861 protein-coding genes, 5 pseudogenes and 2 riboswitches (2 of these 868 cut by a window edge) are annotated in these 906,576 nt (G+C 72.8%); of the genes and pseudogenes, 389 read left to right on the top strand and 477 right to left on the bottom strand.

Going from position 1 to position 906,576, the window contains the following annotated elements; genetic code table 11:
- The 3 genes in view from hpnE to ACQPZA_RS16615 are tightly spaced (each overlapping or abutting the next) and all read right to left on the bottom strand, a layout consistent with a single transcriptional unit that may run on beyond the window.
- Window positions 1–564 carry the 5' end (the start) of a hydroxysqualene dehydroxylase HpnE gene (gene hpnE, locus ACQPZA_RS16605; protein ID WP_433282040.1) on the bottom strand. 825 nt of this gene lie to the left of the window's left edge, so 564 of the gene's 1,389 nt are visible here — the first part of the coding sequence; it begins with the start codon at window positions 562–564; its stop codon lies beyond the left edge, outside the window.
- Window positions 561–1,472, bottom strand: a complete 912-nt coding sequence (hpnD, locus tag ACQPZA_RS16610; RefSeq protein ID WP_433282042.1) for a presqualene diphosphate synthase HpnD — start codon at window positions 1,470–1,472, stop codon at window positions 561–563. Before hpnD ends, hpnE begins: the two co-directional genes overlap by 4 nt.
- Window positions 1,469–2,407 (bottom strand): squalene/phytoene synthase family protein, encoded by a 939-nt coding sequence (locus ACQPZA_RS16615; RefSeq protein WP_433282045.1) that lies wholly within the window; start codon window positions 2,405–2,407, stop codon window positions 1,469–1,471. The genes hpnD and ACQPZA_RS16615 overlap by 4 nt, the downstream gene beginning before the upstream one ends.
- A 118-nt stretch (window positions 2,408–2,525) precedes the next feature.
- Between ACQPZA_RS16615 and ACQPZA_RS16620 the strand changes: the two genes are divergently transcribed.
- The 3 genes from ACQPZA_RS16620 to ACQPZA_RS16630 all read left to right on the top strand — a co-directional run bounded on the left by ACQPZA_RS16620 (window position 2,526) and on the right by ACQPZA_RS16630 (window position 9,124).
- Window positions 2,526–3,767 (top strand): PucR family transcriptional regulator, encoded by a 1,242-nt coding sequence (locus ACQPZA_RS16620; protein WP_433282047.1) that lies wholly within the window; start codon window positions 2,526–2,528, stop codon window positions 3,765–3,767.
- Window positions 3,768–4,201: 434 nt separating this feature from the next.
- Window positions 4,202–4,567, top strand: coding sequence for an STAS domain-containing protein (locus tag ACQPZA_RS16625; RefSeq protein WP_169397006.1), 366 nt, complete (start codon window positions 4,202–4,204; stop codon window positions 4,565–4,567).
- A 411-nt stretch (window positions 4,568–4,978) separates the two neighbouring features.
- On the top strand, window positions 4,979–9,124 hold the full coding sequence (locus tag ACQPZA_RS16630; protein WP_433282049.1) for a Pls/PosA family non-ribosomal peptide synthetase: 4,146 nt from the start codon (window positions 4,979–4,981) through the stop codon (window positions 9,122–9,124).
- A gap of 72 nt (window positions 9,125–9,196) precedes the next feature.
- Here the strand turns inward: ACQPZA_RS16630 and ACQPZA_RS16635 are convergent, their stop codons facing one another.
- Entirely contained in the window at window positions 9,197–9,523 is a 327-nt protein-coding gene (locus ACQPZA_RS16635) for a DUF3099 domain-containing protein (RefSeq protein WP_433282051.1), read from the bottom strand.
- Between the two features lie 212 nt (window positions 9,524–9,735).
- Here ACQPZA_RS16635 and ACQPZA_RS16640 point away from each other — a divergent pair, with 212 nt between their 5' ends.
- The 6 genes from ACQPZA_RS16640 to ACQPZA_RS16665 all read left to right on the top strand — a co-directional run bounded on the left by ACQPZA_RS16640 (window position 9,736) and on the right by ACQPZA_RS16665 (window position 14,196).
- Entirely contained in the window at window positions 9,736–10,008 is a 273-nt protein-coding gene (locus tag ACQPZA_RS16640) for a hypothetical protein (RefSeq protein WP_433282053.1), read from the top strand.
- A gap of 52 nt (window positions 10,009–10,060) precedes the next feature.
- A complete protein-coding gene (locus ACQPZA_RS16645) occupies window positions 10,061–10,705 on the top strand; it encodes an AmiS/UreI family transporter (protein ID WP_169397009.1) in 645 nt (214 codons plus the stop codon).
- A 27-nt stretch (window positions 10,706–10,732) separates the two neighbouring features.
- Complete coding sequence (gene fmdA, locus ACQPZA_RS16650; protein WP_169397010.1) at window positions 10,733–11,986, top strand: formamidase; 1,254 nt, start codon at window positions 10,733–10,735, stop codon at window positions 11,984–11,986.
- 83 nt (window positions 11,987–12,069) lie between these two features.
- Window positions 12,070–12,321: a hypothetical protein gene (locus tag ACQPZA_RS16655; protein ID WP_433282055.1), complete on the top strand. Its 252-nt coding sequence runs from the start codon at window positions 12,070–12,072 to the stop codon at window positions 12,319–12,321.
- Window positions 12,322–12,507: 186 nt separating this feature from the next.
- Entirely contained in the window at window positions 12,508–13,491 is a 984-nt protein-coding gene (locus tag ACQPZA_RS16660) for an antibiotic biosynthesis monooxygenase (protein ID WP_433282057.1), read from the top strand.
- Window positions 13,492–13,599: 108 nt separating this feature from the next.
- Window positions 13,600–14,196 carry an HdeD family acid-resistance protein gene (locus tag ACQPZA_RS16665; protein ID WP_433282059.1) on the top strand — a complete coding sequence of 199 codons (597 nt, stop codon included), beginning with the start codon at window positions 13,600–13,602 and terminating at the stop codon, window positions 14,194–14,196.
- 46 nt (window positions 14,197–14,242) lie between these two features.
- Here the strand turns inward: ACQPZA_RS16665 and ACQPZA_RS16670 are convergent, their stop codons facing one another.
- From ACQPZA_RS16670 to ACQPZA_RS16690, 5 genes are all read right to left on the bottom strand, one after another.
- Window positions 14,243–15,616 carry an ABC transporter substrate-binding protein gene (locus tag ACQPZA_RS16670; protein ID WP_433282061.1) on the bottom strand — a complete coding sequence of 458 codons (1,374 nt, stop codon included), beginning with the start codon at window positions 15,614–15,616 and terminating at the stop codon, window positions 14,243–14,245.
- Between the two features lie 51 nt (window positions 15,617–15,667).
- Entirely contained in the window at window positions 15,668–16,555 is an 888-nt protein-coding gene (locus ACQPZA_RS16675) for a carbohydrate ABC transporter permease (protein ID WP_433282063.1), read from the bottom strand.
- Window positions 16,552–17,400, bottom strand: a complete 849-nt coding sequence (locus ACQPZA_RS16680; RefSeq protein WP_433282065.1) for a carbohydrate ABC transporter permease — start codon at window positions 17,398–17,400, stop codon at window positions 16,552–16,554. The genes ACQPZA_RS16675 and ACQPZA_RS16680 overlap by 4 nt, the downstream gene beginning before the upstream one ends.
- Before the next feature lie 355 nt (window positions 17,401–17,755).
- Entirely contained in the window at window positions 17,756–19,186 is a 1,431-nt protein-coding gene (locus ACQPZA_RS16685) for a lipopolysaccharide biosynthesis protein (RefSeq protein WP_433282067.1), read from the bottom strand.
- A gap of 155 nt (window positions 19,187–19,341) precedes the next feature.
- Window positions 19,342–21,054 carry a choline dehydrogenase gene (locus tag ACQPZA_RS16690; protein ID WP_433282069.1) on the bottom strand — a complete coding sequence of 571 codons (1,713 nt, stop codon included), beginning with the start codon at window positions 21,052–21,054 and terminating at the stop codon, window positions 19,342–19,344.
- A gap of 303 nt (window positions 21,055–21,357) precedes the next feature.
- On the opposite strand from ACQPZA_RS16690, the gene ACQPZA_RS16695 reads away from it, so the two are divergent.
- Window positions 21,358–22,107: a glucose 1-dehydrogenase gene (locus ACQPZA_RS16695; protein ID WP_433282071.1), complete on the top strand. Its 750-nt coding sequence runs from the start codon at window positions 21,358–21,360 to the stop codon at window positions 22,105–22,107.
- 24 nt (window positions 22,108–22,131) lie between these two features.
- On the opposite strand, the gene ACQPZA_RS16700 is transcribed toward ACQPZA_RS16695, so the two are convergent.
- Window positions 22,132–23,646: a P-loop ATPase, Sll1717 family gene (locus tag ACQPZA_RS16700; protein WP_433282073.1), complete on the bottom strand. Its 1,515-nt coding sequence runs from the start codon at window positions 23,644–23,646 to the stop codon at window positions 22,132–22,134.
- 103 nt (window positions 23,647–23,749) lie between these two features.
- Window positions 23,750–24,352, bottom strand: a complete 603-nt coding sequence (locus ACQPZA_RS16705; protein ID WP_433282075.1) for a TetR/AcrR family transcriptional regulator — start codon at window positions 24,350–24,352, stop codon at window positions 23,750–23,752.
- A gap of 112 nt (window positions 24,353–24,464) precedes the next feature.
- Here ACQPZA_RS16705 and ACQPZA_RS16710 point away from each other — a divergent pair, with 112 nt between their 5' ends.
- Window positions 24,465–25,226: a class I SAM-dependent methyltransferase gene (locus ACQPZA_RS16710; RefSeq protein ID WP_433282838.1), complete on the top strand. Its 762-nt coding sequence runs from the start codon at window positions 24,465–24,467 to the stop codon at window positions 25,224–25,226.
- Window positions 25,227–25,238: 12 nt separating this feature from the next.
- Here ACQPZA_RS16710 and ACQPZA_RS16715 read toward each other — a convergent pair whose 3' ends face one another.
- The 5 genes from ACQPZA_RS16715 to ACQPZA_RS16735 all read right to left on the bottom strand — a co-directional run bounded on the left by ACQPZA_RS16715 (window position 25,239) and on the right by ACQPZA_RS16735 (window position 30,421).
- Window positions 25,239–26,006, bottom strand: coding sequence for a carbonic anhydrase (locus ACQPZA_RS16715; RefSeq protein WP_433282077.1), 768 nt, complete (start codon window positions 26,004–26,006; stop codon window positions 25,239–25,241).
- Between the two features lie 1,025 nt (window positions 26,007–27,031).
- On the bottom strand, window positions 27,032–27,700 hold the full coding sequence (locus tag ACQPZA_RS16720; RefSeq protein WP_433282079.1) for a DUF1707 SHOCT-like domain-containing protein: 669 nt from the start codon (window positions 27,698–27,700) through the stop codon (window positions 27,032–27,034).
- Between the two features lie 46 nt (window positions 27,701–27,746).
- Entirely contained in the window at window positions 27,747–28,070 is a 324-nt protein-coding gene (locus tag ACQPZA_RS16725) for a nuclear transport factor 2 family protein (RefSeq protein WP_433282081.1), read from the bottom strand.
- 68 nt (window positions 28,071–28,138) lie between these two features.
- Complete coding sequence (locus ACQPZA_RS16730; RefSeq protein ID WP_433282083.1) at window positions 28,139–29,185, bottom strand: LLM class flavin-dependent oxidoreductase; 1,047 nt, start codon at window positions 29,183–29,185, stop codon at window positions 28,139–28,141.
- A gap of 132 nt (window positions 29,186–29,317) precedes the next feature.
- Complete coding sequence (locus ACQPZA_RS16735; protein ID WP_169397915.1) at window positions 29,318–30,421, bottom strand: VIT1/CCC1 transporter family protein; 1,104 nt, start codon at window positions 30,419–30,421, stop codon at window positions 29,318–29,320.
- Window positions 30,422–30,808: 387 nt separating this feature from the next.
- On the opposite strand from ACQPZA_RS16735, the gene ACQPZA_RS16740 reads away from it, so the two are divergent.
- The 11 genes from ACQPZA_RS16740 to ACQPZA_RS16790 all read left to right on the top strand — a co-directional run bounded on the left by ACQPZA_RS16740 (window position 30,809) and on the right by ACQPZA_RS16790 (window position 41,369).
- Entirely contained in the window at window positions 30,809–31,852 is a 1,044-nt protein-coding gene (locus ACQPZA_RS16740) for an isopenicillin N synthase family dioxygenase (RefSeq protein WP_433282085.1), read from the top strand.
- The gene (locus tag ACQPZA_RS16745) at window positions 31,849–33,207 is read left to right on the top strand and encodes an O-acetylhomoserine aminocarboxypropyltransferase/cysteine synthase family protein (RefSeq protein WP_433282086.1); all 1,359 of its coding nucleotides are present in this window, start codon (window positions 31,849–31,851) and stop codon (window positions 33,205–33,207) included. Before ACQPZA_RS16740 ends, ACQPZA_RS16745 begins: the two co-directional genes overlap by 4 nt.
- Window positions 33,204–34,061 (top strand): alpha/beta fold hydrolase, encoded by an 858-nt coding sequence (locus tag ACQPZA_RS16750; protein WP_433282089.1) that lies wholly within the window; start codon window positions 33,204–33,206, stop codon window positions 34,059–34,061. Before ACQPZA_RS16745 ends, ACQPZA_RS16750 begins: the two co-directional genes overlap by 4 nt.
- A gap of 9 nt (window positions 34,062–34,070) precedes the next feature.
- Window positions 34,071–35,585, top strand: coding sequence for an ABC transporter substrate-binding protein (locus ACQPZA_RS16755; protein ID WP_433282090.1), 1,515 nt, complete (start codon window positions 34,071–34,073; stop codon window positions 35,583–35,585).
- 10 nt (window positions 35,586–35,595) lie between these two features.
- Complete coding sequence (locus tag ACQPZA_RS16760) at window positions 35,596–36,546, top strand: ABC transporter permease (protein WP_433282092.1); 951 nt, start codon at window positions 35,596–35,598, stop codon at window positions 36,544–36,546.
- Window positions 36,543–37,400: an ABC transporter permease gene (locus ACQPZA_RS16765; protein ID WP_433282094.1), complete on the top strand. Its 858-nt coding sequence runs from the start codon at window positions 36,543–36,545 to the stop codon at window positions 37,398–37,400. Before ACQPZA_RS16760 ends, ACQPZA_RS16765 begins: the two co-directional genes overlap by 4 nt.
- Window positions 37,397–38,212, top strand: coding sequence for an ATP-binding cassette domain-containing protein (locus ACQPZA_RS16770; RefSeq protein ID WP_433282096.1), 816 nt, complete (start codon window positions 37,397–37,399; stop codon window positions 38,210–38,212). Before ACQPZA_RS16765 ends, ACQPZA_RS16770 begins: the two co-directional genes overlap by 4 nt.
- Before the next feature lie 59 nt (window positions 38,213–38,271).
- Window positions 38,272–39,063, top strand: a complete 792-nt coding sequence (locus ACQPZA_RS16775) for an ABC transporter ATP-binding protein (protein WP_433282840.1) — start codon at window positions 38,272–38,274, stop codon at window positions 39,061–39,063.
- Window positions 39,060–40,199, top strand: coding sequence for a P1 family peptidase (locus ACQPZA_RS16780; RefSeq protein WP_433282098.1), 1,140 nt, complete (start codon window positions 39,060–39,062; stop codon window positions 40,197–40,199). The genes ACQPZA_RS16775 and ACQPZA_RS16780 overlap by 4 nt, the downstream gene beginning before the upstream one ends.
- 152 nt (window positions 40,200–40,351) lie before the next feature.
- Window positions 40,352–41,104, top strand: a complete 753-nt coding sequence (locus ACQPZA_RS16785) for a dienelactone hydrolase family protein (protein ID WP_433282100.1) — start codon at window positions 40,352–40,354, stop codon at window positions 41,102–41,104.
- A gap of 7 nt (window positions 41,105–41,111) precedes the next feature.
- Window positions 41,112–41,369: a DUF6295 family protein gene (locus ACQPZA_RS16790; RefSeq protein WP_433282102.1), complete on the top strand. Its 258-nt coding sequence runs from the start codon at window positions 41,112–41,114 to the stop codon at window positions 41,367–41,369.
- A gap of 29 nt (window positions 41,370–41,398) precedes the next feature.
- Here the strand turns inward: ACQPZA_RS16790 and ACQPZA_RS16795 are convergent, their stop codons facing one another.
- The 15 genes and pseudogenes from ACQPZA_RS16795 to ACQPZA_RS16865 form a co-directional block, all read right to left on the bottom strand.
- Window positions 41,399–41,716: a Rieske (2Fe-2S) protein gene (locus ACQPZA_RS16795; RefSeq protein WP_433282104.1), complete on the bottom strand. Its 318-nt coding sequence runs from the start codon at window positions 41,714–41,716 to the stop codon at window positions 41,399–41,401.
- Entirely contained in the window at window positions 41,713–44,262 is a 2,550-nt protein-coding gene (nirB, locus tag ACQPZA_RS16800; RefSeq protein WP_433282106.1) for a nitrite reductase large subunit NirB, read from the bottom strand. The genes ACQPZA_RS16795 and nirB overlap by 4 nt, the downstream gene beginning before the upstream one ends.
- Window position 44,263: 1 nt before the next feature.
- Window positions 44,264–44,611, bottom strand: coding sequence for a molybdopterin oxidoreductase (locus ACQPZA_RS16805; protein WP_433282108.1), 348 nt, complete (start codon window positions 44,609–44,611; stop codon window positions 44,264–44,266).
- 35 nt (window positions 44,612–44,646) lie between these two features.
- Window positions 44,647–46,785 (bottom strand): molybdopterin oxidoreductase family protein, encoded by a 2,139-nt coding sequence (locus ACQPZA_RS16810; protein ID WP_433282110.1) that lies wholly within the window; start codon window positions 46,783–46,785, stop codon window positions 44,647–44,649.
- Window positions 46,786–46,831: 46 nt separating this feature from the next.
- Window positions 46,832–47,581 carry a response regulator gene (locus tag ACQPZA_RS16815; RefSeq protein ID WP_433282112.1) on the bottom strand — a complete coding sequence of 250 codons (750 nt, stop codon included), beginning with the start codon at window positions 47,579–47,581 and terminating at the stop codon, window positions 46,832–46,834.
- Entirely contained in the window at window positions 47,560–48,855 is a 1,296-nt protein-coding gene (locus ACQPZA_RS16820; RefSeq protein ID WP_433282114.1) for a sensor histidine kinase, read from the bottom strand. Before ACQPZA_RS16820 ends, ACQPZA_RS16815 begins: the two co-directional genes overlap by 22 nt.
- 213 nt (window positions 48,856–49,068) lie before the next feature.
- Window positions 49,069–50,193: an MFS transporter gene (locus ACQPZA_RS16825; protein ID WP_433282116.1), complete on the bottom strand. Its 1,125-nt coding sequence runs from the start codon at window positions 50,191–50,193 to the stop codon at window positions 49,069–49,071.
- A gap of 333 nt (window positions 50,194–50,526) precedes the next feature.
- Window positions 50,527–51,887 (bottom strand): annotated as a pseudogene (locus ACQPZA_RS16830) (LLM class flavin-dependent oxidoreductase).
- A complete protein-coding gene (locus ACQPZA_RS16835) occupies window positions 51,884–52,636 on the bottom strand; it encodes an ABC transporter ATP-binding protein (protein WP_433282119.1) in 753 nt (250 codons plus the stop codon). Before ACQPZA_RS16835 ends, ACQPZA_RS16830 begins: the two are co-directional and overlap by 4 nt.
- On the bottom strand, window positions 52,612–53,475 hold the full coding sequence (locus ACQPZA_RS16840) for an ABC transporter permease (RefSeq protein WP_433282121.1): 864 nt from the start codon (window positions 53,473–53,475) through the stop codon (window positions 52,612–52,614). Before ACQPZA_RS16840 ends, ACQPZA_RS16835 begins: the two co-directional genes overlap by 25 nt.
- A 34-nt stretch (window positions 53,476–53,509) precedes the next feature.
- Window positions 53,510–54,592, bottom strand: a complete 1,083-nt coding sequence (locus ACQPZA_RS16845) for an ABC transporter substrate-binding protein (RefSeq protein ID WP_433282123.1) — start codon at window positions 54,590–54,592, stop codon at window positions 53,510–53,512.
- 35 nt (window positions 54,593–54,627) lie between these two features.
- Window positions 54,628–55,590, bottom strand: coding sequence for a TauD/TfdA dioxygenase family protein (locus ACQPZA_RS16850; protein WP_433282125.1), 963 nt, complete (start codon window positions 55,588–55,590; stop codon window positions 54,628–54,630).
- Between the two features lie 365 nt (window positions 55,591–55,955).
- Window positions 55,956–56,486, bottom strand: a complete 531-nt coding sequence (locus ACQPZA_RS16855; protein WP_433282127.1) for a hypothetical protein — start codon at window positions 56,484–56,486, stop codon at window positions 55,956–55,958.
- A 64-nt stretch (window positions 56,487–56,550) separates the two neighbouring features.
- On the bottom strand, window positions 56,551–57,816 hold the full coding sequence (locus tag ACQPZA_RS16860) for an ROK family protein (RefSeq protein ID WP_433282128.1): 1,266 nt from the start codon (window positions 57,814–57,816) through the stop codon (window positions 56,551–56,553).
- A gap of 79 nt (window positions 57,817–57,895) precedes the next feature.
- A complete protein-coding gene (locus ACQPZA_RS16865; protein WP_433282130.1) occupies window positions 57,896–57,997 on the bottom strand; it encodes a putative leader peptide in 102 nt (33 codons plus the stop codon).
- A 219-nt stretch (window positions 57,998–58,216) separates the two neighbouring features.
- Here ACQPZA_RS16865 and ACQPZA_RS16870 point away from each other — a divergent pair, with 219 nt between their 5' ends.
- The 4 genes from ACQPZA_RS16870 (at window position 58,217) to ACQPZA_RS16885 (ending at window position 62,200) form a co-directional block, all read left to right on the top strand.
- A complete protein-coding gene (locus ACQPZA_RS16870; RefSeq protein ID WP_433282842.1) occupies window positions 58,217–58,291 on the top strand; it encodes a putative leader peptide in 75 nt (24 codons plus the stop codon).
- Between the two features lie 71 nt (window positions 58,292–58,362).
- Window positions 58,363–59,526: an LLM class flavin-dependent oxidoreductase gene (locus tag ACQPZA_RS16875; RefSeq protein WP_433282132.1), complete on the top strand. Its 1,164-nt coding sequence runs from the start codon at window positions 58,363–58,365 to the stop codon at window positions 59,524–59,526.
- Window positions 59,523–60,875 (top strand): MFS transporter, encoded by a 1,353-nt coding sequence (locus ACQPZA_RS16880; RefSeq protein WP_433282134.1) that lies wholly within the window; start codon window positions 59,523–59,525, stop codon window positions 60,873–60,875. The genes ACQPZA_RS16875 and ACQPZA_RS16880 overlap by 4 nt, the downstream gene beginning before the upstream one ends.
- Window positions 60,876–60,913: 38 nt before the next feature.
- The gene (locus tag ACQPZA_RS16885; protein ID WP_433282136.1) at window positions 60,914–62,200 is read left to right on the top strand and encodes an amidohydrolase family protein; all 1,287 of its coding nucleotides are present in this window, start codon (window positions 60,914–60,916) and stop codon (window positions 62,198–62,200) included.
- A gap of 22 nt (window positions 62,201–62,222) precedes the next feature.
- On the opposite strand, the gene ACQPZA_RS16890 is transcribed toward ACQPZA_RS16885, so the two are convergent.
- Window positions 62,223–62,429 (bottom strand): hypothetical protein, encoded by a 207-nt coding sequence (locus tag ACQPZA_RS16890; protein WP_433282138.1) that lies wholly within the window; start codon window positions 62,427–62,429, stop codon window positions 62,223–62,225.
- Window positions 62,430–62,734: 305 nt separating this feature from the next.
- Between ACQPZA_RS16890 and ACQPZA_RS16895 the strand changes: the two genes are divergently transcribed.
- Window positions 62,735–62,923 (top strand): helix-turn-helix domain-containing protein, encoded by a 189-nt coding sequence (locus ACQPZA_RS16895; RefSeq protein ID WP_433282139.1) that lies wholly within the window; start codon window positions 62,735–62,737, stop codon window positions 62,921–62,923.
- A gap of 174 nt (window positions 62,924–63,097) precedes the next feature.
- On the opposite strand, the gene ACQPZA_RS16900 is transcribed toward ACQPZA_RS16895, so the two are convergent.
- Complete coding sequence (locus tag ACQPZA_RS16900; protein WP_433282140.1) at window positions 63,098–63,988, bottom strand: LysR family transcriptional regulator; 891 nt, start codon at window positions 63,986–63,988, stop codon at window positions 63,098–63,100.
- 158 nt (window positions 63,989–64,146) lie between these two features.
- Here ACQPZA_RS16900 and ACQPZA_RS16905 point away from each other — a divergent pair, with 158 nt between their 5' ends.
- A complete protein-coding gene (locus ACQPZA_RS16905) occupies window positions 64,147–65,199 on the top strand; it encodes a Glu/Leu/Phe/Val dehydrogenase dimerization domain-containing protein (RefSeq protein WP_433282142.1) in 1,053 nt (350 codons plus the stop codon).
- 213 nt (window positions 65,200–65,412) lie between these two features.
- Window positions 65,413–66,966, top strand: coding sequence for a GMC family oxidoreductase (locus ACQPZA_RS16910; RefSeq protein WP_433282144.1), 1,554 nt, complete (start codon window positions 65,413–65,415; stop codon window positions 66,964–66,966).
- Window positions 66,967–66,991: 25 nt separating this feature from the next.
- On the opposite strand, the gene ACQPZA_RS16915 is transcribed toward ACQPZA_RS16910, so the two are convergent.
- Both ACQPZA_RS16915 and ACQPZA_RS16920 read right to left on the bottom strand, forming a co-directional pair.
- The gene (locus ACQPZA_RS16915; RefSeq protein ID WP_433282145.1) at window positions 66,992–67,606 is read right to left on the bottom strand and encodes a pyridoxine/pyridoxamine 5'-phosphate oxidase; all 615 of its coding nucleotides are present in this window, start codon (window positions 67,604–67,606) and stop codon (window positions 66,992–66,994) included.
- Window positions 67,599–68,204, bottom strand: coding sequence for a helix-turn-helix domain-containing protein (locus tag ACQPZA_RS16920; protein WP_433282146.1), 606 nt, complete (start codon window positions 68,202–68,204; stop codon window positions 67,599–67,601). The genes ACQPZA_RS16915 and ACQPZA_RS16920 overlap by 8 nt, the downstream gene beginning before the upstream one ends.
- Before the next feature lie 123 nt (window positions 68,205–68,327).
- Between ACQPZA_RS16920 and ACQPZA_RS16925 the strand changes: the two genes are divergently transcribed.
- The 7 genes from ACQPZA_RS16925 (at window position 68,328) to ACQPZA_RS16955 (ending at window position 76,654) form a co-directional block, all read left to right on the top strand.
- Window positions 68,328–69,671, top strand: a complete 1,344-nt coding sequence (locus ACQPZA_RS16925) for an amidohydrolase family protein (RefSeq protein WP_433282148.1) — start codon at window positions 68,328–68,330, stop codon at window positions 69,669–69,671.
- A 5-nt stretch (window positions 69,672–69,676) separates the two neighbouring features.
- The gene (locus tag ACQPZA_RS16930; RefSeq protein ID WP_433282150.1) at window positions 69,677–70,438 is read left to right on the top strand and encodes an ABC transporter ATP-binding protein; all 762 of its coding nucleotides are present in this window, start codon (window positions 69,677–69,679) and stop codon (window positions 70,436–70,438) included.
- Complete coding sequence (locus ACQPZA_RS16935) at window positions 70,435–71,334, top strand: ABC transporter permease (protein WP_433282152.1); 900 nt, start codon at window positions 70,435–70,437, stop codon at window positions 71,332–71,334. The genes ACQPZA_RS16930 and ACQPZA_RS16935 overlap by 4 nt, the downstream gene beginning before the upstream one ends.
- A gap of 32 nt (window positions 71,335–71,366) precedes the next feature.
- Window positions 71,367–72,569 (top strand): ABC transporter substrate-binding protein, encoded by a 1,203-nt coding sequence (locus tag ACQPZA_RS16940; RefSeq protein ID WP_433282154.1) that lies wholly within the window; start codon window positions 71,367–71,369, stop codon window positions 72,567–72,569.
- Window positions 72,566–73,912 carry an FAD-binding oxidoreductase gene (locus ACQPZA_RS16945; protein WP_433282156.1) on the top strand — a complete coding sequence of 449 codons (1,347 nt, stop codon included), beginning with the start codon at window positions 72,566–72,568 and terminating at the stop codon, window positions 73,910–73,912. The genes ACQPZA_RS16940 and ACQPZA_RS16945 overlap by 4 nt, the downstream gene beginning before the upstream one ends.
- Window positions 73,909–74,694: a creatininase family protein gene (locus ACQPZA_RS16950; RefSeq protein ID WP_433282157.1), complete on the top strand. Its 786-nt coding sequence runs from the start codon at window positions 73,909–73,911 to the stop codon at window positions 74,692–74,694. The genes ACQPZA_RS16945 and ACQPZA_RS16950 overlap by 4 nt, the downstream gene beginning before the upstream one ends.
- Window positions 74,695–75,403: 709 nt before the next feature.
- Complete coding sequence (locus ACQPZA_RS16955; RefSeq protein ID WP_433282159.1) at window positions 75,404–76,654, top strand: acyl-CoA dehydrogenase family protein; 1,251 nt, start codon at window positions 75,404–75,406, stop codon at window positions 76,652–76,654.
- Here the strand turns inward: ACQPZA_RS16955 and ACQPZA_RS16960 are convergent.
- From ACQPZA_RS16960 to ACQPZA_RS16980, 5 genes are read right to left on the bottom strand one after another with little or no spacing between them, the layout of a single operon-like run.
- Window positions 76,640–77,236, bottom strand: a complete 597-nt coding sequence (locus ACQPZA_RS16960) for a GAF domain-containing protein (protein WP_433282162.1) — start codon at window positions 77,234–77,236, stop codon at window positions 76,640–76,642. The genes ACQPZA_RS16955 and ACQPZA_RS16960 overlap by 15 nt on opposite strands.
- Window positions 77,233–77,814 (bottom strand): GTP-binding protein, encoded by a 582-nt coding sequence (locus tag ACQPZA_RS16965; protein WP_433282163.1) that lies wholly within the window; start codon window positions 77,812–77,814, stop codon window positions 77,233–77,235. Before ACQPZA_RS16965 ends, ACQPZA_RS16960 begins: the two co-directional genes overlap by 4 nt.
- A 19-nt stretch (window positions 77,815–77,833) precedes the next feature.
- Entirely contained in the window at window positions 77,834–78,229 is a 396-nt protein-coding gene (locus ACQPZA_RS16970; RefSeq protein ID WP_433282165.1) for a DUF742 domain-containing protein, read from the bottom strand.
- Window positions 78,230–78,232: 3 nt separating this feature from the next.
- Window positions 78,233–78,646 (bottom strand): roadblock/LC7 domain-containing protein, encoded by a 414-nt coding sequence (locus ACQPZA_RS16975; protein WP_433282167.1) that lies wholly within the window; start codon window positions 78,644–78,646, stop codon window positions 78,233–78,235.
- A complete protein-coding gene (locus tag ACQPZA_RS16980; RefSeq protein WP_433282169.1) occupies window positions 78,643–80,412 on the bottom strand; it encodes a sensor histidine kinase in 1,770 nt (589 codons plus the stop codon). The genes ACQPZA_RS16975 and ACQPZA_RS16980 overlap by 4 nt, the downstream gene beginning before the upstream one ends.
- Window positions 80,413–80,427: 15 nt before the next feature.
- Between ACQPZA_RS16980 and ACQPZA_RS16985 the strand changes: the two genes are divergently transcribed.
- The gene (locus ACQPZA_RS16985) at window positions 80,428–81,858 is read left to right on the top strand and encodes an amidohydrolase family protein (protein WP_433282171.1); all 1,431 of its coding nucleotides are present in this window, start codon (window positions 80,428–80,430) and stop codon (window positions 81,856–81,858) included.
- A gap of 119 nt (window positions 81,859–81,977) precedes the next feature.
- On the opposite strand, the gene ACQPZA_RS16990 is transcribed toward ACQPZA_RS16985, so the two are convergent.
- The 3 genes from ACQPZA_RS16990 to ACQPZA_RS17000 form a co-directional block, all read right to left on the bottom strand.
- Window positions 81,978–82,769 (bottom strand): HAD-IIA family hydrolase, encoded by a 792-nt coding sequence (locus tag ACQPZA_RS16990; protein WP_433282173.1) that lies wholly within the window; start codon window positions 82,767–82,769, stop codon window positions 81,978–81,980.
- 35 nt (window positions 82,770–82,804) lie between these two features.
- Complete coding sequence (locus ACQPZA_RS16995; RefSeq protein WP_433282175.1) at window positions 82,805–84,130, bottom strand: MFS transporter; 1,326 nt, start codon at window positions 84,128–84,130, stop codon at window positions 82,805–82,807.
- 178 nt (window positions 84,131–84,308) lie between these two features.
- The gene (locus ACQPZA_RS17000) at window positions 84,309–84,893 is read right to left on the bottom strand and encodes a carboxymuconolactone decarboxylase family protein (protein ID WP_433282177.1); all 585 of its coding nucleotides are present in this window, start codon (window positions 84,891–84,893) and stop codon (window positions 84,309–84,311) included.
- Window positions 84,894–85,032: 139 nt separating this feature from the next.
- Here ACQPZA_RS17000 and ACQPZA_RS17005 point away from each other — a divergent pair, with 139 nt between their 5' ends.
- The 11 genes from ACQPZA_RS17005 to ACQPZA_RS17055 all read left to right on the top strand — a co-directional run bounded on the left by ACQPZA_RS17005 (window position 85,033) and on the right by ACQPZA_RS17055 (window position 93,887).
- Entirely contained in the window at window positions 85,033–85,551 is a 519-nt protein-coding gene (locus ACQPZA_RS17005; protein ID WP_433282179.1) for a 2,4'-dihydroxyacetophenone dioxygenase family protein, read from the top strand.
- A gap of 27 nt (window positions 85,552–85,578) precedes the next feature.
- Window positions 85,579–86,385, top strand: coding sequence for an SDR family NAD(P)-dependent oxidoreductase (locus ACQPZA_RS17010; RefSeq protein WP_169396145.1), 807 nt, complete (start codon window positions 85,579–85,581; stop codon window positions 86,383–86,385).
- Window positions 86,386–86,402: 17 nt separating this feature from the next.
- Entirely contained in the window at window positions 86,403–87,389 is a 987-nt protein-coding gene (locus ACQPZA_RS17015) for a thiamine pyrophosphate-dependent dehydrogenase E1 component subunit alpha (RefSeq protein WP_433282181.1), read from the top strand.
- Window positions 87,382–88,419 (top strand): alpha-ketoacid dehydrogenase subunit beta, encoded by a 1,038-nt coding sequence (locus tag ACQPZA_RS17020; RefSeq protein ID WP_433282183.1) that lies wholly within the window; start codon window positions 87,382–87,384, stop codon window positions 88,417–88,419. Before ACQPZA_RS17015 ends, ACQPZA_RS17020 begins: the two co-directional genes overlap by 8 nt.
- Before the next feature lie 64 nt (window positions 88,420–88,483).
- The gene (locus ACQPZA_RS17025) at window positions 88,484–89,386 is read left to right on the top strand and encodes a sugar phosphate isomerase/epimerase family protein (RefSeq protein ID WP_433282185.1); all 903 of its coding nucleotides are present in this window, start codon (window positions 88,484–88,486) and stop codon (window positions 89,384–89,386) included.
- A gap of 44 nt (window positions 89,387–89,430) precedes the next feature.
- Window positions 89,431–90,204 (top strand): SDR family oxidoreductase, encoded by a 774-nt coding sequence (locus tag ACQPZA_RS17030; protein WP_433282187.1) that lies wholly within the window; start codon window positions 89,431–89,433, stop codon window positions 90,202–90,204.
- A gap of 52 nt (window positions 90,205–90,256) precedes the next feature.
- Entirely contained in the window at window positions 90,257–90,592 is a 336-nt protein-coding gene (locus tag ACQPZA_RS17035) for a hypothetical protein (protein WP_433282188.1), read from the top strand.
- Between the two features lies 1 nt (window position 90,593).
- Entirely contained in the window at window positions 90,594–91,340 is a 747-nt protein-coding gene (locus tag ACQPZA_RS17040) for an alpha/beta fold hydrolase (protein ID WP_433282190.1), read from the top strand.
- Window positions 91,337–92,242: an amidohydrolase family protein gene (locus ACQPZA_RS17045; protein ID WP_433282192.1), complete on the top strand. Its 906-nt coding sequence runs from the start codon at window positions 91,337–91,339 to the stop codon at window positions 92,240–92,242. Before ACQPZA_RS17040 ends, ACQPZA_RS17045 begins: the two co-directional genes overlap by 4 nt.
- Window positions 92,239–93,027, top strand: coding sequence for an SDR family NAD(P)-dependent oxidoreductase (locus ACQPZA_RS17050; protein ID WP_169396137.1), 789 nt, complete (start codon window positions 92,239–92,241; stop codon window positions 93,025–93,027). Before ACQPZA_RS17045 ends, ACQPZA_RS17050 begins: the two co-directional genes overlap by 4 nt.
- Before the next feature lie 71 nt (window positions 93,028–93,098).
- Complete coding sequence (locus ACQPZA_RS17055; RefSeq protein ID WP_433282195.1) at window positions 93,099–93,887, top strand: IclR family transcriptional regulator; 789 nt, start codon at window positions 93,099–93,101, stop codon at window positions 93,885–93,887.
- A 26-nt stretch (window positions 93,888–93,913) separates the two neighbouring features.
- On the opposite strand, the gene ACQPZA_RS17060 is transcribed toward ACQPZA_RS17055, so the two are convergent.
- The 4 genes from ACQPZA_RS17060 to ACQPZA_RS17075 form a co-directional block, all read right to left on the bottom strand.
- Window positions 93,914–95,092, bottom strand: a complete 1,179-nt coding sequence (locus ACQPZA_RS17060; protein ID WP_433282197.1) for a L,D-transpeptidase — start codon at window positions 95,090–95,092, stop codon at window positions 93,914–93,916.
- Between the two features lie 266 nt (window positions 95,093–95,358).
- Window positions 95,359–95,565: a hypothetical protein gene (locus tag ACQPZA_RS17065; protein WP_169396135.1), complete on the bottom strand. Its 207-nt coding sequence runs from the start codon at window positions 95,563–95,565 to the stop codon at window positions 95,359–95,361.
- A gap of 8 nt (window positions 95,566–95,573) precedes the next feature.
- Window positions 95,574–96,068, bottom strand: a complete 495-nt coding sequence (locus ACQPZA_RS17070; RefSeq protein ID WP_433282199.1) for an aromatic-ring-hydroxylating dioxygenase subunit beta — start codon at window positions 96,066–96,068, stop codon at window positions 95,574–95,576.
- The gene (locus tag ACQPZA_RS17075) at window positions 96,065–97,330 is read right to left on the bottom strand and encodes a Rieske 2Fe-2S domain-containing protein (RefSeq protein ID WP_433282201.1); all 1,266 of its coding nucleotides are present in this window, start codon (window positions 97,328–97,330) and stop codon (window positions 96,065–96,067) included. The genes ACQPZA_RS17070 and ACQPZA_RS17075 overlap by 4 nt, the downstream gene beginning before the upstream one ends.
- A 130-nt stretch (window positions 97,331–97,460) precedes the next feature.
- On the opposite strand from ACQPZA_RS17075, the gene ACQPZA_RS17080 reads away from it, so the two are divergent.
- Window positions 97,461–98,279, top strand: a complete 819-nt coding sequence (locus tag ACQPZA_RS17080; RefSeq protein ID WP_433282202.1) for an IclR family transcriptional regulator domain-containing protein — start codon at window positions 97,461–97,463, stop codon at window positions 98,277–98,279.
- Window positions 98,280–98,308: 29 nt separating this feature from the next.
- Window positions 98,309–99,268: a D-2-hydroxyacid dehydrogenase family protein gene (locus tag ACQPZA_RS17085; RefSeq protein WP_433282204.1), complete on the top strand. Its 960-nt coding sequence runs from the start codon at window positions 98,309–98,311 to the stop codon at window positions 99,266–99,268.
- A gap of 6 nt (window positions 99,269–99,274) precedes the next feature.
- Here the strand turns inward: ACQPZA_RS17085 and ACQPZA_RS17090 are convergent, their stop codons facing one another.
- From ACQPZA_RS17090 to ACQPZA_RS17100, 3 genes are read right to left on the bottom strand one after another with little or no spacing between them, the layout of a single operon-like run.
- Window positions 99,275–100,012 (bottom strand): alpha/beta fold hydrolase, encoded by a 738-nt coding sequence (locus tag ACQPZA_RS17090; protein WP_433282206.1) that lies wholly within the window; start codon window positions 100,010–100,012, stop codon window positions 99,275–99,277.
- Between the two features lie 4 nt (window positions 100,013–100,016).
- A complete protein-coding gene (locus tag ACQPZA_RS17095) occupies window positions 100,017–101,138 on the bottom strand; it encodes a Gfo/Idh/MocA family protein (protein ID WP_433282208.1) in 1,122 nt (373 codons plus the stop codon).
- Window positions 101,123–101,782, bottom strand: a complete 660-nt coding sequence (locus ACQPZA_RS17100; RefSeq protein WP_169396128.1) for a ThuA domain-containing protein — start codon at window positions 101,780–101,782, stop codon at window positions 101,123–101,125. The genes ACQPZA_RS17095 and ACQPZA_RS17100 overlap by 16 nt, the downstream gene beginning before the upstream one ends.
- A 113-nt stretch (window positions 101,783–101,895) precedes the next feature.
- Here ACQPZA_RS17100 and ACQPZA_RS17105 point away from each other — a divergent pair, with 113 nt between their 5' ends.
- Window positions 101,896–102,924, top strand: a complete 1,029-nt coding sequence (locus ACQPZA_RS17105; protein WP_433282211.1) for a LacI family DNA-binding transcriptional regulator — start codon at window positions 101,896–101,898, stop codon at window positions 102,922–102,924.
- Between the two features lie 133 nt (window positions 102,925–103,057).
- Here ACQPZA_RS17105 and ACQPZA_RS17110 read toward each other — a convergent pair whose 3' ends face one another.
- A complete protein-coding gene (locus tag ACQPZA_RS17110) occupies window positions 103,058–103,498 on the bottom strand; it encodes an Hsp20/alpha crystallin family protein (RefSeq protein ID WP_169396126.1) in 441 nt (146 codons plus the stop codon).
- A gap of 241 nt (window positions 103,499–103,739) precedes the next feature.
- Here ACQPZA_RS17110 and ACQPZA_RS17115 point away from each other — a divergent pair, with 241 nt between their 5' ends.
- Window positions 103,740–104,360, top strand: a complete 621-nt coding sequence (locus tag ACQPZA_RS17115) for an L-threonylcarbamoyladenylate synthase (protein ID WP_169396125.1) — start codon at window positions 103,740–103,742, stop codon at window positions 104,358–104,360.
- 12 nt (window positions 104,361–104,372) lie between these two features.
- On the opposite strand, the gene ACQPZA_RS17120 is transcribed toward ACQPZA_RS17115, so the two are convergent.
- The gene (locus ACQPZA_RS17120) at window positions 104,373–104,711 is read right to left on the bottom strand and encodes a MoaD/ThiS family protein (protein WP_433282214.1); all 339 of its coding nucleotides are present in this window, start codon (window positions 104,709–104,711) and stop codon (window positions 104,373–104,375) included.
- Window positions 104,708–105,823: a WD40/YVTN/BNR-like repeat-containing protein gene (locus ACQPZA_RS17125; protein WP_433282216.1), complete on the bottom strand. Its 1,116-nt coding sequence runs from the start codon at window positions 105,821–105,823 to the stop codon at window positions 104,708–104,710. The genes ACQPZA_RS17120 and ACQPZA_RS17125 overlap by 4 nt, the downstream gene beginning before the upstream one ends.
- A gap of 379 nt (window positions 105,824–106,202) precedes the next feature.
- Between ACQPZA_RS17125 and ACQPZA_RS17130 the strand changes: the two genes are divergently transcribed.
- Both ACQPZA_RS17130 and ACQPZA_RS17135 read left to right on the top strand, forming a co-directional pair.
- Entirely contained in the window at window positions 106,203–108,002 is a 1,800-nt protein-coding gene (locus tag ACQPZA_RS17130; protein ID WP_433282218.1) for a hypothetical protein, read from the top strand.
- 75 nt (window positions 108,003–108,077) lie between these two features.
- Entirely contained in the window at window positions 108,078–109,286 is a 1,209-nt protein-coding gene (locus ACQPZA_RS17135) for a cysteine desulfurase-like protein (protein WP_433282220.1), read from the top strand.
- Between the two features lie 176 nt (window positions 109,287–109,462).
- Here the strand turns inward: ACQPZA_RS17135 and ACQPZA_RS17140 are convergent, their stop codons facing one another.
- Window positions 109,463–109,993, bottom strand: coding sequence for an Lrp/AsnC family transcriptional regulator (locus tag ACQPZA_RS17140; RefSeq protein ID WP_433282223.1), 531 nt, complete (start codon window positions 109,991–109,993; stop codon window positions 109,463–109,465).
- Between the two features lie 67 nt (window positions 109,994–110,060).
- Between ACQPZA_RS17140 and ald the strand changes: the two genes are divergently transcribed.
- From ald to ACQPZA_RS17160, 4 genes are read left to right on the top strand one after another with little or no spacing between them, the layout of a single operon-like run.
- Window positions 110,061–111,179, top strand: a complete 1,119-nt coding sequence (gene ald, locus ACQPZA_RS17145) for an alanine dehydrogenase (protein WP_433282225.1) — start codon at window positions 110,061–110,063, stop codon at window positions 111,177–111,179.
- Window positions 111,180–111,216: 37 nt separating this feature from the next.
- Window positions 111,217–112,266 carry a diacylglycerol/lipid kinase family protein gene (locus ACQPZA_RS17150; protein ID WP_433282227.1) on the top strand — a complete coding sequence of 350 codons (1,050 nt, stop codon included), beginning with the start codon at window positions 111,217–111,219 and terminating at the stop codon, window positions 112,264–112,266.
- A gap of 9 nt (window positions 112,267–112,275) precedes the next feature.
- Window positions 112,276–113,043: a precorrin-6A synthase (deacetylating) gene (gene cobF / locus ACQPZA_RS17155; protein ID WP_169396117.1), complete on the top strand. Its 768-nt coding sequence runs from the start codon at window positions 112,276–112,278 to the stop codon at window positions 113,041–113,043.
- Window positions 113,040–113,843, top strand: a complete 804-nt coding sequence (locus ACQPZA_RS17160) for a cobalt-precorrin-6A reductase (RefSeq protein ID WP_433282229.1) — start codon at window positions 113,040–113,042, stop codon at window positions 113,841–113,843. The genes cobF and ACQPZA_RS17160 overlap by 4 nt, the downstream gene beginning before the upstream one ends.
- Here the strand turns inward: ACQPZA_RS17160 and ACQPZA_RS17165 are convergent.
- Entirely contained in the window at window positions 113,785–114,822 is a 1,038-nt protein-coding gene (locus ACQPZA_RS17165; protein WP_433282230.1) for a DNA polymerase IV, read from the bottom strand. The genes ACQPZA_RS17160 and ACQPZA_RS17165 overlap by 59 nt on opposite strands.
- Window positions 114,823–114,960: 138 nt before the next feature.
- Between ACQPZA_RS17165 and ACQPZA_RS17170 the strand changes: the two genes are divergently transcribed.
- On the top strand, window positions 114,961–116,694 hold the full coding sequence (locus tag ACQPZA_RS17170) for a S8 family peptidase (protein ID WP_433282232.1): 1,734 nt from the start codon (window positions 114,961–114,963) through the stop codon (window positions 116,692–116,694).
- Window positions 116,695–116,778: 84 nt separating this feature from the next.
- On the top strand, window positions 116,779–117,462 hold the full coding sequence (locus ACQPZA_RS17175; RefSeq protein WP_433282234.1) for a hypothetical protein: 684 nt from the start codon (window positions 116,779–116,781) through the stop codon (window positions 117,460–117,462).
- Window positions 117,463–117,468: 6 nt separating this feature from the next.
- Here the strand turns inward: ACQPZA_RS17175 and ACQPZA_RS17180 are convergent, their stop codons facing one another.
- Together ACQPZA_RS17180 and ACQPZA_RS17185 are read right to left on the bottom strand one after the other, a co-directional pair.
- Entirely contained in the window at window positions 117,469–118,998 is a 1,530-nt protein-coding gene (locus ACQPZA_RS17180; protein ID WP_433282235.1) for a GDSL-type esterase/lipase family protein, read from the bottom strand.
- 103 nt (window positions 118,999–119,101) lie between these two features.
- A complete protein-coding gene (locus tag ACQPZA_RS17185; RefSeq protein WP_433282237.1) occupies window positions 119,102–121,216 on the bottom strand; it encodes a SpoIIE family protein phosphatase in 2,115 nt (704 codons plus the stop codon).
- Window positions 121,217–121,406: 190 nt separating this feature from the next.
- Here ACQPZA_RS17185 and ACQPZA_RS17190 point away from each other — a divergent pair, with 190 nt between their 5' ends.
- Complete coding sequence (locus tag ACQPZA_RS17190) at window positions 121,407–125,873, top strand: HAMP domain-containing protein (protein WP_433282238.1); 4,467 nt, start codon at window positions 121,407–121,409, stop codon at window positions 125,871–125,873.
- On the top strand, window positions 125,870–126,409 hold the full coding sequence (locus ACQPZA_RS17195; RefSeq protein ID WP_344016551.1) for a response regulator: 540 nt from the start codon (window positions 125,870–125,872) through the stop codon (window positions 126,407–126,409). Before ACQPZA_RS17190 ends, ACQPZA_RS17195 begins: the two co-directional genes overlap by 4 nt.
- 117 nt (window positions 126,410–126,526) lie before the next feature.
- On the opposite strand, the gene ACQPZA_RS17200 is transcribed toward ACQPZA_RS17195, so the two are convergent.
- Window positions 126,527–126,700 (bottom strand): CsbD family protein, encoded by a 174-nt coding sequence (locus ACQPZA_RS17200; protein WP_169400487.1) that lies wholly within the window; start codon window positions 126,698–126,700, stop codon window positions 126,527–126,529.
- Between the two features lie 149 nt (window positions 126,701–126,849).
- Between ACQPZA_RS17200 and ACQPZA_RS17205 the strand changes: the two genes are divergently transcribed.
- The gene (locus ACQPZA_RS17205; RefSeq protein WP_433282241.1) at window positions 126,850–127,656 is read left to right on the top strand and encodes an SDR family NAD(P)-dependent oxidoreductase; all 807 of its coding nucleotides are present in this window, start codon (window positions 126,850–126,852) and stop codon (window positions 127,654–127,656) included.
- A gap of 8 nt (window positions 127,657–127,664) precedes the next feature.
- Here ACQPZA_RS17205 and ACQPZA_RS17210 read toward each other — a convergent pair whose 3' ends face one another.
- The 7 genes from ACQPZA_RS17210 to ACQPZA_RS17240 form a co-directional block, all read right to left on the bottom strand.
- Window positions 127,665–128,051 (bottom strand): VOC family protein, encoded by a 387-nt coding sequence (locus ACQPZA_RS17210; RefSeq protein ID WP_433282244.1) that lies wholly within the window; start codon window positions 128,049–128,051, stop codon window positions 127,665–127,667.
- Window positions 128,052–128,125: 74 nt separating this feature from the next.
- Window positions 128,126–128,860 (bottom strand): class I SAM-dependent methyltransferase, encoded by a 735-nt coding sequence (locus tag ACQPZA_RS17215; protein WP_433282245.1) that lies wholly within the window; start codon window positions 128,858–128,860, stop codon window positions 128,126–128,128.
- Window positions 128,861–128,928: 68 nt separating this feature from the next.
- The gene (locus tag ACQPZA_RS17220) at window positions 128,929–129,990 is read right to left on the bottom strand and encodes an AbrB family transcriptional regulator (protein WP_433282247.1); all 1,062 of its coding nucleotides are present in this window, start codon (window positions 129,988–129,990) and stop codon (window positions 128,929–128,931) included.
- Window positions 129,991–130,095: 105 nt separating this feature from the next.
- Window positions 130,096–131,499 (bottom strand): NAD-dependent succinate-semialdehyde dehydrogenase, encoded by a 1,404-nt coding sequence (locus ACQPZA_RS17225; RefSeq protein WP_433282249.1) that lies wholly within the window; start codon window positions 131,497–131,499, stop codon window positions 130,096–130,098.
- Between the two features lie 144 nt (window positions 131,500–131,643).
- Window positions 131,644–132,438 (bottom strand): DUF3618 domain-containing protein, encoded by a 795-nt coding sequence (locus tag ACQPZA_RS17230; protein ID WP_433282251.1) that lies wholly within the window; start codon window positions 132,436–132,438, stop codon window positions 131,644–131,646.
- Complete coding sequence (locus ACQPZA_RS17235; protein WP_433282253.1) at window positions 132,435–132,944, bottom strand: phage holin family protein; 510 nt, start codon at window positions 132,942–132,944, stop codon at window positions 132,435–132,437. Before ACQPZA_RS17235 ends, ACQPZA_RS17230 begins: the two co-directional genes overlap by 4 nt.
- Window positions 132,941–133,906 (bottom strand): hypothetical protein, encoded by a 966-nt coding sequence (locus tag ACQPZA_RS17240; RefSeq protein WP_433282255.1) that lies wholly within the window; start codon window positions 133,904–133,906, stop codon window positions 132,941–132,943. The genes ACQPZA_RS17235 and ACQPZA_RS17240 overlap by 4 nt, the downstream gene beginning before the upstream one ends.
- Window positions 133,907–134,143: 237 nt before the next feature.
- Here ACQPZA_RS17240 and ACQPZA_RS17245 point away from each other — a divergent pair, with 237 nt between their 5' ends.
- Both ACQPZA_RS17245 and ACQPZA_RS17250 read left to right on the top strand, forming a co-directional pair.
- Window positions 134,144–135,871, top strand: coding sequence for an MFS transporter (locus ACQPZA_RS17245; protein ID WP_433282257.1), 1,728 nt, complete (start codon window positions 134,144–134,146; stop codon window positions 135,869–135,871).
- An 85-nt stretch (window positions 135,872–135,956) separates the two neighbouring features.
- The gene (locus tag ACQPZA_RS17250; protein WP_433282846.1) at window positions 135,957–136,424 is read left to right on the top strand and encodes an STAS domain-containing protein; all 468 of its coding nucleotides are present in this window, start codon (window positions 135,957–135,959) and stop codon (window positions 136,422–136,424) included.
- Window positions 136,425–136,442: 18 nt separating this feature from the next.
- Here ACQPZA_RS17250 and ACQPZA_RS17255 read toward each other — a convergent pair whose 3' ends face one another.
- Window positions 136,443–137,402 carry a YihY/virulence factor BrkB family protein gene (locus ACQPZA_RS17255; protein WP_433282260.1) on the bottom strand — a complete coding sequence of 320 codons (960 nt, stop codon included), beginning with the start codon at window positions 137,400–137,402 and terminating at the stop codon, window positions 136,443–136,445.
- A 460-nt stretch (window positions 137,403–137,862) separates the two neighbouring features.
- Between ACQPZA_RS17255 and ACQPZA_RS17260 the strand changes: the two genes are divergently transcribed.
- From ACQPZA_RS17260 to ACQPZA_RS17270, 3 genes are read left to right on the top strand one after another with little or no spacing between them, the layout of a single operon-like run.
- Window positions 137,863–138,900, top strand: a complete 1,038-nt coding sequence (locus ACQPZA_RS17260; protein ID WP_433282262.1) for a glycosyltransferase — start codon at window positions 137,863–137,865, stop codon at window positions 138,898–138,900.
- Between the two features lie 5 nt (window positions 138,901–138,905).
- A complete protein-coding gene (locus tag ACQPZA_RS17265) occupies window positions 138,906–140,201 on the top strand; it encodes a glycosyltransferase (protein WP_433282265.1) in 1,296 nt (431 codons plus the stop codon).
- Window positions 140,202–140,257: 56 nt separating this feature from the next.
- On the top strand, window positions 140,258–140,848 hold the full coding sequence (locus ACQPZA_RS17270; protein ID WP_433282848.1) for a D-sedoheptulose-7-phosphate isomerase: 591 nt from the start codon (window positions 140,258–140,260) through the stop codon (window positions 140,846–140,848).
- Here ACQPZA_RS17270 and surE read toward each other — a convergent pair.
- The 10 genes from surE to ACQPZA_RS17320 all read right to left on the bottom strand — a co-directional run bounded on the left by surE (window position 140,810) and on the right by ACQPZA_RS17320 (window position 150,255).
- Window positions 140,810–141,607: a 5'/3'-nucleotidase SurE gene (gene surE, locus ACQPZA_RS17275; RefSeq protein WP_433282267.1), complete on the bottom strand. Its 798-nt coding sequence runs from the start codon at window positions 141,605–141,607 to the stop codon at window positions 140,810–140,812. The genes ACQPZA_RS17270 and surE overlap by 39 nt on opposite strands.
- A gap of 8 nt (window positions 141,608–141,615) precedes the next feature.
- A complete protein-coding gene (locus tag ACQPZA_RS17280; RefSeq protein WP_433282269.1) occupies window positions 141,616–142,554 on the bottom strand; it encodes a 1-phosphofructokinase family hexose kinase in 939 nt (312 codons plus the stop codon).
- 56 nt (window positions 142,555–142,610) lie between these two features.
- Entirely contained in the window at window positions 142,611–142,772 is a 162-nt protein-coding gene (locus tag ACQPZA_RS17285) for a hypothetical protein (RefSeq protein ID WP_433282271.1), read from the bottom strand.
- A gap of 112 nt (window positions 142,773–142,884) precedes the next feature.
- Window positions 142,885–144,585 carry a formate--tetrahydrofolate ligase gene (locus ACQPZA_RS17290; RefSeq protein ID WP_433282273.1) on the bottom strand — a complete coding sequence of 567 codons (1,701 nt, stop codon included), beginning with the start codon at window positions 144,583–144,585 and terminating at the stop codon, window positions 142,885–142,887.
- Entirely contained in the window at window positions 144,585–145,790 is a 1,206-nt protein-coding gene (metK, locus tag ACQPZA_RS17295; protein ID WP_433282851.1) for a methionine adenosyltransferase, read from the bottom strand. Before metK (ACQPZA_RS17295) ends, ACQPZA_RS17290 begins: the two co-directional genes overlap by 1 nt.
- Window positions 145,791–145,795: 5 nt before the next feature.
- Window positions 145,796–146,899: a hypothetical protein gene (locus tag ACQPZA_RS17300; protein ID WP_433282276.1), complete on the bottom strand. Its 1,104-nt coding sequence runs from the start codon at window positions 146,897–146,899 to the stop codon at window positions 145,796–145,798.
- On the bottom strand, window positions 146,899–148,374 hold the full coding sequence (locus ACQPZA_RS17305) for an SAM-dependent methyltransferase (RefSeq protein WP_433282278.1): 1,476 nt from the start codon (window positions 148,372–148,374) through the stop codon (window positions 146,899–146,901). Before ACQPZA_RS17305 ends, ACQPZA_RS17300 begins: the two co-directional genes overlap by 1 nt.
- Window positions 148,364–149,341, bottom strand: coding sequence for a methylenetetrahydrofolate reductase (locus ACQPZA_RS17310; RefSeq protein ID WP_433282853.1), 978 nt, complete (start codon window positions 149,339–149,341; stop codon window positions 148,364–148,366). Before ACQPZA_RS17310 ends, ACQPZA_RS17305 begins: the two co-directional genes overlap by 11 nt.
- Window positions 149,341–149,880 (bottom strand): methylenetetrahydrofolate reductase C-terminal domain-containing protein, encoded by a 540-nt coding sequence (locus ACQPZA_RS17315; RefSeq protein WP_433282279.1) that lies wholly within the window; start codon window positions 149,878–149,880, stop codon window positions 149,341–149,343. The genes ACQPZA_RS17310 and ACQPZA_RS17315 overlap by 1 nt, the downstream gene beginning before the upstream one ends.
- Before the next feature lie 81 nt (window positions 149,881–149,961).
- Window positions 149,962–150,255, bottom strand: coding sequence for a hypothetical protein (locus tag ACQPZA_RS17320; protein WP_433282281.1), 294 nt, complete (start codon window positions 150,253–150,255; stop codon window positions 149,962–149,964).
- A gap of 136 nt (window positions 150,256–150,391) precedes the next feature.
- Here ACQPZA_RS17320 and ACQPZA_RS17325 point away from each other — a divergent pair, with 136 nt between their 5' ends.
- The 9 genes from ACQPZA_RS17325 to ACQPZA_RS17365 all read left to right on the top strand — a co-directional run bounded on the left by ACQPZA_RS17325 (window position 150,392) and on the right by ACQPZA_RS17365 (window position 161,055).
- Window positions 150,392–151,714: a PucR family transcriptional regulator gene (locus tag ACQPZA_RS17325; protein WP_433282283.1), complete on the top strand. Its 1,323-nt coding sequence runs from the start codon at window positions 150,392–150,394 to the stop codon at window positions 151,712–151,714.
- A complete protein-coding gene (locus ACQPZA_RS17330; protein ID WP_433282285.1) occupies window positions 151,711–153,570 on the top strand; it encodes a bifunctional homocysteine S-methyltransferase/methylenetetrahydrofolate reductase in 1,860 nt (619 codons plus the stop codon). The genes ACQPZA_RS17325 and ACQPZA_RS17330 overlap by 4 nt, the downstream gene beginning before the upstream one ends.
- 105 nt (window positions 153,571–153,675) lie before the next feature.
- On the top strand, window positions 153,676–154,215 hold the full coding sequence (locus ACQPZA_RS17335; protein ID WP_433282287.1) for a D-glycero-alpha-D-manno-heptose-1,7-bisphosphate 7-phosphatase: 540 nt from the start codon (window positions 153,676–153,678) through the stop codon (window positions 154,213–154,215).
- Window positions 154,212–155,330, top strand: coding sequence for a glycosyltransferase family 9 protein (locus ACQPZA_RS17340; protein ID WP_433282289.1), 1,119 nt, complete (start codon window positions 154,212–154,214; stop codon window positions 155,328–155,330). The genes ACQPZA_RS17335 and ACQPZA_RS17340 overlap by 4 nt, the downstream gene beginning before the upstream one ends.
- On the top strand, window positions 155,327–156,070 hold the full coding sequence (locus ACQPZA_RS17345; protein WP_433282291.1) for an SDR family oxidoreductase: 744 nt from the start codon (window positions 155,327–155,329) through the stop codon (window positions 156,068–156,070). The genes ACQPZA_RS17340 and ACQPZA_RS17345 overlap by 4 nt, the downstream gene beginning before the upstream one ends.
- Window positions 156,040–157,209: a glycosyltransferase family 9 protein gene (locus tag ACQPZA_RS17350; RefSeq protein ID WP_433282294.1), complete on the top strand. Its 1,170-nt coding sequence runs from the start codon at window positions 156,040–156,042 to the stop codon at window positions 157,207–157,209. Before ACQPZA_RS17345 ends, ACQPZA_RS17350 begins: the two co-directional genes overlap by 31 nt.
- The gene (gene rfaE2 / locus ACQPZA_RS17355; RefSeq protein WP_433282296.1) at window positions 157,185–158,714 is read left to right on the top strand and encodes a D-glycero-beta-D-manno-heptose 1-phosphate adenylyltransferase; all 1,530 of its coding nucleotides are present in this window, start codon (window positions 157,185–157,187) and stop codon (window positions 158,712–158,714) included. Before ACQPZA_RS17350 ends, rfaE2 begins: the two co-directional genes overlap by 25 nt.
- On the top strand, window positions 158,711–159,535 hold the full coding sequence (locus tag ACQPZA_RS17360) for a glycosyltransferase family 2 protein (protein WP_433282297.1): 825 nt from the start codon (window positions 158,711–158,713) through the stop codon (window positions 159,533–159,535). The genes rfaE2 and ACQPZA_RS17360 overlap by 4 nt, the downstream gene beginning before the upstream one ends.
- Window positions 159,535–161,055, top strand: a complete 1,521-nt coding sequence (locus tag ACQPZA_RS17365; RefSeq protein ID WP_433282299.1) for a PfkB family carbohydrate kinase — start codon at window positions 159,535–159,537, stop codon at window positions 161,053–161,055. The genes ACQPZA_RS17360 and ACQPZA_RS17365 overlap by 1 nt, the downstream gene beginning before the upstream one ends.
- A gap of 33 nt (window positions 161,056–161,088) precedes the next feature.
- Here ACQPZA_RS17365 and ACQPZA_RS17370 read toward each other — a convergent pair whose 3' ends face one another.
- Complete coding sequence (locus ACQPZA_RS17370; RefSeq protein WP_433282301.1) at window positions 161,089–162,054, bottom strand: glycosyltransferase family 9 protein; 966 nt, start codon at window positions 162,052–162,054, stop codon at window positions 161,089–161,091.
- Between the two features lie 42 nt (window positions 162,055–162,096).
- Here ACQPZA_RS17370 and ACQPZA_RS17375 point away from each other — a divergent pair, with 42 nt between their 5' ends.
- Genes ACQPZA_RS17375 through ACQPZA_RS17385 form a run of 3 tightly spaced genes read left to right on the top strand, consistent with a single transcriptional unit; the run spans window position 162,097 to window position 164,674 of the window.
- Window positions 162,097–163,251, top strand: coding sequence for a glycosyltransferase family 9 protein (locus ACQPZA_RS17375; protein ID WP_433282303.1), 1,155 nt, complete (start codon window positions 162,097–162,099; stop codon window positions 163,249–163,251).
- Window positions 163,203–164,036 (top strand): MBL fold metallo-hydrolase, encoded by an 834-nt coding sequence (locus ACQPZA_RS17380; protein WP_169399859.1) that lies wholly within the window; start codon window positions 163,203–163,205, stop codon window positions 164,034–164,036. Before ACQPZA_RS17375 ends, ACQPZA_RS17380 begins: the two co-directional genes overlap by 49 nt.
- Window positions 164,037–164,080: 44 nt before the next feature.
- On the top strand, window positions 164,081–164,674 hold the full coding sequence (locus ACQPZA_RS17385; RefSeq protein WP_433282305.1) for a UdgX family uracil-DNA binding protein: 594 nt from the start codon (window positions 164,081–164,083) through the stop codon (window positions 164,672–164,674).
- A 2-nt stretch (window positions 164,675–164,676) separates the two neighbouring features.
- Here ACQPZA_RS17385 and ACQPZA_RS17390 read toward each other — a convergent pair whose 3' ends face one another.
- From ACQPZA_RS17390 to ACQPZA_RS17420, 7 genes are all read right to left on the bottom strand, one after another.
- Window positions 164,677–165,333 carry a 2'-5' RNA ligase family protein gene (locus ACQPZA_RS17390; protein ID WP_433282307.1) on the bottom strand — a complete coding sequence of 219 codons (657 nt, stop codon included), beginning with the start codon at window positions 165,331–165,333 and terminating at the stop codon, window positions 164,677–164,679.
- Window positions 165,330–166,721: an extracellular solute-binding protein gene (locus tag ACQPZA_RS17395; protein WP_433282309.1), complete on the bottom strand. Its 1,392-nt coding sequence runs from the start codon at window positions 166,719–166,721 to the stop codon at window positions 165,330–165,332. Before ACQPZA_RS17395 ends, ACQPZA_RS17390 begins: the two co-directional genes overlap by 4 nt.
- 74 nt (window positions 166,722–166,795) lie before the next feature.
- Entirely contained in the window at window positions 166,796–167,686 is an 891-nt protein-coding gene (locus ACQPZA_RS17400) for a carbohydrate ABC transporter permease (protein WP_433282311.1), read from the bottom strand.
- On the bottom strand, window positions 167,683–168,576 hold the full coding sequence (locus tag ACQPZA_RS17405) for a carbohydrate ABC transporter permease (protein ID WP_433282313.1): 894 nt from the start codon (window positions 168,574–168,576) through the stop codon (window positions 167,683–167,685). Before ACQPZA_RS17405 ends, ACQPZA_RS17400 begins: the two co-directional genes overlap by 4 nt.
- 101 nt (window positions 168,577–168,677) lie before the next feature.
- Window positions 168,678–169,700: a LacI family DNA-binding transcriptional regulator gene (locus ACQPZA_RS17410; RefSeq protein WP_433282314.1), complete on the bottom strand. Its 1,023-nt coding sequence runs from the start codon at window positions 169,698–169,700 to the stop codon at window positions 168,678–168,680.
- Entirely contained in the window at window positions 169,693–170,316 is a 624-nt protein-coding gene (locus ACQPZA_RS17415; RefSeq protein WP_433282316.1) for an HAD-IA family hydrolase, read from the bottom strand. Before ACQPZA_RS17415 ends, ACQPZA_RS17410 begins: the two co-directional genes overlap by 8 nt.
- A 60-nt stretch (window positions 170,317–170,376) precedes the next feature.
- On the bottom strand, window positions 170,377–172,929 hold the full coding sequence (locus ACQPZA_RS17420) for an ATP-dependent Clp protease ATP-binding subunit (protein WP_433282318.1): 2,553 nt from the start codon (window positions 172,927–172,929) through the stop codon (window positions 170,377–170,379).
- 98 nt (window positions 172,930–173,027) lie between these two features.
- Here ACQPZA_RS17420 and ACQPZA_RS17425 point away from each other — a divergent pair, with 98 nt between their 5' ends.
- The 5 genes from ACQPZA_RS17425 (at window position 173,028) to ACQPZA_RS17445 (ending at window position 178,770) form a co-directional block, all read left to right on the top strand.
- The gene (locus tag ACQPZA_RS17425) at window positions 173,028–173,723 is read left to right on the top strand and encodes a methyltransferase domain-containing protein (RefSeq protein WP_433282320.1); all 696 of its coding nucleotides are present in this window, start codon (window positions 173,028–173,030) and stop codon (window positions 173,721–173,723) included.
- 219 nt (window positions 173,724–173,942) lie between these two features.
- Complete coding sequence (locus ACQPZA_RS17430) at window positions 173,943–175,325, top strand: MFS transporter (protein ID WP_433282322.1); 1,383 nt, start codon at window positions 173,943–173,945, stop codon at window positions 175,323–175,325.
- 91 nt (window positions 175,326–175,416) lie between these two features.
- On the top strand, window positions 175,417–176,625 hold the full coding sequence (locus ACQPZA_RS17435; protein WP_433282324.1) for an acyl-CoA dehydrogenase family protein: 1,209 nt from the start codon (window positions 175,417–175,419) through the stop codon (window positions 176,623–176,625).
- A gap of 95 nt (window positions 176,626–176,720) precedes the next feature.
- Window positions 176,721–177,479: a 3-oxoacyl-ACP reductase FabG gene (gene fabG / locus ACQPZA_RS17440; RefSeq protein WP_433282327.1), complete on the top strand. Its 759-nt coding sequence runs from the start codon at window positions 176,721–176,723 to the stop codon at window positions 177,477–177,479.
- A 28-nt stretch (window positions 177,480–177,507) separates the two neighbouring features.
- The gene (locus ACQPZA_RS17445; protein WP_433282328.1) at window positions 177,508–178,770 is read left to right on the top strand and encodes a DUF4032 domain-containing protein; all 1,263 of its coding nucleotides are present in this window, start codon (window positions 177,508–177,510) and stop codon (window positions 178,768–178,770) included.
- 18 nt (window positions 178,771–178,788) lie between these two features.
- On the opposite strand, the gene ACQPZA_RS17450 is transcribed toward ACQPZA_RS17445, so the two are convergent.
- The 7 genes from ACQPZA_RS17450 to ACQPZA_RS17480 form a co-directional block, all read right to left on the bottom strand.
- A complete protein-coding gene (locus tag ACQPZA_RS17450; protein WP_433282330.1) occupies window positions 178,789–180,132 on the bottom strand; it encodes a GH39 family glycosyl hydrolase in 1,344 nt (447 codons plus the stop codon).
- A 46-nt stretch (window positions 180,133–180,178) separates the two neighbouring features.
- The gene (cydC, locus tag ACQPZA_RS17455; RefSeq protein WP_433282332.1) at window positions 180,179–181,930 is read right to left on the bottom strand and encodes a thiol reductant ABC exporter subunit CydC; all 1,752 of its coding nucleotides are present in this window, start codon (window positions 181,928–181,930) and stop codon (window positions 180,179–180,181) included.
- The gene (gene cydD, locus ACQPZA_RS17460) at window positions 181,927–183,717 is read right to left on the bottom strand and encodes a thiol reductant ABC exporter subunit CydD (protein WP_433282334.1); all 1,791 of its coding nucleotides are present in this window, start codon (window positions 183,715–183,717) and stop codon (window positions 181,927–181,929) included. The genes cydC and cydD overlap by 4 nt, the downstream gene beginning before the upstream one ends.
- Complete coding sequence (gene cydB, locus ACQPZA_RS17465; protein ID WP_433282335.1) at window positions 183,714–184,718, bottom strand: cytochrome d ubiquinol oxidase subunit II; 1,005 nt, start codon at window positions 184,716–184,718, stop codon at window positions 183,714–183,716. Before cydB ends, cydD begins: the two co-directional genes overlap by 4 nt.
- An 18-nt stretch (window positions 184,719–184,736) precedes the next feature.
- A complete protein-coding gene (locus ACQPZA_RS17470) occupies window positions 184,737–186,170 on the bottom strand; it encodes a cytochrome ubiquinol oxidase subunit I (protein ID WP_433282337.1) in 1,434 nt (477 codons plus the stop codon).
- A 125-nt stretch (window positions 186,171–186,295) separates the two neighbouring features.
- Window positions 186,296–187,000, bottom strand: a complete 705-nt coding sequence (locus tag ACQPZA_RS17475; RefSeq protein ID WP_433282338.1) for an anti-sigma factor family protein — start codon at window positions 186,998–187,000, stop codon at window positions 186,296–186,298.
- Window positions 186,997–187,536, bottom strand: coding sequence for a sigma-70 family RNA polymerase sigma factor (locus tag ACQPZA_RS17480; protein WP_169398615.1), 540 nt, complete (start codon window positions 187,534–187,536; stop codon window positions 186,997–186,999). The genes ACQPZA_RS17475 and ACQPZA_RS17480 overlap by 4 nt, the downstream gene beginning before the upstream one ends.
- A gap of 205 nt (window positions 187,537–187,741) precedes the next feature.
- Between ACQPZA_RS17480 and ACQPZA_RS17485 the strand changes: the two genes are divergently transcribed.
- The 6 genes from ACQPZA_RS17485 (at window position 187,742) to meaB (ending at window position 195,092) form a co-directional block, all read left to right on the top strand.
- Window positions 187,742–188,467, top strand: a complete 726-nt coding sequence (locus tag ACQPZA_RS17485) for a hypothetical protein (protein ID WP_433282340.1) — start codon at window positions 187,742–187,744, stop codon at window positions 188,465–188,467.
- 245 nt (window positions 188,468–188,712) lie between these two features.
- Window positions 188,713–189,273, top strand: coding sequence for a DUF6529 family protein (locus tag ACQPZA_RS17490; protein WP_246267278.1), 561 nt, complete (start codon window positions 188,713–188,715; stop codon window positions 189,271–189,273).
- 4 nt (window positions 189,274–189,277) lie between these two features.
- Window positions 189,278–189,775 (top strand): Rieske (2Fe-2S) protein, encoded by a 498-nt coding sequence (locus ACQPZA_RS17495; protein WP_433282342.1) that lies wholly within the window; start codon window positions 189,278–189,280, stop codon window positions 189,773–189,775.
- Between the two features lie 204 nt (window positions 189,776–189,979).
- On the top strand, window positions 189,980–191,923 hold the full coding sequence (locus ACQPZA_RS17500) for a methylmalonyl-CoA mutase family protein (RefSeq protein WP_433282343.1): 1,944 nt from the start codon (window positions 189,980–189,982) through the stop codon (window positions 191,921–191,923).
- A complete protein-coding gene (scpA, locus tag ACQPZA_RS17505) occupies window positions 191,920–194,082 on the top strand; it encodes a methylmalonyl-CoA mutase (protein WP_433282345.1) in 2,163 nt (720 codons plus the stop codon). Before ACQPZA_RS17500 ends, scpA begins: the two co-directional genes overlap by 4 nt.
- Before the next feature lie 29 nt (window positions 194,083–194,111).
- Window positions 194,112–195,092, top strand: a complete 981-nt coding sequence (gene meaB, locus ACQPZA_RS17510; RefSeq protein WP_169398610.1) for a methylmalonyl Co-A mutase-associated GTPase MeaB — start codon at window positions 194,112–194,114, stop codon at window positions 195,090–195,092.
- A 6-nt stretch (window positions 195,093–195,098) separates the two neighbouring features.
- Here meaB and ACQPZA_RS17515 read toward each other — a convergent pair whose 3' ends face one another.
- Complete coding sequence (locus ACQPZA_RS17515) at window positions 195,099–195,779, bottom strand: TetR family transcriptional regulator (protein WP_433282347.1); 681 nt, start codon at window positions 195,777–195,779, stop codon at window positions 195,099–195,101.
- 93 nt (window positions 195,780–195,872) lie between these two features.
- Between ACQPZA_RS17515 and ACQPZA_RS17520 the strand changes: the two genes are divergently transcribed.
- The 3 genes from ACQPZA_RS17520 to ACQPZA_RS17530 all read left to right on the top strand — a co-directional run bounded on the left by ACQPZA_RS17520 (window position 195,873) and on the right by ACQPZA_RS17530 (window position 198,637).
- Window positions 195,873–196,886, top strand: a complete 1,014-nt coding sequence (locus tag ACQPZA_RS17520; protein ID WP_433282349.1) for an aldo/keto reductase — start codon at window positions 195,873–195,875, stop codon at window positions 196,884–196,886.
- Between the two features lie 70 nt (window positions 196,887–196,956).
- Complete coding sequence (locus ACQPZA_RS17525) at window positions 196,957–197,760, top strand: metal-dependent hydrolase (protein WP_433282351.1); 804 nt, start codon at window positions 196,957–196,959, stop codon at window positions 197,758–197,760.
- 49 nt (window positions 197,761–197,809) lie between these two features.
- Window positions 197,810–198,637 carry a DUF1932 domain-containing protein gene (locus ACQPZA_RS17530; protein WP_433282353.1) on the top strand — a complete coding sequence of 276 codons (828 nt, stop codon included), beginning with the start codon at window positions 197,810–197,812 and terminating at the stop codon, window positions 198,635–198,637.
- A gap of 78 nt (window positions 198,638–198,715) precedes the next feature.
- Here ACQPZA_RS17530 and ACQPZA_RS17535 read toward each other — a convergent pair whose 3' ends face one another.
- From ACQPZA_RS17535 to ACQPZA_RS17580, 10 genes are all read right to left on the bottom strand, one after another.
- Window positions 198,716–198,901: a hypothetical protein gene (locus tag ACQPZA_RS17535; protein WP_169398607.1), complete on the bottom strand. Its 186-nt coding sequence runs from the start codon at window positions 198,899–198,901 to the stop codon at window positions 198,716–198,718.
- An 83-nt stretch (window positions 198,902–198,984) separates the two neighbouring features.
- Window positions 198,985–200,187, bottom strand: coding sequence for a CehA/McbA family metallohydrolase (locus ACQPZA_RS17540; RefSeq protein WP_433282355.1), 1,203 nt, complete (start codon window positions 200,185–200,187; stop codon window positions 198,985–198,987).
- Window positions 200,188–200,189: 2 nt separating this feature from the next.
- Complete coding sequence (locus ACQPZA_RS17545; RefSeq protein WP_169394827.1) at window positions 200,190–201,326, bottom strand: ABC transporter ATP-binding protein; 1,137 nt, start codon at window positions 201,324–201,326, stop codon at window positions 200,190–200,192.
- The gene (locus ACQPZA_RS17550) at window positions 201,326–202,147 is read right to left on the bottom strand and encodes a carbohydrate ABC transporter permease (RefSeq protein WP_169394826.1); all 822 of its coding nucleotides are present in this window, start codon (window positions 202,145–202,147) and stop codon (window positions 201,326–201,328) included. The genes ACQPZA_RS17545 and ACQPZA_RS17550 overlap by 1 nt, the downstream gene beginning before the upstream one ends.
- Entirely contained in the window at window positions 202,144–203,067 is a 924-nt protein-coding gene (locus ACQPZA_RS17555; RefSeq protein ID WP_433282358.1) for a carbohydrate ABC transporter permease, read from the bottom strand. Before ACQPZA_RS17555 ends, ACQPZA_RS17550 begins: the two co-directional genes overlap by 4 nt.
- On the bottom strand, window positions 203,039–204,454 hold the full coding sequence (locus tag ACQPZA_RS17560; protein ID WP_433282360.1) for an extracellular solute-binding protein: 1,416 nt from the start codon (window positions 204,452–204,454) through the stop codon (window positions 203,039–203,041). Before ACQPZA_RS17560 ends, ACQPZA_RS17555 begins: the two co-directional genes overlap by 29 nt.
- A 107-nt stretch (window positions 204,455–204,561) precedes the next feature.
- Complete coding sequence (locus tag ACQPZA_RS17565; protein ID WP_433282363.1) at window positions 204,562–205,302, bottom strand: GntR family transcriptional regulator; 741 nt, start codon at window positions 205,300–205,302, stop codon at window positions 204,562–204,564.
- Window positions 205,302–208,160, bottom strand: coding sequence for a hypothetical protein (locus ACQPZA_RS17570; RefSeq protein WP_433282365.1), 2,859 nt, complete (start codon window positions 208,158–208,160; stop codon window positions 205,302–205,304). The genes ACQPZA_RS17565 and ACQPZA_RS17570 overlap by 1 nt, the downstream gene beginning before the upstream one ends.
- A gap of 121 nt (window positions 208,161–208,281) precedes the next feature.
- On the bottom strand, window positions 208,282–209,010 hold the full coding sequence (locus ACQPZA_RS17575) for a ferredoxin reductase (protein ID WP_169394821.1): 729 nt from the start codon (window positions 209,008–209,010) through the stop codon (window positions 208,282–208,284).
- A gap of 251 nt (window positions 209,011–209,261) precedes the next feature.
- Window positions 209,262–209,669 carry a hypothetical protein gene (locus ACQPZA_RS17580; protein WP_169394820.1) on the bottom strand — a complete coding sequence of 136 codons (408 nt, stop codon included), beginning with the start codon at window positions 209,667–209,669 and terminating at the stop codon, window positions 209,262–209,264.
- Window positions 209,670–210,259: 590 nt separating this feature from the next.
- Here ACQPZA_RS17580 and ACQPZA_RS17585 point away from each other — a divergent pair.
- The 5 genes from ACQPZA_RS17585 (at window position 210,260) to ACQPZA_RS17605 (ending at window position 213,308) form a co-directional block, all read left to right on the top strand.
- Window positions 210,260–210,577 carry a hypothetical protein gene (locus ACQPZA_RS17585; protein ID WP_433282367.1) on the top strand — a complete coding sequence of 106 codons (318 nt, stop codon included), beginning with the start codon at window positions 210,260–210,262 and terminating at the stop codon, window positions 210,575–210,577.
- 193 nt (window positions 210,578–210,770) lie between these two features.
- Window positions 210,771–211,181, top strand: a complete 411-nt coding sequence (locus tag ACQPZA_RS17590; RefSeq protein WP_433282369.1) for a hypothetical protein — start codon at window positions 210,771–210,773, stop codon at window positions 211,179–211,181.
- A gap of 514 nt (window positions 211,182–211,695) precedes the next feature.
- Complete coding sequence (locus ACQPZA_RS17595; protein ID WP_433282371.1) at window positions 211,696–212,076, top strand: hypothetical protein; 381 nt, start codon at window positions 211,696–211,698, stop codon at window positions 212,074–212,076.
- A 54-nt stretch (window positions 212,077–212,130) separates the two neighbouring features.
- Window positions 212,131–212,973 carry a peptidoglycan recognition protein family protein gene (locus ACQPZA_RS17600; RefSeq protein ID WP_433282373.1) on the top strand — a complete coding sequence of 281 codons (843 nt, stop codon included), beginning with the start codon at window positions 212,131–212,133 and terminating at the stop codon, window positions 212,971–212,973.
- Window positions 212,970–213,308, top strand: a complete 339-nt coding sequence (locus tag ACQPZA_RS17605) for a hypothetical protein (protein WP_433282375.1) — start codon at window positions 212,970–212,972, stop codon at window positions 213,306–213,308. The genes ACQPZA_RS17600 and ACQPZA_RS17605 overlap by 4 nt, the downstream gene beginning before the upstream one ends.
- Window positions 213,309–213,318: 10 nt before the next feature.
- On the opposite strand, the gene ACQPZA_RS17610 is transcribed toward ACQPZA_RS17605, so the two are convergent.
- From ACQPZA_RS17610 to ACQPZA_RS17625, 4 genes are all read right to left on the bottom strand, one after another.
- Window positions 213,319–213,573 (bottom strand): hypothetical protein, encoded by a 255-nt coding sequence (locus ACQPZA_RS17610; RefSeq protein WP_433282377.1) that lies wholly within the window; start codon window positions 213,571–213,573, stop codon window positions 213,319–213,321.
- Window positions 213,574–214,045: 472 nt separating this feature from the next.
- Window positions 214,046–214,534, bottom strand: a complete 489-nt coding sequence (locus tag ACQPZA_RS17615; RefSeq protein ID WP_433282379.1) for an Lsr2 dimerization domain-containing protein — start codon at window positions 214,532–214,534, stop codon at window positions 214,046–214,048.
- 453 nt (window positions 214,535–214,987) lie between these two features.
- Entirely contained in the window at window positions 214,988–215,596 is a 609-nt protein-coding gene (locus ACQPZA_RS17620; RefSeq protein ID WP_169394812.1) for a sulfite oxidase-like oxidoreductase, read from the bottom strand.
- Between the two features lie 28 nt (window positions 215,597–215,624).
- On the bottom strand, window positions 215,625–216,218 hold the full coding sequence (locus tag ACQPZA_RS17625; protein ID WP_433282381.1) for a PadR family transcriptional regulator: 594 nt from the start codon (window positions 216,216–216,218) through the stop codon (window positions 215,625–215,627).
- Window positions 216,219–216,424: 206 nt separating this feature from the next.
- Between ACQPZA_RS17625 and ACQPZA_RS17630 the strand changes: the two genes are divergently transcribed.
- The 4 genes from ACQPZA_RS17630 to ACQPZA_RS17645 are packed head-to-tail and all read left to right on the top strand — an operon-like array spanning window position 216,425 to window position 223,295.
- Window positions 216,425–217,930 carry a class I adenylate-forming enzyme family protein gene (locus ACQPZA_RS17630; protein WP_433282383.1) on the top strand — a complete coding sequence of 502 codons (1,506 nt, stop codon included), beginning with the start codon at window positions 216,425–216,427 and terminating at the stop codon, window positions 217,928–217,930.
- The gene (locus ACQPZA_RS17635) at window positions 217,923–220,385 is read left to right on the top strand and encodes a xanthine dehydrogenase family protein molybdopterin-binding subunit (protein WP_433282385.1); all 2,463 of its coding nucleotides are present in this window, start codon (window positions 217,923–217,925) and stop codon (window positions 220,383–220,385) included. The genes ACQPZA_RS17630 and ACQPZA_RS17635 overlap by 8 nt, the downstream gene beginning before the upstream one ends.
- A complete protein-coding gene (locus tag ACQPZA_RS17640) occupies window positions 220,376–221,155 on the top strand; it encodes an enoyl-CoA hydratase/isomerase family protein (protein WP_169394809.1) in 780 nt (259 codons plus the stop codon). The genes ACQPZA_RS17635 and ACQPZA_RS17640 overlap by 10 nt, the downstream gene beginning before the upstream one ends.
- Before the next feature lie 7 nt (window positions 221,156–221,162).
- On the top strand, window positions 221,163–223,295 hold the full coding sequence (locus tag ACQPZA_RS17645) for an FAD binding domain-containing protein (RefSeq protein WP_433282386.1): 2,133 nt from the start codon (window positions 221,163–221,165) through the stop codon (window positions 223,293–223,295).
- A 40-nt stretch (window positions 223,296–223,335) separates the two neighbouring features.
- On the opposite strand, the gene ACQPZA_RS17650 is transcribed toward ACQPZA_RS17645, so the two are convergent.
- The 7 genes from ACQPZA_RS17650 to ACQPZA_RS17680 all read right to left on the bottom strand — a co-directional run bounded on the left by ACQPZA_RS17650 (window position 223,336) and on the right by ACQPZA_RS17680 (window position 231,259).
- Window positions 223,336–224,859, bottom strand: coding sequence for a hypothetical protein (locus ACQPZA_RS17650; protein WP_433282388.1), 1,524 nt, complete (start codon window positions 224,857–224,859; stop codon window positions 223,336–223,338).
- Window positions 224,860–224,874: 15 nt separating this feature from the next.
- Entirely contained in the window at window positions 224,875–225,504 is a 630-nt protein-coding gene (locus ACQPZA_RS17655) for a DUF6875 domain-containing protein (RefSeq protein WP_211173875.1), read from the bottom strand.
- Window positions 225,505–225,734: 230 nt separating this feature from the next.
- Window positions 225,735–226,694, bottom strand: coding sequence for a TauD/TfdA family dioxygenase (locus ACQPZA_RS17660; RefSeq protein ID WP_433282390.1), 960 nt, complete (start codon window positions 226,692–226,694; stop codon window positions 225,735–225,737).
- Between the two features lie 99 nt (window positions 226,695–226,793).
- Window positions 226,794–227,954, bottom strand: a complete 1,161-nt coding sequence (locus ACQPZA_RS17665) for a hypothetical protein (protein WP_433282392.1) — start codon at window positions 227,952–227,954, stop codon at window positions 226,794–226,796.
- The gene (locus ACQPZA_RS17670) at window positions 227,951–228,844 is read right to left on the bottom strand and encodes a DUF1611 domain-containing protein (protein WP_169394804.1); all 894 of its coding nucleotides are present in this window, start codon (window positions 228,842–228,844) and stop codon (window positions 227,951–227,953) included. The genes ACQPZA_RS17665 and ACQPZA_RS17670 overlap by 4 nt, the downstream gene beginning before the upstream one ends.
- A gap of 973 nt (window positions 228,845–229,817) precedes the next feature.
- The gene (locus ACQPZA_RS17675) at window positions 229,818–230,774 is read right to left on the bottom strand and encodes a hypothetical protein (RefSeq protein WP_433282395.1); all 957 of its coding nucleotides are present in this window, start codon (window positions 230,772–230,774) and stop codon (window positions 229,818–229,820) included.
- Window positions 230,771–231,259 (bottom strand): NUDIX domain-containing protein, encoded by a 489-nt coding sequence (locus ACQPZA_RS17680; protein ID WP_433282397.1) that lies wholly within the window; start codon window positions 231,257–231,259, stop codon window positions 230,771–230,773. The genes ACQPZA_RS17675 and ACQPZA_RS17680 overlap by 4 nt, the downstream gene beginning before the upstream one ends.
- A gap of 398 nt (window positions 231,260–231,657) precedes the next feature.
- On the opposite strand from ACQPZA_RS17680, the gene ACQPZA_RS17685 reads away from it, so the two are divergent.
- Window positions 231,658–232,413 (top strand): DUF742 domain-containing protein, encoded by a 756-nt coding sequence (locus ACQPZA_RS17685; protein ID WP_169394802.1) that lies wholly within the window; start codon window positions 231,658–231,660, stop codon window positions 232,411–232,413.
- 51 nt (window positions 232,414–232,464) lie between these two features.
- Here ACQPZA_RS17685 and ACQPZA_RS17690 read toward each other — a convergent pair whose 3' ends face one another.
- Both ACQPZA_RS17690 and ACQPZA_RS17695 read right to left on the bottom strand, forming a co-directional pair.
- On the bottom strand, window positions 232,465–232,845 hold the full coding sequence (locus tag ACQPZA_RS17690) for a hypothetical protein (protein ID WP_169394801.1): 381 nt from the start codon (window positions 232,843–232,845) through the stop codon (window positions 232,465–232,467).
- Window positions 232,846–232,933: 88 nt separating this feature from the next.
- Window positions 232,934–235,459, bottom strand: coding sequence for a DEAD/DEAH box helicase (locus ACQPZA_RS17695; protein ID WP_433282400.1), 2,526 nt, complete (start codon window positions 235,457–235,459; stop codon window positions 232,934–232,936).
- A 113-nt stretch (window positions 235,460–235,572) separates the two neighbouring features.
- Between ACQPZA_RS17695 and ACQPZA_RS17700 the strand changes: the two genes are divergently transcribed.
- From ACQPZA_RS17700 to ACQPZA_RS17720, 5 genes are all read left to right on the top strand, one after another.
- Window positions 235,573–237,180: a histidine kinase gene (locus ACQPZA_RS17700; protein WP_433282402.1), complete on the top strand. Its 1,608-nt coding sequence runs from the start codon at window positions 235,573–235,575 to the stop codon at window positions 237,178–237,180.
- Window positions 237,181–237,238: 58 nt separating this feature from the next.
- Window positions 237,239–237,985 carry a beta-phosphoglucomutase family hydrolase gene (locus tag ACQPZA_RS17705; protein WP_433282404.1) on the top strand — a complete coding sequence of 249 codons (747 nt, stop codon included), beginning with the start codon at window positions 237,239–237,241 and terminating at the stop codon, window positions 237,983–237,985.
- 85 nt (window positions 237,986–238,070) lie between these two features.
- Window positions 238,071–240,431 carry a glycoside hydrolase family 65 protein gene (locus tag ACQPZA_RS17710; RefSeq protein ID WP_169394797.1) on the top strand — a complete coding sequence of 787 codons (2,361 nt, stop codon included), beginning with the start codon at window positions 238,071–238,073 and terminating at the stop codon, window positions 240,429–240,431.
- A gap of 142 nt (window positions 240,432–240,573) precedes the next feature.
- On the top strand, window positions 240,574–240,933 hold the full coding sequence (locus tag ACQPZA_RS17715) for a TraR/DksA C4-type zinc finger protein (RefSeq protein ID WP_169394796.1): 360 nt from the start codon (window positions 240,574–240,576) through the stop codon (window positions 240,931–240,933).
- 38 nt (window positions 240,934–240,971) lie between these two features.
- Window positions 240,972–242,030, top strand: a complete 1,059-nt coding sequence (locus ACQPZA_RS17720; protein WP_433282406.1) for a DNA topoisomerase IB — start codon at window positions 240,972–240,974, stop codon at window positions 242,028–242,030.
- A gap of 31 nt (window positions 242,031–242,061) precedes the next feature.
- Here the strand turns inward: ACQPZA_RS17720 and ACQPZA_RS17725 are convergent, their stop codons facing one another.
- Complete coding sequence (locus ACQPZA_RS17725; protein WP_433282408.1) at window positions 242,062–242,283, bottom strand: DUF2945 domain-containing protein; 222 nt, start codon at window positions 242,281–242,283, stop codon at window positions 242,062–242,064.
- A gap of 67 nt (window positions 242,284–242,350) precedes the next feature.
- Here ACQPZA_RS17725 and ACQPZA_RS17730 point away from each other — a divergent pair, with 67 nt between their 5' ends.
- Both ACQPZA_RS17730 and ACQPZA_RS17735 read left to right on the top strand, forming a co-directional pair.
- Window positions 242,351–242,932 carry a type 1 glutamine amidotransferase domain-containing protein gene (locus ACQPZA_RS17730; protein WP_433282409.1) on the top strand — a complete coding sequence of 194 codons (582 nt, stop codon included), beginning with the start codon at window positions 242,351–242,353 and terminating at the stop codon, window positions 242,930–242,932.
- Between the two features lie 39 nt (window positions 242,933–242,971).
- Window positions 242,972–243,532, top strand: coding sequence for a DUF6328 family protein (locus ACQPZA_RS17735; RefSeq protein WP_433282411.1), 561 nt, complete (start codon window positions 242,972–242,974; stop codon window positions 243,530–243,532).
- 13 nt (window positions 243,533–243,545) lie between these two features.
- On the opposite strand, the gene ACQPZA_RS17740 is transcribed toward ACQPZA_RS17735, so the two are convergent.
- Complete coding sequence (locus ACQPZA_RS17740; RefSeq protein WP_433282413.1) at window positions 243,546–244,319, bottom strand: RNA polymerase sigma factor SigF; 774 nt, start codon at window positions 244,317–244,319, stop codon at window positions 243,546–243,548.
- Window positions 244,320–244,595: 276 nt separating this feature from the next.
- Between ACQPZA_RS17740 and ACQPZA_RS17745 the strand changes: the two genes are divergently transcribed.
- Complete coding sequence (locus tag ACQPZA_RS17745) at window positions 244,596–246,836, top strand: HelD family protein (RefSeq protein WP_433282855.1); 2,241 nt, start codon at window positions 244,596–244,598, stop codon at window positions 246,834–246,836.
- Between the two features lie 6 nt (window positions 246,837–246,842).
- Here the strand turns inward: ACQPZA_RS17745 and ACQPZA_RS17750 are convergent, their stop codons facing one another.
- The 5 genes from ACQPZA_RS17750 to ACQPZA_RS17770 form a co-directional block, all read right to left on the bottom strand.
- Entirely contained in the window at window positions 246,843–247,610 is a 768-nt protein-coding gene (locus tag ACQPZA_RS17750) for a 3-oxoacyl-ACP reductase (protein WP_433282415.1), read from the bottom strand.
- A 135-nt stretch (window positions 247,611–247,745) separates the two neighbouring features.
- Window positions 247,746–248,486, bottom strand: coding sequence for a gamma-glutamyl-gamma-aminobutyrate hydrolase family protein (locus ACQPZA_RS17755; protein WP_433282417.1), 741 nt, complete (start codon window positions 248,484–248,486; stop codon window positions 247,746–247,748).
- Window positions 248,467–249,810 (bottom strand): glutamine synthetase family protein, encoded by a 1,344-nt coding sequence (locus ACQPZA_RS17760; RefSeq protein ID WP_433282856.1) that lies wholly within the window; start codon window positions 249,808–249,810, stop codon window positions 248,467–248,469. The genes ACQPZA_RS17755 and ACQPZA_RS17760 overlap by 20 nt, the downstream gene beginning before the upstream one ends.
- 28 nt (window positions 249,811–249,838) lie before the next feature.
- Complete coding sequence (locus ACQPZA_RS17765) at window positions 249,839–251,401, bottom strand: amino acid permease (RefSeq protein ID WP_433282419.1); 1,563 nt, start codon at window positions 251,399–251,401, stop codon at window positions 249,839–249,841.
- Between the two features lie 23 nt (window positions 251,402–251,424).
- The gene (locus tag ACQPZA_RS17770) at window positions 251,425–252,363 is read right to left on the bottom strand and encodes a phosphotransferase (RefSeq protein WP_433282421.1); all 939 of its coding nucleotides are present in this window, start codon (window positions 252,361–252,363) and stop codon (window positions 251,425–251,427) included.
- 52 nt (window positions 252,364–252,415) lie between these two features.
- Between ACQPZA_RS17770 and ACQPZA_RS17775 the strand changes: the two genes are divergently transcribed.
- The 3 genes from ACQPZA_RS17775 (at window position 252,416) to ACQPZA_RS17785 (ending at window position 256,218) form a co-directional block, all read left to right on the top strand.
- Window positions 252,416–254,869 (top strand): GcvT family protein, encoded by a 2,454-nt coding sequence (locus ACQPZA_RS17775; protein WP_433282423.1) that lies wholly within the window; start codon window positions 252,416–252,418, stop codon window positions 254,867–254,869.
- Window positions 254,870–254,944: 75 nt separating this feature from the next.
- On the top strand, window positions 254,945–255,790 hold the full coding sequence (locus ACQPZA_RS17780) for an aldo/keto reductase (protein ID WP_433282425.1): 846 nt from the start codon (window positions 254,945–254,947) through the stop codon (window positions 255,788–255,790).
- 89 nt (window positions 255,791–255,879) lie between these two features.
- A complete protein-coding gene (locus tag ACQPZA_RS17785; RefSeq protein ID WP_433282427.1) occupies window positions 255,880–256,218 on the top strand; it encodes an EthD domain-containing protein in 339 nt (112 codons plus the stop codon).
- Between the two features lie 22 nt (window positions 256,219–256,240).
- Here ACQPZA_RS17785 and recQ read toward each other — a convergent pair whose 3' ends face one another.
- Window positions 256,241–258,058: a DNA helicase RecQ gene (recQ, locus tag ACQPZA_RS17790; RefSeq protein ID WP_433282429.1), complete on the bottom strand. Its 1,818-nt coding sequence runs from the start codon at window positions 258,056–258,058 to the stop codon at window positions 256,241–256,243.
- Window positions 258,059–258,608: 550 nt separating this feature from the next.
- On the opposite strand from recQ, the gene ACQPZA_RS17795 reads away from it, so the two are divergent.
- Window positions 258,609–259,490 (top strand): alpha/beta fold hydrolase, encoded by an 882-nt coding sequence (locus ACQPZA_RS17795; RefSeq protein WP_433282431.1) that lies wholly within the window; start codon window positions 258,609–258,611, stop codon window positions 259,488–259,490.
- Here ACQPZA_RS17795 and ACQPZA_RS17800 read toward each other — a convergent pair.
- Window positions 259,487–260,275: a GntR family transcriptional regulator gene (locus ACQPZA_RS17800; protein WP_433282432.1), complete on the bottom strand. Its 789-nt coding sequence runs from the start codon at window positions 260,273–260,275 to the stop codon at window positions 259,487–259,489. The two genes, ACQPZA_RS17795 and ACQPZA_RS17800, sit on opposite strands and share 4 nt — an antisense overlap.
- Window positions 260,276–260,332: 57 nt before the next feature.
- Here ACQPZA_RS17800 and ACQPZA_RS17805 point away from each other — a divergent pair, with 57 nt between their 5' ends.
- A complete protein-coding gene (locus ACQPZA_RS17805) occupies window positions 260,333–261,535 on the top strand; it encodes an acyl-CoA dehydrogenase family protein (RefSeq protein ID WP_433282434.1) in 1,203 nt (400 codons plus the stop codon).
- A gap of 24 nt (window positions 261,536–261,559) precedes the next feature.
- On the opposite strand, the gene ACQPZA_RS17810 is transcribed toward ACQPZA_RS17805, so the two are convergent.
- From ACQPZA_RS17810 to ACQPZA_RS17820, 3 genes are read right to left on the bottom strand one after another with little or no spacing between them, the layout of a single operon-like run.
- Complete coding sequence (locus ACQPZA_RS17810) at window positions 261,560–262,366, bottom strand: YqjF family protein (RefSeq protein WP_433282437.1); 807 nt, start codon at window positions 262,364–262,366, stop codon at window positions 261,560–261,562.
- A 16-nt stretch (window positions 262,367–262,382) separates the two neighbouring features.
- Window positions 262,383–264,320, bottom strand: coding sequence for an ABC transporter ATP-binding protein (locus tag ACQPZA_RS17815; RefSeq protein WP_433282439.1), 1,938 nt, complete (start codon window positions 264,318–264,320; stop codon window positions 262,383–262,385).
- Entirely contained in the window at window positions 264,317–266,113 is a 1,797-nt protein-coding gene (locus tag ACQPZA_RS17820; protein ID WP_433282441.1) for an ABC transporter ATP-binding protein, read from the bottom strand. Before ACQPZA_RS17820 ends, ACQPZA_RS17815 begins: the two co-directional genes overlap by 4 nt.
- A 152-nt stretch (window positions 266,114–266,265) precedes the next feature.
- On the opposite strand from ACQPZA_RS17820, the gene fgd reads away from it, so the two are divergent.
- The gene (gene fgd / locus ACQPZA_RS17825) at window positions 266,266–267,273 is read left to right on the top strand and encodes a glucose-6-phosphate dehydrogenase (coenzyme-F420) (protein ID WP_169394776.1); all 1,008 of its coding nucleotides are present in this window, start codon (window positions 266,266–266,268) and stop codon (window positions 267,271–267,273) included.
- Window positions 267,274–267,329: 56 nt separating this feature from the next.
- On the opposite strand, the gene ACQPZA_RS17830 is transcribed toward fgd, so the two are convergent.
- From ACQPZA_RS17830 to ACQPZA_RS17840, 3 genes are read right to left on the bottom strand one after another with little or no spacing between them, the layout of a single operon-like run.
- Window positions 267,330–267,737 (bottom strand): ChaB family protein, encoded by a 408-nt coding sequence (locus ACQPZA_RS17830; protein WP_433282859.1) that lies wholly within the window; start codon window positions 267,735–267,737, stop codon window positions 267,330–267,332.
- Between the two features lie 5 nt (window positions 267,738–267,742).
- Window positions 267,743–268,057 carry a DUF4235 domain-containing protein gene (locus tag ACQPZA_RS17835; protein ID WP_169394774.1) on the bottom strand — a complete coding sequence of 105 codons (315 nt, stop codon included), beginning with the start codon at window positions 268,055–268,057 and terminating at the stop codon, window positions 267,743–267,745.
- Window positions 268,054–268,290, bottom strand: coding sequence for a hypothetical protein (locus ACQPZA_RS17840; protein ID WP_169394773.1), 237 nt, complete (start codon window positions 268,288–268,290; stop codon window positions 268,054–268,056). The genes ACQPZA_RS17835 and ACQPZA_RS17840 overlap by 4 nt, the downstream gene beginning before the upstream one ends.
- 74 nt (window positions 268,291–268,364) lie before the next feature.
- Here ACQPZA_RS17840 and ACQPZA_RS17845 point away from each other — a divergent pair, with 74 nt between their 5' ends.
- Window positions 268,365–268,844, top strand: coding sequence for an ATP-binding protein (locus ACQPZA_RS17845; protein ID WP_312858969.1), 480 nt, complete (start codon window positions 268,365–268,367; stop codon window positions 268,842–268,844).
- Window positions 268,845–268,856: 12 nt separating this feature from the next.
- Here ACQPZA_RS17845 and ACQPZA_RS17850 read toward each other — a convergent pair whose 3' ends face one another.
- The 5 genes from ACQPZA_RS17850 to ACQPZA_RS17870 form a co-directional block, all read right to left on the bottom strand.
- Window positions 268,857–269,705: an AfsR/SARP family transcriptional regulator gene (locus ACQPZA_RS17850; protein ID WP_433282444.1), complete on the bottom strand. Its 849-nt coding sequence runs from the start codon at window positions 269,703–269,705 to the stop codon at window positions 268,857–268,859.
- 236 nt (window positions 269,706–269,941) lie between these two features.
- Window positions 269,942–270,901: an ATP-binding protein gene (locus tag ACQPZA_RS17855; protein WP_169394770.1), complete on the bottom strand. Its 960-nt coding sequence runs from the start codon at window positions 270,899–270,901 to the stop codon at window positions 269,942–269,944.
- The gene (locus tag ACQPZA_RS17860; protein ID WP_433282446.1) at window positions 270,898–271,791 is read right to left on the bottom strand and encodes an MEDS domain-containing protein; all 894 of its coding nucleotides are present in this window, start codon (window positions 271,789–271,791) and stop codon (window positions 270,898–270,900) included. Before ACQPZA_RS17860 ends, ACQPZA_RS17855 begins: the two co-directional genes overlap by 4 nt.
- Window positions 271,792–271,959: 168 nt before the next feature.
- Complete coding sequence (locus ACQPZA_RS17865) at window positions 271,960–273,525, bottom strand: acetolactate synthase large subunit (RefSeq protein ID WP_433282447.1); 1,566 nt, start codon at window positions 273,523–273,525, stop codon at window positions 271,960–271,962.
- The gene (locus ACQPZA_RS17870; protein ID WP_433282450.1) at window positions 273,522–274,052 is read right to left on the bottom strand and encodes an OsmC family protein; all 531 of its coding nucleotides are present in this window, start codon (window positions 274,050–274,052) and stop codon (window positions 273,522–273,524) included. Before ACQPZA_RS17870 ends, ACQPZA_RS17865 begins: the two co-directional genes overlap by 4 nt.
- 74 nt (window positions 274,053–274,126) lie before the next feature.
- Here ACQPZA_RS17870 and ACQPZA_RS17875 point away from each other — a divergent pair, with 74 nt between their 5' ends.
- The 5 genes from ACQPZA_RS17875 to ACQPZA_RS17895 all read left to right on the top strand — a co-directional run bounded on the left by ACQPZA_RS17875 (window position 274,127) and on the right by ACQPZA_RS17895 (window position 277,003).
- The gene (locus tag ACQPZA_RS17875) at window positions 274,127–274,753 is read left to right on the top strand and encodes a CDP-alcohol phosphatidyltransferase family protein (protein ID WP_169394766.1); all 627 of its coding nucleotides are present in this window, start codon (window positions 274,127–274,129) and stop codon (window positions 274,751–274,753) included.
- A 9-nt stretch (window positions 274,754–274,762) separates the two neighbouring features.
- The gene (gene gcvH / locus ACQPZA_RS17880; protein ID WP_169394765.1) at window positions 274,763–275,149 is read left to right on the top strand and encodes a glycine cleavage system protein GcvH; all 387 of its coding nucleotides are present in this window, start codon (window positions 274,763–274,765) and stop codon (window positions 275,147–275,149) included.
- Window positions 275,150–275,258: 109 nt separating this feature from the next.
- The gene (gene garA, locus ACQPZA_RS17885; RefSeq protein WP_169394764.1) at window positions 275,259–275,711 is read left to right on the top strand and encodes a glycogen accumulation regulator GarA; all 453 of its coding nucleotides are present in this window, start codon (window positions 275,259–275,261) and stop codon (window positions 275,709–275,711) included.
- Between the two features lie 103 nt (window positions 275,712–275,814).
- Window positions 275,815–276,288: a bifunctional nuclease family protein gene (locus ACQPZA_RS17890; protein ID WP_169394763.1), complete on the top strand. Its 474-nt coding sequence runs from the start codon at window positions 275,815–275,817 to the stop codon at window positions 276,286–276,288.
- Between the two features lie 136 nt (window positions 276,289–276,424).
- Complete coding sequence (locus ACQPZA_RS17895; protein WP_169394762.1) at window positions 276,425–277,003, top strand: MerR family transcriptional regulator; 579 nt, start codon at window positions 276,425–276,427, stop codon at window positions 277,001–277,003.
- Between the two features lie 12 nt (window positions 277,004–277,015).
- Here ACQPZA_RS17895 and ACQPZA_RS17900 read toward each other — a convergent pair whose 3' ends face one another.
- Window positions 277,016–277,306: a YiaA/YiaB family inner membrane protein gene (locus ACQPZA_RS17900; protein ID WP_433282453.1), complete on the bottom strand. Its 291-nt coding sequence runs from the start codon at window positions 277,304–277,306 to the stop codon at window positions 277,016–277,018.
- 153 nt (window positions 277,307–277,459) lie between these two features.
- Window positions 277,460–277,570, top strand: a riboswitch (glycine riboswitch).
- Window positions 277,571–277,720: 150 nt separating this feature from the next.
- Here ACQPZA_RS17900 and gcvP point away from each other — a divergent pair.
- Window positions 277,721–280,588 (top strand): aminomethyl-transferring glycine dehydrogenase, encoded by a 2,868-nt coding sequence (gcvP, locus tag ACQPZA_RS17905; RefSeq protein ID WP_433282454.1) that lies wholly within the window; start codon window positions 277,721–277,723, stop codon window positions 280,586–280,588.
- A 156-nt stretch (window positions 280,589–280,744) separates the two neighbouring features.
- Here the strand turns inward: gcvP and ACQPZA_RS17910 are convergent, their stop codons facing one another.
- Both ACQPZA_RS17910 and ACQPZA_RS17915 read right to left on the bottom strand, forming a co-directional pair.
- The gene (locus ACQPZA_RS17910; protein ID WP_433282456.1) at window positions 280,745–281,056 is read right to left on the bottom strand and encodes a hypothetical protein; all 312 of its coding nucleotides are present in this window, start codon (window positions 281,054–281,056) and stop codon (window positions 280,745–280,747) included.
- A 1-nt stretch (window position 281,057) separates the two neighbouring features.
- Window positions 281,058–281,333 (bottom strand): hypothetical protein, encoded by a 276-nt coding sequence (locus ACQPZA_RS17915; RefSeq protein ID WP_433282458.1) that lies wholly within the window; start codon window positions 281,331–281,333, stop codon window positions 281,058–281,060.
- A gap of 161 nt (window positions 281,334–281,494) precedes the next feature.
- On the opposite strand from ACQPZA_RS17915, the gene ACQPZA_RS17920 reads away from it, so the two are divergent.
- A complete protein-coding gene (locus tag ACQPZA_RS17920) occupies window positions 281,495–281,731 on the top strand; it encodes a YceI family protein (protein WP_433282460.1) in 237 nt (78 codons plus the stop codon).
- On the opposite strand, the gene ACQPZA_RS17925 is transcribed toward ACQPZA_RS17920, so the two are convergent.
- The 6 genes from ACQPZA_RS17925 to ACQPZA_RS17950 form a co-directional block, all read right to left on the bottom strand.
- On the bottom strand, window positions 281,715–283,256 hold the full coding sequence (locus tag ACQPZA_RS17925; protein ID WP_433282462.1) for an FAD-dependent oxidoreductase: 1,542 nt from the start codon (window positions 283,254–283,256) through the stop codon (window positions 281,715–281,717). The two genes, ACQPZA_RS17920 and ACQPZA_RS17925, sit on opposite strands and share 17 nt — an antisense overlap.
- Window positions 283,253–283,729 (bottom strand): hypothetical protein, encoded by a 477-nt coding sequence (locus ACQPZA_RS17930; RefSeq protein WP_433282464.1) that lies wholly within the window; start codon window positions 283,727–283,729, stop codon window positions 283,253–283,255. The genes ACQPZA_RS17925 and ACQPZA_RS17930 overlap by 4 nt, the downstream gene beginning before the upstream one ends.
- A gap of 1,086 nt (window positions 283,730–284,815) precedes the next feature.
- Window positions 284,816–285,436, bottom strand: coding sequence for a Tn3 family transposase (locus tag ACQPZA_RS17935; protein ID WP_433282466.1), 621 nt, complete (start codon window positions 285,434–285,436; stop codon window positions 284,816–284,818).
- Window positions 285,437–285,760: 324 nt separating this feature from the next.
- Window positions 285,761–286,642: a 3-methyladenine DNA glycosylase gene (locus ACQPZA_RS17940; RefSeq protein WP_433282468.1), complete on the bottom strand. Its 882-nt coding sequence runs from the start codon at window positions 286,640–286,642 to the stop codon at window positions 285,761–285,763.
- Window positions 286,643–286,695: 53 nt separating this feature from the next.
- Entirely contained in the window at window positions 286,696–287,748 is a 1,053-nt protein-coding gene (locus tag ACQPZA_RS17945) for a hemolysin family protein (protein ID WP_433282470.1), read from the bottom strand.
- Window positions 287,741–289,096, bottom strand: a complete 1,356-nt coding sequence (locus tag ACQPZA_RS17950; RefSeq protein ID WP_169395779.1) for a hemolysin family protein — start codon at window positions 289,094–289,096, stop codon at window positions 287,741–287,743. The genes ACQPZA_RS17945 and ACQPZA_RS17950 overlap by 8 nt, the downstream gene beginning before the upstream one ends.
- 334 nt (window positions 289,097–289,430) lie before the next feature.
- Here ACQPZA_RS17950 and coaA point away from each other — a divergent pair, with 334 nt between their 5' ends.
- Window positions 289,431–290,393 (top strand): type I pantothenate kinase, encoded by a 963-nt coding sequence (gene coaA / locus ACQPZA_RS17955; RefSeq protein WP_169395778.1) that lies wholly within the window; start codon window positions 289,431–289,433, stop codon window positions 290,391–290,393.
- A gap of 40 nt (window positions 290,394–290,433) precedes the next feature.
- Complete coding sequence (locus tag ACQPZA_RS17960) at window positions 290,434–290,886, top strand: MarR family winged helix-turn-helix transcriptional regulator (protein WP_433282472.1); 453 nt, start codon at window positions 290,434–290,436, stop codon at window positions 290,884–290,886.
- A 2-nt stretch (window positions 290,887–290,888) separates the two neighbouring features.
- Here ACQPZA_RS17960 and ACQPZA_RS17965 read toward each other — a convergent pair whose 3' ends face one another.
- Complete coding sequence (locus tag ACQPZA_RS17965) at window positions 290,889–291,683, bottom strand: DUF427 domain-containing protein (protein WP_433282474.1); 795 nt, start codon at window positions 291,681–291,683, stop codon at window positions 290,889–290,891.
- 55 nt (window positions 291,684–291,738) lie between these two features.
- Window positions 291,739–293,604: an asparagine synthase (glutamine-hydrolyzing) gene (gene asnB, locus ACQPZA_RS17970; protein WP_433282476.1), complete on the bottom strand. Its 1,866-nt coding sequence runs from the start codon at window positions 293,602–293,604 to the stop codon at window positions 291,739–291,741.
- A gap of 89 nt (window positions 293,605–293,693) precedes the next feature.
- Between asnB and ACQPZA_RS17975 the strand changes: the two genes are divergently transcribed.
- The 3 genes from ACQPZA_RS17975 (at window position 293,694) to ACQPZA_RS17985 (ending at window position 297,382) form a co-directional block, all read left to right on the top strand.
- The gene (locus ACQPZA_RS17975) at window positions 293,694–294,179 is read left to right on the top strand and encodes a MarR family winged helix-turn-helix transcriptional regulator (protein ID WP_433282478.1); all 486 of its coding nucleotides are present in this window, start codon (window positions 293,694–293,696) and stop codon (window positions 294,177–294,179) included.
- 117 nt (window positions 294,180–294,296) lie between these two features.
- Window positions 294,297–296,207: a protein kinase domain-containing protein gene (locus tag ACQPZA_RS17980; protein WP_433282480.1), complete on the top strand. Its 1,911-nt coding sequence runs from the start codon at window positions 294,297–294,299 to the stop codon at window positions 296,205–296,207.
- Window positions 296,204–297,382 (top strand): heparan-alpha-glucosaminide N-acetyltransferase domain-containing protein, encoded by a 1,179-nt coding sequence (locus ACQPZA_RS17985; RefSeq protein ID WP_433282482.1) that lies wholly within the window; start codon window positions 296,204–296,206, stop codon window positions 297,380–297,382. Before ACQPZA_RS17980 ends, ACQPZA_RS17985 begins: the two co-directional genes overlap by 4 nt.
- 13 nt (window positions 297,383–297,395) lie before the next feature.
- Here the strand turns inward: ACQPZA_RS17985 and ACQPZA_RS17990 are convergent, their stop codons facing one another.
- The gene (locus ACQPZA_RS17990; protein ID WP_312859077.1) at window positions 297,396–298,148 is read right to left on the bottom strand and encodes a sulfite exporter TauE/SafE family protein; all 753 of its coding nucleotides are present in this window, start codon (window positions 298,146–298,148) and stop codon (window positions 297,396–297,398) included.
- A gap of 161 nt (window positions 298,149–298,309) precedes the next feature.
- Here ACQPZA_RS17990 and ACQPZA_RS17995 point away from each other — a divergent pair, with 161 nt between their 5' ends.
- A complete protein-coding gene (locus ACQPZA_RS17995) occupies window positions 298,310–299,293 on the top strand; it encodes a zinc-binding dehydrogenase (protein ID WP_433282484.1) in 984 nt (327 codons plus the stop codon).
- Between the two features lie 18 nt (window positions 299,294–299,311).
- Here the strand turns inward: ACQPZA_RS17995 and ACQPZA_RS18000 are convergent, their stop codons facing one another.
- From ACQPZA_RS18000 to ACQPZA_RS18025, 6 genes are all read right to left on the bottom strand, one after another.
- Window positions 299,312–301,579 carry an ATP-binding cassette domain-containing protein gene (locus ACQPZA_RS18000; protein ID WP_433282486.1) on the bottom strand — a complete coding sequence of 756 codons (2,268 nt, stop codon included), beginning with the start codon at window positions 301,577–301,579 and terminating at the stop codon, window positions 299,312–299,314.
- Between the two features lie 101 nt (window positions 301,580–301,680).
- Entirely contained in the window at window positions 301,681–302,145 is a 465-nt protein-coding gene (locus ACQPZA_RS18005; RefSeq protein WP_433282488.1) for a deazaflavin-dependent nitroreductase, read from the bottom strand.
- The gene (locus ACQPZA_RS18010) at window positions 302,142–302,636 is read right to left on the bottom strand and encodes an ABC transporter permease (RefSeq protein WP_433282490.1); all 495 of its coding nucleotides are present in this window, start codon (window positions 302,634–302,636) and stop codon (window positions 302,142–302,144) included. The genes ACQPZA_RS18005 and ACQPZA_RS18010 overlap by 4 nt, the downstream gene beginning before the upstream one ends.
- Window positions 302,588–302,983: a hypothetical protein gene (locus tag ACQPZA_RS18015; RefSeq protein ID WP_433282492.1), complete on the bottom strand. Its 396-nt coding sequence runs from the start codon at window positions 302,981–302,983 to the stop codon at window positions 302,588–302,590. The genes ACQPZA_RS18010 and ACQPZA_RS18015 overlap by 49 nt, the downstream gene beginning before the upstream one ends.
- The gene (locus ACQPZA_RS18020; RefSeq protein WP_433282494.1) at window positions 302,980–303,954 is read right to left on the bottom strand and encodes an ATP-binding cassette domain-containing protein; all 975 of its coding nucleotides are present in this window, start codon (window positions 303,952–303,954) and stop codon (window positions 302,980–302,982) included. The genes ACQPZA_RS18015 and ACQPZA_RS18020 overlap by 4 nt, the downstream gene beginning before the upstream one ends.
- 117 nt (window positions 303,955–304,071) lie before the next feature.
- Window positions 304,072–304,437, bottom strand: a complete 366-nt coding sequence (locus ACQPZA_RS18025; RefSeq protein ID WP_169395768.1) for a YybH family protein — start codon at window positions 304,435–304,437, stop codon at window positions 304,072–304,074.
- A 99-nt stretch (window positions 304,438–304,536) separates the two neighbouring features.
- On the opposite strand from ACQPZA_RS18025, the gene ACQPZA_RS18030 reads away from it, so the two are divergent.
- Window positions 304,537–305,427, top strand: a complete 891-nt coding sequence (locus tag ACQPZA_RS18030) for a LysR family transcriptional regulator (protein ID WP_433282496.1) — start codon at window positions 304,537–304,539, stop codon at window positions 305,425–305,427.
- Window positions 305,428–305,442: 15 nt separating this feature from the next.
- Here the strand turns inward: ACQPZA_RS18030 and ACQPZA_RS18035 are convergent, their stop codons facing one another.
- Window positions 305,443–306,042, bottom strand: a complete 600-nt coding sequence (locus ACQPZA_RS18035; RefSeq protein ID WP_169395766.1) for a PadR family transcriptional regulator — start codon at window positions 306,040–306,042, stop codon at window positions 305,443–305,445.
- Between the two features lie 166 nt (window positions 306,043–306,208).
- Here ACQPZA_RS18035 and ACQPZA_RS18040 point away from each other — a divergent pair, with 166 nt between their 5' ends.
- Window positions 306,209–306,829 (top strand): DUF4232 domain-containing protein, encoded by a 621-nt coding sequence (locus ACQPZA_RS18040; RefSeq protein ID WP_433282500.1) that lies wholly within the window; start codon window positions 306,209–306,211, stop codon window positions 306,827–306,829.
- A gap of 21 nt (window positions 306,830–306,850) precedes the next feature.
- Here ACQPZA_RS18040 and ACQPZA_RS18045 read toward each other — a convergent pair whose 3' ends face one another.
- Window positions 306,851–307,258: a DUF2000 domain-containing protein gene (locus tag ACQPZA_RS18045; RefSeq protein ID WP_312859075.1), complete on the bottom strand. Its 408-nt coding sequence runs from the start codon at window positions 307,256–307,258 to the stop codon at window positions 306,851–306,853.
- Window positions 307,259–307,307: 49 nt separating this feature from the next.
- Between ACQPZA_RS18045 and ACQPZA_RS18050 the strand changes: the two genes are divergently transcribed.
- Window positions 307,308–308,081, top strand: coding sequence for an AraC family transcriptional regulator (locus ACQPZA_RS18050; RefSeq protein WP_433282502.1), 774 nt, complete (start codon window positions 307,308–307,310; stop codon window positions 308,079–308,081).
- A 130-nt stretch (window positions 308,082–308,211) separates the two neighbouring features.
- Here the strand turns inward: ACQPZA_RS18050 and ACQPZA_RS18055 are convergent, their stop codons facing one another.
- Window positions 308,212–308,847, bottom strand: a complete 636-nt coding sequence (locus ACQPZA_RS18055) for a TetR/AcrR family transcriptional regulator (RefSeq protein WP_433282505.1) — start codon at window positions 308,845–308,847, stop codon at window positions 308,212–308,214.
- Window positions 308,848–309,070: 223 nt separating this feature from the next.
- Between ACQPZA_RS18055 and ACQPZA_RS18060 the strand changes: the two genes are divergently transcribed.
- Both ACQPZA_RS18060 and ACQPZA_RS18065 read left to right on the top strand, forming a co-directional pair.
- Window positions 309,071–310,141, top strand: coding sequence for an alpha/beta hydrolase family protein (locus tag ACQPZA_RS18060; RefSeq protein WP_433282508.1), 1,071 nt, complete (start codon window positions 309,071–309,073; stop codon window positions 310,139–310,141).
- Window positions 310,142–310,257: 116 nt separating this feature from the next.
- A pseudogene (locus ACQPZA_RS18065) lies at window positions 310,258–310,545 on the top strand (zinc-binding dehydrogenase); the annotation flags it as partial.
- Window positions 310,546–310,647: 102 nt separating this feature from the next.
- Here the strand turns inward: ACQPZA_RS18065 and ACQPZA_RS18070 are convergent.
- Both ACQPZA_RS18070 and ACQPZA_RS18075 read right to left on the bottom strand, forming a co-directional pair.
- A complete protein-coding gene (locus ACQPZA_RS18070) occupies window positions 310,648–310,938 on the bottom strand; it encodes a hypothetical protein (RefSeq protein ID WP_433283178.1) in 291 nt (96 codons plus the stop codon).
- Window positions 310,865–311,557, bottom strand: coding sequence for an LLM class flavin-dependent oxidoreductase (locus ACQPZA_RS18075; protein ID WP_433282510.1), 693 nt, complete (start codon window positions 311,555–311,557; stop codon window positions 310,865–310,867). The genes ACQPZA_RS18070 and ACQPZA_RS18075 overlap by 74 nt, the downstream gene beginning before the upstream one ends.
- A gap of 100 nt (window positions 311,558–311,657) precedes the next feature.
- Between ACQPZA_RS18075 and ACQPZA_RS18080 the strand changes: the two genes are divergently transcribed.
- Window positions 311,658–312,521 carry a LysR family transcriptional regulator gene (locus tag ACQPZA_RS18080; RefSeq protein WP_433282512.1) on the top strand — a complete coding sequence of 288 codons (864 nt, stop codon included), beginning with the start codon at window positions 311,658–311,660 and terminating at the stop codon, window positions 312,519–312,521.
- Between the two features lie 15 nt (window positions 312,522–312,536).
- Here the strand turns inward: ACQPZA_RS18080 and ACQPZA_RS18085 are convergent, their stop codons facing one another.
- Window positions 312,537–313,418, bottom strand: a complete 882-nt coding sequence (locus tag ACQPZA_RS18085) for an alpha/beta fold hydrolase (protein ID WP_433282514.1) — start codon at window positions 313,416–313,418, stop codon at window positions 312,537–312,539.
- A gap of 49 nt (window positions 313,419–313,467) precedes the next feature.
- Window positions 313,468–314,046: a TetR/AcrR family transcriptional regulator gene (locus ACQPZA_RS18090; protein ID WP_433282516.1), complete on the bottom strand. Its 579-nt coding sequence runs from the start codon at window positions 314,044–314,046 to the stop codon at window positions 313,468–313,470.
- A 113-nt stretch (window positions 314,047–314,159) separates the two neighbouring features.
- On the opposite strand from ACQPZA_RS18090, the gene mgrA reads away from it, so the two are divergent.
- Complete coding sequence (gene mgrA, locus ACQPZA_RS18095) at window positions 314,160–315,203, top strand: L-glyceraldehyde 3-phosphate reductase (RefSeq protein ID WP_169395760.1); 1,044 nt, start codon at window positions 314,160–314,162, stop codon at window positions 315,201–315,203.
- Here the strand turns inward: mgrA and ACQPZA_RS18100 are convergent.
- The 3 genes from ACQPZA_RS18100 to ACQPZA_RS18110 form a co-directional block, all read right to left on the bottom strand.
- Complete coding sequence (locus ACQPZA_RS18100; RefSeq protein WP_433282518.1) at window positions 315,172–316,236, bottom strand: sigma-70 family RNA polymerase sigma factor; 1,065 nt, start codon at window positions 316,234–316,236, stop codon at window positions 315,172–315,174. The two genes, mgrA and ACQPZA_RS18100, sit on opposite strands and share 32 nt — an antisense overlap.
- Before the next feature lie 101 nt (window positions 316,237–316,337).
- Window positions 316,338–317,555 (bottom strand): CynX/NimT family MFS transporter, encoded by a 1,218-nt coding sequence (locus ACQPZA_RS18105; RefSeq protein ID WP_433282520.1) that lies wholly within the window; start codon window positions 317,553–317,555, stop codon window positions 316,338–316,340.
- Entirely contained in the window at window positions 317,552–318,235 is a 684-nt protein-coding gene (locus ACQPZA_RS18110) for a FadR/GntR family transcriptional regulator (protein WP_433282523.1), read from the bottom strand. The genes ACQPZA_RS18105 and ACQPZA_RS18110 overlap by 4 nt, the downstream gene beginning before the upstream one ends.
- Window positions 318,236–318,491: 256 nt before the next feature.
- Here ACQPZA_RS18110 and ACQPZA_RS18115 point away from each other — a divergent pair, with 256 nt between their 5' ends.
- Entirely contained in the window at window positions 318,492–319,973 is a 1,482-nt protein-coding gene (locus ACQPZA_RS18115) for a ketol-acid reductoisomerase (protein WP_211174108.1), read from the top strand.
- A 45-nt stretch (window positions 319,974–320,018) separates the two neighbouring features.
- Here the strand turns inward: ACQPZA_RS18115 and ACQPZA_RS18120 are convergent, their stop codons facing one another.
- Window positions 320,019–320,891, bottom strand: a complete 873-nt coding sequence (locus tag ACQPZA_RS18120; protein WP_433282525.1) for a recombinase family protein — start codon at window positions 320,889–320,891, stop codon at window positions 320,019–320,021.
- Between the two features lie 27 nt (window positions 320,892–320,918).
- Entirely contained in the window at window positions 320,919–321,116 is a 198-nt protein-coding gene (locus tag ACQPZA_RS18125) for a hypothetical protein (protein ID WP_169395755.1), read from the bottom strand.
- A gap of 138 nt (window positions 321,117–321,254) precedes the next feature.
- On the opposite strand from ACQPZA_RS18125, the gene ACQPZA_RS18130 reads away from it, so the two are divergent.
- Window positions 321,255–321,467: a DUF3072 domain-containing protein gene (locus ACQPZA_RS18130; RefSeq protein WP_433282527.1), complete on the top strand. Its 213-nt coding sequence runs from the start codon at window positions 321,255–321,257 to the stop codon at window positions 321,465–321,467.
- A gap of 74 nt (window positions 321,468–321,541) precedes the next feature.
- On the opposite strand, the gene ACQPZA_RS18135 is transcribed toward ACQPZA_RS18130, so the two are convergent.
- A complete protein-coding gene (locus tag ACQPZA_RS18135) occupies window positions 321,542–322,648 on the bottom strand; it encodes an epoxide hydrolase family protein (RefSeq protein WP_433282529.1) in 1,107 nt (368 codons plus the stop codon).
- A 113-nt stretch (window positions 322,649–322,761) separates the two neighbouring features.
- On the opposite strand from ACQPZA_RS18135, the gene ACQPZA_RS18140 reads away from it, so the two are divergent.
- The gene (locus ACQPZA_RS18140; RefSeq protein ID WP_433282531.1) at window positions 322,762–323,238 is read left to right on the top strand and encodes a MarR family winged helix-turn-helix transcriptional regulator; all 477 of its coding nucleotides are present in this window, start codon (window positions 322,762–322,764) and stop codon (window positions 323,236–323,238) included.
- 129 nt (window positions 323,239–323,367) lie between these two features.
- Here the strand turns inward: ACQPZA_RS18140 and ACQPZA_RS18145 are convergent, their stop codons facing one another.
- The 6 genes from ACQPZA_RS18145 to ACQPZA_RS18170 form a co-directional block, all read right to left on the bottom strand.
- Complete coding sequence (locus ACQPZA_RS18145) at window positions 323,368–325,506, bottom strand: phosphocholine-specific phospholipase C (RefSeq protein ID WP_433282533.1); 2,139 nt, start codon at window positions 325,504–325,506, stop codon at window positions 323,368–323,370.
- Window positions 325,507–325,683: 177 nt separating this feature from the next.
- Complete coding sequence (locus ACQPZA_RS18150; RefSeq protein WP_433282535.1) at window positions 325,684–327,093, bottom strand: hypothetical protein; 1,410 nt, start codon at window positions 327,091–327,093, stop codon at window positions 325,684–325,686.
- An 89-nt stretch (window positions 327,094–327,182) separates the two neighbouring features.
- Entirely contained in the window at window positions 327,183–327,794 is a 612-nt protein-coding gene (locus tag ACQPZA_RS18155) for a hypothetical protein (protein WP_433282536.1), read from the bottom strand.
- A 218-nt stretch (window positions 327,795–328,012) separates the two neighbouring features.
- Window positions 328,013–328,912: a carbohydrate ABC transporter permease gene (locus tag ACQPZA_RS18160; protein ID WP_433282539.1), complete on the bottom strand. Its 900-nt coding sequence runs from the start codon at window positions 328,910–328,912 to the stop codon at window positions 328,013–328,015.
- Complete coding sequence (locus ACQPZA_RS18165; RefSeq protein WP_169395747.1) at window positions 328,912–329,910, bottom strand: carbohydrate ABC transporter permease; 999 nt, start codon at window positions 329,908–329,910, stop codon at window positions 328,912–328,914. The genes ACQPZA_RS18160 and ACQPZA_RS18165 overlap by 1 nt, the downstream gene beginning before the upstream one ends.
- Window positions 329,911–329,921: 11 nt before the next feature.
- A complete protein-coding gene (locus ACQPZA_RS18170) occupies window positions 329,922–331,286 on the bottom strand; it encodes an ABC transporter substrate-binding protein (RefSeq protein WP_433282542.1) in 1,365 nt (454 codons plus the stop codon).
- Window positions 331,287–331,548: 262 nt separating this feature from the next.
- Here ACQPZA_RS18170 and ACQPZA_RS18175 point away from each other — a divergent pair, with 262 nt between their 5' ends.
- Window positions 331,549–332,895 carry a Gfo/Idh/MocA family protein gene (locus tag ACQPZA_RS18175; protein ID WP_433282544.1) on the top strand — a complete coding sequence of 449 codons (1,347 nt, stop codon included), beginning with the start codon at window positions 331,549–331,551 and terminating at the stop codon, window positions 332,893–332,895.
- Window positions 332,896–332,908: 13 nt separating this feature from the next.
- On the opposite strand, the gene ACQPZA_RS18180 is transcribed toward ACQPZA_RS18175, so the two are convergent.
- The 3 genes from ACQPZA_RS18180 to ACQPZA_RS18190 all read right to left on the bottom strand — a co-directional run bounded on the left by ACQPZA_RS18180 (window position 332,909) and on the right by ACQPZA_RS18190 (window position 334,810).
- Complete coding sequence (locus ACQPZA_RS18180) at window positions 332,909–333,904, bottom strand: LacI family DNA-binding transcriptional regulator (protein WP_169395744.1); 996 nt, start codon at window positions 333,902–333,904, stop codon at window positions 332,909–332,911.
- A 135-nt stretch (window positions 333,905–334,039) separates the two neighbouring features.
- Window positions 334,040–334,525 carry a bacterioferritin gene (gene bfr, locus ACQPZA_RS18185; RefSeq protein ID WP_169395743.1) on the bottom strand — a complete coding sequence of 162 codons (486 nt, stop codon included), beginning with the start codon at window positions 334,523–334,525 and terminating at the stop codon, window positions 334,040–334,042.
- An 81-nt stretch (window positions 334,526–334,606) separates the two neighbouring features.
- Complete coding sequence (locus tag ACQPZA_RS18190; protein ID WP_344017076.1) at window positions 334,607–334,810, bottom strand: (2Fe-2S)-binding protein; 204 nt, start codon at window positions 334,808–334,810, stop codon at window positions 334,607–334,609.
- Between the two features lie 90 nt (window positions 334,811–334,900).
- Between ACQPZA_RS18190 and ligD (ACQPZA_RS18195) the strand changes: the two genes are divergently transcribed.
- From ligD (ACQPZA_RS18195) to ACQPZA_RS18210, 4 genes are all read left to right on the top strand, one after another.
- Window positions 334,901–336,832 carry a non-homologous end-joining DNA ligase gene (gene ligD / locus ACQPZA_RS18195; protein WP_433282547.1) on the top strand — a complete coding sequence of 644 codons (1,932 nt, stop codon included), beginning with the start codon at window positions 334,901–334,903 and terminating at the stop codon, window positions 336,830–336,832.
- A gap of 26 nt (window positions 336,833–336,858) precedes the next feature.
- Window positions 336,859–337,656: a glycerophosphodiester phosphodiesterase family protein gene (locus ACQPZA_RS18200; RefSeq protein WP_433282549.1), complete on the top strand. Its 798-nt coding sequence runs from the start codon at window positions 336,859–336,861 to the stop codon at window positions 337,654–337,656.
- Window positions 337,653–338,960, top strand: coding sequence for an MFS transporter (locus ACQPZA_RS18205; RefSeq protein WP_433282551.1), 1,308 nt, complete (start codon window positions 337,653–337,655; stop codon window positions 338,958–338,960). The genes ACQPZA_RS18200 and ACQPZA_RS18205 overlap by 4 nt, the downstream gene beginning before the upstream one ends.
- Before the next feature lie 298 nt (window positions 338,961–339,258).
- On the top strand, window positions 339,259–339,603 hold the full coding sequence (locus tag ACQPZA_RS18210; RefSeq protein WP_169395738.1) for an RNA polymerase-binding protein RbpA: 345 nt from the start codon (window positions 339,259–339,261) through the stop codon (window positions 339,601–339,603).
- 61 nt (window positions 339,604–339,664) lie between these two features.
- Here the strand turns inward: ACQPZA_RS18210 and ACQPZA_RS18215 are convergent, their stop codons facing one another.
- The 6 genes from ACQPZA_RS18215 to ACQPZA_RS18240 all read right to left on the bottom strand — a co-directional run bounded on the left by ACQPZA_RS18215 (window position 339,665) and on the right by ACQPZA_RS18240 (window position 345,338).
- Window positions 339,665–340,162, bottom strand: coding sequence for a phosphoribosyltransferase (locus tag ACQPZA_RS18215; RefSeq protein ID WP_433282553.1), 498 nt, complete (start codon window positions 340,160–340,162; stop codon window positions 339,665–339,667).
- Window positions 340,159–340,929 (bottom strand): polyprenol monophosphomannose synthase, encoded by a 771-nt coding sequence (locus ACQPZA_RS18220; RefSeq protein ID WP_169395736.1) that lies wholly within the window; start codon window positions 340,927–340,929, stop codon window positions 340,159–340,161. The genes ACQPZA_RS18215 and ACQPZA_RS18220 overlap by 4 nt, the downstream gene beginning before the upstream one ends.
- Window positions 340,922–342,547 (bottom strand): apolipoprotein N-acyltransferase, encoded by a 1,626-nt coding sequence (gene lnt / locus ACQPZA_RS18225; RefSeq protein ID WP_433282555.1) that lies wholly within the window; start codon window positions 342,545–342,547, stop codon window positions 340,922–340,924. Before lnt ends, ACQPZA_RS18220 begins: the two co-directional genes overlap by 8 nt.
- Window positions 342,548–342,624: 77 nt before the next feature.
- Window positions 342,625–343,425, bottom strand: coding sequence for a PIG-L family deacetylase (locus ACQPZA_RS18230; RefSeq protein WP_433282557.1), 801 nt, complete (start codon window positions 343,423–343,425; stop codon window positions 342,625–342,627).
- Window positions 343,426–343,562: 137 nt separating this feature from the next.
- Entirely contained in the window at window positions 343,563–345,128 is a 1,566-nt protein-coding gene (locus tag ACQPZA_RS18235) for an amidohydrolase (RefSeq protein WP_433282559.1), read from the bottom strand.
- 21 nt (window positions 345,129–345,149) lie between these two features.
- Entirely contained in the window at window positions 345,150–345,338 is a 189-nt protein-coding gene (locus ACQPZA_RS18240) for a PspC domain-containing protein (protein WP_169398336.1), read from the bottom strand.
- A 245-nt stretch (window positions 345,339–345,583) separates the two neighbouring features.
- On the opposite strand from ACQPZA_RS18240, the gene ACQPZA_RS18245 reads away from it, so the two are divergent.
- Window positions 345,584–346,648, top strand: a complete 1,065-nt coding sequence (locus ACQPZA_RS18245) for a GDSL-type esterase/lipase family protein (RefSeq protein ID WP_433282562.1) — start codon at window positions 345,584–345,586, stop codon at window positions 346,646–346,648.
- A 48-nt stretch (window positions 346,649–346,696) separates the two neighbouring features.
- Here ACQPZA_RS18245 and ACQPZA_RS18250 read toward each other — a convergent pair whose 3' ends face one another.
- Window positions 346,697–347,824, bottom strand: a complete 1,128-nt coding sequence (locus tag ACQPZA_RS18250; RefSeq protein WP_169398335.1) for a M24 family metallopeptidase — start codon at window positions 347,822–347,824, stop codon at window positions 346,697–346,699.
- Window positions 347,825–347,857: 33 nt separating this feature from the next.
- Here ACQPZA_RS18250 and ACQPZA_RS18255 point away from each other — a divergent pair, with 33 nt between their 5' ends.
- Entirely contained in the window at window positions 347,858–348,823 is a 966-nt protein-coding gene (locus tag ACQPZA_RS18255) for a 5'-3' exonuclease (RefSeq protein ID WP_433282565.1), read from the top strand.
- A gap of 16 nt (window positions 348,824–348,839) precedes the next feature.
- Here ACQPZA_RS18255 and ACQPZA_RS18260 read toward each other — a convergent pair whose 3' ends face one another.
- From ACQPZA_RS18260 to ACQPZA_RS18270, 3 genes are all read right to left on the bottom strand, one after another.
- Window positions 348,840–350,057, bottom strand: coding sequence for a GNAT family N-acetyltransferase (locus ACQPZA_RS18260; RefSeq protein ID WP_433282567.1), 1,218 nt, complete (start codon window positions 350,055–350,057; stop codon window positions 348,840–348,842).
- A gap of 57 nt (window positions 350,058–350,114) precedes the next feature.
- Window positions 350,115–351,089: a DUF4333 domain-containing protein gene (locus tag ACQPZA_RS18265; protein ID WP_433282569.1), complete on the bottom strand. Its 975-nt coding sequence runs from the start codon at window positions 351,087–351,089 to the stop codon at window positions 350,115–350,117.
- A gap of 73 nt (window positions 351,090–351,162) precedes the next feature.
- Window positions 351,163–353,937, bottom strand: a complete 2,775-nt coding sequence (locus ACQPZA_RS18270) for a DEAD/DEAH box helicase (protein WP_169398332.1) — start codon at window positions 353,935–353,937, stop codon at window positions 351,163–351,165.
- Window positions 353,938–354,004: 67 nt separating this feature from the next.
- Here ACQPZA_RS18270 and ACQPZA_RS18275 point away from each other — a divergent pair, with 67 nt between their 5' ends.
- Window positions 354,005–354,502 carry a pyridoxamine 5'-phosphate oxidase family protein gene (locus ACQPZA_RS18275; RefSeq protein ID WP_433282571.1) on the top strand — a complete coding sequence of 166 codons (498 nt, stop codon included), beginning with the start codon at window positions 354,005–354,007 and terminating at the stop codon, window positions 354,500–354,502.
- Window positions 354,503–354,518: 16 nt separating this feature from the next.
- Here ACQPZA_RS18275 and tatC read toward each other — a convergent pair whose 3' ends face one another.
- The 5 genes from tatC to ACQPZA_RS18300 form a co-directional block, all read right to left on the bottom strand.
- Entirely contained in the window at window positions 354,519–355,460 is a 942-nt protein-coding gene (tatC, locus tag ACQPZA_RS18280; protein WP_169398341.1) for a twin-arginine translocase subunit TatC, read from the bottom strand.
- Window positions 355,461–355,521: 61 nt separating this feature from the next.
- Window positions 355,522–355,857: a Sec-independent protein translocase subunit TatA gene (tatA, locus tag ACQPZA_RS18285; RefSeq protein ID WP_433282573.1), complete on the bottom strand. Its 336-nt coding sequence runs from the start codon at window positions 355,855–355,857 to the stop codon at window positions 355,522–355,524.
- A 97-nt stretch (window positions 355,858–355,954) separates the two neighbouring features.
- Window positions 355,955–356,143 (bottom strand): hypothetical protein, encoded by a 189-nt coding sequence (locus ACQPZA_RS18290; protein WP_169398330.1) that lies wholly within the window; start codon window positions 356,141–356,143, stop codon window positions 355,955–355,957.
- Window positions 356,136–357,125, bottom strand: a complete 990-nt coding sequence (locus tag ACQPZA_RS18295) for a helix-turn-helix transcriptional regulator (protein ID WP_433282575.1) — start codon at window positions 357,123–357,125, stop codon at window positions 356,136–356,138. The genes ACQPZA_RS18290 and ACQPZA_RS18295 overlap by 8 nt, the downstream gene beginning before the upstream one ends.
- Window positions 357,122–358,174, bottom strand: coding sequence for a helix-turn-helix transcriptional regulator (locus ACQPZA_RS18300; RefSeq protein WP_433282577.1), 1,053 nt, complete (start codon window positions 358,172–358,174; stop codon window positions 357,122–357,124). The genes ACQPZA_RS18295 and ACQPZA_RS18300 overlap by 4 nt, the downstream gene beginning before the upstream one ends.
- Before the next feature lie 147 nt (window positions 358,175–358,321).
- Here ACQPZA_RS18300 and ACQPZA_RS18305 point away from each other — a divergent pair, with 147 nt between their 5' ends.
- Window positions 358,322–358,576 (top strand): hypothetical protein, encoded by a 255-nt coding sequence (locus ACQPZA_RS18305; RefSeq protein ID WP_169398327.1) that lies wholly within the window; start codon window positions 358,322–358,324, stop codon window positions 358,574–358,576.
- Between the two features lie 24 nt (window positions 358,577–358,600).
- Here the strand turns inward: ACQPZA_RS18305 and pafA are convergent, their stop codons facing one another.
- The gene (gene pafA, locus ACQPZA_RS18310; protein WP_433282580.1) at window positions 358,601–359,962 is read right to left on the bottom strand and encodes a Pup--protein ligase; all 1,362 of its coding nucleotides are present in this window, start codon (window positions 359,960–359,962) and stop codon (window positions 358,601–358,603) included.
- A gap of 226 nt (window positions 359,963–360,188) precedes the next feature.
- Here pafA and ACQPZA_RS18315 point away from each other — a divergent pair, with 226 nt between their 5' ends.
- On the top strand, window positions 360,189–361,736 hold the full coding sequence (locus ACQPZA_RS18315; protein ID WP_433282582.1) for a phosphatase PAP2 family protein: 1,548 nt from the start codon (window positions 360,189–360,191) through the stop codon (window positions 361,734–361,736).
- A gap of 32 nt (window positions 361,737–361,768) precedes the next feature.
- Here the strand turns inward: ACQPZA_RS18315 and ACQPZA_RS18320 are convergent, their stop codons facing one another.
- The 7 genes from ACQPZA_RS18320 to dop all read right to left on the bottom strand — a co-directional run bounded on the left by ACQPZA_RS18320 (window position 361,769) and on the right by dop (window position 367,583).
- Complete coding sequence (locus tag ACQPZA_RS18320; RefSeq protein ID WP_433282584.1) at window positions 361,769–362,521, bottom strand: SDR family NAD(P)-dependent oxidoreductase; 753 nt, start codon at window positions 362,519–362,521, stop codon at window positions 361,769–361,771.
- A gap of 26 nt (window positions 362,522–362,547) precedes the next feature.
- Entirely contained in the window at window positions 362,548–363,417 is an 870-nt protein-coding gene (locus ACQPZA_RS18325; protein ID WP_433282586.1) for a helix-turn-helix transcriptional regulator, read from the bottom strand.
- Between the two features lie 33 nt (window positions 363,418–363,450).
- Complete coding sequence (locus ACQPZA_RS18330; RefSeq protein ID WP_433282588.1) at window positions 363,451–363,831, bottom strand: VOC family protein; 381 nt, start codon at window positions 363,829–363,831, stop codon at window positions 363,451–363,453.
- 79 nt (window positions 363,832–363,910) lie between these two features.
- Complete coding sequence (gene prcA / locus ACQPZA_RS18335; protein ID WP_433282589.1) at window positions 363,911–364,777, bottom strand: proteasome subunit alpha; 867 nt, start codon at window positions 364,775–364,777, stop codon at window positions 363,911–363,913.
- Between the two features lie 57 nt (window positions 364,778–364,834).
- The gene (gene prcB, locus ACQPZA_RS18340) at window positions 364,835–365,692 is read right to left on the bottom strand and encodes a proteasome subunit beta (RefSeq protein WP_169398321.1); all 858 of its coding nucleotides are present in this window, start codon (window positions 365,690–365,692) and stop codon (window positions 364,835–364,837) included.
- Between the two features lie 65 nt (window positions 365,693–365,757).
- Window positions 365,758–365,955 (bottom strand): ubiquitin-like protein Pup, encoded by a 198-nt coding sequence (locus ACQPZA_RS18345; protein WP_169398320.1) that lies wholly within the window; start codon window positions 365,953–365,955, stop codon window positions 365,758–365,760.
- A gap of 128 nt (window positions 365,956–366,083) precedes the next feature.
- Window positions 366,084–367,583 carry a depupylase/deamidase Dop gene (gene dop / locus ACQPZA_RS18350; RefSeq protein WP_169398339.1) on the bottom strand — a complete coding sequence of 500 codons (1,500 nt, stop codon included), beginning with the start codon at window positions 367,581–367,583 and terminating at the stop codon, window positions 366,084–366,086.
- Window positions 367,584–367,664: 81 nt separating this feature from the next.
- On the opposite strand from dop, the gene ACQPZA_RS18355 reads away from it, so the two are divergent.
- Complete coding sequence (locus tag ACQPZA_RS18355; protein ID WP_433282591.1) at window positions 367,665–368,207, top strand: NUDIX hydrolase; 543 nt, start codon at window positions 367,665–367,667, stop codon at window positions 368,205–368,207.
- Here ACQPZA_RS18355 and lpdA read toward each other — a convergent pair.
- Window positions 368,197–369,603: a dihydrolipoyl dehydrogenase gene (lpdA, locus tag ACQPZA_RS18360; protein ID WP_433282593.1), complete on the bottom strand. Its 1,407-nt coding sequence runs from the start codon at window positions 369,601–369,603 to the stop codon at window positions 368,197–368,199. The genes ACQPZA_RS18355 and lpdA overlap by 11 nt on opposite strands.
- 217 nt (window positions 369,604–369,820) lie before the next feature.
- Window positions 369,821–370,321: a MarR family winged helix-turn-helix transcriptional regulator gene (locus ACQPZA_RS18365; RefSeq protein ID WP_433282594.1), complete on the bottom strand. Its 501-nt coding sequence runs from the start codon at window positions 370,319–370,321 to the stop codon at window positions 369,821–369,823.
- A gap of 88 nt (window positions 370,322–370,409) precedes the next feature.
- Between ACQPZA_RS18365 and ACQPZA_RS18370 the strand changes: the two genes are divergently transcribed.
- Complete coding sequence (locus ACQPZA_RS18370) at window positions 370,410–370,970, top strand: YceI family protein (protein WP_433282597.1); 561 nt, start codon at window positions 370,410–370,412, stop codon at window positions 370,968–370,970.
- A 96-nt stretch (window positions 370,971–371,066) separates the two neighbouring features.
- On the top strand, window positions 371,067–371,819 hold the full coding sequence (locus tag ACQPZA_RS18375) for a DUF6597 domain-containing transcriptional factor (protein ID WP_433282599.1): 753 nt from the start codon (window positions 371,067–371,069) through the stop codon (window positions 371,817–371,819).
- Here ACQPZA_RS18375 and ACQPZA_RS18380 read toward each other — a convergent pair.
- The 4 genes from ACQPZA_RS18380 to ACQPZA_RS18395 all read right to left on the bottom strand — a co-directional run bounded on the left by ACQPZA_RS18380 (window position 371,759) and on the right by ACQPZA_RS18395 (window position 375,893).
- Entirely contained in the window at window positions 371,759–372,157 is a 399-nt protein-coding gene (locus ACQPZA_RS18380; protein ID WP_211175398.1) for a VOC family protein, read from the bottom strand. The genes ACQPZA_RS18375 and ACQPZA_RS18380 overlap by 61 nt on opposite strands.
- Before the next feature lie 384 nt (window positions 372,158–372,541).
- Window positions 372,542–372,934 (bottom strand): YchJ family protein, encoded by a 393-nt coding sequence (locus tag ACQPZA_RS18385; protein ID WP_433282602.1) that lies wholly within the window; start codon window positions 372,932–372,934, stop codon window positions 372,542–372,544.
- A gap of 105 nt (window positions 372,935–373,039) precedes the next feature.
- Window positions 373,040–374,854: a proteasome ATPase gene (gene arc, locus ACQPZA_RS18390; RefSeq protein WP_169400560.1), complete on the bottom strand. Its 1,815-nt coding sequence runs from the start codon at window positions 374,852–374,854 to the stop codon at window positions 373,040–373,042.
- Window positions 374,855–375,014: 160 nt separating this feature from the next.
- Window positions 375,015–375,893 carry a tRNA (adenine-N1)-methyltransferase gene (locus ACQPZA_RS18395; RefSeq protein WP_433282604.1) on the bottom strand — a complete coding sequence of 293 codons (879 nt, stop codon included), beginning with the start codon at window positions 375,891–375,893 and terminating at the stop codon, window positions 375,015–375,017.
- Window positions 375,894–376,158: 265 nt separating this feature from the next.
- Here ACQPZA_RS18395 and ACQPZA_RS18400 point away from each other — a divergent pair, with 265 nt between their 5' ends.
- Both ACQPZA_RS18400 and ACQPZA_RS18405 read left to right on the top strand, forming a co-directional pair.
- On the top strand, window positions 376,159–377,064 hold the full coding sequence (locus ACQPZA_RS18400) for a RecB family exonuclease (protein ID WP_433282861.1): 906 nt from the start codon (window positions 376,159–376,161) through the stop codon (window positions 377,062–377,064).
- Between the two features lie 45 nt (window positions 377,065–377,109).
- Complete coding sequence (locus tag ACQPZA_RS18405) at window positions 377,110–377,916, top strand: thioesterase family protein (protein WP_433282606.1); 807 nt, start codon at window positions 377,110–377,112, stop codon at window positions 377,914–377,916.
- Window positions 377,917–377,925: 9 nt separating this feature from the next.
- On the opposite strand, the gene hisG is transcribed toward ACQPZA_RS18405, so the two are convergent.
- The 4 genes from hisG to metH all read right to left on the bottom strand — a co-directional run bounded on the left by hisG (window position 377,926) and on the right by metH (window position 383,626).
- Window positions 377,926–378,837: an ATP phosphoribosyltransferase gene (gene hisG, locus ACQPZA_RS18410; RefSeq protein WP_169400282.1), complete on the bottom strand. Its 912-nt coding sequence runs from the start codon at window positions 378,835–378,837 to the stop codon at window positions 377,926–377,928.
- A 30-nt stretch (window positions 378,838–378,867) separates the two neighbouring features.
- Window positions 378,868–379,131 carry a phosphoribosyl-ATP diphosphatase gene (locus ACQPZA_RS18415; RefSeq protein ID WP_169400281.1) on the bottom strand — a complete coding sequence of 88 codons (264 nt, stop codon included), beginning with the start codon at window positions 379,129–379,131 and terminating at the stop codon, window positions 378,868–378,870.
- A gap of 213 nt (window positions 379,132–379,344) precedes the next feature.
- Window positions 379,345–380,052: an HAD family hydrolase gene (locus ACQPZA_RS18420; RefSeq protein WP_433282608.1), complete on the bottom strand. Its 708-nt coding sequence runs from the start codon at window positions 380,050–380,052 to the stop codon at window positions 379,345–379,347.
- A 40-nt stretch (window positions 380,053–380,092) separates the two neighbouring features.
- The gene (gene metH / locus ACQPZA_RS18425) at window positions 380,093–383,626 is read right to left on the bottom strand and encodes a methionine synthase (protein ID WP_433282863.1); all 3,534 of its coding nucleotides are present in this window, start codon (window positions 383,624–383,626) and stop codon (window positions 380,093–380,095) included.
- Between the two features lie 117 nt (window positions 383,627–383,743).
- Here metH and ACQPZA_RS18430 point away from each other — a divergent pair, with 117 nt between their 5' ends.
- Together ACQPZA_RS18430 and ACQPZA_RS18435 are read left to right on the top strand one after the other, a co-directional pair.
- A complete protein-coding gene (locus ACQPZA_RS18430) occupies window positions 383,744–384,628 on the top strand; it encodes a PAC2 family protein (RefSeq protein WP_169400279.1) in 885 nt (294 codons plus the stop codon).
- 38 nt (window positions 384,629–384,666) lie between these two features.
- Window positions 384,667–385,791 (top strand): MFS transporter, encoded by a 1,125-nt coding sequence (locus tag ACQPZA_RS18435; protein WP_433282864.1) that lies wholly within the window; start codon window positions 384,667–384,669, stop codon window positions 385,789–385,791.
- Window positions 385,792–385,865: 74 nt separating this feature from the next.
- On the opposite strand, the gene ACQPZA_RS18440 is transcribed toward ACQPZA_RS18435, so the two are convergent.
- The 3 genes from ACQPZA_RS18440 to ACQPZA_RS18450 all read right to left on the bottom strand — a co-directional run bounded on the left by ACQPZA_RS18440 (window position 385,866) and on the right by ACQPZA_RS18450 (window position 387,682).
- A complete protein-coding gene (locus tag ACQPZA_RS18440) occupies window positions 385,866–386,705 on the bottom strand; it encodes a hypothetical protein (RefSeq protein WP_433282611.1) in 840 nt (279 codons plus the stop codon).
- A 211-nt stretch (window positions 386,706–386,916) separates the two neighbouring features.
- Entirely contained in the window at window positions 386,917–387,315 is a 399-nt protein-coding gene (locus tag ACQPZA_RS18445; RefSeq protein WP_433282613.1) for a hypothetical protein, read from the bottom strand.
- Window position 387,316: 1 nt separating this feature from the next.
- Window positions 387,317–387,682: a DUF2237 family protein gene (locus ACQPZA_RS18450; RefSeq protein ID WP_169396893.1), complete on the bottom strand. Its 366-nt coding sequence runs from the start codon at window positions 387,680–387,682 to the stop codon at window positions 387,317–387,319.
- Window positions 387,683–387,717: 35 nt separating this feature from the next.
- On the opposite strand from ACQPZA_RS18450, the gene ACQPZA_RS18455 reads away from it, so the two are divergent.
- Entirely contained in the window at window positions 387,718–387,870 is a 153-nt protein-coding gene (locus ACQPZA_RS18455; protein WP_169396892.1) for a hypothetical protein, read from the top strand.
- Window positions 387,871–387,896: 26 nt separating this feature from the next.
- On the opposite strand, the gene mshC is transcribed toward ACQPZA_RS18455, so the two are convergent.
- The gene (mshC, locus tag ACQPZA_RS18460) at window positions 387,897–389,135 is read right to left on the bottom strand and encodes a cysteine--1-D-myo-inosityl 2-amino-2-deoxy-alpha-D-glucopyranoside ligase (RefSeq protein WP_433282615.1); all 1,239 of its coding nucleotides are present in this window, start codon (window positions 389,133–389,135) and stop codon (window positions 387,897–387,899) included.
- Between the two features lie 53 nt (window positions 389,136–389,188).
- A complete protein-coding gene (locus ACQPZA_RS18465) occupies window positions 389,189–389,356 on the bottom strand; it encodes a hypothetical protein (RefSeq protein ID WP_433282617.1) in 168 nt (55 codons plus the stop codon).
- An 85-nt stretch (window positions 389,357–389,441) separates the two neighbouring features.
- Here ACQPZA_RS18465 and ACQPZA_RS18470 point away from each other — a divergent pair, with 85 nt between their 5' ends.
- The 3 genes from ACQPZA_RS18470 to nagA are packed head-to-tail and all read left to right on the top strand — an operon-like array spanning window position 389,442 to window position 392,592.
- Window positions 389,442–390,359 carry an N-acetylglucosamine kinase gene (locus ACQPZA_RS18470; protein ID WP_433282619.1) on the top strand — a complete coding sequence of 306 codons (918 nt, stop codon included), beginning with the start codon at window positions 389,442–389,444 and terminating at the stop codon, window positions 390,357–390,359.
- On the top strand, window positions 390,356–391,423 hold the full coding sequence (locus ACQPZA_RS18475) for an SIS domain-containing protein (RefSeq protein WP_433282621.1): 1,068 nt from the start codon (window positions 390,356–390,358) through the stop codon (window positions 391,421–391,423). The genes ACQPZA_RS18470 and ACQPZA_RS18475 overlap by 4 nt, the downstream gene beginning before the upstream one ends.
- Window positions 391,420–392,592 (top strand): N-acetylglucosamine-6-phosphate deacetylase, encoded by a 1,173-nt coding sequence (gene nagA / locus ACQPZA_RS18480; protein ID WP_433282623.1) that lies wholly within the window; start codon window positions 391,420–391,422, stop codon window positions 392,590–392,592. The genes ACQPZA_RS18475 and nagA overlap by 4 nt, the downstream gene beginning before the upstream one ends.
- Window positions 392,593–392,695: 103 nt before the next feature.
- Here nagA and ACQPZA_RS18485 read toward each other — a convergent pair whose 3' ends face one another.
- Both ACQPZA_RS18485 and ACQPZA_RS18490 read right to left on the bottom strand, forming a co-directional pair.
- A complete protein-coding gene (locus tag ACQPZA_RS18485) occupies window positions 392,696–394,642 on the bottom strand; it encodes a vWA domain-containing protein (RefSeq protein WP_433282625.1) in 1,947 nt (648 codons plus the stop codon).
- On the bottom strand, window positions 394,635–396,023 hold the full coding sequence (locus tag ACQPZA_RS18490; protein WP_312859194.1) for an ATP-binding protein: 1,389 nt from the start codon (window positions 396,021–396,023) through the stop codon (window positions 394,635–394,637). The genes ACQPZA_RS18485 and ACQPZA_RS18490 overlap by 8 nt, the downstream gene beginning before the upstream one ends.
- 134 nt (window positions 396,024–396,157) lie before the next feature.
- Here ACQPZA_RS18490 and ACQPZA_RS18495 point away from each other — a divergent pair, with 134 nt between their 5' ends.
- Window positions 396,158–397,138, top strand: a complete 981-nt coding sequence (locus tag ACQPZA_RS18495; RefSeq protein ID WP_433282627.1) for a zinc-binding dehydrogenase — start codon at window positions 396,158–396,160, stop codon at window positions 397,136–397,138.
- A gap of 10 nt (window positions 397,139–397,148) precedes the next feature.
- Here ACQPZA_RS18495 and ACQPZA_RS18500 read toward each other — a convergent pair whose 3' ends face one another.
- Window positions 397,149–397,337, bottom strand: a complete 189-nt coding sequence (locus tag ACQPZA_RS18500) for a hypothetical protein (protein ID WP_433282629.1) — start codon at window positions 397,335–397,337, stop codon at window positions 397,149–397,151.
- Between the two features lie 290 nt (window positions 397,338–397,627).
- Window positions 397,628–398,347 carry a GAF and ANTAR domain-containing protein gene (locus tag ACQPZA_RS18505; protein WP_433282631.1) on the bottom strand — a complete coding sequence of 240 codons (720 nt, stop codon included), beginning with the start codon at window positions 398,345–398,347 and terminating at the stop codon, window positions 397,628–397,630.
- Between the two features lie 572 nt (window positions 398,348–398,919).
- Here ACQPZA_RS18505 and ACQPZA_RS18510 point away from each other — a divergent pair.
- The 4 genes from ACQPZA_RS18510 (at window position 398,920) to ACQPZA_RS18525 (ending at window position 403,134) form a co-directional block, all read left to right on the top strand.
- The gene (locus ACQPZA_RS18510; RefSeq protein WP_433272165.1) at window positions 398,920–399,672 is read left to right on the top strand and encodes a GAF and ANTAR domain-containing protein; all 753 of its coding nucleotides are present in this window, start codon (window positions 398,920–398,922) and stop codon (window positions 399,670–399,672) included.
- A 59-nt stretch (window positions 399,673–399,731) separates the two neighbouring features.
- Entirely contained in the window at window positions 399,732–401,051 is a 1,320-nt protein-coding gene (locus ACQPZA_RS18515) for an MFS transporter (protein WP_433272168.1), read from the top strand.
- An 87-nt stretch (window positions 401,052–401,138) separates the two neighbouring features.
- On the top strand, window positions 401,139–402,188 hold the full coding sequence (locus ACQPZA_RS18520) for a fatty acid desaturase family protein (protein WP_433272170.1): 1,050 nt from the start codon (window positions 401,139–401,141) through the stop codon (window positions 402,186–402,188).
- Window positions 402,189–402,234: 46 nt separating this feature from the next.
- The gene (locus tag ACQPZA_RS18525; RefSeq protein WP_433272172.1) at window positions 402,235–403,134 is read left to right on the top strand and encodes a hypothetical protein; all 900 of its coding nucleotides are present in this window, start codon (window positions 402,235–402,237) and stop codon (window positions 403,132–403,134) included.
- 10 nt (window positions 403,135–403,144) lie between these two features.
- On the opposite strand, the gene ACQPZA_RS18530 is transcribed toward ACQPZA_RS18525, so the two are convergent.
- Both ACQPZA_RS18530 and ACQPZA_RS18535 read right to left on the bottom strand, forming a co-directional pair.
- The gene (locus ACQPZA_RS18530; protein WP_433272174.1) at window positions 403,145–404,050 is read right to left on the bottom strand and encodes a M56 family metallopeptidase; all 906 of its coding nucleotides are present in this window, start codon (window positions 404,048–404,050) and stop codon (window positions 403,145–403,147) included.
- Between the two features lie 14 nt (window positions 404,051–404,064).
- Complete coding sequence (locus ACQPZA_RS18535) at window positions 404,065–404,406, bottom strand: BlaI/MecI/CopY family transcriptional regulator (protein ID WP_169396878.1); 342 nt, start codon at window positions 404,404–404,406, stop codon at window positions 404,065–404,067.
- Window positions 404,407–404,629: 223 nt separating this feature from the next.
- Here ACQPZA_RS18535 and ACQPZA_RS18540 point away from each other — a divergent pair, with 223 nt between their 5' ends.
- The 3 genes from ACQPZA_RS18540 to ACQPZA_RS18550 all read left to right on the top strand — a co-directional run bounded on the left by ACQPZA_RS18540 (window position 404,630) and on the right by ACQPZA_RS18550 (window position 406,805).
- A complete protein-coding gene (locus ACQPZA_RS18540; RefSeq protein WP_433272177.1) occupies window positions 404,630–406,117 on the top strand; it encodes an MFS transporter in 1,488 nt (495 codons plus the stop codon).
- Between the two features lie 71 nt (window positions 406,118–406,188).
- Window positions 406,189–406,428, top strand: a complete 240-nt coding sequence (locus ACQPZA_RS18545) for a YlcI/YnfO family protein (protein WP_169396876.1) — start codon at window positions 406,189–406,191, stop codon at window positions 406,426–406,428.
- The gene (locus ACQPZA_RS18550; protein ID WP_169396875.1) at window positions 406,425–406,805 is read left to right on the top strand and encodes a hypothetical protein; all 381 of its coding nucleotides are present in this window, start codon (window positions 406,425–406,427) and stop codon (window positions 406,803–406,805) included. Before ACQPZA_RS18545 ends, ACQPZA_RS18550 begins: the two co-directional genes overlap by 4 nt.
- 74 nt (window positions 406,806–406,879) lie before the next feature.
- On the opposite strand, the gene ACQPZA_RS18555 is transcribed toward ACQPZA_RS18550, so the two are convergent.
- A complete protein-coding gene (locus tag ACQPZA_RS18555) occupies window positions 406,880–407,716 on the bottom strand; it encodes an LLM class F420-dependent oxidoreductase (RefSeq protein WP_169396874.1) in 837 nt (278 codons plus the stop codon).
- 70 nt (window positions 407,717–407,786) lie between these two features.
- Here ACQPZA_RS18555 and ACQPZA_RS18560 point away from each other — a divergent pair, with 70 nt between their 5' ends.
- On the top strand, window positions 407,787–409,361 hold the full coding sequence (locus tag ACQPZA_RS18560) for an FAD-dependent oxidoreductase (protein ID WP_433272180.1): 1,575 nt from the start codon (window positions 407,787–407,789) through the stop codon (window positions 409,359–409,361).
- A complete protein-coding gene (locus ACQPZA_RS18565) occupies window positions 409,358–410,950 on the top strand; it encodes a bifunctional 3'-5' exonuclease/DNA polymerase (RefSeq protein WP_433272182.1) in 1,593 nt (530 codons plus the stop codon). The genes ACQPZA_RS18560 and ACQPZA_RS18565 overlap by 4 nt, the downstream gene beginning before the upstream one ends.
- Window positions 410,951–410,965: 15 nt before the next feature.
- Here the strand turns inward: ACQPZA_RS18565 and ACQPZA_RS18570 are convergent, their stop codons facing one another.
- Genes ACQPZA_RS18570 through ACQPZA_RS18580 form a run of 3 tightly spaced genes read right to left on the bottom strand, consistent with a single transcriptional unit; the run spans window position 410,966 to window position 412,420 of the window.
- Entirely contained in the window at window positions 410,966–411,628 is a 663-nt protein-coding gene (locus ACQPZA_RS18570) for a DUF899 family protein (protein WP_433272184.1), read from the bottom strand.
- Window positions 411,625–412,089 (bottom strand): SRPBCC family protein, encoded by a 465-nt coding sequence (locus tag ACQPZA_RS18575; RefSeq protein ID WP_169396870.1) that lies wholly within the window; start codon window positions 412,087–412,089, stop codon window positions 411,625–411,627. The genes ACQPZA_RS18570 and ACQPZA_RS18575 overlap by 4 nt, the downstream gene beginning before the upstream one ends.
- Complete coding sequence (locus ACQPZA_RS18580) at window positions 412,073–412,420, bottom strand: ArsR/SmtB family transcription factor (RefSeq protein ID WP_433272186.1); 348 nt, start codon at window positions 412,418–412,420, stop codon at window positions 412,073–412,075. Before ACQPZA_RS18580 ends, ACQPZA_RS18575 begins: the two co-directional genes overlap by 17 nt.
- A 129-nt stretch (window positions 412,421–412,549) precedes the next feature.
- On the opposite strand from ACQPZA_RS18580, the gene ACQPZA_RS18585 reads away from it, so the two are divergent.
- Together ACQPZA_RS18585 and ACQPZA_RS18590 are read left to right on the top strand one after the other, a co-directional pair.
- A complete protein-coding gene (locus ACQPZA_RS18585) occupies window positions 412,550–412,876 on the top strand; it encodes an ArsR/SmtB family transcription factor (protein ID WP_433272188.1) in 327 nt (108 codons plus the stop codon).
- Window positions 412,876–413,310 (top strand): SRPBCC family protein, encoded by a 435-nt coding sequence (locus ACQPZA_RS18590; RefSeq protein WP_433272190.1) that lies wholly within the window; start codon window positions 412,876–412,878, stop codon window positions 413,308–413,310. Before ACQPZA_RS18585 ends, ACQPZA_RS18590 begins: the two co-directional genes overlap by 1 nt.
- 19 nt (window positions 413,311–413,329) lie before the next feature.
- Here ACQPZA_RS18590 and ACQPZA_RS18595 read toward each other — a convergent pair whose 3' ends face one another.
- Complete coding sequence (locus tag ACQPZA_RS18595; RefSeq protein WP_433272193.1) at window positions 413,330–414,253, bottom strand: SGNH/GDSL hydrolase family protein; 924 nt, start codon at window positions 414,251–414,253, stop codon at window positions 413,330–413,332.
- Between the two features lie 94 nt (window positions 414,254–414,347).
- Complete coding sequence (locus ACQPZA_RS18600) at window positions 414,348–415,556, bottom strand: RNA polymerase sigma factor (protein ID WP_433282866.1); 1,209 nt, start codon at window positions 415,554–415,556, stop codon at window positions 414,348–414,350.
- A gap of 217 nt (window positions 415,557–415,773) precedes the next feature.
- On the opposite strand from ACQPZA_RS18600, the gene ACQPZA_RS18605 reads away from it, so the two are divergent.
- On the top strand, window positions 415,774–417,291 hold the full coding sequence (locus tag ACQPZA_RS18605) for a bifunctional 3-(3-hydroxy-phenyl)propionate/3-hydroxycinnamic acid hydroxylase (protein ID WP_433272195.1): 1,518 nt from the start codon (window positions 415,774–415,776) through the stop codon (window positions 417,289–417,291).
- Window positions 417,292–417,376: 85 nt separating this feature from the next.
- On the opposite strand, the gene ACQPZA_RS18610 is transcribed toward ACQPZA_RS18605, so the two are convergent.
- Entirely contained in the window at window positions 417,377–418,444 is a 1,068-nt protein-coding gene (locus ACQPZA_RS18610; RefSeq protein ID WP_433272197.1) for a type III polyketide synthase, read from the bottom strand.
- Window positions 418,441–419,166 carry a methyltransferase domain-containing protein gene (locus ACQPZA_RS18615; RefSeq protein ID WP_433272199.1) on the bottom strand — a complete coding sequence of 242 codons (726 nt, stop codon included), beginning with the start codon at window positions 419,164–419,166 and terminating at the stop codon, window positions 418,441–418,443. The genes ACQPZA_RS18610 and ACQPZA_RS18615 overlap by 4 nt, the downstream gene beginning before the upstream one ends.
- 27 nt (window positions 419,167–419,193) lie before the next feature.
- Here ACQPZA_RS18615 and ACQPZA_RS18620 point away from each other — a divergent pair, with 27 nt between their 5' ends.
- On the top strand, window positions 419,194–420,030 hold the full coding sequence (locus tag ACQPZA_RS18620; protein WP_433272201.1) for a UbiA family prenyltransferase: 837 nt from the start codon (window positions 419,194–419,196) through the stop codon (window positions 420,028–420,030).
- A 12-nt stretch (window positions 420,031–420,042) separates the two neighbouring features.
- Here ACQPZA_RS18620 and ACQPZA_RS18625 read toward each other — a convergent pair whose 3' ends face one another.
- Window positions 420,043–421,203 carry a geranylgeranyl reductase family protein gene (locus tag ACQPZA_RS18625; protein WP_433272204.1) on the bottom strand — a complete coding sequence of 387 codons (1,161 nt, stop codon included), beginning with the start codon at window positions 421,201–421,203 and terminating at the stop codon, window positions 420,043–420,045.
- Between the two features lie 51 nt (window positions 421,204–421,254).
- Between ACQPZA_RS18625 and ACQPZA_RS18630 the strand changes: the two genes are divergently transcribed.
- From ACQPZA_RS18630 to ACQPZA_RS18640, 3 genes are all read left to right on the top strand, one after another.
- Window positions 421,255–422,388, top strand: coding sequence for an NAD-dependent epimerase/dehydratase family protein (locus ACQPZA_RS18630; protein WP_433272206.1), 1,134 nt, complete (start codon window positions 421,255–421,257; stop codon window positions 422,386–422,388).
- A gap of 148 nt (window positions 422,389–422,536) precedes the next feature.
- Window positions 422,537–423,181: a helix-turn-helix transcriptional regulator gene (locus ACQPZA_RS18635; RefSeq protein ID WP_433272208.1), complete on the top strand. Its 645-nt coding sequence runs from the start codon at window positions 422,537–422,539 to the stop codon at window positions 423,179–423,181.
- Window positions 423,178–424,311, top strand: coding sequence for an aminotransferase class I/II-fold pyridoxal phosphate-dependent enzyme (locus ACQPZA_RS18640; protein WP_433272210.1), 1,134 nt, complete (start codon window positions 423,178–423,180; stop codon window positions 424,309–424,311). The genes ACQPZA_RS18635 and ACQPZA_RS18640 overlap by 4 nt, the downstream gene beginning before the upstream one ends.
- 37 nt (window positions 424,312–424,348) lie before the next feature.
- On the opposite strand, the gene ACQPZA_RS18645 is transcribed toward ACQPZA_RS18640, so the two are convergent.
- The gene (locus ACQPZA_RS18645) at window positions 424,349–425,062 is read right to left on the bottom strand and encodes an SDR family NAD(P)-dependent oxidoreductase (RefSeq protein ID WP_433272212.1); all 714 of its coding nucleotides are present in this window, start codon (window positions 425,060–425,062) and stop codon (window positions 424,349–424,351) included.
- A 105-nt stretch (window positions 425,063–425,167) separates the two neighbouring features.
- Here ACQPZA_RS18645 and ACQPZA_RS18650 point away from each other — a divergent pair, with 105 nt between their 5' ends.
- Both ACQPZA_RS18650 and ACQPZA_RS18655 read left to right on the top strand, forming a co-directional pair.
- On the top strand, window positions 425,168–425,773 hold the full coding sequence (locus ACQPZA_RS18650) for a TetR/AcrR family transcriptional regulator (RefSeq protein ID WP_169396856.1): 606 nt from the start codon (window positions 425,168–425,170) through the stop codon (window positions 425,771–425,773).
- Between the two features lie 72 nt (window positions 425,774–425,845).
- The gene (locus tag ACQPZA_RS18655) at window positions 425,846–426,301 is read left to right on the top strand and encodes a pyridoxamine 5'-phosphate oxidase family protein (RefSeq protein ID WP_433272215.1); all 456 of its coding nucleotides are present in this window, start codon (window positions 425,846–425,848) and stop codon (window positions 426,299–426,301) included.
- A 7-nt stretch (window positions 426,302–426,308) separates the two neighbouring features.
- On the opposite strand, the gene ACQPZA_RS18660 is transcribed toward ACQPZA_RS18655, so the two are convergent.
- Window positions 426,309–426,689, bottom strand: coding sequence for a hypothetical protein (locus tag ACQPZA_RS18660; RefSeq protein WP_433272217.1), 381 nt, complete (start codon window positions 426,687–426,689; stop codon window positions 426,309–426,311).
- A gap of 278 nt (window positions 426,690–426,967) precedes the next feature.
- Here ACQPZA_RS18660 and ACQPZA_RS18665 point away from each other — a divergent pair, with 278 nt between their 5' ends.
- On the top strand, window positions 426,968–427,240 hold the full coding sequence (locus ACQPZA_RS18665) for a helix-turn-helix domain-containing protein (RefSeq protein ID WP_433272219.1): 273 nt from the start codon (window positions 426,968–426,970) through the stop codon (window positions 427,238–427,240).
- Here the strand turns inward: ACQPZA_RS18665 and ACQPZA_RS18670 are convergent.
- From ACQPZA_RS18670 to ACQPZA_RS18685, 4 genes are read right to left on the bottom strand one after another with little or no spacing between them, the layout of a single operon-like run.
- Window positions 427,216–428,010, bottom strand: coding sequence for an SDR family NAD(P)-dependent oxidoreductase (locus tag ACQPZA_RS18670; RefSeq protein ID WP_433272222.1), 795 nt, complete (start codon window positions 428,008–428,010; stop codon window positions 427,216–427,218). The two genes, ACQPZA_RS18665 and ACQPZA_RS18670, sit on opposite strands and share 25 nt — an antisense overlap.
- 47 nt (window positions 428,011–428,057) lie before the next feature.
- Window positions 428,058–429,938, bottom strand: coding sequence for a protein kinase domain-containing protein (locus ACQPZA_RS18675; protein ID WP_433272224.1), 1,881 nt, complete (start codon window positions 429,936–429,938; stop codon window positions 428,058–428,060).
- A 29-nt stretch (window positions 429,939–429,967) separates the two neighbouring features.
- Window positions 429,968–431,005: an acyl-CoA dehydrogenase family protein gene (locus tag ACQPZA_RS18680; protein WP_433272226.1), complete on the bottom strand. Its 1,038-nt coding sequence runs from the start codon at window positions 431,003–431,005 to the stop codon at window positions 429,968–429,970.
- The gene (locus tag ACQPZA_RS18685; RefSeq protein ID WP_433272228.1) at window positions 431,002–432,183 is read right to left on the bottom strand and encodes an acyl-CoA dehydrogenase family protein; all 1,182 of its coding nucleotides are present in this window, start codon (window positions 432,181–432,183) and stop codon (window positions 431,002–431,004) included. Before ACQPZA_RS18685 ends, ACQPZA_RS18680 begins: the two co-directional genes overlap by 4 nt.
- 102 nt (window positions 432,184–432,285) lie before the next feature.
- Between ACQPZA_RS18685 and ACQPZA_RS18690 the strand changes: the two genes are divergently transcribed.
- A complete protein-coding gene (locus ACQPZA_RS18690; RefSeq protein ID WP_433272231.1) occupies window positions 432,286–433,779 on the top strand; it encodes an NAD-dependent succinate-semialdehyde dehydrogenase in 1,494 nt (497 codons plus the stop codon).
- A gap of 30 nt (window positions 433,780–433,809) precedes the next feature.
- Here the strand turns inward: ACQPZA_RS18690 and ACQPZA_RS18695 are convergent, their stop codons facing one another.
- The 5 genes from ACQPZA_RS18695 to ACQPZA_RS18715 all read right to left on the bottom strand — a co-directional run bounded on the left by ACQPZA_RS18695 (window position 433,810) and on the right by ACQPZA_RS18715 (window position 439,180).
- Window positions 433,810–434,160 carry a hypothetical protein gene (locus ACQPZA_RS18695; RefSeq protein WP_433272233.1) on the bottom strand — a complete coding sequence of 117 codons (351 nt, stop codon included), beginning with the start codon at window positions 434,158–434,160 and terminating at the stop codon, window positions 433,810–433,812.
- A 1-nt stretch (window position 434,161) separates the two neighbouring features.
- Window positions 434,162–436,108 (bottom strand): hypothetical protein, encoded by a 1,947-nt coding sequence (locus ACQPZA_RS18700; protein WP_433272235.1) that lies wholly within the window; start codon window positions 436,106–436,108, stop codon window positions 434,162–434,164.
- Window positions 436,105–437,577, bottom strand: coding sequence for a lipopolysaccharide biosynthesis protein (locus ACQPZA_RS18705; RefSeq protein WP_433272237.1), 1,473 nt, complete (start codon window positions 437,575–437,577; stop codon window positions 436,105–436,107). The genes ACQPZA_RS18700 and ACQPZA_RS18705 overlap by 4 nt, the downstream gene beginning before the upstream one ends.
- A 100-nt stretch (window positions 437,578–437,677) precedes the next feature.
- A complete protein-coding gene (locus ACQPZA_RS18710) occupies window positions 437,678–438,055 on the bottom strand; it encodes a hypothetical protein (protein WP_433272239.1) in 378 nt (125 codons plus the stop codon).
- Between the two features lie 111 nt (window positions 438,056–438,166).
- Window positions 438,167–439,180 (bottom strand): glycosyltransferase family 2 protein, encoded by a 1,014-nt coding sequence (locus tag ACQPZA_RS18715; RefSeq protein ID WP_433272241.1) that lies wholly within the window; start codon window positions 439,178–439,180, stop codon window positions 438,167–438,169.
- A 333-nt stretch (window positions 439,181–439,513) separates the two neighbouring features.
- On the opposite strand from ACQPZA_RS18715, the gene ACQPZA_RS18720 reads away from it, so the two are divergent.
- The 5 genes from ACQPZA_RS18720 (at window position 439,514) to ACQPZA_RS18740 (ending at window position 443,147) form a co-directional block, all read left to right on the top strand.
- Window positions 439,514–440,380, top strand: a complete 867-nt coding sequence (locus tag ACQPZA_RS18720) for a glycosyltransferase (RefSeq protein WP_312859412.1) — start codon at window positions 439,514–439,516, stop codon at window positions 440,378–440,380.
- Between the two features lie 118 nt (window positions 440,381–440,498).
- Complete coding sequence (locus ACQPZA_RS18725; protein ID WP_433272243.1) at window positions 440,499–441,245, top strand: energy-coupling factor ABC transporter permease; 747 nt, start codon at window positions 440,499–440,501, stop codon at window positions 441,243–441,245.
- Window positions 441,242–441,601, top strand: a complete 360-nt coding sequence (locus tag ACQPZA_RS18730; RefSeq protein WP_433272245.1) for a PDGLE domain-containing protein — start codon at window positions 441,242–441,244, stop codon at window positions 441,599–441,601. The genes ACQPZA_RS18725 and ACQPZA_RS18730 overlap by 4 nt, the downstream gene beginning before the upstream one ends.
- Window positions 441,601–442,368: a cobalt ECF transporter T component CbiQ gene (gene cbiQ / locus ACQPZA_RS18735; RefSeq protein WP_433272247.1), complete on the top strand. Its 768-nt coding sequence runs from the start codon at window positions 441,601–441,603 to the stop codon at window positions 442,366–442,368. Before ACQPZA_RS18730 ends, cbiQ begins: the two co-directional genes overlap by 1 nt.
- A complete protein-coding gene (locus ACQPZA_RS18740; protein WP_433272249.1) occupies window positions 442,353–443,147 on the top strand; it encodes an energy-coupling factor ABC transporter ATP-binding protein in 795 nt (264 codons plus the stop codon). The genes cbiQ and ACQPZA_RS18740 overlap by 16 nt, the downstream gene beginning before the upstream one ends.
- A 25-nt stretch (window positions 443,148–443,172) precedes the next feature.
- Here ACQPZA_RS18740 and ACQPZA_RS18745 read toward each other — a convergent pair whose 3' ends face one another.
- From ACQPZA_RS18745 to ACQPZA_RS18755, 3 genes are all read right to left on the bottom strand, one after another.
- Window positions 443,173–444,501 (bottom strand): SPFH domain-containing protein, encoded by a 1,329-nt coding sequence (locus ACQPZA_RS18745; protein WP_433272251.1) that lies wholly within the window; start codon window positions 444,499–444,501, stop codon window positions 443,173–443,175.
- Between the two features lie 112 nt (window positions 444,502–444,613).
- Window positions 444,614–445,048, bottom strand: a complete 435-nt coding sequence (locus ACQPZA_RS18750) for an NfeD family protein (RefSeq protein WP_169398797.1) — start codon at window positions 445,046–445,048, stop codon at window positions 444,614–444,616.
- A 33-nt stretch (window positions 445,049–445,081) separates the two neighbouring features.
- Window positions 445,082–445,867, bottom strand: a complete 786-nt coding sequence (locus tag ACQPZA_RS18755) for a DUF3097 domain-containing protein (RefSeq protein ID WP_433282867.1) — start codon at window positions 445,865–445,867, stop codon at window positions 445,082–445,084.
- A gap of 179 nt (window positions 445,868–446,046) precedes the next feature.
- Between ACQPZA_RS18755 and ACQPZA_RS18760 the strand changes: the two genes are divergently transcribed.
- Both ACQPZA_RS18760 and ACQPZA_RS18765 read left to right on the top strand, forming a co-directional pair.
- Window positions 446,047–446,844: a hypothetical protein gene (locus ACQPZA_RS18760; protein ID WP_433272254.1), complete on the top strand. Its 798-nt coding sequence runs from the start codon at window positions 446,047–446,049 to the stop codon at window positions 446,842–446,844.
- Between the two features lie 317 nt (window positions 446,845–447,161).
- A complete protein-coding gene (locus tag ACQPZA_RS18765; protein ID WP_433272256.1) occupies window positions 447,162–447,314 on the top strand; it encodes a hypothetical protein in 153 nt (50 codons plus the stop codon).
- 79 nt (window positions 447,315–447,393) lie between these two features.
- Here ACQPZA_RS18765 and ACQPZA_RS18770 read toward each other — a convergent pair whose 3' ends face one another.
- The 10 genes from ACQPZA_RS18770 to ACQPZA_RS18815 form a co-directional block, all read right to left on the bottom strand.
- Window positions 447,394–448,644 carry an MFS transporter gene (locus tag ACQPZA_RS18770; RefSeq protein ID WP_433272258.1) on the bottom strand — a complete coding sequence of 417 codons (1,251 nt, stop codon included), beginning with the start codon at window positions 448,642–448,644 and terminating at the stop codon, window positions 447,394–447,396.
- Window positions 448,645–448,824: 180 nt separating this feature from the next.
- Window positions 448,825–449,742 carry a TIGR03619 family F420-dependent LLM class oxidoreductase gene (locus ACQPZA_RS18775; RefSeq protein WP_433272260.1) on the bottom strand — a complete coding sequence of 306 codons (918 nt, stop codon included), beginning with the start codon at window positions 449,740–449,742 and terminating at the stop codon, window positions 448,825–448,827.
- Window positions 449,743–449,943: 201 nt separating this feature from the next.
- A complete protein-coding gene (locus ACQPZA_RS18780; protein WP_433272262.1) occupies window positions 449,944–450,780 on the bottom strand; it encodes an oxidoreductase in 837 nt (278 codons plus the stop codon).
- Between the two features lie 71 nt (window positions 450,781–450,851).
- The gene (locus ACQPZA_RS18785; protein ID WP_433272264.1) at window positions 450,852–451,901 is read right to left on the bottom strand and encodes a response regulator receiver protein; all 1,050 of its coding nucleotides are present in this window, start codon (window positions 451,899–451,901) and stop codon (window positions 450,852–450,854) included.
- A gap of 1,354 nt (window positions 451,902–453,255) precedes the next feature.
- Window positions 453,256–453,459: a hypothetical protein gene (locus tag ACQPZA_RS18790; protein ID WP_433272265.1), complete on the bottom strand. Its 204-nt coding sequence runs from the start codon at window positions 453,457–453,459 to the stop codon at window positions 453,256–453,258.
- 483 nt (window positions 453,460–453,942) lie between these two features.
- On the bottom strand, window positions 453,943–454,272 hold the full coding sequence (locus tag ACQPZA_RS18795) for a hypothetical protein (RefSeq protein ID WP_433272267.1): 330 nt from the start codon (window positions 454,270–454,272) through the stop codon (window positions 453,943–453,945).
- Window positions 454,273–454,415: 143 nt separating this feature from the next.
- Complete coding sequence (locus tag ACQPZA_RS18800) at window positions 454,416–455,600, bottom strand: hypothetical protein (RefSeq protein WP_433272269.1); 1,185 nt, start codon at window positions 455,598–455,600, stop codon at window positions 454,416–454,418.
- Window positions 455,528–456,556 (bottom strand): ImmA/IrrE family metallo-endopeptidase, encoded by a 1,029-nt coding sequence (locus ACQPZA_RS18805; RefSeq protein ID WP_433272271.1) that lies wholly within the window; start codon window positions 456,554–456,556, stop codon window positions 455,528–455,530. Before ACQPZA_RS18805 ends, ACQPZA_RS18800 begins: the two co-directional genes overlap by 73 nt.
- Window positions 456,553–457,488, bottom strand: a complete 936-nt coding sequence (locus ACQPZA_RS18810; RefSeq protein ID WP_433272273.1) for a hypothetical protein — start codon at window positions 457,486–457,488, stop codon at window positions 456,553–456,555. Before ACQPZA_RS18810 ends, ACQPZA_RS18805 begins: the two co-directional genes overlap by 4 nt.
- An 82-nt stretch (window positions 457,489–457,570) precedes the next feature.
- Window positions 457,571–458,407, bottom strand: a complete 837-nt coding sequence (locus ACQPZA_RS18815; RefSeq protein ID WP_433272275.1) for a hypothetical protein — start codon at window positions 458,405–458,407, stop codon at window positions 457,571–457,573.
- 1,541 nt (window positions 458,408–459,948) lie between these two features.
- On the opposite strand from ACQPZA_RS18815, the gene ACQPZA_RS18820 reads away from it, so the two are divergent.
- The 8 genes from ACQPZA_RS18820 (at window position 459,949) to ACQPZA_RS18855 (ending at window position 471,910) form a co-directional block, all read left to right on the top strand.
- Window positions 459,949–460,965 carry a TniQ family protein gene (locus tag ACQPZA_RS18820; protein ID WP_433272277.1) on the top strand — a complete coding sequence of 339 codons (1,017 nt, stop codon included), beginning with the start codon at window positions 459,949–459,951 and terminating at the stop codon, window positions 460,963–460,965.
- Window positions 460,966–461,015: 50 nt separating this feature from the next.
- Window positions 461,016–461,747: a TnsA-like heteromeric transposase endonuclease subunit gene (locus ACQPZA_RS18825; RefSeq protein WP_433272279.1), complete on the top strand. Its 732-nt coding sequence runs from the start codon at window positions 461,016–461,018 to the stop codon at window positions 461,745–461,747.
- The gene (locus tag ACQPZA_RS18830; RefSeq protein WP_433282870.1) at window positions 461,747–463,798 is read left to right on the top strand and encodes a Mu transposase C-terminal domain-containing protein; all 2,052 of its coding nucleotides are present in this window, start codon (window positions 461,747–461,749) and stop codon (window positions 463,796–463,798) included. The genes ACQPZA_RS18825 and ACQPZA_RS18830 overlap by 1 nt, the downstream gene beginning before the upstream one ends.
- Window positions 463,789–464,847, top strand: a complete 1,059-nt coding sequence (locus ACQPZA_RS18835) for a TniB family NTP-binding protein (RefSeq protein WP_433272281.1) — start codon at window positions 463,789–463,791, stop codon at window positions 464,845–464,847. The genes ACQPZA_RS18830 and ACQPZA_RS18835 overlap by 10 nt, the downstream gene beginning before the upstream one ends.
- Before the next feature lie 345 nt (window positions 464,848–465,192).
- Window positions 465,193–465,591, top strand: a complete 399-nt coding sequence (locus ACQPZA_RS18840; protein WP_433272283.1) for a hypothetical protein — start codon at window positions 465,193–465,195, stop codon at window positions 465,589–465,591.
- Window positions 465,592–465,677: 86 nt separating this feature from the next.
- Window positions 465,678–466,604, top strand: coding sequence for a hypothetical protein (locus tag ACQPZA_RS18845; RefSeq protein WP_433272285.1), 927 nt, complete (start codon window positions 465,678–465,680; stop codon window positions 466,602–466,604).
- Between the two features lie 1,557 nt (window positions 466,605–468,161).
- Window positions 468,162–470,150 (top strand): ATP-dependent nuclease, encoded by a 1,989-nt coding sequence (locus ACQPZA_RS18850; protein WP_433272288.1) that lies wholly within the window; start codon window positions 468,162–468,164, stop codon window positions 470,148–470,150.
- A complete protein-coding gene (locus ACQPZA_RS18855) occupies window positions 470,147–471,910 on the top strand; it encodes a UvrD-helicase domain-containing protein (RefSeq protein ID WP_433272290.1) in 1,764 nt (587 codons plus the stop codon). The genes ACQPZA_RS18850 and ACQPZA_RS18855 overlap by 4 nt, the downstream gene beginning before the upstream one ends.
- A gap of 279 nt (window positions 471,911–472,189) precedes the next feature.
- Here ACQPZA_RS18855 and ACQPZA_RS18860 read toward each other — a convergent pair whose 3' ends face one another.
- The 4 genes from ACQPZA_RS18860 to ACQPZA_RS18875 are packed head-to-tail and all read right to left on the bottom strand — an operon-like array spanning window position 472,190 to window position 475,918.
- Window positions 472,190–473,200: a 2Fe-2S iron-sulfur cluster-binding protein gene (locus tag ACQPZA_RS18860; protein ID WP_433272292.1), complete on the bottom strand. Its 1,011-nt coding sequence runs from the start codon at window positions 473,198–473,200 to the stop codon at window positions 472,190–472,192.
- Complete coding sequence (locus ACQPZA_RS18865) at window positions 473,197–474,183, bottom strand: PdxA family dehydrogenase (protein WP_433272294.1); 987 nt, start codon at window positions 474,181–474,183, stop codon at window positions 473,197–473,199. The genes ACQPZA_RS18860 and ACQPZA_RS18865 overlap by 4 nt, the downstream gene beginning before the upstream one ends.
- Window positions 474,180–474,656, bottom strand: coding sequence for an aromatic-ring-hydroxylating dioxygenase subunit beta (locus tag ACQPZA_RS18870; protein WP_433272296.1), 477 nt, complete (start codon window positions 474,654–474,656; stop codon window positions 474,180–474,182). The genes ACQPZA_RS18865 and ACQPZA_RS18870 overlap by 4 nt, the downstream gene beginning before the upstream one ends.
- On the bottom strand, window positions 474,653–475,918 hold the full coding sequence (locus ACQPZA_RS18875; RefSeq protein WP_433272298.1) for an aromatic ring-hydroxylating dioxygenase subunit alpha: 1,266 nt from the start codon (window positions 475,916–475,918) through the stop codon (window positions 474,653–474,655). The genes ACQPZA_RS18870 and ACQPZA_RS18875 overlap by 4 nt, the downstream gene beginning before the upstream one ends.
- Window positions 475,919–476,061: 143 nt before the next feature.
- Here ACQPZA_RS18875 and ACQPZA_RS18880 point away from each other — a divergent pair, with 143 nt between their 5' ends.
- Window positions 476,062–476,796: an IclR family transcriptional regulator domain-containing protein gene (locus ACQPZA_RS18880; RefSeq protein WP_433282872.1), complete on the top strand. Its 735-nt coding sequence runs from the start codon at window positions 476,062–476,064 to the stop codon at window positions 476,794–476,796.
- Window positions 476,797–476,859: 63 nt separating this feature from the next.
- On the opposite strand, the gene ACQPZA_RS18885 is transcribed toward ACQPZA_RS18880, so the two are convergent.
- The 4 genes from ACQPZA_RS18885 to ACQPZA_RS18900 all read right to left on the bottom strand — a co-directional run bounded on the left by ACQPZA_RS18885 (window position 476,860) and on the right by ACQPZA_RS18900 (window position 479,442).
- The gene (locus tag ACQPZA_RS18885) at window positions 476,860–478,068 is read right to left on the bottom strand and encodes an RNA polymerase sigma factor (protein ID WP_433272300.1); all 1,209 of its coding nucleotides are present in this window, start codon (window positions 478,066–478,068) and stop codon (window positions 476,860–476,862) included.
- Window positions 478,069–478,081: 13 nt separating this feature from the next.
- Window positions 478,082–478,423 carry a YciI family protein gene (locus ACQPZA_RS18890; protein WP_433272302.1) on the bottom strand — a complete coding sequence of 114 codons (342 nt, stop codon included), beginning with the start codon at window positions 478,421–478,423 and terminating at the stop codon, window positions 478,082–478,084.
- 67 nt (window positions 478,424–478,490) lie between these two features.
- Window positions 478,491–478,889 carry a VOC family protein gene (locus ACQPZA_RS18895; protein ID WP_433272304.1) on the bottom strand — a complete coding sequence of 133 codons (399 nt, stop codon included), beginning with the start codon at window positions 478,887–478,889 and terminating at the stop codon, window positions 478,491–478,493.
- A 94-nt stretch (window positions 478,890–478,983) separates the two neighbouring features.
- Window positions 478,984–479,442, bottom strand: a complete 459-nt coding sequence (locus ACQPZA_RS18900) for a rhodanese-like domain-containing protein (protein WP_433272307.1) — start codon at window positions 479,440–479,442, stop codon at window positions 478,984–478,986.
- Here ACQPZA_RS18900 and ACQPZA_RS18905 point away from each other — a divergent pair.
- Complete coding sequence (locus ACQPZA_RS18905) at window positions 479,372–479,566, top strand: helix-turn-helix domain-containing protein (protein ID WP_433272309.1); 195 nt, start codon at window positions 479,372–479,374, stop codon at window positions 479,564–479,566. The genes ACQPZA_RS18900 and ACQPZA_RS18905 overlap by 71 nt on opposite strands.
- 392 nt (window positions 479,567–479,958) lie before the next feature.
- Here ACQPZA_RS18905 and ACQPZA_RS18910 read toward each other — a convergent pair whose 3' ends face one another.
- Window positions 479,959–480,432 carry a MarR family winged helix-turn-helix transcriptional regulator gene (locus ACQPZA_RS18910; protein WP_433272311.1) on the bottom strand — a complete coding sequence of 158 codons (474 nt, stop codon included), beginning with the start codon at window positions 480,430–480,432 and terminating at the stop codon, window positions 479,959–479,961.
- Window positions 480,433–480,475: 43 nt separating this feature from the next.
- Here ACQPZA_RS18910 and ACQPZA_RS18915 point away from each other — a divergent pair, with 43 nt between their 5' ends.
- Window positions 480,476–481,399, top strand: a complete 924-nt coding sequence (locus ACQPZA_RS18915) for an alpha/beta hydrolase (protein WP_433272313.1) — start codon at window positions 480,476–480,478, stop codon at window positions 481,397–481,399.
- Window positions 481,400–481,460: 61 nt separating this feature from the next.
- Here ACQPZA_RS18915 and ACQPZA_RS18920 read toward each other — a convergent pair whose 3' ends face one another.
- The 4 genes from ACQPZA_RS18920 to ACQPZA_RS18935 form a co-directional block, all read right to left on the bottom strand.
- Window positions 481,461–482,465, bottom strand: a complete 1,005-nt coding sequence (locus ACQPZA_RS18920; protein ID WP_433272315.1) for a HEAT repeat domain-containing protein — start codon at window positions 482,463–482,465, stop codon at window positions 481,461–481,463.
- 23 nt (window positions 482,466–482,488) lie between these two features.
- The gene (locus tag ACQPZA_RS18925) at window positions 482,489–483,157 is read right to left on the bottom strand and encodes a HEAT repeat domain-containing protein (protein WP_433272317.1); all 669 of its coding nucleotides are present in this window, start codon (window positions 483,155–483,157) and stop codon (window positions 482,489–482,491) included.
- An 86-nt stretch (window positions 483,158–483,243) separates the two neighbouring features.
- Window positions 483,244–483,987, bottom strand: a complete 744-nt coding sequence (locus tag ACQPZA_RS18930) for an SDR family oxidoreductase (protein WP_433272319.1) — start codon at window positions 483,985–483,987, stop codon at window positions 483,244–483,246.
- Window positions 483,988–484,072: 85 nt separating this feature from the next.
- The gene (locus ACQPZA_RS18935; RefSeq protein ID WP_433272321.1) at window positions 484,073–484,996 is read right to left on the bottom strand and encodes an RNA polymerase sigma-70 factor; all 924 of its coding nucleotides are present in this window, start codon (window positions 484,994–484,996) and stop codon (window positions 484,073–484,075) included.
- Between the two features lie 287 nt (window positions 484,997–485,283).
- Between ACQPZA_RS18935 and ACQPZA_RS18940 the strand changes: the two genes are divergently transcribed.
- Window positions 485,284–486,384, top strand: coding sequence for a winged helix DNA-binding domain-containing protein (locus ACQPZA_RS18940; RefSeq protein ID WP_433272323.1), 1,101 nt, complete (start codon window positions 485,284–485,286; stop codon window positions 486,382–486,384).
- Between the two features lie 21 nt (window positions 486,385–486,405).
- On the opposite strand, the gene ACQPZA_RS18945 is transcribed toward ACQPZA_RS18940, so the two are convergent.
- Genes ACQPZA_RS18945 through ACQPZA_RS18955 form a run of 3 tightly spaced genes read right to left on the bottom strand, consistent with a single transcriptional unit; the run spans window position 486,406 to window position 489,166 of the window.
- Window positions 486,406–486,963 carry an alpha/beta fold hydrolase gene (locus ACQPZA_RS18945; protein ID WP_433272325.1) on the bottom strand — a complete coding sequence of 186 codons (558 nt, stop codon included), beginning with the start codon at window positions 486,961–486,963 and terminating at the stop codon, window positions 486,406–486,408.
- A 51-nt stretch (window positions 486,964–487,014) separates the two neighbouring features.
- Complete coding sequence (locus ACQPZA_RS18950; protein ID WP_433272327.1) at window positions 487,015–488,550, bottom strand: carboxylesterase/lipase family protein; 1,536 nt, start codon at window positions 488,548–488,550, stop codon at window positions 487,015–487,017.
- 40 nt (window positions 488,551–488,590) lie between these two features.
- Window positions 488,591–489,166, bottom strand: coding sequence for a zinc-binding dehydrogenase (locus tag ACQPZA_RS18955; RefSeq protein ID WP_433272329.1), 576 nt, complete (start codon window positions 489,164–489,166; stop codon window positions 488,591–488,593).
- Between ACQPZA_RS18955 and ACQPZA_RS18960 the strand changes: the two genes are divergently transcribed.
- Entirely contained in the window at window positions 489,145–489,606 is a 462-nt protein-coding gene (locus ACQPZA_RS18960) for a hypothetical protein (protein WP_433272331.1), read from the top strand. The two genes, ACQPZA_RS18955 and ACQPZA_RS18960, sit on opposite strands and share 22 nt — an antisense overlap.
- A complete protein-coding gene (locus ACQPZA_RS18965) occupies window positions 489,578–489,913 on the top strand; it encodes an EthD domain-containing protein (RefSeq protein WP_433282874.1) in 336 nt (111 codons plus the stop codon). The genes ACQPZA_RS18960 and ACQPZA_RS18965 overlap by 29 nt, the downstream gene beginning before the upstream one ends.
- Window positions 489,914–489,924: 11 nt before the next feature.
- Here the strand turns inward: ACQPZA_RS18965 and ACQPZA_RS18970 are convergent, their stop codons facing one another.
- Genes ACQPZA_RS18970 through ACQPZA_RS18980 form a run of 3 tightly spaced genes read right to left on the bottom strand, consistent with a single transcriptional unit; the run spans window position 489,925 to window position 492,843 of the window.
- Complete coding sequence (locus ACQPZA_RS18970; RefSeq protein WP_433272333.1) at window positions 489,925–491,196, bottom strand: cytochrome P450; 1,272 nt, start codon at window positions 491,194–491,196, stop codon at window positions 489,925–489,927.
- A 31-nt stretch (window positions 491,197–491,227) separates the two neighbouring features.
- On the bottom strand, window positions 491,228–492,634 hold the full coding sequence (locus ACQPZA_RS18975) for an NAD(P)/FAD-dependent oxidoreductase (RefSeq protein ID WP_433272335.1): 1,407 nt from the start codon (window positions 492,632–492,634) through the stop codon (window positions 491,228–491,230).
- Window positions 492,631–492,843 carry a ferredoxin gene (locus ACQPZA_RS18980; RefSeq protein WP_433272337.1) on the bottom strand — a complete coding sequence of 71 codons (213 nt, stop codon included), beginning with the start codon at window positions 492,841–492,843 and terminating at the stop codon, window positions 492,631–492,633. Before ACQPZA_RS18980 ends, ACQPZA_RS18975 begins: the two co-directional genes overlap by 4 nt.
- A 137-nt stretch (window positions 492,844–492,980) precedes the next feature.
- On the opposite strand from ACQPZA_RS18980, the gene ACQPZA_RS18985 reads away from it, so the two are divergent.
- From ACQPZA_RS18985 to ACQPZA_RS19000, 4 genes are all read left to right on the top strand, one after another.
- A complete protein-coding gene (locus ACQPZA_RS18985) occupies window positions 492,981–494,402 on the top strand; it encodes a M20/M25/M40 family metallo-hydrolase (RefSeq protein ID WP_433272339.1) in 1,422 nt (473 codons plus the stop codon).
- Window positions 494,403–494,628: 226 nt separating this feature from the next.
- Window positions 494,629–495,507, top strand: coding sequence for an enoyl-CoA hydratase/isomerase family protein (locus tag ACQPZA_RS18990; RefSeq protein ID WP_433272341.1), 879 nt, complete (start codon window positions 494,629–494,631; stop codon window positions 495,505–495,507).
- Window positions 495,508–495,546: 39 nt separating this feature from the next.
- On the top strand, window positions 495,547–497,187 hold the full coding sequence (locus ACQPZA_RS18995; RefSeq protein WP_433272343.1) for a class I adenylate-forming enzyme family protein: 1,641 nt from the start codon (window positions 495,547–495,549) through the stop codon (window positions 497,185–497,187).
- Between the two features lie 34 nt (window positions 497,188–497,221).
- The gene (locus tag ACQPZA_RS19000) at window positions 497,222–498,433 is read left to right on the top strand and encodes a tyrosine-type recombinase/integrase (RefSeq protein ID WP_433272345.1); all 1,212 of its coding nucleotides are present in this window, start codon (window positions 497,222–497,224) and stop codon (window positions 498,431–498,433) included.
- A gap of 20 nt (window positions 498,434–498,453) precedes the next feature.
- Here the strand turns inward: ACQPZA_RS19000 and ACQPZA_RS19005 are convergent, their stop codons facing one another.
- On the bottom strand, window positions 498,454–499,029 hold the full coding sequence (locus ACQPZA_RS19005; protein ID WP_433272347.1) for a TetR/AcrR family transcriptional regulator: 576 nt from the start codon (window positions 499,027–499,029) through the stop codon (window positions 498,454–498,456).
- Window positions 499,030–499,131: 102 nt separating this feature from the next.
- On the opposite strand from ACQPZA_RS19005, the gene ACQPZA_RS19010 reads away from it, so the two are divergent.
- The 3 genes from ACQPZA_RS19010 to ACQPZA_RS19020 all read left to right on the top strand — a co-directional run bounded on the left by ACQPZA_RS19010 (window position 499,132) and on the right by ACQPZA_RS19020 (window position 500,858).
- Window positions 499,132–499,722 carry a dihydrofolate reductase family protein gene (locus ACQPZA_RS19010; protein WP_433272349.1) on the top strand — a complete coding sequence of 197 codons (591 nt, stop codon included), beginning with the start codon at window positions 499,132–499,134 and terminating at the stop codon, window positions 499,720–499,722.
- Between the two features lie 141 nt (window positions 499,723–499,863).
- Complete coding sequence (locus ACQPZA_RS19015; protein ID WP_433272351.1) at window positions 499,864–500,220, top strand: ArsR/SmtB family transcription factor; 357 nt, start codon at window positions 499,864–499,866, stop codon at window positions 500,218–500,220.
- Window positions 500,217–500,858, top strand: coding sequence for an SRPBCC family protein (locus ACQPZA_RS19020; RefSeq protein ID WP_169400365.1), 642 nt, complete (start codon window positions 500,217–500,219; stop codon window positions 500,856–500,858). Before ACQPZA_RS19015 ends, ACQPZA_RS19020 begins: the two co-directional genes overlap by 4 nt.
- 10 nt (window positions 500,859–500,868) lie before the next feature.
- On the opposite strand, the gene ACQPZA_RS19025 is transcribed toward ACQPZA_RS19020, so the two are convergent.
- The 7 genes from ACQPZA_RS19025 to ACQPZA_RS19055 form a co-directional block, all read right to left on the bottom strand.
- Window positions 500,869–501,915 (bottom strand): ferrochelatase, encoded by a 1,047-nt coding sequence (locus ACQPZA_RS19025; protein WP_433272353.1) that lies wholly within the window; start codon window positions 501,913–501,915, stop codon window positions 500,869–500,871.
- Between the two features lie 7 nt (window positions 501,916–501,922).
- Window positions 501,923–502,711 carry an enoyl-ACP reductase FabI gene (gene fabI, locus ACQPZA_RS19030; protein ID WP_433272355.1) on the bottom strand — a complete coding sequence of 263 codons (789 nt, stop codon included), beginning with the start codon at window positions 502,709–502,711 and terminating at the stop codon, window positions 501,923–501,925.
- 31 nt (window positions 502,712–502,742) lie between these two features.
- Window positions 502,743–503,453: a 3-oxoacyl-ACP reductase FabG gene (fabG, locus tag ACQPZA_RS19035; RefSeq protein ID WP_169400368.1), complete on the bottom strand. Its 711-nt coding sequence runs from the start codon at window positions 503,451–503,453 to the stop codon at window positions 502,743–502,745.
- A 197-nt stretch (window positions 503,454–503,650) separates the two neighbouring features.
- Window positions 503,651–504,637 carry a VWA domain-containing protein gene (locus ACQPZA_RS19040; RefSeq protein WP_169400369.1) on the bottom strand — a complete coding sequence of 329 codons (987 nt, stop codon included), beginning with the start codon at window positions 504,635–504,637 and terminating at the stop codon, window positions 503,651–503,653.
- The gene (locus ACQPZA_RS19045; RefSeq protein WP_312859595.1) at window positions 504,638–505,519 is read right to left on the bottom strand and encodes a DUF58 domain-containing protein; all 882 of its coding nucleotides are present in this window, start codon (window positions 505,517–505,519) and stop codon (window positions 504,638–504,640) included. It abuts the gene before it with no gap.
- Window positions 505,520–505,641: 122 nt separating this feature from the next.
- A complete protein-coding gene (locus ACQPZA_RS19050; protein ID WP_169400371.1) occupies window positions 505,642–506,691 on the bottom strand; it encodes an AAA family ATPase in 1,050 nt (349 codons plus the stop codon).
- 174 nt (window positions 506,692–506,865) lie between these two features.
- Entirely contained in the window at window positions 506,866–508,221 is a 1,356-nt protein-coding gene (locus tag ACQPZA_RS19055) for an NlpC/P60 family protein (RefSeq protein WP_433272359.1), read from the bottom strand.
- Window positions 508,222–508,558: 337 nt separating this feature from the next.
- Here ACQPZA_RS19055 and ACQPZA_RS19060 point away from each other — a divergent pair, with 337 nt between their 5' ends.
- Window positions 508,559–511,387, top strand: a complete 2,829-nt coding sequence (locus ACQPZA_RS19060) for an aconitate hydratase (protein ID WP_433272361.1) — start codon at window positions 508,559–508,561, stop codon at window positions 511,385–511,387.
- 156 nt (window positions 511,388–511,543) lie between these two features.
- On the opposite strand, the gene ACQPZA_RS19065 is transcribed toward ACQPZA_RS19060, so the two are convergent.
- From ACQPZA_RS19065 to egtA, 6 genes are all read right to left on the bottom strand, one after another.
- A complete protein-coding gene (locus ACQPZA_RS19065) occupies window positions 511,544–512,128 on the bottom strand; it encodes a non-oxidative hydroxyarylic acid decarboxylases subunit B (protein WP_169400586.1) in 585 nt (194 codons plus the stop codon).
- A gap of 307 nt (window positions 512,129–512,435) precedes the next feature.
- Window positions 512,436–512,900: a cupin domain-containing protein gene (locus tag ACQPZA_RS19070; RefSeq protein ID WP_433272363.1), complete on the bottom strand. Its 465-nt coding sequence runs from the start codon at window positions 512,898–512,900 to the stop codon at window positions 512,436–512,438.
- 116 nt (window positions 512,901–513,016) lie between these two features.
- A complete protein-coding gene (gene egtD, locus ACQPZA_RS19075; RefSeq protein WP_433272365.1) occupies window positions 513,017–513,988 on the bottom strand; it encodes an L-histidine N(alpha)-methyltransferase in 972 nt (323 codons plus the stop codon).
- Window positions 513,985–514,743 carry an ergothioneine biosynthesis protein EgtC gene (egtC, locus tag ACQPZA_RS19080; RefSeq protein WP_433272367.1) on the bottom strand — a complete coding sequence of 253 codons (759 nt, stop codon included), beginning with the start codon at window positions 514,741–514,743 and terminating at the stop codon, window positions 513,985–513,987. Before egtC ends, egtD begins: the two co-directional genes overlap by 4 nt.
- A gap of 6 nt (window positions 514,744–514,749) precedes the next feature.
- Window positions 514,750–516,087, bottom strand: a complete 1,338-nt coding sequence (egtB, locus tag ACQPZA_RS19085; RefSeq protein WP_433272369.1) for an ergothioneine biosynthesis protein EgtB — start codon at window positions 516,085–516,087, stop codon at window positions 514,750–514,752.
- Window positions 516,084–517,454 carry an ergothioneine biosynthesis glutamate--cysteine ligase EgtA gene (gene egtA / locus ACQPZA_RS19090; protein ID WP_433272371.1) on the bottom strand — a complete coding sequence of 457 codons (1,371 nt, stop codon included), beginning with the start codon at window positions 517,452–517,454 and terminating at the stop codon, window positions 516,084–516,086. The genes egtB and egtA overlap by 4 nt, the downstream gene beginning before the upstream one ends.
- A gap of 120 nt (window positions 517,455–517,574) precedes the next feature.
- Here egtA and ACQPZA_RS19095 point away from each other — a divergent pair, with 120 nt between their 5' ends.
- A complete protein-coding gene (locus ACQPZA_RS19095) occupies window positions 517,575–518,144 on the top strand; it encodes a TetR/AcrR family transcriptional regulator (protein WP_433272373.1) in 570 nt (189 codons plus the stop codon).
- A 17-nt stretch (window positions 518,145–518,161) separates the two neighbouring features.
- Here ACQPZA_RS19095 and ACQPZA_RS19100 read toward each other — a convergent pair whose 3' ends face one another.
- From ACQPZA_RS19100 to ACQPZA_RS19120, 5 genes are all read right to left on the bottom strand, one after another.
- Window positions 518,162–518,404 carry a hypothetical protein gene (locus ACQPZA_RS19100; RefSeq protein ID WP_433272375.1) on the bottom strand — a complete coding sequence of 81 codons (243 nt, stop codon included), beginning with the start codon at window positions 518,402–518,404 and terminating at the stop codon, window positions 518,162–518,164.
- A 146-nt stretch (window positions 518,405–518,550) separates the two neighbouring features.
- Window positions 518,551–520,512, bottom strand: coding sequence for an ABC transporter ATP-binding protein (locus ACQPZA_RS19105; RefSeq protein ID WP_433282876.1), 1,962 nt, complete (start codon window positions 520,510–520,512; stop codon window positions 518,551–518,553).
- Between the two features lie 107 nt (window positions 520,513–520,619).
- Entirely contained in the window at window positions 520,620–521,423 is an 804-nt protein-coding gene (locus tag ACQPZA_RS19110; RefSeq protein ID WP_433272377.1) for an enoyl-CoA hydratase/isomerase family protein, read from the bottom strand.
- A 28-nt stretch (window positions 521,424–521,451) separates the two neighbouring features.
- Window positions 521,452–521,661 (bottom strand): helix-turn-helix domain-containing protein, encoded by a 210-nt coding sequence (locus ACQPZA_RS19115; protein WP_169400030.1) that lies wholly within the window; start codon window positions 521,659–521,661, stop codon window positions 521,452–521,454.
- A 323-nt stretch (window positions 521,662–521,984) separates the two neighbouring features.
- Window positions 521,985–523,616: an ABC-F family ATP-binding cassette domain-containing protein gene (locus ACQPZA_RS19120; RefSeq protein ID WP_169400029.1), complete on the bottom strand. Its 1,632-nt coding sequence runs from the start codon at window positions 523,614–523,616 to the stop codon at window positions 521,985–521,987.
- 130 nt (window positions 523,617–523,746) lie between these two features.
- Between ACQPZA_RS19120 and ACQPZA_RS19125 the strand changes: the two genes are divergently transcribed.
- Window positions 523,747–524,535 carry an SDR family oxidoreductase gene (locus ACQPZA_RS19125; protein ID WP_433272380.1) on the top strand — a complete coding sequence of 263 codons (789 nt, stop codon included), beginning with the start codon at window positions 523,747–523,749 and terminating at the stop codon, window positions 524,533–524,535.
- Between the two features lie 8 nt (window positions 524,536–524,543).
- Here the strand turns inward: ACQPZA_RS19125 and ACQPZA_RS19130 are convergent, their stop codons facing one another.
- Window positions 524,544–526,001: a deoxyguanosinetriphosphate triphosphohydrolase family protein gene (locus ACQPZA_RS19130; RefSeq protein WP_433282877.1), complete on the bottom strand. Its 1,458-nt coding sequence runs from the start codon at window positions 525,999–526,001 to the stop codon at window positions 524,544–524,546.
- A 122-nt stretch (window positions 526,002–526,123) separates the two neighbouring features.
- Between ACQPZA_RS19130 and ACQPZA_RS19135 the strand changes: the two genes are divergently transcribed.
- From ACQPZA_RS19135 to ACQPZA_RS19150, 4 genes are all read left to right on the top strand, one after another.
- Window positions 526,124–527,347, top strand: a complete 1,224-nt coding sequence (locus tag ACQPZA_RS19135) for a lycopene cyclase family protein (protein WP_433272382.1) — start codon at window positions 526,124–526,126, stop codon at window positions 527,345–527,347.
- A 77-nt stretch (window positions 527,348–527,424) separates the two neighbouring features.
- A complete protein-coding gene (locus ACQPZA_RS19140) occupies window positions 527,425–527,874 on the top strand; it encodes a universal stress protein (protein WP_433272383.1) in 450 nt (149 codons plus the stop codon).
- Window position 527,875: 1 nt separating this feature from the next.
- Window positions 527,876–528,919, top strand: coding sequence for an adenylate/guanylate cyclase domain-containing protein (locus ACQPZA_RS19145; protein ID WP_433272385.1), 1,044 nt, complete (start codon window positions 527,876–527,878; stop codon window positions 528,917–528,919).
- A 34-nt stretch (window positions 528,920–528,953) separates the two neighbouring features.
- The gene (locus ACQPZA_RS19150; RefSeq protein WP_433272387.1) at window positions 528,954–529,781 is read left to right on the top strand and encodes an arylamine N-acetyltransferase family protein; all 828 of its coding nucleotides are present in this window, start codon (window positions 528,954–528,956) and stop codon (window positions 529,779–529,781) included.
- A 134-nt stretch (window positions 529,782–529,915) separates the two neighbouring features.
- Here the strand turns inward: ACQPZA_RS19150 and ACQPZA_RS19155 are convergent, their stop codons facing one another.
- The 9 genes from ACQPZA_RS19155 to ACQPZA_RS19195 form a co-directional block, all read right to left on the bottom strand.
- Entirely contained in the window at window positions 529,916–530,539 is a 624-nt protein-coding gene (locus tag ACQPZA_RS19155) for a hypothetical protein (RefSeq protein WP_433272389.1), read from the bottom strand.
- A complete protein-coding gene (locus tag ACQPZA_RS19160; protein WP_433272391.1) occupies window positions 530,536–532,416 on the bottom strand; it encodes an ABC transporter ATP-binding protein in 1,881 nt (626 codons plus the stop codon). The genes ACQPZA_RS19155 and ACQPZA_RS19160 overlap by 4 nt, the downstream gene beginning before the upstream one ends.
- A gap of 653 nt (window positions 532,417–533,069) precedes the next feature.
- Window positions 533,070–533,501 carry a metal-sulfur cluster assembly factor gene (locus ACQPZA_RS19165; protein WP_169398935.1) on the bottom strand — a complete coding sequence of 144 codons (432 nt, stop codon included), beginning with the start codon at window positions 533,499–533,501 and terminating at the stop codon, window positions 533,070–533,072.
- Window positions 533,498–533,986 carry a Fe-S cluster assembly sulfur transfer protein SufU gene (gene sufU / locus ACQPZA_RS19170; RefSeq protein WP_169398934.1) on the bottom strand — a complete coding sequence of 163 codons (489 nt, stop codon included), beginning with the start codon at window positions 533,984–533,986 and terminating at the stop codon, window positions 533,498–533,500. Before sufU ends, ACQPZA_RS19165 begins: the two co-directional genes overlap by 4 nt.
- 2 nt (window positions 533,987–533,988) lie before the next feature.
- Window positions 533,989–535,269 carry a cysteine desulfurase gene (locus tag ACQPZA_RS19175; protein WP_433272394.1) on the bottom strand — a complete coding sequence of 427 codons (1,281 nt, stop codon included), beginning with the start codon at window positions 535,267–535,269 and terminating at the stop codon, window positions 533,989–533,991.
- On the bottom strand, window positions 535,269–536,054 hold the full coding sequence (sufC, locus tag ACQPZA_RS19180) for a Fe-S cluster assembly ATPase SufC (RefSeq protein WP_169398932.1): 786 nt from the start codon (window positions 536,052–536,054) through the stop codon (window positions 535,269–535,271). The genes ACQPZA_RS19175 and sufC overlap by 1 nt, the downstream gene beginning before the upstream one ends.
- Window positions 536,055–536,087: 33 nt before the next feature.
- Entirely contained in the window at window positions 536,088–537,287 is a 1,200-nt protein-coding gene (sufD, locus tag ACQPZA_RS19185; protein ID WP_169398931.1) for a Fe-S cluster assembly protein SufD, read from the bottom strand.
- On the bottom strand, window positions 537,284–538,711 hold the full coding sequence (gene sufB / locus ACQPZA_RS19190; protein ID WP_169398930.1) for a Fe-S cluster assembly protein SufB: 1,428 nt from the start codon (window positions 538,709–538,711) through the stop codon (window positions 537,284–537,286). The genes sufD and sufB overlap by 4 nt, the downstream gene beginning before the upstream one ends.
- Window positions 538,708–539,487, bottom strand: a complete 780-nt coding sequence (locus tag ACQPZA_RS19195) for a helix-turn-helix transcriptional regulator (protein ID WP_407692240.1) — start codon at window positions 539,485–539,487, stop codon at window positions 538,708–538,710. Before ACQPZA_RS19195 ends, sufB begins: the two co-directional genes overlap by 4 nt.
- A 75-nt stretch (window positions 539,488–539,562) precedes the next feature.
- Here ACQPZA_RS19195 and mptB point away from each other — a divergent pair, with 75 nt between their 5' ends.
- From mptB to ACQPZA_RS19210, 3 genes are read left to right on the top strand one after another with little or no spacing between them, the layout of a single operon-like run.
- Entirely contained in the window at window positions 539,563–541,149 is a 1,587-nt protein-coding gene (gene mptB, locus ACQPZA_RS19200) for a polyprenol phosphomannose-dependent alpha 1,6 mannosyltransferase MptB (protein ID WP_169398929.1), read from the top strand.
- Window positions 541,150–541,160: 11 nt separating this feature from the next.
- A complete protein-coding gene (locus ACQPZA_RS19205; RefSeq protein ID WP_169398928.1) occupies window positions 541,161–542,090 on the top strand; it encodes an ABC transporter ATP-binding protein in 930 nt (309 codons plus the stop codon).
- 56 nt (window positions 542,091–542,146) lie between these two features.
- The gene (locus tag ACQPZA_RS19210; protein ID WP_169398938.1) at window positions 542,147–542,863 is read left to right on the top strand and encodes an ABC transporter permease; all 717 of its coding nucleotides are present in this window, start codon (window positions 542,147–542,149) and stop codon (window positions 542,861–542,863) included.
- Between the two features lie 11 nt (window positions 542,864–542,874).
- Here the strand turns inward: ACQPZA_RS19210 and ACQPZA_RS19215 are convergent, their stop codons facing one another.
- From ACQPZA_RS19215 to ACQPZA_RS19225, 3 genes are all read right to left on the bottom strand, one after another.
- The gene (locus ACQPZA_RS19215) at window positions 542,875–544,023 is read right to left on the bottom strand and encodes a DUF2332 family protein (RefSeq protein ID WP_433272397.1); all 1,149 of its coding nucleotides are present in this window, start codon (window positions 544,021–544,023) and stop codon (window positions 542,875–542,877) included.
- Window positions 544,020–545,204, bottom strand: a complete 1,185-nt coding sequence (locus ACQPZA_RS19220) for a serine hydrolase domain-containing protein (RefSeq protein WP_433272399.1) — start codon at window positions 545,202–545,204, stop codon at window positions 544,020–544,022. The genes ACQPZA_RS19215 and ACQPZA_RS19220 overlap by 4 nt, the downstream gene beginning before the upstream one ends.
- Before the next feature lie 153 nt (window positions 545,205–545,357).
- Entirely contained in the window at window positions 545,358–545,864 is a 507-nt protein-coding gene (locus ACQPZA_RS19225; protein ID WP_433272401.1) for a DUF6069 family protein, read from the bottom strand.
- A 132-nt stretch (window positions 545,865–545,996) separates the two neighbouring features.
- Here ACQPZA_RS19225 and ACQPZA_RS19230 point away from each other — a divergent pair, with 132 nt between their 5' ends.
- Window positions 545,997–546,734 (top strand): hypothetical protein, encoded by a 738-nt coding sequence (locus ACQPZA_RS19230; protein ID WP_433272403.1) that lies wholly within the window; start codon window positions 545,997–545,999, stop codon window positions 546,732–546,734.
- On the opposite strand, the gene ACQPZA_RS19235 is transcribed toward ACQPZA_RS19230, so the two are convergent.
- Complete coding sequence (locus ACQPZA_RS19235; RefSeq protein ID WP_433272405.1) at window positions 546,709–548,148, bottom strand: glutamate decarboxylase; 1,440 nt, start codon at window positions 548,146–548,148, stop codon at window positions 546,709–546,711. The genes ACQPZA_RS19230 and ACQPZA_RS19235 overlap by 26 nt on opposite strands.
- A 147-nt stretch (window positions 548,149–548,295) precedes the next feature.
- Here ACQPZA_RS19235 and ACQPZA_RS19240 point away from each other — a divergent pair, with 147 nt between their 5' ends.
- A complete protein-coding gene (locus ACQPZA_RS19240) occupies window positions 548,296–549,558 on the top strand; it encodes a M23 family metallopeptidase (protein ID WP_433272407.1) in 1,263 nt (420 codons plus the stop codon).
- A 16-nt stretch (window positions 549,559–549,574) separates the two neighbouring features.
- Here the strand turns inward: ACQPZA_RS19240 and ctaD are convergent, their stop codons facing one another.
- A complete protein-coding gene (gene ctaD / locus ACQPZA_RS19245; RefSeq protein WP_433272409.1) occupies window positions 549,575–551,329 on the bottom strand; it encodes an aa3-type cytochrome oxidase subunit I in 1,755 nt (584 codons plus the stop codon).
- Window positions 551,330–551,732: 403 nt separating this feature from the next.
- On the opposite strand from ctaD, the gene gnd reads away from it, so the two are divergent.
- From gnd to ACQPZA_RS19275, 6 genes and pseudogenes are all read left to right on the top strand, one after another.
- Window positions 551,733–552,755, top strand: a complete 1,023-nt coding sequence (gene gnd / locus ACQPZA_RS19250) for a phosphogluconate dehydrogenase (NAD(+)-dependent, decarboxylating) (protein WP_433272411.1) — start codon at window positions 551,733–551,735, stop codon at window positions 552,753–552,755.
- Window positions 552,752–554,107 (top strand): glucose-6-phosphate dehydrogenase, encoded by a 1,356-nt coding sequence (gene zwf, locus ACQPZA_RS19255; protein WP_433272413.1) that lies wholly within the window; start codon window positions 552,752–552,754, stop codon window positions 554,105–554,107. The genes gnd and zwf (ACQPZA_RS19255) overlap by 4 nt, the downstream gene beginning before the upstream one ends.
- A gap of 45 nt (window positions 554,108–554,152) precedes the next feature.
- The gene (locus ACQPZA_RS19260; RefSeq protein WP_433272415.1) at window positions 554,153–556,450 is read left to right on the top strand and encodes an FUSC family protein; all 2,298 of its coding nucleotides are present in this window, start codon (window positions 554,153–554,155) and stop codon (window positions 556,448–556,450) included.
- Between the two features lie 101 nt (window positions 556,451–556,551).
- Entirely contained in the window at window positions 556,552–558,180 is a 1,629-nt protein-coding gene (locus ACQPZA_RS19265; RefSeq protein ID WP_433272416.1) for an FAD-dependent monooxygenase, read from the top strand.
- 91 nt (window positions 558,181–558,271) lie between these two features.
- Complete coding sequence (gene lysS, locus ACQPZA_RS19270) at window positions 558,272–561,703, top strand: lysine--tRNA ligase (protein WP_433272418.1); 3,432 nt, start codon at window positions 558,272–558,274, stop codon at window positions 561,701–561,703.
- 394 nt (window positions 561,704–562,097) lie between these two features.
- A pseudogene (locus tag ACQPZA_RS19275) lies at window positions 562,098–563,407 on the top strand (alkaline phosphatase family protein).
- Window positions 563,408–563,416: 9 nt separating this feature from the next.
- Here the strand turns inward: ACQPZA_RS19275 and ACQPZA_RS19280 are convergent.
- Both ACQPZA_RS19280 and ACQPZA_RS19285 read right to left on the bottom strand, forming a co-directional pair.
- Window positions 563,417–564,301: a DMT family transporter gene (locus tag ACQPZA_RS19280; protein WP_433272420.1), complete on the bottom strand. Its 885-nt coding sequence runs from the start codon at window positions 564,299–564,301 to the stop codon at window positions 563,417–563,419.
- 24 nt (window positions 564,302–564,325) lie between these two features.
- The gene (locus ACQPZA_RS19285; protein WP_169400227.1) at window positions 564,326–564,763 is read right to left on the bottom strand and encodes an Lrp/AsnC family transcriptional regulator; all 438 of its coding nucleotides are present in this window, start codon (window positions 564,761–564,763) and stop codon (window positions 564,326–564,328) included.
- A gap of 165 nt (window positions 564,764–564,928) precedes the next feature.
- Between ACQPZA_RS19285 and ACQPZA_RS19290 the strand changes: the two genes are divergently transcribed.
- Window positions 564,929–565,936 carry a COX15/CtaA family protein gene (locus tag ACQPZA_RS19290; protein WP_433272422.1) on the top strand — a complete coding sequence of 336 codons (1,008 nt, stop codon included), beginning with the start codon at window positions 564,929–564,931 and terminating at the stop codon, window positions 565,934–565,936.
- A 7-nt stretch (window positions 565,937–565,943) separates the two neighbouring features.
- Window positions 565,944–566,915 carry a quinone oxidoreductase family protein gene (locus ACQPZA_RS19295; RefSeq protein WP_433272424.1) on the top strand — a complete coding sequence of 324 codons (972 nt, stop codon included), beginning with the start codon at window positions 565,944–565,946 and terminating at the stop codon, window positions 566,913–566,915.
- Window positions 566,916–567,122: 207 nt separating this feature from the next.
- On the opposite strand, the gene ACQPZA_RS19300 is transcribed toward ACQPZA_RS19295, so the two are convergent.
- On the bottom strand, window positions 567,123–568,172 hold the full coding sequence (locus ACQPZA_RS19300; RefSeq protein WP_433272426.1) for an extracellular solute-binding protein: 1,050 nt from the start codon (window positions 568,170–568,172) through the stop codon (window positions 567,123–567,125).
- A 76-nt stretch (window positions 568,173–568,248) separates the two neighbouring features.
- On the opposite strand from ACQPZA_RS19300, the gene ACQPZA_RS19305 reads away from it, so the two are divergent.
- Window positions 568,249–570,300, top strand: coding sequence for a prolyl oligopeptidase family serine peptidase (locus ACQPZA_RS19305; protein WP_433272428.1), 2,052 nt, complete (start codon window positions 568,249–568,251; stop codon window positions 570,298–570,300).
- 210 nt (window positions 570,301–570,510) lie between these two features.
- Entirely contained in the window at window positions 570,511–571,731 is a 1,221-nt protein-coding gene (gene fdhA, locus ACQPZA_RS19310; RefSeq protein ID WP_433272430.1) for a formaldehyde dehydrogenase, glutathione-independent, read from the top strand.
- A 175-nt stretch (window positions 571,732–571,906) separates the two neighbouring features.
- Here the strand turns inward: fdhA and ACQPZA_RS19315 are convergent, their stop codons facing one another.
- Both ACQPZA_RS19315 and ACQPZA_RS19320 read right to left on the bottom strand, forming a co-directional pair.
- A complete protein-coding gene (locus ACQPZA_RS19315; protein ID WP_433272432.1) occupies window positions 571,907–573,337 on the bottom strand; it encodes an FAD-dependent oxidoreductase in 1,431 nt (476 codons plus the stop codon).
- 148 nt (window positions 573,338–573,485) lie between these two features.
- Window positions 573,486–574,409, bottom strand: coding sequence for a heme o synthase (locus ACQPZA_RS19320; RefSeq protein ID WP_433282879.1), 924 nt, complete (start codon window positions 574,407–574,409; stop codon window positions 573,486–573,488).
- Between the two features lie 258 nt (window positions 574,410–574,667).
- Here ACQPZA_RS19320 and tkt point away from each other — a divergent pair, with 258 nt between their 5' ends.
- The 7 genes from tkt (at window position 574,668) to ACQPZA_RS19355 (ending at window position 583,295) form a co-directional block, all read left to right on the top strand.
- Window positions 574,668–576,755 carry a transketolase gene (gene tkt / locus ACQPZA_RS19325; protein ID WP_433272434.1) on the top strand — a complete coding sequence of 696 codons (2,088 nt, stop codon included), beginning with the start codon at window positions 574,668–574,670 and terminating at the stop codon, window positions 576,753–576,755.
- 13 nt (window positions 576,756–576,768) lie between these two features.
- Window positions 576,769–577,878, top strand: coding sequence for a transaldolase (tal, locus tag ACQPZA_RS19330; protein ID WP_433272436.1), 1,110 nt, complete (start codon window positions 576,769–576,771; stop codon window positions 577,876–577,878).
- Window positions 577,879–577,882: 4 nt separating this feature from the next.
- The gene (locus ACQPZA_RS19335; protein WP_433272438.1) at window positions 577,883–579,403 is read left to right on the top strand and encodes a glucose-6-phosphate isomerase; all 1,521 of its coding nucleotides are present in this window, start codon (window positions 577,883–577,885) and stop codon (window positions 579,401–579,403) included.
- 112 nt (window positions 579,404–579,515) lie between these two features.
- Complete coding sequence (zwf, locus tag ACQPZA_RS19340; protein WP_169399603.1) at window positions 579,516–581,066, top strand: glucose-6-phosphate dehydrogenase; 1,551 nt, start codon at window positions 579,516–579,518, stop codon at window positions 581,064–581,066.
- Between the two features lie 31 nt (window positions 581,067–581,097).
- On the top strand, window positions 581,098–582,063 hold the full coding sequence (gene opcA / locus ACQPZA_RS19345) for a glucose-6-phosphate dehydrogenase assembly protein OpcA (protein WP_433272440.1): 966 nt from the start codon (window positions 581,098–581,100) through the stop codon (window positions 582,061–582,063).
- A complete protein-coding gene (gene pgl / locus ACQPZA_RS19350) occupies window positions 582,063–582,842 on the top strand; it encodes a 6-phosphogluconolactonase (protein WP_433272442.1) in 780 nt (259 codons plus the stop codon). Before opcA ends, pgl begins: the two co-directional genes overlap by 1 nt.
- Window positions 582,843–582,860: 18 nt before the next feature.
- Window positions 582,861–583,295 (top strand): hypothetical protein, encoded by a 435-nt coding sequence (locus ACQPZA_RS19355; protein WP_433272444.1) that lies wholly within the window; start codon window positions 582,861–582,863, stop codon window positions 583,293–583,295.
- Window positions 583,296–583,329: 34 nt separating this feature from the next.
- Here the strand turns inward: ACQPZA_RS19355 and ACQPZA_RS19360 are convergent, their stop codons facing one another.
- The gene (locus tag ACQPZA_RS19360; RefSeq protein WP_169399839.1) at window positions 583,330–583,827 is read right to left on the bottom strand and encodes an Lrp/AsnC family transcriptional regulator; all 498 of its coding nucleotides are present in this window, start codon (window positions 583,825–583,827) and stop codon (window positions 583,330–583,332) included.
- Between the two features lie 135 nt (window positions 583,828–583,962).
- On the opposite strand from ACQPZA_RS19360, the gene ACQPZA_RS19365 reads away from it, so the two are divergent.
- Window positions 583,963–584,376: a rhodanese-like domain-containing protein gene (locus tag ACQPZA_RS19365; protein WP_433272446.1), complete on the top strand. Its 414-nt coding sequence runs from the start codon at window positions 583,963–583,965 to the stop codon at window positions 584,374–584,376.
- 264 nt (window positions 584,377–584,640) lie between these two features.
- On the opposite strand, the gene ACQPZA_RS19370 is transcribed toward ACQPZA_RS19365, so the two are convergent.
- Complete coding sequence (locus tag ACQPZA_RS19370; protein ID WP_433272448.1) at window positions 584,641–585,909, bottom strand: TrpB-like pyridoxal phosphate-dependent enzyme; 1,269 nt, start codon at window positions 585,907–585,909, stop codon at window positions 584,641–584,643.
- Window positions 585,910–586,025: 116 nt separating this feature from the next.
- On the opposite strand from ACQPZA_RS19370, the gene ACQPZA_RS19375 reads away from it, so the two are divergent.
- Together ACQPZA_RS19375 and ACQPZA_RS19380 are read left to right on the top strand one after the other, a co-directional pair.
- Window positions 586,026–586,517 carry a glutathione peroxidase gene (locus ACQPZA_RS19375; RefSeq protein WP_433272450.1) on the top strand — a complete coding sequence of 164 codons (492 nt, stop codon included), beginning with the start codon at window positions 586,026–586,028 and terminating at the stop codon, window positions 586,515–586,517.
- Window positions 586,518–586,562: 45 nt separating this feature from the next.
- The gene (locus tag ACQPZA_RS19380; RefSeq protein ID WP_433272452.1) at window positions 586,563–587,171 is read left to right on the top strand and encodes a hypothetical protein; all 609 of its coding nucleotides are present in this window, start codon (window positions 586,563–586,565) and stop codon (window positions 587,169–587,171) included.
- 31 nt (window positions 587,172–587,202) lie between these two features.
- Here the strand turns inward: ACQPZA_RS19380 and ACQPZA_RS19385 are convergent, their stop codons facing one another.
- From ACQPZA_RS19385 to uvrC, 10 genes are all read right to left on the bottom strand, one after another.
- Window positions 587,203–587,544, bottom strand: coding sequence for an RNA polymerase-binding protein RbpA (locus tag ACQPZA_RS19385; protein WP_169399845.1), 342 nt, complete (start codon window positions 587,542–587,544; stop codon window positions 587,203–587,205).
- A gap of 12 nt (window positions 587,545–587,556) precedes the next feature.
- Entirely contained in the window at window positions 587,557–587,793 is a 237-nt protein-coding gene (gene secG / locus ACQPZA_RS19390) for a preprotein translocase subunit SecG (protein ID WP_169399846.1), read from the bottom strand.
- A 219-nt stretch (window positions 587,794–588,012) separates the two neighbouring features.
- Window positions 588,013–588,837 carry a triose-phosphate isomerase gene (tpiA, locus tag ACQPZA_RS19395; protein WP_433272455.1) on the bottom strand — a complete coding sequence of 275 codons (825 nt, stop codon included), beginning with the start codon at window positions 588,835–588,837 and terminating at the stop codon, window positions 588,013–588,015.
- Complete coding sequence (locus tag ACQPZA_RS19400; protein WP_433272457.1) at window positions 588,838–590,043, bottom strand: phosphoglycerate kinase; 1,206 nt, start codon at window positions 590,041–590,043, stop codon at window positions 588,838–588,840. It abuts the gene before it with no gap.
- Window positions 590,040–591,056, bottom strand: coding sequence for a type I glyceraldehyde-3-phosphate dehydrogenase (gene gap / locus ACQPZA_RS19405; RefSeq protein ID WP_433272459.1), 1,017 nt, complete (start codon window positions 591,054–591,056; stop codon window positions 590,040–590,042). The genes ACQPZA_RS19400 and gap overlap by 4 nt, the downstream gene beginning before the upstream one ends.
- A 68-nt stretch (window positions 591,057–591,124) precedes the next feature.
- Complete coding sequence (locus ACQPZA_RS19410; RefSeq protein ID WP_433282881.1) at window positions 591,125–592,114, bottom strand: alpha/beta fold hydrolase; 990 nt, start codon at window positions 592,112–592,114, stop codon at window positions 591,125–591,127.
- Window positions 592,115–592,198: 84 nt separating this feature from the next.
- Window positions 592,199–593,182, bottom strand: a complete 984-nt coding sequence (gene whiA, locus ACQPZA_RS19415) for a DNA-binding protein WhiA (RefSeq protein WP_169399850.1) — start codon at window positions 593,180–593,182, stop codon at window positions 592,199–592,201.
- 43 nt (window positions 593,183–593,225) lie between these two features.
- Entirely contained in the window at window positions 593,226–594,284 is a 1,059-nt protein-coding gene (locus ACQPZA_RS19420) for a gluconeogenesis factor YvcK family protein (RefSeq protein WP_433282883.1), read from the bottom strand.
- A 41-nt stretch (window positions 594,285–594,325) separates the two neighbouring features.
- Window positions 594,326–595,216: an RNase adapter RapZ gene (rapZ, locus tag ACQPZA_RS19425; RefSeq protein ID WP_169399852.1), complete on the bottom strand. Its 891-nt coding sequence runs from the start codon at window positions 595,214–595,216 to the stop codon at window positions 594,326–594,328.
- Entirely contained in the window at window positions 595,213–597,420 is a 2,208-nt protein-coding gene (gene uvrC / locus ACQPZA_RS19430) for an excinuclease ABC subunit UvrC (protein WP_433272462.1), read from the bottom strand. The genes rapZ and uvrC overlap by 4 nt, the downstream gene beginning before the upstream one ends.
- Window positions 597,421–597,570: 150 nt before the next feature.
- Here uvrC and ACQPZA_RS19435 point away from each other — a divergent pair, with 150 nt between their 5' ends.
- A complete protein-coding gene (locus ACQPZA_RS19435) occupies window positions 597,571–598,299 on the top strand; it encodes a DUF2786 domain-containing protein (RefSeq protein ID WP_433272464.1) in 729 nt (242 codons plus the stop codon).
- A 181-nt stretch (window positions 598,300–598,480) separates the two neighbouring features.
- Here the strand turns inward: ACQPZA_RS19435 and ACQPZA_RS19440 are convergent, their stop codons facing one another.
- The 7 genes from ACQPZA_RS19440 to rpe all read right to left on the bottom strand — a co-directional run bounded on the left by ACQPZA_RS19440 (window position 598,481) and on the right by rpe (window position 604,300).
- A complete protein-coding gene (locus ACQPZA_RS19440; RefSeq protein ID WP_433272467.1) occupies window positions 598,481–599,200 on the bottom strand; it encodes an HAD-IA family hydrolase in 720 nt (239 codons plus the stop codon).
- A 174-nt stretch (window positions 599,201–599,374) separates the two neighbouring features.
- A complete protein-coding gene (locus tag ACQPZA_RS19445; protein WP_169397531.1) occupies window positions 599,375–600,406 on the bottom strand; it encodes a dihydroorotate dehydrogenase in 1,032 nt (343 codons plus the stop codon).
- Window positions 600,407–600,469: 63 nt separating this feature from the next.
- Window positions 600,470–600,895 (bottom strand): PH domain-containing protein, encoded by a 426-nt coding sequence (locus ACQPZA_RS19450; RefSeq protein ID WP_169397563.1) that lies wholly within the window; start codon window positions 600,893–600,895, stop codon window positions 600,470–600,472.
- Window positions 600,896–600,975: 80 nt separating this feature from the next.
- Complete coding sequence (gene ribH / locus ACQPZA_RS19455; protein ID WP_433272469.1) at window positions 600,976–601,458, bottom strand: 6,7-dimethyl-8-ribityllumazine synthase; 483 nt, start codon at window positions 601,456–601,458, stop codon at window positions 600,976–600,978.
- A 16-nt stretch (window positions 601,459–601,474) separates the two neighbouring features.
- Entirely contained in the window at window positions 601,475–602,818 is a 1,344-nt protein-coding gene (locus ACQPZA_RS19460) for a bifunctional 3,4-dihydroxy-2-butanone-4-phosphate synthase/GTP cyclohydrolase II (RefSeq protein WP_433272471.1), read from the bottom strand.
- 38 nt (window positions 602,819–602,856) lie between these two features.
- A complete protein-coding gene (locus ACQPZA_RS19465; protein WP_433272473.1) occupies window positions 602,857–603,507 on the bottom strand; it encodes a riboflavin synthase in 651 nt (216 codons plus the stop codon).
- Window positions 603,508–603,613: 106 nt separating this feature from the next.
- The gene (gene rpe / locus ACQPZA_RS19470) at window positions 603,614–604,300 is read right to left on the bottom strand and encodes a ribulose-phosphate 3-epimerase (RefSeq protein WP_433272475.1); all 687 of its coding nucleotides are present in this window, start codon (window positions 604,298–604,300) and stop codon (window positions 603,614–603,616) included.
- 96 nt (window positions 604,301–604,396) lie between these two features.
- On the opposite strand from rpe, the gene ACQPZA_RS19475 reads away from it, so the two are divergent.
- Complete coding sequence (locus ACQPZA_RS19475; protein WP_433272477.1) at window positions 604,397–604,807, top strand: hypothetical protein; 411 nt, start codon at window positions 604,397–604,399, stop codon at window positions 604,805–604,807.
- 7 nt (window positions 604,808–604,814) lie between these two features.
- On the opposite strand, the gene ACQPZA_RS19480 is transcribed toward ACQPZA_RS19475, so the two are convergent.
- The 5 genes from ACQPZA_RS19480 to metK (ACQPZA_RS19500) form a co-directional block, all read right to left on the bottom strand.
- Window positions 604,815–606,272, bottom strand: a complete 1,458-nt coding sequence (locus tag ACQPZA_RS19480; RefSeq protein ID WP_433272479.1) for an RsmB/NOP family class I SAM-dependent RNA methyltransferase — start codon at window positions 606,270–606,272, stop codon at window positions 604,815–604,817.
- A gap of 70 nt (window positions 606,273–606,342) precedes the next feature.
- Window positions 606,343–607,278 (bottom strand): methionyl-tRNA formyltransferase, encoded by a 936-nt coding sequence (gene fmt / locus ACQPZA_RS19485; RefSeq protein ID WP_433272481.1) that lies wholly within the window; start codon window positions 607,276–607,278, stop codon window positions 606,343–606,345.
- A 6-nt stretch (window positions 607,279–607,284) separates the two neighbouring features.
- Window positions 607,285–607,833: a peptide deformylase gene (gene def / locus ACQPZA_RS19490; RefSeq protein WP_169397539.1), complete on the bottom strand. Its 549-nt coding sequence runs from the start codon at window positions 607,831–607,833 to the stop codon at window positions 607,285–607,287.
- A 133-nt stretch (window positions 607,834–607,966) separates the two neighbouring features.
- The gene (locus ACQPZA_RS19495; RefSeq protein WP_433272483.1) at window positions 607,967–610,261 is read right to left on the bottom strand and encodes a primosomal protein N'; all 2,295 of its coding nucleotides are present in this window, start codon (window positions 610,259–610,261) and stop codon (window positions 607,967–607,969) included.
- Window positions 610,262–610,353: 92 nt separating this feature from the next.
- The gene (gene metK / locus ACQPZA_RS19500; protein ID WP_169397541.1) at window positions 610,354–611,553 is read right to left on the bottom strand and encodes a methionine adenosyltransferase; all 1,200 of its coding nucleotides are present in this window, start codon (window positions 611,551–611,553) and stop codon (window positions 610,354–610,356) included.
- A 270-nt stretch (window positions 611,554–611,823) separates the two neighbouring features.
- Between metK (ACQPZA_RS19500) and ACQPZA_RS19505 the strand changes: the two genes are divergently transcribed.
- Window positions 611,824–612,216, top strand: a complete 393-nt coding sequence (locus tag ACQPZA_RS19505; RefSeq protein ID WP_433272485.1) for a hypothetical protein — start codon at window positions 611,824–611,826, stop codon at window positions 612,214–612,216.
- Window positions 612,217–612,233: 17 nt separating this feature from the next.
- Here ACQPZA_RS19505 and coaBC read toward each other — a convergent pair whose 3' ends face one another.
- From coaBC to pyrR, 10 genes are all read right to left on the bottom strand, one after another.
- A complete protein-coding gene (gene coaBC / locus ACQPZA_RS19510) occupies window positions 612,234–613,454 on the bottom strand; it encodes a bifunctional phosphopantothenoylcysteine decarboxylase/phosphopantothenate--cysteine ligase CoaBC (protein ID WP_433272487.1) in 1,221 nt (406 codons plus the stop codon).
- Window positions 613,455–613,499: 45 nt separating this feature from the next.
- On the bottom strand, window positions 613,500–613,775 hold the full coding sequence (gene rpoZ / locus ACQPZA_RS19515) for a DNA-directed RNA polymerase subunit omega (protein WP_169397564.1): 276 nt from the start codon (window positions 613,773–613,775) through the stop codon (window positions 613,500–613,502).
- Between the two features lie 79 nt (window positions 613,776–613,854).
- The gene (gmk, locus tag ACQPZA_RS19520) at window positions 613,855–614,445 is read right to left on the bottom strand and encodes a guanylate kinase (protein ID WP_433282886.1); all 591 of its coding nucleotides are present in this window, start codon (window positions 614,443–614,445) and stop codon (window positions 613,855–613,857) included.
- A 19-nt stretch (window positions 614,446–614,464) separates the two neighbouring features.
- Window positions 614,465–614,779 (bottom strand): integration host factor, actinobacterial type, encoded by a 315-nt coding sequence (mihF, locus tag ACQPZA_RS19525; protein ID WP_169397544.1) that lies wholly within the window; start codon window positions 614,777–614,779, stop codon window positions 614,465–614,467.
- Window positions 614,780–615,093: 314 nt separating this feature from the next.
- A complete protein-coding gene (gene pyrF, locus ACQPZA_RS19530; RefSeq protein ID WP_433272489.1) occupies window positions 615,094–615,921 on the bottom strand; it encodes an orotidine-5'-phosphate decarboxylase in 828 nt (275 codons plus the stop codon).
- Window positions 615,918–619,205 (bottom strand): carbamoyl-phosphate synthase large subunit, encoded by a 3,288-nt coding sequence (carB, locus tag ACQPZA_RS19535; RefSeq protein ID WP_433272491.1) that lies wholly within the window; start codon window positions 619,203–619,205, stop codon window positions 615,918–615,920. Before carB ends, pyrF begins: the two co-directional genes overlap by 4 nt.
- Window positions 619,205–620,350: a glutamine-hydrolyzing carbamoyl-phosphate synthase small subunit gene (gene carA / locus ACQPZA_RS19540; protein WP_433272492.1), complete on the bottom strand. Its 1,146-nt coding sequence runs from the start codon at window positions 620,348–620,350 to the stop codon at window positions 619,205–619,207. The genes carB and carA overlap by 1 nt, the downstream gene beginning before the upstream one ends.
- Window positions 620,347–621,639: a dihydroorotase gene (locus ACQPZA_RS19545; RefSeq protein WP_433272494.1), complete on the bottom strand. Its 1,293-nt coding sequence runs from the start codon at window positions 621,637–621,639 to the stop codon at window positions 620,347–620,349. The genes carA and ACQPZA_RS19545 overlap by 4 nt, the downstream gene beginning before the upstream one ends.
- 94 nt (window positions 621,640–621,733) lie before the next feature.
- The gene (locus tag ACQPZA_RS19550; protein WP_433272496.1) at window positions 621,734–622,678 is read right to left on the bottom strand and encodes an aspartate carbamoyltransferase catalytic subunit; all 945 of its coding nucleotides are present in this window, start codon (window positions 622,676–622,678) and stop codon (window positions 621,734–621,736) included.
- Window positions 622,675–623,259, bottom strand: coding sequence for a bifunctional pyr operon transcriptional regulator/uracil phosphoribosyltransferase PyrR (pyrR, locus tag ACQPZA_RS19555; RefSeq protein ID WP_169397550.1), 585 nt, complete (start codon window positions 623,257–623,259; stop codon window positions 622,675–622,677). The genes ACQPZA_RS19550 and pyrR overlap by 4 nt, the downstream gene beginning before the upstream one ends.
- A 484-nt stretch (window positions 623,260–623,743) precedes the next feature.
- On the opposite strand from pyrR, the gene bldD reads away from it, so the two are divergent.
- Window positions 623,744–624,226 (top strand): transcriptional regulator BldD, encoded by a 483-nt coding sequence (gene bldD / locus ACQPZA_RS19560; protein WP_169397551.1) that lies wholly within the window; start codon window positions 623,744–623,746, stop codon window positions 624,224–624,226.
- Between the two features lie 131 nt (window positions 624,227–624,357).
- On the opposite strand, the gene nusB is transcribed toward bldD, so the two are convergent.
- The 3 genes from nusB to ACQPZA_RS19575 form a co-directional block, all read right to left on the bottom strand.
- Window positions 624,358–624,780 (bottom strand): transcription antitermination factor NusB, encoded by a 423-nt coding sequence (gene nusB, locus ACQPZA_RS19565; protein WP_169397552.1) that lies wholly within the window; start codon window positions 624,778–624,780, stop codon window positions 624,358–624,360.
- On the bottom strand, window positions 624,780–625,343 hold the full coding sequence (gene efp, locus ACQPZA_RS19570; RefSeq protein ID WP_169397553.1) for an elongation factor P: 564 nt from the start codon (window positions 625,341–625,343) through the stop codon (window positions 624,780–624,782). The genes nusB and efp overlap by 1 nt, the downstream gene beginning before the upstream one ends.
- 137 nt (window positions 625,344–625,480) lie before the next feature.
- Entirely contained in the window at window positions 625,481–626,569 is a 1,089-nt protein-coding gene (locus ACQPZA_RS19575; protein ID WP_433272499.1) for a M24 family metallopeptidase, read from the bottom strand.
- Window positions 626,570–626,659: 90 nt separating this feature from the next.
- Here ACQPZA_RS19575 and ACQPZA_RS19580 point away from each other — a divergent pair, with 90 nt between their 5' ends.
- The 5 genes from ACQPZA_RS19580 (at window position 626,660) to ACQPZA_RS19600 (ending at window position 631,003) form a co-directional block, all read left to right on the top strand.
- On the top strand, window positions 626,660–627,349 hold the full coding sequence (locus ACQPZA_RS19580) for a FadR/GntR family transcriptional regulator (RefSeq protein WP_433272501.1): 690 nt from the start codon (window positions 626,660–626,662) through the stop codon (window positions 627,347–627,349).
- Window positions 627,350–627,372: 23 nt separating this feature from the next.
- A complete protein-coding gene (locus ACQPZA_RS19585) occupies window positions 627,373–628,113 on the top strand; it encodes a creatininase family protein (protein WP_433272503.1) in 741 nt (246 codons plus the stop codon).
- Between the two features lie 17 nt (window positions 628,114–628,130).
- Window positions 628,131–629,105, top strand: coding sequence for an alpha/beta hydrolase family esterase (locus tag ACQPZA_RS19590; protein WP_433272505.1), 975 nt, complete (start codon window positions 628,131–628,133; stop codon window positions 629,103–629,105).
- A gap of 141 nt (window positions 629,106–629,246) precedes the next feature.
- Complete coding sequence (locus ACQPZA_RS19595) at window positions 629,247–630,731, top strand: AbgT family transporter (protein ID WP_433282888.1); 1,485 nt, start codon at window positions 629,247–629,249, stop codon at window positions 630,729–630,731.
- 59 nt (window positions 630,732–630,790) lie between these two features.
- Window positions 630,791–631,003 (top strand): DUF6458 family protein, encoded by a 213-nt coding sequence (locus ACQPZA_RS19600; RefSeq protein WP_433272507.1) that lies wholly within the window; start codon window positions 630,791–630,793, stop codon window positions 631,001–631,003.
- 9 nt (window positions 631,004–631,012) lie between these two features.
- On the opposite strand, the gene aroQ is transcribed toward ACQPZA_RS19600, so the two are convergent.
- The 3 genes from aroQ to ACQPZA_RS19615 form a co-directional block, all read right to left on the bottom strand.
- A complete protein-coding gene (gene aroQ / locus ACQPZA_RS19605) occupies window positions 631,013–631,459 on the bottom strand; it encodes a type II 3-dehydroquinate dehydratase (RefSeq protein WP_433272509.1) in 447 nt (148 codons plus the stop codon).
- Window positions 631,456–632,538, bottom strand: a complete 1,083-nt coding sequence (gene aroB / locus ACQPZA_RS19610; protein ID WP_433272511.1) for a 3-dehydroquinate synthase — start codon at window positions 632,536–632,538, stop codon at window positions 631,456–631,458. The genes aroQ and aroB overlap by 4 nt, the downstream gene beginning before the upstream one ends.
- Window positions 632,539–632,604: 66 nt before the next feature.
- Complete coding sequence (locus ACQPZA_RS19615) at window positions 632,605–633,225, bottom strand: shikimate kinase (RefSeq protein WP_433272513.1); 621 nt, start codon at window positions 633,223–633,225, stop codon at window positions 632,605–632,607.
- Between the two features lie 161 nt (window positions 633,226–633,386).
- Here ACQPZA_RS19615 and ACQPZA_RS19620 point away from each other — a divergent pair, with 161 nt between their 5' ends.
- Entirely contained in the window at window positions 633,387–633,770 is a 384-nt protein-coding gene (locus ACQPZA_RS19620; protein ID WP_433272515.1) for a hypothetical protein, read from the top strand.
- A gap of 20 nt (window positions 633,771–633,790) precedes the next feature.
- On the opposite strand, the gene aroC is transcribed toward ACQPZA_RS19620, so the two are convergent.
- Together aroC and ACQPZA_RS19630 are read right to left on the bottom strand one after the other, a co-directional pair.
- Window positions 633,791–634,963: a chorismate synthase gene (gene aroC, locus ACQPZA_RS19625; RefSeq protein ID WP_169398549.1), complete on the bottom strand. Its 1,173-nt coding sequence runs from the start codon at window positions 634,961–634,963 to the stop codon at window positions 633,791–633,793.
- A gap of 13 nt (window positions 634,964–634,976) precedes the next feature.
- Window positions 634,977–635,765 (bottom strand): prepilin peptidase, encoded by a 789-nt coding sequence (locus ACQPZA_RS19630; RefSeq protein ID WP_433272517.1) that lies wholly within the window; start codon window positions 635,763–635,765, stop codon window positions 634,977–634,979.
- Window positions 635,766–635,922: 157 nt separating this feature from the next.
- On the opposite strand from ACQPZA_RS19630, the gene ACQPZA_RS19635 reads away from it, so the two are divergent.
- Both ACQPZA_RS19635 and ACQPZA_RS19640 read left to right on the top strand, forming a co-directional pair.
- A complete protein-coding gene (locus tag ACQPZA_RS19635) occupies window positions 635,923–636,369 on the top strand; it encodes a PPOX class F420-dependent oxidoreductase (protein ID WP_169398547.1) in 447 nt (148 codons plus the stop codon).
- A 26-nt stretch (window positions 636,370–636,395) separates the two neighbouring features.
- Entirely contained in the window at window positions 636,396–637,277 is an 882-nt protein-coding gene (locus tag ACQPZA_RS19640; RefSeq protein ID WP_433272520.1) for a spermidine synthase, read from the top strand.
- 26 nt (window positions 637,278–637,303) lie between these two features.
- Here ACQPZA_RS19640 and mltG read toward each other — a convergent pair whose 3' ends face one another.
- The 6 genes from mltG to shbA all read right to left on the bottom strand — a co-directional run bounded on the left by mltG (window position 637,304) and on the right by shbA (window position 643,225).
- The gene (gene mltG / locus ACQPZA_RS19645; RefSeq protein ID WP_433272522.1) at window positions 637,304–638,569 is read right to left on the bottom strand and encodes an endolytic transglycosylase MltG; all 1,266 of its coding nucleotides are present in this window, start codon (window positions 638,567–638,569) and stop codon (window positions 637,304–637,306) included.
- Between the two features lie 56 nt (window positions 638,570–638,625).
- Window positions 638,626–639,051 (bottom strand): Holliday junction resolvase RuvX, encoded by a 426-nt coding sequence (gene ruvX / locus ACQPZA_RS19650; RefSeq protein ID WP_433282889.1) that lies wholly within the window; start codon window positions 639,049–639,051, stop codon window positions 638,626–638,628.
- A 4-nt stretch (window positions 639,052–639,055) separates the two neighbouring features.
- Window positions 639,056–641,716: an alanine--tRNA ligase gene (gene alaS, locus ACQPZA_RS19655; RefSeq protein ID WP_169398544.1), complete on the bottom strand. Its 2,661-nt coding sequence runs from the start codon at window positions 641,714–641,716 to the stop codon at window positions 639,056–639,058.
- A gap of 98 nt (window positions 641,717–641,814) precedes the next feature.
- Window positions 641,815–642,126, bottom strand: a complete 312-nt coding sequence (locus tag ACQPZA_RS19660; protein ID WP_169398543.1) for a hypothetical protein — start codon at window positions 642,124–642,126, stop codon at window positions 641,815–641,817.
- Window positions 642,123–642,533: a DUF948 domain-containing protein gene (locus ACQPZA_RS19665; protein ID WP_169398542.1), complete on the bottom strand. Its 411-nt coding sequence runs from the start codon at window positions 642,531–642,533 to the stop codon at window positions 642,123–642,125. Before ACQPZA_RS19665 ends, ACQPZA_RS19660 begins: the two co-directional genes overlap by 4 nt.
- Window positions 642,534–642,631: 98 nt before the next feature.
- Window positions 642,632–643,225, bottom strand: a complete 594-nt coding sequence (gene shbA, locus ACQPZA_RS19670; protein ID WP_169398551.1) for an RNA polymerase sigma factor ShbA — start codon at window positions 643,223–643,225, stop codon at window positions 642,632–642,634.
- 501 nt (window positions 643,226–643,726) lie between these two features.
- On the opposite strand from shbA, the gene ACQPZA_RS19675 reads away from it, so the two are divergent.
- Window positions 643,727–644,419, top strand: a complete 693-nt coding sequence (locus ACQPZA_RS19675) for a TetR/AcrR family transcriptional regulator (protein ID WP_433272525.1) — start codon at window positions 643,727–643,729, stop codon at window positions 644,417–644,419.
- Between the two features lie 27 nt (window positions 644,420–644,446).
- Here ACQPZA_RS19675 and rocD read toward each other — a convergent pair whose 3' ends face one another.
- Window positions 644,447–645,682, bottom strand: coding sequence for an ornithine--oxo-acid transaminase (rocD, locus tag ACQPZA_RS19680; RefSeq protein WP_433272527.1), 1,236 nt, complete (start codon window positions 645,680–645,682; stop codon window positions 644,447–644,449).
- Window positions 645,679–646,533, bottom strand: coding sequence for a dimethylargininase (gene ddaH / locus ACQPZA_RS19685; protein ID WP_433272529.1), 855 nt, complete (start codon window positions 646,531–646,533; stop codon window positions 645,679–645,681). The genes rocD and ddaH overlap by 4 nt, the downstream gene beginning before the upstream one ends.
- Before the next feature lie 200 nt (window positions 646,534–646,733).
- On the opposite strand from ddaH, the gene ACQPZA_RS19690 reads away from it, so the two are divergent.
- On the top strand, window positions 646,734–647,954 hold the full coding sequence (locus ACQPZA_RS19690) for an arginine deiminase (RefSeq protein ID WP_169398539.1): 1,221 nt from the start codon (window positions 646,734–646,736) through the stop codon (window positions 647,952–647,954).
- 35 nt (window positions 647,955–647,989) lie between these two features.
- On the opposite strand, the gene ACQPZA_RS19695 is transcribed toward ACQPZA_RS19690, so the two are convergent.
- Entirely contained in the window at window positions 647,990–648,757 is a 768-nt protein-coding gene (locus ACQPZA_RS19695) for a helix-turn-helix domain-containing protein (protein ID WP_433272531.1), read from the bottom strand.
- An 86-nt stretch (window positions 648,758–648,843) separates the two neighbouring features.
- Here ACQPZA_RS19695 and ACQPZA_RS19700 point away from each other — a divergent pair, with 86 nt between their 5' ends.
- Both ACQPZA_RS19700 and ACQPZA_RS19705 read left to right on the top strand, forming a co-directional pair.
- Window positions 648,844–649,815 carry an LLM class flavin-dependent oxidoreductase gene (locus ACQPZA_RS19700; protein ID WP_433272533.1) on the top strand — a complete coding sequence of 324 codons (972 nt, stop codon included), beginning with the start codon at window positions 648,844–648,846 and terminating at the stop codon, window positions 649,813–649,815.
- Between the two features lie 28 nt (window positions 649,816–649,843).
- The gene (locus tag ACQPZA_RS19705) at window positions 649,844–651,016 is read left to right on the top strand and encodes an ROK family protein (protein WP_433272535.1); all 1,173 of its coding nucleotides are present in this window, start codon (window positions 649,844–649,846) and stop codon (window positions 651,014–651,016) included.
- 9 nt (window positions 651,017–651,025) lie between these two features.
- On the opposite strand, the gene ACQPZA_RS19710 is transcribed toward ACQPZA_RS19705, so the two are convergent.
- Together ACQPZA_RS19710 and ACQPZA_RS19715 are read right to left on the bottom strand one after the other, a co-directional pair.
- The gene (locus ACQPZA_RS19710; RefSeq protein ID WP_433272538.1) at window positions 651,026–653,188 is read right to left on the bottom strand and encodes an alpha-galactosidase; all 2,163 of its coding nucleotides are present in this window, start codon (window positions 653,186–653,188) and stop codon (window positions 651,026–651,028) included.
- A gap of 86 nt (window positions 653,189–653,274) precedes the next feature.
- Entirely contained in the window at window positions 653,275–653,694 is a 420-nt protein-coding gene (locus ACQPZA_RS19715; protein WP_169398535.1) for a MarR family winged helix-turn-helix transcriptional regulator, read from the bottom strand.
- A 53-nt stretch (window positions 653,695–653,747) separates the two neighbouring features.
- Here ACQPZA_RS19715 and ACQPZA_RS19720 point away from each other — a divergent pair, with 53 nt between their 5' ends.
- The gene (locus tag ACQPZA_RS19720; RefSeq protein ID WP_433272541.1) at window positions 653,748–654,356 is read left to right on the top strand and encodes a TIGR03086 family metal-binding protein; all 609 of its coding nucleotides are present in this window, start codon (window positions 653,748–653,750) and stop codon (window positions 654,354–654,356) included.
- 3 nt (window positions 654,357–654,359) lie between these two features.
- On the opposite strand, the gene ACQPZA_RS19725 is transcribed toward ACQPZA_RS19720, so the two are convergent.
- Entirely contained in the window at window positions 654,360–655,727 is a 1,368-nt protein-coding gene (locus ACQPZA_RS19725) for a replication-associated recombination protein A (protein WP_433272543.1), read from the bottom strand.
- Between the two features lie 94 nt (window positions 655,728–655,821).
- On the opposite strand from ACQPZA_RS19725, the gene ACQPZA_RS19730 reads away from it, so the two are divergent.
- Window positions 655,822–656,379: a Uma2 family endonuclease gene (locus tag ACQPZA_RS19730; RefSeq protein ID WP_433272545.1), complete on the top strand. Its 558-nt coding sequence runs from the start codon at window positions 655,822–655,824 to the stop codon at window positions 656,377–656,379.
- A 54-nt stretch (window positions 656,380–656,433) separates the two neighbouring features.
- Window positions 656,434–657,342 (top strand): TIGR03619 family F420-dependent LLM class oxidoreductase, encoded by a 909-nt coding sequence (locus ACQPZA_RS19735; protein WP_433272547.1) that lies wholly within the window; start codon window positions 656,434–656,436, stop codon window positions 657,340–657,342.
- A 20-nt stretch (window positions 657,343–657,362) separates the two neighbouring features.
- Here ACQPZA_RS19735 and ACQPZA_RS19740 read toward each other — a convergent pair whose 3' ends face one another.
- Window positions 657,363–657,965 carry an AAA family ATPase gene (locus ACQPZA_RS19740; RefSeq protein ID WP_433272549.1) on the bottom strand — a complete coding sequence of 201 codons (603 nt, stop codon included), beginning with the start codon at window positions 657,963–657,965 and terminating at the stop codon, window positions 657,363–657,365.
- A gap of 199 nt (window positions 657,966–658,164) precedes the next feature.
- Between ACQPZA_RS19740 and ACQPZA_RS19745 the strand changes: the two genes are divergently transcribed.
- From ACQPZA_RS19745 to ACQPZA_RS19760, 4 genes are all read left to right on the top strand, one after another.
- Entirely contained in the window at window positions 658,165–659,427 is a 1,263-nt protein-coding gene (locus ACQPZA_RS19745; RefSeq protein ID WP_433272551.1) for a PLP-dependent aminotransferase family protein, read from the top strand.
- A complete protein-coding gene (locus ACQPZA_RS19750; RefSeq protein WP_169398528.1) occupies window positions 659,361–659,852 on the top strand; it encodes an Lrp/AsnC family transcriptional regulator in 492 nt (163 codons plus the stop codon). The genes ACQPZA_RS19745 and ACQPZA_RS19750 overlap by 67 nt, the downstream gene beginning before the upstream one ends.
- The gene (locus ACQPZA_RS19755) at window positions 659,852–661,006 is read left to right on the top strand and encodes an aminotransferase class I/II-fold pyridoxal phosphate-dependent enzyme (RefSeq protein ID WP_169398527.1); all 1,155 of its coding nucleotides are present in this window, start codon (window positions 659,852–659,854) and stop codon (window positions 661,004–661,006) included. Before ACQPZA_RS19750 ends, ACQPZA_RS19755 begins: the two co-directional genes overlap by 1 nt.
- Window positions 661,007–661,094: 88 nt before the next feature.
- On the top strand, window positions 661,095–661,322 hold the full coding sequence (locus tag ACQPZA_RS19760; RefSeq protein ID WP_433272554.1) for a hypothetical protein: 228 nt from the start codon (window positions 661,095–661,097) through the stop codon (window positions 661,320–661,322).
- A 38-nt stretch (window positions 661,323–661,360) separates the two neighbouring features.
- Here the strand turns inward: ACQPZA_RS19760 and ACQPZA_RS19765 are convergent, their stop codons facing one another.
- From ACQPZA_RS19765 to ACQPZA_RS19790, 6 genes are all read right to left on the bottom strand, one after another.
- Window positions 661,361–662,161, bottom strand: a complete 801-nt coding sequence (locus tag ACQPZA_RS19765; RefSeq protein ID WP_433272556.1) for an SGNH/GDSL hydrolase family protein — start codon at window positions 662,159–662,161, stop codon at window positions 661,361–661,363.
- A gap of 106 nt (window positions 662,162–662,267) precedes the next feature.
- Window positions 662,268–663,461 (bottom strand): hypothetical protein, encoded by a 1,194-nt coding sequence (locus ACQPZA_RS19770; RefSeq protein ID WP_169399162.1) that lies wholly within the window; start codon window positions 663,459–663,461, stop codon window positions 662,268–662,270.
- An 11-nt stretch (window positions 663,462–663,472) separates the two neighbouring features.
- Window positions 663,473–664,414, bottom strand: a complete 942-nt coding sequence (locus ACQPZA_RS19775) for a DUF389 domain-containing protein (protein ID WP_433272558.1) — start codon at window positions 664,412–664,414, stop codon at window positions 663,473–663,475.
- Between the two features lie 40 nt (window positions 664,415–664,454).
- Window positions 664,455–666,263: an aspartate--tRNA ligase gene (aspS, locus tag ACQPZA_RS19780; protein ID WP_433272560.1), complete on the bottom strand. Its 1,809-nt coding sequence runs from the start codon at window positions 666,261–666,263 to the stop codon at window positions 664,455–664,457.
- A 68-nt stretch (window positions 666,264–666,331) separates the two neighbouring features.
- Window positions 666,332–667,375 (bottom strand): CHRD domain-containing protein, encoded by a 1,044-nt coding sequence (locus ACQPZA_RS19785; protein ID WP_433272562.1) that lies wholly within the window; start codon window positions 667,373–667,375, stop codon window positions 666,332–666,334.
- Between the two features lie 277 nt (window positions 667,376–667,652).
- Window positions 667,653–669,716, bottom strand: a complete 2,064-nt coding sequence (locus tag ACQPZA_RS19790) for an intein-containing Rv2578c family radical SAM protein (protein ID WP_433272564.1) — start codon at window positions 669,714–669,716, stop codon at window positions 667,653–667,655.
- Between the two features lie 69 nt (window positions 669,717–669,785).
- Here ACQPZA_RS19790 and ACQPZA_RS19795 point away from each other — a divergent pair, with 69 nt between their 5' ends.
- On the top strand, window positions 669,786–670,322 hold the full coding sequence (locus ACQPZA_RS19795) for a gluconokinase (protein WP_211174996.1): 537 nt from the start codon (window positions 669,786–669,788) through the stop codon (window positions 670,320–670,322).
- 74 nt (window positions 670,323–670,396) lie between these two features.
- Entirely contained in the window at window positions 670,397–671,884 is a 1,488-nt protein-coding gene (locus tag ACQPZA_RS19800) for a YibE/F family protein (protein ID WP_433272566.1), read from the top strand.
- 3 nt (window positions 671,885–671,887) lie between these two features.
- Here ACQPZA_RS19800 and ACQPZA_RS19805 read toward each other — a convergent pair whose 3' ends face one another.
- From ACQPZA_RS19805 to ACQPZA_RS19815, 3 genes are read right to left on the bottom strand one after another with little or no spacing between them, the layout of a single operon-like run.
- The gene (locus ACQPZA_RS19805; RefSeq protein WP_433272568.1) at window positions 671,888–672,445 is read right to left on the bottom strand and encodes a class I SAM-dependent methyltransferase; all 558 of its coding nucleotides are present in this window, start codon (window positions 672,443–672,445) and stop codon (window positions 671,888–671,890) included.
- A gap of 35 nt (window positions 672,446–672,480) precedes the next feature.
- Complete coding sequence (gene hisS / locus ACQPZA_RS19810) at window positions 672,481–673,755, bottom strand: histidine--tRNA ligase (RefSeq protein ID WP_433282892.1); 1,275 nt, start codon at window positions 673,753–673,755, stop codon at window positions 672,481–672,483.
- 32 nt (window positions 673,756–673,787) lie between these two features.
- Window positions 673,788–674,477, bottom strand: a complete 690-nt coding sequence (locus ACQPZA_RS19815) for an MBL fold metallo-hydrolase (RefSeq protein ID WP_433272570.1) — start codon at window positions 674,475–674,477, stop codon at window positions 673,788–673,790.
- Window positions 674,478–674,637: 160 nt separating this feature from the next.
- Between ACQPZA_RS19815 and ACQPZA_RS19820 the strand changes: the two genes are divergently transcribed.
- The 3 genes from ACQPZA_RS19820 (at window position 674,638) to ACQPZA_RS19830 (ending at window position 677,747) form a co-directional block, all read left to right on the top strand.
- Window positions 674,638–675,180 (top strand): hypothetical protein, encoded by a 543-nt coding sequence (locus tag ACQPZA_RS19820; RefSeq protein WP_169399163.1) that lies wholly within the window; start codon window positions 674,638–674,640, stop codon window positions 675,178–675,180.
- Between the two features lie 93 nt (window positions 675,181–675,273).
- Window positions 675,274–676,101, top strand: a complete 828-nt coding sequence (locus ACQPZA_RS19825) for a peptidylprolyl isomerase (protein ID WP_169399154.1) — start codon at window positions 675,274–675,276, stop codon at window positions 676,099–676,101.
- Between the two features lie 11 nt (window positions 676,102–676,112).
- Window positions 676,113–677,747, top strand: a complete 1,635-nt coding sequence (locus tag ACQPZA_RS19830; protein ID WP_433272573.1) for a carboxylesterase/lipase family protein — start codon at window positions 676,113–676,115, stop codon at window positions 677,745–677,747.
- Between the two features lie 9 nt (window positions 677,748–677,756).
- Here the strand turns inward: ACQPZA_RS19830 and ACQPZA_RS19835 are convergent, their stop codons facing one another.
- The 8 genes from ACQPZA_RS19835 to ruvC all read right to left on the bottom strand — a co-directional run bounded on the left by ACQPZA_RS19835 (window position 677,757) and on the right by ruvC (window position 686,716).
- A complete protein-coding gene (locus tag ACQPZA_RS19835) occupies window positions 677,757–680,099 on the bottom strand; it encodes a RelA/SpoT family protein (protein ID WP_169399152.1) in 2,343 nt (780 codons plus the stop codon).
- Between the two features lie 90 nt (window positions 680,100–680,189).
- On the bottom strand, window positions 680,190–680,765 hold the full coding sequence (locus tag ACQPZA_RS19840) for an adenine phosphoribosyltransferase (RefSeq protein WP_433272575.1): 576 nt from the start codon (window positions 680,763–680,765) through the stop codon (window positions 680,190–680,192).
- On the bottom strand, window positions 680,762–682,006 hold the full coding sequence (gene secF, locus ACQPZA_RS19845) for a protein translocase subunit SecF (RefSeq protein ID WP_433272577.1): 1,245 nt from the start codon (window positions 682,004–682,006) through the stop codon (window positions 680,762–680,764). Before secF ends, ACQPZA_RS19840 begins: the two co-directional genes overlap by 4 nt.
- Before the next feature lie 3 nt (window positions 682,007–682,009).
- Entirely contained in the window at window positions 682,010–683,842 is a 1,833-nt protein-coding gene (gene secD, locus ACQPZA_RS19850) for a protein translocase subunit SecD (protein WP_433272579.1), read from the bottom strand.
- A gap of 34 nt (window positions 683,843–683,876) precedes the next feature.
- On the bottom strand, window positions 683,877–684,305 hold the full coding sequence (gene yajC, locus ACQPZA_RS19855; protein WP_433272581.1) for a preprotein translocase subunit YajC: 429 nt from the start codon (window positions 684,303–684,305) through the stop codon (window positions 683,877–683,879).
- A gap of 51 nt (window positions 684,306–684,356) precedes the next feature.
- Window positions 684,357–685,418 (bottom strand): Holliday junction branch migration DNA helicase RuvB, encoded by a 1,062-nt coding sequence (gene ruvB, locus ACQPZA_RS19860; RefSeq protein ID WP_433272583.1) that lies wholly within the window; start codon window positions 685,416–685,418, stop codon window positions 684,357–684,359.
- A 63-nt stretch (window positions 685,419–685,481) separates the two neighbouring features.
- Window positions 685,482–686,087 (bottom strand): Holliday junction branch migration protein RuvA, encoded by a 606-nt coding sequence (ruvA, locus tag ACQPZA_RS19865; RefSeq protein ID WP_433272585.1) that lies wholly within the window; start codon window positions 686,085–686,087, stop codon window positions 685,482–685,484.
- On the bottom strand, window positions 686,084–686,716 hold the full coding sequence (gene ruvC, locus ACQPZA_RS19870) for a crossover junction endodeoxyribonuclease RuvC (protein ID WP_433272587.1): 633 nt from the start codon (window positions 686,714–686,716) through the stop codon (window positions 686,084–686,086). Before ruvC ends, ruvA begins: the two co-directional genes overlap by 4 nt.
- Before the next feature lie 166 nt (window positions 686,717–686,882).
- Here ruvC and ACQPZA_RS19875 point away from each other — a divergent pair, with 166 nt between their 5' ends.
- The gene (locus ACQPZA_RS19875) at window positions 686,883–687,374 is read left to right on the top strand and encodes a hypothetical protein (protein WP_433272589.1); all 492 of its coding nucleotides are present in this window, start codon (window positions 686,883–686,885) and stop codon (window positions 687,372–687,374) included.
- 19 nt (window positions 687,375–687,393) lie between these two features.
- Here the strand turns inward: ACQPZA_RS19875 and ACQPZA_RS19880 are convergent, their stop codons facing one another.
- Together ACQPZA_RS19880 and ACQPZA_RS19885 are read right to left on the bottom strand one after the other, a co-directional pair.
- Window positions 687,394–687,810, bottom strand: a complete 417-nt coding sequence (locus ACQPZA_RS19880) for a VOC family protein (RefSeq protein ID WP_433272591.1) — start codon at window positions 687,808–687,810, stop codon at window positions 687,394–687,396.
- 50 nt (window positions 687,811–687,860) lie between these two features.
- Window positions 687,861–688,289, bottom strand: coding sequence for a helix-turn-helix domain-containing protein (locus ACQPZA_RS19885; protein ID WP_433282894.1), 429 nt, complete (start codon window positions 688,287–688,289; stop codon window positions 687,861–687,863).
- A gap of 142 nt (window positions 688,290–688,431) precedes the next feature.
- On the opposite strand from ACQPZA_RS19885, the gene ACQPZA_RS19890 reads away from it, so the two are divergent.
- Window positions 688,432–689,010, top strand: coding sequence for a class I SAM-dependent methyltransferase (locus ACQPZA_RS19890; protein WP_433272593.1), 579 nt, complete (start codon window positions 688,432–688,434; stop codon window positions 689,008–689,010).
- Between the two features lie 115 nt (window positions 689,011–689,125).
- The gene (locus ACQPZA_RS19895) at window positions 689,126–689,725 is read left to right on the top strand and encodes an MOSC domain-containing protein (RefSeq protein WP_433272595.1); all 600 of its coding nucleotides are present in this window, start codon (window positions 689,126–689,128) and stop codon (window positions 689,723–689,725) included.
- On the opposite strand, the gene polA is transcribed toward ACQPZA_RS19895, so the two are convergent.
- Window positions 689,692–692,481 (bottom strand): DNA polymerase I, encoded by a 2,790-nt coding sequence (polA, locus tag ACQPZA_RS19900; RefSeq protein ID WP_433272597.1) that lies wholly within the window; start codon window positions 692,479–692,481, stop codon window positions 689,692–689,694. The genes ACQPZA_RS19895 and polA overlap by 34 nt on opposite strands.
- Before the next feature lie 174 nt (window positions 692,482–692,655).
- Between polA and ACQPZA_RS19905 the strand changes: the two genes are divergently transcribed.
- The 7 genes from ACQPZA_RS19905 to ACQPZA_RS19935 all read left to right on the top strand — a co-directional run bounded on the left by ACQPZA_RS19905 (window position 692,656) and on the right by ACQPZA_RS19935 (window position 698,989).
- Window positions 692,656–693,231, top strand: coding sequence for a TerD family protein (locus ACQPZA_RS19905; RefSeq protein WP_169399474.1), 576 nt, complete (start codon window positions 692,656–692,658; stop codon window positions 693,229–693,231).
- Window positions 693,232–693,239: 8 nt separating this feature from the next.
- On the top strand, window positions 693,240–693,920 hold the full coding sequence (locus ACQPZA_RS19910; RefSeq protein ID WP_433272600.1) for a TerD family protein: 681 nt from the start codon (window positions 693,240–693,242) through the stop codon (window positions 693,918–693,920).
- Window positions 693,921–693,984: 64 nt separating this feature from the next.
- On the top strand, window positions 693,985–695,145 hold the full coding sequence (locus ACQPZA_RS19915; protein ID WP_433272602.1) for an HpcH/HpaI aldolase/citrate lyase family protein: 1,161 nt from the start codon (window positions 693,985–693,987) through the stop codon (window positions 695,143–695,145).
- Window positions 695,142–696,512: a phosphoribosyltransferase family protein gene (locus ACQPZA_RS19920; RefSeq protein ID WP_433272604.1), complete on the top strand. Its 1,371-nt coding sequence runs from the start codon at window positions 695,142–695,144 to the stop codon at window positions 696,510–696,512. Before ACQPZA_RS19915 ends, ACQPZA_RS19920 begins: the two co-directional genes overlap by 4 nt.
- Complete coding sequence (locus tag ACQPZA_RS19925) at window positions 696,509–697,654, top strand: cysteine protease StiP family protein (protein ID WP_433272606.1); 1,146 nt, start codon at window positions 696,509–696,511, stop codon at window positions 697,652–697,654. Before ACQPZA_RS19920 ends, ACQPZA_RS19925 begins: the two co-directional genes overlap by 4 nt.
- Complete coding sequence (locus ACQPZA_RS19930; RefSeq protein WP_433272608.1) at window positions 697,651–698,502, top strand: HAD family hydrolase; 852 nt, start codon at window positions 697,651–697,653, stop codon at window positions 698,500–698,502. Before ACQPZA_RS19925 ends, ACQPZA_RS19930 begins: the two co-directional genes overlap by 4 nt.
- 31 nt (window positions 698,503–698,533) lie before the next feature.
- A complete protein-coding gene (locus ACQPZA_RS19935; RefSeq protein ID WP_433272610.1) occupies window positions 698,534–698,989 on the top strand; it encodes a tellurite resistance TerB family protein in 456 nt (151 codons plus the stop codon).
- A gap of 57 nt (window positions 698,990–699,046) precedes the next feature.
- Here the strand turns inward: ACQPZA_RS19935 and ACQPZA_RS19940 are convergent, their stop codons facing one another.
- The 4 genes from ACQPZA_RS19940 to ACQPZA_RS19955 all read right to left on the bottom strand — a co-directional run bounded on the left by ACQPZA_RS19940 (window position 699,047) and on the right by ACQPZA_RS19955 (window position 702,962).
- Window positions 699,047–699,640, bottom strand: a complete 594-nt coding sequence (locus ACQPZA_RS19940; protein ID WP_246267599.1) for a TerD family protein — start codon at window positions 699,638–699,640, stop codon at window positions 699,047–699,049.
- 192 nt (window positions 699,641–699,832) lie between these two features.
- Window positions 699,833–700,588 (bottom strand): YebC/PmpR family DNA-binding transcriptional regulator, encoded by a 756-nt coding sequence (locus ACQPZA_RS19945; RefSeq protein ID WP_433272613.1) that lies wholly within the window; start codon window positions 700,586–700,588, stop codon window positions 699,833–699,835.
- A gap of 151 nt (window positions 700,589–700,739) precedes the next feature.
- Window positions 700,740–701,378: a pyridoxal 5'-phosphate synthase glutaminase subunit PdxT gene (pdxT, locus tag ACQPZA_RS19950; RefSeq protein WP_433272615.1), complete on the bottom strand. Its 639-nt coding sequence runs from the start codon at window positions 701,376–701,378 to the stop codon at window positions 700,740–700,742.
- Window positions 701,379–701,567: 189 nt separating this feature from the next.
- The gene (locus ACQPZA_RS19955) at window positions 701,568–702,962 is read right to left on the bottom strand and encodes an NAD-dependent malic enzyme (RefSeq protein ID WP_433272617.1); all 1,395 of its coding nucleotides are present in this window, start codon (window positions 702,960–702,962) and stop codon (window positions 701,568–701,570) included.
- Window positions 702,963–703,128: 166 nt separating this feature from the next.
- Here ACQPZA_RS19955 and ACQPZA_RS19960 point away from each other — a divergent pair, with 166 nt between their 5' ends.
- Window positions 703,129–705,267, top strand: a complete 2,139-nt coding sequence (locus tag ACQPZA_RS19960; RefSeq protein WP_433272619.1) for an elongation factor G-like protein EF-G2 — start codon at window positions 703,129–703,131, stop codon at window positions 705,265–705,267.
- Here the strand turns inward: ACQPZA_RS19960 and ACQPZA_RS19965 are convergent.
- The 3 genes from ACQPZA_RS19965 to ACQPZA_RS19975 are packed head-to-tail and all read right to left on the bottom strand — an operon-like array spanning window position 705,246 to window position 707,274.
- Window positions 705,246–706,241 carry an alpha/beta fold hydrolase gene (locus ACQPZA_RS19965; RefSeq protein WP_433272621.1) on the bottom strand — a complete coding sequence of 332 codons (996 nt, stop codon included), beginning with the start codon at window positions 706,239–706,241 and terminating at the stop codon, window positions 705,246–705,248. The two genes, ACQPZA_RS19960 and ACQPZA_RS19965, sit on opposite strands and share 22 nt — an antisense overlap.
- 41 nt (window positions 706,242–706,282) lie before the next feature.
- On the bottom strand, window positions 706,283–706,591 hold the full coding sequence (locus ACQPZA_RS19970) for an AzlD domain-containing protein (protein WP_169399582.1): 309 nt from the start codon (window positions 706,589–706,591) through the stop codon (window positions 706,283–706,285).
- Entirely contained in the window at window positions 706,588–707,274 is a 687-nt protein-coding gene (locus ACQPZA_RS19975; protein ID WP_433272624.1) for an AzlC family ABC transporter permease, read from the bottom strand. Before ACQPZA_RS19975 ends, ACQPZA_RS19970 begins: the two co-directional genes overlap by 4 nt.
- Window positions 707,275–707,328: 54 nt before the next feature.
- Here ACQPZA_RS19975 and ACQPZA_RS19980 point away from each other — a divergent pair, with 54 nt between their 5' ends.
- Window positions 707,329–707,883: a helix-turn-helix domain-containing protein gene (locus tag ACQPZA_RS19980; RefSeq protein ID WP_433272626.1), complete on the top strand. Its 555-nt coding sequence runs from the start codon at window positions 707,329–707,331 to the stop codon at window positions 707,881–707,883.
- 42 nt (window positions 707,884–707,925) lie between these two features.
- Here the strand turns inward: ACQPZA_RS19980 and ACQPZA_RS19985 are convergent, their stop codons facing one another.
- From ACQPZA_RS19985 to ACQPZA_RS20015, 7 genes are all read right to left on the bottom strand, one after another.
- Window positions 707,926–709,878 carry a glycoside hydrolase family 16 protein gene (locus ACQPZA_RS19985; protein WP_433272629.1) on the bottom strand — a complete coding sequence of 651 codons (1,953 nt, stop codon included), beginning with the start codon at window positions 709,876–709,878 and terminating at the stop codon, window positions 707,926–707,928.
- Window positions 709,879–710,114: 236 nt separating this feature from the next.
- Window positions 710,115–711,029 (bottom strand): pyridoxal 5'-phosphate synthase lyase subunit PdxS, encoded by a 915-nt coding sequence (gene pdxS, locus ACQPZA_RS19990; RefSeq protein ID WP_433272631.1) that lies wholly within the window; start codon window positions 711,027–711,029, stop codon window positions 710,115–710,117.
- 4 nt (window positions 711,030–711,033) lie between these two features.
- A complete protein-coding gene (locus tag ACQPZA_RS19995) occupies window positions 711,034–711,618 on the bottom strand; it encodes an NUDIX hydrolase (protein ID WP_433272633.1) in 585 nt (194 codons plus the stop codon).
- On the bottom strand, window positions 711,615–712,748 hold the full coding sequence (locus tag ACQPZA_RS20000) for a glycosyltransferase family 4 protein (RefSeq protein WP_433282896.1): 1,134 nt from the start codon (window positions 712,746–712,748) through the stop codon (window positions 711,615–711,617). The genes ACQPZA_RS19995 and ACQPZA_RS20000 overlap by 4 nt, the downstream gene beginning before the upstream one ends.
- 41 nt (window positions 712,749–712,789) lie before the next feature.
- A complete protein-coding gene (locus ACQPZA_RS20005) occupies window positions 712,790–713,719 on the bottom strand; it encodes a phosphatidylinositol mannoside acyltransferase (RefSeq protein WP_433272635.1) in 930 nt (309 codons plus the stop codon).
- Window positions 713,720–713,841: 122 nt separating this feature from the next.
- The gene (gene pgsA, locus ACQPZA_RS20010) at window positions 713,842–714,480 is read right to left on the bottom strand and encodes a phosphatidylinositol phosphate synthase (RefSeq protein ID WP_169399577.1); all 639 of its coding nucleotides are present in this window, start codon (window positions 714,478–714,480) and stop codon (window positions 713,842–713,844) included.
- Window positions 714,481–714,555: 75 nt separating this feature from the next.
- Entirely contained in the window at window positions 714,556–715,158 is a 603-nt protein-coding gene (locus tag ACQPZA_RS20015) for an HIT family protein (protein ID WP_169399576.1), read from the bottom strand.
- 148 nt (window positions 715,159–715,306) lie between these two features.
- On the opposite strand from ACQPZA_RS20015, the gene ACQPZA_RS20020 reads away from it, so the two are divergent.
- Window positions 715,307–716,017 (top strand): VOC family protein, encoded by a 711-nt coding sequence (locus tag ACQPZA_RS20020; protein WP_433272639.1) that lies wholly within the window; start codon window positions 715,307–715,309, stop codon window positions 716,015–716,017.
- Between the two features lie 27 nt (window positions 716,018–716,044).
- Here the strand turns inward: ACQPZA_RS20020 and thrS are convergent, their stop codons facing one another.
- Together thrS and ACQPZA_RS20030 are read right to left on the bottom strand one after the other, a co-directional pair.
- Complete coding sequence (gene thrS / locus ACQPZA_RS20025) at window positions 716,045–718,081, bottom strand: threonine--tRNA ligase (RefSeq protein ID WP_433272641.1); 2,037 nt, start codon at window positions 718,079–718,081, stop codon at window positions 716,045–716,047.
- A 102-nt stretch (window positions 718,082–718,183) separates the two neighbouring features.
- Complete coding sequence (locus ACQPZA_RS20030) at window positions 718,184–719,011, bottom strand: hypothetical protein (RefSeq protein WP_433272643.1); 828 nt, start codon at window positions 719,009–719,011, stop codon at window positions 718,184–718,186.
- A gap of 125 nt (window positions 719,012–719,136) precedes the next feature.
- Here ACQPZA_RS20030 and ACQPZA_RS20035 point away from each other — a divergent pair, with 125 nt between their 5' ends.
- The 4 genes from ACQPZA_RS20035 (at window position 719,137) to ACQPZA_RS20050 (ending at window position 724,229) form a co-directional block, all read left to right on the top strand.
- Window positions 719,137–720,123, top strand: a complete 987-nt coding sequence (locus tag ACQPZA_RS20035) for an LLM class flavin-dependent oxidoreductase (protein WP_433272645.1) — start codon at window positions 719,137–719,139, stop codon at window positions 720,121–720,123.
- A 135-nt stretch (window positions 720,124–720,258) separates the two neighbouring features.
- A complete protein-coding gene (locus tag ACQPZA_RS20040; RefSeq protein ID WP_433272647.1) occupies window positions 720,259–722,745 on the top strand; it encodes a transglycosylase domain-containing protein in 2,487 nt (828 codons plus the stop codon).
- Window positions 722,746–722,772: 27 nt separating this feature from the next.
- Entirely contained in the window at window positions 722,773–723,009 is a 237-nt protein-coding gene (locus tag ACQPZA_RS20045) for a hypothetical protein (protein ID WP_169399945.1), read from the top strand.
- A gap of 65 nt (window positions 723,010–723,074) precedes the next feature.
- Window positions 723,075–724,229 (top strand): DUF3500 domain-containing protein, encoded by a 1,155-nt coding sequence (locus tag ACQPZA_RS20050; protein WP_433272649.1) that lies wholly within the window; start codon window positions 723,075–723,077, stop codon window positions 724,227–724,229.
- 88 nt (window positions 724,230–724,317) lie between these two features.
- On the opposite strand, the gene ACQPZA_RS20055 is transcribed toward ACQPZA_RS20050, so the two are convergent.
- A complete protein-coding gene (locus ACQPZA_RS20055; protein WP_433272651.1) occupies window positions 724,318–724,974 on the bottom strand; it encodes a nucleoside/nucleotide kinase family protein in 657 nt (218 codons plus the stop codon).
- Entirely contained in the window at window positions 724,971–727,412 is a 2,442-nt protein-coding gene (locus tag ACQPZA_RS20060) for a SpoIIE family protein phosphatase (RefSeq protein WP_433272654.1), read from the bottom strand. Before ACQPZA_RS20060 ends, ACQPZA_RS20055 begins: the two co-directional genes overlap by 4 nt.
- 108 nt (window positions 727,413–727,520) lie before the next feature.
- Between ACQPZA_RS20060 and ACQPZA_RS20065 the strand changes: the two genes are divergently transcribed.
- Genes ACQPZA_RS20065 through ACQPZA_RS20075 form a run of 3 tightly spaced genes read left to right on the top strand, consistent with a single transcriptional unit; the run spans window position 727,521 to window position 729,052 of the window.
- The gene (locus ACQPZA_RS20065) at window positions 727,521–727,919 is read left to right on the top strand and encodes a VOC family protein (RefSeq protein ID WP_433272656.1); all 399 of its coding nucleotides are present in this window, start codon (window positions 727,521–727,523) and stop codon (window positions 727,917–727,919) included.
- Entirely contained in the window at window positions 727,916–728,263 is a 348-nt protein-coding gene (locus tag ACQPZA_RS20070; protein ID WP_433272658.1) for an MmcQ/YjbR family DNA-binding protein, read from the top strand. Before ACQPZA_RS20065 ends, ACQPZA_RS20070 begins: the two co-directional genes overlap by 4 nt.
- 9 nt (window positions 728,264–728,272) lie before the next feature.
- Window positions 728,273–729,052 (top strand): alpha/beta fold hydrolase, encoded by a 780-nt coding sequence (locus tag ACQPZA_RS20075; protein WP_433272660.1) that lies wholly within the window; start codon window positions 728,273–728,275, stop codon window positions 729,050–729,052.
- A 10-nt stretch (window positions 729,053–729,062) separates the two neighbouring features.
- Here the strand turns inward: ACQPZA_RS20075 and ACQPZA_RS20080 are convergent, their stop codons facing one another.
- Window positions 729,063–729,947 (bottom strand): dihydrodipicolinate synthase family protein, encoded by an 885-nt coding sequence (locus tag ACQPZA_RS20080; protein WP_433272662.1) that lies wholly within the window; start codon window positions 729,945–729,947, stop codon window positions 729,063–729,065.
- Between the two features lie 70 nt (window positions 729,948–730,017).
- Between ACQPZA_RS20080 and ACQPZA_RS20085 the strand changes: the two are divergent.
- Window positions 730,018–730,179: pseudogene (locus ACQPZA_RS20085) on the top strand (helix-turn-helix domain-containing protein); the annotation flags it as partial.
- Window positions 730,180–730,259: 80 nt separating this feature from the next.
- Window positions 730,260–730,532 carry a LysR substrate-binding domain-containing protein gene (locus tag ACQPZA_RS20090; protein ID WP_433272664.1) on the top strand — a complete coding sequence of 91 codons (273 nt, stop codon included), beginning with the start codon at window positions 730,260–730,262 and terminating at the stop codon, window positions 730,530–730,532.
- Window positions 730,533–730,559: 27 nt separating this feature from the next.
- On the opposite strand, the gene ACQPZA_RS20095 is transcribed toward ACQPZA_RS20090, so the two are convergent.
- The gene (locus tag ACQPZA_RS20095; protein WP_433272666.1) at window positions 730,560–731,225 is read right to left on the bottom strand and encodes a hypothetical protein; all 666 of its coding nucleotides are present in this window, start codon (window positions 731,223–731,225) and stop codon (window positions 730,560–730,562) included.
- The gene (locus tag ACQPZA_RS20100; protein WP_433272669.1) at window positions 731,222–732,421 is read right to left on the bottom strand and encodes a cytochrome P450; all 1,200 of its coding nucleotides are present in this window, start codon (window positions 732,419–732,421) and stop codon (window positions 731,222–731,224) included. The genes ACQPZA_RS20095 and ACQPZA_RS20100 overlap by 4 nt, the downstream gene beginning before the upstream one ends.
- Window positions 732,422–732,513: 92 nt before the next feature.
- Between ACQPZA_RS20100 and ACQPZA_RS20105 the strand changes: the two genes are divergently transcribed.
- Both ACQPZA_RS20105 and ACQPZA_RS20110 read left to right on the top strand, forming a co-directional pair.
- Window positions 732,514–733,173: a TetR/AcrR family transcriptional regulator gene (locus ACQPZA_RS20105; RefSeq protein ID WP_433272671.1), complete on the top strand. Its 660-nt coding sequence runs from the start codon at window positions 732,514–732,516 to the stop codon at window positions 733,171–733,173.
- A complete protein-coding gene (locus tag ACQPZA_RS20110) occupies window positions 733,170–733,634 on the top strand; it encodes a RidA family protein (RefSeq protein ID WP_433272673.1) in 465 nt (154 codons plus the stop codon). The genes ACQPZA_RS20105 and ACQPZA_RS20110 overlap by 4 nt, the downstream gene beginning before the upstream one ends.
- A 15-nt stretch (window positions 733,635–733,649) precedes the next feature.
- Here ACQPZA_RS20110 and ACQPZA_RS20115 read toward each other — a convergent pair whose 3' ends face one another.
- Window positions 733,650–734,057 carry a RidA family protein gene (locus ACQPZA_RS20115; protein WP_433272675.1) on the bottom strand — a complete coding sequence of 136 codons (408 nt, stop codon included), beginning with the start codon at window positions 734,055–734,057 and terminating at the stop codon, window positions 733,650–733,652.
- A gap of 102 nt (window positions 734,058–734,159) precedes the next feature.
- On the bottom strand, window positions 734,160–734,582 hold the full coding sequence (locus ACQPZA_RS20120) for a TIGR03668 family PPOX class F420-dependent oxidoreductase (RefSeq protein ID WP_433272677.1): 423 nt from the start codon (window positions 734,580–734,582) through the stop codon (window positions 734,160–734,162).
- A gap of 169 nt (window positions 734,583–734,751) precedes the next feature.
- Between ACQPZA_RS20120 and ACQPZA_RS20125 the strand changes: the two genes are divergently transcribed.
- From ACQPZA_RS20125 to ACQPZA_RS20165, 9 genes are all read left to right on the top strand, one after another.
- A complete protein-coding gene (locus ACQPZA_RS20125; protein ID WP_433272679.1) occupies window positions 734,752–736,404 on the top strand; it encodes an ABC transporter substrate-binding protein in 1,653 nt (550 codons plus the stop codon).
- Between the two features lie 16 nt (window positions 736,405–736,420).
- Entirely contained in the window at window positions 736,421–737,377 is a 957-nt protein-coding gene (locus ACQPZA_RS20130) for an ABC transporter permease (protein ID WP_169397771.1), read from the top strand.
- Window positions 737,374–738,264 (top strand): ABC transporter permease, encoded by an 891-nt coding sequence (locus ACQPZA_RS20135; protein WP_169397772.1) that lies wholly within the window; start codon window positions 737,374–737,376, stop codon window positions 738,262–738,264. Before ACQPZA_RS20130 ends, ACQPZA_RS20135 begins: the two co-directional genes overlap by 4 nt.
- Window positions 738,261–739,271, top strand: coding sequence for an ABC transporter ATP-binding protein (locus ACQPZA_RS20140; protein ID WP_433272683.1), 1,011 nt, complete (start codon window positions 738,261–738,263; stop codon window positions 739,269–739,271). Before ACQPZA_RS20135 ends, ACQPZA_RS20140 begins: the two co-directional genes overlap by 4 nt.
- Before the next feature lie 79 nt (window positions 739,272–739,350).
- On the top strand, window positions 739,351–740,313 hold the full coding sequence (locus tag ACQPZA_RS20145; RefSeq protein ID WP_169397774.1) for an ABC transporter ATP-binding protein: 963 nt from the start codon (window positions 739,351–739,353) through the stop codon (window positions 740,311–740,313).
- A gap of 80 nt (window positions 740,314–740,393) precedes the next feature.
- Complete coding sequence (locus ACQPZA_RS20150) at window positions 740,394–740,702, top strand: GNAT family N-acetyltransferase (protein ID WP_169397775.1); 309 nt, start codon at window positions 740,394–740,396, stop codon at window positions 740,700–740,702.
- Window positions 740,703–741,237: 535 nt separating this feature from the next.
- Window positions 741,238–742,221: a pirin family protein gene (locus ACQPZA_RS20155; RefSeq protein ID WP_433272685.1), complete on the top strand. Its 984-nt coding sequence runs from the start codon at window positions 741,238–741,240 to the stop codon at window positions 742,219–742,221.
- Window positions 742,222–742,294: 73 nt separating this feature from the next.
- The gene (locus tag ACQPZA_RS20160) at window positions 742,295–745,435 is read left to right on the top strand and encodes an SNF2-related protein (RefSeq protein ID WP_433272687.1); all 3,141 of its coding nucleotides are present in this window, start codon (window positions 742,295–742,297) and stop codon (window positions 745,433–745,435) included.
- Complete coding sequence (locus tag ACQPZA_RS20165; protein ID WP_433272689.1) at window positions 745,428–746,276, top strand: SWIM zinc finger family protein; 849 nt, start codon at window positions 745,428–745,430, stop codon at window positions 746,274–746,276. Before ACQPZA_RS20160 ends, ACQPZA_RS20165 begins: the two co-directional genes overlap by 8 nt.
- Window positions 746,277–746,462: 186 nt before the next feature.
- Here the strand turns inward: ACQPZA_RS20165 and ACQPZA_RS20170 are convergent, their stop codons facing one another.
- Window positions 746,463–747,764, bottom strand: a complete 1,302-nt coding sequence (locus tag ACQPZA_RS20170) for an amidase (RefSeq protein WP_433272691.1) — start codon at window positions 747,762–747,764, stop codon at window positions 746,463–746,465.
- A 100-nt stretch (window positions 747,765–747,864) separates the two neighbouring features.
- On the opposite strand from ACQPZA_RS20170, the gene ACQPZA_RS20175 reads away from it, so the two are divergent.
- Both ACQPZA_RS20175 and ACQPZA_RS20180 read left to right on the top strand, forming a co-directional pair.
- Window positions 747,865–749,064, top strand: coding sequence for a trans-sulfuration enzyme family protein (locus ACQPZA_RS20175; RefSeq protein ID WP_433272693.1), 1,200 nt, complete (start codon window positions 747,865–747,867; stop codon window positions 749,062–749,064).
- Window positions 749,065–749,166: 102 nt separating this feature from the next.
- Complete coding sequence (locus tag ACQPZA_RS20180; protein WP_433272695.1) at window positions 749,167–750,087, top strand: TIGR03854 family LLM class F420-dependent oxidoreductase; 921 nt, start codon at window positions 749,167–749,169, stop codon at window positions 750,085–750,087.
- A gap of 17 nt (window positions 750,088–750,104) precedes the next feature.
- On the opposite strand, the gene ACQPZA_RS20185 is transcribed toward ACQPZA_RS20180, so the two are convergent.
- Together ACQPZA_RS20185 and ACQPZA_RS20190 are read right to left on the bottom strand one after the other, a co-directional pair.
- A complete protein-coding gene (locus ACQPZA_RS20185; protein WP_433272697.1) occupies window positions 750,105–750,437 on the bottom strand; it encodes a DUF3817 domain-containing protein in 333 nt (110 codons plus the stop codon).
- Between the two features lie 60 nt (window positions 750,438–750,497).
- Window positions 750,498–752,534: a transglycosylase domain-containing protein gene (locus ACQPZA_RS20190; protein WP_433282898.1), complete on the bottom strand. Its 2,037-nt coding sequence runs from the start codon at window positions 752,532–752,534 to the stop codon at window positions 750,498–750,500.
- Between the two features lie 266 nt (window positions 752,535–752,800).
- Here ACQPZA_RS20190 and tatA (ACQPZA_RS20195) point away from each other — a divergent pair, with 266 nt between their 5' ends.
- The 3 genes from tatA (ACQPZA_RS20195) to ACQPZA_RS20205 all read left to right on the top strand — a co-directional run bounded on the left by tatA (ACQPZA_RS20195) (window position 752,801) and on the right by ACQPZA_RS20205 (window position 754,026).
- Entirely contained in the window at window positions 752,801–752,998 is a 198-nt protein-coding gene (gene tatA / locus ACQPZA_RS20195) for a Sec-independent protein translocase subunit TatA (RefSeq protein WP_169397783.1), read from the top strand.
- Between the two features lie 123 nt (window positions 752,999–753,121).
- On the top strand, window positions 753,122–753,316 hold the full coding sequence (locus ACQPZA_RS20200; RefSeq protein WP_169397784.1) for a hypothetical protein: 195 nt from the start codon (window positions 753,122–753,124) through the stop codon (window positions 753,314–753,316).
- A gap of 56 nt (window positions 753,317–753,372) precedes the next feature.
- A complete protein-coding gene (locus ACQPZA_RS20205) occupies window positions 753,373–754,026 on the top strand; it encodes a DUF4383 domain-containing protein (protein ID WP_433272700.1) in 654 nt (217 codons plus the stop codon).
- 20 nt (window positions 754,027–754,046) lie between these two features.
- Here ACQPZA_RS20205 and ACQPZA_RS20210 read toward each other — a convergent pair whose 3' ends face one another.
- Complete coding sequence (locus ACQPZA_RS20210; RefSeq protein ID WP_433272702.1) at window positions 754,047–755,588, bottom strand: AMP-binding protein; 1,542 nt, start codon at window positions 755,586–755,588, stop codon at window positions 754,047–754,049.
- A gap of 134 nt (window positions 755,589–755,722) precedes the next feature.
- Here ACQPZA_RS20210 and ACQPZA_RS20215 point away from each other — a divergent pair, with 134 nt between their 5' ends.
- Complete coding sequence (locus tag ACQPZA_RS20215) at window positions 755,723–757,009, top strand: acyl-CoA dehydrogenase family protein (RefSeq protein WP_433272705.1); 1,287 nt, start codon at window positions 755,723–755,725, stop codon at window positions 757,007–757,009.
- Between the two features lie 142 nt (window positions 757,010–757,151).
- Here ACQPZA_RS20215 and ACQPZA_RS20220 read toward each other — a convergent pair whose 3' ends face one another.
- A complete protein-coding gene (locus ACQPZA_RS20220; RefSeq protein WP_433282900.1) occupies window positions 757,152–758,123 on the bottom strand; it encodes an aldo/keto reductase in 972 nt (323 codons plus the stop codon).
- A 67-nt stretch (window positions 758,124–758,190) separates the two neighbouring features.
- Here ACQPZA_RS20220 and ACQPZA_RS20225 point away from each other — a divergent pair, with 67 nt between their 5' ends.
- Window positions 758,191–758,982: a hypothetical protein gene (locus ACQPZA_RS20225; protein ID WP_433272707.1), complete on the top strand. Its 792-nt coding sequence runs from the start codon at window positions 758,191–758,193 to the stop codon at window positions 758,980–758,982.
- Between the two features lie 10 nt (window positions 758,983–758,992).
- Here the strand turns inward: ACQPZA_RS20225 and ACQPZA_RS20230 are convergent, their stop codons facing one another.
- Window positions 758,993–759,160, bottom strand: a complete 168-nt coding sequence (locus ACQPZA_RS20230; protein ID WP_169397789.1) for a hypothetical protein — start codon at window positions 759,158–759,160, stop codon at window positions 758,993–758,995.
- Window positions 759,161–759,179: 19 nt separating this feature from the next.
- Between ACQPZA_RS20230 and ACQPZA_RS20235 the strand changes: the two genes are divergently transcribed.
- The gene (locus ACQPZA_RS20235; RefSeq protein WP_433272709.1) at window positions 759,180–759,950 is read left to right on the top strand and encodes a hypothetical protein; all 771 of its coding nucleotides are present in this window, start codon (window positions 759,180–759,182) and stop codon (window positions 759,948–759,950) included.
- 615 nt (window positions 759,951–760,565) lie between these two features.
- Here the strand turns inward: ACQPZA_RS20235 and ACQPZA_RS20240 are convergent.
- Complete coding sequence (locus tag ACQPZA_RS20240) at window positions 760,566–761,315, bottom strand: enoyl-CoA hydratase-related protein (RefSeq protein ID WP_169397790.1); 750 nt, start codon at window positions 761,313–761,315, stop codon at window positions 760,566–760,568.
- 278 nt (window positions 761,316–761,593) lie between these two features.
- Here ACQPZA_RS20240 and ACQPZA_RS20245 point away from each other — a divergent pair, with 278 nt between their 5' ends.
- From ACQPZA_RS20245 to ACQPZA_RS20255, 3 genes are all read left to right on the top strand, one after another.
- A complete protein-coding gene (locus ACQPZA_RS20245) occupies window positions 761,594–761,932 on the top strand; it encodes a histone-like nucleoid-structuring protein Lsr2 (protein ID WP_169397791.1) in 339 nt (112 codons plus the stop codon).
- Between the two features lie 59 nt (window positions 761,933–761,991).
- Complete coding sequence (locus tag ACQPZA_RS20250; RefSeq protein WP_433272712.1) at window positions 761,992–763,023, top strand: DUF3047 domain-containing protein; 1,032 nt, start codon at window positions 761,992–761,994, stop codon at window positions 763,021–763,023.
- A gap of 93 nt (window positions 763,024–763,116) precedes the next feature.
- Window positions 763,117–763,494 (top strand): nuclear transport factor 2 family protein, encoded by a 378-nt coding sequence (locus ACQPZA_RS20255; RefSeq protein WP_433272715.1) that lies wholly within the window; start codon window positions 763,117–763,119, stop codon window positions 763,492–763,494.
- Between the two features lie 32 nt (window positions 763,495–763,526).
- Here ACQPZA_RS20255 and ACQPZA_RS20260 read toward each other — a convergent pair whose 3' ends face one another.
- The 4 genes from ACQPZA_RS20260 to ACQPZA_RS20275 all read right to left on the bottom strand — a co-directional run bounded on the left by ACQPZA_RS20260 (window position 763,527) and on the right by ACQPZA_RS20275 (window position 767,692).
- Window positions 763,527–764,288 carry a 3-hydroxyacyl-CoA dehydrogenase gene (locus ACQPZA_RS20260; protein ID WP_433272717.1) on the bottom strand — a complete coding sequence of 254 codons (762 nt, stop codon included), beginning with the start codon at window positions 764,286–764,288 and terminating at the stop codon, window positions 763,527–763,529.
- A 55-nt stretch (window positions 764,289–764,343) separates the two neighbouring features.
- Window positions 764,344–764,892 (bottom strand): GNAT family N-acetyltransferase, encoded by a 549-nt coding sequence (locus tag ACQPZA_RS20265; protein WP_433272719.1) that lies wholly within the window; start codon window positions 764,890–764,892, stop codon window positions 764,344–764,346.
- An 18-nt stretch (window positions 764,893–764,910) separates the two neighbouring features.
- Window positions 764,911–766,245, bottom strand: coding sequence for a hypothetical protein (locus ACQPZA_RS20270; RefSeq protein ID WP_433282902.1), 1,335 nt, complete (start codon window positions 766,243–766,245; stop codon window positions 764,911–764,913).
- Between the two features lie 226 nt (window positions 766,246–766,471).
- The gene (locus ACQPZA_RS20275) at window positions 766,472–767,692 is read right to left on the bottom strand and encodes an MFS transporter (protein WP_433272721.1); all 1,221 of its coding nucleotides are present in this window, start codon (window positions 767,690–767,692) and stop codon (window positions 766,472–766,474) included.
- A 152-nt stretch (window positions 767,693–767,844) separates the two neighbouring features.
- Here ACQPZA_RS20275 and ACQPZA_RS20280 point away from each other — a divergent pair, with 152 nt between their 5' ends.
- From ACQPZA_RS20280 to ACQPZA_RS20295, 4 genes are all read left to right on the top strand, one after another.
- Window positions 767,845–769,218, top strand: a complete 1,374-nt coding sequence (locus tag ACQPZA_RS20280; protein ID WP_433272723.1) for an alpha/beta hydrolase family protein — start codon at window positions 767,845–767,847, stop codon at window positions 769,216–769,218.
- On the top strand, window positions 769,218–770,714 hold the full coding sequence (locus ACQPZA_RS20285) for a pyridoxal phosphate-dependent decarboxylase family protein (protein WP_433272725.1): 1,497 nt from the start codon (window positions 769,218–769,220) through the stop codon (window positions 770,712–770,714). The genes ACQPZA_RS20280 and ACQPZA_RS20285 overlap by 1 nt, the downstream gene beginning before the upstream one ends.
- 99 nt (window positions 770,715–770,813) lie before the next feature.
- Window positions 770,814–770,929, top strand: a riboswitch (SAM riboswitch).
- A 36-nt stretch (window positions 770,930–770,965) separates the two neighbouring features.
- A complete protein-coding gene (locus tag ACQPZA_RS20290) occupies window positions 770,966–772,324 on the top strand; it encodes an aminotransferase class V-fold PLP-dependent enzyme (protein WP_433272727.1) in 1,359 nt (452 codons plus the stop codon).
- A gap of 93 nt (window positions 772,325–772,417) precedes the next feature.
- Window positions 772,418–773,374, top strand: a complete 957-nt coding sequence (locus ACQPZA_RS20295) for a methionyl-tRNA formyltransferase (protein ID WP_433272729.1) — start codon at window positions 772,418–772,420, stop codon at window positions 773,372–773,374.
- A 96-nt stretch (window positions 773,375–773,470) separates the two neighbouring features.
- Here ACQPZA_RS20295 and ACQPZA_RS20300 read toward each other — a convergent pair whose 3' ends face one another.
- Window positions 773,471–774,352 carry an SDR family oxidoreductase gene (locus ACQPZA_RS20300; protein WP_433272731.1) on the bottom strand — a complete coding sequence of 294 codons (882 nt, stop codon included), beginning with the start codon at window positions 774,350–774,352 and terminating at the stop codon, window positions 773,471–773,473.
- Between the two features lie 85 nt (window positions 774,353–774,437).
- On the opposite strand from ACQPZA_RS20300, the gene ACQPZA_RS20305 reads away from it, so the two are divergent.
- Both ACQPZA_RS20305 and ACQPZA_RS20310 read left to right on the top strand, forming a co-directional pair.
- Window positions 774,438–775,016 (top strand): TetR/AcrR family transcriptional regulator, encoded by a 579-nt coding sequence (locus ACQPZA_RS20305; protein WP_433272733.1) that lies wholly within the window; start codon window positions 774,438–774,440, stop codon window positions 775,014–775,016.
- A gap of 61 nt (window positions 775,017–775,077) precedes the next feature.
- The gene (locus ACQPZA_RS20310) at window positions 775,078–775,740 is read left to right on the top strand and encodes an HAD family hydrolase (RefSeq protein ID WP_433272735.1); all 663 of its coding nucleotides are present in this window, start codon (window positions 775,078–775,080) and stop codon (window positions 775,738–775,740) included.
- Window positions 775,741–775,748: 8 nt separating this feature from the next.
- On the opposite strand, the gene ACQPZA_RS20315 is transcribed toward ACQPZA_RS20310, so the two are convergent.
- The 3 genes from ACQPZA_RS20315 to ACQPZA_RS20325 all read right to left on the bottom strand — a co-directional run bounded on the left by ACQPZA_RS20315 (window position 775,749) and on the right by ACQPZA_RS20325 (window position 777,309).
- Window positions 775,749–776,033: a DUF6343 family protein gene (locus tag ACQPZA_RS20315; protein ID WP_169399493.1), complete on the bottom strand. Its 285-nt coding sequence runs from the start codon at window positions 776,031–776,033 to the stop codon at window positions 775,749–775,751.
- A 39-nt stretch (window positions 776,034–776,072) separates the two neighbouring features.
- Window positions 776,073–776,585, bottom strand: a complete 513-nt coding sequence (locus ACQPZA_RS20320; protein ID WP_433272738.1) for an ATP-binding protein — start codon at window positions 776,583–776,585, stop codon at window positions 776,073–776,075.
- Window positions 776,586–776,856: 271 nt separating this feature from the next.
- The gene (locus tag ACQPZA_RS20325) at window positions 776,857–777,309 is read right to left on the bottom strand and encodes a DUF4383 domain-containing protein (RefSeq protein ID WP_433272740.1); all 453 of its coding nucleotides are present in this window, start codon (window positions 777,307–777,309) and stop codon (window positions 776,857–776,859) included.
- Between the two features lie 243 nt (window positions 777,310–777,552).
- Between ACQPZA_RS20325 and ACQPZA_RS20330 the strand changes: the two genes are divergently transcribed.
- The 5 genes from ACQPZA_RS20330 (at window position 777,553) to ACQPZA_RS20350 (ending at window position 780,844) form a co-directional block, all read left to right on the top strand.
- Entirely contained in the window at window positions 777,553–777,930 is a 378-nt protein-coding gene (locus tag ACQPZA_RS20330) for a phage holin family protein (RefSeq protein ID WP_433272742.1), read from the top strand.
- Window positions 777,927–778,346, top strand: a complete 420-nt coding sequence (locus ACQPZA_RS20335; RefSeq protein WP_433272744.1) for a DUF3618 domain-containing protein — start codon at window positions 777,927–777,929, stop codon at window positions 778,344–778,346. Before ACQPZA_RS20330 ends, ACQPZA_RS20335 begins: the two co-directional genes overlap by 4 nt.
- Window positions 778,333–778,611, top strand: a complete 279-nt coding sequence (locus ACQPZA_RS20340; RefSeq protein WP_433272746.1) for a hypothetical protein — start codon at window positions 778,333–778,335, stop codon at window positions 778,609–778,611. The genes ACQPZA_RS20335 and ACQPZA_RS20340 overlap by 14 nt, the downstream gene beginning before the upstream one ends.
- 115 nt (window positions 778,612–778,726) lie before the next feature.
- Entirely contained in the window at window positions 778,727–779,650 is a 924-nt protein-coding gene (locus ACQPZA_RS20345) for an SRPBCC family protein (protein WP_433272748.1), read from the top strand.
- A gap of 21 nt (window positions 779,651–779,671) precedes the next feature.
- A complete protein-coding gene (locus tag ACQPZA_RS20350; protein ID WP_433272750.1) occupies window positions 779,672–780,844 on the top strand; it encodes a zinc-dependent alcohol dehydrogenase in 1,173 nt (390 codons plus the stop codon).
- Between the two features lie 39 nt (window positions 780,845–780,883).
- Here the strand turns inward: ACQPZA_RS20350 and ligD (ACQPZA_RS20355) are convergent, their stop codons facing one another.
- On the bottom strand, window positions 780,884–781,873 hold the full coding sequence (gene ligD, locus ACQPZA_RS20355; protein ID WP_246267608.1) for a non-homologous end-joining DNA ligase: 990 nt from the start codon (window positions 781,871–781,873) through the stop codon (window positions 780,884–780,886).
- A gap of 213 nt (window positions 781,874–782,086) precedes the next feature.
- Here ligD (ACQPZA_RS20355) and ACQPZA_RS20360 point away from each other — a divergent pair, with 213 nt between their 5' ends.
- Window positions 782,087–783,085, top strand: a complete 999-nt coding sequence (locus ACQPZA_RS20360; RefSeq protein ID WP_433272752.1) for a hypothetical protein — start codon at window positions 782,087–782,089, stop codon at window positions 783,083–783,085.
- A gap of 100 nt (window positions 783,086–783,185) precedes the next feature.
- On the opposite strand, the gene ACQPZA_RS20365 is transcribed toward ACQPZA_RS20360, so the two are convergent.
- Complete coding sequence (locus tag ACQPZA_RS20365; RefSeq protein ID WP_433272754.1) at window positions 783,186–783,344, bottom strand: hypothetical protein; 159 nt, start codon at window positions 783,342–783,344, stop codon at window positions 783,186–783,188.
- On the opposite strand from ACQPZA_RS20365, the gene ACQPZA_RS20370 reads away from it, so the two are divergent.
- The 8 genes from ACQPZA_RS20370 to ACQPZA_RS20405 all read left to right on the top strand — a co-directional run bounded on the left by ACQPZA_RS20370 (window position 783,316) and on the right by ACQPZA_RS20405 (window position 792,869).
- Entirely contained in the window at window positions 783,316–784,296 is a 981-nt protein-coding gene (locus ACQPZA_RS20370) for a ferritin-like domain-containing protein (RefSeq protein ID WP_433272756.1), read from the top strand. The two genes, ACQPZA_RS20365 and ACQPZA_RS20370, sit on opposite strands and share 29 nt — an antisense overlap.
- Before the next feature lie 42 nt (window positions 784,297–784,338).
- Window positions 784,339–784,989, top strand: coding sequence for a HemK2/MTQ2 family protein methyltransferase (locus ACQPZA_RS20375; RefSeq protein ID WP_344016935.1), 651 nt, complete (start codon window positions 784,339–784,341; stop codon window positions 784,987–784,989).
- Window positions 784,982–785,218, top strand: coding sequence for a CDGSH iron-sulfur domain-containing protein (locus ACQPZA_RS20380; protein ID WP_169398279.1), 237 nt, complete (start codon window positions 784,982–784,984; stop codon window positions 785,216–785,218). The genes ACQPZA_RS20375 and ACQPZA_RS20380 overlap by 8 nt, the downstream gene beginning before the upstream one ends.
- Window positions 785,208–786,227 (top strand): iron-containing redox enzyme family protein, encoded by a 1,020-nt coding sequence (locus tag ACQPZA_RS20385; RefSeq protein ID WP_433272758.1) that lies wholly within the window; start codon window positions 785,208–785,210, stop codon window positions 786,225–786,227. Before ACQPZA_RS20380 ends, ACQPZA_RS20385 begins: the two co-directional genes overlap by 11 nt.
- Window positions 786,224–787,201: an SDR family NAD(P)-dependent oxidoreductase gene (locus ACQPZA_RS20390; RefSeq protein ID WP_433272760.1), complete on the top strand. Its 978-nt coding sequence runs from the start codon at window positions 786,224–786,226 to the stop codon at window positions 787,199–787,201. The genes ACQPZA_RS20385 and ACQPZA_RS20390 overlap by 4 nt, the downstream gene beginning before the upstream one ends.
- Before the next feature lie 29 nt (window positions 787,202–787,230).
- Window positions 787,231–789,738, top strand: a complete 2,508-nt coding sequence (gene hrpB / locus ACQPZA_RS20395; RefSeq protein WP_433272762.1) for an ATP-dependent helicase HrpB — start codon at window positions 787,231–787,233, stop codon at window positions 789,736–789,738.
- A gap of 150 nt (window positions 789,739–789,888) precedes the next feature.
- The gene (locus tag ACQPZA_RS20400; protein ID WP_433272764.1) at window positions 789,889–791,394 is read left to right on the top strand and encodes a glutamine synthetase family protein; all 1,506 of its coding nucleotides are present in this window, start codon (window positions 789,889–789,891) and stop codon (window positions 791,392–791,394) included.
- Window positions 791,394–792,869: an APC family permease gene (locus ACQPZA_RS20405; RefSeq protein WP_433272766.1), complete on the top strand. Its 1,476-nt coding sequence runs from the start codon at window positions 791,394–791,396 to the stop codon at window positions 792,867–792,869. Before ACQPZA_RS20400 ends, ACQPZA_RS20405 begins: the two co-directional genes overlap by 1 nt.
- 113 nt (window positions 792,870–792,982) lie before the next feature.
- Here ACQPZA_RS20405 and ACQPZA_RS20410 read toward each other — a convergent pair whose 3' ends face one another.
- Entirely contained in the window at window positions 792,983–793,432 is a 450-nt protein-coding gene (locus tag ACQPZA_RS20410) for a universal stress protein (RefSeq protein ID WP_169398273.1), read from the bottom strand.
- A 257-nt stretch (window positions 793,433–793,689) separates the two neighbouring features.
- On the opposite strand from ACQPZA_RS20410, the gene ACQPZA_RS20415 reads away from it, so the two are divergent.
- The 4 genes from ACQPZA_RS20415 (at window position 793,690) to ACQPZA_RS20430 (ending at window position 797,201) form a co-directional block, all read left to right on the top strand.
- Window positions 793,690–794,208, top strand: coding sequence for a DUF6319 family protein (locus ACQPZA_RS20415; RefSeq protein ID WP_433272768.1), 519 nt, complete (start codon window positions 793,690–793,692; stop codon window positions 794,206–794,208).
- A gap of 20 nt (window positions 794,209–794,228) precedes the next feature.
- On the top strand, window positions 794,229–795,650 hold the full coding sequence (locus ACQPZA_RS20420; RefSeq protein WP_433272770.1) for an SDR family NAD(P)-dependent oxidoreductase: 1,422 nt from the start codon (window positions 794,229–794,231) through the stop codon (window positions 795,648–795,650).
- A gap of 146 nt (window positions 795,651–795,796) precedes the next feature.
- Window positions 795,797–796,930, top strand: a complete 1,134-nt coding sequence (locus ACQPZA_RS20425) for an anion permease (RefSeq protein ID WP_433272772.1) — start codon at window positions 795,797–795,799, stop codon at window positions 796,928–796,930.
- A 31-nt stretch (window positions 796,931–796,961) separates the two neighbouring features.
- The gene (locus ACQPZA_RS20430) at window positions 796,962–797,201 is read left to right on the top strand and encodes a hypothetical protein (RefSeq protein WP_169398269.1); all 240 of its coding nucleotides are present in this window, start codon (window positions 796,962–796,964) and stop codon (window positions 797,199–797,201) included.
- 37 nt (window positions 797,202–797,238) lie between these two features.
- Here the strand turns inward: ACQPZA_RS20430 and ACQPZA_RS20435 are convergent, their stop codons facing one another.
- Window positions 797,239–799,203: an ABC transporter ATP-binding protein gene (locus ACQPZA_RS20435; RefSeq protein ID WP_433272774.1), complete on the bottom strand. Its 1,965-nt coding sequence runs from the start codon at window positions 799,201–799,203 to the stop codon at window positions 797,239–797,241.
- 34 nt (window positions 799,204–799,237) lie between these two features.
- Between ACQPZA_RS20435 and ACQPZA_RS20440 the strand changes: the two genes are divergently transcribed.
- The gene (locus ACQPZA_RS20440) at window positions 799,238–800,113 is read left to right on the top strand and encodes a metallophosphoesterase (protein ID WP_433272776.1); all 876 of its coding nucleotides are present in this window, start codon (window positions 799,238–799,240) and stop codon (window positions 800,111–800,113) included.
- 21 nt (window positions 800,114–800,134) lie between these two features.
- Here ACQPZA_RS20440 and ACQPZA_RS20445 read toward each other — a convergent pair whose 3' ends face one another.
- From ACQPZA_RS20445 to ACQPZA_RS20460, 4 genes are all read right to left on the bottom strand, one after another.
- Entirely contained in the window at window positions 800,135–801,634 is a 1,500-nt protein-coding gene (locus ACQPZA_RS20445; protein WP_169398266.1) for a CehA/McbA family metallohydrolase, read from the bottom strand.
- A 162-nt stretch (window positions 801,635–801,796) separates the two neighbouring features.
- Complete coding sequence (locus tag ACQPZA_RS20450) at window positions 801,797–802,945, bottom strand: CaiB/BaiF CoA transferase family protein (RefSeq protein WP_433282904.1); 1,149 nt, start codon at window positions 802,943–802,945, stop codon at window positions 801,797–801,799.
- A gap of 171 nt (window positions 802,946–803,116) precedes the next feature.
- On the bottom strand, window positions 803,117–806,095 hold the full coding sequence (locus ACQPZA_RS20455) for an HAD-IB family hydrolase (protein ID WP_433272779.1): 2,979 nt from the start codon (window positions 806,093–806,095) through the stop codon (window positions 803,117–803,119).
- Window positions 806,092–808,395 carry a glycerol-3-phosphate 1-O-acyltransferase gene (locus ACQPZA_RS20460; RefSeq protein ID WP_433272781.1) on the bottom strand — a complete coding sequence of 768 codons (2,304 nt, stop codon included), beginning with the start codon at window positions 808,393–808,395 and terminating at the stop codon, window positions 806,092–806,094. The genes ACQPZA_RS20455 and ACQPZA_RS20460 overlap by 4 nt, the downstream gene beginning before the upstream one ends.
- Window positions 808,396–808,531: 136 nt before the next feature.
- On the opposite strand from ACQPZA_RS20460, the gene ACQPZA_RS20465 reads away from it, so the two are divergent.
- The 4 genes from ACQPZA_RS20465 (at window position 808,532) to ACQPZA_RS20480 (ending at window position 813,168) form a co-directional block, all read left to right on the top strand.
- On the top strand, window positions 808,532–809,680 hold the full coding sequence (locus tag ACQPZA_RS20465; RefSeq protein WP_433272783.1) for a glycosyltransferase: 1,149 nt from the start codon (window positions 808,532–808,534) through the stop codon (window positions 809,678–809,680).
- A 51-nt stretch (window positions 809,681–809,731) separates the two neighbouring features.
- Window positions 809,732–810,961 (top strand): GNAT family N-acetyltransferase, encoded by a 1,230-nt coding sequence (locus tag ACQPZA_RS20470; protein WP_433272785.1) that lies wholly within the window; start codon window positions 809,732–809,734, stop codon window positions 810,959–810,961.
- A 63-nt stretch (window positions 810,962–811,024) separates the two neighbouring features.
- Window positions 811,025–811,903, top strand: a complete 879-nt coding sequence (locus tag ACQPZA_RS20475) for a tryptophan 2,3-dioxygenase (RefSeq protein WP_433272787.1) — start codon at window positions 811,025–811,027, stop codon at window positions 811,901–811,903.
- Window positions 811,900–813,168 (top strand): kynureninase, encoded by a 1,269-nt coding sequence (locus tag ACQPZA_RS20480; protein WP_433272789.1) that lies wholly within the window; start codon window positions 811,900–811,902, stop codon window positions 813,166–813,168. Before ACQPZA_RS20475 ends, ACQPZA_RS20480 begins: the two co-directional genes overlap by 4 nt.
- Before the next feature lie 142 nt (window positions 813,169–813,310).
- On the opposite strand, the gene ACQPZA_RS20485 is transcribed toward ACQPZA_RS20480, so the two are convergent.
- From ACQPZA_RS20485 to ACQPZA_RS20510, 6 genes are read right to left on the bottom strand one after another with little or no spacing between them, the layout of a single operon-like run.
- Entirely contained in the window at window positions 813,311–814,786 is a 1,476-nt protein-coding gene (locus ACQPZA_RS20485; protein ID WP_433272791.1) for a UbiD family decarboxylase, read from the bottom strand.
- 13 nt (window positions 814,787–814,799) lie between these two features.
- Window positions 814,800–815,582, bottom strand: a complete 783-nt coding sequence (locus ACQPZA_RS20490; RefSeq protein WP_433272793.1) for an alpha/beta fold hydrolase — start codon at window positions 815,580–815,582, stop codon at window positions 814,800–814,802.
- Window positions 815,579–816,058 (bottom strand): (2Fe-2S)-binding protein, encoded by a 480-nt coding sequence (locus ACQPZA_RS20495; RefSeq protein ID WP_169400453.1) that lies wholly within the window; start codon window positions 816,056–816,058, stop codon window positions 815,579–815,581. Before ACQPZA_RS20495 ends, ACQPZA_RS20490 begins: the two co-directional genes overlap by 4 nt.
- Window positions 816,055–818,394, bottom strand: a complete 2,340-nt coding sequence (locus ACQPZA_RS20500; protein ID WP_433272795.1) for a xanthine dehydrogenase family protein molybdopterin-binding subunit — start codon at window positions 818,392–818,394, stop codon at window positions 816,055–816,057. The genes ACQPZA_RS20495 and ACQPZA_RS20500 overlap by 4 nt, the downstream gene beginning before the upstream one ends.
- Window positions 818,351–819,298: an FAD binding domain-containing protein gene (locus ACQPZA_RS20505; RefSeq protein ID WP_433272797.1), complete on the bottom strand. Its 948-nt coding sequence runs from the start codon at window positions 819,296–819,298 to the stop codon at window positions 818,351–818,353. Before ACQPZA_RS20505 ends, ACQPZA_RS20500 begins: the two co-directional genes overlap by 44 nt.
- Before the next feature lie 8 nt (window positions 819,299–819,306).
- Entirely contained in the window at window positions 819,307–819,972 is a 666-nt protein-coding gene (locus ACQPZA_RS20510; RefSeq protein ID WP_433272799.1) for an SRPBCC domain-containing protein, read from the bottom strand.
- A 145-nt stretch (window positions 819,973–820,117) separates the two neighbouring features.
- Here ACQPZA_RS20510 and ACQPZA_RS20515 point away from each other — a divergent pair, with 145 nt between their 5' ends.
- From ACQPZA_RS20515 to ACQPZA_RS20525, 3 genes are all read left to right on the top strand, one after another.
- On the top strand, window positions 820,118–820,888 hold the full coding sequence (locus ACQPZA_RS20515; RefSeq protein ID WP_433272801.1) for an IclR family transcriptional regulator: 771 nt from the start codon (window positions 820,118–820,120) through the stop codon (window positions 820,886–820,888).
- A gap of 234 nt (window positions 820,889–821,122) precedes the next feature.
- On the top strand, window positions 821,123–822,448 hold the full coding sequence (locus tag ACQPZA_RS20520; RefSeq protein WP_433272803.1) for an MFS transporter: 1,326 nt from the start codon (window positions 821,123–821,125) through the stop codon (window positions 822,446–822,448).
- Between the two features lie 50 nt (window positions 822,449–822,498).
- A complete protein-coding gene (locus ACQPZA_RS20525) occupies window positions 822,499–823,815 on the top strand; it encodes an MFS transporter (RefSeq protein WP_433272806.1) in 1,317 nt (438 codons plus the stop codon).
- A 96-nt stretch (window positions 823,816–823,911) separates the two neighbouring features.
- Here ACQPZA_RS20525 and ACQPZA_RS20530 read toward each other — a convergent pair whose 3' ends face one another.
- Window positions 823,912–824,736 (bottom strand): hypothetical protein, encoded by an 825-nt coding sequence (locus ACQPZA_RS20530; protein ID WP_433272809.1) that lies wholly within the window; start codon window positions 824,734–824,736, stop codon window positions 823,912–823,914.
- A gap of 74 nt (window positions 824,737–824,810) precedes the next feature.
- Between ACQPZA_RS20530 and ACQPZA_RS20535 the strand changes: the two genes are divergently transcribed.
- The 12 genes and pseudogenes from ACQPZA_RS20535 (at window position 824,811) to ACQPZA_RS20590 (ending at window position 834,290) form a co-directional block, all read left to right on the top strand.
- Complete coding sequence (locus ACQPZA_RS20535; protein ID WP_433272811.1) at window positions 824,811–825,341, top strand: MarR family winged helix-turn-helix transcriptional regulator; 531 nt, start codon at window positions 824,811–824,813, stop codon at window positions 825,339–825,341.
- 133 nt (window positions 825,342–825,474) lie between these two features.
- Complete coding sequence (locus ACQPZA_RS20540; protein ID WP_433272813.1) at window positions 825,475–826,818, top strand: hemolysin family protein; 1,344 nt, start codon at window positions 825,475–825,477, stop codon at window positions 826,816–826,818.
- Between the two features lie 55 nt (window positions 826,819–826,873).
- Window positions 826,874–827,839, top strand: coding sequence for a TIGR03885 family FMN-dependent LLM class oxidoreductase (locus tag ACQPZA_RS20545; protein ID WP_169400181.1), 966 nt, complete (start codon window positions 826,874–826,876; stop codon window positions 827,837–827,839).
- Window positions 827,836–829,425 (top strand): alpha-amylase family protein, encoded by a 1,590-nt coding sequence (locus ACQPZA_RS20550; protein WP_433272815.1) that lies wholly within the window; start codon window positions 827,836–827,838, stop codon window positions 829,423–829,425. The genes ACQPZA_RS20545 and ACQPZA_RS20550 overlap by 4 nt, the downstream gene beginning before the upstream one ends.
- Window positions 829,426–829,438: 13 nt before the next feature.
- Window positions 829,439–830,248, top strand: coding sequence for an SDR family NAD(P)-dependent oxidoreductase (locus ACQPZA_RS20555; RefSeq protein ID WP_433272817.1), 810 nt, complete (start codon window positions 829,439–829,441; stop codon window positions 830,246–830,248).
- The gene (locus ACQPZA_RS20560) at window positions 830,245–831,063 is read left to right on the top strand and encodes a 5-formyltetrahydrofolate cyclo-ligase (RefSeq protein ID WP_433272819.1); all 819 of its coding nucleotides are present in this window, start codon (window positions 830,245–830,247) and stop codon (window positions 831,061–831,063) included. The genes ACQPZA_RS20555 and ACQPZA_RS20560 overlap by 4 nt, the downstream gene beginning before the upstream one ends.
- 150 nt (window positions 831,064–831,213) lie before the next feature.
- On the top strand, window positions 831,214–832,158 hold the full coding sequence (locus ACQPZA_RS20565; protein ID WP_433272821.1) for a helix-turn-helix domain-containing protein: 945 nt from the start codon (window positions 831,214–831,216) through the stop codon (window positions 832,156–832,158).
- Window positions 832,159–832,478: 320 nt separating this feature from the next.
- Complete coding sequence (locus ACQPZA_RS20570; protein WP_433272823.1) at window positions 832,479–832,655, top strand: hypothetical protein; 177 nt, start codon at window positions 832,479–832,481, stop codon at window positions 832,653–832,655.
- 78 nt (window positions 832,656–832,733) lie between these two features.
- Window positions 832,734–832,997, top strand: coding sequence for a hypothetical protein (locus ACQPZA_RS20575; protein WP_433272825.1), 264 nt, complete (start codon window positions 832,734–832,736; stop codon window positions 832,995–832,997).
- On the top strand, window positions 832,994–833,629 hold the full coding sequence (locus ACQPZA_RS20580; RefSeq protein ID WP_433272827.1) for a hypothetical protein: 636 nt from the start codon (window positions 832,994–832,996) through the stop codon (window positions 833,627–833,629). The genes ACQPZA_RS20575 and ACQPZA_RS20580 overlap by 4 nt, the downstream gene beginning before the upstream one ends.
- A gap of 96 nt (window positions 833,630–833,725) precedes the next feature.
- A pseudogene (locus tag ACQPZA_RS20585) lies at window positions 833,726–833,926 on the top strand (ATP-dependent DNA ligase); the annotation flags it as partial.
- A gap of 25 nt (window positions 833,927–833,951) precedes the next feature.
- Window positions 833,952–834,290: a hypothetical protein gene (locus ACQPZA_RS20590; RefSeq protein WP_433272829.1), complete on the top strand. Its 339-nt coding sequence runs from the start codon at window positions 833,952–833,954 to the stop codon at window positions 834,288–834,290.
- Between the two features lie 273 nt (window positions 834,291–834,563).
- Here the strand turns inward: ACQPZA_RS20590 and ACQPZA_RS20595 are convergent, their stop codons facing one another.
- The 3 genes from ACQPZA_RS20595 to ACQPZA_RS20605 form a co-directional block, all read right to left on the bottom strand.
- Entirely contained in the window at window positions 834,564–834,743 is a 180-nt protein-coding gene (locus ACQPZA_RS20595) for a hypothetical protein (protein ID WP_433272831.1), read from the bottom strand.
- Window positions 834,743–835,078 (bottom strand): hypothetical protein, encoded by a 336-nt coding sequence (locus ACQPZA_RS20600; RefSeq protein ID WP_433272833.1) that lies wholly within the window; start codon window positions 835,076–835,078, stop codon window positions 834,743–834,745. The genes ACQPZA_RS20595 and ACQPZA_RS20600 overlap by 1 nt, the downstream gene beginning before the upstream one ends.
- A gap of 327 nt (window positions 835,079–835,405) precedes the next feature.
- Complete coding sequence (locus ACQPZA_RS20605) at window positions 835,406–836,602, bottom strand: FAD-dependent monooxygenase (protein ID WP_433272835.1); 1,197 nt, start codon at window positions 836,600–836,602, stop codon at window positions 835,406–835,408.
- A gap of 114 nt (window positions 836,603–836,716) precedes the next feature.
- Between ACQPZA_RS20605 and ACQPZA_RS20610 the strand changes: the two genes are divergently transcribed.
- On the top strand, window positions 836,717–837,193 hold the full coding sequence (locus tag ACQPZA_RS20610) for a MarR family winged helix-turn-helix transcriptional regulator (protein WP_433272838.1): 477 nt from the start codon (window positions 836,717–836,719) through the stop codon (window positions 837,191–837,193).
- Between the two features lie 98 nt (window positions 837,194–837,291).
- On the opposite strand, the gene ACQPZA_RS20615 is transcribed toward ACQPZA_RS20610, so the two are convergent.
- Window positions 837,292–837,588 (bottom strand): hypothetical protein, encoded by a 297-nt coding sequence (locus ACQPZA_RS20615; RefSeq protein WP_433272840.1) that lies wholly within the window; start codon window positions 837,586–837,588, stop codon window positions 837,292–837,294.
- A 114-nt stretch (window positions 837,589–837,702) separates the two neighbouring features.
- On the opposite strand from ACQPZA_RS20615, the gene ACQPZA_RS20620 reads away from it, so the two are divergent.
- The 3 genes from ACQPZA_RS20620 to ACQPZA_RS20630 all read left to right on the top strand — a co-directional run bounded on the left by ACQPZA_RS20620 (window position 837,703) and on the right by ACQPZA_RS20630 (window position 839,001).
- Window positions 837,703–837,894, top strand: a complete 192-nt coding sequence (locus ACQPZA_RS20620; RefSeq protein WP_433272843.1) for a MerR family DNA-binding transcriptional regulator — start codon at window positions 837,703–837,705, stop codon at window positions 837,892–837,894.
- A gap of 92 nt (window positions 837,895–837,986) precedes the next feature.
- Complete coding sequence (locus tag ACQPZA_RS20625) at window positions 837,987–838,310, top strand: hypothetical protein (protein WP_433272845.1); 324 nt, start codon at window positions 837,987–837,989, stop codon at window positions 838,308–838,310.
- Between the two features lie 82 nt (window positions 838,311–838,392).
- Window positions 838,393–839,001 carry a GNAT family N-acetyltransferase gene (locus tag ACQPZA_RS20630; RefSeq protein ID WP_433272847.1) on the top strand — a complete coding sequence of 203 codons (609 nt, stop codon included), beginning with the start codon at window positions 838,393–838,395 and terminating at the stop codon, window positions 838,999–839,001.
- A 40-nt stretch (window positions 839,002–839,041) separates the two neighbouring features.
- On the opposite strand, the gene ACQPZA_RS20635 is transcribed toward ACQPZA_RS20630, so the two are convergent.
- Both ACQPZA_RS20635 and ACQPZA_RS20640 read right to left on the bottom strand, forming a co-directional pair.
- Window positions 839,042–839,893, bottom strand: coding sequence for a class I SAM-dependent methyltransferase (locus ACQPZA_RS20635; RefSeq protein ID WP_433272849.1), 852 nt, complete (start codon window positions 839,891–839,893; stop codon window positions 839,042–839,044).
- A 45-nt stretch (window positions 839,894–839,938) separates the two neighbouring features.
- Window positions 839,939–840,682 carry a DUF3152 domain-containing protein gene (locus ACQPZA_RS20640; RefSeq protein WP_433272851.1) on the bottom strand — a complete coding sequence of 248 codons (744 nt, stop codon included), beginning with the start codon at window positions 840,680–840,682 and terminating at the stop codon, window positions 839,939–839,941.
- Window positions 840,683–840,874: 192 nt separating this feature from the next.
- Here ACQPZA_RS20640 and ACQPZA_RS20645 point away from each other — a divergent pair, with 192 nt between their 5' ends.
- Complete coding sequence (locus tag ACQPZA_RS20645) at window positions 840,875–842,500, top strand: substrate-binding domain-containing protein (protein WP_433272853.1); 1,626 nt, start codon at window positions 840,875–840,877, stop codon at window positions 842,498–842,500.
- Between the two features lie 26 nt (window positions 842,501–842,526).
- On the top strand, window positions 842,527–842,901 hold the full coding sequence (locus ACQPZA_RS20650) for a DUF2784 domain-containing protein (protein WP_433272855.1): 375 nt from the start codon (window positions 842,527–842,529) through the stop codon (window positions 842,899–842,901).
- Between the two features lie 13 nt (window positions 842,902–842,914).
- Here ACQPZA_RS20650 and ACQPZA_RS20655 read toward each other — a convergent pair whose 3' ends face one another.
- The gene (locus ACQPZA_RS20655) at window positions 842,915–843,121 is read right to left on the bottom strand and encodes a hypothetical protein (RefSeq protein ID WP_433272857.1); all 207 of its coding nucleotides are present in this window, start codon (window positions 843,119–843,121) and stop codon (window positions 842,915–842,917) included.
- A 69-nt stretch (window positions 843,122–843,190) separates the two neighbouring features.
- Between ACQPZA_RS20655 and ACQPZA_RS20660 the strand changes: the two genes are divergently transcribed.
- Window positions 843,191–844,189, top strand: a complete 999-nt coding sequence (locus tag ACQPZA_RS20660; RefSeq protein WP_433272859.1) for an aldose epimerase family protein — start codon at window positions 843,191–843,193, stop codon at window positions 844,187–844,189.
- A 12-nt stretch (window positions 844,190–844,201) separates the two neighbouring features.
- Here ACQPZA_RS20660 and ACQPZA_RS20665 read toward each other — a convergent pair whose 3' ends face one another.
- On the bottom strand, window positions 844,202–845,593 hold the full coding sequence (locus ACQPZA_RS20665; protein WP_433282906.1) for a PLP-dependent aminotransferase family protein: 1,392 nt from the start codon (window positions 845,591–845,593) through the stop codon (window positions 844,202–844,204).
- A 64-nt stretch (window positions 845,594–845,657) separates the two neighbouring features.
- Here ACQPZA_RS20665 and ACQPZA_RS20670 point away from each other — a divergent pair, with 64 nt between their 5' ends.
- The gene (locus ACQPZA_RS20670; protein ID WP_433272861.1) at window positions 845,658–846,617 is read left to right on the top strand and encodes a DMT family transporter; all 960 of its coding nucleotides are present in this window, start codon (window positions 845,658–845,660) and stop codon (window positions 846,615–846,617) included.
- Window positions 846,618–846,677: 60 nt separating this feature from the next.
- Entirely contained in the window at window positions 846,678–847,541 is an 864-nt protein-coding gene (locus tag ACQPZA_RS20675) for a glucose-1-phosphate cytidylyltransferase (RefSeq protein ID WP_433272863.1), read from the top strand.
- 61 nt (window positions 847,542–847,602) lie between these two features.
- On the opposite strand, the gene ACQPZA_RS20680 is transcribed toward ACQPZA_RS20675, so the two are convergent.
- Together ACQPZA_RS20680 and ACQPZA_RS20685 are read right to left on the bottom strand one after the other, a co-directional pair.
- Complete coding sequence (locus ACQPZA_RS20680) at window positions 847,603–849,285, bottom strand: glycoside hydrolase family 13 protein (protein WP_433272865.1); 1,683 nt, start codon at window positions 849,283–849,285, stop codon at window positions 847,603–847,605.
- 107 nt (window positions 849,286–849,392) lie between these two features.
- Window positions 849,393–850,190 carry an enoyl-CoA hydratase-related protein gene (locus ACQPZA_RS20685; protein WP_169398856.1) on the bottom strand — a complete coding sequence of 266 codons (798 nt, stop codon included), beginning with the start codon at window positions 850,188–850,190 and terminating at the stop codon, window positions 849,393–849,395.
- A gap of 45 nt (window positions 850,191–850,235) precedes the next feature.
- Here ACQPZA_RS20685 and ACQPZA_RS20690 point away from each other — a divergent pair, with 45 nt between their 5' ends.
- Together ACQPZA_RS20690 and ACQPZA_RS20695 are read left to right on the top strand one after the other, a co-directional pair.
- Entirely contained in the window at window positions 850,236–850,994 is a 759-nt protein-coding gene (locus ACQPZA_RS20690; protein ID WP_433272867.1) for an SDR family NAD(P)-dependent oxidoreductase, read from the top strand.
- A 28-nt stretch (window positions 850,995–851,022) separates the two neighbouring features.
- Window positions 851,023–851,424, top strand: coding sequence for a RidA family protein (locus ACQPZA_RS20695; protein WP_433272869.1), 402 nt, complete (start codon window positions 851,023–851,025; stop codon window positions 851,422–851,424).
- Between the two features lie 4 nt (window positions 851,425–851,428).
- On the opposite strand, the gene ACQPZA_RS20700 is transcribed toward ACQPZA_RS20695, so the two are convergent.
- Entirely contained in the window at window positions 851,429–851,884 is a 456-nt protein-coding gene (locus tag ACQPZA_RS20700; protein ID WP_433272871.1) for a MarR family winged helix-turn-helix transcriptional regulator, read from the bottom strand.
- A gap of 64 nt (window positions 851,885–851,948) precedes the next feature.
- Here ACQPZA_RS20700 and ACQPZA_RS20705 point away from each other — a divergent pair, with 64 nt between their 5' ends.
- Window positions 851,949–852,464 carry a hypothetical protein gene (locus tag ACQPZA_RS20705; RefSeq protein WP_433272873.1) on the top strand — a complete coding sequence of 172 codons (516 nt, stop codon included), beginning with the start codon at window positions 851,949–851,951 and terminating at the stop codon, window positions 852,462–852,464.
- A 4-nt stretch (window positions 852,465–852,468) separates the two neighbouring features.
- On the opposite strand, the gene ACQPZA_RS20710 is transcribed toward ACQPZA_RS20705, so the two are convergent.
- Complete coding sequence (locus ACQPZA_RS20710; RefSeq protein WP_433272875.1) at window positions 852,469–853,332, bottom strand: PaaX family transcriptional regulator; 864 nt, start codon at window positions 853,330–853,332, stop codon at window positions 852,469–852,471.
- A gap of 90 nt (window positions 853,333–853,422) precedes the next feature.
- On the opposite strand from ACQPZA_RS20710, the gene ACQPZA_RS20715 reads away from it, so the two are divergent.
- Window positions 853,423–855,018 (top strand): AMP-binding protein, encoded by a 1,596-nt coding sequence (locus tag ACQPZA_RS20715; RefSeq protein ID WP_433272877.1) that lies wholly within the window; start codon window positions 853,423–853,425, stop codon window positions 855,016–855,018.
- Between the two features lie 4 nt (window positions 855,019–855,022).
- Entirely contained in the window at window positions 855,023–857,371 is a 2,349-nt protein-coding gene (locus ACQPZA_RS20720) for a bifunctional salicylyl-CoA 5-hydroxylase/oxidoreductase (protein WP_433272879.1), read from the top strand.
- A gap of 13 nt (window positions 857,372–857,384) precedes the next feature.
- On the opposite strand, the gene ACQPZA_RS20725 is transcribed toward ACQPZA_RS20720, so the two are convergent.
- Window positions 857,385–857,765, bottom strand: a complete 381-nt coding sequence (locus ACQPZA_RS20725; RefSeq protein ID WP_433272881.1) for a hypothetical protein — start codon at window positions 857,763–857,765, stop codon at window positions 857,385–857,387.
- A gap of 88 nt (window positions 857,766–857,853) precedes the next feature.
- Here ACQPZA_RS20725 and ACQPZA_RS20730 point away from each other — a divergent pair, with 88 nt between their 5' ends.
- The 3 genes from ACQPZA_RS20730 to ACQPZA_RS20740 all read left to right on the top strand — a co-directional run bounded on the left by ACQPZA_RS20730 (window position 857,854) and on the right by ACQPZA_RS20740 (window position 860,200).
- Window positions 857,854–858,090, top strand: coding sequence for a DUF397 domain-containing protein (locus ACQPZA_RS20730; RefSeq protein ID WP_169398847.1), 237 nt, complete (start codon window positions 857,854–857,856; stop codon window positions 858,088–858,090).
- Window positions 858,091–858,248: 158 nt separating this feature from the next.
- Window positions 858,249–859,187: a helix-turn-helix domain-containing protein gene (locus ACQPZA_RS20735; protein ID WP_433282908.1), complete on the top strand. Its 939-nt coding sequence runs from the start codon at window positions 858,249–858,251 to the stop codon at window positions 859,185–859,187.
- 47 nt (window positions 859,188–859,234) lie between these two features.
- Window positions 859,235–860,200: an RluA family pseudouridine synthase gene (locus ACQPZA_RS20740; RefSeq protein WP_433272883.1), complete on the top strand. Its 966-nt coding sequence runs from the start codon at window positions 859,235–859,237 to the stop codon at window positions 860,198–860,200.
- Between the two features lie 145 nt (window positions 860,201–860,345).
- Here ACQPZA_RS20740 and ACQPZA_RS20745 read toward each other — a convergent pair whose 3' ends face one another.
- Window positions 860,346–863,132, bottom strand: coding sequence for an AAA family ATPase (locus tag ACQPZA_RS20745; protein WP_433272885.1), 2,787 nt, complete (start codon window positions 863,130–863,132; stop codon window positions 860,346–860,348).
- A 289-nt stretch (window positions 863,133–863,421) separates the two neighbouring features.
- On the opposite strand from ACQPZA_RS20745, the gene ACQPZA_RS20750 reads away from it, so the two are divergent.
- From ACQPZA_RS20750 to ACQPZA_RS20780, 7 genes are all read left to right on the top strand, one after another.
- Entirely contained in the window at window positions 863,422–864,444 is a 1,023-nt protein-coding gene (locus tag ACQPZA_RS20750) for a LacI family DNA-binding transcriptional regulator (RefSeq protein ID WP_169398844.1), read from the top strand.
- A gap of 302 nt (window positions 864,445–864,746) precedes the next feature.
- Window positions 864,747–866,048: an ABC transporter substrate-binding protein gene (locus ACQPZA_RS20755; protein WP_433272888.1), complete on the top strand. Its 1,302-nt coding sequence runs from the start codon at window positions 864,747–864,749 to the stop codon at window positions 866,046–866,048.
- 324 nt (window positions 866,049–866,372) lie between these two features.
- Complete coding sequence (locus tag ACQPZA_RS20760; RefSeq protein WP_433272890.1) at window positions 866,373–867,680, top strand: ABC transporter substrate-binding protein; 1,308 nt, start codon at window positions 866,373–866,375, stop codon at window positions 867,678–867,680.
- 4 nt (window positions 867,681–867,684) lie between these two features.
- A complete protein-coding gene (locus tag ACQPZA_RS20765; RefSeq protein ID WP_169398841.1) occupies window positions 867,685–868,674 on the top strand; it encodes a carbohydrate ABC transporter permease in 990 nt (329 codons plus the stop codon).
- A 5-nt stretch (window positions 868,675–868,679) separates the two neighbouring features.
- The gene (locus tag ACQPZA_RS20770; RefSeq protein ID WP_425563890.1) at window positions 868,680–869,561 is read left to right on the top strand and encodes a carbohydrate ABC transporter permease; all 882 of its coding nucleotides are present in this window, start codon (window positions 868,680–868,682) and stop codon (window positions 869,559–869,561) included.
- 76 nt (window positions 869,562–869,637) lie between these two features.
- Window positions 869,638–871,077 carry a GH1 family beta-glucosidase gene (locus tag ACQPZA_RS20775; RefSeq protein WP_433272893.1) on the top strand — a complete coding sequence of 480 codons (1,440 nt, stop codon included), beginning with the start codon at window positions 869,638–869,640 and terminating at the stop codon, window positions 871,075–871,077.
- A 99-nt stretch (window positions 871,078–871,176) separates the two neighbouring features.
- Window positions 871,177–873,435 (top strand): hypothetical protein, encoded by a 2,259-nt coding sequence (locus ACQPZA_RS20780; protein ID WP_433272895.1) that lies wholly within the window; start codon window positions 871,177–871,179, stop codon window positions 873,433–873,435.
- Between the two features lie 225 nt (window positions 873,436–873,660).
- Here the strand turns inward: ACQPZA_RS20780 and ACQPZA_RS20785 are convergent, their stop codons facing one another.
- The 10 genes from ACQPZA_RS20785 to ACQPZA_RS20830 form a co-directional block, all read right to left on the bottom strand.
- Window positions 873,661–874,068 (bottom strand): hypothetical protein, encoded by a 408-nt coding sequence (locus tag ACQPZA_RS20785; RefSeq protein WP_433272897.1) that lies wholly within the window; start codon window positions 874,066–874,068, stop codon window positions 873,661–873,663.
- 42 nt (window positions 874,069–874,110) lie between these two features.
- The gene (locus ACQPZA_RS20790) at window positions 874,111–875,811 is read right to left on the bottom strand and encodes a cation acetate symporter (RefSeq protein ID WP_433272899.1); all 1,701 of its coding nucleotides are present in this window, start codon (window positions 875,809–875,811) and stop codon (window positions 874,111–874,113) included.
- Window positions 875,808–876,179 (bottom strand): hypothetical protein, encoded by a 372-nt coding sequence (locus ACQPZA_RS20795; protein ID WP_169399954.1) that lies wholly within the window; start codon window positions 876,177–876,179, stop codon window positions 875,808–875,810. Before ACQPZA_RS20795 ends, ACQPZA_RS20790 begins: the two co-directional genes overlap by 4 nt.
- 13 nt (window positions 876,180–876,192) lie before the next feature.
- A complete protein-coding gene (locus ACQPZA_RS20800) occupies window positions 876,193–876,987 on the bottom strand; it encodes a LytR/AlgR family response regulator transcription factor (RefSeq protein ID WP_433272901.1) in 795 nt (264 codons plus the stop codon).
- Window positions 876,984–878,072 (bottom strand): sensor histidine kinase, encoded by a 1,089-nt coding sequence (locus tag ACQPZA_RS20805; protein ID WP_169399952.1) that lies wholly within the window; start codon window positions 878,070–878,072, stop codon window positions 876,984–876,986. The genes ACQPZA_RS20800 and ACQPZA_RS20805 overlap by 4 nt, the downstream gene beginning before the upstream one ends.
- A 64-nt stretch (window positions 878,073–878,136) precedes the next feature.
- Window positions 878,137–879,144 (bottom strand): sugar phosphate isomerase/epimerase family protein, encoded by a 1,008-nt coding sequence (locus ACQPZA_RS20810; RefSeq protein WP_169399951.1) that lies wholly within the window; start codon window positions 879,142–879,144, stop codon window positions 878,137–878,139.
- A gap of 27 nt (window positions 879,145–879,171) precedes the next feature.
- The gene (locus ACQPZA_RS20815; protein WP_169399950.1) at window positions 879,172–880,344 is read right to left on the bottom strand and encodes a Gfo/Idh/MocA family protein; all 1,173 of its coding nucleotides are present in this window, start codon (window positions 880,342–880,344) and stop codon (window positions 879,172–879,174) included.
- A 5-nt stretch (window positions 880,345–880,349) separates the two neighbouring features.
- Window positions 880,350–881,420, bottom strand: coding sequence for a substrate-binding domain-containing protein (locus ACQPZA_RS20820; protein ID WP_433272904.1), 1,071 nt, complete (start codon window positions 881,418–881,420; stop codon window positions 880,350–880,352).
- Window positions 881,421–881,457: 37 nt separating this feature from the next.
- Window positions 881,458–882,543, bottom strand: a complete 1,086-nt coding sequence (locus ACQPZA_RS20825; RefSeq protein WP_433272906.1) for an ABC transporter permease — start codon at window positions 882,541–882,543, stop codon at window positions 881,458–881,460.
- Window positions 882,536–884,080, bottom strand: coding sequence for a sugar ABC transporter ATP-binding protein (locus ACQPZA_RS20830; protein ID WP_433272908.1), 1,545 nt, complete (start codon window positions 884,078–884,080; stop codon window positions 882,536–882,538). The genes ACQPZA_RS20825 and ACQPZA_RS20830 overlap by 8 nt, the downstream gene beginning before the upstream one ends.
- Window positions 884,081–884,194: 114 nt before the next feature.
- Here ACQPZA_RS20830 and ACQPZA_RS20835 point away from each other — a divergent pair, with 114 nt between their 5' ends.
- Window positions 884,195–885,436 (top strand): ROK family protein, encoded by a 1,242-nt coding sequence (locus ACQPZA_RS20835; RefSeq protein ID WP_433282910.1) that lies wholly within the window; start codon window positions 884,195–884,197, stop codon window positions 885,434–885,436.
- A 150-nt stretch (window positions 885,437–885,586) separates the two neighbouring features.
- Here the strand turns inward: ACQPZA_RS20835 and ACQPZA_RS20840 are convergent, their stop codons facing one another.
- Window positions 885,587–889,555, bottom strand: coding sequence for an efflux RND transporter permease subunit (locus tag ACQPZA_RS20840; protein WP_433272910.1), 3,969 nt, complete (start codon window positions 889,553–889,555; stop codon window positions 885,587–885,589).
- Between the two features lie 103 nt (window positions 889,556–889,658).
- Here ACQPZA_RS20840 and ACQPZA_RS20845 point away from each other — a divergent pair, with 103 nt between their 5' ends.
- Complete coding sequence (locus ACQPZA_RS20845; RefSeq protein ID WP_433272912.1) at window positions 889,659–890,168, top strand: MarR family winged helix-turn-helix transcriptional regulator; 510 nt, start codon at window positions 889,659–889,661, stop codon at window positions 890,166–890,168.
- 15 nt (window positions 890,169–890,183) lie between these two features.
- Here the strand turns inward: ACQPZA_RS20845 and ACQPZA_RS20850 are convergent, their stop codons facing one another.
- From ACQPZA_RS20850 to ACQPZA_RS20890, 9 genes are all read right to left on the bottom strand, one after another.
- Entirely contained in the window at window positions 890,184–891,089 is a 906-nt protein-coding gene (locus ACQPZA_RS20850) for a 2-hydroxy-3-oxopropionate reductase (RefSeq protein ID WP_433272914.1), read from the bottom strand.
- On the bottom strand, window positions 891,086–891,862 hold the full coding sequence (locus tag ACQPZA_RS20855) for a hydroxypyruvate isomerase family protein (RefSeq protein WP_433272916.1): 777 nt from the start codon (window positions 891,860–891,862) through the stop codon (window positions 891,086–891,088). The genes ACQPZA_RS20850 and ACQPZA_RS20855 overlap by 4 nt, the downstream gene beginning before the upstream one ends.
- Before the next feature lie 66 nt (window positions 891,863–891,928).
- Window positions 891,929–892,972, bottom strand: coding sequence for an allantoicase (gene alc / locus ACQPZA_RS20860; protein WP_433272918.1), 1,044 nt, complete (start codon window positions 892,970–892,972; stop codon window positions 891,929–891,931).
- Window positions 892,969–894,282, bottom strand: coding sequence for an allantoinase AllB (allB, locus tag ACQPZA_RS20865; protein ID WP_433272920.1), 1,314 nt, complete (start codon window positions 894,280–894,282; stop codon window positions 892,969–892,971). Before allB ends, alc begins: the two co-directional genes overlap by 4 nt.
- The gene (locus ACQPZA_RS20870; RefSeq protein WP_433272922.1) at window positions 894,279–894,656 is read right to left on the bottom strand and encodes an allophanate hydrolase-related protein; all 378 of its coding nucleotides are present in this window, start codon (window positions 894,654–894,656) and stop codon (window positions 894,279–894,281) included. Before ACQPZA_RS20870 ends, allB begins: the two co-directional genes overlap by 4 nt.
- Before the next feature lie 69 nt (window positions 894,657–894,725).
- Window positions 894,726–897,047: a xanthine dehydrogenase subunit D gene (pucD, locus tag ACQPZA_RS20875; protein ID WP_433272924.1), complete on the bottom strand. Its 2,322-nt coding sequence runs from the start codon at window positions 897,045–897,047 to the stop codon at window positions 894,726–894,728.
- A 2-nt stretch (window positions 897,048–897,049) separates the two neighbouring features.
- Entirely contained in the window at window positions 897,050–898,399 is a 1,350-nt protein-coding gene (locus ACQPZA_RS20880; protein WP_433272926.1) for an 8-oxoguanine deaminase, read from the bottom strand.
- Window positions 898,396–898,869 (bottom strand): (2Fe-2S)-binding protein, encoded by a 474-nt coding sequence (locus tag ACQPZA_RS20885; protein WP_433272928.1) that lies wholly within the window; start codon window positions 898,867–898,869, stop codon window positions 898,396–898,398. Before ACQPZA_RS20885 ends, ACQPZA_RS20880 begins: the two co-directional genes overlap by 4 nt.
- 1 nt (window position 898,870) lies before the next feature.
- Window positions 898,871–899,743, bottom strand: a complete 873-nt coding sequence (locus tag ACQPZA_RS20890; RefSeq protein WP_169396173.1) for an FAD binding domain-containing protein — start codon at window positions 899,741–899,743, stop codon at window positions 898,871–898,873.
- A gap of 93 nt (window positions 899,744–899,836) precedes the next feature.
- Between ACQPZA_RS20890 and ACQPZA_RS20895 the strand changes: the two genes are divergently transcribed.
- The 3 genes from ACQPZA_RS20895 to ACQPZA_RS20905 all read left to right on the top strand — a co-directional run bounded on the left by ACQPZA_RS20895 (window position 899,837) and on the right by ACQPZA_RS20905 (window position 902,713).
- Window positions 899,837–901,390 (top strand): PucR family transcriptional regulator, encoded by a 1,554-nt coding sequence (locus tag ACQPZA_RS20895; RefSeq protein ID WP_433272930.1) that lies wholly within the window; start codon window positions 899,837–899,839, stop codon window positions 901,388–901,390.
- Between the two features lie 114 nt (window positions 901,391–901,504).
- Window positions 901,505–902,098 carry a TetR/AcrR family transcriptional regulator gene (locus ACQPZA_RS20900; protein ID WP_433272932.1) on the top strand — a complete coding sequence of 198 codons (594 nt, stop codon included), beginning with the start codon at window positions 901,505–901,507 and terminating at the stop codon, window positions 902,096–902,098.
- Window positions 902,099–902,173: 75 nt separating this feature from the next.
- On the top strand, window positions 902,174–902,713 hold the full coding sequence (locus tag ACQPZA_RS20905) for an N-acetyltransferase family protein (RefSeq protein WP_433272934.1): 540 nt from the start codon (window positions 902,174–902,176) through the stop codon (window positions 902,711–902,713).
- A 17-nt stretch (window positions 902,714–902,730) separates the two neighbouring features.
- Here ACQPZA_RS20905 and pucL read toward each other — a convergent pair whose 3' ends face one another.
- The 5 genes from pucL to ACQPZA_RS20930 all read right to left on the bottom strand — a co-directional run.
- On the bottom strand, window positions 902,731–903,603 hold the full coding sequence (gene pucL / locus ACQPZA_RS20910) for a factor-independent urate hydroxylase (RefSeq protein WP_433272936.1): 873 nt from the start codon (window positions 903,601–903,603) through the stop codon (window positions 902,731–902,733).
- Between the two features lie 3 nt (window positions 903,604–903,606).
- Window positions 903,607–903,930, bottom strand: coding sequence for a hydroxyisourate hydrolase (gene uraH / locus ACQPZA_RS20915; RefSeq protein ID WP_433272938.1), 324 nt, complete (start codon window positions 903,928–903,930; stop codon window positions 903,607–903,609).
- A gap of 70 nt (window positions 903,931–904,000) precedes the next feature.
- A complete protein-coding gene (gene uraD, locus ACQPZA_RS20920; protein ID WP_433272940.1) occupies window positions 904,001–904,489 on the bottom strand; it encodes a 2-oxo-4-hydroxy-4-carboxy-5-ureidoimidazoline decarboxylase in 489 nt (162 codons plus the stop codon).
- A gap of 95 nt (window positions 904,490–904,584) precedes the next feature.
- Window positions 904,585–906,225, bottom strand: coding sequence for a peptide chain release factor 3 (locus ACQPZA_RS20925; protein WP_169396180.1), 1,641 nt, complete (start codon window positions 906,223–906,225; stop codon window positions 904,585–904,587).
- 78 nt (window positions 906,226–906,303) lie between these two features.
- Window positions 906,304–906,576, bottom strand: the 3' end of a protein-coding gene (locus ACQPZA_RS20930) for a TIGR03560 family F420-dependent LLM class oxidoreductase (RefSeq protein WP_433272944.1). 729 nt of this gene lie beyond the right edge of the window; the window shows 273 of its 1,002 coding nt (coding positions 730–1,002); its start codon lies off the right edge, out of view; its stop codon occupies window positions 906,304–906,306.

The following is a 906,576-nucleotide window of genomic DNA, read 5'->3' on the forward strand; positions in this document are numbered from 1 at the left end:
GGGCGCGAGTGAGGCGGTGTCCGCCCCGGCGTTCAGCGTCGCCACCCCGACCAGGTCCCACAGCGCCTCGATGGCCCGGCGGCTCTGGCCGTGCTCGGCGAGCCACTGCCCGAAGCTGACGGCGTCGGTGGCGGGGTCGGCGGGATCGACCCTGCGCAGCGCCAGCGCCGCCCCGACCAGCCGCAGGCGGTCCACGACCGGGAGCGGGCGGTGACGCAGCAGCGCCCCCGCGAGATGCAGGGGCGCGGGGAGCCGGGACCGGCGCAGCCGGCCGGGCCGCCGCCCGGGGATGTGCACGGGGATGTCCAGCCGGTCCTGCAGCGTCACCAGGTCGGTGACACCGAGGCGGTGCAGCAGCTCGCGGTAGGCGGAGCAGCACCGCAGGAACACGTGTTGCCCGTTGTCGACGTCGAGCTCGCCGCGGCGGAACGAGGACGCGAGCCCGCCCAGCCGGGGCCGCGACTCCAGCAGCGTCACGGCGCAGCCCGCGTCGGCGCAGCGCAACGCGGCCGCGATCCCCGCCAGACCGCCGCCGACCACCCCGACCCGTACAGGAGCACTCATGAGGTGCCGGCTCCCACCGGAGCGCGTCCCGACAGCGCCCGCGCCGCCACCGCGGCCTTCTGCCAGCCCGAGAGAGACCGCCGCTGGTGGTAGACCGACGGCGGGTCGGCCGCGATGTCCTCCAGCAGCTTCCGGTAGATGCCCGACATCGCGGTCACGCAGGCGGAGCTGCGCCGGTCGAGCAGCGGCACCAGCTGCAGGCCCTCGGCGTACCATCCGCGGGCCCGCTCCGCGCTGAACGTGATCAGCTCGGCCAGGCCGCCGGTCTTGTCGACCAGCACGTCGTGCTCGTCGAGGACCAGCTCGACGCCGAAGCGCTCCAGCTCGGCGCGGGGCAGGTAGATGCGGCCGTGCTGCAGGTCCTCGCGGATGTCGCGCAGGATGTTGGTCTGCTGCAGCGCGATGCCCAGCACGTCGGCGTAGCGGGCGGCCTCGGGGTCCGGGCTGGAACCGAAGATGCCCAGGCACAGCCGCCCCACCGAGCCGGCCACGCAGCGGCAGTAGCCGACCATGTCGTCGAACGTCTCGTAGAAGCAGGCCGCGGTGTCCGACCGGGCGTCCATCGCGACGTCCGCCTCCACGCCGTCGACGAGCTCGTCGAACGCGCCCAGCGGGATCGGGTACCGCGTGGCGGCGTCGGTCACCGCCACCAGCACGGGGTCGGCCGGGTCCGGGGGCCTGCGCAGCGACTGCCGGACGTCGGCCAGCGCGCTCACCTTCTCCGCGGTGGGTAGGTCCCCGTCGCCGATGTCGTCGATCCGCCGGGCGAGGGCGTACACCGCGCAGAGCGCCGCGCGCTTCGCCGGCGGCAGCAGCCGGATGCCGTAGTAGAAGTTGCGGGCCTCCCGCCGGGTGATGGCGTCGCACGCCTGGTAGGCGTCGTCGAGGGGGGTCCGTGGCGGGGTCACAGAGCACTCCGGATCAGTTCGGGGACGAGGTGCCGGATGACGTCGCGCCGCCGGGCGGCCGGCGAGCCGGCCAGCACATCCCACTCGGCGCGACGCAACGCGTCGGCGGCAGCACGGCCGCCGGCCACGTAGCCGGCGACAGCGAGACGGGCCCAGCCGTGCAAGGTCCTCACGACGGCGGCACCCTCGTCGAGCAACGCCACCGCGCGAGCGGTCTCATGGGCGATCAGTCTGCGCAGCGCGGGTGACGCGCTGGCCGACCACAGATCGCCCTGGTCATGCCGAGCCTCGCCGACGGCAGCGCCGGCGACATCGCTCGTATTGGTGATTCCGAAGCGGTCGAGGTCCTCCAGCGGGAGGTAGATGCGCCCCCGGTCGCGGTCCTCCGCGACGTCCTGCCAGTGCTCCAGCAGCTGCAGCGCGGTGGAGACCTGGTCGGCGGCGCGCTCGACGGCTCCTCCCGGCGGGGCGTCGACCTCGAACACGGCGAGGACGAGGCGGCCGATCGGCTCGGCCGAGAGAGCGCAGTAGCCGAGCAGCTCCTCCCAGGTCCGGTACCGCGTGACCTGCTGGTCCTGGAGGTTGGCCGCGATCAGCCGGTCGAACGGTTCCTGCGGCAGGCCGCCGTCGCGCACGACGGGAACCAGCCTGCGCAGCACCGGCGCCCGGGGGCCGGTGCCGTCGGGCGACCAGACCGTGCCGAGGTCGTCGGCGAAGGCGCGCAGCTCGGCGGCCCGGTCGCCGTCGGCCTCGTCACCGAGGTCGTCGATCGTGCGGACCACGTCGTAGACCGCGTGCAGCCGGGTGCGCACCCGGGCGGGCAGTACACGGAGCGCAACGGGGAAGTTCTCGGCCTGCTCGGCCTGCCGGAGCCGCGCCTCGGCACCGGGGAGCGGCATGGCGGACGCACCCTGGGCCGGCCGCGATTCGCGCATGAGCCGATGTTGCCCGGGAACTGCCGCCGTCTCTGCGCATCTGTGGTTAATTATTTGGGTGCGATTTTGTCAATCTCGTACAACTCGGGCGCTGGATACGCCCGGACAGGCGTAGAAGATGTGTGTGGACGTTCCAGATCCCTCGTTGGCCGGTCTGGTGCCGGCGCTCGTCGAGCGGCTGCCCGAGCTGCTGGACGAGGTGCGCCTGGCACTGGAGGAGGACTGGCCCGACTATGCCCACTTCCTCGCGGCCAACCGGGCGGAGGTCGGCGTCGCGGCGGACGCGGCGCTGAACCGGCTGGTCACCCTGGTCACCAGCAGCAACACCGACGGTGGGGTCGAGAGCGAGCTGTTCGAGCAGATCGGCCGCATCCAGTGGCGCCAGGGCAACGACCTGACGACCCTCCTGTCGGCCTACCAGATGGGGGCGCGGGTGTTCTGGCGCCACGTGTCCACCGTGGCCGTGGAGCACGACGTCGAGCCGCGCACCGTTGCGGCGCTGGCCGAGGCGGTCTTCCTCTTCGTCGACAAGCTCTCCTCGTCCTCGGCCCGCGGTTACGTCCTCGAGCAGTCCGAGGCGGCGGTCACCCGCGAACGGCTGCGCGAGGAGCTCGTCGGGCTGCTGCTGTCCGACCGTGCCGACCGGGCCGCCGTCCAGGCGGCGGCGGAGCGGGCCGAGTGGCCCCTGCCCGACGAGCTGGCCGTGGTCCTCGTGGAGCCCGACAGCCCGGCCGCGCACCAGGCTCTCGCCCGCCTCGACCCGTCGAACATCGTCTTCAGCCGCCCGCCGCTGCTCGGGGCGATCGTGCCCAACCCGTCACACCGGAACCTGCGCCGGCTGGCGACGGTGCTGCGCGGCACCCGGGCGGTGGTGGGCGTGGCCGTCACCGCGGACCGGCTCCCGGCCAGCCTGCACATCGCCGAGACGGCGGCCCGCCTCCAGCGCTGCGGGGTGCTGGTCGACGACCCCGTGTTCACCGCCGACCACCTCGACGCGATCATCGTGCACCGCGACGCCGGCCTGCTCGACGCGCTGCGGGCGCGCGTGCTCGGCCCACTGGCCACCTCCTCGCCCGCGTCGCGCGAGCGCCTGTCCGAGACGCTGCTCGCCTGGCTGCGGCACATGGGCGACCGGCGGGCCATCGCCGCGGAGCTGCACGTGCACCCGCAGACGGTCCGCTACCGCCTCGCGAAGCTGCACGAGCTGTTCGGGGACGATCTCGACTCGCCCAGCACGCGGGCGCAGCTCGTCCTCGCACTGGCGTGGGGGCCGCCGCAGCCCTCCCGGCCGGCACCGAGAGCGATCGTGTCGGGTCCGGTCGGCGCGACCGTGACGGACTCCACCGGGCCGGGTCGCTGACCCGTCGGTTGCTCCGTCCGCCCGGCTGACACCCGCCGTCCGGGTGCCTTCCGGCAGAAGCTCCATCCCTTTTGTCGGCAATGTGGCGACCAACTTTCCCGCAGCATTTAGAAATGCTTACGAAAAGCGGATCACTGAACCGCGGGAACGTCGGCGCTATCACATGTAACCGGCGCGACACCTCGCATCTTCGACGGGCGCGCCGACGTTCCACAGTCGTACTCTTGAAACAACATGTATTGCAGGCGGGTACGGAACCGTCACCAATATCCGTTTTGGGGGGTGGGGGCAGTGGCAGGGCCGAGATTCGGGCCGGGCCGGTCGGGGGTGCGGCTGTGCGGCTGGACCCGCGTGCCGACGGGGCCGGTCGCGGGGGCGGCCGTCCCGCTGCGCCGTGGTGCTCCCGCTGGTCGAATCTGGGGAAAGGACTAGCAGTGATCGAAACTTCTTCGTCTGCCTACCTCGCGAGCGACCCGGGCATGCTGCCCAGCTGGTGGCGGATGGTCGACCGCCGCGACGGCGTGCATCTGCTGGTCGGTGGGGAGCTCGACATGTCGAGCGCCGATCTGCTCGACGAGGCGCTGCGGCTGCTGGAGATCTTCCCGCTCACCTCGCACGTCGACCTGTCCGCCGTCACCTACGCCGACAGTGACGGGATGGAGCCGCTGGCCGCCAGCGCTCGGCGCCGCGCCCGCAACGAGCTTCCCCCGCTACACCTCGCCGGGGCCAGCCGTCCGGTGAAGCGGCTGTTCGACGTGCTCTCCGGGGCCGAGCCGCGGGAGAGCGCCACCGCGGGATGACGATCGGCGCGCCGCCGCCGCGGGTGACGCCGCACGCGGCGGACGGATCGCGACCGCGCTGACGCGGCGCGGCGCGTGTTCGTGCCGGCCACGCCCGGCCGATGGGCCCGGGCGTGGCCGTCCTGCCCGCGCGGGCGCTGCCGCGCCCGCTGCCGCCCGGGGAATCTTGTGAATCCACTGTCGGCGCCGGCTCCGACATAATCGGGAATTCACCGAACCGGTCGGCCGTTGGATGCGTAGTAGTAAGTGGGCGTAACTTTCACCGGCGGCCCGACCAGTGTAGGTCGGCACACATATCGCCGGTCCCAGTTTTCTCAGCTCCTCCACATGTGGAGTCGCCGGGTGATACCCGTGGGGTATCAGCGCGCCCTTTTCCGTTCAGGTCGGTAGCCAGGAAGTCGAGGAGACATCGTGAGCACGCTGCTGCAGGAACCCGGTTCGATGCCCGGCCCGGGGCCGCGTCCGGGTCTTGTGCTGGTGGCTGCCGACTACGCGCAGGAATCCCGGACCCATCGAGGCGAGCGTCTCGACCAGGTCTTCGAGGAGCGGGTCGACGGGATGCGGGCCGCCGGGAACGCCGGCCACCTGGCCGTCGACGCCGGTGAGACCACCCTGACCTTCACCGAGCTCGATGAGCGGGCCAACCGTCTCGCCCGGTACCTGCTGGCGAACGGGGCGCGGCCGGGTGACCGGATCGGGTTGTTGTTCGACCAGGCGGTGCATTCCTATATCGGGATGCTGGCGGTGTTGAAGATCAATGCTGCGTACGTGCCGTTGGATGTGGCGTTCCCGCCCGATCGCATCGCCTACATCCTTTCCGATGCCGGTGTGCGGATGGTGCTGTCGTTGTCGCACGTTCGCGACCGGGTCGAGGGTCTCGAGGACTTCGCGCCCGGCCTGGTCTATGTCGACCGGGCGGCCGGTGCCGTTGCGGAGCAGAGTGCGGCCCGGCTCTCGGTGGGTGAGCGGGGTGAGCCGGTGGAGGATCTGGCCTACCTGATCTACACCTCGGGTACCACGGGGCGGCCCAAGGGGGTGGCGATCGAGCACGCGAGCATCTGCAACTTCGTGCGGGTGGCCGCGGAGGTCTACGGCATCACCGCGCAGGACCGCGTGTACCAGGGGATGACGATCGCGTTCGACTTCTCGGTGGAGGAGATCTGGGTGCCGTGGGTGGCGGGCGCGACGTTGGTGCCCAAGCCGGCGGGTTCGAGCCTGCTGGGGCTGGATCTGCACGAGTTCCTGACCGAGCGGCGGGTCACGGCGATGTGTGTGGTGCCGACGCTGCTGGCGACGCTGGAGGAGGACCTGCCGCTGCTGCGGTTCCTGCTGGTGTCGGGGGAGGCGTGCCCGCAGGACCTGATCGCGCGCTGGCACAAGCCGGGGCGGCGGTTCCTGAACGTCTACGGCCCGACCGAGGCGACCGTGACCGCGACCTGGACGACCCTGCACCCCGACCGGCCGGTCACGATCGGGCAGCCCCTGCCCACCTACACCACCGTCATCCTCGACCCCGACAACCCGCACCGCGCCCTGCCCCACGGCGAGACCGGCGAGATCGGCATCGCGGGCATCGGCCTGGCCACCGGCTACCTCAACCGCGACGACCTGACGGCGAAGGCGTTCATCCCCGACTTCCTCGACATCGCCGGCAACCCCTCCCACCGCATCTACCGCACCGGCGACCTGGGCCGGGTCAACGCCGAGCGCGAGATCGAGTACATGGGCCGGATCGACCTGCAGGTCAAGATCCGCGGCTACCGCATCGAGCTCACCGAGATCGAGTCGGTGCTGCTGCAGGTGCCCGGTGTGGCCGCGGCCGTGGTGGACACCGTCGAACCGACGCCGGGCGCCAAGGAGCTGGTCGGCTACTACAGCCTGCGCACGGACACCGCCACGCTCGACCCGGACGAGATCATCGCGCACCTCAAGGAGCGCCTGCCCGCCTACATGGTGCCGGCGTACCTGGAGCAGCTCGCGGCCATCCCGATGACGCCGCAGGACAAGGTGGACCGCCGCGCCCTGCCCGCGCCCACCACGCGGCGCTCCGCCTCCACGGGGACCGAGCACGTGGCCCCGGCCACCCGGGCCGAGGAGATCCTGGCCGCCGCGCTGGCGCGGACGCTGGGCGTCGAGCAGGTCTCGGTCGAGGACGACTTCTTCGACGACCTGGGCACCAACTCCCTGCTGATGGCCCAGTTCTCGGCGCGGGTGCGCAAGGAGTCCGCGATTCCCGGGCTGTCGATGCGCGAGATCTACGGCCACCCCACCGTCCGGAAGTTGGCCGCAACCCTCGGTGACGTGGCACCGGCGGCTGCCGCCCCGTCGACCGGGACAGTCGTGCGGACCAGCACCGCCGGCTACGTCATGACCGGTGCGCTGCAGCTGCTGGCGTTCCTGGTCTTCACCTACCTCGGCGGTCTCGTCGTGGACCGCGGGTTCTCGTGGTCGTCGTCGGGCGCCACCCAGCTGGACGTCTTCGGCCGGTCCGCCCTCTTCACCGGGGGCCTGCTCGTGGCGGCCTGCCTGCTGCCGATCCTGGCCAAGTGGACGCTGATGGGACGCTGGAAAGAGCGTGAGATCCGGCTGTGGAGCCTCGGCCACGTCCGCTTCTGGTTCGTCAAGACCCTGATCCAGATCGACCCGCTGGTGCTGTTCGCCGGGTCCCCGGTCTACAACCTGTACCTGCGGGCGCTGGGCGCGAAGATCGGCCGCGGCACCACCATCATGTCGCGCACCGTCCCCGTGGCCACGGACCTGATCAGCATCGGCCCGGACACGTTGGTCCGTCGCGGCGTCTCGTTCAGCGGCTACCACGCCACCAGCGGCGTCCTGCGCACCGGGAAGGTCACCCTCGGGCGTGACGTCTTCGTCGGCGAGTCGAGCGTGCTCGAGATCGGCACGACGATGGGCGACGCCGCACAGCTCGGGCACTCCTCGTCGCTGCACTCCGGGCAGGCCGTGCCCGCGGGGGAGCGGTGGCACGGCGTCCCGGCCGAGCCCACCACCACCAACTACCGGACCGTCGAGCCGCACCCGCGCGCAACCCTGCGCCGGTTCGGCTACGGCGCGGCTCAGCTGGTGGGCGCCCTGCTGCTGGTGCCGGCCGTGCTCGGCGCGGTGATCACCCTGCTCACCGCGGTTCCCGGGGTCGACACCCTCTTCCAGCCCACCACGGCGTCGCTCGCCGGCATCTCGTTCTACCTGTCGATGGCGGCGCTCTCGGCGATCGTGTTCTTCGGTGTGCTGGCGCTGCTCCTCGTCGTGATGGTCGTCGTCCCCCGGCTGCTCAGCCCGCTGGTCCGGCCGGACCGGACCTACCGGCTCTACGGCTTCCACCACATCGTCGCGTCGGTGATCACCCGGCTGAGCAACTCCCAGTTCTTCACGAGGATGTTCGGGGACAGCTCCGGTGCGGTCGGCTACGCCCGTGGCCTCGGCTACGACCTGTCCTTGGTGGAGCAGACCGGCTCGAACTTCGGCACCGAGCTCCAGCAGGACTCGCCGCTGATGACCACCATCGGGACCGGCACGATGATCGCCGACGGTCTGGCGATCAGGAACGTCGACTACTCGAGCAGCTCCTTCCGGATGTCGCGGATCGCGATCGGCGAGCGCAACTTCATGGGCAACAACATCGTCTACCCGGCCGACGCCAAGATCGGCACGAACGTCCTGCTCGGCACGAAGGTCATGGTGCCGATCGACGGCCCGGTGCGGGAGAACGTGGGCCTGCTCGGCTCGCCGCCCTTCGAGATCCCGCGCAGCGTCGCCCGCGACAGCGAGTTCGACCACCTGAAGGCTCCGGGCGTCCTGCGCCGTCGCCTCGCCGCCAAGAACCGGCACAACGTCGCCAGCATGGCCACGTACCTGCTGGTCCGGTGGCTGCAGTTCTTCGCACTGATCGTCATCACCACCGTCGCCGCGACCTTCTACTCCCGGTTCGGTGAGGTTGCCACCGCCGTCGGTCTCATCGCGGCCGTGGTCTTCAACATCCTCTTCGTGACGGTGGCGGAGCGCGCGGCGACGGGGTTCCGGTCGCTCGTCCCGCGGTTCGTGTCGATCTACGACCCGTACTTCTGGCGCCACGAGCGGCTCTGGAAGGTGCTGGCGGCGCCCCTTTTCCCCGGCACCCCGTTCCGCAACCTCCAGTGGCGCCTGCTGGGTGTGCGCGTCGGCCGCCGGGTCTTCGACGACGGTTGCGGCATCCCGGAGAAGACCCTGGTCAGCATCGGGGACGACGCCGTGCTCAACAACCTCAGCGTGATCCAGTGCCACTCGCTGGAGGACGGCACCTTCAAGTCCGACCGCACCACCCTCGGCGCCGGTGTGGTCCTCGGCGTGGCGTCCTTCGTCCACTACGGGGTCACGATGGGCGACGGCACGACGTTGGACGCCGACGCGTTCCTCATCAAGGGCGAGGAGACGGCGCCGTTCACCCGGTGGGGCGGCAACCCGGCCACCGAGCTCCGGCCCGAGGCTCCGGCCGTCGACGCCCCGGTGGTTCCCCTGGCTCCCGCAGGACCGGCCGGCGGACCGTCGGCCGTCGCCGCCTGACGCGCGTCCCGCACGACCACGACGGCGGCGCCGGTACCGGTGCCGCCGTCGTCGTGTGCCCGGCGCCGGGGGTCAGGGGGCGTCGTGCCGCGGGACCACGACGACGCTCGGGGTGGCGCCCGCCGTCGACGGCAGAGTGCGCTTCGTCCCACCGACACCCCGGCGTCGGCCACCGCGGCGGCCGGCGTCGTTGGCCAGCAGAACCGCGACCCACGGCAGGACGCCGGTGAGCACGACGGCCACGACCCCGGCAACCGGCGTCCAGAGGTACAGCGGGTACGACGCGGCGAAGCCGACGATGTGGACGACCATGAGAATCACGTAGGTGCGGCGGCGCCGGGCCTGCTCGTCGTGGAAGGACGGGGCGGCGTCGGTGATGACCGGCGGCGTGGTGGACATCGCGGCTGCCTCCTGGCAGTCCCGGAGGCGGGACTCTGCACAACGGAACTTCTCTCGTGGCCATCATCGTCCTCCCTTCCGCCGCCTGCACGCAGCATCTCGCGTCCCAACAGGGCAAATGCCACCTTCTCCACGGCCGTTCGGCGCTATCCCGAGCCGCGGGCGCCGTCCTAATCTGAGCTGGTTCGGGAGGCCCCGGACAGCTGCGAGACATGATGGCGACGTACCAGTACCGCTGCCCGGAGTGCGGCCCATGGGTCGCCGCACTACCGATGAGCTCGGCCGGAGCGGCGCGCACCACCGGCCGGTGGCCACGACGGCGCCGGCATCCGCTGTCATCCACCTTCACCGGCCAGGGCCTCGTCCGGCACCGGCTGCGCGAGGAGGCCGGCCGGGACGTCCCCGAGGTGGTCGTGGTGAATGCGCAGGCCACCCGTCGTCGCCCCGGCACCGCCCTCCGACCCACCGCGCTACCGCTGCCCTGACAGACGCCCGGCCGCCACGCCGCCGGGTCGTGGGCGCAGCAAGGAGGACGAGATGGCGATTGTCGGTCTGCTGTACGTCGGAGCGGTCCTGTTCATCAACGGGCTGCTCCTCATCGGGGCCGTCGACGGTAGAGCGGCTGCGCCGATCAACCTCTTCGTCGGTGGGCTGCAGGTCCTCACGCCGACGTACCTGATCTTCACCGCCGCGGGCGATCCGCAGGTGATCCTGGCGGCGTCGGGCCTGTACCTCTTCGGCTTCACCTACCTCTACGTCGGCATCGGGCTCCTGGCAGGGCTCGACACGACCGGCGTCGGCTGGTTCTCGCTGTTCGTGGCCGTCGCGGCGGTCGGGTACTCCTACGCGAACTTCCAGATACTCGGGGACCGGCCCTTCGGCGTCATCTGGCTGTACTGGGCGTTCCTGTGGGCACTGTTCTTCGTGGTGCTCGGCCTCAAACGGGAGTCCCTCACGCGCTACACGGGCTGGGTGACGATCATCCAGGGCTGGGTGACGGCCGCGATCCCGGCGTACCTGCTGCTCACGAACCTGTGGCGCTACCCGGACGCCGTTGCGCTCGGTCTCGCCATCGGCGGCGTCGTCGTGTTCGGCGCGCTGTTCGTGTGGGACCGCCGTCGCGCGCCTCGCGCGCCTGTCCCGACCAAGCCCGCCCCGTCCGTCCCCGCGGCGACGGGGTGACCCGTTCACACCGGAAGGAGATCCGCCATGCCCGATGTGGTGTTCACCGTCGACCAGTCCAAGTCCATGCACGACCAGGCGGTCCCGGGGCACAACCGCTGGCACCCGGATGTGCCTGCCGCGGTGACGGTCCGGCCGGGGCAGCAGATCCGCGTCGAGTGCAAGGAGTGGACCGACGCCCAGATCGGCAACAACGACTCGGCGAACGACGTACGCGACGTCGACCTGACCGCATGCCACATGCTGAGCGGCCCGATCGCCGTGGAGGGCGCGGAGCCCGGTGACCTGCTCATCGTGGACATCCTCGACCTGGGCCCGGTGCCGGCACCCCAGGAGTACGGGGACGCCCCCGGCCAGGGGTGGGGCTACACCGGGATCTTCGCCAAGGCGAACGGTGGCGGCTTCCTGACCGACTACTTCCCCGACGCGTACAAGGCGATCTGGGACTTCGCCGGGCAGGTGGCGACATCGCGGCACATTCCCGGGGTGCGCTACACCGGTATCACCCACCCGGGCCTGTTCGGCACCGCGCCGTCGGCCGAACTGCTCGACCGGTGGAACCGCCGGGAGCGCGCACTGATCGATCGCGAGCCGGACCGCGTTCCGCCGCTCGCGCTCCCGCCGCTCATGGAGAACTCGCTGGGCGGTACCGCGGACGGCGAGGTGGCCCAGGCCATCGCCCGGGACGGCGCGCGGACCGTGCCCGCCCGGGAGAACGGCGGCAACCACGACATCAAGAACTTCACCCGCGGCTCCCGGGTCTTCTACCCGGTGCACGTCCCCGGGGCGAAGCTCTCCGGCGGCGACCTGCACTTCAGCCAGGGCGACGGCGAGATCACGTTCTGCGGCGCGATCGAGATGGGCGGCTTCATCGACTTCCACGTCGACCTGCTCAAGGGCGGCATGGAGACCTACGGGGTCACGACGAACCCGGTGTTCATGCCCGGCAACGTGGAGCCGCGGTACTCGGAGTTCCTGACCTTCATCGGGCTGTCGGTCGACCGCGAGACCGACGAGAACTACTACCTCGACGCCACCGTCGCCTACCGGCGGGCGTGTCTCAACGCGGTCGAGTACCTGACGAAGTTCGGCTACTCGGGCGAGCAGGCCTACCTGCTGCTGGGCTCGGCGCCGATCGAGGGACGCATCAGCGGCGTCGTCGACATCCCGAACGCCTGCTGCTCGCTCTACCTGCCCACCGCCATCTTCGACTTCGACCTGAGGCCGTCGGCGAGCGGACCCGTGATGCAGGACCGCGGGCAGTGCGCGATGACGTCGTGAACGCCGCCGCCTGAAGAACGGGCGACCCGTGCGCCACACCGGCGCGCGGGTCACCCGGCGTGGGTGACCTGGAGGCCTCGCGAATGAACGACGACACCCCGGAGCAGCCCGAGGTCCACCCGAAGCACCTCGCGTACGACCGGTTCGGCAAGGAGGCGCTGCTCGCCGCCCACGACATCACCGAGGCGCTCGCCGAGGCAGGCGTGGACGACGACGGCGTCGTCGTGCTGCGCACCGACGGGCCCCGGCACAACCTCGCCGATCTGGAGCGGCTCATCGACGAGGCGCTCGCCGAGGACGCCGAGCACCCCGACGAGGAGCGCGAGGCCCCCTGATTCTCGCGGCCGCTCGGGAAAAGTGGCGCTCGCGCGCCGCGATCGGTGCTTTTCGCGGCTGGTAACGGCCTGCCCAGGTCTCCGAGTAGACGGGTACGCCCGTCGGCTCGACGAGGCGCTTTCCGTCACGTTCTCGTCGCTGGTCGGGGCGCCGGAGCGAATGACTGCCCCGAGGGGGTGATGTGAATGGCGACAGCCAGTGACAAGGCCCTCGAGGAACGGGCGACGGTGATCATCGGGCAACAGGTCCGGGACGGTTGTTCGGAAGCGTTCGAGATGTGGCAGAACGACCTGAACGCGGCAGCGGGCACGTATCCCGGGTTCGTCGGCGCCACGATCACGCCGCCCACCCCGGTGCAGCCGGACTGGGTCGTGGTCTACCGGTTCGACTCCCTGGACCATCTCCGGAGCTGGTTGAACAGCGCGACCCGCCAGAGCTTTCTCGACCGGGGCGCCGCGTATTTCGCCGGCCCGCCGACACAGCAGGTGCTCACCCGCGGTGAGGATTCCGGCGATGCGCTCGTCACGGTCGTGGTGACGCATCGCGTCAGGACGGAGGACACCGCCGCGTTCCTCCAGTGGCAGAGCCATGTCACCGCGGCGGAGGGCGAGTTCCCCGGCTTTCGGGGATCCGAGATCTTCCGGCCGATCGAGGGATTGCAGGACGAGTGGACCACGCTGTACCGGTTCGACTCCGCAGCGACGCTCGACCGGTGGCTGACGTCGGGCCGCAGACGGGAACTGCTCGACGAGGGCGACCGGTTCCACGACTTCCAGCTACGCACCATCGACAGTTCTTTCGGCACCTGGTTCGCGTTCGACGAGCGCGGACGGGAGGTGGCGCCGCCGTCGAACGTGAAGTCGGCGGTCGTCGTGTGGGTCGGCCTCTACCCGACGGCGATGGTGCTGACGCTCGGTCTGGCGGCGCTGGTGCCCGGCCTGGCCTTGTGGCAGTCCCTGCTGATCGGCAGCCTCCTGTCGAGCTTCGTGATGACGTACCTGACGATGCCGCGCTACGGGAACCCGTTGTTGCGCTGGTTGCTGCGGCCCGCCGGCAATGCTTCGCAACCGCGTACCGACCTGGCCGGGTTCGCCGTGGCGGTTGCGCTCAACGCCGTCTGGGCGGTGGTCTTCTTCCTGGTGACCGACCACTTCTGGATGCTCCCGTAACGGGCGCGGATTGCCGGCTGCCCCGTTCAGGGGCTCGACGGCAGCCGTTCGAACGGTACCGTGACACATTCATTAATGACCGACATGCGCTGCAGACAGGAGCGGATCATGACTACGTCGGAACCGGCGTCAGCAATTCGCGGAGTCTGGTGGCTGGTGCTGATCCGCGGGATAGTGGCGATCCTCTTCGGCCTGTTCGCGCTCTTCGCACCGGGTACCGCTCTGCTCGCCCTGGTGTTCGTCTTCGGGGCCTACGCGATCATCGACGGCATCACGGCGATCATTGCCGGGATCCGGCACCGCAAGGAAGAATCACATTGGGGTTGGCACGTCTTCCAGGGAGTCGTGTCGCTCATCGCCGGCATCGTGGCTTTCACGTGGCCCGGCGTCACGGTGCTGGCGATCCTTTTCGTGATCGCTTTCTGGAGCATCGTGAACGGCGTGGGCCAGCTCGTCGAGTCGTTCACGATGCGCAAGATGGGTGCGGCGACGTGGGGCTGGATGCTGGCGGGAGGCGTCGTCAGCGTGCTCTTCGGCATCGTGCTGCTCGCCTGGCCGGGTGCCGGGCTCGTCACGCTCCTGTGGGTGGTGGGGATCTTCTCCATCGTCTTCGGCGTGATCATGGTCGTGTGGGCGCTGCGCCTGCGGCGCGCGGTCGACGCCCGCGGCGGTATCGGTCAGGAACAGCGGGCGACCACGGAGTGAGCCGGGCCGCCGCCGGCGGACTGCCGGCGGCGGACCAGCGGTCGGGCTACAGGTTCGGCTTGACGTCCTGGTCGTAGATGCCGGTCAGGGTCTTCTTCAGCGCCGTGAGCTCCGCCTGGGGGTCGGCCTGCTGGGTCAGGATGTTCGCGCAGGTCTTGGCCATCTCCTGGTCGCCGCCGGGGAAGAACACGCGCGCCCGGTCCTGCACGCGGGTGACCTCGAGCTGGTCGATCGCGACCTTGCTCTGCGGGGTCTTCGTCACGAGGCCGGAGATGTCGGCGGACTTGCGCACCGGCAGGTATCCGGTGGCGTCGGCGAAGGCGACGGTGTTCTCCGGCGAGGTGAGGAACTTCAGGAACGTGGCCGCGGCCAGCTGGTTCTCCTTGGGGATGTCCTTCGGGATCCCGAGGCCGGCGCCGCCGGTCGGGCACACCGGGGAGGTGGCGACGGGACCACCGGGGAGGGGACCCGCGCCGACGTCGAACGTGGCGGCCTTGAGGATGCCGACCAGGTTGCCCGTGGAGGCCACGGTTGCGCTCACGGCCCCGGCGGACAGGTCGTTGCTGGAGTCCTTGCTCGACACCCCGGCCCATCCGTTCTTGTACACCGAGTCCTGCAGGAACTGCATCGCGGCGACGGACTCCGCGGAGTCACTGGTGACGTCCCAGTCCTTGCTCCACCCGCCGCCCCAGCCCCACAGGTTGTTCTGGAAGCTCCACCCCGCGTACCCCGCGAGGGCCGGCAGCTGGAACGCGTGCTGGACACCGGTGCCGGCGGCCTGCAGCCGGGGCGCCCACTCCGCGAACTCGGTCCACGTCGTCGGGGTCCGGTCGGGCAGCCCGGCCGCCGCCCAGTGCGCCTTGTTGTAGTAGAACAGCGGCGTCGAACGGGCCCACGGGATCGCCCACTGCCCGCCCGCGTACTGGTAGTCGGCCAGCAGCTGGTCGCGGTAGTCGGGGGTCTCGATGCCGACGGTCCTGATCAGCGAGTCGAGCGGGACGATGGACCCCAGCATGTAGTACCGGAACCACCAGACGTCGGACAGCACGATGAGGTCGGGGAGCGTCCCACCGGTCTGGGCGGTCTGGAACTTCTGCGCGATCTCCTCGTAGTCCTTGCCCGCCGTCACGAGGGTGACCTTGATGTCGGGCTGGGCGGCGTGGAACGCGTCGACGATCTGCTGCGACACCGCCTGGGACGAGCCCGGGTTGCTCGACCACCAGGTGATCTGGGCGGCGGGCTTCACCCCCGAGTAGTCGATCTCGGTCGTCGTCGCTGCCGGGGCGGCACCGGAGGTCGTCGCGGGGCCGCCGCACGCGGCCACGGCCGCGGTGAGCCCGACGGCCGAGGCGAGGCGCAGGAAACCGCGCCGGTCCATGGCCGGGGTCAGTGCAGCGCGGGGGGAGGTACCGGAGGGCATGGAAGGTCCTTCTGATGGGTGGGGAGAGAAAAACGGTGGTGCGGTGCTCGCTCAGTCCTTCACGGCGCCCTGGGTGAGCCCGGAGATGACGTAGCGCTGGAGCGCGGCGAACACGATGAGGACCGGCACGATGACGGCGACGGAACCGGCCATGAGCACCCCGTACGCGGCGATGCCGTTCTCGTTGTTGGTCAGCAGCGTGAGGCCGACCGGCAGGGTCATCATCGACGGGTTGCTGACGATGACCAGCGGCCACAGGTAGTCGTTCCACTCGAACACGATGCTGACCAGCGCGACCGTCACGATGCTGGGCGCGGAGATCGGCACGACGATGCGGGTGAGCCTGCGCCAGTGGCCGGCACCGTCGATCTCGGCCGCCTCCAGGATCGACATCGGCAGCGTCATGAAGTGCTGGCGGAGCAGGAACGTGCCGAACCCGGTGCCGAGGCCGGGCAGGATGATCCCCCAGTAGGTGTCGGCGCCGCCGAGGCCGGTGACCAGGATGTAGTTCGGCAGCAGCGACACCTGCGGCGGCACCATGAGCGTCACCAGGATCCCGGCGAAGATCAGCTTCTTGGCGGGGAACCGCACGAAGACCAGCGCGTAGGCCGTGGAGATCGCCAGCAGCACCTTGAGCCCGGCTCCGACCACGGTCACGAGCGCCGAGTTGAGGAACAGCCGCACGAAGGGGACGTCGCGGGCGGCCTGCACGTAGTTGGTGGGGGCGAGGCTGCCGGGCAGGAGCGAGGACAGGTCCCGGCTCAGCAGTTCGGTCGGCGTCTTGAAGGACGAGAGCACCATCCACACCAGCGGCAGCACGACGACCGCGACGGCCAGCACGATCGGGAGGTAGGACCCCACCGCCGCGGAGAGGAGGCTGCGCGGGGCCAGCGGGTGCGCGCGGGTGACGGGCTCGGGTCCCGTCGCCGTGAGGGTCATCGGTAGTGCACCCGTCGCTCGAGGACCAGCATCTGGATGGCGGTGAACAGCACCAGCAGGCCGAACAGGACCGTCGACACGGTGGCGGAGTAGCCGGCGCGGTTGTAGCCGCCGAAGGCCTGCAGGTAGGCGTCGTAGATCAGCGTGGTCGTGCCCTGGCCGAGCGGAGTCATGATCCGGATGATGTCGAAGGCCTGCAACGAGTTGAGAACGCTCGTGACCAGCAGGAAGAACGTGGTGGGGGAGAGGATCGGCAGGACGATCGACCGGAACGTCCGCAGCGGGGCCGCCCCGTCGATGGACGCTGCCTCGAGCAGGTCGCGCGGCACGGACTGGAGCCCGGCGAGGTAGATCACCGCCGCGTAGCCCATGTTCTTCCAGACGTAGACGACGATCACCATCACGAGGCTCAGCGACGGGTCGTTGAACCACTGCGGGCTCGGCAGCCCCACGGTGTTCAGCACCTGGGCGATCAGGCCGAGCGTGGGGTCGAACATGAACGACCAGATCAGCCCCACGCCGACCCCGGAGAGCACGAACGGTGAGAACACCGCGGCGCGGGCGAAGCCGACGCCCCGGACGCTGCGGTTCAGCGCCAGTGCGATCAGCAGGCCCAGCAGCATCGACCCGCCGACCGTGGCGACGGTGAAGATCGCGGTCACCCGCGCGATCTCGAGCGTGTCCGGTGAGGTGAAGAACCGTACGTAGTTGCCCAGGCCGACGGGCACGGCCGTGGCTGCGCCCAGGGTCCAGTTGAGGGTGGAGTAGTAGATGTTGCTCAGCAGCGGGCGGTAGCTGAAGGCGACGATCAAGAGGATGTTCGGGGCGGCGAGGGCGAGGAACACGAGGAAGTCGTGGCGCTCACGGGCTCCGAAACGGCGTCGCGGCGCCGGGGCCGGCCTGGGTACGGTCGGTGGCGGTGGCGCCACCCGCACGGACGTTACCGATGACATTCCCGCACTCCGCAGTCCCTGCCCGTCGATCGACCACCGCGGTGGTCCGCGGCTGGGCAGACCTTGGCAATACGAAATGAGCGGTTGGTGATCCGAAGTCGGCCGCTTCCCCAACACCCGGCCACCGGCAGGGGCTGATGTATCCCCGTTCCGATCAGCCGTCCCGACATATGACTCAATCGTGCGAAAACGGGCGCGCACGAGATGGTGGAGCCCCGACAAGGGCGGATCGGCGGATCCCGCGCCGTTATTCGTGGGGGGCGCGGGGGTGCCGTGGACCGGGCGTGGGGCCGGGCGTCGGCGGCACGGGGGCGGTCGGCGGGTCGTAGAGGGGCGACCTCGCCGGTGTCGCCGACGACCCGTTGACGTGGAGCCCGCGGGTCGCGATCGGGATGGGGAGGGTCTCGGCGTTGATCAGGTCGAGGTCGGGGAGCACGGGCGCGGGCGCGGCGCCCGACGCGGAGCGCGGAGGGCGCTGTGGGCGGAGCCGGCGCACCACCAGGATGACGGCGGCCACCGTCGACTGGCCGGCGAGCAGCGCGATGCCCACACCGGTGAGGCCCAGCCGGGGCATCAGGATCCAGGCGAGCGGGATGACGATGACGGCGATCATCGCCGGGACGCCGAACTGCACGATCCGGCGCTGGCGGACCCTGGCGGCGTTGACCGTGGCGATCGACACGACGTTCGGCACGGCGGACAGCGCACTCAGCGCGAGCAGCGCGGTGCCGGTGGCCGCGTAGTGCTCGCCGAAGATCGAGAGGATCAGCCCGGCCCCCGGGACGATCACGACCACGGCGGGCACCAGCAGGGTGAGCGCCTTCCTGACCATGCCGCGGTAGGCGTCGTCGAGCCCTTGCGGGTCGGCCGACACGTGCGCCACCAGTGACTGGCCCATCCCGTTGGCCACCAGGTACAGCGCGAAGGCGATCTGCCAGGCCACCCCGAACGTGGCGGCGGCGTCCGCGTCGAGCCGTGCCAGCACGAGCAGGGGGAGGCCGAAGTTGACCGACAGCGAGAAGAGGGTGCCCGCCCAGTCGGCGGACACGAACCCGACGACGGTGCGGGCCCGGATCGGCACGGCGTTCGCCGCGGTGGCGATGCCGTGGGCCGGGAGGGCCCGCAGCAGCCATACGGTGACCGCCAGCACGAGCACGGCGGTGGCCACCGCCCAGGAGACGGCGATCGCGGTGAACATCGCGAGCACCGCGCCCACCGCGAGCAGGGCGATCTTCAGCACCGCGAAGACGAGGTTCTCCAGGGGCACGAGCGTCGCCCGCTTGATCGCGGTGAGCACGTAGTCCTGCATGACGAACACCGACCACACGGGCGTGGCGAGCAGGAAGAACGCCAGCAGCGGGCCGGATCCGACGGCCTCGAGCAGGTCGGGCGCCCACCATCCCGCCCCGAGTGCGAACACCCCGCCGGTGACGAGGGCCGCCCCGACCCCCACGGCGTAACAGCTGAGCACCAGCGACCGCGCCGTCCGGCCCGCCACCGGCACGAAGCGCAGCATGGCGTTGCCCAGGTTGAGCTGTGCCGCGCTGCCGAGCAGCGTGAGCGTGGAGACCATCGTGGAGTTCACGCCGACGGTGTCGGGATCGAACAGCCGCGCGGCGGCGACCCAGTAGAGGAGACCGACCGCCGAGGACAGCGCCGAGCTGAGTACCAGTGCCAATCCGTCACGGTGCTGCGGGGACTTCCAGCTCGCCAAGGCATTTCTCATTTGGCGGCGCTCCTCATGGACCGGCACATTAGGGCAGCCGGTGCACCCTGCTCTGATCGCCCCGTGCCCCGCTCGACGCGGCCGTCGCCTGCTCTCCCCATGTCCGGTCAGGCCGGTGCGCGCCCCGTGCCGGCAGGCCGCCGGACCGCGTCCGGACCGGCCACGGTGAGCCGGCCGGGGGCGGTGCCCGGGTACTCCGGCGCGAGCGCCGTGTTGCCGAGGATCATGTCGGCCGCCTTCTCCGCGAGCATCATCACCGGGCCGTAGGTGTTGGCGTTGGTGAGCGACGGCATGACCGCGGCGTCGACGATGCGCAGCCCGTCGAGGCCGCGCACCCGCAGCGTCGAGGGGTCCACGACGGCGCCGTCGTCGGTGCCCATCCGGGCACTGCACGCGAGGTGCAGCCCGACCTTGGCGGTGCGGGTCACCCAGTCGAGCACCTCGTCGTCGGACCGGACCTCGGGACCCGGGATGCGCTCGCCCCCGTCGAGGTGCTGAAGCGCCGGCTGCGCGAGCAGCTCGCGCCCCATGCGGACGGCCTCCACCCAGCGCCTGCGGTCCTCCGGTTCGGTCAGGAAGTTCAGGAGGATCGCCGGATGCCGTGCGGGGTCCCGCGACGTGATCTTCACCGACCCTCTGGCCTGCGAGCGCATCACCCCCACGTGCAGCTGGTAGCCGTGCTCGTCGAGCGGAACCGACTGCTCGGTGCTGTTCATCGCCAGCGGCGCGAGCAGGTACATCAGGTCGGGGTGGCTCTCCTCCGGACCGCTCCGGGCGAAGCCGCCGGCCTGCATCGGGTTGCGGCTCCCCGGGCCGCGCCCGAACAGCAGCGCCTCCGCGACCACCCGCGGCCAGTGGACCTTGCGGCGGATGGGGGCCATGGACACCGGCTCCCGGCACAGGTGCTGCAGGTGGACGGCCAGGTGGTCCTGCAGCGACTCGCCCACCCCAGGCAGGTCGTGGACCACCCGGACACCGAGCGCCTCCAGCTCCCGGGCCGCGCCGATGCCGGAGAGCTGCAGCAGCTGGGGTGAGCCGATCGCTCCGGCGCACAGGATGACCTCGCGGGCGGGCACGACGGTGTCGCCGCCCGTGCCCTGCCGGTACCGCACGCCGACGACGCGGCCGCCCTCGACGTGGAGGCGGGTGACCATCGTCCGGGACCGCACCTCGAGGTTGGGCCGCTTCCGCGCCGGACCGAGGTACGAGCGCGCCGCCGACTCCCGCCGGCCGCGGCGCACGCCCTGGTCCAACGGGGCGAAGCCCTCCTGCTCGGTTCCGTTCAGGTCGGGCAGCAGCTTGTGGCCCGCCTGCTCGGCCGCCGAGAGGAAGGCCTCGAAGATCGGGCCCTCGGCCGGTCCGCGCTGGAGCGTGTGCGGGCCGCCGCGGCCGCGGACGGACTCGTCCACGTCGCTGAGGCAGTTCTCCAGCCTGCGGAAGTAGGGCAGGCAGTGCGCGTAGTCCCACTCGGGTGTGCCGGACTCGACGCCCCACCGGTCGAAGTCGGTGGGGTGGCCCCGCTGGTACATCATCCCGTTGATGGCGCTGGAGCCCCCGATGCCCTTGCCCCGCGGGTGGTGCAGGCGCCGGTTCTGCAGGCCGGGTTCCGGCTCGGACTCGTAGAGCCAGTCGTGGTGCTTGTCGCCGACCGGCATTCCCATGGCGATCGGCAGCTGGATCGGCAGATCCCACCAGTAGTCGGGGCGCCCGGCCTCCAGGAGCAGGACGCGGGTGTTGCCATCGGCGGTGAGGCGGTTCGCCAGCACGCATCCGGCCGTGCCGCCTCCCACGATCACGACATCGAATGGTTTCTGCACCATGGGGAGTTCGCCCTTCGACGGGGGACAGGAGTGACGTATTCGGGGAAGCTGAAGATCGGTTCGGTTGATGTGGCGGCGACCATAGCGGCCCTGCCGTTCGGCGCTTGATCGAGGACAGTTCTCGCGTCGTAATCTGGGGTGGGGAAGGCGCCCGGGCTGCACGGATCACCAGGTAATCGCGCGTGGAACCGCTCCCGTCACCGGCGTGCGCCGGTTGATCCTGACCGCAGGTCGGCGGGCGAATCGGGCCCGGGCCGCGGGTGATGGTGATGACGACGTGCAGGGGGCGAGCCGATGGGATCGATGACCGGTAGGGCAGGTCTGGTGACGGGTGCGGCGAGCGGGATCGGGCGCGCCACGGCGATCAGGGCGGCGCGGGAGGGTGCCCGGGTGGTCGTCTCGGATCTGGAGTCGGCGCGTGAGCCCGGTGAGGAGACGGTGCGGTTGATCCGTGACGCCGGTGGGGAGGCCTACTTCCAGGCCTGCGACGTGTCCCGGGCCGAGGATCAGGACGCGTTGGTGGCGTTCGTTCTGGAGCGGTTCGGTGCGCTGGACTTCGCGCACAACAACGCGGGGATCGGCGGTGGTGGTGAGTTGCTGGCCGATGTCGAGGACGAGGATTTCGACCGGGTCATCGCGGTGAACCTGCGTGGGGTGTTCCTGGGGATGAAGCGTCAGATCCGCCAGATGCTGCGCGGGGGAGGGGGTGCGATCGTCAACACGGCGTCCAACGCCGGGCTGCGGGGGGTGAAGCGTCTCGCGCCCTACACGGCGGCGAAGCACGGCTTGGTGGGTCTTACGAAGAACGCCGCGGTGGAGTACGCCGAGGATCGCATCCGGGTCAACGCCGTCGCGCCTGGGACGATCATGACCGGGTTCGCCCGCGGGGCGACGCCCGAGCGGCTCGCGCAGATCATGAAGCCGCAGGCGATGCAGCGGATCGGCGAGCCGGAGGAGGTCGCCGCCGCGGTGGTCTGGCTGCTGTCGGACGACGCGTCGTTCGTCACCGGTGTGACGCTGCCGGTGGACGCCGGTTCGGTGGCCGGCTGGTGACCCGCCCCCGGGGTTCTGCGCCGGTCAGCCGCCGTGGCGCCGGCACGGGATGTCGGCGTCCACCTCTCTCGTGCCCAGGCAGGCCCGGAACATCGGGTGGATCGCGAACCTGCGCACGTTGCGGACGTCGAGCTGCGGGGCCTGGTGGTGCCCCACGAAGGTGAGTGGGCCGTCGGTGCAGGCGGTGCCCGCCGCGACCTCCGCGGTGAGGAAGCCGATCTTCCAGAGCACGTCGATCAGCGTGTCCTCGTCGTAGTCGGCCAGCCACCGCCGGGCGCGGGCACCGACCGTCACCTCGCCCGTGATGATCTCGAGGCACAGGTACTCGAGACTGCGCCGCTCGAACGTGTGCACCTGGCCCCGGAACGCCTCGAACACGCTGAGCACGTCCGGGTACTGGAATCTCTGCTCGGCGGCGACGTCGTGCGTGCGGCCCCGCGAGTACTCGAACTCCGCGAGCGCGATCGTGTCCATGCGCAGGGGGAGCGGCGACCTGCGCTCGCCTGCCGTGTGGAGGCACTGCGTGCAGAACAGGATCATCTCGCGGGGCCGGTGGAGCGTGCGGTCGACGATGTAGCGGAACGCGTCGTCCCGTCTGGTGCCACGCCCGGCGGCGAACAGGGCGTTCCAGCACTTCTCGTCGGTGGCCTCGGCGAGCCTCGGCAGGGAGTACCTGATCCGCCGGGCGATCAGGCTGCGGAGGTCGGCCTCCGACCACGACACCGACTCGATCAGGTCGCGGTGCTTCTGGGCGTCCTCGTAGAGCGCCGGCGTGTTCTCGTAGAGCTCCTGGCGCAGCGAGATGTACATCCGCAGGTTCGCCGACAGCCCGTTGAGCGCGACGCAGGCCTGGAACAGCCCGGAGATGAACGCCTGCGCGTCCTCGGAGGAGTCCCAGCCCTTGTCCAGCTCGTCGATGACGACGACCACCTGCTGGTCCGTCAGCGCCTTCTGCAGGTGGGGTACGAGGTGGCGGATCTCCTCGAGCTTGTAGAGCCGCTCCAGCTCCTTGGTCTTGACCTGCGCTTCGTACGGGCCGATCTTGAAGCCCTCGAGCCGCTTGAGGTAGGAGATGAGCGCCCAGAGCTTCCCCATCCCCGGCTGGCGGTGGTGGTCCCGGACGTACTTCCGGATCGCTGCCTCGGACGCGTTCTTCGACCGCACCTGCTTCTTGCACAGCTCCTTCATCACCAGCACGAGCAGCGTGTACTTCCACGCGGCGGCGTAGGCGCCCTGCTTGGCCCATGAGCCCTGCTCCTCGGTCTGCATGGTGCGCTGGAGCATCTCGTAGGAGTAGTCCTCGGGGGCCAGCTCGATGACCCGTGCGCCGTTGGCCCGGCTGCGCCGGGCGACGATCTGGAAGATGGCGCTCTTGCCGGCGCCGCGGTTGCCGAGGATCACGGTCGTCTCGCCCCGCAGGACGCGCCGGAAGGCGTCGGACTCGAGGAAGTAGTGCTCGAGCCCTCGATCGATGTCGCGCTCGGCGGCGGGTGCGCCGAGGTCGATCGTGTTGTTGTCCTGCGCGGCGACCGTGCCCATGACGAACCTCCTGCTCGTGGACCCGCCACACAGGAGGAGCTGAGACCTGTTCGTGATGCAGCCGTTATCTGACGTCAGCCTTTCGAGTGAACTTCCCGGCTGGTTATCGCTGCGATTCCGGTACGACGCCGGCGAGGACCGTGGCCACGACCTTGCGGATGGCTACGGGCTCGGGCGGGGCGGCTTTCCGGTCGGCGAACAGCAGGTGCCCCGCCCCGATCAGCGTGGGGGCGAGTGTGTCGACGTCGGCGTCCGCCGCCACGCGGCCCAGGGTCCGCTCCGCCGTGAGGTAGGAGGCGATCATGGCCGCGGCCTCGGTCAGGGCCGGGACGCCGCCGGTGGGCCTGGCCCGGCGCAGCCGGGCACGCAGGTCGTCGCGGGAGATCACCAGTGCGACGATCGCCACGGCGACCGACTCGAACAGGGTGGTCAGCGCGGCGGTGACGTTGCCGGCGACCGTGCCGGTGCCCGCGGACCCACGCAGCGCGGCCGCCTGGTGCTCGATCCGGTCGATGCGGTCCAGCACGAGCTCGGCGAGGAAGCCGTCGAAGTCGGTGAAGTGCCGGTGCAGCACGCCCTTGGCGCAGCCCGCCTCCGTGGTGACCGCACGGCTGGTGAGAGCGTTCGGCCCGTCCCGGAGCAGGACGCGCTCGGCGGCGTCGAACAGCTGCTCGCGCGCGTCGCGGATGTGCACTCCCGTCGGCACCGTGCCCTCGTCCTCTCGTCGAACCCCACCCGTCGACGAGTGGGCATGTGCCCACTAAAGTGGGCACATGCCCACGCTACCGTCCGGGCGGGAGCCGCATCAGCACCGCGCGATGGCCGAGTCCTTCGGGTCCGACCCGGATCGCTACGACCGGACCAGGCCCCGCTACCCCGACGCCATGGTGGCGGCGATCGTCGCCGCCAGTCCGGGACCCGACGTCCTCGACGTCGGCTGCGGCACCGGCATCTCCAGCCGGCAGTTCCGGGCGGCCGGCTGCCGCGTGCTCGGGGTGGACGTCGACGCGCGGATGGCCGGCTTCGCGCGGCGCAGCGGTGTCGAGGTGGAGGTGGCCGCGTTCGAAGCCTGGGATCCGGCGGGCCGCGTGTTCGACGCCGTCGTCGCCGGCCAGACCTGGCACTGGGTGGACCCGGTCGCCGGCGCGGCCGCGGCGGCACGAGTGCTGCGGCCCGGCGGCCGGCTGGCGCCGTTCTGGAACGTGTTCCGGCCCCCGCCCGAGGTGGCGCGTGCCTTCTCCGCGGTGCACCGGAAGGTCATGCCCGGCTCTCCGCTCGATCCGTGGGCGGCGCCCGCCCTCGACGGGTACTCGACGCTCCTGACCAGGGCGGTCGCCGGGATCCGGCAGGTGGACGCGTTCGGCGAACCGGAGCAGTGGCGGTTCGACTGGGAGCGGCACTACACCCGCGACGAGTGGCTGGACCAGCTGCCCACCGGTGGCGTCGCCGCCCAGTTGTCGGCTACGGAGCTGGAGGAGCTGCTCGCGGGCACCGGCGCCGCCATCGACGCGATGGGAGGCGGCTTCACGATGGGGTACGCCACCGTGGTGCTCGCCGCGGCGCGTACCGGCCCCGCCTGACCGGGGCAGCTCTCAGCCCAGCAGCTCGATCTTGCCGGAGGCGAGGGTGAGCACGCCGCCGTGGATGGTGAGCTGACCGGCCCGCACCGCCTGTGCCAGCCCGGCGCTCTGGGTGGGCAGGGTGGCCACCACGATGCGCACGTTGGCCGCGATGACCTCGTGCAGGAACGCCGCGCCGGTAGCGCCGGTCCGGCGCGCCTCGGCCACGGCAGGCTGGATCGGGTCCGTCAGCGGCGCGAACTCCCCGGCGGGCATCTTGCCGTCCGCGACGTCGATCGCCGCCTTGACCGCACCGCAGTCGTCGTGGCCGAGCACGAGCACCACGTCGGTACCGAGCATGGCCTGGGCGTACAGCAGCGACGCCGTCTCCGCGGGGGTGGCGATGTTGCCGGCGACCCGGCAGACGAACAGGTCGCCGATGCCGGCGTCCATGGCGAGCTCGGGTGAGGTCCGGGAGTCCGAGCAACCGAGTACCGCGGCGAAGGGCTGCTGGCTCCCGGTCAGCTGCTGCCGCAGCTCCACGCTCTGGTTCGGGTGCAGCGGCGTACCCGCGACGAACCGGTCATTGCCTTCCTGGAGGCGGAGCAGCGCCTCGTCGGGGGTGGAGGGCCGGGGGAGTACCGGGCCCGGGCCCGAGGCCGGGGGTGGGGGCGACGGCGGGGGTGGGGGCGGGGGTGGCGGCGCCCCCGCGACGTCCGGCGCCTGGTTGCTGCAGGCGCCCAGAGCCAGCGGCAACGTGCCGGCCACGAGCAACGTGCCCAGCACGGCACGCCGTTGCATTCGTCGATCAGGAGCTGACTCCATGATCTCTCCCGTCATGCGGCCAGGCGGGACCCTCCCCGATGCGACCTGGCCACCATCCGGCCGGGGATGGGGCGTTTCGGTAGTCGCGGGCCGTGCTCCGATCGTCGAGCAGGCCCGGGTCGCCGTCAAACGGCTCGGGGTCAGCCCTTCGGCTGAACCTGACGGGGTCGCGCCAGAACAGCGATATGTGTCCATGGCGCTGCTGGGCGGGCTGCGGCAGCAGAAGCGGGCGACTCGCGGGCGACCACCCTCCCTGCCAGGACAGCCTTCCGCGTCATGGTCACATGACGCGGAAGCAAGCCGCCCGGGAACAGCGATACGTGACCATGACGCGGGATCGGGCCGGTGTCAGCGGCGGCGGCCCCGCGCAGGCGGAGCCGCAGCCTGCTGCGGGGGGTAGGGAGCTCACCCGGCCGGCCTGGCTCGACCGCCCCACCGGCGCGGTGATCCGCCGCTGCGAACGCCCCGCCCGGACGAGCTGGTGCATGTGGATGTGAAGAGCGACAGCGACCAGTCCCGCCACACCCGCCTGGTCCACGCCGAGATCCACCCCGACGAGAAAGCCCACCGCGGCCACACTCGCGGGGCTGGTGGGTCACGTCCAGGGACCTGCCGCCGGGCAGGCAAGATCGTTCCGAGACGCGGCTCTGCGCCCGGCGAAGGGGCGAAACCCGCATCTCGTGGCGATCAACGGAGCAAGATCACTGTGAGACCAGCCTGATCGCCCTGCGACGGGCCGAAACCCGCGTCTCACGCTGATCAAGAACGCGCCGCGGGCGACTCGCGGGCGGAATCCGGGCGACTCGCGCACCGGGAACGGGCGACTGGCGGGCCCCTGGGCCACGCACCGCGGACCGCGCCGCCATCCCCGGGAGGACCGGCGCGGCGCGGTGAACCAGCAAGATCTCTGCGAGATGAGGCTCATCGCCCTCCCCGGGGCCGAAACCCGGATCTCGTCGCGATCAAATCAGCCGGGTCGACAACCCGGCCAGGCATGACAGCTAGTCGTCGTCGTCGGAGTCGTCGTCGCGGTCCGAGTTGCGGTCCCGGTCGCCGAATTCGCCGCGGTCGAGCTCGCTCTGCCGCATGATGTTGACGCTGCCGAACCCGCCGTCGGCGTCCACCACCACCTCGCGGAGGCCCGGGCCGGGGCGGCAGGCCTCCTCGCACCTCGTGCTGCCGAAGATCACGGTGCCCGACGGGCGCACGCGCACGTCGTCGGGCACGACCACCCGGATGCTGCCGAACAGCATGCCGACCTCGACACGCTGCTGGTCGGCGCCGACCTGCACCACCCCGCTGCCGAAGACGGACACGCCGTCGTCGGCGGTGATCACCTGGGCGCCGAGGTAGAGGCCGGTGCCCACCAGCGCCGCGGTGACCACACCGCCGACGACCCGCCGGGCCAGGCCGGCGGGGGGCGCTTCCGCGGGGCCGGGCGCGGGGGGGTCGACCGGCAGCACCGTGGTCTCGGCCTGGTCGGACTGCGGCAGGTCGCTGGTGAGCGCGTCGAGCTCGCTGCGCGTGCGCGCCGCCCAGCAGGCGGCGGCACGTTCGTCGTACTCGAGGAGAGTGAGCATCCCGTCGGCCTGCGCCTGCTGGAGCCGGGCGTCCACCTCCCGCCGCTCGCGGTCTCCGATGCGGATCTCGGGCTGCGGCGGTTGGTCCACGGCGGACATCCTGGCGCTCCGGGCGCGTCGTGGCCAGCAGGATCGGTCAGGCGCGGATGGTCATCCGCGAGACGAGGCCGTCCCGGAGGTGGAACGAGAACTGGCTCGGGCCGGTGAAACCGTCGCCGCCGACCTGCGCGGTGACCGTCACGACCCCGTCCCGCTCGACCACACCGGTCGGGGTCAGCGACACCCGGACCCCGATGAACTCGGCGTCGCTCCACGACCGGATCTCCGAGGAACCGCGGAACTCCCGCCCCCAGTCGTCCACCACCCCGTCGGCGGTGAAGCTGCTCAGGAACCCGTCGACGTCCCCGCGGTTGGCGGCATCGAGCAGTTGCCGGACAGGGGCCGGTGGGGAGGTGGTCACGTCGAGCTCCGATCGGAGGGCGGTGCGGCCCGTCCCATGATGGCCGCCGGGACCGAGGACCGCTCGGCTCACCGGGCGTCGCGGACGTGCTCGCGCCCGGCCGTGGCCGCGCGCACGGCGGGTGCCACCACCTCCGTGAACGCCTGAAGGTTCGCGCTGGCCTCGGCCGGGGTGAGATCGCCGAAGGCGAGGGTCGCCTCGACGTAGTTGACCTCCGCGCGCTCGACCTGTTCCAGAACGCGGTCGCGGACGGTGTGCGGCGAGCCGACCAGCGCCGTGCCTCGGCGGAGGCCGGCCTCGGCGTCGGCCATGGCGTCGACCCGGTGGTCGTCGTGGTCGTGCCAGAGCTTGGTGAGCTGACGGGCGTAGACCGCGTGGGCCTTGTGGTAGCGGTCGAGCGCCTCCTCGTCGGTGGCGCCGATGTGGACGGTGGCGGCCACCCCGATCCGGGGCGGCCCGCCTGCCCGGGTGGGACGGCTCTCCCAGGCGTTCCAGAACGTCTCGGCGGTGGAGGTGAAGGAGCCGTCGTTCCACCGGCCGACGAAGTTGACGTCGTTGGTGCCCGCCCATGCCGCGGTACCGGCGTTGCTGGAGGCGTACCAGAGCGGCGGGTGGGGGAGCTGCACGGGACGGACCGACAGCTCGACGTCGTAGTCGCGCAGGCGCTCGCCCCGGTGGTTCATGCGCCCGGTCGCCAGCGCGGCGGTGACCACGCCGAGCGTCTCGGTGAACAGTGCACGGGAGTCCTCGTCGGACACGCCGAAGTAGCCCAGCTCGTAGGGGCTGACCCCGCGGCCGACACCCAGGTCGAGCCGTCCGGCGCAGAGCTGGTCGAGGACGGCGATCTCCTCGGCCAGCCGGAGCGGATCGTAGATCGGCAGCACGTTGACCAGCGCTCCGATGCGCATCGTGGACGTGCGCTGGCTCAGCGCGGCGAGGAACAGGTTGGGGGACGGGCACACCGACAGCGGCGTGCCGTGGTGCTCGGTCACGTGGTAGTGGTCGATCCCGGCCGCCTCGGCGGCCACGGCGAGGTCCAGCCGGTTCGTGAGCACGGCGCCCGGGGTGGCGTCACCGAGGTCGAACGAGTCGAAGATGCCGAACGCGAAGCTCACGGTGCTGCCTTCCGGTCGAGGACGTCGCGACGAGGTCGGGCCCGCCCGGATCCCGGCCGGCCCGATCTCGATCCGTCCGAGCTTCGCTCCGATCGCGCCGGTTCGCCAGCGTGATCCGGAGCGGACCGCGGGTCAGCCCACCGCAGCACCGACGAGCAGGCCGAGCCCGTACGTGGTGGCGGCCGCGCCCGCGCCGATCGCGAGCTGCCGCAGTGCCCGGCGCAGTGGCGGACCGCCGGACAGCACGCCCACGGTGGCGCCGGTGAGCAGCAGGGCGAGCCCGACGAGCAGCCCGGCGACGGCGAGTGCGGCCACCCCGCTGAGCCCGAACAGGAACGGCAGCACGGGAACGGCCGCTCCGGAGGCGAAGAAGCAGAAGCTCGACAGGGCGGCACCCACGCCGGTGCCCACCACGTCGTAGCCGTCCTCGCCCTGGACCTGGTCGGCGACCAGGGCCGCCGACGAGGGGTCGTCGCTGCGCAGCACCGCCGCGGCCCGGCGGTGGGCCTCCTCGGGCGGCACCCCGCGGGCCCGGTACACGAGCGCGAGCTCGTTGGCGTTGACGTCGAGCTCGCGCAGGATGGCGTGGGCGTCGCGGACGTCGGGCGAGGATGCGGCGAGGAGCTCACGCTGCGAGCGCACGGACACGTACTCCCCGGCGCCCATCGACAGCGCCCCCGCGAGCAGCCCGGCCACGCCGGTGAGCACCACGGTGGGCGGTGAGGCGCCTCCGCCGATCACCCCGAGCACGAGGGCGAGGTTGCTGACCAGACCGTCGTTGGCGCCGAAGACGGCGGCGCGGAAGGTGCCCGACACGCGGGCCCGGCCGCGGGCCGCCAGCCCGCGGACCACCTCTTCGTGGACCCGTTCGTCGGCGGCCATGGCTGCCGTGGCGTCGGCGTCGGACCGGTAGGGCGACCGGGTCTCGGCGCGTTGCGCGAGCGCCAGCACGAACACCGAGCCGAACCGGCGCGCCAGGAACGCCAGCAGCCGCATCCGGGCGGCCCCGCGCCGGACCCGTCCCGCGTCGTCGCCGAGCAGGCCGGCCCAGTGCGCGGCGTGCCGCTCCTCGGCCTCGGCCAGCCCGAGCAGGATCTGCCGTTCCTCCCCGCTCCGGCGGGTGGCGAGGTCGCGGTAGACCTTCGCCTCCTCACGCTCGTCGGCCAGCCGCCGTCGCCAGCGGCGCACCGACGACGGTGCGGGGTTCTCCGAACCACGAGACGATGGGGTGACCACGGCTCGATTCTTCCCGTCCCGCGCTTCCCGGGCCGCCCGGGCGAGCGGTGACGTCCCCCCTGTCAGCCCATCGGGACGGCGGGACGGGGGGAGTTCGTCCGGTGGGTCACCCGTCGTGGAGGTCGCTGCCGGGGCGCGTCCCGGCGCCGGAGAGCGGCGTCGGTCACAACGCCGGAATGGTCATGGTTGTTGACGCATCGTCATGGTTTCATCGCCCCATGACCTCGGCAGGCGGGACGCGCGGCGCGCTGCTCGAGCCCGTCTGGGCAGGCCGCCGCGGCGATCAGTTCGACCAGGCCTGTCGCTGACCCGCCGCCCGCCACGTCCGCCCCGGCCCCCGGCGGTGGTCGCCGTGTCGTCCGTCCCCACTCCTGACGAGGTCGTCCCATGACAGAGAACGTGACCGTGCCCCCCGTCGAGGGCGCCACCCTGCCGGTCGTCGACCTGTCGCGGTTCCGGGACCCGACGGCCGACCGGGAGGCGTTCCTGGCCGAGCTGCGCCGGGCGGCACACGAGGTCGGGTTCTTCTACGTCACGGGCCACGGCGTGCCGGAGGCGGTCACCGACGGGATCCTGGACGCCGCGAAGGAGTTCTTCGCGTTGCCCGTCGAGCAGCGGCTGGAGATCGAGAACATCCACTCCCCGCAGTTCCGCGGGTACACCCGCGTCGGCACCGAGCAGACCGCGGGCAACGCGGACTGGCGCGAGCAGATCGACATCGGTCCCGAGCGCGCCGCCGTGGACACCCGCCCCGGCGACCCGGACTGGGTACGCCTGATCGGCCCCAACCAGTGGCCGTCAGCGCTGCCCGACCTGCGGGAGCGCGTCCTGGCCTGGCAGGACGAGGCGCTGCGGGTGACCAGGGAGGTACTGCGGGCGCTCTCCGTCGCGCTCGGGCAGGACGAGGGGTACTTCGACGCCTGGTTCGACGACGAGTCCTCACTGCATGTGAAGATCGTGCACTACCCGGGCAGGCCCACACCCGCCGACGACCAGGGCGTCGGCGCGCACAAGGACTACGGCTACCTCACCCTGCTGCAGCAGGACGAGGTCGGAGGCCTGCAGGTGCTGGCCCCCGGCGGGGGCTGGATCGACGCGGCCCCGCTGCCGGGCGCGTTCGTGGTGAACATCGGCGAGATGCTGGAGATCGCCACCCAGGGCTACCTGACCGCCACCCGGCACCGCGTCCTCAGCCCGGCCGCCGGGGTGGACCGCTACTCCGTTCCCTTCTTCCTCGGCCCGCGTCTCGACGCCGTCGTCGCGCCACTGGACCTGCCTCCGCAGCTGGCCGCCGCGGCCACCGGGGTCAGTGCCGACCCGGACAACCCGCTGCTCGCCGCGTTCGGCGAGAACGCGCTGGTGGGCTGGCTGCGGTCGCACCCGCGGGTGGCGCAGAAGTGGTGGGCCGACGTGCTGGCCCGGCAGGCGTGACGGCCCCGGCGCCACGTTGGTCCTTCTCCACCCGGCAGGTGCACGCGGGGACCAGCAGCGACCCGGCCACCCGGGCGAGGGCCGTCCCGATCTACCAGACCACGTCCTACGTCTTCACCGACTCCGAGCACGCCGCCGACGCGTTCGCCCTCCGCGACCTGGCGTCGCACGCCTACACCCGCCTCTCCAACCCCACCACCGCCGTGGTGGAGGAGCGGATGGCGGCGCTGGAGGGCGGCACGGCCGCGGTGGCGCTGGGCAGCGGCCAGGCGGCCACGGCACTGGCCCTGCTCAACCTGGCCAGGGCCGGTGACCACATCGTGGCCGCGGCCGCGCTCTACGGCGGCAGCCACACCCTGCTCGCGCACACCTTCGCCGACCTCGGGATCGCCGTCAGCTTCGTCGAGGATCCCGACGACCTCGCCGCGTGGCGGGCGGCGGTCACCCCGCGCACCCGGGCCCTGTTCGGCGAGAGCATCGGCAACCCCCTGGGCAACGTCCTCGACGTCGCCGGGGTGGCCGAGGTGGCCCACGACGCCGGGGTGCCGCTCGTGGTGGACAACACCGTGCCCACGCCCTACCTGCTGCGGCCGTTCGAGCACGGTGCCGACGTCGTGGTGCACTCCACCACCAAGTTCCTGGCAGGCCACGGCACGGCGATCGGCGGGGTCGTGGTGGACGGCGGGCGGTTCGACTTCGGCGCCGACCCCGCTCGCTGGCCCGGCCTCACCGCCCCCGACCCGACCTACCAGGGACTGTCGTTCTGGGACGCCTTCTCCGGCGACGGCCTGGCTTTCTCGATGCGGCTGCGCACCCGGCTCCTGCGCGACCTCGGCCCGGCGGTCTCCCCGTTCAACAGCTTCCTGCTCCTGCAGGGCCTCGAGACGCTGGACCTGCGGCTCGCCCGGCACTGTGCCAACGCGACGGCCGTGGCGCAGTGGCTCGAACGCCACCCGCTGGTGCGCCGCGTGCACTACCCCGGGGTCGCGTCGAGCCGCTGGTCCGACCGGGCCCGGCACTACCTGCCCCAGGGCGCGGGTGCGGTCGTGGCGTTCGAGATCGAGGGCGGCCGGGACGCCGGCAGGCGGTTCGTGGACGGGTTGACGCTGTTCAGCCACCTCGCCAACATCGGCGACGTCCGCAGCCTCGCGATCCACCCCGCCTCCACCACTCACGCGCAGCTGGACCCCGACCAGCAACGGGCGTCGGGCGTGACGCCCGGCCTGATCCGGCTGTCGGTGGGCATCGAGGGCATCGACGACCTGCTCGCCGATCTCGAGTCAGCGCTGGCCGGATCGGGCGCCCCGGCACATGGTGGCTCGACACACAGATCGACACTGGGGGGATCGGCATGATCAGGGGTTGGTTCGCGGGGCGCCGGGGCAGGATCCACTTCCGGCGCTGGGAGCCGGGCGGCCGTCCGGTGGCCCTGCTGGTGCTGCTGCACGGCCTCGGTGAGCACAGCGGGCAGTACGGCCCGCTCGCGGAGGCGGCGGCGGAGATGGGCGTCGGCACGTGGGCGCTCGACCAGGCCGGCCACGGCTACAGCGACGGCGAGCGGGTCCTCGTCGAGAGCGTCGACGATCTCGTGGCCGACGCCGAGACCCTGCTCACCAAGGCCCGGTCGGCGTGGCCCCGGGTCCCGGTGGTGGTGGCCGGGCACTCGCTCGGCGCGACCGTGGCCACGCTGCTGGTCGGGGAGATCCGCACCGGCACCGTCAGCGGTCCGGCCGCCGATCCCGCCGCCGACACCGCGGGGCTCGTACTGGCCGGTTCCTCGCTGCTCGACGGCGCACAGGGGCTGAGCGCACTCCTCGCGTCCGGGGTCGACCCGATGGAGCTGCGCAAGGACCCGTCCGAGCTGGTACGCGACCCCGAGCAGGCCCGGCTGGTGCGCGAGGACCCCCTGGTGTGGGACGGCGGCCTGCGCCCGCAGACCCTCGCGGCGCTCACCGCGGCGGGGGCGCGCACCCGCGCCGCGGTCACCGACGGTGCGCTCGACCACCTCCCGGTGCTGCTGCTGCACGGCGCCGAGGACGACATCGCCCCGGCGGCGGGCGCGGTGGCCGTGGGTGAGCTGCTGCCCCGCGCGCGGGTCGTCGTGTACCCGGGTGACCGGCACAACGTCCTGCACGAGCTGGACCGCGGCGAGGTCCACGCCGAGCTGCTCCGGTTCGTCGCGGCGGTCACGTCCGTCCCCACCCCGTAAGGAGAGTCCGTGATCCGGGTCAGACGACTCGTCCCCCTGCTGCTCGCGGCCGCTGTGCTGGCGGCCGCCTGCAGCGGTGCGGAGTCGGTCGGGGCGGGCGCCCCGGCGGCCGACACCACGCTCGACGTGCGGCTGGTGCTGGAGCCGACCAGCCTCGACATCACCAGCGTGGCGGGCGCCGCGGTCTCCCAGCTCCTGCTCGACAACGTCTACGAGGGGCTGCTCACCCGCGACGCCGGCGGCGCGATCGTGCCGCTGCTCGCGCAGGACGTCAGCACGTCCCCCGACGGGCTCACCTACACGTTCCGGCTGCACGACGGTCTCGCCTTCGCCGACGGCTCCCCGCTCACGTCCGCCGACGTCGTGTGGTCCTACCGGAACGTGATCGCACCGGAGTCGAAGAACCCGAACAAGGCGGACTTCGCCGCGGTCACCGGCGTCGACGCCCCCGACCCGCACACCGTCGTGATCACGCTCTCGCGTCGCGACGCCAACTTCACCTACGCCCTCACCGACCGCGCCGCCGCGGTGCTGAAGCAGGGCACCGACCCCGCCACGCTCGCCGGCACCGCCAACGGCAGCGGGCCGTTCGTGATCCGCTCCTGGCAGCGCGGGTCGTCCATCACGCTGGCGCGCAACGAGCACTACTGGGGACAGCCCGCGAACCTCTCCGGCGTGGTGCTGCACTACATCCCCGACACCACCGCCGCCAACAACGCCCAGCTCACCGGCGAGACCGACGTGGAGACCGGGCCCGACCCCACGCTCCTGTCCCAGTTCCAGGGCCCCGACTTCACGGTCGCCGAGGGCGTCACCAGCGACAAGTTCGTGCTGGGCATCAACAACGGCCGCGGCCCGCTCGCCGACGTACGCGTGCGCCACGCGATCCGGCAGGCGATCGACAAGGACGGCCTGATCCGCGTGGCACTGGCAGGCAAGGGGCAGCGCATCGGCAGCGGCGTCGCGCCCACCGACCCGTGGTTCGACGCCGGGCTCACCTCCATCGACCCCTACGACCCCCCGGCGGCGAAGGCGCTGCTCGCCGAGGCCGGGTTCGGCTCTGGGCTCGACCTGACCCTCGTGGTGCCGAACATCTACTCCGCGAGGATCGGCGAGTACGTGGCGTCGCAGCTCGGGCAGGTGGGGATCCGGGTGCGCTACGAGCCGGTGGAGTTCGCGACCTGGCTCGACCGCGTCTACACGAAGGCGGACTACGACCTGTCGATCGTCGACCACGCCGAGGCGCGCGACATCGGGAACTACGCGAACCCGGACTACTACTGGCGCTACTCCGACGCGCAGGTCCAGCAGTGGGCCGACCAGGCGTCGACCGCCGCGAGCGATGCCGAGCGCGACGGGCTGTACCGGCAGGTCGCGCGGAAGATCTCCGAGGACGCGGTGAGCGACTGGCTCTACAGCCCGACCAGCCTCGTCGTGCTCCGCGCGGGCGTCACCGGGTTCCCCACGAGGGAGACGAACTCACGGCTCGACCTCGCGCAGGTCACGGCCTCGGCCGCGCAGTAGCGAGGCAGCCGTGGTCGTGTTCCTGGTGCGTCGCACCGCGCTGTTCGCGGCGTCGCTGTTCGCGGCGAGCGTGCTGATCTTCCTTCTGCTGCGGCTGCTGTCCGGGGACATGGCCCAGGTGATCGCCGGGGTGCAGGCGACGCCGGCGCAGGTCGCGTCGCTGCGCCACGAGCTGGGCACGGACCGGCCGCTGGCCGTGCAGTACGCCACCTGGATCGGGGGCGTGCTCACCGGCGACTTCGGCACCTCGGCCCTGAGCGGCGTGTCGGTGTCGGCGGAGCTGGGCGAGAAGCTGACGGTCACGGCGCCGCTGGTCGCCGTGGCCATGGTGCTGTCGGTGCTGGTGGCGGTCCCGCTCGGAGTCCTCGCCGCGATCGCGCACCGGCGGCGGCTCGGCGTCGTCATCTCGGTCGGCAGCCAGCTGGGCATCGCGCTGCCGACGCTGTGGGTGGGCCTGGTGCTGGCGATCGTGTTCGCGGTGTGGCTGCGCTGGCTCCCCGCGCAGGGGTTCCCCACCGCGGGCTGGGAGCAGCCCGTGCGGGCGGTGCGCAGCCTGGTGCTGCCTGCCGTCACGCTGGCGCTGGCCGAGGGCGCGGTGCTGCTGCGGTTCGTGCGGTCGGCCACCCTCGGCGTGCTGAACCAGGACTTCCTGCGCACCGCGCGGGCCACCGGCCTGACCCGGACGGGAGCGCTGCTGCGCCACGGCCTGCGCAACGCGGCGCTGCCGGTCGTGTCGATCCTGGGACTGCAGGTGGCCGCGTTGCTGGTGGGGGCGGTCGTCGTCGAGGCTGTGTTCGCGCTGCCGGGGGTGGGGCAGATGCTGCTCACCGACGTCGGCAACCGCGATCTGGTGAAGGTGCAGGGTGAGGTGCTGCTGCTCACCGGGGCGGTGCTCACGATCGGCTTCCTCGTCGACGTGGCCCACCGCCTGATCGACCCCCGGCTGCGGGTGAGCCGGTGACGCGCCGGGTGCTGCGCAGCCCCACCGGCCTCGCGGGCGCCGTCGTGGTGGCGCTGCTCGTGCTCGGCGCGCTGGTGTCGCTGGTGTGGACTCCGTTCGACCCGACGCTGGTCGACCCGGCCTCGACGTGGCTGCCACCGCTGTCGGGCGGGCACCTGCTCGGCACCGACGGCAGCGGCCGCGACCTGGCGAGCCAGCTGCTGGCGGGCGCCAGGGTCACGGCGTTCACCGCGGCCACCGCCACCGTGGTGGCCGCCGTCGTGGGGGTGGGCCTCGCCGTGCTCGCCGCCGTCCCCCGCCACGGTGGCGAGGTGGTCGCGCACCTGATCGACGTGCTGGTGGCGCTGCCGACGCTGCTGCTCGCGATGGTGCTGGCCGCGGTCTACGGCGGCTCGGTGTGGACGGCGGTCGTCGCCATCGGCATCGGCACCGGCGTGAACGTCGCCCGCGTCGCGCGGGCGGAGATGACCTCGGTGCTCGGCACCGACTACGTGCTGGCCGCCGAGGTGGCCGGGGCGGGCACCGGGCGCATCGTCCGTCGCCACGTACTGCCCAACGTCGCGCCCGTGCTCGTCGTGCAGCTCTCGCTCGTGCTCGCGCTGGCGGTGCTCGCCGAGGCGGCGCTGTCCTACCTCGGGTTCGGCACCCCGCCGCCCACCCCGTCCTGGGGACGGATGCTGCAGGACCTGCAGCAGTACGTCACCGTGCACCCGCTGGTGGTGGTCTGGCCGGGGTGCGCGATCGCCGTCGTCGTGCTCGGGTTCACCCTCCTCGGCGACGCACTGCGCGACGCCATCGACCCGAGGATGCGGTTGCCGGGGCAGGCGGCGCCCGCCGTGGAGGTGCTGCCGTGACGGCGCTGCTGGAGATCGAGGGCCTGACCGTCCGCTTCGGCGGCCGGGCCGTGGTGGACGACGTCTCGCTCCGCCTCGACGCGGGTGAGCGGCTCGGCCTGATCGGCGCCTCCGGGTCGGGGAAGTCGCTCACCGCGCTCGCCGTGATCGGTCTGCTGCCCGACGGTGCCACGGTCAGCGGCAGTGTCCGGCTGGCCGGGAGCGAGCTCGCCGGCGGCTCGGACCGCGAGCTGGCCCGGGTGCGGGGCAGCCGGATCGGGATGGTGTTCCAGGAGCCGGCGACGGCGCTGGACCCGCTGATGCGGGTCGGCGCGCAGATCGCCGGACCGGTGCGCCGGCTCACCGGCGCCTCCCGGTCCGCCGCGGCCCGCCGGGCCGTCGAGCTGGCCGCCACGGTGGGGCTGCCCGACCCGGAGGTGCTGGTCCGCGCCTACCCGCACCAGCTCTCCGGCGGCCAGCGCCAGCGGGTGGGCATCGCGATCGCGCTCGCGGGGGAGCCCGACCTGCTGATCGCCGACGAGCCCACCACCGCGCTCGACGTCACCGTCCAGGCCGAGGTGCTGGGGCTGCTCGACGACCTGGTGCGCCGCCGCGGCACCGCCCTGCTGTTCATCAGCCACGACCTCGCCGTGGTCGCGCAGATCGCCCGGCGGGTGGCGGTGCTGGCCGACGGTCGGGTCCGCGAGTACGGCCCGGTGGAGCAGGTGCTGCACCAGCCGCGGGACCTGGTGACGCAGGCGCTGGTCGCGGCGGCGCGGCGCACGAGCTGGCAGGCCCCAGCACCCGTCGGGACAGTGGGGCAGGGATCGTGAGCGGGGACGCCCGAGGGGAGACAGCGGTGGACGGCGAGGCGGCGGGGAGCGCGGACGTGCTGCTGCGCGCCGAGGCACTGCACCGGCACTACCCCCTGCCCCGGCAGCGGCTCCTGCACAGGCGCCCGATCCGCCACGCCCTGCGCGGGGTCGACCTGGAGCTGGCCGCCGGCGGCAGCGTCGGGATCGTCGGTGAGTCGGGGTCGGGCAAGTCCACGCTGGTCCGGCTGCTGCTGGCACTGGACCGGGCCGACGCGGGAGCGGTCAGCTACCGCGGTCGTGCGGTTGAGCCCGGACCGCCGCGGACGCTGCGGTGGTTCCGGCGGGAGGTGCAGGTCGTGCTGCAGGACCCGTTCGCCTCCCTCGACCCGCGGATGCGGGTGGCCGACATCGTCGCGGAACCCCTCGAGTGCCTCGACGTGCCGGGCGACCACGCGGCGCGGGTCGCCGAGCTGCTCGGTGCCGTCGGGCTGGAGCCGGGACCGGCCAAGGACCGGTACCCGCACGAGTTCTCCGGTGGCCAGCGGCAGCGGATCGCGATCGCCCGCGCACTCGCCCCCGGCCCGCGCGTGCTGGTCGGGGACGAGCCGCTCTCGGCACTCGACGTCGCGGTGCGCGGGCAGGTCATGGACCTGCTGCGGGGGCTGGCCGCCGACCTCGGACTGGCGCTGGTGCTCGTCTCGCACGACATCGGCGCGGTGCACCGGCTGTGCGAGCAGATCATGGTGCTGCACGAAGGTGGGGTCGTCGAGCGCGGCCGGACCGCCGACGTGCTGGCCGCGCCGTCCCACCCCTACACCCGGCGGCTGCTCGCCGCGGTCCCGCAGCTGCCCGACCGGGAGCAGGTATGACTCGGAGATCCTCGCCTGCCGGTACCGTCCCCGGCCCGCACAACGCGATCACCGACGTCCCCGGCGTCCGGATCGGGCACGACACGCGCGTGGGGGAGGGCTTCCTCACCGGCACCACCGTGGTGCTGCTCCCGCCGTCGGGCGCCCCGACCGCCGTCGAGGTGATCGGTGGCGGTCCGGCCACGCGGGACACCGCGGCGCTGGACCTGCGGGCCGGCGGGGCGTCGGCGCACGCCGTGGTGCTCACCGGCGGGAGCGCCTACGGCCTCGCGGCGGCGGCCGGGGTGCTGGAGTGGCTCGCCGCCGACGGCCGGGGTGCCCAGGTGGTGGCCGCCCAGCCGGGGCTCCTGCTCCCGCTGGTGCCGACGGCGGCGCTGTACGACCTGGGCCGGGGAGGAGAGTTCGGCGCCCGGCCCGACGCCGCGTTCGGTCGGCGTGCGGCGCAGGCGGCGGCGGACTCGCCCGCGTTCGCACCGGTGGCGCAGGGCTGCGTCGGGGCCGGCACCGGGGCGGTCACCGCGGAGCTGAAGGGCGGGGTCGGGACGGCGAGCGCCGTGCTGCCCGGCGGCACCGTGGTCGGCGCGCTCGCCGCGGTGAACGCCCACGGCTCCACGCTCGACCCGGTTACCGGGCTCCCGTACGCGCTCGGTCTCGGGGCCGCCGGCGAGTTCCCCCTCGCCACCCCGTCGGCCGCGGAGCACACCGCGGCGCAGCGCCGCCTCGCGGAACCGGGCCGGGCGCGGACCGGGCTCGCCCTGCCCGTCCCGGGGACCGGGCCCGACCCGGCGCTCGGCCCCAACACGGTGATCGGAGCCGTCGCCACCGACGCCCCGCTCGACGCCGCAGCCGTCCACCGGCTTGCGGCCGCCGGGCAGCGGGGGATGGCCCGTGCGATATCCCCGGTGCACAGCCGCACCGACGGCGACACCGTGTTCGCGGTGTCCGTGCCGGGCAGCGACGATGGCGGCGGTCCGGCCGACCCGCTGCCTGCCGTGCTGGCGGCAGCCGAGTGCGCCTTCGCCCGGGCGATCGTCCACGCCGTGCTGCAGGCCGAGTCGGTGGTCACCCCGTTCGGGCGGATCGCCGCCTACCGCGAGCTCTATCCCGGCGCGTGCGCGGCGCTGCCCCTGAAGTAGCCGCAATGGACACCCAGGACATTCCGCCACCCCTGGTCGCGGGGCCTGTCCCGGATGCCGGGGCCACCGCAGCCGGATGACTGCTTGCGGCGGTATGAAGGGGTCGGGATCCGGCGTCCGTCGGACCCCGACGATCAGAGGAGAAGACCTCCGTGCGCTATGACGCCGTGCTCGCCGAAACGGTGGGCATCCAGGGTGCCGACAACGATGAGATCGAGGCCTACGCCGCGCGTCCGATGGACGGCGGGAGCCGTGGGGGCGTGCTGGTGATCCACCACATGCCCGGCTACGACCGCGAGAGCAAGGAGATCGTGCGGCGGTTCGCCGTCTGGGGCTACAACGCCATCTGCGTGAACCTCTACAGCCGCGAGGCCCCCGGCGCGGAGCCGGACGACGCCGCTGCCGCCGCTCGGGCCAACGGCGGCGTGCCGGACGCCCGGTTCGTCGGTGACGCCGCGGGTGCGGTGCGGTGGCTGCGCGCCCTGCCCACGTCCAACGGCAAGGTCGGCACCATCGGGTACTGCTCCGGTGGGCGCCAGGCGTTCCTGACCGCGCTGGAGCTGGACATCCAGGGCGCGGTCGACTGCTACGGCGCGTTCGTCGTGGGCACGCCGCCCGAGGGCTTCCCGTGGCGGGTACAGCCGCTGGCCGACCGGGTCGCCGAGCTGCGCGCCCCGGTGCTGGGGCTGTTCGGCAACGAGGACTCCAACCCGTCGCCCGACCAGGTCGACGAGCTGGAGAAGCTGCTGCAGACCCACGGCAAGGAGTACGAGTTCCACCGCTACGACGACGCCGGGCACGCCTTCTTCGCGGTTGACCGGCCGGCCTACCGGGTCGCGGCCGCGATCGACGGATGGCAGCGCGTGGAGGCCTTCTTCGCCACCCACCTGTCCGGAAAGGCCTGACCCGGCCATGTGCACCTACAGCACCGAGAAGATCGACGTCGCGGCCAGCAGCGGGAAGGGTCCCGACGGCTGGTTCCCGCTGCGGACGGCGACCGTCTACTACGACCACCCCGTGCACGCCCCCGACGCGCACACGGTGAACATCGACTTCCTCAACCCCGACCGCGGCCCCGGTGCCCGGGTGGCGGTGGAGCTGAGCCTCGACTCGGCGCGTGCCCTGCTGGAGGCGCTGCAGGTCACGGTGGAGCGCGCGAAACACCACTGAGCTCGTCCCCGGACCGGGTGGGGCGCGAGTCAGAGGTCGACGACGACCTCGCCGCGCTCCTCCCGCACCGGGTAGACGGTCACCTCGAAGTCGCCGTTGCCGCACGAGCCGTCGGCCACGGAGAAGGTGTAGTTGTGCAGCGGGCACACGACCTTGGTGGCGTCCACCTGCCCGTCGGCGAGCGGGCCCCCGGCATGCGGGCAGAGCGCGTCCATCGCCCGGAGCCCGCCGTCGCGCAGCCGGAACACCGCGATCTGCCGGTCGCCCACCGCGAAGGCCCGGCCCTCGCCGACGGGGATGCCGTCCGGCGGGCCGAGCCGGTGGCCCGTCACCTCGGGTGCGCTCACCTCTCCGCTCCCGCCCGCTCGGCGGTGCCGGCGCCGCTCGCGAACGGTCCACTCGCTTCGGGACCGCTGCGGGCCGAGGCGCTGTGCCCGGCCCGCACCGGCACCTGGGGCAGCGGGATCAGCGGCAGCGAGTCGGCGAACTGGCCGCTCGTCACCGGTTGCCTGCCCTCCAGCCACGGGTCGCGGTAGGCCTCGACCGACGACTGCATCCGTTCGTCCAGCCCGGCGACCAGCCCGTCCCGGTCCTCGACCAGCAGGGCCTGCAGCTCGTCGAGCCCGACCCGGGGGACGAAGTCGTAGGTGCGCTCCAGCCAGCGGGCGTTCTCGCGGTAGTACTGCATGAACGTGCCGGTGAGCCGCACCGCCTCGGCGTGGCCGATGACGGTGGCCAGCAGGTCGCCCTTGCGGACCGACGCCCCCGCGGCACCACCGACGTAGACGTCCCACCGGTCCTCGCCCACCGCGACCAGCCCGACGTCCTTGACCAGTGCCTCCGAGCAGTTGCGCGGGCAGCCCGCCACCGCGAGCTTCATCTTGGCGGGGCTCTCCAGACCCTTGTAGCGCTCCTCGATGTCGATGCCGAGCTGTGTGGAGTCGCCCAGCCCGAACCGGCAGAAGTCGGTGCCCACGCAGGTCTTCACCGTGCGCATCGACTTGCCGTAGGCGTAGCCCGAGGGCATGTCCAGGTCCTCCCACACGGCGGGGAGGTCCTCCTTGCGCACGCCGAGGAGGTCGATCCGCTGCCCGCCGGTCACCTTGATCATCGGGATGGCGTACTTGTCGGCGACGTCGGCGATCCGGCGCAGCTGGGCGGAGTCGGTGACCCCGCCCGACATCCGCGGCACCACCGAGAACGTCCCGTCGCGCTGGATGTTGGCGTGCACCCGGTCGTTGATGAACCGGGCGTCGCGCTCGTCGACGTACTCCGCGCCCCACAGCGTCCGCAGCAGCGACGCCAGCGCCATCTTGCTGCCCGCGTCCTCGCCGTCGGGGGCGAGCTCGGCGAACACCGCCGACACCGAGCGCAGCCCGCGTTCCCGGACCGCCGCGATGAGCGCCGGTTTCTCCAGCGGGACGGCGGGCACGTACCAGTTCGCGCTCTCGTCGGCCTCGACGTCACCGTCGGCCGCCCACTCGACGATCTCCCGGACCAGGGACTTGCACGCCCCGCAGCCCTTCCCGGCCCGGGTCGCGGTCATCACGCCCTCGACGCTCGTGGTGCCGCCGCGGACGCAGCCCACGAGGTCGCCCTTGGAGACGCCGTTGCAGTTGCACACCTGCACCGCGTCGTCCATCTCCGCCGCGCCCTCCGTCCCGGACGGCCCGGCCAGATCGAACAGCAGCTCCACCCGTTCCTCCGGCAGCGGCAGCCCCCGGTCGAAGCTCTGGGTGAGGAACGCGACCTTGCCGACGTCACCGAGCAGCGTGGCGCCCACCAGCTTTCCGTCCCGGACCACCACGGACTTGTAGACCCCGCGCCCGGGCTCGGCGAAGCGGACGAACTCGTCGTCCTCGCGCTCGGGACCCTTGAGTCCCATCGCGGCGAGGTCCACGCCTGCGACCTTGAGCTTCGTCGCCAGCCGGGAGCCGTGGTAGGCCGCCTTGGGATCCACGCCGGTGATGTGGTCGGCCAGCACGGTGGCCTGCTCCCACAGCGGCGCCACGAGCCCGTACACCTCGCCGCGGTGCTGCGCGCACTCGCCGACGACGTAGATGTCGGGGTCGTCCACCGACCGCATCTGGTCGTCGGCGACGATCGCCCGCTCCACGGTCAGGCCCGACACGACCCCCAGCCCGACGTTGGGCCGGATGCCGGCGGTGACCACGACCATGTCGGTGTCGAGCGTGGTGTCGTCGGCGAACACCACGCCGGTGACGGTGCCGCTGCTGCGCATCGCGGTGGTCCGCTTCCCGGTGTGCACGGTGATGCCCAGCCGCTCGACGACCTTGCGCAGGATCGCGCCCGCCTCCTCGTCGAGCTGCTGGTTCATCAGCACCGGCCCGGACTGCACCACGTGCACCTCGTGTCCGTGGCGCAGCAGCCCGTAGGCCGCCTCCAGGCCGAGCAGGCCGCCGCCGATCACGACGGCGCGGCGGTGGTCGCGCGCGTAGTCGAGCATCGCGGTGGTGTCGTCGAGCGTCCGGAACCCGAAGACCCCCGGGGTCAGCGTCTTGTCGTCGACCCACATGCCGTCCATCGGCGGGAAGAAGGTCCGGCTGCCCGTCGCGATGATCAGCTTGTCGTACGAGACCGTCGTGCCGTCGTCGGCGAAGACCTTGCGGGCGAAGCGGTCGATGCGCACGATCCGCACTCCGGCATGCAGCGTGATGTCGTTCTCGGCGTACCAGTCCATCGGGTTGAGGTAGATCTCGTCGGAGTCCTCGCCGGCGAGTACGTGCGAGAGCATGATCCGGTTGTAGTTGCCGTAGGGCTCGTCGCCGAACATCGTGATGCGGAACCGCGTGGCGTCGCGGGCGAGGATCTCCTCCACGGCACGGGCGCCCGCCATGCCGTTGCCGATCACGACGAGATCGAGTTCCTCCACCTCACACCTCCACCAGTCCGAGGTCGACGACGACGGTGGTGCTCAGGCCCTCGGGTGCGGCCACGTGCAGCTCCAGCACCGAGCCGTCCTCGATGTCCTCGACCACGGCCAGCGCGACGTGGGTGGCCGACCGGGCGCCGATCGGGAAGTAGCGCATGGGGGCGCCGTCCCGGACGAGCACGACGGTGATCAGCTCCGCTGCGGAGTTGCCGCCACGGAAGTACAGCGGCTGCGTGGTGATGCCGGCCGGCACGGTGTAGGTGAGGCTGTCGTGCAGGAGTGCCGGCTTGTCCGCCCCCTGACCCTCGAACGGGAAGATTCCCTGCAGGAAGCGCGGCGTGCTGTGCATGCTGTGTCTCCTCGTGGTGGACGGTCGGGCCCGGATCAGCAGCGCTGCCCGGCGGTGTGGGCGGGCACCTGCTCGGCAGGGCCCGGTGACACGGCGTCGACCGGTTCGACGGCCACCGGGCAGGTCTTGAACTCCGGCATCCGGGAGATCGGGTCGAGCGCGTCGCTGGTCAGCGCGTTGACCGTGGCCGCGCCACCCCAGTGGAACGGGACGAACACGGTGTCGCGCCGGATCCCGGCGGTGTGGCGGGCGCGGACGACGGCGCTGCCGCGGCGGGTGCGGAGCCGGACGTGTTCCCCGTCGGCCACACCGAGGCTCCTGGCCAGCTCGGGGTGCAGCTCCGCGTAGGGGTCGGGCTCGGCGCGCAGCAGCGTGGGGCTGCGCCGGGTCTGCGTCCCCGACTGGTACTGCGAGCGCGACCGGCCGGTCGTGAGCAGGTACGGGTAGTCGGCGTCGGGGCGTTCGGCGGCCCGGCGCGCGGTGACCGCGACGAACCGCGCGCGACCGTCGGGCGTGGGGAAGGAGTCGAGGAACATCCGCGGCGTGCCCGGGTGGCCGGGGTGCGGGCACGGCCAGTGCAGCAGTTCGCCCGCGGCCAGCCGCTGCGCGGTGATCCCGGCGTAGTCGGCCGCGCCGCCCGCGCTGGCGCGGCCCAGCTCGGCGTAGACCTCCAGCGGGTCGGTGGGGAAGTGGGCGCCCTTGCCGAGCCGGTCGGCCAGCCCGCGCAGGATCTCCAGGTCGCTGCGCACCCCCGCCGGTGGGTCGACGGCCTTGCGGCGCAGCAGAACCCGGCCCTCGGGGTTGGTCATCGTGCCGTCCTCCTCCGCCCACTGGGTGGTGGGCAGCACGACGTCGGCCCGCTCGGCGGTCTCGGAGAGGAAGAAGTCGGTGACGACGAGCAGGTCGAGCGCGTCGAGCCGCTCGGCGACGTGGCGGGCGTTCGGGGCCGACACGACGGGGTTGGACGCGGCGACGAGCAGCACCCGGACCCCTCCGGCGGTGCCCAGATGGTCGAGCATCTCGTAGGCCGAGACCCCGGGTGCGGGCAGCTCGTCGGGGTCGACGCCCCACACCGCGGCCACGTGGGCCCGGTCGGCGGGGTCGGCGAGCTTGCGGTAGCCGGGCAGCTGGTCGGCCTTCTGCCCGTGCTCGCGCCCGCCCTGCCCGTTGCCCTGCCCGGTGACGGTGCCCCAGCCCGAACCCGGGCCCCGGCCGGGCAGCCCGAGTGCGAGTGCCAGGTTGATCCAGGCCTGGGTGCTGTCGGTGCCGTCGGCGTGCTGCTCGACGCCGCGGGCGGTGAGGATCATCGCGGTGCGGGCGGCGGCCAGCTCGTGCACCGTCCCGGTCAGCTCGGCGACGGGGATCCCGGTGGTGCGCTCGACGCGGTCGGGCCAGTCGGAGCGCACGGCCCGGCGCACGGCGTCGAAGCCGGTGGTGCGGGCGGCGACGTACTCCTCGTCGACCAGCCCGTCGCGGATGGCGATGTGCAGCATCCCGTTGGCCAGTGACAGGTCGGTGTTCGGCACGGGCTGCAGGTGCCGGTGGGCGAGCTCCGCCGTCGCCGTGCGGCGGGGGTCGACGACGACGTGCACGGCGCCGCGGTCGCGCCCTTCCTCGAAGAACCGCATGGCGGGCGGCATGGTGTCGGCGGGGTTGCTGCCCACCAGCAGCACCACGTCGGCGGCGGGGATGTCGGCGAACGGGAACGGCAGGCCGCGGTCGACCCCGAAGGCCCGGGTGCCCGCCGCCGCGGCCGAGGACATGCAGAACCGGCCGTTGTAGTCGATGCTCCGGCTGCCCAGCGCGACCCGGGCGAACTTGCCGAGCTGGTAGGCCTTCTCGTTGGTCAGGCCGCCACCGCCGAAGCAGCCGACGCTGTCGGGGCCGTGGCGCCGGCCGGCCTGCCGGATCGCGGTGGCGACCCGGTCGAGTGCGGCGTCCCAGCTCACCGGGCGCAGCGGGCCGGTACGGGAGTGGCGCATCAACGGCGTGGTCAGCCGCTCGGGGTGCCCGAGGAGCTCGGCCGCGTTGGCGCCCTTGACGCACAGGCCGCCCCGGTTGACGGGGTCGTCGCGGCCGGTCAGCTCGATCGTGCCGTCGTCGCGGCGCGCCATGTGGACCCCGCACTGCAGCGAGCAGTACGGGCAGTGCGTCGCGATGGGCGCTGCAGTCACCCGTACCAGCGTCGGCGACCGGTGTTGCCGCTCCGTTAGGCCGCAGTTACGTCGGGTCCCGGGTGTGCCCGGTCGCGGACCTCTCGCCGGCGTCCGGGGCGGCGTCGTGGGCCAGCAGGGCGATCTGCACCCGGTTGTTCAGGCCGAGTGCGGTGAGGATACGGGTGATGTGGGCCTTCACCGTCGCGACGCTCATGTGGAGGCTCGCGGCGATCTCCGCGTTGGTGAGCCCCTCGCCGATCCGCGCGGCGACCTCACGCTCCCGGGCCGTGAGCCGGTCGAGCCGCGCGGCGGCCCGGTGGCGCCGGGCGCCGTCGCCGGTGGTGACGTGGTCGACCAGCCGGCGCAGCACCGACGGCGAGAGCATCGGCTCGCCGTCCGCGACGCGCAGGATCGCGTCGAGGATCCGCGCCGGTGGCGTGTCCTTCAGGACGAACCCCGCCGCTCCGGCCCGCAGAGCCCGCAGGACGTGGTCGTCGGTGTCGAAGGTGGTCAGGATGATGACCTCGGGCGGGTCCGGGCGGGCGCGCAGCGCCGCGGTGGCGGCGAGACCGTCCACCACCGGCATCTGGATGTCCATGAGCACGACGTGCGGGGCGTGGGCGGCGACGGCGGCGGGGACGTGCGCCCCGTCGGTGGCCTGCCCGACGATCTCGACGAGCGGGGTGCCGCCCAGCATCGTGTGCAGCGCTGAGCGCACGAGGGGATCGTCGTCCACCACGAGCACCCGGACCGGTGCTCCCCGGTCCGTCGCGGGCTGCGCCATGCCGTGGGTCATGCCGGCCACGGCAGCCACGCCCACAGGCGGTACTCGCCATCGGCCGTCGGCCCGTGCTCGAGGCGCCCACCGGCCAGCGCGGCGCGCTCGGCCAGCCCGATCAGGCCCGTCCCGGATCCGGGCACCTCCCGGCCCGGTGCGGTGGCGGCGAGCCGGTTGTGGATCCCGACGGTGAGCCCGGCGCCCGGCCCACCGGCCAGCGCGACGGTGACGGGCGCGCCCGGCGCGTGCTTGCGCGCGTTGGTGAGGCCTTCCTGCACCACCCGGAAGGCGGTGCGGCCGACGACCCCCGGCACGGCGTCCGCAGCCGTGCGCTCGTCGCGGACCGTGACCGCGGTTCCGGCCCGGCGGGTCTCCTCCACCAGCAGGCCCAGGCCGTCAAGGGCGGGCTGGGGGTGCAGGGCGTCGCCGCCGGTGTCGTGGTCGGGGTCGCTGTCGTGGTCGGCCGCGCGCAGCACGGCGAGGATCTCCCGCAGGTCCACCAGCGACTGGTGGGCGCTGGCCCGGATCACCCCGGCCGCCTCGGCGACCGTCTCGGGTGCGGCGTCGGGGCGGAACTCCAGCGCACCGGCGTGCATGCTGAGCAGCGAGAGCCGGTGGGCCAGCACGTCGTGCATCTCCCGGGAGATGCGTTCACGCTCGCGCTGCCTCGCCTGCCTGATGCGCTCCTGCTGGTCGGCCTCCGCCCGGCGGGTCCGCTCGGCCAGCGACAGCACCAACTGCCGCCGGGCCCGCACGGTGACCCCCCACGTGGCGGCGAGCAGGCACACCAGAGCGTGGATGCCGCACGTGACCCAGTACGTGACGGGCGTGTCGGGATCGATCGGGTGCAGCCGGTGCTGCACCAGTCCGGCCGCCACGGCCAGCGCGGTCACCGCCGCGGTGACCGCGGCGCGCCGGTGCACGGCCACGGTGAACAGCGCGAGCGCCGCGGCCCCGACGACCGTGGGCACCAGCACCGCGCCCAGTACCAGCGTGACGGCCAGCGGCACGGGCCACCGGCGCCGCCACCACAGCGACACCCACGAGAGAGCCCCCGCAATGACGTTCACCAGCGGCGGGGCGTCCGGCAGACCCAGCGAGCCGGGGCCGGGCGTCGGCATGAACACCAGGAACGCGATGGCGGCGGCCATCACGACACAGGCGAGGTCGGCCGCCCGGTCGCGGGCGGTGTGCCGGACGCCGGTGCTCATGGGGGGTTCCGGCGGGAGCAGCCCGGACCGCAGCACCCCCGGCAGGATCCCGGGCAGGTCAGGACCCGGGACGGCGCTGCCGATGGGTGCGGGGTGCATCGCCCACGGAGCCTAGCGATCACCGGCCCGGATTACCCCGGTTGTCCGGGTTGCCCGATCAGTGCGAGACCCGGTTCTCGGCCCTGGGGAGGGCGACGAACCACCCGCGAGTCGCCCGTTCTCGGTGGGCGAGTCGCCCGGTTCGGGACGCGTGATCGTCGCCAGATCCGCATTTCGGCCCCTCGGGGGGCGAAGACGTGGGTCTCGCAACGCTCACGGCGCCGGGGGCCGGCGCGGCACCCACCGGGCCATCACTCCGGCGCCCACCGCGGCGAGCGCGCCCATCGCCAGGGTGGCCGCGGCGAGGGCGGCGGCCGCGCTCACCAGAGCGACCACGGCCGGACCGGCCAGCATCCCGAGGTCGTGACACAACCGCCAGGCCCCGAGGAACTCCGCGCGGCCCTCGGCGGGAGCCGCGTCGGCGCCGAGGGTCATGATCAAGCCGTTGCTCAGGCCGTTGCCGATGCCCATCACCACGGCGACCACGCCGAGCGTCACCGCCGTGCCCGCCAGCGGCAGCGCGACGTGCGCGGCGGCGAACACCAGGAGCGAGGAGACGGCCACCCCGCGGCGCCCGCGACGGTCCATGAAACGCCCGGCGGGGTAGGAGAGCGCGACGTCGACGGCGGCGCCGATCCCGAACAGCACGCTCGTCGTCACCGCGTCCAGTCCGATGTGGTCGGCCCACAGCGGCAGCACCGCGGTGCGGGACGCCCGCGCGGCTCCCATCAGCAGCGCCCCCGCGCCGAGGGTGCGCAGCACCCGCTGGTGTGACGTGACGACCGTCGTCAGCGAGACCGCCGGACGGCCCCGCCCGCCGGCGTCCGGGCCGTGCTCGAGCCGGGGCAGGGCCGCCATCAGGGCCCCGGACGCGACCACCGCCACCAGCTGCACGAGGAAGCCGCCGCGGGTGCCGACGACGTGCACCACCGCGGCACCGAGGAACGGGCCGAGCAGGAACCCGAGCCGGCTCAGGCCGGCCATCGCCGACAGCGCCCGCGCCCGCATCTCCGCAGGTACCGCGTCGACCACATAGGACTGCCGGGCCAGCCCCCACACCGCGCTCGCCACCCCGAACAGCCCGACGCCCACGCCGAGCACCGCCACCGACGGCGCCACGAGGCTCAGCGCGACCCCGACCAGGCCGACGGCGCTCCCGAGCAGCACGGCGTTGCGCTCACCGAGCCGGGCCACGATCCGGCCGGCGGGGAGGTCGCCGAGCACCTGGCCCAGCCCGAGCAGCGCGACGACCACCCCAGCGGCGGCCACCGAGCCGCCCAGCTCGCGGGCGGTCAGCGCCACCACCGGCGCGGCGGCGCCCTGCCCGATCCCGAACACCGCGGCCGGCAGGAAGGCGGGAACGACGAGCCGGCGCAGCGGCCGCTCCGCCCCGCGAGTCGCCCGGTTTCCGTGGGCGAGTCGCCCGGTCCGGGTCGCATGATCGCCGCGAGATCCACGTCCTGGCCCGGTGGGGGGCGACGACGGCGGCCTCGGCGTGATCATGTCGGTCGGGGCGCAGCGCCCGTCCCGCTCCGCGAGTCGCCCGGTTTCCGTGGGCGAGTCGCCCGGTCCGGGTTGCATGATCGTCGCGAGATCAGCGTTTCGGCCCGTCGGAGGGCGAAGACCCTGATCTCGCGACGATCACCACGAACACTGCGGTCGGGCAACGGGCTAGGCGCTCACCGCTGGGGCGCTCACCGCTGCGGTGTGGCGGCTCTGCGGCCGGGGCAGGCCGAAGTGGTCGCGCAAGGTGGCGCCCGTGTACCCGGTGCGGAACAGCCCGCGGCCCCGCAGGATGGGCACGACGGTCTCGGCGAAGATCTCCAAGCCGCCAGGGTAGTACGGCGGCATCACGTTGAAACCGTCAGCTGCACCGGACCGGAACCACTCCTCGATCGTGTCGGCGACCTGCTCCGGGGTGCCGGCGAACACGCGGTGCCCGCGCGCCCCGGCCAGCCGGTGCAGCAGCCCGCGCACCGTCGGCCGTTCCCGCTCGACGATGCCCGCCACCACCTGCAGGCGGCTGCGCCCGTTGTCGGTGACGTCCCCGGCCCCGGCGAACAGCGCCTGCGGCACCGGCGCGTCGAGGTCGAGGTGGTCCAGCGACGTGCCGGTGATCCGCTCCAGCTGCAGCAGCCCGTACGCCGGGACGGTGAGCTCGTTGAACTCCCGCTCCAGGGCGCGGGCCGCGGTCTCGGTGCCGGCGATGAAGGGGGAGATGCCCGGCAGGACCTTCACGTGCTCCGGACGGCGGCCGAAGCTCGCGGCCTGCGCCTTCACGTCGGCGTAGAACGCCTGGGCGTCGGACAGCCGCTGGTGGGCGGTGAAGATCGCCTCCGCGTACCGGCCGGCGAAGGCGCGCCCGTCGTTGGACGCCCCGGCCTGCACGAGCACCGGGGCCCCTGGGGCGGGCGCGGCTGGTTGAACGGGCCCCGAACACGCACGTACTCACCCACGTGCCCGATCTCGTGGATCTTGCCCGCGTCGGCGTAGATCCCGGCCGCCCGGTCGAGGACGACCGCGTCGTCCTCCCAGCTGTCCCACAGCGCGAGCACGGCGTCGACGAACTCCCGCGCCCGCGCATACCGCTGCGCGTGCGGCGGGTGGGCGTCGAGGCCGAAGTTCGCCGCCGCCGCGTCGTTGCCGGTGGTGACGATGTTCCAGCCGGCCCGGCCACCGGAGATGTGGTCGAGCGAGCCGAAGAGCCGGGCCAGGTTGTAGGGCTCGTAGTACGTGGTCGAGGCGGTGGCGATGAGCCCGATCCGCTCGGTGGCCGCCGCGATCGCCGTGAGCAGGGTGATCGGCTCCAGCCGGCCCACCGCGTTGTGCGCGACGTCGCCCTGCAGCGCGGGCCCGTCGGCGAAGAACACCGCGTCGAGCGCGGCGGCCTCGGCCGTGCGGGCGATCTCCTGGTAGTACGACGCGTCGTAGATCCGCTCGGCCGCGCTCGCCGGGTGCCGCCAGGCTGCCTCGTGGTGCCCAGCGGGGTAGATGAACGCGTTCAGGCTCAGCTGACGCCGGTGCTCACTCATCTGTCCACTCCCAGTGCCGCGAGCAGGAACTCCCGGTGCGCGATGAACTCGGGGTCGCGATGGGTCCGGGGCCGGTCGAGCGTGATCGCCCGGTCCACCGCCACCCGGCCGCCGTCGATCACCAGCACCCGGTCGGCCAGCGAGACGGCCTCGTCGACGTCGTGCGTGACCAGCAGCACCGCGGGCCGGTGCCGGTCGTAGAGCTCGCGCAGCAGGGCGTGCATCCGGATCCGGGTGAGGGCGTCCAGCGCCCCGAACGGCTCGTCGGCCAGCAGCAGGGCGGGCTCGCGGACGAGCGAACGGGCCAGCGCGACCCGTTGCTGCTCGCCACCCGACAGCTCGTTCGGCCAGGCCCGCTCCCGCCCGGCGAGGCCCACCTCGTCGAGGGCCGCGCTGCCGCGGCTGCGCGCGTCGGGGCCACCGAGGCCGAGCACGACGTTGTCGAGCACGCGCGCCCATGGCAGCAGCCGCGAGTCCTGGAACACCACCGCCCGCTCCGCGGGCACCCGCAGCTCGCCCGAACCCGCGACGCCGTCGTCGAGCTCCGCGAGTGCTCGCAGCAGCGTGGACTTGCCCGATCCGCTGCGCCCGAGCAGCGCCACGAACTCGCCCGCCGCGATGTCCAGGTCGACGTCGTCGAGCACCACCCGGCCGTCGAACCCGCGGGTCAGCCCGCGGGCGCGCACCGCGGCCGGTACCCCCGTCCCGGCGCCCGGCCGGCTCGTCAGCTGCCCAGCGTCCGTCGCCATGACAACGCCCTCCTCTCGACGGCGCGGACCAGCGTGTCGCCCACCAGCCCGAAGGCGGCGTAGACGACCAGCCCGACGACGATGATCTCGGTCTGCCCGTACGTGCGGGCCTGGGTCATCAGGTAGCCGATCCCGCTGGTCGCGTTCACCTGCTCGACGACGACGAGCGCGATCCACGAGATCGTCACCGCGAGCCGCAGACCCGTGAAGAAGCCCGGCAGGGCGCCGGGCAGCGCGACGCGGCGGACGAACTCCGCACGGGAGAGCCCGACGGTCTCGGCGAGCTCGACGTAGCGGTGGTCGACGCCCCGCAGCGCGGCATGCGTGTTGATGTAGACGGGCACGAAGACGCTGGCGGCGATCATGATGATCTTCATCTCCTCGCCGATCCCGAACCAGATGATCGCGAGCGGGATCAGGGCCAGGGTCGGGACGGCGCGCTTGATCTGCACCGGCCCGTCGATGAGCGCCTCCCCGACGCGGCTCAGCCCCGACGCCAGCGCGAGCGCCACCCCGAGCCCGACGCCGAGCACGAGCGAGATCCCGGCCCGCTGCACGGACGTGAGGAGGTTGCTCTGCAGCCTGCCGTCGGCGATCAGCTCGCCGAACGTCGAGACCACCGTCCACGGCGCGGAGAGCGTCTGCGGGTCGAGCAGCCCCGTCGCCGAGGTGACGATCCAGGCCAGGACGAGCAGCACCGGGCCGAGCGCGAGCCCGCCCGGGACGGCCCGCCCAGGGCCGAGCTTGCGCCCGTGCCGTATCCGGCGGGTCAGCCGAGGGTCCGCCCCCGCGCCCTCCCGGCCGCGTTCGCGGGGCCGGGACACCGACAGCTCGGTCATGACGCCGCCTCCGCGGGAACAAGCACGTCGGCGGTCATGACGTCCCTCCCGGCCCGTACGCGGCACCGACGGCCGGCACCGTGGTCGTCACGACCTGGTCGAAGCGCAGGTCGAAGCCGTCGCTCGCGCGCACCTTCTTCGGGAGCTCCCCGGCCCGGTCGATCACGTCGATCGTCGCCTGCTGGCGGGCGACCACCGCGGCGTCGAGCCGCGGGAACGTGATCTGCCCCAGCGAGTCGACGATCCGCTGCCCGTCGGCCGCCGTGATGCCCTGGTTCTCCACGTAGTACTGCTGCACCCACTCCGCCCGGTGTTCGTTGATCCACTGCTGCGAGCGGATGTAGTGGTCGACGTAGGCACGCAGGGCCGCCGCCTTCGCCGGGTCCTCCAGGGCCTCGCGGCGGGCGTAGAGGTAGTTCAGCCCGGAAGAGGTGTCGGCGGTCTCGGCCGGGTCGATGACGCCGCCACCGCGCGGCGCGGCCTCGGTGAGGAAGCGGGTCAGCCGCGGCTCGTTCAGCGGCGCGACGTCCACCTGCCCGGTGCGCACGGCGTCGTTGAAGTCGCCGAGCTGCAGCCGGACGAGCTCGACGTCGGAGGTCCGGAGCCCGGCCTTCTCCAGCGCCCGCAGCACGATCACCTGCTGGGCCGTGCCCTCCGCGTAGGCGATCTTCGCGCCACGCAGGTCGGCGAGCTTGCGGATGTTCTTGCCGGGCGTGACGGCGAGCTGCGTGCTCGCCGGGTCGGTCTGGCGGGCCAGGATGATCGGGACGTCCTCGCCGGCCGCGAGGGCCTGGATGGGCGGCGTGTCACCGACGCTGGCCACGTCGGCGGCCCCTGCCCGGAACGCCTCGAGGATCGCGGGGCCGCCGGTGAAGTTGGCGAACTGCGCGGTGAAGGGCAGCTTCTCGAGCTCCCCCGACGCCCGCAGCGCGACCTGCTGGGCCTCGGCCTGGTCGGCGATGACGAGGGTGGTGCCTGCGGGGACGTCGGTCGGCAGCGGGGCGTCGGCGGCCAGCCCGCCGCCGCCCGGCGTGGTGGTGCCGCAGGCGGCCACCACCAGCGCGGCCAGTGCGGCCGCGGTGGTGGCGAGCGTGCGTCGGGAACGGGAGGTGCTCACGGGGATTCTGTCTCCGGTCGGTGTCGTCGGGCCGGTCAGTCGACGACGACGGCGTGGTCGGCCGTGAACGGGCGGCCCGCGACGAGTTCGGACTCGCGCCCGTCGGGCCCGACGGGGCGGTCGCCGATCACCGTGACGCGGTGCAGGGTCCGGCGGACGTCGAGGTGGTCCAGGTCGGCGGGGGCGAGGTGGGCGGTGGCCCGGTTGTCCCAGAAGGCGACGTGGCCGGGCTCCCAGCGGAACCGCACGGTGTATTCGGGCCGGGTCAGCTCGGCGTAGAGCAGGTCGAGGATCGCCCGGCTCTCGCGGGGCTCGACGTCGACGATGTGGCTGGTGAAGCCCGGGTTGACGAACAGCGCCCGCTCGCCGGTGACGGGGTGGACGCGCACCACGGGGTGGATCGCGACCAGCAGGTTGTCGTTGACGCGGCGGGAGTAGGCGGAGCCGCCTGCCGGCTTGTCGCTGCCGCCGTAGCGGTGCTCGGCCCGCAGCGTGTCGACGAACGCGCGGACCGGCGCCGACAGCCCCTGGTAGGTGGCCACGAGGTTCGTCCAGGTGGTGTCGCCGCCGACCTCGGGCACCACCTCGGCGCGCAGGATGGACGCGGCGGGCGGGTTCACCGCGGCGGTGACGTCGGTGTGCCACCCGGCGACGTAGCTGTACTTGCGCCGGGTGCGCACGGTGTACTCGCCGCCGTAGCGCTTGGCGTAGCGCTCCGGGTCGACGGTGAAGATCTCCGGGTGGCCCTCCGGCGGGGCGTCGTCATGGGGGTGGGCGTAGGTGAGCTCGCCGAAGTGGCGGCCGAACCGGATCTGTGCGGCGTGGTCGAGCTCCTGGCCGCGGAAGAAGATCACCTTGTACCGGTGCAGGGCGTCGGTCAGACCGGCGACGGTCTGCTCGTCGAGCGGCGCGGAGAGGTCGACGCCGGAGATGTCGGCGCCGATGTGTCCGGCGACCGGCCGGACGGAGAGAGCGGTGCGTTCGGGGGCGACGGTCATGTCGGTCCTTCCGTAGGACAGCAGGGAGCACCCCACGGCCGCAACGCAAATGCGTGAGAACGGGTGGGGTGAATGTTCGGACGAATGGAGCGGAAGGATTTCCGCGCTGCGAGCGGGGTGGCCGCGACTCAGTGGCGACGGGCGCCGGCGGTCACCCGCACGTACAACACCCCGGGCGACATGCCCTGGTCAGGTGCGACGCGCTCATGTGAACCATCGTCGGCGGAGGGTGCCCGGAAGTCAATTTTGCGACTCCGGTAATTAAATCCGCGCAGGTAAAGCGACTGGCGCGGCGATGATCGCTGCGAGATCCGGGTCATGGCCCCGCAGAGGCGAAAACCCGGATCTCGCGACGATCGACGAGCTCAGCTCTCGGTGGCGGCCTGACGGCTCAGCCGGCGGGCGCGGTCCTGCGCGTACTGCTCCGCCGAGGCCCGCAGGTACACGCCCCGCGCGACCGGGCCCGGGAACCCGAGGTCGGGCCGGTCGCGCAGCTGGTAGAAGCGGGCCCGGTTGACGCCGAGCAGCTCCGCGAACTCGTCGACGCCGACGAGGTCGGGGATCGTCGGCTCGTCGGGGCGGTCGTCGATGTCGTCGGCGGTGAGGACCCGCAGCTCGGTGGGCCGGATCAGGGCGCCCTCCCAGCCTTCGGTCTCCCGGACGACGGCGTGGACGGTGCGCTCCAGCTCGAGGAGCGGGTAGGAGTACGCCCCGTCGGACCGCGGCCGCAGGACGGTCCAGCTGACGCGGATGTGGTCCGGGGACAGGGAGGTGCCGGCGAGCTGGGCGTCGGAACGTCGGGCGATCTCCCGGCCGAGCTGCTGGGCGGCCTGGGGCCCGGCGAGCGGCGGGTCGATGTCGGCGCTCATGGTCAGCGTCAGGGTCACGGGCGGCATCCCCGCATCATCCCGCGCGGGCGGACGGATCTGCCGGTGCGGTCCGGCGGCAGGTGCGCAGCCGTCAGATCCGTACCGGCGACGGTCGCAGGTCCAGGGGACGCGCGTAGGCCTCGTGCAGCACGATCGATCCCGCGGCGACGCCGAGCGCGCGCGTGCCGAACGAGCTCGCCACCACGGTCCGCCTCGGGTCGGCGGCCACGTGCGCGCGCTCGGCGACCTCGGCGTGCAGGTCGTCGAGCAGATCGGGTCTGCGCGCGATCCCGGCCTCGGCCACCACCAGGATCTCCGGGTTGATCACGTCGAGGAGCAGGGCGACGGCGCGGCCGACGAGCCGGGCGCGTTCGCGGAACAGCGCGACGGCCCACGGCTCGTCGGCCTCCAGCGCGGCGAGCACGTGGGGGAAGCGCGCCTCGGCCAGCACCCCGCTGGCGGCTGCGTGCTCGGCGAGCACCTGCTCGGCCACCGTCGCCTGGAAGCAGCCGGTGCGACCGCAGGCGCAGAGCCGGCCGGGGAACGTCGGTGCCGGACCGACCGGGAGATGGCTGACGTCCCCCGCCGCGGACCGGGGACCGTGGTGCACCGTCCCCCCGGTCGCGATCGCGGCGTCGACCACGTTGCCCACGAACAGGTGCACCAGGCTCGTGCGGGCGCGCGTGCGGTGGGACCCGATCAGCTGCTCGGCCCTGGCCAGTGCCCGGGAGTGGCTCTCGACGCGGACGGGCAGGCCGAGCCGGTCCTCCAGCACCGCCTGCGCGGGCACGTCGCGCCAGTTCAGCTGCGTGTGCCGCACGACAACCCCGCGTGCCGGGTCGATCCATCCGCCGGTGGCCACCCCGATGCCCAGCGGCCTGCGCCCGCCCGTGTGCTCGTGGAGGAACGCGGCCATCCGGTCGCCGACGGCGCCGAGCACCGCTCCCGCCGTGACGTCCCCGTGCGGGGTCCGCTGCTCGGCGAGCACGCGTCCGCGCAGGTCCATCAGCACCAGCGTGGTGTGGCGCACGGCGATGTGGATGCCGCCGACGAGGTGGGACCGGGTGTCGATGTCCACGGGGACGTGCGGACGCCCGACCGCGGGCCGGGGCCTGCGTACCGGCCGTTCCCGGAGCAGGCCGAGCTCGGCGAGCTCGGCCGACTGCCGACTGACGGCCGCGGCGGAGAGCCCGGTGAGCCGGGCGACCGTGCTGCGGGCGACCGGCCCGTGGTCGAGGATCGTGCGCAGCACGGTCGCCGCGGTCGCGGTGCGGCGGCCGTCGCCGGCGAGGTGGTCGCCCGGACCATGGTCACCGCCGTCGCTGTGCTCGACGGGGGCGTGGAGGGGTGCGTGCATCGCTGTCCCTGCGTGGCGGGGCCCCGGTCCGGCGCGGGCCCGTGGTGGAGTGCCGACGGCCGATGCGCACGGGAGTCGGTCAGCCGCGCGCCACGGGCAGCGCACACAGCGCGCTCGCCTGCCGACAGAGGTCGACGTGGCGGCGCGCCTTCAGCGTGGCGGCCTGGGACATTCCGGTCATCCTCGCAGAGCGGAAGTCGACAAGGCAGTGGGCGCGGTCACAGTTCTGTTGTCGGAAAGCGCGGCGACCTGACATTCCGCCGCCATTTGCCGGCTGCTCGTTCGACAGGTGAGAAATCCAGAAAATGTTCGAACAAATAACGGTGCCGGACGGTAATCCCCCCATCTGCCGCATCACAATGGGTTGCGTCGACCGGTCCGGTCTGTTGCTGTGGAAGCCGTGATCGGGGTCCTGCTCACGCAACGTCGGCATGTCGACCTGTGCCGCCTGGCGTCCTGCGTCTGTCGCGGCTGACGCACAGCCCGTTCCGTCCCCCGCCCGCCTGGGATCTCTGCTCCCGCGGGTCGTGCAGAAAAGGTCTTCTCGTGTCTCCTGGTCCTCTGACCGCGCACTGGTTCCTGCCCACCTACGGCGACGGCCGCCAGCTCGTCGGGGGCGGCCACGGCGTCGACGTCGGTTCCGCCGGTGGCGTCCGGCCGGCGTCGATCGGCTACCTGACCCAGGTGGCCCGCGCCGCCGAACAGGTCGGTTTCGCCGGAGCGCTCACGCCGACGGGCGCGTGGTGCGAGGACGCGTGGCTCACCACCGCGATGCTCGTGGCCGAGACGGAGCGGCTGAAGTTCCTCGTCGCGTTCCGTCCGGGCTCGGTGTCGCCCACGCTCGCGGCGCAGATGGCGGCGACCTACCAGCGGCACTCCGGTGGCCGGTTGCTGCTGAACATCGTGACGGGCGGGGAGCCCCTCGAGCAGCGGGCCTACGGCGACTTCCTGGACAAGGACGCCCGCTACCGCCGCACGGGGGAGTTCCTGCAGGTCGTGCGGGCGCTGTGGCGGGGCGAGAAGGTCGATCTCGACGGCGAGCACGTGCACGTGGAGGGTGCGTTCCTCAACCGGTTGCCCGACCCGGTGCCGCCGGTCTTCTTCGGGGGCTCCTCGCCCATCGCGGGCGAGATCGCCGCCGACCACGCCGACGTCTACCTCACCTGGGGTGAGCCGCCTGCGCAGGTCGCGGAGAAGATCGCCTGGATCCGCGGGCTCGCCGCGGCGCGCGGGCGCACGGTCCGCTTCGGCATCCGGCTGCACGTCATCACCCGCGACACCTCCGAGCAGGCCTGGGCGCATGCCGAGTCACTGATCGCGGCGATCGACCCGGCGACGATCGAGAAGGTGCAGGCCGGTCTCGCGCGCAGCGAGTCGGAGGGGCAGCGGCGGATGCGGTCGCTGCACGGCGGCTCCACGTCGAACCTGGAGGTGTCGCCCAACCTGTGGGCCGGTGTCGGCCTCGTGCGGGGCGGCGCCGGAACCGCGCTGGTGGGCAGCCACACCGAGGTCGCCGACCGGATCGCGGAGTACCACGCGCTGGGCATCGAGGAGTTCATCCTGTCCGGGCACCCGCACCTGGAGGAGGCCTGGTGGGTCGGGGAGGGCGTGCTGCCCCTGCTGGCCCGGCGGGGGATCTGGAACCCACCGGAGGGCCACGGTCTCGTCGTGGCTGAGCCGCGCGCCGTCCCGTTCGCCGCAGCCCAGTGAGCGGCCAGGGCACGGCCGCCGTACTGGCGGAACGGCCACCGGACGGCCCGGCGCCGAGGACCCGCACCGTCCTGCTGGCGAGCCTGGTCGGCACCACCGTCGAGTGGTACGACTTCTTCCTCTACGCCACGGCCGCGAGCCTGGTGTTCCCGAAGCTGTTCTTTCCCGTCGGCAACGAGCTCGTGGGCACCCTGCTGGCCTTCGGGACATTCGCCGTGGGGTTCGTGGCCCGTCCCGTCGGCGGTGTCCTGTTCGGACACATCGGCGACCGGCTCGGCCGCAAGCGCACGCTCGTCGCCACGATGGTGCTGATGGGAGCGGCCACCGCGCTCATCGGGCTGCTGCCCTCCTACGCGTCGATCGGTGTCGCGGCGCCGATCCTGCTCGTGGTGCTCCGCGTGCTGCAGGGTCTCGCCGTGGGCGGCGAATGGGGCGGCGCGGTGCTCCTCGCGGTGGAGAACGCGCCTGCTGGCAAGCGCGCCCAGTTCGGCAGCGTGCCGCAGATCGGCCTCGGCCTGGGGCTCGCCCTGGGCACGGGGGTGTTCGCGCTGCTCGGTGAGGTGCTCGACGAGCAGACGTTCCTGAGCGTGGGATGGCGCGCGGCGTTCGTGCTGAGTGTCGTGCTGGTGGCGGTGGGCCTGCTGGTCCGGCTCCGGATCCTGGAGACCCCGGAGTTCCGCAGGCTGCGCGAGAGCGGCGCGACGGCGCGCGTGCCCGTCGTCCAGGTCTTCCGCACCGCGGGGCACCGCCGCGGGATCGTCGCCGGGATGCTCGCCCGCTGGGCGGAGGGTGCGGCGTTCAACACCTGGGGCGTCTTCGCGATCACCTACGCGACGGCGACGGTCGGCATGAACAAGGTCGTGGTGCTGCTGGCCGTCACCGGCGGCGCCCTGCTCATGGCGGCGCTGACACCGGTGGCGGGCCTGCTGGCCGACCGGTACGGGCGACGGCGGATATTCGGCATCGGGGTCGTCGGGTTCGGGGTCACCGTCGTGCCCTCGTTCTTCGCGGTCCACAGCGGCATCCCCTGGCTCGTCGTCGCGGTACTGCTGCTCCAGCTCGGCGTCTGGTACGCGCTGATGACGGGTCCGGAGTCCACGCTCTTCGCGGAGCTGTTCGACACCGACGTCCGCTACACCGGCATGTCGCTGGTCTTCCAGGGGTCGGGCATCTGGGCGTCCGGGCTGACGCCGGTGTTCCTCACCGGCCTGCTCGCTCTCGGCGGCGGCGAACCCTGGTGGGCCGCGGGCTATCTGGCGGTCACCGCGGTGATCAGTCTCGCCGCCGTGGCGCTGATGCCGCGCTGGATCGCCTGGCGTCCACAATGGACGAACGGGACACGCTGGTAGCGATCGAACGGCGCCGCGCGGGTTGCTACAACTGATCGATGCTGACGGTGCGCGGGGCCGAGTTGGTGTGGACGGGCGAGACCGAGCGACCGGGCGGTGAGCTGGCGTGTGACCGGGACGGCCTCGTGTCCGCCGCCCCCGTCGACGGCGACGTGCTCGACGCCTCCGGCTGCGTCGTCACGCCGGGACTCGTCAACGCCCACCACCACCTGTTGCAGTCGGCGTTCCGGACGCTGCCCGGCACCCGGGGCGTCCCGATGCGGGAGTGGCTGCCGCGCATGGCGTCGGCGTACGCGGCGCTCGGCGTCGACGCCGAGCTCGCGCACCGCGCGGCGGCCGTGGGGGTGGCCGAGTCGCTGCTGTCCGGGGTGACCACGGTGGCCGACCACCACCTCACCTGGCCGGCGTCCACCGGTGACGGGGTGGCGATCGCGTCGGCGGTCGCCGCTGCGGCGGCTGAGCTGGGCGGGCGCCTGGTGTTCGTCCGCGGGAGCGCCCGCGACGACCCGGAGACCGCGGCCGCGTCGGCCGACGCGATCGCGCACGCACTGGGCGGGGACCCGACCGGGATGGTGCAGGTCGCGGTGGGCCCGGCCGGCGTGCACAGCGACGGCCCGGAGACGTTCGCGCTGCTCGGCGAGGTGGCGGCCAGGCACGGCCTGCGCCGGCGCACGCAGGCCAACGAGCAGGTGGACGTCGAGGTGGCCGCGCAGCGCTACGGTCGGCGGCCGCTGGACCTGCTGGACGAGTGGGGCTGGCTCGCCCCCGACGTCACGCTCGCCCACCTGTGCGGCGTGACACCCGCCGAGATCATGCGGGTCGCGACGACCGGGGCGAGCGCCACCCACGCGCCGGGCTGTGACCTGCCGATGGGATGGGGGGTGGCGCCGGCTGCGGCCCTCGCCGACGCCGGGATCCCGCTCGGACTGGGCACGAGCGGCGGGGGCAGCAACGACGCCGGTCACCTGCTCGCCGACGCCCGGCTCGCACTCCAGGTGGCCCCGCTGGTGGGACGGGCGGTGGCCGCGCGCGAGGTCCTCGGCTGGGCGACCGCGGGATCGGCCGCCGGGCTGGGCCGCCCCGAGCTGGGCCGGCTCGAGCCGGGGTCCGCCGCGGACCTCGTCTGCTGGGACGTCACGGGCGTCGCGGACGCCGGTGTGGCCGACCCGCTGGCCGGGCTGCTCTGGGCTGCGCCGGGCCGGAAGCCGCGCCACGTCGTCGTGGCGGGCCGGGTTGTGGTGCGGGACGGTCGGCTGGTGGCCCGGCCCGAGCGCGAGGTGGCCTCGGGGCTGCGCGCGCTGCTCGCCGCCCGGCCGTCGCGCTGACGGGCGTCGATCCCGTCCAGGCCTACGGGTAGGTGCTGCGGGGGACGTCTGTCGCCGGCGAAGGTCCCGCCTGCTGGATGGCCGATGTCATCGCCTCCCGCGCCTCTTCCTCCGTGTCGGCGAACCCGTGCAGTTCGGTAGTCGTGGACGCACGCCAGGCGTTCCACCACCACCGGCCACGCCGCTCGACGTAGATGACGCAGGTGTCCCACGGGCGATTCCAGGGCATCAGCCGGCCCCGTGCTGCCGGTGCTGAGCGACCAGCCGCTCAGCGGTCCTGACCGTGATCGGTGGCGCCGTCGTCGACCGTCCGCAGCCCGCGCACAGCGTCAGACAGAGTTGTCCTGCGGCCGTGGTCAACGTCGTGACCCTGAGGTCCGGCCGCTCCGCTCCGCACGACTCACATCTCACTCCTCGTGGGCATGGCATGCTCGGATTCTAGGCCAACAAGGACAACAGCGTCATCGGATAGATGTAGGCCAACAAAGTCACCCAGGCTGACCAGGACAGATGCTCGGACGTAGCGTCCGGGGCATGTCGACGGATCGGCTCCTGAGCACGGGCGAAGCCGCCCGTGAACTAGGGCTGAACAGTCGATCCATCTCGCGATGGGCCAAGGAAGGCTTGATCACGCCCGCGCTGGTGACGCCGGGCGGTCAGTACCGCTGGAACCTGGAAGACCTGCGGGCGGAGCTACGGACGCTCCGCGCTCGGGACGACTAGGGGAGCCGAGACGACCTCGTCGTGTAGTGGAAGGTGCGTCGGCGGGAAGGCTCGAGGTTCGCGGAGGGCGGCGCAGGGCCGGGCGAGATCGACCTGAGCGGGGTGGTGGGCGCGCCCGAACCCCCACCACGTCGACCTCGCTCGCTCGGACGGAGTTGTCGCAGGGCGGCGTGATCAGGTCGCGTCGTCCCGGGCCAACCGGCGGGCGGTGGAGAGCAGGGCCCGGGTGGGCGCGGAGATCTCCCGTTGGGCGGCTGTTGCCAGCGACCTGGCGAGCACCGGAGCCCCGGTCGACACGGGCATCACGCTCACCCCGGACGAGGAGTCCAGCACCGAGGGAGGCACCAGGGCGACGGCCAGGCCGAAGCGGACGAAGTCGAGCACCGTCTCGATGTCGGCGACCTCGAAGGCGACCCGGCGGTGGAGACCGGCGGCCCGGAAGGCGCGGTCGATGGAGATGCGTACCCCCCACGTCGGGGGCGTCTCGGCGAAGGGCTCGGCCGCGGTCATGCCGAGGTCGATCGAGCGCCGGCCGGCGAGGCGATGGTCGAGCGAGGTGACGAAGAGCATCGTCTGCCGTACCAGCGGAGTCAGTGACAGCCCGGGGGCGGCTTCGGCGTCGACGGCGATGAACGCCAGGTCCAGCTGCCCCTTGTGCAGCGCACGAATGTGGCTGGTGCTGTCGCCCCGGTGCAGCTCGATCTCGACCTGCGGGTGCTCCGCGCGGAACTCCGCGAGCAGCCGCGGCACGCTGAAGGCCCGGTCCCATTGGTTGATCCCCAGCCGCACCGTGCCGCGCAGCCCACCGTGCATCTGGTTGATCACGTCCCGCGCGGCGGCGGCTGCGGCCAGTGTGCGGCGTGCCTCGGGCAGCAGCAGCCGGCCGGCCGAGGTCAGATCGACGTGATGGGTGGTGCGGTCGAACAACCGCACGCCAAGCTCGCGCTCGAGGGTGCGCACGGCGGCCGAGGCGGCGGACTGCACCATGTGCAGGCGCTCCGCGGCGGCAGTGAAGCTCCCCTCCTCCGCGACGGCGGTGAACGCCGCGAGGTGCCGTAGCTCCATCACCCCTTGTTAGCACGATCCCTGATAGCCGGTAGCTGCGATGTGCGTTGGCCAAACGATGTCGGCGCGGCTCAGGATGGATCGACAGGGGGCCATCGAACAGGACTGGAAATGCGATGTCCTCGCCATCTGTCCAAGAATCGGGAGCTGAGGTCTGGATGCCTGAGAACGGTGCTCTGCAGCACGAGGACGTGGTGGTCCGGCGCGGTCGGAGATCCGGCACCGCCATCACCGTCGCCGTTCATTCGCGGGTGCTCGGTCCCGCCGTGGGCGGCTGCCGAATCTGGACCTACCCGAGCTGGCGGGACGGCGCGGCGGACGCGATGCGGCTCGCCGAGGCGATGACCTACAAGTGCGCGGCGGCCGGGCTGGAGTACGGGGGCGGGAAGACCGTTGTCGCACTGCCGATGGGCACGGTGCTCACGCCCCAGCTGCGCCGAGACGTGCTCCACGACGTGGCCGAGGTCGTCGCCACCTTCGGTGGCTCCTACCTCGTGGGACCCGACGTGGGTACGGGGCCGGAGGACATGATGACCATCCGGGAGGTGACTCCCCACTCGTTCTGCCTGCCGCAGGAGCACGGTGGCACGGGGAACTCGGGCACTCCCACCGCTCAGGGCGTCCAGGCTGCCCTGCGCGCGGGCGCCCGGCACGTCTTCGGCTCGGAGTCGCTGTCGGGCCGCAAGGTGGTGATCGCCGGGTTCGGCTCGGTGGGGTCACGGCTCGCCGCCGGCCTCTGCCAGGCGGGGGCCACCGTTGTCGTTTCCGACGTCGACGGCGAGAAGCAGGCGGCGGCCGAGAGCGCAGGATATTCGTGGGTGGAACCGGAGCGGGCGCTCATGACGTCGGCCGATGTGCTGGTGCCTGCCGCGGTGGGAGGAGTGCTCAACCCGAGGACGGTGGCGGGGCTCGACGTGCCGCTGGTCATCGGGCCCGCGAACAACCAGGTGACCGACGACTCGGTGGCGGGACTGCTCGCCGACGCCGGAACGGTGTGGGTGCCCGACTTCGTGACCAGCGCCGGCGGCGTGATCTATGTGCTGAACCGTGAGGTCGGCGGTCTCGACCACGACGCCGCCGCGACGCGGGTCGAGGCGATCGAGGACACCGTGGACCAGGTGCTCGACGCCGCCCGGACCGGTGGCACCACCCCGCTGCACGAGTCGATGGTGCTGGCGGAGCGAAGATTGCGCACCGCGGGCGCCGAGTAGCCACTGATCTCTGCCGTCGTGTGCGTGCCCGCCGGGGGGCGGGCACGCTCTCACGGCAGGGCCGTGGGTGGGCGAACGGCGGATCGGCGCCGACCCCGTCCTGCTCGCCCATCCTGGACAATCGGCGGATTATCGCTGGTCAGGGGCCATCGGAATCCGTGAGGTTGGCCTCATACCGCTGCAGGACGCGGGTGCACCGCGTGGAGTTGCGGCATGGGGGATGACGTGAGGACTGGGCCGGGACGCGGGTACGACTACGTGGTGGTCGGGGCCGGCACCGCCGGCTGCGTGGTCGCGGCGCGGCTGTCGGAGAACCCGGACGTGCGGGTGCTGCTGATCGAGGCGGGGAGCCGGGAACCACTGGACGCGGTGGCCGTGCCGTCCGGGTGGCCGAGGCTGCAGGGCACCGCGGTCGACTGGGCGGGCGCGAGCGTGGTGCAGAGGGCGACTGGCACGGTCATCCCGTGGCCGCGCGGCCGGGTGCTGGGTGGCTCGTCGGCGATCAACGGCATGTGCTTCATCCGTGGCCACCGGTCGAGCTACGACGCGTGGCCCGCCGCCGGGGCGCCGGGGTGGGGGTTCGACGACCTGCTTCCCTACCTGCGACGCAGCGAGCGCACCCAGGGGCGGGATCCGGCCGTCCGGGGGGTGGACGGGCCGCTGACGGTGGCACCGGCGCCGGAACCTCACCCGGTGGCGGCGGCGGGGCTGGCCGCGGCGGCCGAGGCCGGCCACCCGGTGGCGGCCGACATCAACAGCGGGCTGGAGGAGGGCTTCGGCTGGTGTGACCTCAACATCGCGGACGGCAGGCGGCAGAGCGCGGCCGACGCCTACCTCGTCCCGGTGCTGGCGCGGCCGAACCTCGACGTGGTGACCGACGCGCTGGCCCACCGGGTGTGCGTCACCGGCGGGCGGTGCACGGGTGTCGAGTACAGCGTGGGCACCACCGTGCACACCGCCGCGTGCAGCGGGGAGGTCGTGCTGGCCGGGGGCACCGTCGGCTCGGCGCAGCTGTTGCTGCTCTCGGGCATCGGCCCGCAGGCCCACCTGCGTGAGGTCGGGATCGACGTGGAGCTGGACCTGCCCGGCGTCGGGTCGAACGTGCACGACCATCCGCGCTCGACCGTGGTCTACAGCTCGCCGGTGCCGGTCCCGGCCGGGGTGAACAACCACGCCGAGCTGATCGGGCTCGGCCGCAGCCCCCTCGCGCACGGCGGCCCGGACCTGCAGTTCCAGGTGCTGGAGATTCCGTACTTCGCGCCCGCACTGCCGCCCTCGCTGCCCGTGCCCGGTCAGGCCTACAGCGTCGCGTTCGGCGCGATGACCCCCAGCAGCCGTGGGACGATCCGGCTGGCCGACGCCAGGCCCGGCACGGCACCGCTGCTGGACCCGAACTACTACGGCGACCCCCGCGACGTCGAGGTGATGGCGGCCGGCCTGCGCATCGCCCGGGCCATCGGGCGGGCCGATGCCCTGGCGCCGTGGCGGGCCGAAGAGGTGCTCCCGGGACCGGGGGTACGCGACGACGACGGCGAGGCCGTGCGCCGCTACCTGTTCGGGAGCCTGCGGACCTACTCCCACCAGGTGGGTTCGTGCCGGATGGGCACCGACGACATGGCGGTGGTCGACACCGATCTGCGGGTGCGGGGAATCGACGGGCTGCGGGTCGCCGACGCGTCGGTCATGCCGTCGATCGTGTCGGCCAACACCAACGCCACCGTCTACGGGATCGCCGAGCGGGCCGCCGATCTCCTGCGGCCCCGCTGAGCTGACCGCCGACCGAGGTGATCGCTCACGGCAGGACCGGGAAGCAGCGCCAGGTGTGGCCGTCCTCGGCGAGGAACCGGGTCTTGCCCGGAGGGGTGACGTCGGTTCCGGCCTGCCAGAAGTCCATCCGCTCGGGCACCAGGCGGATCGTCGTCCAGCTCGACGGCATCGGCGGGGTGCCCGGGTGACCGGCCGCGGCGTCGTCGAACGCGTGCTCGACGGCCCCCGGCTCCACCTCGTAGCCCGGGCCGGCGAGGCCGGGGGTGAGGGCCTCGTAGACCCAGGCGAGCAGCTGCAGTTGCCGGGGTCGGGTGGGGAACGCGGCCTGCGACGTCGCGGGGTCGAGCTGCGCCGCCGTGCCCTGCAGCACCACCTGGCGGCCGAGCGCAGGCCAGTGGAACACCGCGGAGACGCGCGGGTTCACCCCGAGGTCGCGGGTCTTCGTGGTGGGTACCGAGGAGTGGAAGCTCACGCCGCCGGGGTCGATCGCCGTCACGAGCACGGTGCGGGCGTGCGGCACGCTGCCGGCGTCGGCGGTGGCCAGGGTCATCGTGCTCGGCAGCGGGAGACCGGCGGACGCGGCGTCGGCGACCCAGCGGGCCAGCACGTCGAGCGGGTCGCCCGTCAGGTCCTCACGCATCCCGCCCTCCACTGTGGACGACGAGCACGACGCACGGCTGGGGGCCGACCTGCCGGAACCGGTGCTCGACGAGACCGGCGTAGGAGATCGTGTCGCGGGCCTCGAGCGTGGCCGTCCGGCTGCTCCCCGCCTCGCGCAGCTCCACCTCGATCCGCCCGCGCGCGACGTAGAGCAGCTCGCGGCGCTCGTGGCTGAAGTACTCCCCGAACTCGGTGGGTACGCCGACGAACTCGGTGATGTCGGCGCCCGCCGGGTCGTGCAGCAGCAGGCGCGCACCGCCCGTCTCGACGACGTCGACGAGCGCGGCCGCGGTGCCGCGCACCGGTTCGTCCGACGGGTCGTCCGCGGCCATGCCGAGCAGAGCCTGCTGCGTCGTGCCGAGCGCGGCGGCGATCCGGAAGAGCGACCGCATCGACGGCCGGGTGCGGCCGCGCTCCAGCTGGGACAGGAACGGCTGCGAGAGCCCCGAGGCCTCGGCCACCTGTACCAGCGTCATGCCGCGGTCGTGACGGACGCCGCGGATCGCCCGGCCGAGGCGCGCGTCGGCGTCGCGCTGGACGTTCGATGGTCGTTTCGCGCTGCTGCGCACTGTCGTCATGTTCACACGTCCGCGAATCGTCGGTCACACGGCGGCAACGCACGGTCCCTAGCGTCCCCGATGTTGGTCCCATGAATATCCCGCAGGTCAGAGCCGCACAAGATGGGGAGGTCCGCGGTACCCGTGAGGAGTACGCAACTGATCGGTGCCCCCGACACCGCCCCGCACCTGGCCGGGAACGTGCTGCGGGCCGTCCGCGGGGTGCGCCTTCCCGACGGCACCGTGGCCGACCTGGCGATCGTGGACGGGCGGATCGCGGCCGGGGAGGACCCGGCCGCCGGTGACCCCCGCCGGGCCGCCGGTGTCGACCTGGACGCCACGGGCTGGCGCGTCCTGCCCGCCGCCTGCGAGCCGCACGCCCACCTCGACAAGGCGCTCACCGCGCCCCGCATCGACGCCGGGGCGGGCAACGACCTCGTGGCGGCGATCGAGCAGTGGCGCGCCGTCCTGCCGGGCATCGACGCCGCCGACATCTCGGCGCGGGCTCTGGCCGCCGTCCACCGGTACGTGGCCCGCGGGATCACCAGCATCCGCACCCACGTCGACGTCCCTCGGGAGGGCGACCCGCTCCGCGGCGTCGACGCGCTCGTCGCGTTGCGGGAGCAGTTGCGTGGCCGGGTGACGCTGCAGGTCTGCCTGCTCGCCGGCAGCGAGGCACCGGACGCGGTGGTCGCCGAGGCCGTCGCCCGGGGGATCGACGTCGTCGGCGGCTGCCCGCACCTCGCCCCCGACCCGCACCACGAGATCACCCGCATGCTCGACGTCGCGGAGCGCCACGGGCTGCCGGTCGACCTGCACGCCGACGAGCAGACCGACGTCACCGGCCCCGACTCGGGCATGGACATCGTCGACATGGCCGAGCAGGTGCTGGCGCGGGGCCTCGCCCAGCGCGTCACCGCCAGCCACTGCGTCCGGCTGGGGTCGCTGCCCCCGGAGCGCCTCGACCCGGTGCTGGAGCTGGTGGCGCGCGCCGGGCTCGGCGTCGTCACGCTGCCGATCACGAACCTCTACCTGCAGGGCCGCGACGCCTCGCACCTGCCGCCGCGCGGGCTCACCGCGGTGCGCCGCATCCTCGACGCCGGCATCGCGCTCGCCGCGGGCGCCGACAACCTGCGCGACCCGTTCAACCCCGCAGGCCGGGCCGATCCGTTCGAGACGACGTCGCTGCTCATGACCGCGGGGCACCTGCGCCCGGGGGAGGCCCTCGCCGCGGTCACCACCGGTGCGCGCACGGTGCTCGGCCTGCCGCAGGCCGGTACGGCGCCCGGCGACGTCGCTGACCTGCTGCTCGTGCCCGACACCGACCTCGGCGACGTCCTGGCCGGAGCCGGTGACGCGCGGGTGGTCGTCTCGGCGGGCCGGGTCGTGGCCGATACCCGGATCAGCCGATCGCTGGACCTGCCGTCGCCCACAGCCGCCGAGAGCTGGGCACCCCCACCGTCCGCCGCGCCGAGCTACGTGAGGTGAGCACCATGGCCGCCACCGCGCCTCCCCGGGAGGTCACCACCCGAACCCTGGTCCTCGACCGGGTCATGAAGAAGTTCCCCACCGGCACCGTCGCCCTCACCGACGTCAGCCTGACCATCGCGCCCGGCGAGCTGGTCACGGTCGTCGGGCCGTCGGGCTGCGGGAAGTCCACACTGCTGCGGCTCGCGTCCGGGCTCGAGCAGGTCAGCGACGGGTCGATCGAGGTCTCCGCCGCCTCCACGAGCTACGTCTTCCAGGACGCCACGCTGCTGGAGTGGCGCAGCGCGGCCCGCAACGTCGAGCTCGTCGGCGAGCTGCGGGGCGTGCCCCGCGAGGAACGCCGGCAGCGGGCCCAGGAGGTGCTCGACCTCGTCGGCCTGCGCGGGTTCGAGCAGCAGCACCCGCGCCAGCTCTCCGGGGGCATGCGGATGCGCGTGTCCCTCGCGAGGGCGCTGGTCGCCGAACCAGAGCTCGCCCTCTTCGACGAGCCGTTCGGGGCGCTGGACGAGATCACGCGCCTGCAGATGCAGACCGAGCTGCAGAAGATCTTCCGCCTGAAGCGGTTCGCCGGGCTGTTCATCACACACTCGGTCTCGGAGGCGGTCTACCTGTCCACCCGCGTGCTGGTGATGAGCGGCCGACCCGGTCGGATCGTTGCGGAGATCGCGGTGCCGTGGGAGTACCCGCGGCCACCGGAGCTGCGCTACGCACCGGAGTTCGCCGAGATCACGGGGCGCGTGTCCGCCGCGTTGGGGGAGCACTCATGATCGGCCGCGCGGACCCGTCCGTCGTCACCGCCCACCGCGACCCGGCCCCGGCCACGTCCCTGCCGCTCCCCGACGGGGTGCGGGCCGCGCCCGCGCGGGGCCCGGGGCGGGTACGGCAGGTGCTGGCGAGGTCGCTGCCGATCCTCGCTGCCCTCGCCGGGATCCTGGTCGTCTGGTACGGGGTGTCGTACCTGGTGCTCCCGCCGAGCCAGCGGTTCCTGCTGCCACCGCCACACGAGGCGTTCGGTGGTGCACTGTCCAACCCGCAGCTGATGCAGCCCATGCTGGAGGCGCTGGGACGCAGCGTGTCGGTCGCGATGATCGGGCTGGTCGTGGCCGTGGTGCTCGGCATCGGCTACGCCGTGGTGATGTCGCAGTCCGGGTGGGCGGAGAAGATCCTCTACCCGTACGCGGTGATCCTGCAGACGATCCCGATCCTCGCGCTCGTGCCGCTCATCGGCATCTGGCTCGGCTACGCCTCCACGGCCCGCGTGGTGGTCTGCGTGATCATCGCGCTGTTCCCGATGATCTCCAACACGCTGTTCGGGCTGCAGTCCGCGAGCGCGGCCGCGCACGACCTGTTCACGCTCAACAAGGCCACCCGCTGGCAGCGCCTGGTGAAGCTGCAGTTCCCCGCCGCGGTGCCGTCGATCTTCACGGGGCTGCGCAACGCGGCGGGCCTGTCGGTCATCGGCGTGATCGTCGCCGACTTCTACTTCCAGCAGGGCGCTCCGGGCATCGGCGGGCTGCTGCGGATCTACACCCAGCGTCTGCAGATGGACGCGCTGTTCACCGCCATCGCGCTCACCGCGCTGTTCGGCGTCGTGGTCTTCATGATCTTCGCCGCGCTCGACCGTGCCGTCGTCGGCCGCTGGTACGGCCGCGCCACCCGCTGACCCCCGGATCCTCCCCGCCCCCTGGAGCCTCGATGACCCTGATGAGACGGACCCGCGGCCGCCGCAGCGCCGCACTCGCGACCACCGCACTGGCCGCCGCCGTCGCCCTCACCGCCTGCGGTGGTGGCTCCGGCCCGGCGTCGGACGCGGGGGCCGCACCTGCCGCTCCCGCGGCCCCCGCCGGCGGGCCGCTCGACCTGGCCGGGGTGTGCCCGGCCACCGTCGTGATGCAGCAGGACTGGCAGCCGGAGTCCGAGCACGGTGCGATGTACAGCCTCGTCGGGCCCGACCGCACCATCGATGCCGACGCGAAGACGGTGAAGGGCTCGCTGGTGGCGCACGGCGTCGACACCGGGGTGGACATCGAGGTACGGCCCGGGGGTCCGAGCGTCGGGTTCCAGCCGGTGCCCGCCCTCATGTACCTGGACGACTCGATCGTCCTCGGCGCGGTGAACTCCGACGAGGCGATCAGCTCGGCGGCCTCGCACCCCACGGTGGCGGTGACGTCCCAGATCACCGTCAGCCCGCAGATCCTGATGTGGGATCCGGCGACCTATCCCGGGAAGACCACGATCCGGGACGTCGCGGCGACGGGTGCCCCGGTCGTGACATCGGGCGATGTGATCCCTGCGCTGCTCGAGTCGCAGGGCATCATCGCCGCCTCGCAGTCCGACACGAGCTACGACGGCACCCCGGCGCGCTTCGTCTCCGACCCCAAGATCATGCAGCAGGGTTTCGCCACCGCCGAGCCCTACATCTACGAGAACGAGATCGCCCAGTGGCACAAGCCGGTGGCGTTCGAGAAGCTCGCGGACGTCGGGTACTCGATCTACCCCGAGCCGCTGGCCGTGCGGGCCGACAAGCTGGACGCGCTGCGGCCCTGCATGCAGAAGCTGGTGCCGATCATGCAGCAGGCCCAGATCGACTACCTGAAGAACCCCGGGCCCACCAACCAGCTGATCGTCGACCTGGTCAACGCCTACCAGACGGGCTGGACCTACTCCGCCGGTGTCGCCGACTTCTCCGCGAAGGCGCAGGTCGACCAGGGCTTCGTGACGAACGACCCGGCATCCGGGGTGTTCGGGCAGTTCGATCCCGCGCGGATGCAGAAGATCGTGGACACCTTCGGCCCGATCCTGCAGCGGGGCGGCACCATCACCGCGGTCCCCGACCCGAAGAGCCTCTACACCAACGAGTTCATCGACCCGAACATCACGATGGGCCGAGCGGGGTGACCACCGTGTCCGAACGCACCGCAGCAGCCGCCGCCGAGCTGGAGCGGCTCGGGGTGGGGTCGATCTCCACCGACCCGGCCCTGATCACGAAGGTCTCCTCGGACTGGTCGCGGATGTCGCCGGTGCTGCAGGAGAAGGTGCCCCCGGGGCGCTACCTGGCCGACGTCGTCGTGCGCCCCGCGCGGCCCGAGCACGTCCCGGCCGTGCTGAAGGTCGCCTTCGAGCACGACGTCCCGGTGACGCCGCGCGGGGCGGGCACGGGCAACTACGGCCAGGCCACACCGTTCGACGGCGGCATCCTGCTCGACCTGCGCGGGCTCGACTCCATCACGGTGGGCGACGGCGGCACCGTCACCGCGGGGGCGGGCGCGCGCATGACGGCCATCGACCGGGTGGCCCGCGCGGCCGGTCGCGACATCTGGATCTTCCCGTCCACCAAGAGCTCGACGATCGGTGGTTTCGTCGGGGGCGGCAGTGCCGGCACGGGCACGATCGAGAGGGGCACCACGAGCGACGGGTACGTCGTCGCGGCGACGGTCGCCCCGATGGACGGCAGCGGCACGATGGTCACGGTGCGCGGCGACGAGCTGACGCCCTTCATCCACACCTACGGGGTCACCGGGATCCTCGTCGACGTCGAGGTCCGCACCGATCCGGCCCGCGACTGGGCGGCGGTGTACGCGGCGTTCCGGTCCTACGCGGACCTCGTGGCCGTGCACCGCTGCCTGCTCGACCTGCCGCGGCTGCCCCGGCTCGCCTCGGCCGACGAGCCCGCCCTCGTGCCGACGCTGCCCGCCCCGGTGGCCCTGGACCCGACCCGGCACAGCCTGCGCGTGATCGCTGACGCGTCCACGGTGGACGAGCTGGCCGACCGGGTCCGGCGCGGCGGGGGAGAGGTGGTGGCAGTGCTCACCGACTACACCGAGACCGACCGGCTCTCGGGCATGTCCTACAACCATCCGGTCTGGTTCCTGCAGCGCGCTCACCCCGACCGGAGCTTCTTCCACATGGAGACCGGCGGCACCCCGCTCTGGGACGATCCCGCCGCCGTCCGCGCGGTCTACCCCGGGCCGGTGCACCTGCACCTGGAGCTGTTCGGCCACGGTCCCGGGGCGATGGTGGTGGCCGGCTACCGGGGTGAGGACGACGTGCTGGCGGGCATCCCACGGCTGGAGGCGCTGGGCGTCGGCGTGCACTCGCCCCACCAGTGGTACGTGGACCGCAACGTCCAGATCGCGATCGAGACCGCGCGCCGCACCGACCCCAAGGGCCTGCTCAACCCCGGCAAGCTCACGGCGGCGCCACCGGTCGATACGCGGGTGAACATCGGAGTGCGGTCATGAGCGAGACGAACGTTCCCCGCTTCATCGACCTCACCGCGCCCCAGGTCGCGGCGCTGCCCGCCGAGACGGTGGCGGTACTTCCGCTCGGGGCCGTGGAGCAGCACGGGCCGCACCTGCCGATCTCCACCGACTACGTCACGGCCACCGAGGCCGCCGAGGCGGCGGTCGCCGTGGTCGCGCGGGACGGCTCCGCGCCGGTGGTGCTGCTGCCCGGGCTGGCCTACACGAAGTCCGACGAGCACCACTGGTCGCCGGGCACCATCTGGCTGTCGTGGGACACGCTCATGCACACCCTGGTGGACGTCGGCCGGTCCCTGCAGACCTCGGGGATCACCCGGCTGCTGTTCGTCAACGGGCACGGCGGCAACTCCGCGCTCGGCCAGGTCGCGTGCCGGGAGATCCGCAGGCGCTTCGGGCTCCGTACCTTCTTCGCGCACCTGTCGGTACCCGTCGACCAGGGCGGCGGCGGGTCGACCTCGTCCGAGCTCGGGATGGGAGTGCACGGCGGCCACAACGAGACCTCGCTCATGCTGCACCTGCGCCCCGAGCTGGTGCACCTCGAACTGGCCGGGCGGCGGGTGCCGGAGCGGCTGGCCGAGTTCGACCTGATCGGGTTCGGCAAGCCGGTGTCGTTCGGCTGGACGAGCGACGACTTCGGACCGGACGGGTACATCGGCGACCCGACGGGCGCCACCGCGGAGCACGGCAAGCTGCTCTTCGAGCTGGCCGTCACGCGGCTCGCCGCGGTGATCGGTGAGGCCGCCCGCTTCACCACGCGCTGAACCGGCAGGCCACCCCGGCCGTCGGCACCACCGCCTGTCACGTCTCGGGCTTCTGCCACCCGAACGGCGCCCTCCGCGATCACACATGTGCTTACCCTCTGTGACATGATCATCGCTGATAGGGATAACGCCAGCACGACGATCGATATCGGTCACCCACAAGTGTCACGACGGATCAGCGGGCAGGGGCCGGCTGCGGGGGCCCGAGCCCTGCGTCGGCCGTGCCGTGCCCGAGGACTGCAGATCAGCGCGGTCGCGGGCGCCGTCGGCGCGCGGAGTGATCGGCAGCCGGCCCGCCGCGGTCTCCTGCCCGCTGTCCGACGGACGAATTCCGGCTGTCGATTATCGAGGGCCGGTTCGAATTCAATCGAGAGTGCGGTCCGGCGGGGCGGAACAGTACGGGGAAAACGCAGAGTAATGGTGAACCCGGGAGTCCCGGCTGTGTGTCGGCTGTGAGTCGGTCGGTTGCCGACGGCACCAGGTCCGGTCGCTGCGCAGCGCGCGGCGAGGCGGGTGCCGACCCGGATGAAACATGTCACGACATCCTGCGAATAGGGCGCCGAGTGGACGGCGGTCGGGTCCTCCACCTGCAGGATGGAGGGCCGGTAGCGGGTCGCTCATGATCGGACTCGTTGCGTCACCAGGCAGCAGATGGCAAGATCAAGGCGCCGCTGGAAATTCGGGTAGCACGTGCTGGGCCGGTCACAGAATGGGGAGCCGTCAGGTGACGTCCGAGCGCACACAGGTTAGTTCTGCGTTCACAACCAAACGCCACGACCAACTCCGAGAGAAAGTCCGGGCGTTCGCCGAATCGGTGGTCGAACCCCGAGTCGCCGGCATGGAGGCTTCTCGATCCGTGGAGGTCGAGCTCGCCAGGGAAATTGCACGGCAGGGCTGGATCGGGGTGACGATCGGACCCCGGTACGGAGGAATGGGTCTCGGCCACCTGGCGAAGACGATCATCATCGAGGAGCTGTCCCGGGTCTCCGGCGCGCTCGGAGCGATGGCCCAGGCCTCGATGCTGGGTGTCGCGAAGATCCTGCACTTCGGCACCGAAGAGCAGAAGCGCCGGTGGCTGCCGGGCGTCGCGGCCGGCCACTACCTGCCCACGATCGCCGTCACCGAGCAGTCCTCCGGCGGTCACGTGCTCGGCATGACGAGCTCGGCGCGCCGAGAGGGGGACGAGTACGTCCTCAACGGCCGCAAGGTGTTCGTGGGCAACAGCCACATCGGCCACCTCCACGGCGTCGTAGCCCGTACCGGGCCGGGATCCCGCGGGCTCAGTGCTTTCCTCGTGGAAGCCGACCGCCCCGGCTTCCACCTCAGTGACTACCGCCCCACCATGGGCCTCAACGGATTCAGCTTCGGGGAGCTGATCTTCGAGAACTGCCGGATCCCGGCCGCCAATCGGCTGGGAGCCGAGGGCGAGGGGCTCAGCGTGGCCTACTCGTCGAGCGTCCTGTACGGCCGGTTGAACCTCGCCGCGGTGTCGCTGGGCATCCACCAGGCTCTGCTCGAGGAGACGCTGCAGTTCGTCGCCAACCGCTGGCACGGTGAGGTCGCCCTGAGCAACGAGCCCACCGTCCGGCAGAAGCTCGGCGCGATGCAGGCGTCCCTCATGACGGCCCGGGTACTCGCGTACCACGCGTCGCATCTGCTCGACGAGGGAGTGCCCTGCGACGCCTACCTCATGAACGCGAAGCTGCAGAACGTCGAGCTGTCGCTGGACTCCGCACGCACCGCGATGGAGGTACACGCCGCGCACGGGCTGTCGGCCGACCGCCGGCTCGAGCGCCTGGTCCGTGACGCGTACCACATCTACGCCCCGGCCGGCACCTCGGACGTCCAGCGCTTGCGGCTCGCCGAGGTGGCCCTGCAGACGACATCACACCGGAGCGAGTGGTCGGAGCTCCTGGCCAGCGAGCTCAGAGCCAGTAGCGCGGCGCTACGAGCCGCCTAGCTCACGTCGGTTGATCAGGTCCATGACCTCGACGGCCATGGACTTGATCAGCTCCACACCCGGCGAGCCCCACGCGCTCGTCCGGGTGGACACGGCGCACACCGTGCCGAGAACCACTCCGGCACGGTCGAACACCGGCGCTCCGATGTAGGAGCGGATCCCCAGCTCGTCGACCACCGGGTTGCCGGCGAACCTCGGCCAGGCGCACACGTCGTCGAGCACCAGTGCGTGCTTGATGTCGACCACGTGGGGGCAGAAACCGTGGTCGAGGTCCATCGTCCTTCCGACACTGCCCTGGGCTGCCGCCTGTGCGGCCTCCAACGTGCCGGTCCCCGCGGACGGGGCTTCGTAGAGCCCGGCGAAGTACTGGTGCGTGTCGAGGACGAAGTTCACCATGGCGTACGGCGTGCCCGCGGCATGCGCGATCTTGGCGGCGATCTTGTTGAACTCGGCGTCCGGGGTGGTGCCGATGCCGAGCGCGCGCAGCCGCTGCACCCGCGCGACCGCGGCCGGGTCGTACGGAGCGCCGACGAACCGGCTGTCGATCGGGTCGGCCGAGCTGCCTGGGGGGTCGTAGGTCATGACGTACTCCTGGCCGTGGGGGTCGGGTGGGCGCGCACTGCGGCGTCGGTCCGGGCATGTGCAATCACTGCGTCGAGCAATGAGACGAGCACTCCCTTGGCGGAAGCGGAACTGCGGGCATCGCAATGCACGATCGGGACGATCGGCTGGAGGTTCAGCGCTGCCCGCACCTCGTCGGCGTCGTACTGGAACGCTCCGTCGAACTCGTTGATGGCGACCAGGAAGGGGATGCTGCGGGACTCGAAGAACTCGATGGCGGGAAAGCAGTCCGTGAGCCGTCGGGTGTCCACGAGCACGACGGCACCGAGGGTGCCCCGGCACAGTTCGTCCCACATGAACCAGAACCGGTCCTGGCCCGGTGTCCCGAACATGTAGAGCTTGATGTTGTTGTGCAGCGTGAGGCGGCCGAAGTCCATGGCCACGGTGGTCGTCGTCTTGTTCTCGATGCCCGTGAGCCGGTCGGTCCCGACGCTGAGGGTGGTCAGATGTTCTTCCGTGGTCAGCGGCGGGATCTCGCTGACGGCGCCCACGAAGGTGGTCTTCCCGACGCCGAACCCGCCGGCGACGAGGATTTTCATCTGGACGGGAAAACGGTGGTCAGAGGGCGCGGAGACCATCGCGAACCGCCTCCAGGGTCGTCAGGTCGGTGATGAAGGACGCAGGCGCCCTCATGATGAGAACGCCCATCTCGAGGAGATCGGCCAGCAGGATCTTCGTGACCGTGATCGGGAGTCCGATGCGTGCGGCGACCTCGGCGACCGAGATGGCCGTTCGGCAGAGGTCGAACACCGGGGCGTGGTCGATGCCGAGCCAGTCGGAGGACATGGCCGCCTCGTCCGACACCATGACCAAGGTCATGAGATCAATGGTCGTGCTCGGCTCAGTTCTGCCGTTGGTGACGGTGAACGGCCGCGCCCGCCATGGGTCGGCGTCCTTTCGTGTGCGGGGAAGTACGTCGGTTTCGAGGTCCGGGTCCCTGCCGCCTTCGACCATCTCTCAACGAATCCCACTACCGGAGGCGGGACGCTGGCGGGTGGGAGTCGCGATGCGCGTGGGCACTCGCTTGCACAGTTTCGTCATCTCGAAGCTGATGGCTCCGGTGTTCACCTCGCGGCCCGCCAGCACCGCCAGCACCGTGCCGCCTGCCGCGGCCGTGACGAACAGGTAGAGGCCGCTGAGCTCGGTGATGACCTGCCGGACCCCGCTGTCCTGATGTCCCCCGAACTTCGCCCCCACCTGGTGCGCGAGCGAGATCATCCCGGAGGACATGGCGGCCAGGATGTCGGCGTCGTCGGCGCTCGTTCCGCTCCAATGGGTCTTGATGCCGTCGACCGAGAGCAGCACCGCACACTTGGTGTAGGGAACGGTCCTGACGAGGTCGTCGAGAAGAAAGTTGAGATCATCCATCATTGACCCCCGTCGTTGTTGTCGATTTCGGCATCCTCGCGTCCACGCATGACGTCGGTCAGGAGATCGGGATTGTGGCCGGGGATGATCCTGGCGACCTGCGGGGGCTGGCGCAGTTCGGGCCGAAGGTAGGTCTCCGAACCCCGCTGGGGGAGCGGCGGACGGTTCGCCGGCGGGGGCGCCGCCTTTCCCGCGGACGGCACTGCGTCGGACGCCATCGGAACCGGGCGAAGACCGCCGTGGCCGTTGTCGGTCTCCGCTGGGGATCGTGGGAACGACGATGGTCCGGTGCCGTCCGGCGCCGCCGGGCCCGGCATGGCGCGACGGGTGTTCGTCAGCACGTCCGTCGACCCCCCGGCGGGGTTGCCGGGAGCGGGCCACGGCCAGTCCGGCGGCGCGGGTTGGGCGTGGGCGCGCACCGGTACCCGCGCGGCACCCCGGTTCATGCCTGGCTCGAGACGGGTCTGACCTTCCGTGTGCGGGGCTGTGTAGAGGTCCCCCGACTCGGTCAGCAGGTTGTGGGGGATGACCACGGCGGCATCGATCCCGCCGAAGATGTTGGACCGCAGCTGCACCCTGATGTTGTGCCGCGGTGCGAGCCTGTTGACCACTGCGAAACCGATGCGGCCCTCGTCCAGCAGCTGGTGCAGGTCGACGTCGGTGTAGCCGGCCAGCAGGCGGTTCACCCGCTCGATGTCCTCGGGGGCCATGCCGATCCCGCGGTCGTGCACCTCGATCGCGAGGCCCGCCGCGACGCGGGACGCGGTGAGCGCGATCTTCGGGGCGTGCGGCGGGGTGAACGCCGTCGCGTTGTCCAGGAGCTCCGCGAGGAGGTTGATCAGGCCGGCGACGACATGCCCGTGCATCTTGATCCCGCGAACCGGGAACGTGGTGATCCGCTGGTAGTCCTCGGTGGACGCGACAGCGAGGCGCAGCACCTGGTTGACCTCGGCAGGCTGGCTCGAGCGGGGCTGCGGAGCGTCGCCGCCCAGCACCGAGAGGTTCTCCACCTCCCGCCGGATGCGCGTGATGAGGTGGTCCAGCCGGAAGACCGTGGCCAGGAGCTCCGGGTCCTCGATCCGCCGTTCCAGCGCATCGAGGTCGACGAACGCCCTGGACACCTTGGCCTGCAGGCGTCCGGCGATCCTGCTGAACACCTCCGGGCTCTGCGACTGCTCCTGAGGCAGCTCCCGTGGCGGCGGGCCGGGAGGCGCCGGCGGCGCGATGCCGCCGGCTGTCGGGTCGGCAGGCCGCGGTTCCGGAGCGGGAACGTCCTGACGACGCTCGGCCTCGGGACGCCGCTCGACAACGGCCGGTGCCGTGAGCGTCCGGTGGACGGTCATCACGGCACCGGCCACCGTCACGAGGACGACGACCACGCTCGCGGCGACGACGATGCCGGCCATGGTGGCGGGCGCGACATCGCCGTTCGTGATGGCGAAAATGCCCGCGGCGCCACCTATGGTCAGTACGGCCGCCGATACCGTGCCGATCGCCAGCAAGGTGGAGCGTGCTTTTCTGAATCCGTCATCGGTGGCAGCCTGCGCACCTGCTTCGGGCGACGCGTGCTTATCGAGATCGTCGCGCCGGCGGGAGGTGCTGTCGGGACTGTGCGGGGCAGGCGACGACATCTGGTCCTTTCCTGACCGGAGCAGGTCAGCAGGGAAAATGGACGCGCACCGAGCACCGCGTCCGCTGCTCGACTCCGCAGGTGATGATCTTACTGCAGCAGTGTTTCGCAATGTCCGGGGAGGCGTCCGACCTTCCACCGGATGATGGGAGGCATGCCCGCTCTCACTCTCGTCAACGCCGTCCTCCTGCCGATGGCCGATGCCGCGCCGGGTGCCCCCGACTGGTTCGTCGGCTGGATGCGCGTCGACGAGTCCGGCCGGATCAGCGGGATCGGGCCGGGCAGCCCGCCCCCGGAGGCCGCCGACGGCCCCGCCGCCACGGTGGTGGACGCCGGCGGCGCGATCGTCGCCCCGGGGTTCGTCTCCGCGCACTCGCACCTGTTCACCTCTGGCCTGCGCGGGATCGCCCCGGGTTCCACGCTCTACCCCTGGCTGCAGGCGATGTCGGAGGTCTTCCGGCACGCGGACGCCGAGGCGATGTACTGGTCGACGGCGCACGGGGCGCTGGACTTCCTCGCGTGCGGCATCACGAGCGCCTACAACTTCACCCAGTCCCGGGTGAGCTGGGTCTTCGACCCGGCCACCGCGCGGAGCACCGTGGGCACCGTGCACCCGCCCGAGTACCTCACCCGCCAGTTCGACGGGGCGGCCGACACCGGGCTCCGCGTGATGACCGCGATCCGGCTCGACGACGAGGCCGCGCCCGAGACCCAGGTGCTCGGGACCTTCGCGGAAATGGTCGCGGCCTGCGCGGAGCGCACCCCCGCCGACCAGCACCTCGGGGCCTCGGTCTTCGGTGCCGTCCAGTGGGCGGCGTCGCCCCGCACCGCCGAGATCGAGGCCCAGGTGATGCGGGAGCACGGGATCGGCAACCAGGCGCACTTCCTCGAGACCGCACAGGACGTCGAGGTCCAGCGCGCGAAGTTCGCCTGGTACACCGACGCCGGGGTGCTCGGGCCCGCCCTCCTGCTCGGCCACTTCGTGCATCCCACCGACGAGATGGTGACGGCGGCGGCCGAGGCGGGTTGCGGGATGGTCTGGCAGGCGACCTCGAACGGCCGGCTGGGATCCGGCATCGCCGACGTCGTGCGGTTCGCCCGCGCCGGGATGCGGATCGGCATGGGGCTCGACGACCAGTCGTGCACGGACCAGTCCGACCCGTTCGGCAACATGCGCCTGGGCATGTACACGATGCGCGCGCTGCACACCGATGCTTCCGTGCTGATGCCGAGGGAGGTGCTGCGGATGCACACGCTGGGATCGGCCGAGGTGCTCGGCGTGGCCGACCGGGTCGGGAGCCTGGAGATCGGCAAGTTCGCCGACTTCGTGGTCGTCGACCACCGCGCGCCCGGCACGGGTCCGGTCTGGGACGTCTACGCCACGTACGTGATGGCGTGCGGGCTGCGCAACCTGAAGCAGGTCTACGTGGGCGGCCGGCTGGTGAGCGAGGACGGGCGGTGCACCGGCCCGCTCGCGGCGGACGTCGACGACGCGCTGCACGACCGGATCACCCGGGCCGCCCGCGAGGCGGGGATGCACCCCGCCCTGGACCCCGCCCGGCAGGTGCCGGACGCCCGGCCGTGACCGTCGATCCGGCCCGGGCCTGCCCCAGGTTGTAGCGGCGAGCGGGGGAGTGGTGGGGACGGGTGCGCGGCCACTCTGCCGTCGATGTCGGGGCCGCCCCTGCGTTCCCCAGCCGGCGGCTACCGGCCGAGGCCGAGCAGCGCGGGCACGTCGGCGATCGAGTCGAGGACGTGCTGCGGGCGGTGCCCGCCGACACCGTCCTCCGCGTCCGGGCGGAACTTCCCGGTGCGCACCAGCACGCCAGTGAGGCCGTGGTCCTGCGCGCCGAGCACGTCGGACTCCACGTCGTCGCCGATCATCACCGCCGCCGCCGCGGGGATGCCCAGGCTGTGCAGTGCCGCGGCGAAGAACTCCGCGGCGGGCTTGCCGAGCACCACCGCCTCGGTGCCTGCCGCCTGCTCCAGCCCCAGCAGGAAGGCGCCGCTGTCGAGCTGCAACCCGGCATCGGTGCGCCAGAAGAGGTTGTGGTGCATGGCGAGCAGCTCGGCGCCCCGCTGCAGGTGGCCGAACACGTCGTTGAGCGCCTCGTAGCCGAACTCGGGCCCGGCCCCACCCACCACGACGACGTCGGGCCGCGCGTCGGGGCCGTGTACCAGGCGCACGCCCTCGAGGTCCTCGGTGACGTCCCCGCTGTTCAGCAGCAGGCACGCGGCGTCGGGCCGGTGCTCCCGCAGGTGGGCCGCCGTGGCGGCGGGTGCGGTGAGCACGTCGTCCGGGCCGATCGGGAAGCCGGCCCCGGTGAGGGTGTCGGCGATCCGGCGCCTGGTTCGCGACGTGGTGTTGGTGACCAGCGCGAGCGGCAGCCCGGCCTCCCGGATGGCGGTGACGGCCTCGACGGCACCGTCCAGAGGTTCCCAGGAGACCGTCAGCACACCGTCGATGTCGATCAGCACGCCGCGCACGGAGTCCATGGCGGCACGTTACCCGCGGGGAGACGGGTCCGAGCTCACCAGCTGCCGCGGTGGTCGGGCATCGAGAGGATGAGTGGCACGGCGGCCAGCAGGATCACGGCGAACACGGCGAAGACGTAGGCCTGGGTGATCCCGGGCTGCGCGCTGACCGAGAGCAGCGCCGTCGTGATCGAGATCGAGACGATCGCGCCGGACTGGCGGAACATCCCGCGCAGCCCGGTGATCGCCGAGATCTCGCGGGGCGCGAGGTGCAGCGACGCGTTGTTGCTCGCAGGCGCCGCCATGCCCATCCCGAGGCCGGTGATGCCTGCGGCGAGCGAGAGCCACGCCTCCACGGAGAGGCCCTGCGGCGGCAGCGCCAGCATCACCAGCCCGACGGTCATCACGGCGAAGCCGGCGACCATCAGGATCCGGTGCCCGGTGCGGCGCAGCAGGAACACCGACAGGCCAGAGAGGCTGATCATCCCGACCGCCCGGATCGCGAGCAGGCCCCCCGCGGCGAGCGGAGCGATGTCGTAGCGGTTCTCCGCGTAGATCGGCACCAGCGTGCCGAAGCCGAGCGCCGCCGCGCCGAACATCACGTTGACCGTGTTCATCGTTCCGAAGGTGCGGCCGCGCAGGAGCCGCATCGGCACGACGGCCGCAGGGTCGCGGCGGGCGTGCCGCAGGAACCTCCAGCAGAGCACGGCTGCCACGGCGCCGGCCACCCCGGCCGCGGTGAGCTGCAGCCGCAGGTTGCCGGGGGTGCCGAGCGCGGTGATCGCGGTCATGGTGGAGAGGAGCAGCCCGCAGAGCAGAGCGATCCCCCGCAGGTCGATGGGGGCGGCCGTGGTGCGCGGTGTCCTGCGGATCAGGACGGCCACCAGCACCACCAGCAGCACGCCCAGCGGGAGGTTGATCAGGAAGATCGCCCGCCAGGACGTGTAGGTGACGAGCACGCCGCCGACCACGGGTCCGATGATCGCGCCGATCGGGAAGATGCTGGTGAACAGGCCGATCGCCCGGTCGCGGTCGCGCCCGAACTGGTCGGCGACGATGCCCGTTGCCGACGGCACGATCGCCCCGGCGGCCAGGCCCTGGAACACCCGCACGACGATGAGGGTGGCGATGTCGCCCGCCATCCCCGCGCACAGCGACGTCAGGGTGAACATCGTGATGGCGACCAGGAAGATCGTCTTGCGGCCGAACTGGTCGCTGAGCTTGCCGGCGATCGGCATGGACATGATCTGGCCGAGCGCGTAGACGGTGATCGTCCAGCTGCTCCACGCGAGGGAGCCGCCGAGGTCCTTCTGGATCGCGGGGAGCGCCGTGGCCACCGACGTCTGGTCGATCGACGCCATGAGCAGGGCGATCGCGATCACGGTGAACACGGTCCACCGGCGGGGGAGGGGCTCGTCGTCCCCTCGTCGATCCCGATCGATCGAAGCGGTGGCGGGGCGGGAGCGCAGCATGGAACGCAATATTAATTGCTTGATGCTAAGCAAGCAAAGAACCGGCAAGGTCGTGCCGGTGGCCACCCGGTGACCACCGGGAGCGCGCCTACCCCGGTCTCCTGGCCGTTTCAGGGCCGGGCGCCCGCTCGGCCAGCGGGAACGCCTCGAGGTAGCGCTCGTAGTCGGGCTCCACGTCGATCTGCAGCGTGGCGAGGATCCGGATGACCGCGTTGTAGAAGGAGATGACGATGACGAGGTCGACCAGGCGGGCCCGGCCGAGGTGGTCGAGCAGGACGGCCCAGGTCTCGTCGGTCATCCGGGTGTCCGCGGTGATCTCCCTCGCCGCGGCCAGCACGGCCGTCTCCAGCTCGCCGAGCCCGTGCTCCCGGCCGGCGGTGGCGGCGATGAGCGCGGTGACGTCGTCGTCGGACACCCCGAAGTCGTGCCCGATCTTGATGTGGTGGCTCCACTCGTAGGGGCTGGCGGTGAGGTAGCCGACCTGCAGGATCGCGAGCTCGCGCAGTCGCGGGTCGAGCTCGCAGCGGTGGCGGATCCACTCGCCGAACTCCGCGTGGGTGCGCAGCGCGTCGGGCGAGTTCGCGAGCGCGCGGAACAGGTTGATCGGGCGGGCCAGCAGGGGCCGGTCCTCCTCGGCGAGGTCGGACTCCGACAGGTAGGGCACGAGAGCCATGGGCGCGGAACTCCATCGTTCGTGAGCGGGGTACTCGGGTGCGCGGTGCGGTCGGGATGTTGACGCGATGCGCGTCCCATGATTACCGTCGTTCAGGTAATGCCGCAACGATTCATAATATGAAATCGAGGTGGGCGTGATGAGCGAGGACGCTCTCGTTCCCTTCCGCGGCTCGCAGCCGCCCGGCATGGTGTCCGACCTGGTCGTTCCCGGTGCGCTCGACCTCGACGGCGACGAGCGGCTGTGGGTGCCACAGGCGCCCGACGTCGCGTTCCGGCCGCTGTTGCTCGCGCCGAGCCAGGGCTACTTCGTGAACCTGCTGCGGGTGCGCCGCAGCGGCGTGCTCTCCCGACACCGCCACGCGGGACCGGTGCACGCGTTCACCCTCCGCGGGCGCTGGCACTACCTCGAGCACGACTGGGAGGCGACCGAGGGCAGCTACGCCTTCGAGCCGCCGGGGGAGACCCACACGCTCGTCGTGCCCGACGGCGTCGCGGAGATGGTCACGCTCTTCCACGTGACGGGCACCTACGTCTACGTCGACCCCGACGGCGCGGCCACCGGGTACGAGGACGTGTTCACCAAGATCGAGAACGCGCGGCGGCACTACGCGGCGGTCGGCCTCGGCGCCGAGCGGGTCGAGGAGTTCATGCGCTAGGCGAGAGTTCGACGAAGGGGTCGAGGCATGGGTCAGCGTGTTGCGGGCAAGGTGGCGATCGTGGTCGGCGCGGGGCAGACCCCCGGCCTGACCGCGGGCAACGGGCGCGCCACCGCGGTACTGCTCGCCAGGGAGGGGGCCAGGGTGCTCGCGGCCGACCGCGACCTGGCTGCCGCGGAGGAGACCGTCACGGAGATCGCGGCCGAGGGCGGCGAGGCGGTGGCCGTGCGGGCGGACGTCACCGACGAGGACGCCATCGCCGCGATGACCGCGGCCTGCCTCGAACGGTGGGGCCGGATCGACATCCTGCACAACAACGTCGGGGTGAGCATCGCCGGAGGGGACGCCCCGATCACCGAGATCGAGGCCGATGCGTTCGCCCGCATCACGGCGATCAACCTGCAGGGCATGGTTCTCACCTGCAAGCACGCGATCCCCGTGATGCGTGAGCAGGGCGGCGGCGTGATCACGAACATCTCCTCGATCGCCGCGGACATCAACTACCCGTACGTCGCCTACCGGACGTCCAAGGCGGGCGTCGTCACCCTGACCGAGCACATCGCGATCACCAACGCGGCCCACGGCATCCGCGCCAACGCGATCCTGCCCGGCCTGATGGACACGCCGATGGCGATCGAGAACCGGGTCGGGCGCGGCGGCGTCACCCGGGAACAGGTGATCGCCGAGCGCAACGCGCACGTGCCGCTGCGCAACACGATGGGCACGGCGTGGGACGTCGCCCGTGCCGCGCTGTTCCTGGCCTCGGACGAGGCCTCGTTCATCACCGGTGTCGCGCTGGCCGTCGACGGCGGCCAGCGCCTCGCCGTCGGCTGAGACGGACGGAGCGAACGATGAGCGACCAGACGCCCGCCACGGACGGGGTGACCGGCTCCCGGTCCCGGATCCTGGACGACCTGCACCAGGTCTGGCGGATGCGGGTGTTCGAGGAGAAGGTGCGGGACCTGCGGCTCGCCGGCGACGCCGTCGGCTCGATCCACCTCGGGATCGGCCAGGAGGCCGTCGCGGTGGGCACCGCGGAGCTCATCGGACCCGACGACGCCCTCTTCGCCACCTACCGCGGCCACTCGTGGGCGCTCGCGTGCGGGGTGCCGCCCGCCGCGCTGTTCGCCGAGGTGCTCGGCCGGGCGACCGGGACCAACGGCGGCCGCGGCGGCTCGGCGCACCTCAGCGCGCCCGCGCACCGCTTCTTCGGGGAGAACAGCATCGTGGGCGCCGGGGCGCCGATCGCGGTGGGAGCCGCGCTCGCCGGCCGCTTCGACGGCTCGGGCCGGGTGGCGATCACGGTGTTCGGCGACGGGGCGATGAACCAGGGCGCGGTGCACGAGGCGATGAACCTCGCGGCCGCGATGAACCTGCCGGTGGTGTTCGTCTGCGAGAACAACACGTGGTCCGAGCTCACCCCGATCGACGAGATGGTGCGCGACCCCCACCTGCACCGTCGGGCCGCCGCCTACGGCATCCCGGGCGAGCGGATCGACGGCAACGACCCCGCGATCGTGCGCGACCGGCTCGGTGCCGCCGTCCGGCGGGCCCGCGAGGGCGGGGGCCCGACCCTCGTCGAGGCGATGACCGCGCGGCTCGTCGGGCACTACATCGGCGACGCCGAGCAGTACCGCAGGCCCGGTGAGCTCGACGAGGCCCGCAGGCTCGAGCCCACCGTCCGGCTGACGGCGCAGGCGCGGGCCGCCGGCGCGCCGGACGCCGAGATCGAGCGCGCGGAGCACGTCGCCCGCGCGGAGACGGAGCAGGCGGCGGCCGAGGCGCTCGCCGCCCCGCTCGCCGACCCGGCGACCGCGAAGGACCACCTCTATGTCTGAGACGACATCGATCTCCGAGACGCCGTCCACGACCACCGCCTCGGCGACCACGACCTCCCAGCTCACCTACGGGCAGGCGGTCAACGCCGCACTGCGCCGCTGCCTCGCCGAGCTGCCGGACACGCTGCTCTACGGCGAGGACGTCGCCAAGCCGGGCGGCGTCTTCGGCGTCACCCGCGGGCTGCGGCGCGAGTTCGGGGAGCGGGTCTTCGACACCCCGATCAGCGAGTCGGCGATCCTGGGGTCGGCCGTCGGCGCGGCCATGCTCGGCCGCCGCCCGATCGTCGAGATCATGTGGGTCGACTTCTCGCTCGTGGCGTTCGACCAGATCGTCAACCAGCTGGCCAACGTGCACTACGTCAGCCGCGGACAGCTGCGGGCGCCCGTGGTGATCCGGACCCAGCAGGGCTCGGCGCCGGGGGCGTGCGCGCAGCACAGCCAGAGCCTGGAGGCGTTCTTCCTGCACGTGCCGGGCCTGCGGGTGTGCATGCCGTGGACCGCGCAGGACGCGTACGACCTGCTGGTGGCGGCCGTGTACAGCGATGACCCGACGATCGTGATCGAGAACCGCACGCTCTACAACGCCGCGAAGCAGGACGTCGTGCTCGGCGGTCCGGTGCAGCAGCCGGGCGGCCTGCGGGTGCGCCGCGAGGGGTCGGACGCCACGGTGGTCACCTGGGGGGCGTTCACCGCCCGGGCGCTCGAGGCCGCCGCGGCACTCGCGGAGCAGGGTGTGTCGCTGGAGGTGCTGGAGCTGCCGTGGCTCAACCCGTTCCCGACCGACGAGGTGATCGAGCGGGTCCGGCGCACCGGGCGGCTCGCGGTCCTGCACGAGGCGAACGTGACGGGCGGGTTCGGCGCCGAGGTGGTGGCCCGGGTAGCGGGGGCGGGCGTGCCGCTGCGCAGCCCGGCGCTGCGCCTGGGCCTGCCCGACACCCGGGTACCGGCCGCGCCGAGCCTCGTCGCGGAGCTCCTGCCGGGCAGCGACCGGATCGCGGCCTCGCTGCGGCAGTGGGTGCTGGGCCCCTGACGCATCCGCAACTCCCCGCATCGGACCGACCGCAGCGCAACGCCTGAAGAAGGGACCACCGGCCGTGCACATCGTTCTGGGCGTGGACACGCTCTCCTACCACTGCCGCCTCGCCACCGGGGAGATCTCGCTCGAGGACGTCATGCGCGAGGTCGCCGACCTGGGCGCGGCGTTCGTGCAGCTCAACGCCGTCCATGTCCGCGACCGGGAGGCGGGCGGCCTGAGGTCGCTGCGCAGCCTCGCCGGCGACCTGGGGCTCGGGATCACACTGTCCGGTGACGTCGTGGGGCGCGCGGGCAACGGCGACACCGTGGAGTCGGGTGTCGAGCGCATCCGGCGTTGGGCCGCGCTGGCCGAGGCGATCGGCAGTCCGTTCGCGCGCGTCTCCTCGGGCTTCTACCGCAACGAGCTGCTGGCCTTCCCCGAGCGCATCGCGGTGGAGCAGCGCTACCTCATCGACGCGCTGCGCCGCTCCGTCGCCGAGGTCCCCGGCGACGTGCAGATCCTGCTCGAGAACCACTCGGACTTCACGGCCGACGAGTACGTGCAGATCATCGACGAGGTCGGCAGCGACCGGGTCGCCGTCTTCCTCGACCTGATCAACCCGATCTCCTCGCTGCAGGACCCGCTGACCGTGATCAGCAGGCTCGCCCCGCTCGCGACCGCGGGTCACGCCAAGGACTTCCGCATCGAGTCCCGCTACGTCGAGGACCGGTTCCACCGCCGCGGGTTCGACGTGCAGTGGTGCTACCCGGGCGAGGGCGTGGCCGACCTGACCTCGCTGATGGGCGTGCTGGTGGCGCAGGGCGACCGCGCCGAGCCCTACCGGCTCTCGGTGGAGGGCCTCGACAACCACCCGGGGGTGGCGGACCAGCGGGAACGTCTCGGCGCGTCACTGCGGTTCCTGCAGGCGTTCCTCGACAATGCGCCCGCCACCGCCCAGCCGCTCGCCGGGCAGGTCACCTGACGGGCGCCCCTCACCGCATCCGACCGAAGGAGAAGACGTCACCCATGGATCTCGATCTCGCCGGCAGCAGGGCGCTGGTCACCGCCGCGAGCCAGGGGCTCGGCCGGGCCTGCGCCGCCGCCCTCGCCGCCGAGGGCGCGCGGGTCGTGATCTCCTCGCGCGACCAGGGCCGGCTCGAGGCCACGGCCGCCGAGATCGGGGCGGCCGGCAGCGTGGCCGCCGACCTCGGCTCGGCAGCCGACCTCGAGGAGCTCGTCCGGCGCACCGTCGAGCTGCTGGGTGGGCTCGACGTACTGGTCGTCAACTGCGGGCCACCACCCGCCCTGCGGTTCATCGAGGCCGACGACGGCGCGTGGGACGCGGCGCACGACGGGGTGCTCATGAGCGCCGTCCGGCTCACCCGCGCCGCGCTGCCGCACCTGCGGGAGTCGGGCCGGGGCCGGGTCGTCAACCTCACCGGGTACGGCACCAAGGAGCCCATCAGCCAGCTGGTGCTCTCCGAGGCCAACCGGGCGTCGGTCACGGTGCTCGCGAAGGTACTGGCCGACGACCTCGCCGCCGACGGCGTCACGGTCAACAACATCGCACCCGGGCCGATCCTCACCGACCGGCTGCGTGAGCTGCAGGGGAAGGCGGCGGCGAGCGCCGGCGTCGACCTCGACGAGCAGCTGCGCCGCTACGCCGAGGACATCCCGGTGCGGCGGCTGGGCAGACCCGAGGAGATCGGTGACCTCTGCGCATTCCTGTGCTCCCCGCGGGCCGGGTTCGTCACGGGACAGACGATCGTCGTCGACGGCGGCATCAACCGGTCGATCTGATGGCCACCCGGGTCGCGGTGATCGATGCGTCGCACTGGCAAGGAGCCACATCATGAGCGAACCGGGCACGAGCGACCGGGGCACCGGCCTGCTGCTCGTCATGATCGACATCGATCCTGCCCATGAGGAGGACTTCAACCGCTGGTATGAGGAGGAGCACCTGCCGGAGCGGCGCGGGTGTCCGGGCTTCCTGTCGGGGCGGCGGTTCGTCAGCGTCGAGGGGGAGCCGAAGTACCTCGCGCTCTACGAGCTGGAGGATCCGGAGGTGCTCGAGAGCGAGGCCTACCGGGCGATGCAGCCGCCCACGGAGTGGACGAAGAAGGTGAGCCCGCACTTCACCTCCTACGTGCGCAACGTCTACCGGACGATCCCGGGCGGGGCGTCCTGACGTGGCCGAGCACGCTGACGGCTCCGACCTGCTGTTCCTGCATCCGGTCGGGCTGGACCGCGACTGTGTCCGGTGGCTGGACCTGCCACCGGTGCGGGCCGTGACGTTCCCCGGGCACGGTGAGCGGGCCAGGGCGCGCCCCGGTCTCACCCTCGCCGACATGGCCGACGAGATCGTCGGGCACAGCACCGGCCCGCTCGACGTCGTGGGCGCGTCCCTGGGCGGGATGGTCGCGCTGCACCTGGCACTGGCGCACCCCGACCGCGTGCGCTCGCTGGTGCTGGCCTGCACCACCCCGCGCGGCGACGCGGCCGTGATGACCGCTCGCGCCGACGCCACCGAGGCCAGGGGGTCGGCGGGCATGCTCGACGACACCATGGCCCGCTGGTTCACGCCCGCGGCGCTGCGGAACCCGGACGCGCCGGCGCTCGCCTACGCGCGGGACCGGCTGCTCACCATGGACGCCGGCGCGCTGGCCGACACCTGGCGCGCGATCGGCACCCACGACGTCCTCGACCGGCTGGGGGAGATCCGCGTGCCGACCACCTGCATCGCGGGCCTCCACGACCTGTCGACGCCGATGGAGGTCATGACGGACCTCGCCGCGCGGCTGCCCGTCGCGCGGCTGGTCGAGATGGAGGCCCCGCACATGGCGTTCCTGGAACGGCCGCGGGAGTTCGCCGCCGCCGTGCGGGAACACCTGGTGTGGGCCGCGGAGCCGGCACGTCCGGAGGGAGCACGGCGATGATCATCGATCTGCACCGCCACCTGTGGTCGATCTTCGAGCGGTACGCCGCGGTCCGCGAGATCGCCGCCCGCGGGCTCGTCGGGGGCGTGCACCAGCACGCCGATGCGCCCGTCCAGGACGTCGGGTCGCGCGCGGCCGAGATCCGCGCCGAGATGGACAAGGCCGGCGTCGACCGGTCGTGCCTGCTGCTGGGCGACTACGGGCTGCGCCTCGGGGAGGGTGACCTCTCGATCGAGGCCGAGAACCGGCTCGCCACCGACCTGGCGCGCGAGGACCCCGAGCACTTCATCGCGTTCTTCGGGATCGACCCGCGCCGGCCCGGGGCGGTCGAGCTCTTCCGGGATGCGCTCGACGCGGGTGCGCGCGGGCTCAAGCTGCACCCGTGCTCCGGCTACTCCCCGAGCGACCCGGTGTGCCGCCCCCTCTACGCGCTGGCGGGCGAGCGCGGGGTGCCGGTGGCCGTGCACACCGGACCGATGGCGGCGCCGCTGGTCAGCACGTACGCCAGCCCGATCCACCTCGACGAGCCCGCCGCCGACTTCCCGGACACCACCTTCGTGATCCTGCATGCCGGGCAGCGGGCCTGGTTCCCGCTGGCGCTGGACATGGCCCGGTGGAAGCCGAACCTCTACCTCGAGCTCTCGCTGTGGCAGGGCCTGCTGCTCGAGGACGAGGCGCGGTTCGTCGGGCGCATCGGCGAGATCAAGAGCGGCGTGGGCCTGGGCCGGGTCGTCTTCGGCAGCGACTGCCCCGGGGTCTCCTCGGTGATGCCGCTGCACGCCTGGGTCGAGACGTTCCGCCGGCTGCCGGAGATCGCGCAGCGGCACGGCGTCGAGGTCACCCCGGACGAGGTCGACCAGATGCTGGGCACCACGGCGGCGTCGCTCATGGGGCTGTCGTGAACCCCGATGCGGGGCGGCTCGCGGGCAAGGTCGCGATCGTCACGGGCGGGGGCTCGCGGGCGGCCGGGATCGGCACGGGGCGCGCCGCCGCGGTCCTGTTCGCGCGCCACGGCGCCCGCGTGCTCGTGGTCGACCGCGACGAGGCCGCCGCCCGGGACACCGTCGAGATGATCACCCGCGAGGGTGGCGAGGCGGTCGCCCACACCGCCGACCTCACGGCCGAGGACGACTGCACCGCGATGGCCGCCGCCGCGGTCGGCCGCTGGGGCCGCATCGACATCCTCGACAACAACGTGGGGATCGAGGGCCCGGGCACGATCCTCGACGTCACCGCGGCGGACTGGGACGTGGTGATGAAGGTCAATGTCGGGACGATCGTGGCGGCGAGCCGCGCGGTGGTGCCGGTGATGGCGGCGGGCGGCGGCGGGTCCATCGTGAACCTGTCGTCGATCTCGGCGCTGCGGCCGCGCGGCCTCACGCCCTACACCGCGGCGAAGGGCGCGGTCATCGCACTGACGCGCGCGATGGCGATCGACCACGCCGCCGCCGGGATCCGGGTGAACTGCATCGCGCCCGGGCCGATCTACACCCCGATGGTCTACGCCGCCGGGATGGACGAGGACCTGCGCGACCGCAGGCGGGCCGCCTCCCCGCTGGGTGTCGAGGGCACCGGCTGGGACGTCGGCTACGCGGCGCTGTTCCTGGTGTCCGACGAGGCCCGGTACGTCACGGGAGTGACCCTGCCCGTGGACGGTGGCGTCTCGATCAGGAGCCCCGACCGGTGACCGGGGCCAAGCCGGGCGGCCAGGCGAAGATGGCCCGGCAACGACACAGGTGACGCGACGATGAGGACGACATGACCGACGAGGCCCGGACGGGCACCCGCATCCAGTCGGTGTCCCGCGCGGCGCACCTGCTCATGCTCATCGCGTCGCTGCCCGAGCACGAGCGCTCCGTCGCGCGGCTGGCCACGGAGCTCGGCACGTCGGTGCCCACGGTGTACCACCTGCTCAACACCCTCGTCGACGCCAAGCTCCTCACCCGCGACGAGCGCAAGCAGTTCCGCTTCGGGTTCGCGATGGAGGTGCTGTCCCACGCCTACGCGCAGCAGACCGTCCCTCCTCCCGAGCTGCTGGCACCCCTGCGCTGGATCACCGAGGTCACCGGCGAGAGCGCCTACCTCAGCGCGTGGCGGGGCGGGAACCCCGTGGTGCTCACGCACCTGGCCGGGACCCATGCCGTGCAGGTCACGAACCTGCGGCCGGGCTACCGCGGGGCCGCCAACGCCAGAGCGTCGGGCAAGGTGCTGCTCGCGTTCGCCGAGGCCGCCGACCGCGACCGCTACCTCGCGATGCACCCGCTGGAGAGCGTCACCGAGAAGACGATCACCGATCCGGCCGTCTTCGCCCGGGAGCTCGCACTGGTGGCGAGGAACGGCTACGCCACCGACGTCGAGGAGTTCTCACCCGGCGTCGCCTGCATCGCGGCGCCGATCTGGAGCAACGGGATCCTGCTGGGCTGCTACACGATCTCGGCGCCGGTCGAGCGCTACCGCCGGGAGAAGGCGCGCTATCTGGGGTGCCTGCGCGAGGCCGTCGGCATGCCGGCGGCGCCGGTGCAGGAGGGCCCGGCCGGTCCCGCCTGACACCGGGAAACGCCGCAACGGTCGAATCAGGGCCGCGCCGACATGGTCTTCCACTCGTCCCAGGGAATGGTCCAGTCATAGATGTCACCGTCCGCGGCGGAGAGCGGAACGGAGCTTCCGGTGACCTCGACCGGATCACCGTAGAGAACCGAGTCGTAGTAGGAGCGCGCATTCGCCGTGGAGAGGTTCACGCAGCCATGGGTGACGTTCTGCCTGCCGTGGGCGTAGCTCGACGCGGGGTTGGCGTGGATGAACTCGCCGTTGTTGGAGATCCGGACGGCCCAGTGCATGGGGACGTCCACGTAGTCGAACGCCGACATGAGAACGGTGGGGGACTTGCCCATCACGATGTGCGTGCCGCCGCGGGTGACCCGCCGCCGGTCGGACTCCAGCCCGAACGTGGCGGGCATGTTGGCCACTTGCTTGCCGTCGCGGATGACGACCATCCGGTGTGACCTGACGTCGGCGCGCACGATCTGGGAGCGGCCGATGGTGAACGTGCTGCTGAGGTCGGCTGCGCCGAACCCCGCCGCCCCGAGGTCACGCCCGTAGAGACCGACCTCGACGGTGACCCCCGTGCCGGAGGGCCAGTAGGTGGCCGGCCGCCAGTGCACGCGCGAGCCCCGGTCGCTGTCGGGCAGCCACGCCCACGCACCCTCGACCGGCACGGTCGTGCGCACCTTCAGACGACGTTCGATGCCCGCCCGGTCGGCCACGGCGATGGGCCGGTCGAAGCGGATGTCGATCGGGGCGGCGATCCCGACCACCGCGCCGTCGCCGATGCTCGTGGAGGCCCGGACCAGCTGGTCCGGGTCGACGGCGGTGAAGCTGCCCGTGACCGGGACGGTCCCGCCGTCGTTGGTGGCGCTGCCGGCGAAGCGGTAGGTGGTGGCGTAGGCGGGGGCCGCCGACGCCGTCCAGGTGCGGCCGTCCCGGGACAGCGTGCCGGGGATCGACGTGCCGTCGTCGGCGGTGAGGGTGACGTCCGTCAGCGTGCCGCCGCGGGCTTCGACGTGGATCGGTGCCGCGGGTACCACGCCGGTGGCCCCGTCGCCCGGGGCGAGCAGTACCTGTGGGGCGGCGGGGACGGGGGCGACCGGGCCGCGGAAGGTGACGGCCGACCCGGCCGCGACGATCAGCACGCCGATCGCCACGAGCACGGCCACCGCGCGCCGTCGTCCACGATCCGGTTCGGGCCTGACCACCGTTTCTCCCCGCAGCCGATTCGCCTGAATAATCAGAACAATTGCACGGGTCCGGGGCAATGAGCTCAGGATATCGTTTCGTTCGCGCGGCCGCCGACTGGCGAATGACACCCGGAAAGGTGAATAACGGTCCCACTCGGGCGGCCCAGGGTTCCTCGCGCAGCGTCGCCGTTTCCGGCCACCGTGCACACTTCGGGGCCACCGTGCACACGTCCTGACGTATGCGCGGTGGCCGTCAGGTGTGTGCGGTGGTTTGTATTCGTGGGTCAGACGGGGCGGACCCGCTCGGCGAAGTCGTCGTGGGTCATCCGTGTGAGGCTCTCCACCTCGAGGGCGTCGAGGTGGACCTGCCGGCCGGTCTCGAGGTCGCGCACGAGCAGCCGCGGCCCGTTGGCGGTCTCGTCGAGCAGGACCTCGACGGTGGCGAACTCGTTGCGCAGCACCAGCCGGGGCGGGGGAGACGGTGTGGTCACGGCGCGGCTCAGACCAGGAACGTGAGGTTGAAGATCGGCGCCTCGCAGTTGACCAGACGCGCCGTCCGCCGCCGGATCCGCCACCCGTCACCGTGCGGGACCAGCTGGTGCTCGTACTCACCGGCGAACGCGCGCTGGGTGCCCTTGCGGACCTCGAAGATCGCGAAGTTCGACCGCACGACCACGGCGTCCTCCACCGGCGGGCCGACCCGGACGTTCGTGACCAGCCGCCGGGTGGCCGACGGGGGGATCTGGGCGTGCGCGGGGCCGACGGTCAGCCGCCAGACGCGCTCGGCGATGCGCCCGCGGTCGTCGTAGATCAGCGACACGTGGCGCTGCGGGTCGGCCTCGTCGTACCGGGCGGGCACCCAGTAGACGGCGTCGTCGGTGAAGAGCTCCAGCCAGCGGTCGAGCTGGAGACCGTCGAGCAGTTCGGCCTCGTGGTAGAGGAAGTCCTCGGCCTCGCCGCGCGTGAGGACGCGGGTGTCCGTCGCGCCGGTCATGCCGCGCGCCCTGCCTGCAGCAGGCGCTTCCACTCCCGGAAGAGGCCCCGTTGCGGCGTCTCGTCGCTCGGCTTGCCGCGGTAGCCGCCGCTCGGCAGGCGCTCCTCGTCGTGCAGGCCGCGGGAGAGCAGCAGCCACGGATCGACCTCGGCGGCCACGCCCTCCTGCACGCAGACGAACGCCTCGGAGTCGTCGGGGGCGATGAACGAGCCGGTGGCGAACGCCTCCTCGAACTCGCGCAGCCGCTCGGCGTTGAGCTCGTCGGGAGCGTCCCCGATCAGCATCGGCGACATCGTGATCTGCGTGCGGGTGGGGCTGATCGGGGTGATCACGCGCAGGTTCTGCAGCGTGATGTGCAGGTTGGGGAAGATCAGGACGTTGAACTGGCCGAGAAAGTCGCGGAGAAGCTCGCTGCCGTGCTCGGACTCCAGCCGCGAGGTGTACTCCGGGTAGGCCTTGCGGAACGCCTCGACGTCGCCGTCGCTGGGCCAGCGGGCGAGCAGCACGTGGCCGCCGGGGTGGGCCTCGCTGTAGCCGATCGTCTCGTCGCGGGAGCCGAGGCGCGCGTGCGGGCGGTCCGGGCTCTGGTCGCGGATCTTGAACCAGGTCTCGTGCAGCGTGATCGCGTGGTAGCCGTCGACCCCGCCTTCCGCGGCGTGCTTCCAGTTGGCCGGGTAATCGTGCACGTTGCGCCCGGCGCCCAGGTTGAGCGTCTTCTCGAAGGCGGGGTGCAGGAAGACGCGGTCGAGGTACTGGCGGACGCCACCGAGGTGCTCGACGAGGTCGGGCACGTCGGGGTTCAGGCTCGCGAACACCAGCCCGCGGTAGGAGTCGACCCGCGCGACGGGGGTGAGGCTCAGCGCCGGCTTGTCGAGGTGCTCCGGGCTGTAGCGGCGGTTCATGGGCACGCCGAGCAGCTCGCCGCTGTTGCGGTAGGTCCAGCCGTGGAACGGGCAGCGGAAGAACGTCGCGTTCCCCGATCGCTCCCGGCAGACGAGCGACGCCCGGTGGCGGCACCGGTTGAGCAGCACGTGGATCTCGCCGTCCGCGTCGCGGGTGACGATCACGGGCTGGGTGCCGATCCTGGTGCTGCGGTAGTCGCCGGGCTGCGCGATCTCGGACTCGTGCGCCACGTACACCCAGGTCCGGCCGAAGATGCTGCGCATCTCCTCGGCGAAGAGCGCGGGGTCGGTGTAGACGCTGCCGTGCACGCGGTCGGGGCGGACCAGGTGGTCGAGCTCGGGGTACCGGGCGGTTTCCATGCGGCGCCTCACCTCTGGCCGGCTCCTCGCACCGCCGTACACTCGCGGCGTACGCTCTGCGTACGAGGAGTACGTCTAGCGAACACTGGCCAATGTCACCCGCGGCGGGACGCGTGTCAAGGGAGATCGAGTGCCCAAGGAGCCGGACCAGCGCGAGTTCATCCAGTCCCTCGAACGCGGCCTGGCCGTGATCCTGGCGTTCTCCGACCACCACCCGAGCCTCACGCTCAGCCGGTGCGCCGAGCTCACCGGCCTGAGCAAGCCGACCGTCCGCCGGGTCCTGCTCACGCTGCAGCACCTCGGCTACGTCCGCAGCGAGGGCAGGCTGTTCGCGCTGACTCCTCGCGTGCTCGCGCTCGGCTACGCCTACCTGAGCTCCCTGAACCTGCCGGTGATCGCGCAGCCGTCCATGGAGGAGCTGGTCGCCGCCACCCGCGAGCCCTGCACGCTGGCGACCCTCGACGACACCGACGTCGTCTACGTGACGCGCGTGTCGACCCATCGCAGGCCCGGCGCCACGCTCGCCACCGGCACCCGGCTGCCCGCCCACGCCACCGCGATGGGGCATGTGCTGCTCGCCGACCTGTCGCAGGCCGAGCTCGACCACTACCTCTCGCGCGCCGAGCTGCTGCCGCTGACCGCGCGGACCGTGCGCACCCCCGGCGAGCTCCTGGGCCGGCTCGGCACGGCGCGGGCCCGGGGGTGGGCGATGGTCGAGCAGGAGCTGGAGGAGGGCCTGCGGTCGGTGGCGGCACCGGTCCGCGGAGCCGACGGTCGGGTGATCGCCGCGCTCGGCATGTCCGCGTCGGTGGCCACGGCCGACGCGGAGACGATGCGCGAGCGGTTCGCGCCGCTGCTGGTGCGCGCGGCCGCGGCGATCAGCGAGCGGCTCGGTGCCGACTTCGGCCCCGCAGGCGCCCGGCCCGCGGTGGCGGCGAGGCCACGATGACTGATCTGATCAACGATCCGGGAGGACCCATGAAGCTCAGCTGTGCCGTGCTGGACGACTACCAGGACGTCGCGCTCCGGACGGCGGACTGGAGCTCCGTCGCCGACGCGGTCGACGTCGACGTGTTCCGCGAGCACATCGACGGCGAGGACGCGCTTGTCGACGCGATCGGCAAGCACGAGATCGTCGTGATCATGCGGGAGCGCACCCCGTTCCCGCGCTCGGTGCTGGCACGGCTGCCCCGGCTGCGGCTGCTGGTGACCACCGGGCCGGGCAACGCCTCGGTCGACATGGCGGCGGCGGCCGAGCAGGGCGTCGTCGTGTGCGGCACCGGCGGCACCCTGGAGCCGACCGCGGAGCTCACCTGGGCACTGATCCTCGGCCTGGCCCGCTCCCTGCCGGCCGAGACCGCTGCGCTGCGCTCGGGCGGCCCGTGGCAGCAGACCGTCGGCACGGACATCGTCGGCAGCACGCTGGGGGTCATCGGTCTGGGCCGGCTCGGCCGGCAGGTGGCGAAGATCGGGCAGGCCTTCGGTGCCGACGTGGTCGCCTGGAGCCAGAACCTCACCGCGGAGGCCGCTGCGGAGGCGGGGGTGCGGCGCGCCGACAGCTTGGAGGAGCTGCTCGAGGTCAGCGACTTCGTCACGATCCACCTGGTGCTCTCCGACCGGACGCGAGGGCTGCTCGGCGCGCCGGAGCTCGCCCGCATGCGCCCGACGGCCTACCTGGTCAACACCTCCCGCGGGCCGATCGTGGACGAGGACGCGCTGGTCGACGCGCTGCGCGCGGGCCGGATCGCCGGAGCCGGTCTCGACGTGTTCGCCGTGGAGCCGCTGCCCGCCGACCACCCGTTCCGCTCGCTGCCCACCGTGCTGGCCACGCCGCACCTCGGCTACGTCTCGCGCCGGACCTACGACATCTTCTTCCGCGAGGCCGTGGAGGACATCGCCGCGTTCCTGGCCGGCGCACCGGTGCGGAGGATCGCCTGATCGGACCTAGGAACGACGGACGGCGCGGCCGGGAGGCTCTGCCGCCCCGGCAGCACTGCCGAGGAACGTGCCCACCCCGGCGGCGAGCTCCGCGGGGTGGCTGAGCGGCACCATGTGGGCGCCGGCCGCGAGCGTGCCGGCCCGGCCGTGCGGCGCGGTGGCGGCCAGGGCGTCCACCCAGTCCTGCGGAGCGATCCGGTCGTGCGGGCCGCGCACGACGAGCACCGGACAGCCGACCTGCGCGAGCCCCCGGTCGATCCGGTCGCGGCGGGCGGCGTCCATACCGCGGCCCATCGCGCCCAGGCCGGTGCGGCGGTAGTCCCGCACCAGCCGGGGCACCTGTCCCGGCCGTTCCCAGGCGCCCGTGCGCAGCCAGCGCCCGGCCAGGGCGGGCCAGGACCGCGCCCTCGGGTCGGTGGTCGGGCCGACCAGCACGAGTGCCGCGACCCGGTGCGGGTCCCGGACGGTGGCCCGCACGACGATCTGGCAGCTCGCCGAGTGGCCCAGCAGCACCGCACGGGTCACGCCGAGCTCGTCGAGCCGGGTGAGCAGCAACCGCGCCAGGTCGTCGGAACCCAGTGCGGTCCCGCGCGGGGCGGGAAGCCCGTAGCCGGGCAGCTCGACGACCGCCGACGGCGCGGACAGCCGATCGAGCGTGCGCCCCGGGACGGCGCCCGACAGGCCGAGCCCGGGGACGGCGACGATCGGCGTGGTCAGTGACGGGTCGAGCGGGGCCGGGGGCACCCCCTCAGGATGGGGTACCCGTCAGCCGGGCGCTCTCCCCGTCGGCCACCGCGTCGAGCGGTACCGGAGCGGGTCGCTCGCAGCTGGTCGAGACCTGCAGGCCGGAGTGCTGGTGCGCGGCGGTCAGCAGTGTCTCCATGACGTCCAGCACATGCACGGCCACCTCGGCCGAGGCGCGGTGTGGCCGACCGGCGGCGTGGTTCACGGCGAGGTCGAGCACCCCGATCCCGCGCGCCGCGCCCACGTAACCCGCAGACGGTGCCAGGACCGTCCAGCTGTCGGCGCCGCGCGGGCGCAGGGCGACGTCCCCGTCGAACCGGTTGGGATCCGGCACCGACAGCGAGCCCTCCGTGCCGTGGATCTCGATCCGCGGCTGGGTGGAGGCCACCACCTCGAAGCTGGTGGTGAGGGTGGTGATGGCCCCGCCGGCGTGCACGAGCACCCCGGAGACGTGGGTGTCGACCTCGACGGCGAACTCGGTGCCCGCGCGGGCGCCGGAGCCGATCGTGCGGGTGGTGCGGGCGCGCCCCGCCGCCGCGACCACCCGCTCGACGGGCCCGAGCAGGTGGACCAGCGCCGTGAGGTAGTAGGGCCCCATGTCGAACAGCGGGCCACCCCCGGGCCGGTAGTAGAACTCCGGGTCGGGATGCCACGACTCGTGCCCTGGCGAGGTGAACGTGGCGTTGGCCGCCGTGGGGACGCCGATCAGCCCGTCGGCGACGGCCCTGCGCGCGGTCTGCACGCCGGTGCCGAGCACGGTGTCGGGTGCGCAGCCGACGCGCAGGCCGTCGGCGGCGGCCAGCACGGCGCGGGCCTGGGCGAGGTCGAGCGCGAACGGCTTCTCCCCGTAGACGTGCTTGCCCGCCCGTAGCGCCGTGGTGGCCACCTCGGCGTGCGCCGCCGGGATCGTCAGGTTCAGCACGAGGTCGACGTCGTCGGCGGTGAGCAGTTCGTCCACGCCGCAGGCGCGGGCCTCCGGCGCGTGCTGCACGGCGACGGCAGCCCTGGCCGGGTCGAGGTCGGCCAGGGCGGTGACCTGCACGCCGGGGAGGTGTCCGAGCGTGGACAGGTACGCCCCGCTGATCTTGCCGAGCCCGACGACGCCGATCCTCAGCGGCTCGCCCATGTCAGCCCCCGTTCGATGACCGTGCGGATCTCGGGCACGTCGAGGTCCTCCTGCTTGTGGCCGACGGTGCAGACGAAGATCCGCCCCGCGCCCCACGTCCGGGTCCACACCGCGGGGGAGACCACGGGCTCACTCCACGGGTCGCCGGGCAGCGCCGGCACAGTGGTGGTGGCCAGGACGTCGTTGCGGCTGTCCGACAGCACCCAGTACTGCTCGGTGTGCAGCGTGACGCTGGAGATTCCGGCGACGATCGGATGGTCGGCCCGCTCGGGCACCACGTCGAGGGTGTGGTCGACGAAGTCGCGCGGGTGGCAGGCGAACTGGCCGCCGACCATGTGCAGGTAGTCGCTGGAGCTGCGGAACGCATCGGCGATCCCGCCGTGCCACCCGGCGAGGCCCGTACCGCTCTCGACGGCGCCGCGCAGCCCGGCGAGCTGGTCCTTGGTGATCGTCCCCATGGTCCAGCACTGGAGGATCAGGTCGGTGCGGGCCAGCAGGTCGGCATCGAGGTAGACGTCGAGGCTGTCGGTGGTGACCGTCTCGTAGCCGGAGTCCTTCAGGAACGGGAGGAAGCTGTCGGTCGTCTCGACGGGGCAGTGGCCCTCCCAGCCACCCCGGACGACGAGGGCAGTCGACTTTCGCAACTTCGCGTTGGTATCCACTGATCACCAGTGTCACAAAGTGGCGTGCCGCAGGTCAACCGTTCATCAACTGTCGTCAAAGTTGCGCAACTCCGCGCAGTGGGGCACAGTGCGGCATGACGCGAACCACGCTCGCGCAGATCGCGGCGGTCGCAGGTGTCACCGTGCCCACGGTGTCCAAGGTGCTCAACGGCCGCAGCGACGTCTCTCCCGGGACCAGGGCGCGGGTGCTGGACCTGCTGGCGGCCGCGGGCTACGAGCGGCGCCGCGCCGTCCTTCCGGTCCCAGACGCCGCGGGCGCGGAGCCGGCCCCGCCGCCGGACCTGCTCGGGCTGGTCATGGACGGGGTCGAGGGGTCATGGGCCACCCGCGTGCTCGGCGGCGTCGACCGGGCGGCGGCGGAGGCGGGGTGCGACGTCGTCGTGATGTCGGCGCGCGGTCCGTCCGGGCGGGACTGGGTGGAGCGGCTGCTCGCGCGGGGCTCGACCGGGGCCGTGCTCGCGCTGGTCGACCCGACCCCCGCGCAGCGGGACCGGTCGGCGGTGGAAGGGATGACGCTCGTGGTCCTCGACCCCGGCGTCGAGCCCGCGCAACAGCTACCGACCGTCGGCACCACGAACTGGGCCGGCGGCCGGTCCGCGGTCGAGCACCTGCTGGCGCTCGGGCACGAGCGCATCGGGGCCATCGGCGGGCGGCCCGACCAGCTCAACAGCCGGGCCCGGCTCGACGGCTACCGCTCCGCGCTCACGGCGGCGGGTGTCCGGGCGCGGGCGTCGTGGGTGCGCCATGCGGACTGGACCAGGGCGGGCGGCCGGGCTCAGGCCGACGCGCTGCTGGCGCTGCGGGAGCCGCCGACGGCGATCTTCGCCTGCTCCGACCGGATGGCCAGTGGGGTGTACGAGGCGGCGGCGGCGAAGGGGCTGCGGATCCCGGAAGACCTGAGCGTGGTCGGGTTCGACGACCTGCCCGAGGCGCAGTGGCTGGCTCCCGGCCTGACCACCGTGCACCAGCCGGTGCGGGAGATGGCGGCGGAGGCCGTCCGCCTGCTTCTCCGGCTGCGGAGGAGGGAACCGGTCGACGCCGTGCGGGTGGAGCTCTCGACCTCCCTCGTGCTCCGGGCGAGCACCGGACCGGCGCAGCGCTGACGAGAACGCCACGGTGCCCCGCCGGAAGCGAGCCGGCGGGGCACCGTCCACGGGGTGTCTCTGTCCACTGGGGATCTCTCGCGGCGCTCGATCGACCACCTCCTCCGTACGGCGGGTCAGCTCGTTCAGGTGCTCAGGCGTCGATCTGCTTCGGCTGCTCGTCGGCGCCGGTGACCGCGATCTTGCGTGGCTTGGCCCGCTCGGCCACGGGGATGCGCAGGGTCAGCACGCCCGCCTCGTAGCTCGCGTGGATGTGCTCGGTGTCGAGCCCGTCCCCGAGGAAGAGCTGGCGGGAGAAGGCGCCCAGTGGGCGCTCGGCCACCTGCATCTGGACGTCGTCGCCGGGAACGCTCGGCCGGCGTTCGGCCCGGACCGTGAGGACATTGCGCTCGACGTCCAGGTCGATGGCGTCGGGGGACACGCCGGGCAGGTCGAAGGCGACCACGAACTCGTCGCCGACGCGGTAGGCGTCCATCGGCATGGCCGTGGGGCGGCTCCAGGTGCCGGTGACGTTGCCGAAGACCTGCTGGGTGAGGCGGTCGAGATCACGGAAGGGGTCGGTACGCATGAGCATCGCAGATCTGCTCCTCTCGTGACGGACATCGGGCGATGCACCGGAGCGACCTCCGAGGTGCTCGGCAGGCGCTCTGGATAACTGCAATCATAAGTAGAGATTTCCTGAGGTGCAAGCTGGCGATGTCGCTCGGTCGGGTGATCGCCGCGACAGCAGGTCGGCCGGCCCGTGGAGTGACACCCGGTCGGCCCCGGCCGCGTCGCGGCGCTGCGCGACTCCGTGGAACTCCTAAGCTCTGGCCATGGCGCGGTACTTCGATGTGCACCCGGTTGATCCCCAGCGACGCGCGATCGGCCAGGTCGTCGAGATCGTCCGCGCAGGCGGGCTGATCGCCTACCCCACCGACTCCTGCTTCGCGCTGGGCTGCCAGATCGGGGACCGGGAGGGGCTGGAGCGGATCAGGGAGATCCGCCACCTCGACGACAGGCACCACTTCACGCTCGTGTGCCGCGACTTCGCTCAGCTCGGACAGTTCGTGCAGGTCTCCAACACCGTGTTCCGCACGATCAAGGCGGCCACCCCGGGCAGCTACACCTTCATCCTGCCGGCCACCAAGGAGGTGCCGCGCAGGTTGCTGCACGCGAAGAAGAAGACCGTCGGGGTGCGGATCCCCCAGCACGTCGTGGCACAGGCGTTGCTCGCCGAGCTGGGGGAGCCGCTGCTGTCGTCCACCCTCCTGCTGCCCGACGAGCCCGAACCGCTCACCCAGGGCTGGGAGATCAAGGAGCGGCTCGACAACGCGCTCGACGCCGTGCTCGACTCGGGCGACTGCGGCACCGAGCCGACGACGGTGGTGGACTACTCCGGCCCCGAACCGGAGATCGTGCGCCGGGGCGCCGGCGACCCGTCCCGCTTCGAATGACCGGGGGCGGGCTCAGCCACCCGCCATCGCGCCGACGATCAGCAGCGGCTCGGCGCCTCTCGTCACCGGTTCCGGCAGCGGGTCGTCGGGCGAGGCGTGGGACAGGTCCTGCTCGCAGGCGAAGTACCGCACGAACGCTCGGCGGCGCAGCGTGCCGTGATCGCGGATCGTGCCGCGCAGGACGGGGTAGCTGCGCTCCAGCGCGTCCAGCACCGTGCGCTGGGTGGCGGGCCCGGTGACGTCGACGGTGATCTCGCCGCCGATCTGGGCCAGCTTGCGCAGATGGGCGGGCAGCTTGATCCGGACCGTGGCGGTCGCCCCGCTCGGCGGGCCGGTCGGCGAGTCGGTCATGGCAGCGTCTGCACCTCCACCGACAGCACGGCGGGCAGGTCGCGCACGATGGGCGCCCACGTGTCGCCTGCGTCCGGGGAGGCGTACACCTGGCCCCCGGTGGTGCCGAAGTACACGCCGCAGTCCTCGAGGGAGTCGACGGCCATCGCGTCCCGCAGCACGTTGACGTAGCAGTGCTCCTGCGGGAGCCCGGCGGTGAGCGGTTCCCACTCGTTGCCGCCGGTGCGGCTGCGGTACACGCGCAGCTTCCCCTCCGGCGGGAAGTGGTGGGAGTCGCTCGTGATCGGCACGACGTAGACCGTCTCCGGCTCGTGCGCGTGCACGGAGATCGGGAACCCGAAGTCGGTGGGCAGGTTGCCGCCGATGTCGTGCCAGTTCTCGCCTGCGTCGTCGGTGCGCATGACGTCCCAGTGCTTCTGCATGTACAGCACATCCGGCCGGGCCGGATGCATCGCGAGGTTGTGCACGCAGTGGCCCACCTCCGCGTCGGGGTCGGGGATGCCCTCGGACTGCAGGCCGCGGTTGGTGGCCTTCCACGTCTTGCCGCCGTCGTCGGTGCGGAACACCCCGGCCGCCGAGATGGCGATGTGCATCCGGGACGGGTCGCGGGGGTCCAGCACGATCGTGTGCAGACACATCCCGCCTGCCCCCGGCTGCCACAGCGGGCCCGAGCCGTGCTCGCGCAGCCCGGGCAGCTCCTGCCAGGTGCCCCCGCCGTCGGAGGAGCGGAACAGGGCGGCGTCCTCGACCCCCGCGTAGAGGGTGTCGGGGTCACCCGGGGTGGGCTCCAGATGCCAGACCCGCGCGAACTCCCACGGATGCGGCGTGCCGTCGTACCACTGGTGGGTGCCGGGCACGCCCTCGTAGCGGAACTCGTTGCCGACCGGCGTCCAGGTGGCGCCGCCGTCGTCGGACCGCTGCAGGAGCTGGCCGAACCAGCCGCCGGACGGCGCCGCGTAGACGCGGTCGGGGTCGGCGGGCGACCCCGCCACGTGGTAGACCTCCCAGCCCGCGAAATGCGGCCCGCTGACGTCCCAGCGCTCCCGCTTGCCGTCGGAGCTCAGCACGAACGCGCCCTTGCGCGTGCCCACCAGAACCCGTACTCCCGTCACCGGACTCCTCCACTCCGCGCCACCCTCGCGGCGCACGCACAGGAGACCCGCGGCACGTCTGAAACTCATCGCCCGAAGCCGTGATCCACCTGATCGCACGAAGCGCACCGCTCGTCCCCGCGCCGTCGTCCGTTCGGCCGCACTGGGCTACCGTGCAGGACGTTCCGGGAAGGGCGAAACGTCCCGGGCCGCCCGCCGCATGCAGCCGTGTCCTGAGCGCACTCTCCATGACCGTGCCGCCGTGTGGAGCAGCGAGATGTAACGTGCCACGCCAGTGAAAGCCACTCCGCGTCGCCTCGCCGTGACAGACCCACTCGCGGCTTCCTGGGAGGGAGCGGCGCATCGACCCGTTCGAGAGGACCGATTGGTGGGCGACAGGATGTTCGCTTCCGAGGGCGACTCGGTGAACGTCGGACGCCAGGGGTCTGCAGCATGGGCCGACAGGTGGGACGACTCTCCGCGCCGCCCGACGGGCGACGACGCCGCCGTCGGCGTGGCCCGCCGCTTGCAGGCCCGCCTCGACCGACACCTGTGGCTGCTGGAGCGCCTGCGGGTGGAGCAGCCCTACCCCGAGCCTCCCGGGTTCCCCGAGCTGCTCGAGTCCGGCCGCCGGATGCGCCGCGACACCGAGAGCATCCTCGTGCTGGCCGGCCAGGAGCCGGGGGCGCACGGCACCGTGTCCCGGCGGCTGTCCGACCTCCTGGCCGACGCCGCCGCGGCCGCCGAGGAGCCGGCCCGCGTCGAGGTCCGGCCCGCGCCGTCGGCCACCGTCGCGGCCGGGGCGGCGGCGGAGTTCCTGCACGTCCTGGCCGAGCTCGTCGACGACGCCACCGCCGTCTACCCGGGAGCGCGTCTCGACGTCGCGAGCCGGGTGGAGGCCAGGGGGATCGTCGTCGACGTGGCCGTCGAGGGCGGGACGCGCCGCGACGCATCGGGCTTCGACGACGCGAACGGCTCCGACGGTCGCCGGGTGGCCGTGGTCGCCGAGCAGATCGCCGACCGTTCGCGGTACGGCATCACCTTGAGCCGTCCACTGGCCGGCGCCCCGCAGGCCGGGTCCGGGCCGGTGGCCAGCGTGCACTGCCCGCCGTCCGCCGTCACGCTCGACGAGCCCCGTCCGGCGGCAGAGGATCCGCTGCTGCCCACCAGGAACGGCACCGGGTCGTTCCCGTTGGTGAACGACCCCTTGCGGCGGAACGACGACCCCCTGCGCCCGGAGGGCGATCCGCTTCTGCCCACGCGGAGCGGCAAGGGCCTGTTCCCGCTGCTGAACGACCCGCTGCGCGACGACGACCCGCTGCGCGACAGCAACCCGCTGCGCGATCGGGACCCGTTCTCGTCGGACAACAACGGCTCGGTACGCGGGGAGGATGACGTGTTCTCGACGGGGAACGGCTCGCTCCGCCGTGACGACGACCCGTTCTCGCTGGAGAGCAAGCCGCTGCGGCGCGACGACGACCCGTTCTCGCTCGGAACCGGGCTGCCGCGCCGGGAGAACGACCCCTTCGCGCCGGGCGGGACGGTGCGCGACGACGACCCGTTCTCGCTCGGGACCTCGCTGCCGCGCCGCGAGCACGACCCGTTCTCCTCGGGCAACGGCTTCCAGTACGACGCCTTCTACGGGGGCAGCGCTGTCGAGCCGCTCGGCAACGGTTCGGCCCCGTCGACCAACGGGTCGGGCACCAACGGTGCGGGGCAGGTGGAGAACTCACTGTTCGGCGACCCGCCGGCGCCCGCCTACTCACCGTCGGCGTCCTCCCAGGTCGACGAGCTGTTCGGCCCGCTGCTGGACCTGCCGCTGGAGCCGATCGACGACCGCTACGCCACCCCGATCTTCGAGGCCATCGCCTCGGCGTGGTTCCGCGACCCCGACGCCGACGGCGGGGCGGGCGGCGCGGCGGACGGTGCCGCTCCGATCGACTGGGAGTCGCCGAACGACACCGAGTGGCGCGAGGCCGCCGCCCGCGCCGCCCAGCCGGAGCCGGCGGCCACCACCACGTCGAGCGGACTGCCGCGGCGCCGCCCCGGCGGCCAGCTCGTGCCGCCGCCGCGCGCGCAGGAGCCCAATCCCGTGGGCGAGCGGGTGCCCGACCGGGTGCGCGACCGCCTCAGCACCTACCAGCGCGGGCTGAACCAGGGCCGCCACCGCGCACCCGGCGAGGAGCTGGACGCCTGGTGAAGCGGCGGCCCTGATCGGGGCGGCTGCCTCACAGGTCGGCTGCCGACGGGCACGTGACCATGACAGGGTGCCCGTATGCCCTACGACGTCCGCGCCGTCCGTGACCACTTCCCCGCGCTGAAGGCCGGGTTCTCCCACTTCGACGGACCCGGTGGATCCCAGGTGCCCGACGTGGTCGCCGACGCCGTGGCGAGCACGATGGTCTCCCCGCTGGCCAACCGGGGCCGGGTCACGGCCGCGGAGCGGACGGCCGACGACATCGTGACCGGGGCGCGCCGCGCGATGGCCGACCTGCTCGGTGCCGATCCGGCGGGGATCGTGTTCGGCCGCAGCATGACCCAGCTCACCTTCGACATGGCCCGCACCGTCGCCACCACCTGGCGGCCGGGTGACGAGGTCGTGGTCACCCGGCTCGACCACGACGCCAACATCCGGCCCTGGGTGCAGGCGGCGGAAGCGGTGGGTGCCGTCGTGCGCTGGGCCGCCTTCGACCCCGCCACGGGCGAGCTGACGGCCGACGACATCGCCGCCGTGCTCTCCCCGCGCACCCGCCTCGTGGCCGTGACCGCGGCGTCGAACCTGATCGGGACCTGCCCGCCGGTGCGGGCGATCACCGACCTCGTCCACGAGGCCGGCGCCCTCGCCTACGTGGACGGGGTGCACTTCACCGCGCACGCCGCCGTGCATCTCGAGGCGCTGGGCGCCGACTTCTACGCCTGCTCCCCGTACAAGTTCCTCGGTCCGCACTGCGGCGTGCTCGCCGCGGCGCCCGCGCTCCTCGCGGACCTGCACCCGCAGAAGCTGCTGCCCTCCTCCGACGCCGTCCCGGAGCGGTTCGAACTCGGCACCCTGCCCTACGAACTGCTCGCCGGCACCACCGCGGCCGTCGACTTCCTCGCCTCACTGGGGCCCTCGACGCTCGCGGCGGCGAGCCGGCGCGACCGGCTGGTGGCGGCCATGGGGGCGGTCGCCGGGCACGAGGACCGGCTGCGCGAGCGCATCGAGGCCGGCCTCGCCGGGCTGCCCGGCGTCACGGTGTACTCCCGGGCGGCCCACCGCACCCCGACGTTGCTGGTCGGCTTCGCCGACCGGGAGCCCGCCGCGGCGTACGAGTTCCTCGCCGAACGCGGGGTGAACGCGCCCGCCAGCTCGTTCTACGCGATCGAGGCGTCGCGGTGGCTCGGCCTGGGTGACGGTGGTGCGCTGCGGATCGGGCTCGCCCCGTATCTCGACGACGACGACGTCGACCGGCTCCTCGACGCGCTCCGGGCGTTCCTCGGCTAGGGGGTGTCCCGTGGATCTTGGTCGATGAGAGCCGTGATCCAGGTGGTTCCTGGCGGCGCCGCTGGATCGCCCTCATACCGGGCGTATTCGGGCGGTTCGGCGGTGTCGCCAGGGGCCGCCTGGGCGCGGTATCGCGATTGAAGATCCGCGGGACACCCCTTAGCGCGCAGCCGGGGTCACGACGGTTCGGGCAGGACGCCGCGCCGCCCGGCCGCCCGGGTGTGCTCGAAGATCAGGCTGGTCTCGGTGCCGGCGATGGCAGGGTTGCGGTTGAGGTGGTCGGCGACGAACCGGCGGAGCTCGTCGGTGCTCGCCGTGGCGACGTGCACGAGGAAGTCGTTGGCCCCGGCGACGAAGTAGACGTCGAGCACCTCGTGGCGCCCGCTGAGCACGGTCACCAGGTCACCCATGGCCGCGCGGGCGTGGGGCTGCAGGCGGATCGCGATCATCGCCTGGAGGTCGTGGCCCAGCGCGCGGGGGTCGATGTCGGCGTAGTACCCGCGGATCACCCCGGTCTCCCGCAGCGCGCGCACCCTGGCCAGGCAGGTGGACTGGGCCACGCCGACCCGCTCGGCCAGCTCCTTGTTGGAGACGCGGGCATCGCTGCCGAGGACGCGGAGGATCGCGAGATCGGTGCTGTCGAGGGGCCGAACATCCTGCGGCGGGGCGGGCCGCAGAGGGACTGCTCCCGCAGGAGGCATTGGCATGACGGCAGAATATCGAATCTTCTGCCGAACTCTTGCACGTTTTCAGTGTCATCTTCATTCTCGAAGGATGAGAATCGGTGTGCCCCGCGAGGTCAAGAACCACGAGTACCGCGTCGCGCTGACCCCGGCCGGGGCGCACGAGCTCACCCGCTCCGGGCACCACGTGCTCGTCGAACGCGGCGCCGGCCTCGGCAGCTCGATCACCGATGCCGACTTCGAGGCGGCCGGGGCCCGCATCGTCCCCACCGCTGACGAGGTGTGGGACGCCGCCGACCTGCTGCTGAAGGTGAAGGAGCCGATCGAACTGGAGTACCACCGGCTGCGGCGCGGCCAGGTGCTGTTCACCTACCTCCATCTCGCCGCGTCCCTGCCGTGCACCGAGGCGCTGCTCCGGTCCGGCACCACGGCGATCGCGTACGAGACCGTCCGGCTCCCCGACGGCACGCTGCCGTTGCTCGCGCCGATGAGCGAGGTGGCCGGCCGGCTCGCGCCGCAGGCCGGGGCGAGCGCGCTGATGCGTGCCGCGGGCGGGCGTGGCGTGCTGCTCGGCGGGGTCCCCGGGGTCCGTCCGGCCGATGTCGTGGTGATCGGAGCCGGCGTCTCCGGGCAGAACGCGGTGGCCATGGCCGTCGGGCTCGGTGCCGACGTGACCGTGCTCGACCTCGATGTCACCAAGCTCCGCCGGCTCGACGACCGCTACGCGGGCCGCGTGCGGACGATCGTCTCCAACGCGCACGAGCTCGAGAAGGCGTGTCTCGCGGCCGATCTCGTGATCGGCGCCGTGCTCGTGCCGGGTGCCCGGGCGCCGCGGCTGGTGAGCAACGACCTCGTGCGGCGGATGAAGCCGGGCTCCGTGGTCGTCGACATCGCCATCGACCAGGGCGGCTGCTTCGAGGACTCCCGGCCCACCACGCACGACGACCCGACCTACCGGGTGCACGACTCGGTGTTCTACTGCGTGGCGAACATGCCCGGCGCCGTGCCGCACACCTCGACGTACGCGCTGACCAACGCCACGCTGCCGTACGTGCTGCAGCTGGCGAACCTCGGCTGGGTCGACGCGCTCGACGCCGATCCCGCACTGGCCGCCGGCCTGTCCACCCACGACGGGGCGCTCACCAGCCTCGAGGTGGCCCACGACCTCGGCCTGCCCTACGCCGAGCCGCGGGGGCTCGTCCCGGCCTGAGGGCAACGACCGGCGGCCGGACGCTTATTGTTCGCTCGTGTCCGGCGACTGGTGGGTCCTCGTGCTGGCCGCGCTGCCGGTGCTGGGCCTGCTGGTGGCCGTGCTCGTCAGGGGGCGCCCCGCGGGCGCCGACCCCGCCTCCCTGACCGCGGAGCCGGAGGACCGGCCGCTGCCCGCCGTGGTGGCCAACCCGATCAGGATCGAGCCCGGCACGCGCAGGCGGATCGAGTCGGTCTGTGCCGGGCTGGGCTGGGCCGCGCCACTGTGGCTGGAGACCACCGTCGAGGATCCCGGCACCGGCCAGGCCCGCCTCGCGGTCGAGCGCGGGGCCGACGTCGTGCTCGCCTGCGGTGGCGACGGCACCGTGCGGGCGGTGGCGGAGGCCCTCGCCGGCACCGGGGTGGCGATGGGTCTGGTCCCGGCCGGCACGGGCAACCTGCTCGCCCGCACCCTCGGCACCCCGGACAACGTGGCCGTGGCCGCCCGCGTGGCCCTCACCGGTGACGACCGGAAGATCGACGTCGGGCGCGTCCGGGTCGACGGCGGCGACGAGGAGCACGTCTTCCTGGTGATGGCGGGCACCGGGTTCGACGCCGCGATCATGGAGAGCACCCCGGAGGCGTTGAAGGTGCGGGTCGGCCCGCTCGCCTACGTGATCTCCGGGCTGCGGGCGATGCGCGGCCGCCGCACCCGCGTCACCCTGACCCTCGACGACGGGCCACCGTTGCGTCGCCGCACCCGCACCGTCCTCGTGGGCAACAGCGGCACCCTGCTCGGCGGTCTGGTGCTGATGCCGAGGGCCACCGTCGACGACGGCGTGCTCGACGTCGTGAACATCGCCCCGAAGGGCCTCGCCGGCTGGATCGCGGTCGCCGGCCGCGTGATCAGCAGGCGGGGCGACGGCAGCTCGCGGGTGGAGCACTGGCAGGCGCGCTCGATCGTCATCGAGGCCGAGGACCCGCAGCCGTCCCAGCTCGACGGCGACCCGATCGGCGACGCGACCCGGCTGGAGATCCGGGTGGAGCCCGCTGCGCTCGTGATGCGCGTGGCCGACGTCCCGCCGCCGGACGCGCCGGATCCGGGTTAGCGTCCAGACGTGCGCACGGTCTACGTCATCGGTATCGGCGCGGGCGATCCCGAGCACCTCACGCTGCAGGCGGTGGCGGCGATGAACCGGGTCGACGTCTTCTTCACCATCGACAAGGGCGACGACAAGGACGACCTGGCGCGGCTGCGCTCCGAGCTCCTGGAGCGCCACGTCACGCGGCCGCACCGGGTGGTGGCGGCGGGCGACCCGCACCGCGACCGGGCCGCGGCGCCTGGCCGGTACGAGTCGGCCGTCGTCGACTGGCAGGACCGGCGCGAGTCGATCTACGAGCGGATGATCACCGACGAGCTCGACGCCGACGGCTGCGGTGCCTTCCTCGTGTGGGGTGACCCCGCGATCTACGACGGCACGCTGCGCATCCTCGACCGGATCGCCGGGCGGGGCGCCGTCGCGTTCGCGGTGGAGTCGATCCCCGGGATCAGCAGCGTGCAGGCGCTCGCGGCGCGCCATCGGGTGATCCTCAACCGGGTCGGCAGGCCGTTCGCGGTCACCACCGGGCGCAGGCTGGCCGACGAGGGACTGCCTGCCGGCATGGACGACGTCGTCGTCATGCTCGATGCGCGCAACGCCTTCGCCGCGCTTCCCGACACCGACCTCGACATCTACTGGGGCGCTTACGTCGGCACGGCGGACGAGGTGCTCGTGCACGGCGACCTGCAGGAGGTCAAGGCGGAGATCGTGCGGATCCGGGCCGAGTGGCGCGAGCGCAAGGGCTGGATCATGGACACCTACCTCCTGCGGCGGCGGGACCGGTGAAGGTGCTCGTGCTCGGCGGCACCGGGCAGGCCCGCCGGCTCGTCGCCGCCCTGCACGGGCGCCCCGGGTTCACGGTCACCTCCTCGTTGGCCGGGCGCGTGGCGGTGCCGGCGCTCCCGCCGGGTGACGTCCGGATCGGCGGGTTCGGCGGCGTCGACGGCCTGGTGGCGTGGCTGCGCAGCAACGGGACCGACGCCGTCGTCGACGCCACCCATCCCTTCGCCGCCGGGATGTCCGCCAACGCGGTGGCGGCCACCACCGCCACCGGTGTGCCGCTGCTCAGCTTGCGTCGCCCGGGCTGGACCGCGGGACCGGGGGACCGCTGGCACCGGGTCCCCGACGCCGCGGCTGCCGCCGCGCTGCTGCCCGCACTGGGGGAGCGGGTCTTCCTGACCACGGGACACGGCGATCTCGCCGCGTTCGCCGCGCTCGACCGGCTCTGGTTCCTGCTCCGCTGCGTCGACCCGCCGCTGGCGCCCCTGCCGGCCCGGTGCCACGTGGTGCTCGGCCGGGGGCCGTTCACCGCCGACTCCGAACGCGAGCTGCTGCGCGAGCACCGCATCGACGTGCTGGTCACCCGCGACAGCGGCGGCGAGATGACCGCGGCCAAGCTGGTCGCCGCGCGGGAGCTGGGTGTGCCCGTCGTGCTGCTCGACCGCCCGCCCGCCCCGGACGTGCCCGCGGTTGTCACCGTCGAGGAGGCCGTGACCTGGCTGGAGGCGGCAGCCCAGGAGGGCCGGGTCACTCCCGGGGGAACTCCGCCCGCACCCCGAGCAGCCGCACCGGACGCCGGGACGTGAACTTCTCGAGCACGTCGAGCGCGGCGGCCACGAGGACCTCGGCATCCTGCGTGGGCGCATCGAGGGTGGCGCTGCGGGTGTAGGTGGAGAAGGGCGCGAACCGCACCTTGACGGCCACGCGCGCGGCCGGGCGGCCCTCCTCGCCGATGTCGGTGGCCACGCGCCGGGCCAGCGTGGCGACCTCGGCGCGGACGTCGTCCCAGCCGGTGAGGTTCTCCTGGAAGGTCGTCTCGTGGCTGCGTGAGCGCGGCACCCACGGCGTTCCCTCCACCGTGGCTCGCCCGATCCCGCGCCCGAGCTGCACGTACCAGGGTCCGAGGGCGGGACCGAGATCGGCGGCGAGAGCGGCCGGGTCGGCGGCGGCGAGCTCCGCGACGGTGTGGATGCCGCGGTCGGCCAGCTTGCGGGCGGTCTTGGTGCCGATGCCCCACAGCGCGCTGGTCGGCCGGTGGGCCATGACCTCGTCCCAGTTCGACGCGGTCAGCCGGAACACCCCGTCGCCCGCGCCGGGCTTCGCGAACTCCGTGGCGAGCTTGGCGCGCAGCATGTTGTCGCCGATCCCGACGGAGCACGACAGGCGGGTCCGCGCCAGCACCGCCGCCCGGATCCCCCGGGCGAGCGCCTCGGGCTGGTCGGTCTGCGCGCCGACGAACGCCTCGTCCCAGCCCATCACCTCGACCACCACGTCGGGGAACCCGCGCAGCGTCGCCATGACCTCCTCGGACACCTCCTCGTAGTGGGGGTTGTCGGCGGGCAGGAACACGGCGTCCGGGCAGCGCTTCGCCGCCGTGCGCAGGGGGAGCCCGGAACGCACCCCGTGCGCGCGGGCCTCGTACGACGCCGTCGCGACCACCGCGCGCTGCGTCGGATCGCCCTTCCCCCCGACCACGACGGGCAGCCCGGCGAGCTCGGGACGGCGCAGGATCTCGACCGCGGCGATGAACTGGTCGAGATCGACGTGCAGCACCCACGAGGCCACGCGGCCAGTGTGCCGGGCCGAGCCCCGTCCGGCGTTCCCCCGACCGGCGTTCCCGCCGAGGATGGGACGGCGCGTCCGGATGGCCTAGGGTCGTCGGCACTCGTCCTGCTCCGGGGGCGGTGGCTCCGGGAGATCGGTGTGAAGAACCTGCGCGTGCTGGGCGTCGGCGTCCTCCTCGTCTGCGCCGCGGTGGCCACGTTCGCTCCGGTTGCCGCCGTCGCTCCGGTGGAGGCCGCGCCCGTGAGGGCCGGGGCCGCCGGGTCGGTCGAGTACACCGTCCTGCTCACGAGCACCGGCGACGCCGCCGTCCGCGCGGCGGGCGAGGCGGCGGTCCGGGCGGCGGGCGGGCAGGTGACGCGGGAGAACGCCGCCGTCGGAGCCCTGGTGGCCCAGGCGCCTGCCACGGGGTTCGTGGAGCGGGTCACGGCAGCCGACGCGGTGTTCGGGGCGGCTCGCGCCCGGCCGGTCGGTTCGACCGTCGCGGTGCCCGGCGTGGCGCCCGAGCTCGCCGGGGTTCCCGCGCCTGCCCAGGAAGGTCCTGCCCGGGAAGAGGGGCCGTCGGGGCTCGACCCGCTGGACACGAAGCTGTGGGGCCACACGATGATCGAGGCGGCCGCGGCCCGCTCGGTCGAGCCGGGGGACCGGCGGGTGCAGGTGGGCATCCTCGACAGCGGGATCGACGCCACCCACCCCGACATCGCCCCGAACTTCGACGCGGAGCTGTCGCGCAACTTCGTCACCGACGTCCCGCAGGACTCGACGGGCGCCGACCTGGACGGCCCGTGCGAGTTCGCAGGATGCGTCGACCCGGTCGGCCACGACGACTCGGGCCACGGAACCCATGTGGCGGGGATCGTGGCCGCCGCGGCCGACGGGGCGGGCCTGTCCGGGGTCGCGCCGGGGGTGCGCCTGGTGAACATCCGCGGTGGGCAGGACGCCGGCCTGCTGTTCCTGCAGCCCGTGGTCGACGCGCTGACCTACGGCGCCGACGTGGGCCTCGACGTGATCAACATGTCGTTCTACGTCGACCCGTGGCTCTACAACTGCCTCGACAACCCCGCCGACCCGCCCGAGGCCCGGATCGAGCAGCGCACCACGGTCGAGGCGGTCGGCCGGGCGCTCGAGTACGCGCACGCCAGGGGCGTCACGCTGGTGGGGTCGCTCGGCAACAACCACGAGGACCTCGGCACGCCGCGTGCCGACCGCTCCAGCCCCGACTACCCGGCCGCCGCCGCGTACCCGCGCACGATCGACAACGCCACCTGCCTCAGCCTGCCGGTGGAGGGCCCGCACGTGCTCGGGGTGTCGGCCGTCGGTCCGTCGGGGGTGAAGGCGGACTACTCGAACTACGGCCTGGAGCAGACCGCACTGGCCGCGCCGGGCGGCTGGCTCCAGGACGGGTTCGGCACCCCGGACTTCCAGCGCGTCGAGAACCTGGTGCTGTCCACGTACCCGCGCAGCGCGCTGGTCGCGAAGGGCGCGGTCGACGCGGCAGGCGCGGTCACCCCGGTGGGCACCGCGGGCGGGGTGCTCCGGTCGTGCGGGCCGGGGGGCTGCGGCTACTACGCCTACCTGCAGGGAACGTCGATGGCCTCGCCACAGGTCAGCGGGGTCGCCGCGCTCGTGGTGAGCGCGTTCGGCACCCCGGACCCCCGGCACCCGGGGACGCTGACGATGCCACCCGACGAGGTGGAGCGCGTGCTGCTGCGCTCGGCCACTCCCACGCCCTGCCCCGCGCCGGTCGTGTCCTACGTCCGGGAGGGCAGGTCCCCGGAGTTCGACGCTCCGTGCACCGGCGACGGGAACGCCAACGGGCACTACGGGCGCGGCATCGTCGACGCGCTGGCCGCGGTGAGCTCCGACGCGAGCTGATCCGGCTGATCAATGGGGAACCCCGGGATGATTCCGGGGTTCTCCCGGAGCCCTCCTCCGCCGCGCTCCTCGATGATCGCGACCATGGCGAGCAACTCCCGACGCTGGCGGCAGATGACCGTCTGGCTGCACGTGCTGACATCAGTGGGCTGGATGACGTTGGCACTGGTGCTCTTCGCGCTGCTCCTCCTCGCCGCGACGGCCCCGAACCCGGCGACGGCGGCCGGAGCGACGGCGATGGCGCGCTATCTCGATGTCGCGCTGCTCGCCCCGCTCGGAAACGCCTCGGCGGCGACGGGGATCATGTTGGGGCTCGGCACGCAATGGGGCCTGACCCACCACCGTTGGGTGCTCGCCAAGTTCGCGATAACGCTCGTGCAGCTCTACGCCGGCGTCTTTCTGCTCTCGCCCGCGCTCGACACGACGAGCGACGCACCGGATGAGGGTCCGCCGCCTGCGCTGGTCCTGGGCACCGTGGCGATGGCCTCGGCAATCGCGTTCCAGGCGTGGCTGTCGGTGGTCAAGCCGGGTGGGAAGACCCGCTGGTCCCGGGATCGACGCACCGGTCGTCCGGTGCGTCTCCCGACCGCGGCGCCCTGGGTCTTCGCGGCCGCTGTGCTGGCTCCCGCCGCCGACATCGCCGTGGGCACCGCGCTCGGCTTCCCCAGCCCGTTCCTGTCGTTGGTCGTGGTCGGGGTGGCGGTCGGGGTGCGGCGCCGGACGCTGCGGGAGGCACGGGCGCTCGCCGGCACCCCGGGCGTGGGGTGAGCCTGGTCAGCGAGTGGGCGCGGGCTCGATCAGCCGCACCACCGACGACGCCATCCGGAGCGACCCGATCCCCGTGGGGTGGAACGGGAAGGGGTCGGCCATGCCCTGCAGGTCCGGCCCCAGGCCGTCGGTCCCGTCCTCGCACAGCAGCCCGAGCTCGGGGCGGGCCACCGCGAAGCCGTACTTCTCCGCTCCGGCGCTGAGCACCGAGTTGAGCTGGTCGTTGCGGGTGGTCAGCAGCTCGATCTTGGCCGCGTCCAGGCCCGGGTAGCCCGCAGCGCGGGTGTCGGCGCAGTCGGCGTCCGGCGGGAACGCCCCGTAGGAGGTCAGCACGATGACCTGCGGGTGGCCGGGCAGGTCGTTGAGGTCGACGAGCAGGTCGCCGTACACGCGGTCGAACGCCGCCATCCGGTAGTCGAACTCGCCCTGGGTGAGCTGGTCCCCGCAGTCGGGCACGCCGTAGCAGTAGCGCAGGAAGTCGGTCCAGCCCACGTCGTTGGGCCCGATGGCGACCACGACGAAGCGCAGGTCGAGCACCTGCTTGAGCACGCCGATCTGGGCGGGGACGAGCCGGTCACCACGTTCCTGCGGCCCGCGCAGCCCCGTGGTGACGGTGGCGCTCGGGCAGGCGAGGTTCAGCACGTTCGCCGAGGCCAGGTGGCCGACCTCGGCGGCGAGCGAGTCGGTGCTGCGTTCGCAGGCGACGTCGTCGGGGGTACCGCCGGGCAGCGGCGGTCCGCCGACGCGGACGGCACGCGAGTCGCCGATCACCGCGCCCTCGTAGCCGCTGACCAGCGGCCCGACCGGGTCGGGGCTGAGGTGGTAGGCGCCCACCAGCTGGGCGAGGGAGGAGACCCCGCGCAGCCCCTGTGCCGCTCCGGCGTAGGCGAGCACCCCGGAGACACCCCAGGCCACCACGGAGGCGACCACCGCGATCGCGGTCATCCGGCGGGCGGCGCGCACGCAGTAAGCCACGATCTCGTGCAGCGGAGCGTGGCCGCCGGTCTCGCGGCCCTGCCGGCGCAGGACGACGAGTGTCCGCAGGCCCGCCGCGCCCGCGGCGGCCGCGAGCGTGAAGGCGACCAGCCCGAGCCCGCCGAGGACGTACCAGGTGGCGAACCCCGTGGTGACCGCCGAGACGGCGTCGTCGCGCGCCTTCGGCCCCTCAGCCGGGTCGAACACCGCGGCGGCTGCCTCGCTGCGCTGCACCGGGCCCATGGTCAGCTGCGGGCGCAGCGGCCCGTAGACGCGCAGCCGGTCCACGTCCAGCTCGGTGTTGCCGACCTGGACGAGCTGCGCGGGACCGGCGACGGACAGCTGCGGGGGCCGGGCGCCCACGGAGATGTGCTGCCCGAAGACGACGAGGTCCTGCGCCGGGGTGAGCGCCACCGTGATCGGGACACCGACACCGAGGCAGAACAGCACCAGCAACAGCGTCGGCCACGAACGGAGCTCCCGGAGCACGGTGCGCCTGCCGGGCTCGCTGTCCAGTGCTCCGCCTCCGTCCGGTCGTCGTCGCCGTCTGTTCGTCGTCACCGTCTGCGTTGCGACCACCAGGATGCGTGACGACGGCCCTCGACGGAACCCATGGGTGGCAAGAGTGGACATATCCGGCAGGGCGGGGGCCGGCCGCCGCCGGTCAGAGCGCAGCGCGGACGGCCAGCAGTGCCACGTCGTCGTCGAGCGGGTCGGCGGAGAAGACCTCCACGGCCTCCCGGACGGCCGCGACGACCTGCCGTGCGGGCCGGCCGGCCACGCCCTTCGCGACCTCGAGCAGGCGCTCGGCGCCGAACTGCTCGCGGCCGCGGCGGCGTTCGGTGACGCCGTCGGTGTAGACCAGCAGCGTGTCGCCGGGTCCGAGGCGGTGCGGCGTGCACGTCAGGCGGACGCTGGGAAGCAGCCCGACCGCCGTGCCGAACTGCCCGATGAGCTCGGCGGTGCCGTCGGCCCGCACCAGCACCGGCTGGACGTGCCCGGCGAGCACGAGTTCGACGTCGAGGCCGGTGTGCGCGCTGCGGCCCGACGGGTCGACCCCGGTCGGCCGTCGCCTGCTGACCATCGCTGCGGCGAGCGTGCAGAACTGCAGGGGGTCGCCCGCCTCGATCATCACCTCGTTGAGCATCTCGATGGCTCGCGGCAGCGGCCGGTCGTCCCGCACGAGCACCCGCAGGACGTCCCGGACGAGACCGGTGCGGGCCGCCGCGCGGGCACCCTTGCCGCAGACGTCGCCGATCGACACCAGCCAGTGCGAGGGGTCGACGGTGAGGACGTCGTAGAAGTCGCCGCCGACGTCGCTGCCCGTGCTCGCCGGGAGGTACTCGGCCGCGAAGTCGACGCCGGGCACCACCGGCAGCGCCCGGGGGAGCAGCGCCTGCTGCAGTGCCTGCGACACGGCGACGTGGGCGCCGGTGCTCTGGGCGTTGTGGATCGTCAGCGCCGCGCGGCGGGCGATGTCGCCCGCCATCACGATGTCCTCGGGGCTGTGCGGGCGCCCGTCGGGGCGGCCCACCAGCAGCGTGCCGATGGTGCGGCCCCGGGCGCGCAGGGGCAGCGCGATGCCGTCGGTGGGGACGGCGAAGCGCACCGGGGCGGAGCCGTCGCGGCCCAGCTCGGCGAACCGGGCCCGCAGCTCGGCGGGCAGGCCCGGGGTGGCGTCCGGGTCGAGGACCGACCGCAGCTCGGGGAGCTTGGTCTCGTCGGCATGGGTGAGCGCGGCCAGCCGGAGCCGGCCGGAGGGCTCCACGAGGTGCACGGCGCACCACCGGCCGAGGCGGGGCACGACGACCTGCGGGACCACCGCGACGGCCAGGTCGACGTCCAGGGACTGGCCGAGCAGCTCGCTGGTCTCGGCCAGGTAGGTCATCCAGGCCCGCCTGCGCTGGTCCACCCCCCGCAGCCAGTCGGACTCGACGGCCATCGCGATCCGCGCGGCGATCAGCTCGGTGAGGTCGCGCGTGCGGTCGGCGTCGACGCCCGCGGGGTGCACGGTCAGCCGGTGCACCACCCGCAGGACGCCGCGCAGCGGCGCCGTCATCGGCAGGCGGACCTCGACCGCGTGCCCCCCGCCGTGCCCGGCACCGTCGCGGGCGACCTCCCGCGCGCCGGTGCCGTCGCCCTCGTCGACCTTGACGTCGACGGAGTCGGCGTCGAGCAGTTCGCGGAGCCTGCGGACCAGCTCGGCCACCAGCTCCACCGGTTCCAGCCGGTCGCCCAGCGCGGCCGGTACGTGCAGCAGCCAGCGGGCCTGCTCGGCGGTGCTCCACACGCGTTCGGTGTCCGGGGGAGCGGCCGGAATGGCGGGGGCCACCGGAACGCTGCCCCGGCTGACGGAGAACCAGATGATGTGGCGGCCGTCGGACTCGTGGCGGGTGCCCCATGTCGTGGCGAGGCGCTGGACGAGGGCGAGCCCCCGGCCGTGGCTGGCCGCGCGGCCGTAGCGCTGCCGGGGTTGGGCCAGGTGCAGCTCGAGCGGTCCGGCCCCCCGGTCGGTGACGGCGACCGTGACCTCGTCCTCGGTGACGGTCAGTGCCACCTCGAACTCCGTGCCGGCGTGCAGCACGGCGTTCTCGCACAGCTCGCTGGCCAGCAGCACGACCGTGTCGACCAGGTCGCCACCGTCGCCGTTCTCGCTGGTGGGAACGTCGAGATCGCGCAGGGCTTCCTGGAGCATGCGCCGCGCTCGACCGGCTGATCGGGCGTCCGGCGGCAGCCTTGTCCGCCGCTCGAGCTGAACGGGCACGGCTGCAGTGTGCACTGTCGGCCTCGCGCGCGCTCGCGCCGCCGTCCCTAGCGCAGCGGATCGACGGAGCGATCGACGCGGAGGATCGACGCGGGGGGATCGACGCGGGAGGATCGACTAGGGTCTGGTCCTGCGGCGGCCGCGGCCGGTGCCGTGGGGCGCGCCGGTGCCCGTTCGCCGGTCCGAGCATGGGAGGACGGCGGTCATGACCACCACACGGCCCCAGAGCGCCGAGGTCCAGGAGACCGGGGAGTCCGCCGCGGCCGACGACAGCGGCCTGCTGGCGGAGCTGGCGGAGGCTCTGCACGAGGTGCGGCTCGGCCGCTTCCAGGTGCGGTTGCCGCGACGGCAGGGCCTCGCGGGTGAGGTCGTCGACGAGTTCAACGAGATGGCTGCGCTGCAGGAGCGGCGCAACCGGGACCTGCTGCGGATCAGCCGGGTGGTCGGCCGTGAGGGCCGGATGTCCGACCGGCTCAACGAGGAGTCCTACGACGGGTCGTGGGCCACCGGGGTGCAGGCGGTCAACGCGCTGATCGACGACCTCGCGGCGCCCACCGCCGAGATCGCGCGGGTGATCGAGGCCGTCGCGGAGGGCGATCTCTCCCAGCACATGGCGCTCGAGATCGAGGGCCGCCCGCTGCGCGGGGAGTTCCGGCGGATCGGCCGCACCGTCAACACGATGGTCGACCAGCTGTCGAGCTTCGCCGACGAGGTCACGCGGGTGGCGCGGGAGGTCGGCACCGACGGCCGCCTCGGCGGTCAGGCCGACGTGCGGGGTGTCGCCGGCACCTGGCGGGCGCTCACCGACTCGGTCAACACGATGGCCAGCAACCTCACCAACCAGGTGCGCTCGATATCGTCCGCGGCCACGGCGATCGCCCAGGGCGACCTGTCGCGCACGATCACGGTGAACGCCCGTGGCGAGGTCGCCGAGCTCGCCGACACGATCAACGCGCTCACCTCCACCCTGCGGCTGTTCGCCGACGAGGTCACGCGGGTGGCGCGGGAGGTGGGCACCGACGGCCGCCTCGGTGGCCAGGCCGCGGTGCCCAACGTCGCCGGCACCTGGAAGAACCTCACCGACGCGGTGAACCTGATGGCGGCCAACCTCACCGCGCAGGTGCGCGGTATCGCCCAGGTCGCCACCGCCGTCGCCACGGGTGACCTGTCGCAGAAGATCACCGTCGATGCCCGGGGGGAGATCCTCGAGCTGAAGTCGACGGTCAACACGATGGTCGACCAGCTGTCGAGCTTCGCCGACGAGGTCACCCGCGTGGCCCGTGAGGTCGGTACCGAGGGCAAGCTCGGTGGGCAGGCCGCGGTGCCCAACGTCTCGGGTACCTGGCGAGACCTGACGGAGAACGTGAACCAGCTGGCGGGGAACCTGACCGCGCAGGTGCGCAACATCGCGCAGGTGACCACGGCGGTGGCGCGGGGTGATCTGTCGCAGAAGATCACCGTCGATGCTCGGGGGGAGATCCTCGAGCTGAAGTCGACGGTGAACACGATGGTGGACCAGCTGTCGAGCTTTGCCGACGAGGTCACGCGCGTGGCGCGCGAGGTGGGCACGGAGGGCAAGCTCGGCGGGCAGGCCGAGGTCGAGGACGTGGCCGGCACCTGGCGCGACCTCACCGACAACGTGAACTACATGGCGTCGAACCTGACCGGCCAGGTGCGCAACATCGCGCAGGTCACCACGGCGGTGGCGCGGGGCGACCTGTCGCAGAAGATCACCGTCGATGCCCGGGGGGAGATCCTCGAGCTGAAGTCGACGGTCAACACGATGGTCGACCAGCTCTCGTCGTTCGCCGACGAGGTCACGCGCGTGGCGCGCGAGGTCGGTACCGAGGGCAAGCTGGGTGGCCAGGCGGAGGTCAAGGGGGTCGCCGGTACCTGGCGGGACCTCACGGAGAACGTCAACCAGCTGGCGGGCAACCTGACCGCGCAGGTGCGCAACATCGCGCAGGTCACCACCGCCGTGGCCCAGGGCGACCTGTCGCAGAAGATCACCGTCGATGCCCGGGGGGAGATCCTCGAGCTGAAGTCGACGGTGAACACGATGGTGGACCAGCTGTCGAGCTTCGCCGACGAGGTCACGCGCGTGGCGCGTGAGGTCGGCATCGAGGGCAAGCTCGGTGGCCAGGCCGAGGTCAAGGGCGTCGCGGGCACCTGGCGGGACCTGACGGAGAACGTGAACCAGCTGGCGGGGAACCTGACCGCGCAGGTGCGCAACATCGCGCAGGTGACCACGGCGGTGGCGCGGGGTGATCTGTCGCAGAAGATCACCGTCGATGCTCGGGGGGAGATCCTCGAGCTGAAGTCGACGGTGAACACGATGGTGGACCAGCTGTCGAGCTTTGCCGACGAGGTCACGCGCGTGGCGCGCGAGGTGGGCACGGAGGGCAAGCTCGGCGGCCAGGCACAGGTGCGCGGGGTGTCGGGCACGTGGCGCGACCTCACGGAGAACGTCAACCAGCTCGCCTCGACCCTCACCACGCAGCTGCGGGCGATCGCGGCAGTGTCCACCTCGGTGGCCAGCGGCGACCTGACCCAGCAGATCAAGGTGGCCGCGTTCGGGGAGGTCGCCGAGCTCAAGGACAACATCAACCAGATGATCGTGGCGCTGCGCGAGACCACGGAGGAGAACGCCGCCCAGAACTGGCTCGACTCCAACCTCGCCCGCATCGGCGGGCTGCTGCAGGGCCAGCGCGACCTCGGTGAGGTCTGCCGGATGATCATGAACGAGGTCGCGCCGCTGGTGAACGCACAGGTGGGGGCGTTCTTCCTCGCCGCCGATCCCGTGCGTCCCGCCGGCGGCGCCCGGTGGGTGATGAGTGGTGGGTACGCCACCGTCCCGGGTGACCCACCGATGTCCTTCGCCTCCGGGGAGGGCCTCGTCGGGCAGGCCGCCGCCACGCGGCAGGTGGTCCGCATCGAGGACGTCCCGCCCGACTACCTCCCGATCCGCTCCGGCGTGGGCACCGCGGCGCCCCGTGCCGTGGTCGTGCTCCCCGTCCAGTTCGAGGGGGAGTGCCTCGGCGTGATCGAGCTGGGATCCGTCACGCCCTTCTCGACGCTGCACCTGATGTTCCTCGAGCGTCTCGTCGCCACGATCGGCGTCGCGATCACCACCATCCGCGCCAACCGGCGCACCGAGGAGCTGCTGTCCCAGTCCCAGGGCCTGGCGATGGAGCTGCAGGACCAGTCGGCGGAGCTCCAGCGGGCCAACGCCGAGCTGGAGGAGAAGGCCGAGCAGCTCTCCGAGCAGAACCGCAACGTCGAGATCAAGAACATGGAGATCGACGCCGCCCGCCGTGGCGTCGAGGAGAAGGCCCAGCAGCTCGCGCTGGCCAGCCAGTACAAGTCGGAGTTCCTGGCGAACATGAGCCACGAGCTGCGTACCCCGCTCAACTCGCTGCTGCTGCTCTCGCGCCTGCTCGCCGACAACCCGAACAACAACCTCACCGACAAGCAGATCGAGTTCGCGAGCACGATCCACAGCGCGGGCTCCGACCTGCTGCGCCTGATCGACGACATCCTCGACCTGTCGAAGATCGAGGCCGGCCGGGTCGACGTCGACCCGGCACCGGTGGACCTCACCGAGGTACGCGGCTACGTCGAGCAGGCGTTCCGGCCGCAGGCCGAGGACAAGGGCCTGGAGCTGCGCGTCAGGACCGATCCCGACCTGCCCGCCGCGATCATCAGCGACGCCCAGCGGCTGCAGCAGATCCTGCGCAACCTGCTCGCCAACGCCGTCAAGTTCACCGACTCCGGCTACGTCGAGCTGTCCATCGTGGTGGCTCCGACCGGCACCCTGCACGGGGTGCCGGCCCTCGACTCGGCCCGGTCGGTGATCGCCTTCGCCGTCCGCGACACGGGCATCGGCATCCCCCGCGGGAAGCTCGACATGATCTTCGAGGCCTTCCAGCAGGCCGACGGCACCACGAGCCGCAAGTACGGGGGCACCGGGCTCGGGCTCTCGATCTCCAAGGAGCTGGCCCGCATGCTGGGCGGCAAGATCGAGGTGACCTCCGAGGTCGACGAGGGCTCCGTGTTCACCCTGCTGCTGCCCGACGAGCTCCCGCCCGTCACGGCGGCCGCGGCCCGGATGCTGCCCCGCCGGTTCCCGGACCTGCCCTCCCTCGACCGGCCCGCTCCGGCCCCCCTGGCCAACCCGATCCTGCGCACCACCCCGGGCGCCCCGGCGGGCGGCCGCTCCACCCCGGAGCTGGCCGGCGTCACCGTCCTGATCGTCGACGACGACGTGCGCAACGTGTTCGCGCTGACCAGCGCGCTGGAGCTGCACGGGCTGACGGTGCTGTACGCCGACAACGGCACCGACGGCATCCGGCTGCTCACCCAGCACCCCGAGGTGGACGTCGTCCTGATGGACGCGATGATGCCCGACATCGACGGCAACGAGACGACGCGGCGGATCCGTGCCCTGCCGCAGGGACGCGAGCTGCCCGTCGTGTTCCTCACCGCCAAGGCCATGCCCGGTGACCGCGAGTCCAGCCTGGCGGCCGGGGCCACCGAGTACGTCACCAAGCCGGTGGATCTCGACGCGCTGCTGTCCCTGATGGCGGAGTGGGTGCGGCCGCGAGCGGGCTCGGCGGCGACCGACGGGGGAGCCGTGGGCTCGCGGGGCAGAGCTGGGGGGTCGGTGGAATGAGCGTGAGGCAGGTGGCCAGGGTGCTGGCCGTGGACGACCGTCGCGACAACCTGCTGGCGTTGCAGGCGATCCTCGAAGGGCTGCCCATCGAGATCGTGTCGGTCACCAGCGGCGAGGACGCCCTGAAGCGGCTGCTGGTGGAGGACTACGCGGTGATCCTGCTCGACGCCCACATGCCCGGCATGGACGGCTTCGAGACCGCGGGCCACGTCAAGCAGCGCGAGCGCACGCGCCACATCCCGATCCTGTTCCTCACCGCCGTCGACTACGACCCGCACCTGGCGTTCCGCGGGTACCAGGCCGGTGCGGTCGACTACATCACCAAGCCGTTCGACCCGTGGGTGCTGCGGTCCAAGGTCACCGTGTTCGTCGACCTGTGGACGATGCACAGCCAGCTGGCCGAGCGCGCGGCGGAGTGCGGAACGCTACGGGCTGCCGTGGACGACGCGCTGGAGCTGCTCGACGGGAGCGAACCCAACGCGGCTGAGCGGGCTCGGGACCGGCTTGCGTCCGTGCGCTCGGCCCGGGTGCGGTAGGCCGGAGCGCGCCGGGCGACCGCGGCACTGCGTACGCCGGCGCCTGCACATGGCGCGGGCCCAGCCACTCGAGGGAGTGGCCGGGCCCTGCGGCAGTGAGCACTGCCTGCGGAGGGGTCAGCTCTTGAAGGCGTCCTTGACCTTCTCGCCGGCCTGCTTGAGGTTGCCCTTCGCCTGGTCGCCGTGGCCCTCGGCCTCGAGGCCCGGATCGTCGGTGGCCTTGCCGACCTTCTCCTTGGCCTTGCCCTTGAGCTCCTCGGCCTTGTTGTCGATCTTGTCGTCCGTACCCATGGTGACCCTCCGTTCGTCAGATGCGCGCAGCATCGATGCCTCCCAGGCCTACCCCGTGAGCGGTGATCCCACACACCTCGGCCTCCGACCGGGACTTTCCGGGCGCGATCCTCAGCTCGGCCTCAGAAACCGTTCGTACGTTCGGGGTCATGCCCACTGCACTCGTCACGGGGGGTAGCGCCGGACTGGGCGCGGCCTTCGCCTGTCGCCTGGCCGCGGACGGCTATGACCTGGTGCTGGTCGCCAGGGACCGCCACCGCCTCGAGCAGGTGGCCGCGGCGCATCGCCGCGACCACGGGGTGTCGGTGGAGGTGCTGGCCGCGGACCTCACCGAACCGGCGGGGCTGGTTGCCGTGCAACGCCGGCTCACCGACGGGACCCGGCCCGTGGACCTCCTCGTGAACAACGCCGGGGTGGAGAGCGACGGCGAGTTCGTGGACGTGGACGTGCACGACCTCCAGGAGGAGATCGACCTCAACGTCACCGCGGTGCTCCGGCTGACCCGCGCCGTGCTGCCGGCCATGATCAGGCGCGGCGACGGTGCCGTGGTGAACGTCGCCAGCTTCGCCGGCTACCTCGCGGCCCGCGGGTCGGCGTACGGCGCGACGAAGGCGTGGGTGCTCGCGTTCACCGACACCGTGGCCGCCACCCTGCCGGGGACCGGCGTGCAGGTGATCGCCCTGTGCCCCGGGCGCCTGCGCTCCGACGAGCCCGGCCACGTGAAGCAGGGCCGCTCCGCGCTGTGGCTGGACCCGCAGATGGCGGTGGACCGCTGCCTCGCCGACCTCGCCCGCGAACGGACCCTCTCCACGCCCGGCCTGGTCTACCGGGCCGTGGTCGCGACGCTGGAGCTGCCGAAGCGGACCCTGCGGTCGATGGCCCGGCTCGTGGGACGGGGCCGTGAGCAGCGCCGCGTGCCCCGCGGCACCGACACGACGATGCGCCTGGCCGGGTAGCGGCAGCCCTACTCGGTGACGCCGGCGAGGCAGAGACAGAACGGGTGGCCGGCGGGGTCGAGGTAGACCCGGAAGTACTTGCCCGGCTGGTGCTCGTGCTTGCGGGCACCGATCGCCAGCACCTGCGGCTCGGCCGCATCGAGGTCGGGCACGTCGAAGTCGAGGTGGATCTGCTGCGGCAGCTCGTCGCCCGGCCACTGCGGCGGCACGTGGCCGGGGGCCCGCTGGAAGGCGAGCGCGACGCCGCCCTGGGCGGCGAGCTGCACCCAGTCGTCGTCGGACCGCTCGATGGGAGCGCCGGACAGGGCGCTGTAGAACTCGGCCAGGGCCCGTGGGTCACGGCAGTCGAGGGCGATGGCGCTCAGCGTGGCGATTCCGGTGGTAACGGTCGTCATGCCCGGGACGGTAGCGGGCGCCCCCGACATTCCGGGCGGGGTGGAGCGGGAGGGCCGCAATCGGGGGAGGGGTGTCAGCGGGGGCGCAGGACGTAGGCCGTGTAGCCGTAGTCGGCGCCGTACGTGCGCCGGACGTCGATCTCCCACCCCGCCACCTCGTGCAGGACCGCCGGGTCGACCCCCTGGCTCCGCAGCGCCTCGACCCGCGCGGCGAGCGGGTCGTAGTAGGCCGCCCAGTCGGAGTCGGGCAGCAGGTACGTGGCCGCAACGGTCCAGCCGGCCTCCTGGGCGGCTCGGACGTTGGCGTCGGTGCGGCGCATGCCGGGGTAGTCCGCGTCCCAGAACGCGCGGGCCCCGGCGGCCGGTTCGGCGGTGGTCCACTCGCACTCGGTGAGCACCAGCACGCCGCCGGGCGCGAGTAGGCGCCGCCACGCGGCCAGCGCCTCGTCGAAGCCCATGTTGTAGGCCGATCCCTCGGCCCACAGGAGGTCGGCCGAGCCGTCCGGCAGCGGCAGGTCCTGCATCGGGGCGACGAGGGGACGCACCCGGTCGGCGAGGCCCGCTGCCGCCGCGTCGGCCCGCAGTCGCTCGAGGAACGGTTCGTGGAGGTCGACGGCCACGACCTCGGCGCCGATCTCCTCGGCCAGCAGCAGGCTCGCCGGTCCGGTGCCGCAGCCGATGTCGACCACGCGTGGCCGGTGCGCCACCGGAGCGGCCAGCCGCAGCAGCAGGCGGGCGGTGGCCGCCGACCCCGGCGCCTGCCGGGGCAGGCCGTCGTGCGCCTGCCAGAAGATCTCCGAGGTGCTCATGGCGCAGACCTGACCGCACGTACGGGGTGTTCGTCCAGCGATTTCGGACGGTCGTGCGGATGGTGGCGTCAGGGGGACTGCGCCTCGCCGCGCCGGCCCACCAGCCGGGCCAGCGCCGGGGCCACCAGCAGCATGGCGATCAGCCGCAGCACCTGCACGGCCACCACGAAGGTCGCGTCGGCGCCCGCGGACACCGCCGTGGCCAGCACCGCGTAGACCCCGCCCGGCGTGGTCGCGAGGTAGGCCTCCAGCGGGGTGGCTCCCGTGAGGTGCGCCAGGAGCAGCCCGAGGCCCGCGCAGGCGACGATCACGGCGACGATCAGGGCGGTGGCCAGCGGCAGCACCCCGACGACCATGCGCAGGCTCTCCCGGGTGAACCGCACGCCCGCCTGCCACCCGATCACGGCGTACGCGACCTCGACGACCAGCGTGGGCGGGGTCGCCCCGAACGACCACCCCGCCAGGTTCAGGGCGATCGCCACCGCCATCGGGCCCAGCAGCCCGCCGGCCGGAACCCGCGTGACGTGGGCCAGTGCGAGCCCGGCAGCGGCGCAGAGCACCAGGAACCCGACGTCGACGAACCACGGCGGCCCCCCGGTGTCCGTGCCCGCCGCCGTCGTGGCGGACGCCCCGAACACCAGCGCCGCCACGATCGGCATCGACGCGGTGACCAGGCCGACCCTCAGGTACTGCACGACGGCCACGACCCGGTCGTCACCGCCGAGATCGCGGCTGATCGCGACCAGTCCGGACGCGCCACCCGCGGTGAGCGCGAGCATCCCGGTCAGCGGCGTGACCCCGGGACGCAGCCCGAGGAGCAGGCCGGCACCCATGCTGAGGGCGAGCGTGCCCACGCTCACCAGCAGCACCGGCAGCCAGTCGGCGGCGAGCCCGGTGAGCGTGGAGGGCTGCGCGAGCACGCCGATGACCACCCCGATCACCGCCTGGGCCAGCGTGGTGGCCGAGCGCGAGACCCGGGCGGGTGCCCAGCCGGCCAACGCGAGCCCGGTGGCGACGATCAGCCCGGCGAACAGGGCGGGGGACGGCACCGCCGCCACCGCCATCCCGGCGGTCACCACCGCGGTGAGCGCAACCAGCAGTGCCCAGCGTGCCCACCCGCGCGATCTCATCGGGGACGATCCTCGGTCACCGGTGGCTTCGGGCGCATCCCGGGCGACGCCGACATGCACCCCCAGTGACGAGAAGAACAGCCCGGGAGGGGGGAGCGGTCCGGGCTACTCCACGCCGCCGCCGGACTGCTCGGCGCCTGCGATCCACACCGTCTTCGCGTTGACGAACGCGCGCGGGCCGAACTCGGCGAGCTCGCGGCCGTAGCCGGAGTCCTTCACCCCGCCGAACGGGATCTCCGGCGTCGACTCCGTGAACTTGTTGATGTAGATCATCCCGGTCTCGACCTCGGTGACGAACCGCTCCTGCTCGGCCGGGTCCCGGGTCCACGCGCTGTCCCCGAGGCCGAACGAGGAGTCGTTGGCGATGCGAATGGCGTCGTCGGCGTCACGCGCCCGCCAGAGCAGCGCGACCGGCCCGAAGAACTCCTCCCGATGCCCCGGGGACCCCTCCGGGATGTCGGCGAGCACCGTGGGCGGGTAGAAGCTGCCCGGCCGGTCGAGCGGCTTGCCCCCGGTGAGCAGCCGCGCCCCGGCGGCGACCGTGTTGTTGACCTGCTGGTGGAGAGTCTCGACGCCGTCGGGGGAGGCGAGGGGCCCGAGGTCGGTGTCATCGTTCATCGGGTCGCCGACGGTGAGTGCCTCCATCCGCTCCACCAGCCGGCGCTCGAACTCGTCGGCGACGTCGGTGTGCACGATGAAGCGCTTCGCGTTGATGCAGGACTGACCGTTGTTGAGGGTCCGGGAGACGACGGCGTTGCCGATCGCGTCGTCGAGGTCCGCCGAGGGCATCACGATGAACGCGTCGCTGCCGCCGAGCTCGAGCACGCTGGGCTTGATGGCGCGACCCGCCACCGCGCCGACCTGCCGGCCCGCGCCCTCGCTGCCGGTGAGCGTCACGGCCCGGACCCGGGGGTCCTCGATGATCGCCTCGATCGCCCCCGAGCCCACGAGGAGCGTCTGGAACACGCCGTCGGGCAGGCCGGCCCGCCGCAGGACGTCCTCGATCGCCAGCGCCACCTGGGGAACGTTCGAGGCGTGCTTGAGCAGCCCGACGTTGCCCGCCATGAGCGCGGGGGCGGCGAACCGGAACACCTGCCAGTACGGGAAGTTCCACGGCATGACCGCCAGTACCGGTCCCACCGGCTCGTAGCGGGTGAAGATCCTCGCTCCCTGCCCGCTCGGCACCTCGCGGGGGACGTCGGCCAGGATCTGCTCGGCGTGCTCGGCATACCAGCGGCACCCCTTGGCGCACTTCTGTACCTCCGCGACGGACGAGGCGAAGGTCTTGCCGACCTCCAGCGTCGCGATGCGGCCGAGCTCGTCGGACTCGGCGTCGAGGATGTCGGCGGCGCGCCCGAGCAGCCGCGCCCGCTCGGCGAAGGTGGTCCGCCGCCAGCTGCGGAACGCGTCCGCGGCCCGCTGCAGCTTCTCCTGCACCTGGTCGGCGGACAGCTCATCGAACTCGCGGACCGTCTCTCCGGTCGCCGGGTTGGTGGTTGCGATGGCCATGCCCTGATCTACCCGCGCCGCCCCACGGACAACCCCCGGACCCGGCGCGCGGACCCGACGCGCGGACCCGACGACCGGCCCCGTTCCCGGGTGGGAACGGGGCCCGTCGAGGGGTGGCGTCGTGGCGCTGCGCGGGCGTACCCGTCAGCTCGGTGACGCGTTCTGCCGCACGTTGCCGACCGAGTCCTGGGCCTGGCCCTGCACCCGTTCGGCCGCGGCGCGGCCTTCCTCGGCGACGGTCCGGCCGGCGTCGGTGGCGGTGGACCGCACCGACTCGACGGCCTCCTGCGCGGGCTGCGCGAGGTTGTCCTTCACCTCGGCCGCCACCTGCTTGGCCGCCTCCGCCACCGGCTGGCCCGCCCGGTCCTTCGCCTGGCTCGCCAGCTCCTGCTCGCGCCTGCTGGCCGGGAGCAGCGAGGAGATCAGCCACCCGGCGCCGAAGGCGATGAGCCCCGCGGCGAGCGGGTTGCCCTGGGTCTGCTGACGCAGGGCGTGTGGCGCATCCGCCACGGCGCCGGCCGCCGTCGACGCCGCGTCGGAGACGGTCGACGCCGCCGACGAGGCCGTGTCGGACACGCTCGACGCCGCCGTGGACGCGCTGCCGGAGACCGAGCCGGCCACCTGGCCCGCGGTGTCGCGCACGCCGCCGCCCTGCCCTCCCCAGCCGCTCCCGGTGCTCGACTGAAGGGGGTTGCTGCCCATCACCTTGTCCTTCCAGCGGCCCGCGGTGCCGCGGACCCGCTCCACGCGACGTTCGACGATGCGCCCCGGTGTCACCTTCTCGGTGAGAGCGTCGACGTTCGTGCTCAGGTTCGCCTGCGTGCGCTCGATCTCCCGGCGGATCTGGTCGGGGTCGTCGGTGTTGACGGCCGCGCCGGTGCCGGGGGCCGGCTGTCCGCTCAGCCCGTAGTTCTCGCGGGTTCCGTAGTTCTCGGTCACGGCGTGTCTCCTCGGTGGCCCTTGAGGGCGTCGGGAACGTTGCTGAGGGTGTCGACGGTGCGTTCCGGCTTGGGGTGCACCTCACGGAACTTGCTGCGGCCGGTCGTGTAGAGCACCGCGGCGATCACCGCCCACACCGCCGCGACGATGAGCCCGGCCCAGCCGGCGTCCATCACGTTCGACAGACCGGCCCAGGCGGCGATCGACAGGAACAGCAGGACGAAGTAGCCCGCCAGTGCGGCGCCGCTGAAGGCTCCGGCCGCCTTGCCGGTCTTCGTGGCCTCCTGCTTGAGCTCGGCCTGGGCGAGCGCCAGCTCCTGACGCATGAGCGTCGACAGGTCGCGGGTGACGTTGCCGACCAGCTCGCCGACGGGCACACCGGCCACGTCGGGTGCCGGCGAGCCGACCCCGGTGGTGCCCGATGCGTGGCGTCCGGCGTCGGGGTGCACTCCGGCCGGCGGCGGAAATGCGCCCGCGGTGCCGGTCGGCGGAGTCGGGGCGGTCATCGCGACTGCCCCTGCTGCGGGTCGCCCGGGTACCGGGGACCGTCGTGACCTGCGGTGGTGCCGCGCTCCACGTCCTCGACGTACTCACCGACCGTCGTCGCGCTCGAGCGCGGTGCGGGTGCGGGCGGCACCGTGGGGGGCACGCCCGGACCGGACGGAGCGGGGTAGCCGCCGCCGGCGGGCGGGCCGCCGGGAGCCGGGTAGCCACCCGGTCCGCCGGGAGGCGGGCCGCCGGGAGCCGGGTAGCCACCGGGCGCCGGGGGCGGCGGTGCGCCGCCGGGACCGCCGAGCGGCGGTCCGTAGCCTCCGCCCACGGGGGGCGGGGGATAGGACGGCGCAGGCGGCGCGGCCGGGTACCCAGGGGGCGGGCCGGCAGCGGGATACGGGGCATCGGGATGGGACGCGCCGGGATACGGCGCAGCCCCGTCCGTGGGGCCGGTGTTGCGGTTCGCGTCGACCGCACCGCGGGTCAGCCGTCCGGCCAGTACCCCGGCGATGGCCGCGCCGACCAGGAACGCTCCCGGGCGGCGCCGGGCCAGCCCGCGCACCTCGTCGAGCAGGTCGCCGGGCTCCCGGCGGCCGAGCCAGTCGGCAGCACCGCTGACCCGCTCGGCAGCCTGCCTCGCAAGCTCGGAGGCCGTGCCCTGCTGACCGCCGCTCTCGGCCATCTGGTGCAGCTCGTCGGCGAGGGCTCGCAGCCCGTCGGTCGCCTTCTGCTGTCCGTTGCGGGCCTGCTCGGCGGCCTGTCCGCGGACCTCACCGAAGAGGTCCCGCGCCTGACGGCGGGCCTCCTCGGCGACCTCTCCCGCCTGTTGCGCAGCGGTGCCGGCGACGTGTTTGCCTGCCTCGGTGCCCGTGCGGCCCACCTGGGCCGCCTCGTCCCGGGCGACCTGGGTCGTCGAGGTTTCGGTTCCCGAACCGGTGGCCCCTACCGGCGGGCGTCCGCTCGTCTGCTGAGTCATCGAGCAGCTCCTGTCGTATGTGGGACGTCGATACCGGCACGCCTACCCGGCGTGTCGCGGCGCAACCACCGATCGGCTGATTCGGACCGTTCGGACCATCGACGTCCGGCCCGCTGCGCGGGCTACGCCGAACCGGTGGTCCGCGCGTGCCGTTGGCCACGTTTCGGTGGCACGGGGGAGAGGCAATCCGCCGACATGACGGGGGCGGGCACGGTACGGACGGACGTTCCGGCCCGGATGGACCGCCTCCCGTGGTCACGCTGGCACTGGCTGGTCCTGCTCGGCCTCGGCACCGTCTGGATCCTCGACGGCATCGAGGTCACGATCGTCGGGGCGCTCGCCGAGCGGCTCACCGAACCCGACAGCGGGCTGGCGCTGTCGGAGACGCAGGTGGGTCTGGCGGCCTCGATGTACGTAGCGGGCGCGGTGATCGGTTCCCTGGTCTTCGGTCATCTCACCGACCGCCTCGGTCGCAAGAAGCTGTTCCTCGTGACGCTCGGGCTCTACCTCGCGGCCACGACCGCCACCGCGTTCTCCTTCGACGCCTGGTTCTTCCTGCTCATGCGCTTCCTGACGGGAGCGGGCATCGGCGGGGAGTACGCCGCGATCAACTCCGCGATCGACGAGCTCGTCCCGGCCCGCATCCGCGCCAGGGTGTCGCTCGCCGTCAACGGGTCGTACTGGGGAGGGGCGGCGGTCGGCGCGGCCCTCACGCTGCTGCTGCTCGATCCCGCACTGTTCCCCGCCGACATCGGCTGGCGGCTGGCGTTCGGCCTCGGCGCCGTCCTGGGCCTGGCGATCCTGGTGGTGCGCCGGCACGTGCCCGAGAGCCCCCGCTGGCTCTACACCCACGGCCGCAACGACGAGGCCGAGACGCTGGTGGGCGAGATCGAGCGCGCCATCGAGCGGGAGACGGGGACGCCGCTCGCACCGGTGCACGACACCCTGGAGGTCAGCCAGCGCCGCAGCACCGGGTTCGGCGAGATCGCCCGTACGGTGCTGCGCACCTATCCGCGGCGCACGCTGCTGGGGCTCGCCCTGTTCGTCGGCCAGGCGTTCCTCTACAACGCGGTCTACTTCACCTTCGCCCTCGTGCTGGCCACCTTCTTCGGGGTCCCGAGCGCGAGCAGCGGGCTCTACCTGATCCCGCTGGCGCTGGGCAGCCTCGTCGGGCCGCTGGTGCTCGGGCGGCTGTTCGACACGGTCGGACGGCGCACGATGATCAGCATCAGCTACCTCGGGTCCGGTGTGCTCCTCGTGGGCACCGGGTGGCTGTTCTCGACGGGCGCGCTGTCGGCGTGGACCCTCTCCGGTGCCTGGGCCGCCATCTTCTTCCTCGCCTCCTGCGGGGCCAGTGCCGCCTACCTCACGGTGTCGGAGATCTTCCCGATGGAGATCAGGGCGATGTGCATCGCGCTGTTCTACGCGGTGGGCACCGGCCTGGGCGGCATCGTCGGGCCCGTGCTGTTCAGCAGCCTGGTGGCGACGGGCCGGCCGGGGAGCGTGGCCGTCGGCTACTACATCGGCGCCGCCGTGATGATCATCGGCGGGATCGCCGAGCTCGCGCTGGGCGTCGAGGCCGCCGGGCGGTCGCTGGAGGACATCGCGGCGCCGCTGTCGGCGAGCCCGGCCCGCGCGTCCGGTGCCGGGGCGGACCACGACCACGACCGGGTGCCCCCGCCTCCCACGCGGCCCCGCACGTACAACGCGGACCCGGTCGACGACGACCCCGAGCGCGACCGGGAGCTGGGGGCGCTACTCGAGGCGTTGCGCACCGGGCCGCTGGAGCGCTCCGAGCTGCAGGCGAGAGCCGGAGCGCACGACTGGGCTCCCGGCCGGTTCGCCGCCGCCCTGCACCACGGGCTCGCCACGGGCGCCCTCCTCCCGGACGGCCCCGACGGCTCCCACGCCTCTGCCGATTCCGACGGTGCCCCCGGCCGGGTGCGGGCCCGCTACCACGACTGAGCGCGAGATCACGGCCCCTCCGACCGGGTGGCACGGTTGCGCAGGGGGTCGGGGGAGAGCATCGTGAACAGGAGCCGGGGGGTTGGTGGTGCCCCACATCTTCCGCCACCACCGGATGGTGGGTGACCGGATGACGCGTCGCTTCGAGGTCGCCTCTCTCGGCTCCGAGATTCCGCAGCCACGGTCACCCGTGTCGCCGCGGTCCGACCTGCTCCGGGTGTCGATCGCCGAGCCGCGGCCAGGAGTGCTCGTCATCGCCCCGGCGGGTGAGGTGGATCTCTCCACGGCCGGGCTGCTGCGCAAGGCGGCCTACGACGCCGTCGAGTCGGGCCCCGACCGCCTCGTGGTCGACCTGTCCGGCCTGTCGTTCTGCGGCTCCACCGGGCTCGTCGTCCTGATGGACACCCGCGGCCACGCGTACTCCCACGGTGTCTCGTTCCGCACCGCGTCCGCGGCGCGGCCGGTGCGCCGGGTGCTGGAGATCACCAACCTGCTCGACGTGCTCGGGTACCGCGACGATCTCGACGAGGCGCTCGCCGCACCCGACGACTGACCGCCGCGGGCGCCGTCGCTACGGGCCCTCGGCCACCTGGTCCGCCGCCTCGGCCCCCCGTTCGCCCAGCGGCACCGGTTCGCCCCTCGTGGTGTCGCGGCGGGTCTGCCGCTCGGCCTCCGCGTTGATCTCCGCGCCGAGCAGCACGATGTAGCTGGTCAGGTAGAGCCACAGCATCAGCACGACGACGCCGGCGAGCGCGCCGTAGGTCTTGTTGTAGCTGCCGAAGTTGTTGACGTAGAGGCTGAACAGCACGCTGCCGATGAGCCACAGCACGGCCGCCACGAGCGCGCCGACACTGACCCAGCGGAAGCGGGGCGCGTCGCGGTCGGGCGCCACGCGGTAGACCACCGCCAGCGCGCCGATCACCACCGCCGCCAGCAACGCCCAGCGGACCACCTGGGCCACGACCAGCCCGACGGCCCCGAGCGGCAGCGCGTCGAGCAGGGGCGGCACCACCGCCACGAGCGTGAGCGCCACGAGGACGAACACGATCGCCCCGAGGGTGAGCAGCAACGCGAGGCCGCGCATCTTGAGGAAGCCTCGCGTCTCCTCCTCGTCGTAGGCGAGGTTGACCGCCTGGATCAGGTTCCCGGTGCCGCTCGACGCCGACCACAGCGCGGCCAGCAGCGACACCACGAGGCTCACCCCGAGGGCGCCGCCGCTGGTGGAGACCACGGAGTTGAGCTGGTCGGCGATGAGCGGCCGGGTCTCCTGCGGGAGGGTGCCGGCGAGGCTCTCGACCTGGCCGGCGACCTCGCCGGGGTCGGCGATGAGCCCGTAGAGGGTGATCGCGGCGATCAGAGCGGGGAAGAACGCGAGGAACGCGAAGAACGCGACGCCGCCCGCCAGCATGGGAACGTGGTCCGCACTGCTCTCCTTGAAGGCGCGGCGAACGACCTGCCACCAGCCGCGCGGGGGGATCTGGACCGGCGTCTCCGCCTCCTGGCCGAGGGAGCTCCGGGTGGGACTGGACACGTAGATCCTCCTGCGGGGTGCCGTCGTCCGGCGGTGCTGCCGTTCGGTGGCGCCGCCGTTCCCGTGCGGATAGCCGCTGGCGGCGGTCCCAACCCTCCGGACCGCCGCCGATCCGCTGTCTCCGGTCGGGGCCGTCCCGCAGCAGCGTCGGGATCTGGTGGATCGCGGACTTGCCGGACCCCGTGTGGAGCACGGCCAGTACGTCGTGCCGGCCGGCCGCGTGCTCCACGGCGGCGGGCGTACCCCGGCCGGAACCGGCTCACTCGCCGTCGTACGGCCCGTTTTCCTGCGCTTATCCGGCCCGACGTGGGGTACTCCCCGCGGTGGAGACAACGAGGAGCACGTGTCCGGGACATCGGCGCCCGCGTCCACCGTGATGACGAGGAGTAGTAGTTGGTCGCGGAGAGTAGCAGTTGGGCTCGTGGTGTTTGATCGCCGCCCGACGGGCCACACCCGCGACGTGAACATCGTCCTGTGGCACGTGCACGGATCCTGGACGACTGCATTCGTTCAAGGGCCACACCGATACCTGTTGCCCACACTGCCCGAGCGCGGGCCCTGGGGCGGAGGGCGGCCGGAGGCGTGGGACTGGCCGGCAGGCGCCGTCGAGACGGCTCCGGACCGGCTCGCCGACGCCGAGGTGGACCTCGTCGTTCTCCAACGTCCCGAGGAGCTGGAGCTGGCGCAGCGGTGGCTGGGCCGCGTCCCCGGCCGCGACGTGCCGGCGGTGTACCTGGAGCACAACGCGCCCCGGGAGCACGCGGCGACGAGCCGGCACCCGATGGCCGATCGCAGCGACCTGACCATCGTCCACGTCACGCACTTCAACCGGCTGATGTGGGACTGCGGCACCACCCCCACCACGGTGGTCGAGCACGGGGTGGTCGACCCCGGTCATCGCTACACCGGGGATCTCCCGGCTGCCGCCGTGGTGGTGAACGAGCCGGTGCGCCGCAACCGGGTCACCGGCACCGATCTGCTCCCGCGCTTCGCGCGCGGTGCCCCGCTCGACGTCTTCGGGATGGGCACCGACGATCTGGCCGCGAGGCTCGGGCTGGACCCGTCGACACCGGTCCGCGGCCTGGGCGACCTGCCGCAGCACCGCATGCACGCGGAGCTGGCCCGCCGCCGGGCGTACCTGCACCCGCTGCGGTGGACCTCGCTGGGCCTGGCGCTCATCGAGGCCATGCACCTGGGCATGCCCGTGGTGGCCCTGGCCACCACGGAGGCCCACGAGGCCGTGCCGTCCGGCACGGGTTACTGCTCGACCGATCCCGACCGGCTCGCGATACAGCTGCGCGAGCTCATGGCCGAACCGGAGCTCGCCGCCCGGATGGGCGGTGCCGCCCGCCGGCACGCCCTGGAGCGCTACGGACTGGACCGGTTCCTCGCCTCCTGGGAGGACGTCCTGCTGCGCGCGACCGAGGGCCGCCGCCCGGCCCGGCGTCCGATGGCCGGCGCCACCACCGCCACCACCGCTACGACAGGAAGGAGCTGATGCCGATGCGTATCGCGATGGTGTCCGAACACGCCAGTCCCCTCGCCGCCGTGGGTGGGACCGACGCCGGTGGCCAGAACGTGCACGTGCTGGAACTGAGCTCGGCTCTGGCCGCAGCGGGGCACGACGTGACGGTCTGGACCCGTCGGGACGATCCCGCGCTCCCGGACGCGGTGCCGCTGCGTCCCGGAGTGGTGGTCCGGCACGTGCCGGCCGGGCCACCCCGGCCGCTGCCCAAGGACGAGCTGGTGCCGCACCTCCCGGCGTTCACCGACGTGCTGAAGAGGGCCTGGGCGAGCGCCCGTCCCGATGTCGTGCACGCGCACTTCTGGATGTCCGGCATGGTGGCGCTGGCCGCGGCAGCGGGCCGGATCCCCGTGGTGCAGACCTTCCACGCACTCGGCAGCGTCAAGCGCCGCCACCAGGGCCGCGACGACACGAGCCCGGAAGGGCGCGTGCGCGCCGAGGTCGCCGTCGCCCGGACGGTCGACCGGGTGCTGGCCACCTGCACCGACGAGGTCTTCGAGCTGGCCAGGCTCGGAACGCCGCGGCGGCGTATCACCGTGGTGCCCTGCGGGGTGGACACCCGGCTCTTCACCCCCGACGGTCCGGTGGCCGAGCGGTTCGAGCGCCCCCGTCTCGTCTCGCTCGGCAGGCTGGTGCGGCGCAAGGGCGTCGACGAGGTGATCGAGGCGATGCGCCGGCTTCCCCGCGCCGAGCTGATCATCGCGGGGGGCGCCACCGCCACGAACGGAGCCCAACCCGCCGGCCCGGACGCCGACCGGTTGCGGGCGCGTGCGGCCGCGGCAGGGGTGGCCGACCGCGTGCGGCTGATCGGGCCCGTGGCCCGCAAGGACGTGCCCGCCCTGCTGCGCTCGGCCGATGCCGTCGTCTGCGTGCCGTGGTACGAGCCGTTCGGCATGGTGGCGCTCGAGGCGATGGCCTGCGGACGCCCGGTGGTGGCCAGTGCCGTCGGCGGCATCCAGGACACCGTGGTCGACCAGGTCACGGGCCTGCTCGTCCCACCACGCAAGCCGGACGTCCTCGCCGCGGCGCTGCGCGACCTGCTCGGATCCCCGACGCGGGCAGCCGCGTTCGGCATCGCCGGGCGCGACCGGGTGTTGGCGCGTTACGACTGGGAGCGGGTGGCCGCGTCGACCGCAGTGGTCTACGACGAGGTGATCGCGACCCGGAACGGCCGAATCAGGGCCACGGACTCCGACGCCGCCGGGATGGACGCCGAGGTGGACGCCGCCGAGATGGACGAGTTCGACACCGAGACTGCCGGAGCGCTGCGGTGAGCGCCGTGACGACCCCGGTCACCCCCGAGGCTCCCGTCGCGGACGTGCTGACGAGCCTGGCCGACCACGTCGACCGGCTCGCGGACGCGTTGCCCGCCCTGCGCCGGGCGCGCCCCGTCCTCGCGCGCTGGGGTGACGTCCTGGCGGGCCGGCTGCTGGGTGGGGCCAGGCTGCTCGCCGCGGGCAACGGGGGAAGTGCCGCGGAGGCCCAGCACCTCACGGCGGAGCTCGTGGGCCGGTTCGACCGCGAGCGGCGCCCGCTGTCGGCGATCGCGCTGCACGCCGACACGTCCAGCCTGAGCGCGATCGGGAACGACTACGGCTACACCGAGGTGTACGCGCGGCAGGTGCGCGGCCACGCCCGTCCCGGGGACGTGGTGCTCCTGTTCTCCACGAGCGGCCGCAGCGAGAACCTGCTCGCCGCGGCCGGGGCGGCGCATGAGGCCGGTGCCCTGAGCTGGGCCCTCACCGGCCCGGGCCCGAACCCCTTGGCCCGCATGTGCACGGACGCCGTGTGCCTGCCGGGGGACGCGGCGACCGTGCAGGAGATGCACCTGGTAGCCCTGCACATGCTGTGCCGGGCGGTCGAGCGGGGGATCGAGGTGCGGTCAGCCCTGGCGCTGCCGGGCGGGGAGACCATCGACTGAGGCGAGCCAGTCCGGCACGAGCCGGCCCGTGTCCTCGGTGACCGACACCAGCTGGGTCAGCGTCGGGTGACCGGCCGCGAGCAGGGCGCTGTCGGTGCCCGGCTCCGGTTTCTCACCGACCTCCATCTCCCCGAGGTGCATGCTGTCGTCCCCGATGTCGTCCACCCGGGTCTGCACGGTGCCGAACGCGGCCAGCCGGGCGTGCCGCAGCTCGCGCTGCTCGCCCGGTGGGAGGTCGGGCACGTTCAGCGACAGCACGGTGGTGGGTGGGGCGGCGAGGAGCAGCTCCAGCACCCGGCCCAGCACGCCGTCCACCGCGTCCCAGTGCCGGTCGCCCGTGGGGTGCAGCGCCACGTCGAGGCTCACCGCGAGACCACGGGCGTCGTTCACGGCCGCGGTCAGGGCCGCTCCGACCGTGCCGGAGTGCAGCACCGCGCGTCCCACGTTGGCCCCGTGGTTCACCCCGGACAGCACCAGGTCCGGTGCCGGATCGAACCAGCCGTGCAGCGCGGCCACGACGATGTGCGCCGGTTGGGCCTCGACCGCCCATGCCGGCACGCCAGGCAGGTCGGGCAGCTCCCGACGGCTCATCACCGTGCGTCCCTCGCGGCGCACGGCGGTGATGGCCGCGCTCGCACCGCTGGCCTGTTCGGCGGGCGCTGCCACGACCACGTCCAGCCCGGCCGCCAGCGCGGCCCGCGCGAGCACGGTCAGCCCGACGGAGTCGATCCCGTCGTCGTTGGTCACCAGCGCCCTCATGGCCCTCCTCAGTTCTTCCACTCGACGAGCTCGACGCGTTCGGCGAGCGTCCGGATCGCATCCTCCCCGCCGGTGCCGAGCCCGCGCCGCACGACGTTCAGTGCACCGCACGCCGCGCCGGTGCGCAGCGCATCCCGCACCGGCTCGCCGCGGACGAGCGAGGCGACCACCCCGGCCGTCATCGAGTCGCCGGCGCCGCGGGTCTCGGCGGGCTTCAGCTCCGGGACACGGATCTCCAGCACGGCACCGTCCCCGTCCCCGTCGGGCAGGAGGGCGAGCGCGGGCTCCGCGGCGCGCGACACGATGACCAGGCCCGCGCCCTCGGAGCGCAGCTGGTGCATCGCGGCCACGAGCGCATCCGGGTCGTCGCTGTCGGCGCGGCCGTCCGCCAGCAGCTCCTCGTGGCTCACCTTCAGGACGAACGGGTTGCCCTCCAGCACGGCGTCGAGCCGCTCGCCCGCGAGATCGGCGGCGACACGGCAGCCGTTGCGGGAGAGGTCGGTGGCCAGGCGGGCGTAGAGGGTCGCGGGGATCACCTGGTCGGAGTTCGGGCCGCCGAGCAGTGCGGTGCCGTGGGTGATGCCCTCGCGCAGCATCATCTCGTACAACGCGTCCTGCTCGTGGCGGTCCAGCGGCGCGCCGGGTGCCTCGGCGATGGGCTCCCGGTCGCCGTCGCGGCGGTCGTGCACGTAGCCGCCGTTGCGGGAGTCGACGTGCACCACGCGCAGCTCCACGCCCTCGCTCGGGAGCAGGTGCCCGAGCACGTCACCCGTCTCGCCACCGAGAGTGGTGCACAGCACCACCGGCACGCCGAGGGTCGAGATCATCCGGGCCTGCCACACCGCCTGGCCGCCGGCGTGCACATGGATGTCGGGCACGCCGGCCCGGTCCTCGATGGTGACGGTGAGCAAGGGGGACGGGGCGAAAACAACGACGCTGGGTGGCATGTCCGGTTCGTACCCCGATCGAGGACGGGGTACGCCACGGACCGCGACGGCCGCGCTCACTCCGGTTCGGGTTCGGAGGGGGGCGGGTCCTCCTCGGGCCCGTCGTCGTCCCCCGCCTCCAGCGCGTCCGGGTCGAGGGTGTCCGGGCTGTCGCCCCCGTCGAGGGTGGGCCGCGCGGCCTCGGCGGGCTCGTGCTCCGGCTGCTGGTGAGAGGTCATCGAGCGGGGTACCCCGCAGCGCCGCGCGACCCACCACCCAGAGGTTCAGGAAAGCCACTTTCCTGCCCTGTGCGGGCGGCAAAGTGGCTTTCCTGAACCGCGCGGAGCCCGGTCAGGAGAGGTTGATGATCTCGCCTGCCGCGTCCAGGTCGATCTGGTGCGCCGCCGGGTGCGCACCCAGGCCGGGCATGGTGCGCATGTCGCCGCAGATCGGGTAGATGAACCCGGCGCCGACGGACGCGCGTACCTCGCGCACCGGCAGCCGCCATCCGGTCGGCGCCCCCGTCAGCGACGGGTCCGACGAGATCGACAGGTGCGTCTTCGCGATGCACACGGGCAGGTGGCCGAAGCCGTTGCGCTCGTAGGAGTCGATCTGGCGGGCGGCGGGTGGGGCGTAGTCCACGCCGTCGGCGCCGTAGATCTCCCGGGCCACGATCTCGATCTTCTCCCGCAGCGGGGCCGACTCCGGGTAGAGGAACCGGAACTCCGACGGCTCGTCCGCCGCCTGGGCCACGGCCCTGGCCAGGTCGGTGGCGCCGCGGCCGCCGTCGGCGAAGTGGGTGCACACCGCCGAGCGGGCGCCCATCGACGCCGCGATCTCGGCGATCGCGGCGTGCTCGCTGGGGTGGTCGCCGGGGAAGGCGTTGATCGCGACGACCGCGGGCACCCCGTGCACCCGGATGTTCTCGATCTGCTTGCGCAGGTTGGCGCCGCCGATGTGCACCTCGTCGGGGTTCTCGGCGAGCAGCGCCTCCGGCAGGGGCCGCCCGGCCACGATGCGGTGCTTGCCCGAGTGGGCCTTGAGCGCCCGCACCGTGGTGACGACGACCGCCGCGTCGGGGGTGAGGCCCGACGCCCGGCACTTGATGTTGAAGAACCGCTCGGCGCCCATGTCGGCGCCGAAGCCGGCCTCGGTGATGAGGTAGTCGCCCGAGTGGATGCCGATCAGGTCGGCGACGACCGACGAGTTGCCGTGCGCGATGTTGCCGAAGGGGCCCGCGTGCACCAGCACGGGCGTGTTCTCCAACGTCTGGAGCAGGTTGGGCGCCATCGCGTCCCTCATGATCACGGCCATCGACCCGGCGCCGCCGATGTCCTCGGCCGTCACCGGCTTCCCGTCGCGGGTGTAGGCAACGACGATGCGGCCGACCCGCTCGCGCATCTCCGGCACCGACCGGGCGAGGGCGAAGATCGCCATCACCTCGGACGCCGCGGTGATGTCGAACCCGGTCTGCCGCGGCAGGCCGTCGAGCCGCGAGCCCAGCCCGACGACCACGTTGCGCAGCGCCCGGTCGTTGACGTCGAGCACGCGGCGCCAGGTGATGTTGTGCTGGTCGATCTCGCTCTCGTTGCCCTGGAACAGGTGGTTGTCGAGCACCGCCGAGAGCATGTTGTGCGCGGCCGTGACGGCGTGGAAGTCGCCGGTGAGGTGCAGGTTCAGCTGCTCCATCGGCACGACCTGGGAGTAGCCCCCACCCGCGGCGCCGCCCTTGATGCCGAACGTCGGCCCCATCGACGGCTGCCGGATCGCGATGGTGGCGCGCTTGCCGATGTGGTGCATCGCCTGGCCGAGCCCGACGGTGGTGGTGGTCTTGCCCTCGCCCAGCGGCGTCGGGGTGACGGCGGAGACCACCACGTACTTGGCGCGCGGCCGGTCGGCGAGCTCCTCGATCGCGTCCAGCTCGATCTTCGCCACCTGGCGGCCGTAGGGCGTGACGAGGTGCGAGCCGATCCCCATCCCGGCGGCGATGTCACCGAGGGGGAGGAGCTTGGCGGCTTTCGCGATCTGCAGGTCGGAGGGGAATCCGCCCATCAGGCGAGCCCCGCCGCTGCGCGCAGCTCGGCGGCCTTGTCGGTGCGCTCCCACGTGAAGTCGGGGTCGTCCCGGCCGAAGTGCCCGTAGGCGGCGGTCTTGCCGAAGATCGGGCGGTCGAGCTGCAGCTGACGGCGGAACGCCGCCGGGCGCAGGTCGAAGTGCTCGTCGACGAGCTTGCGGATGATGGCGGGCGACACCTGCTCGGTGCCGAACGTCTCCACCAGAACCGAGAGCGGCCTGGCCACCCCGATCGCGTACGCCACCTGCACCTCCACCTTGTCGGCGAGCCCGGCGGCCACCAGGTTCTTCGCCACGTACCGAGCAGCGTAGGCGGCGGACCGGTCGACCTTGGAGGAGTCCTTCCCGGAGAACGCGCCGCCGCCGTGGCGGGCGAAGCCGCCGTAGGTGTCGACGATGATCTTCCGGCCGGTGAGGCCCGCGTCGCCGACGGGGCCGCCGATGACGAAGCGGCCGGTCGGGTTGACGTAGTAGTTGTCCCTGAGGTGCTCGGCGGAGTACAGCTCGGCCGGGATCTCGCGGGTGACGACGTGCTCCCAGAGGTCGGCGCGGATCTGTTCGGTGGAGACCTCCTCGGCGTGCTGCGTGGAGATCAGGACCTTCTCGACGGCGACGGGGACGCCGTCGCGGTAGCGCACCGTGACCTGTGTCTTCCCGTCCGGGCGCAGGTAGGGGAGCGTGCCGTCCTTGCGCACGGCCGCCAGCCTCCGGGAGAGCCGGTGCGCGAGCGCGATCGGCAGCGGCATGAGCTCGGGGGTCTCGCGCGTGGCGAAGCCGAACATCATGCCCTGGTCACCCGCGCCGGCGCTGTCGAGCTCGTCCTCGGAGAGCTTGCCGCGATGCTCGTGGGCCACATCGACACCCTGGGCGATGTCGGGGGACTGCTTGTCCAGCGCCACCATCACCGCGCAGTGCCTGCCGTCGAACCCGAAGGCGCCGTTGTCGTAGCCGATCTCACAGATCGTCTTGCGGACGACCTCGGCGAAGTCGATGGTGGCCGTCGTCGTGATCTCGCCCGCCAGTACGACGAGGCCGGTGGTGATCAGCGTCTCGCAGGCGACACGGGAGGCCGGGTCCGCGGCGAGCGCCGCGTCGAGGATCGCGTCCGAGATCTGGTCGGCCATCTTGTCGGGGTGGCCCTCGGTGACCGACTCGGACGTGAAGAGGTGCTCGTTCTCGGCCAGGGGGATCACGTGTTCTCCTTCGGGATACGGTCGCGGACGGCGGCGGCCGCGGTGGTCATGGCGTGCAGCTTCGCGCGGGCGGCGCCGGCGGGCACGTGGCGCAGCCCGCAGTCCGGCGTGACCACGATGCGGTCGGCCGGCACCACCTGCAGGGCTCGTTCGATGCGCTTCTCGATGACGTCGACGGGCTCGACGTCGGCCGTCTTCACGTCGAGGACACCCACGCCGAGCGTGCGCTCCCACCCGTGGCGCTCGATCAGCTGCAGGTCTTCGTCGCCCTTGCGGGCGAACTCGAGGAGCAGCTGGTCGACCGCGGCGTCCAGGACGGCGGGGAACAGGAAGTCGTAGTGGCCCTCCCACAGCGGGCGGGCGTAGCGGTTGCCGTAGCAGACGTGCAGTGCCCAGGTGACCGGAACATCCTCCGTGACGATGTTCACCGCCTCCACCGCGAGCCCCACGTCCTCAGGGTGCCCCGCCAGCAGCGGCTCGTCGATCTGGAGGAGCTGGGCACCCGCCCCGGCCAGCGCGCGGGCCTCGGCGTTGAGCACGCGGGCGAGCGCGCGCACGAGGTCGGCGCGGTCGGGGTAGGCACCGCAGCGCAGCCGCTGCGACAGGGAGAACGGCCCGGTCATCGAGAACCGCACCGGACGGTCGGTGTGGGCGAGGGTGAACTCCAGGTCCGGGACCAGCCCGAGCACGCCGGGACCGGGCTCCGGGAGCGGCCGGGGCAGCTCCAGGTCGAGGTAGTCGAAGTAGAAGGCCTTCACGGCGTCGCGGACCTCGACGCCGGGCACGCGGACGAGCAGGTAGTCGATGTCGTTGTCGCGACGCAGCTCGCCGTCGGACACGATGTCGATGCCGGCCACCTCCTGGTCCTTCAACGCGGCCTTCACCGCCATGTCGTGCATGTCCGCGAGCTGGCTGCGGCTGACGCTGCCGTGGTGGACGCCGGTCTTCGCGCGCTCCAGCCAGTCCGGCACGGACCATGATCCGATCACGGTGGTGGGGAGCAGCAGCCGGCCCGTCCCCGGGGTGCCGCCGCCGACCGCGGCCGGGCGCTCCGGGGTCGCCGCCGCTACTTCCGTGACCCCGGCCGTCACCACGCCCATCAGTCCCTCACGTCCGCCGTCATGGTGATGATGTTGCTGCCGTTGCGCCGGAACGGCGCGAACGAGACGTCGAAACCCTTGCGGGCACCGATGTGGGCCAGCAGCGGCCCGTTCACCCAGTTCACCACGGACCCGTCGTACTTGCCCGGACCGCGGAACCCGCTGCGGTACTGGTGCGGGTCGGTGACGACGATGTCGTGGCACTGCAGCCTGCCGTAGGGGTGCAGCAGCGGCAGCGTCTCGGCGAAGCTGGTGGCCGCGCCGTTCGAGACGTGCATCCGGACGTCGCCGCCGGTGGCGAGCAGGGGCCGGAGCAGCTCGCCGCTGATGCCGGGTGCGATCTCGTACGTGTCGAGGCCGTGCAGCGGGACGTAGCGCTCCTGGAGCTTCAGCGACTGCCAGCACTCCCGCCAGAACTGCACCGCGGCGGGTACGTCGGCGAAGTGCTGCGGGTAGGCCTCGGCGAGCAGGGGCGGCCCCAGGCGCAGCAGCTTCTGCACCAGTGCGCCGAGTGTCTCCGGCTCGATCCCGAGCCCGGCCGCGATCGCCGTGGCGTCGGTGTCGGGGAGGTAGGCCCGCGCCTCGACGAGGTGCTCGCGCTGCCCGATCGTGGCGATCTCGTCGGTGGGCAGGTTGTCGTAGACGTTGGAGATGTAGACGAAGAACACCTTGAAGCGCAGGAACGCGAGTGAGGTCAGCGGGCGCTGCGCGTCGAGGACGAACGAGCTGACGTGCTCGGCGTGGTCGCAGACGGTCGCCCTGGCCAGCTCCAGCACGTGTGGCGAGTAGTCGCACATGAGGTAGTGCAGGCGCCGGTAGTACTCCCGGCCGTGGGCGCGGTCCATCTCGACGAAGGTGTCGAGCCACGTACCGGCCTGGTTGCCGTTGCCCACCCCGAGCTCGACGACGTAGAGCTCCTCGGGCAGGGCCCGGCGGTCGGCGAGCGAGTCCCAGATCGCGAAGAGCTTGCCGATGGTCTCCCGGACCGGCTCGAGGTGGCGCGCGTCGCTCTGCCCGCCCGGCAGCGCCGACTCGTAGCCCTGCCCGGTCGCCTCCTCCCACAGCTGCAGGTGCTGCCAGTACAGGGAGTTGAACGCCCAGATCGCGCTGTCACGAGTGGGCCCCCACTCCTCGAGGGTGAGGTGCCGCGACCCCGTGCCACCGCTGTGGTGGGCCCGCAGCGCGGCGGCCACGCCGGAGGTGACGGCGTCCGCTCCGGTCCCCGAGATCCCGCGCAGGTCCAGGGCCAGCTCGGGAGGGCCGCCGCCGACGACCGGGCGCAGCTCGACGGGGGTGCGGAAGTTGTTGCGGTACTGGACCCAGTCGGCCACCACCCGGAGCCGGGACAGGTCGGTGACCGGCCCGGCGTCGTCGGTCTCGGTGGTGAGGGCGCCGAACACCGGGGCCAGTGCCGCGGTGAGATCCACCGCGTTCTTGCCGCGCAGCCGGGCCGCCGGCCGGATCTCAACCAGCACGAGCACTCCTCTCCAGGCCGGCCCGCTCGAGGATCTCGGGGATCCCGCGCTCGTAGCCGAAGGCCATGACGTGCACCCCGGCGACACCGGGGATCTCGCGCAGCGCCTGGATGGTCTCCACGCACAGCGTCACGCCCTCCGCCGCGACCCGGTCGGCCGGGACGCCGCGGAGCCTGCGACCGACCTCGTCGGGGACGTGGACGCCGGGCACCTCCGTGCGGATGAACTCGTAGGCGCGCAGCGACCGGATCGGCCCCACTCCGGCGAGGACGGCGCAGCGGGTGTCGAGGCCGCGGTCGGCGACCTCGGCCATGAAGCGGGCGAAGGCCGGGACGTCGAACACGAACTGGGTCTGGCAGAACTCGGCGCCCGCGGCGACCTTCTTGCCCAGCCGTGCGGCCCGGAAGCCCGCAGGCGGGGCGAACGGGTTCTCCACCGCACCGATGAGGAAACCCGGCCGGGGGTCGACCGGCCGCCCGGACAGCAGGAGCCCGTCGTCGCGCATCGTCCTGGCCGCCCACACCAGCTGGACGCTGTCGAGGTCGAACACCGGTTTCGCCTCCGGATGGTCGCCGAAGACGGGGTGGTCGCCGGTGAGCAGCAGCACGTTGGGGACGCCCAGCGTCGCGGCGGCGATGAGATCGGACTGCAGCGCGATCCGGTTGCGGTCGCGGCAGGTCAGCTGCATCACCGGCTCCACCCCGGCCTCGGCGGCCAGCAGGCTCCCGGCCAGGCTGGACAGCCGGACGTGCGCGCCCTGGTTGTCGGTGACGTTGGCGGCGTCCACCCAGCCCCGCAGCAGCGCGGCCGAGCGCGTGATCGCGGTGCGGTCGACCCCACGGGGCGGCCCGATCTCGGCGGTGACCGCGAACCGCCCCGACGCCAGCGCACCGCGCAGGCCCCGCGCCGCGGGCAGCCGCGGCGGCGACGTCGGTGCCGGATGCCGGGCCTCGCCCGCCCGGCCCATCACCGGCTCACCCGCGGCAGGCCGAGGTCCACCGGTGGCCGGTGCACGGCCGGGGGAGCGGCCAGCCCGTCGTCGCCGGTCCAGAGGTGCTCGTCGCGGCCGAGCCAGTAGCTGACCCAGGAGCTCGTTCCGGCCAGGCGGTGGTCGACCGGGCGCTGCAACCGGGCGAGGTCGGCAGCCCGTCCCGCGCTCTCGGCGCGCTCGTGGGCGATCAGCCAGACGCAGCGCTCACCCGGGTACACCTCGCACTCACCGAGGGGGGACACCCCGCCGCAGGGACCGTTGCGCAGCTGTTTGGGGCACGTCATCGGGCAGGCGTAGCCGGTGGCGGGGAGTGCGCACTGCCCGCACATGCGGCAGCCGAAGAGGCGCTCCTTGCTGCGGCGCTCGGAGGCGGTGAACACGCGCAGGGCGCGCGGTGACCGTTCCAGCCAGCCGGCCAGCCTGCGGTGGGCGCCACGCGGACGCAGCACGGGAGCGAGGCGGTAGGTGGCGCGGGCCGTGGGTCGCGGTGCGGTCGGGTGCGGCAGGTCGGACACCGGTGGCCTCCCCTTCGAGTCGCCAGCCCGTCGAGTCGCGGAGGGCGTGTGATTTGTGGCCGATCACAGCCGCCCGGATTCTCAGCACGCCGTATTCGACGCGCCTCCGGCCGCACGTTCGGTGGCCACCATGGCGCGGGCCACCACGGGCTTGAGGTGCCTCGGCAGCGCGGCGCTCCCGGCGCGCAGGTGTGCCACCGCCGCCCTCAGCGCGGTGATCTCCTCCCGCAGCTCGGCGATGAGTGCCTGGTCAGCGGCGGCACGCTCGGTGTCGGCGTGGCCCGAGATGCGCTGGAGCTCGCGCAGCAGCGGGCCGATCGGCGAGTGGTCGGCGCCCGTTCGCACGTCCGGTCCGGACCTCGAAGTCGTGTCCACGCCTGCTCCTCCGGCTCGCCGTCCTGATCGCTTCCGGGGACGTTATCCAGCCCGTGGTGCCGATCACATGTGCCGGAACACAAATCATGACCACTGATCCTTGGGGTGATCGGACAGAGCCGATTACGCTGCTCCCATGCCTGCGCCGGCTCGTCGGTCACCGGTGGTCACCGCCGTGCCGACCGCCGGCGACCGGCGGGAGAACGTGCTCCTGCGCGAGCTCGTGGCCGTCTACAGCCACCTGTCCGGCCTCGCCTCGCAGGACTCCGACGTCGACGGCGTGGTCCGGCTCGTCGCCCACCGCACCGGGTCGGCGGTCGCGGTGCTCGGGCCCGCGGTCGACGTGCTGGCCGCGGCTCCCGCCGACGCGGGGGAGCGGCTCGCCGACACCGCGGTGTCGGCCTCGCTCGGCCCCGTGCTGGACGCCGCGGCGCAGAACCGCAGGCCGGTGTCGCTACCCGGCCTCGGCGCCGCGCCCGGACCGATCGTGGTGGCGCCGATCCTCGTGGGCGACGAGGTCGCGGCGCACCTCGTGACGCTGCCGCCCGTGCACCCGCGTCCCGCCGACCAGGAGCTCGACGACGACCTGAACCTCCTGCTCACCGAGCACGCCGCCACGATCTGCGGGATCATCCTCGGCCGCGAGCGGGTGGTCGCCGCCGCCGCGGGCCGGGCGCGCACCGATCTGATCGAGGGGCTGCTGCTCGCCCGCGACCGCGACGACGGCGAGGCCGAGCGGTGGGCCGGGCACCTCGGCTTCGTCCGCGGCACCGACCATCACGTGCTGTCGGTGGGGCTGCTCGACGGTGGGCGGGGGTCCGCCGACGTCGCCCGCGTGCTCGCGCTGGCCCAGCAGGCGATCGGGCGGCGGCTGCCGGGCGCGATCGTGGCCGCACGTGACACGGAGGTCGTGGCCGTGGTCCCGGCACCGCCGGGGCGCGGCGGGGGCCTCGACGGAGTGCGCTCGCTGGCCGAGCGGTGCCGCGCGGCGGTGCTCGACCGCCATCCCGACGCCGGCGTCGTCGCCGGGGTGGGCGGCTGCTGCCGCACGGCGGCGGAGATCTCCCGGTCCTACTCCGAGGCGCGCAGCGCGGTGGACGCCGCGCGCCGGATGGGCCGGGCGCCCGCCGTGCTGGCCTTCGACGACCTCGGTGTGCACCGGCTCCTGCTGCAGGTGCCCGACCTCGGCGAGCTGCGCGCCTTCGCCACCTCCGTGCTCGGTGACCTGGTGCGTGACCGCGAGCACCGGACCGACCTGGTCGGCACGCTGATCGAGTGGTTCCGCTGCAACGGCAGCCCGCAGCGCACCGCGCGGGAGCTCCACGTGCACCCCAACACCGTCACCTACCGGATCCGGCGCGTCGAGGAGATCGCCGGGCTGCGGCTGGACCACTACCGTGATCGTCTGATGGCGCAGCTGGCCTGCGAGATCCTGCAGGTGTTGGGAGACGTGTCGTGAGCGAGCCTGCTGACCTCCGGGTGGGGTTCGTCGAGCGGCTGGCCCAGGGGGTGCTGGTCGCCGACGGCGCGATGGGCACGGTGCTGCACGCCGCGGGCAGCCCGCTGGAGCGGGCGCTCCCGGAGCTGAACCTGTCCGACCCGGCGCAGGTGCGGCGGATCCACGACAGCTACCTCGCCGCGGGTGTGGAGCTCATCCAGACCAACACGTTCGGGGCGGGCCCGCTGCGGCTCGAGGTGCACGGACTCGGCGACCGCACCGCCGAGATCAACGTGGCGGGGGTGCGGGTGGCCAGGGCGGCGGCCGCGGCGGCGGGCCGTCCCGTCGTCGTGGCCGGGTCCGTGGCACCCGCCGTCACGCTGCAGCAGCGGCGCCGCGTCGCCCCGGCCGACCGGGAGGCCGCGGTGCGCGAGCAGGTCGCCGCGCTCGTCGCCGCCGGGGTCGACGTCCTCGTGCTGGAGACCTTCGGCTACCTCGACGAGCTGGTGGAGGCCGCCGCCGTCGCCGTCTCAACGGGCGTGCCGGTGCTGGCCCAGGCCACCTTCGCCGCCGACGGCCGCACCCTCGGCGGCGACACCCCGCACGACGTGTGCGCCGCCATGGCCGGCCTGCCCGTCGCCGCGCTCGGCACGAACTGCACGCTCGGCCCGCAGGGCGTGCTCGCCGTGGTGCAGGAGCTGCGGGGCCACACGGACCTGCCCCTCTCGGCGCTGCCGAACGCCGGGCTGCCGCGCCGCACCAGCGGTCCGCGGTTCTCCTACGACGTGGACGCCCACTACTTCGCCCGCTACGCGCAGCTGCTCGTCGGCGCGGGCGTCTCGGTGGTCGGCGGCTGCTGCGGCACCACCCCGAGCCACCTCGACGCGGCGGTCCGGGCGGTCGCGCGCACCGTGACCGGTGCCCCGCCCCACCGCGCACCCGTCGCCGCGGCGCCCCCGGCGGAGGTCCCGGCCGACGCCGAGCGGACCGGCCCCCGGTTCCGGGTGCTGGCCGAGATCGAGGCGCCGCAGGCCGGGCACGTGGCCGAGGCGATGGCGCGGGCGGAGGCGGTGCAGGCACTGGGCGTGAACCGGGTGTGGGTGCCCGCCGGTGACGGCCCCCGCGCTCAGCTGAGCCCGGTCAACCTGGCCGTCCACCTGCAGAACCAGCTCGGCGTGGAGGCGGTCGCCAGCGTCACCACCTGGGACCGGACGATCATGGCCCTGCAGGCCGATCTGCTCGGCGCGCACGCGCTGGGCGTGCGGCGGGTGGTGTGTGAGACCGGTAGCCCCCCGCTGCTCGGCGACTACCCGAACGTCGACGGCGTGTGGGACGTCGACTCGATCGGCCTGGTCGAGCTGCTGGCGGGCCTCAACGACGGCCGCGACTGCAACGGGCTGCGCCTTGCGGGCAAGACGGCGTTCGAGATCGGGGTGCGGGTGGCGCCGGGCTCCCACGACCGGCAGGCCGAGGCGGCCCGGGCGTTGCGCAAGGTCGAGGCCGGGGCGCAGTTCCTCGTCACCCGGCCCGTCTACGACCTCGACTCGCTGCGGCGGCTGCGCGATGCGCTGGGCGAGGCCGCGCCGCTGCTCGTGTCCGTCCGGCCGCTGCGCAGCTTCGCCGAGGCGGAGTACCTCGCGCACGAGGTTCCCGACACCACCGTGCCCGCCGCGGCGCTGGACGCGCTCGAACGCGCGGAACACGACCGCGGCGACAGTGCCGGCGACAAGGGCGGCGACCGGGCCGCCCGGGCCGGGGTGGAGCTGGCGGCCGAGCTGGTGCGCGGCGCCCGGGCCGTCGCCGCGGGGGTGGTGCTGGCCCTGTCCCCCGACCCCGCCGCCGCCGCCCTGCTGCTGGCCGCCGCCCGCGGAGACTGACCCGGGCCGCCCCGGGGCCGGTGACGCCGCGTAGTAGTGCGCACGCGGAGTAGCAGTTTTCGCCGGAGGCGTTTATCGGGGCCGCGCTCGGACACCTCTCCCGCTGTGATCGTCCAACGTGCACCGGACGCCGTCCTCTTCGACCGGGACGGCACCCTGGTCGTCGACGTGCCGTACAACGGCGACCCGGCCCTGGTCAGGCCGGTTCCGGGGGCGCGGGAGGCGCTCGATCTGCTGCGTGCCGCCCGGATCCCCACCGGTGTCGTGACCAACCAGTCGGGGATCGCGCGCGGCCTCATCAGCGCGGAGCAGGCCGCCGCGGTCAACCGGCGCATCGACGAGCTCCTCGGGCCGTTCGCGGTGTGGCAGGTGTGCCCGCACGGCCCGGACGACGGGTGCGCCTGCCGCAAGCCCCGGCCGGGGATGGTGCTGGCCGCGGCCCGCCACCTGGGCCTGGCGCCCGGGCGCGTCGCCGTGGTCGGCGACATCGGGGCCGACGTCGAGGCCGCCGCAGCGGCGGGTGCCGCGGCCGTCCTCGTGCCCACCGCCGTGACCCGGCCCGAGGAGGTGGCCGCGGCGCCGGTCGTGCGGGCGGACCTCATGGGGGCGGTGCAGCACCTGCTCGAGCCCGTGGGGGCCCGGTGACCCGGCGGGTACTGGTCACGCGGCTCGACGGGGCGGGTGACGTCCTGCTGGCCGGCCCGGCCGTCCGAGCCGTGGCCGCCGCCCCCGACACGGAGGTGACCCTGCTGTGCGGCCCGGACGGTGTCGCGGCGGGGCGGCTGCTGCCCGGGGTGCGCCGCGTCATCGAGTGGGCTGCCCCGTGGTCGGTGAACCCCGCCCCACCGGTGCGGCGCTCCGAGGTGGACCGGCTGGTGGCGGAGCTGGCGGGACACCGGTTCGACGAGGCGGTGCTGCTCACCTCGTTCCACCAGTCGCCGCTGCCGACGGCGCTGGTGCTGCGGCTGGCCGGGGTCGGACGGATCACCGGCGCCTCCGTCGACTACCCCGGTTCGCTGCTCGACGTGCGCCTGCGCCCGGGGGACGGACCGGGCGACGACCTGCCGGAGGACCTGCCGGAGCCGGAGCGGGCACTCGCGATCGCCGCCGCGGCCGGGTTCGGGCTGCCTCCCGGCGACCACGGCAGGCTTGCGGTGACCGACCCGCCACCGGTCGGAGCGCTGCTGGGCCCGCTCGCCCACCGCCCCTACGTCGTGCTGCACCCCGGCGCCGCCGTGGCGGCCCGGCGGTGGCCGGTCGAGCACCATCGCCGCGCCGCGCGGATGCTCGAGCGGCTCGGGCTGCCCGTCGTGGTCACCGGTGGCACGGGGGAGCGTGAGCTCACCGCCACCGTCGCCGAGGGGCGTGCCCTCGACCTCGGCGGCCGCACCGACCTGGCCCAGCTCGCGGGCGTGCTCGCCGGGGCCGTCGCGCTGGTCGTCGGCAACACCGGCGCCGCGCACCTGGCCGCCGCCGTCGGCACCCCCGTGGTGTCGCTGTTCGCGCCGGTGGTGCCTGCGGTCAAGTGGCGGCCCTACCGGGTGCCGCAGGTGCTGCTCGGCGACCAGACCGCGCCCTGCCGCGACAGCCGTGCCCGCGACTGTCCCGTGCCCGGCCACCCGTGCCTGGGCGGCGTCGGGCCCGAGGAGGTCGTGTCCGCGGTGCGCCGGCTCTACCCCGTTCTCGCGACCGCCCGGGACGGGCGGGGCGCCGGCCGGCGGGGCATGACGGAACGACACGTGACGGAAGGACAGACATGACGGAGATCCTCGAAGCCCCCACCCGGACGGGTCGCGAGCCGCGGCCGGTCGGGACGGTGCTGGTCACCGGGGCCGCGTCCGGCCTCGGCCGGGCGCTCGCCCGCGCCGTGGCCGCGGCGGGTGGTCGCCCGCTGCTGGTCGACCGGGTCGCGGTGGACGCCGGCCCGGAGCTCGGCGACGCGCTCTCGGTCGTCACCGACCTCGCCGACGGGCGGGCGAGCGAGCAGGCGATCCGCGAGCTCGTCACCGCGGCCGGTGGGCTCGACGCCGTGGTGACCGCGGCGGGCACCGACAGCTGCGGTGCGCTCGGAGACGTCGCTGCCGACGACTGGGAGAAGGTGGTGACGGTCAACCTGCTCGGCACCGCCGCGGTGATCCGCGCCGCGTTGCCGGCACTCAAGGCCGACCGCGGCCGGATCGTCACCGTGGCGTCGACGCTCGGGCTGCGCGCGCTGCCGGACGCCTCGGCCTACTGCGCGTCCAAGTTCGGTGTGGTCGGGATGACCCGTGCCCTGGCCACCGAGCTGGCCGGCGAGGTGGGCGTGACGCTGCTGGTGCCCGGCGGCATGGACACGGCGTTCTTCGACGGGCGCCCTGAGCAGTACAAGCCGGGACCGGACGCGCAGCTCAACGATCCGGCCGAGGTCGCCGACGCCGTGCTGTACGCGCTGACCCGACCAGAGGGCTGCGAGGTGCGGGAGATGGTCGTGTGCGCCTCGACCGAGCCGTCGTGGCCCTGAGCGACCGGGGCACGGTTGCCGGGGCCCCGCTCGGCCACCCCGGCGCGGACCGTGGCGGCCCGGTGGATCTCGGCGCGGCCCGGCGCATCCTCGTGGTCCGCGCCGACAACATCGGCGACGTCGTCACCACCACTCCGGCGCTGCGCGCGATCCGCGCCGCTGCCCCGCACGCACGGCTGGACCTGCTCGCCTCGCCCGTCGGGGCCACGGTCGCGCCGATGATCGACGTGCTGGACGGGGTGCTGGCCGTGTCGCCGTCCTGGCAGCAGCTCTCAGGCACCGCCGGGACGGCGGCGGGCGAGCGGGAGCTGCTCGACCGGCTCACCACGGGGCGGTACGACGTGCTGTTCGTGTTCACCTCGTTCTCGCAGTCGCCGTGGCCCGTGGCGCACCTCGGGCTGCTCGCCGGCATCGGCACCCGGGTCGTCCACTCCCGGGAGTTCGGCGGGGCGGTGGCCACGCACTGGGTGACGCCGCCGCCGGACACGACCCACCAGGTGGACCGGGCGCTGCACCTGCTGGCGGCGGTCGGGGTCCCCGACCGCGGCCGCGCACCGTCCCTGCAGATCCCGGCCGACGCGGAGCAGGCGGCCGCCGGGCTGCACCCGCCCGGTTCGTTCGCGGTGCTCGCTCCCGGCGCGTCCTGCGCGGCGCGGCGATACGAGGCGGATCGTTTCGGGGAGGCGGCGGTGCAGGTGGCGCGGGACGGGCTGCCGGTGCTGGTGGCCGGCTCCGCGGGGGAGACGGGCCTGGTCGAGCGCGTGGTGGCGGCGGCCGGTCACCCCGGAGTGGCGGCCGTGCCGCCGGTGGCGCTCCCGGTGTTCACCGCGCTCCTGCGCCGCGCCGCCGTCGCGATCACGAACAACTCCGGCGGCATGCACCTCGCCGACGCCGTGGGCACCCCGGTCGCGGTGACCTACGCCGGCACCGAGCGCCCCGACGACCTGCGGCCCCGTTCGGTGCCCGCCGCCCTGCTCGGGCGCGCGGTCGCGTGCTCGCCGTGCCGCCAGCTGCAGTGTCCCTTCGACCACGAGTGTCTCGACATTCCTGCCGGCGATCTCGCCGCCGCCGCCGTGGCGCTGGCCTCCACCCCCGCATCCCCCGAGGAGGACCGATGGATCGTCGCGTCGACCCCCTGACCGTCCCGATCACCGTGGCCGGGCCGGTTCCGGCCGCGCTCGCGGGCCACATCGCCGAACGTGGCCCGCGGATCGTGGTGGTCGGTGACGCGCTGCTCGACGGGTGGCTCTCCGGCCCCGCCCGCCGGCTGGGCCGCGACGGGCCGGTGCCCGTCGTGGAGCTCGCCGAGACCCGCCACACCCCCGGCGGCGCCGGCAATGCGGCCGCCAACCTCGCCGCACTCGGTGCGTCGGTCGAGCTGGTCGCCGTGCTCGGGGACGACGCCGACGCCACGACGCTGCGCGGCCTGCTGCAGGTCGCGGGCGTGGGCACCGCGCACTGCGTCACGGAGCCGGGGCGCCGGACGGTGGTGAAGCGCAGGCTGGTGTCGGCGGGGCAGCCCGTCGCCCGCTACGACGACGGGCCGGCCGCCGGTCCGGCGGCCGCCACCTGTGCCGCGGTCGCCGCGGCAGTGGCGCGAGCCGTACGCACCGGGGTGGATGCCGTGCTGGTGGCCGACTACGGCCTCGGTGCGGTGGCCGCCGACGTGCTCGCGGTCCTCGAGGCACTGCGTCCGCAGATCTCGCTGCTCGTGGTGGACGCGCGGTCGCCTGCCGGCTGGACGCGGCTGCGGCCCGATGTCGTCACCCCGAACGCGTCCGAGGCGGCGGCCCTCCTCGGGGGCGTCGAGGCGGTGCCCCTGTCCGGGCCGGCCCGTACGGACTGGGTCGTGCGCCACCGCGACGCACTGGTCGCCGCGGCGGGCGGCGCGGACGTCCTCGTGACGCTCGACGTCGACGGTGCCGTGCGGCTGCCCGCCGATCCCACCGCCGCGCCGCAGGTCACCACGGCCCGGCCGGGCCCGGAGGCCAGGGCGTGCGGCGCGGGCGACACGTTCGCCGCGGCCTACACCGCCGCTCTCGCCGCCGGGATCGCGGCGCAGGACGCGCCGGCACTCGCGCAGTGCGCCGCCGACGTCGTGGTGGGCCGGGAGGGCACGGCCGTGTGCTCGACCGGTGCGCTCACCGCGCGCCTGGCCGCGTCCGACCGCGGCGGTCTGCTCGCCCACCGCGACCTGCTCGCGATCGTCGCCGACCACCGCGGGCGCGGGGAGCGGATCGTGTTCACCAACGGCTGCTTCGACGTGCTGCACCGCGGCCACGTCGCCTACCTGCGGCAGGCCCGGGCGCTGGGCGACGTGCTGATCGTCGCGCTGAACAGCGACGAGAGCGTGTCCCGGCTGAAGGGCCCCGAGCGTCCGGTCAACCCGCTCGAGGACCGGGCCGGTGTGGTCGGGGCGATCGACTGCGTCGACGTGGTCACCGCCTTCACCCAGGACACCCCGGCCGAGCTGATCGAGCTGGTGCGCCCCGACGTCTACACCAAGGGCGGGGACTACACCCCGCAGATGCTGCCCGAGACACCGATCGTGGAACGTCTCGGCGGCGAGGTGCGCGTGCTCGACTACCTGTCGGACCACTCGACCACGGCCATCGTCGGCCGGATCCGGGCGGGCCGGGCATGATCCCTGACCTCGACGTCCTGATCCCCACGGTCGACCGACCCGTCGAGCTCGCGACGACACTGGCCGGGCTCGCCGCGCAGGACCATCCGTTCGGAGTGGTCGTGAGCGACCAGTCCACCGGGCAGGCGTCCTACGACACCGCACCCGCCGAGGCGATGCTGCGCGTACTGGCCGCGACGGGTTGTCCGGTGCGGCTGGGCCGGCACCTGCCGCGCCGCGGGCTCGCCGAGCACCGGGCGGCCCTGCTCGCGCGCTCGTCGGCGCGATACGTCCTGTTCCTCGACGACGACGTCTGGCTGGAACCCGGGACGGTCGCCCGGCTGCACGAGGCCATCGTGGAGCTGCGGTGCGGGCTGGTCGGCGCGCCCGTCCAGGGGCTGTCCTACCTGGACGACTACCGGCCGGTCGAGCTGGAGCCCTTCGAGCGCTGGTGGGGACAGCCGCACCCGGAGCGGATCCACCCGGGCACGCCTGAGTGGCAGCGCTGGACCCTGCACAACGCGGCGAACCCCGTGCACCTCACGCATCGGCACGTCCGGCCGGGCGAGCGCTGGGTCCCGTACAAGATCGCCTGGGTGGGGGGCTGCGTGCTCTACGACCGCCGGGAGCTCGACGCCGTCGGCGGCTTCGGCTTCTGGCCCGAGCTGCCGGAGCTGCACTGCGGGGAGGACGTGCTGGTGCAGCAGCGGGTGCTGGCCAGGGCTGGTGGCGCCGGCATCCTCCCCTCGGGGGCCTGCCACCTGGAGTCGCCGACCACGGTGCCGGACCGGACGGTGCAGGCCCGCGACGTGGTCGGTCTCGAGCTCGCGGGGAGCCGGTGATGGGCCCGGGCGGTGCGCGCGGTGTCGTCGTCATCGGGGACACGCTGCTGGACATCGATGTCGAGGGCAGCGTGGACCGCTTGTGCCCGGATGCGCCGGCGCCCGTGCTCGCGGTGGAGGGGGAGCACGACCGGCCCGGAGGGGCCGGGCTGGCTGCGGTGCTGGTGGCGGGGCGCGATGTCCTGGTGCGGCTCGTCACGGCTCTCCAGGACGACGGGCCGGGGCAGCGGCTGCGAGGGCTGCTCGACGGCGCGGTCGATGTCGTCGCCGGCCCGGCCGAGGGCGGCACGGTGGTGAAGTGCCGGCTGCGCGCCGGTGGACGGTCGATGCTGCGCACCGACCGGGGTGCCGCCCGTCCCGAGCCCGGGTTCGCGGCGGGCCTCGACCTGGACGCAGCGCTGGCCGGCGCGGGCGCCGTGCTGGTGTCGGACTACGGGCGTGGCGTCGCCGCCGACCCGGACGTGCGGGCCGCGCTGGCCCGCGTGATCACCCGCCGGGTCCCCGTCGTCTGGGACCCGCACCCGCGGGGTGCCGACCCGGTCCCCGGCGCCACCGTCGTCACGCCGAACCTGGCGGAGGCGCGGGGGGCCGCCGGGGGAGCTCCCGTCCCCGGTTCCGGCGTGCCCGCCGCCCTCGAACTGGCCGCGCGCCTGCTCACTCGGTGGGAGGCCCGCTCGGTGGCCGTCACCCTCGGCCGGTCCGGTGCTGTCGTCCGCCACCGGCACGGGGCCTGTTCCGCCGCGCCCGCGCCGGTGGTGCAGGAGAGCGACCCGTGCGGTGCGGGTGACCACTTCGCCGGCGGGGTCGCTGCCGCGCTGGCCCGCGGCGAGACGGTGGACGACGCCGTCGCCGAGGCCGTCGCCGGTGCGGCCGACTTCATCGCCCTCGGCGGGGGTGCGGCCGTGCGCCGCGAGGGAGTGCGGTGGACCCAGCCCCGGGGGGCGGGCGCTGCGCCGCGGCCGGCCGGCACCGGGCTCGACGCGGCCGCCGCGCTGGCCGAACGGGTACGGGCCGGGGGCGGCACGGTCGTCGCCGCCGGCGGCTCGTTCGACGTGCTGCACACCGGGCACACCGACACCCTCGCCGCCGCCCGGGCCCTCGGGGACTGCCTGCTCGTGCTCGTCAACTCCGACGAGTCGGTGCGCAGGCGGACCGGGCCGGGCGGACCGGTCGTGCCGCTGCCCGAGCGGGTGGCGGCACTGGCCGCGCTGGAGTGCGTGGACGCCGTGGCCGTGTTCGACGCCGACGACCCCCGCCGCGTGCTGGACGTGCTGCGTCCCGACCTCTGGGTGAAGGGCGGTGACCACGATCCCGCGGAGCTACCCGAGACCCCGCTCGTGCGCTCGTGGGGAGGGGAGGTCGTCGCGGTGCCCTATCGACCGGCCCGCACGACCGTGTCCGCGCCCGTCCGGCATCCGGCCGGGGCCCGGGCGCGAACCCGCCAGCAGGGCGCTCCCCAGCAGGCGACGCCGCAGCCACGGGCGCCGAAGCCGAGAACGCGACGCCGCCCGTCCCCGTAGCGACTGCCGTCGGTGGCGGGCCGCCGGCGGGTCTCAGCGGCTGGCCGCGTCGCTGAGCTCCCCGCCGCGGCGGCGGACGGCCGCGGCGGCCGTCAGCACCTCGGCCACCGTGACGGCCAGCAGGGCCGGGTCGGGGTCGTCGGCGAAGGGGTCGCCCCGGCGGAGGGACGCGTCGCCGAGCGTGCGGTGCGGACCGTCGCGGGGCGGCCCCCATTGTTCGGGACCGACGGGCCCGAACAGGGTGACCGACGGCGTCCCGAAGGCCGCGGCCAGGTGGGCGATCCCGGTGTCGCCGCTGACCACCAGCGCGGCCCCGGCGACCAGGCGGCAGAGCTCGTGGAGGTCGGTCCGCCCGGCGAGTACCCGGTCGCCGGGGAGTCCCGCCGACGTCGCGACGTGATCGGCCAGGACGTGCTCGTCCGCGGTGCCGGTGACCAGCACGGGCCGGTCCGGCCGCTCCAGTGCCGCCGCGACCTCGGCGAAGCGGTCGGTGGGCCAGCGCTTGGCGCCGAACCGGGCCCCGGGGTGCACGAGTGCGGGGGCGGCCGGGCCCGGGTGGACCGGTGGGGTCAGCCGCAGGTCGGTGGGGTCGGCCGGGATCCCGTGCTCCGTCAGGAGTGCGCACCAGCGTTCCCGCTCGTGCGGGTGGCGGGCAGCGATCTCGTCCCGGTACGGGCCGTCCCACCCCGGCGCGCGCCAGCCGATCCGCCGTCGGGGTGCGAGTGCGTCGAGGGCGCGGTGGCTCTGCGGGCCGGTGCCGTGCAGGTTGACCGCGAGGTCGGGTGGCGGCCGGTCCCAGCGCAGCTGCCCCGGGTCGGCGGTGGGCAGGATCTCGTCCACGGCACCCGTCCGCTCGACGAGAGGCGCCAGCACCTGCGGGGTGGCGAGCACGATGCGGTGGCCGGGGAACTCTCGGCGCAGGGCGCGCAGCGCGGGCACCGTCACCAGGAGATCCCCGAGGTTCAGCGCCCGCAGCACCAGCACGATCTTCTCGTCCACCCGGCGTGCTTACCCCGACCGGCGCCGGGTAACCCGGCGGCCATGGGGGTGGATCACGCCGTGCCCGGCCCGCCCGGCCCGGTCCGGCGGATCGTGGTGCTGCGCTGCAACGCGCTGGGGGACTACCTGATGGTCACCCCGGCCCTGGCCGCGCTGCGCACGCGCTATCCGGAGGCCGAGCTGACGCTGCTCGGGGCGCCGTGGCATGCGAGCTTCCTCACCGGCCGTCCCGGCCCGGTGGACCGGGTGCTGGTGCTGCCGCAGGTCGACGGCCTGGCCGGGCAGCCCGCGGGCGTCCCTCCCGGGTCCGAGCTGCCGGGCTTCCTCGCCGCGGCGCGGGACGACGCCTACGACCTGGCCGTCCAGCTGCACGGCGGGGGCGGTGTGTCGAACCCTCTGGTCCGGGCGCTGGGGGCACGCCGGTCGATCGGGCTGCGCGCGGACGGCGCGCCACCGCTGGACGCCACGGTGCCGTACCGCTACTACCAGCCCGAGGCCGGCCGGTTCCTCGAAGTGGTGCGGCTGGCCGGCGCGGACGGCCCGGCCGACTACCCGCTGCTGGCCGTGTCCGCCGCGGAACGGGAGGCCGCCGCCGCGCTGCTGCCCGGGGACGGCCCCTGGGTCGCGCTGCACGCCGGGGCCACCGACACCCGCCGGCGCTGGCCCGCCGAGCGCTTCGCGGCCGTCGCCGACGCGGTGAACACCGCGGGTGCGCGTCCGGTACTCGTCGGCGCCGGGGCGGACGCCGCGGCGAGCGAAGCCGTGGTCGCCGCGGCCTCGACGCCCGTCATCGACCTCACCGGACGTACCGGCCTCGGGACGCTCGCCGCCGTGCTCCGCCGCTGTGCCGTGGTCGTCGCCAACGACTCCGGGCCGCTGCACCTCGCCAGGGCGGTGGGCACGGCCACCGTGGGGCTCTACTGGTGTGGTAACGCGATCAACGCGGCAGCGCCGACCCGGACCCGGCACCGCCCGCTGCTGAGCTGGACGCTGCACTGTCCCGAGTGCGGAGCCGACTGCAGCACGGCAGGCCACCCGCACCGGCCGGGCGAGGGGTGCGAGCACCGGCCGTCCTTCCTCGGGCAGATTCCGGTTCGCGAGGTCCAGGAGGAGGTGTCGGATCTGATCACGCGGGTATCCACGCCCACATGGACGACCACGGTGCCGGCGCCCGGAGCGACGAGCACGCCTCGCTGACCTTCGTGGGCACGGCGACGACCCTGCTGCGCCTCGGCGGGTTCACCCTGCTCACCGACCCCAACTTCCTGCGTCGCGGGGAACGGGTCCACCTGGGATACGGGCTGACCTCGAAGCGGCTCACCGATCCCGCCCTGTCGATCGGGGCGTTGCCGCCGCTGGACGTGGTGCTGCTCTCGCACCTGCACGGCGACCACTTCGACCGCGTGGCCCGGCGCGACCTGCCCCGGACACCACCCGTCATCACCACCCGGCACGCCGCGAAGCGCCTGCAGCGGTGGGGGTTCGGTGGCGCCACCGGCCTCGCGACCTGGGAGGACTGGGAGAGCACCCGCGCGGGGGAGCGCCTGCGGATCACGTCGGTACCCGGCCGGCACGGTCCGGCAGGCGTGCATCGGCTGCTGCCCCCGGTGATGGGCAGCGTGCTCGACCTCGAACGCAACGGGCAGCGGATCCTGCGGGTCTACGTCACCGGGGACACCCTGCGGGTGCCCGAGCTGCGCTCGATCCGGGACCGCTTCCCCGACATCGACGTGATGATCACCCACCTCGGGGGGACGAAGGTGCTCGGCGTGCTCGTCACGATGGACGGCAGGCAGGGCACCGACCTCGTCGAGCTGATCCGGCCCGCCACCGTGGTCCCGGTGCACTACGACGACTACGGAGTCTTCCGGAGCCCGCTGGAGGACTTCGTCGCCGAGATGCGCCGCCGGGGCCACGACGGGCGGCTGCGCACCGTCGTCCGCGGCGACACCGTGGAGCTCGCCGCCTTCCCCCACCGTTGAGTGCGGGGCGGTTCCGGTGCGGTCGCGGCGGGTAGCACCACGGGGTGGAGACCACCGCCATCGACCTGGACGCACTGCGCAACGAGGCCGCGCACTGCACCAACTGCGAGCTCTATGAGCCCGCCACCCAGACGGTGTTCGGGGAGGGCCCGCCCGCGGCGTGGCTGATGCTCGTGGGGGAGCAGCCGGGCGACAAGGAGGACATCGCGGGCGAGCCGTTCGTCGGCCCGGCCGGTCGCGTCCTCGACACCGCGCTGGAACGCGCCGGCATCGACCGCGCCGAGGTGTACCTCACCAATGCCGTGAAGCACTTCCGGTTCGAGCGCCGGGGCAACCGCAGGCTGCACAAGACACCCGGCGTCACGCACATCCGCGCCTGCCGCCCGTGGCTGGACGGGGAGCTGCGTGCGGTGCGTCCCGCCGCGGTGGCCACCCTCGGTGCCGTCGCGGGCAAGGCGCTGATGGGGCCGTCGTTCCGCATCACCGACACGCGCGGGCAGGTGCTCGACTGGGAGGGACACCGCCTGGTGCCGACCGTGCACCCGTCGGCGATCCTGCGCGGCCCGGCCGAGGCGCGGGACGAGGCGCTGGCCGCACTCGTGGCCGATCTGCGGGTGGTGGCGGGCCTGCGGCCCTAGGCCTACGGCATCCCGGCGCTACTGTGCGGCAGCCGCCAGGTGTGCAGGTGCTCCCAGGTCATCGTGCGCCACCACCGGCCGCTCCAGTCGTCGCTGCGGGTGCGGTAGAGCGCCACCGTGTCGCCCGGGAACGTCGCCGGGACCTCGATGTCGAGTCCGCGGACGAACTCCTCCACCTCGTCGGTGAGGTCGGGCCGCTCGTAGAGGTCGTGCGAGGCGAGCGAGAGATGTGCCCGGAAGCGCTGGCGGTCGAACAGGTTCGGCTCGGGGTCGTCGGCGGGCAGGCGCAGGGGTGCGACGGCGGCGTCCACGGCAGCGGCCAGCTGCACCAACGGCAGGTTGGGTGTGCCGTCGGCGAGATGGTGGACGTCGTAGATGACGCCCCCGGGGCGGCGGACGCCCGCGTTGACCACCGGGAACGACGCCAGCGGGGCCAGCGCCGCCGACACCGCACGGACGATCACGTCCTCCTCGCGGCCGAGGTGCTGGCTGCCGACCAGCGTCGCGTGCGGCGGGAACGCCCCGGCGGACACGATGCCGAACTGCGCGCGCAGCGCCGTGGTGACCGTCGTGACCGCGAGGCAGGTGCGCGGATCGGGACGGAGGTAGACGCCGTAGCGGTACGGGTCGCCGGGTGCCGCGGGGGAGAAGCGGGTCATCGGCCGGCCTGCTCGCGGTAGTCGGCGACGATCGACGCGGTAGCCGCTTCGGCCTGCGCGATCGCGGCGTCCAGGGTGGTGGTGCCGGCGTAGGCGGAGTCCATCGCGGCGACGACGGCCTGCCGGATGCCTGGCAGCGCGCCGGTGAGGCAGCCGGCCGTCGCCGCGCTCGCCGGGGTGCGGTCGAACTCCTGCATCACGGCGGCCCACGCCGGGTTCTGCGCGAGGAACTGCCGCTGCGTGGGGCTGTCGTCCACCTGGAGGTTGATCGGCGCGTAGCCGGACGCGTGGGAGAACTGCTCCTGGACCTGCGGGGAGGCCAGGTAGCTGACGACCTTCGAGCTCGCCACCTGGTGCGCGGCGTCATGGCCCACGCCGTCCACCCACAGCGACGCGCCGCCGATGAGCGGCCCGGCCGTATCCGCTGGCCCGGAGAGCGGCAGCGGCAGCGCGGTGTAGCCGCTCATGCCGACCGCGGCGAGGTTTCCGATGACGGCGGAGGAGTTGAACATCATCGCGACCGAGCCCGAGGCGAACGCCGATACCGCGGCATCGCCGTCGGAGCCGGTGTCGAGCGCGACGCCGCCGGTGTAGAGGTCGACGACGGCCTGCAGCGCAGCATGCTGGGCCGGACCGTCGAGGCTCACGGCGGTGGCTCCGCTCCCGGTGCGCCCGTTGTCCGGGGTGCAGTACTCCTCGCCCGCGGCGGCGGTCATCTGCTCGAACCACCAGCCAGCGGCTTCCGGTTGCAGGAACCCGTAGACGCCGGGGAGCGCGGAGTGGATCTTCCGCGCCGCGGCGACGAGCCCGTCCATCGTGCTGAGGCTGCCCTTGTCGACACCGGCGAGGGCCAGCAGGGCGTCGTTGACGTAGAGCATCGGCATCGAGGTGTTGAACGGCACCGACAGGAGCTTCCCGTCGGCGCTGTAGTAGTTCTTCGCGGCCGGGCGGATGTCGTCGAGGTCCAGGTCGCCCGGGTTGGCGGCGGCGAGGTCCTGTGCGCTGATCGTCTGCCCGGCATCGTGGATGAACCCGGTGGTCACATCGCTCGAGAGCAGGACGTCGGGGGTGCTGCCGTCGCGGATGGCGGAGGTGTACTTGGCGAGGGTGTCCTCGTAGCTGCCCTGGAAGACCGCGCGCACGGTGATGTGGTCGGGGTTGCCGGCGTTGAATGTGTCCACTGCCTGCTGCAGCGCCTTCCCGGCCGCGCCGCCGAGGCCGTGCCAGAGGGTGACGGTCAGGGGGCCGCTCGCATGCGCGAGCGCGGAGGCGCCGGGGGCCGGAGCGGTACCGGGGCTCGCGGAGCTCGCGCAGGCGGCGCTCGTCGTCACGGCGAGCGCGGCCAGGACGGCACCGGCGAGGCGGAGCCGGTTGCGGTGTGATCGCACGGGGTTTCCCTTCCCCTCACCGGAGGCGAGGGACGGTGGTCGGATCGGAACAGGTGTTCGGGGGCGGGCCGGGGTCAACCGAAGCGCGCGGCCAGTCCGCGGATGAGGAACCGCTGGCCGAGGAGCACGAGCAGCAGCGTGGGGAGCAGGACGACGAGAGTTCCCGCGTAGATCACGCCGGGGGTGCTCGACTCCCCGGCGACGAGCTGGGCGAGACCGACCTGGACCGTGCGGTGGTCCGCGGAGTCGGTGATGAGCAGGGGCCAGAAGTAGCCGTTCCAGGCGGCGAGCGCGGACCACAAGGCGGCGGTGACCAGCGGCAGCCGGGTCATCGGCAGGACGACCTGCACCAGGCAGCGCAGGTGCCCGGCACCGTCGAGGCGGGCGGCCTCCCACACCTCGCGCGGCAGGGTCGAGAAGGCCTGCCGCAGGAGGAACACGGGGTAGGCGACGCAGAGGTAGGGGAGCGCGACCGCCAGCACCGTGTCACGCAGCCCCAGGCCGCTGACCGTCTCGACGTTCGGGATCACGGCGCTCTCGCCGGGGATCGCCAGCGTGGCCAGGACGAGCGCGAACGCCACGCCCCGTCCGCGCCAGGTGGGGAACACGAGGGAGTAGGCGGCGAGCGACCCCGTCACGAGCTGGGCCCCTGTCTGCAGCAGGGTGACCGCCGCGCTGACCAGGTACTGCCGCAGGAGCGGCACCGCGTCGAGGGCCTGCGTGACGTTGTCCAGCGTGAACCGGCGCGGGTCGGGCGTGAGGCGGCCCTGGGCGATGTCGGCGGCGGGCAGGAACGCCGTGGCAAGGGTGACGTACACGGGGAACGCAACGACGATGCACAGCGCGGCGAGGCAGGCCCAGCGCAGGACGCCGCCCAGCGGCGCGGCGGCGGGTCGCCGCGGAGCCGCTACCCGGGGGACGGATCGTCCGGGTGTGCGGCGGCGGGTGGTCGCGGGCGCGCTCACATCCGCTCCCGCGCGAACCGGAACTGCGCCGCGGTGATGATGACGACGAGCACGAGCAGGAGCAGCGACAGAGCCGAGGCGATGCCGTACTGGGGGAACCCGCCGCCGAAGGCGCGCTGGTACAGCTCGAACACCAGGGTGTGCGTCGCATTGCCGGGACCGCCGCGGGTCAGCACCTGTACCTGCGTGAAGATCTGCAGGCCGGTGATGGTCTGCGTGACGACGAGGAACAGCAGACTGGGCCGCAGGGCAGGGACCACCACCGACCAGGCCGTACGCCATTCCCCGGCGCCGTCCAGCGCAGCGGCCTCCAGGATCTCGGCGTCGAGGCGGGAGCTCGCCGCGATGAGGACCAGGAAGGCGAACCCGAACTCGTACCAGGCGGTGGTGACGGCGATGCTCGCGATGGCCGACGCCGGGGACGCGAGCCAGCCCGGGGACCCGATGCCCACCTCGGCGAGCGTCCGGTCGAGGACTCCGACCACCGGGGTGAACAGGCCCGCGAAGGTGGCGGACGCGGCCGCGGCGGAGTAGGCGAACGGCAGTGACAGGACGAGCGAGACGAGCCGCCCCCCGCTCGGTGCGGCTCGCCGGAGCAGGAGTGCAGCCCCGAGCGCGGCACCCGTGGCGAGCGCCGTGCTGATCGCGGCGATGGCCAGGGTGGTCACCAGCACCCGGCGCAGGTCGGCGTCGGTGAGCAGGCGCAGGAAGTTCTCCGCGCCGACGTACCGCGTGGGGCGGCCCAGCAGGTCGGTGCCGTGCACGCTGAGGTAGGCGCTGCGCAGCGTGGGCCAGTAGGAGAACACGGTGAGTAGCAGGAGGCAGGGGGCGATCAGCGCCGGTCCGGCGAAGCGCCCCGGCGCCGTGGCATGGGGAACGTTCCCTAACACGTAGGGAACGTTCCCGAACCGCGATTGCGGGGACGCCGATGGTGACTGAACGTGGTGTGAACGCCCCGCGGCAGATCAGCGCGGGCGGATCGCGGTGCCGATCAGCGGGATGGTGGTCCGGCTGTGCGGCCGGGCACCAGGTACCCGTCGACCGCCCGGTGGCGCGCGCCGTCGGCGACCGCTTCGACCTGCGCCACCACCTCGTCGACGGCGTACGCCCCGACGGTTCCGAGCGGTTGCGTCCAGGTGGTCAGCCCGAGCAGAGGAGTCGTGAGTGGTGCGACGCCGTCGTAGCCGGTGACGGAGATGGCGTCCGGGGCGCGGAGCCCACGCCGGTCCAGCGCCTCGAGAACCTCCAGCGCGTAGTGGTCGCTGGGGGTCATGACCGCCGAGATGCCCGGTTCGGACAGCAGGTGCTCGATCAGATCATCCCCGCGGCTGTCCTGGCGCACCTGCTCGTCGGTCACCTTCACCACCTGCGCCCCCCGCTCGCGCAGCCGCCGTGCCATCTCCGCGGTGCGCGGAGCCATGGTGAGCGATCGGTCCGCGCGCACCGTCACGACCGCGACCCGGCGATGGCCGAGCGACCAGAGGTGGTCGGCCAGCCCGCGGCCGCCCCCGGCCTCGTCGCAGTACACGCTGCTCAGCGAGTCCTCGGTCTCCGGGCGGCCCGCCACCACGGTGGGGACGCGCCCTGCGAACGGCAGCACGTCGGCCACGGGGATCAGACCGCTGCACACGAGGAGCCCCTCCACCTGGAGCCCGACCAGCGCCTCCAGGGCGCGCACCTCGTCGGCCACCGTGAAGCTCCCGGACCCCGTCGCCGTGACGACCTGGTACCCCAGTGCGGTCGCGCGTTCCTGCATGGCCGTGAGCAGATGTCCGTAGAACGGCTGGGAGGCGTCGCGCACGAAGGCCCCGATGGTGTGCGTGCGACGGGCGACCATGCCGCGGGCCATGGCGTTCGCGACGTAGCCGAGTTCCGCGGCGGCCGTCCGGACCCGCTCCTGCGTGGCACTGGCCACGCCCCCGGATCCGGTGAGGACCCGCGAGACCACCGACTTCGAGACGCCGGCGCGCCGGGCGACGTCGATGATCGTGGGTGCGCCGCCCCGGTCAGGCACCGGGCACGTCCAGTCCTGCCGCAGCGAGGTCGGCGAGGCACTGGCGAGGCCCTCGCCACTCGTGTGCCGACCATCCGCGCTGCTGCGCCGCAGCTACGTTGACGGGCCGGTCGTCGAAGAAGAGCAATTCGGGACCGGGGAGCCCGAGGGCGTCCTCCGCCGCCGCGTACGCGCCTGGGCGCGGTTTCGCCGTGCCCGTCTCGCAGGAGAACAGCTTCGTCGGGAACATCGCGCCCCATGCGGAGGCGCGCACCTCCTCGGCCAGGGAGTACGGGGCGTTGGAGAGCAACGCCATCCGGACGCCGGTCGCGGCGAGGTGGTCGAGTACCTCGGCGACCCCGGGCGCGAGACCGGCCCAGCGGTGGGCGTCGCGCCGGTCCAGCGCGCGTATCTCCGCCGGGCTCAGCGTGCGGCCGATGTCCTTCCCGACGTGCGCCCAGTACCACTCGGCGTCGCTGCCCAGGTCGTAGTCGTCCCGGTAACGCCAGTAGGCGGCGGTGAAGCGACCGGGGTCGGCGCCGGCTTCCGCGGCCAGCGCGGCAACCCCGCCCTCGGGTGCCCCGAGCACCCCGCCGATGTCGAACACGACGGCGGACGGCTGTCGGGAACGTTCCACACAGGGCAGCGTAGGACAGTGGGCCGGTCGAGCAGCGGGTCGGCCCGGCCGCCTCTGCGCTCAGCCGGCGGTCGCCGCCTCGGTGACCTGGATGTCGAACGCGCCGTCGCGGGCGTCCACCCGCGCGTGGCTGCCCGGCCCCAGCTCTCCCGCCAGCAGCAGCCCCGACAGCCGGTTGTCCACCTCGCGCTGGATGGTGCGCCGCAACGGTCGTGCCCCGAACTCCGGCTGGTAGCCCAGCTCCGCCAGCCGCGCGACGGCGGCCGGGGTGAACTCGACCGTCACGTCCTTCGCGCGGAGCCTGCGGCGGGTGTCCTCGAGCAGCAGGTCGGTGATCGTGGTGAGCTGCTCGGCGTCGAGCCTGCGGAACACGATGATCTCGTCGATGCGGTTGAGGAACTCGGGGCGGAACACCTCGCGCAGCCGCGGCATGATCCGGTCGCGCAGTGCCGCGTCGTCCTGGCTCGACGTCGCGGCCGCGCTCCCGAAGCCGAGCGTCGCACCCTGGCTGGAGATCAGCTCGGAGCCGACGTTGCTGGTCATGATGACCACGGTGTTGCGGAAGTCGACCGTGCGGCCCTGGCCGTCGGTGAGCCGCCCGTCGTCGAGCACCTGCAGCAGGATGTTGAACACGTCCGGGTGCGCCTTCTCGATCTCGTCGAGCAGCAGCACCGAGTACGGCCTGCGGCGCACGGCCTCGGTGAGCTGGCCGGACTCGCCGTAACCGACGTAGCCGGGCGGCGCCCCGATCATCCGCGCCACCGTGTGCCGCTCGCCGTACTCGCTCATGTCCAGGCGCACCATCCGGTCCTCCTCGCCGAACAGCGCCACGGCGAGCGCCCGGGCCAGCTCGGTCTTGCCGACCCCGGTCGGGCCCAGGAACAGGAAGCTGCCCACCGGGCGGTCCTCGTCGCCCAGCCCGGCCCGGTTGCGGCGGATCGCCTCGGCCACGGCGGTGACGGCCTCGTCCTGGCCCACCACCCGGCTGTGCAGCTCCTGCTCCAGGCGCAGGAGCCTGCTGCGTTCGGTCTCGGTGAGCTCGGAGACCGGCACCCCGGTCTGGCGCGAGACGACATCGGCGATCTCGGCGACCCCGACCTCCGGCACGCTGTCGTCGGGCTCGACGGTCGAGGTGAGCCGGACGCGCAGCTCGGCGATCCGGTCGCGCAGCTCGGTGGCCTGCTCGTACTGCTCGTCGGCCACGGCCTGGTCCTTGTCCCGCTCGAGCTGCTCGAGCTGCTGCTCCAGCCCGCGCCGGTCGATCGACGGGGTGCGCGTGCGCAGCCGGACCCGCGCCCCGGCCTGGTCCATCAGGTCGATGGCCTTGTCGGGCAGGAACCGGTCGGTGATGTAGCGCTCCGACAGCTCGACGGCGGCGCGCAGCGCGTCCTCGGTGTAGCGGACCTGGTGGTGGGCCTCGTAGCGGTCGCGCAGCCCGTGCAGGATCTCGATGGCGTCCTCGCAGCTCGGCTCGGGCACCATCACCGGCTGGAACCGGCGGGCGAGCGCGGCGTCGGACTCGATGTGCTTGCGGTACTCGTCGAGGGTGGTGGCGCCGATGACGTGCAGCTCCCCGCGGGCGAGGGCGGGCTTGAGCATGTTGCCCGCGTCCATAGAGCCGCCGCTCTCCCCGCCCCCTCCGCCCGCGCCGACCATCGTGTGCAGCTCGTCGATGAAGACGATCAGCTGGTCGCCGTGGGCCCGGATCTCGTCGATCAGCGCCCGCAGCCGTTCCTCGAAGTCACCGCGGTAGCGGGTGCCGGCGACCACGCCGGACAGCTGGAGCTCCACCACCCGGCGATTCAGGAGCGTGTCGGGGACGTCGCCGTCGACGATGCGCTGCGCGATGCCCTCCACGATGGCGGTCTTCCCGACGCCCGCCTCGCCGATCAGCACCGGGTTGTTCTTGGTGCGCCGCGAGAGCACCTCGATGGTCTGCTCGATCTCGTCCGCCCGCCCGACCACGGGGTCCAGCCGGCCGGCCCGGGCCGCAGCGGTGAGGTCCTCGCCGAACTGGTCGAGCGTCGGCGTGGCCGACGCGGCTCCCGGCCCGGCCTGTGGTGCGCGGGGCACCCCCGGGGGCTGGGCTCCGGGGCGGCGCGGGTCGAAGCCGGGCGGGCCACCGGGGGAGAAGCGGGCCTGGGCCAGCAGCCTGCCCGCGGCGGACTCCGAGTTGGCCGCGATCGCCAGCAGGATGTGCTCGGGGCCGATGTAGGACGAGCCGAGCGAACGCGACACCTGGTGTCCGTCGAGCAGCGCCCGCTTCGCAGCGGGCGTGAGACTGGGCGGGCGGCCGGTGGGGTCGTGGCGCTGCAGGCGCTCGTCGAGCAGCCGGGCCATCGCGTCCGGGTCGACACCCGCCTGACCGAGCCACTGCCGGGTCACCCCGATCCGAGTGGAGGCGAGCAGCAGGTGCTGGGCGTCGAGGTCGGTGTCGCCGCGGTCGACGGCCTCCTGCGCGGCGGCGGCGACGAGCTCGCGCGCTCCTGCGCTCATCAGCCGGGTGAGGTCGACCCGCCGCGGCCCGCGGGGGCCGCGGGCGCCGGAGCCGAGATAGCGGGCGAGGAACTCGTCGAACGAGCCGGGCTCGTCCGGTCCGGTGGAACCGGTCATCTCCAACACCTTCCGTCGGGTACGGGTCGCGCTGGAGCGTTCCCGTGGTACGGACCCCGAAACGGTTGCCGATGGTGACGGTGGGGTAGCGCAAGGGGATGGGAGGCGAGGCGCGGCAACAGGTGTGCGACGAGATCCTGGAGGACGTGGTCGGCGAGCTCCTCACCCACGACCTGCGGGTGCGCGGCCTGCGGGTGACCGCCACCGTGGACGGAGGGGTGGTGCACCTGCGCGGTGACGTGGACAGGGCCGAGCAGCTGGCCCTGCTCCGGCAGCTGGTGGGGCGCCTCGCGGGGGTGCACGCCGTGTGGGACCGCGTGCGGGTGGGCGGCCGGGACCCGGTGATCCTCGACCTGGGCTGCGGCGACCAGCGGCAGTACCCGACAACCATCGGCGTGGACAGCAGGCGGACGGAGTCGGTGGCCGCCGTCGCGGACGTCTCCCGGGCGCTGCCGTTCCGGGCGGGCTCCGTCGACCGCATCTTCGCGGTGCACGTGCTGGAGCACCTGATCGACTTCCTGCCGCTCGTGGACGAGTGTCACCGCGTGCTGCGTCCCGGCGGTGTGCTGCACGTGCTCTCACCGTGGTGGAAGCACGTCAACGCGGTGGCCGACCCCACCCACGTGCGTCTGCTCGACACCCAGACCGTCAAGGGGATCTGCGCCGGGCCCGGCCGCCCGGCGTGGCATCCCCTGCACGTGAGCCGGGACGAGTCCACGGTGTTCGCCGACCTCACGCCCGCGGCTGCCGGCGACGTCCCGGACCCGCGCCGGCTCGCCCGGTTCTTCGACTGACGCCGAGTCCGCCCCTGCCGCGTCATGGACACACAACGCGGCGTCACGGCGCACGGGAACAGCGACACGGGACCACACCGCTGTCACCGCGGCAACGAGAGATCCTTCGGCGTGCGCCCGCGCCGGGATTGCGCTTTCCTTCCGGGACGAACCGGTCGTAACGTACGCGGGCCGGTGCGAGACGCAGTTCCCTGTGACGGAACGCCCCGAGGAGACGCGATGACGACGCCCCGTTCCGACGACGCAACGGGAACCCCGATCGACGACGTCACCCCCGTCGAGCCGGCCGCCCCCGCTCCCGCCGTCACCACGCCCGTCGAGCTGCGCCGGGTGGTCAGCGGCTCGCTGGTCGGTACCGCACTCGAGTGGTACGACTTCTTCATCTACGGCACCGCTGCCGCGCTGGTGTTCAACGTCCTGTTCTTCCCGCAGTCCGACCCCGCGGTGGGCACGCTCACCGCGTTCGCGACGTTCGGTGTCGGTTTCGTCTTCCGGCCGCTGGGCGGCATCCTGTTCGGCCACATCGGCGACCGGATCGGCCGTCGTGAGACCTTGATCATCACCACCCTGGTGATGGGGGTGTCCACCGGTGTGATCGGGCTGCTGCCCACCTACGACTCGATCGGCGCGTGGGCGCCGGTGCTGCTCGTCCTCCTGCGGGTTCTGCAGGGCCTCGGCGCGGGTGCCGAGTTCGGTGGCGCGTCCACCCTGCTCGCCGAGCACGCACCGGCTCACCGCCGCGGCTTCTACACCTCCTTCGCCCAGACCGGGGTGCAGATCGGTCTCGTGCTGGGCACGGTCGCGTTCCTGCTGGTCGGCATGCTGCCCGACGAGCAGCTGTTCTCCTGGGGCTGGCGCGTGCCGTTCCTGGTGAGCTTCCTGCTCATCGCGGTGTCGCTCTACGTGCGGCTGCGGGTGGCCGAGTCGCCGGTGTTCCGCGCCCTCACCGCCGGGCAGCAGGTCGTCAAGGCCCCGGTGCTGGAGGCGCTGCGCCGCTACCCGCGCAACCTGCTCATCGGGATCGGCGCCCACATCGCCGACACCGCGGCCGTGTACCTGTACGCGACGTTCACCGTCTCCTACGCCACGGGCACCCTGGGCATCCCGCGGGGCACCGTGCTCACCGGGGTCATCGTCTTCGGTGTCGTGGTGATCATCCTGCAACCCGTGTACGGAGCGTTGTCGGACCGGATCGGCCGCCGGCCGCTCAACATCTTCTCGGTGGTGTTCACCGCGGCCTTCGCGTTCCCCTACTTCCTGCTGCTGCGCACCGAGGAGCCCGTGCTCGTGGTGCTCGCGTTCGTCGTCGCCACCGCGTTCGGGCTCGCCCCCATGATCGCCGTGCAGCCCGCCTTCTACGCCGAGCTGTTCGGCGCGCGGGTGCGCTACACGGGCTTCGCCACCTCGCGGGAGATCGGGGCCGCGCTGGCCGGTTTCACCCCGCTGGTGGCCGCGGCACTCGTGAGCGCCGCGGGCGGAGCTCCCTGGCTGGTGGCCGGCTACCTCATCGTCCTCTGCCTGATCTCCCTGGTGGCGTTCGTGGCGGCCCCCGAGATGAAGGACATCGACATCGCGGCGGCGGGGCCGGCGGGCGACCGGTGACCCACCTCGGCCCGGGCTGACGGCGGTCCGCGTCGGGTGTCATGATCGAGAGGGGAGTTGACAGCTCAACTACTTTACCCGGAGATGACTCGTGCCGAACGAGAACGACGCTACCGATGACCATGCGTCCTCTGCACTCGCGGATCTGCTCGCCCGGGTCGAGAGCCTGCGCCCGGTGCTGACGGCCAACGCGGGACAGGGATCGAGCGACCGGCGGGTGCCGCCGGAGAGCATCGCGGCGCTGACCGGCGCGGGCGCGTTCAAGGTGATGGTCCCGCGGCGCTACGGGGGCTACGAGCTCGGCGTGCGCGCGCTGCTCGACGTGAGCGCTGCAGTGGCGGCGGGGGACGGCGGCGCGGGCTGGGTCACGTCGCTGACCGGGGTGTGCGCCTGGATGGTCGGCCTGTACTCCGGCAAGGCCCAGGACGAGGTGTTCGGCGCCGACCCGGACGCCAGGGTGTGCGGGTCCGGTTCTCCCATCGGCACCGGCGTGCAGGTCGACGGCGGGTGGCGGGTCTCCGGCCGCTGGCCCTACATCTCCGGGTCGCTGCACGCCGGATGGGCCACCCTCGGTTTCCTGGGCTCGGACGGGTCCGGGCAGCCGGCCGGTCCGGCCATGGCGCTCGTCCCGATGGCGGAGTGCACGCTGGAGGACACCTGGCACACCGCCGGGATGCGGGCGACCGGGAGCAACACGCTGGTGGTGCAGGACGTGTTCGTCCCGGACCACCGCGTGCTGTCGGTCTCCCTCGCCGCCGAGAGCCGGTACGCCTCGGAGTACGGCGGCGAGTCGGTCTACCGGGCCGCGTTCCTGCCCACGGCGACGCTGGTGCTGGTCGGTCCGTTGCTGGGGCTGGGCCGGGCGGCACTGGAGTACGTGCGGGAAGCGGCCGGGCGCAAGGGGATCGTCGCCACGACGTTCGCGCGCCAGGCCGACTCCGCGGGGTTCCAGATGCAGCTCGCCGAGGCCGGAATGACGATCGACACCGCTCACCTGCACGCCCATCGCGCGGCCGCCGACATCGAGGACCATGCCGCCCGCGGCACCCACCCCGACCAGCTCGCCCGGGCCAGGATCCGGGCCGACACCGCCTGGGCGGCCGAGCACGTCGTCACGGCGCTGACCCTCCTGCTCGACGCCCACGGCTCAGGCGGATTCGCGGAGTCGAGCCCCCTGCACCGGATGTGGCTCGACGCGAACGTCGGAGCGCGCCACGCGTTGATCAACCCGGCCGTCAGCAAGGAGATCTACGGCAGGGCCCTGCTCGGGGTGGACATCGACATCGTCGCCGCATTCTGAGCGGCACCCCCGGGCTTGGCTCCGTGCGGGACGCGGGCGAGACTCGATCTCGACCTCGTCGAGTGGAAGAGGGTCGCCGAGTGGAAGAGGACCAGATGACCGACAACGCCCGCGTGGCGATCGTGACCGGAGGGGCCCGCGGGATCGGTGCGGCCACCGCGCTGCGGCTGGCCCGTGACGGCCTCGCGATCGCGGTGATCGACCTGGAGGAGGCCGCGGCCAAGGCGACGGTCGACGCCATCGAGGCCGACGGCGGACGGGCCCTGGCCGTGGGCGCCGACGTGGCCGACGCCGGTCAGGTCGAGGCCGCGGTCACCCGCGTGGCCGAGGAGCTCGGCGCGCCGACCGTGCTGATCAACAACGCCGGCGTGACCCGGGACAACCTGCTGTTCAAGATGTCCGAGCTGGACTGGGACACCGTGATGGGCGTGCACCTGCGCGGCTCCTTCCTCATGGCGCGCGCGGTGCAGAAGTACATGGTGGAGCAGCGCTTCGGCCGCATCGTCAACCTGTCGAGCACGTCGGCGCTGGGCAACCGCGGCCAGGCCAACTACTCCACCGCCAAGGCCGGTCTGCAGGGCTTCACGAAGACCCTGGCGATCGAGCTCGGCAAGTTCGGCGTCACGGCCAACTGCATCGCCCCCGGCTTCATCGTCAGCGACATGACCAGGGCCACGGCCGAGCGGATCGGGGAGGACTGGGACACCTACGTGGCCGCCCGGGCCGCCCAGATCCCCGTGGCCCGCGCCGGTCAGGTCGAGGACATCGCACACACCGTCTCGTTCTTCGTGAGCGAGGGCGCGGGCTTCGTCTCCGGCCAGGTGATCTACGTGGCGGGCGGTCCGAAGGCCTGAACCGTCCCGCTCCCCGGATACTGGGCCGGTGCGTTTCATCTTCCGCCCCCCGGCCGCCCACGCGGCCGGGCTGGTGTCGTTGCCGTGGGAGCAGCCCCTCGAGGACTGGGTCGACGACCGGATCCTCGAGGTTGCCCACCGCGGCATCTCCCGGCACGTCGTGCGGTTCGTCGAGGTGGACGGGCTGGTCTACGCGCTGAAGGAGATCGACGAGCGGCTGGCCCGCAGGGAGTACCGGCTGCTCGGCGAGCTCGAGGCGATGGGCATGCCGGCGGTGTCGGTGCTCGGGGTCTGTGTGGAGCGGCCCTCGTCCGACGGCGTCCCCCAGGACGCCGTGCTGGTGACGCGGTTCCTCGACTACTCGATGTCCTACCGCTACGTCTTCTCCCACGGGCACACGAGCAGGCCCACCGACCAGCTCGTCGACGCGATGGTGGAGCTGCTCGTGCGGCTGCACCTCGCGGGCCTGTTCTGGGGCGACTGCTCGCTGTCCAACACCCTCTTCCGCCCGGACGCCGGCAGCATCGCCGCCTACCTCGTCGATGCCGAGACGGCGGAGATGCACCAGGCGCTGTCCGACGGACAGCGGCGGTTCGACATCGACTACGCGGCCGAACGGGTCGGCGGGGAGCTGTTCGACCTGCAGCACGGGGGCCTGCTGCCTGCCGACGTCGACCCGGTCGAGATCGCCGCGGAGCTGCCCCGGCGCTACAACGCGCTGTGGGAGGAGCTCACCAGGGAGGAGCGGTTCCAGCCCGACGAGCAGCGCTTCCGCGTGGCGGAGCGGGTGAACCGCATCAACGAGCTGGGCTTCGACGTCGACGAGATCGAGCTGATCACCACGCCCGACGGCACTCTGCTGCGGGTGCACACGCGGGTGGCGGAGGCGGGCAGGCACCGCGACCAGCTGTTCGCGCTCACAGGGTTGCAGGTCACCGAGAACCAGGCGCGGCGGCTGCTCAACGACCTGGTGAGCTACCGCGGCTACCTCGAGCAGAAGGAGGGCCGTCCGGTGCCGGAGACGGTGGCGGCCCACCGGTGGCGGTCGGAGGTCTACGACCGCGTGATGGCGTTCGTCCCGGAGTCGCTCGCCGACCGGCTGGCGCCCGCCGAGGTGTTCCACGAGATCCTGGAGCACCGCTGGTTCCTCTCGGAACGGGCCGGCAAGGACGTCGGCACCACGGCGGCGGCGAGGTCGTACGTGACGCGGATCCTCCCGCGCACCCCCAGCACGCTGACCGTCCTGCCCGGGGAGGACGACGCGCCCGCCGCCGTGTCGCGCCGCGCGTAGCCGCGGTGCGAACCGGGGTCAGGGGACCCGGGGGGACAGCAGCACCGCCCACGGCGGCAGGGACTCGGTTCCGGTGAGCTCGATCGGCTTCGCCGTGAGGTTGACCAGCAGGAGGCCGTCGGGGGCCCGGAACGCGAGGATCGGCAGGTTCGGCGAGTGCCCGACCGAGACGTCACCCGCTGCCAGCCGGGGCACCAGCCACTGCCAGGGCGCGGTGAGCGGGGTGGGGCGCCCGCCGTCGGACTTTGTGCTGTCGGTCCAGAGCGCGGAGAACCCCAGGTCGGCCCCCTGCGGCCCCCACAGCAGCGCGACCGACACGCCCGACTGGGCGTAGGCCGCCAGTACGGCGAGGGTGGACGCCGCGCTGGCCTGGCTCGTGGGGCCCCCGTCCTCGCCGGAGGGCACGTCCGGATAGAACTCCGCCCACCACACGGGTAGCGGGCTGCGCTGCCTGATCCAGGCGGTCAGGTCGGCGAACTTGCGCGCGGCGGCGTCCGCCGGTGCCGCGACCGTGTCGTTGCGAGTGGCCGTGCCGCCGTCCACCGCGATGAAGTCGGCGCCCACGTTGTTGGCCAGCCAGTAGTCCACCACGTCGAGGGCGCGCTGATCGGCCACGCCCCACGGGCCCCGCACGTCCGAGGAGTCGGGCGACCCGGGGTCGAGGCTGGTCATCACGACGTAGGGCCCGCCCACCTGCACGTCGGGCCGCACCGCCTTCACCGCCGTGTAGACCTTGTTGTAGAGCTCGGTGTAGCCCTCGTAGTCCCAGCGGTTCAGTGCGCTGTTGTAGAAGCCCTTGAGCTCGTTCCACACGAGCACCCGCTCGATCTGCGGGTAGCGCTGCACCGCCTGGGCCGCCAGCGCCGCGAAGTCGTCGAAGTGGGCGGGCTCGGGGGCCGTCTCCAGCTGGGACCAGTCCGTCTCGCCCGGGGCGCCGCCCTTCATCCAGTCCGGCGAGCAGCACAACGTGAGCACCGTGCGCCCGCCGGTGTCCTTCACGAGCTTCATGCGCTGGTCGAGGGTGGACCAGTCGTACTGGCCGGGTGCGGGCTCCGGGTTGAGCGTGCCGAAGCCCATCAGGTGGACGTTCTGCCAGATGGCGCCGTTGTTCTTCAGCACGGCGACGCCGCGGTCGCGCGCCTGTGCGGGCTCCTCGGGGTCGAGGCTCTCCTGCGTGTGCGTCACGCCCAGTTGGAGCGGGGCGGCCTGCTTCTTCCAGTTCCAGTCGGCACCGAGCCCGATCGCCTTCAGCGTCTCCTGTGACAGGTTCACCGGCCCCGTCGGCGCGACCGCACCGGATGAGCAGGCGACCAACGCCAGGGTGAGCGCCACCAGAACGGCGGCGAGGTGGGCACGACGCACGACGAACCTCATCCGGGGGTCAGCGAGTTGGGGAGGAGTTCGGACCCTATCGACTGCAGAGTGCCGGACCGCCGCTGTGGCCGGACTGAGAGGGGAGGCCGGCGTGATATCCACCCGGTAGGGCGCTGAGCTGCTCAGGTGTTCCGCGCCGGACGACCCGGCCGCCGACCATTACGACGATCTGGTCGAACCGGTCGAGCCTGCTCAGGTCGTGCGTGATCAAGATCATGGTGTGTCCGGTGGTCGCGGCGAGGAGGTCGTCGAGCACCGCATCGCGCGTCTCCGGGTCGAGGTGGGCGGTGGGCTCGTCGAGGACGAGCAGGTCCGGTTCGACGAGCAGCGCGCGGGCCAGCGCGAGCCGCTGCCGCATGCCGCCCGAGAGCCGGGTGCCGTGCGTGCCGACCTCGGTGTCGAGGCCGCCTGCGGCGTGGACGTCGGAGGCGAGCCGGACGCGTTCCAGCACGTCCCACAGTTCCGGGTCCGACGCGTCGGGCCGGGCGAGCCGCAGGTTCTCCCGGACGGTGCTGGTGAAGACGTGCGGGTCCTGCGGCACCCCGCTCACCCGGGCCCGCACGGTGTCCGGCTCCTGGGTGGTGATGTCGACCCCGTCGAGGAGGACGGTGCCCTCGTCCGGGTCGCGGAACCGGAACACCACGTCGGCGAGGGTGCTCTTGCCCGCCCCGCTCGGGCCCAGCACGGCGATGCGCCGTCCCGGGGGGACGTCGAGGTCGACCCCGTCGAGCGCCCACGGCTCCGCCGGCCCGTAGCGGACGCGCAGCCCGGAGATGCGCAGGCCGCGTTCCGGGAGGACCGGCCGCGCCGGCCGGACCTCGACCGCGGGTGGCGTGTCGAGAACGTCGAACAGCCGGGCGCCCGCCGCCCGTACGGCGCCCAGCCGGGCCGCCGCCCCGGGCAACGGGGCGACGATCTCGAACGCAGCGAGCGCCGTGAGCACCAGGACGGCCAGCGGTACCGCCCCGAGCGTGCCGCTCCCGACGGCGCCGACGCCCAGCAGCAGCGTGCCCCAGAGCGTCAGCCCGGCGATGAGCGCCGACGCGCCCGCCCCCAGCCCGAGCAGTCCGGCGTCGCGCCGCTCCACACGGGTGAGCTCGGCGCCGGCCTCCTCGACGCGGGCCAGCGCGGCGGGCATCGCCCCGTAGACGACGAGGTCGGGAGCGCCGTGCACCACGTCGACCACCGCGGTGGACAGCGCCGCCCTGGCGGCGGCGCGGCGGCGGCCCGGTTCGCGTCCTGCCGCCGCCGCGACCAGCGGGACGGCCAACCCGGCCAGGACCAGCCCGGCCGCGAGCAGCACGCCGCCGGGCACCAGCAGCGCCGTGGCGACGGTGACGACACCCGCCCCGGTGACGAGCGCGGCCAGCGGCGGGGTGAGGCCGCGGACGAGCAGGTCCTGCGTCGCGTCGGTGTCGCTGACCAGGCGCGTCACCAGGTCGCCGGTCCGGAAGCGGTGGATCGGCTCGGTGCGCGCCAGGCGCGCGTACACGCGTACCCGCACGTCGGCGAGCGTCCGCAGCGCGGCGTCGTGGGTGACCAGGCGCTCGAGGTAGCGGGCGAGCCCCCGGGTGACGCCGAGCGCGCGGGTGGCGACCACGGCCACGCTCAGCGCGGTGATCGGCGGGTGGGTCGCCGCGGTGGCGATGAGCCAGGCCGCCACGACGAGCAGGCCCACCCCGGCCGCGGTGGCCGTCGCGCCGGCCAGCACGCCGAGCGCGAACCGGGATCCCCGGGGGCGGGCCAGCGCGATCATGCGGGTCAGCGGTCCCCGCGTGCGTGTCATCGGGTCGCTCCCACCGGCAGTGGTGTTCCCACCGGTGCGGCGATCCGTCCGGCGTCCAGGTGGACCACCCCGTCGGCGAGGTCCGCCCAGCCGGCGTCGTGGGCGACGATCACGCCCGTGTGCCCGCTGAGCAACCGGGCCACGCCCGCGCGCACGGCCGCAGCGTTCTCCGGGTCGAGGTGAGCGGTCGGTTCGTCGAGCAGCACGATCGGGGCCACGCCGGCGTCGCCCTCCTGCGCGGTCTCCTGGCGAAGGAACGCCCTGGCCAGTGCGATGCGCTGGCCCTGACCGGCCGACAGCCTGCTGCCGCGCTCGCCGAGCCGGGTCGCGTAGCCGTCGGGGAGGGCGGCGATCAGCTCCTCGGCCTCGGCCAGCCGGGCGGCCCGGCGCACGGCTGCGTCGGAGGCCTCGGGGGCGCCGAGGCGGATGTTGTCGGCCACCGACGCGTCGAACAGGTAGGGCCGCTGCGGCACCCACGCGATCCGGCGCCGCCACTCCTGCGCGGGCACGTCCCGCAGGTCGACGGGCTCCTCGCCCGGTGCGCCGACCGTGATCCACCCCGCGGTCGGCTCGGTGAACCGCAGCAGCAGCGACAGCAGGCTCGTCTTGCCCGCCCCGCTGCGCCCCGTGACGAGCACGGTGGCACCCGGCCGCAGGGTCAGGTCCACTCCGGCCAGTGCGGGCTCCGACCGTCCGGGATGGACGAGACCGACGTCGTGGAAGCGGATCTCGGGAGCGGGCCCGGGCCGTGCCGCAGTTCCGGGCGACTCGCGCGCGGGAACCGGGCGACTCGCGGGAAGTACCCGCGAGTCGCCCGGTTCGGGGGTGTGAGTCGCCCCGGTCCGGGGGCGCTCCAGCGCCGCGAAGACCTGCTCGGCGGCGGCCAGTCCCTCGGTGCTGGCGTGGAAGCGCGCGCCCACCTCGCGCAGCGGCAGGTAGGCCTCCGGCGCGAGGATCAGCACGAGCAGGGCGGTCTCCAGGCCGAGGTGGCCGTAGAGCAGCCGCAGCCCGACCTCCACGGCGACGAGTGCCACGGCGAGCGTGGCGAGCAGTTCGAGCACGAAGGCCGACAGGAACGCCACCCGCAGCGTCCCCATCGTCGCGGTGCGGTGCTCCTCGGTGACGCGCCGGATCAGCGCGGCCTCGGACTTCGCCCGGCGGAACAGCGCCAGCGTCGGCAGGCCCTCGACGACGTCGAGGAAGTGGCCGCCGAGCCGCTCCAGCAGCCGCCACTGCCGGCGCGTGCGGGCTTGGGTGTGCCAGCCCACGAGCGCCATGAACAGCGGGATCAGCGGCAGGGTCAGCGCGATCACCAGCGCGGAGAGCCAGTCGGCCCGCACCACCACCACGAGGACGGCCGCCGGCACGAGCACGGCCAGCACGAGCTGGGGCAGGTAGCGGGCGACGTAGTCGTCGAGGGCGTCCAGGCCCCGCGTGGCGAGCGTGACGAGCTCGCCCGCGTCGGCCGTCGTGGGGTCGCCGCCCGCGACGTGCCGGACGAGGCGCCTGCGCAGGTCGGACTTCACCACGGCCGCGCTGCGCAGGGCCATCGTCTCCGCGCCCGCGGACAGGGCCGCGCGGGCCAGCGCCACGAGCGCGACGGCGCCGACGGTGCCCGCGAGCGCCTGCGCGCCGATCCCCGCGCCCGCTCCGGCCACGGCGCGGGCCACCAGCCAGGCCTGCAGCAGGATCAGCCCCGTGGCGGCGGCGCCGCAGGTGACCGTGACCGCCAGGTGCACGCGCACCGCGCGGGTGGTGCGGACCAGCCGGGGGTCGAGGGGTCTCATGCGACGTGCGCCCTGGTCACCCGGCGCCGGAACACCCAGTAGCTCCACGACTGGTAGGCGATCACCACGGGCAGGAACACCGCGCCGATCCAGCTCAGCACCCCCAGCGTGTAGGGCCTCGACGCGGCGTTCGCGATCGTGAGGTCGAACGCCGGGCTGACGAGCGACGGGAGCACGGCCGGGAAGAGCGAGCCGAACAGCGTGGCCGTGAACGCCGCGACACCGACGGCCGTGGCCGTGAACGCCCAGCCCTCCCGGCGGCGCAGCGCGAGGACGACCCCGGCGAGCACGGCGGCGACCGTGACGACGGCCGGCACCGCCGGCACGCCGTGCGCGGTGCCGGTCCACAGCAGGAACCCGGTCAGGGCCACCAGCGCGACGGGGCCTGCCGTGCGCGCCGTGACGCCGGCGCGGTGGCGGACCGGGCCGTCGGTCTTGAGCGCGAGGAACACCGCGCCGTGCAGCACGAACAGCGTCAGGGTGGTGAGCCCGCCGAGCAGCGCGTACGGGCTCAGCAGGTCGACCAGCCGCGAGGTCACCACGGCGTCGGGGCCGAGCTCGACGCCGCGGACGATGTTGGCGAACACGACGCCCCACAGGAACGCGGGCACGGCGCTGCCCGCGATGATCGCGGCGTCCCAGCGGGCGCGCCAGCGGGCGTCGTCCACCTTCCCGCGGTACTCGAACGCCACGCCGCGGCCGATGAGGGCCAGGATGATCAGCAGCAGCGGGAGGTAGAACCCGCTCAGCGTGGCGGCGTACCAGACCGGGAACGCCGCGAACATGGCGCCGACCGCGGTGATCAGCCAGACCTCGTTGCCGTCCCAGACCGGGCCGATCGCGTTGATGACCACGCGCCGGTCGGCCTCCCGCTCGGCGGGGTCGGTGCCCCTGCTGAGCGCGGGAAGCAGCATCCCGACGCCGAAGTCGAAGCCCTCGAGCACGAAGTAGCCGGTCCAGAGCACCGCGATGGCGACGAACCAGATGGTCGGGAGATCCATGACTCTCCTCGTCGCTTGCTAGTAGGTGAACGCCGCAACGGCGTCGGGCTCGCGCTCGCCCTCGCCCGGGTAGGGCATGACGTGGCCGGGACCGGCCTTCAGGTAGCGCCACATGAGCCGGGCCTCGACCACCGCGAGCGTCCCGTAGAGCGCGGTGAAGGCGGACAGCGAGAACGCCACCTCGCCCAGGCTCACCCCCGGCGAGACGCTGGCGGCCGTGAGCAGCTCGCCGACCACCGTCCAGGGCTGGCGGCCCATCTCGGTGAGCACCCAGCCGAAGATGTTGCCCACCATCGCGGCGGGCAGGGCCGCCATCGCCACGCGGTACATCCAGCGCTGCTCGGGCAGGGCACCGCGGCGGGTGAGCCACAGCCCGAGGACGCCGATCCCCACACCGGCCATGCCGAGGCCCATCATCAGGCGGAACGACCAGTAGATCACCGGGATGTTCGGCGTGTAGTCACCCGGGCCGAACTGCTGCTGGTAGTGCTGCTGCAGGTCGTTGATGCCCTGGACCTCGCCTGCGGGGGAGCCGGTGGCGAGGAAGCTCAGGACGTAGGGCACCTGCACGTCGATGATGTTCTGTCCCATGCCGACCTCGCCCAGCGAGTGGTCACCGACGGCGAAGAGCGAGAACCCGGCGGCGTCCTCGGTGTTCCACAGCGCCTCGGCGGAGGCGAGCTTCATCGGCTCGTACTGCGCCGCGAGCTTGGCCTGGTGGTCGCCGGAGTAGACGACGACGGCCCCGGCGATCACGGTGGTGAGCAGCCCGGCGCGCAGGGTCCGGCGGAACATCCCGGGCTCGCTCGCGTGGGGGGCCGTGTCGCGGTGCAGGAGCTTGTAGGCGCTCACCGCCACCACGAACAGGCCGGCCACGACGAACGAGGCGGAGACGACGTGCAGGTAGGTCGACCAGGCCTGGGAGTTGGTGAGCACGGCCCCGATGTCGGTGAGGTGCGCCCTCTTGGTGGCCGGGTCGACGGCGAACCCGACCGGGTGCCGCATCCAGGCGTTGGCGGCGAGGATGAAGTAGGCCGACAGGTTGGAGCCGATCGCGGCCGCCCAGATCGTCGCCAGGTGCACCCGGCGCGACAGCCGGTCCCACCCGAAGATCCACAGGCCCAGGAACGTGGACTCCAGGAAGAACGCCAGCAGCGCCTCCAGCGCCAGCGGGGCGCCGAAGACGTCCCCGACAAAAGTGGAGTAGGCGCTCCAGTTCATTCCGAACTGGAACTCCTGGACGATGCCGGTGACCACGCCCATGGCGAAGTTGATCAGGAAGAGCTTGCCGAAGAACTTCGTGGCGCGCAGGTACTCGGTGTTCCCGGTGCGGTGCCAGGCCGTCTGGAGGACGGCCACGACGACCGAGAGGCCGATCGTCAGTGGCACGAACAGGAAGTGATAGATCGTCGTGATCCCGAACTGCCAGCGGGCCAGGTCCAGGGCGTCCACGCGCAGCCTCCGCTCGCCGAACTTCTACGTACTGTAGTAGTTCTACAGTACGTAGAAAACGGCGCTGCGGAGAGGTGTTCCTGATCTCCTTTTTGCCCTGTCGGGCCGCTGCCGGTCGGTAGGGGTCAGGCGGTCTGCAGATGGGCGAACTGGCGCCCCGCCTCGTTCTCCACCATCACCGACGCCACCTGGTCGGGCGCGATGATCGCGGAGCCGTGGAGGGTCACGCCCTCCTTCCAGCCCGTCGGAGGCACGAGCCAGCTCCCGGCCACCTGGCGGCTGCCGTCGCGGGCCACCACCACCAGGCGGCAGCGCTCACCCGCCGGGATCCCCTGCACCGTGGCGCTGACGCGCACCCATCCCGTGGCGGGGGTCAGCATCGCCGTCATCACCACCCCGTCGGGCCCGGTGCCCGTGAGCACCTGCGCATCGGTGGGTACCTCGGCCGGCGCGGGTGCGGCGATCACCGTCGGGGGGCCGGCGGTGGTCCGGCCGAGCGCGACCCCGCCGCCGAGCACGACGGCCATGCCGACGACGCTCGCGGCCACGAGCGACAGCCGCTTGCGCCGTCGTTGCGAACCGACCTCGGACCGAATCTGGCGCAAGGTGCGTTGCAGCACCAGGTCGCCGTCGGGCGGCCCGTCGAGGAACACCTCCGGCGGTACCTCGTCGAGCAGGTCGGTCATCTCGCGCAACTCCTCCCACTCGTGATGGCACTCGCGGCACGAGGCCAGGTGCTCCTCCACCGCGTGTGCCTGTTCGGGGGTGAGGAGACCGAGGACGTAAGCCCCCAGCTCCTCACGGTCGTGCGGTCTGTAGGCGTGGGTCATGCCGGCACCTCGTCCCCTGCCGTGTCCCGGGTGGTGAGACGCTCCCGGAGAGCCCGGAGCGCGTAGTAGGACCGCGACTTGACCGTGCCCGCCGGGATGCCGAGCGCAGTGGCCGCCTCCCCGAGGCTGCGCCCCTGGAAGTAGATCTGGTCTAGCACGCCGCGGTGGTCCTCGGAGAGCTCCTCGAGAGCGGCCAGCACGGTGACGGACGTGGCGACGCGGTCGGCGTGGTCACGCTGGATCGGCGGGGTGTCCGGACTCTCCGGCACCTCCGGTGGCCGGGCCGCTCTGGCCCGGATCCGGTCGGTGACGATGTTGCGCGCCACCGTCAGCAGCCACCCACGCGTGGAACCCCGGCCGTTGGCCACCACCTCGGGGTGGCGCCAGACCCGGATCAGCGTCTCCTGCACGACGTCCTCGGCGGCGCCGCGGTCGCCGGTGAGCCGGGTGGCGTAGGCGAGCAGCGCACGCCCGTGTTCCTGGTAGACGGCATGCACCAAGGCCTCGTCACGTGCGCGAGGTCGTACGTCGGGCATGTTCCAGGCTCCCTGGGACGGCGGACGGATGCGGCACCTGATGGAGCCACACCTACTGATGGCACGTGTCGCAGACGCGGGAGGTTCAGTGCGCCCTTGTCAGTGGTTACGCAAAATATCCGATTGAACCGTTTCGGTCCGCGTGCCGTGTGCAGAGTGACCATGGTCCGGCAGCAGGCCGGGCTCCGACCCTCACGGGGAGAACATGAAGAGCTACGCGCCCCTGGTGACGCTGGCCGCGGTCGTCGCACTCGGCGCCGGATTCCTCGTCGCCAACACGATGAGCCAGAGGGCTGCCACCGAGACGTCAACGGCCGCACTGGTCGACCCGACGGCGGGGGACACCGCGCCGTCCACCGTCGTCGACCTGGGCCGGCTCGCACCGCAAGCCGCGCCCGAGGCCGCCCCGAAGGCCGGGTCCGACGCCGCTGCGGCCCCGGCGGTCGCCGAGAAGGCCTACGCGGGCTGGACCTCGGGCCGGGAGCTGTCGGTGGCCATCGCGGTGAAGGACGGCCGCGCGGTCGGGTACGTGTGCGACGGCGCCGCGACGGAGGCCTGGCTCGAAGGCGTCCTGTCGGGCGACCAGCTGTCGCTCACGAGCAAGGACGGCGCGACGACGATCACCGGCACCGCGAACGAGGCCTCGTCGGCGGGCACCGTGACCGCGGGCGGGCAGGAGTGGTCGTTCGAGGCCGAGGGCGTCGCGGCACCCGCAGGGCTCTACGAGGGACGGGCCGACGTCCGCGGCGTGGCCACCCGCGTCGGCTGGGTCGTCACCGGCGACGGCGAGGTGACCGGCGTGGCGTCCGCGGCGGGGGAGCGGCGACCCGCGCCCGTGCTCGACCCCGCCCGGCCGGGTGCCGTCGTGCTCGACGGGGTGCCCGTCGAGGTGACGTCGCTCGACGGCGGCTCCGCGGTGATCCGGCGATGAGCGAGCGTGCGAGCGAATCATTGTCACAGCGCCTGCGCGAAGCGCCGGCCGAGCGCAGCGAGGGCGTGCGATGAGCGAGCGTGCGAGCGAGTCGGTGTCACAGCGCCTGCGCGAAGCGCCGGCCGAGCGCAGCGAGGGTGAGCGATGAGTGAGCGTGCGAGCGAGTCGGTGTCACAGCGCCTGCGCGCTGTGACGGCTCCCGATGGGCCGGCCGAGCGCAGCGAGGGCGTGCGATGAGCGCAACGATGCCCGCCTCGCATGCGGCCCGCCGTCGCCCCGGCCCCGGAGGGGTCCTGGTGTGCGGCGCCGTCGGCTCGCTGGTCGCCGTCGGGCTCGGCGTGTACGGCCGGGTGCACGAGCCCACCTTCTTCGCGATCAACCTGGCCGGTTTCTCCAGCGGCCTCGCGGTGAAGTCCTGGCTCGCCACCGTGGCGTTCCTGCTGGTACTGGTGCAGCTCGGCTCGGCGATGGTGATGTACGGGCGGATCCGCAGCATTGCGCCCGGACCCTGGGTCGCGGCCCTGCACCGCTGGTCAGGACGGGTGGCGGTGCTGGTCACCGTGCCGGTCGCGGTGCACTGCCTCTACGCTCTGGGGTTCCAGACGGGCTCGATGCGCACGCTTCTGCATTCGCTCTTCGGGTGCTTCTTCTACGGGACCTTCGTCACGAAGATGTTGCTCCTACAAAGGTCACACGTCCCACGATGGAGCCTGCCGTTGCTCGGAGGGATGGTCTTCACGGCCATGACCGCCCTCTGGCTGACCTCCTCGGTGTGGTTCTTCACCACATCGGGACTGACCTTCTGAGGAGATGCTCGTGCACGCGAACCTGACCACCCCGGCCCTCTCCCGGCGCGCGGTCGTCGTCGGTGGCTGCAGCGCTGCCTGCGTGGCCGCGCTGGCCGCCTGCAGCAGCTACGGCTCGGGCGGCGCGCCTGCCCCGGCCCCGGCGCCGGCTCCGGCACCCACCGGCGCGCCGGGCGCGGCCCCGTCGGGAGCAGCCCCGTCGGGGGGAGCCACCGGCACGGCGCTCACCAGCACCTCCGACGTCCCGGTCGGCGGCGGCACCATCTTCGCCGACCAGCAGGTCGTGGTGACCCAGCCGACGGCAGGCGAGTTCAAGGCGTTCTCCGCGATCTGTACCCACCAGGGCTGCACGGTGTCGCAGGTGGCCGACGGCACGATCGACTGCCCGTGCCACGGGAGCCGCTTCGCGGTCGCGGACGGCTCGGTGGTGCGTGGGCCGGCCGCGTCCCCGCTGCCGGCGAAGAACATCACGGTGGAGGGCACCTCGATCGTCCTGGCCTGACCTGGTCCGGTGTCCCGCGTCACGCGCTCGGGGCGGGCTCAGCGCCGCCTCCGCACTAGACTCCTGCCGACCTGGCCCGTGCACGGCGCGGTGGCCGCGGGGCGGCGGAGGAGTCGCAGTGGTGATCATGGCGGTACTGCTCATCGCAGTGGTGATCGAGGCGGGGCCGATCGAGGCTGAGCCGGCGACGAGCGCGGCGGACCGATGAACACGGCGAAGGTCGACAGCGGGGCGCTGGCCGCCGACGCACCGGCCGAGCCGGAGGACCTGGTGCTGGCGGGGGAGTTTCCCGCCGCCCCGCGGGACGCGTGGGTGCGCCTCGTGGACCAGGTCGTGGGCAAGGCCGGCCTGCTCGCCGCGGTGCCCGGCAGCGGTGCCGCCTCGCCGGGGGCCGGCGTCGAGAGGCTCACCCGGCGCAGTCCCGACGGCATCCGCGTGCTGCCGCTCTACACCGCCGAGGACGCGCCCGCGGCCGACATCGGCGTGCCGGGCGCGGCGCCGTTCGTCCGGGGGTCGGGCAGGAACGGCGCGGCCCCCGACGGGTGGGACGTCCGGCAGCGCGTCGCCGAGCCCGACGCGCGGCTCGCCCGCGAGGCGGTGCAGGCCGATCTGGAGAACGGCGTGCGGTCGATCTGGCTCGCCCTGGGCGAGGGGGGCAGTGCGGTCGCGGACCTGCCGGCCGTGCTCGCCGACGTGCGTCTCGATCTCGCTCCCGTGGTCCTCGACGCCGCGGCCGCTCCCGCCGACGCGGAGACCGACGCCGCGCACGCGTTCCTCGCGTTCGCCGCCGAGCAGGGGGTCGGGCCGGCCGAGCTGCTCGGCACGCTCGGCCTCGACCCCGTCGGGCGCCGCGCACGCACCGGGGACGGCCCGGACGTCGCCACGGTGGTGCCGCTCGCCCGGCACGTCGCCGCGGAGTTCCCCCAGGTCCGCGCGATCGTGGTGGACGCGCTGCCCGTGCACGGTGCCGGCGCGTCCGACGCGCAGGAGCTGGGCTGGTCGCTCGCGGCGGGCCTGGAGTACCTGCGGGTGCTCACCGCCGCCGGGGCCGACGGGGTCGGCGCCGGGCTCGACCTGCCCACCGCGGCGCGGCTGCTGGAGTTCCGCTACGCCGCCACCGCGGAGCAGTTCCCGACCATCGCGAAGCTGCGCGCCGCGCGGCGCCTCTGGGCGCGCGTCACGGAGGTCTGCGGCTCGCCGCAGCCGCAGCGCCAGCACGCGGTCGGCTCGCCCACGATGCTCACCCGGCGCGACCCGTACGGGAACCTGCTGCGCGGCACCGTCGCCGGCTTCGCGGCGGGCGTGGGCGGCGCCGACGCCGTCACGGTGGTGCCGTTCGACGCCGCGCTCGGTGCCCCCGAGCCGTTCTCCCGGCGGATCGCGCGCAACACCCAGGCGCTGCTCGTGGAGGAGGCGCACCTGGCCAGGGTGATCGACCCCGCCGGTGGCTCCTGGTACGTCGAGTCCCTGACCGCCGAGCTGGCGAGGGCGGCCTGGGCGTTCTTCCAGGACGTCGAGGCCGAGGGCGGGGCGCTCGCCGCGCTCGACTCCGGGTTCGTCGCGGAGCAGGTCGCCGTGGTCCGCGGGCGCCGGCTGGCCGACGTCGCCACGCGCCGGGCTCCCGTCACCGGGGTGAGCGAGTTCGCCGATCCGGCCGAGAAGCCGGTGCGGCGCCGTCCGCTGCCCGAGCAGCCGGGCGGCGGCCTGCCGTGGTTCCGCCCGGCCCAGCCCTATGAGGCCTACCGGGACCGGTCCGACGCGCGGCTCGCGGCCACCGGCTCCCGCCCGCGCGCGTTCCTCGCCACCCTCGGGCCACTCGCGGCCTACACCACCCGGGCCGGCTTCGCCCGCAACCTGCTGCAGGCCGGGGGGATCGAGGTCGTGGAGGCCGGGTCCACCGAGACCGCCGACGAGGTGGCCGCCGCGTTCATCGCGTCCGGCATCCCGGTGGCGGTGCTCTGCTCCACCGACGCGGTCTACGGCGAGCGCGGGGCGGAGACGGTGGTGGCGCTGCGTGAGGTGGGCGCCCGGCAGGTGCTCCTCGCCGGGAGGACCGGGGTCCCCGGCGTCGACGGCACGCTCCACGCCGGCGTCGATGCGCTCGACGTGATCGAGTCCGTTTATGCGGCTCAGGAGGACGTGCGATGAACCTTCCCGACTTCACCCAGGTCCCCCTGGAGAGCGACGCGACCCCCGCCGCGGACTGGGACGGAGACGTGCCGGCCTGGGACGCGCCGGAGGGCATCGCGGTGAAGCCGCTGTACACGGCGGCGGACCTTGCCGACGTGGACTTCCTCGGCACGTACCCGGGGATCGCGCCGTACCTGCGCGGGCCCTACCCGACGATGTACACGACCCAGCCGTGGACGATCCGGCAGTACGCGGGGTTCTCCACGGCGACGGAGTCGAACGCGTTCTACCGGCGCAACCTCGCCGCCGGGCAGAAGGGGCTGTCGATCGCGTTCGACCTGGCCACCCACCGCGGCTACGACTCCGACCACCCACGCGTGGCGGGCGACGTCGGGATGGCGGGCGTGGCGATCGACTCCATCTACGACATGCGCAGGTTGTTCGAGGGCATCCCGCTCGGCGACATGTCGGTGTCGATGACGATGAACGGCGCCGTGCTGCCGGTGCTCGCCCTCTACATCGTGGCGGCGGAGGAGCAGGGCGTCCCGCACGACAAGCTGACGGGGACCATCCAGAACGACATCCTCAAGGAGTTCATGGTCCGCAACACCTACATCTACCCGCCGCAGCCGTCGATGCAGATCATCTCCGACATCTTCTCGTTCACCTCGCGGGAGATGCCGCGGTTCAACTCGATCTCCATCTCGGGCTACCACATCCAGGAGGCGGGGGCGACCAACGATCTGGAGCTCGCCTACACCCTCGCCGACGGCGTGGAGTACCTGCGGGCCGGGCTCGACGCGGGGCTGTCGATCGACCGGTTCGCCCCGCGCCTGTCGTTCTTCTGGGCGAACGGCATGAACTTCTTCATGGAGGTCGCCAAGCTGCGGGCCGCCCGCCTGCTCTGGGCGAAGCTCGTGAAGCAGTTCTCGCCGCAGAACGAGAAGTCGCTGTCGCTGCGCACCCACTGCCAGACCTCGGGGTGGTCGCTCACGGCGCAGGACGTCTACAACAACGTGATCCGCACCTGCATCGAGGCGATGGCCGCAACGCAGGGCCACACCCAGAGCCTGCACACCAACGCGCTGGACGAGGCGCTCGCGCTGCCCACCGACTTCTCCGCGCGGATCGCCCGCAACACGCAGCTGCTGCTGCAGCAGGAGTCGGGCACCACGAAGGTCATCGACCCGTGGGGCGGCAGCTACTACGTCGAGCGGCTCACCTACGACCTGGCGCGGCGGGCGTGGGCGCACATCCAGGAGGTGGAGAAGGCGGGCGGGATGGCGCAGGCGATCGACGCCGGCATCCCCAAGCTGCGGGTGGAGGAGGCCGCGGCGCGCACGCAGGCGCGCATCGACTCCGGCCGCCAGCCGGTGATCGGCGTGAACAAGTATGTGGTCGCCCAGGACGAGGACGTCGAGGTCCTGAAGGTCGACAACGCGGGGGTCCGGCGCGAGCAGCTGGAGCAGCTGCGGCGGCTGCGCGAGGAACGTGACTCGCGCGCGGTCGACGCGGCGTTGCAGGCGCTGACGAACGCGGCAGCGTCGATCGCGGAGGGCTCGCCGCGCGGCGACGAGCAGAACCTGCTGGCCCTGTCGGTGAACGCGGCCCGGGCGAAGGCCACCGTCGGGGAGATCTCCGACGCGCTGGAGAAGGTGTTCGGGCGCCACGCCGGTCAGGTCCGCATCATCTCCGGTGTGTACTCCGAGGAGGCCGGGTCGAGCCCGGCGATCGAGCGGGCCCGCGAGCTGGTGGCCGAGTTCGCGGCCGACGAGGGGCGCCAGCCGCGCATCCTCGTCGCGAAGATGGGGCAGGACGGGCACGACCGCGGCCAGAAGGTGATCGCCACGGCCTTCGCCGACCTCGGGTTCGACGTCGACGTGGGCCCGTTGTTCCAGACCCCGGGCGAGGTGGCCCGGCAGGCGGTGGAGGCCGACGTGCACGTCGTCGGCGTCAACTCGCTCGCCGCGGGGCACCTCACGCTGGTGCCCGAGCTGCGCGACGAGCTGGCGAAGCTCGACCGCGCCGACATCATGGTCGTGGTGGGCGGGGTGATCCCGCCTGCCGACTACCCCGCCCTGCGGGAGGCCGGCGCCGCTGCGGTGTTCGGGCCGGGCACGGTGATCGCGGAGGCCGCGGCGGACCTGCTGCAGAAGCTCGCAGCCGCGCACAGCTGAGGTCGTCGCCGGAGCTCGGGAGGAGGGCCGTGGCCCGCGAGATCGATGTGCCCGCGCTGGTGAAGGGCGTGCTCGGCGGGTCACGGGCCGTGCTGGCGCGCGCGATCACCCTCGTGGAGTCGCACCGTCCCGACCACCGCCAGGCGGCGCAGCAGCTGCTCATGGAGCTGCCGGTGACCTCCGGTTCCCGGCGGGTGGGCATCACCGGGGTGCCCGGCGTCGGGAAGTCGACGTTCATCGAGCGGCTCGGCACCCGGCTCACCGGCGCGGGCCACCGGGTGGCGGTGCTGGCCGTCGACCCGTCCTCCACCCGGACCAAGGGCTCCATCCTGGGCGACAAGACGCGGATGGCCGCCCTGGCCGTCGACGAGAACGCGTTCATCCGGCCCTCGCCCAGCGCGGGGACGCTCGGCGGGGTGGCGCGTGCCACCCGGGAGACGATCGTCCTGATGGAGGCGGCCGGGTACGACGTCGTGCTGGTGGAGACGGTGGGTGTCGGCCAGTCCGAGGTGGCCGTGGCCGCGATGGTCGACACGTTCCTGCTGCTCACGATGGCCCGCACCGGTGACTCCCTGCAGGGGATCAAGAAGGGCATCCTGGAGCTCGCCGACGTCGTCGCGGTCAACAAGGCCGACGGCCCGCACGAGAAGGAGGCCGCAGCGGCGGCCCGTGAGCTGACCGGCGCACTGCGGCTCGTCACGCCGGCAGGCGCGTCCTGGCAGCCGAAGGTGCTGGCGTGCAGCGCTCAGTCCGGCACCGGCATGGCCGAGGTGTGGGCGGCGGTGGAGGAGCACCGCGCCACCCTCGAGGAGTCCGGCGCGCTGGCCCGGCGGCGCGCCGACCAGCAGGTGCAGTGGATGTGGACGATGGTGCGCGACCAGCTGATGGACCGGCTGCACGCCGACCCGCAGGTGCGCGCGGCGATCCCCGCGCTGGAAGGTGACGTGCGCGCGGGCGGCCTCACCCCCACGCTGGGGGCGCAGGAGATCATGAACCTGCTGGGTCTCTGAGAGGGACTATCCGGCCGCAGTGTCGCGGGGGAGCGCAAGCAGCCCGGTGATGGTGATCCGGAGGATGTCGGCGTACATCGCGGCGAAGTCGAGCCTGGCGTCGGCGAGCCGAGGATCGGTGGTGGCCTCGACGACGGTGGGCGTCGGTGTGCAGAACGGCCACAGGCCCGCCACGGCGACGACCGCGATCCTCGTGACGTAGAGGGAGGCCTCCTCGTCGAGTTCCGGTACGCACCGGTGGATCATCCGGCCCAGCCGGCGTCGATGCTCCAGGTCGGCGAGCTTGAAGCGGTGGACGGAGTCGGCCGAGACGTTGCGCTCGAGCACCGTGGCCAGCTGGCTCCACAGCCGGCAGAGCAGGGGGTGCGCGGCCAGCGTGCGGGCCCAGGTCTCCACCAGCCGCTCGATGCCGCACGGGCCCGCGCCGAGCTCGCGATCGAGCTCGTCGAGCCAGCTCGCGAGACTGCGGTGGAGCAGTTCGAGCAGCACGCCCTCGCGGGTGCCGAAGTAGCGGACCACGTTGCTCTTCGGGATGGCGAGCCGGCGGCTGAGCTCGCGCAGGCCCACGTCCTCCAGGGGCACCTCGGCGAGCATGGCCTCGGCCGCCGCGAGGATGGCATGGCGCCGTTGGTCCTGCTGCTCCGGTCGCCTGGCGCGTCGGAACTGCGGTTCCGGCGGATGGCGCACCGCGCACCCCCTGATGTCTCGTGGTTCACGGGACACCCTAGCGGACCACTGGACCCTTGTTAGCGGTCCAGTGGACCGATACTATGGGCTCCCGTGAACGAAGCACAGATCACGCTGGGGCACAGCACGATCCGGATCAGGCCGATCGGCCTGGGCTGCATGGGGATGTCGCAGTTCTACGGCACCGCCGACCGGCAGGAGTCGATCGCGACGATCAGGGTCGCCCTCGACTCGGCGGTGAACTTCTTCGACACCTCCGACATCTACGGGGCAGCGGGCTCCGTGCCGACGGGGAACGGGTTCGGGCACAACGAGGCGCTCCTCGGCGAGGCGGTCCGCGGGCGCCGCGACGAGGTCGTGCTCGCGACGAAGTTCGGTGCGCGGCCCGTGCCCGACGGCGGGGTGGTCTTCGACGGCCGTCCGGAGTACGTCCGGGCCGCGTGCGACGCCAGCCTGGCGCGGCTGCAGACCGACCACGTCGACCTGTACTACTGCCACCGGCTGGACCCGACGGTGCCCGTCGAGGAGACCGTCGGCGCGATGGCCGAGCTCGTCACCGCCGGGAAGGTGCGGACGATCGGGTTGAGCAACATCGGCGCGGACGCGCTGCGCCGGGCCGCCGCCGTCGCGCCGATCTCAGCCCTGCAGAGCGAGTACTCGCTCTGGGAGCGCGGGATCGAGGCCGAGGTCCTGCCGGTGTGCCGCGAACTGGGCATCACGCTGGTGCCCTACAGCCCGCTGGGCCGGGCGGCGCTGACCGGCAACGTCGGGAGCGACACCCGGTTCGACGCGGGCGACTTCCGCTCCACGCTGCCGAAGTTCTCCGGCGACAACCTCCGGCACAACCTGTCGCTGGTCGAGGAGCTTTCGCGGTTCGCCGACGCTCGCGGTGTGACAGCAGGACAGGTGGCTCTCGCGTGGCTGCTCGCCCAGCCCCATGACGTCGCCCCCATCCCCGGCACGAAACGGGCGAGGTACGTGCGGGAGAACGCGGCGGCCACGGCCGTCGCGCTGAGTGCCGACGACGTGGCCGCGCTCGGGCAGGTCTTCTCCCCGGACCGGGTGCGCGGCGGCCAGTACGGCGAGCTGGGCGTGCGGAACCGCTGACCGCTCTCCCGCGGGAAGCGGCCCGGCGCGCCTCCTGCGGCGCGCGGCTCAAGATCGCTAACGTCGTCCGGTGCTCGGGGTAAGTCATGCAACATCCGGCGCGGCCGCAGGCCTCGCCGTCGCAGGTTTCGCGCAGCAGTGGGTGGAGATCGACTCGAGCGCAGGATCGGTGCTGACCTTCGCGACCGTGTGCGCGGGCGCCGCGCTGCTCCCGGACCTCGACCATCCGTCGTCGATGGCCACCAAGCGGTTCTCCGTCGCGTCCTGGCTCGCCAGCAACGCGGTACGGCCGCTGTCCGGGTTCGTCTACGACCTGACCCGGGGCCGGCGCGACACGGGCAAGGGCACTCACCGAGGTCTGACCCACACCGTGGTGGCCGCCGTGCTGCTCGGGCTGGCCATCAACCTCGCCTCGGCACGGTGGGGCACCCCGGTGCTGGTCGGGACGCTGTTCGTCTGCATCGCGCTCGCGATCAAGGGGCTCGACGCGATCGTGCCCGGCCCCCCGTCGCTGGTGATCGCGGCGGGGCTGACCTACGCCGTGGAGGAGTTCGTCCCCGGCGGCACGGCCGGCACGGCCGGCTGGCTCGGCACCGCGGTGGCGCTCGGCATGGTGGTGCACTCGATCGGTGACGCGATCACGGAGTCCGGTGCGCCGCTGCTGTGGCCCATCCGGATCCGACGGCGCAGCTGGTACCCGGTGGGGACCCCGCGCCCATTGCGCTTCCGGACGGGCGGCGTGGTGGAGACCTGGGTGGTGGCGCCCGCCCTCACCGTGGCGACGTTCCTGCTGGCCGCGTACGTGGTGCCGGGGGTTGCCCCGTTCCTGCTGGACCTGCGCGTCGGGTTCGAGCGGCTCGTCGCCGGGGGCTGAGCGGCGACGCACCGGCGCCCGGCCGGTCCGCAGGGACGATGATGGTCACGTGGACGACGACGCAGAGCTCAAGCCGCGCCCGGTGATCGGCGTGCTGCACCCCGGCGCCATGGGCGCCGCGCTGGGGTCGGCCCTCAAACCTGCGGCCGGTGCCGTGATCTGGGCCGCTGCCGGCCGGAGCAACGCCACCTCGAAACGCGCCGAGCTCGCCGACCTCGTCGGTGTGCCCGATCTCGCCTCGCTGGCGCAGCGCTCGGACGTGATCATCTCGATCTGCCCGCCGCACGCCGCCGTCGAGGTGGCCGAGCAGGTGGCCGAGGCGCTGGGCGACCGCCCGGACCGGCCGGTGTACGTCGACGCGAACGCCGTCTCCCCGGACACGGTGCGGCGGGTCGGCACGGTGCTGGGTGCCGAGCACGTCGTCGACGGTGCGGTCATCGGGCCGCCGGCGTGGGAGGCGGGCCACACCGTGCTGCTGCTCTCCGGCGCGGCGGCCGGCGCGGTGGCCGGCCTGCTGCGCGGGTCGCCGTTCGAAGCCCGCGTCCTCGGTACCGAACTGGGCACGGCGAGCGCACTCAAGGCCTGCTACGCCATGCAGAGCAAGGCGATGCCCGCGGTCTGGCTCGCGGTCGCCGCCGCGGCCCGCGGCTACGGCGTGCAGGACGCGCTGGGCGACCTGCTGGCCCGCGACGGGGTGGACCTCACCGCCGTCCTCGACAAGCTGGAGGCCCAGGCCGGCCCGAAGGCGTGGCGCTGGGTGGGGGAGATGGAGGAGGCAGCCGACACGGTGGCGGCCGTGGGCGTCCCGGACGGGTTCTCCCGCTCGGCCGCGGAGATGTACCGGCGGATGGCGCAGGAACGCGGGACCGGCTCCTGAACCGAACGACCGCCGCCGCACCGGGGGGAGGTTGGGCGGCGGCGGTCGACGGGGCGGGGTGTCGCCCCGGTCTCGTGGTTAGTGGCCCGCCAGATCCGACGTGTCGCGCACGTCCTGGCTCCACCCGCGGTTGCTCACCGAGTCCCAGCCGCGGTTGCCGGGCACGTCGTGCGAGGCCTCCGCGTTCGGCGCGCCGCCGAGGAGGATCGCGCCGGCCATCGCGCTGAGGAGAACAGCAGTGACGGTCAGTGACGTGCGTTGCATGAGGGACAGCTTGGACTGCTGGGGCCTGTGGGTCCTCATCGTCCCGGCATTTCTCACTCGAAGGTGTTCCGACTCGCCGCAGGTCAGGTGACCAGGGCGAGCACGCTGTTGTCGGCCGACTCGAGCCGGTGGGGCCCGGGGCGGCCCGGGAACGACCGGCGGTCACCGAGCACGACCCGGCGTCCGCCGTCCGGGTCGACGAGGTACGTGCCGTCGCCGTCGTGCACCACGAGCTCGTCGCCCACGCGCAGCAGCACCGGCGCGTCGCGCCCCGCGCTCAGCGCGATCCGGCCCGCGTCGATGCCCGCGAGCACGTCGTCCCCGGCGCACTGCACCCAGGTGGTCGGCACCCCGAGCGGACGGCCCTGGGCGGGGGTGTGGAAGTCGCTGCCGCCGAGCGGGAGCACGGCCGGGTCCCAGGCCAGCCACCAGGCCAGCGGGCCGCCCCAGCGTCGGTCGAGCCAGGTCCAGTGCCAGATCTCGGCGAAGCGCGGTCTGCGGACCATCGGGTGCCGCCACGCGCAGTCGTTCGCCAGCGGGTGGTTGACCGACAGCAGCCCGCCGCGTCGCTCGGTCTCGGCCAGCCAGTCGTCGGCGGGGCGGCGGAAGTCGATCCAGCCGATGTCGCCGAAGGCGTTGGCGTGCCCGGTGTCGCGGGTGACCTCCTGCCCGGGCAGCAGCAGCACTCCGGCCCGGCGCCCCGCGGCGGGGAGCGCGGGGTGGTGGCTCACCGTGTTGTGGTCGGTGACGGCCAGGAAGTCGAGGCCGCTCGCGGCGGCGAGGCAGGCCAGCTCGTCGACGGTCAGCGCGCCGTCGGAGTGCACGGTGTGGCTGTGCAGGTCACCGGCGAGCCAGCGCAGGCCCGGTTCGGCCGGCAGCTCGCGGCGCGGCGGCCGGGCCGGGACGGGCGGAGCGGCGGGCTGGGGCGGCACGGGGGGAGGGGCGTCGGCGCTGGTGTCCACCACCAGCTCGTACGCGAGCCCCTCGACCGGTACCCGGTGCAGCCCGAGACAGACGTGCCAGGTGCCGGCGTCGAGCGGTCCGGGCAGGTAGCCCGGCGTCGCCCGGTCCGCGGTGATCGTGAACGAGTCGCGGGCCCCGCCGGACCAGCCCCGGAACCCCGCGGGGGAGAAGCAGCCCAGGTCCAGCACGCCCGCGCCGCGGTCGAACGCGAGCCGGACGGCGAGGGCACTCGCCCCGGCCGGGACGTCGACCGGGAGCTCCTGGTAGAAGTTCTCGGCGCGGTCCTCGAGGCTCCAGCGGCCGCGGTGCACCGTCCGTGCCACGGTCAGTCCCCCGCGCCGGCCAGCACGGGCTCACCCGCGCCGGCCCGCTCGCTGCCCACCAGCTCGCCGTCGTCGTGCCGGTAGAGCAGCACCCGCTCGGGCGCGGCCACCGCCCACCCGCGCGAGCCGATCTCAGGTTCCTGCCCCTCGGGCACGGTCACCTGCACGATGCGTGCGCCGTCGGCGCCCCCGGGCACCTCCAGCGAGACGAGCGAGCCCACGCCCATGTTCTCGACGATGGCCACCACGCCCTCGATGCCGGTCGGCTCGGCCTCGCGGTGCAGGGTCATGTACTCCGGACGTGCCGCGAACACGAGCTTCTCCCCGTCGCGGACGTGCGGGCCTGCGGCCGCCGGCAGCGGCAGCGTCGTGCCCGCCACCCGCAGGGTGTCGCGGTCGGCCACGGCGTCGAGCAGGTTCATCGGCGTCGACCCGATGAAGCTCGCCACGAACGTGCTGGCCGGGCGCTGGAACACCTCGGTGGGGGTGCCGATCTGGCGGATCCGCCCGGCGTCCATGACGGCCATCCGGTCGCTCATCGCCAGTGCCTCGGCCTGGTCGTGGGTGACGAAGACCGTGGTGACACCGAGGTCGCGCTGCAGCCGCTTGAGGAACGTGCGGGCCTCCAGCCGCAGCCGGGCGTCGAGATTGGACAGCGGCTCGTCGAAGAGGAAGACCTTCGGGTGGCACGCCACCGCCCTGGCCAGTGCCGCCCGCTGCTGCTGGCCGCCCGACAGCTGGCCGGGGCGCCGGTCGAGCAGGCCGCCCAGGCTCAGGCCCTCGGCGGTCTCCTCGGCCTTGGCGTGGCGCTCCGGCCTGCCCATCTTCCTGATCCGCAGGGGATAGGCGATGTTGTCGCGCACCGTCATGTGCGGGAAGAGCGCGTAGTCCTGGAAGACCATCGCGATGTCGCGGGCGCCCGGTGCCAGACCCGTGACGTCGCGGCCGCCGATCAGGATGTGGCCGCCCGTCACCGTCTCCAGGCCGGCGATGGAGCGCAGCAGCGTGGTCTTCCCGCAGCCCGACGGCCCGAGCAGGGCGAAGAACTCGCCGTCGGCGATGGTGAGGTCCAGGCCGTCGACGGCACGGACGCCGCCCGGGTACTCCTTGACCAGCCGGCGCAGCTCGATGTCGGCCATCAGCGCTTGATCCCTCCGTGGAAGCGGAACCCGTAGCGCCGGTTGACGAAGACGTACATCGCGACGACGGGGATCGAGTAGAGCAACGAGAACGCCGAGATCAGCCCCAGGTCGGCCTGGCCGCCCTCGGTGTAGAAGGTGTAGAGCACCACCGCGGCCGGGGACTTGTCCGGGCTGCGCAGCAGGATGAACGGGGTGAGGAAGTTCCCCCACACGTTCACCACCGTCCACACCGCGATCGTGGCGATCCCGGGCCGCACCACCGGCAGCACGATGTCACGCAGGATCTGCAGCGGCCCGGCGCCGAACACCCGCGCCGACTCCTCGTAGGAGCGCGGGGTGGCGTCCATGAAGTCCTTGAGGATGAAGATCGCCGCCGGCAGCAGCCCCCCGCTCAGCACGAGCACCACGCCGAGCTGCGAGTCGATGAGGTTCAGCTCGAACATCAGCAGGAAGATCGGCACCATCGCGGCCGTGCCGGTGACGATCGAGGAGAGCAGCAGCAGCGCGTAGAGCAGGCCGTCCCGGCCCGGGATCCGCACCCGGGACAGCGCGTACGCGGCCAGCGCGCCGAGCACCGTCACCACCACCATGGAGCCCAGCGCCAGCAGCACGGAGTTGCCGAGCGACGCGAGGGCGTACGGGTTGTCGAGCAGCCCCGCGAAGTTCTGCCAGGTCCACTCCGGGAGCGAGGTCGTGAGCGTGGGCGTGCGGTCGAACGGCGCGAGGAGCAGCCACAGCACCGGGAGGGCCATGAACGCGGTGATGACGGCGATCAGCACGTAGAAGCCGACCCGGCCGACGAGCTCGCGCGGGCTCATGACCGGCGCTCCCGCAGCAGGCGCAGGTAGACCACCGCGAGCACGAGGTTGATCAGCAGCATGAGCAGCGAGATCGCGGTGCCGAACCCGAGCTGCCCGTCGAAGATCGCCGACTCGTAGACGAAGACCGGGAGGATCTCCGACCGGTTGTCCGGCCCGCCCGCCGTGATGAGGTAGGGGGCGAAGTCGTTGAACGTCCAGAGGCTGATCAGCAGCAGGTTGGTGAGGACGTGGCCGCGGATGTGCGGGAAGACCACGTCGCGCAGCTGCTGCCACCCGGACGCGCCCACCATGCGCGCGGTCTCGAGCTGGGACGGCGGCACGGCATTGAGAGCCGCGCTGAACAGCAGCATCGAGAAGGCCGTGCCGCGCCACGTGTTGAACACGATGATCGACAGCATCGGGTACTCGAGCAGCCACGCCATGCCCGGCGTGCCGAGCAGCGCGTTGACCGTGCCGCTGTCGCGGTCCAGCAGCGCGATCCAGAGGAACGCGACCACCGAGCTCGGCAGGATCCAGGCCAGCATCACGAACGACTCGACGACGCCGCGCACGACCCGCGGGACCGTACGCAACGTCGCGGCCAGTACGAAGCCGAGGATGCTCTGCCCGATCACCGCCGAGCCGATCACGTACAGCAGCGTCAGCCACAACGAGTTGAGGAACTCGGGGTCGCGCAGGGCCTTGACGTAGTTGTCGAGCCCGACGAACTGCGGCCGCGCCGCGGCGATGCCGGTGAGCCGGTAGTTCGTGAGCCCCAGGTAGAGGGTCCACAGCGCGGGGTAGACCAGGAAGATCGCGATCAGCACCAGCGCGGGCACGACGAACGCCGAGGCGCGGACCCGTCCCAGGCCTGCGGCGTCCGTCGCGGCCTCCCGCGCGGGGGCGAGGTCAGCCGGAGGTGATGTCGTCAGCGCCACCGAGCGCACCCTCCAGAGCGGTCCGGTACTCCTGCGCGGCCTGGTCGGGCGCGGTGCCCGCGACGACCGCCCCCGTGGCCTCCTGCAGCGCCTGCGACACCTGCGGGTACTCCGCGAGGCCCGGCCGGTAGGCGGTGATGGGCAGCACCTGGGTGGCCACGAAGCCGAGCATCGGGTCGTTGCCGAGCACGTCGGCGTTGACGTCGTCGCGCTGGGTGATCCGCGCGGTGGTGCCCAGCTGGGCGCGCACGGCCTCGGCCGAGTTCATGAACTGGAGCAGCTGCCACGCCTGCTGGGGGTACTGGGTGTGGGGGTTCAGCGCGCGCACGGAACCGCCGGACATGCTCACGAAGTCCTGGCCGCCCAGGCCCTTGCCCGGCTGCTGGGCAGGGATCTTCGCGTAGCCGACCACCTGGTCCCGGTTCGGCATCGGAGCGATGCCGTCCGTGGGTGACACGACCGCGCGCCAGAAGTAGTCGCTCTCCAGCAGGATGCCGATCCGACCGGCCGCGAACTCCTGGAACGACTTGTCCCGGCCCTTCGCCTCCTGCTGCAGCTGGGGATCGCCGAGCCCGCCGCCGTAGATCGACTGGTAGAACCCGAGCGCGTCGCGCAGCTGCTGGGTGTCGCCCAGCCACTTGCCGTCGGCGTGGAGCGCGGCACCGGTGCCGGCCAGCAGGGGGAGCACGCCCTGCATGGTGGTGGCCTCGCCCATCGCGGTGCCGGCGTTGAGCTGGATCGGGTCGACGCCGGGCAGCTGCTTGAGCTTCGCACCCGCGTCGAGCACGTCCTGCCAGCTGGTGGGCTGCCAGTCGGCGGGCAGCCCGGCCCGGGCGAACAGCTCCTTGTTGAAGAACAGCACCCGGCCGTCGGTGCCGTACGGGACGCCGTAGCGCTGCCCGTCGAACGTCGCCAGCTGCTCGACGGGGTCGGGGATCTGGGCCCAGCCGTCCCAGCTGCCCGCGGCCGGGCCGACCAGCTGGTCGAGCGGCTGGATGTAGCCGGCCTGGGCGAACTCACCCACCCAGATGCCGTCGAGCGCGACGATGTCGGCGCCACCGCCGCTGCGCATGTCGAGCGACAGCTTGGTCTTGTACTGCTCGTCGTCGACGCCCGACGGCTGCAGGGTGACGGTCGCCTGCACGCCCTGGTCGGCCATCCGCTTCGTGAACTGCGGGATGACGTAGTCGACGATCCAGTCGGCCTCCTGGGCGTTCTTGCCGCCCTGGGCCACGTTGGCTGCGATCGTCAGGGAGACCGTCGTGGCGTCGGCGTTGCGCTGGGGGTCGCCCCCGCTCGCCGTCCCGCCACCTGCGCAGCCCGCGAGCGCGAGCGCGGTCACCGCCGCGAGTGCCGGCGCGATCCGGGCCGTTCTGCTGCCTGCCATGCCCACCTCATTGTGCGTACGTGACGACATGATCAGCGGGACTATGTCATGACTTATCCGGGTTCGTCGATGACAGTTGGATATCGGCTCAGCGTCCGGATATCAGCTCAGCGTCCGGTGAGTGCCACTTCGAACGAGTACCGCGAGGCGCGGTAGAGGTGGTCGCCGTACTCCACCACGACGCCCCGGTCGTCGAACGTCGTGCGCCGCATGGTGAGCAGCGGGGCGCCCCGCGGCTCGTCGAGCAGCCGGGCCTCCGCCCCGGACGCCTTGCGGGCGCCGATGCTCTGCTGCGCGGCGGCGAGCGTGACGCCGGCGTCGCGCAGCACCTCGTAGAGGCCCCGCTCCTCGAGCACCGCAGGGTCGAGCCGGACGAGGTCGGCGCGCAGGTGGTTGCGCAGGATGGCCAGCGGCTCGCCCCGCGTGCGGCGCAGCCGCTCCAACGCCAGCACCGCGGTGCCCTCCGGCACCTCCAGGGCCGCCGCGACCACGCCCGACGCGGCCTGCACGGTGTGGGACAGGACCGCGGTCGTCGGTTGCTGGCCGGAGCCGGACAGGTCGTCGAACAGGCTGGTGAGCCCCACCGGGCGGCGCACCCGGGCTCGGGCGACGTGCGTGCCGACCCCGCGCCTGCGCACCAGCAGGCCCTTGTCCACGAGGTACTGGATCGCCTGGCGCATGGTGGGCCGGGAGAGCCCCAGCTCCTCGGCGAGTGCGATCTCGTTGTCCAGCCGCGCTCCCGGGGGGAGCTCACCGGACTCGATGGCCTGCTCGAGCTGGCGGGCGACCTGGAAGTAGAGGGGTACCGGGCTGGCCCGGTCGACGACGACCTGCGGGCGGCCGGCCATCACTCGCTCCCCGTTGCGGTGGACTCGTCGATCCGGACGGTCGCGATCTCCCAGGGGCGCAGCGACAGCTCCAGCCGCCCCGCGGTCACCGGCAGCTCCCGCGTGGTCCGGCCGCGCAGGTCGACGGCGCGGGCGGCGGCGAACGGGCCGCTGAGCACCGCCGTGGCCGGCTCGGGGGACTGCGCCACCATGCGCACCTCGAGCCCGCCGTCGCGGCGGCGCACGCTCGTGAGCGCCGCCCCCTCGATGGCCAGGCCCCGGTGGCTCTCCAGCGGACCCATGACCTCTGCCTCGCCCGGGGCCGCGTGCAGCGGGTGCCGGTAGCGCTCGCCCGCGCCGACGAGGTCGGCGTCGACCCAGGTGCCGGCGTGGGGGAGCACCGCGAGCGCGACGGTGGTGGTGCCGATCATCTGCGCCTGCGGGGTGGGGATCTGCGGGCCCGCGGGCTCCTCCCGGTACGGGTGCACGTTGCGGCTGATCTGTCCGGTGCAGCGCAGGACGGTGAGGGCCAGCTCGCCGTCGGCCAGCTCGTACTCGCAGGCCTGGGTGAGCAGCAGCCCGGCCCCACCCGCGTCGACGAAGCCGTGTGCCGGGAACGTCGGCAGCGGGTGCTCACCGCTGGGTGCGGAGCCGGCCGACCGGGCGTCGAGACCGTCGCCGCCCTCCGCGGTGAGGCCCCGCTCTACCACCGCGAACTGGCCCTCGGCGTGCGACGCCGACGCCGGTCGGGCCGGCGGCACGTGCAGGCGCACGCGGTGGTCGGCGCTGCGGTTGTCGATCGCGAGCTCCAGGCGCACGAACCGCTCGCCCGCGCGCAGCTCCACCCGCATCGACACGCTCGCCGGTTCGCACGCGTCGCTGCGCCGGTCGTGCTCCCAGTCAATCGCGGCGGGCCAGGAGTAGGAGCGGTCCACGGTGATCGCGGCGCGCAGCGGCCCCCCGTCCGGCGCCGTGACCTCGACGGTCAGCGGCGCGTTCAGCACGGTGTCGGTGGCGGGCGGCGCGTAGTTGTAGGTGTCGCCGCGGTCTGCACCGTCGACGATCTGGCCGACGCCGTCGAGCACGGTGCCGTCGGCCGCGGCGATCCGCAGGGTGCCGTCGTCGTGCACGTCCACGCGCACGAGGCCGTTGTCGAGGCAGCGGTCCTGCGCCTGCACCGGATGCGGGACGAGGTCCGGGACCGGCGCTGTCGCCCCGATGGCTGCCACCGGCCGGACCGAGGCCCAGCCCAGCGCGGGCACGGTCACCGGTCCGGTGAGCACCCGGCGCTCCCGCGCGCGCAGCCGGACCGTCCAGGTCCCGTCGACCGCTGCGGCGGCGACGGCGGCGCGCAGGGCGTCCGGGTCGAAGGGCTCCGCGCCGCCGTGGCGGGCGAGGTCGAACTCCAGGACGCGCTCGCCGGCGTGCACCGCCCACGTGACGATCTCGAGGCCGAACAGCTCGCGGCCGTGGATGCGCGGGAAGAACGTGGGGAGCGCCGCGGCGGCCATCCGCTCCTCGTGCAGCAGGGCCGGGGTGCGGCTCTCGACCTGCGTGGGTGCCACGGTGCCGTCGGCATGCTGCAGCGCGACCGCCGGCCACTCGGCGGGCACCTCCAGATCCAGCGTCACGAGGTCGGTGCGGTCGGCCGGCGACGGGTTGACCACGACGACCGCGTCCCGGGGGACGCCGCGCCCGATGCCGCCCACCACCCGGTCGCGGACGGCCTGGCCCAGCTGCTCGGCCTCGGAGATGCGGGCGAACACCTGAACGGCGGTCTCGTCCACACCGCATCCGGTGACGGAGTCGTGCCCCGACGCGTCGACGAGCCGCCACCAGGCCATGTCCAGGAACCGCTGCGGCCACGTGGGCGACCACAGGGCGGCCAGCGGCTCGGCGTAGCGCTCCACCATCCGCTCGGCCCGGGCCATGGCCTGCTTCAGGTGCGGGCGCACCGACAGCACACCGGGCAGGATGTTGGCCGCCGCGTGGCTGCGCAGCTCACCCCGCACGACCGCGATGCGGTCGTCGTCCGCGTTCCGCGCGGTGATGTAGTCGCCGAGAGTGGTGATCTCCATGTGCACCGGCGCGCCGTCCTCCGCCAGCCCGGACACGAGGCCGACCAGCGAGCGCACCGGGGCCGAGTGGTCGGTGCCGTACATGCCCAGCACCGGCTCGGTGCCGAACACCGGGCGCAGCGCGGCCTCCAGCGCCACCGCGCGCTGCGCGAACAGGGCGGGGTCGGCGAAGAGGGACGCCGCGTTGCCGTAGCCCCCGACCAGGTACTCCACCCGCACCGCGCTGCCGTCCGGTGCGACCCAGCGGAACGCGTGACCGTCCACGGAGGCGGGCACGCCGCGCCACAGGCAGGCGTGGGCGAAGCCGGCGGAGGCGAGGATCTGCGGCATCTGAGCGCAGTGCCCGAACTCGTCAGGCAGGTACCCGACGGGCATCGCCGCACCGAGCTCGTCGGCCCGGGCCCGCCCCAGCTCCAGGTTGCGGATGATGTTCTCGCCGGAGACCAGGAACTCGTCGAGCAGGATCTGCCACGGACCGACCGCGAGCCGGCCGCGCCGCACCAGCGTCGCGATGCGGTCCCGGTTCTCGGGGCGCACCTCGAGGTAGTCGTCGACCGCGGCCATCTGGCCGTCGAGGGTGAAGCGGAAGCGGGGGTCCGCCTCGGCCCACTCGAGGACGTCGTCGAGCAGGTCGACCAGCCGGAGCCGGAAGCGCTGGAACGGCTCGTACCACTCTCGGTCCCAGTGGGTGTGCGGGACCAGATGGACGGTCGCCGAGCCCGTCGTCGCCTGCCCGTTCGCCGCGGCCGCGCCGGTCGTGGTTGCGCTGGTCGGGACTGCCCCGGTCGTCGTTCCGGTCATGCGCTGGCTGCCTCGCTTCGATCGGGGTGCCGGGGCCCACTATTGGTCCTGACAACCTAACGATCATCGACGAGTATGTCGATGGTGACCGGTTCGTCCCGGGTCGCCGCCGCGTCCGGTGTCAGCCGGACGGCCCGAACCGCTCCACCCGGATGCGCTCCACCGGCACGCCGGCCTCGAGCAGCACACCGGTGGCCGCGTCGGCGAAGCCGGGGGAGCCGCACACGTAGACGTCCTCGCCGCCGCGCACGAGCGGCGCGATGTCGGCCACGGCGATCCGGCCTGCCGTGCGACCCGCTCCCGGTGGGGCCTGCCGGGTGTAGACCACCACGGTCTCCGGTCCGGGCAGTTCGTCGGCGTAGTAGAGCTCGCCCGGTGAGCGGGCCGACACCACGAGGCGCACGAGATCGGAGTGGCCGGTGGCCCGGGCCTCGCGCAGCATGGCCATCAGCGGCACCACGCCGGAGCCGCCACCGACGAGCAGTGCCGATGTGTCGCCCGTCCAGACGAAGAAGCCGCCGATCGGCCCGCGGACCTCGAGCTCGTCGCCCGGCTGCACCACCTCGTGCAGGAACTCGGAGACCTCACCGCCCTCCAGCCTCTCGACCGTCAGCTCGATCTCGCCGGACCCGTCGGGCGCGGAGGCCACCGAGTAGGACCGCGATGCGGTGTAGCCGTCGGGCGCGGTGAGGCGCAGGACGTAGTGCTGCCCGGCGAGGTGGGGGCGCGGTTCCGGCAGTGCGAGGCGGAACGTGCGCGCCCGCGGCGTCTCGTCCCGGACGCTGAGCACGCGGGCCGTCTGCCAGCGCAAGGTCCGGCGGTGGGTGGTGTCACCGGGGGTGAGGCTCATCGCCGGGCCACCGACCTGAACGGTTGCGGGTACGTGTTACGTCGCATGGACACTCCAGGACCGGGCTGGACGGGCTTCGGGTGGTCGGCCCGACCGCCCAGGAGACTGTACGGCGTCGCGCCGGCGGGCGGCGCCCGTCGGGCCGGCGCCCGCGCAGCGACCGCGAGCCCGGGGCCGAGCATCTCCACGCTGCCGGACCATCGATTATCCGGCCGACGGCGATATGCGCTCCGTCCGATAATCCGCCGGTGTCATACGGAACCGAGAATATCCTCGACCATCGCATAAACCGCGTCGCGCTGCTGTGACGGGAGCTTGGCCAGCTCCTGCGCCATCTCCTCCAGCGTCAGCACCCGCCGCCTACTGGATTCTCCCAGATGGTCGCGGACCTGCTGTTCCGCATAATCCGTGAGGTAGCCCAGATCGACGAGGATGGCCCACCGCAGCTCCGACAGGGTCAGCCCGGGCAGCCGGGACAGGGCGTCGATCGTCGCCGGGTGCGGCGCCCGCATCGAGCCGTCCGACGATACGTGAGCCGACTTGTGTAACCGTTCTATCGTCGCGTGCGACAGGCCGGTGAGGCGCGCGGCGTCCCGGTAGCTGTACTGGCCGCCGACACCGGCCCGCGTGAGTAAGTTGCCGATCTCCGAGGTTGTCATGATCTTCTGCTGCTCCGTTCGCGAGCCTTCGTCTCGGGTTACGGGCCGCCCGTGATCCGTGGTGAATGACCATTGGCGTGATAGCGGTCGTGAAAGCGCTGGTGAGGGCCATGATCACGGATTTGCGTCGTGATCATCGGTGTCCCGTGTTGTTTGACACAAGCACCGCCCGGGTGTACCAATGGTTCCTCCGAACTGATCTGCATGAACAACATCAAACAGGGCTGTCAGCGGAGGACGCAGCCGCCCTTCGGCGGGCCTCGCCCTTCCCAGTGACCTGCACCACCAGGTGACGATAACAGAGAGTATGGCACGTCGTGGCAGGTTCGTCTAATCAGGTGAGACAGCGGTGGGGGTGGAACAACTGGTTAAGGGTGAAGTGGCCGCGCGTCTGTGAGTAGGTGGTCCCTCCGTCGTCGGGAGTCGGACGGGTCGGGTCCAACGTTTATCCATATCGGTAAGCGTGACGTCCGCTACCGCGTTTCGGAAGTCGAGGCCGAACAAATGCCCGGTAGTATCCATCCGCCGCCATCGCCGACCTGGCTGGTCGCCAGGCCGACCACTCCGGACGAAGGTCTCAGGGTTCCGCCGTGAACGAGGCGTCACACATAACAGGACACGGTGCCGACCGTCCCGACGAAAATCCCGATGATAATCCCGAAGAGAACTTCGATGACGAGCACGGTGTGGAACGCGGCGACGTGGCGGTCGCGGACTGGTACATCGAGGCGCTGAAATACATCCTCGCCTCGATACTCGAATCGAACGAGCAGGACGGCGACAACCACCGCATGCTCGTCGACGGTCGGTGTGTGAGCTGCGGCAGATCCTTCGTCGTCCTCGTCGTGCCGACGCACATCATGGCCAACGCCATGCGTATCCATAACATGGCCGGGCCGCCCGAATAATCTCCGACCGGTTGCTGTCTCCGGACATCGGCCGGTCCCCGAATCTACGACTCAGGTACTCGGTGTCACATCAGATACGACAGGAGAACGTCATGGCAGGCGAAATCTGGAAACCCCGCAGTCGTGCTCTGCCCGAGGACGGGGCGAACATCCGCACGGCCCCGTGCGGGCCTGACGGGGCCACGGGGCAGTCATGGAGAAAGTAGACGGCGACGACGAGGATTGCTGGGCTGCGGTCCGGAGGATCGGTGAGGCCCTGGTCCCGGACGGGCAGGGGGCCGGCGGTGCTGCTTTCCGGGCGTTCCTGATCTACCGGGCCGAGCACGGCGGGCCGGCGAACCACGGGCCGACGTGCGGGGATGTGCTGGACGCCGGCAACGGGCTCGGCAGCGTGCTCGCCGAGATCAACGTGGCGCTGGGCCTCCCTCCGACCACGCCGGCGAGCAGGACGATCAGGGCTGCGCGCACGACCGCCGCGGCAGCGCGAGAAAACTCGGTACCGGCAGCGGGGCCGCAGCCTGCGGGACGCGCGGTCTATTACGGTGCCGTCATCGGTACCTCGGACAAGGAGTTGACCCCCGAGCATGAAACGGATGACCAATGAGGTGCCGGCCGGGGTGAGCCGGGCCGGGCTCCCCTCGGGGGAATGGTTCGATCGGCCCGTTTCGCCTGCTCGCACTGTCACATAGGATCAGACGTGGCACGCGCGAAGCTGTCACCTGTGAAGACCGACGAGATACTCGGCACGATCTCGCTCATCGCAGGAGAGCGCGCCCTGTTGTCCAGTGGCGAAATCCGAGAGTGGACCGGGCGGGCCTGGAAGATAATTCCGGGTGACTGGCGGCCGCCTCGACCGGATCGCCGATGAGCTGATATCGAGGCGTGGCCGGCCGGGCGACGTGGAGTGCCTGACCGTATTAGCGGGACCTAGCGAGGTGGCAGCATGACGTACGCCCGTTCGATTTCTTCGATGACTCCTTCGTTCGTGATCGGTCGGCGGTCGGCGAGTGTGCTGAGTGCCGAAGCCGTGCCATGAACGACTCGCCGCGGTCATGCCATGTGCTGCGGTCCGGGGCACAGCACCGAGGGCCGGCCCGTCGAGCGGACGGCTGATCGGCATGGCAGATGACGGCGGCAATCTCCTCACGGTTTATCTCACGCTCGCGCTGAGCGCGATAACCATGCTGGTGTTGATCAGCGCGAAACTACGGGAGTTGCTGGCTCCGATTTTCTGGTGGCTCGGTCGCGGCCGGGCCCTGGGCAAGATAAAGCGGGTGGACGACGCCGAGGACGCCCGGGTCGCCGACCTGACCCGCCAGGTGGAGTACCTGGCGTCCCGCGTCTCGACGCTCGAGGCGGACGCTGCTGCCCATCGGATCATGGTCATGGAACATGCGACATGGGACGTCTACGCGATTATTGAGGCAGGAAAGGCCGGGGTGACGCTGGAACCACCGCCGGCTCTGCTCACCCACCATATCGTGACACGGGAGGTCTGAATGAGCGTGCGCTGGGGCGATTGGCGCCCCCTCGGTCCACAGACACAGTCGAGGATGTCGCGGCACGACATCATCTGCCTGCATACGATGGTCGGCACCCTCGCCGGCACCGATTCTTATTTCCGGCAGTCCGGATACGGCGGCACCGAGTCCCACTGGGGGGTCGGTGGTGATGGTCGGGTGTTCCAGTGGCAGGACACGGACTACGTGGCCGAGGCCAACCTGAACGGTAACCATCACGTGCTCTCCGTGGAGACGGCCGACATCGGTCCGGAGTTTCCCCGATGGGACACGGCCGACGGCACTGAGGTGCCGGCGTGGACCGAGGCGCAGATGGACTCCCTCGCGGAGATCATCGCCCGGTGCTGCGTCGAGTACGACATCCCCTGCGTGCTGATCCCGGACAGCCTGCCGGGTCGGCGAGGCGTCGGGTATCACCGTCAGGGCGTTCGGCCCTACATGGTCGCCGGCGGGGAACTATGGTCCGCCGCCAACGGCAAGGTTTGTCCGGGAGACCGGCGCATCGCACAGATTCCGGCCGTGATTTCGAAAGCTCAGGCAATTATCGGAGGTAATGACATGTCTGCTGAGACCGAACGCAAGATCGACGAGATCCACACCGAGCTCGTCAAGCGCCTGGACTCCCGGGTCCACCACATGGGCGACCCGGACAACATGTACGGCCACGTGGTGTCGGTACGGAACATGCTGACCGACATGCACCGGCAGCTCTGCGCCGTGCTCGACGGCATGGCCGGTCGACCAGGCCCTGACCGGGACACCCAGTGGGGGCACAACATGTCGACGTTCGCGCGGGTCAAGCGCATGGAAGCCAAGCTCGCGGAGATCAAGACCACCCTCGCAGGCCTGCTGCCGGAGGAAGGTCGGCAGAAATGATGATCGGGACTGCGCAGCTGCTCTCGCTGGTGATCGGGATCGTGCTGCCCGTCGTGGTCGCCGCGGTCACCCGCTATGCGGCCTCGGACGCGATCCGGGCCGTGGTGCTGGCGGCGCTGGCCGGCACGACGGCGGTTCTCACCGAGTGGGGCAGGGCCGTTGCGGCGGGCGACGCGTTCGCATGGCAGGTCTCCGCGTTCGCCGCACTGGGCACGTTCATCGTGGCCGTGTCGACGTACTTCGGCCTGTGGAAGCCGACCGGCGTCGCGGAGGCGGTCAAGCTCGTGCCCGCCGGTTTCGTCGGCGGCCGTCATGCGGCGAAGGGCAAGGATTGACATGGCCGTTCTACGCATGCAGCCGGGGACAGCCGCAGCCCGTCGCGCTGCACTCGCTGCCGCGACGGTAGTGCTCGTGGGTCGCCACGGTGTGTCCGCAGGCGCAGAGGCCGGTCGACGGCGGGCGACCGGCGAGGATCGCCCACGTCGCCCCCGTCACGATCAGTGTGAGAAGGACGGTGGCGGGATGGTCGGAGGCGAACGCGAACGCGTCCTTGAGGAGCGAGCGGATCCAGAGCCAGGCGGCGGCGGTCCTCAGGACCACCGGCTGCGGTCGAGGGGTGGCGCAGTCGGACCTGCCCGACGGTTGCCGTCCGTGAGTCGGGAAGCGTGACAATGGTGTGGCATCACGATATACACATCGATCATCCCCCTTGAGGCTCTTTGTCACCTCCGAGAGTCCGCGTACATTTCCGAGGTGTCAAGTGTGATGTGACAGGTTCACTCGCTTGCGACCGGGAATGCAGATCCCCGGCGCCGGTCGGGGCCGGACCATTCGGCCTCGGGATTTCGGTTCGTCGATTATCGCACCGCCGGGGTGTGTCGGACGAATATGTGGCCGGAAACGAGATACGGACGTGAGTGGGGGCGATCGCGGCGGTGCACCGGCGTATTGAGCGGCTCGTGCTGCTCGTTACTGATATGCGCACTCGGGCGCCGGCGCGGTTGGTCACGCGCCGGCGCCGGGGCCGGTCGCCATCCGCGTGAACGGGCTCGGGGAAGGGCTGAAGGTGCGGTCAGGCCATCGCCCCGACGGCAGCCTGAGTGTCGTCCGCGGGCTCGTCGGCTTCGAGGTCCGGCCCGGCGGCCGCGGAGTCCGACACGAGGAACTCGGCGGGGATCTGGCCTCGTGCAACGCCCTCGCGGTACCCGGCCAGCACGTGGGAGGGGAGACGGCCGCGAATACCGATCTCGCCGCCTGTGCTCTTGAACCACGCACGGGCCATGGCGTTCTCGTCGTTCGCCGCCGTGATCTTGCCGGCGGTACCGGTCGGTGCGGAGGTGGGCCTGCCTGCGCCGTTCCTGCGCCGCGCCGCCACCGGCCCGGGCCGGACGATCCGGGCGAACGTGATCCACTTCTCGAAATCGGCGCTGATCGCTGCTCGGTTCTCCTCGCCGAGATCGATTTCGTAGGTCGTGCCCTGGAAGGCGAACGTGACCTGGGCACCCTCTGCCGGGATTTCTTCGCCAGAGACGTCGTCGACGAACTGCATGCGGGTGCCCATGGGGATGCCCTCTCCGTTCAGGGGATGGAAGAATGGATCTTGACCGGGGGCTGTCAGAAGATGAAAGACACCGTAGGGCACCCGGTCGGATTAGCGCAACTCATTCGCCTGCGACACTCCGGAATGATGTGTTTGTCGACGACAATGGTCAGTCGATCGGCCAAAGATGCAGGGGGAAACTTCGAAAAACTCACATCGACGGTGGCAGGCCACCTGCCTGTGAGGATCCATGAGGTGAGTCGGCGAGTCGGCCGGATGGGCCGCTCCTGCGACGTGCGGCGAGCGGTCCGCCGGAGGCGCGACGGGCGGGTTACGTATTTCGAGTTTGCTTCAATATCGGCGAGATAATATCCGCTGGATATCTGATTTCGAGGGCAGGGTGAATGCCGCGGCCGGCCGCCCGGTCCGGCCTCACCCCGCCCCGCCCGTGTCGTCCCTGCCGGGAAGGGGTCGTCAGTCGCCCTGGTAGCGCTGCTCGGCCCAGGGGTCGCCCCGGTCGTGGTAGCCGTTGCGCTCCCAGAACCCCGGTTCGTCGTGGTCCATCAGGCGCAGGCCCGACACCCACTTCGCGCTCTTCCAGAAGTACAGGTGCGGCACCAGCAGCCGCGCGGGACCGCCGTGCTCGACGGTCAGAGGAGACCCGTCGGCGTCCCAGACCACCCAGGCCTTGCCGTCGGTGATGTCGGCCAGCGGCAGGTTCGTGGTGTAGCCCGTGTGCGACACGGCCATCACATGCGTGGCGCTCGGCAGCGGGCGCGCCGCCTCGAGCAGGGTGTCGACGGAGATGCCGTCGAAGGTCATGTCGAACTTGGACCAGGTGGTGACGCAATGGATGGCACCGTCGTAGCGGGAGCGGGGGAGGGCGTGGATCTCGTCCCACGTCCAGCTCACCTCGTGCTCGACCAACCCCTCGACGGTGAAGGTCCACGTGTCGGTGGAGATCCGCGGGGTGGCTTCGGCGTGCAGCACCGGCCACTGGTCGCGCGCGTCGTACTGGCCAGGGGGGAGCCGGGGGTCGCGTTCGCCGCGACGCCCGAAGAATCCTCGTGTGATGCCCGCCATGGTGGGATAAGTCCTCCGGGAGCCCGTTTCATTCCGACGTGGGGGCGCCCGGAGTGGCGGTCGACCTCTCCCGTGCCCGGCGCAGGCGGTCGAGGTCGCCCTCCGCGAGCGCCGTCCAGAACCGTAGCGCGGCGTACTCCATCTCGAGGCCCAGTTCCAGGGTGATCATCCGCGGGCGGCTCGCGGGATCGCCCCCGAACCGCTCCACCATCGCCTCGTAGACCGCGATGCGCTCCTGGTGCTGCTTGATCTGCTCGGTGGCCAGGGTCGGGACGTTGCCCGGCTCGCCCACCTCGTTGAAGAACAGCTTGAGCTCGGCGATGTCGCGCATCTGGAAGTGCTCGTCGGTGGGCGAGGCGAGCCAGGCCCGCAGCGCGTCCCGCCCGCTGTCGGTGAGGGAGTAGGTCCGGCGCCGCCGCCCGCTGTCCTCGACCGACAGTGCGAGCAGCCCGGCGGCGGCGAGGCGTTCCGGCTCGGAGTACAGCTGCGCGTGGGGGAAGTTCCAGAAGTAGCCGACCGAGTGCCCCACGGCCCGCTTGAGGTCGTACGGCGTGGAAGGCCCACGTAGCGCGATCATCCCCAGCACGACGTAGGACGTCGGGGACAGCCGGACCGTGGACACGGTCCGGATCCTAGCGAACCATCCGGGTAGGACCGTCCGGTCTTGCCGGTCGGTGTCCCTCCGGCACCGTTTGCGACATCCGCGACGGCCTGCGGGCGCCGGCAGCCGACCCCGGACGTCCGCCACGACGCCGCGCGGCCGTCCGGGTTGCCGGGCGAACATCTCCTCAGTACGGTCCGAGCCGGACCGTGTGATGAGGGAGGGTCATGGACCTGGCGACCACTCTGGGTTGGGCGGCACAGCGCCATCCCGGGCGTCGTGCGGTCGGCGGCGCCGGGCGGCACCTCACCTACCGGCAGTGGGACGCCCGCACCAACCAGCTCGCCAGGGCACTGGAGGCCGAGGGCGTGCGGCCCGGCGACCGCGTCGCCCTCTCGCTCACCGGCGGGGAGCCGCTGGCGAGCCTGCACCTGGCCGCGCAGAAGCTCGGCGCGGTGTCGGTGCCGCTGTCCACCCGGTTCGGCCCCGACGAGCTGGGGTACTGCCTCGGCGACGCCGCCGCGACGCTGCTGGTCACCGACCCGGCCACGGCGGAGCGGGCGGCCGGCGTCGCGGGTGGGGTCCCCGTCCGCGACGTGGCCGAGATCGACGCCCGCGGCGCCGACGAACCGGACGGGGCGCTGCCGCCCGTCCCGGAGGGCGAGGTGAGCGTGATGCTCTACACCTCCGGCACCACCGGACGGCCGAAAGGCGTGCCGCGCACCCACCGGGCGGAGCACAGCGCCGCCGTGGCGCACGCGATCCAGACCCAGCAGCGCCAGGGCGAGGTGGTGCTCGGCGTGATGCCGATGTTCCACACCATGGGCCTGCGTACCCTGCTGGCCAGCATCGTCGTCGGGGGGACGTGGGTCGCCCAGCCCGAGTTCGACGTGGAGTCGTCGCTGGAGCTGATGCGTGCGGAGAACGTCACCTCGCTGTACCTCGTGCCCACGATCTACTGGTCGCTGCTGCACAGCGGGCGACTCGGCGAGGTGGCGACCCTGGACCGGCTCAGCTACGCGGGCGCGGCGATGACACCCACGCTGGCCGAGCAGCTCGTGGCGGCCGTGGCGCCCACGGCGTTCGTCAACCACTTCGGCAGCACCGAGATCTACACGTTCACCGTCGGGCCGGACGTGGCCGCGAAGCCCGGCTCGGCCGGCCGCGCCGGGATCTTCTCGCAGGTCCGGCTGGTCGCCCCGGAGGTCGGCGCGCCGCCGGACGCGCTGGTCGGACCGGGGGAGCAGGGGCAGGTGATCGTCTCGATGGGGAGCCCGGAGGCGTTCGCGGGGTACTGGCACCGGCCCGACGCGGACGAGAAGGCGATCCGCGACGGCTGGTACTACACCGGCGACCTGGCGACCACCGACGACGACGGCGACCTCTGGGTGTCCGGCCGGGTCGACGACATGATCAACTCAGGCGGCGAGAACATCTACCCCGACGAGATCGAGGCGGCGCTCGCGCGCTGTGCCGCCGTCGTCGACGTGTGCGTGGTCGGCCTCCCCGACGAGCGGTGGGGGCACGCGGTCACGGCGTTCGTGGTGCCGGCGCAGGGGATCGTCCCCGCCACGGCGGTTGCGGAGACCGTCGCCCACGCCCGGGCGGTGCTGCCGTCGCTGAAGCGCCCGAAACGGGTCATCGCCGTCGAGGCGATCCCCCGCTCCGGGGTGGGCAAGACCCTGCGGCGCACGCTGGTCGCCGGCGAGTTCGAGGCGCTGGCCGATGTCTGAGGCAGTGATCGAAGAAGTGGTCACGGAGCCGGCGGTCCGGTGGGCACCGGCGCGCATCGAGGACGGTCCGCTGGTCGCGGGGCAGGGCCGGTTCCTCGACGACATGGACCCCCTGCCCGGCACGCTCGTGGCCGCGGTGGTGCGCTCGACGCAGCCGCACGCCCGGCTGCGGTCCGTCGACCTGTCCCGGGCGCGGTCCTACCCCGGCGTCGCGGCGGTGGTCGGGCCCGACGAGGTGCGCGCCGCGCTGCGGCCGTTCCCCCTGTCCACCGGCACCGCGATGCCCTACTACCCGACCGGGGTCGACAAGGTGCGCTTCGTCGGGGAGCCGATCGCCGTCGTCGTCGCCACGGACCGGTTCACCGCCGAGGACGCCGCGGAGCTGGTGCGGGTGGACTACGAGCCGCTCGACGTGGTGGTCGGCGCCCGCGCGGCGCTGGCGCCCGGCGCGCCGCTGCTGCACGAGGAGGCGGGCTCGAACGTGGCGACCGACCGGACCTTCCGGTTCGGCCCGGTGCAGGACGCGTTCGCCACCGCCGAGCGCGACGGCGGGCACGTGGTGGAGGGCGAGTACGACTTCCCGCGCTACTCGTCGGTGCCGATGGAGTGCTACAGCGTCATCGCGAACTGGCAGCGCACCGACAGCGGGCCCGGCGTCGAGGCGTGGGCCAACTTCCACGGGCCGTTCACCATGGTCCCGGTGATGGCAGGCGCGCTGGGCCTCCCGACGTCGGCGGTGCGGCTGCACGTCCCGGCCGACATCGGGGGCAGCTTCGGCATCAAGGCCGGGATCTACCCCTACGTGGTGCTGATGGCGCTGGCCTCGAAGCACTCGGGCACGCCGGTGCGCTGGACCGAGGACCGCGTCGAGCACCTGCTGGCCAGCTCGTCGGGCGCGGACCGCGTGATGCGCTTCGCGGCGGCCGTGACCGCGTCCGGTGAGGTGACGGCGCTGCGGGTCGACCTGGTCGACAACGTCGGCGCCTACCTGCGCCCGCCGGAGCCGTCCACGCTCTACCGCTGCTACGGCAACATCACCGGGCCGTACCGGATCGGTGCGGTCGAGATCAGGGCGCGCGCGGTGGTCACCAACTCGATGCCGACCGGGCTCAACCGCGGCTTCGGCGGCCAGCAGCTGTACTTCGGCCTGGAACGGCTGATGGACGCCGTGGCCGGCGCGACGGGGCTCGACGTCGTTGAGGTCCGGCGCCGCAACCTCGTCGAGGCCTTCCCGCACGAGACGCCCACCGGCGGCTGCTACGACTCCGGTGACTACACAGCCGCCCTCGACCTCGCCGTCCGGAGCGCCGACCTCGGCGAACTGCGGGAACGGCAGGCCGCGGCCCGGGCCGAGGGGGTGCACTACGGCATCGGCGTCGGGCTCGTCGTCGATCCCTCCGGCACGAACATCGGCTACGTCGGGCTCGCCACCCCCGCCGAGCAACGCAGGCCGGGCCGGGACAAGTCCGGGTCCACCGAGCACGTGCGGATCTCCGTGGACGTGCAGGGGATCGTCACGGTGCTGCTCGGCTCGGTGCCCCAGGGGCAGGGCCACGCCACCGTGGCGCGCCAGGTGGCCGCCGACCGGCTCGGGCTGCCCGTCGAGCAGGTACGCGTGGTCGTCGACATGGACACCGCCACCACACCGTGGACGGTGACGTCGGGGAGCTACTCGTCGCGCTTCGCGCCGCTCGTCACCAGCGCGGTGGTGCAGGCGGCCGACCGGATCGCGGCGACGTTGCGCGCCGCGGCGTCGGTGATGCTCGACGTGCCCGCCGACGAGCTGCGTCTCGTGGACGGCACCGTCGCGCACCCCTCCGGGCCGAGCGTGCTGTTCCGGCACGCCGCGGGGGTGGTGCACTGGGACCCGGCGTCGCTGCCGCCCGGCACCTCCGCACGGCTCTACGAGGAGGCGGCGTTCGCCCCCCGGGAGACCAGCGCGGCCACCCGGGACGACCGGATCAACTCCTCGCTCTGCTACGGGTTCGTCGCCGAGATCGTCGCCGTGCGGATCGACCCGGACACCCTGGAGATCGCGATCGACCGCGTCTCCTCCGTCCACGACGCCGGGACCGTGCTCAACCAGCAGCTCCTCGACGGCCAGGTGCACGGCGCGCTGGTGCACGCCCTCGGCGGCGCCGCGTACGAGGAGTTCACCTACGCCCCCTCCGGGCAGCCGACGTCGGCGACCTTCCTCGACTACCTCTGCCCCACCAGCGCCGAGACCGGCTACGACCTGCGCACCGACCACGTCGTCAGCCCCTCACCGCTCACCCCGCTCGGGGCGAAGGGGTGTGGTGAGGGGTCCTCGATGAGCTTCCCGGTCGCGTTCGCCAACGCCGTGGCCGACGCGCTCGCGCCGTCCGGCGTCGGGATCACCCGGCTGCCGTTGCACGGCGAGGTGCTGCACCAGCTGTTGGAGAAGAACGAGAAGGAGAACCCACCATGGCGTTGACCGGCGGAGAGGTCCTGCTGGAGCGCGGGCACGACGGGCGCGTCGCGTACCTGACGCTCTCCAACGGGCCCTACACCGTGATCACGTGGGAGATGCGCCAGCTCGTGGCGGAGCGGTTCGCCGTCCTCGACGCCGACCCGGACGTGCGGGTGGTCGTGGTGCGGTCCGACGGTGAGCACTTCACCTCCGGCGGTGACATCGCGGGGTTCATGGAGGTGGACCCGATCGACTTCACCGATCTCGGCCACAACGTCACCGCAGCGGCGCGGAGCCCGAAACCCGTGATCGCCGCGGTCGACGGGTACTGCTTCGGCGTCGGGCTGGAGATGGCGTTGTCCTGCGACATCCGCCTCGCCACCCCGCGCAGCCAGTTCGCCCTGCCCGAGATGAACCTCGGCATGATCCCGGGATCGGGCGGCACCCAGCGGCTCGCCCGGCTGATCGGGCTGTCGCGGGCGAAGTTCCACATCATGACGGCCACCCGGATCCAGGCCGCGCAGGCGCTGGACTGGGGGATCGTCGCCGGCCTCTACGACGACCGGGAGGCGCTGTACGCGGCCGCCGACGAGCTCGCGGCGCGGATGGCCGCCTTCTCACCGGCGGCCCAGCGCACGGCGAAGGAGGTGCTCGACAAGGGCGCCGACGGGCCGCTCTACACCGGCATCGAGCTGGAGCGGAAGGCCTACGCGATGCTGCGCGCCACGCACGACTTCGCCGAGGGCGTCGCCGCGTTCACCGAGAAGCGCAAGCCGGAGTTCACCGGACGGTGAGGCGCTCATGAAACCGGCACCCTTCGCCTACGTGCGCCCGGGGAGTCTCGACGACGTGCTCGCCGAGCTCGCGGGCGACGACGCCAAGGTGCTCGCCGGCGGCCAGTCGCTGGTGCCGGTGCTCGCGATGCGCCTGGGCCGGCCCGCGACGCTCGTCGACATCACCGCGGCCCGCGGGCTCGACCGGCTCGACGTCGACGGCGGTGCCCTCCACGTGGGGGCCGCGGTCCGCCAGCGCGCCGTGGAGCAAGCCGACCAGGCCCGGGCCGTGCCGCTGCTCGGGATGGCGCTGCCCTTCGTCGGGCACCGGGAGCTGCGCAGCCGCGGCACCGTGTGCGGCAGCCTCGCCCACGCCGACCCGGCCGCGGAGCTCCCCGCGGTGGCCTGCTGCCTCGACGCCGAGCTGGAGGTCGCCGGCCCCCGCGGCCGCCGCACCGTCGCGGCCGAAGAGTTCTTCACCGGAGCGATGACCACCACGGTGGCGCCCGACGAGGTGCTGGTCGCGGCCCGGTTCCCGGTGGCGGGGGCGGGGGAGGGCCACGGTTTCGCCGAGATCGCGCGCCGGCACGGCGACTTCGCGCTGGCCGGGGTGGTCACGCGGGTCCGCCGTGGTCCGGACGGCGCGGTGCTCGCCGCCCGGCTCACCGCCTTCGGGGTGTCCGACCGGCCGGTGACCCGCGACGTCACCGACCTCGTGCGGACGACCGAGGGGGCCGAGCGGCTCCTGCGCGAGGCGACGGCCGGGCTCGCCGCCGACATGGTCGACACCGCGGGCGACGCGCACGGCTCCCCGGGCTACCGCCGCCGGCTCCTGGCGGTGCTGGCCGCCCGCGAGCTGGCCCGTGCCCACCGCACCGCCGCCGACGCCGCCCCCCACCGGGAGCCGGCGATCCGGGAGCCGAACCGGAACCCGGCGCGGCCGCCCGAGCGGGCCCGGGCGCGGGTGCCTGCCCAGGAGCGGGTGGCCGTCACGTTCCGCGTGAACGGGAGCGAGGCCACCGTGCGCGTGCCGCCGCGGATGCACCTCGCCGACGCGCTGCGTGAGCACGTCGGCCTCACCGGCACCCATCTGGGCTGCGAGCACGGGGTGTGCGGGATGTGCACCGTCCTCGTCGACGGCTCAGCGGCGCGGGCGTGCCTGCTGTTCGCCGTGCAGTGCGAGGGAACCGAGATCGTCACCGTCGAAGGGCTCGGCAGGCCCGAGGAGCAGCACCCGCTGCAGCAGGCGTTCTCCGCGCACCACGCACTCCAGTGCGGCTTCTGCACCCCGGGGATGCTCATGAGCTCCTACGACCTGCTGGCCGGGCCCGGCGCCGTCACGCGTGAGGACCTGCCCGAGCAGATGTCGGGAGTACTGTGCCGCTGCACCGGCTACCGCGGCATCCTGGCCGCCGTGGCGGACGTCGCCGCCGCCCATCCCGGCGGTGTGCCCGCGCCGCTGAACTGCGAGCCCCGCGTGCTGATGGGGCGCAGCGGAGGGTCCGGCCAGGGGCACACCGAGCAGTCGGGTGCCGGCGCTCCGGAGAGCACGCGCGGCGTCGACAGCAGCCTCGCCGGCGGGGCCGATCTCACCGTCCCGGCCGGATCCCCGTCCGCGACGGTCGAGGTGACCAGCGCGCTCGGCGCTCCCGTCGACGCCGTGTGGGCGGTGCTCGACGACGTCGAGCGCATGGTCGCCTGCCTTCCCGGCGCCGCGCTCACCGAGGCACTGGGCGGCGACCGGTACCGCGGCACCGCCGGCGTGGCGCTCGGGCCGGTGAAGCTCTCGTTCGCCGGGCTCGCCCAGATCGTCGAGCGCGACGCGGATGGCCACCGGCTCCGGATGATCGGCCAGGGTTCCGATGCGGGCGGCAGCGCGACCCAGGCCGACATCCGGCTGCGCGCCGAGCCGGCGCCGGGCGGCGGCAGCGTCCTGCGCGCGGACGCCGACCTCTACCTGTCGGGCCGCATCGCGCAGTTCGGGCGCGCGCTCGCCGGGGACGTCAGCAGACGGTTGTTCGAGCAGTTCGCCACGGCCGTCGACGCCGCCGCTGCCGGACGGGAGGCACCCGCGCGCCGCGGCCCGTCCCCGCTGCGGCTCGCGATCGGCGCGCTCCTCGACGCGGTGCGCCGCCGCGTGTCGACGGTACGGAGGCGCTGAGCCGGCCGGCTCGCCGCCGGCCGACTCCGCCTCCCCGGGTCTAGCCGGCGTCGAGCTCGTCGATCCCGCCGGCCTCGGCGAACCAGCCGCCGGGTCCGGGTGGCTCCGGGGCAAGCAGAGCCGTGCTCTGGCACGCGCCCCGGATCGCACTGATCACCACGTCCCCGGCCGGAACGCCCGGACCCATGTGACGGACCGCGATGCTGGCCGCGGCACCGTCGATCATGTACGGGCCGAGCACGAACGGCACCCGCCCGGTGACCTGCTCCCCGGAGTCCTGGTCGCGGAACGGCATCGTGATCCGATCCGATCCGATGCGGTGCTGCAGGACCACCGGCGCCTCGCGAGCGGCCTCGATGACGGCGGACCAGTCCTGCTCCGAGCTCTGGCTTCCGAAGAACACGTTGTTCCCGGACTTGCCGACGGCGGGCTTCGCCACCAGCCGGTCCCGGTCAGCGGTGATCCGGCTCAGCAGCGCCGCGGGCACGGCCGCATCGTCGTCCAGGCCGAGGCATGCGGTCCACGGAACGTGGGTGCGCACCAGCGCGCGGTCGGCCGGGGTGAGCACGCCGGCGTCACAGTCCTCGTGCAGCCAGGCCAGCACCGCCTTCGAGGAGATGAGAGCCGACTCCGTGCGCGGGAACAGCGCGATGGTGCGGGCCCGGTCGGCGGCACGCAGGACGGCGAGGCCGCCGCCGTCCTCCACGATGCGGTTCCCGCCCCAGTGCAGCAGCACGAGGTCGACCGGCGCATCGCCGGCGAGCAGCCGGTCGGCGCCGTCGAGGCGCAGGTCGGCGAGATCGGCCTCGACCACCTCGATTCCCGCTCGCCGGGCGTCGGCCAGGATGGCCGGCTTGGCCGTCCCGTAGCGCTGGACCACCCCGGCGTTGTCGAGCGCCCGGTACACCGGCATGAGCACCCGGCCGGTTCTGTCGTTGTCGGGCGCCACCTGGGCCCGGAGGGTGCGCAGCAGTGCCGCGGAACGCGTGGGCACGGTGGAGGGCGGCGGGTGGAGACCGCTCGCCGGGCACAGCCGCGCGTAGGCGTCCGCGAGGCGGGGCGTCACCATGGCGCCACCGAGCCGGGTGCTGTTGTTGAACTCGAGGAGACGGGGCCGCCCGTTCTCGATCAGGATGTCGGGACGGGCGTACCGGGTGAGCTCCGCCGCCACCAGCGGGCGGTCCTGGTCCATCAGCGGGAGCTCATGGGGGAAGCGGAGTACCTGGCGCAGCTCGCCCAGCGTCGAGGCCCGGCGCCGGCACGCGTCCACGGCCAGGTGCAACAGCCGGGCCGCGAGCGACTCGAGCCCCCGGTAGGCCCCCTCCCCGATGATGACCGGCCGGAGTGGTTCCCAGCGCCTGCCGTCGGACTCCTGGCGCGGGTAGGACCCCCATCCGGTCGGCGTCGTCATCCGGCGGGTGAGGAACTCGCCGCGGAACTCGGCGGGAAGTGCATCCCACGTGTCCTGGACCCGGAGGTCGAGAAGCTCGCTGCCTGCGCTGCCACGAGCTTCTGCCGCGGCGAGGGGGGCGGCGGTACGGAGATCGCCTGTTGGCGAGGTCACGGTCAGCGCTCCCGACTACGCCGGCAGACCATGACGTTCGCATCCTCTGTAGTACAGCGAGAGGAGGAGCGAGTCGCGGATCCGGCCGCGCTGGAAGTGCGACCGGAAGCGTGCGTTGTATTCCTTGAACCACTTCGCGGAATGATGCAGGAAGAGGATGTCGTGCGGCGCCATGTGCCGGATGGCGAGCATGGCGACCGGGGCGACGGAGACGCGGAAGTCCGGGTTGCGCACTGCTCTCTCGTCGCAGTGGGGATGGAACTGCCCGATCATCAGGCCCGACTCCACGGCGAAGTCCTTCAGGGTGTTGTCGTACACCGCATCGAGGCGCTTCCAGCCGTCGGGGCCCATGCAGGGCATGACGATCAGCCGGCTGTCGAGCACCACCCCACTGCTCTGCGACGGGCGACCGGCCTTGCCGAACTCGATGATCTCCGCCCGGAGCTGCTCGGCCAGTTCCGACTCACTGGATCCGTGGATGTCGTGTCGCATGATGCTCTCCAGCGCGTGCTGAGCGAGCGTGCGCGGGATGAACGGGCACACCGGTCCGGACCGGCCGACTCGCCGGTCGCCGACGGACACGTACTCCCGCAGCCAGGTGTCTACTTGCCGGTGGTGCTCGTCGGAAATCGTCTCGTCCGTCATGGCGTGCCCGCCACCGGGACAGACGATATCGCGAGCACGTCGGCCCGTGCGGAACTGTTCATACGACTCTTCCAATCTTGCAATGCGCCGACCTCCCTGTGGACGCGCTATCGGCGCGGCTGGGAGTCGGGACGTGCGGTCGGTTGTGGCCCGGCTGATCGGTCTGGACCGGATGGGGTCTGAGCTGGCGGGGTCTGGGCCGGCTGGGGCGTGGCCTGCGGGGTCTGGGCTCAGGTCGCCTCGTGGAAGCGCAGGCGCAGGAGATGGCGTTCCGGATCGGTGAACGCGGTGCGCCCGTGCAGCGCGACGTGGTTGTCAAAAATCATCATCCCGTCGGTGGGAATGACCTGCTGGATCTCCCCGGGACCTTCCTCGAGGTGCCTGGTCACCGTGTCCACCGCCTGGAACACCTCCGGCCTCTGGTATTCGGGATGGGCTTTGATACCCTTCCGAATCCCGTTCTTCCGCCAGCGCCACATGGGTTTCTCGGCGAGCACCGGCGCGTAGAGGTAGCCATCCGAAGAAATGCTTGCGTACTTCTTGAACGCTTCCGGAATGCGTCTGGGCAACGGCGTCTCGGTTAGTAGGCGCACCGCATCGCGACCTTCCGGGGTTTCCTCGAGCTGGTTTCTGACGACGCGCCCGTCGCGGAGCAAGGACACCCCGCCGCCGCACTGGGCGGCGCGCACGGCGTACAGGAAGAAGAAGCGCTCCGGAATGGGCAGGGCCCCGTTGTCCGTGTGGTAGCCGGCCTTGAGGTCGTTCTCCGAGAAGCTCGTATGGCCCGACGACTCGTCTCCGCGGTTCTGGACGTCCCACAGGACGTGGTCGAACGGTATGTTCGCGGTCGGGTCGCCGAGCAGCACGGCCAGTGCGAAGACGGCCTTGCGTTTGTCGTCGATCCCCAGGTCGCGCAGGCCGACCTCCTCCAGCAGCACCGCACAGGCCTCGTCGTCGTCGAACGCCGAGCGGATGCGGTCGGTGAGTGCCGTCAGTCGGGGCGCGACCTCCCGTAGTCGCTCCCGTAGGGCGACGGGGTCGTGCGGAGGAGCCAGCGCCTCGCCGGGGACATCAGCTCCGTAGTGGTCGGCGAGAGCGGCCCTGACGGCGTCCTTCTCCGTCGGCCACCACGCTCGTGCCCCGTCCGTCTCCAGCCGCACGATGCTGGTGAACGATGCGGTCGTCGTCATCTGCGATACCTCCGAACCCTCGAGTCCGGCAGCCACGGTCATCTGCCGGATCGGCTCACATTCGTTTCGATTCCCGCCTGCTGTGCCGACGGGCTGGTCTCATCGAGAAGGAGAGGTCGAGTAGGCGATCGCCGGACTCCGGGGCGTCGGCGAGGTGCTGGGTGGCTCCTGTCGGCTCAGGCGCGCTCGGGCGCTCAGGGAGAGGTCGTTGTTGCTGACACCGAGGTGGATCCCGTGCCCGGCCATGGCGGCCAGCACGTCGGGGGCGAGTGCGGGGTCGGCTTCGGCCATCGCGGCCATCAGCCGGGAGAAGTGCCGCCGTTCGCGGAGGGCATCGCCGATGAAGCCCGCGGGGTTGTGCCGTCCGGCCAGCTCCAGCCCGCGGAGCAGCAAGGTGTCGAAGCGTGCGGGGTCGGCGCCTGCGTCGATGACGCGCCTGCGTGCGCTCCAGCACGCGGACGCCCAGACGGTGCCGTCGGCGTGGGGATCGCTGTGCGGGCCACCCTGGAAGTGGGCCATCGTCCAGCGGGGATCGAGCTTGCGGCGCCGTTGCTCGGTCTCCGGCACGGCGTGGCGGTGCCAGCCGTAGATGTCGGGGGTGCCCAGCAGCATCGCCGTGATCACATCGGAGGTGCCTTCGTCCAGTGCGGTCTTCTTGTTCGTCTGCTGCCCTGGCGGGCGCAGCCGGTTGAGCCGGAAGTCCGCGGTGTGACGGCACACGTGGTGGCCGACCTCGTGACAGATGATGGCCGCGTTGTGTGCCGGCGCGCAGAAGTACGGCGCGGTGCCGGGGGTGACGACGAACCCGGCGCCACCGCTCAGATGCACCTCGCCGTCCGGGCTGGCCGCGTCCGGGTCGGCTCCCAGCCCCTGCCCGGGCAGCCGGTAGTGCCCGCCACGCCATCGGCGCGTCTGCTCGTGGATCCCGATGCGGACCAGCAGCCGCGGCAGAGGATGCCCCAGCAGCCCGCTGACGTAGCGCAGCGCCCGCTGGGCGTGGAACGCCGCGTTGACCACCCCGAACGCCCGTGCTGCCCGGTCGGCCGCCGCGCCGGCAACGGGACCACCGCCGGCGGAGGGGTCGAAGACCAGCCCCTCGCCGGTGAACAGTGCCCCGCCCCGCTCGTCGCGGACCGTCACCTCGGGCAGTACCACGTGCGCCGGCCCGACCTCGAGGACGTCCAGTTCGACCTCCCCGAGCCGGCCCGGCCCGGCTGACCAGCCGGGCGGGTCGGGGAGGTAGACAGCGGCGCGGGTCACGCGGGAACCGCCACGCCGCTCAGCAGTTCGAGCGCACCGCCGGCGATCAGCTCGGCGGGCGACAGCACCGGAAGCCCGGTCGCCGCCTCGGCTTCCCGGGACGCCAGCGGGCTCGCGGTCAACAGCCCGCTCACCGCCCGCACCGGGGTGCCCAGATCCGCCATGATCCCGACGCCGGCGACGGCACTGAGCGCATCGGCCACCGCGAGCACGACCCCGTCGGCGAATCCCGCCAGACCGGCGGCCAGTCCCCGGGTCTCCTCCTGCAGCAGGCCGTCGGCGATCTCCAGGACCACAACCGACGCGCCGCGCTCGACCAGCGCGTCGCGGATCCCGACCATGGTGGCGTGCAACCGCTGCGGCGGGTAGCCGAACGTCGAGGGCATCCCGAAGTCCAGGAAGTCCACGATCTCGGACGCCCCCGCGTCCTGGTACATCCACCGGTCCTTCCCGCTCCCGGACCCGGTGACCTTGCCCGCCCCGACGCGTAACCCGGCGCTCGACCATCCGCGCACCAGCGCCGATGCCGTCGTGGTCTTGCCCGCCCCCATCGACGAGCCGACCACCACGTAGGTGCCCAACTCGGGCCGGCCCGGCGCCGGCGCCGGCATCGCGTATCCGTCCAGCGACAACGGCCGGCCGGCCGGGTCGGCCAGCAACCCCAGCACCTCCAGCACGGTGGGCTCCGCCCGCCGCGCGTGCGCCGAGGCCACCTGCCCGACCACGCCTCCCGCGGTCAACATGTGCGCCACGGTCCCCGTCGGCAGGTACCCCTCGTAGTAGTCGGTGGCGTACCGATTACCGAACGCACCCGCGACGACGTCCCCCGGATACAGCCGGACCTGCCGGCCGTGCGTGTCCTCCAGATGGTCGTGGGCCCCCACGCTCACGACCCTGGCTCCGACGAGATCACCCAACCGCGGTTCCCGGTCAAGACTCCCCAGCGTGACCGTTCCGCGATCAATCACCCCGCGGGTGACATAGCTCCACTTGGCATCCACAAACTGTTGCATCACTGGCCCCTCGCGCAGGTTCTCGATCGGATCTCCGCGCTCACGTATGGTCGTTTCACACTGCTTGCAACATCACCCGTAGCGCCCGCGGCCGGAAGCTCGGCAGGCGCGCAAAGAATCGAGTGTGTCGATGATCTCGTTGCCGGCCCCCGCCGGCGACCGAGATCGTTTCGTGCATTTTCTCTCCCGGATGGGTGTGCTCGTCATCGATCACCGGTGGCGACCGCAGACCATCCCCTTCGTCTGGGCGTCCGGCTCGTACCGGGCGCTAACCGCTCAAACGAGACCGCGTCGACGGCTGTCGTCGCAGCTAGGCAGGATGATCACGCGCCGCCTGCCCCGTCTCGTCCGGCGTTCGGCACGCAATCACAAATGTCCAGATTGACATCATGATCAATCGAAACCTGTATTGCTCCCCGCCGACGAACGGCGTCGTGATCTTCCCGAGTTGACATCCGGCCCGGTCTATTCGGCTTAAACCCGGAGCGGAGGGCGCATCGCCAGTGTAGGACAGAACCTCGGTGGCCGCCCTGATGACGCCTTCTCATCGTACGCTTGCTTCACCGACGTGCAAGGTTGTCATTTCAGCGTGGCGGATTTCATGATCCCCCGTCGAGCGGTCCGGCGGTCGACCACCATTTGCCGTGCCGCTGGTTGGCGGAGAGTAGGCGGCGATTGGTGGACAAGGGTAGGCTGGCTGGCCGTTCATACGGTTGCCGGTAAAGATTCACAAAGTACAAAGTAAAAGATCGGCTTTAGGCAATTCGGGTCGCCGGCCGCAACTGTGAACACGCGGCGTCAGTGGAACCGCATCGCAGCATGCCGCCGGCCGGGTGGCGGCGGGGGCGGGTCAGCGGGCCAGCGGTTCGGCGGTGATCAGCGCAGCCCGGTGCCCGGCGCGGCGGGCACCGAGCCAGCCGAGCAGTGTGGCGATCGCGTCCTCGGCGAACGCCCCGGGCTTGTCCGAACCGAAACGGCGCGCCGCGGCGGCGCGCAGGCGCACCCCGAGCGCGGCGGCGGCGCCGGCGGAGGCCAGGCCGACCAGCGCGGGCAGGGTCGTGTCGTACTGGTTGCGGCGGGCCATCGCCGCCGCAGAGGTGGCACCCAGCACGGCCCGGGGCAGCAGTCCCGGCAGAGCGAGCCGGCTCGGGGTGGCCGGCAGCTTGTCGGCCACGAGCTCGCCTGCGGCGGCCAGCGCGGAGATCACCGTGCCGGCGCGGCTGCCCAGCCGCGCCGCGACGGCACCGGGGTCGTCGCGGCCGGAGGTGAGGGCGATCGCGGTGACGCCTGCGGTGCTGCGGGACCCGGTGGCCGCGCCCAGCGCGGCGGCCCGCAGGAGCGTCGCCGGGCTGCCGGGGGGTACCGGCTCACGGCTCTCGGCCACGCGGGAGACGGCGACGAGGGTGGCGTGGGTGGCGACCCCGTAGACGAGGTGCGGGACGACGTCGGCGACCCAGTCGGTGGTGCTCCAGGTGCGGGGGTCGCTGATGCGCCATGCGGTGAGCGGCCCGCCGGCGGCCGCCATCGCCGCCAGTCCCAGCAGAGGGCCTCCGATCACGGTCGGCAGTCGCAGCCCGGCAGCACGCAGCACGCCCGCCGCGCTGCCGATCGCCACGCCCGTGGCGGTGGCGGCCAGCGGACCCGCCGCGGAGAGCGTGCCGGTCCGCTCCCAGGGGTTGCGGAGCGTCTCCGGCCCGGCCGCCCGCCCGCGCACGGCCCCACCGAGGTACGTGGTCGCGCCCCGCGCTGTCGTGCCGGCGGCGCCGGCGACCGCTCCGCGGGCGAGGCCGGTCCAGCTCGAGCTCACGACGGTGCCGTACCCGGTGCGCGGGAGAGCGCACCGAGCAGCCGGTCGACGAACTCCACCTGGGCCGTCACGAGCTTGCGCCGTGCCGTGCCGGTGTCGAACCACGCCGCGCGGTCGATCTCCGGGAACTCCCGCACGGTGCCCGACCGTGGCGGCCATTCGAGCTCGAAGACGCCGGGCGTGATGTGGTCGGCGTCGAAGTCGCCCTCCCGGGCGAAGACGGTGATCAGCTTCCCGGTCCGTTGCCGGACGGTGCCCAGCTCCAGCACCGGGCCGGGCGGAGGCGGGGAACCGAGCTCCTCGGTGAACTCGCGCTCGGCCGCTGCCTGCGCGTCCTCGCCGGGGTCGTGCTCGCCCTTCGGGACCGACCACGCGGCGTCGTCCTTGCGGGCCCAGTACGGCCCGCCCATGTGTCCGAGCAGTACCTCGACCTCACCGGCCGCACCCGGCCGGAACAGGAGCAGCCCGGCGCTCAGCACGGTCATGTCGCTGCCGGCCCGGTTGCTGATGTCCCGGTCGCCGCCGTCCCCGTTATGGCCGGGGTGGCGCGGTTCCGGCGCCGTCCCGGCGCCCGTGTCACAGCCGCCACCGGCGCAGCATGGCAGACCGCCTGCCCGCGGAGCGGGCGGCGCGCGCCGTCGCGGCCCGGACGTGTCGCCAGCTGCCCCCGTACGGCTCGGCGGTCTGGCGCGACCGGCGGCCGGACGATGGACCGGACGGCGCACCCAAGCGGAGCAAAACGGACCAATCGTGATGGCGGCGCAACGGTTGGGTAACGTACTCGTAACGCAGAGTCGCCAGGGTCTGGTGCTGGCGCGCGAGGGCCCGGCGGCGCTTCCGGTCGCCGGCACTGGCTACGGACGTCCGGAAGGAGGCCCTGCAGGTGGACCCCGACGATGCGGAGCCCACGGTCGGGCGCACCGGAGCGCGGTTCGGCGGTGGCTCCCGGCGGCGGAAGTCCAAGCGGCGCGGTCCCGGTGGGCAACCGACCTCCGAGTTGAACACCGAGGCGCTGGCGGCCGTTCCCGAGGCCGAGGCGGAGGGAAAGCCCGACCACGCACCGGATGACGGATTCGTCGTGTATCGTTCCTCGCCCGTGGGGCTCACCGGGGCGCGGTTCGGGGGAGCCCCCCGTGATCACAGCCGGAGCGCCCAAACTGACCCCCCTGACCTCGAGGAGGGACCGATCAACGGTCCATCGGCCGGTTCTGACCCGGCAGGCGCTGACCCCGCATCCGCGTACCCCTACCAGTCGGGCGGGGACTACCTCGCGTCCGGCTACGGGGCGGAGTCAGGAGCGGCGGTCGAGGGCCCCACGTCGTTCGTCCGACCCTACGTCCTGACGCGCGGTCGCACACGGTCCCAGTACGAACTGTCCATCGAGACGCTGGTCTCGGCCGTGCCCATGGCCACCAGCGGGCCCGCCGCGGCCGAGCACGAGGCCGTCATCTCGCTCTGCCAGGAGCCTCGTTCCGTCGCCGAGGTGGCGGCGCTGCTCGGCATTCCGCTCGGCGTGGCCAAGGTGATCCTGGGCGACCTGGTGGCGAACGGCGCTGTGGCGGTGCACCGCACGGTCGGCGTGGCCGGCCCGGATCTTGCGCTGATGGAGCGCGTGCTCGCCGGGCTCCGCCGGCTCTGACGACGTCCCCGCCGGGTCGGGGGAGGGGAGCCGGCCATCGGGCGCCGACGCTCAGGCCTGCGGGTCGCTCTGCTTGCGACGCCCGCCGCGCTGCATGTTGCCGGTGGTGATGCGCCTGCCGGGGTCGACCAGCCGCTTCCACTTGGCCTGCGCGGCCTGTCGGCTGCCGAGCTGCGCCTGCACGGCTTCGGCCACCTGGGCCCAGGTCAGACCGTCCTGGCGGAGCTTGCGGATGAGATCGCGCTCGTACCGGTCGGCCACCCGGTGCATCTCGTGCACGATCGCGTACCAGGCGGCTGCCGCGTCGCGGGTGAGAGGTCCGTCGGCACTGCGCTGTTTCAGGGTCTCGAGCTCCTCGGTGAGGGAGCGGGCGGCCCTCGTGACGCTGGGTTCGGCCCGTTCGAGCCAGAGGCGAGCTTCCTCGTACTTCATGCTGTCAATGATACAATGACGCCAGCACGGCGGCAATGATCGGTTGACCCTCGTGGCGCCGGAGCGCCACGACGGGCGACGCAGCTGCTCAGAGGCCGCCGAGCGGCTCCACGGCGGTGATCCAGACGACGGGGGAGCCCTCCTCGTCGGAGGCCGCGAGGTCGACCTCGGCGGTGATCGCCCAGTCCCGGTCGCCTGCCGGGTCGTCGAGCACCTGTCGGACGAGCCAGCGCTCGGGCTCCTCGGTGACGGTGATCATGGCCGGTCCGCGGGCGTCGGGCCCGGTGCCGATGTCGGTGTGCTCGGCGAAGTAGGGCTCCAGCGCCGCGCGCCAGGCCTCGGCGGTCCACCCGGACTCGGCGTCGAGCTCGCCGAGCAGGTCGAAGCGCCGCAGCGCCGCCAGCTCGACGCGGCGGAACAGCGCGTTGCGGACGAGAACGCGGAAGGCACGGACGTTGCGGGTGACCCCGGCGGGGCCCTGGTCGAGCGACGGGGGAGCGGGCTCCTCGCCCGCCCCCGCTCCGGCGGCGAGGGCCTCCCACTCGTCGAGCAGGCTGGAGTCGACCTGGCGGACGAGCTCGCCGAGCCACTCCTCGACGTCGGTGAGCTCCTCGGTCTTCGCCTCGTCGGGCACGGTCTGACGCAGGGCGCGGTAGGCGTCGGCGAGGTAGCGCAGCACCAGGCCCTCGGAGCGGGCGAGCTGGTAGTGCGAGACGTACTCGACGAAGGTCATCGACCGCTCGAACATGTCGCGGGCGACCGACTTGGGCGACAGGCGGGCGTCCTCCACCCACGGGGCGCCCCGCCGGTAGGTCTCCAGTGCGGCGTGCAGCAGCTCGTCGAGCGGCTTCGGGTACGTGACGTCCTCGAGCAGCGCCATGCGCTCCTCGTACTCGATGCCGTCGGCCTTCATCGCCGCGACGGCCTCGCCGCGGGCCTTGTTCTGCTGCGCGTAGAGCACGGCCCGCGGGTCGTCGAGCGTCGCCTCGATCACCGAGAGCACGTCCATGGGGTAGCTCGGCGCCTCCCGGTCCAGCAGCTCGATCGCGGCCAGCGCGAAGGGGGACAGCGGCTGGTTGAGGGCGAAGTCGAGCTGCAGGTCGCCGACGAGGCGCACCCGCCGGCCTTCCGCGTCGGGCTCCGGGAGCTCCTCCACCACCCCGGACGCCCGCAGCGCCCGGTAGATCGCGATGGCGCGCAGGATGTGCCGGCGCTGCCGGGGCCGCGGTTCGTGGTTGTCCTCGAGCAGGTGGCGCATGGCCGCGAACGCGTCACCCGGCCGGGAGATGACGTTCAGCAGCATCGCGTGGGTGACCTTGAAGTGGCTGGTCAGCGGCTCGGGCTGGGCGTTCTGCAGCTTCTCGAAGCTGGTCTCCGACCAGCCGACGAAGCCCTCCGGGGGTTGCTTGCGCACGATCCGCTTGCGCTTCTTGAGGTCATCGCCCGCCCGAGCGAGCAGCCGGGCGTTCTCCACCTCGTGGTCGGGTGCCTCGGCGACGACGGTGCCCACGGTGTCGTAGCCCGCGCGCCCGGCGCGGCCGGCGATCTGGTGGAACTCACGGGCCTTGAGCGGCCGGGTCCGCTGCCCGTCGTACTTGGCGAGGCCGGTGAACAGCACCGTGCGGATCGGCACGTTGATCCCGACGCCGAGGGTGTCGGTGCCCGCGATGACGCGCAGCAGCCCGGCCTGGGCGAGGGTCTCCACCAGGCGCCGGTAGCGCGGGAGCATCCCGGCGTGGTGCACGCCGATGCCGTGGCGCACCAGCCGCGACAGGGTCTTGCCGAAGCCCGAGGTGAAACGGAAGTTGCCGATCACGTCGGCGATCGCCTGCTTGTCCTCCTTGGACGTGACGTTCACGCTCATCAGCGACTGCGCCCGCTCCACGGCCGACTGCTGCGTGAAGTGCACGGCGTAGACCGGCGCCTCGTGGGTCTGCAGCAGCTCGCTGATCGTCTCGTGCAGCGGGGTGAAGACGTAGCGGTAGTGCAGCGGCACCGGCCGTTCCACGGAGGTGATCACCGCGGTCGGCCTGCCGGTGCGCCGGGTCAGGTCCTCCTCGAAGAAGGAGACGTCCCCCAGCGTGGCGCTCATCAGCAGGAACTGCGCCTGCGGGAGCTCGATCAGCGGCACCTGCCACGCCCAGCCGCGGTCGGGGTCGGCGTAGAAGTGGAACTCGTCCATCACCACGGATCCCACGTCGGCGTCGCGGCCGCTGCGCAGCGCGATGTTGGCCAGGATCTCCGCGGTACAGCAGATGATCGGGGCCTTCTCGTTGACCGCGGCGTCCCCGGTGAGCATCCCGACCTTGTCGGCCCCGAACACGTCGATGAGCGCGAAGAACTTCTCGCTGACCAGCGCCTTGATCGGCGCCGTGTAGAAGGTGCGCTGCCCCCGGGCCAGCGCCGCGGCGTGCGCGCCCACGGCCACCAGCGACTTCCCGGACCCGGTCGGTGTGGAGAGGATGACGTTGCTGCCGGTGACCAGCTCCAGCAGCGCCTCCTCCTGCGCCGGGTAGAGCGAGAGTCCCTGCTCCTCGAACGCCCAGTCGGTGAACGCCTCGACGAGCGCGTCGGGGTCATCAGGTGTGGGTGGGAGCCGGTCGGTGAGCGTCATGATGCCCCGATCGTCTCTCGCCGGGCCGCCACGCCGGTGCGCGGGGCCCGGAACGGCCACGTCAGCGGCGCCCGCGGCGTTCGATGCCGCCGGTAACCGTTAGCGTGTGTGCCGTGACAGAGGGGCCGACTTCGGGCGAGTTGCCCGATCTCGTCCCCCCGATGCAGGCGGCCTCGGTGGCGGGGGATCCGCCGGTCGGACCGGACTGGGTGGTCGAGGTGGCCTGGACCGGCCACCGATGCATCGCGTACGTGCAGCCCGGCAGGCGGGTGCGGCTGCTGAGCGGCGGCAACAACTCGATGAGCGCCGCCTACCCGGAGCTGTCCGAGCCGCTGCTGCGCCGCTCGCCGCCCGGCGGGATGGTGCTCGACGGCACCCTCGTCGCGCGCGGCGAGGAGCACGCGGTGCGTCCGCGCCTGCTCAAGCGCCGCAGCGCGCGGCATCGTCCCTCCGACGAGACGATCCGGCGGATCCCGGTGGACTTCCAGGTGGCCGACCTGCTCTGGCTGGACGGGCACAGCACCACCGACCTGCACTACGCCGACCGACGGGCGCTGCTCGACGGCCTCGGGTTCGCCAGCCCTCCGGTGTGGACGACGTCACCGCTGCCGGCCACCGAGCTCGACACGATGCTGGCGATCGCCGACCAGAAGGGCGCCGAAGGCCTGCACGCCCGGCACCTGCGGGGCCGCTACCACCCCGGGGGCCGCTCGCGCTTCTGGCTCCGGGTGCCCATCCGGCGCACGCGCCAGGTGCTCGTGGGCGGCTGGACACCCGCCGACCCGCGGCGTCCGGACACGGTCGGCACGCTCCTGCTCGGCGTTCCCGTCGGCGGCGGGCTGCACTACGTCGGGCGGGTGGGGGTGTCGCTGGAGCAGCGCCGCCAGCTGGCCGCCGAGCTCGTGGCCCGCAGACTGCCGAAGCGGCCCTTCTCGGGCGAGGTGCCCGCCGATGCCGGGCGCCACGCCAGCTGGGCGGCGCCCGAGCTGGTGGGGCTCGTGGAGTTCACCGGCTGGATCGGCGGCGGCCGGATGCGCCGCCCGCACTGGCGGGGGCTGCTCGCCCCGTCGGCGGTGCAGCAGGCGGGATGGGCCCGTCCGCCCGAGCCGGTGATCGAGACGCCGGCTCCGGAGCTCGCCCCGCCGGTGGAGCCGGCGGTGGCGACATCCCCCGGCCCCGCGTCATCCGGCCCCGCGGCTCCCGAGCCCGTGGCCGCCGAACCCGGTGCCGCCGGTCCCGCCACGCCCGGTGCCGCCGAGCCCGCCGCTGCCGGGCAGGTGGTGCAGGCCCGCCGCCTCGAGCAGCACTTCTTCTACAACTCGCTCAACACCATCGCCGCGCTGATCCGCACCGACCCGATGCGGGCACGCGAGCTGCTGTTCGGTTTCGCGGACCTGTCCCGGGTGGCCGACCTGCCGGGCACGAGCACGCTCGGCCGGGAGCTCGACGCGGTGCGCGGCTACCTGCAGCTCGAGCAGGCGAGGTTCGGCGAGCGGCTACGGGTCGAGGTGGACGTCGAGAGCGGCGTCGAGCCGGTTCCCGTCAGCGCGATGCAGGTGCTCGACGTGGTGCGCAGCGCCGTGCAGCAGGAGATCGAACCGCTGCCCGACGGCGGCACGCTCGCCCTGGTCGCCCGCCGGACGGCGGCGGGTTGCGCGATCACCGTGACCGCGGGCGAACGGGCTCCGACAACGCTGCTGCTCGCGGCGCCACCCGACTGAGCGAGGGCGTGACCCGTGTACCGCCGAAGGTGATCATGGACTTCGGTACCGTGGAGAAATGCTCGGCCTTCCTGATGGCACCCGCGCGTGCCTCTTCGATCTCGACGGTGTCCTGACCGACACCGCCAGCGTGCATGCCGCCGCGTGGAAGCAGATGTTCGACGACTTCCTGCGCTCCCGTGCCGAGCACGACGGCACCCCCTTCAAGCCGTTCGACGTGAAGGCCGACTACGGCCCCTACGTCGACGGGAAGCCACGACTGGCCGGCACCGACTCGTTCCTCCGCTCCCGCGGCATCGCACTACCCGAGGGCGGTCCCGGTGACGCCCCTGACGCCGACACGGTCTACGCACTGGCCACGAGGAAGAACGAGCTCGTCCAGGAGAAGATCACGACCGTGGGCGTCACGGTCTACCCCGGTTCCGTGCGCTACCTGAAGGCCGTGAAGGAAGCCGGTCTGGCCACGGCCTGCGTCTCGTCATCGGCCAACGCGGCCCAGGTGCTCGACGTCGCCGGCCTCACCGCGTTGATCGACCACCGCGTCGACGGCGTCACGGCCCGGGAGCGGGGCCTGCCCGGCAAGCCCGCCCCCGACACGTTCCTCGCCGCGGCGGCCGACCTGAACGTCGACCGGAAGCAGGCCGTCGTGTTCGAGGACGCGCTGGCCGGAGTGGCGTCAGGGAGGGCGGGTGGGTTCGGCTTCGTCGTCGGGGTCGACCGCCTCGGGCAGGCCGACGCACTGCGGGAGCACGGCGCCGACACCGTGGTCACCGACCTCGCACAACTGCTGGAGGAGCAGCGATGAGCGAGTTTACGAGCGAATCATCGACACAGTGCCTGGACACGGTGACGTCTCCCTGTGGGCCGGCCGAGCGCAGCGAGGGCGAGCGATGAGTCCTGATCCGGGACGGCCGTTCACCGTCGAGCCGTGGGTGGTCCGCGAGTCCAAGCTCGACCTGGACGCGATCGGCCAGGTGGAGTCGGTGTTCGCGCTCTCCAACGGCCACATCGGGCTGCGGGGCAACCTGGACGAGGGCGAGCCCAACGCCTGGCCGGGCACCTACCTCAACTCCTTCTACGAGCGCCGCCCCCTCCCGTACGCCGAGGGTGGCTACGGCTACCCGGAGTCCGGGCAGACGATCATCAACGTCACCAACGGCAAGCTGATCCGGCTGCTCGTCGAGGACGAGCCGTTCGACCTGCGCTACGGCGAGCTACGCCGCCACGAGCGGGTGCTGGACCTGCGGGCCGGCACGCTCACCCGCGAGGTGGAGTGGGCGTCGCCGGCGGGTCGCGTGGTGTCGGTGCGCAGCACGCGCATGGTGTCGCTGACCCAGCGTGCCGTCGCGGCCATCTGCTACGAGGTGGAGGTGCTCGACGCACCCGCCCTGCTGGTCGTGCAGTCCGAGCTGGTGGCCAACGAGCAGCTGCCGTCGCGCAGCGACGACGACCCTCGGGTCGAGGCCGCACTGACCGACCCGCTGGTGGCGGAGCAGTGGCGCAGCGACGAGGCGGGCGCGATCCTGATCCACCACACGCGCCGGTCCGCGCTGCGGGTGGCGGCGGCGATGGACCACGAGGTGCACGGCCCGGACGGCGTCAAGATCACCTCGGAGGCCACCGAGGACATCGGCCGCACCACCGTGATCGCCCGGCTGGAGCCGGGGCAGAAGCTGCGGATCATCAAGTACCTGGCCTACGGCTGGTCGGCGCGCCGGTCGCAGCCCGCGCTGCACGACCAGGTGCGCGCGGCGCTGGCCGCGGCGCGCTACACCGGCTGGGAGGGGATGCTGGCGGAGCAGCGCCAGTACCTCGACGACTTCTGGGAGACCGCCGACGTCGAGATCGACGGCGACGCGGAGCTGCAGCAGGCGGTGCGGGTGGCGGTCTTCCACGTGCTGCAGGCGGGCGCCCGCGCGGAGCGGCGGGCGATCGGGGCCAAGGGGCTCACCGGCGAGGGCTACGACGGGCACACGTTCTGGGACACCGAGACGTTCTGCCTGCCGGTGCTGTCGCACCTGGCCCCGGAGGCGGCGGCCGACGCGTTGCGCTGGCGGCAGTCGATCCTGCCGATGGCCTACGAGCGGGCCGAGCAGCTGGGGCTGGGGGGCGCGGCGTTCCCGTGGCGGACGATCCGCGGGCACGAGTGCTCGGGGTACTGGCCGGCGGGCACCGCGGCGTTCCACATCAACGCGGACATCGCCGACGCGGTCCGGCGCCATGTGGCGGCCACGGGTGATGTGGACTTCGAGCGCGAGGTCGGCCTGGAGCTGCTGGTGGCCACGGCGCGGCTGTGGCGTTCGCTCGGGCACCACGACTCGGCGGGGCAGTTCCGGATCGACGGGGTGACCGGCCCGGACGAGTACACGGCCATCGTCGACAACAACGTCTACACCAACCTGATGGCGCAGCAGAACCTGCGGGTGGCCGCCGACACGGCGGCCCGCCACTCGCGCGCGGCGGCCCGGCTGGGCGTCAACGCCGAGGAGATGGCGAGCTGGCGCGACGCCGCCAAGTCGATGCGCATCCCCTACGACGAGGTGCTCGGGGTGCACCCCCAGTCGGAGGGCTTCACCAACCACCAGGGCTGGGACTTCGAGAACACCCCGCCGGAGAAGTACCCGCTCCTGCTGCACGTGCCCTACTTCGACCTCTACCGCAAGCAGGTGTCCAAGCAGGCCGACCTGGTCCTGGCGATCCAGCTGCGGCCGGAGGCGTTCACCCCGGAGCAGATGCAGCGCAACTTCGCCTACTACGAGGCGATCACGGTGCGCGACTCGTCGCTGTCGGCCTGCACGCAGGCCGTCGTCGCGGCGTGGACGGGGCATCTGGACCTGGCTTACGACTACCTCGCCGAGGCGGCGCTGGTCGACCTGAACAACCTGGCGGGCAACACCGAGCACGGCGTGCACATCGCGTCGATGGCGGGCACGTGGACCGCGGTGGTGTCCGGGTTCGGCGGGATGCGGCTCGACAACGGGGGCATCGCCTTCGCGCCGCAGCTGCCGCCCGCACTGTCGCGGATCTCGTTCGGGCTGCTGTGGCAGGGCCGCCAGCTGCGCGTGGAGATCCGGCCGGGCGAGGCCGAGTACCGGCTCGTCAGCGGGGCCCCGATGCGGCTGCGCCACCACGGCGAACCGCTGGCGCTGGCCGATGCCCCGCAGGTCCGGCCGATCCCGGCGTGCGAGCCCGTCGAGCCCGTCGAGCAGCCCTACGGCCGGGCGCCCAACGCCCGCCACCCGGGGAGCTGACGGCTCGCCGTTCGCCCGTTCCCCCCGTCCGTCGGCCCGCTCGGCCACCCGTACGCCTGCACTTCCCGGTGGAGGCGTACGGGTCCGGCGGGGTGGGTATGCGAGAGCGCTGATGCTTCCCGCACGTGACGGAAGGACGACCGTGGACCTCGATCGCGCCCGCAAGATGCTGACCACCGAGCTGGCCGAACTCGACGAACGCGCCCGCTTCGCCGAGCAGAGCCGGGCCGAGGCGTCGGCCGACACACTCGGCCAGGAGGGCGCTCTCGGCCAGCACCCCGCCGACTACGGCACCGAGGTGAACACCTCGATGGAGGCCGAGCTGAGCGTCGACACGATCGAGGAGCAGCGTCGCCGGATCATCGACGCCGTGGAACGCCTCGACGCCGGCACCTACGGCCGCTGCGCGGTCTGCCACCGCGAGATCGACGACGAGCGGCTGGAGGCCCGTCCCGAGGCGGCCACGTGTCGCGAGCACGCCGACACCCCGGTGGTCACCTGACCGGTTCGCCCGTCTCTCCGGCGGGTATGGGGCGGGGTGTGAGTGAGCCACCTGCCGGACTGGTCCGGGTCGACCCCGCGACGCCCGGGCTGACGCGCCGCCGCCGCGGGCGCGGATGGAGTTTCCACGACGCGAGCGGGCTGCCGATCAGCGACCCCGTGGAGATCGCCCGGATCAAGTCGCTGGTCATTCCCCCCGCGTGGCGGGACGTGTGGATATCGCCCGACCCGAAGGGGCACATCCAGGCCGTCGGCACGGACGCGGCCGGGCGGCGCCAGTACCGGTACCACGACGAGTGGCGCCGCCTGCGCGACCGGGACAAGCACGACAGGGTCCTGAGCCTGGGGGCGCGGCTGGTCGACGTCCGCGGTGAGGTCCTGGCCCGGCTGACGGAGAAGGGCCTCAGCCGGGACCGCGTGCTGTCGGCGGGGGTCCGGATGCTCGACGTCGGGGTGTTCCGGGCAGGCGGGGAGGAGTACGCCCCCGGTGACGACGACGAGGACGGCACGTTCGGGCTGGCGACGCTGCGCCGCGAGCACGTCCGGCTCCAGCGGGGGGCCGTCCTGTTCTCCTATCCGGCCAAGGGTGGGATCCCGCGCACCCTGGCGCTGCGCGACCCGCTGCTGCACCGGGTCGTCAACTCGTTGTTGCGCCGCCGGGGCGGCGGGGACGACCTGCTCGTCTACCGCGTCGGCCGGGGCTGGCACGACGTGCGTGCCGAGGATCTGAACGCGGCCGTGAAGGAGCTGATGGGGGAGCAGTACACCTGCAAGGACCTGCGGACCTGGAACGCCACCGTGCTGGCTGCGGTCACGCTGGCCGCGGGAGTGGCCCGCGGCGGCGTCCCCGAGAAGGAACGGGCCCGCAAGCGTGTGGTGAACCGGGCGATCAAGGAGGTGTCCGAGCACCTCGGCAACACCCCGACGGTGGCGCGCAACTCGTATGTCGACCCGCGGGTGCTGGAGCGCTTCGAGGAGGGGCGCACGGTGCTCCCCGCCCTGCGCAGGCTCGACGGCATCTCGGCGGTGCCCGACCTCACCGACGACACGACCCGCGCCGCGGTGGAGCGGGCGGTCGTGCGGCTCATCGGTTCCTGAGGTGCTTGCGCGGCCGACGGGAACAGGCCGGCTAGTCGTCGCCCTTCGGCTTCTTCGTCAGCGCCCCCGGGCGGTGCACCGCGTCGCGCCCGCTCTTCTCGCTGCGCACCCGGTACTGCGGGTCGTCGGGGGTGGCCCGCACGGTGCGGCCCGCCGCCTCGGTGTCCTCGGTGATCTCCTCCTCGACCTCTCCCTCAGCGGTGCCGCCGTGACTCTTCCACGTGACGTGGTCGCCCTTCTCGAACTCGCTCATGCGGGGCGCTTACCCCGTGCCGGACCCGGGTACGCGATCTGCGTACGGCAACGAGGAAAGGAAGAACATGGCAGGCAAGCTGGACGGTAAGCGCATCGCGATCCTGGCCACCGATGGTGTGGAGCAGGTGGAGCTCACGCGTCCACGCGAGGCGGTGGAGCAGGAAGGCGCCCGGACGGAGATCATCTCGCTGTCCGAGGGCGAGTTCCAGGCGATGAACAACGACATCGAGCCCGCCGACACCTTCACCGCCGACAAGGCGGTCCAGCAGGCGTCGGCTGCCGACTACGACGGGCTGATCCTGCCGGGCGGCACGGTCAACGCCGACCGCCTCCGGATGGACCCTGACGTCGTCGCGTTCGTGCAGGAGATCTTCCGCGCCGGCACGCCCGTCGGCGTGATCTGCCACGGGCCGTGGACGCTCGTCGAGGCCGACCTCGTGCGGGGCCGGACCCTGACGTCCTACCCGAGTCTGCGCACCGACATCCGCAACGCCGGCGGCACCGTGGTCGACGAGGAGGTCGTCACCGACCACGGCCTCGTCTCCAGCCGTAACCCCGACGATCTGCCGGCCTTCTGCGCCAAGATCGTCGAGGAGTTCGCCGAGGGTGCACACGCGGTGCACCACGAGGGCGCAACGGTCGCCTGATCCGGGCATTTTCCGGCGCGGTCCGGGTACTCCCCGTCCATGGGGTGCCCGGACTGCCGCGCTCCCGCGCCTGGGCCGGAGCGCCCCGGCGAGGGGCCGCTCCAACGCGCCGACCGCAACATGGTCGAGCTGCTGCAGGAGCTGCGCGTGGCGCAGACGGGTGTGCAGATCCTCTTCGCGTTCCTGCTGTCGCTGTCGTTCACCGACCGGTTCGCCGAGCTCGACGACGTGGAGCGGTGGACCTACGTCGTCACGTTGCTGCTCTCGGTGGTCGCGGCCGGGTTGCTGGTGGCCCCGGCCGCCGCCCACCGGGTGACGTTCCGCCGCGGGCTGAAGAAGGAGACCGTGCAGCTGGGCCACCAGCTCTGCACCGCGGGACTGGCTGCGCTGGCACTCACCCTGACGGGCGCGGTGCTGCTCGTGCTCGACGTCGCGATCAGCCTGGCGTTCGCCGTGCCGGTCGCCGCCGCCGTCGGGATCGTCCTGCTGACGATGTGGTTCGTCCTCCCGCTCCGGTTGCTCTGGCGGACCGGGAGGATCGACGACGGCGCGCCGGACGGTGACCGGGCCGGGAACGGACGGGTGCCCGCCCGGACCTAGTGGGTGTCCCCGGCTACCCGTCCTCCTCGATCATGCGGCGGCGCAGCTGCGCCACCGTCTGGGAGAGCAGCCGCGACACGTGCATCTGCGAGATCCCGACGCGGTCGGCGATCTGGGTCTGGGTGAGGTTGCCGAAGAACCGCAGCAGCAGGATGGTCCGCTCGCGCTCGGGCAGCTCGTCGAGCAGCGGGGCGAGGGCCTCCCGGTACTCGACCTTCTCGAGCTCCGCGTCGGCGCTGCCCAGGGTGTCGGTCAGGGTGGTGTCGGCGCCGGCCACGAGCTCGTCGAGCGAGCTGCTGCGGTAGGCCTGCTGGGCGTCGAGACCCTCGACGACGTCCTCGGTCGGGATCCCGAGCCGCCCCGCGATCTCGCTCGGCCGGGGCGCGCGTCCCAGCTCCTGGGACAGCGGCCCGATGGCGCCGTTGATGCCGCTCTGCAGGTCCTTGAGCCGTCGGGGCACCCGCATGGACCACGTCCGGTCCCGGAAGTGGCGCCGGATCTCGCCGGTGATGGTGGGTACCGCGTAGGACAGGAAGTCGATGCCGCGGTCGGGTTCGAACCGGTCCACGGCGTTGAGCAGCCCGACCGTCCCCGCCTGCTCCAGGTCGTCGACCGGCTCACCTCGTCCGGCGAATCGGCGGGCGATGTGCTGGGCCACCGGCAGGTACCCTGTTACGAGCTTCTGGCGCAGCACGGCCCGGCCCGGGTCGTCCGGTGGCAAGGCCGCGAACTCGGCGAACAACGGCGCCAAGTGCGCGTAGTCGGAGTCGCGGGAGGTGTCAGACACGGCAGCGCGGGCAGCTCGGGCACGGGACGGATCGCACCCCGTGAGCTACCCGCGGGTCGGCGGGAGAAAACGCTCGCGCTGGTACGTTCGTAAGTCGCCATTCCGTCCGCCCGCTTCGCGAAGGTGAATTTGCCGGTGTCGAACAGCACGTCCCCCGCTCGAAGCGGCAGCGGCTCTCAGGGCGCCGACTCGCCTGCCGGCTCCGCGGCGACGAACGGCAGCGGGAGTGCCACTCCCGTCGAGGAGGGGCTCGAGTACGAGCGCCGTTACGTCGGCATGCTCTACGAGCGTCTCGACGCCCGCCGCGCCGACACCGCGCGGCGCCTCGAGGGCGTGCTGCACGACGAGACCGTGGGCACGCCGCAGGCGCTCACCGAGCGCGATGCCGCAGCGGCGATGTACACCGACCGGCTCGCCGCGCTCCGCGCCGCCGAGCACGGGCTCGCGTTCGGCAGGCTCGACACCGACGACGGCGAGCGCCGCTACGTCGGCCGGCTCGGGCTGCTCGACGAGGACAACGAGTACGAGCCGCTGCTGATGGACTGGCGGGCGCCCGCGGCCCGCCCGTTCTACACCGCCACCGCGGCCTCTCCCGAGGGCATCCGCCGCCGCCGGCACCTGCGCACCCGGCGCCGCGAGGTCACCGCGGTCGACGACGAGGTGCTCGACCTGGACGACGCCACCGCCACGTCGCAGGCCGGCGGGCTGACGAGCGAGGCGGCGCTCCTCGCGGCCGTCGCCGCTCGGCGCACCGGGCGGATGTCCGACATCGTCGCCACCATCCAGGCCGAGCAGGACGCGATCATCCGGTCGAAGCCCAGCGGCGTGCTCGTGGTGCAGGGTGGCCCGGGCACGGGCAAGACGGCGGTGGCGCTGCACCGTGCCGCTTACCTGCTCTACACCCACCGCGACCGGCTGGCCCGCCGCGGCGTGCTGGTGGTCGGCCCCAACCCGACGTTCCTGAGCTACATCGGGCAGGTGCTGCCGTCCCTCGGGGAGACGGCCGTGGTGCTCGGCACAGTCGGGCAGCTCCACCCCGGCCTCGACGCGCGGCGGGTGGAACCCACCCTGACCGCCGCGGTGAAGGGCCGGGCCGAGATGGCGGCGGTGATCGCCGCTGCCGTGCGGGACCGTCAGCAGGTGCCGCGGCGTCCGATCGAGCTCGTCGTCGAGCAGCAGCGCGTGCGGCTCGACCGCGACGTGGCCAACGCGGCCCGCACCCGCGCGCGGCGCTCGCGCCGGCCACACAACGAGGCCAAGCGCATCTTCCACAAGGAGGCGATCCGGCTGCTCGCGGAGCAGGTGGCGCGCACGCTGGGCGGCCGTGGCCTGCTGGACGCGGGCGACCTCGCCGACATCCGTGAGGAGCTGAGCGAGAGCCGCGAGCTCACCCGCGAGCTCGACGCCCTGTGGCCGACGCTGTCGGCCGAGCAGCTGCTCACCGATCTGTTCGCCTCGCCGAAGCGGCTCAGCACGGTGGCCCGGCGGATCCCCGCGGCCGAGCGGGAGCTGTTGCTGCGCCCCGCGCCCGGCGCCGACGTCCCGCCCGACCAGCGGTGGACCCCCGCCGACGTCCCGCTGCTCGACGAGGCCGCCGAGCTGCTCGGTGACGACGGAGCCGAGGCGGCGGCGCGGGAGGCGGCCGCGCTGCGCGAGGAGGTGATGTATGCGCAGGGGGTGCTCGACGTGCTCGACCTCGAGGAGGACCTCGATCCCGAGCTGCTGCGCGCCACCGACGTCGTGGACGCCGACCGGCTCGCCGAACGGCAGGCGGTGCGCCGCTACGACTCCACCGCCGACCGCGCCGCCGCCGACCGGGAGTGGACCTACGGGCACGTGATCGTCGACGAGGCGCAGGAGCTGTCTCCGATGGCGTGGCGGCTGATCATGCGGCGCTGCCCGAGCCGTTCGATGACCATCGTGGGGGACATCGCGCAGACCGGCGACCTGTCCGGCGCCGCGTCGTGGGGCGAGGTGCTCTCGCCGTTCGTGGCCAACCGGTGGCGGCTCGAGCAGCTCACGGTCAACTACCGGACGCCGTCGGAGATCGCCGACGTCGCCGACGACGTGCTCGCCGCCATCGAGCCGGGCCTGGCCGCGCCGCGCTCGGTGCGCAGCACCGGCGTGCCGCCCCGGGCGGTGGCGGTGGACGCGAGCCGGCTCGACGACGCGGTCGCCAAGGTGCTCGCCGAGGAGACCGGCGCGGTCGGCGAGGGCCGCACCGCGGTGCTCGCCCCGACCGCACGGGTGGCGGCACTGCAGGAACGCCTGGTGGGCGAGCCACCGGCGGACGCCCCCGACATCGACCTCAGCGCACCGGTGGTGGTGCTCCCGGTGAGCTCGGCGAAGGGCCTGGAGTTCGACGCCGTCGTGCTGGTGGAACCCGCCGAGCTGCTCGCCGAGTCGCCGCACGGCGTCAACGACCTCTACGTGGCCCTCACCCGCTCCACGCAGCGCCTCGCGGTGGTGCATGCCCAGCCGCTCCCGGCGATGCTGCACCGGCTGGCCGAGGGCTAGTGCGCGCTACAGGGGCGTGACGTAGGCGCCGGAGATCCCGCCGTCCACGAGGAACGTGGACGCCGTGATGAACGAGGCGTCGTCGCTGGCGAGGAACGCCACGGTGCCGGCGATCTCCTCGGGCCGCGCGAACCGGCCCATCGGGATGTGCACCAGGCGGCGCTGGGCCCGCTCGGGGTCGGCGGCGAACAGCTCCTGCAGCAGGGGGGTGTCCACCGGTCCGGGGCACAGGGCGTTGACCCGGATGTTCTCGCGCGCGAACTGCACGCCCAGCTCACGGGACATGGCGAGCACGCCGCCCTTGGACGCCGTGTAGGAGATCTGCGAGGTGGCCGCGCCCATGACCGCCACGAACGACGCCGTGTTGACGATCGAGCCGCGCCCGGCCCGCTGCATGTGCGGGATCGCGGCGCGGCAGCACAGGTACACCGACGTGAGGTTGACCTCCTGGACGCGCCGCCAGGCGGCCAGGTCCGTGGTGAGGATCGAGTCGTCCTCCGGCGGGGAGATCCCCGCGTTGTTGAACGCCACGTCCACGCTGCCGTAGTGCTCCGCGGCTGCGGCGAACAGCGCCTGCACCTCGTCCTCCGACGTGACATCGGTGCGCACGAACAGGCCGTTCACCTCGTCGGCCGCCGCCTGTCCCGGCCCGGCGTCGATGTCGCCGACGACGACCCGGGCGCCCTCCTGGGCGAGCCTGCGGACGGTGGCCAGCCCGATGCCGCTGCCGCCGCCCGTGACGACCGCCGTGCGCCCCGTGAACCGCTCGATCATGTCCGCAGACTATTCGCCGGCTAGTGCGGTGGCCATGATCGGGGATGCGGCGCACCAGCGCGGTGACGGTGCGGGCGACGGCGGCGGCCACCGCGGGGCGCACGGCGGCGGGGGCCATCTTGACGAATCGCTCGGCTACCGCGCCGGCGGCGTTGGGTTCCCGGTCGCCGCCGCCACCAGTGCCGTCATCAGCCGAACGTCCGTGGCGTCCTGTTCGGGATGCCACTGGACGCCCACCACGAACGGTGCGCCGTCCAGCTCGACGGCCTCCACCGTGCCGTCCGCGGCCCGCCCGGTGACCCTCAGCCCGGGAGCGACCCGGTCGATGGCCTGGTGGTGGTGGCACTGCACGGCCACCGTGGTGCCGACGGTGGCGGCCACGCGCCCGCCGGGCACGAGATCCACCGTGGTGGTGCCGAAGACACCCGGGGTGGGGTTGTGCCCGGTGTGGCCGACGGCGTCGGGGACGTGCTGGACCAGCGTGCCGCCCAGCGCGACGTTCAACAGCTGCACCCCGCGGCACACACCGAGCACGGGAATGCCGCGCTCGAGCGCCCGGTGCAGCATCGCGATCTCGGCGGCGTCGCGCTCGGGCCGCGGCTCCCCGGTGCGGGGGTGCGGCGCCTCGCCGTACCGGCCCGGGGCGATGTCGGGGCCACCCGAGAGCACCAGCGCGTCGATCCGGTCGACGGCGACCGCCGACTCGACGCGGGGTGGCAGCAGCACGGGGATTCCGCCGGAGGCGAGCACCACGTCGGGGTAGGTGACGGGCAGCAGCACGGCCTCGTGCTCCCACACCCCGTACCGGACGTGCTCCCCGTAGGCGGTGAGCCCGACGATCGGGCGGTGGGTCCGGCTAGAGCCGTTCGAAGCCACGCCGGCGCTCCCAGTCGGTGACGGCGGAGTCGAAGGCGGCCAGCTCCACCCGCGCCGCGTTGGCGTAGTGCTCGACGACCTCCTGGCCGAAGGCGTCGACGGCCACCGTGGAGCCGGCGAACAGCTCGGCCGCCTCCCGTAGCGTCGACGGGACCCGTGGTGCGTCGGAGGTGTAGGCGTTGCCGGCGAGCTCCGGCTCCAGGGGCAGCTCGTTCTCGATGCCGTGCAGCCCGGCCGCGATCAGTGCGGCGACCCCCAGGTACGGGTTCATGTCACCGCCGGGCACCCGGTTCTCCACCCGCAGCGACGGGCCGTGCCCGACGACGCGCAGCGCGCACGTCCGGTTGTCGAGCCCCCAGGCGACCGCGGTGGGCGCGAACGAGCCCTCGGCGTAGCGCTTGTAGGAGTTGACGTTCGGTGCGTAGAGGTAGGTGAGCTCGCGCAGGCACGCCTGCTGGCCCGCCACGAAGTGCTCGAACAGCGGGGAGAAACCGTGTTCGGACTCCCCGGCGAAGACCGGCCCGTCCTCCCCGCGCAGCGAGATGTGGATGTGGCAGGAGTTGCCCTCCCGCTCGTCGTACTTGGCCATGAAGGTGAGCGCCGTGCCGGCCTGGTCGGCGATCTCCTTCGCGCCGGTCTTGTAGATCGTGTGGTTGTCGCACGTGGTCAGCGCGTCGGCGTAGCGGAAGGCGATCTCGTGCTGGCCGAGGTTGCACTCGCCCTTCGCCGACTCGACGACCATCCCGGCGCCCGCCATCCCGTTGCGGATCCGGCGCAGCAGCGGCTCCACGCGTGCCGTGCCGAGCATCGAGTAGTCGACGTTGTAGAGGTTGGCGGGCTCGAGCTGGTGGTAGCCCTTGCGCCAGGCGGTGTCGAACGAGTCGGCGAAGATCATGAACTCCAGCTCCGTGCCGACGTCGGCGTGCAGGCCGTGCTCGGCGAGCCGGTCCAGCTGGCCACGCAGGATCTGCCGCGGCGACGCGACGACGGGCGACCCGTCGGCCCACTGCGCGTCGCACAGCACGAGCGCGGTGCCCTCCTGCCACGGGACGAGCCGCAACGTCGCGAGGTCGGGCTTGAGCACGAAGTCGCCGTAGCCGCGTTCCCAGCTCGACATCGCGTACCCGCCGACGGTGTTCATCTCGACGTCCACGGCCAGCAGGTAGTTGCAGGCCTCGGCCGCGTGCGGCACGACGTCGGCGAGGAAGTACGGGGCGGCGCAGCGCTTGCCCTGCAGCCGGCCCTGCATGTCGGTGAACGCGACGAGCACGGTGTCGATCGACCCCTCGTCCACCGCGGCCCGCAGCTGGTCGAGCGTGAGCATCCCGCGTGGCTTCATGGGGATGAGGATCTCACGGGGCATCGGCCTCCAGCTGTCCCTCGATGCCGGTCAGCTCCTCCTCGGTGCCGGCCTCCCGGACCGGGCCGGTGAACCAGTGGCGCGCTGAGAGCAGGTACCAGCCACCGAACAGGAGCAGCGCCCCGCCCACCGTGATCGGGGCGTAGTTGACTACGTTCCAGTCGAAGTCCGCGGCGCCCGGGATGCCCTTGGGGGAGACCGGCAGCAGGAACAGGACGCACACGAGCGCGATCCACGCGACGGCGACGGGCGCGACCCAGCGGTAGTGGTGACCGAGGCTCCACGCGCCGCCCTCGAACCGGGAGCCGGCCCGGATCCGCAGGACGATCGGCAGTGCGAACGCGATGTAGAGGCCGATCACCGCGATGGAGGTGCCGACGAGGTAGCCGACCACGCCGTTGGCGAGCGTCGGGAGCATCAGTGCCCAGCTCAGCACGGCGATCGCGGCCACGGCGTTCACCGGCACGCGGTTGGCGGCGACCTTGCGCCACAGCCGCGAGGCGGGCACGGCGCCGTCGCGGGAGAACGCGAAGAGCATCCGCGACGCCGACGTCACCGACGCCGTACCGCAGAAGAACTGCCCGACCACGGCGATGAGCAGCAGGAACTCGGCCCACGCCCCGCCGAGTGACTCCGTCCAGATGTAGACGACGGCGTTGCCTGCTGCGTCGAGCGTGCCCTGGACGTCGGGCACCGCGAACGTCACCGCGACCAGCAGGACGAAGCCGAAGACCACCGACACGGCGACCGACATCACCATGCCCCACGCCGCGGCCCGGGACGCCAGGCGCGTCTCCTCGCTCATGTGCGCCGATGCGTCATACCCGGTGATCGTGTACTGGGCCATCAGCAGGCCGATACCGAACACGAACCAGAACCCGGCGTCGCCGAAGCCCTCCCCGGAGAACCCGGAGTTGTTGAGCGTCTCGCCGAACACGAACGCGGCGGACTGGTGGTTGTCGGGGACGACGATCAGGACGGCGACGATCACGAGCACGCCGACCATGTGCCACCACGCCGAGAACGTGTTGAGCCGGGCCAGCAGGTTCACGTTCAGCAGGTTCAGCGCGAGGTGCAGCGCGATGATCACCGAGTAGACCACGAAGACCGTGCCGGTCCCGGTGCCGACGACGGCGGGGAACCACAGGTTGAGCAGCGCGGTGGTGAAGATCGCGGCGCCGTAGTCGATCGCGGCGGTCACCGCGATCTGGCCGATCAGGTTGAACCAGCCGGTGAACCAGCCCCACGCCGGGCCGCCCAGCTTCGACGCCCAGAAGTACAGCGCCCCGGCGGTGGGCATCGCCGAGGCGATCTCGCCCATGGCCATCGCCACCAGCACGCAGAACCCGCCGACCAGCAGCCAGCCCCACGTGATCGCGACCGGGCCGCCGTTGTTGAACGCGATGTAGTACGAGGTCAGGCAGCCCGCGAGGATCGAGATGATCGTGAAGGAGATGGCGAAGTTGGAGAAGCCGCCCATCTCGCGGTAGAGCACCTGCGCGTAGCCGAGCCGGTGCAGGGTGGCCTCGTCGTCGGTCCGGTTGTGGGCGGTCATGGGGCCTCCAGGGATCGCGGAACTCAGTCGGGCGGGTGCGCCGCCGCGAGCAGGTGCTCGAGGTCGGGGCCGTCGAACTCCGCGACGGCCCGGTCGTACTTCTCCATCCCCCAGGACCAGAAGTCGAAGTGCAGCGGGCTGGAGCCGTCCTGGATCGACGCCCACAACGTCCAGCCGTACTTCGCCATCAGCGCGAACAGCCGGGCGCGGGCCACCTGGCGGGGGCACGGGCGGCCGAAGTAGGCGGCGACGAGCACGTCGAGCAGTGGGGGCGGCAGGGCCGCCTCGCTCCAGATGTTGCCCAGCTCGAAGCACGGGTCGTTGTTGCCCGAGTACTCGAAGTCGATGATCCGCACCCGTTCGCCCCCACTCCCGTCCGGGCACAGGAGCAGGTTGGCGGCGAGGAGGTCGTTGTTGCAGGGCGCCGTCACCCGCGGTCCGAGCGCCGCGCGGATCCGGGGCACCAGCGGGGCGAACTCGTCGTAGCGCGGCGGCAGCCGGAAGCCGTGCTCGGCGACGATGCGCCGGTAGCGGGCCTGCACGGCGAACATGTCGAAGTCGTTGACGAAGCGCGGCCCGGCGTGCAGCCGGCGGCACGCGGCCGCCACGAGGCCCAGCACGGCGGGATCGTGGAGGTCGCCGTCGGTGAGCGGGCGGCCGGGCAGGTACTCGACGGTCAGCCCGACGCCCGGGCGCCGGTGCAGGACCTGCGCGCCCACTCCCGCGGCCGCGGCGGCCACGGAGTTGGCGTACTCGTGGTCGCGGTCGATACCGAGCAGGCCGCCGCCGTCCTGGGCGGGGATGCGCACGACGCAGCATCCGTCGGGGTTGGTGACCTTGAGGTTGCGGTTGGTGAGGCCGCCGGGCAGGTCCTCCACCGTGCGGGGCCGCCGGGCGGTGCACGGGATGGAGTCGAGCAGCGCGTCCGTCGCGGGGTCGAGGACCGCGGATCGGACTTCCATCGCAAGATCGTAGGGCTCGCTCCGGGAACGGTCTAGACCGTAGTGTCGGGGCATGGTGCAAGCGCTCCCCGGGCGGGCCCGCGTCGTGGTGATCGGTGGGGGAGTGGGCGGCACGAGCGTGGCCTTCCATCTCGCCGAGCGGGGCGAGCGGGACGTGCTGCTCGTCGAGCGCGCGGAGCTCACGAGCGGGTCCACGTTCCACTCGGCCGGCCTCGTCGGGCAGCTGCGGTCCGACCCGGCGCTCACCACGATCAACGGCTGGTCGGTCGAGCTCTACCGCAGGCTGCAGGAGAGCGAGCACGCCCCGGGGTGGGTGGAGTCGGGGTCGTTGCGGCTCGCGTCCTCACCCGCCCGGCTCGAGGAGATCCGCAGGCAGGCGGGCTGGGCGCAGCGATCAGGGCTGCCACTGGAGCTCATCTCGGCCGCCGAGGCACGGGAGCTGTTCCCGCTGATGTCGGTCGAGGGGGTGCTCGGCGCCGCGTACACGCCCACCGACGGCCAGGTCGACCCCGCCCGGCTCTGCTACGCGCTCGCCGCGCTCGCCCGCGAGGGGGGTGTGACGATCGCCCAGCGGACCAGGGTGGTCGGCATCGACACCGACGGGGGCAGGGTCACCCGCGTGCGCACCGACCGCGGCGACGTCGAGTGCGAGGTCGTCGTCGACTGCGGCGGCATGTTCGCCGCCGAGATCGCCCGGCTGGTCGACGTGCGGGTGCCCGTGGTGCCGATGTCGCACCAGTACGTCGTGACGGCCCCGCTCCCGGCCGGGACCCTGCCCGACCGCCCGCTGCCGTCGCTGCGCGATCCCGACCTGCTCGTCTACTACCGCCAGGAGATCGACGGGCTGGTGATGGGCGGCTACGAGCGCCACAGCGCGCCCTGGACGGCCACCGCGCGCTCTCTCGACGCCGTCCCGGCCGACTTCAACGGCAAGCTGCTCCCGCCGGACTGGGAGCGGTTCGAGGAGATCCTCGAGAACTCCCAGGTCCGCGTCCCGGTGCTCGCCGACACCGGGGTGGCGTCGATGATCAACGGGCCGGAGGCGTTCACCCCGGACAACGAGTTCTGCCTCGGTGAGACCGAGGTGGCCGGGTTCTTCGTCGCCGCCGGGTTCTGCGCGCACGGCATCGCCGGCGCTGGGGGCATCGGGCGCGTGCTGGCCGCCTGGATCCTCGACGGCGACCCCGGCCTCGACCTGTGGCACATGGACGTGCGCCGCTTCGGCCACCGCCACTACCGCTCGCCCGGCTACACGCTCGCGCGGGTGCGGGAGAACTACGAGAGCTACTACGACATCCGGTACCCGGCCGCGGAACGGACGGCGGGGCGCCCGTTGCGCACCTCGCCCGTCTACCCGTGGCATGTAGCGCACGGCGCGGTGTTCGGGGAGAAGGCCGGCTGGGAGCGGGTCAACCACTACTCCGAGCCCGGCTCCGAGGAGCTGCGCCCGCGGGGCTGGGCCGGGCGGCACTGGTCGCCCTGCGTCGAGACCGAGCACGTCGCCGTCCGGGAGGCGGCAGGCCTGTTCGACGAGAGCTCGTTCTCGAAGATCGAGATCTCCGGGCCGGACGCGGTGGCGTTCTGCCGGCACGTGTTCGCCGGGCGGACCGACCGCGAGCCCGGCGCCGTCGTCTACACGCAGGCGCTCAACGACCGCGGCGGCATCGAGATGGACGTGACCGTCACCCGGGTGGGCCCCGAGGAGTTCTTCGTGGTGACGGGCACGGCGTTCGGGCCGCACGACCTCGGCTGGCTGCGCCGACAGGCCCGGCTCACCGGTGCCGCGGTGCGGCTGGCCGACGTGACCGGCGCCTGGGCGTGCTTCGGGCTGTGGGGGCCGCGCTCCCGCGAGGTCCTCGCCCCGCTGACGCCCGCGTCGCTGGCCAATGCCGCCTTCCCGTACCCGTCGATGCGCGAGACCACGGTCGGGGACGTCCCGGTGCGCGCGCTGCGGGTGACGTTCGTCGGGGAGCTGGGCTTCGAGCTCTACTGCCCCACCGAGTACGGCGCCGCGCTGTGGACCACGCTCGTGGAGGCCGGCGCGCCCCACGGGCTGCGCCCCGGCGGCTACCGCGCGATCGAGAGCCTGCGGCTGGAGAAGGGCTACCGCGTGTGGGGGTCCGACATCGGCCCCGAGACCACCCCCGACGAGGCCGGCCTGGGCTTCGCCGTGCGCCGCGACGGGGAGTTCGCCGGGCGCGGGGCACTGCTGGCCGCCCGGTCGCGCGGGGTCGCCCGGAGGCTGCGCTGCCTCGTGCTCGACGATCCCCGCGCGGTCGCGCTGGGCGGGGAGCCCGTGCGGGTCGGGGACGAGGTCGTCGGCCAGGTCACCTCCGGCGGCTACGGCTACACGGTGGCCCGTTCCCTGGCCTACGCCTACCTGCCCGCCGGCATCCCCGAGGGGGCGCCGGTGGCGGTGCAGGTCGACGGGACGTGGGTGGACGGCGCTGTCGCGGCGTCGGTCCTCTACGACCCGAAGGGCGAGCGCATCCGCGCCGACGGCTGACGGGGGCGTCCCCGCACCGGGGTCACCGCGCGGTTCCGGCCAGAATGGCGGGGAGCCGCGACAACGGAGGTGCAGATGGTGACCGGTCCCCACGTCGTCACGTTGCCGTCGGGCGAACAGGTGGCGGCGCTCGGCCAGGGCACGTGGTACCTGGGCGACGATCCCCGGCGCCGCGCCGACGAGATCGCGGCGCTGCGCCTGGGCCTCGACCTCGGCCTGAGCGTGGTCGACACCGCGGAGATGTACGGCGACGGCGCGTCCGAGGAGCTGGTCGGGGAGGCCGTCGCCGGCCGTCGCGACGAGGTGTTCCTGGTGGACAAGGTGCTGCCCCACCACGCCACCCGCGCCGGCACCGTGCGCGCCTGCCAGGAGAGCCTGCGGCGGCTGCGCACCGACCGGATCGACCTGTACCTGCTGCACTGGCGCGGCCGGGTGCCCCTCGCCGAGACGCTCGCCGGGTTCGCCGACCTGGTCGACGCCGGCGCGATCCGGTACTGGGGGGTGAGCAACCTCGACCGGGACGACATGGAGCAGCTGTACGGCCTGCCGGGTGGCGACGCCGTGGCCACCGACCAGGTGCTCTACAACCTGACCCGCCGCGGTCCGGAGTACGACCTGCTGCCGTGGTGCGGTGAGCACCGCGTGCCGGTGATGGCCTACTCGCCGATCGAGCAGGGCAGGCTGCTCGGCGAACCCGGGCTGACCGAGGTGGCCCGGCGGCACGGGGCGACGCCCGCCCAGGTGGCACTGGCGTGGGTACTGCACCGGGACGCCACGATCGCGATCCCGAAAGCCGCCGACCCCGAGCACGTCCGGGAGAACGCCGCCGCCCGCGACCTGGCCCTCACCGCCGACGACCTGGAGACGCTGGACGCGTCATTCCCACCACCGCGGCGCCCCCAGCCGTTGGAGATGCTCTAGAGGTCCCGCTCCTCGTCACAGCACTACGGCTCCACAGTGCGCAGGTCGGCCGGTGTGACGACCTTGCGGCAGAATCGGAAGGATCAACGATGTTCAAGGTCTTCGCCTACCTGACCAAGCGTGCGGACCTCAGTCGCGAGGAGTTCATCGACTACTACGAGAACCATCACGTCCCGCTCGTGCTGAGCCATGCGCCGCTGCCGAGGGTGTACAAGCGCAACTATCTCTCCCGCGGCGATGCGGCCAACCTCGAGTCACCGGCCATCGAGTTCGACGTGGTCACGGAGACGGTGTGGGACGACCGCTCCGGGTTCGAGAACTGGATCTCCAGCCTGGGCATTCCCGCGATCGCCGAGGACGAGGCCCGGTTCCTGGACCGTTCGAAGACCACGGCTTACGTGATCGAGGAGGGGGTGTCGGCCCCCTGACCTCGGGAGACCGCACCTGAGCTCAGCCCGCGAGCGCCTCGAGCACCTGCGCGCCGTACTTCGCGAGCTTGTTCTCCCCGATCCCGCTGATGGTGCCCAGCTCCGCGGTGGTGGCGGGCATCCGCGTGGCGATCTCCCGCAGCGTGGCGTCGTGGAAGATCACGTAGGCGGGTACGCCCTGCTCCTTCGCCGCGGCCCCGCGCCAGGCCCGCAGCCGCTCGAACACCGGCGCGGCCGCGGCGGGCAGCTCCACCTGCGGGGCCCGTGCGGAACGCGTGCGCCCCTGCGCCTGGCGTTTCGGGTCGCGCCGCAGCATGACCTGTCGCTCACCCCGCAGCACCCCCCGGCTGGCCTCGGTGAGCACGAAGGTCTGGTAGTTGCCCTCGACGGCCAGCAGGCCCTGCGCCATCAGCTGCCGGATGACCCCGCGCCACTCACCCTCTCCCAGTTCGGTGCCCACACCGAACACGGTGAGCGAGTGGTGGTCGAACTGCTCGACCTTCGCGGTGCGCTTCCCGAGCAGGATGTCGACGATCTGCCCGGCCCCGAACTTCTGGTGGCGCTCCCGGTCGAGCCGGAACACCGTGGAGAGCACCTTCTGCGCGGCGACCGTGCCGTCCCATGACTCGGGCGGAGCGAGGCAGGTGTCGCAGTTGCCACACGGCTTGCCCTGCTGCCCGAAGTAGTTGAGCAGCTGCACCCGCCGGCACTCGACGGTCTCGCAGAGCGCGAGCATCGCGTCGAGGTGCTGGGCGAGGCGGCGGCGGTGGGCCAGGTCGCCCTCGGAGTCGTCGATCATCTTGCGCTGCTGCACGACATCGGCGAGCCCGTAGGCCAGCCAGGCCGTGGACGGCAGCCCGTCGCGCCCGGCGCGGCCGGTCTCCTGGTAGTAGCCCTCCACCGACTTGGGCAGGTCCAGGTGCGCGACGAAGCGGACATCGGGCTTGTCGATGCCCATGCCGAACGCGATGGTGGCGACCATGATCACGCCGTCCTCGCGCAGGAACCGCGACTGGTTGGCCGCGCGCGTGCCGGCGTCGAGACCGGCGTGGTACGGCAGCGCCGTGAGCCCCTGGGCCACGAGGAACTCGGCGGTCTTGTCGACCGAGTTGCGGGAGAGGCAGTAGACGATGCCGGCGTCGCCGGGATGCTCGGTGCGCAGCAGGTGGAGCAGCTGGCGGCGGGGCTCGTCCTTCGGCGCGATCCGGTACTGGATGTTGGGCCGGTCGAAGCTCGCGACGAAGTGCCGGGCGCCCTCGAGGTTCAGCCGCCCGGCGATCTCGGCGTGGGTGGCCTCCGTGGCGGTGGCGGTGAGCGCGATGCGGGGCACGTCGGGCCAGCGCTCGTGCAGCTGTGAGAGCGCGAGGTAGTCGGGGCGGAAGTCGTGGCCCCACTGGGCCACGCAGTGGGCCTCGTCGATGGCGAACAGCGCGATCCGGCCCCGCTCCAGCAGGCGCAGGGTGGACTCGACCCGCAGCCGCTCCGGGGCGAGGTAGAGCAGGTCGAGCTCCCCGGCGAGGAACGCGGCCTCGACGGCGCGCCGCTCGTCGGGCCCCTGGGTCGAGTTGAGGAACCCCGCCCGGACGCCGAGCGCGAGGAGGGCGTCCACCTGGTCCTGCATGAGCGCGATCAGGGGGGAGACGACCACCCCGACTCCGTCGCGGACCAGGGCGGGGATCTGGTAGCACAGCGACTTGCCGCCACCGGTGGGCATGAGCACGAGGGCGTCGCCGCCTCCGCAGACGTGCTCGATGATCTCCTGCTGGTTCCCGCGGAACGTGTCGTAGCCGAAGACCCGGTGGAGCACCTGCTGCGCGTCGGCGGTCCGGGGGAGCGTCACCCGGCGATCGTAGGCGCCGCCCCCGTCAGCATCGGTAGCCGCTCGGGTCGCCTCGGCCCGCCGCGTGCACATGGCCGGTGATCAGCCGGGTCAGCTCGGGGACGAGCTGAGGGGGTTGCTCGTGGCCGACTGTCCCACGTGACCAGCGTGGCCGCCGGGATGCCCTCGGCGAGGACCTCGGCATGGTCGTAGGGATAGATCGGGTCTCCCCGCCTCCCATCACCAGGAGCACCGGCGCGCCGTCCGGCCGGCCCAGCTCCTCGTACCACAACGCCACTCCGTCGGTGTCCACATATCCCGCGGCCATCACGCCATTCCTTCCGTCGGTCCTCTCTGAGACCTGCTGGGCGCTCGATGCTCATCGGTCGGGCTCCGGCGACCGTCCGCGGGATGGAACATGGGCTGGAGCGGCAAGCCTCCCACTGCGATTCACGGGCGTCGTGGAGTGGGTCGAGTGGGTAGTCTCGAATTCGAGTCGCCGATCTCCCGACTATTCCCGGGGCTGGTCCGATATCGGCGGAATGGGATTTGTTCCCACAAGGGGGGATTTGTGTTGCGCACTGTCGCCGACGTGGTGGAGAGGCACCGCTCGTCCGGTCGCGCCTTCGAGGCCGACGGGGTGCGGAGCTTCGTTCTCGACCGGGGCGACGGACCGCCGGTGGTGTGCCTGCACGGCGTCCCGGCAAGCTCGTTCCTCTTCCGCAAGCTCGTGCCGGAGTTCGCCGGTCGCGGACTGCGGGGCGTCGCGTTCGACTTCCCCGGCCTCGGACTGGCCGATCGCCCGGTGGGGTTCAACTACTCCTGGAGCGGCCTCGCGGAGTGGACCGGCCACGCGATCGACGCGCTGGGGATCGATCGGTGCCATCTGGTCGTGCACGACATCGGCGGGCCGATCGGGTTCGAATGGGCCATCACCCACCCGGAGCGGGTGCTCTCGCTGACCGTGCTCAACTCGCCCGTCGACGTCGCGGTGTTCCGGCGCCCGTGGTCGATGCAACCCTTCGCGATCCCCACCGTCGGGGAGGCCTGGCTCGCGGGACTGCGCCCTCCCGGCTCCCGCTGGCTCTTCCGCCACGTGGGGCTGGCCGACCAGACCGCCATGGACAGCTCGGAGATCGACGCCTACTTCGCGTTGCTCAAGCGCGAGGACGGCGGGCGGGCGTTCCTGCGGATCATGCGCGGGTTCGAGCTGACGGAGGCGAAACAGGCCTTCTTCTACAAGGGCCTGCGTTCCCGGCCGTACCCGGCGCAGGTGGTGTGGGGGCAGTACGACCCCGCGCTCGGGGAGAACCGCCGCCGCGCGGTGCAGGACGCATTGGGAGTGGAGAGCGCCACTCAGCTGCGCGCCCGGCACTTCCTGCCGGAGGAGCAGTCGCCTGCCATCGCCGCGGCCGTCGTCCGGCTGGCCGGGCAGCAGGCCACGCCGCACTAGCCGCCCGGGTGCTGCCGGCGCCGCTCCTGGATGTCGGTGCGCACCATCAGCCGGACGCGGTCGGCGCGGTAGACGTCGCGGGCGAACTCCACGGGCAGCCCGGCCACCGACTGGGCCACCCGCTCCACGCTCATCAGCGCCGTGCCTCGGGGGACCCCGAGCGCGGCGGCGTCGGCGGCGTCGGCGCTGACCGACTCCAGGTACTCCACGGCGGTGTGCGGGGCGAGCCGGAAATGCAGCGAGAGCAGGTCGTAGATCGATCCGGTCAGCGGGTGGTCGAGCAGGCCGGGGAGGTGCTCGGCCGGGAACCAGGACCGTTCCAGCGCGAGTGGCGTGCCGTCCGCCGAGCGCACCCGCACGAGCTCGTGCACCGCCGTGCCCGGCGGCATCCGCAGCGCCGCCGCGACCGTCTCCTCGGCGGCCACCGTCCGCGCGGACAGCACCTCGGCCCCGGCGCGCCGGTGCGCCCGCCGCATCTGCTCGGTGAACCCGGCCAGGCCCGTGAGATCACAGTCGATCTTGGGCTCCGCCACGAACGCCCCGCCCGTGCGTCCCGGCAGCCGGACGAGCACCCCGCGGCGGGCGAGCCCGTCCAGTGCCTGCCGCAACGTCATGCGGCTCACCCGCAGCGCGGCCGCCAGTGCGCGCTCCCCGGGCAGCCGGTCGCCGGTGGCGATCTGGCCGTGCGTGATCTCGTCCATGAGCCACTGCTCGATCTGCGCGTGCACCGGCAGCCCGTGGCGACGTTCCAGGGTGGGGGCGCGATCGAGCAGTTCCGTCGACACGGTCCCAGGGTAGGCCGCGGCGGTTGCCGAGCCCTCGGGCCGGTGCGATCGTCGGGTATGGACCCAGCGACCGGTACCGCTCCGCTCCTCGGCGACTTCTTCCGCTACGCCGACCTCCTCACCGACGAGGAGCACGAGGTGGTGGCCCGGGTGCGGGAGTTCCTGCGCACCGAGGTGGCGCCGGTCGCCGTCGAGCACTGGACGCGCGCCGAGTTCCCGCACCACCTCGTACCGGGGTTCGCCGCGCTGGACATCGCCGCCCTGCCCTACGACGACCTGGACGGCCCGGCCGCCCGTCGCCTGCTGATCGGGTTCGTCGCACTGGAGATCGCCCACACCGACCCGTCGATGAACAGCTTCTTCGGCATCCACAACGGCCTCGCGATGGGCAGCATCGACCTGTGCGGCTCGGCCGAGCAGCGGGCGCGCTGGTTGCCTGCCATGGCGCGGATGGAGCGGATCGGTGCGTTCGGCCTCACGGAGCCCGACGGCGGGTCGGACGTCGCCCGCGGGCTGCGGACCACCGCCCGCCGCGTGGGCTCCGGACCGGACGCGGAGTGGGTGCTCGATGGTGAGAAGCGCTGGATCGGCAACGGGACCTTCGCCGACCTCGTCGTGATCTGGGCCCGCGACGTCGCCGACGACTCCGTGAAGGGCTTCGTCGTGGCGCAGGACAACCCCGGCATGACCACCAGCAAGATCGAGAACAAGGTCGCGCTGCGCACCGTGCAGAACGCCGACATCCTGCTCCAGGACTGTCGCGTGCCCGAGTCCGACCGGCTGCAGAACGCCGGCTCCTTCGCCGACACCAACAAGGTGCTGCGGCGTACCCGTGGGGGAGTGGCGTGGGGCTCCACCGGCACGATGATGGCCGCCTACGAGATCGCCCTGGCGTATGCGAAGGAACGCGAGCAGTTCGGCCGTCCGATCGCGGGGTTCCAGCTCGTGCAGGACCTCCTGGTCCGGATGCTGGGCAACATCACCGCCTCGTTCGGGATGGCGGTCCGGCTCGCACAGCTGCAGGACGCGGGGGAGGCCCGCGACGAGCACGCCGCGCTCGCCAAGGAGTTCTGCACGAGCCGGATGCGCGAGACCGTCGCGCTCGCCCGCGAGGTGGTCGGGGGCAACGGCGTGGTCCTCGACTACGGGGTGGCGAAGTTCTTCGCCGACGCCGAGGCCCTCTACTCGTTCGAAGGCACCCGCCAGATCAACACCCTGGTGGTGGGCCGGGCGATCACCGGCCACAGCGCATTCATCTGACCCGGCCCCAGGGCCCGAGGAAGTTCAGGAAAGCCACTTTCCTGCCCTGAGAGGGCCTGAAAGTGGCTTTCCTGAACCGCGGGGGGTGGTTGCCGGGGTCGGGTTCCCGAAACGAACGTAGGCGCCGTCGCTGAAGGCGACGTGGTCCGGGGGGCGGTGCGTGAGGTCGCCGAGGCCGGCCGCGGCGATCAGCCCGTCGTCGAGCTCCAGCACCTCCGCCGTGCGCAGCGGCCAGGTGGCGTGTTCGTTGGGCAGGTACCAGGTGCGGCCGAGATGAGCCGTGTGCAGGCCCCAACGCGCCGTGAGGAACTGCTCCAGCGGGCCGTCGGGGGCCTGCGTGCCGGCGCGCACGACGATGCGGCTGCGTGCGGACACCCCGGGCCACCGCACCCGCGTCGCGTAGCCGCGCACGTCCCCGTCGGCGACGAAACGCATCCGCGCCCACCGGTAGGGCAGCCCGAAGGCCGCGCGGGCGGCTGCCACGGCGACGGCCCGCTCGGCGTCGAGGCTGAGGAAGACCACGCCGCGCCGCCCCGTGGCGTCCACGGAGTACAGGCGCACGTTGGTCTCCAGGAACGTGCCCACCCACGGCAGGGTGGGCCCGTGGGCGAAGCCGGTGCCCGTCATGCGGAACGGCACGAGGCCGACGTAGGTCCAGCCGTCGAGGACGTCCGGCTCGACGCCGGGCGGGAAGAACCGGGCCACCGCGGCGGGCCGGACGGCCCAGTGCAGGAACGCGACGTCGCGCCAGCGCTGCCGCAGCAGGTGCGGGTGGGGCAGCGCCGGCGCGACGACCGACACCGGTTCGGGCGCGACGGGCTCCGGAGGCATCCCGCCATCCTGCCGCTCAGGCGAGGGACGCGCGCCACGCCTCGTGCAGGTCGGCGAACTCGCCGCTGCCGCCCAGCAGCTCCGCCGGTGACCCGTCCTGCACGATCCGGCCGTCGGCCAGCACCAGCACGCGGTCGGCGATCAGCACCGTCGAGAGCCGGTGGGCGATGATCAACGACGTGCGGCCGGCGAGCACCGTCTCCAGTGCGGCCTGCACCGCTCGCTCCGACGGGATGTCCAGGGAGGACGTGGCCTCGTCGAGCAGCACCACCGCCGGGTCGGCCAGCACCACCCGCGCGAGCGACACGAGCTGACGCTGGCCTGCCGAGAGCCGCCCGCCGCGCTTGCGCACGTCCGTGTCGAACCCGTCGGGCAGTGCCTCGATGAACTCGCGGGCGCCCACCGCCTCGGCGGCCGCCGTGATCTCGGCGCGGGTGGGCGGCCGGTGGTCGCCCCGATGATCGTCGTCGTGACCGCTGCCCATCGCGATGTTGTCGGCCACCGACCCGGAGAACAGGAACGCCTCCTGCGTGATCATCACCAGCGCGGACCGCAGGTCGGCGTCGGCGACGTCGCGCAGGTCCACCCCGTCGAGCCGGACCGCGCCCGAGGTCGGGTCGTAGAACCGCACGGCGAGCTTGGCCAGCGTCGACTTCCCCGCACCGGTGGCCCCCACCAGCGCGACCGTCTGCCCGGACGGGATGCGCAGCGAGAACTCCGGCAGCACCGTGCGTTCGGCCGCCCTCCGGTAGGCGAACCGGACGTGGTCGAACTCCAGGTCCCCGCGCACGGGCGTGGGCAGCGGCACCGGCCGGGCCGGTTCGGGCACCCCGGCCGGGGTGTCGAGAACCGAGGCGATCTTCTCCAGGGCCGCGGCCGCCGACTGGTAGCTGTTGAAGAACTGCGCCAGGTCGTCGAGCGGGTCGTAGAGCCGGCGCAGGTACAGCAGGAACGCGGTGAGCGCGCCGAGCGCCAGCGTGCCGTCGACCACCCGCAGGCCGCCGATCAGCAGCACGAGCGCCAGCGACACGTTGCCGACCACCCGGATGCCCGCGATGAACCAGGCGACGCTCAGGAACGCCTCGGTGTTGGCGTCGCGGTTGGCGACGGTGAGCCGGTCCATGATCTCGTCGTTGCGCCGCTCGCGACGGAAGGCCTGCACGGCACGGATGCCGTTCATCGTCTCGACGAAGTGCACGATCAGCCGGGCGACGGTGCTGCGGGTGCGCCGGTAGCTCGCCCGGGAGCTGCGCTGGAACCAGCGCGTGATCACCATCAGCGGGACGAACCCGATGAGCACGACCGCGGCGAGCATCGGGTCGAGCCACACCAGCAGCACGGTGACACCGACCAGCGAGAGCACGGCGCCGAACAGCCCGTCGAGACCCTTCTCCAGAAGGTCCGACAGCGAGTCCATGTCGCTGGTCAGGCGCGAGATCAGGCGCCCGGAGGTGTAGGACTCGTGGAAGTCCAGCGACAGCCGCTGCCCGTGGGCGAACACCCGCCGCCGCAGGTCGAGCAGCACGTCCTGCCCCACCCGCCCGGACAGCAGGAGGAACGCCGAGCGCAGTGCCGCCCCGGCGATCCCGGTGGCCGCGTACCCCGCGATGGACCAGGCCAGCGGCGCGGGCCGCCCGGCCAGCGCGGCGGGCACGCCGGTGTCGATCGCGGTGGCCACCAGCAGCGGGCCGGCCAGCATCACCAGGTTCTCGGCGACGAGCAGCACCAGCGCGACGGTGACGGCACGCCGGTGCGGCCGCAGCAGCTCCGCGACGAGCCGGCGGGCGCGCTGCTGCAGTTTCAGCCCGGTGCGCCGGTCGACGGCGTCGGCCTCGTCGTCCTCCGCCGCGATACCGCGCCAGGACTCGCCGGCGGTGTCGGCGTCGACGGTGGCGGCCTTGCCCGTGCCCGTCTCCGTGGTGGTGCCGACGTCGGACTCCGTACCGGTGCTCACGCGCCCACCTCCTCTCGTTCGTCGGCTCGTTCCTCGTCGGGGCTGGACAGCAGCCGCCGGTACTCCGGGTCCGTGGCGAGCAGCTCGCTGTGCGTGCCGACAGCCGCTATCCGCCCGTCGACGAGCAGCGCCACCCGGTCGGCGAGCTGGACCGTGGACGGCCGGTGCGCCACGACCAGCGCCGTCACCCCACCCAGCACCCGGCGCAGCGCCGCCTCGACCTCGGCCTCGGTGTGCACGTCCAGCGCGGAGAGCGGGTCGTCCAGCACCAGGACGGGAGGGCGCCCGATCACCGCACGGGCCAGGGCGAGCCGCTGGCGCTGGCCGCCCGAGAGCGACATGCCCTGCTCGCCGATGCGGGTGTCGAGGCCCCAGGGCAGCGCCGCGACGAACCCGTCGGCGCTGGCCACCCGCAACGCCTCCCAGACCTGCTCGTCCGACGCGGCCGGGAGCCCGAGCGCGACGTTCTCCCGCACGCTCGCCGAGATCAGCACGGGCTCCTCGAACGCGGTGGCCACGATCGTGCGCAGGTCGGCCAGCCGCAGGTCGCGCACGTCGACCCCGTCGATGAGCACGGCGCCGCCGGTGACGTCGTAGAGCCTGCCGACGAGCGCGGTGAGGGTGGTCTTGCCCGAGCCGGTGGCACCGACCAGCGCCATCGTCTCGCCCGGCCGCAGCGCCAGGTCGACGCCGTGCAGGACGTCGCGGCTCCCGCCCGGGTAGCGGAAGGACACCTCGTGCAGGACGAGCTCGCCCCGCACCGGGTCCGGCGCCGGAACCGGCGTGGCCGGATCGGTGATCGCCGGCACCACATCGCGGACCTCCCAGTACCGGCGGGTGGCGGCCGCGGCGTTGCTGGCCTCCGCCAGCAGCCAGCCGATCGACGCGATCGGCCAGAACAGGTAGGTCATGACGGTGACGGCGCCGACGAGGGTGCCGAGGGTGAGCGTGCCGGTGGCGACGCCGTAGGCCCCCAGCCCGAGTATCAGCGCGATGGCCGACTCGGGCAGCATCACGAGCACCGCCCACAGCGCCGCGAGCAGCCGGATCTTCAGCAGCTCGGTGCCGCGCAGCCCGCGCGCGTCGGCCACGAAGCGCGCCGTGAGCCTGCGCCCCCGGCCGAGCGACTTGAGCACGCGGATGCCCAGCGCCGACTCCTCCACCACCGTGGCGAGATCGCCTGCCTGGTCCTGCGAGCGGCGGGCGGCCACCGAGAAGCGGCGCTCCAGCGCGAGGGTGAGCACGATCAGCGGCACTGCGATCACGGCGATGACCAGACCCAGCACGGGGGAGAGCCACAGCAGCACCCCGACGCCCGCCACCATCGTCAGGACGTTGACCACGAGGAAGATCCCCGAGAACGCGACGAACCACCGGATGGTGTTGAGGTCCGTCGTCGCCCGGGAGAGCAGCTGCCCCGAGGGCCACCGGTCGTGGAAGGCCACGGGCAGCCGCTGCAGGTGCGCGAACAGGTCCTCCCGCATGGTGGCCTCGATGCGGGTGCTCGGGCGGGCGACGAGGCGCCGCCGCAGGAACATCAGCCCCGCTTCGAGCAGGCCGAACGCGAGGACCCCGAGCACCAGCCACGGCAGCACCGACAGCTCGGACCGGGCGATCGGCCCGTCCACGATGGCCCGGGTGACCAGCGGGATCGCCAACCCGGCGAGGCTGCTCGCGAGCGCGGCGAGGCCGCCTCCGATCAGGGCGGCTCGGTGGGGACGGACGTACGGGGCGAGGCGGCGCAGCGCACCGAGGGTGGCGCGGTGGGGCTGCTGCTCGAGATGGTCGCTCATGGCATCGATCACGGTAGATTTTTCCGAACCGCGACGCATGCGAGTTCTGGCATGCCTGTCACCGTGCGACCTCGAGGCGGGTGGAGGTCAAGGGCGCGGTTGTAGCACTCTGGAGGGAGCAGAAACAGTCGGGTCGGGAAGGATCTGAGGACGTGGCGTTGCGGATCGGCTACAAGGCCTCGGCGGAGCAGTTCGCGCCGCGGGAGCTCGTGGAGTACGCGGTGCGGGCGGAAGAGCTGGGCCTGGACAGCGTGGTGACGTCGGATCACTTCCTGCCGTGGCGGCACGAGGGCGGCCACGCGCCGGCCTCGCTGATGTGGCTCGCGGCAGTGGGAGAGCGCACCGAGCGGGTACAGATCGGTACGTCGGTGCTCACCCCGACGTTCCGCTACAACCCGGCGGTGCTCGCGCAGACCTTCGCCACGCTGGGGATGCTCTACCCCGGCCGCGTCATGCTCGGGGTCGGCACGGGGGAGGCCCTGAACGAGATCGCCGTCTCCGGACGGGAGTGGCCGGAGTTCAAGGAGCGCTTCGCCCGGCTGCGGGAGGCCGTCAAGCTCATGCGTGAGCTGTGGACGGCCGACGAGGAGGTCTCGTTCGAGGGTGAGTACTACCGCACGGTCGGCGCGACGATCTACGACAAGCCCGAGCAGCCGGTGCCGGTGTACGTGGCGGCCGGGGGCCCGGTCGTGGCGAAGTACGCGGGCCGCTCGGCGGAGGGTTTCATCTGCACCTCCGGCAAGGGCATGGACCTCTACACCGAGAAGCTGCTGCCGGCGGTTGCCGAGGGCGCCGAGGCGGCCGGACGCAGCCTCGACGACGTCGACCGGATGATCGAGATCAAGCTGTCCTACGACCGCGACCACGAGCAGGCGCTGGAGAACACCCGGTTCTGGGCGCCGTTGTCGCTCACGCCCGAGCAGAAGCACAGCGTCGACTCGGCCGTCGAGATGGAGCGGCTCGCCGACGAGCTGCCCATCGAGCAGGTGGCGAAGCGGTGGATCGTGGCGTCCGACCCGGAGGAGGCCGTGGCCCAGATCAAGCCCTACGTGGATGCCGGGCTGAACCACCTGGTCTTCCACGGGCCGGGCGCGGACCAGGAGCGCTTCCTCACGCAGTTCGCCGAGGACGTCCTGCCGAAGCTGCGCGCCCTGGGCTGAGCACGGACACGCCGGGACCTCGGTCGGCCACGCCGACCGAGGTCCGGTGGTTCCCGCTACTTCTTCTTGCGCGCCCTCGCGGTCTCGCGGTTGTTCGCCTTGCCGATCGCCTCGACCAGCTCGTCCTTGTTCATCGAGGACCTGCCGGACACATCGAGCTTCTTGGCGACGTCGAGCAGGTGCTCCTTCGACGCGTTGGCATCCACACCGCCGGCGGTGGGGAGGTCGCTGTCGCGGCCACCCCGGGCGGCCTGCTCGTCGGACGGACCCTTCCCGTCCTTGGGCTCCCAGTGGTCGCCGACCTTCTCGTGGGTGTGCTTCAACGACGCGAAGGCCGTGCGACGGGCGCGGGCACCGTCACCGTCGTAGCTGTCCATCGCGGAGTCGTAGGTCTTCTCCCACGTCCGTTCGGCCTTGTCGTCCGAGCGCTCCACCGTGCTCGGAACCTCGTCCTTGCCGGCCATATCGCTCACACCTCCGTTCGACTACGGACCGGTGCCCGCGGCGCGTCCAGGAAGCGCCGCACGCCCTTCATCCCGTACCGGTCCACCGCGGTCTTGATCAGACCGAAGATCGCGCCCTGCAGCGTGGCGGCGAGCAGCACCTCGCGGGTGCTGTAGTCGTTCGACAGCGGCTGCGGTGTCTCGTCCTCGTTCGACAGCTTCTTCCACACCAGTGCGAAGACCTGCCCCGCCACCAGGCCCCCGATCATCCCGAAGATCAGGCCGATCGGCTTGTAGGCGAGCTTCGCGAGGCCGGTCAGCTCGTTTCCGTCGCGCTTCATTCCGACCCCGCGGCACGCGCCTCGGCGCCGGTCTCCCCGGCGTAACCCGCATCCTGCCCACTGACGCGGCCGACGAACTCCTCGTTCTCGTCGGTACCGGTCGTGCTGCCGCCGTCCGGGTCGGCTCCGGAGTCGTCGGGGTGCTTCTTGCGATCGGGGTCCACCCCACCGGTCTCGCGGGTGCGCGCGAGGTTCGGGTCGGCGGCCACGTCGGGCTCGGAGGAACCATGCATGGACGGCGAGTACCCGATCGGTGCCCCGGCGACACGGTTTGGACCTTGCTGCGCCGGGCACCACTGTCTGCGTGGTGGACGACGGAGCGATCACGTACCTGGGTGGGCAGCGGTCGGACCGCAGGCTGCGGCTGCGGCACCACGCGCGCGCAACCGAGCTGAGCGTCATCCGCAGACGGATCTCCGCGTGGGCAGGCGGCAACCGCCTCCCCGCCCACACGGTGGTCGACCTGCAGCTCGCCGTCGGGGAAGCGGTGGCGAACGGTGTGGAGCACGCCTACGGCGCCGACGCCTCCCGCCCGGATGCCGACGCGGGCGCCACCGTGGAGGTGGAGCTGGAGCTCGACGGGAGCCCGTCGCGACCGGTGGTGGCGGTGACGGTGACCGACCACGGCCGGTGGCGACCGGTGCCGGTGGACCCGGGACACCGGGGTCGCGGGCTCGCCCTCATCCGGGAGCTGTCACGACGGATGCAGGTGTCGATGTCGGGCCAGGGGACCCGCGTGTGCTTCGAGATTCCCCTGGACCGGTTGCAGCACTCCGCGACGGGTTAGACCCGCCGGCGCTCAGCGCGTCGAGGTGCCCGGGACCGAACCACCGGCGACCAGGCGGCGCGAGCCGGGGGCTGCGGCCCCGCGGACGGAGCGCAGGCCCGGTAGCTGCACGGCGGAGCGCGGCATCGGACGACGTGCCCGCAGCACCGGCCACGCGGGCGACGGCGGGAACAGCGCCTCCAGCCCGGACGGAGCGGGGCCACCGACGCTCGACCGCAGCAGCTCCTGGTAGTCGTCGTACTCGGCGACGGCGGCGGCGATGTTGCCCTGGGCCAGGTGGGCCTCGATGAGGGCGCGGCGCGCGCTCTCCCGGCTCGGCGCGGTCTGCACGGCGGTCTGCGCCATCGCCACGGCCTCGTCGAAGCGGCCGGCAGACGACAGCCGCAGGCTCCGCTCCTCGATCGCGTGGAGCCGCAGCTGGCGGAACCGCTCGCGCTCCACGGCGATCCACGGGGCCGTCCAGCCCGGCAGGATGTCGGCCGACAGCAGCGCGATGTCCGGGTCGTGGTTGGTGGGGATCTCGGGCATCGCGCGCACGAGCCCCATCGCGTCGGCGAGGTCGACCTCGACGTCGGCGGCCAGCGCCATCGGCGCGGTCTCGTCGTCGTCCTCGGCGAACAGCTCCGGTACGTCCACGGCGGCTACGGCGTCGGCCAGCATGCGCGCCGCCGCGCCGGCGGGAACGCCGGGCCACAGGTCGGCGGCGAGGCTCGAGCGCTCCTGCGGCCGGGGATGCACGGCGAGGTAGGCGACGAGTCTGCGGGAGTCCACCCCGAGCGGCACGGTGGCGCCGTCGGTGGTCAAGGTGAAGGAGCCGAGCACGGTGACCCGGCGCCGGCAACCGGAGTGAGCCTGCATCATGCGAGATCGTCGCTGGTCGTCAGACATGGTGGTCCCAAATGTGATGGTGCCCGAATGTGGTGCTGACTATGGTTGTGCCCGAAGCTGGTGCTACGCATGTGGCCTGTCGGCGTCCCGATGGCGCACGAGCCCGCGAAGGAGTGTTCTCCCGACCGGGCCTGTTGCCAAGGGGCATATTCGTCACACTCACGGCCGGGCGCGGGCCATGCGGGTGACGCGCCGAACCCGATCTTACGTCACGGGGCGGCCTGCATGCGGACGTGGGTGCCCCAGCGGTCGGCCCACACATGGAGCGTGTCGCACAGCTGACGGGCGATCCACACCCCGCGGCCGCGGGGGTCGGAGGGGTGCGGGGCCTGCAGTCCGGGCAGCGGATCGGCGAGCACGCCCCTGTCGTGGATCTCGCACACGACCCCGCTGCCGCTGCTGGTCCAGATCGCGAGCTCGGCCTCGGACGCACCGTGCTCGACGGCGTTGGTGGCCACCTCGTTGACGGCCAGTACCAGGTCTTCTGCCCGGGACCGGCCGTACCCTGCGGCCCGCAGGGCCTCCTCGACGGCCGTGCGCACCTCGTGCAGCTGCCATGCGCTGAACGTGATCCGCAGGTCGGGTGGCCCGAGCAGCGCAGGCGCGGGAGCGGGCCGCATCGTGAGGACGTCGCGGGGGCAGCGGTGCTGGGGGTTGTGCACCAGCCTGCCGTCGACGAGCAGCAGCGGGTGGTTGTGCCGGGCGCCGTCGAGGATCTCGAGATGGAGGGGCAGCTCCGGGTAGAAACATGTCATCCGTACGGGGAGATCCGCGAGTGCCACGTTCAGGGCAGCGTCCAGCTCCGTCCAGAAGCTGCCGTCGGCGCCGTCGAGCGAGGCGGTGTGCTCCGCCAGGACGGTGACGGGCCCCCCGGTGCTGGAGGTCAGCTCGCGCAGCTCGAGCGCCCTGCGGGTGGCCAGGGTCTGGCCGGAGGCGCCGTCCGGGCCGTCGGGGTGGCTGAGCTGGATCAGCCCCGCCGTTCCCCCCAACTGGGTGTGCAGTGCCCGTTCCGTACGCGGACGCAACGCGAGCGCGACCGGTTCGCCGCGCTCCAACCCCGCGCGGGCCAGCGCGACGAGCTGGGCGAGCAGGTCGGCGTCCGAGCGGTGGTACCCGGCTGCGTGCTCGAGCCGGACCCCGACGGCCGAGCGGGTGGTCTCGATCCTCATCGGGCCTCCGAAGGCGCGTACTCGGGACGGGACTGCACGACGAGCTGTGCGGCGAACGGTGCACCGCAGCGGTCCAGCACGCGCAGCACGCGCGGCCGCACGCCGGTGAGCACGAGCCGGTGGGAGCTCGGGAACTCCTCGGCGGCGTGCACGAGGCTGACGGCTCCCGCGACGTCGAGGAACCGCAGCGACGACAGGTCGAGAGTGATGTCGGTGGGGCCGGCGTGCGACCGCAGTGCCTGGTCGAGCGCCGTCTCGAGCAGCCTGCGGATGCGGGGGCGGTTGCTGTGGTCGACCTCGCCCGCCAGCCGCGCGGTGCCGGCCCCGGTGCTGGTGATCCGCAGCAGGTTGTCGTCGTAGATCGCCGGCACGACGAGCTCGGTGTGGTGCCGGGCGCGCAGCTCCTCGATCGCGCCCTCGGGGAAGCGGCGCCGGTCGTAGAGGCACAGGACCCGGGCCGGGCGGACGCGGGCCACCTCGTCGAAGACGGTGTCGTACTCCAGGAGGGAGGCCCCGCCCGCGCGTCTCAGGCCGTAGTTGAACTGCCCCGTGACCCGGATACCGGTGTATCCCCGCTCGAGCGCGCCGTCGACGGTGCTGCAGATGAGCTCCTGCACCTGCGGCGGGGGGCTGCGCAGCGTGGCGCGTGTGGTGTCGGGCGAGACGATGGCGAAGCTGCCGTCGTGGAGCGACTCGGCCACCGCCACGCGGTCGTCCGCGAGCCGCTCGAGTACGCCGTCGACGGTGCCGTCGTCGAAGTACACGACCTGCTCGCCCGCGGCCAGCCCGGCGGCCACGAACGCGGCCGTCATCTCCCAGAGCTGCTCGTCGCTCACCGGAACGGCGCAGGCGTGGTCGACGGACCGCAGCTCCCCGACCGTTCTCGTCATCACGCATCCCTGCGGTGCCGCCCGCCATGGACCCGGACGCCGCGACCCCTTCGCCGGGAGAACGCTGCGTCACGTGGGCGACACTCTACGTCCGCGCACCGGGTGTCCGGATCGCTCGGGTACGGGGCCGGGCGGCGAAGCGGCGATCAGCCGCGACGAACGGGGCTGTCACGCCACCAGCGGTGGAACCATCACCTCCACGAGGTGCGGTCCCGGCTCCGCGGAGGCCCGGCGCAGCGCATCGGCCATCTCCTCGGCCGTGGTCACCCGCACCCCCGGCACGCCCATCCCGCGGGCGATCGAGACGAAGTCCAGGTCGGGTCCGCCGAGGTCGAGAAGGGCCTTCGCCCGTTTGCCGTCGTGCTGGACGAAGCCGGCCGCCCCGACCTGCTCCAGCTCGCCCCGCAGGATGGCGTAGGCGTTGTTGTTGTACAGCACGGTGGTGACGTCGAGCCCTTCGCGGGCGTGGGTCCACAGCGCGGAGATCGTGTACATCGCGCTCCCGTCGGCCTGCAGGGCCCACACCGGCCGGTCCGGGCAGGCCACGGCGGCACCCGTGGCCGCGGGCAACCCCCATCCGATCGCCCCGCCGGTGAGGGTGAGCCAGTCGTGGCGGGGCGCGCCCGCGGTGTCGCCGGGCAGGCCGAACCCGGACGTGACCGCCTCGTCGACGACGATGGCGCCCTCGGGCAGCAGCGCGCCCACCACGGCGGCGGCGCTCGCGACGGTGAGCGCACCCGTGGGCAGCTCGGGCCGCGCGAGCGCTGCCACGCGCGCCGTCGTGCCGGGGGTCACGAGGTCCGCGAGCTCGTCCAGGGCCGCGGCGGCGGCTCCTTCCCTGGCGACCACGGTGTGCACGTGGCAGCCCGGGGAGACCAGGTCCGACGGCTTGCCGGGGTAGGCGAAGAACCCCACGGGGGAGCGGGCCCCCACCAGCACCAGGTGCTGCGCTCCCGCGAGCTGGCGGACGGCGAGGTCGACCTGGTAGGCCAGCCGCTCCACCGGAGCGACGCCCGCCCCGCGCTCCAGGCGCGTCGGGAACGTCTCGGCGAGGACCTTCGCCCCGGTCGCGGCGGCGATCCGGTCGGCGGCGGCCAGGCCGTCGGCCCGGGTGGCGTCGCCGCCCACCAGCAGGATGCACGGCTCGCCGGAGCGCAGCGCGTCGGCCGCGGCCCCCACCGCGCCCGGTTCGGCCGCGGCCCGGGCCGCGGCGGCGACCGGATCGGCGACCACGCCGCCGTCCGGCTCCCAGCTGACGTCCGCGGGCAGGACGAGGGTGGCGACCTGGCCCTCCCGGGCCGCGGCCACCGCCGCCGCGGCATCGGCGCCGACCTCGGAGGTCAGCGCGCTGTGCCGCACCCATCCCGACACCGCGCCCGCGATGGCCCCGATGTCCGACTGCAGCGGGGCGTCGTACTTCGCGTGGTAGGTGGCGTGGTCGCCGATGACGTTCACGACCGGCGAGCCGGCCCGCCGGGCGTTGTGCAGATTGGCCAGGCCGTTGCCCAGCCCGGGGCCGAGGTGCAGCAGGGTCGCCGCCGGCCGCTCGGCCATCCGGGCGTAACCGTCGGCGGCCCCGGTGGCGACGCCCTCGAACAGGACGAGGACGGCGCGCATCTCGGGCACGCCGTCCAGCGCCGCGACGAAGTGCATCTCCGAGGTGCCGGGGTTGGCGAAGCAGACGTCCACCCCGCTGGTCACGAGGGACCGGATCAGAGCGTGGGCGCCGTTCACCGGACCTCGGTCCCGTCGGTCCCCCCGGTCCGCACCTCCACCGACGTGGCGGGCGAGGACACCAGCGTCTGCAGCACCACGCAGTACCGCTCCGTCAGCTTCATGAGGGTGGCGACCTGGTCGGCATCCGCGGTCGTGTCGAGGTCGAAGGTCAGCCGGATGTCGCGGAAACCGACCGGCGCCTCCTTGTCGACGCCCAGCGTGCCGCGGAAGTCCAGGTCACCCTCGGCGCGGACCGCGCCGCTCACCTCGAGCCCCAGCGACGTGGCGACCGCGCGCAGCGTGACCCCTGCGCAGGCGACCAGCGCCTCCAGCAGCATGTCGCCGGAGCACAGCTGGGAACCGTCCCCGCCGGTGGCCGGGTGCAGGCCGGCCTCGGCCAGCGCGGTCGCGGTGCGGACCCGGCAGGCGACGCCGGTCCCGTCGAGCTCACCCTCGGCCTTCAGCGTGATCAACGCCGCGTCCGGGTCCTCCCGGTAGCGGGCCTTGAGTGGGGCCTGTGCTTCTCGCAGCGCCATCGTGTCCATGGCAACGATCCTGCCTGCGGCGGCCCTCGCGTGCACCCGCCAGTGGCCCGGGGGTGCACCAGTAGGCTCCTGATGTGCCCGACCTGCCGACCACACGGCCCCGGGCCGACCGCATCGTGACGGTCCCGAACCTGCTCAGCGTGCTGCGGCTGGCCGGGGTGCCGCTGTTCCTCTACCTGCTCCTCGTGCCGCGCGCCGACGGGTGGGCGATCCTCGTGCTCGCGGTCGGCGGGTTCACCGACTGGCTCGACGGCAAGCTCGCTCGGCTGCTCGGGCAGTACAGCCGCCTCGGTGCACTGCTCGACCCGGCGGTGGACCGGCTCTACATCCTCGCGGCGCTCGTCGCGCTCGGTGCCCGCGACGTCGTGCCGTGGTGGGCCGTTGCGGCCCTGGTGTGCCGCGACCTGGTGCTGGGTGCCACGCTGCCGGTGCTGCGCCGCCGTGGCTACGGCCCCTACCTCGTCACCTACATCGGCAAGGGCGCCACGTTCCTGCTGCTGTACGCGTTCCCGCTGCTCCTGCTCGGCCAGGGCACCGGCTGGTACGCCGAGCTGGCGCGGCCGTTCGGGTACGCCTTCGCGATCTGGGGCACCGCGCTCTACCTGTACTCGGGCGCTCTGTACCTGGCCCAGTTCGTGCTGGCGATGCGCGCCGATGCGGTGCCGCCGGGGGTGGCGGGCGCTGCCAGGAGCGGGGACTAGAGTCGTCGCGTGATTCCCGAGGACCTCCGCTACACCGAAGCTCACGAATGGGTGCGCGACCTGGGGGACGGGGTGGTCCGGATCGGCATCACCGACCACGCCCAGTCCCAGCTCGGCGACGTCGTGTTCGTGCAGCTGCCGTCCGTCGGTGACTCCGTGGCCGCCGGCGGGGTGGTGGGGGAGGTCGAGTCGACCAAGTCGGTGTCCGACATCTACGCTCCGGTGTCCGGCACGGTGGTCGCCGTCAACGAGTCCCTCGAGAACAGCCCCGAGCTGATCAACAGTGGGCCCTACCAGGCAGGCTGGATGATCGACGTCCGGCTCGCCGACGACGCCTCCGAGGCGCCGGAAGGCCTGCTCGACGCCGCGGCGTACAGCGAGCTGACCGGAAGCTGACCGGCCCGGAACCGGACGCCGCCGCGCGGTAGGTTTGTTGGACCCACGGCACGTGGGGCCGCCACATCACAGAACGACGAGCTACATCCATGCAGGAGGAGACCCCGAGGTGACCACGAACGACGGGCCCGGCGTACCCCCGGAGCGTTCCCCGGAGACCACCTCGGTCTTCCGCGCGGACTTCCTCTCCGAGGTCGAGCCCCCCGCCCAGGACCAGCCGGTCTCCGGCGTCGACGCGCTTCCGGCGGGCTCCGCCCTGCTGGTGGTCAAGCGCGGGCCCAACGCGGGGTCGCGGTTCCTCCTCGACCGCCCGTCCACCAGCGCGGGCCGCCATCCCGACAGCGACATCTTCCTCGACGACGTCACGGTCTCGCGGCGCCACGCGGAGTTCCGCAGCGACGCCGGCGAGTTCGTCGTCGTCGACGTGGGCAGCCTCAACGGCACCTACGTCAACCGCGAGCCGGTCGACACCGCCGTGCTGGCCAACGGTGACGAGGTGCAGATCGGCAAGTTCCGGCTGGTCTTCCTCACCGGTCCGCGCGAGTCCGGCGCAACCGGCTGAAACCGGCGCCAAGACAACGGCTCGCCGCCCGTCCGGAGGCGGGCGCGGGCCGGGTGCGCCGTGTAGCGTCGACACTGCAGGACCGTCAGGAGGAGGGAAGCGCATGAGCGAGATGCGCGTCGTGGGCGTCCGGGTCGAACTGCCCGCGAACCAGCCGATCCTCCTGCTGCGGGAGACCAGCGGCGACCGGTACCTCCCGATCTGGATCGGTTCGGTGGAGGCCACTGCGATCGCCCTGGAGCAGCAGGGGGTCAAACCCGCCCGACCACTCACCCACGACCTGCTGAAGGACGTGATCACGGGGTTGGGGCGTCGCCTGGAACAGGTGCGGATCACCGACCTCCAGGAAGGCACGTTCTACGCCGAACTCGTCTTCGACGGTGGAATCAAGGTGTCGGCGCGGCCGAGTGACTCGGTGGCGCTCGCACTACGGATCGGGGTGCCGATCCACGCCGACGAGAGCGTGCTCGCCGAGGCGGGTCTGGTCATCCCGGATGAGCAGGAGGACGAGGTCGAGAAGTTCCGGGAGTTCCTGGACTCGATCTCGCCAGAGGACTTCCGCGGCGCCCAGCCGTAGGCCCGAGGGGCCTTTCGGCCTCGACACGCCCAGCACCGGGTGACCCGCGGCGGCGCGCCGCGTTGACCGGCCGCGCGCACGCGCTTACCGTCGGCTGTGACGGCCCGCTCTTGCGGGCCCCGGCGGAAGGAGCTCGGTGGAGAACCCGCCGTCCGGCTCGCCCGAACAGGGCGAGCTCTTCCCCGATCCCTTGCTGGGAGCCGGCCTCGACGGGATGCCGGATCAGCTCGTCGGCTTCCGTGGGCCCACTGCCTGCCAGGTCGTGGGGATCACCTACCGGCAGCTCGACTACTGGGCCCGCACCGGCCTTGTCGTCCCCTCCATCCGTGGAGCGGCGGGTTCGGGTTCGCAGCGGCTGTACTCCTTCAAGGACGTGCTGGTCCTGAAGGTCGTGAAGCGGTTGCTGGACGCCGGGGTGTCGCTGCAGAACATCCGCGTGGCCGTCGAGCATCTGCGCCGCCGCGGCATCCGCGATCTCGCGGGCATCACGCTGTTCAGCGACGGCACCACGGTGTACGAGTGTTCCTCTCCCGAGGAGGTCGTCGACCTCCTGCAGGGCGGGCAGGGCGTCTTCGGTATTGCCGTCAGCGGCGCGATGCGGGAGATCAGTGGCTCGATCAAGGACTTCCCGGTGGAACGAGCCGACGGCGGCAGCGTCGACGAGAGCCCTGAGGACGAGCTGTCCCGCCGCCGCGCCCGCCGCGCCATCAGCTGACGCCGTCGGGGATCACGCATCGACCTTGAACGGGTCGTGTTCGGCGAGCAGTCTGTCGAGGCGCGCCTGGTCCACGCGGCTGATCACACCCGCGCTCTCCTGCCGGTCGCGCACGCACTTCGCCAGCGTGAACGCGGACGTCACCACGTAGAGCACGGCGAGGGCGAGGAACGCGCGGACCCACGGGTCGGCCGGCAGGTAGGCGACGGCCAGACCGACCGCGACGAGCGAGACGGCGAACGAGATCACGGCCTGGACGTGGAAGGCGACGGTGGTCGGGGCCGCGGGCGGTGTCGTGGTCATGCCGGCAGTCTGAGGTTCGAACCTCCCCGGCCGCATCGGAAGAACTACGTATTCGGCCCGTTGCGGGCAGCAATTCCGGCAGGGACACGAACCTGACATGCGCCGCGCCGGGGATCGCTCGGCCGGGAGGGCTACGATGTGACCGGTAGTCGCCGAACCCGCGCGGGAGAGTCCCGGACGTCGTCGCAGCTGACACGTCGTACGGGCGCCGAAGGAGCAAATCCTCCCCGGAATCTCTCAGGCATCCAGGACCGCTCGGGCGAGACGCCTCTGGAAAGCGACGGGCGTGCCCGTCCGCCGACGGGGAAAGCCCGCTCTTGCACGGGGTGAATCTCTCAGGCGCCCGGGTACCCGGGCGGGGACAGAGGGGGAGGGCAGCAGTCGCCTGCCCATTCGCCTGACTTCGGAGGCCCCGTGACCGACGACCGCCCCGCGCTGACCGACCTCGAGCGGGGCATCCCCTTTGTCGAACGGCACCTCGGCCCGCGGGCCGCGGAGCTCGGCACCATGCTCGCCACGATCGGAGCCGACTCGCTCGACGCGCTCGCGGATGCGGTGGTGCCCGACAGCATCCGCGACCGGGAGACCGTCGCCTCCACGCTGCCGGCTGCGGCGTCGGAGACCGAGGTCCTCGCCGAGCTGCGCGCTCTCGCGGCACGCAACACGGTGACCGTCCCGATGATCGGGCTGGGCTACTCGGGCACCGTCACGCCCCCGGTGATCCGCCGCCACGTGCTGGAGAACCCGGCCTGGTACACGGCCTACACGCCGTACCAGCCGGAGATCAGCCAGGGCCGGCTGGAGGCGCTGCTGACGTTCCAGACCACGGTCGCGGACCTCACCGGGCTGCCGGTGGCGGGGGCGTCGCTGCTGGACGAGGCCACCGCGGCCGCCGAGGCGATGACCCTGCTGCGCCGGGCCGGCCGTGCCGCGTCCCCGCGGTTCGTCGTGGACGCCGACACCCTGCCGCAGACGATCGAGGTGCTGCGCACCCGCGCCGAGCCGCTCGGTATCGAGCTCGTGGTGGCCGACCTGGGCGCCGGGTTGCCCGAGGGTGAGCTGTTCGGGTTGCTGCTGTCCTACCCGGGCGCATCGGGCGCGGTCACCGACCCGTCGGCGCTGATCGCGGAGGCGCACGAGCGCGGCGCGCTGGTGGCCGTGGCCGCCGACCTGCTGGCCCTCACACTGCTCACCCCGCCGGGGGAGCTGGGCGCCGACGCCGCGGTGGGCACCACCCAGCGCTTCGGGGTGCCCCTCGGCTTCGGGGGCCCGCACGCCGGCTACCTGTCGGTGCAGCAGAAGCACGCCCGGCAGCTGCCCGGCCGGCTCGTGGGCCTGTCCCGCGACGCCGACGGGAACCCGGCGCTGCGCCTGGCGTTGCAGACCCGTGAGCAGCACATCCGCCGGGAGAAGGCCACCTCGAACATCTGCACCGCGCAGGTGCTGCTGGCCGTCGTCGCCGCCTGCTACGCCGTCTACCACGGGCCGGAGGGGCTGCGCCGGATCGCGCAGCGGGCCCACCGGATGGCGGCGGTGCTGGCAGCCGGCCTGCGGGCCGGGGGAGTGGAGGTGCTGCACGGCGAGTTCTTCGACACCGTGCAGGCATACGTGCCGGGGCGGGCCGAGGAGGTGGCCGACGCCGCACACGACGCCGGGATCGCGGTGCGCCGGGTGGACGCCGACACGGTGGGTATCGCGTGCTCCGAGGTGACCACCGTGGCGCACCTCGAGGCGGTCTGGAGGGCGTTCGGCGTCTCCGGGGACGCCGGGGCGCTCGATGCCGCCACCGAGGACGCCCTGCCGGCCGGCCTCGCCCGCACGACCGAGTTCCTCACGCACCCGGTGTTCCACGAGCACCGCTCGGAGACGTCGCTGATGCGCTGGCTGCGTCGCCTCGCTGACGCCGACCTGGCACTGGACCGCACGATGATCCCGCTGGGGTCGTGCACGATGAAGCTGAACGCGGCGGTCGAGATGGAGCCGATCTCCTGGCCCGCGTTCGCCGACCTGCACCCGTTCGCGCCCGAGGCCGACGCCGAGGGCACGCTGGCCCTGATCTCCGACCTGGAGCGCTGGCTCGCGGAGCTCACCGGCTACGCGGCCGTGTCGTTGCAGCCCAACGCGGGCAGCCAGGGCGAGTTCGCCGGCCTGCTCGCGATCGCGGCCTACCACCGCAGCCGGGGCGAGGAGCACCGCGACGTGTGCCTGATCCCGGCGAGCGCCCACGGCACCAACGCGGCGTCGGCGGTGATGGCCGGGATGCGGGTGGTCGTGGTGGCCACCTCGCCGACCGGCGACGTCGACCTCGACGATCTGCACGCCAAGATCGCCGAGCACGGCCCGGCGCTGGCCGCCCTCATGATCACCTACCCGTCCACGCACGGAGTGTTCGAGACGAAGGTCCGCGAGGTGTGCGACGCCGTGCACGCGGCGGGCGGCCAGGTCTACGTCGACGGCGCCAACCTCAACGCGCTGGTCGGGCTGGCCCGGCCGGGTGCGTTCGGCGGCGACGTGAGCCACCTCAACCTGCACAAGACCTTCTGCATCCCGCACGGTGGCGGCGGCCCCGGGGTCGGGCCGGTGGCGGTGGCCGAGCACCTGGCCCCGTTCCTGCCCGGACGCGGGGGACCGGGCGGCGTGGGAGCGGTGTCCGCGGCTCCGTACGGCAGCCCGGGCGTGCTGCCGATCTCGTGGGCCTACATCCGGCTGATGGGCACCGACGGGCTGCGGCAGGCGACCCTCACCGCCATCCTGGCCGCCAACTACGTGGCGAAACGCCTGGGTGAGCACTACCCCGTGCTCTACGCGGGGGAGCAGGGCCACGTCGCCCACGAGTGCATCCTCGATCTGCGCGGGATCACGCGTGACTCCGGTGTCTCCGTCGACGACGTGGCGAAGCGGCTGGCCGACTACGGCCTGCACGCTCCCACCATGTCGTTCCCGGTGGCCGGCACGCTGATGGTGGAGCCCACCGAGAGCGAGGACCTCGCCGAGATCGACCGCTTCGTCGACGCGATGATCGGGATCCGCGGCGAGATCGCCCGCGTGGCTGCGGGGGAGTGGCCGGTCACGGACAACCCGCTGCGCGGTGCACCGCACACGGCCGCCTCCGTGATCGACAAGTGGGACCACCCGTACCCGCGCGAGCTGGCGGCCTACCCCACGGGCGTCACCCCGGGCGTCCACGACCGCAAGGTGTGGCCCCCGGTGCGCCGGATCGACGGCGCCCACGGCGACCGCAACCTGGTGTGCAGCTGCCCGCCGGTGGAGGCCTACTCGTAGGACGCGGACGCCCGGGTGCGGTGAGGGCGGCGGACCGCCCGCCCTCACCGCACCCGGCCCGACACCCACTCCTCCTCTTGTCAACGAATCAATGACGCCAGCATCCGGTGTACGAAAGATTGACCGATGCGCAGGCCGAGAAGGCGGCGGGCCGAGCTACGGGGGAGTGGGCGCCGGCGGCCGGACCTGGGCCACCGCGCTGCGGTGGTCGCGCCTGCGGGGAGTGGTGGCGTGCGCGGCGTCGTAGAGCACGTTCTTCGCCTGGTCGATCAGGGCTTTGGCCTGGCCGATCAGCTCGAACGCGCAGGTGCGGGCGTCGGTTTCGTGCTGGGCGAGTTCGGTGCCGACCGGGCGCCAGTCGGAGCTGAGGTGGTCGCGGGCGTCGGCCAGCGACGTCCGGGCGGTGGTCAGGCTGGCGCGGGTGTTGTGCAGGATGTCGTTCCAGGTCGGCAGGTTCTGTTCGTTCATGTCACGGGACTTCCGTCGTGGCGAGGGCTTGTTCCCCGTGGTTCGTGAGGGTGACGACGAAGTGGTCGGCGAACTGCTCGGTCGCCGGCATCGTCTTGCCGTGCTTGATCGCAACGCCGTACGGGTTGATCAGCCCAAGGTCGCGAAGGTCGCGCACCCGCGCGGTCAGCTTCTGGTACCGGCCTCCATCGGTGCGGCCGTGGTAGGTGTGGCCGCCCATGTTGTTGACCTGGCTCTCGGCGATGGCCCGCAGTAGCGCGGTCTGGGTTGGCGGCAAGGAGGGCATCCTGTTCCGGCTGGCCGAGGCGGCCGTCGAGCACCCGGACGATGTGGTGCGGGATGCCTACTTCCAGTGGTGGGCGAGAAAACGTTGTGGGAACTGGTCCGGGAGGCCAAAGCCAACGAGCGTGCCTTCCAAGCACGGGTACGCACCGTAGGGTGACCGGTGACCTGTCGATCAAGGGCACGACCAAACCGGTGACCCTGGACGTGGAGTTCACCGGGGCGGCGCACGACCCGATGGGCAACGACCGGATCGGGTTCGAGATCGGCTGCACGGTCAACCGCAAGGACTGGGGTATCACTTGGAACGCGTCACTGGAGGCTGGCGGCGGGCTGGTCGGCGACAAGGTCACCCTGGGCATCGACGTCTCGGCGGTCAAGCGCTCCGGCTGACGCCGACCCGGTCCAGGTAGTCCCGCACGGCAGTCCTGCTCGCGCCGGGTGCGCGCAGCGCGAGGTAGCCATCAGGCCGCACCAGGACGAGGGTGTCCCCGGTGACGCCGTACGCGGTCCGCGCGTGCCCCTCGACGTCCACCAGATCGGCACCGCTGCCCGGCGCACCGACCGCCACCGGCTTGATGAGTCCACGGTGGGCGGTGCCGACGTCCTGCAGTGGACCGGCGCAGGACTCGCCGAAGCCGAGCAGGGTGAAATGCGGGCCGCGGAAGGCGTCGAACAGCCGCCGTGGCGTGCCGGAGCTGTCCACGCAGGGCGCGTCGGGCGCACGATCACCGGCGCGCGGTCCATTCCCGGCGTCGCCGTCGACGGACAGCGAGCTGTCCGGGTAGCCGAGCCCGAGCTGCTGGCCGTCCGGGGGTGCGCCGCCCGCGATGTCCGTGCTGCCACCGTTGACGAACCGCCCCGCGACCCTGCGCAGCCCCTCGGCACTCACGCCGAGCGTCCACGAGGCGACCGGGAGCCGCTCCTCCTGGTAGCTGTCCAGCAGCGACTGCCGCGCGCCGGAACACACCATGGCGAGCTTCCAGCCGAGGTTGTACGCGTCCTGGATGCCGGTGTTCATGCCGAGGCCGCCGGCCGGCGGATGCACGTGCGCTGCGTCGCCGGCCAGCAACACCCGGCCCACCCTGAACCGGTCGGCCATCCGCACGTTCACCCGGTACGTGGACAGCCAGCTTGCCTTCGAGAGCCGGATGCCGTGCCCGTCGGCGAGATCGTCCACGATCCGCCGGAAGTACGGCAGCGAGGGTTCGGGGAGACTGCCCTCCGCGCCGAAGTCGCTGAACGGTACGGCCTGCAGTTGCCAGGACCGCTCGTGGCGGAACGGGCACAGGGCCAGGAACCCCCGCCGGCGGACGGTCCACTGGTACCAGGCGTCCGGTTCGAGCCCGCCGAGCTCGACGTCCCCGAGCAGCATGGCCTGCTCCCCGTTCTGGCCCTCGAAGCGCACGCCGAGTGCCTTGCGCACGGTGCTGCGGCCGCCGTCGCAGCCGACCAGGTAGCGCGCAGCCACCCGCTCGCCGGTATCCAGCACCGCATGCACACCGTTCGCGGACTGGCTGAACTCGGCGAGGCCTGCGGCCAGTTCCACCCGCACGCCGTGCTCGGCGAGCCGCGCGCGCAGGATCCGCTCGATCCGCCACTGCGGGATCAGCAGCCCGCCGTCGTAGGGCCGATCCGGTGTGGGTGCCCGCTGGGCGTGCGGGTCGGCCTCGGCAACCAGGTCGCCGTCGAGGTACCGCCGGTGTGGCAAGTGCCGGAACCCGTAGTGCAGCACCTCGTCGGCGACACCGAGGTCGTCCAGCACCTCCTGGGTGCGTGCGGTGAGCCCCTTGCCGCGCGAACCGGGGAAGTGCTCGGCAGCTCGGTCGACGATGCGCACGTCGACGCCCCGGCGGGCCAGCTCGATGGCCAGCGTGAGCCCGGTGGGTCCGGCGCCCGCGATCAGGACGTCGGTCACCGGTCCCCGTCCTGGCCCATTGCCGGCGCCGTACCAGGCGCGTCGTTGCCGAGGTTCTGCCGCACCGAGTCGAAGATCCGCAGCCCCTGGCTGACCAGGCCGGCGGTGAGATCGGCGAGCCCGTCGGTGCCGTTGAGCACGATGACGTTCGCGCCGGACAGGCCCCGCGCGGCCTGCTGCACGATCTGCGGGAGCTGGACGATCAGCTGCTGGTCCAGCGCGACCCGGTTGTGCGAGGCGGCGGCCTCGGCCTGAATGGTGGTGCGTTCGGCCTCGGCCCCGGGCGCATCGGGGTGGCCCATCATCGCCGCCTGCGAGTAGCGGGAGGCACCCGCCGCGCTCGTGGTCCACGACAGACGCGAGTGAGCGATCAGCGCCCGCACCTCGTCGTAGCCGCTGACCAACCAGGCCGGATCCCCCGCCGGGGTCCGCACCGCCCTGACCGGCGCCGATGCGGCATGCATGCTCGCCATCACACCCTCCCTGATCCCGTGCAGTCACTGAGGCGATCGGCGGTGAAACTAGCCGGTTTCCGGGCAGGGTGTCCTCGTGCTGGAGGTGGAGATCGGGGTGGAGATCGGGGTGGATATCTGCCTGGGAAATCTCCACCGCGGTTTCCTACCGCGAACCGACGACACACCCGGGGCGGTGTTCGTAGCGTCGTCATCAACGGTCATGCCGTCGCGATAGCGACCATCGAAGGAGCACCATCCATGTTGATCGGATCCCTGCTGACTGCCATTGGCCTGTTGTCCGGTGTGCCAACCGCGGTGTGGCTGACCGTGGCTGTCCTCGCCGTGGTGGGCGTGATGGCCTTCAAGATGCGGGGGCGCCGACGGCGTTAACCACCCCTATCGTTCTCCCACCCTGGTCGCGAGGCCGAGGCCGCGCGACCAGGGTGATCCGGCTTGCACGAGTGATCGATCGGTGCGCCGTGGCGTGCTCGGGTTGGTCAGTGACATCGTCGCGCTACGGCAGATGCAGATAAGGAGCGACGACGGCTGGGTGTAGGCCTGGCCGGACTCGGCGGCATCGTCTACGGAATCAACGCCCGCACACCGGGATTGGGTCTTCACGGTCAGGCACTGGCCGTACTGATCTGCGTCGTGGTCGCATGCCTGGGCTGGCTGGTCAGGACCGTCACCGTATATCTCAACAATCAGCACCGCACCCTCACCGCGACCGCCGCCAGCGGGGCGCTGGTCACCGCAGGTGGCCTGCTCATGAGCATCGCCCCCACGCCCCCGGCGCTGGCCCTGGCCGGTATGGGAGCGTTCACCGCAGCCGTAGAGCTAACACCCGCACTGGCCACGACCCTGACCGCCGCCGGCGTCCTCGTCGCGGCCGTCGGCACCGCGACGATCGACCACCAATGGGTGGCCTTCGCCGGCTACTCCGGCGGACTCGTGGCGATCACCCTCGCGGGATTCAACTTCCACCAGTACAAACAACGCCTCGTCCAAGCCGAGCAGCTGCTCACCCAAACGCCGCGCCATCGGCGCGCTACGCAACGACGCCCCACCTCTTGGCGACCAACTCTCCGCGTTGGTCGCCGACCATCACAACGACGCCGCCACACCCGCCACACTCACCATCTTCGGCGAGCCCAGCAGCGTGCCGTTGGCGAACACGGTCAGGACGTAGCGGGCCATCGCGTCGCGCATCTTCGGATCCGACCCCGACGCCGGCCCGAAGTGCCGGGTCCAGCCCAGCGGGTGTGCGGTACGGGCCAGGATGTCCAGCAGCCCGCGTTCCGGGAGCCGCTGGTGGATCGCGTCTTCCAGGGCGAGCGCGGACGGGCGCCGGTCGGCGCCCTTGCGGCGGCGCAGGATCGGGCGGCCTTCCTCGAGGGACAGGTCGGTGTTGTGCGTGTAGCCCAAAGCGGCCCGGTAATGCGCGGTGAGCTGCTTCGGGTCCGACGGGATCCCGGCCCGGCCGCAGAACTTCCCGGCCAGCGGCAGGCACTCGTCCCAGGACATCAGTTGCGCGTGCAGGTTGGCGTAGGAATCGGCGCCGGCCACGGCGATGTCGCCGGAGCGCAGCTCCGAGGCAAGGTAGGAGAACACGCACACCTCCAGGTGGCGACGCACCAGCTTCCCGGGCCGGTCTTTCACCACCAGGATCTTGCGCCACGCCTCGGTGACGAAGTCGATATCGGCGGACGGCGCGGCGGCCCCCATGATCGGTTCGAGATCCGGCTGTTCGCCCTGCGGAGGGCCGAAACGCGGATCTCGCGGTGGTCACGCAGCGCCGGCAGCGGGGGAGGGGCGTCGGCCGTGCCGTGCGGGCGGGTGTACCCCCTCCTGGCCACCCGCCCGCACAAGGAAGAACCGCTGGGTGCGGGCCTGATACACGGACTTGGGATCACTCGGGTTCGACACCGGGGGTGTCGTCCATGGCCCACCCCTCTGCTTCACGATGTCAATCGATCATTGACGCCTACATGCCGTCGATCAAACATTGACCGACGGACCACGCCACGACGACAGCAGGGCGGGGGAGCGTCAGAAGGGGAGGAGGGCCTCACACAGCTCGACGAGCCGTCGTCGCAGTGGGGCGGCCCGCCGGGCGAACCCGGCCTGGGCGCGGGCGTACTCGGCCCGGCCGGCCGGGGTCTCGATGCGGACGGGGGAGTAGCCGTACCCCGAGAGGTCGTACGGGCTGGCGCGCATGTCCAGCTCCCGCACCTCGACAGCGAGGGCGAAGCAGTCGGCCACGAGCTCCGCCGGTGTGGCGGGCAGGAGCTTGTAGGCCCACTTGTAGAGGTCCATGGTGGCGTGCAGGCAGCCGGGCTGTTCGTTCGCGATCTGGTCGGCCCGCTCCGGGGTCATCGCGTTGAGCGGGCGCGCCGCGGGGGTGAAGAAGCGGAAGGCGTCGTGGTGGGTGCAGTGCACCGGGAGCGAGTCGACCACCGCGTCCGTGCCGGCCGCTCCGAGCCGCAGCGGCACCTGCTCGTGGCGGGGGGCGTCGCTGCGGTACACCATCGCCCACTCGTGGAGCCCGAAGCAGCCCAACCGGGCGGGCCGGGACGCGGTGGCGAGGAGCAGGTCACGCACGAAGGCCGCGGTGGCGGTGACCCGCGCCGGCAGGGCGTCGACGTCGAGACGCACGCCGCCGCCGTCACGGACGTGGCCAGGGACCGCCAGCAGCTCGTCGCCGCCCAGCAGCAGCGCGCCCGGTCCGGGTTGCCACTGCTCCAGCCGGACCGGCCGCAGCGAGTAGTAGGTGAACAGGAAGTCCATGACGGGGTGCGGCTCACCGCGACGGCGGCGTTCCCGGTGGGGCAGGGTCCACCGTTCGACCCGGGCCTGATGCGCGGCGGCTCGCTCCCGCCACACCGCCTCGTCGAGCACGAGGGGTGCGGCGCAGGAGAGCTTGCTCGTCACGACGGTCCACGCTACCGCCCGACCGCTCCCCGGCCGGGCGGCGCGTGGCGCTCTCAGGCCTGGGCGCGCGGGGCGTGCGTGGCGTCGCGGACCTCGCCGACGTAGTGCTCCACGAGGTCCTCCATCGCCACCACACCGACGGTCTCGCCGCGCCCGCCCACCGCACGGCCCAGGTGGGCGCGGGAACGGCGCAGCACGGCGAGCGCCTCGTCGAGCCGGAAGGACACCGGCACCTCCGGCAGCCCGCGGATCCGCTCGACCGGCACCGCGGCCGCCGGGTCGTCCACCAGGTCGAGGATGTCCTTGATGTGGAGGTAGCCGGCGAGCGTGCCGTCCACGGCCCGCACCGGGAACCGGGAGAAGCCGGTGTCGGCGACGGCGCGGGCCACGTCCTCGACCCTCGGGTCGGCCGGCAGGGACACCAGCTCCTCGGTGGGTACGAGGACGTCGGCGACGGTCGCCTCGGCGGAGCTGAGGGTGCGGCTGAGTCGGCTGGACTCGTGGTCGTCGAGCAAGCCTTCTCGCCCCGACTCGGCGATGAGGTCGGCCAGCTCACCTGAGGTGAAGGAGGACTCGAGCTCGTCGCGGGGCTCCACGTGGACGAGCCGCAGGACGCCGTTGGCCATCACGTTGAACAGCTCGATCAGCGGGCGCATCAGCTTGGTGAAGACGAGGAACGGCGGCACCAGCCAGATCGCCGTGCGCTCGGGCCCCGCGATGGCGATGTTCTTCGGCACCATCTCGCCGAGCAGGATGTGCGCGACGACCACGATGGCCAGCGACACCGCGAACGCGATCGGGTGCAGCACGGCGTCCGGCAGGCCTATCCACTCCAGGGGCCGCTCGATGAGGTGCGCGACCGCGGGCTCGCCGAGGCGGCCGAGCAGCAGCGAGCAGATCGTGATGCCGAGCTGGGACGCCGCCAGCATGCGGGACAGGTCCGCGCCGGCCCGGAGCACGGTGCGCGCGGCCGGCGTGCCGGAGGCGGCCATCGCCTCGAGCCGGTCGCGGCGGGCGGAGATGAGCGAGAACTCGGCGCCGACGAAGAAGGCGTTGGCGGCCAGCAGGGCGATGGCCGCGAGCAGGGCGAGCAGGTCGTTAGCCACGTGCGGCCTCCTCTCGCTTGGCGCTCGGAGCCGGGTCGGTGCTGCCGGCGCGGGCCAGGCGCAGCTCGGCGATCCGGTTGCGGTCGCGGCGCATCACCGTGAGCCGCCACCCGTCGACGACGACGTCCTCACCGACGTCGGGGATGTGGCCCAGCCGGGACAGCACCAGTCCGGCGAGCGTCTCGTAGTCGCCATCGGGCATCTCGAACCCGGTGGCCTCGGCCACCTCGTCGCCGCGCAGCAGGCCGGACACGAGCCAGCTGCCGCGTCCGAGCGGGCGCACCCTCGCCTGCTCGGCGCGGTCGTGCTCGTCGCGGACGTCGCCGACGATCTCCTCGATGAGATCCTCGAGGGTGACGATGCCCGCCGTGCCGCCGTACTCGTCGACGACCACGGCGAGCTGGAGGCCGGAGTCGCGCAGCCGCGTGAGCAGCTCGTCGCCGTCGAGCGACTCCGGGACGGTCGGGACCGTCTGCACGATGCCGCGCAGCGCGACGCGCCTGCGTTCCTCCGCAGTCACCCCGAACGCCTGCTTGACGTGCACCACGCCGAGCACGGCGTCGGGGTCGCGGTCGTGCACGATGAACCGGGAGAACCCGCTGCGCCGGGACAGGGAGACCAGGTCGGCGACGGTGTCGTCGGCGTCGAGGGACTCGACCCGCACGCGCGGGGTCATCAGGTCCTCGGCGACGCGGTCGGTGAACCGCAGCGAGCGGTCGAGCAGGGTGGCGGTCCCGGCGTCGAGGGTGCCGTGCTGCGCGCTGGTGCGCACGAGCGAGCTCAGCTCCCGGGGCGACCGGGCCGAGCGCAGCTCCTCGGCCGGCTCGATGCCCAGCCGGCGCACCACGGTGTTGGCCGCGGAGTTCAGCCCGGTGATCAGCCAGCTGAACGCGTGGGCGAACCCGCTCTGCAGCCAGACCACGGCCCGTGCGGTGCGCAGTGGGTCGGCGATGGCGAGGTTCTTCGGTACGAGCTCGCCGAACACCATCGACAGTGCCGTGGCGAGCAGCAGCGACAGCACGGTGGCGATGCCGGCGGACAGCCCGTCGGAGATGCCGAGCGCGGTGAGCCCCGGCCGGAACAACGACGCGATCGCGGGTTCGGCGATGTAGCCGGTGACCAGCGTGGTGACGGTGATGCCGAGCTGGCTCCCGGACAGCTGGAAGGACAGGTTGCGGTGGGCGTTCTGCACGGTGCGGGCGCGCCGGTCACCGGCCTCGGCGACGTAGGCGTCGACCTGGCTGCGTTCGAGGGCGGTGAGGGCGAACTCCGAGGCGACCGAGATCGCCGTGCCCAGCGTGAGCGCGGCGACGGCGATCAGTCCCAGTACGGACAGCAGAACGCTCATCGCTCAACCTCGCTGCGCCCGGCCGGCCCATCGTGAGACATCGCAGTGTGAAGGCGCTGCAACACTGATTCGCTCGCAAGCTCGCTCATCGCTTGTACTCGCCACGGGCGCTGCGGCTGGGCGGAAGGGAATGCCGGGTGGGACCCGGCCTACTACTGCAACCCGGCTCAGCGGGGTGTGCAGGGGGCACAGGCGTGCTCCTCGTCAGGCGGAGCCTCCAGTCTAGGGTGCGTCGCGCCGGTCGGCTGACCGCGGGCCGAGCGCCGGATTTCCGACGTCATGCCGGTCACGTCTCGAAGCGGTGGCCGACCGCGGGGATCTAAGTTGCACGGTCATGGACGTCAGTCGCAACGGTGCGCGCGAGGCGTCCTCGCCGTTCGTGGACTTCGACCGGGAGGCGTGGGCGAAGCTCGGCGAGAACACGCCGCTGCCGCTCACGGCCGAGGAGCTCGACCAGGTGCGCAGCCTCGGTGACGAGGTGGACCTCGACGAGGTGCGCGAGGTGTACCTGCCACTGTCGCGGCTGCTCACGATGCACGTGCAGGAGGGCGGCCGGCTCTACCGGGCGTACCGGACGTTCCTCGGTGCCAACACCGCCCGCACTCCGTTCGTGATCGGGATTGCGGGCTCGGTGTCGGTGGGGAAGTCCACCACGGCGCGGCTGATGCGGCTGCTGCTCGCCCGCTGGCCCCAGCACCCGCGCGTCGAGCTGGTGACGACCGACGGGTTCCTGCACCCCAACGCGGAGCTGGAGCGGCGCGGGCTGATGACGCGCAAGGGCTTCCCGGAGTCCTACGACCGGCGCGGGCTGCTGCGGTTCGTCACCGAGGTGAAGGCCGGGCGCTCCGAGGTGACGGCCCCGGTCTACTCGCACCTGGTGTACGACATCGTCCCGGACGAGCGGCTCACCGTGCACCGCCCGGACATCCTGCTGCTCGAGGGTCTCAACGTCCTGCAGCCCGCGCAGCCCGCTCGGGAGGGCGGCGCGGCGCTGGCGGTCAGTGACTTCATCGACTTCTCCGTCTACGTCGACGCCGCCACCGACGACATCCGGCGGTGGTACGTCGAACGTTTCCTGCGGCTGCGGGAGACGGCGTTCCGGGACCCGGAGTCGTACTTCCGGCGCTACGCCGCGCTGGATGAGGCGGGGGCGGTCGCCCGGGCCGAGAGCATCTGGGCGGAGATCAACGGGCCGAACCTGGAACGCAACATCAAGCCGACCCGGGGACGGGCGAGCCTCGTGCTGCGCAAGGGTCCCAAACACAACATCACCGGCATCCGTCTCCGCAAGGTATGACCCCGGCGACGCCCGCCACCGGACCTGGCACGATGGGCCGATGACCAGCGCTGAGCGCGTGGACACCGACGAGCAGACCGACCTTGCAGCGAGGCTGCGGCTGGTCGTCGGCAGGTTGCACCGCCGTATCCGTATCGACGGCCGGGAGTCGATCCCGCCGCTACAGCTGTCCGCATTGGTCACTGTGGAGCAGCACGGGCCGCTTCGGCTCTCGGAGCTCGCCCGCCGGGAGGCGGTGACGGCGCCCACGATGAGCCGGGTGCTCGCCTCCCTGGACGACCAGGGGCTCGTCATCCGCACGCCGGATCCCAACGACGCCCGTGGGGTGCGGATCGTGCTGTCCGACGAGGGTGCCGCACGGCTGGCCGAGGTGCGCTCGCACCGCACGGCGTTGGTGGCCCGGCGGCTGGCCCGGCTCGACGTGGAGCAGCGCCACATCCTCGACGCGGCGATGCCGGCCCTGGAGGCGCTGCTCGTGGACGACGACGACTGAGATCAGGCCGGTTCGCCGTCCACCAGCACCCGCAGGTCGTCGTGCAGGAAGCTCACGCGGCCGCCGATGCCGGTCGACTCCGGGAAGGGCTCCGGGTAGGCCCAGCCGGCGTCGGTGAGCTCGCGGCCGTCGGGCAGCCGGACGGTCCAGTAGCTCGCGTCGCCCTTGTAGGGGCAGTACGTGCTGGTGGTGGTGGGCTCCAGCGGCACGAGCACGTCGTCGGGGGAGAGGTACCAGCGCAGGGGCAGCCCCGTCTCGGCGAGCGCCACGGGCGCGTGCGACTCGGCCACGACCGTGTCGCCCGCGAGCACCTGCACGTGCCGGCTGGACCGGCGGACGTCCACGCGGTGGTACGGGTCGGTCAGGCCTCGCACCTGCTCGTCCTCGTCGAACCAGGCGTCAGCGGCCTCCCAGTACAACGAGGCGTAGCCGGCCAGCCACGAGGCCTCGGGCGTGGGGTCGGGGTAGGACCAGAGGGCGTCCTGCACGAAGCGGTCGCCGACCTGCAGCGACCGGTAGGTGGCGTCGCCCTTGAACGGGCAGTGGGTGGTGAGGTCGCTGGGGACGAACGCCGCGGCGTCGAGATCGGTCTCCGGGACGTAGAGCCGGGCCGGGAGCGCGGTCTCGTGCAGCAGGACGCCACGGGTGGTGTCGAGCACCGTGCGGCCGGCGACCTCGGCCCGGACACGCCGCGGGAACGGGTGCATGAGCAGCTTGTGGGCAGGTCCGTCGATGCGGTAGTTGACGGTCTTCGGTGCGTGCGCCGACAGGGGCGCGTCACTGCGAGTCAGACCCATGAACGGGCAACGCCGCTCGCGCCCCCGAACTTCCCGGGGGCGCGAGTGAAGCGCGTCAGAGGTCGACGGTGACCTGGTAGTCGGTGAGCCAGGCGTCCAGCGAGAGGACCTGCTCCTGCTGGAACCGTGCGCCGATCCCGGAGCTGCGGGTGATGGGCTCGGCCAGCTGTTCCCGCAGGGCGTCGCGGTCGAGCAGCGGGGCGACGGGCGAGTCGGGGCGGTCGAGCAGGGCCGCGAGCTGGGCGCGCAGTCCTCGCTCGTAGCCGTCGTCCTGGGTGGACGGGTACGGGCTCTTCACCCGCTGCACCACCGACTCGGGCAGCAGGTCCGCGGTTGCTGCGCGCAGCAGGCTCTTCTCCCGGCCGTCGAAGGTCTTGTGCGACCACGGCGTGCCGAAGACGTACTGGACGAGGCGGTGGTCGCAGAACGGCACCCGCACCTCGAGCCCCACGGCCATGCTCATCCGGTCCTTGCGGTCGAGCAGGACGGGCAGGAAGCGCGTGAGGTAGAGGTGGCAGATCTCGCGCATCCGGCGTTCGTGCGGGTCGGCCGCGGCCGGCCCGGTCAGCGCGGGCACCGCCGCGAGCGCCGTCCGGTACTGGTCGGCGACGTAGGACGGCAGGTCGAGCTGCTTGGTCAGGGACTGGTCGAACACGCCGGGTTTGGTCGTGTCGCGGTTCAGCATCCGCCCCGCGAGCCAGGGGAAGGTGTCCGCGGCGATGGTGTCGGCGTCGAAGAAGTCGCGGTAGCCGCCGAACACCTCGTCGGCCGACTCCCCGGACAGCGCCACGGTGGACTCCCGCCGGACCGCCTGGAACATCAGGTAGAGCGACGTGTCGAGGTCGCCCGTGGTGACCGGCAGGTCACGTGCGTGCAGCGTGGCGGCGCGCGCGGCGGGGTCCATCAGCTCCGCGGTCGAGAGGGTGATGTCGGTGTGGTTGGTGTGGACGAACTCGGCCACCGCGTGGGCGTACGGGGAGTCCGGGGTGGACCGCACCTCGTCGGCGACGAAGTTCTCGGTGTAGCCGGTGAAGTCGACGGAGAACGACCGCACGCGCCCGCTGCTGTGCCGGGCGGCCAGCGCGGTCAGCGCGGAGGAGTCGAGCCCGCCGGACAGCAGCGTGCACAACGGCACGTCGGAGACCAGCTGGCGCTGGGCGGTGTCCTCCAGCAGCTCCCGCACGTGCCGGACCGTCGTGGGTACGTCGTCGGTGTGGCCGGTGTCCTCCAGCTGCCAGTACCGCAGCTCGCGGATGCCCTCGCGGTTCACCCGCACCACGTGGCCGGGCGGCACCTCCCGGAGCCCGCGGAACACCGCGTTCCTCGTGTTGCCGGTGAAGGTGAGCGCCCGGCGCAGCCCGTCGGCGTCCAGCACCCGCTCGGCCAGCGCGTTGGCCAGGATCGCCTTCGGCTCCGACCCGAACAGCACGCCGTGCGGAGTCGGGTAGTAGTACAGCGGCTTGACGCCCAGCCGGTCGCGCACGAGCACCAGCTCGCGGGCGGCGGAGTCCCAGATCGCGTAGGCGAACATCCCGTTCAGCTCGCGTACGGCGTCCCGTGGGTCGTTGCGGCCCCACTCCTGGTGGGCGTGCAGCACCACCTCGGTGTCACTGCTGGTCTCGAACCGGTGCCCCCCGGCGGCCAGACGCTCGCGCAGCTCCCGGAAGTTGTAGGTCTCCCCGCTGTAGACCAGTGCCAGCGCGGTGCGCCCTTCGTCCTGCAGGGTCATCGGCTGCCTGCCGCCGGGGAGGTCGATGATCGCCAGTCTCCGGTGGCCCAGCGCGGCCGGCCCGTCGACCCACGTGCCCTCGTCGTCGGGACCACGGCATGCCATCGTTGCGGTCATGTCGGCGAGCTCCCGGCGGGCTGCCGGGGCCTCCAGGTCACGCTCGTAGTCCACCCATCCGCAGATGCCGCACATGTATGCCTACCTTCAAGCTGGTCGTTACGTTCGTGTAACCTCCATTGCACGCCGCAACGTTGCATCGCGCAACGACGTACGCTCCGTTCGTGCCCGAACATCCCGATCGGCCGTTGGTGACTCTGCTCACGCCCGACCCGGTCGGGGAGGTCGAGCGCGAGCTCACCGTGTTCCTCCGCCGGACCCTGGAGTCGGTGTGGTCGCGCGGCTACGGCGACGGACCGGTGGACCGCTACACCTATCCGGTGCTGGTGCTGCTCGCCGAGCGCGGTCCGCTGGGGCTCGGCGAGCTCGCGGCGCGGCTCGGACTCACCAAGCCCACGATGAGCCGGCACGTCGCCCGGCTCGCCGGCGCGACGCTGGTGGCGACCCGGCCCGACCGCCGGGACACGCGCGCGGTGACCGTCATGCTCACACCGGAGGGGGCCGAGCGGGTCGAACGCGTCCGGGAGGTACGCCGGAGAACACTGGCGACGGTGCTCGCGAACTGGTCGGAGGTCGACAGCGAGGCGCTGGCCCACCTGCTGGGCCGCCTCAACGCCGACCTCGATCGCCACCGCGACGACAGCGCCTGACACGAGGTTGCGTCGCATCCGGCAGGTGTTCGTCCGGATGCGGCCGGGAAGTGCCCTGCGCCACCCTGACCTGACCCGGTGATGCCATAGTTGGGATGGACGGGGATCCATGGGCTGGTGGAGGGGGAACATCTCGTGGACGGCCTGACCGGCCTGGTGGCCCAGTTGATAGCGGGCCTGCGTGGGTTGGTGCCGCCCGATGTGTGCCCCGGGGGATGGCCGTGGGCGGTGTCCGCGCTGGGTATCGCGGTCGGGTTGCTGCCCACTGCGGGTCTCGTGGTCGTGGCCGGGTTGCGCAGGCGGATCGGGTCGCGTTACGGGTTCGGTGAGTCCACCCTGCTGGTGGGCACCGGGCTGCTCGCCGCGGGGCTGCTGCCCCTGCTGGCCTTCGCCGCCACCGGTGAGGTGTTCCGGCTCGCCGCGGCAGGATCCGACGTTCCCGGCCTGAGCGGTGCCGATCTCGACGATCTGGGTGGTGCGGTGTGCGTGGCCGGGCCGCAGTCGTCCTACCTCGGCGGCTACAGCGTCGCCAGCGCGTTCGACGCGTCGCGGCCGGTCGAGTTCGGGCTCGCGGTGGTGCTGCTGGCCGGGTTCCCCGTCGTCGCCGCCATGTTCGTGGCCGTGCAGGCGCGGCTCGCGCTGCGCCGTGGCCCGGCGTGGCCGTCCAAGTTCTTCTGGCTGCCGGTGCTCGCGCTGGTCTTCCTCACCGCCGACACCCCGGCGGGAGCCTCGGGCCACCTGTGGCTCGGCTTCACCGCCGGGTCCTTCCTCGGGATCTTCGTGGTGCTGATCGCGGGCGTGCCGTCCCGGGAGACGGTGCGCCGCTCCCTCGCGCCACCCGTGCCGCGGCCCGCTGCCGATGCGCGCCCCGCGGTCGCCGGGCGGTCGCCGTCGATGCAGTCCGTATCGTCCGCGCCGTCCGCCGTCGCGGACGCGCCGGCACGACCCAAGCTCTCCGACCGGCTCGCCGAACGATTCGCCGCCCGTGAAGCGGCCCCGCCCGTCGTGCCCGTGCCGCGGTCGGCGCCGCTGGACCGGGGCCCCCAGGCGCCGCTGGCTCGCGGTCCGCAGGCGCCGGTGGGGCCGCCGGCCCGGGTGGGTGCCCCGCCGCCCACGCTCGTCGGCGCCCCGCTGCCCGCCGCGCCGCCGCTCGCCGGTGCCGGCGGTTCGGCCGCCGCACCCCGGTTCCGGCTCGTCCGCAGGCTCGGTTCGGGTGGGTTCGGCCGGGTGTGGCTCGCCGAGGACGCCCGGCTCGGCCATCCCGTGGCGCTGAAGGCCGCACACGCCCCGGACGCCGAGACCGAGCAGCGGATCCAGCGGGAGGCGAGGGCGCTCGCGGCCGTGCGTCACCCCCACTGCGTGCGCATCCACGACCTCGTGCCCGCCGCGAGCGACCCGGGGCTGGCCGAACTCGACGGCATGGTCATCGTCATGGAGTACGTCGACGGCGCCTCTCTCGGTGAGCTGGTGCGCACCCGGGGCACCCTCGACGACGTGGCCGCGGCCCGGATCTGGGCGGGGGTCGCGGGGGCGCTCGACGCGGCGCACGCCCGCGGGGTGATGCACCGCGACGTGAAGCCGGGCAACGTGGTCGTCGACGCGGGCGGGCTGGCGCATCTGATCGACTTCGGCATCGCCCGCAAGACCGGCGACGCCACGATGACACTGGCCGGTTTCGTACTCGGTACGCCCGACTTCCTCGCGCCCGAGGTGGCCTGCGGTGAGCGGGCCACCCCCGCGTCCGACTCGTGGCAGCTGGCGGCCACCATCTCCTACGCGCTCACCGGGCACCCCCCTCGCGGCGGGCACCCCGACGCCGTGTCCGGGCTGCGAGCGGCCGCGTCGGGTGCGCCGCTGTCCCATCTGCCGAGGCGGTCGGCCCATCTCGCCCTCCTGCACGCGGGGATGGACAACGACCCCACGCGCCGGCCCCCGCTGCGGGCCGTGCAACGAGCGCTGGAGGACTGGATGCGCCGCAGCGGCGTCCTTCCCAGCGGGCAGATGACGGCCGGTACGCGAGGCCGGTGACGGGCGCCGGGCCGGTCGGCCTCCCCGCGTCCCGCACGGGGCGGATCCTCGGTGTCGACGCAGCTCGCGCCGTGGCGCTGGTGGGCATGTTCGCCACGCACATCCTGCCGTTGCGCGCAGGCGGAGCCGAGACGCCGGCCGGGCTCGTCGCCGACGGCAGGGCCTCGGCGCTGTTCGCGGTGCTGGCCGGGGTGGGGGTCGCGCTGTCCACCGGCGGCCCGGTGCCTCCGGCCAGGGGTCGGGCGCACCTCGCGGCCGCCGCCGGGCTGATCGTGCGTGGGGTGCTGGTGGGGCTGCTCGGCCTGGTGCTGGCCGGTCTCGACCCGCCGGTCGCGGTGATCCTGGCCTATTACGGGGTGCTGTTCGTGGTGGCAACTCCGCTGCTGCGGCTACCGGTGCCCGCGCTCGCGGCGGGTGCCGTGCTGGCCTGCGTCCTGACCCCGGCGGTCAGCCTGCTGCTCCGGCGCGGGCTTCCCGCCGGGCCGGGGAACCAGCCCGGTCTCGCGGCGCTCGCCGAGCCCGGTGCGCTGCTGGAGACGCTCACGCTCACCGGTTACTACCCGGTGCTGACGTGGACCACCTACCTGCTCGCCGGGATGGCGGTTGGCCGCCTGGATCTGCGCAGCGTCCGCGTCGGGTGGGGCCTGCTGGCCGGCGGGGCCGCGCTCGCCCTGCTGACCGCGGGCACGTCGGCCCTGCTGCTCGGCCCGGGTGGTGGAGCAGCAGCGCTCGGCCCGGCGGCGCTGCAGCAGCAGCGCTACGGCACCACCCCCACCGACACGTGGTGGTGGCTCGCGGTCGACATCCCGCATTCCGGCGCGTCCCTCGACCTCGCCCACACCACGGGCACCGCGCTGGCCGTGCTGGGGACGATGCTGCTGCTCGCGCGCTGGGCCCGGCCGGTGGTCCTGGTGCCCGCGGCGGTGGGTGCGGTGCCCCTCACGCTCTACACGCTGCACGTCGTCGCGTTGACCGTCTACCCGGGCACCACGCCGGACGGGGGAGCGGGGGAAGGTGCACTCTGGCTCGGGCACGTCCTGGCCGCCGCGGCGATCGGGGGCGCCCTGTGGCTGTGTGGGCGGCGCGGCCCGCTGGAGTCCGTGGTCTCCGGCACCACGCGCCGGGTGCGGCGGCTGCTGGACCCTGCGCCACCGGCCTCGGCACCGGCCCGCTGACCCGCGGTGGCCGTCAGAACGCCTGCACGCCCAGAACCGCGGCCAGCACCAGTCCGGCGAGCGCGATCCCGACGCGCAGCACCGAGGTGGGCAGCCTGCGGGCGAGTGCGGGGCCGGTGACGCCGCCGACGAGCAGACCGATGGCCAGGGGGAGCACCGCCCACCACTGCACCGGCCCGAACACCGCGAAGCCGATGGCGGCGATGCCGTTGGCCAGCCCGAGCAGGACGTTCTTGAGTGCGTTCCCCTGCAGGAGCGAGACCGGAAGTCCCACCAGCAGCAGGGCCAGCATCAGCACGCCCGCTGCGGCACCGAAGTAGCCGCCGTACACCGACACGGCCACGATCCCGGCGATCACGGCCGGGCTCGTCCGCTGCGACGACGCGGTGACGGCCGCCGACTTGATCAGAGGCTGCAGGAGCAGCGCCAGCGACGCCCCGCCGACGAGGAACGGGACGACCCGCTGGAACAGCCCGTCGGGAGTCACCAGCAGCAGTCCTGCACCGGCGGCGCCCCCGCCCACCGCGAGCAGCGCGAAGCGGCGGACGGCCGGCCCCTGGCCGGTGAGCTCCGGTCGGGACCCGGCGGTGGAGCCGAGGGAGCTGAACGCCAGCGCGACCGTGTTGGTGACGTTGGCGGCCGTGGCGGGAATGCCCGCGGCGAGCAGGGCGGGATAGGAGAACAGCGACGCCAGCCCGGCCATCGACCCGGAGAGCCCTGCCGCTACACCGGCGCCGACCAGCAGAAGGAAGGTGCCGATGACCACGTGGAGCAAGCGTAATCGTGCGTCCTTGCCGAACCGCCCAGGACGACTGCGACCTCTCCCACACCCGCAGGGTGAGCACCGATCAGCTGACATAGTGTCCGACACAGTGCCCGACCGCGAGCCGGCCGAGGAACAGCTGCACAGCAGAGGAGTTCGGCCCCGTGGTCCACGGACGTTCATGGAGAGCCCGCTCCTTCGGCGAGCCGAAGGACGTGCTGCGCGTCGAGGAGATCGAGTGGCCCGAGCCGTCCGCCGGGCTCGTCCTGGTCAAGGTCCGGGCCTGCGGGGTCGGCCTCCCCGACCTGCTCATCACGACCGGCAACTACCCGCCCCTACCGGACCCGCCCGCCGTCCCCGGGCAGGAGGTGATGGGTGAGGTCGTCGGCGTACCTGCCGGGTCGGCGTTCGCCGTGGGAGACCGGGTCATGGGCGCCACCGCCTTCCTCGACGGCTGGGGCGGCTACTCGGACTACGCCTACGTGCGGGAGGCGAAGACCCAGCGCGTCCCGCCTGCCCTGACCGACGAGGAGGCCGCGGGGTTCGTGATCGGGTTCCGGACCGCATACGCGGGCCTTGCCGACCGGATCCGGATCGCCCCCGGCGAGGTGCTGCTCGTCCTCGGCGCGGCGGGCAACACCGGAGCGGCCGCCGTCCAGCTCGGGAAGGCGCTGGGTGCCACGGTGATCGCCGCGGCGAGCAGTGCGGAGAAGCTCGAGTTCTGCAGCCGCATCGGGGCCGACCACGTGGTGGACCACCGGACCGCCGACGTCGCCCGCGCGGTCATGGAGATCACCGGGGGCCACGGCGCCGACGTGGTCTTCGACCCGGTCGGAGGCACGCTGGGCACCCGCGCGACCGCCGCCGTTGCGCGACTGGGACGCATCGCCCTGATCGGCTACGCGAGCGGTTCCTGGCCCACGCTCGACCCCCTGGACATGGTGCTGCGCAGCTACGCGGCGGTCGGTGTGTTCGCCGGTGGTACGGACGAGGAGGACCGCACGGCCTACGACCGGCTCGCCGAGCTGGCCGGGCGCGGCCTCATCCGGACCCCCGTCACCACCGTGGTCTCCTTCGACGACGTCCCGGACATCATCGGCGCCGTTCCCACCGCGAGCCCCGGCAAGGCGGTCGTCCGCATCTCCTGACACACCACCGCTGGTCGGTCAGCTCGCCACCGCCCCGAGGTAGCGGGCCAGGTGCTCACCGGTGAACGACGCCGGGGTCTGCGCCAGCTTCACGGGTGGCCCCTCGAACACCAGCCCGCCGCCGGCGTCCCCGCCGTCCGGGCCGAGGTCGATCACCCAGTCCGCGTGCGCGATGACGTCCAGGTTGTGCTCCACGACGATCACCGAGCTGCCACCCTCGACGAGCCGGTCGAGCAGCCCCAGCAGGTGCCCGCAGTCGGACATGTGCAGCCCGGTGGTCGGCTCGTCGAGCACGTAGATGTTGCCCTTCTCGTGCAGCCGCCCGGCGAGCTTGAGCCGCTGGCACTCGCCCCCCGACAGCGTGGAGAGCGGCTGCCCGAGCGTCAGGTAGCCCAGGCCGACGTCCACCACCGCCTGCAGCCGTTTGCGGATGTCGCGGGCGGTGAAGAACTCCAGCGCCTGCTCGGCGGTCATGTCGAGCGCGTCGGAGATCGACTTCCCGTTGACGGTGAGGGCGAGCACCTCGTCGGTGTAGCGCCTGCCCCCGCAGTCGGTGCACGTGGAGCGGACGCCGTCGAGGAAAGCGAGGTCGGTGTAGACCACGCCGAGGCCGTTGCAGCCGGGGCACGCGCCCGCGGAGTTGAAGCTGAACAGGGCGGGCTTGACGCCGGTCTCCTTCGCGTAGAGCTTGCGGATCGGGTCCATCACGCCGGTCCAGGTGGCCGGGGTGGAGCGGATCGACGTGGACACGGCGGTCTGGTCGACGACGATCGCCTCGGGATGCTGCGGCACGAGCACGTCGCGGACGAGCGTGCTCTTGCCCGACCCGGCCACCCCGGTGAGCGCCACGAGCACGCCGAGCGGGATGTCCACGTCGAACCCGCGCAGGTTGTTGGCCGAGGCGTTCTCCAGGCGCAGCCGCCCCGTGGGGGTGCGTGGGCTCTCCCGCAGCGTGACCTGCCGGTGCAGGAACTCGCCCGTCAGCGTGCCCGCCGAGGCGAGGCCCGCCACCTGGCCCTCGTAGACGATCCGGCCGCCTTCGGTGCCCGCGCGCGGCCCGAGCTCGACGACGTGGTCGGCCGCGGTGATGACGTCCGAGTCGTGCTCGACGACCAGCACCGTGTTGCCCTTGTCGCGCAGCCGGTGCAGCAGCGCGTTCATCCGCCCGACGTCACGGGGGTGCAGGCCGATCGTCGGCTCGTCGAACACGTACATGACGTCCACCAGCGACGACCCGAGGTGGCGCACCATCTTGATCCGCTGCGACTCCCCGCCCGACAACGTCGACGTCTCGCGGTCGAGCGTGAGGTAGCCCAGCCCCATGTCGATCAGCGCACCGACGCGGCTGAGGGCCTCGTCCACGAGCGGCGCCACCTCGGGCGTCCGGAGCGTGGCGAGCACGGTGCGCAGCGAGCCCAGGTCGAGAGCCGTGAGCGAGGGCAGCGTGTGCCCGTCCACCGTGGCCGTCCGGGGTGCCTCGGCCAGCCGCGTGCCGGCGCAGCCGGGGCAGCGCACCGAGGTGGTGTACGCGGCCACGGCCTCCCGCTTGCCGTCGGACGCCTCCTCCACCTCGACGAAGAGGCGGTTGAACTTGGTCTCGGCCCCCTCGAAGTCGACCTTCATCGACTTGCGCCCGACCATCTGCAGCGTCACCTTCTCGTCGGCGCCGTGGAGCAGGAGCTTCCACTCCTCGTCCGTGTAGTCGCGCAGCGGCTTGTCGAGGTCGAACCGGCCCGAGCCCGCGTAGGTGTGCCAGTACCAGCTGTCGACGGCCCAGTTGCGGTGCCGGATCGCGCCCTCGTTCAGCGACTTGGACCGGTCGAACATCTTGTCGTGGTCGAGCTGGATCTTCCGGCCGATGCCCTTGCACTCGGGGCACATACCCGCCGGGTCGTTGAACCCGAAGACGTTGCTGTAACCGAGGTGCGGCGTGCTGCGGCGCGAGAACAGCAGCCGCAGGAACGAGTTGATGTCGGTGACGGTGCCCAGCGTGGAGCGGCTCCCGCCGCCCAGGCGTCTCTGGTCGACGACGATCGCCGTGGAGAGGTTCTCGATCAGGTCGGCGTCGGGCTGGCCCAGCTTGGGCAGGAAACCCCGCACGAACGCGGAGAAGGTCTCGTTGAGCTGGCGCTGCGCCTCCGCGGCGATCGTGTCGAAGACGAGCGACGACTTGCCCGAGCCGGACACCCCGACGAACGCGGTGATCTGACGCTTCGGGATCCGGACGGACACGTTGCGCAGGTTGTTCTCCCGCGCACCCGTGACGGTGATGAACTCCTGCTGCATGCGGCTCCTCGGTGCTGCGCTCGGGCTTGTTGCTGCGCTGGGCGACCGGTGCGGGTAGGACCCGTCCCGGGTCTCGATCTCATCGGCGCCGCCGGAGGCGCTCACCCGGCCCCGTCCTCCGCGGCCTCCAGCCGGAACACCGCACAACGCCCGGCGAGCGCCTCGAACGCATCGGGCGTGGACTCGGGGACGACGCCGGCGTCGTGCATGATCTTCGCGCCCTCCGGGATGCGCACCGGCCACGCCCGCAGGACGGGCACGGCCGCCGCGGGGTCGAGCTCGACCAGCCGCACCCGTTCCTGCGTACGTCCGACGCTCAACGTGCCCACTCCCGCGGCGCGGGCGTTGGCTGCCCAGTCCGCCCCCGGGAACCCGGCCAGGAGGTAGCGGTGCCCGTCCATGTCCAGAACGGACAGCGGGGTGCGGCGCAGCTCGCCGCTGCGCCGTCCGGGCACGGTGAGGACGGGCAGGTCGCGCATCCCGAGCCCGAGGCGCTGCATCGTCATCAGCACGCGGTTCATCGGCTTGAGCCAGCGCGGTGGCGTGCCGGTCTTCCTGCGGGTCATCGGCTCATCTCCCGGTAGCGGTGGACGGACAACGGCGCGAACACCGCGACGATCACGAACGGCCAGACCACGGCCATGAGGACGGGATGCTGGGCGACCCACGAGTCGCCACCCCACCCCGGGTTGCCGAAGAGCGCGCGGGTGGCCGCCGCGGTGGACGACAGCGGGTTCCACTCCGCGACCGCCCCGACCACGAGCGGCATCGTCGCCGGGGCGACGAACAGCCCGGACAGGAACCCGAACGGGAACTCGAGCGTCTGCACGGGGGTCACCGCGCCCGGGCTGCGCACCAGAAGGCCCAGGTAGATGCCCACCCAGAGCAGCGCGAACCGCAGCAGCAGGAGCAGCCCGACCGCTGCCACGAACGCCGCCGGCCCCCCGGAGGGTCGCCAGCCGACCGCGAGCCCCACCAGGAGCAGCGCGCCGAGCGTGATCGCCGAGGTCACCATGTCGGCCGCCGCCCGCCCGACCAGCACCGCCGACGGCGCCATGGGCATCGAGCGGAACCGGTCGGTGATTGCTGCGCGTCGGTGACGACGGCGACCATCGTGGCCGAGAGCCCGAACAGCATGGTCATCGTGAACAGGCCGGGCAGCAGGGCCTGCCGGTAGTCGCCGCCACCCGGCACGGCCATCATCCCGCCGAGGAGGAACGCGAACATCAGCACGAGCAGGATCGGGAACCCGATCGCGCCCGCCAGCTCCGCGGGCTGGTGGCGCAGGTGCGCGAGATAGCGGCCGGTGAGGGTGGCGGCGTCGGTCAGCGCCCAGCGCAGCCGGGAGCCCTCCGCGGGTAGCACGCCGGCGCGGACGTGCCCGACGCCCGCCGGCGCGCTCACGCCGCCACCTCCACCGTCGGTGCGCCCGTGAGCTGCAGGAACACCTCGTCGAGGGTCGGGCGGCGGACCGTGAGGTCCTCGGCGTCGATGCCCTCCTCCCGCAGCCCGTGCACCATCGCCGCGAGCGCCGCCATGCGGTCCCCGACGGGTGCGGCGACGCGCCGGGTGGCGGCGTCCACCTCGGGTTCGCTGCCGGTGACCCGCCCGACCAGCCCCGCCGCGGCCGGCAGGTCGGCGGGATGGTGCACGACCAGGTCGATCCGGTCGCCGCCGACCCGCGAGCGCAGCTCGTCCGGTGTGCCCTCGGCGATCACCCGGCCGCCCGCCTCGCCCATGTGCGCGAGCACCGAGATCCGGTCCGCCAGCTGGTCGGCCTCGTCGAGGTACTGGGTCGTCAGGAGCACGGTCGTGCCACCGGCGACGAGCGCCCGCACGGCGGCCCACACCTCCGCCCGGCCACGCGGATCGAGGCCGGTCGTCGGCTCGTCGAGAAACAGCACGGCGGGCGCGAGGATCATGCTCACCGCCAGGTCGAGGCGCCGCCGCATCCCGCCGGAGTAGCGCCCGACGGGACGGCCCGCCGCCCCGGTCAGCCCGAACCGCTCCAGCAGCTCATCGGCGCGGCTGCGAGCGCCCGCGGGGGAGAGGTGGAACAGCCTGCCGAACATCACGAGGTTGCGCCTGCCGTCGAGGATCTCGTCGACGGCGGCGTACTGGCCCACGAGCCCGATCTGCCGCCGCACGTGCGCCGCCTGCGTCCCGACGTCGAACCCGGCGATGGTGGCGCGGCCGCTGTCGGCGCGCAGCAGCGTGGTGAGGATGCGGATGGCGGTTGTCTTGCCCGCCCCGTTGGGGCCGAGCAGTCCGTGCACCGTGCCGGGCGGCACGGAGAGGTCGAACCCGTCGAGTGCGAGGGCGCCGGAGCCGGGGTAGCGCTTGCGGATCGCCTCGGCGGTGACGGCGGGGGTCATGTCCCTCCCGTTATTCAAACTTGAGCCTGCGGGGGCGCCGAGTGTGCACGACGGCCGCGCGGTGCGCAAACTTGAATCGCCGCAAAACGGGCGGGTGCTACCGCGAGCGCAGCTGGTTCAGCGGCCCGGGGGGACGAACTCGGGCTGGTCGAGCAGCCGTAGCCAGCTTCCGTCCGGCTGGCGCCGGACCACCTGTGCGCGGGCGCCTGCGCCGTCCTTCGGTGGCGTGGAGGTCAGGGCGATGTCGCCGCTGAGCAGCGTCGGCAGCGGTTCCTCGCGCTCGAAGCGCGGGCGGTTCGCCAGCACCGTCGCCCACAGTTCGCGGATCGCCTCGCGGCCCACCGTCCGGCTCCCCGGCGGGTAGGCCAGCACGGCGTCCTCCTCGTAGAGAGCGGCCACTCCGGCCGCGTCCCCGGCGTTGGAGCGCTCCACGAACAAGCGGGTGATGTCCTCGGGCCGCATGGCCTTCTCGTACTCCGTCATGACGTCCTCCTGAGCTGCTAGGTGGGGCACCTCCGAGCGTGGTCAGGTCCGGATCAGAAGTCCAACAGCTGGTTCTGCTGAGAACTAGTATCTACAGTTATGGAACTGCGGCAGCTGGAGTACTTCGTCGCGGTCGCGGAGGAGCAGAACTTCACGCGGGCGGCCGAGCGGGTGCACATCAGCCAGTCCGGCGTCAGCGCCCAGATCCGCCGGCTGGAACGCGAGCTCGGCGCGGAGCTGTTCGACCGGTCGGCCCGCAACGCCACCCTGACCGTCGCGGGGAAGGCCGCGCTCGAGCACGCCCGCGCCGCTCTCGCGGCCGCAGGCGCGGTCGGCGAGGCGGTGGGCGAGGTGGCCGAGCTGATCCGGGGCCGGCTCACCGTCGGAATGGTCATCGGCTGCACCGTCACCCCGCTCTTCGACGCGCTCGCCACGTTCCACCGGGCGCATCCCGGCGTGGAGATCTCACTGCTGGAGGACAACTCCGACCGGCTCGTCGAGAGCGTGCGTACCGGCACCCTCGACCTGGCTCTCATCGGCACCGCGGCCACCACCCCCGACGGGCTGGAGGCGCTGACGATCATCAGCGAGCCCCTCGTCGCGGCGGTCCCGGCCGGACATCCCCTCGCGGAACGCGGGCGGGTGAGTCTGCGCGACCTGGTCGCCCACCCGATCGTCTGCATGCCACCCGGCACCGGCCTGCGCACAGTGCTCGACCAGGCCTGCGCGGCGCAGCACCTCCGACCCGTGATCACGCTGCAGGCCGGCGCCGCGGATGCCATCGCCGACCTCGCAGGCCGCGGGCTCGCCGTCGCCGTCCTCAGCACCTCGATGGCCGCCCGCTACCGCGACCGGCTCACCACCGTCACCATCGATGATGCCGACATCCCCGCCGTGCTCGCCCTGGTCTGGCGGAGCTCGCACGGCCCCGCCCTGCGCGAGCTGCTCGGGCACAGCCGGCGGGCCTTCCGCGACCCCGACGGCGGCTAGCCCGGACGTCCGTACTCACTCGCGCGGCGGGTACGGCGGGAAGAGCAGGTCGGGCCAGCTGCCCGGCCTGCCGGGGGAGCCGGGTTCCCCGGCCATCGGGTACGCGCCGGCCTCGAGGCGTTCGATGAGCCCGCGCGTCCAGTCCGCGCTGCTCGCGGCGTTGTGCTCCCACAGCCCGAACATCTCGCGGACGTGCGGGGGGTCGACGAGCGCGTCCACCTGTGCCAGCGCCTTGTCCCGCGCTTCCTCCAGCGTCGTCAGGCGCTCGCGCAGCAACCGGATCGCCTCGGCGCGGGGGAGTGAGGGCAGCATGGCGAGCGCTGCCCCCAGGAAGTCGGGGCGAGGCTGGGGATGGCGCACGGCGTCGCGCAGCAGCCGCATGAACTCGGCCTCGCCGCGCTCGGTGAGTTCGTAGTCGGTGCGACCGGGGATGTCGTTGTGGTCGAGCAGGAAACCACCCTGGGTGAGTGACTTCAGCGCGTGGTAGATCGAGCCCCACTTGACGTTCGCCCACTCGTCGGCACCCCAGGACAGCAGGTCGTTGCCCACGCGGTAGCCGTGCGCCCGGCCGTACCCCCGCACGATCCCGAGCACCAGCAGTCGCGTCGCCGACATCCGCCACCTCTCGTCACGAACCGGCGCCAGGGTAGGACATCCTCGGCGCTCGCCCGATTGCATGATTGTCTGACACACAGTGTCGTGGCGCCGAAGGGTGGGCGCCCGCGAGGAGAACGGTGGAGCAGTGCGCGCACTGACGAGTGACGGTAAGAGGACACGACAGATGCGATGGGCCGTTGCCGGCTTCGTCGCACTCGCGGCGGTGGCGGGCTGTTCCGGGGGCGCCGCACCACCACCCGCGTCGGCGTCGGCGTCGGCCATCCCGCCCGTGCCCACGGAAGCCCCCACCACCAGCGCGCAGCCGGCCGGGGTGCATCCCACCGGCGGCGCGCAGCCGACGGGAAGCGGAGGCAGCACGGGACCGCAGCGGTGCACCACCGCAGAGCTGTCGGTGTCGCTGGGCCAGGGCTACGCGGGTGCCGGATCGGTGATGCAGCCACTGGTGTTCACCAACACCGGGTCGCGGACCTGCGAGCTGCGCGGCTTCCCGGGGGTCTCCTACGTGGCAGGCGACGACGGCCACCAGGTCGGTCCGGCCGCGGAGATGTCGGGCGACCGCGGACCCGAGGTGCCCATCGCCCCGCGTGGCACCGCCGTGGCGCAGCTGCGGCTGGTGAACGTGCTGAACTTCGACGAGGCGGCGTGCCGGCCGACACCGGTGCGGGGCCTGCGGGTCTACCCGCCCGGTGACACCGCCTCGATCTTCGTCCCCCGGGAGGGCCAGGGCTGCTCGGTGACGCCACCCGACCCGCAGCTGTTCGTGCAGACGATCACCCGGCCGTGACCACAGCCTGACCGGAGTCCGTCAGGGGTGCATCGTGGCGCCCCGGAGGACCTTGTCCACCGCGTTGCGGGGCCCGTGCACGGCGAGACCCACCAGCTTCAGGTCGTCGCGGGCCACGGCCCGGACCGCGGCGCGGTTGGCCTCGTCGTGCCCGGTCGAGAACAGCTCCTCGGTGAACACCGCCGCCGGCATCCCGCGGCGCACCGCGCGCTCATGGGCGGCGGCGAGCACCTCCGCGTCGCCGGCCAGCACGAGCACCGGCTGGCGGAACATCGGCAGGTAGGGCGTGCCGTCCGCGTCGGCGTACGGCTCGCCCAGCAGCTCGGGGTTGGCCGCGATCCCGCTGGCCAGGAAGGCGGTGACGTTCAGCCGCTGCCACATCTCCAGGTCGTCCCGGAGCAGCACGGCGATCTTGGTGTCGAAGCGCACCCGCCGAGCGTGGCCCGGGCAGGCCCCGCCGTTCTTGTACGTTGTTCACATGCCTGCGGTACGGGCCTGGGCCCCACCGGTGCCCGGCATCGTCGAGGTCTTCCACGCGGAGTTCACCGACCACGCCTACCCCGAGCACGCCCACGACACGTGGACGCTGCTCGTCGTCGACGAGGGCGCGATCCGCTACGACCTGGACCGCCACGAGCACGGCGCCCTGCGCCCGGCGGTCACGCTGCTCCCGCCGCACGTGGCCCACACCGGGCGCTCGGCCACCGACCACGGGTTTCGCAAGCGCGTGCTCTACGTCGACACCGAGGTGCTCGACGAGTCCCTGACCAGCGCTTCGGTCGACGCACCGAGCTTCGACGACGATCTGCTCCGCACCCGGGTGGACCAGCTGCACCGGGCACTGGACGCCCAGGGCACTGCGCTCGAGGCCGAGAGCAGGCTCGCGCTGATCGCCGACCGGATCCGCCGGCACCTGCGGGCCCCGGCCGTCGAACCCGCCCCTGACCGGCTCGCCGCGAACCTGCGGGACCTGCTCGACGCCCGCACCGTCCCCGGGCTCGCACTGCGCGACGCGGCCGCACTGCTGCACGCGCACCCGTCCCATCTGGTGCGCTGCTTCACCAGCGCGTTCGGGCTGCCGCCCCACCGGTACCTGACCGGCCGCCGGGTCGAGGCCGCTCGCCGCCGCCTGCTCGACGGCGAGCCCCCCGCCGACGTCGCGGTCGCCGTGGGGTTCCACGACCAGGCGCACCTGCACCGGCACTTCACCCGCCTCGTCGGGACCACGCCCGGCCGCTACGCCCGCGGCTGAACGCGGGCGAGCTCGCCGAAGAATGCCACGGGCGGGCCCGCTCGGCAGGTGATCCCACCGGGCAGAGCCGCACTCGGTGGCGCCCGGCATCGGCGCAGCGCCGCACCTCCTCCGCCCCCCGGTGGTCTGTTCAGGCTTGTTTCGGCGGGGTCGCGGCGCGGAGGGCCGCCTCGATCGCTCGTGTGACGGTGTCCAGATAGGTGTCGTCGACCTGGCCGTGCATGATCAGTATGCGAAAGCCCAGCGGTGCCACCAGCAGGTCCGTCGCGAGTTCGATGTCCAGGTCGGTCGGCAGCTCGCCACGGTCGATCGCTGCCTGCAACAGCCGCCGTGCCGCGTCGCGCCGCGGTACGGCGACCAGTTCGTGAAGGGCATCGTTGAGCGCTGCACTGTGCGCAGCCTCCGCGAGTAGGCCGAGGCCGATCCGGCTGACCAGCGGATTGCTGAGCTGATGGCGGAAGTGGTCGAGCATTTCGCGCAGATCCGTGCGCAGCACGCCGGTGTTCGGCGTGGGCGGTAGGGACTCGCGGACCGCGCGGCCTACGAGGTCGGTCAGCATGGCCTCCTTGGAGTGCCAGCGTCGGTACAGCGCGGCCTTGCCGACCCCGGCCCTACGTGCGACTGCGTCCATGGACGTGCGGGCGTAGCCGTTCTCGCCCAGTTCTGCGAACGCCGCTGCTTCGATCGCCTCGGTCACCCCCGGCCGCAGCACCGCTCCACCCGTCGTGCCCCGCTTCGGCGCCTTCGCCGAGTCCTGCTTCGTCACAGTCCCCACTGTAAGCCAGGACGGAACGGTTGCGTTCCGCTTGGGGGGAGCTAGCTTGATCGAGGGCGAACGGAACGAGACAGTCTCGTTCTGATCACTCTCCGGTGCAACCAACGATGAGCTGGAGCAGGCGATGAGGTTTCTCTTCGACGACGAGTCGTTCTCCTTCGAGGCGCTCCGCGCCGCCGGCTACGCCACGTACGGCGGAGCCGAACTCGGCGAGGTGCTGGTCACCTGCCGACAGATCCCGGAAGGCGACGAGGAGGCCTGGTCGGCCCAATGGGCCGCGACCGCCGAGCGGATCGAGACCATCGGGCGGGCCGCGCTGGGGGCGGGGCACAAGGTCAGCGCGCGAGAGGCGCTGCTGCGCGCGTCGAACTACTACCGGGCCGCCGACTTCTACCGCCGGGAGGACCCGGTCAACGACGCCGAGTCCGCCCGCCTCGCCGCCGCCTCGCAGAAAACGTTCGCCGATGCTGCGGAACTGTTCGACGCCCCGGCCCGGAAGCTGCGCATTCCCTTCGAGGACACCACACTGCCCGCGTACTTCTTCCGAGCCGATGACTCCGGTACCCCCCGGCCGACCGTGGTCTACCACGGCGGTTACGACTCGACTCTCGAGGAGAACTATCTGGCGCTGGCCGGCGCGCTGCGCCGCGGCTATCACGTGCTCACCTTCGACGGTCCCGGTCAGGGCACCGCCCTGCGCGACCAGGGCCTGCACTTCCGGCCGGATTGGGAAGCGGCCGTCACTCCTGTCGTCGACTACGCCCTGACCTTGCCCGAGGTCGACGCGAGCCGGATCGTGTTGATCGGTACCAGTCTCGGGGGCTACCTCGCGGCCCGCGCCGCGGCCTTCGAGCACCGCCTGGCCGCCTGCGTCCTCCACGATGGCATCTACGACGTGCACGAAGCCTTCGACACGCTCTCCCTGAGCACCGTGGACAGCAGCCGCGACGGGCTGGCGAACGTCAGCACGATGACACGGTGGGCGGTGCTCAACGGCCTGTGGACCTTCGGTGTCGACACTGCCGAGGAACTGGTGGAGGGCACCAGGTCCTACACGATGAAGGGCATCGCCCACCAGATCACCTGCCCGACGCTGGTACTGGAAGCCGAGAACGACGAATTCTTCAAGGGCCAGCCAGAGCAGATCCACAACGCACTGACCTGTCCGAAGGAACGACTCGTCTTCCCCGAGAACGAAGGCGGCGGAGAGCACTGCCACGAAGGTGCCCTCGCGCTGTGGCACCAGCGGGCCTTCGACTGGCTCGATGGCACACTCGCGAACTGACCGTGCTTGCGCACGGCACGAAAAGCGCGCCGGAGTACAAGAAGAAGAACGCGCCCTTGGTTCACGTGGCTCACCCCGCGAGATACGCAGGAGAGACAGCTGTGCCGGCACAGACCATGAAAGCGATCCGGCTGCACGAGTTCGGCGGCCCCGAGGATGTCGTCCGCGCCGTCGATCTCGTCCTCGACACGGTCGGCGGTCCCGGCAGCAGGCGCTTTCTGCGCACCCTCAGGTGTGGCGGGTCCCTCTATCCGGCGTACGTCGGCGAGTTCGACGATGAGGAGAACGCCCAGCTGGACGTCACGGTCACCGCCGTCCAGGTCCGCTCGAACAGCGCACAGCTCGCCGAGATCGGACGCTTGCTCGAGGACGGCACGATCCGCGTCTACCCCCGGGAGAACCATCCGATCCGGGAACGCAACCACCGGCTCGATCTCCTGCGCCGAACGCGAGTGGTTCGACCGCAGGCTGACCCCACGAGCAGCGGGCGCCCCACCGGCCAGCGGCTACGCCCGCCGCTGAGCGCGGGCGAGCTCGGCGAAGAACGCGACCGTGCGCGCCCGCTCGGCAGGCGGCCCCACGGGGCAGAGCTGGAACTCGGTGGCGCCGGCATCGGCGAACCGCCGCACCTCCTTGTCCAGCTCCGCCTCGTCACCGGCGACGACGGTGTCGGCCGGGCCGGCGAACCCCTCGCGGTCCAGCGAACGCCGGTAGCTGGGCAGCTCACCGGCGACGCCGAACGCGTCCGCCACGTAGGCGCGGGCGGCGTCCGGATCGCGGGTCAGGGTGGCGACCACGCCGACCACGACCTGCGGGGCCGCTCGCCCGGCGGCCGCCGCGTGCACCTGTGGCACGACGTGCTCCGCCAGGCCCCCGCGGGCCCGACCAGGTGGTGATCACGCCGTCGGCCCGTTCGCCCGCGAGCCGTAGCAGCCGCGGTCCGTGCGCCGCGAGCAGCAGTGGCGGCGGCGCCACCTCGGGGACGCTCACTCGGCCAGCCGCCGTGACGGTCGCCGTCCTGATCTCGACGTCCTCGCCCCGCAGCGCCGGCGCGAGGACGGCCAGATGGTCCTCGACGTGCTGCCCCGGGCGGGTCCACGGGTAGCCGTACCGGTTCTCGACGATCATCTGATGGCTCGGGCCGACCCCGAGCGTGAGCCGCCCGCCCGTGGCGGCCTGGGTGGAGAGGGCCTGCGCGGCGAGGGCCAGCGGGTGGTGCGGCCAGGTGACCACGACCGCCGTGCCGAGCCCGATCCCCGGCGCCCGATCCCCGACCGCCGCGATCACCGACAGCGGGTCCCATCCCGTCCGCTGCCCGAACCACGCCCTCGAGAACCCGAGCCGGTCCGCCTCCTCGACATCCGCGAGGACGGCGGCGAGCGGCCGGTCGTCGTCGATCCACACACCGATCTGCATGTGCCCACCCCATCGGGCATCCCGCGGAGGATCAACGAGCAACCGGCGCGCGCAGCGATCATGAACCCCGATCGATCCGGTTTTGGTTGGATGCGGTGTCATGGAGATCCGCCAGCTGCGCTACTTCGTGGCCGTGGCCGAAGAGCTGCACTTCGGGCGCGCTGCAGAGCGGCTCGCCGTCGTGCAGCCGGCGGTGAGCCAGCAGGTCGGCCGGCTGGAACGGGAGCTGGGCGTGCGCCTGCTCGCACGCTCCTCCCGCCGGGTCGTCCTCACCGGCGACGGAGAGCGGCTCCTCGTCGAGGCGCGCTCGGTGCTCGCCGCGGTCGACCGGGTGCGGGCGGTCGCCGGCGAACTGGCGGCGGGCCGGGCCGGCACGCTCCGCCTCGGCACCAGCCCGGGACTGGGGGAGCGCGTGCGCCGCGGGGTCGCCCGGATACGGGAGCACACTCCCGAGCTCACCGTCGTTCTCGTCGACGGCCCGGCCGAGGCACACGCCGCCGGGGTACGGGCGGGCGAGATCGACATCGCGCTGGTGCGGGGCCCCGTCCGCGCACAGGGGGTGCAGGTCGTCGAGCTGTGGCGCGACCCTCTGCACGTCGTGCTGTCCGCGGACCACCACGATGCGGGCCGGCAGGCGGTACCGATCGCCGTGCTGTCCGAGCTGGTGCTGCGGCTGCCCGAGCGATCCACCGACGCCGCACTCCACGACGCCGTGCTGGCCGCGTGCCGGCTCGCGGGCATCGCGCCGCGGCTGGGGCGCCCGGTCCGTTCCGTCGAGGACGCGGTGGTCGAGATCGGGCTGGGCGACCGCGCCGCAACGGTGGTCCTCGGGTGCGCCGGGGACGTCACCCCCGGTGTGGTGGTCCGGCCCCTGGACCCGCCGGTGGAGGTTCCCGGTCACCTGCTCGTCGCCCGCAGCGGTGGCCAGGACTGCCTCGGCGCGCTGGTCTCGGCCTTCGCCTGAGCTTTCCGCCCTGAGCTACAGGACCTCGGCCAGGAACGGCACCACCACCGCGGCCATCTCGTCCGGTACCTCCTCGGCGAGGTCGTGGCCGGCGTCGAAGACGTGACCGGTGACGTCGTGCGCCACGTCCAGCATCTGGGCTTCGTTCCGATCCCCGATGAACGCCGACCCGCCGAGTGCCAGCACCGGGATGTCCAGCTTCTGCCGGGCTGCCTGCCGGTTCTGTTCGGCGTCGACGAGCATGGCGCGGTAGATCGCCAGCATCGCGCGGATGCCGCCCGGCATGGAGTAGCAGCGCACGTACTCGTCGACGGCTTCGGGGGTGGCGGTGTCGGGGTAGCTGCGTTCGTTCTTCAGCATGTAGGTGATGAGCTCCCGTTCGTGCCCGGCGATCAGCATCTCGGGAACGTCGGGCTGGAAGTAGAAACCCAGGTGCCACAAGTGCATTCCGGTGGACACGTTCTCCGGCGTGAGTGCGGCGCGCTCCTCGAAACCGAATCCGGGGAGGAACGCCTCGGCGAACACGAGTGCGGTGACCTCGCCTCGGTGTCGGGCGGCGAGCTGGTAACCGACCACCGCTCCCCAGTCCTCGCCGATCACGCTGTAGGACCCGTGCCCGAGGTGGGCCATCAGCGCGGCGACGTCCTCGCTCATGGTCGCGGAGTCGTATCCGTCGGCGGGACGGGCGGAGTCGCCCAGACCACGAAGGTCGGGCACGACCACCGTGTGCTGCGCCGTCAGTCCCGGGACGAGGTGCCGCCAGTGGTAGCTGGTCTTGGGCACCCCGTGCAGCAGCACCACTGCCGGGCCGGAGCCGCCGGTGCGGTAATGGAGGCTCGTTCCGTTGACGGTGGCACGGCCCGTGCGGAGAGGGTCTCCCCGATGGTCGGCGATCATTTCGTTCCAACTTTCTGGATCATCTGCTACAGATTGAGGACGTGCGCAGTCAGTCGAGGGCGGCCAGGGCGACCTCCACGAGGGGTTCGAGGGCTCCGGCGTCCGGCGTGATCTTCGCGGAGACGAGCAGCCCGTTGAGGAAGGTGACCAGGAAGGCGGCCAGCGTGTGGGGGTCGTGGCGGGTCGAGATCTCGCCCCGCTCCGCCGCCCCGCGCAGCACGTCGGCGATCGCGTCCCGGCTCGCGTCCTGCATGTCACCCACGGTGCGCCGGGTCGCCTGGTCCTCCGGCAGGCGTTCGCAGGCCGCGTTGGCCGCCAGGCACCCCCGCCCGCCCTGTTCGACCGCGATCCGAACCCGCCCGACCAGCATCGAGCGGATCGCCGACCGCGCATCGCCCCCCTCGTCGAGGCTCCGCAGGGCCTCCGCCGCGAGGGTGGCGCGGTAACGCTCCAGCGCCGCGCGGTAGAGACCGTCCTTGTCTCCGAACGCCGCGTACAGGGACCCCTGCCCGATCCCGAGGTGCCCGGCCAGGTCGCGCACCGAGGTCGCCTCGTACCCGCGCGTCCAGAACAGCTCCATCGCCCGGCTCACCGCCGCCTCGGTGTCGAACTCCCGGGTCCGTGCCACGGACGCACCCTAAACCAATCTGGATCGTTTGCTCAAGAAAGCGCCGGTCGCGGAGCGGGCGGGCACCCGCGGCCGCTCCGTGGCGGCCCGACCCGACCGGGCAGGATGGGAGCGTGACCTACCTTGCCGCAGCCGACCGCTACGAGTCCTTCCAGCCGAACAGCGGCACCTTTCGACGCTGCGGGCGCAGCGGCCTGGATCTCCCCACGGTCTCGCTCGGGCTCTGGCACAACTTCGGCGACGACAAGCCGCTCGAGACGCAGCGCGCCATCCTGCGCCACGCGTTCGACCGCGGAATCACGCACTTCGACCTGGCCAACAACTACGGCCCGCCCTACGGCAGCGCGGAGAGCAACTTCGGCACGATCTTCGCGCAGGACTTCCGCCCGTACCGCGACGAGCTGATCCTCTCCACCAAGGCCGGCTACGACATGTGGCCCGGCCCGTACGGCCAGGGCGGCGGGTCGCGGAAGTACCTGCTGGCGAGTCTCGACCAGTCGCTGGCCCGGATGGGCGTGGACTACGTCGACATCTTCTACAGCCACCGCTTCGACCCCACCACGCCGCTCGAGGAGACGATGGGGGCGCTCGACACCGCGGTGCGCTCCGGCAAGGCGCTCTACGCCGGCATCTCGTCCTACAGCGGTGACCGCACCCGCGAGGCCGCCAGGATCCTGCGGGGGCTCGGCACACCGCTGCTGATCCACCAGCCCTCGTACTCGATGCTCAACCGCTGGATCGAGGAGGACCTGCTCGACGCGCTGGAGGAGACGGGCGTGGGGTGCATCGCGTTCTCCCCGCTCGCGCAGGGCATGCTCACCAGCAAGTACCTCGACGGGGTGCCGGCCGGCTCACGCGCGACGCAGGGCAAGTCGCTCTCGCCCGACCTGCTCACCGACAAGACCATCACCCACATCCGGGCGCTCAACGAGATGGCGGCGGCCCGCAACCAGTCGCTCGCGCAGATGGCGCTGGCCTGGGCGCTGCGCGACTCCCGGGTGACGTCGGTGCTGGTGGGGGCCAGCAGCGTGCATCAGCTCGACGACAACCTCGGGGCGCTGGACAACCTCGAGTTCAGCACCGACGAGCTCGACCGCATCGATCAGCACGCCGTGGATGCTGGCATCAACCTGTGGGCCCGCTCGGCGGAACGCTGACCGGGGCCGGAGGCTCCGCCGCTGGGGACGCGGCCGGCACCGGCTCGCCTGCCGCGTCGAGCCGCAGCGGGAGCCCGAACATCGGGAACAGCGTCTCCACGTCGAGGAACGAGCTGTAACCGCTGATCCGGCCCTGGAGGAACTCCAGTACCTGCACGGCCCACGCGTAGTAGCCGTCCTCATCGGGATCGCGCCGGTACTGGCCGAAGGCGGGCTGTCCGTTGGCCGCGAGCGGCACCAGTCGGGAACCGGCGCAGCCGGCGCCGTGCCCGGTGAACCACGTGCTGATCTCCTCGGGGCCCTGCAACCACAGGTTGTAGGGGGGCATGTTGAGGATGGCGTCCTCGTGCAGCAGCGAGACCAGGGCGCTGATGTCGTACCGCTCGAACGCCTCGGCATAGCGCGACAGCAGCGCGCGATGGTCGTCGTCCATCACGTCGACGGCCGCGGACCGGTCGAGGTTGTTCTCGGCCAAGGTGGCCCTGGCCCGCTGGAGCGCGCTGTTGACCGAGGCGACGGTGGTGCCGAGCAGCTCGGCGACCTCGGACGCCTTCCACTGCAGCACCTCGCGCAGGATCAGCACCGCGCGCTGGCGCGCCGGCAGGTGCTGCAGCGCGGCGACGAACGCGAGCCGGACCGACTCCCGGGACACCGCCAGCTCCGCCGGGTCGGCCTCGGTGGGCAGGACCCGGGCGTCCGGGATGGGCTCGAGCCAGGAGATCTCGTTGGTCGGCTCCTTGACCGGCGCTTCGGCCGACCCCGCCGGCCCGAAGTCCATCGGCCGGGCCCGCCGCTTGCGACCGTCGAGCATCGTGAGGCAGACGTTGGTGGCGATCTTGTACAGCCACGAGCGCACCGAGGAACGGCCCTCGAAGCGGTCGAACGAGCGCCACGCCCGCACCATCGTGTCCTGTACGGCGTCCTCGGCGTCGGCCGACGACCCGAGCATCCGGTAGCAGTACGCCGTGAGCTCGACCCGATGCTGCTCCCACGTGGTGGGCGGGACGGCATCGGCGGTGGCGAGATCGGTCATCCGGGTCCCCTCTCCTCGGGCGCACAACCACACCCGCCCGGCAGAGTAGGGGTCGATACCGACAAAACAACCGCGCCACGGGTCGAATCGCCCGGTACCGATCAGGGAGCGGTCGCCGACCCCACCCACCGCTCGCGGCCGGCCAGCACGCCGGCGATGCCCTGCGGCACGAACAGGACGAGCAGCAACAGGAGGGGAACCGTCCACGACCCCGTGGCGTCATGCACCGCTCCCACCAGGAACGGTCCCATCGCGGCCACGACGTATCCGACGCTCTGCGCCATCCCGGACAGCTGCGAGGCGTGCGGGGCGTCGGGGGAGCGCAGCGCCACCAGCGTCAGTGCGAGCCCGATCGCCGCGCCCTGCCCGAACCCGAGCAGCGCCATCGAGACGACCTCGGCCCCGGGCACCGCGATCACCCCGAGCAGGCCGAGCGCCGAGACCGCCGTCAGGCCGGCGGCGACCAGCCGCTGGCTCCGGAACCGGGTGGCCAGCATCGGCGCCGCCATCGAGCCGGCGATCCCGACGAAGCTCCCCAGCGACAGCAGCCACCCCGCTGCCTCCGGATCGAACCCGCGGTCGGCGAACACGGCGGGGATCCACGCCGACACGGCGTAGTAACCGAGCGACTGGAGCCCCATGAACGCGGTGACCTGCCAGGCGACCGCGTCGCGCCAGAGCCCGGTGATCCGCACGCCGCCGGTTCGGCCGATGCCGTTGCCACCCCGTACCCGGGGTAGCCAGAACACCAGCGCGAGCAGCGCGAACAGTCCCCAGATGGCAAGTGCCCCACGCCAGTCGAGACCTGCCGCGGTGGCCACCGGAACGGTGATGCCCGCGGCGAGCGCGCCACCCGCGGAGATCGCCATCGTGTACAGCCCCGTCATGACGCCGGTGCGGTGGGAGAAGTCCCGCTTGATCAGGGCCGGGAGCAGCACGTTCCCGATGGCGATGGCGGACCCGGCCAGCAGGGTGCCGACGAAGAGCAGGACGACCGAACCCGCGGACCGGACCGCGAAGCTGACACAGAGCAGCACCAGCGCACCGAGCACCGTGCGCTCGATGCCGAACCGCCGGGCCAGGCGGGGAGCGGCCGGCGCGAGCAGGCCGAAGCAGAGCACCGGCAACGCGGTCAGTACCCCGGCGGCCGTACCGGAGAGCCCCTCGCTCGCCGTGATCTGGGCCAGTACGGGCGCGACGCCGACGACCGCGGGCCGCAGGTTGGCCGCGACCAGCACGATCGTGAGGCCGATCCACCACGCGGGCAGGCGCGACGAGCGGCCGACGCCGGCTGCCGTGGCGGTGACGTCGGCGCTCACCGGCTTCCCTCGACGAGGCGGCGTGCGGCGTCGAGATAGCTCTCCGCTGCCGTGCGCGCCGCGACCGGGTCGCCCGCGATGACCGCCGCCGCGAGCTCGTCATGGCCGGGGAAGGCCGCCGGGTCGTCATCGAGCTCGTCGACCGTGGCCACCGTGTGCTGCAGCGCGTCGGTCAGCCCGGTGTAGAGGTCGATGAGCACGGGGTTTCCGGTCGCGGCGATCACCGCGTGGTGGAAGGCGAGGTCCGCGGCGACGAACGCGGCCCGGTCACCGCCGTCGCACGAGGCCCGGCGGGCTGCCGCGGCGGTGCGGATGGCGGTGATGTCCGCGTCGGTACGCCGGACGGCGGCCGTGGCGGCGGCGTCCCTCTCCAGGCTCATTCTGACCGCGAGCACGTCGAGCACCGTGGAGCGCCGGGCCCGGCGCAGGATGGCGGCACGCAGGCCGCTCGTGGCGCGGACATAGGTGCCGTCACCCCGCCGGGGTTCCAAGAGTCCGGTGTGCTCGAGGGCCCGGACGGCCTCCCGCACCGTGTTGCGGCCGACTCCCAGTGCCGCGACCAGTTCCGGCTCGGGCGGGATCTTCGACCCGAGTGGCCACTCACCGCTCTCGATCAGCTCTTCGAACTGTGCGACGACCTCATCGCACAGCCTTCCGGTACGCACGGCGGACAAGCCCATCAAGCCATCCTAACGTCCCATGTTTCGAACCACCGCTGCCTGACCCCGGTCGCCCCCTCTGCCGGGTCGAGCCATCGGGAATTGGCAGCGGGGCCGGCGCACACATTTTCGACAATCCGGACCCGACGTCTTTGATGCCGATCACAACGACTCTGCCGGGCTCGGCATAATGAAACCGCTCACCTGTACCGCGGGGTCGTCGACGGTGCCACCGGGCCGAGCGCGAACCGGGCAAATGATCTGATGAGAGAGGGCCATGCCGGACCAGATTCTCGACTTCGAGACCACCGTTTTCGACAAGGAGTACATCTCCCTCGGCGGTCGCCAGGAGGCGATCGTCCGTGGTGGACGTCACCTTTTCGACAGGCTTCCCCAAGCGTTCGCCGGGGTGAACCAGATCGGCGTCATCGGCTGGGGCCCTCAGGGTTCGGCGCAGGCGCAGAACCTGCGCGACTCACTGAACGGGGCCGTGAAGGTCACGGTGGGCCTGCGCGCCGGGTCGGGATCCTTCGACCAGGCACGGGCGGCCGGCTTCAGCGAGGAGGACGGCACCCTCGGTGAGATGTTCGAGGTCATCAGCGGCTCGGACATGGTCATCCTGCTGATCTCCGACGCCGCCCAGGCCGAGCTGTACGAGCAGATCTTCGCGGCGGTGCGGCCGGGCACCACCCTCGGGTTCTCCCACGGCTTCCTGCTCGGTCACCTCACGGCCGAGGGCAAGCAGTTCCCCGCCGAGGTCGACATCATCGCCGTCTGCCCGAAGGGCATGGGCGCCTCGGTGCGCGCCCTCTACGTGCAGGGCGTCGAGGTCAACGGAGCCGGGATCAACGCCAGCTTCGCGGTGCAGCAGGACGTCACCGGGCACGCCACCGACCGCGCGCTGGGCTGGTCGGTCGCGCTCGGCGCCCCCTACACGTTCCAGACCACCCTGCGTTCGGAGTACCTGTCCGACCTCTCCGGCGAGCGCGCCATGCTGCTGGCCGGGGTGCACGGGATCGTCGAGAGCCTCTACCGCCGCTACCGCGACCACGGCATGACCGACGAGAACGCGTTCCGGCACTCCACGGAGTCGGTCACCGGCCCGATCTCGAAGATCATCTCCAAGGACGGCCTCGACGGGCTGTACCGGCGGCTGGACCGCGACGGCAGGGCGGTGTTCGCCGAGGCGTACTCGGCGGCCTACCCCGTCGGGTTCGAGCTGACCCACGAGATCTACGACGAGGTCCTCTCGGGCAACGAGATCAACAGCGTGGTGCTCGCCGGGCAGCGGCTCTCCCGGTTCCCGATGGGCAAGATCGACCAGGCCGACATGTGGCAGGTGGGCCAGAAGGTGCGGGCCGACCGCGTCGAGAACGAGATCCCGCTGGACCCCTTCACCGCCGGCGTCTTCTGCGGCGTGATGATGGGCCAGGTCGACGTCCTGCTCGAGCGCGGCCACCCCTACTCGGAGATCGCCAACGAGTCGGTGATCGAGGCCGTCGACTCGCTCAACCCGTACATGCACGCCCGCGGCGTGGCGTACATGGTGGACAACTGCTCCACCACCGCTCGCCTGGGAGCCCGCAAGTGGGCGCCGCGGTTCGACTACCTGCTCACCCAGCAGGCCTACCCCGCGGTGGACAGCGACCAGCAGGCCGTGGACACCAAGCCGTTCGAGGCGTTCGAAGGGCATGTCATCCACGACGTGCTGCGGGTCTGCGCCGAGATGCGCCCTTCGGTGGACATCTTCGTCGAGTGACGCGTTCCCGGCCCGGCTCCCGCGGGAGCCGGGCCGGGCGGCGACCTACTCGCCCGATGCACCCCGGACGAGCTGCTCGCAGCGCTCGCACCGCCCGTCCGGCACCAGCTCCCGCCACGTCGTGCCGGGCTGGGGCGTCCACTCCGACTCGATCGGATGCGCCGGCGTGTTCGTCACCATGTCGAGGGCGTGCACCACGCCGAGCCGCACCTCGCGGGCCGTGACCCAGCGCAGCCGCATGCCGTCCTGCCCGCCGAGCACCGCCTGCACACTGCTGGTCGACCACACCGCCCCGCCGCGGGCGGTCGGCTCCCCGTCGGCGGTCAGGCCCTCCGCGATCGCACGGAGCGTCGACCCCGCGGCCCGCTCGCCGAGCACGCGGCGGACCACGCGCTCCGGCACCACTGCCGGGCGTCCGAGCCGCACTCCGGCGGCGCGCTTCGCCGCAAGCGCATCCTTCGTCCGCTGCGAGATCACGCGGCGTTCGTACTGCGCCGTGCTGGCGACCATGTGCGCCACCAGCTCACCCGACGGGGTGGAGGTGTCCACGTCGACGTCGAGACACACGAGCTGCCAGCCCTGCCGGGAGGCGCGGTCGAGCAACCCGGAGAAGTCGTGCACCGATCGGGAGATCCGATCGAGCTTGGACGCGATCAGCACGTCGGCGTCGCCGGCGGCGAGCCGGGCGAGCGCGGCGTCCAGCTCGGGCCGGTCGAGGTCCTTGCCCGACCAGGCAGGGTCGACGACCCACTCCACCCTGGTCCAGCCACGGCGGGCGATCTCGGCCTCGATCGCCCTGTGCTGCGCGTCGAGGCCGCCGCCGGACTCGGCCTGCTGCTCCGTGCTCACCCGCTGGTAGGCGATCACCCGGGGGTCGTGGACGGAGCGCGCGCGGCGGGTGCGGCGGGGACTGGTCACGCCCCAGACTTTACGAGATACGGGCCTTTAACGTAAATCCCTGGGAGGCCGATCGGGGGCCGGGGGAGTGGCCAGTGCCTCCAGGACCTCGGCCGCGCCGGCGAGGTGGGCCCGCTGGGCGTCGTCGGCCGCCACCTCTCCGGCGTCGACGGCGGCCAGGATGGCGCGCAGCGAGGCGGCGACCCGCGCGGAGTCGGGCACGCCGTCACGCTCGCCACGGGGCACGTGCTCAGAGTGCCGTGAGACGTGGGGGAGTGCACGCACCTGAGCTGCGCGGCATCGGTGCGGCACCCGGTCGGAGGGTGCGGACCACCCGTCGAGCCTCCGCTGGCGAGTGTCGGGGTTCGAAGATATGTTCGATCCATGGTTGACAACAACACGGCGGCGGACCCCACCGCAGCGAAGGACCCGGACGACTGGACCACGGGCGACGAGCCGATGACGGGCGCCCAGAGGTCCTACCTGCAGACGCTCGCGCAGGAAGCCGGCGAGCAGGCGCCGCCCGACGACCTGTCCAAGGCAGATGCCTCGAAGCGGATCGACGAACTGCAGGAGCGCACCGGCCGGGGCCGCTGAGCCCCGGATCCCCGCAGCCGACATGGTCCGGTGCGGGGTTGCCGAGCTCTCCGGTTCGCGGCCGGCCGTGTCTCTCAGCCGGTGGCGACCCGGTCGTCGTACGCAAGACGGGTGAGGAAGAAGTCCCGGACGTCCTCGGCAAGCAGCTCCGGCACCTCCATCGCGGCGAAGTGGCCGCCGCGCTCGAACTCCGACCAGTGCCTGATGTCGTACAGCCGCTCGGCCAGCGGTCGTACCGACTGCGTGATGTCGTGGGCGAACACCGCCACGCCAACCGGCACCGGGCACGGCTCGATCCGCCGCGGAGCATCGTGGTGCAGCCGCGCGGAGGAGGCCGCGGTGGCGGTCAGCCAGTACAGCGAGATGTCGGTGAGCATCCGCTCGTCGCTGATCGGCGAGCGTGGGTCCGTCCACTGTGCGAAGCGCTCGGCGATCCAGGCCAGCTGGCCCACCGGCGAGTCGGTCAACGCGTAGCCGATGGTCTGCGGGGTGGAGGCCTGCAGAGCCTGGTACGGCGGACGATTCGCCATCAGCTGCCGGATCTTGTCCAACCGCGCTTCATCCGTTTCGGACAGTTCGATGTCGGCGTCCGGGACCGGCCGGGTCGGCAGGTAGTTGACGTGCACCCCGACGACCCGCTCGGGTGCCACCGTGCCGAGCGCCAGCGAGATGCCCGAGCCGAAGTCGCCGCCCTGCGCGCCATAGCGCTCGTACCCGAGGCGGCGCATGAGCTCGGCCCAGGCCCGCGCGACCCGGACGATGTCCCAGCCGCGCTCGTCGGTCGGCCCGGAGAAGCCGTAACCCGGGATGGACGGAATCACCAGGTGGAAGTCGCGCGACAGTGGCTCGATCACGTCGAGGAACTCCAGGAACGAACCGGGCCAGCCGTGGGTGAGGATCAGCGCGAGCGCGTCCGGTTCCGCAGACCGGACGTGGACGAAGTGGATGTTCTGGCCCTCGATCTCGGTGGTGAAGTGCGGCAGCTCGTTGAGCGTTGCCTCGTGCTCGCGCCAGTCGTAGCCGGTGCGCCAGTACTCGGCCAGTTCCTTGAGCCGCGCCAGCGGGAAGCCGTAGTCCCACCCGGCGTCGGCGACCTCGTTGGGCCAACGGGTGCGGGAGAGCCGGTCGGTCAGGTCGTCGAGGTCGGCCTGGGGGATGTCGATGTGGAATGGCTCGATCATGGTCTCGGCTCCAGGGAGATTCGTTCAGGTCCCAAACGTTTGAGACACTAACGTTGGTGCCACGAACGATAACACAGTCATTGGTGCACCCAACGACTCGTTAGACTCACCACATGGAGAACCCATCCGAGGAGACGCCCGCCGGCTGGAAGAGCCTGCCCAGCTGGCTGCTCACCCGGGCCGCCGGTCACGCACACCGCCTGGTAGCCGACGGGTTCTCTTCCCTTCAGGCCACCGGCTACCACTACCGACTACTGGCGACACTGGAGGAGTTCGGCCCCGCCAGCCAGGCCGCGCTCGGCCGCCGTAGCGGCATCCATGTCAGCGACATGGTCGCGACGATCAACGAGGCCGCCGATCGCAAACTGGTCGAGCGCGCCTCGGACCCCACCGATCGGCGTCGCAACATCATCTCGCTGACCGCTGCAGGCGAGCGGCAGCTGCGGCAACTGGAGAAGCGGCTGGCCGAATCGCAGGACGAGCTGCTGGCTCCGCTGTCGCCCGAGGAGCGACAGCGGTTGACCGAGCTGCTGTCCAGACTGTTGGACCACCACGACGCCGGCCGCGAGAACCGGCTACCGCTCCCCTGAGTCGACAACCGATAATCGACGTTATGACAGTTATCGGTCTCCGGCCCGCTCTCGCGGCGCCGTCCCCCGGACCGCGACGTACTCGGGCTTCGAGCCCGGTGACGCGGCCCGGGGCTACGGGCCGGGCTCTCAGCCGGTGATGCTGGCCTCGCCCGTCTCCAGGTGGCCGATGAACCGCTGCGACCAGGCGCCGTCGGTGTCGGCCGTGACGGTCACGTCGTACCAGCCGCCGCTGACCCCCAGCGGGCTGACCGCCCACGCCTCCTTGCTGCGCGCGCCGACCTTCACCTTCTGCGGGGCGCCGGAGATGTAGTGGTTGTGCGTGACGGTGAACTCCGCGGGCGTGTTGCCGTTGTTCCGCAACCACAGCTTCAGCTTCGGGCGTGCGGTCGACTTGCCGTCGTAGTAGCTCGCCTCGACCACCAGGTCCTTGCCGGCGGTGGCGACGTCGCCGATGAAGCGGCGCAGGAACCGGTTCGGGCCGGTGATGGTCAGGTCGTAGGCGGTGTCGCCTGCGGACGAGCCGACGGGGCCGGTGCCGGTGGCCGTCTCCTTGGCGCCGACGGTGTACTGGCCCGGGAACTTCGCCGGGTACTGCGCCAGCGCCGGGAAGCCGCCCTTGTTGTCGTAGACGGTGAAGTGGCTCGCCTTGGTGACGAACGGAGCGTCGTTGCTGAACGCCAGGTTCACGACACCGGCGCCGAAGCCGGTGAGGTTGGCGTTGGGCTGGTACGGCAGCGGGCGGGCCGGCTTGGTCCCCTGCTCCTGGGTGGGCATCGTGTTGTCGCCCGGCAGCGGGGTGTACTTCGTCTCGGGGACGAGCTCCCCCGTGTCCGGCAGGTCGGGCAGGCCGTAGACCGGCGAGGCGAAGTCGAAGGCTCCGGTGAGGTCACCGCAGACCTTGCGGCGCCAGTCGCTGATGTTGGGGCAGATGGCCGGCGTGCCGAGGGCCGTCGTCCACTTCTCGATGAACTGGATGACCGAGGTGTGGTCGGAGACCTCGGAGGTCACGAAACCTCCCCGGGTCCAGGGCGACACGAGGATCAACGGCACCCGGAACCCGAGGCCGACCGGGAGGGCGGCGGTGGTGCCGACGGAGACGAACTCGTCCGCCTCCCCCGGCGCGGGCAGGGGCGGCGGCACGTGGTCGAACTGGCCGTCGTTCTCGTCGTAGTTGAGGATCACCAGGGTCGAGTCGAGGACACTCGGGTCGGCGTTGAGGGCCTCCAGGAGGCCGCGGAGGAAGTACGCGCCGTTGCTCGGGGCCGTCACCGGGTGCTCGGAGAAGAACTGGTTGTTGACGACGTAGCTGACCTGCGGCAACGCGCCGCTGAGCACGTCGGCGCGGATCGCGGCGTTGATGTTGTCGGCGTTGCCCGCGAGTCCGGTCACCGGCTCGGGGACGTTCTTCACGCCGTTGTCGTAGAAGACGTTGCCCGGAGTGGCCGTGCCCCCCTGGGTGGGGTCGAGCTTGGCGAAGGTGGCGAAGTACTCCAGGCCGTTGTCGCCGTAGTCGTCGGCGCACTGGTACACCCGCCAGCTGACGCCGGCCTTCTGGAGCGTCTCGGCGTAGCTCTCCCAGGGCAGGGACTTGCCGCGCTCGTCGCCGCCGTCGTTGGCGGTGAAGCTGCCGTGCTTCTTGTCGGCATTGATCGTCCCGCTCCACAGGTAGGTGCGGTTCGGGCCGGTCGCGCTGAGCACGGAGCAGTGATAGGCGTCGCCGACCGTGTAGGCGTCCGCCAGTGCGTAGTGGAAGGGAAGGTCCTTGCGGTCCAGGTAGCCGAGGGTGGTCGGGCCGCCCTTGGCGTCGTACCAGCCGTTCATGAGGCCGCCGTTCCAGGCGCCGTGCTGGTCGGCCCATCCGTGGCTCGTGCCGCCGTAGTTGGCCGCGCCGAGCTCGGCGCTCGGCGGGGTGGCGCCGCTCCAGGACTTCGCCCCGCTCAGCCGCCACGGGTACTGGGTCTCGGCCCCGGCCGTGGGCTTCTTCGGCTGCTCCCAGACGGACGCGCCACCCGGCAGCTGGATCGTGGAGCGGTCACCGAACCCCCGCACCCCCTTGAGGGCGCCGAAGTAGTGGTCGAAGCTGCGGTTCTCCTGCATGATCACGACGATGTGCTTGATGTCGCGGATGTCGCCGTGCGCCTTGCCTGGTTTGGCCGCCGCGGGAGTCGCGGCGGCGCTCACACCGGGAAGGGCGGCCCCGATGGCGGCGGCGCCGGCAACGGTCGCGGCACCGGCGAGGAAGTTTCTGCGGGACAGTTCGGACATGCTCGAGGTCTCTCCAGGGCTCGGGGGATGCGCCTGGAGAGACTCGTGGCGTGATCTTTCCCCTGGATGTCCGGAATACAGCGCAGAAATTGCCGCATACGCAAGAATCAGGCCACTCGTACAACATTCATCGCTGGTTCGGCCCAATCCGTCGTAATTGTCCTGATCGCGTTCGAATCAGGTTGCGTGCGGCTCCGGTGCGAACAGGACCGCGTTCGGGCGTGCGCCGTGACGCATACCGATCACCTCGTCCCCACCGGGCAGGTCCGGGGCCATGTGGCGCACCAGGATGCCCGCCGCCGCACCGTCGACCATGAACAGGCTGAGCACGAACGGCACCCGTGTGGTGACCTGCCGGCGGGACTCCCGATCGCGGAAAGGCATCGTGATGCGGTCGGGTTCGACGCGGCGCTGGAGAACCAGAGGCGACTCGCGCGCCGCATCGGCGACAGCGGTCTGCCAGTTCTGCGCCGACGTCCGGCTCCCGAAGATCACATCGTTGCCGGACCTGCCGACGGCCGGCTTCGCGACCAGCCGGTCCCGGTCATCGGCCGCGATGCGCAGCAGCCTCCGCTCCCCGTCCGGATCCCCGTCCAGACCGAGGCACACGGTCCGCGGAACGTGGGCACGCACCAGAGCGCGGTCGGCCACGCCGAGCACGCCCGCATCACAGTCCTCGTGGAGCCAGGACAGCACCGCCTTCGACGAGACGAGCCCCGACTCCGGGCGAGGGAACAGCTCGACGGTCCGGGCCCGGTCCGCGGCACAGAGAGCGGCCAGCCCGCCGCCGTCGTCGACGATGTGGTCGCTACCGCGCCACCCGAGCAGCACGATGTCGACCGGCACGTCGGAGGCGAGCAGCCGGCCGGCGTTGTCGAGGCCCAGGTCGACGAGGTCGGTGTGGAGGACCTCGAGGCCCACCTGCTGCGCAGCGGCCAGGACCCCCGGCTTGATCATGTAGCGGCGATGCCGGGTGCCTGTGCTGTCGGTCACCGCGTGAACGGGGATGAGCAACCGGCGTGAGCTGCGGTGCCCGTTCCCGGTTTCCGGCGTCCGGGTCAGCGCCGCGCATTGCGCCGCCACCGTGGTGGGCGGCAGTCGCAGACCGATCTCCGGGCACAACTGCACGTAGGCCTCCGCGAGCCAGCCCGCCACCCCGTCGCCCCCGAGCCGGGTGCTGATGTTGAACTCCAGAAAGCGCGGTCTCCCCCGTTCGACCAGGATGTCGGGCCGGGCGAACCGGGTGAGCTCCGCCGCAACCAGCGGGCGATCAGGATCCATCAACAGGATCTGATGGGGGAAGCGCAGTAGTCGATGCAGGTCGCCCACCGTCGAAGCCCGGCGGCAGCACGCATCCACGGCCAGGCGCAGCAGCCGGGTCGAGAGGGACTCGAGGCCCCGGTAGGCCCGTTCCCGGATGACCATCGGCCGGAGCGGCTCCCAGTTCCTGCCCGGTCTGTCGTCGCGCTGGTAGGGCCCCCATTCGGGCAACGCTGCACGGCGCGCGACGAGCTCCCGGCGGAGCTGCTCGGGTAGCTCATCCCAGGCATCGACGATGACCAGGTCGATACGGTCGTCATCGGCCATACCGCGATTTTCCACCAGAGCGTGGAGAACGGCAGTTTACGGAGCTCCGCGGTGGGCGCCGCGGCACTCCACCGCCCCTCCCCCGATGATCACCGCACGAGGGCCCGGTACACCGCGTGCAGGGCCAGCACCAGCAGCGCCGGTAGCAGGAGCACTGCGCCGGGCAGGAGCACGGCGAGCGTCACGGCGATCAGTGTGACGCCCAGCGCCGCGGCCCCGGCCCCCGGTGACCGCAGCAACGCCGCCCAGCCACCCGCGAGTGCGCTGCGCCACGAGCCACCGCCGGCGAGCAGCGGCACCGCGAGCAGCACCACCGCGAGCAGGCAGCCGGTGGCCACGAGCAGTGCCACCAGCGCCACGCTCCCCCCGGGGACCTCACCGCTCGCCAGCCAGCGCACCTGGCGGACGACCACGAGGGCCGCCGCCCCCCCGGCCAGCGCGACCGCCGCACCGGGCAGCAGCCGCCGCAGCAGCTCGGCGCCCATGTCGCGCCACGGCGGCAGGTCGTCGTGGTCGATCCAGTGCCCCACCGCCGACGACAGCACCGCGACCACCGCCCCGACCGTCAGCAGCGGCAGGCAGAGCACGGCTGCCACGATGCCGAGCAGGCACAGCTCCGAGACGCGGCGCAGCTGCTCCTTCCACCCGCGCCCGGACCCCGTCGGCTCCGGGACCCGTCGCCGCAGCAGGCCACCCGTCATCGCACGCCCTCGCTGCGCTCGGCCGACGCTTCGCAAAGGCGCTGTGTCGATGACTCGCTCGCAGGCTCGCTCACCGCACGCCCTCGCTGCGCTCGGCCGACGCTTCGCAAAGGCGCTGTGTCGATGACTCGCTCGCAGGCTCGCTCACCGCACGCCCTCGCTGCGCTCGGCCGACGCTTCGCAAAGGCGCTGTGTCGATGACTCGCTCGCAGGCTCGCTCATCCCTTGATCCCGCTCGTGTTGATCCCGTCCACGATCAACCGCTGGAAGAACAGGAAGAACAGGAACACCGGCACGAGGGAGAGGACCGACATCGCGAACATCGGGCCTACCGCATTCTGTCCGCTGGAGTCGAGGAACAGTCGCAGGCCGATCGGGACCGTGTAGCTGGAGAGGTCGTTGAGGTAGACGAGCTGGGAGAAGAAGTCGTTCCAGGTCTGGATGAACGAGAAGACCGCGGTGGTGACCAGGGCAGGCTTCGTGAGCGGCAGCACGACGTGGAAGAACCGCCGGTAGGGCCCGCAGCCGTCGATCTCGGCGGCCTCGTCGAGCGTGCGCGGGATCCCCCGCATGAACTGCACCATCAGGAACACGAAGAACGCGTCCGTGGCCACGAACTTCGGCACGACCAGCGGCAGGGGCGTGTTGATCCAGCCCAGGTAGTTGAACAGCACGTACTGCGGCACGATCAGCACGTGGTGCGGCAGCAGCAGCGTGCCGATCATGAGCGCGAACCACATGCCGCGCAGGGGGAAGCGCAGCCGGGCGAACGCGAACGCGGCGAGCGCGCACGACACCACGTTGCCGACCACCACACCCGTGGAGATGACGGCGCTGTTGAGGAAGAACCGGCCGAAGCTGACGCCGGGGATCCCCGCCCACCCCTCGCTGTAGTTGCCCGGGGTGAACTCCCGCGGCCAGATGTCGAGGTTGTTGAAGATCTCCTGGGGCGACTTGAACGACGTGCCGATCATGTAGGCGATCGGGTAGAGCGCGACGACCAGCAGGCCCACCAGCAGCACGTGCGCCGCGGTGCCGTCGTACCAGCGCCGCTGGCCGGCAGGTGGTGGTGCCTGCTGTTCCGGCGTGGGTGGGGCGAGGACGGTCGGAACGGCCATCAGCGCTCCCCCTCGTCGGCGTAGTGGACCCACAGGGAGCCGCTGCGGAACACGAGCGCGGTCACCAGGCCCAGCGCCACCAGGAAGACCCAGGCCATCGCCGAGGCGTAGCCCATCTGGAAGTCGCCGAAGCCGCGCAGGTAGAGGTAGAGCGTGTACAGGAGGGTCGAGTCGGCCGGTCCGCCGGTCCCGCCGCTGATCACGAACGCCGCCGTGAAGCCCTGGAAGCCGGCGATGGTCTCCAGGACGAGGTTGAAGAACAGCACGGGTGAGAGCAACGGCAGCGTGACGTGCCAGAACTGCTTGGCGCGGCCGGCGCCGTCGAGCGAGGCGGCCTCGTACATCTCCACCGGGATCTGCTTGAGCCCGGCGAGGAAGATCACCATCGGCGCCCCGAACTGCCAGGCGGCGAGCAGCACGAGCGTGCCCAGCGCGGTGGACGGGTTGGTGATCCAGCTGCGGCCCTCGATGCCGAAGAACCCGAGCACCTCGTTGATCGCGCCCTGTCCCCCGAACAGCGTCTGCCACGCGATGGCGATCGCGACGCTGCCGCCGAGCAGTGAGGGCACGTAGTACAGCGAGCGGTAGAGGCCGACACCGCGCCGGTTGCGGTAGAGCAGCAGCGCCACCCCGAGCGCCACCGCGAGCTTCAACGGAACCGAGACCGCACCGAACAGCAGGGTGGCGCCCACCGCGTGCCAGAACTTCGGGTCGTCGGTGAACATCCGGACGTAGTTGTCGACGCCGACCCAGTCGGGGTCCTGCAGGAGGTCGTAGTCGGTGAAGCTCAGGTAGAGCGAGTAGAGCATCGGCAGCAGGGTGATGCCGAACAGGCCCAGCAACCACGGCGAGAGGAAGACGTATCCGGCGACGGCCTCCCGCCTGCGGTCCCGGCGGACCCCGGCCGCCGGTGGGCCGGTCTCCGATCGCCGGGCCACGGTCGCCCCCGTGGGCCCGCTCGCCGTCGGCCCGGTCGCCGTCGTCACTGTGTCCTTCATCGACGTTCCCGTCAGCTGCTCGCGCGCTCGAGGGCGGACGTCGTCTGGGAGAAGAACTCCGCGGCGGCGTCGCTCGTCGACTGGCGCCCGAAGCCCGCGTTCTCCGCGGCGGAGATGAGCAGCTGGACGATCTGCGAGTCACCCTGGGCGGGCACGGGCGGCGTGTCCCCGGCCTGGCTGGTCACCCGGTCGTCATAGGCGGCCACATACTTCAGCTGCTCGCTGAAGCTCGGGAGGATCGCCGCGCTGACCTGGTCGTTGGGCGGCAGGCCCCGTTCGGTGCCCAGGATCGCCCCGGCCTCCGGGTCGTTGACGAAGAAGTTGATCACGTCGACGGCGGTGGCGACGTTCTTGCCGCCTGCGTAGGCGGTGAAGAACTGCGACGGGCGCGCGTAGGCGCCTTCGGCCGGACCGGGCAGCGGCACGAGCATCAGCTTGTGGTCGGTGGCCTTGGCGAGCTCGGTCAGCTGGTTGTCGTAGGAGAAGGTCGCCACGGTCTGCTTGGTGGCCACGGTGTTCTTGGAGATGTCACCGGCGTTGGCCGGCTGGGCGACCTCGGCGGGTGAGGCCGCGCCGCTGTCGCGCAGCTTCGCCCACAGGTCGAGCCACGCCGTGGCGTCGGCGGCGGTGAAACCGGGCTTCTGACCGTCGTAGAGCTCCTTGCCGTTCTGCCGCAGCCAGTACTCGAAGGCGCTGAGGTTCGCGCTCTCGTCGCGCGTGCCCCACACCTTGCCGCCGGTGGCGGTGGTGACCTGGGCTGCCCAGGTCCCGAACTCGTCCCAGCTCGCCCAGCCCGTCTCCGGGGGGACCAGGCCGAGCGGCTCGATCACCGTGGTGTCGACGGCGAGGGCCTGGGTGTTGGAGGCCAGCGGCAGCGCGTAGAGCTTGTCGTCGACCTTGCCGGTGCCCAGCAGCTTCGGGTCGATCTGGTCGACCTTCAGCGTCTTGCCTGCCCAGGGGTTCAGGTCGGCGATGAGCCCCTTGTTCGCGTACTCGCGCAGCGCCCGGTTGTCGATCTGGATGATGTCCGGCGCGTTCCGGCCTGCGGCAGAGGTGTTGATCTTGTCGTAGTAGCCGGAGTAGCCCTGCCACTGGGTGGTGAAGCTGACGTTGGGGTGGGACTTCTTGTAGAGCTCCAGCACCTTCTCCGTGTTCTCGGCGCGGGCCGGGCCGCCCCACCACGCCACCGAGAGCTGCACGGGGCTGTCGGTGGTGGGGGCCGCGCCGGGCTCCTGGTCCCCTGCCGAGCCGCCGCCGCAGGCCGCCGTGGCGAGGAGCGCCAGCGTGGCGGTGGCCGCCAGCACCTGCCGCAGCCCTCGCCGACGTGAAGCCGGTAGCACGGGCGGCGCGAGACGGCGCCTGCCGGAGATGGTCATGAGGGAGCTCCTTCGGTCTCTCACTGCCCTGCCGCGCCGGTGTGTGCCGGGACACACGCGCGCGACGCCCATTAGGTCAGGGGCCGCAGGCGTGGTCAATGGCTCTTGCGGAAATTTTCACGCATTTGCATCATGACGTCATCACCATCTGGGAAGCCTCGCTGCGAACCGCGCGAGGGACGGGATGCCGCTCGACCCGAGCAGCGGCTACAAGCGTTTGCACTCCCGCACCCGGCCACCGGAACCCGACGGCAGGAGCTCCATGAGCACCAGCGCAGCCACGCCCTCCTCCCCCGCCCGCACCCGCTACGCGATCGTCGGCCTCGGCAGCCGCGCGCAGATGTTCGTCCGCGCGCTCGCGAGCACGCACGCCGACCACGCCGAGCTCGTCGCGTTCTGCGATGTGAACCACACGCGCATGGAGGTGCACAACCGCGCCGTCCGGGAGTTCGGGCAGGCGCCCGTGCCGACCTACCGGCCCGAGGACTTCGTGGCGATGCTCGAACGGGAGCGGGTCGACGCGGTCATCGTCACCACGATCGACCGCACCCACGACGAGTACATCGTGGCGGCGCTGCACGCCGGCTGCGACGTCGTCACCGAGAAGCCGATGACCACCGACGCGCAGCGGTGCCGGCGCATCCTCGCCGCCCAGGCCGAGACGGGCCGCACGGTGACCGTCACCTTCAACTACCGCTACAACCCCGTGCACGCCAAGGTGCGGGAGGTACTCGCGGGCGGGGCGATCGGCGAGGTCGGGTCGGTGCACTTCGAGTGGCTGCTCGACACCCGCCACGGCGCCGACTACTTCCGCCGCTGGCACCGGGACAAGGCCAACTCCGGCGGCCTCATGGTGCACAAGGCCACCCACCACTTCGACCTCGTCAACTGGTGGATCGCCTCGTCGCCCGAGGTCGTGTTCGGGTTCGGGAAGCTGTTCTTCTACGGCTCCGGCAACGGCGCCGCCCGCGGCCTGGCCCGCCCCTACGAACGGGCCCACGCTGCAGGTTCGGCGAGCGGCGACCCGTTCGCCCTGGACATGGCCGGCTCCCCCACCCTCAAGGCGCTCTACCTCGACGCCGAGCACGAGGACGGCTACCACCGCGACCAGAACGTCTTCGGGGCCGGCATCACCATCGAGGACGACATGACCGTCGCGGTGCGGTACCGCAGCGGCGCGACGATGAGCTACCACCTCACGGCCTACTCGCCGTGGGAGGGCTACCACGTGGCGTTCAACGGCAGTGAGGGCCGTCTGGAACTGGACGTCGTGGAGAACTCGTTCGTCGACCCGGGCACGGCCGGGACAGCGCCGGGCGAGGCCCTGCACGGGGTGGCCGCAGCACCGGAGCACTCGTCCACGCTCACGCTGCGGCGGCACTGGGAGAAGCCGGTGGAGCTGGACCTGCCCGATGCCACCGGTGAGGGGCACGGCGGCGGGGACGCGCGGATGCTCGCCGAGATCTTCGGCGGCGAGCGCACCGCCGACCCGCTGGGACGGGCCTCCACCCACCGAGACGGGGCGTTGTCACTGCTCACCGGGCTCGCGGCCAACCGCTCCTTCGAGACCGGCCTGCCGGTTGCGGTGGACGACATCCTGTCGCTCTGACCGGCAGGCGCGATCAGCGCGTGGCCACCGGGACCGGCATCCGCGGTGCCGTGGTCGAGCGGACGATCAGCTGGGTGGGCAGCCAGCGTTGCAGCTGCGGGCCGGGCTGCTGCTCGTCGAGCAGCAGGTCCACGGCGGTGCGCCCGGCTGCTTCCATCGGCATCCGCACGGTGGTGAGGGGCTGGGTGGTCATCGACGACATCTCGATGTCGTCGAACCCCACCACGCTCATCTCCTCCGGCACGGAGACCCCGCGGGCGGCGAGCCGGTTCAGCACGCCGATGGCCATGAGGTCGTTGAAGGCCAGCACGGCCGTGACGCCGCGGGCGAGTGCGAGGTCGGTGGCCTGGATGCCGCCCTGGAACGTCGGGGGGAACGGCCCGAGCTCCACGGCCTCGACGTCGCAGGCGGGGGCGGCCGCCCGCAGGCCGCGCAGCCGGTGCTCGCCTGCCCAGGAGGAGGCCGGACCGGACAGGTGCGCGATGCGCCGGTGCCCGAGCGCGCCGAGGTGCTCCACCGCCTGCCGGACGCCGTCCGCGCTGTCCATGAGCACGGCGGGCAGGCCGGAGTCGGCGCGGTTGAGCAGCACCAGCGGCGCGATCCCGACCAGGCGGTCGAGCTGCGCGGAGTCCTCCCGTGGCGAGCACAGGACGATGCCGTCCACCTGCTTGGCCATCGCCCCCACGACCTCGGCCTCGACGCGCGGGTCCTCGGCGGCGTCGGCCAGGAAGACGACGTGGCGCGCCTCCCGGGCCCTGGCCGCGCAGCCCTTGAGGACGGCGGAGAAGAACGGGTTGGCGACGTCGGGGACGACGACGCCGATGTTGCCGGTGCGGCCCGTCACGAGGCCGCGGGCGGCCCGGTTGGGCTGGTAGCCGAGCTCCTCGGCCACCTGCAGCACCTTCCGGCGCGTCTGCGGGTGCACCATCTCGGGCACGGTGAACGCCCGGGACACGGTGGACACCGAGACCTCGGCAGCCCGGGCCACATGGTGGATGGTGACCGCCATCAGATCGTCGCCGCCACGGCCGCTCCCGTCATCGCTGACCAACTCTGCAAACCGTTTCAGACACTGTCAAGCAGAACCGGCCGGTCGGGTGGTCGCGTCGGGGTCGGGTGTCCGGGAGGTGCGGGAATCCGGACCTCAGCCCGGGGTGGGCGGCTGGTCGACGAGCTGGGCGAGGTAGAGCTGCTCACCGAGCCGGTCCATCAGCTCGAGGTTCGTCTCGATGTAGTCGATGTGGTGCTCCTCGTCGGCGAGGATCTCCTCGAAGATGTTGGCCGTGGTGATGTCCTGCTTCTCCCGGCACATCGTGATCCCCGGGCGCAGGCGCTCCACCACCTCGAGCTCGATCGCGAGGTCGGACTGGAGCTGCTCGCGCACGGTCTGGCCGATCCGCAGGGTCGACAGGCGCTGGTAGTTCGGCAGCCCCTCGAGGAACAGGATGCGGTCGGTGATCTTCTCCGCATGCCGCATCTCGTCGATGGACTCAGCGCGCGTGTAGGCGGCGAGCTTGGTGAGGCCCCAGTTCTGCTGCATTTTCGCATGCAGGAAGTACTGGTTGATCGCGGTGAGCTCGCTGGTGAGCTGGTCGTTGAGCAGAGCAATGATCTCGGGGTCGCCACGCATGCAGCGACGGTAGCTCCGCTCCCCGATCGTGGCGAACGCAGTACCGCCTTTGTGCAGGTCAGGACAGCCTCAGTACGCCTGTCAGGCGGAGACGGGGAGACCTGCCAGCTCCGAGGGAGCGTGTGCCGCGGCGAGGAAGACGTCGATGTGATCGTGGCACGACCCGCACCCGGTGCCGGCACCGCATGCATCGCCGATGTCCTCGACGCTGCGAGCGCCGCTTGCGATGCAGGACCGGATCACAGTGTCGGGTACCGCCTCGCAGATGCAGACGTACACAGGCACTCCTTCGTTCAGGTAAGGCTATGCTTGCAGCGCCGAGGCGACCGGCGCAAGAGGCAATCCGATGGCGGGCGAAAGCCCTAATCTGACGCTGTGTCGCTGCACGAGTACCGCCGCAAACGCGACGTACGGCGCACCCCGGAGCCGGTGCCGGCCGGCGATCCGCAGCCCGGTCCGGGCCACCGCTTCGTCATCCAGGAGCACCACGCCAGGCGGTTGCACTGGGACGTCCGCCTGGAACGCGACGGCGTGCTCGCGTCCTGGGCCGTGCCGAAGGGCCTGCCCACCGACCCGGACACCGTCCGGCTCGCGGTGCGCACCGAGGATCATCCGATCGAGTACCTGGAGTTCTCCGGGGAGATCCCGGCAGGCGAGTACGGCGGCGGCGCGATGACGATCTGGGACGCCGGCACGTACGAGACCGAGAAGTGGAACCCGCGGGAGGTCATCGTCCGGCTGCGGGGCGACCGGGCGACCGGGCGGTTCGTGTTCATCCGCACCGAGCGTGGCAGCGGAAGGGACAGCGGGAAGGACAACTGGCTGCTGCGCCGCTCCGACCCCGCCCCCGGGCGCGAGCCACTCCCCCGGGACGTCCTGCCGATGCTCGCGACGCCCGGTCCGCTCCCCCGGGCCGGCGACGACCGCGACCTGTGGTGGCAGGTCGGGTTCGGCGGGCGCCGCGTGCTGGTGCGCGTCGAGGGCGGTCGCGCCACGATCACCGACGAGCACGGCGCAGAGCTGTCGGTGCCGCGGCTGCGTGACCTGGGGCCCTCGCTGGGCGCCACGCAGGTGCTGCTCGACGGCGAGCTGGCCGGGCCGACGGACCGGCCCGAGCTGTGGATCGGCGACCTGCTGCATCTCGACGGGCACGACGCGTGCCCACTGCCGTTCCAGGAGCGGCGGGCGCTGCTCGAAGGGCTCCCGCTCGACGGGCCGCACTGGAAGCTCGCGCCCGTGTTCCACGGCGGGGGCGCGGAGGTCGTCGCCGCGGCCGCGCAGCAGGGCCTCCCGTCGGTGGTGGCCAAGGACGCCGGCTCCCCGTACGAGCCGGGGCGGCGCAGCGCGCACTGGCTGGAGGTGAGCACGGGGCCCGAACCCGCGCGAACGCGCCGCCAGCCACGCCCCGACGGCGGGGTCACCCGGGTGGGACGGGCGAGGCTCACCAACCCGCAGAAGGTGCTCTATCCACTCACCGGCACCACCAAGGCCGACGTACTGGCCCACTACCTGGCCGTCGCCGACGTGATGCTCCCGCACCTCCGCGACCGGGCGGTCACGCTCGTGCGCTGGCCGGACGGGGTGGAGAAGCCGTCGTTCTTCGAGAAGAACGTGTCGCGCCACGCGCCGGAGTGGATCCGCACGGCGCGGGTCGGCACCCCGGGCGGCCGCTCGGAGAAGGCCGACTTCCCGCTGATCGACGACGCCGAGGGGCTGGCGTGGGCGGCGAACCTCGCCGCGCTCGAACTGCACGTCCCGCAGTGGCGGCTCGGTCCGCGCGGCGGGCACCAGCCCCCGGACCTGGTCGTGTTCGACCTCGACCCGGGCGAGGGCACCACCGTGGTCGACTGCGCGCGGGTCGCGGAACGCATCGCCGACCGGCTGGCCGCCGACGACCTCGTGGCCTACCCCCGCACCAGCGGGGGCAAGGGGATGCAGCTGTACCTGCCGGTCACGGTCACCCGGGCGGAGCAGACCTCGGAGTTCGCCAAGGCACTCGCCGAGGAGCTCGCCCGGGAGACCCCCGGCCGGGTCACCGACGTGATGGCCAAGGCCCGTCGCCGCGGCAAGGTGTTCGTCGACTGGAGTCAGAACAACCCCCACAAGACCACGATCGCGAGCTACTCGCTGCGCGGCCGGGCCCGTCCCACCGTCGCGACCCCCGTGACCTGGGAGGAGGTGCGCGCCTGCCGACGTACTGAGGACCTCGTGTTCACCGCCGACGACCTGCCCGCGCGCATCGCCGAGCACGGCGACCTGCTCGCGCCGCTGTTCACCTCGCGGCAACGCCTGCCCCGTCGCGGGTGATCGACCACGACTGGCAGGCTCCTCGCGTGGATCGCCACCCCTACCTCGACGGCCCGTACCCCCGGGCGTATGCGCACCGCGGCTGGCACACGGGCGAGCTCGCGGGTTGCGAGAACACGCTCGCCGCGTTCCACCGGGCCGTCGACGAGGGTTTCAGCTACCTCGAGATGGACGTGCACGCGAGCGCGGACGGCGTGCCCGTCGTCCATCACGACCCCACCCTGGACCGCACCACCGACGGTGTCGGGCCGATCGGCGCGCTGCCGGCGTCGGCGATCACCCGGGTACGGGTCAACGGCCGCGAACCGATCCCGCTGCTCGAGCAGGTGCTCACCGAGCTGCCCGACACCCGGATCACGGTCGAGCTGAAGTCCCACGCGGTCGTCGGGCCGGTCCTCGCCGTGCTCGACCGCACCGACAGCTGGCACCGCGTGTGCCTCGGCAGCTACCACGACGGGCGGCTGGCCCGAGCCAGGAGCATGGGCGGTTCCCGGTTGTGCACCTCGCTCGCCCAGGTCTCGGCGTTCGGGCTGCGCGCCCGCGCCTGGCTCGACGACCTGCCCCGACCGCTGTCGTGGCTGCCCGCCCCGGCCGTCACGGGCAACCTCGCGCAGCTGCCCCCTCGCTTCCGCGGGCTGACCGTGGTGGACGCCGCGCTTCTGCGCACCGCGCACGACAGCGGGCGCGAGGTCCATGTCTGGACGGTGGACGATCCGGCCGAGATGACCGCGCTGCTCGACCTGGGCGTCGACGGCCTGCTCTCCGACCGGCCCGACCTGCTGCGCGACGTCCTGGCCTCCCGAGGCGTCTGGGAGGCGTCATGACCACCACTCCCCCCGCCCCCGCGCTACCCGCCACCCGGGGCCAGATCGTGGCCTGGGGCCTGTGGGACTGGGGATCCTCGGCGTACAACGCGGTGATCCTGACGTTCGTCTTCTCCGTGTACCTCACCGACGCCGTGGGCTCCGATCTGCCCGGCGACGTCAACGCGAACAGCTGGCTCGGCTACTCGATCGGCGCGGCCGGCCTGCTCATCGCGCTGATGGCCCCGGTGATCGGGCGCAGCGCCGACACCGCGGGGCACCGCAAGCTCTCGGTGGGGGTCTGGACGGCGCTGACGGTGGCCACGGTGGCCGCCCTCTTCCTCGTCCAGGACGACTACCACTACCTGTGGCTGGGCCTGCTGCTCCTCGGGCTGGGCTCGATCTTCTTCGAGCTCGCCTCGGTGTCCTACAACGCGATGCTCACGCAGGTCTCCACGCCGTCGACGATCGGACGCGTGTCCGCGTTCGGCTGGTCGATGGGCTACCTGGGCGGGATCGTCCTGCTGCTGGTCGTCTACATCGGCTTCATCAGCGGCGACGGCGGCGTCCTCGCCGTCCCCACCGAGAACGGCTTCAACATCCGCCTGGTCGCACTGGTTGCGGCCGGCTGGTTCCTCGTGTTCGCGATCCCGATGTTCTTCGCCGTGCCCGAGTCGCCGGCGCGGACGCAGCAGGCACCCCGGCTGGGCATCATCGGCTCCTACCGGGCCCTGTTCCACGACCTGCGCGACCTCTACCGCACCAGCCCGCACACCGTGTACTTCCTCGCGGCGAGCGCCCTGTTCCGCGACGGCCTCGCCGCCATCTTCACCTTCGGCGCGGTGCTGGCCGTCACCGTCTACGGGATCGGGGCGGGCGACGTGCTCATCTTCGGCGTCGCGGCCAACGTCGTCTCCGCGGTCGGCGCGCTGGCCGCCGGGCGGATCGACGACCGCACCGGGCCGAAGGCCGTGATCATGGGCTCGCTCGCGGGCATGCTGGCGGTCGGCATCGTCCTGCTGTTCGTGTCGGGTCCGACGATGTTCTGGATCTTCGGGCTGCTGCTCACACTGTTCGTCGGGCCCGCGCAGTCGTCCTCGCGCACCTACCTGGCCCGGCTCGCCCCGACCGGCCAGGAGGGGCAGCTTTTCGGTCTCTACGCCACCACCGGGCGCGCGGTCTCGTTCCTCGCCCCCACTCTGGTGGGTCTGTTCACCTACCTGTTCGGGTCGGACCGCGCCGGGATCGTCGGCATCCTGCTGGTGCTCGGGGTCGGACTGCTGGCGCTGTGGCCGGTGCGACCGCCGGCCACGACCACCGTCTGACCAGGCGGAACGGGCGCCAGCACGACTTCCGGTAACGAGCAACCGGTCGTCGTGTGAACACCTCGTCAACACCGGTGACATAAGTCACAGTTGGCTGACACGTCACAGTTGCGTGTGTAGCGGCCCGCTATCGGGGACACTCATCGGTCGGGGCGCGAAACGTCTGGTGTCTGTCATGCGACAACGACACCTGAGGAGACCGCTCCGATGGCGGGAACAGACGGCTGCTCCGCAGACGTTACACCCGGTGGAAATGCCTGAGGGAGGCTCCCTCGGGCCGTGAACGGGAGGATGACGCATGGCCGACCGCGTGCTCCGTGGCAGCCGGCTCGGGGCTGTCAGCTACGAGACCGACCGCAACCACGACCTCGCACCGCGGCAGTCGATGCGCTACGCGTGCCCGCGGGGGCACGACTTCGAAGTGCCCTTCGCCAACGACGCGGAGGCACCGGCAACGTGGGAGTGCCGACTCCACGGCAGCATCTCGAGGCTCGTCGACGGCAACGAGCCCGAGCAGAAGAAGGTCAAGCCTCCGCGCACCCACTGGGACATGCTGCTCGAGCGCCGGTCGGTGGCCGAGCTGGAGGTGCTGCTCAACGAGCGCCTCGAACTGCTGGCCGAGCGCCGTCGCGAGATCGCCTGACCGCACGTCCTCGAAGCCGGGTCGCCCATCGGGTGGCCCGGCTTCGTCGTGTGCGGTGCCGCTACTGCCCGACGGCCCCGGCCGCGCGCCGGACCACCGGGGGCTGCGTCGACCACGGGAAGTTGATCCACCGGTCGGTGCGCTTCCACACGTACTCGCACGACACCGTGCTCTGCGGCTTCTCGTACACCACGGCGCAGCGCACGTCCGCCACGTGCCCGGCGCAGAAGTCGCGCACGAGCTTCAGGGTGGCACCGGTGTCGGCCACGTCGTCGGCCACGAGCACGTTCGACCCGGACAGGTCCACCACGTTGGGCACCGGCGGCAGCAGGATCGGCACGGGCAGCCGCTCGTTCACCCCCGTGTAGAACTCGACGTTGGCCAGATGCAGGTTCTTGACGTCGAGGGCGTAGCCCAGCGCACCCGCCACGAACAGCCCGCCCCGCGCGATCGACAGGATGATGTCGGGCTCGTAGCCGTCGGCCGCGACCATCTCGGCCAGCTCCCGCGAGGCTGTGCCGAACCGCTCCCAGCTCAGCACCTCACGAGCATCACTCACGCCCGCACCGCGCCGTCGCTCACCGCGTCGTCGCGCCCCGGGGAACGGTGCAGGAGCCGGTTGGCCCCCCAGCACGTCACACGCCAGAACGCCTCGGCCACGATGGCGCCGCTCATCTTCGACACCCCGCGCTCGCGTTCGGTGAAGGTGATGGGCACCTCGCGCACCCGGAACCCGGCCTGCATCGCCCGCCACGCCATGTCGACCTGGAAGCAGTAGCCCTGCGACGACACCTCGTCGAGGTCCAGCTCCTCCAGCACCTGGCGACGGAACACCCGGTACCCGCCGGTGATGTCCTGCAGCGAGACGCCCAGCGCGAGGCGCGAGTACAGGTTGCCCCCGCGGGAGAGCCACTCCCGGTGCGCCGGCCAGTTGGACACCGCCCCACCGGCGACGTAGCGCGAACCCAGCACCACGTCGGCGTCGTCCAGGGCCGCCAGCAGGGCCGGGAGATCCTCCGGTGCGTGCGAGCCGTCGGCGTCCATCTCGACGACCACCTGGTACTCGCCCTGCAGCGCGACGCCGAACCCGGCGAGGTAGGCGGCGCCCAGCCCGGCCTTGCCCTCGCGGTGCAGCACCCGGATCCGCGGGTCCTCGGCGGCCAGCTTGTCGGCGAGCTCACCGGTGCCGTCCGGGCTCGCGTCGTCCACCACGAGGACGTGGGCCGTCGGCACGGCGGCGTGGAGCCGCGACAGCACCGGCTCCAGGTTGTCCCGCTCCTCGTAGGTCGGGATCACCACCAGCACCGGAACCGTCGGCTCAGCCATTCTCGTCCTTCCCCGCACGCGTGCCCGCTCGACGCCGAGTCACGAACCCGACACCGACCGCCACCACTCCCAACGCGACCAGGACCCACTCGGGTACGGCCCGCAATCGAGTAGCCAGCGTAGTGGTGTCCTTGAGAGTGGTTCGATCGACCAGTACGTCGGGGGTGAACTGCCGGGTGCTGGCCGTGACGGTGCCGTCGGGAGCGATCGTGGCGCTCACCCCGCTCGTGGTGGCCACGATCACCGGACGGTCGTGCTCCACGGCCCGGATCCGCGAGATCGCCAGCTGTTGGTAGGTCATCTCCGTCAGCCCGAAGGTGGCGTTGTTGCTCGGCACGGCGAGCACGGTGGCGCCGGCGTCGACGCTGTCGTCCACCAGGTCGTCGAACGCGATCTCCCAGCAGATCGCGACGCCGACGCGCACGCCCGCCATGTCGACCGCCCCCGGCCCGTCGCCCGGCACGAAGTTCCCGGCCCGGTCGACGTAGGACGAGAAGTGCCGCCAGAAGTTGCGCCACGGGATGTACTCGCCGAAGGGCTGCACCTTGCGCTTGTCGTTGCGCTCGACCACCCCGACGCCGGCCTGCCACACGAGCGCGGAGTTGCTGGTGGTGACCCCGTCCGGGTTGCGCAGAACCGCGCCGACCAGGATCGGGGCCTTGATGGCGGCGGCGGCCCTGTCGATCTGGGCGGCCGCGTCGGGGTTCTGCAGGGGGTCGATGTCGCTGGAGTTCTCCGGCCAGATCACCAGATCGGGCTGCGGCTTCCGGCCGGCCGCGACGTCGGCGGCGAGCTGCTCGGTGACCTTGACGTGGTTGTCGAGCACGGCGCGCCGCTGGGAGTTGAAGTCCAGGCCGAGGCGGGGCACGTTCCCCTGGATGGCCGCGATCGTGACCGTCCGGTCCGGTGCCCCGGGAGTGACGGGCACCAGCGCGGCCAGCGGGCCGGCCACGAGCGTGAGCACGACGATCGCGGCGGGCCCGACGAGTTCACCGGGCGAGCGGCGCAGCTCCCCGCGGCGCAGGACGAGCCTGCGCACCAGCTCGCCGAGCGCCAGCCCCGCCAGCGCGGTGGCGAAGGCCAGCAACGGCTCCCCGCCGATCGCGGCCAGCGGCAGCAGCGGCCCGTCGGGCTGCCCGAACCCGACCTTCCCCCACGGCATCCCGCCGAACGGCACCCTGGCCCGCAGCGCCTCGCCGCCGATCCACACCGCTGCCGCCCAGAGCGGCGCAGCGGGCAGCCGGGACACCAGCGCCATCCCGGACCCGGCCAGCCCGATGAAGAGCGCCTCGAACACGCACAGCGCCACCCAGGGCAGCGGTCCGACGAGCGTGCCGATCCAGGTGAGCAGCGGCAACAGGAACCCGAGCGCGAACACGAAGCCCCACCCGAACCCCGCGCGGATGCCCCGGCCGTGCAGCGCCGCTCCCAGCAGCGCGAACGCCGGCAGCGCCAGCCACCACAGGGTCCGGGGCGGGAAGCTGGCGTAGAGCAGCAGGCCGCCCCCGCCCGCGGCGACGAACCGGAGAGCGAGCGCGGGCCACGGACGGCGAGGCCCGCCGGGCGCGGGGGGCGGGCCCGGCTCGGACGCGACGGGGCTGGCGGTGGGTACGGCCACGGAAGGAGCGTACGGCGCGCCTGTGTGGGCACCGTGATCAGCGGGGATCGGGCGCCCGGGAGCCCTCGTCGAACCGGTCAGACCGGCACACGGGCGAGCAGGTGCACGTTGCCCAGCGCGTCGAGCAGGCCGGGCCCACCGCTGCGGCGGTACCACTCGAAGCCGTAGGCGTTCGCGAAGTCCTCAGCCGGTACGTCCGCGGGATCGATCTGCGACTCGTGGGCGACCATCGCCGCCCGCTTGCACGCCAGGTGCTCGGCAGAGCCCGACACGGCGAGCCCGATCTCCGCGGTGACCCGGCCGAACGGCACCGCCGCGGCCCGGGCGGCGCCGTGCACCAGGTGGCCGTCCCGGGCCGCGACGTGCAGATGCTCGCGGTCGACGGTCACCCGGTAGCCCGTGGCCCCCACGAGCTCGGCCGCCGTGGTCCCGATCCGGAACGCCGCACGATGGTCGGGATGGCCGTAGATGCCGTGCTCGTCGTCGTGGACGATCGTGCCGGCGCCCTCGTCGTCGGCGATCTCGGCGACCTGACGGGCCAGCTGCAGCGGGTCGGCGGCGGTGAGCGCCCGCGCGTGCTCCGCGGCAGGCCAGCCCGGCAGGCCCGAGTCGCGCCTGCCGAGCAGCACCAGCCGGGACACCCCGAGCAGCTCGGCGGCCTCCTCGAGCTCCGCGAGGCGCCGCTCGGGGATGGTCTCACCGGGGCGCAGCGGCAGGCGCGACTCCCCGAGCTCACCGGCGGTGGCGACGACGAGAACGGTGCGGGCACCCGCATCGGCCAGGCGGCGCAGCGTGATGCCGGTGAAGATCGCCTCGTCGTCGGGATGGGCGTGCAGCACGAGGACGGTGTGCCCACGCAGATCGGAAGATGCGGTCACGGTTGTGATCACAGACTGTGCGGGCCGCGGAGGCGGCCGGGTGGACGGGAGCCGGGTGAAACGTCAGCTGCGACAGCGACAACAGCGACAGCACCCCGGACAGCAGCGGGACACACCCGCGAGGCCCGTCCGGTCCGTCATGGCGCGAATGCTCCCACACCCGGGAGGGCGTCGTGCAGCACCACCCCCCGGTGGGCGGTGCGCAGGCAGCGCGCCGGGTACCGGAATGCAGGGCCGTCCTCGAATGCAGGGCCGTCCCACACGGCATAGGACGCCGGCGCGCCCGGCGCCAGCCGACCGGCCAGTGCGGAGCGGTCGCCCGCGGCCCGGTACCCGCCTGCGGTGTGTGCGGCCACGGCCTCGTGCCACCGCAGCCCCGACCCGGCGGTGCGGTGATGGACCGCGGCGTGCACGCCCGCCCACGGGTCGAGCGGGGTGACCGGGGTGTCCGAACCGAGAGCGAGCACGACCCCGGCGTCGCGCAGCGCCGCGAAGGGGTTCATCCCCGCCGCCCGGCCAGCCCCGAGCCGGTCGGCGTACATCCCGGTGGGGCCGCCCCAGCAGGCGTCGAATGCGGGCTGCACGCTGGCCACGACCCCCAGCTCGGCCAGCCGGGCGGCCTGGGCGGGCTCCACCATCTCGAGGTGCTCCACGCGGTGGACGGCGGCCCGCACCGCGTCGGTCGAGGTGAGCGCGGCCGCGACGTCGAGGCCGGCCAGCAGCGCGTCGGTGGCGGCGTCCCCGATGACGTGGAAGCCCGCCTGCACCCCCGCGACCGTGCAGGCCGCCACGTGGGCGCCCACCGCGTCGGCGTCGAGGTAGCGGGTGCCGGTGCCGCCGTCCGCATCGGCGTAGGGCGCTCTCAGCGCGGCGGTGCGGGAGCCGATCGAGCCGTCGACGAACAGGTCACCCGCCAGGCCACGGGCCCCGGTGGCCGCGAGCAGCTCCCGCGCCTGCTCCGCCGTGGCCACCGCCTCGCCCCAGTACGCGACCACCTCGGGTCCCGGCTGCCGGAGCAGCTCGGCGAGGTCGTCGACCGACGAGATGTCCGGGCCCGCGCACTCGTGGACCACGGCGACCCCGCGGGCGGCGGCCGCGGCGAGGAAGGCGGCCTGCGCAGCGGCGCGCCCGGTGCTCTCCACCGCGGCCAGCGCCGCCCGGCGGGCGTGGTGGTGCGCCTCGGCCGACAGCGGGCCGTCGGACCACCCCGCCGCCCCGGCCGCGCCCGGAGCCCGGTCGAGCAGCGCGGACGACACGAGCGCGGAGTGCACGTCGACCCGGCTCAGGTACACCGGGGAGCCGCCCGCGGCGCGGTCGAGCTCCGCCCGCGACGGCAGCGGTTCCGACCAGTGCTGGTCCTGCCAGCCGTGGCCCCAGACCAGTGCCCCCGGCCGGGCCGCGGCCCGGCCGGCGACCGCGTCGAGCAGTGCACCGGGCGACGGGCAGCCGGTGAGGTCGACGCCGTCGACCAGCAGGCCGGTGGCCGTGGCGTGCACGTGGGCGTCGACGAACGCCGGGGTGACGACGGCCCCGTCGAGATCGAGCACGAGGACGTCGCCGTCACCGCCGCGCAGCCGTTCCCGGGCCTGCGCCGCGGTACCGACGAAGCTGATCCGGTCGGCACTGATCTCCACGGCCTCGGCGGCGTCGGCCGCGCCGCCGGGGTCCAGGACCCGAGCGCCGAGCAGCAGGGTGCGGGTCACCCGCTCTGTCTACCGCACGGATCAGTACGGACGCTTGGGCATGATCACCCACAGCACGATGTAGGCCACGAACTGCGGACCGGGCAGCAGGCACGACAGCAGGAACAGCAGCCGGACGGTGAACGGGCTCCAGCCGAAGCGCTCGGCGAGTCCGGCACAGACGCCGGCGATGACCTTCCCATGCCGCGGTCGGGTCAGGGTCGATGCCACGAGTGGCTCCTTCCAGGTGCGGCGAATCTCGCCGCTCCTGATCAAGTCTCCGCCGGGGCGGAGGTGTCGGACTCGGTGACTGCCCGGAGACGGCCCTGAGTTTTCCCGGAGGTACCCCCGTAAGGCGGACGGCATTCGCCCAGTGTGAGGCGGCGGGTAGGCCGTCCGGGCGGACGGCCGCGAGTTGTCCACACGACCGGGGAACGCTCTGGCCGGGGCGCATCCCGCGACCTAGCGTCGTTCACGTGATCCGCTTCCTGCGTCACCCGGTCCCGGCGCTCCCCGCGGCGAGTGCGGTCGCCCTCCTCGTCGTCGCGGCGCTGTTGGGGCCGGCACCGTCCGCGGCGGCCGACACGCGGCCCACAGCGGTGGTCGCGCTGGGCGACAGCGCCGCGTCGGGCGACGGGGCGGGCGACTACGAGGCGGGCACCCGTGGCGAGGGAGGCGACTGGTGCCATCGCTCGGTCCACGCCTACGTCCACCGCACCGGCCTGCCCGGGGAGTCGATCAACCTGGCCTGCTCGGGCGCCGACTCCGCGGCGGTGGCCTTCGGCGGCACCCACAACACCGAGGGTTCGCAGGCGCAGCGGCTCGGCGAGGTCGCGGGCCGCTACCGGGTCACCACGGTCGTGCTCCAGGTCGGGGCCAACGACGACGCGGCGCTCACGGCCACCGGCATCGCCTGCATCCGGGCGTTCGTCGACCCCCGGCAGCCGCCGTGCCGCGACACCATCGGGCCCCAGGTGCCCGAGCGGATGGCAGCCACCGGCGCGAAGGTCGAGGGGGCCGTGCGTGACGTGCGGGAGGCCATGCGGCGGGCCGGCTACACCGACAGCGGCTACGAGCTCGTGCTCGTGTCCTACGCCGCGCCGGTGACCGACCGGATGGTGCCGGTGCAGGCCGCGCAGGGCTGTCCCTACAGCCGGGCGGACGCGGGCTGGGGCCGCACGGTCCTGTTCCCCGCACTGTCGGCCACCATCGCCGGCGTCGCGGAGCGCACGGGCGCCCGGTTCCTCGACATGGTGCGCGCCACCGAGGGCCGCGAGGCCTGCAGCCACGCCCTGTACAGCGAGGAGTGGCAGCGCCGGATCACCGTCGACCCGGAGGCGCTGGTCCACGGCGGTCTCGACGCGATCGGGTTCCATCTCGCCCAGGAGTCGTTCCACCCCACGGCGGCGGCGCATGCGGAGATGGGGCGCTGCCTCGGCGACTTCGTGCGCGCCGGTGCCGTCACGGCCTCGTGTGTCGCGGGTCCCGACGGCCGCGACCGTCTGGCGCCCGCCCCGCCGGCCGCCGCTCCAGGAGCCTGAGCGGCCGGCCGGGTCCGGCCGGAGCTGTCGGAGGGGCCGCGGAGCGGGTCAGAGCACCACGAGGTCGCGGGGCCGGGTGTTGAGCCGCTCGCAGCCGTCGTCGGTGAGCACCACGATGTCCTCGATGCGGGCGCCCCACTCGCCGTCGAGGTAGACCCCCGGCTCCACGCTGAACGCCATCCCCGGCTCCAGCGGCAGCGCGTTGCCCCCCACGATGTAGGGCTCCTCGTGCACGTCGAGGCCGATGCCGTGCCCGGTGCGGTGCAGGAACCGTTCGCCCAGCCCCGCCGCCGTGATCGGCTGCCGGGCGGCGGCGTCCACCTGCTCGGCGGTGGCGCCCGGCCGGGCGGCGGCCACAGCCCGCTCCTGGGCGTCCTGGAGCACGGCGTAGGCCTCCTGCACCGATGCCGCGGGGGCGCTGCCCACGGCGTACGTGCGCGTGCAGTCGGAGTTGTAGCCGCTGGGCAGCGGGCCGCCGATGTCGATCACGACGACGTCCCCGTCCTCGATCACGCGGTCGGACACGTCGTGGTGCGGGCTGGCCCCGTTCGGCCCGGAACCGACGATCACGAAGGCCGCCGTCGTGTGCCCCTCGTCGACGATCGCCGCGGCGATGTCGGCGGCCACCTGCTCCTCGGTGCGGCCCGGCTTGAGGAACTCGGCCATCCGGGCGTGCACCCGGTCGATCGCGGCCCCTGCCGCGCGCAGCTCGGCCACCTCGGCCGTGTCCTTGCGCATCCGCAGCTCCCGCAGCACCGGCCCGGCGAGCTCCTGGGTCACCTCCGGGAACGCGTCACGCAGGCCGAAGACGTGGGCGGCGGGCATCGAGTCGACCACGCCGACCCGTCTCGGGCCGCCTGCGAGGTCACTGACCAGGAGGTAGGGGTCGTCGCCGTCCACCCAGGTGACGATCTCCACACCCAGCTCGTCGAGCGGCAGCCCGGCGTAGCCCGGCGCTTCGAGCCGCGGGACGACCAGCGCGGGGGGCGCGCGATGGCCGGCGGCAGGCAGAACGAGGCAGGTCAGACGCTCGTGGGACTCCCCGTCGGCACCGATCAGGTAACGCAGATCGGTGCCCGGTGTGACGAGCAGCAGGTCGGTGTCGTGGGTCGCCGCCATCTCCCCGGCGCGGCGGATGCGGTCGGCGAGCAGCGCGATCGGAACGGCCGGTGTCATGGTGAGCAGCGTATTCCGGCATGCTGTGCCAGCGTGACCGCGCCTGCGCCCTCCTTGATGCTGCTGGATGCCGCGAGCCTGTACTTCCGGGCCTACTACGGCGTGCCCGAGTCCATCACCTCGCCGGACGGGATCCCGATCAACGCCGTGCGCGGGTTCACCGACATGGTCGCGCGGCTGGTCACCGAGCGGCGGCCCACCCGGCTCGTCGCGTGCCTCGACCTGGACTGGCGCCCCGCGTTCCGCGTGGAGGCGTTGCCGTCCTACAAGGCGCACCGGGTGCCCGGCGAGCCCGAGGTGGCCCCCGCCGGGATGCCGGAGGAGGTGCCCGACACCCTCGCGCCACAGGTCCCGGTCCTGCTCGAGGTGCTCGCCGCGGTCGGAATCGCCACCGCGGGCGCCGAGGGCTACGAGGCCGACGACGTGATCGGCACGCTCGCCGCGGGTGAGCGGAAGGACCCGGTGCTGGCGGTGAGCGGTGACCGGGACCTCATGCAGATCGTGCGCGACGAGCCCGTCCCGGTCCGGCTGCTGTACGTCGGCCGCGGCCTGGCGAAGGCGGAGCACCTGGGGCCCGGGGAGGTGGCCGCGAAGTACGGGGTGCCTGCCGACCGGGCGGGTGATGCCTACGCCGAGATGGCGATGCTGCGGGGTGATCCTTCCGACGGGCTGCCGGGGGTCCCCGGGGTCGGGGCGAAGACGGCGGCCACCCTCGTGGGCCGCTTCGGCTCGTGGGCCGAGCTGCGCGCCGCCGTCACCGACCGGGCGGACACGCGGCTGGCGCCGCCCGTGCGCGCCAAGCTTGCGGCCGCGGCGCCGTACCTCGCCGTGGTGGAGCCCGTGGTGCGGGTGGCGCTGGACGCCCCGGTGCAGCTCGACCGGCCCGACACGCTGCCCCGCTCGCCCGCCGACCCGGACCGCCTGACCGCGCTGGCCGAGCGCTGGGGCGTGGGGAGCTCGGTGGACCGGCTCTGCGCCGCGCTGGCGAAGAACGCCTGAGGGCGGGTCCTCCTCCTCAGAAGTAGGTGCCGCACCACGGCGACGCGGAGGTGGCGAACGCGGCGTCGGCGTGCGGGACGGCGGCCTGGTCGGGTGCCTGCCACCAGCCGGTGGCGACGAGCTCCGAGGGGGTGCGGTCCCCGAGGTAGGCCATCGCCAGTGCCGCGACGTCGCACTCCAGCTGCGGGGTGACCGGTCCGCCGAGCGGCCCGACACGTTCCGCGGTGGCGCCCGCGATCCGGTAGACGCCGGCGTTCTTCTCCAGCAGCGGGTCGTGCACGGCGATCAGCACCGGGTCGGCGACGCCGTAGGACCGGGCCGCGAGCGCCGCGGGCACGTCCACGAGCCGCAGCCAGGTCTCGTCGTGGTGGCCGGTGACGACGCAGGCGCGCGGGTCGGCCAGCAACAGCTCGAGGGGCTCGTCGAGCGGCCGCAGGTCGGCCTGCACGGAGCCGACCAGGTCGACGCCGAGCAGGAAGCGCCAGAGCCCGGCCGTCGCCTCCACGTCCGCGGCGTGCAGGTCCACCAGCTCCAGCGTCTGCTCGGCGAAGCTGTGGGACTCCCCGCGGAACGCCACCGCGAAGCCGTCGTCGCCGTGGTCGCCGGTGTGCACGGCTGCGATGACGGGTTCGCGGTCCTCGACCCGGCGCCCGATCGAGCTCCACCACCAGCTGTCGCGTCTGGTCATGCTCCCGGTACGGGTGAGCGCGACGGCCTCGTGCACCTTCTGCAGCGCCGGGAGGATCTCGTCGCGGTCGAGCAGCCGCACCGACCCGCCCTGGGGCGCACCGGGGCGCCACGCCGGACGCGTGACCCGCACCGTCACGTCCCGCCCCCGGGTGGCCACGCCGTAGCCGAACCGCCCGTAGATCCGAGCCTCGCTGGCGCGCAGGGTCGCCACCGGTTCACCACGAGCCGCCACGTCGTCGAGCAGCGTCCGCATCATCGCCGACAGCAGGCCGCGGCGGGTGTGGTCGGGCCGCACGCCGACCCGCGTGACCGCCGCCATCGGGAGCACGGCACCGCCGGGCACCACGAGCTCGCTGGGGAACGACATCGCCGTGGCGACCAGCGTGCTGCCGTGGTGGACCCCGATCGTGCGGCCGGGGCTGTAGGACCGGGCGACCCGGGGCCACCGCTCGTCCTCCATCGGGCCCCGGTGGATGGTGGCGGCGAAGAGGTTGTGCGCCGAGCGCACCTGATCGGTTTCCAGGAAGCGGACGTCGTGGGTCACGGGATGTGATGGTGCCCGATCCGCCCCGCCGTCGACATCGCTTTCGGTACCAGCTGACTAGCTGGGACGCCCCACCTCGTAGGAACCGTCCGATCCCGTGACGATGATCGGGACCTTCACCGAGGCGCCGTCGACCGTGGCGTCGCACTCGAACCTGGTGCCCTCGTCGACGCGGATCCCCTCCGCGCAGCGCACTCCGGCGACGTCCATGTGGTAGTTCTGCGTGAGGACGTGCTGCACGCCGCTCTGCAGGGCGACGGGGTCGAAGACGCGGGTGACGAAGAAGCCCGGCGTCACGAAGCCCAGCAACGCGACGAGGGCGACGACCGCGATGCCGCCGAGGACGATCGGGAGCAGGCGCTTGACGCCGCCGCGCTGCTCCGGAGCCTGCGGGGCCCGCTGCGTAGCGGCCTGCGGCTGCCCCGGGAACTGCTGGGTGGGCTGCTGGCTGAGCCCCCAGCCGGGCGATCCGAACGGAGCGGGACCCGGTCCCGGCTGGCCGTACTGCTGGCCGGGGCCCTGCTGAGGCCGGCCGAACGACGGCTGCACGTAAGGCGGCTGCCCCGGCGGGGGTGCCTGGCCGAAGAGCGGGACGCCGGCCGTGGGCTGCCCCAGCTGTGGCAGCCCGTGCTGGGGTAGTTGAGGCAGCTTCGGCCCCGGGCCTCCCGGGCCTCCCGGGCCTCCCGGGCCCCCCGGACCCGCCTGTGGTGGCTGGGCGGGCTGGCCCCCCGGAGAGGGCTGGGGTGGCGCAGGTGGCTGTTGCGGTGGCCGCCCGAGCGGTGGCATCGCCGGCAGCGTCTCGGTCTGCTGCTGTTGCTGCTGCCGGGACTTGCCGAACTCCGCCGGCTTCGGCGGCGGATCGTGCTCGGGGGCGCTCTGGGTGGGCACGGCGCCCGTCTCGTCCGGATCCAGCTCGACGTCCTGCTGTGCCTGCCCCCAGCCCCCGGGCGGCTGCTGGCCCCATGCCGGTTGCTCCGCGGGCTGCCCGGGTGGGGTGCCTTGCGGGGTCGAGGGGCCCTGGGGCGTGCTCATCGCAGACCTTTCTGCAAGCGTGCGGTCCGGAGATCCAAGCACAAGGGGTGCCTCCACGAACGGGACACCCTGCTCAGACGGTTCCCACCGCCACCACGCCCCGCCGGACGGCGGCGACCGCCTGCGTCGCCGCCCGGCCCACCGCGCTGCCGCGGCCGGTGACGCCGGCGATCTGGTCGAGCAGGTCGAGCACCTGACGGCACCAGCGCACGAAGTCGCCCGCCGAGAGCTCGGCGCCGTTCTGCTCCGCCGCGGTGAGCACGACCGACAGCGACTCACCACGCGCCCAGCGGTAGATCGGCCACGCGAATCCGAGATCGGGCTCGCGGGTGCGGTCCACGCGGTGCCTGCGCTCGTCGCCCTCCAGCTCCGCCCAGATCCGCACCGTGTTCGCCAGCGCCTCGGCCACGGCACCCGACGGCACCTGGGGCATCTGGCCGTTGTCCCGGCGCGACTCGTACACCAGCGCCGACACGACGGCCGCCAGCTCCGCGGGCTCCAACCCGTCCCAGGTGCCGTGGCGCAGGCACTCCGCGGTGAGCAGGTCGGACTCACCCCACAGCCGGGCCAGCCGCTCGCCGTGCTCGGTGACCTCGTCCCCGTCGAGATAGCCGCGCTCCCCCAGCAGGGAGCGGATCCGGTCGAACGCCCTCGCGAGGGAGTGGGTGGTGGCCCGCACCTTCTGCTGCAGCTGCTCGGTCTCCCGCTCCAGGCGGGCGTACCGGTCGGCCCACCGGGCGTGCGCCTCGCGGTCGTCGCAGCCGTGGCAGGGATGCACACGCAGGGCGCGGCGCAGCGTCGCGAGCTCGGGGTCGTCGGCGCTCGCGCCTCGCGAGCGCCGACGCTGCACGGTCGGAGCCACGATCCCCGTGTTGCGCAGCGACGACGCGAGGTCGCGGCGCACGCTCGGCGTCCGGTGGTCGACCCGCTTGGGCAGCCGCATCCGCCCGAGGGGCTCCACCGGGGTCGGGAAGTCGGCGGGCGAGAGCCGGCCCGCCCACCGGTCCTCGCTCAGTACGAGCGGGCGCGGCTCGTCCCCGTTGCTCAGACCGGGGTCGAGCACCACGGCGAGGCCGGCCCGGCGACCGCCGGGCACGGCGATGACGTCACCGGCCCGCAGTGACCGGAGCGAGTCGGCCGCGGCCTCCCGGCTGTCGGCCACGCCCTGGCGCGACAGTGCCTTCTCCCGCTCGCTCACCTGGCGGCGCAGCCCGGCGTACTCGGCGAAGTCGCCGAGATGGCACTGCATCGACTCGCCGTATCCCGCCAGCGCCTCGGTGTTGCGCTCGATCCGCCGGGCCAGCCCGACCACCGAGCGGTCGGCCTGGAACTGCCCGAGCGACTGCTCCAGCAGGTCGCGGGCGGAGTCCGTGCCGAGCCGTCCGACGAGGTTGACGGCCATGTTGTAGCCGGGCCGGAACGAGCTGCGCAGCGGGTAGGTGCGCGTGGAGGCCAGCCCCGCGACCTGAACGGGGTCGACCCCCGGCTGCCAGACGACGACCGCGTGGCCCTCGACGTCGATACCGCGGCGGCCGGCCCGGCCGGTGAGCTGCGTGTACTCGCCCGGGGTCAGGTCGGCGTGCGACTCGCCGTTGAACTTGACCAGCCGTTCGAGCACCACGGTGCGGGCGGGCATGTTGATCCCGAGGGCGAGGGTCTCCGTGGCGAACACCGCCCGGACCAGGCCCCGGACGAACAGCTCCTCCACGGTCTCCTTGAACGCGGGCAGCATCCCGGCGTGGTGCGCCGCGATCCCGCGCTCCAGCGCCTCGAGCCACTCCCAGTACCCGAGGACGGCGAGGTCGCCCTGCGGGAGGTCGACGGTGCGCCGCTCCACCGTGCGCCGGATCTCCACGGCCTCGGCCTCGGTGGTGAGCCGCAGGCCCGAGCGAACGCACTGGCCGACCGCGGCGTCGCAGCCCGCCCGGCTGAACACGAACGTGATCGCGGGCAGGAGCCCGTTGCGGTCGAGCCGGTCGATCACGGTGGTGCGCGACGGGGGCCGGAAGCGGGTGGAGGACCGGCCGTTCCCGCCGCCGCGCGAGCCGCGCCCGCGGCCCCGGTCCCACACAGCGCTCTGGCGGTCGAGGTCGCGCGTGTACCGGACGAGGTCCGGGTCGACCTGCAGCTCACCGGCGCTGTCCTCGCCCGCGAACAGGTCCAGCAGCCGGTTGCCGACCATCATGTGCTGCCACAGCGGTACCGGCCGGTGTTCGTCGACGACCACCGTGGTGTCGCCGCGCACGGTCACCAACCAGTCGCCGAACTCCTCGGCGTTGCTGACCGTGGCCGACAGGCTCACCAGCGCGACGTGCTCGGGGAGCTGGAGGATCACCTCCTCCCAGACGGCCCCGCGGAAGCGGTCGGCGAGGTAGTGCACCTCGTCCATCACCACGAAGCCCAGATGCTCGAGCTGCCGCGACCCGGCGTAGATCATGTTGCGCAGGACCTCGGTGGTCATCACCACCACCTGCGCGTCCCCGTTGACGACGGTGTCGCCCGTCAGCAGCCCCACGGCATCGGCACCGTGGCGCTCCACGAGGTCGGCGAACTTCTGGTTCGACAGCGCCTTGATCGGCGTCGTGTAGAAGCACTTGAGACCCTGGGCGAGCGCCAGGTGCACGGCGAACTCACCGACCACGGTCTTTCCCGCGCCGGTCGGGGCACAGACGAGGACGCCGTGCCCGTCCTCGAGGGCCGAACACGCCGTGTACTGGAAGCCGTCGAGCTCGAAGGGGAGACTCCCCGCGAACTCGGCAAGTCGGGGACGTGCGGCTCGGCTCCTGGCGGCGGCGTAGGCCTCCGCGGGAGCAGGATTGCTGCTGGCCACCGGCCCAGGTTTCCACATCGGCGCAAGGTCGACCCGGCGTGCCCGCTCACAGTGGGCGGTATGAGCCTCGTGAGAAGGTCATCCCGTGTCTTCCTCTCTCTCCGAAGCCGCTCCCGCCTTCATCGAGATGGCCCATCGGATCGTCTGGGCCAGCGCCGCCACCGTGGACGCACAGGGCAGGCCCTGGACCCGCGTGCTGCATCCGATCTGGCTGTGGGACGGGGAGCGCCTGACGGGCTGGATCGCCACCGGTCCGACGCCGACCAAGCAGGCGCACCTCGCCGCCCACCCCTACGTCTCGCTGACCTACTGGGACCCGTCCCACGACACCGCGAGCGCCCAGTGCCGCGCCAGCCTGCACACCGACGACGAGACGCGCACCGAGCTGTGGGACCGCTTCCGGTCCGCCCCGGCGCCCGTCGGGTACGACCCGGCGATCATCCCCGGCTGGGACGGCCCGCTCTCCCCGGGCTTCGCCGCCCTGCGGCTGGACCCGTGGCGGCTGCACGTGCAGCCGGCGGCGGTGCTGCTCGAGGGCAAGAACGACAAGGTCATGGTGTGGCGCGAGGCGGTCAGCCGCTAGGGGCGGACCGGCCGGCTCAGGTGGCGTCCTCCACCCGGCGGGCGGCCTCGGACGCCGGTGACACCTCGACCGGGCCCGGACGCTCGATCGGGCTGGGCTCGGGGATCGTGCTCGGGGTGATGTCGAGCGAGCTGGGTGTGGTGTCGATCGGGCTGGGGGCGTCGGGATCCCAGCTGTCCCAGCCCTCGGCGGCCCGGCGGGCGGCCCGGCGCTTGTCGTTGAGCCTCGTGATCTGGATGGCGATCTCGAAGAGCAGCACGAGGGCGAGCGCGAGCGCGAGCATCGAAATGGGGTCCTGGCCCGGAGTCGCGATCGCAGCGAACACGAAGAGGGCGAAGATCAGTCCCCGGCGCCACTCCTTGAGCTTGGCGTAGGAGATCACTCCGGCGAGATTGAGCATCACCACGAGAAGCGGGATCTCGAAACTCACCCCGAAGATCAGCAGCAGCGCGATGATGAATCCGAAGTAGTACTCACCGGTGAGCGCGGTGGTCTGGACCTCGTCGCCGATGCTGAGCAGGAAGCTCAGGCCCTGGGTGACCACGAAGAAGGCCAGCACCGCCCCGAACACGAACAGCACCGCGGCCACGGAGACGAAGCTCAGCGCGTAGCGCCGCTCCTTCGCGTAGAGACCGGGGGTGATGAACCCCCACAGCTGGTACAGCCACACCGGGCAGGCCAGCACGATGCCCGCGGTCATCGCAACCTTGAGCCGCAGGTTGAACTGGTCGAACGGACCCGTGGCCAGCAGCGTGCAGGCATTGGGGTCGGCGCTGAACTGGCCGCGCGAGGTGGCGGGGATGGCGCAGTAGGGCTCCTTGAGCAGGTCACCGAGGCTGGGCAGACCGAAGAAGCTCATGCCGTACCAGATGTAGCCGACGATCGTGGTGATCGCGATGGCCACGAGGGCGATGGCGAGGCGGTTGCGCAGCTCGTAGAGGTGCTCGACGAGCGTCATCGTGCCGTCGGGGTTCTTCGGCCTTCTGCGCCGCAAGGAGATTCTGGCCACCGTGCTGGGGCTACTGCCCGGTGGTGGTGGGGCCCGGCTGGGTGGCGCGGGCGCTCTCCGACCGGGTGTCCTGGACCGGTGTGGCCTGCACCGGCGTGGTCTGCGGGGCCGGCTGCGCCGTGGGAAGGGCCGCGGGCGGCGCAGGCGCTGCGGCGGGCTTCTCGGTCGTGGTGGTGGTGGCGTCGCCGGCCGGCGCGTCGTCGCCCTTCATGCCCTTCATCTCACCCTTGAACACGCGGGCGGACTGTCCGATGGACCGGGCCATGTCCGGCAGTCGTTTCGCACCGAACAACAGCACCAAGATCCCGATGAGGATCACGAACTCCCAGCCGCCGAGGCTCGGCATGATTCTCGTCCTTCCGCCGTGGACACGTGAGGGGGAGTCTACGCCGCCCGGAACGCCCGATCCGGGCGCGGCCCGTGTCGTACGCAGTGGTCGTCACTCATTCGTGACGGTGTTGCCGCGCGTTCACCAAGTCCTCCAGAACCGCCATCCGCGCACTCGTGTCGTCACGGAGCGCGGTGCTCGCGCGCCGCAGCCGTCGCACCGGCCGCAGCGCCAGCAGCACCACGAGCACCAGCACCACGAGACCGGCCGCGACCGTCACCAGTGCGGGCAGCATGTCAGTCACCGTTCGTCGTCCCGTCCTCGTCCACGTGCCGGCCCGTCGCGGCGGCCAGCGCCTCCCGGGCCCGGGCTGCCACGGCGTCGACCAGCTCCGGCGGCTCCAGCAGCCGCGCGCCACCGCCGAGCCCCAGCACCAGCCGCACCAGCCACGCCGGGTCCGCGTAGCGCAGCAGCACCCTGGCCCGGCCGTCGTCGAGCTCCACGACGTCGTCGACGGGGTAGTACTCGGCCACCCACCGGGCCTCGGGCTCGAGCAGCAGCACGGCCGACCGGTGCTCCGCGCTCGGGCGGAACAGGCCCTCGGACACGTCGGCGGGCTCGGCGTCGGGCGGCGGTGCCGCGGGCTCGTCGAGCTCCTCGACCTCCTCCACCCGGTCCAGCCGGAACATCCGGACCGCCTCCGCGCGGCGGCACCACGCCTCCAGGTAGCCGCGGCCCTCCACGACCAGCAGCCGCATCGGGTCGATGGTGCGCTGCGACACCGCGTCGCGTCCGGCGGTGTAGTAGACGATGCGCAGCGCGCGGCCTGCGGCCAGTGCCTCGCGGACGGCCGCGGTGGTGGCCGCCTCCTCGTGCGGCAGGTCGACGGCCACGCCGACGTGCCCCGCGTCGCCGACGGCCCGCTCGATCTTCGCGGTGGCCCGCTGCACGGCCGCCGTGTCGACCATGCCGGGCATCTCGGCCAGCGTGCGCAGCGCGACGAGCAGGGCCGTGGCCTCGGCGGTGGTGAGCCGCAGCGGGCGCCGCATCCCGGCGTCGTGGGTGACGGTGACGGTGTCGCCCGCGAACGACAGGTCCACCAGGTCGCCCGGGCCGTAGCCGGGGAGACCGCACATCCAGAGCAGTTCGAGGTCGCGGCGCAGCTGCCGTTCGGTGACGCCGAAGTCGGCGGCGACCTCGGCGACCAGGACCCCCGGCCGCGCCAGCAGGTAGGGCACGAGCGACAGCAGCCGCGGCAGCCGCTCGGTGACCCCGCCGGTGCTCACCGCACCGTCCCGGCCCGGTCCGGTCGCCGCGTGCGACCGGCGGGCCCCAGCACGGCCGCGCCGGGGGCGTCGGTGCGCGAGTGGGCCGCCGCCGCGGCCGCCCAGTTGCCGCGGACCGCCTCCGCGAGGCTCTCCGGGGCAAGCACCACGACGTCGGGGCCGTGGCCCGCGAGCCAGCGAGCGACGGTGTCGACGCTGCGCAGGTCGAGCTCCAGCTCGTCGCCCGCCCGGCCGCCGTGGGAGCGCGGCCCGATCACCCTCGCCAGCCGGCGCAGCCCGTGTGCCCTGCCGTCGGCCACCCACACCCTGGCGGTGCCGCTGACCGCGGGCGGGTCGACGTTGTGGCGCACCATCGCCATGAGGTCGATGTCGGCGGGCACCGTGACGGCACCGGCCGGACCGATGGCTGTGACGGACTCACTGATCCGCGACACCCGGAACGAGCGTGGCGCGTTGCGGTCGCGGTCGTGGCCCACGAGGTACCACCGCCCCCGCCAGGACACCACGCCCCACGGCTCCACGATGCGCCGCTGCAGGGGCCCGCCCGGACCACCGCGACGGTGCTGGAACATGACCACGCGCCCCGAGCGCACGGCGGCCAGCAGCGGCCCGAACGCCGGCTCGGTGGTCCGCACCCGGGGCTGCACGCGGCCCTGGTCCTCGTCGACCTCGACGCCGGCGGCACGCAGCTTGACCAGCGCGCTGTGGGCAGGTGCCGCGAGGTCGGGGGAATCCCACAGCCGGGCCGCGAGCGCGACGGCGGCCGCCTCGTCGGGCTCCAGGTCGATGTCGCCGAGCTCGTAGTCCTGACGCGCGATGCGGTAGCCGTCGACGGTGTCGAAGCTCGAGAGGCGGCCGGTCTCCAGCGGCACGCCCAGCTCGCGCAGCTCGTTCTTGTCGCGCTCGAACATGCGGAAGAACGCGTCGTCGCCGCGCGCGTCGGCGTAGCCGGGCACGATCTGGCGGATCCGCTCGGCGGGCAGGAACTGGCGGGTGGACAGCAGGCAGAGCACGAGGTTCACCAGACGCTCGGCCCGCGCAGAGGACACGTCGGCATCGTACGGCCGGCGACGCTCCCGCCGTGGGCGACCGGCGCAACCTGGTCGGGTGTCTCAGCTTGCGACACCCGGGCCCTTGACCGGGCAACCCGCCCGAGCCCACGCTCGACGGACCACCAACGGACCGGAAGAGGCACCGTGAACGACAGTGTCGATGCAGACCGCAGTGTCGAGACGTTCAACCCCTGGACCGTGGTCAACCTCGTGTTCCACCACCTCGCCGACCAGGGCCTGCACCCCGTGCTCGGCGAGGCGGGTGACCCGGCGGTGCCGGCCACCGCGCTGCTGCGGGCGTTCGGCATCGAGCCCGGACGCAATGACGAGAGCGTGACCTCCCCGATCGTGCAGGACGAGCTGGCCCAGCTGCGCGCCAAGATGTTCGGCGAGCAGTAACGCCGGGACCAGCAGCCCTGGGGACTACAGCGAGGCGATCAGCCGGTCCACGCGCTCGTCGACCGACCGGAAGGGGTCCTTGCACAGCACGGTGCGCTGCGCCTGGTCGTTGAGCTTGAGGTGCACCCAGTCGACGGTGAAGTCGCGCCCGGCGGCCTGGGCGGCGGCGATGAAGTCACCGCGCAGCTTGGCCCGCGTGGTCTGCGGCGGGGTGTCCTTCGCGGCCTCGATCTCACCGTCGTCGGTGACCCGGTCGACCATGCCCTTGCGCTGGAGCAGGTCGAACAGCCCGCGGCCGCGCCGGATGTCGTGGTAGGCGAGATCCAGCTGGGCGATGCGCGGGTTGGCGAGGTCCATGTCGTTGCGCTCGCGGTAGCGCTCCACCAGGCGGTGCTTGATCGCCCAGTCGATCTCGCGGTCGATGAGCGACAGGTTCTGCGACTCGACGGCGTCCAGCGTGCGGCCCCACAGGTCGAGCACCCGCTGCATCGTCGGGTCCTCGGTGCCGCGGGTGGCGACGTGCTCGACGGCGCGGCCGTAGTACTCGCGCTGGATGTCGAGCGCGCTCGCCTCCCGCCCGCCGGCGAGCCGCACCGTGCGCCTGCCGGTCAGGTCGTGGCTGATCTCGCGGATCGCGCGGATCGGGTTGTCGAGCGTGAAGTCCCGGAACTGGACCCCGGCCTCGATCATCTCCAGCACGAGGGTGGCCGACCCCACCTTGAGCAGGGTGGTGACCTCGGACATGTTGGAGTCGCCGACGATCACGTGCAGCCTGCGGTAGCGCTCGGCGTCGGCGTGGGGCTCGTCGCGGGTGTTGATGATCGGGCGCGAGCGCGTGGTCGCCGAGGACACGCCCTCCCAGATGTGCTCGGCGCGCTGCGACAGGCAGTACACGGCGCCGCGCGGGGTCTGCAGCACCTTGCCGGCACCGCAGATCAGCTGGCGGGTGACCAGGAAGGGCAGCAGCACGTCGGCGATGCGGGAGAACTCCCCGGCCCGGGCGACCAGGTAGTTCTCGTGGCACCCGTAGGAGTTGCCCGCCGAGTCGGTGTTGTTCTTGAACAGGTAGATGTCGCCGCCGATGCCCTCGTCGACGAGCCGGCGCTCGGCGTCGACGAGAAGGTCCTCGAGGATCCGCTCACCGGCCTTGTCGTGGGCGACGAGCTGGGTGAGCGAGTCGCACTCGGCGGTGGCGTACTCCGGGTGGCTCCCCACGTCGAGGTAGAGCCGGGCACCGTTGCGCAGGAAGACGTTCGACGAGCGCCCCCACGACACGACCCGGCGGAACAGGTAGCGAGCCACCTCGTCGGGCGAGAGGCGCCGCTGTCCGTGAAAGGTGCAGGTGACCCCGAACTCAGTCTCCACACCGTAGATCCGCCGCTGCATCCCCTCAGCGTAGGCGGAGAGACCCCCCTCATGTCATGGCTGTGACCGACCGGTTCGGGTGGGTCGTCCGGGTAGTTCTACCGATGCTGCGCTGACGCTGCGCCATTAGCGTTGCTCCGCAGGCGGCCCGCCGAGCGTTGGGGGGTGTTCGACGGGCCGCCCGGCTCCGTTCCACCCGGCGGCGGGGCGTCCGGCGGATGGACGATCGCCTGCGTAGTGTCGGCCCGTGATTTCCTGGTTTCGGCGGGCCGCCGACGAGGTGAACGATGCCGATCGCGCCATCTCACGGGCGATCTCCTCGATGCCTCCGTCACCGCTCGACACGGCGATGAAGAGCGTGTCGACCGCCGCGAACCACAGCCTGCTGTGGTTCGCGATCGCCGCGCTACTGGCGTCGCGGCGGGGCGCGAGCCGCAAGGCCGCGGCCCGGGGCCTGCTCGCCATCGCGGGGGCGAGCGGCACGGCGAACGCGTTGCTCAAGCCGGTGCTGCCCCGCAGGCGTCCGGCTGCGGCGGAGCTGCCCGCCTACCAGACCATCGACAACCCGCCGACCTCGTCGTCGTTCCCGTCGGGGCACGCGGCGTCGGCCGCGGCCTTCGCCACCGCCGTGGCGCTGGAGAGCCCGCGCCTCGGGCTCGTCATGGCCCCGCTGGCGGCGTCGGTGGCCTACTCCCGGGTGCACGTGGGCGTGCACTGGGGCTCTGACGTGCTCGCCGGCGCGGCCGTCGGCACCGGTGTCGCGCTGGCCACCCGCCGCTGGTGGCCGGTGCGCAGCACCGACGAGGCGAGGGCCCGTCCACTCGACACGGTGCCCGAGCTCCCCCGCGGCGAGGGCCTGGTGATCGTGTCCAACCAGCGTTCCGGCGACCAGGAGTACGACCCGGCGAACGACCTGGAGACGGCGCTCCCGAAGGCCGTGGTGCTGCGCGCGGACCCGGAGCGCGACCTCGACGAGCAGCTCGACGCCGCCGTGGCCGAGCGGGAGGACTGGGTACGCGCGATCGGTGTTGCCGGCGGTGACGGCACGGTGGCCGCCGCGGCCGCGGTGGCCGGGCGGCGCCGCCTGCCCATGGTGGTGGTGCCCGCCGGCACGCTCAACCACTTCGCCCGCGACGTGGGCATCTACGACATGCAGGAGGCCGTGGACGCCACCGGCGCGGGCGAGGCCGTCGCCGTCGACCTCGGCCTGATCGACGTGCTCCCCGACGCCGGTGCCGACCCGGACGGCGAGCAGATCGAGCGGCTGCGCTGCTTCATCAACACCGCGAGCCTCGGCTCCTACCCCGACCTCGTCCGGCTGCGGGAGAAGTGGCAGCCGCGGTGGGGCAAGTGGCCCGCCTTCGCCGCGGCGCTCGTGGTGGTGCTGCACCGCGCCGAGCCCGTCGAGATCAGGATCGACGGTCGCTGGACGTCGGTCTGGTTCCTGTTCGTCGGCAACGGGCCCTACCACCCGCGTGGCGCGGTGCCGGCGTGGCGCCCCTCGCTCGACTCCGGGCTGCTGGACGTGCGCTGGCTGCGCGCCGACGTGCGGTTCTCCCGGCTGCGGGCCATCGCCGCGCTGCTGCTCGGTGCGCTCGGGCACAGCCGGGTGTACCACCAGCGCGAGGTGGCGGAGCTGGAGGTGGAGCTCACGGTGCCCGGGATGCTCGCCACCGACGGCGAGGTCGTCGAGGAGGCCGGGCGGTACCGGTTTCGCGTCGCGAAGGACGCCATCCCCGTCTACCGGCGCCACGAGGACCGGTGGACCGGGCGCGACCGCCCTTTCGTCGGCTGAGTCGACGTCCCACTACGGCCGGCGTACGGCTGTCACAGGCGCAGCCCCCGGGGTGCCGCTCCCACGAGACCGCCGTCGATGACGAGGTCCTGACCGGTGATGTACGACGCGTCGTCCGAGGCCAGGAAGGCGACGGCAGCGGCGACGTCGTCGGGGTGACCGAGCGAGCCGAGCGGCACCTCCGCCGTGATGCGGGTCTCCGCGGCAGGGTCGATGGCGGACCGGTACATCTCGGTCTCGATGTAGCCGGGGCTGACGGAGTTGACGCGGATGCCACGCGCCGCGAGGCCGGTGCCGAGCGTGCGGGCGAGACTGTGCACGGCGGCCTTGGTGGCGGCGTAGATCGCGGCCACCGGGAGGCCGCGGTGCGCGGTCCACGAGGCGTTGATGACGACGGCGCCTCCCTCGCCCATCAGCGGCAGCGCCTTCTGGATCGTGAAGAACACCCCCACGAAGTTGATTCCGACGGTGTGGTCGACATCCGCCGGGGTGAGCTCCGGCCGGAAGTCCGCCACTCCGGCATTGGCGAAGACCACGTCGAGGGCACCGCGCCAGGTCTCGACGCGCCGCACGAGCAGATCGAGGTCGGCGTCGACGCTGACGTCCGCGCGAACGGGCAGGACCCGCCCCGAGCCCAGGCGTTCTGCCGCGGCGTCGAGGCGGGCCTGGTCGCGCCCGGTGATGACGACGTAGGCGCCCTCGTCGAGAAACCTGCGCGCCGTCGCGAACCCGATGCCGCTGGTGCCGCCGGTGATCAGGACCGTCTTGTTCGTGAATCGCTGCATGCCGACGATCGTCGAGCGGCGCGGGCCTACGCGGCAGTGTCGGCCGAACCTGGGTCCGACACCACCACCAAACGCTCCAGCAGGGCCTGCGTTCCCGTCCCGGGTGCGGGGGTGTGCAGCGACAGGCGGTGGCCGGGCAGTTCGGGCAGCGGCAGGACGGTGGCCTCGAAGGTCAGCGTCCCCAGGCCGGGGATCTCCAGGGCCTTGGTGCCGTGGGTGGGACCACCCACGGGCAGTTCCGCCCAGATCTCGGCGAAGGCGGGGCTCGCCGCGCACATGTCCGCGGCCAGGCGGCCGAACTCCGGATCGTCCGGGTAACGGGCGGCGTCCGCCCGGAACAGGCCGACCATCGCCCGGGCCGCGTCGTGCCAGTCCACGACGGCCGCCCGGTAGCGGGCGTTGGTGAAGAAGCTGACCAGGCAGTTGTGGTCGAACTCGGTGCACTGGAACACGAGCTCCGCCGCGCGGTTGACCGCCAGTACGTTCCAGTGCCGGTCGATGACGTACGCCGGCCGCGGCAGCCAGCCCTCCAGCAGCCGCCGCACGGCATCGGGGACCCGGCCGTCGGACGGCGCCGCCTGCGGCGGGTTGAGCCCGGCGAGGAGGTACAGGTGCTCGCGCTCGGCGGCCTCCAGGCGCAGCACCCTGGCCACGGCGTCCAGGACGTCGGCGGAGACATTGATGTCGCGTCCCTGCTCGAGCCAGGTGTACCAGGACACCCCTACGCCGGCGAGCACCGCCACCTCCTCCCGCCGCAGCCCGGGCGTGCGGCGGCCCTCGCCCGACGGCATGCCCACGTCGGCGGGCCTCACCCGGGCTCGGCGCGACCGGAGGAACGCGCGCATCTCGGAGCTACGCCGCTGCCGCGCATCCGTGGAGAGGGGGGAGCTGCCCATCAGGTCATGGTGCTCCCCCCGGGCACAACGCCGTTACTGCGCGCCGCTGCCGTAGGGCCGCGTGAGCACCTCGAGGTTGTGGCCCTCGGGCGAGGAGAAGTACATGCCCCGGCCGCCGTCGTTGGTGTTGTGCCCCGACTCCCGGTGCAACGGGTCACCGTAGGTGGACACCCCGCGCTCGCGCAGCCTGGCGGCGACGGCGTCGAACTCGTCCTCGCTGATCAGGAACGCGTAGTGCTGCGAGGCCACCTCAGCGGTGTCCATGAAGTCGAGGCTCACGCCGTTGTCCAGCTCCACCACGGCGAACGGCCCGAACGGCGTCGGGCCGGGCAGGCCGAGCACATCGGCCACGAAACGCGCCTCCGCGTTCTTGTCCCGGGCGGCGACGATGGTGTGGTTCAGCTCGATACTCATGCGCCAAGCCTGCGACCTCGACCCGGGTTCAGGTCAAGGGCGCAGGCCCGGGCTGCTCACAGCGTGCTGCTCGGCAGGTTCAGGAGCCGTTGGACGACGGTCCGTCGCCCTGCCTCTCCTCGCCGTCGACGGCACCGCTGGCCGCGGGCAGGTCGTCGCCGCCGGCCACCGTGGGCGCCGGCGGGGCGTCGACGGCGCGGTTCGCCTCGGGCAGCAGGTCACGCAGGACCTGCCCGGTGATCCGCCGGAACGTGCGACGTGGGCGCGTGCGGTCGAGCACCGCGACCTCCAGCGCACTCGCTCCGAGCACCCTGGCCGCCTGCGCTCCCCCGTTGCCTGACGCGGGGGGCGAACCGGGGGCGGCGGCGGCCTGCAGGCCCTCCACGGCGATCCCGATGGCCTCCCCCAGCTCCAGCCCCGACCGATAGGTCTCCTTGAGCTTGGCGCTGATCGGGTCGGTGGTGCCGCCCATCACCACGAACTGCGGCTCGTCGGTGATCGAGCCGTCGTAGGTGATGCGGTAGAGCTCGTCGGAGTCCGGGGTGTCGCCGACCGCGGCGAGGCACAGCTCCACCTCGTAGGGCTTCTGCTGCTCGACGAACGAGGTGCCCAGCACCTGGGCGTAGAAGTTGGCGAGCATCCGGCCGGTGACGTCGCGGCGGTCGTAGGAGTAGCCACGCACGTCGGCCATCCGGATTCCGGCGTTACGCAACGTCTCGAATTCGTTGTAGCGCCCGACCGCGGCGAAGCCGATGCGGTCGTAGATCTCCGAGACCTTGCGCAGCGCGCTCGGCCGGTTCTCGCTGGAGCGGTTCTCGGCGACGAACAGCACGCCACCGGTGTAGGTGAGCACGACGACGCTGCGGCCGCGGGCGATGCCCTTGCGCGCCAGCTCGGAGCGGTCGCGCAGCAGCTGGTCGACGGAGGAGTAGAACGGCATCGTCACGGGGCGGACTCCAAAGGCGTCGCAGGGGTGGGGAGCACGGCAGGCATGTCCGGTGAGCTATCCGCCGGGTCTTTCGGTACGACCGGCGATGACCGCCCGGACGACCGCCTCCATCTCCTCCTCGGAGCGGCGAACCGCCCCCTCCTCCGCGGTGATGCTGACGACCACCGGGTAGATCTTGCGGACCAGGTCCGGCCCACCGGTGGCGGTGTCGTCGTCGGCGGCGTCGTAGAGCGCCTCGACGGCCGTGCGCACGGCCCCGGCCAGGTCGGCCTGCGGGTCGTAGAGCTTCTTCAGCGACGACTTCGCGAACACCGAGCCCGACCCCACGGAGTGGTAGCCGAGCAGCTCGTCGTAGCGCCCGCCGGTGGCGTCGTAGGTGATGATGCGACCGGCCTTCGCCGGGTCGGCGGCGTCCATGTCGTACCCGACGAACAGCGGCACGACGACGAAGCCCTGCAGAGCCGCGCCGAGGTTCTGCTGGATCATGCTCGCGAGCTTGTTGGCCTTGCCGTCCAGCGAGAGCGGGACGCCCTCGATCTTGTCGTAGTGCTCGAGCTCGACCGTGAACAGCCGGACCATCTGCAGGGCGATGCCCGCCGAGCCCGCGATCCCGATCGACGAGTGCGAGTCGGTGATGAACACCTTCTCGATGTCGCGCTGCGCGATGACGTTGCCTGCCGTGGCGCGGCGGTCACCGGCGATGATCACCCCGTCCGAGAAGGTGAGCGCCACGATCGTGGTGCCGTGCGGCACCCCGAGACCTGCCCCGGCGGCCCCGGGCGCGAGGCCCTCGGGCATCCGGCCGGGCAGCAGGTGCGGTGCATTGGCCGTGACGAAGTCGGTGAATGACGACGGGCCGGGCGCAAGGTACGCGCCCGGTCCCGAAGGGGCGACCGGCAGCCGGGGCTCCATGGTCAGGTGAGTGCCTCTCGTCGTGCGGGTGCAGGTGCTCGTGCTGGTGCTGACGGTGGGAGCGGCTACTGGCCGCCCTTCTGGACGTAGGCCCGGACGAAGTCCTCGGCGTTCTCCTCGAGAACGTCGTCGATCTCGTCGAGGATCGTGTCGACATCCTCGCCGAGCTTCTCACGACGCTCCTGGCCGGCCGCCGCGGCGTCGCCGCCGTCCTCGTCGTCCCCGCCACCACCGCCCTGACGCTTGGTCTGTTCCTGCGACATGGTGTCTCCTCTTCGCGCCTGCCCGGGACGACGCGGTCAGCGGCGTACCGGGGTCCGGTATCTGAACATTACCCAGCCGATCGGCGACACGCCCGCGATCAGAGCTATGCGGATGGGCGCGTCGCCATTCAGCCCCGGGTCAGCGCTTCGACGAGCTCCTCTGCGGTACGGGAGTTGTCGATCAACTCACCGACGTGGCGGCGGGTTCCCCGCAGCGGTTCGAGGGTGGGGATCCGCACCAGGGACTCGCGGCCGAGATCGAAGATGACCGAGTCCCAGGAGGCGGCGGCCACCTCGGCCGGGTACCGCTCGAGACAGCGGCCCCGGAAGTAGGCGCGGGTGTCGTCGGGCGGCTCGTGCATGGCGGCGACCACCTGCTCCTCGGTGACCAGCCGCTTCATCGACCCGCGCGCGGCGAGCCGGTTGTACAGCCCCTTCGCCATCCGGACGTCGGTGTACTGCAGGTCCACCAGCTGCAGCCGGCCGGAGTTCCACGCCAGCCCGTCGCGTTCGCGGTAGCCCTCCAGCAGGCGCAGCTTGGCCGGCCAGTCGAGACGGTCGGCGCACTCCATGGGGTCACGGGCCAGCGCGTCGAGCACCTCGCCCCACAGCTGCAGCACCTCGGCGGTGGCGTCGTCGACGTCGGCGCCCATCGTGTTCTCGACGTGTTTCTGTGCCTTCTCGAAGTAGGCGCGTTGGACGTCGACGCCGGTCATCTTCCGGCCGTCGGCCAGGTCGACCAGCGTCTTGAGCGACGGGTCGTGGCTGATGCGGTGCACGGAGCGCACGGGCTCGGAGAGCCGCAGCTCGTCGAACCGGACCCCCTTCTCGATCATGTCGAGGACCAGCGCCGCGGTGCCGACCTTGAGCAGCGTGGAGTACTCGCTCATGTTGGCGTCGCCGATGATGACGTGCAGGCGGCGGTACTTGTCGGCGTCGGCGTGCGGCTCGTCGCGGGTGTTGATGATCCCCCGCTTGAGCGTGGTCTCGAGCCCGACCTCCACCTCGATGTAGTCGCTGCGCTGGGCGAGCTGGTAGCCCGCCTCGTCGCCCGACGCACCGATCCCGACGCGGCCCGCGCCGCACACGACCTGGCGCGTCACGAAGAACGGCGTGAGGCCGGCGACGATCGACGGGAAGGTGGTGCTGCGCGCCATCAGGTAGTTCTCGTGGGAGCCGTAGCTGGCGCCCTTGTTGTCGACGTTGTTCTTGTAGAGCTGGATCCGCGGCGCGCCGGGGACGGTGGCCGCGCGCATCGCGGCCTCCTCCATCACCCGCTCCCCCGCCTTGTCCCAGATGACCACGTCACGAGGAGTGGTGACCTCGGGGGTGGAGAACTCCGGGTGGGCGTGGTCGACGTAGAGCCGGGCGCCGTTGGTGAGGATGACGTTGGCGGCGCCGAGGTCGTCGAGCTCGGACTCGCCAGGGCTGTGCGTGGTGGGCGCGGACAGGTCGAACCCGCGCGCGTCACGCAGCGGCGACTCCACCTCGTAGTCCCACCGGGCCCGGCGGGAACGTGGGATGTCCGCGGCCGCGGCGTAGGCCAGCACCACCTGCGTTGAGGTGATCACCGGGTTGGCGGTGGGGTCGCCCGGCACCGAGATCCCGTACTCGATCTCGGTGCCCATGATCCGGCGGGCCGTCACGGACGACCCTCGACGTGCGCTGTCATGGGTCGAGCCTAACCGCGGCCGGAGGATGATGGACGCATGCACGCTGGCATCCCCGCGGAGGAGGAGCCGGTGGCCGTGTACGACGCGGCCGGATCGGTGGTCGGGGTGGCTCCCCGTGGCGTGGTCTACCGGGACGGGCTGTGGCACGGCGCCACCGGAGTGCTCGTGCGCAGTACCGACGGCGACCGGGTCTACCTGCACCGGCGGTCCCCGGACAAGCTGATCTTCCCGGGCGTGTACGACTGCTGGGCGGGCGGGGTGATCGGGCCGGGCGAGACCCCGGCAGCCGGCGCGGCCCGCGAGCTGGCCGAGGAGCTCGGCGTCGACGGCGTCACCCTGATGCCCCACGAGCCGTTCGCCTACGTCGGCTCCGGGCTGCGGTACCACGTGTTCACCTACGAGGTGCGCTGGGACGGCCCGCTGCGCCACCAGCCAGAGGAGATCGTGTGGGGCGCCTGGGTGACGCTCGACGAGCTGCGCGCACGCCTGGCCGAGCCGAGGCGCTGGCCGTTCGTCCCGGACGGCCGCATGGGCATCGAGCGGTGGCTGGCCGCCCGGGACGCCGGGCTCACAGATTGATCATGTGCCCGGTGAGGCCGTGGAACGCCTCCTGGAGCGCCTCGCTCAGGGTGGGGTGCGCGTGCACGTTGCGGGCGAGCTCGAACGCGGTGAGGTCCCACTTCTGCGCCAGGGTCAGCTCGGGCAGCAGCTCCGTGACCTCTGGGCCGATGAGGTGGCCGCCGAGCAGCTCGCCGTAGGTCTCGTCCGCGACGAGCTTGACGAACCCGCCCGGCTCCCCGAGCCCCTGCGCCTTGCCGTTGGCCGTGAACGGGAACTGGGCGACCCGGACCTTCCACCCCTTCTCGTCCGCCAGCTCGCGGGCCTGGGCTTCGGTGTAGCCGAAGCTCGCCACCTGCGGGTTGCAGAACGTCGCCCGCGGCATCATCACGTACTCCAGCTCCTGGGTCTCGGCGCCGGCGATGGTCTCCGCCGCCACCACGCCCTGCGCCTCGCCGACGTGCGCGAGCATGAGCTTCGCCGTGACGTCACCGATCGCGTAGACGTGGGGCACGTTCGTCCGCATGAAGTCGTCGATCGCGATGGCGCCGCGTTCGGTGAGCTCCACGCCGGTGTTCTCCAGGCCGTAGCCCTCGGTCCGGGGCGCGAACCCGATCGCCTGCATGACCTTGTCGGCCGTGAGCTCCTTGGTCTCCCCGTTCTGGGAGACGGTGACCGTGACCTGGTCGCCCGAGTCGTCGATCGACTCGACCCGGGTGGAGGTCAGCACCTCGACGCCGTACTTGCGGAAGCGCTTGGCCAGCTCCTTGGAGACGTCGACGTCCTCGAGCGGGAGCAGCCGGTCCAGGAACTCGACGATCGTGACCTGCACGCCGTAGTTGCTCATCACGTAGGCGAACTCGACGCCGATCGCACCCGCCCCGGCGATGATGATGCTGCGGGGCAGCTCACGGGTGAGGATCTGCTCCTCGTAGGTGACGACGCGCTCGGACAGCGACGTGCCCGGCAGCAGCCGGGTGGTCGCTCCGGTGGCGATGATGACGTCGTCGAACGTGAGCGTCTCGGAGCCGCCGTCGGCGAGCGCGACCTCGATCGTGGAGGCGTCGACGAACTTGCCCCGGCCGTCGATCTCCCGGATCTTGTTCTTCTTCATCAGGTAGTGGACGCCCTTGACCCGGCCGTCGGCCACCTTGCGGCTGCGGTCGAACGCGACCCCGTAGTCGAGGCTCACGTCCCCCGAGATGCCGAAGGTCTTGGCCTCCTTCGTCACCAGGTGCGCCAGCTCCGCGTTGCGCAGCAATGCCTTCGACGGGATGCAGCCGACGTTGAGGCACACCCCGCCCCAGTACTTCTCCTCCACCACCGCGACGCTGCGGCCCAGCTGGGCCGCGCGGATCGCCGCGACGTATCCACCAGGGCCAGCGCCGAGGACCACGACATCGACATGGGAAGCCATATAACGACTCTAGTGTCGTGGAAACGAGGTCGTCTTACCCGACTCCGGCGCCCAGACGGCGCCTCGCGGCGTTCTCGTCGGCGCCGATACAACACCGGTATCGGCGCCTCCTCCGCCTTGCGATCCATCCGTCTGGACACCGGATCCGGGCAAGGAACCTCGTTTCCACGACACCAGGACCGCAACCGCGCTCGGCGCGCCCGGCACCCGTGAACCGTTACTCGGCGTCGTCGTAGCGGTCCTCCGAGGCCGGCCAGACGGGCGCGTCGGCCAGGTTCGCCACGAGGGTGTCGCTGATGTCGTGCAGCGCCCGGAGCTGGTCGGGACTGAGCACGTCGAACATCGCCCCGCGCACGGTCTCGACGTGGCCGGGGGCGATGGCCTCGAGGTGGGCGAGTCCCTCGTCGGTGAGCTCGGCGACCGCTCCCCTCCGGTCGTCGGGGCACGGTCGGCGCTGCACCCAGCCCGACTCCTCGAGACGCGCGACGGCGTGCGAGAGCCTGCTGCGCGAGGACATCGCCGAAGTGGCGAGCTTGCTCATCCGCATCGCGTGCCCCGGTGCTTCGGAGAGCCGCACCAGGATCTCGTAGTAGGCGTGCGGCAGCCCTGCATCCTGCTGGAGCTGCCGTTCGATCCGGTCGAAGACCAGTCGACAGGAGGTGAGGTAGCTGCGCCACGCGCGCTGCTCCTCGTCGTCGAGCCACCGTGTGTCAGGCACCACACCTCCGGAATAGATCGGCCTCGCCGTTGTTCAAACTACTACAGCTCTCAAGTAATGAGGGTTCAAGACACTCACGGAGGTTGACATGTCCTCGACCGCAGTCCAGATCCCCGGTTACGTCGCCGGCACGTGGGAGATCGACCCGGTACATTCCGACGTCTCCTTCTCGGTCCGCCACATGATGGTCAGCAAGGTACGCGGTCGCTTCACAACCTTCTCGGGCGAGATTGTGACCAGCGAGAACATCACGGACTCCACAGTGAACGCCACCATCGCGGCCGACTCGATCGACACCGGCCAGGAGCAGCGAGACACCCACATCCGCTCCAACGACTTCTTCGACGTCGAGAACCACCCGCAGTGGACCTTCCGCTCCACCGGGGCCCGCGCCAAGGGTGACGACCTCGTGGTCGACGGTGAGCTCACGATCAAGGGTGTGACGCGGCCGGTCTCCCTCGCCCTCGAGCTCAACGGTTTCGGTCCCGACGCCTACGGCGGCTACCGGGCCGGCTTCTCGGCCAGCACCACCATCGACCGCAACGACTTCGGCGTCGACATCAAGCTCCCGATGGACGGCGGCGGCGTGGTCGTCGGGGACAAGGTGCAGATCAACCTGGAGATCGAGGGCGTGCTCCGCCAGGGCTGAGCAGGCTCCGCCCGACGCGGCTCCCCGCCCAGCCCGTCCCGGATCGCCGGGGCGCGCAACGGGGGGCCTGTCGGGGGGCAGGGCTACGGTCGCCCCGTGGTCTACCGCGAGCACCCGGCCCCTCCCGCCCTGCGCGGCCAGGTCGAGTGCGGCTGGAGCGCCCGGATAGCCGCCGACGCCCCGGCCCAGGTGCAGGACGTGCTGCCCGACGGCTGCATGGACCTGGTCTGGACCGGCGGTGAGCTCGTCGTCGCCGGCCCCGACACCGCGCCCCACCCGGTACGGCGGTCACCCGGCATGGCCACCGCCGGGTTGCGCTTCGCACCCGGCATGCTGCCCGCGCTGCTCGGCGTCCCGGCGTGTGCCGTGCGCAACCAGCGCGTCCCGCTGGTGGAGCTGCACCCGGCCCTCGCCCGCCGCGCCACGGCACGGCTGGAGCCGGACGCCACCCCCGCCGCGATCCTGACCGTCCTCGGCGACGTCGCCACCGCCCTGCCCGGCCCCCAGGCCGAACCGGGGCTGCGGGCCGTCGCCGCACACCTCGGCACCGGCGCATCCGCCGGCGACACCGCCCAGCGGCTGGGCTGGACCGACCGTTCACTGCACCGCCGCTGCCTCGCCGCGTTCGGGTACGGGCCCGCCGTGCTGCGTCGCGTCCTGCGCTTCCGGCGAGCGGCCGACCTGCTCTATGCGGGCGTGCCGCTCGCGGAGGCCGCGGCCCGTGCCGGATACGCCGACCAGCCGCACCTCTCCCGGGAGGTGCGGCTGCTCGCGGGTGTGGCTCCCCGTCAGCTCGCCGGGGCGAACAGGTCCACCCCGTTGCCGTCCGGGTCGTGCACCACGGCGTAGCGCTGGCCCCAGAACGCGTCGAACGGCGCCAGCTCACCCCGGTAGCCCGCACCGGTGAGCTCGGCGTAGGCGGCGTCCACCGCGGCGGCGTCCGCCACAGCGAACGCGAGCCCCACCCGGCCAGCTCCGGGAGTCGGTTTCCAGTCCGGGTGGAACGAGCGGATCGTCTCCTCGGTGTCGAACGCCAGGCGCAGCCCACCGGCCAGCGCCACCTCCACGTGCGGCTGGGTGTCGGCCTCGGCGGGTATCGACAGGCCCAGCGCCCGGTAGAACTTCAGCGCCTCGGCCATGTCGGCCACCACCAGCCCCACCACGTCCAGCCGTGCTTCGATCGTCATGGCGGGCACCGTAGAGCGCGGCCGCGACCGAAGTCGTGAACGAATCGGACGCCGGCGCGCAAAACCCCGCGAGTCGCCCGTTTTCGGCGCGCGAGTCGCCCGATCGCGCTCGTCCGAGGACACGAACCGCGCACGATGGCCCTGCCCAGGTCTCTGGGGTGCGGATCGAGACGCTCACGCCCCCGCCCGTCACGTGGACACATGACGCGGTCCGGAAGCGCCCGCGAACCGCGACATGTGTCCACGTCGCTGCCGGCGGGATCTGCCGGCGCGGGATGGGGCGTCCGAGGCCCGGGGGCGTCCCCGCGCGGACCGGGCGACTCGCGGGCTCGAACCGGGCGACTCGCGCACCAGATCCGGGCGACTCGCGGGCGTGGCGCCGGGTCAGGCGGGGCCCACGTAGCTCCAGCGCCCGTCCTCACGCACGAACCGGCTGTTCTCGTGCACCACGTCGGAGCGGCCGCGGTTGGTGCGATGGGCGCGGAACTCCACCGTGCCCGTCGACTCCAGCAGACCACCGCCGCTGCCTCCCAGTACCTCCAGGCCGGTCCAGCGGTCCTCGGGGTCGAGGCTGCGGTGGCGGGGGCGGGTGCTGGGGTGCCAGGTCTCCTGGAGGTACGCCTCGTCGCCGACGGCGAAGGCCGCGTACCGGGAACGCATCAGCAACTCGGCGGTGGGCGCGGCCGAGCCCCGGTGGAACCGCCCGCAACACGCGTCATAGGGCTGTGGGAGCCCACACGGGCACGTCCGAGCGTTGCGGAGCCGTACTGCTGTCATCCGTCCGTCTCTACAGCACTGTGGCTCCACAGCTACTCCAGGCCCCGGATACCGCTGCGGCCCGGTTCCCCGAGGGGGACCGGGCCGCAGGCGCAGTGCGTGGGCTTACAGGTACTGGCCGGTGTTCGACGCGGTGTCGATCGCGCGGCCCGTCTCGGCGTTCTTGCCGGTGACGAGGGTGCGGATGTAGACGATCCGCTCCCCCTTCTTGCCGGAGATGCGCGCCCAGTCGTCGGGGTTGGTGGTGTTGGGCAGGTCCTCGTTCTCGGCGAACTCGTCGACGATCGCGTCCAGCAGGTGCTGCACGCGCAGACCGGGCTGGCCGGTCTCGAGCACCGACTTGATCGCCGACTTCTTGGACCGGTCGACGATGTTCTGGATCATGGCGCCGGAGTTGAAGTCCTTGAAGTACAAGGTCTCCTTGTCACCGTTGGCGTAGGTGACCTCCAGGAACCGGTTCTCCTCGGTCTCGTCGTACATCCGCTCGACCACCCGCTGGATCATCGCGTCGACGCAGGCCTTGCGGTTGCCCGCGAACTCGGCGATGTCATCGGTGTGGATCGGCAGCGTCTCGGTGAGGTACTTCGAGAAGATGTCCTGCGCCGCCTCGGCGTCGGGCCGCTCGATCTTGATCTTCACGTCGAGCCTGCCGGGACGCAGGATCGCCGGGTCGATCATGTCCTCACGGTTGGAGGCGCCGATGACGATGACGTTCTCCAGGCCCTCGACGCCGTCGATCTCCGCGAGCAGCTGCGGCACGATCGTGGTCTCCACGTCGGAGGACACGCCCGAGCCACGGGTGCGGAAGATCGAGTCCATCTCGTCGAAGAACACGATGACCGGGGTGCCGGCCGAGGCCTTCTCCCTGGCCCGCTGGAAGATCAGCCGGATGTGCCGCTCGGTCTCGCCGACGAACTTGTTGAGCAGCTCCGGGCCCTTGATGTTGAGGAAGAACGCGCGGCCGTCCTCGGGGTTGTCGCCGCGGACGGCGGCCACCTTCTTGGCCAGCGAGTTGGCCACCGCCTTGGCGATGAGCGTCTTGCCGCAGCCGGGAGGGCCGTAGAGCAGCACGCCCTTCGGCGGCCGCAGCTCGTACTCCTTGAACAGCTCGGCGTGCAGGAACGGCAGCTCCACCGCGTCGCGGATCTGCTCGATCTGCCGGAACAGGCCACCGATGTCGGAGTAGTCGACGTCGGGCACCTCCTCCAGCACGAGGTCCTCCACCTCGGCCTTGGGCACCCGCTCGTAGGCGTAGCCGGCCTTGGTGTCGACGAGCAGCGAGTCGCCGGGCTTCAGCGGCACGGCATCCGGGTTGTCGGCGCCCACGATCAACGGGGCCGCCAACCAGACGACCCGCTCCTCGTCGGCGTGGCCGACGACGAGGGCACGACCGGCGAGCCCGTCCTCCGAGGGTTCGGAGAGCACCTCGCGCAGGGCGCACACCTCACCGATGCGCTCGTAGTCGCCTGCCTCGACGACGGTGAGCGCCTCGTTGAGGCGGACGGTCTGCCCGCTGCTCAGGTCCGCGGTGGAGACCGCGGGAGACACAGCGACGCGCATCCGGCGCCCGGAGGTGAAGACGTCGACCGTCTCGTCCGGGAACCGGGCCAGGAAGACGCCGTAGCCGCTCGGCGGCTGCGCGAGGCGGTCGACCTCCTCGCGCAGGGCGACGAGCTGCCCGCGCGCTTCCTTCAGGGTTTCGGTGAGCTTCTCGTTGCGTGCGGACAGCTGCGCGAGCCTGCTGGCCGACTCGGCGAGCCGCTGCTCGAGCACCCGCGCATGACGCGGGGACTCGGTGAGCTTGCGGCGCAGCAGAGCCACTTCCTCCTCGAGAAAGCGGATCTGCGCCCGAGCTTCCGCGGGGCTGAGCTCCCCGCTGCCGCCTGGGTCACGACTGCCGGGACCGTCGTAGGGGTTCACGGCAACCTCCCTCCGTGTTCCGTTTCCATACGGTACCTGCGAACGGGCGTTGTGGTCCTGCGACGAACCGGTGATCCACCCCTCAACCGGACGGCACCTTGACGGTGGGGCTTCGTCCTGTTCCGTGATCGGCACCGGAGCGCGACTGCTCCGGTCGGCCTCACCGGCTCGTCGGTCTGCGCTGCGGGCGCGGCGGAACCACCCCTTCGGCCAGCCGGCGGGCCGTCACCAGGAACGCTGTGTGACCTTGCATGCGATGGTCGGGCCGGACCGCGAGACCTACCACGTGCCACGGCCTGACCAGGCATTCCCATGCCTGAGGCTCCGTCCAGCACTGCTGCTCGCGCAGGTCTTCCACGAGTCTGGACAGCTGTGTCGTGGTGGCCACGTAGCCCACCAGGACCCCGCCCGGAATCAGGGCTTTCGCCACCGTTTCCAGCTGTTCCCATGGCGCCAACATGTCCAGAATGGCACGATCGACCGGTTCGGCGTCGCCGTCGTGAGTATGAAGATCAGCGACCTTCAAGGACCAGTTGGGTGGCGAATCACCGAAGAAGAGCCGAACGTTCCGTTCAGCATGTTCGGCGTGGTCCGCCCGGATCTCGTAGGAGGTCACCCGTCCCTGCGGCCCGACGGCCTGCAGCAGCGAGCACGTGAGCGCCCCGGAGCCGGCCCCCGCCTCCAGCACCCGCGCGCCCGGGAAGATGTCGCCCCACATCAGGATCTGCGCGGCGTCCTTCGGGTAGATGACCTGCGCGCCACGCGGCATCGAGAGCACGTAGTCGGCCAGCCGGGGCCGCAGCGCGAGATAGGGCGTGCCGACCGGGGAGATGACGACGCTGCCCTCCGGCTTGCCGATCAGGTCGTCGTGGGCGAGACCGCCGCGGTGGGTGTGGTACTGGCCCCCGGTCTCCAGGGTGAGGGTGTAGTGACGGCCCTTCGGGTCGGTCAGCTGCACGCGGTCGCCGGGACGGAAGGGACCGCCCCGCGGGGTGACAGCGGGGGGCGCATCAGCGAGCGGCGGCAGCGGTTGGGACACGGGCAAGACGCTAAAGGGTGCGCTTTCCGGATGCCGCAGCGCCCGGCGACGCGCACCGTCCGGCCACCACGCACATCGCCGGACATGGCACACGGTGGCCACCGGATGTGTGCGGCCCGCGCAGCGCCCCGCGGCTGCGGGGACGGCTCGCCCGGAAGTGTCAGGGCGGTCCCCTACGCTCCGGAGCGTGACGGACACTTCCGGCGAGAGCCACGGGCTCGGCACGACCACCGCCGGCCCCGCCACCTTCGACGCCCCCACCCCCATCCCGGCCACCGACGACGCGGCCGAGGCCCCGGTGGCCGGTGGCGACTCCCCGGTGCGCCCGCGGCGCCGACCGGCGCTGTCCCCGTCACGGGCGGGTGACTTCAAGCAGTGCCCGCTGCTCTACCGGTTCCGGGCGATCGACCGGCTCCCGGAGCGGCCCAGCCGGGCACAGATCCGCGGCACGCTCGTGCACGTCGTCCTGGAGCGGCTCTACGACCTGCCCGCCGCGCAGCGGTCCCTCCCGGTGGCCCAGGAGCTCGTCGGGCCGGCCTGGGAGGAGCTGTGCGGGCAGGAGCCGGAGCTGGTGAACCAGCTCTTCGAGGGCCCCGAGGATCCGGAGCTGCCGTCCTGGCTCGCGTCCACCGGGCCGCTCCTGGAGGCGTACTTCCAGCTGGAGGACCCTCGCACACTGGAGCCCGAGGCGCGTGAGCTGCTCGTGGAGACGGAGCTGGAGTCCGGCCTGCTGCTGCGTGGCTACATCGACCGGCTCGACGTCGCACCCACCGGGCAGATGCGCGTGGTCGACTACAAGACCGGGCCGGCGCCCCGGCCGGTTGCCGAGGCGCGGGCGCTGTTCCAGATGAAGTTCTACGCACTGGCCCTGCTGCACCTGCGCGGTGTGGTGCCCGCCCAGCTCCGGCTGATGTACCTGGCCGACACCGAGTGGCTCACCTACGAGCCCGACGAGGTCGAGCTCCGTCGCTTCGAGCGCACGCTCGACGCCATCTGGGAGGCCATCCTCATCGCGGGCGAGTCCGGCGACTTCCGGCCCAACCCCAGCAGGCTCTGCGAGTGGTGCAGCCACAAGCCGCTCTGCCCGGCCTGGGACGGCACCCCGCCGGCCTACCCGGGCTGGCCCGCCGACGTCAGCGCCGACGAGACCCCGATGGAACGCGCCGGCTGAGCACCGGCGCGCCGGGCACGATCCCCACCGGGGCATTCTCGGGGGGTGCCGGCAGATGTGCTTCCCCTCGAACCGTTCTACCTGCCCCTCGACGGCCCGGACGGCGAGCGGTTCCACGCCACCCTCTCCAGCACGGGACCGTGGTTCGCCGACGCCCAACACGTCGGGCCGCCGTCGGCACTGCTGGCACGCGCGCTCGAACGGAGCGGCACCGGGCCCGGCACGCAGCTCTCGCGGATCACCGTGGAGGTCCTCGGCCCGGTGCCGGCCGGGGAGGTGCAGGTCCGCGCGGGGGTGGAGCGACCGGGACGATCGGTCGAGCTCCTCACCGCCGAGATGACAGCGGGCGGGCGGGCCGTGCTCAGGGCCCGTGCCTGGCGGCTCGTGGTCGGCGACACCCGGGCCGTGGCCGGCGGGGAGGTCGACCCGCTACCGCCGCCGGAGCAGGGCGTTCACCGTCCGGAGCGGCCGCCCGGCTGGCTCCCGGGCTTCCTCGACGCGGTGGAGTGGCACTGGCTGCAGGGGTGGTACGGCGAGCCGGGCCCCGGCACGACATGGGGGCGGCTGCGCGTGCCCCTCGTCGAGGGCGAGGAGCCCAGCCCGCTGCAGCGGCTGCTCGTGGTAGCCGACACCGGCAACGGCGCCGCCGCGCCACTGGACCTGCGGCACTGGCTGTTCGTCAACACCGAGCTCACGGTGCACCTGCACCGGCCGCCGGTCGGCGAGTGGATGGCCGTGGCCGCCGCCACGGTGGTCGGACCGACAGGGATGGGCACGGTGTCCGGCCTGCTGTTCGACGAGCGGGGCCACACCGGACGCTCCACGCAGAGCGTGGTGGTGCGGCCCCGCTGAGTGCCGAACTCAGGCGGTGTGGCCGTTGAGGCCGGTGCCGTCCACCGCCCGGCAGGACCGGATCTCCGAGGTCAGGATCGCGCGGACGCCGAGCGAGGCCAGGTCGTCCATCACCTTGTTGGCGGACGTCCTGCGCACCATCGACCGGACGCCGTACCAGTTCGGCTGCGACAGCGGCGAGACGGTGGGCGCCTGCATGCCGGGCGTGATGCGCTTGGCCTCTTCGAGCACAGCGGCCGGGCAGTCGTAGTCGAGCATCAGGTACTGCCGTGCGTAGACGACCCCCTGCAGGCGCGCGGTGAACACCCCCTTGGCCGCCTTCACCTCGACGGTCTCCTCGCGGTCCGGGCGCGGCTCCCGCTCGATGAGCGTGGCCTGGGACTCCGCGATCGCCTTGCCGAACGGCTTGAGGCCGTGCTGGCGCAGCGTGCGCCCGGAGGAGACGACGTCGGCGATCGCGTCGGCCAGCCCGAGCTGGACCGAGATCTCCACGGCCCCGTCGAGCTTGATGATGTCGGCGCGGACGCGGCTGCGCGCCAGGTGGGCGCGGACCAGTCGGGGGTAGGACGTGGCGATCTTCTTGCCCTCGAGATCCTCGAGCGTCCACTCCCCGCCGTGCTCGGTGCGTTCCGGTGCGGCGAACCGGAACTTCGACGCGCCGAAGCCGAGCTCGATGACCCGCTTCACCTGGCTGCCCGACTCGTCCATGAGGTCAGCGCCCGTGATGCCCAGGTGCAGATCGCCGGACCCGACATAGGTGGCGATGTCCTTGGGACGCAGGTAGAAGAACTCGATCTCGTTCTCGTCGTCGAGCATGCTGAGGTCACGCGAGTCCGATCGCTGCCGATAACCGGCCTCACGCATCATCGTGGCGGCGGGCTCGGCCAACGTTCCCTTGTTGGGAAGTGCGACGCGGAGCATCAGAGGTCTCCTAGTGCCTTGCTGTGATTCTTACAGGAACTTGTAAACGTCCTCGAGCGAGATCTTGCGCCCGATCATGAGGACCTGGATGCGGTAGAGCAGCTGAGAGATCTCCTCGGCCAACGCGTCGTCGGCCTCGTGTTCGGCGGCCAGCCACACCTCGCCGGCCTCCTCGAGCAGTTTCTTGCCCTGCTCGTGCACGCCGGCATCGAGTGCGGCGACAGTGCCCGAGCCCTCCGCCCGAGTGGCGGCCTTCTCGGTCAGCTCGACGAACAAACCGTCGAAGGTCTTCACGTCGGGTTACTCCTCACAACATCAGTGTCATACGTCTGTGGGTTTCGACGCGAACGGCCGCACCGGGCCTGCTGCGCCCGGTACAGATGAAGCGCCGGATGGTTCGGTGAACGGTCGGTTCGCGCATTATGCGGGCGCCGAGCGGGTCGGCTAACGGCGCCCTTGTGAAGTTCAGCGGTCGAGTGTCGAGCGGTACCGTGCGCATGCGGTCCGCTAGGCAACGCGATCTGCGCGTACACGAGCGTAGGCGTCTCGCACGTCATCCGCCGTGAGTCCGGCCAGTGAGCGACGATGAACACGTCCTGGACCTGCCGGAACAGGCACCTCGCAGGGCACGACGAGCACGGCGGCACCCGCCGTCTCCGCCGCGGTGGCCCCCGTCGGCGAGTCCTCCACCGCCACGCACTCCTGCACCGGGACGCCGAGCAGCTCCGCCGCCCGCAGGTACGGGTCGGGCGCCGGTTTGCCGTGGGGCACCTCGTCCCCGCACACCGTGACGGTGAAGTGCTCGCGCCCGATGGTCTCCAGCGCCAGCTCGGTGAGCGCCCGCTCCGTGTTCGTGACGAGCGCAGTCGGCCAGCCCGCCGCGCGGACCATCCGCAACGCCTCGAGCGCGCCGGGACGCCACTCCAGGCCGGCCGCGAACAGCTCGCCCGTGCGCTCGGTCATCCACTTCTCCGCCTGCGCCATCCGGACCGGATCGCGGTCGAGCCCCAGGTCCTCGAACATCAGCCCCAGCGTGCGTGCCATGTTCGACCCGATCATGTCCTCCCGGGCCTGCGAGCTCAGCTCCCCGCCGAGCCAGCGTGCCGTCTCCGCGAGCGAGATGCTCCAGACCTTCTCCGAGTCGACCAGCGTGCCGTCCATGTCCCACAGAACGGCCGCAGGGAGCTCCTCGGCATAGGTGTTCGGACCCGACAAGCGATCCTCAGAGTTGATGTTCGGACCCGGCAAGCGATCCTCAGCCCGCATTGAAGTACTTCGCCTCCGGGTGGTGCGCCACCATCGCGTCGGTGGACTGCTCCGGATGCAGCTGCAGCTCCTCCGAGAGCTCCACGCCGATCCGTCCGGGCTGCAGCAGCTCCACGATCTTCGTGCGGTCCTCGAGGTTGGGGCAGGCGCCGTAGCCGAGCGAGTAGCGGGCGCCCCGGTAGCCGAGCTTGAAGAACTCCTCGACGTCGGCAGGGTCCTCCGCCGCCACGGCACCACCGGCCGGGAAGGTCAGCTCCTCCCGGATCCGCCGGTGCCAGTACTCGGCCAATGCCTCGGTGAGCTGGACGCCCAGGCCGTGGACCTCCAGGTAGTCGCGGTAGGCGTCCTTCGCGAACAGCTCGTTGGCGTAGTCGGCGATGGGCTGGCCCATCGTCACCAGGTGCAGCGGCAGCACGTCCACCTCGCCGCGCTCGACGGCCAGGGTGCGGGGCCGCCAGAAGTCGGCCAGGCACAGGTGCCGGTCGCGGCGCTGGCGCGGGAACTCCAGCCGGAACCGCTCCGCGGCGTCGGGACGGGGCTCGTCGAGCACCAGCAGCGCGTCCTTCTCCGACACCGCCGGGAAGTACCCGTAGACGACGGCGGCGTGCGCGAGGACGCCCTCCGTGGAGAGCCGCTCCAGCCAGTACCGCAGCCGCGGGCGGCCCTCGGTCTCCACCAGCTCCTCGTAGCTCGGGCCCGAGCCGCTCTTCGTGCCCCGCAGGCCCCACTGGCCCAGGAACAGCGCGCGCTCGTCGACCATCCCCGAGTACTCGGCCAGCGAGATCCCCTTGACCACGCGCGTGCCCCAGAACGGCGGGGTGGGCAGCGGGTTGTCGACCGTGACGTCGGAGCGTTCCGGCTGCGGGCCCGCGACCTCGGCTTCTGCCGCCTTCCGCTTGGCCGCCACCCGCTGCGAACGTTCGTGGCGGGCCTTGCGCTCGGCCTGCTTGGCCTCCTCCTCCGGGTCGACCTCCGGCAGCTCGCCGCGCAGGCGAGCCATCGTGGCGTCCATCACCCGCAGGCCCTCGAAGGCGTCGCGGGCGTAGGTGACCCGGCCCTCGTACACGTCGGACAGGTCGTTCTCCACGTAGGAGCGCGTGAGCGCGGCGCCACCGAGCAGCACCGGGAGCTTCTTCGCGACCCCCCGGGAGTTCATCTCCTGGAGGTTCTCCTTCATGATCACCGTGGACTTGACCAGCAGCCCCGACATCCCGACGGCGTGCGCCCTGTGCTCCTCGGCAGCACTCAGGATCGTCGCGATGGGCTGCTTGATCCCCAGGTTGACCACGTTGTAGCCGTTGTTGGTGAGGATGATGTCCACGAGGTTCTTGCCGATGTCGTGGACGTCGCCCTTGACCGTGGCCAGCACGATCGTGCCCTTGCCGTCGCTGTCGGTCTTCTCCATGTGCGGCTCGAGGTAGGCCACGGCCGTCTTCATCACCTCGGCGCTGGCGAGCACGAACGGCAGCTGCATCTGACCGGAGCCGAACAGCTCACCGACGGTCTTCATGCCCGACAGCAGCGTGTCGTTGATGATCTCCAGTGCCGGGCGTGACTCGAGCGCCTCGTCGAGGTCGGCCTCGAGGCCCTGGCGCTCCCCGTCGATGATGCGGCGCTCCAGCCGCTCGAACAGCGGCAGCCCGGCCAGCTCCTCGGCCCGGCCGGCCCTCGCCGACGAGGCCGTGACGCCCTCGAACAGCTCCATGAAGCGGTTGAGGGGGTCGTAGTCCGCCCGACGGCGGTCGTAGACGAGGTCGAGCGCCACCGACCGCTGCTCGTCGTCGATCTTGGCCATCGGGAGGATCTTCGCCGCCGAGACGATCGCGGTGTCCAGCCCGGCGTTGACGCACTCGTGCAGGAACACCGAGTTCAGGACCTGCCGCGCGGCCGCGTTGAGGCCGAACGAGACGTTCGAGACACCCAGCGTGGTCTGCACGTCCGGGTAGCGGCGCTTCAGCTCCCGGATCGCCTCGATGGTCTCCAGCGCGTCCCGGCGCACCTCCTCCTGGCCCGTGGTGATCGGGAACGTCAGGGTGTCGACGACGATGTCCTCGACGTGCATGCCGTGGTTGGTGGTGAGGTCGCGGATGAGCCGGTCGGCCACCCGCACCTTCCACTCGGCGGTGCGGGCCTGGCCCTCCTCGTCGATGCACAGCGCGACGACCGCGCAGCCGTGGGCGCGCACCAGCTCCATCGCCCGCTGGAAGCGGGAGCCGGGCCCGTCGCCGTCCTCGTAGTTGACCGAGTTGATGATCGAGCGGCCGCCGAGGCGCTCCAGTCCGGCGCGCAGGACCTCCGGCTCGGTCGAGTCGAGCATCACCGGCAGCGTGGAGGCGGTGGCGAGGCGTCCGGCCAGCTCGGCCATGTCGGCGACGCCGTCCCGTCCGACGTAGTCGACGCACAGGTCGATGAGGTGGGCGCCGTCGCGGGTCTGGTCGCGGGCGATCGCGACGCACGCCTCCCAGTCCTCGGCGAGCATCGCCTCGCGGAACTTCTTGGAACCGTTGGCGTTGGTGCGCTCGCCGATCATGAGCACCGACGTGTCCTGGCGGAAGGGCACGGAGGCGTACAGCGAGCTGACCCCTGGCTCCGGACGCGGGGTGCGCGCCGCCGGCGTCAGGTGGCGGACCGCGTCGGACACGGCCCGCACGTGCTCGGGCGTGCTGCCGCAGCAGCCCCCGACCAGCCGCAGCCCGTAGTCGCGGACGAACGTGGAGAGCGCCTCGGCGAGCCCGTCGGGGTCGAGCGGGTACTCCGCGCCGTTGGGGCCGAGCACGGGCAGCCCGGCGTTCGGCATCACCGAGAGCGGGATGCGCGCGTGCTTGGACAGCGTGCGCAGGTGCTCGCTCATCTCGGCGGGGCCGGTGGAGCAGTTCAGGCCGATGAGGTCGATCCCCAGCGGCTCCAGCGCGGTGAGCGCGGCGCCGATCTCGGAACCGAGCAGCATCGTGCCCGTGGTCTCCATGGCCACCTGCGTGACGATGGGGATGCGGCGCCCCTCGTCGGCCATCGCCTGCTGCGCACCGAGCACGGCCGCCTTGACCTGCAGCAGGTCCTGGCAGGTCTCGATGACGATCGCGTCGGCGCCGCCGGCGACCAGGCCGCGGCCACATTCGGCGTAGGCGTCGCGCAGGGCGGCGAACGCCGCGTGGCCCAGCGTGGGCAGCTTCGTGCCCGGCCCCACCGAGCCCAGGACGTACCGGGGACGGTCGGGGGTGCTCATCTCGTCGGCGACTTCGCGGGCGAGGCGAGCCCCCTTCTCCGCGAGCTCGCGGATCCGGTGGGGGATGTCGTAGTCGGCGAGGTTGGGGAGGTTGGCCCCGAACGTGTTGGTCTCGACGGCGTCGGCGCCCGCTTCGAAGTACGCGCGGTGGATGCTCCGGACGACGTCGGGCCGGGTGTCGTTGAGCACCTCGTTGCAGCCCTCGAGGCCGTCGAAGTCGTCGAGCGTGAGGTCGGCGGCCTGCAGCATGGTGCCCATCGCACCGTCGGCGATCACCACCCGCTCCGACAGCGTGTCCATCAATGTGGTGTCGAAGGCAGGTGGTGGCTGGGTGCGGGTGTCGGGCTGCACACTGACACGGTAGCGGCCCGGGGGAGGCGGCCATCGCGCTGCGGCCTGCCGCCGTAGGCTGGGCAGATGACCGATCGCGAGCCGGAAACCGGAGCGGAGAACGAACTGCCCCGCCTCGTCGACCCGGTGATGATCGCCGCGTTCGAGGGTTGGAACGATGCCGGGGAGGCCGCCAGCACCGCACTGGAGCACCTGGAGCTGAGCTGGGACGCCGAGCCCCTGCTCTCGATCGATCCAGAGGAGTACTACGACTTCCAGGTCACGAGGCCGCACGTGCGGCACGCCGGGGGTGTCACCCGCAAGATCGAGTGGCAGACCACCCGGCTCTCGGTGGCGACCCTCCCGGGCACCGAGCGGCACGTCGTCCTCGTCAACGGGATCGAGCCCAACCTGCGCTGGCGGGCCTTCTGCGCCGAGCTCCTCGGCTACGTGGAGAAGCTCGGTGTGACGAAGGTCATCACCCTCGGCGCCCTGCTCACCGACACGCCGCACACGCGGCCCACCCCCGTCAGCGGGATCTCCTACGACGTGTCCTCCGCCGGCGAGCTCCAGGTGGAACCGTCGAGCTACCAGGGACCCACCGGGATCGTGGGCGTGTTCCAGAACGCGTGCGTCGAGGCGGGCATCCCCGCGGTGTCGTTCTGGGCCGCCGTCCCGCACTACGTGTCGCAGGCCCGCGTGCCCAAGGCCGCCGTCGCGCTGCTGCACCGGGTCGAGGAGCTGCTCGACGTCGAGGTGCCGCTGGGTGGCCTCCCGGAGCAGGCCGAGGAGTGGGAGCGCACGGTGTCGGAGATGGCCGAGGCCGACGACGAGGTGCGCGAGTACGTCCGCCAGCTCGAGGAGCAGGCCGAGGCCGACGCCGACGTGCTCCCCGAGGCCGACGGTGACGCCATCGCCGCCGACTTCGAGCGCTACCTGCGCCGGCGCGGCACCGGGGGCTCGGGCAACTGACGAAGGCGCGCTCCCCGGGCGCGCCCCCTCGCGAAGCCCTGGCCAGGGCCGGGCTCTACGCGGGAGCGCTCCTGGGCCCTTTCGGTGGCGGCATCACCGTCGCCATGTTGCCGGAGCTGGGCGCGTCGTTCGACGTTTCGCCCGCCACCGCGTCGTTGTCGATCACCGCCTACACGGCGCCCTTCGCCGCCGTGATGCTCGTGTCGGGCACGTTCGGCGAGCGCTGGGGCCGGCGCCGCACCGTCGTCGTCGCTTACCTGGTGTACCTGCTCGCCTCGGTGGCCTGCCTGCTCGCCACGACGCTGCCGCTGTTCCTCGCGGCCCGCGCGCTGCAGGGAGCCGCCAACGCGTTCACCACTCCCCTGCTGCTGGCCGCGGTGGCCGCCGCGGCGCCCCCACAGCGGCTCGGCCGCGTGCTCGGCTGGTTCGGCTCCATGCAGGCGGCGGGCCAGACCACGGCGCCACTGGTCGGAGGGCTCGCGGCCGAGGTCGACTGGCGGTTCGCGTTCGCAGGCGTCGCGGCGGTGGCCGCGGTGCTGGCCGCCACCGGCATCCCCGCAGAGGGTGCCGCCGCGCCCGCGGCCCAGCGCCCCTCCCTGCGCACCGCCTGGCAGCCCGTGGTCCTGCGCGCCGGCCTCGTGGCGGCGGTGGGATGGGGCTGCCTCGCCGGGCTGAACTTCCTCGTCGCACTCCGGCTGGAGGAGGAGTTCGGCGTCGGCTCCGGGGCGAGGGGGCTGCTGCTCACCGGGCTCGGGGTGGCCGGGCTGCTCACCGCACGGCTCGTCGGCGGCGGCGTCGACCGGATCGGCGCCCGGCGCAGCGTCCTGCTCGGAGCCGCCATCGGCGTGCTCGTCGTCCTCGGGGTCGGTCTGGCGCCGGTGGTGTGGCTGGTCGGCGTCATCTGGGCGCTCGGCGGGGTGGCCACCCAGCTCGTGCTCGTCGGCGTCAACGCGATGGTGCTCGGATCCGTCGCCCAGAACCCGGGAGGCGCCATGTCCGTGGTGCAGGCGGTGCGGTTCAGCGGTGCCGCACTGAGCCCGGTGGCGATCACGCCCGTCTACCACGCAGAGCCGGTGGCCGGCTTCGTCCTGCCGGCCGTCCTGCTCGCGGTGGGGGTGCCGGCGCTGCTCCCGCGCCCACCCCGCCCCTCCCCGTCTCCCTGACCCGCCCTCCCGCGACATGGACACATGTCGCTGTTGAAACGGCCGCAGAACAGCGACATGTGTCCATGTCGGGCTCAGGCCGCCGCCAGAGCGGCTTCCACCGTGCGGACCAGCTTTCGCGGGGTCGACAGCAGCGGCTGGGTCACGAACACCACGTCCCACCCGATCCCGTGCACCCGGTTGAGCCGCTCCCGGTCGTGGTTGAGCGCCCACAGCTGCCCGTCGCGCCACTCCCCGTCGTACTCGACGGCCACCTTCCGCTCCGGGAAGGCCAGGTCGACCCGCACGATGCGTCCTGTGGCGTCCTCGATCCAGTACTGCGGCACCGGGTGCAGCCCGGCCAGCTCGAGCCACACGCGCACCTTCGACTCGGGCCGCGACTCCGCACGGGCGTCGGTGAGCTCGACGGCTCGCCGAGCCGAGACGACGCCGCGGTCCGACCGCGCAGCCACCAGAGCGGCCACGGCGTCGCGGTCCACCAGCCCGGCCCGCAGGACGACGTCGAGATCGGCGACGGCGTCCGGGAGCGAACGGTTGAGCGCGAGGTCGAGTGCCATTCGCAGCGGCGCGGCGATCCGGCCGCCGTACCAGGGTTCGGAATCGTCCCGGCCGAGCTCGGTGCGCCGCAGGTCGATGCCGTCGCGCCAGGTGATCCGGCGGCGCAGCGGAGCCACCACCGCCACCGGGTCGTGCGCCCGCGCGAGCTCGCAGCCGCGGATGGTGGCAGCCGAGCGGCCGGTGATCACCGCGTCGGCCGGCAGCACCAGCGTTGCGCCCCGGCAGCGGACCGGGTGCGTGACCTTCGTGCGCGCGTCCACGTAGACGTCTCGGAAGAGATTCGTGACACGCGGGCCGCGCAGCTGCGCCGGGGTGAGCAGACCGGCCGCGACGGCCTCGGAACCGAGGAAGACCATGCCAACACGATCAGGCCGGCGGCGACGGTCGTCGAACGCCCGTCCACACCCCTGCCACTGACCGGACGGCGGTCCCCAGAACCACTCGCCCCCTTGCGCACGACCCCGTTCTCGTGTTCGGGCGCGACATGGACACATGTCGCTGTTCTCAGGCCGTTTCAACAGCGATACGTGACCATGTCGCGGCCGGGGGCCGGTCGCGGGTGTGGAGTCAGGTGCTCAGTACTGAGAGGAGGGCTCGGGCGTAGGCGCGTTCGGCGTCCACGTCGAGGTGGCGCTCCTCGCCGCCGGGGGCCGTGATCACCACCGCGTACCCGTCGCCGATCGGTTCGAGGCGGCGGAAGCGGGGGCCGAGGGCGGCGCGCAGCTGGCCTTCCGACGGCAGCCACACCACGGCGTCCTGCTCGACGCTGTCCAGGGCCCATTCGGTGGTGCCGTTGAAGCGCAGCAGGCGGCCGGTGGGGGCGTCGTGCACGTCGATCGTGAGCTCGCTGACGACGAAGACGTCGGCATCCATGTCCCGGCCGGGGATCACGAACCGGTCGCCCGACGCCGGGGTCCATTCGAGTCCGGCGGTGCGCAGCCGCAGTGCCAGGTCGATGGTGATCATGTCAGCCGGCGGTGGCGGCGTGCCGGCGCAGGTCGGCGAGGTCGACCCAGTCGAGGGTGCGGACGTGGGTGGCCTCCAGCACCACCGGGGGTGCGACGCCGGCGGCGAGCGCCTCGGCCCAGCGGTCGGCGCACAGGCACCAGCGGTCACCGGGCCGCAGCCCGGCGAAGCCGTACTCGGGACGCGGCGTGGACAGGTCGTTGCCCTGTTCGGCGCTGAACCGGAGGAACTCCTCGGTGACCATGGCGCAGACCGTGTGGACGCCCGGGTCGTCGGACGCGGCCTCGCAGCAGCCCGTACGGGTGAAGCCGGTCATCGGGTCGGTTCCGCACGTCTGCAGCTCGCCGCCCAGCACGTTGCCCGCCATGTGCCCCACTCAACCAGAACGGGTAGCTCGATGGCATGACGCAATCGCCCCAACCTGACCCGGAACCCCCTCGTCCGCCGGGGGCGCCGGAGCGCGACCTCGACGTCCCGATCGACGCCGAGGACGCGCAGGTGCCGGACGGCGAGGACGTCGAGCCCGACGCCGGCGCCGTCGAGCCGCCGGACTGACCGTGCCGCCCGCCGGCCGGGCGTGCCTACAGCGCGACTCCGAGCAGCGCGTCGAGCGCGGTGCGGACGAGCGCCGGGGCGTCCGGGTCGGTGCCCCGGCGCTCCAGTGCCTCCGCGGCCCACCCGTCGACGGCGGCCAGCGCGGCGGGGGTGTCCAGGTCGTCGGCCAGGTGGGTGCGCAGCCGCTGCACCAGGTCGTCCGCGGAGGGGCCGGCGCCGAGCGCGACGGCCTCCCGCCAGCGCGCGAGCCGCTCCTGCGCCTGCGTGAGCAGGTCGTCTGTCCACGGCCGGTCCTCGCGGTAGTGCCCGGCGAGCAGACCCAGCCGGATGGCGTTGGGGTCGACGCCCTGGGAGCGCAGCTTGGAGACGAACACCAGGTTGCCCCGCGACTTGGACATCTTCTCGCCGTCGAGCCCGATCATCCCGGTGTGCGTGTAGTGCCGGGCGAAGGGATGTTCGCCGGTGAACGCCTCGGCGTGGGCGGCCCCGAACTCGTGGTGGGGGAAGATCAGGTCGGAGCCGCCTCCGTTGAGGTCGATCTGGGTGCCGAGCCGGTTGAGCGCGATCGCGGCGCACTCGACGTGCCAGCCGGGGCGCCCGGGGCCGAGGTCGGACGGCCAGGACGGCTCGTCCGGCCGGGCCATCCGCCACAGCAGGGCGTCGGTGGGGTGGCGCTTGCCGGGCCGGTCGGGGTCGCCGCCACGCTCGCGGGACAGCTCGATCATCTTCTGCTCGTCGTAGTGGGACTCGTAACCGAAGTGGCCGGTGACGGAGCTGTCGAAGTAGACGTCGGGGTACTCGGGGTCGTCGATGCGGTAGGCCGCCCCGGAGGCGAGCAGCTTGCCGACGAGCTCGGCGATCTCGCCCATCGCCTCGACCGCGCCGATGTAGTGCTGCGGCGCGAGCACCCGCAGGGCCTCCATGTCCTCGCGGAACAGCGCCGTCTCGCGCATCCCCAGCACGACCCAGTCGTCGTGGTCGCGGGCGGCCCGCTCCAGCAGCGGGTCGTCGATGTCGGTGACGTTCTGGACGTAGTTCACGTCGTGGCCGAGGTCGCGCCAGAGGCGGTTGACCAGGTCGAACGCCAGGTACGTCGCGGCGTGACCGAGGTGGGTGGCGTCGTAGGGCGTGATCCCGCAGACGTACATCGTGGCGGTGGGCCCGGGCGCGGTCGGCCGTACGCGACCGGTGGCGGTGTCGTACAGGCGAAGCGGCGGACCACCGCCGGGGAGCCGCGGGACATCGACGGTTGCCCAGGTTTGCATGCCGAACAACTTACGCGTTCAAGACGGGCGGATCGCCAGGTTCGTCGTGGGCCTCACTGCCACGGGTCCCGCAGCCTGGCCTCGATGTCGCGCAGGTGGCGCCGCGCGCAGCTCGGGCACAGCCAGCGCACCTGCCCGTCCGGGTCGCGCTCGTGGACCCACGTCAGTGCGGAGGCGTCGGCGTCGTCACGGACGGCGCCGCAGTGGCGGCAGGTCGGCACGTGCCCAGCATGCCCGCTTGCTCCCGGGCACCTCCTCTGCCAACCTGAGCCAAGTTGTCTAGACCAAACATCTAGTCGGGTAGGGATGCAGTTGCGGACCGTCATCGGTATCGACATCGGTGGCTCCAAGACCCACGGTCTTCGCTCGGTGGACGGGGTTCCGGACGCCGAGGCCGTGGCCGGGAGCGCCAACATCGCCGCGGTCGGCGTCGCCGAGGCGGGGCGCCAGCTCGAGGCGCTGCTCACCCGGCTCGGCGCCACCGGCGTGGACGCCGTCTGCGTGGGTGCGGCCGGCGCCGACGGACCGGCGTCGGTGGGCACCCTGGAACGGCTGCTCGCCCAGCACGCGCCCGGGGCCAGGGTGCTCGTCGTGCACGACGCGCGGCTCCTGCTGGCCGCCGCCGGTCTCGACACCGGGGTCGCCCTGATCTCCGGGACGGGCTCGGTGGCGTGGGGCATGCGCGCCGACGGCACCGAGGCGCGCGCAGGCGGGTGGGGCCACCTCCTCGGTGACGAGGGCAGCGGCTACCGCATCGCCCTCGACGCGGTGCGCCACACGCTGGACCGGATGGATGCCGGCGCCCCGCCCGACCCGCTCAGCCGGGCGTTGCTCGCCGGCTGCGGCCTCACCGACCGCGAGCAGCTGATCGACCACGTCTACAGCACGCAGGACCGGCGGTACTGGGCCGAACGCGCCGGTGTCGTCGTCGAGCTGGCCGGAAGCGGTGACGTCGCGGCCACCGCCATCCTCGACGCGGCCGCCGACGCGCTGGCCGCGCTGGCCACGCGGGTGCTCGGACGCCTCGGCGGCCACGAGCCGGTGGTGCTCGGGGGCGGTCTCGCGGTCCACCAGCCGCTGCTGCAGCAGGCAGTGCGCCACCGGCTGCCCGCCGTGGAGGTCCACGTGCTCACCGAGGCACCCGCCGCCGGAGCCGTCCGGCTGGCCGAGGCGTTCCTCGACCAGGAACCCGTCGCGTCGAACGCCGCCGAGCCGCGGGCATGACCGCCGTGGCGTCGCACCAGCCAGGCCGCCTGATGGCGGCGGAGATCGCCGAGCAGCCCGCCGTCTGGCGGCGGTTGCTCGCTGACGGGCCCGCCGCCGGGCTGGACGCCGCGGCGGCCCAGATCCGCCGCAGAGCGCCGCGGACCGTCCTGTTCGTGGCCCGCGGTACCAGTGACCACGCCGCGCTGTACGCCAAGTACCTGGCGGAGATCCGGCTGGGGCTGCCCGCCGGTCTGGTCTCGCCGTCGACGATGACGGCCTACGGGGCCCGGCCCGACCTGCGCGACGTACTGATGATCGGCATCAGCCAGTCCGGCGGCTCGCCCGACCTGGTCCGGTCGCTGGAGGTGGCCCGGGCCCAGGGTGCGCTGACGGTGGCGGTCACCAACAACGCCGACTCCGCGCTCGCCCGCGCCGCCCACGCGCATGTCGACGTGCTGGCCGGAGCGGAACGCTCGGTGGCCGCCACCAAGTCCTACACCGCCCAGCTGCTCGCGCTGTACCTGCTGCTCGACCGGGTGATCGACGGCAACGGCGGGGGCACATCCGCGGCCGAGGCCCTGCCCGACCTCGGCGACGCCCTGCTGGCCCGCGACGCCGAGATCGCCGCGATCGCGCAGCGCTACCGGTTCGCGCAGCGGATGATCACCACCGGCCGCGGCTACTCCTACCCGACCGCGCGGGAGGCCGCGCTGAAGCTGATGGAGACCGCCTACGTCTCGGCACAGGCGTTCTCCGGGGCCGACCTGCTGCACGGCCCGCTCGCCCTCGTCGACCCACAGGTTCCGGTGCTCGCCGTGGTGAACGACGGCGTCGGCGGCACCGCGATGGAGGACGTGCTGCCCCGGCTGGCCGAGCGCCGGGCCGACGTGTGCTGCGTGGGACACCCGGCCGCCGTGGCGCGGGCCGCGGTCGGCTTCGCGCTCCCGGCCGGCGTGCCCGAGGAGCTCTCCCCACTGCTGGAGATCCTCCCGTTCCAGCTGCTCGCCCGCCACGTCGCCGTCGACCGCGGCGAGGACCCGGACGCTCCCCGCGGCCTCAGCAAGATCACGGAGACGTTGTGACCTCGAGTGGCACGACCCTGCTCCTGACCGCCGACACGGTGGTCACCCCCGCCGCGGTCGGACCGGGATGGGTCGAGGTGGCAGGCGACCGCATCACCGGCGCCGGCACGGGGGCACCACCGCGCCCGGCCGATGTCGATCTCGGCGACGCCGTGCTCGTGCCCGGGTTCGTCGACATGCACGTCCACGGCGGCGCGGGAGCGGCGTTCCCCGACGGGGACCCCGACCAGGCGCTGCACGCGGTGCGCTTCCACCGGACCCACGGGACGACAACGATGATGGCGAGCCTGGTCGCGGCCGCACCCGCCGACCTGCTCCGGGCCGTCGACGCCCTCGCCGGCCTCGTGGCCGACGGCGAGCTCGCCGGGGTGCACCTGGAGGGGCCGTGGCTGGCCGGGGCCCGGTGCGGCGCCCACGACCCGCGGCAGCTGCGCGACCCCGATCCCGGGGAGCTGGAGCGACTGCTGCGCGCCGGTCACGGGGCCGTCCGCATGGTGACGCTGGCCCCGGAGCGGGCCGGCGGCCTGGACGCCGTCCGCCGGATCGTTGACGCCGGGGCGATCGCCGCGCTCGGCCACACCGACGCGACCTACGCGCTCACGCGCTCGGCGGTGGCCGCGGGCGCGCGCGTGGGAACCCACCTGTTCAACGCGATGGCACCGGTGCACCACCGCGAGCCGGGGCCCGCGGTGGCCCTGCTGGAGGACTCCCGGGTCACCGTCGAGCTGGTGACCGACGGGCTGCACGTCCACCCCGCCCTGTGGGAGCACGTGCTCCGGAGCACCGGCGGCGGGCGCGTGGCGGCCGTGACGGACGCGATGGCGGCCGCCGGGATGCCGGACGGCCAGTACCACCTCGGTGCGTTGCAGGTGACCGTGACCGACCGGGTGGCCCGGGTGGCCGACACCGGCACGATCGCGGGCAGCACCGCCACCACCGACGCGCTGTTCGCCAACGTCGTGCGGCATGCGGCCCTGCCGCGCGAGGAGGCGCTGGCACGGGCGGTGGCGATGACGGCGGGCACACCGGCGCAGGCACTCGGGTTGGCCGACGTCGGGGCGATCGAGGCCGGCCGCCGGGCCGACCTCGTGGTGCTCGACCCGGACCTGCGCGTGCGCGAGGTCTACCGGGCCGGGGTGCGCCTCACGCCCGTCCCGCTCGCCGGCTGACCGGCCGCGGAACACCGACCCCGCATTGCAGCAAAGCCACGTTCACGCAACGAGGTTGCATGAACGTGGCTTTGCTGCAATCAACCGCAGTCCGGGCGGCGGGTCAGCGGCGGGTGCGCAGGTAGTCCGCCACCACCTCGGCGCCGAGGCCGTCCAGGGTGGGGGCCACCACGCGGCCGCCGCACCGGCGTGCCACGTCGTCGATGAACGCGGCGAGGCGCGGGTCGTCGCCGAGCATGAAGAACGTGAACGACGCCCGCAGACCGGTGATCCGGTCGAGCTCGGCCACCGTGGCCCGCAGCGTCTCCCGGCTGGGTGGGTAGTCGAAGACGGCGTTGCCGTCCGGTTCGAGGTGGGCCGTCGGCTCGCCGTCGGTGACGACGAGGACCACGGGCTGCGCGTCCGGGTTGCGGCGCAGGTGCTGTCCGGCCAGCAGCAGCGCGTGATGCAGGTTGGTGCCCTGCTCCCACGCCCCCTCCAGCCCGACGAGCTCCCCCAGCTCCACCGACCGCGCGTGCCGGCCGAAGGTGATGAGCTTCAGGTCGTCACCGCGGAACCGCGTGGAGATCAGCTGGTGCAGCGCCAGCGCCGTGCGCTTCATCGGCACCCAGCGCCCGTCCTGGACCATCGACCACGACGTGTCGACGCACAGCGCCACCGCCGCGCGGGAGCGCTGCTCGGTCTCGACGATCTCCACGTCCGTGACGTCGAGCGTCCTCGGGTCCCCGGCCGCCTGCCGCAGCTGCGCGTTGAGCAGGGTCTTCGGCACGTTCCACGCCTCGGTGTCGCCGAACGCCCACGGCCGGGTGGCCCCGGTGGCCTCGGCCGACGCGCCGGACCGGTGCGTCTCCCGCTCGCCGCGCCGGGCGCCGATCTTGTCGACGACGTCGCGCAGAGCCGACTCCCCCAGCCGCCGCAGCGCCTTGGGCGAGAGCTGGAGCGACCCGTCGGGCGCCCGCTCGAACAGTCCTTGGCGCTGCAGCTCACGCTCCAGCTCCGCCAGGGCTCGGGCGTCGACCCGCGCCTCGTCGCCCAGGTGCTGACCGAGTGCGTCGAGGTCGATGTCCTCCATCCGCGCACCCGGGTAGCTCTGCGACAGCTGCTCGGCGAGCGCGTCGAGCTGGCCGAGCTGCTCCATCGCGCGCGTCGCCTCGCCCATGCCCATCGGGTTGTCCCCGCGGAACCGGCCCTGCCCGTCCCAGTCCTCGCCCGGCCGCAGACCCTGCAGCTGGGCGTCGAGCTGGGCCAGCGACTGCGCCAGCCGGGGGTCGCCGAAGGCCTGCTGGGACAGCTCCATCAGCTCGGCCCGCTGCTCCGGCGTCATCGAGTTGAGCATCCGCTGGGCGGCCGCCGCCCGCTGCGCGAGCAGGTCGACGAGCTCCTCGGTGCTCGTGGGGTTCTCCGGGAAGAACTCGCCGTGCTGTGCCATGAACTGCTGGAACTGCTCGGCGGTGTCCTGCCCGGCGGCGTGGTTGGCGAGCAGGCTGTTGAGGTCGTCGAGCATCTCCCGGATGCGCTCGACGTCCTCGGGCGTGGCGTTCTCCATCGCCTGCTTCATGCCCTCGAAGCGCTGGTCGAGCATCTCCCGGCCGAGCAGGTCACGGATCTGCTCGTAGGCCTCCCGCGCATCGGGGGACTGCCAGTCGTAGGAGTTCAGCTCGCGCACCGCCCCGCCCGTGTCCGAGGGCAGCGCGTCGAGCTGCATCTCCCGGAACCGGGCGTCGTCGGTGTCCTGGCGCCCGAGCGAGTCGCGCTCGGCGTCGAGGGCCTGCGCCAAGAGCTCGCGGACCTCCTGCAGCGTGCCGTCGAGCCGGTTCTCCCGCTGCAGCCTGCTGCGGCGCTGCCAGACCTCACGGGTGAGCTCGTCGAGCCCGCGCCGGTTCTGCATGCCCCGGCGCAGCAGCTCCTGCAGCGCCGAGCGCGGCGAGGAGCCCTCCATGACGTCGCGACCGATCTCGTCCATCGCGGCCCGGAGGTCGACCGGCGGGGCGAGCGGATCGGGCCCGTCGGTGTAGGGCCCGTAGGCGTACCTGCGGTCGCGTCTAGCCATAGCTCACCGTGTCGCCGTCGTCGGACTCGTCCTTCGCCAGGCGGCGGGTGAGGAACAGCAGCTCCAGGGCCAGCTCCGCCGCGCTCGCCATGGGGCCCGGGTCCTCGGTGCCGCCCGCGTCGAGCCGCTTGGCGATCTCGGTGAGAGCGTCCACCGCGGGGAGTGCGGCCACCACCTCGACGGCCGCGACCCGCTCCCCCGTGCGCACCGGGTTGCCCGCGACGGCCTCGGCGAGCGGGTTGAGGTCGATGCCGCGCAGCCGGGCCCGTGCCGTGTCAGCCGTGGCCCGGCGGAGCAGGTGCTCCAGGTGCTCGGACTCGCGGCCCTCCTCGCCGGAGGCGAACTCCAGCTTGCCGCGCAGCACGGCGGGCACCGACTCGAGGTCGACGGGACGCGCGACGGCCCGCTCCTCACCGGTGATCGCGGCGCGGCGCAGCGCGGCGGCGGCCACGGTCTCGGCGGCGGCCACGGCGAACCGTGCCGACACCCCCGAGCCCTGGTCGACGGCACTGGACTCCCGCAGCGACCGGGTGAACCGGGCGACGACCTCGATCAGGTGCCGCGGCACCTCGGCCGCGAGGTCGGCCTCCTGCTGGACCAGCGCGATCTCGTCGGCCAGCTCCAGCGGGTAGTGGGTGCGGACCTCGGCCCCGAAACGGTCCTTGAGCGGGGTGATGATCCGCCCGCGGTTGGTGTAGTCCTCGGGGTTGGCCGACGCGACGAGCAGCACGTCCAGCGGCAGGCGCAGCGTGTAGCCGCGCACCTGGATGTCGCGCTCCTCCATCACGTTCAGCAGCGACACCTGGATGCGCTCGGCGAGGTCGGGCAGCTCGTTGATGGCGACGATCCCGCGGTGGGCGCGGGGCACGAGGCCGTAGTGGATGGTCTCGGGGTCACCGAGGGAACGGCCCTCGGCGACCTTGACGGGGTCGACGTCACCGATGAGGTCGGCGACGGCGGTGTCGGGGGTGGCGAGCTTTTCGGTGTAGCGCTCGTCGCGGTGGCGCCATGCGACGGGCAGGTCGTCGCCCAGCTCGGCGGCGCGCCGGCGGGATGCCGGGGTGATGGGGTCGTAGGGGTGCTCGCCGAGCTCGGAGCCCTCGATGACGGGGGTCCACTCGTCGAGCAGGTTGACGATCGAGCGCAGGAGGCGGGTCTTGCCCTGACCGCGCTCGCCCAGCAGCACGACGTCGTGACCTGCGAGGAGGGCACGTTCCAGCTGCGGGAGCACGGTGGACTCGAACCCGACGATCCCGGGCCATGCGTCGCGCCCCTCGCGGAGCGCGGAGAGGAGGTTCTGGCGGATCTCGTCCTTGACACCACGGATCTCGTGGCCGGACGCCCGGAGGGCACCGAGGGTGCGGGGAAGATCATGGGGCACGTAATCAACGTTACGCCGCGAGCCCGGGGCCTCGCGCGGCGTCCGCTCCCCGATGCGGCCGTTGACCTCTACCCGGCTTGAGCTCCTAGCGTCATCGCCGCAGGTCGGACAACTGGACGTAGAGGGGACACCGGGTGAAGGCGATTCGGCAGTACGAGTTCGGGGCGGCGGACACGCTGCGGTTCGAGGACGTCCCCGACCCCACGCCGGGCGAAGGGCAGGTGGTCATCGACGTGGCCGCCGCGGGCGTGCACCTGCTGGACACGAGCATCCGGGCCGGCACGACGGGCGGCCCGTTCCCGAGCCCGGAACTGCCCATGACGCCGGGTCGCGAGGTGGCGGGCGTCGTGAGCGAGGTCGGGGCCGGCGTGGACGGAGCCTGGGTGGGTCGCCCGGCGGTCGCGCATCTCGGGATGGCCAGTGGCGGCTACGCCGCACGTGCGGTGGCGCCGGTCGCTGCCCTGCACGCCGTGCCCGACGGGCTCGCACCGGAGTCGGCCGTGGCCATGATCGGCACCGGACGTACGGCGTTGGGCATCCTCGACGTCGCCGACCTCGCCGCTGACGACGTGGTGCTCGTCCCCGCGGCGGCGGGCGGACTCGGGACGCTGTTCGTCCAGGCGGCCCGGACCGCCGGAGCGACCGCCGTGGGCCTGGCGGGGGGACCGGAGAAGGTCGAGAAGGTACGGAGGCTGGGTGCCGACGTCGCCGTGGACTACCGCGATCCCGGCTGGCGCGACCAGGTCCTGGAGGCACTCGCCGGGCGCAAGCCGACCCTGCTGCTCGACGGCGTCGGAGGTGCCGTGGGACGGACCGCGCTGGAGATGCTCGACGTCGGCGGGCGGGTGGTGATGTTCGGCTGGTCGTCCGGCGCGGTCACGGAGTTCACCAGCGCCGACGTCGTGGCGGGCAGTCTGGCGGTCGTCTGGGTGACCGGGCCGCGCATGCTGCGCCGCTACGGCGGCCTGCGGCCCCTGGAGACACGCGCGCTGGCCGAGGCCGCGGCGGGCCGGCTGGTGCCGGTGGTGCATCCGTTCCCCCTGGCCGACGCGGCTCGGGCGCACACCGCGCTGGAGGAGCGTGCGACGAGCGGCAAGGTGGTGCTCGTTCCCTGAGCCCCGCGGCTCAGTCCAGGTGGCGCCGCCACGCCGCCAACCACTGCACCAGGTGACGGTCGGCGCAGTTGCGCCCGTCGAACCCGTGGTGCGCTGCCACGGCCACGATCAGATCGATGAGGGCGTCGTCGTCGATGAGCGCCGGGAGAGCGACGACGGTGTCGTCGTCCTCGGTGTCCGCACCTGATGCGCGACGCACAGCATCGTTCCTGGCCGGCATTCGAGAATCCCATCGGTATCCGAGAGCTGCACGCCGCTACGAAGGTCGGAGGCGAAAGCCGAGCCTCCGCGAGAAGACCAAGGCGTACCTTACCGGCCCCGGCACGGACCGTCATTAGCCCGAGCGCCGAGCCCTCATCGGTCGAGTGAACCCACGGGACTCCATCACACCTGGTGAGCGCACCGGGAATTCGAGTGCGCCGACCGGGGGACGCCTGCCGCGACCCCCGGCCGAGGGTCACCAGAACGTGAGCACGGCCGATCAGACGATCAGGGTTCGTCCGGGGTGAACTGCAGACGCCGGGTGACGATGTCATGGGCGACGTCGAGGAGGAGGCGTTTCTCGCTGAAGGCGTGGGCGCGCATTCTCGCAAGTGCGTCGGTGGCGCCGATGCCCAACTGCGCCAGGACCATACCGGTGGCCTGATGGATCTCCGCACGGTTGCTCACCGTGGGGTCGAGCCACGGTCCGTCGCCGGGATCGGTACGGGCGCCGAGCATCATCAGTGCGGCGGTGTTGACGGCCGCCACCGCGTCGCGGCGCTGCTCGGCGGGCAGGGGCCCGGGCGTGCGGCGGTAGAGGTGGAGCACACCGAGGTTGACCGCGCCCCACCGCAGCGGCAGCGCGAAGAGCGCCCGGGCCGGCGTGCGTTCCACGACCGCGTCGGCGAACACCGGCCATCGCCGCAGGTCGGCGCAGATGTCCGCGACGAAGACCGGACGGCCGGTGGTGGCCGCCTCCATGCAGACACCTTCGCCCAGGCTGAACTCGAGGTCGTCGAGGAGACCGGCGACGGCGTCACTGGCCCACAGTGTCTCGCGGGCGGCGCTCACGGCGTGCAGCGCGAGGGACGCGCCGTCGACGTCGAGCCCGCTCAGGCATGTCCGGCAGACCTGCTCGGCGAGGCCGCGGTCGTCGTGGGTGGCCTCGAAGGCCGCCAGCAACGCCCGACCGACGGGGCCGTCCTGTTCGTCCACCGTGCCACTCATCCCCCGGGGAACTCCTGCCTGCGGCCGCTCGTGCGCCGGATGCGGATGCCCCATGGCGCTGTCGTGGCCACTCGATCGGCGTTGCACCGGGTTCCCTTCCGAGGCCGTCCGCCGCTCGTTGCGCGCACTTTACGTGACACTGCTCACGGGCGGGTGCGCCGGTCGGACCAAGGTCGCCCCGAAGCGTGGGCCACGCTTAGCGCTACGCAATTTCCGGCGCCCCCGCTCTGGATCTCGAGAACTGATTATCTTGCTCAAAGAATCATCGAGCTGCCGATCTTTGGGCCGATCTTCCGACCGTTCAGTTCGGCCCGAACGGGCGACTCATGTAATGATTTGCAAACGCGCGACGAGGAAGCAGTGTCGGTCGCTCCATTCGAGCGAGCGGTTTGTCGGGTTGGAGAGCGGGGGTCCGGCCACGACGCCGCACCATTGATCTCGGCCTCGGCAGCGGACGGCCGGGTGCTCTCGGGCTCCGGCTCGATTCGTCTGCTCGACGGCCGGCAGCAGTAATCGGACAGACCGCACGGGGGTTGGTTCGAGACAGTTCTTCGGCAGGGGAGAAACGGGCGATGAGTGAAACGGTGCAGGGCCGTGAGGGGCTGTTGAGCACGGCGTTCGTCGGGCTCGCCGACACCCTGATCGACGACTTCGACATCATCGACCTCCTGGATCAGCTCGTCGGGCACGGCGTCACGTTGTGCGGTGCCGACGCGGTGGGGATCCTGCTGGTCGACTCCCGCGGGTACCTGCAGGTCGTGGCCTCCTCGGACGAGGACGTGAGCCTGATGGAGCTGCTGCAGCTCCAGGCCGACGACGGTCCGTGCGTGGAGTGCGTGCGCACCGCGGCCCCGGTGGTCGCCCCGGATCTGGCCGATGTGGGCGACCGCTGGCCGGTGCTCACCGGCGCGATGAGGACGCACCACCTGTACCGGTCGGTGCACGCGATGCCGTTGCGGCTGCGCGGCAAGGCCATCGGTGCCATGAACCTGTTCCGCCGGCTGCCCGGCGCCCTGCCGGAAGCCGATCTCGCGCTGGCCCAGGCGCTGGCCGACGTGGCCACCGTGGGGATCCTGCAGGAGCGGGCCGTCCGCCGGGGTGAGGTGCTCGTGGAACAGCTGCAGACGGCGTTGAACAGCCGGGTCATCATCGAGCAGGCCAAGGGGGTGCTGGCCCAGCGGGCGGGGCTGAGCATGAACGCGGCGTTCGAGCGGCTCCGCAGCCACTCCCGCAACCGCAACCAGCGCCTGAGCGAGGTCGCCCGCCAGGTCGTCGAGGGCGAGCTCGATCTCGGCGCGCTCGAGTCGCCCGGACGGGCGGGTTAGCCGCACCCGAACGCCTCGGGAAGGAATGCACCCCTGCGGGGTGGGCGTTCTGTCCCGTTGTGCGCTCTCCCCACCGCTTCGCCGCGTTGCTCGGGCTGCTGTTCGGCCTCGCCGGCACGTCCACGTCCGCGGTCACCGTCGCTCTCCCCGAACTGGCGGGCGACCTGGAGGTCAGCGCGGCGACCGCGGCGTGGATGGTCAGCGGCTACACCGTGACGCTCGCCGTCGCGACCCCCATCCACGGCCGCCTCGCCGACGTCGTGGGTATCCGGCTCCCGCTCTGCCTCGGCATCGCCGCGATGGCGCTCGGCGCGCTCGCCGCCGCACTCGCCCCGTCCTTCCCCGCGCTGCTCGTCGCGCGCGTCCTGCAGGGCGCCGGTGCAGCGGCGATCCCCGTGCTCGCGACGGCCCTGATCAGCGCCCGCTGGAGCGGGTCCGAGCAGGGCGCCGCGCTCGGCCGCGTGGCCGGCGTGGCCGCCACGATCGGCGCGCTCGGGCCGTTGCTGGGCGGCGGGCTCGACACGCTGGGCGGGTGGCGGTGGGCCGTCGCGATCCCCGTGCTCGCCCTGCTGGCGATCCCTCCCCTCTGGCGCATCGCTCCCGCAGGGGGCAGCGGTGACGCCATCGACCGGACGGGCGCAGTGCTCGTGGCCGTCGCCGCGGCAGGGCTGGTGCTGCTCATCCAGTCGCCGTCGTCCGGCACCGGCACCGCGGTTCTCGGCGCGGCGCTCCTGGTCGTCGGCGCCCCGCTGGTGACCTTGTGGGTCCGGGCTCACCCGCACGGGTTCCTGCCGCGCGAGATCATCACGAACCCCACCGTGCTGCGCAGCGCGTTCGCAGCGGCAGCGGTCCCGGCGAGCTGGTTCGCCCTGCTGCTGGGAGTGCCGCTCGCCGCCGCCTCGTGGGGCTGGACACCGCTGGCGACCGGGGCGCTGCTCGTGCCCGCGGCCGTCGTCGGGTTCGCCTCACCGGCTCTCGCCCGCGTCCTCCTCGCCCGCCTCGGGTCCCGGCGCTCCATCGCTCTCGCGTGCCCGACGGCCATCGTCGCGCTGCTCACCGCCGCAGCAGGAGGTGCCACGGAGTCGCCCGTCCTGCTGGCCACAGCGGTCGTGCTGGTCTCCGCCGCGTTCGGGGTCGGGCAGCCCGCGATGATCGCCTCGGTGGGAGCAGCCGTCCCCGGGGCGCAGCGGGGCGTGGCCCTCGGTATCGCCACACTGGTGTTCCTCACCGGAGCGAGCGTCGGTGCGGCACTCGTCGGCGGGCTGGCGGACGTGATCGGCATCCCAGGTGCGTTCTGCCTGCTCATCGCGCTCCCGGTGGCCGGGCTGGTGGCTCTGCTGGCCGGCGGACCCGACCGCGTGGCGGCCGACGCCGCCTGAGCGGGGCGCACGGGATGGGGATTGCCCCCGTGTCGTCCGGGGGCTCACCGGCTCAACCCGGCGGCCGCTTCCGCGCAGGCTCGCCGCATGACCACTTTCACCGGTATGTCCGACGCACCGCCGCGCGGGAGCGACTACGCGCACCTGTCCCGCCGGATCACCGACGCCGGGCTCATGGACCGCAGGCCCGGCTACTACGTCGCCCGGTTCCTCCTGGTGGGTGCGGCGGCCGCGCTGACGGCCACCGCGTTCGTCCTGCTCGGGGACTCGCCGTGGCAACTGCTCGTGGCCGCGGCAGCCGCCGTCGGGTACGGGCAGGTCGCACTGCTCGCACACGACGTCGCGCACCGGCAGGTCTTCCGCTCCCGGGTCGCGGCGACGGTCACCGGCAGGCTGCTCGGCAACCTCGGCATCGGGATGTCCTACGGCTGGTGGATGGACAAGCACACGCGCCACCACGCGAACCCCAACCACGAAGGACTCGACCCCGACGTGGCTGCGGGAGCGTTGGTCTGGACCGGGGAGCAGGCGGTGGCCGCGCGGGGCGTCACCCGTTTCGTCAACCGCCACCAGGCGCTGCTGTTCTTCCCACTCCTCACGCTGGCCGGGATCGACCTGCGCCGCAGCAGCGTGCGGGGGCTGCTGGGCGAGCGCGGCGCCACGGTGCGCGGCCGCCGCCTGGAGCTCGGACTGCTCGCCGCGCACGCCGCCGGGTACCTGGCCGCACTGTTCCTGGTGCTGCCGCCCGGGCTCGCGATCGCCTTCTTCGTGGTGCACCAGGGGTTGTTCGGGGTGTACCTGGGCTCGATCTTCGCGCCCAACCACAAGGGGATGGCGATGCCGCAGGGTCGCCTGGACTTCCTGCGCAAGCAGGTGATCACCGCACGGAACGTCCGGGGCGGCCGGCTGACCGACGGTCTGCTGCACGTGGCGATGGGCGGGCTCAACCACCAGATCGAGCACCACCTCTTCCCGAGCATGCCGACAGCGAACCTGCGCCGGGCCCGCCCGGTCGTGCGGGAGTTCTGCGCCGAGATCGGCGTGCCCTACCACGAGACCGGGCTGGTGCGGTCCTGGGCGGAGGCGCTGGGACAGCTGCGCCGCGCCAGTGCGCCGTTGCGCGGAGAGGGTGGCTGACCGATTCGTTCACGACAGGCAACCGTCGGGACGGGAGGCTCACCCCATGACGGCGCTCACGACCATCGATCTACCCGCCGCCGCGGACTTCATGGCGACGCACGGGCGGCTGCTCGACCGCCACCGGTTCCGGCTGCTCCTCGGCACGGGCGGCCCGGATCCGGTGCTCGCCGCCCTCGCGGCGTACCGCAACGCGGACGGCGGGTACGGCTGGGGACTGGAGCCGGACCTGCGGTCGGGGTCGAGCCAGCCCGGAGCGGCGCTGCACGCGTTCGAGGTGTTCGCGGAGGTCGCCCCGACGACGACCCCGCACGCCGTCGCGCTGTGCGACTGGCTGGAGTCGGTCTCCCTCCCCGACGGCGGGCTGCCGTTCGCGTTGCCGGTGCCCGACCGGGCCGGCACCGCCGCATGGTGGGCGCAGGCGGACCCGCGGACGTCCTCGCTGCAGATCACCGCGATCGTCGCGGCCGTCGCTCAGCGCGCGGCCCGCCACGACCCCGCCGTGGCCGTGCACCCGTGGCTCGCGCGGGCGACGCGGTACTGCCTCGACGCCGTACGCGCGGTCGAGGAGCGTCCCCCGGCCCTCGTGCTGGCCTTCGCGCTGCGGTTCCTCGACGCGGTGTACGACAGCGAGCCGGCCGCGGCCGCTCTGCTCGGGCGGCTCGGTGCTCATCTGCCGGACAACGGCGTCCTTCCGGTCGAGGGGGGCACCGACGACGAGACGATCCGTGCACTCGACATCGCGCCCGAGCCCGACCGCCCGGTGCGGGCGCTGTTCGCGCCCGAGGTCGTCACCGCCGAGCTGCGGCGGCTCGCCGGCGCGCAGCAGGCCGACGGGGGCTGGCGTGTGGAGTTCGCGGAGTTCTCCCCCGCGGGCGCCATGGACTGGCGGGGATACGCCACGGCACGGGCGGTGGCGGTCCTGCGGGGCGATGCAGCGATCTGACCGGCCGGGGTCAGGGCACCAGCAGCAGCGCGGTCGGCACCGCCACCAGCCCGGCGGCGGCCACCCGCACGAGCACCCGGACCGCAGCAGGAAGCGGCGCGGGCGGGGAGACGATCCGGCACAGCCGGTGGTCCAGCTTGTCGGTGAACGAGCTCAGTGCGGCAGCCGGCGCTGCGCCGCCCATCGTCCGCAACGCCCCCGTCAGCTGCTTGGCCGTGACCTCGCTCGCCGCCACGTCGTCGGCGCGCATCTCGATCAGCGCGGCCACCGCGAGCTGGGCGCAGACCATCCCCCGCACGAACGGCGCGGTGGCACCCCAGGCCACGAACGGCAGCACCACCAGGTCGTGGCGCTCCCGCAGGTGGGCCCGCTCGTGGGCGAGCACGGCCCGGACCGCAGGTGGGTCGAGAGCGTCGAGAACCCCGGCCGACAGCACGAGCCGGGACCGCAGCCCGGGAAGGCAGTACGCCACGGGGACGGGATGGTCGAGCACCCGCGCGCCCGGGACGGCGGGCCACGGCGTGCCGAGCAGGTCGATCAGGTCACGATGACGGCGCCGCACCTTGAGCGTGCGCAGCGTGACCGCGAGCAGCACCCCGACCAGCCGCAGCGCCAGCGCCAGCGCCGCCAGCAACGCGGCGATGTGGATGAGCGAGAGCTCCCGGGGCACCTCGCCGACGGCCATCGCGTCGACCGCGGCGGGAACCGCCACCGACAGCGAGGGCCCCAGCGGGGACAGGCCGTACACGAAACCGGAGCCGAGGAGCGCCAGGCCGCCGGCGAGCCCGATCGCCTGCCACACGAGCAGTGCGCCGACGGGGTCGCGGGCCGGCCACTCCGCTGTGGCCAGCGCTCGGCTCAGCGGCTCGGCGAGCACCACGCCGAGCACGAAGAGGCCGAACGCAGTGAGCGTCATCGGAGCAGACTGGTTCAGTCGAGCAGGTCACGCAAAGCGGCGCGCTCGTCCTCCGGCATCGAACCGAGGAACCGGGCCAGGGCCGCGCCCCGGTCCGGCGCCGCATCCAGGGCGTCGAGCATGAGCTCGGCGACATGGTCCTCACGGCTGGCCACGGAGCGGTAGCGATGCGCCCGGCCCTCGCGCTCGCGCGTGACGAGGCCCTTGCGCTCCAGCCTGCCGAGCACCGTGAGCACGGTGGTGGTGGCCAGATCACGACTCGCCAGCGCATCCTGCACGTCACGAGCGGTGACGGGCCCCGTGGCCGACCAGAGGGTCTCCATCACGGCACGTTCCAGTTCACCCAGCGTCGGCACCAGCCCATTCTACTTCAGGTAGAAGCTTCTGGGGAGCCTCCATTCGATCTGTTCGTCACTCTCACCTGCGGGAAGTCGGACCGTTCGGCGACGAATCCCCGCAGCCCGGCGATCAGTGCCGGCGGGGGCACGCCAGGCCCGTCGGAGACAAGGCTCGTGCCCGGCACCTCTCATGGTGGGGCGGTGCATAGTGAGGTGCGTGGCGGAACCAGGCGCAATCCGGATGGGGACAGCACGCGGTCGATGGGTGCTCCTCACCACCGTGCTGGGGTCCGGTCTCGTGCTGATCGACGGCACGGTGGTGAACGTCGCACTGGCACGGATCGGTGCCGACTTCGACGCCGGGTTCACCGCGCTGCAGTGGACGGTCAACGCCTACACGCTCACGCTCGCCGCCCTGATCCTGCTGGGCGGGTCACTCGGCGACCACTTCGGGCGGCGCCGGGTGTTCCTGATCGGCGTCGTGTGGTTCGCACTGGCGTCGCTGATGTGCGGACTCGCCCCGGACGTCAACACGCTCATCGTGGCCAGGGCACTCCAGGGCGTCGGCGGGGCGTTGCTCACCCCGGGCAGCCTGGCGCTGATCTCGGCGTCCTTCCACGGCCCGGACCGGGCGGCTGCCGTGGGGGCGTGGTCGGGCCTCGGCGGCATCGCCGGCGCCGTCGGGCCCTTCCTCGGCGGCTGGCTGGTGGAGTGGAACTGGCGCGCGGTGTTCCTCATCAACCTCCCGCTGGCCGTGCTCGTCGTCGTGGTGGCACTGCGGCACGTGCCCGAGAGCCGCGACCCCGACGCGGCGCCGGGCCTCGACATCTCCGGCACCGCGCTCGCCGCGCTCGGTCTGGCCGGTCTCACGTACTCGCTCACGGGGCTGAGTGAGCGAGGGGTGACGACGGACCTGGTGGTCGCCCTGGTGATCGGGCTGCTGGCGCTGGTGGCGTTCGTGCTCCACGAGCGGCGCTCCCAGCATCCGCTGGTACCGACCGAGCTGTTCGGGAACGCGACGTTCAGCGCAGCCAACGCGGTGACCATGCTGGTCTACGCCGCACTCGGAGTGGTGTTCCTGCTACTGGTGCTGCAACTGCAGACCGTCGCGGGGTTCAGCGCGTTCGCCGCAGGCACGTCGCTGCTGCCCGTCACGCTGATCATGCTGGCGTTCTCCGCGCGCTCCGGGGCACTCGCCGGACGGATCGGGCCCCGGCTGCCGATGACGCTCGGCCCGCTGGTGAGCGCGGCCGGGCTGCTGCTCATGCTCCGGATCGGCCCCGGCGCGTCGTGGGCCGCCGACGTGCTGCCCGCCGTGCTCGTCTTCGGCGCCGGCCTGACTCTCACCGTCGCCCCCCTCACCGCCACCGTGCTCGACAGCGCCCCCGACCGGTACGCCGGCGCCGCGTCCGGGGTGAACAACGCGGTCGCGCGGGCGGCGGGGCTGCTCTCGGTGGCCGTGATCCCCGGCGTCGCGGGCATCCGCGGCAGCGACTACACCGAGGCTGCCTCCTTCAACGCCGGGTTCCGGATGGCGATGATGATCGGCGCCGGGCTCCTGGTGCTGGCGTCGCTGCTGGCGTTCACGTTGGTCCGGCGGCCGCTGCAGGCCGCCGAGGCCGACCGCCCCGACAGCACGACCGCTCACCGCGTGCCCATCGAGGAGTACGCCCACTGCGACATCGTCGCGCCCCAGGTCTGCCCCGGGGCCGAGCGGATGCGCGACTGAGCACGGCACGGCCCGGCGGGTCGGGGTCTCACCGGGCGTCGAGCAGAGTATGACTGCGCTACCCTTTCAGTATGACCGCCCAGCGTGTGACGGTGAGCCTGCCGCCCGAGATCCTCGAGGAGGCTCAGGCCGCCGTCGCGGGCGGCGCCGCCAAGAGCCTGTCGGCGTTCGTCGCCGACGCGTTGGAGTCCAAGCTGTCGCGGGCCCGCGCGCTCGCCATACTGGAACGGGCGCTCGGCGGCCGGCCTCCGCAGGAGGTCATCGACGCCGTGCGCCGTGATCTGGGCCTGCCCTCAGTTCCCGCCGCGTGATCGGCGGCCGCGTCCTCGACGCCTCCGCCATCATCGCCTTCTCGAACGGCCGCTCGATCTACGCCGCCGCGCTGGTGTGGACCGCCGTCGAGGAGGGCATCGTGCTGGTGCTTCCGTCCACGGCCGTCGCCACCGCGTGGGCGCAGCTACCGGAGAAGGCCCACCCCGTGCTCGAGGTCCTGCTGCAGCTCCCGGTGACCCTGGTCGACGACCTCACGGCCGGCCGCGCCCGAACGGTCGGGGTGAGGGGCGGCGACCAGTTGCACGCGCACGCCCTGCTCTGCGCCCACGAGCGCGGGTGGGCACTGGTCACCGAGAACTTCGGCCAGTACACCGGTGTCGACCGGGCCGGCGTCGAGGTCGAGCAGCTGCCCTAGGAGCGCGCTCCTGCCACGACGAGGCCCCCGCACCGAGCTGGTGCGGGGGCCTCCGTGACGCAGAACGGGGCGGATCAGCGCAGGTCGAGCGCCTCCGCGAGCTGACGCAGGGCCGGCAGCGGGTCCTCGTCATTGGGCAGGACCTGCGCACAGACGTGGTCGGCGCCCGCGTCGAGGTGTTCGGTGAGGCGCGCGGCCACGGCGGCGGCGTCCCCGTGGGCGACGAGCGCGTCGATCAGCCGGTCGCTCCCGCCGTCGGCCAGGTCCTCATCGCTCCACCCCAGGCGCTTCAGGTTCGAGGTGTAGTTGCGCAGGCCCAGGTAGGGCTTCGCCACGACGGGGCGTCCGACCGCCCTGGCCCGCTCCGGGTCGGTGTCGAGCACCACCTTGTGCTCGGGCGCGAGCAGCACGCCCTCGCCCAGGATCGCCCGGGCCTCACGCGTGTGCTCGGGAGTGGTCAGGTAGGGGTGCGCGCCCGCCGTGCGCTCCGCGGCCAGCCTGAGCACCTTCGGGCCCAGCGCCGCGAGCGCCCGCCCCTCCAACGGCACCTTCGCGGCGTCGAGCCGGTCGAGGTAGTCGACGATCGTGTCGTAGGGCTTGCGGTACTCGCTCGTGGCCTCGGGGTGGCCGATGCCGACCCCGAGCAGGAAACGGCCGGGGTAGGCCGCCTCGATCCGGTGGTAGGACGCGGCCACCTCCTCGGCGGGTGTCGTCCACATGTTGACGATGCCGGTGGCCACCGCGATCCGCTGCGTGGCGGCGAGCATCGACTCGGCGAGCGCGAGGTCCCCGGGGGGCGAGCCGCCGATCCAGATGGCGCCGTAGCCCAGCGCCTCCACCTCTGTCGCGAGCTCCGGGGTGAGCCCCGCCGCGCTCCGCCAGATGCCGTACCGACCCAGTTCTACCGTCATGTTCGCGGCAACCCCGGCGCGCGCCGTCACATTCCGGCAACTGTCGGTGGGTACACATAAGGTCGTTTTCGTGAGCCGAGAGTCGACCACCCGGGCTGCGCCGCTGCGGATGCGCCCCCGGGTGGTGGTGCCCGCCGATCCGCGCAGGCCCCGCGATGCGCCCGCCGGCACGGAGGCGGTGGTCGTCGGGGGCGGGGTGGCCGGCATCAGCGCGGCGGTCGTGCTGGCCGAGCGGGGCGTGGCCGTCACGCTCCTGGAGGCCGCGCCCACGCTCGGCGGCCGGCTCGGCGCCTGGCCCCACACGCTGCCCGACGGCACCGAGCAGGTGGTCGAGCACGGCTTCCACGCCTTCTTCCGCCACTACTACACGTGGCGGGCGGTGCTGCGGCGGATCGACCCGGAGCTGGGTTTCCTGCGCCCGGTCGGCGGCTATCCGGTGATCTCCCGCGAGTGGCCGCCCGAGGACCTCACCGGGCTGCCCGCGGCGCCGCCGCTCAACCTGCTGGCGTTGTTCGCCCGGTCCCCGAGCCTGGGCCTGCGCGATCTCCTCGGCTCCCGGCAGTCCCTGGCCGCCGAGCTCCTCGCCTACGACCGTGAGCGCACCACCGCGGCGTTCGACGCCGTGCCGGCCGCGGAGTTCCTGGCCGGGCTGGGCATGTCCGACCGCGCGCTCGCCATGCTGTTCGAGGCGTTCGCGCGGTCGTTCTTCGCCGAGCCCGCCGCGCTGTCCGCCGCGGAGCTGATCGCGATGTTCCACTACTACTTCCTCGGCAATCCCGAGGGCATCGGCTTCGACGCGCCCACCACCGACTACCTCACCTGCATCTGGGAGCCGTTCCGGGCCGTGCTCGGGAAGCACGGCGCGCAGGTCCGCACGGCCACCGCGGCGAGCGCGGTGGTTCCCGCCGACGGGCACCGCTGGCGGGTCGAGCTCGCCGACGGCGCCCCGCTCGACACGCGCCACCTGGTACTGGCCACCGACCCGGGCGCCCTGCAACGCCTGCTGGCGGCGTCCCCGGCCGCGGCCGCCGCGGCGCCCCGGCTCGCGGAGAAGGCGGCAGCGCTGGCGCTGGCCCCACCGTTCGCGGTCACCCGGCTCTGGCTCGGCAGCGACGTCGCGCCAGAGCGTCCGATGTTCAGCGCCGTCAGCCGGGAGGCCACGCTCGACTCCATCACCGTCTACTCCCGCCTCGAGCGGCCGTCCGCCGAGTGGGCGGCACGCACCGGCGGGTCGGTGGTGGAGCTGCACTCCTACGGGTGCACCGCGCCCGACGTCGGCTCGGCCACGGAGCGGATGCGCGCCGAGCTCGCCGCGCTGTGGCCGGAGACCCGCGATGCTCCCGTCGTGCACCTGCAGCAGCGGCTGGAGGCCACCGCCCCCACCTTCCCACCGGGCGGCGCCGGCACCCGGCCCACGGTCACCGGCGATGCCCGGGGCATCCGGGTCGCAGGCGACTTCGTCGACACACCAATGCTCACCGGCCTGATGGAACGCGCTGCCGCGTCCGGTGTGCTGGCGGCCAACGACGTGCTCGCCGAGGTGGGTGCCGGTCCGGAGGAGATCCTGGGCGTCCCCCAGCGTGGGTTGCTCGCCGGGCTCCTCCCCTCGCGCGCGCAACCCCGGCTCACCCCGCGACGCGGGTGAGGATCGCGTTCGATCCCGGGCCACGCGACGGACCGGCCCGGATCCAACGGCTCGCCGACGACGGCACCGCCCTCGGCGCCCCGGAACCTCTCACCGCGCTCGCAAGCGTCGCCGACCTCGAGCGGGACCACGCGCCACGGTGGGTGTTCGCCCGGGCCCGCAGCTACCGGCGGCTGCTCGCCGCAGGGGTGGAGGTGGCGCGCGCCCACGACGTCGAGCTGGTGGAAGGCCTGCTGGTGGGAGCCGCGGGCCAGTACGGCCAGCCGCACGGTCTGGCCGCGGCCACCGCGCGGCTGCAGGGCCGCACCCCCGATCCCGATCCGCCCGACGACGGCGACGGTCCCCCGGCCCTGTTCGAGACCGGCGCCGCCACCGACGAGCTCGCCGACGTCGTGGCGGTGCACGCGACCCAGCAGCGGGCGCTCGCCGCCGCCGGGCCGGGGATGCGGCTGCTGGCCGCCGCCGAGTCCGCCGGGATGCTCGTGGCCGAGGAGATGACCTGCCACGGGCTGCCCTGGCGGCCCGACGTCCACGACCGGCTGCTCACGGAGCTGCTGGGGCCGCGCCCCGTGCTCGGGGGCAGGCCGCCGAAGCTGGCCGCGCTGGCCGACGAGGTCACCGCCGCGTTCGGGGGCCGTCCGCTCAACCCCGACTCCCCCGCCGAGGTACTGCGCGCGTTCGCCCGGGCCGGCCACGAGCTGGAGACCACGCGGTCGTGGGAGCTGCGCCGCATCGACCACCCGGCGGTCGAGCCGCTGCTCGCGTACAAGGAGCTCGCCAGGCTGCACTCCGCCCACGGCTGGTCCTGGCTGCGCAGCTGGGTCCACGACGGCCGGTTCCGCCCCGAGTACGTGGTCGGCGGGGTCGTGTCGGGCCGGTGGGCCTCCCGCGGCGGCGGGGCCCTGCAGATTCCCCGCGCCGTACGCTCCGCCGTCCGGGCCGACCCGGGCTGGCGGCTGGTGGTGGCCGACGCCGCCCAGCTGGAGCCCCGGGTCCTGGCCGCCCTGTCCGGCGACCACGCGCTCGCCCCCGGCGACGACGACCTGTACTCCGCGCTCGCCGCCCGCGAGTTCGACGGCGACCGGCCGAAGGCCAAGCTCGCGCTGCTCTCGGCGATGTACGGCCAGACCTCGGGTGGGGCCGGTGCACTGATGGCCACGCTGCGCCGGCGGTTCCCGGCCGCGATCGCCTATGTGGAGGACGCGGCGAGAGCGGGCGAGGAGGGCAGGCTCGTGCACTCACATCTGGGGCGCACCTGCCCACCGGCACGGCCCGGCCACGAGCAGCCGGCCGCGGCGCGCGCACGAGGGCGGTTCACCCGCAACTTCGTGGTGCAGGCCACCGCCGCGGAGTGGGCGCTGGTGCTGCTGGCCGAGCTCCGGCTGCTGCTGCGAGCGGCTGAAAGCCCGGCCCACCTGGTGTTCTTCCAGCACGACGAGGTGCTGCTGCACGCCCCGGCGGCCGCGGCGCAGCAGGCCGCGGCCGCCGTTCGTGAGGCCGCCGAGACAGCCGGGCGTCGTCTCTTCGGCACGTCACCGGTGCGGTTCCCGATGCAGCTGCGCATCGTGGAGGGCTACGACCAGCGGTGACGCCGCCCTGCCGGCTCAGTACTCGTCGTGCAGTCGCCACCACTGGTACGGCGCGGTCTGCGGGTACCCGGCCGGCGAGTCCTCCCACTGCTCCTGACGACCCAGCGGGGTCAGGTCGAGGAAGCTCCAGACGCTGCCGAGCTGTTCGACCCCGCGCCCGGCCGTGAAGTAGGTGCGGAAGACCCGGTCACCCTCCCGGAGGAAGACGCTGAGCCCGAACCCCTCGGGCGTCCCGGTGGCGTCGGCGAAGTCGGGGCCGCAGGAGAAGAACGGGAGGGTCCAGCCCATGCGACGACGGAACGGCTCGAGGTCGCTCCACGGCGTCAGCGAGACGATCGCCAGCGACGTGTCGCGGGCGTGCAGGTGCGCGAGGTTGCTGACCTGGTCGGTGAACAGTGCGCAGCCCTTGCACCAGTTCGGGTCGTGCATGAAGTGGTAGACGATCAGCTGCCGGCGTCCCTCGAAGACGTCGAGCAGGGTCTGCTCGCCCGCCTCGCCGGTGAACGTGAAGGGGCCGAACTCGACCATCGGCTGGCGCCTGCGCCGCGCCGCCAGCGCGTCGTGGGCGCGGGTCATGTCCTTCTCCGCGGCGAGCAGATCGGCGCGGGCGGCCGCCCATTCCGCCGGGGACACTATGTCGGGCAGGGTGCTGGTGGAGGTCGTGCCAGTGGTACTCATGCGGTTGCCTCCCGGAACCGTTCGGTGAGCCGGTCGAGGGCGCTCGACCAGCCGTCGTGGTGGCTGTCGCGGCTGTCGTCGGTGGTGAAGCCGGCCTGGTGCAGGGTCATCTCGGTGCGCCCGTCGAGGTCGGCGAGCTCGACGGTGACCACCGACTCCTGCCGAGTGTCGCCGGGAGCGCCCCAGGTGAAGACGAGACGCTCGGGTTCCGACACCTCGATGTAGAAGCCGCCGGTCGAATACTCGGCGCCGTCGTCGTCGCGGATCATGGTCGCCTGCCACGTCCCGCCCGGGCGGACGTCCATGGCGATCGTCGACATCGGGGTCGTGAAGCCCCGGGGCCCGAACCACGCGGTGACGTGAGCGGGGTCGGTCCACGCCTGGAAGACCAGCCGCCGGGGCGCGTCGAGGACGCGGGTGATGGTGAGCTCGCGCTCGCCGGTCTCACGTCGGTCGGTCATCGGTGTGTCCCTCCTGGATCTGTCGCAGGTGGTCGTCGAGGCGGTCGAAGCTGCCATCCCAGAACTGCTGGTAGCGCCCCACCCAGTCGGCCACGTCGGCGAGCGGGCCGGCGTCGAGGCGGCACGGGCGCCACTGTGCGGAGCGGCCACGGGTGATCAGGCCGGCGCGTTCGAGCACCTTCAGGTGCTTGGAGACGGCAGGCAGGCTCATCGTGAAGGGTGCGGCCAGCTCGGTGACCGACGCCTCGCCGTCGGCGAGGCGCGCGAGGATCGCCCGCCGGGTGGGATCGGCCAGCGCCGCGAAGGTGACGCTGAGAGCATCGTCGGTCATGACCTGCCAAACCAGTCGGTTAATTAACTACAAGGTTTACCATAGCCCGATCCCCGTCGCCGTCAAGGCCTTTCTGAAGCTCAACCGAACGGTTGACCATCGTGCGAGATCGCCTCTATCCTCAACCGAGTGGTTGAACGACTCGACGCGGTGTTCCACGCTCTCGCCGACCCGACGCGCCGTGCGATGGTCCGCGGGCTCGCCGAGCACGAGCAGACGGTCACCGAGCTCGCCGCCCCGCATCCCATCTCGCTCGCCGCCGCGTCGAAGCACATCAAGGTCCTGGAGCGCGCCGGACTGGTGCGCCGCACCGTGCACGGCAGGCGGCACGTGTGCCGCCTCGAAGCGGCGCCGCTGGCCGAGGCCACGCACCACCTGCGCTTCTACGAGCAGTTCTGGACCGACCGCCTCGACGCCCTCGACGCGTTCGTCACCTCACGGCCGGAGGAACCCTGATGCCCCTCGTTCCGCACACCGTCACCGTATCCCGCATCGTCGCGGCGGCCCCCGCCGCGATCTATGCGGCCTGGACCGAGCCCGACCAGATGCGGCGCTGGTACGCCACCGTCGTCGACGCCGATGTACGGGTGGGTGGCCGCTACCGGATCGAACTGCACGAGGACGACGGCAGCGTCAACCGCTTCACCGGCGAGTACCTGGCCCTCGAGCCACACTCCCGGATCGCCTTCACGTTCACCCACCACTCGCAGACGCCCGAGGACCGGATCAGCGACGAGACCGTCACCGTCACCCTCCGCGAGGTCGAGCCCGGCCGCACCGAGGTGACGGTGACCAACAGCTGGACCGGCCCCGAGTTCGAGCCCTCCTACTACGAGGACCTGCGCAGCGGCTGGGAGGAGTGGGTCAACCGCCTGGAGAAGATGTTCTGACCGGAGCTGGGGGGTGCCCTCAGGGGGCCAGCACCGGGACGGACTCCTCGGAGACCGCCTCGACGACCGCCGCGGCCATGCCGGCCGTGCCCAGCGCGTTGGGGTGCACCGGGGCGGCAGGAGCCGTCGGGACCAGGCCCTCGATCCACTTGACGCCGGGCAGCTGGCACATGTCGTGCCCGATGGAGGGGGTGTAGGTGTCGACGAAGTCGGCGCCCGCGCTGTCGGCCTCGTCGGCGAGCATCGCGTTGAGCCGCTTCTCGGTCTCGCGGAAGTAGGCCACGTCGCCCGGGCTGAACGGAACCAGCGGGAAGCAGCCGGGCCCCTCGTCGGGGAGCAGCGCCGGGTAGCCCACCACCAGGACCCTCGCGTCCGGGGCGCGCTCCCCGATCTGCTCCAGCGCCGCGGCGACCTTCGGTGCGGTGGCGTCGATCCGCTCGGCGAGCTGGTCGTTGCCGCCCGCTGTGAAGAAGTCGCGGCACGCCGCGCCCGTCGGCTGTTGCGGGGACCGGACGGCGCACTCGCTGATGATCGAGCTGAAGCCGATGTCATTGCCGCCGATGGTCAGCGTGACCAGCTCGGTGTCCTCCGACAGCGCGTCGAGCTGCGGAGGGTTCTCGCCCCCGGTGACCGCCTGGGGACCTGCGAGGTTCTCCGTGGTGGCGCCGCTGCAGCTCACGTCCTGGAAACCGGGGACCCCGAGGGTGCGGCCCACGATGGCCGGGTAGTTGTTCGTGGAGCGCAGGCAGCCGGCCGGCTGGCCGGTCTGCACCGGGATCAACGGTCCGGACGCGTAGGAGTCGCCCAGCGCCACGTAGCTCTGCGCCGGAACGCCGTGCGCCGGAACGGGCGAGACGGCCGCGGCCGCGGGAGCGGCCACCAGACCGGTCGTGAGCGCTGCCAGAACGAGCGGGAAGGCCCACCGGCCGGTGTGATGACGCACGGTTGCCTAACGATCACCACCGCCCGGGCGTTACTCGCGGTTGCGCCGCCTGTGCCCGCGAGTCGCCCGTTTCCCGCGCGCGAGTCGCCCGGTTTCAGCCGAGCCGGTCCGCGCGGTCCTCGAGGTAGCGCCGCTCGGGCACGCTCGTGCTGCGGCGGGCGGCCTCCCGGTAGGTGGCGCGGGCCGCGTCCACGTCCCCGGCCATGTCGAGCAGGTGGGCGCGCACGGCCGGCACCCGGTGATGCCCCGCGATGCGGCGGTCGGAGTCGAGCGTCGCCAGCAGGTCCAGGCCGGCGCGGGGGCCGTCCACCATCGCCACGGCGACGGCGCGGTTGAGCGTGACGACCGGGCTCGGGGCGAGCACGTCGAGCACCCGGTAGAGGGCGGCAACCTGCGGCCAGTCGGTGTCCTGCGCGCTCCTGGCCTCGCCGTGGACGGCCGCGATCGCCGCCTGGAGCTGGTAGGGCCCCACCGGCGCGCGGGCCAGGGTCGCGCTGACCAGCTTCACACCTTCGGCGATCAACGCCGCGTCCCAGCGGCTCCGGTCCTGCTCGGCCAACGGAACGAGGGCGCCGTCCGGACGGGTGCGGGCGGGACGCCGAGCCTCCGTGATGAGCATCAGGGCGAGCAGCCCCGCGACCTCACCGTCCTCGGGCAGGAGCCGGTGCAGCCTGCGGGTCAGCCGGATCGCCTCACGGGTGAGCTCGGGACGCTGCAGGTCGGGACCCGAGGTGGCGGTGTACCCCTCGTTGAAAACGAGATACACCACGTGCAGCACCACACCGAGCCGTTCGGGCTGCTCGGTGGCGGCCGGCGCACTGAAACCGACACCGGCGAGGGTGCGCTTCGCGCGGCTGATCCGCTGGGCCATCGTGGCCTCGGGCACGAGGAACGCGTGGGCGATCTGGGCGGTGGTCAGCCCGCCGACGGCCCGGAGCGTGAGCGCCACCTGCGACGGCGGCGACAGCGCCGGATGGCAGCACAGGAACAGCAGGGTGAGCGTGTCGTCCTGGGCGGCGTGGTCGACGTCGGCGGCGGGCGCCGGCAGGTCCGGCTCGGCGAGCGCCGCCGTGCTCTCGCGGCGGCGGCGGGCGCTCTCGCTGCGCCACTGGTCGGCCAGCCGCCGCCCTGCGACCGTGATCAGCCATGCGCGGGGGTTGTCCGGCACCCCCTCGACCGGCCACTGCACGGCGGCGGCGAGCAGCGCGTCCTGCACGGCGTCCTCGCACGCGTCGAACTGGCCGTACCGGCGCACCAGCACCGCGAGGACCTGCGGCGCCAGCGGGCGCAGCAGCTCCCCCATCTTCGTCGGCCGGTCGGTCACATCTCCATCCCGGTGGGGTCCATCAGCGGTCGGGTCTCGACCGCGGCGACACGGGCCCGCGCTCGCGGGCCCGGTCCAGGTTCTCGCAGCCGACCAGCCGGAATCCGGTCGACCGGTGCGGTGATTCGGCGAACGGTCCGGTCGGTCGCTGCAGCGGTCCCCCGGCGCTGGCAGGGTCGAGCCGGAGGTGGGAGCGGTGGAGCTGGACGGGGCGCAGCGTGGCGGGCACGTGCTGATCGTCGGCGCCGGCCCCACCGGGCTGACCGCCGCACTCCTGCTGGCCCGGCTCGGGGTGGCCTGCACGGTGGTGGAGCGGCACGCCGGGATCCATCCACTGCCGCGTGGGGTGCACCTCGACGACGAGGGGGTGCGGATCCTGCAGCGGGCCGGTGTCGCCGCCGCGTTCGGCGGCATCAGCAGGCCGGCGGCGGGCCTGCGGCTGCTCGACGCGAAGCTGCGGCCGTTCGCGGAGTTCCGCCGGGACCGGGTGGTCGGCGAGCACGGCCACCCCGAGTCCAACCTGTTCGACCAACCCGACCTCGAACGGCTGCTGCGCACCGAGCTGGCGGGGCACCCGTCGGTGCGGCTGCGTGAGGAGGTCGAGGTGACGGGCATCGGCCCGCCCGACGGGAGGCCCGTGCTCGTGGCGTTGCGCGACACCCGTACCGGCGCGCGGGAGCAGGTCGGGGCGGGCGCCGTGCTGGGCTGTGACGGTGCAGGCAGCGCCGTCCGCGACGCCATCGGAGCCACGCTGCGCGACCTGCGGTTCACCGAGCGGTGGTTCGTGCTCGACGCCCGCTGCAGCCGGCCGCCGTCCACCTGGGGCGGCGTCGACCAGGTGTGCGACCCCCGCCGCGCGGCGACGTTCCTGCCGCTGCCCGGCGACCGCTGCCGGTGGGAGTTCCGGATGCGGTCCGGCGAGACCGCCACCGACCTCGCGCGGCCGGAGCGGCTCGCCGCGCTCACCGCACCGTGGGGCGTCCCCGCCGGGGGGCTGGAGGTGCTGCGCGCCGCCGAGTACACGTTCCGGGCCCGGCTCGCCGACCGGTGGCGCCACGGCCGGGTCCTGCTCCTCGGTGACGCCGCCCACCTCACCCCGCCGTTCATCGGGCAGGGCCTGGGCGCCGGGCTGCGCGACGCCCACAACCTCGCCTGGAAGCTCGCCGCCGTCCTCCGCGGTGCCGACGAGGACGCCCTGCTCGACAGCTACCAGGCCGAGCGCGCGCCGCACGCCGAGGCCGTGATCCGTGGCGCCGTGCGGGTCGGGCGGGCCATGACCGGAGGCCAGGACGTCGCCGCCGCCGTGCGCCGGCCCCTGACCGGGCTACTGCTGCGGGTACCGGGCGTTCGGGCGGCGGCCCAACGTGGCATCACCACGCGGTACGCCCCCGGACCGCTGGTCGAGCACCGCCGTCACCGCCGCGACCTCCCCGGCACCCCCTGCCCACAGCCGACGGTGCGGGTGGACGGACGCTCGGTGCGTCTCGACGAGGTGCTCGGCGACGGCTACGCGCTCCTCGCCGCAGGCCCCGTGCCTGCGGAACTGCAGGTCTGCGCACAGCGGCTCGGCGCCCCAACCCTGCGGCTGAGTCCTGGTCCGGCCGACACGGTCCTCGACGACGGCGGGGAGCTGCGTGCCTGGTTGGCGGGCGGCCGCGCGGCCGCCGCCCTCGTCCGCCCCGACCGGATCGTCCAGGCCACCGCCCCCGGCTGACCCCGCGTCCGCAAAAACGGGCGACTCGCGCACACGAGAAGGGCGACTCGCGCGCGGGAAACGGGCGACTCGCGGGGGGTGGGTCTCACGCCTCCCGGAGGAGGGCCACGTACAGGGTCAAGCCGGGGCCGAAGGCCATCGCGACGGCCGCGCGTCCCGTCCGCGGACGGCCGGTGGCGCGCAGGGCGTCGAGCACGAGCAGCACCGTGGCCGACGAGCAGTTGCCACGTTCGGCGAGCACCCCCAGCGAGGCGTCCAGTGCGTCGTCGGGCAGCGCGAGCCGCTCCGCGACGGTGCTGAGGATGCGGGGACCCCCGGGGTGCACGGCCCACGCGTCCACGTCGGCGATGGTCATCCCGTGGCGGGCGAGCAGGTCGGTGATCATGGGGCGGACGTGGCGGGCCAGCACCCGCGGCACCTCGGGCGAGAGTCCCATGCGGAAACCGAGGTCGGTGACGTCCCAGGTCATGTGGTCGGCGGTGGCCGCGTCGGTCAGAGCCGCGATCTCCACGACCTCGAGTCCCCCGTGCCGCTGCGGCGCGTCCGGCAGGACGACGACGGCCACGGCGGCGTCACCGAACAGGGCGTGGGAGACGACCTGCCCGCGGTCGACGTGACCGTCGTCGTCGGCCGCGGGCTGCACGTGCAGGGAGGTCAGTTCGAGGCACAGCACGACGGCGGGCCGGCCGCGGGCCACCACGTAGTCGGCGGCGGCGCCGAGCCCGGGGATGGCCGCGTAGCAGCCCATGTGCCCGACGAACAGCCGCTGCACGTCCGGTGCCATCCCGAGATCGGCCGCCACCCGGATGTCGAGACCGGGCGTGACGTACCCCGTGCACGAGACGACCGCGAGCAGGCCGACCTCGTCGGGTGCGAGGCCCGCGTCGGTGAGTGCCGCGGCCACCGCCTCCTTGCCCAGCGGGAGCGCCTCGGCGACGTAGCGGCGCATCCGCTCGCCGGTGGACCAGCGGGAGACGTCCTCCTCCACCGGGTTCACCGCCGCGTGCCGGTGCACCACCCCGGCGCCGCGGAAGATCCGCTCGGCCATCCGGTCGCCCGCGAAGTGCTGCGAGAAGAACCCGTCCCACATGTCGGCCTGGCTCACCCGGCCACCGGGGAACGCCATGCCGAAGCCGGCGACGTAGGCCGTCATCCTCGCCTCCCGACGGCCTGGAACAGGACCGCGGTGGTCGGTACCGGCACCATCGCCACCGTGTCGGCCCGGCCGGCGGCCCACCGGACGAGGCCCGGCAGGGACGGGCGGATGCCTCGCATCCGCAGTGTCACGCCGTGGCGGGCGCACTCCCGCACGAGAGCGGCGCGGTCCACGAACAGCGCCGGATCGTGGATCCCGGGTGGCGCCGCACCGGGTATGCGTTCGGCCACGGTGACGGCGACGAACCGGCCGAGAGCGGTGGCGGCGAGCGTGTCGATCACGAGCAGGCCGCCGGGCCGCAGCAGCCGGCACGCCTCACCGACCGCGGCCGCGAGGTCGGTGACGTGCTCGAGGATCTCCCCGGCTGCGACGACGTCGGCGCACCCGTCGGCCAGTGGCACGGCCATGACGTCCCCGCGCACGGCCGTGACGCCGTGGGACGCCGCCTGGGCCAGCGCGGACGCACCGACGTCCACGCCGATGTGCCGGTAACCCGCCCCGGCGACGTGCGGGGCGAGCAGGCCCGCTCCACACCCGAGGTCGACCAGCACGGCGCCGTCCCGGGTGGCGGGGGGAATGAGCGCGCCCCGTGCCGCCGCGAGCCAGTGGAGCATCGCGAACGGTCCGCGGGGACGCCACCAGTGCTGCGCGAGGACGTCGTACTGGGCCGGATCGTTGCGCGCCAGCCCGCCGGCTCGATGGTTCCGGACGTCGGGCACGCGTTCCAGGCTGCCAGACTGGGGCGCATGCGGCCTGTCGCCGATCGAGCGGTCGCGTTGCTGCGGTCCTCCCATCCCGAGCCCACCGTCGCGGTCACCGTGATGGTCACGGCCCTGGCCGTGACCACCGGGCGCGACCTGCCCGGCGTGCTGCTCGTGGCCGCCGCGGTGCTCACCGGGCAGCTCTCGATCGGGTGGCTCAACGACGTGCTCGACGCCGAGCGGGACGTGGCCGTCGCCCGCACGGACAAGCCCGTGGCCGCGGGCGCGATCTCGGCGCGCACCGTGGGGGTGGCGACGGTGCTGGCCGCGGTGGCCTGCGTGCCCCTGTCGCTCGCGTCGGGCCTCCTCGCGGGGGTGGTGCATCTCGTCGCCGTCGCCGCGGGGTGGGCCTATGACCTGGGCATGAAGTCGACGGTGCTGTCGGTGCTGCCGTATGTGGTCTGCTTCGGGCTGTTGCCGGTGTTCGTCGTGCTCGGGCTCCCCGGAGCGCCGGCACCACCCTGGTGGCTCCCGGTGGCGGGCGCCCTGCTGGGCGCCGGGGCGCACTTCGCGAACGTCCTGCCCGACCTCGACGACGACGCGGCCACCGGCGTGCGCGGGCTGCCGCACCGGCTCGGCGCGGCCGGCAGCCGGGCCGCGGCGGCGGTGCTGCTGCTCGCCGCCACGGTGGTGCTGGCTCTCAACGCCCCGCTGCCTGCCGTGGTCACCTGGGGCGTGCCCGTGCTCGCCGTGGTGATCCTCGCGGCGGGGTTCCGGGCCGGCCGCAGCCCGGGTTCACGGGCACCGTTCCGGGCCGTGCTGGTGGTGGCCGCCGTGGCCGTGGTGCTCCTGGTGGCGTCGGGACCTGCGCTGCTCCGGTAGCCGTGCGGGCCGTCAGACCGGCTGGGGGCGCCCTGCCCTCCCTGGGAGCCCGAGGGTCACGTACGCGGCGGCCACCCGCGCCAGAGCGCCCACCGGCGCCGTGCCGCGGCCCAGACCGAGGTCCACCGCCGCGTCGAACACGGACTTGTGGCGGGCCGCGGCGGTGACCGCCGCATCGAGGAAACGCGGGTAGGCCACGAGACCGGCCAGCAGGGCGCCGTGCCGGTGGTGCAGCGAGAAGGAGTGCTCCATGGCCCGGCGGTGCGCCGCACCCGCATCCGCCCCCAGCAGAGCGGCCCGGCCGGCGAGAACCCCGGAGGCCACGGCGTCGAAGATCCCCTCGCCGGTGAGCGGGTTGATCATCGCCGCGGCGTCGCCCGCCAGCAGGACCCGGCCGTCGGGATGGTGGCGCGGGCCCGTGGACAGCGGCAGATGGTGCCCGCGCACCGTGTCCGGAGCGGGCTCGTGGCCGGGCAGCAGCCTGCGCAGCGCGTCGAGAAGCTCCTGCCGCGACCCGGCGCCGCGCCGGTCGAACACGCCGTAGCCGACGTTGGAACCGCCCCCGGGCAGGGGGAACGACCAGGCGTACGCCGGATAGCGGGTGCGGGCGAACTCGATGACCAGCGCGTCGGGCTCCACCGTTGTCGGCGCGTAGCCGCGGATCGCGACCGCCGTGTGCTTCGGCGCCGTGTCCGGCGCGCCCAGCAGGCGGCGGACCGTCGAGTTCGCGCCGTCGGCGCCGATCACGACCGCGGCCTCGATGCTCTCGTCGAGTACGACACCGCCGGCGTGGACGTCGATGCGGCGCACCCGGTGGCGGCGCAGCTCGGCGCCGCGCGCGACGGCCGCTGAGACCAGCTGCGCGTCGAACACCGCCCGCGGAATCACCCGGTTGGGGCGCGCGCAGGGCCGCGAGACCACCCGGCCGCCAGGGCTGCGCAGCTGCAGCCGCGGCACGGCAGGGCCCAGATCGGTCAGATCCGGCACACCCAAGGCCTGGAGCAGCTCGAGCACGTGCGCGGCGATGCCGTCCCCGCAGGTCTTGTCGCGCGGGAACTCCGCCGCGTCCAGCAGCAGGACACGCGCGTCCGGACGGAGCTGCAGCACCCGTAACGCGCTCGCCGATCCGGCGGGACCCGCGCCGACGACGGCGACGTCGTACTTCTCATTCACTCTGCGGTTCTACCCGAGTTTGCCGGGGCTCACCGCGGGCACCTGCCGGGTGTGCGCATCGTCATCACCGGAGCGAGCGGGAACGTCGGCACCGCCCTGCTGCGTCGGCTCGCCCGCCGCGGCGACACGCCTGGTGGGAAGGAGAACGGCAGCGCTGCCGGAAACGGCGACGGATCCTCCGGGCGGCACGAGATCGTCGGGATCTGCCGGCGTCCACCGTCCGGTGGCGCTCCGTACGCGGACGCCCGCTGGGTGGCTCTCGACCTCGCCGGCCCGGCGGTCGAGGCGGCGTTGACACCCGTGCTCGACGGTGCCGACGCCGTGGTGCACCTCGCCTGGGGTTTCCAGCCCGCGCACGACATCTCCTACCTGGCCCGGCTGGGCGTCGACGGCACACGTGCGGTGGTGAACGCCGCGCAGGCGGCCGGGGTGCCGCATCTGGTGCACATGTCGTCGGTGGGTGCCTACTCCCCCGGCCCGGACGACGGCAGGCGCGTGGACGAGTCGTGGCCGACCGGGGGCATCGACTCCCTGGCCTACAGCCGGCAGAAGGTGGCGGCCGAGCGGGTGCTCGACGAGCACGAGCGCGCGCATCCCGACGGCACCGCGGTCGCCCGGCTGCGGCCCGCACTGATCGTCCAGCGCGACAGCGGCAGCGCCCTGCTCCGTTACGGCGTCCCGCCGTACGTCCCGGCGGCGCTCCTGCGGCACCTGCCGCTGCTCCCGGTCGACCGCGAGCTGGTGGTGCCGCTCGTGCACACGTCCGACGTCGCCGACGCCATCGTCCGTGTCCTCGAGCAACGGGCGACCGGACCGTTCAACCTCGCCGCCGAGCCACCGGTCACCCGGGACCTGATCGCCGCCGTCCTGCACGCCTGGCCCGTCCACCTGCCGCGCACCGTCCTGCACTCGGTGGCCGACGTGGCGTGGCGGCTGCGGCTGCAACCGCTGGACCCGGGCTGGATCGACCTCGCCTTCGCCGTCCCCCTGCTCGACTGCGGCCGGGCCCGCCGGGAGCTCGGCTGGACGCCTGCGGTCACCGCCGACGCCGCCCTGGCCCAGGTGGTCGGCGGCATGGCCGACTCGGCCGCCACCACGAGCCCGGCGCTGCGTCCCCGGTCGGTGCCGGCCGAGCTGGCCGCCATCGCCCGTGGCGAGCCGATCACGAGCCGCCGCCTCCCCTGACCCCGCGAGTCGCCCGTTCCCCGCCCGCGAGTCGCCCGTTCTGTGTCCGCGAGTCGCCCGTTTCCCGCCTCCGGCGATGTGCTCCTCACTCTGTCCGGCTCACCACACGGCGTGGACGAAGTCTCCAGTCTGGACGTACTGTCCAGACATGGAGACCGTGCAGGAGGCCGCCGACCCGCGCGTGGACATGTGGTCCGCGGTCTGCCGCGCCGTGGCTCTGCTGCTGGGGCCCTACGCCGAGGTGGTCCTGCACGACGCGGAGCAGGATCGTGTGCTGGCCATCTGGAACCCGATGACCACCCGCCGGGCGGGCGACCCCTCGCTGCTGGGTGAGCTGGACCAGCTCGAACGATCGGCCGACGACGTCTACGGGCCCTACGAGAAGCTGCTGGCCGACGGACGGCGCCTGTCCTCGGTCAGCGCGGTACTGCGCGACCCGGACGGCCGGCCGTCCGCCGTGCTCTGCGTCAACCTCGACCGGACGCCGCTGGAGCAGGCCGCCGCCGTGCTGGCCGGCTTCGCCGCCCCCACCGCCCCGCGACCGCAGGCCCTGTTCGACCAGGACTGGCCCGACCGGGTGCACCAGATCATCGGATCGTTCGTCCGCAGCCGCGGGCGGCCCGTCGAACGCCTGGGGCGCGAGGACCGGCTCGCCGTCCTCGCAGAGCTCGACCAGGCCGGGGTGTTCGCGGTCCGCCGTGCGGTCCCCGTGGTCGCGAGCGCCCTGCGGACCTCGCGCTCCACCGTCTACTCCCTGCTCGCCGAGCTCAGAGCCCGAAGGACCCACTCGTGACCCTGCTGCCCGACTTCCGGCTGGAGACCTACTTCTCCCGCTGGGAGTTCACCGCCCGCCACCACCTGACGGCCTCCGACGCGCAGACCATGACGATGGCCGAACTGCTCGCCATGGCCGACGACGCAGACCGCGCCGCCTGGGACACGCTGTCCCTCGGCTACACCGAGACGTTCGGCGACCCGGCCCTGCGGCAGGCGATCGCCGGGATGTACACCCACGCCGAGGCCGACGACGTGATCTGCTTCGCGGGCGCGGAGGAAGGCCTCTACCTGGCCATGCACGCCCTGCTGGGTCCCGACGACCACGCGGTGGTGATCACCCCCAACTACCAGGCCGCCGAGACCGTCCCGCTGGCGCTGTGCCCGGTCACCGGGGTCGCGCTGGATCCCGAGCGGGATTGGGCCCTCGACCTGGACGCGGTGGCCGCGGCGATCCGCCCCACCACCCGGGTGGTCTCCGTCAACTTCCCCAACAACCCCACGGGGAAGGTCGTCGACGCGGCCGACTTCGCCCGCCTCGCCCGGATGTGCGACGACCGCGGGATCCACCTGTTCAGCGACGAGGTCTACCGCGGCCTGGAGCTCGACCCGTCCCGTCGCCTCCCGCAGGCGGCGGACCTGTCGGAGCGGGCCCTCTCGCTGAACGTCACGTCCAAGGCACTCGGGCTGCCCGGGCTGCGGATCGGCTGGATCACCTGCCGGGACCGGGAGCTGCGCTCGCGGCTGGAACGGGCCAAGCACTACACCACGATCTGCAACTCGGCCCCGAGCGAGATCCTCGCCCGCATCGCACTCAAGGCGCGCGACCGGATCCTCGACCGCAACCGCGCGATCATCGCCGGGAACCTGCCGGCGTTCGAGTCGTTCTTCGCCGAGTTCGACGACCTGTTCGACTGGCAGGCCCCCGACGGTGGCTGCGTGGCCTATCCCCGCTACCGGGGCCGCGACGGGGTCGAGCGGTTCTGCACCGAGCTCGTCGAGGAGACCGGGGTGCTCCTGCTGCCGGCCGGCATCTACCGCTCCGGGCTCACGGACTCCCCCGCCGACCGCTTCCGGATCGGCATCGGGCGCAGGGACCCCGAACCGGCACTGGACGCGTTCGCCACGTGGTTGCGAGCGCGCCGGTGATGGCCGACGTCTGACGCTGTGCGGCCGCCGCCATCGCCTACACGGGGCGGGTATGGACGCCGAGGCCGCCCGAGACGATCAGATTGTCGCCCGTGACGTAGCCGGCGCCGTCGGATGCGAGCGCGACAGCTTCGGCAATGTCGGCAGGGGCTCCGACGCGACCGAGGGGAACCCCGTCACCCCAGGAGGCGATCGTGTCCGGGGAGATTCCCATCTTGCCGTACGCAGGGGTGTTGACCAGGCCGGGGCTCACCGCGTTGACGCGGATGCGGCGTGGGGCGAGTTCGAGGGCCAAGGAGCGCACGAGAGGCAGCAGAGCACCCTTCGCAGCGGTCATGGCGGCGCCGAGCCCCTCACCGGCGCCGACGGTGAACACCACGGATGAGCCTTCGTCCAGCAGCGGGAGCGCCTTCTGAAGTGTGAAGAAGCTGCCTTTGACGTTGATCCTGAACAGGGCGTCGAAGGCGGCCTCGTCGGTGGACTCGATCGGGCCGGGACGAGAGATGCCCGCGTTGAGGTAGAGCAGGCCGAGGGAGCCGAGGTGCTCCCGCGCCTGCATCACGGCCTGGTCGATGTCGGTCAGGGAGCCTGCGTCGGCCTGGACGGCGATGACGTCGTCAGGCAGGCCGGCGTCACCGATGCCGCCGAGGCCGGTGACCATGACGCGATAGCCGCGCGAATGGAGCAGTTCTGCGGTGGCCTTGCCGATCCCGCTGGTTCCGCCGGTGATGAGTGCTGTCTTCGCTGCCACGGCCGTTCTCCTTGCTGATCGCTGTTGCGACAGCGTACGACAACCTGGCAGTGACTGCCAAAGTCCTGGTGGGTGCCAGGCTGGCAGGCCGACTAAGCTGAGGTCATGGCGCAGGGAGAACAGGGCAAGGGGGCGAGTACGCCCACGCTGTGGGATCGGACGCGGCAACTGGCCGCCCACGAGATCCTCGAAACCGCGCTGCGCCTGTTCACGCAGCAGGGGTACGACGAGACGACCATCGCGCAGATCGCCCGCGAGGCCGGGGTCTCCCAGCGCACCCTCTTCCGTTACTTCGGCACCAAGGAGGACCTCATCGGCGGCAGCCAGGAGCGGTTCGTCACCCTCATGACGGACACCGTCCGCGAGCAGCCCGCCGATGTCGGCGCCTGGGAGGCGTTGCGTGCCGCGTTCACGACCGCACTCTCCCTCCACACAAGTCCCGAGCAGGCGCTGGAGCGCTTCCGCCTGGTGCACCACACCGACTCGCTGCGCGCCGCCTATCTGGGGAAGCGCGTGCGCTGCCAGGAGGAGCTACTGCCACTGCTCGAAGCCAGGCCGGCACCCTCGGGCACGGGCAGAGGGCAAGCCCGCGCCATCGTTGCGACAGCGTTCGCGTGCTTCGACGCCGCCACCGTGACGTGGCTCGAGGCCGACGGGCAGGGCGACATTCTTGCCCTGTACGACCAGGGCCTGGCTGCAGTACGCAGCTAGCGCTCGCCCTCGACGCTCGCCGGGCACGGCCTCCCCCGCCGCGCGCCCGGGGTGGGCGCTAGCGTCCGCCCCATGAAGGAGCAACGTCGCGCCCGCGCGATAGCGATGACGCCAGCGGAGGTCGACGCCTTCCTCGCGGAGGAGCGCACCTGCCGGGTCGCCACGGTGGGCCGGGGCGGCCCGCACGCCACCCCGCTGTGGTTCGTCTGGCACGACGGGGCGCTCTGGCTGACCTCGCTGTCGCGCAGCCAGCGCTTCACCGACCTGCAGAACGACCCTCGGATCGCGATCGTCGTCGACGCCGGTGAGGACTACGACGAGCTGCGGGGGGTGGAGCTGCGCGGTCGAGCCGAGGTCGTCGGGGAGGTGCCCCGCACCGGCGAGCCGGTGCCCGAGCTGGACGGCCCGGAGCAGGCCTTCGCCGACCGGTACACCGGCGGCACCATCGCCCGCGACGGCCGCCACGCGTGGTTGCGCGTGGTCCCCGAGAAGATCACCAGCTGGGACTTCCGCAAGATCGGCAACTGACCGGGGGCTACCGGCGGCGGCCGCGGAGCCGGCGCAGCGCCACCACGAGCACGGCGGCGAACGCCAGCTGACCACCGAGGACGATCCGGTTGACGTCGACTGCCGGGTGCCAGGCCACCTTCCCGCTCGGGCCGATGGAGAAGGCACCCAGCGGGCGCGCCACGGCACCAGCCCCGGTGCTCGATGCCCCTGGCCGGACGGCGCCCACCCCGCCGCCCGCCCGTACCCGCGCGACCGGCAGGAGCGTGGTGTCCCCGTTCTGGACGGCCGGCCCGAACACCTGGTCGCGTCCGAGCCGGTCGGCAACGGCGGCCACCACGTCCGCCGGTGCCGGCGGAACGGCAGGCGGGTGGGTGGTGGAACGCCGGCCGGGCGTCGAAGTGGTCATACCGCCCACAATGCCGCCGATCACGCCGGCTGCCCAGTGGCCGGCCCGACCGCGGCCGGCGCCCGACCCCTCATGCGGGCGCCGACCGGTCACGCCACTGCCACGGGCCGGCACCGCGCACAGGAACGACGCGATCCGGGCAGCCCGCGACAGGTTGGGCGGGTAGTGCCCGACAACTGTGCAGGCGCAGGATTCGGCGGACGATCCCCGATTTCACCCAATGCAAGACTTGTTGGACGAAGCGGAAGGGCGCCATGGCCGACCAGCGCGGAAGATCGGTGACCAGCAAGGTCCTCGCCCTGCTCGAGGCGTTCTCGCCCAGCGGCGGCGAGCTGACGCTCAGCGATCTCGCCCGCCGCGCGGGGGTGTCGCTGTCCACCGCTCACCGCCGGGCGGCGGAGCTGGTCGAGTGGGGCGCGCTGGAGCGCTGTGCGCGACCACCTGGACGTCGTGTTCGTGGAGCGGATCAGCGTCTGCGCGCCCCGTCGCATCCGACCGTGCCGGAACCGGGACGTGCGCGCGGCTCCTACGGCAGGATCGAGTCCACGTAGCCGCCGTCCACCCGCAACGCGCCACCGGTGGTGGCCGAGGCGAGCTCGGAGCTCAGGTAGGTCACCATGTTGGCGATCTCGGCCGGTTCGATCAGCCGCTGCAGCAGCGACTGCGGGCGGTACTCCCGCATGAAGCGAGCCTGCGCCTCGTCCCAGGGCACGTCGCCGCCGACCACGCTCGTCACGAGGTCCTCGACGCCTCCCGTGTGGGTGGGCCCGGCGATCACGGAGTTGACCGTGACCCCGGTGCCGGCGGCGGCCTTGGCGAAGCCGCGCGACACGGCCAGCTGCGCCGTCTTCGTCACCCCGTAGTGCACCATCTCCTCCGGGATCACCACCGAGGAGTCGCTACTGACGAACAGCACCCGGCCCCAGCCGCGTTCGGTCATGCCGGGCAGGTAGGTGCGGGTCAGGCGGACGCCCGACAGCACGTTCACCTCGAAGTAGCGCCGCCACTCCTCGTCGCCGATCTCCAGGACCGGCCGGGCCTCGAAGATGCCCAGGTTGTTCACCAGCACGTCGACCTGCGGCAGCTTCGCCACCAGCGCCGCGGTGCCCTCCTCGGACGTCACGTCCGCCGCGACACCGAGCACGTCGGCGCCGGGCACGTCGGCCAGGAGACGCTCCACCGCGTCCTTCACGCGCTCCTCGCCGCGCCCGTTGATCACGGCCCGGGCGCCCGCCGCAGCGAGCCCCGTGGCGATGGCGTGACCGATCCCCTGGGTCGAACCGGTGACGAGCGCCGTGCGGCCCTTCAGATCAATGTCCATGACAGATGCAAGGCGCCCGGGCGCCCATCCCTTCCCCCGCCGACCGGTCAGAACAGGTTGTAGGACGCTCTCGCGACAGCGAAGCCGTGGCCGGTCTGCGGGTTCTCGCAGCGCATCCCGCTCTCCTTGCTCGCGCAGACGACGTCACCGAACCGGACGGACTCCCCGTAGGCGAGCTTCGCGAGTGAGGGGTCGGCCACCGTGTCCCCGACGCACGACAGCTCCCCGGGACCCGTGCCGGTGAGGACCGCGCCCGTTCCGAAGGTCTGGGTGCAGGACGCCGGGGTGGGTGGCAGCTGCCAGGTGCGTTGGAGGACGTCGCACCGCACCTCGCCGCTGGACATGCGGCACGCGATGTTGCCGCTCGGCGTGGCGAACTGCGCGGAGCCGGTGCCGAACCGGTGGTCCTTCTCGGCGTCGATCACCGGTGCTTCCGCGCCGGGGGCCGTCGACGCGGGGGAACCGGCCGCGTCGGCCGGGGCCGGAGCGGTGGTGGCCGGACCCGCCGCGGCCGGATCCGGCGCGGAGCCGGGCCCGGTGAGCAGCAGCACCGCCGTCAGCGCGATGCCCGCCCCCGCCACGGCCGCGACCACGATCGCCGCGATCACCTTCCAGTTGCGGCGGGGCGGCGAGTCGGGTGCGCCGACCGGCGGGCGCACCGGGGGGCGGTGGGGGCCCGCAGCGGTGGCAGGCCGGGGCGGACCCACGGGGACGACGGCGGGCAGGCCGGGGACGGTGGACCCGACGCCTCGGCGACCCGCGCCGGTCGGGCCGCCGACGCGCGGGGAGGGCACGGTCGGGGAGGCGACGGACGGATCAGCCACCGGGCCGGCCGCGCCGGGAGCGCCGGCCCAGGCGGCGGCCGGAGGCGGCGGGGCTGGCGGCGCCATGCCGGGGGCCGTCATGGCGGCGGCGGGAACGGCCGGGGCGGGCAGTCCCTGGGCAGGCACCGGCTGCGGAGGCCCCGCCTGGGTGGGCACCGGCGGGGCGGGCATCGCCTGGGCAGGCACCGGCGGGGCAGGGGCAGGTGCCGAGACAGGTGCCGGGGCGGGTGCCGGCCTGCCCGGGGCGGCCATCGCCGCGGTGGCCGCCGTGGGGGCGGGCGCGGGCACCGCGGCGTCCGGGTTCTCCAGGGGCCGCAGCAGGTCACGCAGTCGCGCGGCGGTCGGGCGCGCCGCGGGGTCCTTCGCGAGGCACGCCACCACGGCGTCGCGCAGCGGCCCGTCGAGCGGACCGAGGTCCGGTTCGGCCTGGGCGACCCGGTGGAGCACGCCGGGCACGGAGTCGGCGGCGAACGGCGACCGGCCCGTGGCGGCGTAGCCGATCAGGGATCCCAGGCAGAACACGTCACCGGCCGGCCCGACGTCGAGCCCCGCGATCTCTTCCGGCGTCATGTACTCCGGGGTGGCGACCACGTGGCCCGCCTGCGCCGCCAGCATGGGATCGACCGTCCGGGAGAACCCGCCGTCGATCAGGCACGGGCCGTCCTCGGCCAGCAGGACGTTCGACGGCTTGAGATCACGATGCACGAGTCCCGCGCCGTGCAGGGCGACCAGGCCGTCGGTCATCCGGACGGCCAGCGCCAGCGTGCCCGCGCGGCCCAGTGGGCCGTTCGCGCTGACGTAGGCCTGCAACGAGGGCGCCTCGACGTAGGCGGTGGCGACCCACGGCGGGTCGCCGTCGGGGTCGGCGTCCAGCAGCGCCGCGGTGAACCACGGGGGCGCCGTCGCCGCCAGCTGCACCTCCCGGCGGAACCGCTCGCGGAACCCCGGAAGGGCCGCGAGCTGGGGATGCACCACCTTCAGAGCGACGCGTCTGCCGGCATCGTCGACGCCGAGCAGGACACGTCCCAGCCCGCCGTTCCCGAGCCGGGACACCACTCGGTAGCGACCCAGGGTGCGGGGGTCGTCCGCTGCGATCTCCTCCATCGCGGGGGGACGCTACCGGGCGCTGTTGATCAAGGACTTCCGGTCACCATGGGCCACAGCCCGTCCGGTCCCGCGGCCAGTGCCGCGGCGCCGATCTCGGCGTTCCACTCGGCGTCGGAGCCGTCCTCGTTGCGCCACGCCCAGAGGCGCGTGGTGGTCAGCCGGAGGTCGTGCTCGCGGGTGAAGCCGATGGCGCCGTGCACCTGATGGGCGATCCGGGCGACGGCACCGGCGGCCTCCCCGGTGCGCGCCTTGGCCGCGGCGACCGCGAACCGCGAGGCCGGGGCCGTGAACCCGCCCGCGGTGACCGCCGCCGCTGCGGCCGACGCCGCCGCCGACGCCGCCGCCACCTCCGCGGCGGCCAGGGCGAGCTGCTGCTGCACCGCCTGGAACCGGCCGATCGGGCGGCCGAACTGCACCCGCTCGCCCGCGTAGCGCACCGACGCGGCCAGCGCACCGCGCGCCGCCCCGGCGAGCAGCTGGGCCCGGCCGAACGCGGCCCGCAGCCGGAACTCCTCGGCCGCGCCCCCGGGCAGGGCCGCGACGGCGGTGGGCGCCACCTCGCCCTGGACGACCGCGGTGTCGCGGGGCTCCTCCGCGAGGTTGGCGCCGTCGGTGACGGTGAGCCGCTCCGGCCCGAGCAGGACGACGTGTCCCGCGGTGAGCACGACGACCCCGGCCGCCGCCCGGGCCCACGGCACCCGCCGCAGCTCGCCGCGGACGCCCGTGCCGGCCACCTCCAGCTCCCCCGCCACGGCCGTCAGCGGCCCGGCAGGCACAGCGATGCCCGCGGAGTGCAGCAGCCATCCCGCGAGCAGGTCGGTCTCCACCAGCGGCACCCGGGCCGCGTGCGCCCCCGCTGCCGCCAGGACGACAGCTGCGTCGGAGAACGTGCCCTCGCTGCCGCCCGCGTCGCCGGGCAGCGTCAGCCGGGCGAGCCCGGTGTCGTCGAGGGTCTTCCAGAGCTCGGCGTCGAAATTCGTGCCCGCGCCCCGTGCGTCCGCGAAGACCGACTCCGCCAGCTCCTGCAGCTCTGCGTTCACCGAGTCGTTCACCGGGTCGTTCACCGCAACCCCAGCCCGCGCGCGACGATCCCGCGCAGCACCTCGTTGGTACCTCCGCGCAGGGTGAAGCCGGGGGCGTGCAACACCGCGTCGGCCAGGAGCCGGGCGTAGCCGCCCTCGGCGCCGGGGTCCGGCGGGGTCGCGACGAGCAGCCGGGCCACGTCGATCACCTCGTTCTCGTACCGCGTACCCAGGTCCTTCACGACGGCGGCGGCCAGCTCCGGTGCCTCTCCCGACTCCAGGGACCCCGCCACGGCCAGGGACATCCGGCGCAGCGTCCAGAGCCGGCTCACCAGGCCGCCGAGCTCCCTGTGCGGCGTGGACCCGTTGGCGAGCAGCTCCCCGACGAGCGCGGTGAGCAGCGGGAACGTCGAGAGGAACCGCTCGGGGCCGCTCCGCTCGAACGCCAGCTCGCTGGTGACCTGGCGCCAGCCCGCGCCGATCTCGCCCAGCACCATGTCGTCGGGCACGAACACGCCGTCGAACACGACCTCGTTGAAGTGGTGGGCACCCGTCAGGAGCGGGATCGGGCGGATCTGCACGCCCGGGGAGTCGAGCTCGACGATGAACTGGGACAGGCCCGCGTGCCGGTTCTGCTCGTCGCGCGGCGCCGAGCGGGCGAGGGCGAAGAAGGCGTGCGCGTGGTGGGCGCCGGAGGTCCAGACCTTCGTGCCGGTGAGCTCCCAGCCGCCGCTGACCTGCACGGCCCTGGTGCGTACCGCCGCCAGGTCCGATCCGGCGTCGGGCTCGCTCATGCCGATGCCGAAGTACACCTCGCCCTTCGCGATCCCGGGCAGGAACCGCTGCCGCTGGGCCTCGGTGCCGAACCGCATCAGGGTGGGGCCGATCTGGCGGTCCGCCACCCAGTGCGCGGCCACCGGCGCACCCGCGGCGAGCAGTTCCTCGGTGACGACGTACCGATCCAGCGGGGAGGCACCGTGGCCGCCGTACTCGACCGGGATCGTCATCCCCAGCCAGCCGCGGCTGCCCAGCTCCCGGGTGAAGCGCTCGTCCCAGCCCGACAGCCACACGTCGGCGCGGGGCGCCCAGGCTCCCGCCGCCCGCTCCTGCGCGAGGAACGCGCGCACCTCGCCGCGCAGCGCGGCGGCGCGCGGCGGGAGGTCGGTCGGGGGTGGCACCAACGCCGGTAGCCGCACCATCGTCTCCGTCACGGCTTCCATCCTGCGACATTCCCACCGGGGCGGCAGCAGTGATCGGGTCACACCGGCAGGACGCCCGTCACGTCGGGTGCGTCCCCCGGTCCGCGGTGGCAGCATCGGACCATGACGAACTCCGCGGTGACCAGCAGCTCCAGTGCCGACGAGACGCGGGTCGTCGACGCGGTCCCCACCGGTCTGTTCATCGGCGGGACGTGGCGACCGGCCACGTCCGGCGCCACCCTGACCGTCGACGACCCCGCCACCGGCAAGGCGCTGTGCGAGGTGGCCGACGCCGCTCCCGAGGACGGGATGGACGCCCTCGCCGCCGCGGTGGCCGCCCAGCCGTCCTTCGCGGCGATGCCGCCGCGGGAGCGCGGTGAGATCCTGCGCCGGGCCTACGAGCTGATGATGGAGCGCATCGACGACCTCGCACTGCTCATGACCCTGGAGATGGGCAAGCCGCTCGCCGAGTCGCGGGGCGAGATCTCCTACGCCGCGGAGTTCTTCCGCTGGTTCGCCGAGGAGGCCGTCCGGATCGACGGCGGCTACGCCACCGCCCCGAACGGCACGAGCCGCTTCCTCGTGCAGAAGCAACCCGTGGGCGTCTGCCTGCTCATCACGCCGTGGAACTTCCCGATGGCGATGGGCACCCGCAAGATCGGCCCGGCGATCGCCGCCGGATGCGCGATGGTGCTGAAGCCCGCCGCGCAGACCCCCCTGTCGATGCACGCGCTCGCCGCGATCCTCGCCGAGTCGGGACTGCCCGGCGGCGTGCTGAACCTGGTCACCACCTCCGACGCCGGGGGCGTCATGGAGCCCCTGATCCGCGACGGACGCGCCCGCAAGCTCTCCTTCACCGGCTCCACCCCGGTCGGCCGGAAACTGCTGGAGCAGGCCGCCGACAAGGTGCTCCGGACGTCGATGGAGCTCGGCGGCAACGCACCGTTCCTGGTGTTCGACGACGCCGACCTCGACAAGGCCGTCGACGGCGCGATGCTCGCCAAGATGCGCAACATGGGCGAGGCCTGCACGGCCGCCAACCGCTTCCTCGTGCACCGCTCGGTGGCGGACGCGTTCGCCGACAAGCTCACCGAGCGGATGAGCGCCCTGAGCGTCGGCCGCGGCACCGACGACGGCGTGGACGTGGGGCCGCTGGTCGACGCGAAGGGCCGCGACAAGGTCGCCGACCTCGTGAAGGACGCGGTGGACCGCGGTGCCGCCGTGCGCGTCGGCGGCGAGCCGGTGGACGGTCCCGGCTACTTCTACCGCCCGACCGTGCTCACCGGCGTCCCGCTGGAGGCGCGCCTCACCGGGGAGGAGATCTTCGGGCCGGTGGCCGCGATCAGCGTGTTCGACACCGAGGACGAGGCCGTCGCCGCTGCCAACGACACCGAGTTCGGCCTGGTGAGCTACCTGTACACGGAGAACGTGACGCGGGCCCTGCGGGTGTCGGAGCGGCTCGAGTCCGGCATGGTCGGCCTCAACACCGGCCTCGTCTCCAACCCCGCGGCCCCGTTCGGCGGCATCAAGCAGTCCGGACTGGGCCGCGAGGGCGGCAGCGTGGGAATCGAGGAGTACCTCGAGACCAAGTACGTGGCGATCGGCTTCGGCGGCTAGCACCGCCTCGCCGGCGGGGGGCTGTGGAGCTCAGCCCCCCGCCGGCGGCGCTGCCGGTGCGTTCGGATCAGCGGGTGCGTTCGGATCGGCCGGCGCACCGGGGTCGGCCGGCGCGTCGGGGTCGGGTCCGTAGACGGTGGTCGACGGGTCGGTTCCGGTGATGATCGACTCGATCAGCAGGTAACCGCCCTGCATCACCACCAGTCCGGTCAGCCCCAGCAGCACGACCACGGTGGTGGCGGTGAGCACCTTGACCTTGACCGGTGTGCGGCCGAGCCGTTCCCGGCCGGTCTCCACCACCCAGGCGCGCGCCGCGATGACGATGAGGAACAGCAGGAACGCCAGCCAGACCCAGACGTCCAGCGACTGGTCGATGATCATCTCAGCCTCCCGGAGCCGGCTCGACCGGGTCCGGCACGGTCTTCTTCAGCACCGCGTCGAAGCCGTCCTGGTAGGTCAGGACGTAGCGCCCGGACGCCACCAGCTGCTGGATGACCTCGAGGCTCCAGCCGGGCTTCTTGCCGTTGAGCACGACGCCCTGCTTCTCCACCGAGGTGAAGGAGATCAGCACGTCGGGCGCCTCGGCCTCGATGCACCGGACCGGGTCGTTGGCCAGCTCGGCGCACCCGTCGACCACCGAGCCCATGCTGTGGGTGTCGATGCCCTCCACTCCGTAGGGCCCGACGTTGGACAGCGGCACGATCTCCTGGCCGGGTGGGGTCTCGTGGATGACCTGCCGTGCCAGCGCCACCTCCTGCGGGTAGACCACCTGGTAGGCGTCGTTGCCCCCGCGGATCAGCACCAGCAGGGGGAACAGAAGGACCATGCCGACCGCGAGCACGATCTCCATGGACCGGTTGCGCCGCACGAGTGCGCGCAGCCCGTCGGCACCGAGGATGGTGAGCACCGGCAGGCCGTAGAGCACGATCCGCAGGAACACCTCACCGCCGTAGCCCTGCAGCGCGAACGCCATCGGCACCACCGCCAGTGCGATCGGCACCAGGTCGCGCTTGCGGCGCCAGTAGACCCAGGCTCCGCCGATCGCCAGCGCCCAGGTCAGGCCGGGCACGATGATCCGCAGGTACTTCACCGCGACCTGCCCGGTGTCACCGAGCAACCGGTCCGCGACCCCGGTTTCGAGCGCGTCACCGCCGCCGGAGCCCAGCAGCAGGCCGAGCTGGGTGATCCAGAACAGCCGCGCGGAGATCACGAAGAACACCGCCAGGCCGACGATGGCCACGAGCACCAGGCCACGGCCGCGGATCCGGCCGACGATCGCCAGCACGACCAGCTGGCCGATGATCGCGAACGGGGTGAGCTGATGCTCCGGGATCACCGCCAGAATGCACAGCGCCGCGCAGAAGTAGATCAGCAGTAGCTGCCGGGGTGGCAGGCTCGGTCTGTTCGGTGGGGTCATCGCCGACACCAGCCAGCGGCGCAGCAACGGTAGCCGGCGGGCTTCGGGGTGCGGGAACGGCCAGCCCGGCACCCCTGCCGCGTCGGTGCGCCGGGTGGCCAGGGGGCCGAGCGCGAACGTCAGCACGGTCAGCATCAGCACGATGCCGGTGGCCTGGGGCGAGAAGTAGTCCTGCTCGACCCAGTTGAGCCCGACGAACAGCCACGCGGCCGCCCACGGGGCGCGGCTGCCCCCGAGCATCGAGCGGGCCAGCGCGTAGATGCCGATCGTCCACACCCCGACGACCACCGGTGGGAACCAGCGCAGCACGGAGTCGAGCTGGGTCGCGCCGCCCGCGTCGCGGAAGAAGGCCCACTGTGCGAAGAAGGCGGGCCACCAGAACCGGGCGTCGATGCCCTCGGGCGCGATTCCGTCGTGGGCGATCGCGTCGGTGAACCCGGCGAGCAGCCACGCCGTGCTGAAGCGCGCCACCGGCTCCACCACCGACGGCATCCCGACCGAGCAGAGGATCAGCACCGCGGTGGCGGTGCCCAGCATCGGGATCCGGGGACGCGGTGAGCGCAGCTCCGCGACGCAGGCGCCGACCGCGCACGTCAGCGCGACCCAGCCGACCGGGCTCAGCACCTTGGCCAGGCCCCAGCCGTCCAGTGCCGACAGATCGGTGGTGGCGGCCGCCACCGGCAGCAGGGCCACGGCAACCAGCGCGAGCACCGGCGAGAGCCAGCGGAAGATGCCCGTGGCCGGCGGCGCGGGCGGGGGCGGCGGCGGGACGTTGCGCGCCCGCGGACGCTGGATGGGCAGGGCGGCGGTCGGGGCGTCGAGGTCTGCGGCACGCATTGCCGTGGTGGCCTGGTCGACGTTGCTCCCCGGACGTCTCTCGTCACCCGGGTATCGGGTGTCCGTCGAAGTCACGGCGAAGGAACCTCCACATCGGCCCGGCGACGAGCCGGGGAGAACAGCACAGCCGCCGCACAGACGACCTGGACGGCGATGTAGCCGATCGCCACGGGAACGAGCGCGGACACCCCGGCGCCGGTGACGGGGGTGACGAGCGCTGCGACCACCACGAGTATCGAGCTGCTGAGCTGCAGCCTGGCGTAGCTCATGGCCGAGCCGGTGGCCTGGCGCACGCCCAGCTCGTGGGCGACGACCAGCCGGAACGCCAGCCCCAGCAGGAGCAGGCGCAGCACGTCGGCTCCTTCGGCGTACGCCTCACCGAAGATCAGCAGCAGGGGGTAGGCCAGCGCCGCGCCCAGCGCCAGCATCGGCAGGAAGATGACGAACAGCCTGCGCCGTGCCGCCGCGGCCAGCTCGCGGGTGCGGTGCGGCTCGCGCGCCACGGTCACGGCCAGGGAGTTCATGAAGAACATCCCGGCGAGGTCGATCACCGCGACGGCCTGCCACGCGATGAAGAACACTGCACCGGTCTCGGGACCGAACCGCAGGTTGACCAGGACCGGGACCTGGTTGTAGAGCAGGGCGGCGCCGATCTGCCCCACCGCGGTGGGGGCGAGGAACGCGATCACGACACTGCGGGTCGGCAGCACGCCGTCCTTCGCCCGTGCGCTGGCACGGCGCGTCAAGACGGCGATGACGGCCGAGCCGACCGCGATCCAGACGACGATCGAGCTGACCCATGGCAGCACCGCACCGTAGGAACCGAGCGCGGCCATGCCACCGAGGAGAACCAGCAGGCCGAGCCGGGCGACGGCGAAGATCCCGTTGCGCCAGACCACCCACCACGGCTTGCCGAGCGCGACCAGGATGAAGTCGTGCACGACGAACACGCCCCAGCCCGCTGAGGCGACCACGAAGAGCAGGAGACCGAACGCGAAGGGTCCGCCGGGGCCGGCCGAGATCGTGGCCAGGCGCGGCGCGAACAGCGCGTAGACGAGCCCGACGAGCCCGGACAGCGGCATGATCAGGAGCAGGCTGCTCCAGACGAGTCTGCCGGTGCTGCGTCCGGCGCGCGGCATCCACCGCATCAGGCCGACCCCGAGGTTGAGCTGGGCGGCCCCGCCCACGAGGATGAACGCGGAGACGACCAGCTGAGCGTCGCCCACCTCGGCGGTGGACATGATCCGGGCCGCGATCAGCCAGAAGATCAGCCCGCCCAGCGATCCCAGCACCGAGCTCAGCGAGAGCGCGAGCCCGTCACCCAGCCCTTCGTCGCCGCTGTCCTGCTCGGGAGGGACCCCGCGGGTGATGCTCGGGATCCGCACCGTGTCGGCCACCACGGCCGGGAGCCGGACCGTCGGGGCGGCGGAGGGATCGAACGCGTGCGTGGGCGGGTCGGCACGGGGATCGGGGTGCGGCCGGCCGTCGTGGTCGGGCCGAACGGTCGCGGAGTGCGGACCGGTGGACGGCTGCCGGCGCGTCACGGGGAGAGGACCAGCGGAACGCGGGCAATCACAACATCGGGAACAGGGGAACTGCGGAACACCGGGGGGACGATAACGGGGTGAGCTGTGGCGGCTTCACTCACTGCGCGACCACCGCGTGCCGCAGCAACAACGGGACGCTCAGCACCGTCATCACGTACAGGGCGATGGCCGGACGCCACTCCCCCGTGCTCACCATGATCTGGCCGACGAGCAGGGTGACGGCCACGCCGACCCCGACGGTGAGCATCCAGACGTGCGCGGCGGGGGCCCGCCGCAGGAAGCCTGCGGCGGACCACCCGGGCCCGAGGATGAGGAAGAACGTGGTGACGAGGAACCGGAAGTCACCGACGAAGCCACCGGTGACGTTCAGGACGCTCAGGACGCACGCGGTGATCCCGGCAACGACCAGGAGAAGCGCCACGAAGCGGCGTGCGAGGCGCGCCCGCGTGAGCTCGGCGCTAGAGGGCACGCTCACCGTGGTACTCCGTTCGTCACCGACCCGCGATCAGCACCGCAGGCATCTGGCAGAAGGTCACCGGACACCCCGGGTATCCGGTTGGCGTCGAAGTGTAAGGGGGCGCCCAGATCAGGACGCCTCCTCCTCCAGTGCGAAACGCACGGCCACTCCGTCGCGGGCCTCACGGTCGACAGGTGCCGGCCGCGGGGGCGGCAGCGGGCGGCGACCGTTGACGGGATCGCCGACCGGAGCGGTGGCGCCGAGCGGCCCCCCGTTGAGCGACGACGTGCCCATCGACACGCCGTTGGGGGTGGCGGGCTCGCCGACGGGCGGGACCACCGGGATACCTCCCGCCGGGGTGAGAGCCCGGGCCTGCTCCTCGACCTGCACGCGCTCGGCCCGGCCGCGCAGCGCCCGGCGACGCTCGGCGGCGAGCGTGCGGAGCACGCGGGTGCCGTCGGCGAAGGTGCGCAGGTTGGACTGGCCGAAGATGCGCTCGCGCTCCATCGACGGCACTTCGGTGATCTTCAGCCCGGCGGCGGCGACGCGGCAGTTGAGCACGGTCTCGATCTCGAACCCGTCGCCCCACAACATGCCCTCGGCCGGGGCCGGGGCATCGATGGGCGGCAGGTCGAGGACCGGGAGGATGTCGGCCCAGAAGGCGTTGTAGCCGTAGCAGAGGTCGGTGTAGGACGTGCCGAACAGCGCGTTGGCCACGCCGTTGAGGCCGGCGTTGCCGCTCTTGCGCAGGAGCGTGATGTCGTCGCTGCCCCCGCCGCGGACGAACCGGCTCCCCTTGGCGAAGTCGGCACCGTCGATGAGCGCGCGGACGAAGGAGGGGATCTCGGCCGGGTCGGCCGAGCCGTCGGCGTCGAACATCACGATGACGTCGCCCGTGGACGCGGCGAAGCCACACGCCATCGCGTTACCCTTGCCCTTGCGGGTCTGCGTGATGACTTTGACCCAGGGCAGGACCCGTTGTGCGGTCTCGATCGTGCCGTCGACGGAGTTGCCGTCGACGACGATGATCTCGTGGACCGCCGGGCGCACCGCGGCGATCGCAGGGAGCACGACCTCCAGGTTCCGCGCCTCGTTCCGGGTCGGCACCACCACGGACACCCGCGGGTTGCCGTTCCGCTGCATCGCCGTTCTCCCCCCCACCGCCACCGCGGTGATTTCGCGCCCTCGGCCCCGTCGCTGCCTGTAGCCTTCTCCCAGGACGATCTCCATCGCTGGGTTTATCTCTGTAGCACCCAATCGCGTTACGTAACAATCTCGCGAAGCCGTACCCCAATCGGGGCATCTTCGGTAGGGCAACTGCTGGTGTGGACTGCGCCTGCCGATCGGCACTCTACGGATCGTTCACATCGGCTGTCATCGCGGTACCCGATCGTGCCCCGCCGGGGGTGGAGGGGTTCCGAGGCGCGCCGGGCGGTACCGTCGCGCGGTCCCGAAACCGGCAGGAGAGAAGGCTTTGTGTTGCTGCCGCTGGCGAGTGTGTCCGTCTGCATCCCGGTCTACAACGGGGAGCGTTTCCTCGCCGAAACGATCCGGAGCGTACTCGACCAGACCTACCGCGACTTCGAGCTCGTCATCCTCGACAACGCGAGCACTGACGAGAGCGGGGCGATCGCACGCTCCTTCGCCGAGCGCGACTCGCGGGTCCGGGTCGAGCGCAACCACACCACCGTGTCGCAGCCGGACAACTGGAACCGCGTGGTCCAGCTCTCCCGTGCGCCACTGGTGAAGGTGGTGTGCGCCGACGACCTCCTGCACCCGCGGTGCCTCGAGTTCCAGGTCGCACCCATGGAGGCCGACCCCGGCCTCGCACTGGTGGCGGCCCGGCGTCACATGATCGACGAGCAGAGCCGGGTGATCGTCCCGCGGCGGGGCCTCGGCGGGCTCACCGGCGTGCGCACCGGCGTCGAGGTGGCCCGGCGGGTCGTCCGCAACGGGTCGAACCCGATCGGTGAGTCCAACAACGTGCTGTTCCGGCGCGACGACTTCTTCGCCGTGGGCGGGTGGCGCGCCGACCGCACCTACATCATGGATCTCGACCTGTGGCTGCGCCTGCTGCAGTACGGCGAGTTCCTCGGGCTGCCCGAGACGCTCGCGGCGTTCCGGATCGGGCGCGGCACCGTGTCCTCGGAGAACGCCGAGGCGATCTACGAACAGCAGCGGATGCTGCTGGAGGAGATCGGCGAGTCGCCCTTCTTCCAGGTCCGAGGCGTGGATCTCGCGGTCGGACGCCTGCTGGCCCCGGCCGGCCGGTCCCGCAGGCGGGCCCTGTACGCGATCTCGAAGCTCGCCGCGCGCCGCACCGAAGGAGACGACGCTGCCTGACCTGACCTCCTCCGCCCGGTCCTAATCGCAAGTTCTTTGCGACAGCCGCTCGTCCGCGACTAGCCTGAGCCGGCCACCCGTTCGGGTGGCCGCGCTGGCGATCGTCGAGGAGGTCGGGATGGTCGGCGACACGGTACTGGCCATGCACATGAGCGACGGGCTGGTGAACGGGCCCACCGCAGGAGCATTCGGCCTGATCGCCGTCCTCGGGCTGGTCCTGGCGGGTGTCCGGGCCCGGTCGGACCTCGACGACCGGACGGCCCCGATGGCCGGCCTGGTCACCGCCTTCGTCTTCGCCGTCCAGATGATCAACTTCCCGATCCTGCCCGGCGCGAGCGGTCACCTGCTCGGTGGTGCTCTCGTCGCGATCCTCGTCGGGCCCTGGGTCGGCTCGCTCTGCATCGCCATCGTGCTCTGCGTCCAGGCGCTGCTCTTCGCCGACGGCGGCCTCACCGCGCTGGGCACCAACATCGTCAACATGGCGCTGGTCGGCGTGTTCGTCGGCTACGCGGTGGCGGTGGCACTGCGCCCCCTCGCCCGGCGCAGCCGCGCCGGCCTGGTGGCCACGGCGTTCGTGGCCGCGTTCGTCAACACCGTGGTCGCCTCGCTGGCGTTCGTCCTGGAGTACGCGATCGGGGGCGCGGGCGGGGCGTCGCTCGGCACGGTCTTCACGCTGATGATCGGCCTGCACGTCCTGATCGGCATCGGCGAGGGGGTCATCACCGCGGCCACCGTGGGGGCCGTCGCCTCGGTCCGGCCCGATCTCGTCCACCTCCTGCGGGGCACCGCGCCACCTCTGCAGCTGCGCCAGGCCGGGGACACCGGTGTCACGGAGAGCAGGGCCACCGAGGGGAACCCGTCATGACCGCACCCGCACCGAACCGGCGCGCCACCGGCTTCTTCGTCGGCTTCCTCGCCGTCGCCCTGCTCGTGGCGGGCGCCCTGTCCTACTTCGCCAGCCCCCATCCCGACGGGCTGGACACCGTCACGCTGCAGGGCTGCCAGGTCGTCGAGTCCGACGCCGGGGAGCGACTCGAGGGCACCTGCATCGCGCAGAACGCCACCGACCACTCGCTCGCGGCCAGTCCGCTGGCCGACTACGCGGTGGAGGGCGGCGAGGGCACGGTCGGGGCCGCGGGCGTGATCGGCGTCCTCGTCACGCTCGTCGTGGCCGGCGGCCTGTTCTGGGTGCTGCGCAAGCGCCCGAAGGACCAGCACTAGTGGCCGGTGCCGGCCACGGCCACCCGCTCCATCTCGCCGGCACCTCGCCGGTGCACCGGCTCCCGGCCGAGGTGAAGATCGTCGCCGCGTTCCTCGGCGTGGTCTGCGTGGTCCTCACGCCGCGGGAGGCCTTCCCGGTCTTCGGCGGGTACCTCGTACTGCTGGCCGCGATCTGGGTCGTGGCCGGCATCCCGCCGGGATGGATGGTGCGCCGGTCGGTGATCGAGGCGCCGTTCGTGGTGCTCGCGGTACTCCTGCCGCTCACCGGGGGCGGCCCACACGTCGAGTGGCTGGGCCTGCAACTCTCCGAACCCGGGCTGCTCGGGGCGTGGAACATCATCGTGAAGGGCACCCTCGGGGTGCTGACCTCGCTCACCCTGGCCGCCACCACCTCGCTGCGTGACCTGCTGCTCGGGCTGCAACGGCTGCACGCGCCCGCGCTGGTCGTCACGATCGTCACGCTGATGCTGCGCTACGTCGACGTGATCGCCGCCGAGGGCCGCCGGATGCGGCTGGCCCGGATCTCCCGGGGCCACGACCCGCGCTTCCTGTGGCAGGCCGGGGCCACCGCCCGCGGCGTCGGATCGTTGTTCGTGCGCTCCTACGAACGCGGCGAACGGGTGCACCTCGCGATGCTCTCGCGCGGCTGGACGGGCGCCATGCCGCGGCTGAGCGAGACGCCCACGACGCGGCGGGACTGGGTCGCCGGGCTCGCCCCGGTGGCCGTCGCGCTCGGCCTGGCCGTCACCGGATGGGTGACCACGTGATCTCCCCCGACCACACCGCACTGCCGGACAGCTCGCCGCCGGCGGCCGCGCCACCGTCCCTGCAGGTCGACGACCTCGCCTTCGCCTATCCGGACGGCCGGCAGGCCCTCTTCGGGGTGGACCTGACCATCAACCGCGGCGAGCGGGTGGCGCTGCTGGGCCCCAACGGGGCGGGCAAGACCACGCTCGTGCTGCACCTCAACGGCATCCTCACGGCCGGGCACGGGACCGTCACCGTGGGCGGCCTGGCCGTGGCCAAGCAGAACCTGCGGGAGATCAGGCGCCGGGTGGGCATCGTCTTCCAGGACCCGGACGACCAGCTGTTCATGCCCAGCGTCGCCGAGGACGTGGCGTTCGGGCCGGCCAACTTCGGAGTCACCGGCGAGGACCTGCGAGCCCGGGTGGACACGGCGCTCGCCATCGTCGGCATGCAGGAGCACCGCGACCGTTCACCGCTGCACCTGTCCGGTGGCCAGCGCAGAAGGGTTGCGCTGGCCACCGTGCTGGCGTGCGAGCCGGAGATCCTCGTGCTGGACGAGCCGTCGTCCAACCTCGACCCGGTGGCGCGCCGCGAGCTGGCCGAGGTGCTGCTCGGGCTCGACGCCACCATGCTGATGGTGACCCACGACCTGCCGTACGCGCTGCAGCTCTGCCCGCGGGGCGTGGTGCTCGACGACGGCGTCATCGTGGCCGACGGACCGATGCGCGAGCTCCTCGCCGACGCCGAGCTGCTGCGCCGCCACCGCCTCGAGCTGCCCTACGGCTTCACCCTGTCCTGACCGGTGGGGGCGGCGCAGCCGCGGACTACTCCTGGGCGGGCGGCTTCGTGAGATCCGGCGCCGGGGGCACCTGCGGGATTCCGCGCGGAGGGGTGGGCACCGCGCTCTCCGGCAGCGCCCGCTGCGGAGAAGCGGAGGCCGACGGGCCCTGCAGCTGCGGGCCGTCCGGCTGCTGCGGGGCCGGCCCGTTGCTGTGCGACGAGGGCAGGGGCGGCACGGGCGCGTGCGGGATCTCCGCGCCGAGTGCGGGCACCTCCTTGCGGGCCTGCGCCTCGGCGTCGGCCACCACCTTCGCGATCTCCGGGTCGCCCGTGGTGTCGAACCAGTCCTTGATCGACTCGTCGTCGTCCTCGGGCTTCGAGACCGTGGCGTCCACCGGAGACGGCTCGAACCGGAACACACCGTCCCCGCCGGGCGCCCCCAGCATCCGCGTGAAACCCTCCAGCGCCTTGCCGAAGTCGGACGGGACGATCCAGACCTTGTTGGCGTCGCCCTCGGCCATCAGCGGCAGCGTCTGCAGGTACTGGTAGGCGAGCAGCTCCGGCGTGGGCTTGCCCGCCTTGATCGCGGCGAACACCTTCTCGATGGCCTTCGCCTCACCCTGCGCCTCGAGGTAGCGGGCGGCCCGGTCACCCTGGGCCCGCAGGATGCGGGACTGCCGCTCGGCCTCGGCGTTGAGGATCGCCGCCTGCTTGGCACCCTCGGCGGTGAGGATCTGGGCCTGCTTCTGCCCCTCGGCGCTGCGGATCGCCGACTCCCGCTGCCCCTCCGCGGTGAGGATCGTCGCCCGCTTCTCGCGGTCGGCCTTCATCTGCCGCTCCATCGACTCCTGGATCGACGCGGGCGGGTCGATCGCCTTGATCTCCACGCGGGCGACCCGGATCCCCCACCGGCCGGTGGCCTCGTCCAGCTCGCCGCGCAGCACCGTGTTGATCTCGTCGCGGGAGGTGAGCGTGCCCTCGAGGCTCATGCCGCCGACCACGTTGCGCAGCGTCGTGGTGGTGATCTGCTCGACGCCGACGATGTAGTCGTTGATCTCGTAGACGGCGGACTTCGGGTCGGTCACCTGGTAGTAGACGACCGTGTCGATGTTGACCGTGAGGTTGTCCTGCGTGATCACCGGCTGCGGCGGGAACGAGACCACCTGCTCACGCAGGTCGATCCGCTCCCGGACCTTGTCGATGAACGGCACCAGGAACACCAGGCCGGGGTCGGCCGTGCCCTTGAACCTGCCCAGCCGCTCGATCACGGCGGCGGTGGCCTGCGGGATGATCTGGATCGCCTTGACCAGCGAGACCACGACCAGCAACACCACCAGCGCCACGACGACGAGCAGCACCGTAGAATCGGTCACCGCTTATCCCTCCCTCTTCGCATCCGACGCTGGATGTCAGCGGTCGGGTCCTCGCACGCCGGCTCGCTGCTGGTGACTCCGGTGTACTCCTGTTGCACCGGGACCGCTCCGGTCAGTCCTGCCCGACGACGAGCGCCGTGGCCCCCGAGATGTCCAGCACCGTGACCTTCGCCCCCGGCTCGATCACCTCGTGCCCGTCGCTGGACCGGGCCGACCACAGCTCGCCGCCGATCTTGACGCGGCCGCCGTGCCCGTCGACCTGCGCGACCACCACACCGGTGGTGCCGACGAGCGCCTTGTGGTGCATCACCGAGTGGTCGATCCCGCGGTTCAGCTTCCGGCGCAGCGCCGGGCGAACCGCGAAGACCAGCAGGCCCGATGCGATGACGAACGCCACCGCGCCGGCGACCGGCCCGGCGACGACGAACGAGACCCCGGCCGCCGCGAGCGCCGCCCCTCCGAGCATCAGCAGGACGAAGTCGCCGGAGAGCACCTCGGCAGCGACCAGCACCAGGCCCAGGATGAGCCAGATCACAGCGGCCGACATGCGACGATCCTGCCAGAAGACGGCGGGCGGTGATCAGCCCGTTACGAAATCGATGAGCCGTTCCACGGAGTTGATCAGGGGCACTTCGAGGTCCCGGAAGCTGCGGACCGCGCCGAGCACGCGGCGGGCCCCGTCGGCCGGTTCGCCCCAGCCCAGCGCCGCGCAGACCCCGGTCTTCCAGTCGGTGCCGCGGGGCACCTCGGGCCACGCCCGGATCCCGACGACCGACGGCTTCACCGCCTGCCACACGTCGACGTAGGGGTGCCCGGCGACGAGCACGTGCGGACCCGCGACGGCCGCGGCGGCGCGCGTCTCCTTCGAACCCTCCACGAGGTGGTCCACCAGCACGCCGAGCCGCCGATCCGGGCCGGGACCGAACTCGGCGACCACGGCCGCGAGATCGTCCATGCCGTGCATCGGCTCGACCACCACACCCTCGACCCGCAGGTCGTGGCCCCACACGCGTTCGACCAGCTCGGCGTCGTGCAGTCCCTCCACCCAGATCCGGGCCGCCCGCGCCGTCCGGGCGGTGTGCCCCTGCACCTTCACCGAGCCCGATGCGGAACGAGCCGGAGCCGCCGGAGCGCGCTTCGGGACCACGAGGGTGGCGGGGGCGCCCTCGAAGAGGAACGCGGCCGGTCGCAGCGGGAAGACCCGACGCCGGCCGTGGCGGTCCTCCAGCGTCACCTCACGCACCGAGGCGGCGACGACGGCGCCGCAGAAGCCGCTGGCGGGATCCTCCACGACGAGGCCGGCCTCGGCGGGAACCTCCGGAACCTGCCGGCGCACCGTCGTGCGGGAGCCGTCGGCACCGAACATCCCTCGGTAGTCGTGCGAGCGCGTCACACCCGTTTTCTACCGTCGCCCGGGCCGCAGCGGCCGCCGCGACACGCGCAGACCGTTGATCCACCCGTTCCGACCTGCGGCAACGCACTGTATTCGGGTTCACCCGCACGGCAGCGGTGCTCCGGACCCCGGACGTGGCTAGCCTGACGCCCGTGCCCTGCCCCTCCGCCACCTTCACCGTGTGGACATCGGCCTGGCTCGCGGGTGCTGCGGCACCCGACGACGTGCTCGATGCGCTCGGCCCGTGGGCCGACGCGCACGACGTCCAGGCCGCCGACGCGGACACCGCCCGCGTCACCGCGCTCCCCTCACCCGGCGAGCCGGTGTCCTCGGTGACGTTCCTCCTCGCCGCACTCCGTCGTGCGGCGCCGCGCGGTCCCGCGCGGCTGGTGCTCCCCGTCCCCGGTGACGTGCGGGGGCTGCCCGGTCCCGGCCACTTCAGCCAGCAGGCTTTGGCGGCGGGCGAGGGCGTGCTGTTCGCCGACGCCGGGCTGGGCATCGTTCCGGCGCCGATCGCCGACGGCGTCCTGCGCTGGACGGTCTACCCGGTGACCGACCCCGGGCCTCCCCCGGAGTTCGTCGCGTTGAACCAGGCGGAGCGGGAACTGCGCGACCAGGTCCGCCAGTCCGCGTCGGTGCTCACCTCGCTCGGCGTGGCACGGCACCGGCCCGGCGTGCGCGAGGAGATCGCCGCGGCCCTGAGCGCACGCCCGAAGTCGCTGTGGCCCGTGGGCATGCCCGGGCAGCCGCTGCGTGTGCTGCAGCACGCCGACGAGGTGGAGGCCATCCTCGCCGCGGCATCGGTCGACGAGCCGGGCGGCGCGCTGTCCGCCTCGGCCGCCGCCGCCCGCCGGGAGGCCCTGCGCCCGATCGAGACCGCGGTGCGGGTGGCCCGGCGGGCCGCCGTGGCCGAGGCCGTGCGCGTGCTGGCCACCAGCCCGCTCGTCTGACCGACCGCGCCTGACGCAGATCCCGGACGGGATCTGCGTCTTGTGCCGTGGTGGTGGCGATAAGAATTCTTGCAATTTCTCCTGGTCCGCAGCACGTCCGGCCGAGAACACCACGACGGCATGAGATTGCTCTTCTGCGCAGCAATTGTCGGCGACGCACCAACCACGATCAGATCCATGACGCGGTCGTGCGCATGAAGTATCCGCCCCTGTCGGGAAATCCGATTTCGCCGGTCCGGATCCGATCATTTGCGCAGCACCGTGGCGGTGGTGTCGGGTTGTTTCCCGTAGCCGGACATCATCGTGCGACTCCGGAGGTGGACCTCGCCGGGGACGACGGAGGGCTGCTCACGGCGCTGCTCGTCACGGAGGCGGCCCGGGCACCGGGCACCGGCCTCACCACCGAGGGCAACCGCACCAGGTTTCCCGGCAGCCGCCGGCAGGCCCCGGGATCCCGATTTCCGTGGTGACATTACGCAATCTGTGGCATCCGCTGAACACCACTGTGGACTCGTGCAGTGGATCAGTTCGACACAGGTCCAGCCCGGGTTACCGCAGCACCTGGCCCTTCGTCTCGGGCAGGGTCAGGATCACCAGGAACGCGATCGCCGCGCCCGCGGCCACGTACCAGAAGAACGCCTCGGCCGCGCCCGCGCCGGACAGCGCCTGGATGACCAGCGGTGCCGTGCCGCCGAAGATGGCGACGGTCAGGTTGTACCAGGCCCCGATGCCCAGCCCGCGCAGCGCGGTGGGGAACAGCTCGCTCATCACCGCGGGCGCGATGGAGGTCATCATCGTGTACAGCCCGAGGCCGACGCAGAACACGACGAGCAGGTTGCCCAGCCCGGGCCCGATCAGATACGACAGCGGGACGATCAGCACCGCCGTGGCGGCCGACCAGATCAGCAGCTGTGGCCTGCGGCCGAACCGGTCCGACACCGCTCCCATCGGGTACTGCAGCGCGACGAACAACGCGGTGGCGATGGACAGCGCGACGAAGACCTCGTTGGCGCTGGCGCCCCGCGAGGTCACCGCGAAGGGGGTGAGCGCGGAGAAGAACGTGTAGTAGCAGAGGGTCGAGAGCAGGGTGAACCCGACGAGCTGCCCCACGGCCTTCGGGTGCTCGCGCAACGTCGTCAGTAACGGGTGGCGCAGAGCCTGCGCCACCGCCTTGTTCTCCTCGAACTGGTCGGTCTCCGGCATGGCGCGGCGCAGCCACAGCCCGACGAGGCCGAGCACGCCGCCGATGAGGAACGGGATCCGCCACCCGTAGGAGGCCAGCTGCTGGGCGTCCAGCACCTGGGTCAGCAGCGCACCGAGCAGCGACGCCACGAGCACCGCGGAACCCGTCGAGATGTAGAAGAAGGACGAGTACCGGCCGCGCCGCTCGGGTGGGGCGATCTCGGCCAGGTACGCCGAGGCGTTCGAGACCTCCCCGCCCAGTGACATCCCCTGTGCGATGCGGGCGATCAGCAGCAGCGCCGGCGCGAGCCAGCCCACCATCGCGAACGTCGGCAGCAGCCCGATCGCGAGCGATCCGAGGGCCATCAGCAGGATCGTCACGAGCATCGCCGTGCGGCGACCGTGCAGGTCGGCGAACCGGCCCAGCAGCCAGCCCCCGAGCGGGCGGAAGAAGAACGCCACCGCGTACGTGGCCAGCGTGCTGAGCAACGCCAGCGCCGCGTTCTCCTTCGGGAAGATCTGCGTGGCGAAGAAGATGCTGAACGTCACGTAGATCGTCCAGTCGTACCACTCGATGGCGTTGCCGATGGACGCGGCGACCAGGGTGCGGACGGGCAACCGGTGCCGGACGGTACCGCCAGCCGGATCGGGCGATGTGGATGTCGTCTGATCGGACACGGTGACCCCTGGCTGCCGGCAACGGAGGATCGGCAGAGGGTAGCCAGTTGTCCGGCCCTCGTCACCCGCTGAGACGCCGGGGCACCGTCCCCGGCTACCGGGAGTGCCCGGCGCCGGTCACTACCCGGCGCGGACGCCCTCGATGAAGGCACCGGCGAGGTCGAGCAGCTGGGTGCTGGTCGTGGTGGTCTGACCGAGGTCGATGAACACCTCGTCCGCGCCCACCTCCACGAGCGAACGGGCGTAGTCGACCTGCTGGGCCAGCGTGCCCCGGTCCGGGACCTGCTCGGCCTCGGCCTTCTCGTCGGTCAGGTGGGGGTTGATCCGCACGATGCAGCGGATGTCGGCGGGGTTGCGACCGGCCTCCTCGGCCTCCCGCCGGACGTTGCCCCACAGGTACTGCAGCGCAGGCAGCGGAGCACCCACGCCGAGCCAGCCGTCCGCCCGGCGTCCGACGCGGCGGATCGCCGCGGGCGAGAAGCCGGGGAGCAGGATCGGCGGGTGCGGGCGCTGCACGGGCTTGGGCTCGATCGGCGTCGGGACCACCGTGAACAACGGCCCGTCGTGCTCCACCACCTCCGAGGTCCAGATCTTCTCGAGGAGGTCGAGCGTCTCCTCCAGCCGCGCGCCCTTGCCCGTCCACGGGACGTTCACCGCGGTGTACTCGTCACGCATCCACCCGATGCCGAACCCGGCGTCGAGGCGTCCGCGGCTGAGGATGTCGAGGGTGGTCAGCGTGCGTGCGAGCACCACCGGCGGGTACCACGTGGCGTTGAGCGTGCTCGTGCCCAGCCGGACCCGCTCGGTGTGGGCCGCCGCGAACGTCAGTGCGGTGAGCGGGTCCAGGAAAGTCCCGAACTGGGGCGGGATCACGCCGTCGCCACCCGGGTAGGGGTCGCTCGGCTCCACCGGGACGAAGAGCCGATCGCCCGTCCACAGGCTGTCGTAGCCCATGGCCTCCGCGGCCTTGCTGACCTCGACCAGCGTGTCGACGGTGGCGAGCTCGCCGTAGTGGGGCAGGCCGAGACCGATTCGCATGGGGACCCTTCGGATGAACCGCGCCGCGGGCGGCGTCTCCGCCCGCCGTCGCCGATCACGCTACCCAACGGCTTCCGGCCCTCTGAGCAGGCCGTTCCCCGCCGAATGCCAATCGGCACGAACAGGACAGACGCCCCGCGAGTCGCCCGTTCCCCGCCCGCGAGTCGCCCGTCTTGGGTGCCCGAGTCGCCCCGATCCGGTTCAGCCCGCCGGACGGTCGGTGGAGACGGCCAGGTCCGCGTAGGCCTCCAGGTCGGCGAGCTGCCGCTGCAGCTTGTCGCGGATGCGCTCGACGGCCGCCGCTCCCAGCGGCAGCCGCAAGGGTCCCGCCCCCGCCCGGACCGTTCCGATGATCGCCTCGATCGCCAGTTCCGGGTCGCCCGGTTGCTGGCCGTGCTGCTTCGAGAACCGCTCGCGCAGGACCCCGGGCGGCCCGTCCTGGTAGTCCGGGATCGGCGTGGCCATCTCGAGCGAGCGACCCAGGAAGTCGGTGCGGAACGGGCCGGGTTCGACGATCGTCACCCGGATCCCGAACGGGGCGACTTCGCCCGCGAGCGCCTCCGACGCCCCTTCCAGCGCGAACTTCGAGGTCGCGTAGGCCGCGTGGCCCGGGTTCCCGACGACCCCGCCGACCGAGGAGATCTGCACGATGTGCCCGCTGCGGCGGGCGCGCATGTGCGGCAGCACGGCGCGCGTGACGGCGAGGGCGCCGAACAGGTTGACGTCGAGCACGCGGTGGATCTGCTCGTCGGACAGCTCCTCGAGCGCCCCGAGGAGACCGCGGCCCGCGTTGTTGACGAGGACGTCGATGCCGCCGCTGTCCAGCGCGGATCCGACAGCCGTGGTGATCTGCCCGGGGTCGGTCACGTCGAGCGGCAGGGCGAGCGCTGCCCCGGGGTAGCGGTCCGGGAGGTCGGCGATCGACTCGGGGTTGCGGGCGGTGGCCACGACCTGGTCGCCCTGGGCCAGCAACGTCTCGGCGAACGTGCGCCCGAACCCGGTGGATGCCCCCGTGATGAACCAGCGGAGTTGCGTCATACCGCCATCCTGCGCCTGGCCGCGGGGCGGCTCGGCACCCGCTCCGGCCGCCCCGGGTGCCGAGCCGGCGGTCAGCCGTCCCTGCCCTGCACGGCTGCCGTGACGAGGGCCAGCAGCTCGTCGGTGTCCCGCTCCCGCACGGCGGTCAGCTCGGTCCGGACCTGTGTGAGGTCGGCGTGGGCCCGGTCGACCTCCGCCCGCAACCGCTCCAGCTCACGGTCGGCGCGGTTCCGCAGGGCCACCTCGGTCTCGACGCGCGCCTGTGCCGCGGCCAGCGCCTGCTCCGCCCGCTGCCGCGCCTCCCGATCGCCGGCCAGGGCATCGGTCGCGGCGCTCGCCCGGTGTACGGCTTCGTCCCGGGCGTTCGTGCTGGTGGTCAGCTCGGCCCGGACGGCGTCGCGCTCGGCCCGGCTCTCCTCGGCCTCCGTCCGCCACTCCTGTGCACGTGCCTGTGCCGCGGCCCGCTCGGCGTCGGCGCGCTCCGCCCGGACGATCGCCTCCTGGGCCGTCCGCTCCGCCTCGGCAGCCCGCCGGGCCTCGGCAGTGGCCCGCTCCTCTGCACTCTGGCGGACGAGCGTGGCCTCCTCGGCCACCTGACGCGCCGCACCGAGCGCCTCGGTCGCCTCCAGCGCCTGCCGGGCCGCGGCCGTGGCCCGCTCGACGGCCGTGGCCCGCTCCTCGACCGCCCGCGCCGTCCGGTCCTGAGCCTCCCGGGACTCCCTCTCGGCCCGCTCCCGGGCCTGCTGCGCCTCGACGCGCAGCGCCTCCGCTTCCGCCGCGCCGCGGTTGGCGGTCTCGACGGCGGCGAGAGCAGCGCCCTCCACCTCCTCCAGCCGTTCCATGACGCCCGCGAGGGCGGCGGCCAGCTCCGTGACGGGCCCCCGTACCGCGTCGACGTGCTCCCGCAGCCGTTCGGCGTCGAGCCGGAAGGCGGAACGCCCCGAGTCGAGCCCCAGCGCGTCGAGGGCGTCGCGCTCGGCCTTGGCCATCTGGGCGCAGGAGCGCCCGCCGGGCCAGCGCGTCTCCCGGCAGAAGGAGCGGCGGCGGCCGCCCTGCGGGCCCGGAGGGGGGAGCTCGGCCCGGCACTTGCTGTAGCCGCAGCGTACGGCCTCTTCGATCATGGTCGGGACCGTACCAGTTCGAGGTTTGCAAACGATCTAACCGGTTCGACGTTTCAAAAACTGAACGTGCTACCAACGAAACCTGTGTTTCGCTGGTAGCACCCGGGCGCGGGCGGACTCGAAACCGGGAGGACCGTTGTCCTGGCTCAGCGGAGGTGATGCCGGCGCAGGTGAGCTGATGCGAAGGCCGGGTTACCTGATGCCTGACTCAGGAAAGGTGATGGGGCCCTGCCACCATTGGCTGTCGCGGTTCCAGGTCGACCACGTCATCGCTGGCCTTACACGACCTGGCTCAGCGGACTCGACAGCGCTCAGTGCACACGCCGGCGAGCATGGGGTCGGCGCCGTTGACCTCTGGTCTGGTGCGCGGCGACCCTTGCTGCTGGCCATCCAGTTCGGGATGGTCCGGCGGACACTCAACCGCCGCTCCGACCGGGTGCTGGCCGCAGAGCTGTCTACGCATAAATGCCCGACGCCTGCAACCTGACCGGTCGATGGCCTGTTCGCATCGCGCGTGGCCCCTTTATCGAGGCCTTCGTCATCCGGGTCGTGATCCGGCTCACCCAGGCGAGGCCTTCTCGACCTGGGCCGGAACCCTCATGGTCGCCACCCTGCTCGTCGTTGTCGCTTCGCAGGTCCCGAAGCTCGGTGACCGCGGTCCCGTTCTACGTCGTGTTCCTGGTCGTCATGGCAGGCCTCGGACTGGCCGTCTCCCGGCGACATTGGCCCGGCCGCTCAGCCGCGACCCCTTCTGGAACGCCACCAGGACGCTCGGTACTCGGGCTGCGCTCCGATCGCACCGAACGCACCCTCGGCCCCGCCAGGCTGGGTTAAGGAGGGCCGACCCTCCGGGAGCCGGAAGCCACGTTGCTGCTCGGTGGGCTAGGACCGAAAATCACCAAAGCGGCTGAGATCGACTATGGGATGGCACTCGACGAATTCGGCATTGACGCGGTGCCGATGCCACCGACGACCAGGCCGCCGTCGGGCCCGTGGCAAGAGCGGTGGACGGTGCACGGCATCGACACGACGGGCCAACCAGGCGCCTGGTCGGACGCCCCGCACAGTGACATTGAACCGACGGGGGGCGTGAGCAATGTCGGCACCCCGTGCACCACGCCGATGACGGGCCAGACCGAAGGGGCCTCCTATTCGGGATGCCCAGGGAGCGCCCACCGCGGCTGAGCTTCTTCACCGACACCTGGTGTGCATCGGATGCAAGGCCTGGTGGCCTGCACGGAGTGGAACGACGTGCCGGCCGACGCGGGCCGACCCGTGGCGGGACGACGTAACTGACCGACCTCGGCCTGCTCGGCCACCGGCGGCGCAAGTGGGCTGCGGCGCGGAACCCGTCTTACGAGGCGGTGGGACCGCGGCTGGGCCGGAGGCAGTTGAGCGCCCGTTGCCACCACGGGGTGATGAGGGCGGTGACGTGTGCTTCGGTGGCCCGAAGGAAACGCTGCTCGGCCTCCTGGAGCTCGGCAAGGTCGACTCGGTCGGGACCGATGTTCATGCCGATGTCGTCGTTGAGACCCGGCTCCTGCCAACCCATACGCATGGACGCGCCGGCGATCCTGCGGAGCTGCGCGACGAGTTCGTTATAGGCGGCGCCGGTTCGAGGCGACTCGGCCAGGGTCCAGGCCTGGTAGTACGACAGACGGGACTGGACCCGCCGTACCTCCTCCGATAGCCGGATCCGCTCTTCCGCGGGCTGATCGGCTCGACGGCGTCGGATGGCGTAGGGGAACTCTTTGTAGTCGGCGTAGGCCTGGTAGGCCTCGGCGAGCGTGGACCGGACCCGCGACCGCTCTTCCAGCCGGGGTAGTGCGCCGGGCGAGCGCGGCGTTCACCCAGCCGCTCAGCACGGCGGCAACGACCGCTCCCGACAGTACGGCTGCGGTGAGTGCGCCACCGGAGGTAGTCGGCGTGACGGTGGTCGGGGGTGCTGGTGCTGGTGTGCTGCTGGTCGTCGTGGAAACCGTGGGGGTTGGGGTCACCTCTGACGAGAAGGCCGCGGTCGGCGGCTCCGGCGTGGGGCTGGTCATTGTGGTGTCCATTGTGCTGGGTCGGGTCGCTGCGGAGGTTCGGGCTGCGGGTGGGGCGCCTCGTCTCCGACCCATTCATCGGTCTTGCGCCACCAGCTTTCGCGGATCAGATGGGCGCAGATGTGACCGGCGAGGGCGGTGCCGCCGTCGCGCCAGGTCCAGCGTTGCTCCGGCGGGTCGAGCGGGTACCAGATGCACAGGCTGCTGTCGTTGTAGCGATGTGGTGAGCCGGGGCCGGCCACGTAGATGTGGGGTATGTCTGGGCTGTTTGCGCTGAACTCGATCGTCACCCGCTGCTGGTCGAGCCCGGTGGGTGTGAGGATCATCTGGACGGCTAACCCGCCACGGCGCGGGCCGGTGGGCCGCACCGCCGTGACTCCGGCGCCGACCGCCCGCAGCTCGGCGATGAGGCGCAGACGGGGGGCGGGGCGGTCGAACCAGGCGGGGTGTCGGTGGGCTGGTCGGCGGTTCATCGCGGCTGGGAGCCACCGTAGGCGCGGGTTGGTGGGACGGCGACCGCGGGGCCGGGCAGGCCGACAGTCACGGTGGTGACCGGACGGTGTGACCGCAGCGCGGCGACCACGGATGCCAGCTTGTCCTCGGGCGGGGCGTCGATGTAGTGACGGAAGACCCGATGCAGGGCGGCGTGCACGGCGCTCTTGTCGTCATCGTGTTCGAGCGCGTCGGCCATCGCGTCGGCTGCCAGGCGGAGCCTCCGAACGGCAACGTCCCGGTTCACACCCTTCATCAACTTCAGCGGCTCGGACACTTCAGCCGGGTCGGGGGTGTTGCAGCCGGTGGCCAGGAACCTCGCGCCACCGTCGAAGACCGCGTGCAGCGCGGTAGCGATGCTCATGCCGGCGGTGACGTGCTGGAGCGTCAGCGCGGAGAGGTGGAATGAGGAGAACGCCGGGTTGCTCCATTGCTTGTTCCATGCCTTCGCCAGCCGGATGACGCGGCGCCGGGTGCGACAGAGCGACTCGTTGCCGCTGGCGAGCAGTGCGACGTGCTGCTCGGGGTCGGAGGCCTCCCAGCGGTCCATCTGGAGGTTCGGGATCCACAAGCCGTTGCCTTCCCGCCGGGTGAGGGCGACAACGAGGTCAACCGAGGGGTCCTGGCCGTTGATCGGCTTGCCGAAGGTGATCTTCGGGCCGCGCTTGGAGCTGCCGCACCGGGCCATCGGGTAGGTCTTGCGGATCTCGGGTCCAAGCAGACCGCAGAGGTCGGCGGCGACGTCGGTGGGTGTCTCTCCGCCTCCCTCGGGTCCCAGCTTGGCGTAGTTCACGCGGTTGAGCACGAGGCCGCCGTCGCCGTCGGTCACCGGGTGGTTCACTGTGTGCTGCCGCAGTGATCCGGAGGCGTAGGTGCGCAGCGCGCCCGGGAAGTTCATCGCGATGTTGCGGACGAGCGCGAGCCGGGTGCGCGCTTCGGCCAGCACAGTGTCGTCGGCCGCGATGGCGCTGCGGACGGAGGTCAGGTAGTCGTTGGTGTGGCCCACGGCCGAAGTCCCTTTCGGTGTCTGGGGACGGTCCTCGCCCCCTCTCGCACCGGTTTGACGTCGAACCTCGCCGATCCGTCCGGTCAGCCAGCGCAGTCCCGGCAGACACTGTCGGCTCGGCTGGGGAACCGGCTTGGACCCAGCAGCTGGAAGCACCGGTGGCACTGTCGCTCCGCGGCCAGGGTGCAGGTGCAGTGCCCCGCCGAACAACGTGGGGTGCTGCAGTTGGCGCAGGACCCGTCCGGGGTGAACTCCTCGCCGCACATCTCGCAGGTCCAGTCGCGCGCCGCGAATTGACGACTGCCGATCCGGGGCGGCGCGAACTGCTTCCAGCCCGGCCGGTCGAGGACGGCAACCGTGACCAAGTACTCCCCCGACCACACGGCGTCCCCGTACAGCAGTTCGCTGCGGTCCCCGGAGCGGTACTGCACGTACGTCTCGTCGGTGCGGGCGTTGCCGCCGCGGCACCGCGCGGCGGCAACGAGCGGGGTGCTGGCCTGGCTGCTGCCCCGGGCCGGCGGATACACCTCCCCGCGAGCGACGGCGAAGGAGACAGTCCCGGTCGCGTCCAGGACAGTGATCACGCCGTGAGTACCCAACCGGCTGGCCATTCGGACGCAGCACGCCGCTCGGGAGGCCTGCGTCCGCTCGAACACCGCGACGACGTCGGCGGCGCTCGGGGAACGTCCTTCCGGCTGGGAAGGGAGAACGTCGTCGGGGACGAGCACCAGGGAGGCGAACATGTCGCAGGCAGCGTCTTCGAACGCCTCGTTATTCGCAGGCTGTCGACGGACAGCCACCGCCAGCCGGACGTCGTGCTTCTGCAGGTGATGCCCGAGCTCGTGCAAAGCAGTGAACTGCTGACGCCGATGGCTGAGCGACCGCGTGACCGTCAAGGTCGGCGGATTTGTGGAGTGGACGTAACCGCCGGCGACCGAGCACCGGGTTTGTGCAGCCGTGTCCGGCACCCGGCGCACCTGAACGTCGGTCCAGGTGCCCAGCTCCGCGAGGGCGTCGGTGTGCAGTCGGTTGACGCTACCCGGTCGGTCGGCCTCGAGCCGCTGCAGCATCAGGCGGGCCTGGGAGACGACGTCGACCCCGATGACGTTCACGCGTCGGCGTCCACGTCGAGCTGGTGAGCCTCCGCCCAGCGAAGTATCCGGTCGGGCCAGTAGGGCTCCCGATCACCGGTCTGGCGCGCGGCCATCGCATTGATCTCGTACGCCATAGTGGTGCGCACACCGTGGTCGGTCGTGTGGCCCTGACGACGGAACTGTCGGACTAGTCCGCGCCACTTCGGCTGGGCCAACTCCACGACGAGGCCTGAAGGTGGCGGGCTGGTCTCCGGTACACCGCCGACCGTCGCGCGAAGCACATCAGCCTCCGCCGGTGTCGGTGGCCGCCTGCCGTCGATGAGTTCCAGCACCACGGGCAGCGACACACCGAGACGCGCCGCCGCCTCCACCAAGGCCTCCTCCAGAACATCCGGCTCCAAGGCATCGAGATCGACACCAGCCGCGGGCGCCGCCTCAGCCGTGTCCAATGCCGTGTCGACCTCCGCCGTAGCCGTCGCGAGGACCACGAGATCGTCGACCAGCTCAGCTCTGGTATCGGATGCGGCAAGCCCGGTCACCGGTTCGCGACCGGCAGCGGCCTCCACCATCACTTGTTGGACGGCGACCGCGCCTAGGTCGTCAATCGGTCTGTCCAGAACCTCTACCGGCAGCGATCGTCGCAGGCCCGTCCAGACAGTCACCGGCGCGCCGAGAGAACTCCCGTCAAAAACGATGGTGTCGATGTCCACGTCGGTGGACTCGACGGTCACCGGAACCGCGCTCACCGACTCGGCGTCGACAGCCACCAACAGCACCAGGGCCGTGACGTCCTCGTGGACGGCCCGCCACAGCTGTCCTGCGGTGGGCAGCCAGGTCGAGCGCCGGCCGAACCGATCGTCCAACGCCGCCTCGGTCAGCTGCGCCGCGGCGCTCTGCTCGGCCAGTGCGAGCAGTTCCTGCGGTATCCCGCCGCCCTTAGCCGACATCACAGCGCGACCTCCCTCTTGGCATGCACGGCCCGGTTTGCCGCAACTAGGTTGACGTCGAACCTGCCCCAATGGTCCGGGCCGCTCATGGGCTCACCACACACAGCCGCAGTACCTCCATGGTCACCTCGTCGCGTAACCCGTCGTCGAGGACCAGTTCGGTCAGCAACGCCTTCAGCTTCCCGCTCGCCGCGTACGCCTGGCTGCGACCGACCCCCAGGACCTGAGCCCGGTCACCGATCGGATTGTCGAGGTGCGGTAGCAACGCCCGCTGCGAGGGCGACAGCTGCTCATAGACCTCACGCGCGCGGTCGCTGCACTCGACGACCACGTCAGGGCGGTCTCGAGCCGGCGCGACGGCCCTGTTGAACGCGCCCTCGTCCAGCGCGGCATCCGCGGCCTCGACCGCGGCTGGGAACCGTCGAACCAGGACGTCGGCGAGCTGGGAGAGCTCCATGGATCCCGCCGCCATCTTCAGCACGGCGCGGACGATGGCCACGAGGGATTCGTCCCGGGCGAGCGGCGCCCTCCTCGTAGCGCTCGACCAGCGAACCGCGTGCACTCCGGGGACGGCATACGCTGCGGCCACCAGTGGTCGCGACTCACCGCCGTAGGGCGGCTGCGGGTCGCCGACCAACTGCCAGCGCCCGGCTCCGGCGGTCCCCTCAGGCACCCGCTCGAACTCCGGCGAGGCCGCCATCAGCTCCTCTAGCTTGCGCCGCACCGCGCCGATCGGGGTCTTGCGCGCCTGGTCGACGAGGTAGTGCCGGACGCAGCGGCGCAGGTACCGCGCCATTGACTCCGCGTCGGCAGTCTGCGCGAGAACACCCGCAGTTACCGCAGCCCCCTTCGCCGCGAAGAAGCTCTGCGTCCAATCCCACACCGCCTGCTCAGTCCACGTCGTGCCCTGGTCAAGCAGCACAGGGAACCGCTGCACCTCCTGCGCTACCAAATCGAACAGCAGCCTTAGCCCGAGTGGTCCGAACTGCCCCCGCTGCTGCAGCTCGCGGTACGCGTCGATGATCGTTGTCCCCCTGTCTACTGACGGCGACTATCCGAAGCTAGCCCGTCCCCACCGGCGTGCTGGCGAGCGACCGATCTGCAGCGACTTGCCGTGTCAATGCCGCAGACGATCTCCACCGAGCTGGTTCAACTCGAAGGCAGACCAGCCCACAAGACCCACGGTTGCCAGCATGAGCGCTCTACCACCGCCCAGGTTCGGTCGCGCCGACTCAGCTGTTACTTACCGTCGCCGACCGTGCCTACGGCGTGCCCGGCAGTGATTGCCGATCGGGTGTGGGACAGGCGCCTCCGCGAAGATTCGACTGCCAACGCAGACCTGCCCCACCTGCACTGGATCTCGCCGCGTCTGTGACGCTCGCGGTCGTGCTCCGCGGCTATGGCGGCACGCCCATACCCTCGACCGCACCGTCGCAGCCGGGTCCACACCGGCCGCGGCCATCGGCCCACTGGGGGCGATCATCTGGGCCCTGTACCTCGGCGCGCCCGCTGGGTGAACGGCCGCCATTCCATCGGGGATGGTGGTGGTCAGGTCCGATGCCGGTGAACCCGGCCACGAACAGGGCTGCCAAGGCCCACGCGGCGACCTGCAGCAGCCAGGTGCTGACGGTCACGGCAGTACCGGTCGCCGTGCTGGTGCTTCGCAGCGGGTAGTCGCGGCGCGGGGCAGGAACGGGTGCCCAGGTCGAGGCCTTGCCGATGCGCTCGAGCAGCGTGCACGCCTCCGCAGGCACTGTGGCTGGGGCCAGCTCGGCAGCTGCCGCCGCCACGGTGAGTCGGCAGCTGTTCCTGGTGGGCACATCCAACGGCGCCTGCCTGGGCGGCGATAGGGCGACAACGCTGCAGCCCCGGCCCCGTTGCGCAAAGGATCACGGTGAACAGCAGCTCCACCAGTGGAACAAGGCGTCCTCGTACCCTTCGGTGGCCTTTCCGAGGTTGAGCAGGATGTTCCAATTGTCGATACCAAGCCACTTCGCGGTGAATCGTTGACGGCGCAGTGGACAGTGATGATCGTCACCCCGGTGCGGCTCTCAGATCGCCGAGTGCGGCGTCTCAAGCGCGATCGTTGCGCTCGCCTCCAGAAGATGGCCCTGTCGGAGCTGGTGGAGTGCAGCAGGAGCGGTTCCACGCTGCGGCGGCGCAGTCGAATTTGTGGCGACGCTCTCCATCGCCTGCGGACCTCCAAATGCGACACGCCTGCGGACGCAGGCGTCAAGCTCGGGCTACAGGCGGTTTGATCGTGACTGTGAGAGTGCCGACTGGCTCAGCCCCATCGGAGGTGGAGCGCTTCACAGCGGCGTGGCTGGACCCTGCGGAGGGCGGGCAGCGTCGGCCGTCGGACGCTATGGCTGAAATGGCTGACTACGCGACTCAGACCACCACGCGCCTCACGACCAAACTCACCACCTGGACCCGAACGCAGACAACAACCGCGGGAGCAAAATGAGCCGTGCGTCGCGTCACCCGTTTCCGTCCGGTCCAGTATGTCGGCTTCCCCTGGTAGACAAACCGTTCCGTTACGAAACTATCAAATCATACCTTCGCCGTCTTACCATGCTCAACCATCTGCCCGATGGTGAATTGTGTTTCTACCTCGATGGAACCGACGAACTTGGCCGCGACCTCACTCGGTTTCTCACCCCCACCAACCTTGAACTCCTGGCCGCCGTGACCGGCTACAACCCGGCGCGCCTACGCCACACATTCCCAGTTCAAGAGTCACTTATCTCAGCCGACCTTCCGTTCACTGAACGACGCCGTCGCGCACTCCACCCCCAGAGCAACCCAGACGTCCTCCCTGATCCAATCCCAGCCTGCACCCTGTGTGCAGCCGCCCGGCAACCACGCGGTGCCAAGATTATGCAATGGGCGCCCCAGAACCAGCGGGTTTGCTTCCAACACCAGCGATGGATAGGCCCTCCGGGCCGCGGCTACGGCCGGCGCCAGGTTGACCTGAGTCGCACACCAAGCATCATCGCAGCGGCCCGCCAGCATCAACGTCTCATCCGTCGCCATGGAAGGGACAGAGCCGCAATGTTCATCAATCGCAGCCACTTCGTTGCAGTCGACCTGGACGATCGCAGAATCATCCAACGGACCGTCGACGATCGCCTTCAGTCATTACTCCCCGAAGGGGAAACCGTCTGTTTAAGTAACGATGACGCCGTGACCGCAGCCCGCTACCCTGTGGCCGTTGCCCTGGCGACCATCATCGCCTCGCCCCGATGGCGGACCCAGCTTGCCGCGCCTGCCCACATCGCCGGCCCAGCGCTCCGGGATTTAACGCGAGATATCAACGCCGCTCTCCGACTCCGCCACCCCTGGACACCTGGCTGGAAGAGGTGCGAGCTCACCGAATGGATCCTGGAACTTCGCCCAGGAACACGCCTCCGAGATTTATCAACTTTGCTAGAGCAAAACCCACCTAATCCTTGTCTCAGTGAAGGTGAAGATTCTTAGGTCGGGCCAAGAACAGGAGAACCGGGTTGGTCAACAGTAGCCTGCGGGGGATGCGTGGTGGTCGCACACGGGTATCGGCTGAATTCGAGGTCGGTTTCGTGTATCAAGACGGCGGCGAGGTACGGGTCCCGCTAGCAGAGGCCGCCACCGTGGCATTCGAGCGCATCCAACCGGTTCGGTCGTTCCCGTCGTACAAGGGGCAGAGCAACTTTCCAGGCTTCTACTACGCGGCGTCCCTGGACGCGCACGTGGAATGCGAGTCGTGGCTCGAGCGGGACACGGCGATGGAGTTGGACTTTGATGCCGCAGTGTTGGCGTTCGCGGCGCAGCCGTTCTGGCTCGGTTGGTCCGACAACGACCGGGCACGCTCCCACGCCCCGGACTTCTTCGCGCGCACAGCCGACGGTAGGGGCATGGTGCTCGACTGCCGCCCAGTCGAGCGAGTGAAGCCGCGGGACGCGGCGGCGTTCGCCGCCACGAAGCGCGCGTGCGCCGAGGTCGGCTGGGAGTACCGGCTTGTCACCGGGCATGACCCGGTCTGGCTGGCGAACCTGCGCTGGTTGGCCGGTTACCGACACCGCCGCTGCTACCGCGCGCCGGTCGCGGCAGCTGCGCTGGAGACATTCGCCGAACTCCGGCCCCTGATGTCCGGCGCCGAGCTGGTGGGCGACCCGATTGCGGTTCTGCCGACGATCTACCACCTGATTTGGTCGGGCCAACTTTCGGTAGAGCTGTCCACCCGGCTGGACGCGACGTCGCTGGTTTCGGCGGTGAGCGTGTGATGCAGTTGCTCCACGTCGGCGACCGAGTTCTGTTCGAGGACGCCGAGCACCAGGTCGCGGCCCTGGCGGGCACATGGGTCCGGCTCGTCGCGACTGCCGACGGCACGCCCCGCGCGATCCTATTGACCCACCTGGTCGGATCATCGGGCTTCGAGATTCTCGGGGTTGCGCAGCCGGCAGCAGCCGCTCCCCTGGCCACGTCCCTTGAGGACTTGTCGCAGGACGCAGCAGAGCGGGCCCGCGCGTGGGAGCGCCACATCGTGGAAGTCGAGACCGGGCTACCACCGCGCCCTCAACCGGACGCGAGACCGCGCCCGGAGTTCGACCCGCAGAACACCACCGTTCGGCAGCGCGAGGCCGCGAAGGCGGCGGAGCTGACGGCAGCAGGGACACCGACCAGTGCGATGACGGTGCAGCGCATGCGGCATCGCTATCGTGCTGAGGGGCTGCGGGGGCTGATCGATGGCCGCGCGCGGCGCACTCCATCGCCGCATGGCTGGACTGACGAGCGCGTTGTGGTAGCAATCCGCGAAGCACTGTCCGAGGAGACACCGAGGTCCACCGGCACCCGGGATCGGCTGCGCCGACGGGTTGAGGCGATCCTGGCTGGGCGCTACAGCGACGAGGTACGGCTGCCGTCGAAGGCAACGTTCAACCGGCTGGTCTTCCGATTGTCGGCGGGACGTCACACGTTTGGCGCGGCCACGGCTCGTCGTTCGGCGGCAAACCGGCCGGGGGGCGCGTTTACCGCGAGCTGGGCCGCTCGGCCGGGACAGCAGGTGCAGATCGACTCCACTGCCCTGGATGTGATGGCCGTGTTCGACGATGGCCAAGCGCGTCGGGTCGAGCTCATCGCGGCAGTGGACGTCGCGACCCGCACGATCTGCGCGGCGATCCTGCGGCCAGTCGGCACGAAGGCGATCGACGCAGTGCTGCTGCTGGCCCGGATGTTAGTGCCCGAACCGATGCGGCCCGGTTGGGCCGACACGCTGCGGATGTCCGTGTCACGACTGCCGCACCGAAGCCTGGCTGACCTCGACTCCCGCATGGAGCAGGCCGCGGCCAAACCGGCGGTGCTACCTGAGACGATCGTCTGCGACCGCGGCAAGATCTACCTGTCCGAGACGTTCCGGCGCTCCTGCGAGTTCCTCGGCATATCCCTGCAACCCACCCGACCGCACACACCCACAGATAAGGCCATCGTCGAACGCACTTTCGGCTCGATCAACACCCTGTTCTGCCAGCACGTCGCGGGCTACACCGGGCGAGCGGTCAGCCATCGCGGCGCCGACGTCCAAGCCGAGGCAGCGTGGTCGCTAGCGCAGCTGCAGGACCTGCTCGACGAATGGATCGTCGCCGGGTGGCAGACCCGACCGCACGACGGGCTGGTCGGTCCAGATACCGGGCGGACGCTGTCCCCGAACGAGATGTACGCGGTGCTGGTCAGCGTCGCCGGGCACGTCCCGGTCATGCTCACCGCCGAGCACTACCTTGAGATGCTCCCCTCGGCCTGGCGCACGATCAATGACTACGGCGTCCGGATCGACAGGCGCACCTACGACGCCACGGCGCTGAACCCGTTTCGGCGACAGCATTCCGGGGTCGCCGCGCAACGCGGCCAATGGGAAGTCCGCTTCGATCCCTACGATCTGTCACAGATCTGGGTGCGCAACCATTACCGAGGCGGCTGGATCCGCGCGGTCTGGACGCATCTGCCCATGGTGTCCGCGCCCTTCACCGACTTCGCCTGGCGCCACGCCCGCCGGCACACAACCGAAGGGTCGCCAGGCAACGCCGACGAGACAAGCATCGCGTTGTCACTGTCGGAGCTGCTCGACCGCGCTGGCGCGGGCCCTGCCAGTCCCGAGGACAAGCGTATTGCCGCACGCACGCGCGCGGCGGCCGCGCCGCGGCCGCCGATCGAGCCGGTTGACGTGCACAAGGGAGACGACGACTTCGACGCCGAGGACCCGGTCGACGAAGTTGATCTCGACATGGTGGTCCCTTTCGGGGTGTTCGACGCGCAGGAGGAGGCCAGGCGATGGCGGTGACGGCCGACGATTCGACTTTCGATCCACCCCCGGCCGAACCGCTGACCAGTAAAGAAGGCTGGGTCCGCTGGGTCGGCCGGGATACCGTCCCGATCGAGTTGCACCCCAACTGGGTTGACCTCGACCCGGCCTCACGCGCCGACTACGACGATGCTCGGCTGGACTACCACAGCAGCATGATCGTCGTCGCCACTCCTACCATCCGTGACGTCATCACAACAGTGCGACGACTGCTGGTGCTCAACCGGCGCCAGATCTCGGCGCGGCGCGGGCTGATTCTCACCGGTGACTCAGGCACGGGCAAGACGACCGCGATCACCCAACTCGGCCGCGCGCACGAGTTGAACGTCCGACTCCGGAATCCCTCGCGAGGGCACAGAATCCCGGTCGTCTACATCACCGTCCCGCCCGCGGCGACGCCGAGGATGCTCGCGGTCGAGTTCGCCCGGTTCCTCGGCCTTCCGATCGCCAGGCGCGCGAACCTCACCGATATCACCAACTCAGTTTGCGCGGTGCTTTGCGACGTCGGCTGCGACCTCGTGCTCGTTGACGAGATCCATAACCTCAACATCGCCACCCGCGCTGGGGCGGAAGTCTCCGACCAGCTCAAATACTTCTCCGAACGCATCCCGGCCACGTTCGTCTACGCTGGCATCGACGTCGAGCGGGCCAACCTATTCACCGGAACCCGCGGCAAGCAGATCGCCAGCCGCTTCACCACCGTCGCCACTCGCTCGTTCGCCTACGGAACCACGATCCAGCGGGCGAACTGGCGAGCCCTGGTCGCCACGCTTGAGCAGGCCGTGCGGCTGCACCGACACAACCAGGGCACGCTGACCCGTCATAGCGAGTACCTCTACCGGCGCACCCACGGCATGATCGGCAGTCTTGTCTTCCTTATCCGCGGCGCCGCGGCCGACGCGATCGTCGACGGCACCGAGCGGATCACCAAGGCCCACCTTGAGGCGATCCCACTCGACCACACTGCCGAGAGCACGCCCCCGCCAGCGGCGGCGAAACGGCCGAAGACGCAGGCAAAGACAAGTTAATCCCCCGGCACGCCGTGCCGGTGGGCGTCTCGTTTGCAGATCCCCTCGAAGTCCAGTACTGGCCGCTGACCGATGATGGGCTGAACGCTGGGCCGGTAGCCGACAGCTTCCTGCGGGAATTGCGGTCTGATCAGGTTCTCGGTGGCAGCTGAAGATCACATGGTCGAGGCGTCGCAGCGTCAGCCTTAGACGTCGACGAGACGACACCTCGGCACTGCCCGGCCGGCCACCGAATCGGCCGGGAAGCTGGCCTCGGTTCGTAACGAACTTCTCTACAGTGTGGATCCACACAGCCGCGTAGCGTGTCGGTCGCCGCGAAGGGGCCGGGGACTCGATGCTGCTGAGGTGACCAGCCAATTAACCCGCCGCAGAGGCCGCGGGCCGACTCCCACCTCGGCCATACCGAAGGACGCGTTCGACCCAGGCGAGCTCCTGTTCGTGCTCGTCGACTACCACCGCTCGCCGCTGGGGACATGGACCGCCGTTGTGGACCCGATAGGGTTGCCTCCGGCGGTGCGGGATTCGGCCACTCTCCATGACTCCTTCCACAACGCCATGGATTTGATTAATGCGCTCTCCGACGAGGTGGCCACCTCGATCTCAACCATGCATTGTGTCGACGGTGATCCCACGGGCTGGTTTGACCTCGCCGCCCAGGAAGGCTTCCTCGACTGCATCAGCGAAGTAGCGTCGTCGAGCAGCGCGCCATGCCGCCCTAGTGGGCCGCTGATGCGGACGCGCTGAGGGCGATAGGGGCGGGCCGAGACGCGGGTAATGGAAGACTGGTTGATCAGCTCAGTGCTGTCGGGGGCCAGTCGTAGGGTCTAGGCGTGTCTGACCACCCCACCCTTGGCAAGCGCGCACCCCACCAGCCACCTGCTGCTCCCCGGCGCTTCCACGACTGGCTCGCTGGTCCTCCGGCCGACACCACGCTGAGCCGCGACATCCCGGCGCCGCTGATCCCGGTACTGAAGCACTGGATCACCTTGGCCTGCCAGTACGACGACCAGGTCGCGCAACGGGTCGGACTGCGTTTGGGGATCATGCCCAAGCAAGGAGCCCGCGGACAGTTCGACTTCGTCGAGGCCCTCCGCGAAATCAAGGCCACCAACGAGCGCCTCGACCTCTACGACGTCGTCAACGCGATCCTCGGCGCGCACCGCGCCCCGGACTGGGTCGACCATCCGCAGAACAGCACGCTCGCCGGACGCTACACGGCACTGGTCACCAATCTGATCGCCGCGCTGGAGGACGCCGGTTCCGCGTACACCGTCGCCGACACCGGCCGCCTGCTCGTTGAGCGGGTTGATCCGACCGTCGCCGCGGCCGTCCGTCACACCATCGATGCAGCGCCCCATACCGCCGCCGAGCTGCTGGTGGACGCGTGGAACCACGCCTATGGACTGCGGCCGGATCCGACGACGGCCTACCGGCAGGCAGTCCGCGCCGTCGAGGAAGTCGCTGGCCCGCTGGTGCTGCCGAACAACCCGAAGCCCTCGCTCGGCACCGTGATCAAGCACCTGCGCGACGGTGGGCACAAGTGGCGCTTCGAGCTGATCGACAAGGAAGGTGAGCACACGGTTGACGTCATCGTGGCCATGATGGAGCGGCTGTGGACCGGGCAGGTGTCTCGCCACGGCGGCGGCGAATTTAACCGGGACCAGACCTCGGCTGAGGCCTACGCCGCCGTACACCTGGCCAGCACCCTGGTACAGCTCCTCGCCAGCGGCGCGCTCGCCCGCAATGAACGGGCGTGAGCGGCGCCGAACCTGTGGCATCACCGAGGATGTGGAGCAGACCGAGCCGGGGGAGTTCCCCGGCTCCGGGCACACTGCAGCACCTAACCCCTTGCCTTGTTCGCCGATGCTTGCCTCTCGGTCACAACCGCGATCAGTCGAACCCTTTGCCAGCCGTGCGGAGCCAAGCCAGCGCTAGGGAAGACGCACAGGGTGGGTCCGAGACGGCCTGTGATTTGTGGGAACGATGATGCGCCGTCTGGTGAATATGCGTGGCCTATCGGATGGGTTGTGGGTCGCGACCGCGGAAACACCGATGGGCGCGTCAACCGATTGCGTGGCCGGGACGACCCGCGACACTGCGACATCAACCCCGGGCGCGCCGAGTAAAGCTCGTCTGGGCGATCGCTCGCGGCCGCAACCACGACCTGTGGTGGAGGAGCCGGCGGGCCCCGGCCGCAAGGCGCGAACTCACACGCCGATGCCTTCGGTGGCATGACGTTCCGCCAGATGTCGCAATGCCAGTAATCGGGCGTAACGGACGGGTGGCCCGCGGCGAAGAACCGGTGCCCCCAGCGCCTTGGCGCCCTTCGCTCCGCTCCCCCAGCAGCGACGCCCTGGCGCCCCGGAATCGGAGTCCCCGTGAAAAGACCGTCCCGTCTCGTCCTCGTCACCGCGTCGCTAACGGTCGTCGGACTACTCGTCGGCGGCACGGCCTACGCGATGTCCAGCCGAGGGGACGCGGAGACCTACCGCGGGTGTGTCAACAACCGCACCGGCGCGATCCGCATGCTGCTCGACCGCCGAGATGGCGACTGCTACACGAGGCGCGGCCCGTGGCAGGAGACTCCGATCGCGTGGGACCGCAACGGCGGTCCTGCCGGGCCCCCCGGGCCCCCCGGTCCGCGTGGGCCTCGCGGGCCCGGCGGGCCGGGCGGCGGCGAAGGTAGTTCGCTTGGCAGCCTGGACGAGCTGGGCGGCCTGCCGTGCAACACCGACAGCGACGATGAAGGTGTTGTTGAGGTCCAGATCAGCCCGCCAGAGCAGGGGTCGGTGATCCAGATGATCTGCAAGACCGATGGGACGGTCGACTGGCCGCAGCCTCCTCAGCCGACAACCCGGCCGCGCCCGACACTGACTCCGCAGCCGACCGTAGAGCCTCCGCGGCCGACGACTACTCAGCGTCCCGTGCCGACCACAACGACTCCGCCCAGGGCGACGACGACCCCGCCACCGCCATCTACGTCCCGGCCCCCGAGTGCGACGGGGACTGCGGCTCCGCCGCCGCAGGCCTAGACCGACTGGGAGCAGCGGCGCGCGTTCGACCGTTTGTGGCTCCGGATCAGTGAAGATGAGAAGTGTCAGGTCAGGGCACTACGTGGTGATCAGGATGGGCTGGTCGAGAAGCCGGTGGCAAGTCGCCAGAGGCGCCGTGCTCGGGCCAGAGCGTGGTGCGCTTTGGCTGATCGCGGCGCCCGGTGATCAGCGCACGCACGGTAACGAGAGCTGGTCTCAGATCGATCTCCTCGGTAGTCGCGGGCCGCCCGATGGACCGCAGCGTGGAAGTGCAGGTTCTCATTGCGACTTGCGAGCATCGGTGCCAGCAACTTCCGAGCCTTCGACGAGGTCACGATTCCCCTGCGGAACCAGGTCACCGTCGTCATCGGCGAGAACAACGCCGGGAAGTCAACACTGCTCGACATGCTGAGACTGGTGACCGACCCGCTTGACGGGCGGCGCAACCTCTACTGGGATGCCGATGACATAGCTCGAGCAGCGACCGCCGATCGCACGAGACTGGTTGCTGACTACGAGTTGACCTCCCCTGACCAGCGCCACTTCTACGTCCAAGCTCTGCTTCCCGGAACCAACCAGGTCCGATACGCCGCTACCTTCACGCCGCCACCAGTTCTGGGGCTGCGCGGTCGCCTGACATGGGTGGCCGGGAACGGCGCGACCACCGACCGAGATCCGGAACCTGCGGCGCGGGATCGACTCCGCCACGTGTACCTCCCGCCGCTCCGCGACGCACAGCGTGAGCTCAACTCGTCGTCCGGAGCCCGCCTGCGGACGATCTTTCGATATCTGCTTGCCGAGACCGGCGCGGCGGAAGCGGCACTCGTCGAGCACGTGCACACCAAGTTCGACGAGATTCTTGACGGCCACCCGATCTTTCAAGCGGCAAGCCGCGCGGTTCGAGCGCCTCTGGCCGACATCACTGCTGGCGCCCGCATGCAGGACAGTGACCTCAGCTTCGCCGATCCAGATCTGCTGTCGATCGCGCGATCGCTCCAGATGCGCATGAACGATCACGGTCTCGATCCACGGGACATCGCCGAGTCCGGGCTTGGATATGCCAACCTCCTGTTCATCGCCACGGTGCTCGTGGAGCTTCGAGCCTCACGTCAACAGGACCTGACGCTGTTCCTGGTGGAGGAACCCGAGGCACACCTGCATCCGCAGCTGCAGATATTGCTGCTGGAGTACCTCCACGACGCCGCTCAGATGTCTCACGAAGCCCAGCCCCCCGGCGGCTACGCTGCCCGCATCCAGGTGGTCGTCACCACCCACTCTCCGCTGATCACCGCCTCGACCCACATCGATGACGTCGTCGTGCTGAAGCGAGCAGCACACAGGCACTCGCCACGAGCGAGTACTGCCACCGCCGCGCCGACATCAGCGTCGGCACCTGTTGAGGCGCCTACCACTGTCACTCCGTTCACGCCGATTCGGTTCACCAGCCGCCCGATCCCGCTCGCGAGTCTGGGCCTAGCCGGCCTCGCGACCGCCAAGCTGCAGCGCTACCTGGACGCCACTCGCAGCGCGATGTTCTTCGCTCCCCGCATCCTCCTGGTCGAGGGCATCGCAGAGGCATTGCTCTTGCCCGTGTTCGCACGCCGAGTACTCAACCCTCCCTCGCCGGCGCAGCTGTTCCCCTCGCTCGACGAAGAGGAATCCGAACAAGCCGAGAAGATTCGCAGGGCACGAGCTCCATGGGCCCGCTATCAGGGCACAACCCTGGTACCGATCGACAGTGTCGATTTCGAGCCTTATGTTCAGGTTCTGCTGACGCGGCATGCCGGCGTATGCCTAGCCGACCGCGTCGCCGTCATCACCGACGCAGATCCCTCCAGCCCTGGTGACCGCTCCGCCAGGCTCAAAGCCCTCGCCGTCACACTCGGTGCAGACACCCACAGCTTCGAAGTCTTCACCGCACAACCGACCCTCGAACCCGAGTTGCTGCGGGCTGCCACCAGGAACCAGGCTGCGGTGAAAGCTGCCTACCTCAACCAGCGCCCGAGAGCCGGAGCCGACCACTGGGCCGAGATAGAATCCAAGCTCACCCCAGAGGAACAGATCGCCGAGTTCAGCAGGCATTTCGTCTTGCACGGACTACGGAAGGGGCAGTTCGCCCAGGACCTGGCCGCTCAGGTGGCTGGAGATCCTACATTTGTCGTTCCGGGCTATCTCGAGCGCGCGATCCGCTGGGTCAGCGAAGCCGAGCGGGCCGGCGATCCAACCGACGAAGCAGCCCGACCGGACGTGCAGGGCCGTGCCGGCCAGTGACCAACGACGACATCCTCGAGCGACGGCGAGCAGCGAATGAGCAGCAGCGTCGAGTCGTCGAGGCATCGGCACCGCTCTTCGTGGAAGCCTGCCCAGGGGCCGGCAAGACCCGGACGATCGTGGATCGTCATCTCACGAAGGCAGTCTCTGATCGCCCCGGGCGCGCGTTGGTGTCGTTCACGAGGGCATCCAGCGCCGAGCTCCGTCGCCGGTGCCAGCTGAAGGGGCGACCGGAGCTCGCGGAGTTCCCGCACTTCATTGGCACGATCGACCGGTTCCTGTGGCAATACCTCGTGCGTCCTGCCCTGCTGCCAAACCGGCGCTGGGAACGCATCGACTCCTGGGACCGAATCAACGCACGGGTAAATGACAGGTGGCACCTGAGCGACTTCGTCTTCCGCCGAGACCCCGACGAAAACCAGTGTCGCGTTGAGCTGCGGCAGACGGATCGCAACCGCGCCGACTACGTCGATTTCCGTGACAACGGCCGTATCACAGCGGTCGAGGACGCTGCTCTTGCCCGCCGAGACGAACTCGTCATGCAGGGCTACATCACCGGTCACGAGCTGCGAGTCTGGGCTCTCTACAGCGCAAGAACCGACGCAGATCAGCTCAAGACAACCTTGCGCGCACGGTTTGATGAGCTGATCGTCGACGAGGCACAGGACTGTTCCCTCACCGACCTTGCCATCCTCGAGGAACTGCGCCGGGCCGGCCTGCCTCTAGTCCTAGTCGGGGATCTCGACCAGGCGATCTACGAGTTCCGGGACGCACGCCCGGATCAGGTCCGTCAATTTGGCGTCCAGCTCGGCAAGACTCTGCACCTCACTGGAAATTGGCGATCCTCCCCCGCGATCTGCGCGCTCGCCCATACCCTTCGGCAGGACACGACCGGACGGCCCGACGACGCGGTCGGCGACCGACATGATGACCTTGCACCCGTCCTGCTCCTGCCGAGCAGGAAGAACCAGATCGCCGCCGCATACCAGCAGTTCCACGCCCACGCCACGAGTCTCGGGATTGCCCGCTCCGAGCAGCTGGTGGTGGCTCATGCCGGCAGGCGGCTCCCCGGACCAGCCCGCGTGCGCCTCAGCGGCGGCGACCTCTCCTCCTCTAAGCAGCTGGCCTGGGCTGCAGCCATGATCGAAGATCGTGCGGCACCGCAACCTCAGGTCGAGGACGCGTTCGCCGTCTTCGAACGCGCTTTGCTGCGAGTGTGGTGCCCCGCAACCGACGATCAGAGCATCGACGCGCTGTGTGAATCGCATCGGGTCGATCGAACAGGCCTGCGCCAGCTGGTCAGAAGCCTGCGGCTCCCATCCCTGGATGGGCGCACCTTCACACAATGGTGCGCAGACGCGAATAGGCTACTGGCGGGCAACCCTCCTTCGGACCATATGACGCGGAGCAGGAAGGGGCGGCTCGTCGCGGGGCCAGACGGGTCTAAACAGGCGCGGAAGGTGGTCGGGACTCAACCCGCCTCCGCGATCACCGGCGGTACACGAGGCGCTGTCATTCATCAGGTCAAGGGAGACGAAGCAGACGCCGTCCTCCTGATCGTCCCAGAGGACATCCACACAGCTGGTCTGGTTGACGCATGGATACGGGGGGACGCTGCCAACAACGAAGGGCTCCGCGTTCTCTACGTCGCCGCAACCCGAGCGCGGCGCCTCCTAGCGATCTCCATCCCCGAGGACCACCATGGCAGTCTCGCCCAACATCTGGCGAGCCGCGGGGTGCCCCTGAATCGCTTCTCTTGAATCAGGCGCAGGTCGCAACGCCCATCTCCGGGAACCACTGGAACGCCCCGCCCGAGCCGTGTCCGCCGCTCTGGCGCGGCGATGTCGAGACCAGGCCAGGCTAGGCACACGAGCATCGGCATCAGAAAAACTGAGCCGCCATCCCGGTCGTTGACTCATCGCAACTGAATCCGCCCAGGTCAGCGAGGTGCCTCCGCATCAGGATGATTGAGTCAGGACAACCGTTGTCCTGTCTCAGTGGGGCTCTGGCGCGGTTGACGCGGAGGTCTGGGCCGAAGATCAGCCGGCGACCGGCTGGGCGTTGCCCGAGGCGACGAACGCGTCGCAGAAGAACCGATCGGGATCGAGGCCGGCCTCGGCGAAGTCCGCACGAGCGGCAGCCGTCATGTCGGGGTTGCCGCACGCGTAGACGTCGTGGGTCCCGAGGTCGGCGTGGTCGGCGAGCACCGCGTGGTGCACGTATCCGGACCGTCCGGGCCAGCCCGGGTCGGTCCGGGACAGCACCGGGGTGAAGGAGAACCAGTCGTACTTCGCCGCCCACCGGTCCGGCAGCTCGGCGTGGTAGAGGTCGTCGCGGGAACGGGCGCCCCAGTAGAGGTGCAGGCGCCGCTCGCCACCGCGCTTGATCTGGTCCTCGACCATCGACTTCACCGGCGCGAATCCGGTGCCAGTGGCGACGAGCAGCGCCGGCCGGTCGGAGTCGTGGTCGAGGGCGAACTCTCCGAACGGCAACTCGACGGTGAGGGCGTCGCCCTTCGTCAGCCGGTCGAGCAGCTCGCCCGAGAACCGGCCGCCCGGCACGCGCCGGACGTGCAGCAGTGCCCCGTCGTTCTGGTGGGGCGGGTTCGCCATCGAGTAGTTGCGGGTGTCGCCGCCAGGCAGGCGCACGGTCAGGTACTGCCCCGCCCGGAACTTGACGCGGACTCCCGCAGGGAAACGCAGGGCGACGATGACCACGTCGGGCGCGGCCGCCGTGATCTTGTGGACCTTCGCCTCGACGACTCGCCGGGCCGGGGGCTCGCTACTGACGATGCGCTGCGGCGCGATCTCGATGTTCGAGACCGGCCGGGTCTGGCACAGGAGCACGCCCGTTGCGGGGCCTTCGACCGGGGCACGGCCCCTGACCTCGCACATACCAGCGGTCAGAGCGCCCTCGCATGTCGAGCACACACCCTTGCGGCAGGAGTAGGGGATCGCATAGCCGGCGCGCTCGGCCGCGTCGAGCACGGTCTCGCCGGGCTCGCACGCGAAGACGATCTCGCTTCCGGCGACGCGGACGACGTGGCTCACGCCGGAACCTCCACCTGGCGACCACCGACCAGCCGCACGGCGCGCAGCACCGCCTCGGGGTCGGCGACGCCCTTGCCCGCGATGTCGAACGCGGCGCCGTGGCCGACGCTCGAGAAGGTGAGGCCGGCGCCGACGCTCAGCGCCGATGCGGTGCGGCCCGCCAGGAGCTTGACGGGGACGTGGCCCTGGTCGTGGTACATCGCGACGCACGCGTCGAAGTCGGAGCGCCGGTCGGGGCCCAGCATCAGGTCGGCACCGAGCGGCCCCACCGCATCGGTCCCCCGGTCGCGCAGCGCCGCCACCGCCGGGACGGTGACGCGGTCGTCGTCGCGGCCGAACAGGCCGCCCTCCCCGGCGTGCGGGTTGATGCCGAAGATGCCGATCCGCGGGCTGACGAGGCCGGCCCCCTCCAGGTAGCCGACGGCGGCGCTCGCGGCCCTCGCGACGAGCTCGGGTGTGAGTCGATCGAGCGCGTCGCCCAGCCGCTCGTGCAGCGTCGCGTGCACGATCCGCAGGCCGCCGCCAACCAGTAGCAGGAAGACGTGGTCGCGAGGGACGCACGACAGGTCGGCCAGCAGCCCGGGATATCCGTCGAAGGGGATGCCCGCCGCGTTCACGGCGGTCTCCGAGTGCGGGCAGGCCACGATCGCCCGCCCGATTCCCGCCTGCACCGCGCCGACGGCCGCGCGGAGATAGGCGACGGTTGCGGCGCCCGCCTCCGCGCTGACCGTGCCGGGCAGCAGCTCCCCGTCGGGCAGCGCCTCGACCGGCAGGACGTCCACGGCGTCGGCGTCGGGGACGGCCGGAGCATCGATCTCGCGCAGCCGCCGCCCGGCCTGCTGCACCCACGGTGCGACGACGTACGGGTCTGCGACGAGCACGGGGGCGAGGTACGGCTCACCCGCAAGCGCGACGGCGGCCTTCACCGCGATCTCGGGACCGATCCCGTTCGGGTCGCCGACGCTGAGCAGTACGCGACTCACAGCGGGAGCGCCAGGAGAGTGTCGATGCGCGAGCTGTCACAGACCACCACCCGCTCGGCCAGCGCAGGCCGATCACCGTCGAACGCGTACCGGTCGAGGTAGCGACCCGAGGCGAAGAGGTCGCCGGCCCCGTCACGCATGATCCGTACGACGAGGAACGGTGTCTCGCTGCGCACCTCGCCACCGTCGTCGGGGCCGTCGTCGAGGAGGAAGGGCTGGCCGAGGATGTGGCGGTAGGAGTGCCGCTCGTAGATGTTCGCCTCGCGCAGCGCCGTGACGCGGTCGACGAGCATTCCGCGGCTGTCGGCCCAGATCAGCCCCGCCGGAAGCCCCTCGCGGTGATTCTCCGCGGTGGTGACGGTGTAGAAGCACTTCTCCGTGAAGAAGTCCGGCCATTCCTCGAGACGGTCGGAGTCGATGCATCGGGCGTAGGCGGCCTGCGCCTGCGCGATGGCCCGGAAGGCGTCCGTCATGCCGGCACCCCGTCACCGATCCCGGTGCTGATTCCCATGGCCGCCAGGTAGGCCTTCCAGAACCCGCGGATCGACGCCTCGGTCACCCGGCTCTCGCTCGACGTCGCCGACGCCCCGCCCATCTCGACGACGGCGGCCTGGTCGCTCGCGCCGGCCACCCCGCGCTGCACGAAGCCGCCCACGCAGCCGTCCTCCATCGAGACGTAGCCGGCGGATCCGACGAGGTTGGACTGCTTGAGGCGGGCCCTGTGCTGCTCGGGCGTGTCCTCGGCGAAACCGAGCAGGGTCCAGTTCAGCTCGGTCCGGTCGATCGCACGCGGCAGGATCTGGCGCACCGCCACCGAATTCTGGATCTGCTGCAGCACGAACGCCGGGAACGTCGAAAGGATCTGGAGTGTGGTGTCGTCGCCGACCTCGCTGAAGCCGTCAAGCAGCGAGGGATCGGCCAGCCGGAAGCCGCTCTCGGAGCGGATGTTCTGCTCGGCGTAGGAGGCGTCACGCTCGGCGTCGCGGTCGATCGCCGAATAGCTGACGTGGTGGCCGCCGTTCTCGCTGACGATGATTCCGCCGCGCTGCGAGAGCCGGTTGAGCTCGAACGTCGTGAAGAACAGATGCAGGATGCTCGCGTGGTAGGAGTCCTTGACGTTCTCCACGTAGAGCTTCCAGTTGTTGGGCAGCATCTGGGTGTAGCGCCCGATCACCACAGGGGTACGCCCGCCCAGCACCCGCTCGATCCGATCCATGATCTCGTCACCGAGGTAGTCCTCGATGTCGTCGACGTCGTCCGACAGGCTGCCGAAGACGAGTCCGTGCACGACGGCCAGGCGCAGCTTGCGCGGTGCGTGGTCGGACTTGCAGAACGACTCCGGCATCCCGCCCTTGCCCTTGATGCCGCCCTCGAATGCGACCCCGGTGAGATCGCCCTGCAGGTTGTAGCTCCAGGCGTGGTAGACGCAGGTGAAGTCCTTGGCCGTGCCCCTGTTGTCGAGGGCGAGCAGAGCCCCGCGGTGCGCACAGCGGTTCTCGAAGGCGTAGAGCTCGCCGTCCTGGTCGCGAGCGACGATCACCGGCAGATCACCGAGGTAGCTCGTGCGGTACTGCCCGGGTGAGGCGACCTCCGCCTCCAGGCAGAGGTAGTTCCAGCACGGCCCACGGAACAGCTTCTCCTGCTCGGCCGCATAGACGTCCTCGCGCTGGAAGACCCAGTACGGGACCCGGGTGAGGCTCTCGGGCCAGTCCGGCAGCGCTGCGGTGGTGGACACAGCGCACCTCCTCTTCATGGCACGGCACCTTGACCGGCACCGCTCGTGTTCGTATAACGAACGCTGTGATGGTTTCTCGAACAGTAGAGGCAAGCGGCTCCGCCGATGTCAAGAACACCGGATCCGGGCGGGCGCCCGAGGGAATGGCGGGCCTCGCGAAGGGGCTCGCTGTGATCGAAGCGTTCGGAAGGACGTCCTCGCAGCTCACGGTGGCCGACGCGGCCCGCCTGACCGACGTGACGCGGGCCGCGGCGCGGCGCTGCCTGCTCACGCTGACCGATCTCGGTTATCTGGATCACGACGGCAAGTACTTCCGTCCGACGCCACGCATGCTGCGGCTCGGCAGCGCCTACCTCGACACCGCCTCCCTGCCGGCGATGGCCAACCCCCACCTCGTGGCCGCGCGCGACACGTTGAACGAGTCGGTGTCCCTCGCGGTCTGGGAGGACGGCTGGTCCGTCTTCGTCGCGCGGGCCGAGGTGGAGCGGATCTTTTCGACCGGCGTCCGCATCGGCGCCCGGCTGCCCGTCCACTGCTCGGCCACGGGCCGGGTGCTGCTCGCGGGCCTCCCCGACCAGGAAGTGGAGAGCTACCTCGCGCGCGGTGGCCGGGAGCGGCGCACGGTCCGCACCGTCATCGATCCGGACGAGCTCACCCGCCTGGTCCGCTCGGCCCGGGTCGACGGTTACGGCACCAGCGATGAGGAGCTCGAGCTGGGGATGCGCTCGGTCGCCGTCCCGGTGTACGACGCACGCGGGCGGACGGTCGCGGCGATGAGCGTCAGTGCGTCCAGTGCCCGGGTGAGCGTCGAGGAGATGCACCGCGACTTCGTGCCGGTACTCGCCGCGCAGTCGGCGCGGTTGGGCCGAATGCTCTGACACCGGCCGGCGAGATCCCGGGTGCAGCAGAGCCGATGTCCTTCACCCTCAGCCTGGCGATGATCAGAAATCCACGCCGCCCGGTTGGTGGATGCGTTGCTCCAGCAGCTTGCGTTGGGCGGGGTTCGTGACGAGTTCGAGGGCTCGCCGGTTGGCGAGTCGAGCCTGCTCGCGGCGGCCGAGTTCGCGGAGCAGCTCGGCGCGGGTGGCGTGGTAGAGGTGATGGCGCTCGAGGGCCGGGGCGAGGGTGTCCAGTTCGGTGAGCGCAGCGTCGGGCCCGGTGAGGTAGCGCAGTGCGATGGCCCGGTTGAGGCGGATGATCGGGGACGGGGTGACGTGCAGCAGCATGTCGTAGAGCACGACGATCTGCGCCCAGTCGGTGTCCTCCCAGCTCGGCGCCTCGGCGTGACACGCGACGATCGCGGCCTGCAGCTGGTACCGCCCGGGCCGGTGGTGCGACGCGGCGCGAGCCAGCAGCTGGGTGGCGGCAGCGGTGGCCTCGTGGTCCCACCCGCGGCGGTCCTGATCGCGCAACAGCACGAGTCGCCCCTCGGGGTCGAACCGTGCCGCGCTCCGCGCCTCGTGGAGCCGGATCAATGCCAGCAGCCCGAGAACCTCCGGTTCCCGGGGCAGGGTCCAGGCCAGCGAGGAGGCCAGCCATTCCGCGTCCTCGGCCAGCAGCCGGGAGTGGGGCCGGTCGGGGGTGGAGGAGAGATAGCCCTCGTTGAAGAGGAGGTAGACGACGGTGAGGACCTCGTCGAGCCGGTCGGGCAGCTCGGCGTCGGACGGGATGCGGTACGGGATCCCGGCGTCGGCGATCTTCCGTTTGGCACGGGTGATGCGTTGGGCGATGGTGGTCTCCGGCACGAGGAACGCAGCGGCGATCTGGGCGGTGGTGAGCCCGCACACGGCGCGCAGGGTGAGGGCGATCTGAGCCTGCCGGGGCAGGGCCGGGTGGCAGCAGGTGAAGATCAGCCGAAGCCGGTCGTCGGGCTCGGACGGGATCGGCCACTGCAGCTGCGCGAGCTTCTCGCGGTAGCGGGTCTCGCGGCGCAGCACGTCCAGGCCACGGCGGCGGGCCACCGTGAAGAGCCAGGCGTCGGGGCGGGCGGGGATGCCGTCGACCGGCCAGCGCTGCAGCGCCGTCTCGATGGCGTCCTGCACGAGGTCCTCGGCGGCGGCGAAGTCGCCGAGCAGGTGCATCAGGGACGCGGCGAGCCGGCCCGCGTTGTCACGGACGACGCGGGCGAGCTCGTCCTGGGCCTCTGCCATCGCCCCGTCAGGCTCAGGAGGCGGCGGGTCGGATCTCGACGATCGGGCAGGCGGGCCAGGACTTGGCGACCGCGAGGGCCTCGTCGAGGTCGGCGACCTCGATCTCGACGAATCCGCTGACGATCTCCTTGCCCTCGACGAACGGGCCGTCGGTGATCTCCGGACTGCCACCCTCCAGCCGCAGCGTGGTCGCGGTGTGCGCGGGCTGGAGGTGGGTGTGGTGGGTGATCACGGCGGCGTGCTCGGCGAACCACCGCCCCACCTGCTCGTAGGCTGCTCCCCGCTCGCCGTCACTCATGGTCTGGAGGTCCTTGGCGTACTGCTCGGTCTCGATGAACATCAACACGTACTTCATGCGCCTCACCTTTCTCCGAATGGCGTGTTTCGGGCAGTACCGGCCGGGGTGACCCCGGGGGGAATGGTCAGCCGGCGGGCAGGGTGGCGTACAGGTCGATGCCGTTGCCGTCCGGGTCGGTCACGGTGGCGTAGCGCATGCCCCAGAAGGCGTCCCACGGCTCCTGCAGCCCGCGGTAGCCGGCCGCGGTCAGCTCCGTGTACTTGTCGTCGACATCCGCGGGAGCTGGGAACTCGAAGGCGAAGAAGGTGCGGGGGCCACCGGCGGCGGGGCTCCAGTCGGTGATGGTCTTGCCCCGGAGGTCCTCGGTGTCGAGCATGAGATGCAGGCCGTTGGGCAGGTCACACCGGGCGTGCTCGGGCATGTGCGCGTCGATCTCGAACTCGAGCCCGAGTCGCCGGTAGAAGGCCATCGTCGCCTCCAGATCGGACACCACGATGTCGATCGCGTTCATCGTCGGGGACATCACCACTCCTCGTCTCGTCAGCAGGAGACCCAAGCCGGGCCCCACCAGCAAGACGTTCGGGAGAACGCCCGATACGACACCGGCCGAAATCTCCTCAGGAGAGCCCGCTGGCGACGGGGAGCCCGGCGCGTCTCCACGCGGGGAACCCGTCCTCCAGCCGTGTGGCGCGGTATCCGTGCCGGCGCGGCTCCCGAACCGCCTCGTCCGCAAAGACGCAGTACGGGCCCCGGCAGTAGGCGACGATCTCCGTGTCGTCGGGGAGGTCGCGGAGCCGGCGGCGCAGCTCCTCGACCGGCACCGACCGGGCCCCGGCGATGTGGCCGGCGGCGTAATCGGGCTCCGGTCGTACGTCCAGCACGACCACGCTGTCGTTTCGCATTCGCTCGGCAAGGGTGGCCCGGTCGACCGCCTCGAGCTCGCTGCGATCACCCAGGTAGGCCCGGGCGAGTCGATCCAGCCCGGCCGAGCGCTCCTCCGCGGCCGTGCGGACGGCTTCCCACAGTTGCTCGACGTGTTCGCCGGCGAGCGCCACCGCCGCCCGGCTTCTGCGCACCTCCGACGCCCCCGTCAACACGATCGCCCGGCGGGTCGGCTACAGCTCGCAGTACACCTTCACCCATGCCTTCAAACGCCAGTACGGGTCACCGCCCGGCAGTTACCGGCACCACGCCGGCTGAAGCACATCATCCGCGTGGGATCTTCGAGGTTTGACGGCCCATGACACGTTGGTCAACGGCACCCCCGAGTTCCGCACCCACCTCGCCTCCGCACGGCCAGACCCGTGCAGGGCAGCCTGTCGGGATTGGATTAGGCAGCCGTCCTGAGAACCACCAGCAGCGAGCGCCGACTCACAACGCCGGCCGTTCCGCTGACGCCACAGACAACGAGACAGGACATATGCGCGGTCTCAGTGGACCTGCCGCGACGCAGGTCAACGCCGTCGCCGCGCACCATTGATGGTCTCCGGGGGCATCGGCGGCCACACCCGCCCCGTGTGAGTTCGACCCGGCCACCATCAAAGGGCGCGGACGTGGCCCGACTCCCCCACCCGGGGCCGGGACGTTGCCCGTCAGCCGGTAGGCGTGCCGATCTCGTTGCGCTCGAGCACGGAGCGCAGCGTCGACAGGGCACGTGCGGCGGACGAGGCCGAGGAACCGTCGAGCGTGTCTCCGATCAGCACGGCGAGTCCATCGGTGAATGTCCTCTCCGCCTCGTCGACGAGCTTCGAGCCGTCGTCGGTCAGGGCCAGCAAGGAGGACCGACGATCGGCTGGATTCGGCTGCCGGACGACCCATCCCTGTTTCTCCAGGCGGTCGATGCCCTTGCTGGTCGCCCCGACACCGATGGCGAACTCGGCGGCGAGGTCCGCCACGCGAGCCCCGGGGCGGTCGCGCAGGAAGCGCAGGAACTCGAACTGCGAGGTGACGATCCCGTGCCCCTCACGGAGGCGGTCATTGAGGGCGTTGTACAGCCGCGTCTCGCACCGGACCAGATCGGCGAAGAAGCCCGGGAGGTCGACCATGCCACCCGATGTACATGCCACGGCATATACTGTAGCGGAAGATACCTACCGCAGGAGTACACCCATGAGCAAGGAACAGCGGGCCCGGGTCGACGCGATGATGCGCCAGCCGCGGCCCGAGGGGCCCCGGTCGGTTGAAGCGCTCCGCGCTGGATTCACGGCGCTGATGGCCCGGATGATCGTGCCCGGCAACATCCGCACCACGCAGACGACGCTCGGCAACCGACCCGCACTGCACGTCGAGCCGGACGGGGGGTCCCGCGCCGGGACGATCCTGTACTTCCACGGCGGCGGTTTCGTGTTCGGCTCCCCCGAGACCGCCCTGTCGCTGACGGGACACCTCGTGGCCAAGACCGGCTTCGGGGCGTACTCCCTGGACTACCGGCTTGCCCCCGAGCACCCGTACCCGGCCGCGATCGACGACACGCTGAGCGCCTACCGCGCCCTCCTCGACAGCGGAACGGACCCCTCGACCATCGCGTTCGCCGGCGACTCCGCGGGCGGCGGCCTCACCGTCACCACCTGCCTCGCCGCCCGTGACGCGAGCCTCCCACTGCCCGCCGCCGTCGTGGCGTTCTCCCCCGGCCTCGACGCCACCCGCACAGGCGAGAGCATGGACACCAAGGAAGGCATCGACCCGATCTTCACCCGCAACGCCCTCGAGTACACCGGGGCCATGTACCTCGCCGGAGCCGACCCGCACCAGCCCCTGCTCAGCCCGGCCGTCCTCGCCGACCTGACCGGCTTCCCCCCGATGCTGGTCCAGGTGGGCACGAACGAACTGCTACTGGACGACTCCACGCGCCTGGCCGCGCGTGCGAGGGCGGTCGGGGTGGACGTCATCCTGGACGTCACCGCCGATGTACCGCACGTGTTCCAGTCGTTCGCCGGCGTTCTGGACGAGGCGGACGAGGCACTGGACCGCGCGGCCCTCTTCCTCACCCAGCGCATTGCCGCTGAGCGCACGGCGCCGACGGCAGCGCCGTAGGACCGGCCCTGGTCCCCACCTTGGCCCGGCCCGCCTCGGAGTACTCGCCTGGATTGATCCGTTACGGTTCGTTGCGTATCCCCAGGATGTAGGCGGCGGTCAGCGCCACGACCCGGTCATCGTCATGGGACAGATCCGCGAGGGCTCGGGACGCCGTGATCCCCGGGATGTCCGCGAGTGCCTGTGTCAGCCGGCGACGAGCCGGCGGTTCGACAGTGGTGTGGGCGAGGCGATCGGCGAGCCGGGTGACGATCTGGTCCGCCGACTCGGGACGGTTCGCCAGCGCGCTCAGTGCATCGGCTGCATCGACGTCGTTCGTCCCCTCGACGACCATGTCGACGAGGGTCGGGACCGCCTCGGCTCCCCCACGCGCCCCGAGCGCCAGGGCTGCGTACCTGCGGACCACGATGTCGGGGTTCGTGAGGGCGTCCTGCAGCAGTGCCGTCGCCGCACCGTCGGGAATCTCGGCGATGGACCGGACGGCACGTGTGCGCACCTCGGCCACCGGTGAGCCGAGGCCCTCCGCGAGCAGCGCCAGTCCCCCGTCGCCCAGTTGCGCCAGCGCCCAGCGCAGGGCTCCGGCGACGTTCGGGTCCGTCTCGCTCAGTGCTGCCTCAACCAGTGCTTCCACCGGCACCGGGACCTCGTCCACCGAGGACAAGGCCGCGCGCTGGCGCTTCCCGGCGCTCTGTGACCCCAACGCCTGCAGGAGCGCGACGACCTGGAGGACGTCCTCCCAGCCGGCGGGTTCCGCGGCCCCGATCCGACGCAGCCGCGTGAGCAGCTCCGTCTCCCGCGTGATGCGTTCCCGCGTCTCGCGGATGAGGTCGTCGACGAGCGCCGCGGGCGTGAAGCCGGGATCGTCGAGCGCGCGCCCGACCTCGCGCAGCGACAACCCCAGCGACCGCAGGCTCTCGATGTGGAAGATCCGCCGGATGTCCTCCTCGGAGTACTCGCGATAGCCGGCGTCGGTCCGACCCGTCGGCCGCACCAGCCCGAGCGCGTCGTAGTGCCTGAGCATGCGGGCGCTGACCCCGGACCGCCGTGCCACGTCACCGATCAACACTGTGCACAATCCATCCTGGCCGGTCAGCCCTCCTGGCCGGTCCTGCCGAGGGCCACGACGCGCTTCGCCTCCTCGACCGCGAACTCGAATCCGGCATCAGGGTCGCGCAACAGCCGTTCCGTGGCGATCGCGTGCCCGCGCACGCGAGGGTCGAGATCGGCCATCGCGGTGCGCAGAGACGGCAGGATCACCTCGCCGAGCGCGATCAGCGCGCGGCTGAGGCTCACCTGCATCTCCCGTTCGCCGCGCCCGAGCTGTGTCGAGAGCACCGCGGCCAACCCGGGCTCCTCACCGTCGGGCACGAGTGCGACCGCCGCGCGCCACGCGCTGCGCGCCACCTCGTCGTCGGCGTCGGACAGAAGCGCCCGGGTGATCGCCGGCCAGGCTTGCCGGCCCCTGATCTTGGACAGCGTGTGCAACGCCTGGCTGCGGGCCTGCGCCCGCTCCGAGCGGAGCTCCCCGAGAAGCTGCGGGACCGTGATCGCCGCCGGGTGGCGGGTCAGTGCCCACGTGAGGATCTCGCGCACGGAGAACTCGGGTTCGACCGCGCATCGTTCGACGAGCGTGGCGATGAACCCCGGGTCGGGGGTGGTGCCGAGCGCCAGCGCCGCCCGCAGCCGCACCGACGAGCGGCTGTCCTCCAGCGCTCGGAGCGCTCGCACCGTGTCCGTGTCCTGCTCCGCCATGGTCATCGGAACCACCTCCTTGACACAGTGAAGGGCTTGTCACTGTGTCAAGGTCAAGCGAGGCGGGCCGCACGATCACCCGGAACGGACGGCTACTGCTGGGCGAGCCACTTGTCGAAGGTGATCTCCCCGAGCTGGGCGTCCGGGCCCGGGACGAGCGTGCGCTCGCCGATCAGGGCGCCGGAGTAGCGGGCCTGCTCATCGGCGACAACCCTCCGGGGGTCACCCTTGGCTGCGAGGCTCCTGCGCACCAGCTCGTCGAGCCGGAACACCTCAGGGCCGCCGATCTCTTGGATCCCGTTCAGCGGCTCCCCGACCGCGACGCGTCCGACGCCGGCGGCGACGTCGTCGGATGCCATCGGCTGGAACAGGACCGGCGGCAGGTGGACCTCGTCGCCCACCGTGCTGAGGTCCGCAATGGCCGTGACGAACTCGAAGAACTGGGGGGCGTGCACGATCGAGTACGGCCGTCCCGACTCGCGGATGAGCTTCTCCTGGGCGATCTTCGCCCGGAAGTAGCCCGACTCCGAGAGCCGGTCGGTGCCGACCACCGACAGGGCCACGTAGTGCCCGACGCCTGCCTTCGCGGAGTACTCCAGCAGGTTGGTGGTGGAGGTCCGGAAGAACTCCATCACCGGGTCGTCGGCGAACGACGGGGAGTTCGACACGTCCACCACGACCGCCGCCCCGTCGAGCACCTCCGCGAGCCCCTCGCCGGTCAGCGTGTTCACACCGGTGCTCGGAGCGGCCGCCACCGCCTCATGACCGTGCTCGCCCAACCTGGCCACCAGCTTCGACCCGATGAGCCCCGTTCCACCGATCACGACAACCTTCACGACGAATCCCTTCTGATGATGAACCTGACACCAGGAAGGACAGGGCGGCCCGCGGATCTGTGACGGCGGATCCGCGGGCGGGCTGCTACCGGCTGCTTCTCGCCCGTACCGCGGCGGCGATGCGCTCCAGCTTCGCGGGGTTCAGGACCCAGTAGATGCGGTCGATGCCGTCCCCGGTGCCGCTCACGGTCAACCACGCCACCGGCACACCGTCCCGGGTGACCAGCACGGACGGGCGGCCGTTCGCGTCGACCCACTCCACCTGCACACCGGCCCAGAACCGGGTGGCGAAGGCCGCGACGTACCTCGCCACCCGCGTCCGGCCGAACACCGGGATGCGCGACGCACCCCGCACGCCGTCGCCGTCGGAGTAGCTGGCGACCTCCGCGGCGAACAGCGACTCCAGCTCGTCGAAGTCGCCGGCCTGCGCAGCGGAGAGGAACGCCGAGAGCAGCCTCCGCTGATGCGCGGCGTCGACGGACGTCCGCCGCTCCGCCGCGACGGCCTGCCGCGCCCGGCTGAGGAGCTTGCGCGCGTTGCTCGCCTTGGTCTGCAACACCTCGGCGATGCGGTCGTACGGGTAGTCGAACGCCTCCCTCAGGACGAACGCCGCGCGCTCGCTCGGCGAGAGCTTCTCCAGCAGGACGAGCACCGCGGTCTCCAGGGCCGCTCCCCGCTCGGCGCCCAACTCCGGGTCGGCGGTGGTGTCCACCGGCTCCGGGAGCCAGGGACCCACGTAGGTCTCCCGCCGGGCACGGGCCGTCTGCGTCGCGTTGATCGACAGCCGGGTGGTCATCGTGACGAGGAAGGCGGTGGCGTCCCGCACCACGGTGCGGTCGTGGGCCTGCCACTTCACCCAGACGTCCTGGACGATGTCCTCGGCGTCGGCGACGCCACCGAGCATGCGGTAGGCGATCCCGAACAGACGGGGACGGACCTGCGCGAAGTCGGCTGCCACCTCGTCCAGTCCACCGTCGTGGCCCGGCGGGCTGCCCTCGACGCTATCCACGGCGTCCCCGGAGCAGGTCGTCCGGGACGCGGGCCCGCGTGGCTGACGCGCTCGGCGTCGACATGGCTCTCCTCGAGATGACTGACCGTCGGTCACGCTATCCCATCGACCGGCGCGGCTGACCGGGCGCAGCGGCGGGCCGGGTGGGCCGGGTGGGCGAAGGCGTCCGTGAGCTCGGCCGGGCCGGCAGCGGTGCGCCGAGTCCGGTGCCCGGAGAAGCGGACACTCCGTGTCCGCTTCATCGGCGACTGTCGTCGGGTGCCAGTCGATGTCCACCGGGGTACCCGATGACCGTTCTCGACGCCCGGGCGCTCAACCGCGCGACGCTCGCCCGGCAGCTGCTGCTCGAGCACGCCGACATGCCGGTGCTCGACGCCGTCGCGCACCTGTGCGGCCTGCAGGCGCAGGAGCCGCAGGAACCGTTCGTCGGGCTGTGGTCGCGGGTGCGGGCGTTCGACCCGGCGACGCTCTCGGACCTGCTGGTCGGGCGGAGTGTGGTGCGGACCCACCTCATGCGCCGCACCGTGCACCTGCTCACCGCCGAGGACGTCCTGGCCTGGCGGGCGCGCCACGACACCATGCTGCGCCGGCGGGTGCTCGGGACCTACCGCGGCGAGCTCGCCGGGGTGGACCTCGACGAGCTCGCCGCCGCGGGCCGGGCGGTGCTGGCCGACGGCGAGCCCCGCTCGATGACCGAGCTCGCGCGGGCGCTGGCCGACCGCTGGCCGGCGCCGGGTCCACGGGCTCTGGGCGAGATGCTGATCGCCGCCCTCATCCCGGTGGCGCAGCTGCCACCGCGCGGGCTGTGGCGCACGAGGGCGGGAGTGCGCAACGTCGTGCTCTCCTCCTGGCTGGGGCGCGACATCGACCCGCCGGCACCGGCGGGCTCCGATCCGGTCGGCGCAGCGCTGGTACGGCGCTACCTCGCCGCGTTCGGCCCGGCCGCTGCGGCCGACCTGCGCGCCTGGTCCGGTCTCGCCGGACTCCCGGCCGCGGTAGCCGCGATCCGCGGGGAGCTGGTGACCTACCGCGACGAGCGAGGCCGGGAACTGCTCGACCTCCCGGACGCGCCGCGCCCCGATCCCGACACCCCCGCCCCGGTGCGGTTCCTACCGGCGTTCGACAACGCGCTCCTCGGCTACCAGGACCGCAGCCGGATCATCGACGACGCCCACCGCGGCCTGTCCGTCGCCGGCGCTCGCGTCGTCCTGGTCGACGGCCGGGTCGCCGCGACCTGGAGCGTGGAGGCCGCCGCCGTGATCGTCACCCCGCTGCGGCGCTTCTCCCGCGCCGACCGCTCCGCCGTCGCCGAGCAGGGACGGGCCCTGGCCGCGTTCCTCTCCGCCGGCGAGAGCAGTCGCGTACAGGTCGCCGCGTCTCCCCGGTGAGCACGCGGACGGTGAGCAGCGTCAGCCCGCCGTCCGGATCAGCTTCCGGATGGCCCGGACCACCTCGTCGGTCCGTTCCATCGCCACTCCGTGCCCACCCTCGATCTCCAGCAGCAGGGTGGCAGCGGTCCGGTCGGTGAGACCGAAGATCAGGAGGAGCCTGCCCACCGCCTGGCTGCCCAGCGGCAGGACTGCCTCGAAGACCTGTTCCCGCAACCGCAGCCCTACCCGCGGGCGCGCGTATCCGCATACGGACACCAGGTGGGTCACCCGGCCGGGGAACGCCGCCGCGACCTTCATCGCGATCGGCCCGCCCAGCGAGGCACCGGCGATCGCGAACCTCTCGAACCCCGCCCTCGTCGCGACGTCCGCGATCTGATCGGCGATCTCTCCGACCTGCAGAGGGCCGTCGGGCAGGGGACTGTCTCCCGACCCCGGCAGATAGGGCGTCACCACCGTGTGGGATGTGGCCAGCTCCGCAATGCAGGGTCCCCACGTTCCCACCGGCGTACTGCTGGTCCCGTGCACGAGTACCAGTCCGCTGCCGCGGCCCTGCACGTCGAAGGCAAGCTCCTGCATCACGTGATCCTCTTCGCTGCCGGCGACCCCGTCACCCGGGCGAGATCACCATCACGGCCGCCCGGTCGCGACCTGCTCCCGCTGCACCGGGAGGTCGAGCACGTCGACGTCGTGGTCCTCCCAGATCGAGCGGGAACGCTCCTCGGGGTAGGTCGTGGTCGATGGCTCGCTGTCGTAGACGCGGGTGAGTCGGCGGGTCTCGTCGAATCGAGGCCAGCCGGGGTCGCCGGTGCGGGCGAAGCTCACCCATGCGGCCCGCATCTCGCGGGAGAGGCGTTCCGCGTCCTCGCCGGGCTCCGGGCCCAGAAGCAGCGCGGACTGCGGGTGACCGCGGAGTGTTCCGAGTACGAGCGGGACGTCGAGACCGTGTGCGGCACCCACTGACGTCGCGCTCCACCGGAGTTCGTAGAGCCAGGTCCGCCCTCCTCCCGCGGCATGCGCTTCGGCGAGTTTCAGGGTGGGCATGCGGAAGAACCAGTCGGACTTGACGAGCTCGTGGAGCTGCCCCGGAGTGGCGGCGGGGTAGGCGGTGCGATACGCGGCCTCTCCCGCCGGGCCGGGCGCGAAGGTGGCCAGGGCTGCTGCGGCCTGGTCGGAGGTGACTCCCTCCGGGCCACCGCCGGCCAGCACGGTGAACAGCCGGAACTCGTCCCGGTTGCTTCCGGCGAGCAGGTCGACCCCGCGGCTCGCTCCGGCGCGCAGAGCGCGCCACGGCGATGCGGGGAGCACCTCACCGTCGACGACCGGTGAGTACGGCGTCGGAGTGCTGGTCAGTATCCCCCACCGCTCCGCGAGCTCCGGCAGCTTCCGGGTGACGGCGTCGCCGGCTGCCTGCAGCCGGGCAGGCGCCACGGTGGCCAGGTCGGTCACGGTGGGGCGAAGGCCGAGCTCGCCCGCGATCGTGGCACCGACATCGGCTGCCAACGCGGGTGAGAAGAACGTACCGGGGACGCTCTGGGCCACGGCCCGGCGAAAGAGGCCCGCAGCCGACGGCATGGTGAGCAGCGCGGCGATCGACCCGCCCCCGGCGGACTGGCCGAAGGCGGTGACGTTGCCCGGGTCCCCGCCGAAGGCCGCAATGTTCTCCCGCACCCAGCGCAGCGCCGCGACCTGGTCCAGCAGGCCGCGGTTGTCGGGTGCTCCCTCGATGTGCGCGAAGCCCTCCGTGCCGACGCGATAGTTCAGGCTGACGTAGACGACACCCTCCCGGGCGAGCACCGCCCCGTCGTACCTCGGGTCGTCCGACGTGCCCATGAGGTACGCGCCGCCGTAGATCCAGACCATCACGGGCAGGTTCACGGCGCCGAGGTCGGGCGACCACACGTTGAGGGTGAGCCAGTCGCCGGACTCATCCGGCGCGGACAGGGGTGCCCTGCGCTGGGCGATGACGGCGGACTGGGGCACGGACGGTCCGAACGCTCCTGCGTCGCGGACACCCTCCCAGGGCTCCACGGTCGCCGGCGCGGCGAACCGGCGGGCGCCCAGCGGAGCCTGGGCGAAAGGGATGCCGAAGAACAGCGCGAGGCGGCCGTCGGACCGGCCGCGCACCACACCGTGCGCGGTGCGCACCTCGGGGTTCTCGTTCATCGTCTTCATCCTTGTCAGGGGGTCAGGAGCACGCGGCCGCTCACCGAGCCGGCCTCGATGCGGCGGTGGGCTTCGGCTGCCTCGGCCAGCGGCAGGCTCTCGGTGCGGATGTCGACCAGACCCTGCCTGATGGCGTCGACGGCGCCCTGAGCGGCCGGGCGGACCAGCTCCGGGTGGGCGGGCAGGTAGAAGCCGAGCAGGGCGAGGTGGCGCCCCACAGGGTGTTGGTGGCCACGGTGTGCTCCCAGTCGCCGACGGCGTTGCCCACGAGCAGCATCCGGCCCATCGGCGCCATCACCTGCAGGCTGTCGGTGCGCAACCGGCCGCCGACCGGGTCGACCACCACGTCGAAACGCTGCTCGCCGACGGCCTCGACGAGGTCCTCGCCCACGACGATCTCGTCATAGGGCAGCGCGGAGGCCTGCGCGGCGGCCAGCGAACTTCGGCGCACGGTGCCGACCACGACGGCGGCACCCAGGGTGCGGGCCACTCCCACGTAGGGCGGCTGTGGCAGGCCCGCCATGTCCTTGTACCGGCCCTGCCGGATGACGACGTCGACCAGGCCGACGGCGGCGTGGGCCGAGGACCTCCTCGATGCCGCTCGGGCCCTCGCCACCGCTCTCGGCGGGGTTCGCCACGTCACCCTCGCGGCCGTCACCGAGACAGTGGGCCTGCACCCGTCGGCCGCCCGGCGTTACTTCGACAGCAAGGAGGAACTCCTGCGAGGTCACGATCGAGCGCGCCCGCCGCTACAAGACCAGCTCCTTCGCGGCCCACGACGCCATCGTCGACGCCCTCGCCGGCGCGGGGACCATGGCCACCGCGCAGGTGCAAGGCCTCTTCAGCACGGCGCTCGGCGTCACGGCCTACCTTTGGCAGGTGTCCCATCCCACCGCGACCCTCGCCGAGCTCTACGCGCAGGAACCCCGCTGGGCCCACGCCGCGCTCGACTTCGAGCCACGCCTGTCCCGCCTGCTCCAGGCCGCCGCCGGCCTTGCCATCACAGGGAGTACGAGAAGTGATCAAGATGAGCGGGTTCCTGACCCGCCGGGCTGATTTCACCCGCGAGCAGTTCAGTGATTATTGGACGAATACGCATGCACCGCTGCTCGTCAGCGTGCCGGAGGTCCGAAAGTACACCATTCGCTACGTCCAGCAGCACAATACCGGATTCATGCCGGAGGGTCTGCGATCTGCGCCGTACGACGGCATCATCGAGGTGTGGCTCGACAATCTCGAAGCACTTCAAGCTATTGCGAGTTCGGAGAACTGGGCCACCGTGCTCGCCGATGTGGAGAACTTCGCCGATACGTCGAAGACGGCATATCTTTTCACCACGGAAGAGGTCATCTACGAGCAGTAGGAACGTGCAGCTTACGAATGCTCCCTGATCCGGTCGTAGTCGATGAACAGGTGTTGCGGGCCGCGGAAGATCTGGTTGCGCCGGTACGGCGGTGGATCGTCGACGAGCCGTGGGTTCTCCACGCGCTGCAGGAAGACCTCCAGTGCGACGTTCACCTCCAGGCGCGCCAGCGGACCCCCGAAACAGGTGTGGATGCCGCTGCCCCAGCCGAAGTGCTCGTTGGCGCGACGTTCGGGGTCGAACCTGCCCGGGTCGGGGAAACGGCCGGGATCGCGGTTGGCGGCCCCGTACATGAGGAAGATCGCCGAGCCCTCCGGGATGACCGTGCCACCGACCTCGATGTCGGCGGTGGCGGACCTACTGGGGAAGAACTGGACCGCCGACTGGAGGCGCAGGACCTCCTCGATGGCCCGCGGGATCAGCCCTGGCCTGCGACGCAGCAGTTCGACGCTCCCGGGGTTGCGCAGCAGGGTCAGCACGCAATGGGAGATCGTGTTGACCGTGGAGTCGTGACCGGCGATGAGCAGCAGCAGCGCGTTGGCCGCTGCCTCCGGGGGCGCCATGGGTCCGTCCGGGCCATCGTCGTTCACCAGTTTCGAGAGCAGGCCCTCGCCGGGCTCCCGGACATACCCGTCGATCAGCCCCCGCAGGTACTCGGTGAGCGCGGCTGTACTCTCCTTTCCTTTCGCGGCCCGGACCTTCCCCTCCTCGGTGGCCGCCTCCGGGCCCAGGTCGAGACCTGCCATGAAGTCGAAGATCCAGGCGTGGAACGCCTTCTCGTCCTCCAGCGGGACGCCCAGAACCTTGCAGATCACCGTCACCGGAACCCGGTAGCCGTACTCGTCGACGATGTCGATCCGGGTCTTGTCGGCAGCTTTTCCGAGCAGTTCGTTGCAGAGCCGCTCGATAGCCGGTTCCATACTCGGGATGAGGTCCGGCGAATGGGGCGGCCCGAAATGCCGCATGGCCTGGCGGCGCGCGCGATCGTGGTACGGCGGATCGGACATGATCATGCTCGGCTGCCGGCCGTACGCCGTGAGGTGTTCGGCCTCGGGCGGGGGCTCCTGCGCGGCGGCCCGTTTGGCCTGCAGCGGGCTACGGCTGATGTCGGAGCTCACCCGCGGATCGTGGGCCAACGCCAGGAGCTCCCAGTAGCCGGTGACGACGTAGATGTCGTCCGCCACCCGCGCCACCGGCGTTTTCCGGAGCTCGTCGAAGAACCGGTACGGGTCGTGGCGGTTCTCGAACTTCATGGCCTCCGCCCAGGTGATCTCCGGCCTCATGGATGCCTCCTCTCGCCTTTCGGGCTCTCGCTCAGCGCTTCTTCGTCCGGTATTCGTACTCGGCTCCGCGCTCGGTCGGGTCGTGGCCGGTCAGGACGACGTCCGGCCACCCCGTCGGGGCGCCCGGCGTCGGGAATCGGGCCGGCATCGGCTGCATACCGTCGGGCTGGTCGTAACCGGGCGGAGGGGGCGGGAAAGTGGCCGACCGCTCGATCAGGGCCCCGTAGTACTCCAGCCATTTGCCGTGGTTGAACGTCACGGCGGCGACGATGCGGCCGTCCCGGCCGTAGGCGGCGGCGAAACGCCGGTCCGTCACCGATCCCTGGGTGATGACGATCTCGTCGGCGAAGGGGCCCACGCCGACGCCCTTGATGTTGACACCGAACTGCCCCGACCAGAACGCGGGCAACGGCAGGTGCGGACGGCGCTGGGGCTCGAGGCTCACCATGTTGTGCGCCGCGACCCGGCCCCCGACATCGGCGTTGTCCCAGTGCTCCTGCACGAGGAACTGGTAGTCGTAGAGCACGTGCGGTGCGCGGGCGATGTCGCCCGCGACGAAGATGCTGTCGGTCACCACCCCGTTGATGTCGAAGACCCGGCAGCCTGCGTCGCACGCGACGCCCCAACGGCCGGAGGCGAGGCCCGCGCCGTCGAGCCATTCGGTGTTGCGGATCGAACCGAGCGAAGCCACGACCACGTCGACGTCGAGCGTGGTCCCGTCCGACAGCCGGGCACGGCGCACGTGTCCCTGCGCGTCTCCCTCCAACGCCTCGACCGAGACGCCGGTGCGGAGGTCGACCCCGTGGTCACGCTGCATCTCGGCGGCGATGTCGCCGATCACGCCTCCGAGAGCGCCGACGAGTGGTCCTTCGGCGCGCTCGGCGACCGTCACGGCGAGACCGAGCTCGCGGCAGACCGAGGCCATCTCCGATCCGATGAAGCCGGCGCCGACGATCAGGACCCGCCCCGGCCCGGCCGCCAGCGCCGCCCGCAGCCGGCCCGCGTCATCGGCGGTGCGCAGCGTGAACACGCCCTCCAGCGCGGCCTCCTGCGGGTTGAACCACGGCCGCGAGCGCGTGCCGGTCGCGATCAGCAGGCGGTCGAACGGAACCTGCTCACCGTCGGCCAGGCGCACCTGTTTGGCGCGGCGGTCGAGGCCGGTGGCGGCCACCCCGAGCCGCCAGTCCGCATCGACCTTCCGCATCCGCGGAAGCAGGGTGTGGTCGGCCCGCGCCAGTCCCTTCAGCACCTGCTTGGAGAGTGGAGGACGGTCGTAGGGCTCCTGCTTCTCGTCCCCGATGATGGTCAGTGGCCCGGTGAAGCCCTCGTCGCGCAGGGTTTCGGCGGCGCGGAGCCCGGCCAGGGAGGCGCCGACGATGACGATCCGGCCGTAGGCCTTGAACTCGGCCACCACGTCCGCAATGAGCTCCGCTCTCACGAGCTTTCCCCGATCTCGTCCAGCCGGTCCACGACAATGGCCTGAACGGGGCAGGAGGCTGCGGCTCGCAGGACGTGCTGGCGCAACGAGTCGTCCGGGTTCGGGTCATACATGAGCGCCTCCTCACCGTGCAGATGGAGGACCTCCGGCGCCAGCGGGACGCATTGTGCATATCCTTGGCAACGGTTCAGATCAACGACCAGTCGCATGGATATTCCCTCCGCCGAACCGGGACGCCACCGTCGACGGCCCCGGCGCAGGGCGCATCACCCGCAACGGGCGATTGGCTCGGTGCCGGGGTGCTCGCCCACCGGGGCGGCGGCACCGCTACTTACGATCGTCGGCTATGGAGCATGCGCGCGTACGCGACGCGGTCGACCGGGCGTGGGCCGACCACGTGATCCCCAGCCTCTCGGAACTGGTGGAGATCCCTGCCGTGTCTCCCGCCTACGACCCCTCGTGGCGCGCCGGCGGTCAGTTGCACGCGGCGGTCGACCACGTGCGGCGGTGGGTCGAGTCCTCCGGTCTGCCCGGCGTGGCCTGCCAGGTGGTGGAGCTCGACGGCCGTACGCCCCTGTTGCTGGTGGACGTGCCCGCGACGGCGGGGTCGGCATCGAGCGGGACGGTGGTCTTCTACGGGCACCTGGACAAGCAGCCCGCCCTGGGCGAGTGGTCCCCGGGGCTGGGCCCCTGGCAGGCGGTGCGGCGCGGCGACCGCCTGTACGGCAGGGGCTCGGTCGACGACGGGTACGCGGCCTACGCGGCGGTGACCGCACTCGGCGCGGTGCGGGCCGCCGGCGGAGAACATGCCCGGGCCGTGGTGCTGCTGGAGACGGGCGAGGAGTCCGGCAGTCCCGACCTGCCCGTCTACCTGGAGCATCTCTCCGATCGGCTCGGCGACGTGACGCTGGTGGTGTGCCTGGACAGCGGGGGCGACGACTACGAGCGGCTGTGGCTGACCTCCAGCCTGCGCGGCGCGGTCCAGGTGACGGTGACCGTGCGCGTCCTCGACACGCCCGTCCACTCCGGCCTGGGCGGCGGCATCGTGCCCAACCCGTTCCTGGTCATGCGCGGTCTCCTCGACCGTCTCGAGGACCCAGCGACCGGGGAGGTCAGGGTGCCCGAGATGCACGCCCCCCTCCCGGACGGCCTGCGCGAGGAGGTCGAGGAGCTCGTCGCCCTCGACCCGGGCCGGGTCACCCGGCGCTTCCCCCTGGTCGAGGGCGTCGTGCCGCTCGTCGCCGACGACGTCGAGCTGATCGTGAACAACACCTGGCGTCCGGCGCTGTCGGTCATCGGCGCCGCCGGTCTCCCGGAGGCATCGAGCGCGGGGGCCGTCCTGCTCGATGCGGTGTCGCTACGACTGAGCTTCCGCCTCCCGCCCCCGGTCGACGCCGAGACGGCACGCGCCGCGCTCGAGAAGGTCGTGACGACCGACGTGCCCTACGGCGCGCGGGTCGACGTCACCGACGCCATGACCATCAACGGGTGGCACGCACCGGCCGTCGCGCCGTGGCTGTCCGCCGCCCTGGTGGACGTCGCCGAGCAGGTGTACGGCGAGCCCTGCCGCCGCGCCGGTCTCGGCGGCGGCATCCCGTTCATGGAGACGCTCGGGAGGCGCTACCCGGACGCCCAGTTCGTCGTCACCGGAGCACTGGGACCCGACTCGAACCTGCACGTTCCGGACGAGTGGCTGAACATTCCCTTCGCCCGGCAGCTGACCGAGTCCATCGCACACATCGTCGACGCTCACTCCGCCGGCCGGTAGGTCCGACGTACGTCCGGGCCATCGGCGTCATGCCGTGTATACCGCCCACACCTCGAATCGCCCATACCTTTGCGACCATACGCAACATTCCTGGCATCGGAGTGGGAACTGCCGTCCGGCCGTGTGTGAATCCCCACGCCCCGTGGGCGCAATTCTGAATTCCGATTAGCGTTCCCCTGGTGATCATTGCGAGCGGGCAGAAGGACGGGCCACGCCGGGGTGGCGAGTGACCTCCCTCGGTGGCGACGGCCCGGTCCGCACCTCGACGGCCGGCGGTTCGCAGGTTCCCCCGTCGCCGTACTTCGTGAGCCCCGCGGAGTTCCAGCGGGTACGCATGCACGCCGGCGGCACCGCCGGGATCTGCTGGATCACGCTCGACCGGCCCGAGCGGCTCAACGCCTTCGACTGGCGGATGCTCGTCGAGCTCAGGGCAGCGCTGTGGGAGGCCACCTACGACGACGGGATCCGGGTGGTCGTCATCACCGGGGCCGGGCGCGGCTTCAGTGCCGGCCGCGACATCAACGACCTGCGGTGGCAACGCGGCCTGCCGGGCAACAGCTACCGGTCCTTCGTGCGCACCAACCATTCGACCTTCGACGACATCGAGACCATCGAGAAGCCGGTCATCGCGGCGGTCAACGGGCCGTGCGCCGGTGGCGGGGTGGAGCTGGCGGTCTCGTGCGACTTCCGGATCGCGGCGCAGGAAGCGACCTTCTCGCTCCCGGAGATCAACATCGGCGTCATCCCGGCGTCCGGTGCGTGCTCGCGGATGAGCCGTCTCATCGGCGTGGAACGGCTCAAGGAGATGGTCATGACCGGCCGGCAGTACACCGCCGCGCAGGCCGGGGCGATGGGGCTCGTCTCCGAGGTGGTGCCCGGCGCGGAGCTCGTGGCCACCGTGGAGGCCCTCGCAGCCGATCTCATGACGGGCGCCCCGAGGGCGATCGGCCTGGCGAAGCACGTGATCAACATGTGTGAGGGCGTCGATCCGCACACGGGCCGCGACATCGAGCGGCTGGGCCAGTCCTGGCTCGCCCAGAGCGACGACTCGTGGGAGGGCCTCTCGGCGTTCCTGGACAAGCGGTCGCCCGATTTCCGGGGCTAGTGCATCAGGCACGCAGGGCCGCAGAGGGAGAGGCACGCAGTGGCAGTGTTGACGGACCCGTACCACCGGGCGCTGCGGGTGGGGGACGTGCCGCGGCTGCACGCCTCCAACCCCGCCAGTCGCGACCGGGTGGCGGTGGTCGAGGGAGAGCACACCCTCACCTGGCAGCAGCTCGAGGACCGCTCCACCGGCGTCGCCGCCGGGCTCGCGCACTACGGCGTCCGCAGCGGTGAACCGGTCGGCCTCTACGCAGGCAACCGGATCGAGTACATCGAGCTCATGTACGGCCTGGCCAAGGCGGGCTGTCCGATCGTGCCGCTGAGCCCCCGCCTCGTGGCCGGGGAGGTGGCGCGCGCCCTGCGGGTCACCGGCGCGACGGCGATCGTCACCGACGTGCTCGACGCTCTGGGCCCGGCGGGGGCCGGCGTCCCGGACGGGGAGCTGGCCGTGGCCCGGCTACGGGACACCTCTGGCGACCCGGTGGCGCCCCTGCACGAACGCGCCGAGGACGTCCGACGCTACGAGGACGTCGTCGTCGACCCGGCCGGTGCGCGGCTGCCCGAGATCGACGAGTCCACGCCGTTCCGGCTGGCGCTCACCAGCGGGACGACCGGATCGCCGAAGGTGTGCGTGATCCCGCACCGGGTGACCGTCCAGGGCTGGGCCGAGATGAGCGTCGAGCTCGGGATCGGGCCGCACGACGTCGAGCTGGTGGTGGGGCCGCTCTTCCACGGCCTCGGGTTCACCTGTGCACTGCAGCAGCTCTACGTCGGCGGGACGCTGAACATCCACCGCCGCTTCGACGCGCGGCGCGTGCTCGACTCGATCGCCCACGACCGGCCGACGGTGCTCCCGGGTGCGCCGGTGATCTTCGACCGGCTTGCCGACGCGGCGGAGAGCTCGGCCGAGCCCGTCGACACGAGCTCGCTCCGCCTGGTGCTCAGCTCCGGCGCCCGGGCAGGCGGCACGCTGAAGCGCCGGCTCGCCAGGGCGTTTCCCGAGGCGCGGATCGGCGAGTTCCTGGCCGGCACCGAGACGGCGTGCGTCACCATCAACCTGGAGGACCCGTTCGGCCCGAAGGCGGAGTCCTGTGGGCGGCCGTTCTTCCGTACCGAGGTCGCCATCCTCAACCCCGACGGTGGGTTCCAGCGCGCGGGCGAGGTCGGGGAGGTCGCGAAACGGGGCCTGCTGACCGGACCGGTCTACCTCGGCGACCCGAAGCGCACCGACGAGGCGTTCCGCGACGGCTGGTTCCGCACCGGCGACCTGGGATACCAGGACGAGGACGGCTTCGTCTTCATCGCCGGGCGCCTCAAGGACGTGATCGTCAGTGGCGGCATCAACATCTACCCGGCCGAGATCGAGGAGGCCATCCGCGGCATCTCCGGTGTGCGGGAGGTCGCCGTGGTCGGCGTGCCGGACGAGGAATGGGGCGAGAGCGTCAAGGCCGTGGTGGTGCTCGAGGACGGTGTCAGCCACACACCTGAGGACATCGAGCAGCGGTGCCGGGTGGAGCTCGCCGGGTACAAGGTGCCCCGGGTGATCGCGTTCATCGACGCGCTGCCGCGCAGCCCGTCGGGCAAGGTGCTCAACCGCGAGCTCACCGACGTGCCCGGCGGCTTCCGGCGCACCGGGAACGGCTGGCAGAGCAGCACGCCCGAACCGGTCCGGCAGCGGTAGGGCGGGGCCGGAGCGCAGCGCTAGGCTGCCGATCATGGCAGCGTCCGAGCCGTTGGCCGTCCTGGAGGCGCTGGCCGGCTCCCGCTCCCCTGCCACGCCGGTACCCCTGGCCTCCGGTGTCTCGGACTGGCCCGGCGTCGCCGATCCCGAGGGGCTGCGCGGCCAGCTGGTCGACTGGCTCGGCCAGTACGCCAACGCCGGCACCCGCCGCACCTACGCCTACGCGCTGGGCCTGCCGATCGCCTGGGTCGACGCAATCGGCGGCGCGCAGTCCGCACGCTCCGGCCGTGGCACCCCGCCGCCGGCACCGGCCGGGCCGCTGCACGACCTCGCCTGGTTCCGGTGGTGTGCGCGCCAGACCCTCGACCCCCGCGACGCCACGGCGCGCCACGTCAAGGCCTGGCTGCACGCCCTCGACGCCGCCGGCGCGCAACGGCGCACGCGCCAGCGGATGCTCTCCACGCTGTCGGCGCTCTACGGGCACCTCGCCGAGACCGGCGCCGTCGCGGCGAACCCGGCAGCGCTCAACCGGGCCCGGCTGGGCCTGTCCTCCACCGCCCGGGACGCCTCACCGACGGTGCGGCTCACGGCCGAGCAGCTCAAGGCCCTGCTCGTCGCGGCGGCGCGCCTGCCCTACTCGCGCAGCCCCCGGCTGGCCCGGCTCTACGCCCTGCGCGCGGTGGCCATGGTGGCGCTGCTGACGCTGGGGCTGCGGATCTCCGAGGTGGTCGGCCTCGACCGCGGCGACCTGTACCGCACGGGCGGCGACGACGTGCTCCGTGTGCTCGGCAAAGGCGGCCTGCACCGCGAGGTCTACCTCACCGACCTCGTGCGCGACGCGCTGGCGGCCTACCTCGCCGAACGCGACCGCCTGAGCCGGTCGGCGGCCCCTGCCCGCCGGGGGCGCACCGGCGCGGACAGCACCCCCATGCTCGCCACCCGCGACGGCGGGCGCTGCTCGCGCGTCGACCTCTACACGCTGCTGCGGCGCATCGCGGCCCACGCCGGACCGGCGCTGGACGGTCTCGCCGACCGCGTGCACCCGCACGCCCTGCGGCACGCCTACGTGACGATCGCCCTCGAGCAGGACGCCCGCATCCAGCACGTCCAGGCCGACGTCGGGCACGCCACGATCGCCACCACCCAGCACTACGACCGCGGCCGGCGCTCCCGGGCCAGCACGGCGGCCGACCTGGTGGCCGCGGCGATCGCCGCCGCACCGGCCCCGGCCGACCCCCTCCCCTGACCCACTCCCCGCGGCCCCGGTCAGCTCTCCGGCAGCAGGCGCGTCACCATCGCGTCGATCAGGACGTCGAGCCGGTGGGGCGCGAGCAGCTCCGGAACGGTGAGGTCGTCGATGATCAGCCCGAGCATCGCCAGGTAGAGCAGGACCACCGCCGTGCGGTCGCCCGGCAGGCCCGCCGCGAAGTGGAAGCCGACGTTGGCGTCGAGCTCGGCGACCGAGAACCGGGCCAGCTCCTCGTGGAGCTCGGGACGCCGGGTGGCCTCGAGACGCAGCTCCAGCATGGCCAGATGGGTGCTGCGTTCGCGGCGCATGCGCTCGACGAGCTGCACCATCAACGTCGTGACGAGCTCGCGCGACGGCGCGGCCTTCATCGTGGCCGCCACCTCGGACGGGTCGGGGGTGAGGCGCTCCCGCGTCCGCCTCATCACCTGACCCAGCAGTTCCGCGCGGTTGGCGAAGTAGTTGGACGCCGTGCCGGGGGGAACGCCGGCCTCCTTGTCGACGGCGCGCAGGGTCAGCCCGCGCGAACCCTCGCCCGCGAGGACCTCGATCGCGGCATCGAGGAGGGCGGTACGGCGGGCGGGGTTCTGGCGCATGAGGTCTCCAGGGCGCGTTGACACCACTGTGGGTGCAGTACTAACGTTCAAACCACTTCAGGCAGAGTACATCATTCGCCGTGCTAATCAGGAGCGAACCTGTTGCGTCAGCTCGTCTACTGCGTCGCCACCACCCTCGACGGGTTCATCGCCGGACCGGACGGGAGCGACCCCACCGGACCGGACGGCTTCTGGCCCGTCCCCCAGGACTACATCGAGCACCTCGCCACCGAGCTCCCGGAGATCCTGCCCGGGCCGGCCAGGACCGCGCTGTCCGTCACGGCGGAGGGCACCCATTTCGACACCGTCCTCGAAGGTCGCCGAAGCTACGAGATCGGACTGAAGGCCGGGATCGCCGACGCCTACCCGCACCTGCGCCACCTGGTGTTCTCCCGGACGCTCGCCGCGAGCGCGGACCCGCACGTCGAACTGGTGGCCGCCGACCCGAAGGCGGTGGTCCGGGAGCTGAAGCAGGAGGACGGCAAGGACATCTGGCTGCTGGGCGGGAGCGAGCTCGCGGGAGCGCTGTACCCGGAGATCGACCGGCTGATCATCAAGCTCGGGCCACTGACCATCGGCTCAGGCATACCGCTCTTCTCCAGGGACACCGCGTTCGACCCGCGCACATGGCGGCTGACCGACCACACCGTCCTGGCGAGCGGAGCAGCGTTCCTAACCTACGCCCGCCCCTGACCGCGGCTCCACCAGGTTCAGGAAAGCCACTTTCAGGCCCTGTGGGGGCAGCAAAGTGGCTTTCCTGAACTTCCGGGGTGTCCCTGGGGCCCCCGCGTACCCAGTCTTGCTTATATAAGCGTGCGCTGCTACTTTCTCGCCGTGCACGCTTTCGACGTTCTCGGGGACCCGGTACGCCGGCGGATCCTGGAGTTGCTCGCCGGAGGCGAGATGACCTCCGGAGCGGTGTGCGCGGCGATCCAGGAGGAGTTCGGCATCTCCCAGCCCGCCGTCTCCCAGCACCTGCGGGTACTGCGCGACAACGGGTTCGCCACCGTCCGTCCCGAGGGCGCGCGCCGGCTCTACAGCGTCCGGCCCGAGCCGCTGCGCGACATCGACACCTGGCTCGACCACTTCCGGCGCTTCTGGACTCCCCACCTGGACGCGCTGGCCACCGAACTGGCCCGCGGACGGCGCGAGCGCCGGCTCCGCGATCCCGACGAGAGGACCGACCCATGATCGACGTGACCCATCAGATCAACGCCGTGCAACGCACGGTCGGCACGCGCACGCTCGAGGCGGGCGAGGCCCGCGTCATGACCATCAGCCGGACCTACACCGCCGACCTCGACGACCTGTGGGACACCTGCACCAATCCCGAGCGCATCCCGCGGTGGTTCCTCCCCGTGTCCGGCGACCTCCGCGTCGGCGGGCGCTACCAGCTCGACGGCAACGCCGGCGGCACCGTGGAGCGCTGCGATCCCCCGCACGGGTTCGCCGCCACCTGGGAGTTCGGCGGCGAGGTGAGCTGGATCGAGGTCCGGCTCACCGAGGTCGCCGACGGGCGCACCCGGTTCGAGCTCGAACACATCGCCCACGTCGACGACGAACGCTGGACCGAGTACGGCCCGGGCGCCGTCGGGGTCGGCTGGGACCTGGCCCTTCTCGGGCAGGAACTGCACCTGTCCTCAGGTCAGCCGGTCGACCCGGCGGAGTTCGCGACCTGGTCCACCTCGGACGAGGCCCGGCAGTTCATCACGTCGTCCAGCGACCTGTGGTGCGCTGCGGCGGTGGCGGCCGGCACCGATCCCGCCGCTGCCCGCGCCGCGGCCGACCGCACCACGACCTTCTACACCGCAGTGCCCGACCAGGCCTGAGGCTTCTCGTTCACTCCGGACGGGCCGGACGCCGGGCCGGCATGCAACAGTCCACCGCACACGGCATCCCGTTGATCGTGCACCCGGCCCCCGGCACGTCCCCCAGGTGCCGCGGGGCCGACTCGTGGAGATGCTCGGCGATCAGCTCCACCACCATGTCGGCGAACCGCGGGTCGGGCCCGGCCGTCGACGCCCGGGCGAAGCCCATACCCAGCTCGGCGGCGCGTTCCTTCGCCTCCGTGTCGAGGTCCCACACCACCTCGACGTGGTCGGACACGAACCCGACCGGGCACACGACCACCGCGGGCACGCCACGGGCGTGCAGCGCGTCGATGTGGTCGACGATGTCGGGCTCCAGCCACGGCACCTGCGGGGGCCCCGAGCGCGACTGCCACACGACGTCGTACTCCGCGACTCCGAGGTCCTCCGCGACCAGCCGCGCCGCCTCGGCCACCTGCCGCGAGTAGCGGTGGCCGCCCTCCTCGGGCGGCCCCGCGGCGGCATCGGCCGCGGTCGGCACCGAGTGGGCGGTGAACACGAGCCGCGCGGCGTCACGGACGTCGGCGGGCAGCCCGGCGGTGGCCGCGCGTACGGCGTCGGCGTTGGCGGCGACGAAGTCCGGGTGGTTGAAGAAGTGGCGCAGCTTCACCAGCTGCGGCGCCTCGTCCCCCACCGCCTTGCGCGCCCGTGCGATGTCCTCCTGGTACTGCCGGCACGCCGAGTACCCGCCGTACGCGCTGGTGGCGAACACGAGCGCGCGGCGCACCCCGTCGCGCGTCATCTCGGCGACGGTGTCCTCCACCAGCGGGTGCCAGTTGCGGTTGCCGAAGTACACGGGCAGGTCGGTGCGCTCGCGGATCGCGGCGATCAGATCACGGTTGCGCGCATTCAGCGGGCTCACGCCGCCGAAGTGCTGGTAGTGCTCCTCCACGGCGTCGAGCCGCTCCGGAGGCACGCCACGGCCGCGGACCACCCTCTCCAGGAAGGGGCGCACCTCGTCGGGCCCTTCGGGCCCGCCGAAGCTCAGCACCAGCAGAGCGTCCGCTTGTTCTCGCACGGTCTGATTAGACACCGATGGCGTGGAACCCGCCGTCCGCCCACACCATCGAGCCGGTGGTGACCGGCAGCCAGTCCGAGAACAGCGCGCACACCGTCTTCGCGACGGGCACCGGGTCGTTGACGTCCCAGCCGAGCGGCGCACGCCCGTCCCAGGCGTCCTCGAAGGCGGCGAAACCGGGGATGGACTTCGCGGCCATCGTCCGGACCGGCCCGGCGGCGACGAGGTTGACCCGGATGCCCTTCGGCCCGAGGTCACGCGCCAGGTACCGGGTGACCGACTCCAATGTGGACTTGGCCACGCCCATCCAGTCGTAGGCCGGCCAGGCCTGCCGGTTGTCGAAGTCCATGCCGACGATCGAGCTGCCCGGCCCGAGCAGCGGCAGCACCGCCGTGGACAGCGACTTGAACGAGTAGGCGCTCACCTGGATCGTCGTGGCCACGTCCTCCCACGGCGCGTTCAGGAACGCGTTCTCACCGAGGCAGGACGCCGGCGCGAAACCGATCGAGTGCAGCACGCCGTCGAGCTTGGGCTCGTCCTGCCCGGTGGCGGCGAGGTGCGGCGAGACCCGCTCGACGAGGCTGTCGAGCTGGGACTGGTCCGACACGTCGAGCTCCACGACCGCGGCCGGCTTCGGCAGCCGCTGCGCGATCCGCTCCACCAGCCGCATCCGTCCGAAGCCGGTGAGCACGACATCGGCGCCCTGTTCCTGGGCGATCTTCGCAGCGTGGAACGCCAACGAGGCGTCCGTGATCACACCGGTGACGAGCAGGCGCTTGCCATCGAGCAGTCCCATGTGAGCCTTTCCGTGTTCGGAGAGCGAGTCCCTAGTGGCCCATGCCGAGGCCGCCGTCGACCGGGATCACCGCGCCGGTGATGTAGCCGGCGGCCTCCGAGCCCAGCCAGGTGACCGTGGCGGCCACCTCCTCGGGGCTCGCGTACCGGCCCAGCGGCACCTGCCCGATGATCTCGGCGCGCCGCGCGTCGGACAGGGCGCGGGTCATGTCGGTGTCGACGAAGCCGGGGGCCACGACGTTGGCCGTGATGCCGCGCGAGCCCAGCTCCCGCGCCACGGAGCGGGCCAGCCCGACGAGGCCGGCCTTGGAGGCCGCGTAGTTGACCTGCCCGGCCGAGCCGCTGAGGCCGACCACGCTGGAGACGAAGACCATGCGACCGCTCTTCGCCTTGAGCATCCCGCGGGAGGCACGCTTCGCGACCCGGTAGGCAGCGGTGAGGTTGGCGTCGACGACCCGGGTGAACGACTCCTCGCTCATCCGCATGAGCAGGCCGTCGTCGTTGATCCCGGCGTTCGAGACCAGCACCTGCACCGGGCCGTGCTTGTCCTCGACCTCGCTGAACGCCGCATCCACGGCCGCGGTGTCGGTGACGTCGCACTGCACCGGCAACAGCTCGCCGGGCAAGCCCTCCACAGGGCTGCGGTGCGTCACCGCCACCTGGTCACCCTGCGCCGCGAACGCCTTCGCGATCGCGAGCCCGATACCGCGGTTGCCTCCGGTCACCAGCACGCTGCGTCCCACGCAGCCACCCTATTGGCCGCCGTCCGGCCCGCGGAAACCGGGCGACTCGGTAGCACGATCCGGGCGACTCGCGCGGACAGAACGGGCGACTCGCGGAACCAGAACGGGCGACTCGCGGAGCAGAGCAGCCCCCGTGGCCCGCGAGTCGCCCGTTTTCTGCGCGCGAGTCGCCCGGTCAGCCGCGCGAGTCGCCCGGGTCACGGGAAGCGGCGGCCCAGGGCCAGGCCGCTGCCGACCCCCACCACGAGCAGGAGGGCACCGCCCGCGAGCCACGGCCTGCTCGTGTCGACGCGGCGCACCTCGTAGCCGATCTGCTCGCCGAGCTCGGCGTACACCTGCCGCAGCTCGTCCTCGGTGGCGGCGGTGAAGAACTGGCCACCGGAGAGCTCGGCGATCTGGCGCATCGACGCGTCGTCCACCGCGACCGGTGTGCGCTCCCCCGGGTTGATCTCGATCGAGCCGTAGTCGGTGCCGAAGGAGATCGTGGAGACGGGGATGCCGGCGGCCGCGGCCGCTCGAGCCGCCGTGAACGAGCCGCGGGGCTCCTCCTCCGGCATCACGCCGCCGGGGACGGTCTGCTTGCCGTCGCTCATCAGCACGATCCGGGCGGGTGGCGGCCCATCGGCAGCGGCCCCGGCGATCGCCTGGGAGAACGTCTCCACCGACTGCATCGCCGCGAAGATCGCCTCGCCGGTGGCGGTCGACTCCGACAGCTTGAGCCCGTCCACCGCACGCTTGATCGGCTCGCGGTCGACGGTGGGCGAGACGAGCACCGCGGCCGTACCCGCGAACGACACCAGTCCCAGGTTGATCCCGGGGGTGAGCTGGTCGGCGAACGCCTTGGCCGCGGCCTGTGCCGCGGCCAGCCTGCTCGGCTCGACGTCGGTGGCCTGCATCGACAGCGAGACGTCGATGACCAGGACGACCGTGGCCCGGTTGCGGGGCACGCGCGCCTCCGCCTGCGGGCCCGCCAGCGCGATGGTCAGCACGGCCAGCGCCGCGATCAGCGCCGCCGCCGGAACGTGCCGGTACCAGTTGGGCCGCTTGGGAGCCACCCGGTCGAGCAGCTCCAGGTTCGTGAACCGGACGACGTCGCGGCGGCGCCTGCGCAGCAGCAGCACGTACCCGGCGGCCATGGCGGCGACCACGACGAGCAGCAGCAGCCACCAGGGGTTGGTGAACATCTACCGGCCACCCCCCGACCAGGCACGCTTGCGGGCCAGGACGAACCGCACGATGTCGGAGATCCAGTCGGAGTCGGTGCGCAGCGTGAGGTGCGCGGCCCCGCACCGGCGCAGCGCGGCGGCCACCCGGTCGCGGTGCTCGGCCGCGGCGGCCGCGAACTCCCGACGCAGCAGCGGGCTGGTGACCACCTCGCGCTGCCGGCCGGTCTCGGGATCGGCCAGCACCACGGTGCCGACGTCGGGCAGCTCCAGCTCGCGCGGGTCGAGCACCTCGACGGCCAGCAGGTCGTGCCGGTTCGACAGCGCGCGCAGGGTGCGCTCCCACTCGGGTTCGCCGAGGAAGTCGGAGATGACGACGGCCAGCCCCCGGCGCCGGGGCGGGCGGCGCAGCTGCTCGATCGCGGAGGTGAGGTCACCGCGGGTGCCGTCGGGGGCCCGGGGGGTCAGGGCGACGCGGCGCAGCAGGCCGCGGGCGTGCGCGAGGCCGCCCCGGGCGGGGATGCGGACGGTCTGCTCCCCCGTGGCGACGAGAGCACCGATCCGGTTGCCCCCGCCCCGGGTGAGGTGGGTGACGGCGGCGAGCGCCGCGATCGCGAGGTCGCGCTTCTCGCACGACGCGGTGCCGAAGTCGAGGCTGGGCGACAGGTCGAGCACGACCCACGTCTCCAGCTCCCGGTCGGCCACGGTCTCCCGGACGTGGGGCTGGGTCGTCCGCGCGGTGACGGCCCAGTCCATGCGGCGGACGTCGTCGCCGGGCTGGTAGGTCCGCGCCTCCCCCGGCTCGCTGCCGGGCCCGGGGACGAGACCGAGGTGGTTGCCCTGCAACAGCCCGTCGAGCCGCCCCCGCACGGTGAGCTCCAGCGTCCGCAACGCCGCCTCGATCCGTCCGTCGCGGAACGACGGCGGCGCGGCGGGCTGATGACGCCGCCCCGGTTCAGGAAAGCCACTTTCCGGAACCGGCGGGGCAGGAAAGTGGCTTTCCTGAACCCCGGGCGTCGGGGTGGTCACGTCGAGCTGCCGGCCGCCGTGTACGGCGCCGCGGCGGCCGGGTCGTGCTGCGGACGGGCGGTGACCTGCGGCAGCGGGACGGTGGCGAGCACCCGGGAGATGATGTGGTCCATGGGCACGCCGTCGGCGACGGCGTCGTAGGACAGCACGAGCCGGTGGCGCAGCACGTCGGGCGCGACGTCGAGGATGTCCTGCGGGAGCACGTAGTCCCGGCCGCGCACCAGCGCGAGCGCCCGCGCCGCGGCGACGATGCCCAGGGTGGCTCGCGGTGAGGCGCCGTAGGACACCCAGCCTGCGATGTCGGTGAGGCCGTGGTCCGCGGGCGTGCGGGTGGCGACGACGAGCCGCACGACGTAGTCGACGAGCGCGTGGTGGACGAACACCCGGGACGCCACCCCCTGCAGCCGAAGGAGCTCACCGGGGTCGATCACCTGCTGCGCGACGGGCGGCTCCGCGCCCATCCGGTAGACGATCTCCCGCTCCTCCTCCACGCCCGGGTACTCGACGATGATCTTGAAGAGGAAGCGGTCGCGCTGCGCCTCCGGCAGCGGGTACACGCCCTCGTTCTCGATCGGGTTCTGGGTGGCCAGCACGAGGAACGGCTCGGGCATCGGGAACGTCTTGCCCCCGATCGACAGGTGGCGCTCGGCCATCACCTCGAGCATGGCCGACTGCACCTTCGCCGGCGCGCGGTTGATCTCGTCAGCGAGCACGAAGTTGGCCACCACCGGCCCCAGCTCGACGTCGAACTCCTCGCGGCCCTGGCGGTAGATGCGCGTGCCGAGGATGTCGGCGGGCACGAGGTCCGGGGTGAACTGCAGGCGCGAGAACGAGCCGCCGACGACCTTCGCGACGGTCTCGACCGCAAGGGTCTTCGCGACGCCGGGCACGCCCTCGAGCAGCAGGTGGCCCTTGGCCAGCAGCCCGACGAGCATCCGCTCGACGAGCCGGTCCTGGCCGACGATCACCCGCTTGATCTCGAAGACGACCCGCTCGAGCCGCTCACCCTCGTGGGCCGGGCTGGGGACGGACTCCTGCACAGTCACCGCGCCATCCCACCGTGCCGAGCGTGAGACTCCGGTGAACCCGGCGCAGGGCACGACCTTCGTTTTTCGGGGCAGTCGGCCCGAAGGGCCGTCGATGTCAATGTTTGAAGTACTTTTCGTTGGCGTCAATGTTTCATTGACATCAGAGGAAGGACGGCCTGGGTTCCTCCCGGCTCACAGCACCCGGGTGGCCTGCGGCACCAGGCCTTTCGTCCGCAACGGCACGACCCGGACCCGCGCGCCGGTGTAGGGAGCCTCGACCATCTGCCCGTTGCCGATGTACAGGGCGACGTGGTGGATGGGCGCTCCCCCGTTCTTGAAGAACACCATGTCGCCCGGCCGGAGGTCGGAGATCGGCACCTTGCGCCCGGCGTTGTACTGGTTGCGGCTCACCCGGGGCAGCGACACGCCCACGCCGTTGAACGCGAAGAGCATCAGGCCCGAGCAGTCGAACCCCACGCGGTTGAGCGGCGAGCCGAGGCCGTCGGGAATGCCGGTGCTGGGACCACGCCCGTTGCCGCCACCCCAGACGTACTGCCTCCCGAGCTGCGACAGCGCGCGGTCGATCACCCGGCGTACCGCCGCACTGCCCCTGCGGGGCGCGTCGTCCTGGCCGCCCAGCCGGGCCTCGGCCGCCTGACGCTCGGCCCGCTCCCGGGCGGCCTGCTCCTGCGCCAGCCGGCGCTGCCACTCGTCGAACCGGGCGCGCTGCTGGCGCAGGCCGGCGTCGGCCGACTCGGCGGCGTCGAGGCGGCGCTGCACGTCGGCCCGCTCCGCGGCGACGGCCGCGAGCTGCTCGGCCTGCGCGCGCGCCGCCGACTCGGCGGCGGCGACAGCCGCATCGGCAGCCGACTTCGCGGTGTTCGCGTCGGCCTCGCGGGCGCGCGCGTCCTCCAGCGCGGCACGGGCGGCGGAGTCCGCGTTGGCCTTCTCGACGCGGGCGCGCTCCAGCCCGTCCTGCGCGGTGAGCTGGGCCCGGGCGATCAGGTCGTTGGCCTCGGCCCGCGCGACGAGGTCCTCGGGACTGGTGGCGTCGGTGAGCAGCCCGAGCGGACCGATGTCCAGACCCCGCTGGTAAGTGGCGGTGACGAACTCGTCGAGACGGGCGCGCGCCTCGTCGATCGCCACGGAGGCGGCCTGGGTCGCGATCCGGGCGGCGACGGCCCGCCGGGCGGCCGCGGCCGCCGCGTCCTGAGCCGCCTGCAGGTCGACGAGCGCGGCCTCCGCCGTCTCCCGCTGTGCGGCCAGCGCAGCCTGCAGATCGTCGGTCCGGCTGTCGAGCTCCGCGAGCCGGGCCGACAGGCGTCCGACCTCGCCCGCCCGCTGGTTCACGTCGGTGCGACTGCGCTGCAGGTCGTCGTCGCTCGGGTTGGGCGGTGGCGGCGGGGTGGGCTGGGCTCCCGCGGTGGACGTCGTGCCGCCGAGCAGCGCGACCAGCACCACGAGCACGAGCCCCTGGCGGCGCCATGCCGGGAGCCCGCTCCCCCGGTCCCGCCCGGACGACGACCGCGGCCCGCCTCGATACCGCACGCGCCGCCTCCGTCCCCTCGTCGATCTCCAGGAGCGAGCGCACTGTGGCACCCGGACGGCAGGCAGCCCGGTAGCCACACGCGTACCAGGACGAACATTGACCACACGGGTGAAAAGGACAGGCCGGCCTGGTGACCGACGGGCACGTCGTGGCCGGTCGCCACGCTGTCGGAGGACCCCTCCCCCAGGTCGACCCCGTAGCAGGACAAGCGTACTGTTTTGACTGGACGGGGTCGCTGCTCCGGGGACGCGCCGGTGCACCAGACTCCGAAAAAACCTCATCCCAGTGACATTCGAGCGGCATCCCAGCGCCCACCACCGCCAGGAGGACAACGACGTGGCCAGCACGGACAGCTTCGGAGCGAGAGGAACGATCCAGGCGGGCGGGGGCGAGCACGAGATCTTCCGGCTCTCGGCCGTCGAGGGCGCCGAGCGCCTTCCGTTCAGCCTCAAGGTGCTCCTCGAGAACCTCCTGCGCACCGAGGACGGCACGAACGTCACCGCGGAGCACGTGCGTGCGCTGGCGAACTGGGATCCCGCAGCCGAGCCGGACACCGAGATCCAGTTCACCCCCGCCCGCGTGGTCATGCAGGACTTCACCGGCGTCCCCTGCGTCGTCGACCTGGCCACCATGCGCGAGGCCGTCACCGAGCTGGGCGGCGACCCCGCCAAGGTCAACCCGCTCGCGCCTGCCGAGCTGGTGATCGACCACTCGGTGATCATCGACGTCTTCGGCCGCCCGGACGCGTTCGAGCGCAACGTCGACTTCGAGTACCAGCGCAACAAGGAGCGCTACCAGTTCCTGCGCTGGGGCCAAGGCGCGTTCGACGAGTTCAAGGTCGTCCCGCCGGGCACCGGCATCGTGCACCAGGTCAACATCGAGCACCTGGCCCGCGTCGTGATGACCCGCAACGGCCAGGCCTACCCCGATACCCTCGTCGGCACCGACTCCCACACCACGATGGTCAACGGCCTCGGCGTACTGGGCTGGGGCGTCGGCGGCATCGAGGCCGAGGCGGCCATGCTCGGCCAGCCCGTCTCGATGCTCATCCCGCGCGTGGTGGGCTTCAAGCTCACCGGCGAGATCCCGGCGGGTGCCACCGCCACCGACGTCGTGCTGACGATCACCGAGATGCTGCGCCGCCACGGCGTGGTCGGCAAGTTCGTCGAGTTCTACGGCGAGGGCGTCGGCGCGGTGCCGCTGGCCAACCGCGCCACGATCGGCAACATGAGCCCGGAGTTCGGCTCCACCGCGGCGATCTTCCCCATCGACGACGAGACCGTGCGCTACCTCAAGCTCACCGGCCGCTCCGCCGAGCAGATCGAGCTCGTCGAGACCTACGCCAAGGAGCAAGGGCTCTGGCACGACCCGTCGCGCGAGTACGCCTACTCCGAGACCCTCGAGCTCGACCTGTCCACCGTCGTCCCGTCGATCGCGGGCCCGAAGCGCCCGCAGGACCGCATCGCGCTCTCGGAGTCGAAGGAGGCCTTCCGCGAGGCGCTCGTCGACTACGCGGGCGCCCCCGACCAGCGCGACCCCGACGACGCCGCCAGCACCCCCTCCGCCGTGGACGAGGCAGGCGAGGAGAGCTTCCCGGCCAGCGACCCGTCGTCGCCCAGCAGCGGCAACGGCGACGGCGCCCCGCACACCGCGGTGTCCGCGGCCTCCGGCGCGACCGGCCGCACCAGCAAGCCCACCCGGGTGGCACTGGCCGACGGAGCGTCCTTCGAGATCGACCACGGAGCCGTGGTGATCGCCTCGATCACCTCCTGCACCAACACCTCGAACCCCTCGGTGATGCTGGGCGCGGCGCTCCTCGCCAAGAACGCCGTCGACAAGGGCCTCGCGGTCAAGCCGTGGGTCAAGACGTCGATGGCGCCCGGCTCGAAGGTCGTCACCGACTACTACGAGAAGGCCGGCCTCTGGCCGTACCTGGAGAAGCTGGGCTACCACCTCGTCGGCTACGGCTGCACCACCTGCATCGGCAACTCCGGGCCGCTGGCCGAGGAGATCTCCGCCGCCGTCAACGAGGCCGACCTCGCGGTCGTCTCGGTGCTCTCGGGCAACCGCAACTTCGAGGGCCGGATCAACCCCGACGTCAAGATGAACTACCTGGCCTCGCCGCCGCTGGTCATCGCCTACGCCCTGGCCGGCACGATGGACTTCGACTTCGAGAACCAGCCCCTCGGCCAGGACACCAGCGGGAACGACGTCTTCCTCCGCGACCTGTGGCCCTCGGCGAAGGACGTGCAGTCCACCATCGACTCCGCCATCAGCCAGGAGATGTTCACCAAGGACTACGCGGACGTCTTCGCCGGCGACGAGCGCTGGCGCTCGCTGCCGACCCCGGAGGGCAACACCTTCGACTGGGACCCGGAGTCGACCTACGTCCGCAAGCCCCCGTACTTCGAGGGCATGGCGCCCGAGCCGTCGCCGGTGAAGGACATCGCGGGCGCGCGGGTGCTGGCCCTGCTCGGCGACTCCGTGACCACCGACCACATCTCGCCTGCGGGCTCCATCAAGGAGGACACCCCCGCCGGGCAGTACCTGCGCGAGCACGGCGTGGAGAAGAAGGACTTCAACTCCTACGGCTCCCGCCGCGGCAACCACGAGGTGATGATCCGCGGGACGTTCGCCAACATCCGGCTGCGCAACCAGCTTCTGGACGGCGTGAGCGGCGGGTACACCCGCGACTTCACGCAGGAGGGCGGCCCGCAGGCGTTCATCTACGACGCCGCCGAGAACTACGCCGCCCAGGGCACGCCGCTGGTGGTGCTGGGCGGCAAGGAGTACGGCTCCGGTTCGTCGCGTGACTGGGCGGCCAAGGGCACCGCACTGCTCGGCGTCACGGCCGTGATCGTGGAGAGCTACGAGCGGATCCACCGGTCGAACCTGATCGGCATGGGCGTCCTGCCGCTGCAGTTCCCGCAGGGCGAGTCGGCCGCGTCCCTCGGTCTGGACGGCACCGAGACCTTCGACGTCTCCGGTGTCACCGCGCTGAACGACGGCTCGACGCCGCGCACCGTGCACGTCACGGCCACGAAGGAGAACGGCGAGAAGGTGGAGTTCGACGCCACCGTCCGCATCGACACCCCCGGCGAGGCCGACTACTACCGCAACGGCGGGATCATGCAGTACGTCCTGCGCGGAATGCTCCGCAACTAGTCCCCACTCCCCTCGACGGCGGGCGCCCGGCTTCCGGGTCGCCCGCCGTCGTCGTTGCGGCGGTGGCGATGTCGTCGATTGATCGACGAAACGCTGGCGTCAATGTTTGATTGACATCAGGCTGGAGGCCAGCGCCCCTGACGGCACCTGCCCCGGTCAGGGCGCCGGTGGCTCCTGGCGCGGTGGCCCCGTCCAGCGGCGCGCCTCCGGTGCGGGAAGGCCGAGCTGGTCAAGGACGCGCGACACGATGTGGTCGACGACGTCCGCGACGGACTGGGGGTGGTTGTAGAAGGCCGGCATCGGCGGCACGAGCACCACACCCATCCGGGTAAGCGCCAGCATGTTCTCCAGATGGACCTCGCTCAGCGGGGTCTCGCGCGGGACGAGCACGAGCTTGCGGCGCTCCTTGAGCGTCACGTCGGCGGCTCGGGACAACAGGCCGTCCGCGTATCCGGTGCGGATCCCGGCAAGGGTCTTCATGCTGCACGGGACGACCACCATCCCGTCGGTCCGGAACGAGCCCGACGAGATCGGCGCGGCCTGGTCACCGTGGCCGTAGACCGCGTCGGCCAGCTTCCCGACCTCACGCACGCTGTAGGGGGTCTCCAGCTCGATCGTGACCCGCGCCCACCGGCTGAGCACCAGATGCGTCTCCACGTCCGGCATCTCGTGCAGCGCCTCGAGCAGCCGTACACCGAGCACCGCACCCGTGGCCCCGGTCATCCCCACGACCAGCTTCATGCCCCCGCTCCCCTCACTCACCAGGTCAGGCAGGTCGAGTGCAGCCTGACGCGCTCGCCGCCGAGCCGGACTTCACCGATGGCCGGGAGCAGCGCCGAGGAGTGCCAGCCTACGGTTCGGGCCGTTCTTCCCGGCCGCGCCGAACGGCCGGGAAGGGCCGGTCCGCCCGGCACGGGCGCTTCGGAGCAGCGTCGGGAGGACCGAACGGCGCAGTGCCCGAGCCTCCGGAGCGACCTGTTGTTCCCGATGTGGCCACTGCCGGGTTGCCCTGCCGCGCCCATCAGGAGCAGGGAGATACCGGTCACGTTCAGGGCGCCGGGTGCGCCGGGTCCGTCCAGAGCACCTGCTCGGGCTCGCTCACACCCTCGATGTCCAGGTTCACCACGATCGGTTCCTGCCCGCTGCGCGTGAGTACGCACTCGAGGGGCTCGTCGTCCAGCGCGTTGATCTCCTGGTGCGGCACGAACGGCGGGACGAAGATGAAGCCGCCCGGGCCGGCCTCCGCGGTGAACTCCAGGTTGTCGCCCCACCGCATCCGGGCCCGCCCGCGGACCACGTAGATCACGCTCTCCAGCTCACCGTGGTGGTGGGCGCCGGTGCGGGCACCCGGATGGATGGTGACCGTCCCGGCCCACAGCTTCTCCGAACCCACCCTCGCGTGCGTGACCGCCGCGGCGCGGTGCATGCCCGGTGTCTGCGGGGTGTTGCCGTCCAGTGCGTCCCCCGGGATCACCCGCACCCCGCTGGTCCGCCACGCCCCCTCGTTGCTCATCGCACGAGATTAGCCCCGCGCCCGCCCTCCCCGGCCCGGCTGCGGGCCGTCCGCCCGCCCGGGCCGGGCGACTCGGGCGCGGGGAACGGGCGACTCGCGGCACGGGGCCGGGGGCGTCAGGCGGCGGTGGCGAGGGTGAGCGCGAAGCGGTCCTCGGGGTCGGTCCACACGCGGGTGACCGTGAAGTCGGCGTCCGCCAGCATCGCGCGCACCCCGGAGGGGCGGAACTTGGCGGAGATCTCGGTGCACATCTCCTCACCCTTCGCGAACCGCACCTGCAGGTCGAGCTCGGCGAGCGTGACGGTCACGTCGCGCTCGGCCACCAGCCGCATCTCGATCCACTCCTGGTCGGCGTTCCACACCGCGCGGTGGGCGAACGCCTCGACGGGGAAGTCGGCGCGCAGCTCCCGGTTGAGCACGCGCAGCACGTTGCGGTTGAAGTCGGCCGTGACACCGGCCGAGTCGTCGTAGGCGCGGACCAGCACGTCCTCCTCGATCACCAGCCCGGTGCCCAGCAGGAGCTGCTCGCCCGGCTGCAGCACCGCACGCAGCTGGTGCAGGAACGCCGCCCGCTCCACGGGCCGCAGGTTGCCGATCGTGCCGCCGAGGAACGCCACCATCCGGCGGTCGCCCCGCGGCAGCCGGTCGAGGTGGCTGGTGAAGTCGCCGACCACACCGTGGAGCTCGAGGTTCGGGTACTCCGCGGCGAGGGCGTCCATCGCCTGGCGCAGTGCCGCCTCGCTGACGTCCTGCGGCACGTACCGGCGCAGCGAACCGGCCCGGGCGAACGCGTCGAGCAGCAGCCTGGTCTTGGCCGAGGACCCCGATCCGAGCTCCACCAGCGTGTCGGCCCCGGAGGCCACCGCGATCTCGTCGGCGCTGTGGTCCAGCAGCGCCCGCTCGGTGCGGGTCGGGTAGTACTCGGGCAGCTCGGTGATCCTCTCGAACAGCTCGCTGCCCCGGGCGTCGTAGAACCACTTGGGAGGCAACTGTTTGGGGATCGCCGTGAGACCGGCGCGCACGTCGGCGCGCAGTGCGGCGTCGGCGTCTCCGTCGGTGAGGTGGATGTCGAGCAGGGCGGGGTTCATGAATCTCCCGGTGTCGTGAGTTCTTCGACGCGGTGGTGACCCGGACGGGCCACCACGAGGTGCCGGTCGGGCACCGCGTTCCAGGTGGGGAGGCTGTCGATCGGCTCGGAGGCGACGAGCACGGAGTCGGGGGTGGTGCGCACCGACAGGGCGTGGTCCCAGGCCGTGGCCCAGATCCCGCTGCCGTCGGTGAGCAGCAGGTTCAGCCGCGACCCCGGGGCGGCGGCGGCCACCTCGGTGACGACGGCCGCCAGCGCGTCGGCCGGGTCGGCGCCCTCGCGCAGCCGGTGGCGCACCAACGCCCACAGCAGCGCGGCGTCGGTGGGCGCGTCGAGCGTGATCAGGTCGGTCACGGGGAGGCCGGCGGCGACCGGGGCGACCGACTGCGGCCAGCCGCGCACCACACCGTTGTGGCTGAACAGCCACCGGCCGTGGACGAAGGGCGCGGCGGCCGTGTCGGTGACGGGCATGCCCACCGTGGCAGAGCGGACGGCGGCCAGCAGGGCGCCCGAGCAGGTGGCCCCCGCGGTGGCCGCGAAGGAGGCGTCCGACCACAGGGGGGCCGCGCTGCGGTAGCGCACCGCGTCGGCTCCGGCCGTGGGGTACCAGCCTGCACCGAACCCGTCGGCGTTGATCGTGCCGCCCCCGCGCATGTCCGCGGGGGCGTAGGACTGCCGCAGCAGCCCGTGGGGCGCCTCCAGCACCAGTGACGACACTGTCACCGGTGGCCCGAGGTAGGCCAGATGTCGGCACACGCCTCGCTACGCAGACTCGCCGGGTGACACGTCCCGCGCGCAGCGGAATCCCGCGAAGATCTGCCGGCGGATCGGGAGGTCCCAGTTGCGGAAGGTGCCCCGCACGGCCGCCGGGTCGGTGCCGAAGGATCCGCCGCGCAGCACCCGGTAGTCACCCCCGAAGAAGACCTGCGAGTACTCGGCGTACGGGAACACCTCGAACCCCGGGTAGGGGTGCCAGCCCGAGCTGGTCCACTCCCAGACGTCGCCCATCAGCTGCTGGACGCCCAGCGGCGACGCCCCGGCCGGGAAGGCCCCGGCCGGCGCGGGCTGCAGGTGGCGCTGTCCGAGGTTGGCGTGCTCCGGGGTGGGGTCCTCGTCGCCCCACGGGAACCGCCGGGACCGTCCGGTGGCCGGGTCGTACCGTGCGGCCTTCTCCCACTCGGCCTCGGTGGGCAGGCGCTTGCCCGCCCAGCGCGCGTACGCCTCCGCCTCGTGGAAGCAGACGTGGACGACCGGCTCGTCGGCGGCCACCCGCTCGAGCACGCCGAAGCGGCGCCGGTACCACTCCCCCGAGCCGTCGCGCTCCCAGAACTGGGGTGCGGTGAGCCCGGCCTGCACACGGTGGGCCCATCCGGCCTCGCTCCACCAACGCTGGTCGTCGTAGCCGCCCGCCGCGATGAACGCGGTGTACTCGCCGTTGGTGACCGCCGCCGCGTCGATGACGAACGCGGGGACCTCCACGACGTGTGCCGGGCGCTCGTTGTCGAGCGCCCACGGCTCCGTGGAGGTGCCCATCGTGAACGGGCCACCCGGCACCAGCACCTCGCGTGCCGGCAGCGGCCGCCCGGCGGGCGGGGCGGGCGCGTGCAGCACCGGAGCGCCGACGCGGAGCTGGTGGGTGGCGAGCATGGTCTCGTCGTGCTGCTGCTCGTGCTGCACGATCATGCCGAACGCGAACCCGTGCTCCAGGAGCCTGCGCCCGGTGAACGGGCTGCGGTCCAGGGCGTCCAGGGCCTTGTCGCGCACCTCCGCCACGTAGGTGCGGGCCTCCGCGGGGGTGAGCAGGGGCAGCTCGATGCGGCTGGCCCGGGAGTGCTGGAACGCGTCGTAGAGCCCGTCGATCTCGGGGCGGAGCGGTTCGCGGCCCCCGACGTCACGGACCAGCCAGAGCTCCTCCTGGCTGCCGATGTGCGCGAAGTCCCACACCAGCGGCGACATCAGTGGCGAGTGCTGGGCCACCAGGTCGGCCTCGTCGACGGCATCGGTGAGTGCGGTACTGCGGGCGCGGGACGCGCCGAGCAGTTCGGCCACGCGGGCGCGCAGCTGCTCGGCGTCGGACGCGATGTGGTCGCTGACGGTCATGACGTCTCTCCCTCCGGAGGCTCCGGATGGTCGGCGAAGCCCGGTGCGCGGATGTCTTCTGTGGGATCGGATAGGGCAGCCCTGGCGTGGTGGTCGGCGGGGCACAGGCCGCGCAGCACCAGGCGCTCGGTCATGTCGGCCAGGTCATGGGCCACCCACGGCGGTGCACCGAGCGCCGGGAGCCGCGCGCCTGCCAGCTCGAACAGGACGCCCGCGGCCCGTGCGAGCACCGGATCGGCAAGGCCGTGGCGGGCGGCGTCGTCCCACCGGTCCTGTGCCGGCTCGCACGCGGCCCGCGCCTGGTCGATGAGGGCCGGGTCGGACAGCAACGCGGCGATCACGGCGACGGGCAGCGCCCACCGGCGGCCCGGCTGGGCGTCGACGTAGCGCACCTCCAGGTGCCCGTGCGGGCGGACGGGCGGGAACAGCGTGGACACGTGGTAGTCGAGGTCGGCGGTGGTGGGCGGCACCGGGAGAGCGCCCTTGATCCAGTCGGCGAACGTGATGCCGTGGGGCACCTGCCAGCCGTCGTCGCCGCGCACGACCAGCACCGGGGTGGCCAGCACCCGGCGGGCCCACGCCCCGGCGGGATCGGCGCCTGTGACGTCGGACACCGGCGGCGGGACCGTGCGGGCCGGATCGGCCCGCTGCCAGGACTCCCACCGCGAGGACTTCCAGCCCGTGCGCCTGCCGTGCATCAGCGGTGAGTTGGCGAACGCGGCCAGCAGCGTCGGCCCGAACGCGTGGACCGCGGCCCACCGGCTCGCGACGTCGTCCTGCCCGCCGGAGTCGATGCACACCTGGACCGCGGCGGTGGAACACATCGCGCTGCGTCCGTGCGGCCCCAGGCGGTCGAACGCCTGCTCCATGGCCCGGTAGCGGGGGACGTCGAGCATGCGGACCGGGGGACGGAGCGGGTCGGCGGCGCGGAGGTGGGGTCGGAGCCCCTGAGTGGCGAGCAACCGGTGCAGGGTGTCGGCGTCGGCGCGGACGGCCTGCAGCAGCCCCCCGAGATCGGGAAGGGGCGGGCTCGCGAGTTCGATCTGGCCACCGGGTTCGACGGTGACGTCGGAACCGGACGGGAGCGGGAGGGCGGACGAGGACGGGTCGAGCGTGGTGGGGGTGTGCGGACCGAGCGCCGTGACCAGCGCGGCGGCGTCGGGCGGCACCCCGGGAGCCGACGGCCGGTGCAGCAGCCATTCGAGCTCCACCCCGACGAGCCGGGGAGGGCCGATCTTGAAGCAGACCGAGGCCACGTAGGCCTCGGCGTCGGCGCAGTCACGTAGGACGGATGGGCCCGCGTCGGGCGGAGCGGGGGCGGGAGCGCCCACCGCCGAGACCATCGCTATGCCCACGTTCTCAGCCACGCCCGAGAACGCTACCCGCGGACTCCGACGATTTCAGGTCCTCGCGCCCTCGGCCGTTGCCGATCCGTAAGGACTCTTCCCAAGACGTACGTACGTCCGGCTTCTCGCTATCCTCGACGGATGCCCCGCGTCAGCGCCGATCAGCTCGCCGCGCGGCGCCAGCAGATCCTCGACGGGGCCCGCTCCTGCTTCGCGCGCCACGGCTACGAGGGAGCCACGGTGCGCAGGCTCGAACAGTCCACCGGCCTGTCGCGCGGCGCCATCTTCCATCATTTCCGCGACAAGGACGCGTTGTTCCTCGCGCTCGCCGAACAGGACGCGGAACGCATGACGGACATCGTGGCCGAGCAGGGCCTGGTGCAGGTGATGCGGGAGCTGTTGTCCTCACCCGAGCGGATCGACGCGGGCTGGACGGGCACGTTCCTGGAGATCGCCCGCCGGGGACGCACCGACCCGGGGTTCCGCGACCGCTGGCGGGCGCACGCCGAGGCGCTCACCGCCGCCACGCAGGAACGGCTCGAACGCCAGGCGCTGGCCGGCACGCTGCGCGACGACGTCCCCGTGCCGGTTCTGGCCCGTTACCTGGAGCTGGTGCTGGAAGGCCTGGTCTCGCACCTGTCCATGGGCCTGCCCGCCGAGCATCTCAGTGGCGTGCTCGACCTCGTGGAGGGTGCGGTCCGGCGCCGCTGACGGCCCGGTGCACGCCCTCAGCCCCGCCCGCCGCCGATCCCTCGCGCCGGGTCCCAGCCGCCGGTGTCGGGCCGCTGGGCGCCTGACCCCGGTGTGCCGGCGGGAAGCGTCTCACCGCACGCCACGGCGCCGGCCGGGTGGACGTAGGAGTACCGCCACACCATGCTGCCGTCGGCATAGGCCTCCGCGACGTGGGCGAGGCGGACCACGGCCTCGCCCTCGCCGATGGGCGCGTAACACCGCTCGCAGATCATGATCATGGTTGTGCTCCAGCCCGGCTGCACGTCGCCGACCGAGGATCGTCAGGGAAGGGCGCTGCAGTCGGCGTCGACTCATCCGTCACCCGACTCCATCGTCCCTCGTCAGCGCGCCGCCCGGACGTGTCCTCCCCCACGCCGCGGGCCGGTCAGCCGACCAGGTGCTCCTCCCGGTGGCGCACGGTGCAGCCCTCGATGCCGCACTCGACGCCGGCCGGCTCGGGCCCGTCGGCCGGCGGGGCGGTGGGGGTGGCGGCGGGTTCGGCGGCACCGTCGGCGAACTGCGTGCGGTGCAGCACCGCGTAGCGGCCGTCGAGTGCGAGCAGTTCCTCGTGGGTCCCCCGCTCCACGATCCGCCCGTGGTCGACCACCGCGATCTCGTCGGCGGCGCGGATGGTGGAGAGCCGGTGGGCGATCACGATGGCGGTGCGGCCGGCGAGCGCCTCCGCGAGAGCGGCCTGCACGGCGACCTCCGACTCGGAGTCCAGGTGCGCCGTGGCCTCGTCGAGGATCACCACGCGCGGCCTGGCCAGCAGGAGACGGGCGATGGTGAGCCGCTGCCGCTCCCCTCCGGACAGCCGGTACCCGCGCTCCCCCACCACCGTGTCGAGGCCGTCGGGCAGCGTGTCGAGCACGTCGCCCAGGCGCGCGCGGCGCAGCGCGTCGACGATCTGGGCGTCGGTGGCGTCCGGCGAGGCGTAGCGCAGGTTGGCGCGGATGGTGTCGTGGAACAGGTGCCCGTCCTGGGTGACCACCCCGACAGCGCCGCGCACCGCGGCGAACGTCAGGTCCCGCACATCGATCCCGGACAGCTCGACCGCACCGGCGTCGACGTCGTAGAGCCGCGGGACCAGCGAGGCCAGCGTCGACTTGCCGGCGCCCGAGGACCCGACCAGCGCGAGCAGCCGACCGGGGCCGACCTCGAGGTCGATCCCGTGCAGCACCTCCTCGTTGACCCGGTTGTCCAGCACGGCCACCTCCTCCAGGGAGGCCAGCGACACCTGCTCCGCGCTCGGGTAGCCGAACCGGACCCCGCGCAGGCGCACGCCGACGGGCCCGTCGGGCAGGTCGACGGCCCCCGGCTTCTCCCTGATCATCGGCAGCAGGTCGAGCACCTCGAAGACCCGCTCGAACGACACGAGTGCCGTCATGACGTCGACGCGCGCGTTGGCGAGCGCGGTCATGGGCGTGTACAGGCGGGTCAGCAGCAGCGCGAGGGTGACCACGGTGCCCGGCTCGATCTGACCGGTCACCGCGAGGTAGCCGCCGAGGCCGTAGACCAGCGCCTGGGCCAGCGCCGAGACCAGCGAGAGCGCGGTGACGAAGACCCGCGAGACCATCGCGGTGCGCACGCCGATGTCGCGCACCCGCTCGGCCCGCTCGCCGAACTCGCGGGCCTCCGACTCCGGGTGGCCGAAGAGCTTCACCAGGGTGGCGCCCGGCGCGGAGAACCGCTCGGTCATCTGCGTGCTCATGCCGGCGTTGAGGTCGGCCGACTCGCGCCGCAGGTCGGCGATCGTGCGGCCCATCCGGCGGGCCGGCAGCACGAAGATCGGGAGCAGCAGCAGCGCCAGCAGCGTCACCTGCCAGGCGAGGCTGATCATCACACCGAGGGCGAGAGCAAGCTGGACGGCGTTGCTCAGCACGGACGCCAGAGTCGAGGTGATCGCCGACTGCGCGCCCATCACGTCGTTGTTGAGCCTGCTCACCAGCGCGCCGGTCCGCGTGCGGGTGAAGAACGCGACCGGCATCCGCTGCACGTGCTCGAACACCGCGCGGCGCAGGTCGACGATCAGCCCTTCGCCGATGCGGGAGGAGAACCAGCGCGACACCAGGCCGACCACTGCCTCCAGCACGGCGAGGACCGCGATGCCCGTGGCCAGGCCGAGCACGGTGCCCGCGGCCGCGGAGACGTCGCCGCGGGCCACGATGGTGTTCACCACGCGCCCCGCCAGCACCGGGGTGAGCACCCCGATGGTCGCCGAGACGACCGTGAGCAGCAGGAAGGCCAGCAGCCACCGCCGGTAGGGCCGGGCGAAGGTCCAGATCCGCGGGACCGTGCCCTTCTTCACCGACGTCGGCACGTCCGCTCCGCGGGCGACGCCCCGCATCATCCCCCAGGCGCGGTCCACCGCGGCCCCCCTACTTACACGGTTACAGAAGCTGTCTCAGCGCAGCAACGCCGCGACGGCGTCCGTTTACTCCCGCTCGCCCCGGATCAGCTCTCGGCGGGAACCATGGCCCGCAGGAGGCGCAGTTGGGCGGCCCGCTCGGCTGCGAGGGCGTCGGCGGAATCGAGACCCTCGGCCACCCCGGAGAGCAGGCCGAGGGTCTCGGTGGCGGCCCCGGGCGGGGCCGTGAGAAGGGCGGAGACGAGGGCGTCGACCTCGGCGTCCAGCTCCGCGACGGGTACCGCTCGCAGTGCGAGCCCCGACGCCACCGCCTCCTCCGCTCCCACCCGGCGCCCGGTCAGGCAGATCTCCACCGCGCGGGCGTAGCCGACGGCGTGTACCAGCGGGTGGGTACCGCCGAGGTCCGGGACGATCCCCAAGGAGGTCTCCGCCATGCAGAACTGCACGTCGTCGGCCACCACCCGCAAGTCGCAGGCCAGCGCGAGCTGGAACCCCGCTCCGATCGCGTGGCCCTGCACCCCCGCCACGGTGACCCGTGCCGGGTGGCGCAGCCACGAGAAACCGGCCTGGAAACCGGCGATGACGGCGTCGGCTTCCCGGTCGGGCATTGAGGCGATGCCGGCGATGCCGGGCGTTCCGTCGATCTCCTGCGCCGTGAAGAAGCGCTTGTCGAGACCGGCCGAGAACGCCCGGCCCTCGCCACGTACGACCACCACTCGAACCTCGTCGGGAAGCGCCTCGCCGATAGAGCGGAGCGCCTCCCACGTGGCGGGCATCTGCGCGTTCAACACCTCGGGCCGCGCGAGCCTGATCGTGGCCCGCGGACCGTCGACGTCGAGCACGAGCCCACCGCGCTCGAGGAGACCGGGGTCCATCACCGCTGTCGTCATGCGGGCAGGCTAGCCCGCAGCGGATCTACTACTTCTTCTTCGTACGCGTTGCCCCGCCGCGCCCCCGCAGCGGAACGCCCGTCTCGCTCAGGACCCGGTGCACGAAACCGTACGACCGGCCCGTCTGCTCGGCGAGGGCCCGGATGCTCGCGCCCTTCTCGTACTTCTTCTTGAGATCGGTAGCGAGCTTGTCGCGCTGGGTGCCGGTGATACGTGCACCCTTCTTCAGGTCGGCCACGGCCGTTTCCTCCTCTGTCCGCGGCGGAACTTCCGCGCGCGGTTCGTTCCCGGCCCCCCGGTGCGCGCAATGATCGTCCTCCATGGAAGCTCTAACCAGGAGATCCACTCGATGATCGGTGAACGGTTCCGCCGAACGGACCACGCGGACGGGTGATCATTGCCGCACGAATCTCACCTCGCTGTCACTCCCCCGCCGCCTCTTTGTCGCTCGGGAGAGCGCACCCTGCACTCCGTACGGACCGGAGGATCACCGCAGGTCAACACGACATGCGGAATAACTTTGTCCGATCGGGTGGTACCCGCGGGGTGCAAATCCCCCGATCAGGCCAACTGCACGAGCTCGAGATACTCGGCGGACCAGAGATCCTCGGTGCCATCGGGCAGCACGATCACCTTGTCCGGGTGTAGCGCCTCCACCGCACCCGAGTCGTGCGTGACGAGTACGACGGCACCGGCGAAGCGCCGCAAAGCATCGAGAACCTGTTCCCGGCTCGCCGGATCGAGGTTGTTCGTCGGTTCGTCGAGCAACAGGACGTTGGCTGCACTCGAGACGAGACCGGCCAACGCGAGGCGGGTCTTCTCCCCGCCCGAGAGCGTGCCGGCGGGTTGCTGGAGCTGGTCGCCGGAGAACATGAACGATCCCAGCAATGTGCGCAGTTGCTGTTCCGGAGTGTCCGGAGAAGCGTGCCGAACGTTCTCCCACACAGTCGCATCGAGATCGAGCGTGTCGTGTTCCTGCGCGTAGTACCCCGTGCGCAATCCGTGGCCGGGCAGGACGCGCCCGGCGTCGGGCGCCTCGGTGCCGGCCAGCAGCCGCAGCAGGGTGGTCTTCCCGGCGCCGTTGAGCCCGAGCACGACGACCTTGGCCCCCCGGTCGACCGCGAGGTCGACGCCGGTGAACACCTCCAGCGAGCCGAACGCCTTGCTCAGCCCCTCGGCGGTGAGCGGGGTGCGCCCGCACGGCGCCGGATCGGGGAACCGGATCTTCGCCACCCGGTCGTTCTTCCGCTCGGGCTCGAGGCCCGCGAGCATCTGGTCGGCGCGGCGCGCCATGTTCTTGGCGGCCACCGCCTTCGTGGCCTTGGCGCCCATCTTCGCGGCCTGCGTGTGCAGCACGGCCGCCTTCTTCTCGGCGTTGGCGCGCTCGCGGCGGCGGCGCTTCTCGTCGGTGGCGCGCGCCTCCTGGTAGCGCTTCCAGTCCATGTTGTAGACGTCGGCCTCGCCGCGCGTGGCGTCGAGGAACCACACCTTGTTGACGACGGCGGCCAGCAGGTCGGTGTCGTGGCTGATCACGACGAGGCCACCATCGTGGGCGGCGAGGAAGGACCGCAGCCAGGTGATCGAGTCGGCGTCGAGGTGGTTGGTGGGCTCGTCGAGCAGCAGCGTGGTGGCGCTGGGCGCTCCCCCGCCGCCGCCGTCGGACGCGGCGAACAGGATGCGCGCCAGCTCCACGCGGCGGCGCTGACCGCCGGAGAGCGTGGCGATCTGCTGGTGGAGCACGCGGTCGGGCAGGCCGAGGTGGGCGCAGATGCGGGCGGCCTCGCTCTCGGCGGCGTACCCCCCGAGGGCGGAGAACCGCTCCTCGATGCGCCCGTACTCGCGCACGGCCTTGTCGTTCTGCGCCCCGTCGACCAGCTCGGCCATCGCCGTCTGGGCCTTCTCCATCTTCCGCAGCATCTCGTCGAGGCCACGGGCGGACAGGACGCGGTCCTTGGCCGTGACGGTCAGGTCGCCCTCGCGAGGGTCCTGCGGGAGGTAGCCGACCGCGCTGTTGGCGCTGACCGCGCCGCCGTACGGCTCGCCCTCGCCCGCCAGCACCCGCATCGAGGTGGTCTTGCCTGCGCCGTTGCGCCCGACGAGCCCGATGCGGTCACCTGCCTGGACACGCAGGTTGGCCCCGGACAGGAGGATGCGGGACCCGGCCCGCAGTTCCAGGTCTGTAGCGGTGATCACGAGGAGAACTCCAGAAGGTCCGGGAGAGGGCGTGCGCGGGCAGGGAGAGCCACTGCTTCGCTACTCGGTCCGGACCACGCACCCAGAGTACCGACCGGCACGAGCGGATTCGGTCAGTAGGGTGCCGCGCATGACCGATCTCACCGACCTGTCCGGCCGGGCCGCCCTCATCACCGGTGCGAGCCGCGGCATCGGGTTCGCCATCGCAGGCGAGCTGCTCTCCCGCGGCGCCTCGGTGACGATCACGGCACGCAAGCCCGACGAGCTCGCCGCCGCCGCCGAGAAGCTGGTCGCCGACGCCGCAGGTGGCGACGCCTCCCGGGTGCTCGCGGTGCCGGGCAACGCCGGCTCCGAGGAGTCGCGCGCGGAGGCGGTCACGAAGACCGTCGAGACCTTCGGCAGCCTCGGGATCCTGGTCAACAACACCGGCATCAACCCGATCTACGGCGACCTCATGGAGGCCGACCTGGGTGCGGTCCGCAAGATCTTCGACACCAACGTGGTCGCGGCGCTGGCGTTCGTGCAGCTGGCCTACCGGGCGTGGATGCGCGACCACGGGGGCGTGGTGATCAACCTCGCATCCACGGCGGGGCTGCGTTCCACGGGGGCGATCCCGGTGTACGGCGCGTCCAAGGCCGCGCTGATCCGGCTCACCGAGGAGCTGGCGTGGCAGCTCGGGCCGGGCATCCGCGTCAACGCCGTGGCCCCGTCGGTGGTGAAGACGAAGTTCGCCACCGCGCTCTACGCCGAGGGCGAGGAGAAGGTCAGCGCCGCCTACCCGCTCAAGCGCCTGGGCGAGCCCGAGGACATCGCCCAGCTCGTCGGGTTCCTGGTGTCCGACGCGGCGTCGTGGATCACCGGCGAGACCGTGCGGATCGACGGGGGGATCCTGGCCACCGGCTCGCTGGGTTCGGGCTGACCTCTTCTCTACAACACGGCCGCGTCGGTCCACAGCCGCGCGGAGCGCCCGGTCAGCACGTCGAGCAGCGCACTGGCCTGGCCGTCGGTCAGGGACGCGACGTAGTCCACCACCGCGCGGCCGCGGGCCATCCGGTCCACGTCCGCGGCGGGGACGAGCACGGCGAACTCACCACGGGCCAGCGCCACGAGGTCGCGCAGCCGCGGGGGCTTGTGCGTCTCGTCGTCGTCGTCGGAGAGCCAGTCGTGCAGCGCCCCGACCAGGCCGGCGAGCACCGTGGCCTGCCCCCGCTGGTGGGAGGCGAGGTCGGCGCGCTCCAGCACGAACCGGCGGTGCACGAACTTCAGCACCGCCACCTCGTGCCACTGCTCGGTGGCCAGCGTGACGTGCGCCGAGCGGACCGGGGGGTCGGACAGCAGCCGCACCCCACCCACGAGGCGGGCCGTCCAGCGGGCGGAGAACTCCGCGACGGCCCGCTCCGCCGCCATCGACCCGTCGAACGACGCGGCCAGGAGCCCGTCCGCCAGCTCGGCGCGCACCCGCTCGACGGCGGCGGCGAACGCGTCGTCCTCGTAGGCCCAGCCGTCCTTGTCGCGCAACCGGCGCCGCAGCCGTTCCAGAGCGCCCCCGGGACGGTCGGCTCCGGCCGCGGCACCGGCGCGCTGCCAGCCGCGGAGCTCGCCCGCCACCCCGGCCTGCTGCAGCACGCCGACCCGGTGGAAGTCCTCGACGTCGTGGATCGCGTAGGCGATGTCGTCGGCGATGTCCATGACGGCCGCCTCGACCGTCTGCTGCCACGGCCCGACCCGGCCGAACGCCGCGCGGCTCGCCCGCAGGTCGTCCAGCTCGGTGGCGTACGCCGAGAACTTGGCGGACCCGGCCTCCGGTGCCCCCGGCAACGGGCCGGCGCCGCGCGGCGGCAGCGCGGCCGCGCTCGGGTGCGGATCGGGGTGGCCCCGCCGCGACCACGGGTACTTCAGGACGGCGGCCCGGACGGCGGCGGTGAGGTCCAGCCCCGTGCCGCCGGGGCCGTGCAGGTCGATCGTCGTGACGATGCGGAAGCTCTGCGCGTTGCCCTCGAACCCGTCGGGCAACCCGAGCCGCTCGCGGGCGAGCCGGTCGAGCACCTGCTCCCCGAGATGCCCGAAGGGCGGGTGCCCGAGGTCGTGGGCCAGCGCAGCGGCCTCGACGACATCGGCGTCGAGGCCGCCCAGCCGGTCGACCACGGGCGCCGCGGCCGGGTCGCCCGTCAGGCGTTCGGCGATCGCGCGGGCCACCTGTGCCACCTGCAGGCTGTGGGTGAGCCGGTTGTGGACGAGCAGGCCCGAGCCCGTCGGGCTGACCACCTGGGTCACCCCGGCGAGGCGGGCGAAGAACGGCGAGGCCACGATCCGGTCCCGGTCGACGCGGAACGGGCTGCGGGCGAGTGCCGCACCGGTCTCCGCCGCCCGCGAACGCCGGGCCACGCGGGCCGTGTGGTCGACGGCGCCGGCCGCCGGGCCCGGTGCGGGCCCCGCCTCCGGGGCGAGTGCCCTCTGATCGGTCACCGCAGCAGGCTAATGGCCGCCCGTACCGGTAGAACGGGCCCGTGCCCCGCCCCGCAACGGACGTCCTCGTGGTCGGCGGCGGTCCCGCAGGCCGGGCACTGGCCGCGGAGTGTGGCCTCCGCGGGCTGCGGACCCTGCTGGTGGACCCGGCGCCCGACGCGCCGTGGCGGGTGACCTACGGCTGCTGGGCCGGCGAGCTGCCGCCCGGCCTGCCCGCATCCGTCGTCGCCGCCACCGTGCGCGGGCGGGCGACCGCACTCACCCACCACGACCTGGGCTGGGACTACGCCGTGCTGGACGTCCCGGCACTGCGGGCGCACCTCGACTCCCGGCTCGGCCACGCGGGCGTCACGGTCACGGCCGGGCGGGTGGCCGGGTGGGCCGCACCCGGCACCGTCGCGCTCGTGGACGGGAGCCACGTCCACGCCGCGGTCGTCGTCGACGCCGGGGGCCGCCGCCAGCCGCTCCGGACGGCACCCGAGCCGGGACCCGGGCGCCCGTCGGCGGAGCAGACGGCCTTCGGGGTCGTGGTCGAGGAGTCGGCCGCCGCCCCCGTCGTCGCCCCGGGTACGGCGCTGTTCATGGACTGGCGCCGCGACCACGGCGAGCCGGGCTGGCCGACGTTCCTCTACGCCGTGCCGCTCGGGGGCGGCGCGGTACTGCTCGAGGAGACCTCGCTGGCGCGCCGCCCCGCGCTTCCCGTGGCGGTGCTGCGGCGCAGGCTGTTCGCGCGGCTGGCCGCCCGCGGCGTCACGCCGCAGGCCGATGCGCCGGTCGAACGCGTGCGCTTCCCGGTCGACTCGCCACGGCACCGGACGCCCGGGGTGCTCGGCTTCGGCGCGGCGGCCCCGCTGGTGCATCCGGCCACGGGGTTCAGCGTGGCGACCTCGCTCACCCTCGCGCCCGCAGTGGCGGACGCCGTCGCCGCCCACCTCCCGGCCGGCCCGCGTGACGCGCTGGCCGCGGCCGAGGCTGCGGTCTGGCCCACCGCCGCCCGTGCCGTGCACCGCCTGCGCCGCGTCGGGCTGGAGGCACTGCTGCGGATGCCGCCCGCCGAGGTGCCGGGGTTCTTCGAGGTGTTCCTCGGGCTGCCCGAACGGCACCGCTGGGCCTACCTCACCGGGCGTGACGATCTCCGCGGCATGGTGTCCACCATGAACGCGCTGTTCGGCCGGGCCGACTGGCGGCTGCGCCGGAGGCTGGTGGGACCCGCACTGCGTCCACCTGCTCCGGCCGTGCCCGACGAGGCCGCCCCGACCGGCTGACGGGGGAACCGGGCCGCGGCCGTTCCTGCTACCGGCGGTAACCTCACGGCCGACGTTTCCCCCAGACGGAGGCTCCCATGTCCGCCTACCGCACCATCGTCGTCGGCACCGACGGTTCCGCCACCTCCTTCGCCGCCGTGGACCGCGCCGCCGCCGTGGCCGGCGACAGCGACGCCGAGCTCGTCATCGTCTGCGCCTACACCCCGGCAGGCCGGGACGACACGGCCGAGGCCGAGGACGTCCTCAAGGAGGAGGCCTACCTCGTGCGCGGCTGGACCCCGGCGGAGGAGACGCTGCGGTCGGCTGAGGACCGCGCCCTCGCCGCAGGCGCGGGCCGGGTCCGCACGGTGGCGGCCGACGGCGCACCGGTGGAGGTGCTGCGCAAGGCCGTCGCCGACACGAACGCCGACCTGCTGGTCGTCGGGAACCGCGGGCTCAACACGCTGAGCGGGCGGCTGCTCGGCTCCGTCCCCGCCGACGTCGCGCGCCGCGCCGGCGTGGACGTGCTCATCGTGCACACCACCTGACGTGGCCGGCGCCGACGGCGGGTGGCTGGCGGGCATCGCCAGGCTGCTCCGCGGACGGCAGCCGGTCGGCCGGTCCGGCCTCCCGCTCGACGAGGCGCTCGAGGAGGTCGTGCTCGGGGCGCCGCGGCGCTACACGCGCCTGCAGGTGAGCGCGGCGGCCGGGCTCGACCAGGAGGAGGGCCGCAGGCTGTGGCGCTCGCTCGGGTTCGCCGAGGTGGCCGACGACGCCGTCCTGTTCACCCAGCGCGACATCGACGCTGCGCAGCTGATGTCCGGACTCACCGAGGCGGGCGTGCTCGATCCCGACGTCCGGGAGGCGGTCGCCCGGGCCGTCGCCCAGCAGATGTCGCGGCTCGCGGAGTGGCAGGTCGGCCTGGTCCGGCGGCTGGTCGAGAGCCGGCCCGAGGAGGTCACGGCGCAGCAGGTGCTGGAGATCACCACCGCGGTGGTGCCTGCCATGCAGGAGCTGCAGACCTACGTGTGGCGCCGCCACCTCGCAGCCACGGTCCACCGGTCGCTGGTCACGTCCGGGACCGTGGCGGGCTCCCCCGACACCTGGCCGCTGGTCGTCGGCTTCGCGGACATGGTGGGCTTCACCCGCACCACCCGGCGCCGCTCCACCGCGGAGCTCGGCGAGATGATCGAGCGGTTCGGCTCCAGCACCACCGAGGTGATCGCCGACGGGCGCGGCCGCATCGTCAAGACCGTCGGGGACGAGGTGCTGTTCGTCGCCGACGAGATCGCCGACGGCGCGGCGATCGCGCTGGGACTGCTCCGCCGCGTACGCGCCGAACCCGTACTCCCCCGGCTGCGGATCGGGCTGGCCGCCGGGCCCGTCCTCGTCCGGTACGGGGACGTCTACGGCGAGGTCGTCAACATCGCCGCCCGGCTCACCACCCACGCCCACCCCGACTCCGTGCTCGTCGACCGCACGGTCGCCGAGGCACTCGCGGACGACCCCCGCTTCGCGGTGCGCCCGTTGCGGCCACTGGCCGTCCGCGGCTACCGGAACCTGCACCCGTGGCTGCTCGAACCGGGCACTTGACCTCGACCCGGGTGCAGCTCGCAAGATGGCGCACATGATCGCCACCAGCCCGGACACATCGGCTCTGACCGCGTACGTCGACCGGATCGGGACACCCGAGATCACCGGGCCCGACCTGCCGACCCTGCGCAGGATCGTCGCGGCGCACAGCCGGGCGATCGCGTTCGAGAACCTCGACCCGTTCACCCGCCGGGACGTGCAGCTCGACCAGGAGAGCTTGAGCGCGAAGCTCGTCGAGGGCCGCCGGGGCGGCTGGTGCTTCGAGCAGAACACCCTGCTGCGCGGAGCCCTCGACGCGCTGGGCTACCGCACCACCGGGCTCGCCGCGCGGGTGCTGTGGAACAGACCGGCCGACGCGCCCGTCCCGGCCCGGGGCCACATGCTGCTGCGTGTCGACCTGCCCGAGGGGCCGCACCTGGTCGACGTCGGCTTCGGGGGGCTCACCCTCACCGGTGTGCTGGCGCTCGAGCCGGACGTCGAGCAGGCCACACCGCACGAGCCGTTCCGCCTGCTGGCCGACGGCGACGGCTTCGTGATGCAGGCCCGGGTCGGTGCCGAGTGGCGGCCGCTGTACCGGTTCGACCTGACCCCGCAGCACCTGGCCGACTACGAGGTCACCAACTGGTACCTCGGGCACCACCCGGCGTCCCACTTCCTGGCCACCGTGATGGCCGCCCGTCCCGACACCGACCGGCGCTACGCCCTCAACGGCACCGCCTTCGCGGTCCACCACCTCGACGGCCCGACCGAGCGGCGCACCCTCGAGAGCCCGGCCGCGGTGTGCGCCGTGCTGGAGGAGCACTTCCGGCTCGACCTCTCCGGCCTGCCGGACCTGCCCAGGGCTCTCGGCAGGCTGTTCTGACCTGACCTCTATCGCGGCCGTCGGCGTCCATGATCAGCGCGAGATCCGCGGTTCGGCCCTCTCGAGGGCCAAGAGCCACATGTCGCAAACGATCATGCCGCCGCCCCCGCCGCCCGGTCCAAGGGAACGGTGGGTCACACCGGGACCGACCCGGTCGGCACCAGGTCGACGATCGGGTAGGGCAGGTCACCGGGCAGGAGCATCTGCGGCACCTGCGCGAACCGCCAGCCGTTCCCGTTGCGGGTGAAGGTCCACACGATGTCGTAACGGTCGCGGGGCCAATGGGCGGGTGGGGCCGGAGTCACCTCGCCCAGTTCCGCGGCGATCCTGTGGATGTTCTCGTGGTTCCAGGCCACCACGGTGGCACCGGGACGGGAGGTGAGCTCCCTGGCCAGGTGGGCCTCGTCGCCCGCGGCGTAGCGCCGGACCACGTCCAGGCCGAGCCGGGCGGCCAGCGGCGTCACCGTCTGCACCGACCGCTTGCTGTGGCCGTTTTCGTAAGCCGCGCCGTACACCGTGTCCGGCCGGTAGAGACCGGCCGGCGGTTCCCCCCGGGACGGGGCGAACAGCCCGACCAGCGCCCCGGCCCGGACCCACCCGTTCACGGTGAGGGAGTGCCGGTCGATGTTTCCCTCCGGGGTGATGCCGCGCGGGATGCCGGCATGGCCGGGCTTCTCCGCGTGCCTGATGATCATCACCACGTGCTCGGTCCGGGACGGCTCGCCCGCGTCCGGCCACCCGCTCGTCGTGGTCGTCATCCGCGCACCCCCGGGGCGACGCCCACCGCGGTGGCCGGCATCCCGCTCAGGATTCGGTCGGTCGAGGGCCTGTCGTCCGGTGGCCTCTGCGCCGGCGGCCTCTCGGTGGGCAGGGGCGGCGCCTCCTCGAGGACGCCGCAGCGATGCAGGTGCACCGTGCGCGTGGCCAGCCGAGTCAACGCCGGTTGATGGGTGGTCATGATGACCGTGCGGTCCTCGACCAACCGGGTCAGGGCCTGCACCACGAGCTCCTCAGCGGTCACGTCAAGCCCGACGGTGGGTTCGTCCAGGAGCACCACCGGGGCGTCGACCAGCAGTGCCCGGGCGATCCCCACCCGCTGTCGCTGCCCGCCCGAGAGGCCGATCCCGCCCGCGGAGATGGTGGTGTCGAGCCCCTTGGGCAGCCGGTCGGCGAACTCGCTGACCAGCGCGTCCTCCGCGACCTGGGCGACCTCCTCGTCGGTGGCGTCGGGCCGCCCGTAACGCAGGTTGTCGGCCAGCGTGCCGGAGAACAGGAACGTGTCCTGCAGGACCATCGCCACCTGCTGGTGCAGCCAGTGCTCGGGCACATCGGGCACCGACAGCCCGTCCAGCAGCACCTGACCGGAGGTCGGCCGGTACAGCCCACCGATCAGCGACAGCACGGTCGACTTCCCGGCGCCGTTCTCACCCAGCAACGCGATCCGTTCCTCCGCGTAGATGGTCAGGTCCAGCCCGTTCAGCACCGGACCCCGCCCGTAGTCCAGACCCACATCACGCAGCTCGATCTTCCCGCTGACCCGGCCGGGCAGCCCCTGCAAGGGCCCCAGATGCTCGCGGGGCTGATCCAGGATCGCCGAGATCCGCTCGGCCGAGGCGGCCCCCTGGGTGAAGCTCGGCAGCAACTTCGCCAGGTCCTTCATCGGCTTGAGGATGTTCTGCAGGTAGCTGGTCACCACCACCAGCAGCCCGACCGACCACCAGTTCTGCAACACCCCGTACCCGCCCACGAACAGCAGCACCGCGGTGCCGATCGCAGCCACCGACTCCAGCGCCGGGGTGAACCGGGCACTGAGATCCACCCCGCGCAGACCGAGACCGAGAACAGTGCTGTTGGTCGTACCGAAACGCCGGTCCTCCAGGTCCTGGCTGCCGAATGCGTGCACCGTGCGGATGCCCTGCAGCGACTCGGTGACGAAACCCGTCAGCTCGCCCACCGCCGCCCGCCGCTGGCGGGAGTTCACCCGCGTCAACCGCGCATACCGAACCGCGGTGAGAAACACCAGTGGCGCCGCGCAGAGCATGATCAAACCGAGTCGCCACTCCACCGAGATCAACACCGCCGCGGTGCCGACCAGCGCGAGGACGCCGGGCACCAACGTGGAGAACAGATCGGTCAGGCTGCTCTCGATGCGCTCGGTATCCGTGACCACCCGGCTGGTCAGCTCGCCGATGGCGTTACGGTCGTGATATCCCTGCGGCAGACGCTCCACGTACCCGAACACATCCGCGCGGATGTGCGAGCTCATCCGCTCCCCCGCGCCGTTCATGAGCCGGTCGCCGAGATAGTCGAACAGGCCGGACAGGACGGTGATCACCAGGACCGCGACCGCCGCCACCCCCAGCATGGCCACCGCCGACCCACCGAACCACTGGGCCACGTAGCGGAGGGGACCGCTGTGATGCTGGCCCCGGAGCAGGTCGTCGATCACCAGGGCAAGTGGCCACGGCGCCGCCAGATCGGCAACCAGCTCACACCCACGCATCAGCACCCCGAGCAGCAACGACCGCAGCTCGGCCTGCCCGTACTTGCGGAACCGCCACAACGCGCGCAGCGTCCCGATGTCCTTCGCCGGACGGGCGTCGACGACGCCGGACGCGGGCACCTCCGTGCTCATCCGCCCACCGCCCGGTGCCGGCTGCAGCACCGTGCCTTCGCGTTGTCGTGGGGCATGGCGGTCACTCCTCTGCTCCGAATGGTCACTGTCCGCGTCGTCACTGTTTCAGGGGCGCCGACCGGCCGGAGATATCCGTTCCCCGGATTCCCGGGCACACGAACTCGGAGCAGCATCAGATCTGACACAGCAGGTGGCGAGAACGGCACCCGGCAGCCGGCCCCGAAAGTGTGGCGGACATTATCATCCATCCCGCGGTTACACCGGTCAAACAGCACCGGGCCGGCGGGAGAACCCATCCTTCATTGATCGATATCACGATCGGCAGTGGATCACTTTCACTGCGTACAACCCGCTGCCCATTCCCGGGGTCGGCTCGACGCGCTGCAGAAAATGCGATCTTGCTGGCCATCGGCCCACCCCTCGTCCTCGGTCGTAACGCGCGTTTAGCAGAGCTTGATGACGGAAACAGCAGACTTCAAGAATCGTTCCCGCACTCGATGTGATAAGCACCACAGAGAGAAGATTGATATTTCCCGATCGGTCTATCCGGACTTATGCGGCATTTATCGGCGCGCCGGAGTCGGGCATAACGACGAACGGCACCTTCCTCCGGAGCTACCGGACGAAAGTGCCGTTCGTGGCGAGCGGGAACGTCAGACGCGGAAGCCCAGCGCCCGCAGCTGCTCGCGACCGTCCTCGGTGATCTTGTCCGGACCCCACGGCGGCATCCAGACCCAGTTGATCTTGATGTCGTCGACCAGGCCGGCGCTGCCGGTGAGGGCGGCCCGGGTCTGCTCCTCGATCACGTCCGTGAGCGGGCAGGCCGCCGACGTCAGCGTCATGTCGATGGTGGCGACCCCGCCCTCGGCCTGGATGCCGTACACCAGGCCCAGGTCGACGACGTTGATGCCCAGCTCGGGGTCGACCACGTCGCGCATGGCCTCCTCGAGGTCGTCGACCGAGGGCTCCTCGGCACGCTGGGCCGGAGGCTCGGGCATGCCGGCCGCGCCGCGCACCACCTCGTCGCCGGCACCGGCCGCGCCGGTGGTCTCCGTCGTCCCGGTGGTCTCGGTGGTCTCGCTCATGGCTGTGCCTCCTCGGGATCGCGCGTTGCCTGTGTCTGCGCGGCGTCCTGCGTCTGCGCGGTGCGGACGACGGCGTCCTTGAACGCCATCCATCCGAGCAACGCGCACTTGACCCGTGCGGGGTAGCGGGCCACGCCCGCGAACGCGACGCCGTCCCCGAGCACGTCCTCGTCCGGTTCCACCTGGCCGCGTCCCTGCGCCATCTCCTGGAACGCCGTGAGCACCCGCATGGAGTCCTCGATCGAGCGGCCGACGACGAGATCGGTGAGCACCGACGCCGACGCCTGGCTGATCGAGCAGCCCAGGGTCTCGTAGGACACGTCCGACACAGTGTCACCGTCGAGCTTGACGCGCAGCGTGATCTCGTCGCCGCAGGTGGGGTTGATCTGGAACGACTCGGCGTCGAACGGCTCGCGCAGTCCGGCACCGTGCGGTGTGCGGTAGTGGTCCAGGATGATCTCCTGGTACATCTGTTCCAGCTGCACGGCTAGCTCACTACTCCGAAGAACTCGCGCGCGGCCTGCACGCCCTCGACCAAGGCGGCGACCTCATCAGGTGTGTTGTACACATGGAACGACGCACGCACGGTGGCAGCAACGCCGAACCTGCGGTGCAGCGGCCAGGCGCAGTGGTGACCCACCCGCACGGCGACGCCGCGGTCGTCGAGGACCTGGCCCACGTCGTGGGCGTGTACCCCGTCGACCACGAACGCGACGGCGCCACCGCGGTCGGTGAGGTCCTGCGGCCCGATGATCCGGACGCCCGGCACGGCCGCCAGCCCGTCGACGGCCTGGCGGACCAGTGCAATCTCGTGGGCGTGGATCACGTCGATGCCAATGTCGGTGATGTAGTCGACGGCCGCCCCGAGGCCCACGGCCTGCGACGTCATCGGCACGCCCGCCTCGAACCGCTGCGGCGGCGCGGAGTAGGTGGTGTGCTCCATGCGCACCAGCTCGATCATCGACCCGCCGGTGAGGAACGGCGGCATCGCGGCCAGCAGCTCGGCCCGCCCGTAGAGCACGCCGACGCCGGACGGCCCGAGCATCTTGTGCCCGGAGAACACCGCGAAGTCGACGTCGAGCTCGCCGAGGTCCACCGGCATGTGCGGCACGGACTGGCACGCGTCCAGCAGCACCAGCGCACCGACCGCGCGGGCTCGGCGCACCAGCTCCGCGACCGGCAGGATCGTGCCGAGCACGTTGGACTGGTGTGCGAACGCCACGACCTTGGTGCGCTCGGTGAGCTCGATCGAGTCGAGGTCCACCCGGCCCTCGTCGGTGATCGAGTACCAGCGCAGGGTGGCGCCGGTGCGCCGGCAGAGCTCCTGCCACGGCACCAGGTTGGCGTGGTGCTCCAGCTCCGTGATCACGATCTCGTCGCCGGGCCCGAGCGCGAAGCGCTCCGACTCCGGGCCCAGGCCCGTGCGGATGCTCGAGTTGCTCATGGCGTAGGCGACGAGGTTGATGCCCTCGGTGGCGTTCTTCGTGAACACCACCTCGCCCGGCCCGGCCCCGATGAACGCGGCGATGCGCGCCCGCGCCGACTCGTAGGCGTCGGTGGCCTCCTCGGCGAGCTGGTGGGCGCCGCGGTGGACCGCTGCGTTGTGCTGCTCGAGGAACGCGCGTTCGGCATCGAGGACCTGGCGGGGCCGCTGCGAGGTGGCCCCGGAGTCCAGGTACACCAGCGGCCGCCCCTCGCGGACCGTGCGGGTGAGGATCGGGAAGTCCGCCCGTACCTTCTGGACGTCCAACCCTTCGATCGTGGTCATCAGACCGCGGCCTCGGCCACCGCACTGTCGGCGGCCGAACCGGCGAATCGCACGTAACCGGTCTTCTCCAGCTCGTCGGCCAGCTCCGGACCGCCGGACTCGACGATGCGACCGCCCGCGAAGACGTGCACGACGTCGGGGGTGATGTGCTGCAGGATCCGCGTGTAGTGCGTGATCAGCAGGACGCCGGTGTCGCCCCCCGCCCGGAAGCGGTTGACGCCCTCGGACACGACGCGCAGCGCGTCGACGTCCAGGCCGGAGTCGGTCTCGTCGAGCACCGCGATCTTCGGCTTGAGCAGGGCGAGCTGCAGCACCTCGTGGCGCTTCTTCTCGCCACCCGAGAAGCCCTCGTTGACGTTGCGCTCGGCGAAGTCGGGGTCGATGTCGAGGTCGTTCATCGCGCCCTTGACCTCCTTGACCCAGGTGCGCAGCTTCGGCGCCTCGCCGCGGACGGCGGTGGCCGCCGCGCGCAGGAAGTTGGACGTCGAGACGCCCGGGACCTCCACCGGGTACTGCATGGCGAGGAACAGCCCGGCGCGGGCGCGCTCGTCGACGGTCATCGCGAGGACGTCCTCACCGTCGAGCGTGACCTCGCCCGAGGTGACCTCGTACTTCGGGTGCCCGGCGATGGCGTAGGCCAGCGTGGACTTGCCGGACCCGTTCGGGCCCATGATCGCGTGGGTCTCGCCGGCGCGGATCGTGAGGTCGACGCCCTTCAGGATCTCCTTGGCGCCGTCGTCGGTGGCGACCGAGACGTGCAGGTCCTTGATCTCCAAGGTGGACATGTGGTGTCAGTGCTCCGTGTGGTTGGTGTGGCGTCAGACGCCGATGACGGCGAGCTCGGCCTCGATCGCCGCTTCCAGGCGCTCGCGCAGCTCGGGAAGGGTGATCCGGCTCAGGATCTCGCCGAAGAAGCCGCGCACGACGAGTCGGCGGGCGACGTCCTCGGGGATGCCCCGGCTCTGCAGGTAGAACAGCTGCTCGTCGTCGAACCTGCCGGTGGCGCTCGCGTGGCCGGCACCGGCGATCTCGCCGGTCTCGATCTCCAGGTTCGGCACCGAGTCGGCGCGCGCGTGCTCGGTGAGCACGAGGTTGCGGTTGAGCTCGAACGTCCGCGTGTTCTCCGCGGCCGCGCGGATGAGCACGTCGCCGATCCACACGGTGTGGGCGGTGAGGCCCTTCGTGCTCTGCAGCGCGTTCTTGTAGACCACGTTCGACGTGCAGTGGGGCACCGCGTGGTCGACCAGCAGCCGCTGCTCGAGGTGCTGCCCGGCGTCGGCGAACCCGAGCCCGGCCAGTTCGGCGTCGCCGCCGGGACCGCGGTACTTCACGGTGGGGCTGATCCGCACCAGGTCGCCGCCCAGCGCCACCGAGGTGGCGCGCAGGACCGCGTCGCGCCCGATCGACATGTGCTGCGCGCCTACGTGCACGGCGTCGTCGGCCCACTCGCCGGTGACCACCAGGGTGAGCCGGGACCCGTCGCCCAGCACCACCTCGAGGTTGTCGGCGAGCACCCCCGAGCCGCGGTACTCCACGACGACGGTGGCCTCTGTGTGGGGCGTGGTGCGCAGCTGCAGGTGCCCGGCCGCGGTGGCGCCGGCCCCCGGACCCGTGACGGTGACGGTGACCGGGGCCGGGGTGCCGTCGAGCGTCACCAGGGTGGCCTCGCGGAACGTGGACCACGCCGCCGCGGCGACCCGGTCGGCGGGGACGCCGCCCTCGCCGATCCGCGCGTCGTCACGGCCGACGGTCTCGACGGTGACGCCCTCCGGCGCGGCGACGTCGATCGTCGCCGTGCCCTCGAACGTGGCCGAACCGTCGTGCAGGCCGTGCAGCCGGCGCAGGGGGGTGAAGCGCCAGTTCTCCTCACGGCCGCCGGGGACCTCGAAGGCCTCGACGTCGTAGGAGGTGAACCGCTCGCTCGCCGACGCGATCGGCGACTCGCCCTGCCCCTTCTTCGCACCGGCCAGCTCGGGAGCGAGGCCGGCGACCTCAGGAGCTGTGTTCGGCAGCGTCATCCGACGGAGCCCTCCATCTGCAGTTCGATGAGCCGGTTCAGCTCCAGCGCGTACTCCATGGGCAGCTCGCGCGCGATGGGCTCGACGAACCCGCGCACGACCATCGCCATGGCCTCGTCCTCGGTCAGCCCGCGGCTCATCAGGTAGAAGAGCTGGTCGCCGCTGACCTTGGAGACCGTGGCCTCGTGGCCCATCGAGACCTCGTCGTTGCGGACGTCGACGTAGGGATAGGTGTCGGACCGGCTGATCGTGTCGACCAGCAGGGCGTCGCACTTCACCGTGGAGCGGCTGTGGTGCGCCCGCGGGTTGACCTGCACCAGGCCCCGGTAGGACGTGCGGCCACCGCCGCGCGCCACCGACTTCGAGATGATCGTGGAGGACGTGTGCGGCGCGAGGTGCACCATCTTCGCCCCGGCGTCCTGGTGCTGGCCCTCGCCTGCGAACGCGATGGACAGGACCTCGCCCTTGGCGTGCTCACCCATCAGCCAGACGGCCGGGTACTTCATGGTGACCTTGGAGCCGAGGTTGCCGTCGACCCACTCCATGGTGGCGCCCTCTTCGGCCTTGGCCCGCTTCGTCACCAGGTTGTAGACGTTGTTCGACCAGTTCTGGATCGTCGTGTAGCGGCAGCGGCCGCCCTTCTTCACGATGATCTCGACCACGGCCGAGTGCAGCGAGTCGGACTTGTAGATCGGCGCGGTGCAGCCCTCGACGTAGTGCACGTAGGCACCCTCGTCGACGATGATCAGCGTGCGCTCGAACTGGCCCATGTTCTCGGTGTTGATGCGGAAGTAGGCCTGCAGCGGGATGTCCACCTTGACGCCCTTGGGGACGTAGATGAACGAGCCGCCCGACCACACCGCGGAGTTCAGCGCGGAGAACTTGTTGTCGCCGCTCGGGATGACCGAGCCGAAGTACTCCTGGAACAGCTCCGGGTGCTCACGCAGGCCGGTGTCGGTGTCCAGGAAGATGACGCCCTGCTGCTCCAGGTCCTCGCGGATCTGGTGGTAGACGACCTCCGACTCGTACTGCGCCGCGACACCGGCCACCAGGCGGGCCTTCTCGGCCTCCGGGATCCCCAGCTTGTCGTAGGTGTTCTTGATGTCGGCCGGCAGCTCGTCCCAGGACGTGGCCTGCTTCTCCGTGGAGCGCACGAAGTACTTGATGTTGTCGAAGTCGATGCCCGAGAGGTCGGCGCCCCAGCGCGGCATCGGCTTGCGCTCGAACAGGTCGAGCGCCTTGAGCCTGAAGTCGAGCATCCATTGCGGCTCGTTCTTCAGTGCGGAGATGTCGGCGACGACGTCGGCGGACAGGCCGCGACGTGCAGTGGCGCCGGCGGCGTCCGGATCGGCCCAGCCGAAGTCGTAGCGGCCGAGCGTCGCGAGCGTCTCCTCCTGGGTGAGTGCCTCAGGAGCGGTCGTCATTCGGACTGCCTCCCTCTCAGGGACGTGCCTGTCGAGATCGTGGTGGTTGTCGTGTAACCCCGCCGGTCTTCGGGAGCTTCCAGCGGAACGTGGGTGGTGCACGCGGAGTCGCCCCGCGCGATGGTGGCCAAGCGCTGCACGTGGGTGCCGAGCAGCTCGGCGAAAGCCTGGGTCTCAGCCTCGCACAGCACCGGGAACTCGGCGGCCACGTGGGCCACCGGGCAGTGGTGCTGGCACAGCTGAACGCCCGAGCCCGCCTCCCGGGCCTGTGCGGCGTAACCGCGGGTGGTGAGCACGTCCGCGAGTGCGCCGGTTCGCGCATCACGGCCGTGGGCGGCTGCGACCTGCTCCGCCCCCGCGCCGCCGAGCAGGTTCTCGACCCGGCTGCGCGCGAACCCGCGCACCGCCGCCTCTCCCCCGTGCTCGGCGAGATAACGCAGCGCGGCGACGGCGAGATCGTCGTAGCCGTGCCCGAACCGGGCGCGCCCGGCGTCGGTGAGCAGGTAGTGCCTGGCCGGGCGGCCCCGGCCCCGCGGCCCCCGGCGGGACGCCTCGCGCACCTCCGCCTCACCGGCGGCGATGAGCGCGTCGAGATGACGCCGGACGGCCGGAGCGGACAGCGAGAGCTCGGCGGCCACCGCCGTGGCGGTGATCGGCCCCTGCTCCATCAGCAGGCGCGCCACACCGGCCCTGGTGCGGCCGTCAACGCTCGACTGCCCCTCGTGGGCGTCGACCGTCGGCTGTGGACCGCTTTTCACAACACCAGTGTTGCGTATTTGCCGCTACGGGGCAAAGGGCACCGGCTGCGGGTGACCACGCTCACGCCGCAACTCGCTCGCTACGCTGCAGGCATGGTCGCAGGGGAGCTGGACGGCGCACGCGCTCCGGTTCCGGTCGAGGCACCCCCGCGCGACCCCAGCCGGGCCGCTCGCCGGCTGGGACTGACCGGAACCCTGCTGATGGGGGTCGGTGCACTCGGGTCCGGTGCGCTGCCCGTGCCCAACCCCCTGTTCGGCCTGCGGCTGCTCGGCCTGCCCAGCCGCAACGCCACGATCGCCATCGCCATCACCTACGCCGGCATCGGCATGCTGGTGCTCGCCTGGCTGTGGATCGGGAAGATGCTGCGCTGGAACGGCGCCGTCCCCCCGGCCCCGGACCGCGCGCAGCTGGCCCGCACGGCCGTGCTGTGGGCGATCCCGCTGGCCGTGGCACCGCCGCTGTTCTCCCGCGACGTCTACAGCTACCTCGCGCAGAGCGCGATCCTCGCGCGCGGTCTCGACCCGTACGTCCTCGGCCCGGCCCAGGCCCTCGGCGTCGACGACCCGCTGACGCGCAGCATCCCCACGATCTGGCGGGACACCCCGGCGCCCTACGGGCCGCTCTTCCTCTGGCTCGGCCGCGGCATCACGGCGCTCACCGGCAACGACGTCGTACTCGGCCTGTTCGCCCACCGGGTGCTGGCGCTGCTGGGCGTCGGCCTGATCGTCTGGGCGCTGCCCCGGCTGGCCCGCCGCTGCGGGCTCGACGCCGGGCTCGCGCTGTGGCTCGGCGCGGCCAACCCGCTGGTGCTGTTCCACCTGGTCAGCGGCATCCACAACGAGTCGCTGATGATCGGGCTGATGCTGGCCGGGATGGAGATCGGCCTCCGGGCGGGGCCACGGGTGCTCGATACGAGGTTCCTGTTCGGGGCCCTGCTCATCGTCGGGGCGTCCGCGGTGAAGGTGCCGGCGCTGCTGGCGCTCGGCTTCCTGGGCACCGAGTGGGCCAGGCGGCACGGCGGCAGGGTGCGCGACGTCGCGGTGTCCGCCGGGGCGCTCGCCGCCGTCACCGTCGTGGGCTACGCCGCGCTCGCGCTGGTCACGGGGCTCGGGCTGGGGTGGGTCACCACCCTCGACACCCCGAGCCTCATCCGCAGCTGGATGTCGGTGTCCACCGACCTCGGCCTGATCGGCGGCCAGATCGGCATCCTGGGCGGCCTCGGTGACCACACCGACAGCGTGCTGGTGCTCACCCGCGGCCTGGGCGGGCTCGCCGCGGGGATCGTGGTCCTGATGCTGCTGCTGGCGAGCCTCCGCGGCCGGCTCGACCCCGTCACGGGGATGGGCGCCGGGCTGGGTGCCGTCGTGCTGCTCGGCCCGATCGTGCACCCCTGGTACCTGCTCTGGGCGGCGATCCCGCTCGCCGCGTCCCAGGGCCTGCCGCACTACCGGCGGGCCGCGCTGGCCGCGTCCGCCGTCCTCGCCCTGCTCGTGCCGCCCACGGGCGCCGACTTCAGCTTCCGCGCCTACCAGCTGCCGATGGCTATCCTGGCCGGGATCGTCATGCTCGTGCTGGTCCTGCTCGTGCAGCGGCGCCAGCTCGCCGGGAAGCAGGGCGCAGACGTCGACGCGTGGTCGGGCCGGGTGCCAGCTCGGGAGCCGGACCCCTCACCTCACTAGACTGGACCGCCGTGAACACTCCGCCGCCCGCCGTCGCGGTCCGGGGGCTGGTGAAGCGGTACGGACGCACCGTCGCTGTCGACGGGCTCGACCTCGACCTGGCTGCCGGATCGGTGCTGGCCCTGCTCGGTCCCAACGGTGCGGGCAAGACCACCACCGTCGAGATCTGCGAGGGCTTCCTGCGCGGCGACGCCGGTGAGGTGCGGGTACTCGGCCTCGACCCCGCCGACGCGCCCGACGCGCTGCGCGCCCGGATCGGCGTGATGCCCCAAGGCGGGGGCGCCTATCCCACCGTCCGCGCCGCCGAGATGCTGCGGCTGGTCGCCGCCTGCTCCGCAGATCCGCTCGACGTCGGATGGCTCACCGACGTGCTCGGCCTCGACGGCTGCGCCCGCACCCCGTACAAGCGGCTGTCGGGCGGGCAGCAGCAGCGGCTCGCGCTGGCCTGCGCCGTGGTCGGCCGTCCGGAGCTCGTGTTCCTCGACGAACCCACCGCCGGGATGGACCCCCAGGCCCGCCGGGTCGTGTGGGACCTGATCCAGGCGCTGCGCCGGGACGGGGTGGCCGTCCTGCTCACCACCCACCTCATGGAGGAGGCCGAGGCCCTCGCCGACGAGGTGGTGATCGTCGACCGCGGACGGGTGGTCGCGCAGGGCTCCCCCACCGCGCTCACCTCGACGACCGAGCAGCAGGAGCTGCGCTTCCGCGCCCGGTCCGGCATGGACGTCGACGGCCTGATCGCGGCGCTGCCCGTCGGCTACGGGGCGGCCGAGCCGATCGCCGGCCGCTACGTCGTGCGCGGCCGGATCGACCCTGCGGTGCTGTCCACCATCACCACGTGGTGCGCCGGGCAGGGGGCGCTGGCCGACGACGTCCAGGTGGCCAGGCGCAGTCTCGAGGACGTCTTCCTGGAGCTGACCGGACGGGAGCTGCGCTCGTGAACCGCTTCCCACCCGGCACCTTCACCCCCCGGCCCGGCCCCGGGGCGCCGCTGCGGATGCTCGCCGTGCAGTCGGGCACCGAGATGCGCCTGGCCCTGCGCAACGGCGAGCAGGTGCTGCTCACGCTGCTGATCCCGATCGTGCTGCTGGTCGGGCTGAGCACCCTCGACGTGGTGCCGCTGCCGGCACCGCGGATCGCCTCGGTCGTGCCGGGCGTGCTCGCGCTGGCGGTGATGTCCACGGCCTTCACCGGGCAGGCCATCGCGCTGGGCTTCGACCGGCGCTACGGCGTGGTCCGGCGGCTCGCCGCCACCGCGTTGCCGCGCTGGCTGCTGGTCGCCGGGCGGCTCGTGGCGGTGCTGGGCACGGTGGCGCTGCAGGTGGTGGTGCTCGGCGTGCTCGCCGTGGCACTGGGATGGCGCCCGGTCGCCTCCGGGCTCGGCTGGGCGCTGCTGCTGTTGCTGCTCGGCTGCGCCGCGTTCGGCTCGCTGGGGATCCTCCTCGGCGGATCGCTGCGGGCCGAGATCACCCTCGCCGTGGCCAACGTGGTCTGGTTCGTCCTGCTGCTGGCCGGCGGCATCATCGTCCCGCTGGGGATGCTTCCCGGGCCGCTCGCCGCCGTCGGCGCCGCGCTGCCGTCCGGGGCGCTGGCCGAGGGCCTGCGCGCGGCACTGGCCGGCGGGCACCCGCCGAGCGCCGCGCAGGTCGTCGTGCTGCTGGCCTGGACCGCCGTGGCGTCCGCGCTGGCGGTGCGCACCGTCAAGCTGCGCTGACCCGGGAGCGCTCAGCGCCACTCCAGCCAGGCGGCGCCCGGGTGGGCCCGCCCCAGCACCGTGCCGCTGCGCCGCCCCCCACGTATCCGGACCCGCCCGATCACCCCGAAGACGCCACCGGCACGGGCATCGCGCACCCAGTCCGCGGGCACGTCGAGGCCCTGCACGCCGGCCCGCGCGTCCGGGCCGAGGGGAACGAGCGGATCGACCGAGACCCACTCCAGGTCGCGACGGCGTCCGAGCCCGGCCAGGAGACGGTCGAACCGCCGCAGGTCGGCCGGCGGCAGGAAGACGTGCACGTAGGTGTCGACGAGGCAGACCAGCGCCTCGGGCGCGATCGAGTCGACCACGTCCTCGAGCACGTCGAGGAGGTTCCCGCGCACCGCGCGTGCCGGATCGGCGCGGGCGATCGCCGCCGCTGCCGCGAACCGGGTGACGGCGCCCGCCTCGGGCGGGACGCACGCGGCCAGCCAGGCGAACGTGTGCGGATCGGCGACGTCGAGCGGCTCGACGTCCACCCCCACCCGGTCGGCCACCACCGGAAGCGCGGACGGCACGGGCAGCCGGTCGCCGCCCGACCGCACCTCGCACGTCAGCCGGACCGGCGAGGACGGTTCTCCCACCGTCCGGTCGGGCGAGCCAGCGGTCCGGTAGGTGTAGTGGTAGCGGTCCAGGTGCAGCCCGAGGCCGGCGCCGGTGCCCAGATCCACCACCGCCAGCGGGCGGTCGTCCTCCTCGGCGATCAGGGCGAGCACGGGGAGCACGTCGGCGCAGCGGCCCACCTCGTTCATCTGGTAGCGATGGGTGGCACACAGCTCCGCGAGCCCGTCCCGCTCCGCCCGCGCGAACTCGACGAGCTCGGCGCGGAAGCCCGGATCCGGCGGAGGCCGGCTGCCACCCGGCTCGGGGTAGTGGCGGACCATCGGCGGGCGCCGCTCCCGCACCAGGAAGCTCACCGCCGCTGCGAGCAGCAGCGGCGGCAGGCGGTCGAGCGGGATCTCGGCGGCGAGATCGAGGAGCACGTCCTCCTCCGCGATCGCCACGAGGGTCTCCGCCGTGAGCCACCAGCCGGCCGGGGCGCCCACCGGCGACCAGGCCGCCGCGATGGCGAGAGCCTGGCCGGCCACGACGGAGCGGGCGTCCTGCTGACCGGGCGTCATGAGGAGAACAGGTCGGGGTACAGCAGCATCGCGATCTGCAGGAACGTCTCCAGGCCGACCCCCTCGAAGTTCGACGACCGGTTGGCCACCACGACGATCGTGGCGCCGGTCCGGGGCAGCTGGAACATCGCGGTGTTGAAGCCGTAGATCGCGCCGTTGTGCCCGACGAAGTCGTTGATCTCGAACAGACCGGCGCCGTACCCGGTGCGCAGCGTGGGCGAGAGGTTCGCGTTCACGAACGTCGTCTGCTCGGCATGGCCTGCCGGGCTGAGCAGCCTCCCGGCGGCCAGCGCGCCCGCCCAGGCCCGCAGCCCCTCCACCGTGGAGATCATCGCTCCGGCCGGGCCCGCCACGTCCGGGTCGAGCGCCGTGACGTCCCGCTGCGGTGCGCCGGGCGGGACGACGAGATATCCACTGGCCGACGGCGGCGGGATCTCCGGCGAGGTCGGGTAGCTCGTGCCCGGCAGGTTGAGCACGCCGACGATCTCGCGCTCGATGAAGGGGCCGGCCGGCTCGCCCGCCGCCCGCTCGATGATCTGCCCGAGCAGGATGTAGTTGGAGTCGCTGTACTGCCAGCTCCCGGGCTGTCCCGGCGGGAACGCCGGGGTGCTGCGCCGCAGGATGGTCAGCACGCGCTCCACCGGGAACGGGGCCAGGGGGTCGGCGTCGAACGCCGCGCTGAACTCCGGGTCCTCCGTGAAGTCGTAGACCCCCGAGGTCATGTTCAGCAGTTGCCGGACGGTGATGTCCCGACCGTTCGGGACCCCGGGCACGAACGACTCCAGCCGGTCGTCCAGCGTGAGCCGCCCCCGGTCGACCAGCATCAACGTCGCGGTGGCTGTGAAGGTCTTGGTGATGCTCGCGATGCGCACCCGGTCGCCGACGGCGAACGCGGCCCCGCTCGCGACGTCCGCCACGCCGTAGGCCCGGACGAGCTGCCCCTGCCCGGGCAGCCACACGCCGACGGCCATCCCCGGGACGGCGCCGGTGCGCATCTGGTCGTGCACGATCTGCTCGATCCCCGCCACCGTGGCGGGCGGGAGCGGGCCGCCGGCGTCGGCGGGCGCTTCCGCGCCGGCGGGCGGAGCGGGCGCCGTCGACGTGCCGCAGGCGGCCATCGGCGTCACCGCGAGGACCACCGCGGCGGCGACCACTCCGAGCGACCTCCACGAGTACGTCACGAGCGCCCTCCCGGCTGCGGCGACCGGGCGCCGACCGGTGAGGACTCGGCGGCGAGCGAGCCCCCGTTATCCCCGGCCGCCGGGTTCACCCGCCTCCGACCAGCGACTACGGCTCGTGACCTGACGGGTGCCGGGGGGCGCGCGGGGCCCGGGCTACTCGAACTCGAACCGCTGCCGCTGCGGTGCCGGGCGGACCGCGGCGGCCGCCGCGCCGGAGACGAGGGTGCCGATGGCCAGGCCGGTCACCAGGTGGATCGCGGCGGTGGCGAGGACGACGCTCATCGGCTCGGGCGACAGGAACGGCACCACCGCGGACACGGCGGTGAGGAGCCCGATGAACCAGGCGAAGTAGGCCAGCGGCCGGGGCGCGCCGATGAGCAGCAGGTGCGCGAGCCCGGTGGCGGCGAGAGCGGCCACGGCCGCCAGCCCGCAGAGCACGACGGTGTCGGTGTCCCCGAACGGACCGGCCGTGCTCGGGGCGTACAGCGCGATCCGGAGGACCGCACGCACGACGAGCACCCCCACCAGCCCGATCAACGCGGCGACCGCGGCGGTGGCCAGACCGCCCACCCAGAGCCGGGAGACGTCGACCCGGCCACTGCTCCGCGGCGGCCGACCGCGGGCGGCGAAGGGATCGGTCTCGTCGTGGTACCCGGCCATCGAGCGGCTCCGATCCCGGTCAGGGGCGGTGGGACGTGCCAGGATCGTGGCACGGACCGGCGCATCGCTGCAGGAGTCGACACGTTCGGGACGGCCGGAGCCCCCGGTCGTCGGACGACGGGAGGTGCCCCCGTGACCGGCCTCGACCTCGAACTGGTGCCCCAGTTCACCCGGAGCCACGCGCTCATCGGGTGGATGGTGGGCACGTTCCTGCTCACCTTCCTCGCCACGCGGGCGATCACCCACGCCATCCGCCGCGGCCGCGGGCCGTTCCGCAACGCGAGCATGGGCGGCGTGCACGTGCACCACCAGGTGTACGGGATCTTCCTGCTGCTCGGCGCGGGCACCGCCGAGTTCGCCTACCGCCCCGATGCGCCCTGGGTGGACGTGCTGGCGGTGCTGTTCGGCGCCGGAGCGGCACTGACGCTCGACGAGTTCGCCCTCTGGCTGCGGCTCGACGACGTCTACTGGACGCAGGAGGGCCGCAGCTCGGTGGACGCCGTCCTGATCGCCTTCGTGGTCGGCATCCTGCTCCTGGTGGGCGCCTCCCCGTTCGACGCCGACACCGGCGAGGACGCGCTCGGCCTGACGATCACCATCGCGGTCAACCTCGCCTTCGCGCTCGTCGCGGTCCTCAAGGGCCGCACGGTGCTCGGGGTGATCGGGGTGTTCGTCCCGCTGCTGGCCATGGTGGCGGCGCTGCGGCTGGCGCGGCCGTCCTCGCCGTGGGCCACCCGCCGGTACGACGAGCGGCGGCTGGCCCGCGCCCGGGTCCGGTTCCCTCCGGGCAAGCGCAACCGCTGGGACCGGGTCGTCGACCTGTTCGCGGCGGCACCCCCGCCGGTCAGCGAGCTGCGCCGGTCGCCCTAGGGGCCGAGGGTCCCGGGCCCGCGCCGTGGGCGAAGGAGGCCGCCTCGGGCCCGCGTTGGGGCGCGGGCTGCGACCGGAGCCGGTCCAGCACCCGGCTCAGGTCGTCCATCAGCAGGTCGGCGAGGTCGTGCGACATCCCGTTGCGCACGACGATCCGCAGTACCGCCAGGTCGGTGAGATCGGGAGGGAAGGTGTAGGCGGGGACGAGCCAGCCCTCCTCGCGCAGGCCCGCCGAGACGTCGAAGACCGAGTAGTTCGTGACGTCGTCGGCGAGGGTGAAGGCGAGGACCGGGAGCTCGCTGCCGTCGGTGATCAGGCGGAACGGGCCGAGCGCCCCGATGCGCGACGCCAGCGACATGGCCACGTCGCGGCAGGTCTGCTGCACCCGGCGGAAGCCCTCGAAGCCCAGCCTCAGGAACATGTAGTACTGCGCGATCACCTGGCCGCCGGGACGGGAGAAGTTCAGCGCGAAGCTCGGCATGTCGCCCCCGAGATAGTTCACCCGGAAGACGAGGTCGTCGGGCAGGGCGTCCGCGTCGCGCCACACGATCCAGCCCACACCCGGGCTGACCAGCCCGAACTTGTGCCCCGACGTGTTGATCGACGCCACCCGGGGCAACCGGAAGTCCCACTCGAGCTCCGGGTCGCAGAACGGTGCGATCATCGCGCCGGACGCCCCGTCGACGTGCACGGGGATGTCGAGGCCGGTGCGTTCCTGCAGCTCGTCGAGGGCGGCACAGATCTCGGCCACCGGCTCGTAGCTGCCGTCGAACGTCGAGCCGAGGATCGCGACCACGCCGATCGTGTTCTCGTCGCACCGCGCCACCGCCTCCTCGGCGGTGAGGTGGTGGCGCCCGGGGGCCATCGGCACCAGCCGGGGCTCGACGTCGAAGTAGTTGGCGAACTTGTCCCAGCACACTTGCACGTTGATGCCCATGACGATGTTGGGTCGGTCCGCAGGCCGTCCCGCGGCGAGCCGGGCGTTGCGCCACCGCCGTTTCATGGCGAGCCCGCCGAGCATGCACGCCTCGCTCGACCCGGTGGTCGAGCAGCCGGGCGCGGCCAGCGGGTCCGCGGCGTGCCACAGCCCGGCGAGCATCCGTACGCAGCGCAGCTCGAGGTCGGCGGTGCGCGGGTACTCGTCCTTGTCGACGACGTTCTTCTCGAAGGACTCGGTCATCAGGGTGCGCGCGTGCGGCTCGGCCCACGTGGTGACGAAGGTGGCCAGGTTGAGCCGCGCGTTGCCGTCGAGCATCAGCTCGTCGTGCACGATCTGGTAGGCGATCGCCGGGTCGATCCCCTGCTCGGCGAGCGCGTGGCGCGGCACCACCAGCGGCTCGGCGGCGAACACGGGGTTGACCGGCAGGGGACGGGACTCCCCGCTGGTCTCGGACGGCGGGTGGGCGATCGGCATCAGCCCAGCGTAGGAGCCCAGAGTGACGGAGTGGCACTCACGAGGCAGGTCGACGCTTTTGTGTCATGGTGGGGTCATGGGGGTTCGGTGATACTGCCGGGGCAGGTGAGGTCGGCAGCAGCGGACGGCGCGCCTTGAGGAGCGGCCATGACGGCATCACGGGCGACGCGTGTCGTGGTGGTGCTCGGAGGCGTTCTCACCGTGTGCGCCGCGGCGTGCACCCCTGCGCCGGCCGCCCCGGCCGCTGCACCGGCCGGCGAGCCGAGCCCGGCGGTGCTCAGCCCCCTTGCCGTCTTCCCGCTCGCCGAGGTGGCCCCGGTGCTCGGCGCCGACAACCGCATGCACCTGGCCTACGAGCTCGCGATGGCCAACCAGAGCAGCCAGGACGTGCTGCTGCGCAGCGTCACGACGCTCGACGCCACGCGCGCCGACGCCGTCGTCACCACACTCGAGGGCGATGCACTGGCCCGGATGTTCCGTCCGTCCGGAGACTCGGCCGGAGCCACCCTGCGGCCCGGTGAGTACGGGACCCTGTTCCTCGACGCCACGACGGCGCCGGACGCACCGCTGCCCGGCCTGCTCCGCCACCGGTTCGCGCTCGGCCTCCAGCCGGCACAGGCCCCGGAGGACATCGGTCCGCGCGACACCGACCCGCCCCCGCCTCCACCCCAGAACATCGAGTTCACCGGCGTGCCCGTCCCGGTGACGGCGCAGCCGGCCGTGACGCTGTCTCCCCCCCTGCGCGGGCCCCGCTGGGTGGCGGGCAACGGCTGCTGCGACGCGATCACCGCGCACCGCGGCGCGACACTGGCCATCGACGGCACGGTGCACGTTCCCGAGCGGTTCGCGATCGACTTCGTGCAGCTCGACGACACCGACCGGCTCTACTCCGGCCCGCCGACGGACAACGCGTCGTTCCGGTACTTCGGCACCGCCGTCCTCTCCGTCGCCGACGGCATCGTGGTGACGGTGGTGGACGGGATGGCGGAGCAGACGCCCGGCAGGCTGCCCGCCGGGATCACGATCACCACGGCGGGCGGCAACCACGTCGTGGTGGACATCGGCGGTGGTCGCTACGCCTTCTACGCGCACCTGCAGCCCGGGTCACCCCGGGTGCGGGCCGGGGACCGTGTGCGGGCGGGAGACGTGATCGGGCTGCTCGGCAACACCGGCAACACCGATGCCCCGCACCTGCACTTCCACGTCATGGACGGACCGTCGCCCCTGCAGTCGAACGGGCTCCCGTTCGTCTTCACCGCGTTCACCGGCCAGGGCGTCGTCACCGACGAGGCGACCCTCGCCGACACGACGAAGCCCGACGCGTCGATAGCGCCCATCGACCGTGGCCTGCTCAGCGGTCCGCACCGGGCCCAGCTGCCGCTCAACCTGCAGGTCGTCGACTTCGGCTGATCCGCCTCGGCCCGCGTCAGCGCGCGCGGGGGTCGTCCTGGGGCTGCTGCTCCTCGCCGACCTCGTGGGCCATGCGTTCGGACGCACCGGCCCGCTGGCCGACGTGCGCCTCCTCGCGGAAACGCTCGACCAGGTGCGGGTAGTGCAGCTCGAACGCCGGCCGCTCCGAGCGGATGCGCGGCAGCTCCGTGAAGTTGTGCCGCGGCGGCGGGCAGCTCGTGGCCCACTCCAGCGAGTTCCCGAAGCCCCACGGGTCGTCGACGGTGACCACCCGCCCGTAGCGGTAGCTGCGGAACACGTTCCAGATGAACGGCAGCGTGGAGGCCCCCAGCACGAACGCCCCGATCGAGGACACCATGTTCAGCGCGGTGAAACCGTCGGTCGGCAGGTAGTCGACATAGCGGCGCGGCATGCCCTCGGCACCCAGCCAGTGCTGCACCAGGAACGTCAGGTGGAACCCGATGAACGTGAGCCAGAAATGGACCTTTCCCCACGTCTCGTCCAACATCCGGCCGGTCATCTTCGGGAACCAGAAGTAGATCCCCGCGTACGTGGCGAACACGATCGTGCCGAACAGCACGTAGTGGAAGTGCGCCACCACGAAGTACGTGTCCGAGACGTGGAAGTCGATCGGTGGCGAGGCCAGCAGAACCCCGGTGAGACCACCGAGCAGGAACGTGACCAGGAATCCGATGCTGAACAGCATCGGCGTCTCGAATGTGATCTTTCCCTTCCACATGGTGCCGACCCAGGCGACGAACTTGATCCCGGTCGGCACGGCGATGAGGAAGGTCGTCAGGGAGAAGAACGCGAGCAGGACCGCACCGGTGGCGTACATGTGATGGGCCCATACGGCCGCCGACAGGGCGCCGATCGCGATCGTCGCGAACACCAGGAACCGGTAGCCGAACTGTGGTTTGCGGCTGAACACCGGGATCACCTCGGTGACGATGCCGAAGAACGGCAGAGCCACGATGTAGACCTCGGGATGGCCGAAGAACCAGAACAGGTGCTGCCACAGGATCGCCCCGCCGTTGGCCGGGTCGAAGACGTGCGTGCCGAGGTGCCGGTCGGCGAGCATGCCGAAGAGGCCGGCCGTGAGCAACGGGAAGGCGATCAGGATGAGGATCACCGTGACCAGGATGTTCCACGTGAAGATCGGCATCCGGAACACCGTCATCCCGGGTGCGCGCATGCAGACGATCGTGGTGACGAAGTTGACGCCACCGAGGATCGTGCCCAGCCCGGAGAGGATCAGGCCGATCGCCCAGAGGCTGCCCCCGGCCCCCGGCGAGAACGTCTCGCTGTGCAGCGGCGCGTAGGCGAACCAGCCGAAGTCGGCCGCCCCACCCGGGGTCAGGAACCCTGACAGTACGGTCAGGCCACCGAACAGGAACAACCAGTAGGAAAACGCGTTGAGCCGCGGGAAAGCGACGTCGGGCGAGCCGATCTGCAGCGGCACGATGTAGTTCGCGAAGCCGAACAGGATCGGCGTCGCGTACAGCAGCAGCATGATCGTGCCGTGCATCGTGAACAGCTGGTTGTACTGCTCGTTGGACAGGAACTGCTGCCCGGGCACCGCCAGCTCTCCGCGCATCAGCAGAGCCATGGCCCCGCCGGCCAGGAAGAACCCGAACGACGTCACCAGGTACAGGATGGCGATGTCCTTGGGATCCGTGGTGTGCAGCATCTTGATCAGCGCGGATCCCTTGGCCGGCCGGCGCGCCGGATAAGGGCGTGTCGCCACCGGCTTCGGCGAGACAGCGGTCATAGGAGTGCCTCCTGGGCCGTGGACCTGCTGCGAGTCGACGTCCGCGTGGGTGGACCGTAAGAGTAAAGCGACGGTGTTGTCCACACCCGTTCGAAGCACTCCCGCCCTTTGTTGCGACTTCTCGCGGTGCACCGGGCGCTCGGGAAGGTAGTTTCGCGCTCAGGCCCCTTGTCGCCGGACCGGACGGTCCGCGGCTGGAGGCCGGCGTCCGACGCGGTGCGTGCCGGGCGGTGACGGCCTGCTGCCACGCGGTCGCGACACCTGCCGGAGGGACGCCGCTGTGCCCGTGGCGGCGACGACGCCGGCGCACCCGCTCGGGACGGGGCGCGCAGAACAGCGCACGCGGGACGAGGGCACAGCACCCGGACACGAGCAGGTGCACCCTGCAGCAGAGGAGTCGAGCATGAGGATCGCAATGGTCGGCCTGGGCCGGATGGGCGCGAACATGGTGCGCCGCCTGATCCGCGACGGCCACGAGTGCGTCGTCCACGACATCTCCGAGGACGCGGTACGCCGCATGGAGGGCGAGGGTGCCCAGGGGGCCGGCTCCCTGCAGGACCTCGTCGCCGCACTCGAGCCGCCGCGCAGCGTGTGGCTCATGCTCCCCGCCGCGATCACCGGGGACACGGTGACCGAGCTGCTCGAGCTGCTCGAAGGCGGCGACGCGATCATCGACGGTGGCAACTCCTCCTACCGCGACGACATCGACCGCGCGGAGGTCGCCGCCGTCCACGACGTCGACTACGTCGACTGCGGCACCAGCGGCGGCGTCTGGGGGCTGGAGCGGGGGTACTCGCTGATGATCGGCGGGCCCGACCGCGCGGTACAGCGGCTCGACCCGGTGTTCGCCTCCCTCGCCCCCGGCCTCGGCGCCGCCGAACGCACGCCCGGCCGCACCGGCCCGGTGTCGCGCGCCGAACAGGGCTACCTGCACTGCGGGCCCTCCGGAGCCGGGCACTTCGTGAAGATGGTCCACAACGGCATCGAGTACGCGATCATGGCGGCCTACGCGGAGGGCCTGAACGTGATCCGCGGCGCAGGCGTCGGCAAGCACCAGTCCGACGCCGACGCCGAGACCGCCCCCCTGCGCGAGCCCCGCTACTACCCCTACGACTCCGTCGACCTCGCGGACGTCGCCGAGGTCTGGCGCCGCGGCAGCGTCATCGGCTCGTGGCTACTCGACCTCACCGCGGAGGCGCTGGTCGCCGACCCGCAGCTCGAGCAGTTCACCGGCCGGGTCTCCGACTCCGGTGAGGGCCGCTGGACCTCGATCGCCGCCATCGAGGAAGGGGTCCCCGCGCCGCTGCTCACGGCCGCGCTCTACAGCCGGTTCGCCTCGCGCGGCAGCGAGCTGTTCGCCAACAAGGTGGAGTCGGCGCAGCGCAAGGAGTTCGGCGGGCACGACGAGAAGCCGGCGGCATCATGACCGCGCCCGGCCCCGCGGCCGATGCGCTGGTGCTGTACGGCGTCACCGGCGACCTCGCCCGGAAGATGATCCTGCCCGCGCTGTACCGGCTCACCGGGCGTGGGGAGCTCACCGTCCCGGTGGTCGGTGTCGCCCGCAGCGACTGGGACCCCGCTGCCCTGCACAAGCACATCGAGGACAGCGTGCGGGCCGCGGAGTCCGACGTCGACGACGGCGTGCTCGACCAGCTGCAGCGCAGCGTCTTCATGGTGTCCGGCGACTACAACGACCGTGCGACGTTCCAGCGCCTCGCGGACACGCTCCGGGAGAAGGCCGGCGCGGACGCTCTCACGGTGCACTACATGGCGGTGCCACCCGCGCTGTTCGGCACCGTGGCCGACGGTCTGGCCGACGTCGGGCTCACCGACCGGGCCCGGCTCGTGGTGGAGAAGCCGTTCGGCCACGACCTCGCCTCGGCCCAGGCGCTCAACGCCCAGCTGCGCAAGCACGTGCCCGACGACCGCCTGTTCCGCGTCGACCACTACCTCGGCAAGGAGCCGGTGGAGGACCTGCTGGTGTTCCGCTTCGCCAACACGCTGATCGAACCGCTGTGGAACCGCACCTGGGTCGACCGCATCGAGATCACGATGGCCGAGAACTTCGACGTCGCCGACCGCGGCTCGTTCTACGACGCCGTCGGCACCATCCGCGACGTCGTGCAGAACCACCTGCTGCAGGTGCTGGCCTACCTGACGATGGAGGCGCCGCAGACCGACTCCGCCGACGACCAGCGCGACGCGAAGTACGGGCTCCTGCATGCCGTACGCACGATCGACCCGGCCGAGGTGGTGCGCGGGCAGTACACCGGCTACCGCGACGTCCGCGGCGTCGCCCCCGACTCCACGACCGAGACGTTCGTGGCCCTCACCCTGCACATCGACAACTGGCGCTGGTCCGGGGTGCCGGTCCACATCCGGGCCGGGAAGGCCCTGCCCGAGACCGTGCTGGACCTCGTCGTCGTGCTCAAGCCGCCGCCCTGCTCGCTGTTCCCGACCGCGGGCGACGGGCCGGCGCCGCCCAACCGGATCCGGCTGCGCCTGCAGCCCGACGCCGGGATCACCTTCTTCGTGCTCGCGAAGCAGCCCGGTGGTGGTGACGTCGCCACCGAGCTGCCGGTCTCGGTCGACTTCCGGGCGGCGCTCGGCCCCGTGTACGAGGCCTACGAGCGGATCTTCGCCGACGCCCTCGCCGGGGATCCGACGCACTTCTCGCGCATGGACAACCTGGAGGAGGCATGGCGGATCGTGGGGCCCATCCTCGACCAGACCACGCCACCCCTGCCCTACGCGCCGGGCACGTGGGGGCCTGCGTGAGTTCCGGCGCCTGCCCGGGCAGGGCTGATCACAGGCGCAGCGTCGATGCGGCCGCGACCCGTCCGGCCCACTGAGCAGGGCGGAGGAGCGGCCGTAGCCGGCAGGTCGGGCTCGCGGCTGTCGTCGTTCCTGGGCAGGCGCGATCCCGGCCACCTCGTCATCCACCGTGCGGTGCGCGTCACCGCGGCGGCCAGCCTGGGGTTCTTCCTGTGCCGCTACGGGCTCGGGGACCCGAACACGGCCGTCTACGCCCTGTTCGGCACGGTCGCGCTGGGCGCGCTGTCCGAGGTGACCGGGACGCCCGGGCAGCGCACGCGGACCTACCTGGCGGCCCTGGTCGTCGGCCTCGTCCTGGTCTCGCTGGGCACGCTGCTCGCCGTGAGCACCTGGGCCGCGGCCGCCGGGATGCTGGTGATCGGGTTCGCGGTGGCCTACGCGGGTGTCGGTGGCCCCCGGGTGGCGGGGGTGGCCACCGGTCTGCAGCTGTTCTACGTGCTGCCGTGCTTCCCGCCGTACATGCCCGACATGCTCGACGAGCGCCTCACCGGTCTGGCGGTCGGGGTGCTGCTGCTCACCGTCGCCGACCGGCTGGTGTGGCCCCCGCCTGCGCCACCGGAGCTGATCCCGCGTGTCGCCGCCGCGGCCGGCGCCGCGGCCGCGTACGCCGCGGCTCTGCGGGCCTCCCTCGACACCGGTTGCCCCGGCAGTGCCACCGGCCTCGCGGCCCTTCGGGACGTGGCCAACCGGACCGCGGGCGACCTGCGGCTCAGCACGCTGCCGCCCGCCGCGCGCCCCACCGGAGCCGGCAGGCACGACCGGAGCGTGGCCCGGGCGGCACTCGCCGTACGGGTGGTCGTGGGGCAGCTCGACGTCGTGGCCGACCGGCTCGCCGGGCAGAACTCCGAGCGCACCGCCACCGGCCCGGCGCCGGAACCGGCACCGGACGCCGCGCCCGACACGGCAGGGCTCCTCGCGATCGACCGGGACGCGCTGGAGGCGGTGCGCGCCGCTCTGCTCGGGACCGGTGCGCCGCCCGCCGCGGACGTCGTGGACCGCCCGCTCACCACCTACGTCCACCGGGAGACCCTCGGGCTCGCCGGCTCGGACGACCCCGCTCCCTGGGCGTGCACCGAGCTGGCGGTGGCGTCGGTCACCGAAGCGGTCCGCGCGCTGGTGCTGGCCACCCGGGCCACCGTCGGCGCTCCCCCGCCCGATCCCGCCGCCACTCCCGCCGACCTCTGGTTCCTGCACGTCTCCTCCGCGCGGCTGTGGTGGCTGCGGCTGGTCGTGAACCTGACCCCCCGGTCGGTCTACCTGCAGAACGCCGTCCGGCTGGCCCTGGGCCTGGCGGTCGCCCGCGTCGTCGCTGGGGTGCTCGAGCTGTCGCACGGGTTCTGGGTACTGCTGGCCACGCTGAGCCTGATGCGCACCTCAGCCGTCGCCAGCAGGCCGGTGCTGGTCCGGGCGTTCGCGGGGACGGTCGTGGGAGCGATCATCGCCGCCCTCGTGCTCGCGCTGGTGGGATCGCACGCCACGGTCTACGCCTGGCTCACCCCGCTGTTGATGCTCGTGGCCTTCGCGGCAGGCCCGTTGCTCGGCCTGGCCGCCGGCCAGGCGGGCTTCACCGTCGTCGTTGCCGTGGTGTTCGCCCAGGTCGCACCGGCGAACTGGACGCTCGCGGAGGACCGGCTGCTGGCCGTGGTCGTGGGCGGCGTGGTCGGGGCGGTCATCGGAGCGGCCGTGTGGCCGCGCGGCGGGGCCGGCGAGGTGCACCGGGTGGCCGCGGACTGCCTGCACGCCGCCGCGGACGAGATCGTGGCCACCGCGGCCTACCTGACCGGCTCGCCCGCGCCCCCACCGGCGGCCTCGCTCGAACGGCTGGCGACGCTGTTCGAGCACACCTACATCCAGTACCGCTCCGAGCCGTGCGGACCGGGCCCCGAGCCCGACTGGCTGGTCGTGCTGACCGTGTCGCACCGCCTCGCCGACCAGGTCCAGACCCTGCGGGCGCGCTATCCGCAGACCGCGCCACTGCCCTGGCCGGACTTCGGGATCCTGCTGCGGGCCGACGCCGAGGACGTCGCCGCGGGCTACCGCGTCGCTGCCGCGGCGGTGGCGGCCGGGGGCGCACCGGCCCGGGGCACCGCCACACAGCTGCGGAAGCGGGTGTCCGCACAGCACCTGGCCGTGCGGGTCGCCGAGGCCCCTGTGGAGGCGCTGCGCGCGTTCGACGCGTGGGGCTGGCTGCACGGTCTCGTGGACGGCCTCGAACGGGTGGAGCAGGCCCTCGACCCGCCGTCGGTGGCCCGTCCCGCCCCCGCTCCCGCGGCCACACGCGGGTGACACCACCGGGTAGTGACCTCTCCACCCGCGGTAACGGCCGGATGAGGCCCGGCGACTCCTCCCGACCGGGGGCAGGAGCACATCAGCCTCGTGGAGGACGCATGGCCGAGAGCGCGGTACTCGTCGCCGGAGCCGGACCGGTCGGGCTCACGGCCGCCGTGGAGCTACGGCGGCGCGGGGTCGACTGCCGGGTGATCGACCGGCTCGCGGCACCCGTCCCGTACGCCAAGGCGGTGGGCATCCAGCCCCGCACCCTGGAGCTGTGGGAGTCGGCCGGGGTGCTCGCCCGGGCCCTGGACGCCGCGCGGCCGATGTACGGCCAGCTCGTCTTCGTCGACGGCGAGCACGTGGCGACGATCGAGCTCACGCTGCCACCGGAGGTGCCCTACGGCTTCATGGCGCTGCCCCAGTACGAGACGGAGCGGCTGCTGGAGCAGCGCTACGGCGAGCTCGGCGGCCGGGTCGAGCGCGGCGTCGAGCTCGTGAGCTTCAGCCAGGACGCCGACGGGGTCACGGCCGTCCTGCGCGGGCCCGACGGGGAGTCGCAGGTGCGGCTGGGCTACCTGGTGGGAGCCGACGGCGCCCACAGCACGGTCCGCAAGGGACTGGGACTCGCGTTCGCGGGCGGGGCCTATCCCGAGCAGTACATGCTCGGGGACGTGGAGGTCGACTGGAACCAGCCGGCGGGCTACGGCATCCGGTCCTCGCACCGGACGGACGGCACCACCGACGACCTGCTCGTCGCCATCCCGCTGCCGGGACGGCGCCGCTACCGCATGTCCATGCTGGTGCCCGACGAGCTGTCCGCCGCGGGTGACGGCGTCGAGCACGGGTTCAGCGCCGGCCCGGCCCCCGAGCTGCACCACATCCAGGCCGTGCTCGACCGCCTCGCCCCCGAACCGACCCGCGCGTCCCACCTGCGCTGGGCGTCGGTGTTCCGGATCAGCCACCGCATCGTCGACTCCTACGGGAGCGGGCGCGTGTTCGTGGCGGGGGACGCCGCGCACATCCATCCGCCGACGGGGGCGCAGGGGATGAACACCGGCATCCAGGACGCGGCCGCGCTGGCGTGGCGGCTCGCGCTGGCCGTGCAGGGCGACGCCGCGGACGGGCTGCTGGACAGCTACGACGCCGAACGCCGGCCCGTGGGCGAGGAGGTCGTGGGCCGCACGGTCCGGCACGCCCGTGCGGGCTTCGAGGACGACGACACGGCGACGGTCCTGCTGCGGGAGGCCCAGCTGCTGGTGGCCTACCCCGACAGTCCCGTCGTCGGTGAGGGCGGCGGCGCGGAGGTCCTCAAGGGCGGTCCGGCACCCGGCGAACGCGCCCCGGACTGCCGCGGCCTGCGCCGTGCCGGGGTGGCGTTCCCGGTGCGGCTGTACGAGGCGCTCGACGGGCGAGGGCACACGCTCCTGCTCTACGCCGACCACGCCGAGCAGGTGGCCGGCCTCGCGACGGCAGCGCAGTTGGCACGGGAGCGGGCCCGCGGCCACCTCGACGTCCGGATCGTCCTGGCCGGCGGTGCGGTTCTCGCGGACGACGTGGCCGACGGGCTGCTCGCCGGACCCCCGGTGCCCGTGCTGCGCGACGCGGGCGGCGAGTTCGCCACCACGTACGGCGCCGCGGGCGGGTGCTGCTACCTGGTGCGCCCCGACGGCCACATCGGCTTCCGCGCGGGCCGGGTGGACGCCGACGAGCTGGGTGCCCACCTCGCGCTGGTCTTCACGTGAACCGCGACCGGCGACTCCGGCCGGGCCCACCCCGATCGGGGGATCCGGAACCTCTGGGCCGCCCCGGTCGTCAGACCTTATCGTGGCGACGATGACCTCCGGTACCGATGCCGCCGGGCAGCCCGCGGACCAGCGCGAACACCGGCTGCAGAAGCTCGCGGCTACGCGTGCCGGGCACGGCGTCCCCTACCGCTACCCCACCGACACCACGGCCGCCGGGATCCGGGCGGCCCACCAGGGGCTGGCTCCCGACACGTTCACCACCGACCACGTGCGCATCGCGGGCCGGGTGGACCTGGTCCGGCGCCAGGGCGGCCTGAGCTTCGCCGTGCTCCGCGACCGGACCGGCACCGTCCAGCTGTTCGTCGACACCACCGTGCTGGGCGCCGACCGCCACCGCGACTTCGACGAGCTCGACCGGGGCGACTGGGTCGGCGTCGAGGGCACCGTGATGACCACGCGGCGCGGCGAGCTCTCCGTCTGTGTGCAGGCCTTCGACCTGCTGGGCAAGGCGTTGCTCGAGGCCCCCGACAAGCACCACGGCCTCACCGACGTCGAGACCCGCTACCGGCAGCGCTACGTCGACCTCGCCGCCAACGAGCGCACCCGTGAGATCTTCCGCATCCGGCACACCACCATCCGCGCGATCCGCCGGTACCTGGAGGACCGCGACTTCACCGAGGTCGAGGGCCCGGTGCTGCAGACCATCCAGGGCGGCGCGTCGGCCCGGCCGTTCGTCACCCACCACAACGCGCTCGACCTCGACATGTACCTGCGCATCGCGTTGGAGCTGCATCTGAAGCGGCTGATCGTGGGCGGGCTGGAGCGGGTGTTCGAGATCGGCAGGGTGTTCCGGAACGAGGGGATCGACACCCGGCACAACCCCGAGTTCACGATGCTCGAGGCTTACCAGGCCTTCGCCGACTACCACGACATGATGGACCTCGTCGAAGGGATGATCACGACCGCGGCGCGGGAAGCGCTGGGCGGTGCGGACGGCACCGGCGAGCTGGTGGTGCACTACGGCGGGCAGGCGATCGATCTCGGAGCCGGGCCGTGGCCGCGGGTCCGCTTCGCCGACATGATCGCCGAGAAGACCGGCGCCACCATGCACCCCGGCATGCCCGTCGAGGAGGCCAGGGCCGTGCTCGACGGGCTGCACATCCCGTACGACCGCAGCTGGGGCCCCGGGCGGCTGATGAAGGAGGTCTACGACGAGAAGGTGCAGCACGACGTCGTGGGACCCGTCTTCTGCATCGACTACCCGCACGAGGTCTCCCCGCTGGCGCGGGTCCACCGGGACGATCCCGACTACGTCGAGCGCTTCGAGCTGATCGTCGCCGGGTTCGAGCTCTGCAACGCCTACTCCGAGCAGAACGACCCGGTCGAGCAGCTCGCGGCCTTCGAGGCGGAAGCGCGCGCGAAGGCCGGTGGCGACCCCGAGGCGGGCGACATCGACCTCGACTACATCCGTGCCCTGGAGCACGGGATGCCGTGCACCGGGGGTCTCGGCGTCGGGATCGACCGCCTGGTCATGCTGCTGGCCAGCGTCGACTCGATCCGTGAGGTGATCCTCTTCCCGACGCTGCGCCCGGAGTTCGCCGCCCCCGAGGGCGCCGGACCCCGGGGTGCGCCGCGTCCGGTGCTGCGCCCCACCCCGGTGGCGGCCGACCGCGTGCCCGCGGACGGCCCGGCCGCGGACGGAGCACCGGAGTCCGGGCCGCTCGTGGCGCTGCCCGACCTGGCGCCTGCGGCCCACCCGATCGCAGCACCGCAGCGGCCCCCCGAGCGTGGCAGGCGCGTCGTGCAGGTCATCGCGGTGCTCACCGCGCTGGGCGGGGTGCTGCAGCTGCTCGCCCAGATCCCGATCGTGCACGCCCGGCTCGACGGCCGCGAGGACGCGATCGACCAGCTGTGGCTCCCGGTGGCGGGGCACGTCGTCTCGGTGATCGTCGGCCTGCTGCTGATCCTGCTGGCCGACCAGCTCGCCAAGCGCAAGCGGCTGGCGTGGCGACTGGCCCTCGCGCTGTTCACGGTGGGCGGCCTGGCGCACATGGCCAAGGGGCCGCACCCGGTGGCGGTCACGATCTGCGCCGGAATGCTGGTGGCGCTGGTGTGGCACCGGGACCTGTTCCGGGCCCCGCCCGACCCCCCGTCGCTGCTGCGCCTGGTCCGGTTCGTGCCCGTCTACCTGGCGGGCGTGCTCGCGTTCGGGTTCGTCGCGCTCGCCGTGGAGCGCGATCACCTCGACCCGGACCTCACCTTCGGCGGCGGGCTCGTCACCGTCCTCGGCGGGCTCGTCGGGGTGGACGGTCCCTACACCTACCGCTCGCCGTTCTTCGCCGCCTTCTTCCCCACCGCGCTGGTGGCGCTCGGCGTCGCCGGGCTGCTGGTGTTCGCGGTGCTGCTGTTCCGGCCACTGGTGGGCAGGCGCCCGCACACCGAGAGCGACTGGGAGCACGCCAACCGGCTCGTCCGCACCTACGGCTGGGACACCCTCGCCTACTTCTCGCTCCGCGACGACAAGAGCTTCTTCTTCTCCTCCGACGGCGAGGCCGTGCTCGCCTACACCTACCTCGGCGGCTACGCGCTGGTCTCGGCCGACCCGATCGGCTCCCGCGAGTCGGTGGTCCAGGTGCTCGACGAGTTCCTCGCCACCTGCGAGGAGCGGGCCTGGAACCCGGCGTTCCTCGCCGTCCGCGAGGCCAGCATGCCGCTCTACGCCTCCCGCGGGTTCTCCAGCTTCTACCTCGGTGACGAGGCGATCCTCGACTGCGCGCGGTTCACCCTCGAGGGCGCGGGGCGCAAGAGCCTGCGGGCCGCGGTCCGCCGCGTCGGGCGCAGCTACCGGTTCCAGCTGATCGCCGAGTCCAACGCGCCTGCGCGGCTGGTCGGGCAGCTCAACGCGATCAGCGAGAAGTGGCGGGGCAAGGCGCCGGAGCGCGGGTTCACGATGTCGCTGTCGCAGGACGTCACCGGGGCCGGGGCGAACCCCGAGTTCCTGCTCTGCGTGGCCCTCGACGAGGACGGCGTCCCGGGTGGGTTCCTGCGCGTGGTGCCGGCGTACGGATCCGAGTTCGGCTACACGCTCGACGTGATGCGCCACGACCCGGACGCCCCCAACGGCATGACGGAGTTCCTCATCGCCTCCACCGCGGCGGCGCTCGGGGAGCGCGGCGTGCGGAGGCTGTCGATGAACTTCGCGATGTGGGGGCGGCTGTTCGCCGACGACATCCCGTTCAGTCCCGCGCAGCGCGCGGCCCGCTGGGCGGTGGGCGTGCTCAACCCGTTCTTCCAGATCAAGTCGCTGCACGACTTCAACGCCAAGTTCGACCCGGAGTGGATGCCCCGGGTGCTGGCCTACCGCCGCCGCATCGACCTGCCGCGGGTCGGCCTGCTCTACGCCGGCGCGGAGGGCTTCCTCGCCCTGCCCGTGATCGGCGAGCTCCTGGTGCCGAAGGCCGTCGGCGGTGTGACTGCACCGTCCGCACCGGGGGGCGCAGCCGGGACGAACGCCGCCTGATCGGCCGGGCCCCGGGAGCCGGACCGTCGAATGCAGGTCGGCGACCCCGTGGGTGAAGGCCCCCAGCACCGTCGCATTGCGCCGGTTGCGACCCTCCTGTTCACGAAACGATTCTTCCGCGATTCGTGACGGAAGCGGAATTCGGTCGGATCCGACACAACTTTCACGGGAGGTTCCGCTGTGCTTCCCACACATCTCGGTCGGGCTGCCCGTCAGGAAAGCAAGATCGGCCGTCGTGACCGAAATGACACGCCGCCGCCTCCTCGGGTCCGCAGCCGGAGCCGCCGCTGCGGCGGCCGCGACGGCCCTGATGCCGCCCAGCGTCCAGCGCGCGCTCGCGGCGACGCCGCCTGCCCACGGCGCGCCCGGCGACATCGAGCACGTCGTGCTGCTGATGCAGGAGAACCGCTCCTTCGACCACTACTTCGGCACGCTGTCGGGGGTCCGCGGCTTCGATGACCCGCACGCCGCGTCACTGCCGAGCGGCAAGTCCGTGTTCTACCAGCCCGACGCCGCCAATCCTGCGGGCTACGCCCTGCCGTTCCACCTGGACACACACGCCACGAACGCTCAGAAGATCCCCTCCACATCACACGCATGGCAGGTCCAGCACGACGCGCTCAACGGCGGGAAGATGGACAACTGGCTGCCCGCGCACCGCAAGGCAGACGGCAGGAACGGCCCTTACGTGATGGGTTACCACACGCGCGCCGACCTGCCGTTCCAGTTCGCACTGGCCGAGGCGTTCACGGTGTGCGACGCCTACCACTGCTCGGTGCTCGGCCCGACCTGGCCGAACCGGATGATGTGGATGACCGGCACCATCGACCCCGACGGTGATCACGGCGGCCCCATCCTCGACAACAACGCGCCGCGTGATGGCTACACCTGGACGACCTACGCCGAGCGGCTCACCGCGGCAGGTGTCAGCTGGCGGGTCTACGAGCAGGACGACACGTACGGATGCAACATGCTGGAGAACTTCAGCACGTTCCGGCGCGCGGCCACGAGCTCCCCGCTCCACGTCAACGGGCTCACCCACCGGCCCGAGGGTCAGTTCGAGTACGACGCGCGCCATGACCGGTTGCCTGCGGTCTCCTGGATCATCTGCACCAGCTCGGCCTCGGAACACCCGGACCACACGCCCGCCGAGGGCGCGGCCTTCGTCGCGAGCAAGATCGACGCCATCGCGTCGAATCCCGACGTATGGGCGAAACCGTGTTCATCCTGAGCTACGACGAGAACGACGGCCTGTTCGACCATGTCATCCCGCCGGTGCCACCGGACGGGACGCCTGGCGAGTTCGTCACGAAGACCTCGCCCGGCGGCACTCCGGGCAACGGGCTGCCGGTCGGGGCGGGCTACCGGGTTCCGGCGATCATCGTCTCGCCGTGGACGGCCGGTGGCTGGGTGTGCAGCGAGCCCTTCGACCACACCTCCACCCTGCAGTTCCTCGAGAAGGTGACCGGGGTGCGCGAGCCGAACATCTCGGACTGGCGCCGGGCGACGTTCGGGGATCTGACCTCGGCCTTCCGGTTCACCGACCAGGTGGCGGATCCGCCGACGCTCCCCGACACCAGCGGCCCGCTCACCCTCTCGCGCTACGAGATCGCGAACCTGCCGGCGCCGGTGTTCCCCGGCACCGGCCAGAAGCCGCCGACGCAGGAACCCGGTCAGCGCCCCCGCACACCCCGCGAGAGCTGACCGACGGGGTCAGGCCGCGGCGGCCCCGGCCACGGCCGCCACCGCCGTCGTCGTCCGCGCCGACGAGCGGGCCAACGCGGTGGTGGCCGCCACCATCACGGCGACGAGCACGACGATCAGTGCCCACTCCGCGCCGTCGGACCGCAGCTGCTCCTGCAGCACCACCGTGCCGACCACCACGGCCACCACCGGCTCGCCCACGATCATGGTCGGCAACGACGCCCCCAGCTCGCCCGCCTGGAACGCCGACTGCTGCAGCAGCGTGCCCGCCACGGACACGACGACGAGCGCGTAGGTCTCCCAGCTGGTCAGCACGGCCAGGAGGCCCTCGTCCAGCTGCCCGACGACGCCTTTGGTGAGCGCCGCCGCCACCCCGTAGCAGAGGGCGGTGGCGGCGGCGAGCAGCATCGCCCGCGTCGCGCCCCGGCTGCGGGCCGCGGCCACCACACAGACCACGAACAGCCCGGCCAGGGCGGCACCTGTCGGCAGCCAGTCCCGCCACGCGGCCCGGTCGACCCCGGCGGTGGGGTTCCCGGCGACCACGAACACCGCCAGCGACACCGCGAGCAGCACGGCCCAGACCCAGTCCGACCTGGCGAGCGTGCGGCCCGCCCAGGCCGCACCGAGCGGCAGCGCGAAGAGCAGGGTGGTGACGAGCAGCGGCTGCACGAGCAGGAGCGACCCGAAGCCCAGCGCGGCGGCCTGCAACAGGTAGCCGCCACCGTCGCCGACGATCCCGGCCCACCAGGCCGGGCGGTGGACCAGCACGCGGATCAGGCCGAGGCCACGCGCGCTGTCGTGCGGCACGGTGGCGGCGGAGCGCTGCTGGGCGACCGTGGAGACCGCGAAGAGGGCCGAGGCCAGCAGCGCCAATCCCGCCGCGAGAACCGTCACCGGCCACATCCTGCCCGCTCCGGCTCAGAGGCGCGGGCGCTGGAACAGCCGCGACAGCACGACCGCGCTGCGGGTGCGGTTCATCTTGGCGTTGCTCCGGATCAGCTCGATCACGTCCTCGAGCTCGGCCATGCTCCCGGCCATGACGTGCACGAGCGCGTCGGCGTCGCCGGTGACGCTCCACACGCCCACGACCTGAGGGATGGTCGAGAGGTTGGTCTCCAGCTCGGACTTGAGGACGTTCCCGTCGTAGTAGAGCTCGACGTAGGCCTCGGTGTTCCACCCGAGGGCGGACGGGTCGATCACCGCGGTGAACCCGGCGATCTCGCCACGGGCCACCATCTGGTCGACCCGGCGTTTCACGGCCGGGGCGGAGAGGTTCACCTGCCGGCCGATCGCCTGGAAGCTCGCGCGTCCGTCGGCGAGCAGGATGCGGATGATCTCCCGGTTGGTGGCGTCCATCGCGACCTTTCGGATCCTGCGTCGGCGGACCGGATTCATCAATCGGACACAAGAACGGCGCGGGAATCGAGGGCATCCACCCTACCGCGCAGCCGGGCGCCCTCCGGTTCGCGCGCCCGGGGCGCCGCAGGTGGCGCCCCGCGGGAGCCCACCTACCATCAAGGAGTGGCCCGACCCGCACTTCTGCACCGACTTCCCGCGACGCCGCCTGCTCTGATGCGCCGGCTCGCGATCGCCGCCGTCGTCGCGCAGGCGGGCATCGCGGTCACCGGCTCCGTGGTCCGCGTGACGGGTTCCGGCCTCGGCTGCCCGACGTGGCCGGAGTGCTTCCCCGGCAGCCTCGTGCCCACCCCCCACCCCGAGGTCGCCGAGCTGCGACAGTGGATCGAGTTCAGCAACCGGCTCCTCACGATCGCCGTGGTGCTGGTCGCCGGCGCCTGCCTGATCGCGGCGCTCGCCACCCGCCCGCGGCGGGCGCGGCTCACCCGGCTCGCGCTGGTCCAGCCGCTCGGCGTGGTCGCCCAGGCCGTGATCGGCGGCATCACGGTGCTCACCGGTCTGGTCTGGTGGAGCGTCTCGGTCCACTTCCTGGTCTCGATGGTGCTGGTCTGGCTGGGGGTGCAGCTGGTCGACGCCGCCACCGACGGCGACGGCCCACCGCGACGGACCGTCGGCAGCGCCGTCCGCGGACTCGTGGCCACGAGCACCGTCGTGCTCGCGGCGCTGCTCGCCGCAGGCACGCTCGTCACGGCCGCCGGCCCGCACGCCGGCGACGCGGCCACACCGCGGCTCGGCATCGGCGTGCCCGCGGTCGCGCAGCTGCATGCCGACCTGCTCTTCGCCTACCTCGGGATGCTCGTGGCGCTCGGGTTCACCCTCGCGGCCGTCGAGGCGCCACGGGCGCTCCGCAGGCGGTACGCCGCGCTCATCGTCGCCGTGGTGGCCCAGGGCGCCCTCGGGGGCATCCAGTACGCACTCGGTGTCCCCGAGGCGCTGGTGTCGCTGCACGTGCTCGGGGCGGCGCTCGTCACGGTCGGGGCCGCCGCGCTCTGGTCCGGCACCACCGAGCGACCGCAGCTCACCTCGCCCACCGCACCCGCCACCCCCGCCCCCGGAACCGGCGCCCCCGAACCGGCGCTGGCCGGTGCACCACTGCCCGCGCGCGAGGCATGATCGGCCGATGCACGCCATCCAGATCAGCAGCGCCGGCGGCCCGGAGGTCCTGACCCCGGCCGAGCTGCCCGATCCCGAGCCGGGTCCGGGCGAGCTCCTCGTCGACGTCGCTGCCGCCGGGGTCAACTTCATCGACATCTACCAGCGGGGCGGCACCTACCCGATGCCGATGCCGTACGTGCCGGGGCTGGAAGGCGCCGGCCGGGTGCTGGCGCTCGGCGACGGAGTCACCGGGTTCGCCGTCGGCGACCGCGTGGCGTGGTCCGAGGCGCTCGGCAGCTACGCCGAGCGGGTCACCGTGCCGGCGGAGAAGGCCGTGTCCGTGCCCGACGACGTGCCCGACGACGTGGCGGCCGCCGTGCTGCTGCAGGGGATGACGGCCCACTTCCTCGTCCACGACACCCATCCCGTACAGCCCGGCGAGAACGTGCTGGTGCACGCCGCGGCAGGCGGGGTGGGGCTCCTGCTCACCCAGTTCGCGGCGGCCCGCGGCGCCCGCGTCATCGCCACCGTGTCCACGGCCGAGAAGGAGGAGCTCGCCCGCGGGGCCGGGGCGGCCGAGGTGATCCGGTACACCGAGGTCGACGACCTCGCCGCCGAGGTCAGAGCACTGACCGGCGGCACGGGCGTCGTCGCCGCGTACGACAGCGTCGGGCGCACCACGTTCGACGCGAGCCTGGCGAGCCTGCGCCGTCGCGGGATGCTGGTGCTCTTCGGCGCCTCCAGCGGTCCCGTGCCACCTGTGGACCCCCAGCGGCTCAACAGCGCCGGCTCGCTGTTCCTCACCCGGCCGAAGCTCTTCGACTACGTCGCCACCCGCGAGGAGCTGACGGCCCGTGCTGGCGCCGTACTGGCCGCCGTCGCCGACGGCACCCTCGACGTCCGGATCGGGCATCGCTACCCGCTCGCCGACGCCGCCACCGCCCACGAGGACCTGCAGGCCCGGCGGACCACGGGGAAGCTGCTCCTGCTCCCCTGACCGCCTCCTTCACGCCCGCGAGTCGCCCGCTCCACACCCGCGAGTCGCCCATTCCGTGTCCGCGAGTCGCCCGTTTCCTGCTGCGGGCGGCCGCGGTGACAGCGATGTGGTCCCGTGTCGCTGTTCCAGGGCGGCCCGCTGCCGCGACATGTGTCCATGACGCGGCCGGGGCGCCGCCCGTCCTCGCGGTCAGCGGGGTCAGCGGGGTCAGAGCAGCCCGACCTCCTGCAGCACGGCCTCGCTGCGGTCCAGCGAGCCGAGATCGGCGAGGTCCACGTCCGGCGGGGAGAGCGCAGCCAGTGGCCCGAGGTCGAAGGGCCGGGTCGGGGTCACCCCGTCCCGCACCGGGTACTCGCCGGTCGCGTCCACGAAGTACTGCTGGGCCTGCCGGGACAGCAGGAACGCGACCGCCCGCCGGGCCGCCTCCGGCTGGTCGCTCGATGCGACCACTCCTGCCGCCGCCACGTTCACCAGGCCGAGCGGGTCGTCCGCGACGTAGTGGTTGCGCACGGGGTAGCCGGCGGGGTCCAGGTCCGCGGTCTTCCGGAACAGGTAGTAGTGGTTCACCAGGCCCGCGTCGATCGTGCCCGCCGCCACGGCGTCCAGGATCGCGCCGTTGCCGTCGAAGCGCTGGGGCCGCTGCGCGGCGAACGCGGTGAGCCACCGGCGGGCGCCCTCCTCGCCCCGGACGAGCCGCAGGCCGGTGACGAAGGACAGCCACGAGGCGTTGGCCGGCGCGTAGCCCAGCCGCCCCGTCCACCGCGGGGCGAGCAGGTCGTCCAGGCCGGTGGGCAGGTCGGGCTCCGGGACCAGGTCCGGGTTGTAGGCCACGACCCTGGCGCGGGCCGTGACGGCCACCCACGTGGAGTCGGCGGCTCGGTAGCGCGCCGGCACCGGCGCCACGACGTCCGTGGGCAGCGGCACGAGGAGACCCGCACCTCCGAGGCTGCCCAACGCGCCGGCGTCCTGGCCGAAGAACACGTCGGCGGGCGAGCCGGAGCCCTCCTGCAGCAGCTGCGCGGCCAGCTCGTCGGTGCTGCCGTAGCGGACCGTCACGTCACCGCCGACCGCGGCCTCCAGCCGCTCGAGCAGCGGGGCGACGAGCTCCTCGCTGCGTCCCGAGTAGATCGTCAACGGGTCCTCCGCCGACGGCCAGATCTGCCCCGGGACGCCTGCGCAGCCGGCCAGGAGGGCGAGCACCACCACACCCACCACGCCGAACCGGTTCCGCCGCGGGAGCAGGGGTCGTCGATCCATTCGGCGCCTCTCCGTCGATGCGGAGCCGGAGACTATCGGGCGGGGGTGTGATCACCGGAAGCCGTGCTAGACATCGATGGTGACGGAGACCCCGCAGACACCCAACACGGCATTTCACGACCTCCAGGACTACGTGGCGCTCCCCCGCCTCAGCGGGCTCGCGCTGTCCGCCGACGGCACCCGCCTCGTCACCACGGTGGCGGCCCTCGTCCCGGAGAAGAACCGGTACCGCCCGGCGCTGTGGGAGGTCGACCCCACGGGAGAGCGGCCCGCGCGCCGGCTCACCCGCGGCCCGACCGGCGAGTCCTCCCCCGTCTTCACCCCCGACGGCGACCTGCTGTTCACCTCGGCGCGGCCGGACCCCGACGCGACGGAGCAGCCCGCCGACGCACCGCAGGCGCTGTGGCGACTGCCGGCGAACGGCGAGGCGCACGTGGTCGGCACCCGGCCCGGCGGCATCGGTGCTCCCGTGGTCGCCCGGGAGGCCGGCACGGTCGCCGTCACCTCGATGACGCTGCCGTCCGCCGTGACCGCCGACGACGACGAGAAGCGACGCAAGGAACGGCGCGAGAAGAAGGTCGACGCGATCCTGCACGCCGGCTACCCGGTGCGGCACTGGGACCACGACCTCGGCCCGGACGAGCCCCGGCTGCTCGTCGGGGCGCCCGGCGCGCTGCAGGGGGAGGGGTCCGTCGACTGGCAGGACCTGACCCCGGCACCCGGCCCGGCCCTGCTCGAGACGAGCCACGACATCACCCCGGACGGCACAGCGGTCGTCACCTCGTGGCAGCTCGCCGAGCCCGGCGGGTCGCTGCGCAGCATTCTCGTGGTGATCGACGTGGCCACCGGGGAACGGCGGGTGCTGGCCGACGACGCAGGCCACGAGTTCGGCCACCCGGTGATCAGCCCCGACGGCACCCAGGTGGCGTGCCTGCGGGAGTCGCTCTCCACGCCCACCTCGCCCGCCGACTTCCGGCTCGTCGTGCTTCCGCTCGCCGGCGGGGTGGCGCGCGACGTGGCGCCCGGCTGGGACCGGTGGGTCTCCGACGTGCGCTGGACGCCCGACGCCGCGGCGCTCGTCGTCACCGCCGACGACGGCGGCCGCTCCCCCGTCTTCCGGATCGACCTGGGGGACGGCACCCTCACCCGCCTGACCGGCGACCACGGCGCCTACACCGACCTGCAGGTGTCGCCGGACGGCCGGTACGTCTACGCGCTGCGCAGCGCCGTCGACCACCCGCCGGCGCCCGTCCGGCTCGATGCGGCCGCCGCGGACCAGCAGCCCGTCGCGCTGCCCGGGCCGGTGCAGTCCCCCGTGCTCCCCGGCACGCTCACGGAGGTGCACGCCACCGCCGCCGACGGCAGCCCGCTGCGGTCCTGGCTCGTGCTGCCCGACGGCACCACGGACAGCTCTCCTGCGCCACTGGTGCTGTGGGCGCACGGCGGCCCACTGGGCAGCTGGAACGCCTGGCAGTGGCGCTGGAACCCCTGGCTGATGGCCGCCCGCGGCTACGCGGTGCTCCTGCCGGACCCTGCCCTGTCCACCGGGTACGGCCTCGACTTCATCGCCCGCGGCTGGGGCCGGTGGGGTGCGGAGCCCTACACGGACCTCATGACGATCACCGACGCCGCCGTCGACCGCCCCGACATCGACGGCGACCGCACGGCGGCCATGGGCGGCTCCTTCGGCGGGTACATGGCGAACTGGATCGCCGGACACACCGACCGGTTCCGGGCGATCGTCACCCACGCCAGCCTGTGGGCACTCGACCAGTTCGGGCCCACGACCGACGCATCCTTCTACTGGGTGCGCGAGATGACGCCGGAGATGGCCGAGCACAACAGCCCGCACCACCACGTCGACGCCATCGTCACCCCGATGCTCGTCATCCACGGCGACAAGGACTACCGGGTACCGATCGGCGAGGGCCTGCGCCTGTGGTGGGACCTGGTCTCCCGGCACGACGGGGACCCGGCCGATCTTCCCCACCGGTTCCTGTACTTCCCGCAGGAGAACCACTGGATCCTCTCCCCTCAGCACGCCGTCGTCTGGTACCAGACCGTCACCGCGTTCCTGGACCACCACGTGCTGGGCAAGGACTGGCAGACGCCCGACCTCCTGCGCTGACCCCTCCGGCCTGACACCGCTCGCCACGACGGCATCACCCGGATCCGCGAACGGGTGATGCCGTCATTGCGCCGACTGCCGCGTTCCCGCACGTGGACGATGCACCAAGTGGTCCGACGGCCGGGAAAGCTCAGCGCAACGGTGCCTGCTGCCCTTGCGCGGGCGAGCGCCCGCGAGTACGCCTCCAAGAGAAATCGAGGAGGAAACGAAATGGGTGGCAACAAGATCGTCGTATACAAGGAGCCCGGCGTGGTCTCGGTCGAGGACCACGATCCACCGAAGCTCGAGGTCCCAGCCGACGTGGCGAAAGCGAAGGGCTTGACGCAGAAAGCCCCACACGGCGTGATCCTGCGCAATGTCGCCACGAACATCTGCGGTTCCGACCAGCACATGGTCCGCGGGCGCACCACCGCCCCGCCCGGTCAGACACTCGGCCACGAGATCATGGGCGAGATCGTCGAAAAGGGGGACGACGTCCAGTTCCTCGAAGTCGGTGACATCTGCTCCGTGCCGTTCAACATCGCCTGCGGGCGCTGTCGCAACTGCAAGGAGGGCCAGACCGGCGTCTGCCTGAACGTCAACCCCGCCCGGGCCGGGTCCGCCTACGGGTACGTCGACATGGGCGGCTGGGAGGGCGGCCAGGCGCAGTACGTCATGGTGCCGTTCGCCGACTTCAACCTGCTGAAGATTCCCGACCGGGAGCAGGCGATGGAGAAGGTCCTCGACCTCACGATGCTGTCGGACATCTTCCCGACCGGGTACCACGGGGCCTACACCGCGGGCGTGACGACCGGGTCGACGGTCTACGTCGCGGGTGCCGGACCCGTCGGCCTCGCCGCGGCGTACTCGGCGCAGCTGCTCGGCGCGGCCGCCGTCATCGTCGGTGACCGCAACGCCGACCGGCTCGCGCAGGCGCGCTCGTTCGGCTGCGAGACGGTGGACATCACCGAGGACGCCTCGCTGGAGGACCAGATCGCCGAGATCCTCGGCATACCCGAGGTGGACTCCGCCGTCGACGCCGTGGGCTTCGAGGCCAGCGCACCCGGGAAGAACGCGGGGGAAGCCCCGGCCACCGTGCTGAACTCGATCATGTCGATCACGCGGGCGGGCGGCAAGCTCGGCATCCCCGGCCTCTACGTCACCGGCGATCCCGGTGCACCGGACGAGGACGCGAAGACGGGCACGCTCAAGGTGCGGCTGGGGCTCGGCTGGGCGAAGAGCCACTCCTTCACGACCGGGCAGTGCCCGGTGATGAAGTACAACCGCCAGCTCATGATGAGCATCCTGCACGACAAGGCCCACATCGCCGACGCGGTCAACGCGACGGTGATCCCCCTGGACGACGCGCCCCGCGGCTACCAGGAGTTCGACCAGGGCGCGGCGCGCAAGTACGTGCTCGACCCGAACGGGATGATCCCGAAGGCGTCGTAGTAGGAGGGTGCTGGACAACTCCGCCCGTAGCGAGCGGTGATCCAGGTGGTGGCATCGCCAGGCGGAGGAGGGGCGGATACCGCTGTTGTATCGGGCCCGACGACAACGCCGCGAGGGCGCCGCCTGGGCGCCGCGCAGTAGGGCCGAGTTGTTCAGCGCGCTCCTCAGCTCCGGGCTAGATCGGAACGGCCACCCCTGCGGCGGCCAGCAGTTCACGGCGGTCGGGGCCGGGCACCGCATACTGCGGTGCTCCTGCCCCGGCCGCCAGCACGCGCTCGACCATTCCCGGCCTGCCGAGCACCTCCTGCGGCAGCGCCTGCATCGAGGCGATGTCGAGCAGCGCGCGCAGGACGTCGGGGTCGCGGCGGGAGCCCGCGGCCAGGGCCTTGGAGGTCGTCCAACCGCGGTCCGCGGGCGCGTACGGCACGCCGCAACGATCGGCGTCGATCTCGGCGAGGCGGTGGCGGTCGCTGCCGATGGTGGTGCGGTACCACGGCTCGAGCACCGCGGCCGTCGCCTCGGCCCAGCGCCGGGACAGCTCTGCGGGACCCTCGCCGTCCGCGGCCCGCACCACGTCACGCAGCACGACCGCGTGCATCACCGCCATCGACATCCCGCGTCCGACCGACGGGTTGGTGCAGGCCCACGCGTCGCCCACGGGAAGCACCCCGGTGACGACCGGCCGCCCGCCGGTCACGTAGTGCCGGATGCGGTCCTCGATACCGGCCATCACCCGCACGTCGCCCAACGGTTCGGCCTCGAGCCACTCCGCGCTCGCCGGGAAGCACCGGGCCACCGCGTCCCACCGGTCGGCGTCCCGCAGGACACGCAGATCCTTGTCCCGGGCACTGGCCGCGAACGTGACGCTCCAGGTCCCGCGGTCCGACGGCAGGGTCAGGATCGACACCGAGTTGTAGGCCTGGTTGACCGTGCCCTGTAGCGCAGGGAACGGGCCGTCGGCGCGGAAGAAGCGGGCGAAGTACACGAATCCGCTGTCCTCGCGCTCCTCTGCGGGCGCGACGCCGCCCGACACGTCGAGGAGCGCAGGCATCGTGGACCGCCGCCCGCCGGCGTCGACCACCAGGTCGGCACGTACCTGCTCGCCCTCCGAGGTGGCCACCCCGACGACGCGAGGCACGCCCGTACGGTCGGGCGTGTCCGTCAGCACGCCCCGCACGACCACTCCGCGGCGGACCGTCACCCCCGGCTGCGCCTCCGCGGCCCGGGCCACGACGGCCTCGAGCACGGGGCGCCGCACGGCGAGCGCGACGTAGCGGTCGTCGCCGTCGCGGCGGCCCCCGGTGATCGACTCCGGCAGCTCGTCCACGACGTCGTACTCCTCGGCACCCCCGGTGAGGAGGGCGGCGGAGACGGCGGGCAGCTCGGTCTCCAGCAGGTCCCGGAACCGCGGGAGTGCGAAGTGCGGCAGGTGGAACTGCGCGATGCCGCGCCGGTCCCACTCCTCCCACGCCGCCGCCGGCTCCGGAGGCGCCACCGGGTCACGTTCCAGGACGGTCACGCGGTGGCCGTCCTGCGCCAGGAGCATGGCCGTGGACAGACCGGCCACACCGGCGCCGACGACGAGAACGTGCAGGGACGCGGGCACCAGTTACCTCCAGGGACAGCGGCCTCGGGCGAACCGCCCGACAGAGGTCGAATGTCACGACGACCTCGTGCCAGAGGCTACGGCCGCTCGTGCGGTTCCCGGCCATGCGAAACCGAGAGATCGATCACCGATTCGGTGACCTGATCGGTCAGAAATGCAGTACCGGCAAACCGACGGCAGCATCCACCGCGATTGCGGCGAAGAGCACACACAGATACATGTTGGACAGATGGAAGAGCTTCATCGGGGACACGTCGCGCCCCGCGGCGACCCCGGCGTGGAGCCGGTGGGCCCGGTAGACGAACCACGCACCCCCGAGCACCGCCACGCCCGCGTAGATCCAGGACGTGGCCGGCAGCAGCAGCAGCGTCCAGGCCACCATCACCCACGAGTACGCGACGATGCGACGCGAGACCTGCACCGGCGTGGCCACCACCGGGAGCATCGGCACCCCGGCGGCCGCGTAGTCGTCGCGGTAGCGCATGGCGAGCGCCCAGAAGTGGGGTGGGGTCCAGAAGAAGATCACACCGAACATCACCAGCGCAGGCCACTGCACGGACCCGGTGACCGCGGCCCATCCGATCACCACGGGCATGCAGCCCGCCGCGCCGCCCCACACGATGTTCTGGGACGTGCGGCGCTTGAGCAGCAGGGTGTAGACCAGCACGTAGAACGCGATGGCGGCCACCGACAGCCCGGCAGCCAGCCAGTTCGTGGTGAGCCCGAGCCACACCGCACTGAGCGCCCCGAGCGCGAGCCCGAAGATCAGCGCGTTGCGCGGGGGCACCTGACCCTTCGCGAGCGGGCGCCGAGCGGTCCGCTTCATCACCGCGTCGATGTCGGCGTCGACCACGCAGTTGAGCGCGTGGGCGCTCGCCGCGGCAGCCGCTCCACCGAGGAGGGTGGCGACGATCAGCCACACCGACGGGATGCCCCGCTGGGCCAGGAACATCGCCGGCACGGTGACGACGAGCAGCTGCTCGATGATGCGGGTCTTCGTGAGCCCGAGGTAGGCCAGCACCGTGGCCCGGGCGCGGTACAACGCGGCCCGGAGACCCGGGACAGGCGGCACCTGCGACGCCCCCTGCTGGGACACGGGCACACTCACCGGCAACCTCAATCCGCGTGGTGGGACGATTGGACACACCGAGTTCTACGGCCTGTCGATGATAACCGGGGGCATGCGGGGCCACACTCGCGGGTAGACCGAGCGGGCACCGTAATGACAGTGATCACCCCAGTCGCCGCGCCGTCGGTAGGCTGACGCACAAGCCTGATGCGCTGAGGCGTACCGCGCCTGCGCCCCCATTTCGATACGTAGGGAAGTGCCGTGGCCGACAACGACATCGAGACACTCACCCGAGCCCATCTGCCCGCCGACTGGAGCGATCTGGACCGGCGCACCGTCGACACCATCAGAGTCCTCGCCGCCGACGCGGTGCAGAAGGTGGGCAACGGCCACCCCGGCACCGCGATGAGCCTCGCGCCCCTCGCCTACACGCTGTTCCAGCGGGTGATGCGGCACGACCCGACCGATCCGGACTGGATCGGCCGCGACCGCTTCGTGCTCTCGGCGGGCCACTCCAGCCTCACGCTCTACATCCAGCTCTACCTCGCCGGCTACGGCCTGGAGCTCGACGACCTCAAGGCCCTGCGCACCTGGGGCTCCAAGACCCCTGGTCACCCCGAGCACCGCCACACCGTCGGCGTGGAGATCACCACCGGGCCGCTGGGGCAGGGCCTCGCGTCCGCCGTGGGCATGGCCATCGCCGCCCGCCGCGAGCGCGGTCTGTTCGACCCGGAGCCGGCGCAGGGCGAGAGCCCGTTCGACCACCAGATCTACGTGATCGCCTCCGACGGCGACATCGAGGAGGGCATCACCTCCGAGGCGTCGTCGCTCGCCGGGCGCCAGCAGCTGGGCAACCTCACGGTGATCTACGACGACAACAAGATCTCCATCGAGGACGACACCACCATCGCGCTGTCGGAGGACACCGCGAAGCGCTACGAGGCCTACGGCTGGCACGTGCAGGTCGTCGAGGGCGGGGAGAACGTCGCCGACATCGAGGCCGCGCTGGAGAACGCCAGGGCCGAGACGACGCGCCCGTCCTTCATCCTGCTGCGCACCATCATCGGCTTCCCCGCGCCCACCAAGATGAACACCGGCAAGGCGCACGGGTCCGCGCTGGGCGACGAGGAGGTGGCCAAGGTCAAGGAGATCCTCGGCTTCGACCCCGCGCAGACGTTCCAGGTCGAGGACGACGTGCTCGCGCACGCCCGCAAGGTCATCGACCGAGGCCGCGAGGCCCACCAGGCCTGGACCACGAAGTACGACGACTGGGCCGCGCGGGAGCCCGAGCGCAAGGAGCTGCTGGAGCGCATGCTCGGGCGCGACCTGCCGGTGGGCTGGGAGAAGGCGCTGCCCAGCTGGGAGCCCGACGCCAACGGGCCGGCCACGCGCAAGGCGTCCGGCGAGGTGCTCAAGTCCCTCGCCGACGTGCTGCCCGAGCTGTGGGGCGGCTCGGCCGACCTCGCCGAGAGCAACAACACCACGATGGAGGGCGCCGACTCCTTCGGCCCCGAGGCCTCCGCCACGAAGATGTGGAACGCCCACCCCTACGGCCGCACGCTGCACTTCGGCGTCCGCGAGCACGCGATGGGCGCCATCCTCAACGGCATCGCCCTGCACGGCCCCACCCGCCCCTACGGCGGCACGTTCCTGACGTTCAGCGACTACATGCGCCCGGCCGTCCGGCTCGCGGCGCTGATGCAGTCCAGCGTCATCTACGTGTGGACGCACGACTCGATCGGTCTCGGCGAGGACGGGCCGACCCACCAGCCCATCGAGCACTACGCGGCGCTGCGCGCGATCCCCGGCCTCGCGTTCCTCCGGCCCGGCGACGCCAACGAGACCGCCTACGCCTGGCGGGCGGCGCTCGAACGCCCCGAGGGCCCGAAGGGCCTCGCGCTCACCCGGCAGAACCTGCCCGTGCTGGAGGGCACGTCGTACGAGGGCGTCGCGCGCGGCGGCTACGTGCTGGCGGAGGCGTCCTCCGGCGAGCCGCAGCTGATCATCATGGCCACCGGGTCCGAGCTGCAGATCGCCGTCGACGCCCGCCGGGTGCTCGAGGCCGACGGGGTGCCCACCCGGGTCGTGTCGATGCCGTGCGTCGACTGGTTCGTCGAGCAGGACGACGAGTACCGCGAGTCGGTGCTGCCCACCGCGGTCAAGGCCCGGGTCAGCGTCGAGGCGGGAATTGCGCAACCCTGGTACCGGTTCACCGGGGACGCGGGCGAGATCGTCTCCATCGAGCACTACGGGGCGAGTGCCGACTACAAGACACTGTTCCGCGAGTTCGGTTTCACCACCGAGAACGTCGTCGCGGCCGCGCGACGCAGCCTGGCGAAGACCTCCTGAGGAGCAGAACACCATGAGCAACGACCGGCTCGGCGCCCTGGCTGACGTGGGCGTCTCCATCTGGCTCGACGACCTGTCGCGGGAACGCCTCCAGACCGGCAACCTGCGCCACCTCATCACCGACAAGCACGTCGTCGGTGTCACCACCAACCCCACGATCTTCGCGAGCGCACTGGCCAACGGGGAGGCCTACGACCAGCAGGTCCGCGAGCTCGCGGCCCGCGGCGCCTCGGTCACCGACGCGATCCGCGAGATCACCGTGGCCGACGTCCAGCAGGCGTGCGACGTGTTCAGCGGCACCTGGGAGACCACCGGCGGCATCGACGGCCGGGTCTCCCTCGAGGTCGACCCCGGCCTGGCCCGCGACACCGAGGGCACCGTCGCGCAGGCGAGCGACCTGTGGAAGGCCGTGGACCGGCCCAACCTGCTGGTCAAGATCCCGGCCACCGAGCAGGGGCTGCCGGCCATCACCCGTGCGCTCGCCGAGGGCATCAGCATCAACGTCACCCTCATCTTCTCGGTGGAGCGCTACCGCGCGGTGATGGGCGCCTACCTCGAGGGGCTGGAGCAGGCCGCCGCCAACGGCCACCAGCTCGCCGGTATCGCGTCGGTGGCCAGCTTCTTCGTCTCGCGTGTCGACACGGAGATCGACAAGCGGCTCGACGCCGTCGGCACCGACGAGGCGCTGGCGCTGCGCGGCAAGGCCGGCATCGCCAACTCCCGCCTCGCCTACGCCGCGTACGAGAAGGTGTTCGCCGGCGAGCGCTGGGAAGCCCTCGCCGCGAAGGGCGCACGGGTGCAGCGGCCGCTCTGGGCGTCCACGGGCGTCAAGAACCCCGACTACCCCGACACGATGTACGTCACCGAGCTCGCCGTCGCCGGCACGGTCAACACGATGCCGGAGAAGACGCTCGACGCCGTCGCCGACCACGCCGAGGTCCACGGCGACCGCGTGAGCGGCACCGCGGGCGAGGCGCAGCAGGTGTTCGACGAGCTCGAGCGCGTGGGCATCGACCTCACCGACGTCTTCCTGACGCTGGAGAACGAGGGCGTCGACAAGTTCGAGAAGTCCTGGACCGAGCTCGGCGAGACCGTCGGCCACCAGCTCGAAGGAGCACGCTGACCACGTGACCGCACGACTGCTGTCGTCCGTTTCGCCGCAGGCCGACGTGGTCGAGCGGCTCGTCGGTGACGCCGTGGCGTCCCGGATCGCCGAGTGCGACCCCACGTTGTGGCCCCGTGCCGCGCGGCCGGGCTGGGTCGTGGCGCCACGGACGTCGCGGCCGCTGGTGGGCCAGATCGAGGCGCTGCGCGAGCAGCTGCGGGTCGCGGGGCAGGTACGGGTCGTGCTGGCCGCCGCGGGAGGGGTCGGGGTCGCCGCCGAGGCGCTCTCCGACGCCGACCCGCGGCTGATCGTGCTCGACACCACCGACCCGGCCCAGGTCGCCGACGCACTCGCCGGCGACCTGGCGGCCACGGTGCTCGTCGTGTCCGTGCCGCCGGGGGAGGATCCGGCGCCGGCGCAGCTCGTGCGCGACACCGTGCACCGCGCGTTCCGGGCCGACGGGCTCGACCCGGACGAGCACACGGTCGTCGTCACCGCCCCCGGCGGCCCGCTGCAGGAGCAGGCCGGCGCAGCCACCGTCGTGCTCGGCCCGGCCGACGTGGACGGGCTGTGGGCGGCGCTCACCGCGTTCGCTCTGGTTCCGGCCGGGCTCGCCGGCACCGATGTCGGCGCGGTGCTCGCCGACGCCGTCGCGGCCCGCGCCGAGCTGGCCGCCGACGACCCGGCCAACCCGTGCCTGACCCTCGGCGCGCTGCTCGCCGACGCACCGGTCGTCGCGCTCGCCGAGGACGGTGCGCCCGGTCTCGCCGAGTGGGCCGCCCAGCTCGTCGGGGGTGGCCTGGGCAAGGACGGGCGCGGCCCGCTGCCGGTGGTGGTGGAAGGCCCGGACGCCCCGGAGTGGGCCGACCCCGAGTCGGTCCGGCCCGGCACCCTCACCGCGGGCCTGGGCGAGGTGCCCGGGGCCGCGGTCACCAGCGTGGGACCGCCCGCCGCCCAGCTGGTGCTGTGGCAGCACGCCACCGCCGTGGCGGCACATCTGATGGGCGTCGACCCGACCGACCGGCCCGACTCCGACCGCGGCCCGGCCGGGCAGAACGGCAGCAGCACCCCCGGCACCGGCGCCCACTTCACCGACGGGGACGTCGACGTCCACGCCGGGCCGTGGCTCCCCACGGGCACCAGCACCGTCGCCGAGGCGCTGCGGGCTCTCGTGGGCACCGCGGAGGCGGGCGCGCACCTCACTGTCCACGCCTACCTCGACCGGCTCGACGACGCCTCGGCCGCGGTGCTGCGGCCCGAGCTCACCCGCCGCACCGGACTCCCCACCACCTTCGGCTGGGCGCCCCGCTGCCTGCCGGGCGGCGGGCAGCGCGACAAGGGCGGCCCCGCCGACGCCGTCGTCTGCCAGCTCACCGGCGACGCGGAGCCCGACCTGCCCGGGGAGCTCGCCGAGCTCCAGCAGGCGCAGGCCCGCGCCGACGCCGAGGCGCTGGCCGAGCGGGGCCTGCCGGTGCTGCGACTGCACTTCACCGATCGGGTGGCGGGCCTCGTCACACTGGCCAGGGCGGTGCAACAGCTGTAGACCAGGCTGGCACACGGCGTGAGCCGGCGTCGGCCGGCGGCGCGTTCCACCGACACTTCCACCCGGCACCACCGAATACCGAACTGCCAACATCGAGAACTGGGAGACACCGATGGGAACCCGCACGATCGGGGGCGGCCAGTGGACCAACCCGCTCCGGGATCCGCGCGACAAGCGGCTCCCGCGGATCGCCGGACCGTGCAGCCTGGTGATCTTCGGGGTCACCGGCGACCTCTCCCGCAAGAAGCTCATGCCCGCCATCTACGACCTGGCCAACCGCGGTCTGCTTCCGCCGGGCTTCGCCCTCACGGGTTTCGCGCGCCGTGACTGGGACACGCAGGACTTCGGCCAGATCGTCTACGACGCGGTACGCGAGCACGCCCGCACGCCCTTCCGGCAGACGGTCTGGGACCGGCTCTCCGAGGGCTTCCGGTTCGTCCCGGGCAGCTTCGACGACGACGACGCCTTCGACCAGCTCGAGAAGACCGTCCGCGACCTGGACCGGGTGCGCGGCACGGGCGGCAACCACGCCTTCTACCTGTCGATCCCGCCGGGCGCCTTCCCTGTGGTGCTCAAGCAGCTGTCCCGTTCCGGGCTCTCCGCCCAGGACGGCGACCAGTGGCGGCGCGTGGTGATCGAGAAGCCGTTCGGGCACGACCTCAAGTCGGCGATCGAGCTCAACGAGATCGTCAACGACGTCTTCCCCGAGGACTCGGTGTTCCGCATCGACCACTACCTCGGCAAGGAGACGGTGCAGAACATCCTGGCGATGCGCTTCGCCAACCAGCTGTTCGAGCCGGTCTGGAACGCCCACTACGTCGACCACGTGCAGATCACGATGGCCGAGGACATCGGCCTGGGTGGCCGCGCCGGCTACTACGACGGGATAGGAGCCGCCCGCGACGTCATCCAGAACCACCTGCTCCAGCTCCTCGCGTTCACCGCGATGGAGGAGCCGACGTCGTTCTCCTCCGACGAGCTGCGCAGCGAGAAGATCAAGGTCCTCAACGCCACGAAGCTCGTCGGCCCGCTCGACGAGACCACCGCACACGGGCAGTACACCGGCGGCTGGCAGGGCGGCGAGCTCGTCAAGGGGCTCAAGGAGGAGGAGGGCTTCGACCCGAACTCCAACACCGAGACCTACGCGGCCATCACCTGCGAGATCGACACCCGGCGCTGGGCGGGCGTCCCGTTCTACCTGCGCACCGGAAAGCGGCTCGGGCGCCGCGTCACCGAGATCGCGGTGATCTTCAAGCGCGCCCCTCACCTGCCCTTCGACGCGACGATGACCGAGGAGCTCGGGCAGAACGCGTTCGTGATCCGCGTGCAGCCCGACGAGGGCGTCACGATGCGGTTCGGGTCGAAGGTGCCGGGCAGCCAGATGGAGGTCCGCGACGTCACGATGGACTTCGGCTACGGCACCGCGTTCACCGAGGCCTCCCCCGAGGCCTACGAGCGGCTGATCCTCGACGTCCTGCTCGGCGAGCCGTCCCTCTTCCCGGTGAACGAGGAGGTCGAGCGGTCCTGGGAGATCCTCGACCCGGTGATGGAGCACTGGGCCGCCGACGCCAAGGGGCCCGACCCGTATGCCGCAGGCAGCTGGGGCCCGGAGTCGGCCAACGCGATGCTGGCACGCACCGGGCGCACCTGGCGCAGGCCGTGAACTCCGAACGATCCGTACCCGGGAGCTGGACATGATCGTCGACCTGCCGTCGAGCACCACCTCGGCGGTCAACAAGAAGCTCGTCGAGCTGCGCGAGAGCAACGGCGTGCTGGCGCTGGGCCGCGTGCTCACCCTCGTGATACTCACCGACGACGGCAGCTCCATCGAGGGCGCCATCGAGGCCGCGAACGCCGCGAGCCGCGAGCACCCCTGCCGGGTGATCGTGCTCGCCCGTGGTCAGCGCAGGGCCGCGCCGCGGCTCGACGCGCAGATCCGGGTGGGCGGTGACGCGGGCGCCAGCGAGGTCATCGTGCTGCGCGGCTACGGCCCGCTGGCCTCCGAGGAAGCCGGCGCGGGCATGGTGATGCCGCTCCTGCTCCCCGACGCGCCGGTGGTGGCGTGGTGGCCGGGCGAGGCCCCGGCCATCCCGTCGCAGGACGCGGTCGGGCGCCTCGCCCAGCGCCGGATCACCGACGCGCTGTCGTCCAAGAACCCGCTCAAGGCCTTCGAGCAGCGGCGGGCCCACCACGTGGCGGGCGACACCGACCTCACGTGGACACGGCTCACGTCGTGGCGCGCGTTGCTCGCCACCGCGCTCGACGCGCCTCCGCACGAGGACGTCACCGGCGCCACCGTCGCGGGGGAGGCCGTGTCACCCTCCACCGACCTGCTGGCCGGCTGGCTGGCGGTCCGGCTCGACGCGCGGGTCAAGAGGTCCCCCGCCGAGGCCGGCCCCGGCCTGGTGTCGGTGCGGCTGGACCGGCGGTCCGGTCCGGTCGAGCTGCTCCGCCCGGACGGGAAGATCGGGAGCCTGCGCCAGCCCGGCCAGCCCGACCGGCTCGTCGCCCTCGCGCGCCGCGAGGTGCGGGACTGCCTCGCCGAGGAGCTGCGCAGGCTCGATCCCGACGAGATCTACGGCGCCGCGCTCGCGGGGGTCGGGCGGGTCACCCGGGGCCGGGCGCCGGTCAAGATTCCCGCCGTGACGGCCGGTTCCTGATGGCCACCCCGGACATCGCGGTCCACTCGCACCCCAACGTGCTCGCCGCGGCTGCCGCGGCGCGGCTGGTGACCAGGCTGGTCGACCTGCAGGCGGCAGGCAACACCCCGAAGATCGTGCTCACCGGCGGCACCACCGGTGTCGCGGTGCTGGGGCAGATCCGGGCCAGCGTGGCACGCGACGCGGTCGACTGGAGCCGCGTCGAGTTCTACTGGGGCGACGAGCGGTTCGTGGCCCCCGACGATCCGGAACGCAACGAGAAGCAGGCCCGCGACGCGCTGCTCGACCACATCCCGGTCGACCCGGCGAAGGTCTTCCCGATGGGTGCCGACACGGGCAGCGGCCCGAGTGGCGCCGAGGCCGCCGCGCAGGAGTACGCCGAGGTGCTGGCCCGCGCGGCCCGGCCGGAGGACCACGGTCCGGTCCCGTCGTTCGACGTGCTGATGCTCGGCATGGGCGAGGAGGGCCACACGGCGTCGGTGTTCCCGCACTCCCCCGCCGTGTACGAGACCGAGCGTTCGGTGGTGGCCGTGCACGGTTGCCCCAAGCCACCGCCCACCCGCGTCTCGCTCACCCTCCCGGCGATCCGGCGCGCCGCCGAGGTCTGGATCATGACCACCGGCGAGGCGAAGGCCGCGGCGGTGGCGATGGCGCTCGGTGGTGCGGGCGAGGTCGCGATCCCGGTGGCCGGAGCACGGGGACGGCGGCGCACGCTGTTCCTGCTCGACCGGGCCGCCGCGTCGAAGCTCCCCCGGGACCTGGTGCCGCCGATCGCGTGACCGGCACGCGCCGGTTCCGTGCGCACCCCGGAGGTGCCCGTGTTCCACGTGATCGTCGACGGTGCGAACGTCGTGGGCTCGCGCCCGGACGGCTGGTGGCGCGACCGGCCCGGTGCCGCGCGCAGGCTCGCCGGGAAGCTGTCGGCCGCGCTCACCGCCGGTCCGGCGCTGCTGGCCCAGGGGCTGGGCCGGGAGGCCGCCGACGAGGACGTGCGGGTGCATCTCGTGCTGGAGGGTGCCGCGGCACAGGTCGAGGACCTGCCCTCCCATCCGCTGCTGGACGTCGTACACGCGCCGGCCGACGGTGACTCGGCGATCGCGGCGCTGGCCGCCGATCTCGCCGTCGAGCCGGTGCTCGTGGTGACGGCCGACCGGGGGCTGCGTGCCCGGGTGCGCTCCACCGGTGCGGGAACCGTCGGCCCGGAGATGCTGCTGCGCACGCTGCCCGGCTGACCGCGCTCCGCGGCCAGGGGGTGTCCTACCCCGCTCAGGCCTTCCGACGCGACGCCCGCGTGGCAGCGGCGCTGTTGCCCACCGCGGTTCCCACCACGGACCGGCGCGGCAGCGGGCTGGAGTACACGACGCTCGTCGTCACGGCACCGAGGGCGGAGATGCGCCCGGTGACCTCCTCGAGGTGGCGCATCGACCGGCTGCGGACCGTCAGCACGAAGCAGTCCTCACCCGTGACGTGGTGGGCTTCGGTGATCTCCGGGGTGGTGGCGAGCAGGTCCCGGAACGGCTTGTAGTTCCCGTGCGGGTAGCGCAGCCGCACCAGCGCGGTGATCAGCAGCCCGAGCTTCTCCGGGTTCACCTCGGCGGTGTAGCCGGTGATCACCCCGGACTCCTCCAGCCTGCGCACCCGTTCGGTGACGGCACTGGCCGAGAGCCCCACCAGCCGGCCCAGATCGGCATAGCTCGCCCGGCCGTCACGCTGCAGCGCTTCCAGCACGCGCCAGTCCACCTCGTCGAGGGATTCCACGGCCACCCTGCGACGGTACCGTCCGTTTCGTCCGGAGAACCCGTAGGGTCGATTTCGTTGCCGGGGAAACACCGGTGAATTCCGTGCTTGACCGTGGTTCGCCCATTCACCAGGGGGTGCGCGGTGCCTACCGTCCCGGTCATGAGCATCGATCACGTGGCGTTCTTCACCGCGCGCCTGACGTTCCAGACCGATGTGGCCGACGTGCAGACCGCGCTCGCCACGGATCACCCCGGCTTCGTGCTCGTCGACTCCCGGGGCGCTCCCGCGTGGGACCAGGGCCGGATCCCCGGCGCCGTGCACCTGCCCACCGCCCTCGTCCCGGAGCGGGCGGCCCGGCTGCTCGACCCGGCCGTGCCGGTGGTGACGTACTGCTGGGGCCCCGGGTGCAACGGCGCCACGAGGGCGGCGCTCGCCCTCGCCCTCCTCGGGTACCGGGTGCGGGAGATGATCGGCGGCATCGAGTACTGGGTCCGGGAGGGCTTCCCGGTCGTCACGGATGCCGGTACGACCGCCGGGACACCCGACCCGTTGACGGTGACCTGTGGTTGCTGATCGGTGGCTGCCCGAACGGCCAGTGGACCTTGCCCCGGCGAGCGGCGCGCAGGTGCCCACGACGGAACTGGTCGACGAGTTCATCACCCCGCTCGTCAGCGCGTCCCGGCTGCACAACGCCCGCGCCCGGAGCGGTCCGATCGACCCGAACCGCGCCACCTGGTCAGGCGATCCGGCACAGGGGAACGCCCGGCGCATCGCTCCTCCCGGGCCCCTCCTGGACCGAGAGGGCCCGGTGCTCGACGCCGGAGAGGCCGCCGCCGCTCACCCCTGCTCCTCCGGGAGCCTGCCGTGGAGGTGGTCGTCGTAGGCCGAAAGGTCGAGGAAGCCGTGACCGGAGTAGTTGAAGAGGATCACCCGCTCGTCGCCGGTCTCCTTCGCGGCGAGCGCCTCGTCGATCGTGGCCCGGATGGCGTGCGCGCACTCCGGGGCGGCGATCCGACCCTCGACCGTGGCGAACTGCACCGCGGCGTCGAACACCCGCCCCTGCGGGTAGGCGACCGCCTCCATGCGGCCGTCGCGGACCAGCGCGGAGATCAGCGGTGAGTCGCCGTGGTACCGCAGTCCGCCGGCATGGATGGACGGCGGCACGAAGTCGTGGCCCAGCGTGTACATCGGCAGCAGCGGGGTGAGTCCTGCCGTGTCGCCGAAGTCGTAGTCGAACCGCCCCTTCGTGAGCGTCGGGCACGACATCGGCTCGACGGCCAGCAGCCGGACTCCGGGGTCGGGCACGAACGGGAACGCGACGCCGCCGAGGTTCGACCCTCCCCCGCAGGAGGCGATGACCACGTCGGGCAGCCGCTCCCCCGCGAGCTGCAACTGCTCCTTCGCCTCCAGGCCGATCACCGTCTGGTGCAGCAGCACGTGGTTGAGCACCGAGCCCAGCGCGTAGTGCGTGTCGGAACGGCCTGCGCAGTCGCGCACCGCGTCGGAGATGGCGGCACCGAGGGAGCCGGGATGGTCGGGGTCGTCCACCGGCGACGCGACGACGGAGCCGCCCCACGTCTCCATGGCGACCCGCCGGTAGGGCTTCTGGTCGAAGGACGCCCGCACCATGTAGACCTGCAGGTCCAGGTCGAACTGGGCGCAGGCGAAGGCGAGCGCGGTGCCCCACTGACCGGCTCCGGTCTCCGTGGTGAGCCGGGTGATGCCCTCCTGGGCGTTGTAGAACGCCTGCGGGACGGCGGTGTTCGGCTTGTGGCTCCCGGCGGGCGACACCGACTCGTCCTTGTAGTAGATCCGCGCGGGAGTGCCCAGCGCCCGCTCCAGACGCACGGCGCGGTGCAGGGGCGTCGGCCGCCACAGCCGGAGGATGTCGAGCACCTCCCCCGGCACGTCGATCCAGGGCTCCGCCGACACCTCCTGACCGATCAGCGCCATCGGGAACAGCGGGGCGAGATCGTCGGGACCGACCGGTTCGCGCGTGCCGGGATGCAGCGGGGGCTGCGGCGGTTTCGGGAGGTGTGGGACCACGTTGAACCACGCGTCCGGAATGCGATCGGGGGGCAGCGTCCACCGGGTCATGTCCGTCAAGGCTAGTGCGGTGACCGGCGGCGATGCCGGAACGACCCGGTGACCGGAACGACTGCCGGCGCAGCAGCGACGAGCGCCACGCCCGGGACGACCGCCGCGCTCGTAGGCTGGGGATCATGCCTCTGCTCGACACACCGATCGGCGCGCTCGCCGGCGGCCCCCTCGACCTCGACGCGCTGCGCGGACACGCGGTGCTCGTGGTCAACGTCGCCTCGCGGTGCGGGATGACGCCCCAGTACTCCGAGCTCGAAGAGCTCCAGCGCCGCTACAGCGACCGGGGCTTCACGGTGCTCGGCGTCCCGTGCAACCAGTTCGGCGGGCAGGAGCCGGGCACCGCCGAGGAGATCAGCACGTTCTGCTCCACCACCTACGGCGTCACGTTCCCGCTCACGGAGAAGGTCGAGGTCAACGGGCCGGACCGGCACCCGCTCTACCGCGAGCTCACCGCCACCCCCGATGCCGACGGCAGCGCGGGCGACGTGCAGTGGAACTTCGAGAAGTTCCTGGTCGGGGCGGACGGCACCGTGCTGCGCCGCTTCCGGTCCCGGACCGCCCCCACCTCGCCGGAGGTCGTCTCGGCCATCGAGGCGGCGCTGCCGCAGAGCTGACCGGGGCGGCATGGCAAGGTTCGGGGCGTGGGGGACGATCGACGGGTGAGATGGTCGGCGGCGACCATCTCCCGCACCGTGGTGATGCTGACGGGCGCGCTGACCGGCGCCGCGCTGCTCGGAGGGTGCTCGCTCGGAGCCGACCCGGACCGGCCCGGGTCCGCGGCACCACCGTCGCCGCCCCCCGACCCGCCGGCCGCCTGCATGCTCGACACCGCGGCGCTGGCCACCGCCACAGGTCTCACGTGGACGCCCGACGCCACCACGGCGAGCGACACCCGGTGCGTGTACGACCCGGCCGCCGGCGCCCCCACCTCCGGTGTTCCGACGTCGGGGTTGCCGGCTGCCGGCGCCACCGCCGCAGGCGACGATGCGGACGGCCCGGCCTTCGTGGCGGTCGATGTGGCGCCGACCGGCGACACGGCGGCGAACGCGGCGCTCGACACGGCCGCCGCGGCGTGCCGACCGACGTCACGCTCGGAGGTGCCCACCGCAGGCGGCGGCTTCGTGTGCCGGTTCGAGGGCGGAAGCGTGTTCGCCGCCGCGGTGCGCGGCGACCGGCTCGTCACCGTCTCGGCCTCGGCGGTGCCGGCCGGCACCACCACTGCTCAGCTCGTGACGGCGTTGCGCGAACAACTCGGGGCCCTCCGGTGACACCGGAAGGCCCCGAGATCGCGGACGGCTGTTACAGCTCGCGGGAGGCCCGCAGCCTGCCCAGCGCCTCTTCGAGGATCGCGGCCCCGTCGGCGTCGCTGCGCCGCTCCTTGACGTAGGCCAAGTGCGTCTTGTACGGCTCCGTGCGCGGCGGAGCGGGCGGGTTCTCGCCGTCCCGTCCGGCGGGAAGCCCGCAGCGCGGGCAGTCCCAGGAGTCCGGGATGTCGGCCTCGGAGGCGAAGGACGGGGTGGTGATGTGCCCGTTCGAGCAGAAGTACGAGATACGCGAACGCGGCGCGGTCTCGCCCCGCTCCGACTCACCCATCGGACCGGCACCCACACGGGTGCCCCGGATCGCGTTGCCGCCAGCCATGGCCATACCTCCTCAGACCCCGAGCTTCACGAGCAGACCGGTACCGATGATGGCGATCACCCAGATCGCGCCCGTGAACAGGGTGAGGCGGTCGAGGTTCTTCTCCACCACGCTCGACCCCGAGAGGCTGGACTGCACGCCGCCACCGAACAGGCTCGACAGGCCACCTCCGCGACCCCGGTGGAGCAGGATCAACAACACCAGCACCACGCTGGAGATGATCAGTACGATCTGCAGGGCGAGTTGCATCCCATCCTCATTCTGTCGGGCGGACGGCCGGTGGTGGCGCGTCCCACCTCTCGGACCCCGAGGGTACCCGGGTCCGATCCGTAGTTCGTCCCGGGTCACACCCGGCACATACCTCGCAGGAGCGCCCGACCGCCCACCGACCGCAACCGACCGACTGCCGTGGGTCAGGTCAAGTCAGGTCAGGTCACGGCACCGACCGGGCCGCTCCCGCAGCCGAGGTCACGGCAGCGGGCCGCCCGCGGCGATCGCGCACAGCTGCGCGAACTCGTCGGCGTCCAGGCTCGCGCCGCCCACCAGCGCACCGTCCACGTCACGTTCGGCCACGATCTCGCCGACGTTCTTCGCCTTGACCGAGCCGCCGTACAGCACCCGCACGCTCGCCGCGATGGCCTGGCCGTACTTCGCCGCCACCGCCTCCCGGATGGCCGCGCAGACCTCCTGGGCGTCGGCAGCGCTCGCGACGCGGCCGGTGCCGATCGCCCACACCGGCTCGTAGGCGATCACGAGTGTCTGGGCGTGCTGGCTCTGCACCTTCTCCAGGGCCGCGGTGACCTGCCGCGTGCAGTGGGCGACGTGCTCCCCCGCCTCGCGGACCGCGAGCCCCTCTCCCACGCACAGGATCGGGACGATGCCGTGGCGGATCGCGGCGTGCACCTTGGCGTTGACGAGCGCGTCGTCCTCACCGTGGATCTCCCGGCGCTCGGAGTGCCCGACCACGACATAGCTGCAGCTGAGCTTCGCGAGCATCGCCCCGGACACGTCGCCGGTGTAGGCACCCGAGTCGTGCGGCGAGATGTCCTGGGCGCCGTGCACCATCAGCAGCTTGTCGCCGTCGATGAGCGTCTGGACGCTGCGGATGTCGGTGAACGGCGGCAGCACCGCCACCTCGACCTTGTCGTAGTACTTCTCCGGCAGCGCGAAGGCGAGCTTCTGCACCAGCGCGAGAGCCTCGAGGTGGTTGCAGTTCATCTTCCAGTTGCCGGCGATGAACGGCCTGCGCGGGGCAGGGCGCTCGTCGGTGCCCGGGCGACTCGGCGAGGCCATCTACTGCTCCAGAACCGCAAGGCCGGGGAGGGACTTGCCCTCCAGGTACTCCAGCGACGCGCCGCCGCCGGTCGAGATGTGGGAGAACCCGTCCTCGGGCAGCCCCAGCGCCCGCACCGCGGCCGCGGAGTCGCCGCCGCCCACCACGCTGAACGCCCCGTCACCCGCCGTCGCGTCGACGATCGCCTGCGCCACCCCTCGGGTGCCATCGGCGAAGGGCGCGAGCTCGAACACGCCCATCGGGCCGTTCCAGAACACCGTGGACGCACCGTCGAGCACCTCACGGAACGAGGTGACCGAGTCGGGGCCGATGTCGAGCCCCTTCCAGCCGTCCGGGATGGCATCGACGGCGACCGTGCGCGTGGTGGCCTCGGCCGAGAAGTCGTCGGCCACCACCACGTCGGTCGGCAGGACGATCTTGCCCGACTCGAGGAGCTTGCGGCACGTCCCGATCTGGTCGCGCTCCAGGAGCGAGTCGCCGACGCCGTAACCGTTGGCGGCCAGGAACGTGTAGCACATCCCGCCCCCCACGAGCAGCGCGTCGACCTTCGGCAGCAACGCCTCGATGACCGCGAGCTTGTCGGAGACCTTCGAACCCCCGAGCACCACCACATAGGGCCGCTTCGGCGTCTCGGTGAGCCTGCGCAGCACCTCGACCTCGGCGAGCACCAGATCACCGGCGTAGGCCGGGAGGTCGCGTGCCACGTCGTACACCGACGCCTGCTTGCGGTGCACCACGCCGAACCCGTCGGAGACGAACACGCCTTCGGGGCCGGCCAGCGCCGCGAGCTCACGGGCCAGCGACGCCCGCTCGTCGTCGTTCTTCGACGTCTCGCGCGAGTCGAACCGGATGTTCTCCAGCAGCGCGACGCCGCCCTCCGGGAGCGCGTCGACCGTGAACGTGGCCTCGTCACCGAGGTCGGCCAGCGGCACCTGCATGCCGAGGAGCTCGCCGAGCCGTTCGGCGACAGGCCCGAGCGAGAGCGCCGGGTCGGGCGCGCCCTTCGGCCGCCCGAGGTGAGCGACCACGACGATGCGGGTGCCGGTCTCGCTCAGCCGCGCGAGCGTGGGCACCGAGGCCCGGATTCGGCCGTCGTCGGTGATCCGCGAGCCGTCGAGCGGCACGTTCAGATCGGCACGAACGAGCACCCGGGTGCCGAACAGGTCCTCGTTCAACGACGCGACGAGGTCGTCCAGGGTCTTCACAGCTTCGACGCCACCAGGCCGGTGATGTCGACGAGGCGGTTGGAGTAGCCCCACTCGTTGTCGTACCAGCCGAAGACCTTGACCTGGTTGCCGATGACCTTGGTAAGGGGCGCGTCGTAGATGCAGGACGCCGGGTCGGTGACGATGTCGGACGAGACGATCGGGTCGTCGCTGTAGCGCAGGAAGCCCGCGAGCGGGCCACTGTCCGCAGCGGCCTTGTACGCCGCGTTGACCTCGTCGACCGAGACCTCCTTGCGCAGGTCGACAGTGAGGTCGGTGATCGAGCCGGTGGGCACCGGGACGCGCAGGGAGTAGCCGTCGAGCTTGCCCTTGAGGTGCGGCAGCACCAGGCCGATCGCCTTCGCGGCGCCGGTGGAGGTCGGCACGACGTTGACGGCGGCGGCGCGGGCGCGGCGCAGGTCCTTGTGCGGGCCGTCCTGCAGGTTCTGGTCCTGCGTGTACGCGTGGATCGTGGTCATCAGACCCTTCTCGATCCCGAACGCGTCGTCGATCACCTTGGCCAGCGGCGCGAGGCAGTTGGTGGTGCAGGAGGCGTTGGAGATGATGGTCTGCGAGCCGTCGTAGGCGGCGTCGTTCACGCCCATGACGACCGTGAGGTCCTCCCCGGTCGCGGGCGCGGAGATGATCACCTTCTTGGCCCCGGCGTCGACGTGCTTGCTCGCCGCCTCGCGCTTCGTGAACAGCCCCGTCGACTCGATCACGACGTCGACGCCGAGGTCCTTCCAGGGCAGCTCGGCAGGGTCGCGCACGGCGAGGCCCTTGAAGCCCTTGCCGTCGACGACGATCTCCTCGTCGGTGGAGGTGACCTCGTAGGGCAGCCGGCCCAGGATCGAGTCGTACTTGAGCAGCTGCGCCAGCGTGGCGTTGTCGGTGATGTCGTTGACCGCCACGATCTCGATGTCGCTGGTGCCGGCGGCGCGCTGTGCGTCAACGGCTCGCCAGAAGTTGCGGCCGATCCGACCGAATCCGTTCACGCCTACCCGCACGGTCATGTGCGCGCCTCCTTCTCCGATGGCTGGTCAACCAGCCACAACTCTAGTGCCGCGGAATCGAGGCCGACTCACCCGCCTCCGGGCGAGGAACCTCGTTTCCCCGACAGTAGCGCCCGAATTCCGCACGAGCGGGGCCAGGGCTGGATCGATTCACCACTTCGGCCGTCGACCCGGGACTCCGCGCGGTCGGCGACGGCCCGCACCTCCCGGGCCACCCGCGGCCACACCCCGCTCGGCAGATCGTGACCGACTCCCGGGAGCACCACGAGCGTCGCGCCGCGGATCGCCCTCGCGGTGGCCCGCCCCGCGGCGAGGCGGCTGATCTGGTCGTCCGTGCCGTGCAGCACGAGGGCGGGGACATCCAGGTCGGTCAGCCGGCCGCCACTCCACGTCACCCCCAGCTGCCGGCTCTTCGCACGGCTGTCGCGGACCCCGCCGGGCCCGCAGGCCACGAGTTCGCGTTCCGCCATCGCCCGCGCGGCCGGCTCGTCGAAGGGGTAGCCGGGCGAGGCGAGCATCCTGGCCATCGCCACCCCGGCAGCGACGTCCCCGTCGTGCCCCTCGGGGAACCGCATCCGGGCCAGGCGGACCGCGACACCGAACCGCACGTACCGCAGCAGCTGCAGCCGGCTCGCGTCGCTCGGGATCGCACCCGAACTCGTGAGGCTGCGGACCCGGCCGGGATGGCGCAGGGCGATGCGCTGCGCCAGCATGCCCCCCATCGAGTGGCCGAACAGGTGCGCGGAGTCCCAGCCGAGGGCGTCCAGCACCGCGACGGCGTCGTCGGTCATGTCCTCCGACGAGTAGACCGGGCGCCCGCCACCGGCCAGCGCCACGAACGGGTTGCGGACCGAGGTCTCCGGCAGCCTGCTGGACTCCCCCGCGTCACGGTGGTCGTAGGCCACGACGTGGAAACCCGCCCCCACCAGCGCGTCGGCGAAGCCGGGCGGCCACCAGAACCGGGAGGCTCCGAGCCCCATGACCAGCAGCAACGGGTCGCCCCCCGCGCCGCCGAGATCCTCGTACGCGATCTCGACGCCGCCGTTGCGCGCGAACATCGCCACGTCGCCACCTCCTCTGCGAACACTGTGTCCAGAGGAGGGTAAAGTACCGCGAACAGCGTTCGCAATAGGTGCGGGCTGTCAGGCCTCTTCCAGCATGTCCGCGGTGACGGCCGACTCGGTGTCGGGGATGCCCAGGTCGGCAGCGCGCTTGTCGGCCATGTGGAGGAGCCTGCGGATGCGGCCGGCCACCGCGTCCTTCGTCATCGGCGGCTCGGCCAGCTGACCGAGCTCCTCCAGCGACGCCTGCGTGTGCTCGGCCCGCAGCCGGCCTGCGGCGAGCAGGTGCTGCGGCACGTCGTCGCCGAGGATCTCCAGCGCCCGCGCCACCCTGGCGGCAGCCGCGACCGCGGCCCGGGCCGAGCGGCGCAGGTTGGCGTCGTCGAAGTTGGCGAGCCGGTTGGCGGTGGCGCGGACCTCGCGGCGCATCCGCCGCTCCTCCCACGCCATCACGCTCTCGTGCGCGCCCATCCGCGTGAGCAGCGCGCCGATCGCGTCGCCGTCCCGGACCACCACCCGGTCGGCGCCACGGACCTCCCGCCACTTCGCGGTGACGCCGAGCCGACGGGCGGCGCCCACCAGCGCCATCGCCGCCTCCTGCCCGGGGCAGGTGACCTCGAGCGCGGAGCTGCGCCCCGGCTCGGTGAGCGAGCCGTGCGCGAGGAACGCCCCCCGCCACGCGGCCTCCGCATCACAGAGACCACCGGAGACGACGGGCGGCGGCAGCCCCCGTACCGGACGGCCGCGGGCGTCGAGCAGGCCCGTCTGGCGCGCCAGGCCCTCCCCGTCGCGCACCACCCGCAGCACGTAGCGGGCGCCCCGGCGCAGGCCGCCCGCGGTGATCACGTGGGCCTCGCAGGTGTGCCCGTACAGCTCGTGGATCTCCCGGCGCAGCCTGCGCGCGACCGAACCGGTGTCGACCTCCGCCTCGACGACGACCCGGCCGCCGACGATGTGGAGGCCACCGGCGAACCTCAGCAGCGCGGCCACCTCGGAGCGGCGGCAGCACGGCTTCGTGACGACGAGCCGGCTCAGCTCGTCCTTGACCGATGCGGTCATCGCCATCGGAACCTCCTGGCGGGATGGGACACGGGAGCGCAGGCCACGTTCACGTTCTCCTCCTTTCGGCGGCGCCCGGTGCCGACGGCACGCGCACCGCATCGGGCGAGCCCGGTTGCGACCCGATCTCGGCCAGGACGGCTCCGAGCGCGGATGCGAGCGCCACGGGGTCGTGGCGTGGCACCGCCGGATCAGCGGCGGCGACCGGGGCCAGGTGGACCCGCCCGCCCGGGGAGAGCATCACCGCCGCCGCGCGGTGCAACCGGTCGGGCACCGGCACCGCGGCGACGTCGGCCACGACCGCGTCGACCCGCAGCTCCGGGGCGTGCTGGGAGAGTACGGCCAGGTGCTGCTCCGGTGAGAACCCGGCGGTCTCCCCCGGCTCCGGCGCGAGGTTGAGCACGATGACCCGCCGGGCGCGGCTGGAGATGATCGCGTCCCGGAGCTCGGGCACCAGCAGGTGCGGCAGCACGCTGGTGAACCAGGAGCCCGGCCCGAGCAGCAGCACGTCAGCGGTGCGGACGGCCTCGACCGCCTCCGCACACGCCCGCGGCCGCTCCGGCCTCAACCAGACCTGGCGGACCCGGCCCGGAGTGGACGCGACGGCCACCTGGCCGCGGATGCGGTGCGCCTGGGCCGGCTGCTCACCGAGCCCCGTGACCTCCGCCTCGATGTCCAGCGGGTCGCAGCTCATGGGCAGCACCCGTCCCCGCAGCCCGAGCAGGGCGCCCACCTCGTCGAGCGCGGCCACCGGGTCGCCCAGCACCTCCATGAGACCCGCGAGCAGCAGGTTGCCCACGGCGTGCCCGGCCAGTGCACCGGTGCCGCCGAAGCGGTGCTGCACGAGCGCCCCCCACCGGCGCCCGGCCGGCCCGTCGGCCGCCAGGGCGGCCAGCGCCATGCGCAGGTCACCGGGCGGCAGCACGCCCAGCTCGCGGCGGAGCCGGCCGGAGGAACCGCCGTCGTCGGCCACGGTGACCACGGCCGTCACGCGGTCGGCGAGCGTGCCGCTGCCGGCCAGGAGCCGCAAGGCCGACAGGGTGGCGTGCAGGCCGTGACCCCCGCCGAGGGCCACGGCAGCCGGACCGGCGGTGCCGGCCCCGGTGATCGACCCGGTCCCGATGATCGACGCGGGGGTCGACGCGGTGCTCACTCGCGCCCCAGGTCGCGGTGCGCGACGTTGACGGTGACACCCTCGGCGCCGTCGAGCCTGCGGGCGATCTCCTCGCTGATCGCGACACTGCGGTGCTTGCCGCCGGTGCAGCCGATCGACACCGTCAGGTAGCGCTTGCCCTCGCGGCGGTAGCCGGCCCCGACGAGGCCCAGCAGCTCGAGGTAGCGGGTGATGAACTCGTCGGCGCCGTCCTGGCTCAGCACGTAGTCGCGGACCGGCTCGTCGCGGCCGGTCTGGTCGCGCAGCTCCGGGATCCAGAACGGGTTGGGCAGGAAACGGACGTCCACAACCAGGTCCGAGTCCATCGGCAGACCGTACTTGTAGCCGAATGACACTAACGTGACACGCGTGACCTGCGCAGACTCCGTGCCGAACGCACGTTCGAGGGTGGCGCGCAGCTGTGGGACGGCCACCGCGGAGGTGTCGACGACCAGGTCGGCGTTCTCCCGCAGGGGGCGCAGCAGCTCCCGCTCTGCGGCGATGCCGTCGACGAGCCTGCCGTCGCCCTGCAGCGGGTGACTGCGCCGCACCTGCTCGAACCGGCGCACCAGCACCGCGTCGGAGGCCTCCAGGAACAGCAGCCGCGGCTTGTAGCCGCGCGCGTCCAGGTCCTTGATCACCGCGCCGAGGTCGGCGGAGAACGCCCGGCTGCGGACGTCCATCACCACGGCGATGCGGGTGATCTCACCGCGGGCGCGGGCGCCGAGGTCGACCATCGTGGCGATCAGCTCGGGCGGCAGGTTGTCGACCACGAACCAGCCGAGGTCCTCCAGCACCTTCGCCGCGGTGCTGCGGCCCGCTCCGGAGAGGCCGCTGACCAGCGCCACCTCGATGCCGGCCCGCTCCGTCTGCACGGTCGACGTCACGACGCCGGCACCTCCGCCTCGGTTCGGTCCGCCACGTCGCCCGGCTCGTGCCGGTCGGCCGGGCCGGACCGGTCGGCCGGCTCGTGCCGGTCGGCCGGACCCGCCACAGCGGTCGGTTCGCGCCGGTCTGCCGGGCCGGCGGGGTCGGCCGGCTCGGGACGGCCGGACGGATCGGCCGGGTCAGCGGCGTGCAGCGCAGCCAGGACGGCCGCCGCGGTGCGCTGCCCGAAGCCGGGAAGCGCCGCGATGTCGTCGGCATCGGCCGCCTTGAGCTTGCGCAACGACCCGAAGTGCTTCAGCAGCGCGGCGCGGCGCGTGGGGCCCAGCCCGGGGATCGCGTCGAGCTCGGAGTTGATCATACTCTTGGAGCGCCGCTGCCGGTGGTAGGTGATGGCGAAGCGGTGGGCCTCGTCGCGCACCCGCTGCAGCAGGTACAGACCCTCGCTGGTGCGCGACATGATCACCGGGTCGGGCTCGGCGGGCAACCACACCTCCTCGAGGCGCTTGGCCAGCCCGCAGATCGCGACGTCGGTGACGCCGAGGTCGGCGAGCACGTCGGCGGCCGCCTCGACCTGGGGCTGGCCACCGTCGACCACCAGGAGGTTGGGCGGATAGGCGAACCGCCGCGGGCGTCCGGTGTCGGGGTCGATACCGGGACGCGCCGGGGAGGCCGGGGCGGGGATGCCGGTCGGGGAGGCGATATCGGGGGCTTCGACCTGATCTTGTGCCGCGTTACCCCCCGCGGCGCCCGTCCCGTTCTCGGTTCCGCTCTCGGTTCCGCTCTCGGCGAGGTGGCGCCGGAACCTGCGCCGGACCACCTCGGAGATGGCGGCGACGTCCCCACCCTCCGCGCCCCCGCGGATCTCGAACCGCCGGTAGTCCGACTTGCGCGCGAGCCCGTCCTCGAACACCACGAGCGACGCGACGACGTTGCTGCCCTGGACGTGGCTGACGTCGACGCACTCGATGCGCAGTGGCGCGGTGTCGAGCCCGAGTGCGTCCTGGATCTCCTGCAGCGCCGCCGACCGCGCCGTGAGGTCGCCCGCCCGGCGGAGCTTGTGCTGGGTGAACGCCTCGGCCGCGTTGCGGGCCACGGTCTCGGCGAGCGCGCGTTTGTCGCCGCGCTGCGGCACGCGCACCTGCACCCGCGAACCGCGCAGCCCCGAGAGCCAGTGGACGAGCGTGTCGAGCTCGGCCGGGAGCTCCGGGACGAGGATCTCCTTCGGGACGGGCTGGTGGGCGTCGTCGGCGGAGCCCGCCAGCGCCGCCTGCTCGCCGTAGAACTGGGTGAGGAACCGCTCCACGAGCTGCGCGGTGTCGGTGGGTTCGACCTTGTCGACCACCCAGCCGCGCTGGCCGCGGACCCGGCCGCCGCGCACGTGGAAGACCTGGACGGCCGCCTCGAGCTCGTCCTCGGCGAACGCCACGACGTCGGCGTCGGTGCCGTCGCCCAGCACCACGGCCTGGCGTTCCATCGCGCGGCGCAGCGCGCCGATGTCGTCGCGCAGCCGGGCGGCGCGCTCGAACTCGAGCTCGGCGGACGCCTCGGCCATCTTGCGCTCGAGCTGCCGGACCAGGTGGTCGGTGCGCCCGGAGAGGAAGTCGCAGAAGTCCTCGACGATGTCGCGGTGCTCCTGGGCGTCGACGCGCCCGACGCACGGCGCCGAGCACTTGTCGATGTAGCCGAGCAGGCACGGGCGCCCGATCTGGCCGTGGCGCTTGAACACCCCGGCGCTGCACGTGCGGGCCGGGAACACCCGCAGCAGCATGTCGAGGGTCTCGCGGATCGCCCAGGCGTGCGCGAACGGGCCGAAGTAGCGCACGCCCTTGCGGCGCGGCCCCCGGTAGACCGACAGCCGGGGGAACTCCTCGTGCATCGTGACCGCGAGCACCGGGTAGGTCTTGTCGTCGCGGTAGCGGACGTTGAACCGCGGGTCGAACTCCTTGATCCAGTTGTACTCGAGCTGCAGCGCCTCGACCTCGGTGGCGACCACCGTCCACTGCACGTGCGCCGCCGAGGTGACCATCTGGCGCGTGCGCGGGTGCAGGCCGGAGATGTCGGCGAAGTACGAGTTGAGGCGCTGGCGCAGGCTCTTCGCCTTGCCCACGTAGATGACCCGGCCGTGCTGGTCGGAGAAGCGGTACACCCCGGGGGCCTCCGGGATGGACCCGGGGGCCGGACGGTAGGTGGCGGGATCAGCCATGGCCTCACCAGGGTAGGACCGGCCTCCGACACGCCGTGAGCGGACCGCCCCCTCGGCGCGTCACGGGTGTGGTGTACACGGAACTGTCGGCCCGCCGTGATAGGACTTGCCGGCGATGCGAACGCGCGTTCGAACCGACGAGGGGATCCGATGGGGCTCGACAAGCTCGACACGATCCGCAAGCTGCTCGCCAAGGCGGAGCGCGCCGCCACCGGCGCCGAGGCCGAGACGTACACGGCCAAGGCGATCGAGCTGATGGCCCGCCACGGCGTCGACGCCGCGCTGCTCGCCGCCGCCCGGCCCGGCAGCGACCGGATCGGGCCGCAGCGCATCGAGATGCAGGATCCCTACAGCGCGGGCAAGGCCAGGCTGCTCGGCTGGACCGCGGCGGCGCTCGGCTGCCGGTGGGTCCTGCACGGGGCGCGGGGCGGCAAGGTCGCCGCGGTCACGGTGTTCGGTCACACCTCGGACCGGCAACGCGCCGAGCTGCTCTACACGTCGCTGCAGCTGCAGGCCACCACCCAGCTGGTCCGGGTGCGCCCGGCCCGGCCCGGTGAGTCCGTGGCCGCCTACCGCCGCTCGTGGCTGCACGGCTTCGCCGTGGAGGTCCACCGCAGGCTCAGCACCGCCGAGGAACGCGCCGCCACGGATGCGCCCGCCACCGCCACCGGCGGCCCGTCCGTCGCGCTGGTGCTGGCCGATCGCCGCGAACAGGTCGACCGCGCCTACGCCGCCGCCTTCCCGCGGCTGGCCACGGCCCGGCGCGCCGTGCTGTCCGGTTCGGGCTTCGCGGCCGGCGCCATGGCGGGCGAGCGGGCCGACCTCGGCCACGGCGGCGGCCTCGGTTCCCCACAACGCTCGGCGCTAGGAGGGTGCTGAACAACTCCGCCCGTAGCGAGCGGTGTCCAGGTGGTGGCATCGCCAGGCGGAGGAGGGGCCGATACCGCTGTTGTATCGGGCCCGACGACAACGCCGCGAGGGCGCCGCCTGGGCGCCGCGCAGTAGGGCCGAGTTGTTCAGCGCGCTCCTACCGGAGCGCGCTGAGATGGGCGCCCGCGGGTCAGGCGGGCAGGGCGATGAGGCGGTCCACCACCAGCTCGAGGTCCTCGCCCACCACGTGCGGGCGCGCCACCACGTCGGGCACCGCGCCTTCGAGCCGGGTGGCGAAGCCGCCGATCAGCCCGGCCCGCACGGCACCGTGCACGTCCCAGGAGTGCACGGCCACCAGTGCCACACGGTCCCCCATGGCGTCCACCTGCTGGCAGGCCCAGTTGTACACGCGGGCGGGCGGCTTGAAGGAGCGGATCTCCTCGGTGGAGAGCACTCCACGCAGGTAGGTGCGCAGCCCGGCCCGGTCGAGCGCGTCGGAGGCCACCTCGGCGCCGCCCTGGGTGAACGCGTAGGCGGGGATCCGGGCCCGCGCGAGCGCCCGCAGCGCCGGCTCCACGTCCGGGTACGGCGGCAGCTCCGCGAAGCCGGCCAGCACGTGGTCGAGCGCCTCCTCCGACAGGGTGTGCTGCGCGGTGGTGCGCAGCGCCGCCCTCGCCACCTCGGCGAACGGGCGCACCGCGCCGGCGAGCGTGAGGGCCATCCCGTCCCGCAGCGTCCGGGTGTAGAACAGCTCCCACTCGTGGTCGGGCCGTCCCACGTCCACGAAGCGCGAGCGCAGCGCCGACACCTGCAGCATCGTCTCGAACACGTCGAAGAGCACCACACGAGGCCGGCGATCCGGCACCCGCAGCATGCGGTCCAGCTGGCTCGCGCCCTCCACCGTGCTCATCGTGCCCCGTCCGTCGTGCCCTGCTCGTCGCGGCGGGGTCTGTGGGTCGTGCCGGGTTTCATCGTGCCGGGTCTCATCGTGCCGTGTTCATCGCGCCGTGTCGTGCTTCCACTCGTCGCTCACCCGGGCCACCCTCCGGCGTACCACCCGGGCCGTACGGATGAAGATCGTTGCTCAGTGCGACGGAGCGGAGCGAAGCGGAAGCGTTCCGTAGCGCCGAACGGCGTTCAGAACGCGCCGAACGTGCAGCGCGCGCAGGGGCGCGAGCGCGTATCCGGGGTAGCTCGCCAACCATGTCGCGCTCCCGAGACTCACGGCGTCGGCGCCCGCCCAGAAGTACTCCCGGCAGTCGTCCACCGTGCGGATCCCGCCCGTCGCGATGATCGGCAGGGTCACCCCGGCCTCCCGGAGCTCGCTCACCACCCGCAGTCCGATCGGCTTGATCGCCCGTCCGGAGAGGCCCCCGTAGCGGTTGGCGAGCCACGGCGTGCCCGTGCGCGGGTCCAGGCGCAGCGCCTTCACCGTGTTGATCGCGGTCAGCGCCGACACCCCCGCCTTCGCGGCCTGTTCCGCGTTGCGCAGGTAGTCGTAGTCGGGCGACAGCTTCAGGATCACCGGGTGGTTGCTGCGGGGCACCGCCTCGTCGAGCACGTCCTGCAGGATCGTGGAGAAGTCGAAGTTGACGTTGTGGCAGGAGACGTTGAACTCGACCGCGGCGATGTCACCGGGCGGCACGGCGGCGTTCACCCGGTCCACGAGGGTCACGAACTCCTCGGCGGAGAAGCCACCGAGCGAGATGATCACGCGCTGGTCGCGGGTACGCGGGTAGTAGTCGCGCAGGTAGGCGTCGATGCCGACGTTGCACCACCCGAACGCGTTGAGCCAGCCGCCGTCGGTGCCGCGCAGCACGGTGCGGTACCGCTTGAGCAGGCCGGGCAGCTCGCTGAGGGCGTAGTCGTCCCGCGTGGTGAAGTGGCCCTCGCGGGGCTCCACGGTCAACGTCCTGGTGGTCACGGCCCCGAACTCGGCCAGCGGCACGAACAGCGACACCGGGCTCATGCCGTACGGCACGAGCGCGGAGTTCGACACCCCGTATCCCAGCAGGCTCGACGACGTGACCAGCCGGTTGCGGAGCACGATGTCGCCGAGGCGGACACTCTCTTCGCCGGACGGATCCCGGCCGACCTGATCACGGGCACGCAGCACGGCACCGATGGTACGTGCGAGCAGCGACCGGGCCGTCGCCCGCCGTCGATCGGCCGCGACGGCTCAGGAGGTGCGGGCGGCGGCGTGCAGCGCGCGGAGCTTCCCGATGGCGTCCACGGCGCGGAAGCCGTCCACGGCCTGGATGGCCAGCACCGGCAGGTACTCGTCGTCGGGCAGGTCGAGCCGGGCCCAGGACGCCCCGTCCGGGAACGCCACGCGCCGCACGAGCTCCCACGGCACGCGCCGGCTGGTGAGGAGGTTGCGCACCTCCACGCCCTCGGCGTCGGCCCGCACCCGGGGCAGCGCGAGCAGGAGCACGCCACCGGCCACCATCAGGCCCAGCAGCACGAGCGCCACCTGATCGGCGAAGCGGAAGTACACGCCGGTCTCGGTGGTGCGCAGCAGCACGCCCACCACGACGAACAACACCACCACCGCCACGGCGCCCACCCACGCGGCGATCAGCACCTTGCGCGGCCGCAGCACCAGCGGCTCGGGCCGATCGACGGGCCCGCCGGGGGCGGCCTCCCCGAGACCGGTCCGGGCGGCCTCGCCGCTGCCGGGTTGAGTCACGAACTCCTCCGCAGGTCACGCAGTGCCAGTGCGGTGTGGAGCGCCGCGAGGCAGGCCTCCGCGCCCTTGTCCTCCGCCGAGCCGGGAGCGCCGGAACGGTCCACCGCCTGGGCCAGCGTCTCACAGGTGAGCACGCCGTTGCCCACCGGCGTGCGCTCGTCCAGCGACACGCGCGTGAGCCCGGCGGTCACGGCGTCGCAGACGTACTCGAAGTGCGGCGTGCCACCCCTGATCACCACGCCGAGGGCCACCACCGCGTCGTGGCCCGTGGCGAGCTCCTGGCACACCACCGGGAGTTCGACGGTGCCGGGCACCCGCACCAGGGTCGGCCTGTCCACACCAGCCTTCGCGGCGATCTCCAGGGCGCGTTCCACCATGGTGTCCACGATGTCGGCGTGCCAGCTGGCCGCGGCCACGGCCAGGCGCAACCGGCCGGCGTCCGGGATGTCCTGGACGATCGGCCGTCCCTCGCCGCTCATCTGCTGTCCGCCGGGCTCATGTCCCCGTCCCGTCCGCCGCCACCGCAGCGGCGACCTCGTCGAGACCGGGCAGGTCGTGGCCCATCCGGTCGCGCTTCGTCCGCAGGTAGCGAAGGTTCTCACGGCTCGCCCGCACCGGCAACGACACGCGTCCGGTGATGGTGAGGCCGTAGCCCTCCAGCCCCGCGCGCTTGTCCGGGTTGTTGGTGAGCAGCCGCATCGTGGTGATGCCGAGATCCACCAGGATCTGCGCGCCGATGCCGTAGTCGCGCGCGTCGGCGGGCAGGCCGAGCGCCAGGTTGGCGTCCACCGTGTCGGCGCCCGCCTCCTGCAGCTGGTAGGCCTGCAGCTTGTGGAGCAGGCCGATGCCCCGGCCCTCGTGCCCCCGCATGTAGAGCACCACCCCGCGGCCCTCCGCGGCCACGGCGGCGAGCGCCGCGTCGAGCTGGGGGCCGCAGTCGCAGCGCATCGAGCCGAACACGTCGCCGGTGAGGCACTCGGAGTGCACGCGCACCAGCACGTCCTCGCCGCTGCCCTCCGGCGTCCCCACGTCCCCGCGCACCATCGCGATGTGCTCGATCCCGTCGAGCAGCGAGTCGTAGCCGAAGGCGATGAACTCGCCGTGGGCGGTGGGGATGCGGGCCTGCGCCACGCGCACCACGTGCTTCTCGAAGCGGCGGCGGTAGGCGATCAGGTCGCAGATGGTGATGAGGGTGAGGTCGTGGTCCTCGGCGAACACCCGCAGCTCGTCGCCACGGGCCATGTCACCGTCGTTCTTCTGCGACACGATCTCGCACAGCGCACCCGCGGGCGAGAGCCCGGCGAGCCGGGCCAGGTCCACGGCCGCCTCGGTGTGTCCGGCACGCCGCAGCACGCCGCCCTCCCGGGCCCGCAGCGGCAGCACGTGGCCCGGGCGCACCAGGTCGGCAGGGCCTGCGGTCGGGTCGGCCAGCAGGCGGATGGTGTGTGCCCGGTCGGTGGCCGAGATACCGGTGGTGATCCCCGCCTTCGCGTCCACCGTCACGGTGAAGGCGGTACGGAAGTTGTCGCCGTTGGAGTGGTGCATCGGAGGCAGGTCCAGCCGGTCGCACTCCGCCTCGGTGAGCGCCACGCAGACGTAGCCGGAGGTGTAGCGGACCATGAACGACACCAGCTCGGGGGTCGCCATCTCGGCCGCGAAGATGAGGTCGCCCTCGTTCTCGCGGTCCTCGTCGTCCACCACCACCACGGGCTTGCCGGCCCGCAGGTCGGCCAGGGCCCGCTCGATCGCCTCGAAGCTGCCGCGCCGCGGGTCGGTCGGAGGCGCATCCGTACCGGCGGCAAGGGGTGCCGGCTCTTCCGGGGCTGCCTGACCGTCCATCGCTCCACCGTTCACCGGACCACCGTCTCCTGCCCTGCTCACTGGGCTCTGGCCTCCTCGCCGACCGCCGCAGCGGAACCGCTACCACCGACGTACCCGACGGCAAGCCGCTCCACATACTTTGCGACGACATCGACCTCCACGTTCACGTTATCCCCCGGTTCCCGGAACCCGAGTGTGGTGTGTGACAAGGTCGTAGGGATCAGCGCCACCACGAAACTGTCGGGCGCCACTCCCGCCACGGTCAGCGACACGCCGTCCACGGCCACCGAACCCTTCTCCACCACGTACCGGGCCAGCTCCGCCGGCAGGCTGAACCTCAGCTCGTCGCTGCGCTCCCCCGGCGTGCGGGTCAACAGCGTCGCCACCCCGTCCACATGCCCCTGCACGATGTGGCCGCCCAGCCGTCCCGTCACCGGCACGGCGCGCTCCAGGTTCACCCGTGTGCCCTCGGTCACCGTGGAGAGGCTCGAACGCTTGAGCGTCTCGGGCACGAGCTCCACGGTGAAGGTGCCGTCGGTGCTGCCGTCGGGGTCGATGACGGTGAGACACACCCCGTTCACGGCGATCGAGTCCCCGTGGCGGGCGTCGGTGGTGACGGTGCGCCCGCGCACGGTGAACACCACAACCTCGGCGCTCTCGCGCACCGCGAGCACCTCGCCGATCTCCTCGACGATCCCGGTGAACATGTGCGTGCTCCCTTTCCGCCGTCACGGCCGCATCTGGTGCAACCGCGGGCCACTGCCGTTCGTTACCCGGCCCGTCGTGATCATCCTCGCCGGGCGGACGGCGCGGTCATGGCGCCCACCTGCGGTGGGCCGACGCCTTCACCACGCGGTCCCGCAGCGCCTGCACCGCGCGCGCCGGGTCGTCGGCGCCGTAAACGGCCGAGCCGGCAACGAAGCAGTCCACCCCGGCCTCGGCCGCCGCCTCGATCGTGTCGGCGTTGATGCCACCGTCGATCTCCACCAGCAGCGTCAGGTGACCGGTGTCCACCATCCGCCGGGCCGACCGCACCTTCTCGAGCACCTCGGGCATGAAGCTCTGCCCGCCGAACCCGGGCTCCACGCTCATCACGAGCAGCGTGTCGTAGTGCCGCAGCGTCTCGAGGTAGGGCTCCAGCGGCGTGCCCGGCTTCACCGACAGACCGGCGCGGGCGCCCGCCGCGCGCAGGTCGGCGGCCAGCGCCACCGGGTCGCGCGCCGCCTCGACGTGCACCGTCACGTTGTGCGCTCCGGCCTCGGCGTAGCCCACCGCCCAGCGGTCCGGGTCGTCGATCATGAGATGGCAGTCCAGCGGGATCGTCGTGGCCCGGATCAGCGACTCCACCACCGGCAGCCCGAGGGTCAGGTTCGGCACGAAGTGGGCGTCCATCACGTCGACGTGCAGCCAGTCGGCGCCACTGCCGGGCGGACCGCCCACCGCGGCTGCCTCGTCGGCGAGCCGGGCGAAGTCGGCCGCGAGAATGCTCGGGGCGATCATCGGTTGCACCTACCGAAGATTACGCCGCACGGTCCGGGCGTCCGGTGGCTCCCGGTGTCTCCGAAAATGTCAGGGTCCTGCGGTGCACTGGTCCTCATGTCAGCACCCCAGTCGGTCGACGAGCAGCTGAGTCACCTGCTCGTCGGCGAGTCGCCCGCCGTCGCCGCACTCGTCCACCGGCTCCGGGCGGTGGTCCGCACCGCCCATCCCGACCTGCGCGAGCGCGTCTACCCGGGGTGGCACGGGCTCGGTTTCCACCATCCGCGCGCCGGTTACCTGTGCGCGCTGTTCCCCCGTGACGGCGGCGTCAACGTGGGTTTCGAGCACGGCGCCGACCTGCCCGACCCGCACGGCAGGCTGCTGGGCGAAGGCCGGCGCATGCGCGACGTCCGCGTCGAGGTGACGGCCGGGCCCGAGGAGGACGAGGTGGTGATCGACTACCTCGACCTGGCCCTCGACTGGGCCCTCGACCGCGCGGCGGGCAACCGCGCCGGCCGGGCCCGCTGAGCCCGCGTCACGCCACGCGGCGCAGCAGCGCGAGGAACATGGCGTCGGTCCCCTGCCGGTGCGGCCACAGCTGCACCGTGGGGCCGTCGCCGAGGTCGGGCACACCGGGCAGGTACTCCCGGGCATCGAGCCGTTCCACGTTCGGGTGCTTGCGCAGCACACCCGTGAGCACGCCCACCGTCTCGGCCAGGTGGGGCGAACAGGTGACGTAGGCCACCACCCCGCCGGGCCGGACGTGGCGCAGCGCCGCCGTCAACAGCTCCCGCTGGAGCTTCGTCAGCCCCGACACGTCCTCGGGCCGCCGCCGCCAGCGTGCCTCCGGGCGACGCCGCAACGCGCCGAGGCCGGTGCAGGGGGCGTCCACCAGCACGCGGTCGTACGCACCGTCGGGGAGCGGGGCCTCCCGGCCGTCGGCCACGTGGACGGTCACCGGGAGCCCGTCGGCGGCCCGTCGCACCAGGTCGGCGCGGTGGGTGCTCACCTCCACGGCGTCCACGTCCACCCCGTCGAGCGCCGCCAGCCCACCGAGCAGCGCGGCCTTGCCGCCGGGGCCGGCACACAGATCCAGCCACCGGCCGGTGTCCGTGCCGGTGAGCCCGGCCCGCGACAGGGCGAGCGCCACCAGCTGACTGCCCTCGTCCTGCACCACGGCGAGGCCTTCGTTCACCGCGTCCAGCTCGCCGATGGCGCCGCTGCCCGGCTCGAGGTGCACGCCGTACGGGGAGTACGGGGCCTCCTCCCCGCCGGTCACCAGGGCCAGCTCGGCCGCGGTGATCTCACCCGGCCGCGCCAGCAGGTGCACGGCGGGGCGCGCGTCGTCGGCCGCGAGTGCGGCGTCGAGCTCCTCCGGGGCACCGAGCGCGTCGGCGAACGCCTGGGCGATCCAGCGGGGGTGGGCGTGCGCCATCGCCGCGTGGCCCACCGGGTCCTCGGCGGCCGGCGGGGCCAGGCGCTCCACCCAGGCCTGCTCGTCGTGCTCCCCCACCCTGCGCAGGATCGCGTTGACGAACCCCGCGGCCCGGGTGCCCGCATCGCCGCGCACGAGCTCCACCGTGGTGTCGACGGCGGCGTGCGGCGGGATCCGGGTGCGCAGCAGCTGGTAGGCCCCGAGCCGGAGCGCGTCGAGCAGCGGCGGTTCCACCCGGATCAGCGGCCGGTCGGTGCAGGCCTCGAGGATCGCGTCGAGCAGCCCCTTGGCCCGCAGCGTGCCGTAGCCGAGCTCGGTGGCCAGCGCCGCTTCCCGGTCGTGCAGCCCGTGGCGCCGCAGGATCGACGGGAGGGCGAGGTTGGCGTAGGCGTCGCGGACCCGCACGGAGGTGAGCAGGTCGAGCGCGGCCTGCCGGGCCGGGTCCGGTTCCGGGGGCCGGGGTGGTCCGCTGCGCCCGCGCGGCGGACCGGCGGTGCGGTGGCCGCCCGGCGACGGAGCACCCGCTCGCCGGCGCGGCCGGCGGCCCGGCGCGCTCACGCCACTGTCCAGGACGCGGGAGCGGGGGTGCCGGACGCGGGGCGCCGGGTGCCGGAGTCGGCTGGGGTGCTCATGTCAGGAGGCCTCCCGGCTCGATGTGTGCCCCGCGTGCCCAGTCCGGTGCCGGCATCGACCGCTTGCCCACCGGTTGCACCTCGCCCAGCTGCAGGGGCGCTCCCACGGTACCGACGAGCACCCGGCGCTTCTCCACGTGCAGCTCGCCGGGCTTGAGCACCACGGGCTCGGTAGCCGGCACGGCGGCGACGGGGCCGAGCCCGAGCCGCTCACCGCGGAAGGTGGTCCAGGCACCGGGCTCCGGGGTGACCGACCGGATCAACCGGTCGATGGCCAGCGGCGGGGCGGCCCAGTCGATGCGGGCGTCGGCGGTGGTCACCTTGGGCGCGCGCGAGACACCCTCGGCCGGCTGGGGCCGGGGCCGCAGTGTGCCGTCGGCGATGCCGTCCATCGTGGCCAGCAGCAGCGTCGCCCCGGAGACCGCCAGCCGCCCGAGCAGGTCGCCCGCCGTGTCGGCCGGACCGACGGGCTCGGTGACCACACCGAAGGTCGGCCCGGTGTCCATGCCCTCCTCCAGGAGGAACGTGGTGGCCCCGGTGACCTCGTCGCCGTGACGCACGGCGGCCTGCACCGGGGCCGCACCGCGCCACGCCGGCAGCAGCGAGAAGTGCAGGTTGACCCACCCCTGGCGCGGGATGTCGAGCGTGGCCCGCGGGATGAGCGCGCCGTAGGCGACCACCGGGCAGCAGTCCGGCGCGATCTCGGCGAGCTCCGCCCGGAACGCCGGGTCCGACGGCCGGGCGGGGGTCAGCACGGGGATCCCGGCCTCGTCGGCGAGCGCGCCGACGGGCGACCGGACGAGCTTGCGGCCCCGCCCTGCGGGGGCGTCGGGACGGGTGACCACGGCGGCCACCTCGTGCCGTGACGAACCGAGCAGCGCCCGCAGGGACGGCACCGCAGGCTCGGGGGTCCCGGCGAACACCAGTCTCACCGGCCGCTACCTGACCTTGCCGAAGATGGGGTGGGGGCTGACCTTGACCTGCGGCGCGGGCGAGCCGAACCACTCGGCCGCGCGGATCTCCGCCATGGCCTGCCTGCGGGTCTCCTGGTCGAGGCGGTCGACGAACAGCACGCCGTCGAGGTGGTCGGTCTCGTGCTGGATGCACCGGGCCAGCCGCTCGCTGCCCTCGACGGTGACCGGCTCACCGTGTTCGTTCCAGCCGTGGGCCACCACGTGCAGGTGCCGCCGGCAGTCCCAGCGCAGCCCGGGGATCGACAGGCACCCCTCCGGCCCCGTCTGCTCCTCGTCGCCCACCACCTCGAAGGTGGGGTTGACCAGGTGGCCCGCGAACCCGTCGCAGTCGTAGGTGAACACCCGCAGCCCGACGCCGAGCTGGGGCGCCGCGAGCCCGGCGCCACCCTCGTCGTGCATCGTGTCGGTGAGGTCGGCGACCAGCTTGCGCAGCTCCGCGTCGAAGGTGGTGACCTCGACGGCGGGCGTGCGCAGCACCGGGTCACCGAAGAGCCTGATGGGCTGGACGGACACGGATCTCCTCGCGGACGACAGCGGACGGGACGGCAGCGGATCGGGCGGGAACGGGCGGCACGGCCACCGGCAGACATCGATTCTGCCACGGGGACCCCGGCCGGACGGACGCCGCGGGGGCGCCGCCGCGGTGTCAGCCGATCTCGACGGGGTCGAGACGCACCCGCACCGGATCGGGCACCTTGCGGGCGGTGCGCGCGGCCTGCGCGGCATGCAGAGCCGCGGCCATCGCACGCCCGTCGGCCCGCGGCACGCGCAGCAGCGCCCGTTCCCGGATCTCCGGCGGCTCGTCGCCCGCGGCGGTGCCGACCGGGTCGAGCTCGACGGGGCCGAGCACCTCGACGACCCCCGGCAGCTCCGCGAGCATGTCGGCGACGGCGCCGGCCGTGCCCTCCACGGTGGCCATCCGCACGGCGGGTGGGAAGCCGACCTCGGCCCGGGACGCGAGCTCGGCCGCGGCATGCCCGGCGGGATCCCAGCGCACGAGGGCCTGCACCACCGGGATCGCGGTGTCGGCCATCACGACGACGCGGCCTCCCTCGGTGTGCGGGACGACGAGCGCCGCGGCGGCGAACCAGCGCCGCAGGGTCTCCTCGGCCACGCGCAGGTCGGGGCGGGACAGCATCGCCCACCCGTCGAGCAGGAGGGCGGCGCCGTAGCCGCCCGCGGCGCGAGGCTCGGCGCCGGGGGTGGCGACCACCAGCTCCGGCTGGGCGGCCACCTCCGCGAGCACGGGGGCACCGCCACCCGAGGTCCGCACCGTGGTGCCGGGGAACGCCCGCCCGAGCTCCTCGGCGGTGCGTCCGGACCCGACCACCCCGGCCCGCAGCCTGCGCGACCCGCACGCCGGGCAGCGGAACGCGCTGTCGGGCCGGCCGCACCAGCGGCAGTGCGGCAGCCCGGCGGCGTCGTCGTGGGCACCGTCGCGCCCGCGCCGGCCGGTGAGCCCGAGCGGCCCGGCACAGTGGCGGCAGCGGGCCGTCTCGCGGCAGGTGCCGCAGGCGAGCCAGGGCAGGTACCCGGCGCGCGGGACCTGCACCAGCACCGGTCGGCCCGCGCCCAGCGCGGCGCGGGCCGCCTCGAAGGCCAGGTGCGGCAGCCGGGCCGCGCGCGAGTCGGGGTCGCGGACGAGCTGCGCGTCGGTCTCGCCGAGCGCGGTGATCCGCGGCATCGCCGCGCGCACCGTGGCGCGCTCGGCGACGACCTCCCGGGCCCAGCCCGACTCGACGAGCACGTGCGCCTCGGCGGTGCGGGCGAACCCGCCCACCAGCAGGGCCGCTCCCGCGCTGTGGGCGCGCAGCACGAGGACGTCGCGGACGTGCGGGTACGGGGCCCGCGGTTCGGAGTGCAGGTCGTCGCCGTCGTCCCAGACGGCGAGCAGCCCGAGCCGGTCGACGGGGGCGAACGCCGCCGACCGGGTGCCCACGACGACCCGGACGTGGCCACGGCGCACCGCGAGCCAGCGCCGGTACCGCTCCGCAGGACCCAACTCGGCGGTGAGCGCGACCACGCCGTCGGGCCCGAGCCGGGCGGCGCACGCGGCGTGCAGCGCCGCGACGTCACGCTGGTCGGGGACGACCAGCACGGCACCGCGCCCCGCCGCGACGGTGGCCGCGGCCGCCTCGGCGAGGCGGTCGGGCCAGCACTCCCCCGGCAGCGCCTGCCACACCGCGTGGGCGGTGCGGCCGCCGGCGAGCGCGTCGAGCAGGGCCGCCCCGTGCTGGTAGCGCCGCCACGCGGCCGGCTCGACCGGGCCGGCAGCCGGCGCGGCGGCCGGAGCGGGTGCCGGCCCGGTGCTGCCCTCCCCCGGCGCCGCAACGTCCACCGCGTCGGCCGTCGCGACGGCCTCCGCCTTGGCGTGCCGCGGCGGGACGGCGAGGCGCAGGACGTCGGCGAGCACCCCGGCGTACCGGTCGGCCACCGCGCGGCACAGCGCGGCGACCTCCGGGGTGAGCACCGGCTCGGGTGACACCACCTTCTCCACCCAGGCGAGCTTGCCGGTGTGGGGCGACTCGGCCAGCCGCTCCAGCAGGTAGCCGTCGACCAGCCGCCCGGCGAAGCGCACCCGCAGCCGCACTCCCGGCACCGCGACCGCGGCGAGGTGCTCGGGGACGCGGTAGTCGAAGGGGCGGTCCAGGTGGGCGAGCGCGACGTCGACCGCGACCCGGGCCACCGGCAGCTCGGCGGCAGGCCGCCACTCACCACGGTTACGGCCCGGTCGCGCCACGGAACCTCCTCGCTGCGGGCCGCCCGGTCTACCAGACACCGCCGGCGGCGGCGCGTCGACGACGGCACCGTCGACCGGGCCGGGCACGCCGGGCAGCGCGGTGCCCTCCGGCGCCCTCCCGACCTCGGAGGGCCGGGCAGGGGCCGGGGACGGCACCGCGCCGGCTGCGCGGGACCGGTGGACCGTGCTGCTGGTGGTCATGCCGCCATCGTGGGGGCGGCCCCCGACAGTCACGCCGGGTTCAGCGGGCCGCGGTACGGACTTGTCCCCAGGACGGGACCGGGCAGGCCCGCTCAGCTCGCCGCGGACTTGAGCGCGTCGGCGCGGGAGGTGCTCTCCCACGGCAGATCCACGTCGGTGCGGCCGAAGTGGCCGTAGGCGGCGGTCTGGGCGTAGATCGGGCGCAGCAGGTCGAGGTCGCGGATGATCGCGGCCGGCCGCAGGTCGAACACCTCGGTGATCGCCGACTGGATCTTGATCGGGTCGACGTGCTCGGTGCCGAACGTCTCGACGAACAGGCCCACCGGGGCCGCCTTGCCGATGGCGTAGGCGACCTGCACCTCGATGCGCTCGGCCAGGCCCGCGGCGACCGCGTTCTTGGCGACCCACCGCATCGCGTAGGCGGCCGAGCGGTCGACCTTCGACGGGTCCTTGCCGGAGAACGCGCCGCCGCCGTGCCGGGCGAAGCCGCCGTAGGTGTCGACGATGATCTTGCGGCCGGTCAGGCCGGCGTCACCCATCGGGCCACCGACGACGAAGCGCCCGGTGGGGTTGACCAGCAGGCGCAGGTCGCCGACGTCGAGGCCCAGCTCGCGGATCTCCGGGTCGACGACGTGCTCGCGGATGTCCGGGGCGAGCATCCCGTCGAGGTCGATGTCGGCGGCGTGCTGGCTGGAGACGACCACGGTGTCCAGCCGGACGGCCTTGTCGCCGTCGTACTCGATGGTGACCTGGGTCTTGCCGTCCGGGCGCAGGTAGGGCAGCAGGCCGGACTTGCGCACGTCGGTGAGCCGGCGGGCCAGCCGGTGGGCCAGCGCGATCGGCAGCGGCAGCAGCTCCGGCGTGTCGGTGTTGGCGTAGCCGAACATGAGGCCCTGGTCGCCGGCACCCTGGCGGGCGATCTCGTCCTCGCTCGACTCGACCCGGCTCTCGTACGCGGTGTCGACGCCCTGGGCGATGTCGGCCGACTGGGCCCCGATCGCGACGTTGACCCCGCACGACGCCCCGTCGAAGCCCTTGGCCGACGAGTCGTAGCCGATGTCGAGGACCTTCTCGCGCACCAGCGTGGGAATGTCGGCGTAGGCGCTCGTGGTGACCTCGCCCGCCACATGGACCTGCCCGGTGGTCACCAGCGTCTCCACGGCCACGCGGCTACGAGGGTCCTGGGCCAGCAGTGCGTCGAGCACCGTGTCGCTGATGGCGTCACACATCTTGTCCGGGTGCCCCTCGGTCACCGACTCGCTGGTGAACAACCGCCGGCCTGCGTTCGCCACGCCGTACTCCGTCCGTTCTCGCTCGATCCGCTCTCGCGACCGCAGCTCAGGTGATCTCCGACCGGCCAGCCTAGTGGACGGCCGTGTGCAGCCTCCCAGGAGTGGCGTTCGGGCGAAATGTGAGGTTCTGGTGACGATCCGCTCACCGAATGCATGCGTGTCACTCTTTCCGGTGATTCCAGTGGGGGCACCGAATCGGTTTGCCCGTGGGTCGTTGGGGGCAGCGAGTAACCAGTGCAATGCGGGCCGCCCTGATGGAGGAACGCGACGATGAACGCCCTCACCTCACTGCGGTATCGCCCGGGCAGGCGCGAGGCCGCGGTCGGCGCGATGGTCGCGGTCGCCGCGGCCGGGGTCATGGCCTCGGTCGCCGGGGCCGCAGCGGGTGCGGCCGCGCCCGCCGGCCGGTGCACCGAGAACCTCAACGTCCGCTCCGCACCGGATCCCCACGCGGAGATCGTCGCGGTGTGCCCGGCCGGCACCGAGGTGCACGTGGGCGAGACCCACGGCGGGTTCGTGCGGCTGGTCGACCTCGGCGGCTGGACGGTGGCGCAGTACGTGACGGTGCCCGCGGTCGCCGCGTCCCTCCCCGTGCAGCGGACACCGGACCAGGACGTGGCCCTCACCCCGCCCCCCACGCCGGAGACCGACTTCCACGGCTGACGCCGCAGACGCGCAGCTCAGAGCCGGGCGGCCACGGCGTCCCAGAGGTACGAGGCCAACAGCGCCTTGGAGCCGGACCCGAGTTCGGTCTCGCTGCCGTCGGCCCCGAGCAACCATCCCGAGTTGTCGGCCACCTCGAACGCCTTGCCGTCGCCCACGGCGTTGACGACGAGCAGGTCGCAGCCCTTGCGGGCGAGCTTGGCCCGGCCGTGGTGCAGCGCGTCGCCCGTGGCGTCGCCGGTCTCGGCCGCGAAGCCGGCCACGATCTGCCCGGGCTCCCGGGCCTGCACGAGCTCGACGAGGATGTCCGGGTTGACGGTCAACGCCAGGGGCTCGGGATCGCCGGACCCCTTCTTGATCTTGTGGTCCACGAGCGCGACGGGCCGGAAGTCGGCCACCGCCGCGTTCATCACCACCGCGTCCGCACCCTTGGCGGCGGCGCGCATCGCGTCGCGCATCTCCCTGGCCGAACCGGCACGCACGACGTCGACCGCGGCCGGGTCGGCCAGGTCGGCCGTGTGCCCAGCCACCAGCGTGACGGCGGCCCCGCGCTGGGCCGCCACCCTGGCGATGGCGTAGCCCTGCCGGCCCGACGAGCGGTTGCCGAGGTAGCGCACCGGGTCGAGGGCCTCCCGGGTGCCGCCCGCGGACACGACGACCCGGCGGCCGGACAGGTCGCGGGGCAGCGCGTCGCCGCGTTCGAGCAGCAGGCGGGCGAACTCCGCGATCTCGTCGGGGTCGGGCAGCCGCCCCCGGCCGGTGTCCTTGCCGGTGAGCCGCCCCGAGGCCGGCTCCAGGACGACGACGCCGCGGGAACGCAGCAGCTCGACGTTGGCGCGCGTGGCCGGGTGGTCCCACATCTCGGTGTGCATGGCCGGGGCGAACAGCACCGGGCACCGGGCCGTGAGCAGCGACGCGGTGAGCAGGTCGTCGGCCCGGCCGGAGGCGGCGCGGGCCATCAGGTCGGCGGTGGCGGGAGCGACGACGACGAGGTCGGCCTCCTGGCCGAGCTTCACGTGCGGCACCGCCGGCACGTCGGTGAACACGCCGGTGTGCACGGGCTGCCCCGAGAGCGCCTCGAAGGTGGCGGCGCCGACGAACTCCAGGGCGGCGGCGGTGGGCAGCACCCGCACGGAGTGGCCGCTCTCGGTGAGGCGGCGCAGCAGCTCGGCGCTCTTGTAGGCCGCGATGCCGCCGGCCACCCCGAGCAGCACCCGGGGCCTGGTCAGGGACTCCATGCGTGACCTCGCGGCCTCACCACTCGCCTGTGGACTGCTCGCCCGTTACTGCTCGCCCTCGGTGTGCTCGAGCAGACCGGCCTGGATCTCGCGCATGGCGATCGAGAGGGGCTTCTCGCGCGGGCCCGGCTCCACGAGCGGGCCGACGTACTCCAGCAGGCCCTCGCCGAGCTGCGAGTAGTAGTCGTTGATCTGGCGGGCGCGCTTGGCGGCGTAGATCACGAGGGCGTACTTCGAGCTGACCTGGCCCAGCAGGTCGTCGATGGGCGGGTTGGTGATGCCCTCGGGGATGGAACCGGCAACAGGACCGGTCAGAGGCATGCTCACGAAGAAGACTCCTGGGTGTGGTCGGGCGTCGGGACCGTGTCACGGACGGACCTGTCACGATGTGACGAGTCCGTCACTGACACGGGCCGACCAGCAAGTCTACCAACTGCGCAACAACGTCCTTCACGTCGTCGTTGACCACGACGACGTCGAACTCGTGCCGGGAGGCCAGCTCCTCGCGCGCGGTCTCGAGCCTGCGCTCGTACTGCGCCTCCGACTCGGTGCCCCGCCCGCGCAGCCGGCGCGCCAGCTCCTCGAAGGAGGGCGGCTCGAGGAAGACCGTGATGGCCTCCGGCAGCGCGGTCTTGATCACCCTGGCGCCCTGCAGGTCGACCTCGACCAGCACGGGACGGCCGGCGGCCAGGGCCTGCTCGACGGGCTCGCGCGGGGTGCCGGAACGCTGGAGGCCGCCGTGGATCTCAGCCCACTCCAGCAGCTCGTCGCGTTCGATCAGGTCGTCGAAGCCGGTCGGCCCGACGAAGCGGTAGTGAACGCCGTCGACCTCGCCGGCGCGTGGATCTCTGGTGGTGGCGGAGACACTGAAGTACAGCGTGGGCAGCTGCGCACGTAGCTCGCTGACCACGCTGCTCTTCCCGACGCCGGAGGGACCGGCCAGTACTACCAGCCGGCCCCTCCGCCCGTACGGGCTCGTGCGGCTACTGATCCTGAGCTCGCAAGCTAGCTCAGGACTCGAAGTCGGCCAGCAGCGCCTTGCGCTGCCGGTCGCCGAGACCCCGCAGTCGACGCGACGGCGCAATCTCGAGCCGCTCCATGATCTGAGCGGCCCGGACCTTGCCGACGCCTGGCATTGCCTCGAGCAGCGCCGAGACCTTCATCTTGCCCAACACCTCATCGGTGTCGGACTGCTTGAGAACCTCCGGGAGGGTGGTTCCGCCGCGCTTGAGCCGGTCCTTCAGCTCGGCCCGGGCCCGGCGCGCCGCAGCCGCCTTCTCCAAGGCGGCAGCACGCTGTTCCTCGGTCAGCTGGGGAAGGGCCACGGTCTCCTCCGTCTTTCGTCGTGCGGCCTGGAATCAGGGCGCATCCTCACCACCGTCGCGGGCGTGCCGCGGCTATCACTGAACGTACTCACGCCTCCCCCGTAAGGGGAAACGGGGGGTGCCACCTGGAGGTTCTTTCGGTGCGTAGCCATCCGATCGATACCACGTGAAAGTGCCGGAACGGGTATACAACCCGCCCGTTCACCGCACCGTAGGGACCGTCCCCTGACGAGTGCACCCCACAGAGACATACGAAAATCAGGGCAGCAGTGTTTCTTGTTGATCGGAACTCGTCGACGAAAGGGAGGAGTCGGTCAGCTCAGCTCGTCGCGCAGCTTCTCCGCCGCCGAGCGCAGCGCCGACCGGTCGGGCCCGGCCGCCAGCACCGATCGGGCCGCGGCGGGAAGCACGATCCCGTGCAGATCGGCGAAACGCGCCCTGACGTCGGCCGGCCCCGCTCCCTGGGCACCCAGTCCGGGCGCGAGGACCGCGCCGTTGAGGGTGGACAGGTCGAGTCCGTGGTCGATGGTCGCGCCGACCACAACGCCCACGTCGCCGAGCGGCTCGGCGCCGGCGTTGCGGGCGGCCGCCGCGTCCACCACCCGCTGGCCGACGCCGCGGCCCGCCCACTCGGCGAGCTGCACCTCCCCGCCCTCCGGGTTGGACGTGCGGGCCAGCACGAACGCGCCCCGACCGGCGTCTGCCGCGGCGTCGAGGGCGGGCGTCAGCGAGCCGAACCCGAGGTAGGGCGACAGGGTCAGGGCGTCGGCACCCAGCGGCGCGCCGATCGCGAGGTAGGCGTCGGCGTACCCGTCCATCGTCGAGCCGATGTCCCCGCGCTTGGCGTCGAGCAGCGTGAGCGTGGGGCTCGGCGCGAGCGCGGCCAGCACCCGTTCCAGTACCGCGATCCCGCCCGACCCGTGCCGCTCGAAGAACGCCGACTGCGGCTTCACCACGGCGACGTGTCCGGCCAGCGCGTCGACGCAGGTCATGGCGAACCGCTCGAGGCCGTCCGGGTCGTCGGTGAGGCCCCATTCGGCCAACAGCCCGGGATGCGGGTCGATGCCCACGCACAACGTCCCGTACCGGGAGACGACCCCCGTGAGCCGGGCCCCGAAGGTGGTGGCGTCCCGGTCCGTCACGGCCGGGACTTCCGCAGCGCCGCGTGTGCGTCCTGCAGCGACCGCACCCCGATCGAGCCGCTGATCATCGCCTCGATGCCCTGCACCGCCGCCGCGGCGCCCTGCACGGTGGTGACGCACGGGATGCCGCGCGACACGGCGGCCGCCCGGATCTCGTAGCCGTCCACGCGCGGCCCGGAGTTGCCGTAGGGCGTGTTGATGATCATGTCGACCTCGCCGGCGAGGATCATGTCGACGATGGTCTCCCCGCCCTCGAAGTGCTTGCGCACCATGGTGGTGGCCACCCCGTGGCGGCGCAGCACGTCGGCCGTGCCCGCCGTGGCCAGCACCTCGAAGCCGAGGGCGGCCAGCCGCAGCACCGGGAACACCATCGCGCGCTTGTCCCGGTCCGCCATCGAGACGAACACGCGCCCCGAGGTCGGCATCGAGCCGTAGGCCGCCGCCTGCGACTTGGCGAACGCCGCGCCGAACGAGGCGTCGAAACCCATCACCTCGCCGGTCGACTTCATCTCGGGGCCGAGCAGCGGGTCGACACCCTCACCGTCGCGCGTGCGGAAGCGGTGGAACGGCAGCACCGCCTCCTTCACGGCGATGGGAGCGTCCGGCGGGAGCTCGCCGCCGTCGCCATCGGCCGGGAGCAGGCCCTCCTCGCGGAGCCCCGCGATCGTCGCGCCGAGCATGATCCGGGCCGCGGCCTTGGCCAGCGGCACGGCCGTCGCCTTCGACACGAACGGCACGGTGCGGGACGCGCGGGGGTTGGCCTCCAGCACGTACAGGGTCTCGCCGTGCAGGGCGTACTGGACGTTCAGGAGCCCCCGCACGCCCACGCCGTGCGCGATGGCCTCCGTCGAGCGGCGGACCTGCTCCAGCACGGAGCGGCCCAGCGTGATGGGCGGCAGGGTGCACGAGGAGTCGCCGGAGTGGATGCCCGCCTCCTCGATGTGCTCCATCACGCCGCCGAGGAAGACCTCCTCGCCGTCGCACAGGGCGTCGACGTCGATCTCGATCGCGTCGTCGAGGAACCGGTCGACCAGCACCGGGCGCTCCGGGCTGATCTCCGTGGCGCGCGAGATGTAGCCGGCGAGCGTCTCGTCGTCGTAGACGATCTCCATGCCGCGCCCGCCGAGCACGTAGGACGGCCGCACGAGCACCGGGTAGCCGATCCGCTCGGCGATCTCGCGGGCCTGGTCGAACGAGGTGGCCATGCCGAACGCCGGTGCCGGCAGGCCCGCCTTGCGCAGGACCTCGCCGAACGCCCCGCGGTCCTCGGCCAGGTCGATGGCCGCGGCGGACGTGCCCACCACCGGCACCCCGGCCGCGGTGAGCCGCTGGGCGAGACCGAGCGGGGTCTGGCCGCCCAGCTGCACGAGAACGCCCGCGACCGTGCCGCTCTGCTGCTCGGCGTGGACCACCTCGAGGACGTCCTCGAAGGTGAGCGGCTCGAAGTAGAGCCGGTCGGCCGTGTCGTAGTCGGTGGAGACCGTCTCCGGGTTGCAGTTGACCATGACGGTCTCGAACCCGGCCTCCCGCAGCGCCATCACCGCGTGCACGCAGGAGTAGTCGAACTCGATGCCCTGCCCGATCCGATTGGGCCCGGACCCGAGGATGAGCACCTTCGGCTTCTCGGTCTGGGGCGCGATCTCCGACTCCGCGGCGGGGTCGGTCTCGTAGGCGCTGTAGTGGTAGGGCGTGCGCGCCGCGAACTCCGCTGCGCAGGTGTCGACCGTCTTGTAGACCGGGCGGATCCCGAGCCGGTGGCGCAGCGTGCGCACGCCGTCCTCCCCGGCGAACTCCGGGCGCAGCGCGGCGAGCTGCCGGTCCGAGACCCCCGCCCGCTTGGCCCGGCGCAGCAGCGGCTCGTCGAGCACGGGGGCGTCGAGGATGTCCCGGCGCAGCTCGGTGAGCCCGAGGATCTGGTCGAGGAACCACGGGTCGATGCCCGAGCGCCGTGCCACCTCCGCCACGCTCGCCCCGCCGCGCAGGGCGCGCTCCACGGCGTAGATGCGGCCGTCGAGCGCGGTGGTGACGTCGGGGTCGCCATCGGGGTCGGGGGTGGTCCAGAACCCGGCCGCGGTCGTCTCCATCGAGCGCAGCGCCTTGCCCAGCGCCTCGGGGAACGACCGGCCCAGCGCCATCGCCTCGCCGACGCTCTTCATCGTGGTGGTCAGCTCGGGGTCCGCGCCGGGGAACTTCTCGAACGCGAACCGCGGGATCTTCACCACCACGTAGTCGAGCGTGGGCTCGAACGCCGCGGGCGTCTCGCCGGTGATGTCGTTGCGGATCTCGTCGAGGGTGTAGCCGATCGCCAGCTTCGCCGCGATCTTCGCGATGGGGAAACCGGTGGCCTTGGACGCCAGCGCCGAGGACCGCGAGACGCGCGGGTTCATCTCGATCACGACCAGGCGCCCGGTGGCGGGGTCGATCGCGAACTGGATGTTGCAGCCGCCGGTGTCGACGCCGACCGCGCGCAGGACGGCGATGCCCACGTCCCGCATGTGCTGGTACTCGCGGTCGGTGAGGGTCATCGCGGGCGCCACCGTGATCGAGTCACCGGTGTGCACGCCCATCGGGTCGAAGTTCTCGATCGAGCAGACGACCACGACGTTGTCGTGGTGGTCGCGCATCAGCTCGAGCTCGTACTCCTTCCACCCGAGCACGGACTCCTCGATGAGCACCTCGTGCACCGGCGAGGCGGCGAGCCCGCCACCGGCCAGCCGCTCCAGGTCGGCCGCGTCGTGGGCCATGCCCGAGCCGAACCCGCCCATGGTGAACGACGGCCGGATGACGACCGGGAGGCCGAGCTCGGCGACGGTGGCCCGCACCTCGTCCATCGAGTGGCAGACGGCGGAGCGCGGCACGTCACCGCCGATCGACTGCACGATCTCCTTGAACTTCAGCCGGTCCTCACCGCGCTGGATGGCGTCGATGTCGGCGCCGATGAGCTCCACCCCGTAGCGCTCCAGCACGCCGTTCTCGTGCAGCGCCACCGCGGTGTTCAGCGCGGTCTGACCGCCGAGGGTGGCCAGGATCGCGTCCGGGCGCTCCGCGGCGATGACCTGCTCCACGAACTCGGGCGTGATCGGCTCGACGTAGGTGGCGTCGGCGAACTCGGGGTCGGTCATGATCGTGGCCGGGTTCGAGTTGACCAGTGACACCCGGATGCCCTCGGCCTGCAGTACCCGGCAGGCCTGCGTGCCGGAGTAGTCGAACTCCGAGGCCTGACCGATGACGATCGGCCCGGAGCCGATCACCATCACGTGCCGGATGTCGTCGCGCTTCGGCATCAGGCGCCTTCCTTGCTCGACCCGTGCCGGCCAGGTGCGCTGCCGGCTTCCATCAGATCCACGAACCGGTCGAACAGGTCGCCCGCGTCGTGCGGGCCCGCTGCGGCCTCCGGGTGGTACTGCACGCTGAACGCGGGGACCTCCAGCGCCTGGACGCCCTCGACACAGCCGTCGTTGGGGCAGGTGTGGGTGATCTCGGCCGGCCCGAACGGCGTGTCGAACCGCTCCCCCGCCTCGCCCTCCACGGCGAACCCGTGGTTCTGCGAGGTGATCGCGACCCGGCCGGTGGCGTGCTCCACGACCGGGATGTTGAGGCCGCGGTGACCGTAGCGCAGCTTGTAGGTGCCGCGGCCCAGTGCGCGGGCGAGGATCTGGTTGCCGAAGCAGATCCCGAACAGCGGGATCCGCCGCTCCAGCACCTGCCTGGTCAGCGCCACCGGACCGTCCGCCGTGGCCGGGTCGCCCGGACCGTTCGACAGGAAGAACCCGTGCGGTGCCAGCTCCTCGATCGCCTCGACGGACGTGTCGGCGGGGAGCACGTGCACCTCGATGCCGCGCGCGGCGAGCATCCGTGGGGTGTTGGACTTGATGCCGACGTCCAGCGCGGCCACCCGGAAGCGCGTGGGGCCGTCAGCGGGCACCACGTAGGGCTGCGCGGTGGTGACGGCGCCGTACAGGTCCGACCCCTCCATCCGCGGGCTGTCGAGGACCCGCTGGACCAGCTCGTCGTGCGGGGCGAGCGCGTCGCCGGAGAACACCCCGGCCCGCATGGCCCCCTGCTCGCGCAGGTGGCGCACCAGCTGCCGGGTGTCGATGCCCGCCAGGCCGACGATCCCCTGTGCGGTGAGCGCGTCGGCGAGCGACCGGCGGGAGCGCCAGCTCGACGGCACGCGGCTCGGGTCGCGCACCACGTACCCCGCCACCTGGATCCGCGCCGACTCGTCGTCCTCGTCGTTCCAGCCGGTGTTGCCGATCTGCGGGGCGGTCTGCACCACGATCTGCCGGTGGTAGGACGGGTCGGTCAGCGTCTCCTGGTAGCCGGTCATGCCGGTGGTGAACACCGCCTCCCCGAGCGCCTGCCCGGTGGCGCCGTAGGCCTCTCCCCGGAAGACCCGGCCGTCCTCGAGCACGAGTACCGCCGTCATGACCGCACCTCTCCCTGTGTCGTGGTGATCCGGCCCCGCAGCACCGTGGCCACGACCGTGGCCGGCAGCCGCATGCCCTCGTACGGCGTGTTGGCCGCCCTGCTGGCGAGCCTCGCGCCGCGCACCGTCCAGGCCCCGTCGGGGTCGACGAGCGCGAAGTTCGCCGGCTCGCCCTCGGCGATCGGACGGCCCTGGTCGGGCAGCCCGGCGATCTCCGCGGGGCGCTCCGACAGCACGCGGGCCACGCCGCGCCAGTCCAGCAGGCCGGGTTCGAGCATCGTGTGCACCACCACCGACAGCGCCGTCTGCAACCCCAGCATGCCGGGCCGGGCCGCGGCCCACTCGGTGTCCTTGTACTGGGCGGCGTGCGGGGCGTGGTCGGTGGCGACCACGTCGATGACGCCCTCGGCGAGCGCCTCGCGCATCGCCCGGGTGTCGGCCCCGGTGCGCAGCGGCGGGTTGACCTTGTGCACCGGGTCGTAGCTCGTGAGCGCCGCGTCGGTGAGCAGCAGGTGGTGGGGGGTGACCTCGGCGCTCACCCGCACGCCCGCCGCCTTCGCCGCGCGCAGGACGTCGATCGTGCGGGCGGAGGAGACGTGGCAGACGTGCAGCGCCGCCCCGGCCTCCCTGGCCAGCGCACAGTCGCGGGCGACGATCGTCTCCTCCGCGGTGGCCGGCCAGCCGGCCAGCCCGAGCCGCGACGCGACGACGCCCTCGTGCGCCTGCGCACCGGCCGTGAGCCGGTGGTCCTCGGCGTGCTGGGCGATGACGACGTCGAGCGCCGAGGCGTACTCGAGCGCCCGGCGCATCACCAGCGGGTCGTGCACGCAGCGCCCGTCGTCGCTGAACATCCGGACCTGCGCCCGGGACCGGGCCATCGTGCCGAGCTCGGCCATCTTCACGCCCTCGAGGCCGACGGTGACCGCGCCGACGGGGTGCACGTCGACCAGCCCGACCTCCTCACCGCGGCGGCGCACGTGCTCCACGACCACGGCGGTGTCGGCCACGGGGTCGGTGTTGGGCATCGCGAAGACGGCGGTGTAGCCGCCGAGCGCGGCCGCGGCGGACCCGGTGGCGACGTCCTCGGACTCCTCGCCACCGGGCTCCCGCAGGTGCGTGTGCAGGTCGACGAACCCGGGGAGCAGGACGTGCCCGCCGGCGTCGAGCACCTCGACGCCGTCCGGCGCGTCGAGGCCGCGCCCGATCTCGGTGACGACCCCGTCGCGCACCAGCAGGTCGACGGCGTCCCCGCCGTACGGCCGTGCGTTGCTGATCAGCAGGTCGCTCACGAGTTCCTCCGGTCCGGGTTCAGGAAAGCCACTTTGCTGCCCGCAGAGTTCGGGAAAGTGGCTTTCCTGAACCTGGGCGTGCACCACCGCGCGCTCACTCCGGCGCTCCGGCCAGCAGGTGGTAGAGCACGGCCATGCGGACGTGCACCCCGTTCGACACCTGCGCCAGGATGGCCGCCGACGGGCTGTCGGCCACGCTCGGCGCGATCTCCATCCCCCGCACCATGGGACCCGGGTGCAGCACCACGGCGTGGTCGGGCAGCAGCGCGGCCCGGTCGGCGGACAGGCCGTACCCGATCGCGTACTCGCGGGCGGACGGGAAGAACGACCCGTGCATCCGCTCGGCCTGCACGCGCAGCATCATCACCGCGTCCAGCGCGGGGAGCTCGGCGTCGAGCTCCGCCGCGACGCGGCACGGCCACTCCTCGACGCCGGTGGGCAGCAACGTGGGCGGCGCCACGAGCACCACGTCGGCGCCCAGCGTGGCGAGCAGCAGGACGTTGGAGCGGGCGACGCGGCTGTGCAGCACGTCGCCGACGATCCCGATCCGGCGCCCGGCGATCCCGCCGAGCCGGTCGCGCAGGGTGGCCGCGTCCAGCAGCGCCTGGGTGGGGTGCTCGTGGGTGCCGTCGCCCGCGTTGACGACGGAGGTGTGCGTGCCGGTGGTCGCGTGGTCGCGGTCGACCCAGCCCGCGAGCCGGTGCGCCGCACCGGAGGCGGGGTGGCGCACGATCACGCAGTCGGCTCCCATCGCCGAGAGGGTGAGCGACGTGTCGCGCAGCGACTCGCCCTTCGACACCGACGAGCCCTTCGCGCTGACGTTGACCGTGTCGGCGCTCATCCACTTGCCGGCGATCTCGAACGACACGCGGGTGCGCGTGGAGTCCTCGTAGAACATCGTGATCACGGTGCGGCCGCGCAGCGTCGGCAGCTTGCGGACCTCCCGGCCCAGCAACGCCTGCTTGAGCCGGTCGGCGGTGTCCAGGAGCCCGGTGGCCGCTGCCGCGTCGAGGTCGGAGACCGAGAGCAGGTGCTTCATGCGTCCGCTCCCGCGCGCCGCAGCCGGACGCCGTCGCTGCCGTCGATCTCGCTCAGCAGCACGAGGATCTGTTCGTCACGCGCGGTCGGCACGTTCTTCCCCACGTAGTCGGCACGGATGGGCAGCTCGCGGTGCCCGCGGTCGACCAGCACGGCGAGCTGCACCGCGCGCGGACGGCCGTGCTCGGACAGCGCGTCGAGCGCGGCCCGCACGGTGCGCCCGGACATCAGCACGTCGTCGACCAGCACCACCAGCGCGTCGTCCACGCCGGTGTCGGGGACGGCGGTGTCCTCCAGCGCGCGGGCCGGGCGGCGGCGCAGGTCGTCGCGGTAGAGCGTGGGATCCACGGATCCGACCGGCGGCGCGCTGCCCTCGAACTCGGCGATCGCGGCGGCCAGCCGGGCGGCGAGCACGGTGCCGCGGGTGGGGATGCCGATGAGCACGACACCCTCGACACCTGCGGTCTTCTCGATGATCTGGTGCGCGATACGCGCGATGGTGCGGGTGACGTCGGCAGCGCTCAGCAGCTCCCGGGAGGGAGGTGTCGCACCAGCCGGGTCCCCGCGGCGGTCGTCCGCCACGAGTCGCTCCTTCCCCGCCTCACCGGACGGGTCTTAAAGGAAATCCGGTCGGCCGAAACGCTACCAGCGGGCCCCCGCCGGACCTGTCTCAGCGCGCTCGGACATCATGAGCGTCACACCGCGTGGGATCCGCCACTGCGTCCTTCACCCCGGACCGACCGCAAGCCCTAGGGTGAACTGTCACCATGGGAGAAGGCAGCGACGCGCCGGACATCGCGTAACGCCTGGCGGGGGACCCTCGATCAGCCGTTCGAGTGGTCCTCACGCTCTACGGCCCCGGGAGGGGCCAGCGAACTTGACCGATTGGCCACGCGAGCGCATGATTACTCTCCGTATTGATTGATTGCTCCCAGGGTGGCCGCGGTTGCGGGGGGCACCACCTCGGGACGGGAGCCGGCGCGCCACGGCGCGCCGGAAGGCACCCGCACCACCGGTATGAATTCGGTCCCGCGGCCGATGAACCAGCAAGTGAGGAGGTCGCCAGATGGGCGACTACGCCAAGGCGCTCGGTGGCAAGCTCCGTGCCATCCGGCAGCAGCAGGGGTTGTCGCTGCACGGGGTCGAGCAGAAGTCGGGCGGTCGCTGGAAGGCGGTCGTCGTCGGCTCCTACGAGCGCGGTGACCGTGCGGTGACCGTGCAGAAGCTGGCCGAACTGGCCGACTTCTACGGTGTTCCCGTTGCCGAGCTACTGCCCGAGGGCCGCGTCCCTTCCGGCTCCGAGCCGGCCACCAAGATCGTCATCAACCTGGAACGGTTGCAGCAGCTGCCGGCCGACAAGGTCGGCCCGCTGGCACGCTACGCCGCCGCCATCCAGAGCCAGCGCGGTGACTACAACGGCAAGGTGCTCTCGATCCGCGCCGAGGACCTGCGGTCACTGTCGATCATCTACGACATGACACCGGGCGAGCTCACCGACCAGCTCATCGAGTGGGGTGTTCTCCCGCCCGAGGCCCGGCCCACGGCGTAGTTCCGCCCGCGCGACCCCGGTCCCCGGCGCGCGGGCGCCGGTGGACGGTCGGGGCGACGGCAGATGCACGGGCCGGTCGCGGCACCGCAGGTGCCCGACCCGCCCGGCTCACGTGCGGCCGGAGCGGGTGCTCAGCGGCTGGCGCGCAGGTGTTCGGCGATGTCGGCGATGCGCCCGAGCACCCCGTTGAGGTAGCGGGGGCTGTCGTCCGTGGAGAGCGTGCGGGCCAGCTCCACGGCCTCGGTGATGGCCACCGGGTCGTCGATCTCGTCCACCCAGAGCAGCTCGAACACCCCGATCCGCAGGAGTGTGCGGTCGACGGCGGGCATCCGCGCCACCGTCCAGCCCTCGGCGTGCTCGGCCAGCAGCTGGTCGATGCGGTCCCGGTGCTGCACGACGCCCTCCACGAGCATCGCGGCGTAGTCGGAGACCGGCGGCGCGTCGTCGGTCTCGCGGCGCTGGGTGAGCACCGCGAGCGGGTCGTCGCCCCGGGCCTCCGACTCGAAGAGGATGTCGAGCGCCCGTTTGCGCGCCTTCGTCCGTGCCCGCTGCATCAGCCGGATACGCGGCCGAGGTAGCGCCCGTCGCGGGTGTCCACCTTGACCTTCTCGCCGGTGGTGACGAACAGCGGCACCTGGATCTCGGCGCCCGTCTCCACGGTGGCGGGCTTGGTGCCGCCGGTGGACCGGTCGCCCTGCAGGCCGGGGTCGGTGTGGGAGATCACGAGCTCCACGGACGTCGGCAGCTCGACGTAGAGCGGCACCCCTTCGTGCAGCGCCACCATCGCCGTCTGGTTCTCCAGCAGGTAGTTCGCCGCGTCGCCGACGGTGACCTCGGGGATCGGGATCTGGTCGAAGGTGTCGCCGTCCATGAAGACGAAGTCGGCACCGTCGCGGTAGAGGAAGGTCATGTCGCGGCGGTCGACGGTGGCGGTGTCGACCTTCGTGCCGGCGTTGAAGGTGCGGTCGACGACCTTGCCGGTGAGCACGTTCTTGAGGGTGGTGCGCACGAAGGCACCCCCCTTGCCGGGCTTCACGTGCTGGAACGCCGTGACCGACCACAGCTGGCCGTCCAGGTTGAGCACCAAGCCGTTCTTCAGGTCGTTCGTGGTGGCCACGTGCGGGCTTCTCCTGCGTCTCTACGGGCCGCGTCGATCGGCTGAAGGGCGCCGCGATGCGGCACCGCCGTCACGCGCCGGGGGTGTGCTGAGTGACCGGCACCTGATGGCGCCGTCGTCCGTCGACCAGGGTACCGCTAGACCTCGACGAGTTCCCTCGTGGTGCGGGTCAGGAGCGAGGGCTCGCCGTCGCGCACGACGAGCGTGTCCTCGATCCGTACCCCGCCCTGCCCCTCCAGGTAGACGCCCGGCTCGACGGTCACGACCATGCCGGCGGCCAGCGCACCCGTGCCGGTCCGGGCCAGCGCGGGCGCCTCGTGGATCTGCAGGCCGACCCCGTGGCCGAGGCCGTGCACGAACTCCGCGCCCCGGCCCGCCTGCTCCACCACGCGCCGCGCGGCGCCATCCACGTCGGAGACGGCCGTGCCGGGCCGGAGCGCGGCCCGGCCCGCCGCCTGCGCCGCGGCGACCAGCTCGTGCAGCTCCCGCTGCCACACCGCGGCGGGGCCGAGCACCACGGTGCGGGTCATGTCCGAGTGGTAGCCGTCGACCAGCGCCCCGAAGTCCATCTTCACCAGGTCCCCGGCGCGCAGCTCGGCGCCGGTGGGGCTGTGGTGCGGCACCGCCGAGTGCGCCCCGGCCGCCACGATCGTCTCGAAGGCCGGACCAGTGGCCCCGTGCTCCCGCATCCGGATCTCCAGGTCGAGCGCGACCTCCCGTTCGGTGCGGCCCGGCCGCAGGCCACCAGCGGCCAGCAGGTCGGCGAGGGCGGCGTCCGCGGCCGCGCAGGCGGCCAGCAGCACGGCGATCTCCGCGTCGTCCTTGACCGCCCGCAGGCGCTGGACGAGCCCCGGCATCCGGTGCAGCTCGACGGCGCCGGCCGCGTCCGCCATCGCCGCGTGCGCGTCGACCGTGACCGCGTCGGACTCGAACCCGAGCCGTCCCACCTGCCACCCGCCCGCCGAGCCCGCGAGGGCCATCGCGCTGGCCCGGTCGATGACGGTCTCCAGCTCGGGCACCTGCGCTGCGGCGTGCGCCCGGTAGCGCCCGTCGGTGCAGAAGCGGCTGGCCGCGTCGCCCCCGACGTGCACGAGCAGCGCCGCGTTGGAGCCGGTGAAGCCGGTGAGGTAGCGGATGTTGACGAGGTCGGTGACGAGCAGGGCGTCGACCTCGACCTCCGCTGCGCGGAGCAGGCCGCGCAGGGCGGAACGGCGGGACTCGAACATGGCCGCACCGTACGGGACGTATGGCGCACCGGCTCCGATCTCCGGCCCGCCGTCTTGACCGCGAAAAGACCAAGTGATTTAGTCACTTTCATGCCTCGCGCCGACCGGACCCTGTCCGAGCGACTGTCCGACGAGATCGTCGAGATCATCCGCGCCGAGCAGCTGGGTCCCGGCGACGCCCTCGCCTCCTCGCGTGATCTCGCCCGGCGCCTCGACGTCACCACACCGACCCTGCGCGAGGCGCTCCGCCGGCTCGAAGCCACCGGCGTCGTGCAGTTCCGGCACGGCTCGGGCACCTACGTCGGCCCCGGCATCCACCGCAGGCTGCTGGCCAACCCGCACCGCCCGCGGATCGACCGCGAGTCCGTGCTCGAGCTCGCCGAGGCCCGGCTCGTGCTGGAGCCCGCCATCGCCGCGGCCGCCGCACGCGCCCGTGCAGAGGGAGGCATGGCGCTGCTGGAGACGGCCGTCAGCAACGCACTGCGGCCCCCGGTCCGCGACGTGCGTCCCGCCGTCCACTTCCACGTCGCGCTGGCCGCCGCGAGCGGCAACGCGCTGCTGCGCGAAGCCGTCGAGGCGCTGCTGCACGTCCGGGTGCTCGACCAGATCGAGATCCGGCACCGCTACGACGACCGGGAACGCGACCACGCCGAGCACGTCCAGATCCTCGACGCCGTGCGGAGCGGCGACGAGGCGGCGGCCGAGCGGCTCACCCGCGAGCACCTGACGTCGATCCGGGACGTCGTCGCGGCAGCCGACCTCCCCCGGTCCGGCGAATGAGCCGCCCGGTGCGCTTGGGCGAGATGACCACCGTGGAGGCGGCCGAGGCGGTCACCGGCAGCCCGGTGGTGATCATTCCGGCCGGCGCGTTCGAACAGCACGGGCCCGGGATGCCACTGGCCACCGACCAGATCCGGGCCGAGGCGGTGGTCGACCGTGTGGTCACCGCGCTCGGCGGCCGGGCCGTGATCGGGCCGGCCCTTCCCGTCGGCGTCTCCCCGCACCATCTCGCGTTCACCGGCACGGTCTCCCTCACCAGCACGACCTTCGCCGCGCTGGTGCGCGAGTACGCCGACAACCTGCACCGCCACGGGTGGCGCAAGGTTCTCGTGGTCACCGGGCACGGCGGCAACAACGCCACCCTCACCACCGTCGCCCAGGACCTGCTGACCACCCACCCCGACCTGCAATTCGCCTGGACGCCCGTCACAGCGCTCGCCGCCGACGTCATCGCCGGGATGCGGGTCGGCGAGGTGCACGGGCACAGCGGCGAGGCCGAGACCGCCCAGATGCTCTTCCTGGCTCCCCACCTCGTGCACCAGGACCGGCTCGCCGCGGGCGCACGCTCCCGCACCGACCTCGGTCCGCTCGCCGGGCTGGCGCTGCGCGGCAGCCCTCCCACCCTGACCGTCCGCTACGACCGGCTCAGCGAGAACGGCGTGCTGGGCGATCCGCGGCGGGCCACGTCCGAGGACGGAGCAGCGATCGTCGACGCCGTCGTGCGCCGGATCGTCGCCTTCGTCGAGGAGTGGCTGACCACCTGAGATCGAGGAGGAACCCGATGGGAAGCAGGATAGCTCGTGTCGTCGCAACGCTGGGAGCGGCCCTGGCGGGGCTCGCCCTGGTGGGGAGCGCCCTCGCCCCGCCCGCGACGGCATCGCCACCACCCCGACCAGCGCAGACGGACGCCGCCGGGTGCCGGTCGTCGCCGGGCCAGCAACCCGGCACCAGTGTCCTGCACACCATCCAGAGCGGTGGGCGGGACCGGACCTACCAGCTCCATCTGCCGAAGGACTACAGCGCGAAGCGCTCGTGGCCGCTCATCGTCGCGTTCCACGGCCGCGGCAACACCGGAGCGGGCACCGAGGAGTTCTCCGGGCTCTCGGCGCTCCCGGCCGTCGTGGCCTACCCCAACGGCGTGATCGGCACCGGCGACGGAGACCGGCAGGCCTGGGAGGGCGCCCCCTACGCCGCAGCCGGGGTGGACGACGTGGCGTTCACCGGGGATCTCCTGAACTCGCTCGAGAAGACGCTCTGCATCGACCAGCAGCGGGTCTACGCCACCGGGAAGTCCAACGGCGCCGGGTTCACCGGGCTCCTCGCCTGCCGCATGGCCGGCCGGTTCGCCGCCATCGCCCCGGTCGCGGGCGCCTTCTACGGCCAGAACGGCACGAACTGCCATCCCTCCCGTCCCGTGCCGGTGATCGAGTTCCACGGCACCGCGGACGCAACCATTCCGTACGGCGGCGACGCAGCGCGCGGGCTCCCGGCGATCACGGACTGGGCCGCGGGCTGGGCCGCGCGCGACGGGTGCCGCGCCGAGCCCGCCACGAGCAGCCTCGGGGCGGACGTCACGCAGTCGACCTGGACGGGCTGCAAGAGCGGCGCGGAGGTCCGCCAGGTCGCGATCGCCGGCGGTGGTCACACCTGGCCGGGAGCCGAGAGCTACAGCGGCGGTGGCGTCACGACCCACACCATCAAGGCCCAGGACGTGCTCTGGCAGTTCGTCAGCCGCTTCCGGCTGCCCGCTCGCTGACCCCCGCTCGCCCGACCCCGCCCATCGTCAACGGTGATCGACCGAGGAGACGCCATGACCACCCGAATCCCCGGCGACACCGGTACCGACGCCGCGGCCGCACCGGCCGCGGAACCCCGGTGGCCGCTGATCATCCGGGCGATGGGCGGGATCGAGCGGGTCGGCAACGCCCTGCCGCACCCGTTCTGGTTGTTCTGGATCTTGTCCGGGATCCTCGCGGTCGCCAGCGCCGTGCTCGCGGGCATGGGCGTGTCGGTGGTGTCGCCGAGCGACGGCAAGACCGTCACCGTCCAGAACCTGCTCAGCGGGGACGGACTGGCGATGGCCGTCTCGACGATGGTGTCGAACTTCGCCACGTTCCCCCCGATGGCCACGATCGTCGTGGTGATCATGGGCGTGGCGGTGGCCGAGCGCAGCGGCTTCCTGGCCGCGCTGATGCGGATGAGCGTCTCGCGGGTGTCGGCGTCGTGGGTGGTCTTCGCCGTCGCCTTCGCCGGGACGGTGGCCCACGTCGCCTCGGCCGCCGCGTACATCATCCTGGTGCCGCTCGGTGGTCTCGCCTTCCGCGCCGTGGGCCGGTCCCCGATCCTCGGCGTCGTCGTGGCCTACACCGCCATCGCGTCCGGGTACGACGCCAGCCCCGTCCCCACCCCGAACGACGCGATCTTCGCCGGCATCACCACCGCGGCGGCCCGGATCGTCGATCCCGACGCGTACGTCTCGCCGCTCAGCAACTGGTTCTTCAACATCGCCTCGTCGCTCGTGCTCGCCGTGGTGATCACGCTGGTGACGAAGTTCGTGCTCAGCAAGCGACCCGACCTCGACGCCGACCCCGACGCCGACCTGGAGGACATCGGGTCGCTGCACCTGAGCGACGCGGAGCGGTCGGGCGTGCGCCAGGCGCTGGCCGCCCTGCTGGCCGCGCTCGTCGTGCTCACGCTGGTGATGCTGCCCGTCTCCTCGCCGCTGCGCGGCGCCGGCGGCAGCATCGTCGACTCCCCGCTGCTCGACGGCATCGCCGCCGTGGTGGCATTGCTGTTCGGCCTGGTCGGGATCGTGTACGGCCGGCGGGCCGGCACGGTCACGAAGGCCGGCGACGTCCCGAACCTGATGCTGCAGGGCATCAAGCAGATGGCCCCGGTACTGGTGCTGTTCTTCGCGATCGCCCAGTTCCTCGCCTACTTCGACTGGAGCCACATCGGCGACGTCGTCGCGGTGGAGGCGGCCGAGGCGCTCAAGGCCAGCGGCGCGCACATCGTGATCGTGTTCCTGCTCGTCCTCGTCCTCCTGACGCTGGTCAACATCCTGGTCACCAGCGGCTCGGCGATGTGGGCGGTGGCGGCCCCGGTGATCGTCCCGATGCTGATGCTGGTGGCGGTCCCGCCGGAGACGACGCAGGCGCTGTTCCGCATCGCCGACTCGGGATCCACCGCGATCACACCGATGAGCCCCTACTTCGTCATGGCGCTGGGCTTCCTGCAGCGCTACCGGAAGAACGCCGGCATCGGGACGCTCGCGTCCTACACGCTGCCGCTGGCCATCGCCATGACGGTGGTGTGGACCCTGCTGTTCCTGGCCTGGTGGTGGATCGGCATCCCGCTGGGGCCTGGCGCGCCGGTGCGGTGACTCACAGGGCGGGATTCACCCGGATGTGTCCGTCGATCACGATCGGGGTAGATCACCGCATGAGAATCGGATCGAGCATCGGCCTGATCGCGATCGGCCTGATCCTCGCCCTCGCCGTGAACGTCGACCTGAGCGGGATCGACCTCACCCTCGTCGGGTGGATCCTCGCCGCCGTCGGTGTCGTCGGGCTGATCGCCAGCCTGGCACTGGCCCGGCGGAGCCGCCCGGTGGTCGTGGCCCGCGAGGAGTACCCGCCGCAGCACGGTTACTGAGCTGCGGCGCTACCGGGCCGGGCCGTCCTGCCGGGCGATCCACCGCAGCGCGAGCGCGTAGCCGTCGACGCCGAGCCCGACGATCACGCCGCTGGCCACGGCCGAGATGTAGGAGTGGTGGCGGAACTCCTCGCGGGCGTGCACGTTGCTGATGTGCACCTCCACCAGCGGAGCTGTGAGCTGGGAGCACGCGTCGCGCACCGCCACCGAGGTGTGCGTCCACGCCGCGGCGTTGAGCACCACCGGGGTGGCGGCGTCCGTGGCGGCGTGCAGCCAGCCGAGCAGCTCACCCTCGTGGTCGGTCTGGCGGACCTCGACGGCCAGGCCGAGCTCCTTGCCGGTGCGCTCACAGAGATCCACGAGGTCGGCGTAGGTCGTGGACCCGTAGACCGCAGGCTCCCGGGTGCCGAGCCTGCCCAGGTTCGGCCCGTTGAGCACCAGCACCGGGCGGCTCATGCCGACACCGCCGCGTAGGCCTTCTCCAGCAGCTCCGGCGCCGGCCCCTCCAGCCTGCCTGGCGTCGCGAGCGCGTCCAGCACGACGAAGCGCAGCATCCCGGCGCGTGACTTCTTGTCCCCGCGCATCGTCTCCACCAGCTCCGGGAGCGCCCCTGCCTCGTAGGCGACCGGCAGCCCGATCGACTGCAGGATCGCGCGGTGGCGGCCCGCGGTCTCCGCGTCGAGACGGCCCGCCTCGCGGGCGAGCTCCGCGGCGAACACCAGCCCGACGCTCACGGCGGCACCGTGGCGCCAGCGGTAGTGCTCGCGGCGCTCGATGGCGTGCGCCAGCGTGTGGCCGTAGTTGAGGATCTCCCGCAGGTGCGACTCGCGCAGGTCGGACGCCACCACGTCGGCCTTCACCTGGATCGAGCGGCGGACGAGTTCGGGCAGCACGGAGCCCGTGGGGTCCAGCGCGGCGACCGGGTCGGCCTCGATCAGCTCCAGGATCACCGGGTCGGCGATGAACCCGGTCTTGACGATCTCCGCGCTCCCGGCGGCCAGCTCGGCGGCGGGCAGCGTGTCGAGCACGGCCAGGTCGACCAGCACCGCCGACGGCTCGTGGAACGCGCCCACCAGGTTCTTGCCTGCTGCGGTGTTGATGCCGGTCTTGCCCCCGACGGCAGCGTCCACCATCGCGAGCAGCGTGGTGGGCACATGGACCACCCGCACGCCGCGCATCCAGGTGGCCGCCACGAAGCCGGCGAGGTCGGTGGCGGCCCCGCCGCCCAGCGACACCACCACGTCACCGCGGGTGAGACCGATCCGCCCGCACACCTCCCAGCAGAACCCCGCCACGCCCAGCGCCTTCCCGTCCTCGGCGTCGGGGATCTCCACGCGATGGGCGTCGACGCCGGCGGCGGCGAGCTCGCCGCGAACCTGCTCGGCCACGCCGGCCAGCGCGGGCTGGTGCACCAGCACCGCGGCCGCGGCGCCGAGCCCGGTGACGGTGGCGGTCAGCTCGGCACGCACACCCCGGCCGACGAGCACGGGGTAGGGCCGCTCGCCTGCCACCTCGATCCGCACGGTCTCACTCACGACGGCCACCCTACTGACGGCCCGCACCCGCGCCTGCCAGGCCCGACACCGCAGCCCGTTCCGGGTTCAGGGGCGCAGGCCGGGGTCCGGGAGCAGCGCGCTCTCGTGTGGTGTGGGCAGGTCCAGCGGGTCGTCCGGGTCGACCGGCTCGTCGGGCGCGGACGCCGGAAGCTCCCCCATCGCCACCAGCACCGCCCGCGCCACCTGGTTGGCGCTGCGCCGGTCGGTCTCGATCTCCACCGTGGCGACCTCGCGATACAGGGGCGCCCGCGCGTCGAGCAGGGCCTTGAACGTGGCGCGCGGGTTGACCCCGGCGAGCAACGGACGCGCGGTGGACATGCCGGTGCGGCGAAGCCCGTCGGCGAGCCCGACCGTCAGGTAGACGACACGGTGCCCCCGCAGCCGCTCCCGGGTCTGCGCCGCGAGCACGGAGCCGCCGCCCAGGGCCAGCACCCCGTCGGTGCCGGCCAGCGCCTCGGCGACCACCTCGCGTTCCATCGCGCGGAAGACGTCCTCCCCGTCCTGCAGGAAGATGTCGGCGATCGGCTTCCCGGCCCGCTCGACGAGGAGCAGGTCGACGTCGGTGAACTCCACCCCGAGCCGGCGCGCGAGAACCCGGCCGACCGTCGTCTTGCCGGCCCCCGGGGGGCCGACGATGACCATCGCGGGACGTCTCTCGAGGCTCACCCGCCCTAGGGTAGTGACCTCCCCGAATGATCCTGGAGGCCCTTGGACTGGTGTCAAGGCGGCCAGTTACCCTGCGATCACGGCGGCGCATACCTGTGATCTCTGCGGCGCTGCCGAGCCGTGTCGTAGGGCACGTGGATCTGTGGGATCGGGGAGCTGGGATGGACGACGGCGGGGGCGGGCAGGGCGGTCGGGGCACACCCCCCGGCGGGGCACGGCGACCGGTGGACCGTCGCCTGCCGCATCGCCAGGACCGCGAGAAGCCGCCCACACTGCGCACCGGTGACGACCCTCCACCCCCGGCCCGTGAGCAGCTGCCCCTCCCCCGGCGGCGCCGGCAGGCCCACCTGGAGCCGCAGCTGCGCAACCCCGGGGGCGGCGACGCCGGCACCCCCTTCTCCGCGTTCAGCACCACGAACGACAAGCCTGCGGAGAGCAGCCCGGACGCCACCGTGCCCACGACCGGCCCCGATGCCGCCGCGGCCTTCCACTCCGCCACCCGGCGCGGCCGGATGCGCAGGCGCCCCCGCTTCTTCGAGGGCTGAGCCGGCGGCCCGCCCCCGGGTCAGTGCTGCGCGGCGTCCTGGTAGGCGCGGAAGTTGCGGCGGGTCTCGGCCAGGGAGTCGCCACCGAACTTCTCCAGTGCGGCATCGGCCAGCACCAGTGCGACCATCGCCTCGGCCACCACGCCTGCCGCCGGCACCGCGCACACGTCGGAGCGCTGGTGGATGGCCTGGGCGGCCTCTCCGGTGGCGACGTCGACGGTCTGCAGCGCACGGGGCACGGTGGAGATCGGCTTCATCGCCGCCCGCACCCGCACGGGCTCGCCGTTGGTCATGCCGCCCTCGATCCCCCCGGCCCGGTTGGACAGTCGCTTCACCGGGTCGCCGGGGATCATCTCGTCGTGCGCCATGCTGCCCCGGCGCCGCGCGGTGCGGAAACCGTCGCCGATCTCGACACCCTTCATCGCCTGGATCCCCATCAGCGCACCGGCGAGCCGCGCGTCCAGCCTGCGGTCGGACTGCACGTACGAGCCCAGGCCGACCGGCAGCCCGTACGCGATCACCTCCACCACGCCGCCCAGGGTGTCGCCGTCGCGCTGCGCGGCGTCGACCTCCGCCACCATGGCCGCGGTGGCAGCGTCGGACCAGGCCCGGACGGGACTGGCGTCCACCCGCTCCAGATCAGCGGGGCCGGGCTGCTCGTCGTCGGAGGCCTCCACGGAGCCGAGCGCGACGACGTGGGACACGATCGCGACGTCGAACGCCTGCTGCAGGAACGCCTTGGCCACGGTGCCCAGCACGACCCGCGACGCCGTCTCCCGGGCACTCGCGCGTTCCAGCACCGGGCGGGCGTCGTCGAAGCCGAACTTCGTCATGCCGGCCAGGTCGGCGTGGCCCGGCCGGGGCCGGGTGAGCGGCGCGTTGCGGGCCCGGCCCGCGATCAGCTCGGGGTCGACCGGGTCGGCGGCCATGACCGTCTCCCACTTGGGCCACTCGCTGTTGCCGATCCGCACCGCGACGGGGCCGCCCTGGGTGACCCCGTGGCGCACCCCGCCGATGACCTCGAGCTCGTCGGCCTCGAACGCCATCCGCGCGCCGCGGCCGTGGCCCAGCCGGCGGCGCGCCAGCTCGGCGGCCAGCTCCTTGGTGGTGACCTCGACACCGGCGACCATGCCCTCGAGCACAGCGACCAGCGCGGGACCGTGGGATTCCCCGGCAGTGATCCAGCGCAGCACGTCGTCGATTCTCTCACCCCCCTCCCTGATGGGTGGGCACCGCACCCGCGGCAGCCAACCACGAGGCCACCAGCCAGGTGGACGCCAGCATGGACGGCCCGTGCGGCACGGCCCCTCCCCGCCGTGGCGTCCGCGCGGCGAGGGCGCCGACCCCGAGCGCCGCGGTGAGGACCGCGGCCAGCACCGCCGCCAGGGCGAGTGCCGGCCAGCCGGTGGCCGCCAGCACCGCACCGAGCGGCGCTGCGAGCTTCACGTCGCCCGCACCCATGGCGCCCCGGGCGAGGAGGTGGACCGCGGCGTGGGCGCCCGCGGCCACCGCGGCTCCGGCCGCGGCGTGCAGGACCGCGGGGCCCCCGACGGGCAGCAGAAGCAGCAGCGCGGCGGGCAGCGCCGGCAACGTGAGCGCGTCGGGGAGCCTGCGGTGCACCACGTCGACCGCCCCGGCGGCCACGCCGAACCAGCCCAGCCCGAGCAGCACCGGCAGCCACGCCGCCGGGAGAACGCCTGCGGCCCACCCGGCGGCGGTGCCGCCCCACAACGCCCCCACCGCGAGCTCGCACCACGGCGGCCGGATCCGGGCGCCCCGGCGCAGCCTGCCCAGCAGCACCCGGGCCACCGTGCCCGCAGCGCACCCCGCGACGCCTGCGCCCAGCACCGCGGCGGCCCCGGCCACCGATGCCGCCGCGACGAGCAGCCCCGCCGCCAGCAGCCCCGCCGCCAGCAGCGCAGCCACCAGCAGCGCAGCCACCACGCCCGCCATCGGCCCGGCCGTGGCGCTGCTGCGCCGCTCCCGATCGTCCACGGGCTGATCCTCGGCGGCCCTGGTCGGGGCCGCCAGTGGCCGGGCGCGGCTGTGGATGGCCGGCCACCCAGGTGGACAACCCGCCGGGGGGGCATGGCTGCGGATCGCCCCGCGGTGGCGTTGAGTGGTATCCCCGTCCCCGACACGAGGAGCAGACATGGCCACGAGCACCGGCATCGATCCCGCACTGGTCGAGCTGTTCACCCAGCAGCCCAACGGCATCCTGATCACCCTGAAGCGCAACGGCAGGCCGCAGTCCTCGGTCGTCACCCACGCCTTCGACCCCGCCACCAGCACGGTGCGCATCTCCATCACCGGCGACCGCGCGAAGACCCGCAACCTGCGCCGTGACCCCCGCGCCAGCTACCACGTCACCCGGGCCGACTACGGCGCCTACGTCGTCGGCGAGGGCACGGCGGAGCTGTCCGCAGAGGCCGCCGACCCGCACGACGACACGGTGGAGGCGCTGGTGGGCTACTACCGCGACCTGCGCGGCGAGCACCCCGACTGGGACGAGTACCGCGCGGCGATGGTCGCCGACGGCCGGGTGCTGCTCACGTTGGCGCTCGAGCACGTCTACGGGTGGGCCCGCCCCGGGGAGTGACGAGCCCGAGGGAGCAGGATCGGGGGGTGCACGGACCGACGGAGCCGGAGGAGCGGGTGGCGCGCGCGGTCGTCCACGCCGAGGTGGATCACGGCCACGCCGAGCTGCTGGGTGACCCCGACCGGCCGCAGGGCTGGACGCTGCTCCTCGGCGGCACCGCGCAGTCCCACGTCGATCTCGACGACCCGACCCACCTGGAGTTCGAGTACGTGCGTCGCTTCGGCCACGTCGTCGACCTGCTGGCACCGCGGGGGTCGCCGCTGCGGGTGCTGCACCTCGGCGGCGGGGCGTGGACGCTCGCGCGCTACGTCGCCACCACGCGGCCCCGGTCGGTCCAGCAGGTCGTCGAGCTCGACGCCGCGCTGGTCGACCTCGTGCGCTCGCGGCTGCCCGCCGACGGGCTCGGCATCGACGTGATCGTCGGCGACGCGCGGGCCGCTCTCACGCGGGCGACACCGGGCTCGGTCGACCTGCTCGTGCTCGACGTGTTCGCCGGGGCCCGCACCCCGGCGCACCTGACGTCCACGCAGTTCCTCGACTCGGTGGCGGCGGCCCTCGCGCCCGGCGGGGTGTATGCGGCCAACGTCGCCGACGGCGGCGAGCTGCGCTTCGCGCGGACGCAGGTGGCCGCTGCGCTGTCCCGGTTCGCCGACGTGGCGGTGCTCGCCGCGCCCGACCTGCTGCACGGGCGGCGGTTCGGCAACCTGGTGCTCCTGGGCAGCGCGGAGGAGCTCCCGGTGGACGGGCTGGTGCGCCGCGCCGCGTCCGACCCGTTCCCGGCGCGCGTGCTGGTGGGAGCGGAGGTCCGCCGCTTCGCGGGCGACGCGGCGGCGCCGTCGGATCGCGCGGCCACGCCGTCGCCGGAGCCGCCGCCGGGCTTCTTCGGCCGCCCGGCTGATCCGGCCTGACCGCGACGGCCCCGGCAGCGGGTCAGTCAGAAGGCGCCGTTCCGGCGGGCCTCCGCGACGTTGGCGGAGTGCTCGGCGAAGGTGGCGGCGAAGCACGAGGAGCCGTTGGTCTGGCACCGGACGAAGAAGAACCAGGGGCCGGGGGCGGGGGTGAGCGCCGCCTTGATCGCGTCGATCCCCGGGGCCGAGATCGGGGTGGGCGGCAGGCCGGCCACGACGTAGCTGTTGTACGGCCCGGGGCGCGCCCGGTCGTCCGCGGTGGTGCGCAGGGCCTGCAGGTCGAGCGGGTAGTTGACCATCGAGTCGAGCTCGAGCCGCTGACCGGCCCCGAGCCGGTTGTAGATCACCCTGGCGACCTTCGGCATGTCCGGGGTGATGGCCTCCTTCTCCACCAGCGAGGCGATCGTCAGCACGGTGTACGGGTTGGAGCCGATGCTCTGGGCCCCGGCCACGAGCCCGGACGCCTCGAGCCGCGCGTCCGACGTGGTCAGCAGACCACGCAGCACGTCGACGGCCGACGTGCCGGGCTCCACGTTGTAGCGGCCCGGCATCAGCAGGCCTTCGAGCCTGCGGGCCGGTTCGGCCTTGGCGACCTCCTCCAGCGCCCACGCCGGCACGCCGAGTGCGGCCGGGTCGGTGCCGGTCATCGCGGCCCGCAGCGCGTCGACCGAGACGCACTGCTGGGCGCCGTCCTGCGTGAAGCACGTGGCCTTCGAGATCAGGGTGAGCACGCCGGGCGCCACCGTGCCGTCGGGCGCCCTGGTGTCGTCGAGCTGGACACCACCGCGGATCTCCAGCTGTCCGACCCGGGCCTTCGGGTCCAGGAGCAGCTCGACGGCCGACTCCCCGGACATCCGCGACCGCATCTGGTAGTAGCCGGGCTGCACCGACCGGATGCGGTCGTCCTGCGCCGCGGCCTCGGTGAATGCCTGGACACCCGCCACGACCCCGCGCTGGGCCAGCGTGCCCCCGATCTGGGTGGTCGAGTCGCCGTCGTGCACCTGCACGATGACGTCGCCGGTGCCGCTGCCCTCGAAGTCGGGCGTGGAGAACAGCGACGAGAACACGTAGTACCCACCGCCCGCGACGGCGCCGAGCAGCAGGAGCGCGGCGAGCAGCACCACGAGGTTGCGCCGGCGCCGCTTCTGCGTGCGGGAGCGCTGGCCGGCCCGCCGGGACGCGAGCTGCTCCTGGCGGGAGGGGTACACCCCGACCTGTCCGGTGACCTGCGAACCGTCCGCCCCACCATTGTGATGGTGCGGCCCTCGCTGGTCCCATCCGTCCGGGTTCACAATGCTCGACAGTAACGAGCCAGCTCATGACCCTGCATTGCCGGGTCAGCGGCGGGTCACTGCCGCCGCGCGGCGTCCAACCAGCCCTGCAGGATCGCGACCGCGGCCGCCTGATCGATGACGGCGCGCTGCTTGCGTCCCTTCACACCGCGCTCGCGCAGCTGCTGGGTGGCGACCACGGTGGTGAGCCGCTCGTCGGAGAGCTCGACGGGAACGTCCACGACGGACTCCAGCCCGACGGCGAACGCGCGCGCCGCCTCGGCGGCAGCACCCTCCCGCCCGGCCAGCGTGCGGGGCAGCCCGACGACGATGCCGACGACGCCGTGCTCGGCGACGAGGCCGGCGATCGTCCGCAGGTCGGCGCCGTGGTCGAGGTCACGGGGGACGGTGAGCAGCGGGGTGGCCAGCACGCCGTCCGGATCGGAGAGGGCGACCCCCACGCGAACGGCACCGACGTCGATCCCGAGCCGCCGACCCCGCACCACGTCAGTTGCGCAGCGCGGAGCGCAGGGCACGCACGGCGTCCGGAATTCCGGCGGGGTTGGTGCCACCACCCTGGGCCAGGTCCGGCTTGCCGCCACCCCGGCCTCCGACGGCCGCGGCGAACGCGGGGATGAGCTTGCCCGCGGCCAGTCCGCGGTCCCGGGCGGCGGCCGTGGTGGCCACCACGAACGAGACCTTCTCGCCGTCGCCGGAGAAGAGCGCGACCACACCGGGCCGCGACCCGAGCCGGCCCCGGACGTCGGAGGCGAGGGCACGCAGGTCGTTGCCGGCCACCCCGTCCGGTGCGGCCACTGCCACGAGCGCGACCCCGTCGACGTCCTCGGCACCCGCCGCGAGGGCTCCGGCCGAGGCCAGCACCGCGTCGGCGCGGACCTTCTCGAGGTCGCGCTCGGCCGTGCGCAGCCGCTCGACCAGCCCGTTGATCCGGTCCGGGAGGTCCTCCGGACGCGACTTCAGCTGGTCGGCCAGCGTCGAGACGAGCAGGTGCTCCTTCGACAGGTGGCGGAACGCGTCGAGCCCGACCAGTGCGTCCACGCGACGCACGCCGGAGCCGATCGAGGCCTCCGACAGCACCTTGATCATGCCGATCTCGCCGGTGCGCCCGACGTGCGTGCCACCGCACAGCTCGCGGGAGTAGTCGCCCATGTCGACCACCCGGACCCGGTCGCCGTACTTCTCGCCGAACAGCATCATCGCGCCGAGCTTCTTGGCCTCGTCCATCGTGGTCTCGTAGGCCTCGACCTCGCGGTTCTGCTGCAGAACCGTGTTGACCTCGTCCTCGATCTCCGCGAGCGCGGCAGGCGCGACCGCGCCGGTGGGCGAGGTGAAGTCGAACCGCAGCCTGCCCGGGGCGTTGAGCGAGCCGGCCTGCGCGGCGGCGGTGCCCAGCGCGCCGCGGACGCCCGCGTGCACGAGGTGGGTGGCGGTGTGGGCCCGCGACACCGACGCGCGGCGCGACCGGTCGACCTCCGCCACGACGGCGGCGTCGAGCGACACCTCACCGGCGACGACGACCCCGCGGTGCACCCGCAGTCCGGCGACCGGGGACTGCACGTCGTCCACGCGGACGGTGAACGACGCGCCACGCAGCTCGCCCGTGTCGGCCTGCTGACCGCCCGCCTCGGCGTAGAACGGGGTGCGGTCGAGCACGACCTCCACGTGCTCGCCCTCCCGCGCGGCCGGCACCGGGACCCCGTCGACGAGCAGGCCGACGACCGTGGCCTCGGCGGAGAGCTCGGTGTAGCCGAGGAACTCGGTGACACCGTGGGTGTCGAGCACCGTGCGGTAGATCGACCCGTCACCGTGGCCGACCTTGCGGGTGGCGGCGTCGGCCTTCGCGCGGGAGCGCTGCTCGTTCATCAGCGCGGCGAAGCGGTCCTGGTCGACCTCGAGGCCCGCCTCGGACGCCATCTCGAGGGTGAGGTCGATGGGGAACCCGTAGGTGTCGTGCAGCTGGAACGCCCGGTCCCCCGGCAGCACGAGGCTGCCGCCGCGCTTCGTCTCCGCCACGGCGGTGTCGAAGATCCGCGAGCCGGCGCTGAGCGTGGAGAGGAACGCCTCCTCCTCGGCCTCGACGACCGCGGAGATCCGCTCGAAGCCGCTCACGAGCTCCGGGTAGGTCGGCGCCATCTCGTCGCGCACGACCTCGGCGAACGACCGGAGCACCGGCTCGTTCACCCCCAGCAGCCGCGACGAGCGCACGATGCGCCGCAGCAGGCGCCGCAGCACGTACCCGCGGCCCTCGTTGGACGGCGTCACCCCGTCGCCGATGATCATGACCCCCGAGCGGGCGTGGTCGGCGATCACCCGGAACCGGACGTCGTCGGCGTTGTCGGCACCGTAGCGGCGGCCGGAGAACTCCTCGGCCCGCGCGATCACGGGACGCACGAGGTCGGTCTCGTAGACGTTGTCGACACCCTGGAGCAGGTACGCGACCCGCTCCACACCCATACCGGTGTCGATGTTCTTCTTCGGCAGGGAGCCGATCGGCGGGTGGTCGTCCTTCGGGCTCAGCTCACCCCGCACGTCCTGCATGAAGACGAGGTTCCAGATCTCCAGGTACCGGTCCTCGTCGGCCTCGGGGCCGCCCTCGCGGCCGTGCTCGGGCCCCCGGTCGTAGTAGATCTCGGAGGAGGGGCCACCCGGACCGGGCACGCCCATGTCCCAGTAGTTGTCCTTGCCGCCGCGGCGCTGGATGCGCTCCAGCGGCAGCCCGGCGATCTTCCGCCAGAGGTCGATGGCCTCGTCGTCGTCGCGGAAGACCGTGACCCAGATGCGGTCGGGGTCGAAGCCGTAGCCGCCGGCGTCCTGGCTGCTCGTGATGAGGGTCCAGGCGTGCTCGATCGCGCCGGCCTTGAAGTAGTCGCCGAACGAGAAGTTGCCGGCCATCTGGAAGAACGTGTTGTGCCGGGTGGTGCGGCCGACCTCGTCGATGTCGCCGGTGCGCACGCACTTCTGGATGGAGGTGGCGCGCGCGTAGGGCGGCGGCACGTCGCCGAGGAAGTACGGCTTGAACTGCACCATGCCCGCGTTGACGAACAGCAGGTTCGGGTCGTCGAGGATCAACGACGCGCTGGGCACCTTGACGTGTCCGGCCGCGGTGAAGTGGTCGGTGAAGCGACGAGTGATCTCGTGGGTCTGCACGGCGGCGCTTTCTGGGTGGTGTGCGACGAGGAAGGCCTACGACAAGTCTCCCCCACGGGCGAGGGTGCGGTTCGGCAGGGGAGGGCGCTGGTGCGCCGCTACTCCCCTGCCCCGCGCGCTCGTGCCCCCTGGCGCACGACGGGCTGCGGGTCGGCGAACGCGTCGCCGAGGGTCGGCAGCCCACCACCGGTGCGACGTTCGACGAGCGCGGTGAGCTCCCGCTCCCGGTCGATCATCCCCGCACGCACCTCGGCCCCGAAGGCACCGAGGCCCGCCCCCACCTCGCGCAGGCCGTCGGCGATGTTGGCCCCGACGCCTGCCGGGGTGAGGTTGTGCGCCGCGGCGGTGGCCCGCCGGGTGGCGTAAGCCCCCGCGGCGAGCCCGAGGCCCAGCCAGAACAGCCTTCTCACCGCCGGCCCTTCCGCCGTCCGGGGCGGGTGCGCATCGAGTGGGCACCGGCGTCACGCCCGGCCCGCCGCGCCTTGACGGCCTTGTTCAGGCCGTAGGAGAACGCGGCGGCGCGCACGAGCGGGCCACCCAGGGTGGCGGTGAACAGCGACGTGAGCACGGAGACGTTGCTCGTGACCGCACGGGCGCTGGACGTGATGCCGTCGACCCGCTCCAGCTGCGTGTTGACCTGGTGCAGGGTGGTCTGCGCGTTGTCCAGCAGCGGCGCGCTGCCCTCGTGGGCCTTGCGGATCGCGATGGTGGCCTCGTCGAGCGTGCGGGACAGCTTCAGCAGCGGCACGGCCAGCAGCAGCACGAGCACCACGAAGGCCCCGGCGGCGATCAGTGCCGCGATCTGGCCAGCCGACACGACGACGCCTCCTCCATACCCACCCGACCGGAAGTTGATCGCCGACAGGCTACCCCCCGGCGGTTCGCCGGGATCCGGAGGGCTGGTGCGTCAGGGGGTCACCGCTCGTCCGGTTCGTCCACCTCCCCGACGAAGAGACCGGCCAGGATCCGGCGCAGCCGGTTGAGCGCGCGATGCTGGGTGACGCGGACGGCGCCGGGTGTGGAGCCGACGGCCTGCGCCGTCTCCTCGGCGCTCATCCCGACCGCGATGCGCAGCACCAGCACCTCGCGCTGACGCGGGGTGAGATGGCACAACAGGCTGCCGAGCCGCTCGGTGAGCTCGCTGGCGAGCAGGTGGTGCTCCGGCCCGTCGTACACGACCGGACTGTCGGGCAGGTCGGCCATCGGCTCCGCCCGGTTGCGACTGATGGCGCGGAACGCGTCGGTCACCTTGTGGGCCGCGATGCCGTACACGAACGCCCGGAACGACAGGCCCCGGATCGTGTAGCCGGGAAGCGCGTTGACGACAGCCAGGCACACCTCCTGCGCGATGTCGTCGGCCGACCCGATGACCGTCTCCTGACGGCCGAGACGCCCGCGGCAGTACCGCAGCACGAGTGGATGGATCGCGCCGAGCAGCCGGTCGCGTGCCCGCGGTTCCCCGGCGACGGCGTCGGCCACCAGCGCGTCCAGCAGCGCCGGCTCGGTCATCTCCTCCTGTGGGGAGCCGCCCTCCGGCCCGCCCGCCCCGCCGGATTCCGGTCGCCCGGCGCCGGGCCCGTCGGGCACCCGGCCCGCGTCGATCGGGCCGCGCTGGGTCGGAACGACACCGGACAGCTCGGTCACGTCGATGGCCACCGCAAGGGCGCTCATCGGGCTCTACCTGTGTTTACAGCGTCTTTGCGCTCTACAGGCCTGTACATCGCTAGGGTCCCCTCCCTGCACCGGCGACCTCCACCGGTGTGACGCGTGTACCGCCGGCCCACCGTCGGGGCGTGTGGCGGTCGTTCTCAGGAGGAACCGAACATTGCGGCAGATACCTGCTGTCCCCCGACAGCCGCGCCGACGTCCGGCCCCGCCCCTCCTACCCCCGTGTCACCTGCCGTGCCCAGCGAGGTGATCGAAGTCGTTCTACCTTCAAGTACGCAGTTTGGGTGACACCCAAGTTGGAGTCAAGAGAACTTCGACCAATGGTTGGTTACTCTACGATCAATGCCTTCCATCGACTCCCCTCGTCCGGACGATCCACGGGTCCGCGCCGCACGGACGAAGCGCTTCCGCACCCGCCGGGCGCTACTGGATGCCGCCGATGTGGCGTTCGCTTCACACGGCTGGGCGAACGCGAGGATGGAGGACATCGCGTCAGCCGCCGGTGTGAGTGCGGCCACCGCATACAACCACTTCCCTTCCAAGCACGCGCTGCTCGGCCACGTCTACAGCCCCCTGATCCAGCCCCTCCGACTGGAGGCCGAGCGGGACATAGCGGCCGGGCGCCCGATGGTCGACGCCCTGCGTGACCAGGTGAAAGCCCTGACGCGGATCACCTTCCGCTACCGGCCGCTCACCGCGGCGTTCTGGTCGGCCGTCCAGGACTACACGATACGGGTCGGGGGGCCTGCCGACCCGTCGGACGACATCGACCCCCGCACCCTCGCCCCCATCCCCGCCTCGATCCAGGTGCTCGTCGAGCACGGGCAGGACAGCGGCGAGCTGCGCCGGTTCCCCAGCCCGCACGAGGTGGGCAGCCTGATCGTCAACATGCTGCTGATCCGGAGCATCAACCGGCCGCACGAGCAGCCTGCGGTCACGTGCGAGATGTTGCTGACCGTGATGTTCGGGATGCTCCGCCCGGAGCTGCTCGCCGACGCAGGGGTCGACGGAAGACCCTTTCGCGACCTGATCTGATGGTGAGGTCGGCATCGCCGGAGCCGGTCAGGGCAGCTCCGCGAGCACCCCGGCCAGTGCGTCCACGGCGAGTGCCACCTCGTCGTCGGTGACCACGAGCGGGGGCGAGAGCCGGATCGTCGAGCCGTGGGTGTCCTTGACCAGGACGCCGCGGGAGACCAGCCGCTCCGCCACGTCCCGGCCACTGCCCAGCCGGGGGTCGACGTCGATCCCGGCCCACAGCCCGCTGCGGCGCACGGCCACCACCCCGTGGCCCACGAGCGGCGCCAGCCGGTCCGCCGCGACCTCGCCCAGCCGCGCCGCCGCAGCGAGCATCCCCCGCGGACCGGTGTCGCTCAGCAGCTCGATCACGGCCCTCCCCACAGCGCAGGCCAGCGGGTTGCCGCCGAACGTGCTCCCGTGCTGGCCCGGTCGCAGCACCCCGAGCACCGCGGCGTCGGCGACCACGGCCGACAGCGGCACGATCCCGCCGCCGAGCGCCTTGCCGAGCAGGTACACGTCGGCGTCGACGCCCGCGCCCCGGGTGGCGAGCACGTGCCCGGTGCGGCCGAGGCCGGACTGCACCTCGTCTGCGACGAACAGGACGCCGGCCCGGTCGCAGATCTCGCGGACCGCCGCCAGGTACCCCGCTGGCGGGACGACGACGCCCGCCTCGCCCTGCACGGGCTCGATCAGCACCGCGACCGTGTCGGGGGTGATCGCCGCGCGCAACGCGTGCGGGTCGCCGTAGGGGACCACGTCGAAGCCCGGGGTGAACGGCCCGAACCCGCCGCGCGCGTCCGGGTCGGTGGAGAAGCCCACGATGCTGATCGTGCGGCCGTGGAAGCCGCCGGCCGCCACGACGATGCGCGCCCGGTCCTCGGGCACGCCCTTCACCTCGTAGCCCCACTTGCGCGCGACCTTGAGCCCGCTCTCCACCGCCTCCGCGCCCGTGTTCATCGGCAGGACCTGCTGCTTGCCCACGAGCGCGGCGAGCTCGGCGCAGAACGGCCCGAGCTGGTCGTTGCCGAAGGCCCGGCTGGTGAGCGTCACGCGGTCGAGCTGGCGGTGGGCCGCCGCGACGAGCGCGGGATGGCCGTGCCCGAAGTTCAGCGCGGAGTAGCCCGCCAGGCAGTCCAGGTAGCGGCGGCCCTCGACGTCGGTGACCCACGCCCCGGCCGCCTCGGCGACCACCACCGGCAGGGGGTGGTAGTTGTGCGCCGAGTACTCGTCCACGAGGCGCTCGTGGTGCGCGGTCGCCTGGCCGGTCTCGATGGTCGTCATGCGCGTACCTCCAGCGTGCAGCACTTGGGTCCACCGCCCCCCTTGAGCAGCTCGGGCATGGCCACCGGAACGGGTGTGAAGCCGCGCTCGGCGATGGCCGCGGCGAGCCGGGTGGCCGGGGCGGGCAGGACGACGTGGCGCCCGTCGCTGACGGCGTTGAGGCCGAGCACCGCGGCGTCACCCACGTCGGCGACGAGCGCATCGGGGAACCGCTCGCGCAGCACCGCCTGCGACGCGGGCGTGAACGCCTCGGGCAGCCAGGCGATCGTCGCTGCGTCGAGCACGGCGACCGCCGTGTCGAGGTGGTAGTAGCGCGGGTCCACCAGCTCCAGCGACACCACCGGCCTGCCGAGCACGGCGGCCGCCTCCGCATGGGCGCGCGGATCGGTGCGGAAGCCCGTGCCGGCCAGCACCACGCCGCCTGGGCCCGGGTCGACCACGAGCAGGTCGCCCTCCCCCTCGTTCACGAACTGCGGCTCGACGACGCGCGGGAACCCGGCCGCGTGGAACCACTCCCGGTGCGCGACGGCCTCCGCGGCGCGCTCGCCGTGCCGGAACCGGGCGCCGAGCACGACCCCGCCGGCGACGGTGGCGCCGTTGGCCGCGTAGACCATGTCGGGCAGCCCCGGTACGGGTTCGAGCAGGTCGACCCGGTGGCCGAGGCCGAGGTAGGTCCGGCGCAGGGCGTCCCACTGGGCCAGTGCCAGCCCGCGGTCGACGGGGACGCCCGGGTGCATCCACGGGTTGATCGCGTACTCGACGGCGAAGTGCACCGGTGGGCACATGAGGTAGTGCCGGCGGGACGCGGTGCGCCCGGCGGAACCGATGGGCCGGGTCAGGACGCTGGTCACGGGCTCGCTCCACGAAGTGGCAGGGTGGCCGCGGCGACGGGACCGGGACGTTCACCAGGCTAGGAACGGCCGCAGTGGCGGACAATCGCGATGCGTTGCCCGTCAGCGGCGGATTCCTGCGCGCGAGCCACCCGGCGCGGTGATTCGTTGCGCGCGGCTCGTCGTCACGACGGCGGCGACGCGCGGTGCAGGATGAACGCATGTACCGCGTGGATTCCGAGGTCGGGCGCCTGCACCAGGTGATCCTGCACCGTCCCGGCCTGGAGCTGAAGCGACTGACCCCCGGCAACAAGGACCGCCTGCTGTTCGACGACGTGCTGTGGGTGGCCAGGGCGCAGGAGGAGCACGACCGGTTCGCGGCCCTGCTGCGGGAGCGCGACATCACGGTGCACCTGTTCGGTGAGCTGCTGCGCACCACGGTGGAGATCCCGGAGGCGCGCAAGTACATCCTCGACCGGATCTTCGACGACCGGGTGTACGGGCCGCTCGCGATCGACGCGCTGCGTAACTGCTTCGACGCGATGGACGTCGACGCCCTCACCGACCACCTGATCGGCGGGATCACCAAGCGCGAGGTGCTGGACCGGATCGAGGAGCCCCGTTCGATCGCCTTCCACGTGCTCGATCCCGACGACTTCGTGCTCGAGCCGCTGCCCAACCACCTCTACACCCGCGACACCTCGGCCTGGATCCACGGCGGCGTGTCGATCAACAGCATGCGCAAGAAGGCCCGCATGCGCGAGACCGTGCACTACGAGGCCGTGTACCGGTGGCATCCGCTGTTCACCCGCTCCGACTACGCGATCTGGTCGGACGGCTCCGTGAACGGGCCGGCCACCACCGAGGGCGGGGACATGCACGTGCTCGGCGGCGGGGCGCTGCTGATCGGGATCTCGGAGCGGACCACCCCGGCGGGCGTCGAGCGGCTGGCCAAGCGCCTGTTCGCCGGCGGTCAGGTCGACCGGATCGTCGCGCTGCGGATGCCGAAGCAGCGCGCGTTCATGCACCTCGACACCGTGATGACGATGGTCGACCCGGAGACGTTCGTGGAGTACTCGGGGCTGGGCAGGCTGCCCGCGTACACGGTGCGGCCCGGTGACTCGGAGAAGGAGCTCGACCTCACCGACCATCCGGCCGAGGAGATGCACGAGGCCATCGCCGCCGCGCTCGGGCTGGCGTCGGTCCGGGTGCTGACCCCCGAGCAGGACGTGCACGCCGCCGCCCGCGAGCAGTGGGACGACGGGTGCAACGCGCTCGCCGTGGCCCCCGGGGTGGTGGTGACCTACGAGCGCAACGTCACGACCAACCGGTTCCTGCGCCGCCACGGCATCGAGGTGCTCGACATCCCCGGCGGCGAGCTGGGCCGCGGCCGCGGCGGGCCCCGCTGCATGAGCTGCCCGATCGTGCGCGACGCCGTCTGACGCGGCTGTCCGGCAGGCCCGGTCCGCCGCGCCGCTCAGCAGGCCGCCGCCTCGGTCAGGGCCTGGGCGGTGGCCGCGTCAGCAGGCAGGAACGCCTCGAGCTTCAGCTCCGCGAGCGTGACGTCCACGGCGGTCGCGAAGGTCGTCACGGTCGTGATGAGCCGTAGCTCGCCCAGGTCGGAGCGCAGCCGCAGCGGCACGGCGAAGCCCAGGTGGTCCGGGCCGACGGCAGCCGGCGGCACGTACGACCCGAGCTCGGCGCGCAGGGCGGCCAGGCGCTCGTCGGGCCCGCGTTCCAGTGCCTGGTCCAGCCGCTCGAGGACGTGCCGGGCCCACTCGGCGAGGTTGACGATCCGGGGGGCGAGCCCCTCAGGGTGCAGGGCAACGCGATAGGCGTTGGCGGGCGGTGCCAGCAGGTCGGCGGAGACCCCTTCGGTGAGCAGCCCGAACGGCGCGTTCGCCGCGACGAGGTCGCCGTGGCGGTCCACGACGATCGCCGGGTAGGGCCGATGGCCCTCGAGCACGGACCGCAGGGCGTCGCGCACCGGGGCGAGGCCGGGCTCGTCGAGGCCGGTCTCGGGGTAGGCGGGTGCGAAGCCGGCCGCGAGCAGCAGCGCGTTGCGGTCGCGCAGGGGCAGTTCCATCGACTCCGCGAGCCGCACGACCATCGCCCTGCCGGGCGCCGAGCGGCCGCTCTCCATGAAGCTGACGTGCCGCTGCGTCGTCCCGGCGCGCAGGGCCAGGTCCAGCTGGCTGACCCGCAGCCGGGTACGGCGCTCGCGGAGCGCGGCCGGAAAGTTCACAGGGTGTTCCTAGCCCTCGATCACCCCGTCCAGCCATTCCCCCGGGGGAATTGCCGCTGCGCACCGTCGGGCAGAGCCTCTGCGGCATGGATCTCGTTCGGATAGGTGTGCTGCTGCCGCTCAAGGCGGAGCAGTGGGCGGGTGCGGACCCGCGAGAGCTGGTGGATCTGGCGGTCCGGGCAGAGCGGGCGGGCTACGACTCGGTCTGGGCCAACGACACGCTTCTCGGAGCCCACATCGACCCGCTGACGGTCCTCGCCGCGGTCGCGGCGAGGACCGAGCGGGTGACTCTCGGCACCGCGGCGCTGCTGCCCGCTTTCCGGCGCCCCGTACAGGCCGCCAAGGCGATCGCATCGCTCGACCTCCTGGCGGGCGGACGCCTCGTGCTCGGCGTCGGAGCCGGTTTCCCCGGACGCTCCGAGCCGGAGTACGCGGCGTCCGAGGTGCCGTGGCCGCGCCGGTTCGCCCGGCTCGACGACACGGTGGCGCTCTGGCGGCAGCTCTGGGGCGCCGAGGGAACCACCTCGTTCACCGGCGACGTGCTGCGCCTCGCCGACATCCCGGCGGGCACCCGCCCGTACCGCAGCGGTGGCCCGCCCATCTGGCTCGCCGGGGCGACTCCCGCCGCGCTGGCCCGGACCGGGCGTCATTACGACGGCTGGCTGCCCTACCCGCCGCAACCGGCGACCTACGCCGCCGGTCTCGCCGACATCAGCACCGCGGCACTGGCAGCGGGACGGCCGCGGGACGCGATCACCCCGGCGCTGTTCGCGACGGTGCTGCTGGCGCCCGACGTGCCATCGGGGCTGCGCGCCGTCGACGAGTTCTGCCGGGAGAACTACGGGCTTCCCCTCGACGTGATCGAACGGATCCAGACGATCGTGGCGGGATCGCCCGAGCACGTGGCCGCAGGGCTCAGCCGGTTCGTCGAGGCCGGCGCCCGCCACATCATCCTGCGCATCGCCGCGCCCGGCCTCGATGGGCAGCGCGACCAGCTCGACCGGCTCGCCGACCTGCTGCTCGGCGTACGAGACCCGGTGGTGTCGTCGAGGCCCTGACGAGGGGCACGGGCGGTAGTGTCCGCGCGTGAGTTCCGCGGCGGAAGAAACCGGGGTCGCCGGCGACTGGACCTCGCTCGACGGCAGCCAGCAGCGCGTCGCGGTGGAGGTGCTGCGCCACGGCCCGCTCCCCCGCGCCGAGCTGGCCCGCCGGCTCGGGCTCTCGCCCGGCTCGCTCACGCGGCTCACCCGCCCGCTGGTGGACTCCGGGCTGCTGGCCGAGGGCACCAGCGACCTCCACGCCCGCACCGGGCGTCCCTCGCTCCCGTTGGACGTGCGGCCCTCCTCCCGCCGGTTCATCGGCGTCAAGATCACCGGTGACGCGCTGTTCGCCGTGGTCACCGACCTGCGCGCCGCCGTCGTCGCCGAGCACGAGACGCCGCTGCCCGGGCGCGCGCCCGCGGCCGTGGTGGACGCGGTGGCCGGCGTCGTCGCCCGGTTGCGCGAGGAGCACGGCGAGATGGCCGGGCTCGGCATCGGCATCGGCGGGCGGGTGGCGGAGCGCCGTGACGTCACGAGTGCGCCTTTCCTCGGCTGGCAGGAGACGGTGCCGCTGGCGCAGCGGCTGCTGGCGGCGACCGGCCTGCCCACCGTCGTGGAGAACGACGTGCGGGCGCTCACCGTGTCCGAGCACTGGTTCGGCGCAGGCCGGGGGCTGCACTCGCTCGCCGTCGTGACGATCGGCGTCGGAGTGGGCTGCGGGATCGTCGTCCACGACCGGCTGGTCGAGGGCGCGCACGGGGCGGGCGGGTCGGTCGGGCACCGGCCGCTGCCGGGCTGGGCGATCTGCGCCGAGGGGCACCGCGGATGCGCCACGGCCGTCCTGACGTCGGGGGCGATCACGGCCGCCGTCGGCCAGGCACTGGGCCGTCCGGTGACCTACGACGAGGTGCTGGAGCTCGCCCGGGCCGGGCAGCCGGCGGCCCGGCGCGCCGTCACGGACGCCGGCCGGGCTCTCGGCCTGCTCGTCGCCGGCATCGCCGATCTCGTCGACCCCGAGCTCGTGATCCTCACCGGCGACGGCATCGGCGCGGTCGAGATCGCCCGGGCCGAGCTGGACGCCGCGCTGCAGGAGAGCCAGGACCCGATGGGACCACCGGTCCGGGTGGAGGTGCGGCCGTTCCCGTTCACCGAGTGGGCACGCGGGGCAGCCGCCGTGGCCGTGCAGGCGCACGTGCTGGGGCCCGTCGCGCCTGCCTGAGGCCGGCGCTCACCGGGCGTCCACCGCCTCCGCGCGCAGCACCAGCAGCTGCTCCGGGTTGAGCGCCGGGGCCCGCAGGCCCACCTCGCCGAGCACCCGGCCGGGCAGCTCCACCCCCTCGGCGAGCCACCCGGGAGGCCGCCGCTGCCGCAGCGCAGGCGCGGCGCCCGGCGGCTGTGGCCGCACGCGGTAGCGCCGGTCGGGGTCGAGGCCGGGCAGGCGCAGGGCGCCCGGCACGGAGGTCAGCGGCGTGGCCAGCTGGACCAGCGAGAACAGGGCGGAGCTCCGGTCGGGCGCCACCACACCGTGCAGGGCGAAGGAGGGGTCGTGCTGGTCGGCGCGCACCAGCGTGCCGGTGTGCAGCAGGCCGCGGACGTCCTTGTAGAGCTGCACCCACGCGGCCAGCTCCGTGCGCTCCTCCGGGCTCGCTCGGGTGATGTCCCACTCGATCCCGAACGAGCCGAACAGCGCCGTCCCGGCCCGGAACGACAGGTCGTGGGTGCGGGCCGTGGAGTGCGAGCGCGGCGACCCGACGTGCGACCCGACGAGCTCGGGCGGCAGCAGCTGGCCGGTGTAGCGCTGGATCTGCTGGCGTTCGAGCGGGTCGATGTTGTCGCTGCCCCAGACCCGGTCGGTGCGCTCCAGGATCTCCAGGTCGATGCGCAGGCCCCCCGACGAGCAGGACTCGATCTCGACGTCCGGGTGCCGGGCGCGCAGCTCGTCGATCAGCCGGTACACCGCTGCGGTCTGGGCGTGGACGCCGGGCGTGCCCAGCGGCCCGTGGCCGGCGTCGAGCAGGTCGCGGTTGTGGTCCCACTTGAGGTAGGCGATCGGGTACTCGGTGAGCAGCGCGTCGAGCCGCTCCAGGAGGTAGGCGGACACCTCGGGGCGGGCGAGGTCGAGCACCTGCTGCGACCGGGAGAGCAGCGGTTGGCGCCCACCGGTCGCGAGGATCCAGTCCGGGTGGGCACGGGCGAGGTCGGAGTCGGGGTTGACCATCTCCGGCTCGACCCACAACCCGAACTGCATTCCCAGTCGCCGTACCTCGTCCACCAGCGGATGCAGGCCCCGCGGCCAGACGTCCTCGTCGACGTACCAGTCGCCCAGGCCTGCCTTGTCGTCGCGGCGGCGGCGGAACCAGCCGTCGTCGAGCACGTAGCGCTCGGCGCCGACGTCGGCCCCGGCCCGGGCGAGCTCGATGAGCCGGTCGAGGTCGTGATCGAAGTAGACGGCCTCCCAGGTGTTGAGCACGACCGGGCGGGGGGTGCGCGGATGCTGCGGCCGGGAGCGCAGGTGCGTGTGGAAGCGGGCGGCGACGCCGTCGAGCCCCCGGCCGTACGCGGCGTAGACCCACGGGCCGGCGTACTGCTCGCCGGGCACGAGCGCGATCTCGCCGGGCAGCAGCAGCTCACCGCCGGCGAGCACCGCGGCCCCGGTGGACAGCCGCTCGGCGTAGGACACGTGGTTGCCGCTCCAGGCGACGTGCATCGCCCACACCTCGCCGTCGCGGAAGCCGAAGCCCGCGGTGCCCGCGGCGAGGATCAACGGGGCGTCCGGTCCGGTGCGGCCGCGCCGGTTCTCCCGCGCATGCACCCCGACGACGAACGGCGCGCGCTGCGGGGCCCGCTCCCGGCCCCAGCGTCCGGCCAGGTCGAACAGCTCGGTGGCCACCGGCGGCACCGGGAGCGCGACGGCGAGGCCGTCGACGACGAACGGCTCCGCTGCCGCTCCCTCCGCCACCACCACCGTGGCCCGCTGGCGCAGCAGGCCCGAGGCCAGCAGCTCGATGTCGAGCCGGACCTCGAGACCCGCCCCGTCGTCGCGGCCGACCGCCCGAACCCGCCCACCACCCTCCGGAGCGGGCTCGGGGTCGAACGCGACGAGGGCGAAGAGCGGCGACCAGGCGCCCCCGGCGCGGTGCCCCGCAAGCCCCGGGCGGCCGAGCCACCCGCTCGCCTGCTCGGGCAGGATGCCGACGCGCGCCCCCTCGTCGAGATCGTTGGGCACGGTGCCGGGGACCGCGGCGGTGGCGATCGCCGACAGGTCGGAGGCGTCCAGCTCACCGAGGTCGGGCCCCCAGTGCAGCACCGCGGGCAGGCGCCCGTCCGTGGCGAGGACGACGCTCACCCCCGCCGCCCTCAGGTGGACGGGGGCGGCAGGGTTCGGGGACATGGCGGCTCCGCGCGTCGTCGTGATGTTGCTGCGGATATGTTTTACGACAGAAGTTAGTGGGGGTCAAAGGGCCGTCCGACCGCTCCCTAGCGAGCAGCGTCGGCCAGGCGCTCGAGGACGGAGACGAACACGGCGCGCTCCCCGGGATCGACGGCTGCGAGCATCTCGGCCTCCACCTCGCGGATCCCCGCCCGGCAAGACCGCACCACCGCACGCCCCTCCTCGGTGAGCGCGACGACGCGGTTGCGCCGGTCGGCCGGGTCCGGGGTACGCCCCAGCAGCCCCCGCGCCTCCAGCCGGTCGAGGATCGGGATGAGCCGCGTCTTGTCCCGCCCGACGGCGGCGGCGAGCTCCGACTGCGTCGGCGCCGCCCCCTCCTCGAGAGCGCCGAGCACCGCGTAGTCCCACATCTCGACGCCGTGAGCACGCAGCACCGGCGTCTCGGCCTCGATCATCACCCGCGTCAGGCGGGCGAACGCGGCCCCGAGGTCGTGGCGCTGCTCCATGTCGCGCGACGATAGCGCTTGACCGATCGTCTACCTCGGTAGATAGTCGCCCGATGGAGATCATCGACCTGCATCGCCGAGCCGCTGCCGCCGTCGCACCGGTTCTCGCCCGGGTCCGGCCGGTCGACCTCGGCGTTCCCACTCCCTGCACCGGCTGGGACCTGCGGGCCCTGCTGGAGCACATGACCGGCCAGGACCACGGGTTCGCGGCGGCCGTGCGCGCCGGGAACGGGACCGACGTCGACGTCGCGGCGTTCGCTCCGCGCCCGCTGGGGGCCGAGCCCGCCGTGGCCGCCGCCGCGGCGCTGGCCACGGTCACGGGTGCCTTCGCCGAGGCCGCTGCCGACCCGGCCGGCACCGTGTGGCTACCGGAGTTCCGCAACCGGTTCCCGCTGGAGCAGGTCGCCGGCTTCCACCTGATCGACACGCTCGTGCACGGCTGGGACGTCGCCGCCTCGCTCGGGCTCGCCCCCGACTACGACGACGACCTCGTCGCCGCCGGCCTCACGGTGGCCGAAAGCGTGCCGACCGGCGCCTTCCGCGAGCAGCCCGGGTCACCGTTCGCCCCCGCGCTGACGAGCGGAGCGACGGACGCCTGGGACCGCACCCTCACCCTGCTCGGCCGCGACCCGGCCTGGTCCCCGGCCCGCCGCCGGTCGTAGGGGTCAGCCCTCGCCGCGGACGGCCCGGCGCAGCTTCGGGAGGCGCTCGGCCAGCACCCGCTCGCCGCCCCGGCCCGTGGGGCGGTAGTAGTCGCGCCCGACCAGCTCGTCGGGCGGGTACTGCTGCTCCAGCACCCCCTCGGGCGTGCCGTGCGGGTAGCGGTAGCCCACGGCGTTGCCGAGCTTCTGGGCCCCGGCGTAGTGGCCGTCGCGCAGGTGCGCCGGGACGGCGCCGGTGGCCCCGGCCCGGACGTCGGCCATCGCCTCGTCGATGCCCGTGATCACGGCGTTGGACTTCGGCGCGGTGGCCAGGTGCACGGTGACCTGGGCCAGCGCGAGCCGGCACTCCGGGAGCCCCACGAGCGCCACCACCTGCGCCGCGGCCACAGCCGCCGGCAGCGCCGTGGGGTCGGCGAGCCCGACGTCCTCGCTGGCGTGCACCATCAGCCGCCGCGCGATGAACCGCGGGTCCTCCCCCGCCACCAGCATCCGGGCGAGGTAGTGGAGCGCGGCGTCGGGGTCGGAGCCGCGGATCGACTTGATGAACGCGCTGATCACGTCGTAGTGCTGGTCGCCCTGGCGGTCGTAGCGGACCGTGGCCTCGGTGACCGCCCGCTCGACGGCGGGCACGTCGATCTCGGTGGCGCCGGTACCGGCGACCCCGTCGGCCGCCGCCTCGAGCGCCGTGAGGGCGCGGCGGGCGTCGCCGGACGCGAGCCGCACCAGCGCGTTCTCCGCGTCGGGCGTCAGCTCGACGGCGGCGCCGAGCCCGCGCGGGTCGGCCACGGCGCGGCGCAGCAGCGACCGCACGTCGTCGTCGGTGAGCGACTGCAGCTGCAGCACCAGCGAGCGCGAGAGCAGCGGGGACACCACCGAGAACGACGGGTTCTCCGTGGTGGCGGCCACGAGCAGCACCAGCCGGTCCTCCACGGCACCGAGCAGCGCGTCCTGCTGGGTCTTGGAGAAGCGGTGCACCTCGTCGATGAACAGGACCGTCTGCTGGTCGAGCCGGTCGCGGCGCCTGCGGGCGTCGTCGATCACCGCCCGCAGCTCCTTGACCCCCGACGAGAGCGCCGAGAGCGCGACGAAATGCCGGCTGCCCACGCCGGCCAGCAGCCGCGCGATGGTGGTCTTGCCGGTGCCGGGCGGCCCGTAGAGCAGCACGGAGGCAGCCGCTCCGCCTTCCACGAGGCGCCGGAGCGGGGCACCGGGCCGCAGCAGGTGGGCCTGCCCGACCACCTCGTCGAGTGTGCGGGGACGCATCCGGACGGCGAGCGGCGCCGTGGCGCGAGCCGGCTCGGCCGGGGACCCGCCCGCAGCGGCCGGCTCCGGTTCGTCCAGCTCGAACAGCCCGTCTGCCTCGGTGCTCATCGCCATCAGCGTGCCACTGCGGCGTGGGATCCACCGAATCGCCCGGAGATGTCGGTACAGCGTGCGACCATGCCGTCGTCGGAAGGAGAAGGCGATGACTCTCTCGTGGCCGAACCATTTCCTCACGCTCGAAGAGTGGGACGCGCTGCCGGAGGCCGAGGGCGTACGGCTCGAGCTCGCGGAGGGTCTTGTCGTGATGTCTCCGATGCCGCTGTCATGGCACCAGCGAGCAGTCATGCGACTGGGGTATCGCGTCGACGAGCAACTGCCGCCGGCGCTCACGGCCCTGACGGAGGTCGAGGTGGTGGCTTCCGCCAGTCCGCCGACGGTGCGTGTGCCCGACGTCAGCGTCACCCGGAGCCATATCGTGGAGCACAACCCGCCCCGGCTTCCGGCCGCCGACGTACTGCTCGCCGCCGAGGTGCTGTCCGACGGCACCCGCCGCGTCGACCGGGTGCTGAAGTTCTCCGAGTACGCCGACGCCGGCATCCCGCAGTACTGGATCGTCGATCTGGGCGAGCACACCAGCCTCACCGCGTACGTGCTGGTCGACGGCGACTACGAGCTGTCCGGCGAGCACACCGGCACGGCCGAGCTCGACGTCGCCGGCCATCGCGTCACCGTCGACCTCGACGCGCTCACCCGCCGCTGACCGGTGTCGATCCCCGCGAGCGCCGTTCGTCGTCAGGGCATGGAACGTCACGGCATGGAACTCGGAGTCGCACTGCCCAACGCCGGCCGCACCGTGGTCACCGAGGACCTGGTGCGGCTGGCGACAGGCGCGGAGGCGGCCGGTCTGCACTCGGTCTGGGTGATGGACCGCTGGCTGCGCCCGCGCGGCGCCGTCACGATGCCCGGCGTGCCCGTGCCGGTCGAGCTGCCGCCCGAGGGCTACGCGTGCGTCCTCGACCCCATCGACGTCCTCGCCCACCTCGCCGCGCTCACCCGCAGCGTCCGGCTGGGCACCAGCGCGGTGCTGGCGCTGCTGCAGCCGCCGGTGCTGCTCGCCCGCCGCCTCGCCACCGTCGACCAGCTCTCCCACGGGCGGGTGGTCGCCGGCCTGGCCCCCGGCTGGATGCGCGAGGAGTTCGCTGCGGCGGGAACGCCAGCGGGCAGCACCGGACGTCGCCTCGAGGAGCATCTCGCGGCACTGCGTGCCGTCTGGGGCCCCAACCCCGTCGAGATCCCCGGCGGCGCCCACCCGGTGGCGCCCTCGGACGTCGGGCCGAAGCCGTTCGGCCGCGCGGCGATCCCCGTCCTGCTCGGCTACAGCACCGCGGCCGGGATCCGGCGGGCGGCGTGGCTCGCCGACGGGCTGCATCCCTACCGCACCGATCTCGACGAGCTGGCTGCCGACCTCGCCGTCTTCCGCGCCGCGGCGGCCGAGGCAGGCCGGGACCCCGCCGCGTTGCCGGTCGTGCTGCGCGGTGACGCCGTGCCCGACCAGGACGCCGGCGAGGGCCGTCCGCTGTTCCGCGGCACGGTCGAGCAGTGGGCGCAGGACGCCCGCCGGGTGGCCGAGCTGGGGGTCGGGCATCTCGTGCTGCAGGTCGCCGCGCCCCCCGAGACCACTCTCGACACCCTCGCCGACCTCCGCAGGCGGCTCGACCGCTGACGCAGGCTCGTCCGGCGGTATCACTCGAAGCGGACGTGCCGCAGTCCCGTCGCGTACCGCCGGAGCCGGCCGCGCAGCGGGCTGTCGGTGTTCGGGGCGATCGGCAGCCCCGCGGAGCCCGCGATGTGCTCGGCGACCTGCGCGATCGGCAGCTGGTCGGTGTGGATGTGCTCGGCGAACTCCGGCTCCCGGAGCCGCTCCAGGCAGTCGTCGAGCCGGCGGACGGCGAAGCTCTCCCGCTTCAGCCCGCGGCCGAGCCCCCGCTCCCGCAGCCGCCGCAGCACGGTGCCGCGCTCGGCGAGCAGCGCGAAATGGCGCACCTCGTGGCCGTCCTCGCGCAGCCGGCCGACGACCTCGGCGAAGTAGAGCGGGTGCACGAGGGTCATCGGCGCGATGACCGGACCGTCGTGCTTGCGGAGCACGATGCCCAGCACCTCGCGCACGCCGTGGCGCCAGGCGGAGAGATCCTGGAAGTCGCCGCGGAGCGCGGGCGGCATCGTGCGGTGCAACCCGAAACCGACGTGCTCGGGGTCGCACACGATGCTGCCGGGCAGCCGTCGGCGCAGCTCGTACGCCGTCTGGGTCTTGCCGCCGCCGAACGGGCCGTTGATCCACAGCAGCATGCGCCTGACCGTATCCCGGCGGGTTGGTCACGATCGTCCGACCCCTCCCATTGACTGGGAACCGGGTTCCGGATCGCAGGAAGGTCGGGCACGCTGTCGGAGGGCCGGGCCCGCAACCGGGGCCTGCCGCCCGTCTCGCCCTGCTGATCCAGGGACGACCACATCCGTCCCCGTGTCCACGCCAGAAGGCGAGATCCCCGTGACCGTCCACCTCTCCGCCCGGCTGCGCGACGTGCGCGGGTCGGCCATCCGCGACCTTCTCGCGCTCACCGCGCGCGACGACGTCATCTCGCTCGCCGGCGGCCTGCCCGGCACCGACCTGCTCCCCCGGGAGCGGATCGCCGCCGCGCTGGCGACCGCGGCAGGCGATCCCGCGACCCTGCAGTACGGCGAGACCGTCGGGCTGCGGCGGCTGCGGGAGGTTCTCGCGGGCACGGAGGGCGCGCGGCTCGGGAGGGCTCTCATCCCCACCGAGATCGTGGTGACCACCGGCTCGCAGCAGGCCCTCGACCTCGTCGCGCGTACGACGCTCGACCCCGGCGACGCGGTGGTCGTCGAGGACCCGGTGTACGTCGGCGCCCTCCAGGTGTTCCAGGCCGCAGGCGCGACGCTGCACGCAGTGCCCGTCGACGACGGCGGGATGGACGTCGACGCGCTCGCCGGGCTGCTGGCCGCAGGCCTGCGCCCCCGGCTCGTCCACACCGTCAGCAGCTTCCACAACCCGCGCGGGGTGACGCTCAGCGGGGACCGCCGCGCCCGGCTGGCCGCGCTCGCCGACCGGTACGGCTTCCTCGTGGTGGAGGACGACCCCTACGGCCTGCTCGCCTTCGACGGTCCGCCCCCGGTGCCGGTGGCCGCCCACGGCGAGCGCGTCGTCCGGCTGGGGAGCGTGTCGAAGGTCCTCGCGCCCGCGCTGCGGGTCGGCTGGCTGACCGGCCCGGCAGCACTGCTGGCCGCGGTCGAGCGGCTCAAGCAGTGCAGCGACCTCTGCGGCTCCACGCTCACCCACGCCGTCGCGGCGGAGCTGCTCGCCGACACGCACTGGTTCGACGGGCACCTGGGCATGCTGCGCACCGCGCTGCGCGAGCGGGCGGGCGCGCTCACCGACGCCGTCCGGGAGGCGTTCGGGGACGCCGTCACCTGCTCCGTCCCCACGGGCGGCATGTTCTGCTGGCTGGAGTTCACCGACGGCACCCGGCCGGCCGAGCTGCTCCCGCACGCTCTGCGGGGCGGCGTGGGGTTCGTGCCGGGCGAGGCCTTCGCGGTCACCCGGCGGCTGGACGGCGCCGCGCGCCTCTGCTTCGCCTCGAACCCGCCTCCGCTGCTGCACACCGCCGTGGGCCGGCTGGCCGGTACGTGGCGCGAGCAGGCGGCAGTGCGACGTAGGGTCGAGCCGTGCGTCAGATCCTCGAACTGCTGGAGCGCGACGCCCAGCTCTCCCATGACACCATCGCGACCATGACCGGCCTGCCGGTCGCCGAGGTGAGCGAGGCGATCGCCACCTGGGAGGCGTCGGGCGCGATCCGCCGCTACAAGGCGGTGGTCGACTGGGACGCCGTCGACGACGACCCGACGAGCGAGACGGTCACCGCGTTCATCGACGTGTCGCTGGCACCTGCCCGTGGCGTGGGGTTCGACGACGTGGCCGCGCGGATCGCCCGGTTCGACGAGGTCCGCAGCGTCCACCTCGTGTCCGGCAGCCACGACCTGCGCTGCACGGTGACCGGGCGCACCATCCGCGCGGTCTCGGACTTCGTCTCGCAGAAGCTCTCGACGATCGACCGCGTGCAGGCCACGGCCACCCACTTCGTGCTCAAGACCTACAAGCGCGACGGCGACGCGTTCACCCTGCCGGAGCAGGACCATCGGCTACCGGTGACGCCCTGATGAAGGAGCTCAACGGCGTCATCGCGGCCTGCCCGCCGTCGGGCATCCGGCGGTTCTTCGACATCGCCGCCGAGATGGACGACGTGATCTCCCTCGGTGTCGGCGAGCCCGACTTCGTGACGCCGTGGCGCGTGCGGGAGGCGGGGATCTACGCCCTGGAGAACGGGTTCACCACCTACACGTCCAACGCGGGCCTGCTGCAGCTGCGGGAGCTCATCTGCGCCGATCTGGCCTCCCGGTACGGCGCCGACTACGTGCCGGACGGCGAGTGCCTGATCACCACGGGGGTCTCCGAGGGCCTCGACCTCGCGCTGCGGGTGCTGCTCAACCCGGGCGACGAGGTGATCGTGCCCGAGCCCTGCTACGTGGCGTACGAGCCGTGCGTCGCGTTCGCCGGCGGCGTCCCGGTGCGGGTGCCGACCCGCTGGGAGGACGGCTTCGCGGTCGACGCCGAGGTCGTCGCGGCAGCGATCACCCCGCGGACCAAGGCGATCCTCATCGGCTCGCCCGCCAACCCGACCGGCGCCGTACAGCCCCGCGCCGCGCTGGAGGCACTGGTCCGGCTCGCCGAGCAGCACGACCTCTACCTGGTCTCCGACGAGATCTACGACCGGCTGACCTACAGCGGTGGCCACACCTGCCTCGGCACGCTGCCCGGCGCCCGCGAGCGCACGGTGCTGCTCGGGGGGTTCTCGAAGGCCCACGCCATGACGGGCTGGCGGGTCGGCTGGATCTGCGCGCCGCGGCCCGTCGCCGAGCTCTGCGTGCGCGTGCACCAGTACACGATGCTGTGCGCGCCGCACGTCTCACAGCTCGCGGCCGTGGAGGCCCTGTCCGGGCCGGACGACGCCGTGCAGTCGATGGTCGCCGACTACGACCGCCGTCGCCGGGTGTTCGTGAAGGGTCTGCGCGAGATCGGCCTCGACTGTCCCGAGCCCGGTGGCGCGTTCTACGCGTTCCCCTCGATCCGCCGGTCCGGCCTCGACTCGGAGACCTTCGCCGAACAGCTGCTGCGCACCGAACGGGTGGCGGTGGTGCCCGGCAGCGTGTTCGGCCCGTCCGGCGAGGGACACGTGCGCTGCTCCTACGCCACGGCGTTGCCCCTGCTGGAGGAGGCGTTGGTGCGGATCGACCGGTTCCTGGGCTCACTCTGACGGACACCCGGTAGTCGGACCTCCACGCACCGCATCCGTTGCGCCGGGTTCACGGCCCGGCAAACTGGGTCCGCCAGAATCGTGGGGCATGGAGCCTCGCCGCATCGAGAATCGTCACTGCCCGCTCTGCGCCCGCCTGCGAACACCCGCCGATGCCACCGGCGTCGCCTGGAGCAGCCAGCACGAACACGACGGATCCATCACCTGGATCTGCCCCACCTGCACGCGGGCCCAGCTGTGGCGCATCGAGGCCATGCTCGCCGTGGCCTCCCCCACCGCCCCGGTCGCCCCCACCCCGCTGCGCCCCGCGGCCTGACCACCTCGCCCGCCCGGGTCGGGAGGCCGGCTCCGGGGTCAGCGGGCCGCCCGCACCAGCTCGCCGACGAGCCCCTGCAGGATCACCGGTCCGAGGTCGTGGCCGCGGCGCACCAGCCAGGGCACACCCTTCACCACCAGCCACGCCGTACGCTGCGCCGCCGTCACCTCGCGTCCACCGGCGCACTCGAGGCTCACCGCCTGCGGCACCGCGAAGCCGGCCGCGGCCAGCAGGGCCGCGAACCCCGCAGCAAGCATCCGATGCCCGAGCTCGGAGGGGTGCAACCGGTCGACCGACCATGCCGACCGCTCGTAGCCGCCGGGCAACACGTCCAGATCCAGCACCCCGATCCCCGACGGGTCGGTCGCCGCGACCGCATCGGTGACGGCGTTGACGGCGTCGATGCGCCGGTGCAGAGCGAGGCGCAGCGGTGCCGGGAGCGGGAAGACCCTGGTGTGGTCGTGGTAGCGCACCATCAGCACGTGCGCCCCCGCGTCCCGCACCGCGGTGACGATCGCGGCGCAGTCCTCGTGCATGGTCGCGGGGTCGAAGTCCGAGCGCAGGGTGTCGTTCATCCCGACCGACAGCACCACGACGTCCGGAGCGGCGGCCAGCGCCGTCGGGAGCTGCTCGTGGCGCACGCAGGCCATGCGGGCGCCCGTGCGGCCGAGGTTGACCAGCGCCGGCCCACCGAGGGCGTCGCGCAGCAGCACCGGGAAGCCCCGCCACCCGCCGCCCGGGGCCGGGTCGCCGAGCCCCACCGAGGTGGAGTCGCCCAGCGTCACCAACGTGGAGACCGGACGGGTCGCGACCGGCGCGAGCACGGGCTGCAGAGTCACGCTGACACGATCACCGACGTCGGCTCACCAGGGGTGTGCGCCGGATGACGCGCTGTGGGCAGCTGAGGGAACGATCGGTGCCCTGACCAGCAGGGTCTCCCCCGCCTCAGGCCACCGACCGGAAGGCCGGGAACACCGGCAGTGAACCGGGGGCGTCCGGGAACCGTCTGCCCAGCGCGTCTGCCACCGCCGTGCCCAGCTCGGCCGTCGCAGGCAGGCCACCGGCCGCGGCGCTGCGGGCCATCTCCCGCCAGTAGTGCCCCAGCGCGGTGCTGATCCGCGGGGACCGGGTGGCGTCCTGGCCCACGGGCTTGTCCCGCACGCTGATGCGCGGCAGCAGCCACCAGGTGCACAGCCACACCCAGAGCAGCTGCGCGTGCAGCAGCCTGCGGTCGAGCCGCTCGGGCTCGTCGAGGTCCGGCCAGACGGCGGCGATCTCGTTGCGCCACGCCTCGAGCATCGACTCGGCCATTCCCGGCGGGAGCGCGAAGCTCGCCTCGCAGCCGGGGAAGGGCACGCGGAAGTAGGCCGCGTCGAGCGCGACGTCGCGGAAGCAGCCCCATTCGAAGTCGACGAACCGGACCCCGCGGCTGGTGACGAGGTTGTTGTCCGGACACGTGTCGGACGGGCTGAACGCGCGGTAGCGGGTGCCACCGAGCAGGCGTGCGGTCTCGTAGGCCTCCACGGTCGCCGCTTCCGGCACCACCACCCCGAGCTGCTGCTCCAGCAGCCCCGCGACCCCGGCGAGCGCGACCCGCGCGTCCTCCGCCATCGGGTCGCGCCACGCCCGCTCCCCGAGCCTGCGCAGCAGCGCCCCGAAGTCGTTCTCCCGGCCCGCCGTGGCCGCCTGCATCCGGCCCAGAGCCCTGGCCCAGCTCAGGAGGCAGCGCTGGGCGGCGGCGGGGTCGGGACCGAACAGCTTGTCGGCCAGCGTGGAGCTGCGGCCGAGGTCCTCGAGCACCAGCAGCCGGGCCTGCGGGTCGTGCGCGATCAGCACCGGGCTGGGGCGGGAGTCGGCGGGCAGCGCGGTGAAGAGCTGGCAGCTCGCCACCTCGTAGTGGAACGGGTCGGGACGGTCCGGGTCCGGACGGCCGAGATAGTGCTTGACGACGAGCGTGCGCGGCAGCGAGAACGGGTTGCGGGCCACGCGGGCGCGCGCCACCACCGAACGATCGCTTCCCCCGAGATCCTCAGGGTCGGCCAGTACTATGCCGGCCCCTGATCGGCGAGTGAGCAGCCGTTCGGCAGCAGTGAGCGCGGCGAGTACCGGCCTGGGGAAGCTGCCCAGGTCCTGAACCATCGTTCGTGACCCTACCCCGCCGACAACCGGCGGATGACCCGTTCGCGGCCGGCTGTCCGGCGCGAGAGGAGCAGCACGGCCCCCGCGGCCACGACGATGCCCACGAGGTTCACCAGTAGCTGCAGCGCGGACCCGGCGGCCTCCGCGTAGCGGCCCTCCACGAGGGCGGTCGACGCGTACGCCGCGGCGGGCACGGTGGTGACGGAGATGAACACCCCGACCAGTGACGCGGACTTGGCCGAGGTCAGCGCGAGCATCCCCGCGGCGCCGGCGAGCAGCGCCACGATGAACGAGAACGGGCCGACCTGGTAGATGAAGTCCACCTGGGTGGCATCGTCGAGGGTCGCGGTGGACAGCAGACCGGTCGCGTCGAACGCCACAGCGGCCAGCGCGGTGATCACCATGGCCAGCGGGAAGCCCGCGGCGAGCGCCAGCCCGCCGCGACGCAGCAGGTCCGCCCGGCGCAGTACCGCGCCCACGGCGATCGCGGCCAGCGGCCCGAACTCCGGACCGAGCACCATCGCTCCCACCACCGTCACCGGCGAGTCCGTGATGATGCCGATCGCCGCCAGCAGGCACGCGATCGTCAGGAACGCCTGGAAGCTCACGGACAGGCGTGACTCCTCACCCGTGCGCGCCACCAGCTCGTCCCAGATCACGGCGTCCGACGGGTCGCCCGGCGCGGCCTTCTCGGCGGCGTCGGACGCGTCCGACAGGGAGGTGTCGATCGCCTCCAGCGTGACGCCACCCGAACGGTCGATACCCAGCTCGCACAAGGCGTTGAGCAGCGCGTCGACCGACTCGCGCGTCACGTCGGCCTCGACGACGTCGCCGGCGGGCTGCAGCGCGACGCCGGGCAGGACGGTGACGTGGGTGGCGCCGGGCTCGTCGAGGAGCAGATCCCGGACCTCGCCGGTCTGCGCCTCCGGCGAGATCACCCTCATGTGCAGCACGAACGCGCTCCCCGCGGCTGCTGGGCGGACGGCGGCGCGCTCAGAGCTTCGTCGGCGGCTCGTCGGCGGCCGGGGACGCGGCGGCGGGCGCCTTCGGCGGCTGCGCGTCGACACCCGCCTCCTTGCGCTGCTCCGGCGTGATCGGCGCGGGTGCCGAGGTCAGCGGGTCGAAACCGCCACCCGACTTCGGGAAGGCGATGACGTCGCGGATCGTGTCGGAGTGCGCCAGCAGCATGCAGGTGCGGTCCCAGCCGAACGCGATGCCGCCGTGCGGCGGCGGGCCGAACTGGAACGCGTCGAGCAGGAAGCCGAACTTCTCCCGCTGCTGTGCCTCGTCCATGCCGAGGAGGGCGAACACCCGCTCCTGCACGTCGGAGCGGTGGATACGGATCGAGCCGCCACCGATCTCGTTGCCGTTGCAGACGATGTCGTAGGCGTAGGCGAGCGCCTGGTCGGGCGCCTCCTCGAAGCGGTCCATCCACTCCGCGTTGGGCGAGGTGAACGGGTGGTGCACCGCCGTCCAGCCGAGCTCGTTGCCCTTGTCGTCCCGGATCCGTTCGAACATCGGCGCGTCGACGACCCACACGAAGGACCAGGCGCTCTCGTCGACGAGACCGCAGCGGCGGGCGATCTCGCCACGGGCGGCGCCGAGCAGCTCGCGCGCGTCGGCCGGGTGCCCGGCGGCGAAGAAGATCGCGTCGCCCGGCTCGGCGCCCACGGCCTTCGCGAGGCCCTCGCGCTCGGCCTCGGAGAGGTTCTTGACGACCGGACCCCGCTCGCTCGCGGACCCGTCGTCGTCCACCAGCACGTAGGCGAGGCCACGGGCGCCCCGCTGCTTCGCCCACTCCTGCCAGGCGTCGAGCTGCTTGCGCGGCTGGCTCGCCCCGCCCGGCATCACGACGGCACCGACGTACGGCGCCTGGAACACGCGGAACGCGGTGTCGGCGAAGTAGTCGGTGAGGTCGGTGAGCTCGACGCCGAACCGCAGGTCGGGCTTGTCCGAGCCGTAGCGGGCCATCGCGTCGGCGTAGGTGAGCCGCGGGATGGGGCGCGGGATCTCGTACCCGGCGAGCTCCGACCACAGCGCGGCGACGATCGTCTCGCCGAGCTCGATCACGTCGTCCTGCTCGACGAAGCTCATCTCGATGTCGAGCTGGGTGAACTCGGGCTGGCGGTCGGCCCGGAAGTCCTCGTCGCGGTAGCACCGCGCGATCTGGTAGTAGCGCTCGGTGCCCGCCACCATCAGCAGCTGCTTGAACAGCTGCGGGCTCTGCGGCAGGGCGTACCAGGAGCCGGGACGCAGGCGGGCCGGCACGAGGAAGTCGCGGGCCCCCTCGGGCGTCGACCGGGTGAGCGTGGGGGTCTCCACCTCCACGAACTCGCGGTCGTGCAGCACGGTGCGCGCGATGCGGTTGGCCTCGCTGCGCAGCCGCAACGCCGCCGCCGGCCCGCTGCGGCGCAGGTCGAGGTAGCGGTGCTTGAGCCGGATCTCCTCGCCGATCTCGCTGTGCTCGTCGAGCGGGAACGGCAGCGGGGCCGACTCGGACAGCACCGTGAGTTCGGTGGCCGTCACCTCGATCTCGCCGGTGGCGAGCTCCGGGTTCTCGTTGCCCGCAGGCCGGCGGACGACCTCGCCGGTGACCAGTACGCAGAACTCGGCGCGCAGCCGGTGGGCGCGCTCCGCCATCTCGCCCTCGCGGAACACCACCTGGGCCGAACCCGAGGAGTCCCGGAGGTCGATGAAGATCACGCCGCCGTGATCACGGCGGCGGGCCACCCACCCGGCGAGGGTCACGGACTGTCCGGCGTGCTCGGCACGCAACGTGCCGGCGGGGTGGGTGCGCATCACGTGTCGAGGCTATCCGCCACCCCGGGTCGGCCTGCCAGCAGGTTTCCTCCGGCCGGGCGCCGGCTCACCTACTTCGAGTTGATGAACAGGTAGTCGGCCGAGTACGGCACCGCGGTGACGGCCTGGGTCATCGGGTCGCAGGTGCCGGCCGGGGCGACGCCGCCGATCGTGTCCAGGCGCAGCACGGCCCGGGTGCCCGAGAGCTCACCCTGGGAGGCGCCCTCCTGCTTCGCCGCGAGGACCAGCTCGGGGATGTCGCCGGGGCTGCCTGTGATCGTGGTCACGATCCTGCCGGTGACCGCGGACTTGTCGGGCGCCACCCACTGGGGCGGACCGGACTTGCCCGGCTTGACGAACGTGTGCTCGATGCCGCCGCTGAGCAAGGTGTTCACGTTGTCCGGGGTGAACGTGAACGAACCGTCGGAGTCCTGCCGCGTGCAGGTGTAGATCTGGTCGCCCTCGACGACCGGGTGGTTCTCGTCATGACTGACCGCGCTCCGCAGGTCCACCTGCACCGGCAGCGCGTGCAGCTGACCGCGGACGGCGCCACCCGGGAAGTCCTTGGTGTGCAGGTTGACGTAGAACTGCTCGGGGTGGCTCTTGATGCTCGCGAGGAGGTTCGCGTCGGTCACCGTCACCGTGCCGATCACCGAGTTGCGCCCGTCCGGCAGCTTCGAGGCGAAGAACGGGATCTTGACGTCACCGTTCACGCCCGCAGGCCCCTCGTGGATGTGGCCCGCGGTCGGCGTGCCGATGCCCGTCCAGGTGAAGGCGTACGACACCTGGTCGCCCTGGATCCGGACCAGCGAGGTCCCGCTGCCACTCTTGTCGCCACCATTCGGTTGTTCCTTGCTCGGCACCTCGTTGCTGCCCCGCATCTCGGTCGCGAAGAACACCGCGTCGCCCTGGTTCTGCGGGTCGTATTTTCCGATCGAGTCCGCGGACGTCTGCATCGGCATGTGCATCGGTGCGGATGCGGCCGGCCCGCCACGTGCCGCAGCGGGCGTGACCTGGGCGGTGGCTACGCCGCACGCTCCCACGAACACCAGTCCGGCGAGCGCCGTACCTGCAGCGGCTGTCCCCAGCGTGCACCGACGCGTGGTGCGATTCATTCCTGGTCCTCCATTCGCACGAGCCGCTGCGCTGTGCATCGGTCGTCGGCTCACACACGGATGGGAACGGCGGAACAGGTCAACCATGGGCATGAGGCGAATGTCATGCCCGCCGGTTCGACCGCAGGCCGCGGAGAATGGCGATGCATCATGGTCGGGAGAACTTCGGGGCCGCCCGGCAAACGGACTCCCAACGTCCGCACCCGGTCTGCGCAAAATGGGGAGGATCCGTCCGGGAATGGCGTGCATCGCCGGATCGGCATGAGTACCGGAACGATCAGAGCAGCCGGAGCTGCTCCCCGGACGGCTGCTGCGGGCCCGTGGCCTCCTGCGCCGACCGGGTGTGCCCGCGCACGGTGGTGGCGGCACCGGTGAGCCCGTGGCGGCGCAGCAACGGCGCCACGCGCTCGCCGAGCGCCCGCCGGTACTCCGGATCGACGTAGGCGCCGCGGCGGTACAGCCGGGCATAGGGCTCGACCAGCCTGGGGTACTCGCGCGCGAGCCAGGCCAGGAACCACTCCCGGGTGCCGGGCCGCAGGTGCAGCGCCAGCACGCTCGCACCGGTGGCCCCTGCCCGCTTCACCTGCGCGAGCAGGGCGTCGAGGGCCTCGGTGGAGTCGGTGAGCAGCGGGAGCACGGGCGCCACCATCACCCCGCAGGACAGGCCGGCGTCGGTGATCCGCCGGACCAGGTCGAGCCGCGCGGCGGGCGACGGTGTGCCCGGCTCGAGCCGCCGCTGCAGTGACGGGTCGACCAGCGCGACCGAGACACCGAGACCCACCGGGACGTCGGCCCCTGCCGCCACCAGCTCCGGCAGATCGCGGGTGAGGACGGTGCCCTTCGTGAGCAGCGAGAACGGGGTGCCGGACCGGGCCAGCGCCCCGATCACCCCGGGCATCAGCCGGTAGCGGCCCTCGGCCCGCTGGTACGGGTCAGTGTTGGTGCCCATCGCGACCGGTTCCCGCTCCCACTTGGCCGAGCGCAGCTCCCGCTCGAGCACCCGCGCCACGTTGACCTTGACCACGATCTGGCTGTCGAAGTCGGCCCCCGCATCGAGGTCGAGGTAGGTGTGGGTGTTGCGGGCGAAGCAGTTGTGGCTGACCACGCCGTCGGCCACGAAGTCGCCCGTGCCCGTGGTGATGTCGTACATCGGCATCTCGACGCCGAGCGGCTGCACCGACTCCACCGTGAGCGCGCTGCCGCCGGTGACGGGGGCGCCGCCCACGTCCCGATGCCGGCTCACCGCGTGATCGGCCACCTGCAGCAGCCGCAGCAGCGCCGCGGGCCCGCCCAGCAGCCGGACCGCGCCCGGCTCGGCACCCGCGCCGCGATCGGCCTCCACCTCGAACCGGAAGCCGAGGCGGCGCAGCGCGGCCGCCGTCCGCCGGGCGGTGCCGCCGTCGGCGGGACGGATCCACAGCTCCCCGCGCACCACCGAGCCGCGCGCGTCGACGGTGCCGGCGAGGAACCCCGCGCACCAGTCGTCGCCTGCGCGCTGCGGCCACCGCACCACGTCGGTGATCGGCGCGATCCCGCCACGGGGCACCGGAGCGGGGATCCGCCCCGGCTCCCCGGCACCGACCGGGACCGCCACCGTCGACGGCAGCTCCACGACGTGCTGGGCCGCCTCGGCGAGGAAGTGGTGGGCGCGGCCGAGCGCCTCGAGCTCCACGTGCTCGGACGGGAAGCGCCACTCCCCGTCGGCCTCGACGCCGTCGCCCCGCACGAGGCCGCACAGGTAGCCCTGCCGGTACGCCGCGGTGTGGGGGCGACGCTCCCGCCCGGTCGTGGCATCGAACGGCCCGGGGCCGAGAAGCGCGCTCCCCGGCCGCAGCCGCGGCCGCCGCCCGGAGCGGCACCATCCTCCGCTCACGTGGCGCCAGCCCTGCTCGGTGAGGAACCGGTGCTCGCCGCTCGCCACCAGCTCGGTGCCGCCCGCGAGCCGCACCCGGTGGGCGGGCTTGGTGGTGGACCAGTGCGCCAGCACCGTGGTGCGGACGTAGCGCCGGTGTCCGTCGACCAGCTCGGTGCCCATCACGGAGTCGCCGACGCGCAGCTCGGAGATCGGACGGGTGCGCCCGTCCCCCAGCAGCACGCGGGTGGGGCCGGCCAGGCAGTACACGCAGGCATGGGAGCAGCCGCGGTACGGGTTGACCGTCCAGCGGAACGGTACGGGCGAGGCGCCCGGCACGCGGTTGAGCACCGATCGGGCCTCCACCTCGTGGAACACCACACCGGCGAACTCCGGGGTGCGCACCGACCGGAGGAACCCACGCATGCCGGGCAGCGCCGCCTCCGCCCCGACACCGTCATCGAGCACCTGCTGTCCGCTCCACCGCATGGGCACAGTCGAACACATGTTCGATACCCGGGGCAAGTGACTGTCGGGGCGATGGTCCACGCTGCCCCCATGACGGTGACCCTGGTGGTGATGGGCGTATCGGGTGTGGGCAAGAGCTCGGTGGCCGCCGAGCTCGTCCGGCGCACGGGGTGGGAGTTCGTCGAGGGCGACGACCTGCACCCCGAGAGCAACCGCGCGAAGATGGCCAGCGGCATCCCGCTCGACGACGAGGACCGCTGGCCCTGGCTCCGCCGGGTGGCCGCCTGGATCGGGGAACAGGAGGCGGCGGGCCGCAGCGCGGTGGTCACGTGCTCGGCGCTCAAGCGCTCCTACCGCGCCCTGCTGCTCGACGGTCATCCGTCCGTGCGGTTCGTCCACCTGCTCGCGCCGCCGGAGCTGATCGCGTCCCGGGTCACGGCTCGCACCGACCACTACATGCCGCCGTCCCTGCTGGACAGCCAGCTCGCCACCCTCGAACCGCTCCTGCCCGACGAGCCGGGCATCCGCGTCGACACCACCGGCGATGCCGCCACCGTCGCCGAGCGGGCTCTGGAGCAACTGGGCGACCACTCACCCGAGGACGCCCCCGGTGATCATTCCCGCTGATCGGCCCCGGACGGGTGGCGCCCGTCCGGCGGACGTGCCCGCGTCGGCGTGCACCGCGTTGACGGGATGTGCCCGTGTCACCTGAACCACCCGGGATCCCGCGCGGCCCCGAGCAGCACGCGCCCGGAGCACACGACCCCCGGCGCCACCGGCACGGCCGGTCCGCCGGCCACCCGGACGACCACGGCGACGAGGCGGCGGCCGAGGCCCCCACCCTGCCCACCGGGTGGTCGCCGGTCGGCGCCGACACCGGCGACCAGCTCGTGGCCACCCGCACCACGACGGGGCGCCGCAGGCGCGCCGACCGGGGTGCGGAGCCCACCGGCCCCGGCACCGGCCGGCACGCCGTGGTGGCGCCGTCCTCCGCGGCGCCCCCGGGCCCGGTCGCCGGGCACGGACACGGACACGGGCACTCCCCCGCGCCGCCTGCGGGGCGGCGGGTGCGCCTGCTCATCGCCGCGCTGCTCGTCCCGTGCGCGCTGGCCACGCTCGTCGGCGTCGTGCTGCTGTGGCCCTCCGGTGGTCCGCCCAGCACGGCGCAGCCCGTCAGCCAGCAACCGGTGCGGGCCGAGGTCACCACCGCGAGCGCGGCCGACTGCAGCCAGGGCTCCGGCGACGGCGGGTGCGTCGCGCTCGTCGTCCGGATGGCCGACGGGCCCATGCCGGGCCGCGACCTCGTGCAGGTGGTGCCCGTCGAACCCGGGTCGCCCACCTTCGCCGTCGGCGACCGGGTGGTGCTGAGCTGGTCCGGGGCCGACCCGAACGACCCCGGCTCGTACCAGGTGGTCGACTTCCAGCGCGGCGCACCGCTGGGCTGGCTCGCCGCCGTCTTCGCCGGTGCCGTGCTCGTGCTCGGGCGCTGGCGGGGCCTCGCCGCCCTCGCGGCGCTGGCGCTGAGCTTCGTGGTGCTGCTGATGTTCGTGCTCCCCGCGATCCTGGACGGGCACAACCCGCTCGCCGTCGCCGTCGTCGGTTCCTGCCTGATCATGTTCGTGGTGCTCTACCTGACCCACGGGCCTTCGGCGCGCACGTCCACCGCGGTCCTCGGCACGCTGCTGTCGCTGGCCCTGATCGGCGCACTCGGCGCCGCGTTCTCGGCGGCCGCCCGGCTCACCGGCCTCGACGACCAGACGAGCAACCTGATCGCCACCCTGGGCACCGGCGTCGACGCCCGCGGCCTGCTGCTGGCCGGCGTGGTGATCGGGGCGCTCGGCGTGCTCGACGACGTCACCGTCACCCAGACCAGCGCGGTGTGGGAGCTGCGCCGGGCCAACCCCGGGCTCGGCGCGGCGGGCCTCTTCGCGGCGGCGATGCGGATCGGGCGCGACCACGTGTCGTCGGCCGTCAACACGCTGGTGCTGGCCTACGCGGGAGCCTCGCTGCCGCTGCTGCTGCTGTTCACGCTGTCCGGCCGCGGGCTCTCCGACGTGGTCACCACGCAGGACGTGGCCACCGAGGTGGTGCGCACGCTGGTGGGCAGCATCGGCCTGGTGGCCTCCGTGCCGATCACCACGGCGCTCGCCGCCCTGGTGGCCAGCCGGGAGGCTCTGGTCGACGAGTGAGCCTCACGGGCGCCGCGCCAGCAGGCTCGCCTCGCCGTCGCGTTCGGTGTGGGCCAGCGGGGTCAGGCCGCCGAACGCCGCGGGCAGCTCCCCGGGCGCCGCGCGGAACCGCCCGCCCTCGTCCCCGACCACCGACAGCACCGTCACCACGAGCAGGCCGCCGGGCGCGAGGCAGCGCGCGAGCACCGGGTACAGGGCGGGGTCGCGGAACCGCTGGCACACCACCACGTCGTAGGGCCCGGCGCAGCCACCGGGCAGGCCGTCGTCGAGGTCGTGGGCCCACCAGCGCACCCGGTCACCGGCCCCGCGGTCGGCCGCGAGCGCGGCGCCGAGCGCCAGCGCGGAGTCCGAGACGTCCACCGCGTCGACGTCGAAGCCCCGCTCGGCGAGCCACACGGCCACCGCGCCCCGCCCGCAGGCCACGTCGAGCGCGCGCCCGGCGGCCGGGAGCAGGTGCTCGCGGCCGCGCAGCGCGTCCGGGGGCGTCGCCACGGTGGGGGCACCGGCCGCGGAGACCGCGGCGTGCCGGGCGTCCCAGCGCTCGCGATCCTCCGATGCCATGACAAGGAGCGTAGGGGGCTGCTGCCCGGCGATCGTCAGCGCAGCCGGGCGAGCAGCTCCTCGGTCACGCCTGCCAGGTCGACGTCCTGCTGGTCCCCCGACACCAGGTCCTTGAGACCCACGGTGCCGGCCTCGAGGTCCCGCTCGCCGAGCACCAGGGCGAAGCGGGCCCCGGAGCGGTCGGCGGCCTTCATCGCGCCCTTGAGCCCGCGGCCGCCGTAGGCGAGGTCGACCCGCACCCCCGCCCTGCGCAGCTCCCCGGCCAGCACGACGAGGCGTCGCTTCGCCGCCTCGCCCAGCGGCACGCCGAACACCTCGCAGCGCGCCTCGGACCACGGCGCGACCCCCTCGGCGCGGCAGGCCAGCAGCGTGCGGTCCACGCCGATGCCGTAGCCGACGCCGGACAGCGGCTGCCCGCCGAGCGTGGCCATCAGCCCGTCGTAGCGACCGCCGCCGCCGATCCCGGACTGCGCCCCGAGCCCGTCGTGCACGAACTCGAAGGTCGTCTTCGTGTAGTAGTCCAGGCCCCGCACCATCCGCGGGTTCTCCACGTAGGCCACACCGAGGTCGTCGAGGTGCTGCTTCACCGCGGCGTGGTGCTCGGCGGAGACGGCGGAGAGGTGGTCGACCAGCAGCGGGGCGTCGGCCAGCAGCGCACGCACCTCGGGGCGCTTGTCGTCGAGCACCCGCAGCGGGTTGATCGCCGCCCGGTTGCGGGTGGCCTCGTCGAGCGGGAGCCCGGCCAGGAACTCCTGCAGCAGCGCCCGGTACGCGGGACGGGACTCGGCGTCGCCGAGCGAGGTGATCTCCAGGCGGTAGCCGGTGAGCCCGAGCGCGCGGAACCCCTCGTCGGCGATCGCGATGACCTCGGCGTCGAGCGCCGGGTCGTCGACGCCGATCGCCTCGACCCCCACCTGCTGCAGCTGGCGGTAGCGCCCGGCCTGCGGACGCTCGTACCGGAAGAACGGGCCCGCGTAGCGCAGCTTCACCGGCAGACCGGCCCGGTCGAGCCCGTGCTCGATCACCGACCGGACGACGCCTGCCGTGCCCTCCGGGCGCAGCGTCACCGACCGCTCCCCGCGGTCGGTGAACGTGTACATCTCCTTGCTCACCACGTCGGTGGACTCACCGACGCCGCGTGCGTAGAGCCCGGTCTCCTCGAAGACCGGCAGCTCGATGAGCCCGTACCCCGCGCGGTCGGCCGCCCCGACCAGCGTGGCGCGGACGTGCTCGAACCCCGCCGAGTCCGGCGGCACGTACTCCGGGATGCCCTTGGGGGCGGCGAACGCCGTGGCGCGCCGCTCCTCCATCCCGGCCCGCTCCCCGCTCGCGCTCGGCGCGGTCACAGCCCGCGTCCCGTGGTGGGCAGGTCGAGCCCCTGCAGGAACGGGTTCGACGCGCGCTCGCGCCCCACCGTGGTGGTGGGCCCGTGCCCGGGCAGGACGACGGCGGAGTCGTCGCGGGTGAGCAGCTTGTCGCGCAGGCTCGCCATCATCTGGGCGTGGTCCCCGCCGGGGAGGTCGGTGCGCCCGATCGACCCCGCGAAGAGCGTGTCGCCCGCGAGGATCACCTCCACGCCCTCCTCGGTGGGAGTCGTGAAGACCACCGAGCCGCGGGTGTGCCCGGGGGTGTGGTCGACGCGCAACGTGAGCCCGGCGAGCTCGAGTGCCGCGCCGTCGGTGAGCTGACGCACCTCGCGGGGCTCGCGGAGCTCCAGCCGGCCGCCGAAGAGCGCCACGGCGTCGGCCGAGATGCCCTTCATCGGGTCGGCCAGCATCTCGCGGTCCTCCGGGTGGATCCAGGCCGGGACGTCGTGGCCGTCGCAGACGGGCGCCACGCTGAACGTGTGGTCGAAGTGGCCGTGGGTGAGCAGCACCGCCACCGGCGTGAGCCGGTGCTCGGCGAGCAGCTCCTCGAGAGGCTCGACGGCGTCCTGGCCGGGGTCGACCACCACGCACGCCTCGCCCGCAGCCGCTGCCACGACATAGCAGTTGGTCTGGAAGGAACCGGCGGGAAACCCTGCGACGAGCACACCACCACACTAGGACGTGCCCCGTAGCGCGGGCCCAGCGGTTTAACCCCGCACGACGGGGACACCCCGGGCCGTGGACATCGGAGAGAAGCGCCCGCGGGATACGACGACGGACGGCGCGGTCGTCAGGATGGGCCAGTACGCCCCGAAAGGTGGCGGGATGCTGCTGCGCGCGGCGGGCAGCGGGGTGCTGGCGGGCCTGGCCGGGGTCGCGGTGATGACGGTCGCCGAGAAGGTGGAGCAGGCCGTCACCCACCGCCCGGACAGCCAGGTCCCGGGCCGGGCCGCGGAACGGCTCCTCGGGCTGCCGCCCACCGGGGAGGCGGGTCTGGAACGGCGGAACCTGGCGATGCACATCGGCATGGCGGCCGGGGTCGGCGCGCTGCGCGGGGTGATGGCGTTCGCCGGTCTCCGCGGGCCGTGGGCCTCGTCGATGTTCACCGTGATCCGCCTGACCGCCGACCAGATCGTCGAGAACTGGACGGGTGTCGGCGCCCCGCCGTGGACGTGGCCGCGCGACGAGCTCGCCGTCGACGTGGGCGGCAAGACCGTGTACGCCTTCGTCACCGGGGCCGTGGCCGACCGGTTGGCCGCGGCGGCAGGCGTCTCCCCCGGCCTGCAGCACGCCCGTCTCGCCGGCGGCAGGCGCACGCGGGACGTGGGCCCGGTCCCGGGCGGGCGGATGTACCCCCGGCCCGCCTGACCGGCACCACCCGCACGCGCCCGCGACCTCTCCGGGACCTCACAGGATGACTCGTTATCCTGCGGCCCGAGCAGCGAGGACGAGGAGTACCGGGTGGCGACCAACCAGATGCGGCGCGATGCGGCGAAGCGCAAGCTGGCGAACCAGCAGCAGCGGCGGATCGAACGGGCCAAGCGCCGGCAGCGGATCGCCATCATCACCTCCGCCGCCGTGGTCGTGGTGGTCGTCGTGGGGGTCGTCCTGCTCTCCACGCTGGGCGGCCGGGGCGCCGCACCGGCGGACCAGGCCGCCGCGCCGTCGTCGGCGCCTGCCGCCCCGGCCGCGCTGGGCCACTGCACGTTCACGCCCACGCCGAACGACCCCGCGTCGAAGCCCGCGCCCGTGCCGACCGTCGCGGACGCGAGCACCAGCGGCACCGTGCCGGTCGCGATGCAGACCGACAAGGGCGCGATCCCGCTGACGCTGGACCGCGCGACGGGCCCGTGCGCCGTGGAGAACTTCCTGAGCCTGGCCAAGGCCGGCTTCTACAACAACACGCCGTGTCACCGGCTCACCACCACGGACGGCCTGAAGGTCCTGCAGTGCGGCGACCCCACCGGCTCCGGTTCGGGCGGCCCCGGCTACACGATCAACGACGAGCCCCCCACCGGGCTGGCGCCCGCCGCGAACGGCTCCGTCGTGTACCCGCGGGGCACCGTGGCGATGGCGAAGACCTCCGCGCCCAACTCGGGCGGCAGCCAGTTCTTCCTCGTGTACGCCGACTCCACCCTCCCGCCCGACTACACGGTCTTCGGCACCATCGGGGCCCCCGGGCTGGCCACGCTCGACGAGATCGCCAAGGCCGGGTCGGACAACTCGAACGGCACCGGTGACGGCAAGCCCGTCACCCCCGTCACGATCCAGACCGTCACCGTCGGCTGAGCCGGGCGAGGGTGATCGGGGGAGGCCGCGCGTCGGTCGTCATGCTGCTGGCGGCCGCGGCCGTGCTGGTGGCCTGCTCCCCCGCCCCGCCCGCGGTGACCCCGCCGCTCGGTGAGCACGTCCGGATCGCGCAGGGTGAGCTCGCCGGGAGCAGCGACTCCGGGATGCTGCGCTTCCAGGGCATCCCCTATGCGGCGCCCCCGGTCGGGCCGTTGCGCTGGCAACCACCGCAGCCGGCAGCCGGCTGGAGCGGCACCCGCAGCGCGGCGCGGCCCGGCAACCGGTGCGCGCAGGTCGGCGCGGGGACCGACGTCCCCCACGGCACGCCGGGCAGCACGAGCGAGGACTGCCTCACGCTCAACGTGACGGTGCCGGTGGGGACGACACCGACGTCGCGGCTGCCGGTACTCTTCTGGATTCACGGCGGCGGCTTCAACGCGGGAGCGGGATCCGACGTCGACCCGCGGCGGCTCGCCGCGGCGGGACCGCTCGTGGTCGTCACGATCAACTACCGGCTCGGGATCTTCGGCTTCTTCGGCCTGCACGGCCTGCCCGGGTCCGGGTCGTTCGCGCTGCTGGACCAGCAGGCGGCGATGCACTGGGTGCGGCGCAACATCGCGGCGTTCGGCGGCGACCCGGGATCGGTCACCCTGGCCGGTGAGTCGGCGGGCGCCGACAGCGTCTGCGCGCAGCTCAGCTCACCCGGCGCGGTGGGCCTCTACCAGCGCGCCATCCTGCAGAGCGGCGGGTGCAGCACCGCGAACATCGTGGACGTCATCCGGCCCGGAGCCGGGCCCGGCGGCGACACGTGGAAACCGCTCCCGCTGGTGGAGGCGGCAGGCGCCGGCGTCGCGACCGCGCTGGGCTGCCCCGACCCCGCCAGGACGCCGGTCGCCGCGCTCGCCTGCATGCGCGCCCTGCCCACCGAGCGGCTCGTGGACGGGGCGGGCGTCTACTGGAGCCCGGCGACCGGCACCGCCACCCTCCCCCGGCGGCCGTCGGACATCGTGGTCGACGGCGACCTCCGCCCGACACCGCTGCTCGCCGGCACCACGCGCGACGAGGGCACGCTGTTCACCGCCGCGTTCTTCGACCGCGGCGGCGGCCCGCTCACCGAAGCCGGCTTCCGCACCCTCCTCGGGGCGGCCGCGGGATCGCGTAGCGCGGTGGCCACCCGCAGCTACCCGCTCGGCGGCGGCCGGTCCCCGGGCCGGGTGTGGTCCGACGTGGTGACCGACCGCGGCTACGCCTGCACCGCCCTCGCCACCCACCGGCTGCTGGGCGCTCGCGCCCCGCTGTACGCGTACGAGTTCGCCGACCCCACGGCACCCTCGCCGTTCGCGGCGCTGCCTCCCCACCTCGCCACCGGCGTCACGCACGGGGCGGAGATGCCCTACCTGTTCGACCTCGTGCCCGGCCAGCCCCCGCTCGCTGCCGACCAGCAGGTGCTGGCCACCGAGATGGTGGGGGCGTGGGCCCGGTTCGCGGCCACCGGCAACCCCAACGGCGGCAGCGGCCCGGTCTGGCCGCACTGGGCCGGCGACGGCTCGATACTGACGATCACGGGCCCCGGCCGGGGCACCGTCGCGCGGCCCGCCGCCGAGTTCGCCGCCGAGCACCGGTGCAGCCTGTGGGACCTGGGCTGAGCCCGGGGGTCAGCTCGCCGACGTCACCCGGTACACGTCGTAGACGCCTTCGACGTTGCGCACCGCACGCAGCACGTGGCCGAGGTGCTTCGGGTCGCCCATCTCGAAGCTGAAGCGCGACACCGCGACCCGGTCGCGGGAGGTCTGCACCGTGGCCGACAGGATGTTGACCTTCTCGTCGGCCAGCACCTTGGTGATGTCCGACAGCAGCCGGTGCCGGTCGAGCGCCTCCACCTGGATCGCCACGAGGAACACCGACCCCGGGGACACCGACCAGGCCACCTCGACGAGCCGCTCCGAGCGGTTCTGCAGGTCGGAGGCGTTGGTGCAGTCGGTGCGGTGCACCGAGATGCCACCGCCGCGGGTGACGAACCCGAGGATCTCGTCGCCGGGCACGGGCGTGCAGCAGCGCGCGAGCTTGGTGTACAGGTCGGCGAGATCCGCACCTTCCCCGCGGACCACCACCCCCGCGTCGCCTCCGGCCCGGCGCAACCGCACCGTGGACGGCGTGGCGCGCTCGGCGAGGTCCTCCTCGGCCTGCTCGACCCCGCCCAGCAGGGCGACCAGGCGCTGGACGACGTGGCGGGCGCTCGCGTGGCCCTCACCGACGGCGGCGTAGAGGCCCGACAGGTCCGGGAAGTGCAGCTCCCGCGACAGCGCGGCCATCGCGTCGGCGGAGACGAGCCGCTGCAGCGGCATCGACGTGCGCCGCGCCTCCCGGGCGATCGCCTCCTTGCCCGCCTCGATCGCCTCCTCGCGGCGCTCCTTGGCGAACCACTGCTTGATCTTGGTCTTCGCCCGCGGGGACGCCACGAAGGCGAGCCAGTCGCGACTCGGGCCCGCACCCTCGGCCTTCGACGTGAAGATCTCGACGACGTCGCCCGACTCGAGCTTGCGCTCCAGCGCGACGAGCCTGCCGTTGACCCGCGACCCGATGCACCGGTTGCCCACCTCGGTGTGCACCGCGTAGGCCAGGTCGACCGGGGTGGACCCGGTGGTCAGCGTGATCACGTCACCCTTGGGGGTGAAGACGAAGATCTCCTTCGACGCGAGGTCGAAGCGCAGTGACTCCAGGAAGTCGCCCGGGTCGGCCGCCTCGCGCTGCCAGTCGAGCAGCTGCCGCATCCAGGACATCTCGTCGACCTCGACGGTGGCCGTGGACCAGTTCGCGCCGTTCTGGTTGCGCGGGGTCTCCTTGTAGCGCCAGTGTGCCGCGATCCCGTACTCCGCGGTGCGGTGCATGTCGTGGGTGCGGATCTGCACCTCGAGCGGCTTGCCGTCCGGGCCGATCACGGTGGTGTGCAGCGACTGGTAGACCCCGAACCGGGGCTGGGCGATGTAGTCCTTGAACCGGCCGGGCATCGGCTGCCACAGCGCGTGGACCATGCCCATCGCGGCGTAGCAGTCGCGCACCTCGTCGACCAGGACCCGCACCCCCACGAGGTCGTGGATGTCGTCGAAGTCGCGGCCCTTGACGATCATCTTGCGGTAGATCGAGTAGTAGTGCTTCGGCCTGCCCTCGACCGTGGCCGCGATGCGCGCCGCGTCGAGCTGCTGCATGACCTCGTCGATGACCTGCTTGAGGTAGGTGTCGCGCGACGGGGCCCTCGTCGCGACCAGCCGGACGATCTCGGAGTACTTCTTCGGGTGCAGGATCGCGAAGGACAGGTCCTCGAGCTCCCACTTGACCGTGGCCATCCCGAGTCGGTGGGCCAGCGGCGCGAGCACCTCGAGGGTCTCCCGGGCCTTCTTCGCCTGCTTCTCCGGCGGCAGGAACCGCATCGTGCGCATGTTGTGCAGCCGGTCGGACAGCTTGATCACGAGCACCCGGGGGTCGCGGGCCATCGCGACGACCATCTTCCGGATCGTCTCCGCCTCGGCGGCGGATCCCAGCTCGACCTTGTCGAGCTTGGTGACACCGTCGACGAGGTGGGCCACCTCCTCACCGAAGTCGGCGCGCAGCCGGTCGAGCGAGTAGTCGGTGTCCTCCACCGTGTCGTGCAGCAGCGCCGCCACCAGCGTGGTGGTGTCCATGCCCAGCTCGGCCAGGATCGTGGAGACGGCCAGCGGGTGGGTGATGTACGGGTCGCCGGACTTGCGCTTCTGACCCTCGTGCTTCGCCTCGGCCACGTCGTAGGCTCGCTGCAGCAGGGCCAGGTCGGCCTTCGGGTGCAGGGCGCGGTGCACGCTGGCGAGCGGCTCGAGAACGGGAGCGACCACGGCCACGCGCTGCGGGGTCATCCGGCGGGCGATCCGGGCCCGCACCCGCCGCGTTGCCGAGGGCTTGGACGTGGTCGCCACCGGGCTCTCCGGCCCGGGGACCGGCGGCGCTACCGGTTGCACGTCCGTCATGCGTTCTCGCGCTCCACCCGATGGAGGATAGTCCCGCCTCGACCCGGTGGCAGCAGCGCCCGAGTCAGGGGCGCCACCCGGACCTCGGAATCAGACCCGGAGCAGGGCGTGCACCGGGATCGGCGCGAGCCGCTCCCGGCCTCCCAACGCCGCCAGCTCCAGCAACACGGCGAACCCGGTGACATCGGCACCGGCGTCGGACAGCAGCGCATACGCCGCCGCTGCCGTGCCCCCGGTGGCCAGCACGTCGTCGACGATGAACACCTTCGACCCGGGGGCGACGGTGTCGGCGGGCAGCTCCAGGGTGGCGGTGCCGTACTCGAGGTCGTAGGTCTGCGAGCCCGCCACCCGGGGCAGCTTGCCCGCCTTGCGGACGGGCACGACACCGGTACCTGCGACGACGGCGACCGCCGCACCGAGCAGGAACCCGCGCGCCTCCACCCCCGCCACGATCTCGGCGTCGCCCACGAGCGACGCCAGCTCGGTGACGACCGCCGCGAACGCCTCCGCGTCGGCGAGGACGGGGGTGATGTCGCGGAACAGCACGCCCGGCGACGGGTAGTCCGGCACGTCCCGCACGAGCGCGGCCACCCGGGCGAGGTCGGCCTCGGCCTCCGCGTCGGCGATGGCCACGACATCCGGGACGACGTCAGGGCCCGGGTTCATCCCCGCCTCTTGCCGGTGGGACGCGACGCCTTGCCGGTGGGCCGGGCGGTGCGGGCGGCGCCACGACGGTCGCCCGCCTTGCCGGGCCGCGACGGCGTGCTCGCTGCGGCCGCCATCGCGCGTTCCCTGCGCAGCTCGGTGGCGAGCACCCCGTCGTCGGTCAGGTCGGGGTCGCCGTCGGAGTCGTCCGCGCCGGGGGCGCCGGCGAGTGCTCCCGCTGGCCGGCGGCGGCGGGCCAGCACGCGCTCGGCCTGCTGCCGGAACCTCTTGTCGCGCATCTTCAGGTCCACCAGGAGCGGGGTGGCGAGCAGCAGCGACGAGAGGGCACCGGCGATGATGCCGACCATCTGCACGAGTGCGAGGTCGGCGAGCGTGCCGACCCCGAGCAGGCCGACGCCGACCACCATCAGCCCGACCACCGGCAGCACCGCGATCAGCGACGTGTTGATCGAGCGCATCAGGGTCTGGTTGAGCGCCAGGTTCGCGGCCTCCCCGTAGGTGCGCCGGGTGAGCCCCAGCAGGCCGCGGGTGTTCTCCTTGACCTTGTCGAACACCACGACGGTGTCGTAGAGGGAGAAGCCCAGGATCGTCAGCAGACCGATCACCGTGGCCGGGGTGACCTCGAACCCGACGATCGAGTAGACGCCCGCGGTGACGATGATGTCGTGCGCGAGTGCCACCAGCGCCGCGATCGCCATGGCCCGCTCGAAGTAGAGCGCCAGGAAGATCGTGACCAGCACGAGGAACACCGCCAGCGCGATGAGCGCCTGCCGGGTGATCTGGCCACCCCAGCTACCGCTGACGTCACTGTCGCTGATCGCCTGCAGGGACGGCGCGCCGGTGGGACCCAGGGGCTTGAACGCGTCGAACAGCGCCTGCTTCAGCGTCACCAGCTGGGTGGGGTCGAGCGGCTCCGAGCGGATGACGACCGAGGCGGCCTGGCCGGTGCCCACGGTCTGCACCGCGGCGGGGTCCATGCCGATGGCCCGTTCGTAGACCCCGCTCACCGCGGTGACGTCCGCCGGGGCGGACGTGCCTCCCGACGGGAACTGCAGCTGCGTGCCCCCGGTGAAGTCGATGCCGAGGTTGAAGCCCCGGAAGACGATCGACACGAGGCAGACGAGCACCAGCAGCCCGAACGCGATGTACCAGCTGCGCCTGCGGCCCACGAGGTCGAACGACCCCGTGCCGGTGTAGAGGCCGGAGAGGAAACCCTTCCGGGAAGGGGTGGTGGTCGCCATCTCTCAGGCTCCCTTCGATGCGCCGGCCGCCGTGGCGGCCCGCTTGCGGTCGGCACCGATCTTCGCCACCGCACCCAGGCCCGACAGCGCCGGGCTGCCGAACACCCGGGAGTTGGACGCGAGCGCGACCAGCGGATGCGTCACCAGGAAGACGACGACGAGGTCGAGCACGGTGGACAGGCCCAGGGTGAACGCGAAACCGCGCACCTGGCCGACGGCGAGCAGGTACAGCACGGCCGAGGCCAGGAAGCTGATCGCATCGGCGGACAGGATCGTGCGCCGAGCCCGCACCCAGCCCCGGGGGACCGCCGACCGGAAGGTCCGGCCCTCCCGCATCTCGTCCTTGAGCCGTTCGAAGAAGATCACGAACGAGTCGGCGGTGATGCCGATGGCCACGATGAAGCCGGCCACCCCCGCGAGGTCGAGCGTGAACCCGATCCACCGTCCGAGCAGCACCAGCACCCCGTAGACGATCACGCCGGACAGCGCCAGCGACAGGATCGTCAGCACCCCGAGGACGCGGTAGTAGAACAGGCAGTAGATGAACACCAGCAGCAGGCCGAGGCCGCCCGCGATCAGGCCGGCCTGCAGCGAGGCCAGCCCGAGCGTTGCCGAGACCGTCTGAGCCTCCGACGACTCGAACGACAGGGGCAGCGAGCCGTACCTCAGCGTGTTGGCGAGGTCCTGGGCGGACTTCTGGTTGAACTGCCCCGAGATCTCGGTGGGGCCGTAGATCGCGCTCTGGATCGTGGGGGCCGAGACGACCTCACCGTCGAGCACGAACGCGGCGCTCTTGCCGATGTTCTGGGAGGTGTACTGCCCCCAGATCGCGGCGCCCTCGCTCTTGAACGTGAGGCTGATGACCCAGCCGGCGCCCTGGGAGTTCTGCTGCGCCATCGCGTTGTCGATCTGGGTGCCCTCGAGGAAGCTCGGGCCGAGGACGTACTTCTCGGTGCCGTCCTGGCTGCAGGCGACCAGCGGGAGCTTGGGGTCGTCGTAGCCGCGCAGCGGGTCGTTGGCGCTGCAGTTGAGCGTGGTCAGCGCCATCTGCTGCACGGTGGGGTCGGTGCTCTGGCGGATCTGCCGGGCCGCGGCGATCGCCGCGGCGACCTGCGGGTCGGCCGGCGACGCCGGGGTGGCTGCCCCGGGGTCCGGGGGCGGCGGCGGGGCGGGCTGCCCCGGTGGGGCGGACTGGGCCGGCTGCGCGGGCTGCGACGGTGGCGGCGGAGGGGGCGTGGGGTTCTGCAGCGGTTCCGTGAAGGCCACCGGGGCCACCCCGCGCTCGACGGGAGCCGCCGGGTCGGCCGCACCCTGCGGCTGGTCGGCCGGGGCGGGCGCACCGGACGGCGGCGCGGGGGGAGGCGGCGCACCCGGGCTGGGCGTGGCGGCGGGGGCACCCGGGGCGGGGGCACCGGGCTGGCCGGCCGCGGGGCCCGGCGGCGCGGCCGGAGCCGACGGCACCGGCCCGCCGATGACCTCGCGGAACCGCAGCTGGGCGGTCTGGCCCAGCGAACGGGCCTGGTCACCCTCCTGGCCGGGCACCGTGATCGTCAGGTTGCTGCCGTCGAGCACCACCTCGGCGCCGCTGACGCCGAGGCCGTTGACCCGGTCCTCGATGATCTGCTGCGCCAGCAGGAGCTGGTCCCGGGGCGGCTCCGCGCCCGTCTCGGTGCGCGCCTGCAGGGTGACCCGCGTGCCGCCCTGCAGATCGATCCCTAGCTTGGGGGTGGCGCGACCGTCGCCGGTGAAGAACACCAGTGCGTAGAGCACGATGACGACACCGGCGAACGCCGCCAGGTAGCGCCAGGGACGGATCCGCCCCGGGGTGGTTGCCACTGCTGAATTCTCTTCCTGTCAGAAAACGCCCGCGTCAGTTGCGGGAGGTGCCGTTCGCGGAGTCGTCCTTCTCCAGCGACGGCGCCTTGTCCAGCGACGGCGCCTTGTCATCGGTGGCCGAAGGAGACGCCTCGCCCGATGTCACCACCGGGGCGGCGGGCGCGTCGATGACGCCCGGCTCGACCACGCCCGGCTCGACCACCGGGTTGACCTTCTCACGGACCGCGGCGCGCACCCACGTGGTGACGACACCGTCCGCGATCTCGAGGTCGACGGTGTCCTCGTAGGACGCGTCGACGACCGTGGCCCGGAGACCCGACGTGGTCATGACCACGTCACCGACCTCCAGCGCGGCCTGCAGCTTCTGGGTCTCCGCGAGCTGACGGCGCTGGCGCCGCCCGGACAGGAAGATCGGGATGAACAGCAGCAGGATGAGTAGTGGGAACAGCAGCGAGAGGTCCATGGTCTCCGTATCTCCGCACGTCGAGAGCCACCCGAGTCTGCCAGCCCCCGCTCAGAACAACGCGGGAGGGCCACCCTGGGTGACGTTCGGTGGCGGAGTGATGCCCAGATGGGCCCAGGCAGCCGCCGTGGCCACCCGGCCCCGCGGCGTGCGGGCCAGCATTCCGGCCCGCACCAGGTACGGCTCGCAGACCTCTTCGACGGTACCGGGTTCCTCGCCGACAGCGACAGCAAGCGTGGAAACACCCACGGGTCCGCCGCCGAACGAGCGCACCAACGCGCCCAGCACGGCCCGGTCCAGCCGGTCGAGGCCCAGCTCGTCGACGTCGTAGACGGCCAGTGCGTCCCGCGCCACCTTCCGGGTGACCGCGCCGTCGGCACGCACCTGCGCGAAGTCGCGCACGCGGCGCAGCAGCCGGTTGGCGATCCGGGGGGTGCCCCGGGACCGCGAGGCGATCTCCTCGGCGCCGTCGCGGCGCAGGTCGACGTCGAGGATGACGGCCGCGCGGCGCAGCACGAGCTCCAGCTCAGCGGGCTCGTAGAACTCCATGTGCGCGGTGAAGCCGAACCGGTCGCGCAGCGGCCCCGTGAGCGCACCCGACCGGGTGGTTGCTCCGACCAGCGTGAAGGGGGCGATCTCCAGTGGGATGGACGTGGCGCCCGGGCCCTTCCCCACCACCACGTCGACCCGGAAGTCCTCCATCGCGAGGTAGAGCATCTCCTCGGCCGGGCGGGCGATCCGGTGGATCTCGTCGATGAACAGCACGTCACCGGACTCGAGGTTGGACAGCATCGCGGCGAGGTCGCCCGCCCGTTCCAGCGCGGGCCCCGAGGTCAGCCGGATCGCGGCGCCCATCTCGGCCGCGACGATCAGCGCGAGGCTCGTCTTGCCCAGCCCCGGCGGCCCCGACAGCAGGATGTGGTCGGGCGGGTCGCCGCGGCGCCGCGCACCTTCCAGCACCAGCTCCAGCTGCTCGCGGACCCGGGGCTGCCCGATGAACTCGGTGAGGGTGCGCGGCCGCAGGGTGGCGTCGACCTCGAGGTCCTCCGGCTCGGGCCCGGGGGTCAAGGCGACGTCACTCACGACGCCACCCCCCGCACCCCGGCGCGACATGGACACATGTCGCTGTTGCGGGCACGCCCCGGACAGCCACAGGTGTCCATGTCGCGGGCCGGCTCATCGGGACCGGCCCAGGCGGGTCAGCGCGGCGCGCAGGAGCGCGCTCGCGTCGGTGTCGGCGCCGTCGCCTGCCAGCACCGCGTCCACGGCCTGCTCGGCGGGCTTCGCCGTGAACCCGAGGCCGACGAGGGCCTCCACGACCTGCTCACGGCGCGGGTTCGCGCCGTTCGCCGTGGTCGGGAGCATCGCCGGGGCGGCCGACGGTGCGTCGACCTTGTCCTTGAGCTCCAGCACCAGGCGCTCGGCTCCCTTGCGCCCGATGCCGGGCACGCGGGTGATCGTGGTCAGGTCACCGTCGCGCAGGGCGCGGCGCAGCACGTCGGGAGCGAGCACGGCCAGGGTGGCGAGCGCGATGCGGGGCCCGATGCCGCTGACCGTCTGCAGCAGCCCGAACAGTTCGCGTTCCTCGTCGTCGGCGAAGCCGAACAGGGTGAGCGAGTCCTCCCGCACCACGAGTGCCGTGGCGAGGCGGCTCGGCTGCCCGCGCCGCAGCCCGGCCAGCGTGGCGGGCGTGGCGTACACGGCCAGGCCGACGCCCCCGACCTCGACGACGGCGTGGTCGAGCCCGATCTCCAGCACCTCGCCGCGCACCGAGCTGATCACGACGCCTCCTCCGCGGCCGTCGCCGCCGTCTTCGCCCCGGCCGTCTTCGCCCCAGCCGCCTTCGCCCCGGCCGCCTTCGCCGCGGCCGCCAGCCGGGCCCGGTGGGCGCGCGCCAGCTCAGCCGACCGGGCCTGTGCCTGTGCCATCCGGTCCAGCATGGGCGCCCGCCAGCAGTGGCAGATCGCCAGGGCCAGCGCATCGGCGGCGTCGGCGGGCCGGGGCGCCGTCTCGAGCCCGAGCAGGCGCGTGACCATGGTGGTGACCTGCTGCTTGCCGGCCCGGCCCTCGCCGGTGACGGCGGCCTTCACCTCGCTGGGCGTGTGGAACGCGACGGGCAGCCCGGCCCGTGCCGCGAGCAGCGCCACCACCCCGCTGGCCTGCGCGGTACCCATCACGGTGCGGACGTTGTGCTGGCTGAACACCCGCTCGATCGCGACGACGTCGGGCCGGTGCCGCTCGATCCAGCGCTCGACCTCGGCCCCGACGGCCAGCAGCCGCTCGGCGACGGGCGCGTCGGCCGGGGTGGTGACGACGCCGACGTCCACACACCGCACGGTGCGCCCACCGGCACCGTCGACGACCCCGAGCCCGCACCGGGTCAGCCCCGGGTCGACGCCGAGCACCCGCACACCGTCTCCTCTCGCGCGAACAGCCGTTCGAGAGGGCAGGCTACCGGCGCGGTATCCGGCCCCGATGGGGGCGCGCCGTCAGCGGAGGCCGCCTTTCCGTAGCACGCTGTGCGGCGTCGGCCACCGCACGCCGCGCGCAGGCCACTCGTCGCCCCGAGGAGCGAGCATGTCCCCGACCGATCGTCTCGGCACCTACCTCAACGACCACGTGGGAGGGGCGAACGCGGGCGTGGAGATGGCCCGGCAGCTCGAGGAGGGCGTCCGCGGCGAGCCGGCAGCCGCCGGGCTCGGGCCGATCGCCGCCGACGTCGAGGAGGACCTGACGACGCTCCGCGGCCTGGTCGAGGCGCTCGGGGTCGGGAGCAACCCGGTGAAGCAGGCCGCGGGCTGGATCGCGGAGAAGGTGCACCGGATCGGGGTGGACGAGCGGGTGACCCACAGCCGCGAGCTGACGCTGCTGCTGCAGGCCGAGAGCCTCGCGCTCGGTGTGGAGGGCAAGCTCGCGCTCTGGCTGTCGCTGCTGGAGGTGGCCCCCGCGTACCCGCAGCTCGCCACCGTCGACCTGCCCGCGCTGGCCGATCGGGCGCGGGACCAGCGGCGCCGGTTGGAGACCGTGCGGCTCGGCGCCGCCCGCGCCGCCTTCGCCTCCGCCGACTGACCGGACGGGCCCCCCGCCGTCAGGCCACGAGCTGGGTGAGGCTGAACCAGTTGCCGGAGTCGTCGCGGAACACGGCCTCGATCCCGTAGGGCCGCCGCGCGGGCTCCTGGACGAACACGACACCGCGGGCCGAGAGCTCCTCGTAGGTCTTCTGGCAGTCGTCGGTGCCCATCACCCCCGCGCCGAGTCCTCCCTTGGCGACCAGGGAGCGGATCTGGTCCGCGGTCTCCTGGTCCTGGCCCATCCCGACGGCGGCGAGGACGATCGCCAGGTCGGGCTGGTCGGGCGGGCTGACGGTGAGCCAGCGGAAGCCCCCGCCCGCCCCCTCGAACTCCGCGCCCATGGTGAGATCATTGCGCAGCTCGAACCCGAGCTTCTCGGTGTAGAACCGCTTCGCCGAGTCCTGGTCGAGCACGTACACGGTGGTGTGCGACATCCTGCTGATCATCTGGTCCTCCGGGTCGGTGACGGGATCCGCAGCAGACGCTAGGGCCGCTCCATCGCCGGGGGCTTCTCCGTGCTTGCGGTGGTGGCGCCGGGTCGGCCCCACGCCATGACGAAGCAGCCCGGCACCCGCGGAGCTCCCCGCTCGGCGTGCACCGTGCGGTACGCCGTGGGGGAGGCACCGACGAGCTCCGAGAACCGGGCGCTGAACGAGCCGAGGCTGCTGAAGCCGACGAGGTGACAGATCTCGGTGACCGTGAGGTTGGCCGAGCGCAGGAGGTCCTGTGCCCGCTCCACCCGGCGGCGGGTGAGGTACTGGCCCGGCGTCTCGCCGTAGGCCGCGCGGAACCCGCGGGCGAAGTGGTAGCGGGAGAAGCCGGCGGCCCGGGCCATGGCGTCGAGGTCGAGAGGTTCGGCGTAGTGCCGGTCGATCAGGTCACGCGCTCGCCGCAGATGGAACACCGCGGGCATGGCAGGACCGCTCACACCCGCATCCTCCCGTACGGGCCTCGCGCTCACGCATGCGACACCGGACGGAAACCCGCAGGCCGCATGCCGGGTGCCGGGTGGATCATCCGGATTCACCCGGGTCCGGCCGCCCTACGCTGCGACGATGCGCGACGACCGGATCCTGCTGCGCGAGTTCCTGCGCGCCCCCACCCAGGTCGCCACGGTGACGGCGAGCTCCGACGCGCTCGTCGCCGCGATGCTCGCCCCCCACGTGATCGGGGACGGGGCCGTGGTCGTCGAGCTGGGCGCGGGGACGGGACACCTCACCGACGCCGTGCAACGCCGCCTGGGCGGTCGCGGCCGCCACCTCGCCATCGAGCTCAGCCCCGTGCTGGCGCAGCGGCTGGCCGCCCGCCACCCCGCCGTCACCGTGGTGTGCGCCGACGCGGCCGAGCTGCGCGAGGTGTTGGCGGCCCACGGGATCACCACGGCCGACGTGATCTGCAGCCTGCTGCCCTGGGCGGCCTACGCCGCCGCGCCGATCCCCGCCATCGCCGCCGCGGCCCTGGCGCCCACCGGCACGTTCACCCAGGTCTCGCTCCTGGGCACCCACCTGCTCCCCCCGGCCCGCCGGCAGGAACGCGACCTCAGGGCGGCGTTCGCCGAGCTCACCGTGAGCCCGCCGGTGTGGCGCAACCTCCCCCCGGCCCGCATCCTCGCCGCCGCCGGACCGCGCGGCTGAGTCGCCGCGGGCGGTTCCGCGCGCCCGTCCTGGTCCTCGCAGGGTCCGGGGCCTCTGCGAGGACCCGACGCGGCGCGCGGATCGCCCCGCGCCGGCCGGCTGTAGCGTCGACGCCGTGATCGAGGAGCCGGGTGCCGTGCCCGTGGAGATCGTCGAGCTGCTCGTCTCGCCCGTGCACGCCTACGAGGGACGCCCGCACGACGGCCCCCGTCCCGACCCGGACGGCACGCGGCCCGACGCCGTCGAGGTCCGCGCGGGTCTCGGCCTGGTCGGGGACCGGTACTACGGCCGCGCGGCGCACCGGAGGGCGGCCGTCACGTTCTTCGCGGCCGAGTCGCTCGCCGCGATCGCCCACGAGCTCGGCCTCGCCGAGGTGCCCGACGCCGGGCTCACCCGGCGCAACGTGGTGCTGCGCGGCTTCCCGGTGGACCGGTTGGCCGCCGGGCGCGGCACCGAAGGCGCGATCTTCAGCATCGACTCCGGTGCCGGGCCGGTGCGCTTCCGCGCGCACCGCGCGGCCAACCCCTGCGCCTGGATGGACGTGGTGCTCGCCCCGGGCGCGTTCCGCGCGATGCGGGGCCGGGGCGGGGTGCGCTGCGAACCGCTCGACGACGGGGTGCTGCGCCGCGGGCCAGCCGTGCTGCGCGTGGAGGCGCCGCCCTCCGGGCAGCACGAGCCCGGTCAGTGGGCCGCGTCGTCCCAGCTGCGCCCGTAGCCCACCGAGACCTCCAGCGGCACGCTCAGCGAGGCGGCGGCGCCCATCTCGCGGCGCACGAGCGTCTCCACGACCTCGCGCTCACCCTCGGCGACCTCGAGCACCAGCTCGTCGTGCACCTGCAGCAGCATCCGGCTGCGCAGCCCCTCACCGGTGAGCGCGCGGTGCACCCCGAGCATCGCGACCTTGATGATGTCGGCGGCGCTGCCCTGGATGGGGGCGTTGAGGGCCATCCGCTCGGCCATCTCGCGGCGCTGGCGGTTGTCGCTCGTGAGGTCGGGCAGGTAGCGGCGGCGGCCCATGATCGTGGCGGTGAAGCCGTCCTTGCGGGCGACGTCGACCACGCTGCGCAGGTAGTCGCGCACCCCGCCGAAGCCCTTGAAGTACTCGTCCATCAGGCCGCGCGCCTCCTCGGTGGAGATCCGCAGCTGTGCGGCGAGCCCGAACGCCGAGAGCCCGTAGGCGAGCCCGTAGTTCATCGCCTTGATCTTGGCGCGCTGCTCGGCCGACACCTCGGTGGGCTCGCAGCCGAAGACGCGCGCGGCCGTCTGGGCGTGGAAGTCGTGACGCGACCGGAACGCCTCGATCAGCGCCGAGTCCTCCGACAGGTGCGCCATGATCCGCATCTCGATCTGGCTGTAGTCGGCCGTCATCAGCTCGGCGTACTCCGGGCCCACCACGAACGTCTCGCGGATGCGCCGGCCCGCCGCCGTGCGGATCGGGACGTTCTGCAGGTTGGGCTCGGTGGAGCTCAACCGGCCCGTGGCCGCGATCGTCTGGCTGTAGGTGGTGTGGATCCGCCCGTCGTCGGCCACCGACTTGAGCAGCCCGTCGACGGTGACCTTGAGCCGGGTGGCGTCGCGGTGCAGCAGCAGGTGGGAGAGGAACTCGTGCCCGGTCTGCTCGAAGAGCGTCTGCAACGCGTCGGCGTCGGTGGTGTAGCCGGTCTTGGTGCGCTTGGTCTTCGGCATGTTGAGCTCGTCGAACAGCACGGTCTGCAGCTGCTTCGGCGACCCGAGGTTGATCTCCTTGCCGATCACCGCGTAGCTGTCCTGCGCGGCCTGCTTCACCTGCGCGGCGAACTCGGACTCCAGCGCGGCGAGCGCCTCGCCGTCGACCGCGATGCCGGCCTGCTCCAGGTCGGCCAGCACGAACTCCAGCGGCAGCTCGAGCTCCGCCAGCAGCTCGGTGCCGCCGCGTTCGGCCAGCTCGGCGTCGAGGGCGTCGGCCAGCTCCGCGACGGCGGACGCGGCGATCATCTGCGCCTGGGCGCGCGCGGCGTCGGCCTCCTCCTCGCCCCCGAGGAGCGAGAGCTGGCCGTCCTCGGCCTCGCCGTCGGACCGCAGCTCGCGGCGCAGGTAGCGCAGCGCGAGGTCGGCCAGGTCGAAACTGCGCTGGCCCGGCCGGGACAGGTAGGCGGCCAGCGCGGTGTCGCTGGTGAGGCCGGCGAGGCTCCAGCCGCGCCCGCGCAGCGCGTGCAGCGCCGACTTGGCGTCGTGGGCGGCCTTCGGCACGCCCGGGTCGGCGAGCCACTCCCCCAGCGCGGCCTCGTCGTCGGGCGTGAGCACGGTGACGTCGAGATAGCCGGCCTGCGGGACGCCCGCGGTGGCTCCGGCGGCCCGGGCCTCGACCGTGGGCTCGCCCGCGGCGAGCCCGATGCCGGCCAGGTCGGCCGCCGTGGGGCCGCCGGTGAGGCCGTGGAAGGCCAGGCCGACGCGGCGACCGTCGCGGGCATGCGCGTCGAGCCAGGCCCGCACACCGCCCGGCTCGATGGCCCCGCCCTGCACCTCGATGCCGCCCTCGGCCTCCGGCTCCGCGCTCTGCAGCGTGGCGAACAGCCGCTCGCGCAGCACCCGGAACTCCAGCTCGTCGAACAGCCGGTGGACGGCGTCGCGGTCCCACGGCCGCAGCTCGAGATCGGCGGGTGCCGCCTCGAGCGGGACGTCGCGGATCAGCTCGGTGAGCTGGCGGTTGAGCAGCACTCCGGCCAGGTGGGCGCGCAGCGCGTCGCCCGCCTTGCCCTTGACCTCGTCGACGCGGTCGGTGAGCTCGGCCAGCGAGCCGAACTCGCGGACCCACTTCGCGGCGGTCTTCTCCCCGACGCCCGGGATGCTGGGCAGGTTGTCGCTGGGGTCGCCCCGCAGCGCGGCGAAATCGGGGTACTGGGCCGGGGTGAGTCCGTAGCGGTTCATCACCTCGGCCGGGTCGATCCGGCCCAGGTCGGACACCCCGCGCTTCGGGTACAGCACCATGACGTCGTCGCTGACCAGCTGGAACGCGTCGCGGTCGCCGGTGGTGATCAGCACCTGGAAGCCATCGGCCTCCGCCTGCGTGGCGAGGGTGGCGATCAGGTCGTCGGCCTCGTAGCCCTCGACGCCGAACTCCGGGATGGCGAGCGCCCGCAGCACCTCCTTGATGAGATCGACCTGGCCGCGGAAGTCGTCGGGAGTGGCCGAGCGGTTGGCCTTGTACTCGGTGTAGCGCTCGGAGCGGAACGTGGAGCGCGAGACGTCGAAGCACACCGCGAGATGGGTGGGCTGCTCGTCGCGCAGCAGGTTGATGAGCATCGAGGTGAAGCCGTAGACCGCATTGGTGGTCTGCCCCGTGCCGGTGCGGAAGTTCTCGGCAGGCAGCGCGAAGAACGCGCGGTAGGCGAGCGAGTGCCCGTCGAGCAGCAGCAGCCGCTTTCCCGTGGACGACGGCGCGGCGGGCGCCGGCGCGGCCGGCTTGCGAGGGGTGCGGGTGGCGGGGCTCATCGACGGCGAGTCTAGGACCGTGCCCCGACAGTTCCGCACACGGACAGGCTCCGTTCGCGAGGGGCCGGGAACCACAGGGCCCGTTCCGCCGTTCCCGTGGTGACATGTGATCGTCCGTCCGGTTCATCCCGATAGGGTGGATCTGCGGGACCGACAACAGATGCGGAGCAGTACGTGAGCGTCAGCCTCTCCAAGGGTGGAAACGTCAGCCTCACCAAGGAGGCCCCCGGCCTCACGGCCGTGGTCATCGGCCTCGGCTGGGACGTCCGATCCACCACCGGCACCGACTTCGACCTCGACTCCTCGGCGATCGTGGCCAAGGCCGACGGCAAGGCCGTGTCCGACAAGCACTTCGTGTTCTTCAACAACCTCACCACCCCCGACGGCACCGTCGAGCACACCGGCGACAACACCACCGGCGAGGGCTCGGGCGACGACGAGCAGGTCAAGGTCAACCTGGCCGGCATGGCCGCCGAGGTCGACAAGATCGTGTTCGCCGTGAGCATCTACGACGCCGACGCGCGCTCGCAGAGCTTCGGCCAGGTCCGCAACGCCTTCATCCGGGTCGTCAACCAGGCGGGCGGGGCCGAGATCGCCCGCTACGACCTCAGCGAGGACGCCTCCACGGAGACCGCAATGGTCTTCGGGGAGCTGTACCGCAACGGTGCCGAGTGGAAGTTCCGCGCGGTCGGCCAGGGCTACGCGTCGGGCCTCACGGGGATCGCCCGCGACTACGGCGTCAACGTCTGACCCGGCCGGTGGCCATCGACTACACGAAACGGCGACCGGCCACACCGGCGGCGGGCAGCGCGAGCGGCGACGGGGTGTCGCTGTCGAAGGTCACGCTCACGAAGGCCGCGCCGAGCGTCTCGCTCACCAAACGCGGCGCCACCGGCGGTGAGCTGCGGGTCAACCTGCAGTGGACGTCGGGTGAGGTGGCCCGCGGCGGCCTGTTCGGCAAGCGGCGCGGCCGGTCGATCGACCTGGACCTGGCCTGCCTGTGGGAGTTCAGCGACGGCAGCAAGGGCGTCGTGCAGGCGCTGGGCAACGCGTTCCAGGCGCCGTACCAGGGCGCGCCGATCATCCGGCTCGACGGCGACGACCGCTCGGGCTCCGCCGCCGGCGGCGAGAACATGATGATCGACCTGTCCCGGGTCGACGAGATCCGCCGCATCCTCGTGTTCGCGTTCATCTACGAGGGCACGCCCAACTGGGCGGGCGCCGACGGCGTCGTGACGCTGCATCCCGCGTCGGGGCCCGAGATCGAGGTGCGCCTCGACGAGCACGACACCGGGTCTCCGACCTGCGTGATCGCGATGCTCGAGAACCAGGGCGGGGAGATGCTGGTGCGCCGCGAGGTGCGCTACGTCAGCGGCGGGCAGGCCGACGTCGACCGGGCGTACGGCTGGGGAATGGAGTGGGCGCGCGGGCGTAAGTGACCTGCGCCGACGACCGCGCTCCCGGTAGGTGCCACACCGGGCGACTTCGGAAAGGGATCGCACCGTGCGGCACTTCGCCTACCTGAGCGCGCCGGAGACGGACGCGCTGTTCGAGACGCCACCGGAGCCGTTCCACCGCGACAGCGGCCGGGACCTGCTCTCGGTGGCGCTCGGCGCCACGCTCTACATGCCGGCCACCCGGCCGTCCCTCACCGCCGACATCACCAAGCAGGCGGCCGCCGGTGTCACGTCGGTGGTCGTCTGCCTGGAGGACTCCATCGCCGACGACGAGGTGGCCGAAGGCGAGGCCAACCTGGTCGCGACGCTCCGCGACCTGCACGAGCAGCCGCAGACCGAACCGCCGCTGCTGTTCGTCCGGGTCCGGCGCGCAGCGCAGATCCCCGCGCTGGTGGCCCGGCTCGGGCCGGCCGCCACGGTGCTCGACGGGTTCGTGATGCCGAAGTTCACCGCGGCCAGCGGCACCGAGTACCTGCACGCCATCGACGAGGCCGACCGCCTGGCCGGCACCACGCTGCTGGCGATGCCGGTGATCGAGTCGGGGGCAGTGCTCTACGCCGAGACCCGCGTCGACGAGCTGACGCGGCTGCGCGCGCTGCTGCACCGCGACCGGCGCCGGATCCTGGCGGTGCGCCTGGGCGCCACCGACCTGTGCGCGCTGTACGGGCTGCGCCGCTCGCCGGACCTGTCGATCTACGACGTCAAGGTGGTGAGCAGCCTCATCTCCGACGTCGTCAACGTCCTGGGCCGGGCCGACGGCAGCGGCTTCACCGTCACCGGGCCGGTGTGGGAGTACTACGGCGTCGAGCGGATCTTCAAACCGCAGCTGCGCGCCTCCCCGTTCGCCGAGCACAACGAGCGGGAGCTGCGCGGCCGGCTCGTGGGCCGGGCGATCGACGGGCTCATCCGCGAGGTGTCGCTCGACCGGGCCAACGGCCTCACCGGCAAGACCGCGATCCACCCGAGCCACGTCGCCGTCGTCCACGCGCTGTCGGTGGTGACGAGCGAGGAGCACCGGGACGCCTCCGACGTGCTGCGGGCGGACCGGGCGGGCGGCGTGCTGGCGTCCGGTCATCGCAACAAGATGAACGAGATCGGCCCGCACACCGCGTGGGCCCGCCGGACGATGCTGCGGGCCCGCGCGTTCGGGGTGGCCGCCGAGGACGTCTCGTTCGTCGACCTGCTGGCTGCGAGCCTGCCCCGATGACCGGCATCACGAGCGAGCGGCGCGTTCCCCTCGCCGAGCGGCTCGGCATCCGGCTCCGCGACGTCGGCGCGGGAGCCGATCCCGCCGTGCTGCTGGGTCTGGCGCTGCGGCGCAACCCGCGCCGGGCGCAGCTGCTCGTGTCGCAGGTGCTCGGCAAGCACGTCCCCACCGACCCGCGCCTGGTCCGCGCCGCCGGGCTGCTGCTGGGCGGCCTGGTGGCCGACACGCTGGCCGGGACGCCGCTGCGGCCGCTGCCCGTGGCGGGGCTGCACGCCGCCGTCCGGGGCGACCGCGAGGCTGCGGCGCAGCTGCACGCCGAGGCCGAGCAGGCGATCGGGAGGGAGCCCGGCGCGCTCGTCCTCGGCTTCGCCGAGACGGCCACCGCGCTGGCCCACTGCGTCGCCGAAGGGCTGGGCGGGGCGGCCTGCCTGCACTCCACGCGCAGGCCGGTACCCGGGTACGCCGTCGCGGGCGGCTTCGCCGAGGAGCACTCGCACGCCACCCACCACCTGCTGCTGCCCGCCGACCCCGCACTGCTCCACAGCGCAGCGCCGCTCGTGCTCGTGGACGACGAGCTGAGCACCGGCCGCACCGCGCTGAACACGATCACCGCACTGCACCGCACGGCCCCGCGCGAGCACTACGTCGTGGCGGCGCTGGTGGACGTCCGGCCCGCCGGGAACGAGCTGGTCGACGGGGTCGCGGCGCTGGGCGCCCGGCTGGACGTCCTCGCGCTCGCCCGAGCCGCGATCGAGCTGCCCGCCGACCTCGCCGACCGCGCGGCCGCACTCCGCGCCGAGTTCGGTGACGCGCTCCCGCCGCCACCGGTCCCGCCCCCGCACGGCCGAGAACCGCGCGTGCCGACTGTTGCGCTCGCCGACCTCGGCTGGCCTGCCGGGGTGCCGGCCGGCGCCCGGCACGGGTTCACGCCCCACGACCACCGACGGCTCGCGGACGCGCTGCCCCGCCTCGGCGCCGGTCTCGCCCGCGCGGCCGGCCTGGTGCCCGGGGAGCGGACGCTGGTGCTCGGCACCGAGGAACTGATGCACCTGCCCCTGCGGCTCGCCCAGGCCCTCGCCGACGCCGGCCACCACGTGGTGTTCTCCAGCACCACGCGCTCCCCCGCCGTCGTCGTCGCGGCGCAGGGGTACGCCCTCACCAGCGGGATCACGTTCCCGGCCCACGACGATCCCGCCGACGGCCCGGGGCCCCGCTTCGCCTACAACGTCGGCGGCGGGGACGGCCCGGCGTGGGACCACGTCCTCGTCGTCGTCGACCCGCCGGCGGACACGGCCGCGCTGCGGTCCGGCCTCCTCCCGGCGCTCGCGCAGCACGCCCGCCGCACGAGCCTGGTGGTCACGCCGTGACCCCCGCCCCGCTGCGCGGTCCGCAGTTCGGCAGCTACGCCCCCGACGACGTGGGGTGGCTGCTCACCGACCTGTCCGGTGTCGCGCTGGAGGCTCCCACGGAGGAGCGCGAGGAGGCCGTCCAGAGCGGCGAGGGCCACTACGCCGAGTCGCTCCCGCACGAGTACCTCCCGGATGCGAGCTACCTCGCGCTGTACCGCGCGGCGCTCGCCGCCACCGCTCCCCGGTTGGCGCACGCCGTCGGCACGGTCACCGAGCTGGTGCTCCGGGAACGCGGGCCCGACGTGGTGCTCGCCTCCCTCGCCCGCGGAGGCACCCCGGTCGGCGTGCTGATGCGGCGCTGGGCGGCGTGGGCCCACGGGCTGGATCTACCGCACTACGCCGTCTCCATCGTGCGCGGGCGCGGCATCGACCGGCTCGCGCTGCGCCACCTCGCCGAGCACCACGACCCGTCCCGCGTGGTGTTCGTGGACGGCTGGACGGGCAAGGGTGCGATCACCCGGGAGCTCGCGACGGCCGTGGCCGAGCACGAGCGCGACACCGGGGTGCGGTTCGATCCCGACCTCGCAGTGCTCGCCGACCCCGGACGCTGCACCACCACGTTCGGCACGCGGGAGGACTGGCTGATCGCGTCCGCCTGCCTGAACTCGACGGTGTCGGGGCTGGTCTCCCGCACCGTGCTGAACCCGCGCCTGCTCGGGCCCCACCAGTACCACGGGGCCAAGTTCTACAAGCACCTCGCGCGGTCCGACGTCTCGCACGGCTTCGTCAGCGCGGTCACCACGAAGTTCGCCGGGGTCCACGACACCACGCCGCCGTCCGACCGGGTCGCCGACGGCGCGGGCAGGCGCGCCGTCGAGCGCATCACCCAGGCCTACGACGTCGGCGACGTCAACCTCGTGAAGCCCGGGGTCGGCGAGACCACCCGGGTGCTGCTGCGCCGGGTGCCGTGGCGGGTGCTGGTGCGCGCCGGGGCGCCGGCCGCCGACCTCGCCCACATCCGGTTGCTGGCGCAGCGCCGCGGCGTTCCGGTCGAGGAGGTGGCCGACCTGCCCTACAGCTGTGTGGGGTTGATCCGCCCCCGGCACGCCCGCCGTCCCGTCCTCCGCCCCACCACCGGCGCACGGACGGCGGCGCCGTGACGGCCGGCGCGACCACGGACGGCCGTCCGGTCGTCTGCCTCGACCTCGACCGCACCGCCATCTACTCCGCTGCCGCCCTCGACCTGCGCGTGCCCGACCAGCACGCCCCGCGGCTGCTGTGCGTCGAGGTCCTGGCCGGCGTCCCGCAGTCGTTCATGACCGAGGAGGCCGTCCACGCCTTCCGCTCGCTGCAGGGCGCCGCCGTCGTCGTCCCGACCACCACGCGCACACCCGAGCAGCTCGCCCGCGTCCACCTGCCGGGGCCGGCTGCCCGGTTCGCGATCGCGAGCAACGGCGGCCACCTGCTCGTCGACGGCGAGATCGACCCCGGCTGGAGCGCCGCCGTGCGCGCGCGGCTCGCGGGGTGCGCGCCGCCCGCCGAGGTCGAGGCCCACATGCGGGCCCGCGGCGGCCCGTTCATGCTGCGGTTGCGCACCGCGAGTGAGCTGTTCTGCTACGCCGTGGTGGACCGGGCCGCCCTGCCGGCCGGCTGGGTGGAGGCGCTCGCCGGCTGGTGCGCGCCGCGCGGCTGGACGGTGTCGCTGCAGGGCCGCAAGGTCTACGCCGTGCCCGCCGGCCTCACGAAGTCGGCGGCAGCGGCCGAGGTGCTCGCCCGGTCCGGCGGCACGCACCTGCTCGCCGCTGGCGACTCCCTGCTCGACGCCGACCTGCTCGACGCAGCCGACCTCGCGATCCGCCCGGCCCACGGCGAGCTCGCCACCACCGGCTTCACCCGGCCGCACCTGGCCGTCACCACCGCAACCGGAGCCGCGGCAGGCGCCGAGCTGCTGGCCTGGCTGTCCGAACGGGCCGGAGCGTTCGTCCTGACCGGCTCCGGCAAGCCCTGATCACACCGAAGATCACCAGGAGGAACGCTTCATGGCGCTGTGGGACAAGCTCAAGGAACGTGCGCTCGACATGACCTCGCAGGCGAAGACGCAGGCTAGCAAGCACAAGAACAAGGAGTTCGCGGACGCGAGCATGGCCGTGTGCGCGCTGATCGCCGCAGCCGACGGCACCATCAGCGCGGAGGAGCGCCAGAAGACGGCAGGCTTCATCACGAGCAACGACGCCCTGTCGATCTTCCCGGCCACCGAGCTGCTGGAGAGGTTCAACCACTTCGCCGGCAAGCTCGAGAGCGACTACGACTTCGGCAAGGTCGAGGCGGTCCAGGCCCTGTCGAAGCTGAAGGGGAAGCCGGACGCCGCCCGCGCCGTGATCCAGGTCGGCATCATCATCGGCGGGGCGGACGGCGAATTCGACAAGAACGAGATGCAGGCCGTCCGCGAGTCGTGCAACGCCGTCGGCGTGGCGCCCTCGGAGTTCGACCTGTAGCGCAGCAGGGCTCCCCGGCGTGATCCGCCGGGGAGCCCGTCGTGCACAGCCCGACCGTCAGATGTGGGCGGCCGTGGCCGGCAGGAGCTCCTGGAACGTGCGCCCGGTGGCCACGGCCCCGATCGCCGTCATCGTCCAGCCACCGCCGTCGCCCCGGCCCACCTTGGCCATGATCTGCGCGTTGTGCTGCCCGGAGCCCGAGAGCACGAAACGGGCCAGCTCGTCGCCCGTGGTCTGGTCGACGAGCCGGCAGAAGGCGTTCTCGATCTGCGAGAAGTCCTGCCCGGTGAACGAGCTCACCACGAACGCGATCTGCGTAATTCCGGCCGGAAGCCGCGCGAGATCCACCAGGATCGTCTCGTCGTCGCCGTCCCCGGCGCCGGTCTGGTTGTCGCCCGTGTGCTGCACCGAGCCGTCCTGGCTGCGCAGCTGCCGGAACCACACCGCGTCGACCAGGTCGCCGCGCGCGTCGAAGAGCAGCGCGGAGGCGTCCAGGTCGATCTGCTGCGACTTGGAGCCGAACAGGCCGCGCTTCTTGACCGCGTCCCAGCCCAGCCCCATCCGGACCACGCTCAGGCTGCCACCGTCGCGTTTGGCGAGCGAAACCTTCTGACCCTTGGTCAGGTTGATCGACACACGTACTCCGTTCATCGGCACACGGGGAGCGACCGGACGCCGTGACACAGCGCGCGTCCGATCGGGGTGATTCGTCCATAGTGCCCGAAATCGGGGTAGCGGGGGCGGCGCCGGTGCCGCCGAAACGAAACGGCACCCTCGCCCCGGATGGCCGGGCGAAGGTGCCGTTCGGACGATCAGCCGCTCTAGGAGCGCGCTGAACAACTCCTAGGCGTTGACCTCTTCGAGAACCTCGTCGGAGACGTCGAAGTTCGCGTAGACGTTCTGCACCTCGTCGCTGTCCTCCAGCGCGTCGATCAGCCGGAACACCTTCTTGGCCGCCTCGGCGTCGAGCGGCACGGACATCGACGGCAGGAAGGTGGGGTCGGCCGAGTCGTAGTCGATGCCGGCCTCCTGCAGCGCCGTGCGCACCGGGATCAGGTCGCCCGCCTCGGACACGACCTCGAAGCTCTCCCCGAGGTCGTTGACCTCCTCGGCGCCGGCGTCGAGCACGGCGAGCAGCAGGTCGTCCTCGGTGAGCTCGCCGGCCTTCGGGACGATCACCACGCCCTTGCGCGTGAAGAGGTACGCCACGGAGCCGGGGTCGGCCATCGCGCCACCGTTGCGCGTCATCGCCGTGCGCACCTCGGTGGCGGCGCGGTTGCGGTTGTCGGTGAGGCACTCGATGAGCACCGCGACGCCGTTGGGGCCGTAGCCCTCGTAGGTGATCGTCTGGTAGTCGGCGCCACCGGCGTCGGCGCCCGAGCCGCGCTTGACCGCACGGTCGATGTTGTCGTTGGGCACCGAGCTCTTCTTCGCCTTCTGGATGGCGTCGAAGAGCGTGGGGTTGCCGTCGGGGTCACCGCCGCCCGTGCGCGCGGCGACCTCGATGTTCTTGATCAGCTTGGCGAACATCTTGCCGCGCCGGGCGTCGATGACGGCCTTCTTGTGCTTGGTCGTCGCCCACTTGGAGTGGCCGCTCATCGAGTTTCGCCGTCCTTTCCCAGCTCATGCTCACCTGCCGGGACCCGGACGTCCGTCGCCGGCCTCCTGCCGCGCGGACCGGATGACACCGACCTCTGCCTGATCGTGGCGATTCTACCGACCCGCTCCGACAACGGGCGGCACCGCCACCTCACGCCGCCCGCGCGCTCTCCTTCACGAGGTCGCAGAACAGCCCGTGCACCCGCAGATCACCGGTGAGCTCCGGGTGGAAGGCCGTGGCGATCACCGATCCCTGCCGTACGGCGACCACCCGCCCGGCCGCCGCGCCCGCGTCGGCGCCCGTGACCGTCAACCGCGGCACGGTGGCGAGCACCTCCACCCCGGGCCCCGTGGACTCCACCCACGGCGCGCGGATGAACACCGCGCGCATCGGGTCGCCCAGGAGACCGCGGAAGCGCAGGTCGGTCTCGAAGGAGTCGACCTGGCGGCCGAACGCGTTGCGCCGCACCACGACGTCCAGGCCGCCGAGCTGCTGCTGGTCGGGACGCCCGTCCAGCACCTCGCGGGCGAGCAGGATCATCCCGGCACACGACCCGTACGCCGGCATCCCGGCGCCGATCCGGTCGCGCAGCGGGCCGAGCAGGTCGAAGACCTCCAGCAGCCTGCTCATCGTGGTGGACTCCCCGCCGGGGATCACGAGCGCGTCGACCGCGTCGAGCTCCGACGGGCGGCGCACCGCGACACCACGGACGTCACCACAGGCCGTCACGGCGGCCAGATGCTCGCGGACGTCACCCTGCAGGGCGAGCACACCGATCACGGGAACCACGGTGACCAGCGTAGTCGCCGCCCCCTCCCCCGGCCCGCACACCACCGCGGGGTGGTGATCGCCACGAACCGCACCCCACGGCCCCTGCACGGGCGATCACGTGCGGCTCGCCGCGATCAGCCACCCCGGCCCACCGAATCCGGGCGACTCGCCCGCGCGAAACGGGCGACTCGCGGGGGCGGGGCGGCGTCAGACCGGGGCCACGTCGTGTTTCCCCGTGGCGGAACGGACGGCCTCGGCCACCGCGGGGGCGACCGCGGCGTCGAAGACACTCGGCACGATGAACGACGGGTTCGGCTCGGCGACGACGTCGGCGATGGCGGCCGCGGCGGCGAGCAGCATGGCATCGGTGATGTCGCGGGCCTGGGCGTCCAGCAGGCCGCGGAACACCCCGGGGAACGCGAGCACGTTGTTGATCTGGTTGGGGTAGTCCGAGCGGCCGGTGGCCACCACGGCGGCGTGGGCCGTGGCGATCGCCGGGTCGATCTCGGGGTCGGGGTTGGCCAGCGCGAACACGATCGAGTCGGGAGCCATGGTGGCGAGCTCCTCGGCGCCGAACAGGTTGGGCGCGGACACCCCGATGAACACGTCGGCGTCGACGAGGGCGTCGGCCAGCGTGCCGGACACCCGCGCCTCGTTGGTGTGCTCGGCGATCCAGCGCAGGTTGTCGTCGAGACCGTCGCGCCCCGGGTGGACGATGCCGTCGATGTCGACGGCCAGCACGTCGCCGGGCGCGCTCGAACGCAGCAACCGGATCACGGCCGACCCGGCGGCACCGACCCCGCACACCACGATCTTGCAGTCGGCGATCTTCTTGCCCACCACGCGCAGGGCGTTGCGCAGCGCGCCGAGCACGACCACGGCCGTGCCGTGCTGGTCGTCGTGGAAGACCGGGATGTCGAGCAGCTCGCGCAGGCGCGCCTCGATCTCGAAGCAGCGCGGCGCGGCGATGTCCTCGAGGTTGATGCCGCCGTAGGCCGGGGCGAGGATCTGGACGGTGCGGATGATCTCCTCGGTGTCCTGGGTGTCCAGGCACACCGGCCAGGCGTCCACGCCGGCGAACCGCTTGAACAGCGCCGCCTTGCCCTCCATCACCGGCATCGCGGCCGCGGCACCGAGGTTGCCGAGCCCGAGGACCGCGGAGCCGTCGGTGACGACCGCGACCGTGTTGCGCTTGATCGTCAGGCGCCTCGCGTCGGCGGGGTTGGCCGCGATGGCCTGGCAGACGCGGGCGACGCCGGGCGTGTAGGCCCGCGAGAGGTCGTCGCGGTTGCGCAGGCTGACCTTGGACTCGACGCTCAGCTTGCCCCCGAGGTGCAGCAGGAACGTGCGGTCGGAGACCTTGCGCACCCGCACGCCCGGCAGCGCCTCGAGCGCCGCGGTGATCTCGCTGGCGTGGGCCTCGTTGAGGGCGTTGCAGCTGATGTCGACGATGAGCGTCCGGGTGTGCGACTCGACCACGTCGAATGCGGTGACGACGCCGCCGACGCGGCCGACCGCCATCGTGATGTCGCCTGCGGCACTGGCGGAGGCAGGCGCCTCGACGCGCGCGGTGATGGCGTATCCGGGACCGGGAACTGGCACCCCAGAACACTACCGCCGGTGCACTCGGGGCCGGTCCGGGCCGGGGTCCCGTCGCGACGATCCCCGCCCGATGCGCCGCGAGGGGTTGTGACCGCCCGGGGTCGGGTGTGAGATGGCGCACACGTCAGCTTCGGACGTCGACGCAGTGCCGCGGAGGTGGTCCCCCATGGCCGTCAGAGCAGAAGCCGGGCAGCGGAGCGGAAACCGGACACCGGTTCCCACCGTCAGCGACCCGTCCCGGGTACGGAACGTGGTCCTCGTCGGACCGTCGGGGTCGGGGAAGACGACGCTGGTGGAGGCGCTGCTCGCCCACACCGCCGCGATACCGCGGCCCGGCGCAGTGGTGGAAGGCACAACGGTCTGCGACCACGACCCGGCGGCGGTCCGGCAGCAGCGGTCCGTCGCGCTCTCCGTGGCTCCCCTGCTGCACGAGGACACCAAGATCAACCTGATCGACACCCCCGGCTACGGGGACTTCGTCGGTGAGCTGCGCGCGGGGTTGCGCGCCGCCGACGCCGCGCTGTTCGTCGTGCCGGCCAACGAGGGACGCGAGGGCGCGATCGACCCTGCCGCCGTCGCGCAGTGGGAGGAATGTGCCGCCGTCGGCATGCCCCGTGCCGTGGTGGTTGCCCGCTGCGACCACGCCCGCGCCGACCTCGAAGCCACGATCGCCGCCTGCCAGGAGGCGTTCGGCAGCGGCGTCGCCCCCCTCTACCTGCCCATCCGCGACGGGGACCGGCTCACCGGCCTCTACGGCCTGCTCTCGCAGACTCCGCCGGGACAGGCCCCACCCGGCGCCGAGGACGCCCGCAGCGAACTGGTCGAGGGCATCATCGAGCAGTCCGAGGACGAGTCGCTCATGGAGCGCTACCTCGGCGGCGAGGAACTGGACGTCACCACCCTCGTCGACGACCTCGAGACCGCCGTCTCCCGCGGGTCGTTCCACCCGGTGATCCCGGTCTGCGCGAGCAGCGGGACCGGGCTCGACGCGCTCCTCGAGGTGCTCACCGGCGGCTTCCCCTCACCGCTGGAGCGCCCGCTCCCGCCGGTCAGCGGCGTCGAGGGCGCGGCTCACCCGCCGCTCACGGCCGATCCCGACGGACCGCTGGCCGCCGAGATCGTGCGGACCTCCGCCGACCCCTACGTGGGGCGCGTCTCCCTGGTGCGGGTCTTCTCCGGGACGCTGCGCCCGGAGTCGACGGTGCACGTGAGCGGGCACCACGTGAGCATCCCGACCCAGCGCGACGGGGAGTCGAACGGCGCAGGCTCCGGCGGCCACGACGGGCACGACGGGCACGACGCCGACGAGCGCCTCGCGCACGTCTACGCCCCGCTCGGCGCAACGCTGCGCGAGGTGGAGGCGTGCGTGGCGGGCGACATCTGCGCCCTCACCAAGCTCGGGACCGCCGAGACCGGGGACACGGTGTCGGCCGCCGAGCACCCGCTGCTGCTCTCCTGCTGGGACCTGCCCCGCCCGCTGCTGCCCGTCGCGGTGGCGGCCCGGACGCGGGGGGACGAGGACGCGCTGGTCAAGACACTCGGGAAGATCGTCGCGGCCGACCCGACGCTGCACCTGGAACGCAACCAGGAGACCCACCAGACCGTGCTGTGGTGCATGGGGGAGGCCCACGCCGACGTCGTGCTGTCGCGGCTGCGCGCCGGCGGGGCCGACGTCGACACCGAACCGGTGCGCATCCCGCTGCGGACCACCCTTGCCGCGCCTGCGCGGGTGACCGGACGCCACGTCAAGCAGTCCGGTGGGCACGGCCAGTACGCCGTCTGCCACATCGAGTTCGAGCCGCTGCCGCGTGGGGCGGGCATCGAGTTCGTCGACAAGATCTTCGGCGGGTCGGTCCCCCACCAGTTCATCCCGAGCGTCGAGAAGGGCGTGCGGGCCCAGGCCGCGCGCGGGCTGACCGAGGACCACCACCCGGTCGTCGACTTCCGCGCCACCCTCGTGGACGGCAAGGCCCACAGCGTCGACTCCTCGGACGCCGCGTTCCAGACCGCGGGCGCGATCGCCCTGCGGGAGGCGGCGGAGGCGTGCGGCGTGCAGGTCCTCGAGCCGTATGACGAGGTGACGGTGCGGGTACCGGACGAGCACCTCGGAGCCGTGCTCGGGGATCTCTCCGGGCGGCGCGGGCGGGTGCTCGGCACCGACCTCGCCGGTCCGGGCCGGTCACTGGTGCGGGCCGAGGTGCCCTGCACGGAGCTGTGCCGCTACGCCGTCGACCTGCGTGCGATGACAAGCGGCGCGGCGACGTTCACCCGGCGGTCCGCCCGTTACGACGTGGCCCCGGGCTGACCCGGCGCCGGCAGGGACTGCAAGAAGCCCAGTAGCTCAGCAGTGACCTCGTCGGGGCGCTCCTGCTGTGTCCAGTGGCCGCAGCCGGGAAGGATCACCGGCTCGCGGAGGCCGGGATGCACGCGACCGAGTGCGTCGAGCGCCTCGATCGTGTGGGCGAACGCCAGAACGGGATCGCGGTCCCCGACGACGTACAGGGCGGGCATGCGGAGCGCCGCGCCCTCGAAGGGCGCGGTCAGCTCCCAGTTGCGGTCGAGGTTGCGGTACCAGTCGAGGGCGCCGGTGAACCCGAGGTCGTCGAACTGCCCGGCGAAGACGTCGAGGTCCGCCTCGCTCAGCCACTCCGGGCTCTCGCGGGGGTCAGGCATGCCGTCCAGGAGGCCGCCCCCGTGCGGTACGAGCAGCGGCTGCGGGTTCTCGGGGTTGTCGCCGCTGAGCGCATGGAAGAACCGGCGCAGGGCCGCCCGCACGTCGCGGCCGAACTCACGGTCGGCGACATCCGGCTGCTCGAAGTAGCCGGTGTAGAACCGGCCCTCGTACACCTCCTGCATCCGGCGGACGGGAGGGGCCGAGCCGCGCGGCCGCGGCGGCACGCTGAGGCCGACGACGCCCCGCACGAGGTCGGGACGCATGAGGGCGAGGTTCCAGGCGACCGTCGCGCCCCAGTCGTGGCCGACCACAACGGCCTCCTGCGCCCCGGCGTCGGCGATGAGCCCCACGGCGTCGCCGACCAGGTGCATGATCGTGTAGGCGTCCGGTGAGTCCGGATGGGAGCTCTCCCCGTACCCGCGCTGCTCCGGCGCGACGACCCGGTACCCGGCCGCCACCAGCGGTGCGATCTGGTGCCGCCACGAGTACGCGCTCTCGGGAAACCCGTGCAGCAGCAGGAGGAGCGGACCCTCGCCCTCGTCCAGGACCCGCAGCCGGACGCCGTTGACGTCCGCAGGCCGTCGTTCTCCCCCGGTGTTCGCCACGACCGCCACGGTACGGCTCCGACATGCCGTCCGATGACGTGTCAGGGCACTCCGAGATACCGCAGCCCCGCGGTGGTGGCCGCGGCCAGGACGACGACCAGCACGAACGGCACCTTGCGCCAGGCGGCGAGCGCACCCACGGCGACGCCGGCGGGCCGGGCCCAGCCGGCGAACCCGCTGCCGTCGGTGAACGCGGCCGTGGCCACCAGCGCCACGAGCAGCGCGGTGGCCCCGAGGTCGACGTAACGCTCCACCCGCGCGGGAACGCGCACCCGGTCGCGCAGGACGACCCCGGCCAGCCGCAGCGCGTAGGTGCCCGCGGCGAGGGCCACGACGACCGGCCAGTTCACGCCGCCTCCCGGCGGTCACCGGGCAGCCGCGCGACGACCAGGCCGAGCAGGCCGACCAGCACCGGCACCCCCGGCGGCAGCAGCGGCGTCGCCAGCAGCGCCAGCGCGGCCGCGGCCAGCCCCACCCGGCGCGCGTCGGCCCGGCGCAGTGACGGCAGCAGCAGAGCCAGCAGCGCCGCGGGGAAGGCGGCGTCCACCCCGAAGGTGTCCGGGTCGGGGACGGCGCCACCCGCGAGCACCCCGACCACCGTCCCCACGTTCCAGAAGACGAACAGCAGCGAGCCGCAGAGCCAGTACGCGGTGCGGGCCCGCCGGCCACTACCCCGGGCTCGGGAGAACGCCACGCTCTCGTCGACCATGAGGTGCGTTCCGAGCAGCCGCAACGGCCAGCGATCGGCGATGTTGCCCCCCACCGCCAGCCCGAACGGCACGTGCCGCACGTTGAGCAGCAGCCCGGCGGCCAGTGCGGCGATCGCGCCGCCCCCCGCAGCCACCACGGCGACGACGAGGAACTGGGCACCGCCCGCGAACACCAGCAGCGACAGGGACATGGCGAGCAGGACCGGCACCCCCGCCGCGGCAGCGAGAGCACCGAACGAGGCCCCCACCACCCCGACGGCGGCCGCCAGGGCCAGGGCGTCCTTGAGGTCATCGCGGTCTATTGTTCGGCGTAGCGAACGCATGACCGATAGAGTGAACGGTTACCAAACCGTTCGTCAAGCCGAACGAGGATACTGATGGATCGAACGGCACCGCTGGCGACGATCGCCGCCGCGCTCCGCCGGGAGCGGGAGCGGCACGGCCTCTCCTCGGCCGAGCTCGCCCGCAGGGCCGGCATCGCGAAGTCGACGGTCTCCCAGCTCGAGGCGGGCGCCGGCAACCCCAGCGTCGAGACCCTCTGGGCGCTCGCCGTGGTGCTCGAGGTCCCGTTCAGCCGCCTGGTGGACCCACCGGCGGCCCCCGTCCACGTGTTGCGGGCGGGTGAGGGCCTGGCCATCCCGTCCGAGCACTCCCCCTTCACGGGCACCCTGCTCGCCGCCTGCCCACCGGGGGCACGGCGCGACCTGCACGTCATCGCGGCCGAGCCCGGTCCGGCCCGCGAGGCCCGGGCGCACATCCCCGGCACCACCGAGCACCTGCTCGTCACGGCCGGGCGCTGGCGGGCCGGGCCGGTCGAGGCGCAGGTCGAGCTCGCTCCGGGTGACTACGCCCGCTTCCCGGGCGACCGCCCGCACCTCTACCAGGCCCTCGAGCCCGGGTGCGCCGCGGTGCTGGTGATGGAGTATGTGTAGCACTCCCCCACCGCGCACCGCGGCCGGCCCTCCGCCCTCCGGTCAGCCGCCCCCGGTGTTCCCGGCCGGGTCACGACGGGCCGGGGGCGCGTCCGGGGCGCCCTCGGTGAGCATGCGGACCGGGTCCCGGACGAGACCCGGCCTCCCGGACTGGTCCCTGGTCGAGCTGGTCAACCGGCCCGTCGTCAGGCCGACACCCGGGGGCACGTCCTTCGCCTGGCCCGGACCGCCCACCTTCCCGGGTGTCCGCTTGGGGTCGGGGACGAGGCCGTTCGCGAGCTCACCGGGGGGCAGCGGGTACTGCTTCACCCAGTCCACCTCCATGGAGGACTCCTGGACGGGGCCGGAACCGCTGTCCGGGAACCAGTCGAGCTGGATGCACAGGTGCATGGGCCCCGGGGGGAGGATGCTCCTGTCCGTGGTCCGGTACCACTCCCGGCCGTCGACGAAGGCGGCGACGTGGGTGGGTGTCCACTCCACGGCCCAGTTGTGCCACTGGGTCCCGTCGATCCGCACCTCGCCGTGCACCTGGTTGTTGTTCGGGCCGTAGTGCAGGAAGAAGTCCGTGGTCTGGCGGCTCGGGTCCATCATCTCCATGAAGTCGATCTCCCCGCCCACCGGGAAGTTCTCCGCGTCCGGCCAGAGCAGCATCAGCGCGTTGTACGTCTCGTCCGAGGCCGGGGCGCGCACCCTGCCCTCCCAGCGGCCGTACATCTGGCCCGGGTTCCACGCCATGCCCTCGGTGTTGCCCTGGGAGTCGCCGGTGATGGTCAGCACCCCGTTCCGGACGGTCACCGCCGATGGGGTGCGCCGCCCGTTGCCCCCGTGGCCCGGGCCGTCGTAGAGCTCCCAGTTGGGGCCGAGACCCGAGGTGAACTCGTCCACCCGGTTCGGCGTACCCCACCCCCGCACCGCGGCGGCGGTGGTGCCGACCGGGTCACAGTCGACACCCGGTGGCGGCACCGGTGGGGCCGGCGCCAGCGCAGGGGGTGGGGCCGGCAACGGTGGTAACGGCACAGTCGGCACAGTCGGCACCGGCGGGACAGGCGGCACCGGCGGGACGGTCGGCAGCGGCGGCACGGGGGGCACTGTCGGAACCGGCGGCACCGGCGGCACCGGCGGCACGGTGGGGACCACCGGAACCTGCCCCGGAGCCAGCGGCGTCAGCACCATCGGCACGGGGAACGGGACCGGGAAGGGCACCGGCATGGGGTAGGGCACCGGATACGGCACCATCACCACATTCGCCGCCGACAGCGGAGCCGGGGCCACTGTCGGGAGCGCCGCTGGCGGCTGCTGGACCGGTGCCGGCAGCTGCGGCGCGGGCAGCGGGCCGGGCTGCAGCGGCGCCGGCAGGACCGGCGTCGGCACCGCGGGCGGCACCGGGTTCGGCACCACGGGGCGCGGCACCACCGAGGTCGGTGACACGGGCGCCACCGGACCTGGCAGCGCGGGGAGCGGCAGCGCCGATGTCGGTGTCACGGGACGGGGCAGTGCAGGGAGCGGCACCACCGAGGTCGGCGGGACCGGCGGTGACACCGGGCCCGGGACGGGCACGGGGAGCGCGGAGGTCGGCAGCACCTGCGGGGGTGACACAGGGGCCGGCGCAGGAGCGGGGAGCACCGTCGTGGGCAGTACCGGGCCCGGCGGCAGCGGCAGGATCGAGGGCGGCGGCAGGACCGGCGCCGGGGTCGGGGTCACCGGGATCTGCGCGAGCCTGCGGGCATCCGCCTGCTGCGGTCGGTCCTGCTCCGTGCGGCCCAGCAACGGCACGCCGACGGAGCCCGTCACCGCTCCGCTCGGTGCCGGCCGGGGAGCGGCCAGCACCCCGGGTGGCGCAGCGGTGGGCCCCGGCGGGTTGGGCGCCGCCGTCGGGCCGGGCCCGGCCGGCACGCAGCCCGGCGGCGGAGGCGGAGTGGGTTGCGCGATCGCCGCCATCGAGCCGCTGAGCATCGTGGTGATGACGATGCACCCGATGGTCGCGTATCGCCTCATCTACCTCACCTACCCCTCACGTCACAGATCGGACACGAGGGACCCTAGGCGCGGGCGATTACTCAGTCGGCCCCATTCACCGGACCGTGTGGGGCGGACAACCGCTTCGGGGAGCAGCGGGCGGCACAGAACGAAGTCGCCGCCGTGTCCCGGTTACGGTGACCGGTGACACGGCGGCGACGAACGGACCAATCCGCGCTACGGGGTGGCGCGTGAACCCCGAGCGGGTGAGGGGCCTACCAGCCGCGGGTGGCGTAGCGCTGGTCGGCGGGCAGCTCGGCGACGTTGATGCCGACCATGGCCTCACCCAGACCGCGGGAGACCTTCGCGACGACGTCGGGGTCGTCGAAGAACGTGGTGGCCTTGACGATGGCCTCGGCACGCTGCGCGGGGTCGCCCGACTTGAAGATGCCCGAGCCCACGAACACACCCTCGGCCCCGAGCTGCCGCATCATGGCCGCGTCGGCCGGGGTGGCGATGCCGCCCGCGGTGAAGAGCACCACCGGCAGCTTGCCCGCGCGGGCGACCTCCGCCACCAGCTCCACCGGAGCCTGCAGCTCCTTCGCGGCGACGTAGAGCTCGGCCTCGTCGAGCGTGGTCAACCGGCGGATCTCCGACCGGATGGACCGCATGTGGCGCGTGGCCTCGACGACGTTGCCCGTGCCCGCCTCGCCCTTCGAGCGGATCATGGCCGCGCCCTCGGAGATGCGGCGCAGGGCCTCCCCGAGGTTGGTGGCACCACAGACGAAGGGGACGGTGAACGCCCACTTGTCGATGTGGTGCGCCTCGTCGGCCGGGGTGAGCACCTCGGACTCGTCGACGTAGTCGACGCCGAGCGACTGCAGCACCTGCGCCTCGACGAAGTGGCCGATCCGCGCCTTGGCCATCACCGGGATCGAGACGGCGTCGATGATGCCGTGGATCATGTCGGGGTCGCTCATCCGCGCCACCCCGCCCTGGGCGCGGATGTCGGCCGGCACCCGCTCGAGCGCCATCACCGCGACGGCGCCCGCGTCCTCGGCGATCTTGGCCTGGTCGGCGTCGACCACGTCCATGATCACGCCGCCCTTGAGCATCTCCGCCATCCCGCGCTTGACGCGTGCGGTGCCCAGCGCTGGGCCGGCGGTGGTCTTGGACGTTTCCGACGACACGGTTCTACCCCTCGGTTCTACGATCTGCGGACACCCGATCGTACTTCAGAGCAACGATCTGCAAGTCCGGATTGGTGGCCGGCGCGACAGTCGTCACTCCGGCCTCGGCGTCGGCGATCTCGAAGTACGCCGGCAGCGGCGCGGTGCCGGCGAGATGCAGCCAGCGCACCAGCCGGCGCGACCGCAGACCGAGGGTGTCGCGCACGGCATCGTTGTACACCCGCCGCGCCAGGATGAGCAGCTGTTCGGCGTCGACGAGCTCCTCCAGCACCGCCGGGGGCAGCACCGCCCGGTCGACGGCCGCGAGCGCTCGGCCGAGCACGTTCTCCGCGGCCTCCCGGTCGCCGGTGGGCGCACGGGCCGCCGCCACCGCCGCCCGCAGCCGGTCGGTCTGGTTCCCGGGGGTGGCCGCCGCGGCCGCCAGCGCCGCCGCGGCCCGCCGCTCCAGCGCGGACTCCAAGCCCGCCCGGGCGGCGTCGGTGCGCGCATGCAGGCGGTCCAGCCGCCGCACCCTGACGATGGTCAGCAGGACCACCCAGGCCAGCACGAGAGCGGCGACGACGGCCGCCGTCCAGAGCACACCGGTCACGACGCCCCCCGACCGACGGCGACCCCGCGGGGATCGGCCGCCACCGCTGCGCGGTAGACCCGCACCACGGATGCGGCGACGGCGGGCCAGCCGAAGTCGGCGGCCCGCAGCCGGCCGGCCGCGGACATCGCGGCCCGCAGCGGTGGGTCGTCCAGCAGGATCGGGAGCGCCGCCGCGAGCGCGGCGGCGTCCCCCGTCGGGAACAGGGCTCCTGCCTGCGAGTCGCCCAGCACGGCCCGGAAGGCGTCGAGGTCGCTCGCCAGCACCGGCGCTCCGGCGGCCATCGCCTCCGCCAGCACGATGCCGAAGCTCTCACCGCCGAGGTTCGGCGCGCAGAACACGTCGACCGACCGCAGTGCCGCGGCCTTGGTGGCGTCGTCGACGGCTCCGAGGACGTCGAGCCGGTCGGCCACCGGGCCGGCCGCGCGCCGCAGCGCACCGACGTCGCCCCGGCCCACGACCAGCACGCGCAGGTCGGGCCGCGCGGGCGCCAGTGCCCGCAGCGCGTCGAGCAGCACGGGCATCCCCTTGCGCGACTCGTCGAACCGGCCGAGGAAACCGACGGTGCCCGGCCGGGGATGGCCGGGCAGGAGTGGCCCGTCGGCGAAGGCGGGGATGTCGACGCCGTTGGGGATCTCCACGGCGTCGCCACCCAGGTGCTGGACCTGCACCCGGCGGGCCAGTGGCGACACCGCGATGCGGGCCGTGACCTTCTCCATCAGCGGTCGCAGCATCCCCCCGAACGCGCTCAGCGCGCGCGACCGGTCGGTGGAGGTGTGGAACGTGGCCACGATCGGGCCCTCGGCGGCGAAGAGGGTCAGCACCGACAGGCTGAACGTCGTGGGCTCGTGCAGGTGCAGCACGTCGAAGGAGTTGCCGGCGAGCCAGCGCCGGGCCCGCGCGTAGGTGACGGGCCCGAACGAGACCCGCGCCACCGAGCCGTTGTAGGGCACCCCCATCGCCCGCCCGGTCGGGGTGACGAACGTGGGCACGGGCGTGTCGTCGCCCGCGGGAGCGAGCACGCTCACGCTGTGGCCGAGGTCCTCCAGCGCGCCCGCGAGGCCGACCACATGGGCCTGCACCCCGCCCGGGACGTCGAGCGAGTACGGGCAGACGATGCCGATCCGCAGCGGGGGTCCTCGGCGTGACGACGCCGGGTGCACGATCTCGGTCATCCCGCCTCCACCCGGGCGACGTGGTCGGCCGTCCAGATCGGCTGCAGCGCGTGCCAGTCCGCCGGGGCCTGCGCGATCAGCCTGCCGAACGCGTCGGCGAGCGCCTGCGTCGCCTCGGCGACCGCGGCCCGCGTCCCGCCCGTGCCGCGCAGGGGTGAGCCGTCGCCGACCGGCACCGGCTCCCCGATCGGCACCACCCAGCCCCCCGGCCGGAAGTGCGGGTAGGCCGGCATCAGGACGGCGCCGGTGAGGGCCGCGAGCCGGGCCGGGCCGGTGGGGAAGCGCGCCGGTTCGCCGAGGAACTGCACCTCCACGCCGGTGCCGGTGATGTCCCGTTCCGCCACCAGGCAGACGACGCCCCCGGCGCGCAGCCGCCGGGTGAGGGCACGGTGGGCGGCGACGGCGTCCTCGGCGGCCACGACCTCGAACCCGAGCAGCTCCCGGTAGGCGACGAACCGCCGGTAGAGCGACTCCGGACGCAACCGCTGCGCCACGGTCGTGAACCCGGCGGGCAGGCCCCGCCGGCGCAGCTCCTCCACCAGCCACACACCGGCAGCGTCCCAGTTGCCGCTGTGCGGCACCGCGAAGACCACCCCGCGCCCGGCGTCCAGCGCCTCGAAGAACGGGCCGGTGCCCGTGAAGAACGGGTCCATCCGGGCGTGGACGTCCGCCGGGTCCATCGACGGCAGCCGGAAGGCCTCGCACCAGTAGCGCGCGTAGCTGCGCATGGCCTCGCGCACCAGCGCGTCGACCTCGGCCGGGGTCGCGGCCGGGACCACCCGCGCCAGGTTGGCCCGCAGCTGCGCGACCCCGGCCCCGCCGCGGCGGGTGGCGAGGTCGGCACCGAACCGGAAGAGCCCGGACGCCGCCCCGGCCGGGAGCGCGCGCACGAGCCGCCAGGCCGCCGCGAACTCGGCATCGGCCACGCGCTCCGCGAAGGGGGGCCCAGCCGCCGTCCCGGGGACCGGATCGACCTGCGCTCGCCCGCCGCGCGACGGCGTCCCGGCCTGCGGCGGCGGCCCGGCGTGGGGCGGATCGAGCCGGGCGGTCACGGGCCCGGCGCGGGGTCGGCGGAGTCGCTCGCCACGGCCTGCGCGCTCCGGTACACGGCGAGGATCCGCTGCCCGACGGTCCACACCGACGCCACGGCCAGCACGCACAGCGCGACGGGCAGGGCGTAGGGCACCCCGAGGCCGTGCAGCCCGGTGCCGACCAGCGCGACGATCAGCCGCTCGGCCCGCTCGACGAGGCCGCCGTCGGCGGACAGCCCGGCGCCCTCGGCCCGCGCCTTGATGTAGGAGACGAGCTGGCCGGCGACCAGGCAGACCAGCGCCGCGACGCCCAGGAGGCGCTGGTCCCCCACGCCGAGGCACCACCAGGTGATCGCGGCGAACACCGCGCCGTCGGCCACCCGGTCGCACGTGGAGTCGAGCACCGCGCCGAACGGCGTGCCGTGGCCCCTGGCCCGGGCCATGGCGCCGTCGATGAGGTCGAACAGCACGAAGACGGTGACCACCACCGTGCCGACGAACAGCTGGTCCCGCGGCAGGAACCAGAGCGCCGCGGCGACGGTGCCGACAGTCCCGACGACGGTGACCACGTCGGGTGCGACGCCGTGCCCGACGAGCCACCGGCCGATCGGGTCGGTCACGCGGTTGATGCGCACGCGGGCAAGGACGTTGAGCATGGACTCCTGCTTGTCGACCGGGGCCCTGCACCGGCCGGCCGCAGCGCGCCGGCACCCGCCTGGACCGTCTGCAGCCTAGCCCGGGTCGGTCGACGCCCCTCCCTGCGGCTCTCCGACCGGCGCCCAGGCCTGCGCGAGCAGCGCCCGGGTCTCCGACAACAGCTGCGGGATCACCTTCGTCTGCCCGACGACCGCGATGAAGTTGGCGTCGCCTCCCCAGCGCGGCACGACGTGCTGGTGCAGGTGCTCGGCCAGCGAGCCGCCCGCAACGGTGCCGAGGTTGATCCCGACGTTGAACGCGTGCGGCGCCGCGACCTGCTTCAACGCCCGCACGGCCGCCTGTGTGAACGTCATGAGCTCGACCCCCTCCTCGGGGGTGAGATCCTCCAGCTCGGCCACGTGCCGGTAGGGCAGCACCATGAGGTGGCCCGGGTTGTACGGGTGCAGGTTCAGCACCGCGTACACCGTGCGCCCGCGGGCGACGACGAGGCCCTCCTCGTCGGACAGGCTGGGGATGCGGCAGAACGGGCAGCCGTCGCCCCCGGCGTCCTTGATGTAGGCCATGCGGTGCGGCGTCCACAGCCTGCGGAAGCCGTCGGGCGTTCCGACGCCGTCCCGCAGCTCGACCACCGGCTCGGCCGGGCCGTCGGTCTCGCCCGGCTGGGCCGCGTCGCTCATGCTCCGATCCTAATGTCACCGCCGGGAACGTCGGCGGAGTGATCACCGAGGACCCGGGGACGTCGCGTCCACCGCGCTGATCTCGGCGCCGGTCGCCCCTCGGGCCGGGTGATTGCACCGGCGCCGCACCCGCTGCACAGTGGCGCCGGTGAGACTCGAGAACATCATCTGGGACGCCCGTGATCCCCACCGGCTCGGCCGGTTCTGGGCAGCCGCCCTCGGCGCGGAGCCGATCACGAACGAGCCGGACCTCGTCGAAGCTCGGCTGCGCCTCGCCGACGACGCCTTCCTCGATCTGTGCTTCCAGCGAGTGGCCTCGCCCTCTGCCTCACCGGCCCGCCTGCATCCCGACCTCTCCGGCGGAGCGCGGCAGCAGGAGATCGTGCAGCGGCTGCTCGACCTCGGCGCCGAGCACGCCGACATCGGCCAGGGGGCGGTGCCCTGGGTGGTCCTCACCGACCCCGAAGGCAACGCCTTCTGCGTGATGGAGGACCGCGAGGTCCACCGCGACACCGGACCCATCGCAGCGCTGCCGCTCGACAGCGCTGATCCGGACCGGGACGCCGCGTTCTGGGCGGAGATCACCGGCTGGGTGCCCCGAGCCGGGACGTCCGGGGCGATGACACTGCGTCACCCCTCGGGCGTCGGCCCCCTGCTCGAGCTCTGTCCCGAGCCCGAGCCCAAACGCGGGAAGAACCGGCTGCACCTCGACGTGCGCCCCGACGCCCGTGACCACGACATCGTCGAACGCATCGCGACGTGGGGAGCCACCCCGCTCACCGACCCGTCCGACCATCCGTGGCTCGTGTGCGCCGATCCCTCCGGCAACGAGTTCTGCATCCTGGCCCCGCAGTCCTGAGCTGGACCGGAAGCCGGTACAGGCCCGCTACGGGGCCGCCGCGAAGACGTCGCCCGTCGGCGAGGTGTTGTTCCGGCTCGCGATCCAGTCGACGACCGTGGCCACGGCGTCGGCCACCGGGATCCCGTTGAGCTGGGACCCGTCGCGGAACCGGAAGCTGACCGCGCCCGCCTCGACGTCGCGACCGCCCACCAGCATCAGGAACGGCACCTTCTGCAGCGTGTGGGTGCGGATCTTCTTCTGCATCCGGTCGTCGCTCGCGTCGACCTCGACCCGCACGCCGTGGCGGCGCAGCTGCACGGCGACGTCCTCCACGTAGCCGACCTGGTCGTCGGTGACCGGGATCGCGACGACCTGCACGGGAGCGAGCCACGCGGGGAACGCGCCGGCGTAGTGCTCGGTGAGCACGCCGAAGAACCGCTCGATGGAGCCGAACAGGGCGCGGTGGATCATCACCGGCGTCTGGCGCGAGCCGTCGGCCGCCGTGTACTCGAGCCCGAACCGCTTGTTCTGGTTGAAGTCGAGCTGGATGGTGGACATCTGCCACGACCGGCCGATGGCGTCCTTGGCCTGCACCGAGATCTTCGGGCCGTAGAACGCCGCGCCACCCGGGTCGGGCACGAGCTCCAGCCCGGAGTCGACCGCCGCCTGGCGCAGCACTTCGGTGGCCTGCTCCCACTCCTCGGGATCGCCGATGAACTTGTCCGAGTCGCCCCTGGTGGACAGCTCCAGGTAGAAGTCGCTCAGGCCGTAGTCGCTCAGCAGCTCCAGCACGAACGCCAGCAGGCTGCGCAGCTCGCCCGGCATCTGCTCGGGAGTGCAGTAGATGTGCGAGTCGTCCATGGTCAGCCCGCGCACGCGGGTGAGGCCGTGCACCACACCCGACTTCTCGTACCGGTACACGGTGCCGAACTCGAACAGCCGCAACGGCAGCTCCCGGTACGACCGCCCGCGGGACCGGTAGATCAGGTTGTGCATCGGGCAGTTCATGGCCTTGAGGCGGTACTCGGCGCCTTCGAGATCCATCGGCGGGAACATCGTGTCGGCGTAGTACGGCAGGTGGCCCGAGGTGTGGAACAGCTCGGACTTGGTGATGTGCGGGGTGTTGACGAACTCGTACCCCGCCGCCTCGTGCCGGTCGCGCGAGTACTTCTCCAGCTCCCTGCGGATGATCCCGCCCTTGGGATGGAAGACCGGCAGGCCCGAGCCCAGCTCCTCGGGGAACGAGAACAGGTCGAGCTCCGCACCGAGGCGGCGGTGGTCGCGGCGCTCGGCCTCGGCCAGCCGCTCCAGGTGCGCGTCGAGGGCCTCCTGGCTCTCCCACGCGGTGCCGTAGATGCGCTGCAGCTGCGGGTTCTTCTCACTCCCCCGCCAGTACGCCGCGGCGGTTCGGGTGAGTGTGAAGGCGGGGATGAAGCGGGTGGTGGGAATGTGCGGCCCACGGCACAGGTCGGACCACACGGTCGCGCCGGTGTGGGCGTGCACGTTGTCGTAGATGGTCAGCTCGCCGGAGGCGTCGACCTCCATGACCTCGCCGTCCTCGGCCGCCTCGGACTCCGGGCCGCCCTTGAGCTCGATCAGCTCGAGCTTGTACGGCTCGTCGGCGAGCTCCTCGCGGGCGTCCTCGAGCGAGTCGAAGCGGCGCCGCGAGAACCGCTGCCCGGCCTTGATGATCTTCTTCATCGCCGACTCGATCTTGGTGAGATCGTCGGGCGTGAAGGGCTTGTCCACGTCGAAGTCGTAGTAGAAGCCGTCGGTGATCGGCGGCCCGATCCCGAGCTTCGCCTCGGGGTACAGCTGCTGCACGGCCTGGGCGAGCACGTGCGCCGCCGAGTGCCGGATGACGCTGCGGCCGTCCTCGGTGTCGGCGCCGACGGGCTGCACCTCGACGTCGCCCTCGGGCATCCACGCGAGGTCGCGCAGCCGCCCCTCGGGATCACGGACGACGACGACGGTGCTCGGGCCGCTGGTGGGCAGACCCGCCTCACGCACGGCGGAGCCCGCCGTCGTCCCGGCCGGCACCCGGACGGGGGCGGACGCGACGGGAGATACGGGCGCGGACACGGGAGGCCTCCAGCAGTGCAGACGATGTACCTGTCGATGGTAGAGGTGTCGCGCGACGTGGTTTCCGGCAGCGTGGCGGGCGGCCCCACGGCGCCCGATCCCTCAGGCCAGCTTCCGCAACCCGGCGAGTACCCGCTGCAACGCGCCGACGTCCCGGGCCCACGCCTGGGGCAGGACGGCCTCACCGGCCGGGACCAGGGGCACCGGCCGAGGCGACGGACGGCGCCGCGGAAGCGGCACCTCCACGTCCACCCGGGGCTCGACGTGCTGCAGCGCCAGCACCGCCAGCGCTCCGGCCCGGGCGGGCGGGCGCAGCCCGGTGAGGGTGACCAGCGCGGGCTGCTGGCCGGCCGGGCCCGGTGCGGACGAGCGCCGCGGGTGGGGCACCGGCGGCGGTGGTGCGACCGGCGCCGGCCGGGGCCGGGGCCGGGGGACGGGCACCGGCGGGACCGCCGACACCGCCGCCGGGGGGAGCGACGGGACGGGGGCCGGCCGGGACGGGGGCGGCGGAGGGGACTGCGCGACCGGCACGGCGTCCTGGCTCGCCGGCACGGCCTGCTGCAGCCCCGCCACGCGCAGGGCCCGGCGGGCGGCGTCGAGGTCCCCGTGCCGGCGGTCGAGGCACACGTGCAGGACGGTCCCCGGCTCCTCGCTCTCCCGCAGCACGTGCACCGAGTCCCGGCTGAAGAGGACCACGTCGTCGAGGGCGTCCGGCCCCGCCGCGAAGGGCAGCACCGCCCGGGCGAGCTGCACGAGTGCGGTGCCGTCGTCCGGTGTGGCGGCGCCGACCGCGGCCACGACCACCCCGCGCCGGGCGTCCACCACGTGCGCCACCCGCATCCCCGGCATGCGCAGCAGACCTGCGAGCACGGAACCGAGCGGGTCGATCTCGAGTGGGCCGGTGTCGTCCGAGTCGGAGGCCGCGCGCATACCTCACCCTGCCCCGGCGGGGCGGAGCAGCGTCGGTCCACCCACCTGGCCCTGCCCGCGTTGCGCCGGATGGCGGTGCGGCGACGGGGAAGAACGGCACGCGCGCCGCGGTTACATTGCGGGTGGTGCCTCTCTCCGTACTCGACCTCGTACCCATCGGCTCCGGTTCGACGGCCACCGTCGCGCTGAGGCACAGCACCGCGCTGATCCGCCGCGTCGAGGAGCTGGGCTTCCACCGCTACTGGGTGGCGGAGCACCACGGGATGCCGGGGATCGCGAGCTCCTCGCCCGCAGTGCTGATCGCCCACCTCGCCGGGGCCACCTCGCGGATCCGCGTCGGGTCCGGCGGGGTGATGCTGCCCAACCACCAGCCGCTCGTCATCGCCGAGCAGTTCGGCACGCTCGACGCCCTGCATCCCGGACGCATCGACCTCGGCATCGGGCGGGCACCCGGCACCGACCAGCGCACCGCACGCGCACTGCGCCGGGGAGCCGCCCAGCTCGGCGCCGACGACTTCCCCCAGGAGCTCACGGAGCTGGCGTCGTACTTCCGCGGCGAGGGCCCGGTCGTGGCCGTGCCGGCCCACGGTCAGCAGCCGGCGATATGGCTGCTCGGCTCCAGCGGCTACAGCGCCCAGCTGGCCGGGCTGCTGGGGCTGCCGTTCGCGTTCGCCCACCACTTCAGCGCGGCGAACACGCTCCCGGCGCTGGCGCTGTACCGCGAGACGTTCCGGCCCTCCCCCGCCCTGGAGCAGCCGTACTCCATGATCGCCGCCTCGGTGCTGGCCGCCGGGACGGACGCGGAGGCCCGGCGCCTCGCCCTGCCGAGCGCGCTGCAGTTCCTGCGGCTGCGCCTCGGGCACCCGAGCGCGGTCCCGACCCCGGAGGAGGCGAGCGAGTACCCCTACACCGAGGAGGAGCGGGCGTTCGTCGACGACCGGCTGGCCGGCCAGATCATCGGGTCCCCCGACACGGTGCGCGACGGCGTCCACGAGCTCGTCGAGCGCACCGGCGTGGACGAGCTGATGGTCGTCACCAGCACCCACGACGGTGCCGACCGCCTCCGCTCGTACGAGCTGCTCGCGGCGGCGGTGGCGGCCGCCCGGGTCTGAGTCCGCCCGCGTCCGATGATCACCGAGGCCGGGCACCGTCACCCCGGGTGCCGGTCCGCGGCGTCGCCGTCCTGTCGGGGTCACCCACTCGGGTGACACCGGTGACGGTGCCGCACCGTCGCGTCGGGTGCTCCGTTGAACCCCACGGCCGCCGCAGACGAGCGCGACGGCAGCAAGTGGAAGGACCTCGGACGGTTGGTGGGCGGACCAGGTACGTCACGGCCCCACCGCTCCCCCGGCCCGATCGAACGCCGGCCCGGCCCGCCCGTCCAACGCTCCCGTACCGCCGCACCCACGGGCCCTGGCCGGCCGCAGCCGCCACGGGGCCGGGTCGCGGCCCCGGAGGAGCTCGGCCGCCGCCGCGTCGTCGATGCGCAGGACGTCCCCGGGCCCACCGACGTCCTGCCCGCCGTCGACGGACAGGGCGAGGAGCGACGCGCCCCCGGTGCCGGCAACCCGGACGAGCAGCAGAAGAAGAAGGCGCTCCGGCGACGCCGGGTCATGTTCGCGCTGGTCGGCACGGCCGCCGCCGCGGTGCTCGTCCCGGTGCTCGCGTTCGCGGTCGGATACCTGGTCTTCACGGTGCCGAACCCGGACGACGCGGTGAACAACCAGGTGGCCACGGTGTCGTTCGCCGACGGCGACCAGCTCACCCGCCTCGTGCCCGAGGAGGGCAACCGGACCAAGGTGCCGATCGACCAGGTCCCGCTGCACGTCCGCCACGCGGTGCTGGCCGCGGAGGACCGGAGCTTCTACTCCAACCCGGGCTTCGACGTCATGGGGATCCTGCGTGCCGTCCGCAACCAGCTGCGGGGCGGCTCCGGGGGTGGCTCCACGATCACCCAGCAGTTCGTCAAGAAAGCGCTGGTGGGAGACGAGCAGACGCTCTGGCGCAAGTACAAGGAGATCATCCTGGCGCTCAAGATCTCCCAGGAGCGCAGCAAGGACCAGATCCTCTCCGACTACCTCAACACGATCTACTTCGGACGCGGGGCGTACGGCATCCAGTCGGCGGCGCAGTCCTACTTCGGCAAGAACGTGCAGGACCTGACGCCCGCCGAAGGGGCGCTGCTGGCCGCGGTGATCCAGTCGCCGTCACGCTGGGACCCCGCCATCAACCCGGGCCACTCCGTGGAGCGCTGGAACTTCGTGCTCGACGGCATGGTCGCCCAAGGCTGGCTCGACCAGGCCACGCGCCAGGCCGCACAGTTCCCGCACACCGCGCCCCGGAAGACGTCATCGGGCGGGCGCCCAGCCAACAGCAGCGGGCACATCGTCGCCGCCGTCACCGCCGAGCTCCAGGAGCTGGGGATCTCCGAGGAGGACCTCGCCCAGGAAGGCCTGCGGATCACGACGACGATCGACTCCCGGCGCCAGAAGCAGGCGGTCGCGGCCGCCCACGACGCGCTCGAGGGCCAGCCGGTCAACCTGCGCAGCGCCATGGTGGCCATCGACCCGGAGACCGGCGGGGTCCTCGCCTACTACGGCGGCGACAACGGCCTCGGCCTGGACTACACGCGGGTACGGCGGCTCGCCGGCTCGACGTTCAAGCCGTTCGTGGTGCTCGCGGGCCTGCAGGAGGACCCGCCGGTCGGACTGGGCGAGACCTTCGACGGGGCCGAGGTGCCGGGGCTGCGCAACGCCGAGGGCGCCGACTGCGAACAGTGCGATCTCAAGCAGGCGATGACGGTCTCGAACAACGTCGTGTTCAACACCCTGGCCAAGCAGGTCGGTCCCGAAGCCGTCGCGGCCGCCGCCCGGTCGGCCGGCATCACCGCGCCCCTCGACGACCCGAACGAGGGCATCGCGCTGGGGAACAAGGAGGTCAGCCCGCTCGAGCTGGCCTCGGCGTACGCGACGATCGCGGCCGGTGGGGTCTGGCACCAGCCGCACCTCGTCACGTCCGTCGTCACCGCCGACGACCGGGTGCTCTACCAGGCCGACACCGAAGGAGAGCGGCGGTTCCCGGAGCGGGTGGCGCGCAACGTCACCGAGTCGATGCTGGACGTCGCCTCCCACGACGACCTCGCCCTTCCGGGCGGGCGCCCGGTGGCCGCGAAGACCGGCACGGTGCAGTCGCGGTTCGAGGGCCAGAACAACGACGCGTGGATGGCCGGCTTCACCCCGTCGCTCGCCTCGGTGGTCTGGATGGGGACGGACATGAACTCGCCCATCCGGACCGCGCGGGGCACCCCGATCGACGGGGCCGGCCTGCCGGGCGAGGTGTGGCACCAGTTCATGGCCCAGGCGGTGGACGACGAGCCGGTCGAGCAGTTCGCCCCGTTCCGCCCCATCGGCGAGGCGCCCTCCGATGCCGGGTCCGGTGCCCGGGTCTCGGCCACCCCGACCTCGACGGCCACCGCCACCCCCACACCCACCACCGGGCCTGCGGCGGGCGATCCCGCGGCGCCCTCCGGTGCCCCCGACCCGGCCGAGGACGACCGGGCGACCACGCCACGCCGCGGCGTACTCGGCGGTGGCGATCCGGAGCCCGAGGACCAGGACCAGCGCGCCGCCTCGCCCGACGGGGCGAGCCCGACCACCAGGGCCCCGATGTTCCGGCAGGCCGAACCCGACACGCCCACCCCCACGCCGGACTGCTCGGTCACCGACTGTGGCTGACGCGCCGTCGGCTCTAGGCTGTCATGTGTGGCCGCGGGGGTGGGCGAGCGCACGTTCCAGGTGCTGACCTGGCTCTCCGAGCGTGGTGTCGTGCTGTACGTGCCGGAGATCGAGGCATCCACCACGGTGTCGGCGATGCCCGACGCCGACGCGGCGGTGCGATCGCTCATCGCCGACCTCACCGGGCTCGACCCGGCCGGCGTCCGGTGCGACATCCGGCCCGGACGGCCCCGGGGTTTCGGCGGCCCCTCACCGTTCGTCTGATTCCCGGCCGCCGCGATGATCACACGGGCCCGGCGGCCGGGGCCCTGGCGTCGTACCGTCGCGAGATGGTGCTGGCAGCGAGCGAGGCGACCCGGCAGGTCGCGGACCGGATGGCCGAGGCGGCGAACGCGTGGCTGGACTCCCTGGACGCGCAGCAGCGCGGGGTGGGCACGGGACCCGCGCCGGGCGGGGACGACCCGTCCGAGGAAGACCGGCTCCGCTGGTTCTACACGCCGACCGACCACGGCGGACTCACCATCCACCAGCAGCGCCCCGCCCAGCAGCGGCTGGCCATGCGGCTGGTCGGCACGGGGCTGTCCACGCCGGGCTACGTCACGGTGGCCACCGTGATGGGCATGGAGAACGTGCTCGACCACACCGAGGACTTCACCGTGTCGTTCGGGCGCGAGCGCGGGCGTGACCCGGGCCTGTACTACCTGCGGGTGTTCGGGGAACCGGGCGGAGCAGCTCCCTGGGGGTGGCGCTTCGGGGGCCACCACGTCTCGCTCAACAACCTCGTCGTCGACGGCCGCGTCGCCGCGACCACACCGTGCTTCCTCGGCGCCGACCCGGCCACCTCCCCGCTGCTCGGCGACGCCCAGCTGCGCCCGCTCGGAGCCGCGGAGGACCTGGCGCGCGAGATCGTCCGCTCGCTGCGGCCCGAGCTCGCCGAACGGGCCGTCCTGCTGCCCCGGGCGCCGTCCGACATCGTCGGGGGCAACCGGTCCCGGATCGCCGACGGCGACGAGGTCATCCCGCTGGCTGGCGTCTTCGGCAACCCGCTCCCCGACCCCGGGGAGCAGCAGAGGCTGCAGGCGCAGAGCGACCGGGCCGCCGCCGCCACCGGCCTCGACCGGGCCGACCACCGCACGCTGGCGCTCACCTGCACCCCGAAGGGCGTACCCGCCTCGGAGCTCGACGCCGCGCAGCGCGAGCTGCTGCTGCGCCTGCTGAGCACCTACCTCGGCCGCGTCCCCGACGAGGTCTCGCCGTTCGAGCGCTACCGCGACCCGGCGGCGCTCGACGCCGTCCACCTCGCCTGGGCGGGCTCCACGGTGGCCGGTGAGCCGCACTACTACCGGCTGCAGGGCCCCCGGCTGCTGGCCGAATGGGACAACACGCAGCGCAACGTCAACCACGCGCACGCGGTGTGGCGCGACCCGGAGGCCGACTTCGGGCTCGACGTGCTCGCTGCGCACCGGGCGACGCACCACCGCTGACCCCCCCGCGAGTTGCAGCAAAGCCATTTTCACGCAACCTCGTTGCCGCAACGTGGCTTTGCTGCAACTGGGGCCGGGGTCGCCGCGGTCAGCCGACGGCCGGGAGCGACTCCAGCAGCGTGGCGGGGACGACCACGTCGGCCCGGGCCCTGGTCGCCTCCACGAGCGCAGCGTTGGGCTCGTCGACCGCCGCCACCCAGGCCCTGGCATGGGCCGGCGGCTTCCCGAACGCGACGTGGCGGGCGGTCAGCTGCGCCAGCCGGACGTCGGGACGCGGGTCGCAGAACCACACCTCGTCGAGCTCGGGGCGCACCTGCGCCCATCGACCGCGGTCGAGCAGGAGGTAGTTGCCCTCGGTGAGCACCAGCCGGGCGCTCCTGGGCACGGCGATGGCTCCGGCCAGTGGCTGCTCGAGATCGCGCTCGAACGCGGGTGCGTAGACCACGTCCTCGGCCGGGTCGTCGTCCGCGGCCCGCAACCGGCGCAGCAGCGCGACGTAGCCGCCGACGTCGAAGGTGTCCGGGGCGCCCTTGGCGTTGCGGCGGCCGAGGGCCTCCAGCGCCACGTCGGCGAGGTGGAACCCGTCCATCGGGACGTGTGCGACGGCGTGGTCACCCAGGTGCGCCAGCAGCGCCGCCACCAGTGTGGACTTGCCCGCACCGGGGCTGCCGGTGATGCCCAGGATCGCGCGCTGCGGCCCGGCAGCCAGTGCGGCGGCCCGCCGGACGAGATCGTCGAGGGTCATCCGGGTGCCGCCGCGACACGCAGCGCCAGCACCACGATGTCGTCGCCCGTGTCGGCGATGCCGGCCTGCACGAGGCGGTCGCAGAACGCGGGGAGCGGCAGGGGGACGGCCTGGCGTACGAGTTCCAGGAGCGCCGCTCCCGCCGTGTCGCCGTGGTCGCGGCGGCGTTCGAACAGCCCGTCGGTGTAGAGCAGCAGCGTCGAGCCCGGCGGGATCCGGACCTCCCGGTCGTGCCTGGGTGCGGCCGGCTCGACCCCCAGTACGACGTCGACGCGGCCGGTGAGCAGCTGCGGCTCCCCGTCCGGGCCCACCAGGATCGGCGCGGGGTGCCCCGCGTTGGACCAGCGGAACACCGCGCCGCCTTCGATCGGGGTGAGTCTGCCGTAGACGAGCGTGGTGAACCGCGTGACGTCGAGTCCGGACAGCACCCGGTCGAGCTTGCCCAGCACCACCGACGGCGCGGCCTCGCTGTCGTGCGCAAGCCCTCGGAGCATGCTGCGCAGCTGGCCCATGGTGGCCGCCGCGGGCAGGTCGTGGCCCTCGACGTCGCCGACCCCCACGGCCAGGTCCCCCGAGGGCAGCGCGAAGGCGTCGTACCAGTCGCCGCCCACGTGGAGCTGCGCCGCGGCCGGCCGGTAGCGGGCCTCGATCTCCACGCCCGGAAAACACGGGGGTTCGGTGAGCATCGCGTTCTGCAGCGCCAGTGACACCTCACGGCTCTGCTGGAAGGCCACCGCGTTCTCCACGGCCACCGACGCCCGGGTGGCGAGCTCGCGGACGAGAGCGAGGTCGTCCTCGGTGTAGGGCGCCCGGTCGGCGCACGCGATGAGCAGCAGGGCCGCCACGACGGCACCGCCCGACAGCACCGGCGCCACCAGCATCGAGTGGGCCCCGGTCTCGGCCGCCCACCCGGCCTGGTCCGGCGGGGGTTGCCATGCCGACGCCGTCGTGTCGGGCACGTGGATCAGCAGGGGTGCGGTGCCGCGGGCGCTGCGGGCCACGGGGTGGTCGCCGGAGAACACGAACCTCTCGTGGCTCCCGGGCATCGTGGGGATCCCCGGCGCCCTCCGTGTGACCGACCGCCGTCCCGTGAGCCGGCGTTCGCCGGGCGAGCCGGACGCGGCGGGCGAGCTCCACACCCGGGACAGCGGGTCCGGGTCGAGGAGGAACACCCGGCACAGGTCGGCGAACTGCGGGACGACCGACTCGGCCAGCGCCACCAGCTCGCCCTCCGGGTCGAGCGCGGCGTTCATCGCGTGCGTGGCCTCGGCCAGCACGGCCAGCCGCTCGCGGGCGCGCATGGTGACGTCGATGTCGGTCTCGGTGCCCACCCACTCCACCACCCGGCCGCCGGAGTGGACGGGGACGGCTCGCGTGCGGAACCAGCGGTAGCCCCCTTCGGCGGTGCGCAGCCGGTAGGAGCGGACGAACACGGCCGCGGGGTCGGCGGTGGTAGCGGCCCGCCAGGACGCCGCGAACTCGGCCCGGTGCACCGGATGGACGGCGTCGAGGAAGCCCCACCCGCGATGCTCCACGGCACTCTGCCCGGTGATCGCGCGAAGGCCGGGGGCGTCGCGTACGGCCCGGCCGTCGGCCTCCCGGATCCACACCGCGGCGCTCGTGGCCTCCACCAGGCTCTGGTACCGGTTGAGCGCATGCTCGCGCTGCGCCGCGGCCTGGGCCAGCGCCTTACGGGTCTGTTCGGCCCCGGTGACCTCCACGAGCACCACACCGGCCCCGACGACCGCGCCGTCGGGCCCGCGCACCGGGTGGTAGTGCGTCCGCCACTCCTGAAACGGGCCCCGCCCGTGCCACAGCCGTCCTTGAACCAGGACGTCGGTGCGGGACCTCCCGTCGCTGAGCACCGCCCGCAGTTCCTCGGCGATCGCGGCGCCGACGGCCCCGTGCACCTCCTCCAGCGTCCGGCCCAGCCGCTCGTCGGGGCTGCCGCCGTCCATGTCGGAGACGGCCCTGTTGACCCGCCGGTACCGCAGCTCGGCGTCGAAGTACGCGAGCCCGACGGGGGCGGTCTCCCACAGGGCGTCGAGCAACCCGAACGCCTCGTCCGCCGCGTCCTTGTCGCCGACGTCCTGCAGTACGCCCAGCACGGTGTCGCGGGGCCCGGGGACGACGCGGACGTACAGCGGCCAGGGGCGGTTGGCCGTGGCCGGGAGCCGACGGCTGAACGGGCGCCCGGCGCGGAGGTCCTCGAGGATCCCGGCGACGGTGGAGGAGCCGAACACGGCCGCCGCGGGTTCGGGCTCCGCCGGCCCGGATGCGCCGTCGCCGAGGACGTGGCGCCCCACCGTGTCGTTGCTCGGGCGGCCGGTGAGCCGCTCGGCGGCGGCGTTCCAGAGCACGACGCGGCCGTCGTCGTCGAGGGCGAAGACGCCGACGGGAAGTAGTCCGACCAGCTCGGCGAAGAGGTCGACGGGCACGGCTCTCAGGGTAGGTGCCGCTCTGGCCCCGTTCCACGCCCGTGACCGGGACGAACGGTTCCCATTCGTTCAAGCCACGCGGCCCGGACCGGCCCTACTGTCCACTTCATGAGCATTCATCCCACTCTTCGTTACGACGACCCGCGTGCCGCGATCGCGTTCCTGACGAGCGCACTGGGCCTCGTGCAGCAGCAGATGTACACCACCGACGACGGCACCGTCGCCCACGCGGAGCTGAGCTTCGGCGACGGCGTCGTCCTGCTCGGCACGCGGGCCGGCCGGAGTGATCCGTTCGACACCGGCCGCGCGGTGCTCTACCTCGTGGCCGATGGGGCCGACGTCGTCGACGCGCAGCACGAGCGGGCCGTCGCCGCGGGAGCCGAGGTGGTGCAGGAGCTCGTCGACCAGCCCTACGGCTCCCGCGAGTTCGCGGTGCTCGACCCCGAGGGGAACATCTGGACGGTGGGCAGCTACCGGCCGGTGGTCAAGCCCGCGGACCAGGGGTGACCGATCCGCTCGCGCGCCTGCGAGCGCTGTGCCTGGCGCTGCCCGAGGTGACCGAGAAGGTCAGCCACGGCGAGCCGACGTGGTTCGTCCGCAAGACGTTCGTGATGTACGCCGACCGGCACCACGACGACCGGGTCGCGTTCTGGTGCGCGGCACCACCGGGCGCGCAGGAGGCGTTCGTCGCCACGGCCCCCACCCGCTTCTTCCGGCCGCCCTACGTGGGTGGCCGGGGCTGGCTGGGGGTCTACCTCGACGTCGACGACGTGGACTGGCCCGAGATCGGCGAGATCGTCCTCGACGCCTACCGGGCCGTCGCCCCGAAGAAGCTCACGGCGCTGCTCTAGGGTCGGCGGGTGCCGGATCTCCCGACCGTCGAGCTTCCCGGTGGACGGATCGAGTACGACGACGTGCCGGCCGGCTCCGCCCGCGGCGAGCTCGCACCCCTGCTGTTCCTCCACGAAGGTCTCGGGTCCGTGGGGCTGTGGCGCGGCTTCCACCAGCGCGTCGCGGCCGCCACCGGACGCCGGGCGGTGGCCTACTCCCGCTTCGGTCACGGGTACTCCGACCTGCCCCGGGAGAAGCGGACGCCGCGGTTCATGCACGACGAGGCCGCCACCGTCGTCCCGGCGCTGTGCTCCGCGCTCGGGCTCGAGCGCCCGGTGCTGGTCGGGCACAGCGACGGCGCGTCGATCGCGCTGCTGCGGGCCGCCGCGGCCCCGGGTGACGTCGCCGGGCTGGTCGTGCTGGCGCCGCATGCGTTCGTGGAGGACTCCGGCCTCGACGGGGTCGAGCAGGCCCGGCGCGCCTACACCCAGGGCGACCTGCGCACCCGCATGGCCCGCCACCACCGCGACCCCGACGCCACGTTCTGGAACTGGAACGACGTGTGGCGGGGCGACGCGTTCCGCGACTGGGACATCCGGCCCGAGCTGTCCGCGATCATCTGCCCCGTGCTCGCGGTCCAGGGCACGGCCGACCCGTACGGCACCGTCGCCCACGTCGAGGCGGTGCGGGACGCGGTAGGCGGGCCGGTCGAGCTGCTGGTGCTCGACTGCGGCCACGCCCCCCACCTGGAACGACCCGACGTCACGGAGCAGGCCGTGGTGACGTTCCTCGGCACCGTGGCGACGTAGGCCCCCACGCTCAGCCCGTCAGCCGCGCCAGCCGGGCGAGCGCGGCGGCCACGGCGTCCGGGTGGGCAGGCAGGAGCGGCAACCGGACCGCGGGGGTGGGAATCCGCCCGGTGTCGTGGAGCACGGCCTTGAGCACGGTCGGGTTGGGCTCCGCGAACAGCGCCGCGGACAGGTCGGCCAGCGCTGCACCCTTGCGCCCGGCGACCGCATCCCCCGCCCTCCACGCCGCGACCATGTCCACGAACCGCGTGGTGCACAGGTGTGCCGACGCGAGCACCCCACCGGCCGCTCCCATCGCCAGCAGCGGGGCCACCACCACGTCGTCACCTGCCAGCACGGCGAACCCCGGCGGCGGGTCGGCGAGCAGTGCCACCGTGTCGGCGTCCACCGAGCCGACCGCCTGCTTGACCCCGGTGACCCCCGGCAGGGAGGCCAGTTCGCGCAGCGTGGCGGCCGACAGCGGCCGGCCGGTGCGACAGGGGACGTTGTAGACGACGAGCGGCACCGGGCTGGTCCGGACGAGCTCCGCGAAGTGCGCGACGACACCCGCTTCGGTGGGCCGGGTGAACGGCGGGACGGGTACGAGCGCCGCAGCGACCTCGGGCCACTCCACCAGCTTGCCGAGTGCGGCGGCACTGCCACGGGTGTCGGTCGTGCCCGCCCCGACGATCAACGGCGCCCCGGCACCGCGGCACACCGCCGCACAGACCTCCACCACCGTGCGGCGCTCGGCGTCGTCCGGGGAGGCAGCCTCTCCCGTGGTGCCGAGCGCAACGATCCCGTCCGCCCCGCACTGCAGGACGTCGAGGGCCAGGCGTTCCAGCGCTGCGGTGGCGACGTCGTCGTCGGAGGTGAACGGGGTGACCAGCGGGACGAACAGGCCGCGGAGATCCATGGGCCCATCCTCGCGAGCAGAACCCGTCACGTCGTGTTCGCGTTTCCGGCGCAAACCCTAAGCTCAGCTGATGCTCGACGTCCGCCGGCTCCGGCTCCTGCGCGAGCTGGCCCATCGCCACACGATCGCCGCCGTCGCGGCCGCTCTTTCCTACACGCCCTCCGCGGTGTCGCAGCAGCTCAGCAGCCTGGAGCGGGAAGCCGGTGTCCGGCTGCTGGAGCGCTCGGGTCGCTGCCCGGAGAGGACGACCCGCTCGGCCGATGGCGTGACGCCCCGTGGATCGTGGCACCCACCGCCACCCGCTGCGGCACGATGACCCTCCGGGCCTGCGAGGGCGCCGGGTTCCGCCCGCACGTGCGCCACGTCGTCGACGACTTCTCGACAGTGCTGGCCCTGGTCGGGGTCGGATGCGGAGTGGCGCTCGTCCCGCAGCTGGCGGCCTCGGAGCCCGCTCCGGGCGTGGTGCTCACCCCGGTTCCGATCAAGCGCAGCACGCTGGGCGCCTGCCGCCGGGGCTCGGGCACCCACCCGGCGATAGCGGCGTTCCTGCAGATCGTGACCCGCCGCCGCAGTTCGGAGCCGTAGTGCTGCGTGCGGCCCGTCCCGGCAGCCTTACGGCTCCGAAGATCGGAGGGACGCACGCACGGCGGAGACCAGGCCCCGGGAGTCGTCCGCGTAGAGGCACACCGTCGTGACCTCCGCGGAACGGTCCCCCGGCAGGGCGACGGCGACGGGCCGGGCCAGCTCGATCTCGACGGTGGTCTGCCCGCCGACCAGGACGAACAGCCGGCCGCCGTCGGTCTGCACGGACCGGGACCCGGGACGGCTGCGGCGGACGTGCCGGACGCCGGCGACCGCGTCCCAACCGATGTGCACGTCGAGGCTCGTCCCGTGCCGGATCCGGAGGGCTGACGGTCCGGCAGCATGGGGGTGGACGGTGACGGCGGCCAGCATCCCCAGCATCATGATCGTTCCCCAGACTCCGACGACGAGCAGCACGAGCCGCAGCCCGGGCCACGGGAGCAGCAGGTCCAGTGCGACGACCTCCAGAACCGAGAGGCCGGTCATCACCAGCATCGGCGCCAGCAGCGGGCCGCGGTAGGGGAAGGGCGTGTCCCCCGGCGCGAGATCCGGGCGGCGCAGCAGCCAGCGGGCGAGGCTGCGCCAGCTCCCCGCCTCGAACCGCACAGCGCGTCGGGCGAGAGCCGTCACCGCCGTACGGCCGCGCGGGTCACCGGTCGACGCCGTGGTCGGCTCGCTGTTCACGGGGCGGGTCACCAGGTGACGGGCAGGGCGGCCGGTCCGGAGTCGACGAAGCCGTGGATCCACGGGATCTCCTCCACCGGTCCGTGCAGGCGCAGCCCGGGCAGCTGCGCGGCGAGGACGCGCAGCGCGGCCCGGATCTCCACGCGGGCCAGTGCGGCGCCGAGGCAGTGGTGCGGGCCGCGGCCGAAGGCGATGTGGGGGTTGGGGCGGTCGGGGACGAACCGGTCGGGGTCGGGGAAGCGGGCCGGGTCGCGGTTGGCGGCCTCGAGCCGGGCCAGGACCATGTCCCCGGCCGCGACGGACACGCCAGCCAGCTCGACGTCCTGGTGGGCCCACCGCGGGAGCGCCTCGCCGGTGACACCGGACTGCTGCCGCAGCACCTCCTCCACCACGGCGTCCAGCCGGTCCGGGTGGGCGGCGAGGACCGGGAGCTGCCCGCCCGTGACGAGGTGGATGGTGGCCACGGACATCCCGTTGCAGGCGCTGAGGTACCCGGCGCTCACCAGTGTGGTGACCATGGCGACGAGCTCGTCCTCACTCAGCAGCTCGTCGTGCCCGGGCCGGGCGCCGTCCTCGTGCACGCCGACCAGCGCGCTGATGAGGTCGTCACCCCGGTCGGCCCGCCGGGCGGCGACGAGCGCGGCGGCGTAGTCGGTGAGGGCCGTCCACGCCTGCTCGATGCCCGCCGCGTCCAGCTCGCCCGCGGAGGCGGCGGCCACGTCCACGGTGAGGACCGCGTCGGCCCACTGCCGCAGCTGGGCGCGCTCGGACACGGGGATGCCGACCAGCTCACCGATCGTGCTGATCGACAGCGGGGCCGCGACGGCGTCGACGAGGTCGGCGGGCGGGCCCGCCGCGGCCATGGCGCCCACGTACCGGTCGGCGAGGGCCTCGATGCGCGGGCGCATCGCCTCCACCCGCCGCGGCGTGAAGGCCGCGGACACCAGGCGGCGCAGCCGGGTGTGCGGGGCGCCGTCCTGGAACAGGGTGTGGTTGCCGGGGTGGCCGCCGCCGGGCGGGGCCACCCCGAACCGCGGGTCGGACAGGACGGTGACCGCAGCGTCGTACGAGGTGACCAGCCACGCCGGCGTCCCGTCCGGGGTGGTCACGCGGGTGACCGGCTCGCTCTCGCGCAGCACCGCGTAGGCCGGGGGTGGTCGCAGGAGGTCGGGGCGGTCGAGCGGCAGGTGTCGGATGGTGGTCGTCATCGAGCTCCCCTGGAAAGGTTTTGCAATACACCTGCAACGTAAAGCGCGAGAGGCTCGGAGTCAATACGACTGCACTGTGAAAGACTGTCGCGGTGCCGAAGAAGGTCGACCACCAGGCCCAGCGGGCCCTGATCGCGGATGCCCTGATGCGGGTGGCCGCCACCCGGGGCCTCGAAGCCGTGAGCCTGCGACATGTGGCGACCGAGGCCGGCGTGTCCACCGGCATGGTGCAGCACTACTTCCGCACCAAGGACCAGATGATGATCTTCGCGCTGGACATGGTCAGCGCCGGCGTCCAGGCCCGGCTCGCCGCCGAGACGGGCGACCAGGACGTCGCCCCGACGCCCCGGGACCTGGTGCGCGGGCTCCTGCTCCAGATGCTGCCCCTGGACGAGCAGCGCGCCACCGAGGGCAAGGTGGCGCTGGCCTTCCTCTCCTACGCCGCGGTCCGCCCGCACGTGGCCGCGGAGCTGCGGGAGAACACCGCGCAGATGCGGGCCTTCTTCGCCGACCAGATCCGGGCGACGAGCCCGGCCGAGCGCGGGGTCGATCCGGAGCTCGCCGCCACCGCCCTGCTCGCGCTCGTCGACGGGCTGGGCGTGCACGTCCTCGGCGGCCACTACTCCCCCGACGCCGCACTGGCCGCACTCGACCAGTACCTCGACAGCGTCCTGCCGGCCGAGGCGACTGGTCCGCGGCCACGAGCCGACCGAACGATCACCCCACCGGCGCCACGTACGGTCGGACCATGAACGTCGAGCTGCGCCTGCGCGAACTGGGCATCGAGCTCCCCACCCCCCTGGGCCCGGCCGGGAACTACGTGCCGGCCGCCCAGGTGGGCGACCTGGTGTACCTCTCCGGGATGGGCCCCGTGCGCCCGGACGGGAGTTTCGTCGTGGGCAAGGTCGGCAACGGCGGCCTGGACCTGGACGCCGGGCGCGAGGCCGCCCGCCTCACCGGCCTGCAGCTCCTGGCGGCGCTCCGGGCCGAGATCGGCGACCTGGACCGGGTCCGGCGGGTGGCGCGGATCTTCGGCATGGTCAACTGCGCCCCCGGCTTCAACCGCACGCCCGCGGTGATCGACGGCTGCTCCGACCTGCTGGTCGAGGTGCTGGGCGACGCAGGCCGCAGCGCACGCTCCGCGGTGGGGATGGCGGAGCTGCCGTTCGACATCGCGGTGGAGATCGAGGCCGTGGTCCAGGTGAGCGCGTGACGGGCGGCCCGCGGGTCAGTCGATGACCGCGGTGGCCTCGACCTCGACCAACAGGTCCGGCTCCCCGAGCGCCGCCACGCCCAGCAGCGTGATCGGCTTGACCGGGTCGACGCCCAGCTTCGCGGCCGCCCGGCTGACACCCTCTCCCAGCAGCGGCATCTTGTCGGGCGTCCAGTCGACGACGTAGACGGTCAGCTTCGCCACGTCGTCGAAGGACCCGCCGACCCCGGCCAGTGCGGTGCCGATGTTGAGGTAGGCCTGCTCGACCTGGGCGGCCAGGTCTCCCTCGCCGACCCGTCGCCCCTCGCCGTCGCGGGCCACCTGACCGGCCACGAACACCAGCTTCGAGCCGGTGGCGACCGACAGCTGGCGGTAGACATCGGGTTTCGGCAACCCGTCGGGGTTGATCAGCGTGACGGCCATGTGCACTCCTCGACATCGGGGCTTCAGCAGGCCCCCAAAACATATCAGTGTTATACATTGTGATGCCGTGGCGCGGAGGGGAGACCCTGCGATCCGCGCCGGTCAGGTCGCCGTCCACCCGCTCCATCGGACCGGGGTGATCACCAGCAGCGAGCCGGCGGGCGGCACGGCGGCGTAAGGGCGGTACTTGGCCCGCAGCGCGGCGAGCGCGCGCTCCCGCAGCGGCCCGGTCTCGTGGATCTCGGCCGTGCCGTCCACCCGGACCCACCACAGCGTCGACCAGTCGTCGTCGTAGTGGTCGACGACGAGCCCGACGCGGGGGTCGCGGCGCACGTCGTCGAGGCGCGCGAGCCGGCTGCTGCGTTTGGGCTTGACCTCGTCCACCACCGAGCAGACGAGCCCGTCCACGAGCGCGAAGGTGATCGGCACCAGCCGCGGGGTGCCGTCGGCCCGCAGTGTGGCCAGCCGACCGACAGGAGCACCCGCGAGTCTCGCGCGCTGCTGCGCCGCGTCGAGGGCGGGCACTCAGGCCGCCGCGCAACGGTGGGTCATCGCTCCAGTGTCGCTGGCGACGGCCCGGACGGCGCGGCAGCTGTCGTGTTTCAGCTAGATCAAGAGTCCTTGTGCACCATGGTCACACCGTCTGTATACATACTACGTTCACCCGACCGAATGAACGGCCGGAGGTAGAACGATGGGGCTCAGCCTGATAGCACGAAGGATCCGGGGACGGGGGGCGGCGGCACTCGCGATCGCGCTGGCAGCGGCCGTCGCCGTCGGTTGCGCGCCGGTGCAGCAGGCCGCCGGGCCGGCCGCGGCGCCGGCCACCGACTCCTTCGGCACCCCCGCCGATCCTGCCGCCGTGCAGCAGGGCGGCACGCTCGTCATGGCCCTGTCGGCCGAGCCGGACATGCTCGACCCGACGCAGTCCCGCTCGCTCTACTCCCGCTACGTCTTCCAGACGATGTGCGAGAAGCTCTACGACCTCGACCAGAACACGCGGATCGTCCCTCAGCTGGCCACCGCGCTGCCCACGATCTCCCCCGACGGGCTCACCGTCACCATCCCGCTGCGCGAGGGGGTGCGCTTCGCCGACGGAACGCCGATGGACGCGCAGTCGGTGGTCACCACGTTCCAGCGCAACCTGACGATGGCCGGGTCCGGTCGCAAGAGCGAGCTCGGGCCCATCACGTCGGTGGAGGCGCAGGGCGCGAGCTCGGTGGTGCTCCATCTCTCGGCGCCGTTCGCCCCGCTGACCTCGGCGCTCGCCGACCGGGCCGGCATGATCATGAGTCCGGCGGCCCTGCAGCAGCTCGGCGACAAGTTCGGCACCGCGCCTGTGTGCGTCGGGCCGTTCAAGTTCGAGAAGCGGGTGGCCCAGAACTCGATCGACGTGGTGCGCGACCCGAACTACTACGACGCGGCCAAGGTGCACCTCGACCGCATCACCTACCGGATCATCACCGACGCCAGCATCCGGGCGGCCAACCTGCAGTCCGGTGACGCCCAGGTGGCCGACACGCTCTCCACCCAGGACGTCCCCGCCCTGCGCACCGCCGCGGGCATCCAGGTGCTGCAGTCCAACTCGCTGGGCTACCAGGGCATCACGTTCAACGTCGGCAACGTCTCGGGGCTCGGCAACCCGGTGGGCGACGTCGGCACGCCCCTCTCCCGGGACCCCCGCGTCCGCCGGGCGTTCGAGCTCGCGGTGGACCGTCAGGGCCTCGTGCAGGCCGTGTTCGGCGGCCTCTACACGCCGACGTGCTCGCCGATCAGCCCGGACACCGAGTTCACCAGCGACGCCGCCCAGGCCTGCCCACCGCACGACCCGGCCGCCGCGCGCGCCCTGCTGCAGGAGGCGGGTGTCCCCGTTCCCTACAAGATCACGATGATTGCGACGAACACCCCCGACGTCCTGCGGCTGGCCCAGGCCCTGCAGGCCACCGTGGCCGACGGTGGGTTCGACCTGCAGATCCAGCCGGTGGAGTACTCGGCGCTGCTCGACCAGCAGGACCGCGGGGACTTCGAGATGCTCCAGCTGGGGTGGTCGGGGCGGATCGACCCGGACAACAACATCACCAACTACCTCAGCACCGACGGCGGGCAGAACGTGGCCGGCTACAGCGACGCGGCGCTCGACGCGCTGCTCACCAGGGCGCGTACCAGCACCGACCAGGCCGAACGGGTGCGGCTCTACGGCGAGGCGGTGACGGCCATCCACGCCGCCGACCCGATCGTCTACCTGTACCGCATCCGCAACTTCACCGGCGTCACCGCCAAGGTGTCGGGGGTGCAGGTCTTCCCGGACGGCGTGGTGCGGCTCGCCTTCGCCGGCCTGACCCGCTGACGGGAGCCGGTCCGGAATGCGGTCCTACCTGCTCCACCGGCTGTGGCAGTCGGCGGTGACGCTGGTGCTCGCCACGATCGTGGTGTTCCTCGGCGTGCGCGCGCTGCCGGGCGACCCGGCGCTCGCGTTCGCCGGGGAGGAACGTGACCCGGCGTCGCTCGCGGCGATCCGCGAGCGGCTCGGCCTCAACGACTCGTTGGTCGTGCAGTACGGGAAGTTCGTGCTCGGAGCGCTGCGCGGCGACCTCGGCACCTCCACCCGGACCGGGATCCCGGTCTCCACGATGATCGGCACCGGCCTGCCCGTCACGATCGAGCTGTCGCTGCTGGCGCTGCTGGTGGCGATCGTGCTGGGCGTCACCACCGGTGTGGTGGCCGCCGTCCGGCGCGGGCGCCCCGCGGAGTGGTTCGCCAACGCGCTGGCGCTGCTCGGGCTGTCGGTGCCGAACTTCTGGCTCGGCCTGATCGCGATCCTCTACCTGGCGGTGGGCCTCGGCCTGTTCCCGGCGTCGGGCTTCGTCCCGTTCGGGGAGGATCCGGTCGCCAACCTGCACCACCTCGTGCTGCCCGCCCTCGTGCTCGGCACCGGGATCGCGGCGATCGTGATGCGCCAGACCCGGTCGGCGATGCTCGAGTCGCTCGGTGCCGACTACATCCGCACGGCGCGGGCCAAGGGCGCATCGCCCCGCGCGGTGATCGGCCGGCACGCCCTGCGCAACAGCCTCGTCGTGGTGGTGACGGTCGTCGGGCTGCAGCTGGGCATCCTGATCTCCGGGGCCGTCGTCACCGAACGGATCTTCGGGCTGCCCGGGTTCGGGAAGATGACGATCGACGCGGTGTTCCAGCGCGACTACCCGGTCATCCAGGGCGTCGTCCTCGTGACGGCGGCCGCCTACATCCTGATCAACTTCCTGGTCGACGTCGCGTACTCGCTGATCGACCCGCGGATCCGCGTGGCGGGAGGACAGTCATGACCGCGACCGAGATCGTCACCCCGCCGGCACCGGACCCGGGTGCCACACCCCCGCGGCGCCGCGCCGCCCTGCGCAGGCTGCGGCGCAGCCCGCTGGGGATCGCCGGGTTCGCGGTGCTCGCCGTGGCCGTGCTGGCCTCGGTGCTCGCCCCGGTGCTCGCGCCCTACTCGCCCGCCCAGGTGCACTTCGACGCGCCGTTCCAGATCCCGGGCACCGTCGGCTTCGCCCTCGGCACCGACGACCTGGGCCGCGACGTGCTGTCCCGCATCCTCTTCGGGCTGCGGGCGTCGCTGGAGGTGGGAGTGCTGGCCGTGGCGCTCGCGCTGGTCGTCGGAGTCCCGCTGGGCCTCGCGGCGGGCTACTTCCGGGCCCTCGACGCGGTGATCTCCCGCTTCACCGACCTCATGCTCGCCTTCCCGTTCCTCCTGCTGGCCGTCGGCCTCGCCGCCATCCGCGGCCCGAGCCTCGGCAACGCGGCGCTGGCACTGGGCATCTCCCAGATCCCGGGCATGATCCGCGTCGTCCGCTCCGAGACGTTCCGCCTGAAGAACCTCGACTTCGTCGCGGCGTCGCTGGTGGACGGGGCGAGCGACGTCTGGGTGCTCGGCCGGCACGTGCTGCCCAACGCGCTGTCCGCGGTGATCGTGCAGGCCACCGTGGCCATCCCGCAGGCGATCATCGGGGAGTCGGTGCTGTCGTTCCTCGGGCTGGGCATCCAACCGCCCGACCCGAGCCTCGGGACGATGCTCGCCGACGCCCAGCAGTACGCCGCCCAGGCGCCGTGGACCGCCGTCGTGCCCGGCCTGGCGATCATGCTGGTGGCGCTCGCGTTCAACCTGTTCGGCGACGCCCTGCGCGACGCTCTCGACCCGAGGAGCTCCCGGTGACGGCACAGGGCGAGCCCGTTCTCACGGTGCGCGACCTGCGGGTCACGTTCCGGACCGACGACGGGCCGGTGTCCGCCGTCGACTCCGTGTCGTTTGACGTCCGGCCGGGCGAGGTGCTCGCGGTGGTCGGCGAGTCGGGGTGCGGCAAGAGCGTCACCGCGATGAGCATCGCGGGGCTGCTCCCCCCGTCGGCGACCGTCACCGGCTCCGTACGGCTGCGCGACCAGGAGCTCGTCGGGGCCCCCGAGCCGACGCTGCGTACGGTGCGCGGCGCCGAGGTGGCCTACGTGTTCCAGGAGCCGATGACCTCGCTGAACCCCGTGTTCACCGTGGGCAGCCAGATCACCGAGACCCTGCGGATCCACCAGAAGCTCTCGCGGAAGCAGGCGCTGGCGCGGGCCGTGGAGCTGCTCGCGCTGGTCGGGATCCCGTCCCCCGCCTCGCGCGTGGGGGCCTACCCGCACCAGTTCTCGGGCGGGATGCGGCAGCGGGTGATGATCGCGATGGCGCTGGCCTGCGACCCCGCGGTGCTGGTGGCCGACGAGCCGACCACGGCGCTCGACGTCACCGTGCAGGCCGCCGTCCTCGACCTGCTGCGCGACCTCGGCGCCCGGCTCGGCACGGCGATCGTGCTCATCACGCACGACCTCGGCGTGGTGGCCGACATCGCCGACCGCGTGCTGGTGATGTACGCGGGGCGCGTGGTCGAGACCGGCCCGACCCAGGAGCTGTTCGACGCCCCCCGCCACCACTACACGCTGGGCCTGCTCGGCGCGGTGCCGACCGCGGGCCGTCGCGCCGCGGGGGGACGGCTCCAGGAGATCCCCGGGCTGGTGCCGGTGCTGCACGAGCAGCCCGACGCCTGCACGTTCGCCGAGCGGTGCCCGGCCGCCGACGAGCAGTGCCGCGCGGGCGCGCCCGCCCTGGAGCCGCGCGACACCGACCCGACCACCCACCGGGCCGCCTGCTGGCATCCGGCAGACGCCCTCCTCACGAAGGGACGGTAGGACGATCACTGACCTCGAGGAGCACCCGGCCCGGGAACAGGGCCAGGAGCCTGCCGCCCTGGAGCTCGACGACCTCGTGATGCACTTCGGCCCCGTGCGGGCCGTGGACGGCGTGAGCCTGCGGATCGAACGCGGGCGGGTGCTGGCACTCGTCGGCGAGAGCGGGTCGGGCAAGTCGACCGTCGGCCGGTGCGTCGTGCGGCTGCTGGCGCCGACGTCCGGCACCGTGCGGCTGGCGGGCACCGACGTCACCCACCTCAGCCGGCGCGCGCTGCGTCCGCACCGGCGTGAGGTCTCCATCGTGTTCCAGGACCCGGCCAGCTCGCTCGACCCGCGGCTGTCGGTCGGCGACATCGTGGGTGAGCCACTGCGGCTGCTCGGGCTGGCGAGCTCGCGGCGCGAACGGGAGACCCGCGTGGGCGACGCGCTGGAGCAGGTGGGGCTGCGGCGGCAGGTCGCGCAGCGCTACCCCCACGAGATGTCCGGGGGGCAGCGCCAGCGGGTGAGCATCGCCCGCGCCCTGGTCTCGTCACCGCGACTCCTGGTGGCCGACGAGCCCACCAGCGCGCTCGACGTCTCGGTACAGGCCTCGGTGCTGAACCTGCTCGCGGACCTGCAGCGCGACCTCGGGTTCGCGTGCCTGTTCATCACCCACGACCTGTCGGCGGTGGAGTACCTGGCCGACGAGGTGGCCGTGATGTACCTGGGCACGCTGGTGGAGCAGGGTTCGCGCGAGGCGGTGTTCGACTCCCCGTCCCACCCGTACACGCAGGCGCTGCTCTCGGCCGCGCCGCTGGCGAACCCCCGCGAGCAACGGGCGCGCCGCCGGGTGCTGCTCTCCGGCGAGATCCCCTCGCCCACCGCCCCTCCCCCGGGCTGCCGGTTCCACACGCGGTGCCCGGTGGCCGTCGAGCGGTGCCGCACCGAGGTGCCGCTGCTGCGCACCACCGCGCTCGGTCAGGTGGCCTGCCACCTGGTGGCTGACGACGGCAGCGGCCCCGACGTGCGGCAGCAGCAACCGGTCCCGGTCGGAGAGGGCTGAGGGGCGCTCGGACCGTCCCGGAGGGCAAGCTGGGCGCCGTTCGCCGGCGTCCGTCCGCACGGCTCCACAGGAGGCAGCACATGACCGAACCGCAGGTGCTCGACGTCGCCGAGTGGTCCCGGTTCGAGATCCACCTCGACGGCAGGCTCGCCGGGTTCGTGGCGTACCGCACCAGCCGGGGAACGATCACCTTCACCCACACCGAGATCGACAGCGCCTTCGAAGGGCGGGGCCTGGGCAGCACGCTGGTGCGGGGCGCGCTCGACGCGGCGCGGGCCCGCGGCCTGGCGGTGCTGCCCCAGTGCCCGTTCGTCCGCGGCTGGCTCCAGAAGCACGAGGACTACCTGGACCTGGTGCCGGAGGGCGAGCGCCCGCGCTTCGGTCTCTGATACCGACCAGCACCGGGTCGTCCTCGCAGAGCGAGCGTGCTCCTCGCAGACCCCCCGGCATCTGCGAAGAACCCAGAGCCCCTGCGAGGACGTCAGGGGACGGGGGCGCGGCGCGGCTGATCGCTCCGAGATCCACGTGTCGGCCCCGCGCGGGACCAACAGCCGCATCTCGCGACGATCACTCCGCCCCGCCCGCGAGTCGCCCGTTCCTCGCCCGCGAGTCGCCCGATCCGCGCGCACCCACCCAGGGACCCCACGACGAGAACGGGCAACTCGCGGGCCCAAACCGGGCGACTCGCGGCACCAGGGTCGTCCTCGCAGGCGCGACGACACCGGGGACGAGCTGTTCACGTTCGAGATGTCCGTGAAGATCCGCCGGGGACACTGAGCGGTCGGACGCTGCACCGAGGTGGCACCCGCCGCGGCACCCGGCGCCCGGCGGGGTCGGCTGCCACCTCACTCGGGGACGGAACAGACGCGACGGCGGTACGGTTGTCCTCCAGTAGTTGCAGACACAACTTCTTCGGAGGACCTCATGCCCGCCGTCACCGTCGCCGACGTCACCGCCCTGCCGCGCGTACCCGAACCCGGCGCCGCCGCCGTCGACCGGCGGGTGCGCTCCGTCACCACCGCCCCGTCCGGGTTCGAGGGCGAGGGGTTCCCGGTCCGACGGGCCTTCGCCGGTATCGACCTACGCGACCTCGACCCGTTCCTGATGATGGACCAGATGGGCGAGGTCGAGTACGCCCCCGGCGAGCCGAAGGGCACCTCCTGGCACCCCCACCGCGGGTTCGAGACCGTCACCTACATCATCGACGGCACCTTCGAGCACGCCGACTCCCACGGCGGCGGCGGGCTGATCACCAACGGCGACACGCAGTGGATGACGGCGGGGGGTGGCCTGCTGCACATCGAGCGGCCGCCGGAGTCCCTCGTCATGAGCGGCGGCCTGTTCCACGGACTGCAGCTGTGGGTGAACCTGCCGAAGGCCGACAAGTGGCTGGAGCCCCGGTACCAGGACCTCCGCGCCCGCGAGTCGGCCCTGCTCACCACGTCCGACGGCGGAGCCCTGATCCGCGTGATCGCCGGCGAGCTTGCCGGGCACGCCGGGCCGGGGTCCACCCACACCCCCGTGGCGATGATGCACGCCACCGTCGCGCCCGGCGCCACCGTGCGGCTGCCCTGGCGGCGCGACTTCAACGCACTCGTCTACGTGCTGTCCGGGGCCGGTGCGGTAGGCCCGGAGAAGCAGCCCGTGCGCACCGGGCAGGCCGCACTCTTCGGTCCCGGCGACACGATCACCGTGTCGGGCAACGAGAAGCAGGAGTCCCGTCTCGCCGGCCTGGACGTGATCTTCCTCGGCGGGCAGCCGATCCGGGAGCCGATCGCCTGGGCCGGCCCGTTCGTCATGAACACCCGGGCCGAGGTGCTCCAGACCTTCGAGGACTACCAGAAGGGCAAGCTGGGCGTCGTTCCCGCCACGTACGTCCCGCACGGTGCCGCGGGCGGCAACGCATGACCGAGCCCCGGCCGGCGTGATTCCCCGCGCCACGGATCGTCGGTTCGTCGGGGGGCCTCCGTAACCTTGACGCGTGCTCGCCGTCCACGCCCTCTGGTCACCCGGCCGCGGGGTCCTGCTCTGGGCCGAGGACGGCGCGCGTCCCACCACCTCGTCGAGCCGCTCGCTGCGGTCGGCACGCCCCCACCCGTTCGCGGCGCCGTCGTCGGCGCTCACCGCGCTCCACCCGGGCAAGCCCGCCACCGTCACGCTGCTGCTGCCCTCCCGGCCCGGCGGCCCGCTCGCGTCGCCCGAGCTGGTGCGCAGCGGCGGGCGTGGCACCCCGCCGCGGGGCGGCCCGGTGCTGCGCGCCTGGTCGGTGCCCGCGCTTGCCATCGACGTCGCGGAGCTGGACGACCCCGCCGACGAGGTGCGCTACGGCGCATCGGTGACCCACCTGCGCGCCGTGGCGGAGCTGGCGGCCGATCTCGCCGCGCGCGGCCGCGTGCTGCCCACCCTCGTCCGGCACGGTCCGCACGCGTTCGCGCGGTGGCGCCCGCTCGTGCAGGGCCTCGACGCCGTCACGTTCGACGCGCTGGTGGCCGCGCTCCCGCCGGTGGGGCGCGCGGAGGCGGTCGGCTCGGCCCGCGGCCAGCAGGCCGGGGCCGATCCGCGCGCGCTCGTCAGCGACGCGCTGCACGCCCTCACCGACGCCGCCGTCCGCGACCGGCTGGCCCGCGCACCCGAGCCGCTCACGGTGCTCCCACCGCGGCTCGGGCGGGCGCCCCGGGAGCTCCTGGCGGCGGAGTCCTGGCTCGCCGCCCTGCTCACGCCCGACGGGCGGGTCGGTGGCGACCGCGCTCTGCCGGCCACGGAGCTCACCGCCCTCGCCGGCGCCGTCGCGGAATGGGACGAGTTCGGCGCCACGGCCGGCGGCGAGGGCCGCGCGTGCTTCCGGCTCACCGAGATCAGCACCCTGCACGACCCTGCCGACCCGGCACCCGACGCGCTCGACCAGACCGGCGACGGCACGCGCTGGGTGCTCGACTTCCTCCTGCAGTCCACCGCCGACCCCAGCCTGCTCGTCCCGGCCGAGCAGGTCTGGTCCGGCGGTGCCGACCGGCTGATCGCGCAGCCGCAGGAGCTGCTGCTCGCCGAGCTCGGCCGCGCTTCGCTGGTGCTCCCGGCGCTGGCCACCGCGCTGCGGCAGGCCCGCCCGTCCGGGCTCGACCTCGACGTCGAGGGCGCCCACCACTTCCTCACGGCGGGGGCCGCGCTGCTCGTCGAGGCCGGGTTCGGGGTCCAGCTCCCGGCCGGCTGGGACGGCTCGCGCCGGGTCGGGCTCGCGCTGAGCGCGCGCAGCACCCCGGCCGACCGCGTGCTCACCCGCAGCGGGCTGGGCCGCGAGGAGCTGGCCGACTTCCGCTGGTCGATCGCGGTGGGCGACGACGAGCTGTCCGAGGAGGAGATCACCGAGCTGGTGGCCACCAAGGCGCCGCTGGTCCGGCTGCGGGGCAGGTGGGTGAGCGTCGACGCCGAGCGGCTGCGCGCCGGCCTGGAGTTCCTGCGCCGGGCCCGCATGCGGCGCGCCGACGGCGCGCCCACCGCCGCCGAGGTGCTCGCGCTCGCCCAGCGCCACCCCGACGACTGGGAGAGCGACGCGGACCACGGCGCGCCGCTGCCCGTCACCGCCATCCACGCCGACGGCTGGATCGGGGCGCTGCTGGCGGGTGAGGTCGAACGCACGATCACCCCGGTCGAGCCGCCCGCAGGCTTCCGGGCGCAGCTGCGCCCCTACCAGCAGCGCGGCGTCTCGTGGCTCGCGTTCCTCTCCACCCTCGGGCTCGGGGCGTGCCTCGCCGACGACATGGGCCTGGGCAAGACGGTGCAGCTGCTGGCCCTGGAGGCGCTCGAACGCTCCCAGCAGGAGCGCGGCCCCACCCTGCTCGTCTGCCCGATGTCGCTCGTCGGCACGTGGCAGCGCGAGGCCGCCCGGTTCGCCCCCGACCTGCGGGTGCTCGCCCACCACGGGCCCGGCCGCCGCCACGGCGCGGAGCTCGAGGCGCAGATCCGCGAGGCCGACCTCGTGGTCACCACCTACGCCACCGCCACCCGCGACGGCGACGAGCTCGCCGCGCTCGCCTGGCGCCGCCTCGTGCTCGACGAGGCCCAGGCCGTGAAGAACAGCAGGGCGTCGCACGCGCGCGCCGTGCGGCGGTTCGACGCCGAGCACCGCGTGGCGCTCACCGGCACGCCCGTGGAGAACCGGCTGGCCGAGCTGTGGTCGATCATGGACGTGCTCAACCCCGGCCTGCTGGGCTCGGCCGAGAAGTTCCGCGCCCGCTACGCCATCCCCGTGGAACGCCACGGCGACACCGAGGCCGCCGCGTTGCTGCGCCGCGTCACCCGGCCATACCTGCTGCGGCGGCTGAAGACCGACCCGAGGATCATCGACGACCTGCCCGACAAGATCGAGGTCACCCAGCACTACCGGCTCACCCGCGAGCAGGCCTCGCTCTACCGCACGGTCGTCGACGACATGATGGAGAAGATCGCCGACTCCCGCGGCATCGAGCGCCGCGGCAACGTGCTGGCCGCGATGGCGAAGCTCAAGCAGGTCTGCAACCACCCGGCCCAGCTGCTCCACGACGGTTCGCCGGTCGGCAGGCGCTCCGGCAAGATCATTCGGTTGGAGGAGATCCTCGCCGAGATCCTCGACGAGGGCGACCGCGTGCTGTGCTTCACGCAGTTCACCGAGTTCGGCCACATGCTCGTGCCGCACCTGGCGGCCCGCTTCGACACCGACGTCGCGTTCCTGCACGGGGGCACGCCGAAGAAGCGCCGTGACGAGATGGTCATGCGCTTCCAGGCCGGTGAGGGGCCGCCGGTCATGCTGCTCTCGCTCAAGGCGGGCGGCACCGGCCTCACCCTCACCGCCGCCAACCACGTCGTGCACCTCGACCGCTGGTGGAACCCCGCCGTGGAGAACCAGGCCACCGACCGCGCGTTCCGCATCGGCCAGCGCCGCAACGTCCAGGTGCGCAAGTTCGTGTGCCCCGGCACGGTCGAGGAGCGCATCGACGACATGATCACCAAGAAGAAGGCGCTGTCGGAGATGGTGGTCGGCGACGGGGAGGGCTGGCTCACCGAGCTGTCCACCGACTCGCTGCGCGAGCTGTTCACCCTGGGCTCGGAAGCGCTCGAGGAGACCGTCGAGGACACCGACGATGCCTGATCCCGATCCGTTCTGGTGGCGCGACGCCGAACCCACCCGCCCGCGCCGGGTCGAGGGCGGCATCCAGATCAACAGCACCCGCGGCCCGGTGGCGCGCACCTGGTGGTCGCAGCGGTTCCTCGGCGTGCTGGAGTCGCTCGGTGTCGGCGGCCGGCTCTCGCGGGGCCGCAGCTACGCCCGGGCCGGCCAGATCATCTCCCTCGACGTCGACGCGGGCGGGGCCGTCGCCCAGGTGCAGGGCTCCCGGCCCCAGCCGTACAAGGTGCGGGTCGGTATCCCGGCCTTCGGCAAGGCGGAGTGGGCAGCGGTGGCGCAGGCGCTCGCCGACGACGCGTCGTACGCCGCCACGCTGCTGGCCGGCGAGATGCCCCGCGAGATCGAGACGGTGTTCGAGGCCGTCGGGATCTCGCTCTTCCCCGCCGGCAACCGCGACCTCGCGATGGACTGCAGCTGCCCCGACCACGCCGTCCCCTGCAAGCATCTCGCCGCGGTGTTCTACGTGCTCGCCGACCGGTTCGACACCGATCCCTTCCAGATCCTGGCGCTGCGCGGCCGCGACCGCGAGACGCTCCTGGAGGACCTCCGCGCCCGCCGCACCGCCGCAAGCCCGCCCGCGACGTCCGACGGGGTGCCCGCGCTCGCCGACGTCATGCACGAGTACTGGAGCGCGGGGCCCGGGCTCCCGGAGCGGCTGACCGGCCCCCGCACCCCACCCGACGCGCTGCTCGACCAGGTGCCCGAGTTCACCGTCGACGTGCGCGGCCAGCGGGTCGCCGACCTGCTGCGCCCGGCCTACCGCGCCCTCGCCGGGTACGACAGCACACCCCCCACTGCACCCTGACGAGCCCGCGGGACCCGTGATCGCCGCGAGATGCGGCTGTTCGCCCTCCGGAGGGCTGACGCACGGATCTCGCGGCGATCAAGCGCCGCCGGAGCGCGGAAAGCGGGCGACTCGCGCGCCAAAAATGGGCGACTCGCGGGCGGAAGGCGGGCGACTCGCGCGACGAAAGCGGGCGACTCGCGGGCGTCAGCGGAGCGACTCCAGCTGCGCGGCGAGGGCGAGCAACCGCGACTCACCCCCGGGCGGGGCCACCAACTGCACGCCGATCGGCAGGCCGGTGGGATGGACCCCGGCGGGCACGGACATCGCCGGGAAGCCCGCGAGGTTCCAGGGGGTGACGAACGCGCTGTGCAGGGCCTGCGGGAAGTTCGCGAGCCACGACTTGCGGTGCCACGGCTCCGCCTTCGCGGGCAACGCCTGCAGCATGGGCGTGACCAGCACGTCGTGCTCCGTGAAGAACTCCCGCGCGCGGGCCGTCCACTCCTGCCGGCCGCGCTCGCGGACCAGCCCCGCCCTGCGCACGACGCGCCCGATCCGCGCGTGGGCGCGGGTGCGGCGCTGGAGCCGGTTGCGGTCGAACTCCTCCGCGTGCTCGGACGGACCCGCGAACCATCGGGCGGCGGTGGCCGGCAGCTGCCCCGACCCGTACGACGGGGTGGCTTCGCTGACCAGGTGGCCTGCCGTACCGAGCAGCTGCGCCACCTGCGTTGCGACGGCGGTCAGCTCGTCCGGCGCCGCGCCCCCACCCGGGACCTCGGTGGAGACGGCCACCCGCAGCGTGCCCGGCTCCGTGAGCTGCGCCAGCGCGGGCCGTTGGGCGAGCACGGAGAGCACCAAGGCCGCGTCCGCCGCGGTGGTCGCGAGCACCCCGTGGGTGTAGAGGCCGCAGAAGAGGTGGGCGTCGGAGGCGGCGACGACACCCGCGCCGGGCATGATCCCGACCAGCCCGCAGATCGCGGCGGGCCCGCGGATCGAGCCGAGCGCGTCGGATCCGTGCGCCACCGGCACCATGCCGGCCGCGACGGCTGCGGCGGCGCCTCCCGACGATCCGCCGGCCGTGTACGCCGGTACCACCGGATTGCGCGTGATCGCGTCGGGAGTGTCGGTCATCGGCCAGTGACACAGCTCGGGGACATGGGTCAGCCCGACCATCACGGCACCGGCGGCGCGCAGCCGGGCGGCGATCTCCCCATCGGCCGCCGCGACCTGCCGCGAGCCCGCCTGCGAGCCCCAGCCCACGTACTCACCGGCGACGGCCGTGACGTCCTTCACCGCGATCGGCACCCCGGCCAGCGGGAGGTCCGCGAGGTCGGGCCGCTCCCCCACCGCCCGCGCCTCGGCCGCTGCCTCTGCCGTCCGGACGCGCCGGAACGCGCCGACCGCCGCGTCGCCCGCGGCGATCCGGCCCAACGCGTCCTCGGTGACCCGCACGGGGTCGAGCGACCCCGCCCGCACCGCACGGGCCACCTCGACAGCAGTACCCACCATGAACTGACGTACGTGGGCGGCATGCGCCCGGTTCGACAATCCTCATGATCATGTCTCGCCGGTCCGCGCCACTCCCGACCAGGCGCGGTACGAAGGCAGGGTGTCCGACACCCCGCATCTCGCCACGCTCGCCGTCCACGCCGGGAACGCCGTCGACGCCGGCACCGGAGCCATCCGCCGTCCGCTCGTCATGGCCAACTCCTATGCCCTGCCCGAGGACCCGTCCGAGCTGAGCTGGTCCGGCACGGGCACGCCGCTCTACACCCGCAACGGCGGCGCCAACCAGGGCTGGCTGGAGGAGAAGCTCGCCGCGCTCGACGGCGGCACGACCGCGGTGGCGCTCGCCAGCGGGATGGCCGCGCAGCATGCGGTGTTGTTCGCCGCGCTGCGCTCGGGCGACCACGTGGTCAGCTCCGACACCACCTACGTGGGCACCTACCGGCTGCTCACCGAGCTGCTCCCGGCGAAGTACGGGATCACGGCCACGCTCGTCGACTCCTCCGACCCCGCCGCAGTGGCGGCGGCGATCCGGCCGGAGACGCGCCTGGTGCACATCGAGACCCCGGCCAACCCGACCACCCGGATCACCGACGTGGCCGCGGTCGCCGAGGTCGCGCACGCCGCCGGGGCGCTGCTGTCGGTGGACGCGACGTTCGCCACGCCGGTGCTGCAGCGCCCGCTCGCGCTGGGCGCCGACGTCGTCGTGCACTCCCTCACGAAGTACGTCAACGGCCACGGCGACGCGATGGGGGGCGCGGTCATCGGCGGCGGCGAGGCCGGCACCGCGCTCGTCGAGGACGTCCGCCGCGAGGCCATGGTCAACGTGGGCGGGGTGATCAGCCCGTTCAACGCCTGGCTGATCATGCGCGGCTCGGTGACCCTGCCGATGCGGATGCGGGCCCACTGCGCGGGGGCGATGGCGGTGGCCCGGTTCCTCGCCGACGACCCGCGGGTGGCCTACGTGGCCTACCCGGGCCTGCCGTCCCACCCGCAGCACGCGCTGGCCGCCCGGACGCTGGACGGCGGGTTCGGCGGGATGCTGGCGTTCGCGGTGCGTGGCGACGGCGCGGCGCAGAACAGGTTCGTCGCGGCGCTGCGGCTGATCACCTCGGCGGTCTCGCTCGGGCACGACGAGTCCCTGATCGTGCACGTCTCCGGCGACGACGAGCGGGCGCGTCACTACCCCGAGGAGTTCCGCCGCTACGGCCACCTGCGCCTCTCGGTGGGCCTGGAGGACCCCCGCGACCTGACGGCCGACCTGGACCAGGCACTCGCCACCGTCGCCAGGGCGGCGACCTGACCCGCGACATGGACACATGTCGCTGTTCGGCAGGGGCTTCGGACAGCGTCAGGTGACCATGTCGCGGCTGATCATGATGCAGGCGCGCGTAGCGTCACTGCCGTGAAGGTGCGCATCGGGATCGGGTCACTGCCACTCGCATCCGGGCCGGGTCCCGGTCCCGAGCTCGCCGAGCTGATCGACGAGCTGGAGACCCGCGACATCGACTCGCTCTGGCTCGCCGACACGGCGTCCGCCCCGACGATCGATCCCGTCGTCGGCATGGCGTTCGCCGCGGGCCGCACCCGCAACCTCAAGCTGGGCACCGGCGTACTGGTGCTCCCCGGGCGCAACCCCGCCCTCGTCGCCGCCCAGCTGGCGTCACTGGCCGCGCTCGCCCCCCGGCGGATCCTGCCGGCGTTCGGGGTGCGGTCGGCCACCCCGGCCGACCGTGGCCTCTACCCGGTGCCCGACGGTGCCCGGGCCGCGCTGTTCGACGAGGCGCTCACGGTCGTTCGCCGGCTGCTCAGCGAGCCCCGCGTCACCCACCACGGGCGCTTCTTCCATCTCGACGACGCGTCCGTGGCCCCGTTGCCCTCCCGTCCGCTCGACCTGTGGCTGGGCGGCCGCGCCCCCGCCGGGCTGCGCCGGATCGGACGGCTCGCCGACGGCTGGCTCGGCAGCGTCGTCACTCCGGCGGAGGCCGGGGACGCGCGGGCCGAGATCGAGCGGGCCGCCGAGGAAGCGGGCCGGGAGATCGAGCAGGACCACTACGGCACGAACATCGCCGTCGTCCCGCCCGGCGCCGCCGACTCCGACGTCGACGCGGCACTCGCCCGCGTGACGCGGCGGCGCTCGGACATCGACCCGGCGCTGCTGGTGCCCCGCGGCTGGGACGAGACCCGCGAGCAGGTGCGCCGGTTCGTCGAGGTCGGGCTGACGAAGTTCGTGATCCGCCCCGCGGTGCCGATCGCGTCGTGGCGCGGGTTCCTCGACCAGTTCAGCGCCGAGCTCGGCGGCCTGGAGGCCGAGCTCAGCTCCTGAGCGCCCGGCCCGGCTGACTATTCGGCCGCGAGGGGGACGGACAGCTGCCCGTTGCGCCGGGCGCGCCGCTCGAACCACAGGGTGGCGAGCGGCGGGATGCTCGCCACCAGCGCCAGTGCGGTGGTTGATGCGCTCCACCGGAACTCGCGCGCCACCATCAGGGTGATCACGACGTAGGCCAGGAAGAGCACCCCGTGGATCGGCCCGAACACGGTGACCCCGATGTCGTCGCGCACCACGACGTACTTGAAGAACATCCCGATCAGCAACCCGGCCCAGGAGCAGGCCTCGGCGATCGCGATGGCGCGGAAGACGAGGGCGCCCGTGGTCGGGGAGGAGAAGGCTGCCATGCCTTCACTCTGCCCGACGTCCTGCCCACTGCTTCTACCGGGTGTCGAAGGTAACCCGGCCTACGAGTCCCGGCCCCTCAGGTACTCCGGTGCCGGTGCCGCCAGCGGCACGACAGGAGTGCCGGCGAGGATGTCGTTCGCCGCCTTGTAGAACGTGCGGGCCGGAGCGCCACCGCCGAAGAGCGTGCCGCTGGAGCAGGTGCTGGGCGGCGACCCGTCACAGATCGGCCGCGGGTTCCTGGAGTCGTCGAACACGATGGCCGCGCCCGCGAGCTGGGGCGTGGCGCCGACGAACGCCGCGGACTGGAAGATCTGCGTGGTCCCCGTCTTCGCCGAGGTCGGCCGGTGCCAGTCCTCCGCCGAGGCGGCAGCGGCCGACGTGCCGCCGGGCCCGTCGTCCTGGCTGAGACCGTTGGCGAGGGTGTCGGCCAGTGCGGGAGCCACGGCCTGGTTGCACGCCTGCTCCTTGATGGGCACCGGGTTGCCGTTCTCGTCGGTCACGGAGTCGATCGGCGTGGGCGGGCACCACATGCCGTGGCTCTGCAGCGTCGCGTCGACGTTGGCCAGCTCCAGGTCACTGGTCGGGGTCACGCCGAGCGTGAAGGACGCCTGCTTCTCCGCCTTCACGGTGTCGGCGATCGACAGCGCGCCCGGCTGGTCGCTCACCGGGTCGTTGAGCGAGGTCATGCCGAGCCGCAGCGCCATGTCGACGATGGGCGCGATGCCGGTGCTCTCCTCCAGCTTGACGAAGGCGGTGTTCGGCGACTCGGCGAGCGCCTTGGTGAGCGTCAGCTGCGGGGCGAGGGTCTCCTCGGCGTTGTGCACCGGGATGGCGTGGCCCGACCCGTCCTTGTAGATCGGGGAGACGTAGCCGCTCGGCGGGACGTCGATCACCGAGTCGATCCCGATGAGGCCCTGCTCCATCGCCGTGGCGGCGGTGAAGATCTTGTACACCGACCCGGCACCGAGGTTCTCGGGCTGGAAGGGCAACCCGTAGCTGGACTGGCCGGGACCGTTGCCGTAGGTGCGGTTCGCCACCATCGCCGTGATCCGGTGCTGGGTCTGGCCCGGCTGCACGAACGAGAGCACGTCGGCCACGTGCGGTGTCGTCGGCGGCACCTGGCTGTCCACGGCGGCCTTGGCCTTGGCGAGCGCGTCGGGGTCGAGCGTGGTGCGCACCGTGTAGCCGCCGGAGGCGAGCTGCTCGGACGTGAACCCGGCCTGCTTCAGGTAGCGCACCACGTAGGCGCAGAAGTAGCCCGCGTCACCGGCGGCGGTGCAGCCCTCGTCCGGCACGTCCGCAGTGGGGGAGACGCCGAGCGGGGACGCGGTGGCCGCGGCCGCGTCGGCGTCGTTGATCGAGCCGAGCTGGTGCATCTGCTGGATCACCACGTTGCGCCGCGCCGTGGCGGCGTCGGGGTGCTGGACCGGGTCGTACTGGGTGGGGCTCTGCACCATCCCGGCGAGCAGGGCCGCCTCGGGGATCGTCAGCTGTGCTGCGGTCGTGCCGAAGTACACCTGCGCCGCGGCCGCGACGCCGTAGGCACCGTGCCCGAAGTAGACGATGTCGAGGTAGCGGGTGAGGATCTCGTCCTTGCTCAGCTCGTTGTCGAGCTGCACCGCGAGCTCGGCCTCGTGGATCTTGCGCGCGAGGCTGGGCGCGATGGCCGCCTGGCGCTGGGCGTCGGTGGTGGCCGCGACGTACAGCTCGTAGTTCTTCACGTACTGCTGCGTGAGGGTCGAACCGCCCTGCTGGGCTCCGCCGCCGGCGTCGTTGACCAGGGCGCGGACGGTGCCGACCGGGTCCACGCCGCCGTGCTCGAAGAACCGCCGGTCCTCGATCGCGACGATCGCCGCCTTCATCGCGGGTGAGATCTGCGCGCTCGTGGCGGGGAGCCGGAACTGGTCGTAGAGGTACGCGATGGGTTTTCCGGTCGAATCGGTCACCGTGGTGACATCGGGAGTGTTCCCGGCGAGCAGCGCCGCCGGCGCGACATTGACCGATCCGCTACTGACCTGCGCGGCCAGCAGGCCGATGCCACCGACCACGGGAAAGGACATCACGGCCAGTACCACGGCCGCCACCACGCCCAACACTGCCAAACGCGCGCTCTTGCGGGTAACACTCACGCACTACATCTACCAGGGGCGATGCTGCCCTTGCAGAGCCGGGACAGCGCGGCACGGACCTCCGAAAATGGATCACCCACCCGTTGCGGACAATTCACCGACAGGCACTCCGGGATATTCCTGGACTTCCCGATGGGGGCACACTCGAGAGGTCCCTGCTGGAGCAGAGGACGACACTGCGGAAGACGGCGCAAGAACAGTGCCGGGAAGACGGCACAGCGAAAGGTGGAGAAATGGGCGAGCTCAGCCCCTGGCACTGGCTCATCGTGATCGGCGTGTTGGTTCTTCTGTTCGGAGCCAAGAAGCTGCCCGAGGCGGCGCGCGGACTGGGCCGGTCGGCGCGGATCCTCCAGGCCGAACTGCGGGCCGGCACCACCCCGGCCACCGACCCCGAGCCCGGACGGCCCGCCGCGGGCGAGGAGAAGGAGTAGCCCGACACCGGCGGCCGCCCCGACGAGGACAGCGGTGCCGGCGCGGCCGTGGTGCGGTGACCGTGAGCCGGGCAACACCGCTCCGGTCACCCGAACCGGCTGATCAGGAGGACGATCGGGCTCATGACCCGATGGATCCCGGCTGTGCTCGGCGTGCTCATGATCTTCTTCGGGGCGGTGTGGACGCTGCAGGGGGCCAACCTGCTCCTCGGCAGCTTCATGACCGGGTCACGGCTGTGGCTCGTGATCGGGCTGGTCCTGCTGATCGGCGGCATCGCGCTGCTCTCCCGCACGGTGCGCACCCGCGCCCGCCACTGAGCCGTTCGGGTCCAGATCGACTCGCGCTTGCCGCCCCCCGGGGTCACCATGTCCCCATGGACAAGGTGTGGCGCGATTCCCACAGTCGTCTCGACACCGTGCACCGCGTGGGCGCGGTCCTGTTCGGCCTGGGCCTGTGGGTCTTCGGCATCCTCGGCCTGGTGAACCGGCTCGACCCGTTCTCCCTCGACGGTGCCCCCGTGCTCGGCCTCTCGTCCAACGGCCTGCTGTCGGTGATCTCGCTGGTCGTGGGCGGGGTGCTGATCGTGGCGGCCGTGCGCGGCGGGCGCACCGCGTCCACCGTGACCGTCACGGTGGGCACCCTGTTCGTCCTGTCCGGGCTGCTCAACGTGCTCGTGCTCGGCACCCCGTACAACCTGCTCGCGTTCCGCATGTCCAACGTGATCTTCAGCCTGGTCGCGGGTGCCCTCCTGCTGTTCCTCGGCGCCTACGGGAGGTTCACCGGCGGCCTGCCCGAGGACAACCAGTACCGGGCCGAACGTCACGGCGCCCACGACTCCGAGGACATCCCGCTGCCGACCGTCTTCCGCGACGCGGAGGACGTGATCGCGGCACGGGAGCTCGCCGAGGCCGAGCGGGCCGTCGCCCAGCACGCGGCGTCGCCGGCACAGGCCGACGGCGTTGCGGCCGCGATGAAATCCCGGCGGGCCGAGGACCGCGTGCAGGCCTGGCGCGCCAGCTCTCGCTGAGCGCCCTGGGGCGTCTGAGGTCAGCGAGCCCGGTCCCGCAGCACGAACTTCTGGATCTTGCCGGTGGAGGTCTTGGGCAGCTCCCCGAAGATCACGAGCTTCGGGGCCTTGAACCGTGCCAGGCGCTCCTTCACGTGGTCGATGATCTCTGCCTCGGTGGCGCTCGCGCCCTCCTGCAGCGTGACGTAGGCGACCGGCACCTCGCCCCACCGCTCGTCCGGCGCCGCGACCACTGCGACCTCCCGCACCGCCGCGTGCTCCGCGATCGCCTGCTCCACCTCGACGGACGCGATGTTCTCCCCGCCGGAGATGATCACGTCCTTGCTCCGGTCGCGCAGCTCCACGTACCCGTCGGGGTGCAGCACGCCGAGGTCCCCGGTGCGGAACCAGCCGTCCGGCGCCGCCGCGGCCGTGGCCTGCGGGTCGTGCAGATAGCCGAGCATCACGTTGTTGCCGCGCAGGGCGATCTCGCCCACCGTCGTGGCGTCCGCCGGGACGTCGGCGCCGTCCGCATCCACCACCCGCGCCCGGCACGAGATCATGTTCGCCACGCCCTGGCGCGCCTTCAGCCGGGCCTGCTCCGTGGCGTCGAGGTCGTTCCACTCCGGGCGCCAGTCGCAGATCATCACCGGCCCGAACGTCTCGGTCAGTCCGTAGAGGTGGGTGACGTCGAAGCCCAGCTCCCCCATCCGCCGCAGGATCGCCGGGCTCGGCGGGGCACCACCGGTGGCCACCCGCACCGGCGGGCCGTCGAGCGGGGCCGCCTCCGGTGCGTACGCGAGCATCGAGAGCACGGTGGGCGCCCCGTTGAGATGGGTGACCCCTTCCTCCCGGATGAGCCGCCACACCTGCGCGGGCTCCACCTTCGGCAGGCAGACGTGCGTGGCGCCCGCCGCGGTGACCGCCCACGGGAAGCACCAGCCGTTGCAGTGGAACATCGGCAGCGTCCACAGGTGCACCGCCGACGGGGAGAGCCCGGTGTGCCCGGCCATCGCCAGCGCCTGCAGGTAGGCCCCGCGGTGGTGGTACATCACGCCCTTGGGCCGCCCGGTCGTCCCCGAGGTGTAGTTGATCGAGAGCAGCGAGCGCTCGTCGGTGGGCGTCACCGCCTGCGGGACGGCCGCGGCCAGTAGCTCCTCGTACCGCTCCCCCGTCCGGACCCGCACCGGCGGAGTGGTTGCGGCCCGGTCAAGCCTGCCCACCACGTCGGCGACCAGGTCGTCGAACATCGGGTCGTGGACGAGGACCCCCGCCCCGGAGTGCTCCAGGATGTAGGCCACCTCCGCCGCCGCCAGCCGGGTGTTCAGCGCGACCAGCGGCACCCCCGCCCACGGCACCCCGAAGTGCGCCTCGAGCAGCACGTGCGTGTTCGGTGCCAGCACCGCCACCGGGCGGCCCGCGGCGAGCGGGGCCAGCGCACCCGCGAGCTGCCGGCAGCGCCGGTGCAGCTCCTCGTACGTCCACCGCTGGGCGCCGTCGACCACCGCGGTGCGGTCGCCGTGCGCGGCTGCGGCCCGATCGAGGTACGACACCGGTGTCAGCGGCTCGAACGAGAGGTCCACGCCGTCAGCATCTCCTGGCCGGCCCGCCGGCCGCACTCCCTGGCCCGGCAGGGTCACTGTCCTCGAGCCGATCTCCGGGGCACGATGGCCCGGAGGGATCGAGCGGTCCCGGCGACGATGCGGAGGCACGGACCATGGCGTGGGACTTCTCGACGGAACCCGAGTTCGAGACACAGCTCGAGTGGATGCGCGAGTTCGTCCGCACGGAGATCATCCCGTTGGAGACCCTCGACCTGGACCGCGCGACGTTCGCCCGGATCACCGCCCCGCTCAAGGAGCAGGTGAAGGAGCGCGGGCTGTGGGCGGCGCACCTGCCCCCCGAGCTCGGCGGCGGCGGGTTCGGTCAGGTCAGGCTGGGGTTGATGCACGAGGTCCTCGGACAGTGCCGCTACGCGCCGGGCATCTTCGGCAACCAGGCGCCCGACTCCGGCAACGCGGAGCTGCTCGCCATCGGCGGCACCCCGGAGCAGAAGGAACGCTTCATGTACCCGCTGCTGCGCGGGGAGCTGCGCAGCTGCTTCTCGATGACCGAGCCGGGCGCGGGAGCGGACCCGACCCTGCTGTCCACGCGGGCCGTGCTCGACGGGGACGAGTACGTGATCAACGGCCACAAGTGGTTCTCGTCGAACGCCTCCCACGCCGACTTCCTCATCGTCATGGCCGTGACCGATCCGGACGTGTCGGCCTACCAGGGGTCGTCGATGTTCGTCGTGCCCGTCGACACGCCCGGGGTGCAGATCCTGCGGGACATCCCGGTGATGGACCACCCCACGATCGGCGGGGAGCTCTACGGCGGCCACGCCGAGATCCTCTACACCGACGTGCGCGTGCCGAAGGAGAACCTCGTCGGCAGCCCCGGTGACGGTTTCCGGCTCGCGCAGCAGCGGCTCGGTCCGGGCCGGATCCACCACGCGATGCGCTGGCTCGGACAGTCGAAGCGGGCGTTCGACATGCTGTGCGAGCGTGCCGTCAGCCGCTACACCCACGGGTCGGTGCTGGCCGAGAAGCAGATGGTGCAGGACTGGGTGGCCACCTCGGCCGCCGAGATGCAGGCGGCCCGGCTCATGACGCTGCACGCCGCCTGGACGATGGACCAGGTGGGGGCGGCCAACGCTCGCGTCGAGATCGCCATGATCAAGTACTGGGGCGCGAAGGTGCTCCACGACGTGATCGACCGGGCGATCCAGGTGCACGGGTCGCTCGGGTTCTCGGGCGACCTGCCGCTCGAGTCGATGTACCGGGCCGCCCGCGCGGCCCGGATCTACGACGGCCCCGACGAGGTGCACAAGACCACCGTGGCCCGCCGGATCCTGCGCGGCTACACCCCGGTCGACGTCCCCACCGAGCACATCCCCACCCGCGCCGAGGCGGCCCGGACGAAGTTCGCGGAGTACCTGGAGGGCGCCACCGCGAACCTCTGACCCGCGAGTCGCCCGATTTCGCCCCGCGAGTCGCCCGTTCTGCGTGCGCGAGTCGCCCGATTACGCCCGGCGAGTCGCCCGGTACCGGCGCTGCTCGGGCGTCGGGGGAACCCGATGCCCGAGCGCGCTGCGGCCTACCGGCCTACCAGCGGTCGTGCACGTGCGGGCGGACCAGCTCGTCGTAGACCTCGCGGACCGCGGCGTGCACCTGCTCCCCCAGCGGCGCGAGGTCGGCGGCGGCGGCGTTCCCCCGGGCCTGCTCGTCGTTGCGGGCGCCCGGGATCACCACGGTGACCTGTGGCAGGTCGACGATCCAGCGCAGCGCGAACTGCGCCATCGTCGCCCCGGCCGGCACCAGCGCCCGCAGCCGTTCGACGGCCTCCAGGCCGACCTCGAACGGCACGCCGGCGAACGTCTCGCCCACGTCGAAGGCCTCGCCGTGCCGGTTGTAGGTGCGGTGGTCGTCGGCGCCGAAGGTGGTGGCCGCGGTGTAGCGCCCCGACAGCAGACCGGACGCGAGCGGCACCCTGGCGATGATCGCGACCCCGGCCTCCGCGGCCGCGGGCAGCACCTGCTCGAGCGGCTTCTGCCGCAGGGCGTTGAGGATGATCTGCACGCTCGCCACGCCGGGCCGGGCGATCGCGGTGAGCGCCTCGTCCACCCGCTCGACGCTCACGCCGTACGCCGCGATCCGCTTGTCGGCGACCAGCTCGTCGAGCGCGTCGTAGACCTCGTCGCGGGAGTAGACGGCAGTGGGCGGGCAGTGCAGCTGCACGAGGTCCAGCGTGTCGACGCCGAGGTTGGCCCGGGAGCGGTCGTTCCAGGCCCGGAAGTTCTCCCGCGTGTAGTTCTCCGGCACCTGGTCGAGGCGCCTGCCCATCTTCGTGGCCACCGTCAGCTGCGCGTCGCCCCGCTCACGCAGGAACCGGCCGACAAGTGTCTCGCTGCGGCCGTCGCCGTAGACGTCGGCCGTGTCGAGGAAGGTGACGCCCGTGTCGACGGCGCCGTGCAGCACCGCGAGGGCGTCGGACTCGTCCACCTGACCCCAGTCCGAGCCGAGCTGCCAACACCCCAGCCCGACGACACCGACCTCACGTCCCAGCCGCTTCGCCATTCGCTTCTCCACCCACTGAGCCTAGGCTCCGTGCAACCGGGCACCCCCTCGGCTCCGTCCTCACGGCATGCGCCCCGTGCGGATCGTGATCGGGCTGGCGCTCGTGGCGGTGACCGCCTGCGGGCAGCCGGTGGTCCCGGCGGGAGGAGGTGGACCGGTGGACGTCGCGGAGCTGGTCGGCAGCTGGTCGGTGAGCGGCACCGGGATCGAGGACGCGGTGCTCGTCCTCGACAGCCACCGGTTCGAGGTGCGCGCGGGCCGCGACGTCCGGTACGGCGGCTGGCGCGCGGACTCCTCGGGGCTGTTCGTGGCGCACGTGTCGGCCGCCGGCGGTGAGCCGCCGCCCGACCTGTCCACGCCGCCGTGGTTGGAGGCGGCCACCGCCGTCACGCGCGCGGGCTCCGATCTCGTGCTGCTCGACGCTGCCGGCGAGCCGACGGCGCGGCTGTCCCCGCGGCCCGGCCCACCGCCTCCCCCCGGGGGGCCCGCCGGACACGTCGGCCCGGCGGCGCCGTTGCCGCCCGGTGTGGAGCCGGTGGAGCGGTCCCGGCTGCTCGGGCGCTGGGAGATCACCGACCGCGCACGAGCGGCTCGGGCGCCGGAGCCACCGCATGCCGACCTGGCGGCGGCGGGCTCCTGGACCGGCTCGGACGGCTGCAACGGCGGCGCCGGCCGGTGGGTGAGCGGTCCGGGCGGCGTTCTCCTGGCCACCTGCGGCCCGATGACGCTGAGGGGCTGCGACGGCATGGTCGGCGTTCCCGGCTGGCTGGCGAGATCCGCGCGGGCCGGGTTCGACGGCGCGACCCTCGTGCTGTTCGACGTGGACGGGCGCGAGCTCGGCCGGCTGGTCCGGCCCTGACGGCGCGGGGTCAGCCGGGCTCGCGGCGGCCGGCGGCCTCGGCGACCCGTTCATGGAGCCGGCCCCGGATCTCCTCCGGCGTGTAGGCCCGCCTGCGCCGCTCGGCGCGGACCGTGACGGCCCCGGTCGCCGCGACCCCCGCGAGGCCGGCGAGCCCCAGCCACTTCCACCAGCGCATGGTGGTTAACCTACCGGCCGTGCCGGCCAGCGTGATCACCCTCGACCGGGCGTGCGAGCTGGCCCGCACCGGCGACGTCTGGATCTTCCGTGGCCGCAGCCCGGCCGACCGGGCCATCCGCGGGATCACCAACGCCCCGGTCAACCACGTGGGCATGGCACTGGTCGTCGACGACCTCCCGCCCCTGATGTGGCACGCCGAGCTGGGCCGGTCGCTTCCCGACCTGTGGTCGGGCACGCACCAGCGCGGCGTCCAGCTGCACGACCTGCGCGACGCGGTGCTGCAGTGGGGGCACCGCTACGACCAGCGGGCCTGGTTGCGGCAGCTGGACGGCCCGCTCAGCCGGGACATGGAGGACGCGGCCCTGCGCACGGTGGCGCGGCTCGACGGCACCCCGTTCCCCTCCACCGCCCGCCTGGCCGGTCGCTGGCTCCGGGGCCGGCTGCCCGCGCTGCGGCGCCCCGGCGGAGACGGCGACGGCCGGGCGGAGCCGGCGCCGGGCCCGGAGACGGCCTACTGCGCCGAGGTCGTGGCGGTCACCTACGAGGAGATGGGTCTGCTGGCCGGGCACCGCAGCCCCAGCTGGTACGACCCGGGGCGCTTCTGGAGCGGTGACGAACTGGACCTGGTGCCCGGTTTCCAGCTGGGCGGGGAGATCGCGGTGACGCTCCCTCCTGCTCCCGCGCGCCCCCGCGCCGCGGCGACGCCGTCCCGCCGGGCGGCGTGGCGCCCGGCACTGCGGCTCCGGCGGCACCGGACCGGCCTGAATCCGCCCGCTCCGTTGCAGTAGCCCGTGGCGGCGAACGGGAGGGCGCCGCGACTTCCGGCAGTCACCCTTCCGGCGCCCGATCCGCAGCGCCATTCCGCGTACCCAAACGGACGTCCTCTATCAGGCGCCGACAGCCGCCATTCCAGCCCTCGCGTAGCGCGCAGCCGCTCGGCGCCACATCGCCCGTGGCGAGCCGATCGGGCCCGTAACCGGTGGCACCGATGGGCCGCCACCGGCGAGACCGTTCTGTCTCATCGATCGGTGCATCCATCGGTGAAGTTGTGAATCCGCTGTGGCAAACCACGCGCCGAGCTTCATCGAAACGCGCCGTTTCGATTAAGGCGCACCGACAACGGTTCGCGGCCCGGACGGGCGCGACTCAATGGTCGTCCGGGACGGCCGGCGCACCGCGGTTGCCGCACCGCCCGGACACCACAACGGACGCGTCACATCCGGAGGCCACATCTCGGGGTCACGTCCGGATAGATCACGGCCACAAGGACGGATCACAAGGCTCGGCACAACGGGCCCGGCACCGACGTGGGACCGCCCGACCGTCAACTCGGGACGGTCGAGTCGAGACCGTCATCTTCCTGGGGACACCGCCCGATGGCGAGCGGATTATTTGCGGCGGAGTCATCGGCCGTTCCACCGCGGCGGACGCTTCTCACGGAAGGCCGCCACCCCTTCGGCGGCATCCTGCGACTCGTTCACCGCAATCTGGGCCCGTTCCGTAGCGGCCCATCCGAGAGCGTCCTCGGCGGCCACCACCGCGGCCATGGCACCCAGCGTGGCACTCTGCGCCACCGGCGCATTGGCACAGACGCGCTCCGCGAGAACCAGCGCGGCTTCCTCTGCTTCCCCGGGCTCTACCAGCGCGTTGACCAGGCCGAGCGTCCATGCGCGCTCGGCGCCCAACGGCTCGCCGGTCAGCAACATCTCGGTGGCGACGTTGCGCGGCAGCGCCCGCTGCGCCCGGAAAAGGGCACCGCAGTTCGCGATCAGCCCACGTGCGGTCTCCGGAAGCGCGAACCGCGCGGTCCGTGCAGCCACCACGAGATCGCAGGCCAGTACGAGCTCGAACCCACCTCCGTAGGCGATTCCCTCGACGGCTGCCACCAACGGGGTGCGCCGGTCGCGCCGGACCACGCCGTAGTTGCCCCCTCTTTCGGTGGGGGGACCCGCGCCATCGGTGAGGTCGGTGCCCGCCGAGAATGCCAACGGGGTTCCGGCGAGCACGCCTGCCCACAGGTCCGGATCATCGTCCAACTCGTTCAAGGCAGCGTCCAGAGCAGCCGTCATACCCTGGTCGATCGCGTTGCGCTTGGCCGGGCGCTCCATCCGGACCAGCAGGATTCGCCCTCGCCGTTCGACCGTCACACCCACGGTTCGAGCCTAGTCGGCCGGGGCCGCGCAGCGGCAACTAGTGGCCTGACCGGCTCTTTTCCGGCATCGGCGATCCCATTCGGTCGGAATGGCCCGGGCCGCCGGGGGCAGCGGGTGGGCCCGGGCGGCACGGATCCGTCCCACCCCGATCGACAATGGGCACCTCACTCCTTTATTATCGTCTCGCAATTGCCACCCACCCCTGTTCGGAACCGCGGAACCCTCGTACCACAGCGAGGGTGCCCCGGCGTACCCGGAGCCCCTGAAAGGCAGCGCACATGGCGAAGCAGACAACGGTCACCCTCGTCGACGACCTCGATGGCAGCGAGGCCGAGGAGCAGATCGAGTTCGCGATGGACGGCAAGGCCTACGAGATCGACCTCTCGGCGGCCAATAGCGCCAGATTGCGCACGGCCCTCGAGCCCTTCATTTCCGCTGCCCGGCGCACCGGCGGCCGTCGTCGTTCGGGCGCCACCGCCGTCGCGGCCGCTCGTCCCAGCACCGACCGCGAGCAGAACCAGGCCATTCGGGAATGGGCGCAGGCGCAGGGGATGAAGATCTCGGAGCGGGGCCGCATCCCGTCCAACGTGCTCGAGGCGTACCACCAGAGCCACTGACGCGCTCACGGAACAGCTGATGGGGCCCGCCGCGCCGGGCGATCTGCCACAGTAGGGCGATGATCGAACCGGCGGCGGTGCACCTGGTGCTGCCGGGCGACGCCCCCTCGTGGACCGGCACCGGCATCGAGGTACGCCGCGGCGACCGCGTCACGCTGCTCGGTTCGGGCCGCATCAGCTGGTCACCGACCCACTGGGGCGGCCCGAAGTACCACCTGTGGGGCCGCGTTCCCGGCGGAGAGATCTTCGGCTGCACCCAGGACACCACCACCGTGGTCGTCGACAGCTCAGGCCCCCTGGAGCTCTGCGTCCACCTGGGCACCTGGGCCGACCGGTCGGGCACACTCGTCACGAGCGCGTGTGCCGACGAATTCTCGGGGCAGCACCGCGGGTCGCTGGCGGTCACGGTGCTGCACTGGCCGCGGGGCGCCGACCCGGTCGACGGCCTGGCGGCGCTGCGGCCCACCACGGCCGACCCGCAGCTCGTCGCCGCCGAGCGTCGCAGGCTGCTCGACCCCGTCGTGCCGCCCGCCGGCTGGTCCTACCTGCTGGCCCCCGGACCGGGGGACATCTACCGACACGCCGTCACCGACGGCAGGCCGGCGATCGACGTCGTCTGCGACAACGCGGCGGGCGTCCTCGCGAAGGACGTCGACGTGGCCCTGCACGGCGACACCACCATCGAATGGAGCTGGCGGGTCGAGGCGCTGCCCGGGGCCGCGCCGGAGAACACGACCTGGACGCACGACCTGCTCGGGATCACCGCGGTGTTCACGCCCGCGGCGCCGCGGCTCAACTGGTTCTGGAGTACCGCCCTCGAGCCCGAGGACGACACCTTCGGCTGCCCCGTCCCCGGCCGGGCCGGCCGCGAGACACACATCCCGGTGCGCAGAGGCCCGGCCGGGCTCGGCCGGTGGCGTCGCGAGTGCCGCGCCGTGCGGGCCGACCACGAGCGGTTCGTCGGCCCGGCACCGGCGCGCATCCGATCGCTGCAGCTGGTGGCGGTGAGCCACTTCGGCCACGGCACCGGCCGGGCCACGTTCCGCGACATCGTCCTGCAGAGTGGCGGCCGGCGCATCCAGGTGCTGTGACCTCCGGTCTTACCTCCGAGGTGATCGACCGGCCACCGCGGCCCGGGCGAAGGTCGTCCTGTCACCGTCCACCCGTGATCCGCGGAGGCCCCGATGTCCACCACCCCCACACCTGACACGCTCGTCCGGAACTACCTGGCGGCCTGGAACGAGACCGATCCGGCCGCCCGCCGCGCCGCCGTCGAGGCCGCCTTCACGCCCGACGTGCGCTACGTCGACCCCCTGGCCGACGTCACCGGCACGGACGGGCTGGACGCACTGATCGCCGGTGCGCAGCAGCAGTTCCCGGGCATGGAGTTCCGCGCGGTCGGCGACGTCGACCGGCACCACGACGTGTGCCGGTTCCGCTGGTGCCTCGGCCCGGCAGGCGCCGAGTCGCTGGTGATCGGCTTCGACGTGGTGGCCGTCGCCCCCGACGGTCGGATCGCCACCGTGCACGGCTTCCTGGACCGGGTCCCGGCCACCCTCTGACCGGAACGAGCGTGCGCGATCCGGAGGGGCCGTCAGCGCGGGCCCATCCGGATCGCGCCGTCGAGCCGGATCACCTCGCCGTTGAGCATGGGGTTGGCCACGATGTGCGCGGCGAGCGCCCCGAACTCGGCCGGTCGGCCCAGCCGGGCCGGGTGCGGCACCTGCCCGCCGAGCGACGCCCTGGCCTCCTCCGGCAGGCCGGCCAGGAGCGGCGTGTCGAACAGACCCGGAGCGATGGTCACCACCCGGATGTAGCTCGAGGCGAGATCACGGGCGATCGGGAGCGTCATGCCCACGACTCCGCCCTTCGAGGCGGAGTAGGCGGCCTGGCCGATCTGGCCGTCGAAGGCAGCGGCCGAGGCGGTGTTGATGATGACACCGCGCTCCTCACCCACCGGCTCGTGTGCCACCATCCGTTCGGCCGCGAGCCGCAGCACGTTGAACGTGCCGATCAGGTTGATCTCGATGATGCGGGTGAAGTCGGCGAGGGGGAACACGCCCTTGCGGCCGATCACCCGGATCGCGTTGCCGGTGCCGGCGCAGTTGACCGCCACCCGCAGCGGGCCCAGCTGGTCGGCGACGTCGAGCGCGGCCGCCACGTCGCTCTCGCTGCGGACGTCGCCCGCCGCGAACCGCACCGCATCGCCGAGCTCCGCGGCCCGCTCCTCCCCCGGCGAGCCCGGCAGGTCGAGAAGCACGACCTTCGCACCTGCTGCCACGAGCACCTCCGCGGTGGCGAGCCCGAGCCCGGACGCGCCACCGGTGACCACGGCGACGCCGTCGGTGATCTCCACAGATCCTGCCTCCGTCCAACCGTCACAACTGACTGTTGATCTGCTGGTGGTGCTGTCATACCACCGCGGCGCCGGGGGCCAGGAGCCGCCACACCACCTCGACACCCGCCTCCGCGGCGCTGCGCTCGTCCTGCGATGGTCGCCGGTCGACCTCGTCGAAGCCCAGCCGCCGCGGTATCGCGCCACTGGCGACGTTGGCGAGGTCGTGGACGATCTCGACCCGGTCGGCGCCGATGCGGAACGCCTCGGCCGTCAGCGCGGCGGCAGCGGCTGTGGCGTAGCCCCGCCCGAGGTGCGCGGGGTGGACCCAGTAGCCGATCTCGAAGCCACCCTGACCGATCCGGCTCATCATCGAGCAACTCCCGGCGACCGCCGGCCCGGGAGCGATGATGGCGTAGTCGTAGTCGATGCCCCACTGCTCCTCGGTCCGGGAGAGGTAGGCCACCGCGTCAGCCGTCGAGTAGCCGCGCGCGGCCCAGGCCATCCACGGGGAGAGGTGCTCCAGCGACTCGCTCACCACGCGGTACAGGACCTCTGCGTCGGCGCGTCGCCACCGCCGCAGCACGAGCGGACCCGAGGTGAGCTCGTCCGCCGCGGTCAGCACACCTCGATTCTGCCGGTGTCACCACACCGTGAGCAGCAGGTGGTTGACCAGCAACGCCAGCACCGCCTGGGCCACCAGCCACCAGCGCACGTGCCGGGGCGGCAGCAGCGCGCACCCCACCACCATCCAGACCCCGAACGGCAGCCAGATCCGCTCGACCTCCGCCTTGCTGAGCCCGGACACGTCCGCCGCGAGCACCGCGACGACCGCGGCGGCGACCAGCAGGGCCGGTGCGAGCGGCAGCGACCGGGGCGCGGCGGCAAGCCTGCGGAGCCCGGCGAGGACCGCGGGGCCGGTGGCCAGTACCAGCGCGGCGAGGTTCGCCCACACGAAGTACTCGTAGGGCCGGCCTGCGGCGGCGCTCGCCGCGTAGATGATCCGCAGCAGATGCAGGCCGGTGAACCACCAGAAGCCTGCGGCGGTGAACGCGGCGACCACGGCCAGCACGCCCGCCGTGGCCAGCGCGCCGGCCCGCCACCTCCGGGTCACCACCAGCACGGCCAGCGCGAGCAGCCCGCCCAGCACGAGCCCGTAGGAGAGGTAGAGCACGAACCCCAGCAGCAGGCCCCCGGCCACGGCCGTGACGTCGGCCCGCAGACCCCGCCGGGTCGCGCCGACCGCCAGCAGGGCGACGCCCCAGGCCAGCACGCCCGCGAACATCCCGTCCGCCGACACCCCCACCCACACGGCCCCGGGGAACAGCACGCCGAACGGCAGCGCCGACCGGGCGACGTCCTCCGATCCCAGCGCCCGCAGGGTCACGGCGACCGCCGCGCAGGCCGACGCCCCGACCAGGATCACGGCGATCCCCGCCGGTCCGCCACCGCTCAGCCCGATCCGGTCCAGCCACACGAACAGCAGGAACACACCGGGCGGGTGCGCCCCGACGTGCGTGGTCCAGTGCACGGGCTGGTCGGTGAGGATGAAGTCGGTGAAGGTCCGCAGCATCGCCGGGATGTCGGTGACCCGCGGGACGTCGTACAGGTACTCCTGGTCGGTGGCGAGCCGTCCCGCCACACCGACCGCCCATCCGTCGACGAGCGCCAGTCCGAGCGTCCAGACCACGGACGCGGCCCACGCGAGCAGCAGCAGGGGGCGCCAGGCCAGGCGCTGGGCGAGAGCCGGGCCGCGCGCCGCCACGAGCACGCCGACGACGATCGCGACCGGTGTGCCCGGGCCGACGTGCGGTGCCCAGCTCGCGAGCAGCGGCGGGAAGCCGAGGAAGATGTCGACCCCGTCCCGGAGGAGCTGCCAGCCCACGAGCGCGGCGGCCACGACGAGCGCCGCACCCGCCCCCACCGCGGCCAGGTCGAACGTCAGCCCGGCTCGCCGGATCCGCGTGTCCGGGAGCATGCGCGTCACGGGGACAGGATGCCGGACCCACCCCGCCCGGACCGCGCTGTGACGCCACCCGTTCGCAGCCGGTAAGGACCGGTCGGTGAGGCTCCCACCCCTGGCCCGGGCGACTCGCGCACCCGAAACGGGCGACTCGCGCGCGCAGATCGGGCGACTCGCGGGGTCAGGGCGGGCGACTCGCGGGCGCGAAACGGGCGACTCGCGGGGGTGGGGGCGGGGTGGGTTACTCGGCGGCGGGGGGTGGGGGTGGGGTGGCCGGGTCGCCGGACCCGGTCCGGGTGCCGTAGCGGGTGCGGGCGAGCGCGGCCGCCAGCGCGAGCGGCACCGCCACCACCAGTGCCAGCCGGAACGCCGTCCCGAACGCCCCCGAGTCGGCCAGCGGACCGACGGCGGCGGTGCCGGCCGAGCTCCCGAGGAACAGGAGTGCGGCGAAGAGGGCCACGGCCGTGGCCCGTTCCGTGGGCACCACCTCGGTGGCCCAGCTCTGCAGCGTGGTGTGCAGGAACGCCCACGACCCACCCAGCAGCAGCCCGGCGACCGTCACCGTCGCGATGTTGACCGCGACGGCGGGGACGGCCCAGCCGGCCACCAGCAGGGCGCCACCGATGGTGGCGAGCCCGCCCGCCGACGAGCGTCCGACGAGCGAGCGCACCAGGCGCGACCACGCGAGCGCCCCGACCCCGAACGACGCCGCCACCAGGCCGGCCAGCGCGGCCGAGGACCCGAGGGCCTGCACGGCGGGCGCCAGGTAGGTGAGGACGCCGAGAACCACGATGCCCTCGACGAACACCAGTGCGAAGACCACCAGCGCCCACCGGTTGCGCAGCACCCTGGCCACCGAGCGCAGCGGGTTGCCGGTGGAGGGTTCGCGGTCGGGCTCCGGGAGCCGGGCCAGCGCGACCCAGAGCAGGGCGGCGGCCACGCCCGTCACGGCCGGCACCGCCCGCCAGTGGAGCAGGTCGGCGAGCAGTCCCGCGCCCGCGGTTGCGACGGCGATGCCCAGCGAGGACGCGGCCAGGACGTCCGACAGGGGGCGCTGGCGCACGGCGGCCGGCCACATGTCACCGACGTACACGAGGGTGGCCGGGATGAGCGCGGCGAAGCAGCCACCGGCGAGCGTGCGCGTCAGACCGAGGACCAGGAGGTTGGGGGCGAGCATCGAGCCGACGCCCGCGAGTGCCGCACCGAGCAGCGACAGGCGCATCACCCGCACCCGCCCGACGCGGTCGCTGATCATCCCCCACACGGGCTGCATGAGGCCGTAGGCCAGGAAGTACGCACTCGCGACCGCGGCGACGGCCGACAGCGGCGCTTTCAGGTCGAGACCGATCACCACGAGGAGGGGGGCGATGGCGAAACGGTCGACGGTGCTGGTCAAGGCGGCCAGCTGCAGCAACCGCAGCCGGCTCCGCTCCCCCACGCCGGGGCGCGTCTCCGTGCTCACCGACAGACCATGGTCCGTCACGCGCGCTCGCGCTGCACGAATCGCGGTGAGAACGGTCACTCCAGGTGTTTCGCCGGGTCGCTCCCGGCCGTCCCGTCGGCGCCTCCCGCGCCGATGAATCCGGTGGTCCGGGCCGTCACTACGGTGTGCGGATGCGACGGACGATCTTCGGGCTCATCGCGGTGCTGTTCCTCGCCGCATGTTCCGCGCCTGCGGCGGAGGCACCGCCGGACATCAGCGGCGACTGGCACGGCAGCATCCAGACCCCGGGGACGCCGCTGGACTTCGGGGTGAGCCTGGCAGGCGACGGTGGCACCTTCGACCTCCCCGCCCAGGGCCTGCGCGCGCTGGCGCTGCACGACGTGCGGCTCGACGGCCAGGCGGTCACGTTCCGGCTGCCCGACGTCCCGGGCGGGGCCACGTTCGACGGCACCCTGAGCGACGCGGGGACGATCACCGGCAGCTACAGCCAGGGCGGCCAGACCGTCCCGTTCACGCTGTCCCGCGGCGCGCTGCCCACGCCGGGGCGGCCGCAGGAGCCGAAGCCGCCGTTCCCCTACCGCAGCGAGGAGGTGACGTACCCGAGCGGCAACCTGACCATGGCCGGGACGCTCACCCTCCCGTCGACCCGCGGACCCTTCACCGCCGTCCTGATGATCACCGGGAGCGGCGCGCAGGACCGCGACGAGACCATCGCGGGACACAAGCCGTTCCTGCTGCTCGCCGACACGCTCACGCGCGCCGGGTACGCCGTGCTGCGGGTGGACGACCGCGGCGTGGGGGGCTCGACCGGCGATCTGCAGCAGGCGAGCTACGACGACCTGACCGGCGACGCGCTCGCCGGGCTCGCGTTCCTGCGCAGCCGCCCCGAGATCGATCCCACGCGGATCGGGCTGTTCGGGCACAGCGAGGGCGGCTACCTCGCCCCGCTGGTGGCACAGCAGCCGGGCGCCGGTGTGGCGTTCGTCATGCTGATGGCGGCCCCCGCCGTCTCGGGCGAGGAGGTGCTCGTCCTGCAGAACCGCCTGCTCTTCCAGCAGGCGGGCGCTCCGCCGGAGCAGGTCCAGGCCCAGATCGACTACGTGCGCAAGCTCAGCGGGATGCTGCGGGCCGGGAACTACGACGGGGCCCGGCAGCTCGCCCGGGACCGGGTCACCGCGCAGACCGCCGCTCTGCCGGAGGACCAGCGCCCGACGGCGGAGGAGACCGAGGCGCAGCTGCCGGCCACCCCGGCGTACCGCGCCGTCCTCACCTACGACCCGGCCCCCGCGCTGCGGGCGCTGCGGGTTCCGGTGCTCGCGTTCTACGGCGGCAAGGACCTCCAGGTGCCGCCCACACAGAGCGAGCCGGCACTGCGGACGCTGCTCGCCGGCGACCCCGACACGACGATCCGCACGTTCCCGGCGCTGAACCACCTCATGCAGCCCGCCGCCACCGGCGCGATCACCGAGTACTCGACGATCGAGACGACGGTCTCACCGGAGGTGCTCGACCTCGTCTCCGGATGGATGCGGGAGCGCTTCTGATGTCCGACCTCGATCCCGAGGAGTTCCGCAGGCTCGGCTACGCGGTCGTCGACTGGATCGCGCAGTACCGGGCAGGCCTCGCAGACCTGCCCGTGCGACCCGACGTCGAGCCCGGGTGGGTGCGCGAGCAGCTGTCGGCAACGCTGCTGTCGCCCGGGCTGCCGGAGGAGCCGCGGCCGCTGACGGCCCTTCTGGACGAGGTCGACCGGGTGGTGGTGCCGGCGAGCACGCACTGGCAGCATCCCGGCTTCTTCGGCTACTTCCCGGCCAACGCGTCGCTGCACTCGCTGCTCGGCGACATGCTCTCGGGTGGCCTCGGCGCACAGGGGATGCTGTGGACGACGTCGCCGGCGGCCACCGAGGTCGAGCAGGTACTGCTGGACGGGCTGGCCGCTGCGCTCGGGTTGGGCCCGGCGTTCGCCTTCACGGGAGGCGGAGGCGGCTCGATCCAGGACTCGGCGTCCTCCGCCGCGCTGGTGGCGCTGCTGGCCGCCCTGAACCGCAGCTCCCCCGAGTGGCAGGAGCGGGGCGTCGACGGCACCGAGCGGGTGTACGTCACCGCTGAGACGCACTCCTCGCTCGCCAAGGCCGTGCGTGTGGCCGGGCTCGGGGCGCGGGCGCTGCGGATCGTCGAGCCCTCCCCCCGCTCGCTCGCGATGTCGCCCACCGCGCTGGCCGACGCGTTGCGCGCCGACGCCGACGCCGGGCTCCGACCGGTGCTGGTCTGCGCCACGGTCGGCACCACGGGCACGGGCGCGGTCGACCCCGTGCGGGAGATCGCGCGTGCCGCCGCCGAGCACGGGGCCTGGGTGCACGTCGACGGCGCATGGGCGGGCGTGGCGGCGCTGTGTCCCGAGCACCGCCACCTGCTCGACGGCGTCGAGCTCGTCGACTCGTTCTGCACCGACGCCCACAAGTGGCTGCTCACGGCGTTCGACGCCTCGCTGCTGTGGGTGCGTGACGCCGCTGTTCTCCCGGCCGCACTCTCGATCACCCCGGAGTACCTGCGCAACGCGGCGACCCAGTCCGGCGCGGTCGTGGACTACCGGGACTGGCAGGTGCCGCTCGGGCGCCGGTTCCGTGCGCTTAAGCTGTGGGCCGTCGTGCACGGCCACGGGCTCTCGGGGCTGCGTGAGCACATCCGCTCCCATGTGGCGCTCGCCGACGAGCTGGCCGGTCTGGTGCGCGCCGACCCCGGTTTCACCCTCGCCGCGGAACCATCGCTCTCCCTGGTGTGCCTGCGGGTCGTCACCGGCGCCGGACCGGAGGCCGACGACAACGCGACCCGCACGGTGCTCGAGCGCGTCAACGCCTCGGGCACCGCCTTTCTCACCCACATCGTCGTCGACGGACGCTACGCCATCCGGGTGGCGATCGGATCGGTCACCACGGAGTCCTCGCACGTCAGAGCCTTGTGGAAGCGGCTCCGGACGGAAGCTGCAGGTTGTCTCGCGAAGAGCTCGGACGACCGTGTCGATCCGGCGACCTCTGGGTGACCGCGTTGCCGCCCTCGATCGGTGGCGCCGACGGCGGCGGCGGGCTGCCGGGAGGGGCAACTTGACGATCGCTCGGCGGCCGTCGTAACGTCCACACCAGGTCATGAGCGCCAGCGTCAAGCCCCGGCTCGCTGGCCGGCAACCCTCCTCCGCGGCGGGGTGCTCCGGGTGACGACCAGGCCGTCGGGCGGGGTGCCCGGTGGCAAGCGCGGATCCGCATCCGGTGCGGGTCCCCTTCCCAGGAGACCGCTGTGACGCTCGTACTCGCCCGTTCCGCTGCCGCCCGCGCCGCCGACCTGCCCGGCGTGGTGGGCGCCGACCTCGAGGTGCCGCTGGTCACCGGGGGGAGCATCGCCTACGCGAACCTCGACCTCGCCGCCAGCGCGCCGGCACTGCAGTCCGTGGCCGCCCACGTCGCCGAGCTGTTGCCGTACTACGCGTCGGTGCACCGCGGCGCCGGTTACGCGTCCCAGGTGAGCACCGCGCTGCTGGAGTCGGCGCGCGTCACCGTCGGCGAGTTCGTCGGGGCGCGCAGCGACGACGTGGTGGTGTTCACACGCAACACCACCGACGCGCTGAACCTGCTCGCCGGCTGCGTCCCGGGCCCGGTCCTCTGCCTGGACGTGGAGCACCACGCGAACCAGCTGCCGTGGCAGGCGGGTGCCCACCGCGTGCTGCGGGTCGCCGAGACGGTGGAGCAGACCCTCGCCGACCTCGAGGCCGCACTGGCGTCGGCACCGGTGGCGCTGCTGGCCGTCACCGGAGCCTCCAACGTGACCGGTGAGACGCTGCCGCTGGAGCGGCTCGTCGACATCGCGCACCGGGCGGGCGCCCGGGTCGTGGTGGACGCGGCCCAGCTCGCACCGCACCGGCGCGTCGACCTCGCGGCCACCGGCATCGACTACGTGGCGCTGTCGGGCCACAAGCTCTACGCGCCCTACGGCGCGGGCGCGATCGTCGGCAGGCGCGACTGGCTCGACGAGGGCACCCCGTACCTCGCGGGAGGCGGCGCGGTGCGGGAGGTACGGATCGACCGCACGGTCTGGGCGGCCGCGCCCCACCGCCACGAGGGCGGCACTCCCAACGTGGTCGGGGCGGCGGCGCTCGCGCAGGCCTGCCGCGAGCTCGCACCGCTGCTCGACGGGGCCGCCCACGCGCACGAGAAGGCCCTGTCGGACCGCCTCGAGGCAGGGCTGGCCACGGTGCCCGGCCTGCGGACGCTGCGGATCTGGCCCGACAGCACCGACCGGGTCGCCGTCCACAGCTTCACCCTCCCGGACCGGCCCGCCGGGCTGGTGGCCGCCTACCTGTCCGCCGAGCACGGGATCGGCGTCCGCGACGGGCGCTTCTGCGCCCACCCCCTGCTGCTCAAGCTCTGCGGGGAGAGCGGTGAGGCGCTGCGCGCGAGCATCGGGATCAGCACCACGGAGGAGCACGTGGACCGGCTGGTGGCGGCGGTGGCGCAGCTCACGACGCGGGGCGCCCGCTGGACCTACGGCGTGGTCGACGGCCGGTGGGTGCCCACCCCGGACCCGCGCGAGCACGACCCGCTCGGCGTCATCGGCACCCTGGTGCTCGGCACGGGCGCCTCCGCCTGCAGCTCCGAGTGAGGCCGGGCCGTCGCCCACCGGCAACATTGGACAGGCATACCTAACCTTCCGTTATCCTCCTCCCGATCACCTGTCGCGGGGAGGGAGCGCTGGATGCGCGTCGTCGTGTTCGGCTACATGACGTGGGGCCACCGGACGTTGGACGCGGTGCTTGCGGCCGGGCACGACGTCCCGCTGGTCGTCACGCACCCGGAGAGCGACAACCCGTACGAGACGATCTTCAACGACTCCGTGGCCGAGCTGGCCGCCAAGCACGCCATCCCGGTACTGGTGCGCAACCGCGCCGACGACGAGGAGGTCGTCGAGCGGGTGCGGGCCGCGCACGCCGACGCGATGGTGGTGGCCAACTGGCGCACGTGGCTCTCGCCCGCCGTGTTCTCCCTCCCCCGGCTCGGCACGCTCAACGTGCACGACGCGTTGCTGCCCGCCTACGCGGGCTTCGCGCCGCTGAACTGGGCGCTGATCAACGGTGAGCCGGAGGTCGGGGTCACCGCACACATGATGAACGGCGACTTCGACGCCGGGGACATCGTCGTGCAGTGGGCCACCCCGGTCGGCGCCGAGGACACCGTGGTGGACCTGTTCGAACGCACCCTGGCCATGTTCGGGCCGATCACCGTGGCCGGGCTGGAGCGGCTGGCCACCGGGCGCACCGACTGGCAGCCGCAGGACCGCAGCCGGGCGAGCTACTTCCACCGCCGCAGCGACGAGGACAACCGGATCGACTGGAGCTGGCCCGCGAGGGACATCGCCAACCTGGTGCGCGCGCAGGTGGACCCCTACCCCAACGCCTACTGCTTCCACGGGAGCACCCGGCTGCGGGTGCTCGCCGCGGGCGTCACCGACGCTCCCTACGGCGGAACGCCCGGACGCATCTTCGTCCGCGACGGTGCCGGTGGGGTCGTGGTGGTGTCGGGCGCCGACGCGCGGCGCGGACGCAACCCGGGCCTGGTGATCCACCGGGTCCGCACCGACGACGGCCAGGACCTCGCGGCCACCGAGTACTTCACGCGGATGGGCGGCTACCTCACCTCGCACCCCGCCCCCTGACACCCCGCCACCCCGCGAGTCGCCCGCTTTCCGTCCGCGAGTCGCCCGTGAACGTGAGTGCGGTCAGGGTCGGGGACCCGTGTCCCGGACCGCCGGTCAGGGCTGGATGTTCTCCAGGTCCTCCAGCAGGCTCGGGTGCTTCGGCTCCCAGCCGAGCGCCTGCCGGGTGTGGGCGCTGGACGAGGGCTGGTCGGCCGCGAAGATGACGCCGAGGGGGCCGTAGGTCTCCACCGGCACGGACTCCACGGGCAGGCCCAGCCGGCGGCCGATGACGGCAGCGATGTCACGCACCTGGTCGCCCTCGTCGCCCACGGCATGCCAGGAGGTGCCGGCTTCCGCCTGCTCCAGGGCGAGCCGGAAGAGGACTGCGGCGTCGTGGGCGTGCACGGCCGGCCAGCGCTGGGCGCCGTCGCCCGGGTAGCCGGACACTCCGTTCTGACGCGCGATCCCGGTCAACAGACCGGCAAACCCGCCCGCGCCCTCGTTGTGGACGGTCCGTGGCAGGCGGACGGCTGAGCTCCGGACCCCGCGCGCGGCCAGGCCCAGGACTCCCCTGACCGCACGACCGCGACCACCGACCGGGCCCTCGGTCGGAATCGGGTCGGCCTCGGTGGAGGCGCGGCCCGGCACGGCGGGCGTGCCCGAGCAGGCGACGAAGGGACGGCCGCTGCCGACGAGTGCCTCGCCGAGGGTGGCGAGGGCGGCGCTTTCCTCGGCGACGGCGTTCGCGAGGGCTCGGGAGCTGCTGAAGTCGTTCGCGAAAGCCAGGTGGATCACGCCGTCGGCCTGGGCGACGCCGGCGCGCAGGACGTCGAGATCGGCCAGCCCTCCCCGAATCGCCTCGGCGCCGGCGGCCGAGGCGGCCTGCGCGGAGGCGTCGGAGCGGGCGAGTGCGAGGACGGTGTGGCCGTGGCCGAGAAGCTCGGCGACGACGGCGGATCCGATCAGACCGGTGCCGCCGGTGATGAAGACGTTCATGGACTCTCCCGCGAAGTGATGGGACACTTGTCCCATCACCGTAGCAGGATGATGGGACCACAGTCCCATCACCTATGCTGCCTCCATGGGTCGGTGGGAACCGGGGGCACGCGAACGCCTCGTCATGGCGGCGGTCGACCTGTTCACCGAGCAGGGCTACGACGCCACCACGGTCGCACAGATCGCCGAGCGTGCCGGGGTCACCAAGAGCACCTTCTTCCGGCACTTCCCCGACAAACGCGAGCTGCTGGTCGCCGGACAGGAGACCCTGAGCCGGCTGCTGGCCGAGGGCATCGCCGAGGCGCCCGCCGACGCCGGCCCCCTCGAGGCGGTCGCCGCCGGTCTCGAGCGCGCATCGACCGCGATGGGCCCGATGAGCCGGGAGATCGCCCCCCGGCTGAAGGCGGCCGTCGCCGCCAGCGCCGAACTTCAGGAGCGCGACGCCCTCAAGAGCGTCAGCCTCGCGGCCGCGATGACCGCTGCCCTCCTCGCCCGCGGCGTGCCCGACCCGACCGCCGCCCTCGCCAGTGAGCTCGGCGTCCTCGCCTTCAAGCGGGGGTACGCCGAATGGTCCGACGGCGACCGTGCGCCCGGGGACGGCTTCGCCACCTACCTCCTGAAGGCCCTCGACGAGCTGCGCGCCGCGAGCTCATCGCTGGGCTGACCGGACAACCCCGCCCACTCGTCGGCGCTTCCGCCGCCGGGCCATCGGGTACCCGCCACCCGTGGATCTCGATACCGCCGTGTTCGACGTCGACGGCACGCTCGTCGACACCAACTACCAGCACGCGCTCGCCTGGTTCCGGGCCTTCCGCCGGCACGGGATCACCGTGCCGGTCTGGCAGCTGCACCGGGCGATCGGCATGGGCGGCGACCAGCTCGTCGGCGCCGTCACGTCCGACGACGTGGAGGCCCGGCTCGGCGACGAGCTGCGCGACGCGTGGGCCGAGGAGTTCGCGCCGATGCTGGACGAGGTGCAGCCCTTCGCGGGGGTGGCGGAGCTCCTGGGCGCGGTCCGCGAACGTGGCTTCCGGATCGTGCTGGCGAGCTCGGGCAAACCGGATCAGGTCGAGCACTACCTCGGCCTGTTCGACGGGAAGTCGCTGGCCGACGGCTGGACCAGCTCGGCCGACGTGCAGCACACGAAGCCCGCGCCCGACCTCCTGGAGGCAGCGCTGCGAGCCGTGGACGGGACCGCCGGAGTGCTGGTCGGGGACTCGGTGTGGGACTTCCGCGCCGCCGAGGCGCTCGGCGCGCCGGGGTACGCCGTGCGCAGCGGCGGATTCTCCGCCGCCGAGCTGCGCGAGGCCGGGGCGAAGGACGTCTTCGACTCCCCCGAGGAGCTGTTGCACCGCCTCGACGACACGCTGCTCGCCGGGCGCCGGTAGGGCCGGCGTCAACCGGGCTCCCCCCGGCGCTTGCGGTACAGGACCACCGCGAGGTCACCGAGGGCGATGACGGCCACCACGACCATCACCCACCCCAGCACCGGCAGCCCGGCGGCGAAACCCAGCCACGCCGCCCCTCCGGCGAAGACGAGCCCGAACACCGCGAGCACGGCCCGCAGCGTCAGCGCGCTCCGGGCGGGCGCCGCACCGCCCATCCCGGAGGTGGGGTCGTGGTACCCCGGCAGACCTCGTTCGTAGTCGGAACGATCACGACGGGGCTCATCGGCGGCCATGAGCCGGGAGTACCCCGCCCGGCCGGGCACGTCACCGGTTCAGGGGGTCGATTCGTCCGGGAGCCGATGCCTCGCCGATCCGGCGGTCCCCGAGCCGTCGGGCTCGGCGACCCGCAGCTCGGGAGGCCGGGACACCGACACCTCGGCCTGGGGGATGCGGTGGCGCAGCAGCACCCGGCTCCCCCGGCCGTCGAAGTGGATGAGCACCGACTCCGACATCCGGTTCATCAGCGGAATGCCGTGGCCCCCCTGCTCCGACTCCCCGGCGGGCGGGCGCCAGCTCCCGTGGTCGACCACCTCGATGCTGAGCGTGCCCGGCTCGGTCCACAGCGTGAGCTCGACCGCCCCGGACTCGTCGGGGCCGTAGGCGTGCCGCACCGCGTTGGCGGCCGCCTCGTCCACCGCGAGCACGACGTCCGCGACCTCGTTCTCGGTCAACGCGAGCGGAGCGAGCCAGCTGCTCAGCTCACGTCGGATCATGACCAGCTGTTCCGGGTCGGCAGGCCAGCTCCGGTGCACGAACTCGACGTGCCCAGGGGCGTCCTGATCCATGATCCTCGCTCTCCACGCTCGGCCCCGACCTCGTTCCGCCTCCAGGTCAGGGCTCGCGACCCGACGACCGGAGGCGGGTAACCCGTGGACCGTATCGTCGTCGCGGGGTCCGCGGACGACGCACCCGTACCCTCTGCCGCCGTCCGTCCGGCCTCGGACCCGGGAACCCCCCGCCTCACCAGGGCGAACCGTTTTCGGCCGTCCTGTCCCGGTGTACCCGATCAGTGCTGGGCACGATCGTGGCGTGTCGCCGCTGGCCCGGCCGTCGCCGTCACCGCCTGGCGGTGGCCCTGAGGTCGCGCCCGAGCAGGACGCCCAGCCCGATCATGGCGACGGCGAGCACGAGGTGCAGCCAGTTGTCCGCGTTGTTCACGGGCACGAAGTTCGCGCTGCTGCCGTGGTCGATCAGCAGGCCGTAGAGCCACAGGACGGCATAGACGATGCCGCCGCCGACCAGGTAGTTCCGCGCGCCGGCCGCGGTGCGGGCCATCCCCAGCCCGACGACTCCGAACGCCAGGTGCACGAGGTTGTGCAGCACCGAGACCATGAACAGACCGAGCAGCAGGGCGGTGGACTGGTGCCCGGCGAAGGCGAGCTGGTCGTAGTTCGTGGTCACGCCGGGAATGAAGCCGAGCACTCCGACCAGCAGGAAGACGACGCTGATGACCGTGGCGGCGAGCTGGACCGGATGACGGGTCCGTGGGGTGGTGGCTGAGCCGGACATCGGCTCCTCCGATCTGTGCGAAAAGGAACATCCGCGGTATGCGGACAGGGGGGCAGATACCCCTCACCCGCATGCCGAAACGCGGCGCCGCCCGGGTGACGCGGGGGGCGCGCAGCGTTAGGGCCGCTGCGTCTGCGGGTAGCCCTCGGCATGACCCCGCAGACAGTTGGGCAGAGCGGCGATGCCGAATCCGGCGGACTTGCCGATCCCCGGAGCACGCCCCTCCCCGTCGACCCCGCCGACGTGTCGACCGGCGAGCTCGTCAAGCGGTTGTCGACACAGCTCTCCGAGCTGATCCGCGGCGAGCTCGAGCTGGCGCGCACCGAGCTCACCGCCAAGGGCAAGCGCGCCGGAGCGGGTGCCGGGCTCGCCGGAGCAGGCGGGATCGTCGCGTTGTACGGCGTCGCGGCCCTCATCGCGGCCGCGATCGCCGGGTTGGCCCTCGTGCTCCCGCTGTGGTTGTCGGCTCTGCTGATCGGCGTCGTGCTGCTGATCGTGGCCGGGGTGCTCGCGCTGCTCGGCCGCAACCAGCTGCGCGGCGCCACCCCACCCGTCCCCGAGCAGGCCGTGGACAGCGTCCAGCGCGACGTCCGCACGGTGAAGGAGGCGGTGCAGCGATGACCGGCTCCCACCCGGCCGACCCCGCGCCCCGCAGCACACCCGCGGCCTCTGGCGCCGAGCGCAGCCCGGAGGAGCTGCGCGACGAGCTCGACACCCTGCGCGCCGAGCTCGGTGAGACGGTCGAGGAGCTCGCCCACCGCGTCGACGTGCCCGCCCGCGTACGGGCGAAGCGCGAGGAGACGACGGCGCGGGTGCAGGAGCAGGTCACCCAGGCGCGGGAGGTAATCGCCGAGAAGGCGCCCACCGTGGAGGCCGCACTCCGCGACCGGCCGGGGCTCGTGGCCGGGATCGCGCTCGTGCTGAGCTACCTGCTGGTCAGCCGGCTGCGGCGGCGCAAGGCTCGGCGGCGGCTCAAGGCCGCAGGTATCGCAGCGACCCTCGCAGACGTCGGAAAGGACGGCAATGGAACGCGGTAGCTCGAAGCACAGCCCTCGCGAGGACGACGCACTGGCCGATGAGCTGGCCGGACAGCTCGGCCCCGGCGGGTCCAACCGCGAGGAGTGGGCCGACCCGGAGCCCCCGGCCGACGACGACCCGCCCACCCGCACCGACCTCCCCACCGCGGGGGCCGGGAGCGATGCGGACCCGGGCCCTGACGAGATGAGTGGGGACGAGATGAGCCGGGCGCAGCACGACATGGCGGTCGCCAACGACTGGAACCCCGGCGAGAACGACATCTGAGCCGACTCCCGTCCACCGGGCGGAGTCCCACCCGCTCGTGCGGTGTCACCGACCGGCAGCGGGGTACCCCCGGACACGGCAGCCGGACGGACCGCGCTGCGCGAGGAGGACCGCGGTGGACCGCAGGACGAGCGACGGCAGGACCCGGCGGGGGGCGACGGGGCTCGCCCTGTTCAGCCTCGGACTCGGCAGCGCACAGGTAGGGGCACCGGGCGCCGTCGCGCGGCTCGTCGGCGCCGACGACAGCCCGACGAGCCGCCTGGTCACCCGCTGGGCCTGCGGGGTCCGGGAGCTGGCGGCGGGCCTCGGCGTCGGTTCGAGCTCGGCGCCGGGCCCCTGGCTGTGGGCCCGCGTGGCCGGGGACGTCGTGGACCTCGCCCTGCTCGGCACGGTTGCGGCCCGCCATCCCGCCCGCCGCACGCGCACGCTCGCCGCCGCGGCAGCCGTGCTCGGGGTGGCCGCGGCCGACGTGGCGACCGCACGCCGCGCCACCCGGGGTGGCCTGCGCTCCGACGAGCTCTCCGTGCAGGCGGCGATCACCGTGAACCGGCCGGTCGCAGAGGTCTTCGACTTCTGGCACGACCTCACGAACCTGCCGCGCTTCATGGCCCATCTCGAGGACGTGACCCTGCTGGGCTCGGACCGGTCGCGGTGGACGGCGAAGGCGCCTGCCGGCATCGAGGTGACCTGGGAGGCGGAGATCACCGCCCACACCGCCGAGGAGCTGATCGCGTGGCGCTCGGTGGAAGGCTCGGCCGTGGCCACCACGGGCCGGGTCCGGTTCCAGCCCGCCCCCGGGGACCGCGGCACCGAGGTGCACGTCGCCATCGAGTACCGCCCGCCTGCAGGCCGGCTCGGCTCGACGGTCGCGAAGCTCTTCGGCGAGAGCCCCGACCAGCAGATCCACGACGACCTGCGCCGCTTCAAGCAGGTGCTGGAGACCGGCGAGGTCGTGCTCAGCGACGGCAGCCCCGAGGGCACCACGGCGTCCCGGCAGCTCCGCCAGCGCCCCGCGCAGCCGCTGTCCCCGTCGAGCTGACCAGAGCGAGAGGACCCATCCGTGCGTGCGAACTGCTGGACCGGCCGCAACAGCGTCGAGGTCCTGGACGTCCCCGACCCGAGGATCCTCAACTCCCGCGATGCGATCGTGAAGGTCACCTCGACCGCGATCTGCGGCTCCGACCTGCACCTCTACGACGGCTACGTCCCGACGATGCGCAAGGGCGACATCCTCGGCCACGAGTTCATGGGCGAGGTCGTGGAGACCGGGAGCGGAGTGCCGAACCTGAGCGTGGGTGACCGGGTCGTCGTCCCCTTCCCGATCGCGTGCGGCGCGTGCAACGCCTGCGAGCGCGGGCTCACCTCGGTGTGCGAGAACTCCAACCCCAACGCCGGGATCGCCGAGAAGTTCATGGGCCACTCCCCCTGCGGGATCTTCGGCTACTCGCACATGCTGGGCGGCTACGCCGGTGGGCAGGCCGAGTACGTCCGCGTCCCGTTCGCCGACATCGGGCCGTTGAAGATCACCAGCGACATCCCCGACGAGAAGGTGCTCTTCCTCTCCGACATCCTGCCCACCGGGTACATGGGCGCGGAGATGTGCGACATCTCGCCCGGTGACGTCGTCGCGGTGTGGGGAGCGGGACCGGTCGGGCAGTTCGCGATCGCCGGCGCGAGGCTGCTGGGAGCCGAGCGGGTGATCGCGATCGACCGCTTCCCCGAACGCCTCGACATGGCGGCCTCGAAGGCCGGGGCCACCGACGTCGTCAACTACGCCGAGACGCCGGTCCTCGAGGCACTGCAGGAGCTCACCGGGGGCCGCGGGCCGGACGCCTGCATCGACGCCGTCGGCCTCGAGGGCCACGCCGCCTCGGCGCTGTACGCGTACGACCGCGTCAAGCAGGCCGCGCGCCTGGAGACCGAACGACCCACGGCGCTGCGCGAGGCGATCCTCGCCTGCCGCAGCGGCGGGGTCGTGTCTGTGATCGGGGTGTACGGCGGGCTGATGGACAAGTTCCCGATCGGGGCGTTCATGAACCGGTCGCTCGTACTGCGCACCGGCCAGGCCCACGTGCACCGCTACATGGAGCCGCTGCTGGAGCGCATCGAGCAGGGCGACCTCGACCCGAGCTTCGTGATCACCCACCGCATGGCACTGGACGAGGCCCCGCAGGGGTACGAGATGTTCAAGAACAAGCAGGACGAGTGCATCAAGGTCGTCCTGACCCCCTGACCCCCTGACCCCCTGACGCACCCCGACCCGCAGGACACGTCACGCGGGGGCGGGGAGGCGCGCCTCCTCCGGGGCCTTGTCCGGGCGCAGCCCGCGCCAGGCCGCGTGGCGCAGCCTCCCCTCCGCGGTGAGGACGCGGTAGACCACCTCGCCGACGAGCTCGGGACGCACCCACCGGGCCTTGCGCGCCTCCTCCCGCGGCACCTCCTCGTCGAACGGGCTCGCGGGCTGTTGCCGGGGGCCCAGCTCACCGAGCAGGTGGCGCAGCGCTGTCTCGGTGAACCCGGTGCCGACGTGGCCGAGGTAGCGCAGGCGCTCGTCCTCGTCGTAGGCGCCGAGCAGCAGCGCGCCGAGGCTGGCGCTGCGGCGCCCCTCCCCCGCGGTGAAACCGCCGATCACGACCTCCTGGGTGTGCAGCAGCGCGGTCTTGACCCACGCCGACGACCGGCGGCCCGGCTCGTACTGCGCGGTGCGGCGCTTGCCGACCACCCCTTCCAGCCCGTGGTCGCGGGCCACCTGCAACAGCTGCTCGCCACCGATGCCCGCGGTGGCAGGCGGCACCCGCACCCGCTGCCCGGCCAGCCCCAGTTCCTCCAGTACCGCGCGCCGCCGGTCGTAGGGCTCACCGACCAGGGGCACGCCGTCGAGGTGCAGGACGTCGAACACCACGTACGACACGGGGATGCGGTCCATGAGCTCCGGCGCGGGCGCGCGGACGTGCATCCGGTGCTGGAGCAGGCCGAAGTCGGGCCGGCCGCCGGCGTCGAGCGCCACGACCTCGCCGTCGAGCAGCGCGGGGCGCCCGTCGAGGAGGCCGGGGAGGTCGGCGAGCTCGGGATAGGCGCCGGTGACCTCGTTGCCGCGGCGGCTGTGTGCCCGGAAGCGCTCGCCCGCCACGCCCGTGACCGCCCGCACGCCGTCCCATTTGAACTCGAACGCCCATCCCGGGCCTGCGGGCGGTCGGCCCGGGGTGGCCAGCATCGGGGCGACGGGCTCCGGCAGCGCGAGCTCAGGTACCGACCCGGTCATCCGCCGACGGTAGCGCGTTTGCGCTGGTCCGGCGGCCGCTTCTCGAGGGGTGGGGAAGCGGCCGCCGGGCACGGAGAGCGGATCGGGGGTTCCGCAGGCTCCGCGCTGCCTCACGGTAACCGTTGCGTGCGCAATCGGGGAGTGCTGTTCCCCCACATGTCCCTGCATGGCCAGGAACGTTGCCGTTTCTGGCCATCGCACTAGGGTCGCCCCGTGCCGGACGAGCCGGGGTTGACCGTGGACAGCGAGCCCGCCGACGTCAGCGCCGGTACTGCCGGCAGCGGCGGGACGGCGCTGGACGCCGTCGCCGAGGAGCTCTACGGGGTGCTGCCCGACGAGTTCGTCGCCGAGCGGGACGCCGCCGCGGCCCGCGCCCGCGAGAGCGGGGACCGCGAGCTCGCCAAGGCGATCGGCCGGCTGCGCCGTCCCACCCGGGCCGCCTGGCTGGCCAACCTGCTCGCCCGGCATCGCCGCGAGCAGCTCGACGGGCTCCTCGGGCTCGCCACCGGCCTTGCCGACGCCCAGCGCACCCTGGACGGCGCGGCGTTGCGTCGGCTGTCGAGCACGCGCCACCAGCTCGTCGCGGCCATGGCACGGGAGGCGGGCCGCCTCGCGATGGAGGCAGGTGACCCGGCTGCCGAGAGCGTGCTGCGGGACCTGCAGGGCATCCTCGAGGCCGCGCTCGCCCGGCCCGACATCGCGGCACAGGTGCGGTCGGGCCGGCTGACCCGCACCGTCAGCTACACGGGGTTCGGGCCTGATGCCGACCCCGATGCCCGGCCGGTACCGGCGCCCCGCGCGGACGCCCCACCCCTGCGGGCCGTCCGCGTCGACGCGGAACCGGCCGGCGCCGAGCACGCCGACCGGGAACGGGCCCAACAGGAGCGGGCCCAACAGGAGACGGCACAGCGGGAGCGGGCCGAACGGGAGCGGCGGGAACGAGCCCTCGCCGAGGCGGAGGCCGAGGAGGAGGCGGCGCGCGAGCAGCAACAGGCCGCCGAGGATGCGCGTGACGCGGCCCTGGAGGAGCGCGACGCCGCCCGCGACCGGGTGGCCGAACTCACCGCGGAGCTGGAGGCCGCCCGCGACCAGGACCGGGCCGCCGCCGCGGCGGCCCGGGAGGCGGAGGCCACCGCGAAGGCCGCGGCCCGGGCCGCAGGGGCCGCCGCCGCGCGCACCACCAGGGCCCGGGCCCGCCTCGACGAGGACTGAACGCCGGCCGTTCCGATGCCGCGCCGGGCTGGTCCCGCGCAGGCCTGACCGGCCGAAGGACCGCGCGCCGCCCGGTCACCGCAACCACCCGAGAGCGTGCTCACACGGTCGCGGCGCGTGAGCCGCCCCGCAGGCGGGCACCCCGGACATACCCGGCCCCGACCACGAGAGGACTGAGCGCCACCATGGCGAACACCAGCACCGCGACCAGGCAGACCGCGACCAGGCAGATGGCCACGAAGACCGTCGCGACCGACACGGTCGTCACGCAGTTGCGCGCGCTCGAGCAGCTCACGCACACCGAGGCGCAGGTCGCCAGGTTCCGCGTCGCCCAGGCCCGCACCGATGCCGTGCGCCGCGAGCTGCGGCAGAACGGCGACAACGCCGTGCGGCGCGCCCGCCGGATCGCCGACCAGCTGCACACCCTGCACGCCGTACCGGACGTCGTGACGCCCGCGCTGGGCCGCATGCTCGCCCTCGTCAAGAGCACCCTGGAGCAGGCCCAGCCGATCGACGAGGCGCTGCTCGGCGACCTCAGCCTCGAGCACCAGCTGCTCGACCGGGCCCGCTACCTGCGGGTACTCGCCGAGCGGGCCGACCTTCCGGCCGTCGAGAAGCTCGCCGACGACCTCGTCACCGCCCACACCGCCACCGTCGAGTGGCTCACCACCGTGCTCGCCGAGGAGGCGCTGGGCGGGCCGGCCGCGCTGACCCCCACCCCGCTGCAGCGGGTGGCAGGTGGGGTGGTCCACGCCGTGGGCCTGCCGACGCGTTTCGCGGTCGGGCGGGTCAACCACGCGGTCCACATCGCCTACCGCACCGGCGAGCAGGCCCGGGACGCCGTCAGCGACGTGGCGGGCAAGGTCGTACAGCTCGGCAGCGGCACCCGCGAGGTGGCCACCGCCGGTCGCGACGCGGCGCTGCAGCAGGCCGAGCGGGTCGCCGCGCGCGAGGGCGCCGACGGCGTGGCCGACGTGGTGCGGGAGGCGCGGGCCGACCTCGGCAGCCTCAAGGCGTCCGAGCTGCCGATCAAGCACTACGAGGAGATGACGGCGCAGAACGCCATCGCCGCACTGCGCGAGCTGACCACCCCCGCCGATCTGACCACCATGATCGCCTTCGAGCAGAACCACAAGAACCGCTCGGGAGTCATCTCGGCAGCGCAGACGCGGTACGCAGCGATCGCGAAGAACGTGGCCGATGTGGACTGATGCGCGTTTGGGGTTCCGGTCAGCGGGCACAGAGCGAAGGTGATGCTGCTGCGGCCACCCGGGGTGTACCGGGCCGAGAGTGACAGCCAGATGCTGATCGACATCATGCGCCGCGGCCGTTTCGCCGCCGGCCGTGACGTGCTCGACATCGGCACCGGGAGCGGGGCGCTGGCAGTGGCCGCGGCCCGCTCCGGTGCCGCCTCGGTCACCGCGGTCGACCTGTCGTTGCGGTCGGTGGTGGCCACCTGGCTGAACAGCCGGCTGCACGGGGCGCCCGTCACGGTCCACCGCGGTGACCTGTTCACCCCGGTGGCCGGGCGGCGCTTCGGGCTCGTCGTGGCCAACCCGCCCTACGTTCCCGCCCCGACCGAGGCTCTGCCCCGCCACCGCAAGGCGCGCTGCTGGGACGCGGGACCCGACGGCCGGGCGCTGCTCGACCGGATCTGCGCGGGGGTGTCCGACGTCCTCGCGCCCGACGGCGACGTCCTGCTCGTGCACTCGGCGGTCTGCGACACCGCCCTGACCCTCGACGCGCTGACGCGGGTGGGGTTGACGGCGCAGGTCCTCGACCGCGCGACGGTGCCGTTCGGCCCGGTCATGCGCGGGCGGGCGGCACTGCTGGAGTCCCGCGGCCTGATCCGGCCCGGCCAGCGCTTCGAGGAACTGGTCGTGGTCGGGGCCCGCCGTGCCTGAGCGCGCACGCGAGATCGTGCTCACCGACGAGGGCCCGATCCTGGTGTCGGGGCCCATCGAGGTCGTGCTTCCCGACGGGCGACGCGTGCGCTCCGACCGTGCGGTCAGCGCCCTGTGCACCTGCCGGCGCAGCCGCCGCCAGCCGTTCTGCGACACCAGCCACCGGCGCAAGGTGCGCCAGGACGAAGGGGAGGACCGTGCTCAGCAGGAGCCGACCTGTGCTGGTTGAGCCGCCCGCACTACCCGAGCCGCGCGGTCCGCTGTCGGCGGCCGTGATCGGCTCGCTGCGCCGGGGCCCGGAGATCCTCCCGCCCGTCGAGGTCACCGATCCCTACGGCGAGGACCTGCAGCTCGCGCTGTACTGCCTCTACGAGCTGCACTACCGGGGCTTCGCCGGCGTCGACGAGGACCTCGAGTGGGACCCGGCGCTGCTCACGGTCCGGCGGGCGATGGAGCAGGTGTTCCTCGGCGCCCTGCGCGACGAGGTCGTGCCCTCCGACGGCACGCCCGACGCCGTCGACGCCGAGCTGGAGTCGCTCCTCGTCGAACCGGTGGACGCCCGCGGCGTCTCCCACCACCTGCGCCGCGATGGCGAGCGCTGGCAGGTGCGCGAGTACGTGGCCCACCGGTCGCTCTACCACCTCAAGGAGGCCGACCCGCAGGCCTGGGTGATCGCCCGGCTGGACGGCCCGGCGAAGGCGGCGCTCGTGACCGTCGAGCACGACGAGTACGGCGCGGGCGACCCCGACCGCATGCACGCGCACCTGTTCGCCGAGATGATGCGCGCGCTGGAGCTCGACGCCACCTACGGCGCCTACCTCGACGCGGCGCCCGCAGCGACGTTGGCCGAGGTGAACCTCATGTCGATGTGCGGGCTGCACCGATCCCTGCGCGGCGCGCTGGTCGGGCAGTTCGCCGCGGTCGAGCTGACCTCCTCCCCCGGCTCCGACCGGCTCGTCCGCGCCATGCGCCGGCTCGACCTGCCCGACGCGGCGGTCGAGTTCTACGCCGAGCACGTCGAGGCCGACGCCGTGCACGAGCAGGTCGTGCGGCGCGGGGTGATCGCGCCGCTGCTGGCCGCCGAACCGGCACTCGCCGCGGACGTCGTGTTCGGCATCCGCGCGAGCGGGCTGCTCGCCGACCGGTTCGGGGACCTGCTGCTGGAGCGCTGGGCCGAGGATCGCTCGGCCCTGTGCCACCCGCTCCCGGACGCTCCCGAGCACCGAGCGGCGTCGTGACCGACCGACCCGTCGCCGTCGTCACCGGCGCCAGCCGCGGGCTGGGGTTCCTGCTGGCCAGGGAGCTGGCCGACCGCGGCCACGACATCGTGGTGAACGCGCGCTCCGAGGACGGGCTCGCCACCGCCGCGGCACAGCTGCAGGGGCGCGGGGCCGAGGTCGTCACCGTGGCGGGCGACATGTCGGTCGAGGCCGACGCCCGAGGCGTCGTGGCGAGCGCCGTCGAGCGCTTCGGGCGCCTCGACGTGCTCGTGACCAACGCCGGGATCATCCAGGTGGGTCCGGCGGCCGCGATGCGCGCCCAGGACTTCGCCGACGCCATGGACGTCATGTTCTGGGGCACGCTCCACCCCGTGCTGGCCGCGCTGCCGGTGATGAGCGAGCGTGGAGGCGGCCGCATCCTCGCGATCACGTCCGTCGGCGGGAAGCTGCCGGCGCCGCACCTGCTGCCCTACACCGCCGCCAAGCACGCGGCCGTGGGGTTCGCCGAAGGGCTGCGGGTCGAGGCCGGGCGGCACGGCGTCACCGTCACGACGGCGGTGCCGGGACTGATGCGCACGGGCTCCCCGCGCAACGCCCTCTTCACCGGCGATCGGACCGCCGAGAACCGGTGGTTCACCGTCGCCGACAGCCTCCCCCTGCTGTCCATGGACGCGGAGCGGGCCGCGGCGAAGCTCGTCCGAGCCGCCCTGCGCGGCCGTCCCGAGGTGATACTGACCCCCGCCGCGAAGATCGGTGTCCGGCTGCACGGGCTCGCCCCCGCGACCACGCTGCGGCTGCTCGCCGGGGCCGCCCGGCTGCTGCCGGCGGACGAGACGCGCCGCCCGGTGCAGCCGGGACACGCCGTCGCGCGTCCGGCGCGCTGGTTCGACGCCGTCACCACGCTCACCCGCCGCGCCGCCCGCCGGTTCCACCAGCACGACGACGCGATGGACGGGGACACCGCGGGCGGCGGGCCGGTGGGCCGGCGCTGACACCGCGCCCGGGGAGCACACTGGCCGGGATGACCCTGCCGACCGACCTGCCCGACCTCCCGGTCCGCGGCGCGCTCGACGAGGTCACGACCACACTGGACACGCACGGCAGCGCCGTGCTCGTCGCGCCGCCCGGCACGGGGAAGACCACGCTGGTACCGCTCGCGCTGGCGGCCGGGACGGCGGGCACGAAGGTGCTGGTCGCGGAGCCGCGCCGGCTCGCGGCCCGCGCCGCGGCCGCCCGGATGGCGTCGCTGCTGGGGGAGCCGGTCGGGGAGACCGTCGGGTACGCGGTGCGCGGGGACGCGCGCCGGTCGGCCGCCACCCGCATCGAGGTCGTGACGTCCGGGCTGCTGCTGCGCCGGCTCCTCGCCGATCCGGAGCTGGCCGGGGTGGGTGTGGTGCTCCTCGACGAGTGCCACGAACGCCACCTCGACGCCGACCTGCTGCTGGCCCTGCTGCTGGACGCCCGGGACGGGCTCCGGCCGGACCTGAAGCTGCTCGCCACGTCGGCCACGGTCGCCACGGGCCGGCTGGCGGAACTGCTGGGAGCCCCCGGCGCCGACGCCCCCGTGCTGCGGGTGGAGGCGAGGACGTTCCCCGTCACGGTCCGGCACACGCCCCCTGCCCGCGGGGAACGGATCGAGGCGTGCGTGGCCCGCGCGGTGCGCGCCGCCCTCGACCGCGACGACGGCGACGTCCTCGCGTTCCTGCCCGGTGTCGCCGAGATCCGGCGCACCGCGGCTGCTCTGTCCGGTGTGGACTCCGATGTGCTGCCGCTGCACGGGCGGATGCCCGCCGGCGAGCAGGACGCGGCGCTGCGGCCCGGCCCCCGGCGCCGCGTGGTGCTCGCCAGCGCCGTGGCCGAGTCCAGTTTGACCGTGCCCGGGGTCCGGGTCGTCGTGGACGCCGGACTGGCCAGGGTGCCGCGCGTCGACCACCGCCGCGGGCTCGCCGGGCTCGTCACGGTGCGGGTGTCGGCCGCCGTGGCCGAGCAACGGGCCGGACGCGCGGGCCGCGAGGCACCCGGGCTCGTGTACCGCTGCTGGCCGGAAGGTGAGCTGCTGGCGCGCTACCCCGAACCCGAGATCCGCACCGCCGACCTCACCCGCCTCGCACTGGACCTGGCCTGCTGGGGCACCCCGGACGGCAGCGCGCTGCGCTGGTGGGACGCACCGCCGGACGGACCGCTGCGCGCCGGCCAGGAGGTACTGCGCGCGCTCGGGGCACTCGACGGCACGGGCGCCACCGACCGCGGCAGGCGGATGGCGGAGCTGGGGCTGCACCCCCGGCTGGCCCGTGCCCTGCTCGACGGGGCCGCGCTCGTCGGCGCGCGGACCGCGGCGGAGGTGGTGGCCCTGCTCGACGACGACACCCTGACCACCGGCCCCGAGGTGGACGGCGAGCTGCGCCGCCTGCGCTCGGGCGCCGCGCCGGGCTCGGGCCGCTGGCGCGGCGAGGTGAGCAGGCTGACCCGCCTGCTGCCGTCGTCCACCAACCCCCGCGGGACCGGGAACCGTCCGGCACCGCACCCGGCCCCGGACGACCACGGGCCCGGCCGGTCCGCCGCACTGGTCGTGGCGCTCGCCCACCCCGAGCGGCTGGCCCGCAGGCGGGCGGCGGGCTCGCCGCTGTATCTGATGGCGGGCGGCACGGCGGTCGAGGTGCCCCCCGGCGGCGGTCTCGACGGGCAGGAGTGGCTCGCGGTCGCCGTCGCCGAACGCACTCCCGGCGCCCAGAACGGCCGCGTGCGGCTGGCTGCCGTCGCCGACCAGGAGCTCGCCGAGCTGGCTGCGCCTGCGCTGCTCGCCGAGGCCGACGAGGTGGGCTGGCAGACCTCCGGTCGCGGGACCGGCGACGTCGTCGCCCGGCACGTCCGGCGGCTGGGCGCGATCGTGCTCGAGGAGCGCCGGGTGTCCCACCCCGACCGCGCGGTCGTCCGCGAAGCGCTGCTCGACGGCCTGCGGCTCGAGGGCACCGCCCTGCTGCGCTGGACCGACAGCGCCAGGAGGCTGCGCGAGCGGCTCGCCGCGCTGCACCGCACCCTCGGAGAGGACTGGCCCGACGTCTCGGACGCCGCGCTCCTGGCCGCTCCCGACCGGTGGTGGACGGGCCCGTTCACCACCGCGCGCAACCGCGCTGACCTCGCCAGGATCGACGCGGCCACAGTCCTGCGCGCGGTGCTGGACTGGCGGCACGCCGCCGCCATCGACGAGCTCGCCCCCGAACGGATCACCGTGCCGTCGGGCTCCCGGATCGCCCTCGACTACTCCGGGGACCAGCCGGTGCTCGCGGTCGCGGTGCAGGAGGTCTTCGGGTGGACCGCCACCCCGACGGTCGGCAGCGGCAGGCTCCCGGTGGTGCTGCACCTGCTCTCCCCCGCCGGACGACCTGCGGCCGTCACCGCTGACCTGGCCTCGTTCTGGGCGACCGGCTACCCGCAGGTCCGCTCCGAGCTCCGCGGCCGGTACCCGAAACACGACTGGCCACAGGACCCGTCGACCGCCTCACCGAGCCGGCGTCCGCGCCGCCGTTGATCCCGCATCGACAGCAATTACCTTTCGTTTCCTCTTTCATTACTCGGTCGCTTTTCCCTCTTGCCACCACACGTAGACTTCACACGAGCCCGGAACAATGACCGACCACGGAGCCGGGCGGAAAAGCATTAGGGAAGGTGGACCAACCGAATGACTGCCGCGAATTTCTCGCCGGCGATCTCTGGTATCGGCCGACACGGATTCGTCGCCGAGCACGGGCTGCACACCGCCGACCAGCAATCCGCGGCCGTCGAGGTGGCCGAGCAGATCGACCGGCTGGGAATCAGAACCGTCCGCATGGTGGTGGTCGACCAGCACGGCACCCCACGTGCGAAGTTCCTGTCGCCGCACGCTGCGATCGCCGGCCTGAGCAACGGCATCGACTTCTCCGGAGCCATCTACAGCATGGACTCGGCGAACTTCCTCTTTCCCCCAGCCTTCGCACCAGGGGGCGGATTGGGCATCGAGGAGTTCACGGGCTTCCCGGACGTCGTCATCGTGCCCGATCCGACGACCTTCCGTGCTCTGCCGTGGGCCGACAGCACGGCCTGGATCCTGTGCGACGCCTACTTCTCCAACGGGCGCCCGGTTCCCCTCGATCCCCGGCACATCCTGCGCACCCAGGTGCAGCGGTTGGCCGAAGAGAACCTCACCTATGTGACAGGTCTCGAGGTCGAGTTCTACATCACTCGCAGAGTGACGCCCGCGATCGGCCTGCACGACACCACCCAGCCCCCGGTGCCACTCGCGGTGGAACCATTCCAGTTCGGTTACCAGTACCTCTCGGAGGTCCGACTGGACTCCGTGAACGAAACGGTCACGGCCTTACGCGACGGACTCATCGGCATCGGACTCCCACCCCGGTCGATAGAGGACGAATGGGGCCCGGGACAGCTCGAGATCAGCTTCAGCCCGATGGTCGGCCTCGACTCCGCGGACGCAATGCTGCTGTTCCGTAGTGCGGTGAAACAGATCTGCGCGCGGCAGGGACTGCACGCCACGTTCATGTGCAAGCCGCCGCTGCCGAACTTCTTCGCGAGCGGCTGGCACCTGCACGCATCGCTGGCCGATGCGTCGGGGACCAACGTGTTCCGGTCCGAGGAGAACGTCCTGTCGGAGACCGGGCTCGGCTATCTCGCCGGGCAGCTCGCACACGCGCCGGCCATGGCCGCTTTCGCCAACCCCACCGTGAACGGCTATTCGCGGCTGGCGCCGTACTCCTTCGCCCCCGACCGGATCTCCTGGGCCGTGGAGAACCGGGGGTCGCTCGTCCGGGTCCAGGGTGGACCGGGAGATCCCGGAACCCATCTGGAGAACCGCATCGGCGAACCGGCCGCGAACCCCTACCTCTTCCTCGCCGCGGATCTCGCCGCCGGGCGCGACGGCATCACCCGCGGCCTGACCCCTCCGCCGTCCGTCGCGGGCGACCCGTACACCGCCGACGCCGTCGCACTGCCCGCCACGCTGCTCGACGCCGTGGCCGAGCTGGACAAGGACCCCCTCTACCGCGACGAGTTCGGCCCGGAGTTCCTGGACTCGTACCAGATGATGAAGCGCGCCGAGTACGCGCGCTTCGAAGCGGCGCGGGGTGGCGCCGAGGATCCGGACACCGCCGCCGCCGATTGGCAGCTGCGCGAGTACTTCGAGTTCTACTGATGGGCACTCCGGACCGCAGCGAGTCCATCCGTCCCGACACGCTCGCCACGAACTCACTGTCGACGAGGGACGTCATCGCCATCTCGGTGACGATCCTCGCGCCGGGGATGGCGATGCTGCTCAACGTCCCCGGCGTCGCGGTGATCGCCGGCACCTCCACGCCACTGGCCTTCCTGCTGGGCGGCATCGCCTGCCTGGCCCTCGCCGTCGTCGTCATCGGGTTCACCCGGCGGATGGCCGCGGCCGGGTACGCCTACACCTACGTGAGCCGCAGCCTGGGCCCGACGGCGGGCTTCCTCGCCGGGTGGATGTACACCTTCGGACTGATCTGCTTCGTGCCGATGACGATGGCCGCCGTCGCCTACCTCGCGTCGGACCTGCTGGGGCTCGGCCAGCGCTGGTGGTTCCCGCTCTTCCTCGTGGGGATGGCCGTGCTGGTGGCGTTGTCGGTGGTCCGGATCTCCGTGACCAGCAAGCTGCAGCTGGCGGTGGCGGCCGCGACGATCATCGTGATCCTCGTCGTCGACGTCGCCGTCACCGCGAAGGGTGGCGCGCACGGCAACACGCTGGCGCCGTTCACGTTCGCCCACACCCAGAAGGGCGGACTCTCCGGGGTCTTCTACGGGATCATCCTCGGCATCACGTCCTACATCGGCTTCGAGTCCGCCGCCGACTTCGGCGAGGAGACCGCGAACCCGCGCCGCTCCATCCCGGTCGCCGTCATCACCGCGGTCGGGATCGCCACCGTCTTCTACCTCCTGACCACCTATGCCCTGTCCATCGGCTTCGGTGTCGACAACGGGGCGGCGCTGGGCAGCGACCCGTTCGCGCTCAAGACGATCGCGGCCCGCTTCGTGGGCGCCCCGCTGGGGTCCCTGGTGGAGATCGGCGCGCTCCTGTCGGCGTTCTTCGTGTGCGTCGGGTGCGCCACGGCCGCCACCCGCACGCTGTTCGCGATGGGACGCGAGGGGGCACTGCCCCCCTGGCTGGGCCGCACCCACTCCCGCTTCCGGACCCCCGCCAACGCCGCGCTCGCGGTGGCCGCACTGGCCACGGTGTGGGCAGCGCTGGTCGGGTTCGGACTGGGCACCGACGATCTCGGGGGCGAGCCCACCACCGTCTACTACTTCTTCGCGACGCTGGGCACCCTCTGCGTCATCCTCGTCTACATCGGACTGTGTGTCGGCGGCGCGGTGTTCTTCCGGTGCGAGGTCGGGCGCTACCGCATCGTGACCCACCTGCTGGTGCCTGCGGCGGGGGTCATCATCTTCGGGGCCGCGCTGTACGGCTCGATCTATCCCACCCCGCCCGAGCCGCTGGACATGACGCCCTACGTCACCCTGGCCGCGGTCGTCCTCGGCGTCCTCGCACTGGGCCTCCTGCGCGTCAGCCGCCCCGAGGCGGCGCAGCGGATCGGGTCGATCATCGGCGAGGAGGAGGACAAGAAGTCGTCCGCCGTCTCGGGAGCCGGCTGATCCCCCTCCCGCGAGTCGCCCGCTTCCCGTGCGCGAGTCGCCCGGACGGGGCCCCCGTGATCGCCGGATCTCGCAATGATCATCGTGGTCCGCTCGCGCGCGAGCCTGCTCGGCTAGGGCACGACGGTGACCGGCCACCGCCCGGCCCGCACCGCCCGGACGGCGACCGACCCGAACAGCCGATGCGCCGCCTGGGTGCTCGCGCCCACCAGTATCGCGTCGGCCCGCACCTCCTCCGCGACCTGCGTCAGCGCCAGCACCGGGTCGGCCGCGGCGACGACGAAGCGGACCTGCACCCCGTGTTCGGCCGCCAGTGCCTCGACGGCGCCCCGCAGCTCGTCGCGCAGCTCGTCGGCCGAGCTCTCGGCCATCGGGAGGGCGAGCGCGCCGGTACCCGCGAACGTCGCCGCGGGGAAGCTCTCGGCGAACACGGCCACCACCTGAGCGCCCTGACGGCGGGCCTGCCCCAGCGCGTAGTGGAAGGCGCGCCATCCGGTGTCGGAGCCGTCCACGCCCACGACCAGGGTCATCGGGCCGTCGCAGCCCAGCTCGAAGCGCGTCATCGTCCCACCACCCGTCGGGGCCCCCGGGAGGTCGCTGCAGCGGAGGTCGCCGCACCGGAGGCCACGGTGGCGGACCGTACCGGGACGGAGCCCGGACGGGGGGACGAACTGGTCAGGGCGCGCACACCGACAGTTTATAGCTTTGCTAAGCGTTTTTACCGCTCTGTGTCCTACGCCCCGACCCCGACCTGGTCGAACATGTGTTCTACCATCAACCTGGTTCGCCGCACTGTCACGAGAGGGAGCACGCCGCACCGATGAGCACCCCCCAGGAAACGTCCCCGACCCGGCGAGCCACCGGCGCCACCACCGCGGGATCGGCCCCCGCCGCCGCGGCGACGCCGGAAGCAGCCACGCCCGAAGCAGCCACGCCCGAGCCCGCGCCGGAGCCCACCGTCGTGGCCACCACCGCGACCCCGGAGCCCGCCGCGGTCACCGGCGAGCCGGGAGCCGAGCCCGAGAAGCCCCGCCGCGGCCGCCCCAAGGGCACCTCCACCGCCCGTACCACCCGCACGATCGAGCTCACCCTCACCGTGAGCGGCACGGCCGACGGCGACTGGCAGGCCGAGCTCAAGCAGGGCACCACCTGGCTGAGCCGGGGCCTGCCCGTCACGGCCACCGCCGTTGCCCGGGCGGCACAGGAGCTGCATGCCGAGCTGGCCGGCCCCATCGAGGCCGTGATCGGCGCGGCCCGGGAGCAGCGCGCCGCCCGCGTCGCCGCGCTCGAGGCCGAGCTCGAGCAGGCGCGCAAGGCGCTGGCCGAGATCGAGGACTGACCCACCCGTACCCTTCTGGGGTGTTCGGTATCGACCCCGCTGACCTGCAGACCTGCCTCCGGGTGCTCGCCGAGGTCGATGACCTTCCCCCCGAGCATCCGGACGCGGTGCGCATCCGGCGCGCCACCGCCGGGATCTACAAGTCGGTGAAGCTCCGCCGCAGGGCGGAGAAGCGGGAGGCGATCGCGGCCAACGACCACGCGGTCACCGCCTCCACCGCCACGGGCGCCCCCGGCCGGATCGACGACGAGACCCAGGGCCTGCCCCTCGTCTCCACCGCCGCCGGCGCCACGGCGGGCACGCTGCTGCGCTCCCGGGCCTGCTACACGTGCAAGAACCGCTACCACGTGGTCGACGCGTTCTACCACCAGCTCTGCCCGCCCTGCGCGGCTCTGAACCGGAGCAGGCGCGATGCCCGCACCGACCTGCGGGGTCGCCGGGCCCTCCTCACCGGCGGCCGGGCGAAGATCGGCATGTACATCGCGCTGCGGCTGCTGCGCGACGGCGCCCACACGACGATCACCACGCGCTTCCCGAACGACGCCGTACACCGGTTCGCCGCCATGCCCGACAGCGCCGACTGGCTGCACCGGCTGCGCGTCGTGGGCATCGACCTGCGGGACCCGGCCCAGGTCGTCGGCTTCGCCGACTCGGTGGCGGCCCAGGGCCCACTGGACATCCTGGTCAACAACGCGGCACAGACCGTCCGTCGCTCCCCCGGTTCCTACGCGGCGCTGCTCGAGGCGGAGAGCGCGGGTCCCGGGCCGGCCGCCGAGCTGGTCGAGGTCGTCACCTTCGACCACGTGCGCAACGAGCGCCCGGCCGCCATCGCGGCCGGTCCGCAGCGCACCCCCACCGCACTCGCCGAGCTCGCTCTCACCGCGGGCAGCGCATCGCCCGAACGGATCGCCGCGGGCACCGCGATCGACGCGGGCGGCCTGCTGCCGGACACCGCCCCGGTGAACAGCTGGACCCAGCGGGTGGAGGAGATCGACCCGCTGGAGCTGCTCGAGGTGCAGCTGTGCAACCAGACGGCCCCCTTCATCCTGATCAGCCGCCTGCGGGGGGCACTGGCCGCATCACCGGCACGGCGCAAGTACGTGGTGAACGTCAGCGCGATGGAGGGGCAGTTCACCCGCGCCTACAAGGGACCGGGCCACCCCCACACCAACATGGCCAAGGCAGCGCTCAACATGCTCACCCGCACCAGCGCGGGCGAACTGCTCGAGACCGACGGCATCCTCATGACGGCCGTCGACACCGGCTGGATCACCGACGAACGCCCGCACCCCACGAAGCTGCGGCTGGCCGACGAGGGGTTCCACGCTCCGCTCGACCTCGTCGACGGGGCGGCGCGGGTGTACGACCCGATCGTGCGCGGCGAGGCAGGCGAGGATCTGCACGGTTGCTTCCTGAAGGACTACTCTCCAACGCATTGGTAGACGAGGACCGCAATGACCGGCAGATCGTCCTGTTCGGCCGTTTTACGGTGAGTGCCTGAACATATTTTTGGTCACTCATTCATGTTTAGTTCACCCGTCGGCCCGTAGCGTTATGGCGTGACCATGACGCGGAGGTACGTGCCCAGATGAATTTTTCGGTCATCGTTGTGGTGGTGGTCGTCACTGCGCTCGCATTCGACTTTACCAACGGTTTCCACGACACCGCCAATGCCATGGCAACATCCATCGCCACGGGTGCTTTACCCCCCAGAGTCGCGGTCCTGATCTCGGGCGTGCTCAACGTCGTCGGTGCTTTCCTCTCCGTCGAGGTCGCGAAGACGATCTCCAGCGGATTGGTCGACGAGGCCCGCATCACGCCTGTCGTGATCTTCGCCGGCCTCGTCGGTGCCATCCTGTGGAACCTGGTCACCTGGTTGATCGGCATCCCGTCGAGTTCCTCGCACGCCCTGTTCGGCGGGCTGATCGGAGCGACCTGGGTGGCCGCCGGAACCGGCGCGATCCATTTCGGTGCACTGATCAGCAAAGTGGTGCTCCCCGCCGTGGTCTCTCCGATCGTCGCCGGCGTGATCGCCCTTGTGGCCACGTATCTCGCCTACCGGATCACCGCCAAGGCGGACGACGGCACCACGCGTCGCGGATTCCGGGTCGGCCAGATCGTCTCGGCATCGATGGTGTCGCTCGCGCACGGCACGAGCGACGCGCAGAAGACCATGGGGGTCATCACCCTCACCCTGATCACCGCCGGGGCATTGCCCGCGGCCTCCGGTCCGCCGATCTGGGTCATTCTCACGTGCGGCCTGGCCATCGGCCTCGGGACCTACTTCGGCGGCTGGCGGATCATCCGCACGCTGGGAAAGCGCGTGAGCGACATCCAGACCCCCCAGGGGTTCGCCGCCGAGACCAGCAGCGCCGCGGTCATCCTCACCTCGTCGCACATGGGCTTCGCGCTGTCCACCACCCACGTCTGCACCGGCTCGATCTTCGGGGCGGGCGCCGGTCGCCGTCTCGCGTCGGTCCAGTGGGGTGTGGCCGGGCAGATGGCACTCGCCTGGGTGGTGACGCTCCCGGCCGCCGCGGTGGTCGGCGGGGCGGCGGCGCTGGCGGTCAGCGACGGCGGCACCTTCGGCACCGTGGTCGTCGCGGTGGTGGGAGTCGGCGTGGCCGCAGGGATCTTCGTCAGCTCGCGCCGCCGGCCGATCAACGCCGACAACGTCAACGACGTGCCCGGCCGGGCCGAGCCCGTTCCGGCCGGCGCCTGACCGCCGCACAACCCGAGGGAAGGAACCGGACGTGAACATCGACTGGGGATCGCTGCTGCTCGTGGCGCTCGTGTCGCTGGCGGCTGCCGTCGCTGTGGTCGTGCTCGTGGCACTGGCACTGGTCGGGCTGTCCGCTGCCCGCCCCGATGCCCCCCGGGGCGGGGCCGGCGCGAGCGTGGCCAGCCCCGCCGTCGCCACGACCTTGTCCTACGTGTGCCTGCTCGCGGCGGCGGCGATCGCGGCCTACGGCATCTACCTCGTGGCCCGGTGATCCACCGCAGCAACATGGTCTGACAGGCAGGTCCGAGCTAAGCGGTGAGCCCGCCGTCCCCGGCAACCGGGACGGCGGGCTCACCCGTACGTCGCCCGACCAGGGTCGCCCCGTCGGTGAAGAGCACGCCGTCGGCGCAGCGCGCCTCGACCTTCCCGCCGGCGAACTGCTCGGTGTAGAGGCGCGCGTAGAGCCCGCCCTTCGCGAGCAGTTCGGCGTGCGTGCCGCGCTCCACCACCCGGCCGCCGTCCACGGCGAGGATCACGTCGGCGCCGAGGATCGTGGAGAGCCGGTGCGCGATCGCGATCGTGGTGCGCCGCCTCGTCGCGGTCTCCAGCGCCTGCTGCACGAGCCGTTCGCTCGTGGTGTCCAGCGCGCTGGTGGCCTCGTCGAGGATCAGGATGCGCGGGTCCTTCAGCAGCACCCGAGCGATCGCGAGGCGCTGCTTCTCCCCGCCCGAGAGCCGGTAGCCCCGTTCGCCCACGACCGTGTCGTAGCCCTCGGCGAAGGACAGGATGCGGTCGTGGATGTTGGCCGCCCTCGCGGCTTCCTCGATCTCGGCCCGGGTGGCGTCGGGCTTCGCGTAGCGGAGGTTGTCGCGAACCGTGGCGTGCAGGAGGTAGGTGTCCTGGGTGACCATCCCGACGGCGTCGGCCACCGAGGCCTGGGTGAGCCCGCGGACGTCGCGGCCGTCGATCAGCACCCGGCCGCGGTTGACGTCGTAGAGCCGCGGCACGAGGTAGGAGAGCGTCGTCTTGCCCGACCCGCTCGGCCCGACGATCGCCGCCAGCTGCCCCGGCTCCACGGTGAAGGAGACGTCGCGGACGGCCCACGTCACCGTCCCGTCGGCGCCGCCCCCGTCCGTCCCCCGCCCGTCGGCCGCCTGCTCGACGACGGGGGCGGCGACCACCCCCAGCGGTGGCGCGGGCGGATAGGCGAACCACACGCTCTCCAGGTCGACGCGCCCGGTGACGGTGGCCGGGTCGAGCGTGCGTGCGTCCGGCGCGTCGACGATGCGCGGCCGCAGGTCCAGGTAGTCGAAGATCCGCCCGAAGAGGGCCAGCGAGGTCTGTACGTCCAGTGAGACGCGCAGCAGGTTGACCGTCGGGAAGAGCAGTCTCGTCTGCAGCGTGGTGAAAGCGACGATCGTGCCGGCACTGACCCCGACGCCCGCGGCGATGAGGAACCCGGCCACGAGGTAGACCAGCGCCGGGGTGATGCCCATGAACGTCTGCACCACCGCGAAGAACGACTGGCCCGACATCGCCTGGCGAACCTGCAGGTCGACCTGGCGGGCGTTCTCGTCGCGGTAGCGCCCCACCTCGTAGGCCTGCCGGTTGAACACCTTCGTCAGGAGCACACCGGACACCGACAGCGACTCCTGGGTGATCGCCGTCATGTCCGACAGCGACTCCTGGGTGCGCCCGGCGAGCTTGCGCCGCACCCGGCCCACCCGCACCTGCAGCAGCACGAACAGCGGGGTCAGCGCCACGGCGACGAGCGTCAGCTCCCAGCTGAGCAGCAGCATCGCGATCAGCGCCGCCACCACCGTCACGACGTTGCCCAGGATCGAGCTGGCCGTCTCCGACAGCACCGATTGCACGCCACCGACGTCGTTGGCCAGCCGCGACTGGATGGCGCCGGTGCGGGTGGCGGTGAAGAACGCCAGGTCCATCCGCTGCAGGTGCTCGAACAGCCTGCTGCGCAGGTCGGCCATCACGCGGTTGCCGAGCAGCGTGGTCTGGTAGGTCTGGTAGACCCCGATCAGGGCGGTGACGACGGGCACCGCCACCATCCCGCCCACCAGCCAGGCCAGCAACGGGATGCGCACGCCGCCGCCGCCCACCGGGAACAGCGCATGGTCGAACACGGCCTGGGTGAGGAACGGGGTGATGATGCCCAGCCCGCTGCTGAGCAGCACCGCGACGCCGATGATCACCAGGCTCGTGCGGTACGGGGTGAAGAGCCCCCATACCCGACGACCCAGCCGGTCGGACTCCATGGCGCCGACACTAACCCCGGCCCACGATGGGGGCGTGACGATCTCCGGCCCCACGCACACCCTGGTCCAGCTCACCGACCTCCACCTCGTCGCCGAGGGCGACCCCCTCCCGGGCGGCGTCGACACCGCCGCCCTCCTCGACCGCGCCCTGCAGACCGTCACCGGCATGGGCCCGGGGCCGGACGGACAGGGCCTGGGCGCACTCGTGCTCAGCGGCGACCTGACCGAGCACGGGCGGCCCGAGGAGTACCGGCGGCTGCGGGCGATCGTGGAGCCGGCGGCGCAGCGCCTCGGGGTGCCGGTCGTCCTCGCCGCAGGCAACCACGACGACCGCGGCGCACTGCGGGAGCACCTGCTGGGCGAGGCGCCGTCGACCGCACCGTTCGACCACGTCGTGCACGTCGGTGCGCTGCGCATCGTCGTCCTGGACAGCACCGTGCCCGGCCAGGCCCACGGCGCGCTCCGGCCGGGACAGCTCGCGTGGCTGCGCGCCCTGCTGGCCGAGCCCGCACCCGCCGGCACCGTGCTCGTGCTGCACCACCCGCCACTGCCCAGCGCATCGCCGCTCGCGACAGCCATCCCGCTGCTGCACCGCGACGAGCTCGGCGCCGAGCTCACGGGCACGGACGTCCGGCTGGTGCTGGCCGGGCACACGCACGTCGCGAGCGCCGGCACCCTCGCCGGCATCCCCGTCTGGACCGGCGGCCCGCTCGCCACGACCGTGGACGCTCTCGCCCCGGGAGCGTCGCTGCGCACGCTCGGAGCTCCGTCGGTGAGCCGGATCGACCTGTTCCCCGGCGACCTGCTCACCACGTCCGTGCCGATCGCCGCCGAGATCATGGCGGACGTGCCCGCCGAGGAGATGGAACCGCGGCTCGCAGACCTCCGGGAGGCCGCCGGGGTGGCGTGAGCGTGCCTGGACGGCAGGGACTCAGGGCTTCCCGATGAAGATCGGGTTGGTCATCGCCACCATCGCGTTGGCCACCGTGGTCTTGGGGCTGCCGGAGGCGCGGCGCACCTCGGCCCGGACCCACCTGCTGTACCGCGCGTCGGTGGTCCAGCCGACCTTCGCCGTGCCGGACGACGGCACGGTCTCGGTGTGCTCGACGCCGAGCTGGTCGAGGATCACCACCGACGTGCCGGGCACCCCGCCCACCTCGACCTCCACGGTCACGGGCACGCCGATGTCGGCGGGGAGCCGGTCGCCGATGCCGGCGGAGCGCCCGCCCGACGACGCGGCGAACGACAGGGTGACCGCCGAGGACTCCGCGAGCCAGGACCGGCCGGCCTTCATCCCGGCGAGCAGGTCCTTCTGCGCGAGGCTGTCGGCCAGAACCACCGTGTGCGGCAGGGCGACGGTCTGGTCGGGGTTGTGGGCGTCGGAGTCACCGACCGCGGGGATGAACTGCCCGGATCGCAGCAGGCCGTCCCAGTGGTTGACCGACTGCTGGTCCTCGTCGGTCCACGGGCCGTTCCAGACCTCCACGAGGTCGGAGAGCTCGTAGGCGAACTCGAACGTGCAGCCGAAACAGTTCGCGAACGGGTGCGCGGCCGTGACCAGCCCCCCGGCCTTGTGCACCTGATCGACGAACTTCTTGTAGTCGTTCCGGTCCGCGGCGCGGTAGCGCCAGTCGATCCAGGTGCCGGCGGGCAGACCGATCGCCGGCCAGTGCCCGGATCGCGTCGTGACCTCCTCGCCGTTGAGGATCAGCAGGTCGTCCGTGGCGTGGTCGCCCCACTGGAGCTGCGAGCTGAGCGTGTTGTGGTCGGTGGACACGATGAAGTCCAGGCCGGCCGCCCTGGCGTCGGCGACCAGCTCGTCCGGGGTCCGCTTTCCGTCGGAATGCACGGTGTGCAGATGGCAGTCGCCCCGGTACCAGGCCTTGCCCCGCTGCTTCGCGGGCGCCGTGGTGGGTGCCGGATGCGGGACGAAGGGCGCGCCTTCCGGTCCGAAGTGCAGCGTGATGTCGACGTGGTAGTTCATGCCCTGCGGCGCCACCGTGTACGGGCCGAGGATCACGTGCCACGTGCCGGGCTTGATGGGGCCCGGCACGTATCCCGGGGTCGCCTCCGACGCGCTGATCGAGAACCGGTCCCGGAAGCCGCCGGACCACCCGCGGAAACCGCGCTGGTTGCCCAGGTCGTGACCCTCCGGGCCGAACATCCCGATGTCACAGGCGTTTCCGCGCGTTCCGCTGGGCACCGTCGGCTTGTCGTAGGAGTACACGACATCGATCTGGTTGACCCCCTTGGGGACCTCCACCGGCAGGTAGTACCAGTCCGAGATGCTCGGCGGAAAGGTGCCCTGCACCGTTTTCGTCTGATCCGGCGCCCCCGGGGCCGGTGGCGAGAACGCAACCGAAGGGAGCAGCTTGACCGCTGCGCCGCCGGCCAGGGCGCCTCCCACGCGGAGCACGTCACGCCGACTCATACCACTGAACTGCACATTACCTCCGCCGTCATGATGATCGGGCAAAAGGTAGTGCCGTCCGCGGATCGGTCGACGACGACGAAATGAACGCCGGAGGCTGAGCAGGTGACAGATCCCGACAGTTATTCGAGATCCCGTTTCGGATTTTTGCCGGATTCGATGTCAGTCGTCGAGCCAGTCGAGGATCGCCCGCGTGTGCTCGCCGACCTCCGGGATCGGGTCCAGGCGGGGCGGCCGTCCGGGCAGCGTGATCGGCGGCAGCACCGTGCGCAGCGGGCCGGCGGGCGAGCCGACCTCGGTCCAGCGCTCCCGCGCGGCGAGCTGGGGGTGTTCGAGCACGTCGGCCACCTCCCGGCGGCGGGCGTGGGCGATCCGGGCCGCGGCGAGCCGCGCCGTCACCTCGTCACCGGTGAGGCGGGCGAACACGGCGTCGATCTCGGCGTGCAGGGCCGGGCGGTGCCGCACCCGCAGCGCCCCCGTCCGGAACCGCTCGTCGCCGGCCAGGTCCGGGCGCTGCAGGACGACCCCGCAGAACGCCGCCCACTCCCGCTCGTTCTGGATCCCGATCACGACCTCGGTGCCGTCACCCGCCGCGAACGTGCCGTAGGGCGCGATCGCGGGATGGCTGGTGCCGGCGCGCGGCGGCGGGGCGCCGCTCCCCGCTGTGTACTGCAGCGGGAACCCCATCCACTCCACCAGCGCGTCGAAGAGGCTGATCTCCAGGTGCGTGCCCACACCCGTGCGCTCGCGGTCGTAGAGAGCGGCGAGGATCCCGGAGAACGCGTACATGCCCGCGCCGATGTCGGCGGCCGGGATGCCGCTCTTCGCCGGCTCCTCCGGCGTCCCGGTGACCGAGACCAGCCCCGCCTCGGACTGGATCAGCAGGTCGTAGGCCTTCGCGTCCCGGTACGGCCCGGACGGCCCGTACCCGGAGATCGAGCAGGTGACCAGCCGGGGATACCGCTCGCGCAGGGCCTCGTGCCCCAGCCCGAGCCGCTCCGCCGCACCGGGCGCGAAGTTCTGCACGAAGACGTCGGCGCGGGCCAGCAGCCGGGGCATCACCGCGTCCGCCCCCGCCCCCGCGTCGGCCTTCAGATCGAGCGCCAGGCTCTCCTTCGACCGGTTGAGCCAGACGAAGTGGCTGGACAGCCCGCTCACGGCGGTGTCGTAGGCCCGCGCGAAGTCGCCGTCACCCGGGCGCTCCACCTTGATCACCCGGGCGCCCAGCTCGGCGAGCTGGCGGGTGGCGAACGGCGCGGCCACGGCCTGTTCGCAGGAGACGACGACGATCCCGTCCAGGGGAAGGGGCATCACGAGGACATCATCCCCCGCGAGCCGCCCGTTCCCCGCCCGCGAGTCGCCCGTTCCACGCCCGCGAGTCGCCCGATTCCTGCCCGCGAGTCGCCCGTTCCCCGCCCGCGAGTCGCCCCCTCAGACACCGAGGCGTCGGACCATCAGCCCGTCGCCACCACGTTCACGGAGTCACCGCCGCGACCGGTGGCCCCGCCCCTTCGAGCCGGCCAGCGCCACCACCTCGTCGAGGCCGGCGCGCAGCCCGGCCACCAGCACCGAGGGCTCGGTGATCGCCGCCGGGTCGAGGTTGACGCCGATGCAGCACGTGCCGTCGTGGGAGAGCAGGGTGATCGTCGCCGCGACTCCCGGCAGCGGACCGAACGGGTACATGTGCGTGATCCGCGACCCTGCGATGTACACGGGGTGGCCCACCCCGGGCAGGTTGGAGACCTGCACGTCGTTGGCCGAGGTCAGCCGGGCCGACGCCGGGCCGAGCACCGACCCCGGCAGCCACGTCAGTGCCGGTGCGAGCAGCCCCACCACGTCCACACCCGTGCCGGCCCTGGCGGTGAGCACGAACTCCCGCACGGCCTGGATCCGGGCAGCCGGGTCGGGCTCGGCGAGCGAGCCGGGGAGCCGGGCTCCGGTGAACCTGTTGCCGCCCTGCGGGTCGTCCTGGGTGCGGAGGCTGATCGGGATGCCGATCGGGATGGTGCCCAGGTCGGCCCCGAAGTGCTGGTGGTAGCGCCGGAAGCCGCCCAGCACCGCGGCCAGGTAGCCGTCGTTCAGCGACCCACCGGCCGCCTTCGCGCCGGCTCTCAGCTCGTCGAACGGGACGTCGAGCACCTCGAAGTGCCAGTGGCCGCTGCGCTGCGCGAGCAGGGGCGACCCGCCCGCCGACGGCGGCGCCACCGCCCGGTTGAGCGAGCGCACCGCGTCGACGGCGTGCTGGGCTGCCGCCTCCGGCCTCGACAATGCGCCGAGGACGTCAGCGCCAAGCCGGAGCACCTCTCCCGGCACCCCGCGGGCCGTGCGCCGTACCTGGTCCGTGAGCAGCCCGAACGGTGACACCGGCCGTTCCGGATGCGGTTCCGGCGGCTCGGGCCGGTGCGGGTCGTGCTCGGGTGAGCGGCTGTGCAGCATGCCCATGAGCTGCACGGCGCCGAGCCCGTCGGTGGCGCTGTGATGCGTGGTCACGACGTACGCGGCGCGGCCACCCTCCAGTCCCTCCACCAGCAGCGCCCGCCACAGCGGCCGGCTGCGGTCGAACGGTGCCGCCGCGAACTCCTGCACGACCTCCAGCGCCTGCGCCATCGTCCCGGGGGAGCGCAGGCGCACCCGCGACAGGTGGTGGACGAGGTCGAGGTGGTCGACGGTCGCCCAGGTCGGCGCCCCGATCCCCAGCGCCGGTTCCACCACCCGCTGCCGCATCCGCGGCACCATCCGGGACGCCCACTCGTGCGAGGCGACGAGCCGTTCCCAGTCCGGTGCCGGGTCGAGCAGCTCCAGCAACGTCACGTTCGAGCGCAGCCGCGGGTCTGCGGCCTCGCCCCGCCACATCGCCGTCTCCAGCGCGTTCATCTCCGGCGCGGTGCCCCACCGCAGGGGTCGCGCGTCGAGCGGAGCACCGACGGGTCCGGCCGGGCCGTCGGTCACGGCGACCTTCCCGCTGGGGGCGGCACCGGCCGCGGGACCACCCCAGTGCGCCAACGCCTCGACGTAGCGGCCGCGGACGTCCTCGATGTGGCGGTCCAGCTCCTCCACCGTCCACCCGTCGGTCGGGATCGGCGGCAGCACGGCCACCTGCACCGTGCCCTCCCGCAGCGTCGACGCCCCGCGCCACATCAGCTCGCCCGCGTTGCGGATGACGATCGGCACGATGGGCACCCCGGCCTGCATCGCGACGTGGAACGCGCCCTTCTTGAACCGGCCCAGCGCCGGGGTGATCGACCGGGTGCCCTCGGGCGCGATGACCAGCGAGATCCCTTCCCGCAGCCGCTGCACCGCCGGTTCGAGCGCCGCCCGGGCGGCCGTCGGGTCGGTGCGGTCGACGAACGCGACGTCGGCGAGCCGGAACGCCAGCCCGAACCCGGGCACGGTCGCGGCCTCCTTCTTGGCGACCGCGGTGAAGTTGCTGCGCAGCAGCTTCGCCAGGATCAGCACGTCGAGCTGGCTCTGGTGGTTGAACAGGAACACCGCGGGGCGGGCGGCCATCAGGTGCTCCGCGCCGCGGACGTCGAGGCGCACCCCGCCCAGCGCGGTGCCCAGCTCGCCGGCCAGGGTGAGCCCGAGGTCGACGGCCTCGCGTCTGGTGCCCTCCCCCGCCACGCTGTTGAGCGCACCGAGCGCGAGGCCCGCGGCGAACCCCCCGAGCGTGCCGCCCACGGCCCCCACCGTGCGGGCGAGCTCCCGGGCGCCCGGGCGGCCCCGCGACCGGAACCGCGCGATCGGCCAGTCCCTCCGCGCCGCCTCGGCGGCCAGCCCCGGGCCGGGGTTCAGCGCCCGCGCGCGTCCCGCGGTGGACAGGAACGGCACGTCCTCGTCGCCGTTGGAGTAGGCGTAGCTCTCGGCGAGGTCGATGCCGTGCTGCTGGGCGAACGTCCGCACCGCGGCGGCCTTGCCCGCCCGCCACAGCGGTGGGCCGCCCGGACGGCCGGTGCACAGCCCGTTCTCGATCTCCACGGGCGTCACCAGCACGTGGTCGACCCCCATCGCGCGTGCCGCCGGCTCCACCTGGAACCTCGTGGCCGACGACGCCAGCACCACCGTGTGCCCGGCCCGGCGGTGCGCCTCCACCAGCCGCCACGCCTCCGGGTACAGCGAGCCGGCCACGGCCTGGGTCCACAGCCGCTCCCCCAGCTCCGTCAGCTCGTCCTCGTGGCGGCCCGCCCAGGCGCGCATGCCGAGCACGAAGAAGTCCTCGAAGTCCTCCTCCGTGGTGAGCCCGCGCATGCCGAGCAGCAGCATCCGTCCGATGTCACCCGGGGTGACGTGCCCGGAACGCATGTGGTGACGCGCGAACGCACCGAGCGAGTACCCGTCGATCAGGGTGCCGTCGAAGTCGAAGAACGCGCCGACGCGCGGGCCCTGCGGACCGGCCTCGACGTCGGCGAGCAACTGCTCCTCGCTCCAGGCCTGGCCGGCCGAGCCACTGGTAGCGGTACTCACGGTTCGACTCCCACCGCCTCCCGCCGCGACGCGGCGTCGATCTCGTCGATCCGGATCACCCGGGCGACGGCAGCACGTAGCTGGGCGGCGAAGGCCTCCCGCCGGCGCGCCAGCTCATCGTGGCCCGCCGGGTCGTCCGCCGAACCCAGCAGGTCCCGGTTGCCCGCCAGCTTCAGTGCGCTGCCGAACAGCTCGCGGGAGAGCGACTCCGGGCCGTGCAGCCGCCCCTGCAACAGCATCTGCTGGCCGACGCCGCTGCACTCGTCGAGGAAGGTCTTCTCCACCACCGGCCGCGCTGCCGCACGGGCCGCCAGCCGCTCGGCCACCACGAGCTGCGCGTCGAGGAACGACCGGAGCACGCGGTGGGCGATGAGGAAGTCGGCGCCCGCGAGGACATGCTCCCCCGGCTCGGTCTCCCACGCCGGGTGCAGCTGCCGCAGCTCTTCCGACAGCTGGGCCCGGTAGCTCTCCCGTTCCGGGAAGAAGAACTCGAACTTCAGCAGGTCACGCAGCCGCATCGCCTCCTCCCAGCGGTCGTCGGCGGGGCTGAGCAGCACGAGCTCAGCGATCGCCCGGTCCACGAAATGATGAATGGCGCTGTTGCGGTAGAACGCGGCGATCAGGTGCTGGCCGCGCTCGATCGCGTACACCGGCTCCTCCCCGCCCGTGTAGACGGTGACGACCTTCGACTCGGCCAGGGCCGCCAGCACGCGGCGGACTCCCGCCGCGGTCTCCAGCGGGTCGGGTCGGTTCACGTCGATCGCGCAGCCCCGGCTCCGGACGTAGGAGCGCACGGGCTCCAGCACACGCTGCACCTGCCCCAGCGTGAGCGCCCGGTCGCGGACGCCCAGCAACGCGAGGGTGACCAGCGCGGTCGCCACCACCGGCGTGACCTGGTTGATCCCCACCGCGACCTCGAACGCCACCTTCTGCAGAGCCAGGCGGCGCGCGTCCGGGTCCGCCGTGGCCGACGCCGGACCGAGTGCCGCGCGCAGCGAGATCGGCTCGGCGAACCGCACGTGTGCGGCACCGATGGGGCGCAGCTGCGCCTTCGCGTACCGCGCGAGCCAGGCCAGCCCCTCCCCCTTCTTCGGCGCCCCGGCCTGCTCGGCCGCCATCGCCGACACCTCACGCAGCTGGTCGTAGGTGATCGAGACCGGCACGAGGTGGACGTCCTCGGTGCGCCCCCGCTCGACGGCCTCGGCCACGTTCGCCAGCAGCCCGTAGCGCGGCGGCCGCAGCTTCCCGGTGCGGGACCGGCCGCCCTCCATGTACCACTCCAGGTTGAAGCGCTTGGCCAGCAGGAACGCGAAGTACTCGCGGACGGCGAGCTTGTAGATCTCGTCGTCGCCGAAGCTGCGCCGGATGAAGACGATGCCCGCGCGCTTGGCCAGCGGACCCACCGGCCAGAACCGCAGGTTGTCACCACCGAGCACGTGGTTGCGGGGGAAGTTGTGCTCGGCGAGCACCTCGGCCAGGAGCAACGGGTCGGCGTAGGAGCGGTGGCTCGGCAGGAACACCAGCGGGTGGCGCCGGTTGCGCTCGCGCAGCTTCTCCAGACCGGCGCTGTCCACCTGGACGTCCCACGCCCTGGCGTGCAGCGGCCGCACCGCCGCCGTCAGCAGGTCGACGGCCAGCGGGCTCATCGACGCGACGAGCCCGTGCAGGTCGGCCCGCGCCTTCGCCGCCACGTCCGCCTCGGGACGCCCGAGCCGGGCCGCGAGCTCACCGACCTCGCGGCGGAACTCCGGGCTGGCATCGATCGCCTCGACGATCTGCCGCGGCACCTTGTACCGGTCGCCGACCAGCGCGCGTTCGGCCCGGTCGAGAGCCAGTGCCGCCTGCCGGGCCACGAAGTCGTCGAACCCCGCCGCCGCGCCGGGGCGGCGGGCCGTGAAGCGGGCCCGCAGGGACCCGACGGTGGCGGGCTCGGCCACCACGACCGCCACCCGGTCCGGCTCCCGCCGCACGATGCGGGCCTGCTGGCTCGACGGGGGATGGCGCGGGTTGCGCAGCGCGAGGACGTCCGCCCAGCGCACCCGGCGCTGGCCGCCGCGCTCGCGGGGCAGCCAGGCCACCCGTACCGCGGCGACGACGGCGTCCTCGCCGGACTCCGCCAGCGTCGACGCCAGCGCGGCTCCCCCCACCGGCAGGACCGCGACCGGGCGCAGCTCCTCCTGCCGCATCCAGTCCTCGACGAGCCCTCGCTCCACCGCGGTCGAGGCGTCCGACAGCAGGATCAGCGGGGCGTCCGGGCCGGCCTCGTCGTGCTGCGGGCCCACCGGTCGACGCACGTCCATGTGCCCACCTTTCCGTCGGCGTCCCATCCTGCCCGGCTCCCGGCGTCACGTGGCCACATGTGCCTCTTCCGACGCCCGGGGAACCAACGTCGTGTCATCGCGACGCTACGGGCGGGCGTCAGTACCCTGAGGGCCCGTGAAGATCGCGCACCTGGTCCCGACGCTGCACCCCGCCGCGCCGGAGATCGGCCTTGTCGACCTCGCCGGGGCGGCGCAGGACACCGGGATGGAGCTCGTGGTGATCGCGCTGGCGTCCACGTCCGAGACCAGCCAGGTGAGCGCACTGCAGCGGCTCGGGGTGCCGGTGTCGGAGCTGGGGCTCGGCCCGTGGGACCCCCGCGCCGTCGGCCGCACCGCGCAGCTCATCCGGGACCAGCGGGTCCAGCTCGTCCACACCCACCTGCCACCTGCCGACGTGGTCGGCGCGGCGGCGGCGCTGCGCAACCGGCTGCCTGCCGTCTCCACGCTGCACCGCATCGAGAACCTGCCGGCCGACCGGATCGACCGGTTCAAGCGCACGGCGAAGATCCTCGCCCGGCAGCGGTTCATGGCCCGCACGATCGCGATCTCGCAGGTGCAGCGGGAGTGGTACCGCGGCCTGTCGGGAGCGGGGTCCGCGCAGAACCTCGTCGTGGTCCCGAACGGCGTCACCGACCCGGGCCCGCTTGACCCCGCCGAGCGGCAGCGCCGGCGCAGCGCCCTGGGGGTCGGCGACGGGGAGGTGCTCGCGGTGAGCACGGCACCGATGCGCCGCGACCAGGGTCACGAGCTCCTGCTCGAAGCACTCGAGTCGCTTCCGGACGGGCTCCGCCTGGTGGTCGCGCTGGCCGGGGACGGCCCGCTGCGGCCGTGGCTGGAGTCACGGGTGGACGCGAGCGACGACCTGACCGAGCGCGTCCGGTTCGTGCACCGCCACCAGGAGCCCGCGGCCCTGCTCGGGGCGGCGGACCTGGTGCTGCACACCGCCCGCTCCGGTGCGGCGCCCACGGCGCTGCTGCGGGCGATGGCAGCCGGTGTCCCGGCCGTCGCCACCCGGGTCGGGGGCGTCCCGGAGATCGTCACGGCCGACACCGGCGTGCTCGTGGCCCTGCACCCCACCGCGATCGCCGACGCGCTCGTCGCCCTCACCGAGGACGGGGCCCGGCGGGAGCGGCTCGGGACGGCGGCGCGGGAGCGGTTCCTCGCCGAGTACGAGGCGATCGGGTGGGCTCGGCGGCTGCACGAGCTCTACCAGGAGGTCCTGACCCCCGGCCGGGCCGACCTGGGCGAGCCCCAGCCGTCCTGATCCCGGCAAACCGGTCGACGATGCACCGTGCGGCCGTCACAATCACTGACCGTGCCGCATGCTCCTGCCTCCCCCGTCCTGCGCCGAGCCACCGCCGACGACCTGCGCGCCATCACCACCACGGACGGGCGTGGGTTCGGGGTGCACTACAGCGACACCGACATCGAGGACTTCCGGCCGCTGTTCGACCCCGACCGCTACCTGCTGGCCCAGGACCCCGAGGACGGCGCGAAGCAGGACGGCCCGATCCTCGGGGTCACCGGCTCGTTCCGGTTCGACGTCACGCTGCCCGGCGGAGCCACGCTGCCCGCGCCGGGCGTCACCTGGGTCTCCGTGGCCGTCACCCACCGGCGGCGCGGCATCCTGCGCGCACTGATGACCGAGCAGCACCGCGGTTTCGTGGCCGACGGCAGCGCGGTCTCCCTCCTCACCGCGAGCGAGGGCGCGATCTACGGCCGCTTCGGCTACGGCATCACCACCCAGCACCGGGCCGTGGAGATCACGCGCCGCCGCGCCACGTTCCGGCCCGGCGCGCCCGACCCGGGCGGCGTCCGGGAGATCGACGGCAACGAGGCACGGCTGCTCTTCCCCGACATCCACCGTCGCTGGACCGCCCTCGTACCGGGTGCACTCAGCCGCAGCGAGGCGTGGTGGGACAACCACATGCTCGACCGCGAGTCGCGGCGCGGGGGCGGCACGGCGCTGTTCCACCTGGCCCACGCCGACGGTTACGCCTCCTACCGCATCGAGCACGGCGAGCGGACGTGCCGCGTGGTGGAGCTGGTGAGCGTCACCGCGGAGGCGCACGCCGCGCTGTGGCGGGTGCTGCTCGCCCTCGACCTCGTGGAGACGGTGGCGGTGTGGTCCCACCCGCTCGACGACCCGCTGGGCTACCTGCTCGCCGACCCCCGGCAGGTGCGCACCACCCGCCTGCGCGACGGCATGTGGGCCCGCGTCCTGGACGTACCGGCCGCGCTGTCGGCCCGCCGCTACCGCACCGAGCTCGACGTCGTCCTCGACGTGCACGACCCGTTCCTCGACCTCGGCGGCCGGTTCCGGCTGCGCGGCGGCCCGGACGGGGCCGAGTGCGAACGCGTGGCCGCGGGCGGCCCCTCCGTCGCGGTGGACATCGCGGGGCTGGGCCCGCTGCTGTTCGGCGGAGAGCGCGCCGCGACCCTCGCCCGCGGTGGGCTGCTGGAGAGCGACGACCCGGTCGCGCTGCGCCGCGTCGACGCCGCGTTCCTGGCCGACCGCCTCCCCCAGCACGGCACGGAGTTCTGAGGGCGGCCGCGCGCGACAATCGCCACACAGTGGGCGGGCCGGACAGGTCCTAAGGTCTCCCCCATGAGCGACACCGGCGGCAGCCGCCCGCTCGAGGACGGCATCGTCCGCGAGTTCGGCGTCGACAGCTCGCGCGAGGGTCGGGTCAACCTCTCCTACGGTGCCTACCTGCACCTGGACGAGCTGCTGTCGGCCCAGCACCCGGTGAGCAGGCCGGCGCACCACGACGAGCTGCTGTTCATCGTGCAGCACCAGACGTCGGAGCTGTGGCTCAAGCTGGTGCTCCACGAGCTGCGCGCCGTGCAGGCCCAGCTGGCCGCCGACGACCTGCGGCCCGCGCTCAAGGGGCTGGCGCGGGTGAAGCACATCCAGCGCACCCTCACCGACCAGTGGTCGGTGCTCGCCACGCTCACCCCGTCCGAGTACGCGGAGTTCCGCAGCTTCCTCGGCACGTCGTCGGGGTTCCAGTCCGACCAGTACCGCGCCGTCGAGTTCGTGCTCGGCAACAAGAACGCCGAGATGCTCCAGCTGTTCGGTCACGACGAGCGGGCCCGCGCCCAGCTCGCGGAGCTGCTGGCCCGCCCCAGCGTCTACGACGAGTTCCTGCGCTACCTGGCCCGCCACGGCCACGACGTGCCGCGCACGCTGCTGGAACGCGACGTGACGCAGCCGCACACGTTCTGCCCCGAGCTCGTGCCCGTCTTCCGTCGGATCTACGAGCACTCCCACGAGTACTGGGAGGCCTACGAGGCCTGCGAGGAGCTGGTGGACCTGGAGGAGAACTTCCAGCTCTGGCGGTTCCGGCACCTCAAGACCGTGGAGCGCACGATCGGGGTGAAGCGCGGCACCGGCGGCTCCAGCGGGGTGACGTTCCTGCGGGCGGCGTTGGAGCTGACGTTCTTCCCGGAGCTGTACGCGGTACGCACGGAGATCGGCGCATGACCGCGGACACCCTCGACCTCGCCTCGCGCGCCGCCGACCTGGACGCCGCCGACCCACTCGCCGCCCACCGCGACCGCTTCGTCCCCAGCCCCGGTGTGGTCGCCTACCTCGACGGCAACTCCCTCGGCCGCCCGCTGGCCGACACCGCCGAACGGCTCGCGCGGTTCGTCCGCGAGGAGTGGGGCGGCGGCCTCATCCGGGGATGGACCGGCGACGGGCCCGCCGGGGCGAGCTCGGCCCGGCCGTGGATGGACTGGCCCGGCCTGGTCGGCGACCGGATCGCCGCCGCCGCGCTCGGCGCGGCCCCTGGCCAGACCGTCGTCGCCGACTCGACCACCGTCCTGCTCTACAAGCTGGCGCGCGCCGCCGTCGATGCGCAGGCCCGCGACGGCCGCCGCGAGATCGTCCTCGACACCGACAACTTCCCCACCGACCGCTACGTGCTGGAGGGCATCGCCGCGGAACGCGGGTGCGTCCTGCGCTGGATCGAGCCCGACCCCGCCGAGGGCGTCACGCCCGAGCAGGTCGCGGCCGTCGTCGGGCCGGCCACCGGGCTGGTGCTGTTCAGCCACATCGCCTACCGGTCGGGGTGGCTCGCCGACGCCCCGGCGATCACCCGGATCGTGCACGACGCCGGCGGGCTGGTGCTCTGGGACCTCTGCCACTCCGCGGGCTCGGTGGAGCTGGAGCTCGACGCCTGGGGTGTGGACCTCGCCGTCGGCTGCACCTACAAGTACCTGGGCGGCGGCCCCGGCTCACCCGCGTTCGGCTACGTCCGCCGCGACCTGCAGGACACCCTCCGCCAGCCGATCCAGGGCTGGATGGGGCGCCGCGACCCGTTCCTGATGGGCCCCGGCTACGCGCCGGCCGACGGCGTCCGCGGCGTGGTCAGCGGAACACCGCCGATCCTGGCGATGGTGCCGCTGCTCTCAGCGCTGGACCAGCTGGAGGTGGCCGGGATCGCCGCCGTGCGCGCCAAGTCGGTGGCCCTCACCGAGTTCGCGCTGGAGCTGGTGGACGCCTGGCTCGCGCCGTACGGCGTCGAGGTGGCCTCCCCCCGCGACCCTGCCCGCCGCGGCGGCCACGTCACGATCCGCCGGGCCGGGTTCCGCGACCTGCTCCCCCACCTCTGGGAGCGCGGCGTCATCCCCGACTTCCGCGAGCCGGACGGCATCCGCCTGGGCCTCGCCCCCCTCAGCACGAGCTTCGCCGAGCTCCACGCCGGCCTCGCTGTGCTGCGGGACCTGCTCGCTCAGGGCACCTGACCCGCCATCCGGACTCGCGGATCTGATCATTCCGAGACCCACCTCTTCGCCCCCGGAAGGGCCGAAACCCGGATCTCGCGCCGATCAAGAACCCGCGCGGGCGACTCGCGGGTCGGGAACGGGCGACTCGCGGGGGGTGGGGTCAGGGGGTGGGGGTGGTCAGGAGGTGGCCCCATTTCTGGCGGACGCCGCGCAGGTACTCCGGGCTGCTCTGCGCGACGCGGGGGAAGTCGGCGCGGCGTTCGAACGGGCGGCAGGCGTCGATGATCGCCCGGCTGTTGTAGGCGGGGGCGCCCTCGGGGAGCATCGGGTCGAGCTTGCTGCCCCAGCCGTGGCGCATCGTCTCGATGTCGCGTTCCGGGTCGCTGCGGGTGGACATCGCCCAGATGACCTGTTCCAGGTCGGAGGGGTCGATGTCGTCGTCGACCACGACGACGTACCGGTTCATGTAGGCGGCCGCGGGGCACTGGGCGGCGAGGTGCGCGACCTGCCGGGCGTGTCCCGGGTAGCGCTGCTCCAGCGACACCGCGACGAACAGCCGCCCGCCTCCGGACTCGTGCGCCCACGCGGCGGTGACGCCCGGCACGCCCATCGACACCAGCTCGTCGTGGATCATCGCCGACTTCATGACGGTGCGCATGTACGAGTAGTCGTGCGGCGGGCGGCCGGGGGGCGCTCCGAGCAGGATCGGGTCGTCGCGGTGGTAGAGCCGGGTGATCGACAGGTTCAGGCAGGGGCGGCGCCGTCCCGAGTAGTAGCCGGTCCACTCCCCGAACGGGCCCTCGTCGCGCATGTTGTCCGGCGTGAGCCAGCCCTCGACGGCGATCTCGCTGCCTGCCGGGATCGGCAGGCCGGTGTCGGGGGCGATCACCACCGGGACCCGCTGCCCGAGCACCGCGCCCGCGTACTCCAGCTCGGACACCCCGCCCGGCACCTCGGTGCCGCCGAGCGCCAGCAGCAGCGGGTCGTGCCCGAACGAGACGGTCACCGGGGCCCGGCCCTCCCTGGCGAGCCAGCGCTCGATGTTCTGCGCACCGTGCTTGCCCGGGACGGCGGCGATCGTGGTGCCGCGGCCGTCGTCCTGCACCTCCATCCGGTAGCAGCCGCCGTTGTGCACGCCGGTCTCCGGGTTGCTCGTGACCACGAAGCAGCCGGTGCCGATGAACCGGCCGCCGTCGTGCTCGTGCCAGCGCGGCACGGGGAACTTCAGCAGGTCGACCTGGTCGCCCGGCACCTCGTTCGCGAGCAGCGGCGCAGTGTCGACCGGCTCGACCGGGAAGTCCGGGGCGCTCGCCGCCCAGCGCGACGGCTTGCCGCGCAGCGCGTCCACCAGCGCGGCGTCGTCGAGGTCGTCGCCCAGGCGCAGAGTGCGGCCGAAGCGGTGGGACGACCCGGTGCTCCCGGTCAGCACCCGCATGCCGGCGGGGTAGCCGGTGATCTCGTCGAACAGCACGGCTGGCGGCTGCGGCAGGTGGTAGCTGACCTCGGCGATCCCGCCCAGCTCGAGGTCCCAGTGGGCGCCGCGGACGTGCCGCAGCTCGCCCATCTTCTCCACGGCGTCGATGTGGCTGCGCAGGCTCAGCAGCGGTTCGTCACCGGGCGGGGTGGATGTCGTCATGCCGGGGCGCTCCTCAGGTGTCCAGGTGCTTCTCGACGAGCGGCCAGAGGTCCGGTCGCTCGATCAGGCTGAGGTGCCGCGTGTCGTCCAGCACCTCGAGACGGGCGTCCGGAATGCCGGACGCCAGCACCTGCGCCATCGCAGGCGGCGTCGCATAGTCGTCGCGCCCGACCAGCACCAGGGTCGGGGCCTGGATGTCGCCCAGCCCGGCCTCGGCGTTCAGACCGGCGAACGCGTGGCACGCCGCAGCGTGGGCACGCGAGTCGGTGGCCACGAAGATGTCGGACACCCGGCGCACCTCGTCCGGGTGCGCCTCCACGAAGGACGGCGAGAACCAGCGGTCGACCTGGAAGGCCACCTGCTTCTCCCGCGGTACACCGACGGCCTTCTCGGCGCGGTCGATCCACTGCGCCACCCGGTCCGGGCCGTAGTCGGCGGTGGTGTCGGCCAGCACCAGCCGCGCGACGAGGTCGGGACGGCGCTGGGCGAGGAGGATCGCGGTGCTGCCGCCCATGGACAGGCCCACCACGTCGACCGGCCCGTCGGCCACCACCTCGATGATCGCGGCCACGTCGTCGGCGAGGTCGGCGATGCCGAACGGCCCGCCGTCCCAGTCGGAGCCGCCGTGCCCGCGGGCGTCCGGGGCGAGCACCCGCCGGTTCCCGGCCATCGCCGCGGCCATCGGATCCCACACCCGTCCCGACAGCGCGAGCGCGTGCAGCGCCACGAGGGGACGAGCACCACCCTCCCCGGTGGCGGCGACCTCGAACGTGCCCCGCGCCGTGTCGACCCTCATGCCGACCGCCGCTCGTTCTCGGCCTGCCGACGGCGTGCGGTGGCCTCGATCGCGCTGCAGATCTCCTGGTAGGTGCCGCAGCGGCAGATGTTGCCCTCCAGGTGCGCCGCGATCTCCTCGCGGGTCGGGGCCGGATTCTGCGCCAGCAGTTCGTGGCCCATCAGCACGAAGCCGGGAATGCAGTAGCCGCACTGCATCGCACCCGCCGCGACGAACTCCTCGACGACGTCGTCGTCCTCCGCCAGCCCGTCGGCGGTGGTGAGCGGCACCCCGTCGTAGCGCACCGCGCGGGCCAGGCAGCTGCTCACGCTGTGGTCCTCCGCCAGCACGGTGCACGCCCCGCAGGCCCCGACGCCGCAGCCCTCCCGGACGCTGGTGATGCCGAGGCGGCGCAGCACGTCCAGCAGCAGGTCGTCATCGGCGACCGCGACGCGGTGGCGCGCCCCGTTCACGGTCATCTGTACATCCGTGGTCATGCCCCGGCCTCCTGCTCGGCGAGTGCGGTGAGGATCCGTTCCGGCGTGAGCGGCAGCCGGGGGAAACGGATACCGATGGCGTCGCGCACCGCGTTCGCGATCGCGGGGGCGAGCGGGATGATCGTGGTCTCGCCGACGCCCTTGGCGCCGTAGGGCCCGCTGCGGTGCGGGCTCTCCACGATGATCGGCGTGATCTTGTCGGGAACGTCGAGCACGGAGGGCAGCTGGTAGTCGAGCAGGGTGCCGTTCACGATCTGGCCCTCGTCGAACACCATCTGGTCGAACAGGGCGTGGCCGACGCCCATGATCGCCGCCCCGGTGAGCTGCTGCTCCACCAGCTTCGGGTTGATCGCCCGGCCCACGTCGCCCGCCACCGCGAGGTGCTCGACGTGCACCCGGCCGGTCGCGGTGTCGACGGTGAGCTGCACCGCCACCGCACCGGCGAACCAGTGCTCGGTGACCCGCTCGGACTGGCCGGTCTCGTGGTCGTAGGGCACCCACGAGGTGGTGAAGTTGGCCTCGGTGGTCAGCGTGGTGCCCCGCGCACCGAAGTGCCCGTGGAGCAGCTCGGGGATCGAGACCTTCTGCTGGTTCTCGGCGCTGACCAGGCCGTCCCCGGTCAGCTTGACGTCGGTGACGGCCACCCCGAAGCGCTCGGCGGCCAGGTCGAGCAGCTTGTCGCGCATGGCGTCGGCGGCCCGGCGCACCGCGTTGCCGGTGTGGTAGGTCGACCGGCTCCCCGCGGTGATCGTGTCGTAGGGGGTGACGTCGGTGTCCGCCGCCACCACCCGGACCTGCCCCTCGCCCAGGCACAGCGCCTCGGCGGCGATCTGGGCCATGATCGTGTCACTGCCCTGGCCCATGTCCACCGTGCTGATCAGCAGGGTGGCCGAGGCGTCCTGGTTGAGCTGCAGCACCGCGTTGGCGATCGTCGGGGTGAGCACGGCCTTGACGCCGACCGCGACGCCGCGGCCACGGCGCAGCCTGCCCTCCTCGCGCTGGAGCGGGGTGTCCCAGCCGACGGCCTCGGTCACGGCGTCCAGGCAGCCCGCGAAGTCGGCACTGTGCATCGGGGTGCCGACCGGTGCGACGTCGCCCTCACGCAGCAGGTTGCGCCGCCGGAACTCGGCCGGATCGACGCCGCACTCCCGGGCGAGCTCGTCCACGAGCGACTCGTGCGACCAGGTCACCTGGGGTACGCCGAAGCCGCGGAACGGGCCGGCCGACGGCTTGTTCGTGTAGACGCAGCGCGAGCGGACGTCCACGTTCTCCACACGGTACGGCCCGGTGGCCACCATCCCGGACTTGGCGGTGATGCGCGGGCCCACGTCGGCGTACGCCCCGGTGTCGTAGCGCACGTCGGCGGTGGCCGCGACGATGCGCCCGTCCTTGTCGGCGGTCATGCTGCCGGTCACCGCGGCACCGTGGCGGGTGGTGAGCAGGAACGCCTCCTCTCGGGAGGCCGTGATCCGCACGGCGGTGCGCTGCGTCCAGGCGAGCACGGCGGCCAGCGGCTCGAGGCGGTCGTACATCTTCGCGCCGAAGCTGCCGCCCAGCGGCGCGCTGCGCACCCGGACCGCGTTCAGCGGGATCCCGAGCAGGTCGGCCACCGACTGCCGGACGTAGGACGGGGTCTGCGTCGCGGAGAGGATCTCGAGCCGGTCCCCGTCCCGCCACGCGGCGGTGAACGGCAGCTCGATCGGCACGTGGTGCGTCGGCGGGCACCAGAAGTCCTCGTGCACCGTGCGCCCGCCCTCGGCCGCGGCCGCCTCCGCCACGTCGCCCCGGCGCAGGGTGTACTCGTAGTTGACGTTGGTGTCGCGCTTGCCGCGCAGGTGCTTCAGGTCGCCGAAGACGACCGAGGGGCGCAGGACATCGTGCACGTAGGGACCACCGGCGACGGCGAGATCCACGTCGTGCACCGGCTCCAGCTCGGTGTAGTCGACCTCGATCTCGTCGGCGGCCATCCGCGCCGGGGCGAGGCCCCGGGCGAGCACCGCGGCCACGGGCTCACCGATGTAGCGCACGCGGTCCACCGCGAGGCAGGGCTGGTCGGAGAACGCCGGGCCCGTCATCAGCGCGTTCCCGAAGAGCTTGTAGAGCTGCGCGCCGGTCACCACCGCGACCACGCCGTCCACCGCCATGGCCCGCTCGGTGTCCACCGACCCGATCAGGGCGTGGGGACGGGTGCTGCGGTGCACCACGACGTCGAGGCACGGGCGCAGCGGCTGGTCGGCCGCGTAGAGCAGCTCCCCCCGCACCTTCGCCCGCGCATCGGTGCGCGCCCACCGTTCACCGACTGCGCCACCAGCGGCGACGCGAGTTTCGCCGAGCATCCGAACCCTCCTTTCCTGTGGACCTGCCGGCCGCACCGGTATCGGTGCCGCCCGTCGAACCCCAGGCCGCTCGAATCGCGTCCTCGACCGCGACGAGGCCGAGGCGTCTCTTGAAGTCCGCTCCCCCGCGGATGTCGGGGATGGGATCGATCACCGGACCCGCGGCCTCCTGGCCCAGCCGCACGGCATCGGCCACCCCGGCGTCACTCGGCACGTCGACGCTGACGTACTTCGGCACCTCGGCCAGCGCGCCGAGTCCGAGGCGGAGCTCCCGTTGCCCTTGCACCGGTGACGTCACCAGCGCGGCCGCCGAGGCGCACGGCCAGTCGTTGACCGACTGGCTGCTCAGCTTCGCGAAGCCGGACGACGACCCGGTCTGGGCGGGGATCTCCACCGCGGTCACCAGCTCGCCGGGCGCCACCGCGGTCTCCTGGAAGCCGACGAAGAAGTCGCGCACCGGGACGTGCCGCACGCCCGCACTGCTGCGCAGCTCCACGCGGGCGCCCAGCACCATCAGGGCGGTGGGCGGGTCGAGCCGGTAGTCGCCGTGCGCCAGGTTCCCGCCGACGCTCGCGGTGTTGCGCACCCTCGGGTTGGCCACGTGGCCGTAGACCTGGGCCGCCAGCGGAACCACCCGGCGCACCACCGGGTCGGTCTCCATCCGGCGCAGGCTGACCATGGCGCCCACGCGCAGGCCGGTGTCGGTGCGCTCGATCCCGTCCAGGTCGGGCACCAGGGAGAGGTCGACGAGGTCGGAGGCGAACAGGACGCCCTGCTTGATGAGGATCTGCACCGCGGTGCCGCCGCCGTAGACCATCGCCTGGTCCAGGCTCCCCAGCAGCGCGCAGACCTCGTCGAGAGTCTGGGGGCGGTGCAGCGTGGGCGCGCCGAGAGGCGCCGCCATCTCCGCCGTCATCGCCGGGCCGCCGCGATCCGGCCGGTGAGCAGCGCCACCAGGCGCCGCCACCATGGCATGCGACGGGGTGGCACGACCTGGGGTCCGTCCGCCTGCGCGGGCTGCGCCGGCGACGCGGTCTGCGGTACGGCCTGCGGCGCTTGCTCCGCTCGGCGGCCCGCTCCCCCGGTGGCGAGCAGCTCGCGCACCGCGCTGTTCTCCGGCCCGGGCGGCCCGGCGGCGCACACGCGGGAGAAGTCCGCGGCGAACTGGCGCTCCACCTCCTCGGTGCGCCGGCGCACGATCGACTCGCCGAGCCGGCCGATCTTGCCCCAGAGCGCGACGTCGAGACCGAACTCCACGCACGACCGGTCGGCCGCGCCGTCCTCGCGGACCGACAGGTCCGCCTCGATCTTGATCGTGCTGCCCAGCCTGCGGTCCTCGCCGCGCAGAGTGGCCCGCACCTGCCCAGGACCGGCCAGCTCCGTGATCTCGGCCGTGAAGCCGGCACTGAACCGGACGTGCGCGACCTCGTTCACCAGCCGGCCCCGGTAGTGCGTGTCGTCGACCTTCACCAGCTCCTGGCAGCCCGGGACGCAGGCCTGCATCGAGTCCGGATCCAGGAAGTGCGTGAACACACGCTCCGGGGCAGCGGGCACCCGGAACGAGGAACTCAGCTTCATAGCATGACCACCATACTGGACTAGTTATCTCGTATGCAGGACACTAGGCAGGGCTCGGGGCGGCCGTCAACCCGATCGCCGCCCGGCCGGAACACCTCGGCTACCGTCTGGTCGCGCAGCGTGTACGGAGAGGCAGGGGAGCGTCATGGCGAGCGATGTGCCCGCGGTCATGAACGCCGTGCGACTGCTGGAGCGGATCGCCCGCGACTGGCCCGAACCCGTCCCCTCGGGCGTGCTGATCGAGGATCTCGAGCTCAACCGCAGCACCTGCTACAACATCCTCGGCACCCTGCAGCGGGCCGGCTGGGCCGCCACCCGGGGCGACCGAGCAGGCTGGTGGCTCGGCCCGCGCCTGCTGGCCATGGTCGACACCTCGCAGGACTGGACGCGCGAGGTCGTCCAGCAGGAGCTCGACGACCTCAGCAAGCGGCTGGGCTACCTCACCTTCGCGGTGCGCCGCCACGGCTCGTCCGAGTACGCCGTGCTGGCCAAGGCCGACCGGGCGCAGGGCGTGCGGATCACCGTCGGCCTGGGCGACACCTTCCCGTTCTCCGCGCCCGCGATCATGCGCGCCTTCGTCGCCTGGTCCGACCCCACCGAGGTGGACCGGCTGATCGACAGGAACGGGCTCACCGCCTTCACCCCGGAGACCGTCGTCGACCGCGACGCGCTGCGCGGCGTGCTCGCCGAGACCCGGGAGCGCGGCTACGGCGTCAGCGTCCGCGAGTACGACCTCGGACAGTCCGGCGTCTCCGCCCCCGTGTTCGACGAGCGGGGCCGGGTGAGCATGGTGCTGTGCTCGCTGGCGTTCTCCTCCGAGCTCGACGAGCCGGCGGTCACGAAGGCCGGTGAACTGATCCGCGAGTGCGGCCAGCGCATCACGGAACGAACGGGCGGCACCCTCCCACCCCCCTGACCCCCGGCCCGGCCCCGCCCCCCGCAAAGTTCAGGAAAGCCACTTTCAGGCCCGCAGAGGGCAGGAAAGTGGCTTTCCTGAACTTCGGGGCCACCCCCACACCGGTCACGCGCGGCGCCTTGACGGCACATCGCGCTCTGCCATAGCGTCCGGCAGCGGATCAGATGTCCTACATATAGGACAACTCGTCCAGCGGGCAGGCTCATCGCCGCCGGACGACGGAGGAGGACCTCGGTGCACGACATCGCTGTCGCACGGAATTCCTGGCGCAGCGGCCTCGACCGCTCCCAGTGGCGATCGCTGATCGCGGCGAACCTCGGCTGGTTGTTCGACGGGTTCGAGACCTACGCGCTCATCCTCACCGCCAGCACGGTGCTGCACCGGCTCGCACCCGGGGTGCCGGCCGGCTCGCTGGCGTTCCTCACCGGGGCGACCATCGCGGTGACGCTGCTGGGCTGGGGCATGGGCGGCATCCTCGGCGGCGTCTTCGCCGACTACTTCGGCAGGCGGCGCACGCTGATCACCGCGATCGTGCTCTACGCGGCGTTCACCGGGCTCAGCGCGCTGTCGTGGTCGTGGGAGTCGTTCCTGGTGCTGCGGTTCATCACCGGGTTCGCCCTCGGCTCGGAGTGGGGCACCGGGACGTCGCTGGTGGCCGAGATGTGGCCGAGCAACGCCAGGGCGAAGGCGGCCGGGCTGATGCAGTGCGGCCTCGGGCTCGGCTTCTTCATCGCCTCGGCCTGCTGGTTCTTCATCGCCCCGCTGGGGCCCGACTCCTGGCGCCTGATGTACCTGGTGGGCGTGCTGCCCGCGCTGTTCGCGCTCTGGCTGCGCCGGTCGGTGCCGGAGTCGGAGCAGTGGACCAAGGCCCATCGCCACCGGGCGGAACTGCGCGAGCGGGGCCCGCAACAGCTGACCGACAGCGAGCAGGCCTACACCCGGCTGACCCTGCGCCAGATCTTCCACGACCCGAAGCTGCGGCGGCTGACGATCCTCGGCTCGATCATGTCGCTGGTGACCACGCTGGGCTGGTGGGGTATCTCCACCTGGGTGCCGCTCTACGTCTCCGACGTGGCGGTGAAGGCCGGGCACAGCGCGTCCAGCTGGGCCAGCCTCGCCGGCATGATCTACAACATCGGCGCGATCGCCGGGTACGTGTCGTTCGGCTTCCTCGCCGACCGCTACGGCCGCAAGCCGACGGTCCTGCTGTACTTCGCGGCGTCGCTGGTGCTCACCCCGGTGCTGTTCCTCTGGACCCACGACCTGCGGCTGATCGTCGTCGTCCTCGTCGTCAACGGGTTCTTCACCCTGGGCCAGTACACCTGGATGCCCGTCTGGCTCCCGGAGTTCTACCCCACCCACCTGCGCGCGACGGGCTCGGCGTTCGTCTTCAACGCCGCCCGGTTCGTCGCGTTCCTGGGACCGCTGCTCTCCGGCGCGATCATCTCGAAGCTCGGCGGCTACGGCATCGCCGCCACGGTGGTCGGCCTGATCTACATCGTCGGGCTGGTCACCGCCCCGTTCTGCCCCGAGACCCGGGGACGCCCGCTGCCGGAGTGAGCACTCCCCGGCCCAGCCGCACGCCCACCACATCCGCGCAGAGGAAGTCGATGTCGACAGTCAGCAGGTCTGCGACCCCCGCCGAGGCACGGACCCGCTCGGTCCGCCAGGGCGCCGGACGCGTTCTCGTGTTCGCGTTCCTGGGCACCTTGTTCGACGGCGCCGAGCTGAACCTCGTGGGCTACCCGATGGCCTACATCGCCGGCAGCCTCCACGTCAGCACCATCCAGATCGTGCAGGTCACGACACTGCAGGGGTTCGCGTCCATCCTCGGCGGCCTCGTGTGCGGCTGGCTGGGCGACCGGTTCGGCAGGCGCTGGACCTACACCGGCTCGGTGCTGATCTTCGGCGTGGCGGCGGTGCTCGGCGGCCTCGCCCCCACCTACGGGCTCTTCCTGGTCACCCGGCTGATCGCCGGCGTGGGCATGGGCGGGTTGTTCGGGCTGGCCTACTCGATGTTCACGGAGAGCTGGAAGACCAGCAGGCGCGGCGCCATGGGCGGCTCCATCCAGTCCATGTACTTCGCCGGTCAGATCGTCACCGAGGGCATCGTCTACTTCTGCACGGTCCGTTTCGGCGAGGCCGAGGGCTGGCGCGGCGGCTACATCGTCATCGGTGTCATCACGCTGGTGATCGGGCTGCTGGCCGCCGTGACCCTGCCCGAGTCCGAGCAGTGGCGCCACTACCGCAGCGAGCTCGCGGCCGGGCGCGTGCCCGAGCGGATGCGCCCGGCCAAGGTCCCGCTGAGCGACCTGTTCCGTCGCGAGCACGCCCGCGGCACCGTGCTGTTCATCGTGCTGGCCAGCGCGATGTTCATCAGCACCAACTCGCTCATCTCCTACCTCACCACGTTCCTGGTGCAGGTGGAGAAGGTGCCGCTCGGCACGGCCAGCCTGATCGTGCTGTTCGGACTGGTGATCACGGCCATCACCTACCCGCTCACCGGGGCGCTGTCGGACGCCATCAGCCGCCGGTCCGCGTTCTTCGTGTCCGCGCTCGTCGGTGTGGTCGGCTTCGGCTGGCTGCTGCTGCTGGTGGCCACCGGCTCGGCGCACGTGACCGTCCACTTCTGGACCGACCAGACCTTCTGGGCCGTCATGCTGTGCGCGGCGGGCAGCGGCGGCTTCGGCGTGCTCGGGGTGTGGATGGCCGAGTTCTTCCCCACCCGCATCCGGTCGGCCGGCTCCAACACCAGCTACTACGCGGGACGGGGCGTCGGGGCGGGCCTGTTCCCGCTGGCGGCGCTCAGCATCGGTGGCTCCGTCCCGGTGGCCCTCGCGCTCGGCGTGGTCGGGCCGGTCCTCGGCGCGCTCTTCGCGCTGGCCGTGCCCGACCGCACCGGACGCACCATCGTCGCCGTCGAGTAGGAGACCGACCGCGAGCCGCGACATGGACACCTGTCGCTGTCCGCACGGCCGGAGAACAACCACATGTGTCCATGTGGCGACGGGGCGGCGCCCGCATCAGCGGCCGGGCGGGAGGAACCCCTCGTCGGTCATCGGGAACAGGTAGCGGTCGGCGACCAGGGTGAGCACCCGGCGCGCCAGGCGCGGGGTCCCGACGACCGCGCGCGGAACGCCTGCGCCCACCCGCTCGTACGCACGGCTCGCCAGTTCCTCCAGCAGCTCGCCGACGTCGCCCTCGGCGGAGCTGAGCTGCAGGCCGGTTGCCCGTTGCAGCCGTGCGACCTCGACCAGGCCGAGCGACCTCTCCGCATACTCGGGGAAGACGCCGGCGAGGAACAGTGCGCCGTCGCCGATGCGCCGCCAGACACCCGGTTGCTGACCCGCCGGCACCGCATCGAGCAGGGCGGCCAGGCGTGGCAGGTCGAGCTCGTCCCAGCGTTGCCGGCGCCAGCCCTGCTCCCCGCGCCGCCACACGACCCCGGACGCCACCCGCGCGTAGGACGCCAGGAGCTCGGCGAGGAACAGCCGATGGCGCGGCTCGGTGGCGAACGCCGCGAGGACGGGCCCGTCGAAGACGGGCACCCGCGAGCGGGGTCCGGCGCGATCCGTGACGTGGACGCTGCCGACGATCGAGTTGCCCACCCGGTGCACGGCGGCGGCGAACACCAGGAACGGCGACACGTAGCTGAACCGTCCCTCCTTCTCGCCCTGTGCGGCGAGGACCGCGTCGGCCACGCCGGGCCGGTCGAGCAGGTCGAGAACGAGGGCGGGTGCCCGCCGCAGCGCCGGGACCTGGTCGGCGCGGCCCCGGGCGAGGGTGAGCAGATCACGATCGGTGAGATGCTCGCCGTATCGCCGCGCGATCGTTTCGCGTTCGTCCACGACACGATTCTCGGCCGCGAACGACGTTGAGCGCGATGCCCGAACGGTGGGGGACGGCCGCCTACGCTGCCCGTGTGCCCGACCCTTCCTCCGACGTGGACTACTGGTCGTTCGTCAACGTCGCGGTGGAGCGCACCGTGCGCGCCCTGCCCACGGTGGACGCGCAGGCGATGCGGCTGGTCCTGAGCCTCTATCGCGCGTCGAACGCGATGGTCTACGACCTCGAGTCGGCGGTGCACCGTCCCCACGGCTGGTCATGGGCGGGGTTCCGGGTGCTGTTCGTGCTGTGGGTGGCCGGCCCGCTGGAGTCCAAGCGCGCCGCCCAGCTGGCGGGAATGAGCCGGGCGGCGGTGTCGGCGCTGGTCAACACCCTCGAACGCGACGGCCTGGTGGTGCGCCGCAAGGCGGGACACGACCGGCGGGCGGTGGAGCTGTCGCTCACCGCCACCGGCGAGGAGGTGTTCGTCGCCGCCTTCACCGCACACAACGACCGGGAGCAGACGTGGGCCTCGGCCCTGTCCGACGAGGAGGCCACCCAGCTCACCTCGCTGCTGGAGAAGCTGATGGCGAGCCCGGCCGCGGCCGCGGCGAACCGCCGCCGCTGACGCCCACCCCGCCCCGCCCCGCCCCGCGAGTCGCCCGTTTCCACCCCGCGAGTCGCCCGTTTCCGCCCCGCGAGTCGCCCCTCCTGACGCCCGGGTCGAGTTCCCTCCGGTGATCTCCTGGAAAATCGCGAGTGTGAACGACATCCTGTTCAGCCTGGGCCTCGTCCTGCTGTTCGTGCTGATCGGCGGGTTCTTCTCGGCGTCGGAGATGGCGCTGGTCACGCTGCGCGACTCCCAGGTCCGTCGCATGGCGGAGCAGGACCGGCGCGGTGCGCGGGTCGCGCACCTGCGCGAGGACTCCAACCGGTTCCTGTCCGCCGTGCAGATCGGCGTGACGCTCGCCGGGTTCTTCTCCGCGGCGTACGGCGGCTCGACGCTGTCCGAGCCGCTCGGGGCCGTGCTGAGTGGCTGGGGGCTGCATCCGGCTCTCGCGGGCTCGATCGCGTTCATCGTCGTCACCATCGCGATCTCCTACCTCTCACTCGTCCTCGGCGAGCTGGCCCCGAAGCGCCTGGCGCTGCAGCGGCCGGAGGCCATCGCCCGCGGCGTCGCCCCCGTCCTCGACCGCGTGGCCAGGCTGAGCCGGCCGCTGATCTGGGTCCTCGGCGTCTCCACCGACGCCGTCGTCCGCCTGCTCGGCCTCGATCCGAAGGCGAGCGACGACGACGTGAGCGCCGAGGAGCTGCGCGACATGGTCAGCACGCACCGCAGCCTGGGCCAGGAGGAGCGACGCGTCCTCGGTGATGTCTTCGCCGCGGCCGACCGCTCGGTCGGGACCGTGATGGTGCCCCGCACGGAGGTCGACTTCCTCGAGGCCGACTCGACCGTGGCCGACGCGGCAGGCGTCGTGCTGCGCGGCACCCACTCCCGCTATCCCGTCATCGGCGCGGACGCGGACGAGGTGGTGGGCGTCGTCCACGTCCGCGACCTGCTCACGGTGCTGCACACCGAGCCCGGGGCGGAGCACCGGACGCTGCGCAGGCTCGCGCGCCCCGTGCCCCTGCTCCCGAACGGGAAGCGGCTGTTCCAGGCGCTCCCGGAGCTTCGCGCCCAGCGCGCGCACCTGGCCGTCGTCGTGGACGAGTACGGCGGCACGGCCGGGATCGTCACGCTGGAGGACATCCTCGAGCAGCTGGTGGGCGAGATCGAGGACGAGTACGACCCGCAGCGCAGCCCCGGCGCGGACGAGTCGGAGCTCGACGGGCTGCTGCACCGCGAGGAGGTGGCCGACCAGGCCGGCGTCCAGCTGCCGGACGGCCCCTACGAGACGCTCGGCGGGTTCGTGCAGACGCGGCTGGGCCGGGTGCCACAGGCGGGCGACGCGGTGCGTCTCGGGCCCCACCGGTTCACGGTGACCGAGATGGACGGGAGGCGGGTGGCCGGGTCCGCGTGGACGAGGTCGCGCCGCAGCCGAGCCCGCCCGCCTGACCGTTCGGGCGATCACACCGCCGCTGACCTGCAGCGATCAACATCGTGACGGAATCGGACGAACTGGGCGATTCCGCAGGCGGGTGCGGCGGGTAGAGAACATCATGACGCTTTTCGGCTTCCATGCTTCACACGAGCAGATACATCCGAGTGTCCTGTTGGCCGCGGTGCGCCGCGCCGAGGAAGCCGGGTTCGACGCCGCGATGTCGTCGGACCACATCTCTCCGTGGAGCGCCCGCCAAGGACAGTCCGCGTTCGCCTGGTCCTGGCTCGGAGCCGCGCTGCAGGCCACCTCACTGCCGTTCGGCGTGGTCAACGCGCCGGGGCAGCGCTACCACCCGGCGATCATCGCGCAGGCCATCGGCACGCTCGGCGCGATGTACCCGGGCCGGTTCTGGGCTGCGCTGGGCACCGGCGAGGCGAGCAACGAGCACATCACCGGGGACGACTGGCCCCGCAAGGACGTGCGCAACGCCCGCCTGCGCGAGTGCGTCGACGTGATCCGCGCGCTGCTGAACGGCGAGGAGGTGAGCCACGACGGGCTCGTCACCGTCGACCGGGCGCGTATCTGGACCCTGCCCGAGGAGCCGCCGCCCCTGGTCGGGGCCGCGGTGAGCGTCGCCACCGCACGCTGGTGCGCGGAGTGGGCCGACGGCCTGATCACGATCAACCAGCCGGTCGAGACGCTGCGCGAGATCGTCGGCGCCTACCGGGACGCGGGCGGGCGCGGCCGGCTGCACCTGCAGGTCCACCTCTCGTGGGACCCCGACGAACGGACGGCCGAGGCGGTCGCCATGGACCAGTGGCGCAGCAACGTCTTCCCGCCGCCGGCCTGCTGGGACATCGACTCGGCCGAGGTGTTCGACGCCGTCTCCGAGCACGTCCCGCTGGAGCTGGTGCGCAAGTCGGTGCACATCTCCAGTGACCTCGGCCGGCACACCGCGCAGCTCGCGGAGTACGCGGCGCTGGGCTTCGACGAGATCGCGCTGCACCACGTCGGCCAGGAGCAGGACGCGTTCCTGGACGCGTTCGGCGCCAAGGTCCTCCCCCAGCTCCGGGAGGCCGTGTGAAACTCACGCGCACCTCGGACCTGTGGTGGAAGAACGCCGTCATCTACTGCCTCGACATCGAGACCTACGCCGACGGCAACGGTGACGGCTGCGGTGACATCCGCGGCCTGATCCAGAAGATCGACCACCTCGACCGTCTCGGCGTCACCTGCCTGTGGCTCATGCCGTTCTTCCCCACGCCCGACCGTGACGACGGCTACGACATCACCGACTTCTACGGGGTCGACGAGCGCCTCGGCTCCCTCGGCGACATGGTGGAGCTGATCCGCACCGCCCGCGACCGCGGCATGCGGGTGATCGCCGACCTCGTCGTCAACCACACCTCGGCTCAGCACCCCTGGTTCCAGAGCGCCCGCAGCAGCCCCGACTCGCCCTACCGCGACTGGTACGTCTGGCAGGACAAGCCGCCGGCCGACGGCCCGCAGGGCGTCGTGTTCCCGGACCAGGAGACGAGCCTGTGGGAGTACGACCGGAAGGCGAAGCAGTACTACCTGCACCGGTTCTACAAGCACCAGCCCGACCTCGACGTGGCCAACCCCGAGGTCCGTGACGAGATCGCGCGGATCATGGGCTTCTGGATGGAGCTCGGGCTCTCCGGTTTCCGCGTCGACGCCGTCCCGTTCCTGCTGGAGACCGACGGCCTGGCCGACGCGGACGCGCTCCCGGACCCGCACGACTACCTCGCCGACCTCAGCGCGTTCCTGCGCAGGCGCAACGGGGAGGCCGTGCTGCTCGGCGAGGTCAACCTGCCGTACCCGGACACGATGCCGTTCTTCGGGGCGAACGACGGCGGCGGCTTCACCGACGAGCTGACGATGTGCTTCGACTTCATCGGCATGCAGCAGATGTACCTCGCGCTGGCGCGGGCCGACGCCGAGCCGCTCGCCGAGGCGCTGCGGCACCGGCCCGACCCGCCCGAGGACGGCCACTGGGCCACGTTCGTGCGCAACCACGACGAGCTGACGCTCGACAAGCTCACCGACGCCCAGCGCAAGGAGGTCTTCGACGCCTTCGGGCCCGACGAGGACATGCAGCTCTACGGCCGCGGCCTGCGCCGGCGCCTCCCGCCGATGCTCGGCGGAGACCAGCGCCGGATCCGGATGGTCTACAGCCTGCTGTTCTCCCTGCCGGGCACGCCGGTGCTCTACTACGGCGAGGAAATCGGCATGGGCGAGGACCTGAGCCTGCCCGGCCGGTTCGCGGTGCGCTCGGACATGGACTGGGCGGCGGTGCAGGAACAGCAGCCCGACCCCGACTCGCTGCTGTCCTGGATGCGGCTGCTCGTCGACAGCTACCGGGCGTGCCCGGAGCTGGCGTGGGGCGCCTGCACGGTGCTCGACCCCGGTTCGGACGCCCGGCCGGTGTTCGCGCACAGCTGCGGCACCGACGGCACCACGGTGGTGGCGCTGCACAACTTCGCCGACGCCGAGATCGACGCCGCCCCGGTGGTGCCGGCGCTCGCCGGAATGGAGCTGGTCGACGTCCTCGATCCCCGCCGGGGCCCGGTCAAGGTCGGGGACGACGGCACGATCGCGGTGACGTTGCCGCCCTACGGGTGCCGGTGGCTGCGCTGCGCGGAACAGTGACACAGTGTCGGCCGTGAGTCGCGCCGGCAGTGTCGCTGTCGTCACCGGAGCAGCCCGCGGGCTGGGTCGGGAGATCGCTCGTGGCCTCCTGGCCCGCGGGCACCGGGTGGTCATCACCGACCTGGACGCCGCCGCCGTCTCCGCCACCGCGGCGGAGCTGGCGGCCTCCGGTGCGGAGGTCACCGGCATCGTCGCCGATGCGCGCGACGCGGCCGAGCACCGCCGCGTCGCGGCCGCGGCCGCGCAGCTGGGCCCGGTGACGGTGTGGGTGAACAACGCCGGTGTGCTGCGCTCCGGACGGGCGTGGGAGCAGCCGGAGGAGCACCAGGCGCTGATGGTGGACGTCAACGTCATGGGCGTCGTCCACGGCTCCCGGGCCGCCGTGGAGCTGATGCGGGAGCGGGGCGGGCACGTGCTCAACATCGCGTCGATGTCGGCGCACGGGCCGGTGCCCGGGCTCGCCGTGTACGCGGCGACGAAGGCGGCGGTCCTGAGCTTCAGCACGAGCCTGCAGGGCGATCTCGACCTCGCGCGCGTACCCGTCCGGGTCCATGCGCTGTGCCCCGACGCCGCCGACACCGCCCTCGTGCGGGACGAGCAGGCGAGCCCGGACGTCGCGCTCCTGTTCTCGCAGCGGAGCCTGCTCACCCCCGCTGCGGTCGCGGATGCGGCCGTCGCGCTGCTCGACGGGCGGCGCGTGGTGCGTTCCCTGCCCACCCACCGGGCGGGGCTCATGCGGTTCGGCTCGCTGGTCCCCCGGGTGGCCCTGCCCGTGCTGTCGTTGCTGCGGGCCCAGGGCGACCGGCGCCGGACGAGCACGTGACCGTGAACGGATCGGGCCGCCGCCGGCGTCACGACCACGACGCCGGCGGCGACCCGGAACTGCTGGCGGCCAAGGCCGCCCTGCGCGACGAGGTGTGGACCGCCCTCACCGAGGCCCGGGTGGCGCGCTTCCCCGGCGCACGCAACCGCATCTCGAACTTCACCGGGGCGGAGGCCGCGGCGGAACGGCTCCGCGCCACCGACGTCTGGCGGGCCGCACGGACCGTCAAGTCGAACCCCGACTCGGCGCAGCTCCCGGTGCGCCAGCGGGCACTGCAGGACGGCAAGACCGTCTACATGGCCGTGCCGCGGCTGGCGGAGCAAGAGCCGTTCTTCCTGCTCGACCCCGACCACCTCGAGGATCCGCCGCGCAAGGCGGCCTCGATCGCCGGCGCCACCCGCTCGGCCCGCCGCGTCGCGGTGGCCCAGCTGTCGCCGGTGGACCTGGTGGTCAGCGGCTGCGTCGCCGTCGGGGAGGACGGGGCGCGGCTCGGTAAGGGCGGCGGCTTCGCCGACCTGGAGTTCGCCCTCGCCACCGCCGCCGGCTTGATCGGCCCCGACACACTCGTCGTCACCACCGTGCACGAGCTGCAGGTGCGCCCCGCCGGCGTGATCCCGACAGCGGCGCACGACGCACCGGTCGACCTCGTGGTGACCCCGGAACGCGTGCTGGACTGCCGCGCCAGCCGCGGCGCCCGCCCCGCCGACGGGATCCGGTGGGCCGAGGCCGGGTCAGCGGCAACCTGCGGCGTCTTGGAGATGCCGCCCAAACCCGTCATCAGTGATGATCTCTCATTCTTCTCCTCGCCGCCCTGATCGCCGCAGGACTCACGTTCGGCTGCCTCTTCTACCGCTGGCAGAGCGCAGGCCCGACCCGTGCTCGTCACGACAACAACCGTCCAGGTACCACTAAGAGCACTCGTAGTGCTCCTACCTGGGCGAGGACCCGGAGCTAACCTCGGGACTGTGCAGATCCAGGAGCTCTCCGGCGAGGAGCTGGAACACGTCGCCCGTGAGCGCTTCATACCCGCGATCGCCCGGACACGCCCCGACCATCGCGGGCGGGTGGCATCCCAGGACCTGGGCCAGACCGTCACGCTCTCTCGGTCGCACTGGGGCGGGCCCCTGCGGACGCTCCGGTCGGAACGGATGGCAGCGAGCGCGGCGGCCGACAACTTGATGCTCTTCTGCGTACATCTGGCCGGGCGGGGCAGAATCCACCAGCACGACCGCTTCGCCGAGCTGACGGTCGGTGCGGGAGTTCTGGCCGAGGCGCGTAGCCGCTACGAGCGGGTCTCGGCGACCAATACTCGGCGCATGAGCTTGCGTTTCTCCCGCGAGCTGCTTCCGCTTCGCACCGCCGAGATCACCGAGGCCTGTGCACGCAGCATTGACCCGGCGGCGCCGGCCATGCAGATGCTCTCCGGCTACCTCGGGCGGCTGTTCGAGGTAGCCGACGGCCTCACCGCCCAGCAGCGGCAGGACGCCGGACGCTCCGCGGTCGATCTGATCGCGATGGCGCTGCGGCACGTCACACCTTCGGTGCCGGGCGCGGACGGCTCCGCGAGCGTGTTGCTCGAGATGATGCGGACGCACGTCCGTGAACACGTGGCCGACCCGGAGCTGCGGGTCGAGGAGCTGGCGCGGCGGCACCACGTGTCGGTCCGCCATGCGTACACCCTGTTCGAACGGATCGGGACCACACCGGGCGCCTACCTTCGCGAGCAGCGCCTGCTCGCGGCACAGGCGATGCTGTCCGACCCGAGGTACGACCGTCTCGCGATATCGAGCATCGCGGCTGCCGTCGGGTTCCGCGACCTCACTACATTCGAACGGGCGTTCCGGCGGTTGTACGGGACGACGCCGGCCGGTTGGCGGCGTGAACACCGTCGCTCCGGACTGCTCCCGTGACCCTGCTGCAGGAAACGCATGGTGCAAAGCAGAAATCGCTAGGACGTTGAGGGCACTGGGCTGGTCGACTGTCTGCACAGCCAACGAGGGAGTCAGGCAGACGCGAACCCGGGCTGGGGGGTCCGACACCGACCGCGTCGATGCTTGATTCCTGGCCCGCGAGGGGTGGGGCCGGGACGTGCACGCGTCCCGGCCCCGGCTCGTCACGGTGGTGGCGCCCGGTACAAGATGCGAGTACCCCGAGCTACCGCACTCAGCGCTGCGACGCCACCTCACCCTTGAGGATGTGACCTGAACCGGTCATAGGTGATGATCCAGACGTGCTTCTCCTCGCTGCTCTGGTCGCCGCGGGCCTCACATCCGGTCGTCTCTTCTACCGCTGGCAGACCCGCAAGGACGGCGTGAAGGAGCGCTACTGGCGCAACGCCGGCGCCTGGGAGATCGCAGGACTCGGGATCATCGCCGCCATCCTCGTCATGGGGATGGGAAGAGGCTGAGCATGTCCCACGAGATCACCTGGACCGGCAACGACTACGAACGCCCGCACCCGCCTCACCCGCTCCGACGGCCGACCCATGACCCAAGCCGACCTTGCCCGCAAGGTCGGAGCCGCTACCCGCTCCGTCACCTCGTGGGAAGCAGGCGACGCAACACCCCACCCCAATTACAACGCCAAGCTCAACGAGCTGTTCGCAGACCAAATCCCCCACGAAGAGATGGTCGCCGGACCGCGCCTCAAGGAAGCCACCGTCCCGGAGCTCCTCGCAGAACTGCAGCTCCGCTTCGCGCACCTCGCCCGCGTCACACGACAGGCCCAGCCGAAGGGATCCGCCCAGTGATCGAGCACGAAGCGCAGGAGTGGGTTGACCACCTCGACCGCCTCGCCGTCGAAGCGACCAGTCAGACGCTTCAGGAGATGGGGTTCGTGCAGGCACCGATAGCACACCTGCTGCTCGACGAGGTCGATCCCCCGTACCTGGGCTATGTGACGTGCCGGCAGTTCCACCGGGGCGAGGACGCCGCTCGAGCAGTCGCAGGCCTTGGGGCGTTCGGGTCGATGTTCGGTGCGTCGCGCCTGATCGTGTCTTGGGAGTACCGCGATCTCGCTGTCGCGCTTGAGCAGCCCGACGCTCACGCTGCACCGTCGGGGGTGGTCGTGCTCGACGCCACCCGTACTGGGCACTCGGTTCGGTGGCATCCGATGCGGATGCACCCCGGCCCGGTCGTCGGTGGATTGCAGACCGTTCAAGCGGAGTGGGGTGAGACCCGCCAGCACGATCGCGGGGCGCTACCAGAGCCGGTGAATGCGCTGCTCGGGTTCTGGCGCTCACCGACGACCTGGGCTGATGGGGACATCGTCGAGTCCTACGAGACCCTGGTATCCGGCGGGTACTCGATGCACTGGGTAGATCGTGATCCTGCGATGCCACAGCCGAAGTGGATGCGGCTGCTGCGCAGCAAGCGCCGCTAGACCCCGCACACGACGAAGGCTGCGGAGAGCCCGCCGCAGGTCAGCGCTCTGTGACCGGCATACCGTCCCCAAGTGCTCCGCCCGCTCGTGCAGCCGATGGTCGCCCGACCAGCACCGGCCCTGCCCACAGCAGGGCCATGGGCGTTCGAGCCCAAGTTCGACGGGTTCCGGGCGATCGCGACCGCGGACCAGCGGCGGGTGCGACTCCACTCCCGCCAGCACCGCCCTCTCACCCGCTACTTCCCCGAGATCGTCAACGCCATCGCCGACCAGTTCGCCGGCCACGTCGTCCTCGACGGCGAACTCGTCGTCTGTCGGGGCGGTGGCCTGGACTTCATGGCGCTACAGCACCGCCGCACGGCGCGCCCCCGCGGAAGCGCCCGCGACGTTCGTCGTGTTCGACGTGCTCGCCGCAGGGGGAACCGACCTACGCGGCCACCCGTACCGGATCCGCCGCGCCCTGCTCCTACAACTGCTCGAGGGCGCCGGCCCATCTCTCGCGGTCGTCCCGATGACCACCGACGGGGAGGCTGCCCGCGCATGGCTTACAGGGCACCTCGACGCCGGCATCGAGGGCGTCGTCGCGAAGCGCCTCGACCACGGCTACCTCCCGGCCCGGCGCGCCTGGCGGAAGGTCAAACCAGCGCGGAGGCGGTCGTAGGCGGCGTGCTGGGCCCGGTGAACTCCCCGGTGGCGCTGGTCCTCGGCCGCCGTGACGACGCCGGTCGACTGCGGGTGGCCGGGCGCACCGGGCTGCTCCCACGCGATACCAGGGCCGTCCTCGGGGCCCTGCTCCGCGCCGCGGACCAACAGCACCCCTGGCCGCCGGTGCTGCCCCCGGCGAGGCATGTCGGGGTCCTTCCGTCGGGGGTCGCGTATCGGCCCCTCATCCGCCGGGCCCGGGTGCTGCCGAGTGCCGGCCGAGCGAGGTCGATCAGCGGCGCCGGACGACCTTGCGGTCGATGACCACGAACACGCCGCACACCGCGATCAGCACCGCGATGGACGCGTTCTGGCTGAGGTCCAGGCCCACGATCACGGCGATCGCGGCCACGAACGTCGAGATGCCCAGGGCCAGACCGGCGGCGGGGCGCTCGTTCTGCAGGCTGGCCATCACCGGCCGACCTGTGCAGTGCCGAACTCGACGGCGGGACGGACAACGCCGCCCACCTGGTCCGCCTTACGGGCCTCCGGCACCTGCACCTCATGGCGGTGCGCACCAACCGCGGCCCGGCGAGCACGGGCAGCGAACTCGGCCAGCACCAACGAGAGCCACTCGGCGTCGTCAGCGGTGAGGTGCAGGTCCGCCTTGAGCAGCGAGCCGTCGGGCCGGAGCGACATGGTGTTCTCCACCGTGAGGTGGACGCCGTTGTGGCGGCTGACGAGCCGGCCGGTGCGGTCGTGCTCGTCGTCGCGCGTCTGCGTCACGGTGACGATCGCGTCGTCCACCGAGGCCTCCAGCACCTCCGGGGCGGAAGCGTGCCGGACGTCAGACGGGACACTCGCGTCGCACGACAGCGGGCTGCACCAGGACGGGTGAGCCACAGCGGCAGGGAGGTGGGAGAGAATGCTCATTGGGTCGCAGCTCCGATGCGATCAAGGCCCGGGTAGCCGGTGTTCCAGCACCGGTCCGGGCCGCCTCGCGAACTCACTCCGCAGGAGTGCGCAATGATGGTTCGCGCTCACCGAGGAGAAGATCGCCGCGATCCCGCTGCTCCGGGCCCTGTCACACGATCAGCTCCGATAGGGCGGTCGGGGCGGGGGGCGGCCCGTCCGTCATCCGGCGTGTGCGTAGGCGGGCAGGGCCAATGCCGAGTTGGCGGTGCGGCCGTCGTCGCCCGGGAGCCCGGCGGGATCACGCAGCGCCTGGTTCCGCAGCGCCAGCTCCTCGGCGGTGCGGGGAGCGACGAAGGCGCCGCCCGCGGCGGCGAGCCCCTGGTTCATCCGGACGAACTCCCGCATCCGGTGCTCGTACGCCGCGAACGCGGCCGCGTGGTCGGCAGTGCTCGCGAGCTCACCCGCGAGCACGTACGCGCCGACCAGTGCCACGCTCGACCCCTGCCCGGACAGGAACGACGGGGCGTACGCGGCGTCACCGACGAGGGCGACCCGCCCGCGCGACCAGGCGGACATGCGGATCTGGCTGACGACGTCGAAGAAGAGGTCGTCGGCCGTGCGCATGGCGGCCACCATGCGCGGAACCTCCCAGCCTGCGCCGTCGAACACGGACGCGACGAGGTCACGCTGGGCTTCGGGAGTCCGGAAGGCGTCGAAGGGCGGCTCGGGCCGGGCGAAGTTGAGGAAGGCGTGCAGCACGCCGTCCTCCCGCGGCGCGTACAGGACCGCGCCCCTGCCCGGGGTGTTCCACGTGACGCCCTCGTGCGCCAACCCGAGGTCGTTGGGCATCGTGAACCCGGCGAAGCACCGGCCGAGGTAGTGATGGAACTGCTCCTCCGGCCCGAACACCAGGCTCCTGGTGTTCGAGTGCAGGCCGTCGGCCCCCACGACCAGGTCGAACCTGCACCGGTCGCCGTTGCGGAACGTCACGTCCACGCCGGCCCCGTCGTCGTGCAGGGCGAGGATCGAGTCGTCGAAGCGGAACCCGACGTCGTCGCCGACGGCGCCGTACAGGGCGTCGGCCAGGTCGCCGCGGGGCACCTCGACGTCGCGGCCCTCCGTCCCGCCCGTGATGGCCTCGGGCCGCAGCGAGCCCAGCGGGCTGCCGTCGGCGTCGAGGTAGGTGATGCGGCGGACGTCGACGTGGGCGGCGCGGACCTGCGGAAGCAGTCCCATGCGGTCGACGACCTCGATCGCGGTGCCGCGGATGTCGATCGGGTAACCGCCGCCGCGCAGGGCAGCCGCCCGCTCCACGACCGTGACCTCGAAGCCGAACCGGTGCAGCCAGTACGCCAGCGCAGGTCCGGCAATGCTCGCGCCGGAGACCAGGACCGTCCCCTTCGTTGATGCGCTCATCGATCTCTCCTTTTGATGTGTACCTTAGGTATCCTTTGCGGCGGCAAGCACGACTCTTCTCGACACCGCCATCACCGGACTATATACCTAACTTAGCTATCTAGAAGGATCGCGATGGACGTCCCGCACACCGACGGTCCCCTGTCGGCCCTGCTCCCCCGCCTCACCCAGCTCAGCAACGTGCTGAACCGTGGCCGGGTGTACGAGCGGGCACTGGAGAGCGCCGGGATCACGCTGGAGAGGCCGGCGATGTCGGTGCTCGCCGTGCTGCACACGGCCGACCGTCCACTGCGGATCGGCGAGATCGCCGACCGGCAGCAGGTCGTCGGCCCCCACGTGACCCGCCAGGTGAACGGCCTCGAGCGACGCGGCCTGGTCCAGCGCGTCACCGACCCCCTCGACCAGCGAGCCCGGCTGATCGCCCTGACCCCGGACGGGACCGCGGTCATCGAGCGCTACCTGCACACCGTGCTCGGATGGTTCACCGACGCCCTGGCCGACTGGCCGGAACAAGACCGCCAGGATCTTGGGCGCCTGCTCGGCCGACTGGTCGACGACCTCTCCACCCAACTGTCCGCCCTGGACGACTGAGAGCACGACCACCGCAACACGGAGCCGTACTGCTGTTGGAGCGGCCATGCGACAGCACTACGGCTCCGAAGCGCGCTCCGCCTGCCGGACTGTTGTGGTCACTCCTCTGCCGGCAGATGCCAGGGGAGCCGACCCCCGGTCATCCGGTGCGGAACCGGGTCGGGGTGCTTCGCGAGCGCGATGGCCAGACGCGCCTCCGGGGCCGTCTCCGCCCACCCGTGATGGGTCTTCCCGTCATCCTGGACGAGCGTCCACCGCCACGCCTGCCGCCGCGGGTCCCACGACACCGACTCCCGGCCCTGCTCCCGCTCGATCATCCGCCGCGCCTCCCCCTGATCCGCCGCCTCGCCGATCACCCGACGACCGTCCGGCAGATCCGCCATCCCCAACGCCACGCGGATCAGTATCCCGCAAACTCCGCCAGAAACGCCACAAGCGTCGAATCCGCCAGTCGTGACAGCTCCGCCAGCAGGCCACAACCGCGCCCGGCCTCGACATACGGTCGGGCGGTGTCCGAGGAACGACTGGTGCCGTCAACGGAGCTGGCGCGCGCCCTCGGGTTGTCCGCCCGGACGATCCAGCGGTACCGGCAGCTCGGGGTCCTGGTGCCGGATGTGGTCTCGCCGGGCGGTCACGCACGGTGGGACGTCGAGCGGGTGAGACAGCAGCTCCGCGAGATGGCGCGGCGAGACGATGACTAGGCCGCCACGCCTACCGACCACCATGCAATCCTGAGCGCGTAACCGCTGGCCGCTTCCCCCGGCCGTCAATCACCATCGATGGAGGGGTAGCCGTGTACGAGTCGTGGTCATCGACCACCAGCCAGCCACCACGCCCGTTGGACCGCCCGGTCTGGGTGGATCTCGAGGTCTTCTACGGGCCACCGGACCACCCGACGGCCGGCCCCGAGGACGACCCGCCACCTGGCCGGGTCCTGGTGCCCACGGGTCGGGTCCCCGGCGTACTCGCACGGTGGGAACGGGCCGTGGACGGCCGCTGGTTCGGGATCGTGCGGTTCGCAGTGTGCGACTCGTACGGCGCGGTCGTGGCCGAACACCGTGACTCGCTCGTCCCGGCCTCGGCGCTGAGTCTCCGGGAGACCGAGCCGTACCGGTAGCCTCCGCGCACCAGCGCACGGTCGAACGGATCACCTGGGAAAACCCGTGGTGAGCGGCGCGGTCTGCGCCGAGAATCGCCCGGTGACGACGCACCTGGAGACCGACCGCCTCCGGCTACGGCGGTTCACGGCCGCAGACCTGGACGATGTCCACGCCCTACACTCCGACCCCGCCGTGATGCGGTACCTGGACCGGCCGGCCACGCGCGAGCACGTGCGAGACACCACCCTGCCTCAGTGGTTCGCCCTCCACGAGCGGCACCCCCGGTTCGGGTACTTCGCCGCGCTCGAGAAGCAGACCGGCACTTTTCTGGGCTGGTTTCTTTTCCGCCCACAACTGGTGAACCAGCCCACTCCCGGCGAGATCGAGCTCGGATACCGCCTCCACAAGGCCGCGTGGGGGCGCGGATTCGCCACTGAGGGGTCGATTGCGCTGGTCGAGATGGGGTTCACCGAGCTGGGCGTGCAACGGGTTGTCGCTACGACGATGGCCGTGAACCGGGGCTCGCGCCGGGTACTGGAGAAATCCGGGCTCCGGTACGTCCGCACGTTCCATGTCGACTGGCCCCATCCTCTCGACGGGTCCGAACACGGCGAGGTTGAGTACGCGCTCACCCGCGAGGAGTGGAGCCGCAGCCCTCGGCGAGGAACGGTTCTCATTCCGCGTCGACCAGGCGATCAGCCCGGATAGGGCCTCGTGGTTGGCCACCGCGCGGGTCGCGTTGGTGAGCTCACCCGGCCTGGTCCTCCGACCGAGGCATCTCATGTCGGCCGGCGGCGCGCTGTCCGACCCGGAGGACGCTCAGGTAGCGCCGGGACGCCCGGTCGTCCATCCGCGTGCGAATGCGGTCGGCGACCGCGTCGAGCAGGGGCTCGCGGACGTCGTGGTCGAGCCTGCGGTACAGCGACGTCGAGCGGAGGAGATCGGCGAAGCCGTCCCCGTCGAACCACTGGACCGTCGGGTACCAGCGCACGATCGGCCGGCGGAACAAGCCGCCGGGATCGTCGTCCGGTCCCCAACCCCCGTCGGTCGTGCGCACGTCGTCCTCGAGCGGCGGATGACCCCAGGCGGGGTTCCCGGGGGCGAACAGCTCGTGCAGATCGGCGGACTCGGCGTACACCTCCGGCTCTCCCGGACGGCGGACGACGACGTGGGCGAGCAACGCCAGCCAACCTCCGGGGGAGAGCACATCGTGCGCCCGCTGCCAGCCGACCGCCGGATCGACCCAGTGCCACGCCGACGCGGCGACGAGGACATCGAAGCGCCGACCGCGGTCGGCCCACTCCTCGAACGTCGACTGCTCGACATCGACGTTGGGGAAGGGGGCGGTCCGTCGACGGGCGAGTGCGGCCATTCCCGCGCCGGGCTCGACGGCGGTGACCGAGCACCCGAGTGCTGCCAGCGACCGGGTCGCCTGGCCGGTACCGCACCCCACCTCGAGCACCGACGCCTTCTCGTCGGCGCCGGTGATGGCGGCGAGGTCCGAGAACAGCTCGTCGGGGTATCCCGGACGGACCCGGTCGTAGAGCTCCGGCACTTCGTCGAACACCCGACCGAGGTCACGTCGGTCCCGGTCTGCCATCCCACCATCCTGCCGAGACCGCCGTCGGAGCGCCCTCTCCCCCCATCAGCCCGGATAGGGCCACGGGTTGGGGTTGCAGCCGTTCAGCCCCAGGGACTGCTGCTGCATCACGGGAGCGGGCGCCGCGGGGGCAGGGCAGTTCACGTGATCGTGGCCGAGGACGTGCCCGACCTCGTGGTTGACCACGTAGCTCCGGTAGGCGGTGAGGTCACCGTGATAGTCCGGGGAGCCTTCCACCCAGCGGTAGTGGTTGACCACCGCGTGCGCTCCGACCCGGCACGACAGCGGGCCCGCGGTGTCGAGCGGTTCGCACAACCGGCCGGTGGTCTCCGGGCTGGCGAGCCGCACGACGATCTCCGCGTCGCCCGCGGTGCGTGCGAAGGTCATCGCGCCGTCGTGGCCCCAGCCGCGCGCGTCGTTGAGCGTGCGCATCACGAACCGGGCGAAGGCGGTGACCTCGACGGGGAGCCCGTTCTCGACCTCCACCCGGACCGTCCGCCACGGCCCCGCACCCGGCGCCGGCTCCGAACCCGGGACCACGCTGAACGTGCCCGTCCCGGCCTGCGGGACCAGGCGGACGACGACGCCGGCGATGACGTCGGGACCGGCCGGCGTCGCCATGGTGGGGACGGGCCCGGCCCGGTCCGCGAGCGGTTCCGGGCCGGCGGCGACGACCGGGCCGGGGCCGGGCTGCGGTGCAGATCCGGCCGCGCCCACGGCCGTGAGCGGTACCACGCCGAGCACGAGTGCGACCGGCACCAGCCGTGCGCCGCGTTTCGCCGAGAGCACCGAGTCACCCTGTCACCGATCCGGTGATCCTGCCCTCCGGAGACCCACCATGAGGACGCTCAGTGATCACGTTCCGCACCGAATGGCCTGTGGTGTTCCGCCTCCACGTCCGGTTAGCTACAGCGGGTAACTGCGGGGAGGGGTGGAGTGGGCGGCCGGCACCGGAAGGGCGGACAACGACGGCGCTGGCCCGTGGTGACCGTCACCGTGCTGGTCGTGGTCGGCGCCGGCGTCGTGATCGGGATGCGGACGTTCACCCTGTGCCGCCCCGCGACCGTGACCATCGCAGCCGACCCCGTGGTGGCCGAGAGCGTTCGCCAGGCACTCGCGGGCGAGCGCAGCGGCGCGGCGCAGTGCGCCGACATCCGGGTGGTCGACGCACCCGCCACGCAGGTGGACGAGATCCGCGAGAACGCACCCGGACTGCCCGCCATCTGGATCCCGGACTCCTCGCTCGCCCTCGACACCCTGGACACCGCGTCGGGCTCGGTGGTCGACCAGCGGTCGTCACTGGCCTCGTCGCCGGTGGTGCTGGTCCTGCCGGAGGCCGACGCCGGGCGGTACGGCAACCCCACGCGGCCGGTGTCGTGGAACACGCTGCTCACCCATCCCCGGCCCCCCGCCCTGCCCGACCCCGCCACCGACCGGGCCGGGCTCGCGGCGCTCACGGCCCTGCACACCGCGATCGGCGACGAGCGCGGCTCTCCCCGCCCCGCGTTCGTCGCCGCCGTGCTCTCCCTGTCCCGCGGCGCACCACCCTCAGCGGCGGCCGGCTACGACGCGATGCAGCGGGACGGCGCCACCGCCCGCGGGTTCCTCGCGACCGAACAGTCGGTGGTGCGCCACGACCGGGCTCGGCTCGCGGGCGGTTCGGGCGCGCCCGTCACGCCCGTCGCCCTCCGGGAGGCGGCGGCCGCGCTCGACTTCCCGTTCGTCCGCGTCCGAGCCGGGCAGCCGGCAGGGCGCGATCCGGCGCTCGACGCCGCGGTCGACGCCATCGAGGCCCAGTTGCGCGGCCCGGCGGGGCGCCAGGCGTTCGGCGCCGCCGGGCTGCGCTCGCCCGACGGCACCCGGCTGCCCGGCGACCCCGGCCCCCGGTCCGGCTCGCTGCCCGCGCAGGTGACCACCGCCGCTCCGCAGCCGCGGCCGTTGGCCCGCGAGACGCTGCGGCTGTGGGGGTCGCTCACCGAGCGCAGCCAGGTGCTGACGGTGATCGACGTGTCCGAGTCGATGGCCGAGCCCGCCGGGAAGGGCACCCGGATCACGCTCGCCGCCGCGGCGGTCCAGTCCGGGCTCAAGCTCTTCCCGGACGTCGCGTCGGTCGGGCTGTGGGCGTTCCCCTCGCGGCCACAGCCGCGGACGCAGTGGCAGGAGATCGTCCCGCTCGGTCCGTTGAGCGAGCCGGTCCCGGACGCGCCGTCGCGGCGTGACGCGCTCACCTCCGCGGCCGGGACGCTGCCCGACCGGGTCGGTGGCGCCGGCACCCTCTACGCCACCACGCTGGCCGCCACCAGGGCCGTGCGGGCCGGCTACGACCCGGGGCACTCGAACGCGGTCCTGCTCGTCACGGACGGGCACGACGAGTCCGGGGCCGGGGCCGACCTGCCCGCCACGTTGCATGCGCTGCAGACCGAGGCGGCCCCGGCCGAGCCCGTCCCCGTGATCGCGATCGGGCTGGGACCCGATGCCGACGACGAGGCGCTGCGCCAGATCGCCGAGGCCACGGGCGGCCGTGCCTACGAGGCCGAGAACCCGCAGGACATCCGCGCCGTCCTGCTGGAGGCGATCTTCCAGCGTGGGTGCCGTCCGGCCTGCTGACCCCGTTCCGCTGGCATCCTCGACGGATGGACGCCGCTGTGGTCGCCGAGCTGGTGATGCTGGTCCATCTCGGGTTCCTGCTCTACGTCGCGCTGGGCGGGTTCCTCGCCTGGCGCCGGCGGTGGCTGATCGTCCCGCACGTCGCGGCGGCGAGCTGGGGCCTGGTCAGCGCCACGGTCGGGATCGCCTGCCCCCTCACCGCGTGGGAGGACGCGGCCCGCCGCCGGGCAGGCGAGCAGGGCCTGCCCCGCGGCTTCGTCGACACCTACCTCACCGGCGTGGTGTATCCCGCCGACCGCCTGGTCGAGGCGCAGCTGCTGGTGGCAACCATCGTGCTGGTCTCGTGGACGGGGTTCGCGCTGCGGGAGCGGCGTCGCCGCCGGCAGGTGGCCCGGACCTAGTGCGGCGGCCGCACTAGTCGCGCTCGTCGCGGTCCGACCCGCGCTCGGCCCACTCGCGGTCGGCGCGGTCGGCGGCCTCGGTCCGCTCGTGCGCGATCTCGAGCGCCCGCGACGCCGTCTCCCGGTCGGGGTACGGGCCGAGCCGATCGGCGGCGCGACAGCCCTCGGCCGGCTCGACGGTGCCGTGCTTCAGGCAGTAGAACCATTGCGCTTCGCTCATAGGTCCACACAGTGGCATCCCCCGGCCCGGGGCGCTCGACGCGGTGCCGCTGCGGCAGCATCACGGTTCATGAACGTCACCTGGTTGCGCAGCGACACCCTGGAGGTGGGCGTGATCGCCCACGGCGCCCGGATCGTGGCGGTCCGCGCGCCCGACCGGCACGGGCAATGGGGGGACATCGCACTCGGGCTGGCCGACGAGGACGCCTACCGGCGCGACCGCGACTACCTCGGGGCGTGTGTGGGGCGGTTCGCCAACCGGATCGCCGGTGGGAGGTTCACCCTCGACGGCACGGAGTACCGGATCCCGCTCAACGAGCCCGCCACCGCGCTGCACGGCGGCACCGGCGGGTTCGAGTCCGTCCCGTGGGAGCGTGCCGAGCCCCGCGACGGGTCGGTGACGCTGCGGCGCACCAGTCCCGACGGGGAGAACGGCTTCCCCGGCACGCTGCAGGTGACGGTCACCTACACGGTCGAGGGCCCGCTGCTGCGCATCGAGCACGAGGCCCGCACCGACGCGCCCACCGTGGTCAACCTGACCAACCACGCCTACTGGAACCTCGCCGGAGCGGGCAGCGTGGAGGATCACGAGGTGACGCTCGCGGCCTCGCACTTCCTGCCGGTCGACGAGCACCTCGTCCCGTCCGGGCCGCCTGCGCCCGTGGCGGACACCCCGTTCGACCTGCGCAGCTCCCAGCGGATCGGCGCCCGGCTGCGCGAGGGCCACCCCCAGCTGCGGGCCACCCGCGGCTACGACCACACCTACGTGATCGACGGCGACCCGGACGCCGACGGCCTGCGCCACGCCGTGCGAGTCGTCGAACCCCGCAGCGGGCGCACCCTGGAGCTGCGCACCGACCAGCCCGGCGTGCAGTTCTACACCGGCAACATGCTGGATGGCTCGCTCGTGCTCAGGGACGGCAGCGCGGCCCGTCAGGGCGACGCGTTCTGCCTGGAGCCGCAGGCCTTCCCCGACTCCCCGAACCGGCCGGACTTCCCCTCGACGGTGCTGCGGCCCGGCGAGGTCTACCGCTCCCGGTCCGCGCTGCGCTTCGGCACGACCGGGTAGCGGCCGGGCGGCTCAGGGCCGTGGGCCGCGAGCGGGCGCGTGGTCCCAGGACGCTCCGAGCCGGGCGATCGCGTCGTGGATCCGGCCGGGTGGGTGGGCCGCGTAGCCCAGGACGAGACCGGGCGGACCGTCGGCGACCCGGTGCCAGGACAGCGGCTGCACCAGTACCCCGGAGTCCCGGGCGCGCTCGGCGAGCACCCGGTCGTCCAGGCCCGGCGGGAACGTCACGAGCAGGTGCAGCCCGGCCGCCACCCCGTGGATCCTGGCCTCCGGCAGGTGGTGGCGCAGCGCGGCGAGCATCGCGTCCCGCCGGGCCCGCTGGCGCGTGCGCACGCGCCGCAGGTGCCGCTCCAGCTCGCCCGAGGCGATCAGCTGCGCGAGCACGAGCTGGGGCAGCGCGGCGTTGCCGAGATCGGTCATCCGCTTGCGCGCCACGAGCTCGGGCTGCAGCGCCCGAGGGGCGACGACCCATCCGAGCCGGAGCCCCGGCGCCAGCGTCTTGGACACGCTGCCGGTGTGTGCGACCCGATCGGGGGCCATGCCCTGCAACGCGGGCACCGGGGCGCGGTCGTAGCGGTGCTCGGCGTCGTAGTCGTCCTCGATGACCAGCCGGCCCGCCGCGGCCCAGTCCAGCAGCTCGCGGCGCCGTCCCGGCGCGAGCACCACACCGGTCGGGAAGTGGTGCGCCGGTGTCACGAGCACCACCCGCACGCCGCTGCGCGCGAGTGCCGTGACGTCCAGGCCGTCGGCGTCGACCGGGACGGGCACGGGCTCCACCCCCCAGTGGGCCAGCTGTTCCCTCGTCCCCCGCGACCCCGGGTCCTCGATCCCGGCCCGCTCCCCCGCGAGCACCTGCGCGAGCAGGCCGAGAGCCTGGGCGACCCCGGCCACCACGATGATGTCCTCGGCGTCCGCGCGGACCCCGCGGGTGCGCCCCAGCCAGCCGGCGAGCTCGCGGCGCAGCACCGGGTTGCCCCGAGGGTCGCCGTAGCCCAGGTCGGCCGCGGCGGCGCTGCCCAGCACCGCGCGCTCGGCGCGCAGCCACGCCGCGCGGGGGAACGCCGACAGGTCCGGCACGCCGGGCGAGAGGTCGACGCCGGGTGCCGGGCGGGCATCGCGCACCGGCGGCACCGCCACCGCGGGCGGTGCGGAGGCGACCGCCGTGCCGCGGGGGCCGTCGGTGCGGAGCAGGCCTTCGTCGTAGAGCCGCTGGTACGCCGCGACGACGACGCCGCGGGAGACCTCGAGGTCGACGGCCAGCACGCGGGACGCCGGCAGGCGCGCGCCGACCGCCAGCCTGCCGTCGGTGATCGCGGCCCGCAGCGCGTCAACCAGCCACCCGGTGAGCTGCCCCCGGGGCACCGCGCCGGGGTCGAGCTGGAGGAAGTCCGCGCCGGACACGATGGTCCTCTCACCCGTGCTGTTCTTGGCCCTGTCGGTCGGACCGTACGGCAACGAGCCTGGCGGCATGACGTTGTCGAAGATCGGGATCCGGCATGCCGGGTCCCGGAGGATCGGGCGGGGCACCGCCGCCACCGCCGCGGGCCTGGGGATGGGCGCTGCGGGGATGGTCTGCGTCGGCGGGAGTGTCGCCGTGTCCGGCGTGCTGGCCGACGCCCCGCTGTTCACCACCCAGGCCGTTCGCTACACCGTGGCCTGCCTGCTGCTGCTCGGAGCGGCCCGGCTCACCGGCCGGCGGATCACCCCGCCCCGCGGCACCGAGTGGCTGTGGCTGCTCGGCGTCGCGGTGGCGGGACTGGTGCTGTTCAACGTCGCGCTGGTCCGCGGGTCGGTGCACGCCGAGCCCGCAGTGGTCGGCGTGGCGGTGGCGTCCGTGCCGGTCGTGCTCGCGCTGGTGGGCCCGCTGCTCGACGGGAGACGCCCGGCACCGGCGGCTGTGGCGGCGGCCGCCGTGGTCACCGCGGGCGCGGTGCTCGTACAGGGCCATGGACGCAGTGATCTCGTGGGGCTCGGCTGGTCGGTCGTGGTGCTGCTGTGCGAGGTCGGGTTCACGCTCCTCGCGGTCCCCGTCCTGCGCCGGCTCGGCCCGTGGAGCGTCTCGGTGCACACCTGTTGGCTCGCCGCCGTACTGCTCGCCGTGCTCGGCCTCGGCGCGGAGGGACCCGCGGCGGTGACCACGCTGCACGCCTCGCACGTGCTCGCCGTCGCCTGTCTCGCGGTGTTCGTGACGGCCCTGGCGTTCGTGCTCTGGTACTCCGCGGTGGGCCGGCTCGGCTCCGCGCGCGCCGGCCTGCTCACCGGCGTGGCCCCCGTCGCGGCCGCCGTGGGCGGCGTGCTGCTCGGCTCCCCGCTTCCCGGTCCGGCGGTGTGGGCCGGGACCGCGCTGGTGGCAGTCGGGCTCGTCATCGGCGTCGGAATTACGCCGAAAGGGATCGCTAACACCGGTCCGAACCGTCACGATGGGTAGGCAGAGGGGGCTTGGGGGCCCCTGTCGAGCGTGACGGCTAGACGCCATGGGGGACGTTTCGTGAAGGTTGTGCTGTTTTGCGGTGGTTACGGGATGCGGATGCGGGACGGGGTCTCGGATCTGCCGAAGCCGATGCATCCGGTGGGGCCGCGGCCGCTGATCTGGCACGTGATGCGGTACTACGCGCACTTCGGGCACAAGGATTTCGTGTTGTGTCTGGGGTACGGGGCGCATCACATCAAGGACTTCTTCCTGAACTACTCCGAGACCGCGTCCAACGACTTCGTGCTCCGCGGGGGGAGTGTGGAGCTGCTGGGTTCGGACATTCAGGACTGGACGATCACGTTCGTGCACACGGGGTTGGACTCGCCGATCGGGGAGCGGTTGCGGCGGGTGCGGGCGTTGGTGGAGGGCGAGGAGATGTTCCTGGCCAACTATGCCGATGTGCTGACCGACCTGCCGTTGGACGACATGGTGGGCAAGTTCGCGGCCTCGGATGCGGTGGGGGCGTTGCTGGCGGTGCCGCCGCAGTCGGCGTTCCACTGTGTGGATGTGGCGGCTGATGATCGGATCTCGTCGATCACGACGTTGCAGCAGCTGCCGTTGTGGGAGAACGGGGGGTACTTCGTGTTGCGGCCGGAGATCTTCGACTACATCCCGGAGAACGGGGATCTGATCGAGGACGGGTGTGCGGTGCTGGCGAAGGAGGGCCGGATGATGGCGTTCCGGCATCGGGGGTTCTGGCAGCCGGCCGACACGGTCAAGGAGCGCACCGCCCTGGAGGCCGCCTACCAGGGCGGCATCCGGCCCTGGATGGTGTGGGAGGACCCGGGCTCGGGAGAGCGCGACCCGCTGCAGGCCAAGATCGCCGAGATGGACGCCGGCGCCGCCGAGGAGACGATCACCATCTCGGTGTCCCGGTAGCCCGCCAGGGACACCGCGACAGTGCCCGGCGACCGGTGCGCCGGTCGCCGGGCGCCGCACGTCAGACGCTGAGCCAGGCCGCCGCGTCCGGCGCGAGCTCACCGTCGGTGAGGTCCGGGTCGCTCGCGAGCAGCACGCTCGCCCCGGCCGGGAGCGGCGCGGGGGCGTCCGACAGGTTCACCACGCACACGAAGCCGGCGCCGCGGGAGAACGTGAGCACGTCCGGCCCGCTCGGCATCCACGTGAACTCCCCCTCGCCGAGGGCCGGGTGCGCGTGCCGCAGTGCCAGCGCCGCCCGGTAGAGGCTGAGCATCGACCTGGGATCGCTCACCTGCGCCTCGACCGTGACGGAGGCGAAACCGGCGGGCTGCGGCAGCCACGGCGCGGACCGCGCCCCCGCCGGGCTGAACCCGAACGGCGGGGCGGACCCGGACCACGGCAGCGGCACCCGGCAGCCGTCACGCCCGCGGTCGGTGTGCCCGGACCGCTCCCAGGTGGGGTCCTGCAGCACCTCCTCGGGCAGGTCCTCGACCTCCCACAGCCCGAGCTCGTCGCCCTGGTAGACGTACGCGCCGCCGGGCAGGGCGAGCATCAGCAGGGCGGCCGCGCGGGCGCGCCGCCGCCCCAGCTCGAGGTCCAGGGTGGTGGCCGGGGCCAGGTGCGACAGGGAGTGGCCGGCCCCGTTGGTGGCCGGCCTGCCCAGCCGCGAGACGTGCCGGACCACGTCGTGGTTGGACAGCACCCAGGTCGGTGGCGCACCGACCTCGGCGACGGTCGCGAGCGAGTGGTCGATCGACTTCCGCAGCGCCGGGGCGTCCCACGGCGTGCGCAGGAAGTCGAAGTTGAACGCGGTGTGCAGTTCGTCGGGCCGCAGGTAGCGCGCGAGCCGTTCGGGCGAGTCCACCCACGCCTCCGCGACGAACACGCGCCCGCCCGGGTAGGAGTCCGCGACCCGGCGCCAGCCGCGGTAGATCTCGTGCACCCCGTCGCGGTCCCAGTGCGGATGGTCGGTGCGCTCGACGGGGGCCAGCATGTTCTCGTCGTCCCCGCCCAGGTCGGGCAGGCCGTCGGACTTGACCAGGCCGTGCGCCACGTCGATCCGGAACCCGTCGACGCCACGGTCGAACCAGAACCGCAGGATCGACTCGAACTCCTCGCGCACCCGCGGGTCGGCCCAGTTGAGATCGGGCTGCGCCGCGTCGAACAGGTGCAGGTACCACTCCCCCGGTTCGCCGCCGTCCGTCACGCGGGTCCAGGCCGTGCCGCCGAAGACGCTGCGCCAGTCGTTGGGCGGCTCGTCGCCGCCGGGTCCGCGGCCGGGCCGGAAGTGGTACCGGGCGCGCTCGGGGGAACCGGGGCCTGCGGCGAGTGCCTCCTGGAACCAGACGTGCCGGTCCGAGCTGTGGTTGGGAACGATGTCGAGGATCACCCGCAGCCCCAGCGCGTGCGCCTCCTCCACCAGCGCCGCCGCTTCCTCCTCGGTGCCGAACACCGGCTCGACGGCGCGGTAGTCGGCCACGTCGTAACCGCCGTCGGCCATCGGCGACGGGTACCACGGGTTGATCCACACGGCGTCGACCCCGAGGTCGCGCAGGTGCCCGAGCCGGGCGCGGATCCCGGCGATGTCGCCGATCCCGTCGCCGTTGCCGTCGGCGAAGCTGCGGATGTAGAGCTGGTAGACCACGGCGTCACGCCACCACGTGTCCACCCCGGTACGCCTCACGGCGGCCTCGGCCGTTCCCATGCGTTCTCCCCCATGTCGCGCAGCGCGGCTGCGCCCATCAACGTCCGCGTCATCCCATCAGGGACAGCAGCCCGGCTCCCGGGGCCCCCGGTGCGGCGGCGCTCCTCTCAGCGGAAGCGGGAGAAGTCCGGCGGCCGTTTCTCGGCGAACGCTCGCGCGCCCTCCATACCCTCCTCGCCGTGGGCGTACTCCTCGAGCCCGTCGAAGGCCAGGTGGGAGATGCCGCTGATGTGGTCGCTGTCGGCGTTGAACGAGTGCTTGAGGAACTTGAGCGCCGTCGGTGAGTACGAGCCGATCTTGCGGGCCCAGGCCCGTGCCGTGTCGAGCAGTTCGGCGGCCGGCACCACCTCGTTGACCAGGCCCCAGCGCTCGGCGGTGGCGGCGTCGTAGCGGTCGAGCAGGAACCAGATCTGCCGCGCCCGCTTCTCCCCCACCACCCGGGCGAGATACGCCGACCCGAAGCCCGCGTCGAAGGAGCCGACCCGCGGCCCCGCCTGCGCGAACGTCGCGTGCTCGGCCGCCACGGTGAGGTCGCACAGCACGTGCAGCACGTGGCCGCCGCCGATCGCGATGCCGTTGACCGCCGCGATCACCGGCTTCGGGATGTCCCGGATGATCCGGTGCAGCCGCTCGATCTCGAACGTTCCCCACTCGGTCTCGCCGTAGCCGCCGGTCTCCGCACGCTCCTTGACGTCGCCGCCCGTGCAGAACGCCCGGTCGCCTGCGGCGGTGAGGATCACGGCAGCCACCCGCCGGTCCGCCCAGGCATGCTTGAACGCGGAGATCAGCTCGTCCACGGTGCGCCCGCGGAAGGAGTTCATCCGCTCCTGCCGGTCGATCGTGATCACGGCGTGGTTGTCGTCCTCGACCACGTAGCCGATGTCGGTGAACTCGTCGATCCGCATGCTGCGATGTTGACGGCCGTCACCGCCGCTTGACAAGCTCGCCCGGTGGACGACCCCCGATGCTGCCTGGTCACCGGAGCCGGCCGCGGGATCGGGGCGGCGGTCGCCAGGCGGCTCTCGGCGGCCGGGCACCGCGTGGCGCTCACCGCCCGCAGCGCCGGTGAGCTCGACGCGCTCGCCGCGGAGCTGCCGGGGCCCGCGCTCGCCGTGCCGGCCGACGTCACCGCCCCCGACGCCGCCGAGCGCGTTTTCGCCGAGGTGGAGAACGTCTGGGGGCCGGTGGAGGTGCTCGTGCTCAACGCCGGCGCCGGCACGTCCGCCCCGCTGCACCGCACCACCGACGCCGACTGGCAGCACGCTCTCGACCTCAACCTCACCGCACCGTTCCGGCTGCTGCGCCGGGCCGTGCCCGCCATGGTCGAGCACGGGTTCGGCCGCGTGGTGGCCGTCGCGTCGATGGCGGCCAAGCGCGGCGACCCGTACATCTCGGCGTACACGGCGAGCAAGCACGGGCTGCTCGGGCTCGTCCGCTCGGCCGCGGCGGAGCTCGCCACCACCGGCGTCACGGTCAACGCCGTCTGCCCGGGCTACGTGGACACGCCGATGACCGACGGCACGGTGGCGTCGATCAGCGCGCTCACCGGCCGCACTCCCGAACAGGCCCGCGCGGCGCTGGAACGACGGCAGCCCATCGGCAGGCTCATCACCCCGGACGAGGTCGCCGACGCCGTGCTCCTCTGCGTGGCGAGCGGGGCGATCACGGGCCAGGGCATCAACGTCGACGGTGGAGCCATCCAGTCGTGAACAGCAGGCACGTGAGAGCAGGGCGGTCATGATCGAACGCGTCAACCCGCCGGAGCTGGCCCGGCCCTCCGGATTCGCCCACGCCGTGGTGGCCACCGGCCGCACGGTGTTCCTGGCCGGCCAGACCGGTCTCGCCGCCGACGGCACCATCGTCCCCGGCGGCCTGGTGGCGCAGTTCGAGCAGGCACTGACGAACCTGCTCGTCGCGCTGCGGGCCACGGGCGGCGGCCCGGAACACCTGGCCCAGCTGACGATCTACATCGTCGACATCGACGCCTACCGCGCCCGGGCCCGCGAGATCGGCGAGGTGTGGCGGAGGCTGGTCGGCAGCGCGTACCCGGCGTCGGCGGGCGTGGGCGTCACGCGGTTGTGGGACGCCGAGGCGCTGGTGGAGCTGCAGGGCGTCGCGGTGCTGCCCGACGAGAGCTGAGCACTCAGGGACCGCCGCCGTCCCCGAGCCGCCGGGTCTGGCGTTCCAGCACGTCGATCGTGTTCTTGACGTAGTCGGCGATCACCGCCAGCTCGCGCTCGTCGTACTTCGCCATGACACTTGCCATGTCCCGGCCCAGCTCGGCGAACGCGTCGCCGGGCTCGAGCCGGCTGCCCGGCACCGGCGAGATGAGGACCCGGCGCCGATCGCTCGGGTCGGCGCCGCGCCGGACGTGCCCGGCCCGTTCCAGCCGGTCGACGAGCCCGGTGACGGCCCCGGGGCTCAGCCCGGTCAGCTGCGCGAGCCTGCCCGCGGTGAGCGGCGCCTCCTGCCGCACCAGGGCGAGGGCCCGCTGGTCGACGGCGCTCAGCCCGAGGCGGGCACCGACGGCCTCGTGGAACATCACGACGGCGGTGCTCAGCCGTCGACCCCACTGCGCGGGGTCGGAGATCTCGCTCATGGCTTCATCCTCCGCGACGCCGACGGGATGGACGGAAGTCTTTCAGCATGCTAAACCTTTTGGCATGCTGAAAGACATTCGGACGGCACTGGCGGTGCCCCGCTGGGCACTCGGCTTCTTCGGCCGCCACGTGGTCATGGTCGTGGGCCTCGGCGCGATTCCCGCCATCGAGCGCTTCACGGGCCAACTGGGAGCGCGCGACCCGCTCCTGGGCGCCACCCTGGAGGTGACCACTCTGGCCGTGCGGATCGTGTTCGCCGCACTGGTCGTCCGGCTCGCCGTCACCCGCGAGCCCGCCATCAGCGCGCTCGGCGCGGCCGAGGTCGGGCGCAGGCTGCGGGCGTTCGCGGCGCACCATCCCCGGAGCCTGGTGCTGCAGGTCGTGCTGATCGCCGTGCTGTTCGCGCTGGCCGACCTCGTGCCGGAGCAGCTCGTCCCGGCACTGACGCCGGTCGGCCCCCACTACTGGGCGGTCCTGCTCGCGGTCAAGAACGTCACGGTCATCCCGTTCACGATGATCTGGCTGGTGGGAGCCGTTCGGCAGGCGCTGCTCGCCGCCGAGTCGCCGGCCCGGACCTGAGCATTCACCGTCCTGCGGTGGCAGTGTCACCACCCGCGATGAGCTCCCGGGCGTACACCCGTGCCGGTTCGGCCAGGAGATCCGCGAGCTCCGTGAACAGCTCGGCCGCACGCACGCCGTTCCAGCGCGCGGGCAACAGGTGCGGCGGCAGACCGGGGTCGGCGTAGGGCAGCCGCCGCCAGTCGGTCACCAGCCGCACGTAGTCGGCGAACGCGGCCGCCCCGTCCGGGGTACGCCGCCGTGACCAGCGCGCCCGAACCGGGCGGTGCCGGTCGAGGAACGCCGCGTAGAGGTCACGCAGCCCGTCGAGGTCCCACCACTCGCCCACGGTGGCCGACAGGGCCTCGAACGCGAGGTGCTCGCCGCGGAACACCTGGACGTACCCGTCGAGGCCGAGCCGGCGCAGCACGTCGATCACCTCGTCGGCGAGGTGGCCGGGGGCGATCCACACGCCGGGGGCCGCGGTGCCGAACCCGAGCCGGGAGAGCTGCGAGCGCAGGGCGTGGCGCTTCTCCCGCTCCGACTCCGGCACCGAGAACACCACGAGCACCCAGCCGTCGGCCGCGGTGGCCCGGCGCCGCCCGAAGATCCGCGCGTCACCGTCGTCGAGGATCTGGCGCGCCGCGGGCGTGAGGACGTAGCCGGCGCTGCCGTCGCGGCGGTCGGGGGCGAGCAGGCCCCGACGCTTGAGCCGCGAGATGGACGAGCGCACCGCGGCCTCCTCCACCCCGAGCCCGGCCAGCAGCCGCACGAGCGCCGCCACCGAGAGCCGCCCGCCGTCGTCGCGGGCATAGAGGCCGTACAGCGTGACGATCAGCTGCCGCGGCTGCACGGCGCCGGCCAGGGGCGCGTGGTCGACGGCGGTCACGCGGACACGATATCGACCCCATCGCTCCTGCTGCTTGCTTGACTCTCGTCACCACAGCGCCATACTCGATCAGGGGGAGGAGGTGCCGCCATGACGAGGGCCCGCAGTGCACCCACGGACCCGTTCTGCCGGGAGCACCTGCCGCCCCGTGAGCAGTGGCCGCAGCTGTGGTTCGACCTGCCGGAGCTGCAGTACCCCCGCCGTCTCAACGCCGCCAGGGCACTGCTCACCGGTCCACCCGACGAGCGGCCGTGTGTCCGCGGCTCCGGCGAGGAGTGGAGCTACGGCGACCTGCGCCGCCACGCCACCCGGATCGCCGCCGTGCTCACCGACGACCTGGGCCTCGTCCCGGGCAACCGGGTGCTGCTGCGCGGGCCGAACGAACCGTGGATCGTGGCCTGCTGGCTCGGGGTGCTGCTCGCCGGCGGCGTCGTGGTCACCACGATGCCGATGCTGCGCGCGGGGGAGCTCGCGACGATCTCCGACATGGCCCGCCCCGCGCTGGCGCTGTGCCACCACGCCTACGCCGACGCCCTGCCGCCCGGCCTGCCCGTGGTCTGCTACGCGGGCGACGCCGAGCTGACCGCCCGCAGCGCCACGAAGGACGGCCGGTTCACCCCCCTCGACACGGCCGCCGACGACGTGGCCCTGCTCGCCTTCACCTCGGGCACCACCGGCCGGCCGAAGGCCACCATGCACTTCCACCGCGACATCCTCGCCATCGCCGACACGTTCTCCCGCCACGTCATCCGGATGCATCCCGGGGACGTCGTCATCGGCACGCCGCCGATCGCGTTCACGTTCGGCCTGGGCGGCCTGGTGGTGTTCCCGCTGCACGCCGGGGCCAGCACCGTGCTGCTCGACCGCACCACCCCCGAGCAGCTCGCGGCGGCCGTGGCCGCGGAGGGCGCCACGGTGCTGTTCACCGCGCCCACGGCGTACCGGGCGGTGCTCGCCTCCGGCGGGATCCACCGGCTCGCCGGCCTGCGCCGGGCCGTCTCCGCCGGTGAGGCGCTCCCGGCGACCGTGTGGCACGCGGTCCACGACGCCACCGGGCTCCGGATCATCGACGGGATCGGCTCCACCGAGATGCTGCACGTCTTCATCTCCGCCGCCGACGACGACATCCGCCCCGGCCGCACCGGCCGCGCCGTGCCCGGGTACCGGGCCGCCGTGCTCGACGACGACGGCAACCCCGTGCCCGACGGCACGCCGGGCCACCTCGCCGTGCAGGGCCCCACCGGCTGCCGCTACCTCGGCGGTGACCGCCAGGAGAACTACGTGCGGCACGGCTGGAACCACACCGGCGACACGTTCGTCCGAGACGCGGACGGCTACTTCACCTACCTCGCCCGCAGTGACGACATGATCGTCTCCGCCGGGTACAACATCTCCGGTCCGGAGGTCGAGCAGGCGCTGCTCGGCCACCCGGACGTCGTCGACTGCGCCGTGATCGGCACGCCGGACCCCCAGCGCGGTGCGGTCGTCACGGCCTACGTGGTGCTGCGTGACGGCGCCACCGCGGACGCCGGAGCGCTGCAGGACTTCGCCAAGCAGGTGATCGCGCCCTACAAGTACCCGCGGCTCGTCGAGTTCGTGCCGGTACTGCCGCGGACCAGCACCGGCAAACTGCAGCGCTTCGTGCTCCGTGAACGCGCCTGGCACGACGACGGCGAAGGGCGGTAGGGCCATGCGGATCGCGGTGGTGGGCGGCGGACCGGGCGGGCTGTACTGCGCCGCACTGGCCAAGCAGCTCGACCCGTCCCACGAGGTGACGGTGTGGGAACGCAACGCCGCGGAGGACACCTTCGGCTTCGGCGTGGTGTTCTCCGACGAGACGCTGGGCGGCATCGAGCACGCCGACCCGGCGGTGTTCGCCGCCATGGCGCGCCACACCGCGCGGTGGGACGACATCGACGTGCACTTCCGGGGCACGGTCACGACGTCGGGCGGCCACGGGTTCTCCGCGATGAGCCGCCGGGAGCTGCTCGCCATCCTGCAGCGCCGCTGCGTCGAGGTGGGTGTCACGGTGCACTTCCGCACCCCCGCTCCCGACCTCGACGTCCTGCGCGCCTCCCACGACCTGGTGATCGCCAGCGACGGGGCCAACTCCGCCGTCCGCGCGGCAGGCGACTTCGGTGCCACGGTGAGCAGCGGGCGCAGCCGGTACATGTGGCTCGGCACCGACCGCGTGCTCGAGGCGTTCACGTTCGACATCCGCGAGACCCCGCACGGCGTGGTGCAGCTGCACGGCTACCCCTACAGCGCCGACGCCAGCACGGTGATCGTCGAGATGCACGAGGACGTCTGGCAGCGGGCGTTCGCCGGCATCGCGGCGCTCGACCTGGCTCCGGGAGAGAACGACACCGCGTCCATCGCCGCCGTCGCCGAGATGTTCGACGACCTGCTCGGCGGCGCGAAGCTCACGGGCAACAACTCGCGCTGGCTTGCCTTTCCCACCGTGGCGACCGCGACCTGGCGCAGCGGCAACGTCGTGCTGCTCGGCGACGCGGCGCACACCGCACACTTCTCCATCGGGTCGGGCACGAAGCTCGCCATGGAGGACGCGCTGGCGCTGGTGGCGTGCCTGCACGAGCACGACGACCTCGACGCGGCGCTCGCGGCCTACGAGGAGGAGCGCCGTCCGGTGGTGCTGTCCACCCAGCGCGCGGCGCAGGCCAGCCGGGAGTGGTTCGAGGACATCGGCCACTACGTGCACCAGCACCCGGCGCAGTTCGCGTTCAACATCGTCACCCGCAGCCGCCGGGTCACGCACGACAACCTGCGGGTACGCGACCCCGACTTCGTGGCCGACACCGAGCGCTGGTTCGCGGGAGACGGCCGCCACGCTCCCCCGATGTTCCAGCCGTTCCGCCTGGGCAACCTGCAGCTGCGCAACCGGGTGATCGTCTCCGCGATGGACATGTACCGCGCCGAGGACGGGCTCCCCAACGACTTCCACCTCGTCCACCTGGGCAGCAAGGCACTCGGCGGAGCCGGACTGGTGATGACCGAGATGCTCTGCGTGTCCCCCGAGGGCCGGATCACGCCGGGCTGCAGCGGGATCTACACCCCCGAGCAGGAGGCCGCCTGGGCCCGGGTGGTCGACTTCGTGCACACCGAGACCGACGCGATGATCGGCGTGCAGATCGGCCACTCCGGGCGCAAGGGCTCCACCAAGCTCATGTGGGAGGGCATCGACGTGCCGCTGCCCGAGGGCGGCTGGGACGTCGTCGGCCCGTCCCCCATCCCGTACTCCCCCGCCAACGCGGTGCCGCGCGAGCTCAGCACAGCGGAGCTGGACGAGATCCGGGAGCAGTTCGCCGCCGCCGCGCGCGCCGCCGGCCGCAGCGGGTTCGACGTGCTGGAGCTGCACTGCGCACACGGCTACCTGCTGTCGTCGTTCCTGTCCCCGCTGGCCAACGCCCGCACCGACCGCTACGGCGGGGACCTCGAGGGGCGCCTGCGCTTCCCGCTGGAGGTGTTCGACGCCGTGCGCGCGGCGTGGCCTGCGGAACGCCCGATGACGGTGCGGATCTCCGCGACGGACTGGCACGAGGGCGGGGTGGACGTCGACGAGGCGGTGGCGATCGCGCGGGCGTTCGCCGAACACGGCGCCGCCGGGATCGACGTGTCGACCGGGCAGGTGCTGGCCGCGGAGCGGCCCGCGTTCGGGCGCAGCTACCAGACGCCCTTCGCCGACCGGATCCGCAACGAGGTGGGCCGCGAGCTCGGCGTGGCGGTGATCGCGGTGGGCGCCATCTCCTCGTGGGACGACGTCAACTCGATCCTGCTGGCCGGGCGGGCCGACCTGTGCGCGCTCGGCAGGCCGCACCTCTACGACCCGCAGTGGACGTTGCACGCCGCGGCGGAGCAGGGCTACACGGGAACCGCGGCCCCGTGGCCGAAACCGTTCGCGGCCGGCAGCCGCATGCCCCGGACCGGTCGCACCGACGGGCCACGGCCGCGGCTCGAGCTCATCCGCAGGACGGCGCCGAGCACGCGGCATCTGCGCTGGCGCCCCGGGGGCGGGGTGTAGGCGAGTGCTCCAGCTACGACGAGAGACGGTCCGGGCGGCCCGAGCCGTCGAGGTCGGCGTCGTGGCGCCGCCGGGCCATGTCGGCGATCCCGTGGATCGAACAGGGCCACGGGGAGGACGGCAGGCCGGTGCCGCCCTTCGTGCAGGTGCGGCACCGGCCGGCGCCGTCGGGTACGTGGTCGGCGAGCAGGCGCTGCCAGACCTCCACCATGGGTGCGAGCTCGACGGCCACCCGCTGGCGCTCCGCAGCTGCGGTGGTGCCCTGGGCGTCCGGCGACGGGATGCTCCGGGTGTCGCGGGCGAGGACCGGAACGGTGTCCGGCACGGCCTCGAGCGCGGCACGGCCGTGGCGACCGTCGGCTCGGGCCGCGCTCGCACCCCAGGAGTAACTCATCGCGCTCCCCCGCCTCACCGACCTCGCGACGTCACCCGGCCGGGTGGCGTCCCCTGACGATCGTGGCTTTTCGGCCTTGCATCCGCAAGTGCCTCTGCACAACCATCTGCACGTGCATCCAGGTCCCGACCCCACCCATTGGCGCAAGAGCACGGTGAGCAATCCCAGCGGCAACTGCGTTGAGCTGGCCGAACTCTCCGGGGGGATGGTCGCGGTGCGCAACTCGCGGCAGCCGACCGGCCCCGTACTCATCTACACACGAGCCGAGATCGCCGCATTCATCCACGGCGTGCGCCGTGGAGAGTTCGACGATCTCGCAGGGTGAGCGTAGAGCGTCCGGTTGCCCTGAGGGCGCAGGCTCGGCACAGTTGTTTCCTTCACACCTGCGCGGAGGCGAGTAGGCGGTACTCCTGGGGGGAGCGCGCGTGCGATGAACGGTGCACTGGCAGGTGCGGCGACCCACGTGGGTGCGCCGTGAGCGCGATGCGCGACGGCATCGGACCGGAGGGCGCCAGGTCCGGTGAGGGCGGCGCCGGCACCGGCGGGGACGCCCCGGCACGCAGCATCAACCGGGCCGGCGGCGGCGGGCCGACCGTCCTGCGCCTGGGGCTCGGCGGCGAGCTGCGCCGCAGGCGGGAGGCCGCCGGCGTCACCCGCGAGATGGCGGGCGATGCGATCCGCGCCTCCCCCGCGAAGATCAGCAGGCTCGAGCTCGGCCGGGTCGGTTTCAAGGAGCGCGACGTCGCCGACCTGCTCACCCTCTACGGGGTGGGCGAGGGTGCCGAGCGCACCCAGTTCCTGGCGCTGGCGCGCCAGGCCAACGCACCGGGGTGGTGGCACCGCTACGCCGACCTGCTGCCCGGCTGGTTCGAGACCTACATCGGGCTGGAACAGGCGTCCTCGCTCATCAGGACCTACGAGCTGCAGTTCGTGCCGGGGCTCCTGCAGACCGCGGACTACGCGCGCGCCGTCACCCGGCTCGGCCACACCGACCCCGACGAGGTGGAGCGGCGCGTCGAGCTGCGGATGCGGCGCCAGGAGCTGCTCACCGCGGACGGCGCCCCGACGCTCTGGGCGGTGATCGACGAGGCGGCACTGCGGCGGTCGCTGGCCGGTCCCGAGCTCTCCCGCGCCCAGCTCACGCATCTGATCGAGATGAACGAGCTGCCGAACGTCTCCCTGCAGATCGCGGCGCTGCGCCACGGCGGCCACGCCGCGGCGGGCGGGGCGTTCTCCATCCTGCGGTTCGCCGAACCCGACCTGCCCGACATCGTCTACCTCGAGCAGCTCACCAGCGCGCTCTACCTGGACAAGCGCGGGGACGTCGACCACTACGCCGCGGTCATGGACCGGCTCTGCGCGCAGATCGACCCGCCCGACCGCACGGTCGGCATCATCTCCCGGATCCGCGCAGAGCTCTGAGCACCGGGACGACACCGGCGACCAGCAGGCCGCCGTAGGCTCGGGCGATGCGGCGCAAGCTCCGGTCCCCACTCCCGCAGCGGCACGGGCTCGACGCCGTGCGGCTGCGGACGCCGGTCGAGGCGTCGTGGGCGACGATGCGCGACCACCTCGTGGAGCGGCTGCCGCGCGTCGCCCCCGCCCGCATCGACGCGATGCTGCGCGAGCAGCGGATCGTCGACCGGGACGGGCCGATCGCCCCCGACGCCCCGTACGTCCCCGAGTCGTTCCTCTGGTTCCACCGGGACCTCCCCACCGAGGTGCCCGTCCCCTTCGCGATCACCCCCGTGTACCGCGACGAGGACCTCGTCGTGGTGGACAAGCCGCACTTCCTGGCCACGATCCCGCGCGGGCAGCACATCGTGGAGACCGCGCTCGTCCGGCTGCGCCGTGAGCTCGACCTGCCCACGCTCAGCCCGGCCCACCGGCTGGATCGGGTGACGGCAGGCCTGCTCATGTTCGTGGTGCGGCCCGAACGGCGCGGGGCGTACCAGACACTGTTCCGGGACCGGCTGGTCCGCAAGACCTACGAGGCGATCGCGCCGTACGACCCGCAGCTGACGCTCCCCCGCACCGTGCGCAGCCGCATCGTCAAGGAGCGCGGGATCATCTGCGCCCGTGAGGAGCCCGGCCCGGTCAACGCCGAGACGGTGGTCGAGCTGCTGGATCAGCGCGATGGGCCGGACGGGGTGCGGCTGGGCCGCTACCGGCTCACCCCGCACACCGGCCGCACCCACCAGCTGCGCCTGCACATGAGCGGGCTGGGGGTGCCGATCCTCGGCGACGACTTCTACCCCGTGCTCACCGAGAAGCCCCTCGACGACTTCAGCCGCCCCCTGCAGCTGCTCGCCTCCACGCTGGAGTTCACCGACCCCGTCAGCGGGAGGGAACGCCGGTTCCGCACCGGGCTCACGTTGACGTCCTTCACGTCCTACGCCGCGTGGGCCGCACCGGTGCCGCCCCCGGCCGCGTGATTCGGGTCTGGCTCCGCGAGTCGCCCGTCCCGTGCGCGCGAGTCGCCCGTCTCGTCCGCGCGAGTCGCCCGCTTCCGTCGGCAGGTCCGGTCGGTCACACGGGTCGTACGCCCAGCTCTCGCGGTGATCACCGCATATGGGACGGTCAGTCCTCGGGTGAGTCGTTCGCGGCGTCCAGCGCGTCGCGCAGCGCGGCACGCGAGCTGATACCGAGCTTGGGGTAGATCCGGTAGAGGTGCGCACCCACCGTCCGATGGGACAGGTAGAGCCGCTCCGCGATCTGCTTGTTGCTCAGCCCCGACGCCGCCAGGTCCGCGATCGCGCGCTCCTGCGAGGTGAGCGTGGACCCCCCGATGTCCGCCTGGCGTACCCCGTAGCCGCTGGCGCGCAGCTCCCGGTTGGCCCGCGCCGCCCACGGCTGCGCGCCGAGCCGTTCGAAGGTGCTCGCCGCGGACGTCAGGAGGGCCTGCGCCTCCACGGTGGCCCGGGCGCGGCGGCGGTTCTCGCCGTACAGGAGCGCCACCCGGGCCTTCTCGAACGGCCACCGGCCGCTGCCGGGCACCGCGAGCGCCTGCTCGAACGGTGCCGTCGCACCGTCGCCATCAGCGACGACGGCCGCCGACGCGGCGGTGAGCATGGCCAGCCGGGGGGAGATCGCGGCGAGCCCGGCGTCCTGCAGCGCGGCGGCGTGGGCAGCCGCCGCGTCGTGGCGGCCCGTACGCACCGCCGACTCCACGAGGTCCATGGCGACCCACAGCGCGTTCGGGACGTGGGACGGGAGGGTGCCGGCCGGGCTCACCGCGGTGGCGTGCGCGTAGGCCTCCTCGATGTCGCCGCTGCCGAGCGCGGCCAGCAGGCGCACCTGCTCGGCGAACATCTGGGCCGTCCGGACACCGCGCGGCGCCGCCCGCGTGACCTCCACCGCCAGCTTCCGGGCCATGTCGGCGTCGCCACGCGCCGCGGCGAGCATCGCCCTGCTGTAGAGGAAGCACCACTGGAAGAACTCGGCCTCGGGGCCGGTGCACACCTCCAGCCCTTCCTCGGCCAGCTCGTCGACCTGGTCCCACTCGCCCGCGGCGAAGTAGTCGAAGCACATCATCGACAGGCTCCCGGCGTAGCGCCGGGAGAAGCCGCCCTCCCGCCCGACGCGCACCACGCGCCAGAGCGCGTCGCGGCACCCCGACAGGCGGTCGGGGGAGATCGCCGCCATCCCGACGCGCGCGATCGTCACCGGGTCGGACTCCTCGGCGAGGCCGGCGATGAGGGCGTCGAGCGTGGCCAGCACGCAGGCGTCGACCCGGGTCGGATCAGCGGCGGTCCGGCTCTGCACGGCGAGGATCTCGGGGACGCCCGGCGTGAGCCGGTCGAGGGCGGCGTGCAGGGGACGCCACAGCTCGGGCCGGCCGCCGTGCCAGCTCAGGAGCACGAGCGTGTGCAGTGCCGCGATGAGCGCGGGGTCCCGGGCGTCGTAGTGGTGGGACCCGGTCTCGATGGCGCCGACGAGCACCCGGTGCGCGGTGTCGACGTCGCTCTCCCCGATGGTGAGCAGGAACGCGGCTGCCGACGCCGCGTGCAGCGAGTTGCCGGCGTCCGGGTCGGCCTGGCGCGCGTCGAGGAGCCACCGCGACGCGTTGCCCGACTCCCCACGCAGGTCGGCGCCGACGAATGCCGCCTCCGCGAGCCGGCGCGCCCGGTCCGCCGGGATCGGGCTGAGGTCCGCCGACCGCGTCAGCGCCGTGACCGCACCGGCCCCGTCCCCCCGGCGCAGCACCCGGTGGGCCACCTGCTCCAGCGACGCGGCCACCTCCTCGTCCGGCTCGACGGTGGCCTGGGCCAGGTGCCAGGCCTGCCGGTCGGGATGACCCGTCAGCGTGTCGGCCAGCGTCCGGTGCGCCCGGCGCCGCTCCTCGTCGGACGAGAGCTCGACCACGGCCGACCGGATCAGGGGGTGGCGGAAGCTCACCCGCCCGGCTTCCTCGTCGACCAGCAGCAGCCGGGACCGGTTGACCTCGCTCAGCTCGTCGTCACCCACGTGCGCCCGGACGGCCACCCGCAGGATCCCGAGATCGCCGGTGCCGTCCAGCGCCGCCAGCAGAAGCGCCTCGCGGGGGCGCGCCGGAAGGTCCGCCACCCGTGATCCGAACAGTGTCTGCAGGCGCCGGCTCAGCGGCAGGAACGCCGGCAGCGCGCTCACCGCGGGGTGACGATGCCTGCTCAGCGCCGTCGGTAGCTCCAGCAGAGCCAGCGGGTTGCCCTGCGCCTCGCTCAGCACCCGATGCCGGACCCGTTCCTCCAGCCCCGGGAAGCGGCGCGCCATGAGGTCGGCGGCGGCCTCCTCCGCGAGCGGCTCCAGCTCGTACCCGGGCAGTCCCCCCAGCTCGAAGAAGCCACCGGCATCCGGCCGCACGGCAGCCAGGAAACCGACCCTGGTCCCCGCGGCCCGGCGGGCCACGGACCCCAGCACCGAGGCGCTCACCCGGTCGACCCACTGCAGGTCGTCCAGGATCACGACGACCGGATCGGCCCGGGCCACCTGGCGCAGCAGCGCGAGCGTGGCCTCGACGACCACCGGCCGCTGCGGGGACGGACCCTCACCGGACCCCATCGCCACGGAGAGCGCGGCACGGTGCGGCGGGGCGAGCCCGTCCAGCCGGTCCAGCAGCGGGAGGAGGGCCTGGTGCAGGCCGGCGAAGCTCACATCGGCCTCGAACTGCACGCCGGCGGCCCGCAGCACGCGCATCCCCGCTGCCGTCGCCATCTCCGCGGCCGCGTCGAGCAAGGTCGTCTTGCCCAGGCCCGGCTCCCCGAGGAGGAGCAGGGCGCCCCCGTCGACCTCCACAGTGGACAGGAACGAGCGAATGCCGTCCAGCTCCGCGTCTCGTCCGACCAGACCGGCGCCCGGCCCATCCGGTCGACCGGTCGCGTCGCTCATCCGGCGACCTCCGCTACTCCTGTGGAACGGTCGAGGTGAACCGCGAACAGGGCCTCGAACCCAACCATCGGACCCCGCACCGGTCAAGGACGCGGAGACCGCCGGGACGCCCGCCATGGCGGCTCCCCCGTGATCATCGTGGCCGGTCAGGCCCCGTTTCCCCGCGCGCCGGCCCGAGCGGCTCCCCCCGCTGCCCCGGCGGGCCACGAAATCCGCGGCGACCGGCCTGCGCCGGCACTTCCGGGGAAGCAGATTCGCAGAACCGTCCCCACCTGCCATTCTCTTCGGCATGACGGCGAGACCTGTGGGACGAGCAGCACCGACCCTGGAGTCGGTGGCGGCACGGGCGGGCGTGTCCCGGGCCACCGCGGGGCGGGTGCTCGCAGGCTCCACCACGGTCGGCCACGATGCGCGCGAAGCAGTGCTGCGGGCCGCCGCCGAGCTGTCGTATGTGACCAACCGCGCCGCGCGCTCGCTGATGACCCGCCGCAGCGACTCGATCGCCTTCGTGGTGGCCGAGTCGGAGGAACGGTTCTTCGGCGACCCGCACTTCGCCCTCGTCCTGCGGGGCGCCCACGCCGTGCTCGCGGCGCACGACGTCCAGCTCGTGTTCAGCATCCTGAGCACGGAGGCCGACCGGGACCGCTTCCAGCGCTTCGCCAGGGGCGGGCACCTCGACGGCGTCATCATCGTGTCCCTGCACGGCGACGACCCGCTGCCCCGGAGGCTGCAGGAGGCCGGGGTTCCGGTGATCCTGTCGGGCCGCCCGTACACCGAGATCGACGGGTTGTCCTATGTGGACGCCGACAACGTGGGTGGCGCCCGGGCCGCCGTGCGCCTGCTGGTCGACCGCGGACGGCGGCGGCTGGCGACGATCACCGGACCGCTCGACATGACGGCGGCCATCGACCGGCGCGCAGGGTTCGACGCCGAGGTCGCGGCCAGCGGCCTGTGCAGTCACGGCGTCCGGGACGGCGACTGGTCGGTGGCGGGGGGACGGCGCGCGATGCTGGACCTCCTGGCCGCCGAGCCCCGCCTGGACGGGGTGTTCGCGGCCAACGACCTGATGGCCTTCGGGGCGCTGCAGGCCGTGGCCGAGACCGGCCGCAGCGTTCCGGGCGACATCGCGATCGTCGGCTTCGACGACTCCCCCACGGCGTCGGCGACCCATCCCGCCATCACCACGGTGCGCCAGCCCATCATCGCGATGGGCGAAGCGCTGGCCACCCGGCTGCTCATGCTGATCGAGCGGGGCGAGCCGCTGGAACCGATGGTGATGGGCACCGAGCTCGTGCTCCGCGAAACGGCCTAGGAGCGCGCTGAACAACTCGGCCCTACTGCGCGGCACCCAGGCGGCGCCCTCGCGGCGTTGTCGTCGAGCCCGATACAACAGCGGTATCGGCCCCTCCTCCGCCTGGCGATGCCACCACCTGGATCACCGCTCGCTACGAGCGGAGTTGTTCAGCACCCTCCTAGACACGCCCGTACGGGTGCTCCGCGGGGCGTCACGGCACAGTTCGGTCACGCAGCACGACACTCCATTGACATCTCGTCACCCGACCGAGACCCTCCTGTGCACGGTGTGAGAGCGCTCTCACACGATCTGGAGGATCAATGCAGACCCCACGGAGGACGCCGGTCGCGATCGCGGCCCTGGCGGCGTGCAGCGTGCTGGTGCTCAGCGCCTGCGGTGGCTCGGGCGACACGGCCACCCCTGCCGCCGGAGGGCCGGTGGACCTGAAGGTCAACCTCTTCGGCACCTTCGGCTACCAGGAGCTGGGCCTGTTCGAGGAGTACGAGAAGGCGCACCCCGGCGTCACGATCAGCTACGAGTCCACGCAGGACGAGGACAAGTACTGGCCCGCGCTGCAGACCCGCATGGCCTCCGGCGCCGGCGTGGCCGACGTCCAGGGCATCGAGGTCTCGCGCATCGCCGACGTCGTGGCCAACCAGCCCGACCAGTGGACCGACCTGCGCGACACCCCCGCCGCCGACGCGATCGGCCGCTACATCGACTGGAAGGAGCCGGCCGCCACCACGCCCGACGGCGCGGTGCTCGGTCTCGGCACCGACATCGGCCCGATGGGCATGTGCTACCGCTCCGACCTGCTGCAGCAGGCCGGGCTCCCCACCGACCCCACCCAGCTCGCGGCGCAGATGTCCACCTGGGACGCCTACCTGGCCCTCGGTGAGACCTTCAAGGCCAAGGCCCCGGCCGGCACCGCATGGGCGGACGCCGCCGGCGGGATCTACGACGCCATGACCTCGCAGCTGGCGGTGAAGAACTACGACAAGGACGGCAAGCTGATCTTCGACTCGAACCCCGACCTGCGGTCGCGGTTCGACACGGCGGCGAAGGCGGCCCAGGCCGGCCTCACCGCGAAGCTCGAGCAGTTCGCCGACCCGGGCTGGGACCAGGGCTTCTCCTCCGGCAGCTACGCCACGATCGCCTGCCCGTCCTGGATGATCGGCTACATCAAGGGCAAGGCGGGCGACGGCGGCTCCGGGAAGTGGAACATCACCTCCCTGCCGGGCGGTGCCGGCGGCAACTGGGGTGGCTCCTACCTGGCCATCCCCGAGTCCAGCCAGCACAAGACCGAAGCCGCCGAGCTGATCTCGTGGCTCACCGCGCCCGAGCAGCAGGCCAGGCTCTTCGAGAAGGTCGGCAACTTCCCCTCCACCAAGGACGGGATCGCCAAGGTCTCCGGCACCACGGACCCGTACTTCAACAACGCCCCCATCGGCAAGATCTTCTCGGACTCGGCGAACGCCGCACCCGTCCAGATCCTCGGTGCACAGGACGGCGTGATCAAGAACGAGGTGTCGCAGGCGCTGCTGTCGGTCGAGACGGCCGGGGTCACCCCCGACGCCGCATGGGCCACGGCCGTCAACAACGTGAAGAACCAGGCCGGCTGACGGACGGCCCTGACATCGCGGCCGTCCGGTCCGTGGGTAGCCCCCAGCGACCGGACCGGACGGCCGCCTGCCCCGGTGCCACAGCACAGGCGGCCCCTCCCGGCGGACGCCGGAGTCGTCCCGCCGGCCGGGGCGACGGCCAGGTCCGCCTCGACCCGCGCCCGCCGGCGACCGCGCTGCATGCCGTCAGGAACCCGTACGACCACAGGGATCCCGACGCGGCCGGTCGAAGCGAGAGAGCGCTCTCTTGACAGAACCATCTCTTGACGAAGACGCTCACACAGGATCGTGAGAGCGCTCTCATCCGATCAATCTGGAGGATCAATGCAGACCCCACGGAGAACGGCGGTCGTACTGGCAGCCGCCGTCATGAGCGGAGTGCTGGTGCTCAGCGCCTGCGGTGGCTCGGGTGGCTCGAGCACCGACACCGCCGCCTCCGGTGGCCCCGTCGAGCTCACGGTGGGCCTGTTCGGCACGTTCGGCTACGACGAGGTCGGGCTCTTCAAGGAGTACGAGTCCCAGAACCCGGGCGTCACCATCAAGTACGAGTCCACCCAGGGTGAGGACAAGTACTGGCCCGCCCTGCAGACGCGGCTCGCCTCCGGCAGCGGCGTGGCCGACGTCCAGGGCATCGAGGTCGCCCGCATCTCCGACGTCGTCACCAACCAGCCCGACCAGTGGACCGACCTGCGCGACACCCCCGCAGCCGACGCGATCAGCCGCTACATCGGCTGGAAGGAACCGGCCGCCACCACACCCGACGGCGCGGTGCTCGGCCTCGGCACCGACATCGGCCCGATGGGCATCTGCTACCGCAGCGACCTGCTCCAGCAGGCCGGGCTGCCGACCGACCCCGCGGCGCTGTCGGCCGAGATGCCGGACTGGAACGCCTTCCTCGCCCTCGGCGAGCGCTTCAAGGCATCCGCGCCGGCCGGCACGTCGTGGCACGACTCCGCCGGTGGCCTCTACAACGCGATCGTCTCCCAGCAGAAGCAGATCTACTACGGCCAGTCCGGCGACCTGGTCTTCGACAGCAACCCCGCGGTCCGGTCGGCCTTCGACACCGCGGCGCGCGCCGGCCAGTCCGGGCTCACCGCCAAGCTCGAGCAGTTCGTCGACCCCGGCTGGGACCAGGGCTTCTCCTCCGGCAGCTTCGCCACGATCGCCTGCCCGTCCTGGATGATCGGCTACATCAAGGGCAAGGCCGGTGACGGCGGCTCCGGTAAGTGGAACGTGACCTCGCTGCCCGGCGGCGCGGGCGGCAACTGGGGCGGGGCCTACCTGGGCATCCCGCAGGCCAGCCAGCACAAGGACGAGGCCGCCAAGCTGATCGCCTGGCTCACCGCTCCCGAGCAGCAGGCCCGGGTCTTCCGCGAGGTCGGCAACTTCCCGTCCACCACGCAGGCCATCGCGTCGGTCACCGACACCACCGACCCGTACTTCAACAACGCCCCCATCGGCAAGATCTTCTCCGACTCGGCGCAGAACGCCCCGGTGCAGATCCTCGGCCCGCAGGACGGCGTGATCAAGAACGCGATGGTGCAGGCCCTCCTGTCCGTCGAGACCACGGGCGCCGCGCCCGACACCGCATGGAACACCGCTGTCGGCAACGTCAAGAACCAGGTCGGCTGACGTCATGACCATGCAGGTAGATCGTCCGGTCGCCGGGGAGCGCGGGACGCCCCCGGCGGCCGGGACACCGAGCCGGCCCTCCTGGCGCTCGCGTCTCTACGCGTTCGAGGGCCGCTCGGCGCCGTATGCCTTCATCGCGCCGTTCTTCCTGGTGTTCTTCGCGTTCGGGCTCTTCCCGCTGGTCTACACCGCCTGGATCAGCCTGCACTCCTACCGCCTCGGCGGCCGGATGCGGTGGATCGGCTTCGACAACTACGTCTGGCTGTTCTCCAACCCCAGCTTCTACAACTCGCTGTGGAAGACGATCACGATCGGCATCCTGTCGACCGTGCCGCAGCTGCTGCTGGCGCTGGGCCTGGCCCACCTGCTCAACTACCGGCTGCGCGGCCGCACCTTCCTGCGCGTCGCGATGCTCATGCCCTACGCCACCTCGGTCGCGGCGGCGACGCTCGTGTTCGCCCTGATCTTCGGCCGCGACGGCGGCATCGTGAACGGGCTGCTCGGCGTCGTCGGCATCGAGCCGGTGGACTGGCGCAACGGCAACTGGACGGCGCAGATCGCCATCTCCGTGATCGTGATCTGGCACTGGACCGGCTACAACGCCCTGATCTACCTCGCCGGCATGCAGTCGATCTCGAAGGACCTCTACGAGGCCGCAGCCATCGACGGCGCGAATCGCTGGGAGCAGTTCCTGCACGTCACGATCCCCGGGCTGCGCCCCACGATCATGTTCACGATCATCGTGTCCACGATCGGGGCGAGCCAGCTGTTCGGCGAGCCGCTGCTGTTCGGCGGCGGGCAGCCCAACGGCGGCTCGGTGAACCAGTACCAGACCGTGGGGCTGTTCATGTACCAGCAGGGCTGGCAGTACAGCCAGCTCGGCCGGGCGGCGACCGTCGCCTGGGTCATGTTCATCCTGATCATCGGGCTGGTGTTGCTCAACTCCTGGTTGGCCCGCAGGCGCCGCCCCGCTACCGAGGGGACTCTCTCGTGACCACCGTGGACGTGCACCACATCTCGGCGTCGCTCGCGCCGCCGTCGCCCAAGCGGGGCCGGGGTCGCCCGCAGGACGCCGCGGGATGGCTGACCTACGGGATCCTGACGGTCACGACCCTGCTGTTCGTGGCGCCGTTCTACTACATGATCGTGGCCGCGAGCCGTCCGATGTCGGAGATGAACACCTTCCCGCCGCCGCTGGTGCCCGGCGGGGACCTGTTCAGCAACATCGGGACGGCCATCCACCAGCAGAACATCGGGCTGGCGCTGTGGAACTCGCTGGTGGTCTCGACGGTCGTCACCGTCTCCACCGTGCTGTTCTGCACCCTCGCCGGCTTCGCGTTCGGGAAGCTCCGCTTCCGGGGACGCAACCTGCTGTTCGCGATCACGCTCGGCACGATGATGATCCCGCCGAGCCTCTCGGTCGTCCCGCTCTACTCGGTCATGGCCGAGCTCGGGCTGGCCGGCACGCTGAGCTCGGTGATCCTGCCGTCGCTGTGCGCGGCGTTCGGCGTGTTCTTCATGCGGCAGTACCTGATCCAGGCGCTGCCCGACGAGCTGCTCGAGGCGGCCAGGGTCGACGGCGCGACGACGCTGCGCACCTTCTGGAGCATCGTCCTTCCGATCGCGCGGCCCGGTGCGGCCGTGCTCGGCATGCTCACCTTCATGACGGCCTGGAACGACTTCTTCTGGCCGATCATCACGCTGAACTCCTCGAACCCCACCGTCCAGGTGGCGCTCAACAACCTCGGCAGCGGCTACGTCCCGGACACGGCCGTGATCATGGCCGGCACGCTCATCGGCACGCTGCCGGTGCTCGTGGTGTTCGTGCTGCTGGGACGCCAGATCGTCGGCGGCATCATGGCCGGGGCGGTCAAGGGCTGATGGGCGAGATCTCGATCACTATCATCTCGATCAGTGCCATTTCGACCAGGGCCGCAACCCGATGTGAGAGGACCAATTGACCACCACGCAGACCGCCTCGTCAACCGACGCACTGCAGTTCCCCGCGGGGTTCCTGTGGGGCTCCGCCACCGCCTCGTACCAGATCGAGGGGGCTGTCAACGAGGGCGGGCGCACCCCGTCGATCTGGGACACGTTCTCCCACACCCCGGGGCGCGTGGAGCGCGGCGACACCGGTGACGTGGCCGACGACCACTACCACCGCTTCCGCGAGGACGTCGCGATGATGAAGCGGCTGGGGCTCACCACCTACCGGTTCTCCGTCGCGTGGCCGCGGATCACCCCGCAGGTCACCGCCGACTCGCTCGGGCCGGTCAACCCCGAGGGCATCGGGTTCTACTCCGACCTCGTCGACGAGCTGCTCGCCGCGGGCATCTCGCCGTCGATCACGCTCTACCACTGGGACCTGCCCCAGGCCCTCGAGGACGCGGGCGGCTGGACGTCGCGCACCACCGCCGAACGGTTCGGCGAGTACGCGGAGGTCGTCGCGGCCGCACTGGGTGACCGGGTGCCGCTGTTCATCACGCTCAACGAGCCGTGGTGCAGCGCCTACCTCGGCTACGCGAGCGGCGTGCACGCCCCCGGCCGCACCGACGACGCCGCGGCGCTCTCCGCCGTGCACCACCTGAACCTGGCCCACGGGCTGGCCGCCGCGTCGATCCGGCGTGCCTCGCCCTCGTCGCGGGTGGCGCTCACGCTCAACCTCGCGTGGGTCTGCCCGGAAACCGACTCGCGGCAGGACGCCGAGGCGGCACGGCGGGTGGACGGCCTGCAGAACAGGGTGTTCCTCGACCCCGTCCTGCGCGGCAGCTACCCCGCCGACGTGCAGGCCGACACCGCGGCGGTCACCGACTGGTCGTTCGTCCAGCCCGGTGACCTGGAGATCATCTCCGCGCCACTGGACGTGCTGGGCGTCAACTACTACTCCCCCACGCGGGTGCGGCACTGGACGCGCGAGCGCCCCAAGGAGCACGCCGACGGCCACGGTGAGGGCCACGCCAGCCCGTGGATCGCGTGCGAGGACGTGGAGTTCCCGTTCCAGCACGACCGCAAGACGGACATGGGCTGGAGCATCGACCCGCGCGGCATGACCGAGCTGCTCCTGCGCATCGCCCGCGAGGCGCCGGGCCTGGAGATCATGGTCACCGAGAACGGGGCAGCCTTCCCCGACGTGGTGAACGAGGAGGGCCGCGTCGTCGACACCGACCGCATCGACTACCTCAAGAGCCACCTCGCGGCGGTGCACGAGGCGATCGAGGGCGGCGCCCCGGTGACGGGCTACTACCTCTGGTCCCTGCTCGACAACTTCGAGTGGGCCTGGGGGTACGCAAAGCGCTTCGGGATCGTCCACGTGGACTACGACACGCAGGTCCGGACACCCAAGGACAGCGCCCTCTTCTACGCCGACGTGATTCGGGGAAACGCCTTGCCGAGTTGAGACGACTCCCCCTGGGACACCCCGGTCGTGTGAGCGGCCGGGGTAGTCTTGCCGCCGGTGGCTCACCGGCCGGCAGTAGCCTCAGGAACGGAGGTCGGGGTGCGGCTCGGCGACGAGGACGATCTCCGCAAGGGACCTGATCCCGAGGACCGCGACCCCATGGACAGCAACGGCCACGACAGCGACGCCGAGGGCCACCCGATCGATCTCGCCGCCCTCCGGGAGGACGACGCGCTGGTCGAGGAGCTGGCTGCGGGACTCGTGGCTCTCGGCGAGCTGCCGCGCGAGTCCCACGGTACCGACGACGAGCTGGTGGCCATGCTCGCCGCCTGGGTGGCCGAGGTCCGGCCCGACGCCGAGTCCCAGGCGGCAGCGGTCACCGCCGTCACGGCCGCGGCCGGATCGGCCGACGAGAATGCCGGCTCCTCGAACACCGTGTCCGCGCTGCGTCCCCCGTCGGGTCGCGGGAAGCACCGGGCCGTCGTGCCGTACGCCCGCCGCCTGGCCGCCGCCGCCGCACTGCTGATGCTGGGCACGTCGGGGGTGGCGATCGGGGCGTCCGAGGCGTCACCGGGCGAGGCGCTGTGGCCCGTCTCGAAGGTCTTCTACGCCGAGCGCGCCCGGTCCGTCGAGGCCGCGGCGGAGGTCAACTCCGGGCTCGAGGCAGCACGTACCGCCCTTCGGCAGGGGCGTCGGTCCGAGGCCGCGCGCGCGATCGCCACCGCCACCGCCCGTCTCGACGAGGTGCGCCCCGCCGAGGGCCGCGCCAAGCTCGCCCAGGAGCAGGAGAACCTGCTGGCCGCCCTCAGCGGGGCCCCGTCCGCCTCGCCCGCCACGCGCACGCCACTCGCCCCGTCCGCGGACCGGACCGAGGGGCCCAGCCTGGGCACGGCGACCCCCACCCCCACCCCCACCCCGTCCGACAGCTCCGCGTTGGCCTCCCCACCTCCGCCCGGCGGCACGTCCGTCCCGCGCGGTGTCCTGCCGCCCGGCGCGCCGGGCAGCTCGTCGGGCTCCACCTCCCCGAGCGGACCCACCTCGTCCGGCAGACCCAGCTCCCCCACCGGACCCAGCTCCCCGAGCGGGCCCACGAGGCCCGGCGCGGTCCCGGTCGTGCCGCCGTCCGGCAGCGAGGCCCCGGACACGGGGACCCCCTCCTCCGCCCCCGAGACCCAGCCGCAGTCGGAGTCAACCGAGCCGGAGTCGCAGCCCGAGTCGGAGTCGCCCCAGGCCGAGTCGCCCCAGGCCGAGTCGCCCCAGCCCGAGTCGCCCCAGCCCGAGTCGCCCCAGCCGGAATCGCCCCAGCCGGAATCGGCACAGCCGGAGTCCCAGCCGGAATCGCAGCCTCAGGTCGCCCCGGGTCCCCCGCCCCAGTCCGCAGAGCAGCCCCCCTCCCAGCCGGAGTCCCAGCCCGAGTCGCAGCCCGAGTCCGAGCCGCAGCCGGAATCGCAGTCCCAGCCGCAGCCGGAGCCGGAGTCGGAGGCCCCCGCGGGTCAGGACGAGCCTGCTGCCACCGACGGCGGAAACCCGGAGGGTGAGCAGCCGGGTGAGGGCCCCGCGTCCGCCGACGGGAACGGCGGCAACCCCGGAGAGTCCCCCGCCGACGACACCTCCCCCGACGACGGCTCCGGACAGGATCAGTCCGGCCCGCCCGCGGCGGGCGAGCCCGGCGACAACAACGACACCACCGCTGACGACAGCAGTTCGGACAACAGCGGCCCGGACAACAGCGGCCCCGACAACAGCGGCGCGGTCGGCGGATCTGACGAGGGCGGATCCGAGAACGGCAATGCCGACAACGGCAGCGCGGGCAACCCCGACTCGGAGAATGGCGGGACCCCCGACAACAGCGGCTCCGACAACAGCGGCTCGGACAACACCGGATCCGGCAACAACAGCGGGTCCGACAACAACGGCGGCTCCGACAACGCGGGCTCCGACAACAGCGGGTCGGACAACAGCGGCCCCGAGAACAACAGCTCCGAGAACAACGGCGGCGGCCGCGGCGACAACGGCGACTCGGACAACGGCGACTCGGACAACAGCGGGTCCGACGACGCGGGCAGCTCCGTGAGCTCCGACGACAACGGCGGCTCGGACAACAGCGGGTCCGACGACGCGGGCAGCTCCGTGAGCTCCGACGACAACGGCGGCTCGGACAACGGCAGCTCCGACAACGACGGCGGCCGCCGCGACAACGACGGGTCCGACAACAGCGGCTCCGACAACGGCCGCGGCTCGGACAACGGGTCCTCGGACAACGGCGCGTCCGACAACGACGGCGGCTCCGACTCCGGCGGTGGATCCCTGCTGTCGACGGTGACCGACCTCGTCTCCACGAGCGTCGAGAGCCTGTAGCCCCACCCCGCCGCGCCGGCAGAGGGGTTACGCGCGCCCGACCTGTTCCTCGCAGACCCCACGGGCGCTGCGAGGACCCCACCCAACGCGCGGAACGCGTGGTCAGGTGCCCGGGCCGGGGTCCACCGCGAGAGTGACGAGCACCGGCCGCAGCCCCCGCCGGGCCGGGGTTCCGCGCGCCCGACCTGGTCCTCGCAGACCCCAGCCAGCGCGCGGAACGTGTGGTCAGGTGGCCGGGCCGGGGTCTGCGGCGGGGTGTCTCCGGGCGACCGCCACCAGCACCGCGGGCTCGGCGCCCACGCTGTGCAGGGCGCGCAGGCCGAGCCCCGTCAGGCACAGGACGGCGCCGGAACGGAAGCGGCGGCGGCCGCCCGCCCCGCACTCCAGGTCGACCTCCCCGGACTCGACGACGACCAGCGCGTCGCTCCATTCCGCCTCGTCGAAGGCCCGGGTGGTGCCGCTTTCGAGGGTGACGACGGTGGTCCGGAACCCGGGGCCCGGCGGCCGGGCGAGAAACGAGAGCGGTTCGCTGTCCAGGGGGGCCAGCACCCGGCCGCGCGCGGGCTCGCCGGGCGACGGCGCCCCCTCGGCGCCGTCGTCCGACTCGGGCGACTCGGGCGACTCAGCGTTCACCGGCCCTCCCAGCATCGGGTGGACCGTCCGAGCCCACTGCCGTTATGACGGCCGGGGTGGGCAGAAGTCATCGGTCGCGGCGGATCCGGACCGGTTCTCGTCGAGGTGCAGCCGCAGCATCGCCGCCGCTGCCCAGGCAGGTGGGGTGCCGCGCAACGACACGAGCACCATGGTGGCGAACGCCAGCGGCACCGACCACAGGGCGGGCTGCCCCAGCACGATCGCCGGGAGGCCGGGTGGGGCCCCGAGGATCAGGTCGACGCCGATCACACCGGCCGAGGAGATCAACCCGACCACCATGCCCACGATGGCGCCGCGGGCCGTCAGCCGCGGCCACCAGATCCCGAGCACGAGCAGCGGGCAGAAGGTGGACGCCGCCACCGCGAACGCCGACGTCACCAGCACACCGACGTCGATCCGCTCCGCCCGCAGCGCGAGCAGCACCACCACCAGCGCCGCGGCGATCGGGGTGAAGCGCAGCCGGCGCAGCGTGCCCGGCACCAGGTCGTGTGCGAGCGCCCCCGACACGACGAGCAGCAGTCCGAGCGACGTGGCGAGGAACGCGGCGAAGGCGCCCGCGGTGAGCAGCGCGGTGAACATCGTCCCGACCCAGCTCTGGTCGACGGTGGCCGGGAGCGCCACCACCACCGTGTCCGTCCCGCCCGACAGGTACAGCTCGGGGAGCAGTACCGCCCCGAGCAGCCCGTAGATCGCGGGGAAGAGGTAGAACACCCCCAGCAGCCCGACCGTGATCGCCGCGGTCCGCCGGGCGCCGCGGCCGTCGGCGCTCGTGTGGAACCGGACGAGGATGTGCGGCAGGCCCATCGTGCCGAGCACGGTGGCCACGAGCATCGACCAGGTCGCGAGCACCGGGTAGCCGCCGGGGTCGAGCAGCGGCCGCGCCCACTCCTCACCTCCCGGTGGCCGTCCGGTTCCCACCTGCGGAACGGGCGCTCCGGCGTCGAACACCCAGGTGGTTCCGCCCTCGGCCGCGTACCGCCCCGGGGTGAGCAGCTGCTGGGGGTGGCCCGCGATGGCCGCGTGGGTGGGCGCGGTGATCGTCAGCTCCGTGTCGAGCCGGAACTCCACCGGGGTGGCGACGGGAAACCGGGTGAACTCGACCGGTTCGAGGGCGTCGGCGCGGACGACCGGGCCGACCTGCAGCACCAGCCAGATCGCCGGGACGATGAACAGCACGAGCTTGAGCGCGAACTGGAACGCCTGGACGTAGGTGGCCGCGCGCATCCCGCCGAGCGACAGCGTGATGCTGACGGCGGCGCCGGCGATCACCACGCCCACCCAGTACGGGCTGCCGCTGACCACGGCGAGCACCTGCCCGGCGGCGGTGAACTGCGGCACCAGGTAGAGGAACGCGATCACCAGCACCACCACGGCAGAGAGCCTGCGCAGCCTGCGGGACCCCAGCCGGGCCTCGGCGAAGTCCGGCACGGTGAGCGCACCGGTGCGGCGCAGCGGCGCGGCCACGAGCGCGAGCATCACGATGTACCCCGCGGCGAACCCGACGGGGTACCAGAGCGAGCCCACCCCGTCCTTGACGACGAGACCGGCGACGCCGAGGAACGACGCCGCGGAGAGGTACTCCCCCGAGACGGCGGCCGCGTTGACGGTGGGGGAGATCCGGCGCGACGCCACCAGGAAGTCCGAGGTGGTGCGCATCGCCGCCACCCCGCGCGCTCCGATCAGCAACGTGATCAGCAGCACGGGGACGATGGCGAGGATCACTCGCGGACTCCCGGTGGCCGGTCCGGCCGTTCGGTGCGCTCGGCCCGCCGCAGCTGCCATCGGGCCAGCAACGCGAGCACCGGGTAGGGCAGCACGGCCACCGCGAGCCAGGACACCGGGATGCCCCCGAGCCGCACCTCGTCCAGCCCGGGGGCGGCCACGAGCAGCAGGGGCAGGCCCAGCAGCAGCGCGGCCAGCAACCCGAGCACGGTCAGCGCGTGCCGCAGCTGCCGGCGGTGGATGCGCCGCGCCCGCTCGGCGTCGGCCGGGGCGAGGTGCGGCGGGACGGCCGGAACGCCTGTTCGCCGCCCCGCGAGTGCGAGCCTCGTCTGGGGGCTGGTGACGGCGATCCGACGCTGGCGGGTCATCGGGGCCGCCCGATCAACGCAGCTGCCGGTTCGGCTGGTCGAAGGCCCCGCGCCGGGCCGCCTCCAGGAGGTGCTCCCGCAGGTCGCGCGCGTGGCGGCGGCTGACGGGCACGTCACCGAGATCGGTGTGGGCCAGCAGGCCGCCTCCGAGGTCGCTGCGCAGCTCCCGGACGGCATGGACGGCGAGCAGGTAGCTGCGGTGCACGCGGACGTACCCCGCGGCCTGCCAGTGCTGTTCGAGGCGGGAGATCGGGATGCGCACCAGGTGCGCTCCCGTCGGGGTGTGCAGCCGGACGTAGTCACCCTGGGCCTCGACGAACCGCACATCGTCGCGGCGGACGAAACGCGTGGACCCCGCCAGCTCCACCGGTAGCGCGGCGAGCGCGTCGATCGGCGGTGCCGGCGCTGCGTCGGGACCGGCAGCGGCTGCGGCGCTGAAGCGCCGCACCCTGGTCAGCGCCGCGGCGAGCCGCTCCGGACGCACCGGTTTGAGCAGGTAGTCGACGGCGCCGATGCCGTAGGCCGCCGCCGCGTGCTCCTCGTAGGCGGTGACGAACACGACCGCGGGCGGGTCGGTCATGCGGGCCAGCAGCGACGCCAGCTCCATCCCGTTCATCGCGGGCATGGAGATGTCGAGGAACACCGCGTCGATCGGGCCGGCCTGGAGCAGCCGCAGCGCCGTGATCGGCTCGCCCGCCACCGCGACGGCGGCCACCCCCGGGGACTCCGTCAACATCCTGCGCAGCTCCTCCAGCGCAGGTGCGACGTCGTCCACCGCGAGCACCCGCAGACCCGGTCCCCCGGTCACGACACCACCACCCCCGGCTGGAAACGTGGCAGGCGCAGCAGCACCCGGGTGCCCTCACCCACGGCCGTCTCGATCACCAGGCCGTAGCCGGCTCCGAACACCGTGCGCAGTCTGCGGTCGGCGTTCACCAACCCGAGGCTCCCTGGCGTACCGCACCCCGCCAGAACGGCGGCAGCGTACTCCGGGTCCATCCCGGGCCCGTCGTCCTCCACGATGATCACGCAGTCGGTGCCGTCGGCCTCCCCGCTGACCTGCACGAGCCCGCTGGAGCCGGGCAGTTCCACCCCGTGCCGCACCGCGTTCTCCACGAGTGGCTGGAGCACCAGGTACGGGAGTGCGACGGGAAGGATCTCCGGCGCGATCCGCACCTGCACCCGCAGCCGGTCGCCGAGCACGGCGCGGGCGAGCGCGAGGTAGGCCTCGATGGCCCGGAACTCCCCCGCGATCGTCGTGTACTCGCCGTGGCGGGCGAGGCTGTGCCGCGTGTACTCCGCGAAGTCGAGCATCAGGTCCCGCGACCGCTCGGGGTCGGACCGGACGAACGACGCGATCGTCGTGAGGCTGTTGTAGACGAAGTGCGGCGAGATCTCCGCCCGCAGCGCCCGCAGCTCGGCCTGGCGGGCGACGTGGGCGGACTGTTCCAGCAGGGCCCGCTCCAGCGCCTCCCCCACCCACAGCGCCGCCTCTCGCACGGCGGACGGGGGGACCGGCCCCACCACCACCAGCACGCCGGCCAGCTCGTCGCTGGCGTGGACGGGCAGCGCGACCGCGCCCCCGCCCGTCGCGCGGGCGTCGCCGCGCAGCGCGCTGTCGGCGAGCTGCGCGGCAGCCGTGAGGTCGGTGGGGCGACCGGCCCAGGTCAGCTCGCCGTGCAGGCCCCCGATCGCCACGGCGTCGGCGTCGAGCAACCGGCGCAGCCCCCGGGCGGCCGAACCTGCGCCGGAGCCGGTGATGCCGCCGCGGAGGTCGGCCGCGATGCGCCGACCTGCGGACAGCGCGTCCATCGCCTGTGCACCCCGGCGGGGACCGCGCCAGCGGCGAGGCCGGCCACCACCGGGAGCAAGCACCGCATCGACCTCCACCATGCAGCCTCCGTCCGCGCGACAGCGCGACCGTAGGTCACGATCGGCTTCCGGAACCAGCCGCGGGTCAGGTGCTGCTGCTGAAGGCGGCGTCGAAGGCGGCCGACGGGGGGTCGAACGCCAGCCTGCGCACGAACTCCAGTGCCTCCGGCGCCCCGACGAGCCGGTCCATCCCCGCGTCCTCCCACTCGACGGAGATCGGGCCGGTGTAGCCGATGGTGTTGAGCATCCGGAAGCAGGCCTCCCACGGGACGTCGCCGTGGCCGGTGGAGACGAAGTCCCAGCCGCGCCGCGGGTCGGCCCACGCCAGGTGCGAGCCCATCCGGCCGTTGCGCCCGTTGCCGACCTGACGCTTCGCGTCCTTGCAGTCGACGTGGTAGATCCGGTCCTTGAAGTCCCACAGGAACCCGACGGGGTCGAGGTCCTGCCAGACGAAGTGGCTCGGATCCCAGTTCAGGCCGAACGCCGGCCGGTGCCCGACGGCCTCGAGCGCCGCCACGGTGGTCCAGTAGTCGTAGGCGATCTCCGACGGGTGCACCTCGTGGGCGAACCGGACGCCGACCTCGTCGAAGACGTCGAGGATCGGGTTCCAGCGGTCGGCGAAGTCGCGGTAGCCGTCGTCCACCATGGACTGGGGCACCGGCGGGAACATCGCCACGGTCTTCCAGATCTTCGATCCGGTGAACCCGATGACGGTGTCCACGCCGAGCTTCGCGGCAGCGCGGGCCGTGGTCTTCATGGCCTCGGCCGCGCGCTGCCGCACCCCCTCCGGCTCGCCGTCGCCCCACACCCGCGAGGGCAGGATGTCGTGGTGGCGCTGGTCGATCGGGTCGTCACAGACGGCCTGGCCCGTGAGGTGGTTGGAGATCGCGTAGACCTCCAGCCCGTGCTTGGCCAGGATGTCGCGGCGGCCCTGCACGTAACTGTCGTCCTCGACCGCGGCCCACGGGTCGAAGTGATCGCCCCAGCAGGCGATCTCCAGCCCGTCGTAGCCCCACTCCCCGGCCAGCCGGGCGACCTCCTCGAACGGCAGGTCGGCCCACTGGCCGGTGAACAGCGTGATCGGTCGCGCCATCGCGCGGTGCCCCTTTCGCGAGCGTGGTCAGGATGGGATCGGGTGCCAGCTGCCGCTCTGCGCGGAGCGGACGACGGCGTCGAGCACGAGCTGCACCTGCAGGCCGTCGGCGAACGACGGCGTGGGATCGGTGCCCGCCGCGAGGTCGCGCAGCAGGTCGACGACCTCGTGGGTGAACGAGTGCTCGTAGCCGAGCAGGTGGCCGGGCGGCCACCACGCCCCCGCGTACGGGTGGGTGGGCTCGGTGACGAGGATCCGGCGGAAGCCTGCCGTCTCCGGGTCCTCCGTGCCGTCGTAGAAGGACAGCTCGTTCATCGCCTCGAAGTCGAAGGCCAGCGAGCCGGCGCTGCCGTTGATCTCCAACCGGATCGCGTTCTTGCGCCCGGTGGCGAACCGCGTGGCCTCGAAGCTCGCCACCGCCCCGCTCGCGAACCGGCCGATGAACAGGGCGGCGTCGTCGACGGTGACGGGGCCCCGCTCGTCGGAGCCCGACGCGGTGAGCCCGCTCGACGCCCCGGGCAGCGGCCGCTCCGTGATGAACGTCTCCGTCATGGCCGTGACGTTCGTGAGCAGGTCACCGGTGACGAACTGCGCCATGTCGACGATGTGGGCGCCGATGTCGCCCAGCGCCCCGGACCCCGCCCGTTCGGCCTGCAGCCGCCAGACCAGCGGGAACTCGGGGTCGACGATCCAGTCCTGCAGGTACTGGGCGCGGACGTGGCGCACCTGCCCGATCCGTCCCTCCTCCACCAGCTTGCGGGCCAGCGCGATGGCCGGCACCCGCCGGTAGTTGAAGCCCACCATGCTGCGCACGCCCTTGGCCTGTGCCCGCTCCGCGGCGGCCACCATCGCCCGCGCCTCGTCGACGGTGTTGGCCAGCGGCTTCTCGCACAGCACGTGCTTGCCGGCCTCCAGCGCGGCGATCGCGATCTCCGCGTGCGTGTCCCCCGGCGTGCAGACGTCCACGAGCTGCACGTCGTCGCGCCCCAGCAACGCCTTCCAGTCCGTCTCGGTGGTGCGCCACCCCATCCGCTGCGCCGCCGCCGCTGTGGCCTCGGCATTGCGGCCGCACAGCACCGCCATGTCCGGCTGCAGCGGAAGGTCGAAGAACCTCCCTGCCGTCCGCCACGCCTGTGAGTGGGCCGCGCCCATGAAGGCGTAGCCCACCATCCCGACCCCGAGAACCTGATCGCTGCCCATGGCGCTCAGGACTCGAAGCCGAGCGGCATGTAGGTGGCGACGTTCTCCCGTGTGATCGTCGCCGACGCCAGCGTGATCGAGGCCGGCACCTCCTGCTCCGCAAGATCGCCCATCCCCCGACCCTGCGCCACGAGACGCGCGAGCGCAACGGCGGATGATGCCATCGACGGGCTGTAGGTGACCGTCGCCTTGAGAACCGTGTTGTCGGCCTGGATGTCGCGCATCGCGTTGGCCGAGCCGGCGCCGCCCACCATGAAGAACTCGTTGCGGCCGGCTTGGTTGATCGCGGCGAGCACGCCGATGCCCTGGTCGTCGTCGTGGTTCCAGACGGCGTCGAGGCGGGGTGCGGCCTGCAGGAGGTTGGCGGTGACCCGCTGGCCGCCCTGCGCGGTGAAGTCGGCCGCCTGCCGCGGGCCGACCCGGAAGCCGTAGGTGCCCAGTGCATCGGCGAAGCCCTGGCTGCGGGACTGGGTCAGCGGGAGGTTGTCGATGCCCGCGATCTCGCCGATCACCGGGTTGGCCACGCCTGCGGCCTTCAGCCGCTCCCCGATGTAGTTGCCCGCGCTCACACCCATGCCGTAGTTGTCGCCGCCGATCCAGGTGCGGTAGGCCAGCGGCGAGTCGAAGATCCGGTCGAGGTTGATCACCGGGATCCCGGCCTGCATCGCCGCGCGTCCCACGGACGTCAGCTGGCTGCCGTCGTTGGGCAGGATCACCAGTGCGTCGACGTTCCGGTTGATCAGGGTCTGGACGGCGGCGATCTGCTGGGTGATGTCGTTGGTCGGGTTCACGGCCTCGAACGTCACGTCGGAGTAGGCCTGCGCCTGCGCCTGCGCGTTGTTGGCGATGGCCGCGATCCAGCCGTGGTCGGCGGCGGGCGCGGAGAAGCCGATGGTCACCGGCGTGCCGGGCGTGGCGTTGTCGCCCCCTGCCGCGGCGGCAGGCGCGTTGGCGGGCGCCGACGGGGCGGCGTTGCTCGTGCAGGCGGTGAGCGCGGCACCGGCACCGACGCCGAGGGCGCCGGCGAGGAAGCCGCGCCGCCGCAGGGCACCGGGGAGGTTGCGGGGGTCGGGCATGGTGGACTCCTTCATTGGGGTCGGTCGTTCGGCGGGGTCAACCAGCAGCCGACGAGCGCTGCGCACGGGCCTGGATCAGCACGGCGACGACGATGATCACGCCCTTGGCGATGTTCTGGACCTCTGTCGCCAGGTTGTTGAGCACGAACAGGTTGGTGATCGTCGTGAAGACGAGCACCCCGAGGATCGAACCGATCAGCGTGCCGCGGCCCCCGGAGAGCAGCGTGCCGCCGATGATCACCGCGGCGATCGCGTCGAGCTCGTAGAGCGTGCCGTGTGTGCTCGACCCCGTGGTGGTGAGCGACGCGATCATGATCGCCGCGATGCCGGCACACAGCCCGGACACCGCGTAGAGCAGCACGGTGTGGCGCCGCACGTCGACACCGGCCAGGCGGGCCGCCTCGGAGTTGCCGCCGATGGCGAACGTCCGGCGGCCGAACGTGGTGCGGTTGAGCACCACCCAGCCCACGGCCACCACCGCCGCGAAGATGTAGACGAGCAGGGGGATCCCGAGCACGCGGGTGTTCGCGATGCCGGCGATCACCGGGTCGGTGACGATCTGGCTGCGCCGCCCGGAGATGCGCTCGGCCAGCCCCTGCGCGGTGATCAGCATCGCCAGGGTGACGATGAACGGCACGATCCGGCCGTAGGCGATGAGCAGCCCGTTGACCAGCCCGGCGCCGGTCCCGACGGCCAGCGCGCAGAACACCATGACCAGCGGCCCGTAGGACTGGGTGGCGACGGTCGTGGCCCACACCGAGGCCAGTGCCATCACCTTGCCGACCGACAGGTCGATGCCGCCGCCGATGATCACGAACGTGACCCCGACGGTCAGCACCCCGATGATCGAGGCCGAGGTGAGGATCGTCAGGAGGTTCGAGGTGGTGAGGAACGTGTCGGCGGTGACGATGCCGACCACGCACAGCAGTGCGAGCACCGCCACGAGCCCGAGGTTGCGGCCCGCGCCGCTGTCGAGCAGCCGGCCCAGCGGCGACCGTGCGGGCTCGGCCGTCCGCGCGGCCTGCTCCACGCGGCTGCGCTCGTCGGCGGCCGGTGGCTGCCTCTCGGGCGTCACCGGTGCTGCGGCGGGTGCTGTGCCCGTCCGCGCGCCTTCGTCACTCATGGCCGGCACTCTCCTTCTCTGACTGCACGAGCGCTTCCATGACCAGGTCGAGGACTCGGCCCTCGTCGAGCTCGGCGCTCGGGGCCTCGTGGACGACCCGGCCCTCGCGGACCACCAGCACCCGGTCGGCGAGGCCGAGCACCTCGGGCACCTCGCTGGACACCAGCACGATCGCCGCGCCCTCTGCGGAGAGCCTGCGGATCAGCGCGTAGATCTCGCTGCGCGCACCGACGTCGACGCCGCGGGTGGGCTCGTCGAGCAGCAGGACCGAGCACCCCTGCAGCAGCCACCGGGCCAGCACGACCTTCTGCTGGTTGCCGCCCGAGAGCGTCCGGACCGGGCGCGTGGCGTCGGGCGGCCGGACGTCGAGCTGGGCGGTGATCGCCCCGGCGGCGCCGAGCTCGGCGTCGCGGCCGAGGAAACCGAACCGGGCGAAGCGGGCGAGTGCGGGCAGCGAGACGTTGCGGTACACCGGCTCGGCCATCAGCAGGCCCTGGCTCTTGCGCTCCTCGGGGGCCAGGCCCATCCCCGCGCGGACGGCCGCGGGCACCGAGCCGGCGCGCAGCGCCTTGCCCCGCACGCGCACCGAGCCCGCGGTCGCCTTGCGCGCGCCGTAGACGGTCTCGATGATCTCCGAGCGGCCGGACCCCACCAGGCCGGCGAGGCCGACGACCTCCCCGGCGCGGACGGTGAACGAGACGTCGGCGAACTCCCCGCTGCGGGCGAGCCCGTCGACCTCCAGCACGACCTCGCCCGGCGGCGTGGCGGGGCGCTCCGGGAAGACGTACTCGATGGTCCGGCCGGTCATCAGCCGGATGACGTCGGCGGTCGGCGTGGTGCGGGCGGGCAGGTTCCGGGCCACGGTGCGGCCGTCCTTGAGGACGGTGACCCGGTCGCCGATCTCGCGGATCTCCTCGAGCCGGTGGGAGATGTAGACCACGGCCACCCCGTCGGCGGTGAGCTCCCGGATCACCCGGAACAGGTTGCGCACCTCCTCCGGGTCGAGCACCGCCGACGGCTCGTCCATGACGATCAACCGCGCGTCCCTGGCGAGGGCGCGGGCCATGCTCACCATCTGCTGGCCGGCGGCCGACAGCCGCCCCAGCTCACGACCGGGCGGGATCTCGGGGTGGCCGAGGCGGCGCAGCAGCGCCCTCGCCACGTTCTCGGCGTCGCGCGGGCGGGTGAAGCCCAGGCGCGCGGGCTCGTGGCCCAGCACCACGTTCTCGGCGACGCTGAGCCCGGGCACCAGGTCGAGCTCCTGGTAGATCGTGGCGATCCCGGCGGCGTCGGCGGCGTGCGGCGACCCGAAGGACGCGGGCTCGCCCGCCCAGACGATCTCCCCCGAGTCCGGCCGGTGCGCGCCCGCCAGCACCTTGATCAGCGTCGACTTGCCGGCCCCGTTCTGCCCGAGCAGGCAGTGCACCTCCCCCGCGGCCACGTCGAGGTCCACCCCGTCCAGGGCGCGTACGCCCGGGAACTGCTTCACGATCCCGCGCATCGTGAGCAGCGGTTCCTCCGCCATCGTGGCTGTCATCCTCCACCTCGGTGTGGTCCGGCCGGCGGACCGAACCGTAGGAGCATTGACCAGTGCCGTACAACGACCGAATAATGCTTCTTTGCGCTGTTTTTCCGACGAAATCGGACCGTGATGCTCCCGCCCCCACCACTGCCCTTGCTGCCGCCGCTGCGCCTGAGCACGCCCACGCTCTCGGGCCGGATCGAGTCCGCCGTCACCCTCAGCACCGTGGCCCGGCTGGTCGCCTCCGGGACCGCCGTCAGCAAGGCCGACCTCGTCCCCGCCGCGGGCCTCGCGCGCACCACCGTGAGCACCGCCGTCGACGAGCTGCTGGCCCGCGGCGTGCTCCGCCTGGACGGGACCAGGCCCACGTCGGGGCGCGGCCGACCGGCCGACCGGCTGGCGCTGTCGCCCCGCGGCGGCCACGTCCTGCTGGCCGACGTCGGCGCGAGCGCCGCCCACCTCGCCGTCGTCGACCTCAGCCAGCGCGTGCTCGGCCACATCCAGGTCGCAGTGGACGTCACCGACGGGCCCGAGCCCGTCCTGCGGACCGTCGAGTCGCACCTCACGGCGCTGCTGACCCAGGCACCGAAGGACGTCCCGGTGCGCGCCGTCGTGATCGGGTTGCCCGGCCCCGTCGACGGCCAGCTCGGCGTCCCGGTGCGCCCGCCGATCATGCCCGGCTGGCACGCCTACCCCGTCTCGGCGCGCCTGCAGCACACCTACCGCTGCCCCGCGGTCCTCGAGAACGACGTCAACCTGCGCGCCCTCGGTGAGGCGCGGGCGTTGCCCGCCGACCAGGTGCCGCTGCTGTTCGTCAAGGTGGGCACCGGCATCGGCGGCGGCCTCGTCACCGGGGAGGGCGTGCTGCACCACGGCGCCGACGGCGCGGCGGGCGACATCGGGCACGTGCGCGTGCGCGGCGCGCCCGACGACGCCTGCGTCTGCGGCAACGTCGGCTGCATCGAGGCGGTGGCCTCGGCCGGGGCCATCGCACGCAGGCTCGGCCTCGCGCACGGGGACGAGGCCGTGTCGATCGCCGACGTCCGCGCACTGGTGAGCCGCGGCGACCCCACCGCAGTCGGCGCCGTCCGTGAGGCCGCCGGGCTCATCGGCGAGCTCGTGGCCACCCTCGTGCACTTCTACAACCCGGCCCGGGTGACGATCGGCGGATCCCTCACGGCGGCCAGCGACGAGCTGCTCGCCGGCGTGCGCAGCGTCGTCTACCAGCGGGCGCTGCCGCTGGCCACCCGCAACCTCGTGCTCACCAACAGCGTGCTGGGCGAGTACGCCGGGCTGGCCGGGGCCGCCGTGCTCGGGATCGAGCGCGTGCTCTCGGCCGAACAGATCGGCGTGCTGACCAGCGGGCGGTGAGCAGGGATGGGCGACTCACCGGCCGAAAACGGGCGACTCGCGGGCCGAGAACGGGCGACTCGCGGAGTGGGAACGGGCGACTCGCGGGTGGGGGACGGGCGACTCGCCGGGCCCCCGCCCGGGCGGGGGCCGCGGGCGGGGGGTGTCCGGTTACCCGTGGCCGTTGCCCGTGTGTTCGCCCGGGGGCTGCTCGCCGAGCTCGAGGTCGGCGGAGGTGACCGACCCGTCCCGCACCCGGACGGCGGTGACGGCCGGGGCGCCCACCGTGGCCGTCACCGTGTAGATGCCCTCGGGCAGCCCGGACAGGCGGAACGAGCCGTCCGCCGCGGTACGGCCGGTGGCCACCACCGCGCCGGCCCCGTCGGTCACGGTGGCGATCGCGTCGCTCACGGCATGCCCCCGCCGGGAGCGGACCGTGCCGGCGAGCATCCCGGTGGGCGGGAGGACGACGTCGTGCCGCAGCGTTCCGGAGAGCGGGACGCTCACCCGCTGCGAGGTCGACGCGCCGTTCGGCGGGGAGACCAGCAGGTGGTGCTCGCCCGGCGGGATGTGGATCATCAGGTAGTGGCCCGTGTCGTCGCCGCGGGTGCCCGACAGCAGCTCCCCCGTCTGGTCCACCACCGTGACGATCGCCGGGACGCCCGCGCCCGCCGCGTGGCGGACCTGGCCCGCGATGGAGGCCGGGCCCTCCACCCGCAGGTCGTGGCCTGCCGGTTCGGCGCCGATCCGCACCCAGTCGGCGGTGGGCTCGCGGCCCTCGTGCTGCCCCACCAGCACGTACTCCCCCGGACCGGGCAGCGGCACCGCGTACCGGCCGCCCTCGGCGGAGACGGTGGCGGCGATCCGGGTGCCCCGGCCGTCGAACACGGTGATCGCGGCACCCGCCAGGGCGATCCCGTCGCGGTCGGCGATGACCCCGCGCACGCCCGGTCCGGTGAGCACCGGCTCCCGGGACGGCACGGCGGCCGGGGCGGCGGGCGGCACCGTCGGGGTGGCGGACCCGCCGCCCGGTCCCCCGTCGGGCCCCGCACCGGGGACGGCTGCCTGCTCGTCGTCGGGTCGCCGCCGGCCCCGCACGCGCTCCACCAGCACGTACAGCACCGGCACGAGCACCAAGGTCAGCAGGGTCGACGAGACCAGGCCGCCGATCACCACCACGGCGAGCGGCTGGGAGATGAACCCGCCGCCGCCGGTGAGCCCGAAGGCCATCGGGAGCAGGGCGAAGATCGTGGCGACCGCGGTCATGAGGATCGGGCGCAGGCGTTGTGCGGCGCCCTCGGTGACCGCATCGGCCAGGCTCCGGCCACTGCGCCGGTACTGGTTCACCAGGTCGATGAGCACGATCGCGTTCGTCACCACGATGCCGATCAGCATCAGCATGCCGATCAGCGCCGGGACACCCAGCGGGGTGCCGGTGAGCAGCAGCAGCCCGAGCGCCCCGGTGGCGGCGAACGGGATCGCCACGAGCAGCAGCAACGGCTGCAGCAGGCTCCGGAAGGTGATGACCATGACCAGGTAGACCACCGCGATGGCCACCAGCAGGGCGAGGCCGAGCTGTGCGAAGGCGTCGCTCTGCTGCTGGCTGACGCCGCCGATCTCGGCGGTCGCGCCGGGCGGGAGCGTGAGCCCGTCGAGGGTGGTGCGCAGGTCGGCGGTGACCGCGCCCAGGTCGTCGGCGGCGGGCCGCGCGGTGATCTGTGCGCTGCGGGAGCCGTCGGTGTGGGTGATGCTCGGGGCGGTGCTGTTCTGCGTGACGGTGGCGACGTCGCCCAGCGTGATCGGCGCGCCGCGGCCGGCCAGCGGCAGCGCCCGCAGCCCGTCGACGTCGGCCGGTGCGTCCCCCGTGCGCAGCAGCACGTCCTGGTCGACGCCGTCGATCGTCAGGGTGCCGACGGTGGACCCCCGCAGCGCGGTGGCGACCACCTGCCCGATCTGGGCCTCCGTGAGGCCGGCCGCCGCGGCCCGCTGCCGGTCGACCGCCACGTCGACCACGGGCTGGGCCGCGGCGAGGTCGTTGCGCACGTCGCTGGCTCCCGGGATGGCCGCGACGGCCCGCTGCACCTGGTCGGCGGCCTGCGCGAGCACGGCCGGATCCTCGGCGCGCACGTCCACGGCGAGCTGGTCGCCGCCGGAGGCGCCCTGCCCGGCCTGCACGGTGAGCGTCCCGACCTGATCCGACGTCCCGAGGCTCGCGAGCCGGTCCCGCAGGGAGTCCGCGACCGCGGTGGCGTCGGCATCGTCGGCGAGGGTCACGGAGAACCGGGTGGCCGTGCCGCCCGAGCCACCGGGGAACCCGAACCGGCCCGACGCGCCGTCGGGCGAGCCGACGGTGACCTGGTAGCTCGCCACGCCCGCGGTGTCGCCGAGCACCTGCTCCACCCGCTTGGCCGCGGCGTCGGCCTCGGGGAGGCCCGTGCCGGGCGCCAGCTCCTGGCTCACCGACAGGGTGTCGCCGCCCGCGTCACCGAGGAAGTTGGTCTGCAGCAGCGGGACCAGTGCCACCGTGCCGGCGAGGATCGCGACGGCGACGCCGAGCGCGATCACCGGCCGCCGGATCGCCGCGTGCAGCACGGGCAGGTAGCCGCGCTGCAGCCGCGTGCGGACGGGCTCGGCGTCCGCCGCCGGTTCGGGCTCCGGCGTGGCCGGGCTGCGCAGCAGCAGTGACGCCAGCACCGGCACCACGGTGAGCGACACGAGCAGCGACGCCAGCAGCGCGGCCGTGACCGTCACCGCGAAGGGCCGGAACAGCTCCCCGACCTGGCCGCCGACCAGCCCGATCGGCGCGAACACCGCCACCGTCGTGATCGTCGACGCGGTGATCGCCCCGGCCACCTCCCGCACGGCGGTGAGGATCGCGGCGCGCCGCGGGCCGCCGTAGCCGAGATGGCGCTTGATGTTCTCGATGACGACGATCGAGTCGTCGACGACCCGGCCGATCGCCACGGTGAGGGCGCCGAGGGTGAGGATGTTGAGCGTGTAGTCCCCGACGTACAGCACGATCATCGCGATCAGCACGGACAGCGGGATCGACACGGCCGTCACCAGCGTGGCGCGCACCGAGAGCAGGAACCCGAGGATCACCAGCACCGCGAACAGCAGGCCGAGCAGGCCTTCGGTGGTGAGGTCCTCCACCGACTGCTCGATGAACGGGGCCTGGTCGAACACCACGGTGGCGGCGGCGCTGCGCGCGCTGCCGCCCAGCGCGTCGACCACCTGCGGGAGGGCGTCGCTCACCGCATGCGAGACCGCGACGGTGTTGGCGTCCTCCTGCTTGGTGACGCCGATGCCGATGCTCGGCGCGCCGTCGGTGCGGGTGTAGCCGGTGGCGGGCGCGGGCGCCTCGGTGATCGTCGCGATGTCGCCGAGGCGCACCGGCGCACCACGGGTGGACGTCACGTAGAGGTCCCCGAGCTGCGCCACCGACGTGATCGGGCTGCCGACCTCGACGGTCAGCGGGGAGGTGTCCGGGGTGAGCTGCCCGGCCGGCACGCGCACGCCGTTCTGCTGCAGGAGGCTCGTGATCGCGGTGGGCGCGACCCCACGCGACGCCGCTGCGGCCGGGTCGAGGTCGATGGTGATCCGGGGGTCGACGATGCCCGAGAGCGACACGTCCGCCACCCCGGGCAGCCCGGCCAGCAGGGGCTGCACCTGGTCGCGCAGCACCGAGGCGACCTGGTCGGGCGGCAGGTCCGAGGAGACCGCGAGCTGCACCACGGGGAGGCTGTCGGTGCTGCCGCTCACCACGGTCGGCGTGAGGTCGGCCGGCAGGCGCACCCCCTGCACCGCGCGCTCGGCCTGCGTGGCGAACTCCGTCAGGTCGGTGCCGTAGGCGAGGTCCAGGCGCACCACCGAGCTGTTGCCGGTGCTGGTGGAGCTCGTGCCGGTGACCCCGCGCAGGCTCGCCACCGCATCCTCGACGGGCGTGGTGACCTGCTGCTCCACCACGTCGGGCGAGGCCCCGGGGTAGGGCGTCACGACGCTGACGATCGGCAGGTCCAGCGACGGCAGCAGCTCCTGCCGCAGGGAGGTGGTGCTGACCACCCCGAACGCGATGACGAGAACCGTCACCAGTCCGACGATGGCGCGGTTGGCCACGCTGAGGCGGGCGAGCCAGGTCATGGAAACCAGTGAATACTACGTCTCGGACAAACCATCTTTCGGCGGCTGAGACTTCGCTGAGCACTTACACCGGGACGGGTGTAGCGAAAAGGAGGTGGCTGCGATGAGCGGGAACGCCGGAGACGACCGTGCCGACGACCGTGCCGACGACAGCGCCGACGACAGCGCCGACGACGAGCGCGCCGCCCTCGTCGCGGCGATCGCGGCGCACGAGGCCGTGCTGCGGCGCAGCGCCGCACGCAGGCCGAACCCGCTGTTCGACAGCGGGCTGACGATGCAGCAGCTGCGCGTGCTCGTGGTGCTCGGCGCGGACGGCCCCCTCCCCCAGGGCGACCTCGCGCACGCGCTGGGCGTCGGGCTCGCCACCGTCACCGGCCTCGTCGACCGGCTGGTGGCGCGGGGCCTGGTCGAGCGCACCGAGGACCCCCGGGACCGTCGCGTGCGCCACGCCGCGCTCTCGGCCGACGGCACGGCGCTGCTGGACCGGATCGAGAGCGCCGGGCAGGAAGTGCGCGCCCGGCTGCTCGCCCGCATCGACCTCGACGCGCTGCGCGGCCTGGAACGCGGCCTCGCCGCCCTGCACGAGGCGCTGGCGGAGCTTCCGGCCCCCTGACTGCGCGACCGGTGGTCAGTCGCCGGTTCCGGCCCGCCCCGACAGCTGCTCCACCAGCACCAGCAGCGCGCTGTGGTCGAGCCCGCCGTGGCCCTGCGCGCGCAGGGCCCCGACCATCTGGGCCACGTGCGCGCCGAGCGGGATCGCGACACCCGCCTCCCGTGCGGCCGCCGTGACGATCCCGAGGTCCTTGTGGTGCAGGTCGATCCGGAAGCCCGGGGCGAACTCGCGGGCCCGCATCCCGGGCGCCTTGCGATCCAGCACGGCGCTGCCCGCGAGGCCGCCTGCCAGCACCGCGGTGGCGGACTCGGTGTCCACGCCGTGGGCCTCCAGGAACACCAGCGCCTCGGCGACGAGCTGGATGTTCCCGGCGACGATGAGCTGGTTCGCGGCCTTCACGGTCTGACCGGCCCCGGCGGGACCGACGTGCACGACGGTGCTCCCCACGACGTCCAGGTAGGGCCGGGCGGCCTCGACGTCGGCCTCCTCGCCACCCACCATGATCGACAGGGTGCCCTCGACGGCGCCCGCCTCGCCCCCGCTGACCGGGGCGTCCACCACCCGGACCCCGTGCTCGGCACCCGCGGCGGCGAGCCGGCGGGCCACGTCGGGACGGATCGTGGAGCAGTCGATGTGCAGCATGCCCCGTCCGGCGGTGGCGTAGATCCCGTCCTCGCCCAGGGCCAGCGCCTCGACGTCGGGGCTGTCGGGGACCATCGTGATCACCACGCCGGCGCCGCGGACGGCCTCGGCGGCGCTGTCGGCGGCCCGGCCCCCGGCCTCGACCAGCCGGTCCACGGCGGGACGCGACCGGTTGTACCCGACCACGTCGTGACCGGCGGCCACCAGGTTGGCGGCCATCGGGCCGCCCATGATGCCGAGGCCGATCACCGCGACCGTCGGCTTCTCCGCCGACCTCATCGGGTCAGCCAGTCGAACGCCCGGTCGCTCGACGACGACGGCACGTACTCCAGGCCGACCAGGCCCGTGTACCCGGCGCGGGTAAGGGCGTCGAGGTGCTGGTCGAACGGGATCTTGCCGGTGCCCGGCTCGTGGCGGCCCGGCGCGTCGGCGAACTGGACGTGGCCGATCCGCCTGCCGTTCTCGGCGATCACCCTGTCGACGTCGTCGCCGTTGACGGTCAGGTGGTAGACGTCGGCGAGCAGCAGGACGTTCGGCGCGCCCACCCGGTCGGCCACCGCGAGCGCGTCGGCCGCGGTGCGCAACGGGTAGCGCTCGGCGCCGCTCAGCGGTTCGAGGACCACCGCGCCGTCGAGGCGCTCGGCGGCGAACGTGAGGTTCTCGGTGGCCAGGTCGTCCTGCTCCGCCGGGTCGACGCCGTCGAGCCGGTTGCCGTACAGCGCGTTGAACACGGCGGTGCCCAGCCGCTGCGCGATCCCCGCCGTCACCTCCACCCCGGTGCGGAACTCCTCCGTGCGGCCGGTCCACGAGACGAGCCCGCGATCACCACCGCCCATGTCTCCCGCCGGCAGGTTGAGCCCGGTCAGCTGCACACCGGCGTCCTCGATCGCCCGCACGAACTCGTCCACCTCGGCGGGGGAGGGAGTGGCGGTGGGGAACGGCCACCAGAACTCGACGGCGTCGAACCCGGCGGCCCGGGCGGCGGCCGGCCGCTCCAGGAGCGGCAGCTCGGTGAAGATGATGGAGCAGTTGACGGCATAGCGGGTGGTCATACCCAGATCCTGACTGTCGTAGGGGTGGCGCCGCGAGCGGGCGGCCCGATTGCAGCAAAGCCACTTTCATGCAATCTCGTTGCGTGAAAGTGGCTTTGCTGCAACTCGCGCGTCGGTCCAGCGGCGGTCGAGGGCGGTTCGGCCGTCCGGTGTGAGGTGGCCGTGCAGCCGCAGCCGGGCCATCCCGCCGTCGGGGAAGATGTCCAGGCGGACGTGGGTGGCCGCGGGGGCGGCGTCGAGCACGAAGCGGTGGCGGGTGTCGGGCTGCAGCGGCGTGCGGGGCACGAGGTCGAACCACCCGCCGTCCCCGGCCCGGCCGCGCAGGGTGGCCCAGCCGGGCGCGTTGTGCAGGAAGTAGCTCGTGTCGACCTCCGCCACCGCGACCACCGACTCCGCGGCGAGCGCCACCTCCACCCAGTCGTTGTCGTCGTCGCGGCGCCGCGCGGTCTCCCAGCCCTCGCCCATGGACCGGGGCGGGCCGGGCACGAGCAGGTTGTTCGGCGAGCTGTAGAAGATGTTGGAGCAGCCCACCACCCGGGCGCCGTGCTCGATCGCCGCGAGGTCGACGGTGCCGAGCGCGTCGAGCAGCCGGGGGTCGGGCAGCGCCTCCCCGTGCACCCGTAGCCGGGCCACGCCGCCGTCCGGGAAGATCCGCAGGCGCACGTGCGTGACGCGCCGGTGGCTCGTCACGTCGAACTCGTTCTCGGTGTCGCCGGCGACCCCGGTGCGCATCAGCAGCGGGGTCCAGTCGTCGGCGGCGAGGAGGTCGGCGACCGTGGGGTGCCCCTCGACCGCCAGCCCGTCGACCGCCACCTCCGGCGGGTAGTTGCCGGTGAACCAGGACGTGTCGACAACCACGCCGCGGACGATCCCCGGGGCGCCCAGCCGGACGATCGCCTCGTCGTACCCCGGCTCGCGGCGACGGCGGGTCTCCCAGCCGTCGTAGACCTTGCCCTTGTGCCCGAACGAGCCGGCGTCGAACACCGAGGGGCCGGGCGAGATGAGGTTCTCGCGCGCGGCGAAGGACTCGTCGTTGGCCCACACCACGCCCCCACCGAGGGTGCGCAGGGCCAGGTCGGGCAGCTGCTGGAAGTCACGCTGGTCGCTCATCGCAGGTCCTCTCGGCGCAGAAGCCGCCCGCGGGGCGGCTCGTGCTCCTCCACGGGTGCACCCCGGAGCCAGGTACGGCGCACCTGGCCGTACAGCTCCCGCCCGGCGTACGGGGTGATCGGGTTGCGGTGGTGCAGGCGGCCCACCACGAACGTCGCGTCGGGGGCGAACACGGTGAGGTCGGCGTCCTGTCCCGCGGCGATCCGGCCCTTGAGGGAGAGCCCGACCAGCGCAGTGGGCCGCTCCGCCATCCACGTGACGACCTCGGCGAGACCGTGACCCCGGCGGCGCGCCTCGGTCCACACCACCGGCAGCCCGACCTGCAGCGAGGCGATCCCGCCCCACGCCTGGCCGAAGTCGCCCGACTCCAGGCGCTTGAGGTCGGCGGTGCAGGGCGAGTGGTCGGAGACGACCATGTCGATCGTCCCGTCGGCGAGGCCCTGCCACAGCGCGTCCCGGTTGCCGGCCTCGCGGACGGGCGGGCAGCACTTGAAGCGGGTGTCGCCGTCGGGCACCTCCTCGGCGGTGAGCGCGAGGTAGTGGGGGCAGGTCTCGACCGTGACGCGGACGCCCTCGGCGCGGGCGGCCGCGAGCTGCGGCAGCGCGTCGGCCGACGACAGGTGCACCACGTGCACGCGCGCCCCCGTCTCGCGCGCGGCCGCCAGCAGGCCCGCGATGGCGCTGTCCTCGGCAGCCGGCGGCCGCGACGCGACGAAGTCGAGGTAGCGCCGCCCCGCCGCCTCCCGGACCAGGTCGCCGTCCTCGGCGTGCACGATCATCAGCCCGTCGAACTCCGCGACGGCACGCAGGGCCGTGGTGAGATCCCGCCCCAGCAGCGGCGGGAACTCCGCCACGCCGCTGTCGAGCAGGAAGCACTTCACGCCGAACACGCCGGCCTCGTGCAGCGCCCGCAGCTCGCCCGCGTTGCCCGGCACGGCCCCGCCCCAGAACCCGACGTCCACCGCGCACTGGCCGTCGGCCGCCTTGCGCTTGATCTCCAGCGCCGCCACGTCGACGGTGGGCGGCAGCGCGTTGAGCGGCATGTCGACGATCGTGGTGACGCCACCGGCGGCCGCGGCCCGGGTGGCCGTGGCGAAGCCCTCCCACTCGGTGCGCCCCGGCTCGTTGACGTGCACGTGGGTGTCGACCAGGCCGGGGAGCAGCACCTCGTCGGCGGCGAGCACCACCTCGGGGGCGTCGACCACGGCGTCGAACGGCAGCACGGCCTCGATCCGCTCGCCCTCCACCAGCACCGCGGCGGGCCGCTCGGTGCCCTCGACCACGGCGCGCCGCGCCCGGACGACGATCACGCCTGCTCCTGGTAGGCGCGCCAGCTCGCCAGGTCCGAGATGTCGGTGAGCGGCGGCAGCGTGGCGTACTCGCGGCGCAGCACCATGGCCAGCGACCCGCTGCCGTCGGCGAGCTCGATCACGCCGAGCTCCAGCCCGTCGGGCTCCCCGGGCAGCAGCACCTCGCGCAGCTGCTCGTAGGACAGGTCGTAGACCTCGCCCTCCACCGCGGCACCCCCGTCCCCGACGTCCTCCAGCGCCGGATAGCGCCCGCCGACGGCGTGGAAGCGGTAGCGCGGCGCCGTGGTGGTGCGCCCGACCAGCGTCGCGTCGCCGACGAGATGGTGGTCGGCGCCGCCGGACATGGCGGTGCCGTTGAGGAACATCAAGGGCATCGTGCACTCCTTCGTCGTGCGCATGCGCCGGCGAGTGACCCATCACTCGTGCCGGCGCACACGCCCCCGTCAGGCGCCGGTGATGTGCTCGGGCCGCACGGGAACGCGCCGCAGCGCCTTGCCCGTGGCCGCCCGGATCGCGGCCGCGACGGCGGGACCGCTCGAGATCGTCGGGGGTTCACCGACCCCACGGACACCGTAGGGCGCGTGCGGGTCGGCGTACTCCAGAACCTCGATCCGCATCGGCGGCGTGTCGAGGATCGTCGGGATGAGGTAGTCGGTGAACGAGGGGTTGCGCACCCTCCCGTCGGTCACGACGACCTCCTCCATCAGGGCCAGTCCCATGCCCTGCGCACTGCCGCCCTGGATCTGGCCGAGCACCGCGTCCGGGTTGACCGCCCTGCCGACGTCCTGCGCGGTGTCCAGGGCCACCACCTTCACCAGCCCCAGCTCGACGTCGACGTCCACCACCGCACGGTGGGCGGAGAACGCGAACTGCACGTGGGCGTCGCCCGCCCCGGTCTCCTCGTCGAGCGGTGCCGTCGGGCGGTGGCGCCATTCGAGGGTCTCCTCCACGGCCTCGTCGCCGAGCACGTCCGCGACTCCCGTGAGCACCTCGCCACTGACGTCGACGATCTTGTCGCCGTCGAGCCGCAGGTCGGCGGCGGCGCGCTGCAGCATCCCGGCCGCCCGCGCCAGCACGGTGTCCCGGACGGCCTCGCAGGCCGCCTTGACCGCACCGCCGGTGACGTAGGTCTGCCGGGACGCCGACGTCGACCCGGCGGAGCCGACCGTGGTGTCCGCCGGGTGCACCACCACCCGCTCCACGCCGAGCTCGGTGCGGGCGATCTGCTGCTCCACGGTGATCAGCCCCTGGCCCACCTCCGCGGCGGCGGTGTGGACCGTGGCCACGGGCTCACCGGCGCTGACCTCGAGGCGCACCCGCGCGGTCGAGTAGTCGTCGTAGCCCTCGGAGAACCCGACGTTCTTGTACGTGACGGCGTACCCGATCCCCCGCACCACGCCCTCGCCGTGGGTGGTGTTGCCGACCCCGCCGGGCAGCTCGCGCAGGTCCGGCTCGGGAGGGGACCCGAGCGGGAGCGGCATGTCCCGCACGATCCGGATCAGCTCGGCCACCGGGGCGGCCGAGTCGATCACCTGGCCGGTGATGTTCGTGTCGCCCTCGCGCATCCCGTTCCGCGCGCGGATCTCCACGGGATCGACACCCACGGCGTCGGCGAGCTCGTCCATGAGTGCCTCGTGGGCGAACGCCGCCTGGACGCAGCCGAAGCCGCGCATCGCACCGCACGGCGGGTTGTTCGTGTACACCCCGCGCGCGTCGACGTGGACGTTGGGGATCCGGTACGGCCCCAGCCCGAGCGAGCCGCCGTTGCCGACCACCGCACCCGTGGAGGACGCGTAGGCGCCGCCGTCGAAGAGGATGTCGGCACGGGCGTAGACCAAGGTGCCGTCGCGCTCGGCCCCGAACTCGTAGCGCAGCCAGGCCGGATGCCGGTGCACGTGCCCGAAGAACGACTCCTCCCGGGAGTAGCTCATCTTGACGGGCCGGCCGGTGCGCAGGGCGAGCAGGCAGGCGTGGGCGTGCATCGAGAGGTCCTCGCGCCCGCCGAACGCCCCACCGACCCCGGCCAGGTGCAGCCGCACCTTCTCCGGCGGCAGGCCGAGCACGTGGCAGACCTGCCGCTGGTCGACGTGCAGCCACTGCGTGGCCACGTGGAGGTCCACGCCGCCGTCCGCGCCGGGCACGGCCAGGCCGGACTCGGGGCCGAGGAAGGCCTGGTCCTGCATGCCGACCTCGAAGTCCAGCGCGACGACCACGGGCGCGGTGGGCGCGGGGTCACCGCGGCGCATCCGCACCTCCCGCACGAGGTTGCCGCCCGCATCCCGCCGCGCCGGGTGCACCAGCGCCGTGCCGGGCTCCAGCGCCCGCCGTGGGTCGGTGACCGCGGGCAGCTCCTCGTACTCGACGACGATCCGGGCCGCGGCGCGCCGCGCCGTCTCCGGGTGCTCGGCCGCCACCAGCGCCACGGCCTCACCCTGGTAGCGCACCACACCCTCGGCGAGCGCCGGCTGGTCGAGGTGCTCCAGCCCGACGGCGTTCTCCCCGGGCACGTCGGCCGCCGTGAGCACCGCGTGCACGCCGGGCACGGCCAGCGCCGGTGCGGTGTCGATCGCGACGATCCGCGCGTGCGGGTGCGGGCTGCGCAGCGTCGCGCCCCACAGCATGTCGTCGCGCGAGAGGTCGCTGGCGTAGGCGAACGCGCCCGTGACCTTGAGCAGCCCGTCCGGCCGCAGCGGGCTGTCGCCGACGCGGCCGCGGCTGGCGGTCGTCTCGCTCGCTCCTGCAGAGTTCGGTACCGCGGACGTCATGGTCAGCCGGCTTTCTCGATCAGGGTCCGGTGGACGGCGACGCACTCGCGCGCCAGTGCCTCGACGTCCACGGTGCGGACGTGGCCTCGTTCGACCACCGTGCGGCCGTTCACGAGCAGGAGCTCCATGGGCGGCGGCGCCCCGAGCACGAGCGCGGCCACCGGGTCGGCGACGTCGGCGTGCTGCAGGCCGTCGATGCGCCACAGCGCGAGGTCGGCGAGCTTGCCGGCCTCCAGGGAGCCGATCTCGTCGGTCCGCCCGACCACGGCGGCACCGCCGAGTGTCGCCAGCTCCAGGACGTCGCGGACGGTCAGTGCCTGCGGCCCGCCGACCGCGCGGGCGAACAGGAGCGCGTGCCGCACCTCCTCCAGCAGGCTCCCGGCCTCGTTGCTCGCGGCTCCGTCGACGCCGAGTGACACGCGGGCGCCCGCGGCGCGCAGGTCCCGGGTGCGGGCGATCCCGGCCCCCAGCCGCGCGTTGGACGACGGGCAGTGGGCCACGCCGGTGCCGGTCTCCCCGATCTTCTTCACCGCGGTGTCGTCGAGGTGCACGGCGTGGGCGAACCAGACGTCCTCGCCGGTCCAGCCGAACCGCTCGACGTACTCCAGGGGTGAGCAGCCGAACCGCTCGCGGCAGAACGCCTCCTCGTCGACGGTCTCGGCGAGGTGGGTGTGCAGCATGACCCCGCGCCGCCGCGCGAGCTCCGCCGACTCGCGCATGAGCTCCCCGGTGACGCTGAACGGCGAGCACGGCGCGAGCGCGACCCGCAGCATCGAGCCCGGCGCGGGGTCGTGCCACCGGTCGATCGCGGCCTCGGAGGCGGCGAGGATGGTGTCGCGGTCCTCCACGACGCCGTCGGGGGGCAGGCCGCCGTCGCTCCGGCCGAGGTCCATCGAGCCGCGGCACGGGTGGAACCGCAGCCCGACGTCCTGCGCGGCCCGGATCTCCGCGGCGAACACGTCCCCGCCGTCGGAGGGGAAGACGTAGTGGTGGTCGGTGGTGGTGGTGCAGCCGGTGAGCGCGAGCTGGGCCAGCGCAGCGCTCGCGGAGGTGTGCACGGCGTGCTCGTCGATGCCGGCCCACACGGGGTAGAGCGTGGTGAGCCACTCGAACAGCGTGGAGTCCACGGCGAGCCCGCGGGTGACCCACTGGTAGAGGTGGTTGTGGGTGTTGACGAACCCGGGCGTGAGCAGGCAGCCCCGCCCGTCGACGACCGCGGCGCCCTCGACCGCCGGCGCGGGCCCGGCGCCGACCGCGGTGATCCGGTTGCCCTCCACCACGACGTGGCCGCCGGGGTACTCGGCGCCGGAGACGGTGACGACGTGGGCGCCCTCGATGACCGTCGTCGTCATGACGCCCGCTCCTGCGCACGGGCGGCGAGCCGCACCGCGTCCATGATCTTCTCGTAGCCGGTGCACCGGCACAGGTTCCCGGCGAGCGCCTCGCGGATCTCCGGGTCGGACGGCTGTGGGTTGCGCTCCAGCAGGTCGTGGGTGGAGACGATCAGCCCGGGCGTGCAGAAGCCGCACTGCACGGCGCCGCACGCGAGGAACGCCTGCTGCACGGGGTGCAGCTCGCCGTCGGCCGAGAGGCCCTCCACGGTGGTCACCTCACGCCCGTCCGCCTGGCCGGCGGCGACGAGGCAGGAGCACACCGGCAGGCCGTCCAGGTAGACGGTGCACGACCCGCACTCCCCCTGCTCGCAGGCGTTCTTGGAGCCGGGCAGCCCCATCCGTTCGCGCAGCGCGTACAGCAGGCTCTCGCCTTCCCACACGCCGTCCACCTCGTGCCGCGTGCCGTTCACGGTCAGCGTGATCCGCATGTCAGGCTGCTCTCCGGTAGTCGTTCCAGGCCCACGTGGCGGCGCGGCGCGCCATCACCGAGAGCGAGTGCAGGCGGTAGGCGGCGCTGCCCCGGACGTCGTCGATCGGGGCGGCGGCGGCGCGCACGCGGTGGCCGAACTCGCGGGCCAGCCCGTCGGGCAGCTCCCCCCGCGACTCCCACAGCCCGGCCGCGTCGAGCTCGCCCGCAAGGAACTCGGCGGCCGCCTCGGCCCGGCGCGGGGTGGGTGCCGCGGAACCGATCCCGGTGCCCACGGCGCGCCGGTCCGGATGCAGCGCGAACCCGAAGGCCGACACGGCGATCACCATCGCGTTGCGGGTACCGATCTTGCAGAACTGCTGCGGCCCGCGCGGCGGCGCGACCAGCACCGCGGCGATGAGCTCGTCGGGCGCGAGGGCGTTGGTTTTCACCCCCGTATAGAACTGCGCCACCGGCACCTCCCGCACCCCCCGGGCGGCCGAGGCCACCTCGACCACGGCGTCGGCCGCCAGCAGTGGCGGGTGGCTGTCGCCAGCAGGCGACGCGGCGCCGAGGTTGCCGCCCACCGTGCCACGGTTGCGGATCTGCGGTGACCCGATCGTGCGTGCGGCCATCGCGAGGCCGGGGAGAGCGGTGGCGAGCTCGTCGATCACGCGGGAGTAGGTGACGGCGGCGCCGAGCCGGATCCGGCCCCGGTCCGGGGCCCAGTCGCGCAGCTCCGCCACCCTGGTCAGGTCGAGCAGCGCGGGTGGACGGCGCCGGTCGAAGTTGATCTCGACCAGGACGTCGGTGCCGCCCGTCACGGGGAGCGCGCCGGGACACGCCGCCTTGGCCGCGAGGGCGTCGGCCCACGTCGTCGGCGCGAGGAACTCCATGACGGAAGTACAGCCCCCGCCCGGACCCGTACAGAAGTCACCGCCGAGATGAAACGTGCACCAATCGGCCGTCGGCGCTTGTAGGTTCCTCCAATGCACCTGCGGGACCTGGTCACCCGTCCCGGGCTCGGCCTGCGGTTGCTGCATGGCAGCCCGGCCGCGCTGGACCGGCCGCTGCGGTGGGTCTACACGACCGACCTGATCGACCCGGCCCGCTACCTGTCCGGCGGCGAACTGGTGCTGAGCGGGCTCGTGTGGCGCCGCGAGCCCGGCGACAGCGAGCGCTTCGTCGCGGCAGTGGCCCGCTCGGGGGCTGCCGCACTCGCCGCGGGGGAAGCGGTGTTCCACGGCGTCCCCGACGACGTCGTCGAGGCCTGCCGGCGCCACGACCTGCCCTTGGTCGCCGTGCCGGAGGAGCTGTCGTTCGCCACGGTCACCGAGCTGGTGATCACCTCGCTGACCGCGGCGCGCGGCGACCGGCTCGCGGTCACGGTGGGCCGCCAGCGCAGGCTGCTCTCGGCCGTCGCGGCCGGGCTGGGCCTCGACCAGCTGGCCACGCAGGTGTCGGCGGCCACCGGGACGACCTGCCGGGTGCTCAGCACCACCGGCCGCGAGATCGCCGCCGGGCCGCAGCCCCTGCCCGACCACGTGGTCGACCGGGTGGTGGCGGCGTTCCTGACGGCCGACCAGCTACCCGCCACCCTGAGCGGCGGCGACGTCACCGTGTTCCCCGTCGGCCCCGCCTCCGAGCAGCGGCTGACGTCCTGGTTCGTCGTGGCGGAGGGCGACGCGGCCTGCTGGGACACCGAGACCACCGACACCGTGGGTGAGCTGGTCGCGGTCGCCTCGCTGGACCGCGCCCGGCGCAGCGAGGGGCTGCGCGTGGCCCGGGCGATCGCCGACGACGCGGTCGCGCTCGTCGCGGGCGGCACCGCGACCGTGGCGGAGACGTCGGTGCGGCTGCGGCACGCCGGCCTCGACCCGGCCGGGCCGCTGGTCGTGGCGGTGGCGGGGTTCGCCGGGCGGCCCGAACGGGTGGAGACCGCTCGCGCGGTGCTGCTCGACGCCGCGGCGCACCGGGGACCGCCCGTGGTGGGGGTCTACGACGGTCTGGCCGTTGCGCTGCTGCCGGCCACCGGCGGGGATGACGCGGCCGGGTCCGCGCTGAGCCGGGCGCTGGGCCGGCTCGTCCCCGGGCTGGCGGGCGAACCGCTGGCCGTCGGCGTCAGCCGCCCGGCGCGTCCCGATGCCCTGTCGGGTGCGCTGCAGGAGGCCCGCCACGCCCGTGACGTCGCCGCGCTGCGCCCCGGAGTGCTGCACGTCGTCACCGGCGAGGAGACCACCTCGCACGTGTCGCTGCTCGCCGCCGTGCCCGACGACGTGCGCCGCGCCTTCGCCGCGCGGGTGCTCGGCAGCGTCCTCGACCACGACGCCCGGACCGGCGCCGGCCTGCAGGAGACGCTGCAGGCGTTCCTCGACTGCTCCGGTTCGTGGACCCGGGCCGCCGACCGGCTCCACCTGCACGTCAACACCGTGCGCTACCGCATCCGCCGGGTGGAGGAGCTCACCGGCCGCGACCTCGGGAAGCCCTCGGACCGCGTGGACGTCTTCCTGGCCCTGCAGTCGCTGCGGGGCCACGCGGGGTGACCCTCCCCCCGTTGCAGCAAAGCCACTTTCCTGCAACCTCGTTGCCTCAACGTGGCTTTGCTGCAACTCCGGGGGCCGTGGCTTCTGACGAACGATCGTGCTAAAAAGGACCGCATGGGCAAGGGGGACGCGACGCGCGAGATCATCCTCGACGAGGCGGCCGGCCTCGCGCGTCAGGTCGGCCTGGGCGGGCTGACGATCGGGTCCCTCGCCACCCGCACCGGCATGTCGAAGAGCGGCCTGTTCGCGCACTTCGGCTCGAAGGAGTCCATGCAGCTGCAGGTGCTCGACCACGAGACGGACCGGTTCACCTCCGAGGTGGTGCGCCCTGCGCTCTCGGCGCCGCGGGGTGAGCCACGGGTCCGCGCACTGTTCGAAGGGTGGCTGGCGTGGGACTCCGCCGACGGCGGCTGCCCGCTCGTCGCCGCCGCGTTCGAGCTGGACGACCAGCCCGGCCCGGTGCGCGACCGCCTGCTCCACAACCAGCGCGACTGGTTCGACACCCTCGCCACCATCGCCTCCACCGGAGTCGCCGAGGGGCACTTCCGGCCCGACACCGACCCGCGGCAGTTCGCCCAGGACATCGAGGGGATCATGCTGGCCTTCCACGTGGCCAGCCGCCTCCTGTCCGATCCGGACGCCGCCGCGAGGGCCCACCGCGGGCTCGACGCCCTGCTGGCCGCCGCCGCGGCGCCGGCCGCCCCCTGACCCTCTGTGCGACCAGGAGCCCCCGATGACGTACACCCGCCGACGAACGATCGTTCGTACTATTCTGAGGGTCCCGTGAGCCCCGCTGCGGTCCACGTCCGCCCGCTGGACCGGTGGACCGCCGGTCACGCGGTCGACACGGTCTTCGCCCAGCTCTCGCCGCGCAGCCGCTACCTGCGCTTCCACAGTGCCGTCCCGCGCCTGCCGGGTCCGGTCCGGGCCGCACTCGTCGACCTCGACGGCCGGTCCCGCGCGGCCGTCGTGGCCGAGACCTGCGGGCCGGGCGGCCCTGCGCCGGTGGGCATCGCCCGCATCGCCCGCACGGACCCCGGGACGGCCGAGATCGCCGTCGCCGTGGTGGACGACTGGCAGCGTCAGGGCATCGGACGCCTCCTCGTCTCCGCCGTCGCCACGCTCGCCGAGGAGCTCGGCTACACGGCGCTGCGGGGTGGGGTACTGCCGGAGAACGTCGCGATGCTCGGCCTGGCGCGGTCGGTCTTTCCGCCGGCCACGCGACACTTCGACGGCGACGTGATCCAGCTCGCCGTCCCCCTCGGCGCCGCGGCGTGGACGGTGACCGACGAGGACGTCCTGGCCGACCTGGTGAGCCGCTGATCCGCCGAGCTGGTCGGTCAGCTGCGGGTGACCGTGGCCTCGATCAGGCCGTAGGGACGGTCCGCCGCGTAGAACACCTCGTTGTTGTTCTCGACGTCGAACGGGGACAGGTCGACGGCGAAGTGGTGCTTGTTCGGCGCCTGCAGGGTGATCTCCGCGATCCGCGGGTGCGCCTCCAGCACGGCCCGGCCCATCTCCCACAAGGTCTGCTGCAGTGCCAGGGAGTGCACGGTGGCGTACTGCTCGAGCATGATCCGCCGGACGTCGGTGTAGCTCTTGGCCCAGTCCACGTCCCGGAAGCCGTCCCAGCCGCCGTCGGGGGCGGGGTCGTGGCGCCACTGGGCCACGAGTGCGGTGGCCATGATCCGGTCGTGCGTCTCGGGGAGGGTGGTGTAGCGGTCCTTGAGGAAGCCCGCGAACTCCGAGCCCGTGGACTTGAGCAGGACGAGGTCGCGCAGGCCCGAGACCACCTGGGCGTGCCCGTCCTCCACCTCGGCGACGGCGGTGCGCACCTCCTGGCCCCGGCGCACCCACGTGTGGTCGTGGCCGGTGCCGCCCACCTGCACGCGGTCCCAGGCGAACTCGTCCACGGCGATCCGGGCGCTGCTCACCGGTTCCACCGTCGACACGAAGTGGCGGGCGAGGGTGAGGGCGTAGTCCTCGATCTCGCCCAGACCCTTCTCCTTCGCGAAGGCGTAGGCCGTGTTCTTCTGCGAGTCGGTGGGCAGGACGGCGTGCTGGTCACCGTGCAGGTACGCGTCATCGAACGCGCCGCGCAGCGTCGTGGTGACCGTGACGTCGCGGATCTCGTGGCGGGAGGTCTCCCGGTAGATGCGGACCAGGCGGTTCTCCGCCTTCCCGTACTGGTGGCCTCCGAGCACGATTCCCATGTGTCAGCTCCCGCGATAGGTCGAGTAGGCGAACGGGGACAGCAACAGCGGTACGTGGTGGTGCTCCCCCGCGTCGATGACGGCGAACGTGACGGCCACCTCGGGGTAGAACCCCTGCCGGCCCGTGGCGGCGAAGTAGCCGCCGGTGTCGAAGGTGATCCGGTAGGTGCCCACGGGCAGGTCGGCGGCGAGGTCGCGGACGCGGCCGTCGGCGTCGGTGCGGGCCTGTGCCAGCAGCTCACCGCCGGGCAGCGCGTCGAGCCGGACCCCCACGTCCGTGGCGGGGCGGCCGAGCGCCGCGTCGAGCACGTGCGTCGAGATGCTCATCGCACGGCCTCGCTGCGCTCGGCCGGCGCTGCGCGCAGGCACTGCACCGATGATTCGCTCGCAAGCTCGCTCATCGCACGGCCTCGGCCGGAGCCAGGAGCCGGTCGAGCCGGATCCGGTTGATGGCAGCCAGTTCGGTGAGCGCCACGGCCCGCTCGGTGGCGGGGTCGTGGGACAGCCGGGCGTGCAGGGTGGCCAGCAGGTCCTCGGCGCTGCGGCCGGTGGCACAGACCAGGTACACGTGGCCGAACCGTTCCTCGTAGGCCCGGTTGCCCTCGTCCAGCGCGGCCAGCACGTCGGCGGCGGCGCCGCCCACACCGCTCTGTTCGCGGCGGGACTGCCCGCCGGCCTGCCGGTCACCGATCCGGGGGTGGCCCGCCAGCGCGGCGTCGAGGTCGGCGTCGTCCAGCGCCGCGGCTGCGGCCGTGTGCAGGGCGGTGGTCGAGGCGTACGGCCGGCCCGTCGCCACCGCGCGCGCCCAGCGCGGCGCCGAACAGCAGGTCAGCAGCGTCCGTTCAGCCTCGGGCAGCGGCAGCGCGTTGAACGTGTGCAGGTCCACGCGGGTCCTTCCGTGCGAGGCGAGGCTCCACCGGGCGGCCGCCGCCGGATCGTCTCGCCCGCCCACCGTATCCACGTACGCGGAGCGCACGAGGTTCAGCGCTCGGACGACCCCGCGGGCAGAGCGTCGAGCACCAGACCGTCGAACTTCCGCCGGATCGTCTCCAGCCGCCACTTGTTGCTGAACAGCGCCAGCACCGCGCCGTCGGCCCGGCGGGTGAGGACCTCCACCTCGCTCTGGCCCTTGAGCAGCTCCGCTCCCGCCGCGTCGGTGCGGCGGGTGACGGAGTAGCTCAGCGTTTCGAGGGTGACCGGGGCCCGGAACTCCGACTCCAGCCGGGCGGTGACCACCTCGAACTGCAGCGGGCCCACCGCCGCGAGCACCGGTGCCTGGTCGCCGCGCAGGTCGGAGCTCAGTACCTGGATGACGCCCTCGCTGTCGAGCTGCTCGATCCCCCGCCGGAACTGCTTGTAGGTGCCGGCGTCGGCGCCGCGCACCACGGCGAAGTGCTCGGGCGCGAAGCTCGGGATGGCCGGGAACTGCACCGGCTCCGTGGAGTAGAGCGTGTCACCGGGCCGCAGTGCACCGGCGTTGACCAACCCGACGATGTCGCCGGGAAAGGCCTCCTCCACGGTGGTGCGCTGCTGGCCGAACACGGCCTGGGCGTACTTCGTGGCGAACGGGCGCCCGGTGGCGGCGTGGGTGAGCACCATGCCGCGCTCGAACCGGCCAGAACAGATCCGGACGAACGCCATCCGGTCGCGGTGGGCGCGGTCCATGCCCGCCTGCACCTTGAACACCAGCCCGGACGTGGACGCCTCCAGCGGGCGCGGGTTGCCCTCGGCGTCGTCGCGAGCCTCGGGTGCGGGGGCGAGCTCGACCAGCGCATCGAGCAGCCGGGCGACGCCGACGCCGTTCAACGCGGCTCCGAAGAGCACCGGCGTGGCCGTGCCGGTGAGGAAGTCCTTCTCGTCGAACCCGGCGCCGATCTCCTCCAGCAGCGCGAGCTCGTCCTGCGCGGCGGCCCAGTACTGCGGCTCCTCCGCGGCGATGACCTCGGCGGGCACCAGCTCGGTGGTGGCGCGGGTGGCCCCGCCCGCGGTACGCGAGTAGCGGCGGAACTCCCCCGTGGCGACCTCGACCAGCCCGCGCAGCTCCCCGGCCACCCCGACCGGCCAGGTGACCGGCATCGGGCGCAGCCCGATCGTCTGCTCCACCTCGTCGAGCAGCTCGAGGGCCTCGCGCCCCGGCCGGTCCCACTTGTTGACGAAGGTGAGCACCGGGATGCCGCGGGTGCGGCAGACGTCGAACAGCTTGAGGGTCTGCGGTTCCAAACCCTTGGCCGCGTCGAGCAGCATCACCGCGGCGTCTACGGCGGCGAGCACGCGGTAGGTGTCCTCGGAGAAGTCGCCGTGGCCGGGAGTGTCGAGCAGGTTGATCACGCAGTCGCGGTAGGCGAACTGGAGCACCGCGGAGGTGACCGAGATCCCCCGCTTGCGCTCCATCTCCATCCAGTCCGACGTGACCCCGCGCCGCCCGGACTTGCCGTGCACGGCACCGGCCTCGTCGATCACCTCGGCGTAGAGCGCCAGCGCCTCGGTGAGCGTGGACTTGCCCGCGTCGGGATGGCTGATCACCGCGAACGTCCGTCGCCGTCCCGCTTCGACCGCAATACGAGCGTCGCCCGATACCCGGGCCGACTCCCCCGCCGACTTCTCCACCACAGCTCCAGACATCAGACCGCCGATCCTACGCGGCGGCCTGTTGCCCCCCGACGTCCGTGGTCGACCACGGCGGCCCTGACCGGGCGATCGTCACGACAGTGCCGGGATGACCTCGCGCTCGAACAGCTCCAGGCTCGACCGGTCGTGGGCCGCGCCCGGGAACACGAAGATCCCGTACGCCAGACCTCGCCGCTGCATGTCCTCGAGCCGCTCCACGATCTGCTCCGGCGTCCCGCAGGAGGCGACCGAACCGTTGCGCAGGAACCGCTGGACGAACGCCTCGGCGCCGTCCTCGCCCAGTACCGGCGCGAGCCGCGCCCGGTGCGCCGCGATCCGCTCCTCGACCTCGGACTCGGTGGACCC

The sequence above is a fragment of the Pseudonocardia xinjiangensis genome, from assembly GCF_050948425.1.
Lineage (GTDB): Bacteria > Actinomycetota > Actinomycetes > Mycobacteriales > Pseudonocardiaceae > Pseudonocardia > Pseudonocardia xinjiangensis.

Coding starts and splice junctions, on each gene's coding strand:
- ACQPZA_RS18610 (WP_433272197.1), bottom strand. CDS start 418,444: ATGACGGCCTACGTCGCCGGCTTCGGCATGGCGTTCCCCGGTGGCCGG.
- ACQPZA_RS16935 (WP_433282152.1), top strand. CDS start 70,435: ATGATCGGCCGCGCGGACCCGTCCGTCGTCACCGCCCACCGCGACCCG.
- ACQPZA_RS20370 (WP_433272756.1), top strand. CDS start 783,316: ATGGCCACGAAGACCGTCGCGACCGACACGGTCGTCACGCAGTTGCGC.
- ACQPZA_RS19700 (WP_433272533.1), top strand. CDS start 648,844: ATGGATCTCGTTCGGATAGGTGTGCTGCTGCCGCTCAAGGCGGAGCAG.
- ACQPZA_RS17420 (WP_433282318.1), bottom strand. CDS start 172,929: ATGACCGGTTCCACCGGACCGGACGAGCCCGGCTCGTTCGACGAGTTC.
- ACQPZA_RS17680 (WP_433282397.1), bottom strand. CDS start 231,259: ATGACCGTGCTGAGCGCCGGGCTGCTCCTGTTCCGGCCGGGTGCGGCC.
- ACQPZA_RS17030 (WP_433282187.1), top strand. CDS start 89,431: ATGGATCTCGATCTCGCCGGCAGCAGGGCGCTGGTCACCGCCGCGAGC.
- yajC (WP_433272581.1), bottom strand. CDS start 684,305: ATGGACCTCTCGCTGCTGTTCCCACTACTCATCCTGCTGCTGTTCATC.
- ACQPZA_RS17575 (WP_169394821.1), bottom strand. CDS start 209,010: ATGAGCCTCACCCCCGGTGACACCACCCACCGCCGGACCTTGCGCTGG.
- ACQPZA_RS16940 (WP_433282154.1), top strand. CDS start 71,367: ATGACCCTGATGAGACGGACCCGCGGCCGCCGCAGCGCCGCACTCGCG.
- ACQPZA_RS17565 (WP_433282363.1), bottom strand. CDS start 205,302: ATGGCCGGCCGCCCGCAGGTCGTCGTCGACCGGGCCAGCCCGGTACCC.
- ACQPZA_RS19805 (WP_433272568.1), bottom strand. CDS start 672,445: ATGGCATCGGAGGATCGCGAGCGCTGGGACGCCCGGCACGCCGCGGTC.
- opcA (WP_433272440.1), top strand. CDS start 581,098: ATGATCGTCGACCTGCCGTCGAGCACCACCTCGGCGGTCAACAAGAAG.
- ACQPZA_RS18080 (WP_433282512.1), top strand. CDS start 311,658: ATGGAGATCCGCCAGCTGCGCTACTTCGTGGCCGTGGCCGAAGAGCTG.
- ACQPZA_RS20575 (WP_433272825.1), top strand. CDS start 832,734: ATGACCCAAGCCGACCTTGCCCGCAAGGTCGGAGCCGCTACCCGCTCC.
- ACQPZA_RS16895 (WP_433282139.1), top strand. CDS start 62,735: ATGTCGACGGATCGGCTCCTGAGCACGGGCGAAGCCGCCCGTGAACTA.
- ACQPZA_RS19790 (WP_433272564.1), bottom strand. CDS start 669,716: ATGCGGTGGAGCGGACAGCAGGTGCTCGATGACGGTGTCGGGGCGGAG.
- ACQPZA_RS20145 (WP_169397774.1), top strand. CDS start 739,351: ATGCACTTCGGCCCCGTGCGGGCCGTGGACGGCGTGAGCCTGCGGATC.
- pgsA (WP_169399577.1), bottom strand. CDS start 714,480: ATGCTCAACGTCCTTGCCCGCGTGCGCATCAACCGCGTGACCGACCCG.
- ACQPZA_RS20205 (WP_433272700.1), top strand. CDS start 753,373: ATGGACAAGGTGTGGCGCGATTCCCACAGTCGTCTCGACACCGTGCAC.
- ACQPZA_RS17130 (WP_433282218.1), top strand. CDS start 106,203: ATGTTCGCTTCCGAGGGCGACTCGGTGAACGTCGGACGCCAGGGGTCT.
- ACQPZA_RS19590 (WP_433272505.1), top strand. CDS start 628,131: ATGGGAAGCAGGATAGCTCGTGTCGTCGCAACGCTGGGAGCGGCCCTG.
- pgl (WP_433272442.1), top strand. CDS start 582,063: ATGGCCACCCCGGACATCGCGGTCCACTCGCACCCCAACGTGCTCGCC.
- ACQPZA_RS20870 (WP_433272922.1), bottom strand. CDS start 894,656: ATGCCCTTGATGTTCCTCAACGGCACCGCCATGTCCGGCGGCGCCGAC.
- ACQPZA_RS19880 (WP_433272591.1), bottom strand. CDS start 687,810: ATGTCGCACACCACCGTGTACGTGCTCGACCAGGACTCGGCGAAGCGG.
- ACQPZA_RS20255 (WP_433272715.1), top strand. CDS start 763,117: ATGTCCACCACCCCCACACCTGACACGCTCGTCCGGAACTACCTGGCG.
- ACQPZA_RS20495 (WP_169400453.1), bottom strand. CDS start 816,058: ATGACCACGGATGTACAGATGACCGTGAACGGGGCGCGCCACCGCGTC.
- ACQPZA_RS20695 (WP_433272869.1), top strand. CDS start 851,023: ATGATCGAACGCGTCAACCCGCCGGAGCTGGCCCGGCCCTCCGGATTC.
- ACQPZA_RS16915 (WP_433282145.1), bottom strand. CDS start 67,606: ATGCGTGAGGACCTGACGGGCGACCCGCTCGACGTGCTGGCCCGCTGG.
- ACQPZA_RS17500 (WP_433282343.1), top strand. CDS start 189,980: ATGAACACGGCGAAGGTCGACAGCGGGGCGCTGGCCGCCGACGCACCG.
- ACQPZA_RS17225 (WP_433282249.1), bottom strand. CDS start 131,499: ATGGCCATCGCAACCACCAACCCGGCGACCGGAGAGACGGTCCGCGAG.
- ACQPZA_RS20900 (WP_433272932.1), top strand. CDS start 901,505: ATGGGCAAGGGGGACGCGACGCGCGAGATCATCCTCGACGAGGCGGCC.
- ACQPZA_RS20055 (WP_433272651.1), bottom strand. CDS start 724,974: ATGACCCTCGACGATCTCGTCCGGCGGGCCGCCGCACTGGCTGCCGGG.
- ACQPZA_RS20300 (WP_433272731.1), bottom strand. CDS start 774,352: ATGAACGTCTTCATCACCGGCGGCACCGGTCTGATCGGATCCGCCGTC.
- ACQPZA_RS17190 (WP_433282238.1), top strand. CDS start 121,407: ATGACCACCACACGGCCCCAGAGCGCCGAGGTCCAGGAGACCGGGGAG.
- tatA (WP_433282573.1), bottom strand. CDS start 355,857: ATGCCGAGCCTCGGCGGCTGGGAGTTCGTGATCCTCATCGGGATCTTG.
- ACQPZA_RS17210 (WP_433282244.1), bottom strand. CDS start 128,051: ATGACGACCGTTACCACCGGAATCGCCACGCTGAGCGCCATCGCCCTC.
- ACQPZA_RS17220 (WP_433282247.1), bottom strand. CDS start 129,990: ATGAGATCGCGCGGGTGGGCACGCTGGGCACTGCTGGTTGCGCTCACC.
- ACQPZA_RS18835 (WP_433272281.1), top strand. CDS start 463,789: ATGGCGGTGACGGCCGACGATTCGACTTTCGATCCACCCCCGGCCGAA.
- ACQPZA_RS18580 (WP_433272186.1), bottom strand. CDS start 412,420: ATGACCGACGATGCTCTCAGCGTCACCTTCGCGGCGCTGGCCGATCCC.
- bldD (WP_169397551.1), top strand. CDS start 623,744: ATGGGCGACTACGCCAAGGCGCTCGGTGGCAAGCTCCGTGCCATCCGG.
- ACQPZA_RS17750 (WP_433282415.1), bottom strand. CDS start 247,610: ATGATCGAGCGGTTCACGGGGCGCACGGCGGTCGTCACGGGCGGCGGC.
- nusB (WP_169397552.1), bottom strand. CDS start 624,780: ATGCAGCGGGCACGGACGAAGGCGCGCAAACGGGCGCTCGACATCCTC.
- ACQPZA_RS19820 (WP_169399163.1), top strand. CDS start 674,638: ATGCTGCTGCGCGCGGCGGGCAGCGGGGTGCTGGCGGGCCTGGCCGGG.
- secF (WP_433272577.1), bottom strand. CDS start 682,006: ATGGCGACCACCACCCCTTCCCGGAAGGGTTTCCTCTCCGGCCTCTAC.
- ACQPZA_RS18545 (WP_169396876.1), top strand. CDS start 406,189: ATGACCGCCCAGCGTGTGACGGTGAGCCTGCCGCCCGAGATCCTCGAG.
- ACQPZA_RS18035 (WP_169395766.1), bottom strand. CDS start 306,042: ATGTCGGCGACGCGACTGCTGGTGCTCGGGATCGTGCGGGGGTACGGC.
- ACQPZA_RS18000 (WP_433282486.1), bottom strand. CDS start 301,579: ATGCAGCAGGAGTTCATCACCGTCACGGGTGCGCGGGAGAACAACCTG.
- ACQPZA_RS17770 (WP_433282421.1), bottom strand. CDS start 252,363: ATGGAAGTCCGATCCGCGGTCCTCGACCCCGCGACGGACGCGCTGCTC.
- ACQPZA_RS20795 (WP_169399954.1), bottom strand. CDS start 876,179: ATGACCCGCCAGCGTCGGATCGCCGTCACCAGCCCCCAGACGAGGCTC.
- ACQPZA_RS17725 (WP_433282408.1), bottom strand. CDS start 242,283: ATGAGCGAGTTCGAGAAGGGCGACCACGTCACGTGGAAGAGTCACGGC.
- ACQPZA_RS19945 (WP_433272613.1), bottom strand. CDS start 700,588: ATGAGCGGCCACTCCAAGTGGGCGACGACCAAGCACAAGAAGGCCGTC.
- ACQPZA_RS17105 (WP_433282211.1), top strand. CDS start 101,896: ATGACGCGAACCACGCTCGCGCAGATCGCGGCGGTCGCAGGTGTCACC.
- ACQPZA_RS18325 (WP_433282586.1), bottom strand. CDS start 363,417: ATGGGCAGCTCCCCCCTCTCCACGGATGCGCGGCAGCGGCGTAGCTCC.
- sufD (WP_169398931.1), bottom strand. CDS start 537,287: ATGACGCTGCCGAACACAGCTCCTGAGGTCGCCGGCCTCGCTCCCGAG.
- ACQPZA_RS17300 (WP_433282276.1), bottom strand. CDS start 146,899: ATGGGCGTGGTGACGGCCGGGGTCACGGAAGTAGCGGCGGCGACCCCG.
- ACQPZA_RS20215 (WP_433272705.1), top strand. CDS start 755,723: ATGGCGTGGGACTTCTCGACGGAACCCGAGTTCGAGACACAGCTCGAG.
- ACQPZA_RS17485 (WP_433282340.1), top strand. CDS start 187,742: ATGAAGAGCTACGCGCCCCTGGTGACGCTGGCCGCGGTCGTCGCACTC.
- uvrC (WP_433272462.1), bottom strand. CDS start 597,420: ATGGCTGATCCCGCCACCTACCGTCCGGCCCCCGGGTCCATCCCGGAG.
- ACQPZA_RS18130 (WP_433282527.1), top strand. CDS start 321,255: ATGGTTGACAACAACACGGCGGCGGACCCCACCGCAGCGAAGGACCCG.
- ACQPZA_RS18575 (WP_169396870.1), bottom strand. CDS start 412,089: ATGACCGACCGACGTGAGACCGGCGAGCGCGAGCTCACCATCACCCGC.
- ACQPZA_RS20705 (WP_433272873.1), top strand. CDS start 851,949: ATGCTGAAAGACATTCGGACGGCACTGGCGGTGCCCCGCTGGGCACTC.
- ACQPZA_RS18780 (WP_433272262.1), bottom strand. CDS start 450,780: ATGACGCAACTCCGCTGGTTCATCACGGGGGCATCCACCGGGTTCGGG.
- ACQPZA_RS16890 (WP_433282138.1), bottom strand. CDS start 62,429: ATGCCCTGGAATCGCCCGTGGGACACCTGCGTCATCTACGTCGAGCGG.
- sufC (WP_169398932.1), bottom strand. CDS start 536,054: ATGTCCACCTTGGAGATCAAGGACCTGCACGTCTCGGTCGCCACCGAC.
- ACQPZA_RS18980 (WP_433272337.1), bottom strand. CDS start 492,843: ATGCGACTGGTCGTTGATCTGAACCGTTGCCAAGGATATGCACAATGC.
- ACQPZA_RS19875 (WP_433272589.1), top strand. CDS start 686,883: ATGTCCCCGACCGATCGTCTCGGCACCTACCTCAACGACCACGTGGGA.
- ACQPZA_RS18355 (WP_433282591.1), top strand. CDS start 367,665: ATGCACGCTGGCATCCCCGCGGAGGAGGAGCCGGTGGCCGTGTACGAC.
- ACQPZA_RS16790 (WP_433282102.1), top strand. CDS start 41,112: ATGTGCACCTACAGCACCGAGAAGATCGACGTCGCGGCCAGCAGCGGG.
- ACQPZA_RS17200 (WP_169400487.1), bottom strand. CDS start 126,700: ATGGGTACGGACGACAAGATCGACAACAAGGCCGAGGAGCTCAAGGGC.
- ACQPZA_RS17490 (WP_246267278.1), top strand. CDS start 188,713: ATGCCCGCCTCGCATGCGGCCCGCCGTCGCCCCGGCCCCGGAGGGGTC.
- mshC (WP_433282615.1), bottom strand. CDS start 389,135: ATGCAAACCTGGGCAACCGTCGATGTCCCGCGGCTCCCCGGCGGTGGT.
- ACQPZA_RS20285 (WP_433272725.1), top strand. CDS start 769,218: ATGTCCGACCTCGATCCCGAGGAGTTCCGCAGGCTCGGCTACGCGGTC.
- ACQPZA_RS20485 (WP_433272791.1), bottom strand. CDS start 814,786: ATGACGACATCCACCCCGCCCGGTGACGAACCGCTGCTGAGCCTGCGC.
- ACQPZA_RS16985 (WP_433282171.1), top strand. CDS start 80,428: ATGCCCGCTCTCACTCTCGTCAACGCCGTCCTCCTGCCGATGGCCGAT.
- ACQPZA_RS19260 (WP_433272415.1), top strand. CDS start 554,153: ATGCGGCCGCGACCCGTCCGGCCCACTGAGCAGGGCGGAGGAGCGGCC.
- ACQPZA_RS18485 (WP_433282625.1), bottom strand. CDS start 394,642: ATGGCTAGACGCGACCGCAGGTACGCCTACGGGCCCTACACCGACGGG.
- ACQPZA_RS20050 (WP_433272649.1), top strand. CDS start 723,075: ATGGTGCTGGCAGCGAGCGAGGCGACCCGGCAGGTCGCGGACCGGATG.
- ACQPZA_RS19300 (WP_433272426.1), bottom strand. CDS start 568,172: ATGGATCGACGACCCCTGCTCCCGCGGCGGAACCGGTTCGGCGTGGTG.
- ACQPZA_RS20405 (WP_433272766.1), top strand. CDS start 791,394: ATGGGCACTCCGGACCGCAGCGAGTCCATCCGTCCCGACACGCTCGCC.
- ACQPZA_RS19740 (WP_433272549.1), bottom strand. CDS start 657,965: ATGCTGCTGTGGATCAACGGCCCGTTCGGCGGCGGCAAGACCCAGACG.
- ACQPZA_RS20335 (WP_433272744.1), top strand. CDS start 777,927: ATGACCGGCTCCCACCCGGCCGACCCCGCGCCCCGCAGCACACCCGCG.
- ACQPZA_RS17015 (WP_433282181.1), top strand. CDS start 86,403: ATGAGCGACCAGACGCCCGCCACGGACGGGGTGACCGGCTCCCGGTCC.
- ACQPZA_RS17115 (WP_169396125.1), top strand. CDS start 103,740: ATGGCGCGGTACTTCGATGTGCACCCGGTTGATCCCCAGCGACGCGCG.
- ACQPZA_RS18455 (WP_169396892.1), top strand. CDS start 387,718: ATGACGCAATCGCCCCAACCTGACCCGGAACCCCCTCGTCCGCCGGGG.
- ACQPZA_RS18220 (WP_169395736.1), bottom strand. CDS start 340,929: ATGGCTGAGCCGACGGTTCCGGTGCTGGTGGTGATCCCGACCTACGAG.
- ACQPZA_RS19760 (WP_433272554.1), top strand. CDS start 661,095: ATGGAGCCTCGCCGCATCGAGAATCGTCACTGCCCGCTCTGCGCCCGC.
- ACQPZA_RS17095 (WP_433282208.1), bottom strand. CDS start 101,138: ATGGGCGAGCCGCTGAGGATCGGCGTCGTCGGGCTCGGCAAGATCAGC.
- ACQPZA_RS17830 (WP_433282859.1), bottom strand. CDS start 267,737: ATGGCCGGCAAGGACGAGGTTCCGAGCACGGTGGAGCGCTCGGACGAC.
- ACQPZA_RS20460 (WP_433272781.1), bottom strand. CDS start 808,395: ATGGACGTGCGTCGACCGGTGGGCCCGCAGCACGACGAGGCCGGCCCG.
- alc (WP_433272918.1), bottom strand. CDS start 892,972: ATGAGCGACCAGCGTGACTTCCAGCAGCTGCCCGACCTGGCCCTGCGC.
- ACQPZA_RS16885 (WP_433282136.1), top strand. CDS start 60,914: ATGCTGACGGTGCGCGGGGCCGAGTTGGTGTGGACGGGCGAGACCGAG.
- ACQPZA_RS19375 (WP_433272450.1), top strand. CDS start 586,026: ATGCCTCTGCTCGACACACCGATCGGCGCGCTCGCCGGCGGCCCCCTC.
- ACQPZA_RS19720 (WP_433272541.1), top strand. CDS start 653,748: ATGGAGATCATCGACCTGCATCGCCGAGCCGCTGCCGCCGTCGCACCG.
- ACQPZA_RS19105 (WP_433282876.1), bottom strand. CDS start 520,512: ATGCGGGGCGTCGCCCGCGGAGCGGACGTGCCGACGTCGGTGAAGAAG.
- ACQPZA_RS18650 (WP_169396856.1), top strand. CDS start 425,168: ATGGCGCAGGGAGAACAGGGCAAGGGGGCGAGTACGCCCACGCTGTGG.
- ACQPZA_RS20760 (WP_433272890.1), top strand. CDS start 866,373: ATGCAGACCCCACGGAGAACGGCGGTCGTACTGGCAGCCGCCGTCATG.
- ACQPZA_RS17005 (WP_433282179.1), top strand. CDS start 85,033: ATGAGCGAGGACGCTCTCGTTCCCTTCCGCGGCTCGCAGCCGCCCGGC.
- mptB (WP_169398929.1), top strand. CDS start 539,563: ATGGTCGCAGGGGAGCTGGACGGCGCACGCGCTCCGGTTCCGGTCGAG.
- ACQPZA_RS19110 (WP_433272377.1), bottom strand. CDS start 521,423: ATGACGACAGCGGTGATGGACCCCGGTCTCCTCGAGCGCGGTGGGCTC.
- ACQPZA_RS18520 (WP_433272170.1), top strand. CDS start 401,139: ATGACCACTTTCACCGGTATGTCCGACGCACCGCCGCGCGGGAGCGAC.
- ACQPZA_RS20220 (WP_433282900.1), bottom strand. CDS start 758,123: ATGGCGAAGCGGCTGGGACGTGAGGTCGGTGTCGTCGGGCTGGGGTGT.
- bfr (WP_169395743.1), bottom strand. CDS start 334,525: ATGCGTGGCGACCCCGAGATCATTGCTCTGCTCAACGACCAGCTCACC.
- ACQPZA_RS19935 (WP_433272610.1), top strand. CDS start 698,534: ATGGCGCTGTGGGACAAGCTCAAGGAACGTGCGCTCGACATGACCTCG.
- ACQPZA_RS19840 (WP_433272575.1), bottom strand. CDS start 680,765: ATGAACCCGGGCCCTGACGTCGTCCCGGATGTCGTGGCCATCGCCGAC.
- egtD (WP_433272365.1), bottom strand. CDS start 513,988: ATGAACCCCGCCCTGCTCGACATCCACCTCACCGACGGAGACGCCGAC.
- ACQPZA_RS20295 (WP_433272729.1), top strand. CDS start 772,418: ATGCGCGTCGTCGTGTTCGGCTACATGACGTGGGGCCACCGGACGTTG.
- ACQPZA_RS19575 (WP_433272499.1), bottom strand. CDS start 626,569: ATGTTCGAGTCCCGCCGTTCCGCCCTGCGCGGCCTGCTCCGCGCAGCG.
- secG (WP_169399846.1), bottom strand. CDS start 587,793: ATGCAACTCGCCCTGCAGATCGTACTGATCATCTCCAGCGTGGTGCTG.
- ACQPZA_RS17070 (WP_433282199.1), bottom strand. CDS start 96,068: ATGACCGGCGCGACGGACACCCGCGTCCTCACGCGCGGCGAGGCCGAG.
- ACQPZA_RS18790 (WP_433272265.1), bottom strand. CDS start 453,459: ATGCGTATGGGTTGGCAGGAGCCGGGTCTCAACGACGACATCGGCATG.
- ACQPZA_RS20715 (WP_433272877.1), top strand. CDS start 853,423: ATGACGAGGGCCCGCAGTGCACCCACGGACCCGTTCTGCCGGGAGCAC.
- ACQPZA_RS17775 (WP_433282423.1), top strand. CDS start 252,416: ATGGTGCAAGCGCTCCCCGGGCGGGCCCGCGTCGTGGTGATCGGTGGG.
- ACQPZA_RS17570 (WP_433282365.1), bottom strand. CDS start 208,160: ATGACCGGAACGACGACCGGGGCAGTCCCGACCAGCGCAACCACGACC.
- ACQPZA_RS17020 (WP_433282183.1), top strand. CDS start 87,382: ATGTCTGAGACGACATCGATCTCCGAGACGCCGTCCACGACCACCGCC.
- cydB (WP_433282335.1), bottom strand. CDS start 184,718: ATGGATCTCCCGACCATCTGGTTCGTCGCCATCGCGGTGCTCTGGACC.
- ACQPZA_RS18590 (WP_433272190.1), top strand. CDS start 412,876: ATGCCCCTCGTTCCGCACACCGTCACCGTATCCCGCATCGTCGCGGCG.
- ACQPZA_RS18655 (WP_433272215.1), top strand. CDS start 425,846: ATGAAGGAGCAACGTCGCGCCCGCGCGATAGCGATGACGCCAGCGGAG.
- ACQPZA_RS17935 (WP_433282466.1), bottom strand. CDS start 285,436: ATGGGGGCCGCCGCGCCGTCCGCCGATATCGACTTCGTCACCGAGGCG.
- lpdA (WP_433282593.1), bottom strand. CDS start 369,603: ATGGCTTCCCATGTCGATGTCGTGGTCCTCGGCGCTGGCCCTGGTGGA.
- ACQPZA_RS16805 (WP_433282108.1), bottom strand. CDS start 44,611: ATGCACAGCACGCCGCGCTTCCTGCAGGGAATCTTCCCGTTCGAGGGT.
- ACQPZA_RS18540 (WP_433272177.1), top strand. CDS start 404,630: ATGGGGACAGCACGCGGTCGATGGGTGCTCCTCACCACCGTGCTGGGG.
- surE (WP_433282267.1), bottom strand. CDS start 141,607: ATGAGGGCGCTGGTGACCAACGACGACGGGATCGACTCCGTCGGGCTG.
- ACQPZA_RS17495 (WP_433282342.1), top strand. CDS start 189,278: ATGCTCGTGCACGCGAACCTGACCACCCCGGCCCTCTCCCGGCGCGCG.
- ACQPZA_RS18965 (WP_433282874.1), top strand. CDS start 489,578: ATGAGCGGGTTCCTGACCCGCCGGGCTGATTTCACCCGCGAGCAGTTC.
- ACQPZA_RS16920 (WP_433282146.1), bottom strand. CDS start 68,204: ATGACGACAGTGCGCAGCAGCGCGAAACGACCATCGAACGTCCAGCGC.
- ACQPZA_RS20185 (WP_433272697.1), bottom strand. CDS start 750,437: ATGGCAGCCTTCTCCTCCCCGACCACGGGCGCCCTCGTCTTCCGCGCC.
- ACQPZA_RS16750 (WP_433282089.1), top strand. CDS start 33,204: ATGATCAGGGGTTGGTTCGCGGGGCGCCGGGGCAGGATCCACTTCCGG.
- fmdA (WP_169397010.1), top strand. CDS start 10,733: ATGCCCGATGTGGTGTTCACCGTCGACCAGTCCAAGTCCATGCACGAC.
- ACQPZA_RS17140 (WP_433282223.1), bottom strand. CDS start 109,993: ATGCCAATGCCTCCTGCGGGAGCAGTCCCTCTGCGGCCCGCCCCGCCG.
- ACQPZA_RS19985 (WP_433272629.1), bottom strand. CDS start 709,878: ATGAGGCGATACGCGACCATCGGGTGCATCGTCATCACCACGATGCTC.
- ACQPZA_RS18570 (WP_433272184.1), bottom strand. CDS start 411,628: ATGAGTACCACTGGCACGACCTCCACCAGCACCCTGCCCGACATAGTG.
- ACQPZA_RS16965 (WP_433282163.1), bottom strand. CDS start 77,814: ATGAAAATCCTCGTCGCCGGCGGGTTCGGCGTCGGGAAGACCACCTTC.
- ACQPZA_RS18530 (WP_433272174.1), bottom strand. CDS start 404,050: ATGACGCTCACTGCGTTCGGCCTCTTCGTGCTCGGCGTGGTGCTCGCC.
- ACQPZA_RS20740 (WP_433272883.1), top strand. CDS start 859,235: ATGCGGCGCAAGCTCCGGTCCCCACTCCCGCAGCGGCACGGGCTCGAC.
- ACQPZA_RS20125 (WP_433272679.1), top strand. CDS start 734,752: ATGGGGCTCAGCCTGATAGCACGAAGGATCCGGGGACGGGGGGCGGCG.
- ACQPZA_RS16990 (WP_433282173.1), bottom strand. CDS start 82,769: ATGGACTCCGTGCGCGGCGTGCTGATCGACATCGACGGTGTGCTGACG.
- ACQPZA_RS16660 (WP_433282057.1), top strand. CDS start 12,508: ATGGCGACAGCCAGTGACAAGGCCCTCGAGGAACGGGCGACGGTGATC.
- ACQPZA_RS18820 (WP_433272277.1), top strand. CDS start 459,949: ATGAGCCGTGCGTCGCGTCACCCGTTTCCGTCCGGTCCAGTATGTCGG.
- ACQPZA_RS20840 (WP_433272910.1), bottom strand. CDS start 889,555: ATGACCTGGCTCGCCCGCCTCAGCGTGGCCAACCGCGCCATCGTCGGA.
- ACQPZA_RS18430 (WP_169400279.1), top strand. CDS start 383,744: ATGACCGATCGCGAGCCGGAAACCGGAGCGGAGAACGAACTGCCCCGC.
- ACQPZA_RS18145 (WP_433282533.1), bottom strand. CDS start 325,506: ATGTCCGAACTGTCCCGCAGAAACTTCCTCGCCGGTGCCGCGACCGTT.
- ACQPZA_RS17860 (WP_433282446.1), bottom strand. CDS start 271,791: ATGACGAGAACGGTCGGGGAGCTGCGGTCCGTCGACCACGCCTGCGCC.
- ACQPZA_RS17730 (WP_433282409.1), top strand. CDS start 242,351: ATGGCAGGCAAGCTGGACGGTAAGCGCATCGCGATCCTGGCCACCGAT.
- zwf (WP_169399603.1), top strand. CDS start 579,516: ATGGGAACCCGCACGATCGGGGGCGGCCAGTGGACCAACCCGCTCCGG.
- ACQPZA_RS16975 (WP_433282167.1), bottom strand. CDS start 78,646: ATGATGGATGATCTCAACTTTCTTCTCGACGACCTCGTCAGGACCGTT.
- ACQPZA_RS19635 (WP_169398547.1), top strand. CDS start 635,923: ATGGCCACGAGCACCGGCATCGATCCCGCACTGGTCGAGCTGTTCACC.
- ACQPZA_RS19580 (WP_433272501.1), top strand. CDS start 626,660: ATGCCTCGCGCCGACCGGACCCTGTCCGAGCGACTGTCCGACGAGATC.
- ACQPZA_RS16950 (WP_433282157.1), top strand. CDS start 73,909: ATGAGCGAGACGAACGTTCCCCGCTTCATCGACCTCACCGCGCCCCAG.
- ACQPZA_RS19835 (WP_169399152.1), bottom strand. CDS start 680,099: ATGACGGACGTGCAACCGGTAGCGCCGCCGGTCCCCGGGCCGGAGAGC.
- ACQPZA_RS17620 (WP_169394812.1), bottom strand. CDS start 215,596: ATGGCGGGCATCACACGAGGATTCTTCGGGCGTCGCGGCGAACGCGAC.
- ACQPZA_RS20890 (WP_169396173.1), bottom strand. CDS start 899,743: ATGGAGTTCCTCGCGCCGACGACGTGGGCCGACGCCCTCGCGGCCAAG.
- ACQPZA_RS20435 (WP_433272774.1), bottom strand. CDS start 799,203: ATGGAGTCCGACCGGCTGGGTCGTCGGGTATGGGGGCTCTTCACCCCG.
- ACQPZA_RS18175 (WP_433282544.1), top strand. CDS start 331,549: ATGAGCACCAGCGCAGCCACGCCCTCCTCCCCCGCCCGCACCCGCTAC.
- ACQPZA_RS17085 (WP_433282204.1), top strand. CDS start 98,309: ATGAAGCTCAGCTGTGCCGTGCTGGACGACTACCAGGACGTCGCGCTC.
- ACQPZA_RS19150 (WP_433272387.1), top strand. CDS start 528,954: ATGATCGCCACCAGCCCGGACACATCGGCTCTGACCGCGTACGTCGAC.
- cydD (WP_433282334.1), bottom strand. CDS start 183,717: ATGAGACCCCTCGACCCCCGGCTGGTCCGCACCACCCGCGCGGTGCGC.
- ACQPZA_RS16640 (WP_433282053.1), top strand. CDS start 9,736: ATGATGGCGACGTACCAGTACCGCTGCCCGGAGTGCGGCCCATGGGTC.
- ACQPZA_RS18210 (WP_169395738.1), top strand. CDS start 339,259: ATGGCCGACCGCGTGCTCCGTGGCAGCCGGCTCGGGGCTGTCAGCTAC.
- ACQPZA_RS20810 (WP_169399951.1), bottom strand. CDS start 879,144: ATGGCGCGACCGATCACGCTGTTCACCGGCCAGTGGGCCGACCTGCCG.
- ACQPZA_RS16930 (WP_433282150.1), top strand. CDS start 69,677: ATGGCCGCCACCGCGCCTCCCCGGGAGGTCACCACCCGAACCCTGGTC.
- ACQPZA_RS19475 (WP_433272477.1), top strand. CDS start 604,397: ATGTCAGCACCCCAGTCGGTCGACGAGCAGCTGAGTCACCTGCTCGTC.
- ACQPZA_RS19715 (WP_169398535.1), bottom strand. CDS start 653,694: ATGGAGCAGCGCCACGACCTCGGGGCCGCGTTCGCCCGCCTGACGCGG.
- ACQPZA_RS19730 (WP_433272545.1), top strand. CDS start 655,822: ATGACTCTCTCGTGGCCGAACCATTTCCTCACGCTCGAAGAGTGGGAC.
- ACQPZA_RS18010 (WP_433282490.1), bottom strand. CDS start 302,636: ATGGCGCCGTCGGCGGTGCTGGTCGGGCGGGCGGCGGCCGACATGGTG.
- ruvB (WP_433272583.1), bottom strand. CDS start 685,418: ATGTCGCGCCGGGGTGCGGGGGGTGGCGTCGTGAGTGACGTCGCCTTG.
- ACQPZA_RS19505 (WP_433272485.1), top strand. CDS start 611,824: ATGAACGCCCTCACCTCACTGCGGTATCGCCCGGGCAGGCGCGAGGCC.
- ACQPZA_RS19890 (WP_433272593.1), top strand. CDS start 688,432: ATGCGCGACGACCGGATCCTGCTGCGCGAGTTCCTGCGCGCCCCCACC.
- ACQPZA_RS17325 (WP_433282283.1), top strand. CDS start 150,392: ATGCCTGCGCCGGCTCGTCGGTCACCGGTGGTCACCGCCGTGCCGACC.
- ACQPZA_RS17535 (WP_169398607.1), bottom strand. CDS start 198,901: ATGCAACGCACGTCACTGACCGTCACTGCTGTTCTCCTCAGCGCGATG.
- ACQPZA_RS20830 (WP_433272908.1), bottom strand. CDS start 884,080: ATGACAGCCACGATGGCGGAGGAACCGCTGCTCACGATGCGCGGGATC.
- ACQPZA_RS17135 (WP_433282220.1), top strand. CDS start 108,078: ATGCCCTACGACGTCCGCGCCGTCCGTGACCACTTCCCCGCGCTGAAG.
- ACQPZA_RS20150 (WP_169397775.1), top strand. CDS start 740,394: ATGACCGAACCGCAGGTGCTCGACGTCGCCGAGTGGTCCCGGTTCGAG.
- ACQPZA_RS17175 (WP_433282234.1), top strand. CDS start 116,779: ATGGCGAGCAACTCCCGACGCTGGCGGCAGATGACCGTCTGGCTGCAC.
- pafA (WP_433282580.1), bottom strand. CDS start 359,962: ATGCAGCGGCGGATCTACGGTGTGGAGACTGAGTTCGGGGTCACCTGC.
- ACQPZA_RS17965 (WP_433282474.1), bottom strand. CDS start 291,683: ATGGGTCTGACTCGCAGTGACGCGCCCCTGTCGGCGCACGCACCGAAG.
- ACQPZA_RS18380 (WP_211175398.1), bottom strand. CDS start 372,157: ATGACGATCGAAGCACGGCTGGACGTGGTGGGGCTGGTGGTGGCCGAC.
- ACQPZA_RS18925 (WP_433272317.1), bottom strand. CDS start 483,157: ATGACCATGGCGGAGCAGGACACGGACACGGTGCGAGCGCTCCGAGCG.
- ACQPZA_RS18870 (WP_433272296.1), bottom strand. CDS start 474,656: ATGACGGACGCCTTCCGGGCCATCGCGCAGGCGCAGGCCGCCTACGCC.
- ACQPZA_RS17590 (WP_433282369.1), top strand. CDS start 210,771: ATGGAGAAAGTAGACGGCGACGACGAGGATTGCTGGGCTGCGGTCCGG.
- ACQPZA_RS17785 (WP_433282427.1), top strand. CDS start 255,880: ATGTTCAAGGTCTTCGCCTACCTGACCAAGCGTGCGGACCTCAGTCGC.
- ACQPZA_RS20415 (WP_433272768.1), top strand. CDS start 793,690: ATGAGCACCCCCCAGGAAACGTCCCCGACCCGGCGAGCCACCGGCGCC.
- ACQPZA_RS19495 (WP_433272483.1), bottom strand. CDS start 610,261: ATGACCACCAGCAGCACGGTCCACCGGTCCCGCGCAGCCGGCGCGGTG.
- ACQPZA_RS19920 (WP_433272604.1), top strand. CDS start 695,142: ATGACCGGCATCACGAGCGAGCGGCGCGTTCCCCTCGCCGAGCGGCTC.
- ACQPZA_RS20280 (WP_433272723.1), top strand. CDS start 767,845: ATGCGACGGACGATCTTCGGGCTCATCGCGGTGCTGTTCCTCGCCGCA.
- ACQPZA_RS20130 (WP_169397771.1), top strand. CDS start 736,421: ATGCGGTCCTACCTGCTCCACCGGCTGTGGCAGTCGGCGGTGACGCTG.
- ACQPZA_RS18025 (WP_169395768.1), bottom strand. CDS start 304,437: ATGACGGAGTACGAGAAGGCCATGCGGCCCGAGGACATCACCCGCTTG.
- ACQPZA_RS18505 (WP_433282631.1), bottom strand. CDS start 398,347: ATGAGTGGCACGGTGGACGAACAGGACGGCCCCGTCGGTCGGGCGTTG.
- ACQPZA_RS20100 (WP_433272669.1), bottom strand. CDS start 732,421: ATGACGACCACCATCCGACACCTGCCGCTCGACCGCCCCGACCTCCTG.
- ACQPZA_RS18445 (WP_433282613.1), bottom strand. CDS start 387,315: ATGATCACCATCGACCTGGCACTGCGGCTGCGCACCGCCGGACTCGAA.
- coaA (WP_169395778.1), top strand. CDS start 289,431: ATGGACGTCAGTCGCAACGGTGCGCGCGAGGCGTCCTCGCCGTTCGTG.
- ACQPZA_RS20325 (WP_433272740.1), bottom strand. CDS start 777,309: ATGTCCGGCTCAGCCACCACCCCACGGACCCGTCATCCGGTCCAGCTC.
- ACQPZA_RS20825 (WP_433272906.1), bottom strand. CDS start 882,543: ATGAGTGACGAAGGCGCGCGGACGGGCACAGCACCCGCCGCAGCACCG.
- ligD (WP_246267608.1), bottom strand. CDS start 781,873: ATGACCGGGTCGGTACCTGAGCTCGCGCTGCCGGAGCCCGTCGCCCCG.
- ACQPZA_RS18135 (WP_433282529.1), bottom strand. CDS start 322,648: ATGATCGAGCCATTCCACATCGACATCCCCCAGGCCGACCTCGACGAC.
- ACQPZA_RS18005 (WP_433282488.1), bottom strand. CDS start 302,145: ATGACCCGCAGGAAGACCGGCACGCCACCGCGCTGGCTCAAGCCGATG.
- ACQPZA_RS20340 (WP_433272746.1), top strand. CDS start 778,333: ATGGAACGCGGTAGCTCGAAGCACAGCCCTCGCGAGGACGACGCACTG.
- ctaD (WP_433272409.1), bottom strand. CDS start 551,329: ATGACCGCTGTCTCGCCGAAGCCGGTGGCGACACGCCCTTATCCGGCG.
- ACQPZA_RS17840 (WP_169394773.1), bottom strand. CDS start 268,290: ATGCATGGTTCCTCCGAGCCCGACGTGGCCGCCGACCCGAACCTCGCG.
- ACQPZA_RS20700 (WP_433272871.1), bottom strand. CDS start 851,884: ATGAGCGAGATCTCCGACCCCGCGCAGTGGGGTCGACGGCTGAGCACC.
- ACQPZA_RS18880 (WP_433282872.1), top strand. CDS start 476,062: ATGGCGGGCCTCGCGAAGGGGCTCGCTGTGATCGAAGCGTTCGGAAGG.
- ACQPZA_RS16635 (WP_433282051.1), bottom strand. CDS start 9,523: ATGTCCACCACGCCGCCGGTCATCACCGACGCCGCCCCGTCCTTCCAC.
- ACQPZA_RS19785 (WP_433272562.1), bottom strand. CDS start 667,375: ATGAATCGCACCACGCGTCGGTGCACGCTGGGGACAGCCGCTGCAGGT.
- ACQPZA_RS20805 (WP_169399952.1), bottom strand. CDS start 878,072: ATGGTGGAGGTCGATGCGGTGCTTGCTCCCGGTGGTGGCCGGCCTCGC.
- ACQPZA_RS18940 (WP_433272323.1), top strand. CDS start 485,284: ATGACCGTTCTCGACGCCCGGGCGCTCAACCGCGCGACGCTCGCCCGG.
- cydC (WP_433282332.1), bottom strand. CDS start 181,930: ATGACACGCACGCGGGGACCGCTGACCCGCATGATCGCGCTGGCCCGC.
- ACQPZA_RS19710 (WP_433272538.1), bottom strand. CDS start 653,188: ATGTCCCCGAACCCTGCCGCCCCCGTCCACCTGAGGGCGGCGGGGGTG.
- ACQPZA_RS17910 (WP_433282456.1), bottom strand. CDS start 281,056: ATGAACGAACAGAACCTGCCGACCTGGAACGACATCCTGCACAACACC.
- ACQPZA_RS18970 (WP_433272333.1), bottom strand. CDS start 491,196: ATGAGGCCGGAGATCACCTGGGCGGAGGCCATGAAGTTCGAGAACCGC.
- ACQPZA_RS17425 (WP_433282320.1), top strand. CDS start 173,028: ATGGGAGGCGAGGCGCGGCAACAGGTGTGCGACGAGATCCTGGAGGAC.
- ACQPZA_RS17365 (WP_433282299.1), top strand. CDS start 159,535: ATGGGCCCGGGCGGTGCGCGCGGTGTCGTCGTCATCGGGGACACGCTG.
- ACQPZA_RS17550 (WP_169394826.1), bottom strand. CDS start 202,147: ATGAGCCCGCGCGAGCTCGTCGGCCGGGTCGGCTTCTACGTGCTGATC.
- tpiA (WP_433272455.1), bottom strand. CDS start 588,837: ATGGCCTCGCCGAGTCGCCCGGGCACCGACGAGCGCCCTGCCCCGCGC.
- ACQPZA_RS18370 (WP_433282597.1), top strand. CDS start 370,410: ATGTCCTCGACCGCAGTCCAGATCCCCGGTTACGTCGCCGGCACGTGG.
- ACQPZA_RS20230 (WP_169397789.1), bottom strand. CDS start 759,160: ATGCGCTGGTGGAAGTGGCTGGGGCTCGCCGGCCTCGCGGGGGTCGCG.
- polA (WP_433272597.1), bottom strand. CDS start 692,481: ATGAGCCCCGCCACCCGCACCCCTCGCAAGCCGGCCGCGCCGGCGCCC.
- ACQPZA_RS20650 (WP_433272855.1), top strand. CDS start 842,527: ATGGACGCCGCTGTGGTCGCCGAGCTGGTGATGCTGGTCCATCTCGGG.
- ACQPZA_RS18740 (WP_433272249.1), top strand. CDS start 442,353: ATGGGTGACCACGTGATCTCCCCCGACCACACCGCACTGCCGGACAGC.
- ACQPZA_RS19385 (WP_169399845.1), bottom strand. CDS start 587,544: ATGGCTGGCGGCAACGCGATCCGGGGCACCCGTGTGGGTGCCGGTCCG.
- ACQPZA_RS20505 (WP_433272797.1), bottom strand. CDS start 819,298: ATGGCGGCGCCTCTCGGCGCGCCCACGCTGCACCGCCCCCAGACTCTC.
- ACQPZA_RS17820 (WP_433282441.1), bottom strand. CDS start 266,113: ATGAGCGACCATCTCGAGCAGCAGCCCCACCGCGCCACCCTCGGTGCG.
- ACQPZA_RS17035 (WP_433282188.1), top strand. CDS start 90,257: ATGAGCGAACCGGGCACGAGCGACCGGGGCACCGGCCTGCTGCTCGTC.
- ACQPZA_RS19040 (WP_169400369.1), bottom strand. CDS start 504,637: ATGTTCACCAACCCCTGGTGGCTGCTGCTGCTCGTCGTGGTCGCCGCC.
- ACQPZA_RS18985 (WP_433272339.1), top strand. CDS start 492,981: ATGGAGCATGCGCGCGTACGCGACGCGGTCGACCGGGCGTGGGCCGAC.
- hisG (WP_169400282.1), bottom strand. CDS start 378,837: ATGCTCCGCGTCGCACTTCCCAACAAGGGAACGTTGGCCGAGCCCGCC.
- egtB (WP_433272369.1), bottom strand. CDS start 516,087: ATGACCGTCAGCGACCACATCGCGTCCGACGCCGAGCAGCTGCGCGCC.
- ACQPZA_RS17660 (WP_433282390.1), bottom strand. CDS start 226,694: ATGACGACGACCGCATCGTTCACCAGCATCGTGCGGCTGGAGACGGAC.
- ACQPZA_RS20445 (WP_169398266.1), bottom strand. CDS start 801,634: ATGAGTCGGCGTGACGTGCTCCGCGTGGGAGGCGCCCTGGCCGGCGGC.
- ACQPZA_RS19000 (WP_433272345.1), top strand. CDS start 497,222: ATGGCAGCGTCCGAGCCGTTGGCCGTCCTGGAGGCGCTGGCCGGCTCC.
- ACQPZA_RS20545 (WP_169400181.1), top strand. CDS start 826,874: ATGACGCTTTTCGGCTTCCATGCTTCACACGAGCAGATACATCCGAGT.
- ACQPZA_RS17345 (WP_433282291.1), top strand. CDS start 155,327: ATGACGGAGATCCTCGAAGCCCCCACCCGGACGGGTCGCGAGCCGCGG.
- ACQPZA_RS20735 (WP_433282908.1), top strand. CDS start 858,249: ATGCGCGACGGCATCGGACCGGAGGGCGCCAGGTCCGGTGAGGGCGGC.
- ACQPZA_RS20660 (WP_433272859.1), top strand. CDS start 843,191: ATGAACGTCACCTGGTTGCGCAGCGACACCCTGGAGGTGGGCGTGATC.
- ACQPZA_RS20670 (WP_433272861.1), top strand. CDS start 845,658: ATGACGTTGTCGAAGATCGGGATCCGGCATGCCGGGTCCCGGAGGATC.
- ACQPZA_RS19155 (WP_433272389.1), bottom strand. CDS start 530,539: ATGACGACCACGACGAGCGGGTGGCCGGACGCGGGCGAGCCGTCCCGG.
- ACQPZA_RS18270 (WP_169398332.1), bottom strand. CDS start 353,937: ATGTGGAAACCTGGGCCGGTGGCCAGCAGCAATCCTGCTCCCGCGGAG.
- fabI (WP_433272355.1), bottom strand. CDS start 502,711: ATGGGACTGCTCGATGGCAAGCGCCTGCTCGTCACCGGTGTGATCACG.
- ACQPZA_RS17705 (WP_433282404.1), top strand. CDS start 237,239: ATGCTCGGCCTTCCTGATGGCACCCGCGCGTGCCTCTTCGATCTCGAC.
- ACQPZA_RS19410 (WP_433282881.1), bottom strand. CDS start 592,114: ATGTTCGCGCGCAACGGCGGCGTCGAGATCGCGTACGAGGATCTCGGC.
- ACQPZA_RS18140 (WP_433282531.1), top strand. CDS start 322,762: ATGGAGAACCCATCCGAGGAGACGCCCGCCGGCTGGAAGAGCCTGCCC.
- ACQPZA_RS17735 (WP_433282411.1), top strand. CDS start 242,972: ATGGGGTGCCCGGACTGCCGCGCTCCCGCGCCTGGGCCGGAGCGCCCC.
- ACQPZA_RS17240 (WP_433282255.1), bottom strand. CDS start 133,906: ATGACTCAGCAGACGAGCGGACGCCCGCCGGTAGGGGCCACCGGTTCG.
- ACQPZA_RS19235 (WP_433272405.1), bottom strand. CDS start 548,148: ATGCCGATCGCCCACCCGCCGTCCGAGACCAGCGGGGAGTCCCGTCCC.
- ACQPZA_RS19600 (WP_433272507.1), top strand. CDS start 630,791: ATGAGAATCGGATCGAGCATCGGCCTGATCGCGATCGGCCTGATCCTC.
- ACQPZA_RS20475 (WP_433272787.1), top strand. CDS start 811,025: ATGAGCGACACCGGCGGCAGCCGCCCGCTCGAGGACGGCATCGTCCGC.
- ACQPZA_RS17280 (WP_433282269.1), bottom strand. CDS start 142,554: ATGCCACCCAGCGTCGTTGTTTTCGCCCCGTCCCCCTTGCTCACCGTC.
- ACQPZA_RS20750 (WP_169398844.1), top strand. CDS start 863,422: ATGACGGCGAGACCTGTGGGACGAGCAGCACCGACCCTGGAGTCGGTG.
- ACQPZA_RS17430 (WP_433282322.1), top strand. CDS start 173,943: ATGACGACGCCCCGTTCCGACGACGCAACGGGAACCCCGATCGACGAC.
- ACQPZA_RS19795 (WP_211174996.1), top strand. CDS start 669,786: ATGACGGTGACCCTGGTGGTGATGGGCGTATCGGGTGTGGGCAAGAGC.
- ACQPZA_RS17930 (WP_433282464.1), bottom strand. CDS start 283,729: ATGGCGAGCATGCATGCCGCATCGGCGCCGGTCAGGGCGGTGCGGACC.
- ACQPZA_RS18715 (WP_433272241.1), bottom strand. CDS start 439,180: ATGCAGCGGAACGGCAACCCGCGGGTGTCCGTGGTGGTGCCGACCCGG.
- ACQPZA_RS17640 (WP_169394809.1), top strand. CDS start 220,376: ATGGCGTTGACCGGCGGAGAGGTCCTGCTGGAGCGCGGGCACGACGGG.
- ACQPZA_RS16840 (WP_433282121.1), bottom strand. CDS start 53,475: ATGACCGAGCTGTCGGTGTCCCGGCCCCGCGAACGCGGCCGGGAGGGC.
- ACQPZA_RS20925 (WP_169396180.1), bottom strand. CDS start 906,225: ATGTCTGGAGCTGTGGTGGAGAAGTCGGCGGGGGAGTCGGCCCGGGTA.
- ACQPZA_RS17805 (WP_433282434.1), top strand. CDS start 260,333: ATGGACCCAGCGACCGGTACCGCTCCGCTCCTCGGCGACTTCTTCCGC.
- ACQPZA_RS18915 (WP_433272313.1), top strand. CDS start 480,476: ATGAGCAAGGAACAGCGGGCCCGGGTCGACGCGATGATGCGCCAGCCG.
- ACQPZA_RS18750 (WP_169398797.1), bottom strand. CDS start 445,048: ATGTCGGCCGCTGTGATCTGGCTCATCCTGGGCCTGGTGCTGGTCGCT.
- ACQPZA_RS20595 (WP_433272831.1), bottom strand. CDS start 834,743: ATGGCCAGCCTGCAGAACGAGCGCCCCGCCGCCGGTCTGGCCCTGGGC.
- lysS (WP_433272418.1), top strand. CDS start 558,272: ATGACCTCCGGTACCGATGCCGCCGGGCAGCCCGCGGACCAGCGCGAA.
- ACQPZA_RS18115 (WP_211174108.1), top strand. CDS start 318,492: ATGCCGGACCAGATTCTCGACTTCGAGACCACCGTTTTCGACAAGGAG.
- ACQPZA_RS20015 (WP_169399576.1), bottom strand. CDS start 715,158: ATGAGCGACGCGGCCCAGCCGGGCGAGACCGACGGCCCGGCCGAGCCG.
- ACQPZA_RS19585 (WP_433272503.1), top strand. CDS start 627,373: ATGACCACCGTGGAGGCGGCCGAGGCGGTCACCGGCAGCCCGGTGGTG.
- hrpB (WP_433272762.1), top strand. CDS start 787,231: ATGACCCTGCCGACCGACCTGCCCGACCTCCCGGTCCGCGGCGCGCTC.
- ACQPZA_RS20480 (WP_433272789.1), top strand. CDS start 811,900: ATGACCGCGGACACCCTCGACCTCGCCTCGCGCGCCGCCGACCTGGAC.
- ACQPZA_RS16740 (WP_433282085.1), top strand. CDS start 30,809: ATGACAGAGAACGTGACCGTGCCCCCCGTCGAGGGCGCCACCCTGCCG.
- ACQPZA_RS18890 (WP_433272302.1), bottom strand. CDS start 478,423: ATGAAGTACGTGTTGATGTTCATCGAGACCGAGCAGTACGCCAAGGAC.
- ACQPZA_RS20845 (WP_433272912.1), top strand. CDS start 889,659: ATGAGCGGGAACGCCGGAGACGACCGTGCCGACGACCGTGCCGACGAC.
- ACQPZA_RS17480 (WP_169398615.1), bottom strand. CDS start 187,536: ATGCCCGACGTACGACCTCGCGCACGTGACGAGGCCTTGGTGCATGCC.
- ACQPZA_RS18510 (WP_433272165.1), top strand. CDS start 398,920: ATGAGTGAAACGGTGCAGGGCCGTGAGGGGCTGTTGAGCACGGCGTTC.
- hisS (WP_433282892.1), bottom strand. CDS start 673,755: ATGGAGGAGCGGCGCGCCACGGCGTTCGCCGCCCCCAAGGGCATCCCG.
- ACQPZA_RS18205 (WP_433282551.1), top strand. CDS start 337,653: ATGACCACCACTCCCCCCGCCCCCGCGCTACCCGCCACCCGGGGCCAG.
- ACQPZA_RS19960 (WP_433272619.1), top strand. CDS start 703,129: ATGGCCGTCAGAGCAGAAGCCGGGCAGCGGAGCGGAAACCGGACACCG.
- ACQPZA_RS20680 (WP_433272865.1), bottom strand. CDS start 849,285: ATGGGAACGGCCGAGGCCGCCGTGAGGCGTACCGGGGTGGACACGTGG.
- ACQPZA_RS20375 (WP_344016935.1), top strand. CDS start 784,339: ATGCTGCTGCGGCCACCCGGGGTGTACCGGGCCGAGAGTGACAGCCAG.
- ACQPZA_RS17580 (WP_169394820.1), bottom strand. CDS start 209,669: ATGACAACCTCGGAGATCGGCAACTTACTCACGCGGGCCGGTGTCGGC.
- ACQPZA_RS18040 (WP_433282500.1), top strand. CDS start 306,209: ATGCGATGGGCCGTTGCCGGCTTCGTCGCACTCGCGGCGGTGGCGGGC.
- ACQPZA_RS19690 (WP_169398539.1), top strand. CDS start 646,734: ATGTACCGCGTGGATTCCGAGGTCGGGCGCCTGCACCAGGTGATCCTG.
- rpoZ (WP_169397564.1), bottom strand. CDS start 613,775: ATGCCTCTGACCGGTCCTGTTGCCGGTTCCATCCCCGAGGGCATCACC.
- ACQPZA_RS20765 (WP_169398841.1), top strand. CDS start 867,685: ATGACCATGCAGGTAGATCGTCCGGTCGCCGGGGAGCGCGGGACGCCC.
- ACQPZA_RS18050 (WP_433282502.1), top strand. CDS start 307,308: ATGCCTGCGGTACGGGCCTGGGCCCCACCGGTGCCCGGCATCGTCGAG.
- ACQPZA_RS18785 (WP_433272264.1), bottom strand. CDS start 451,901: ATGATCGAAGAGGCCGTACGCTGCGGCTACAGCAAGTGCCGGGCCGAG.
- ACQPZA_RS17195 (WP_344016551.1), top strand. CDS start 125,870: ATGAGCGTGAGGCAGGTGGCCAGGGTGCTGGCCGTGGACGACCGTCGC.
- ACQPZA_RS18345 (WP_169398320.1), bottom strand. CDS start 365,955: ATGTCGCAGGAACAGACCAAGCGTCAGGGCGGTGGTGGCGGGGACGAC.
- ACQPZA_RS18945 (WP_433272325.1), bottom strand. CDS start 486,963: ATGCAGGAGCTTGCCTTCGACGTGCAGGGCCGCGGCAGCGGACTGGTA.
- ACQPZA_RS17010 (WP_169396145.1), top strand. CDS start 85,579: ATGGGTCAGCGTGTTGCGGGCAAGGTGGCGATCGTGGTCGGCGCGGGG.
- sufB (WP_169398930.1), bottom strand. CDS start 538,711: ATGACGACCGCTCCTGAGGCACTCACCCAGGAGGAGACGCTCGCGACG.
- ACQPZA_RS18030 (WP_433282496.1), top strand. CDS start 304,537: ATGGAACTGCGGCAGCTGGAGTACTTCGTCGCGGTCGCGGAGGAGCAG.
- ACQPZA_RS19975 (WP_433272624.1), bottom strand. CDS start 707,274: ATGCGTTCGCTACGCCGAACAATAGACCGCGATGACCTCAAGGACGCC.
- ACQPZA_RS20815 (WP_169399950.1), bottom strand. CDS start 880,344: ATGGGCAGCGATCAGGTTCTCGGGGTCGGGATGGTGGGCTACGCCTTC.
- ACQPZA_RS20270 (WP_433282902.1), bottom strand. CDS start 766,245: ATGCTCCCGGACACGCGGATCCGGCGAGCCGGGCTGACGTTCGACCTG.
- ACQPZA_RS19285 (WP_169400227.1), bottom strand. CDS start 564,763: ATGGACGCCACCAACCGGGAGATCATCCGCATCCTGCTCGCCGACGGA.
- ACQPZA_RS18895 (WP_433272304.1), bottom strand. CDS start 478,889: ATGTCCCCGACGATGAACGCGATCGACATCGTGGTGTCCGATCTGGAG.
- ACQPZA_RS16615 (WP_433282045.1), bottom strand. CDS start 2,407: ATGCGCGAATCGCGGCCGGCCCAGGGTGCGTCCGCCATGCCGCTCCCC.
- ACQPZA_RS20500 (WP_433272795.1), bottom strand. CDS start 818,394: ATGCTCGGCGAAACTCGCGTCGCCGCTGGTGGCGCAGTCGGTGAACGG.
- ACQPZA_RS20155 (WP_433272685.1), top strand. CDS start 741,238: ATGCCCGCCGTCACCGTCGCCGACGTCACCGCCCTGCCGCGCGTACCC.
- ACQPZA_RS20835 (WP_433282910.1), top strand. CDS start 884,195: ATGCTCCCGCCCCCACCACTGCCCTTGCTGCCGCCGCTGCGCCTGAGC.
- tatA (WP_169397783.1), top strand. CDS start 752,801: ATGGGCGAGCTCAGCCCCTGGCACTGGCTCATCGTGATCGGCGTGTTG.
- whiA (WP_169399850.1), bottom strand. CDS start 593,182: ATGGCGATGACCGCATCGGTCAAGGACGAGCTGAGCCGGCTCGTCGTC.
- ACQPZA_RS20250 (WP_433272712.1), top strand. CDS start 761,992: ATGATCGAACCGGCGGCGGTGCACCTGGTGCTGCCGGGCGACGCCCCC.
- ACQPZA_RS19095 (WP_433272373.1), top strand. CDS start 517,575: ATGCCCCGCGTCAGCGCCGATCAGCTCGCCGCGCGGCGCCAGCAGATC.
- ACQPZA_RS19140 (WP_433272383.1), top strand. CDS start 527,425: ATGTCCGCCTACCGCACCATCGTCGTCGGCACCGACGGTTCCGCCACC.
- ACQPZA_RS17390 (WP_433282307.1), bottom strand. CDS start 165,333: ATGACCCGCTTCTCCCCCGCGGCACCCGGCGACCCGTACCGCTACGGC.
- ACQPZA_RS17855 (WP_169394770.1), bottom strand. CDS start 270,901: ATGAGGATCGAGACCACCCGCTCGGCCGTCGGGGTCCGGCTCGAGCAC.
- ACQPZA_RS18265 (WP_433282569.1), bottom strand. CDS start 351,089: ATGAGCACGCCCCAGGGCCCCTCGACCCCGCAAGGCACCCCACCCGGG.
- ACQPZA_RS18150 (WP_433282535.1), bottom strand. CDS start 327,093: ATGGCCGATGACGACCGTATCGACCTGGTCATCGTCGATGCCTGGGAT.
- ACQPZA_RS20225 (WP_433272707.1), top strand. CDS start 758,191: ATGCGCCCCGTGCGGATCGTGATCGGGCTGGCGCTCGTGGCGGTGACC.
- ACQPZA_RS18155 (WP_433282536.1), bottom strand. CDS start 327,794: ATGACGGGTGGCCTGCTGCGGCGACGGGTCCCGGAGCCGACGGGGTCC.
- ACQPZA_RS19735 (WP_433272547.1), top strand. CDS start 656,434: ATGGAACTCGGAGTCGCACTGCCCAACGCCGGCCGCACCGTGGTCACC.
- ACQPZA_RS17810 (WP_433282437.1), bottom strand. CDS start 262,366: ATGCCTCCGGAGCCCGTCGCGCCCGAACCGGTGTCGGTCGTCGCGCCG.
- ACQPZA_RS20065 (WP_433272656.1), top strand. CDS start 727,521: ATGAGCATTCATCCCACTCTTCGTTACGACGACCCGCGTGCCGCGATC.
- ACQPZA_RS17695 (WP_433282400.1), bottom strand. CDS start 235,459: ATGACGCTCACCGACCGGCTCCCACCCACACCTGATGACCCCGACGCG.
- ACQPZA_RS18960 (WP_433272331.1), top strand. CDS start 489,145: ATGCCGCTCGGGCCCTCGCCACCGCTCTCGGCGGGGTTCGCCACGTCA.
- ACQPZA_RS17710 (WP_169394797.1), top strand. CDS start 238,071: ATGAGTCCTGATCCGGGACGGCCGTTCACCGTCGAGCCGTGGGTGGTC.
- ACQPZA_RS19885 (WP_433282894.1), bottom strand. CDS start 688,289: ATGCCCGCGGTGTTCCATCTGCGGCGAGCGCGTGACCTGATCGACCGG.
- ACQPZA_RS19725 (WP_433272543.1), bottom strand. CDS start 655,727: ATGAGCACCGAGGCAGACGGGCTGTTCGAGCTGGACGAACCGGAGCCG.
- ACQPZA_RS16655 (WP_433282055.1), top strand. CDS start 12,070: ATGAACGACGACACCCCGGAGCAGCCCGAGGTCCACCCGAAGCACCTC.
- ACQPZA_RS20610 (WP_433272838.1), top strand. CDS start 836,717: ATGGACGTCCCGCACACCGACGGTCCCCTGTCGGCCCTGCTCCCCCGC.
- ACQPZA_RS17600 (WP_433282373.1), top strand. CDS start 212,131: ATGTCGCGGCACGACATCATCTGCCTGCATACGATGGTCGGCACCCTC.
- ACQPZA_RS20245 (WP_169397791.1), top strand. CDS start 761,594: ATGGCGAAGCAGACAACGGTCACCCTCGTCGACGACCTCGATGGCAGC.
- ACQPZA_RS20655 (WP_433272857.1), bottom strand. CDS start 843,121: ATGAGCGAAGCGCAATGGTTCTACTGCCTGAAGCACGGCACCGTCGAG.
- ACQPZA_RS20755 (WP_433272888.1), top strand. CDS start 864,747: ATGCAGACCCCACGGAGGACGCCGGTCGCGATCGCGGCCCTGGCGGCG.
- ACQPZA_RS18440 (WP_433282611.1), bottom strand. CDS start 386,705: ATGGTCTTCCTCGGTTCCGAGGCCGTCGCGGCCGGTCTGCTCACCCCG.
- ACQPZA_RS20820 (WP_433272904.1), bottom strand. CDS start 881,420: ATGCCCGACCCCCGCAACCTCCCCGGTGCCCTGCGGCGGCGCGGCTTC.
- ACQPZA_RS17655 (WP_211173875.1), bottom strand. CDS start 225,504: ATGACGGACGAGACGATTTCCGACGAGCACCACCGGCAAGTAGACACC.
- ACQPZA_RS16700 (WP_433282073.1), bottom strand. CDS start 23,646: ATGGGCACGGTCGCCGCGCAGGACAACAACACGATCGACCTCGGCGCA.
- ACQPZA_RS18725 (WP_433272243.1), top strand. CDS start 440,499: ATGGTCGGCGACACGGTACTGGCCATGCACATGAGCGACGGGCTGGTG.
- ACQPZA_RS18180 (WP_169395744.1), bottom strand. CDS start 333,904: ATGGCGGTCACCATCCACCATGTGGCCCGGGCTGCCGAGGTCTCGGTG.
- ACQPZA_RS17950 (WP_169395779.1), bottom strand. CDS start 289,096: ATGAGCGTTCTGCTGTCCGTACTGGGACTGATCGCCGTCGCCGCGCTC.
- zwf (WP_433272413.1), top strand. CDS start 552,752: ATGACCGCGCCCGGCCCCGCGGCCGATGCGCTGGTGCTGTACGGCGTC.
- ACQPZA_RS19265 (WP_433272416.1), top strand. CDS start 556,552: ATGGCCGAGAGCGCGGTACTCGTCGCCGGAGCCGGACCGGTCGGGCTC.
- ACQPZA_RS18250 (WP_169398335.1), bottom strand. CDS start 347,824: ATGACACCGGCCGTTCCGATCGCGCTGCTCGCCGACCGCATCCGCCGC.
- ribH (WP_433272469.1), bottom strand. CDS start 601,458: ATGAGCGGCGAGGGACGGCCGATCGTCCAGGACATCCCGGACGCCGGC.
- ACQPZA_RS17890 (WP_169394763.1), top strand. CDS start 275,815: ATGAGCGAGATGCGCGTCGTGGGCGTCCGGGTCGAACTGCCCGCGAAC.
- ACQPZA_RS18690 (WP_433272231.1), top strand. CDS start 432,286: ATGACGAACTCCGCGGTGACCAGCAGCTCCAGTGCCGACGAGACGCGG.
- pucL (WP_433272936.1), bottom strand. CDS start 903,603: ATGGGAATCGTGCTCGGAGGCCACCAGTACGGGAAGGCGGAGAACCGC.
- ACQPZA_RS17475 (WP_433282338.1), bottom strand. CDS start 187,000: ATGACCCACGCCTACAGACCGCACGACCGTGAGGAGCTGGGGGCTTAC.
- ACQPZA_RS18950 (WP_433272327.1), bottom strand. CDS start 488,550: ATGAACGAGAACCCCGAGGTGCGCACCGCGCACGGTGTGGTGCGCGGC.
- ACQPZA_RS18885 (WP_433272300.1), bottom strand. CDS start 478,068: ATGGCAGAGGCCCAGGACGAGCTCGCCCGCGTCGTCCGTGACAACGCG.
- ACQPZA_RS20320 (WP_433272738.1), bottom strand. CDS start 776,585: ATGGATCAGGACGCCCCTGGGCACGTCGAGTTCGTGCACCGGAGCTGG.
- ACQPZA_RS16665 (WP_433282059.1), top strand. CDS start 13,600: ATGACTACGTCGGAACCGGCGTCAGCAATTCGCGGAGTCTGGTGGCTG.
- ACQPZA_RS18755 (WP_433282867.1), bottom strand. CDS start 445,867: ATGTTCGGTGCCGACGGCTCCCGCACGACGGTGCGCCGGCAGGTTCCG.
- ACQPZA_RS17870 (WP_433282450.1), bottom strand. CDS start 274,052: ATGGACACGATGGCGCTGCGAGAAGCACAGGCCCCACTCAAGGCCCGC.
- ACQPZA_RS16860 (WP_433282128.1), bottom strand. CDS start 57,816: ATGCACGCACCCCTCCACGCCCCCGTCGAGCACAGCGACGGCGGTGAC.
- ACQPZA_RS17615 (WP_433282379.1), bottom strand. CDS start 214,534: ATGGGCACCCGCATGCAGTTCGTCGACGACGTCTCTGGCGAAGAAATC.
- ACQPZA_RS19005 (WP_433272347.1), bottom strand. CDS start 499,029: ATGCGCCAGAACCCCGCCCGCCGTACCGCCCTCCTCGATGCCGCGATC.
- ACQPZA_RS20410 (WP_169398273.1), bottom strand. CDS start 793,432: ATGACGCGCTTCGAGCTGGGCTGCGACGGCCCGATGACCCTGGTCGTG.
- ACQPZA_RS19065 (WP_169400586.1), bottom strand. CDS start 512,128: ATGAAGCTGGTCGTGGGGATGACCGGGGCCACGGGTGCGGTGCTCGGT.
- ACQPZA_RS16955 (WP_433282159.1), top strand. CDS start 75,404: ATGGGGAGCCGTCAGGTGACGTCCGAGCGCACACAGGTTAGTTCTGCG.
- ACQPZA_RS20165 (WP_433272689.1), top strand. CDS start 745,428: ATGCCTGATCCCGATCCGTTCTGGTGGCGCGACGCCGAACCCACCCGC.
- rocD (WP_433272527.1), bottom strand. CDS start 645,682: ATGACGACCATCGAGACCGGCCAGGCGACCGCGCACCACGAGCGCCTC.
- ACQPZA_RS17765 (WP_433282419.1), bottom strand. CDS start 251,401: ATGACCGCCCACAACCGGACCGACGACGAGGCCACCCTGCACCGGCTC.
- ACQPZA_RS17235 (WP_433282253.1), bottom strand. CDS start 132,944: ATGACCGCCCCGACTCCGCCGACCGGCACCGCGGGCGCATTTCCGCCG.
- ACQPZA_RS19675 (WP_433272525.1), top strand. CDS start 643,727: ATGCCTTCCATCGACTCCCCTCGTCCGGACGATCCACGGGTCCGCGCC.
- ACQPZA_RS20425 (WP_433272772.1), top strand. CDS start 795,797: ATGAATTTTTCGGTCATCGTTGTGGTGGTGGTCGTCACTGCGCTCGCA.
- ACQPZA_RS18330 (WP_433282588.1), bottom strand. CDS start 363,831: ATGAGTATCGAGCTGAACCACACCATCGTCGCCGCCCGGGACAAGAAC.
- ACQPZA_RS17605 (WP_433282375.1), top strand. CDS start 212,970: ATGATGATCGGGACTGCGCAGCTGCTCTCGCTGGTGATCGGGATCGTG.
- ACQPZA_RS20490 (WP_433272793.1), bottom strand. CDS start 815,582: ATGAGGGTCGACACGGCGCGGGGCACGTTCGAGGTCGCCGCCACCGGG.
- dop (WP_169398339.1), bottom strand. CDS start 367,583: ATGGGCACCGAGATCGAGTACGGGATCTCGGTGCCGGGCGACCCCACC.
- ACQPZA_RS18670 (WP_433272222.1), bottom strand. CDS start 428,010: ATGGACATTGATCTGAAGGGCCGCACGGCGCTCGTCACCGGTTCGACC.
- ACQPZA_RS19305 (WP_433272428.1), top strand. CDS start 568,249: ATGGTGACGGAGACCCCGCAGACACCCAACACGGCATTTCACGACCTC.
- ACQPZA_RS16910 (WP_433282144.1), top strand. CDS start 65,413: ATGGGGGATGACGTGAGGACTGGGCCGGGACGCGGGTACGACTACGTG.
- ACQPZA_RS18475 (WP_433282621.1), top strand. CDS start 390,356: ATGACCGCCGTGGCGTCGCACCAGCCAGGCCGCCTGATGGCGGCGGAG.
- ACQPZA_RS18110 (WP_433282523.1), bottom strand. CDS start 318,235: ATGGGCTTGTCCGCCGTGCGTACCGGAAGGCTGTGCGATGAGGTCGTC.
- gnd (WP_433272411.1), top strand. CDS start 551,733: ATGAGGATCGCAATGGTCGGCCTGGGCCGGATGGGCGCGAACATGGTG.
- ACQPZA_RS20030 (WP_433272643.1), bottom strand. CDS start 719,011: ATGCGCGCGGCCTCCGACTCGGACGACACCGGCCCACTCGAGATCGAC.
- ACQPZA_RS20400 (WP_433272764.1), top strand. CDS start 789,889: ATGACTGCCGCGAATTTCTCGCCGGCGATCTCTGGTATCGGCCGACAC.
- ACQPZA_RS17760 (WP_433282856.1), bottom strand. CDS start 249,810: ATGCTCACGCTCGACCAGCTGCGGGCCGCGGTGGACGAGGGGTCGATC.
- prcB (WP_169398321.1), bottom strand. CDS start 365,692: ATGGAGCCCCGGCTGCCGGTCGCCCCTTCGGGACCGGGCGCGTACCTT.
- ACQPZA_RS16620 (WP_433282047.1), top strand. CDS start 2,526: ATGTGTGTGGACGTTCCAGATCCCTCGTTGGCCGGTCTGGTGCCGGCG.
- ACQPZA_RS20850 (WP_433272914.1), bottom strand. CDS start 891,089: ATGAGGTCGGCGGAGAAGCCGACGGTCGCGGTGATCGGCCTCGGCATC.
- ACQPZA_RS18825 (WP_433272279.1), top strand. CDS start 461,016: ATGCGTGGTGGTCGCACACGGGTATCGGCTGAATTCGAGGTCGGTTTC.
- ACQPZA_RS19160 (WP_433272391.1), bottom strand. CDS start 532,416: ATGAGCACGGAGGTGCCCGCGTCCGGCGTCGTCGACGCCCGTCCGGCG.
- ACQPZA_RS20605 (WP_433272835.1), bottom strand. CDS start 836,602: ATGAGCGCATCAACGAAGGGGACGGTCCTGGTCTCCGGCGCGAGCATT.
- ACQPZA_RS18730 (WP_433272245.1), top strand. CDS start 441,242: ATGACCGCACCCGCACCGAACCGGCGCGCCACCGGCTTCTTCGTCGGC.
- ACQPZA_RS20510 (WP_433272799.1), bottom strand. CDS start 819,972: ATGAAGCTGAGTTCCTCGTTCCGGGTGCCCGCTGCCCCGGAGCGTGTG.
- ACQPZA_RS18320 (WP_433282584.1), bottom strand. CDS start 362,521: ATGCAGCGATTCACGAACAAGACGGTCCTGATCACCGGCGGCACCAGC.
- ACQPZA_RS19465 (WP_433272473.1), bottom strand. CDS start 603,507: ATGTTCACCGGGATCGTCGAGGAGATCGGCGAGGTGCTCGCGGTGCGC.
- ACQPZA_RS20635 (WP_433272849.1), bottom strand. CDS start 839,893: ATGGCAGACCGGGACCGACGTGACCTCGGTCGGGTGTTCGACGAAGTG.
- ACQPZA_RS20110 (WP_433272673.1), top strand. CDS start 733,170: ATGAACGTCGAGCTGCGCCTGCGCGAACTGGGCATCGAGCTCCCCACC.
- scpA (WP_433282345.1), top strand. CDS start 191,920: ATGAACCTTCCCGACTTCACCCAGGTCCCCCTGGAGAGCGACGCGACC.
- ACQPZA_RS18020 (WP_433282494.1), bottom strand. CDS start 303,954: ATGACCCCCGCCGTCACCGCCGAGGCGATCCGCAAGCGCTACCCCGGC.
- ACQPZA_RS16865 (WP_433282130.1), bottom strand. CDS start 57,997: ATGACCGGAATGTCCCAGGCCGCCACGCTGAAGGCGCGCCGCCACGTC.
- ACQPZA_RS16710 (WP_433282838.1), top strand. CDS start 24,465: ATGGCCGAGTCCTTCGGGTCCGACCCGGATCGCTACGACCGGACCAGG.
- ACQPZA_RS16645 (WP_169397009.1), top strand. CDS start 10,061: ATGGCGATTGTCGGTCTGCTGTACGTCGGAGCGGTCCTGTTCATCAAC.
- ACQPZA_RS18695 (WP_433272233.1), bottom strand. CDS start 434,160: ATGATCATCGACCAGTCGCTGGACGTCTGGGTCTGGCTGGCGTTCCTG.
- ACQPZA_RS18470 (WP_433282619.1), top strand. CDS start 389,442: ATGCAGTTGCGGACCGTCATCGGTATCGACATCGGTGGCTCCAAGACC.
- pucD (WP_433272924.1), bottom strand. CDS start 897,047: ATGACGTCCGCGGTACCGAACTCTGCAGGAGCGAGCGAGACGACCGCC.
- ACQPZA_RS17780 (WP_433282425.1), top strand. CDS start 254,945: ATGGTGACCGGTCCCCACGTCGTCACGTTGCCGTCGGGCGAACAGGTG.
- ACQPZA_RS18075 (WP_433282510.1), bottom strand. CDS start 311,557: ATGCAGATCGGTGTGTGGATCGACGACGACCGGCCGCTCGCCGCCGTC.
- ACQPZA_RS18450 (WP_169396893.1), bottom strand. CDS start 387,682: ATGGCGGGCAACGTGCTGGGCGGCGAGCTGCAGACGTGCGGAACCGAC.
- ACQPZA_RS16855 (WP_433282127.1), bottom strand. CDS start 56,486: ATGCCGCCCGTGACCCTGACGCTGACCATGAGCGCCGACATCGACCCG.
- ACQPZA_RS17745 (WP_433282855.1), top strand. CDS start 244,596: ATGCTCTACGAGCGTCTCGACGCCCGCCGCGCCGACACCGCGCGGCGC.
- ACQPZA_RS20080 (WP_433272662.1), bottom strand. CDS start 729,947: ATGGATCTCCGCGGCCTGTTCGTCCCGCTGGTCACCCCGTTCACCTCC.
- ACQPZA_RS17215 (WP_433282245.1), bottom strand. CDS start 128,860: ATGAGCACCTCGGAGATCTTCTGGCAGGCGCACGACGGCCTGCCCCGG.
- ACQPZA_RS19295 (WP_433272424.1), top strand. CDS start 565,944: ATGCACGCCATCCAGATCAGCAGCGCCGGCGGCCCGGAGGTCCTGACC.
- carB (WP_433272491.1), bottom strand. CDS start 619,205: ATGCCGAAGCGCGACGACATCCGGCACGTGATGGTGATCGGCTCCGGG.
- ACQPZA_RS17245 (WP_433282257.1), top strand. CDS start 134,144: ATGGACCGCCTCCCGTGGTCACGCTGGCACTGGCTGGTCCTGCTCGGC.
- ACQPZA_RS17290 (WP_433282273.1), bottom strand. CDS start 144,585: ATGGGCGGATTCCCCTCCGACCTGCAGATCGCGAAAGCCGCCAAGCTC.
- ACQPZA_RS20885 (WP_433272928.1), bottom strand. CDS start 898,869: ATGCGGATCACGCTGACCGTGAACGGCACGCGGCACGAGGTGGACGGC.
- ACQPZA_RS16715 (WP_433282077.1), bottom strand. CDS start 26,006: ATGCAACGGCGTGCCGTGCTGGGCACGTTGCTCGTGGCCGGCACGTTG.
- ACQPZA_RS16690 (WP_433282069.1), bottom strand. CDS start 21,054: ATGGTGCAGAAACCATTCGATGTCGTGATCGTGGGAGGCGGCACGGCC.
- ACQPZA_RS20200 (WP_169397784.1), top strand. CDS start 753,122: ATGACCCGATGGATCCCGGCTGTGCTCGGCGTGCTCATGATCTTCTTC.
- ACQPZA_RS19595 (WP_433282888.1), top strand. CDS start 629,247: ATGGGCGGGATCGAGCGGGTCGGCAACGCCCTGCCGCACCCGTTCTGG.
- ACQPZA_RS18555 (WP_169396874.1), bottom strand. CDS start 407,716: ATGACGGTAGAACTGGGTCGGTACGGCATCTGGCGGAGCGCGGCGGGG.
- ACQPZA_RS17900 (WP_433282453.1), bottom strand. CDS start 277,306: ATGACCACGACACCGCCCGCGGCCCCGACCACCGTCGCCTTCCACGTC.
- ACQPZA_RS17635 (WP_433282385.1), top strand. CDS start 217,923: ATGTCTGAGGCAGTGATCGAAGAAGTGGTCACGGAGCCGGCGGTCCGG.
- tatC (WP_169398341.1), bottom strand. CDS start 355,460: ATGACGCTCGTCGAGCACCTCTACGAGCTGCGCAACCGCCTCGCCATC.
- ACQPZA_RS17595 (WP_433282371.1), top strand. CDS start 211,696: ATGGCAGATGACGGCGGCAATCTCCTCACGGTTTATCTCACGCTCGCG.
- ACQPZA_RS19980 (WP_433272626.1), top strand. CDS start 707,329: ATGGATCGAACGGCACCGCTGGCGACGATCGCCGCCGCGCTCCGCCGG.
- ACQPZA_RS19440 (WP_433272467.1), bottom strand. CDS start 599,200: ATGAGCACGGTGGAGGGCGCGAGCCAGCTGGACCGCATGCTGCGGGTG.
- ACQPZA_RS17265 (WP_433282265.1), top strand. CDS start 138,906: ATGCGTATCGCGATGGTGTCCGAACACGCCAGTCCCCTCGCCGCCGTG.
- ACQPZA_RS20170 (WP_433272691.1), bottom strand. CDS start 747,764: ATGGTGGGTACTGCTGTCGAGGTGGCCCGTGCGGTGCGGGCGGGGTCG.
- ACQPZA_RS16675 (WP_433282063.1), bottom strand. CDS start 16,555: ATGACCCTCACGGCGACGGGACCCGAGCCCGTCACCCGCGCGCACCCG.
- rpe (WP_433272475.1), bottom strand. CDS start 604,300: ATGATCGCCCCGAGCATTCTCGCGGCCGACTTCGCCCGGCTCGCCGAC.
- ACQPZA_RS16960 (WP_433282162.1), bottom strand. CDS start 77,236: ATGACCTACGACCCCCCAGGCAGCTCGGCCGACCCGATCGACAGCCGG.
- ACQPZA_RS18385 (WP_433282602.1), bottom strand. CDS start 372,934: ATGACAGCAGTACGGCTCCGCAACGCTCGGACGTGCCCGTGTGGGCTC.
- ACQPZA_RS16670 (WP_433282061.1), bottom strand. CDS start 15,616: ATGCCCTCCGGTACCTCCCCCCGCGCTGCACTGACCCCGGCCATGGAC.
- ACQPZA_RS19435 (WP_433272464.1), top strand. CDS start 597,571: ATGGGGCTCGACAAGCTCGACACGATCCGCAAGCTGCTCGCCAAGGCG.
- ACQPZA_RS17375 (WP_433282303.1), top strand. CDS start 162,097: ATGGGGGTGGATCACGCCGTGCCCGGCCCGCCCGGCCCGGTCCGGCGG.
- ald (WP_433282225.1), top strand. CDS start 110,061: ATGAGAATCGGTGTGCCCCGCGAGGTCAAGAACCACGAGTACCGCGTC.
- ACQPZA_RS18100 (WP_433282518.1), bottom strand. CDS start 316,236: ATGACCGATCTCGCCACCGCCGATGCCGTCCCGCCCACCACGTGGGAG.
- ACQPZA_RS19175 (WP_433272394.1), bottom strand. CDS start 535,269: ATGACCACGATCGAAGGGTTGGACGTCCAGAAGGTACGGGCGGACTTC.
- ACQPZA_RS17380 (WP_169399859.1), top strand. CDS start 163,203: ATGGACGACCACGGTGCCGGCGCCCGGAGCGACGAGCACGCCTCGCTG.
- ACQPZA_RS19460 (WP_433272471.1), bottom strand. CDS start 602,818: ATGGACGGTCAGGCAGCCCCGGAAGAGCCGGCACCCCTTGCCGCCGGT.
- ACQPZA_RS19365 (WP_433272446.1), top strand. CDS start 583,963: ATGAGCATCGATCACGTGGCGTTCTTCACCGCGCGCCTGACGTTCCAG.
- ACQPZA_RS17630 (WP_433282383.1), top strand. CDS start 216,425: ATGGACCTGGCGACCACTCTGGGTTGGGCGGCACAGCGCCATCCCGGG.
- carA (WP_433272492.1), bottom strand. CDS start 620,350: ATGACGGCGGTACTCGTGCTCGAGGACGGCCGGGTCTTCCGGGGAGAG.
- ACQPZA_RS16970 (WP_433282165.1), bottom strand. CDS start 78,229: ATGGTCGAAGGCGGCAGGGACCCGGACCTCGAAACCGACGTACTTCCC.
- ACQPZA_RS18525 (WP_433272172.1), top strand. CDS start 402,235: ATGACGGCGCTCACGACCATCGATCTACCCGCCGCCGCGGACTTCATG.
- ACQPZA_RS19165 (WP_169398935.1), bottom strand. CDS start 533,501: ATGAGCGAGACCACCGAGACCACCGGGACGACGGAGACCACCGGCGCG.
- ACQPZA_RS20090 (WP_433272664.1), top strand. CDS start 730,260: ATGACCCTCCGGGCCTGCGAGGGCGCCGGGTTCCGCCCGCACGTGCGC.
- ACQPZA_RS19215 (WP_433272397.1), bottom strand. CDS start 544,023: ATGACGCCCGGTCAGCAGGACGCCCGCTCCGTCGTGGCCGGCCAGGCT.
- ACQPZA_RS16850 (WP_433282125.1), bottom strand. CDS start 55,590: ATGACCGTCGCCCCCGAACGCACCGCTCTCTCCGTCCGGCCGGTCGCC.
- rfaE2 (WP_433282296.1), top strand. CDS start 157,185: ATGGATCGTCGCGTCGACCCCCTGACCGTCCCGATCACCGTGGCCGGG.
- ACQPZA_RS17360 (WP_433282297.1), top strand. CDS start 158,711: ATGATCCCTGACCTCGACGTCCTGATCCCCACGGTCGACCGACCCGTC.
- ACQPZA_RS20450 (WP_433282904.1), bottom strand. CDS start 802,945: ATGCCCCTTCCCCTGGACGGGATCGTCGTCGTCTCCTGCGAACAGGCC.
- ACQPZA_RS19125 (WP_433272380.1), top strand. CDS start 523,747: ATGACCGATCTCACCGACCTGTCCGGCCGGGCCGCCCTCATCACCGGT.
- ACQPZA_RS18085 (WP_433282514.1), bottom strand. CDS start 313,418: ATGATCGCCGACCATCGGGGAGACCCTCTCCGCACGGGCCGTGCCACC.
- ACQPZA_RS20525 (WP_433272806.1), top strand. CDS start 822,499: ATGTCGACAGTCAGCAGGTCTGCGACCCCCGCCGAGGCACGGACCCGC.
- ACQPZA_RS17835 (WP_169394774.1), bottom strand. CDS start 268,057: ATGAAGCGCGACGGAAACGAGCTGACCGGCCTCGCGAAGCTCGCCTAC.
- ACQPZA_RS18620 (WP_433272201.1), top strand. CDS start 419,194: ATGCGGCCTGTCGCCGATCGAGCGGTCGCGTTGCTGCGGTCCTCCCAT.
- ACQPZA_RS17075 (WP_433282201.1), bottom strand. CDS start 97,330: ATGGAAACCGCCCGGTACCCCGAGCTCGACCACCTGGTCCGCCCCGAC.
- ACQPZA_RS16900 (WP_433282140.1), bottom strand. CDS start 63,988: ATGGAGCTACGGCACCTCGCGGCGTTCACCGCCGTCGCGGAGGAGGGG.
- ACQPZA_RS20720 (WP_433272879.1), top strand. CDS start 855,023: ATGCGGATCGCGGTGGTGGGCGGCGGACCGGGCGGGCTGTACTGCGCC.
- ACQPZA_RS19620 (WP_433272515.1), top strand. CDS start 633,387: ATGGACGACGGCGGGGGCGGGCAGGGCGGTCGGGGCACACCCCCCGGC.
- ACQPZA_RS17690 (WP_169394801.1), bottom strand. CDS start 232,845: ATGAAGTACGAGGAAGCTCGCCTCTGGCTCGAACGGGCCGAACCCAGC.
- uraH (WP_433272938.1), bottom strand. CDS start 903,930: ATGAGCATCTCGACGCACGTGCTCGACGCGGCGCTCGGCCGCCCCGCC.
- ACQPZA_RS19755 (WP_169398527.1), top strand. CDS start 659,852: ATGAAGGAGCTCAACGGCGTCATCGCGGCCTGCCCGCCGTCGGGCATC.
- ACQPZA_RS18160 (WP_433282539.1), bottom strand. CDS start 328,912: ATGGCCGTTCCGACCGTCCTCGCCCCACCCACGCCGGAACAGCAGGCA.
- ACQPZA_RS16780 (WP_433282098.1), top strand. CDS start 39,060: ATGACTCGGAGATCCTCGCCTGCCGGTACCGTCCCCGGCCCGCACAAC.
- ACQPZA_RS17960 (WP_433282472.1), top strand. CDS start 290,434: ATGACCAGCGCTGAGCGCGTGGACACCGACGAGCAGACCGACCTTGCA.
- metH (WP_433282863.1), bottom strand. CDS start 383,626: ATGGACACGCTGTCGGAGCGGGTGGTGATCGCCGACGGTGCGATGGGC.
- ACQPZA_RS17205 (WP_433282241.1), top strand. CDS start 126,850: ATGCCCACTGCACTCGTCACGGGGGGTAGCGCCGGACTGGGCGCGGCC.
- ACQPZA_RS18600 (WP_433282866.1), bottom strand. CDS start 415,556: ATGGGGGAGCTGCTGCGCCCGCTGGCGCCGCAGGTCCTCGCGGTGCTG.
- ACQPZA_RS17055 (WP_433282195.1), top strand. CDS start 93,099: ATGACCGACGAGGCCCGGACGGGCACCCGCATCCAGTCGGTGTCCCGC.
- ACQPZA_RS19020 (WP_169400365.1), top strand. CDS start 500,217: ATGATCGACGTGACCCATCAGATCAACGCCGTGCAACGCACGGTCGGC.
- ACQPZA_RS20855 (WP_433272916.1), bottom strand. CDS start 891,862: ATGACCACCCGCTATGCCGTCAACTGCTCCATCATCTTCACCGAGCTG.
- ACQPZA_RS18675 (WP_433272224.1), bottom strand. CDS start 429,938: ATGGAGGAGATCGCAGCGGACGACCCCCGCACCCTGGGTCGCTACCGA.
- ACQPZA_RS19070 (WP_433272363.1), bottom strand. CDS start 512,900: ATGAGCAACGAGGGGGCGTGGCGGACCAGCGGGGTGCGGGTGATCCCG.
- ACQPZA_RS16695 (WP_433282071.1), top strand. CDS start 21,358: ATGACCGGTAGGGCAGGTCTGGTGACGGGTGCGGCGAGCGGGATCGGG.
- ACQPZA_RS16905 (WP_433282142.1), top strand. CDS start 64,147: ATGCCTGAGAACGGTGCTCTGCAGCACGAGGACGTGGTGGTCCGGCGC.
- ACQPZA_RS19225 (WP_433272401.1), bottom strand. CDS start 545,864: ATGGCCGGGTACCACGACGAGACCGATCCCTTCGCCGCCCGCGGTCGG.
- ACQPZA_RS17645 (WP_433282386.1), top strand. CDS start 221,163: ATGAAACCGGCACCCTTCGCCTACGTGCGCCCGGGGAGTCTCGACGAC.
- ACQPZA_RS20315 (WP_169399493.1), bottom strand. CDS start 776,033: ATGGCCGCCGATGAGCCCCGTCGTGATCGTTCCGACTACGAACGAGGT.
- ACQPZA_RS17110 (WP_169396126.1), bottom strand. CDS start 103,498: ATGCTCATGCGTACCGACCCCTTCCGTGATCTCGACCGCCTCACCCAG.
- ACQPZA_RS18795 (WP_433272267.1), bottom strand. CDS start 454,272: ATGATCCTCACACCCACCGGGCTCGACCAGCAGCGGGTGACGATCGAG.
- gap (WP_433272459.1), bottom strand. CDS start 591,056: ATGACCGTGCGGGTAGGCGTGAACGGATTCGGTCGGATCGGCCGCAAC.
- fabG (WP_433282327.1), top strand. CDS start 176,721: ATGACCGACAACGCCCGCGTGGCGATCGTGACCGGAGGGGCCCGCGGG.
- ACQPZA_RS18775 (WP_433272260.1), bottom strand. CDS start 449,742: ATGCGAATCGGTCTCGGCCTGCCCCACTACGGCGAGCTCGCCACCGTC.
- ACQPZA_RS17560 (WP_433282360.1), bottom strand. CDS start 204,454: ATGGCAGGCAGCAGAACGGCCCGGATCGCGCCGGCACTCGCGGCGGTG.
- ACQPZA_RS20880 (WP_433272926.1), bottom strand. CDS start 898,399: ATGACGACGACGGTCATCGAGGGCGCCCACGTCGTCACCGTCTCCGGC.
- ACQPZA_RS19210 (WP_169398938.1), top strand. CDS start 542,147: ATGCTCGCCGTGCAGTCGGGCACCGAGATGCGCCTGGCCCTGCGCAAC.
- ACQPZA_RS19940 (WP_246267599.1), bottom strand. CDS start 699,640: ATGAACGGAGTACGTGTGTCGATCAACCTGACCAAGGGTCAGAAGGTT.
- ACQPZA_RS18685 (WP_433272228.1), bottom strand. CDS start 432,183: ATGGAAGCCGTGACGGAGACGATGGTGCGGCTACCGGCGTTGGTGCCA.
- ACQPZA_RS17000 (WP_433282177.1), bottom strand. CDS start 84,893: ATGGCTCTCGTGCCCTACCTGTCGGAGTCCGACCTCGCCGAGGAGGAC.
- coaBC (WP_433272487.1), bottom strand. CDS start 613,454: ATGGAGTCCCTGACCAGGCCCCGGGTGCTGCTCGGGGTGGCCGGCGGC.
- asnB (WP_433282476.1), bottom strand. CDS start 293,604: ATGTGCGGCATCTGCGGATGGGTGGACTACGAGCGTGACCTGGAGGCC.
- tal (WP_433272436.1), top strand. CDS start 576,769: ATGAGCAACGACCGGCTCGGCGCCCTGGCTGACGTGGGCGTCTCCATC.
- ACQPZA_RS19770 (WP_169399162.1), bottom strand. CDS start 663,461: ATGGTTCAGGACCTGGGCAGCTTCCCCAGGCCGGTACTCGCCGCGCTC.
- ACQPZA_RS18660 (WP_433272217.1), bottom strand. CDS start 426,689: ATGACCACTTCGACGCCCGGCCGGCGTTCCACCACCCACCCGCCTGCC.
- ACQPZA_RS20745 (WP_433272885.1), bottom strand. CDS start 863,132: ATGAGCGACGCGACCGGTCGACCGGATGGGCCGGGCGCCGGTCTGGTC.
- ACQPZA_RS20895 (WP_433272930.1), top strand. CDS start 899,837: ATGCACCTGCGGGACCTGGTCACCCGTCCCGGGCTCGGCCTGCGGTTG.
- ACQPZA_RS17285 (WP_433282271.1), bottom strand. CDS start 142,772: ATGACCTCTCACCAGCAGCCGGAGCACGAGCCCGCCGAGGCCGCGCGG.
- ACQPZA_RS17310 (WP_433282853.1), bottom strand. CDS start 149,341: ATGGGCCGGGCGGGCGAGGCCCGGCATCCGGCACCGACGTCGCCGCCG.
- ACQPZA_RS18830 (WP_433282870.1), top strand. CDS start 461,747: ATGCAGTTGCTCCACGTCGGCGACCGAGTTCTGTTCGAGGACGCCGAG.
- ACQPZA_RS17120 (WP_433282214.1), bottom strand. CDS start 104,711: ATGACCGACTCGCCGACCGGCCCGCCGAGCGGGGCGACCGCCACGGTC.
- ACQPZA_RS20515 (WP_433272801.1), top strand. CDS start 820,118: ATGGCGAGCGATGTGCCCGCGGTCATGAACGCCGTGCGACTGCTGGAG.
- aroQ (WP_433272509.1), bottom strand. CDS start 631,459: ATGAGCCGCCCGGTGCTGGTGCTCAACGGGCCGAACCTGGGCAGGCTC.
- ACQPZA_RS20305 (WP_433272733.1), top strand. CDS start 774,438: ATGGGTCGGTGGGAACCGGGGGCACGCGAACGCCTCGTCATGGCGGCG.
- ACQPZA_RS16835 (WP_433282119.1), bottom strand. CDS start 52,636: ATGGCGACGGACGCTGGGCAGCTGACGAGCCGGCCGGGCGCCGGGACG.
- ACQPZA_RS20135 (WP_169397772.1), top strand. CDS start 737,374: ATGACCGCGACCGAGATCGTCACCCCGCCGGCACCGGACCCGGGTGCC.
- ACQPZA_RS18635 (WP_433272208.1), top strand. CDS start 422,537: ATGGAGACCGTGCAGGAGGCCGCCGACCCGCGCGTGGACATGTGGTCC.
- ACQPZA_RS20725 (WP_433272881.1), bottom strand. CDS start 857,765: ATGAGTTACTCCTGGGGTGCGAGCGCGGCCCGAGCCGACGGTCGCCAC.
- ACQPZA_RS17045 (WP_433282192.1), top strand. CDS start 91,337: ATGATCATCGATCTGCACCGCCACCTGTGGTCGATCTTCGAGCGGTAC.
- shbA (WP_169398551.1), bottom strand. CDS start 643,225: ATGACCGAGCCGGCGCTGCTGGACGCGCTGGTGGCCGACGCCGTCGCC.
- ACQPZA_RS17545 (WP_169394827.1), bottom strand. CDS start 201,326: ATGGCCGACATCGAGCTGCGCCGGCTGGTCAAGGAGTACCCGGGCGGC.
- fdhA (WP_433272430.1), top strand. CDS start 570,511: ATGGGTGGCAACAAGATCGTCGTATACAAGGAGCCCGGCGTGGTCTCG.
- ACQPZA_RS18170 (WP_433282542.1), bottom strand. CDS start 331,286: ATGACCATCTCCGGCAGGCGCCGTCTCGCGCCGCCCGTGCTACCGGCT.
- ACQPZA_RS16820 (WP_433282114.1), bottom strand. CDS start 48,855: ATGCACCCCGCACCCATCGGCAGCGCCGTCCCGGGTCCTGACCTGCCC.
- ACQPZA_RS19100 (WP_433272375.1), bottom strand. CDS start 518,404: ATGATCATGATCTGCGAGCGGTGTTACGCGCCCATCGGCGAGGGCGAG.
- ACQPZA_RS20685 (WP_169398856.1), bottom strand. CDS start 850,190: ATGCGGATCGACGAGTTCACCGACATCGGCTACGTGGTCGAGGACGAC.
- ACQPZA_RS17850 (WP_433282444.1), bottom strand. CDS start 269,705: ATGATGCAGGCTCACTCCGGTTGCCGGCGCCGGGTCACCGTGCTCGGC.
- ACQPZA_RS19240 (WP_433272407.1), top strand. CDS start 548,296: ATGACGGCATCACGGGCGACGCGTGTCGTGGTGGTGCTCGGAGGCGTT.
- ACQPZA_RS19550 (WP_433272496.1), bottom strand. CDS start 622,678: ATGAAGCACCTGCTCTCGGTCTCCGACCTCGACGCGGCAGCGGCCACC.
- ACQPZA_RS20115 (WP_433272675.1), bottom strand. CDS start 734,057: ATGGCCGTCACGCTGATCAACCCCGACGGGTTGCCGAAACCCGATGTC.
- ACQPZA_RS18165 (WP_169395747.1), bottom strand. CDS start 329,910: ATGAAGGACACAGTGACGACGGCGACCGGGCCGACGGCGAGCGGGCCC.